The 662,361-nt window shown below is 61.1% G+C and carries 579 protein-coding genes, 19 tRNA genes, 8 pseudogenes and 2 riboswitches; of the genes and pseudogenes, 355 read left to right on the forward strand and 251 right to left on the reverse strand.

Annotated features, from left to right (window positions below):
• The first annotated feature begins 175 nt into the window (after positions 1 to 175).
• Positions 176 to 1,504: a flagellar filament capping protein FliD gene (gene fliD / locus L1071_RS00005; protein WP_246967134.1), complete on the forward strand. Its 1,329-nt coding sequence runs from the start codon at positions 176 to 178 to the stop codon at positions 1,502 to 1,504.
• A 73-nt stretch (positions 1,505 to 1,577) separates the two neighbouring features.
• On the opposite strand, the gene hisC is transcribed toward fliD, so the two are convergent.
• On the reverse strand, positions 1,578 to 2,633 hold the full coding sequence (gene hisC, locus L1071_RS00010) for a histidinol-phosphate transaminase (RefSeq protein WP_246967136.1): 1,056 nt from the start codon (positions 2,631 to 2,633) through the stop codon (positions 1,578 to 1,580).
• Between the two features lie 195 nt (positions 2,634 to 2,828).
• Here hisC and L1071_RS00015 point away from each other — a divergent pair, with 195 nt between their 5' ends.
• The 5 genes from L1071_RS00015 to mnmH all read left to right on the forward strand — a co-directional run bounded on the left by L1071_RS00015 (position 2,829) and on the right by mnmH (position 8,171).
• Positions 2,829 to 3,926 (forward strand): alkene reductase, encoded by a 1,098-nt coding sequence (locus L1071_RS00015; RefSeq protein WP_246901230.1) that lies wholly within the window; start codon positions 2,829 to 2,831, stop codon positions 3,924 to 3,926.
• Between the two features lie 102 nt (positions 3,927 to 4,028).
• Positions 4,029 to 4,487 carry a copper resistance protein NlpE N-terminal domain-containing protein gene (locus tag L1071_RS00020; protein ID WP_246901232.1) on the forward strand — a complete coding sequence of 153 codons (459 nt, stop codon included), beginning with the start codon at positions 4,029 to 4,031 and terminating at the stop codon, positions 4,485 to 4,487.
• Positions 4,488 to 4,620: 133 nt separating this feature from the next.
• The gene (radA, locus tag L1071_RS00025) at positions 4,621 to 5,997 is read left to right on the forward strand and encodes a DNA repair protein RadA (RefSeq protein WP_246967138.1); all 1,377 of its coding nucleotides are present in this window, start codon (positions 4,621 to 4,623) and stop codon (positions 5,995 to 5,997) included.
• Positions 5,998 to 6,051: 54 nt separating this feature from the next.
• The gene (gene selD / locus L1071_RS00030) at positions 6,052 to 7,089 is read left to right on the forward strand and encodes a selenide, water dikinase SelD (RefSeq protein WP_246967141.1); all 1,038 of its coding nucleotides are present in this window, start codon (positions 6,052 to 6,054) and stop codon (positions 7,087 to 7,089) included.
• The gene (mnmH, locus tag L1071_RS00035) at positions 7,086 to 8,171 is read left to right on the forward strand and encodes a tRNA 2-selenouridine(34) synthase MnmH (RefSeq protein ID WP_246967144.1); all 1,086 of its coding nucleotides are present in this window, start codon (positions 7,086 to 7,088) and stop codon (positions 8,169 to 8,171) included. Before selD ends, mnmH begins: the two co-directional genes overlap by 4 nt.
• A 22-nt stretch (positions 8,172 to 8,193) precedes the next feature.
• Here the strand turns inward: mnmH and L1071_RS00040 are convergent, their stop codons facing one another.
• A complete protein-coding gene (locus L1071_RS00040) occupies positions 8,194 to 8,901 on the reverse strand; it encodes a type 1 glutamine amidotransferase (RefSeq protein WP_246967147.1) in 708 nt (235 codons plus the stop codon).
• Between the two features lie 81 nt (positions 8,902 to 8,982).
• Here L1071_RS00040 and L1071_RS00045 point away from each other — a divergent pair, with 81 nt between their 5' ends.
• Positions 8,983 to 9,279, forward strand: a complete 297-nt coding sequence (locus tag L1071_RS00045) for an MGMT family protein (protein WP_040239486.1) — start codon at positions 8,983 to 8,985, stop codon at positions 9,277 to 9,279.
• Positions 9,280 to 9,307: 28 nt separating this feature from the next.
• Positions 9,308 to 9,904 (forward strand): YjaG family protein, encoded by a 597-nt coding sequence (locus tag L1071_RS00050; RefSeq protein WP_246967150.1) that lies wholly within the window; start codon positions 9,308 to 9,310, stop codon positions 9,902 to 9,904.
• Between the two features lie 10 nt (positions 9,905 to 9,914).
• Here the strand turns inward: L1071_RS00050 and hisF are convergent, their stop codons facing one another.
• The 4 genes from hisF to hisB are packed head-to-tail and all read right to left on the reverse strand — an operon-like array spanning position 9,915 to position 12,764.
• The gene (gene hisF, locus L1071_RS00055; protein WP_246967153.1) at positions 9,915 to 10,688 is read right to left on the reverse strand and encodes an imidazole glycerol phosphate synthase subunit HisF; all 774 of its coding nucleotides are present in this window, start codon (positions 10,686 to 10,688) and stop codon (positions 9,915 to 9,917) included.
• 2 nt (positions 10,689 to 10,690) lie between these two features.
• Positions 10,691 to 11,440 (reverse strand): 1-(5-phosphoribosyl)-5-[(5-phosphoribosylamino)methylideneamino]imidazole-4-carboxamide isomerase, encoded by a 750-nt coding sequence (hisA, locus tag L1071_RS00060; RefSeq protein ID WP_246967156.1) that lies wholly within the window; start codon positions 11,438 to 11,440, stop codon positions 10,691 to 10,693.
• A gap of 60 nt (positions 11,441 to 11,500) precedes the next feature.
• Complete coding sequence (hisH, locus tag L1071_RS00065) at positions 11,501 to 12,142, reverse strand: imidazole glycerol phosphate synthase subunit HisH (protein ID WP_246967159.1); 642 nt, start codon at positions 12,140 to 12,142, stop codon at positions 11,501 to 11,503.
• A 28-nt stretch (positions 12,143 to 12,170) separates the two neighbouring features.
• Positions 12,171 to 12,764: an imidazoleglycerol-phosphate dehydratase HisB gene (gene hisB / locus L1071_RS00070; RefSeq protein ID WP_246967163.1), complete on the reverse strand. Its 594-nt coding sequence runs from the start codon at positions 12,762 to 12,764 to the stop codon at positions 12,171 to 12,173.
• A gap of 206 nt (positions 12,765 to 12,970) precedes the next feature.
• Here hisB and L1071_RS00075 point away from each other — a divergent pair, with 206 nt between their 5' ends.
• The 7 genes from L1071_RS00075 to L1071_RS00105 all read left to right on the forward strand — a co-directional run bounded on the left by L1071_RS00075 (position 12,971) and on the right by L1071_RS00105 (position 17,621).
• Positions 12,971 to 13,426 carry an acetyl-CoA sensor PanZ family protein gene (locus tag L1071_RS00075; protein ID WP_246967166.1) on the forward strand — a complete coding sequence of 152 codons (456 nt, stop codon included), beginning with the start codon at positions 12,971 to 12,973 and terminating at the stop codon, positions 13,424 to 13,426.
• Positions 13,423 to 15,792 (forward strand): AsmA family protein, encoded by a 2,370-nt coding sequence (locus L1071_RS00080; protein ID WP_246967169.1) that lies wholly within the window; start codon positions 13,423 to 13,425, stop codon positions 15,790 to 15,792. Before L1071_RS00075 ends, L1071_RS00080 begins: the two co-directional genes overlap by 4 nt.
• A 114-nt stretch (positions 15,793 to 15,906) precedes the next feature.
• Positions 15,907 to 16,968, forward strand: coding sequence for an A/G-specific adenine glycosylase (mutY, locus tag L1071_RS00085; protein WP_246967172.1), 1,062 nt, complete (start codon positions 15,907 to 15,909; stop codon positions 16,966 to 16,968).
• A gap of 42 nt (positions 16,969 to 17,010) precedes the next feature.
• On the forward strand, positions 17,011 to 17,283 hold the full coding sequence (locus tag L1071_RS00090; RefSeq protein ID WP_246901259.1) for an oxidative damage protection protein: 273 nt from the start codon (positions 17,011 to 17,013) through the stop codon (positions 17,281 to 17,283).
• Positions 17,284 to 17,367: 84 nt separating this feature from the next.
• Positions 17,368 to 17,443 (forward strand) — tRNA-Phe (locus L1071_RS00095).
• 6 nt (positions 17,444 to 17,449) lie between these two features.
• Positions 17,450 to 17,524, forward strand: a tRNA-Gln gene (locus L1071_RS00100).
• Between the two features lie 21 nt (positions 17,525 to 17,545).
• Positions 17,546 to 17,621, forward strand: a tRNA-Thr gene (locus tag L1071_RS00105).
• Between the two features lie 52 nt (positions 17,622 to 17,673).
• Here the strand turns inward: L1071_RS00105 and L1071_RS00110 are convergent.
• The 13 genes from L1071_RS00110 to L1071_RS00165 form a co-directional block, all read right to left on the reverse strand.
• Entirely contained in the window at positions 17,674 to 18,690 is a 1,017-nt protein-coding gene (locus L1071_RS00110) for a phage integrase (protein ID WP_246967174.1), read from the reverse strand.
• A gap of 1 nt (position 18,691) precedes the next feature.
• Complete coding sequence (locus L1071_RS00115; RefSeq protein WP_246967177.1) at positions 18,692 to 19,996, reverse strand: hypothetical protein; 1,305 nt, start codon at positions 19,994 to 19,996, stop codon at positions 18,692 to 18,694.
• Between the two features lie 88 nt (positions 19,997 to 20,084).
• Positions 20,085 to 20,822, reverse strand: coding sequence for a TraX family protein (locus tag L1071_RS00120; protein WP_246967180.1), 738 nt, complete (start codon positions 20,820 to 20,822; stop codon positions 20,085 to 20,087).
• A complete protein-coding gene (locus L1071_RS00125) occupies positions 20,819 to 22,075 on the reverse strand; it encodes a secretin N-terminal domain-containing protein (protein ID WP_246967182.1) in 1,257 nt (418 codons plus the stop codon). Before L1071_RS00125 ends, L1071_RS00120 begins: the two co-directional genes overlap by 4 nt.
• Entirely contained in the window at positions 22,056 to 23,123 is a 1,068-nt protein-coding gene (locus tag L1071_RS00130) for a zonular occludens toxin domain-containing protein (RefSeq protein WP_246967185.1), read from the reverse strand. Before L1071_RS00130 ends, L1071_RS00125 begins: the two co-directional genes overlap by 20 nt.
• A complete protein-coding gene (locus tag L1071_RS00135; protein ID WP_246967189.1) occupies positions 23,123 to 23,473 on the reverse strand; it encodes a DUF5455 family protein in 351 nt (116 codons plus the stop codon). Before L1071_RS00135 ends, L1071_RS00130 begins: the two co-directional genes overlap by 1 nt.
• 2 nt (positions 23,474 to 23,475) lie before the next feature.
• Entirely contained in the window at positions 23,476 to 24,372 is an 897-nt protein-coding gene (locus L1071_RS00140) for a hypothetical protein (protein WP_246967192.1), read from the reverse strand.
• Positions 24,373 to 24,929: 557 nt separating this feature from the next.
• On the reverse strand, positions 24,930 to 25,193 hold the full coding sequence (locus tag L1071_RS00145) for a major coat protein (RefSeq protein WP_246967195.1): 264 nt from the start codon (positions 25,191 to 25,193) through the stop codon (positions 24,930 to 24,932).
• 103 nt (positions 25,194 to 25,296) lie between these two features.
• Positions 25,297 to 25,395, reverse strand: a complete 99-nt coding sequence (locus L1071_RS16280) for a tail virion protein G7P-2 (protein WP_378093229.1) — start codon at positions 25,393 to 25,395, stop codon at positions 25,297 to 25,299.
• Positions 25,396 to 25,411: 16 nt separating this feature from the next.
• On the reverse strand, positions 25,412 to 25,756 hold the full coding sequence (locus tag L1071_RS00150; protein ID WP_246967198.1) for a hypothetical protein: 345 nt from the start codon (positions 25,754 to 25,756) through the stop codon (positions 25,412 to 25,414).
• Positions 25,757 to 26,129: 373 nt separating this feature from the next.
• The gene (locus tag L1071_RS00155; protein ID WP_246967201.1) at positions 26,130 to 26,345 is read right to left on the reverse strand and encodes a hypothetical protein; all 216 of its coding nucleotides are present in this window, start codon (positions 26,343 to 26,345) and stop codon (positions 26,130 to 26,132) included.
• Positions 26,342 to 26,860: a hypothetical protein gene (locus L1071_RS00160; protein WP_246967204.1), complete on the reverse strand. Its 519-nt coding sequence runs from the start codon at positions 26,858 to 26,860 to the stop codon at positions 26,342 to 26,344. Before L1071_RS00160 ends, L1071_RS00155 begins: the two co-directional genes overlap by 4 nt.
• The gene (locus L1071_RS00165; RefSeq protein WP_246967205.1) at positions 26,857 to 27,063 is read right to left on the reverse strand and encodes a DNA-binding protein; all 207 of its coding nucleotides are present in this window, start codon (positions 27,061 to 27,063) and stop codon (positions 26,857 to 26,859) included. Before L1071_RS00165 ends, L1071_RS00160 begins: the two co-directional genes overlap by 4 nt.
• A 122-nt stretch (positions 27,064 to 27,185) precedes the next feature.
• Between L1071_RS00165 and L1071_RS00170 the strand changes: the two genes are divergently transcribed.
• The 3 genes from L1071_RS00170 to L1071_RS00180 all read left to right on the forward strand — a co-directional run bounded on the left by L1071_RS00170 (position 27,186) and on the right by L1071_RS00180 (position 29,092).
• Positions 27,186 to 27,470, forward strand: coding sequence for a hypothetical protein (locus L1071_RS00170; protein ID WP_246940091.1), 285 nt, complete (start codon positions 27,186 to 27,188; stop codon positions 27,468 to 27,470).
• An 83-nt stretch (positions 27,471 to 27,553) separates the two neighbouring features.
• Positions 27,554 to 28,417 carry a DUF2726 domain-containing protein gene (locus L1071_RS00175; protein ID WP_246967207.1) on the forward strand — a complete coding sequence of 288 codons (864 nt, stop codon included), beginning with the start codon at positions 27,554 to 27,556 and terminating at the stop codon, positions 28,415 to 28,417.
• A complete protein-coding gene (locus L1071_RS00180) occupies positions 28,418 to 29,092 on the forward strand; it encodes a hypothetical protein (RefSeq protein ID WP_246967209.1) in 675 nt (224 codons plus the stop codon).
• A gap of 526 nt (positions 29,093 to 29,618) precedes the next feature.
• Here L1071_RS00180 and L1071_RS00185 read toward each other — a convergent pair.
• A complete protein-coding gene (locus L1071_RS00185; protein WP_246967211.1) occupies positions 29,619 to 30,434 on the reverse strand; it encodes a hypothetical protein in 816 nt (271 codons plus the stop codon).
• 25 nt (positions 30,435 to 30,459) lie between these two features.
• Positions 30,460 to 30,735, reverse strand: a complete 276-nt coding sequence (locus L1071_RS00190; RefSeq protein ID WP_246967213.1) for a DNA adenine methylase — start codon at positions 30,733 to 30,735, stop codon at positions 30,460 to 30,462.
• Between the two features lie 422 nt (positions 30,736 to 31,157).
• On the opposite strand from L1071_RS00190, the pseudogene L1071_RS00195 reads away from it, so the two are divergent.
• From L1071_RS00195 to L1071_RS00205, 3 genes and pseudogenes are all read left to right on the forward strand, one after another.
• Positions 31,158 to 31,454: pseudogene (locus tag L1071_RS00195) on the forward strand (S24 family peptidase); the annotation flags it as partial.
• 366 nt (positions 31,455 to 31,820) lie between these two features.
• Complete coding sequence (locus L1071_RS00200; RefSeq protein ID WP_246967218.1) at positions 31,821 to 32,459, forward strand: DUF4145 domain-containing protein; 639 nt, start codon at positions 31,821 to 31,823, stop codon at positions 32,457 to 32,459.
• A gap of 113 nt (positions 32,460 to 32,572) precedes the next feature.
• Positions 32,573 to 33,355, forward strand: coding sequence for a hypothetical protein (locus L1071_RS00205; RefSeq protein WP_246967221.1), 783 nt, complete (start codon positions 32,573 to 32,575; stop codon positions 33,353 to 33,355).
• Positions 33,356 to 33,377: 22 nt separating this feature from the next.
• On the opposite strand, the gene L1071_RS00210 is transcribed toward L1071_RS00205, so the two are convergent.
• From L1071_RS00210 to L1071_RS00220, 3 genes are read right to left on the reverse strand one after another with little or no spacing between them, the layout of a single operon-like run.
• Positions 33,378 to 33,617 carry a DUF4113 domain-containing protein gene (locus L1071_RS00210; protein WP_246967224.1) on the reverse strand — a complete coding sequence of 80 codons (240 nt, stop codon included), beginning with the start codon at positions 33,615 to 33,617 and terminating at the stop codon, positions 33,378 to 33,380.
• A 28-nt stretch (positions 33,618 to 33,645) separates the two neighbouring features.
• Positions 33,646 to 34,056 carry a type II toxin-antitoxin system HicB family antitoxin gene (locus tag L1071_RS00215; protein WP_246967227.1) on the reverse strand — a complete coding sequence of 137 codons (411 nt, stop codon included), beginning with the start codon at positions 34,054 to 34,056 and terminating at the stop codon, positions 33,646 to 33,648.
• 60 nt (positions 34,057 to 34,116) lie between these two features.
• The gene (locus tag L1071_RS00220) at positions 34,117 to 34,278 is read right to left on the reverse strand and encodes a type II toxin-antitoxin system HicA family toxin (RefSeq protein WP_246967230.1); all 162 of its coding nucleotides are present in this window, start codon (positions 34,276 to 34,278) and stop codon (positions 34,117 to 34,119) included.
• A 185-nt stretch (positions 34,279 to 34,463) separates the two neighbouring features.
• On the opposite strand from L1071_RS00220, the gene L1071_RS16175 reads away from it, so the two are divergent.
• Positions 34,464 to 34,598, forward strand: coding sequence for a hypothetical protein (locus tag L1071_RS16175; protein ID WP_281504380.1), 135 nt, complete (start codon positions 34,464 to 34,466; stop codon positions 34,596 to 34,598).
• Between the two features lie 77 nt (positions 34,599 to 34,675).
• Here L1071_RS16175 and L1071_RS00225 read toward each other — a convergent pair whose 3' ends face one another.
• The 4 genes from L1071_RS00225 to L1071_RS00240 form a co-directional block, all read right to left on the reverse strand.
• Positions 34,676 to 35,482 (reverse strand): hypothetical protein, encoded by an 807-nt coding sequence (locus L1071_RS00225; RefSeq protein ID WP_246967234.1) that lies wholly within the window; start codon positions 35,480 to 35,482, stop codon positions 34,676 to 34,678.
• Between the two features lie 348 nt (positions 35,483 to 35,830).
• The gene (locus L1071_RS00230; RefSeq protein ID WP_246967237.1) at positions 35,831 to 35,980 is read right to left on the reverse strand and encodes a hypothetical protein; all 150 of its coding nucleotides are present in this window, start codon (positions 35,978 to 35,980) and stop codon (positions 35,831 to 35,833) included.
• 83 nt (positions 35,981 to 36,063) lie between these two features.
• Positions 36,064 to 36,618, reverse strand: a complete 555-nt coding sequence (locus tag L1071_RS00235; protein WP_246967240.1) for a flavin reductase family protein — start codon at positions 36,616 to 36,618, stop codon at positions 36,064 to 36,066.
• 633 nt (positions 36,619 to 37,251) lie between these two features.
• Positions 37,252 to 39,486 (reverse strand): NADP-dependent isocitrate dehydrogenase, encoded by a 2,235-nt coding sequence (locus L1071_RS00240; RefSeq protein WP_246967243.1) that lies wholly within the window; start codon positions 39,484 to 39,486, stop codon positions 37,252 to 37,254.
• Positions 39,487 to 39,840: 354 nt separating this feature from the next.
• Here L1071_RS00240 and L1071_RS00245 point away from each other — a divergent pair, with 354 nt between their 5' ends.
• From L1071_RS00245 to L1071_RS00265, 5 genes are all read left to right on the forward strand, one after another.
• Positions 39,841 to 40,041, forward strand: a complete 201-nt coding sequence (locus L1071_RS00245) for a hypothetical protein (RefSeq protein ID WP_246967246.1) — start codon at positions 39,841 to 39,843, stop codon at positions 40,039 to 40,041.
• A gap of 57 nt (positions 40,042 to 40,098) precedes the next feature.
• Positions 40,099 to 40,174, forward strand: a tRNA-Thr gene (locus L1071_RS00250).
• Positions 40,175 to 40,452: 278 nt separating this feature from the next.
• Positions 40,453 to 41,136 carry a (2Fe-2S)-binding protein gene (locus L1071_RS00255; protein ID WP_246967249.1) on the forward strand — a complete coding sequence of 228 codons (684 nt, stop codon included), beginning with the start codon at positions 40,453 to 40,455 and terminating at the stop codon, positions 41,134 to 41,136.
• Positions 41,133 to 42,119, forward strand: coding sequence for an FAD binding domain-containing protein (locus tag L1071_RS00260; protein WP_246967252.1), 987 nt, complete (start codon positions 41,133 to 41,135; stop codon positions 42,117 to 42,119). Before L1071_RS00255 ends, L1071_RS00260 begins: the two co-directional genes overlap by 4 nt.
• A 23-nt stretch (positions 42,120 to 42,142) precedes the next feature.
• Positions 42,143 to 44,371, forward strand: a complete 2,229-nt coding sequence (locus L1071_RS00265; RefSeq protein ID WP_246967255.1) for a xanthine dehydrogenase family protein molybdopterin-binding subunit — start codon at positions 42,143 to 42,145, stop codon at positions 44,369 to 44,371.
• Positions 44,372 to 44,419: 48 nt separating this feature from the next.
• On the opposite strand, the gene L1071_RS00270 is transcribed toward L1071_RS00265, so the two are convergent.
• The 13 genes from L1071_RS00270 to tmpA form a co-directional block, all read right to left on the reverse strand.
• Positions 44,420 to 45,289: a nucleotidyl transferase AbiEii/AbiGii toxin family protein gene (locus L1071_RS00270; protein ID WP_246967258.1), complete on the reverse strand. Its 870-nt coding sequence runs from the start codon at positions 45,287 to 45,289 to the stop codon at positions 44,420 to 44,422.
• Positions 45,252 to 46,337, reverse strand: coding sequence for a type IV toxin-antitoxin system AbiEi family antitoxin (locus L1071_RS00275; RefSeq protein ID WP_246967261.1), 1,086 nt, complete (start codon positions 46,335 to 46,337; stop codon positions 45,252 to 45,254). Before L1071_RS00275 ends, L1071_RS00270 begins: the two co-directional genes overlap by 38 nt.
• Positions 46,338 to 46,352: 15 nt before the next feature.
• Entirely contained in the window at positions 46,353 to 46,976 is a 624-nt protein-coding gene (locus L1071_RS00280; protein ID WP_246967264.1) for a nucleotidyltransferase family protein, read from the reverse strand.
• Positions 46,966 to 47,937, reverse strand: coding sequence for an XdhC family protein (locus L1071_RS00285; RefSeq protein ID WP_246967266.1), 972 nt, complete (start codon positions 47,935 to 47,937; stop codon positions 46,966 to 46,968). The genes L1071_RS00280 and L1071_RS00285 overlap by 11 nt, the downstream gene beginning before the upstream one ends.
• 150 nt (positions 47,938 to 48,087) lie before the next feature.
• Entirely contained in the window at positions 48,088 to 48,819 is a 732-nt protein-coding gene (locus L1071_RS00290; RefSeq protein WP_246967268.1) for an ABC transporter permease, read from the reverse strand.
• Between the two features lie 12 nt (positions 48,820 to 48,831).
• On the reverse strand, positions 48,832 to 49,536 hold the full coding sequence (locus L1071_RS00295) for an ABC transporter permease (protein WP_246967271.1): 705 nt from the start codon (positions 49,534 to 49,536) through the stop codon (positions 48,832 to 48,834).
• Positions 49,537 to 49,605: 69 nt separating this feature from the next.
• Complete coding sequence (locus L1071_RS00300; RefSeq protein ID WP_246967274.1) at positions 49,606 to 50,394, reverse strand: transporter substrate-binding domain-containing protein; 789 nt, start codon at positions 50,392 to 50,394, stop codon at positions 49,606 to 49,608.
• A 76-nt stretch (positions 50,395 to 50,470) separates the two neighbouring features.
• Positions 50,471 to 51,262, reverse strand: coding sequence for an ABC transporter ATP-binding protein (locus L1071_RS00305; protein WP_246967276.1), 792 nt, complete (start codon positions 51,260 to 51,262; stop codon positions 50,471 to 50,473).
• 61 nt (positions 51,263 to 51,323) lie between these two features.
• Positions 51,324 to 52,514, reverse strand: coding sequence for a pyridoxal phosphate-dependent aminotransferase (locus L1071_RS00310; protein ID WP_246967279.1), 1,191 nt, complete (start codon positions 52,512 to 52,514; stop codon positions 51,324 to 51,326).
• Between the two features lie 43 nt (positions 52,515 to 52,557).
• Entirely contained in the window at positions 52,558 to 53,496 is a 939-nt protein-coding gene (locus L1071_RS00315) for an ABC transporter substrate-binding protein (RefSeq protein WP_246967281.1), read from the reverse strand.
• Between the two features lie 26 nt (positions 53,497 to 53,522).
• On the reverse strand, positions 53,523 to 55,115 hold the full coding sequence (locus tag L1071_RS00320; RefSeq protein ID WP_246967284.1) for a 5-guanidino-2-oxopentanoate decarboxylase: 1,593 nt from the start codon (positions 55,113 to 55,115) through the stop codon (positions 53,523 to 53,525).
• Complete coding sequence (locus L1071_RS00325) at positions 55,112 to 55,690, reverse strand: HD domain-containing protein (protein ID WP_246967287.1); 579 nt, start codon at positions 55,688 to 55,690, stop codon at positions 55,112 to 55,114. The genes L1071_RS00320 and L1071_RS00325 overlap by 4 nt, the downstream gene beginning before the upstream one ends.
• Positions 55,687 to 56,850: a 2-trimethylaminoethylphosphonate dioxygenase gene (tmpA, locus tag L1071_RS00330; protein ID WP_246967289.1), complete on the reverse strand. Its 1,164-nt coding sequence runs from the start codon at positions 56,848 to 56,850 to the stop codon at positions 55,687 to 55,689. The genes L1071_RS00325 and tmpA overlap by 4 nt, the downstream gene beginning before the upstream one ends.
• A 128-nt stretch (positions 56,851 to 56,978) precedes the next feature.
• Between tmpA and L1071_RS00335 the strand changes: the two genes are divergently transcribed.
• Both L1071_RS00335 and L1071_RS00340 read left to right on the forward strand, forming a co-directional pair.
• The gene (locus L1071_RS00335; RefSeq protein ID WP_246967291.1) at positions 56,979 to 57,992 is read left to right on the forward strand and encodes a GlxA family transcriptional regulator; all 1,014 of its coding nucleotides are present in this window, start codon (positions 56,979 to 56,981) and stop codon (positions 57,990 to 57,992) included.
• Between the two features lie 67 nt (positions 57,993 to 58,059).
• A complete protein-coding gene (locus tag L1071_RS00340; protein WP_246967293.1) occupies positions 58,060 to 58,731 on the forward strand; it encodes a fumarylacetoacetate hydrolase family protein in 672 nt (223 codons plus the stop codon).
• 51 nt (positions 58,732 to 58,782) lie between these two features.
• Here the strand turns inward: L1071_RS00340 and speA are convergent, their stop codons facing one another.
• The 3 genes from speA to L1071_RS00355 form a co-directional block, all read right to left on the reverse strand.
• Positions 58,783 to 60,684 (reverse strand): biosynthetic arginine decarboxylase, encoded by a 1,902-nt coding sequence (speA, locus tag L1071_RS00345; RefSeq protein ID WP_246967295.1) that lies wholly within the window; start codon positions 60,682 to 60,684, stop codon positions 58,783 to 58,785.
• On the reverse strand, positions 60,681 to 61,655 hold the full coding sequence (locus L1071_RS00350; RefSeq protein ID WP_246967297.1) for a homoserine kinase: 975 nt from the start codon (positions 61,653 to 61,655) through the stop codon (positions 60,681 to 60,683). The genes speA and L1071_RS00350 overlap by 4 nt, the downstream gene beginning before the upstream one ends.
• 96 nt (positions 61,656 to 61,751) lie before the next feature.
• Positions 61,752 to 62,030 carry a DUF2782 domain-containing protein gene (locus tag L1071_RS00355; RefSeq protein WP_246967300.1) on the reverse strand — a complete coding sequence of 93 codons (279 nt, stop codon included), beginning with the start codon at positions 62,028 to 62,030 and terminating at the stop codon, positions 61,752 to 61,754.
• A gap of 180 nt (positions 62,031 to 62,210) precedes the next feature.
• Between L1071_RS00355 and polA the strand changes: the two genes are divergently transcribed.
• Entirely contained in the window at positions 62,211 to 64,985 is a 2,775-nt protein-coding gene (gene polA / locus L1071_RS00360) for a DNA polymerase I (protein ID WP_246967303.1), read from the forward strand.
• Positions 64,986 to 64,998: 13 nt separating this feature from the next.
• Here polA and L1071_RS00365 read toward each other — a convergent pair whose 3' ends face one another.
• A complete protein-coding gene (locus tag L1071_RS00365; RefSeq protein WP_246967306.1) occupies positions 64,999 to 66,024 on the reverse strand; it encodes a Fe(3+) ABC transporter substrate-binding protein in 1,026 nt (341 codons plus the stop codon).
• 188 nt (positions 66,025 to 66,212) lie between these two features.
• Here L1071_RS00365 and L1071_RS00370 point away from each other — a divergent pair, with 188 nt between their 5' ends.
• Complete coding sequence (locus L1071_RS00370) at positions 66,213 to 67,334, forward strand: ABC transporter ATP-binding protein (RefSeq protein WP_246967309.1); 1,122 nt, start codon at positions 66,213 to 66,215, stop codon at positions 67,332 to 67,334.
• Here the strand turns inward: L1071_RS00370 and L1071_RS00375 are convergent.
• Entirely contained in the window at positions 67,308 to 68,879 is a 1,572-nt protein-coding gene (locus L1071_RS00375; protein WP_246968490.1) for an ABC transporter permease, read from the reverse strand. The genes L1071_RS00370 and L1071_RS00375 overlap by 27 nt on opposite strands.
• A 341-nt stretch (positions 68,880 to 69,220) precedes the next feature.
• Between L1071_RS00375 and L1071_RS00380 the strand changes: the two genes are divergently transcribed.
• Both L1071_RS00380 and L1071_RS00385 read left to right on the forward strand, forming a co-directional pair.
• Positions 69,221 to 70,279 (forward strand): HlyD family secretion protein, encoded by a 1,059-nt coding sequence (locus L1071_RS00380; protein WP_246967312.1) that lies wholly within the window; start codon positions 69,221 to 69,223, stop codon positions 70,277 to 70,279.
• A complete protein-coding gene (locus L1071_RS00385; RefSeq protein WP_246967314.1) occupies positions 70,280 to 71,830 on the forward strand; it encodes a DHA2 family efflux MFS transporter permease subunit in 1,551 nt (516 codons plus the stop codon). It abuts the gene before it with no gap.
• Positions 71,831 to 72,006: 176 nt separating this feature from the next.
• Here L1071_RS00385 and L1071_RS00390 read toward each other — a convergent pair whose 3' ends face one another.
• On the reverse strand, positions 72,007 to 72,243 hold the full coding sequence (locus tag L1071_RS00390; RefSeq protein WP_246967316.1) for a SlyX family protein: 237 nt from the start codon (positions 72,241 to 72,243) through the stop codon (positions 72,007 to 72,009).
• Between the two features lie 182 nt (positions 72,244 to 72,425).
• Between L1071_RS00390 and L1071_RS16180 the strand changes: the two genes are divergently transcribed.
• A complete protein-coding gene (locus tag L1071_RS16180; RefSeq protein ID WP_281504381.1) occupies positions 72,426 to 72,893 on the forward strand; it encodes a cold-shock protein in 468 nt (155 codons plus the stop codon).
• Between the two features lie 79 nt (positions 72,894 to 72,972).
• Here L1071_RS16180 and L1071_RS00400 read toward each other — a convergent pair whose 3' ends face one another.
• The 7 genes from L1071_RS00400 to map all read right to left on the reverse strand — a co-directional run bounded on the left by L1071_RS00400 (position 72,973) and on the right by map (position 80,831).
• Positions 72,973 to 73,362, reverse strand: coding sequence for a hypothetical protein (locus tag L1071_RS00400; protein ID WP_246967318.1), 390 nt, complete (start codon positions 73,360 to 73,362; stop codon positions 72,973 to 72,975).
• Positions 73,363 to 73,370: 8 nt separating this feature from the next.
• On the reverse strand, positions 73,371 to 74,528 hold the full coding sequence (gene dapE, locus L1071_RS00405) for a succinyl-diaminopimelate desuccinylase (protein ID WP_246967320.1): 1,158 nt from the start codon (positions 74,526 to 74,528) through the stop codon (positions 73,371 to 73,373).
• Complete coding sequence (gene dapD, locus L1071_RS00410) at positions 74,515 to 75,540, reverse strand: 2,3,4,5-tetrahydropyridine-2,6-dicarboxylate N-succinyltransferase (RefSeq protein ID WP_246967322.1); 1,026 nt, start codon at positions 75,538 to 75,540, stop codon at positions 74,515 to 74,517. Before dapD ends, dapE begins: the two co-directional genes overlap by 14 nt.
• A gap of 60 nt (positions 75,541 to 75,600) precedes the next feature.
• Positions 75,601 to 75,948, reverse strand: a complete 348-nt coding sequence (locus L1071_RS00415; RefSeq protein WP_246967324.1) for an ArsC family reductase — start codon at positions 75,946 to 75,948, stop codon at positions 75,601 to 75,603.
• 41 nt (positions 75,949 to 75,989) lie between these two features.
• Positions 75,990 to 77,189 carry a succinyldiaminopimelate transaminase gene (dapC, locus tag L1071_RS00420; RefSeq protein ID WP_246967326.1) on the reverse strand — a complete coding sequence of 400 codons (1,200 nt, stop codon included), beginning with the start codon at positions 77,187 to 77,189 and terminating at the stop codon, positions 75,990 to 75,992.
• A gap of 116 nt (positions 77,190 to 77,305) precedes the next feature.
• Positions 77,306 to 79,981 (reverse strand): [protein-PII] uridylyltransferase, encoded by a 2,676-nt coding sequence (locus L1071_RS00425; protein WP_246967328.1) that lies wholly within the window; start codon positions 79,979 to 79,981, stop codon positions 77,306 to 77,308.
• Positions 79,982 to 80,039: 58 nt separating this feature from the next.
• On the reverse strand, positions 80,040 to 80,831 hold the full coding sequence (gene map, locus L1071_RS00430; RefSeq protein WP_246967330.1) for a type I methionyl aminopeptidase: 792 nt from the start codon (positions 80,829 to 80,831) through the stop codon (positions 80,040 to 80,042).
• Positions 80,832 to 81,187: 356 nt separating this feature from the next.
• Here map and rpsB point away from each other — a divergent pair, with 356 nt between their 5' ends.
• The 18 genes from rpsB (at position 81,188) to tilS (ending at position 102,151) form a co-directional block, all read left to right on the forward strand.
• A complete protein-coding gene (gene rpsB / locus L1071_RS00435) occupies positions 81,188 to 81,943 on the forward strand; it encodes a 30S ribosomal protein S2 (RefSeq protein ID WP_246967333.1) in 756 nt (251 codons plus the stop codon).
• Between the two features lie 265 nt (positions 81,944 to 82,208).
• Complete coding sequence (gene tsf, locus L1071_RS00440) at positions 82,209 to 83,078, forward strand: translation elongation factor Ts (protein WP_246967336.1); 870 nt, start codon at positions 82,209 to 82,211, stop codon at positions 83,076 to 83,078.
• A gap of 124 nt (positions 83,079 to 83,202) precedes the next feature.
• Positions 83,203 to 83,964, forward strand: a complete 762-nt coding sequence (gene pyrH / locus L1071_RS00445; RefSeq protein WP_246967339.1) for a UMP kinase — start codon at positions 83,203 to 83,205, stop codon at positions 83,962 to 83,964.
• A 4-nt stretch (positions 83,965 to 83,968) separates the two neighbouring features.
• The gene (frr, locus tag L1071_RS00450) at positions 83,969 to 84,526 is read left to right on the forward strand and encodes a ribosome recycling factor (RefSeq protein WP_246967342.1); all 558 of its coding nucleotides are present in this window, start codon (positions 83,969 to 83,971) and stop codon (positions 84,524 to 84,526) included.
• A gap of 50 nt (positions 84,527 to 84,576) precedes the next feature.
• The gene (gene uppS, locus L1071_RS00455) at positions 84,577 to 85,335 is read left to right on the forward strand and encodes a polyprenyl diphosphate synthase (protein ID WP_246967345.1); all 759 of its coding nucleotides are present in this window, start codon (positions 84,577 to 84,579) and stop codon (positions 85,333 to 85,335) included.
• Positions 85,328 to 86,128, forward strand: a complete 801-nt coding sequence (locus tag L1071_RS00460) for a phosphatidate cytidylyltransferase (RefSeq protein ID WP_246968492.1) — start codon at positions 85,328 to 85,330, stop codon at positions 86,126 to 86,128. The genes uppS and L1071_RS00460 overlap by 8 nt, the downstream gene beginning before the upstream one ends.
• An 8-nt stretch (positions 86,129 to 86,136) precedes the next feature.
• The gene (gene ispC, locus L1071_RS00465; protein ID WP_246967348.1) at positions 86,137 to 87,342 is read left to right on the forward strand and encodes a 1-deoxy-D-xylulose-5-phosphate reductoisomerase; all 1,206 of its coding nucleotides are present in this window, start codon (positions 86,137 to 86,139) and stop codon (positions 87,340 to 87,342) included.
• A 40-nt stretch (positions 87,343 to 87,382) separates the two neighbouring features.
• A complete protein-coding gene (rseP, locus tag L1071_RS00470) occupies positions 87,383 to 88,738 on the forward strand; it encodes a sigma E protease regulator RseP (RefSeq protein ID WP_246967350.1) in 1,356 nt (451 codons plus the stop codon).
• A 197-nt stretch (positions 88,739 to 88,935) separates the two neighbouring features.
• Positions 88,936 to 91,272 (forward strand): outer membrane protein assembly factor BamA, encoded by a 2,337-nt coding sequence (gene bamA / locus L1071_RS00475; RefSeq protein ID WP_246967353.1) that lies wholly within the window; start codon positions 88,936 to 88,938, stop codon positions 91,270 to 91,272.
• 84 nt (positions 91,273 to 91,356) lie between these two features.
• On the forward strand, positions 91,357 to 91,860 hold the full coding sequence (locus tag L1071_RS00480; RefSeq protein WP_246967356.1) for an OmpH/Skp family outer membrane protein: 504 nt from the start codon (positions 91,357 to 91,359) through the stop codon (positions 91,858 to 91,860).
• A 47-nt stretch (positions 91,861 to 91,907) separates the two neighbouring features.
• Positions 91,908 to 92,957, forward strand: coding sequence for a UDP-3-O-(3-hydroxymyristoyl)glucosamine N-acyltransferase (lpxD, locus tag L1071_RS00485; RefSeq protein WP_246967359.1), 1,050 nt, complete (start codon positions 91,908 to 91,910; stop codon positions 92,955 to 92,957).
• A 114-nt stretch (positions 92,958 to 93,071) separates the two neighbouring features.
• Positions 93,072 to 93,515, forward strand: a complete 444-nt coding sequence (gene fabZ, locus L1071_RS00490; RefSeq protein ID WP_246967361.1) for a 3-hydroxyacyl-ACP dehydratase FabZ — start codon at positions 93,072 to 93,074, stop codon at positions 93,513 to 93,515.
• Positions 93,512 to 94,279: an acyl-ACP--UDP-N-acetylglucosamine O-acyltransferase gene (gene lpxA, locus L1071_RS00495; protein WP_246967364.1), complete on the forward strand. Its 768-nt coding sequence runs from the start codon at positions 93,512 to 93,514 to the stop codon at positions 94,277 to 94,279. Before fabZ ends, lpxA begins: the two co-directional genes overlap by 4 nt.
• Before the next feature lie 12 nt (positions 94,280 to 94,291).
• A complete protein-coding gene (gene lpxB, locus L1071_RS00500) occupies positions 94,292 to 95,455 on the forward strand; it encodes a lipid-A-disaccharide synthase (protein ID WP_246967367.1) in 1,164 nt (387 codons plus the stop codon).
• The gene (gene rnhB / locus L1071_RS00505; RefSeq protein ID WP_246967370.1) at positions 95,452 to 96,054 is read left to right on the forward strand and encodes a ribonuclease HII; all 603 of its coding nucleotides are present in this window, start codon (positions 95,452 to 95,454) and stop codon (positions 96,052 to 96,054) included. Before lpxB ends, rnhB begins: the two co-directional genes overlap by 4 nt.
• Positions 96,055 to 96,134: 80 nt before the next feature.
• A complete protein-coding gene (dnaE, locus tag L1071_RS00510) occupies positions 96,135 to 99,641 on the forward strand; it encodes a DNA polymerase III subunit alpha (protein WP_246967373.1) in 3,507 nt (1,168 codons plus the stop codon).
• A gap of 173 nt (positions 99,642 to 99,814) precedes the next feature.
• Entirely contained in the window at positions 99,815 to 100,768 is a 954-nt protein-coding gene (locus L1071_RS00515; RefSeq protein ID WP_246967376.1) for an acetyl-CoA carboxylase carboxyltransferase subunit alpha, read from the forward strand.
• 126 nt (positions 100,769 to 100,894) lie between these two features.
• Positions 100,895 to 102,151 (forward strand): tRNA lysidine(34) synthetase TilS, encoded by a 1,257-nt coding sequence (gene tilS / locus L1071_RS00520; RefSeq protein ID WP_246967379.1) that lies wholly within the window; start codon positions 100,895 to 100,897, stop codon positions 102,149 to 102,151.
• Here tilS and ppx read toward each other — a convergent pair.
• Positions 102,138 to 103,634: an exopolyphosphatase gene (gene ppx / locus L1071_RS00525; RefSeq protein WP_246967382.1), complete on the reverse strand. Its 1,497-nt coding sequence runs from the start codon at positions 103,632 to 103,634 to the stop codon at positions 102,138 to 102,140. The two genes, tilS and ppx, sit on opposite strands and share 14 nt — an antisense overlap.
• A 119-nt stretch (positions 103,635 to 103,753) precedes the next feature.
• Here ppx and L1071_RS00530 point away from each other — a divergent pair, with 119 nt between their 5' ends.
• The 8 genes from L1071_RS00530 to L1071_RS00560 all read left to right on the forward strand — a co-directional run bounded on the left by L1071_RS00530 (position 103,754) and on the right by L1071_RS00560 (position 113,039).
• The gene (locus tag L1071_RS00530) at positions 103,754 to 104,086 is read left to right on the forward strand and encodes a thioredoxin family protein (protein WP_246967385.1); all 333 of its coding nucleotides are present in this window, start codon (positions 103,754 to 103,756) and stop codon (positions 104,084 to 104,086) included.
• Between the two features lie 431 nt (positions 104,087 to 104,517).
• The gene (rho, locus tag L1071_RS00535; RefSeq protein ID WP_246898808.1) at positions 104,518 to 105,777 is read left to right on the forward strand and encodes a transcription termination factor Rho; all 1,260 of its coding nucleotides are present in this window, start codon (positions 104,518 to 104,520) and stop codon (positions 105,775 to 105,777) included.
• A 375-nt stretch (positions 105,778 to 106,152) separates the two neighbouring features.
• Positions 106,153 to 107,679, forward strand: coding sequence for a 4-hydroxy-3-polyprenylbenzoate decarboxylase (ubiD, locus tag L1071_RS00540; RefSeq protein WP_246967389.1), 1,527 nt, complete (start codon positions 106,153 to 106,155; stop codon positions 107,677 to 107,679).
• Positions 107,669 to 108,481 carry an NAD(P)H-flavin reductase gene (locus L1071_RS00545; RefSeq protein ID WP_246967392.1) on the forward strand — a complete coding sequence of 271 codons (813 nt, stop codon included), beginning with the start codon at positions 107,669 to 107,671 and terminating at the stop codon, positions 108,479 to 108,481. The genes ubiD and L1071_RS00545 overlap by 11 nt, the downstream gene beginning before the upstream one ends.
• Positions 108,478 to 109,191 carry a dihydromonapterin reductase gene (folM, locus tag L1071_RS00550; RefSeq protein ID WP_246967395.1) on the forward strand — a complete coding sequence of 238 codons (714 nt, stop codon included), beginning with the start codon at positions 108,478 to 108,480 and terminating at the stop codon, positions 109,189 to 109,191. Before L1071_RS00545 ends, folM begins: the two co-directional genes overlap by 4 nt.
• 73 nt (positions 109,192 to 109,264) lie before the next feature.
• Positions 109,265 to 109,399: a hypothetical protein gene (locus tag L1071_RS16185; RefSeq protein WP_281504383.1), complete on the forward strand. Its 135-nt coding sequence runs from the start codon at positions 109,265 to 109,267 to the stop codon at positions 109,397 to 109,399.
• Between the two features lie 301 nt (positions 109,400 to 109,700).
• Positions 109,701 to 110,771 carry a 3-deoxy-7-phosphoheptulonate synthase gene (locus tag L1071_RS00555; RefSeq protein WP_246967397.1) on the forward strand — a complete coding sequence of 357 codons (1,071 nt, stop codon included), beginning with the start codon at positions 109,701 to 109,703 and terminating at the stop codon, positions 110,769 to 110,771.
• 99 nt (positions 110,772 to 110,870) lie between these two features.
• Positions 110,871 to 113,039: a PhoX family protein gene (locus tag L1071_RS00560; RefSeq protein ID WP_246967401.1), complete on the forward strand. Its 2,169-nt coding sequence runs from the start codon at positions 110,871 to 110,873 to the stop codon at positions 113,037 to 113,039.
• Positions 113,040 to 113,186: 147 nt separating this feature from the next.
• On the opposite strand, the gene ppk1 is transcribed toward L1071_RS00560, so the two are convergent.
• The 14 genes from ppk1 to L1071_RS00630 form a co-directional block, all read right to left on the reverse strand.
• Positions 113,187 to 115,388, reverse strand: coding sequence for a polyphosphate kinase 1 (ppk1, locus tag L1071_RS00565; protein ID WP_246967404.1), 2,202 nt, complete (start codon positions 115,386 to 115,388; stop codon positions 113,187 to 113,189).
• 182 nt (positions 115,389 to 115,570) lie between these two features.
• Positions 115,571 to 116,350 (reverse strand): twin-arginine translocase subunit TatC, encoded by a 780-nt coding sequence (tatC, locus tag L1071_RS00570; protein ID WP_246967407.1) that lies wholly within the window; start codon positions 116,348 to 116,350, stop codon positions 115,571 to 115,573.
• A complete protein-coding gene (gene tatB / locus L1071_RS00575; RefSeq protein WP_246898795.1) occupies positions 116,347 to 116,742 on the reverse strand; it encodes a Sec-independent protein translocase protein TatB in 396 nt (131 codons plus the stop codon). Before tatB ends, tatC begins: the two co-directional genes overlap by 4 nt.
• 5 nt (positions 116,743 to 116,747) lie before the next feature.
• On the reverse strand, positions 116,748 to 117,023 hold the full coding sequence (gene tatA, locus L1071_RS00580) for a Sec-independent protein translocase subunit TatA (protein WP_246967410.1): 276 nt from the start codon (positions 117,021 to 117,023) through the stop codon (positions 116,748 to 116,750).
• 37 nt (positions 117,024 to 117,060) lie between these two features.
• A complete protein-coding gene (locus L1071_RS00585) occupies positions 117,061 to 117,399 on the reverse strand; it encodes a phosphoribosyl-ATP diphosphatase (RefSeq protein WP_246967412.1) in 339 nt (112 codons plus the stop codon).
• A gap of 71 nt (positions 117,400 to 117,470) precedes the next feature.
• Positions 117,471 to 119,093, reverse strand: coding sequence for a ubiquinone biosynthesis regulatory protein kinase UbiB (gene ubiB / locus L1071_RS00590; protein ID WP_246967415.1), 1,623 nt, complete (start codon positions 119,091 to 119,093; stop codon positions 117,471 to 117,473).
• A complete protein-coding gene (locus L1071_RS00595; protein ID WP_246967418.1) occupies positions 119,090 to 119,740 on the reverse strand; it encodes a ubiquinone biosynthesis accessory factor UbiJ in 651 nt (216 codons plus the stop codon). Before L1071_RS00595 ends, ubiB begins: the two co-directional genes overlap by 4 nt.
• Before the next feature lie 7 nt (positions 119,741 to 119,747).
• A complete protein-coding gene (gene ubiE, locus L1071_RS00600) occupies positions 119,748 to 120,494 on the reverse strand; it encodes a bifunctional demethylmenaquinone methyltransferase/2-methoxy-6-polyprenyl-1,4-benzoquinol methylase UbiE (RefSeq protein WP_246967420.1) in 747 nt (248 codons plus the stop codon).
• A 98-nt stretch (positions 120,495 to 120,592) separates the two neighbouring features.
• Complete coding sequence (locus tag L1071_RS00605; protein ID WP_246967422.1) at positions 120,593 to 120,976, reverse strand: gamma-butyrobetaine hydroxylase family protein; 384 nt, start codon at positions 120,974 to 120,976, stop codon at positions 120,593 to 120,595.
• Between the two features lie 180 nt (positions 120,977 to 121,156).
• Positions 121,157 to 122,482, reverse strand: a complete 1,326-nt coding sequence (gene hslU, locus L1071_RS00610) for an ATP-dependent protease ATPase subunit HslU (RefSeq protein WP_246967424.1) — start codon at positions 122,480 to 122,482, stop codon at positions 121,157 to 121,159.
• 38 nt (positions 122,483 to 122,520) lie between these two features.
• Positions 122,521 to 123,039 (reverse strand): ATP-dependent protease subunit HslV, encoded by a 519-nt coding sequence (gene hslV, locus L1071_RS00615; RefSeq protein ID WP_133695644.1) that lies wholly within the window; start codon positions 123,037 to 123,039, stop codon positions 122,521 to 122,523.
• A gap of 151 nt (positions 123,040 to 123,190) precedes the next feature.
• Complete coding sequence (locus L1071_RS00620; protein ID WP_246967426.1) at positions 123,191 to 123,892, reverse strand: SPOR domain-containing protein; 702 nt, start codon at positions 123,890 to 123,892, stop codon at positions 123,191 to 123,193.
• 2 nt (positions 123,893 to 123,894) lie between these two features.
• Positions 123,895 to 125,580, reverse strand: a complete 1,686-nt coding sequence (gene argS / locus L1071_RS00625; protein ID WP_246967428.1) for an arginine--tRNA ligase — start codon at positions 125,578 to 125,580, stop codon at positions 123,895 to 123,897.
• Positions 125,581 to 125,749: 169 nt separating this feature from the next.
• The gene (locus L1071_RS00630; RefSeq protein WP_246967430.1) at positions 125,750 to 127,972 is read right to left on the reverse strand and encodes a primosomal protein N'; all 2,223 of its coding nucleotides are present in this window, start codon (positions 127,970 to 127,972) and stop codon (positions 125,750 to 125,752) included.
• A gap of 214 nt (positions 127,973 to 128,186) precedes the next feature.
• Here L1071_RS00630 and rpmE point away from each other — a divergent pair, with 214 nt between their 5' ends.
• The 4 genes from rpmE (at position 128,187) to L1071_RS00650 (ending at position 131,469) form a co-directional block, all read left to right on the forward strand.
• Positions 128,187 to 128,402, forward strand: a complete 216-nt coding sequence (gene rpmE, locus L1071_RS00635; RefSeq protein WP_246967433.1) for a 50S ribosomal protein L31 — start codon at positions 128,187 to 128,189, stop codon at positions 128,400 to 128,402.
• Between the two features lie 315 nt (positions 128,403 to 128,717).
• A complete protein-coding gene (locus tag L1071_RS00640; RefSeq protein WP_246967436.1) occupies positions 128,718 to 129,566 on the forward strand; it encodes a glycosyltransferase family 2 protein in 849 nt (282 codons plus the stop codon).
• A 31-nt stretch (positions 129,567 to 129,597) separates the two neighbouring features.
• Positions 129,598 to 130,740 carry a glycosyltransferase gene (locus L1071_RS00645; protein WP_246967439.1) on the forward strand — a complete coding sequence of 381 codons (1,143 nt, stop codon included), beginning with the start codon at positions 129,598 to 129,600 and terminating at the stop codon, positions 130,738 to 130,740.
• A gap of 36 nt (positions 130,741 to 130,776) precedes the next feature.
• Positions 130,777 to 131,469, forward strand: coding sequence for a hypothetical protein (locus L1071_RS00650; RefSeq protein WP_246967442.1), 693 nt, complete (start codon positions 130,777 to 130,779; stop codon positions 131,467 to 131,469).
• Between the two features lie 18 nt (positions 131,470 to 131,487).
• Here the strand turns inward: L1071_RS00650 and L1071_RS00655 are convergent, their stop codons facing one another.
• The 3 genes from L1071_RS00655 to L1071_RS00665 all read right to left on the reverse strand — a co-directional run bounded on the left by L1071_RS00655 (position 131,488) and on the right by L1071_RS00665 (position 134,380).
• The gene (locus tag L1071_RS00655; protein WP_246967445.1) at positions 131,488 to 132,336 is read right to left on the reverse strand and encodes a polysaccharide pyruvyl transferase family protein; all 849 of its coding nucleotides are present in this window, start codon (positions 132,334 to 132,336) and stop codon (positions 131,488 to 131,490) included.
• Between the two features lie 16 nt (positions 132,337 to 132,352).
• Positions 132,353 to 132,961 (reverse strand): hypothetical protein, encoded by a 609-nt coding sequence (locus tag L1071_RS00660; RefSeq protein ID WP_246967448.1) that lies wholly within the window; start codon positions 132,959 to 132,961, stop codon positions 132,353 to 132,355.
• Between the two features lie 153 nt (positions 132,962 to 133,114).
• Positions 133,115 to 134,380, reverse strand: a complete 1,266-nt coding sequence (locus tag L1071_RS00665; protein ID WP_246967451.1) for a hypothetical protein — start codon at positions 134,378 to 134,380, stop codon at positions 133,115 to 133,117.
• A 731-nt stretch (positions 134,381 to 135,111) separates the two neighbouring features.
• Here L1071_RS00665 and L1071_RS00670 point away from each other — a divergent pair.
• A complete protein-coding gene (locus tag L1071_RS00670) occupies positions 135,112 to 136,386 on the forward strand; it encodes a malic enzyme-like NAD(P)-binding protein (protein ID WP_246967454.1) in 1,275 nt (424 codons plus the stop codon).
• 78 nt (positions 136,387 to 136,464) lie between these two features.
• Here the strand turns inward: L1071_RS00670 and L1071_RS00675 are convergent, their stop codons facing one another.
• Positions 136,465 to 137,232: a DUF481 domain-containing protein gene (locus tag L1071_RS00675; protein WP_246967458.1), complete on the reverse strand. Its 768-nt coding sequence runs from the start codon at positions 137,230 to 137,232 to the stop codon at positions 136,465 to 136,467.
• A gap of 92 nt (positions 137,233 to 137,324) precedes the next feature.
• Positions 137,325 to 139,844: a penicillin-binding protein 1A gene (locus tag L1071_RS00680; RefSeq protein ID WP_246967461.1), complete on the reverse strand. Its 2,520-nt coding sequence runs from the start codon at positions 139,842 to 139,844 to the stop codon at positions 137,325 to 137,327.
• Positions 139,845 to 140,125: 281 nt separating this feature from the next.
• On the opposite strand from L1071_RS00680, the gene pilM reads away from it, so the two are divergent.
• From pilM to eno, 12 genes are all read left to right on the forward strand, one after another.
• Positions 140,126 to 141,196 carry a type IV pilus assembly protein PilM gene (pilM, locus tag L1071_RS00685; protein WP_246967464.1) on the forward strand — a complete coding sequence of 357 codons (1,071 nt, stop codon included), beginning with the start codon at positions 140,126 to 140,128 and terminating at the stop codon, positions 141,194 to 141,196.
• Positions 141,193 to 141,759, forward strand: coding sequence for a PilN domain-containing protein (locus L1071_RS00690; RefSeq protein WP_246967467.1), 567 nt, complete (start codon positions 141,193 to 141,195; stop codon positions 141,757 to 141,759). The genes pilM and L1071_RS00690 overlap by 4 nt, the downstream gene beginning before the upstream one ends.
• The gene (locus L1071_RS00695) at positions 141,756 to 142,394 is read left to right on the forward strand and encodes a type IV pilus inner membrane component PilO (RefSeq protein WP_246967470.1); all 639 of its coding nucleotides are present in this window, start codon (positions 141,756 to 141,758) and stop codon (positions 142,392 to 142,394) included. The genes L1071_RS00690 and L1071_RS00695 overlap by 4 nt, the downstream gene beginning before the upstream one ends.
• Entirely contained in the window at positions 142,387 to 142,947 is a 561-nt protein-coding gene (locus tag L1071_RS00700; RefSeq protein WP_246967473.1) for a pilus assembly protein PilP, read from the forward strand. Before L1071_RS00695 ends, L1071_RS00700 begins: the two co-directional genes overlap by 8 nt.
• A 30-nt stretch (positions 142,948 to 142,977) precedes the next feature.
• Positions 142,978 to 144,987 (forward strand): type IV pilus secretin PilQ, encoded by a 2,010-nt coding sequence (locus tag L1071_RS00705; protein ID WP_246967476.1) that lies wholly within the window; start codon positions 142,978 to 142,980, stop codon positions 144,985 to 144,987.
• The gene (gene aroK, locus L1071_RS00710) at positions 144,987 to 145,529 is read left to right on the forward strand and encodes a shikimate kinase AroK (RefSeq protein ID WP_246898765.1); all 543 of its coding nucleotides are present in this window, start codon (positions 144,987 to 144,989) and stop codon (positions 145,527 to 145,529) included. The genes L1071_RS00705 and aroK overlap by 1 nt, the downstream gene beginning before the upstream one ends.
• 2 nt (positions 145,530 to 145,531) lie before the next feature.
• Positions 145,532 to 146,653, forward strand: a complete 1,122-nt coding sequence (gene aroB / locus L1071_RS00715; RefSeq protein WP_246967479.1) for a 3-dehydroquinate synthase — start codon at positions 145,532 to 145,534, stop codon at positions 146,651 to 146,653.
• A gap of 469 nt (positions 146,654 to 147,122) precedes the next feature.
• Complete coding sequence (gltB, locus tag L1071_RS00720; protein ID WP_246967483.1) at positions 147,123 to 151,574, forward strand: glutamate synthase large subunit; 4,452 nt, start codon at positions 147,123 to 147,125, stop codon at positions 151,572 to 151,574.
• A gap of 167 nt (positions 151,575 to 151,741) precedes the next feature.
• Positions 151,742 to 153,160, forward strand: coding sequence for an FAD-dependent oxidoreductase (locus L1071_RS00725; protein WP_246967486.1), 1,419 nt, complete (start codon positions 151,742 to 151,744; stop codon positions 153,158 to 153,160).
• 316 nt (positions 153,161 to 153,476) lie between these two features.
• On the forward strand, positions 153,477 to 155,132 hold the full coding sequence (gene pyrG, locus L1071_RS00730; RefSeq protein WP_246967490.1) for a CTP synthase: 1,656 nt from the start codon (positions 153,477 to 153,479) through the stop codon (positions 155,130 to 155,132).
• Between the two features lie 9 nt (positions 155,133 to 155,141).
• Positions 155,142 to 155,993 (forward strand): 3-deoxy-8-phosphooctulonate synthase, encoded by an 852-nt coding sequence (gene kdsA / locus L1071_RS00735; protein WP_246967493.1) that lies wholly within the window; start codon positions 155,142 to 155,144, stop codon positions 155,991 to 155,993.
• Between the two features lie 119 nt (positions 155,994 to 156,112).
• Complete coding sequence (eno, locus tag L1071_RS00740; protein WP_246967495.1) at positions 156,113 to 157,408, forward strand: phosphopyruvate hydratase; 1,296 nt, start codon at positions 156,113 to 156,115, stop codon at positions 157,406 to 157,408.
• Between the two features lie 553 nt (positions 157,409 to 157,961).
• Here eno and fdxA read toward each other — a convergent pair.
• Both fdxA and mutS read right to left on the reverse strand, forming a co-directional pair.
• Positions 157,962 to 158,285: a ferredoxin FdxA gene (gene fdxA, locus L1071_RS00745; protein WP_246967497.1), complete on the reverse strand. Its 324-nt coding sequence runs from the start codon at positions 158,283 to 158,285 to the stop codon at positions 157,962 to 157,964.
• Positions 158,286 to 158,458: 173 nt separating this feature from the next.
• Positions 158,459 to 161,038 (reverse strand): DNA mismatch repair protein MutS, encoded by a 2,580-nt coding sequence (gene mutS, locus L1071_RS00750; RefSeq protein WP_246967499.1) that lies wholly within the window; start codon positions 161,036 to 161,038, stop codon positions 158,459 to 158,461.
• Between the two features lie 26 nt (positions 161,039 to 161,064).
• Here mutS and L1071_RS00755 point away from each other — a divergent pair, with 26 nt between their 5' ends.
• The 9 genes from L1071_RS00755 to L1071_RS00795 all read left to right on the forward strand — a co-directional run bounded on the left by L1071_RS00755 (position 161,065) and on the right by L1071_RS00795 (position 168,567).
• Positions 161,065 to 161,721 (forward strand): CinA family protein, encoded by a 657-nt coding sequence (locus L1071_RS00755; RefSeq protein ID WP_378109901.1) that lies wholly within the window; start codon positions 161,065 to 161,067, stop codon positions 161,719 to 161,721.
• A 138-nt stretch (positions 161,722 to 161,859) separates the two neighbouring features.
• Positions 161,860 to 162,936, forward strand: coding sequence for a recombinase RecA (gene recA, locus L1071_RS00760; RefSeq protein ID WP_246967501.1), 1,077 nt, complete (start codon positions 161,860 to 161,862; stop codon positions 162,934 to 162,936).
• Between the two features lie 2 nt (positions 162,937 to 162,938).
• A complete protein-coding gene (locus tag L1071_RS00765; protein ID WP_246967503.1) occupies positions 162,939 to 163,397 on the forward strand; it encodes a regulatory protein RecX in 459 nt (152 codons plus the stop codon).
• A gap of 205 nt (positions 163,398 to 163,602) precedes the next feature.
• Positions 163,603 to 166,209, forward strand: a complete 2,607-nt coding sequence (gene alaS / locus L1071_RS00770) for an alanine--tRNA ligase (protein ID WP_246967506.1) — start codon at positions 163,603 to 163,605, stop codon at positions 166,207 to 166,209.
• Positions 166,210 to 166,288: 79 nt separating this feature from the next.
• On the forward strand, positions 166,289 to 167,536 hold the full coding sequence (locus tag L1071_RS00775) for an aspartate kinase (RefSeq protein WP_246967509.1): 1,248 nt from the start codon (positions 166,289 to 166,291) through the stop codon (positions 167,534 to 167,536).
• Positions 167,537 to 167,753: 217 nt separating this feature from the next.
• A complete protein-coding gene (gene csrA, locus L1071_RS00780) occupies positions 167,754 to 167,951 on the forward strand; it encodes a carbon storage regulator CsrA (protein ID WP_246898743.1) in 198 nt (65 codons plus the stop codon).
• A gap of 224 nt (positions 167,952 to 168,175) precedes the next feature.
• Positions 168,176 to 168,268 (forward strand) — tRNA-Ser (locus L1071_RS00785).
• Between the two features lie 37 nt (positions 168,269 to 168,305).
• Positions 168,306 to 168,382: transfer RNA gene (locus tag L1071_RS00790), tRNA-Arg, on the forward strand.
• A gap of 108 nt (positions 168,383 to 168,490) precedes the next feature.
• A tRNA-Arg gene (locus L1071_RS00795) sits at positions 168,491 to 168,567 on the forward strand.
• 107 nt (positions 168,568 to 168,674) lie between these two features.
• Here the strand turns inward: L1071_RS00795 and L1071_RS00800 are convergent.
• Both L1071_RS00800 and L1071_RS00805 read right to left on the reverse strand, forming a co-directional pair.
• Complete coding sequence (locus L1071_RS00800) at positions 168,675 to 169,025, reverse strand: hypothetical protein (protein ID WP_246967512.1); 351 nt, start codon at positions 169,023 to 169,025, stop codon at positions 168,675 to 168,677.
• Entirely contained in the window at positions 169,018 to 169,491 is a 474-nt protein-coding gene (locus tag L1071_RS00805) for a hypothetical protein (protein ID WP_246967515.1), read from the reverse strand. The genes L1071_RS00800 and L1071_RS00805 overlap by 8 nt, the downstream gene beginning before the upstream one ends.
• Positions 169,492 to 169,725: 234 nt before the next feature.
• On the opposite strand from L1071_RS00805, the gene L1071_RS00810 reads away from it, so the two are divergent.
• The 12 genes from L1071_RS00810 (at position 169,726) to tal (ending at position 182,516) form a co-directional block, all read left to right on the forward strand.
• Complete coding sequence (locus L1071_RS00810; RefSeq protein ID WP_378109905.1) at positions 169,726 to 170,073, forward strand: PepSY domain-containing protein; 348 nt, start codon at positions 169,726 to 169,728, stop codon at positions 170,071 to 170,073.
• A complete protein-coding gene (locus tag L1071_RS00815) occupies positions 170,070 to 170,741 on the forward strand; it encodes a winged helix-turn-helix domain-containing protein (RefSeq protein ID WP_246967518.1) in 672 nt (223 codons plus the stop codon). Before L1071_RS00810 ends, L1071_RS00815 begins: the two co-directional genes overlap by 4 nt.
• Positions 170,738 to 172,120: an ATP-binding protein gene (locus L1071_RS00820; RefSeq protein ID WP_246967521.1), complete on the forward strand. Its 1,383-nt coding sequence runs from the start codon at positions 170,738 to 170,740 to the stop codon at positions 172,118 to 172,120. Before L1071_RS00815 ends, L1071_RS00820 begins: the two co-directional genes overlap by 4 nt.
• A gap of 102 nt (positions 172,121 to 172,222) precedes the next feature.
• Positions 172,223 to 173,182, forward strand: a complete 960-nt coding sequence (locus L1071_RS00825; RefSeq protein WP_040239644.1) for a sugar-binding transcriptional regulator — start codon at positions 172,223 to 172,225, stop codon at positions 173,180 to 173,182.
• A gap of 114 nt (positions 173,183 to 173,296) precedes the next feature.
• Positions 173,297 to 174,607, forward strand: coding sequence for an ABC transporter substrate-binding protein (locus L1071_RS00830; RefSeq protein WP_246967524.1), 1,311 nt, complete (start codon positions 173,297 to 173,299; stop codon positions 174,605 to 174,607).
• Between the two features lie 78 nt (positions 174,608 to 174,685).
• Positions 174,686 to 175,573: a carbohydrate ABC transporter permease gene (locus L1071_RS00835; protein WP_246967528.1), complete on the forward strand. Its 888-nt coding sequence runs from the start codon at positions 174,686 to 174,688 to the stop codon at positions 175,571 to 175,573.
• Positions 175,574 to 175,588: 15 nt separating this feature from the next.
• Positions 175,589 to 176,410 (forward strand): carbohydrate ABC transporter permease, encoded by an 822-nt coding sequence (locus L1071_RS00840; protein ID WP_246967531.1) that lies wholly within the window; start codon positions 175,589 to 175,591, stop codon positions 176,408 to 176,410.
• An 11-nt stretch (positions 176,411 to 176,421) separates the two neighbouring features.
• A complete protein-coding gene (locus L1071_RS00845) occupies positions 176,422 to 177,564 on the forward strand; it encodes an ABC transporter ATP-binding protein (RefSeq protein ID WP_246967534.1) in 1,143 nt (380 codons plus the stop codon).
• An 11-nt stretch (positions 177,565 to 177,575) separates the two neighbouring features.
• Positions 177,576 to 178,256 (forward strand): HAD family hydrolase, encoded by a 681-nt coding sequence (locus tag L1071_RS00850; protein ID WP_246967537.1) that lies wholly within the window; start codon positions 177,576 to 177,578, stop codon positions 178,254 to 178,256.
• Between the two features lie 213 nt (positions 178,257 to 178,469).
• Positions 178,470 to 179,954 (forward strand): mannitol dehydrogenase family protein, encoded by a 1,485-nt coding sequence (locus tag L1071_RS00855; protein ID WP_246967540.1) that lies wholly within the window; start codon positions 178,470 to 178,472, stop codon positions 179,952 to 179,954.
• A 75-nt stretch (positions 179,955 to 180,029) separates the two neighbouring features.
• Positions 180,030 to 181,526, forward strand: a complete 1,497-nt coding sequence (gene xylB, locus L1071_RS00860; RefSeq protein WP_246967543.1) for a xylulokinase — start codon at positions 180,030 to 180,032, stop codon at positions 181,524 to 181,526.
• Positions 181,527 to 181,565: 39 nt separating this feature from the next.
• Positions 181,566 to 182,516, forward strand: a complete 951-nt coding sequence (gene tal, locus L1071_RS00865; RefSeq protein ID WP_246967547.1) for a transaldolase — start codon at positions 181,566 to 181,568, stop codon at positions 182,514 to 182,516.
• Between the two features lie 165 nt (positions 182,517 to 182,681).
• Here the strand turns inward: tal and L1071_RS00870 are convergent, their stop codons facing one another.
• The 3 genes from L1071_RS00870 to L1071_RS00880 form a co-directional block, all read right to left on the reverse strand.
• Complete coding sequence (locus L1071_RS00870; protein WP_246967550.1) at positions 182,682 to 184,148, reverse strand: NAD-dependent succinate-semialdehyde dehydrogenase; 1,467 nt, start codon at positions 184,146 to 184,148, stop codon at positions 182,682 to 182,684.
• Between the two features lie 190 nt (positions 184,149 to 184,338).
• Positions 184,339 to 185,334, reverse strand: a complete 996-nt coding sequence (locus L1071_RS00875) for an LLM class flavin-dependent oxidoreductase (RefSeq protein WP_246967553.1) — start codon at positions 185,332 to 185,334, stop codon at positions 184,339 to 184,341.
• 103 nt (positions 185,335 to 185,437) lie between these two features.
• The gene (locus tag L1071_RS00880; protein WP_246967556.1) at positions 185,438 to 186,031 is read right to left on the reverse strand and encodes a YqaA family protein; all 594 of its coding nucleotides are present in this window, start codon (positions 186,029 to 186,031) and stop codon (positions 185,438 to 185,440) included.
• 208 nt (positions 186,032 to 186,239) lie between these two features.
• Here L1071_RS00880 and L1071_RS00885 point away from each other — a divergent pair, with 208 nt between their 5' ends.
• Positions 186,240 to 187,874, forward strand: a complete 1,635-nt coding sequence (locus L1071_RS00885; protein WP_246967559.1) for a BCCT family transporter — start codon at positions 186,240 to 186,242, stop codon at positions 187,872 to 187,874.
• A gap of 296 nt (positions 187,875 to 188,170) precedes the next feature.
• On the opposite strand, the gene L1071_RS00890 is transcribed toward L1071_RS00885, so the two are convergent.
• On the reverse strand, positions 188,171 to 188,599 hold the full coding sequence (locus L1071_RS00890) for a hypothetical protein (RefSeq protein WP_246967562.1): 429 nt from the start codon (positions 188,597 to 188,599) through the stop codon (positions 188,171 to 188,173).
• A 124-nt stretch (positions 188,600 to 188,723) separates the two neighbouring features.
• On the opposite strand from L1071_RS00890, the gene L1071_RS00895 reads away from it, so the two are divergent.
• From L1071_RS00895 to L1071_RS00905, 3 genes are all read left to right on the forward strand, one after another.
• Positions 188,724 to 189,431 carry an extensin-like domain-containing protein gene (locus tag L1071_RS00895; protein ID WP_246967565.1) on the forward strand — a complete coding sequence of 236 codons (708 nt, stop codon included), beginning with the start codon at positions 188,724 to 188,726 and terminating at the stop codon, positions 189,429 to 189,431.
• Between the two features lie 102 nt (positions 189,432 to 189,533).
• Positions 189,534 to 190,160 carry a YbhB/YbcL family Raf kinase inhibitor-like protein gene (locus L1071_RS00900; RefSeq protein ID WP_246967569.1) on the forward strand — a complete coding sequence of 209 codons (627 nt, stop codon included), beginning with the start codon at positions 189,534 to 189,536 and terminating at the stop codon, positions 190,158 to 190,160.
• Between the two features lie 25 nt (positions 190,161 to 190,185).
• The gene (locus L1071_RS00905) at positions 190,186 to 190,722 is read left to right on the forward strand and encodes a carboxypeptidase-like regulatory domain-containing protein (RefSeq protein ID WP_246967572.1); all 537 of its coding nucleotides are present in this window, start codon (positions 190,186 to 190,188) and stop codon (positions 190,720 to 190,722) included.
• 112 nt (positions 190,723 to 190,834) lie between these two features.
• On the opposite strand, the gene L1071_RS16190 is transcribed toward L1071_RS00905, so the two are convergent.
• On the reverse strand, positions 190,835 to 190,957 hold the full coding sequence (locus L1071_RS16190; protein ID WP_263433926.1) for a hypothetical protein: 123 nt from the start codon (positions 190,955 to 190,957) through the stop codon (positions 190,835 to 190,837).
• A gap of 123 nt (positions 190,958 to 191,080) precedes the next feature.
• Between L1071_RS16190 and L1071_RS00910 the strand changes: the two genes are divergently transcribed.
• The 5 genes from L1071_RS00910 to L1071_RS00930 all read left to right on the forward strand — a co-directional run bounded on the left by L1071_RS00910 (position 191,081) and on the right by L1071_RS00930 (position 195,820).
• Positions 191,081 to 192,037, forward strand: a complete 957-nt coding sequence (locus L1071_RS00910; protein WP_246967575.1) for a LysR family transcriptional regulator — start codon at positions 191,081 to 191,083, stop codon at positions 192,035 to 192,037.
• Positions 192,038 to 192,150: 113 nt separating this feature from the next.
• Complete coding sequence (locus tag L1071_RS00915) at positions 192,151 to 193,185, forward strand: TRAP transporter substrate-binding protein (RefSeq protein ID WP_246967579.1); 1,035 nt, start codon at positions 192,151 to 192,153, stop codon at positions 193,183 to 193,185.
• Between the two features lie 67 nt (positions 193,186 to 193,252).
• Positions 193,253 to 193,759, forward strand: a complete 507-nt coding sequence (locus tag L1071_RS00920) for a TRAP transporter small permease (RefSeq protein WP_246967582.1) — start codon at positions 193,253 to 193,255, stop codon at positions 193,757 to 193,759.
• On the forward strand, positions 193,756 to 195,036 hold the full coding sequence (locus L1071_RS00925; RefSeq protein ID WP_246967584.1) for a TRAP transporter large permease: 1,281 nt from the start codon (positions 193,756 to 193,758) through the stop codon (positions 195,034 to 195,036). Before L1071_RS00920 ends, L1071_RS00925 begins: the two co-directional genes overlap by 4 nt.
• A gap of 28 nt (positions 195,037 to 195,064) precedes the next feature.
• Positions 195,065 to 195,820 carry a M15 family metallopeptidase gene (locus L1071_RS00930; protein ID WP_246967586.1) on the forward strand — a complete coding sequence of 252 codons (756 nt, stop codon included), beginning with the start codon at positions 195,065 to 195,067 and terminating at the stop codon, positions 195,818 to 195,820.
• 58 nt (positions 195,821 to 195,878) lie between these two features.
• Here L1071_RS00930 and hglS read toward each other — a convergent pair whose 3' ends face one another.
• The 3 genes and pseudogenes from hglS to L1071_RS00945 form a co-directional block, all read right to left on the reverse strand.
• Positions 195,879 to 197,234, reverse strand: a complete 1,356-nt coding sequence (hglS, locus tag L1071_RS00935; protein WP_246968501.1) for a 2-oxoadipate dioxygenase/decarboxylase HglS — start codon at positions 197,232 to 197,234, stop codon at positions 195,879 to 195,881.
• Positions 197,235 to 197,303: 69 nt separating this feature from the next.
• Positions 197,304 to 198,530 (reverse strand): annotated as a pseudogene (locus L1071_RS00940) (2-aminoadipate transaminase); the annotation flags it as partial.
• A 99-nt stretch (positions 198,531 to 198,629) separates the two neighbouring features.
• Positions 198,630 to 199,541, reverse strand: coding sequence for a LysR family transcriptional regulator (locus L1071_RS00945; protein ID WP_246967589.1), 912 nt, complete (start codon positions 199,539 to 199,541; stop codon positions 198,630 to 198,632).
• Between the two features lie 167 nt (positions 199,542 to 199,708).
• Between L1071_RS00945 and amaB the strand changes: the two genes are divergently transcribed.
• From amaB to lhpI, 5 genes are all read left to right on the forward strand, one after another.
• Positions 199,709 to 201,202, forward strand: coding sequence for an L-piperidine-6-carboxylate dehydrogenase (amaB, locus tag L1071_RS00950; RefSeq protein WP_246967592.1), 1,494 nt, complete (start codon positions 199,709 to 199,711; stop codon positions 201,200 to 201,202).
• A gap of 126 nt (positions 201,203 to 201,328) precedes the next feature.
• A complete protein-coding gene (locus L1071_RS00955) occupies positions 201,329 to 202,780 on the forward strand; it encodes a sodium-dependent transporter (protein ID WP_246967595.1) in 1,452 nt (483 codons plus the stop codon).
• Positions 202,777 to 203,088: a DUF8026 family protein gene (locus L1071_RS00960; RefSeq protein WP_246967598.1), complete on the forward strand. Its 312-nt coding sequence runs from the start codon at positions 202,777 to 202,779 to the stop codon at positions 203,086 to 203,088. Before L1071_RS00955 ends, L1071_RS00960 begins: the two co-directional genes overlap by 4 nt.
• The gene (gene amaA, locus L1071_RS00965) at positions 203,085 to 204,365 is read left to right on the forward strand and encodes an L-pipecolate oxidase (RefSeq protein WP_246967600.1); all 1,281 of its coding nucleotides are present in this window, start codon (positions 203,085 to 203,087) and stop codon (positions 204,363 to 204,365) included. Before L1071_RS00960 ends, amaA begins: the two co-directional genes overlap by 4 nt.
• Positions 204,366 to 204,528: 163 nt before the next feature.
• Positions 204,529 to 205,464, forward strand: a complete 936-nt coding sequence (gene lhpI, locus L1071_RS00970) for a bifunctional Delta(1)-pyrroline-2-carboxylate/Delta(1)-piperideine-2-carboxylate reductase (RefSeq protein WP_246967602.1) — start codon at positions 204,529 to 204,531, stop codon at positions 205,462 to 205,464.
• Positions 205,465 to 205,663: 199 nt separating this feature from the next.
• Here the strand turns inward: lhpI and gnd are convergent, their stop codons facing one another.
• The 3 genes from gnd to L1071_RS00985 all read right to left on the reverse strand — a co-directional run bounded on the left by gnd (position 205,664) and on the right by L1071_RS00985 (position 211,078).
• Entirely contained in the window at positions 205,664 to 206,662 is a 999-nt protein-coding gene (gnd, locus tag L1071_RS00975) for a phosphogluconate dehydrogenase (NAD(+)-dependent, decarboxylating) (RefSeq protein ID WP_343315193.1), read from the reverse strand.
• Positions 206,663 to 206,769: 107 nt separating this feature from the next.
• On the reverse strand, positions 206,770 to 208,026 hold the full coding sequence (locus L1071_RS00980; RefSeq protein WP_246967606.1) for a ribonucleotide-diphosphate reductase subunit beta: 1,257 nt from the start codon (positions 208,024 to 208,026) through the stop codon (positions 206,770 to 206,772).
• 118 nt (positions 208,027 to 208,144) lie between these two features.
• A complete protein-coding gene (locus L1071_RS00985) occupies positions 208,145 to 211,078 on the reverse strand; it encodes a ribonucleoside-diphosphate reductase subunit alpha (RefSeq protein WP_246967608.1) in 2,934 nt (977 codons plus the stop codon).
• A gap of 550 nt (positions 211,079 to 211,628) precedes the next feature.
• Between L1071_RS00985 and L1071_RS00990 the strand changes: the two genes are divergently transcribed.
• Both L1071_RS00990 and L1071_RS00995 read left to right on the forward strand, forming a co-directional pair.
• Positions 211,629 to 212,348 carry a response regulator gene (locus L1071_RS00990; RefSeq protein WP_246967610.1) on the forward strand — a complete coding sequence of 240 codons (720 nt, stop codon included), beginning with the start codon at positions 211,629 to 211,631 and terminating at the stop codon, positions 212,346 to 212,348.
• Between the two features lie 5 nt (positions 212,349 to 212,353).
• Entirely contained in the window at positions 212,354 to 213,997 is a 1,644-nt protein-coding gene (locus L1071_RS00995) for an ATP-binding protein (protein WP_246967613.1), read from the forward strand.
• Positions 213,998 to 214,066: 69 nt separating this feature from the next.
• On the opposite strand, the gene L1071_RS01000 is transcribed toward L1071_RS00995, so the two are convergent.
• Positions 214,067 to 214,981 (reverse strand): LysR family transcriptional regulator, encoded by a 915-nt coding sequence (locus tag L1071_RS01000; RefSeq protein ID WP_246967615.1) that lies wholly within the window; start codon positions 214,979 to 214,981, stop codon positions 214,067 to 214,069.
• 146 nt (positions 214,982 to 215,127) lie between these two features.
• Here L1071_RS01000 and metE point away from each other — a divergent pair, with 146 nt between their 5' ends.
• The 3 genes from metE to L1071_RS01015 all read left to right on the forward strand — a co-directional run bounded on the left by metE (position 215,128) and on the right by L1071_RS01015 (position 219,148).
• Positions 215,128 to 217,413 carry a 5-methyltetrahydropteroyltriglutamate--homocysteine S-methyltransferase gene (gene metE, locus L1071_RS01005; RefSeq protein WP_246967617.1) on the forward strand — a complete coding sequence of 762 codons (2,286 nt, stop codon included), beginning with the start codon at positions 215,128 to 215,130 and terminating at the stop codon, positions 217,411 to 217,413.
• 200 nt (positions 217,414 to 217,613) lie between these two features.
• Positions 217,614 to 218,402, forward strand: a complete 789-nt coding sequence (locus L1071_RS01010; protein ID WP_246967619.1) for a C-type lysozyme, inhibitor — start codon at positions 217,614 to 217,616, stop codon at positions 218,400 to 218,402.
• 131 nt (positions 218,403 to 218,533) lie between these two features.
• Positions 218,534 to 219,148 carry an FMN-dependent NADH-azoreductase gene (locus L1071_RS01015; RefSeq protein ID WP_246967621.1) on the forward strand — a complete coding sequence of 205 codons (615 nt, stop codon included), beginning with the start codon at positions 218,534 to 218,536 and terminating at the stop codon, positions 219,146 to 219,148.
• 79 nt (positions 219,149 to 219,227) lie between these two features.
• Here the strand turns inward: L1071_RS01015 and L1071_RS01020 are convergent, their stop codons facing one another.
• Positions 219,228 to 220,301, reverse strand: coding sequence for a metal-dependent hydrolase (locus tag L1071_RS01020; protein WP_246967624.1), 1,074 nt, complete (start codon positions 220,299 to 220,301; stop codon positions 219,228 to 219,230).
• Positions 220,302 to 220,344: 43 nt separating this feature from the next.
• Positions 220,345 to 220,884 carry a DNA-3-methyladenine glycosylase I gene (locus L1071_RS01025; protein ID WP_246967626.1) on the reverse strand — a complete coding sequence of 180 codons (540 nt, stop codon included), beginning with the start codon at positions 220,882 to 220,884 and terminating at the stop codon, positions 220,345 to 220,347.
• Positions 220,885 to 220,998: 114 nt separating this feature from the next.
• Here L1071_RS01025 and L1071_RS01030 point away from each other — a divergent pair, with 114 nt between their 5' ends.
• Both L1071_RS01030 and L1071_RS01035 read left to right on the forward strand, forming a co-directional pair.
• The gene (locus L1071_RS01030; protein ID WP_246898676.1) at positions 220,999 to 221,439 is read left to right on the forward strand and encodes a VOC family protein; all 441 of its coding nucleotides are present in this window, start codon (positions 220,999 to 221,001) and stop codon (positions 221,437 to 221,439) included.
• A gap of 92 nt (positions 221,440 to 221,531) precedes the next feature.
• The gene (locus L1071_RS01035; protein WP_246967628.1) at positions 221,532 to 222,221 is read left to right on the forward strand and encodes a uracil-DNA glycosylase family protein; all 690 of its coding nucleotides are present in this window, start codon (positions 221,532 to 221,534) and stop codon (positions 222,219 to 222,221) included.
• Positions 222,222 to 222,252: 31 nt separating this feature from the next.
• Here L1071_RS01035 and L1071_RS01040 read toward each other — a convergent pair whose 3' ends face one another.
• Positions 222,253 to 222,657, reverse strand: a complete 405-nt coding sequence (locus L1071_RS01040; protein ID WP_246967631.1) for a DoxX family protein — start codon at positions 222,655 to 222,657, stop codon at positions 222,253 to 222,255.
• A 331-nt stretch (positions 222,658 to 222,988) separates the two neighbouring features.
• Between L1071_RS01040 and L1071_RS01045 the strand changes: the two genes are divergently transcribed.
• Together L1071_RS01045 and L1071_RS01050 are read left to right on the forward strand one after the other, a co-directional pair.
• Entirely contained in the window at positions 222,989 to 224,086 is a 1,098-nt protein-coding gene (locus tag L1071_RS01045; protein WP_246967634.1) for a GGDEF domain-containing protein, read from the forward strand.
• A gap of 241 nt (positions 224,087 to 224,327) precedes the next feature.
• Positions 224,328 to 225,509 (forward strand): GGDEF domain-containing protein, encoded by a 1,182-nt coding sequence (locus L1071_RS01050; protein ID WP_246967637.1) that lies wholly within the window; start codon positions 224,328 to 224,330, stop codon positions 225,507 to 225,509.
• On the opposite strand, the gene L1071_RS01055 is transcribed toward L1071_RS01050, so the two are convergent.
• From L1071_RS01055 to L1071_RS01070, 4 genes are all read right to left on the reverse strand, one after another.
• Positions 225,492 to 226,202 carry a phosphatase PAP2 family protein gene (locus tag L1071_RS01055; RefSeq protein WP_246967640.1) on the reverse strand — a complete coding sequence of 237 codons (711 nt, stop codon included), beginning with the start codon at positions 226,200 to 226,202 and terminating at the stop codon, positions 225,492 to 225,494. The genes L1071_RS01050 and L1071_RS01055 overlap by 18 nt on opposite strands.
• Before the next feature lie 46 nt (positions 226,203 to 226,248).
• Positions 226,249 to 227,298 carry a tRNA dihydrouridine synthase gene (locus L1071_RS01060; RefSeq protein WP_246967643.1) on the reverse strand — a complete coding sequence of 350 codons (1,050 nt, stop codon included), beginning with the start codon at positions 227,296 to 227,298 and terminating at the stop codon, positions 226,249 to 226,251.
• A 109-nt stretch (positions 227,299 to 227,407) separates the two neighbouring features.
• A complete protein-coding gene (locus L1071_RS01065; protein WP_246967646.1) occupies positions 227,408 to 228,028 on the reverse strand; it encodes an IMPACT family protein in 621 nt (206 codons plus the stop codon).
• Complete coding sequence (locus L1071_RS01070) at positions 228,028 to 228,501, reverse strand: LexA family protein (RefSeq protein WP_246898663.1); 474 nt, start codon at positions 228,499 to 228,501, stop codon at positions 228,028 to 228,030. Before L1071_RS01070 ends, L1071_RS01065 begins: the two co-directional genes overlap by 1 nt.
• Before the next feature lie 181 nt (positions 228,502 to 228,682).
• Between L1071_RS01070 and smc the strand changes: the two genes are divergently transcribed.
• Together smc and zipA are read left to right on the forward strand one after the other, a co-directional pair.
• Positions 228,683 to 232,177 carry a chromosome segregation protein SMC gene (smc, locus tag L1071_RS01075; protein ID WP_246967649.1) on the forward strand — a complete coding sequence of 1,165 codons (3,495 nt, stop codon included), beginning with the start codon at positions 228,683 to 228,685 and terminating at the stop codon, positions 232,175 to 232,177.
• 197 nt (positions 232,178 to 232,374) lie between these two features.
• A complete protein-coding gene (gene zipA, locus L1071_RS01080) occupies positions 232,375 to 233,700 on the forward strand; it encodes a cell division protein ZipA (protein WP_246967652.1) in 1,326 nt (441 codons plus the stop codon).
• 136 nt (positions 233,701 to 233,836) lie between these two features.
• Here the strand turns inward: zipA and L1071_RS01085 are convergent, their stop codons facing one another.
• Positions 233,837 to 234,577: a response regulator gene (locus L1071_RS01085; protein WP_246967655.1), complete on the reverse strand. Its 741-nt coding sequence runs from the start codon at positions 234,575 to 234,577 to the stop codon at positions 233,837 to 233,839.
• A gap of 21 nt (positions 234,578 to 234,598) precedes the next feature.
• Positions 234,599 to 236,224 (reverse strand): DcuS/MalK family sensor histidine kinase, encoded by a 1,626-nt coding sequence (gene dcuS, locus L1071_RS01090; protein WP_246967658.1) that lies wholly within the window; start codon positions 236,222 to 236,224, stop codon positions 234,599 to 234,601.
• 206 nt (positions 236,225 to 236,430) lie between these two features.
• Between dcuS and L1071_RS01095 the strand changes: the two genes are divergently transcribed.
• Positions 236,431 to 237,744, forward strand: a complete 1,314-nt coding sequence (locus L1071_RS01095) for a 2-hydroxycarboxylate transporter family protein (protein ID WP_246967661.1) — start codon at positions 236,431 to 236,433, stop codon at positions 237,742 to 237,744.
• Positions 237,745 to 237,832: 88 nt separating this feature from the next.
• Here the strand turns inward: L1071_RS01095 and L1071_RS01100 are convergent, their stop codons facing one another.
• From L1071_RS01100 to L1071_RS01120, 5 genes are all read right to left on the reverse strand, one after another.
• Positions 237,833 to 238,102: a YheU family protein gene (locus tag L1071_RS01100; RefSeq protein WP_246900356.1), complete on the reverse strand. Its 270-nt coding sequence runs from the start codon at positions 238,100 to 238,102 to the stop codon at positions 237,833 to 237,835.
• Complete coding sequence (gene ligA, locus L1071_RS01105) at positions 238,099 to 240,144, reverse strand: NAD-dependent DNA ligase LigA (RefSeq protein ID WP_246967663.1); 2,046 nt, start codon at positions 240,142 to 240,144, stop codon at positions 238,099 to 238,101. Before ligA ends, L1071_RS01100 begins: the two co-directional genes overlap by 4 nt.
• Positions 240,141 to 242,228 (reverse strand): bifunctional tRNA (5-methylaminomethyl-2-thiouridine)(34)-methyltransferase MnmC2/FAD-dependent 5-carboxymethylaminomethyl-2-thiouridine(34) oxidoreductase MnmC1, encoded by a 2,088-nt coding sequence (gene mnmC / locus L1071_RS01110; protein WP_246967665.1) that lies wholly within the window; start codon positions 242,226 to 242,228, stop codon positions 240,141 to 240,143. Before mnmC ends, ligA begins: the two co-directional genes overlap by 4 nt.
• Positions 242,229 to 242,384: 156 nt before the next feature.
• Positions 242,385 to 242,684 carry a YciI family protein gene (locus tag L1071_RS01115; RefSeq protein WP_246967667.1) on the reverse strand — a complete coding sequence of 100 codons (300 nt, stop codon included), beginning with the start codon at positions 242,682 to 242,684 and terminating at the stop codon, positions 242,385 to 242,387.
• The gene (locus L1071_RS01120) at positions 242,684 to 243,253 is read right to left on the reverse strand and encodes a septation protein A (protein WP_246967668.1); all 570 of its coding nucleotides are present in this window, start codon (positions 243,251 to 243,253) and stop codon (positions 242,684 to 242,686) included. The genes L1071_RS01115 and L1071_RS01120 overlap by 1 nt, the downstream gene beginning before the upstream one ends.
• A gap of 110 nt (positions 243,254 to 243,363) precedes the next feature.
• On the opposite strand from L1071_RS01120, the gene L1071_RS01125 reads away from it, so the two are divergent.
• Together L1071_RS01125 and L1071_RS01130 are read left to right on the forward strand one after the other, a co-directional pair.
• Complete coding sequence (locus tag L1071_RS01125; RefSeq protein ID WP_246967670.1) at positions 243,364 to 244,257, forward strand: PHP domain-containing protein; 894 nt, start codon at positions 243,364 to 243,366, stop codon at positions 244,255 to 244,257.
• Between the two features lie 106 nt (positions 244,258 to 244,363).
• Positions 244,364 to 244,984 carry an L-threonylcarbamoyladenylate synthase gene (locus L1071_RS01130; protein ID WP_246967672.1) on the forward strand — a complete coding sequence of 207 codons (621 nt, stop codon included), beginning with the start codon at positions 244,364 to 244,366 and terminating at the stop codon, positions 244,982 to 244,984.
• 24 nt (positions 244,985 to 245,008) lie between these two features.
• Here the strand turns inward: L1071_RS01130 and L1071_RS01135 are convergent, their stop codons facing one another.
• The 8 genes from L1071_RS01135 to L1071_RS01170 form a co-directional block, all read right to left on the reverse strand.
• Entirely contained in the window at positions 245,009 to 246,583 is a 1,575-nt protein-coding gene (locus tag L1071_RS01135) for a ribulokinase (RefSeq protein WP_246967675.1), read from the reverse strand.
• Positions 246,580 to 247,281: an L-ribulose-5-phosphate 4-epimerase AraD gene (gene araD / locus L1071_RS01140; RefSeq protein ID WP_246967677.1), complete on the reverse strand. Its 702-nt coding sequence runs from the start codon at positions 247,279 to 247,281 to the stop codon at positions 246,580 to 246,582. The genes L1071_RS01135 and araD overlap by 4 nt, the downstream gene beginning before the upstream one ends.
• 64 nt (positions 247,282 to 247,345) lie before the next feature.
• A complete protein-coding gene (locus L1071_RS01145) occupies positions 247,346 to 248,287 on the reverse strand; it encodes an ABC transporter substrate-binding protein (protein WP_246967680.1) in 942 nt (313 codons plus the stop codon).
• A 49-nt stretch (positions 248,288 to 248,336) separates the two neighbouring features.
• Positions 248,337 to 249,323: an ABC transporter permease subunit gene (locus L1071_RS01150; protein WP_246967682.1), complete on the reverse strand. Its 987-nt coding sequence runs from the start codon at positions 249,321 to 249,323 to the stop codon at positions 248,337 to 248,339.
• Positions 249,320 to 250,891, reverse strand: a complete 1,572-nt coding sequence (locus L1071_RS01155) for a sugar ABC transporter ATP-binding protein (protein WP_246967684.1) — start codon at positions 250,889 to 250,891, stop codon at positions 249,320 to 249,322. Before L1071_RS01155 ends, L1071_RS01150 begins: the two co-directional genes overlap by 4 nt.
• A complete protein-coding gene (locus L1071_RS01160) occupies positions 250,881 to 251,669 on the reverse strand; it encodes a DeoR/GlpR family DNA-binding transcription regulator (RefSeq protein ID WP_246967686.1) in 789 nt (262 codons plus the stop codon). The genes L1071_RS01155 and L1071_RS01160 overlap by 11 nt, the downstream gene beginning before the upstream one ends.
• A gap of 194 nt (positions 251,670 to 251,863) precedes the next feature.
• Complete coding sequence (locus L1071_RS01165) at positions 251,864 to 252,730, reverse strand: ion transporter (RefSeq protein ID WP_246967688.1); 867 nt, start codon at positions 252,728 to 252,730, stop codon at positions 251,864 to 251,866.
• A gap of 21 nt (positions 252,731 to 252,751) precedes the next feature.
• A complete protein-coding gene (locus L1071_RS01170) occupies positions 252,752 to 253,600 on the reverse strand; it encodes a CYTH domain-containing protein (RefSeq protein WP_246967690.1) in 849 nt (282 codons plus the stop codon).
• A 104-nt stretch (positions 253,601 to 253,704) separates the two neighbouring features.
• Here L1071_RS01170 and L1071_RS01175 point away from each other — a divergent pair, with 104 nt between their 5' ends.
• The 6 genes from L1071_RS01175 to glrR all read left to right on the forward strand — a co-directional run bounded on the left by L1071_RS01175 (position 253,705) and on the right by glrR (position 261,572).
• Positions 253,705 to 254,385, forward strand: coding sequence for a TIGR00153 family protein (locus tag L1071_RS01175; RefSeq protein ID WP_246900340.1), 681 nt, complete (start codon positions 253,705 to 253,707; stop codon positions 254,383 to 254,385).
• Between the two features lie 52 nt (positions 254,386 to 254,437).
• Complete coding sequence (locus L1071_RS01180; protein WP_246967692.1) at positions 254,438 to 255,709, forward strand: inorganic phosphate transporter; 1,272 nt, start codon at positions 254,438 to 254,440, stop codon at positions 255,707 to 255,709.
• Between the two features lie 141 nt (positions 255,710 to 255,850).
• Complete coding sequence (argA, locus tag L1071_RS01185) at positions 255,851 to 257,164, forward strand: amino-acid N-acetyltransferase (RefSeq protein WP_246967694.1); 1,314 nt, start codon at positions 255,851 to 255,853, stop codon at positions 257,162 to 257,164.
• Positions 257,165 to 258,098: 934 nt separating this feature from the next.
• Entirely contained in the window at positions 258,099 to 259,616 is a 1,518-nt protein-coding gene (locus L1071_RS01190) for a sensor histidine kinase (RefSeq protein WP_246967697.1), read from the forward strand.
• On the forward strand, positions 259,613 to 260,143 hold the full coding sequence (locus tag L1071_RS01195) for a hypothetical protein (protein WP_246967700.1): 531 nt from the start codon (positions 259,613 to 259,615) through the stop codon (positions 260,141 to 260,143). The genes L1071_RS01190 and L1071_RS01195 overlap by 4 nt, the downstream gene beginning before the upstream one ends.
• Before the next feature lie 28 nt (positions 260,144 to 260,171).
• Positions 260,172 to 261,572, forward strand: a complete 1,401-nt coding sequence (gene glrR, locus L1071_RS01200) for a two-component system response regulator GlrR (RefSeq protein WP_246967703.1) — start codon at positions 260,172 to 260,174, stop codon at positions 261,570 to 261,572.
• A gap of 9 nt (positions 261,573 to 261,581) precedes the next feature.
• Here glrR and xseA read toward each other — a convergent pair whose 3' ends face one another.
• Together xseA and L1071_RS01210 are read right to left on the reverse strand one after the other, a co-directional pair.
• The gene (xseA, locus tag L1071_RS01205) at positions 261,582 to 262,931 is read right to left on the reverse strand and encodes an exodeoxyribonuclease VII large subunit (RefSeq protein WP_246967706.1); all 1,350 of its coding nucleotides are present in this window, start codon (positions 262,929 to 262,931) and stop codon (positions 261,582 to 261,584) included.
• Between the two features lie 174 nt (positions 262,932 to 263,105).
• Positions 263,106 to 264,263: an MFS transporter gene (locus tag L1071_RS01210; protein ID WP_246967709.1), complete on the reverse strand. Its 1,158-nt coding sequence runs from the start codon at positions 264,261 to 264,263 to the stop codon at positions 263,106 to 263,108.
• 137 nt (positions 264,264 to 264,400) lie between these two features.
• Between L1071_RS01210 and L1071_RS01215 the strand changes: the two genes are divergently transcribed.
• Positions 264,401 to 265,792: an aminotransferase-like domain-containing protein gene (locus tag L1071_RS01215; RefSeq protein WP_246967712.1), complete on the forward strand. Its 1,392-nt coding sequence runs from the start codon at positions 264,401 to 264,403 to the stop codon at positions 265,790 to 265,792.
• Between the two features lie 164 nt (positions 265,793 to 265,956).
• Here the strand turns inward: L1071_RS01215 and abiEi are convergent, their stop codons facing one another.
• A complete protein-coding gene (abiEi, locus tag L1071_RS01220; protein ID WP_246967715.1) occupies positions 265,957 to 266,496 on the reverse strand; it encodes a type IV toxin-antitoxin system AbiEi family antitoxin in 540 nt (179 codons plus the stop codon).
• 226 nt (positions 266,497 to 266,722) lie between these two features.
• On the opposite strand from abiEi, the gene guaB reads away from it, so the two are divergent.
• The 4 genes from guaB (at position 266,723) to L1071_RS01235 (ending at position 271,247) form a co-directional block, all read left to right on the forward strand.
• On the forward strand, positions 266,723 to 268,192 hold the full coding sequence (gene guaB, locus L1071_RS01225) for an IMP dehydrogenase (protein ID WP_246967719.1): 1,470 nt from the start codon (positions 266,723 to 266,725) through the stop codon (positions 268,190 to 268,192).
• A 142-nt stretch (positions 268,193 to 268,334) separates the two neighbouring features.
• The gene (gene guaA, locus L1071_RS01230) at positions 268,335 to 269,912 is read left to right on the forward strand and encodes a glutamine-hydrolyzing GMP synthase (RefSeq protein ID WP_246967722.1); all 1,578 of its coding nucleotides are present in this window, start codon (positions 268,335 to 268,337) and stop codon (positions 269,910 to 269,912) included.
• Between the two features lie 130 nt (positions 269,913 to 270,042).
• A complete protein-coding gene (locus tag L1071_RS16285) occupies positions 270,043 to 270,192 on the forward strand; it encodes a hypothetical protein (protein ID WP_425531227.1) in 150 nt (49 codons plus the stop codon).
• A gap of 71 nt (positions 270,193 to 270,263) precedes the next feature.
• Complete coding sequence (locus L1071_RS01235; RefSeq protein WP_425531228.1) at positions 270,264 to 271,247, forward strand: tyrosine-type recombinase/integrase; 984 nt, start codon at positions 270,264 to 270,266, stop codon at positions 271,245 to 271,247.
• A gap of 129 nt (positions 271,248 to 271,376) precedes the next feature.
• Here the strand turns inward: L1071_RS01235 and L1071_RS01240 are convergent, their stop codons facing one another.
• From L1071_RS01240 to L1071_RS01250, 3 genes and pseudogenes are all read right to left on the reverse strand, one after another.
• Positions 271,377 to 274,433: a DEAD/DEAH box helicase gene (locus L1071_RS01240; protein WP_246967725.1), complete on the reverse strand. Its 3,057-nt coding sequence runs from the start codon at positions 274,431 to 274,433 to the stop codon at positions 271,377 to 271,379.
• Positions 274,434 to 274,595: 162 nt separating this feature from the next.
• A pseudogene (locus tag L1071_RS01245) lies at positions 274,596 to 274,831 on the reverse strand (transposase); the annotation flags it as partial.
• A gap of 26 nt (positions 274,832 to 274,857) precedes the next feature.
• Positions 274,858 to 275,352, reverse strand: a pseudogene (locus L1071_RS01250) (ATP-binding protein); the annotation flags it as partial.
• Positions 275,353 to 275,369: 17 nt separating this feature from the next.
• Here L1071_RS01250 and L1071_RS01255 point away from each other — a divergent pair.
• The 6 genes and pseudogenes from L1071_RS01255 to L1071_RS16195 all read left to right on the forward strand — a co-directional run.
• A pseudogene (locus L1071_RS01255) lies at positions 275,370 to 275,510 on the forward strand (GMP synthase (glutamine-hydrolyzing)); the annotation flags it as partial.
• 152 nt (positions 275,511 to 275,662) lie between these two features.
• Positions 275,663 to 277,351 carry a hypothetical protein gene (locus L1071_RS01260; protein WP_246967728.1) on the forward strand — a complete coding sequence of 563 codons (1,689 nt, stop codon included), beginning with the start codon at positions 275,663 to 275,665 and terminating at the stop codon, positions 277,349 to 277,351.
• Positions 277,348 to 279,045, forward strand: coding sequence for a hypothetical protein (locus L1071_RS01265; RefSeq protein ID WP_246967730.1), 1,698 nt, complete (start codon positions 277,348 to 277,350; stop codon positions 279,043 to 279,045). Before L1071_RS01260 ends, L1071_RS01265 begins: the two co-directional genes overlap by 4 nt.
• Before the next feature lie 261 nt (positions 279,046 to 279,306).
• Positions 279,307 to 279,459 carry a hypothetical protein gene (locus L1071_RS01270; protein WP_246967733.1) on the forward strand — a complete coding sequence of 51 codons (153 nt, stop codon included), beginning with the start codon at positions 279,307 to 279,309 and terminating at the stop codon, positions 279,457 to 279,459.
• Positions 279,460 to 279,507: 48 nt separating this feature from the next.
• On the forward strand, positions 279,508 to 281,088 hold the full coding sequence (locus L1071_RS01275) for a hypothetical protein (protein WP_246967736.1): 1,581 nt from the start codon (positions 279,508 to 279,510) through the stop codon (positions 281,086 to 281,088).
• 296 nt (positions 281,089 to 281,384) lie between these two features.
• Positions 281,385 to 281,489 (forward strand): annotated as a pseudogene (locus L1071_RS16195) (hypothetical protein); the annotation flags it as partial.
• Between the two features lie 310 nt (positions 281,490 to 281,799).
• On the opposite strand, the gene L1071_RS01280 reads toward L1071_RS16195, so the two are convergent.
• Positions 281,800 to 282,390: a cysteine hydrolase family protein gene (locus tag L1071_RS01280; protein ID WP_246967739.1), complete on the reverse strand. Its 591-nt coding sequence runs from the start codon at positions 282,388 to 282,390 to the stop codon at positions 281,800 to 281,802.
• Between the two features lie 82 nt (positions 282,391 to 282,472).
• On the opposite strand from L1071_RS01280, the gene L1071_RS01285 reads away from it, so the two are divergent.
• Positions 282,473 to 283,432 (forward strand): LysR family transcriptional regulator, encoded by a 960-nt coding sequence (locus L1071_RS01285; protein ID WP_246967742.1) that lies wholly within the window; start codon positions 282,473 to 282,475, stop codon positions 283,430 to 283,432.
• Here L1071_RS01285 and L1071_RS01290 read toward each other — a convergent pair.
• Positions 283,413 to 283,874: a helix-turn-helix domain-containing protein gene (locus L1071_RS01290; RefSeq protein WP_246967745.1), complete on the reverse strand. Its 462-nt coding sequence runs from the start codon at positions 283,872 to 283,874 to the stop codon at positions 283,413 to 283,415. The genes L1071_RS01285 and L1071_RS01290 overlap by 20 nt on opposite strands.
• Before the next feature lie 135 nt (positions 283,875 to 284,009).
• Between L1071_RS01290 and L1071_RS01295 the strand changes: the two genes are divergently transcribed.
• From L1071_RS01295 to L1071_RS16290, 3 genes are all read left to right on the forward strand, one after another.
• Positions 284,010 to 285,341 (forward strand): MFS transporter, encoded by a 1,332-nt coding sequence (locus L1071_RS01295; protein WP_246967748.1) that lies wholly within the window; start codon positions 284,010 to 284,012, stop codon positions 285,339 to 285,341.
• Positions 285,338 to 285,826 (forward strand): DUF2938 domain-containing protein, encoded by a 489-nt coding sequence (locus L1071_RS01300; protein ID WP_246967750.1) that lies wholly within the window; start codon positions 285,338 to 285,340, stop codon positions 285,824 to 285,826. The genes L1071_RS01295 and L1071_RS01300 overlap by 4 nt, the downstream gene beginning before the upstream one ends.
• 128 nt (positions 285,827 to 285,954) lie before the next feature.
• Positions 285,955 to 286,149: a HipA domain-containing protein gene (locus L1071_RS16290; protein ID WP_378110061.1), complete on the forward strand. Its 195-nt coding sequence runs from the start codon at positions 285,955 to 285,957 to the stop codon at positions 286,147 to 286,149.
• A gap of 383 nt (positions 286,150 to 286,532) precedes the next feature.
• On the opposite strand, the gene L1071_RS01310 is transcribed toward L1071_RS16290, so the two are convergent.
• A complete protein-coding gene (locus L1071_RS01310; RefSeq protein WP_246967752.1) occupies positions 286,533 to 287,717 on the reverse strand; it encodes an MFS transporter in 1,185 nt (394 codons plus the stop codon).
• 110 nt (positions 287,718 to 287,827) lie between these two features.
• Here L1071_RS01310 and L1071_RS01315 point away from each other — a divergent pair, with 110 nt between their 5' ends.
• The 9 genes from L1071_RS01315 (at position 287,828) to L1071_RS01355 (ending at position 297,697) form a co-directional block, all read left to right on the forward strand.
• The gene (locus tag L1071_RS01315; protein WP_246967754.1) at positions 287,828 to 288,679 is read left to right on the forward strand and encodes a helix-turn-helix transcriptional regulator; all 852 of its coding nucleotides are present in this window, start codon (positions 287,828 to 287,830) and stop codon (positions 288,677 to 288,679) included.
• 329 nt (positions 288,680 to 289,008) lie between these two features.
• Positions 289,009 to 292,296: a DEAD/DEAH box helicase gene (locus tag L1071_RS01320; protein ID WP_246967756.1), complete on the forward strand. Its 3,288-nt coding sequence runs from the start codon at positions 289,009 to 289,011 to the stop codon at positions 292,294 to 292,296.
• 198 nt (positions 292,297 to 292,494) lie between these two features.
• Positions 292,495 to 292,977, forward strand: a complete 483-nt coding sequence (locus L1071_RS01325) for a hypothetical protein (RefSeq protein WP_246967758.1) — start codon at positions 292,495 to 292,497, stop codon at positions 292,975 to 292,977.
• Between the two features lie 667 nt (positions 292,978 to 293,644).
• The gene (locus L1071_RS01330) at positions 293,645 to 293,848 is read left to right on the forward strand and encodes a cold-shock protein (RefSeq protein ID WP_246967759.1); all 204 of its coding nucleotides are present in this window, start codon (positions 293,645 to 293,647) and stop codon (positions 293,846 to 293,848) included.
• A gap of 362 nt (positions 293,849 to 294,210) precedes the next feature.
• Positions 294,211 to 295,158, forward strand: a complete 948-nt coding sequence (locus tag L1071_RS01335) for a DUF808 domain-containing protein (RefSeq protein WP_246967761.1) — start codon at positions 294,211 to 294,213, stop codon at positions 295,156 to 295,158.
• A 194-nt stretch (positions 295,159 to 295,352) separates the two neighbouring features.
• Positions 295,353 to 295,727: a helix-turn-helix transcriptional regulator gene (locus L1071_RS01340; RefSeq protein ID WP_281504394.1), complete on the forward strand. Its 375-nt coding sequence runs from the start codon at positions 295,353 to 295,355 to the stop codon at positions 295,725 to 295,727.
• Complete coding sequence (locus tag L1071_RS01345) at positions 295,727 to 295,951, forward strand: hypothetical protein (protein ID WP_246967765.1); 225 nt, start codon at positions 295,727 to 295,729, stop codon at positions 295,949 to 295,951. The genes L1071_RS01340 and L1071_RS01345 overlap by 1 nt, the downstream gene beginning before the upstream one ends.
• A gap of 44 nt (positions 295,952 to 295,995) precedes the next feature.
• Positions 295,996 to 296,709: a type II toxin-antitoxin system HipA family toxin gene (locus L1071_RS01350; RefSeq protein ID WP_246967767.1), complete on the forward strand. Its 714-nt coding sequence runs from the start codon at positions 295,996 to 295,998 to the stop codon at positions 296,707 to 296,709.
• 232 nt (positions 296,710 to 296,941) lie between these two features.
• Positions 296,942 to 297,697, forward strand: coding sequence for a virulence RhuM family protein (locus L1071_RS01355; protein WP_246967769.1), 756 nt, complete (start codon positions 296,942 to 296,944; stop codon positions 297,695 to 297,697).
• Between the two features lie 406 nt (positions 297,698 to 298,103).
• On the opposite strand, the gene L1071_RS01360 is transcribed toward L1071_RS01355, so the two are convergent.
• A complete protein-coding gene (locus L1071_RS01360; protein ID WP_246967771.1) occupies positions 298,104 to 298,790 on the reverse strand; it encodes a glutathione S-transferase family protein in 687 nt (228 codons plus the stop codon).
• Between the two features lie 168 nt (positions 298,791 to 298,958).
• Between L1071_RS01360 and L1071_RS01365 the strand changes: the two genes are divergently transcribed.
• From L1071_RS01365 to L1071_RS01380, 4 genes are all read left to right on the forward strand, one after another.
• Complete coding sequence (locus tag L1071_RS01365; RefSeq protein WP_246967773.1) at positions 298,959 to 299,435, forward strand: NYN domain-containing protein; 477 nt, start codon at positions 298,959 to 298,961, stop codon at positions 299,433 to 299,435.
• Between the two features lie 161 nt (positions 299,436 to 299,596).
• A complete protein-coding gene (locus L1071_RS01370; protein WP_281504395.1) occupies positions 299,597 to 300,418 on the forward strand; it encodes a type IV toxin-antitoxin system AbiEi family antitoxin domain-containing protein in 822 nt (273 codons plus the stop codon).
• Positions 300,402 to 300,656 (forward strand): nucleotidyl transferase AbiEii/AbiGii toxin family protein, encoded by a 255-nt coding sequence (locus L1071_RS01375; RefSeq protein WP_246967776.1) that lies wholly within the window; start codon positions 300,402 to 300,404, stop codon positions 300,654 to 300,656. The genes L1071_RS01370 and L1071_RS01375 overlap by 17 nt, the downstream gene beginning before the upstream one ends.
• The gene (locus L1071_RS01380; RefSeq protein ID WP_246967779.1) at positions 300,644 to 301,078 is read left to right on the forward strand and encodes a hypothetical protein; all 435 of its coding nucleotides are present in this window, start codon (positions 300,644 to 300,646) and stop codon (positions 301,076 to 301,078) included. The genes L1071_RS01375 and L1071_RS01380 overlap by 13 nt, the downstream gene beginning before the upstream one ends.
• Positions 301,079 to 301,131: 53 nt before the next feature.
• Here L1071_RS01380 and L1071_RS01385 read toward each other — a convergent pair whose 3' ends face one another.
• Both L1071_RS01385 and L1071_RS01390 read right to left on the reverse strand, forming a co-directional pair.
• Positions 301,132 to 302,643, reverse strand: coding sequence for a DUF2252 domain-containing protein (locus L1071_RS01385; protein ID WP_246967782.1), 1,512 nt, complete (start codon positions 302,641 to 302,643; stop codon positions 301,132 to 301,134).
• A gap of 94 nt (positions 302,644 to 302,737) precedes the next feature.
• The gene (locus L1071_RS01390; RefSeq protein ID WP_246967785.1) at positions 302,738 to 303,745 is read right to left on the reverse strand and encodes an NAD(P)-dependent oxidoreductase; all 1,008 of its coding nucleotides are present in this window, start codon (positions 303,743 to 303,745) and stop codon (positions 302,738 to 302,740) included.
• Positions 303,746 to 303,864: 119 nt separating this feature from the next.
• Between L1071_RS01390 and L1071_RS01395 the strand changes: the two genes are divergently transcribed.
• Both L1071_RS01395 and L1071_RS01400 read left to right on the forward strand, forming a co-directional pair.
• Positions 303,865 to 304,479, forward strand: coding sequence for a TetR/AcrR family transcriptional regulator (locus L1071_RS01395; protein WP_246967788.1), 615 nt, complete (start codon positions 303,865 to 303,867; stop codon positions 304,477 to 304,479).
• Positions 304,479 to 304,739: a DUF2256 domain-containing protein gene (locus L1071_RS01400; RefSeq protein ID WP_246967791.1), complete on the forward strand. Its 261-nt coding sequence runs from the start codon at positions 304,479 to 304,481 to the stop codon at positions 304,737 to 304,739. The genes L1071_RS01395 and L1071_RS01400 overlap by 1 nt, the downstream gene beginning before the upstream one ends.
• Here L1071_RS01400 and L1071_RS01405 read toward each other — a convergent pair.
• A complete protein-coding gene (locus L1071_RS01405) occupies positions 304,672 to 306,099 on the reverse strand; it encodes a PQQ-dependent sugar dehydrogenase (RefSeq protein ID WP_246967793.1) in 1,428 nt (475 codons plus the stop codon). The two genes, L1071_RS01400 and L1071_RS01405, sit on opposite strands and share 68 nt — an antisense overlap.
• Positions 306,096 to 306,671, reverse strand: coding sequence for a DUF2231 domain-containing protein (locus L1071_RS01410; RefSeq protein ID WP_246967796.1), 576 nt, complete (start codon positions 306,669 to 306,671; stop codon positions 306,096 to 306,098). Before L1071_RS01410 ends, L1071_RS01405 begins: the two co-directional genes overlap by 4 nt.
• Positions 306,672 to 306,854: 183 nt before the next feature.
• Here L1071_RS01410 and L1071_RS01415 point away from each other — a divergent pair, with 183 nt between their 5' ends.
• The gene (locus L1071_RS01415; RefSeq protein ID WP_246967799.1) at positions 306,855 to 308,570 is read left to right on the forward strand and encodes a mechanosensitive ion channel family protein; all 1,716 of its coding nucleotides are present in this window, start codon (positions 306,855 to 306,857) and stop codon (positions 308,568 to 308,570) included.
• A gap of 21 nt (positions 308,571 to 308,591) precedes the next feature.
• Here L1071_RS01415 and L1071_RS01420 read toward each other — a convergent pair whose 3' ends face one another.
• A complete protein-coding gene (locus tag L1071_RS01420) occupies positions 308,592 to 309,251 on the reverse strand; it encodes a GntR family transcriptional regulator (RefSeq protein ID WP_246967802.1) in 660 nt (219 codons plus the stop codon).
• A 188-nt stretch (positions 309,252 to 309,439) separates the two neighbouring features.
• Here L1071_RS01420 and L1071_RS01425 point away from each other — a divergent pair, with 188 nt between their 5' ends.
• The 4 genes from L1071_RS01425 to L1071_RS01440 all read left to right on the forward strand — a co-directional run bounded on the left by L1071_RS01425 (position 309,440) and on the right by L1071_RS01440 (position 314,993).
• Positions 309,440 to 310,807 (forward strand): glutamine synthetase family protein, encoded by a 1,368-nt coding sequence (locus tag L1071_RS01425; RefSeq protein ID WP_246967805.1) that lies wholly within the window; start codon positions 309,440 to 309,442, stop codon positions 310,805 to 310,807.
• A gap of 9 nt (positions 310,808 to 310,816) precedes the next feature.
• On the forward strand, positions 310,817 to 312,106 hold the full coding sequence (locus tag L1071_RS01430) for an NAD(P)/FAD-dependent oxidoreductase (RefSeq protein ID WP_246967807.1): 1,290 nt from the start codon (positions 310,817 to 310,819) through the stop codon (positions 312,104 to 312,106).
• A gap of 101 nt (positions 312,107 to 312,207) precedes the next feature.
• A complete protein-coding gene (locus tag L1071_RS01435; RefSeq protein ID WP_246967809.1) occupies positions 312,208 to 313,572 on the forward strand; it encodes a Na+/H+ antiporter NhaC family protein in 1,365 nt (454 codons plus the stop codon).
• Positions 313,572 to 314,993, forward strand: a complete 1,422-nt coding sequence (locus L1071_RS01440) for an NAD(P)/FAD-dependent oxidoreductase (protein ID WP_246967812.1) — start codon at positions 313,572 to 313,574, stop codon at positions 314,991 to 314,993. The genes L1071_RS01435 and L1071_RS01440 overlap by 1 nt, the downstream gene beginning before the upstream one ends.
• Positions 314,994 to 315,008: 15 nt before the next feature.
• On the opposite strand, the gene L1071_RS01445 is transcribed toward L1071_RS01440, so the two are convergent.
• The 4 genes from L1071_RS01445 to L1071_RS01460 form a co-directional block, all read right to left on the reverse strand.
• Positions 315,009 to 315,164: a helix-turn-helix domain-containing protein gene (locus L1071_RS01445; protein WP_246967815.1), complete on the reverse strand. Its 156-nt coding sequence runs from the start codon at positions 315,162 to 315,164 to the stop codon at positions 315,009 to 315,011.
• Between the two features lie 249 nt (positions 315,165 to 315,413).
• A complete protein-coding gene (locus tag L1071_RS01450) occupies positions 315,414 to 316,628 on the reverse strand; it encodes an NAD(P)/FAD-dependent oxidoreductase (protein ID WP_246967818.1) in 1,215 nt (404 codons plus the stop codon).
• Between the two features lie 132 nt (positions 316,629 to 316,760).
• Entirely contained in the window at positions 316,761 to 317,225 is a 465-nt protein-coding gene (locus L1071_RS01455) for an NUDIX hydrolase (RefSeq protein ID WP_246967821.1), read from the reverse strand.
• Between the two features lie 59 nt (positions 317,226 to 317,284).
• A complete protein-coding gene (locus tag L1071_RS01460; protein ID WP_246967824.1) occupies positions 317,285 to 318,178 on the reverse strand; it encodes a LysR family transcriptional regulator in 894 nt (297 codons plus the stop codon).
• Positions 318,179 to 318,316: 138 nt separating this feature from the next.
• Here L1071_RS01460 and aceE (L1071_RS01465) point away from each other — a divergent pair, with 138 nt between their 5' ends.
• The 3 genes and pseudogenes from aceE (L1071_RS01465) (at position 318,317) to tenA (ending at position 323,407) form a co-directional block, all read left to right on the forward strand.
• The gene (gene aceE, locus L1071_RS01465; RefSeq protein WP_246967827.1) at positions 318,317 to 321,007 is read left to right on the forward strand and encodes a pyruvate dehydrogenase (acetyl-transferring), homodimeric type; all 2,691 of its coding nucleotides are present in this window, start codon (positions 318,317 to 318,319) and stop codon (positions 321,005 to 321,007) included.
• 64 nt (positions 321,008 to 321,071) lie between these two features.
• Positions 321,072 to 322,469 (forward strand): annotated as a pseudogene (locus tag L1071_RS01470) (dihydrolipoyllysine-residue acetyltransferase); the annotation flags it as partial.
• Positions 322,470 to 322,547: 78 nt separating this feature from the next.
• A riboswitch (TPP riboswitch) is annotated at positions 322,548 to 322,674 on the forward strand.
• A 61-nt stretch (positions 322,675 to 322,735) separates the two neighbouring features.
• A complete protein-coding gene (gene tenA, locus L1071_RS01475; protein ID WP_246967829.1) occupies positions 322,736 to 323,407 on the forward strand; it encodes a thiaminase II in 672 nt (223 codons plus the stop codon).
• Positions 323,408 to 323,421: 14 nt separating this feature from the next.
• On the opposite strand, the gene L1071_RS01480 is transcribed toward tenA, so the two are convergent.
• A complete protein-coding gene (locus L1071_RS01480) occupies positions 323,422 to 324,678 on the reverse strand; it encodes an MFS transporter (protein ID WP_246967833.1) in 1,257 nt (418 codons plus the stop codon).
• A 195-nt stretch (positions 324,679 to 324,873) separates the two neighbouring features.
• On the opposite strand from L1071_RS01480, the gene L1071_RS01485 reads away from it, so the two are divergent.
• The 5 genes from L1071_RS01485 (at position 324,874) to L1071_RS01505 (ending at position 327,475) form a co-directional block, all read left to right on the forward strand.
• Complete coding sequence (locus tag L1071_RS01485) at positions 324,874 to 325,170, forward strand: YciI family protein (protein ID WP_246967836.1); 297 nt, start codon at positions 324,874 to 324,876, stop codon at positions 325,168 to 325,170.
• Positions 325,171 to 325,178: 8 nt separating this feature from the next.
• On the forward strand, positions 325,179 to 325,526 hold the full coding sequence (locus L1071_RS01490; RefSeq protein ID WP_246967839.1) for a hypothetical protein: 348 nt from the start codon (positions 325,179 to 325,181) through the stop codon (positions 325,524 to 325,526).
• A gap of 93 nt (positions 325,527 to 325,619) precedes the next feature.
• Complete coding sequence (locus tag L1071_RS01495) at positions 325,620 to 325,841, forward strand: ParD-like family protein (protein WP_246967840.1); 222 nt, start codon at positions 325,620 to 325,622, stop codon at positions 325,839 to 325,841.
• A gap of 2 nt (positions 325,842 to 325,843) precedes the next feature.
• Positions 325,844 to 326,122 carry a type II toxin-antitoxin system RelE/ParE family toxin gene (locus L1071_RS01500; RefSeq protein WP_246967842.1) on the forward strand — a complete coding sequence of 93 codons (279 nt, stop codon included), beginning with the start codon at positions 325,844 to 325,846 and terminating at the stop codon, positions 326,120 to 326,122.
• 99 nt (positions 326,123 to 326,221) lie between these two features.
• Positions 326,222 to 327,475 carry an AGE family epimerase/isomerase gene (locus L1071_RS01505; protein ID WP_246967844.1) on the forward strand — a complete coding sequence of 418 codons (1,254 nt, stop codon included), beginning with the start codon at positions 326,222 to 326,224 and terminating at the stop codon, positions 327,473 to 327,475.
• On the opposite strand, the gene L1071_RS01510 is transcribed toward L1071_RS01505, so the two are convergent.
• Together L1071_RS01510 and L1071_RS01515 are read right to left on the reverse strand one after the other, a co-directional pair.
• Positions 327,459 to 328,565 (reverse strand): coiled-coil domain-containing protein, encoded by a 1,107-nt coding sequence (locus L1071_RS01510; protein ID WP_246967846.1) that lies wholly within the window; start codon positions 328,563 to 328,565, stop codon positions 327,459 to 327,461. The two genes, L1071_RS01505 and L1071_RS01510, sit on opposite strands and share 17 nt — an antisense overlap.
• Before the next feature lies 1 nt (position 328,566).
• Positions 328,567 to 330,090 (reverse strand): hypothetical protein, encoded by a 1,524-nt coding sequence (locus L1071_RS01515; RefSeq protein ID WP_246967848.1) that lies wholly within the window; start codon positions 330,088 to 330,090, stop codon positions 328,567 to 328,569.
• A 376-nt stretch (positions 330,091 to 330,466) separates the two neighbouring features.
• Here L1071_RS01515 and yghU point away from each other — a divergent pair, with 376 nt between their 5' ends.
• Entirely contained in the window at positions 330,467 to 331,336 is an 870-nt protein-coding gene (gene yghU / locus L1071_RS01520) for a glutathione-dependent disulfide-bond oxidoreductase (RefSeq protein WP_246967850.1), read from the forward strand.
• A gap of 24 nt (positions 331,337 to 331,360) precedes the next feature.
• Here the strand turns inward: yghU and L1071_RS01525 are convergent, their stop codons facing one another.
• The gene (locus L1071_RS01525; RefSeq protein ID WP_246967852.1) at positions 331,361 to 332,134 is read right to left on the reverse strand and encodes an HAD-IIA family hydrolase; all 774 of its coding nucleotides are present in this window, start codon (positions 332,132 to 332,134) and stop codon (positions 331,361 to 331,363) included.
• A gap of 133 nt (positions 332,135 to 332,267) precedes the next feature.
• Between L1071_RS01525 and L1071_RS01530 the strand changes: the two genes are divergently transcribed.
• Together L1071_RS01530 and hemG are read left to right on the forward strand one after the other, a co-directional pair.
• Positions 332,268 to 333,518, forward strand: a complete 1,251-nt coding sequence (locus L1071_RS01530) for a dicarboxylate/amino acid:cation symporter (RefSeq protein WP_246967855.1) — start codon at positions 332,268 to 332,270, stop codon at positions 333,516 to 333,518.
• A 102-nt stretch (positions 333,519 to 333,620) separates the two neighbouring features.
• On the forward strand, positions 333,621 to 335,051 hold the full coding sequence (hemG, locus tag L1071_RS01535; protein WP_246967857.1) for a protoporphyrinogen oxidase: 1,431 nt from the start codon (positions 333,621 to 333,623) through the stop codon (positions 335,049 to 335,051).
• Positions 335,052 to 335,061: 10 nt separating this feature from the next.
• Here hemG and L1071_RS01540 read toward each other — a convergent pair whose 3' ends face one another.
• The gene (locus L1071_RS01540) at positions 335,062 to 336,066 is read right to left on the reverse strand and encodes an NADP-dependent oxidoreductase (protein WP_246967859.1); all 1,005 of its coding nucleotides are present in this window, start codon (positions 336,064 to 336,066) and stop codon (positions 335,062 to 335,064) included.
• A gap of 335 nt (positions 336,067 to 336,401) precedes the next feature.
• Between L1071_RS01540 and L1071_RS01545 the strand changes: the two genes are divergently transcribed.
• Positions 336,402 to 337,595 carry an aldose epimerase family protein gene (locus L1071_RS01545; RefSeq protein WP_246967861.1) on the forward strand — a complete coding sequence of 398 codons (1,194 nt, stop codon included), beginning with the start codon at positions 336,402 to 336,404 and terminating at the stop codon, positions 337,593 to 337,595.
• A 6-nt stretch (positions 337,596 to 337,601) separates the two neighbouring features.
• On the opposite strand, the gene L1071_RS01550 is transcribed toward L1071_RS01545, so the two are convergent.
• Positions 337,602 to 339,401 carry a sensor domain-containing phosphodiesterase gene (locus L1071_RS01550; RefSeq protein ID WP_246967863.1) on the reverse strand — a complete coding sequence of 600 codons (1,800 nt, stop codon included), beginning with the start codon at positions 339,399 to 339,401 and terminating at the stop codon, positions 337,602 to 337,604.
• Between the two features lie 186 nt (positions 339,402 to 339,587).
• Between L1071_RS01550 and L1071_RS01555 the strand changes: the two genes are divergently transcribed.
• A complete protein-coding gene (locus L1071_RS01555) occupies positions 339,588 to 340,052 on the forward strand; it encodes a transcriptional regulator (RefSeq protein ID WP_343315102.1) in 465 nt (154 codons plus the stop codon).
• An 82-nt stretch (positions 340,053 to 340,134) separates the two neighbouring features.
• Here L1071_RS01555 and L1071_RS01560 read toward each other — a convergent pair whose 3' ends face one another.
• Positions 340,135 to 342,237 carry a HelD family protein gene (locus L1071_RS01560; RefSeq protein WP_246967865.1) on the reverse strand — a complete coding sequence of 701 codons (2,103 nt, stop codon included), beginning with the start codon at positions 342,235 to 342,237 and terminating at the stop codon, positions 340,135 to 340,137.
• A 458-nt stretch (positions 342,238 to 342,695) separates the two neighbouring features.
• On the opposite strand from L1071_RS01560, the gene L1071_RS01565 reads away from it, so the two are divergent.
• A complete protein-coding gene (locus L1071_RS01565; RefSeq protein ID WP_246967866.1) occupies positions 342,696 to 344,159 on the forward strand; it encodes a catalase in 1,464 nt (487 codons plus the stop codon).
• 125 nt (positions 344,160 to 344,284) lie between these two features.
• Here L1071_RS01565 and L1071_RS01570 read toward each other — a convergent pair whose 3' ends face one another.
• Positions 344,285 to 345,331, reverse strand: coding sequence for an aldo/keto reductase (locus tag L1071_RS01570; protein ID WP_246967868.1), 1,047 nt, complete (start codon positions 345,329 to 345,331; stop codon positions 344,285 to 344,287).
• A 343-nt stretch (positions 345,332 to 345,674) separates the two neighbouring features.
• On the opposite strand from L1071_RS01570, the gene L1071_RS01575 reads away from it, so the two are divergent.
• The gene (locus L1071_RS01575; RefSeq protein WP_246967869.1) at positions 345,675 to 346,469 is read left to right on the forward strand and encodes an RsiV family protein; all 795 of its coding nucleotides are present in this window, start codon (positions 345,675 to 345,677) and stop codon (positions 346,467 to 346,469) included.
• 24 nt (positions 346,470 to 346,493) lie between these two features.
• On the opposite strand, the gene yejK is transcribed toward L1071_RS01575, so the two are convergent.
• The 4 genes from yejK to L1071_RS01595 form a co-directional block, all read right to left on the reverse strand.
• Positions 346,494 to 347,489, reverse strand: a complete 996-nt coding sequence (yejK, locus tag L1071_RS01580) for a nucleoid-associated protein YejK (protein ID WP_246967872.1) — start codon at positions 347,487 to 347,489, stop codon at positions 346,494 to 346,496.
• A gap of 85 nt (positions 347,490 to 347,574) precedes the next feature.
• Positions 347,575 to 348,336 carry an ABC transporter permease gene (locus tag L1071_RS01585; protein WP_246967875.1) on the reverse strand — a complete coding sequence of 254 codons (762 nt, stop codon included), beginning with the start codon at positions 348,334 to 348,336 and terminating at the stop codon, positions 347,575 to 347,577.
• Complete coding sequence (locus L1071_RS01590; protein ID WP_246967878.1) at positions 348,333 to 349,343, reverse strand: ABC transporter ATP-binding protein; 1,011 nt, start codon at positions 349,341 to 349,343, stop codon at positions 348,333 to 348,335. The genes L1071_RS01585 and L1071_RS01590 overlap by 4 nt, the downstream gene beginning before the upstream one ends.
• Positions 349,344 to 349,464: 121 nt before the next feature.
• On the reverse strand, positions 349,465 to 350,187 hold the full coding sequence (locus L1071_RS01595; protein WP_246967881.1) for a YebC/PmpR family DNA-binding transcriptional regulator: 723 nt from the start codon (positions 350,185 to 350,187) through the stop codon (positions 349,465 to 349,467).
• A gap of 190 nt (positions 350,188 to 350,377) precedes the next feature.
• Between L1071_RS01595 and L1071_RS01600 the strand changes: the two genes are divergently transcribed.
• The 4 genes from L1071_RS01600 to L1071_RS01615 all read left to right on the forward strand — a co-directional run bounded on the left by L1071_RS01600 (position 350,378) and on the right by L1071_RS01615 (position 353,547).
• On the forward strand, positions 350,378 to 351,001 hold the full coding sequence (locus tag L1071_RS01600) for a LemA family protein (RefSeq protein ID WP_246897344.1): 624 nt from the start codon (positions 350,378 to 350,380) through the stop codon (positions 350,999 to 351,001).
• The gene (locus tag L1071_RS01605) at positions 351,001 to 351,789 is read left to right on the forward strand and encodes a TPM domain-containing protein (protein ID WP_246967883.1); all 789 of its coding nucleotides are present in this window, start codon (positions 351,001 to 351,003) and stop codon (positions 351,787 to 351,789) included. The genes L1071_RS01600 and L1071_RS01605 overlap by 1 nt, the downstream gene beginning before the upstream one ends.
• Before the next feature lie 21 nt (positions 351,790 to 351,810).
• Positions 351,811 to 352,428: a TPM domain-containing protein gene (locus L1071_RS01610; protein WP_246967885.1), complete on the forward strand. Its 618-nt coding sequence runs from the start codon at positions 351,811 to 351,813 to the stop codon at positions 352,426 to 352,428.
• A 111-nt stretch (positions 352,429 to 352,539) separates the two neighbouring features.
• Positions 352,540 to 353,547 carry a zinc-dependent alcohol dehydrogenase family protein gene (locus L1071_RS01615; protein WP_246967887.1) on the forward strand — a complete coding sequence of 336 codons (1,008 nt, stop codon included), beginning with the start codon at positions 352,540 to 352,542 and terminating at the stop codon, positions 353,545 to 353,547.
• 124 nt (positions 353,548 to 353,671) lie between these two features.
• Here L1071_RS01615 and L1071_RS01620 read toward each other — a convergent pair whose 3' ends face one another.
• Positions 353,672 to 354,406 (reverse strand): SDR family oxidoreductase, encoded by a 735-nt coding sequence (locus L1071_RS01620; RefSeq protein WP_246967889.1) that lies wholly within the window; start codon positions 354,404 to 354,406, stop codon positions 353,672 to 353,674.
• A gap of 788 nt (positions 354,407 to 355,194) precedes the next feature.
• Here L1071_RS01620 and L1071_RS01625 point away from each other — a divergent pair.
• From L1071_RS01625 to L1071_RS01635, 3 genes are all read left to right on the forward strand, one after another.
• A complete protein-coding gene (locus tag L1071_RS01625; protein WP_246967891.1) occupies positions 355,195 to 356,370 on the forward strand; it encodes an amidohydrolase in 1,176 nt (391 codons plus the stop codon).
• 71 nt (positions 356,371 to 356,441) lie between these two features.
• Entirely contained in the window at positions 356,442 to 356,669 is a 228-nt protein-coding gene (locus tag L1071_RS01630; protein ID WP_246897305.1) for a hypothetical protein, read from the forward strand.
• A 22-nt stretch (positions 356,670 to 356,691) separates the two neighbouring features.
• The gene (locus L1071_RS01635; RefSeq protein ID WP_246897303.1) at positions 356,692 to 358,125 is read left to right on the forward strand and encodes a sodium:solute symporter family protein; all 1,434 of its coding nucleotides are present in this window, start codon (positions 356,692 to 356,694) and stop codon (positions 358,123 to 358,125) included.
• A 12-nt stretch (positions 358,126 to 358,137) separates the two neighbouring features.
• Here the strand turns inward: L1071_RS01635 and L1071_RS01640 are convergent, their stop codons facing one another.
• The 10 genes from L1071_RS01640 to L1071_RS01685 all read right to left on the reverse strand — a co-directional run bounded on the left by L1071_RS01640 (position 358,138) and on the right by L1071_RS01685 (position 368,480).
• Positions 358,138 to 359,019, reverse strand: a complete 882-nt coding sequence (locus L1071_RS01640) for a CobW family GTP-binding protein (RefSeq protein WP_246967893.1) — start codon at positions 359,017 to 359,019, stop codon at positions 358,138 to 358,140.
• A gap of 170 nt (positions 359,020 to 359,189) precedes the next feature.
• Positions 359,190 to 360,812 (reverse strand): amidohydrolase, encoded by a 1,623-nt coding sequence (locus tag L1071_RS01645; RefSeq protein ID WP_246967895.1) that lies wholly within the window; start codon positions 360,810 to 360,812, stop codon positions 359,190 to 359,192.
• Positions 360,813 to 361,044: 232 nt separating this feature from the next.
• Positions 361,045 to 361,491: an Lrp/AsnC family transcriptional regulator gene (locus tag L1071_RS01650; RefSeq protein ID WP_246897297.1), complete on the reverse strand. Its 447-nt coding sequence runs from the start codon at positions 361,489 to 361,491 to the stop codon at positions 361,045 to 361,047.
• 115 nt (positions 361,492 to 361,606) lie between these two features.
• Complete coding sequence (locus tag L1071_RS01655; RefSeq protein WP_246967899.1) at positions 361,607 to 362,464, reverse strand: transporter substrate-binding domain-containing protein; 858 nt, start codon at positions 362,462 to 362,464, stop codon at positions 361,607 to 361,609.
• 57 nt (positions 362,465 to 362,521) lie between these two features.
• On the reverse strand, positions 362,522 to 364,024 hold the full coding sequence (locus tag L1071_RS01660; protein WP_246967902.1) for a tripartite tricarboxylate transporter permease: 1,503 nt from the start codon (positions 364,022 to 364,024) through the stop codon (positions 362,522 to 362,524).
• 50 nt (positions 364,025 to 364,074) lie between these two features.
• Entirely contained in the window at positions 364,075 to 364,620 is a 546-nt protein-coding gene (locus tag L1071_RS01665; protein WP_246967905.1) for a tripartite tricarboxylate transporter TctB family protein, read from the reverse strand.
• Positions 364,617 to 365,636 (reverse strand): Bug family tripartite tricarboxylate transporter substrate binding protein, encoded by a 1,020-nt coding sequence (locus tag L1071_RS01670; protein WP_246967908.1) that lies wholly within the window; start codon positions 365,634 to 365,636, stop codon positions 364,617 to 364,619. Before L1071_RS01670 ends, L1071_RS01665 begins: the two co-directional genes overlap by 4 nt.
• Positions 365,637 to 365,749: 113 nt before the next feature.
• Complete coding sequence (locus L1071_RS01675) at positions 365,750 to 366,280, reverse strand: chromate transporter (RefSeq protein ID WP_246967911.1); 531 nt, start codon at positions 366,278 to 366,280, stop codon at positions 365,750 to 365,752.
• The gene (locus L1071_RS01680; protein WP_378109966.1) at positions 366,277 to 366,849 is read right to left on the reverse strand and encodes a chromate transporter; all 573 of its coding nucleotides are present in this window, start codon (positions 366,847 to 366,849) and stop codon (positions 366,277 to 366,279) included. The genes L1071_RS01675 and L1071_RS01680 overlap by 4 nt, the downstream gene beginning before the upstream one ends.
• A complete protein-coding gene (locus L1071_RS01685) occupies positions 366,846 to 368,480 on the reverse strand; it encodes a gamma-glutamyltransferase family protein (protein ID WP_246967918.1) in 1,635 nt (544 codons plus the stop codon). Before L1071_RS01685 ends, L1071_RS01680 begins: the two co-directional genes overlap by 4 nt.
• 222 nt (positions 368,481 to 368,702) lie before the next feature.
• Between L1071_RS01685 and L1071_RS01690 the strand changes: the two genes are divergently transcribed.
• A complete protein-coding gene (locus L1071_RS01690) occupies positions 368,703 to 369,386 on the forward strand; it encodes a GntR family transcriptional regulator (RefSeq protein ID WP_246967921.1) in 684 nt (227 codons plus the stop codon).
• An 82-nt stretch (positions 369,387 to 369,468) separates the two neighbouring features.
• Here the strand turns inward: L1071_RS01690 and L1071_RS01695 are convergent, their stop codons facing one another.
• The 4 genes from L1071_RS01695 to L1071_RS01710 all read right to left on the reverse strand — a co-directional run bounded on the left by L1071_RS01695 (position 369,469) and on the right by L1071_RS01710 (position 375,503).
• Entirely contained in the window at positions 369,469 to 370,842 is a 1,374-nt protein-coding gene (locus L1071_RS01695) for a DEAD/DEAH box helicase (protein WP_246967925.1), read from the reverse strand.
• Positions 370,843 to 370,951: 109 nt separating this feature from the next.
• A complete protein-coding gene (locus L1071_RS01700) occupies positions 370,952 to 371,863 on the reverse strand; it encodes a LysR substrate-binding domain-containing protein (protein ID WP_246967927.1) in 912 nt (303 codons plus the stop codon).
• 56 nt (positions 371,864 to 371,919) lie between these two features.
• Positions 371,920 to 373,956 (reverse strand): CocE/NonD family hydrolase, encoded by a 2,037-nt coding sequence (locus L1071_RS01705; protein WP_246967930.1) that lies wholly within the window; start codon positions 373,954 to 373,956, stop codon positions 371,920 to 371,922.
• Entirely contained in the window at positions 373,953 to 375,503 is a 1,551-nt protein-coding gene (locus L1071_RS01710; protein WP_246967933.1) for a BCCT family transporter, read from the reverse strand. The genes L1071_RS01705 and L1071_RS01710 overlap by 4 nt, the downstream gene beginning before the upstream one ends.
• Before the next feature lie 203 nt (positions 375,504 to 375,706).
• On the opposite strand from L1071_RS01710, the gene L1071_RS01715 reads away from it, so the two are divergent.
• Entirely contained in the window at positions 375,707 to 375,934 is a 228-nt protein-coding gene (locus tag L1071_RS01715) for a DUF3820 family protein (protein WP_246967936.1), read from the forward strand.
• Between the two features lie 28 nt (positions 375,935 to 375,962).
• On the opposite strand, the gene cdd is transcribed toward L1071_RS01715, so the two are convergent.
• The 5 genes from cdd to deoC all read right to left on the reverse strand — a co-directional run bounded on the left by cdd (position 375,963) and on the right by deoC (position 380,540).
• Positions 375,963 to 376,385, reverse strand: coding sequence for a cytidine deaminase (gene cdd, locus L1071_RS01720; RefSeq protein WP_246967939.1), 423 nt, complete (start codon positions 376,383 to 376,385; stop codon positions 375,963 to 375,965).
• A complete protein-coding gene (gene deoD, locus L1071_RS01725) occupies positions 376,378 to 377,109 on the reverse strand; it encodes a purine-nucleoside phosphorylase (RefSeq protein WP_246967941.1) in 732 nt (243 codons plus the stop codon). Before deoD ends, cdd begins: the two co-directional genes overlap by 8 nt.
• A complete protein-coding gene (locus tag L1071_RS01730) occupies positions 377,109 to 378,359 on the reverse strand; it encodes a phosphopentomutase (protein WP_246967943.1) in 1,251 nt (416 codons plus the stop codon). Before L1071_RS01730 ends, deoD begins: the two co-directional genes overlap by 1 nt.
• Positions 378,356 to 379,690: a thymidine phosphorylase gene (gene deoA / locus L1071_RS01735; protein ID WP_246967945.1), complete on the reverse strand. Its 1,335-nt coding sequence runs from the start codon at positions 379,688 to 379,690 to the stop codon at positions 378,356 to 378,358. The genes L1071_RS01730 and deoA overlap by 4 nt, the downstream gene beginning before the upstream one ends.
• A 76-nt stretch (positions 379,691 to 379,766) precedes the next feature.
• Positions 379,767 to 380,540 carry a deoxyribose-phosphate aldolase gene (gene deoC, locus L1071_RS01740; RefSeq protein WP_246967947.1) on the reverse strand — a complete coding sequence of 258 codons (774 nt, stop codon included), beginning with the start codon at positions 380,538 to 380,540 and terminating at the stop codon, positions 379,767 to 379,769.
• Positions 380,541 to 380,745: 205 nt separating this feature from the next.
• On the opposite strand from deoC, the gene L1071_RS01745 reads away from it, so the two are divergent.
• Complete coding sequence (locus tag L1071_RS01745) at positions 380,746 to 381,531, forward strand: DeoR/GlpR family DNA-binding transcription regulator (protein WP_246967949.1); 786 nt, start codon at positions 380,746 to 380,748, stop codon at positions 381,529 to 381,531.
• 65 nt (positions 381,532 to 381,596) lie between these two features.
• Here the strand turns inward: L1071_RS01745 and L1071_RS01750 are convergent, their stop codons facing one another.
• Positions 381,597 to 384,083, reverse strand: a complete 2,487-nt coding sequence (locus L1071_RS01750; RefSeq protein ID WP_246967951.1) for an EAL domain-containing protein — start codon at positions 384,081 to 384,083, stop codon at positions 381,597 to 381,599.
• 143 nt (positions 384,084 to 384,226) lie between these two features.
• Positions 384,227 to 385,162 (reverse strand): AraC family transcriptional regulator, encoded by a 936-nt coding sequence (locus tag L1071_RS01755; protein ID WP_246967953.1) that lies wholly within the window; start codon positions 385,160 to 385,162, stop codon positions 384,227 to 384,229.
• A 229-nt stretch (positions 385,163 to 385,391) separates the two neighbouring features.
• Here L1071_RS01755 and L1071_RS01760 point away from each other — a divergent pair, with 229 nt between their 5' ends.
• Positions 385,392 to 386,447 (forward strand): NAD(P)-dependent alcohol dehydrogenase, encoded by a 1,056-nt coding sequence (locus L1071_RS01760; RefSeq protein ID WP_246967955.1) that lies wholly within the window; start codon positions 385,392 to 385,394, stop codon positions 386,445 to 386,447.
• A 140-nt stretch (positions 386,448 to 386,587) separates the two neighbouring features.
• Here the strand turns inward: L1071_RS01760 and L1071_RS01765 are convergent, their stop codons facing one another.
• Positions 386,588 to 387,394: an acyl-CoA thioesterase gene (locus tag L1071_RS01765; protein WP_246967958.1), complete on the reverse strand. Its 807-nt coding sequence runs from the start codon at positions 387,392 to 387,394 to the stop codon at positions 386,588 to 386,590.
• A gap of 72 nt (positions 387,395 to 387,466) precedes the next feature.
• Here L1071_RS01765 and tadA point away from each other — a divergent pair, with 72 nt between their 5' ends.
• Complete coding sequence (gene tadA / locus L1071_RS01770; RefSeq protein ID WP_246967961.1) at positions 387,467 to 387,922, forward strand: tRNA adenosine(34) deaminase TadA; 456 nt, start codon at positions 387,467 to 387,469, stop codon at positions 387,920 to 387,922.
• Between the two features lies 1 nt (position 387,923).
• Here tadA and mltF read toward each other — a convergent pair whose 3' ends face one another.
• Entirely contained in the window at positions 387,924 to 389,381 is a 1,458-nt protein-coding gene (gene mltF, locus L1071_RS01775; protein WP_246967964.1) for a membrane-bound lytic murein transglycosylase MltF, read from the reverse strand.
• A gap of 191 nt (positions 389,382 to 389,572) precedes the next feature.
• Here mltF and purL point away from each other — a divergent pair, with 191 nt between their 5' ends.
• The 7 genes from purL (at position 389,573) to L1071_RS01810 (ending at position 400,043) form a co-directional block, all read left to right on the forward strand.
• The gene (purL, locus tag L1071_RS01780; protein WP_246967967.1) at positions 389,573 to 393,499 is read left to right on the forward strand and encodes a phosphoribosylformylglycinamidine synthase; all 3,927 of its coding nucleotides are present in this window, start codon (positions 389,573 to 389,575) and stop codon (positions 393,497 to 393,499) included.
• A 121-nt stretch (positions 393,500 to 393,620) separates the two neighbouring features.
• The gene (locus L1071_RS01785; protein WP_246967970.1) at positions 393,621 to 394,367 is read left to right on the forward strand and encodes a FadR/GntR family transcriptional regulator; all 747 of its coding nucleotides are present in this window, start codon (positions 393,621 to 393,623) and stop codon (positions 394,365 to 394,367) included.
• Positions 394,368 to 394,690: 323 nt separating this feature from the next.
• Positions 394,691 to 395,650: a Bug family tripartite tricarboxylate transporter substrate binding protein gene (locus tag L1071_RS01790; protein WP_246967974.1), complete on the forward strand. Its 960-nt coding sequence runs from the start codon at positions 394,691 to 394,693 to the stop codon at positions 395,648 to 395,650.
• Between the two features lie 103 nt (positions 395,651 to 395,753).
• Positions 395,754 to 397,295, forward strand: a complete 1,542-nt coding sequence (locus L1071_RS01795; protein ID WP_246967977.1) for a tripartite tricarboxylate transporter permease — start codon at positions 395,754 to 395,756, stop codon at positions 397,293 to 397,295.
• Positions 397,292 to 397,747: a tripartite tricarboxylate transporter TctB family protein gene (locus tag L1071_RS01800; protein WP_246967980.1), complete on the forward strand. Its 456-nt coding sequence runs from the start codon at positions 397,292 to 397,294 to the stop codon at positions 397,745 to 397,747. Before L1071_RS01795 ends, L1071_RS01800 begins: the two co-directional genes overlap by 4 nt.
• 40 nt (positions 397,748 to 397,787) lie before the next feature.
• Positions 397,788 to 398,951, forward strand: a complete 1,164-nt coding sequence (locus L1071_RS01805; RefSeq protein WP_246967983.1) for a mandelate racemase/muconate lactonizing enzyme family protein — start codon at positions 397,788 to 397,790, stop codon at positions 398,949 to 398,951.
• Between the two features lie 33 nt (positions 398,952 to 398,984).
• Positions 398,985 to 400,043: a tartrate dehydrogenase gene (locus L1071_RS01810; protein ID WP_246967986.1), complete on the forward strand. Its 1,059-nt coding sequence runs from the start codon at positions 398,985 to 398,987 to the stop codon at positions 400,041 to 400,043.
• A gap of 66 nt (positions 400,044 to 400,109) precedes the next feature.
• Here the strand turns inward: L1071_RS01810 and L1071_RS01815 are convergent, their stop codons facing one another.
• Complete coding sequence (locus tag L1071_RS01815; protein ID WP_246967988.1) at positions 400,110 to 400,427, reverse strand: putative quinol monooxygenase; 318 nt, start codon at positions 400,425 to 400,427, stop codon at positions 400,110 to 400,112.
• Between the two features lie 161 nt (positions 400,428 to 400,588).
• Here L1071_RS01815 and radD point away from each other — a divergent pair, with 161 nt between their 5' ends.
• From radD to nadA, 13 genes are all read left to right on the forward strand, one after another.
• The gene (radD, locus tag L1071_RS01820) at positions 400,589 to 402,445 is read left to right on the forward strand and encodes a DNA repair helicase RadD (protein ID WP_246967990.1); all 1,857 of its coding nucleotides are present in this window, start codon (positions 400,589 to 400,591) and stop codon (positions 402,443 to 402,445) included.
• Positions 402,446 to 402,540: 95 nt separating this feature from the next.
• Positions 402,541 to 402,618, forward strand: coding sequence for a pyrroloquinoline quinone precursor peptide PqqA (gene pqqA, locus L1071_RS16295; protein WP_075370104.1), 78 nt, complete (start codon positions 402,541 to 402,543; stop codon positions 402,616 to 402,618).
• 7 nt (positions 402,619 to 402,625) lie between these two features.
• A complete protein-coding gene (gene pqqB / locus L1071_RS01825) occupies positions 402,626 to 403,525 on the forward strand; it encodes a pyrroloquinoline quinone biosynthesis protein PqqB (RefSeq protein ID WP_246967992.1) in 900 nt (299 codons plus the stop codon).
• Positions 403,525 to 404,292, forward strand: coding sequence for a pyrroloquinoline-quinone synthase PqqC (gene pqqC, locus L1071_RS01830; RefSeq protein ID WP_246967994.1), 768 nt, complete (start codon positions 403,525 to 403,527; stop codon positions 404,290 to 404,292). The genes pqqB and pqqC overlap by 1 nt, the downstream gene beginning before the upstream one ends.
• A 15-nt stretch (positions 404,293 to 404,307) precedes the next feature.
• A complete protein-coding gene (pqqD, locus tag L1071_RS01835) occupies positions 404,308 to 404,589 on the forward strand; it encodes a pyrroloquinoline quinone biosynthesis peptide chaperone PqqD (RefSeq protein WP_246967997.1) in 282 nt (93 codons plus the stop codon).
• Positions 404,589 to 405,698, forward strand: a complete 1,110-nt coding sequence (pqqE, locus tag L1071_RS01840) for a pyrroloquinoline quinone biosynthesis protein PqqE (RefSeq protein WP_246968000.1) — start codon at positions 404,589 to 404,591, stop codon at positions 405,696 to 405,698. The genes pqqD and pqqE overlap by 1 nt, the downstream gene beginning before the upstream one ends.
• Positions 405,699 to 405,812: 114 nt before the next feature.
• Complete coding sequence (locus L1071_RS01845; RefSeq protein ID WP_378109978.1) at positions 405,813 to 406,727, forward strand: segregation and condensation protein A; 915 nt, start codon at positions 405,813 to 405,815, stop codon at positions 406,725 to 406,727.
• The gene (gene scpB, locus L1071_RS01850) at positions 406,724 to 407,662 is read left to right on the forward strand and encodes an SMC-Scp complex subunit ScpB (RefSeq protein ID WP_246968003.1); all 939 of its coding nucleotides are present in this window, start codon (positions 406,724 to 406,726) and stop codon (positions 407,660 to 407,662) included. The genes L1071_RS01845 and scpB overlap by 4 nt, the downstream gene beginning before the upstream one ends.
• Complete coding sequence (gene rluB / locus L1071_RS01855; protein ID WP_246968006.1) at positions 407,659 to 408,519, forward strand: 23S rRNA pseudouridine(2605) synthase RluB; 861 nt, start codon at positions 407,659 to 407,661, stop codon at positions 408,517 to 408,519. The genes scpB and rluB overlap by 4 nt, the downstream gene beginning before the upstream one ends.
• 67 nt (positions 408,520 to 408,586) lie before the next feature.
• Positions 408,587 to 408,661, forward strand: a tRNA-Lys gene (locus tag L1071_RS01860).
• Between the two features lie 56 nt (positions 408,662 to 408,717).
• Positions 408,718 to 408,792 (forward strand) — tRNA-Lys (locus L1071_RS01865).
• A 34-nt stretch (positions 408,793 to 408,826) separates the two neighbouring features.
• A tRNA-Lys gene (locus L1071_RS01870) sits at positions 408,827 to 408,901 on the forward strand.
• Between the two features lie 215 nt (positions 408,902 to 409,116).
• Positions 409,117 to 410,148 carry a quinolinate synthase NadA gene (gene nadA, locus L1071_RS01875; RefSeq protein WP_246968009.1) on the forward strand — a complete coding sequence of 344 codons (1,032 nt, stop codon included), beginning with the start codon at positions 409,117 to 409,119 and terminating at the stop codon, positions 410,146 to 410,148.
• Positions 410,149 to 410,170: 22 nt separating this feature from the next.
• On the opposite strand, the gene nadC is transcribed toward nadA, so the two are convergent.
• Positions 410,171 to 411,025, reverse strand: coding sequence for a carboxylating nicotinate-nucleotide diphosphorylase (gene nadC, locus L1071_RS01880; RefSeq protein ID WP_246968011.1), 855 nt, complete (start codon positions 411,023 to 411,025; stop codon positions 410,171 to 410,173).
• Positions 411,026 to 411,193: 168 nt separating this feature from the next.
• On the opposite strand from nadC, the gene ampD reads away from it, so the two are divergent.
• The 7 genes from ampD (at position 411,194) to L1071_RS01915 (ending at position 420,430) form a co-directional block, all read left to right on the forward strand.
• Positions 411,194 to 411,784 carry a 1,6-anhydro-N-acetylmuramyl-L-alanine amidase AmpD gene (ampD, locus tag L1071_RS01885; protein ID WP_246968014.1) on the forward strand — a complete coding sequence of 197 codons (591 nt, stop codon included), beginning with the start codon at positions 411,194 to 411,196 and terminating at the stop codon, positions 411,782 to 411,784.
• A gap of 298 nt (positions 411,785 to 412,082) precedes the next feature.
• Entirely contained in the window at positions 412,083 to 414,773 is a 2,691-nt protein-coding gene (gene aceE / locus L1071_RS01890) for a pyruvate dehydrogenase (acetyl-transferring), homodimeric type (RefSeq protein WP_246968017.1), read from the forward strand.
• 156 nt (positions 414,774 to 414,929) lie between these two features.
• Positions 414,930 to 416,999 (forward strand): dihydrolipoyllysine-residue acetyltransferase, encoded by a 2,070-nt coding sequence (aceF, locus tag L1071_RS01895; protein WP_246968020.1) that lies wholly within the window; start codon positions 414,930 to 414,932, stop codon positions 416,997 to 416,999.
• Between the two features lie 292 nt (positions 417,000 to 417,291).
• The gene (gene adk, locus L1071_RS01900) at positions 417,292 to 417,948 is read left to right on the forward strand and encodes an adenylate kinase (RefSeq protein ID WP_246968024.1); all 657 of its coding nucleotides are present in this window, start codon (positions 417,292 to 417,294) and stop codon (positions 417,946 to 417,948) included.
• 144 nt (positions 417,949 to 418,092) lie between these two features.
• Complete coding sequence (gene tsaB / locus L1071_RS01905) at positions 418,093 to 418,779, forward strand: tRNA (adenosine(37)-N6)-threonylcarbamoyltransferase complex dimerization subunit type 1 TsaB (protein WP_246968027.1); 687 nt, start codon at positions 418,093 to 418,095, stop codon at positions 418,777 to 418,779.
• A gap of 86 nt (positions 418,780 to 418,865) precedes the next feature.
• Complete coding sequence (locus L1071_RS01910) at positions 418,866 to 419,663, forward strand: undecaprenyl-diphosphate phosphatase (protein WP_246968030.1); 798 nt, start codon at positions 418,866 to 418,868, stop codon at positions 419,661 to 419,663.
• Complete coding sequence (locus L1071_RS01915; RefSeq protein ID WP_246968033.1) at positions 419,660 to 420,430, forward strand: class I SAM-dependent methyltransferase; 771 nt, start codon at positions 419,660 to 419,662, stop codon at positions 420,428 to 420,430. The genes L1071_RS01910 and L1071_RS01915 overlap by 4 nt, the downstream gene beginning before the upstream one ends.
• Before the next feature lie 24 nt (positions 420,431 to 420,454).
• Here the strand turns inward: L1071_RS01915 and plsB are convergent, their stop codons facing one another.
• Positions 420,455 to 422,890: a glycerol-3-phosphate 1-O-acyltransferase PlsB gene (gene plsB / locus L1071_RS01920; protein ID WP_246968036.1), complete on the reverse strand. Its 2,436-nt coding sequence runs from the start codon at positions 422,888 to 422,890 to the stop codon at positions 420,455 to 420,457.
• A gap of 144 nt (positions 422,891 to 423,034) precedes the next feature.
• On the opposite strand from plsB, the gene L1071_RS01925 reads away from it, so the two are divergent.
• Positions 423,035 to 424,147: a phospholipase D-like domain-containing protein gene (locus L1071_RS01925; RefSeq protein ID WP_246968038.1), complete on the forward strand. Its 1,113-nt coding sequence runs from the start codon at positions 423,035 to 423,037 to the stop codon at positions 424,145 to 424,147.
• An 8-nt stretch (positions 424,148 to 424,155) separates the two neighbouring features.
• Here L1071_RS01925 and L1071_RS01930 read toward each other — a convergent pair whose 3' ends face one another.
• Positions 424,156 to 424,806, reverse strand: coding sequence for a UPF0149 family protein (locus tag L1071_RS01930; protein WP_246968041.1), 651 nt, complete (start codon positions 424,804 to 424,806; stop codon positions 424,156 to 424,158).
• A 72-nt stretch (positions 424,807 to 424,878) separates the two neighbouring features.
• Here L1071_RS01930 and L1071_RS01935 point away from each other — a divergent pair, with 72 nt between their 5' ends.
• The 3 genes from L1071_RS01935 to L1071_RS01945 all read left to right on the forward strand — a co-directional run bounded on the left by L1071_RS01935 (position 424,879) and on the right by L1071_RS01945 (position 428,445).
• A complete protein-coding gene (locus L1071_RS01935) occupies positions 424,879 to 425,421 on the forward strand; it encodes a SprT family zinc-dependent metalloprotease (RefSeq protein ID WP_246968043.1) in 543 nt (180 codons plus the stop codon).
• Positions 425,422 to 425,573: 152 nt separating this feature from the next.
• On the forward strand, positions 425,574 to 427,523 hold the full coding sequence (gene acs, locus L1071_RS01940; protein WP_246968045.1) for an acetate--CoA ligase: 1,950 nt from the start codon (positions 425,574 to 425,576) through the stop codon (positions 427,521 to 427,523).
• Positions 427,524 to 427,782: 259 nt separating this feature from the next.
• Complete coding sequence (locus L1071_RS01945) at positions 427,783 to 428,445, forward strand: response regulator (protein WP_246968047.1); 663 nt, start codon at positions 427,783 to 427,785, stop codon at positions 428,443 to 428,445.
• A gap of 122 nt (positions 428,446 to 428,567) precedes the next feature.
• Here the strand turns inward: L1071_RS01945 and mntR are convergent.
• The 6 genes and pseudogenes from mntR to L1071_RS01975 form a co-directional block, all read right to left on the reverse strand.
• Positions 428,568 to 428,990 (reverse strand): annotated as a pseudogene (gene mntR / locus L1071_RS01950) (manganese-binding transcriptional regulator MntR); the annotation flags it as partial.
• Between the two features lie 10 nt (positions 428,991 to 429,000).
• Positions 429,001 to 430,281, reverse strand: a complete 1,281-nt coding sequence (locus L1071_RS01955; protein WP_246968051.1) for an Nramp family divalent metal transporter — start codon at positions 430,279 to 430,281, stop codon at positions 429,001 to 429,003.
• A gap of 140 nt (positions 430,282 to 430,421) precedes the next feature.
• Positions 430,422 to 434,372 carry a hybrid sensor histidine kinase/response regulator gene (locus L1071_RS01960; protein ID WP_246968053.1) on the reverse strand — a complete coding sequence of 1,317 codons (3,951 nt, stop codon included), beginning with the start codon at positions 434,370 to 434,372 and terminating at the stop codon, positions 430,422 to 430,424.
• Between the two features lie 60 nt (positions 434,373 to 434,432).
• The gene (locus L1071_RS01965) at positions 434,433 to 434,954 is read right to left on the reverse strand and encodes a hypothetical protein (protein WP_246968055.1); all 522 of its coding nucleotides are present in this window, start codon (positions 434,952 to 434,954) and stop codon (positions 434,433 to 434,435) included.
• A gap of 93 nt (positions 434,955 to 435,047) precedes the next feature.
• Positions 435,048 to 436,844: a sodium:solute symporter family protein gene (locus tag L1071_RS01970; RefSeq protein ID WP_246968057.1), complete on the reverse strand. Its 1,797-nt coding sequence runs from the start codon at positions 436,842 to 436,844 to the stop codon at positions 435,048 to 435,050.
• A gap of 6 nt (positions 436,845 to 436,850) precedes the next feature.
• On the reverse strand, positions 436,851 to 437,111 hold the full coding sequence (locus L1071_RS01975; protein WP_246968060.1) for a DUF4212 domain-containing protein: 261 nt from the start codon (positions 437,109 to 437,111) through the stop codon (positions 436,851 to 436,853).
• A gap of 555 nt (positions 437,112 to 437,666) precedes the next feature.
• Between L1071_RS01975 and L1071_RS01980 the strand changes: the two genes are divergently transcribed.
• The 9 genes from L1071_RS01980 (at position 437,667) to L1071_RS02020 (ending at position 442,534) form a co-directional block, all read left to right on the forward strand.
• The gene (locus L1071_RS01980; protein ID WP_246968063.1) at positions 437,667 to 439,484 is read left to right on the forward strand and encodes a DUF294 nucleotidyltransferase-like domain-containing protein; all 1,818 of its coding nucleotides are present in this window, start codon (positions 437,667 to 437,669) and stop codon (positions 439,482 to 439,484) included.
• Positions 439,485 to 439,561: 77 nt separating this feature from the next.
• Entirely contained in the window at positions 439,562 to 440,179 is a 618-nt protein-coding gene (locus L1071_RS01985) for a 3'-5' exonuclease (protein ID WP_246968066.1), read from the forward strand.
• Between the two features lie 87 nt (positions 440,180 to 440,266).
• Positions 440,267 to 441,121 (forward strand): tRNA 2-thiocytidine(32) synthetase TtcA, encoded by an 855-nt coding sequence (gene ttcA / locus L1071_RS01990; protein WP_246968067.1) that lies wholly within the window; start codon positions 440,267 to 440,269, stop codon positions 441,119 to 441,121.
• Positions 441,122 to 441,153: 32 nt separating this feature from the next.
• Entirely contained in the window at positions 441,154 to 441,891 is a 738-nt protein-coding gene (locus L1071_RS01995; protein ID WP_246968069.1) for an alpha/beta family hydrolase, read from the forward strand.
• A gap of 65 nt (positions 441,892 to 441,956) precedes the next feature.
• A tRNA-Val gene (locus L1071_RS02000) sits at positions 441,957 to 442,032 on the forward strand.
• Positions 442,033 to 442,082: 50 nt separating this feature from the next.
• Positions 442,083 to 442,159 (forward strand) — tRNA-Asp (locus L1071_RS02005).
• A 47-nt stretch (positions 442,160 to 442,206) separates the two neighbouring features.
• Positions 442,207 to 442,283 (forward strand) — tRNA-Asp (locus L1071_RS02010).
• 74 nt (positions 442,284 to 442,357) lie between these two features.
• Positions 442,358 to 442,434: transfer RNA gene (locus tag L1071_RS02015), tRNA-Val, on the forward strand.
• Between the two features lie 23 nt (positions 442,435 to 442,457).
• Positions 442,458 to 442,534, forward strand: a tRNA-Asp gene (locus tag L1071_RS02020).
• Positions 442,535 to 442,613: 79 nt separating this feature from the next.
• Here the strand turns inward: L1071_RS02020 and L1071_RS02025 are convergent.
• Positions 442,614 to 443,561 carry an alpha/beta fold hydrolase gene (locus L1071_RS02025; protein ID WP_246968071.1) on the reverse strand — a complete coding sequence of 316 codons (948 nt, stop codon included), beginning with the start codon at positions 443,559 to 443,561 and terminating at the stop codon, positions 442,614 to 442,616.
• A gap of 145 nt (positions 443,562 to 443,706) precedes the next feature.
• Here L1071_RS02025 and L1071_RS02030 point away from each other — a divergent pair, with 145 nt between their 5' ends.
• From L1071_RS02030 to L1071_RS02060, 7 genes are all read left to right on the forward strand, one after another.
• Complete coding sequence (locus L1071_RS02030; RefSeq protein ID WP_246968073.1) at positions 443,707 to 445,719, forward strand: FAD-dependent oxidoreductase; 2,013 nt, start codon at positions 443,707 to 443,709, stop codon at positions 445,717 to 445,719.
• Between the two features lie 223 nt (positions 445,720 to 445,942).
• Positions 445,943 to 446,992: a threonine aldolase family protein gene (locus tag L1071_RS02035; protein ID WP_246968075.1), complete on the forward strand. Its 1,050-nt coding sequence runs from the start codon at positions 445,943 to 445,945 to the stop codon at positions 446,990 to 446,992.
• Positions 446,993 to 447,213: 221 nt separating this feature from the next.
• The gene (locus tag L1071_RS02040; RefSeq protein WP_246968077.1) at positions 447,214 to 449,136 is read left to right on the forward strand and encodes a PrkA family serine protein kinase; all 1,923 of its coding nucleotides are present in this window, start codon (positions 447,214 to 447,216) and stop codon (positions 449,134 to 449,136) included.
• Positions 449,137 to 449,189: 53 nt separating this feature from the next.
• Complete coding sequence (locus tag L1071_RS02045; RefSeq protein ID WP_246968079.1) at positions 449,190 to 450,470, forward strand: YeaH/YhbH family protein; 1,281 nt, start codon at positions 449,190 to 449,192, stop codon at positions 450,468 to 450,470.
• Between the two features lie 22 nt (positions 450,471 to 450,492).
• Positions 450,493 to 452,049 carry a SpoVR family protein gene (locus L1071_RS02050; protein ID WP_246968081.1) on the forward strand — a complete coding sequence of 519 codons (1,557 nt, stop codon included), beginning with the start codon at positions 450,493 to 450,495 and terminating at the stop codon, positions 452,047 to 452,049.
• 138 nt (positions 452,050 to 452,187) lie between these two features.
• Positions 452,188 to 452,463: an Lrp/AsnC family transcriptional regulator gene (locus L1071_RS02055; protein ID WP_246968083.1), complete on the forward strand. Its 276-nt coding sequence runs from the start codon at positions 452,188 to 452,190 to the stop codon at positions 452,461 to 452,463.
• A 72-nt stretch (positions 452,464 to 452,535) separates the two neighbouring features.
• Positions 452,536 to 453,387, forward strand: coding sequence for a DNA/RNA non-specific endonuclease (locus L1071_RS02060; protein WP_246968085.1), 852 nt, complete (start codon positions 452,536 to 452,538; stop codon positions 453,385 to 453,387).
• 58 nt (positions 453,388 to 453,445) lie between these two features.
• On the opposite strand, the gene L1071_RS02065 is transcribed toward L1071_RS02060, so the two are convergent.
• The 3 genes from L1071_RS02065 to L1071_RS02075 all read right to left on the reverse strand — a co-directional run bounded on the left by L1071_RS02065 (position 453,446) and on the right by L1071_RS02075 (position 453,765).
• Positions 453,446 to 453,532 (reverse strand) — tRNA-Leu (locus L1071_RS02065).
• Positions 453,533 to 453,560: 28 nt separating this feature from the next.
• Positions 453,561 to 453,647: transfer RNA gene (locus tag L1071_RS02070), tRNA-Leu, on the reverse strand.
• A gap of 31 nt (positions 453,648 to 453,678) precedes the next feature.
• A tRNA-Leu gene (locus L1071_RS02075) sits at positions 453,679 to 453,765 on the reverse strand.
• A 203-nt stretch (positions 453,766 to 453,968) separates the two neighbouring features.
• On the opposite strand from L1071_RS02075, the gene rnr reads away from it, so the two are divergent.
• From rnr to hemH, 10 genes are all read left to right on the forward strand, one after another.
• Positions 453,969 to 456,383 (forward strand): ribonuclease R, encoded by a 2,415-nt coding sequence (gene rnr, locus L1071_RS02080; RefSeq protein ID WP_246968087.1) that lies wholly within the window; start codon positions 453,969 to 453,971, stop codon positions 456,381 to 456,383.
• Positions 456,384 to 456,414: 31 nt separating this feature from the next.
• Positions 456,415 to 457,200, forward strand: a complete 786-nt coding sequence (gene rlmB / locus L1071_RS02085) for a 23S rRNA (guanosine(2251)-2'-O)-methyltransferase RlmB (protein ID WP_246968089.1) — start codon at positions 456,415 to 456,417, stop codon at positions 457,198 to 457,200.
• A gap of 187 nt (positions 457,201 to 457,387) precedes the next feature.
• Complete coding sequence (gene rpsF, locus L1071_RS02090; protein WP_097022761.1) at positions 457,388 to 457,810, forward strand: 30S ribosomal protein S6; 423 nt, start codon at positions 457,388 to 457,390, stop codon at positions 457,808 to 457,810.
• 23 nt (positions 457,811 to 457,833) lie between these two features.
• Positions 457,834 to 458,061 carry a 30S ribosomal protein S18 gene (gene rpsR / locus L1071_RS02095; RefSeq protein WP_040244525.1) on the forward strand — a complete coding sequence of 76 codons (228 nt, stop codon included), beginning with the start codon at positions 457,834 to 457,836 and terminating at the stop codon, positions 458,059 to 458,061.
• An 18-nt stretch (positions 458,062 to 458,079) separates the two neighbouring features.
• Positions 458,080 to 458,931 (forward strand): hypothetical protein, encoded by an 852-nt coding sequence (locus L1071_RS02100; RefSeq protein ID WP_246968091.1) that lies wholly within the window; start codon positions 458,080 to 458,082, stop codon positions 458,929 to 458,931.
• 15 nt (positions 458,932 to 458,946) lie between these two features.
• Positions 458,947 to 459,393, forward strand: a complete 447-nt coding sequence (rplI, locus tag L1071_RS02105) for a 50S ribosomal protein L9 (protein ID WP_246968092.1) — start codon at positions 458,947 to 458,949, stop codon at positions 459,391 to 459,393.
• Between the two features lie 202 nt (positions 459,394 to 459,595).
• Positions 459,596 to 460,984 (forward strand): replicative DNA helicase, encoded by a 1,389-nt coding sequence (dnaB, locus tag L1071_RS02110; protein WP_246968093.1) that lies wholly within the window; start codon positions 459,596 to 459,598, stop codon positions 460,982 to 460,984.
• A gap of 66 nt (positions 460,985 to 461,050) precedes the next feature.
• Entirely contained in the window at positions 461,051 to 461,350 is a 300-nt protein-coding gene (locus tag L1071_RS02115) for a hypothetical protein (RefSeq protein ID WP_246968094.1), read from the forward strand.
• Between the two features lie 351 nt (positions 461,351 to 461,701).
• Positions 461,702 to 462,004, forward strand: coding sequence for a DUF6482 family protein (locus tag L1071_RS02120; protein WP_246968095.1), 303 nt, complete (start codon positions 461,702 to 461,704; stop codon positions 462,002 to 462,004).
• Between the two features lie 314 nt (positions 462,005 to 462,318).
• Positions 462,319 to 463,305: a ferrochelatase gene (hemH, locus tag L1071_RS02125; RefSeq protein ID WP_246968096.1), complete on the forward strand. Its 987-nt coding sequence runs from the start codon at positions 462,319 to 462,321 to the stop codon at positions 463,303 to 463,305.
• Positions 463,306 to 463,414: 109 nt separating this feature from the next.
• Here the strand turns inward: hemH and L1071_RS02130 are convergent, their stop codons facing one another.
• The 7 genes from L1071_RS02130 to L1071_RS02160 all read right to left on the reverse strand — a co-directional run bounded on the left by L1071_RS02130 (position 463,415) and on the right by L1071_RS02160 (position 469,511).
• On the reverse strand, positions 463,415 to 463,816 hold the full coding sequence (locus tag L1071_RS02130; protein ID WP_246968097.1) for a Na+/H+ antiporter subunit G: 402 nt from the start codon (positions 463,814 to 463,816) through the stop codon (positions 463,415 to 463,417).
• Between the two features lie 10 nt (positions 463,817 to 463,826).
• Positions 463,827 to 464,096 (reverse strand): K+/H+ antiporter subunit F, encoded by a 270-nt coding sequence (locus L1071_RS02135; RefSeq protein ID WP_246968100.1) that lies wholly within the window; start codon positions 464,094 to 464,096, stop codon positions 463,827 to 463,829.
• On the reverse strand, positions 464,090 to 464,587 hold the full coding sequence (locus L1071_RS02140; RefSeq protein WP_246968102.1) for a Na+/H+ antiporter subunit E: 498 nt from the start codon (positions 464,585 to 464,587) through the stop codon (positions 464,090 to 464,092). The genes L1071_RS02135 and L1071_RS02140 overlap by 7 nt, the downstream gene beginning before the upstream one ends.
• Positions 464,584 to 466,098, reverse strand: coding sequence for a monovalent cation/H+ antiporter subunit D (locus L1071_RS02145; RefSeq protein ID WP_246968514.1), 1,515 nt, complete (start codon positions 466,096 to 466,098; stop codon positions 464,584 to 464,586). The genes L1071_RS02140 and L1071_RS02145 overlap by 4 nt, the downstream gene beginning before the upstream one ends.
• Positions 466,095 to 466,445 (reverse strand): Na+/H+ antiporter subunit C, encoded by a 351-nt coding sequence (locus L1071_RS02150; protein WP_246897182.1) that lies wholly within the window; start codon positions 466,443 to 466,445, stop codon positions 466,095 to 466,097. The genes L1071_RS02145 and L1071_RS02150 overlap by 4 nt, the downstream gene beginning before the upstream one ends.
• Entirely contained in the window at positions 466,445 to 469,243 is a 2,799-nt protein-coding gene (locus L1071_RS02155) for a monovalent cation/H+ antiporter subunit A (RefSeq protein ID WP_246968105.1), read from the reverse strand. The genes L1071_RS02150 and L1071_RS02155 overlap by 1 nt, the downstream gene beginning before the upstream one ends.
• Positions 469,244 to 469,334: 91 nt before the next feature.
• A complete protein-coding gene (locus L1071_RS02160) occupies positions 469,335 to 469,511 on the reverse strand; it encodes a hypothetical protein (protein ID WP_246968108.1) in 177 nt (58 codons plus the stop codon).
• Between the two features lie 309 nt (positions 469,512 to 469,820).
• On the opposite strand from L1071_RS02160, the gene L1071_RS02165 reads away from it, so the two are divergent.
• Complete coding sequence (locus tag L1071_RS02165) at positions 469,821 to 471,125, forward strand: lytic murein transglycosylase (RefSeq protein ID WP_246968110.1); 1,305 nt, start codon at positions 469,821 to 469,823, stop codon at positions 471,123 to 471,125.
• A gap of 79 nt (positions 471,126 to 471,204) precedes the next feature.
• Here L1071_RS02165 and L1071_RS02170 read toward each other — a convergent pair whose 3' ends face one another.
• Complete coding sequence (locus L1071_RS02170; RefSeq protein ID WP_246968112.1) at positions 471,205 to 471,915, reverse strand: 16S rRNA (uracil(1498)-N(3))-methyltransferase; 711 nt, start codon at positions 471,913 to 471,915, stop codon at positions 471,205 to 471,207.
• A gap of 117 nt (positions 471,916 to 472,032) precedes the next feature.
• On the opposite strand from L1071_RS02170, the gene phaR reads away from it, so the two are divergent.
• From phaR to coq7, 5 genes are all read left to right on the forward strand, one after another.
• Complete coding sequence (phaR, locus tag L1071_RS02175) at positions 472,033 to 472,491, forward strand: polyhydroxyalkanoate synthesis repressor PhaR (protein ID WP_246968114.1); 459 nt, start codon at positions 472,033 to 472,035, stop codon at positions 472,489 to 472,491.
• 80 nt (positions 472,492 to 472,571) lie between these two features.
• Entirely contained in the window at positions 472,572 to 473,873 is a 1,302-nt protein-coding gene (purD, locus tag L1071_RS02180; protein WP_246968116.1) for a phosphoribosylamine--glycine ligase, read from the forward strand.
• 140 nt (positions 473,874 to 474,013) lie between these two features.
• Complete coding sequence (locus L1071_RS02185) at positions 474,014 to 474,886, forward strand: phosphoribulokinase (protein ID WP_075370205.1); 873 nt, start codon at positions 474,014 to 474,016, stop codon at positions 474,884 to 474,886.
• A gap of 58 nt (positions 474,887 to 474,944) precedes the next feature.
• The gene (locus L1071_RS02190; RefSeq protein ID WP_246968118.1) at positions 474,945 to 475,286 is read left to right on the forward strand and encodes a histidine triad nucleotide-binding protein; all 342 of its coding nucleotides are present in this window, start codon (positions 474,945 to 474,947) and stop codon (positions 475,284 to 475,286) included.
• Positions 475,287 to 475,420: 134 nt separating this feature from the next.
• Entirely contained in the window at positions 475,421 to 476,062 is a 642-nt protein-coding gene (gene coq7, locus L1071_RS02195; protein WP_246968120.1) for a 2-polyprenyl-3-methyl-6-methoxy-1,4-benzoquinone monooxygenase, read from the forward strand.
• Positions 476,063 to 476,185: 123 nt separating this feature from the next.
• On the opposite strand, the gene speD is transcribed toward coq7, so the two are convergent.
• From speD to L1071_RS02215, 4 genes are all read right to left on the reverse strand, one after another.
• Positions 476,186 to 476,980 carry an adenosylmethionine decarboxylase gene (gene speD / locus L1071_RS02200; RefSeq protein ID WP_040244482.1) on the reverse strand — a complete coding sequence of 265 codons (795 nt, stop codon included), beginning with the start codon at positions 476,978 to 476,980 and terminating at the stop codon, positions 476,186 to 476,188.
• A 183-nt stretch (positions 476,981 to 477,163) separates the two neighbouring features.
• Positions 477,164 to 477,583, reverse strand: a complete 420-nt coding sequence (locus L1071_RS02205; protein WP_246968122.1) for an OsmC family protein — start codon at positions 477,581 to 477,583, stop codon at positions 477,164 to 477,166.
• Between the two features lie 144 nt (positions 477,584 to 477,727).
• Positions 477,728 to 478,396 carry an N-acetylmuramate alpha-1-phosphate uridylyltransferase MurU gene (gene murU, locus L1071_RS02210; RefSeq protein WP_246968124.1) on the reverse strand — a complete coding sequence of 223 codons (669 nt, stop codon included), beginning with the start codon at positions 478,394 to 478,396 and terminating at the stop codon, positions 477,728 to 477,730.
• Positions 478,393 to 479,424: an aminoglycoside phosphotransferase family protein gene (locus L1071_RS02215; protein WP_246968127.1), complete on the reverse strand. Its 1,032-nt coding sequence runs from the start codon at positions 479,422 to 479,424 to the stop codon at positions 478,393 to 478,395. Before L1071_RS02215 ends, murU begins: the two co-directional genes overlap by 4 nt.
• A 214-nt stretch (positions 479,425 to 479,638) precedes the next feature.
• Here L1071_RS02215 and L1071_RS02220 point away from each other — a divergent pair, with 214 nt between their 5' ends.
• From L1071_RS02220 to L1071_RS02255, 8 genes are all read left to right on the forward strand, one after another.
• The gene (locus L1071_RS02220) at positions 479,639 to 482,104 is read left to right on the forward strand and encodes an LPS-assembly protein LptD (RefSeq protein WP_246968129.1); all 2,466 of its coding nucleotides are present in this window, start codon (positions 479,639 to 479,641) and stop codon (positions 482,102 to 482,104) included.
• A 72-nt stretch (positions 482,105 to 482,176) separates the two neighbouring features.
• Positions 482,177 to 483,484, forward strand: coding sequence for a peptidylprolyl isomerase (locus L1071_RS02225; protein WP_246968131.1), 1,308 nt, complete (start codon positions 482,177 to 482,179; stop codon positions 483,482 to 483,484).
• Positions 483,484 to 484,506: a 4-hydroxythreonine-4-phosphate dehydrogenase PdxA gene (pdxA, locus tag L1071_RS02230; protein ID WP_246968133.1), complete on the forward strand. Its 1,023-nt coding sequence runs from the start codon at positions 483,484 to 483,486 to the stop codon at positions 484,504 to 484,506. Before L1071_RS02225 ends, pdxA begins: the two co-directional genes overlap by 1 nt.
• 33 nt (positions 484,507 to 484,539) lie before the next feature.
• Positions 484,540 to 485,355: a 16S rRNA (adenine(1518)-N(6)/adenine(1519)-N(6))-dimethyltransferase RsmA gene (gene rsmA, locus L1071_RS02235; RefSeq protein WP_246968135.1), complete on the forward strand. Its 816-nt coding sequence runs from the start codon at positions 484,540 to 484,542 to the stop codon at positions 485,353 to 485,355.
• Positions 485,352 to 485,735, forward strand: coding sequence for a Co2+/Mg2+ efflux protein ApaG (apaG, locus tag L1071_RS02240; RefSeq protein WP_246968137.1), 384 nt, complete (start codon positions 485,352 to 485,354; stop codon positions 485,733 to 485,735). Before rsmA ends, apaG begins: the two co-directional genes overlap by 4 nt.
• Positions 485,736 to 485,749: 14 nt before the next feature.
• Entirely contained in the window at positions 485,750 to 486,568 is an 819-nt protein-coding gene (locus tag L1071_RS02245) for a symmetrical bis(5'-nucleosyl)-tetraphosphatase (protein WP_246968139.1), read from the forward strand.
• A gap of 23 nt (positions 486,569 to 486,591) precedes the next feature.
• Positions 486,592 to 486,924 (forward strand): thiosulfate sulfurtransferase GlpE, encoded by a 333-nt coding sequence (glpE, locus tag L1071_RS02250; protein ID WP_246968141.1) that lies wholly within the window; start codon positions 486,592 to 486,594, stop codon positions 486,922 to 486,924.
• A 4-nt stretch (positions 486,925 to 486,928) separates the two neighbouring features.
• On the forward strand, positions 486,929 to 488,068 hold the full coding sequence (locus L1071_RS02255) for a tRNA nucleotidyltransferase/poly(A) polymerase-related protein (protein WP_246968143.1): 1,140 nt from the start codon (positions 486,929 to 486,931) through the stop codon (positions 488,066 to 488,068).
• A gap of 112 nt (positions 488,069 to 488,180) precedes the next feature.
• On the opposite strand, the gene L1071_RS02260 is transcribed toward L1071_RS02255, so the two are convergent.
• Complete coding sequence (locus L1071_RS02260; protein WP_246968145.1) at positions 488,181 to 489,527, reverse strand: GntT/GntP/DsdX family permease; 1,347 nt, start codon at positions 489,525 to 489,527, stop codon at positions 488,181 to 488,183.
• 158 nt (positions 489,528 to 489,685) lie between these two features.
• Here L1071_RS02260 and L1071_RS02265 point away from each other — a divergent pair, with 158 nt between their 5' ends.
• Positions 489,686 to 490,225 carry a gluconokinase gene (locus L1071_RS02265; RefSeq protein ID WP_281504403.1) on the forward strand — a complete coding sequence of 180 codons (540 nt, stop codon included), beginning with the start codon at positions 489,686 to 489,688 and terminating at the stop codon, positions 490,223 to 490,225.
• A gap of 13 nt (positions 490,226 to 490,238) precedes the next feature.
• Here the strand turns inward: L1071_RS02265 and L1071_RS02270 are convergent, their stop codons facing one another.
• The 3 genes from L1071_RS02270 to L1071_RS02280 form a co-directional block, all read right to left on the reverse strand.
• Positions 490,239 to 491,246: a LacI family DNA-binding transcriptional regulator gene (locus L1071_RS02270; protein ID WP_246968147.1), complete on the reverse strand. Its 1,008-nt coding sequence runs from the start codon at positions 491,244 to 491,246 to the stop codon at positions 490,239 to 490,241.
• Positions 491,247 to 491,354: 108 nt separating this feature from the next.
• A complete protein-coding gene (locus tag L1071_RS02275) occupies positions 491,355 to 492,281 on the reverse strand; it encodes a LysO family transporter (RefSeq protein WP_246968149.1) in 927 nt (308 codons plus the stop codon).
• A 241-nt stretch (positions 492,282 to 492,522) separates the two neighbouring features.
• Positions 492,523 to 493,200 carry a hypothetical protein gene (locus L1071_RS02280; protein ID WP_246968152.1) on the reverse strand — a complete coding sequence of 226 codons (678 nt, stop codon included), beginning with the start codon at positions 493,198 to 493,200 and terminating at the stop codon, positions 492,523 to 492,525.
• A gap of 121 nt (positions 493,201 to 493,321) precedes the next feature.
• Between L1071_RS02280 and L1071_RS02285 the strand changes: the two genes are divergently transcribed.
• A complete protein-coding gene (locus L1071_RS02285) occupies positions 493,322 to 493,879 on the forward strand; it encodes a DJ-1/PfpI family protein (RefSeq protein WP_246968155.1) in 558 nt (185 codons plus the stop codon).
• Between the two features lie 53 nt (positions 493,880 to 493,932).
• Here L1071_RS02285 and L1071_RS02290 read toward each other — a convergent pair whose 3' ends face one another.
• From L1071_RS02290 to edd, 6 genes are all read right to left on the reverse strand, one after another.
• Positions 493,933 to 494,904 carry a carbohydrate kinase family protein gene (locus L1071_RS02290; RefSeq protein WP_246968158.1) on the reverse strand — a complete coding sequence of 324 codons (972 nt, stop codon included), beginning with the start codon at positions 494,902 to 494,904 and terminating at the stop codon, positions 493,933 to 493,935.
• Complete coding sequence (gene pgi, locus L1071_RS02295; RefSeq protein WP_246968161.1) at positions 494,901 to 496,547, reverse strand: glucose-6-phosphate isomerase; 1,647 nt, start codon at positions 496,545 to 496,547, stop codon at positions 494,901 to 494,903. Before pgi ends, L1071_RS02290 begins: the two co-directional genes overlap by 4 nt.
• Positions 496,548 to 496,666: 119 nt before the next feature.
• Positions 496,667 to 497,542, reverse strand: a complete 876-nt coding sequence (locus L1071_RS02300) for an aldo/keto reductase (RefSeq protein ID WP_246968164.1) — start codon at positions 497,540 to 497,542, stop codon at positions 496,667 to 496,669.
• Complete coding sequence (locus L1071_RS02305; protein ID WP_246968168.1) at positions 497,539 to 498,447, reverse strand: D-hexose-6-phosphate mutarotase; 909 nt, start codon at positions 498,445 to 498,447, stop codon at positions 497,539 to 497,541. Before L1071_RS02305 ends, L1071_RS02300 begins: the two co-directional genes overlap by 4 nt.
• Positions 498,444 to 499,403 (reverse strand): glucokinase, encoded by a 960-nt coding sequence (gene glk / locus L1071_RS02310; RefSeq protein ID WP_246968171.1) that lies wholly within the window; start codon positions 499,401 to 499,403, stop codon positions 498,444 to 498,446. Before glk ends, L1071_RS02305 begins: the two co-directional genes overlap by 4 nt.
• Complete coding sequence (edd, locus tag L1071_RS02315; RefSeq protein WP_246968174.1) at positions 499,404 to 501,275, reverse strand: phosphogluconate dehydratase; 1,872 nt, start codon at positions 501,273 to 501,275, stop codon at positions 499,404 to 499,406. It lies immediately after the preceding gene.
• A 180-nt stretch (positions 501,276 to 501,455) separates the two neighbouring features.
• Between edd and gap the strand changes: the two genes are divergently transcribed.
• From gap to L1071_RS02335, 4 genes are all read left to right on the forward strand, one after another.
• The gene (gene gap / locus L1071_RS02320; protein ID WP_246968177.1) at positions 501,456 to 502,457 is read left to right on the forward strand and encodes a type I glyceraldehyde-3-phosphate dehydrogenase; all 1,002 of its coding nucleotides are present in this window, start codon (positions 501,456 to 501,458) and stop codon (positions 502,455 to 502,457) included.
• Positions 502,458 to 502,835: 378 nt separating this feature from the next.
• Positions 502,836 to 503,123, forward strand: coding sequence for a hypothetical protein (locus L1071_RS02325; RefSeq protein ID WP_246968179.1), 288 nt, complete (start codon positions 502,836 to 502,838; stop codon positions 503,121 to 503,123).
• Positions 503,124 to 503,198: 75 nt separating this feature from the next.
• Complete coding sequence (locus tag L1071_RS02330) at positions 503,199 to 504,515, forward strand: sensor domain-containing diguanylate cyclase (protein WP_246968182.1); 1,317 nt, start codon at positions 503,199 to 503,201, stop codon at positions 504,513 to 504,515.
• 81 nt (positions 504,516 to 504,596) lie between these two features.
• A complete protein-coding gene (locus L1071_RS02335; RefSeq protein WP_246968185.1) occupies positions 504,597 to 505,403 on the forward strand; it encodes a dienelactone hydrolase family protein in 807 nt (268 codons plus the stop codon).
• A gap of 55 nt (positions 505,404 to 505,458) precedes the next feature.
• Here the strand turns inward: L1071_RS02335 and pncB are convergent, their stop codons facing one another.
• A complete protein-coding gene (gene pncB, locus L1071_RS02340) occupies positions 505,459 to 506,631 on the reverse strand; it encodes a nicotinate phosphoribosyltransferase (RefSeq protein WP_246968189.1) in 1,173 nt (390 codons plus the stop codon).
• A gap of 101 nt (positions 506,632 to 506,732) precedes the next feature.
• Positions 506,733 to 507,029: a DUF4190 domain-containing protein gene (locus L1071_RS02345; protein WP_246968192.1), complete on the reverse strand. Its 297-nt coding sequence runs from the start codon at positions 507,027 to 507,029 to the stop codon at positions 506,733 to 506,735.
• A gap of 77 nt (positions 507,030 to 507,106) precedes the next feature.
• Here L1071_RS02345 and L1071_RS02350 point away from each other — a divergent pair, with 77 nt between their 5' ends.
• The 3 genes from L1071_RS02350 to L1071_RS02360 all read left to right on the forward strand — a co-directional run bounded on the left by L1071_RS02350 (position 507,107) and on the right by L1071_RS02360 (position 511,056).
• Entirely contained in the window at positions 507,107 to 508,249 is a 1,143-nt protein-coding gene (locus L1071_RS02350) for a GNAT family N-acetyltransferase (RefSeq protein ID WP_246968195.1), read from the forward strand.
• A gap of 68 nt (positions 508,250 to 508,317) precedes the next feature.
• Positions 508,318 to 510,147, forward strand: coding sequence for a monovalent cation:proton antiporter-2 (CPA2) family protein (locus tag L1071_RS02355; RefSeq protein ID WP_246968198.1), 1,830 nt, complete (start codon positions 508,318 to 508,320; stop codon positions 510,145 to 510,147).
• Positions 510,148 to 510,222: 75 nt separating this feature from the next.
• Positions 510,223 to 511,056, forward strand: coding sequence for a fructosamine kinase family protein (locus L1071_RS02360; protein WP_246968201.1), 834 nt, complete (start codon positions 510,223 to 510,225; stop codon positions 511,054 to 511,056).
• On the opposite strand, the gene L1071_RS02365 is transcribed toward L1071_RS02360, so the two are convergent.
• Entirely contained in the window at positions 511,053 to 511,676 is a 624-nt protein-coding gene (locus tag L1071_RS02365; RefSeq protein ID WP_246897141.1) for a TetR family transcriptional regulator, read from the reverse strand. The two genes, L1071_RS02360 and L1071_RS02365, sit on opposite strands and share 4 nt — an antisense overlap.
• Positions 511,677 to 511,836: 160 nt before the next feature.
• Between L1071_RS02365 and L1071_RS02370 the strand changes: the two genes are divergently transcribed.
• From L1071_RS02370 to cyoE, 10 genes are all read left to right on the forward strand, one after another.
• A complete protein-coding gene (locus L1071_RS02370) occupies positions 511,837 to 513,087 on the forward strand; it encodes an efflux RND transporter periplasmic adaptor subunit (RefSeq protein ID WP_246968204.1) in 1,251 nt (416 codons plus the stop codon).
• A gap of 3 nt (positions 513,088 to 513,090) precedes the next feature.
• The gene (locus L1071_RS02375; RefSeq protein ID WP_246968207.1) at positions 513,091 to 516,291 is read left to right on the forward strand and encodes an efflux RND transporter permease subunit; all 3,201 of its coding nucleotides are present in this window, start codon (positions 513,091 to 513,093) and stop codon (positions 516,289 to 516,291) included.
• Between the two features lie 136 nt (positions 516,292 to 516,427).
• The gene (locus L1071_RS02380; protein ID WP_246968521.1) at positions 516,428 to 518,704 is read left to right on the forward strand and encodes a mechanosensitive ion channel family protein; all 2,277 of its coding nucleotides are present in this window, start codon (positions 516,428 to 516,430) and stop codon (positions 518,702 to 518,704) included.
• A gap of 154 nt (positions 518,705 to 518,858) precedes the next feature.
• Positions 518,859 to 519,875, forward strand: a complete 1,017-nt coding sequence (locus L1071_RS02385; RefSeq protein ID WP_246968210.1) for a J domain-containing protein — start codon at positions 518,859 to 518,861, stop codon at positions 519,873 to 519,875.
• Positions 519,868 to 520,290 carry a hypothetical protein gene (locus tag L1071_RS02390; RefSeq protein ID WP_246968213.1) on the forward strand — a complete coding sequence of 141 codons (423 nt, stop codon included), beginning with the start codon at positions 519,868 to 519,870 and terminating at the stop codon, positions 520,288 to 520,290. Before L1071_RS02385 ends, L1071_RS02390 begins: the two co-directional genes overlap by 8 nt.
• A gap of 537 nt (positions 520,291 to 520,827) precedes the next feature.
• Entirely contained in the window at positions 520,828 to 521,736 is a 909-nt protein-coding gene (gene cyoA, locus L1071_RS02395; RefSeq protein ID WP_246968216.1) for a ubiquinol oxidase subunit II, read from the forward strand.
• A 4-nt stretch (positions 521,737 to 521,740) separates the two neighbouring features.
• Entirely contained in the window at positions 521,741 to 523,720 is a 1,980-nt protein-coding gene (gene cyoB / locus L1071_RS02400) for a cytochrome o ubiquinol oxidase subunit I (protein WP_246968219.1), read from the forward strand.
• A 2-nt stretch (positions 523,721 to 523,722) separates the two neighbouring features.
• On the forward strand, positions 523,723 to 524,340 hold the full coding sequence (locus L1071_RS02405; RefSeq protein ID WP_246968222.1) for a cytochrome o ubiquinol oxidase subunit III: 618 nt from the start codon (positions 523,723 to 523,725) through the stop codon (positions 524,338 to 524,340).
• Positions 524,340 to 524,675 carry a cytochrome o ubiquinol oxidase subunit IV gene (gene cyoD / locus L1071_RS02410; protein WP_246968224.1) on the forward strand — a complete coding sequence of 112 codons (336 nt, stop codon included), beginning with the start codon at positions 524,340 to 524,342 and terminating at the stop codon, positions 524,673 to 524,675. The genes L1071_RS02405 and cyoD overlap by 1 nt, the downstream gene beginning before the upstream one ends.
• A gap of 13 nt (positions 524,676 to 524,688) precedes the next feature.
• On the forward strand, positions 524,689 to 525,576 hold the full coding sequence (cyoE, locus tag L1071_RS02415; protein WP_246968524.1) for a heme o synthase: 888 nt from the start codon (positions 524,689 to 524,691) through the stop codon (positions 525,574 to 525,576).
• 71 nt (positions 525,577 to 525,647) lie between these two features.
• On the opposite strand, the gene thiC is transcribed toward cyoE, so the two are convergent.
• Complete coding sequence (gene thiC / locus L1071_RS02420) at positions 525,648 to 527,561, reverse strand: phosphomethylpyrimidine synthase ThiC (RefSeq protein WP_246968227.1); 1,914 nt, start codon at positions 527,559 to 527,561, stop codon at positions 525,648 to 525,650.
• 82 nt (positions 527,562 to 527,643) lie between these two features.
• A riboswitch (TPP riboswitch) is annotated at positions 527,644 to 527,773 on the reverse strand.
• Positions 527,774 to 527,898: 125 nt separating this feature from the next.
• Between thiC and L1071_RS02425 the strand changes: the two genes are divergently transcribed.
• Positions 527,899 to 528,780 (forward strand): NAD(P)-dependent oxidoreductase, encoded by an 882-nt coding sequence (locus tag L1071_RS02425; RefSeq protein WP_246968231.1) that lies wholly within the window; start codon positions 527,899 to 527,901, stop codon positions 528,778 to 528,780.
• An 11-nt stretch (positions 528,781 to 528,791) separates the two neighbouring features.
• Here the strand turns inward: L1071_RS02425 and L1071_RS02430 are convergent, their stop codons facing one another.
• The 3 genes from L1071_RS02430 to L1071_RS02440 all read right to left on the reverse strand — a co-directional run bounded on the left by L1071_RS02430 (position 528,792) and on the right by L1071_RS02440 (position 531,454).
• On the reverse strand, positions 528,792 to 529,970 hold the full coding sequence (locus tag L1071_RS02430) for a PQQ-dependent sugar dehydrogenase (protein ID WP_246968234.1): 1,179 nt from the start codon (positions 529,968 to 529,970) through the stop codon (positions 528,792 to 528,794).
• Between the two features lie 63 nt (positions 529,971 to 530,033).
• On the reverse strand, positions 530,034 to 530,960 hold the full coding sequence (locus L1071_RS02435) for a lysophospholipid acyltransferase family protein (RefSeq protein ID WP_246968527.1): 927 nt from the start codon (positions 530,958 to 530,960) through the stop codon (positions 530,034 to 530,036).
• Positions 530,961 to 531,070: 110 nt separating this feature from the next.
• Entirely contained in the window at positions 531,071 to 531,454 is a 384-nt protein-coding gene (locus L1071_RS02440; protein ID WP_246968237.1) for a VOC family protein, read from the reverse strand.
• 168 nt (positions 531,455 to 531,622) lie between these two features.
• On the opposite strand from L1071_RS02440, the gene L1071_RS02445 reads away from it, so the two are divergent.
• Both L1071_RS02445 and L1071_RS02450 read left to right on the forward strand, forming a co-directional pair.
• Complete coding sequence (locus L1071_RS02445; RefSeq protein ID WP_246968239.1) at positions 531,623 to 532,288, forward strand: class I SAM-dependent methyltransferase; 666 nt, start codon at positions 531,623 to 531,625, stop codon at positions 532,286 to 532,288.
• A 305-nt stretch (positions 532,289 to 532,593) separates the two neighbouring features.
• Positions 532,594 to 532,881: a hypothetical protein gene (locus L1071_RS02450; protein ID WP_246968243.1), complete on the forward strand. Its 288-nt coding sequence runs from the start codon at positions 532,594 to 532,596 to the stop codon at positions 532,879 to 532,881.
• Positions 532,882 to 533,028: 147 nt separating this feature from the next.
• Here L1071_RS02450 and folK read toward each other — a convergent pair whose 3' ends face one another.
• A complete protein-coding gene (folK, locus tag L1071_RS02455; RefSeq protein WP_246968245.1) occupies positions 533,029 to 533,547 on the reverse strand; it encodes a 2-amino-4-hydroxy-6-hydroxymethyldihydropteridine diphosphokinase in 519 nt (172 codons plus the stop codon).
• Positions 533,544 to 533,897 (reverse strand): dihydroneopterin aldolase, encoded by a 354-nt coding sequence (gene folB, locus L1071_RS02460; protein ID WP_246968247.1) that lies wholly within the window; start codon positions 533,895 to 533,897, stop codon positions 533,544 to 533,546. Before folB ends, folK begins: the two co-directional genes overlap by 4 nt.
• A gap of 151 nt (positions 533,898 to 534,048) precedes the next feature.
• Between folB and L1071_RS02465 the strand changes: the two genes are divergently transcribed.
• A complete protein-coding gene (locus L1071_RS02465) occupies positions 534,049 to 534,675 on the forward strand; it encodes a glycerol-3-phosphate acyltransferase (protein WP_246968249.1) in 627 nt (208 codons plus the stop codon).
• Here the strand turns inward: L1071_RS02465 and tsaD are convergent.
• A complete protein-coding gene (gene tsaD / locus L1071_RS02470; RefSeq protein WP_246968252.1) occupies positions 534,656 to 535,687 on the reverse strand; it encodes a tRNA (adenosine(37)-N6)-threonylcarbamoyltransferase complex transferase subunit TsaD in 1,032 nt (343 codons plus the stop codon). The two genes, L1071_RS02465 and tsaD, sit on opposite strands and share 20 nt — an antisense overlap.
• 230 nt (positions 535,688 to 535,917) lie before the next feature.
• On the opposite strand from tsaD, the gene rpsU reads away from it, so the two are divergent.
• From rpsU to rpoD, 3 genes are all read left to right on the forward strand, one after another.
• The gene (gene rpsU, locus L1071_RS02475) at positions 535,918 to 536,133 is read left to right on the forward strand and encodes a 30S ribosomal protein S21 (protein ID WP_040244373.1); all 216 of its coding nucleotides are present in this window, start codon (positions 535,918 to 535,920) and stop codon (positions 536,131 to 536,133) included.
• 152 nt (positions 536,134 to 536,285) lie between these two features.
• Complete coding sequence (dnaG, locus tag L1071_RS02480) at positions 536,286 to 538,130, forward strand: DNA primase (RefSeq protein WP_246968255.1); 1,845 nt, start codon at positions 536,286 to 536,288, stop codon at positions 538,128 to 538,130.
• Between the two features lie 219 nt (positions 538,131 to 538,349).
• A complete protein-coding gene (gene rpoD, locus L1071_RS02485; protein WP_246968258.1) occupies positions 538,350 to 540,200 on the forward strand; it encodes an RNA polymerase sigma factor RpoD in 1,851 nt (616 codons plus the stop codon).
• 73 nt (positions 540,201 to 540,273) lie between these two features.
• Here the strand turns inward: rpoD and L1071_RS02490 are convergent, their stop codons facing one another.
• Complete coding sequence (locus L1071_RS02490) at positions 540,274 to 540,918, reverse strand: hypothetical protein (protein ID WP_246968261.1); 645 nt, start codon at positions 540,916 to 540,918, stop codon at positions 540,274 to 540,276.
• Positions 540,919 to 541,094: 176 nt separating this feature from the next.
• On the opposite strand from L1071_RS02490, the gene L1071_RS02495 reads away from it, so the two are divergent.
• Positions 541,095 to 543,002 carry a DUF294 nucleotidyltransferase-like domain-containing protein gene (locus L1071_RS02495; protein WP_246968264.1) on the forward strand — a complete coding sequence of 636 codons (1,908 nt, stop codon included), beginning with the start codon at positions 541,095 to 541,097 and terminating at the stop codon, positions 543,000 to 543,002.
• 7 nt (positions 543,003 to 543,009) lie between these two features.
• Entirely contained in the window at positions 543,010 to 543,735 is a 726-nt protein-coding gene (locus L1071_RS02500) for a 3'-5' exonuclease (RefSeq protein ID WP_246968267.1), read from the forward strand.
• 105 nt (positions 543,736 to 543,840) lie between these two features.
• Here the strand turns inward: L1071_RS02500 and L1071_RS02505 are convergent, their stop codons facing one another.
• Both L1071_RS02505 and L1071_RS02510 read right to left on the reverse strand, forming a co-directional pair.
• A complete protein-coding gene (locus tag L1071_RS02505; RefSeq protein WP_246968270.1) occupies positions 543,841 to 545,481 on the reverse strand; it encodes a BCCT family transporter in 1,641 nt (546 codons plus the stop codon).
• A 177-nt stretch (positions 545,482 to 545,658) separates the two neighbouring features.
• Positions 545,659 to 546,582 carry a LysR substrate-binding domain-containing protein gene (locus L1071_RS02510; protein ID WP_246968272.1) on the reverse strand — a complete coding sequence of 308 codons (924 nt, stop codon included), beginning with the start codon at positions 546,580 to 546,582 and terminating at the stop codon, positions 545,659 to 545,661.
• A 138-nt stretch (positions 546,583 to 546,720) separates the two neighbouring features.
• Between L1071_RS02510 and L1071_RS02515 the strand changes: the two genes are divergently transcribed.
• Together L1071_RS02515 and L1071_RS02520 are read left to right on the forward strand one after the other, a co-directional pair.
• A complete protein-coding gene (locus L1071_RS02515) occupies positions 546,721 to 548,100 on the forward strand; it encodes an L-serine ammonia-lyase (protein ID WP_246968274.1) in 1,380 nt (459 codons plus the stop codon).
• Between the two features lie 177 nt (positions 548,101 to 548,277).
• Positions 548,278 to 549,015, forward strand: coding sequence for a Crp/Fnr family transcriptional regulator (locus tag L1071_RS02520; protein ID WP_246968276.1), 738 nt, complete (start codon positions 548,278 to 548,280; stop codon positions 549,013 to 549,015).
• Between the two features lie 28 nt (positions 549,016 to 549,043).
• Here L1071_RS02520 and L1071_RS02525 read toward each other — a convergent pair whose 3' ends face one another.
• The gene (locus L1071_RS02525; protein ID WP_246968278.1) at positions 549,044 to 549,928 is read right to left on the reverse strand and encodes a LysR family transcriptional regulator; all 885 of its coding nucleotides are present in this window, start codon (positions 549,926 to 549,928) and stop codon (positions 549,044 to 549,046) included.
• 146 nt (positions 549,929 to 550,074) lie between these two features.
• Between L1071_RS02525 and L1071_RS02530 the strand changes: the two genes are divergently transcribed.
• From L1071_RS02530 to L1071_RS02575, 10 genes are all read left to right on the forward strand, one after another.
• Positions 550,075 to 551,184 (forward strand): S-(hydroxymethyl)glutathione dehydrogenase/class III alcohol dehydrogenase, encoded by a 1,110-nt coding sequence (locus L1071_RS02530; protein ID WP_246968280.1) that lies wholly within the window; start codon positions 550,075 to 550,077, stop codon positions 551,182 to 551,184.
• 134 nt (positions 551,185 to 551,318) lie between these two features.
• Positions 551,319 to 552,176 (forward strand): S-formylglutathione hydrolase, encoded by an 858-nt coding sequence (fghA, locus tag L1071_RS02535; RefSeq protein WP_246968282.1) that lies wholly within the window; start codon positions 551,319 to 551,321, stop codon positions 552,174 to 552,176.
• Between the two features lie 227 nt (positions 552,177 to 552,403).
• Positions 552,404 to 553,537 carry a choline metabolism transcriptional regulator GbdR gene (gbdR, locus tag L1071_RS02540; protein WP_378110025.1) on the forward strand — a complete coding sequence of 378 codons (1,134 nt, stop codon included), beginning with the start codon at positions 552,404 to 552,406 and terminating at the stop codon, positions 553,535 to 553,537.
• A 185-nt stretch (positions 553,538 to 553,722) separates the two neighbouring features.
• Positions 553,723 to 554,700 carry a dipeptidase gene (locus tag L1071_RS02545; protein ID WP_246968285.1) on the forward strand — a complete coding sequence of 326 codons (978 nt, stop codon included), beginning with the start codon at positions 553,723 to 553,725 and terminating at the stop codon, positions 554,698 to 554,700.
• Positions 554,701 to 554,826: 126 nt separating this feature from the next.
• Positions 554,827 to 555,372 (forward strand): DUF5943 domain-containing protein, encoded by a 546-nt coding sequence (locus tag L1071_RS02550; RefSeq protein WP_246968290.1) that lies wholly within the window; start codon positions 554,827 to 554,829, stop codon positions 555,370 to 555,372.
• Positions 555,373 to 555,382: 10 nt separating this feature from the next.
• Entirely contained in the window at positions 555,383 to 557,467 is a 2,085-nt protein-coding gene (gene dgcA, locus L1071_RS02555) for a dimethylglycine demethylation protein DgcA (RefSeq protein ID WP_246968292.1), read from the forward strand.
• Between the two features lie 107 nt (positions 557,468 to 557,574).
• Positions 557,575 to 559,611: a (Fe-S)-binding protein gene (locus L1071_RS02560; protein WP_246968294.1), complete on the forward strand. Its 2,037-nt coding sequence runs from the start codon at positions 557,575 to 557,577 to the stop codon at positions 559,609 to 559,611.
• Complete coding sequence (etfA, locus tag L1071_RS02565; protein ID WP_246968297.1) at positions 559,608 to 560,876, forward strand: electron transfer flavoprotein subunit alpha; 1,269 nt, start codon at positions 559,608 to 559,610, stop codon at positions 560,874 to 560,876. The genes L1071_RS02560 and etfA overlap by 4 nt, the downstream gene beginning before the upstream one ends.
• A complete protein-coding gene (etfB, locus tag L1071_RS02570) occupies positions 560,866 to 561,669 on the forward strand; it encodes an electron transfer flavoprotein subunit beta (protein WP_246968300.1) in 804 nt (267 codons plus the stop codon). Before etfA ends, etfB begins: the two co-directional genes overlap by 11 nt.
• Before the next feature lie 120 nt (positions 561,670 to 561,789).
• Complete coding sequence (locus L1071_RS02575; RefSeq protein WP_343315161.1) at positions 561,790 to 562,725, forward strand: glycine betaine ABC transporter substrate-binding protein; 936 nt, start codon at positions 561,790 to 561,792, stop codon at positions 562,723 to 562,725.
• Between the two features lie 26 nt (positions 562,726 to 562,751).
• Here L1071_RS02575 and L1071_RS02580 read toward each other — a convergent pair whose 3' ends face one another.
• Both L1071_RS02580 and L1071_RS02585 read right to left on the reverse strand, forming a co-directional pair.
• A complete protein-coding gene (locus L1071_RS02580) occupies positions 562,752 to 563,573 on the reverse strand; it encodes an alpha/beta hydrolase fold domain-containing protein (RefSeq protein ID WP_246968303.1) in 822 nt (273 codons plus the stop codon).
• A gap of 12 nt (positions 563,574 to 563,585) precedes the next feature.
• Entirely contained in the window at positions 563,586 to 564,752 is a 1,167-nt protein-coding gene (locus L1071_RS02585) for an MFS transporter (protein ID WP_246968306.1), read from the reverse strand.
• Positions 564,753 to 565,051: 299 nt separating this feature from the next.
• Here L1071_RS02585 and fdhA point away from each other — a divergent pair, with 299 nt between their 5' ends.
• The 10 genes from fdhA to L1071_RS02635 all read left to right on the forward strand — a co-directional run bounded on the left by fdhA (position 565,052) and on the right by L1071_RS02635 (position 578,994).
• Entirely contained in the window at positions 565,052 to 566,245 is a 1,194-nt protein-coding gene (gene fdhA / locus L1071_RS02590; protein WP_246968309.1) for a formaldehyde dehydrogenase, glutathione-independent, read from the forward strand.
• 157 nt (positions 566,246 to 566,402) lie between these two features.
• Positions 566,403 to 568,121 carry an NADH-ubiquinone oxidoreductase-F iron-sulfur binding region domain-containing protein gene (locus L1071_RS02595; protein ID WP_246968312.1) on the forward strand — a complete coding sequence of 573 codons (1,719 nt, stop codon included), beginning with the start codon at positions 566,403 to 566,405 and terminating at the stop codon, positions 568,119 to 568,121.
• Between the two features lie 11 nt (positions 568,122 to 568,132).
• Entirely contained in the window at positions 568,133 to 570,970 is a 2,838-nt protein-coding gene (gene fdhF / locus L1071_RS02600) for a formate dehydrogenase subunit alpha (RefSeq protein WP_246968315.1), read from the forward strand.
• A 144-nt stretch (positions 570,971 to 571,114) separates the two neighbouring features.
• Positions 571,115 to 572,365, forward strand: coding sequence for a sarcosine oxidase subunit beta family protein (locus L1071_RS02605; RefSeq protein ID WP_246897089.1), 1,251 nt, complete (start codon positions 571,115 to 571,117; stop codon positions 572,363 to 572,365).
• A gap of 176 nt (positions 572,366 to 572,541) precedes the next feature.
• The gene (locus tag L1071_RS02610; protein ID WP_246897088.1) at positions 572,542 to 572,952 is read left to right on the forward strand and encodes a sarcosine oxidase subunit delta; all 411 of its coding nucleotides are present in this window, start codon (positions 572,542 to 572,544) and stop codon (positions 572,950 to 572,952) included.
• Complete coding sequence (locus tag L1071_RS02615) at positions 572,949 to 576,008, forward strand: sarcosine oxidase subunit alpha family protein (RefSeq protein ID WP_246968318.1); 3,060 nt, start codon at positions 572,949 to 572,951, stop codon at positions 576,006 to 576,008. The genes L1071_RS02610 and L1071_RS02615 overlap by 4 nt, the downstream gene beginning before the upstream one ends.
• On the forward strand, positions 576,001 to 576,675 hold the full coding sequence (locus tag L1071_RS02620; protein ID WP_246968321.1) for a sarcosine oxidase subunit gamma: 675 nt from the start codon (positions 576,001 to 576,003) through the stop codon (positions 576,673 to 576,675). Before L1071_RS02615 ends, L1071_RS02620 begins: the two co-directional genes overlap by 8 nt.
• Positions 576,662 to 577,528 (forward strand): formyltetrahydrofolate deformylase, encoded by an 867-nt coding sequence (gene purU, locus L1071_RS02625; protein ID WP_246968324.1) that lies wholly within the window; start codon positions 576,662 to 576,664, stop codon positions 577,526 to 577,528. Before L1071_RS02620 ends, purU begins: the two co-directional genes overlap by 14 nt.
• A 169-nt stretch (positions 577,529 to 577,697) precedes the next feature.
• On the forward strand, positions 577,698 to 577,946 hold the full coding sequence (locus L1071_RS02630) for a hypothetical protein (RefSeq protein WP_040244326.1): 249 nt from the start codon (positions 577,698 to 577,700) through the stop codon (positions 577,944 to 577,946).
• Positions 577,947 to 578,127: 181 nt separating this feature from the next.
• The gene (locus L1071_RS02635) at positions 578,128 to 578,994 is read left to right on the forward strand and encodes a PhzF family phenazine biosynthesis protein (protein WP_246968327.1); all 867 of its coding nucleotides are present in this window, start codon (positions 578,128 to 578,130) and stop codon (positions 578,992 to 578,994) included.
• Between the two features lie 61 nt (positions 578,995 to 579,055).
• Here the strand turns inward: L1071_RS02635 and L1071_RS02640 are convergent, their stop codons facing one another.
• A complete protein-coding gene (locus L1071_RS02640; RefSeq protein ID WP_246968330.1) occupies positions 579,056 to 580,342 on the reverse strand; it encodes an aromatic ring-hydroxylating oxygenase subunit alpha in 1,287 nt (428 codons plus the stop codon).
• A 289-nt stretch (positions 580,343 to 580,631) separates the two neighbouring features.
• Here L1071_RS02640 and L1071_RS02645 point away from each other — a divergent pair, with 289 nt between their 5' ends.
• The gene (locus L1071_RS02645; protein ID WP_246968333.1) at positions 580,632 to 581,738 is read left to right on the forward strand and encodes an FAD-binding oxidoreductase; all 1,107 of its coding nucleotides are present in this window, start codon (positions 580,632 to 580,634) and stop codon (positions 581,736 to 581,738) included.
• 6 nt (positions 581,739 to 581,744) lie between these two features.
• On the opposite strand, the gene L1071_RS02650 is transcribed toward L1071_RS02645, so the two are convergent.
• Positions 581,745 to 582,398, reverse strand: coding sequence for a cation efflux transmembrane domain-containing protein (locus L1071_RS02650; protein ID WP_246968336.1), 654 nt, complete (start codon positions 582,396 to 582,398; stop codon positions 581,745 to 581,747).
• Positions 582,399 to 582,565: 167 nt separating this feature from the next.
• Here L1071_RS02650 and L1071_RS02655 point away from each other — a divergent pair, with 167 nt between their 5' ends.
• Positions 582,566 to 584,869 carry a CehA/McbA family metallohydrolase gene (locus tag L1071_RS02655; RefSeq protein WP_246968339.1) on the forward strand — a complete coding sequence of 768 codons (2,304 nt, stop codon included), beginning with the start codon at positions 582,566 to 582,568 and terminating at the stop codon, positions 584,867 to 584,869.
• 244 nt (positions 584,870 to 585,113) lie between these two features.
• Here L1071_RS02655 and L1071_RS02660 read toward each other — a convergent pair whose 3' ends face one another.
• Positions 585,114 to 586,343, reverse strand: coding sequence for an MFS transporter (locus L1071_RS02660; RefSeq protein ID WP_246968341.1), 1,230 nt, complete (start codon positions 586,341 to 586,343; stop codon positions 585,114 to 585,116).
• Positions 586,344 to 586,423: 80 nt separating this feature from the next.
• On the opposite strand from L1071_RS02660, the gene L1071_RS02665 reads away from it, so the two are divergent.
• Entirely contained in the window at positions 586,424 to 587,401 is a 978-nt protein-coding gene (locus L1071_RS02665) for an AraC family transcriptional regulator (protein ID WP_246968343.1), read from the forward strand.
• Between the two features lie 45 nt (positions 587,402 to 587,446).
• Here L1071_RS02665 and L1071_RS02670 read toward each other — a convergent pair whose 3' ends face one another.
• Positions 587,447 to 587,926 (reverse strand): HPP family protein, encoded by a 480-nt coding sequence (locus L1071_RS02670; RefSeq protein ID WP_246968345.1) that lies wholly within the window; start codon positions 587,924 to 587,926, stop codon positions 587,447 to 587,449.
• Positions 587,927 to 588,031: 105 nt separating this feature from the next.
• On the opposite strand from L1071_RS02670, the gene L1071_RS02675 reads away from it, so the two are divergent.
• Both L1071_RS02675 and L1071_RS02680 read left to right on the forward strand, forming a co-directional pair.
• A complete protein-coding gene (locus tag L1071_RS02675; protein ID WP_246968347.1) occupies positions 588,032 to 588,622 on the forward strand; it encodes a TetR/AcrR family transcriptional regulator in 591 nt (196 codons plus the stop codon).
• A gap of 159 nt (positions 588,623 to 588,781) precedes the next feature.
• Entirely contained in the window at positions 588,782 to 590,503 is a 1,722-nt protein-coding gene (locus tag L1071_RS02680; protein ID WP_246968349.1) for a thiamine pyrophosphate-dependent enzyme, read from the forward strand.
• 97 nt (positions 590,504 to 590,600) lie between these two features.
• Here L1071_RS02680 and L1071_RS02685 read toward each other — a convergent pair whose 3' ends face one another.
• Positions 590,601 to 591,455 carry a LysR family transcriptional regulator gene (locus L1071_RS02685; RefSeq protein ID WP_246968351.1) on the reverse strand — a complete coding sequence of 285 codons (855 nt, stop codon included), beginning with the start codon at positions 591,453 to 591,455 and terminating at the stop codon, positions 590,601 to 590,603.
• A gap of 101 nt (positions 591,456 to 591,556) precedes the next feature.
• Here L1071_RS02685 and L1071_RS02690 point away from each other — a divergent pair, with 101 nt between their 5' ends.
• The 3 genes from L1071_RS02690 (at position 591,557) to gstA (ending at position 594,165) form a co-directional block, all read left to right on the forward strand.
• The gene (locus tag L1071_RS02690; protein ID WP_246968353.1) at positions 591,557 to 592,519 is read left to right on the forward strand and encodes a permease; all 963 of its coding nucleotides are present in this window, start codon (positions 591,557 to 591,559) and stop codon (positions 592,517 to 592,519) included.
• Between the two features lie 221 nt (positions 592,520 to 592,740).
• The gene (locus tag L1071_RS02695; RefSeq protein ID WP_246968356.1) at positions 592,741 to 593,502 is read left to right on the forward strand and encodes an MBL fold metallo-hydrolase; all 762 of its coding nucleotides are present in this window, start codon (positions 592,741 to 592,743) and stop codon (positions 593,500 to 593,502) included.
• Between the two features lie 57 nt (positions 593,503 to 593,559).
• Positions 593,560 to 594,165 carry a glutathione transferase GstA gene (gstA, locus tag L1071_RS02700; protein ID WP_246968358.1) on the forward strand — a complete coding sequence of 202 codons (606 nt, stop codon included), beginning with the start codon at positions 593,560 to 593,562 and terminating at the stop codon, positions 594,163 to 594,165.
• A gap of 28 nt (positions 594,166 to 594,193) precedes the next feature.
• On the opposite strand, the gene L1071_RS02705 is transcribed toward gstA, so the two are convergent.
• Together L1071_RS02705 and L1071_RS02710 are read right to left on the reverse strand one after the other, a co-directional pair.
• Positions 594,194 to 595,360 carry an HlyD family secretion protein gene (locus L1071_RS02705; RefSeq protein ID WP_246968362.1) on the reverse strand — a complete coding sequence of 389 codons (1,167 nt, stop codon included), beginning with the start codon at positions 595,358 to 595,360 and terminating at the stop codon, positions 594,194 to 594,196.
• A gap of 45 nt (positions 595,361 to 595,405) precedes the next feature.
• Positions 595,406 to 596,959 carry a DHA2 family efflux MFS transporter permease subunit gene (locus tag L1071_RS02710; protein ID WP_246968365.1) on the reverse strand — a complete coding sequence of 518 codons (1,554 nt, stop codon included), beginning with the start codon at positions 596,957 to 596,959 and terminating at the stop codon, positions 595,406 to 595,408.
• A 458-nt stretch (positions 596,960 to 597,417) separates the two neighbouring features.
• On the opposite strand from L1071_RS02710, the gene L1071_RS02715 reads away from it, so the two are divergent.
• The 3 genes from L1071_RS02715 to L1071_RS02725 all read left to right on the forward strand — a co-directional run bounded on the left by L1071_RS02715 (position 597,418) and on the right by L1071_RS02725 (position 600,606).
• Positions 597,418 to 598,815 (forward strand): GntP family permease, encoded by a 1,398-nt coding sequence (locus L1071_RS02715; protein ID WP_246968368.1) that lies wholly within the window; start codon positions 597,418 to 597,420, stop codon positions 598,813 to 598,815.
• 100 nt (positions 598,816 to 598,915) lie between these two features.
• Positions 598,916 to 599,620 carry a monofunctional biosynthetic peptidoglycan transglycosylase gene (gene mtgA / locus L1071_RS02720; RefSeq protein ID WP_246968371.1) on the forward strand — a complete coding sequence of 235 codons (705 nt, stop codon included), beginning with the start codon at positions 598,916 to 598,918 and terminating at the stop codon, positions 599,618 to 599,620.
• A gap of 59 nt (positions 599,621 to 599,679) precedes the next feature.
• Entirely contained in the window at positions 599,680 to 600,606 is a 927-nt protein-coding gene (locus tag L1071_RS02725; RefSeq protein WP_246968374.1) for a Gfo/Idh/MocA family protein, read from the forward strand.
• Between the two features lie 23 nt (positions 600,607 to 600,629).
• Here L1071_RS02725 and L1071_RS02730 read toward each other — a convergent pair whose 3' ends face one another.
• Complete coding sequence (locus L1071_RS02730; protein ID WP_246968378.1) at positions 600,630 to 601,568, reverse strand: LysR substrate-binding domain-containing protein; 939 nt, start codon at positions 601,566 to 601,568, stop codon at positions 600,630 to 600,632.
• 160 nt (positions 601,569 to 601,728) lie between these two features.
• On the opposite strand from L1071_RS02730, the gene L1071_RS02735 reads away from it, so the two are divergent.
• From L1071_RS02735 to araD1, 4 genes are all read left to right on the forward strand, one after another.
• Positions 601,729 to 602,736 (forward strand): arabinose ABC transporter substrate-binding protein, encoded by a 1,008-nt coding sequence (locus L1071_RS02735; RefSeq protein WP_246968381.1) that lies wholly within the window; start codon positions 601,729 to 601,731, stop codon positions 602,734 to 602,736.
• 54 nt (positions 602,737 to 602,790) lie between these two features.
• The gene (gene araG, locus L1071_RS02740) at positions 602,791 to 604,284 is read left to right on the forward strand and encodes an L-arabinose ABC transporter ATP-binding protein AraG (protein ID WP_246968384.1); all 1,494 of its coding nucleotides are present in this window, start codon (positions 602,791 to 602,793) and stop codon (positions 604,282 to 604,284) included.
• Positions 604,285 to 604,352: 68 nt separating this feature from the next.
• Entirely contained in the window at positions 604,353 to 605,354 is a 1,002-nt protein-coding gene (gene araH, locus L1071_RS02745) for an L-arabinose ABC transporter permease AraH (protein ID WP_246968387.1), read from the forward strand.
• A gap of 106 nt (positions 605,355 to 605,460) precedes the next feature.
• Positions 605,461 to 606,468, forward strand: coding sequence for an AraD1 family protein (araD1, locus tag L1071_RS02750; protein WP_246968388.1), 1,008 nt, complete (start codon positions 605,461 to 605,463; stop codon positions 606,466 to 606,468).
• Positions 606,469 to 606,583: 115 nt separating this feature from the next.
• Here the strand turns inward: araD1 and L1071_RS02755 are convergent, their stop codons facing one another.
• The 5 genes from L1071_RS02755 to L1071_RS02775 all read right to left on the reverse strand — a co-directional run bounded on the left by L1071_RS02755 (position 606,584) and on the right by L1071_RS02775 (position 611,093).
• Positions 606,584 to 607,885 carry a TRAP transporter large permease gene (locus tag L1071_RS02755; RefSeq protein WP_246968390.1) on the reverse strand — a complete coding sequence of 434 codons (1,302 nt, stop codon included), beginning with the start codon at positions 607,883 to 607,885 and terminating at the stop codon, positions 606,584 to 606,586.
• A gap of 28 nt (positions 607,886 to 607,913) precedes the next feature.
• Positions 607,914 to 608,471 carry a TRAP transporter small permease gene (locus L1071_RS02760; RefSeq protein ID WP_246968392.1) on the reverse strand — a complete coding sequence of 186 codons (558 nt, stop codon included), beginning with the start codon at positions 608,469 to 608,471 and terminating at the stop codon, positions 607,914 to 607,916.
• A 101-nt stretch (positions 608,472 to 608,572) separates the two neighbouring features.
• Entirely contained in the window at positions 608,573 to 609,553 is a 981-nt protein-coding gene (locus L1071_RS02765) for a TRAP transporter substrate-binding protein (RefSeq protein WP_378110066.1), read from the reverse strand.
• 95 nt (positions 609,554 to 609,648) lie between these two features.
• Positions 609,649 to 610,593 carry a LysR family transcriptional regulator gene (locus L1071_RS02770; RefSeq protein WP_246897062.1) on the reverse strand — a complete coding sequence of 315 codons (945 nt, stop codon included), beginning with the start codon at positions 610,591 to 610,593 and terminating at the stop codon, positions 609,649 to 609,651.
• Positions 610,594 to 610,655: 62 nt separating this feature from the next.
• On the reverse strand, positions 610,656 to 611,093 hold the full coding sequence (locus L1071_RS02775; RefSeq protein WP_246897061.1) for a VOC family protein: 438 nt from the start codon (positions 611,091 to 611,093) through the stop codon (positions 610,656 to 610,658).
• 215 nt (positions 611,094 to 611,308) lie between these two features.
• Between L1071_RS02775 and L1071_RS02780 the strand changes: the two genes are divergently transcribed.
• Genes L1071_RS02780 through L1071_RS02790 form a run of 3 tightly spaced genes read left to right on the forward strand, consistent with a single transcriptional unit; the run spans position 611,309 to position 613,717 of the window.
• Complete coding sequence (locus L1071_RS02780; protein ID WP_246968396.1) at positions 611,309 to 612,061, forward strand: 5-oxoprolinase subunit PxpA; 753 nt, start codon at positions 611,309 to 611,311, stop codon at positions 612,059 to 612,061.
• A gap of 4 nt (positions 612,062 to 612,065) precedes the next feature.
• Positions 612,066 to 612,797: a 5-oxoprolinase subunit B family protein gene (locus L1071_RS02785; protein WP_343315181.1), complete on the forward strand. Its 732-nt coding sequence runs from the start codon at positions 612,066 to 612,068 to the stop codon at positions 612,795 to 612,797.
• Positions 612,794 to 613,717 (forward strand): 5-oxoprolinase subunit C family protein, encoded by a 924-nt coding sequence (locus tag L1071_RS02790; protein ID WP_246968398.1) that lies wholly within the window; start codon positions 612,794 to 612,796, stop codon positions 613,715 to 613,717. The genes L1071_RS02785 and L1071_RS02790 overlap by 4 nt, the downstream gene beginning before the upstream one ends.
• 27 nt (positions 613,718 to 613,744) lie before the next feature.
• Here L1071_RS02790 and L1071_RS02795 read toward each other — a convergent pair whose 3' ends face one another.
• Positions 613,745 to 614,185 (reverse strand): DUF4174 domain-containing protein, encoded by a 441-nt coding sequence (locus tag L1071_RS02795; RefSeq protein WP_246968401.1) that lies wholly within the window; start codon positions 614,183 to 614,185, stop codon positions 613,745 to 613,747.
• 160 nt (positions 614,186 to 614,345) lie between these two features.
• On the opposite strand from L1071_RS02795, the gene L1071_RS02800 reads away from it, so the two are divergent.
• The 3 genes from L1071_RS02800 (at position 614,346) to L1071_RS02810 (ending at position 617,141) form a co-directional block, all read left to right on the forward strand.
• Positions 614,346 to 615,263 carry a MurR/RpiR family transcriptional regulator gene (locus tag L1071_RS02800; protein ID WP_246968404.1) on the forward strand — a complete coding sequence of 306 codons (918 nt, stop codon included), beginning with the start codon at positions 614,346 to 614,348 and terminating at the stop codon, positions 615,261 to 615,263.
• 57 nt (positions 615,264 to 615,320) lie between these two features.
• Positions 615,321 to 616,652, forward strand: coding sequence for a pyridoxal phosphate-dependent aminotransferase (locus tag L1071_RS02805; RefSeq protein ID WP_246968406.1), 1,332 nt, complete (start codon positions 615,321 to 615,323; stop codon positions 616,650 to 616,652).
• A gap of 90 nt (positions 616,653 to 616,742) precedes the next feature.
• Complete coding sequence (locus L1071_RS02810) at positions 616,743 to 617,141, forward strand: DUF4168 domain-containing protein (protein WP_246897057.1); 399 nt, start codon at positions 616,743 to 616,745, stop codon at positions 617,139 to 617,141.
• A gap of 205 nt (positions 617,142 to 617,346) precedes the next feature.
• Here L1071_RS02810 and L1071_RS02815 read toward each other — a convergent pair whose 3' ends face one another.
• The 3 genes from L1071_RS02815 to L1071_RS02825 form a co-directional block, all read right to left on the reverse strand.
• Positions 617,347 to 617,868, reverse strand: a complete 522-nt coding sequence (locus tag L1071_RS02815) for a PRC-barrel domain containing protein (protein ID WP_246968408.1) — start codon at positions 617,866 to 617,868, stop codon at positions 617,347 to 617,349.
• Positions 617,869 to 617,934: 66 nt separating this feature from the next.
• Positions 617,935 to 618,132, reverse strand: a complete 198-nt coding sequence (locus tag L1071_RS02820; RefSeq protein ID WP_246897054.1) for a CsbD family protein — start codon at positions 618,130 to 618,132, stop codon at positions 617,935 to 617,937.
• A 119-nt stretch (positions 618,133 to 618,251) separates the two neighbouring features.
• Positions 618,252 to 619,127, reverse strand: a complete 876-nt coding sequence (locus tag L1071_RS02825) for an AEC family transporter (protein WP_246968410.1) — start codon at positions 619,125 to 619,127, stop codon at positions 618,252 to 618,254.
• A gap of 265 nt (positions 619,128 to 619,392) precedes the next feature.
• On the opposite strand from L1071_RS02825, the gene L1071_RS02830 reads away from it, so the two are divergent.
• Positions 619,393 to 621,066, forward strand: a complete 1,674-nt coding sequence (locus L1071_RS02830; RefSeq protein WP_246968412.1) for a multidrug ABC transporter permease/ATP-binding protein — start codon at positions 619,393 to 619,395, stop codon at positions 621,064 to 621,066.
• Between the two features lie 32 nt (positions 621,067 to 621,098).
• Here the strand turns inward: L1071_RS02830 and L1071_RS02835 are convergent, their stop codons facing one another.
• On the reverse strand, positions 621,099 to 622,001 hold the full coding sequence (locus L1071_RS02835; protein ID WP_246968414.1) for a ferredoxin family protein: 903 nt from the start codon (positions 621,999 to 622,001) through the stop codon (positions 621,099 to 621,101).
• A complete protein-coding gene (locus tag L1071_RS02840) occupies positions 621,998 to 622,849 on the reverse strand; it encodes an ABC transporter ATP-binding protein (RefSeq protein ID WP_246968416.1) in 852 nt (283 codons plus the stop codon). The genes L1071_RS02835 and L1071_RS02840 overlap by 4 nt, the downstream gene beginning before the upstream one ends.
• 577 nt (positions 622,850 to 623,426) lie before the next feature.
• Here L1071_RS02840 and L1071_RS02845 point away from each other — a divergent pair.
• Genes L1071_RS02845 through L1071_RS02865 form a run of 5 tightly spaced genes read left to right on the forward strand, consistent with a single transcriptional unit; the run spans position 623,427 to position 631,045 of the window.
• Positions 623,427 to 625,079: an IucA/IucC family protein gene (locus L1071_RS02845; RefSeq protein WP_246968418.1), complete on the forward strand. Its 1,653-nt coding sequence runs from the start codon at positions 623,427 to 623,429 to the stop codon at positions 625,077 to 625,079.
• Positions 625,072 to 626,334, forward strand: a complete 1,263-nt coding sequence (locus L1071_RS02850) for a type III PLP-dependent enzyme (protein WP_246968421.1) — start codon at positions 625,072 to 625,074, stop codon at positions 626,332 to 626,334. Before L1071_RS02845 ends, L1071_RS02850 begins: the two co-directional genes overlap by 8 nt.
• A 45-nt stretch (positions 626,335 to 626,379) precedes the next feature.
• The gene (locus L1071_RS02855) at positions 626,380 to 628,275 is read left to right on the forward strand and encodes an IucA/IucC family protein (RefSeq protein WP_246968423.1); all 1,896 of its coding nucleotides are present in this window, start codon (positions 626,380 to 626,382) and stop codon (positions 628,273 to 628,275) included.
• Positions 628,269 to 629,060 (forward strand): HpcH/HpaI aldolase family protein, encoded by a 792-nt coding sequence (locus L1071_RS02860; protein WP_246968425.1) that lies wholly within the window; start codon positions 628,269 to 628,271, stop codon positions 629,058 to 629,060. The genes L1071_RS02855 and L1071_RS02860 overlap by 7 nt, the downstream gene beginning before the upstream one ends.
• Complete coding sequence (locus L1071_RS02865) at positions 629,057 to 631,045, forward strand: IucA/IucC family protein (RefSeq protein ID WP_246968427.1); 1,989 nt, start codon at positions 629,057 to 629,059, stop codon at positions 631,043 to 631,045. The genes L1071_RS02860 and L1071_RS02865 overlap by 4 nt, the downstream gene beginning before the upstream one ends.
• Before the next feature lie 77 nt (positions 631,046 to 631,122).
• Here L1071_RS02865 and L1071_RS02870 read toward each other — a convergent pair whose 3' ends face one another.
• The 6 genes from L1071_RS02870 to L1071_RS02895 all read right to left on the reverse strand — a co-directional run bounded on the left by L1071_RS02870 (position 631,123) and on the right by L1071_RS02895 (position 638,742).
• Complete coding sequence (locus tag L1071_RS02870) at positions 631,123 to 631,746, reverse strand: RraA family protein (protein ID WP_246968429.1); 624 nt, start codon at positions 631,744 to 631,746, stop codon at positions 631,123 to 631,125.
• A gap of 63 nt (positions 631,747 to 631,809) precedes the next feature.
• Positions 631,810 to 632,850 carry a FecCD family ABC transporter permease gene (locus L1071_RS02875; protein WP_246897043.1) on the reverse strand — a complete coding sequence of 347 codons (1,041 nt, stop codon included), beginning with the start codon at positions 632,848 to 632,850 and terminating at the stop codon, positions 631,810 to 631,812.
• 2 nt (positions 632,851 to 632,852) lie between these two features.
• Positions 632,853 to 633,851 carry a FecCD family ABC transporter permease gene (locus tag L1071_RS02880; protein ID WP_246968431.1) on the reverse strand — a complete coding sequence of 333 codons (999 nt, stop codon included), beginning with the start codon at positions 633,849 to 633,851 and terminating at the stop codon, positions 632,853 to 632,855.
• Entirely contained in the window at positions 633,845 to 634,861 is a 1,017-nt protein-coding gene (locus L1071_RS02885; protein ID WP_246968433.1) for an ABC transporter substrate-binding protein, read from the reverse strand. Before L1071_RS02885 ends, L1071_RS02880 begins: the two co-directional genes overlap by 7 nt.
• The gene (locus L1071_RS02890) at positions 634,858 to 636,339 is read right to left on the reverse strand and encodes an MDR family MFS transporter (protein WP_246968434.1); all 1,482 of its coding nucleotides are present in this window, start codon (positions 636,337 to 636,339) and stop codon (positions 634,858 to 634,860) included. The genes L1071_RS02885 and L1071_RS02890 overlap by 4 nt, the downstream gene beginning before the upstream one ends.
• Before the next feature lie 255 nt (positions 636,340 to 636,594).
• The gene (locus tag L1071_RS02895) at positions 636,595 to 638,742 is read right to left on the reverse strand and encodes a TonB-dependent receptor (RefSeq protein ID WP_246968437.1); all 2,148 of its coding nucleotides are present in this window, start codon (positions 638,740 to 638,742) and stop codon (positions 636,595 to 636,597) included.
• 252 nt (positions 638,743 to 638,994) lie between these two features.
• Here L1071_RS02895 and L1071_RS02900 point away from each other — a divergent pair, with 252 nt between their 5' ends.
• Positions 638,995 to 641,070 carry a TonB-dependent siderophore receptor gene (locus L1071_RS02900; RefSeq protein WP_246968440.1) on the forward strand — a complete coding sequence of 692 codons (2,076 nt, stop codon included), beginning with the start codon at positions 638,995 to 638,997 and terminating at the stop codon, positions 641,068 to 641,070.
• A gap of 160 nt (positions 641,071 to 641,230) precedes the next feature.
• On the opposite strand, the gene fhuB is transcribed toward L1071_RS02900, so the two are convergent.
• From fhuB to L1071_RS02930, 6 genes are all read right to left on the reverse strand, one after another.
• Positions 641,231 to 643,240, reverse strand: a complete 2,010-nt coding sequence (gene fhuB / locus L1071_RS02905; protein ID WP_246968443.1) for a Fe(3+)-hydroxamate ABC transporter permease FhuB — start codon at positions 643,238 to 643,240, stop codon at positions 641,231 to 641,233.
• Entirely contained in the window at positions 643,233 to 644,162 is a 930-nt protein-coding gene (locus L1071_RS02910) for an ABC transporter substrate-binding protein (protein WP_246968447.1), read from the reverse strand. The genes fhuB and L1071_RS02910 overlap by 8 nt, the downstream gene beginning before the upstream one ends.
• Positions 644,163 to 644,172: 10 nt before the next feature.
• Positions 644,173 to 644,940, reverse strand: coding sequence for an ATP-binding cassette domain-containing protein (locus L1071_RS02915; RefSeq protein ID WP_246968450.1), 768 nt, complete (start codon positions 644,938 to 644,940; stop codon positions 644,173 to 644,175).
• 183 nt (positions 644,941 to 645,123) lie between these two features.
• Positions 645,124 to 647,217, reverse strand: a complete 2,094-nt coding sequence (locus L1071_RS02920; protein ID WP_246968452.1) for a TonB-dependent receptor — start codon at positions 647,215 to 647,217, stop codon at positions 645,124 to 645,126.
• Positions 647,218 to 647,434: 217 nt separating this feature from the next.
• Entirely contained in the window at positions 647,435 to 648,175 is a 741-nt protein-coding gene (locus L1071_RS02925) for a 4'-phosphopantetheinyl transferase family protein (protein WP_246968454.1), read from the reverse strand.
• 3 nt (positions 648,176 to 648,178) lie between these two features.
• The gene (locus tag L1071_RS02930; RefSeq protein WP_246968456.1) at positions 648,179 to 648,787 is read right to left on the reverse strand and encodes a hypothetical protein; all 609 of its coding nucleotides are present in this window, start codon (positions 648,785 to 648,787) and stop codon (positions 648,179 to 648,181) included.
• Positions 648,788 to 648,882: 95 nt separating this feature from the next.
• On the opposite strand from L1071_RS02930, the gene L1071_RS02935 reads away from it, so the two are divergent.
• The 4 genes from L1071_RS02935 to L1071_RS02950 all read left to right on the forward strand — a co-directional run bounded on the left by L1071_RS02935 (position 648,883) and on the right by L1071_RS02950 (position 652,856).
• Positions 648,883 to 648,959 (forward strand) — tRNA-Ile (locus L1071_RS02935).
• A gap of 106 nt (positions 648,960 to 649,065) precedes the next feature.
• On the forward strand, positions 649,066 to 649,257 hold the full coding sequence (locus L1071_RS02940; protein ID WP_246968458.1) for a hypothetical protein: 192 nt from the start codon (positions 649,066 to 649,068) through the stop codon (positions 649,255 to 649,257).
• A 556-nt stretch (positions 649,258 to 649,813) separates the two neighbouring features.
• The gene (locus tag L1071_RS02945; RefSeq protein WP_246968460.1) at positions 649,814 to 650,893 is read left to right on the forward strand and encodes an acyltransferase family protein; all 1,080 of its coding nucleotides are present in this window, start codon (positions 649,814 to 649,816) and stop codon (positions 650,891 to 650,893) included.
• Between the two features lie 220 nt (positions 650,894 to 651,113).
• Complete coding sequence (locus L1071_RS02950) at positions 651,114 to 652,856, forward strand: sodium:solute symporter family protein (protein ID WP_246968462.1); 1,743 nt, start codon at positions 651,114 to 651,116, stop codon at positions 652,854 to 652,856.
• 100 nt (positions 652,857 to 652,956) lie between these two features.
• Here the strand turns inward: L1071_RS02950 and L1071_RS02955 are convergent, their stop codons facing one another.
• Complete coding sequence (locus L1071_RS02955; RefSeq protein ID WP_246968463.1) at positions 652,957 to 654,105, reverse strand: PD-(D/E)XK nuclease family protein; 1,149 nt, start codon at positions 654,103 to 654,105, stop codon at positions 652,957 to 652,959.
• Positions 654,106 to 654,439: 334 nt separating this feature from the next.
• On the opposite strand from L1071_RS02955, the gene L1071_RS02960 reads away from it, so the two are divergent.
• The 8 genes from L1071_RS02960 to L1071_RS02995 form a co-directional block, all read left to right on the forward strand.
• On the forward strand, positions 654,440 to 655,444 hold the full coding sequence (locus tag L1071_RS02960) for a TRAP transporter substrate-binding protein (RefSeq protein WP_246968465.1): 1,005 nt from the start codon (positions 654,440 to 654,442) through the stop codon (positions 655,442 to 655,444).
• Positions 655,445 to 655,516: 72 nt separating this feature from the next.
• Entirely contained in the window at positions 655,517 to 656,035 is a 519-nt protein-coding gene (locus tag L1071_RS02965; protein WP_246968468.1) for a TRAP transporter small permease, read from the forward strand.
• A complete protein-coding gene (locus tag L1071_RS02970; protein ID WP_246968471.1) occupies positions 656,032 to 657,312 on the forward strand; it encodes a TRAP transporter large permease in 1,281 nt (426 codons plus the stop codon). The genes L1071_RS02965 and L1071_RS02970 overlap by 4 nt, the downstream gene beginning before the upstream one ends.
• 14 nt (positions 657,313 to 657,326) lie before the next feature.
• Positions 657,327 to 658,526, forward strand: a complete 1,200-nt coding sequence (locus tag L1071_RS02975; protein WP_246968474.1) for an alpha-hydroxy acid oxidase — start codon at positions 657,327 to 657,329, stop codon at positions 658,524 to 658,526.
• Between the two features lie 63 nt (positions 658,527 to 658,589).
• On the forward strand, positions 658,590 to 659,258 hold the full coding sequence (locus tag L1071_RS02980; protein WP_246968477.1) for a GntR family transcriptional regulator: 669 nt from the start codon (positions 658,590 to 658,592) through the stop codon (positions 659,256 to 659,258).
• A 170-nt stretch (positions 659,259 to 659,428) separates the two neighbouring features.
• A complete protein-coding gene (locus L1071_RS02985; RefSeq protein ID WP_246968480.1) occupies positions 659,429 to 660,421 on the forward strand; it encodes a HipA domain-containing protein in 993 nt (330 codons plus the stop codon).
• Between the two features lies 1 nt (position 660,422).
• The gene (locus L1071_RS02990; RefSeq protein WP_246968483.1) at positions 660,423 to 661,169 is read left to right on the forward strand and encodes an HIRAN domain-containing protein; all 747 of its coding nucleotides are present in this window, start codon (positions 660,423 to 660,425) and stop codon (positions 661,167 to 661,169) included.
• A gap of 204 nt (positions 661,170 to 661,373) precedes the next feature.
• Positions 661,374 to 662,361 (forward strand): type I restriction-modification system subunit M (locus L1071_RS02995; protein ID WP_246968486.1); only part of this gene is annotated, 988 nt, incomplete at its 3' end.

Consider the following 662,361-nt stretch of genomic DNA (forward strand, 5'->3'; position numbering starts at 1 on the left):
AACGCTTTAATATCGGCCATCAAAGCGAAAACTTTAACCTTTTGAATGCCGGGATTCGCGGTGGTTTTCGTTGCTATTCTCCCTCCCTAATATGCTAGAGGTCTGCTAGGGTATGACACAGACATCAGCAGACGTAAGCTTGCGATGAAACGTATCTAAAAGGGGAAGAAGCGGTATGGCTTCCATCTCGTCATTAGGCGTTGGCTCCGGCCTTGATCTCAACGGGCTGCTTGATCAACTTCAAGAGGCCGAGCAAGAAAAACTCGTGCCGATCCAGCAGCAGCAGGCCGAGCAAGACACGAAGATATCGGCTTATGGCCAGCTGCAGGGTGCCTTGTCGAAAGTGCAATCAGCTGCAAGCGATCTCAATGACCCCGAGCTCTTCAATAGTGTGACCAGCAACGTCGAAGGGGATAGCGCGGAAGCGGCTGCTACGCCCGATGCGCCGCCAGGGCGTTACAACGTTGATGTAGAGCGCATGGCCACCGCATCCAGCATCGCGACCCAAGGCGTTGACGAAGAAGCCGTTCTTAACGAAGGCGCTGACGCCACTATTGATATTTCCTTGGGTGACGGCTCCTCGCAGAGCGTTGCGGTGGAGGCGGGAAGTACGCTGGGTGACGTTCGGGATGCCATCAACGCGAGCGATGCCGGGACGAGCGCGTCTGTCGTGTTCGATGGTGATCAAAGCCGCCTGGCGCTTTCGTCTGAATCGACGGGTGAAGACGCTCGTATCGACAACGTCGAGTTTACAGGTCTCGATGGCTTGGCACTGGATGACGCCACCAAAATTGAGGGCCAGGATGCCAAGTTGAACGTCAATGGCATTGAGATTAACAGTGCCAGCAATCAGGTTGAAGATGCGATCCAGGGTACGACGCTGAGCCTGACAGACACGGGCGAGTCCACGGTGACGGTGGCGCGCGACGAAGAGTCGATCCGTGGCGCCATTACGGGGTTCGTCGACAGTTACAATGATATGAAGTCGACTACCGCCGACCTCACCAGCTTCAGCTCCGAGGATGGCGAGACGCAAGCCGGCGACTTGCTGGGTGACAGCACGACGCGCATGGCGGAGTCTCGCTTACGCAGTACGATGACCGAAAGCGTCGATGGAGATGGTCTGCAGACGCTGGAAGATGCTGGTATTTCGATGAATGTCGATGGTGAGCTGGAAATCGACGAGGAACAACTTGATGAATCTTTAGCGACCCAGCCCGGTGCGGTTCAAACGCTATTCGCGGGGACTGACGAATCGACGGGTATCGCGGGAAGAGTCGAGGAAGAGCTGGATACCATGCTAGGTGAGAACGGCATGGTGGAAGGCGCTGTAACTGGCGCCGAGAACCAGATGGACCGTCTCGACGAGCGTTATGCTTCGATGGAAGACAGCATCGCGGGCACGGTAGACCGCTATCGTACCCAGTTCCAGGAACTCGACAGCATGGTCTCCGAGATGAATCAGACCAGCGACTACCTTACTCAGCAATTGTCGGCGATGTAATCATCCGCGGCTGTAACGCCGGTCATGATCGACGCCCGCCTCGTGCGGGCGTCTTTCTGTGTGGCCCGCCTCGCTAGCGACACACGGCCTCGAGTGCTTCCACTAAACTCGTCATTTCGTCATCCGTACCGATGCTGATGCGCAAGAAGTCGCTCAATGCTTCCTTGTTGAAATGACGCACTAGGATGCCCCGTTCACGCAAGGCGTCGAATAACATGCTTGCCTGGTAAGCGTCGTGCCGTACGAACAGGAAATTGGTCTGCGAAGGCAATACTTCGAAGCCAAGCGTTTCGAGTTGGTGCTTTGCCCACTCGCGCGTTGCGATGACGCGTTCGCGGCAGGCATCGAAGTAGGCACGATCCCGCAGTGCGGCGATGCCCGCCTCGATGGTGATGCTGTCGACAGGGAAGGAATTGAAGGAGTCCTTGACGCGCTCCAGTCCCTCGATCAGTTCTCGCGAGCCGATCGCAAAGCCCAGGCGCAACCCGGCCAGGCTGCGTGATTTGGAGAACGTTCCCGTCACCAGCAGGTTGGGAAAGCGCGCGACCAGAGGGATCGTGCTTTCCCCGCCGAAGTCCACATAGGCTTCATCGACCAGTACCACGCTCTCGGTATTACGCTCGAGCAAGGCAGCGATCGCCTTGCGCGGATGCCCGTGCCCGGTCGGTGCGTTGGGGTTGGCGAAGACGATGCCGCCATTGTCGGTATCGAAGGCCGTCAGGGGCACGCGCCATTGGTCATCCAGTGCCACGCTTCGGTAGGCCACATCGTAGAGCTTGCAGTAGACCGGATAGAAGCTATAGGAAATCGCCGGCATCAGCAGCGGCTTCGGTTGCCGGAAGAACGCCTGAAAGGCCAGTGCCAAGACCTCGTCGGAGCCGTTGCCGACGAATACCTGCTCGGTCGCGACGCCGTATTCCTGTGCCAGTGCCTCGCGAAGCGCAGTGGCATTAGGGTCTGGGTAGAGGCGCAGATGATCGGCCGGGAAATCGCGTAGCGCCTGCTCGACGCCGGGCGCGGGCGGATAGGGATTCTCGTTGGTATTGAGTTTGATAAGACGCTCGCGCGGTTGCTCTCCCGGTACATAAGGAGTTAGCTCACGCACGGCGGGACTCCAGAACTTGCTCATGAAAGCTCGCACAGGCAGTGATGAGGTAGACGTCCATGGTGACGCGACGCCTCGTGACGCGCAAGATGCACCGTGTTTTACAGATCTGTTATTAGCCGATGTGGAACGTTTCGAGGGACCGGCCCTTGATTAGTGCTCTAACGACCTCATCTCTTGCACATCGTGATGATTACCAAGAGTTCTACAGGAGGCGACATGGCCTACGATTCGCTGCTTTCACCGCTCACCATGGGCAAGCTGACGCTCCCCAACCGCGTGTTGATGGCGCCGCTGACCCGTGCACGCACGCCAGACATGGTGCCCAAGGCGCTGCAGCAAACCTATTATGCGCAGCGCGCCGATGCCGGCTTGATCATCAGCGAGGCGACGAACATCTCTCCCACTGCGCGGGGCTATGTCTATACGCCGGGCATCTATACCGACGAGCAGGAAGCCGGTTGGCGGGGTGTCGTGGATAGCGTGCATCGTGCCGGCGGGCGGATCGCCTTGCAGCTGTGGCACGTGGGCCGGATCTCGCATCACAAGGTCCAGCCGGGTGGCCAACCGCCGGTGGCGCCGAGCGCGCTACGCGCAGAAGGCGCCAACTGTTTCCTCGAGTTCGATGACGGCAGCTCGGGCCAGTACCCGACCAGTACGCCACGGGCCCTGGAAACCGACGAGATTCCCGCGCTGATCGACGACTATCGCCAGGCCGCCAAACGCGCCAAGCGTGCCGGATTCGACATGGTCGAAGTGCATGCCGCCAATGCGTACCTGCTGCAGCAGTTCATGGCAACGGGCTCGAATAAGCGTACTGACCGCTATGGCGGCAACTTGGTCAACCGGGCACGCCTGGTTCTGGAAGTCGTCGATGCCGTCAGCGAGGTCGTGGGGGCCGATCGAGTCGGGATTCGTATCTCGCCGTTCATCGAGATCTTCGGCCTGAGCGACGACGAATCGGAGGCGATGGCCTTCTATCTGGCCGAGCAACTGACGCGTCGTGGTATTGCGTATCTGCATGTCAACGAGCCCGACTGGACCGGCGAGGGGCCCCAACTGACCGACACCTTCCGTCGTGAGTTGCGTCAGCGCTTCCCGGGAACGCTGATTTACTGCGGACACTACACCGCCGAGCGCACCGAGGCGTTGATTCGCGATGGCTTGGGCGACGGTGCGGCCTTCGGGCGTCCGTATATCGCCAACCCCGATCTGGTCGAACGCTTCCGTCGCGAGAGCACGCTCAATGAGCCTGACCCGGCAACGTTCTACGGTGGTGGCGCCGAGGGTTATACGGACTATCCGACATTATCATGAGGTCTAAGCCTGCAAAGGGTGTCCGATAGCGTCACATGACGCTATGCTGTGACCCACGGGGCCGCGGGAGCGGCCCAGGACCCATTGGTTAGGAGGACTATCATGCAGATCAGGACGTTGCTCGCCGGTTCAGCCATGCTCGCCGTGCTCGCCGGTTGTGCCACGGGCACCTCGCAGCAAGGCCAGCCTGGTGCGTCGGAGCAAGCCGAACAGCCGACCGTTTATACCGGCACCTTGCCGTGCCGCAACTGCGACGGTATCGACCTTGAAGTGCAACTGATGGGTGACGAAGACGCGACGGCGGAAGAGCGCACCTTCGAGTTGCAAGCCGAATATCGCAACCATCCGGAGAATCCGCCGGCCGAAGAATACGACGGCCAGTGGGAAGTCATCGATGGCGCTGCGGAAGATCCCGAGGCGACCGTCTACGAGCTGACGCCCGAGGGCGAAGGGCAGATCTATTACTTCCAGAAGCTCGACGCCAATACGCTGGAACTGATCGACCCGCAACTGCGTCGCTTCGAGAACGGTGAGACGCTGCGTCTGCAACGCCAGCAGTAATCGCGTTCTCGTATCACCGAAAAGGCGGCCCACGGGCCGCCTTTTGCATGTCCGGTCTTCCCGTGGCGCATACCTGGACGAGGCGATGCCGGGCGTGATGATAGAATGCCGGTGATCAGCAAGGAGCGACGACATGGCCAAGGCGAAGAGTGCCTTCGTGTGCACCGAATGCGGTGCCGAATACAATAAGTGGCAAGGGCAGTGTTCGAGCTGCCGTGAGTGGAATACGCTCAGCGAAGTGCGCCTGGGCAGCGCTCGATCTCACGCGCAATCACCGTCGACGACGGGGCGTAGCGGCTATGCGGGATTAGTCTCGCGCGACGTGGTCGATCTGGGCGAGGTCGATCTCACCGAAGTACCGCGTTTCTCGTCTTCCTTCGGCGAGTTCGACCGCGTGCTGGGCGGTGGCCTCGTGCCGGGCTCGGCGGTGCTGTTGGGGGGCAACCCCGGCGCCGGCAAGTCGACGTTGCTGCTGCAGACCGCCTGCAAGCTGGCCCAGTCGCACAAGGTAGTGTATGTCACCGGCGAGGAATCGCTCTCCCAGGTAGCGATGCGCGCGCATCGGCTTCAACTGCCGGTCAAGGGACTCAACATGCTTGCCGAGACCAGCATCGAAACGGTGCTTGCGGTCGCCGAGCGTGAAAAGCCCGCCGTGCTGATCATCGACTCGATCCAGACCATGCACCTGGAGGACATCAGCTCGGCGCCCGGTGGCGTGGCGCAGGTGCGCGAATCCTCGGCGGCGTTGACGCGTTTCGCCAAGCAGTCGAACACCGTGCTGATGCTGGTCGGGCACGTGACCAAGGACGGCACGCTGGCCGGCCCCAAGGTGCTGGAGCACATGATCGATGCCTCGTTGCTGCTCGAGGGCGGGGCGGACTCGCGATTCCGCACCCTGCGCGGGCAGAAGAACCGCTTCGGCGCGGTCAACGAGCTGGGCGTGTTCGCGATGCTCGAGCACGGCCTCAAGGAGGTCAAGAACCCCAGCGCCATCTTCCTCTCCCGCGCCGAGGAACAAGCGCCCGGCAGCCTGGTGATGGTGGTCTGGGAAGGCACACGGCCGATTCTCGTCGAGGTACAGGCATTGCTCGACGACTCGGCCCTGGGCAATCCGCGGCGCATCGCCGTGGGGCTCGATCAGAACCGTCTGGCGATGCTGTTGGCCGTGTTGCACAAGCACGGCGGCTTGTTTACCGGCGATCAGGACGTCTTCCTCAACGTGGTCGGTGGCGTCAAAGTGCTCGAGACCAGTGCTGACCTGGCCGTGTTGCTGGCTGTCGTCTCCAGCCTGCAGAACCGTAATTTACCGCGTGAACTGGTGGCTTTCGGCGAAGTGGGGCTGTCGGGCGAGATTCGCCCCGTGCCCAGCGGCCAAGAGCGCATCGTCGAAGCCGCCAAGCACGGTTTCACGCGTGCCATCGTGCCGCGGGCTAACGCTCCCCGGCAGGCGCCCGAGGGCATGGAGGTGATCGCCGTCGATAAACTCGGCGATGCCTTGGAAGCCCTGTAAACGCTGGCGCGCCGCTCATGTAGAATGGAGCAAACGATTGCCAAGGAGTGCCCCATGAGTGCCATTCGCCTGACGCAATACAGCCACGGCGCCGGTTGTGGCTGCAAGATCGCCCCCGACGTGCTGGATAGCATCCTGTCCAAGGCGGGTCCCGGTGCCACCGACAAGCGCTTGATCGTGGGTAACAAGGGCCGCGAAGACGCCGCGGTCTATGACCTCGGCGACGGCCGCGGTCTTATTTCGACGACCGATTTCTTCATGCCCATCGTCGACGACCCCTTCGACTTTGGGCGTATCGCCGCCATCAACGCCATCAGCGATGTCTACGCCATGGGCGGCACGCCGATCATGGCACTGGGGATTCTCGGTTGGCCGATCGACAAGTTGGCCGCCGAAATCGCCGGCGACGTGGTGGGCGGTGCGCAGTCGATCTGCCGCGAGCTGGGCCTGGCCTTGGCCGGCGGGCACTCCATCGATTCCCCTGAGCCGATCTTCGGCCTGTCAGTGAATGGCCTGGTGGATCTCGAGCATCTCAAGCTCAACAGCAACGCCAAGGCAGGCGACTTGCTGTATCTCACCAAGCCATTGGGGGTGGGGCTTCTGACCACAGCCGAAAAGCATGGCTGGTTGGAATCCGGTCACCAGGGGCTGGCGCGCCGAACGATGCTGAAGTCCAACCGGATCGGGATCGAGATGGCCAAGGTCCAGGGCGTGCATGCGATGACCGATGTCACCGGTTTTGGCTTGGCGGGCCACCTCAGCGAGGTCTGCCAGGCGAGCGGTCTCAAGGCACGGATCGACTTTGCCAAGCTGCCCCGGCTCGCCGAGGCTGAAGCGTACCGGCGGCGCGGGGCGGTGCCTGGCGGCACGCAGCGCAACCGTCAGGCGCTGGGCGAGGCCTTGCCCGATATGGATGCGGCGCACTGGCAGTGGTTGTGCGACCCGCAGACCTCGGGTGGCCTGCTGCTGAGCGTCGATCCCGCCTGGGCGGATGACGTCGAGCGCATCGGCCGTCAATACGGCATCAAGCTGGAAGCCTTCGGCGAGATGCGTCCCGCGAGTGGCGCGAGTGTGATCGAGGTGCGTGGGTGAGCCTACCGCAGATCGCGCCAGGGTTGGCGCTGCTCGAGCGCCCGCTGATCGATGTGCGTGCCCCGGTGGAATTCGAACAGGGCGCCTTGCCGGGTGCCGTCAACCTGCCGTTGATGGACGATGCCGAACGCCAGGCGGTGGGAATTCGCTATAAGGAGGCCGGTCAGGCCGCCGCCATCGAGCTGGGCACGCAGTTGGTGGGCGGTGCCCTTAAGCGGCGTCGTGTGGCGGCATGGCAGGCGTTTGCCGAGCGTCATCCTCAAGCGCTGATCTATTGTTTTCGGGGCGGACTGCGTTCGCAAATCGCGCAGCAGTGGCTAGAGGAGGCGGGCATCACCCTGCCGCGTATCCAGGGCGGCTGGAAGGCCATGCGCCAGTGCCTGAATGCCGAGATCACCACGGCGGCAACGCGGCCGACGCTGGTCGTGGCCGGCCTCACCGGCAGCGCCAAGACCGAGTTGATTCAACGTCTCGACACGGGCGTCGACCTCGAAGGCCATGCTCGACACAAGGGCTCCGCGTTCGGGCGGCACCCTTTGCAGGGGCCGTCGCAGATCGATTTCGAGCATGCGCTGGGCGTGGCGCTATCGCGTATGCCGCACGGCTGCGTGGTAGAGGATGAGTCACGCATGATCGGGCGGCTGGATATTCCCCTGTCCTTCTGGCGGACCATGGAAGCGGCGCCGCGTATTCGCGTGGAGATGCCGCTGGACTGGCGCCTCGAACAGATCCGCAAGGACTATATCGAGACCCTTTGGCAGACCTACCGTGGCCACTATGGCGAGTGGCTGGGCTGGGCGTTGATGCGCAAGCAGCTTTCCAGCGCGCTCAAGCGTGTGCGTAAGCGTCTGGGCAGTGCGCGTTTCCAACGTCTGCAACGCTTGCAGGCGCTGGCCTTCCGCGAACACCAGCGGGGCAATACCCAGGCGCACGAAGCTTGGCTCGCGCCGCTGATGCTCGAATACTACGATCCCATGTACCGCTATCAGCTTGAACAGTCTCCCCACGAGGCGCTGCATGTCGGCGACTGGGAGAGCTGTCTGGCCTTTGCCCAGGACTGGTCAGCGTCGCTTGTACGCTAGGTGCACCCGGCTCGCTTTTAGCCTAAGGCCGGCGCGCGTGCCGCAGCCAGTCGAGCATGACGCGGTCGAGCAAGGGGGCCAGACGATCGAAACGCCGCGGTTCCTCCATGACCGTCTCGCGGGATTGCAGATAAGCGCCGTCGGTAGCCGCGAGCCGCTCATCGAATGCCGCCAGGTGATCGTAAAGGGCGCTGACCGAGGCGGTGGTGGCCTCCAGATGACATTGCAGTGCCACCACTCGGCCGCTGTCCCAGGCGAAGCCTTGCAACGGGCTGGCGGGGCTGCCGCCCAGAGGCAAGGCCTCATCCGGCAAGCCGAAGACATCGTGATGCCAAGTGAATGCCTCGAAGCGCTCGGGGAGGTCGAAGGGACTCTCGTCGGCCAGGGTGATAGGCTGCCAGCCGCGCTCGGCATAGGTGCCCCGAGAGACGATGGCGCCCAGCGCCTCGGCGATCAACTGCGCACCGACACCGACGCCGAGCAGCGGCTTGCCGCTCTTGAGCATGCGCGCGATCAACTTGCGCTCGCGCTTGAGCCACGTCGGCGGCGCGTCCTCGTGGAGCCCGAACGGCGCGTCGAGCACGATCAAGGCATCGAAGTTGTCGAAACGCGGCGGTGCCTCGTCCGCGTATAAGTGGCAGGTATTATGGCTGTGGCCCATGCCCGTCAGCCAATCGGCGAAGCGCGCCGGGCCGAGGTAATCTGCGTGCTGAAGAAAGTAGATATGCATGATGCGCCCATGATGGTAAAGCCGTCCCCCCGCAGCAAGTGGGGTCGTCGAGGAGTAGTGGGTCGTCGGAGGAGAGCTAGCATGCCGCGAGCTGAGGTACTTGAACAGATTTATACCATCGTCGCTCAGATTCCTGAGGGGCGAGTGACCACGTATGGGCGTATCGCGAACATGACCGATGGCGCCACGGCGCGCATGGTGGGAAGTGCCATGCGCCATCTGCCCAGCGGCCACGGGCTGCCCTGGCATCGTGTCATCAATGCCAGCCGGCGCGTGACCGAGCACACCGGCGCCGTGCGCCAGCATGAAAAGCTGCGCGCCGAGGGCGTCGTGTTCGATGCCCGTGGCCGCGTGCTCCAAGATATACTCTGGCCCTGACCTTGACGCATCCTCCGAGGAGTAAGCTATGACAGCGTCCGCCGACGGCTTCCACGCCCGTCTGGATCAATTGCCCGCGCGAGCCCGGCAGGCCTTCATGGCGGCCGTGATCGAGCGCATGCTGCCCAACTATGCACTGTATGCCCAGATGAGCGGCAGCGGCGACGCCAAGGTGCTGCGCAACGTGCTCGACCTGGCGTGGGAAGCGCTGGCCGTGAAGGATGCGGCGATCGACTTCGACAAGCAGGCCGAGAAACTCGCCGAGCAGGAACCGCCGGAAAACGACGATAGCTTCGGCGCGCGCCGCGCGGTCGAGGTGGTCATGGCCTTGACGGCACTGCTCGACGCCTTGCGTAGTGAAGCCTCGGAGTCGCCGCGTGACGTGAGCCGTTTGTCACGCGATGGCGTGCATGCCTACATCGAGATGACCGACGGCGCGGACGACGATGCCGAGCGGCTGGCGGTACGCGTGCGTGAGCACCCGTTGATGGACGACGAGCACGGCTTCCAGGAAGCGGTGCTAGAGCACGTCGAGGCGCCGCTGACGCGTGACGCGCTCAAGTCGCTGCGACGCCTGGGGCGTAACGAAGGCGTCAGCAACCTGGGGCTCAGCGCCGAGGGATAAGAGACGTGCGCTATAAACGCATTTCGATCCCATGCTCCGCCATATAACGCTTGGCGTCGGGAATGGTGTACTCACCGAAGTGGAAGATACTCGCGGCAAGCACGGCGTCCGCACCGCCTTCCTTGACGCCTGCGACCAAGTGATCGAGGTCGCCGACGCCGCCGGAGGCGATGATCGGAACGCTGACGGCATCGGCGATGGCGCGGGTCACCCCCAGGTCGAACCCGGCCTTGGTGCCGTCGCGATCCATGCTGGTCAGTAGCAGTTCTCCCGCCCCAAGCTCGACCATCTTGCACGCCCACTCCACGGCATCGAGCCCGGTGGGCTTGCGGCCGCCATGGGTGAAGATTTCCCAGCGCGGCGGCTCGCCCTCGCCAGAGACCCGCTTGGCGTCGATGGCGACCACGATGCACTGGCTACCGAAGCGCTCCGCCGCTTCTTGAACGAAGTCCGGATTGGTCACCGCGGCGGTGTTGATCGACACCTTGTCGGCGCCGGCATTGAGCATGGTGCGGATGTCGTCGCAGGTGCGAATGCCGCCGCCCACCGTCAACGGAATGAAGACTTCCCCGGCGATGCGTTCGACCATTTCCACCGTGGTGCCGCGATCCTCGTGGCTGGCGGTGATATCGAGGAAGGTGATCTCGTCGGCGCCCTGCTGGTTGTAGCGCTTGGCGACCTCGACCGGGTCACCGGCGTCGCGGATGCCGACGAAGTTGACGCCCTTGACCACGCGGCCGGCATCGACGTCGAGACAGGGAATGATGCGCTTGGCGAGTGCCATGATCAGCTTCTCCGTGTGGCTGGCGCGGCGTCGCACAGGCGCTGGGCCTCAGCGACGTCGAGTTTGCCTTCGTAGATGGCGCGCCCGGTAATGGCGCCGAGAATGCCTTCGTGTTCCACCTCGAGCAGGGCCCCGATGTCGCCCAGATGGGTGACGCCGCCGGAAGCGATCACCGGGAGACCGCCTTCGCGCGCCAGTTCGGCGGTGGCCGCGATGTTGACGCCCTGCATCATGCCGTCGCGGGCGATATCCGTGTACACGATCGAGGTGACGCCATCGTCGGCGAAACGCTTGGCCAGGTCTACGGCTTTGAGCGTCGAGACCTCGGCCCAGCCATCGGTGGCGACGTAGCCCTCGCGGGCGTCGAGTCCCACGATCACACGGCCCGGAAAGGCACGGCACATCTCGGTGACGAAGGCCGGCTGTTTGACGGCCTGGGTGCCGATGATGACGTAAGACACGCCTGCCTCGAGATAGGCCTCGATGGTCGCGGCGGTGCGAATGCCACCGCCGATCTGTATCGGTAGCTCGGGATAGGCGCGGGCGATGGCGGTCACCGCCTCGGCGTTCACCGGCTGGCCTTCGAAAGCACCGTTGAGATCCACCAGATGCAGCCGGCGGGCGCCGGTCTCGACCCAGCGCGCGGCCATGGCCACCGGATCGTCACCGTAGGTGGTCGAGTCGTCCATACGCCCCTGCTTGAGGCGGACGCACTGGCCGTCCTTGAGATCGATGGCGGGAATCACCAGCATGACGTGTCCTCTCGGTATACGTGTGGCGCCGCCGAAGGGCGGCATGTCCGACCTGGATGCTCAGGGCGTCCAAGTGACGAAATTCTCGAGCAAGCGTAACCCGTCGCGCGCGCTTTTCTCGGGGTGGAACTGCACGGCGAAGACCGGGCCGCGGCCAGTGGCGACATGCGCGGTATGCCCGCCGTATTCGGTAGTGCCGAAGATGTCGCTGTCTTCCTGTGCCTCGACGTAATAGCTGTGCACGAAATAAAAGCGTGCGTCGTCGTCGATCCCCGCCCAGAGCGGGTGGGTGTGGTGCTGCGTGACTCGGTTCCAGCCCATATGCGGCACTTTCAGACGCTGATTCTGGGCGTCACGCAGGTCACGCCCGAAGTGACGCACGCGCCCGGGCAAGTGGCCAAGGCAAGTCACGCCGCCGTTTTCCTCGCTTTTTTCCATCAACATCTGCTGGCCGACACAGATACCCAGCAACGGCTTGGCCTGGGCACGCAAGACTTCGTGCACCACGCCCTGCAGGTCGTTGCGTTGCAACTCGCCCATGCAGTCGCGAATCGCGCCTTGGCCGGGCAGCACCAGGCGGCTGGCGCCACGAATGCTGCGCGAATCGTCGGTGATGACCACGTTTTCATGTGTGACATGCTCCAACGCCTTAGCGACGGAGTGAAGGTTACCCATGCCGTAATCGATGACCGCAATCGTCATGCTCGCTCCTTAGCGCGTCGTGAGAGCCTCACAGGCTGCCTTTGGTGGAGGGCATCCGCCCGGTCATGCGGGGGTCGGGTTCCACCGCCATACGCAGTGCGCGGCCAAAGGCCTTGAAAATGGTTTCCGCCTGATGGTGGGCGTTGAAGCCTTTGAGGTTGTCGATGTGCAGCGTTACCTGGGCGTGATTGACGAAGCCCTGGAAGAACTCCCAGAACAACTGGGTGTCGAATCGGCCGATGTTCGCACGTGTGAATTCGACATCCATGCTTAGCCCCGGGCGCCCCGAGAAGTCTACCACGACGCGCGAAAGGGCTTCGTCCAGCGGTACGTAGGCATGGCCGTAACGCCGGATGCCGCGCTTGTCGCCGATGGCCTGGGCGAAGGCCTGCCCCAGGGTGATGCCGATGTCCTCGACGGTATGGTGAGCATCGATGTGCAGATCGCCCTGAGCCTTGATCTCCAGGTCGATCAGGCCGTGGCGGGCCACCTGATCGAGCATGTGATCGAGAAACGCGACGCCCGTCTCGGATTGGAAATGGCCCTCGCCGTCGAGGTTGATACGCACCTGGATCTGGGTCTCGTGGGTGTCGCGGGACACGGTAGCGACGCGCTCGGCCATAGGGGGTCTCCAGCACTTCGGACGTGAGCGGGGCGCGCGATGAAGGCGTGAATACGCCAGGCTCGCGGCGCCATGGAACGCTCATTATAGAGAATCGCCCCGGCCATCCGCTACAATGCCGGAAGTTCAGGGGCGATTTGCGCGTCCCTCCACCAACGCTCGAGGGGCCGTGACAGGGCCAGGGAGTTCGTCCGGGGAGAGCAGGCATGCCGGTGACCTTGCAGGAAATCGATCGCGCCGAGTGGGAGAAGGACGCCCAAGTGGCGCAGGATCTCGCGCGCATCTACCGCGATGCCCCCGCCGAGCGTCTTCCCGCGTCCGTCGAGCGCTTCATCGACGATCACTTCACCCAGGGCGGCACGTTTTGCTGCGCGTTATTCAACGCGCGGCGTCTGGGAGCGGTCGCCGTGCGTCGCGAAACTCGCGTATGGTGGTTGTCACATTTCTGCGTACGTGCCGAAACCCGGCATCGTGGCGTCGGCTCACGGCTATTGATGCTGATTGCCGAGCGCGCGCAAGGCGAAGCCTGTTCGCCGCGCGTTCCCACCACAGTGTTGATGATGGGGGACCAACTGTTGTTGACCCGACTTGGCTATCATCCCTCCGCCGACGGAACGTACTATGAATTTCATCCATTAGCGTCACAGGGAGGGCGCCGATGAAAGCGCTGCTGAGAGCATTGCTGGCGGTGGTCGGGGTGCTGGCCTTGATCGTGGTCGGCGCCGTGGTCTACATCACCACGTTCTTCGATCCCAACGACCTCAAGCCCCGGCTTGTCGAGGCGGTGCACGATCAAAGTGGTCTGGATCTCAATCTGGACGGCCCCTTGTCCTGGTCCTTCTATCCGCGTCTGGGTTTCAGTGTCGAACAAGCTGAGGTCTGGTTGCCCGAGCAATCTCATGACGCCGACGCCTTTGCGGCGTTCGACCGTGCCGAGGTCAGCGTGGCGTTCGCGCCGCTGCTCTCCGGCGAGGTGGCCGTGGAAGGGCTGACGCTGGATGGCATGCGGCTCAACCTCGAGCGTGACGCCGAAGGGCGCGGCAACTGGGAAGTGCTGCTCGATCGCATGGAGAGCGGCGGAGACCAGGCCGAGAAGGCCTTGGCACCGGCATCGGCAGGACCAGGGTTGAATGAGAACCCCGATAGCCTGCCCGTGGCGCTGGATATCGCCAGCGTCCAGGTACGCGACAGTCGCGTGCATTATCAGGACGCTCAGCGCGATCTGGATCTGACGCTCTCCAATCTCAGCATGGAAGGCAGCAACGTCAATCCCGATGCGGCCTTCCCATTGCAGATGGCGTTCGATCTCGACAGCCAAGCGCCTGCGCTGACCAGCCAGGTAAAGCTCAAGAGTCGTGTGCTCCTGGGTCTGCGCGACGGTCGCTATGAACTCAGCAACATGACCCTGGAAACCAGCACGCAGTGGCCAGCGCTTTCCGATCAGGCGCAGGGTATCAATCTGCAAGTCGGCCACCTACTGGCCGAGACGCAGGAGCAGCATTACCGGCTCGATGACGCCCAGCTCGATACGCGCCTTCACCACCCCGCCGTGAAGAGTAAGCCGCTGGGGTTGAGCCTGGGCTTCGATGGTGAAGCCGATCTCGACGCTCAAACCGCCCAGTTGCGTGATATCGCCTTGAGCGGCGACGACGACCTGGACCTGACGGGGACACTGAGCTTTACCGAATTGCTCGATGCGCCGCAGTACACTGGGCAGCTCAAGCTGGCGCCGCTGCCCCTGCGGGACTGGCTCGAGCGTTTCGACGCCCTGCCCGAGACCGGCGACAAGAAGGCGCTGAGCGAACTGGCCATGACCAGCCCCGTGCATGGCGATCTCCAGCGCATCAACTTCTCGAATCTCAGCCTATTGCTCGATGGCGAAACGCTGACCGGGGAATTGGGCGCCGGTTTCGATGGCCAGTGGTTGAGTTTCGACCTTCAGGGCGAACGTCTCGACCTGGACGCCTACCTGCCGCCCGCCGAAAAGAGTGACGAGGAAGCGGACCAGGATCAGAGCGAAGACACGGCGAGTGTCGTCGAAACGCTGGGCGTCTCGTCGGCCTATGCCGCCGCCGAGGGTGCCGGTTTGCTGCCCACCGAGTGGCTCTCCAACTTGACGCTGGATGGCAAGCTGGACGTGAATACCGTGATCCTCAAGGGCATGACGCTCCAGGACGTGGCACTGCGCGTGACGGGCGACGACGGGCGTCAGCGTCTGGAGTCGCTGTCGGCCAAGCTCTACGAGGGCACGTTCGACGCCCAGGGCAGCCTGGATCTGCGTCAATCGCCGTTGCGCCTGGCCATGACTCAGTCGCTCTCCGGCGTGCAGATCGCACCGCTGTACAAAGATATCAACGACGCGGAATCGCCCTTGCGCGGCCGGCTCAACCTGGAAAGCGATGTCACTTCGCAGACCAATCAGCTCGAATCGCTCAAGCGTCATCTCAACGGCACGGCCTCGCTACGCATCGACAATGGCGCGATGCTCGACGTCAATGTCTCGCGTCAGCTATGTACCGCCGCCGCCATGCTGGACGGCAACCAGTCGGATCGCGAATGGAGCGACGACACGCCCTTTGACACGCTGTCGGCGAGCCTTGATATCACCGATGGTGTGGCCCGCAACGACGATCTCGAAGTGCGTATTCCGGGCATCGAGATGACCGGCGCGGGCTCGTTCAACATTCCTACTGAGCGTTTCGATTACGACCTCAAGGCGCGCTTCATCGATACCGCCGACCAGAATGCCTGCCGGGTGACCTCACGCCTGCAGCAGGTAAGCCTGCCAGTGCGTTGTGAAGGACAACTGGGTGGAGAGTCGGGTGAATGGTGCCGTTTCGATCGCGAGGCCTTCCAGGACACGCTGGGAGAGCTGGCCAAGGACAAGGCCAAGCGCGAAGCCGGCGATAAGCTCGACGAAGCGCTGGAAGGCGAGCTCGACAGCGATACCGCGCGCAAGATCGACGAAACATTGGGAGAAGGCTCCGCCAAGGAACTTGGAGACAAGTTGCGTGGTCTATTCAAGTGAGCAAAGCCCATAGCCAGTCCCTGCGCCGACATCTGTCGGCGCTTTTTTTGGTATGTCCCTGACCTCTCATCCCCATGATCTAGCGGCGCCGCCGACGACTGGACGATAACGCTCATGCAGGAAATTCCGCTCACCGCCGACACTTTTCGTCGGCGGGTCTTCGAATGGTTCGACGTTCACGGACGCAAGACGCTGCCCTGGCAATTCGACAAGACGCCCTATCGCATCTGGGTGTCCGAGATCATGCTGCAGCAGACGCAAGTCGCCACGGTGATTCCCTACTATCAGCGCTTCATGGAGCGCTTTCCCGATGTCGCCGCCCTGGCGCGAGCGCCGCAAGACGAGGTGCTGCACCTGTGGACGGGGCTGGGGTATTACGCACGGGCGCGTAACCTGCACAAGGCGGCCCAGGTGGTGATGGACGAGCATGGCGGCGAGTTTCCGATGGACAGCGTCGAGGCGCTTTCCACGCTGCCCGGCATCGGGCGTTCCACGGCCGGCGCGATCATCAGCATCAGCACCGGCCGGCGCGCGCCGATCCTCGACGGCAACGTCAAGCGTGTGCTGACTCGCCTGCACGCCGTGGAAGGCTGGCCCGGCCGTCCTGCTGTGGAGCGTGAGCTATGGACGCTGGCGGAGCGTTACACGCCGGAGGAGCGGCTGGCCGACTACACCCAGGCGATGATGGACCTGGGGGCGACGCTGTGTACGCGAAGCAAGCCGGCATGCCTACTATGTCCTTTCGAAGATGTCTGCGTGGCGCATGCGCGTAGCGAAGAAACGCGCTTTCCCGAATCTAAACCGCGCAAAGCGCTGCCTGAGCGCGCCACACGGATGCTGGTGTTACGCGACCCACAGGGACGCGTCTTCCTTCAGCAGCGCCCGGCCAGCGGTCTGTGGGGCGGCCTGTGGAGCCTGCCTCAGTTCGATGACGAGCAAGCGCTACACGCCTGGCTCGATCAGCGCTTCCCCCACGCAAAGCGCGAGACGGATGGCGAGGCATTCACGCATACCTTCAGCCATTTTCGTTTGAAGATCACGCCCTCACCGGCGCGTCTGGAGGAGCTGCCTTCAGAGGTCGGCGAGGAAGGGGCGCTATGGTACGACGCCAAGGCGCCCGCTAGTGTAGGATTGGCCGCGCCGGTCAAGACACTACTCGATCGAGACGTTTCATAACCCCGTGTCATGACGAACCGCAATACGTTAGGAGTAAGCGCCATGAGCCAGACCGTCTTTTGCCGCAAGTACCAACAGGAGCTCGAGGCCCTGCCGTTTCCGCCGCTACCCGGTGCCAAGGGGCAGGAGATCCAGCAGACGGTTTCCAAGCAAGCCTGGGACGAATGGCAGGCGCAGCAGACCCGTCTGATCAACGAAAAGCACCTCAGCTTGCTGGACCCCGAAGCGCGTACCTACCTCATGGAACAGATGGAGCGCTTCCTCGATAACCGGGATACCGACCAGGCCGAAGGCTACGTACCCCCGAGCCAGTAAAGCAGGCCCGGTGGTCAGCATCTTTTTGAATTAAAAGGCTTGACCCGAACCGAAGAATTCGTTTTAATGCGTCCCCGTTGGAAGGGCCAGATAGCTCAGTCGGTAGAGCAGTGGATTGAAAATCCTCGTGTCGGCGGTTCGATTCCGTCTCTGGCCACCAATTTGCTGGGGTATAGCCAAGCGGTAAGGCACTGGTTTTTGGTATCAGCATGCGCAGGTTCGAATCCTGCTACCCCAGCCATCGTTAAGGGCTTTATGTTATGCCGACATAGCTCAGTTGGTAGAGCAACTGACTTGTAATCAGTAGGTCCCGGGTTCGACTCCTGGTGTCGGCACCATAGCTTAGCGACTGATTCTAAAGGCTTTTTTGGCCTTGAAAGAAACCGCCCCTCAGGGCGGTTTTTTTGTGGGTGTCCACATTTTGTCCACACCTGCCAACGGGTTCAATCTCACTGCATCTTCCAGGTGCTCCGGCGCGAAGTGCGCGTAACGCATGGTCATGGTCAGTGACTGATGGCCCAAGATGCGTTGTAAGACCAGGATATTCCCCCCGTTCATCATGAAGTGACTGGCGAAAGTGTGCCGTAGTACATGGGTCAATTGCCCAGATGGTAACTCGATGCCGGTTTCCTGAATTGCCTTCCTGAACGTCTTATAAGACGTAACGAAAAGACGGCCGATACGACGGCGCTTGCGAAGCTGACTGGCCAGTTGTGTCGGTATGGGGATGGTGCGACTTTTACCGGACTTGGTACCGGCGTAGGTAACACGATCCGGGCCGACTTTTTCCCCTCGCAGTGTTTCCGCTTCCGACCAGCGAGCCCCGGTAGTCAGGCACAGCAGCGTGATGAAGTAGCAATCCCGATTGGGGAGTCCCTTGAGGTAGTGAAGTAGCTGCGCGATCTGATCGTCATCGAGAAAGGCCATCTCGGTTTCTTCGACACGCAATAGCCGCATCCTGGCGAGGGGATTGCCATGCTCCCACAAGCCAAGCCGCTCGAGTTCTGAAAAGACGGCCTTCAGATAAGTGTGCTCATGGTTAACCGTGATCGGCGCGACCTCCTCGAGACGCTCGGTACGGTATTCGGCCCAGTCCTGGGCGGAGAAGGATCGTGCGATGGGATCGCCGAGGGCTTCAACGGTCTTGCGAAGGGAGCGCACACGTTCTCGAGACGCCTTGAGCGAGGTGCCGTGATGACGATACCAAAGCTCTACCAGTTCACTCAGACGACGCTGATCCTTTTTGGCCGGAGCGTAATGATTCCCATCGGCCACGGAGGCAAGGATGCGGTTTTCGAAACGACGTGCATCGGCCTGAGTTTTGAAGGTGCGGCGTACCCGCTTCCCATCACGTCCGTTAGGGCGGAGATCGACTTTCCAGCCGTCCTTTGTCTTTCGAATCGCCATGTTACGCAGCTTTCCCCAGTAATCGTCGCTCGACGAGGCGTTGGCTTATCAATTCGTGGAGCTGGGCACGATCCAGGCCCCGGCGTCGGTAGTAATTGGCGATGTCTTCCCAGGCCCCGCAGAAATGAAGACCACGCATCGCTTGGGCAGCTGTGAAGCCTTGGCGGGCGTAGATGGAGATCAAGTTACCCACGACCAGGGCGACGTTCTTTTCGTTGCCGAGGCCGGGGGTTTTGCGTGCGCGTTTGTAGAGGAAATCCGGGGTGTGGGCGTAGAACCGGGCGTCTTCCTGGAACAGTTGCCAGGTGGCGTCGATGAGCTTGCCGCGTGTGAGATCCAGGCGGTAGGACTGCAAGGCGGTACGCCAGATGCCGGAGAGATGGGGCACGGTGTCGGTGAAGCGCTTGAAGCCGTGATCCATGGTGAGGCATTCGCCGGTGTCGACGTTGACCGGAGTGCCCTGGGCGTATTCGCGGAGCACGGACTGATGGAAGCGGAATTCGATACGCCAGACGGGGGCCTCGGGATCGTAGGCGCTGGTAAAGGGCTCATCGCCCCCGGTGGTACTCCAAATGCTCTCCCAGAAGTGAAGTTTGTCGTGGGCACGTGCCTCGCGGGTTTTATTGTACATGGCGCACTGAAGGGCACCCGCAGAGCCGAACAGATAGCTCTGGCCATAGGCGTATTGGGTCGCGACTTCGCCGCTGGTGATCTCGAATTCGCTGATGGCGTTTTTGCGAACCACGCGCTTGGAACGCGTCACGAAGCGGTCCATGAAATCGCTCGGGGGTTCCCAGCCCTGGACGTCGAGGGCCAGATGCACAGCACAGCCGATAGGCTCGACGTGCCCGAGCAGATGCGCGGCAATGGTGTCCATGAAGGCTTGGCAGTCGTCGGGGGTACGCTCATGGATGAAGTGCGGGGAGAGCTCGACTTTGACGTGGGTACCGATGTTTTCGACCTTCACGTGACGGGCGTAGGCGAAGACGATCACGCCCAGCTCATTGTTCTGCAGGCGATAGCGAAAGCCCGAGCCACTGGCACCGGCCCCAACGGCCCAGGTATGCCCGAAAAGGCGCATGGTCGTCCCGCGACCTTCCTGATAGTGCTCGATCAAGGCATCCAGGTGAGGCATGCGGAGCTGTCCGCTGTAGAGCTGACGCACGGTATCGACACCGGTATGCAGGAAACGCACACCACCCAGGTGGCGTTGGCCCTGAGGACTCAAAAACAAACGGCCCTTGTCGTCTTGCTCCCCGTCTCCCTGGGCGAGCGATTCCACCGAGTAACGTTCCCAACGGTCCATTTTTCAAAACTCCAATAAAGTCCAACACTGTCAATTAACGGCACCCATAAAGGGTGATCTGCGAGACGTGCTACAGGGCGGGTCTCGCCTACCTCATGAGCGGCAATAACAAGGCAATCAACGCCAGGTGCAACGGATACCAGGCCAGCCAGAGACGACGCGGGAGCCGAGTGACTGGGCGCCGCATGATGGCCGGTTGCTTGGCGATGACGATCAAGGCCGTGGCGGTGAGCAGGCTGACCAGAGGCGCTAGAGGCGGCGTGTTGATAAAGGCTGCGATCAGCAGCACGGGTACCACGGCGGCCAGGTGGTTAGGATGGCGAAAGGCCAGCACGTAGGCCGGGACCAGGAGAAGGCCGAGGTGGGCATATTCGACAGAGCCGCCTGCGAGTAGCCCGACACAGCCCAGGACGATGACCGCGGCGAGGCGTGAGGGGGTATCGGGGAGCCGGTCGATCAGGGCCACGGCAAACAGCCCTAACGCCAGGGTGTAGCAAACGTTCAGTTTGAAGGGCGTCACGACCAGGGCGTAAGGCAGTTGCGCGATGAAGCCGATCAGAAATAGCCGACCGGCGTAGCGCATCGGGTGGCGCGTGTTGTGGACCAGGTGCCAAGCGACCATGCCGGCGAACAGCGGGAAGGCGATACGCCCGACCAGGATCGCCCAGGGCGTGAAGGCGGAGGCGGGCCAGAGAAACTTGGTGACGTGCTCGAGCGACATGCTGAGCAACGCGAGCCATTGGGCGAGGGGGATCCAGGCGTTGCGGGTACATACCTGGCTCATACTATACGTATAGGATGGCGCCGGGGTGTATGGCTGATTCATGACGTGGCCTCTTGGGTGGGAAGCACGGTGGCTTGGAGCAGCACGTAAAGCCGGGTGCGTTGGTGACTGTCCGAGGTGGAACGGAACAAGCGCCCGATCAGCGGGATATCGCCGAGACCGGGCACGCTGGATTCCTGTTCGCGGCTTTCGTTGCTGATGAGCCCGCCCAGGAGCACGGCCTGGCCGGAGGTGATTTGCACAGTGGTATTGATCGAACGTTGATTGGTGACGATATCCGAGGCGGTGAGCGAGTCGGCGATGCTGTCCGAGGACGTAAAGACGTCCATGACCACCAGGCCCCCCGGTGTAACCACGGGGGTAACGTCGAGCCGAATGCCCACGTCGCGGCGCTCGATGGTTTGAAAGGGGCTGTCGACGCTGGCCGCTTCGCCGGTGACGCGCCCGGTGATGAAGGGGACGTTCTGGCCCACGGAGATCTTGCCGCGTTCGCCAGAGAGCGCGAGCACCTGGGGCGTGGAGAGAATATCGGCGTGGGAGTCCTTGCGCAGGGCGTTGAGGGCGACGGCGAGCACGTTGCCATCGAAGATCCCAAAGGTACCGCCCGGACTGGCGAGCGAGGTGTCCAGGTTGTTGGTGTTGACGCCCCCGGCCAGACCGGCCCCACTACGCGAGCGACCGAACGACACGCCGAAATCGAGGGTATCGCCGTCGGTGGTTTCGAACAGCACGGCGCGAATCAGCACCTGGGGCCGGGTGACGTCGAGTTGCGGTAACAGCCGTTCCAGGGCGTCGAGGCGCTTTTCGGGACCGCTGACCAGGAGCGAGTTGGAGGCATTGAGTACCTGAGCCTTGGCGGGGGTGACGCTGCCGGGGCTGTCCTGCTTGAGAAAGGCGGTGACCAGGGGCGCGAGATCCTGGGCGCGTAGGTGCTGCACGGGCAGTACGCGCGATGCCTGGGGTGTTTGCGGTACATCGAGCCGGCCCATGAAGTCGTCTTGTCCCTCGCCGGGTACCAGGCGCGGCGGATCGCCGGGGATGAGTTGGTAGCCGTTGGCCTCGAGGACGCCCCGGAAGAAGTCGGGAAGCTGATCGTCGGGCACATCGGGGGCGTAGGCGGTAAGGGTGCCGTCCACGCGCGGATCGATGGCGATGGCCGTATCGGTGTGCTGTGAGTACCAGCGCACCACGTCGTGAATGTCGGCGTCCTGGAGTTCGATCGGGACGGCGATCGCGGGCAGTGCCGTGCCACTCAAGATGAGCGCAAGGCCGAGGCTAGCAACCGATTTCAACATGCTGGGCTCCCTGTTCTAGGCGAAGGTGACAGGCCGCGACCGGGACGACGGAGACGCCTTGGCGTTCAATGTCGTCGGTGGTGTGGGGCTGGTTGTCGCTGTCGGTGAGGCGGTAGGCGATATGGCCGCCCAGGCGGGCGTAACCGGTGATGCGGTACTCGGTGAAGCGCGAGAGATCCACCGGAGCGGCGTCGGATTTGGGCGTGGCGTCGCTGCGGGCGTTGACCTGATCGACGACGAGCACCGAGGTGGTAAGAATGATCCCCAGGAGCAGGCCGACCAGGGCGAGCAAGGGGCGATTGAAGCGCTTCCAGTAAATCCGGGTCATGCGCATGAAGAACCTCGCATCGCGGGGGACACGAAACACGCCATGGGTGAGCCACGGCGGCAGCATCATGAAGGTTTGATGGGGGTAGTTGTCGGAGAAGGCTTGCTTGGTATCGTAGGCCGCATAGAGCGGGCGACCGGTGTAGGTCCAGCGCTCGACGACCAGGCTTTGCTGGGAATCGCCGTATTTGACGATGCCCAGGTGAAGCTTGGGCATGGGCAGCTTGCCCCCGGCGAACATCGACCACAGCGAGCCGATGAAGGGCAGCGAGAGGCGATCCAGGCGACGGCAATAGACGACGTGTTCGGCCAGGGCGACACGCGCTTGCTTGTCCATGATGCTGAGATCCTGGATCAAGAAGATAATGTCCCAGCCGAGCTTTCGAGCGTGCAGAAACCAGTCGATGACGGCTTGGCGGGATTTATCGGCCCAGCCGCGCGAGTTGAACCAGGTCCCGCACTCATCGAGCACCAGCAGGCCGTTTTTCGATTCGTCGTAGGTGTCGTTACCGCGTCCGATGGCGTCCAGGTCGGCGAGCTGGGGCTTGTCGGGAATGCGGTAAACGCGGGTGTTCTTGGGCGTGGGGCCAATGAGCCTATCGAGCTTGAGATCCAGGTTGGTGGCGACCGGGCAGCCCCGGTTGAGCTTGTCCTTGATCTTGCCCACCGCGACCAGGGTTTTCCCGGCACCGAGTTTGCCGGTGACGACGTAGACAGCCATCAGAGCCCCACCATGCCGATAAGGCGATCTTTGATCGTGAAGGCCCACACGGCGAACTTGGCCATCAGGATCGCGGAGACGCACAGCGAGAAGTTGTCAGGCAATATGCGGCCGATGCCCTCGGCCAACATGGGCGGCATGGAGACGATGAGGCCATCTATCCCGCTGGCGATCAGGTCCGCCATGACTTCGATGAGGCCGAGGATGACGCCGGCCTTGATGAGGAAGATCCCGAAGCGGGTGATCTTGAGCCACAGGAAGAAGCGCACCAGGAGCGTGCCGAAGTGGCGAAGCAATTCTTCCAGAAGCGGCGACAGCCGGGTAAGCAGGATACGTAACAAGGCACCCATGGTTATGCCTCCGAACCGTTGCGGTAGGAAAAGGCAATCGCGGTCACTTGGTAGGCGGTGAAGAAGTACAACAGCCAGGCAAGCGCGGCCTTGATGAGATCGAAGTGTTCGCAATCGATGGTGAAGGAGCGTTCACCGCTGCCGAAGACTAGCGGGGTACAGCCCCCGGCGGAGACCTCGGGCACCAGGCCGGTAACCTTGTCGCGGACATAGCCGAGGGTTTGGCCGAGGGCGCTGCCCTCATTGGTGAAGTAGTCGCGAAAGCGGTCGTTAAGATCGCCCTGGGCGGCGGTGGCGTCTTCATCGAGTTGGGTCATGACGTCATCGTTGACGCCTTCGCCATCGAAGCCTTCGCGCATATCGCTCTCAGAGGGAGCGCCCTCGGTGTCGGAGAAGGTATCGACGAGGCCATTGAAGCCGTCGTTGATGGCGTCGATTACATCCCCAAGGCCGAGGCCGTCATCGTCGCCGGTGTCGCCAGTGCCACTACCAGCGCCGCCCGAACCGCCACCAGAACCCCCAGAGCCACCGCCGCTTGAGCCGCCCGAATCGCCGCCGTTACTGCCACCGCCAGACGAGCCGCCATCACTTCCGTCATCACTACCGCTATCGCCGCCGCCAGAACCGCCACTAGATCCGCCATCGTCGGAGCCTCCGCCTGTCGAGCCGTCATCATTGGAACCGCCCCCACTGCTACCACTGCCCATCGAGACGTTGCCGGCATCAATCTCGGATTGATCGACCTGATAGGTGGTGCCATCGAAGGTGACGCAGTTGACCTGGCAATCAGGGGCAGGTGTCAGGTAATCGGGGAGTTCATCGGAAGAATCGACCCCGGTGCCCGGCTGGTTTTCGTTCCCGGTAGAGGTCGCGGTGAAGTCATTGGTGTAATACAGCATCCCATCAGGGGCTTCTTCGCCCAGGTAGTTATATTTAGAATAAAATCCAACGCCGCCCTGGGGAGATAATGAACAAGCGCCAACATCAATGCTCCCGCCTGATGATTGGTAGGACTCTGAAACGAGCACAGAGACAGAGCCATATTGTTCTTGGCACTGCTCATCCGTATAAGGAGCATTAAAAATGGTTTGATTATCTGGAGGGGAAGTGGGGGCAGAATCTTCAGACCATACATAGACCCTGGAAAGACAATTCATATTACGTGGAAAGCCATACGTTAAACGTTTGCAGCTCGTGTCAATATAATAAGGTTTAGAGAGACCAGAAGCATAAGAATTCGCTTCACTCGTAGATTGGCTACGCGCATCAGACTCTTGAGGTGCGTCGTTTCGACTTTCAAAAGAAAGGTCCCATCCAGCAGCAAAAGCAGACGAAGAGGCTAAAAAAGTCACTAGCGCCAATGTCAAAATCGTAATAAATCGCATAACACCACCATCAAAAAGGGGGCCGTGAGGCCCCCGGTAGATCGGTGGACCGATCCAGGATGCGCCGCCGATTAGGTGGCGCGGTTGGCGAACTTCTTGAACAGGCTGATGGCCAGCAGGGAGCCGACGACACCGACCACGACGGGCCAGGCATCGGAGGCCATCTGGCTGGCTTGGGATTGCAACTCGCCGAAGGCTTCGGAGGCCGAGGACGTTGCGCCCCCATCGGAGGCGGCAGCGACGCCGATACCGGTCATCGTCAATGCGCCAGCGGCGGCGGTCTTGGCGGCAGCTTTCTGCGAGAGTGCGCGAAGGTACTGGAGTTTCGTTTTCATGTTGAGACTTCCATAAATCGCTTGAAGGCAAGCATTGCTTTTCCCCATGCCCAACCGGAGGCATAGGCCGAAATAAGGGTGCTGACGATGAAGTTAATATCGCTCATCGCTGGCCCCCTTTTATTGCGCCGAGCCCAAACGACAGCATGAGCCCGATGCAATAAATCAGGAGCCATAGACTTTGATATTGGTCGGCGTCCATGGCTCACGATCCTGGGTTATGACGCGCTTTTGGCGTCGGGTTTAGTGTCGGTCTTGGGGGCGGTGTTTTGCCCTGGCTGACGCTGTTGACTGGGTAGGCGCACGGCGATGGCGTGCATGGTCATTTTTCCTTGCGAGGAACGAATCTCGGCGTCGATCTCGACATTGCACGGCAGGTGCGGGGCGATGGCGTGCATCTGATCGAGCAGTTCATAGGGCGCGGTGAGCGTGGCGTATTGAAAGCCAAGCTGGTTGTCGTTGTCGGGGTCGACCTTTTCGATGATGCCGAGTTTGCCGCCTTTGCGGCCTTCGAATTCGTAACGGGTGGCGCCGATAACGTGGGCGGTGATGGTGTTAATCATGGTCTTGGTTTCCTTGGTGGCTTGTGTGCTGGGCTGCACGGGTTAGGCAGTGGTGAGCAAGCACGGCTAGCTCTGCGAGGGTGGATGCATCGACGTTGAGCATCCGGGAAAGGTGTTCGGCCTGGGCATACAAGAGCGCGGCGTGGCCGTAGTCCCGGCCCTGGAGACACCGCGAAGCCCGCTCCCTCAAGGCTCGGGGCTCCGGGCAGGCGTGTCCCTGCGCCGCCCCCGTGCCCGTCGGTCGAAGTGCACGGCAGTCGACTCCGCCACCCCCGTCAACCCGTGCTGCGCAGGGTATGACGGGGGTGGCGTCGCCGACTCGGGAAGCCGTGCGACCGACGGGCGACGGGTGACGGGCAGGCACAAACATCTTTTAGAGCCCCGAGCCGGGTCGCGGGGTGGCGGCATCAGCCGGGTCGTGATCGAGTGCGGATAGATCGCCGCGCTCAAGCCGGGAGAGGCCGTCCAGGATGAGCATTTCGCCCAGGGTGGACGGGGTGAGCCCGTGGGTGCCGGCCTGAATCAGCAACCGGGAGTGGGTCGGCTGATACAGGAACACGCGAACGGGCGACTTTTTGGTCGTAGTCATTGGGTGATCCTCCGGGTGTGGATAAGTGGGTTGCCCAAAAAGAGGGCCCGGGCGGTGGTGCCCAGGAGAACGGGAGGGGTAAGCACCACGTTCCGGGCCGAAGGGTTGGGAACCTCGGGGATGCCGTGGGAGACGGCAGGGGATGCGCTGGGGATGGCAGCGGCTTGGGTTTCGATGTGCGTGGCGTGGGGAGCCAGTAAGGCAGCGTCGTGGGCGTCGAGGCCGTATAGCTCGGCCATAAAGGCTAAGGCGTCTTCATGGGAAGCGAAGTCGTAGTGACGCCACCCCTGGGGATCGGTGTAATCGGCAGCGCGTGAAGGCTCGTTGACCAGGACCGCGCCAGCGGGAATCTTGACGTAGGCGTATTCGCCCAGGTGATTGGTCAACAGTGCCACCAGGGCGGAGTGAGGGACGCGCGCGCCGTCCTGGCAAAGGGTGACGTTAGTCAGATAAGAGGGACCGTGCTCGCCTTGGCGCGTGTATTGAAGCGCGATATGAAGGCTATAAAGGCTCATGACCAATCCCCTTCCTCAAGGCACTGCATTTGCAGCAAAGACAGGTTGATGACGCGATAGCGGCCCAGCTTGATGGTGGGCAGGTAGCCTCGGCGGATGTGGCCTTGAATGACGCCTTCCTCGAGGCCGGACATCTGCGCGAACCGCTCGACGGTCATGACAGGCACGAAGGGTGGAATCTGAGGCGCTTTCGTTTCTTCCATGCTGTCACCTGCCTTTGTTTGTCTGTGTTAGGCTCTGAGGAGCGTGTTGTGCGCTATGTCAGACTGCGCATATGCTCATAGTTAAGTACACCTTGAAATCAAGTATACCCAGAGATAGGTATATGTCAAACGACCTTGCCAAAAAAATCCGCGAGATAAGAGAAGTCGAAACGTCAGGTCGTGCTGAGTTTTCGCAAGTAGTTGGTATTGCTAAAAAAACGCTCGAAGGTATAGAGCAGACAGGCAGGGTTCCTAAGGGAGATCTGCTGCAAGCGATATGCAGTCAATGGCCGCAATACACGCTGTGGCTGATGACCGACCAGGTGAACGAAGCAGCCGGGCAGGTGAGCCCAGAGATAGAAAAGGCACGTCGCGCCTTTAAGCCGACGGGAACGGATACCGAGTAGCCAAGCGGGTTGTGGATAGTTGGTACGCGTAGGGTGGGTTTGGATAATTATATGAAATATTATTAATTTATACTGGTGTTAATATGGAGATGATCGCATCGATAAGTGAAGTATTAATGGTAATGGCGTTCGCAGGAGCAACAGGTATATGGTTTAGCCTGTGGTTGGGCGCTGGAAAAAAATGGCTAAAAATCAAGTTGCCCGTGTGTGCTGCGATAACGTTAATAACGGTACTGTTGTTTTTTAATACTTCGTTTATGATGTTTTTGTATGTTATAAAAGAAAATTCCTTGGTTAGCTATTTGGTGCTTTCGGTAGTTTCTTATTGTGTGGCGGTGACAGTGTGGGAGCCACTGGAGTGGGGGCTAGGAAAACGTCTTATTGATAGCCCTTCAAAAAGAAGAAATAACAGCATGGGAGATGTTGGCGAAGAGCTTAGAAAAGATTGGGAAGAACTTAAAAAAGGATGGGAGGGCAAGCGTAGCGGTAGGCAAGAGCCGAAGATAGATGATAGGAACCTTTCTGAACATCTAATGGACGCTGGGCAAGCATACATTGCTAAGTCCCAGTTGATGACACCTTCGGAACAGCTAGCCTATCGAGTTATAGAGAATAAATATAAAGACCAGTTCTTTATATTCTCTCAGGTTCGCGTCGTCGATATCATCAAGCCGAATGGAAGTACTTATGCCAAGAGTTCGCGTGAATTTAATTCTTTATTTAGGCAGCTTTCACAATGGCACTTTGACTTTGTGCTTTGTTATAGGGACGATTTTCGTATTTGCTGCGTGATAGAGCTGGATGACCCCAGCCACCAGCATACGGCACGCCAAAAGCGAGATAGGATACTGAATAAGGCGTGTGAGGTGGCTGGGGTAAGGTTAGAGCGAATGCGGCTGAATTATGAAGGAAAAGTTGTCGAGAGAGTAAAAGGGGATGGTGCTTAAATGAGTAAAGATAATAGCGTAAGTCTGTGGACGGATGAAGAGAAGTACAAGATCATACTTCTTGTTAATGGCGCGATGCTCTTTATTTATATATTGATTTTAAGTTTTCTGATTTTTAAGTATGGGTTGTTAATCACCATATTGGTACCGGCTTTTTTGTTTTTAATTTTTATAGTTGCAGTGTTCTGCGGAATGGTTATTAACAAGGATGAGGCGCCAGCGATAGGCTTAAAAAGTCTGCTTATAATGTTAGTTGCAGGCGTTGTGGGCCTTATTGTGTTTTCTCTGTTTTTTGCTCGAAATCTGCCGATTTCCAATGAGGACACACTTAGGGATTTTCAAATATTCTTGGTGGTAGGTTCATCGGGGATGCTTGGTGGAATCATGCGGATTTACTCTGGTGAATCGCTGTTGAGTAAGGAGGGGCCGGACGTTTGGAAGATTTTTCACTCTCTTTTTGTGGCCTTATTTGTATCCATGGTTTTGTTTTTTCTGCTTAGAGCCGGGATTGTGAAGGAGCCAAACATAGACACTTTTAATGTGTGGGGGGTCGCCGGTGTTTCAGCAATTACAGGTTTTTTCTCAGAAAAAATAATAAAAAGGTTCCAACGGTTATTCAATGAAGCCCTAGGAGAAGGTGCTTTCCCTAGAGAGCGAAATGACGACCGAGAATAGTCAAACTTGTCAACCAACTGTCAACCGCGTTGAGGCCTAGTGGCGTATGTTGGCAGTTTAATTTTTCGTAACATCTTGATTTTGCTGATAAAGGACGCCAGTGACAGTTTTCAAGACGAATTCAAAAACCCTCATGTGGAAAGTGACCACCAAGTGTCCACGCCATAGACCAGCAAAGGCGCTTACAGTCCAAAGCGTCTTTCGTAACTCCCTGTTTTGTCAGGCAAAGGCAGTCAGAGTAAAAGATTAGCTAAATCTTGTAATCAGTAGGTCCCGGGTTCGACTCCTGGTGTCGGCACCATAGCTTAGCGACTGATTCTAAAGGCTTTTTTAGCCTTGAAAGAAACCGCCTCTCAGGGCGGTTTTTTTGTATGTGTCAACCAAGTGTCAACGACGCGAGCGGATTGAACTTCACTGTAACCGCGCGCCAGCTTTGGCACTGGCTAGCGTTTCACTTGGCACTCTCACAAGACTACATGAAGGCCGGCTTTCGCGTTGGATTTGGCATCGCCAACGCGATGCCTTCTCAGTCATCGCAAAGCGTGCAGCGGTCTAGGCTCTCAACCTCAATGTACAGCTTCCCTGTTTGAGCTCTTCGAAGGTGGCCTAGAACCAGGATGTGCATTCCCTCAAGATCATGATCGAACCGAAATCCTATCCTTTTCTTGAAGTCGGCATAGAGGTCGTCTGGGACCATGACACTCAGATGATCATACTCGCCTGTGTTGAGCCAGAAAGTCCCGTTCAGTGACATGCCCGTGTCGAAGATTAGCCCCCAGTAACCGCGGAAATTATTCACGTGCTCTTCAGAAATGTCGTTGAAATGCACGAAAAACTGATTAGCAGGCAAGCTTGTATGGCGAGGCAGCTCAATCATGGCAGATGAGCGGCGAAACTCCTCGGAGCTGATCAGCCCTTTCAGGAGAGGGCGGAGCCGCCTGTTCATCTTCGCTGGTCCGCGTGAACCAGTCCCTGAAAAACTTCCCCCCTTTGCTTTGCCGTTGGCGTCACTCTCTTCTTCGTCTATGTGCCGCTTCTCGTGGGCCCCATAGTTCAAGTCAATGACGATGTGGTCCATAGGGTTACGAAGAATGTCGCGGACCTCACTGCTTCCCGGGCCTCTATCGCTGACAGGAGCCGCAAGACTACAGTCGGGAGCATGGGGCCTAGCACCAAAACAGGCTCCCTGGCCACTTGTTGCTGCACGCTTGAAATATGCTTGCCAGCCACACTCGGGGCATGCGAGATGACGTCGTTTCTTTTGTATCTCTTCGTCGGAAAGCTGCGCGAAAGTCATGATGTGATAGGGCTTTTGATCAAGCTTGCAGTAAGCAGTATCCATTATGGTCCTCAAAATGTTGCGGTCTTTAAAACAGCCCCGCCGGCTCAGCTTCCACGTTCCAACTGAAGATCAGCACCTCGCGGGCGTCTGAGCCTTTGCCGCCGCCGACGGTGTAGCGGATGTCGGTGGTTTCGATGTGGTAGCCGACGAAGATCCGGCGGATGTCGGGGTGGTCGTTGAGGCTGATGATGGCCTTGCCCATGAGACTTCCTAGGATCTCGGCTATTTCCTCGTACTGTTCGATGCCAAATCCGACGCCATAGCCCTCAGTTTGCCAGTAAGGCGGGTCCATGTAGAACAAGGTGTGCGCCCGGTCGTAGCGGCGGATGAATTCCTGCCAGGTCAGGTGCTCGATGTAGGTGCTGTCTTGGCGCAGCAGATAGCCGTGGTGGTTTTTGGCCCGACAGCCTTTTCTTGCGACCAGCCAGCAGGCCGTAGATCAGGTTTGGAGTGAATGGAAGTAATCGATGATGCTAATGCAGCTTCGGTTCAATTTCTTCCGCGCTTGCTCGAGGATCATGGTGCGGGGCATAGTGTGGCCCTGTATGTGCGTTTAGGTTAAATAATGGAACCAAAAGGTATCGGGACCAAGGGTAGCTAGGTCTCCTTTTGCGTTGAGGACGGAGCACCGGTGGGCATGGGCCGTGACAGAAGATGCCAGTGCCGTGGCGTTCACATTTACGACGTTGAAGGTGCGTCCGGTGATGGTCGCTCGATGAAGAGCGGATCGAAAGGGTGCTGTATTTTCCCGAGGCGCAACTCAATGCTCTGGGGCTAAGCTCCGAGCGCATCGCCGGTATCAAGGTGCGCGGGGACTCGATGGAAGAGACGTTGGCTGACGGTGACTGGGTGCTGATCAATCAGGCCGACACCGACTACCAGCGTGAGGGTTGTTTCTGCTACTGGTCAGCGGTGAACGCCGCATCAAACGCGTGTAGCGCCTCGCCGGTGGGGCGCTGTATCTCATCATCGCTTTCTTTTTTTGGATATGGGGACTGCTTTCCGGCCATCGGCCGCTGAGATGACGATCACATCAAAAGACTTGAGCGGCGAATGGCCGTTAACTTTTGATGAGGTCCAAGCCTATTGCCCGGGTGGCTCAATGGCTGCGATAGAGGTAAACGGTAAACGTTATGGCATCAATGGCCCTGCCTCTACTTATGGTGAGAAAATTGGTGGCCTCCTATCGAAGATATATGGAAGAAAGGTGATGTAGCTCCACGGGTGAGCATTTCTGAGCTGATTGATGCAGTGCGCGAACGCTGTGGCAGTGCTTGATCGGTAATGTTGTGATTGTTTTAGATAGGCTTTTTACTTTGCCCGTCATGCGTTTTCTATATATTAAAGCTTCGTCGGTAACGATTTTGGAAATACTGGGAGAGATTTATGAGTTATGTGGCTCCAGAATTTGGTAAAGGAGCCTTCACATGTTTTTTTTGTGAAGTTTATTCCCAAGTGATATGGAGGTATCTAACCTGTGAAGGATCAGGAGCGGTGCCAGTGTTGCAGGCTGAGTGCCAGCACTGCCATGAGTGTAGTTACTGGTTTAGTGCATTCTTGGGCGAGAAGTCTAAATATCTTATATATCCTGCAGTTTCTGGGTTGCCAATGCCTCACCCCGATATGCCAGAAGATTCTAAGAAAGATTATTTTGAAGCTAGGGATGTGATGCCATATTCGTCAAAGGCTGCGGCAGCGCTTCTAAGGCTATCACTACAAAAGCTATGTATCCATCTAGGAAAAAGTAATAATATCAATCGTGCTATTGGTGAGCTTGTTCAAGAAGGATTGCCTCAACAGGTACAGATGGCCTTAGATTCTGTGAGAATTATAGGGAATGAGTCTGTACATCCAGGCGAGATAAATGATGATGATCTTGAGGCTAGTGCTTCCCAAGCTTTTGAGTTGATGAATTTTATTGTTCAGGATCGTATAACTAGATTCTCACAAGCAAAGCACTTTTACGATAGTTTGCCCGAGGCCAAGCGAGAAGCAGTCGATAGGCGAGACGATAACAATGTATAGGTAACGTAACTCAAGAATCAGTGCTTGGCATGCTGTAATCTGTTGTGGCGGCAAGAGTTGTTAGTAACTTAAAGTGCTGTCTGTTCTAGCTAATTCTGAAGCGGGGTGAGAGTATGGCTTTTTTCGACACCTTAATTAACAATGTTAAAAATGTTAGGGCTGCTTTAATATCTCTTTTGTCTATTGCGCTTACTATATATTTTTATCCATATGCTAACGAGCGGCTCCCGAGCTTGGGAGAGTATGTCTTATTTTTGAGTGTTTTTGGATTGTTTTTTTGTTTTTCTGTTTGTTTTATTTTTCTTTGTGAGAGAGTGTTGGCTTGGATTAATGGGTTTTGGAAAAAGCGTAAGCAAAGAATGCAGTATAATGAAAAATTGAGGCTAAAAAAGATGTCTTTAAATGAGGCTATACCACAGCTTCCTAAGAAGCAAAGAATGTTGCTATATGTTTTGTATGAGGATGTTCTAGACTTGGAGGTTGATAGTGATGTTAACAGTCTTGCGAGTCAGGGGGTGTTAATTAGAACTATGAGCACAGGTGTTCTAAGTAATTGTTATAAGCTGAACCCTGATTACAAGGATGTAGTAGATAAGCACAAAGATTCCATTTATGAAGAAGAGTGCGTGCCTTGGATTATAAAATTTCTAGATCTCAATGAGATTAATATCTTGCGTAGCTTTTACCAGGATATGCATGGTTTCTCTGATGATGGAGTGATTAGGCTGGGCTCCAGAAATGCTATTGATAGCCTTAAAGATAATGGTTGTGTGATTGTTGAAGAAAATCAGGGCTCTTATAGTATAAGACTGGACGAAAAATTTGGCCCTGCTTTTTCTCGAGTGGAAGGATTTGGTGATCCGATCCATGATGCGCTTCGCGTTGTCATCAGTTAAATTGCCCCTATCGTTCCGCGTTTTATGTGTTCACCTTACCTTCACCCTCGGCAGTTCCCCCCCATTCCGCCGTGTAACGTCGCGTGAGGTAGTCGCGGCGTAGCTGCCACACGGCGTCTTTGCGCTGTCCGTCGAGACGGATGGTGTCTTGCCCCATCTGGTTGTTGAGCTGGTCAACGACGCTCATCAGCGCTTCGCTCTTGCGCTTTTCTTCCTGACTTTGCGGTGTGTCGAATAGTCGGCTTGTAGCGTGGCGTTGCATGCCCCGGCCCTGTGCCGGGGCGCTTTCGTTATTGGGTGCGGCGTTCGAGTTCGTGCTGGGCGGCGCGGGCCAGAAAGGCGGAGCGGCTTTTAATGCCGTGCATGCTGACGTAGTCGTCGATCTGGTTGATCAGGCGCCCCGGCAGGGTGACGTTGACCTTTTCGGCTTTGCCTAGATAGGGGGTGAGGTCGATCTCGACCAGCCCCCAGCCCCATCCGGCAAACTCGGGATTGTCGCGGTGTTCGGCGATGTGGCGTGGCTTGGGAATCGGCTGGCCGGTGTTGGCGAGTTCTTCCAACTGGATATGCGCGACCTCGACCGCCATTTCATAGGCCTGCTCGATGGTGTCGCCGGCGGTAGTGGCGCCGGGAATGTCAGGGAACACGATACCGGTGGCGGTGTTCTCGTCGCCCCATTCGATGGCGATGGGATATTGCATGGCAGTTCCTCGCTTCGAGGTGGTGCCGAGGTCGTCGGACTATTTCAGCTCGGCCTGTTTTCAGATGCTGCTGACGGTGCCGAGGGGCAGGTCCTTCTTTGGGTGGGGGATCGGCACCGCGCCCGGCTTGTTCGGGTGCTTGAAAACATGGTGACTGCCCCTGACGCGATCCAGATACCAGCCGTCCGCTTCCAACTCCCTGATCAGGTCTCTGCTTTTCACCTCCAGCCCCTTGCTGTCTGAGATGAATAAAAAATACCTCCAGGGTTATGTTTTTGTCAAATATTTATACCTCTGGAGGTATGCTATAAAGCCAGCGCCTTTCGCCCTGTATCGTTTTAGTTGCTTCCACACACCTGGCGATGCGGGGCTATGACGTCTCGCAGTTTTCGTCGGGGTGCTATCTGGTGGAGGTCAGCGAGGATGCCGGGGTCGAGGGCCCGATCATTGAGGGCGATGTGTTGGTGGTAGCTGAGCCTGGCGCGGCGGTACGGGTGGTAGGTGCCATTGTCGTCGCCATCCAGCTAGCTGTGGCTGGGTGAGTGAATATGAAAGAGACGCTCGGTGCTGAGGGTATTCGCTCCACTGTCGCCAGTGAAGCGAATGGGTTCACCCTCGGTTAGCACAGTTCCCATGTATGCGGATCGGCCCAGAGATATAGCGGTTCAAACCCTCTAATACGACTATTCGTTCTGAAGTCGGAGGCCTGCAAGATATGCACGCGGATCATGCCATCTCGCATATCATCGACCTGCCCCCTGTATCTCACATGGGTATCGCTATTGATTTGACAGATGGGGGTGCCGACGTTGTTAAGCATGATTTCCGCTTCACGCTGGTTACGGCGCTTTTCCTCTTCGCGCGCTCTTTCATAGGTTTCCTGGGCTTCTTGTCTTAGCCTCTCTTCTTTCTTCGCTGCGAGCCTTTCTGCTTCGGCAGCTTCGCTGGGTGTCTTGTAATCCCAGGTTTCCGCAAGTGCGAGCCACTGAGGGTCGCCCTCAAAGCGGGGTTCCATTGCGAGAATTCCGGCCTGGCGGAAGTATCCGCTGCAGCCAGATTCCGTTCCCGTGGCGTCTGGGCTACCTGCGCGAGCGAAAAAGATAGGGTGCCCTGTGTCACGGCTAGCACACCAACTGCCTATCATCGTGCCGCCATCTTGTTGGCATTTTTTCTGTGCGATCTTGGTAAAGTCGCTCGGTTCGAAATTGTCTCTGAGGCAGTAGCCTTGCCGGAAGAAGCGGGCATATTCGTCTTCGTGGATGTCGGCTTGCATGCGCGAGATAGAAATCCATCCTGCCTCGCTCGATTCATAAAAATGCTTAGCGGTGTCCACGATCGAAGCATCGCTATTAGCGGTCGGGGGAGCGGGGCTGTAGGCACATCCCGCCATGAGAGTGGTCAGCAAAGCTGTGAGAACTTTCTTCATGCTTTCCTCGGGTCATGTGATTAAGCGAAAACGATATCGGCCTCTAGACACGTTTCTTGATCGTTCTCATCGCTTTCCCCGCACCTCACACTTCACTCTGGTCCCAAAGCCACTATCGCCCAGCGAGTGCTCTACCTCGGTCACTAACTAGGGCGTGGCGTCGATCTCGGGCGGCCGTGAGCGGTGATTCGGGGAGGATGTCTGGGCGCCCCTGGGTGAGGTGATGCCGAAAGTGGCTTCGCTGTGTTGCATATGTCGTCATTTGGCTGGCGTCTAGGGCATCGGCCTGGCTGGCGTAGGTGGGGCGTAGTTCCTTGGCGTCGTCATCGAAGCGTTTGCCTAGGCGCGTCAGTGAATTGAGAGCTGATTCTTCAATCTGTTGATATGGGCGATGCGGATGCCGCGCATGGTATCGCCGACCACCGGTTCGATGTCGTGGCGCTTGGCGAGATCGCCGAGGCTGATCGTGTCCAACCAGGATGAATTGATGTCGCGCACGTTGGAGAGCCAGCTCTTCCATAGCCTGAAGATCGAGATGGTCCATTAACTGGCTGACCAAGAACCAGACACAACGTTAAACATTACAAATTCTGCATCCTGAAATCCGCCGAGCGATCGGTTTCGTCGCCAGCGACCATGAAGCGGCCGTGGCCGCGATAATGCAGTGTGCGGGGGAGCTCGATCGAGGTGTCGACATGGGCTTTGACGATCTCCCAGATGAACAGTTCGTGGCGGTCTATCTGGCTGTCGTCGACTAAGCGGCATTCGAAGCTGGCATAGCATTCCTCCACGAGCGGTGCAGAGACGCTCTCGCCCGGTGTCGGTGTCAGCCCGAAGGCGTCGAACTTATCGAGCGCATCACCATCGCTATTGCCTACCCCGACCACGGCGTCGGCCAGTTCCAGTGTGGGTATGTTGATCGTGCACTCGCGGCTTTCGCGCACGAGGCGATGGCTGTGATTGGCGGCGGTGATCAGGCATCCGAAGTGTGCCGGCGCGAAGCCGAGCATCATGTGCCAGCCCATCACCATCAGATTGCGTTCTGCCTGCCATTGCGAGCCCACCAGTACGATGGGGCCGGTTTCCAGATGGCAGCGGCATTGATCGAGTGGGAACTCGGTCTTGCGAGATGTCATACCTTCTCCTTGCAACGCGGGCACTCCGACTAAAATAGACCATTGCGGAAGAGAAAGGCGTTGGCGGAGTCCAGACATAAATAAGCCCGGCCTAGGCCGGGCTGGACGTTGCGTCACTGCATGTCCTGTCGAGCTCCTTGCGACCTTTCCACACTTCCTTGTGCGCGGTGCTGAGCACCGAGGTCGTCTCCCTGCTCGACGGCGCCCACAATGTCATAGTGAGCAGGCGGTTGGATTGATCTGGGTTAAATACCCGACAATTTTACTCGGGAATGAGCGGCTGTCTGACAAAATCCTCCGAAGGTCGTCGCTGCTTACTCATTGTGTCGGCATTGGCTTACTAAAAAGACATCGAATATAGGTAAACGATGCATCTCTAATGTGTTATGTTTTGTAACCGTGAGCCATGGATGGCGAGGATGCTTCAAGGATGTCGCAATTCCATCGCGTAGTGGCTCACACTGCGTACGACGTTTTGGCCCTCCCATCGTGGAGGGCTTTTTTACGTCTGGGAGAAGTCGGGCTTCCAGCGCGTTTCCTGCCTCTGAACGAAACAGGCCCATGCACGGGGCATGGGCCTGATCTGATGCCTTTCATGTGCGCCGAGCCATAGGTGCGCGCGGCGCAAAGCGTTTAACGCTTCATGAGGGCATCCAGAGCGGCGTTCAGCGTAGCGCTGGGACGCATGACCTGGCTGGTCAGGTCATAATCGGGGTGGTAGTAGCCTTTGATTTCGACCGGCTTGCCTTGCACCTCGGTGAGCTCTTTGACGACCTTGTCTTCGTCGGCTTGCAGCGATTTGGCCAGCTCGCTGAACTGCTCCTTCAACTCGGCGTCTTCGTCCTGAGAGGCGAGTGCCTGAGCCCAGTAGAGCGAGAGGTAGAAGTGACTGCCGCGGTTGTCGATTTCGCCGATCTTGCGTGACGGCGACTTGTTGCTGTTGAGGAACTCTCCGGTAGCTTGATCCAGCGTCTTGGCGAGCACCTTGGCCTTGGGGTTGTCGTACGTCTTGGCGAGATGCTCGAGTGACGCGGCCAGGGCGAGGAATTCACCCAGCGAGTCCCAGCGCAGGTGGTTCTGCTCCAGGAGCTGTTCGACGTGCTTGGGCGCGCTGCCGCCGGCGCCGGTCTCGAACAGGCCGCCGCCCTGCATCAGCGGAACGATGGAGAGCATCTTGGCGCTGGTGCCGAGCTCCATGATCGGGAACAGGTCGGTGAGGTAGTCGCGCAGCACGTTGCCGGTGACGGAGATGGTGTCTTCGCCCTTGCGAGTGCGTTCCAGCGAGAAGCGCATGGCGTCTTCCGGCGCCATGATACGGATATCCAGGCCGCTGGTGTCGTGATCCTTTAGGTAGGTCTCGACCTTCTCGATCAGCTTCGCATCATGCGCGCGGTTGGCATCCAGCCAGAAGATGGCGGGGGTGGCGCTGTCGCGGGCGCGAGTGACGGCAAGCTTGACCCAATCCTGAATCGGCGCGTCCTTGGTCTGGCACATGCGCCAGATGTCGCCGGCTTCCACCTCGTGGCTGAACAGCTGATGGCCATTCTCGTCGGTAACGACGATGGTGCCGTCCGCTGCGGCCTGGAAGGTCTTGTCGTGAGAGCCGTATTCCTCGGCTTTCTGTGCCATCAGGCCGACGTTGGGCACGCTGCCCATGGTGGTCGGATCGAAGGCGCCGTTCTTCTTGCAGTCATCGATGGTGACCTGATAGATGCCGGCATAGCAGCGGTCCGGGATCACGGCCTTGGCATCGTGCAGCGCATCGTCGGCGCCCCACATCTTGCCGGAATCGCGAATCATCGCCGGCATGGAAGCGTCGATGATCACATCAGACGGCACATGCAGGTTGGTGATGCCCTTGTGCGAGTTGACCATCGCCATCGGCGGACGCTCTTTGTAGAGCGCGTCGATGTCGCTCGTGATCGCGTCCTGCTGCTCGCTGGGCAGGGACTCGATCGCGCTGTAGAGATCGCCGATGCCGCTATTGGGGTTGAAGCCGGCCAGGTCGAGGGCGTCGGCGTGCTTCTCGAGCACGTCCTTGTAAAACTCCTCGACCACCATGCCGAACATGATCGGGTCGGAGACCTTCATCATGGTGGCTTTCAGGTGCAGAGAGAACAGCACGCCGCGCTTCTTGGCATCCTTGATCTCGCTGTCGATGAAGTTGCGCAGTTTACGGCTGCTCATGCGCGAGGCGTCGATGACTTCGCCTTCCTGAACCGCCAGGCCTTCCTTGAGGACGCTAGTGGTGCCGTCTTTCTGCTTGAGTTCGATCTTGAGCTTGCCGGCCTTTTCGATAGTGGCGGACTGCTCGCTGCCATAGAAGTCGCCTTCGCTCATGTGCGCGACATGCGATCGAGAGTCGGCGCTCCACTCACCCATGCTGTGCGGGTACTGGCGGACGTAGTTCTTGACCGACTGCGGTGCGCGGCGGTCGGAGTTGCCTTCGCGCAGCACCGGATTGACCGCGCTGCCCTTGGCCTTGTCGAAAGCGGCCTTGATCGCCTGCTCTTCGTCGTTTTTCGGCTCGTCCGGATAATCCGGCAGCGGATAGCCCTGGCTCTGCAGTTCCTTGATCGCGGCCTTGAGCTGCGGGCCGGAAGCGCTGATGTTGGGCAGCTTGATGATGTTGGCTTCCGGCGTCTTGGCCAGCTCGCCGAGCTCGGCCAGATCGTCGCTGATGCGCTGCTCATCGCTCAACAGATCCGGGAACTGCGCGAGGATGCGGCCGGCCAGCGAGATATCGCGGGTCTCGACGCTGACGCCTGCCGTGCTTGTATAAGCGGCGACGATCGGCAGCAGGGAATGGGTCGCCAGCGCGGGGGCTTCATCGGTGAGCGTATAGATGATCTTCGGCGTGTTGGACATTTGGATATTGACCTCTCTTGTCACAGCGGTTGCACGAATCTTCAGCGGTGCGGGTTGGCTTGGAGCGATACAAGTGCTTGCCGGCGATCTTGGGCAGTCCCGCTCGTCCGGCGATGATGCCGTACCCGCGAAAGCGCTTGGATCATCATGCAGATGGTGAATTCGGTTGGCCCGTCATGGTGCCGGCGACCCAGCGGTCGTGGCAGATTATACCAGTGCAGTGTTTGTTGCGCATATACACTGTCGACAATCTTGTGATCGGAAGGCATGCGCTTGTCGAGCTTAGCGACCGCTGCGAGACTCGCGGGCGTGGCATCATGATAGTCGGGCATGGCCGGAATAGAGGGAGGCGAGATGACATTTCTGATCGGCGTGGGCATTCCATTGCTGGTGTTGGTAAGCGTCTGGTGGGGCGCGCGAATAGCGCTCAAGCACCTTGTCGCCCGGGATCAAGCGACGCGAGAACGCATGGCCTGGGCCATCGCAGCGGTCGTCGCGGCGCTGATTGCGGTATATCTCTGGCTGCTGTTGACCATACCGGTGTTGCCTGCATAGGCGACAGGCCGAGAGGCTTGTCTGGCCACGTGAACCTGATTATCATCATGCGCCGTTGCCGGTGTAGCTCAGTTGGAAGAGCAACGCACTCGTAATGCGTAGGTCGGTGGTTCGAGTCCACTCACCGGCACCAGAAAGATTCCACAAACCGCCGCCACGGAGCTTCCGGATGGCGGTTTGCGTTTCATGCCTAATTCTCTGGCATCCTGCCGGATTCCTCTGGAGTTTGCGCCCCACGCTTTGCGGCAGCGCCTATCCTCTCCTAACGTTAAGGTTGGTCGAGCTGCCTGACACGGCCCGGCCCCGCACAATGCTTTCTGATGGCGAGTGCCCGCCAGCGCCAAGTTGCGCGCCTCGGGCGTTCGCCCAAGAACGATGCCAGCCCTGACTGGTGAATGGCGAGGATAAGACATGGATGACCGTGAGCGTCTCAAGACTGAGGTTTCGTATTTTGATCCCCAACGACACCCTGCATCGCCGTCGCGGCGACGCTTTCTAAAATCCGCCGGTGTCTCCGGGCTCGCGGTGGCGGCTGCGCCGGCGTTGTCGTCGGTGAGCTATGCCGGTTCGCCGGATGACCCGGACACGCAAGCCGACGCACCCCCCGCCGAAGGCCAGCGCCGCATCACCCTGACCGTCAATGGTCGACGCGAACAGCTCGATGTCACGCCCAACGTGATCCTGCTCGATGCGCTGCGCCATGCCCTGCAATTGACCGGCACCAAGAAGGGCTGCGACCACGGCCAATGCGGTGCCTGCACGATCCTGGTCAATGGCACGTCCATCAATTCCTGTTTGAGTCTCGCCGTGACCCACGACGGCGACGAGATCACCACCGTCGAAGGGCTCGAAAAGAACGGCCAGCAGCATCCGTTGCAGCAGGCGTTTCTCGAATATGACGCTTATCAGTGCGGTTACTGCACGTCGGGTCAAATGATGAGCGCGCTGGCGATCTTGCAGGATGACGACATCGGCAGCAGCGACGCCGACGTGCGCGAGGCGATGAGCGGTAACATCTGCCGCTGCGGCGCCTACAAGAACATCGTCGCGGCGATTCAGTCCGCTCGCGGTACAATGCAAGGGGGTAACGCATGAGACATTTCGATTACGCCCGCGCCGAGAGCCCGCAGCAGGCGGTGGCGGCGCACGGCAGTGAACGCGACGCCGCCTTTTTGGCGGGGGGGACCACGCTGCTCGATCTGGTCAAGCTCGATGTCATGCAGCCGCAGACAGTGGTCGATATCAACGGCGTCGATCTCGATACCATCGAACGCCTCGACGATGGCCGGCTGCGTATCGGCGCGATGGTGACCAACACGGCGCTGGCGCGTGATGAGCGCGTGGTTAACGACTACGCCGTGCTTTCCCAGGCACTGCTGGCCGGTGCTTCGACCCAATTGCGCAACAAGGCGACCACCGGCGGCAACGTCATGCAGCGCGTGCGTTGCCCGTATTTCCGCGATGGCGTCTCCGCCTGCAACAAGCGCGAGCCCGGCAGCGGCTGCGCGGCCATCGACGGCGTCAATCGCACCGTGCACGCGGTGCTTGGCACCAGCGACAACTGCATTGCGACGCACCCGTCGGATATGTGCGTGGCGATGGCCGCTATCGGCGCCACCGTCGAGGTGCAGGGGCCGGAAGGCCGGCGCGAGATCGACTTCGCCGACTTTCACCTGCTGCCCGGCGACACGCCGGCACGCGAGCATGCGCTGGAACCCGGCGAGTTGATCACCCACGTGACGCTGGACGCGCCGCTCGAGGGCAGCCGATCTGCTTATCTCAAGCTGCGCGACCGCCAGTCGTATCAGTTCGCGCTGGCCTCGAGCGCGGTGATCGTGCGCATGGACGGCAACACCATTCGCGAGGCGCGGGTGGCCATGGGCGGTGTCGGCACCAAGCCGTGGCGCGCGCCGGAAGTGGAGGCGGCGCTCAAGGGTAAGGCCGCCAGTGAGGCGGTGTTTGCGGAGGCGGCTAAGCGCGCCTTCGAGAACGCCGTCGCCTATTCCCAGAACGGTTACAAGATTCCGCTCGGGCAGCAGGCCATCGTGCGTAATCTCACCGATCTGATCGCCGCCTGAACCGCCCGCGAGGAGAATGAAGCATGAGCGACAAGGATACGAAAGAGCCCATTATCGGCGCAGGCGTGCCGCGCATCGACGGCCCCGATAAGCTCGCGGGGCGCGCCAACTATGCCGCTGACAACTTGCCGGCCAACATGGCATACGGCTATGGCGTCTTCAGCACCATCGCAAAAGGCAAGGTGACGCGGCTGAATATCGATGAGGCGAAGCGGATGCCGGGCGTCATCGATATCTTCCACCACGGTCATTTCCCGTCGCTGTACCGCACGCCGTCGAGCTTCGTGCAGGGCAACAAGGTGGAGGAAACGCGGCTGCCGTTCGAGGACGAACGCGTTTACTACGAAGGCCAGTTCGTGGCGCTGGTGGTCGCCGACAGTTTCGAGAATGCACGTGCCGCCGCGCGACACGTCAAGGTGGAATACGCCGCCGAAGCGGCCGTCGCCAACCTCGCCCAGGGCCTTGATGACAACGGCACCCAGGCGGGTGGCGGCCATTCGCGTGGCGATGCCGCCTCGGCCTTCGACAGCGCCGACACGACCATCGACGTCACCTACCACACGCCGGTGGAAACCCATAACCCGATGGAAATGCACGCCTCGGTGGCGTACTGGGATGCGCAGGGCGATCTGACCATCTATGACGCCTCGCAAGGCGTCGTGGTCGAGCGCAATGCGCTGTCCAAGATCTTCGCCATCGCCCCCGAGCGTATCACCGTGCATGCGCCCTACATCGGCTCGGGTTTCGGTAGCAAGTTGTGGACCTGGCCGCATGCGATAGCCACGGCAGCGGTGTCGCGTGAGCTGGGCCGCCCGGTACAGCTCGTCGTGCCGCGTCAGCAGATGTTTACCACCACCGGGCACCGTCCTGAAACCCGCCAGCGCATGCGCCTGGCAACCGACGGCAACGGCAAGCTGGTGTCGCTGCGTCACGAGGCGATCAACACGACCTCGTTCACCGATCAGTACGTGGAAACCTGCGGTAGCGTGACCAAGAGCCTCTACAGCTGCCCCGATCTGACGGTCAGCCATGAAACCACGCAGGTGAATCGTGGCACGCCGACCTCGATGCGCGCCCCGGGCGCGGCGCCAGGACTATTTGCGCTGGAGTCGGCGATCGACGAGATGGCCGAGGCGGCGGGGGTCGATCCGGTGCAGTTCCGGCTCGACAACTATGCCGAGCGCGACGAAAGCCAGGATCTGGATTTCTCCAGCAACCATATCGTCGAGGCCACGAAACAAGCCGCCGAGCGTTTCGGGTGGCACGATCGCAACCCCGAGATCGGCAGCATGCGCGAGGGCCGCGAGATCGTCGGTTACGGCATGGCGGCCTGCAACTGGGAGGCCCTGAAGCGGCCCTGCGATGCACGCGTCTCGCTGCGTGCCGATGGCACCGTCTTCGCTTCCTGCGCGACCCAGGATATCGGTACTGGCACCTACACCATCGTCGCCCAGGCGGTGAGCGACGTGACCGGAGTGCCGCTGGATCGGATTACCGTCAAGCTGGGGGATTCCTCCTACCCGGACGGGCCGATCTCCGGCGGCTCCTGGGCCACGGCGACCACGCTGCCGGCGATTGCCGGTGCGGCGCGCAATGCGCTTGATGAGCTCAAGCGTTACGCCACGGGTGGCAACGGCATCTTCGCCGAGGCCAGTGCGGACGATCTAAGTGTGGCCGATGGTGCCCTGCGTTATGACGGCAAGCAGGCGAGTTTCGCCGAGGTGCTCGACGCCGCGCGTTACGGCAGTGCCGATGGCGAAGCGCATACCGAAGCCGCCGACTCGAAATACTCCTACCGCTCCTTCGGCGCGCATTTCGTCGAGGTACGCTGGGATCCGGGCATCTCGCATCTGCGCGTGGCGCGGGTGGTCAGCGCCATCGACGTGGGCAAGGTGATCAACGAAACCACCGCGCGCAACCAGGTCGAAGGCGCGGTCGTGATGGGCATCGGCATGGGGCTTTTCGAAGCCACCGAGTACGACGAGCGCAACGGCCGCCCGGTGAATAATGACTACGCCGAGTACGTGGTGCCGGTGCATGCCGACCAGCCGGAAATCGACGTCATTCTGCTCGATTATCCCGATCTGGCGTTCAATGAGTATGGCGCGCGGGGCATCGGCGAGATCGGCATCACCGGGCTGGCCGCCGCCATCGGCAATGCGGTCCACCACGCCACCGGCAAACGCATCCGCGAGCTGCCCATCACCCTCGACAAGCTGATGGACGACGTTCCCCAGGCGCAAAGCGCTTGAGGATTGCTGGACGCAGTTAATGCGAGGTGGGCTCGGGGGCCAAGTAGTCTAGAGGCTAATGCGACCGCCCTCGAGCCCACGTTTGAACATGGCTAGCCAGTGTAGGCACTCGTCGACGCTTTCGGGGATGCCACGGCTCATGTCGGTCGCCAAGTCTTCGAGAGCGAGGTTGGCAAGGCCGTCGTTCAGCAACGTCGAGACGTGTGCGAGTGTACCGGGCGCGGCAATCAGGCGAGCCCGCTCACCGAGTAGCTGTATGGCGGTAAGGGTGGTGTCGTAACCATTTTCTTCGAGTACTGCTGCCCACTTGCCTTCATAGAGCGTCCCCATGTCCCAGTCCACACGACTGTAATGCTGGAAGAGATAGGCAATGTCTGCGGCATCCTTGCGACGGGTAGCGGGTATGCGTTCCGTCCAGGCGACGAGCTTCAACAGCGCTTGGCTCTCCAGGTTGGCCACTTTGACCTCGAGTGACGCTGGGCCGGTCAGGTGAACGCGATAGGCTGTGTTGCAGGCTTCTTCGGAACCCATTACTGACATCTCGATCACACCTTCGGGTGGCCAGCCGATATTGGCGTCCTCGTCAGCGATGCCACCAAAAGGGATGATATCGACGACGCAGCCGTTGAGAGAGCGCAATTCATGTGGGGCGCGTCCTTGCCGGTAACCTCTGTCGAGCAGAGCCGCGTGGATGCGTCGAAACTCTTCCCAACCTTGCACGTAGATGGCGAAGTCGATGTCGGCGGTGGCACGACGTACTGGTGCCCCGTAATGGTGATGAAGGATGAGATCCCGAGCCTTGGCGCCGATCAAGACGTAATCGATGCCGAACTGCTTGGCCAGAGCACTGACATCGTTCAGTGCGGTATGAGCCACCTCATCAATAGGCGCTGAAATGGTCAGCGAGATAGCGTTCATCCAGAATCCTTGCGATTTCGGCATTGCGGGGATCCCCACTGCGGATCAGGTCCGCATAGGCGAGCAAAGGGTGGGCCATAGCGGGCTCTTCATCGTCTGCACTCCAAAAGCGTTCCATGATTCGAACATTGGCTTCGACACCTGTTGGGGGCTTCCTCAACCGATATTGTTGCATCAGTCGGGATAGGTTTTCTCTGGGCAGGAAGAGTGTGGCCACTTGCGGCGTCAAGTGACCACTGAAAAAGGCTCCTGCAATTTCCCCGCCCCACGCCGCGGCGAAACGATCTATGTCGCGCTCTCCCCACCAATCAGTTGTCTCGCCGTGGAATTCGCCGATCAGTAGCTTTGGGGCGAGTTTTTCGCAGTAGCCGACGACCCAGCGCTCCATGAGCTTTCTTGGTTCGATGACTTTGCGTCCGCTACGACTCATCGACGCCACTAAGCCCCCGGCTTCGAGTGCCTTGAGGACGTTGGCAACGGTGCCATGAGAAACGCCCGTTCGCTCGGCGATTGCGCGCACCGAGGCGTTCACCAGGTTGGGGACGAGCAGCAGATGGTAGACAACGATGAGGCCTTGGCGCTGAAAGGCTCGCTCGGCTGCATGCGATTTCTCCTCCCTTGCGAATATCGCTGAGCGACTGTTACCTCTAATCAAAATCTTAAAGTCAGGCCGGTCAATGAAGGCATTGCCAGCCGTATCGATGAATTGGATGCCTTGGGCTTGCAGCTTCTTGGCGGCGCTGGCGTTGAGGTAGTCGGCGATCAGGAGGCGACCAGGGTTGCCAGCTAAGTGGTATGAAAGCGCAGGTATCAGGTGAGCCGCCCAGCGCTTTACCTCGCCGGGGAAGTGCTGGCCACCCAGTTCGACATTGAGACCCTCTTCTTGTGGGCCGTTTAGGACGGCGCTGAGTGAGGCGCTTAGCCCTGTTTCGCGCTGGAAGGCGGCAATGGCTGCCTCTGCGATCTCCCACTCTAAAGAAGTTGCCATGGTTGTCCAATAATATGCGATGTCTATTAATAATGTACGCTTGTAAAAATTGGACAGCAAGACACTTCTTTTGGGTCAATACGGTGCTTGAGCGTCAGTGTTGCGAATCTCGAACTGCAGGTCTGCGGGCGTGTCGATATCCAGCAGGATGCCGGGATCATCGACCTCGACTTCTCGGTAGCGTTCGGGGTGCTGGCGGATAAGCCGCCGCGCTCCGGTGTCGCCGTCCAGGCGTGTGAGCGCCGGCCAGAACGCGCGCCCGAACAGCACTGGGTGGCCGGGACGACCAGCGTAGCAGGGGCGCAAGATGTGTTCGGTATCGGCGAGACGCTGTAGATGAAGCAGGGTATCGGACCGGATGGCGGGCATATCGCCGAGCAGGATCGCCGCCGCCTGAACGTCGGCGAGTGCGGGGTCGCTTGCGAGCGCCACGAAGGCTTCGGCCAGGCTGGCGCCCAGGCCGTGCTCGGCGCGTGTCGCGCGAATCAGCGGCGTGTTCTCGGCAAGTCCCAGGCACGCGGGATCGTCCCCGGCACGCACCACCACGCGATGGCATGCAAACGCTTCGCGCGCCTTGGCCTGCGAGGCGCCCAGTAGCGTGCCTTCCCAGGGCCCGCTCGCGCGGCGCTTGTCCGCATCGCCGTACCGCCGCGACCCGCCGGCGGCCATGATCACGGCGACCACCCGTTCAGAGTGCATCGCGTGCCTTGCCGCGCCGCACACGCACGATATCGGCCATTACCGCCAGTGCGATCTCGGCGGGCGTCTTGCTCCCCAGCGCCAGGCCGACGGGCATATGCAAGCGCTCGATATCCCTCTCACTGAGCCCACCGACGCGCTGCAAGCGTTCGGCGCGTGTCGTGGAGGTGCGCCGCGAGCCCATGACGCCGATATAAAACGCCGACGTACGCACGGCCTCGATCATCGTCAGATCGTCGAGGCGGGGGTCGTGGGTGAGGGCGACCACGGCCGTCGCCGCATGACATCCCCCCGAGGCTATGAACGAGGAAGGCAGCGTGACCTGCGTCTGGACGCCCGGAATCGCGACATCCCGCCAGGCGTCCTCGCGTGGGTCGCAGACGATGACCTCGAAGCCCAGCGAGCGCGCGAACTCGGCGCAAGCGATCGAGACCGGTGAGAGACCGGCTACGATCAGGCGCGCCACCGGTCCCAGGCGCATCCGGGCTTGGTGCTCATCACGCGTTACCCGGGGGCCTTCACTGTCGTCATCGGCAAGTGTCGCTAGCCCGGTGGCGAGGTCGACCTGGCGAATGGCCGGGCGCTGCCCACGCAGGATGTCGTGCAAGGCATCGAGATGGGCAAGATGCTCCGAGGTTGGCGGCAGGCGCTCGATCATGACATCGAGAATGCCGTCGCAGGGCAGGGTGACCGACGGTCCCTCGGCATGCCCGTCGCCGTAGCGCAGCGTGGTGATCGGCGACTCGAAGGCGCCCTGTGTCAGGCGCTCGAGGAAGTCCTCCTCGATACAGCCGCCCGACAAGGAGCCTTCATGGCGGCCATCCGCGCGCGCGACGAACAACGAACCGGGCTCGCGGGGCGACGAGCCGAACGTCGCCAGTACCGTGCACAACCACACCGTTTCACCGTCGCGGGCCCAGTCGAGCGCTCGCTCGATGACCTGCAAATCCAAGTGTTGCATGCTCAATACGCTCACCCATGACTGTGTTGCCATGCCCCGCCAGGGTCGTCGTTGACGCTTGCCCTGGCGGGGCATGGTATTTATTTCATGGGCCTACTATACCGCGCATGACGCGCCCTGTGGGGAGGGATGCCCACTGCTCGGCGCCGGCTAGCCAGGCAGCAGACGCCGCCGCTTGGGGGCGACCGGTCGTGCGCCGGGGAAACGGTGCTCGATGAGGCGCATCACGCTGGTGAGTACCAGGGTCAAGGCCAGATAGATACCGGCGATGAGCAGTAGCGGCTCGTACACCAGGAAGGTTTCGTCGCGCACCATGTTGGCGGCCTTGAGCAGATCCATCAGCGCGATGGTCGAGACCAGCGGCACCGACTTGAGCAGCAGGATCAGCTCGCCGGTTAGCGTGGGCAGGCACATCTGGATGGCGCGCGGTAGCCACAGCCGATAGAGGATCTGCCAACGGTTCAGGCCGAAGGCGCGGCCGGCGGCGAGCTCGCCCTCGGGCACGCTCAGGAGTGCCCCGCGCAGGACCTCGCCGGTGTAGGCGCCGACACTCAGCGTGAAGGTCAGCGCGCCGTAGAAGAATGGGTCGCGTAGTAGCGGCCAGATCAGGCTCTCGCGGAGACCGGGGATCTCCGGCAGTAAACGCCCCACGCCGTCGTAGAAAAAGAACAGTTGCACCAGTAGCGGCGTGCCGCGTACCACCGTGGTCAGTCCGGTGACCAGCATGGCCAGCGGGCGCGGGCCGCGCAGCCGGATCATGGCGAAGGACACCGCCAGCGCGAAACCGCAGACGCCCGAGACGGCGACCAGCCACAGGGTATTGACGAAGCCGGTCCACAGGGCCTTTTGATAGAACGGATCGCTCAGCCAGGAAAAGTCCATGTCTGGGGGCTCCTAGGTGCTGGGTTGGCCGCGGCGGACGTGACGCTCCGCGCGGGCGAACAAGGCGTTGGAGCCCAGCGTCATGACCAGGTAAAGCGCCCCGGCGAGGGCGTAGAACAAGGCATAGTCGCGGGTGCTGGCGGCCGCTTGTTGGGCGGTGAAGAACAATTCCTCGAAGCCGATCACGCTGATCAACGCGGTGTCCTTGACCAGGATCAGCCACAGGTTGGACATCCCGGGCAGGGCGTTGGGCAGCATGCCGGGGAGCACGATGCGATAAAAGCGTGTCGGGCGCGAAAAGCCATAGGCGTCGGCGGCTTCCAGTTGTCCCTTGGGGATCGCCTGGATGGCACCCCGGAAGACCTCGGTCATGTAGGCCCCCTGAACGAAGGCGAGCACGCCCACGGCGGTGACGAAGCCGCTGATCTCGATGTGCGTGTCGCCGCCGAATTCGGCAAGCAAAGCGTTGAGTGCCTGGCTGCCGGCGTAATACAGCAAGATGATCAACAGTAATTCAGGAATGGCGCGGACCAGCGTGGAATACGCCGTGCCCAGGCCGCGTAGAGAGCGCCAGGGGCTGAGGCGTGCCGTGGCGCCGAGTAGCCCCAGGCCGAGCCCGATGGCATAGGCCAGCAAGGCGATTTCCAGGGTCACCAGGGCGCCTTGCAGGATCGGGCCGAGCCATTCCAGCAGGCCATCGCTATGATCGCTTGGCATGGTCGAAGTCTCGCAGTGTCGGAATCGGGACCGGCCGGGCGATGCCCGGCCGGCGGGTCGCGAGGCGGTTTAACTGCCGCAGATATTGGTGCCGAAGTACTGCTGGGAGAGCTCGGCGCAGCGACCGTTGTCGAGCACGCTGGCGATCGCGGCGTTGAGCTTCTCGCGCAGGGCGTCGTCTTCCTGGCGCAGGCCGATGCCCACGCCGTCGCCGAAGGCATCATCGCGCGGCGCGGTGGCACGGATTTCGAAGTCCTGGGCGGCGTCGCGCTCGAGGAATTCCGTCATCGCGATCTTGTCGGCGAGGATGGCATCGACACGCCCAGCGATCAGGTCGCGATTGGCCTGTTCCTGCTGGTCATAGACCTTGAGTTCGACCCCGGTGTCGGCCAGCGAGCGGCGCGCGAAGGTGGCGTTGGTGGTCGAGCCCTGAACGCCGAGGATCTTGCCGCCCAGATCCTCGGGAATTTGCATGTCGTTGGCCTTGGCGGTGACGTAGGCCGAGGGCGTGAAATAGTACGGATCGCTGAAGGCGATGACGCGCTTGCGCTTCTCGGTGATCGACAGCGAATTCATGATCATGTCGATTTTGCCGCTGTTGAGCGCGGGGAAGATCCCGCCCCATCCGGTCGGCGTGATGTCGCATGCGGCGTCCATTTCCTTGCAGAGCGCCTGGCCCAATTCGACCTCGAAGCCGGTCCAGCTGCCGTCGGCCTCCTTGTAGGTGAACGGCGGGTAAGGCTCAGCGGAGATGCCGATCTTGAGGGGCTCGTCCGCCATCGCCGAGGTTGCGCTCAGCGCCAGCAGGGCGATGCCCGCTGTCTGCATCAAGGTTGCTTTCAGGTGCTTGATCATCATGGTTCCCCATCGTTGTTGTGTCGGGCCGTGAAGGCCCGGGATGATATGGCGCCGCTGGCGGCGTCATGTGAAAGGCTCAGGCCACGCTCGAGACGAACTGACGGCAGCGCTCGCTGGCCGCGGTTTCGAAAACATGCGCGGGGGTGCCGATTTCCTCGACGCAGCCCTGGTGCAGGAAGGCCACCTGGTGAGAGACGTCGCGAGCGAAGCCCATCTCGTGGGTCACCAGCAGCATGGTCCGGCCTTCCTCGGCGAGGCCGTGGATGACGCCGAGGACCTCGTTGACGAGTTCCGGGTCGAGGGCCGAGGTAGGTTCGTCGAACAGCAGCACGCGCGGCTCCATGGCCAGGGCGCGGGCAATGGCGACGCGCTGTTGCTGCCCGCCGGAAAGGTAGGCGGGGTACTGGTCGCGCTTGTCGGCCATGCCGACCCGGTCCAGGTAATGCTCACCCAGCGTCACAGCCTCGCGTTTGGACAGGCCACGCACGCGCATGGGCGCCTCGATGACGTTGCCGAGCACGCTCAGATGCGGCCATAGATTGAACTGCTGGAAGACCATGCTGACTTGAGTGCGCAAGCGTTGCAGTTGACGACGCTTGATGCCGGTGCGAGTGCCTTGGGAGGCGCTGTGGCGAGTGTCCTGGGAAAAACTCAGTGACTCGCCGGCGATGGTCAGGTCGCCACTGTCGGGCGTTTCGAGGAGGTTCATGCAGCGCAGCAAGGTGCTCTTGCCGGAGCCACTGGAGCCGATGATCGAGACCACGTGGCCTTCATGCACGTCGAGGGAGACGTCCTTGAGGACTTCCAGCTCGGCGTAGCGCTTGACCAGGTGACGGGCCTCGATGGCCAGGTTGTTGTGATTAGCCATACCCCTCCTGCAGTGGGTGAAAAGATCGCGCCCCGGTGAATTCGCCCGGGGCGCGTGAGGGTCATGCCTCGACCGTCGCGCGACATTCATCGGCGCAGCGCGCCAGGCGTCGGCAGGCCTCGCGCAAGCGCTCGGTGTCCACCGTCAGGCTCAAGCGCACGAAGCCCGCCGCCGAGGGGCCGAAGGCGTCTCCAGCGAGTGCCGAGACGCCCTGCTCGTCGAGCAGGCGGTTGGCGAAAGCCTGCGCGGAAAGCCCGGTGCGGCGGATATCGATCATCATGAACATGCCGGCGGCCGGGCACAGCGCCTCGACGTTCGGGCTATCGGCGAGCGCCTCGAGCACCGTATCGCGACGTGTCCGGTAGGCGTGGCGCATCTCGGCGAGGGCTGCAGGCGGATTGGCCAGCGCCTCGCAGGCGGCGTCCTGAATGAAATCGGGGCAGCCGTAGAGCATGCACAGCGCCAGGTGGGTCAGGTGCTGGATCAAGGGTTCGGGGCCGATCACCCAGCCCAGCCGCCAGCCGGTCATGGCGTGCGACTTGGAGAGGCTGTTGACGATGACGGTACGCTCACGCATGCCGGGCAGGCTATCCGGCGAGAACGGTTCGCCGTCGTGGATCAGCTCGGCGTAGACCGCATCGGAAAGCAGCCACAGGTCGTGCTCGCGGCACAGCGTGGCCAGCGCCTCCCAGTGCGACTGCGTGAATACCTGGCCGGTGGGATTGTGCGGGCTGTTGAGCAGCATTGCCCGGGTGCGCGGGGTCACGGCGGCGGCGAAGTCGGCCGGATCGGGCTGGAAGGCGTTCGCCGAGCGCAGCGGTACGCGCACCAGAGTCGCACCGGCGGCTTGCAGGGCCGCCTCGTAGGTGACGTACATCGGCTCGGGGACGATCACCTCGTCGCCGGGATCGAGCACGCATTGCGCCACGGCATACAGGCCGCACTGGGCGCCGGCCAGTACCGCTACGTTGTCGGCATGGGTCGCCGGGGCGCCGCCTGTCTGGCGATGGTGGTGGGCGATCAGTTCGCGTAGCCGCGCCTTGCCCTGTACATCGGCATAGTGCGTGGCGCCGGCACGCAAGCTATCGACCGCGCTGTCGACGATGGGCGTCGGCGTGGCGAAATCCGGATCGCCCACCGAGAGGATGATGACGTCCTCGCCCTCGGCCTGAAGAGCCAGGGCGCGGTAGTGGATATCCCAGGCGGCAGCGCCTTCGCCGGCGATGCGTTGGGTCAGTCGGGAATAGTGCATGCAGGTTCCTCGTTAGCGTCGTCGGTGCGTTACACGCCGTGCGTTACAAGCTGGCCTTGACGGCGGCCAGCCCCGGCTCACCGTCACGCGTGGTCACGCCGTCGAGGAATTCGGCCAGTTCATCGGGATGATCTTGCAACCACGCGTGGGCCACCGCCTCGAGCTCGCGCTCTTTCAGGCCGTATTCGCGGATGAAATCGCTTTGTTGCTCGGCGCTGAGCACGAATTGATCGAGCAAACGCATAAGGTTGGGGTTGGCCTCGCTGAAGGGCTTGGCGACGATGGTGCGCACGTCGCTACGGCCCTGGTTGTCGCCATAGATGCCTTCGGGATCGTCGAGGATATGCATGTCGAATTCCGGCACCATCCAGTGCGGCGTCCAGCCGTAGAAGGCGATCCAGCGCTTCTCGTCGTAGGCGCTGCGCACCGCGCTGAGCATCCCCGGCGTCGAGGACTCCAGCAGTTCCCAGTCGCCCAGGCCGTAGGTGTCGTTGCGTTTGGCGTCGTGAATGAAGTCGCTGACCGTCGAGCCGGATTCGATGGAGTAGTAGCGGCCCTCGAAACGTTCGCGATTCTCGGGGGCATCGAGCTGCTCGGCGCTGGTCACGCCGGCATCATAGACATAGCCGGGCACCGCGAAGCCCATGCGCGCGCCGGTGACGTTGTTGCCCAGGTCGACGATGCTGCCGTCGTCCATCGCGGCGTCGTAGCTGTTCTGCTGGGCGGGGAGCCAGCCGGCGAGGAAGACGTCGCTGTCGCCGGTTTGCAAGGTCTTGTAGCCCACCGTGCTGCTGAGCTCCTGGCGCTCGTTGGTATAGCCCAGCGGAGCGAGGATCTGCGCCATGATCTCGGTCTTGACCGTGACGCCGGGCCACGGCGGAGCGACGAAGGAGACCTGGGTGGCCTCGTCGGCGGCATGGGCGTGAGCTGCCAGGGGCAGCAGGGCAAGGGCGGCCATCAGCCGCGTGGTGGTGCGTCGCATGATTTCTCCTGGTGAATACGATGAATTCAAGCGGACCATCGGTGCGCCTCGACCTCGATCAGGGTTGGTCCCGGTGCCTGACGCGAGGCGCTTAACGCCTGGTGCAGCGCAGCCCCCGTCGACACGCGCACGCCGTAACAGTCGAGCGACTTGGCCAACGTCACGAAGTCCGGTGCAGGCAGGTCGACGCCGAGGCGTGGCACGTCCTGGGCGTCCATGTAGCGGCGAATCTCGCCGTAGCCGGCGTTGTTCCAGATCACCACCGCCAGGGGCACGCGGCACGCGCGGGCGGTGGCGAGTTCGCCGAGGGTGAACATCAGTCCGCCGTCGCCGACCAGTGCGATTACCGGGCGTTCGGGCACGCCTAGTGCGGCGCCCAGCGCGGCGGGCAGGCCGTAGCCCAGCGTGCCGTAGCCGGTGGCAGAGTTGAACCAGCGGCGTGGCGCAGGCATCTCGGCGATGAAGTTGCCGGCGTAGACCGGCCCCGTGGAGTCACCGACGATGGTGGCGTCGGGCAACGCCTCGCGCAGCGTGTCGAGAAAGCCGGCGTAGGGCGCGACGTCCTCGGCATCACGCAGCGCGAGTGCCGTCCTGGTGTGTGCGACACGCTCGGCGCCGGCGCGTGAGGCCTGCGTCGGCAAGCGTGCGAGCAGCCCCTGGGCGACCTCGCCGACATCGGCGAGCAGGGCGAGATCGGCGGCTTGGTTGCGCGCCAGTTGCTGGGCGTCGATGTCCACGCGGATCAGTCGTCCGTCGAGGTGGAAGCCGCCGTCGAAGGTCAGGTCGTAGTCAGTCTCACCGAGTTCCGTGCCCAGCGCCAGCACCACGTCGGCGTGGTGCGCGAGTTCGCGTCCGGCGGGCAGGCTCGCGCAGGCACCGAGATCCAGCGGGTGGTCGCATCCCAGCACGCCTTTGGCGTTGATGGTGGTCATGGCGGGGGCGTCGAGGCGTTCGACGAGGGCGCGTACCGCGTCGCTGGCCGCAGCGCAGCCGCCCCCGAGCAGCAGCAGCGGGCGTTCGGCATCGGCCAGCCAATCGGCGGCCCAGGCCAGTGCGGCCTCCGGCGCCGCCGGCGGGAACACTTCGGTGGTCTTGGGCACCAGCGCCGGGCAAGCCTGCGGCATCACGTCCAGTGGAATCTCGATGTGCACGGGGCCGGGGCGGGCGCTCTTGAAGATGGCGAATGCGCGGGCCAGCACCTCGGGCAGTGCCTCGGGTGTCTGCAGGGTATGGCTGAACACGCTGACGCCGGCCAGGGTGCGTTGCTGGTCGGGCAGCTCGTGGAGGCGTCCTTGACCGCGCCCCAGGGTGTCGCGGCGATTGACGCTGGAAATCACCAGCATCGGCACCGAATCGGCCAGCGCCTGGCCCATGGCGGTGGCGATGTTGGTCATGCCCGGCCCGCTGATGATGAAGCAGGCGGCCGGTTTGCCGGTCGCTCGGGCGTAGCCGTCGGCCATGAAGCCGGCGCCCTGTTCGTGGCGCGGCGTCACGTGCTTGAGGCCGCTGTCGGGCAAGCCGCGATACAGCTCGACGGTATGCACGCCGGGGATGCCGAAGACGGTATCGATGCCATGGGCGACGAGCAGGTCGAGCAAGCGTTGGGCGCAATTGCTCATGGCGTGCCCTCGACGTTGGCTGTCTCGCCGAAGGGCGGCCGCGACATGACACGCTCGACGATGGGGATGAAGTCCTCGAGGGGGCGAGTGGGATAGTCGGGGTCGAATGAGCACTGATCCCACTCATCGCAGAAGCGTACGGTGCGCGCGTAGGCGGGATGCTCGCGATAGGCTTCGCGGGCGTGTGGGTCGAGGCCGTAGAAGGTGCGGTAGTGATAGCCCTGAAAAAGCTCGTGGTGCCGGATCATCCACACGTTGAGCGGGTCGATGAACGGCTCGAGGATCGCTGCGGCGATCTCCGCATGATTGGTGGGTGCCAGATCGTCGCCGATGTCGTGAAGCAGGGCGCAGACTACGGTTTCCTCATCGGCACCGGCTGCGAGCGCGCGGGTCGCGGTTTGTAGGCAGTGTTCGTAACGGTCGACGGGATAGCCGTGGGTATCGCCCTTGAGGCGCAGAAGATGCTCGAGCACGCGGCGGCTGGCATCGTTCTGGTAACGCTGGAAATGCGCGTCGATCAGCGCCCAGTCGTCGCGGGTGCTCTCGTCGAAGCGGGTAAACGTCGCCTGGTTCATGCGTTGGCTCCTTGGGCGGATCGCGGTGCGGCATCATTGGCGCTGCCGGCGTGCTGGGCGGTGAGTACGCGGCGCCGACTGGCGGTGCTGTCGCGGTCGACATAGCCCTGGCGCAGATGGCGCACGCCGCCTTCGAGCTGGTAAGCGGTGCGCCCGTGCAGCAGCCGGTAGTTGTCCATGATGAGCATGTCGCCGGGGCCGAGCTTGAGATGCACGGTCAACGCCTCATCGGTGATCAAGCGATAGAAGCGTTGCCGCGCGGCGTAGTAACGCTCCAGCAAGGCTGCGTCGTGGGCGGCGATGCGCTCGGTGCGGTTGGAGTAGCGCACGCGCGCCAGTCGTCCTTGGCTGTCGAGCTCGATCAGCGGACCTTCGCTCGCCAGGTCGGTGGTGGCATCGGTATAGCGAAACTGCGTCGAGAGGCGCGTCAGGCAGTCGAAATCCTCGGGCGCTTCGACCTTGAGGCGCTGCGCCGCCATGAAACCATCGGTGAGCGTGCTGTCGCCCCCGGCGGCGGCATTGCTCAGGCAGTGCAGCCAGATGTAGCCGGGAATCGGGTCGCGATAGGGATTGTCGGTATGCGGCTCGAGCCCGCGTTGCGTCATGGTCAAATCATAGGCATTGGCCACCGATTTGACGTCGGCAATGCCGCCCCAGTTGGTGCGACGCAGCGGGCCAATGCGGTCGATCAATGGCTGCATGCCATCTTCCTCGCACGGCACGTCGCTGACCTTGACGAAGCCGTAACGGTGCAAGGCCTCGAGCATCGCCAGCAGGGCGTCGTCGTCCTCGAGCGCTGCGTTGAAGCTCGCCTGGGGCAGCGTCTCGAGATCGGCGTCCCATAAGCTGAGCTCGGGCGCGACGTCGGCATTGTTGGGCGCGGCGTCGGCGAGCAGGTCGTCCAGCGCATAGGCGGTGACGTGGCCATCGCTGAAGCGCACATGCAGAGTCTGTGCGTCGCCGCGTGCCGACTCGATGTGCAATGCCAGGGGCAGTTGGGCGGCTTCGATCAAGCGCTGCCCGGTGCGGGTGTCGAGCGTCGCCGCATCCGGCGCGCGCTCACGCAGCCAGAGGGCGGCGAATTCACGCCGTTGACCGGCGGCGTGCAGGATCAGACGGCGCCCTTCGTCCTGGAGTTCGACGTCGGCGGAAATGGACATGAACGATGCTCTCCACTGCTGGCATGGGGTCGATTGCCCCGACGGGCGAGCCGGGGCGTTTCCCTACCCTAGGCGGATTGATCGAACGGGATTTGCACTAATTCGCCATTTAATAGACGATTCTGGCCATGAGCGAAAATCCCCGAACCGATTGGCCCTACCCCCGTCCCGAGCAGCCCCCGGTTCCCAAGCCCGGCGACGCGGCGCATACCGTGAATGTCTGGCTGGTGCCCAATTTCTCGATGCTGACGCTTTTTTGCCTGCTCGAGCCGTTGCGCGTGGCTAACCGCTTCGGTCGCGAGTTGTTCGCCTGGCGGTTGCTGTCGGCGGATGGCGAGGCGGTGGTGGCCAGCAACGGCGTGCGTATCGAGGTCGAGGGAGTCCTGGCGGAACACGCCCTCGGCGATTTGTTGATGGTGATTTCCTCGTACGAGGCGGAAGTCAGCGTGACCGGTGCCGAGCGCGCGGTGCTGCGCCACGTCGCGGCGCATGGTGGGCGTGTCGGCGGGCTCGATACCGGGCCTTTCATCCTCGCCCGGGCGGGCTTGCTCGACCAGCATCGTGTGGCGTTGCATTGGGAAAGCGTGCCGGCCTTCCGTGCGGAGTTTCCGCATATCAGCGTCAGTGAGGCGCGCTTCGAATTCGCCGGGCAGCGCTTGACCGGTTCCGGCGGTGCGGCGGGCATCGACATGATGCTGCAATGGATCGAGCATGATTACGGCCCGGCGCTGGCTAATGCCGTGGAGCGCCAACTCGTGCACCAGCGCGTTTCCGAGGAGGAAGCCTGGAAGGCCGGCGCAGCGCGCACCCTGGAAAATTTGCCGCGCAGCGTGGTGCGCGCACTGGCGGTAATGGAAACCCACCTCGACCAGGTCTTGTCGATCCCCGAGATATGTCGCCTGATCGGCCAGTCCCAGCGGCAACTGACGCGTCTTTTCATGGCGCATTTCGGCGAGACGCCCAAACAATGCTATGTGGGGATGCGCCTCGACTATGCCCGGCGCCTGCTCGCCGATAGCCGCTGCCGGGTGACCGAGGCCGCCTTGACCAGCGGCTTCGTGCATCTGGCCCACTTCTCGCGCGTCTATCAGGCACGTTTCGGTGAACGGCCCAGCGTCACCGCCGAACGCGGCACCGTGTGAAGCGCCGGCGGTCGCGTTAGACTCGGGCCTTTGCGTCGCGGCGCTTTATCGTTTGTGAGGAGTCTGTATGTCCGCCCAACCCTTCGTGACCCGCCTGGCCGGTGGCGGAGTCTTTCCCCATATGCTGGGCAAGATCGTCTGCGTGGGACGCAACTACGCCGAGCACGCCCGCGAACTCGACAACCCGGTGCCCAGTGCGCCGCTGTTGTTCATCAAGCCCGCGACCAGCGCGGTGCCCATGGCGCGCGACATCACCGAGCAATTCACGCGTGGCGAGGTGCACTTCGAGACCGAGCTGGCACTGCTCATCGGCAAACGGCTGAGCGGCGCCAGCGCCGAGCAGGCCGAGCGCGCCGTCGCCGGGCTTGGCCTGGCGCTGGACTTGACGCTGCGCGACGTGCAAGCGCAATTGAAGGAAAAGGGCCATCCCTGGGAAGTCGCCAAGGCCTTCGACGGCGCTTGCCCGCTGTCGCCATTCGTGGCGTTGGATGAGGTGCCCGACTGGACGGCGTTACGCTTCACGCTGGAGATCGACGGCGAGCGCCGTCAGACCGGCGAGACGCGCGACATGCTGTTCGCCATTCCCGAGCTGCTGGCCGAGATGTCGCGGCACTTCACGTTGCAGCCCGGCGATGTGGTGCTCACCGGCACGCCGGCCGGGGTCGGGCCGTTACCTCGCAATGCTCAGTTGTCGCTCGAGGGCTCGTTCGGGCTGGAGGCGTCCACGCAGACGCGGTGACGTAGATTCGGCGGCACTCCAGAGATTCGGCGTTACTCCAGAGATTCGGCGTCACTCGAGATAGGTATAGCCTTCCAGGCCGGCGGCGAGATCGCGCATGAAGTCGTCACGCTGGGCCTCGCTTAGCGCGCTGTCCCTGAGCTGGCGCGACAGGCGCTGGCTGAGTTCGTCGGCGTCGAAGTTCACGTAACGCAGCACGTCGGCGACGGTATCGCCCTGTTGGTGGTTGCTGAGCCGCCATTGGCCGTCGGCGTTCAGCGTGGCATCCACGGCATCGGTGTCGCCGAACAGGTTGTGCAGGTCGCCGAGAATCTCCTGGTAGGCGCCGACCAGAAACAGTCCCAGCAGCTTGTCTTCGCCGTCCTGCCATTCGGGCAGCGGGAGCGTCGCTTCCAGGCCCTGGCCGTCGACGTAGCAGTCGATGCGCCCGTCACTGTCGCAGGTGATGTCCTGAATCACCCCGCGTCGTGTGGGCGGTCGGTCGAGGCCGGTGAGTGGCAGCACCGGGAAGACTTGGTTGATGCCCCACACATCGGGCACCGACTGGAACAGCGAGAAATTGACGAACAACTTGTCGGCGAGCTTCTCGGCGAGTTCATCGGCGATCTCGCGGTGCGCGCGATTGCGCGGGTCGAGCTGGGCGCTCAGGCGTCGGCAGGCGGCGAAGTAGACCGTCTCGCCCTCGGCGCGTGCGTCGAGGGTAGCCAGGCCCAGCACGAAGCGATCCTGCAGTTCGCCGATGGCCTGCACCAGGTCGTGGTAGGCTTCGGCGAGGCCGCGCGGTTCCTGCGTGTTATCCAGCTTGGCGTGTACGCGCCACAACTCATCGAGTTCGGCATCGCCGTCGAGGCGTTGCGTGGGCGCTTCCTCGCTCAAGCGTTCCTCGCCGATGACGTTGGTGATCAGCACCGCGTGATGGGCGGTCAGGGCGCGTCCCGATTCGGAAATCAGATGCGGATGCGGCAAGTCTTCGGCGTCGCAGACCTGGCGGAAGGCCCACACCACGTTGCTGGCATATTCATGCATCGAGTAGTTGATCGAGCAGAAACTCCGCGAGCGTGTGCCTTCGTAGTCGACCCCCAGACCGCCGCCGACATCGACGCTATCCACCGGGGCGCCCAACGCGCGCAGGCTTTGATAGAAGCGCGCGCATTCGCGCAGGCCGCGCTGGATGTCTCGAATGTTGGCGATCTGCGAGCCGAGGTGGAAATGCACCAATTGCAGGCTGGGGAGGGCGTCGGCGTCGCGCAGGCGTTCGACGACGTCGCGGATCTGGCTGGCGGTGAGCCCGAACTTGGATTTCTCGCCGCCCGAGTTCTGCCACTTGCCCTTGCCCACCGAGGCCAGCCGCGCGCGCAGACCGATGCGCGGCGTGACCTGCAGGCGCGCAGCTTCCTCGAGGATCAGCGTGAGTTCGGAATGCTTCTCGACCACCAGGTAGACGCGATGGCCGAGCTTCTCGCCCATCAGCGCCAGGCGCACGTATTCGCGGTCCTTGTAGCCATTGCAGACGATCAGCGAGGGGCCGTCTCCCGAGAGCGCCAGCACCGCCAGCAGCTCCGGCTTGCTGCCGGCCTCGAGGCCGACACGCCCATGGCCGCGCGCCTGGGTGGCGAGCATTTCTTCCACTACGCGGCGCTGCTGATTGACCTTGATGGGATACACGGCGGTGTAGCCGCCGGTGTAGGTTTCATCCTGCATGGCGGTGTCGAAGGCGGTGCACAGTTGCTCGACACGGTCGTGGAGGATGTCGGTGAAGCGCACCAGCACCGGCAGACGCAAACCCGCGCGGCGTAACTCGTCGACCAGGGCCTTGAGCGGCAGGGCGGGGCCGTCGGCGTTGCTGCCCAGCGGGCGCACGACGGCATGGCCGGCGTCGTCGACGTCGAAGTAGCCGCTGCCCCACTGATCGATATTGTAGGTGCGGCGGGCCTGATCGGCGGGCGAGGTCATGGCGCACTCCTGAACGCGCTGGCGGGCGGCAAGGGCGGGGCGCCGTGCTCGAGGCGCATCGCGAGCAGGTGGCGGTACTGGCCGGGGTCCTTGGGCGTGAGGTCGTGCGCCGGCGGGTCGACGTAGACGACCAGCAGCCGTGAGAGCCAGTAGCGTAGCGCCGTCATGCGCAGCATCACCGGCCACAGCGCCTGCTCGGTCTCGTTCAGCGGGCGACGCGCCTGGTAGGCGCCGAGGAGCGCCGTGTAGCGCGCGTCGTCGAAGTCGCCATTGGCATCGCTGGTCCAGTCGTTGACGACGATCGCCAGGTCGAAGAGTAGATCGCCCGTGCAGCCGTTGTAGAAGTCGATGATGCCGCTTAGCCGGTCGCCCTCGAAGAGGGTGTTGTCGCGGAACAGGTCGCCATGGATCGCTCCCTGGGGCAGGTTCGAGGCATCGCCGAAGACGACTTGGTAGGTATCGATCTCGTCGCCCATCAGGCGCTGGTCGGCCTCGGACAGATAGCTCATGACCTTGTGCTGCGCCATGGCCAGCCAGTGCAGGTCACGAGGGTTGGGGCGCTGGCCCTCGAAGCGCTGCGAGACCTTGTGCATGCGGCCCAGGGCATCGCCGAGCACGCGGCACTGGGCGAGCGTCGGCGATTCGGGATGGCGCCCCGGGAAACGTGGGAACAGCAGCGCTGGGCGATCGGCGAGCTGTTGCAGGGCAATCCCGTCGCGGTCGTGAACGGGGCCTGGCACGGGCAACCGGTGTTCGGCAAGATAGTCGAGCAGTGCCACGAAAAAGGGCAGCTCGTCGCTTTCGCCCTGCTCGAAGAGGGTGAGCACGAAGCGGCCCTGGTCGGTGGTGACGAAGAAGGTGGAATTCTCCGTACCGCTGGGCACGCCTTCCAGCGTGATCAACGTGCCGATAGCGAAACGCTCGAGGAAGCGCGCGACCTGGAGCTCGGTCAAAGGAGTGAATACGGCCATGTGTCTCTCGCCCGGGGTGCCAAGCGCGCATTGTAGCGGCTTGTCGCGGGCAGTCCTACCGTCATGCGCGAGGTCGTTGATGTGCAGCAGGCAACATCATTCGTCGCCGGTGACCCAGTCGGGCACCTCGACACGTGCGGCATCGCGGCGTTCGAAGTTGCCGTCGCCATCGTCGTCGAGCAGGAAGTAACTGGCGCCTTGCCGGGGGACGATCTCGATGGCATAGAGCTCGCCGTTGACGCGGTATTCCTTGAGGGTGCGGTTATCGTCCTGGCGCACGGTGATGTCCGGGGAAGGCTGCGCGACGGCAAGCGAGGCGCTGGCGCCGATAATGAGGCCAAGCCCCAGACCAAGAACAATCGGTAGACGCTGCATGACGGTCTCCTCGGCTGGTGGAGCAAATACGATGGTATTGCGCCTCGAGCCCATGAGGTAATGAAAGGCCATTATCCCACATCATGCGCGTTCGGCGCATGTGAAGCGTGTTTCGCCTGACGCTGCGCAATGCCTTGCGTATCATGGCGGTATCGCGAATTTCCAATGGATGCTGATGCCATGGCCAACACGCCCCCCATCGTTCTCGTCGACGGCTCGTCGTACTTGTATCGGGCTTTTCACGCCTTGCCGCCGCTGACCACGTCCAAGGGTAATCCCACCGGTGCGGTGAAGGGCGTGCTCAACATGCTCAAGAGCCTGCTCAAGCAGTATCCTGATAGTCCCATGGCGGTGGTCTTCGACGCTAAGGGCAAGACCTTCCGCGACGAGATCTATGCCGAGTACAAGGCGCACCGCCCGCCGATGCCCGACGATTTGCGGCCCCAGGTCGAGCCATTGCACGACTGTATCCGCGCGCTGGGCTTGCCGCTGTTGTGCATCGAGGGTGTCGAGGCCGACGACGTGATCGGCACCTTGGCGCGGCATGCCACGGAGGCGGGGCGCGATGCGGTGATTTCTACCGGCGACAAGGACATGGCCCAACTGGTCAATCAGCACATCACGCTGGTTAACACCATGAAGGGCGAGACGCTCGATGTGGTCGGTGTCGAGGAAAAATTCGGCATCCCGCCCTCGTTGATCATCGATTATCTGGCGTTGATGGGCGACAAGGTCGACAACATTCCCGGCGTGCCGGGCGTTGGCGAGAAGACCGCGCTCGGCTTGCTGCAAGGCATGCAGGGCGGACTCGAGACGCTCTACGCCGATCTCGAGCGTATCAAGACGCTGGACTTTCGCGGCGCCAAGACGCTGGGCAAGAAGCTCGACGCCAATCGCGATCAGGCCTTTTTGTCTTACCAATTGGCGACGATCAAGACCGACTGCGAGCTACCGGTGGGGCTCGACGATCTGGACATCGCGCATCCCGACCGCGAGGCGCTCAAGGCCCTCTACACCGAGCTGGAATTCAAGAACTGGCTGGGCGAGTTGCTCGAGGGACGCGACGAGGGCGTCGATGATGTGTCCACGGGGGCGCCCGCGACGGAGGAAGATGACGCATCGGCGGCGGCCGATACGAATTCCGCGCCGCGCGAGGACCATGTCATCGTCACGCAGGAGGCCTTCGAGACCTGGCGCGAGCGTCTGGCGCAGGCGGATATCTTCTGCTTCGACCTGGAAACCACCAGCCTCAATTACATGGAGGCCGATATCGTCGGCATCGGCCTAGCGCTGGAGGCTGGCGAGGCCGCTTATATCCCGGTGGCGCACAGCTATATCGATGCCCCCGAGCAGCTTGACCGCGACACGGTGCTGGCCGCGCTCAAGCCGCTGTGGGAAGACGCCACCAAGGCCAAGATCGGTCAGAACCTCAAGTACGACATCTCCGTGCTGGCGCGTTATGACATCGAGGTCGCGGGGCGGCTCGAGGACACCATGCTGGCGTCTTATGTGCTCGATTCCACGGCGACGCGCCATGACATGGACTCGCTGGCGCTGAAGTACCTCGGCGAAAAGACCATCACCTTCGAGGAGATCGCCGGCAAGGGCGCCAAGCAGTTGACCTTCGACCAGGTCGCACTCGAAGAAGCCGCGCCCTACGCCTGCGAGGACGTCGACATCACCCTGCGCCTGCACCGTGAATTGCGCCCCCGCGTGGACGGTGAAGGCCGGCTGGCGGCGGTGTTGGACGAGGTGGAGCTGCCGTTGGTGCCGGTGCTCTCGCATATGGAACGCAATGGTGTGGCGCTCGACGCCGAGCGCCTGCATACCCAGAGTCGCGCTTTGGACAAGCGGCTACGCGAGCTCGAAACCCGCGCCTATGAGCTGGCCGGGCGCGAGTTCAACCTGGGCTCGCCCAAGCAGCTCGGCGAGGTTCTCTTCGATGAATTGAAGATCCCGGTAATCAAGAAGACGCCCAAGGGCGCGCCGAGTACCGCCGAGGCGGTGCTCGAGGAACTGGCACTGGATTATCCGCTGCCTAAGGTGATCATCGAGCATCGCGGTTTCGCCAAGCTGAAATCGACCTACACCGACAAGCTCCCGAAGTTGGTCAATCCCACGACCCGGCGTTTGCATACCAGCTACCACCAGGCGGTCACGGCCACCGGGCGACTGTCATCATCCGATCCCAACCTGCAAAACATTCCCATCCGCACCGAAGAAGGCCGCAAGATTCGCCAGGCCTTCATCGCGCGTCCCGGCTATCGCATCGTCGCCGCCGACTATTCGCAGATCGAGCTGCGCATCATGGCGCATCTCTCCGGGGACAAGGGGCTGCTCGAGGCCTTCGCCGAAGGGCGCGACATCCACACCGCCACGGCGGCGGAAGTGTTCGGCGTGGCGCTCGATGCCGTCAGCGGCGAGCAACGGCGCAGCGCCAAGGCCATCAACTTCGGGCTGATCTACGGCATGAGCGCCTGGGGGCTGGGTCGACAGTTGCATATCGAGCGTAATCAGGCGCAGACCTATATTGACCGTTACTTCGACCGTTATCCCGGGGTGGCGTGCTTCATGGAGCGTATTCGTGCCCAGGCCGCCGACGACGGCTATGTCGAGACGGTGTTCGGGCGGCGCCTCTATTTGCCCGAGATCAACGCCCAGAACCGCAACCGGCGTCAGGCCGCCGAGCGCACCGCCATCAACGCTCCGATGCAGGGCACTGCCGCCGATATCATCAAACTGGCGATGATCGACGTCGACCGCTGGCTGCGTGACGGCGACTTCGACGCCTGGATGGTGATGCAGGTCCACGACGAACTGGTCTTCGAAGTCGCGGAAAGCCAGGTCGACGCCTTCACCGACGCCGTCCGTCAACGCATGGAAGACGCCACCAAGCTCGACGTGCCACTGACCGTTGAAGCCAACGCCGGCGCCAACTGGGACGAAGCCCACTGAGGTTGCGTTGACCTCAACGCCATCCGACACGGTCGAAGATACGAATCGCGTCGGGGTTGTGTTCGCCGAGCTGGCTAATGTTCAGGTCGTCTTTCTTGAAGTCGCCCCATGAGGCCAGGACGTCGTCGAGCTCGATGCCTTCGACGGCGGGGAATTCATGGTTGCCGGCAGCGAACAGGCGTTGTGCGTCGTCGGAAGCGAGGAATTCCAGAAAACGGATGGCATTGTCGCGATTGGGGGCGTCCGCGACTACGCCGGCGCCGCCGACATTGACGTGAGCCCCGCGTCCTTCCTGGTTGGGCAGCAGGATCTCGACGCTCTCGGCGGCGGCGCGATCATCGACGTCGTCGAATTCGAGCAGACGCACATAGTAGTAATGATTGGCGACGGCGATATCGCACTCGCCACTGGCCACGCCGCGAATCTGATCGGTATCGCCGCCTTCGGGGGCGCGTGCCATGTTATCGACGACGCCTTGAGCCCAGGCTTCAGCCTCTTCCTCGCCATGGTGAGCGATCATCGATGCCAGCAGTGACTGGTTATAGATATTGTTCGAGGAGCGAATGCAGACGTCGCCTTCGAAGCGCGGATCGGCGAGATCTTCATAGCGCTGGAGATGAGCCGGATCGATGTCGTTGGGGTCGTAGAAGATCGCCCGTACGCGCTGGCTGAAGCCGAACCACTTGCCTTCCGGGTGGCGCATGGCGTCGGGTAGGCGCTCGTCGAGTACGTCGGAGTCGATGCGCTGGAAAATGTCCGCTTGTTCGGCGCGCCAGAGTCGCCCCGCGTCGACGGTGAGCATGACATCCGCAGGACTAGCGGCACCCTCGCGGCGGATGCGTTCGATGAGTTGATCCGAATCGCCTTCGAGCACATTGACTTCGATGCCGGTTTTGTCGGTGAAAGCCTCGTAGAGGGCTTGGTCGGAGTCGTAGTGACGGGCGGAGTAGATGTTGACGGCATCGGCGAGCGCATTGCCGGTGAAGGCGATGCCCGCGAGCAGTACGCTAGTAGGCATGGCGAGTCGAGTTGGGGACATGAGGTGAGGCTCCCTTGCAATATATTGAATGATAATAAGTCGTATTTCCTTTATTGAAGTCCAATCCGTGGGGGCGGTCAATCAATTGCGTTTAATTATCGTTTACTAGTGCGAATTTTTATTGGGGTTAAGGTTCGAGGCCAGAATGAGATGCTGGCGCTTTGTCATTCTTGGGCTTAACTACCGTCATGCACCGCTTACTGGATATTCCTCTCGGGTCATCCACCGGGATGCCGGCTTCTCGTTTGTCTCTGCAGCGGGTGCGGCACGCCTATGCCGAGCATCTGGCCGTCGATGATGTCAGTCTCGAGGTCATGCCCGGGGAGGTGGTGTGCCTGCTGGGCCCTTCTGGTTGTGGCAAGACGACTTTGTTGCGGATCGCGGCGGGGCTTGAGCGCTTGCAGCATGGGGAGCTTCGCCTGGGTGAAGAGATGCTGGATGAAGCCGAGGGCCACCACGTGCCCCCGGAAAAACGCGGTGTGGGGCTGGCTTTCCAGGAGGCCGCACTGTTTCCCCATCTCAGTGTGCTGGAAAACGTCGCGTTCGGGCTCGATAACCTCCCACCGTCGCGGCGACGTGCTCGGGCGATGCAGTGGCTCGAACAACTGGGCATGGCAGCACGTGCCGATACCTATCCGCACATGCTCTCGGGCGGTCAGCAACAGCGCGTCGCATTGGCGCGTGCGTTGGCGCCGGAGCCGCGGTTGATGCTGCTGGACGAGCCGTTTTCGAGTCTCGATGCGCGTCTGCGCGAGCAGATCCGCGATGATACCCTGCATGCCCTCAAGCGCGTGGGAGCGGGTACCTTGCTGGTCACCCACGATCCCGAAGAGGCGATGTTCATGGCCGATCGTATTGCCTTGATGCGTGAAGGGCGCGTGGTGCAGTGGGGGACACCTTATCAATTGTATTGTCAGCCGCAGACGCCGTTCGTGGTGACATTCTTCGGGGCAGTCAACGAGTGGGTTGGTGAAGTGCGCGAGGCGAAGGTAATGACGCCGGCGGGTGTGGTGGCTGCACCAGCGTTGGCGGAAGGGTCGCGGGCACGAGTGATGGTTCGCCCGGAAGCGCTCCGTGTGACGCACGATGGCGCTTTAATGGAACGCCCGGTAGGCGATGTCGGCATATTCGCGCGCGTGGTCATGGCCAAATTGTTGGGGCGAAGCAGCCTGCTGCACCTTGCCGTTCCCGATGAAAAGGGACAGGAGGTGCATTGGCATGCCCAAGTGCCGGGTGTCTTTTTGCCCCGCGCCGGGCAGTCGGTGGCCTTACAGTTGGAGCCGTCACAATGCTTCGCGTTTCCCGCTTGAAGCGCCGGGACGCGAGTGACGAATGGCACGGCTCAAGAGAATGACCGGTATCACGCCTACCATGACGATGGCCAATGACGAGGACGCTGCTTCCGCGAGGCGTTCGTCGGCCGCGAGGTTGTGCGCTCGAACGGCGAGGGTGTCGAAATCGAATGGGCGCAGGATCACCGTTGCGGGCAATTCCTTCATGACATCGACGAATACCAGCAAGGCAGCGGCCAACAGGCTGCCTCGCATCAGCGGAGCATGTACGTGGTGCAGCGTGCCGCTGGCGGTTTGCCCCAGTGTGCGCGCAGCGGCATCCATGGCGGGCGTGACCTTGCCCAGACTTGCCTCCACGGTATTGAACGAGACCGCCAGGAAGCGCACGACATAAGCGTAAATCAGAATGAACGCCGATCCGCTCAACAGTAAGCCGACGTCGAAACCGAGACCGCCGTTCAGCAGCGAGTAGAGGTGTCGATCGACCCAGGTGAGCGGGATCAGAATTCCCACGGCGACCACCGAGCCGGGTACGGCATAGCCCATGGCGGCGATACGTGTGGCCATGCGGGTCGGACGTCCGGGATGCAGGCGCACGCCATAACTCAATATGACGGCCAGCCCCACGGCGACAATCGCCGAAAAGGCGGCGAGCAGCAAGCTGTTGCCGGCGAAATCGAAAAATCGAGTGCCGAGTACGCTATCGCCCGTCTCCAGCGCGAGCTCGGCGAGGATCGCGCAAGGGAGAAGAAACCCGACGCCGATAGGCAGCAGACAGGCGAGAGAAGCGCCCCAGGCGCGCCACCCCTTGAGCGAGAATTCGGGGAGCTGGCGATAGCGGCCGGTCGTGTGGAAGTAGCGGCGTTTTCCGCGTGAGAAACGCTCCAGAGCGACCACCACAAGCACGAATACCAGCAGGCAGGCGGCAAGCTGAGCCGCGGCAATCGGTTCGCCCATGCCGAACCAGGTGCGATAGATGCCGGTAGTGAAGGTGTCCACGCCGAAGAACTGGACCGCGCCGAACTCGTTGAGGGTTTCCATCAGCACTAGCGAGACTCCGCCGATGATGGCCGGTCGCGCGAGCGGTACGGCGATGGTGGCAAAGAGTCGCCAGGGGCCGCGTCCGAGCGTGCGACCCACGTCCAGCACGCAGGCCGACTGCTCGAGAAATGTCGCCCGGGTGAGCAGGTAGACGTAGGGATAAAGAACCAGCGTGATGACTGTGACGGCGCCGCCCAGGGAGCGAATGCGTGGAAACCAATAATCGTCGCTCTCCCAGCCGAAGAAGGCACGCAATTCGCTCTGCAGGGGGCCGGCGTATTGCAGAAAATCCGTATACGCGTAAGCGATGACATAGGTCGGCACGGCCAGGGGGAGCAGCAGTGCCCATTCGAACAGGCGCCGGCCGGGAAAGCGGCACATGGTGATCAGCCAGGCGGTACCGGTCCCGATGAGGGTCGTACCGATGCCAACGCCCAACACCAGCCACAGGGTATTGACGAGATAGCCGCCGAGTACGGTACTGGCGAGATGGGTCCAGATACCGTGCGTGGGTAGCCACATATGTGCCAGTACGGTGATTACCGGCAAGGCAACGATCAATGCCACGCCGAGCGTGATCAATGTCCAATGATCGAGATGCGGCCGCCAGCGAGTGTGACGCGAATCAGTGCGTAGGGAAGTGAAGATCGTCACGTGACGGCTCCTCTAGGGCGGGGCCGGGTGCGGATGAGACGCGGCAGCATTCGCGAAGAGTATCAGCTTGTGCGGATGAGTACAGCGCCGGGTTGCTAGCACATGCCGCGATCCGCCTTTAGCCATGCCTGGGCGGTTCCCCCGAGCGTCCCGCGGATGGATTAGTGTATCCTGTACGACCTGTGTAGACCGTCCGGTGAACTGGGTATATGAAAATCAAGAAGCGACTTTATACGGCGCTGGCATTGGTCGTGTTGGTGCTGGCGGCCCTCGCGTGGGGGATACATTGGTGGCAGACCGGCCGTTTCTTCGAAGAGACCGATAACGCCTACGTGCATGCCGATAGTGTTGCGGTGCGCGCCGAGGTCAGCGGGCGCGTCGACGAGGTCGCGGTGTCCGACAACCAGCGCGTCGAGGCCGGCGATATTCTGGTGAAGCTCGACCCCAGCGATGCCCAGTCTCAACTTGCCCAGTCCCAGGCGGCGCTGGCCGTGGCCCAGGCCAATGCGGTCAGTGCCAAGCGTCAGATCGAGCAGCAGCGTGCGTCGATCGACGAGGCCCAGGCTCAGGTGACCTCGGCGCAAGCGGATCTGGAACAGGCACGTTTGCATCTCGAGCGTTCGAAGCGTCTGGCGGAGAAGAACTACGCCTCTCAGCAAGAGTACCAGGACGATCAGGCGGCCGTGCAGGTGGCAGAAGCGACGCTTGCAGCGCGGCGTGCCACGTTATCGTCGTCGCGCAAGCAGCTCGACGTGCTCGAGGCCGAAAGCGACAGTGCCGAGGCCAACATCGAATCCGCCCGGGCCGATGTCGATAACGCGCGCCACCAACTCGACAAGACCCGCCTGACGGCGCCGGTGGCCGGCGTGATCGGCAACAAGACGGTCGAGGTCGGCACATTGGCGCAACCGTCGTTGACTTTGATGCAGTTGGTGCCGATTCGCTCGGCCTATGTCATTGCCAATTACAAGGAAACCCAGACCGAGCGCATGCGGCCGGGGCAATCGGTGTCGTTGCACGTCGATGCCTATCCCGATACCGAGTTCGAGGGCGTCATCGACAGTCTAGCGCCCGCCACAGGGTCGCGTTTCAGCCTGTTGCCGCAGGATAACGCCACCGGCAACTTCAACAAGATCGTCCAGCGGGTGCCGGTGCGCATCCGTGTGACGGGCCCGGATGACGCCCTGGAGCGCTTGCGCGATGGCCTCTCGGTGGTGCCGTCGGTGGATACGCGCGATCTCGATCCCGACGCCGAGGACGACGGCTAAATGGCCGAGGCGATCGCAAGCGACGCGTCGGGTCCGCAGGAAGCCCCTTCACGGCGTACCCAACTGGCCTTCGTGGCGGCGGTGTTCGGGATGTTCATGGCGATTCTGGATATCCAGATCGTCGCCAGTTCTCTCAACGAGATTCAGGCCGGGGTCTCGGCCAGCGCCGACGAGATCTCTTGGGTTCAGACGTCTTACCTGATCGCCGAGATCATCATGATCCCGCTGTCGGGCATGCTGACGCGGATTCTTTCCACCCGCGTCGCGCTCGTCGGCTCTTGCCTGGGCTTCACGCTGGCGAGCCTCGGCTGCGCCATGGCCAATTCCATCGAATCGCTGATCGTGCTGCGGGCGATTCAGGGGTTCATGGGCGGGGCGATGATTCCCATCGCCTATGCCATCAGTTTCAGTGTCTTTCCGCGTCGCATGATGGGTACGGTGCAGGGGGTGATGGGCTTGGTGGCGACCCTGGCGCCGTCGATCGGGCCGACCGTGGGTGGCTACATCACCGAGTTCGCGAGCTGGCATTGGTTGTTTCTCGCCAATCTCGTGCCCGGTGTGCTGGTGTCGGTGGCGGTATGGCGGCTTCTGGACATCGACCGTCCCGACCATCGTGCGCTGCGCCATCTCGATCTCATCGGCCTGGCACTCTTGGCACTGTTTCTGGGCACGCTGGAGTTTTCGCTCGAGGAGGGCCCCGGCGACGACTGGTTCTCCAGCCGTACGATTCTCATCGCCGTCATCGTCTGCGCGCTCACCTCGGTGGGCTTCTTCTGGCGCGCGCTACGCCACCGTCATCCCATCGTCGACTTGCGTGCCTTCGTCAATCTCAATTTCGCCGTGGGGGCTGGGTTGGGGTTCGTGGTGGGTATAGGGCTTTACGGCCTGGTGTACCTGCTGCCGCTGTTCCTGGGTAATGTACGCGGTTATTCGGCCCTGCAGATCGGCGAGGTGATGATCGTGACCGGGGTGGCGATGTTCTTGACCGCGCCGCTGGTGGGACGCGCCTCGGACAAGGTCGACCTGCGTGCCTTGCTGCTGCTGGGGATGCTGTTGACCGGCATCGGCACGGTGATGAATGCCAACCTGACCGCCGAATCGGGTTTCGACGCGTTCTTCTGGCCGCAGGTGGTGCGCGGCGTGGGACTGGTGATGTGCTTGATCCCGACCTCGCGCATCGCCTTTGGCACCTTGCCGCCGAGCGAAGTCGGCAATGCCAGCGGTCTGTTCAACGTGATGCGTAATCTTGGCGGAGCGGTGGGTCTGGCGTTGCTGGACACGATTCGCGACTGGCGGGAGGACTACCACTGGAATCAGCTGATTCCTGCTATCGATCAAGGCCGCGAGGTGGTCAACGCGACCCAGACGCAGTATCAGCAGCTGCTGGCGTCGACCGGCGACCCACAGACGGCCTCGGTCGAGATGATGGCACGGACCCTGCTCGAGCAGAGCATGGTCATGGCCTACAACGATATCTTCCTGTGGCTGGGTGCGCTGTACTTGTTGGTAGCGCCGTTGATTCTGCTGCTGAAAAAGCCCCAGCACGCCTGAGCCATGTGCCAACGGCCGAGGCCTTCGCCGCTCAGAGCGGTGTTTACAAAACAGGCGAACGAAGGCAAGGCAAGGCAAAATTGGCCGAAAAAACGGAGTTTACATGGGGTAAATGAGTATTTTGAGGCCGATTTTAACGCCGGATTGTCGAGTGCAGCCCTTTTGTAAACACCCTCTCAGTAATGGGGAGGAATCTCGTCGCTAGGCGTCGGGGCGTCGTCATCGCTCATATGATCGACACTTTGACGCAGGTTCTGCAGGCGTTCGCGCAGCATGTCATTGGTACGTTCGAGCTGGGCCACGCGGCGGTCCTGCGCGGCCAGAGCCTGGTCGAGCGTGTCCAGCCAGTCTTCTTGATAGGCGAGTCGGGACTCCAATGCGTCGAGGCGGTCGCGCGTGGTGTCTTCGGTCATGCTAGAATCTTTCGACGGTGTGTCACCGTTCATTTCTGGCACCTTATACAATGCGTTCAAGTGCATTGTGTTCAAACGTTGTGTTCATCACGTTGCGTATTGACTGCGCAACTCATGTCGGCTCTGTACGCGCTCAGGCGCCAAAGAGCATTTCCATCGGACAACAAGAGATATCGAGGTCCATGAATCGTAAGATACTCCTACGTTGTAGTCTCATCAGTGTCCTGTTGGCCATTCCTTCTCCACTGTTGATCGCGCTGTTCGTGACGCTGACCGGCAGCGTACTTGAGTTTTCCCTGCTGCTGGAAGCCGATGGCATCGCCATCGCCTACAGTGCCACGGCTTTGGCCGTGTTCGTGCTGCTGTTGCTGGGAACGCTGAGCACGCAAGCCCTGGCCCCGCAGTCGCGGCAGCTGGCGCATCTCGCCGAGTTGGAAAACGACGACCGCGAGATCGGCGAAGTGAAGTGGTTCAACGTCAACAAAGGGTACGGCTTCATCACCCGCGATAGCGGCGAGGACGTGTTCGTGCATTTTCGCGCCATCCGCGGCAAGGGGCATCGTACGCTCGCGGAAGGTCAGAAGGTGCGTTATCACGTCATCGAAAACGAACGTGGCCTGCAGGCCGATGATGTGACCGTTATTTCCTGATCACCGACCCTGCCATGCAGGCAAGACAACGCCCCGTTCGGTTGCATTGGACGGGGCGTTTTACGTCATGCGTCGTTTACTACTGTCCCGAGTCTGGCCAGTCGATGGCGCCTTCCTCGCCGTCCGCACGGACGCGCCAGAAGCGATCCGGCTCGTCGCCGGGTTGCCATCCGCCCAATGAGCAACGCACCTCGCAGCCGAGCGTGCGCGCGGCATCACGCGCGCAGTCCACATCGCGTGGCCAAGGAGTATGCGGACTGTCGAACCACAGGCTGGCGAAGCCGTCGGCGGCATGAGTCACCAGCAGGATCGGCACCTCGTTGCCGGCGTGGCGTGCCCGGACCTGCCATTGGCCCTTGCCGCGCTTGACCAGCGTGGGCAGTTCGTCGAAGTGCCCAGCGAGCCAGCGTTGCAGGGCCTCGATGTCGGCGTCGGCCAGATAGATCTCGATGTCGGGATAGCGCTCCACGGCGGACCTCAGGTAAGCAAGCGTTGCATGATGGTCGTATAGAGACGACTCAGCGTCTCCAAATCGGCGGCGCGTATGCGCTCGTCGACCTTGTGTATCGTGGCGTTGGTGGGGCCGAGCTCGATGACTTGCGCCCCCAGCGTGGCGACGAAGCGGCCATCCGAAGTGCCGCCACCGGTCGACAGCTGCGGCCGATAGCCCAGCATGTCTTCCACGCTGGCCACGGTGGCATCGACCAGGGCCCCACCGGCGGTGAGAAAGGGCTCACCGTTGAGCGTCCAGTCGAGCGTGTAGTCGAGTGCGAAACTTTCCAGGATCTCGGCGGTGCGCGCCTTCAACGCCTCGGCGGTGACCTCCGTGGAGAAGCGGAAATTGAAAACCACTTCCAGTTGACCGGGAATCACGTTGGTGGCCCCGGTGCCGGCCTGGAGGTTGGATATCTGGAAGCTGGTCGCGGGGAAGAAGTCGTTGCCGGCATCCCAGTGCTCGGCGGCCAGTGCGGCGAGTGCCGGGGTCGCCTCGTGCACAGGGTTGCGCGCCAGGTGCGGGTAGGCGACATGGCCTTGGATGCCCTTGACGCGCAGCACGCCACCCAGCGAACCGCGGCGCCCGTTCTTGAGGGTATCGCCCAGGCGCTCGCTGGACGAGGGTTCGCCGACGATGCAGTAATCCGGAGCGATGCCGCGTTCGCGCAGGTGTTCGACCACGGCCCGGGTCCCATGAACGGCGGGGCCTTCCTCGTCGGCGGTGATCAGAAAACCGAGTCGGCCGGGATGCGCCGGGTGCGTGGCGAGGAAGTCTTCCACGGCGGTGACCATCGCCGCCAGGCTGCCTTTCATGTCTGCCGCGCCGCGTCCGCAGAGCATGCCTTCGGCGTCGATGCACGGCTCGAAGGGCGGATATTCCCAGTCGCTTTCGGGCCCGGTGGGCACCACATCGGTATGCCCGGCGAACACCAGCATGGGGCCGCTGTCACCGCGTGTGGCCCAGACGTTGTCCACCTCGCCGATGCGCAGGCGTTCGACATGAAATCCCAACTGCTCCAGGCGCGCGATCAGCAGCGCCTGGCAGCCGGCGTCGTCCGGGGTTACCGAGCGACGACGCAGCAACTCGAAGGCCAGCGCCAGGGTCGGGGACGCTGGCGTGGTGCGATCAGTTGTGGGCATGCAGTGCCTCGTTGAGCGCCACGGCGCTCTTGTTGGTCAAGCACTCGATGCGACCGTTCTGCGAGTTGCGGCGCAGCAGCAGATCGCTTTGGTTGGCCAGGTCGCGTCCGCTGACGGTCTGCACCAGTTCGCCCTGATCGTCGAGCACGGCGATCTTGGCACCGGCGGTGACGTAAAGGCCGGCTTCCACCGTGCAGCGGTCGCCCAGCGGGATGCCGATGCCGGCGTTGGCACCGATCAGGCAACCCTCGCCGATGGTGATGATGATGTTACCGCCACCCGAGAGCGTGCCCATGGTCGAGCAGCCGCCGCCGAGATCCGAGCCCTTGCCGATCACCACGCCGGCGGAGATACGCCCTTCGACCATACCGGGGCCTTCGGTGCCAGCGTTGAAGTTGCAGAAGCCTTCATGCATGACCGTGGTGCCCTCGCCGAGGTAGGCGCCCAGGCGCACGCGGGCGGTGTCGCTGATGCGCACGCCCTTGGGCACCACATAGTCGGCCATCTTGGGGAACTTGTCGACGCAGTCGACCGTGAGCGTGCGGCCTTCGAGGCGTGCCTTGAGGCGTCGTGCGCCGAGTTCGTCGACATCGATGGGGCCTTCATTGGTCCAGGCAATGTTCTTGAGCAGGCCGAACATGCCGTCGAGCTTGATGCCATGCGGCTTAACCAAGCGATGCGAGAGCAGGTGCAGCTTGAGGTAGACCTCGGGCACGCTGGCCGGCGCGTTGTCCTCGTCGAGGAAAACCGCGACGAGGGGCCGCTGGCCGGCGGAGAAGGCCTCGGCCAATTCGGCTTGCTCGGTACCACCGGCCTGGCGTAGTGCCTCGGCGAGTGCCTGGCAGTGCTCGGGCAGGAAGCTGACCACGGTGTTGCCCGCCGGCGCATTCAGCGCCTGGCGCGCCGCCGCGACCAGCGCATCATCGGGGTTGAGTAGCGGCGTTGGGTAGTAGACGTCCAGCCACTCGCCTTGGGTGTTCTGATGGCCGATTCCGAGAGCGAAGCTCAGCATGGGGAAGTCCTCGAAGGTTAGGTGAAAAAGGTCGGTGATACGTGTAATGCCGGTGGGCGCCTAGGCGGTTTGAAGGACGCGATAGGCGTCGGCCTTGAATCCCACCAGGAAATGTTCCGGCGTTTCCAGCACGGGACGTTTGAGCAACGTCGGATGCGCCAGCAGCAGCGCGCGGGCCCGCTCGGCGTCGAGATCGCGCTTGTCGGCGTCGTCGAGTTCGCGCCAGGTGGTGCTGCGCGTGTTGAGCAGCGTGTTCCAGTCGCTGCGTGCCATAAAGGCATCCAGCCGTGCGGCATCGAGGCCGTCCTCGCGCAGGTCATGATAACGATACGCGATGCCCAGGTCGTCGAGTGTGCGGCGTGCCTTGCGGCAGGTATCGCAGGTCTTGATGCCGTAGAGCGTGACCATGACGGCCTCCTCATGAATGGGTTGCGATGTAGCGCGGTGGATCAGGCGTGGCGCTCGATGAAACGTCGGATGCGCCATGCGGCTTCCACGGTGGCGTCGAGCTCGGCGACCAGCGCCAGGCGTACGCGGCCCGCGCCGGGGTTGCCCTGGGCGCCGTCGCGCGACATGTAGCGTCCGGGCAGCACAGTGACATGCTCCTCGGCGAATAGATCGCGGGCGAAGGCTTCATCGTCGCCGCCGGGCACCGCCGGCCATAGATAGAAGCTGGCGCGCGGCGTGGGGAAGTCCATCACCGGCGCCAGAATCTCGCCCACCGCGCTGAATTTCTCGCGATAGGCATCGCGATTGGCATGCACATGCGTTTCATCGTTCCAGGCGACGATCGAGGCGTGCTGGGTCGTCAGCGGCATGGCGCAGCCGTGATAGGTGCGGTAGCGCTTGAACGGCGCGATCAACTCGGCATCCCCGGCGACGAAGCCCGAACGTAGCCCGGGCAGATTGGAGCGCTTGGAAAGCGAATGAAACACCAGGCAGCGGCGGTAGTCGTCGCGCCCCAGCGAGCGGCAGGCTTCGAGCAGCCCCGGTGGCGGCGCGGCCTCGTCGAGATAGAGCTCCGAATAGCATTCGTCCGAGGCGATCAGGAAGTCGTGCTCGTCGGCCAGGGCGATCAGTTTTTGATACTCGGCCAGCGGCGTGACGGCGCCCGTGGGATTGCCCGGCGAACAAACGAAGACCAATTGCACGTCGCGCCAGGTGGCAGCGGGCACGCTACCGAGATCGGGGAGGCAGCCGTTTTCGGGGGCGCAATCCAGATACAACGGCTCGCCGCCGGCCAGCAGGGTCGCGCCTTCGTAGATCTGATAGAACGGGTTGGGCATCGCTACCTTGGCGGGTCGCGTGCGGTCCAGCGCGGTCTGGACGAAGGCGAAGATCGCCTCACGGGTGCCGTTGACCGGCAACACGTGGCGCGCGGGGTCGAGCGAGCCGGATGTCAGCGCATAACGCTGTGTCGCCCACCGGGCGATGGCGTCGCGCAGTTCGGGGAGCCCTGCCGTGGCTGGATAGCGCGCAACCTCGCCCTCGAAGCGACGCAGCGCCTTGAGCACGGCCGTCGGCGGCGCATGGCGCGGCTCGCCGATGGACAGTGCGATGGGCGATAGCGCGGGCGGCGTTACCTCGGCCTTGAGAACGGCAAGCTTCTCGAAGGGGTAGGGCTTGAGGGCGTCGAGATCGGGATTCATTAGCAATCCAGCAGCGAGTCCGGCGGCGCGGACATGGCGTTGTTATGAAGGCGCGCGGCGCCATCGGGAGGGCCCGATTATAGGCAAGCCGGCCAAGGGCCTCAAATGGGGCCGGCTCAGACGTCGAGCGTCTCACACAGGCGCTCGCGCAGTTTGGCCTGGCGCTCGGGATCGGTGAGCGGCTCGCCGGCTTTGTCGGTGATGAAGAAGACGTCCTCGACGCGCTCGCCCAGAGTGGCGATCTTGGCTGCGGAGAGGGCGATGTCCTGCTCCATGAAGATACGCCCGACGCGGGCCAGCAGGCCGGGGCGGTCGGGAGCGATGAGCTCGACGATGGTGCGGGTGTTGGCCTCGTCCTGCTCGATCATCACCTGGGTCGGCACCTTGAAGTGCTTGAGCTGGCGCGACGTATGACGCGTGACGATGCGCGGGTAGTCGGCGGGGTCGTCGAGCTCCTCCACCAGGTGGTGGCGGATTTCCTCAAGACGCTGCGGATCGCGGATCGGTTCGCCCTCGTCGTCGAGCACGATGAAGGTGTTGAGCGTCCAGTCGTTGCTGGAGGTGGCGATGCGTGCATCGTGGATCGACAGTCCCAGTTGCTCCATGGCGGCGGCGGTGGCGGCGAACAGGTCGTTGACCGAGCGGGTATGGATGAACACCTTGGTGCCGCCCTCGGCCATGTCCTCGGTAGGCGCGTTGGCGAGGATCAGCGGTAACTCCGAGGGTTGATGCTCGAGAATGCCCTGCGTCTGCCAGATGATCTCGCTGGGTGCGTACTGCAGGAAGTAGTCGTCGCCGAACGAGGCCCACAAGGCGTCCGCGCTGGCGGCATCAATGCCCACCGTGCCGAGCAGGCCTCGGGCTTCTTCGCGCGACTCGCGGGCCCATTCGTCGCGGTCGATGGCGTGATCGAGACCACGCCGCAAGGCGCGTTTGGTCTCGGTATGCAGTTGGCGCAACAAGGCGGCGCGCCAGCCGTTCCACAGCGAGGGGTTGGTGGCGGTGATGTCGGCTACGGTGAGCACATAAAGATAGTCGAGATGGACCTCGTCGCGCATCGCCAGCGCGAATTCATGGATGACGTCGGGATCGGAGATGTCGCGCTTCTGGGCGGTCTTGGACATCAGCAGGTGATGCTCGACCAGCCAGGCGACCAGGCGCGTATCGCGCGGCGAGAGGCCGTGGCGCTCGCAGAAGGCGGTGGCGTCGACGGCGCCGAGTTCGGAATGATCGCCGCCGCGCCCTTTGCCGATATCGTGATAGAGCCCGGCGATCCAAAGCAGTTCGAGCTTGGGCAACTGGTGAATCAGGGTCGCGGCGACGGGAAAGTCCTCGTGGCCTTCGGGTTCACGGAAGCGTTGCACGAACTTCAGCAGGCGTAAGGTGTGTGCATCGACGGTATATAGATGAAACAGGTCGTGCTGCATCAGTCCCACGGCCTGACCGAACTCCGGCAGGTACTTGCCGAGGATGCCGTAACGGTTCATGCGCCGTAGTTGGCGCGGGATGTTGCCCCCGCTGCGCAGCAGTTCCATGAACAGGCTCTGATGGCGCAGGTCGTCGCGAAAGCTCTCGTCGATCAGGTGGCGATGATCGCGGATCAGGCGAATGGTTTCGGCGCGCACACCTTCGATCTCGGGGTGCTGGGCCATCAACAGGAACAGTTCGAGCAGGGCGCCGGGGCGGTGGCGGAACACATTGGCATGGCGCACCTGGATATAGCCGCCGAGAATCTCGAAGCGCGCGTTGAGCGGTGTGACATCCGGCGTCTCGTGGGCGCGCAGGATGACCTCGTCGAAGTGCTGAAGCAGCATATCGTTGAGTCCCGCCAGCGCGGTGACGTGACGGTAGTAGCGCTTCATAAATTGCTCGACGGCGAGGCGCTCCGGCGTGTCGCGATAACCGAACAGCTCGGCGATGGCGCGCTGATGGTCGAACAGCAGGCGGTCTTCGGCACGGCCGTTGAGCATGTGCAGCGCATAACGCACCTGCCACAAGAAGGACTGGCCTTGGCTGAGAATGCGCAACTCGGCGTCGTTCATGAAGCCCTGGGCGACGACGTCTTCGTAGCGCAGCTCGCCGAAGTGGCGCTTGGCCACCCAGCCGATCATCTGGATGTCGCGTAGTCCACCCGGCGAACTCTTGATGTTGGGTTCGAGGTGGTACTCGGAGTTGTTGTAGCGATAGTGACGGGCGATCTGCTCCTGCCACTTGGCCTCGAAGAAGGCATCGCTCGGCCACATAGCCTCGTTGGAGAGGCGCCCGCGCATCGTCTCGCGCAGGTGCTCGGGACCGGCGAGGGTGCGCGATTCCAGCAGGTTGGTGATGACCGTGAGATCGGCGTGCGCCTCACGCTCGCAATCGGCCAGCGAGCGCACGCTATGGCCGATTTCCAGGCCGATATCCCAGAGGAAGGTAATGAAGCCGGTCAAGCCTTCGCGGTAGGGGGCATCGTCGTCGTGTTCGAGCAGCAGCAGCAGGTCGATATCGGAATACGGATGCAGCTCGCCACGACCATAACCGCCGACGGCAAGCAAGGCGATGCCGTCGTCGGGCCAGTCATAGCGCTCCCAGGCGATAGCCAATAGCTGGTCCAGACACCAGGCGCGGCCATGGACCAGGTCGCGAATGTCGCTGCCGGCGTGAAAGCGTGCGTCGAGGCGCGCTTGCAACTCGCGTAGCGCGTCCTTGAACACGACGATCGGTGTGCGACTGGCGGCTAGCGCTTCGCGGAAGGCGGACGCATCGAACAGCGTCTCGTCGGGCACGAAGCGATAGTGATGAAGCAGCATTCGCGTGGCACTCCTGTTCGCGCGTTACGTCGGGTGACCGGTTGAGCGGCGGCGGCGCTTACCCCTCGAGGAAACTCATGTCCTCGTCGCCACGCGCGGTGAGCACCTCGACGCCGGTCGCGGTGACCAGCAGCGTGTGTTCCCACTGGGCCGATAGGCTCTTGTCCTTGGTCACTGCGGTCCAGCCGTCGCGTAGCACCTTGGTGCGATAGTCGCCGACATTGATCATGGGCTCGATGGTGAAGCACATGCCTTCGGCCAGTTCGGCGTCGGCGCTGGGTTCGTAGCCGTCATAATGCAGGAACTGCGGGTCCTCGTGGAAACCGGTGCCGATACCGTGGCCGCAGAAATCGCGTACCACTGAATAGCCGTTATCCTCGGCATGCTGCTGGATTGTGCGAGCCAGCTCGGAAAGACGCACGCCGGGGCGTACCTGGGCGATGCTCTTGTACAGGCATTCCTGAGTGATGCGTGCCAGGCGCCCGCCCTGGATGCTGTCGCCGACCACGAACATCATGCTGGAGTCACCGTGATAGCCGTCGGCGGTTTTGACGGTGATGTCGAGGTTCATGATGTCGCCATTCTTGAGTTTTTTGGCGAAATCGGGAATGCCGTGGCAGACGACATGGTTGATCGAGGTGCAGGTGGCCTTGGGGAAACCATGATAGTTGAGCGGTGCGGGCGTGGAGCCCAGCTCGTCCACGATGTATTCGTGGCACAGGCGGTCGACTTCGCCGGTGCTGATGCCGGCCACGACATGCGGCGTGATCATTTCCAGTACCGAAGCGGCCTGGCGACCGGCTTCGCGCATTTTTTCGATTTCGTCGGCGGTTTTGATGGGAATGTTCATGCGATCTCGAATTCGGAGGGTTCGGGTCTGGCGTCGAGGTGGCTCCTGGCCTATAGTCTCGGCGCTCAGGCTGGCGCGAAACGCAGTACATGCGCGCAGTCACCAAGCGCGGCAACCGGGAGCGACTTCATCTTGGAATCGATCTATGGTATAAAGCCGCGCGCCTTACTGCAATCGCCGCCTAGCGCGTTCGGCTCGGCCGAGACATTGGCGCGGTGAGGCTAGTAGGTGAAATGATAACGCCTTGAAAACACACATGCACCGTCACATGGTCCCGGGTGCCGGGGCGACGTTCGTAGTCGTCGTGGTCGGATCCATGGGGTGCATGGAGGCCTAACCCGATTCAGGAGTCATCCATGGCACAAGTCAATATGCGTGACCTGCTCAAGGCAGGCGCTCACTTCGGTCACCAGACCCGTTACTGGAACCCGAAGATGAGCAAGTACATCTTCGGTGCACGCAACAAGATCCACATCATCAACCTCGAGCACACGCTGCCGGCGCTGAACGACGCGCTCGCCGTGGTCGAGAAGATGGTAGCCTCCAACAATAAGGTCCTGTTCGTCGGCACCAAGCGCGCCGCCAGCAAGATCGTCAAGGAAGAGGCTCGTCGTGCCGGTCAGCCGTTCGTCAACCATCGTTGGTTGGGCGGCATGCTGACCAACTTCAAGACTATTCGCGTGTCGATCAAGCGTCTGCGCGAACTTGAAGCCATGCACGAAGACGGCACGTTCGAGAAGCTGACCAAGAAAGAAGTCCTGATGGCGACCCGCGAGCAAGATAAGCTCGAGCGCAGCGTCGGTGGTATCAAGGACATGGGCGGCCTTCCCGACGCGCTGTTCGTGATCGACGTCGATCACGAGCGCATCGCGATCAACGAAGCCAACAAGTTGGGCATTCCGGTCATCGGTGTCGTCGATACCAACTCCAATCCGGACGGTGTCGACTACGTGATCCCGGGCAACGACGACTCCATTCGCGCCCTTCAGATCTACACTCAGGCCGTCGCCGACGCCTGCGTGCAGGCCAAGGGTAACAGCGCTAGCGAGTTCGTCGAAGTGACCGACGAGGCGAGTGAAGCGAACGAAAAGAACGAAGCCGCCGCCGAGTAATGGGGCGGGTCCGTGCTGACGCTCGTACGCGAGCGACGAGATACTAGGCAGCCCGTGAAGGCGGCGCAGCACGGATCAAAAGGGGGCTACAGGCCCCCTTTTCACCGTCCGGATGCAAGGGCGGTGAACCCTGAAGGAATTCTTCATTCAAAGGAGATGCTGGTCGCACGTCGCGCGTGCATGTCACGCCAAGTCACGCTCAAGCCGTGCCGGCGACGAGGCAGCGTTTCCACCAGACGTCGAACCACATTCAGAGGTATTTACCATGGCAGCTATCAGCGCATCTCTGGTCAAGGAACTGCGCGAGCGCACCGGTCTCGGCATGATGGAGTGCAAGAAAGCGCTTACCGAAGCCGACGGTGACATCGAAACCGCCATCGAAAATCTGCGCAAGAATTCTGGCCTGAAAGCGGCCAAGAAAGCCGAGCGTACGGCAGCCGAAGGGGCCGTGGTGACGCGTGTCGCCGATGACGGCTCTTACGCTGTGATGCTCGAGGTCAACTCCGAGACCGATTTCGTGGCGCGCGATGAAAACTTCACCGCCTTCACCGACCAGGTCGTCGCCAAAGTGTTCGAAACCAAGAGCAATGATGTGGCGAGCCTGATGGAAGGCGGGCTGGAAGACGCGCGTCAGCAGCTGGTGCAGAAGATTGGCGAAAACATCAGCGTGCGTCGTGCGGTAGTCGTCGATGCCCCGCAAGGCGGTGTCGTGGGTGCCTATGTGCACGGTAGCCGTATCGGCGTGCTGACCGTTCTCAGTGCGGGCAATGCCGACGTGGCTAAAGACATTGCCATGCACGTGGCGGCAATCAATCCGAGCGCCGCGCATCCGGAAGACATGCCCCAGGCGGAACTGGACAGCGAAAAGGCGATCATCCTGGCGCAGCCGGACATGGCGGGCAAGCCGGCGGAAATCGCCGAGAAGATGGTTCAAGGTCGCCTGAAGAAGTACCTGGCCGAAAACAGCCTGACTCAGCAGCCTTTCGTCAAGGACCCCAACCAGACCGTGGCCGAGTACGTGAAGGCTGCGGGTGGCGAAGTGGTCAGCTTTACCCGCTTCGAAGTGGGCGAGGGCATCGAGAAGGAAGAAGTCGACTTCGCTCAGGAAGTCATGGATCAGGCGCGTCGCAGCTAAGCTGTCATGTACCTGTGCTGGCGATGGCGTGCGCAGATGCGCACGCCATCGCGTATCCGGCCGACGCTCGGCCGAGCCGTTCCCCACTACGCCGATACAGTCCGCTGAGACGAGGAGAGTCCGAATGTCTGTTCCCACCGATCGTAGCGCCGCTTCCCAGGAGCGTAACGAGAAGTCGAAGTACAAGCGCATTCTGTTGAAACTGTCCGGCGAAGCCCTGACGGGTGAGCACGAGTTCGGGATTGACCCCAAAGTGCTCGATCGCATGGCGCTGGAAATCGGCCAATTGGTCGGAATCGGTGTTCAGGTGGGGATCGTGGTCGGCGGCGGCAATTTGTTCCGTGGGGCGGCGCTCCACGCGGCGGGCATGGAACGCGTCACCGGTGATCACATGGGTATGCTGGCCACCGTCATGAACGCGCTGGCCATGCGCGATGCCCTGGAGCGTTCCAATATTCGTTCGCGGGTGATGTCGGCGATTCCCATGAGCGGTGTCGTCGAGCATTACGACCGGCGTACCGCCATTCGTTACCTGACCTCGGGCGATGTGGTGATTTTCTCTGCGGGGACCGGTAACCCGTTCTTCACTACCGACTCGGCGGCCTGCCTGCGCGGCATCGAGATCGATGCCAATGTGGTGCTCAAGGCGACCAAGGTGGATGGTGTTTACAACAAGGACCCGGTCAAGCACAGCGATGCCACCAAGTACGAACGTCTCTCCTACGACGATGTGCTCGACCAGAAGCTCGGCGTGATGGATTTGACCGCTATCTGCTTGGTGCGGGACCATGATATGCCGGTGCGCGTGTTCGATATGACCAAGCCGGGGGCCTTGCTCAACCTCGTGGTTGGGGGCAAGGAAGGAACGCTGGTAGATAGAGGCTGAAACAGTGATCAACGATATTAAGAAAGACGCCGACTCGCGCATGAAGAAAAGCGTCGAGTCGCTGAATGCCAACTTCCACAAGATCCGTACCGGGCGCGCGCATCCCAGCTTGTTGGATGCGGTGCACGTGGATTACTACGGTGCCGACATGCCGCTCAATCAGGTGGCCAGCGTCAATGTGGAAGATGCGCGGACTCTGGCGGTGGTGCCGTGGGAAAAGAGCATGGTGCCCAAGGTCGAGAAGGCCATCATGACCTCCGGCCTGGGTCTCAATCCCGCCGCTGCGGGTAATGTGATTCGCGTGCCTTTGCCGCCACTGACTGAAGAAACGCGCCGCAATTACATCAAGCAGGCGCGCGGTGAGGCGGAAAACGCGCGGGTTGCGATCCGCAACGTGCGGCGTGATGCCAACGGTGATCTCAAGGCGCTCCTCAAGGAGAAAGAGGTCACTGAAGACGATGAGCATCACGCCATCGATGAGATCCAGAAGATGACCGACAAGTATGTCGCCGAAATCGATAAGCTTCTGGAAACCAAGGAACATGACCTGCTGCAGGTCTGAGAGGTGACCGTCGGGACGCGCTTCCGTCGATCTCCATGATACGGGATCCCATGACCTCACAGCCGTTTTCTCCACCCCGTGCGGGCGAGCTGCCACGCCACGTGGCGGTCATCATGGATGGTAACAATCGCTGGGCGCGTGCACGTGGGCTGTCCGGCATCCGCGGGCATCGCGCGGGTGTCGAGTCGGTGCGTGCAGTGATTCGCCGCGCCGCCGAGCGTGGCATCGACACGCTGACCTTGTTCGCCTTCTCCAGCGAGAACTGGAAACGCCCTGCCTCCGAGATTGACGCGCTGATGGAGCTTTTCTTGATCGCCCTCAAGCGCGAGGTGAAAAAGCTCCACAACCATGGTATCCGGCTTTCGGTGATCGGCCAGCGCGAGGCGTTTTCCACGTCCATCCAGCAATATATCGAGCGTGCCGAGACCATGACCCGCGACAATCAGGGCCTTCACCTGGTGATTGCGGCCAATTATGGTGGCCGCTGGGATATTACGCGTGCCGCGCGACGGTTGGCGCAGCGGGTCTCGGCGGGGGAGCTGTCGCCCGACGCCATCGATGAGGAAGCACTGGGCGCTGAAATCAGCCTGTCCGATGAAGCACCCGTCGACTTGTGTATCCGCACTAGCGGTGAGCAACGGGTTTCCAACTTCTTGCTGTGGCAACTCGCCTACGCGGAATTCTATTTCACTCCCGAGCTGTGGCCGGATTTCGGTGCCGAGGCATTCGATGCTGCGCTAAGTGCCTACCAAGAGCGTCAGCGCCGTTTCGGCATGTCCCCGGAACAAGTCGAGGCGCATGGTGCTTAGGCAACGTATCCTCACGGCGCTGGTCCTGGCGCCATTGGCGCTGCTCGGCCTGTTCGGGCTCACTGGTCCTCTTTTTGCCTTGTTTACGGGGGCGATCGTGCTGATCGGTGCCTGGGAATGGGCCAACCTGGCCGGTTTCAAGCGCCAACTGCCGCGTCTTGCCTTCGTCGCCGCCTGTGCCGTGGCGATGCTTCTTCTATGGCTGAGCGGTGCCGTGCACCAGCCTTGGCCGTTGTGGTTGGGTATGTTGGGTTGGCTGGCCAATCTCTATTGGGTGGTTCGCTACCCCCAGCAACACGCGCAATGGCAAGGTCGTGTGGTGCGCCTGGGCATGGGCCTGTGGGTGCTGTTACCGTGCTGGATCGGCTTCGTGCAATTGCGCGACGACGGCGCGGCATGGCTGCTATTCGTGCTGTTGCTGGTGTGGGTTGCGGATATCGGTGCCTACTTCGCGGGGCGTGCGTTCGGGCGCCGCAAACTGGCTGTGCACGTGAGCCCCGGAAAATCCTGGGAAGGCGTCTATGGCGGTATGGCGGCGGTCGCAGTGCTGGCCCTGGTCTTCGCACAGTGGCAGGGAGTGGCCGGCAGTGATGCACTGTGGCTGATGGTCTTGGCGCTGCCAGTGGTGCTGATCTCGGTGCTGGGCGACTTGTTCGAGAGTATGCTCAAGCGCCAACGCGGCTTGAAGGATTCGAGCCACTTGCTGCCCGGACACGGCGGTGTACTCGATCGCATCGACAGTTTGACCGCCGCGATTCCGCTTTTCGTATTGTTGCGCCCATGGTTGGGCTGAGGTGACGCATGGAATATGCCGATTGCGCTCGGATACAACGTGTGACCGTGCTCGGAGCCACCGGCTCCATCGGTAAGAGCACCCTCGATGTCATTGCCCGTCATCCCCAGCGTTATCGACTGCATGCCTTGACCGCCTACCGTTCGCGCGAAACGCTGCGCGATCAATGCTTGGTTCATCGTCCCGATGTTGCGGTACTCGGCGAGGAGCGCGACGCTGCCTGGCTGCGTGATGCTCTCGCCGAGGCGGGCATCGATACCCAAGTGCGCGCCGGTGAGGCGGCGTTATCGGAAGTGGCCGGAAGCGCCGACAGCGAGGTGGTGATGGCCGCCATCATGGGGGCGGCCGGCTTGATGCCGACGCTGGCCGCAGTGCGCGCCGGCAAGCGCGTGCTGCTCGCCAACAAGGAAGCCCTGGTGATGTCCGGCGCGCTGTTCATGGAGGCCGTCGAACGCCATGGTGCGGTATTGTTGCCCATCGATTCTGAACATAATGCCATTTATCAGTGTCTACCCACCGAGCACCGTGGTGGGTTGGCACGTCAGGGCGTGACGCAGTTGTTGTTGACCGCTTCCGGCGGGCCTTTTCGTGACTGGTCCCAGACGCAGCTGAAAGCCGTGACGCCGGAGCAGGCGTGTGCGCATCCCAACTGGTCGATGGGCCGCAAGATCTCGGTGGATAGCGCTACGTTGATGAACAAGGGGCTCGAGCTGATCGAGGCATGCTGGTTGTTCGATGCGCGGCCGGAACAGATTCAGGTCGTGGTGCATCCGCAAAGCGTCGTTCACTCCATGGCCGCGTATAGCGATGGCTCGGTGATCGCGCAGTTGGGCAACCCCGATATGCGTACGCCGATTGCCTATGGGCTGGCCTGGCCCGAGCGCATCGATGCTGGCGTGGCGCCGTTGGATCTGTTTCAGGTGGCGCGCCTCGACTTCGAGGCGCCCGATGAAGCACGCTTCCCGTGCCTGCGTCTCGCCCGTGAGGCAATGGCCGCAGGCGGTACCGCCCCGGCCACGCTCAATGCCGCGAATGAAGTGGCGGTGGAAGCGTTTCTCGATGCACGGCTCGGGTTCGCGGATATTCCACGCCTGGTGGCGGCGGTCTGCGAGGCTTGCGAGGTGCATTCGGCGCATGAATTGAGCGCGGTGCTGGCCGCAGACGAGGCGGCGCGGCGCGAGGCCGAACGTCAATTGACGCGGTTCGCGTCATGATGCGCGGGCTTGGCAAGCCGCAGGAAGGAGGTCGACCCCCATGGGCGTGATTGAGAATCTGCTGGCGGTCATCGTGGTGCTAGGGTTGTTGATCACCTTCCACGAGTACGGCCATTTCTGGGTGGCGCGGCGTTGTGGCGTGAAGGTGCTGCGTTTCTCAGTGGGCTTCGGCAAGCCGCTATGGTCGCGCGTCGACCGCCATGGCACGGAGTTCGCCGTAGCTGCGATCCCGCTGGGTGGCTACGTCAAGATGCTCGACGAGCGTGAGGGCCCGGTGGCACCGGAGGAGCAAGCGCAGGCATTCAATCGTAAGAGTGTCTGGGCACGCATCGCCATTGTCTCGGCTGGACCGCTGGCGAACTTTTTGCTCGCCTTCGTCGCCTATTGGGCGCTGTTCGTCTATGGCACGACTACGGTGGCGCCGGTGATCGGTGACATTGCTGCGGACTCGCCGGCTGCCAAGGGCGGCTTGCAGTCCGGACAGGAGATCGTGGCCGTCGAGGGCGAGCACACGCCTTCCTGGGGGGACGTCAATCTCAAGTTGGTGGCGGCGATTGGTGCCAACGGTGAGCTCGAGGTCACGACGCGTGATTCCGAGACGGCTTCGCAAGAGCGTCATCGCGTGCCGGTCAACGACTGGTTGGTACGCCAGGATCCGCCGCGCCCCTTGGCCACGTTGGGGGTGACGCCATGGCGTCCCGAGCTGCCCGCCGTGCTGGGAGAGGTGCTGGATGATGGGCGTGCCCAGCAAGCCGGGCTGCAGAGCGGCGACCGTATCGTCAGCGTCGACGGTGTCGCCGTCGAGGATTGGATGGCATTCGTCGAACGGGTGCGTGACAACCCCGGTAAGACGCTTGCGCTGCGAGTCGAGCGTGACGGTGAACGCCGCGACGTGGAGTTGACGCCGGCCACGCGCGAGCAGGAAGACGGCGCGGCGATGGGTTATATCGGCGTGGGCGTGCAGACTACCGAGTGGCCCGAGCGTTACCGTCGCGAGATTCGTTATGGGCCGCTGGACGCGATCGGTGAGGCGGTGAGCAAGACCGGCGAGATGAGCTTGCTCACGCTGGATTCGATCCGCAAGATGCTGGTCGGGTTGATCTCGCCCTCCAATCTGTCGGGGCCGGTGACGATTGCACGTATCGCGGGCGATTCCGCGCGTAATGGCGTGGAAAGCTTCATCAGCTTCCTGGCCTATTTATCGATCAGCCTGGGGGTCCTCAATCTCTTGCCGATTCCCGTGCTCGACGGCGGTCACTTGGTGTACTACCTGATCGAAGCGGTGCGGGGGCGTCCGGTGCCCGAGGCGGTACAAGCCTTTGGGTTGCGCATCGGAGTCGCCTTGGTGGGTTCGTTGATGTTGATGGCGTTGTATTTCGATTTGATGCGTCTGTAGGGGGCGTCGTTGCGAGACAGCCCGCCAGCGGGCTTTAATGTGGGCCATCAATGGCATGTCGTAAGCGGCCATCGGCCGCAAGGATGAGCGACCCGGGTGTCACGGCGAGGCGGGGTACGACCTTGCCAGTCACCTAGGGAAATGTATAAGGTGCCTGTTCCATGAGCGGGCGGACTCGAGAAAAGCGAATCGACTGCATGAAGATCAAGACCATCGGATTGGCGGCGCTGCTGCTGTCAGCGACTCCTGCGGCACTGGCGGCCTCCTTCGAGATTTCAGATATTCGCGTGGAAGGGCTGCAGCGCGTATCGCCGGCATCGGTGTTCAATGCCTTTCCAGTCAGTGCGCGCGACCAGGTCGATGACCGCGAATTGGCCGAAGCATCGCAGGAACTGTTCGATACCGGCCTATTCGACGACATTGAGCTGTCGCGTGATGGCGATGTATTGATCGTCAACGTGGTCGAGCGCCCCACCATCGCCAGCATCGAGCTCAACGGCAACTCTCAGGTGGCCGATGAGGACCTTCGCAAGGGCATGACCGAGGCCGGGCTCGATGAAGGCCAGGTGTTGCAGCGTTCGACGCTCGATGAGGTGCAGCGCGAGCTCGAGCGGCTTTACCAATCCCAAGGGCGTTATAGCGCCAATATCGAGACCAGCGTCGAGGAGCTCGACAACAACCGCGTCGAAGTCGATATCGATATCAACGAGGGTGCGGTCGCCAAGATTCACCAGATCAACTTCGTCGGCAATCAAGACTTCGACGACGATACCCTGCGTGACTTGTTCGCGCTGGAAGACAAGCCGGGTTGGTTCTTTGGCTGGTTTTCCGACGATGAATATTCTCGCGACAAGCTCTCGGGCGATCTCGAGACGCTACGCTCCTTCTACCTGGACCGCGGCTACGTCAATTTCGACATCAGCTCGTCTCAAGTGTCGATCAGTCCCGACAAGTCCGACATCTTCATCACCATCAACGTCGATGAAGGCAAACGCTACAAGCTCGACGAGGTTCGTTTTGCGGGCGATCTCAAGATCGACGAAAGCGAGGCGCGTGAGCTGGTGACCGCCGAACCCGGTGAATATTATTCGGAAAGCGCGATGACCGAGTCTTCCGAGGCCTTGCGTAAGCGCCTCGGGGCCGAAGGGTTCGCCTTCGCCGAGATCAACAGCGTGCCCGAGGTCGATGCCGACGGCGATACCGTGGATGTGACCTTCCAGGTCGAACCGGGGCGGCGTGCCTATGTGCGGCGCATCAATTTCGAGGGCAATACCACGACCCAGGACGAAGTGCTGCGTCGCGAGATGGTCCAGATGGAAGGCGCACCGGCTTCCACCGACCAGATCAGTCAATCCCGCGAGCGTCTGGAGCGCCTGGGCTTCTTCCGCTCGGTGGATGTCGAAACGCGCCCTGTGTCCGATGAGTCCGACCAGCTTGACGTGACCTACAACGTCGAGGAGCAGCCATCCGGGTCGGTCTCGGCCAGCCTGGGCTTTTCGCAAAGCGCCGGGGTCATCTATGGTGCGTCGTTGTCCCAGAGCAACTTCCTGGGGACGGGCAACCGCGTCAACGTCAATGCGCAGAAAGGTGACTATTTCACCAACCTCAACTTCGGCTACACCGACCCCTACTGGACGCTGGACGGCATCTCGCGCGGCTATAATCTCTATTATCGCGAGACCAATTACGAAGACTTCGACGACATTTCGACCTATTCCTCGGATGCCATCGGCGGCAGCGTCAACTTCGGCTATCCGATCAACGATCTATCGCGGCTGAACTTCGGCTTCGGCGTCGAGGATCTGTCGCTCGATACCTATCGCGATACGCCGGCTGAAATCGTCCAGTACACGGACGACGAGGGTGAGGACTTCATGAATTACAAGCTCACCGCCAGCTGGACGCGCAACAACCTCAATCGCGGCATCATGCCCACCGACGGCAGCTATCAGAAACTGTCGCTGGAGACTGCGGTGCCGGGAAGCGATACGCAGTACTACAAGACCCGCTATGAAGGTCAGAAGCTGTTTGAATTCCGTCCCGAGTGGTCACTGAAATTCAGTACTAACGTGGGCTATGCGGACACCGTCGGTGACGATGCCTACCCGTTTTACGAAAATTTCTACTCGGGTGGACTGGGCTCGGTACGCGGCTTCTCCAGCAATACGTTGGGGCCGAATACCACGCCACGTAATGACGGGGACGATGACACCCTGGGGGGTAACGTGCTCGTCGAAGGCTCGGCCGAGTTGATCTATCCCTTCCCTTGGGTCGAGGACCGCCGTTCGCTGCAGACCAGCGTCTTCTTCGATGCTGGTAACACCTACTTGACCGATTGCTACGATGTGCCGGAGGGTACAAGTTCTAGCTGCAGCAGTGGTGTGGATATGGGTGACCTGCGCTATAGCGTCGGGCTAGGACTTTCCTGGCTGACCCCGGTGGGACCGTTGACCTTCAGTGTCGCCAAGCCGCTCAGCGACGAAGACGGTGATGATACTCAGGTCTTTCAATTCTCGCTGGGTCAGACCTTCTAAAGCAGGCTGACACAGCGTCATGCGCCAAGTGCGGTGGCGTGACCGCCGCACCGAGTGACCATAACGAATCAAGGAGAGGGTGTGATGCGCAAATTGACGGGTGCCCTGTGTCTTGGGGTGATGAGTGTGCTGTCCATGCCGGCCATGGCGAACGAGGTTGGCGTTATCGACTGGCGTCAGGCGTTGCTGGATTCGGATGCCGCCCAGCGTTCGATGAACGAGCTCAAGAATCAGATCGGCGACAAGAAGCAGCGCGCCGAGTCACTCAGCCAGGAATTGCAGCAGTTACAACAGAAGCTGCAGCAAGATGGCGCGGTGATGTCCGATTCTGAGCGCACTAACGCTCAACAGGAGTTGCGTACCAAGGGTTCCGAGTTCCAGCAGTTGCGTCAGCAGATTCAGCGCATGCAACAGGAAAAGGAACAGTCCTTCATGCAGTCGGCCAAGCCCAAGCTCGACCGTGCCGTCGAACAGGTCGTCGAGCGGCATGACTTGGACCTCGTGGTGGATCGTGATGCGGTGGTGTATTCAGAGGATAGCCTCGACGTCACCGAAGAAGTTACCCGCATCTTTAACTCGCTCAACTGAGCCCATGGGGCGCCGATGGCGCCCATGGCTAGCGGTTCCAAGCGCACATGAAGACCCTTACTCCTTGCGCCTTCACGCTCGGTGAACTGGCCGAACGTCTCAAGGCTCGCTTGGTCGGCGATAGCGATCATCGTGTCACCGGCCTGTCTACGTTGCTTGATGCGGGCCCGAACGACATTACGTTCCTGGCCAACAAGACCTATCTCAAATACTTGCACGAAACGCGCGCGGCCGCCGTGCTGGTGCACCCCGCGCATGGCGCCGAGGTGCCGTGCGCGCGGCTCGAACTCGATAACCCTTATCTCGGTTACGCTGAGCTATCGAGGCTTTTCGATCCGCTGGCGGGGCAGGCACCGGAAGGCGTTCACCCCAGTGCGGTGGTTGCCGAAAGCGCGCGTCTCGGCGCGCGTGTTTCGGTCGGTCCGCAGTGCGTGATCGACGCCGGCGCCGTCATTGGTGATGGCTGCGTGATCGGTGCCGGCAGTATCGTCGGCGCGCACAGTGAAATCGGTGCTGACACCCGGCTGCATGCCAATGTCACCGTCTATCATGGCGTGAGTATCGGGCGGCGAGCCATCTTGCACAGTGGCTGTGTGGTGGGCGCCGATGGCTTCGGTTTCGCTCACGATGGCCAAGGCTGGCACAAGATAGCGCAACTGGGTGGTGTCATCGTGGGCGACGACGTCGAAATCGGTAGCTGCTCGAGCATCGACCGCGGTGCGTTGGGTGATACGTTGATCGGCGATGACGTCAAGATCGACAGCCAGGTGCAGATCGCGCACAACGTGCAGGTCGGCGACCATAGCGCCCTGGCGGGGTGCGTGGGGATCGCGGGATCGACCCGCGTGGGACGCCACTGCATGCTGGGGGGCGGCGTAGGCCTATCGGGGCACCTGACGATTTGCGATGGCGTTCAGATCACCGGTATGAGTCTTGTCACCAATTCCATCCACGCGCCTGGGGTTTATTCCTCGGGAACGGGCTCCATGCCCAATGGCTTGTGGCGCAAGAACGCGGTGCGCTTCAAGCAGCTCGACGATCTCGCCAAGCGTCTGGCGCGTCTGGAACGGGATGCCTCGGACGCCACCCAAGGCTGATGGCTGCTAGCGAGGCGGATCTGTATAATCCTCATCCATCCAGATAGGCGGAGTACTCCGTCCTCGTGTGCCTGTCTTCATGGCAGGCACTTCGTTATTTCAGAGGTTGTATCGATGGTAATGGACATCAACGAGATCCGTGAGTATCTACCGCACCGTTATCCGTTCTTGCTGGTGGATCGCGTCATGGAGATCACGGTCGGCGAGTCGATCGTCGCCTGCAAGAATGTCAGCATCAACGAGCCTTTTTTCAATGGGCATTTTCCGCATCACCCCATCATGCCTGGCGTGTTGATCATCGAGGCCATGGCACAGGCATGCGGTATCCTGGGTTTCAAGACCGTTAACAAGATGCCCGCCGACGGTTATGTCTATTATCTTGTAGGAAGCGATAACGTGCGCTTCAAGCGTCCGGTGATGCCGGGCGATCAGTTGCGCCTGGAAGCCAACGTCATCAAGGGCAAGCGCGGGATCTGGAAATTCGCCTGTCGTGCTACGGTCGACGGCGAGCTAGCCTGCGAAGCCGAGATCATCTGTGCCGAGAGGAAAGTCGCTTGATTCATCCCACCGCCATCGTCGACCCCAGTGCGCGTGTGTCCGATGACGTCGACATCGGCCCGTTCTGCGTGATTGGCCCCGAAGTGGAAATTGGGGACGGCACGGTGATCGGTCCGCACGTGGTACTCAAGGGGCCCACGCGCCTGGGGAAGCGCAATCGGATTTTCCAGTTCGCCTCCGTGGGCGAGGACTGTCAGGACAAGAAATACGCCGGAGAAGCCACCCGTCTGGAGATGGGCGACGACAACGTCGTGCGTGAAGGCGTGACCCTGCATCGCGGCACGGTGCAGGACAAGGAAGCGACCATCATCGGCTCGCGCAACCTCTTTATGGCCTATGCGCACGTCGGCCATGACTGCGTAATCGGCGATGATTGCATCCTCGCCAACCAGGCGACCCTGGCCGGGCATGTCACCATCGGCGATCACGCCATTCTCGGTGGCCTCTCGGCGATCCATCAGTTCTGCCATATCGGTACCCATGCCATGTGTGGCGGCGGCTCGATCATCACCAAGGACGTGCCAGCCTATATTATCGTCAACGGTAACCCTGCGCAGGCGCATGGGCTCAACCTGGTGGGACTCAAGCGCCGCGGCTTCTCGCGCGAGGCCCTGCGGGCGTTGGGCGAAGCCTACCGCACCGTTTATCGCCAGGGTTTGACCATGGAGCAGGCCCTTGAGCGTATCGAGAACAATGTCGAAGGTCCGGAAGTCGCGACATTCCTGGCGTCGCTGAAGGATTCGCAGCGCGGCATTACGCGCTGAACGAGGCACGTCATGCGTATCTACCTGGTCGCGGGAGAGCTGTCGGGCGATATCCTCGGCGCCGGCTTGATGCAGGCGCTGAAGCGTCGCCATCCCGACGCCGAATTTCGCGGTATCGGCGGTCCGCGCATGCTCGCCGAAGGCTTGCATTCGCTGTATCCGCTGGAGACGCTCTCGGTCATGGGTCTGGTCGAGGTGCTCAAGCACCTGCCGGGGCTGATCAAGGTCCGGCGTCATTTGCGGCGTGATGCACTGGCCTGGGAGCCGGACGCGATGATCGGCATCGATGCGCCCGACTTTAACCTGGGGCTTGAGCGTCAATTGCGTGACACCGGCATCCCCACTGCGCATTACGTCAGCCCCTCTGTCTGGGCGTGGCGCCAGGGCCGGGTGAAGTCCATCGCCCAGTCGGTCGATGCCATGCTCACCTTCCTGCCCTTCGAGGCGGCCTTTTACGTGCGTCATGAAGTGCCGGTGGCCTTCGTCGGGCATCCGCTGGCCGATGAACTGCCGTTGGTCAACGATCGCCAGGCGGCCCGCGCTGCGCTTGGATTATCGTCCACGGCGCCGCTGCTGGCGTTGTTGCCGGGTTCACGGGGTAATGAAATCCGCTTTTTGGGGCCGACGTTCCTGGAGAGCGTCGCCTGGTTGCGCGAACGCCTCCCCGACCTGCAGGTGATCGTGCCGGCGGCCTCCCCGGCGCGTCGCGAGGAACTCGAGGCGCTGCTGGCCGAGCATCCGGTTCGCGATATCGTCGTCCTGTGCGATGGCGAGTCGCGCCAGGCGATGGCCGCCGCCGATGCGGTGCTGCTCGCCTCCGGAACCGCTGCGCTCGAAGCCATGCTCTGCCATCGTCCCATGGTGGTGGCCTATAAGATGGCGCCTACTACGCACTGGTTGGCCAAGCGCATGGTCAAGACCGATTGGATCTCGCTGCCCAATCTTATCGCTCAGGAGACGCTGGTGCCTGAGCTGATACAGGACGCCGCCAGTCATGAGGCGATCGGTGCGGCGCTGCTCGAATGGCTCGGCGATGACGCCAAGCGCCAGGCGATGGAGACGCGTTTTGCCGACTTGCACGCCACGCTCCAGCGCGGCGCCAGCGAGCGCGCTGCCGAGGCCATCGACGGCCTGATTACCCACGGCCGCTTGCCGCTACAGGAGGAAAACACATGACGGGACTACCCCCGTTGGTGATCGATTATCAGGGCACGTGCCTGGCGGGCGTCGATGAAGTCGGACGCGGCCCTCTGGTGGGTAGCGTGGTGGCGGCGGCGGTGATTCTCGACCCGGCGCGTCCCATCGAAGGGTTGGCCGACTCCAAGACCCTCAGCGAAAAACGCCGCCTGGCATTGGCCGAGGCCATTCGCCAACACGCCACGGCCTTCGCGGTGGGCGAAGCATCGCCCGCCGAGATCGACACTCTCAACATCTACCACGCCACGCATCTGGCCATGCGGCGGGCCATCGACGCCCTGCCGGTGGCGGCGGAATATCTGCTGGTGGACGGTAATCGGATGCCGGGGCATCATGTGCCAGGGCAGTGCGCGGTCAAGGGCGACCAGCGCCATGAGGCCATCGGCGCCGCCTCGATTCTGGCCAAGGTGACGCGCGACGCGCAGATGCTCGCGCTGCATGAGCGCTATCCCGAGTATGGGTTTGCGCGCCACAAGGGCTATCCTACCCGTGAGCACCGCGAGGTGCTCGAGCGCCTGGGGCCGCTCGAGGAACATCGCCGCTCGTTTGCGCCGGTCAAGCAGTGGCTGTCGGTATAGCGCCGCATCACACCGTTACCCAATTCATTCAGGAAGATGTCGCCCGAGCGGCATCGTCCGTTTCGTCTCAAGAGCTCGTCATGACTACGCCTTTCGTTCATCTGCGCGTGCACAGTGAATATTCCTTGGTCGATGGCCTGGTGCGCTTGAAGCCGCTGATCGAGGCGACGGCCAAGGGCGGCATGCCCGCTGTGGCCGTGACCGACGATTCCAATCTGTTTGGCTTGGTCAAGGCCTATAAGGGCACCCAAGGCGCGGGGCTCAAGCCGATCATCGGCGCTGACCTGTGGGTGGAGAATCCCCACGACGAGACACATCCCTACCGCGTGACGCTGTTGGCGATGGACAACCACGGCTACCGCCATCTCACCGAATTGATCTCGCAGGGCTGGAGCGAGGGGCAGCAGCGCGGCCAGGGTATCCTCAAGAAGGAATGGATCTTTGCGCGCAGCGCGGGACTGATCGCCTTGTCCGGTGCCCGCGAAGGGGAGATCGGGCGTCACCTTCTGACCGAACACGGCCAGGCGGCGCGGGAACTGTGCGATGCCTGGAATGCTGCTTTTCCTGGGCGGTTTTATCTGGAAGTCCAGCGCACCGGGCGTGAGCACGACGAGGAATGTCTGCATCTCTCGGTGGCACTGGCAGCCGAGACTCAGACGCCGGTGGTGGCGACCAATGACGTGCGCTTCTTGAGCCGCGAGGAATTCTGGGCCCACGAAACGCGGGTGGCGATCGGCGAGGGCAAGGCGCTCGACGATCCGCGCCGCGAACGCTGTTACAGCGAAGAGCAGTACTTGAAGAGCCCGCAGGAAATGGCTGAGCTGTTCGCCGATCTTCCCGAGGCGCTGGAAAATAGCGTGATGATCGCCGCGCGCTGCAACGTCGACGTGCCGCTGGGTGAAATCTTCCTCCCCGAGTACCCGGTGCCGGATGGCATGACCATGGAGAGCTTCTTCCGCAAGATCTCTCACGACGGCCTCACCGAGCGGCTCGAAAAGCTCTTCACCGGCGAGACGCCGATCTACCCCGGACGCGATCTCAGTGAGCACGAGGGCGCCTATCGCGAGCGGCTCGATTTCGAGCTCAATATCATCCTCGAAATGGGCTTCCCCGGGTACTTCCTGATCGTCATGGACTTCATCCAGTGGGCCAAGGATAACGATATTCCGGTGGGGCCGGGGCGTGGTTCCGGGGCCGGCTCGCTGGTCGCCTACGCCCTCAAGATCACCGACCTGGACCCGCTCGAATACGACCTGCTGTTCGAGCGCTTCCTCAACCCGGAACGCGTGTCGATGCCCGACTTCGACGTCGATTTCTGCATGGAGAAGCGCGACCGGGTCATCGAGTATGTGGCCAGCCGTTATGGGCGAGACGCCGTCTCGCAGATCGTGACCTTCGGCACCATGGCTGCCAAGGCCGTGGTGCGCGACGTGGCCCGCGCCCAGGGCAAGCCGTATTCGATGGGCGACAAGCTCTCCAAGCTGATCCCCTTCGAGGTCGGCATGACCCTGTCAAAGGCCATCGAGCAGGAGCCGGCGCTCAAGGAATATCTGGGCAACGATGAGGAATCCCAGGAAATCTGGGACATGGCGCTCAAGCTCGAGGGGATCACGCGCGGCACCGGCAAGCACGCCGGTGGGGTGGTGATCGCGCCCACCAAGCTGACCGATTTCTCGCCGCTTTTGTGCGAGGAAGACGGCAGCGGGCTGGTGGTGCAGTACGACAAGAACGACATCGAGGAAGCCGGGCTGGTCAAGTTCGACTTCCTGGGGCTGCGCACGCTGACCATCATCGACTGGGCGTTGGAGATGGTCGATACGGTGCGCGCCCGTGAAGGGCAGGGACCGCTGGATATCGCTTCGATCCCGCTGGATGACGTGCCTACCTTCGATATGCTCAAGAAGGCCGAGACCACGGCGGTCTTCCAGCTCGAATCACGCGGCATGAAGGAGTTGATCAAGCGTCTGGAGCCTGACTCGCTGGAGGACATGATCGCCCTGGTGGCGTTGTTCCGTCCAGGGCCGCTGCAATCCGGCATGGTCGATGACTTCATCAACCGCAAGCATGGCCGCGCCGAGGTCGCCTACCCGCATCCGGAGTATCAGCACGAGCTACTCAAGCCGGTGCTCGGCCCCACCTACGGCATTATCCTCTATCAAGAGCAGGTGATGCAGATCGCCCAGGTGATGGCAGGCTACAGCCTGGGCCAGGCGGACATGCTGCGCCGCGCCATGGGTAAGAAGAAGCCCGAGGAGATGGCCAAGCAGCGCGCCGGTTTCATGGAGGGCTGCGCGGCCAACGGCATCGACCAGGATCTCGCCGGCAACCTCTTCGATCTGGTGGAGAAATTCGCCGGTTACGGTTTCAACAAGTCGCACTCGGCGGCTTACGGCCTGGTCTCGTACCAGACGGCGTGGCTCAAGGCGCATTACCCCGCGCCCTTCATGGCGGCGGTGCTGTCCACCGAAATGGATAACCTCGACAAGGTCGTGCCGCTGATCGAGGAATGTCGCAAGCAGGGGCTGACGGTCACGCCGCCGGACGTCAATATGGGCAGCTACAAGTTCACTGTCGATGAGCAGAACCGTGTCGTCTATGGCCTGGGTGCGATTCGCGGCGTCGGCGAAGGGCCCATCGGGGCGATCGTCGAGGCGCGCGAGGCCGACGGTGCCTTCGACGATCTGTTCGATTTTTGTCGCCGTGTCGACGCCAAGCGCCTCAACAAGCGTACATTGGAAGCCTTGATCCGCTCCGGCGCGCTGGACAACCTGGGACCGACCCGGGCGGTGTTGATGGCGTCGCTGGATGCCGCGCTCAAGGCGGCGTCGCAGAGCAATGCCAATGCCAGCGCGGGGATGATCGATATGTTCGGCGACGCCTTCGTCGAACCGGAAAGCGGCGATGTCTACGCCGATTACCACCATGCCCGCGAGTGGACCGACAAGGAGCGTCTGGCCGGCGAGAAGGATACCCTGGGCCTGTACCTGACGGGCCATCCCATCGACGAATACGAAAGCGAGCTCAAGCGTTTCGTGTCGACGCGCATCGTCGATCTGAAACCCCAGCGCGGCGAGTCGCAGCGTGTCGCGGGCCTGGTGGTGGCCATGCGCACCATGAAATCCAAGCGCGGCGATACCATGGCGTTCATTACCCTGGACGACCGTACCGGCCGTATCGAGGCCTCGCTGTTCGGCGAGATGTACGAGCAGATGCGTGGCAAGCTCGGCGCCGATGACGTCCTGATCATCGAAGGCGAAGTGAGTAGCGACGATTACTCGGGGGGCCTGCGCCTGCGCGGCAAGGAAGTGACGCCGATGGTCGATGCGCGCATGCGCTATGGCGAGGCCGTGGAACTCGCAGTGGATGGCGCGCGTCTCAATGGACGTTTCGCGCGCAGTTTACAAGATAGCCTCACGCGGTGGCGCGATCCCCAAGGGTTGCCGGTGCGTGTGCGTTACCGCAATCCTCAGGCCAGCGGCGTGCTGGAATTGGGGGAACCCTGGCGGGTGTCGCCCAGCGACGACTTGCTCATCGCCCTGCGAGAAGTAGAGGGGCAGGAGGCGGTGACATTGCGTTATCGTGGATGATTCCATCATCACGGACGAGGGTGCTTGGCGCGGGGTGTCTTGCGTGATGCGTTCAGGGTGCGATAATGCCGGTTTACGGCCGGTTGGCGCCATGCCCTGTCCGTCACAGCGTCGCCTCGCGCGACATCGGACGTGCGGCCCCGGGCTGCCCAAGACCACAAAGTAGACGTTCTATGAATCCCAACTACCTGGACTTTGAACAGCCGATCGCCGAGCTGGAAGCCAAGATCGATGAGCTACGCCTGGTCGGTAACGACAGCCGTATCAGCTTGAGCGACGAAATCGGCAAGCTTGAAGACAAGAATCGCAAGCTCACCGAATCGATTTTTCGCGATCTTAGCGCCTGGCAGGTATCGCAGCTCTCGCGTCATCCCCAGCGTCCTTACACGCTGGATTACCTCGATAGCCTGTTCGAGGACTTCGACGAGCTGCATGGCGATCGTCATTTCGCCGATGACGCCGCCATCGTGGGCGGCGTGGCGCGCCTTAACGACAAGCCGGTGATGGTCATCGGTCATCAGAAGGGGCGTGACGTCAAGGAGAAGGTGCGGCGCAACTTTGGTATGCCGCGCCCAGAAGGCTATCGCAAGGCGTGCCGGCTGATGGAAATGGCCGAGCGTTTCAAGATGCCGGTACTGACCTTTATCGATACCCCCGGCGCCTATCCCGGGATCGACGCCGAGGAGCGCGGCCAGAGCGAGGCTATCGCCTATAATCTGGCGGTCATGTCACGCCTCAAGACCCCGATCATTTCCACCGTCGTGGGCGAGGGTGGCTCCGGCGGAGCACTGGCGATAGGTGTCTGCGATGAGCTGCAGATGCTGCAGTATTCGACCTATGCGGTGATTTCCCCGGAAGGCTGCGCGTCGATCCTGTGGAAGAGCGCCGAGAAGGCCTCCGACGCCGCGCAGGCGATGGGTATCACCGCCGAACGCCTCAAGGAACTGGGCTTCGTCGATACCCTGATCAAGGAGCCGCTGGGGGGCGCGCATCGCAATCCGCAGAAGATGGCCGATAGCATCAAGGACGCACTGGGCGCGAGCCTCGAGCGGCTAGAGACCATGGAGACCGACGCCCTGCTGTCGCGGCGCTATGAGCGACTGATGAGTTATGGCGCGCCTGCCTGAGTGCATTTTGTGGGAGCGAACTTGTTCGCGAGTGCCAAGCGCACCAAGATCGAGAATAAATTCTCTCCCACTCCGTTAAGCATGACACTTAACCGAACTCCCTCGTTTTTGATCGGTGACGCCCTGATGGCTGTGCCATCAGGGCGACCTGTCTGGGTGGCGCTGTCCGGTGGCCTGGATTCCTCGTTGATGCTGACGCTGGCGGTGGCGGCGTGTCGTCGTCACCCTCGGCCGCTCTATGCACTGCACGTCAATCATGACCTGCAGCCGGCCGCCGAGGATTTCGAGCGGCATTGTCGGGCGCTCTGCTCCCGCCTGGGCGTCCCCCTCTTCGTCGAGCACGTGACGGTGGCGCGCGGTGAACGGGGCCTCGAGGCACACGCCCGTGAGGCGCGGCTTGCGGCGTATGCGCGCCGTGTCGCACCGGGAGACACACTGCTATTGGCGCAGCATGCCGACGATCAGGCCGAAGGCCTGCTGCTGGCGGGACTGCGTGGTAGCGGCTTGCGCGGCATGGCCGGCATGCCTGAGAGACGCGAGTGGCAAGGCCGTTTCATGGCCCGGCCGTGGCTGTCCGTGACACGCGCGACGCTGAGACGCGAAGCCGCGACACGCGATCTGCGTTGGGTCGAGGATCCGTCCAACGCCGACGAGCGCTTCGATCGTAACTATCTGCGCCACACGGTCATGCCGGCGCTGGCGGCACGCTGGCCGGGCGCGGCAACATCGCTGGCGCGCACCGCCGAGCAACTCGGCGAGAGCGATGCGCTGCTGGAAGAGCTGGCCGCAGAAACCTTGCAGGCGCTGGGGGGCGAGGCGGCCTGCTTGCCGGTCGCACGCCTCGCGACGCTCTCCCGGTCCCGCCAGCGTCTGCTGGCACGCCATGCCTGTCGGCGACTCTCCCTGCCCACGCCACCGCGCGCGCGCCTCGAAAGCGTGCTCGATCAATTGCAGGCCCGCGACGATGCCCAGGTCCATATCGATTGGCCGGGGGCGCAGGCCAGGCGCTGGCGAGGCCATCTCTATCTGCTGGCACCGCTGGACGCACCACCGACGGCGGATACCTTCCTGACCTGGGATGGCCGCGCGCCCCTGGAAACGCCGCTGGGCCCGCTGGCGTGGCAACTGCTTCCCGATTCTCCGCGTGATGTCAGTCTCATGCTGTGTTTGCGTCGGGGTGGCGAGACGCTGCGTCTACCAGGGCGCGGGCGACGCGATCTAAAGCGTGTGCTGCAGGAACGCCATGTGCCGCCGTGGCAGCGTGAGCGCCTGTGGCTGGCCTGGGAAGACGACACCTTGGTCGGCGTACTGGGCGTGGTCGCCGCCGAAGGCTGGCGGCTAGTGCCGATGCCCGACGGTGATGATTCGACTAAGCGTCGATAACCAGCGTGAAGCCGGCATTGCGTTGATAACGCGCCTCCTGTTCGAGGTCGGCCATCAGCAGCGGTTGGTCGGCCTGGTCGAGTGCCAGTCGCAGCGTGTCGCCATCGGCCTCGAGGTGGACGTCGAGGACAGGCTGCTCGGGACGCGAATGATTGAGCGCCACCGCCAGTCGCAATAGTCGCGCCAGGCGTGCATAAATCGATCGCGAGGCAGAGGGGAGGGCGTCGAGTTCCTTGCTGGGGAACTTACGTCGATGGGCACGCACCAGGAAGGCGAGGGCCTGTTGCTCGGGGCGTGAAAATCCGGCCAAGTCGGAGTTTTCCAGCAGATAGGCGCCGTGGCGATGAAACTGACTGTGTGAGACCGCCAGGCCGATTTCGTGCAACTCGGCCGCCCAGGCCAGGAAGCGTCGCTGCTCCTGGTTTAAGGGCCAAGCGTCGGCGATATGCGTGCAGAGGTGTTCGGCGGTGGTGCGTACGTTGTTTGCCTGACGCGTGTCGACGTCGAAGCGTCGGCGCAGCGTGATGAGCGCCGAGGCGCGGGAATCCTCGGCGGTATTGCGGCCGAGAAGATCATAGAGCACGCCTTCACGCAGAGCGCCGTCCGAGTAGCGCATGCGTTCGAGTTCGAAGGCCTCGAAGATGGCGCACAGAATTGCCACGCCCGCCGGGAATACCCGAGCCCGGTCGCTCTTGAGCCCTTCCATGGCGACTTTATCGAGTTTCTTGCACTTCAGCAGTCGGCTGCGCAAGTTCTTCAGCCCCTGGCGCGTGATCATGCCTTCCGGTGCATCGCCGTTCGCGGCCTGCACGGCGGCGATGGCCTTGATGGTGCCGCTCGAGCCGATCGGGTCCTGCCAGCCGAGCGTTTGATAGGAACGGCGAATGTTGGCAAGCTCGGAAAGCGCGGCGAGCTCGGCCTTGCGAAAAGCCTTCTCGGTGATTTCTTCATTGGCGAAGAAGCGTTGCGTATAAGCCACGCAGCCCATGTGCAGGCTTTCCAGTGCTAGCGGTTCGAAGCGCTCGCCGATGATGAGCTCGGTGGAACCGCCGCCGATGTCGATGATGAGCCGGCGTCCGTGGACTTCGGCCAGTGCATGCGCGGCACCCAGGTAGATCAAGCGCGCCTCCTCTCGGCCGGCGATGATTTCGATAGGGTGACCGATCAATGCCTCGGCGCGGTCGATCAGCGTCTGGCGGTTGTGGGCCGCGCGCAACGCATTGGTGCCCACGATGCGCACATCGCGGGCATCGAGGCCGCTCAAGTAAGGTGCGAAACGCTCCAGGCAGGCCAGCGCTCGCTCCATGGCCGCTTCGTCGAGGCGCTCCTCGTCATCGAGCCCGGCCGCCAGCTGTACCTTTTCGCCGAGCTTGGCGACGACCTGAAGTTGACCGGCGTAATGATTGGCCACCAGCAAGTGGAAGCTGTTCGAGCCCAGGTCGATGGCGGCGAGACGCCGAGGGGCCGGATGGCGGCTGCTCATGCGAGGATCCTTTTCACAGAAGTAGGGCAAGGTTGCGGGGGCGCTCAAGGCTTGTCAATTGTCGCCATGCGGCGTCCAATGAGGAATGATGAATTGGCCGAATATTCAGGAGACGGCGCATGTCCGAACGGCTTTTCGAAGTGACGGACGATACCTTCGAGACTCGCGTGTTGGAAGTAGCCACGCCGACCCTGGTGGCCTTCGTGGCGTCCTGGTGCGGTCCCTGCGTCGAATTGCGTCCCAGGTTGTCCGCCCTGGCCGACGCCCGCGAGACGACGTTGCAGGTCGCGCTGTGCGATGTCGACCTCAATACGGCTACGGCGAGCAAGTACGGTGTGCGCGGCATGCCGACCCTGGCGTTGTTTACCGACGCGGGGCTGGATACCACACGCGTGGGGGCGTTGTCCGCTGCGCAACTCGACACATGGCTCGATCACCAACTCGCGAATTGAGGCCGTGCCATGGAGATGGTCGATCCTCGACGACACACAGCGTAGCGCCCCGGCGTCACGCATGAGAAAAGTGGGCTTGCGTTTGGCTGGCGCCTTGACTACCATCGAGTCGTTCGCCTGTTCCGAATGCTTCCTGACCGTACACGCGGCATTGCCGTCGCGGTCCTTCAAGTCGTCAGATCGCCCCAAGTATTCCTGCCTTGCTAAGTCTCCCGATCAGGAGCTAGGTATGGCACCAGGCGACGCGAACCGAATCTCTCAATACCGTTTTTCGCCACCCCCTCGCGCGGCGATGCCTTGAGGCATGAATGCGACGAGTGGAATGGATTTCCTGGGGCCCTCTGAACGCACCGCGCGGCGCACAACCGCCTCCTGTCTTTTGTCCGGCAATCCCATTGCCTCGCCGACACGAGCAACCTCTGACGAAACCGATGAATCTTACCGAACTCAAGCAAAAAACCGTTCCCGAACTGCTGGAAATTGCCCGGGAAATGGGCATCGACAATCTGGCACGTTCGCGTAAACAAGACATCATTTTCGCCATTCTCAAGAAGCATGCGAAAAGTGGTGAAGACATTTATGGCGATGGTGTGCTGGAAATCCTGCAGGATGGCTTCGGCTTTCTTCGCAGCGCCGACAGCTCCTATCTGGCCGGCCCCGATGACATCTATGTCTCGCCGTCGCAGATCCGTCGCTTCAACCTGCGCAAGGGCGATAGCATCGCCGGCAAGATTCGGCCGCCGAAGGAAGGGGAGCGTTATTTCGCGCTGCTCAAGGTCAGCCAGATCAACTTCGATCGGCCCGAAAACGCCAAGCACAAGATCCTGTTCGAGAACCTGACGCCACTGTTCCCGCAGGAACGCATGGTGATGGAGATCGGCAATGGCTCGACGGAGGATCTGACCTCGCGGGTCATCGATCTTACGTCGCCCATCGGCAAGGGTCAGCGTGGCCTGCTCGTGTCGCCGCCCAAGGCGGGTAAGACGCTGATGCTGCAGAACATCGCGACGTCGATCACGCGCAACAATCCCGAATGCCATCTGATCGTGCTGCTCATCGATGAGCGTCCCGAAGAGGTCACCGAGATGTCGCGCACCGTGCGTGGCGAGGTGGTGGCCTCGACCTTCGACGAGCCGCCCGCACGCCACGTCCAGGTCGCCGAGATGGTCATCGAGAAGGCCAAGCGCCTGGTCGAGCACAAGAAGGATGTGGTCATTCTGCTCGATTCCATCACCCGCCTGGCGCGTGCCTACAACACCGTGGTGCCGTCCTCCGGCAAGGTGTTGACCGGCGGGGTCGATGCCCACGCGTTGGAAAAGCCAAAACGCTTCTTCGGCGCGGCGCGTAACATCGAGGAAGGCGGCAGCCTGACGATCATCGCCACCGCGCTGGTCGATACCGGCTCCAAGATGGACGAAGTCATCTTCGAGGAGTTCAAGGGTACCGGCAACATGGAGGCCCACCTCGACCGCAAGCTGGCCGAGAAGCGCGTCTATCCGGCGCTCAATATCCGCCGCAGTGGCACGCGCCGCGAGGACCTCATCGCCTCCGAGGAAGAAATGCAGCGCATGTGGATCCTGCGCAAGCTGCTCAACCCCATGGATGATATCGCGGCGACGGAGTTCCTGATCGATCGCTTGAAGGATACCAAGACTAACTTGGAGTTCTTCGAGGCCATGAAACGACGCTGATCCGGTGCTATTGCGCTCACGCAGACGGTGTTGAATCCTCCCTGGTGCGCCAGCCCGGTCGGCATGCTCATGTACAAACGCGTACACTCCGCTGCCTCAGTCGGATTCGCCTTGTCTGCGTGTCGCTCATGACGCACCTGCTGACTGCGGCCAGCCTTGATAACATGTTGAGGCGAGCGGCGCCGAGGATAGGCCTGCAGGAGGTCCTACGCCATGGATGGCGTAGGTAGCGTCCAGGGATGGGTTCATAGCGCCTCCGGAAGGCCTGCCTCGGCTGACGCGTGCAAGATATCGCCGGGCTGAAGGCCGATGGGCGGTCAATGAAAGGGGCGGCATGTTATGCTGCCCTTTTCGCGTTCTGGCACGGAAAACCACATGAAGTATCGGGACTTGCGCGATTTCATCGCGGCGCTGGAGGAACGTGGCGAGCTCCAGCGAATCACGGCGGAGGTCGATCCTTACCTGGAGATCACCGAGATCTGTGATCGTACGCTACGCGCGGGCGGACCGGCGTTGCTGTTCGAGAACGTCAAGGGCCACGCCATGCCGTTGCTGGGCAATCTGTTCGGCACGCCGGAGCGTGTCGCACTGGGCATGGGCCAGGACTCGATCGGCGCGCTGCGCGAGGTCGGCGAACTGCTGGCATTTCTCAAGGAGCCGGAGCCGCCCAAGGGCTTCCGTGATGCCTGGGAAAAGCTCCCCATCTTCAAGCAGGTAATGAGCATGGGGCCCAAGACGTTGCGCAAGGCGCCATGCCAGGAAGTGGTCCGCGAAGGCGACGATGTCGACCTTGACGAGCTACCGATCCAGCATTGTTGGCCGGGTGACGTGGCACCGCTGGTGACCTGGTCGCTGGTGGTCACCAAGGGGCCTCACAAGGAGCGCCAGAACTTGGGCATCTACCGCCAGCAGAAATTGGGCAAGAACCGCCTGATCATGCGCTGGCTGTCGCATCGCGGCGGGGCGCTGGATTTCCAGGAATGGCAGCAAGCCCACCCGGGCGAGCCGTTTCCGGTGGCGGTGGCGCTGGGTGCCGACCCGGCCACCATTCTCGGTGCGGTGACGCCGGTGCCGGATAGCCTCTCCGAATACGCCTTCGCCGGCTTGCTGCGCGGCTCGCGCACCGAACTGGTCAAGTGCGGGCATGCCGATCTCGAGGTACCAGCCTCGAGCGAAATCGTTCTCGAGGGTTATCTCTACCCCGACGATACGGCGCCGGAAGGCCCTTATGGCGACCATACCGGCTACTACAACGAGGTCGAGACGTTCCCGGTCTTTACCGTGGAACGCATCACCCATCGCCGCGATCCGATCTATCATTCCACTTATACCGGGCGGCCGCCGGATGAACCCGCCATCCTCGGCTTGGCACTCAACGAAGTGTTCGTGCCGATCCTGCGCAAGCAATTTCCCGAGATCGTCGATTTCTACCTGCCGCCGGAAGGCTGTTCCTACCGCATGGCGGTGGTGACCATGAAGAAGCAGTACCCGGGCCACGCCAAGCGCGTGATGATGGGCGTGTGGAGCTTCTTGCGCCAGTTCATGTACACCAAATTCGTGATCGTGCTCGATGACGATGTCGACGCGCGTAACTGGGAAGACGTGATCTGGGCGATCACCACGCGCATGGACCCGGCGCGCGATACGGTGATGGTCGAGAACACGCCCATCGACTATCTCGATTTCGCCTCGCCGGTGGCGGGCCTGGGGTCGAAGATGGGGTTCGATGCCACCACTAAATGGGCGGGCGAAACCAACCGCGAGTGGGGCACGCCCATCGTCATGGACGAGGCCATCAAGCGGCGTGTCGACGCGCGCTGGGAGGAATACGGCATCGCGACGCCGCCACCGGCCCCCCGACATTCGCCCCAGAGCGACGAACGAGGACACGATGACGCCTAAGACCCTGACCTGCCATGTCGAATCGGTCGAGGACCTGACGCCCGATGTATTCCGCGTGCATCTGGCGGGGCGCCGCGAGGCTATCGCGCATGCCCCCGGGCAGTACCTGGAGCTCAAGCTCGACGACGAGACCTGGGTGCCGTTCTCCATCGCCAACGCCCATGTCGACGACGGCATCATCGAACTGCACGTCCAGCATTGGCCGGAACGCAGCAACTCGGCACGCCTGCGCGAGATCCTCGTGCAGGCCGCCCAGTTGACGGTGCGCCTGCCCAATGGCGGCTGCGTGCTGGACCTCCGCAGTCGGCGGCCGCTGACGCTGATCGCGGCGGGCACGGGTTTCGCCCAGATGAAGGCCATCGTCGAGGCGGCTCTGGCCAACGAGCACCCGGGCCCGATTCGGTTGTGGTGGGCGGTCAAGCATCCGCGGGATCTGTATCTGGAAAGCCTGGCGCTGCAATGGGTCGCCGAGCATACGTATGTCGAGATGCACACCGTCAGCGAGGAGAGCGATCCCGGTCTGAGCACGCCACCGGGGGTGACACGCCACATCGGGCGTATCGACGAGGTGCTTGCTACGGTATTGGAGGACGTCTCCGGCGATGATATCTACCTCTCCGGCTCGCCGGGCATGGTCTACGCCTGCATCGATACGCTGGCGCCGCTGGGGCTCGATCCCGAGCGAGTCTTCTCGGATGTCTTCGCCTATGCGCCGCGCGTACCGCTGATTCCGCTGCCGGACGACGCGGCCGAGACCGTACCGCTGTCGCCCGGCGAGCGCCGTGCGGAGGACGACGCATGAGCCAATCGCCGATTCTCGTCACCGGTGGCGCCCAGCGCTTGGGGCGCCATTGCGTCGAGCGCCTGCTTGACGACGGCCAGCCGGTGATCATGAGCTACCGTCGCGAACGCGAGTCTCTTGAGGCACTGCGTCGTCGCGGGGCGGTGACTCTGGCGGCGGACTTTTCCAGCGAGGCGGGCATTCACGACTTCATTGCACGCCTCAAGGCGCAGACCTCGTCGCTGCGCGCCATCGTCCACAATGCCAGCGACTGGGCGCCGGACAGCCTCGACGACGATGCCGGCGCCAATTTCGAACGCCTGTTTCGCGTGCACATGCAGGCCCCTTACCTGATCAACCTGCATGCCCGAGAGCTGCTCGATGCCTGCCAGGAACCGCAGCGCGACATCATCCACATGACTGACTACGTCAGCCAGAAGGGCTCGCGCAAGCATGCCGCCTACGCGGCGACCAAGGCGGGCTTGGACAACCTGACCCTGTCGTTCGCCGCGATGTACGCGCCGGATATCCAGGTCAACGCCATCGCGCCGGCCTTGATCATGCTGGGCGAGGGCGACGACGAGGCCTATGCCGAGAAGGCCAAGGCCAAGTCGTTGATGGCCAAGGTGCCGGGGCCGGGCGTCATTTATCAGACGCTGCGTTATCTGCTCGACAACGATTTCGTGACCGGCGCGATATTGCCTGTCGATGGTGGTCGTCACCTGCGATGAGTGACGCTTGCCGTTGCGGGCTTGCCAAATTGCCACAGCCATGTAGGATAAGGGCATGTTTAGGAGTCAACCCATGTCGATAGCATCAGTCACCGCACGTATGCCTTCCCTGCCGATTCAGGCAGCGGAAGATGCCGTGCGCGCGTTGTCTGGTTTTAGCTATGGATATTGGTTTAGCCCCGGCGTGCCCGGCGATAAGGTCACATGACCTGATACGCCGCGAGGCACGCCCACCCCGGGTTGCCTCCAGCGTCTTCGAACCCCTGGTCGGCAACCCGACCGGGGGTTTTTGCGTTTAATCCACCCCTTTTTTGACGTATGACACAGGAGCGGGACATGTTCGAGATCGGCGGCGCATGGCAGAGCACGCAGGCACTATATTATTGGCGATTTAGCGACATCCGGTCGGCCCTAGCTGCCACCTCCGACCGTGAAACGCTGGGTGGCGTCCACCGAACACGAAGTTCCGCTGTCCGCGCATGACGGACAGCCCAGACAAGAGACTCGACATGAACGCACCCCTGACGATGCCCCAACGCCCCGATGTCGCCACGGCACCTTCTCATCAGCCCTTGCCCACGCCGGGGGAACTCAAGCAGCGCCTGCCGCTGGAAGGCGCCCTCGAAAAGCAGATCGAACGCCAGCGTGGCGAGATTCAGGCTATTCTCGATGGCCGCGACGACCGTCTGCTGGTGGTGGTGGGGCCCTGCTCGATTCACGATCCGCGTGCGGCGCTGGAATATGCCGAAAAGCTCAGTGAACTTGCCGCGCGCCTCGACGACCGTCTGTTGATGGTCATGCGTGTCTATGTCGAAAAACCGCGCACCACCGTGGGCTGGAAGGGCCTCGCCTATGACCCGCACCTGGATGGCAGTGATGACATGGCGCATGGCCTGGAGGTCTCGCGGCGCTTGATGCGCGATATCGCTGCCCTGGGCATGCCCGTGGCCACCGAATTGTTGCAGCCGATGGCCGCGCCGTATCTGGAAGACCTGCTCAGTTGGGTGGCCATCGGCGCGCGTACCACCGAGTCGCAGATTCATCGTGAATTGGCCAGTGGCCTGCACGCCGCGGTGGGCTTCAAGAACGGCACCGACGGCAGCGTCGATGTCGCCGTTGCCGCAATGCAGTCCGCTGCGCACCCACATCGCCACTTTGCTCTCGACGATGCCGGTCGACCGGCGATGCGCGAGACTGACGGCAATCCGCATACCCACGTAGTGCTACGCGGTGGACATGGCAAGCCCAACTATGATGCGGACTCGGTCAGGGCCTGTCGCCGCGAACTGCAGAACGCCGGCATCGCGCCGCGTTTGATGGTTGATTGCAGCCATGCCAACTCGCGCAAGGACCACCGCCGCCAGACCGAGGTCATGCTCGATGTGCTCGAACAGCGCCTGGCCGGCGATCGCGATCTGGTCGGCGTGATGCTGGAAAGTCACCTGCACGAGGGCAAGCAGCCGTTGCAGCCGGGTGCCATGCGGTATGGCGTCTCCGTTACCGATGCCTGCCTGGGCTGGGAAACGACCGAGCACTTGCTTGCATTGGCCGCCGAGCGGTTGCGCGATGCGCGTGCCTGAGCGTTGCTTCATGGCATTGTCATATCGGCGGTCCAGGATATGACCTCACAGCTTGTGCCGACATGTCGGAGTGTCGGTCGAACGCCGTGAGGAGAGATCATGAGCAAGGAAATCGAGAATCACAGCAACCTGAACCAAAGCGCTAACGAGCCGTTTTCATCCGTGCTGGAGCGTCATGCGTCGCGACGCGACATCATGCGTGGTGGCTTGAGCCTGGCCGCCTTGGGCATGTTGGGCGGCCTTGGTGGCCTCAACATGGCCAGGGCGCAGGAAAGCGGCGCTCAAAAGACGCCGCTGGCGCTGGCGTTCGAGTCGATTGCCGGTTCGAAGACGGATGCGGTCGTGGTCCCGAAAGGCTACACCGCCCAGGTGTTGGTGCCCTGGGGGACACCGATTAATGACAGTGTGGGTCCGTGGAGCGCTGACCGCGTGGTGACCCCTGAATACCAGGCGAATAGCGTGGGTATGCACCACGATGCCATGGATTTCTTTGCGCTTAGCGAAGAGAGCGCCTCTCGCGAGTTTGTGTTGGCGCTCAACAATGAGTATATCGATCAAGGCGCCCTGTGGGCTCCCCAGGGAGGCCCTTCCAATCAAGATAGCGGTAGCCGTCCGGCGGATGAAGTTCGCACCGAGATCAATGCGCATGGTGTCACTCTCGTCAAGCTAAGCAAAAACAGTGACAACGTCTGGTCGTCGGACGCCGGTTCGCGCTACAACATGCGTATCACGTCGGCTACGCCGATAGAGATTGGCGGTCCGGTGCGCGGTAGCGATTATGTCGTCACCGCCTACTCGCCTGACGGTACCCGCACCCGGGGCACCAACAACAACTGTGGTCATGGCTTGACCCCTTGGGGCACTTTCCTCAGCGGTGAAGAAAACTGGCCTGCTATCTTTACCAAAACCAGCAGTCGCACGATTGATGACAACCGCATTGGTATTCCTGATGGGCGCAGCCGCTATGCCTGGGAAACCGCCGCCGGGGCTGTCGACGAGGTGGATGCTGAGTTTACCCGCTTCAACGCCACGCCCAGCGCCACCAGCGCCAGCGGCGACTACCGTAACGAGCCGCGTACCTTTGGTTATATGGTCGAGGTCGATCCCTACGGCAACACCGCTAGTGTCAGCACTGAAGCCGCGGCGATCAAACGGACCTATCTGGGGCGCTTCCGCCATGAGGGCGCCTGGCTTGGCAAACTGACGGCAGGCCAGCCGTTAGCGTTTTACTCCGGCCACGACGCGCGTAACGAATACATCTATAAGTTTGTTTCCAAAGCTAACTGGGATCCCGCCGATGCCAATCGCCCCGGCGAGGATTACGATCGTCTGGCGATTGGCGCAAAGTACTTGGACGCAGGCACGCTCTATGCGGCGCGCTTCAATGCCGATGGCACGGGTGAGTGGTTGCCGCTGACCGCGGACGCCACGACCCAGGATGGCCAGCGCTTGTCTACCGCACTGGGTCTGGCTGACGACGACCTGGCCGGGGTGATCATCAATACTTGTGATGCCGCTGACCTGATGGGTGCCACGCCGATGGATCGTCCCGAGTGGGCCACCGTAGACTCAAATAGCGGTGATGTGTATGTGGCGCTGACCAACAATAGCGATCGTACCGCCGAGGGCACCGCAGCCACGTTCAGCAATGGTGGTAGCGATATCGACGGGCCTGGTGTCGCCTATGACACCGCCCCGACCAATGCGGCCAACCCGCGGGCTAACAACCAAGCCGGCCAGATCATTCGTTGGCGTGAGCCTAGCCCGGCGGCGACTTCTTTACACTGGGAGATCTTCGTGTTCGGTGCCAGCGCGAACGACACCGATAACCTATCAGGACTCACCGAGCTCAATCAGTTCGCTAGTCCCGATGGCTTGTGGTTCGACGACCGCGGCGATGGCCAGGGCATCCTCTGGATCGAAACCGATAATGGCTATGATGGCGTCGCCGAACAGACCAACGACCAAGTGCTGGCGGTCGTGCCGAGCGCCTTATCACATGAGCGCGGTCAGGCCCCGGTGGTGGGGGCCGGCAATCAGCAGCAGCTCAAGCGGTTCGCGGTCGGCCCCAATGGTTGCGAGGTGACGGGGGCGTTCACTACGCCCGACAAGACAGCGCTGTTCATCAACATCCAGCACCCCGGCAATTGGCCAGCGGATCCCGGTGCCGCGACGCAGGATGCCACGCGCGCGACTGACGGCAGCGTGCGTCCGCGGGCGGCCACGGTGGTGATCCAGAAAGCCGACGGAGGCCAGATCGGGGTGTAACCGACGCCTGGAAGAGCGCCGCTACGTGGCTGGAAGCTGGAAGAAAAATCGCCTCCGTCGCTTGAACTTGCGACGGAGGCGGTTTGGTTCAGGCTGTCTTCGAGCTTCGAGCTTCGAGCTTCGAGCTTCGAGCTTCGAGCTTCGAGCTCAGGGTTTGACGGCGTAGGCGTAGAGCAAGGTTTCCTGGGCGCTGATCGGTTCGGCGTCGCCGGCGTCGAGGAGACGGTAGCGGCCGTCGGTCTGTAGTTCCCAGCTCTGGCAGTTGTCCACGAGGTAAGTGGCCAGATCCTTGCGTACGCGTTGGGCGAGCTTCTTGTCGAGCAGCGGGAAGCAGGTCTCCACGCGGCGGAACATGTTGCGTTCCATGAAGTCCGCGCTGGAGCACCAGGTTTCAGGCTTGCCGCCGTTGTGGAAGTGGAACACGCGGGTATGTTCCAGGAAGCGACCGATGATCGAGCGCACCCGGATATTATCGGAGATCCCTTCGACGCCGGGTCGCAGGCAGCACATGCCGCGAATGATCAGATCGCATTGCACCCCGGCGCGCGAGGCGCGATAAAGCGCGCGGATCAGCTGTGGCTCGGTCAACGAATTGCACTTGATGATCAGCTGCGCCTTGTGGCCTTTTTCGGCGTAGCGTGCTTCGCGGTCGATCATCGCCACCAGGCGGTCGTGCAGCACGAACGGCGCATGCAGCAGCGTATCGATCTGACGCGGTTTGCCCATCCCAGAGAGCTGCTGGAAGACCTTGTGAACATCTTCGCACAGTGTCTCGTTGGCGGTGAGCAGGCTGTAGTCGGTATACAGCTTGGCGGTCTTGGAGTGATAGTTGCCGGTGCCCAGGTGCGCATAATAGCGCAGCGTGCCGCGTTCACGGCGGACCACGTGGAGCATCTTGGCGTGGGTCTTGTAGGCCATGACGCCGTAGATGACGATGGCGCCGGCTTCCTGGAGACGCGATGCCAGCGCGAGGTTGTCAGCCTCGTCGAAACGCGCCCGCAGTTCGATGACCACGGTGACTTCCTTGCCGTTGCGTGCGGCATCGACCAGGGCGCTGACGATGGGCGAATCGGCGCCGGTTCGGTACAGCGTCTGCTTGATCGCCAGCACATCCGGATCGCTGGCGGCTTCCTGAAGCCAGTCCTCGATCAGCGAGAAGGACTGGAAAGGATGGTGGAGCAGGATGTCGTTCTGGGCGATCTGGGTAAACAGACTGACATCGCTCTTGACCTGACGTGGCACTCCCGGCGTGAAGGTACGATACAGCAAGTCGGGACGCTCGACGTCACTGAGCACCGACATCAATCGCGTCAGGTTGACCGGGCCGGAGACGCGGTACAGATCTGCGGCCTCGAGCTCGAACTGGGTGAGCAGGAAGTGCGTCAGCCGGTCGGGGCAATTATCGGCCACCTCGAGACGTACACCACTGCCGTAGCGTCGCGCCAGCAGCTCACCGCGCAAGGCCGAGGCCAAGTCCGAGACATCTTCGGGGTCGACGGCCAGATCGGCGTTGCGCGTCAGGCGAAACTGGAAGCAACCGCGCACCTGCATACCGGGAAATACTTCCTGAGCATGGGCGTGAATCATTGACGACAGGAAGACGTATTCGGTATAGCCGGCCTCGCTCAGCTCACGTGGTAGGCGCATCAAGCGCGGCAGCGAGCGTGGGGCGGGCAGGATGGCAAGCCCCCCTTCACGGCCGAAGGCATCGGTGCCTTCGAGCTCGACGATGAAGTTCAAGCTCTTGTTGACCAGGCGTGGAAACGGGTGCGAAGGGTCGAGGCCGATGGGGCTGATCACTGGAATGATTTCCTCGGCGAAATACTCGCGTACCCATTCAGCCTGGGCCTCGGTCCACTGGGTGCGGCGGCGAAAACGCAGGCGTTGCTCCTCGAGCGCAGGGATCAGGGTCTCGTTGAGGATGCGGTATTGCCGCTCGACCTGCTCGTGCGCGATGCGCGATATCTCGGCGAGCACCTGGCGGGGTGGCATGCCGTCGGAGCCGCTTTCCTCGCGGGCCAGGGCGACTTGATGCTTGAGGCCGGCCACGCGAATCTCGAAGAACTCGTCCAGATTGGAAGAGAAAATCAGCAGGAACATCAGTCGATTGAGCAGCGGATGTGAGGGATCCAGAGATTGCTCGAGCACGCGGATGTTGAACTGCAGGTGCGAGAGTTCGCGGTTGAAGTACAGTGCTGGATCGTCGAGTTCGGCCTCGGGGAATGGCGCGGGCTTGGCGTGAATGCCCGTGCGCGTGCGATTGACGCGAAGCGGTGGCTTCTCACCGACTTCCTGAGATGCTGCATTATCGCTACCGAGGGGAACATCGGAAGAGCGCGTGTCGTCCATCATGAGCTCCCTGTCGTCGCTTGTGACCAACCGCTGGGCCGGAAGCATGACACCCGTCTGTGACAAGAATGTGACAGTGACGAGCGTGTATCTCCGGGTATCTGCAGTATACCCACGAAACCGAGCGCGACACGCACCAATCAACGGCGAAGGCGGGCCAGGCGTGGCCCGTTTGTCGTAGATCAGTCTTCTCGGGATGCCTCGTCATCGGCGTCGTGACGGTGGCGCGGTACCAGGCGACCGAAGAGGATGCCGACCTCGAACAGCAGCCACATGGGAATGGCGAGCAGGCTCTGGGAGACCACGTCCGGGGGCGTCATCATCATACCCACCACGAAGCAGCCGACGAGCACGTAGGGGCGTTTCTTGCCAAGACTTTCGACACTGGTCGCACCGGTCCAGATCAGCAGGAACGTGGCGATGGGAATTTCGAAGGCCGCACCGAAGGCAAAGAACAGCTTGAGCACGAAATTCAGATACTGATTGATATCGGTCATCACCGTGACGTTCTCCGGCCCGGTATGGACGAAGAAGTCGAATAACAGGGGAAAGACCACGAAATAGGCGAAGGCCACGCCGCCGTAGAACAGCAGAATGCTCGAGGCGAGCAGGGGAAATGCCAAGGTCTTCTCGTGCCGGTAGAGGCCCGGCGCGATGAATGCCCAGGCCTGGTAGAGCACGAAGGGTACGGCGATGAAGAAGGCCGTGAACAGCGTCAGCTTGAAGGGCGCCAGAAAAGGTGAGGCCACTTCGGTAGCGATCATCTGCGCGCCTTCGGGCAAGAGTGCCATCAGCGGGTCGGCGACGAAGCTGTAGATATCGTTGGAGAAGGCGTAAAGCGCGCCGAAGATGACCACGATCACCGCCACCGCCTTGACCAGCCGCGAACGCAACTCGATCAGGTGTTCGATCAAGGGTGCCTGGGCGTGCTCCTCCGGTTCGCGGGGCGATGTATCGCTCATGGGGCGTTGGAATCCTTGGCGGACGAGGCGTCGGGTGTGTCCCGGGGGGCGTCGGGACGCGTCGCTGAGGCGTCATCATCCGGTTTAGGCGCCGTCGGCCCCCGGCGTGATCCGGCGTGGTGCGTGTCGGTGTCGTCGGCGTGGCGTTCGACCCCGTCGCGGACCTTGTGCAGACCGGCATCGAGCTTGCGTTGCTGCTCATTGAGCTTCTGACGCAGGTCCTCGGCTTCCAGCTGTGCGTTGATCTCGCGCTGCATGCCGGACACCGTACGCTTGATTTTGCCGATCCACAGGCCCACGGTGCGCGCCGCCGTGGGCAGGCGCTCGGGTCCTAGCACCAACAGGGCCACGACACCGATGATCATCAGTTCGAGAAAGCCCATATCGAACATGGCGGTTACTTCCGCTCGGACGTTTCGTCGGCCTTGGACGATTGCGAGGTTTTCGATTGGGTGTCGAGCGTCTCGTCGTTCGCTTCATGCTCGACACGCTGCTGCGTCGTGTCCTCGTCGTCGTGCGCTTTTTTCTGTTCCTCTTCGCCGACGGCGCTCTTGAATCCCTTTACGGCACCCCCGAGATCGCTGCCCATATTGCGCAGCTTCTTGGTGCCGAAGATCAGGATGACGATGCCGAGAACGATCAGCAGCTGCCAGATACTGATTCCACCTAACATGGAAGATCTCCTTGATGCCCGAAGACGGCCGGGCCGATTAGCGTGATGGGCGTGAGGCTTTTTCTTCCAGGCCGGACGTTCCGAAGCGCCGGGCCAGTTCATCCAGCACCGCCTGATGGTCGATGTCCAGATGCGAGAGCATCACCAGGCTATGAAACCACAGGTCGGCGGTTTCGGCGACCAATGCCTGACGCGTTTCGTCGTCACCGTGCTCGGCGTCCTTGGCGGCGAGAAGGGTCTCGGTGGTTTCCTCACCGACTTTCTCCAGGATCTTGTTGAGACCCTTGGCGTGGAGCTTGGCAACGTACGAGCTGTCGGGGTCGGCATGGCGGCGTGTGGCCAGGACGTCCGATAGCTGGGCAAGCGTATCATTCATGATGTGACGGTCCCGAGACAAATAGAGTAGTGAGTGGATGATAGCAGCAACATCGTGCGCTAGCAGCGACGTCAACGCCAAGCGATGAGTGCCAGCCCCAGTGTGGCAGCGACCAGCACCGGCCAGGGTTGGGTGTGCGCCCATTCCCAGAGTGGCTGCCAAGCTAGCGCCACGGCGATCAGTAAGGCGCCGAGGCGCAACCGCCGTGCGCGCGTTCCGGTACTGTGCCAACGCCGTTGCAAGGCATTGAGCGCCTCGGTTTGCTGGCGCTGCTGGCGGTGACTGTCTTCGCTGCGGGCGAGAGCCTGGTGAGCCAGCACTGGCAGCTCGGGCAACTGGCGCGAGAGTTCGGGTGCGTGCTTGGTCAAAGCATCCCAGAAGCCGCGAGGCCCGGCACGTTCTTTCATCCACTGTTCCAGGTAAGGCTTGGCGGTGCTCCACAAGTCCAGGTCCGGGTAAAGCTGGCGACCGAGCCCTTCGATATTGAGTAGCGTTTTCTGCAACAACACCAGCTGCGGCTGGACTTCCATATTGAAGCGCCGCGCGGTCTGGAACAGTCCCAACAGCACCTGGCCGAAGGAAATGTCCTTGAGTGGCTTTTCGAGAATCGGCTCGCAAACCGCGCGTATGGCCGCCGCGAACTCGTTGGCGCGCGTGTCCTCGCCGACCCAGCCCGATTCGATGTGCAACACGGCGACTTCGTAGTAGTCCTGGCGGAAGAAGGCGAGCAGGTTGCGGGCCAGGTAATCCTGGTCCTCGCGGGTCAGGCTGCCGACGATCCCGCAGTCGATGGCGATGTACTGCGGGTCGTGCGGATTGTCGGCGGACACGAAGATATTGCCGGGGTGCATGTCGGCATGGAAGAAATTATCGCGAAACACCTGGGTGAAGAAGATTTCCACACCGCGCTCGGCGAGTCGGCGCAAGTCGATGCCGGCCGCTTGCAAGGCGTCCATGTCGGCCACCGGAATGCCGTGGATACGCTCCTGGACCATCACCTGCTTGCGTGTCAGCGACCAGTGGATTGCCGGCACGTAAAGTAGCGGTGAATCGCGGAAGTTACGCTTGAGTTGCGAGGTGTTGGCCGCTTCCTTGTGCAGGTCCAATTCATCGAATAGCGTGGACTCGTAGTCGGCGACGACCTCGACAGGGCGTAGCCGCTTGGCTTCGGGAACCCGTTTGAGCAGGCGCGCGAAGGTATACAGCAGGCCAATGTCCTTGCGCATCACGCCATCGATGTTGGGGCGGATGATCTTGACCACTACGTCTTCGCCGCTGTGCAGGCGTGCGCCGTGGACCTGGGCGATGGAAGCCGAGGCGAGTGGCTCGCGGGTGAATTCGGCGAAGGCGGTATCGATATCCATGCCGAGCTCTTCCTCGACCAGCGCGCGGGCCTGCTCGCCGGGAAACGGCGGTACCTGATCCTGGAGACGCTTGAGTTCGTCGGCGATGTCCGGCGGTAGCAGGTCACGGCGGGTGGAGAGCATCTGGCCGAACTTGACGAAGATCGGACCCAGGGCTTCGAGCGCCAGGCGTAGGCGCTTGCCTCGGGTATGCGGGCCGGTGGGTAGCAAGCGCAGTGGCGAGAGCTTCATCGCCACGCGCAGTATGCCGGGGAGGCGCTCTGCGGGGATCAGGGTGTCGAGGCGAAAACGCGCGATCACCCAGGCGATACGAAACAGCCGCAAATTCACGACGCGTGCTCCTCCTGTCGGCGACGTTCGATCTCGCGAACCAGCCGGTCCAGGCGTGCCTCGAGTCGGTCGGTGGCCAAGCCCAGTTGCGTCAAATGCTCGCGAGCGATCTCCCATTGCGTGCGGCTGGGCAGTAGCCGTGCTTCCTCGGTCAAGTATTCATGCACGTCGCGTCGCAACTCGCCGCACGTGCGCAGGCCGAAGCGATTCAGGCGTCGCAAGCCTTGCGACAAGCTATGCGCGGGCATGTCGCCGAGCCAGTGCGCCAGTTCGGCTTCCCAGTCGATTTCCAGATCGCTGAGCAGCTGACTGGCGCGTTCCAGCACATGAGTACGCCCGCGCACCGATAGCCGTCCGGCAAACATCAATGCTTCGACGCGTTCGCCACTAAGCAGCGCGCCCAGGGTCTCGACGTCCAGTTCGACAACCACGTCGCTATCGGCCTCGTCGGGGTCGTGCTGGGCGAGCAGCGTAATGCCATGGGTGTCGAAGTGCACTAGCGCCGCCAGTGCCGGGCGTTCCAGACGCAGCGATATGCGCTGTCCGGCAAGCTGCGACAATCGCGAGGGCGAGGCGGGATCGTGTGCAAGAAGCCCGTTGATCAGCGTTTCCGCACTGGCCAGCAGGGTAGTGAACATCACCGGCATGACGGCCTCATAGTTTGATGCCACGGTGCAGGGCGACGACGCCCCCGGTCATGTTGGTGTACTCGACACGTTCGAGCCCGGCGTCTTCCATCATCGCCTTGAGGGTTTCCTGGTCGGGATGCATGCGAATCGATTCGGCCAGGTAGCGATAACTCTCGCCATCTTGGGCGACCCATTCGCCCATACGCGGCAAGACGCGGAAGGAATATTCATCATAGAGGCGCGACAGCGCGGCGCTCGCCGGCTTGGAAAATTCCAGGACCAGCAGGCGCCCCCCGGGCTTGAGCACGCGTGCCATGGAGCGCAGCGCGGCATCCTTGTCGGTGACGTTGCGCAGGCCGAAGGCGATAGTGATGCAGTCGAAGCTGTTGTCGGCGAAGGGCAGCGCTTCGGCATTGGCCTGCACGTATTCGACGTTGTCGCCGACGCCATTGTCGAGCAGCTTGTCGCGGCCCACACGCAGCATCGAGGCGTTGATGTCGGCGAGGACCACGCGTCCGCGGGGACCGACCAAGCGCGAGAACTTGAGCGCCAGGTCGCCGGTACCGCCGGCGATGTCGAGCACATGATGACCGGGGCGGACGCCGGCGCGCTCGAGGGTCAGGCGTTTCCAGAGGCGATGCACGCCGAACGACATGAGATCGTTCATGACATCATAGCGGGCGGCGACCGAATGGAAGACTTGCGCCACCCGGTCGGCTTTCTCCTCGACCGGAACTTCCTGATAACCGAAGTGGGTCGTGCGCTTGTCCATGACCTTTCCTTGGGCAGGCGTGGAGTGCCCGCGCGGTGCGTGGAAGTGGGGCTGCATTGTAACGTCGCCCCCGGCGTTTGTCGCCACGCCGGGGTGTCTTATAACTCCTTGATGGTGATGGTGGAAGGCTCGCGCGAGGCGCCGGCCTCCTCGAGGCGGTGCAGGTAATCGGCCCACCATTGCTCTTGATGGCAGGCCATTGCATAGAGGTAGTCCCAGCTGTACAGGCCGCTGTCATGGCCGTCGTCGAAGTGCAGCTTGAGGGCATAACGCCCGGCCTGGGTGATGTTCTTGAGGCCGACATCCTTCTTGCCCACCTGCAGGACAGCGGTATCCGGGCCGTGGCCGCGAACCTCGGCAGAAGGCGAGAACACGCGCAACAGCTCCGCCGGCAAGCGGTAGGATGTGCCATCGGCATAGCCGAGTTCGAGCTCGCGGGCCTGCTGATGGTAATGGATGCGCGTGGGAACGGGTGTGGACATAGGATCACCTTCGGTGAGCTTGACGCTGGAAGAACGCCGCTTCGCGGCTGGAAGCTTGAAGAAAAAGCCTTAACTCGAGTGTCGGGAGCGACATGCTGATTTCGAGCTTCGAGCTTCGAGCTTCGAGCTTCGAGCTTCGAGCTTCGAGCGGTTCGTCGCCCGAAGCTCGTAGCGCCTAGCTTAAAGAATATACCGCGACAGGTCTTCGTCGGTGGCCAATTCGCCGAGTTGCTCGTCGACATAGGCGGCATCGATGGTCAGCGGGCTGGCCATGTCACCTCCTTGGAAGGACGGCTCCTCGAGCAGGCGTTCCATCACCGTGTGCAGCCGCCGCGCGCCGATGTTCTCGGTGCCTTCGTTGACCTGCCAGGCGATCTCGGCGATGCGCGTGATGCCTTCATCGGTAAAGTTCACCTCCAAGCCATCGGTGGCCAGCAGCGCCTGGTATTGTCGGGTCAGCGCGGCGGACGGCTCGGTGAGGATGCGTTTGAAGTCATCCGGCGTCAGCGCTTGCAGCTCGACACGGATCGGCAGACGCCCTTGCAGTTCGGGGATCAAGTCCGACGGCTTGGAGAGGTGGAACGCCCCCGAGGCGATGAACAGGATATGGTCAGTGTTGACCATGCCGTGCTTGGTGGACACCGTCGACCCCTCGATCAGCGGCAGCAGGTCACGCTGCACGCCTTCGCGGGAGACATCGCCGCCGCTGCCCGAGTCACCGCGCTTGGCGACCTTGTCGATCTCGTCGAGGAAGACGATGCCGTTCTGCTCCACCGCCTCGATGGCGCGGTTCTTGATCTGTTCCTCGTTGACCAGCTTGGCGGCTTCTTCGTCGTGCAACAGGCGCCGAGCTTCCTCGACGGTTACGCGGCGTGATTCCGACTTCTGCTTGCCCATGTTGGAGAACATGCTTTGCAGCTGGCTGGTCATCTCTTCCATGCCCGGCGGCGCGGAGATATCGAAGTTGCCACCCTGAGGTGTGACCTCGATGTCGATCTCCTTGTCGTCGAGCTGGCCTTCACGCAGCTTCTTGCGGAAGGTCTGACGCGTCGAGGAGTCGTCGTGGGCATGGTCGTACTCGCTGCCGCGCGGCCGCGGCAGAAGCGCGTCGAGAATGCGCTCCTCGGTGGCGTCTTCTGCCTTGTGGGCGACTTCTTCCTTGGCCTGCTCGCGAACCATCTTCATGGCCATTTCGACCAGGTCGCGGACGATCGACTCGACGTCGCGGCCGACATAGCCCACTTCGGTGAACTTGGTCGCCTCGATCTTGATGAACGGCGCCCCGGCCAGCTTGGCCAGGCGACGGGCGATCTCGGTCTTGCCGACCCCGGTTGGACCGATCATCAGGATGTTCTTGGGCACCACCTCGCCGCGCAGGCTGTCGTCGAGTTGCATGCGGCGCCAGCGGTTGCGCAGGGCGATGGCCACCGAGCGCTTGGCTTCCTGCTGGCCGATGATGTACTGATCCAGTGCGTGGACGATCTCGCGGGGAGTCATCTGTGTCATGACGGAGCCCTATGCTGCCCGGGAGCGGTGAGCGTGGCTCACAGCTCCTCGAGGGTAATGTTTTGATTGGTGAAGACGCAGATATCGCCGGCGATTTCGAGCGACTTCTCGGTGATGGTGCGTGCGTCGAGGTCGGTGTTCTCGAGCAGGGCGCGTGCGGAGGCCTGGGCGTAGTGACCGCCGGAGCCGATGGCGATGATGCCGCGTTCGGGTTCGACGACATCGCCGTTACCGGTGAGGATCAGCGAGGCGTTCTTGTCGGCCACGGCGAGCATCGCTTCCAGGCGGCGCAGGGCGCGGTCGGTGCGCCATTCCTTGGAAAGCTCGACGGCGGCCTTGACCAGATGCCCTTGGTACTTATCCAACTGGGCCTCGAAGCGCTCGAACAATGTGAAGGCGTCAGCCGTGCCGCCGGCGAATCCGGCCAGCACCTTGCCATGGTGAATGCGGCGCACCTTGCTGGCGTTGCCTTTCATCACCGTGTTGCCGAGCGAAACCTGTCCATCGCCGGCGAGGGCGACATGTTCGCCGCGACGTACGGATACGATCGTGGTCATGGATGGGAACTCCTTGTGGGGTGTCGGGCACCCGATGACTTGATTGCCGAGGCGCCCGCGGCCCCTCAGGCGATAAAACGATGGCGACGAATGCCGATGCTCACGGTAATGCGGGCGGCTGTCGGGGAAATCAAGCCGCCCGGGTGCCCCTTCAATTCTGTAGCTTGATCAGCAATGGCTCGATGCCTTGCGTCACCATCAGGTCCTGGGCGCGCGTCAGCTCATTCGTGCTTTGGTAGGGGCCGACCTGCACGCGATGCCAGATTTCGTCGTTGGAGGTTTGCACTTCGGTGATCTTGGCGATCAGTCCAAGGTCCTGAAGTCGGCTCGCGAGGCGCTTGGCATCGGCGACCTTGCGAAACGAGGCCGCCTGCAGCATGTACTTGAGTCCATCGGCTGAAGGATTGGCGACCACCTCGTCAGCACGGTCGTCGCTCGCCTCCGCCGAACTCTCGCCGCCGTTGCTGGTGGGTAGTGCCGTGGTGTTATCCACCTTGGGGGCGATGACCTCCGATTCCGGCAACAAGGTATAGAACTCGAAGGTCGGCATGCGCGACTCGGAGGCCTCCTCGTTGGAGGTACCGGCCGATGAGGCGTCGCCGTCTTTACTGCCCGTCGAATCGCTGCCGGACGAGGCGCTATTGGAGGGCTTGGGCATGACTGTGGCGACCGGTTCCGGGGCCGACTGCTGGAGGTATTGAGCGAGCGCGAAGCCGACGATCAAGCCGGCCACGCCCCATAGCCATCCCGGGAGGCCCGCGCGCGATGATTTGGCCTGGCGCTTGCGGCTGGTAGCGCCGCGCGACGCGGCGCGGGCGTTACTCTTTCCTTGCTGGGCGGGGCGACGAGCCATGCTTACATCTCCTCGGGTGCGCTGACGCCCATCAGGTCGAGGCCGTTGCGCAGCACTTGGCGCGTGGCCAGGCCCAGCGCCATCCGGGGGTTACGCAATTCAGCGTCGTCGACCATGACCTTGACCGCGTTGTAGCAGGTGTGGAAATCGGAGGCCAGATCCATCAGGTACTGGGCGACCTGCTGTGGCTCGCGGGTCTGAGCCGCCCGTTCGACGACCTCTGGATAACGTGCCAGGCGGTTCATCAGCTCTTTTTCCTGCTCGGTATCGAGCCGACTCAGGTGTTGCATGCCCAGCGCATGATCGAACGCCTTGGCGTCGGCTTCGGCGCGACGCATCATGCTGCATACGCGCGCGTGGGCATACTGGATGTAGTAGACCGGGTTGTCGTTGGACTGCGAGCGAGCGAGGTCGATATCGAAGGTCAACTGCGAATCGGCACGCCGCGCGGCGAGGAAGAAACGGGTGGCATCGCGGCCCACTTCATCGATGAGATCGCGCAAGGTCACGTAGCTGCCGGCGCGCTTGGAGAGCTTGACCTCGACCCCGGAACGCGTGACCAGCACCATCTGATGCAGCACGTAGTCCGGCCAGCCTTGCGGGATGCCGGTTTCCAGCGCCTGCAGGCCGGCGCGTACCCGAGTGACCGTGGAGTGGTGATCGGCGCCCTGCTCGTTGATCACGGTGGTGAAGCCACGTTGCCATTTGTCGAGGTGGTAGGCGACGTCCGGCAGAAAATAGGTATAGCCGCCGTCTTTCTTGCGCATCACCCGGTCCTTGTCGTCACCGAAATCGGTGGTGCGCAGCCAGGTGGCGCCGTCCTCTTCATAGGTATGGCCGCCGTCGACGAGTGCTTTCACCGTGGCGTCCACCTTGCCGTCGTTGTACAGCGAGGATTCCAGGAAGTAGACATCGAAGGCGACACCAAATGCCTTGAGGTCGAGATCCTGCTCGCGACGCAGGTAGGCGACGGCGAAGTGCTGGATAGCCTCGAGATCCTCGGCATCGCCCTTGCCGGTGACTTCTCGATCATCGGCGGTAATCGTCTCGCCAGCCACATACGCCTTGGCGACATCGGCGATATAGGCGCCGCGATAGCCGTTCTCGGGCCACTCGGCGGCCTCTGGCGTGAGGCCTTTCACGCGGGCTTGCACCGAGAGGGCGAGATTGTGGATCTGGACGCCCGCGTCGTTGTAGTAGAACTCGCGGGTGACATCGTAGCCGGTGGCTTCCAGCAGCCGGCACAGGCAGTCGCCGATGGCGGCGCCACGTCCATGGCCGACGTGAAGCGGCCCGGTGGGATTGGCGGAGACGAATTCCACCTGCACCTGTTGGCCCTGACCGCTCAGGCTACGCCCGTAGGTATCGCCGGCATCCAGAATGCTGGGCACGACCTGAGCGACGGCGTCGGTGGCGGCGAAGAAGTTGATGAACCCGGGGCCGGCGATGTCGACCTGGCGTATGGCGGCGCTTTCCGGCAGCGCCGCGACCAGTGCCTCGGCCAGCTCGCGTGGCTTACGGCCGGCCGGTTTGGCGAGGGTCAGCGCGAGGTTGCTCGCGTAGTCGCCGTGGGCCTTGTCCTTGGTGGGCTCGACCTTGATGGCCAGCGGGGTGTCCTGGGGAAGAATGCCTTGCTGCTTGAGCTGCGTACCGGCCGCGTCGAGCAGTTCGATGATGGTGTCTTTCATGAAATTCCGATGTCCTGTGTCTGGCGCGCGACAGGCCGGCGAGCGCCAGGCTGCGCTAAGAGCGTTAAGGCCGCCTATTATCGGCGATTGGCCGACGCCTTTAAACCCAGCGACGCCATGTGTCTTGCGTTGCCGCTCGTGGCGGCGGTTGTGGGGGGCTGAAACCCCGTCAACTCAGCGTTTGTGGGTCGACATCCAGCGAGGCGCGTACGCGACGACTATCGGGATGATTGTCCAGCCATTGCACCAGCCAGGCGCACGCACGGTGTAGGGCGCTGCGCCGCGTGTCGGAGAGCATCAACTGCATGTGATAGCGATTCTGACGGCGTTCCATGGGCGCCGGTACCGGTCCCAGGCAGGTGACCGAGGTGTCCTGAGTGACGAGCCATTCGCGCAATGCCTCGGCGGCGGCGGTGGCGAATTCGGCGACGTGTTCCTCGCGCGCGGCTTCGAAGCGGGCAAGGGCCAGATGACGATAGGGCGGCAGGCCGGCCAGGCGACGTTCTTCCAGTAGTTGGCCAGCGAGTGCTTCGTAGCCGCTGTCGGCGAGCAAACGCAGGTTGGGGTCGTCGGGATGCAGGGTCTGGACCAGCACGCGTCCGGGATGCTCGGCGCGGCCAGCGCGGCCGGCGACCTGCACCAGTAGTTGGGCACTGTGCTCGAGGGCGCGGAAATCGCTGGCGTAGAGCCCGGCGTCGGCGTTGACCACGACCACCAGCGTGACATGCGGCAAGTGATGGCCCTTGGCGAGCATCTGGGTGCCGACCAGCAGGCTGGGCTCGCCGCGTCGAATCTCGCGCAGGATGTCCTCGAAGGCTTGCTTGCGCCGCGTGCTGTCGCGGTCGATGCGATGCACGGGCGTCTCGGGGAACAATGCCGCCAGCGTTTCCTCGGTGCGCTCGGTGCCGCTGCCCAGTGGGCGCAAATCGCCACTGTCGCATTCCGGGCAGGCATCGGGCAGCGGGCGGTGAAAGTCGCAATGATGACAGACCAATTCCTGGGGCTGGCGATGCAGCGTCATGCGAGCATCGCAATGCGGGCACTCGGCCATCCAGCCGCACGCGTGGCACGCCAGGGTAGGCGCGAAACCGCGCCGGTTGATGAAGACCAGCACTTGGTTGCCCGCGCTCAGGGTTTGCCGGACTGCCTCGATGGCAGGGGCGATCAAGCCGCCCTGGCGGTGGCGTCCGCGTAGGTCGGTCAGCTCCAGGCGCGCCGGAGCGTGGCGGTTGGCGCGTTGCGTCAGACGCAGGTGACGGTAGCGGCCGCTACGCGCCTGGGCGAGCGTCTCCAGTGCTGGTGTGGCGCTGCCCAGCACGATAGGGATGTTCTCGCGGTGGGCGCGGGCGATGGCCAGGTCGCGGGCGTGGTAGCGCAGGCCTTCCTGTTGCTTGAAGGAGCCATCGTGCTCCTCGTCGATGACGATCACCCCGGCCGCCGCCAGGGGAGTGAAGACCGCCGAGCGAGTGCCGATGACGATCGGCGCCCGGCCGCTGCGCGCGGCGTCCCAGGCATCCAGGCGTTCGAGATCGGTGAGCCCCGAATGCAGGGCGACCACGGGGACCCGAAAGCGTTGCCGGAAACGGGTCAGCGTTTGCGGTGTCAGGCCGATCTCCGGCACGAGCACCAGCGCCTGACGGCCTCGTGCGAGCACCGCCTCGATGAGTTGTAGATAGACTTCGGTCTTGCCGCTGCCGGTGACGCCATGCAGCAGGCACGGATGATAGCGTTCGAGGCCTTCATGAATCTCGGCGAGGACGCCTGCCTGCTCGCGGGTTAGCGGCAGCGAGGGTTCGGCGAGCCGTGAGCCGGATTCTTCCTCGGTGGCCGTCAGGCGTTCTTCGCGACACTCGACGAGATGTTTGGCCAGCAGGCCCTCCAACTGAGCGCGAGTGAAGCCTTGCGCGGTGACCGCGCGTGTCAGCAAGCCACGTGGGTGCTGGCGCAGCATCGCCAGCAGTTCGGCCTGGCGAGGCGCGCGTTCGAGCGTGTCGGTATCGCCGTCGCGCGCTATCCAGCGCTCCTGGTGGCGTGCCTGCAATGGCCGCCCCTGGCGTAAGGCGACGGGAAGTGCCTGGGCGATAGTGTCACCCAGCGGGTGTTGATAGTAGCGCGCGGTAAAGCGGCACAACCACCACCAGTCGTCGGGTAAGGGAGCGTCGTCGAGGCATGCCAGCACGGCCTTGAGCTGCGCGTCCGGAACGTCACTGTGCTCGGGGCACTCGACCACCACGCCGATGAGCTGGCGACGTCCGAACGGCACCTTGACGCGAAGCCCTGGGCGCCAGCCACAAGCGGGCACCTCGCGACAGGGGCGATAGTCGAACAGGCGTCGCAAGGGGGTGGGCAGGGCGACTCTGAGTAGGCGCGGCGTATGGTCGGTGCTCGACAAGAATCCTCCGAAAGGGTGGCGGCACATGGCGTTGCAGGCGTCACGCGTCTTTTCAGCGATATCACGGCACTGCTATAATGTTCGGCCCTTCGGCTGTGGGCCAGGCGAGTATCGTCCGGGTCGCATGCCGAATCAATCGGTTGCATCTTTATCAACCCGTGTGCGGTGCCTGGCATCGACCAGGTGGCGGCGCACCATAGCGTGAGGCAGCAAAATGAAACAAGCGATCCATCCCGAATACAAGAAGGTCTCCGCCACCTGTTCATGCGGCGCGACCTTCGAGCTGGGCTCCACCGCCAAAGACGACTTCTACCTGGATGTCTGCTCGCAGTGCCACCCGTTCTATACCGGCAAGCAGAAGCAGGCGACCACCGGTGGTCGTGTCGAGCGCTTCAACAAGCGTTTCGGTGCAGCGCTCAAGCGCGACTGAGCCAAGCAAGAGAACCGCTACGCCGGCGACGCGTCGGCGTTCGAAAAAACCCGCTGAAAATTGAACTGCCCCCGAAAGTTGGAGAGAGTATCCAACCTTCGGGGGCAGTTCACAGAGGGTGATTTAGCCTGTTTTATACTGGCTATATGCTTTCTTGATAGCCCGCTACAGCAAACCTCCCTGTACAGCCCGCCCTACTTCTCAGACCTTGAAGGCTGTATGATCCGGGTATTTCCCGACGGGCACCGGCCGACACCTGCACCTGCGTGTATACTGTGCCCTTGTTTTCAGACACAGCCGGATCGTCCTGGAACTATGCCTTCGAACAACGCAGCAACGCCCAAGGCCACGGGTGTGGTGATCACCACCTATAACTCGCCCGTATGGCTCAGTAAGGTACTGTCCGGCTATGAGAATCAGTCAGCTCGCGACTTCAGGGTAATAGTGGCGGATGACGGCTCTACCGACGAGACTTGCCAGCTGATCGACCATTTCCAGGTGCGGGGCATTCTCACCCTTGATCACGTGTGGCATGAGGATGACGGCTTCCGCAAGTGCCAGATCCTCAACAAGGCTATTCGTGAAACCGACTGTGACTACTTGATCTTTAGCGATGGCGACTGCATCCCCGAACCGGACTTCATCGCCACCCACCGTCAACTGGCGGAACCGGGCTATTTCCTCTCGGGTGGCTATATCAAACTCACCATGCCGGTATCGGAGATCATCACCGACGAGGATATCCGTAGTGGCGTTATCTTTGACCCAGCATGGCTGGTGGCTAACGGCCAACCGAAGAACCACAAGTGCTGGAAGCTCTCTCCCTCTTGGGCCTTTCGCAAACTGCTCAATACGTTGACTCCGGCGACCGCCAGTTGGAACGGCATGAACAGCTCAACCTGGACCCGAGACTTGGTGGCGGTGAACGGCTTCAATGAAGACATGCAGTACGGTGGTCTGGATCGGGAATTGGGCGAACGCTTGTGGAATTACGGTCACAAGTCGAAGCAAATCCGCTTCAGCACGGTTTGCCTTCACCTCGATCATGACCGTGGTTATGCCAAGCCGGAAATCAGGGCACGAAACAAAGCCATCCGCAAAGCAGTGAAAGAGAACCGATCCTACTGGGCCGTGAACGGAATTAAAAAGTATACCGCCACCTAAGCCTGAGGCGCCCGGCCAAGGAATCTGTCGAATGAGAACGCTGGTGATTATCCATAGCCTGAAGATGGGAGGCATGGAGCGGGTTGCCGTCAACTTGGCCGATGCTTTTGCCGATGAAGGGCATGAAAGCCACCTACTAGCCTGTCGCGATCGCCCCAACGACCTTAGCCCGGCGAACCCAGCCGTGCGCTTGCACTATTTCGACCAGTTTCAAGCCCTGATTAAATCAGTCATCGGTATTCCGGTTTTTCTGCTGTCTCGCTTGTTGCTCGGCGTATTGCTGCCGAAATCCCACTTTATGTGGGTGGGATGGCTCAGCGGCTGGCTCCTAAGGCAGCGCATCCACAAGCTGGAACAGCAATACGGGCGCTTTGACCGAATCATTTTCCGAGGTCTGGGCACTTTCAAGTATTTCTGGTCGTTCCAGGATGAGCGCTGCATCTATGTGCTGGAAAACGTCATCCATTACGACCGTCCGCTATGGCAGAAAAAACTGGAATGGAAACTGGTACTCCATGACCGCCACCTTGTCTGTGTGTCCTCTGGAGTCGAAGAGTCCGTCCGCGAGGCCTTTGCCAATGGCGGTATCACACCGAAAAGCCTGAGGGTCATCACCAACCCGTGCCCCGTTGACCACATCGGCGAGCTGGCTAGCGAGACCGACCCCGAAATACCCGACGAGCCTTATATCGTCAACGTAGCACGGCTGGTCCCACAGAAAGGCCATGCGCTGCTGATGGAAGCGTTTGCCGGCGCTGACATTCCCCACAAGCTGGCCATCGTAGGCGACGGCCCGTTGCGGCAGGAGCTGGAACAGAAAGCCCACGCGCTGGGCATTGCTGACCGAGTTATCTTTGCCGGTAAGCGCACCAACCCCTACCCTTGGATGAAGCAGGCTGACCTGTTCGTACTGGCCTCCGAATACGAGGGCCTGGGCATCGTGCTGACAGAGGCTCTGGCTTGCGGAACCCCCATCCTTTCTACCGACAGCCGGGGCGGGGTTAGGTTTGTCTTCCGAGGTGATCTCGAGCGTTATCTGACCCCGCCAACGGTAGAGGGGTTGAAGCAGGGGCTCGAAAGGACCGTGCGGTGTCTGCCAATCCATGTCCGGGAGGAGTGGCTAGCCCCTTTCAGCGGCCAGAAAATTACCACAGCGTTCCTGTCCGATTCTTGAGGGAGCGTGGGCTCACGAAGCGGCCAAAAGACAATCATGACCAGCATTAGTGTATTTAAAAAAGCACATCTTAAGCGCAAGACATTGTCGTTTGAGGGCGGTACCTTCTGCGTGAATCGGGGCGCATGGGCTTTCTACGTTCCAGAGTGTCAGTTGAAGATTCTGCATGCTGTCGACAGCTTTGTTCACTGTACACACAAATCTGCTCCTCGCCGAGATGCTCTGTTGAAACACAACCGGGGGCTAAAAAACGGCAACTACTTACTTGAGGACTGGCAGGCAGCATACCGCAAACCGGCACTGCTCCGGGTCGCTGAAAATTATATCGCTGCCAGACGATTGGCAGATCATGGATTGGGACCAAAGGTGAGTGGAATAGCGCTCATCCTTAATTTTTCCAGCTTTTATTCAGCAACTCCCTGCCTGACTGGCGGTATTTACACTGACAATCTTGCCAACTTCCCGGAAAAAGAACCAGCCACACTGCACGACCTTAACGCCGTTGGCGTCGCTCCGGATAAGATTCAAAGTTGTCTACGACAACAGATTCGCGGTTATGTGAGTGATCTCAACTCAGTTGTACCCGTGATGCCAGTAAATGCGGATGCCGAGGTGAGCGCTCTATATCAAGAACTTCAGGACATCGTCCTGAAGAACCAAGGTTTGATTCGCCATCACACATCGCTGCGTCGAGCCGCCGTGCAAAAATTCAAAGCGGCATTTCGATAACTGGGTTGAAAATCCCTCTTAATCTGCCGCCCCTCCAGCGATCGTGGCAATATTATCGAACATGCTTTCTATCCGCCCTACCGCGCCATCTGCAAAAACCTGGATCCGGTCGTCAAACAGTGCTGGTACATTGTCAAACGCCTGGGAGAAATTCGTGTAGCAGTACTCTGGTGCCCCCATATCCTGCATCAGCCCGGAAATTTTCCAGGTATTGGATTCCCAGCAAGAGAACGGGATACCCAGCACAGAGGCCGCTACCACGGCATGAAAACGCCCGATGCACAGGCGCTGGTAGGAACTGAGAGTGTGCAGGTAGTTAGCCACAGATGTATTGGGGCGGAAGCCATAGGCCTGTTTTTTTAACTGGATAGGTCCGATAGTCCTACGCTTCTTTAGCACACTGTCCGTCACACCCAAATCCTCGATTGGATCCGGTTTGACGAATGAGCGTAGCTGCATGGCGGCAAATATTACATCCGGCGTCACATCGCATTGCAGACCAAGCTGGCGTACTTCATCGGCACTTTGCGATTCTCTGGCCGAACGGTAGAGAAAACGATCTAGGGCTTCATTCCTTGGGTTTTCCTGGTATACGGCGTTCACAAGCACTGAGGGAAAACGGCGGGCTACATCCAGAAGGTGATTGCGCTTACCGTGATGGATCGACCCTTCACCGTTTACCACCACCAGGTCCACTTTCTCCAGCAGGGGCGCGATAGTATCCAGTTCGTAGTCTCGGGGAAATGCGTACTTCAGATCCAAGCCCGTTCGGGCAAACTGCTCGCGAAAGGTCTGACCAACGAGCAAGCAGCCAAAATGATCCTCGAAGAGGCTGGTATCGTTGATTAAGGCAACGGTTGGTCTCAACTTGTCCCTCGGTAGGTTAGGATTCACGGGATTCAGCACGGCGTAACAGTGGCAGTTTAGCCAGGGCGGACTTGTGGATGATTCCAAGTTGGGCCGGAAAACGCTTCTCCAACATCAATGCCATGGCAAAGCGATGGCAGCCGGCACCTGAAAACAGCGGCTCGCCATCCGGCCCTATATGCACTAGGATTCCGCCAATTTCACGAAAGTTACCGGGCTTCAGTTCGTTCCTTGGCGGCAGGCTACCACGCGCTTTCACATCGGCCCAGATTGAATCCAAGCTTTCAAAGCGTGTTACAATATCTTCCTTAGTGCACATCTCGTCAAGATAGCCTGTCGGTGAAGTGGTAATTCCTTCGAGCATGAATTCCAAGCCACCAGCCTCATCCCAGCTTTTTCCCTCCTGCCAATGCCTCAAGCAATACGTCAGTTTGGGGTGTTTACAGAGTGATTTCTCCAAATCTGATGGCCACGTTTCGACCACACGCCCGGATAATTGACGAACGCCGGTGCCTAGGCGCCGGGATAGATCTGCTGCCTCAATATAGCGTTTGCACTGGTCTGGATCGATCCACACGCGCTCGGCATAACGAGGAGCTTGCCGTCCGAACTTCAATCGATTCATCGTATCTATCCGGGATGCCCGGATTTTATATTTTAATGCCAACGTAACACCATCCCAACGGCCTTCAGCAGTTCGTTACTTACTCGTGGATCGAGATGAAAAAACATTCGATACTGCGGATGCAGCGCAGCCTTTAGTGAGTCCCTTTCGTCGTTATAACGCACCGGGCAATCCCTCATTCCCTGCTAGCACCTGCCTGCCAGACTCACCATGCGCACGTTGTAAATCCTTTACGTAGGCTTCAAGACCGTTTTCCATAATGGCTCCAAACCGAGCGTCGCCTTCTATTAAGCCGGACGCCCACAGCCTTTTAAGATAGTTGAATTGCATGAACGGATCATGTGTCTTGGAAAACGAGAAGCAGTAATTAACCGGTTTAGTGCCCGGACGCCAGTAGCCTTGGTAACGCCCCGCCGTCAGCATAAGATCAGAGTTGAATACCTTGACTTTCTTGGGCTCGAAACGGAAAAGATCTACCAGCGCGTTAGTGCCGGCATGAAACTCAGAATCCAGTAACAGCCATTGGGCATTCCTGACGATCCGCCCTTCGGAAGTGACTTTTTTGACCGCCCTGAACCCTTTAGCCTTGATAAAAACCGGGAACCTAAGGTTAGCCGGAAAGCCAGCATCGGAATGCTGGGCGATATATTTTGCCTGATCAATATTGTAGTAAGAAATATCGATTCGCCGACCCTGGGTCAGGGGATCACAGCCTTGCTCTCCACCACGATAATTGAATTTTGCGACCAAGTTAAAGCCATCAATTTCGGGGCCTGCCTCCACTGATGAGGCAACCGGGCCCACCATCGCAATAGAGCATCCTTTTGCGGCATCCAGCATCGACAACTCGGCGTGATGCTCCAGAGGAGACTGTCCAGGATAAGCTTCCACAAGAGTGGTCTTCGTCCTGCTACAAAGCAGATCACGCAGCCAGAATCCTTGAGCCAGTTTGTATTCAGATAGCTTAAGTCGCGCCAACCGCTCCAGCGCGGCTGTTGCCTCCTCGGTCTCCCCCGATTCAAGGGACACGGCCAAGGCGAGACATTGCGATCGTATGCCTCCCAACTTGGAAGAAGCTTCACGCTTAATCGCACCTTCCGCTTTATATCTCACCTGTAAGCCGAGTCGGAACAAGCCCGAGAACAGACATATCCGATACAGATCAAGCCAACGATCTGCTTCCAAAAGCTCGCTATTCAACGTCTCGGCAATTTCTAGAAGAACCTGCTCAGAAGACTCACCTCCGTCCGGATTAGTACTTGTTACATATCGGAAAAACTCTGGCCACCAAGCGTCGGGTAATGCTTTGAGAGATTCATTTCCAGTCCGAACCAGGCCACGGAATATCAAGCTCAGCGTCTGATCAGCACTGGTGCTTTGCTGAAAGGCACGGAGAAAATGACGGTAAAGTATAACCAAACGCTGCTCCCGGTTTCGGAGTGACTTTCGCCGCAACCTGTAAAAAAGCACGTCTGATAAAGCGATGGGAAAGTAGTTCATTGTCATAAATTTTGGGCTGCATGGGAGAATGGTTTTTAATAATGTCCGGGATGCTGTGCTCGATGGCTGCATGACATGAACAGGACTCGCCGAGGATGCCTCATACGTATCTTTTTATTTTAGGCGGCTGTCGGATCCCGGGTGATAAAATTAGTCTGTGCATTGCCAGTCCAGTAATTGGGTTCAAATCCGGCATTGTTAACCTTAGAACACCGGTAATTTATAACAAGTATTGGCTATCCTTGGTCCATGGAGATGTTGGACCGAATAGGCTGGAAAGGCCTTCAGTTTACCAACGCGCCTTGCAGGGCTCCACATTCGAAAATGAAAGTTTTTTTTGAAACAGACCGTAACTTCCCCAACCCCATCGCGTTCTCAGCCGGCTCTCGTCCTGCTGCTGCCGGCAGAGTGATGCAGGAAGGACAGTGGGAGCAATCTCACCTCTTGCCTGATTAGAGTCGAAAACGAGGCTCCGATAAGGTTTGTTTTATGCCTGATTGGCCAGGCATAAGATTCAACAAATGGCTGGTAATTGCTTCAAACGGTCGCTTAAAAGTCTTTAATGTCGCGAACTTGGCATAAGTTGTTTGGCGGAATATTTTTCTATATTCTGGCGATCATGCCTCCATGCAGACGATTGGAAAAAGCTCATGAGTGACGAAAAAAGACAGGCAGCGTTGGATTATCACGCCAAGCCGATTCCCGGTAAGCTATCCGTCGAATTGATCAAGCCCACCGAGACATCGAAACATCTATCCCTGGCGTATAGCCCCGGCGTCGCCGAGCCGTGTCGCGAGATCGCCAAGGACGTGGAAAACGCCTACCTGTATACCGGCAAGGGCAATCTGGTGGCCGTGGTCTCCGACGGTAGCGCGATCCTCGGCCTGGGCAATCTGGGGCCCTTGGCCAGCAAGCCGGTCATGGAAGGCAAGGGCGTGCTGTTCAAGCGCTTCGCGGGCATCAATTCCGTGGACATCGAGGTCGATGCCGAGAGTCCGCAGGCGTTCATCGATACCGTGGCACGCATCGCCGACACCTGGGGCGGCATCAATCTCGAGGATATCAAGGCGCCGGAGTGCTTCGAAATCGAGCAGGCGTTGATCGAGCAGTGCAATATTCCGGTCTTCCATGATGATCAACATGGCACGGCCATCGTCACGGCTGCGGGACTGCTCAATGCCCTGGATATTGCCGGTAAGCGCCTCGATGAGGCCAAGATTGTCTGTCTGGGCGCGGGCGCGGCGGCTATTGCCTGCATGAAGCTGCTGGTGTCGTGCGGCGCGCGCGCCGAACATATCTACATGCTCGATCGCAAAGGCGTGGTGCACAGCGAGCGTGACGATCTCAACCAGTACAAGGCGATGTTCGCCACCCAGACCTCGCGGCGTACGCTGGATGATGCTATCGACGGGGCCGACGTCTTCGTAGGGCTGTCCGGGCCCAATCTGCTCAAGCCCGAGCAGCTCGAGCGCATGGCGGTGAGTCCGGTGGTCTTTGCGTGCTCCAATCCCGACCCGGAGATTCATCCGGACGTCGCCAACGAGACCCGTGACGATGTGATCATGGCCACCGGGCGTTCCGACTATCCCAATCAGGTCAATAACGTGCTGGGCTTCCCCTTCATTTTCCGTGGGGCGCTGGACGTTCGCGCTACGCGTATCAATGAAGAAATGAAAGTGGCGGCCGTGCATGCCCTCAAGGATCTGGCGCGTGAGCCGGTGACCCGCGAGGTGCTGGATGGCTATGGCATCGAGTCGCTGGAGTTCGGGCGCGGTTACATCATTCCCACGCCGCTGGATTCCCGGCTGCTCGACAGGGTCGCCTCGGCGGTGGCGCAAGCCGCGGTAGATAGCGGCGTGGCGCGCAAACCCTATCCGGCGCATTATCCTCTGACCAGCATCAAGGACGTTTACGGGCCGCTATAGTGCGTGTCGTGAACAGCCATCATGATGTCGAAGGGCCGCTCCCGGAGCGGCCCTTTGTGGTTGTGGGGCTGGTTGGCGTCACCAACTGTAGAGCAGTGACATTGAGGTAGTACGGTCGGTGTTGGCTTCGGCGTCGTCCGGCGGATTCGTGTTGTTCTTGACCTCAAACGACATCTTGAGTGCCAAATGCGAATTGAGCTGGGAGGTCAGCGACGAAATCGAGCGCGTCGTGGTGTTGGGCTCGGCCGCTTCGACAGAAACTGCCTGCTCGAAGTAGGCGCCTTCCGAGATATTCCAGCGATAGTCGAGCGCCGCGTAAGCCAGGCCGAGATCCTCTTCCTTGCCGTCCTGGTAGGCGTCATGACGATAGCCAGGGCCGAATTCCGTCGACAGCGTATGCATCGGCCCGTCGAGCCACTGGCGGCCATAGCCGCCGATGGTGGTGAACTGGTAGTCGTAACCGCTAAAGCGGTCCTTTTCCCAGCGTCCGAAACCGAACAGATAGTGGGGGCCTTCCAGCTCATAACGCTCGCGGCCGCCCAGCAGGTACTGCTCGGTACTGGTTTCATCGTTTTCCTGAACGCTGCGCGTCTCGCCGCGCAGCGTATGTGTATGGCGACCCGTCAGCCAGGTGAGACGCCCCTTGGCGAGCAGCGTCCGGCTGTTGCTGTTCCCGGAGAGGCGCGTATAGCCGAGTTCGGCCTCGCCGCTCATCTTGGGGGCATCGTCCTGCGGCGCAGGCGGTGCGTAGAACAAGTCGGCGTGCACCGGGAGTGCGCCGCCGAGCAGCATGACGAGCGCTACTGATAATAACAATGACCATCGCGAGCCTCGCGACACGAGCATGATGAACTCCCTTTCAAAAACGGTTCTCGATCAGTGGTGTGGGAGCTGGCGCGCTCATGGGGTGGCCGTTGGGGCCACCCATGGGGAGTCGACTAGAAAATGGCATCGTAAGTGCCGGTGCCCTGGGAGCCGCTGCTATCTTCGAGTTCGGGCTGGATCGAACGCGGCTTATACCCGGGTAGATTGTCCTTGCGGAAGATTTCCTGGATGCCGCCCGATTGATCGTTGTGCAGGCGCAGCCCGGTCTCGGGGTCGATGCGGACCTTGACGATATCGTCGGGGCGCGAGGGCATGCTCTCGGGCTGGCCGCGAAGCGCCTGCCCCATGAATGACTTCCAGATCGGCAAGGCGGCTTGCGAGCCGTATTCCCCGGTCGTGGAATTGTCGTCCTTGCCGACCCAGACGGTGGCGACCAGGTCGTCGTTGAAGCCCGAGAACCAGGCGTCGCGTTGATCGTTGGTGGTGCCGGTCTTGCCGACGATATCGGGGCGGTTGAGATCCAGGGCGCCGCGTCCCGTGCCCTTTTCGATGACATCACGCATCATGTCGCGGATGATGTACATCTCTTCGGGGCTGGCCACGCGCTCGGCGACGCGGCGGGTTTCGCCATCGAGCACCACGGTCTTCTGGTCGGGATCACACTCCCGGCATGCCACCACGGGATTGGCCTCCTCGACCAATTCGTTCTGGCTGCCATGAGTGACCGACTGGATATACCACGGCGCGACCTTGAAGCCGCCGTTGGCCAACACGGCATAAGCATTGGCCATTTCCAGCGGTGTCAGTGATGCGCTGCCCAGGGCGAGCGATAGGCCATGCGGTAGCCGGCCCTTGGCGAAGCCGAAGTTCGTCAGGAATTCCAGCGTGTTATCCAGGCCTAGCGACTGCAGCACGCGAATCGTGACCAGGTTGCGCGACTGGTAGAGGCCGACACGCAAGCGCGTAGGGCCGCGGAATTCGCCCTCGGCATTTTCAGGGCGCCAGTCACCGCCGACATCGGACATGACCACCGGGGCGTCGTTGATGATCGTGGCGGCATTCATCCCGTTGTGCAGCGCGGCGAGATAGATGAAGGGCTTGAAGATCGACCCGGCCTGGCGTTGCGCCTGGATAGCGCGGTTGAACTTGCTCGACGAGAAGCTGAAGCCACCTTGCAGGCCGCGAATGGCGCCGGTCTGCGGGTCCATGATGACGATTGCCGACTGGGCCCCCGGCACCTGCGAGAGGCGCCAGTCGCCGTCGTCGGTACGCATGACACGAATCAGGTCGCCACGCTGGGCGATGGCCTCGGCGTTGGCGGGTGTCTCGCCGCGCCACTCGGCGCTGTGGTACGTACGCGCCCAATCGAGTCCGTCCCAGCCAAGCGTTACGACGCCATCGTCACGTGTCAGAACACGCATCTGGCGACCCTCGGTGTCCACGACGATACCTGGCTCGAGCGGGCCGTGACGGGGGGTACGGTCGAGTACCTTGACCCAGTTGCTGACATCTCCATCGACCCCTTCGACCGACTCCTCACTGCTCTTGGCGGCCTGGCGTGCGGTCTCCATGACCTCCGGGGATTCGGACAGCTCTTCTTCGAGCCCTTGGGAGTCCGTGCGGTCCTGGGCTTCCACCAGGCTGGAGGGAATCTCGGTTTCCTCGGCCCCGCGCCAGCCATGGCGAGTGTCGTAATCGATGAGCCCGTTGACCAACGCGTCGCGTGCGGAGGCCTGCAGGCGGCTGTCGATGGTCGTCTGGATCCGGTAGTTATCGGTGTAGGCGTTGTCGCCGAAGCGTTCCACGGCATATTGACGCGCCATTTCGGCGACGTATGGCGCATTGACCTCGTACTGCGAGCGTGGCCGATGCGCAGTGATCGGCGCCTTGACGGCGGCCTGGTACTGAATCGGGTCGATGGAGCCGAGTTCGCGCATGCGCAGCAACACCCAGTTGCGGCGAATCAACGAGCGCTCGGGATTATTCAGCGGGTTGAGCGCCGAGGGCGCCTTGGGCAGACCGGCGAGCATGGCCAGTTGCGGTAAGTCGAGCTCTGCGAGAGGTTTGTCGTAGTAGCCTTCGGCGGCCGCCCCGATGCCGTAAGCGGCATTCCCGAGATATATCTTGTTGACGTAGAGCTCGAGGATTTCCTGCTTGTCGAGCACTTGCTCCATTTGCAGCGACAGCAGGATCTCACGAATCTTGCGGGTGAAGGTGCGGTCCAGCGTCAACAGGTAGTTGCGCGCCACCTGCATGGTGATGGTGCTGCCCCCCGACTGAATGTTGCCGCTGGTGGCAAGCTCCATCGCCGCGCGTGCAAGCCCTTTGGGATCGATGCCGGGGTGTTCGAAGAAACTGGCATCCTCGGCGGCCAGCAGGGCATCGATGTAGGATTGGGGGATGTCATCGTAGCTGACCGGCATGCGCCGTTGATCGCCGAACTCGCCGATCAGCTTGTCGTCACGCGTGTAAACGCGTAGCGGTGTCTGCAGTTCGAAGTCCTGCAATTGACGAACATCGGGTAAGCCTGGGGCGAAATAGATACCGGCGCCGATGATGGCCAGTACGCAGCCCAGCCCCAAAGACACTATCAGCCATAGGATGGACGTTAACAAACGTTTGAAAAGCTTCATGAAAAGGCGTTTTCCGTCGTCTTGGGTGGCGGTCTGGCCGCAATGAATGGTGCAATCCGTTGCCATCGCCATTATAAGAACGCAGCCGCATAGGGGCTAGCGTTGATGCAAATCGACTGTCACGGCAGCATGCATAATGTAACCTTACGCAATGTGGCGTGCCTCATACGATAGTGTGGCACGCTGATAATAAAGCGGCTTGCCTCGGCACAGGGGCAGCGGGTTGGCTCGACGAACGACAATACCGAGCGCCACGCCACGCCGAAGAATATCGCAGGGGTATGACAGTGTGGCGGTTTAAAAAGTCCCAACAAGGCCTTGTAGGGGTAGATATTACCTCAGCCACCGTCAAGTTGATCGAGCTCGATCATACGGGGGCGGGCCAGCGTATCGCCAGCTACGCCGTGCGCCCGTTGCGTGAAGGCGCGGTGGTGGAGCGGCGCATCCGCGATCTCGACGAGGTGGCCGCAACGTTGACGCGTGCGGTCGAGCATGCGCGTCCGTATTCACGGCGTGCGGTGGCGGCGGTGCCCGCGAGTGCCACGATCACCAAGACGTTGACCTACCCGGTGACGCTCAGCGACGACGAGATCGAGGCCCGCATTCAGCTCGAGTCCGAGCGCCATATCCCGTTTCCGCTCAATGAAGTGGCCTTCGATTTCCAGCGCCTGGGGCTCAACGCCCGCTACCCCGATCAACAAGATGTCTTGCTGGTGGCGTGCCGCCTGCAGGACGTCGATCATCTTGCCGACGTTCTTCGCCGTGCCGGCCTCGAGCCCGCCGCGGTCGACGTGGAATCCTTTGCCATGGAGCGTGCGGCCAGTGAGTTGCTGCGTGACGAGGCGCCGTCCGACCAGGCGGGAGACTGTGTTGCGCTGGTCGATATCGGCGCCAACATGAACGCCTTCCATGTGCTCATCGACGGGCGCATCGCCTATACCCGCGATAATGTGCTGGGCGGTCGCCACTTGACCGAGGAGATCCGCAAGCGCTATGGCCTGAGTCTCGAAGAGTCGGGGCTGGCCAAGAAGCGCGGCGGTTTGCCCGAGGATTACGAGCATGAAGTGGTGGTGCCATTCATCGACATGCTGATTCAGCAAATCGGCCGCTCGCTGCAGCTTTATCACACCTCGGGCAAGCCGCGTGATATCCAGCGCCTGATGCTGGCGGGTGGCTCGAGTGTCATTCCGGGGCTGCGTGAACGGCTCGAGGCGCAAAGCGGGCTGGAGGTGGTGATGGCCAACCCGTTCGAGCGTATGCGGGTGGCGTCACGCGTCGACGTGCAGGCGCTTGCCAGCGATGCGCCGGCGATGCTCACTGCGTGCGGCTTGGCGATGAGGGGGCGTCGATGAGTATCGAAATCAACCTGTTGCCGTGGCGAGAGGCGCATCGGCAGCGGCGTACGCGGCGCTTTTACATGGCCTTGATAGGCGTGGCGGTGTTGGCGCTGCTCTGCGCCTTGGGTGTATCGCGCTGGTATCAGGCGGGGATCGATGCCGAACGTGGTCGCCTGGCCCTGATCGAGCGCCGCATGGAAGCACTCGAAAAGGACATCGACACGGTCAAGGACTATCGCCAATTGCGAGGGCGGATGCTCGAACAGATCGGCCTGATCCGTGAGCTGCAATTCAGCCGTCCGCAAACGGTACGCATCTTCGATCAGTTGGCGGCGACGCTGGCCGACGGCGTGTATTACGACCGCCTGGTACGCCATGGCGACCGACTCGAGCTCAGCGGCCTGGCGCGCTCCAATCGACGTGTGTCCGAGCAATTGCGGCAGCTGGCCGCCTCGCCAGACTTCAGGACGCCGGCGCTTTCCGACGTGCAGTCGGGTGACGGCGATGCGGCGTTGAAGCGTTTCAACCTCAGTGTCGAGGCGCGTACGCCTCGCCGTGATGCCGAGGAGGCGCCATGAGTCTGCGCTCACAGTGGCGACAGTTGCGTGAGGTCGAGTGGCGCGACCTGGATCTCAAGGAAGCCGGCACATGGCCGGCGTTGCTGCAGGCGATGTGCCTGGTGGCGCTGTTCCTGGCCATCTTCTGGGTGGCCCAGTGGTACGTCGCCGTGCCGCGCCAGGAGACCCTCGATAGCTTGCAGGGACGCGAGGGCGAACTGCTCCAGGAATACGAAACCCGTGCTTACCAGGCGGCCAATCTCGAGCAGATGCGCATGCAGATGGCGGAGCTCGACACGCGCATGCAGGCATTGCTGAAAATGCTGCCCACCGGCACAGAGATCCCGGCGCTGCTGGATGACATCAGCGATGCGGCGCAGGATCATCGGCTCGCCATCGAATCGATCCGGCTGCGCTCGCCGGTGCCACAAGACTTCTACATCGAGCAGCCCTTCGATATCCAGGTGCGGGGCGGCTATCACGATATTGCCGCCTTCCTGGCCAGCGTGGCGGCATTGCCGCGTATTGTCACCCTGCATGACTTCTCGCTAGTACCGGTGGACGATGGCGATACGCTGCGTCTGTCGATATTGGCACGTACTTACAGCTACCGCGATGACGCTGACCCCAAGGCCGAGGGGCGTGACGATGACTGAATGGCTGACGATTTCCCGGCGCTGGGGTGGTCTGCTTGCGGTGCTGGTCGGCATGGTGTTGCTGAATGGTTGTCGCGATGCCGAGATGACCGCCCTGGACGCGCACCTGGATGCCCTGCGCCAGCGGCCGGAGGGCAATATCGAATCGCTTCCTCCCGCGCCGGTGTATCGCACGGCGCATTATTCGCAGGTCCAGCAGCGCAGCCCGTTCAGTGCCGAGCGCCGCACGCAGGAAGGGACTGCGGCCTCGCCGCAGGGCAATGGCCCCGATCGTCAGCGCCCGCGTGAGCCCCTGGAGCGCTTTTCGCTGGAACGACTCGAGTTGGTGGGAACCTTGACGGTGGGCGGGCAGCCATCGGCCTTGATCCGCGCGCCTGATGGCAACGTTTACCGTCTTTTCGAAGGTCACTATCTGGGGACCGATTTCGGACGTGTCACGGCGATTGATGACGCCGGCGTCGAGCTGGTCGAGCGAGTGCGCGATGGCGGCGGTGCTTGGCGTCAGCGGCAACGCACCCTGGAATTCAACGATTCATCGCAAGCCGCCGAGTGATGGCGGTACGAACAAGTATTGGAGAACCACATGATGCGAACGCTGCGCGACTGGCTGATGGGCGGGCTCTGCCTCGTGGGGCTGGTCGTCTGTGCCCAGGGACAGGCGGCGACGTTGACATCGCTCGACTTCACCCAGCGCGGAGATGGCGGAATCGATGCGCTGCTGGCGTTCGATGGCCCGGCGCCCGAGCCGCATAGCTACCGAAGCGATTCGCCGGCGCAGCTCGTCGTTGACCTGCCGGCAACGCAAAATCAGCTCGAGCAGCGCCGCTTCGGTATCGATCGCGCTGGGTTGCGCGAGGTCAGCGTGGCCGAGACGGGCGAGCGTACGCGTCTGGTGTTCGGTCTCGACGCGCCTTTGCCCTATTCGACCCAGCGTCAGGGGCAGCGTCTTCGTGTGCGCCTGGGCGGGGACACCGCTGAACGCTCTACTGCATTGACGCGCATCCGCGATCTCGATTTTCGGCGTGGCGATAATGGCGGCGGGCGCTTGGTGGTCACGCTCGACCACGGTGGGGTGATGCCCGAAACGGACACCGAAGGTGACACCTTGAAGGTCACGTTGCCCGGTGTGCGGCTGCCTAAAGAGTTGAACAGTATTCTCGACGTCAGCGATTTCGATACGCCGGTGTCGCGCATCGTGCCACAGTCCGACGCGGACGGCGTGACATTGACGCTCGACAATCGCGAGGCCTTTCAGCACCTGGTCACGCAACGCGGCGATCAATTGATCGTGGAGGTACAGCCGCGCGCTGATGATGCGCGTGCGTTAGAGAACGACGCGCAGGAATATGACGGCGAGCCGGTGAGCCTCAATTTTCAGAACATTCAAGTGCGCGAAGTGCTGTCGGTGCTTTCCGACTTTAGCGGGATCAATATCGTCGCCAACGATAGCGTTCAGGGCAGCGTGACGCTCAATCTCAAGAAGGTGCCGTGGGATCAGGCGCTCGATCTGATTCTCAAGAGTCATGGCCTCGCCAGTCGTCGCGAGGGCGATGTGATCGTGGTCGCGCCCGCCGATGAGCTGGCGCAGATGGAGCGCCAGGCGCTGGAAAATCGCGCCCAGTCCCAGCAGTTGGCGCCGCTCAGGACCGAGTACGTGCAGGTGCGTTACGCCAAGGCCACCGATCTCGCCACGATGCTGCGTGGCAGCGAAGGGTTCGGTCTGCTCTCCGAGCGTGGCCGCGTGACGGTCGATGAGCGGACCAATACCTTGCTGGTGCGTGACACGCCCGATCAACTGGCGGGGATCCGTGACATGCTCGACAAGCTCGATGTGCCGGTGCGTCAGGTGCAGATCGAGGCACGCATCGTCATCGCCCGTGATACTGCCTCCCAGGAGTTGGGGGTCAACTGGGGCGTCTCGCAAAGCCAGGGGGTTACCTTCGACGAAGATGGCGTGGGCAGCGTGGTCGATCGCAACCCCAGTGGTGCCAATCGCGGCTCCGCCGGTCTGTCCGTCGATTTGGGCGATAGCGATGGCAGCGGCTCGGCATTCAGCTTCGGTTATCTTTCCGGCGACGTGTTGCTCGACCTGGAATTGCGCGCCCTGGAAAGTGAGGGCAAGAGCCAGACCATTTCCCAGCCCAAGATCATCACTGCCAACCAGAAAAAGGCGGTAATCAAGCAAGGCCAGGAGATCCCCTACCAAGAGTCGACGTCCTCCGGGGCGACCAACGTGGAATTCAAGGAAGCCGTGCTGTCACTCGAGGCCACGCCGCAGATCACTCCCGACGGCAGCATCGTCATGGACTTGCTGATCAACAACGATACCGTCTCCGATAGCAGCTACGATGGCGCGCCGGCGATCGATACCAATTCCATCGAGACCCAGGTGCTGGTGAATGATGGCGAGACCGTGGTGCTGGGCGGCATACTGACGTCTGAGCAATTGCGCAATCTCTACAAGACGCCGCTGCTTGGCGATTTACCGCTCATCGGGTCGTTGTTCCGCTATACCCAGGAATCCAACGAAAAGGTAGAATTGTTGATCTTCATTACTCCCAAGATCATCGGAGACGAACAGGCGAATCGCTGATGCAGGATCTGCCCACGATCATCCTCGTCGGCCCCATGGGCGCGGGGAAAAGCACCATCGGACGCCTGCTGGCAGCCGAGTTGAAGCGCGAGTTTTTCGATAGCGATCACGAAATCGAAGCGCGCTGCGGTGCCAATATTGCCTGGATTTTCGATGTCGAGGGCGAGCGTGGCTTTCGTGATCGTGAAACCCATATGCTGCGGGAGCTGGCCGGCCGCGAGGCCATTGTCCTTGCTACTGGCGGCGGTGCGGTGATGCGCGAGGATAACCGCCAGGCGCTACGTGAGCGTGGCACGGTGGTGTATCTGGCGACCTCGGTCGAACAGCAGATTCGGCGTACGGCCCGCGACCGTAACCGCCCTCTGTTGCGTCAAGGCAATCCCGAGCAGGTGCTGCGCGATCTATTCGCCAAGCGTGATCCGCTTTACCGCGCCACCGCCGATTTGACGGTCCGTACCGACCGGCGCGGACCCAGGGCGGTGGTCAACGAGATCATTCGTCGCACCAAGCGTCTGTCCGATCCACTCGATCTAAAGGCTTGATCATGACCGCTTCGTCCGCATTGCCGTATCAACGTCTGCATGTCGAACTCGATGCCCGGCGCTATCCCATCCATGTCGGTCCGGGGCTGCTCGATGCGCCAGACATGCTGGTGCCGTACCTGGCCGGACGTCAGGTGATGATCGTCACCAACGAGACCGTGGCGCCGCTTTATCTCGAGCGCCTCAAGCGTACGCTGAGCGGTGACGACCGCGACGTGCGCGACGTGCGCGAGGTAATCCTGCCCGATGGCGAGCACACCAAGACTCTGGCCAGTGTCGAGCGCATTTGGGACGCGCTGCTGGCGGCGGGGTTCAATCGGCGTTGCACGCTGGTGGCGCTTGGTGGCGGAGTGATCGGCGACATGGCAGGCTTCGCCGCGGCGTGCTATCAGCGCGGCGTGGCCTTTGTACAGGTGCCGACGACCTTGCTGTCGCAGGTGGATTCCTCGGTGGGCGGCAAGACCGGCGTCAATCATCCGCGCGGCAAGAATATGATCGGCGCCTTCTGGCAGCCGCGCGCGGTATTGATCGATACCGGTACGCTGGCTACGTTGCCGGCCCGTGAGCTCTCCGCAGGACTTGCCGAGGTCATCAAGTACGGCCTGATACAGGATGCCGACTTCCTCGCCTGGCTGGAGGCGCGCATGCCGGCGCTGCGCGGGCTCGATGTCGAGGCGCTCACCGAGGCCATCCTCAGGAGCTGCGCCATCAAGGCGGAGATCGTCGCCCGCGACGAGACCGAACAGGGCCAACGGGCGCTGCTCAACCTGGGGCATACCTTTGGGCACGCCATCGAAGCGCATCAGGGCTATGGCAACTGGCTGCACGGCGAGGCCGTGGGCGCGGGCATGCTGATGGCCGCTGCGTTGTCGCAGCGTCTTGGCTGGCTTGCCGCCGACGACATGGCGCGTGTCGAGACGCTGGTGGCCGATACCGGCCTGCCGGTGACGGCGCCGGCTGCGATGAGTGCCGATGACTTTCTCGCCACCATGCGCCTGGACAAGAAGAATATCGACGACCGCTTACGCCTGGTGCTGTTGTCCAGCCTGGGCGAGGCGTGCGTCTACGACGACACCCCGTCGGATATGCTCGAGTCGCTGCTCGCCGACTTCCCCCGCGCCTGACGCGTGTGTCTCTCCCTTGATCGACGCGTGACGCCTGCCTCTTCGGCAGGCGTTTTGCGTATTCGAAAGGCGTTTTGCGTCGCCCCGCCCGTGTTTGTGCAACGACGGTTTTCACGCGACAATATGCCTGCATCGGCATGCCTCATGCAGGATCGGCATGAGCTGAAGCGATAATGTCGACTAAAGTCGCATGCTTCGGGATTCATGCGTTCCAGCTTGCTAACGCGTTGACATGTCAGGTGTTTTAGCCAAATTATGCGGCTAACCCCGCGATTTTGCGCGGCTTTGAGGCAGAGAGGCGGGTCGTGGAATTGCTTGAGTAGGGGGCAGGGGCTATGCTGGTCGGCCTTTTTCACGTCCGATGCGTCATCGAATGACGAGCTTTTCACCCCTTAAAAATAAAAGATAACCGAAAAGCATAACACGATTATTTCTGGACACAAGTTTTCAAAAATTGTGAGGCACGCCCATGATGAGAGGCCTTCACCAGCCTGGCGAGTTCCGTGACAACTGCGGTTTCGGCTTGATCGCCCACATGGAAGGGCAGGCGAGTCATGACCTGCTCAAGACCGCGATCGAATCCCTGACTTGCATGACCCACCGTGGCGGCATTGCCGCCGACGGCAAGACCGGCGATGGCTGCGGTCTGCTATTCAAGATGCCCAGCGACTTCATGCGTGCCGTGGCCAGCGAGGAGCTGGGCGTCACGCTGGGCGAACGCTTCGCTGTGGGCAGTCTGTTTCTGCCCGATGACGATGCCCGCGAGGCGCATGCGCGAGAGGTACTCGAGGCGCAACTGACGGCACGTGGACTGCGTGTCAGCGGCTGGCGCGAGGTGCCCACCGATGCGTCGGTGTGTGGCCCCATGGCGTTGGAGTGCCTGCCGCGCATTCGTCAGATCTTCGTCGAGGCCGATAGCGAGCGTGACACCCAGGCGTTCAATGTCGACCTGTTCATGGCGCGGCGCTATGCCGAGCAAGCGCTCAAGGATGAAGACGACTTCTATATCTGCTCGTTGTCCACCGAGGTGGTGTCCTACAAGGGCCTGATGATGCCCGCGGACCTGCCCACCTTTTACCGTGATCTGGGCGATGAGCGGTTGCATACGGCGATCTGTGTCTTCCACCAGCGCTTTTCCACCAATACCGCGCCGCGCTGGCCGTTGGCGCAGCCTTTCCGGTTCCTGGCGCACAACGGCGAGATCAACACGGTCGAAGCCAATCGCGGCTGGGCCAACGCGCGCAAGGAAAACTTCCTCTCGCCGTTGCTGCCGGAAATCACCGAACTCGACGAGATCGTCAATACGTCGGGTTCCGACTCTTCGAGCATGGACAACATGCTCGAGGTGTTGCTGACCGGCGGGATGGATCTCTATAACGCCATTCGCATGATGGTGCCGCCGGCCTGGCAGAACGTCGAGACGATGGATGGTGATCTACGCGCCTTCTACGAATACAACTCCATGCACATGGAACCGTGGGACGGCCCCGCCGGTCTGGTGATGACCGATGGCCGCCATGCGGTATGCATGCTCGATCGTAACGGACTGCGCCCGGCGCGCTGGGTGATTACCGAGAATGGCTATATCACTCTGTCCTCCGAGATCGGCGTCTACGACTACAAGCCTGAGGACGTCATCGCCAAGGGCCGCGTGGGACCGGGGCAAATCCTCGCCGTGGACACCCACACCGGCGAGGTGCTGCACACGCCGGATGTCGACGAACGTCTGCGCTCGGCGTACCCCTACCGGCGCTGGCTGAAGCAGCATGCGCATTATCTGGAGTCCGCGCTGACCGAGCTGGCGCGTTTCCAGCCCATGGCCGGCGACAAGCTCAACGTCTACCAGAAGATGTTCCAGGTGACGTTCGAAGAACGCGATCAGCTGCTGCGTCCGCTGGCCGAGGGCGGCCAGGAGGCGGTGGGTTCGATGGGCGACGATACGCCGATGGCGGTGCTGTCGCGTCATGGACGCTTGCTGACCGACTACTTCCGACAGAAGTTCGCCCAGGTCACCAACCCGGCCATCGATCCGCTGCGCGAAGCGATCGTGATGTCGCTGGAAACCTGCTGCGGCGCCGAGTTGAACGTCTTCGAGGCGACCCCCGAACACGCCCACCGCCTGATCTTGACCACGCCGGTGCTCTCGCCGCGCAAGTTCACCGCCTTGGTGACCCAGGAGGACCCGGCATTCGCCAGCCATACGCTGAGCCTGAGTTACGACCCTGAGCGCGAGACGCTCAAGCAGGCGCTGCTCGGCCTGTGTCAACGGGCCGAGGACGCAATTCGCGAGGGCAAGGTGATCCTGGTGCTTTCGGACGCCGACCTGGAGCGCGGCAAGCTACCGATCCATGCCGTGCTCGCGGTGGGGGCGATCCATCATCATCTGGGCCGCAAGGCTTTGCGGCCGCGCGTCAACCTGGTGGTCGAGACCGGTTATGCCCGCGACGCCCATCAGATGGCGGTACTGTTCGGCGTGGGGGCCACGGCGGTGTATCCGTATCTGGCTTACCAGGTCATGGCCGACATGCACAATACCGGCGAGTTGACCGGCAACCCGGCGGACGCCCGTGAAAATTACCGCAAGGGCCTGCAGAAGGGGCTCTACAAGATCCTCTCCAAGATGGGGATCTCGACGCTGGCCTCCTATCGCGGTTCGCAGTTGTTCGAGGCGGTGGGGTTGTCGTCTGAAGTCATGGAGATGTGCTTCACCGGCATGGCGTCGCGTATCGAAGGCGCCGGCTTCGCCGAGCTGCAACTGCAGCAGGAACTGCTGGCCCGTGACGCCTGGATTCCGCGCAAGGGAATTCGTCAGGGCGGTCTGGTGAAGTACGTGCACGATCATGAATACCACGCCTACAACCCGGACGTGGTCATGCAACTGCAGGGCGCAGTGCAAAGCGGCGACTACGCCAAGTGGAAGCAGTTCGCACAGACTGTCAATGAGCGCTCGGTGGCCACTCTCCGCGACCTTCTGACGCTCAAGCCAGCCCCCGAACCGTTGCCGCTCGATGAAATCGAACCGGTCGAGAATCTGCTGCCGCGCTTCGACAGTGCCGGGATGTCGCTTGGCGCACTGTCACCCGAGGCTCATGAGGCGATGGCGCAAGCCATGAACGAGACCGGCGGGCGCTCCAACTCCGGCGAGGGCGGCGAGGACCCGGCGCGCTACGGGACGATTCGTAGCTCCAAGATCAAGCAGATCGCCTCCGGGCGCTTTGGCGTGACGCCGGCCTATCTGGTCAACGCCGAGGTGCTGCAGATCAAGGTCGCGCAGGGCGCCAAGCCCGGTGAGGGCGGCCAGTTGCCTGGCGGCAAGGTCAACGAACTGATCGCTCGGCTACGCTATGCGGTGCCCGGGGTGACGCTGATTTCGCCGCCGCCGCACCACGACATCTATTCCATCGAGGACCTGGCGCAGCTGATCTTCGACTTGAAGCAGGTCAACCCCGCGGCCCAGGTCTCGGTCAAGCTGGTCTCCGAGCCGGGCATCGGCACCATCGCCACCGGCGTGGCCAAGGCTTACGCCGATTTGATCACCGTTTCCGGCTACGACGGCGGCACGGCGGCGAGTCCGCTGACCTCGATCAAGCATGCCGGCAGCCCGTGGGAACTGGGCCTGCCCGAGGTGCATCAGGCGCTGCGTATCAACGGCCTGCGCGACAAGATTCGCCTGCAGACCGATGGCGGCCTGAAGACTGGCCTCGACGTGGTCAAGGCGGCGATTCTCGGCGCCGAGAGCTTCGGTTTCGGCACCGCGCCGATGGTGGCGCTGGGGTGCAAATACCTGCGTATCTGCCACCTCAACAACTGCGCCACCGGCGTCGCCACTCAGCACCAGCATCTGCGCGACGAGCATTTCCGCGGCACCGTGGACATGGTCAAGCACTACTTTCGCTTCATCGCCGAGGAAGTCCGCGAGCTGATGGCACTGCTCGGTGTGCGTCAGTTGCCCGACCTGATCGGGCGCACCGATCTGCTCGAGATCCTCGAGGGCGAGACGGCGTCCCAGCGCAAGCTCGATTTGATGCCGTTGTTGCAGAACGATCATGTCCCCAAGGACGCGCCGCAGTTCTGCCAGATCGGTCGTAACGAGCCGCACGATCCAGGCGCCAAGAACCAGGAAATGCTGGAGGCGCTGTTGCCGGCCATCGAGGCCAAATCGGGTGGTGAGTTCCACTTCCAGATCACCAACTGCGACCGCAGTGTGGGGGCTCGAGCCTCCGGCGAGATCGCCAAGCGCTACGGCGAGAGCGGGCTTGAAGACGCGCCGATCGCTGCGCGTTTCACCGGTGTGGCCGGGCAGAGCTTCGGGGTGTGGAACGCGCGTGGCCTGCAGCTCTATCTCGAAGGTGATGCCAACGATTATGTCGGCAAGGGCATGAACGGTGGCAAGGTGGTCATCGTGCCGCCTCGCGAGAGCCGCTTCGAAAGCCACAAGACGGCGATCATCGGCAACACTTGTCTATACGGCGCGACTGGCGGCAAGCTGTTCGCGGCGGGCACGGCGGGCGAACGCTTCGCGGTGCGCAACTCCGGTGTGCATGCGGTCATCGAGGGCGCTGGCGATCACTGCTGCGAATACATGACCGGGGGCCTGGTCGCGGTGCTCGGCGAGACCGGCATCAACTTCGGGGCGGGCATGACCGGCGGGTTCGCGTATGTACTCGATGAAGATCGCACCTTTGTCGACAAGTACAACCACGAGCTGGTCGAGATCCATCGCATCAATACCGAGGTCATGGAAGCCTACCGGCGCCACCTGCGGGAGATGCTCGAGGAATACGTCGCCGAAACCGGCTCCGCGCGGGGCGCGGCGATCCTCGAGGACTTCTCCGACTTCATCCGCCATTTCTGGTTGGTGAAGCCCAAGGCGGCGAACCTCAACGGTCTGCTGGCCCAGTCCCGGCGTCAGCCGGAATAAGAGTCGGCGTCAGCCGGAATAGGCATCGGCGTCAGCCGAAATAAGAGCTGGCGTCAGCCGGATTAAGAGCCGTTGGCGGCCAGCATAAGCGCCGTTGGCGGCCGGAGTCAGAGCCGTCGGCGGCCCGAGTAGCGCCTGCTGCTCGCTGAATATCAGGAGAGACGACCATGGCAAACCGTCTGAATAACGATTTCCAGTTTATCGATGTCGGCCGGCAGGATCCGCAGAAGAAAGAAGCGCGCGCCCGGGCGCGCGAATTCGCCGAGATCTACGAGCCTTACAAGCCCAGCGAGGCGGCCAGCCAGGCGCATCGCTGCCTGCATTGCGGCAACCCGTATTGCGAGTGGAAGTGCCCGGTCCACAATTACATTCCCAACTGGTTGAAGCTGGTCAGTGAGGGCAACATCCTCGAGGCGGCGGAGATGTCTCACCTCACCAACTCGCTACCCGAAGTGTGCGGTCGCGTGTGCCCACAGGATCGCCTCTGCGAGGGTGACTGCACGCTCAACGATGGCTTCGGCGCGGTGACTATCGGCTCGGTGGAGAAGTACATCACCGATACGGCTTTCGCCATGGGCTGGCGCCCGGACATGTCCAAGGTCGATTGGACCGACAAGCGCGTAGCGGTGATCGGTGCCGGCCCGGCGGGGTTGGGCTGTGCCGATATTCTGGTGCGTAACGGCGTCAAACCGGTGGTGTTCGACAAACATCCCGAAATCGGCGGGCTGCTGACCTTCGGCATTCCCGAGTTCAAGCTCGAAAAGAATGTCATGAAGCGGCGCCGTGCGGTGTTCGAAGAGATGGGCATCGAATTCCGCCTGGGCGTGGAAATTGGCGGCGATGTGTCCCATGAGGCACTGCTCGACGAGTTCGATGCCGTGTTCATGGGCATGGGCACCTACAAGTACATGGAAGGCGGCTTTCCTGGCGAGGATCTGCCGGGTGTCCACAAGGCGCTGGATTTCCTGGTCGCCAACGTCAATCACTGCCTGGGCTTCGAGAAGGATCCTGACGATTACGTGTCGCTCGAAGGCAAGCGCGTCGTGGTGCTGGGCGGCGGCGATACGGCGATGGACTGCAACCGCACCTCGATCCGTCAGGGGGCGGAGAGTGTGACCTGCGCTTATCGTCGCGATGAGGACAATATGCCGGGATCGCGCAAGGAGGTGGCCAATGCTCGCGAGGAGGGGGTGGACTTTTTGTTCAACCGTCAGCCGGTGGCGATTGTCGGCGAGGACAAGGTCGAAGGCGTCAAGCTGGTGCGCACACGTCTCGGTGAGCCGGATGCCAACGGGCGGCAGCGCCCCGAGGTGGTGCCGGGCTCGGAAGAAGTGTTCGCCGCCGATGCGGTGATCATCGCCTTCGGTTTTCAGCCCAACCCTGCCGAGTGGTTCGACACGGTGGGCATCGACCTCGACGAGCGCGGCCGCGTCAAGGCGCCGGCTCAGGGGGGCTTCGCCTTCCAGACCAGTCATGAAAAGATCTTCGCCGGTGGCGACATGGTGCGCGGCTCGGACCTGGTGGTCACCGCCGTCTACGAAGGCCGTCAGGCCGGTGAGGGTATCCTCGATTACCTCGGCGTGTGATGCTTGAGCTCGGGGCCACGAGCAGGATGGAGTCATCATTGTCTGATGTGGGAGCGAATTCATTCGCGATTCAGCGCGGTCGAAACCATCGGGAATAAATTCCCTCCCACAAAGGCCTAGTGCTACCCATCGGGAATAAATTCCCTCCCACCAGGACCACTGCCATCTGGCCTGGTTTCGTGGGAGCGAATTTATTCGCGATAGCCTGTCCTGCCCGAAGCTCAAATTGAGCGTTGTGGGCGAATCTGCTATTCTGGCGTCCCATCCAGGCCCGGTTTTCTCCACGGCCTTCAGATCACGTTTCGACAGGTTTTCCATGACGCGATATATCTTCGTGACCGGTGGTGTTGTGTCCTCACTCGGCAAGGGCATCGCCTCCGCCTCCCTCGCGGCGATCCTCGAGGCGCGCGGCCTCAAGGTCACCATCCTCAAGCTGGATCCATACATCAATGTCGACCCTGGCACGATGAGCCCGTTCCAGCACGGCGAGGTGTTCGTCACCGAAGATGGCGCCGAGACCGATCTCGATCTGGGACATTACGAGCGGTTCATCCGTACCAAGATGACCCAGAGCAACAACTTCACCACCGGGCGCGTTTACGAAAGCGTGCTGCGCAAGGAGCGCCGCGGCGATTATCTGGGTGGGACCGTGCAGGTGATTCCGCATATCACCGACGAGATCAAGCGCCGCGTGTATGAAGGCGGCGAGGGATTCGATGTCGCGCTGGTGGAAATCGGTGGCACGGTGGGGGATATCGAATCGCTGCCATTTCTCGAGGCGACGCGTCAGATCCGTAGCGAGAAGGGCGCCAGCCAGGCACTCTTCATGCATCTCACGTTGGTGCCCTATATCAAGACGGCTGGCGAGACCAAGACCAAGCCGACTCAGCACAGCGTCAAGGAGTTGCGCTCCATCGGTATCCAGCCGGATATCCTCATCTGCCGCAGCGAAGTCGAGCTCGAGGAGAGCGAGCGGCGCAAGATCGCGCTGTTCACCAACGTCGAGGAGCGCGCGGTGGTGCCGTTGCAGGATGCCGATACCATCTATCGCATCCCGCTGATGCTGCACGAGCATGGCCTGGACGAGATCATCTGCGACAAGCTGCGCCTCGAGGCCGACGAGGTCGATCTCGGCGAATGGGTGCACGTCCTGGATGCCAAGCTGAATCCTCTGAAGTCGGTCAATATCGCCATGGTCGGCAAGTACATGGAGCTTCTCGACGCTTACAAGTCGCTCAACGAGGCGTTGATCCATGCCGGCATTCAGGGGCGGGTCAAGGTCAACATCGACTATATCGACTCCGAAGACATCGAGCGTCACGGTACCGAGCGTCTCGCCGGCAAGGATGCGATTCTGGTCCCCGGCGGCTTCGGTGAACGTGGCGTGGAAGGCAAGATCGCCACCGCCCGTTATGCCCGCGAAAACAAGGTGCCGTATCTGGGCATCTGTCTGGGCATGCAGGTAGCCGTCATCGAATATGCGCGCCATGTCGCGGGTTGGGCGGATGCCAACTCCACCGAATTCACCCACGACACGCAGCATCCGGTGGTGGGGCTGATTACCGAATGGGTCAATCCCGAGGGCAAGATCGAGCTGCGTGATGCGGCCTCCGACCTGGGCGGTACCATGCGCCTCGGCGGTCAGGTATGTCACCTCAAGCCGGGAACCCTAGCGCATGCGGCCTATGGCCTGGAAGACATTACCGAACGCCATCGTCATCGCTTCGAGGTTAATAACCAGTTCGTCGAGGCGCTGGAAGACGCCGGCCTGGTGATTTCCGGCAAGAGCGCCGACCACTCCCTGGTGGAAATGATCGAGCTGCCCGATCACCCCTGGTACGTGGCGTGCCAGTTCCACCCGGAATTCACTTCCACCCCGCGCGATGGGCATCCGCTGTTCTCCGGCTTCATCAACGCCGCGCTGGAGTACAAGGCGGCGGTCGCACGGGCGCGTGCACAACAGCAGAACTGAGGAAGCGCTATGGCCGAGACATCCAAACACATCGAGTTTGCCGGCCTGAGGGCCGGCAATTCATTGCCGCTGACGCTGTTTGGCGGAATGAACGTGCTCGAGTCCCGCGAGATGGCCCTGGAAGTCGCCGAGGCGTATGTCGAGGTGACGCAGCGCCTGGGCATTCCCTATGTGTTCAAGTCGAGTTTCGACAAGGCCAATCGCAGCTCGATTCACTCGTATCGCGGCCCGGGCCTGGAAAAGGGTCTCGAGTGGCTTGACGAGATCAAGTCGCGCTTTGGCGTGCCGGTGATTACTGACGTTCACGAACCCTGGCAGGCCAAGCCGGTGGCCGAAGTGGCGGATGTCATTCAGTTGCCGGCCTTCCTGGCCCGCCAGACCGATCTGGTGGTGGCGTTAGCCGAGACCGGTGCGGCGATCAACATCAAGAAGCCGCAGTTCATCGCCCCGCATGAGATGCGTCATATCATTCGCAAATGCGAGGAAGCCGGCAATTCGCGGTTGATACTCTGCGAACGCGGTTCCAGCTTCGGCTACAACAATCTGGTGGTCGATATGCTGGGCTTGGGTGAAATGAAGAAGACGGGCTACCCGGTTTTCTTCGATGTCACGCATGCGTTGCAGCAACCGGGTGGCCGCGCCGATAGCGCCGACGGTCGTCGTGCACAAGTCGCCGAGCTGGCGCGTGCGGGCGTTGCGGTTGGGCTTGCGGGGCTGTTCCTCGAGGCGCACCCCGACCCTGACAACGCCAAGTGCGACGGCCCTTGCGCCTTGCCCCTGAATCGCCTCGAGGGCTTTTTGAGCCAACTCAAGTCGATCGACGAACTGGTCAAGGGGTTTGCCCCCCTGGAAATCGACTGAGACACCGACGCATGCGATAGTCGAGTACACGACGAGCGGAGCCGCCCGTAGCGGTCAACGCGACCGCTACCCTCTCGATATGCTGAAACGACCCATCGTTAACACGAGGATGACTCGCAATGGCTGAGATCAAAGATATCCACGCCCTCGAGGTGCTGGACTCCCGCGGCAATCCAACCGTTCAGGCTGATGTAGTGCTGGCGAGTGGCGTACGTGGCACGGCCTGCGCGCCGAGCGGCGCCTCCACCGGCTCACGCGAGGCGCTTGAGCTGCGCGACGGCGATGCTGCGCGCTATCTGGGCAAGGGCGTACTCAAGGCGGTCGAAGCCGTCAATGGCAAGATTCGCGACGCCCTGCTGGGCAAGGACGCGCTCGATCAGCGCGGTCTGGATAACGCCATGCTCGAACTGGACGGCACCGACAACAAGGGTAGCCTCGGCGCCAACGCCATCCTCGCCGTGTCGCTCGCCGCTGCCAAGGCGGCCGCCATCGAGAAGGGCGTGCCACTCTACGCGCACATCGCCGAGCTGTACGGCCAGCCAGGCCAGTTCCGCATGCCGGTGCCGATGATGAATATCCTCAATGGCGGCGAGCATGCCGACAACAACGTCGATATTCAGGAATTCATGATCCAGCCGGTGGGCGCGCCTGACTTCCGTGAAGCGCTGCGCATGGGCGCCGAAATCTTCCATACCCTGAAGAAAGTGCTCGCCGCACGCGGTCTGTCGACCTCGGTGGGCGACGAGGGCGGTTTCGCTCCCGACCTGGCCTCCAATGCCGAGGCGTTGGCGGTGATCCAGGAGGCCGTGGAAAAGGCCGGCTACACCTTGGGCAAGGACGTGACCCTGGCGTTGGATTGTGCCTCCTCGGAATTCTATCAGGACGGTCAGTACAACCTCTCGGGTGAGGGCAAGTCCTACGACGCGACAGGCTTCGTCGACTATCTCGCAGCGCTGTGCGATCAATACCCGATCGTCTCCGTCGAGGACGGCATGGACGAGTCCGATTGGGCCGGCTGGAAAGCCCTGACCGACAAGCTGGGCGACAAGATTCAACTGGTGGGCGATGACTTGTTCGTCACCAACACGCACATCCTGAAGCGTGGCATCGACGAGCACATCGGCAACTCCATCCTCATCAAGTTCAACCAGATCGGTTCGCTTTCCGAGACGCTGGATGCCATCAAGATGGCGCAGGACGCCGGCTTCACCGCGGTCATCTCGCATCGCAGCGGCGAGACCGAGGACACCACCATCGCCGACCTGGCCGTAGGGACATCCGCCGGCCAGATCAAGACCGGCTCGCTGTGCCGCAGCGACCGAGTGGCCAAGTACAACCGCTTGCTGGTCATCGAGCAGGCCTTGGGAAGCCAGGCTGTCTATCCTGGCTTGGCCGCAATCAAGGGCCAGGGCTGACGCCGAACGCAAAGCGCACGTCTATGACATCTCGGTTGTAGCACCCACGGCGGCCTTCAGGGCCGCCGTGGGTGTTTTGGGGTAAGCATTATCTCCATTTTTTGTAAGAGATTTCCTACAAAAAGTGCCCTCGATATGTGATAAATCGCGATAATCGGCGCGATAGATACACTTTCTAATGGTTTATCTTTATGTTTTTAAAGATAATTTTTTGTTCTTCGGTGCCTGCCTGCTACAGATCGAGGGCCAAATGACCTGCTTGTCGCGACGGGAAGCTTTGGTAACAATGCATCGCACAGGATGAGCAAAGGCATTGCTTACCTGGAGGCAGATTGGGATGCAGCAGGGTGCGCCTGTCGTGGAGGGAGCCCATGGCAGGCATGGAGCGCACCTAGGGAGTCGAGCGGAGGGAGCCGCTCAGGGATGAATGGGATGCAGCGGCCTTCGGGCCGCTTTTTTTTGTCTTGCCGTTGCCTGCCTTCTCGACCAAAAAAAGCCGGCCTTGTCGAAAGGCCGGCGTTGCGTGGCGCGCCGAGGACGTTGGCAACCAGCGTCAGCGTTCGAGATATTGCCGCTTGTCGGCACTGCCGTCCCACTGCTCCGCCTCGGGCAGAGGATCCTTCTTCTCGCTGATGTTGGGCCAGACCTCGGAAAGCTCGGCATTGAGCTCGGTAAAGTCCTTCTGATCATCCGGCAGTTCATCCTCCGAATATATCGCCTCAGCCGGACACTCAGGCTCGCACAGCGCGCAGTCGATACACTCGTCAGGGTGAATCACCAGAAAATTGGGCCCTTCGTAGAAGCAGTCCACGGGACAGACTTCGACGCAGTCGGTGTATTTGCAGCGAATGCAGTTTTCGGTGACGACGAATGTCATGGGGATCTCCTGAATCTCGGTCGCGACAGCGCCCAAGGGTGACAGTACGGTTATAAACGGGCGGCGATTTATAATGGCATATTCTAATGGCGCCACATTTTAGTCGTGCCCCCGGCGCGCGGGCAAGCGAGTACCACAAACGTTTTGGAATGGCCTCATAGCCAAACGCATCTTCAGCATTGCTCGCGCCACTCATAGAGCAAGGCCATGGCCTGGCGTGGGGAAAGATCGTCGAGGTCGAGCTTTTCCAGAGCCTCGATGACCGGATGCGGCGCACTGGCAAAAAGATCTGCTTGCTGCGGTTTGGGCGCGTCGCTCTCGTGGATGGCGCCACGAGTACCGGCTTGGTGAACTTCCTGCTGCTCCAGGGTGGCGAGCTTCTCGCGTGCCCGTGCCACGACGCGTGGCGGTACGCCAGCGAGCTGTGCGACCTGCAGGCCGTAGCTCTGGCTCGCGGGCCCTTCCTCGACACGGTGCATGAAGACGATGCCGTCCTGATGTTCGGCGGCCGTCAGATGCACGTTGGCCACGCCGTCGTAGGGTTCCGTCAGCGCGGTCATCTCGAAGTAGTGTGTGGCAAAGAGCGTGAACGCACGCCGCTCGACCAGGTGCTCGGCGCTGGCCCACGCCAGTGAGAGGCCGTCGAAGGTGCTGGTGCCGCGACCGATCTCATCCATCAGTACCAGACTGTGCTCGGTAGCATTGTGCAGGATGGTGGCGGTTTCGGTCATCTCCACCATGAAAGTCGAGCGGCCGCCGGCGAGGTCATCGCTGGAGCCGATACGCGTGAAGATGCGATCCACGGGGCCGATTTCGGCATCGTCGGCGGGCACACAACTGCCGGTATGCGCGAGCAGTGCGATCAAAGCCGCCTGGCGCATGTAGGTCGACTTCCCGCCCATGTTGGGCCCGGTGATGACCAGCAAGCGCCGCGTTTCGTCGAGCGTCAGGTCGTTGGGCACGAACGGATGGTCGCTGACGTGCTCGACCACGGGATGACGCCCGCCATGAATGCGCAGGCCAGGCTGATCGCTCAGCCGGGGACGGACGAAATCCAGCGCCAGGGCGCGTTCGGCGAAACATGCGAGCACATCGAGGGTCGCCAGCGCGCGTGCCGTGCCCTGCAGCGCTTGCAGGTCGACGTTGAGTGTTTCCAGCAAGCCGTCGTAGAGGAGCTTTTCGCGGGCCAGTGAGCGCGACTTGGCCGAGAGTGCCTTGTCCTCGAATTCTTTGAGCTCGGGGATGATGAAGCGTTCGGCGTTTTTCAGCGTCTGGCGACGAATATACTCGGCCGGCGCTTCGCGAGCCTGGGCGCGGGGGATCTCGATGAAGTAACCGTGGACGCGGTTGTAGCCGACCTTGAGGCCGGCCAGACCGGTGCGTTCGCGCTCGCGGGTCTCGAGCTCGACCAGGTAGTCGCCGGCATGCTCGGCCAGGCCACGGTATTCGTCGAGCTCCTCGTCGAAACCGGTGGCGATGACTCCGCCGTCGCGGATCACCACGGGCGGGTTGTCCATCAGTGCCCGGGTTAGCGTCTCGGCCAATTCGGGGTACGGCCGGATATGGCGCTTGAGTTCGTCGATGGCGGTGCCATCGTCGAGCTCGGCCAGGTCGCGTTCCAGCGCCGGCAGGGCGTTGAGGGCATCGCGCAAGCGTGCCAGGTCGCGGGGCCGGGCGCTGTAGAGGGCCACGCGGGCAAGGATGCGCTCGACGTCGCCGATCGCCTTGAGCGGCTCGCGCAGGGCAGCATAACGATCGTCGTCGATGAGACTCTGTACCGCCGCCTGACGCGCCTGGACCTGGGCGGTATCGCGCAGTGGCCGGTTCAGCCAGCGCTTCAACTGGCGCGACCCCATGGCCGTGGCGGTGGTATCCAGCACGCTGGCCAGCGTGTTCTCGACGCCGCCGCCGAGGTTGATATCGATCTCGAGATTGCGGCGGCTGGCGGCGTCGATCACCACCGCCTCGTCGCGATTTTCCACGGCGATGCCGGTGACGTGGGGCAGGCGCGAGCGCTGGGTATCGCGGGCGTAGTCGATGAGCACGCCGGCGGCGGTCAGCGCGGTGGTCAGGTGCGCGCAGCCGAAGCCGCGCAAGTCGGCCACGCCGAATTGATCGCACAGCAAGCGCTGAGCGCTCTCCAGATCGAACAGCCAATCGCCCTGACGGCGAAAGCCGGGACGCTCGGCGAGGGCGGGCGGTAGCGAAAGACTCTCTGCGGCGAGCAGTTCGGCGGGGTCGAGGCGCTGGATCTCGGACAGCAGGTCGCTTTCGCCATCGACTTCGAGCACGCTGAAATGGCCGCTGGAAAGCTCCAGCCAGGCCAGGCCCCAGCGCTCGCCGTGAGGATGCACGGCAAGCACGAGATTGTCGCGGCGCGCGTCGAGCAAGGCTTCATCGTGCAGAGTGCCGGGCGTGACGATGCGCACGACCTGACGATCCACGGGTCCCTTGGCCGTGCTGGGGTCGCTCATCTGCTCGCAGATGGCCACCGATTCCCCGGATTTGACCAGCCGCGCCAGATAGCCTTCGGCGCTATGATACGGCACACCGGCCATGGGAATAGGCTTGCCCGCCGATTGGCCACGTTGGGTCAGGGTTATATCGAGCAATTGGGCGGCGCGCTTGGCGTCTTCATAAAACAGCTCGTAGAAATCGCCCATGCGATAGAAGAGCAGCACCTCGGGATGCTCGCGCTTGATCTTCAGGTACTGGGCCATCATCGGCGTATGCTGGGCAGAGGCCTGGCTCATGCGAATCCTTGTCGTGCCGGTGGCTGATGTTGCCAAATGGGATCAAGGCGACGCGACGCTGGACGCGCCTGCAAACGTTCGCCAAAGCCTCTATTCTACGCATTCGGGTGGGCGGCGTCAGTGGCATGCCGCTCAAGATGGCAACCGGGGGACATGACATGGCGGTGACGCTGACAGCATGGCAAGCTTTTTCGCTCGAGGCATTGTCCGAGCGCCTGGGGCGCGCCTGTCTCGCGGCGAATGCCAGCGTGACGGCGGCGGAGTCCTGCACCGGCGGCGGTGTGGCCAGTGCGATTACCGATATTGCCGGCAGCTCCGCGTATTTCGAGACCGGCTACGTGACCTATGCCAATGGCGCCAAGCAGCGGCTATTGGGTGTGCGTGACGCGACCCTTGCCGAGCACGGAGCGGTCAGTGCCGAAACCGTGGTCGAAATGGTGGCGGGGGCGTGTCGCGACAGTGGTGCCACGCTGGGTGTGGCGATCAGCGGTATCGCCGGCCCTGGTGGCGGTAGCCCCGGCAAGCCGACAGGCACGATATGGTTTGCCTGGGGCGATGAGCGGCAACAGGAAGTAGAATGCCATCACCTGGCAGGATCGCGTAGTGAAGTGCGTCACCAGGCAGTACGCGTGGCGTTGATCGGCCTGATCGACAGGTTTGAGAAAATGGTATCGACAGCGTGATATCGGGTGAAAAGCAGAGGTAGGCGGCGAGGAATTTTTTCGTCATACTACTGTCTAGTCATACAGTATTTCGCGGTCGGCGCCGACATGCGTTTGTGCCGCCGTGCGAGCTTCGACGTCCTTCGATAGGAGACCTTCATGGCACAGGACGACAACCGTTCCAAGGCACTCAACGCAGCGCTTTCCCAGATCGAGCGCCAGTTCGGCAAGGGCGCCGTGATGCGTCTTGGAGATACGCCGCGCGTGGCGCTGCCCGCCGTATCCACCGGATCGCTGGGGCTGGATATTGCGCTTGGCGTGGGCGGCTTGCCGCTGGGTCGCGTGGTCGAGATCTTCGGCCCCGAATCCTCGGGCAAGACCACCATGACACTGTCGGTGATCGCTCAGGCACAAAAGCAAGGCAAGACCTGTGCCTTCGTCGATGCCGAGCACGCGCTGGACCCCAGCTACGCCGAAAAGCTGGGTATCAACCTCGACGATCTGCTGGTCTCGCAGCCGGATACCGGTGAACAGGCACTGGAAATCTGCGACATGCTGGTACGCTCCGGCGGTGTCGATGTGATCGTCGTCGATTCGGTTGCGGCCCTCACGCCGCGTGCCGAGATCGAGGGCGAAATGGGCGATGCCCACGTGGGTCTACAGGCCAGGTTGATGTCCCAGGCGTTGCGCAAGATCACCGGCAACATCAAGAACGCCAACTGCATGGTGATGTTCGTCAACCAGATCCGCATGAAGATCGGCGTGATGTTCGGGAGTCCCGAGACCACCACCGGCGGCAACGCGCTGAAGTTCTACTCCAGCGTACGCCTCGATATCCGCCGTACCGGCTCGGTGAAGCAGGGCGACGAAGTGACCGGTAACGAAACCCGCGTCAAGGTCGTCAAGAACAAGGTTGCGCCGCCGTTCCGTCAGGCCGAGTTCCAGATCCTCTATGGCAAGGGCATCTACCATGCCGGCGAGGTCGTTGATCTCGGGGTACAGCAAGGCTTGGTCGACAAGGCGGGTGCCTGGTATAGCTACCAAGGCAGCAAGATCGGTCAAGGCAAGGCCAACGCCGCTCAGTTCCTCGAAGACAATCCGGCGATCATGGACGAGATCGAAACCGAGATTCGCGCGCGGTTGCTGTCCACGCCGAAGGCGGAGGAGGACAAGCCGGCGGAAGGCGCGAGTGAAGATAAGGCCGCAGCGACCCAGGACGACGATAGCCTGTTGTAACCATGGATAAGCAAGAGACGACACCGCGCGACGATGCCATCCGCCTGCTGGCACGTCGCGACTACTCGCAGGCTGAGCTGGTGTCGCGGCTGACGACGCGGGGGCATGAACGTGCCGACATCGCGTTGGCGCTGGATGGCCTGGCCGAGCAAGGCTTGCAGTCCGATGCACGCTTCGCCGAGCAATTCGTGCGGTCGCGCTTGTTTCGGGGCCAGGGGGAAATGAAGATTCGCGCCGAGTTGAGTTCGCGTGGTGTCACCGACGAGATGGCGCGCGAGGCACTCGACGGCGAGGCCCCCGATTGGCATCGTCTGGCGTGCGAGGCCTTGGCCAAGCGCTTCGACTCACCCGGCCGCGAGCCGCGTGAACGTGCCAAGCGCGAGCGGTTTCTGGCCTCCCGTGGGTTCGATTTCGATCAGGTGCGTCATGCCATGGCGCATGCCTGGAATATGGACCATTAGCGCGCCTACCACCATGCGTGTACCTTCCACCGGTATGCTGGCACCTCTTTAGTCCCCCGCCGAACGCGTTATACTAGTGCGCCTTGCGATGGTTCGGGGCGACTCGTTTTCCGTCATTCGCCGACTTTCGCGTTTCTCGCCCACCGCTTGTCCGGTCGGGCCGCGCGTGCCCGCAGCGCCTAACGCACACCGCCACGGAATTTCTATGAAAAGCGCAGACATCAGACAAGCCTTTCTGACGTTCTTCGAGGAGCACGGCCATACCATCGTGCCGTCGAGTTCGCTCGTGCCTGACAACGATCCGACGTTGCTGTTCACCAATGCCGGCATGGTGCCGTTCAAGGACGTCTTCTTAGGGCGTGATCCGCGTCCCTACGTACGTGCCACCTCCCCGCAGCGTTGCGTGCGTGCCGGGGGCAAGCACAACGATCTGGATAACGTCGGTTATACCGCGCGTCACCATACGTTCTTCGAGATGCTGGGCAACTTCAGCTTCGGCGATTATTTCAAGCGCGATGCGATCGGCTTCGCGTGGTCGTTCTTGACCGAACGGCTGGGGCTGCCTGCCGACAAGCTGTGGGTCACCGTTCACGTCAGCGACGACGAAGCCGAACGGATCTGGAAGGACGAGATTGGCATCGATTCGGCGCGTTTCTCCAAGCTCGACGAGGACAACTTCTGGCAGATGGGCGATACCGGCCCCTGCGGCCCGTCATCCGAGATTTTCTACGATCATGGACCCGAGGTCGCGGGCGGCCCACCGGGAAGCCCCGATGAGGACGGCGATCGTTACATCGAGATCTGGAACCTGGTATTCATGCAGTTCGATCGCGACAGCAGCGGGACGCTGAACCCGCTGCCCAAGCCGTCCATCGATACCGGCATGGGCCTGGAACGCGTCGCGGCGGTCATGCAGGGCGTGCATTCCAACTATGAGATCGATCTGTTTCAGAATCTGCTCGATGCCTCGGCGGAAGCCACGGGCTATGCGGACACTAGCGCGCCGTCGCTGCGCGTGATCGCCGATCATATCCGTTCCTGCGCCTTCTTGATCACCGACGACGTGCTGCCGTCCAACGAAGGGCGCGGTTACGTGCTGCGTCGCATCATTCGTCGCGCCATCCGCCATGGCCACAAGCTCGGTACCCGCGAGCCGTTCTTCCATAAGCTGGTGGCGGCGCTGGATGCCGAGATGGGCGATGCCTATCCGGAGTTGCGCAAGACACGCACCCAGATCGAGAAGGTGCTGCTCAAGGAAGAAGAGCAGTTCGCGCGCACGCTGGATCATGGCATGGGACTGCTGACGGAAGCGCTGGACTCGCTCGAGGGCGAGGTGCTGCCGGGCGAGACTGTCTTCAAGCTCTATGATACCTACGGCTTTCCGTTCGATTTGACGGCGGATGTCTGCCGTGAGCGGGGCGTGACGCCGGATGAGGTCGGCTTTCAGCGTGAACTCGAGGCGCAGCGCGAACGTGCCCGTGCGGCCAGTCAATTCGGCGCCGATTATACGGCGGCGCTGGAACTGGAGGGCGAAACGGCCTTCACCGGTTATGATCGCTTGGAAGACGATGCCCGTGTCACCGCTCTGGTGGATCGCGAGGGCAATGCGCTGGCGACACTCGAGGCTGGTCAGAAGGGCGTCGTGGTGCTGGATCGCACGCCGTTTTATGGCGAATCGGGCGGGCAGGCCGGCGACACCGGTTACTTGAATGCCAACGGCATGCGTTTCCAGGTGACCGATACCCAGAAGCAGGGCGGGCATCATCTGCATCATGGCGTGCTCGTCGAGGGGCGGCTCGACGTGGGCGACAGTGTCACCCCGCAGGTCGATGCCAGCCTGCGCGCGGCGACCATGCGCAACCATTCGGCGACGCACCTGTTGCACGAGGCGCTCAAGCAAGTATTGGGTGAGCACGTACAGCAGAAAGGCTCGTTGGTGACGGCGGAGCGTCTGCGTTTCGACTTCAGCCATTTCGAGGCGATGACGTCGGCGCAGCTCGAGGAGGTCGAGCGTATCGTCAATGCGCAGATCCTCGCCAACGCCGACACGCGCATCGAGCAAATGACGCTCGACGAGGCCAAGGCCAAAGGCGCCGCAGCGCTCTTTGAGGCCAAGTATGCCGATAACGTGCGCGTGCTGACCATTGGTGCCGATGACTTCTCCATCGAACTGTGTGGCGGCACACACGTGGCGCGCAGTGGTGATATCGGTTGCTTCCACATTCTCAGCGAGGCGGGGGTCGCCGCAGGCGTGCGCCGCGTCGAGGCCGTCACAGGCGAAGGCGCCCTGGCGTATTTCCGCGATCAGGAAGCCAAGGTCACGCGTATCGCCGAGCATCTCAAGGCCAAACCCGAGCAGGTAGAGTCACGTCTCGAGGCGACGCTCGAGCGCAATCGCAGCTTGGAGAAGGAGCTCGAGCGGCTCAAGGCCAAGCTGGCGAGTGCCGCAAGTGGCGACATGCTGGCCGAGGTGCGTGAGGTGTCGGGCGTTAAATTGCTCGCCAAGCAGGTCGAAGGCATCGGTGGCAAGGAACTGCGCGGCTTGCTCGATCAGCTCAAGAACAAGCTGGGGTCGGGGGTCATCGTGCTGGGCGTGGCCGGCGACGAAAAGGTCAGCCTGATCGCCGGAGTGACTGACGATTTGACCGCGCGCCTCAAGGCCGGCGACCTGGTCAAGCATGTCGCCGAGCAGGTCGGCGGCAAGGGCGGTGGCCGGGCCGACATGGCTCAGGCGGGAGGGTCACGGCCTCAGGCGTTGCCTGATGCCTTGTCGAGTGTACCGAGTTGGGTCGAGGCCCGGCTCGGCGAGTGAGATCGTGAAAAGGGTCGTGCGCATGGCGCCGGCCCTTTTCTTCATTCATGCTTGGGAAAACCACCACGGATAGGCAGCTATGGCGCTATACGTACAGAAGTTCGGGGGGACCTCGGTGGGCTCGGTGGAGCGCATCAAGGCCGTCGCCGACAAAGTGAAGCGATTCCGCGACGAAGGCCATCAAGTGGTTGTCGTGGTGTCGGCAATGAGCGGGGAAACCAATCGGCTGATCGATCTGGCCAGCCAGATCAACGATGAGCCTACGCCGCGCGAGATGGATATGCTGGTGTCCACTGGCGAGCAGGTCACCAGCTCGCTGCTGGCCCTGGCCCTGCACAAGCTGGGCGTGGCGGCGACCTCCTACACCGGCGGTCAGGTCGGCATCCAGACCGACAGCGCCCATACCAAGGCGCGTATCCAGCGTATCGAGACCGACGACATTCAGGCCGATCTCGACGACGGTCAGGTCGTGGTCGTGGCCGGCTTCCAAGGCGTCGACGACGAGGGCAACATCACCACGTTGGGACGCGGCGGTTCGGACACCACCGGCGTGGCCCTGGCGGCGGCGCTCAAGGCCGATGAATGCCAGATCTACACCGACGTGGACGGCGTGTATACCACCGACCCGCGGGTGTGTTCCAAGGCGCGCCGTCTTTCGGGCATCACCGTCGAGGAAATGCTCGAGCTGGCCAGCCTGGGCTCCAAGGTATTGCAGATTCGCGCCGTCGAATTTGCGGGTAAATACAACGTACCGCTGCGCGTGCTGTCCAGTTTCGAGGACGGCCCCGGTACCCTGATCGTCGCTGAAGAAGAAGAAGAGGCCTCCATGGAAGAACCGCTGATCTCCGGTATTGCCTTCACCTCCAGTGAAGCCAAGCTGACGTTGCTCAATACCCCCGATGTGCCGGGCGTGGCGTCCAAGATCCTGGGGCCCATCGCCGATGCCAACATCGAAATCGACATGATCGTGCAGAACGTGGCTCCGGCCGGTGACTACACCGACTTTACGTTCACCGTGGCCAAGAACGATTTCAAGCAGACACGAAGCATCCTGCAGGATCAGGTGATCCCGGCGCTGGGCGGTGGTGAGCTGCGCGGCGACGAGAATATCGCCAAGGTCTCGCTGGTCGGTGTGGGCATGCGTTCTCATGCTGGGGTAGCGTCCAAGATGTTCCGCGTGCTGGCCGACGAAAACATCAACATTCGCATGGTCTCTACCTCGGAAATCAAGATCTCCGTGGTCATCGACGAGAAGCAGATGGAGCTGGCCGTGCGCGCGTTGCACACTGCTTTCGGGCTCGATAAAGACAGCATCCAGAGCGAATAAGCAAAGAAATTTGGCCTTCCTGGCCCATTGGCTTCTACGCTGAGGGTGGCGTCAGGACGACGCCGGAAGGCCAGATGCGGCCTTTATTCAGCGCATCCGTGGATGCAGAGTACGCGCCATTGGCTCTCGGGGCCTGTATGACGCATAATTCGCCTTCGTACTGTCGCTTGGCGGTGCATGCATCCCGTTGGAAGAAAGCCTGAGAAGGAGATCAGACATGCTCATCCTGACCCGTCGCGTCGGTGAAACACTGATGATCGGCGACGACATCACCGTTACGGTCCTAGGTGTAAAAGGCAATCAGGTCCGTATCGGCGTCAATGCGCCCAAGGACGTAGCCGTACATCGCGAAGAGATCTATCAACGCATTCAGCGTGAGAAGACCGATAGCGAAGACGGTGGTTCAAGCGTTTGAAGTAACGCATGCGTGGAACCGTCTGAGCTGGTGAAGTCGTCCCCTTTATCCGCTCGGGCTTTTAGACTCGCATGCTTTTGGATTGAGCAGTTTGACATGCACGCAGTACGGTAAGTGAGTCGTTCGCCAAGCAAAAAGTGACGGTATTGATTGATATCAAAAGATTTTCAATCCTCCCTAGACAAGACCCCAGTATAATCGGTAACATACGCGCCGTTGATGAGGGAGAGATGGCCGAGTGGCTGAAGGCGCTCCCCTGCTAAGGGAGTATGGGGTTTATAGCCCCATCGAGGGTTCGAATCCCTCTCTCTCCGCCACTCAACCGGATGCATTGCATCAAAGTGAATAAAGTATGCGCCCGTAGCTCAGCTGGATAGAGTACCTGACTACGAATCAGGTGGTCGGAGGTTCGAATCCTCCCGGGCGCACCACTTTAAGACCCATGTGAGCGAAAGCGAATCACGTGATGATGCAGATGTGAGAGCCTTGGCTCTCGATACAACGCGAAACACGGCAGAGCTGGTCGTGCGTTGTGCAAAGCGCCCGTAGCTCAGCTGGATAGAGTACCTGACTACGAATCAGGTGGTCGGAGGTTCGAATCCTCCCGGGCGCACCAAATATCAAGCCCGTCCCTCCGGGGGCGGGCTTTTTTGTCTTTGTCGACGACTCCCCTTCCTTGACGGTGAGACCTGTGGATTGCAGGAAAACAGTCGTATTCCTTGATCAGTCGTCTGGCTTGACGCGGTAGTCGCCCTCGAGCACACGAGAAGAGTGCTTATCATCCGGCGATCGAGTGTTGTCCTGAGTGCCATTGCCGCCTGCCGGTTGCGCATGGTCGGCACGAAAGGTTTCGGCGCGTTTCTTCATGCGGTGGCGCAAGAAGGGCAGCATCGCCCAGCCGATGAGCAGGAAGAACAGGCCGAGCAGGGTTCCGACGATCATCATCACGCCGAACAACAACCAGGTGGCGAGCAGCTTGAGCCCGCCGGCGCCCTGTGATGGGCGCGCTTGACGCGCCCGTTCTTGCCATTGCTGTGCCGCTTGCCAGGCGGCATTTTGCTGTCGATTAGTCATGTTCCACTCCAGTGACCGTTAGATCATTGCGCTCGAGGCGAATGTCGATCTCACTATTCTGGGCGTCGTAGCCTTCGATATCCACATGCCCTTCTTCATCGACATCCAGTTCGGAAAAGCGTTTCATGCCGGCGTCCTGAGCGTTGCCCAGTGCTTGGTGCAGCTCGTCGCTGGTCAGGCTCCAGTCGGGAACCGTGTCCTTGTGTCGTTTCTCGTGCACCAGGCTACCGTCCTCGATGAGCATGTCGATGTCGAGTTGCCAGCCGTCGTCACGCCAGCCTTCTATCTCGAGGCGATTGCCGTCATCGATGGCGACTTCATCGTAATGGGTGACACCGTATGTATCGGCGTCGTTGAGTAGCGATTCGAGTGCGTTGGGAGATAGGCTGCCGTCATCGGCGAGCGCGGCGGTGGACAGCCCACCCGTGAGAACCATCGGCATCATCAGCATATGCATCGTCTTCATGACTCACTCCTGGCTTTCGCCTCAAGGCTGGTATGATAAAACCGCGACTGCGGATTAGGGGTACGCTAACGCTGTCTACCTTGCAGTCACCTGAAAACGATGTTCATCTTTCGTTCATGTAATCGAGTGTCGGGCATGCGCGGCAGTGATGATCTCTGCAGTGTGGCAAGGGTCGATATGAAGTATCTAGCGCGCGATTATTCATGCTGCATTCATGTCGGCCGAGGCAAACTCATGTCCATGAAACGCTTCAATCGCTGTATCAAAGCGCTGATGCTGGTGGCGGTGGGTATCATGGCCTGCCAGTCGCTGGTCGCGGCCGACGATGACGAATGGCGCTCCCTGCACCGCGAGGTGGAGGAGGGGCGTGTGGTCGCTCTGCCCGAAGTGCTCGACTGGCTTGAGCGGCATTATATAGGCCAGGTGCTAGAGGTGGAGCTCGAGCGTGATGATGGCCCACCGCGCTACGAAATCGACATGATCGGCCCGCAGGGGCAGGTGGTGGAATTCGAATTCGATGCCACGAGCGGGGAAATGATTGGTATCGAAGGGGTCAATATCGATGGGATGGCACGTCAATGAAGGTGTTGCTGGTCGAGGATGATACCGCGTTGGCAGAGGCGCTCGGTGAGGCGCTCGGAGAAGCGGGATTGTTGTGGGAGCATGCCGCGACCGGCGCAAACGCCGATTATCTCGTGCGCGTCGAGTCCTATGATGCCGTGATACTCGATCTGGGGCTCCCCGATGGTGATGGTACGCGTTGGCTGGCGGCCTGGCGCGAGGATGGTATCGACTTGCCGGTATTGGTGCTCACGGCCCGCGAGCGCTGGTCGGACAAGGCGGCGGGCTTTTCCGCCGGTGCCGATGACTACGTCACCAAACCCTTCGAAACCGCCGAGGTGCTGTTTCGTCTACGTGCTCTGGTACGACGCAGCCATGGACATGCCCATCCCATACTCAGGTTGGGTGAGTTGGCGCTGGATACGCATACCGGTAGCGTCACCTTGGCGGGGCGCCCGATCACCTTGACGGCCCAGGAATCGCGGTTGCTGGCCTACTTGCTGCATGCCGCGCCGCGTATCGTGACACGCACCGAACTTTCCGAGCATGTCTATGACCGTGATCATGAGCCTGACTCCAACGTCATCGACGTACAGGTCAGTCGCTTGCGCCGTAAGCTCGGCAACCAGCGCATCGTGACCTTGCGCGGTCAGGGGTATCGTCTGGTGGCGCCCGAGGATGAGCAATGAGTCGCCACCCCTGGCGACAACGTCTTGCGCGTACCTCGATCCGCGCGCGATTGCTGATCGCCTCGTTATTGCTGGTCATGGTGGCGCTCCCCCTGGCGGGCACGGGGCTTGCTTATAATTTTCGCGATTCCGTCACCACCGCCTTCGACGACCGTCTCGAATCGTTGCTCAATGTATTGCTGGCGGGCGTGCAGGTCGATGCCCAGAACGAAGAACTGCGTATGGCGCGCTCGCTGGGCGACCCGCGATTCGAGCGAGTCTTCTCGGGATGGTACTGGCAGATCAGTGCCGATGAGGGGCAAACGCTGACCTCGCGTTCATTGTGGGATCAACGGCTACCGACCGATAACGCCACGGGCGTTGCCGTGAGCGAAGTCGAGGGCCCGCGTGGTGACATGCTGCGCGTCATCGAGCGTGATATCCGCCTGCCGGGGCATGCCGAGACGCTGCATGTCAGCGTGGCGGCGTCACGCGAGGAGTTGGATACCGAGGTGGCGCGCTTCGAGTGGCTGCTGGGGTTGTCGCTGCTGGCGCTTGGCGCCTTGCTGCTTGTCGGGCTGGCGATTCAGATTCGCTGGGGACTGGCGCCGTTGCGTCGCATGCATACCAATCTACGTGCGGTTGAATCCGGCGATATCGACAGCCTCGAAACGGATTTCCTGCCCGACGAGCTGGCGCGCCTGGCGCGTGCCATGAACGGTGTGCTGGAGCGAGACAGGCGTCTGATCGAGCGCGGTCGCAACGCCGCCGGCAATCTGGCGCATGCGCTCAAGACCCCGGTCAGCGTGCTCACCACCCTTGCCGAACGCTTCCCGCCCGATACGCGCGACCGCCTGCACGGTGAACTGGGGCGCATCGACGACGCCGTTCGCCATCATCTTGCCAGAGCTTCTGCGGCCGGTGGGGTGGTCCTTGCCGGCAAGGTAGACGCCGCCCAAACCCTGGCGCCGGTGCTCGAGGGATTGACGCGAATGGGGCAACGGCGCGGTGTCCAGTTGACGCAAGCGTTGGCCGATGACCTCAAAGTACGCATGGAGGCCCAGGATCTGCAGGAACTGGTCGGCAACCTGCTGGAGAATGCGCTGCGCTGGGCCGACAGCCAGGTCACGGTGAGCTTTCATCCGCTGTCATCAGGCGTTGAATTGTTGATCGAGGATGACGGTCCCGGCATGAGCGAGACACAGCGTGATGCCGCCCTGGCGCGGGGTTCCCGACTCGACGAGCGACGCTCCGGTTCCGGGTTGGGCCTGGCTATCGTCGAGGATTTGATGACCCTCTACGGTGGCCAACTCTCGCTGTCACGCGCCTCGCTCGGCGGACTCGCCGCACGCGTCTGGCTGCCCACGTCACCGGTGGCGCCGAGCGGTATCGAGTCCTGATCGTCTGACGTGGTCGCGGCGTGCTCTGAAGGGGCGCGTATTGTGCGCGTGACGTGCGATTGCGATGATGCCGGCATTCCCCTTCCAGCAGGAGCAGCGGCGATGGACAAGTACGAACTCAAACGCGAGCAGGCGGCGCGTGCGGCCTGGCTGTCCTATGTGGGGGGACGCACCCAGGATGAAATCGCCGGCCAGTTGGGCGTCTCGCGCCCCGGTGTGCAGCGCCTGCTGGCATTGGCGCGGCAGGAAGGATTGGTCAAGGTGCATATCGACCATCCCATTTCCGGGTGCATGGCGATGGGCGAAGCGATTCTCACGCATTTCGGGCTGGATTACTGCGATGTAGTGCCCAGCGACCCTGACGTTCCGGATAGCAGCCCGCGCTTCCTCGCCCAGGCGGGCGCCGAACGCCTGGCTGGGCTTCTCGATCGCCAGCAAGCGCTGACACTATCGCTGGGCACAGGGCGTTCGGTGCGCGCTACGGTGGAGGCTCTGAGCCGTCTGGATCGCTCGCAGCATCGCATCGTGTCGCTGGTGGGCAATGTCGCGCGTGACGGCTCTGCCAACCGCTACGATGGGGTGATGGTGCTGGCCGACAAGACCGGGGCGGAGCGTTTTCTGCTGCCGGCGCCGGTGGTCGCCGCCTCGGTGGAAGAAAAAGAAGCGCTGCTGGCTCAGCAACTCGTGCAGGCAGTGTTCCATATTGCCCGTGAAGCAGAAACCGGGGTCATCGGCATCGGTCGTATCGATCCACGCGCGACTCTGTTCCAAGATCATTTCATCAGTGAAGCAGAACTCAACGAGCTGCTCGAGGCCGGCGCCGTGGGGGAGCTGCTCGGCTGGCCGCTGGATACCCAAGGGCGGCTCATCGATTGTCCTATCACGCGCCGGATCACCAGCTTGCCGTTATCGGCCCTCGGCGGTCAGCCGTTGATGGGCTTGGCTGGCGGACACGACAAGGGCCCGGCGATTCTGAGTGCCTTGCGGGGGGGCTGGCTCAAAGGGCTGGTCACCGACGAGGCGGCGGCACGCTATATCGTGTCCACATTGGGGGCTGCTTAGGCCAAAGTCTAAGCGTGTGAGGTTTGCTTTTTTTTGCGTTGCAAATGATCATTTGAATACTCAATGAGTAGATTGATCAAAACAAATTCAAGAATCTCCTCTCAGGAGCTCGCCATGTACCTGAAACACATATTACCCCTGGCTGGGGCCGCGACACTGGCCTCGTTCGCCGCACATGCCGAAATCATCACCGTGGCCACGGTGAACAACAACGACATGATCATCATGCAGGGCCTGACCGATGAATTCGAAAAGGCCCACCCGGATATCGACCTGGAATGGGTGGTGCTCGAGGAAAACGTGCTGCGTCAGCGTCTGACCACCGACATTGCCACCGATGGCGGTCAGTTCGATGTCATGACTGTCGGCACCTATGAAGTGCCGATCTGGGCCAATCAGGACTGGTTGGTGGAACTCGACGACCTGCCCGAAAGCTATAATGAACAGGATTTGATCAAGCCGATCCGCGACGGCTTGAGCCAGGACGGTTCGCTATATGCGCTGCCGTTCTACGGCGAGAGTTCGATGATGTATTACCGCACCGATCTCTTCGAAAAAGCCGGCATCGAGATGTCCGATCAGCCGACCTGGGACCAGGTTCAGGATTGGGCGAGCCAGATCAACGACCCCGACAGCGACGTTTACGGCATCTGCCTGCGCGGCAAGCCGGGCTGGGGCGAGAACATGGCTTTCATCTCGACATTGGTGAATACCTTCGGCGGCCGTTGGTTCGATGAGGACTGGCATCCGGAAATCAATTCGCCGGAGTGGAAGGAAGCGGTCAGCTTCTACGTCGATCTGATGAACAAATACGGCCCGCCGGGCGCGACCTCCAACGGCTTCAACGAGAACCAGGCGCTGTTCTCCAGCGGCAAGTGCGGTATGTGGGTCGATGCCACCTCGGCTGCCGGCAAGTTTTATGATGCCGATGAGTCGCAGGTAGCTGACAAGTTGGGCTTCGCTCCCGCACCGATTGCCAAGACCCCGAAGGGGGCCAACTGGCTATGGTCGTGGACGCTGGCGATTCCCACTTCGTCGGATTCCAAGGACGCCGCCAAGACCTTCATTACCTGGGCGACCTCGCAGGAATACATCGAACTGGTCGGCGAGAAAGAAGGCTGGACCAGCGTGCCCCCGGGCACTCGTGAATCGACCTACGAGAATCCCAAGTATCAAGAAGCCGCGCCGTTCGCCGACTTCGTGCTGAACGCCATCCAGACCGCCGACCCGACCGACTCGACGCTCAAGCCGAGCCCGTATATCGGCGTACAGACCGTCAATATTCCCGAGTTCCAGTCGGTGGGTACCCAGGTCGGGCAGATGATCGGTGCCGCGCTTTCCGGCCAGCAGTCGGTCGATGCCGCCCTCGATCAGGCCCAACGCTCGGTCGAACGTACCATGCGTCAGGCCGGTTACTACGACTAACAGATAGCGTCCCTCTTCGGCCGGATCGTCATGATCCGGCCGCATTTCCCGACTCGTTTCCTTCAGTAGGGCATTCCCATGCGCGAGAGAACGTCTGGACGAACCGTCGGCGGCTTCCGCAATCTGTTCCTGCAGGGCCCGGCGGTTACCCTGTTGCTGCTGTGGATGCTGGTGCCACTGGGCATGACCCTGTGGTTCTCCTTCCAGCGCTATAACCTGATCAATCCCATGATCTCCGGCTTCGCCGGCTGGGACAATTACACCTATCTGCTCACCGACCCGGCCTTGTGGACGGCGATGGGCAACACGCTGCTGCTGGTCGGCTGGGTGCTGGCGATCAGCGTGATCGGCGGCACGCTGCTGGCGGTACTTTTCCAACAGGAATTCTTCGGCCGTGGCATTGCCCGGCTACTGGTGATCGCGCCGTTCTTCGTCATGCCCACCGTCGGAGCATTGGTATGGAAGAACATGCTGATGCACCCGGTCAACGGGGTGTTCGCCTGGCTGAGCCAACTGCTGGGACTGCCGGTGATCGACTGGTTTTCGTCGATGCCATTGGCGTCGATCATCATCATCGTGTCTTGGCAGTGGATGCCGTTTGCGCTGCTGATCCTGCTCACCGCCATCCAGTCGCTGGACGACGACCAGGTCGAGGCGGCGCGCATGGATGGTGCCGGGCCATTGGCGATCTTCTGGTTCATCACTCTGCCGCACTTAAAGCGCGCGATCAGCGTGGTGATCATGATTGAGATGATCTTCCTGCTGACCATCTTCGCCGAGATCTTCGTTACCACCTCGGGCGGTCCGGGGCTGGCCTCGACCAACCTGGCCTATTTCATCTATATCCGCGCGCTGCTGGATTTCGATGTGGGTGGCGCCTCGGCCGGCGGGGTCATCGCCATCATTCTGGCCAACATCGTGGCGATCTTCTTGATCCGCACCGTAGCCAAGAATCTCGAGACCTGAGGCGAGGAGCACTGCATGAACCCTACGATGACCAAGAAACTGCTGCTCACGCTACTCGCCTGGAGCATCGCGCTGATCGTGTTCTTCCCGATCTTCTGGATGGTGTTGACCGGCTTCAAGACCGAGGGTGAGGCGGTCGCGACACCGCCCAGCCTGTTCTTCGAGCCGACCCTGGCGGGCTACCACACCGTCATGGCGCGTGCCGACTATTTGAAATTCGCCCTCAACAGCATCGTGATTTCGTTCGGCTCGACGCTTCTGGCGCTGATCGTGGCGATTCCCGCGGCGTATTCGATGGCCTTTCTGCCGACCAAGCGCACCCAAGGCACGCTGCTGTGGATGCTTTCCACCAAGATGCTGCCACCGGTGGGCGTGCTGATGCCGGTCTATCTGTTGTTCCGCGACATGGGGCTGCTCGACTCGCAGCTCGGACTGACCATCATCTACATGCTGATGAACCTGCCGATCGTGGTGTGGATGCTTTACACCTTCTTCAAGGACATTCCCAAGGACATCCTCGAAGCGGGGCGCATGGACGGTGCCGGCACCCTGCAAGAAGTGTTCTACCTGTTGTTGCCGCTGACCCTGCCGGGGATCGCTTCCACCGGGCTGTTGTCGGTCATCCTGAGCTGGAACGAGGCCTTCTGGAGCCTCAATCTGACGACCTCGGATGCTGCCCCGCTAACTGCTTTCATCGCCTCCTTCTCGAGTCCCGAAGGGCTGTTCTGGGCCAAGTTATCCGCCGCCTCGACGCTGGCCATTGCGCCGATCCTGATCTTCGGTTGGATGACCCAGAAACAGATGGTTCGTGGTCTCACCTTCGGCGCCGTCAAATAAGGAATTCCGCCATGGCAACGCTACAACTCAACGACATCGTCAAGGACTTCGGCGGCACTCAGGTGATCAAGGGCGTCGACCTCGAGGTCAAGGATCGCGAATTCGTGGTCTTCGTCGGCCCGTCGGGCTGCGGCAAGTCGACCCTGATGCGGATGATCGCCGGGCTCGAAAGTACCACCAGCGGTGAGATCTCCATCGATGGCGAGCGCATCAACGAGGTCGGGCCGGCCGATCGTGGTCTGGCGATGGTCTTCCAAAGCTACGCGCTCTACCCGCACATGACCGTCGAGGACAACATGGGCTTCAGTCTGCGCCTGGCCAAGGTGAAAAAGGCCGAGCGTCGCGAAAAGGTGCTCGCCGCTGCACGGATTCTGCAGCTCGAACCCTTGCTCGACCGCAAGCCCCGTGCGCTCTCCGGTGGCCAGCGCCAGCGCGTGGCCATTGGCCGGGCGATCGTACGCAATCCCAGCATCTTCCTGTTCGACGAACCGTTGTCGAATCTCGATGCGGCGCTGCGCGTGCAGATGCGCATCGAGCTGGCGCGGCTGCACGAAGAACTCGACGCGACGATGATCTATGTCACTCACGATCAGATCGAGGCCATGACCATGGCCGACAAGATCGTCGTGCTGCAGGACGGCTTGGTCGAACAGATCGGCTCGCCGATGGAACTCTACCACCACCCGTGCAACCGTTTCGTGGCCGGCTTCATCGGCTCGCCGAAGATGAATTTCCTCGACGTCGAGGTCCGCGAAGCAAGCGGTGAAGGCATCAACGTGGCACTGCCTGGCGGTGACTGCCGCGTGCCGGTCGATGGCAGTGGCGTCAGCGCCGGCGACACGCTGACGTTGGGCATCCGCCCCGAACACTTGAAGCTCGATGACGCGGGCCCGCTGACCGGCAAGATCGTGGTTATCGAGCGTCTCGGCGGGGTCACCTCGTTGTATCTCGAGCACGGCGACAGTGAGTGGATTCTGGTTGCCGACGGCGATGTCGCTCACCGGGTGCACGACCAGGTGCGCTTTTCCTTCGACCCGACCTGCGGCCATCTCTTCAAGTGCGATGGCGAGGCGCTGAGCCATCTGCATCGCCACCCGCTGGTCGACATCGACCGCAAGCAAAATCGCGTGTCCTCCCCCTCGGACGGCCAATGATGGAGTCGCCCATGGAGATGCTGATCTTCGATTGCGATGGCGTGCTGGTCGACAGCGAAGCCATCGCCGAGGCGGTGCTGCACGAGTGTCTGACGGCTTGGTTGCCCGACTTGGCCATCGGCGACGAACTGCGCCATGCGCTAGGCATGACCACCCAGGCGATTCTCGAGCATCTCGCCGCCCACAGTGCCTATGCGTTACCCGACGACGCCTTGGCGCGTATCGATGCGGCGATCGAGGTGCGTCTGGGCGAGGAGCTCGAGGCGATGGCCGGCGTAGCGGCGGCCATCGAGGCGCTCGATTTGCCGCTGGCGATCGTCTCCAACAGTCGCCGCCGCCGCGTCGTCGACTCGCTGGCCAACACCGGACTCGATGCACTGCTCGGCAAGGCACCGCTGTTCACCGCCGAGCAGGTCGCGCGCCCCAAGCCGGCGCCGGACGTCTACCGATTGGCGGCGCAGAGTCTCGGGGTGGTCCCCGAGGCCTGCCTGGTCATCGAAGACAGCGTGTCCGGTGCCCGTGCGGCATGTGCCGCCGGCATGACGGTGATCGGCTTTACCGGCGCCAGCCATATCGAATCCGGCCACGAAGAGCGGCTACGCGAGGCCGGTGCCTGGCAGGTGCTCACGCACATGGCGGAACTCGGCGCGCTGGTACAGCGCTGGCGTGATGAGCGACCGGGTGCGCGCTAGGCGGCCACGTGTCGTATCTCTTACAACCCAGTGATGACAGCGACTACGTGGCGGCCCAGACGCTGAATATCGACGGCGGCAACTGGATGAGCTGAAGGCGTTCCGGGAAATCAAGGCCGCCTCCGTCGCCGCCGATGTGCACTGGTCCGCAAGCGACCGACCTTTTTAAAGATCCACAGGCGAAGCATTCGCCGCCCACGGCAGGAGATATTCATGACCCGACTCAATAACGACAACCTGCAACATCTAGCGGCCGATATCGCCGTGCCTGCCTATGACCGCGATAGCGTGACATCGGGCATCGTTCACATCGGTGTGGGTGGCTTCCATCGCGCCCATCAGGCGATGTATCTCGATACGTTGATGAATCGTGGTGAGGCACTGGATTGGGGCATCATCGGCGTCGGCGTGATGCCGGGCGATGTGCAGATGCGCGATGCTCTGGCGACGCAGGATCATCTCTACACGCTGATGATCAAGCATCCCGACGGACGGTACGAGGCGCGTGTGATCGGCTCGATCGTCGATTATCTGTACGCGCCCGAGGCCCCCGATATGGTCATCGAGACCATGAGCGACTCCGCGATTCGCATCGTCTCGTTGACGGTGACCGAAGGCGGCTACAACGTCGATCACATCACCGGTGAGTATGATCTCACCACCCCTGAGGTGCGCCAGGACCTGGCCACGCCCGAAGCACCATGCACTACCTTCGGGCTGGTCGTCGCGGCGCTCAAGCGGCGTCGCGAACGGGGTATCGCGCCGTTCACGGTGATGTCCTGCGACAACATCGAGGGCAATGGCGATGTTGCCCGCAAGATGTTCACCGCCCATGCGCGTGCATTGGATGATGAACTGGGCCACTGGGTCGAAACCGAGGTTTGCTTTCCCAATGCCATGGTCGATCGCATCACGCCGGTGACGACGCCCGATGATAGCGCCGCGCTCGCCGAGCGTTTCGACGTCGAGGACCAATGGCCGGTGGTCTGCGAGCCCTTCACTCAATGGGTCCTCGAGGACCGCTTCCCCGAAGGGCGTCCGCCCTACGAGCAGGTCGACGTGCAGATGGTCGACGACGTCGTGCCTTATGAACTGATGAAGTTGCGTCTGCTCAATGCCAGCCATCAGGCGCTGACCTATTTTGGGTACCTGGCGGGTTACCGTTATGCCCACGAGGTGTGCCAGGATGCATTGTTCGTCGATTTCCTGCTCGATTACATGGACCGTGAGGCCACGCCGACCCTGTCCCCGGTCCCCGGTGTGGATCTTGACGCCTACAAGCGCACCCTGATCGAGCGCTTCGCCAATCCCGAGATCAAGGACACCCTGGCGCGGCTATGCGCGGAAAGCTCGGACCGCATTCCCAAGTGGCTGTTGCCGGTGATCCGCGAGCAGCTCGCGCGTGGCGGCGAGATCCAGCGTAGCGCCGCCGTGGTGGCCAGTTGGGCGCGCTATGCTGAAGGGGTCGATGAACAAGACCAACCGATCGAGGTCGTCGATCGCCTCAAGGAGCGTTTGATGGCGGTGGCCAGCGACAATCGTACCTATCCCACGGCGTTCATCGAGCAGCACGCCTTGTTCGGTGACCTGGCGGAGAACGCGCGTTTCCGCGATGCTTATCTTCAGGCCCTCGAGTCCCTACATGCCGAGGGTGCGCGTGCGACGCTTCGCGCCTTGGCCGAGGGTCGTATGTCGTAATGCGATCAACAAACGGATACTCGAGGTTCCGCCTCGCGCGGGCCATGCATCGCAGCGCTGGAATAAGGAGAGAACATGTACGTTGGCGTGGATTGTGGAACGCAGAGCACCAAGGTGGTGGTGGTCGATATCGAGCGTGCGGCGATCCTGGGCGAGGCCAGCCGTTCGCATCATTTGATCGAAGGCGATAACGGCAAGCGCGAGCAGGACGTTAGCGAATGGATCTCGGCCTTGACCGAGGCGTTCCACGAGGCGGTGAGTGAGGCGCGTATCGATGCGCGCGACATCCGCGCCATCGGCGTCTCGGGGCAGCAGCACGGCATGGTGGCGCTGGATGCCGACGGCCAGCCACTGCATCCCGCGAAACTGTGGTGCGATACCGAAACAGCGCTGCACAACGAGACGCTGATCGAGCGCCTGGGCGGCCGGGAAGGCTGCCTGGACAAGCTGGGGCTGGTGCTGCAAACCGGCTATACGGCCTCGAAAGTCGCCTGGTTGCGCGACACGCATCCCGACGCCTACCAGCGTATCGCCACCTTGCTGTTGCCCCACGATTATCTGAATTTCTGGTTGACCGGCGAGCGTGTCGCCGAGTGCGGGGATGCCTCCGGCACCGGGTATTTCGATACCCGCGCACGTGAGTGGCGCCATGACGTGTTCCAAACCATGGCGCCTGAACTCTCGCCGGAAGCGGTACTGCCACGTTTGATCGACTCTCACGCGCCAGTAGGAACGGTACGTCCCGAGGTCGCGCGCCTGTTGGGCCTCGGCGATGACGTGCTGGTGTCCAGTGGCGGCGGCGATAACATGATGGCGGCCATCGGCACCGGCAATATCGCCCCCGGCATGGTGACCCTGAGCCTGGGTACCTCGGGAACCGTGTACGCGCATTCGGCCGCACCGATGGAGGCCGAGGACGCCCAGGTTGCCAATTTCTGCGCCAGTCACGGCGGGTGGTTACCGCTTATCTGCACCATGAACGTGACCTCGGCGACCACCAAGGTTCGCGAGCTGTTCGGTTTCGATCTGGCGACCTTCGGCGAGCGCGTGGCCCGGGCCCCGTTGGGTGCCGAGGGCGTCATGGCGTTGCCTTTTTTCAATGGCGAGCGTGTGCCGACGCTGCCGCATGCTACCGCCAGCTTCGAGGGCATGACGAGTCTCAACACGACGGCGGACAATCTCTGTCGCGCGGTAGTCGAAGGGACGACGTTCGGGCTACGCTATGGGTTCGAACGCTTGGGCGAGCTGGCATCGCAGGCCAGCCAAGTCCGTCTGGTCGGCGGTGGCGCCAAGAGTGCCGTCTGGCGCCAAATCGTCGCCGATGTGCTGGATGTCGATGTGATCTGTCCACGCATTACCGAGGCTGCCGCCTTGGGTGGGGCGATTCAGGCCGCCTGGTGCGATACCCAGACGCGTGGGCAGGGCGAGTCGTTGGCGGCACTGACCGAACGGCTCGTCGAGGTGGATCTCGATACCTTGACCCGCCCGCGTGGCGAACCGGTACGCCGTTATCAGGAACTCTACCAGCGTTACCGTCAGGCGCTGGCCGAACGCTACGACGTCGCGCCATGAGACGCGACCCATGACCCTTTTCGTTACAGGATATTTGCCATGACGCAACTCGAGGCTCTCAAGCAACTTTCGATGGTAGTCGCCGATACCGGCGATCTCGAGGCCATCAAGCGCTACCAGCCGCACGATGCCACGACCAATCCTTCGCTGATCCTCAAGGCCTTCGAGCTGCCCGGCTATCAAGCGCTGATTGACGAGACGCTGGCGCAGGTCAAGGCCGATATCGCCGATCCCCAGGCTCGGGTCGACGAAGCAGTGGATCGTTTGTCCGTCGCCATGGGCAGTGAGATCACGCAGCTGATTCCGGGGCGTGTGTCCACGGAAGTTGCCGCCAAGCTGTCCTTCGACCGCGAGGCGAGCATTCAGAAGGCGCACCGCCTCATCGAGCTTTACGAGCAGCGCGGGATCGGCCGTGAACGCGTGCTGATCAAGCTGGCTTCGACCTGGGAAGGCATCCGCGCCGCCGAGCAGCTCGAGAAGGAAGGCATTCAGTGCAATCTGACGCTGTTGTTCTCCAAGGCGCAGGCCCGGGCCTGCTTCGACGCCGGGGTGTATCTCATCTCGCCCTTCGTGGGCCGCGTCACCGATTGGTACAAGCAGAAAACCGGGCAGGAGTACGCGCCGGATGAAGACCCGGGCGTCGTGTTCGTGCGCGAGGTATGCGACATCGCCAGCCGCTATCGCTACGACACCGTGGTCATGGGCGCCAGTTTCCGTACCAAGGGCCAGATCCTGGGCCTGGCCGGCTGCAATCGCCTGACCATTTCGCCAGCGCTACTCGAAGAACTCGAGGGCGAGGAAAACGAGATCGAGCGCAAGATCAGCGACGTCGGGGATGCCAGTGAGCGTCTCGCCCCGCTGGACGAAGCGACGTTCCGCTGGGGGCTCAATCAGGATGCCATGGCCACCGAGAAGCTCGCCGAAGGCATTCGCCGCTTCGCCGAGGACCAGGCGACGCTGGAAGAGAAGCTCGCCGCCCGGCTGGGGTGAGGCATACTATTCACCCGCAGTTGCTCTGCGTGAACGTGAAAAGGCCGGCGAATGCCGGCCTTTTGCGTCTGCGCGGATGGCTGGCAAGCCTTAGCCTTTCCACACCTCGGCGAGAATCTCGTCGGAACGGCGGCGATGCGGTGAGTGGTTGGGTACGCATGCCGGTCAACGCTTGGGACGTGGGCCATTGCCGATGCAGTAATATTGAGTTTCCAGATATTCTTCCATGCCGGCATGGGCGCCTTCACGCCCCAGCCCCGACTGCTTTACGCCGCCGAAGGGGACGTGTGGCCCGGTGATGTCCATGGTGTTCACGCCGACCATGCCAAACTCCAGGCCGCGCAGGAACTTGCGGATGCGGGCATCGTCATGGGTGTAAACATACGAGGCGAGGCCGTAGATAGTATCGTTGGCCACCATGATCACCTCATCGTCGTCATCGAAGGCACAGATGGGCGCTACCGGGGCGAATGCTTCCTCGGCCGATACGCGCATCTCGGCAGTAAAGTCGGCCACCAGGGTGGGCATGAAAAACTGTGGTCCGGGGGCCTCGCCTTGATCGCGACCGATGATGCGTGCTCCCTTGTCCTTTGCATCATCGACCAGCGCCTGGGCTTGCTCGACCGCGTCGCGGTTGATCAGCGGGCCGATCTCGTTACCTTCATTGAAGCCGTTGCCCACACCCATGGCATTCATGCGTTCAGTGAAGCGTTCGATAAAGTCTTCGTAGAGGGAGCGGTGCACGAAGATCCGGTTGGCGGCGACACAGTCCTGCCCGCTGGTCTGGAACTTGGCCGCGATCGCTCCGTCGACGGCAGTCTCCAAGTCTACGTCGTCACAGACGATGAACGGCGCGTTGCCACCGAGTTCCATCGCCGTGCACTTGACCGTATCCGCACTCTGACGCAAGAGTTGCCGACCCACCTGAGTGGAGCCGGTGAACGACAGGGCGCGCACGCGATCATCGGCACACACCGTTTCGGAGAAGCGCTTGCCGGAGCAGGTCACGACATTGAACTCGCCATTTGTCAGGCCGGCGCGCTCGGCCAATACGGCCAGGGCCAGAGCGCTGAAGGGGGTCTGACTGGCAGGGTTGATCAGTGTGGTGCAGCCGGCGGCCAAGGCGGCCCCGACCTTGCGCGTGATCATCGCCAGCGGGAAGTTCCACGGCGTGATGATGGCGGCCACGCCAACCGGTTGGCGGGTCGTGCCAATCGCAAATGCGGGGTCTTCCGGCGGGATGGTCTCGCCAGTGGCGCGGCGTGCCTCCTCGGCGAACCAACGCAAGAAGCTCGCCGCATAGTCGACTTCACCGCGTGCTTCCGCGAGCGGCTTGCCCTGTTCCAGGGTCATCAGCCTGGCGAGCGCTTCGGCATGCTCTTGCATGCCTTCGTACCACGCGAGGAGCTTGTTGGCGCGCTCGACGCCTGAAGTATCGCGCCACGTCACGAAGGCGCGTGATGCCGCGTCGATCGCCTCTTCGATACGCGTGGACTGAAGTTCCGGCACATGGCCTATCACCTGTTCGGTGGCTGGGTCACTGACGGCCCGGCGGTCATTATCGGGGGCATCGATCCAGCCGCCATCGACGAAGGCTTGCTCACGCATCAGTGCTTTTTCATCGCCTTCCATAAGCAATACTCCTGAAAAGACGTTCGCTAACCATAATGACGCTACGCTCATGAATGGCGCTTGCTCAAGTGCCATCATGTATTGCTATCGTTACAAGTGAATACTTCAGTAGGGAAATGCCAGTCAGCGTTCACTGACTGGCATTAGGCAGCCGCTGGCCTTATACGTCTGCGTAAATGACTGTCGGGCCTCAGCCTTTCCAGACGTCGGAGAGAATCTCATACGAGCGACGACGGTCATCGTGATCGTAGAAATCACCGTTGATCATGAGTTCGTCGGCTTGAGTATGCGCCAGGAAGTTGTCGAGTTCGTCGCGGATCGTCTCGGGACCGCCGACGATGGAAGCGCCGAGGTTCTGACTGACCATGGCGCGTTCCTGCGGCGACCAGTCGAGTGCTTCGACGGGCGGCAGGGTGCGCGTGCTCTTGCCGCGAATCAGGTTGAGAAACTTCTGCTGCTGAGTGGTAGCCAGGTACTGCGCATGCGCGTCGCTGTCGGCGGCGACTAGCGGGATGCCTAGCATCACATACGGCGCGTCCAGCACGTCGGAGGGCTGGAACATTTGCCGATAGAGCTGGATGGCCTCAAGCATATAGCCTGGGGCGAACTGGCCGGCGAAGGCGAACGGCAAGCCAAGCTGGGCGGCGAGGCGTGCGCTGAAGTCGCTGGAGCCCAGCAGCCAGAGCGGTACATGCGTGCCCTGACCGGGAATCGCCTTGACGCGTTGATCGGGCAGGGCATCGCCCAGGTAGCCGCGTAGTTCAGCCAGGCGATCGGGGAAGTCATTCACGCCAGCGCGCGGGTTGCGACGCATGGCCTGCATGGTCACGCCGTCGGAGCCGGGCGCGCGCCCCAGGCCCAGATCGATGCGCCCGGGATACAGCGTTTCCAGCGTGCCGAACTGTTCGGCGACCATCAGCGGCGGGTGATTGGGCAGCATGATGCCGCCACTGCCTACGCGGATGCGTTGTGTCTTGCCGGCGACATGACCGATGAGCAAGGACGTGGCAGCACTGGCGATGCCGTCGATGTTGTGATGCTCGGCCAGCCAATAGCGATTGTAGCCCAGGGTATCGGTGAGTTGGGCGAGATCGACCGTGCGTTCGAAGGTCTCGGCGGCGGTGCCGTCATGCGAGATCGGTGCGAGATCGAGCACGGACAGCGGAATTTGCGAGAGTCGGCTCATGATGGCCTCTTGATCGGGTGAACGTTAGCGTCCTCAATATTACTCTGTGTGGGGATGACGAGCGTATAACTCAAGGTTTGGCGCTACGTTCACGGTGTGGCGCTCATGGCATGAATTGAAGCCAGAGCCACGAGCCGAACAACACGATGCCCAGCACGCCGATAGGGCGTGCGTGGCGCCGCCACAACGATAGGGCCGCGTCGCCGGCGAGATGCACCAGCAAGGCGAGGCCAAAATAGCGCACGCCACGCGCAAAAAGAGATGCCAGCAGAAACATGGGGAAGGGATAGCCACTCGATCCGGCGGCGAGCATAGCGATCTGGAAGGGGATGGGGATGATGCCCACCGCGAGCACCGCCATAAAGCCGTCGCTGGCCATGCGCGCCTGAAAGGCGGTATAGGCATCCTGGCCCCCAAACAAAGGGATAAGCGTCGTCCCCCAAGTATTCAATGCCCAGGCCCCCAGTGCGTAGCCAATCGCGGCGGCAGTCAAGTTGCCTGCCAGCGCCACGCCTGCCAAGCGCCATTTACGACGCGGTTGGGCCAGCATCCAGGGGATCAGGATGGTCTCGATAGGAATCGGCACCAAGAGGGTTTCCAGCATCGAAGCGAAAAACAACAGCGGCAGGGCATGCCGTGAATGCGAAAGACGCTCGAGCCAAGCGGTGGCGGAAGCCAGACGGGTTGGTGACGGCATAGCGGGCTCTTCAATGAAGTTTAATGATTGATTTGCTGAAATATAAAATGCGGTTATGGCCATGCGGCAATGATTCTGCCATCGTGGTCGATTGGTCTCATGTATTTGGCTTTGGTTCCCTGGGCCATTGCAGGCATGCTGGGCCCGGTGATAAGAACCCAAGAGGTGCATGAGACATCGTATCGTCGGAGACTAAGAGGATAGCTGCATGGCCAATATTGGAAGGCAAAATGTATTCATCGTCTCTGCCTTGATCGTGGCGGTTCTGGTCGCCATAGGCGCGGCCTTTCCCGAGGGCTTCGGTGAAGCGGCATCGACGGCATTATCAACCATTTCACACTACTTTGGGTGGTTCTACCTGTTTTCGGTCTTCGGGTTCGTGGTGTTCTTGTTGACGCTGGCCTTCAGCAAGTACGGCAAGATCCGCCTAGGCCCGCAGGATAGCTCACCCTCCTATAGCTTCTTCTCGTGGGTCAGCATGCTACTGGCGGCCGGATTTGGCGTCGGCTTGGTATTTTATGGCATGGCCGAGCCGATGACACACTTTCTCGAACCGCCTTACGGTGACATGGAAGGTGGCACCGAGGAAGCGGCACGCTATGCCATTCAATACAGCTTCTTCAATTGGGGCATCCATCAGTGGGCGGCGTTCTCCGTGGTTGGGTTGATCATCGCCTATTATCAGTTCCGCAAGGGACAGGCGGGACTGGTGTCCAACGTGCTCTCGAGCATGACCGCCAAGCGTCCCAAGCTGCGCAAGATAGGACCGGCGCTGGATGTGTTCGCCGTAGTCGCCACCGTGATGGGGGTGGCGACGTCCATCGGCCTGGCGGTGTTGCAGATCAACGGTGGTCTGCATGCAGTGTTCGGCGTCGAGGAAGGCGTCAAATGGCAGTTCATCATCATGGGCGCCATGTTCCTGTGTTACATGGCGTCTACCTGGTCGGGGTTGGACAAGGGCATCAAGCGCCTTTCCAATCTCAACATGGTGCTGTGTTTTGCGCTGATGTTCTATGTGCTGATCACCGGACCGACCGTGGCGATCCTCGAAACCATCACCTTAGGAATCGGCGATTACCTACAAAACATCGTGGGCATGAGCCTGCGTGTCGCGCCCTATAGTGACGATACTTGGGCGAGTAATTGGACGATTTTCTACTGGGCGTGGGTCATCGCTTGGTCGCCGTTCGTGGGGACTTTCGTGGCACGTGTCTCGCGCGGCCGTACCATCAAGGAGTATGTGTTCGGCGTGTTGATCGTGCCGCCGCTGCTGGCTTGCCTGTGGATCGGCGTGTTCGGTGGGGCTGCGCTCAACATGGAATTGTCCGGTGATGTCGGATTGGCCTCGGCAACGGCTGACAACATCACCGTGGCGCTGTTCCAGATGTTCAACTTGATGCCCTTCTCCAATGTGCTGTCGGTGGTGGCGCTGTTCTTGATCTTCATCTTCCTGGTGACGTCTGCAGATTCGGCGACCTACATCGTCTCGCAGATGACCGATGGCGGCTCGCTGAATCCGCCTTTGGTGAAGCGGATTATCTGGGGCGTGTTGATCGCCGCGATCTGTCTCACCTTGCTGGTCGCGGGAGGCTTGAATGGGCTGCAATCCGCAGCAGTGCTGGCGGCATTGCCATTTACCTTCATTCTCTATGGGATGATCTTCGTGCTGGTGAAGGAACTGCGAGCGGATCGCAAGGCGATGCTGACGGCACTGTATCATCGCCATGGAGAGACGCCGGTCGGCGCCGATGCCTTCGAAGCCGACACGTTGGCTGATGCCGAGCGCTATCGTCGCGCTCCGAATGTGGTCAATCGCCGTATCAATACGCATGAAGGCGGGTAACGCACGCCTGCGGCTATGCAACGCCCGGCTTCGGCCGGGCGTTTTACGTTGGCGCTGGTGGAAACGCGCGCCACCCCTTATGGTAAGCGATATTGCATGGACGGGAGTGAGGAATGCCCCAAGTGGCCAAAGCAGGCAGGCGACAACGTCACGGCGCGACTCGCCGCCGGAGAGGAGGCCCCGTGCGTCCCCGGGGCGGCGTCGATGATTGGCTGAATCGACTGGTGAGCATCGCCGTGCTCACCGCGCTGATCGTAGGCGTGCTGGCGTTGCTGGTAACCCTTTTGTGGGGCTGATTACGTACGTCCCGGCGGGACTCTCCAGAGCCCGAAGCAGCGTGCGAAGACCCAAATGCCCAGCCCCCAAGCGCCATTGACCAGAAAGCCGATGGGAAATCCGGCGAGGTTGAGGCCGCGCCCCTTGAGCGGAAAGACGATAAACAGCGCCACGAGTGTTAACGCGATACCGCCGAACAGCACGCTTTTCCACCACAGCCCGGTCGTGACGTGGCAACGCGTGAATACCCACAACATGACGATGCCCCATACACCGCCCCAGAAGCTCGCCGACAGCCACTGAGGAACGCCCAAAGGAGGTACGGCTGTGGTGCCATAGGGCGCAAACGGGATGATGGCGTAGGCGTGCAACAAGCCCGCCATGGGCTGATGGAAGCAAAGCACGGCGAAGAAGCCAGCGATGAAGGCGAGTGGAATCCAGCGTGGCATGGCGGTTCTCCTGTAAGGTCGGGGGTGCGTACAGTATCGGTCACATTCGCATTCCTCACAGGCGGATCGTCATATGACCGCTGACGTTCTCTAACTGAAGGCTTTGCACCTTGCCGGGAGTGCCATGAAACCGTCGCTTGCCTTCCTCGCGTTGAGTTTCGCCGTGATTGCCGCCGGCGTCGCCCTGGACAAGGGCGTCTGGAGCGTCCCTCAGGAGTGGAATCCCTTCGCTCCGCTAGCGATTGAGGATCCACTCACTCCGGTGACGCAGTGGAAGCTCGGTCGCTTGGAGGGCGATCGTGAGGCCTGCCGCGATGTTCTCGACGCCGCGCCTGCTGGTACCCTGAATTACACGCCGCTGGCGGATTACACCCCCGTTGCCGGCTGCCCGCTTAAAAATGTGGTGCGCGTGCGCCATGCCGGTGTCGATTTCAATGCCAGTTTCGTGGCCAGCTGTCCGCTGGCGGTGGCTTGGTCGCTGTTCGAGCGTCAACGCCTGCAGCCGGCCGCGCAGGAGGTGTTCGGTGAGCCGGTGGCGTCGGTACGCCACTTGGGGAGCTTCGCGTGTCGTAACATCTATCATCGCGACAATGCCCGCCGCAGCGACCACGCTACTGCGGAAGCGCTCGATGTGGCGACCTTTCGGCTGGCGGACGGACGCCGTGTTTCCGTGCTCGATGACTGGGTGGGCGACGATGACGCGGCGGATTTCCTGCATCGCGTGCGCGATGGCGCCTGCGAGGTATTCGGGACAACCCTCGGGCCGGACTACAATGCCGCGCATGCCAACCATTTTCATTTTGGCATGCGCGGCGTCTCGTTGTGTCGTTAGTGGCGTTGCGCGCTGGGCTCCGTTGGTCCTATGCGCACCGCCTCATGAATGTGCCAGACTAAGCAATAGCATCTTCTTCACGGCCTACCAGGAGGCAGCCGCATGCGCATCGATGTGCAGGACATCATCGACGGAGAACCCATTCCCGAACGCTTCGCGTTCGCCGCTCCCGATCCCGATCAACACCTTCGTTTCAGTGACAATAGCAATCCGCGTGTTCACTGGCATGATGTGCCTGCCGGGACGCGTAGCCTCGCGCTGTTGGTGGTCGATGCGGATGCGCCCACGGACCCTAGCGACGTCAACCAAGAAGGCCGCAGCGTGCCAGCCGAACTGCCTCGCGCCGATTTCTACCACTGGGTATTGATCGATATCCCTGCGGAGGTGAGCGGCATCGACGAAGGCGAAGATGCTGACGGTGTCGTGGCCATGGGCAAGGCACCAGGCGAGACCGGCAAGGGCGTACGCGGTATCAACAGCTACACGGACTTTTTCGTCGATGACGAACAGCTCGAAGGCATTTACGGAGGCTATGACGGGCCTTGTCCGCCGTGGAACGACACCTTGGTGCATCGCTACTACTTCACAGTCTATGCGCTGGATATTGCTTCGCTGGGTCTGCAGGGCGAGTTCACCGGTGATGAAGTTCTCGAGGCCATGCAAGGGCATGTCATCGAGCAATCCTGCGTGATGGGGACTTACACGCTCAATCCAGAACTTACGCGTTAAGTTCGCTTATAAGGTGGCTCATGGAATGAGACATAGACGCACGGGATGGTGGCTGGCCCTGGTGGGGCTGGCACTGAGTGGCTGTGAAATGCTACCCACGGGTGGGCCGACGCAGCCCGTCGATGTCGAGGAAGCCGGCGAAGGTACGCCGGTAGGCGCCGTCGAACGTCAGGTTGCATTTCCCGCCGAGGAATACGCCAAACTGGACAAGCATGGCTCCGCTGTCGTCAAGGGGCGACTGCGCTACACCTCATCGACAGACGGTACGCTGGTGGGCAAGAACGAAACCGTGTCGATCGCCCCGGCCACGCGCTATTCCGCCGAGGCCGCCGAAGCCGCGCTGGCGGGGAAGCGCATCGAGCCTGCGGACCCACGTGCGCGTGAATACACGCATTACGCCAAGACCAACGCCAACGGCTATTTCGAGGCCACCGGCATTCCCGCGGGGGTCTTCTATGTGGCCGCAAGCGTGCGCCTGCCGGACGGCTCGCGCAGCCCGCTGATCCTGAAGCAGATCGAGATTGGCGCCGGCCAGACGCGAGAGATCGATCTGAGCCGCTGATGCATGCGATGCACGCCCCTCCTCGAACAAAAACGCCCCGCTGGTTGGCAGGGCGTTCATGGTTCGTTGCATGCCCGCGCAGAAAGGACGGGGCGCGACCCAATCACGAGCGTCAGCGCGAGTGCGTGGGTGTCTTCTTGTAGTGTCCGGGCACCGTCACACGCTCGCCATTGGGCAGATCGCGGACATAGGTAGGAACGTAGACACGTTTGATGACACTCTTGGCTTCCGCCATGATCCAGTCTCCTATGAATTCGACACCTTCACGCTACGCCGGTTGCGGATTGGAATCAATCCCATCCCCTGTGATCGTTAGTGGGATGATGACCTATTTATCAGATCGCTGACCGAGCTCGCCATGACTCCGTTCAAATCTCGTGCGCTTGAATATCTTGATGCCGTCGTTCGCTATGGTTCGCTACGCCGGGCCGCCGCGCATCTGGAGGTCAACCCATCGGCACTCAGCAGGCAACTGCGCGCGCTCGAGGAGGAACTGGATGCTTTGTTACTGGTGCGTTCGCCACGCCTGGGATTGACGCCTGCCGGTGAATTGATGCTGCGTCACTATCGCGATCGACGCGCCGCCGAGCGGGCAACACTTTCCCAGTTACAGGCAATGCAGAACCTGGAACATGGTGAGGTACATATCGCCGTTGGCGAAGGATTCATAGCGGATCTGGTTTCGGCACCCTTGCAGAATTTTTTGGCCACCTATCCGGGATTGGAAATCGAAGTACATATGGCGGGGCTCACCGATGCCATGGCGTTGGTCGAGGAAGGGGGCGTCGATCTGGCGTTACTGTATGCGCCGCCGGACGACCACCGCCTGGTCTCGCATGTCGATCGTTGCCAACCGCTGGATCTGATCGTGCCCGCCGAACACGCGTTGGCCCGTGCGACGGCGCCGCTGACGCTCGCCGAGATCGGTGCGCATTCCTTGGCGCTTATCGATGGGCAAACCGGCATGGGGCAGTTGGTCGATATGGCATTGCGGATGGCCAAGCTATCGTATCGGCCGCGCATGAAAACCAACTCGGTGTCGGTGCTCAAGAATTTCGTGCGTTCCGGCTTGGGCGTGATATTCATGCCTGAGCTCAGCGTCCTCGAGGAAATTCACGAGGGCAGCATTGTCGCGCGCGAGGTCGACGCCGAGGTACTGTGCCAGGCGCAAGCGCGCATCGTCAGTCAGGTCGAGCGGCCATTGACGGTGGCAGCCCAGGCGTTCATTGAGCACCTGCGATATAGCATGCCTTTCTTCAGCGCCGACGCACCGCGCGTCTTGGACGCACGCATGTTGCCTTTAAGGCAACGCTAGAGCGCTTGAAAGGTCAACAGCGCAACGATTAGCGTCATAGAAAGCCGCTGTAAACAACGGCCGATCAATACACGCGTCATGTCGCGTTCCGATAACAACAAGGAGTCCTCTTCATGCGTTTCTCAATGCTGCGTCCCGTGTTACTCACAGCTGCCGTCACAGGCTTGCTGACGACGGCGAGCCTGGCCAATGCGGCCACGACCATCAATCTGAGCTATAACGGACCGCCCGATGCGGACAAGAATGCGGTTCATCTGTTTGCGTCCAACCTCAAACGGCTGGTGGAAGAAAAAACCGACGGCGATATTCAGCTCAAGCTATATCCCAACTCCATGCTCGGCGAAGAACAGGAGCGCATGGAGCAAGTCGCCAATACGCCGAGCCTCAACATAGCTTCATTCGCCGGTATGTCGCCGATCGTGCCCGAAATCTATGTCAGTGCCACTCCCTTCCTGTTCGATGATTACAACGCCGCGCATGAGTTTTTCGACGAAGGTGATTATTGGAACAAGGTCGAGGAGGCGCTCAAGGAGCGCACTGGTGCCGAGTTGCTTGGTGTGATCGAGGAGGGGGGCTTTCTTGGATTCACGAACTCCAAGCGGCCGATAAAGAGCCCCGACGATTTCGAGGGACTGCGCTTCCGCGCCATGGATCCTAGCCAAGTCGCGCTTTATGAGGCCTTCGGTGCGTCCGGCACGCCGATACCCTGGACCGATACCTACATGGCGCTCAAGACCAATGTCGCCGATGGCCAGATGAACCCGCCGATGTACATCATCATGGGCAGTCTCTACGAAGTGCAGAAGTACTTCACCCGGGCTAACGTGCAGTATTCCGACCAGTTCCTCGTGGCTAACGGCGATTGGTATGAAGGACTCTCAGACGACGATCGCCATGCTGTCGACTCAGCCGTCGAAGAAGCCAATGAGCTCAACCGTGAAGATGTCGAAAAGCGGGTCGACGAGCGCGTCCAGTTTCTTGCCGATAATGGCATGACGGTGATCGAACCCAACGAGGAAGAGATGGCGGCGTTCCGTGAAAAAGGCCAGCCGGCCTACATCGATTGGCTCGAAGAGCAGGGTATCGACGACGAGTGGATCAAGATGGCGCTCGAGGATGCCGGTCAAAGCGACCTGCTCAGCGACTGATTCCCACGTTATTCACCCGGATGCCAGGAGTACGACCGGCCATGCCGGTCGTACCATGTAAATCACTATGTTCCGAAAAACCTTGTTATCGCTGCTGGGGCGGATAACGACCGGCCTGGGCGGAGTGGCGCTATTGGTCACGCTAATCGATATCCTGTATGGCGTCGTGACGCGCTATGTGGTTGGTCAGGCGCCTATCTGGAGTGACGAACTTGCGCGTTACTGCTTGATCGCATCGGCGTTGCTGATCGCCGGCAATGTTTGGGTGCGTGGCGAGCATATGCGAGTGGCGTTACTCGAGCGCAAGTTGGGAAACATCGCCCGGCAAATTTTATTGGGTTATCAATGGCTTTTGACCCTGGCGCTGTGTGTGGCCATGACTTGGTGGAGTTGGCATTACGCGTTGTCGGTGAGTTATTTCACCTCTCAGGGACTGGGCATTAGCCGCACCATTCCCATGCTTGCCATGCCGCTGGGTTTCGGCCTGCTTGCCTTGCAGGTATTGCTTTACGGCCCTCGTCCATTGCCTCAGACCGGTGATGTCTCTCCAGATGTTGCGGAGGACGCCTCATGATGGTCGCTGTGATGTTCGTGGTTTTGTTGGCCAATACGCTATTGGGCATACCGCTTTTTCTCACTTTGATTGCCACTGCGCTGGTGGGTTTCGTTTTCGTCGACCCCGGCATGATCGCGCGGATGATGCCGCAACAGTTCTTCGGCGGTCTCAACAGTTTCTCGTTGATGGCGATTCCGTTGTTCATTCTCGCCGGCAATCTGATGAATACCTGTGGTATGACCGAACGTTTGATGCGCGTCGCGCGTCTGCTGGTGGGGCATCTGCGCGGCGGTATCGGGCATGTCAATGTGGTAGGTAGCGTGTTCATGTCCGGGGTCAATGGCTCGGCGGCTGCCGATGCCTCTGCACTGGGGGCATTGCTGGTGCCGGCGATGAGACGCGAAGGTTATTCCACGGCGTTTGCCGCTGGGCTGACCGCCGGTAGCTCGCTGATCGGGCCGATCATCCCGCCGAGCATCTTCATGATCTTGTATAGCGCGCAGACCAATACCTCGGTCGGCCAGCTGTTCCTGGGCGGCGTGGTCCCCGGCCTTCTGCTGGCACTGGCGTTCATGGCGATAAATGCCGTGCATGCCAGGCGGGCGGGTTTCGAGCGACGCACCACCTTGCCTACCAGACGTGAGATATATGCAGCGGTAGGCGGGGCGTTGCCGGCGCTGGTTGCGCCGTTCATCATCGTCGCGGGGATCGTGCTGGGTATCGTCACGCCGACCGAATCCGCTGCCTTGACCGTCCTCTACGTGGCGGTGTGCGGGCTGCTGATGGGAGAGCTGCGTCTGACGGCTTTCTGGCGTGCCGCGATCGAGACCACACGGTTAACGGCAGCCATCTTCCTGATCATCGGCATCTCGTCGGTGATCAGTTGGGAGTTGGCTTATGCACAGGCGCCTGATCGTTTCACTAGTCTGCTCGAGCCATTCATCGACTCGCCGGTGATTGTGCTCTTGCTGCTTAGCGCCATCACCTTCGTGACCGGCATGTTCATGGAGGAAGTATCGGCGCTGATGTTGCTCTCGCCGGTATTCACGCCAGTGGCGCTGGCGGCCGGCATCGATCCCGTGGCGCTGGGTATAATCATTACGCTGAATATCACTATCGCCTTGATAACACCCCCGATGGGCGCCTGCCTATTCATCGCTGCGGCGGTTAGCCGCTTGGATATAACCGTGCTCTTCCGCACTATCTGGCCGTTCATCCTGGTGGCGGTCGGGGTTCTGTTATTGCTTATTGTCTTTCCCGGCCTGATCACTTGGCTACCCAATACTCTGGGCTGACTTCAACTTGGAAACGAACCGCTTGAACGTGACTGACTCGACGCTTCGACCCATCGCCGACATTGCCGATCCACAGTGGGAGGCCATTGCCGCTATTCCCATCGTCGACGACGGCATGCCATTACATGCGCTCAGCCTTGCCGCGCCGGCCTTGCGCGTGCATCCCATCTACCATGCCCTGGGCGTATCTGGGGCGGTGCCCGAGTGTTGGGCGCGGGAGGCAGTCTATCGGCGACTTCTCATGGTGGCACGGAGCCTGCCGGAAGGTCTGGGATTGGTGGTGCTGGATGCCTGGCGGCCCTATGTCGTGCAGCGCCACTTCTATGACACCTTGCTGAGAATGGTGGAAACGCGCTATGCGGATCTCGACGAGTCGGATCTGCGGGCGATGACCCGGGCATTTGTCTCGCCGCCCAGTGATCAGCCAGAGTGTCCGAGCCCGCATCTCACCGGCGGAGCAGTGGATGTAGCGCTATGCGACGATGATGGGATGCTGCTGGAGATGGGCTCGGCATTCGATGAAGCGCGGCCCGCCTCGCATACCGTCCACTTCGAGCATCATGCCCACGACGCCACGACGCGAACCTACCGTGACCGGCGACGGGCCCTTTACCACACCATGTGGGATGCCGGCTTCGCCAACCTGCCCAGCGAATGGTGGCATTACAGCTATGGCGATCAGATGTGGGCCTGGTATCGGCGGGAGTCACGGGCGGTATTCGGCCCCAGCAGCCCCGATACGCTCGAGAAGCGCTGGCAGCGGTCGCTGGGGCTGGGGGATTGACGCCCCCTTGCCGTCCAGGTCAAACGATAGTGATTTTTCACGATTGAATCGGTAGAACTTAGCGCTTCAAGGCCTCGAGAGTCGATTGAAGAGACATGCGCTCGCGTTCTGCATAGAGGGCCAGCTCGTCGGTTACCTTGGCGCCTAGCGCTTCCTCGAAGGCCTCTTTGTTGGCATTGCCCGCATAGGCCTGATTGCCGCCACCGCCGAGGTTCGACTGAAAGATGCCGGCCGCGCTGACGGGCAGGAAATCCTCGTAGGTGATCGGCCGAGCGGCGACCAGCCCTTGCTCGATGAGTTTTTCCAGCTCGGCCTCGGCGCCCGCTCCGGCCTCACGCCCCGCTGCGGTCAGCCGGTACTCGAAGAAGGCTAGACCCTGATGGCGTAGCTCGGCTTCGGTGTCCGGGAAGTCGGCGAACACCTCGGCCAGGACGCGCTGGTGTTCGGCATTGGTCAGTCCGGTCGTACGCTGACGCGATTCGGCGAGCAGCCGGTCATAGAGCGCACGTCCCTTGGCGGTCAACGCCACGCCACGTTGTTCGATTTCGCCGAAACGCGCGGTGTGAGTGCCCTGACGTTCACCGGCGAAGCGGGTCGGCTCCTCAAGGGCCTTGAAGCTGGTCTGGCGCAGCAAGATCGGGCAGTCGCGGCGCGGCGGGCCTTCGATGACTTCCTTGGGATTCATCCCCGCCGCCGGCATGCGGCGTTGCGCCTCGTCGATATCCAGGGTGCGTGGCGTCAGATGATTGATATGTGGCCCGCGAAAGCAGACCACGTCGGCGATCAATCGATGCTCGGCGTGCAGCGCCTCGTAGGTTTCCAGGTCCACCGTGGCGTCCTGGTGCCAGCGAAAGGTCTCCAACGACTCGGCCACGAAGCGGTCGGCCTGTTCGTCGGTGAGCCCGCCCTGGCGTTCGCTGAGTTCGATCAACTCCCGTGCGCCGGGCGTGAAGATGTCACGCTCGGCGAGGATCCCGGCGGCGCGCTCGCGTAGCTCGGCGCTCTCGATCAACTCCAGGCGTAGCAGCGAGGTAAAGACACGGAAGGGGTTGCGCGCCAGGGCGTCGTCGTCGATGGGCCGGAAGGCGGTGGAGTGAACCGGCACGCCGGCCTCGGAGAGATCGTAGTAGCCCACCGGATACATGCCCATCACCGCGAACAGCCGGCGCAGCATGGTGAGTTCTTCGGCCGTACCGACGCGGATGGCACCATGCCGCTCGACGCTGAGGCGATTCAACTCATCATGAGCCTCGAGCCGCGCGGCCAGCTCAGGATCGCGCTCGAGGGTCTCGCGGTTCACCTGAGCTACCAGCTCGAGCAGGGTTTCGTACTGGGGCACTTCGGCCTGATACATGGCCGACATGGCCTTGGAGAAACGGTCACGAATCTCGTGATGGGAAATGGGGACTGTCATCGGCTGTGCCTCATGGTGTCGGTCGTCGACGTTGGATGGATGCGCGCTTAGTACTGCCAGCAGCGCTCTCTCGAGCCTCGCCAGTCCTTCTTCCAGAACCTCGGGTTCGGCGGTCAATGGGGGCAGCAGACGTAGTACGTTGCGCCGGCGCCCGCTGGGCATCAATAGTACGCCCTCCTCGCGACCGGCGACGATCAGCGCGGCCAGATGTTCGGCGCCGGTGGCTGCGGGCGTATCCTCGAAGACAATACCGCGCATGGCGCCAACGCCGGTCATGTCGCCAAGCATTGAATAGCGGTCAGACGCTCGCCAGCCGCGATACGCTTCCAGGATCATCGCTTCCTGGCGCTCGCTCCAATCGGCCAGATGCTCATCGCTCATTAGCGCCATCACTGTCTGGGCCGCAGCGCAGGCGACGGCATTGCCCGAATAGGTGCCGCCCAGGCCACCTTTAGGTGGGGCATCCATGATCTCTGGCTTGCCCGCCACTGCGGCCAGCGGCAGTCCGGCGGCCATGCTCTTGCCCATCAGCAGCAGGTCGGGTTCGACCCCCAGGTGGGAAAAGGCGAAACGCTTGCCGGTGCGTCCGAAGCCGGACTGGATCTCGTCGAAGATCAACACGATACCCTGTGCCTCGCACAACACCCGAAGGCGTGCGGCGAAATCGGCGCACAGTAGACGAAAGCCACCCTCGCCCTGGACCGGTTCGACGATGATACAGGCCACTTCATCGGCAGGGATCTCGACCTCGAATAGTCTTTCCAGGGCGGCCATGGCGGTGTCGGCGTCGACACCATCGTCGCGACTGGGGAAGGGTAGGTGATGCACCGGTCCGGGCAAGGCACCGAGGCGATTCTTGTAAGGCTTGACCTTGCCGTTGAGGTTCAATGCCGCCAGCGTGCGGCCATGAAAGCCATCGTCGAAAGCGATCACGCCTTGGCGCCCGGTGGCGGCACGTGCAATCTTGAGAGCGTTCTCGGTAGCCTCGGCACCGCTGTTGGTAAGCATGCAGGACAGCGAATAAGACACCGGCACGAAGGCATTCAAGGCGCTGGCGACCTCGAGATAGCCACGATGCGGCAGGGCATTGAAGGCGGAATGCATCAAGGTATCGACCTGCGCCTTGACTGCCTCGACCACGTCGGGATGTCCATGCCCCAGGTTGAGCACGCCGATACCGCCGACGAAGTCGACATAGTGGTTGCCCTGTTCGTCCCAGACCTCGGCGTTGCGGCCTCTGTCGATGCAGAGAGGGTGAACGATGCCGAGCGCGTCACTGATGTGCGGGAGGTCCATGTCATTATCCTGAAGAAGCCTATCGCCACGATGAGAACAGAGCCATCTTCAGGGCTTCAAACGAAAAAAAGCGTGTTATCCATTCCATTAATTCATGCACTAGGGTGCCACAACGTCGCCAGGGGCCTCCCGATGCTCGAGTATCCAGTCGATGAAGCCTCGAACCTTGGTATCCTCTCCCTTGTGTTCGGGATAGGCCAGGTAATAGGCATCGCGACTGGTCAGGCCGAACGTCCATGGAATCGTCAGTAGGCCGGCCTGTAGTTCCTCTTCGGCGAGAAAGCGCGGTGCCAGGGCGACGCCACATCCGGCACGTGCCGCGCGTAAGGCCATGTAGAAGGTATCGAAACGTGGCCCGTGGTAGCTGTGCTCGGTGTAACAGTCCTGGGCCTCGAACCAGTCGTGCCAGGCCTCGGGCCGCGTCGAGCTCTGCAATAGCACCAGCTTTGTCAGTTCCAGCGGTTCTTGAATGCCGTCGACTGGCAGCACCGCAGGCGAGCACACCGGCACCATCTCCTCTTCAAGCAGTTTGATGCACTCGGCCCGGGGCCAGGCGCCATGACCGAAGAAGAAGGCGACATCGACGCGCTCCTCCTCCAGGTCGAAGGGCTCCGAGCGGTTGGCGATGTTCAGATAGACCCGTGGATGCCGGAAGCGGAACCCATTGAGCCGCGGGATCAACCAGCGTGCCCCGAAGGTCGGCAGTGTGGTGACATTGAGCACCACACTCTGGCCACCGTAGGACTGCATGTAACGCGTGGACATTTCTACCTGGGCCAGGATCTTGCGCACCTCGGTGAGATAGAGCGAGCCCTCCGGGGTGACCTGAAGCCGCTTGCGTACTCGACGGAACAGAGGATGCTCGAGCACCGCTTCGAGCTGGGCAACCTGCTTGCTGACGGCACTCTGGGTTAGGTTCAGCTCGTCGGCGGCACGCGTGAAGCTCATGTGCCGCACCGAGGCTTCGAAGCACTGCATGGCGGTCAGGCTGGGCAGGTGTCGATGGCTCATGCCGCTCTCCTGTGTATGGATTGTGCCTCGTCGTGGTTCTTCATTGTGAAGGCTAAAACCAGAAAAATGGGAATGACCTCCATATAAAACGTCGTTTGAAGGGCGTCAACCTCCGCGCCAATACTGGTTTCGATTTTCGAACCCAGGAATTGATAGTAGGAGGAAGAATGATCGAATCCCTCATGCAGCGTCTCGGCGTCTCCGAGGATGCCTACCGCCAGGGCGATTATGCGGTCATCTCACCCACCGACGGCGGCGAGCTCGGCCAGATTCGCCTCGAGGGCGTCGATGCCGTCGAGGCCCGCGTGGCACGTGCCCAGAGGGCCTTCGAAGAGTGGCGTCGAGTACCCGCCCCTCGTCGCGGCGAGCTCGTTCGACTGTTCGGCGAACAGTTGCGTCGCCACAAGGAGGATCTCGGTGCCTTGGTTACCCTGGAGTGCGGCAAGATCTATCAGGAAGGTCTCGGCGAAGTTCAGGAGATGATCGACATCTGCGACCTGGCCGTCGGTCAGTCGCGTCAGCTCTATGGCCTGACCATCGCTTCCGAGCGTCCCGGGCACCACATGCGCGAGAGCTGGCATCCGCTGGGACCGATCGGCTTGATCACTGCCTTCAACTTCCCGGTGGCCCCCTGGGCCTGGAACGCCGCCTTGGCCTTGGTATGCGGCAATAGCCTGCTGTGGAAGCCCTCCGAGAAGGCCCCGCTCACTGCTCTGGGCTGCCAGGCGTTACTTGAGCGCGCCATGGCCGAGTTCGGCGACGAGGCGCCCGAAGGTCTCAGCCAAGTGATTCTGGGAGACCGCGAGGCGGGCGAGCGCCTGGCAGACGATCCGCGTGTGCCGCTGATCAGCGCCACCGGTAGTACGCGCATGGGTCGGGAGTTAGCGCCTCGGGTGGCGGCTCGTTTCGGTCGCAGCATTCTCGAACTCGGGGGCAACAACGGCATGATTCTGGCGCCCAGCGCCGATCTGGACATGGCGGTCCGCGCCATTCTGTTCTCCGCCGTGGGGACGGCTGGACAGCGCTGCACCTCCCTGCGTCGCCTGATCGTCCATGAGTCGATCCGCGACGAAGTCGTCGAGCGCGTGAAGAAGGCCTATGCCGGCGTGACGATCGGCGATCCCATGGAGGGCAACCTGGTCGGCCCGTTGATCGATGCCCAGGCCTTCGAGCAGATGCAGTCCGTGCTCGATCAGGCGCGCCAGCAGGGCGCGAGCGTATTCGGTGGCGAACGCCAACTCGCCGATCAGTATCCCGATGGCTATTACGTGACCCCGGCCATCGTCGAGGTCGAGCAGCAGGATGACCTGGTCAAGAACGAGACTTTCGCCCCGATCCTCTACGTCATGAGCTATCGCGACTTCGATGAGGCCATGACGTTGCACAACGACGTTCCCCAAGGGTTGTCATCGTGCATCTTCACCAGCGACGTGCGCGAATCCGAGGCCTTCATCTCGGATGTCGGCAGCGACTGCGGTATTGCCAACGTCAACATCGGACCGAGTGGCGCGGAGATCGGTGGTGCCTTCGGTGGCGAGAAGGAGACCGGCGGAGGTCGCGAGTCCGGCTCCGACATCTGGAAGAGCTATATGCGTCGACAAACCAACACCGTCAACTACTCCCGTGAGCTACCACTGGCACAAGGGATCAAGTTCGACTGACCACGAGCGCCGTCCCGATGACGGGGCGGCGCTTCGTTGCATGAACGTGCTCGAAACCTCGACGCACAGGGTCGGGTTTTTTGGAACGTTCGACCATCCAGGCAGAACGTGTCATGGAGTCCAAAGATGACAACAACAATTTCTCGAGAACAATGGGGTAGCCGCTTTGGTTACCTGATGGCCGTCGTCGGCGCCATGGTCGGTGCCGGCAATATCTGGCGCATGCCCTACGTGACGGGAGAGAATGGCGGGGGCGCCTTTTTGATCGCTTACTTCCTGCTGCTCTATCTAATCGCGGTACCCGGTCTGATGGGCGAGACCAGCCTTGGGCGCTATACCCGCCAGGGCTTGATCGGCACCTTCCGCAAGGTCTATGGCAACAATCGCCTCGTCGGCCTGGGGCTGGTGATTCTGATCTTCAACATCGTATTGATGTCCTACTACTCATCGATCGTTGGCTGGTCGATCTACTATGCCTTTCATGCCGTGCTCGGCACTTTCACCCAGACTGATTTCGATACGGCTGCCCTGTGGCAAGACTTTAGCGGCAACACGGCCCTGAACGTCGGCATGCACACGATTGCCATGCTGATGGTTACCGGCATTCTGCTGTTCGGTATCAAGCGGGGAATCGAACGTATGGCCAAGTGGATGATGCCGATCCTGACCATCGCCTTGATCGCTATCGCCATTCGCGGGGTGACATTGCCGGGGGCCATGGCGGGCCTGGAGTTCGCCTTCTCGCCCAACTGGGAATATCTGGCCCGGGGCGAGACCTGGCTGGCGGCGCTGGGGCAGGCGTTGTTCTCCACTGGCCTCGGCTGGGGGATCGCCCTGACCTACGGTAGCTATCTCGGCCGTAACGACGATATCCCGCTGGGGGGAGGCATCTTCACGGCGGTCGGCAATACTAGCTTCGGTCTGCTCGCCATTTTCGCCGTCTTTCCCATCGTCTTCGCTTTCGGCATCTCGCCCAGCTCCGGCGCTGAACTGGCCTTCGTGGCTCTGGCCAATGCCTTCGGCAGCATGACGGGCGGTTACTTCTGGGCCTTGCTGTTTTTCATGGGCTTTTTCTTCGCCAACTTGACCACCGCCATCGCCATTACCGAAGTTGGCGTTACCACTTACCGAGAGGAGCGGAACACTAGCCGTACCAAGGCCGTGCTGACCATCTGCGGCATTATCTGGCTACTCGGCATCCCGAGCGCCATGAATGCCAATATCCTCGGCTATCTGGATTTCGTGGTCGGCAACTGGGGGCTACCGCTTTCGACGTTCATCACCATGCTCGCCATCGGCTGGAAGTTCGATGCTCACCGACTGCGCGTGTTGAGCCTCAACCGGGGCGCCGATCTTTACGTGCCGCGTGTCTGGGAACTCGTCATTCGCTACCAAATCCCCGCCATCATGCTCGGCATCATGGCCTACTTCCTATATAGCAATCTTGGGCAGACACCCTGGAAGACGATCAGCGGCCTCGTAATACTCACGCTGATGATCCCGCTATGCATGTGGATCATGAACCGTCGCCATGAAACGCCGCATGTCGCCAATTCCACAGGAGGTCAGTCATCATGAGCCTATCCGCCATCATCGTCATGATCGCCTCCATCATCGCCTTGTGGGGGGTAGCCAGTTGCGCCCTGATCGTGTCGATTCGGCATGAGGAGCGAAAATTGGTCCTGCTCCGCTCACAGGGTGATTTCGAACCCTTCTCGCCGCGTGCCTTCCGGGATCTCGAGCGCTGGCTGGCGCAGCATTCCGAGAGCGAACACGCTCCTGAAATCAGGGAGTGGCAGCAGGCGCAGCGAGACTCCCTGCAGCGTAATCCGCAACGCTTCTACGACTGGTCGCACGCCGACGACGATGTTAGGGAGGCGTCATGAAATCGGCCTGTATCTGGACCACGACTTCCCCCGAACGACAAAGGGAATACTCACGCCTGGAAGGCAACGCCGTTGCCGATGTCGCCGTCATTGGCGGCGGCATCACCGGGCTGAGTACCGCCCTGCATCTCGCCGAAACTGGCGTTTCGGTGACGCTTCTGGAGGCGGGAGACATCCCTTGCGGCGGCTCGGGGCGCAGTGTTGGCTTGGTCAATGCGGGAATGTGGATACCACCGGACGATATTCTTGAGGCCCTGGGCCCGGAAAACGGCGAACGCGCCAATGCAGTGCTCGGTCGTGCGCCCGCCGATGTCTTCACACTCATCGACCGGCACGGCATTGACTGCCAGGACACTCGGACCGGTACCTTGCATCTTGCCCACAATGGCAAGGGGGCCGAGGAACTGGCTCGGCGCTTCGAGCAATTTTCGCGTTGCGGTGCACCGGTCGAGTTGCTCGAGGGAGAGGCGTGTCAACGGCGCGTCGGTACCCACCGCATCCAGCGAGCCCTGCTCGACCGTCGGGCCGGCACGCTGAACCCGACCGCCTATACCCGGGGACTCGCCCGTGCGGCTCATGATGCAGGCGCCAACCTGCACACTCACAGTGCTGCCGAGGGCATCGAGCGCGAAGGCGACCGCTGGCGGGTCGACACCCCGCAGGGCAGCGTTCGGGCACCGCGTCTGGTGATCGCAACCAATGCCTACACGGAAGATCATTGGAACCAAGTGCGCGAGCACTTCTTCCGAGGACACTTTTACCAGGTGGCCTCCCCGCCACTCTCCGACGAGCTTGCCGGTGACATTCTGCCCGAACGCCAGGGCGCCTGGGATACCCGTACGGTGCTCAGCAGTCTGAGGCGCGATGCAGAGGGACGCTTGATTCTTGGCAGCCTAGGATGTGGTGATAGCAAGCCGGCGTCTTTCCTGCGCTGCTGGGCCGATCGGGTTCAGCGGCATTACTTCCCGCAACTAGGCCGAGTGGACTGGGAATGCACCTGGACAGGCCAGGTCGGTTTCACTCCGGATCACACTCTGCGCCTCTTCGAGCCGGCGCCGGGTATTTTAGGTGTTGCGGGTTATAACGGCCGTGGTATCACGACTGGCACGGTGGTAGGAAAAGGCTTTGCCCATTACTTGAACACTGGTGATGATAGCTTGTTGCCACTGCCGATCTGCTCCCATCAACCGATACGCGCCAAGCCATTGTGGAGCACCGGTTACGAAGGAGGCTTCACGCTATACCATGCAGGGCAGTGTTTGCGCGTATTGATATGAGCAGCATCTATTGGAAGCAGTTTTTACGCTAGCTATCCCTGCAATGGAATTGTGACTAGCTTGTTCTAATTTGGCTTGCCATTCTTTCGTCGCTGCAGTCGGTGTTTGATGGCGCAGTGCTTTCTGCGCGATATGGCGATTGCAGCAACCACAGGAGAGTAAGATGCGTACAGTCTCCGCGCAGGAGGTCAGCGACGCCTTAGCATGGCCGGCGTTAATCGAGCGCCTGGACGCGTGTTTCGACGGCAGTATCGAAACGCCGTTGCGCCACCACCACGCCATCCCGCGCGACGCGGGGGAGGCGACCTTGTTGTTGATGCCGGCATGGCAGCAGGCAGGCTATATCGGCACCAAAATGGTGAATGTCTTTCCTCACAATGCCGAGCGAGGCTTGCCGGCGATCTCGGGCGTCTACCTGCTGTGCGATGGCGATACCGGCCAACCCCTGGCCTGTATCGAAGGCAGCGAGTTGACCCGCCGCCGTACCGCCGCCGCCTCGGCGGTCGCCAGTCGTTATCTGTCTCGCGAGGATGCCGAGACGCTGGTGATGGTCGGTACCGGCAAGCTGGCGCCCATGCTGATCGAAGCGCATGCCGCCGTGCGTCCTATCTCACGCGTCAAGATCTGGGGGCGCCACCCGGAGAAGGCGCGACATCTCGCCGACGCCTATGCGGAGCGCTTCGACTGTGAAGCGGTCACCTCGCTTAGCGAGGCGGTTGCCTCGGCCGACATCGTCAGTTGCGCGACGCTGAGCAGCGAGCCGCTGGTTCGCGGCGAGTGGCTGCGCTCGGGTACGCACCTGGACCTGGTGGGCGCGTTTCGCCCGACCATGCGTGAAAGCGACAGTGCCTGCCTGTCCCGTGCGGAGGTATTCGTCGATACGTATGAGGGCGCCAAAGGCGAAGCCGGTGATATTCACCAAGCCATTGAAGAGGGTGATTTCCAATTCGACGCTATTCGCGGCGAGTTGCGTGAATTGATCAGTGGCGCCTCGCCGGGGCGCAGTAGCCCTCAGGCGGTAACGTTGTTCAAATCGGTCGGTGCGTCGCTCGAGGATCTCGCAGCGGCCATCGAAGTGTGGGAGCAGCTCGAATCATGATGCCGCCATCACGCACGGGGTTTTACTGGCATGGTTCTGGTACGACCCCGGAGCTATTGGGGGCTTTCCTCGTATTGGGGGAATCACGAGCGATATTCGGTGCGACCGGCTCCGATACGCTTGAAAAACGCTGGCAGCGGTCGCTGGGAGGGGGCGACTGACGCTCCCAAGCGATACCGCGGCCAGCGCACACCGAGGATTACTGCTTTGGTGGCTCGACATGGCCGCCAAAGCCGAAGCGCATCGCCGAGAGCAGGCGGTTGGCGTAGGTGCTGTCCTTGCGCGAGTTGAAACGCGCGAACAGGGCGTTGGCCAGTACCGGAGTGGCGACGCCTTGCTCGACGGCGGCGTCGATGGTCCAGCGGCCTTCGCCACTGTCGGCGACGGCACCGGAGTAATGATCGAGCTTGGGGTCGCCGGTCAACGCTTGGGCGGTGAGGTCGAGCAGCCACGAGGAGACGACGCTACCGCGGCGCCAGACTTCGGCCACGTCGGCGAGGTTGAGATCGAAGCGTTCTTCTTCCGGCAATTCCGGCGATGACTTGCTCTGCATCAGCTCGAAGCCTTCGGCGTAGGCTTGCATGAGGCCGTACTCGATCCCGTTGTGGACCATCTTCACGTAGTGGCCGGCACCCACCGGGCCCGCATGGATATAGCCACGCTCGGCGCTGTCATGGGGCGCGTTGCGGCCATGCGTGCGATCCAGGTTGCCGTAACCGGGGGCCAACGTATCGAACAGCGGATCGAGCTGGTCGAAGGTTTCCTGATCGGCGCCGACCATCATGCAATAGCCGCGCTCCAGTCCCCAGACGCCACCCGATGTACCCACATCGGCATAACGGATGCCTTGTGAAGACAACGCCTTGGCACGGCGGATATCGTCCTTGTAGAAGGTGTTACCGCCGTCAATGATGATGTCGCCGGCGTTCATCCGCTCGGCGAGGGCATTGATGGCGTCTTCGGTGGGCGCGCCGGCGGGCAGCATGACCCACACCACGCGCGGCGTTTCCAGTTGATCCACCAGCGTCGCCAGGGAGTCCGCCGGAGTGGCACCGTCCTCGATCAACGCCGAGGCGATGGATTGATCGCGGTCATGGGCGACGACGTCGTGGCCGCCGCGCATCAAGCGTCGGGCGATATTGCCGCCCATGCGGCCGAGTCCGATGATACCGAGTTGCATGTTCGTACCTTTCGCGATGTTGGGGTGGGAGTGGGAACGGCGGCAAGCCTACCGATACCGAATACATGACGTAAAGCGGGCCATGCCGTGAGGCATGACCCGCGACGTTCACTCAGTGTGGTGCATCAATCCCAGCTTAGCGCGCCGCCGACCTGATATTCGGTGACGCGCGTCTCGAAGAAGTTCTTCTCCTTGCGCAAGTCGATGATTTCGCTCATCCACGGGAAGGGGTTCTCCGCGCCGGGGTACTGCTCCTTCAAGCCGATCTGCGCCAGGCGGCGGTTACAGATGAAGTGCAGGTACTCCTCCATGATCGCGGCGTTCATGCCCAGCACTCCACGCGGCATGGAGTCGCGCGCATAGGCGATTTCCAGCTCGGTGCCCTCGATGATCATCTGGGTGACCTCGTCCTGGAATTCCGCCGTCCACAGGTGCGGATTCTCGATCTTGATCTGATTGATCATGTCGACGCCGAAGTTCAGGTGCATCGACTCGTCGCGGAGGATGTACTGAAACTGCTCGGCGACACCGGTCATCTTGTTGCGCCGGCCCATGGAGAGGATCTGGCTGAAGCCACAATAGAAGAAGATGCCTTCGGTCACGCAGTAGAAGGCGACCAGATTGCGCAACAGCTCCTGATCGCTTTCCGGCGTGCCGGTATGGAAGTCCGGGCGCGCCAGCGACTGGGTGTGCTTGAGGCTCCACGCCGATTTGGCGGCAACCGAGGGCACCTCGCGGTACATGTTGAAGACTTCGCCTTCGTCCATGCTCAGCGACTCCACGCAATACTGATAAGCGTGGGTGTGGATGGCTTCCTCGAAGGCCTGGCGCAGCAAGTACTGGCGGCATTCGGGGTTGGTGATCAGGCGGTACAGCGCCAGCACCAGGTTGTTGGCGACCAGCGAGTCGGCGGTGGAGAAATAGCCCAGGCTGCGCTCGACGATGCGACGCTCGTCTTCGGTCAAGCCGTCATTGCTTTTCCACAGCGCAATGTCGGCGTTCATGTTCACTTCCTGGGGCATCCAGTGATTGGCGCTGCCGTCCAGGTACTTCTGCCACGCCCATTCGTACTTGAAAGGCACCAACTGGTTGAGGTCGGCGCGGGCGTTGATCATCTTCTTGTCGTCGACCTCGATACGCGCCGCGCCCATTTCCAACTCTTCCAGGCCGGCGGCGACATCAAGCTCGTCCAGCGACTTGCGGGCACGCGCCAGCCGGTCTTCATCGGCCACCTGGTAGCGTGACGCGCTTTCGCGCACCTGCTCGGGTTCCGGCGCTGCGGGTTGCGCTGTCGGCTTAGCGGCCGGCGCGGGCTTTTGAGGCTCGGCGGCGGCATTCTCGTCATCAACCGCGTCTTCGTGAAAGTCGTCCCAATTCAGCATGTTCTTCTCTCCTGTCTGTCGACGAATGGCGAAGGCTCAGGATGTGGGAGCGAATTCATTCGCGAACAAGTTCGCTCCCACAGGCGGCTGACGCCACGTTGAATTAAGTAGCCAGCGTCTACTGGCAGGCCTCGCAGCCGAGTTCGTCGATATCGCCCGCCGATGGCGCGCGTGAGCCGCTGCCGTTCTTGCCGTTCAGGAAGTCGTCGATGCCGCGCGCTTCGCCGGAGGCGCCACTGGCCGCCGGGCTGGGTGCGCTGCTGGGGGCGGGCGGAGTCGGCGCCGTTGCACCGCTATCGGCGTTGCCCACGGCATTGAGATTGCCGCGATCGACGGTGGATTTTTCCACCGAGGTGGCGCCTAGCGCGCGCAAGTAATAGGTGGTCTTGAGGCCACGGAACCAGGCCATGCGATAGGTGACGTCGAGCTTCTTGCCCGAGACACCGGCGATGTAGAGGTTCAGCGACTGCGCCTGGTCGATCCACTTCTGGCGCCGCGCGGCGGCCTCGACCAGCCACTTGGGCTCGACCTCGAAGGCGCTGGCATAGCGGGCCTTGAGGTCGTCCGGCACGCGGTCGATGGGCTGCACACTGCCGTCGTAGTACTTGAGATCGTTGATCATGACCTCATCCCACAGGTCGCGTTCCTTGAGGTCGTTGACCATGTAGGCGTTGACCACGGTGAACTCGCCGGAGAGGTTCGATTTGACGAACAGGTTCTGGTAGGTCGGCTCGATAGACTGCGTCACGCCACAGATGTTGGAGATCGTCGCGGTCGGCGCGATCGCCATGACGTTGGAGTTGCGCATTCCTTGGCTGGTGACCTTGTCGCGCAGACGCGTCCAATCTTGCGTGGTGGAGGTGTCCACTTCGATATAGTCGGCGCCGCGCTCTTCGACCAGGTTGGCGATGGAGTCGATGGGCAGCACGCCCTTGCTCCACAGCGAGCCTTCGAAGCTTTGGTAGCGTCCGCGCTCGGCGGCCAGGTCGCTGGAGGCTTCGATGGCGTGATAGCTGATCAGCTCCATTGAGGTGTCGGAGAACTCAATGGCTTCCTGGGAGGCGTAGGCGATCCCGCGCTTGTAGAGCGCATCTTGGAAACCCATCAAGCCGAGGCCCACCGGGCGGTGCTTGAAGTTGGAGTTCTTGGCTTGGGGCACGGCGTAGTAATTGATGTCGATGACGTTATCGAGCATGCGCACGGCCGTCTTGACGGTCTTCTTCAGCTTGTCGCCGTCGAGTTCGCCGTCGACGATGTGCTGCGCCAGATTGATCGAGCCCAGGTTACACACGGCGATTTCATCCGCCGAGGTGTTAAGGGTGATCTCCGTGCACAGGTTGGAGCTATGCACCACGCCGGCATGGTTCTGCGGGCTGCGCAGGTTGCACGGGTCCTTGAAGGTGATCCACGGATGGCCGGTTTCGAACAGCATGGACAGCATCTTGCGCCACAAGTCCTTGGCCTTGACGCGCTTGAACAGCTTGAGCTGCCCGTTGCGGGTCATTTCCTCGTATTCGGCGTAGCGCTTCTCGAAGGCGGCGCCGTACAGGTCGTGCAGGTCCGGGCAGGTAGACGGTGAGAACAGCGTCCATTCCTCGTCGTCGAAGACCCGCTTCATGAACAAATCCGGCACCCAGTTGGCGGTGTTCATGTCATGGGTCCGGCGGCGGTCGTCGCCGGTGTTCTTGCGCAGTTCGAGGAATTCCTCGACGTCGAGGTGCCAGGTCTCGAGATAGGCGCAGACCGCGCCCTTGCGTTTGCCACCCTGGTTGACGGCCACGGCGGTGTCGTTGACCACCTTGAGGAACGGCACCACACCTTGTGACTTGCCGTTGGTGCCCTTGATGTAGGAACCCAGCGCACGCACCGGCGTCCAGTCGTTACCCAGGCCGCCGGCCCACTTGGAGAGCATGGCGTTGTCGCGAATCGCGCCGTAGATGCCATCGAGCTGGTCGGGCACGGTGGTCAGATAGCACGAAGAGAGCTGGCTCTTGACGGTGCCGGCGTTGAACAGCGTCGGCGTGGAGGCCATGTAGTCGAAGCTCGAGAGCAGCTCGTAGAATTCGATGGCACGCGCTTCGCGATCGTCTTCGTTGAGCGCCAGGCCCATGGCGACACGCATGAACATCACCTGCGGGAGTTCGTAGCGGATGTCGTCGTGATGCAGGAAGTAGCGGTCGTAAAGCGTCTGCAGGCCGAGGTAGGTGAACTGGGCGTCGCGGGTGTAATCCAGCGCCGAACCCAGGCGCTCGAGGTCGAACTCGGCAAGCTGGGGGTCGAGCTGGTCAAAGGCAATACCCTTGGCGATATAGGCCTTGAAGGCTGGCGCGTAGAGGTCGGCCATCTCCTGGTACGTCGCTTCGTCGGCGATATCCAGGAAGGAGAGGGCCTCGCGACGCAGGTTGTCCTGCAAGAGTCGCGCGGTGGCGTAGGTATAGTTGGGCTCTTTCTCGACCAGGGTACGTGCGGTCATCGTCAGCGCTTGCGACACGCCATCGATGGATACGCCGTCGTAGAGATTCTTCAATGACGCGTCGACGATCTTCTGCGGCTCGACGTTGGTGAGCCCTTCGCAGGCGTCAAAGACCAGCGTCTCGACCCGGCCCAGATCCAGCGGACGCACGGTGCCGTCGGCCTGTGTGACATTGAGGCTGGGATGCGGTTTGGCGATATCGCCGTTGTGAGGCTGACGGGCGCGGGCATGTTCCTCGCGGTACAGAACATAGGCGCGGGCGACTTTCTGCTCGCCGGCACGCATCAGGGCCAGCTCGACCTGATCCTGGATGTCTTCGATGTGCAGGGTGCCACCATCGGGCATGCGCCGCAGGAAGGTATCGACGATGCTCTGGGTCGCCTCGTGAACGAAGTCACGGATGCGTGACGAGGCCGCAGCGTTATCGCCTTCGGTAGCGATGAACGCCTTGGTGATCGCCACCGAGACTTTGCTACCGTCGAAGGCCGCGACATCGCCGTTGCGCTTGATGACGCGCAGTCGCTGCGGTGCGGTGATGTCCACTGACGCCTTGTCAGGGGAAGAAAGAGTGGTATCCATGACGCCTTCCTGTCATTACGGGTCCGGGGGAAAGGGTGTCGCCGCGCATGTTCGTGTCGCGAGAAGTCGAGGATTATCGCGACGATGACCGATTTAACCGTCTTGTCTCGGCATTTTCGTGCCTGAAGAGGAACGTTCGGGACGATCACGCGAAATACGGTGATCCCTATATATGGGGAAGATCCTTATGATGAGCACAAGATAGAGCGGTTTTGCGGGGGTCGCAAGTGGATAAGTTGTGGATAGTCTGTGACTCTCCTGGGGGCTATTCTTGCGCTCCGTCAAGGAATCTATAACTCGCTGTCACGCGACGATTTTTCAATCTGCGTGGCGATCTCTATGATGCTCGACAGCTACTCGTGAGTGAATTCGGGTATCATCGCTTGCTATCCGCTATGGTAGGGAGTAACGGCATGTAGTACGCCTTTGTCGTGCCGCGCATTCCGGCGGGGTCTCCCTTGGATAGCGAGAAGAATACAAAATAAAGACGAACGGAACTCGTACGACAAGGCCGAAGGTAGGCAGGGCTTCATGGCACCAATGTAAAGGGATGGATGACAGCTTGGACAGCAGCAGACATCAAGATCACGTTCTGATCATAGAGGACGACGAGCGGCTGGCGCATCTGACGCGAGACTATCTCGAGGCGAATGAATTCCAGGTCGCTCTGGAATACGACGGCGCGCGTGCTGTGGAGCGCATCCTCGACGAGCAGCCGGACATAGTCATTCTCGATCTCATGTTGCCCGGCGAGGATGGTCTTTCCATCTGCCGTCGCGTGCGTGGCCAATATGCCGGCCCCATTCTCATGCTCACCGCGCGTACCGACGACATGGACCAGGTGCTGGGGCTCGAGATGGGTGCCGACGACTATGTGCCCAAGCCGGTGCAGCCGCGTGTGCTGTTGGCGCGCATGCGCGCTCTACTGCGCCGTGCTGATGCCCTGGACGCCGCCAGCGGCGCTACGCGGCTGAACTTCGGTGACCTGCTCATCGATAGCGCCACCCGTGAGGCTTGGCTCAACGACGAACGCATCGATTTGACCAGCGCCGAGTTCGACCTGTTATGGCTGTTGGCCGGTAATGCTGGCCATGTGCTGACCCGCGAGGAAATCTTTTCGCAACTGCGGGGCATCAAGTACGACGGTCAGGACCGCTCGATCGATGTGCGGGTTTCGCGTATCCGGCCCAAGATCGGCGACGATCCCAACCAACCGCACCGGATCAAGACCGTGCGCAGTAAAGGGTATCTGTTCGTCAAGGATAGCTAACGTTGATGCGGCGAACCCTGTCGGACAGCACCTTCCTGCGCGTTTACGCCTTGTTGTTGCTGGCGTTGGTGCTGACATTCGGACTCGCATTGCTGGGGTATCTGGTGGTCGACCAGGTGCGTCAGGAGAATTACCGCGAGCGCCTGGCCAGTGGCCCGATGCAGGTGCTGGCGCATCTGGCCGCCGAGCAGCCCGTCGACGAACGTGACGAATGGTTGGCATCGATGTCGTCGACGCTGGGCGTTCCCATGGCGCTGCATCCCATCGATAACGTGTCGCTGAGTTACTTCGATCGCTCGCGGCTCAATGAAGGACGGCCGCTGATCGAGCGCCACGACGCGGCATGGTCGGTTCTGCGACGGCTGCCGGATACGCCTTGGTTGCTGGAAGTGCGTGTTGGCGGACTCAAGGAGATGCAGTTACGTGGTGCCACCGAGGCCCTGCGAACGTGGCTCAGCGGCGTTTCGGAAGATGAGAGCGCCGAGCGTCTGGCGCGTCTTCAGCGTGTCTTCAAGATCCCGCTGGACGTCTCGCCGATGCCACCTGCGGGCGTCGATCCCATCCAGCAGTCGCGTCTCGAAGGCGGTGAAGTCGTGGTGCGCCTCGAGCCGGGGCTCGGCGTGTTGTATGTGCACGCGCGGCTGGGGGCGGATCGCTGGCTCAGTATCGGCCCCATTCCGTCCTTCGAGCCGATGCCTATCTCGTTGGCGCTGGCCCTGCTGGGCATCATGTTGCTCGTGCTGGCGGGCACCATCTACTTCGTGGTGCGCGGCGTGGAAGGGCGCGTGGAGCGTCTGGAGCGTGCCGCCACGCGCATCGCCGGGGGGCACCTGGATACTCGCGTCAAGGTCGAGAGCAGCGACTTTCTCGGACGGCTGGGGATGGCCTTCAACGGCATGGCGGCCCAGGTGCAATCGTTGTTGCGTACGCAGCAGGAAATGATCCGTGCCGTCTCCCATGAATTGCGCACCCCAGTGGCACGTATCCGCTTCGCGGTGCAGATGGTCGAGGACATGACCGATGAGCCCGTGGTGCGGCGCCAGTTGCAGGATATCGACGGCGATATCGAAGAACTCGATCAACTCGTCGACGAGATTCTGACCTACGCCCGCCTGGGGAGTGACAGCGCCCAGGGCATCCAGCTCGCCACCGAGACCACCGATTGTCGCGCCATGGCCCATCGCGTGGTCGATACCCTGGCACCGCTGCACGCGCATTTGCGACTCGAAGTGCTGGAAGGCGAGGAGGTCGATGTCGAGGCCGATCCGCGCTATCTGCAACGCGCGCTTTCCAACCTCGTAGCCAATGCCTGCCGCCATGCGGAAGGGCATATCCATGTCAGCGTGACGCGGGAGGCGCGGGCCGTGCGGTTGGATGTCGAGGACGACGGCGCAGGGGTCCCCGAAGCCGATCGCCTATTGATCTTCAAACCCTTCGCGCGTCTCGACGACAGCCGCACGCGACGTTCCGGCGGTTATGGCCTGGGGCTCTCCATCGTGCAGAAAATCATGGCCTGGCATGGCGGCAGCGTCGTGGTCGAGCGTAGCCAGCGGCTCGGTGGGGCACGCTTCAGTCTATTGTTGCCGACCCCGGATCTCCTCCAGGGCGACCCGCGCTACTCGCGGGGACGCCGCCTGGACGATGCGTGACCGCTATCTCCCTCGACAGACGCTGGCAACCCGCAAGCGCCAGCGTGAGAGCGTGGCGACGAGACGTGGCTAGGCCGGCTTGATTCCCTCGAGTACCGCGAAGGAGGTCTCGCGCGCGGTGCGCAGGAAATCTTCCATCCACGGCGCGTCACGGCTTTCCTCGCGAATCGCCGCGAATAGCGTGCTCCATACCCCCTGCTCGCCGAGATGCAGGGCGCGCACATAACCGCGCTCCAGATACTCGGTGAGCGCCCAGTTGGGCAATGCGCAGACCCCCCGGCCGCTGGCCACCAGCTGCATCATCATGACCGTCAACTCGGCGGTGCGTACCTCGGACGGCGTGAAGCCCGCAGGAGTCAGAAACTGGGTGAAGACGTCGAGGCGCGTGTGCTCCACCGGGTAGGTGATGAGTGTCTCGCCGGCCAGTTCCTCCGGTGTCACCCAGTCGCGGCGTGTCAGGGTATGCTGCTTGCCTACCGCCAATAGCCCCTCATAGCGGAATAACGGCTCGTAATGAATGCCGGAAAGCGGCTGGGGGTCGGCGGTAATCACCAGGTCCAGCGATTCGCGCGCCAGCGATGGCAGAGCATCGAAGCTGTAGCCGCTGGGGATGTCGACTTCAACCTCCGGCCAGTGATCGCGGAAGTGATCGATGGTCGGCATCAGCCACTGAAAGCAGCTATGGCATTCGATGGCCATGTGCAGGCGCCCTTGTTCATGGCCGGCCAGGCGTGCCAGGTCGCGTTCCGCCATGCGGATCTGCGGCAGGACCTGTTCGGCCAGCGCAAGCAGACGCTCGCCCGCCCGAGTGAAGGTGACGGGGCGCGTCTTGCGCTGGAACAGGGGCGCCTCCAGACGCTCCTCGAGATCCTTGATCTGATGCGAGAGCGCCGATTGGGTGAGATGCACGCGTTCGGCGGCTTCGACGAGCGAGCCGGCGTCACGGAGTGCGATCAAGGTGCGGAGATGGCGAAGCTCGAGCATGGTGTATGAGAGCCGTTCATTTTGAAGATTAATTAATTTAGTTTGATTCACGCACTACCGCCAGCGAGACTGCCCGCCAGCACATCACGGCGTCGCCGTGACCACGAAGTCACTTATTCTAGCTGCATACCGCAAGGGGAAACACGATGGCGCTGGCACACATTCTGGGCTATCCGCGCATTGGCGCGAACCGTGAGTTGAAAAAGGCTGTCGAGGCCTACTGGAAAGGCGAGATCGATCAGACCACGCTCGAGGAGAGCGGCAAGACGCTGCGTGCCGCACACTGGCAAGCCAGCCGCGATGCGGGGCTCGACCTCGTCACCGTAGGCGACTTCGCCTTCTATGACCAGGTACTCAACGTCAGCGCGCTGCTGGGCGCGGTGCCGCCGCGTTTTGGCGCCATCGAGGGCGATGTCGACCTGGATACGACGTTCCGCATGGCGCGTGGCCGGGCGCCCACCGGCGAACCGGCGGCCGCCTGCGAGATGACCAAGTACTTCGATACCAACTACCACTACCTGGTCCCCGAGCTGCATGCCGGTCAACGCTTCCGAGTAGCCTCCACGCGGTTGTTCGACGAGGTCGCTGAAGCCCAGGCTGAGGGGCATCCGGTCAAGGTGGCGCTGCTGGGGCCGATTAGCTGGTTGTGGCTGGCCAAGGAAAAGAGCGAGGGGTTCGACCGTCTGACTCTGCTCGATACGTTGTTGCCGGTGTATGGCGAGATCCTCGAGCGTTTGGCGGCGCAGGGCGTCGAATGGGTACAGCTCGACGAGCCGGCCCTGGTACAGGACTTGCCCCGCGACTGGCGCCAGGCCTTCGAGGCCGCCTACAACAAGTTGCAGTCTGCGCGGGTCAAGCTTCTGGTGGCGACCTATTTCGGCGCTCTGGGCGACAATCTGGGCCTGGCCGCCGGCCTGCCGGTCGCCGGGCTACACATCGATACGGTCCGTGCGCCCGAACAGCTCGATGCGGTGCTCGACCGTCTGCCCACCTATAAAGTGCTGTCCATCGGCGCCATCGACGGACGCAACATCTGGCGTGCCGATCTGGCGGCACTGCGTGAGCGCCTGCAAGTGGCCCGCGCGCGTCTCGGCGAGCGTCTGTGGGTCTCGGCGTCTTGCTCGCTGCTGCACGTGCCGGTGGATCTCGAAGCGGAAACCGATCTAGACGCCGAGCTAAAGAGTTGGCTGGCCTTCGCACGCCAGAAGCTCGATGAAATCGTCACCCTGGCGCACTTGCTCGACGGGCGTGCCACAGACGCCGACACCGCTCGTCTGGAAGCCGCTACGCAGGCGCTGGAAGCACGCCGCAACTCTCCGCGCATTCACAAGCCCGCCGTGGGCGAGCGTCTGTCGGCGGTATCCGCTACCGACGCCGAGCGTCCGAGCCCTTACGGCGCGCGTGCCAAGGTGCAGCATCGTCATCTCGACCTGCCGCTGTTTCCGACCACGACCATCGGTTCGTTCCCGCAGACGCAGGACATCCGCGCCGCGCGCCGCGCCTTCAAGAGTGGCGAATTAGGCCGCGATGCCTACGAGGCCCGCATGCGCCAGGAGATCGTCCATGCCGTCGAGCGCCAGGAAGTCCTGGATATCGATGTGCCGGTCCACGGCGAGCCCGAGCGTAACGACATGGTCGAGTATTTCGGCGAACTGCTGGATGGCTTTGCCTTTACGCGCTTCGGCTGGGTGCAAAGTTACGGCTCGCGCTGCGTGAAGCCGCCGGTGATCTTCGGTGATGTGAGTCGCCCCGGGCCGATGACGGTGCGCTGGAGCGAATATGCGCAATCGCTCACCGACAAGCCCATGAAAGGCATGCTCACCGGACCGGTGACGATCCTGCAATGGTCGTTCGTGCGCGATGACCAACCGCGCGATGCCACCTGCCGTCAGATTGCCCTGTCTCTGCGTGACGAGGTCGCCGATCTCGAAGCGGCCGGCATCAAGATCATTCAGATCGACGAGCCGGCACTGCGTGAAGGCCTGCCGCTGCGGCAGGGCGAATGGCAGCGCTACCTCGACTGGGCGGTGGAAAGCTTCAAGTTGAGCGCAGCCGTGGCCCGCGACGAGACGCAGATCCACACCCATATGTGCTACTCGGAGTTCAACGACATCATCGCGGCGATCGCGGCCCTGGACGCCGACGTGATTACCATCGAAACTTCGCGTTCGGATATGGAGCTGCTCGACGCTTTTCAGGACTTCGCCTATCCCAACGAGATCGGCCCGGGCGTGTACGACATCCACTCGCCCAACATTCCCGAGGTGGAATGGATGGTGCAGTTGATGGAAAAAGCCGCCGAGAAGATCCCCGCCGAGCGGCTTTGGGTCAACCCGGACTGCGGTCTGAAAACGCGCGGTTGGGCGGAAGTCGAGCCGGCATTGGCCAACATGGTCGAAGCGGCCAAGGAACTACGTCGCCGCCACGGGTAAGTATTTCGTGTTGACGCCATGAACGCGCCGTCGAGCCACCGCTCGGCGGCGCGTTTCTTATGGTGCCGGAGTTTCTCGTGGCACCAGCGTTTCTCATGACATGAGGACTGGTATGCTATCGGTCTTCTTTGATTGAACGATATCGCATGCAACGCGCTCTGCAGATGTGGAGCGGGCCCTGACCAGCAAGGAGAAGCTGAATGTTATCCAGAATGTCTCGGCGTGCGCGGCACGTCTTGTCGGGTGTGGTATGCGTTGCCGTATTGGGTGGCTGCGCCAGTTCCGACGGTCCGCCGCAGGTGCGCGACGCCTCCGGGAGTGGTTTTACGCCCCCGCCGCAACTCGATGCGCCGGACGAGAACGACGACGCTCCCAAGTCGCCGCTACTGCCGAGCGCCTTCTTTGCCGATGGGGCGGAGGCATTCGTCTCCTGGCGGTGTACGCCAGCGCAGGATCTCATCTCGGCTGCGCCCGGAAATAGCCTGCGACTGTGGTCGGCACAGGGATACTACGCGCTCGAGCGTAGCGTGGTCGCCGACGGCAAGCGCTACCGCAAGAGCACCCTGACGTTCGCCCAGCAGGGCGACGAGGCGCACGTCGAAAGCGACAACGGCCAGCTCGCCTGTCAGCAAGATGCCCGACGCGAGTCGATCACGCGTGCCGATGCCCCGAATGCGATCTTCAAGGGGCAGGGCAACGAGCCAGGATGGACGCTCGAACTCGACCGCGAGGCGCCGCAGCTCACGCTGATGACGCAATACGGCGAGGAAAAGCGCACGCTGGATTATCGGGTTACGCAGCTCGATAACGGCCACCAGGCTGCCATGATGCTAGAGGCTGGCGACGCCGATGCGCCCGTGACCGTCGAGCTCAAGGCGCGGGCCTGTTTCGACAGCATGAGCGGCAAACCGTATCCCGTTCAGGTGCGTGTCGAGGAGGCGGGACGCACCTGGGTCGGCTGCGGCCAGGGCATCGAGCGAACGCGCTGAGACGTATATGGGTGTTCGTTTCATTATATCGAATGATTTGTGGGCTTTTTTGCGTTTTTCTTTTCAAAAAGGGCAACGAATAATAACGCTATTCGCAGCATATGCCCTGAGTTCAATGAGAGGAATTTCGCATGGCCGTTCGCAATATTCTGTTGGTGACCGCTTCCATCCTTGGCGAGCATGGTCAGTCACGCGCGTTGGCGACGCATTTCAAGGCGCAGCTCGGCGCGGGTGATGATGTCCGGATCACCGAGCGCGATGTCGTGGCGCTCGATCTGCCGCATCTCGATGGCGCCGAAATGGCTAGCTGGATGACCGAGCCCGAAGTCCGCGACGCGACCCAGCAGGAGCTGGCGGCGCGCTCCGATGTATTGATCGAGGAAGTACTCGCGCACGATCTGATCGTACTGGCGGTACCGCTCTACAACCTGGGCATTCCGAGTCAGCTCAAGGCGTGGTTTGACCGCGTTCTGCGGGCCGGCAAGACGTTCAAGTATACGGAGAACGGCCCGGTGGGCCTGATCGAGGGAAAACGCGCGCTGGTGCTGGCGGCACGCGGCGGGCAGTACGCGGGCACCGCAATGGATACTCAGACCGGCCATGTCAGCAGTCTGCTGGGTTTGATCGGCATTCGCGACATCGACTGGATCTACGCGGAAGGCCTCAATATGGGCGAAGCGGTGCGTGAACCGGCCATGGGCGAAGCGCGTCAGGCGGTGGCGAATTACGCGGCGGAACGTCTCTGACGTAAAGCGGTGCCTGGCAGATAAAGTAGTCAGGAAGGAAAAAGAAGAGGGCGGCTCATGGCGAGCCGCCCTCTGCGTTTCAGGGCGAGACGCGTGGCGTGAGGCACTGCGCCTGAGGATCGGCCAGCGGCAGGCAGACGTTGGCTTGCGGTACGATCAGGCGTTGGAAGAGTGAGGCGAAGGCGGTTTTGTCGGGACGCGCGCCCGCGACACGTTCGCTGTCGATGGGGTGCCAATCATCGGCGCGGCGCTCGGCTAGCGAAAAGTTGAACATCTGATAGCCGGGCGTGCCCAGACGCAGATCGGTAGCGATCAGTTGGGTGGCGCCCTGGCGTTCTTCGGTGCGATAGCGCAGGAATGGCCCGGCGAACCACGCCAGACGCTGCCCGGCCGTCGTCGCCAACGCGGCGTCCTGCCATTCGTCGCCACGCGGCAGACGGGTCAGCGCCAGTGGTGTGCGACCATCGAAGAGGCTTACGACGCCTTCGTAGTAGGCGTCGTCCTCGACCACCGTGACGCGCCACAGCAGGGCGTTGAAGGGCGTCGGCTGAACCAGCCGTGGGGCATCCTCGAGGCCTTGGCTGGCCAGGTTCGGGCCGATGCGCGCGTTCACCGTGTTCTGGGCGGCGACGGTAAAAGCCAGGTAGAAGCAGGCGAGCGTCAGTCCCCAGCCCAGCAGGCGCGGTGAATAGCCCTTGATCAGCGCGGCGATGACGCCCACCAGCAACGGCAGCGTGAACAGCGGGTCGATGATGAAGATGCTATGCCAACTTACCGGCGGCGTGGTCATCGGCCACCAGAGTTGAGTGCCGTAGGTGGTGAAGGCATCCAGCATTGGATGTGTCAGCAGGCAGCCGCCAAACAGCAAGCCCCAGCGCCAGGTGCCGATGGGCGGCGAGACCTGGCGCCAGCGCTCGCCGGCGCGGGCCAGCCCGGTCAGCAGAACGGCGAGGGCGCCGAGTACCCACAGGGAATGACTGAACCCCCGGTGATAGGTGTAATCGGCCACGGCGTCGCCGTAGTCGATGACCACGTCGAGATCGGGCAATGTGCCGAGTACGGCGCCGGCGATGACGGCCTTGCGGCCTAGACGGCGGCCCAGCACGGTGCCGCCGATAGCGGCGCCGAGGCAGGCCTGCGTCAGTGAATCCATGCGCTGTGATCTCCCCTTGCGGCGGTGTGTCCCTGGTGAACGTTCATTCGATGTTTAGCCACGGCGGCCGTTGTGCGCGTATCTGATGCTGAATCGGGCAGTCTTCGCGATGGGCGCCCGGCAGGTAGCCGGTACTCATCAAGAACTCGTTGACGATCTCCGGGCCGGTGAAGCGGAAGGTGCGTTTGAATAGCTTCACCCATTCCGGCAACGCGAGTGGATGATGCGCGTCGAGCCAGGCGGCGAAACTGCCGTGAGAATCCTGCAGGTCGAGCACCACGTTGGCATTGTGAATCGCGGCGTCGACCTTGCGCCGATTGCGGATGATACCTGCATCCGCGAGCAGACGCGCCCTTTGCGTGTCGTCGTAGGCGGCAACGCGTGCCACCGAGAAATCGTTGAAGGCCGCCGAGAACGCCTCGCGCTTCTTGAGAACGGTCAGCCAGGAAAGACCGGCCTGGTTGATCTCGAGGATCAAGCGCTCGAAGAGTCGGTCGTCGTCGCGTACGGGAAACCCGTATTCGTGATCGTGGTAGGGACCATGAAAAGGATGGCCGGGGGCATGGTCGCAATACGTGCTCATGGGGTGTGCCTCGCGGAGTGTTGACGAATCGCCCCGGCGGTGATGAATTCGCCGTGGCCGGTGGGCTGGTTTACCATAGACGTTTAGCCTGCATAACATTATGAGGAGATTACCATGCAGTACCTTCACACCATGGTCCGTGTCGCCGATCTCGACGCCTCGCTGCATTTCTATTGTGACCTGCTGGGCCTCAAGGAAGTGCGCCGCAAGGAGAACGAAAAGGGCCGCTTCACGCTGGTGTTCCTCGCCGCGCCGGAGGACGAAGAACGTTCGCGTGAGCAAAAGGCCCCGGAAGTCGAGCTCACCTACAACTGGGATCCGGAGACCTATACCGGTGGTCGCAACTTCGGCCACCTGGCGTATCGGGTCGATGATATCTACGCCCTGTGCCAGCACCTGATGGACAATGGCGTGACCATCAATCGACCGCCGCGCGACGGCCACATGGCCTTCGTTCGCTCGCCGGATGGCATCTCCGTGGAATTGTTGCAAAAGGGCGATGAACTGCCCGCTCAGGAACCGTGGGCCTCGATGGAAAACACCGGCAGCTGGTAAGCCGCCGCGTGTCGCGCCCCATTCCCGCGCTGGACGGGGCGCGACTATCGTTGGAGGCTAAACGAGCCCTTGAGCTGGAAAGGATGCTAAGCATGTCACAAGATGTGACCCTCCCCTCGGCGTTACGCGATGCATTTCGCCGTGAAGCCGACACGCTCGACGGCATCGACCGCGATGTCTACCTCACCAATCGGCGCGACCCGCTGGAGCCGATCATCGGGCTGGGCCCACGCGACGCGCCGGTGGGCTTTTTCGGGCGCGACCCCGGCCGTCAGGAGGTCGTGCATGGCGCGCCCTTCGTGGGCAGCGGCGGCCAGAAGGTGCGTGCCGGGTTGTACAAGCATCTGCACGGGGAGGCGCTGCCTGATTTCGACGCCTCACTCGCCGTGGGGCAGCGTTATTTCTGGGCCAACACCGTGCCTTACAAGCCGACCGGCAACAAGGCGTGGTCGATGGCGGTCAAGAAGCGCTTTCAGCCCTTGATGGCGGAGCTTCTAATCGCGCACTGGCAAGGCCGCACTCTGATCACCCTGGGGCGCGAGGCGTTCTTGTGGTTCGCCATCGGTCAGCCGCGCGAGATCAAGCGTGAATTGGAGGCCTTCTGGGCGCGTGAGGACCGCTTCGAGGCGCTGCATACCACCGTGCTGTCACTCCCCGACGGGCGTAGTGCCGAGTTCCAACTGGCGCCACTGCCGCATCCTTCGCCCCTCAACCAAACCTGGTACAAGCGTTTTCCGGCATTGCTCGATGCGCGCCTCGCTGCTCTGGAGAGCGCTCCCTGAGTGATGTGAGGAGTGGTAATAAGGCACCGAATTAGTCGGGATGCATCGCCAGGCGCCCGCTGCCCATGAGCATGATCGCCAGGGCGCCGCACAGGAACATGCCCTGCAACTCCAGCGTCCAGCCGCCTTGCGCATTGAGCGTCAGCAATTCGTCATGGTGGACGAGGATGAACGCCACCAGCATGTTGCCGGCCATCAACAGGCCGCCGATGCGCGCCTGCCAACCCAAGATGGCCATCAACGGCGCGACGATCTCACCGATGAGCACGCCATAGGCGAGGAAGATCGGTAGCCCCATGGCGTCGAGCATGTTGCCGATACCGGTGATGCTGGCGGGCGACAAGAGCTTGTCGATGCCGTGCAGCAGAATCAGCCCGCCCACGGCCAGGCGCAGAATCAGTTTTCCCAAGTCGTCATGATGCAGTAGTCGTTGCATGGAAGTCGGCACCCTTCATCGTGTGAAACCGGCATCCAGCCGGGCAAGACGTGTGGACTTTCTCATGTTCGCGCGTTCCTCACCAGTAAGACGGTTTTTAACATTTCTTTACGTTTGACTAGCGCTTTGGTTTGTATTGGCTAAGCTTTCTTAGAAATATCGCTGGAAGCGGTCCTCTGTACAGACGTTGGCACCGAGACTGGCGGGTAAGACCGTCATCCGGTAGAGACAAATAACGATCCTTGCCCTTAAACCCCGCAAAGGGTGGGCGGAGGCGAGGACGCTACGTTGCGAAACACGCAGCGGTGCGCGGGAAGAAAGGGAATCCGAGATGACTTCAAGAGCCTTGCAGCGGCTCTGGGAATGGTTGTGCAGCGCGCCGGGGGCATTGCCGCTGGAGCAACGACGCAGCTACGAGGTGATCGCACAGACTTTCGTGCTCGCAAGCCTGGGGCATTTGCTGTTTGCATGCGTGCTGATCGGCTTGCAGATTCCGCTGCTGATTGTTTTGAACCTCGCCTGTGTGGCGACCAATACCGCAGCGTTGATGTTTCACCGACGCTTGCAACTGAACCGGGCGATGAGCGTCAAGCTGACCGCGACCCTCCTTTTGATCACGCTGAGCGTGTGGTGGATCGGCCCCGATGCGGGTTTCGAATATTATTTTTTCCTGCTGCTATGCGAGATGCTGATTAGCGACATGGCGGCCCGCTACAAGATCGCGGTGAGTGCTGTGATCGGTAGCGTGGCGCTGGCCACGCTGTTAATGGCACCGCATTTCACCCCCTGGATGCTTGAAGCCGCGGCGTTTCGCAAGGACATCCGTTTGACCAATCTGGTCATGGTCTTCTTGATTCTAGGGCTGATCCTCTGGCGGCTGCATGCCATCACCGAGCGCTGCGAGCACCATTTTCGACGCGACGCCACTTACGATTATCTCACCAAGGTGCTCAATCGGCGCGCCATCTTTCATGAAGCCGAGATGCTGTGGCAGCAGGAGCGTGATTTCACGTTACTGCTGCTCGATGCTGATCACTTCAAGCAGGTTAACGATACCCATGGCCACACCGCAGGTGACGAAGTCTTGCGTCACTTGGCGTATATAGTGCGTGGCGCCTTGCGCGAAGACGACCGTCTCGGGCGCGTGGGCGGCGAGGAATTTTTGATCGTCTTCCCCGACAGCACGCGGGAGGAGGTGCTCTCGGTGGCATCGCGCATTCGTCGATGCCTGGCAGACCAGCCGTGTCAGTTGGAAACGTTGACGCTGCCAGTGACGTTCTCCATGGGCATGGCTGCGGCGAAGGAAGTCACGTCATTGCAAGCGCTCATCGACATGGCCGACCGTCGCTTGTATCGCGCCAAGTCTGCCGGGCGCGATCAGCTGGTCATGAGTGACCTGGAGATCATCGGGCCGGCGGCGGTCTTATGAGATGTCCGGAAACACTGTGGGGAGGTGGCTTCATCTAATACGCATGCCCTAGCACAACGAAGCGACAACATGGCATTTTGCTTATTTGGCGTTTGACGAATTTCATGCTGCAAAGCGGTTAAATTCATACACGAATCGTCCTTTTGATGCGCCGAATATGGCTAACCTTGCTAGGGAGTCGATGCAGGGGAAGGCCCGTCGTATGACGTGGCCTAACGCAATAAAAAGGGATTCGCTCATCATGCCGCTACGTACCTATCGCCTATGGGGAGGCCGAGGTGCATCGTTGCCTCCGTATTGCCCCCTGCCGCCGGAATACCGGCGTTATTTCGATACCTTCGCCCATCTATACGCCATGGCGTTGGTGGCCTATGCGGGTTTGATGCTGCCGCTGTTCGTCTGGCTAGGGCAGCCCGGTCCGATATTGATCGTCCTGGCAAGCGTCTTGATGACGCTCGGTGCGCGTGGGCTGCATCATCGGGGCTACATGGCCTGGGGCGCGACCTTGCTGTTGAGCATGATGTTATTGCTGATTGGTGAAGCCATTCACCTCTACGGCGCCGGCGTCGGCTTCGAGTTCTACGTGAGCCTAGCGCTATTGGTGTTGCATATCAGCGCGATTCCGCGTGGCTACAAGATCGTGCTGTCGCTGTTGCTGTTGGGTGTGATTGGCGCGCTGTTGATGAGCATGCACCGGGGAACGCCCCAAGTCGCACTGCCCTCGGCGACGGCGACGTGGCTGTTGTGGGTCAATCTAGTGCTGACGGGGGCGCTATTCGCCGGTGTGCTGATGGGGCTGGAAGGGGTGACCGAGCGGCTCGAACGTGCGTATCGCCGTGAAGCGCTGCACGACATGCTGACCGGTGCTCTCAATCGGCGCGCGATCGTTGCCATTGCCGAACGTTGGCAGCGCTCCAAACGGCCCTTCGCCGTGGTACTGCTGGATGTCGATCACTTCAAGCCGTTCAACGACCTGCACGGACATGCCACGGGCGATGCGGCGCTTTGCCATCTGGTGAGCTGTTTGCGCCAGGGATTGCGCGACGGTGACATGTTGGGGCGTTACGGCGGCGAGGAATTCATGCTGTTGCTGCCGGGAGCGTCACGCAGTGATGCTATCGCAGTCGCTGAGCGTGTCGCGGCCGTCGTGCGCGATCAGCCATTGGTGCTGCCCGACAAGTCGCTCGGCATGACCGTCAGTCAAGGCCTTGCCACCCAGGACGAGGCGGCGACACTCAGTGCCATTATCGCCTTGGCCGATAAACGCTTGTATGCCGCCAAAGGCGCAGGACGCGATCGCGTCATGGCCTGGGAAGCCTTCGAAGCATTGTCTCCCATGCCGACTCGGTGTGTCGTCGAAGGCGCCGAGGCGTGTCCGTTCGAGCCGCCTCGCCGACATGACGATTCAGCGGTCAAGGCGTGAAGCGAGGCGCTCGAAGCCGCGCTGACACCAGACGGCCATGCGGTTGGCCAATGAGGTACACAGCACCCAGGGCAGCAATAGCAGGGCGATGGCAAGTGCCCCCATGTAGACATCGCTGAACCAGTGGCCGCCGCCGATGATGCGCGGGGCACTCAAGCCGATGGCCAGGGCGGCACTGACGAGACCGACGCGGCGTCCCGCGAAATGCCACATGAAGGCGGTAAAGGTCATCAGCATCAGGCCGTGATCGCCGGGAAAGCTGTTGCCCGAGCTGTCCTTGGTGGCGAAACTTACTTCCTGCGACAACAGATGAATCCCGCTGTGCGTCAGGGTCGGGCTGGGATGGCCGTAGGTCACTAGTTTATTGACCAGCAAACTCACTAATCCCGCAGTGACCAGCATGCTCACGCCGATGGCGCCCCAGCGTTTCAGGCGGTCGGGCCGTGTGTCCTGGCGCATGGCCCATGCGAAAACAGCGGCCAGGGCGAGGAAGCTGGCGATATCGAAATCACGATTGTTGAGCACAGCGATCAGCGTTGTCCACAGCGGATGGTCGGCGATCGACAGCGTCTGGTTGAAGAACCAGAAGATGTCGTCGTCGAGGGTCGACCAGAGAGGGAAATGAGGTAGCCACCAACTGAGCAGCAAGGCCATCCCCAGCAGGTTGTAGCAAGCGATACGGGTGATTTTCATGAGCGTGAAAACGAAATGGGTGAACCCGAATTCTAATATTTTATCATCATTGTGAACAGCGTTTGATAACTGGAGATTCAGCCATCTCGATGGCAACCTCTTGGCGGGGAGAGATGTCCTCCTGAATGTCTGGCGTTAGACCGTCAAGAAATGCCTGCAACTCGGTACGCCGTCGCAGGGCGATAAAGCGCCTGGCGGCCTCGTCGTCACGCCCACGCATCTGGTTGAGCCACTGCTTGAGAAGCGAGACCACGATCTTTTCCGGCAGGTGCATGCGTATACGCTGAGCATAGGCCGTCAGCACCTCGGCACGCGCCGCCCAGGGCGTCTCCGTCAAGTGCTCGCCAGTACGCTGCCAATGCTTGATGCGACGCGCCAGCCAGGGGTCGGCGAGCATGCCGCGTCCCAGCATCACATCCGTGCAGCCCGATAGCGTGCGCGCCTTCCAATAGTCTTCCAGTGTCCAGATATCGCCGTTGGCGATCACCGGTATCCTCAGCCGGGCACGAATGCGTCCGATCCACTCCCAATGCGCGGGCGGTCGATACCCTTCGCGGCGGGTGCGGGCGTGGACGACCAGGTGTGCCGCCCCTCCGGCTTCGGCGGCCTCGGCGCAGGCCAGCGCCACTTGTTTGTCGTCAAATCCCAGGCGGATCTTGGCAGTCACGTTGATCCCCAGGGGCATCAGCGCTTCATGCACGGCCCGCACGACGTTGTAGACGCGATCGGGATCGCGCAGCAGCGAGGCGCCGCCGTCATGGCGATTGACGGTCTTGGCCGGGCAGCCGAAGTTGAGATCGACTTGGCGGGCGCCGAGTGCCTGGGCGTGCACCGCGTTGGCTGCCAAGGCATCGGGGTCGGAACCGAGTAGCTGCAGGTGAACCGGCGTGCCGTTCGAGGTCGTGCAAGTGGCGTGTTCGAGCTCGGGACAGTGACGCAGGAAAACACGCGCCGGTAGACGCGCGTCGACCACGCGCACGAATTCGGTCACTGTCCAGTCGAGCGCACCGTCGGCGCTCAACAAATCCCGCGTGACCACGTCGATCACGCCTTCCATCGGGGCTAAGCCGATACGCCCGCTGGCCACTTGCGTCATGTCTTCGCCATCACCCTTGGTGTCATTGCACAATCCCCTGAATCGGACGGGTATTATGTCATTACCCCCGGACGATAAGGAAAACGATAGTGGGTGCTGTGGCGTTGCCTCATGGCAAGGTGAGATGAGTGAGCCGTCCCTTGAGGCGCGAGGTCAGCTCACTCAAGTCGCTGCTGCGCTCGTCGGGCCAGGCAATATCGAGCGTCACGCCGTCGGCGTCGTAATCGGCGCTCTCGATGAGGGCATCCTGCGTGGCGAGCCACTCGCGGGCGATGGCCTCGCCGGCGAAATCGATACGTACGCGCAGCGTTCGACGCTCGATGAAGGGGCGTCGTGGCAGGCTCTCGAGTGCCTGGACGACCGCCTGCGTATAGGCGCGCACTAGGCCGCCGGTGCCCAGTTTGGTGCCGCCGAAGTAACGAATTACCACGCAGCCGATCTGTCCCAGCCCCGAGCCTTCCAGTGCCTGATACATGGGCCGCCCCGCAGTGCCGCCGGGCTCGCCGTCGTCGGAAAAGCCGATGGCATTCTGCTCGCCGGGCGCGCCGGCGATATAGGCCGTGCAGTGATGACTAGCGTTGGGGTGCGCCGCCCGTGCTTGCGCCAGCAATGCGTCGAAACTGGCGATATCGGGGATGAAGGCCGTCCAGGTAATGAATCGGCTTTTCTCGATTTCGATCTCATGGTAGTGATGCTCGCCGGATGCGAGGTCGGGAATCGCGTAGCGCATCAATGACTCGTGGTCGCGTGACGCATCACACCCATCACCAGCCCCAGCACTTGTACATCGTCGTTCTTGAGATAGATGGGCGCCATGTCATCGTTGGCGGGTTGCAGGCGCACGCCGGATTTCTCGATATAAAGCCGCTTGAGGGTGACTTCCTGATTGTTGATCTGTACCACGGCGGTTTCGCCGTTCTCGGCGGACTCGAAGCGCTCGATAATGATGATGTCACCATCGAAGATGTTGCTATCGATCATCGAGTCACCGCGCACGCGCAAGGCGTAAGTGTTGCGTCGTACCATGCGCGACGGCACGTGGATGGCCTCGTTGTCGAGGCAGGCCTCCATGGGTAGACCGGCGGCGACCACGCCCAACAGAGGAATCTCGACGAAATCGGTGGCGTCGATCTCTTCCCAGGCGGCGTCCGATAGTGGCAGGTTCGGCAGGCGCTGCAGATAGTGCGGCGTAACGTGCGACATGACCCTCTCCCTCGGATGATCCTTCGGCATCATAGCAAGGCGGGGCGGTGCGGCAAATCCCGTTGGCGGCGTGGAGTTAGCAATGGGGCTTGGGCCGCGCCCGCGCCTCGGATAGACTGCGGGCTCTCATGCATGGCTCGAGCATCGGGCCGCGACTCATCCTCAGGAATTCCGGCAGCGCATGCGCCTCACGTCCATCAAACTGGTCGGCTTCAAGTCATTTGTCGATGCGGTCAATGTGCCGTTCGCCGGCAACATGACCGCCATCGTTGGCCCCAATGGCTGCGGCAAGTCGAATATCATCGACGCTGTGCGTTGGGTGATGGGCGAATCCTCCGCCAAGACGCTGCGCGGCGAGTCGATGACCGATGTCATCTTCAACGGCTCCACCGGGCGCTCGCCGGTGGGCCAGGCCTCCATCGAGCTAGTCTTCGACAATAGCGACGGCACCATGGGCGGCGCTTACGCCCAGTACGCCGAAATCTCCGTCAAGCGCCAGGTCACCCGCGACAGCCAATCCAACTATTTCTTCAATGGCCAGAAGTGCCGGCGTCGCGATATTTCCGATCTGTTCCTGGGCACGGGGTTGGGGCCGCGTTCCTACGCCATCATCGGGCAGGGCATGATCTCGCGGTTGGTCGAGGCGCGCCCCGAGGAGCTGCGTTCGACACTGGAGGAAGCGGCGGGCGTTTCCAAGTACAAGGAGCGCCGCCGCGAAACCGAGAATCGCCTGCGCCGCACCCAGGAGAACCTCGACCGCCTCGATGACATTCGCGAGGAACTCGACAAGCAGCTCGAGCGTTTGAAGCGTCAGGCCGATGCCGCGCGGCGCTACCAGACTCTGAAGGACGAGGAATATCGCCTCAAGGGCGAGCTGGCATTGCTGCGCACGCGGGCGTTTCGGACCCAGCAGCACACCCAGGAGCAGCACGTCCGCGAGCTGGAAACCCAGGTCGAGCGCGAGATCCTCGGCCAGCGCCAATGCGAAAGCCGCCTGGAAGAATCGCGCCTGGCGCACGATGAGGTCGCCGCCGAACTGGAGAGTCATCAGGCCCGCTTCTATGAGACCGGTGCCGCCATCGCGCGCATCGAGCAGTCCATCGAGCACGCCCGTTCGCGCGATCAGCAACTGGCGCAGGATATCGAGGATGCGCGCCGCGAGCTGAGCGAACTCGAACAACTGGGATCTCAGGACGACGAGCGTCGCGCGGCCCTGGACGAGCGTCTGGAGAGCATCGCCCCCGAACTCGAAGAGGCCCAGGAAACGCTGGAAATGCTGCAGGAGTCGTTGGACGCCGCCGACGAAGAAGCCACCACAGCGCAACAAGAGTGGGAGCGTTTCAACGAAAGCGATCGTGACGTGGCACACGGGGCCGAGCGGGCCCAGGACGACGTGCGTCGCCTCGAAAACGCCATCGCCGAGCTCGACGACCAGATCGGCAAGCGCCGCCAGCAACGTCAGGAACTGCCCGATGTCGAGTCGTTGCGCGGCGAGCGCGGTGAATTGCGCGAGGAACTCGAGGCGCTGGATCTCGATCAGGAAGCCCTGGAAAGCCAACGCGAGCGCCTGCAGCAACAACGCGAGGACGCCCAGGCACGTCTCGACGACGCAGCCGCTCAGCGCGATACCCAGCGTTCGCAGTTGAGTCGCTTGCAGGGCGAACTGGCGTCGGTGGAGGCATTGCTCGATGCCGCCTTGACCGATGACGACGCTGCTCTGGAGTCGCACCTCGCGCGCCATGGCCTGGCCGAGGCGCCGCGTCTGGCCGAACGGCTGGAGGTTGCCGCGCCCTGGGAGACGGTTGTCGCCTGGGCCCTGGCGCCGTGGCTCAAGGCGCGTCTCGCCACGACGTCCGCCATGGTCGAGATCGTCGCCGATGCCCCGCCCGCCGAACTGGCATTGCTGGGGGGCGATGACGTGGCGCCGGTGGCCGGCACATTGAGGGAACAGGTCGACGGCGCCGGGGCGCTGGGTACCTGGCTCAACGGCATTCACTGCGCCGCCGATGAAGACGCCGCTTGGGCGATGCGCGGGCGCTTGGCCGCGGGGGAGAGTGTGATCACCTCTGGCGGGCTGTGGCTGGGCCCGGATTGGGTACGTCGGCGCGGCGAGTCGACGTCCGAGGATGGCGTGCTGGTTCAGCGCCGTCGACGCGAGGCACTGCAGGCCGATAGCGCGGCGCTCGAGGCATCTCTCGAGACGCTCGAGGAAACGTTGCAGAGCGCGCGTGAAGCGGTGGAGCACGCGGCGACGGAACTCGAATCGTTGCGTCTTCAGGAACGTGATCTCGGGCAGCGTCGGCAGCAGTTGGCCTCGCGCGAGGCGGGGCTGGCGAGCCGTCTGGAGCAGCTCGACGCGCGCTCCCGTGAGCTGGATGACGATGTAGCGCAACTCGTCGAGCGGCATGCCCAGCGGCGTCAGGAACTCGAGGAAACGCGTGAGCGCTGGCAGGCGGCGATGAGCGACGTGGACGCCAACAGCCAGACCCGGGAGAGATTGGAAAATCAGCGTCGCGAAGCGCGGGAAAAAGCCCAATCGCTACGCCAGCAGGTAGCGCCTGCGCGCGAGCGCCAGCAGCATCTGGCGATGGAGCGTCAGCGTTTGGAGACGGAGCGCTCCGGTCTCGATCAGCAGCATGCGCGCTCGCGCGACCAGCGTGAGCGCCTGGCCGAAAAGCTCGCCATGCTCGAAGAGCAGCGCGCCACCCTGCGTGAACCGGAAGAGGAAACGCGGGAACGGCTCGACGAATTGCTTGACCGCCGCAGTCGCGAAGAGGAGACGCTCAACGCTTCGCGCGATCGCGCCCATCAACTGGCCGAGACATTGCGCGACACCGAGGCCACGCGTCAGCAACACGAGCGCAACCTCGACGGTCTACGCGGCAAACTCGAAGAAGCGCGCATGCAGGTGCAGGCGCTGACGTTGAAAGCCGATACGCAGGATGAACATCTCGAAGAGCTTGGGCACGATGTCGACGCGTTGCGCGAAGGGCTCGACCCCAACGCCACCGAATCGGCGTGGCAGACCCGGCTAGACGAGCTCGGCGATAAGATCCGCCGCCTCGGCGCCATCAACCTGGCGGCCATCGAGGAATATGACCAGCAGGCCGAGCGTCGCGACTATCTCGAGGCCCAGCATGCCGAATTGAGCGAAGCCATCGAGACCCTGGAAAAGGCGATTCGACGTATCGATCAGGAAACGCGGACGCGTTTCAAGCAGACTTTCGATCAGGTCAATGCCGGCTTCGGCGAACTTTTTCCCAAGGTCTTCGGCGGTGGGGCCGCATGGTTGACGCTAACCGGCGACGATTTGCTGGAGACGGGGGTGGCTATCATGGCGCGCCCACCGGGCAAGAAAAACACCACCATTCATCTCCTATCCGGGGGTGAAAAAGCACTGGCGGCATTGTCGCTGGTATTTGCTATCTTTCAGCTCAACCCGGCACCATTCTGTATGCTGGACGAAGTCGATGCGCCGCTGGATGATGCCAACGTGGGACGTTACGCCAAGCTGGTGAAAGAAATGTCCGAGAGTGTCCAGTTCATTTACATCACACACAATAAGATTGCCATGGAAGCGGCCGAGCGATTGATGGGCGTGACCATGCAGGAAGCCGGGGTATCCCGGCTGGTATCGGTAGGAATCGACGAGGCGGCGACCCTGGCGGACGCATGAACGACTTGCAGAAAATCGCCAAAAGGGTTACCAACACTATTGTGTTAGCCTCGACAGGGATATTGAAGGGTGATTGCTCTGAGCTAAGGGTACTACTTGACATTCAAAAAAAGTGGCCCTTTTTTTGTTAATCGCGCTATGCTTCTTCACGAACGAGTTTTAATCATGGCGCCAATAGCGAACAGGCAAGACGACCCATGGAACTAAGAGAGTGGCTAATCATCCTGGGACTGGTGCTGGTGACGACCATCGTGATCGACGGTGTGCGTCGGCTTCAGCGCCAGCGCCGCGTTCCGCGCCTCGACCAGGCAGCGCATAGCCAGGTAGCCGAGGACAGGGACGCCGAGGAAGAAGATCCGGATAAAGCGGCCCGCGAGGCTGAGATCCGGCGGGAATTGCCCAATGGAGGTGCGCGTGTCGTACGCGATGCCACCTTCGATCGTAGCGAGGAGCGTGAACCGGTACGCCCGGAATCGCCCTTGCGCCAGGAGCGAATTCCCGAGGAAAAGCTCAAACCCAGCGTGCTCAAGCGTGCCCGGGGCAGTGCTTATGAGGACGATGCTCATGAGGATGATGCGCACCGCGATGACGATGCCTATCAGGGCAAGCGTTCCGGCATGCGGGGCATGAAGGATGCCGTGCGGGCAGGGGCTCAGCGTATGAGCGCCTCGGCCCAGCGTTTCACGGCCTCCCTTGGCCACGATGACGAGCGTTTGGCCGATGACGAGCATCCGCATCATGAACCGACGCTGGAGTCGTCGTCCCGCGAGCCCGCGCCCGATACGCCCCGCGCCGGCGTGGCGCGTCCGGCAAGGGACGAGGCGCCGCCGCGTCGCCGCGAGGAAGCGCCCGCGCGGCGGACAGTGCCCGATGAAGCACCGGCGTTTCGTGCCATGGATGACATGGATGAAGAGGCCGAGGTACCCCCGCAATCGACGCCTGACGAGGAGCCGTTGGCTCAGCCAGAGCGCGCCGAGGAGCGCATGACGCGCCGTGAGGTGGTCACCGATCACCCGGCGGTGGAGCGTGCCAAGCGTAATCCGGTACATGCCGATCGTGCACGCGAAGCCTTGTCCGACGCCGAGGAAGTCATCGTCATCAGCGTTCTGTCACGCGAAGAGGCGGGCTTCCAGGGCCCTGACCTGCTCAACCTGATGCTGGCCTGTGGTCTGCGTTATTGCCATGAGATGGGCGTCTTCCACCGTTTCGAGACCGAATCGGATGACAGCGCGCTGCAGTTCACCATGGTCAACGTGGTCAAGCCGGGCGTGTTCGATCTCGATGACATGGACGAGTTCGCAACGCCGGGGGTGACGTTCTTGATGCCATTGCCCAGCGCGCACGACAGTGCGGCAGCGTTCGAGGCCATGTTCGAAACCGCCATGGTGCTGGTACGTAACCTCAGCGGTGAGCTGAAGGACGAAAACCGCAGCGTGATGACCGCGCAGACGGTGGAGTTCGCCCGGCAGCGCGTGCAGGAATTCGAACGCCGCCATCGCCTGCATCGCTATCAGGCAAATTGAGAGCACTGGCGTCGCGATTCTTGCCTGTTCTCGACGACGCTTGTTCTTAAAGACGGTTGTTCTTGAAAACGACTGCTCTTGAAAATCAGCGGGGCCCTTCGGGGCCTCGTTTTTTATGCACTGACGATAGCCGATGTCATGGCGTCGGGCGGTCGACGGTGAGAAGTCCTTGCAAGGCGGTCATATCCAGGCAGCGGTAGGTGAACGAGGGGCGCCCCACCTGCCCGTAGTGAAAGGACTCGCTGAGATAGCCGTGCTCGGTGAGGTATTTCAAATACTTGCGCACCGAAACGCGGGACATGCCGGTGGCTGGAATCAGGCTTTCGGTGGTGAAGGTTTCCGCGTCGAGGCTCAGAATGGCCTGGGCAATTTGCGCTAACGAGGGCGTCGTCAGCCCCTTGGGCAGCCCATCACTACGCGTCTGGCGTGGCCTGCTGGGCTGGAAAAGCCGGTCGAGGTCGCGTTGGTCGGCTTGTTCGGGTAGGCGCTCAAGGGTGGCGCGCACACGTCGGCAGGCATCGACGGCGACCTTGAAGCGCTCGAACTCGAAGGGTTTGACCAGATAATCGCGCACACCGAGGCGTCGTGCGGCGCGCACGGTCTCGGTCTCGCTGGCAGCGGTGATCAGGATGACGTCGGTGTCGCGGCCCAGCCGCTGCAGGTAACGGACGATTTCCAATCCGTTGCGGCCGCGCAGGTAGACGTCGAGCAGGATGACGTCGACGGCGTCGCGCTCCAGCACGTCCAGGGCGCTGGGAACATCGCCGCACTGCGCGACCAGCGCGACATCGTCGAGTCGGTTGAGATATTCGACGTTGAGGCGCATGACCATGGGGTCATCCTCGACGACGAGTACTTGCAGTGGCGTATCGCTCATGCCGACGTTCTCATTGTGCGCTCAATTCTCGGTGGCGGACGAAACGGGATAGGGCAGGGCGACTTCGATCAGGGTGCCGCGCCCGGGTTCGGAATACAGTGCCAGGGTACCCTCATGCGCTTCGACATGCTCGCGCACCATCGCCAGCCCGAGGCCGCGCTGGCGTCCCTTGGAGGAGGTGCCAGTGGTGAAGATGTGCGCCTGCATGGCCGCAGGAATGCCGGGGCCGGTGTCCTGCACATGTAGCGACAACATTGCGGCGTCGACGCCCATGGTGAGCGTGACGTGGCGCTCGTGCTGCGTGTCGACGGCGTCGAAGGCGTTCTCCAGCAGGTTGCCCAGCACGATGACCAGCGTATGAATCATGGCGGGGTCTTGCGGCGCGGGAATGGCGTCCTCAACGTCCAGCGTCAAGGTAATGTCGCGCTCGCGGGCTTCGCTCTGCTTACCCAGCAAAAAGCCCGCCAGCACCGGTTCGCTGATGCCTTCGACCAGCGCTGCGCCCGGCGCGATATGGTGATCCGCCACGTCGCGCAGATAGCGGTGCAGTGCGGGATATTCCTCGAGTTGCACCAGGCCGAGCATGACATGCAGTTTGTTCTTGAATTCATGCGTCGCCGCGCGCAGGGCTTCGGCGTAACGTCGCACGCCGGTCAGCTCCTCGGCGAGCAGGCGGACTTCGCTCTTGTCGCGGAAGGTCGCCACCGCGCCGATCACCTGGCCCTGGTGGCGAATCGGCATGCGATTGGCGAGCAGTGCCTGGCCGTTGATGAAGACTTCCTGGTCGAGCGAGGCCTCGCCGCTTTGCAGCACGTCCGGCAGCCCGCTCTGGGGCAGGTAGTCGGTGATTGGTGTGCCCAGCGCCGGCGTTTCCAGGCCCGCTTGATGCAGCAGCGAGCGCGCGGCGGCGTTGGTCAGGGTAATATGCCCGGCGACATCCACCGCGAGAATACCCTCGTGCACCGAGCCGAGAATCGCTTGGCGTTCTTCCACCAGGCGCGTGATCTGGTGGGGCTCCAGGCCCAGCAGCACACGCTTGATGTAACGTGCCAGCCAACTGGCGCCGAGGGTACCCAGAAGCATTAGAAGTGCGATACCCAGTACCACGCGCAGACGGTTGTCGGCCAGGCGAGCGCCCAGCGTATCCAGTGTCACCCCTACCGAGACGGCGCCGATCACCTCGCCGGCAGCATCGCGTACCGGTGCGAAGCCGCGAATACTGACGCCCAAGGTCCCTTCGGCCCGCGACGCATAATGCTCGCCCCGCAGTGCTGCGCCTTCATCGCCGCCCTGGAAATGCTCGCCGATACGTGTCGGGTCGGGGTGCGTCAGACGAATGGCATGGGGGTTCATCACCACGATGAAATCCACATTCAGGCGCTGACGCAAGGCGTCGATCTCCCTTTGTACGTCGCTATCGGCGGTAAAATCGTGCTTTTCTCCTGCTTCTTTCAGTACGTTGACGACACGTCGCCGTGAAGCCACGACCTGAGCGATATCGGTCACGCGCGCCGCCTGGGCGTCTTCTTGGGTATCGTGCAGGGCAGCATCGAACATCCACAACGCCACGCCCAGCGTAACGATCACCGTCGAGGCCACGAGCAGCGAGATCAGCACATTGAGATGAACAGTCGGCAAGCGAGGCATGCGTAGCGGACCCTATGGGTGATTTTCGACCTTGGTGTAATACCCAAGCCGGACGCGCTATGCCGGATACAAGGTCGTCGTTTTCAATAATTTCAAAACGCTTTAATAAGTTGGCAAAGCTTGGTTCACGGCATGTGCGGCTTATCCTCGGCGACGTTCACGTTCTCCGCCCGCGCGGGCGGATTCCAACACATGGGAGCACGCCAATGAATACCAGTGCCGCTACACAAAGCCTGGACGATACCCAGCACGCTTCGAGCGTGCTGGGTGCGCGCATCTTCGGCATGCCACTGCCGGTTTTCTTCATCGCTTTCGCCGTCATGGTCGTGGCCATGCTCACCGACACGCTGCCAAGCGGCATGATCGGTGCCTTGCTGGTGATGATGATACTCGGTGAATTGCTGGGCTTCATCGGTGATCGCCTGCCGATCGTCAAGACCTACCTGGGCGGCGGCGCCATCCTGGCCATCTTCGGTGCGGCCGCGTTGGTTTATGTTGGCTGGCTGCCGACCGGTATCACCGACAATGTCACCGAGTTCATGAAAGGCGGCGGTTTTCTCAACTTCTACATCGCCGCCTTGATCACCGGCAGTATTCTGGGCATGGATTCCAAGGTGCTGGTCAAGGTCGGGTCGCGCTTTGCGCTGCCCTTGCTCTGTGCGGTGTTCTTCGCGGGGCTTTTCGCGGTGATCGTCGGTGCCATAATGGGCTTCTCGCCTCAGGATGCCCTGGTGGTCATCACCCTGCCGATCCTTGGTGGGGGCATGGGTGCGGGCGCGGTGCCCATGAGCCAGATCTACGAGCAGCTTCTTGGCCAGCCGGCAAGCTACTACATTTCGATTCTGGTGCCGGCGCTGGCGCTGGGTAACGTCTTCGCGATCATCATCGCGGGCCTGCTCAACGGCCTGGCCAAGCGCTTCCCCAAACTGACGGGTAACGGTCAGATGATGCCAGGCGTGGAAATCGAAGAGCGCAAGAGCACCTTCGATCTCTCCAAGCTGGGCATCGGTGTCGTCGCTGCGCTGACATTCTTCACCGCCGGGCAGATTCTGGGTGGCTTCATCCCGCTGCATCCCTATGCGCTGATGATCATCCTGGTCGCCGTGCTCAAGATCGCCAATGTGGTGCCGGAAAGCATCAACGAGTCTGCCTCGCAGTGGTTCCAGTTCGTCGCCAAGAACTGGACCTTCGCGCTGCTGTTCGGGATCGGCATCGCCTATACCGACCTCGGCCAGGTGATCGATGCCATCACACCGACCTATGTGATGATCGTGCTCGCCGTCGTGGCCGGGGCCGCCTTCGGCGCTGGGCTGGTCGGCAAGCTGGTGGGCTTTTATCCCGTCGAATCCGCCATCACCGCAGGGCTGTGCATGGCTAACATGGGCGGTACCGGCGATGTCGCGGTGCTCTCCGCCGCCAAGCGCATGCAACTGATGCCCTTCGCGCAGATCTCCTCGCGCTTGGGCGGCGCCTTGATCCTGCTGATCTCGAGCATCCTCGTGCCGATATTCTTTACCTGAGCATCTTTGCCGCGATTCAAAAGGGCGCCCCATGGGGCGCCCTTTTTGTGTGTCAACGGTCGATCGCACGGAGCCGCGAGTTCGGCGTTTAGCCTTCTTCCTCGTCGTCGGCTAGCTGACGGCCGAACGCATGCCACTGGGCTAGCGTCATGACTTCGGTGGTCTCCGTCTGCAGGTCATGGGCGATCAGTAACTCACCGCGCTCGAGCTGGCGCTTGAGTTCGCGTACCCAGGCCGGCATGCCTTCACCTTCATCGGTGGTGTCGTAGCCTTCGCGGGTGACGAAGCCCTCCAGCAAAGTATCCAGCGTGTCGGCCGGCAGCATGCGGTAGGGCACTTCGATGAAACGTCCGCTCATTGGTTTTCCTCCGCGTTTTCCCACTCGGCGAGTCGTTGCAGGAAGGTGTCTTCGTCGAGCACTTCCACATCGAGCTCGCGTGCCTTGTCGAGCTTGCTGCCCGCCGCCTCGCCGGCGACGAGCGCGGCGGTCTTCTTGGAGACACTGCCCGAGACCTTGGCGCCCAGCGCCTGCAGGCGCGCCTTGCCGTCATCGCGGGTCATGCCTTCGAGGGTGCCGGTGAGCACCCAGGTCTGCCCGGCCAGCGGCTGGGGGCGCTCAATGATGGTTTGCTCGTCCCACGTGACGCCGACGTTGATCAGGTCGTCCAGGGTCTCTTGATTGTGGACCTGGCGGAAGAAGGTATGAATATGCCGGGCGACCACGGGGCCCACGTCCTCGACTGCTTCCAGCGCTTCCAGCGTGGCCTCGCGCAATGCCTGGAGCGTGCCGAAATGGCGTGCCAGATTGGCGGCGGTGGCCTCGCCCACTTCGCGAATGCCGATGGCGTAGATGAAACGCGCCAGCGTGGTGCGCTTGGCGGTTTCCAGCGCATTGACCAGATTGTTGGCGGACTTTTTCGCCAGCCGGGGCAATTCGGCGAGCTCGTCGGCCTTGAGCCGGAACAGGTCCGCCGGTGTCTTGACCCACTCGCGCTCGACCAGCAGGTCGATCAGCTTTACGCCCAGGCCGTCGATATCCAGTGCCCGGCGGCTGGCGAAGTGCTTGAGGGCTTCCTTGCGCTGCGCGGGGCAATACAGGCCGCCCGAGCAACGTGCCGCGACTTCGCCCTCGGCGCGCTCGATCTGCGAGCCGCAGACCGGACACTCGGTTGGCATCTCGATGGCACGGGTCTCGGCCGGGCCTTGGGCGTCGACGACACCCACGATCTGCGGGATGACGTCACCGGCACGGCGCACGATCACGGTATCGCCGATGCGTACGCCGAGGCGTGCGACCTCGTCCATGTTGTGCAGTGTGGCATTGGAGACGGTGACCCCGGCGACCTGGACTGGCGACAGCTTGGCCACCGGCGTCAGTGTACCGACGCGGCCGACCTGAAAAGCCACGTCGTTGAGCGTCGTGATCTGCTCCTGGGCGGGGTACTTGTAAGCGATGGCCCAGCGCGGGGCGCGAGCGACGAATCCCAGCTCACGCTGATCGCGTAGGCTATCCACCTTGAGCACGGCGCCGTCGATGTCGTAGTCGAGGCCGTCGCGTTGCTCGCCGAGGCGGTGGCAAAAGTCGATCACGCCGCGTTCGCCTTGGACAAGATCGAGCAGCGGACTGGTGCGAAAACCCAGGTTGCGCAGGCGCTTGAGATAATCGGAATGCGAGCGGGCATCGTCATCGCCCTCGAGCCGGGCGACCTGATAGGCACAGAACTCCAGCGGGCGCTGGGCCGCAATCTTGGAATCAAGCTGGCGCAGGCTGCCGGCGGCGGCGTTGCGCGGATTGGCGAAGACCTTGTCGCCGTTCTCGCGGGCGCGTTCGTTGAGCGCTTCGAATCCGGAGTGGCGCATGTAGACCTCGCCACGCACTTCGATCCGCGAGGGTACTGCGTCGCCGCGTAGCTTGAGCGGAATGGAGCGCACCGTGCGCAGATTGAGCGTTACGTCCTCGCCGGTGCGTCCGTCGCCGCGTGTAGCGCCCTGCACCAGTTGGCCGTTCTCGTAGACCAGCGCCACGGCCAGGCCGTCGAGTTTGGGTTCGCAGCAGAATGCGAGCGTCTCGCCGTCGCGTTCGAGCTTGTCCGCGACGCGTTTGACGAAGGCCGCAAGCTCCGCTTCGTCGAAGGCGTTATCCAGCGACAGCATGGGCACGGCGTGGGTCACTTCCTCGAAGCGTGCCGCCGGTGGCGCGCCGACACGCTGAGTGGGCGAGTCGGGCGTCACCAGCTCGGGGTGCTCGGCCTCCAGTGACTGCAGTTCGCGCAGCAGGGCATCGTATTCCGCGTCGGTAATCTGCGGCGCATCCTCGACATAGTAGTGGTAGTTGGCGTCTTCCAACCGCTGGCGCAGGGCCTCGGCCCGTTCACGGGTCGCTGAAGAAATCTGGCTCATGGTGTCTCGGTGGTGTTCGGTGACGTCGGCGGCTCGTCGCGCATGGGTGATGCCGACAGTGTAGCGTTTCCGCGGATGATATCAGCAATCAGTCGCCGTCCCGGGTGAAGATGGTCGGCGAGCTCGCGCTCCAGCGGCAAGGGTTCGTCGCACAGCCGCGAGGCGATGACCTCGGCACACAGTGGCGCGCTGGCCAGCCCGCGCGAGCCGTGCGCGGCACTGACCCACAGGCCGGGATGATGCTGTCCCGGCGTGGTGGGAGCGCGACGAGCATCGCTGCCGAGCACGGCGTAGTCGTCGAGCCAGGCCTCGCGCACCGGCACCGGGCCGGCGTAGGGCGACTTATCCGGGCTGGCGGCGCGCAGGCTGACGCGCGCCTCGCAGGCGGCGGGATCGAGTGTGGCGCCGGCCGCGCGTAGTGCCTCGGCGAAGGCGGGCAGGGTGGCCTCGAATTCGGCCAGATTGCGGGCATGGTCGGCCGCACGCGGCGTGGTATCGGTATCGCCGGGGTCGAAGGTCGCCCCCAGGCTGAGCACGCCGTCCAGGGCCGGGGACACATAGCCCCCCGCGCAGACCACGCGGGCCAGCGTTGGTGCACCGGGCGGTACCGACAGATGGGTGAGCTGGCCACGAATGGGTTGGAGCGGGAGCCCGGCCAAGGGTGTCAGCTTCGACGCCTCGTGAGCGGTGGCGACAACCACTTGATCGGCCTCGAGTGCCGTGCCGTCGGCTAGCGCGATGCGCCATCCGGCGTCGTCCGCGTCGCGCTCGAGTGTGCGTGCCTCGCCTTGGTGGAAGGTGATCCTCGGGTGGGCGGCCAGGTGGCGGCAGAGCACATCGGGACGCACCCAGCCAGCCCGGGGATACGCCAGTCCCGAGGCGTTCAGCGGCGTCTCGGCGGCATGGCTTGCGGCAGCTTGATCGACGCCTTTGACCACGCTCTCGGGCAATCTGTGGTACTCGAGAAAGCGCTGCTGACGTCTGGCTTCCTTGGCGTCGAGGGCGAGTTGCAGCACGCCGCAGTCGCTCCACAACTGGTCACGCTCGGAGTCGAGCGTAGCCAGCCAGCGCCGGGTATGCAGCAAGCCGGCGAGGTAGACGCGGCTTTGCGGATTGGTCTCGGCGGCCAGCTTGACGTAAAGCGCCCCCTGGCGATTGCCGGATGCCCCGGCGCCGGGGCCATCACGTTCGAGCAGGGTGACGCGTACACCGCGTCGCGCCAGGGCGGTGGCCACGCTGGTGCCGGCGAGCCCCGCGCCGATGACCACCACATGTCGCGCGGGCAATGCCTCGGGTGGCATGTACCACGGCGTTGCCGCGCGGCGCGTATCGTGCGGCGGCTCGGCGATTTCGCCGCACAGCATCTCGCGTTTGCGTCCGAACCCCGGCACCTTGCGCCAGGCGAAGCCGGCGGCGCGCAGGCCACGCTTGACCACGCCGGCGCAGGTGAAGGTAGCGAAGCTCGCCCCCGGGCGACTGACAGTAGCCATCGCCTCGTAAAGCGCCGGTTGCCACATGTCGGGATTGTTGGCCGGTGAGAAACCATCCAGAAACCAGGCGTCCACACGGCCGTCGAGACGCGACAGGCGCTCGGCGGCGTCGCCGAAGTGCAGATCCAGCGTGACGCGCTCGGAAAGCCACAGCCGGTGGACTCCGCTGAGCGGTTCGGGCCATTGATCGGTCAAGGGGCGAGCATGCGCAGCCAGCTCGGGCCAGATCGCCAGTGCTCGCGCCAGGGCGTCGCGCGGTAGAGGATACTTCTCGGTGGAGACCAGGTGCAGGCGCGCCTCAGCGGGCGCATGCCGCTCGAAACACATCCAGGCACAAAGCATGTTGAGGCCGGTGCCGAAACCGGTTTCGCCGATCACGAAAGGGCGTGCCTCCCGCCATGTGGCGAAGCGCTCGGGCAGGCGGTTGCCGTCGATGAAGACATGCGTGGTCTCGGCGCGGCCGTCGTGACGCGAGAAATACACATCGTCATGGACGCTGGAATAGGGCGCATCGCCGATATCGTCGGCGCGCCATTCCAGGTTGGGTGCGCTCAGCGCGGTCAGTGGCGGCAGGGGAGACGGAGGGGGCGACATGGCTCTCGGCAAGGACGTGAAAACTGGTTAAAAATTGATCGAAATTGGCTGGGCGGCGTGACGACCGCCATCGAGAAAGGCGTCCGCCGCCTCTTCACAATGTTATCCACACCTGGTGTGTATAAAGGCTCGCAGCTCCGGGTGTGGATAAACGCGTTACGGCAATACCTTCTTGAACGGCTTGACCGTGACCTTGGCGTAGACGCCGGCGATCACGTAGGGGTCGGCGTCGGCCCAGGCCTGGGCTTCCTGCAGGTTGTCGAATTCGGCGATCACCACGCTGCCGCTGAAGCCGCCTTCGCCGGGGTCGTTGGCCTCCACGGCGGGGTTGGGGCCGGCGAGCACTAGGCGTCCTTCGTCGCGGAGCTTTTGGAGACGCGCCAGATGATCGGGGCGCGCCGTCTTGCGGCGTTCGAGGCTGTCTTGCACATCATCGCTGACGATCGAGTAAAGCATCAGAGGTCATCCTTCTGGTGGTCGTTTTGCGAAAGCGTATCACGAGGCATGTGACGGGCCAGGTAAATGCCCTGGCCGATCACGAACAACAGGGTCAGCCCCAGCATGCCGAACAGCTTGAAGTTGACCCAGGTGGCCTCGTCGTAGGTCTTGAAGACATACACATTGATCGCGCCCAGTGCAATGAAGAAGAGCGCCCAGGCGAGATTGAGGCGGCGCCAGGTCGCGGCGGGAAGCGTGAGGGCCTTGCCCATCATGCGCTCGACGAGGGTCTTGCCACCGAACAGCGGGGCGACCAGAAACGCGAAGGCGAACAGCCAGTTGACCACGGTCGGCTTCCATTGGATGAACGCCGCGTTATGAAATAGCACGGTCGCCCCGCCCATGACGACGACCAGCACCAGAGTCACCAGCTGCATCTTTTCCACACGACGGTAGCGCCACCACATGAAGGCGACCTGCAGCAGCGTGGCGGGGATCAGCACCAGGGTGGCGAGGAGGATATCGCCGCTGAAGTGATACACCGCAAAAAACAATACGATGGGCAGGAAATCCAAGAACATTTTCATCGGCGAGCATCCTGTGAGGTGTCGGCGCGGCACGGGAATTGACCCAGCGCAGCGCAAGCGAGCACTATAGCGAGCCTATTCTGACAAAGACGCCGCACCGCGTCATGCCCATGAGCCAACCCTTGCCGCCCCTGCCCGATACGTTCGATGCCGATCTTGGCCTCGACCTGCACATGCATTCCACCGCCTCCGATGGCGCGCTATCGCCACAAGCGTTGACCGACGCCTGTCACGCCAAAGGCGTCACGCGATTTTCCCTGACCGATCACGACACCGTGGCCGGCGTTGCCGAGGCCCAGCAGCATGCGGAAAGCTTGGGTATGCGTTGCCTGGCGGGCAGTGAGTTATCCACCTTGTGGCGCGGTATCGGCATTCACGTGGTGGCATTGTTGCCTGAAGGGGCCAGTGGCGCCTTGGTGCCCGGTCTCGAGGCGCAGGCGCAGGCCCGTGTGGCACGCGCCGAGGAAATCGCCAAGCGCCTCGAGAAAATCGGCCTCGATGACGCCTTGGCGCGCGCCCGCGAGCAGGCTGGTAGCGAGCGGCCCCTGGGACGGCCGGATTTCGCCAAGGCCCTGGTGGCGGCGGGTTTGGTGCCGGACATGCCGACGGCCTTCAAGAAGTATTTGGGCGCCGGCAAATCCGGTGACGTGAAGACCCATTGGCCGTATCTCAGCGAGGTGGTCGAATGGATTCGCGACAGTCAGGGCATCGCGGTGCTGGCGCATCCGCTGCGCTATCGCCTCACGCATCGCAAGCGCAGCCAACTGCTGGACAGCTTCCGTGAGGCCGGCGGGGAAGCCGCCGAATTGATCAGCGGCCATCAAAACGCCGACGTAGGGCGCGACCTGGCCCGCCAGCTCGAAGCGCGCGATCTCATGGGGTCGCAGGGCAGCGATTTTCACTATCCGGGTGGGCCGCTGGCGCCGGGCGTGATGAGCGCGCCGCCGCGTTGTTCGGTAACGCCGGTGTGGTGTCATCCCAGGCTTGCGAGATTCGCCGCGTAAGGTTAATGCTGGGCATGAGGCACGCCGTGCGGCCCAGCGCCTTCGCGTTTCAGCACGTTCGGTCCTCGGTACTTCCGGTTCGTTCTTCCGGCCCAAGGAGGCAGGCATGACCCAGTTCTTTCAGATTCATCCCGACAACCCACAGAAACGGCTCATCGATCAGACGCTGGAGATTCTGCGCGGTGGCGGCGTGATCGCCTATCCGACCGATTCCGGCTATGCGCTCGGGTGCTGCCTGGGCGAGAAGAAGGCCATCGAGAAGATCAAGTGGCTGCGCTCGCTGGATGACAAGCACAACTTCACGCTGGTGTGTTCCGACCTGTCTCAGATCGGCACTTACGCCAAGGTCGATAACGACGTATTTCGTCTGCTCAAGGCGCATACGCCGGGGCCGTATACCTTCATTCTCAACGCCACCAACGAAGTGCCGCGTCTGCTCTTGCATCCCAAGCGGCGCTCTATCGGGGTCCGCGTACCGGATCACCGCATCAGCCATGCGATACTCGCAGCGTTGGGCGAGCCGTTGATGAGCGTGACGCTGATCCCCGTCGACGACGATCTGCCGATGACCGACCCTGAGGAGATCCGCGAGCGCTTCGGCGCGCATCTCGAGGCTGTCATCGACGGTGGCGCCTGCCACCTGGACCCGACCACGGTGGTCGATCTGCGCGAGATCCCGCCGACCATCGTCCGTGAGGGGCGTGGTGACGTCGCGCCGTTTAGCTAGTACGTCAACGCCGAGTCACCGCGCTCAGCCACGTCCCAGTCGAAAGGCCCTGAGGCGTGGCAGAACGGTGGCGATATCCACGGGGCAGCCCTCGCCGAAGCCGAAATAGACCTCTCGGAAAAGCGCATAGAGTTTGTCGCACGCCTCGCGATTCGCCGAGGTGGGGGTGAACGTGCAGACGGGCGGGCAGAGGCGCTCTTGGGCTGCTTCGATACTGTCGAATAGCCCCGCAGCGACGGCGGCGAAGATGCAGGCACCGATTCCGATGGGCGAACGAACGGGGACCGAAACCTCGGTATTTAGCATATTCGCGTAGATTTGATTGAGCCCGGCGTTCTTCTGGGGAATGCCGCCAGCGTTGATGACGCGACGTATCACGAGCCCATGTTCGGCCATCCTTTCATGGATGACGCGCACATGCATGGCCATCCCTTCCAACGCGGCATGCATCTCATCGGCGGCGCTATGCCCCAAATCCCAGCCCAACGTCATGCCAGCCAAGTCGGAGCGCACAAGCACGGTACGATCGCCGTTATCCCATACCAGCCGCAGCAGTCCGGTCTGACCGGGGCGACGTGTTTCAAGGCCTTCGCAGAGAGTCGCGACGTCGCTGCCCGCACGTCGTGCAATGGCCTCGAAAATATCGCCCGTGGCGGATTGCCCTGCCTCTACGCCGATCATGCCGGGCACCACGCTTCCAGGCACCGAGCCACAGATACCGGGGACGGGCGTCATGGATTCATCGCTCAACGCGATGATGCAGGTCGATGTACCTACGACGTTGACTACATCGCCGGGTCGACAACCGCTGCCGATGGCATCCCAGTGACTGTCGAAGGCGCCATAGGCGATCGGAATATGGGCAGTCATTCCCAGTTTATCGGCCCATTCCGGCGTTAGATGCCCGGCCGTTTGGGTAGAGTCGCCGTAGCGTCCGGTCAGTTTGGCGTTGATGCCGTCGAATAGCGGATCGACACGCGTCAGGAAATCTTGGGGTGGCAATCCGCCCCAGGACTCTCCCCACAGCCATTTATGGCCCATGGCGCATATCGAACGGGGAAGTTCCTCGCGACGTTTCAGCCCGCATAGCGTGGCGACGAGCATGTCGCAGTGTTCAAGCGCGGTGTAGAAGTGTGGGCGCTTGTCGGGATTATGGCGTAGGAAGTGGAGGAGTTTCGCATACCCCCATTCGTGCGAGTAGGTGCCGCCACACCATTGTAGGGCCTCCAGTCCTTCCTCACGCCCCTGCGCGGTGATTGCGACGGCCTCGGCGTGGGCGCGGTGGTCGCACCACAGGTAGTAGTCGTCGAGAGGGCGTAGATTCTCGTCCACCATTACCACGCTTGATCCAGTGGTATCGGCAGCAAAGGCAGCGATATGTCGGCCGTCGACTCCGCTGTTGCGGCACGCCTCGTGCATCGCCTGCACCAGGGCCCGCATGTGATCGTCGTGATTCTGTTGAGCGCGCAGTGGATCGTCGGGCGAGCGCTTTAATGGATAGTCGGCGATAGCGGTACCGACCTGCTCGCCGCTTTCGCTGTTCATGAGCGTGACGCGCACGTTGAGCGTGCCGAAATCGGCACCGGCCACCAGTGTCATAGGCGCTCCGTTTGTCCGTAGGTGGCTTGGGCGCCGTGCTTGCGTAGAAAGTGACGATCACGCAGCGCATCGGGAATCGGTTCGACCTGAGGATTGAGACGCTTGGTGAACCACGCCATCCGCGCGCATTCCTCGAGGATCAAGGCGTTGAGCGCCGCTTCCTTGGGGGTGCGTCCCCAAACGAAAGGGCCGTGACCGGCGACGAGCACCGCAGGCATCTCCAGAGGGTCGCGACCTTCAAAAGTTTCGATGATGGCCTCCCCGGTGGCAGCGACATAACGATCGCCTAGTTCCCCTGGACGAAGGTGGCGGGTCACGGGGATGTCACCGCGGAAATAGTCGGCATGGGTGGTGCCCAAGCAGGGGATAGGCATCAAGGCTTGAGCGAAGATCGTCGCATAAGTCGAATGGGTATGGATGACGGCGCCGATTCCGGTGAAAGCACGGTAGAGAACCAGATGGGTATCGAGGTCCGACGAGGGGCGCAAGCGATCCTCGACCACTGCGCCATCGAGGCTCACGGTGACCATATCCTCTGCCGTCATGGTGTCGTAGGCCACTCCTGAGGGCTTGATGACCACTTGGTCCGTGGTGCGATCGATTCCGCTGGCATTGCCGAACGTCGCCATGACCAGGCCATCGCGAACGGTATCGAGGTTGGCCTCCAGGACGGCCCGTTTCAAAGCGGAAAGCGACATGGCAGGCTCCTTGCTTGATGGTAGGAAGAGGAGCGCACCCTTTCGGGGGCGCTCGTGGCGAGGTTCAGCGCCCCGTCCAGCCGACGTAGTCGTCGACGTTGTCGGCGGTGATGAGCTTGGGTTGGATCAGCACGGTATCCTGCTCCAGAGATTTGCCCTGGAAGACTTGGTAGGCCAGATCCATGGCCTTGGCGGCCATGACGTAGGGATCCTGACTGGCCGATGCCTTGAGGAGGGAGTTGCCTGACTTCAGGGACTTTTCGGTATCGGGAGCACCGTCGACGCCGGTAATGATGATGTCGTTGCGATTGAACTGGCGAGCCGCCAATTGAGCACCGAGCGCCATGGGGTCGTTGGCGCCAAACACCGCGTCGAGATCGTCGTAACGGGTCAGCAACCCTTGCATCACGTTCATGCCACCGTCGCGACTGCCCTTGCCGTTCTGGTCATTGGAAACGACGTTGATCTCGTCGTGCTGGGAGAAGACCTCGGAGCAGCCCTTGAAGCGGTCGTTGAGCGACGACGACGAGGGTCCCTTGATAATCGCGACATTCCCTTCGCCATCGAGCGAGTCGACGATGTATTGGCAGGCTTCGCGTCCCGCCGCCACATTGTCGGTCATTACCGTCACCTCGGCGCCAGGGGCCGAAACATCGAAGGCAGCTACAGTGACGCCGGCGTTCTTGGCCCGCTGGACGGCCGGTGCGATAGCGCTGTCGTCTACGGCGTTGAGCATGATGATGTTCACGCCGGCGGCGATGAAGTTATCGATCTGATTGACCTGCTTATTGAGGTCATAGTCGGCCGACACCGAGGTGATCTTCACGTCTGGGTTAATGTCCTGGGCGGCATCGGTGATGCCCTTGATAGTGGCGACAAAGAAAGGGTTGCCCAAAAGGCCGACAGAAATGCCGACGCTTTCCAGCGGTTTGTCTTCGGCGATGGCCGTTCCCGAGGCCATGGCGATCATGCCGGCGCAAACAATGGTAGTGAGTGGTTTGTACATTGTTGTCTCCTCGTTCTGCTGACGTTGCTACTTGATGGCAATGCACCGATCAGGTCCGGGCACCGCCTTTGAGCCGATAGCGATCAAGCGCTACGGCAATGATGATGACTAGACCCTTGATGATGAATTGCCAGATATCTGACACGCCGACCAGGATTAGCCCATTCGAAAGCACGGCGATGATCAGCGCACCGATCAACGTTCCCCAGATCGAGCCGACGCCGCCGACCAGGCTGGTGCCGCCTAGGATGACGGCTGCAATGGCATCGAGTTCATACGCCTGTCCGAGTTGAAGGCCATTGGCGGCGTATAAGCGTGCCGTCGACATCACCCCACCCAGACCCGCGAGCAATCCGGAAACGCCGTAGACGAAGAGCAATACCAAGCTGACCTTGATGCCGGTCAATCGCGCCGCCTCATGGTTGCCGCCAATGGCATAGATCCAGGTGCCCAGCACCGTGGCGCGGAGGATGAACCAGGAAAACAGCACGACGGCCAAGGCGATGATGATCAGCCAGGGGATTCCCATCAGACTCTCGTTACCGATGAAGGCGAAGGGCAGATCGGGATTGAATATCGTCGTGTCGTCGCCGAGTAGTCGCGCCAACCCGCGCACGGCAGTCAACGAGCCCAGCGTCACGATGAAAGGGGGTAGCCTGAGGAAAGCGATGAGGACCCCGTTGACCAAGCCCAGAACCAGCCCCACCAGGAGTCCGATGGGGATGCCCAGCATGCCGAGCCCCGGCCACAGCGACACCTCGACCGCTGCTATTGCCGATGCCGCCAGCACCGAGCCTACCGAGAGATCGATACCGCCGGTGAGAATGACGAAGGTCACGCCTGCCGCCAGGACGATATTGATCGAGGCCTGTTGCATGACGATGGATATGTTGTTGAAGCTGAGGAACTTGCCCGTCATCAGCTCGAAGGCAATTGCCAGAAGAATCAATACCGGCAGCATGCCCAGTGCCATCACTACCGATTTCATTTGCGCCATGCGTTGGGCTGGGTTGCGAGTCGTTGTTGTCTCGTTCATGCCAAGCTCTCCTTGTTGTGACTGGCGTCTTCTGAGGCGTTGGATTGCGGAAAGCTTCCGGTGGAAAAGGCCATCAATTCTTCTTGTTGTATCGGTCGCTCAGGGGTGGCGACCACTTCGCCAGCGATTTCACCGCTATGCATGACCAGGCAACGGTCGGCAACACCGATGATTTCAGGCAATTCGCTCGAGACAACGATGATCGCCAGTCCCTGTTTTGCCAGATCGTCGATCAAGCGATAGATCTCGGACTTGGCGCCGACATCGACGCCACGTGTTGGTTCGTCGAGCATGAGCACCCGCGGTTTGGCTTCAAGCAGGCGCGCGAGCAACACTTTCTGCTGGTTGCCTCCTGATAACGCGCCTACAGCCTGGCGCGAGGAGGGCGTGCGGATGCCGAGGTGATGAATGGCTTGTTTAGCGCGCTTGGCGGCGGCGGAGAAGTGGCGGATGCCGCCAGGACGAGCGTCCTGTTCGGCCACCGCCATATTCACGTTGTCGACAATGCTCATGTCGAGGAACAGTCCTAGTCCCTTGCGGTCTTCGGTGAGATAGACAATTCCCTGCTTCAGCGCATCGCGTGGCGAGCTTGGGGTAACCGCTTTGCCGTCGAGATAAACCGTGCCACGGCTTGCCGGGTCGGCCCCGTAGATCAGGCGTAAAAGCTCGGTACGCCCCGATCCGACCAAGCCCGCCACGCCGAGAACTTCGCCCTTGTGGACCACGAAGGAGCAACCCTTGATTACCTTGTCGTCCGCCAGATCCTCCACACGCAGAGCGACTTCGCGATCCTCCTCATAGGCTTGATGCGCTTTCTTGTAGAAGGAGGAGATGTCGCGTCCCACCATCATCGTTACCAACCGTTTGGCGTCCAGCTCATCGCGTTCGAGCGTGCCGACGTAGGTGCCATCGCGAAGCACCGAGCAACGATCGGAGAGGCGGTAAACTTCATCCATTCGATGGGAGATATAGAGGATCGCGATGTCTTCACGCTTGAGCCCTTCGATCACCTTGAAGAGGTGCTCGGTCTCTCGGCTGGATAAAGAGGTAGTAGGCTCATCCATGACGATGATGCGCGCCTGGGTGGAGAGCGCCCTGGCGATCTCCACTAACTGACGTTCGCCTAACGACAAGCGCCCCACCAGGGTGTCGGACCTGAAGGTGACCCCCAGTCGATCGAGGATCGGCTGGGACTGAGTGCGCATGGCATGACGGTCGACGACGCCGCGGTGAGACTTTTCTGCGCCGAGGAAGATGTTCTGCGCCACAGTCAGGTTGGGGGCGAGAGACAATTCCTGATAAATGACGGCAATACCGAGCGACTTGGACAGTCGGGTGTCGCCGGTACGCATGGGTGTCCCGGCAATACGTATCTCTCCACCGGGGTCGGGCGATAGTGCTCCGGACAGAATCTTCATCAAGGTGGACTTGCCGGCACCATTCTCACCCATCAGAGCGTGCACTTCCCCACACCAGGCGGTCAGTGACACGTCGTGTAATGCCTTGATCTCGCCAAACGTCTTGGAGATGGCGGTCATCGTGAGAATCGGATCAGTATTATTGTTCATCCAGGCCTCCCGAAGTATCGGCGATCGTATAGCGGACACCTTGGCTTTCCAGCATCTTGGCCTCGTTGTCGCCAAGCCCGTCGTCCGTTACCAGATGCGCCACGCGCCGCAATGGCAATGCCACCAGCGGAGGCGTTTCCTTGAACTTGCGACTGTCGACGAGCAATACGACTTCGTTGACGCGTTCGGCGAAATGCTGAACGAAGTGCACGAGCAATGGGTGGGATTCGAGTATGCCTTGAGTGCTTACCCCGAGAGCGCCGATGAAAAACTGCGAGGCGAAAAAGGTCTGATTATCACCGGCAGGATCGTAGAGGATTCCTGGCTCTCGATGCAGATCACCGCCGCCGACGGTCAACTGGCAGCGCCCGAACTCCGATAGATAGGCGGCCAGTGGCATCGAATGGGTCAATACTCGTACGTTCCAGTCGGCGATGTGTACGCCAAAGTGAAAACAGGTAGAACCGGCGTGGACGACGATCAAGCTGCCTTCCCGTACGAGTTTGCCGGCCTCGCGGGCAATCGCTCGCTTGACGTCGACGACGATGTCGCGATTGTCCGAGAAGGGCAGGGCGATGGAACGCCGCTGATGCGCCGACTCGACGGCAGCGATGCCGCCATAGACTTTCTGGGCACGTCCTGCCTCGTCGAGTTTATCGATATCCCGCCGTACGGTGGCAGCGGAAACTCCCAGCATGCGAGACAGTTCCTTCACCGACATGAAGGGACGTTCCTGCAGGAGTTGTTCAGTCTTGGCGTGGCGCGCAATCTCGCTCATTGATCGGGCTCATGTGCGTTATTTAATGCATTCTGTGATTTAGTATAATCACGAATCCAAAAAATACCCCTGATAATGAGCGTTTTTACGCACTACTTTGGTAGTAATGATTGCATGCGTGCAAAAAAGCGGTGCCTGGCTTGTTATCTGCACTTAGTGGGTTGCCATACGTTGGCTGTGGTTTGCTCGGCCTCTTACTTGTCCTGTGCCAAATGCGGATCCGGAGTATCTTCGTCGAGCCAGGTGCCGCATTTACGGCAATACTTTGCGTCGCGCTCGTGTCCTTCGTGGCCGCAGCCGGGGCAGGCTTCTTCGGAGTAGCGTTCTGCCTGGATCGAGCGGATCACCTCCGCCGAGAAGACGCCGGTGGGCACGGCGATGATCGAGTACCCCAGGATCATCATGCACGCCGAGATGAACTGGCCGAGCGGAGTGATCGGGGCGATGTCGCCGTAGCCCACCGTCGTCAGCGTGACGACGCCCCAGTACATGGCCCGCGGCATGCTGGTGAACCCGGCTTCGGGCGGCTCGATCATGTAGATCAGGGCGCCGAAGACGGTGACGACCAGCAGTACCGTGAACAGAAACAGCATGATCTTGCGGTAACTGCGCGAGAGCGCCTGCGTCAGCATGCGGCCTTCACCGACGAATGCCATCAAGCGCAGGACACGGAAGACGCGTAGTGCACGCAGCACGCGCACCACCAGCAGCGACTGGGCGCCGGGTATCAGCAGGCTGAGCCAGGTAGGCAGGATGGAGAGCAGGTCGACGATGCCATAGAAACTCTTCAGATAGCGCAGCGGGCGTTCCAGGCAATAAAGCCGTACCGCCAGCTCCAACGTGAAGAGTAGCGTGAAGCCCCATTCAAGCAGGTAAAACGCCTCGCCGTAGCGGGCGTGAAGGCTCGGCACGCTGTCCACGAACACCACCGCTACGCTGATTAGAATCAGCGTGATGAGGACGATGTCGAAGATCTTCGCGGCCTTTGTGTCGGACTCGAAGATGATGTGGAACAGCGTCTTGCGTAGGCCGCTGTCGGCGGGTTCGAAAGGCAGCGTCAAGGGACGGTCTCCTGCGTTACGTCAGGCGGTGGCGTAGTACCAGGCGGCGAGCCAGTCGCGGCTCATCTCGGGCGTGAGCCAGGTATCGGGGCGCGCGTCGTCGGCGTGACGCAAGGCGCTCGCCAAGCGTTGGGCGGCATCGCCGCCGAGCGCCTCTAGATGGCAGTTGGCCTGATGACGATAGTCCGCATGCCCCGTGTCCTGCCAGGCATCCAGCGCCTCGAGCGCCGCGTTCCAGTGGCTCTGGGCGTCTTCGGCATTGTCGGGAAGTGTCCAGCCGTCATGCAGGGCGGCGCCGCGCTGGGCCTTGCTGGCGTTGGCGGGGCGTAGTGCCACGCCGTCGGCGAGAGAGGCGGCCAGTTGCCACAGCGCATCGGCGCTGCCTTCCTTGAGCTCGAGTTCCAGTTCGCGGATCGCGACCTGTCGCTCGCCGGCCTGAATGGTGCCGATATCGAGTGCCACCTCGATGGTGGCGTCCGCTTCGGTGACCTCCCAGCGCTCGCGGGTGAAGTCGGTGGTGAAACGCGGGGCGAGTTGGGCGAGATCCGTTTCGTCGATGGTGTCCGGTGCATGCTGGCGGATGCCGTCGATATCGAGGGCGTCGCCATCGATCGGCCACTCCCATTCACCGCGTGCGTGCAGGCCGCCCTGGCCGCTGCCTGCCGTCTTGAGCGTTTGCAGGTAGCCGTCGGGCGTGCGGCGAATGCGCAAGGCGATACGCGCGCGCTCCAGAGCGCGCCCTGGCGTGTCGTAGTAGGTGTTGGCGAGCCACGCACGCTGCGGGCTGTGGTTCGCGAGTCGCGGATGCTGGCGCAGCGCATGCGGGCCGCTAGCGCCGAGGGCGAGCTTGAGTTCGATTTCCTGAGCCATGCCTGACCTTGTGTGTTGATGACAAGATGATGAATTTTCCATGACGAGAAGGGGTGCAGTCACTATACTGACGCCGCCATTCCCAACGCATCGAATCTGACATTATGGTGACTTCCAATCCGTTTTCGGCATTGTTCGGGCGCTCGCCTTTTGAGCCCTTGCTCGCGCATATCGTCAAGACAAGCGAATGCGCCGAGCGACTGCTGCCGTTTTTCGATGCCACGCAGGCGGGCAACTGGGACGACGCCGCCACGCATCGAGAAGCGATCACCGAGCTCGAGCATGAAGCCGATACCCTCAAGACCGAACTGCGTCTTAACCTTCCCAACAGCATGTTCCTGCCGGTCTCGCGTTCCGACCTGCTTGAGTTGATCAGCGTACAGGATAAGATCGCCAACAAGGCGCGCGATATTACCGGCATCATGCTGGGCCGCCAGATGCAGGTGCCGGAGTCGCTGGCACCCTCGATGCGCGCCTATCTCGAAACCGCGATCGCCACCGTGGGCCAGGCGCGCAAAGCGCTCGAAGAGCTCCAGGAGCTTCTCGATTCCGGCTTCGGGCGTAATGTCGGCGATCTCATGCAGGACTTTATCCGCGAGCTTCATAACCTCGAGCATCAGGCCGACGACCAACAGGTGCTTATTCGTCGCCAGCTCTTCCAGCTGGAGGCCGAGTTGCCGCCGGTCGATGTAATCTTCCTTTATAAGATCATCGAATGGATCGGTGAATTGTCCGATCGCGCCGAACGCGTCGGCAGTCGTCTCCAAATTCTCACGGCCCGCTGAAAACGCGGGCCGTGTGATTTTCCGTCTCACGCCAGCCAGATAGAACTTGCCTATGTCCATCATTGCGCAGTACGGCGATGTCTTCATCATTCTCGCCTGCATTTTCGGTTTTTTTATGGCCTGGGGGGTAGGGGCCAACGATGTGGCCAATGCCATGGGGACCTCCGTGGGCTCCAAGGCCATTACCATCCGTCAGGCGATTCTCATCGCCGTGGTATTCGAATTTCTCGGCGCGTGGCTGGCCGGGGGGCAGGTCACCGACACCATCCGCAAGGGCATCATTGACCCGAGCTTGCTGTCCGATGACCCGCAGTTGCTGGTCTACGGCATGCTGGCGTCGTTGCTGGCGGCGGGCGTGTGGCTTTTCATCGCCTCCATGCGTGGCTGGCCGGTGTCCACCACGCATTCCATTGTCGGCGCCATCGTGGGTTTCGCCATCGCCGGGTTGGGCGTCGACTCCGTCGGCTGGCCCAAGGTCGGTCAGATCGCGGCGAGCTGGGTGGTGTCGCCCTTGCTGGCGGGGTCGATCGCCTTCGCGTTGTTCAAGTCGGTGCAGTTTCTGATCTTCGAGAACCACGACCCCTTCGCCGCGGCCAAGCGCTACGTGCCCGGTTATATCTTCATGGTCGGCTTCATCGTGGCGATGGTTACCCTTGTCAAGGGGCTTTCCCATGTGGGGTTGGAATTTAGTTTTGGCCAGAGTCTATTGATCGCGATCGCCATCGGTATCGTGGTGATGGTCATCGGCATCCTGATGGAAAATCGCGTCGATCGCATCAAACGCAAGCGTGGCGGCTCGGCGTTCGATTTCAACAGTGTCGAACGCGTATTCGGCGTGCTGATGATGTTCACCGCCTGCGCCATGGCATTCGCGCATGGTTCCAACGATGTCGCCAACGCCGTGGGGCCGCTGGCGGCGGTCATCAGCGTCGTCGAGTCCAGCGGCGATGTCGGCGGTGCTGCCGCATTGCCGTGGTGGGTGCTGGTGCTGGGGGGCGGCGGTATCGTCGTCGGCTTGATCACCTATGGCCATCGGGTCATCGCCACGGTAGGCACGGGAATCACCGAGCTGACGCCGAGTCGCGGGTTCGCGGCGACCCTAGCGGCGGCGACCACCGTGGTATTGGCCTCGGGAACCGGCCTGCCGGTCTCCACTACGCACACGCTGGTCGGGGCGGTCCTCGGGGTCGGTCTGGCCCGCGGGATCACCGCGCTCAACCTGCGCGTACTGGGCACCATCGTGCTGTCCTGGGTGATTACCCTGCCGGCCGGGGCGTTGCTGTCGATCATGTTCTTCTTCATGTTCAAGGGCTTTTTCGGCTGACGAGCGACGGGCCACGAGCTGCGAGCTGCGAGCTAAAATACGCCTGAAGCCTGAAGCGGCGGTGCCACGAGAGTGGTGCCGCCGTTTTCGTCGCTCTGTTATAGTCAGGATTTCCCGTTCACCTGCTGCCGGAGTGCGGCCTTGGATACTCGTTTCCCCTTCGCCGATTGGTTTCGTAATTCGTCTCCGTATATCAATGCGCATCGCGGACGTACCTTCGTGGTGCTCATCGAAGGCGAGGCATTGGCGTCTGAGCGATGGGAGCCGCTGCTTCAGGACCTGGCGCTGCTGCATACCCTGGGCGTGCGCCTGGTGATGGTCTTCGGCATTCGCCCACAGGTGGGCGAGGCGCTGAGCGAGTCGGGGATCGAGCCGCGCCGGATCGAGGGGCGTTGGGTGGCCGACGAGGCGATCATGCGCCATGTCGAACGCATCGCCGCCGAACTGCGCCTCAAGATTGAGGCACGCCTCTCGCTGGGGTTGCCTAACACCCCGCTGCATGGCGTCGAGCTGACGGTGGTCTCCGGCAATCTGGTGACCGCCAAGCCGCTGGGCGTGCGCGATGGCGTCGACTTCCATCACAGCGGCGAGGTGCGCCGAGTGCGCAGCGATGCTATCGCCGGACTGCTGAGCCAGGAAGCGCTGGTCGTGGTGCCGCCGTTGGGCTACTCGAGCACCGGCGAGGTGTTCGATCTCGACGCGGCCGACGTCGCCCAGCACGTCGCCATGGGGCTTCGCGCCGACAAGTTGATTCTGCTTGGCGACGCGGTGGGGCTGCACGATGCCAGTGGCATGTTGCAGCGCCAGCTCACGCCGCTGGAAGCCGAGCCGTTGTGTCGCCAGGCAGCGCCAGGCAGCGAGCTGGCGCGGCATCTAGGCGCGGCGTGTGAAGCGGCGCGCCATGGCGTGGCGCGCACTCACCTGCTGAGCTGGCACGATCACGATGCCCTGCTCGGCGAGCTGTTCACCCGCGATGGGGTGGGCACCATGATCACCCAGCATCGTTACGAGCAATTGCGCCGTGCGACGCTGGAAGACGTGGGCGGCCTGCTCGAATTGCTGCGCCCGTTGGAGGAGCGCGGCATGCTCGTGGCGCGCTCGCGGGAGCGGCTCGAACATCAGATTGACGACTATTGGGTGATCGAGCGCGACGGCATGATCATCGGTTGCAGTGCCATGCATGCCTATCCCGAGGCAGGCATGGGCGAATTGGCCTGCGTCGCCGTGCACGGCGATTATCGCGGCGGTGCGCGTGGTGACCTGTTGCTGGCCGAGGTCGAGCGTGAATCCCGCCGTCGCAGCTACAGCGCCTTGTTTGCCCTCACCACCCACACCACCCACTGGTTCCTCGAGCGCGGCTTTCGACTCGACGGCTTGGAGGCGTTGCCGCACCTGCGGCGCGACTCCTATAACCATGCCCGCCAATCCAAGGTGTTGCTCAAACCCCTCGGTTGAGCGCCTGCCCTGTGCCGCCGCTCAGCGTCGAGGCGGCACCGAGGCTCGCCTGTCCGGCGGCATGCCGTGTCGCTTTCATCTGATGGGGTGTCTCCAAAAAGAGACGTAATAAGTTACTGTTTTTATTGATATTAATTTATACCGGCGAAATGGCGTTGTCAGATGGCGACGTTATCGGCGTCGAAACTCCCTCGATTCTCGATGTAATAGCTTGCCGTGCGGTTTTGGCCTACTGGTTATGTTTTTAACTTCATGTTTTTAAATGACTTTTAAAAAAGTGGCACGGCTATCGCAATATATAGGGTGAGCAACGGGAAACGGTTCAATACGGCTCGAGCCGTTTCTCGATCGATCAAGCCAGGGCGTTTCGATCACAACCCTGTGCTTAATGTCCCGGCTAGATCGATCAGCGTTTGCTCCACGCGATGTGTGACTTAGGTTGCGATGAGACGGGTACCGCCTACGGGCACGGAATGGTACCAAAAGGGCAAGGATGCCCAGGCAAGGATGCCACCCCTTCGGGGGCCAAATTCGCCGCGCTGCTTTTGGCGACGCGGCAAACGAAACGAAGTGGCGGCTGTGCCGTCAACATGAGGGCCTTTTCCTGGCAATGTATGGACCTCATGGCTTCGTGGGCTTTCGAGCCCCTCGATCACTCTCGAGAATTCAGCCAGGTGGATGTTTGAGAGTGTTCATTTGACCCTTCAGTTCCCTGCGTACCTTGGGCCGGTCTTTCCGGCCCATTTTTTTGCGCGTCTTGTGGGCCGCCGTGGCGTGCCTAGGGGATGCATCGGGTGTTCATGGTCTTGATGGGACTTCCTCCTCGCTTTCGATCGGTGCGGCGATGCGAAAACCGGCATGTGAATGCAACTCTGTTATTCTGTGCGGGTAAGATGACATGGCATCCACCCTCTTTCTGCATAGAATCGCGCTCATGACCACTCAGGTCTCTCGCCGTTGGCGTCCCCGTTCGTTACTGCAGTTGGTAATGCTCGCCTTTGTGATGGTGATGCTGCCAATTGCCGTGCTCATGTTTCAGGCTGGCCAGGCCCTCTCCGAGCTCTCGTCGCTGGCCGATGTCAGCGCGCGCCAAGCGGTGGAGCAAACTCGCCGTGCCCGCACCTTGAGCAATCTAGCATTGGAAATGGAGCGCAGCGCGCGTCAGTACGCGGTGCTCGAGCAGGAAGGGTTGCTCAGCATCTACACCGAGAAAGCCAAGCGCTACGCTGAGCTGCTCGACGAGCATGCCCCCTTGCTGCCCGACGATCCCGATATCCCGCGTCTGCGTGAGCAACTCAGCGAGCTCGAGGCATTGCCGGACACGCCCATCGATGAGTTCCGCGAGCAGTTGGCGGCGTTCGGCGACTTCTCCCAACGGACCGATAATGTGCGCCATGCCACTAACCGGCTGATCGACGAACGTATCGAGAACATTCGCGAGCGTGCCAGCACCGTACGTGGGCAGCTGTGGATGCAGACCGCCGCGCTGGTCTCGGTCAGCCTGGGGCTGATGCTGATCTTCACCTGGCTGATCATCCGCCCCATTCGCCAGCTCGAGCGGCGGATCTTCAGCCTGGGCAGCGGTATGGAGCCGGCCTCGCCGCAGCATATCCAGGGGCCGGCAGAGCTGGTGAGTCTCGGCGAGCGGCTGACCTGGCTATCCGGGCGTCTTACCGAACTCGAGGCGCAGAAGCAGCAGTTTTTGCGCCATATGTCCCACGAGCTGAAGACGCCGCTAGCCAGCGTGCGCGAGGGCACGGCACTGCTTTCCGACGGCGTGGTCGGCGAACTCAGCGAGCGTCAGCGGGAAATCGTCGGTTTGATCGATGTCAGTGGTCAGGAACTCCAGGCCCTGATCGAGCAACTGCTCGACTATAATCTGTTGCAGCACAGTCGGGGACTCAAGGTGACGCGTTTTGATCTAGTCACGGTGATCCAGGAAGTGCTCGCCAAGCATCGTTTGGCGCTCGACAAGAAGGGCATGCACGTCGACTGGCCCCGGCACACGCCGTTGCCCTGGCAGGCCGACCGCGAGCGTACCGCCAGCGTTCTCGACAACCTGATTTCCAATGCCATCGCCTACGGTGAGAATGGCGGCCAACTGGCGCTGCGTGCCCAGCAATATGCGTCATGGCTGGTGATCGACGTCGCCAACACCGGCGAGCCCATCGATGAAAACGACCGCGCGCGTCTATTCGAGGCGTTCTATCAGGGCCGCATGCGGCGCCAGGGTGCCCTCAAGGGGTCGGGCATCGGCTTGTCGGTGGCCGCTGATTGCGCCAAGGTTCAAAATGGACGCTTGGAGTTGGTCGAGGATGACACCTTTCCGGTCTGCTTCCGACTGACACTGCCTGAGGTGACGCCGCCGGAGGAAGGAACCGATGGCGACGACGCTTCCATAACGACGCCGACCACTATGACGCCGGCGCTAAACGCAAGGAACGACACATGAACATTCGGATGCTGCTGGCAGCGTTATGCGCTGGCTCGCTGTTGACCGGGTGCCAGTGGATGACGCAAGAGACGTCTGCACCGGCGGCCCCGGTCACTTCCTGCAATGACGACATCCCCAAGCTGGCCGACAACGTTTGCCTGGTGGATGACTGGATTGCCTTCGGACTCGCCTCGCAGCGCGGTGACAGCGAGTGGCGAGGCTCCATGCTGACGCGCCTCCGGGGCGACATGCCGCACCTCAAGCTGGCCCGTGCCACAGTACTGGCATGGGGCGATCGCGACGGCTGGGAACAGGCGTCCGAGCTTTACAAAGCCGATATCTCGGCGGCGCCGAGCCGCTTGCAGCCACTGCTGCGGCAATGGCTCAACGAGCTCGAGGCACGCCGCGATTTGGCCAGCGATCTCGCCAAGAGCGAATCGCGCCGCCAGGCGTTGGGACGCGAGCGCGATGACCTCGCCGAGAAACTCGACGCCCTGACGGCCATCGAACAGAGCATCAACTCGCGCCATGAGCAATCGCCATGACAGCGCGACGGTTACCAAGGAGAGATTCGTGAAGCACGCCGCCGCCCATCTTCTGCTGGTCGATGACGACCCCAGCCTCCTCAAGCTTTTGGGCATGCGCCTGGAAAGCCGAGGTTACCGTGTGACCACCGCCGAAAGTGGGCGACAAGCGTTGGAGTGTCTCACCGAGGACCGCCCCGACCTGGTGCTTTCCGACTTGCGCATGGATGAAATGGACGGCATGGCGCTGTTTCGTGAATTGCAGCGCCGCGCGCCGGGCATGCCGGTGATCATTCTGACCGCGCATGGCTCGATCCCCGATGCGGTGAGCGCCACGCGCCAGGGCGTGTTCAGCTTTCTCACCAAGCCGGTGGATCGCGACGAGCTGTTCGCCGCCATCGAGGAAGCCCTGTCGCAGACGCCGGGCACGCATGGCGCCGGCGACGATGCCTGGCGCGCCGAGATTATCACCCGCAGCCCGCAGATGGAGCGCATTCTCGAGCAAGCGCGCATGGTAGCGGCGTCCGATGTCAGCGTGCTGATCACCGGCGCTTCCGGCTCAGGCAAGGAACTGCTTGCCAACGCCATCCACCAGGCCAGTGGCCGCGCCGATAAACCCTTCGTGGCGATCAACTGCGGCGCATTGCCCGAGCAATTGCTGGAAAGCGAGCTGTTCGGCCACGCCAAGGGCGCCTTTACCGGCGCAGTCAGCCAGCATGAAGGGCTGTTTCTCGCCGCCGATGGCGGCAGCCTGTTCCTCGACGAGATCGGCGACATGCCGCTGACCTTGCAGGTCAAGCTGCTGCGTGCGCTGCAGGAACGTCAGATTCGTCCGCTGGGCTCGACCACCTCGGTGCCCATCGACGTGCGTATCATTTCCGCTACGCACCGCGATCTCGACCGTGCCATGCACGAGGGTGACTTCCGCGAGGATCTCTACTACCGCCTCAACGTCGTCAACCTCAAGTTGCCAGCACTCAAGGAACGCGCCGAAGACGTGCCGCTACTGGCCAAGTACCTGGTGGGGCAAGCCGCCGAGCGCCACAAGCCCTTCGTCAAGGGCTTCTCGTCGGAGGCGCTCAACCTGCTGGCCTCCAGCGCCTGGCCGGGCAACGTGCGCCAACTGGTCAACGTCGTCGAACAGTGCGTGGCGCTGACCAGCTCGCCGATCATTCCCGAGGCGCTGGTGGCGCAAGCGCTGGCGGCCGAGGAAAACGCTTTGCCGTCGTTCAACGAGGCACGCGCGGGCTTCGAGCGCAGCTATCTCGTCAAGGTGCTCAAGATCACCGAAGGCAACGTCACCCAGGCCGCGCGCATCGCCGGGCGTAACCGTACCGACTTCTACAAGCTGCTGGCGCGCCACGACCTGGAACCCAGCAGTTTCAAGCCCAGCACCCAACCGCAAGCAGCGCAGAACGACGATACTCAGCCGCGCCGCGTGCAGCGTTGAGGCGCGTGTTCAGCGCTTGAAACGCCGCTTTACTTCGAGTTTCAAGCGCCCCTCACCGAGTCGCGCGGTGAGGGCCTGGCCGGGTTGGGTATCGTGAGCGCTGCGTACGACATGGCGCTCGTCGTCTTCGAGAATCGCATAACCGCGCCCCAATACCGCCAGCGGGCTGACGGCGTTGAGTTCGCGCGCCAGGGCTTCGAGCCGAGAGCGCGACTGATCGAGCCGGCGAGGCAGCGCGGCATGTAGCTGACGTTCCAGGGTCGTCAGGCGTTGCTGTAGCGATGCGATGGCAAGGCGTGGGTCCTGGCGCTCTACGCGGCGCGTGAGGGTGTCGTGGCGTTGATGCTCACGGTCGAGGCGTTGGCGCATGGCCAGGCGCAGGCGCGTTTCCCAGCTTTCGAGGCGTCGACGTTGCTCGGCCAGGCGCTCGCCGGGGTGGCGTAGCCGCACCCGCGTATGATCGAGACGTTGACCGTCGCGCTCCAGGCGCGCCTGCATGGCACGGGTCAGGCGGCGTTCGACGGCTTGCAATTGTGTCTGGCGCTCACGCCAGTCGGGGACCAAGTGTTCGGCGGCGGCGGAGGGCGTAGGCGCGCGTTCGTCGGCGGCGAAATCCGCCAGTGTGACATCGACTTCGTGCCCGACTGCCGACATCACCGGCAGCCGGGAATGATGGATCGCCCGCGCCAGATGCTCGTCATTGAATGCCCACAGATCCTCCAGACTGCCGCCACCGCGCGTGATCAGCAGGGCATCGACGCTGTCTTCCGGCGTCTGGGCGCGTTGATTGGCCTGGGCGATGGCGCGGATGATCGCCGGCGGTGCCTCGCGGCCTTGGACCGGCACCGGCAGGATTGTCACCTCCAGCGCCGGCCAGCGGCGGCGCAACACCGCCAGCACGTCACGAATCGCCGCCCCGGTGGGCGAGGTGATGATCGCCAGATGGCGCGGCGGATTCGGCAGCGTCTGCGCGTTAGCGAAGACACCTTCGGCAGAAAGCTTCGCCTTGAGGCGCTCGAACGCCGCCAGCAACTCACCTTCCCCCGATGCCTGCACTGCCTCGACGATCAGTTGATAATCGCCACGCGGCTCGAACACCGACACGCGTCCGCGCACCCGCAGCCGGTCGCCATCCTTGAGTGGCGCACGCATCAACCGCGCCCGGTTGCGGAAGAACGCACAACGCAACTGTGCGCGATCGTCCTTGAGCGTGAAGTAGATATGCCCCGACGCCGGCCGCGCAACGCCCGAAATCTCGCCCTCCACCCAACACTCCCCGAAGCCGCGCTCCAGCATCAGGCGGGCCTGGCGGTTGAGTTCACTGACGCTGAGGGCGGTGGGGGTGCCAGTGTCGTCCATCGCAGGCCTCGCAAAATCGGGTAAGTTTGGAAAAGAGACAGTTTAGCATTGTGGCAACGGGCAACGGGCAACGGGCAACGGGCAACGGGCAACGGGCAACGGGCAACGGGCAACGGTGGCGCCGCTATCGGGAATGAATTCCCTCCCACAAGGCCAGGCTCCCCCAAGGGCCAACTACAATGGTGTACCAGCGCTTTGCGCGGAGGTAGTTCTCAATAGCCAGCTCACCATGAGCGCCCCGACGAGTAGTGCCCCGCCGAAAAGCGGTAATGCAATCGCATGTCCGACGCTATCGATCAGCGCACCGGTGGTGACGACGGGCAGGCTGAAGCCGACATAGGCGAGCAGGAAGAACCCGGCGCTGGCGCTTGATTGCCGCTCGCCGGCGACGGCGAGGACACCGCTCAAGCCGCCCAGGTAGACGAAGCCATAGCAGGCGCTGCTGGCGGCGAGAGTGCCGATGAGTACCGCAGCCAGCACGCCATTGAGCGACCCCCAGGCGATCAGCGCATACGCCAACGGCAAGATGATCAGACCCAGTTGGGTCGAGGCATGGGGTGAAAGCTGCCGCGCCCAGGGCTGGAACAGCACGCCGCAACTGCATATACCGAAGGTGGCGAATCCCGACCAGGCGGCGAGCCCGTGCCGGGCCAGCGTCGAGGGCAGGATGGCGATGACCAGCCCGACCGTGGCCCAGGCCAGCAGGATCGCCAGTCCGAACGGGAGTGCGCCGGCCGGATAAGCCGGCAGCCGGAGCATCGCTGCCCGAGGCCGGCGCGGTGCATCGTCGGGCAGGCCGATCACCAGCAACAGGGCCAGACTCGCGGCACCCAGATACAGCCAGAGACTAGGTGGGGTCAGGCTTGGGACATACAGGACGAAGAGGCTGGTTACTGCGGCCCCGAGTCCAAAACCCAGCGAAGTGCTGCCCGTGACCCAGTTTGCCGCCACACGCTTGTCGCGGCCGTGGAACAGCTCGATCATGTAGGCGGGCGCGACGGCCGAGGTCAGTGCGGTGCCAAGGCCCATCAAGAAGCGTGCAATGCCCAGAGTGACCAGCCCCGGGGCGAGCAGTGTCAGTGACGTTGCCACCAGGCACAAGCATAGCGCGGCGAGAATCAGGGGCCGCCGGCCGAGGCGTTCCGGCAGGCCGTTCAGTGCCAGCAGGACTGGCATGATGCCTAACACGTAGCAGGCGAAGGCCACGCTAGTGGCGCCGACGCCCAACCCGTCCCGCGCGGCCAGAGCATCGTAGAGTGGCGCCTGCAGGTTGACTGCGGTCGTGATCGTGCAAAGTGCGAGCGCGAGGCGAAGGGGAGACGATCCTTTCATGCGATGGCTGCCAGTGTCGGTAGAGGGGCGCCCAGCCTGGCACCGGCACATCGGGCCGGTAAGGTACAATGCCGGCGAATAATCCATGCACTGTTCGCGATTATTGCGGAACGGTCGCTACCCGGGGGATCGCTGCGGTGAAGCTGGAAATCGATCAAGACTCGAACCTGCCGGTGGTGGCCCAGGTGACCGACGGCGTACGCGACTGGATCGCGCGGCACGGCGCGGGCAGCCGCCTGCCTTCGATCCGGCGACTGGCGCGCGATTTGGGGGTCAGCCGCAACACCGCCATCGAAGCCTATGAACGATTGGTGGCGCAGGGCTTGGTGCGCTCCAGGCCGGGGGCGGGTTTCTATGTGGCCGATAGCGCGGTGCGGGTGCTCGCCAGGGAGGATAGCGGCGCGGAAAACCTGGAAGACGTCACCGACGAAATGTGGCGCTTGTTTCAGACCCGTGAGGATAGCCTGAAGCTTGGCTGCGGGTGGCTGCCCACCGACTGGCGCGAAGGCGACGATCTGGCCCATGCCATTCGCCAGGTGACCCGGCAGGACCGCTTGAGCCTTTTCGACTACAGCACCCCGCTGGGTACGCCGGTGTTGCGCTCGCTCATCGAGGAGCGGATGCGGTTGCTGGACATCGAGGCCGATGCCAACCAGATTTTGCTGACCGGCGGCGGCAGCCATGCGCTCGACCTGCTCGTGCGGCTGATGCTCAACCCCGGCGACACGGTCTTCGTGGAATCACCGGGCTATTACAACCTGTTCGGCCTGTTGCGGCTGCAGCGGGTCAAGGTGATCGGCGTGCCACGGCTGAGTGGAGGGCCCGATGTCGAGCGGATGGAAGCCCTGCTGAAGACGCACCGGCCCAGGCTGCTTTTCACCAATAGCGTGTTCCAGAACCCGACGGGCACGACGCTGGCGCCGACCGTGGCGCATCGCGTTTTGCAACTCGCCGAGAAGCACGACTTCCGGATCGTCGAGGACGACATCTACGCGGACTTCCAGCGTGACCCCACCATTAGACTGGCGGCGCTCGATGGCCTGCGGCGGGTTATCTATCTCGGTAGCTTCTCGAAGAGCCTGTCCTGTTCGCTGCGCGTGGGGTTCATCGCCGCCGAGCCGGGCCTGATCAAGCAGCTGGTGGACGTCAAGATGCTAACCAGCATCGCCTCGTCGCGTTTTGCTGAGCAGGTGGTTACAACCATGCTGGAGAACGGCAGTTACCGAAAGCTGACCGAGCGCCTGCGCCTCAAGCTCTCGGGGCAGATGGCCTCGGCCCTCGAACTGGTCGGGGCGGCGGGCTGGGAGGTCTTCGCCGAACCGGCCGGGGGTATGTTCCTGTGGGTACGCCACCCGGCCGTGGACTCGTCCAGCCGGCTCGTCGAAAGTGGTCAGTGCGCGGGGATCAGCCTGTCGCCGGGCGATGTCTTCCTGCCTGACGGCGGGCGTTCGCCGTGGATTCGGATCAACGTGGCCTACACACGCGATCCTCGTGCGGTGCGCTTTCTTGGCAACCCAAGCATGCTATAGGCCGCCGCCATCGGGAATGCCTTTCTCCAAATACGCCTCCCACAAGGCAGGCTCCACAGGCCAGCTACAGGCAAGAACCTGTGGGAGCGAACTTGTTCGCGATGAATAGGACCCCCCACAACCACCGGCCGGTCTTCGTGCTACCGCTTTCGAAGTTGGCGCGTTCAATGTCCATTCGGCAGGCTCGCTTCATCGACAAGGTGGGTGTTACGCCCGACACGCTTGAGATCGGCCCAGGCGGCTTGGGGCGTTGCCAGCCGTAAGGGACGTCCGACATCGCGCATCCGGTCTAGCAGTTGGATAACGGGTCGTTTGGTGTGGGTGAATTCAATGGTGCCATAAGGGGTTCGATATTCTCCCTTGCGGCCTGTGGTCATGATCGTCAGTCGATCGACAGGGATTTGTGAGATCGCACCATATTCCGAGAGTGCGGACTCGAGGCTGACATAGCTGTACTCGCCACGGCGCATGGCCTTGGCGATTCGTTCGAGTAGGTCGGCATCACGGTGCCGTGACAGCTTGTAGACATACACGCCGCGACTGACTGCCTCAAGCATGCCGTGCTGACGTAACCGATTGATTCCCTCCTGCAGCGTCTTCGGGCTGTCTTCGGGAAAGATCTTGGCCAGGTCCGACTGGATAAATACATACCGATGTTGACGGTCCCAGTCGTCGAGCCGGGTTCGGGCGGTGATTTGGTCCATTAAGTCTACGCAAATGCTATTTATAAATAGTCTATGTGTATACTTACTGCGTGGCAAGTAGAGCATTGGCTTGGCTATCGGGAATGAATTCCTTCCTTCGAGGACGAGGAGGCCATCGCCCCAAGGGTGCATTGACAAACGCCCTCAACGTTGAGAGGAGGGGAATAGGGGTTTATAATGGTGGATTAATCTTCCCCGCACCCGCTTTCCCCACAGGTGTCGCCACATGCTTCGTATAGCGCAAGAAGCTCTTACGTTCGATGATGTCTTACTCGTCCCCGGCTATTCCGACGTTCTGCCCAAGGATGTCAGCCTCAGATCCCGCCTGACGCGCGACCTTTACCTCAACATCCCGCTGCTTTCCTCCGCGATGGATACCGTGACCGAAGCCCGCTTGGCGATTGCCATGGCGCAGGAAGGTGGCATCGGGATTATTCACAAGAGCATGACCATCGCCGCGCAGGCGACGGAAGTGCGCAAGGTGAAGAAGCACGAGAGCGTGATCGTCAAGGACCCGGTGACCGTCAGTTCCAAGGCGAAGCTGGCCGATCTGCTCGAGATGGCCGACGAGTACGGTTATTCCGGATTCCCGGTAGTCGAGGGCGACACCCTGATGGGCATCGTCACCGGGCGCGACATGCGCTTCCGTCCGGACAAGGGCGATAGCGTCGCGGAAATCATGACTCCGCGCGAGAAGCTGGTCACTGTGCCCGTCGGCACCTCGCTGGATATCATCAAGTCCAAGCTGCAGGAACACCGCATCGAGAAGATCCTCGTGGTCGACGATCAGTTCCGCCTGCGTGGCTTGGTCACCGTTCGCGATATCGAGAAGGCGCGCACCTATCCGCACGCCGCCAAGGACAGCGATGGCCGTTTGCTGGTCGGTGCTGCCGTGGGCACCGGGCCGGAAACGCCGGATCGCATCGCCGCGCTGGCCGAGGCGGGCGTCGATGTGGTGGTGGTCGATACCGCGCATGGTCATTCCCAGGGCGTCATCGAGCGCGTGCGTTGGGTCAAGGAACATTATCCGCAGGTGCAGGTGATCGGCGGCAACATTGCCACCGCCGCTGCCGCCAAGGCACTCGCCGAAGCCGGCGTCGATGGCGTCAAGGTCGGCATCGGCCCCGGTTCCATCTGCACCACGCGCATCGTCGCCGGTGTCGGAGTGCCGCAGATCTCTGCTGTCTCCGATGTGGCTGACGCGCTCAAGCCGTTCGACATCCCGCTGGTCGCCGATGGCGGCATTCGCTTCTCCGGCGACCTTTCCAAGGCTATCGCCGCCGGGGCCAGCACGGTGATGATCGGTGGCCTGCTGGCCGGTACCGAGGAAGCGCCGGGCGAGATCGAGCTCTATCAGGGGCGTACCTATAAGGCCTATCGCGGCATGGGCTCCATGAGCGCCATGTCCCAGACTCAGGGCTCGTCCGATCGTTACTTCCAGGATAAGAACGCCGGCGTCGAGAAGCTGGTGCCGGAAGGCGTCGAAGGCCGCGTGCCCTACAAGGGCGCGATGAGCGCCATCGTCCATCAACTGATGGGCGGCTTGCGCGCCTCCATGGGCTACACCGGCTGCCACGACATCGACGAGATGCGCACCAAGCCGGAATTCGTGAAGATCACCGGCGCGGGCTTTGCCGAATCGCACGTGCACGATGTGCAGATTACGAAAGAGGCCCCCAACTACCGGGCGGGCTGATATCTAGTAAGAAGATAGAAGAGATAAGAGGGAAGAAAAGAGGCGGGTTATACCGCCTCTTACTTCTTCAGTCTTCCCTCTCGTTTTTCGAGGCAATGATCCAGGCCTCGACGTTTGAGTCCATAACGGCGGTGCCCATTTCATGCAAGATATTCACGCCCATAAGATCCTGATCCTCGACTTCGGCTCCCAGTACACCCAGCTCATCGCGCGCCGCGTGCGCGAGATCGGCGTCTACTCCGAAGTGCGTGCCTTCGATATCAGCGAAGAAGAGATCCGCGAGTACGCGCCCAACGGCATCATCCTCGCCGGGGGGCCGGAATCCGTCACCGAACTCGCCTCTCCGCGCGCACCGCAATGCGTGTTCGAGATGGGCCTGCCGGTACTGGGGATCTGCTACGGCATGCAAACCATGGCCGAGCAATTGGGCGGCAAGGTCGAAGGTTCGCATACGCATGAGTTCGGCTATGCGCAGGTGCGTATCGACGCCGACAACGCGCTGCTCTCGGGCATCAAGGATCATGTCGACGTCGAGACCGGCCGCGCGCTGCTCGATGTGTGGATGAGCCACGGCGACAAGGTCGGCCAGGTGCCGGATGCCTTCACTGTGACCGCCTCCACGCCGAGCTGCCCCATCGCCGCCATGGCGTGGGAAGAGAAGCATTTCTACGGCGTGCAGTTCCACCCCGAAGTGACCCACACCCTGCAAGGCCAGCGCATTCTCGAGCAATTCGTGCTGGATATCTGCCAGGCCGAGCGGCTGTGGACCCCGGCGCAGATCATCGAAGACCTCTGCGAGCGCGTACGCGAGCAAGTCGCCGACCGCCACGTGCTGCTGGGCCTTTCCGGCGGCGTGGACTCCTCCGTGGTCGCCGCGCTGCTGCACAAGGCCATCGGCGATCAACTGACCTGCGTGTTCGTCGACAATGGCCTGCTGCGCAAGAAAGAAGGCGACCAGGTGATGGAAACCTTCGGCCAGCACATGGGCGTGCGCGTGATTCGCGTCGACGCCGAAGACGAATTCCTCACCAAGCTGGAAGGCGAGGCCGACCCCGAAGCCAAGCGCAAGGTCATTGGCAACACCTTCATTGACGTGTTTGACCGTGAAGCCGCCAAGATCGACGGCGTCGACTTTCTCGCCCAGGGCACCATCTACCCGGACGTGATCGAATCCGCCGCCAGCAAGACGGGCAAGGCCCATGTCATCAAGTCGCACCACAACGTCGGCGGCCTGCCCGAGACCATGAAGCTCAAGCTGGTCGAACCGCTGCGCGAGCTGTTCAAGGACGAAGTGCGCAAGCTCGGCCTGGAACTCGGCCTGCCCTACGACATGGTCTATCGCCACCCCTTCCCGGGACCGGGCCTCGGCGTGCGCATCCTCGGCGAAGTCAAAAAAGAGTACGCCGACATCCTGCGTGAAGCCGACGCCATCTTCATTGAAGAACTGCACAATGCCGACTGGTACCACAAGACCAGCCAAGCCTTCGCCGTGTTCCTGCCAGTCAAATCCGTCGGCGTCGTCGGCGACGGCCGCCGCTACGAATGGGTTATCGCCCTGCGCGCCGTCGAAACCATCGACTTCATGACCGCAAGATGGGCCCACCTGCCGTATGAGCTGCTGGAGAAAGTCTCCAATCGCATCATCAACGAGATCAGCGGTGTATCGCGCGTGACGTATGACGTCAGCAGCAAGCCGCCCGCGACGATAGAGTGGGAGTGAATAAGCGTTAGGCGCTAGCTGGCACTACCCGGCAATAAATTGCCAATAAGCCCATGTTTTTATGGGCTTTGTCGCCTTATTTTTGGGTGATCTTTCAGCATGGTATCGGAATCGAAGAAGGATAAGACTCTTGCTGACCGATACCAAGCTGCGCAACCTCAAGCCGAGGGATAAACTCTACAAGGTGAATGACCGGGACGGCCTCTACGTGGCTGTCACCCTGCCGGTTCCATCTCATTCCGTTACAACTACTCAATCCATGGCAGGTAAGAGACAATAACCTTTGGCCGCTACGGCGTTGGGGGCATCACTCTGGCAGAAGCCCGTGAGCGGCTAGGTGAGGCCAAACGGATGGTCGCAGATGGGAAGTCGCCAGCGAAGGAGAAGGCTCGCGACAAGACGCGTGTGAAAGGGGCTGAAACCTTTGGTGCCTGGGCGGAAAAGTGGCTACGTGGCTACCAGATGGCCGACTCTACCCGTGATATGCGCCGCTCGGTTTATACGAGAGAGCTGGAAACGAAATTCGGCAATCAGAAGCTGACCGAAATCACTCACGAGGACTTGCGAGCACTAACCGACGCCATCGTAGAGCGCGGTGCGCCTGCTACGGCGGTTCATGCGCGTGAGATTGTACTCCAGGTATACCGCTGGGCCACTGAGCGAGGCCAGAAGGTTGAGAACCCGGCAGACCTAGTGCGGCCAGCAAGCATTGCCAGGTTTGAGCCGAGAGATCGAACCCTGACGCCCGAAGAAATCAGGATCATGTACCAGTACATGGGGCGTATTGGTACATCACCATCGATCCGGGCTGCGGTAAAGCTACTGTTGTTGACGATGGTGCGTAAAAGCGAGCTGACGAATGCCACCTGGAGTGAGATCAACTTCAGCGAAGCGCTCTGGACGATCCCCAAAGAACGGATGAAGCGGCGAAACCCTCACCTGGTGTTTCTATCCAGGCAGGCTATGGACATCCTCATCGCTTTGAAGACGTTCTCCGGTGGGTCGGATTATGTTTTGCCGTCGCGTTACGATTCTGACGTACCCATGAGCAGTGCCACACTCAATCGAGTCATGACAATGACGTACAAGCTTGCTCAGAAAGAAGAGCAACCGCTTGCCAAGTTTGGCCCCCACGATCTGAGGCGCACAGCGAGTACCTTGCTCCATGAAGCCGGTTACAACACCGACTGGATAGAGAAATGCCTCGCGCATGAGCAAAAAGGCGTGAGAGCGATATATAACAAAGCCGAGTATCGCAAGCAGCGTACAGCCATGTTACAGGACTGGGCTGACATGATTGATGTGTGGACAGATTTAAAATGTTACATACTGTAAGCCCCCATGTTGTAACGTTATTTCTTAAAATAACCAGTTTCATGTATTTTTCTAGAAAAGATGCTTGCCTTTAGAAATGTCGAGTCAGCAAAGGTGCTTCTGACTCGACATTTAAAATTAAAATTGAATTTATGGAGCAACAAATATTTTTAGTTCCACATCATTGCTGTGCGCTGTCGATATCCAGCTATTAATTAATTGGTAAGCTTGTAATGTCTCGCTGGCCGCATTTTTACCAAGCCATAGCTGACTCTTAAAGTGCCTTACAGAAAAGCTATTTGCGGCAACAATCCATATTTCCTTACGAACTGCTGTTGAGCGACGTCTCTGGAAAACTACTTCCCAGGCTTCGTTCAGCTTTTGCTGCCTATCTTGAGAATTACTGGCGGTGTAGGGTTGTCCATTAATCAACCTGATCCTCTCATGCATCAATTGCTCTGCCCCCGCTGTGGGCCAAGCTGAAAGTAGTAAGTTCCAGTTTCCTGGTTTTAGCAATTCGTTACCACTTACCAACATTTCCATGTTCTTGATTGCTTGAGATCCTACCTCAGCAAGTGCGCCAGCTGAAGAGTTTGGCCTTGAAAAACTGTTGCCACATTTTATATGCACATATACAAGTTTGCTCTTAGAGGACAAAATAAAATCGGCAGGCTCAGTACCCATATCAGTGTTTAGAACTAGATCGGCATTAGGAATATATGGGGAAAACGGTCCTAAGTCTTCCCTTGTTGGATTACCCATTCCATTGGCTTTAATCTTATCTAATAGGTGGAAGATTGATTCTGTGCTAAAGTTCTGATTTACAACCTGGTATACTCCATCCCTATAACCCTTTTCATCTAGGTTTTTTCCTAGTAACTCAGGAAACCCAATGACCACGTTTGCTAGATTCGATTCATCAAAATTGAAAGAGTGTTCGACGGGAAGTTTTGTTTGATAGAATTTATCTTGGGAATACCCAATTCCATTTTCCAACAAAGCTTTGTGGAGGTGTTCAGCTAGAAATTCTACAATATTTTCTTTTTTAAAGTCATGTTCATTTAGAGAGTAAAAAATTGGCTGATCAGTGTTCATGTCCAGGCATGGTTCTTCATTGTGAAGCTCGATTACTACTCGGCTCTCTTCAATTCCAGATAGTAGCAGGAATCCGTTTTCATAATTTCTATGTAAGAAATCATTGTCTATGGTATGACTTGAACCATTAATTGAGATTGTTATTGGTGATTCGAACTCGCTGAAATCAAAAATCACGCTTTCGATATTTATATTCGTGTCTACGTTAACTGGCTTTGCATAAGAGTCGATTAGTGGATTGTTAACTAATAAGTCGCCAGCAAGGACGGTATCCATTGTTTCTAACCAGTCGTTTAATTCATGCAGGCTGAATGAGTTTTCTTTTTGGTCTGATATGCGCCCTGAGTCAACCCCTACGTAATAGCTACCGGATTTTGTTTGCATTCCGTCATAAGTATCTAATCTTGCTGTAGAAAGTCTGTATGAGGAGTTCGCTTGTTGATCTGCCATTTGATCCAAGTTCTGTCCCTTAATTGCAATACTATCAGGGCGTCTCCTTGCTGAACTAACAGACTTGCTGCTGGCCTCTTTAGTAGTTGAAGATTCACCAAGGGATAGAATCTTAAATAAATTCTCTTGTGGTACGGCAGAGCCAAGTTTTAATTCTTTGTCTCTGCTAAGGCGTCGTCCTCTGCTATCGTAAATTGCGACAATGTTGTTAGATAGTTCTTTGAAAATAGTTATTTCTAAGGAAGGTTCGAAAAAGAAATGCTCCTTCAAGAATTTAGAACGGTTGAAAGCTATGGAGACAATAATATAAATACCAAATTGTGTATTAAATTGCTTAGCAAGCTCTCCGTTATTATTGCATCGCCAATACAATATGTCTGATAGAAGCTCTACACTAAACCCCTCAGTTGTGTTTAAAAAGCAAACAGATGCTGTTGGTATATTTAGTGAGGTCTCTGGATCAAATTCGTTAAGTTCAAATTTTCTCAAAAAGCGATTGCCATAATAACTTGAATCAGGAAAAGCCTCCAGATAAAGCTCTATTAACCTGTTTGCATCTAAAGAGAGAATGAATTTTTTAACAGCACTTTCGCTATTAAGGGATGCATCAAATAGGCGATAGTTCTGCCACATTTGATGATTTGAATTGCTGTTTATCTCTATTACTTTGGGTTCGACTTCAGAAAATATTCGAACGACACGGCCAATTGTTTGTACGAGCTCTCTACCACTATTAACATTGTAAGTTAGGATCAATAGCTTTGCTTGGGGTATGTCAACACCCTCATCAAGCTTTCGTTGATGAATGATGACTTCATATTGAGAGTTTTTTAAGTTGGCAGGTACGGCTGACTTAACATTACTGCGAGGGTCTTGCTTAAGTTGGTCGTGTATAGCCAGTATATTGAAGTCGCTGTTTAATTGGTTGTAATAACTTTCAATGTCACTTATGTTTTTGCATTTTATTATGCATTTTGTATTAGGGTTTTTAGTTAAGAATGAGCGAATAGAATTGCTTAAGCTTTGAGGCTTAATAGATTCAAATTCAGGCTCTTTAAGCACATTGTCTAAAAGTGCTTTTTTAAAGGTGTAGATGTAGCTGAAGTCCGCTGAAACATCAAATTGAAATAGATCGTTGCGATACGGTGTTGCTGTGATGACAATTTTATGAGCATTCATTCCCCTTACAAGAGTACGCCAAACGGGAGAGGGTTCAGAGTGACCTTCATCAATAATAATAAGGTCAATTTCTTTCTTCAGTTTTTCTAGCTCTATAGAGTTCAAATTTTGTAGCTTTTGAAATGTTGATACATAAATGCCATTTTTTGATAAGTCGTTGATATCATCAAAAGCATGCTTTAATGTAATGCTTGAACCTTCCGCGCGTTCGCTAAAAAACTTACCATTTATCTCTGAATGCAATTGATCACAAACAGCCCTTCGATGACAAAGTACAAGAACCTTTTTTTGAGAGGATTTATGGCTGATGACACTAATCACACCAGACTTTCCAGCACCTGTAGGTAAGCTGACCAAACAAGACTTATCAGTTTCAGTAAGCGGTTTTTTTAAGTAGCTTAAAGCTTTTTTTATACTCTCTTGCTGACAAGTTCTTAAGTCATACCATAAGTTTCTATTTATTGAAAATCCTTTGATATTCACAATTTATCCCCTGTAGAAGTATAATATTAAGATTGAGCCAAGTTTTTATATTGTCTGCATCGTTAAAGCAAGATGTTGGTGAGTTTATAAGTTAGTGAGAATTTTAGCGGCTAAAATTAGCGGTCTCAAGTTCCAAGCGCAATGCTATTGAATAGTGCTCGGTCAACCGAGGAATTCCCTGAGCTCATCGGCATAGATTTCCAGCGGCGTTCGCCAGTCCAGTGTCTTGTGCGGTAGCGTATTCAGAGAGTCGGCGATATCGTCGAGCTCTTACTGGCTGTAGACGAAGAGAACAGTGCTCTTTGGCAGATACTGCCGCACCAGCTCATGGTGTTCTCGCTGGAGCCCCGCTGCCATGGGCTATGTGGGTCTGCGAAGTAAATCGCTGTACCGCTTTTCATCACTCCAGATTGTCCGGTTTTTGTCAGTGCTCTTTCATCGGAACAGCTTCAGGTTTCGGTTCTTTTGAGGATTCGTTCTCCTTCGACGTTGGTGTCGTCACCAGTCTGGCGCGTCGCTTGTCCTTCAGTCGGTAGCTCTCGCCTTTGATGTTCAGGGTGGTCGAATGATGCAGCAGCCGATCTAGGAACGCGGTGGCGATGACCTGGTCGCCAAAGATCTCTCCCTAGTCCATGAACGACTTGTTCGAGGTGAGAGTGGTGCTGGCCCGCTCGTACCGCCGATTGATCAAGAGGAAGAACAGACTGGCTTCTTCGCGCGTCATTGGCAGGTAGTCCATCTCGTCCAATACCAAGACATTCGGGTACGTCAGTTGCCGGAGTTGTCGCTCAAGGCGGTTTTCCTGTCGGGCACTCATCAGCGTGCTGACCAGCCGGTCCAAGGTCATGAACAGCACCCGGTGGCCAGCTTCTGCCGCTTTCACCGCCAATGCCACGGCGAGGTGCGTTTTCCCGACGCCTTGCGCGCTGCCGAGTCATCGACTTAATGACCGCAAGATGGGCGCATCTCTCGTATGAGCTGCTGGAGAAAGTCTCCACCCGTATCATCAATGAGATGGAAGGTATCTCCCGCGTGACCTACGACGTGAGCAGCAAGCCACCCGCGACAGTTGAGTAGAAGTGAGGCTCTCATGGGGCACCATTGAATACGAAGTAGACTGGGGGCGTTTCATCAACTTATAGAGCCTTGTAAGCTCTTTTGGAAACAAAGAATCCAATGGGGGGCCAATGGGAACAGAGGAGACACCGGTAGACGAGACGGAATTGGCTATGCAGCTCCGTACACGCGGCTTGGTTCGTGCTATTGCGGATCGAGAGTTCCGGCGTCTAGACGATAACCGCTCTGCGTTGGTCGAGGCGCTCGCGGCCATATTGAACGCTATCGATGCGCCACCAATTGATCTCCATGTTGAAGATGCGCTGGCAGAGCTGGAGGGACGGTGCTTATTCCTCGTCCAGCATGTTCTATGCGATCTGATACCTCTTCTGAATGTAGATCAGGAGGTCCTTCTTGCCTTCATCACGCGCTTGCTGGATACAGGCGGCAACGATCTGGATGCTGGCGCCCTGAGTACCGCTTTTGGGGAATGGACGAAGAAAGACGCAACCAGATCTTCCAAAGTTTACGAATCAGCACGTACCGGCGATAACCGTGCTCTGCGTCAACTTTCCACGGTTCTCCTAATGAACGCTGAGGTCGAGGAAGGCCTAATTTTCGCGCAAGCTCACGATCGGGAAGCGAAGCTCGCAGCCATCTCGGCTTTGGGTGCCATGGAATTGGGTGAACGTTACCGTGAGGTACTCGACACACTAACCCAAGAAGCGTCCAGCGACGATGAGGATACCGCCATTCGGTCCCTCGAAGCGGGCTACCGCGCTGCTGCAAAGCGAAAAGTATTCGCACCAGCCAGTTTCGACAAACAACTCGAACGAACCCTCCAGACGCAGAGCCCATCTGCGATTCACTTGGCGGCAGATCTCCTGTGGCGTTATCGAGAAGGCCTCACAGAGAACACCATAGACCTGTGTCTCTATACCGTTGCAGATGTTAATCCTGACGATATTGTAACTATCTCGCGCATTGATCATGCCTCATACCAACTTGTGAGAGATGGGCGCGCTGAACAGGTGATCCGCCTACTTGGTGAATTGATCGATCGTTCAAAGGGGCAGATTACGCTAGGCGCATTCCAGAGCGCGTACCACGCGCTGACGCAGGCGGGAGCTGAGGTGCTTGGTAGTGCGGTTGTGTACTGGCTGCTCAATGGGGGAGTACACACTCGTAAATGCGTGGCGAATGAAGTTTGCAGTGTTGGGAACGATGGCCCACCGTTCTTAATCCCTACGTCGTCTCTGCCACCAATCCCATCAGACCAGCTGTTTCTCTGTCGCAAGGCTGTCGGATGGTTCTTTATCGATCCGCTGGCAGCGGTCGCCATACCTTTAGCGGTACTTCGCGATGGGTCTCAGGATATCGCCAGTGATGTCCTCAATCTGATCTACGATCCCTTGCTCCTGAGCTATGGTGGCAATTTGAAGAGCTACCTTGAACGCTACGTTGAAGACGGCGGAGCGAACGGCTCAGGTATTACTGAACTGCTCGCACGAAAGGCTGCATTTCAGGATGCGATGGAGGGTATTGAACGTTTGGTTGAATTGCACCCCAGCGAAATGCAGCGTGAGGTAGAGCGTGCTCAGTGGAACGAGAGGATGGAACGAGGCATGGAGCAGGAAAGTCGGAGATCTATCTTTGAGGATATCTTCTCCAAGCAGTACATCCTTTATGGCCGCTCTTCGCTGACGCCGATTCATACTGGTGAGGGTGCCACGCATCTCACCGAGATTGAGATGAAATCGTTCTCGGTCTCGTCCGAGTTGCCCCTCCTTAATATTGTTGACCCGGTTGGCCTAGAACACATGCTTTTCCACTTCAAGCTTGAGCCGAGAGAACAACAATGAAACTTGTCGTGACGCACTATCTGCGCTCGTTGCGTGAGCGCGACGAACTTGACGCTATCTTGCCCGATCTTCTGGCCGAGAGTGGGTTCGAAGTTCTAACCCGTCCACGTCGTGGCACACGGCAATCTGGTGTCGACGTCGCTGCAATCGGCCCCAACCCTGATCGCAATGGCACTCGAAGCCTGTTTCTGTTCACAATCAAGTCCGGCGATTTGACACGAGAGCATTGGGATACTGGTCAGCAGGCCGTGCGGCCGTCGCTGAACGAAGTTCTGGATGACTACATCCCGAACCGCATCCCTCCCCACCTTACAAATCTGCCCATCGTCATTTGTGTCTGCATGGGTGGTGAGATGCGCGAGGATGTTCGTGCCCAGTGGAGCGGCTTCTGCCGGACGAACGAGAAGGCCAACGTTTACTTCGCCGAGTGGAACGGAGATCGCCTCGCGGATCTCATCCTAAGCGGCATGCTCCGGGCAGAGTTAATTGAGAGCGAGAACCGGGGAGTGTTTCAGAAGGCGCTAGCGATGCTCGATCAGCCCGACGTCGCTTATCGGCATTTCCGTGACTTGCTCGATGCCATCTTCACTGAGCCGAAGAACCAGACAGAGCGGACACGCCAGCTACGTAAAGCCTACTTGTGCCTTTGGATACTCTTCGTATGGGCTCGCGACGCTGGTAACCTCGAGGCAGCGTATCGAGCATCTGAACTAGTGCTGCTACGTAGCTGGCCGTACTGCGATAGTGCCCGTTTGCGCAAGGGGCTGACGCAACAGGAGCGGCTGGCTCATTTCGATCAGGTCTTACAACTTCATATCATCATCGCCAACCTTCTTCTCGTCGAGAAAATTGGGCCGTTCGCCGATAAGCGCTACGCGCTTTCAATGGCCGTAAATTCACGCAACGCGGTCGACATCAATATCGCGCTGTTCGAGACGCTGGGGAGGTTGTCTCTCCATGGACTATGGCTGGAGGCCATTAGTGCCTCGCAGGACGAGGCGATTGCGCAGGCAATGAGTGAAGGGGCGGATAAGGTGCTTAACATAGCGATCGGGATGCTGAACGCGAACCCGGCGCTTGCCGTCCCCGTTCGCGACGATTTCACGATCGAACTGGCTTTGTTTATGCGTCTTGCAGACGTGCGCGGCCGACTTTCCAACGTCGCCGACTACATCCGTGGCATGTCCGATCACCTGTGCAACGGACTCATGAGTAGGCAGCACTATCCGACGCCGAAGACAGATTATCGAGACGTCCTAGCTCATCCTAGAGACCGTAGCGACGCATACTTCGAAGAGCATACGCGCGCGGGGATTCTTTACACCTTCGTACTCGCTTGGCTTGCGATGATCGGAGATCAGGAACGCGCAGAGCGCTTGCGTAGCACGTTGTTAGAACACGCTCCGCACATGACGCACCAAATCTGGGTTCCTGATGGCCAAACAGATGAGGTCTTCTGGGATGGTGACCGAGAACATGGCTTATCGGTACCAGGTCTGCCGCTTAACGAATCGCTTGAAGCCGTCTTTGATCTCATTAATCGTGTAATGAAGGAGCATCCGCTGCATGAACGAGTAGGTGCTGTGAGAATGGGGCTGATCCCCATTCTTCTCACGGCCTGCCGACATTATCGAATGCCTGTGCCACCACACGTTTGGCGAGGTCAGGCTTGCTCTACACCCGACGCCGGGTAGGTTGTCGCCACGGAGCAAGATATTTCCAAGAAGTCCTCGGTTCGCCTTGATTCAGCATAGAAGGCTTAAGCGCGGCGCTGAATCGCATGCCATTGGCCGCACGGAAGGCATGACGTATGACTAGGTGTATGGGTCCTAGATATCGTGGTTGGTGATGGTTGTATGTCCGCCCATTCAAAAACGTGTCGCCAACTTTGACCTAGCCGGGGACATATAGGGGCGATAGTCTGATTCCTGCAACACACTCACAGGAGATTACCTATGGCTAGCCAAAAAACCCAAAAGCAACTGAATGATCGTGCCGATACACTGAACCGCAATAAAGGCACAACTGGTCAAAATATCAAGAATGCCAAATCCAACGGGAACCGCGGCAAGCAAATTAAAGAGAGTCGCACCTCTAACAAAAAATAATAGCAATGGGGGCAGGGAAGCCCCCTAGAACCCTAGGAAAGCGATGCCATGACTCAATACGCTCTACCTACCCTTGGTGATGTGGTGAAAATTTTATTCGATATCACCGGGGTACTGCCGCGAACCAAAGAAAATCAAAAGGGGCCAACTGGCTTTGCCGAAGAACAGAAGAAAACCATTCAGACCCGCCTTCAGCGATTGACGAAGGAGCAGGGCGAGCTACAGCCCAATGTTGAGAAGTTATTTACCCTGTTGGCGGAGTGCCTGGAACCTTATATCCGCTGTCCGGTACGGGAACGTCAGCTGACAGGCCTGATCAATGATTTGTATGGCCTATACGTGTCTCTGGTTACAACCCAAGGTACCCTCATGAGCAAGCGTGACTCTATCAGGTTCTTGCTGGTGACTTACCTGGCTGACGAAGGCACGCGTTCCTTGACGAAGGAGTGGTTGAAATATCTGGGATTCGTCGTTCAACCCATCCGGCCGTCGGATCCCTTCTGGTTCCTGCCTACCACAGAAGCAGGGCGCCAAGTATCGCCACTTAGCAAGGTGCTTTACTGGGCCTATGACTCCTGCGGTCAAACCCTAGTGAACTTCCATAGACAGCCCAGCTCCGAAGGCCAAGACCCCAAACCCAACGAGTGGCAAAACGAGAAAACGGCCAGGAACTGGCATCAAGGTCGGCACATCCCTTATTTGGGAAACTTGCTGCAGAACCTGAAAGAATCGTTCGAAGTGCAGGAGGCTGTCGACAACCCTATCGACAAGCCGTTGCAAGATGCCATTATTACCCATGCTGCCCTTGCTAGAATGGTAACCATGGCTACTTCTATTATTAGCCAAGCGTATGGCCAGGACTTCCTGGACGAACTCTGCGAGCAGATCCGTTTATATGCCAGCTGGATGAACGAGGAGCTTGAAGGCTTCTATCGGGAGTATGAGGAGCAGCTAGGCCAGATCGGCCCAGACCCAGATCATGATGCCCAAGTGCTATTGGGGCTGAAGATGGCACCTCATTTTTGGAAATTCTTTGAGACCAAACGCCAAAGCTCCACGGAAATTTTACGACATCATATAAGCCCTGCAGGCGAACCTGATCCCTTAATTGTGAATTGGAACGAGAGTAGGTATGGCTCTTATGTGTCACAAGTGCCTGTGGATACCGTGTCTCGCTGGCGCCAGCCTCCCTCCGTAGGTATTGTGCCGCTAATCGAACGTGGCCTGTCGATGCGCAAGGATCCCGAGCTCAGACCGGCGACCATTGATGCGCTTGAGGAGGACCTGAACCGGGCGGAGGTGGCTGAGCGACTCACCTGGCTTCTGCACTGGTTGCGGGGTGTTGTCTGTTATCGCGCCGAAGACTATGCGTCTGCTGCGACTCACTATCAGCAAGCGTTCGACGCGGCCAAGTACACAGCCGGTGAGTACCAGTACCTGCTCGTCAACCAGTATATCGAGGTGATGGCAAAGACTCGCCAATGGCGGCCATTCAAGAAAGGCGTTCTGTGGGCCTGCTATCTCGGTGTATCGGTTCGCTGGCTTCGTGAAGACAAGCCCACCGCAGACAACCTGAAAGGGGTCTACGAGCTTATGGGAATGAAGCAGATTAATTACCCTGTGCTATGAAAAGGAGGTCTAAGTACATGGCGGGGTAGGTGGGAATGAATATCCTCTCGACTATAGCTAAAGAAGAGGAAAACATGCCAGTTTGCGGGAGGCGTAACCTCGCCGAAGGCGGTGATCAGTGTACATCTTTGGCTATCTAATCGTTACTGCTCTCATCCTATTTCTTCCTATGCCTGGACCAGTTCAGGCTGTATGAAATATTCATATTTGTCATCGGAATCGGTAACCAAAGGATCGCCCCGTGCTTCGTATACACCTCCAGGCCTTACACTGAAGGCCCCATGATCCACTAGCGGTATACCGAAGAATTCAAGATTGAAGCCGTCACGCAGGTGACTAAGCGAGGCCATCCTGTCATGGAGGTGGCTGTCCGGTTGGTCGTTTCCGGGTATAGTCCCTATCAGTGTCAACGCCAATGAAGGTTGTCCCCACCCCCACCTCCAATGTATGGAAGAGAGGGCAGTACACCGACAAAAAAGCACCCGTGAGATCGTTGAATGTTGAAGTGGATGCTCTTCATCAAGCTGGCGTAGCAGGCTTATGGAATAGCTGAGCTTGCTGGGTCGGTGGAGATGAGACAATGGACATTTCCCTTTGTAAAATGTTGTTGTAGCAAAAGTCTATTTTGGTAAAGCATTTCTAATGCAATAATCCATGGTATGTGCTAAATTAAAAAGGCCTATTATGCATAGACCTTTTTGATGCACTGGATTAAGAAATGAGATCTTGTGTTGAAACTATAGTTGCGAATCGGTCCTTGAGGGCAGCCATTGCAGCGTCGTGCAAAAGCTCAGAAGAAATAATCGAACCATTATGACTTGGTAGTTCTCTCGTTGCGCAGGCGTCATGGCAAACAAAATTTTTGAACCCTAGGTCAAGGGAAGCTCTAACACTGGCACTCACACACATGTGACTCATAAAACCAGCGAAAACTACCTGCTGTGTACTTGCTAGAAGCAACAACTCCTTGAGGGGGGTGTTATGAAAAGAGTTCGGATGTGCTTTTTCGATGACCTTCTCATCCGAAAAGGGGGCGAGAGGGCTCAGGATCGAAACTTTGTCGGTAAGCGGATCGAAGATCTTACCTTTAGGTTCTCCATGTTGAACAACATGGAAAACAAGTGCTCCTTCTTGCCGTGCCTTGTCAAGCAAAAGCTTAGCATTTTGAAGGGCCTCTTCGCCGGCAGTCTTCAGGGGCAATGCACCATCCAGATACTCATTCTGATAATCAATCAGGACGAGCGCACACTTCTTCCAGTCAGCGACTTCATTTGGGGCACCAGCCATGTCAAGCAAGGTCATTGGTATAGTCATTTTTCGCTACCCGTAGTTTAAAAGGCACGCTAAATATGAACAATTCTGACTTAGAGGTAAATTTAAAATTATGTGTAACGCACAAACAGTTTTGAAGAAGATAAAGCAAAGGCTAAATTGGGATGACCTACGTTTTTTCTATGCGCTTGCAGACAGTGAATCAATGACCTCAGCAGCTAAAAAGCTGAATGTTAGCTATATGACTGTGTCTAGAAGGCTAGAAAAATTGGAAGAGACACTTCATAAAGAGTTGTTTGTAAGGAAATCTGAAGGCTTTGTTCTCACAAAGCATGGCCGAAAGCTATATGAGAAAGTGCAGGCTATGCACGATACAGCTGAACAGCTTGTGGAGGATCTGAGTGCGGAAGATGTGATACAAAAGAAAATAAGAATTTCAACAATACAATCATTGGCTTATCAAATAGTCGCCCCGGGGTTGAGAAGTCTTCAGGAGAAATACAGTAGCCTGATCTACGATATTCAAGTGACTGATCGCAATATCAGCATTCCAAAGCGAGAGGCCGATATAGCAATACGCCTGAGTAATACACAATCAGATGAAGAAAATACTTTTAAGTTAAAGCTGGGGAGGTTGAATTATTATCTTTGTGGGACAGAAGTCGTCATTCGCGCAATGAAGGAGGGGAAGGCTGTTTCTGCGATAACATTTAATGAAGAAATGTGGCAGCTGCAGGAAGTAAAGCATTTGTTGAAAACTGTTGGGCTGGAAAGAGTTAGTTTCCAGTCAAACTCATCTGTTGTTCAGCGGTCAGCTGCGATCGCGGGATACGGAGTGGTATTGTTGCCGGACTTTATGATCGAAAATACAGAGCTTTGTAAATCATCTGAAGAACCTGAGTTTTCTAAAGACATTTGGTTGGTCACTAAGAAACAAAGCTATGAACTCACTGCTGTAAGGTTGATAATTGAGGAGCTGGCGAGTGTTTTTGAGAAATACAGTCAATGGCATACACCACTCTCTCCATTGCTTCCATGCACAAGATCTGAGCTTAACTCATTCCGCGATTGAGCCCTCCGCTCTTACGCTTCTCATGGTTCTTTTGCTGCCTACGCCTTTGCACAGCCTGGCGTGTTAGTGCGATACGCATCAGGCGTTGAAAGGTTGGGCATTCCAGGTGGCTTGGGGCTGTGCATGTCGTGGCATGACGCAAACCATCACGCAGTGCGCTCAGCTCCTGGATGCGGCGATCCAGAAAATCTGCCTTGGCACCTAGCCGGTCACGATCAATGCTTGGTTGCCCTTCCGGGCCGAGCATTTCGCGTATTTCGGCAAGCGAAAACCCCGCGACCTGCCCCAGAGCAATTAGCGACATGCGCGATAGCACTTCAGACTCGAAGACCCGGCGTAGACCCTTGCGCCCGACTGATCGAATCAGTCCGATCTCCTCGTAATAGCGTATTTTCGAGGCGGCAATGCCGCTTTGCCGGGAGAGTTCGGAGATATCAAGCATGGCAGTTGACTTAAAGTTTACTTGAAGTTGTAGGCTACTCAGCCTCACCCAGCTTTTCAAGGGAGCTTGAGGAAAATGCCACTTTTCGACACTCATAGCCGAGTCACACATAGGCCTGAACCAGGGTTTGCGCTTTTGGCGCTGGTTCAGGCCACGCTGATTTTCACTATCACCTTGGTCGCGGTGCCACTGCCGTTGATCGGGGTTGAATTCGACTTAAGCACCGCGGACCTGGTCGTGCTTCAGATCGCCTATGGCCTGCCCTATAGCGGGCTTTTGCTGCTCGGGGGGAACCTGACTGACCGCTTCGGAGGGACAAACCTCATGCGAACAGGGCTTTGGGCCTTCGGCCTTGCATCGCTCGGGGCTGCACTGGCTCCAGGGTTTGACACGCTCGTTGCAATGCGAGGGCTACAAGGGGTTGCCGCGGCCCTGGTGGCACCTGCCGCCTTGGCACAGGTCGCGGCACTCTTTCCGCAGGCAGAGGATTTCGACCGGGCAATGGCCCGCTGGGGCGGTATTTCGGTACTGGGCGCCGCCATGGGAACAGTCCTCTCGGGAATCGTGACCACCTGGGTTTCATGGCGATGGATGTTCCTGGTTCCCGGTGCGGTCTCGGCATTGGCTCTGCTGACAGAGAGTTGGCTTTTACCCAAGGTGCTAAGCAAGGACCGGGGGCAATCGCTGGATCTATTCGGCGCCGGACTTGCGCTGGTGGGTTTTTCAGCGGGGGGATACGGGTTGGCCATGGGCAGTGAAACAGGCTGGGACGCACCTTCGGTACTGGCCGCACTCGTACTGGGAGTAGCCTCTCTGACGGGCTTCGCCTGGCATGAGCGCCGTGCGGATGCACCGTTGCTTCCCGCGGATTTTCTGCGCGACAAAGGCCGCCTCGCCGGAGCTTTTGGCATCTTTTTGGCGGCGGCCAGCATGGGGCTGGTGACGTTTATTCTGGCGATCTACCTGCAAAGTGGCCCTGGGTGGAGCCCGCTGGCCACAGCCGGAGCGATGGTGCCCTATCTCGCAGTGCTTATTCTGGGCGGGGGACCTTCGGGCCAGATGGTTATTGGTATGGGCACACGAAATGCCATGATCCTCGGACTGGTTCTGTCTGCCATCGGCCTCTGGCTATTGGCGGGCTTTGGTCCGAATTATGTTGTCGAGATTCTGCCGGGACTGGTGCTGTTGCCCGCAGGCACTTCGCTGGTCTTTGCGGCCTCGGCGGTCTTAATGACCCAAGGTGTTTCCCCTGTTCGAATGGGGCTTGCAGGAGGTGTGATGAATACGGCGATGGAACTTGGTCCAACCGCCGGGTTAGCGGGTTTCATGGCGCTAGCCTCGTTGCGTACGGAGATCGAAGCAGGTTGGTCACTTGTATTTATGTCGGCCGGCGGAGTTGCGTTTCTTCTGGCGGTGTCGGCGTGCTTTGTGCTGAAAAGATTACAGGTAACAGGAGCATGGAAATGACCAGCCTTCTGATTGATGCCCTGCTGCTCGGGGCTGGAGCAACCGCATTCATGGATATCGTAGCGCTGGTGCAAAACCGTCTGTTCGGTATCCCTTCTCTAAATTACGCGATGGTGGGGCGCTGGCTTGGTCATCTGCTGGGTGGCACCTTCATTCATCGACCCATAGGCAAAAGCCGGCCGATTCGAGGAGAGGCAGCCTTGGGATGGATCGCCCATTATTTGATCGGGGTAGCGTTTGCCGCGATGTTCCTAGTGCTTGTAGGGGCGGGCTGGTTGAGCCGCCCTGCGCTCGTGCCGGCGCTGGTTTTCGGTGTGATGACTGTGCTGGTCCCATTTCTTGTCCTGCAACCTGGTATGGGCGCGGGGATTGCCGCTCGCAAGTTACCTGAACCGAGCGCAGCTAGGCTTCGCAGTCTTTTTGCGCATTTCAGCTTTGGTCTTGGCCTATGGATCACTGGCCTAGGAGGCATGCTTGTGCTCTAGGAGCAGGATTTATAAAAGGAACATCGCTACGAGAGCGGCCAAAGTGTTTGTTACGTTAAGCGCGAAGCTGCTTGGCACAGTTATGAGTACAACAAGAATCATCTGGAGAGAGCGATCCAAAGCCCGGCCTGCAAGGCGTCCGCCAAACCGATCCGAAGCAAACGCTGCGCGAGCTCTACGCTCGGATCGTCTTCAATATCCTGTGCGGCAACATGGACGATTATGCCCGCAACCATGCTGCGTTCTGGGACGGCAGGATGCTCTCGTTGCCCCCGATCTGCCCACAGGGTGAACTGGCAACGAGGCGACCCAGGCGATGCTGATAAAGGGCGAAAACCGTATTAGTGCGCTGTACAGCCGCCTCGCGGCTGCCCCGGACTTCCTGCTCAATGACGAACAGGCCAGGCCATTATCGAGAACCAACTGGTCACGATCGCTAGTGAATGGGGAGGGGGCTGCGCGCAAGCCAAACTAGCTGAGACCGACCGCAGGCTTTTCGCCGGTCAACAGTTTCTGAACAGCTACTTGCGTCGCAAGATACGAGATAGCTTTGCGACCTCACGCGCACAGTTACTCAGCTAACAGGGTGGCGGGGTTCAATCCCGCCGGTTCGCGTAGTGCGACCAGCGTCATCTCGGCGACATGATCATCTCTGGCAGCACCGAACGCTGCCTAGTCGGCGGCGCTCAGTGCCACGGGGGCGAGTTCACGAATCGGAGCAGGCCACACCGCGCACATGGGCCTGCGTCTTCCACAGCCATGTCTGCACGCCCATGCCCGAGAGCGCCACGAGCCCGGCGATGATGGAGAGCGTGTCGACCGGTATCTGCAGCGCCAGGGCCAGGCCGCCGAGTGAGGCACCCAGGGCGCTGCCGAGATAGAGCGCGGATTCATTCAAGGCCACCGCGAGGTTGCCGTCGCCCTGCGGCTCGCGGGCTTTCATCAACTCGTTGTTCTGGGGTACCTGCAGTGCCCACCCCACGGCACCCCAGAGCGCGATGGGGATCAGTGCCAGCCAGGGGCCGACGCTCAGCAGCAGCGGCAGGGCGATCAGTGCGATACCGAGTAGCAGCATGATAGCGAAGGTGAGCCTGGGGCCTGAGAAGCGGTCGACCAGCGTGCCGATCAAGAAGCTGCCGAGCACCCCGCCTACGCCCCACACCCATAGATAGGGCGTCACCGGGCGCTCGCCGTGGGCGCCGATCAGCGGCGCGATGAAGGTGTACATGCCCAGGCTGGCGATGGCGGCCAGCAACGAGATGCTCAGCAGACCGACGACCCGGCGGTCGACCAGGATGGAGAGCTTGCGGCGCATCGGCACTACCTGGGCGGCAGGCATGGGTGGTAGGCGGAAGATCAGCCCAACCAGTGCCACCAACCCGATCAATGTAATCAACCACAGGGCGGCCTGCCAGCCCCAGCGCTCTGCCAGTAGCAGGCCAAGCGGCACGCCGAGCACGGTGCCGCTCGCCATACCACCCATGATGATCGAGATCGTCTTGCCGCGTGCCTCCGCCGGTGCCACGCCAACGGCCGCCGCAATACCGATGGCGAGATAGGTGCCCGCCGCTATGCCGGCCAGCACGCGCCAGGCCATCAGGGCGGCGAGGCTGGTCGTGAGCGCGCTGGCTGCGTTGGCGATCACGAACAACCCCAGCATTAGAAACAGCCCGCCGCGCTGGCGATTCGCGGGCAGCAGGGCGACACACAATGGCGAACCCAGCCCGTAAGCCAGCGTGAAGGCGGTGACCAACTGGGCAGCCACGGAAACGGAAACCGTGAAGTCAGCCTGGATCATCGGGATCAGCCCGGCAGTGACGTAAGAGGCCATGCCCAGCGCGAAGGCGCCGATGGCCACCAGGTAGGTGGTGCTATGTGTTCCGCGTGTCATCTGTACTTTCCTCGATATGTCGAATGGCGGTGCAGGGAAGTACGCGGAGTGTGCGGTTGGCTTTAGAGGGTTACAATTTAACCCTTTATGCTATTACTCGAGGCAACAGAATGGCTCAGGAGCGAACGCTAGATCGCACGCGCCAGGAACTCGCCGAATTTCTACGGACCCGCCGCGAGCGGATCTCGCCCGAGTCGGTAGGCCTCCCGGCGGGGACGCGTCGGCGCACACCGGGGTTGCGGCGCGAGGAAGTCGCGGCGCTCTCGGGAGTGGGGGTGACTTGGTACACCTGGTTGGAGCAGGGGCGCGAGATCGGCGTGTCGTCGTCGTTTCTCGATAACTTGGCGCGCGCACTACAACTGGACGCAGCGGAGCGGCACCATTTATTCCTGCTGACTCACCAGCGCCCGCCGGTCGAGCCGGGCAAGACCTGGTGCCAGGTGCCGCCTCTGGTGAAGCGCCTCATGGACGACCTGTCGACACGCCCCAGCTACGTGCTGAACCTGCGTTGGGACGTGCTGGCGTGGAACGACGCGGCGGCGCGTGTATTTGGCTTCGACCGTCAGCCAACCGAGTATCGCAACCTGCTCTGGATGCTGTTCACCGATCCCGAGCTGCGCCGGGTGATCGCCGACTGGCCGACCCAGGCGCCGCGCATTCTCTCCAGCTTCCGGCGCGACTACGCGCGGGCGGACGACGACCCCGCCATCGGCAATCTGGTGAAGGAACTCTCCGCGCACTCCCCCGACTTTTGCCAGTGGTGGCGCCGCCACGAGGTGGATGCCCCTTGCCAGGGTGTGCGTGTGCTCGATCTCGATGGGCTGGGAATGATCGGCTTCGAGCACACCAGCCTGATCGTCGACGAAGGCCGGCATCTGCGCCTGGTCGTCTATGCCGTGCAGGAGGCCGACCCCCAGGCCGAAGCCTTCGCCCGCTGGGTGGCTGGCGAAAGCGCGGAATAGCCGAGTAGCCGTTGCGATGGTTTGGCCCCTTTCTGCGCGATGAGCGGCCGAGCGGGCTGATGAGCGTTGTCCCGATTTGTAACTTCCCAAATCTGTAGGTTAAGTCCTATTGCAAAACGATACCGAGGAAGGCTAAGTAGGGTTAACCCCCAAAGCTAGCGGCCGATAGGAAGTACAAGGAGAACAATGCGTAGCGAGTCGCAGGGACAGGATGATATCCCCGGACGGTAGTGTGGCTGGGTAAGGTAAAAGTCCGCTTTCGGTCTAAAACGGATATTGAATAAGTGAAAAGCTTGATCTTGTCCTCCATATACGAATAAGAGAAATGTATGCAGATGGACTTTGTTGAACCGCTTGAGAAGGTCATAACTCTCCCGGAAAAGCTCGCACCAACTATTAAGGTAGGCGGCAATTATGTTAGACGGGTGTTGAGTAACTTGCTTACTTTGACTGTTGAGTTGACAGAAAGTGAGAACCGAGGGCTTTACAAGTTAAACACCAGGCTGGAGCCCCCTTTAAATGAGGTGTACCTAAAAGCATGGAATGCGCGTGCAGAAATACCGGATGATGTTTATTGCCTGAAATTCAAATGCTCTACCTCTCTGGAGGAGCTAAATCAGGACACAGAGTTGGTCTGGTTGCAGTACCCCGGCCTAGACACTCTTCTTTCGCGGAATGAGGTCGCGGCTAGCTGGCTTGGTGAGTTCACGTTCAAGGAGGATAAGCCTGAGCTTGGCCAGGCCGGACTTCGCCTCCCTCAAATCGGTGCCTTGCACGCGATATCGGCACACCTATCAACTGATAAAGAGCTGGAGCCTGCTACGGTAGTATTACCGACTGGTACTGGTAAAACGGAGACCATGCTGGCAACTATGGTCTATCGCAGGGCTTCTTGTGTTCTGGTGGTAGTGCCGTCAAGGTCTCTGAGGGAGCAGGTCGCGAATAAGTTCTTGTCGCTAGGTTGCCTTCCAGACTTGGGTGTTGTCTTACCGGGTTGCAGTTTCCCTTATGTAGCAAAAGTCACAACGGGCATACAATCCGTTGAAGAAGCAGAACGGTTAGGGGCTGCCGCGAATGTGATCGTGACTACGCCAAACGTTTTGCAGAAAGAAGAACATTCTGCAGCGGTTGATGTCCTTTGCCAGAAATGCAGTCACCTCTTCGTAGATGAAGCGCACCATGTCTCGGCCAAATCTTGGGCGGCTATTCGTGACAGGTTTATGGGTAGGCCGGTTATCCAATTTACAGCAACGCCTTTTAGAAATGACCATGAAGCCCTTGGCGGAAGGATTATCTTCAACTACACCATGGGAGAAGCTCAGCGCGCGAATTATTTTAAAACGGTAAACCTAAACCCCATCGAAGAATTTTATGAAGATAAGGCTGATCAAGCAATAGCAGAAGAGGCTATCGCTTTATTGAGAAGTGATATCGAAGCTGGATTTGATCATTTAATGATGGCTAGGGTCTCTAGCAAGCCCAGAGCCAATAATCTAATAGGGCTATATAGGGAGCTTGCTCCTGACCTGAGACCGATTGTTGTTCACTCTGACTTTTCTCAAGCTAGAAACAAGCAGTGTCTTGAGCTACTTTATGCAAGGCAGTCTCGGATTGTGATTTGTGTAGATATGCTGGGGGAGGGTTATGACTTACCCAATCTTAAAGTGGCGGCACTGCATGACCATCATAAAAGCTTGGCGATCACACTGCAGTTTATTGGCCGATTTACTCGGGCTGCACGTGATTTGCCAATTGACGATGCTTCTGCCGTTGTGAATATAGCTGATCCCGGAGTAGGAAAAGGCTTAGATCGGCTTTATTCACAAGGGGCTGATTGGGATATTGTTTTGAGGCGTCTGGCGGAAAATCAGATTGAGCGGGAAATCCAGCTTCAGGATGTAGTTGATGCACTTAAACGTGGAGAGGGAGATCTGAGTTCGCAGATATCGCTGTGGAATCTAAAGCCCAGTTATTCAACTGTATTGTTTGAAACACACTGCGATAGGTGGAATCCAGAGTCATATAGTGAGGATCTGCCATCGTTTGATGATCATTGGCATGCGATAGCAAAAGACGAGAATATCCTAGTTGTCTTAGCTGTTCAAAGCTCAACAGTAAAATGGGGTAACTACAAAGACCTCAATGATATTGAATATAAGCTTCTCATTGCTTACTGGGATCAAGAGCGTGGCGCTCTTTTCATTTTTTCAAGTGACTACAAAGGGTTCCGAGTAGATAAGCTGGCCAGAAATATCTGTGGAAAGAGCTGTGAGCTTGTGTCGGGTGATAAAGTATTTAATGTTTTTAATGGCATTGAGGTTCCATTAGTAAGAAATCTTGGTGCGTCTCAAGTAGGTGCCATTAGTTTTGCTCAATTCTTTGGCTCGAATGTCACTGAGGGGCTGGATCGGATTGAGAAATCCAATTCTAAATTGAGCAATGTGGCAGTAAAAGGTTACGAAGATGGTGAAGCCGTTCTTTGGGGGTGTTCCGAGAAGAAGGGGAAGGTGTGGTCTCCTCAAGCTTCAGGTTCATTGTCAGATTGGCGTGAATGGGTGACGCAGGCCTGGGACAAAATCGCCAAAGGTGGAATCGACGAAGAAAACATAACAAGGGATTTCTTGCGCCCTGAACGCATCTCTGAGCTCTATCCAGAGCACCCAGTGTCTGTTCAGTGGGGAGAGCAAATTCAGAATGTTTATGAAGAGAGGGTGAATATCCAATTCGGTGATGAGTTGGTCCCTTTCTACTTGGTAGACCTGTCACTTGATAGGCAAGAGGGCCGTGATGGGCTGTTTATTCGTATTTCCAGTAATGAGAAGACGTCTGTCTATCAGTTGAGTATTTTTTATGAGGCCCCTGGTTATAGTTACCAATTGATAGAAGGCCAGCCATTATGTGTGCATAAAGGCAATGCTGGCCCAATTGATTTCAATGACTATATGGAGCGTGACCCCGTAGTTATTCAGTATGTTGATGGCTGTTTTTCATATAACCGTTTCCTTGTTCGTGTCAAAGATGCCGTTGGCCTTTATCCTGCTGAAGACATCGTGGTCTGGAACTGGCAGGATGTTGATATTAGATCTGAATCCATGGGGTATGAGGGTAAAGCTGACTCGATACAGTACCGCTCATTAGAAATGATTAGAGATAATTACGACGTAATTATTAATGATGACGGTTCGGGTGAGGCTGCTGATCTGGTCGCTTTTAAAGTGATCGATGATGAGGTTGTTCTTTCTTTAATCCATTGTAAGTACTCATCTGGTGACACTACAGGCGCCAGAGTTAACGACCTCTACGAGGTCTGTGGCCAAGCACAACGCTCAATTCATTGGAAGCATTCAGGCATAGGTCACTTCTACAAACACGTAACTCGTAGGGAAAAATCTTGGGGTAAAAAAGGCCGTAGCAGGTTCCTGAAAGGTACAATTCGCGATCTGAACACCATTAAAAATATAGCGCGAACGTCAAAGTTGCGCTTGGAAGTAACGGTTGTTCAACCAGGCTTGAGCGTAGAAAAAATAAATGATGAATTATTGAAGTTGCTGGGGTGTACGGCATCGTATATTAAAAAAACAACTCAAGCAGAACTTGTTGTTATTGCGTCAATGTAAGAACCAATAAATGATATAGACAGATCATGTTTTTCTTGATGTCCGTTAATGGCCGTAAGCTCCACTTCAGGCTATGCTGATAGAGCTGGTGCAGCAGCTGACGGTACACTGCGGGACTCCCGGAAAATGCTGCTGGCGCGTTCGTCTGTGTATTTGTGCCGGCTACCTAAACACTATTAAAAACATTAAGGTGTCTGTATGCAGGAAGTATATGAGAGGGTGTTCGTAGCCGATGCGACGTCCTGCTTGGCGGGCTCTAATGAAGTAGCAGTTGTCCATGCTTGCAAAATTCCGTGTCATCAGCGAGCAGTGGGGTACACACGCAACCTTCCGAATTCGCATCCAAACTATTTGGTCTTGGAGCGAGGTTCAGACCTGTATATGAACATTATTGATCCACCAGTGCCGCTCTTTATGCCAGCACTATTTTCCAAATTTTTGGAGTTTTCAAAGAAGCATTGGGATAATGGGAAAAAGCTGGTTATTCACTGCAACCAAGGTGAATCTCGAGCTCCATCTCTAGCCTTGCTGTTCCTGGCACGGGCGCTCACAGTTATTGACGACAGTTCCTATAGCTCTGCGCGTGGCGAGTTTCAAAAACTCTATCCTCGGTATCAGCCAGGCGAGGGGATTCACACCTATTTTACTCAAAATTGGGCTAAGCTTGGTCAGGATTTTTAACAAGGCGCAGCACCACGTCGACCGTTTTTCCACCGTTTCACGACTCTACATCGGCGTGTGCCCCAGGCATTACATCAGAGCTCACTGAAGTCTGCTTCTGGCCGTTAGCTGGCCGGAGGGTACGATAGGAATAGGTTTGGTCCCGCGAAGAAGTGAACCTGGTCGTCATGAATCGCTAGGTATTCCCTACACCCGCCAGACCGTGAATGTAATGCCGCTGACCCTGGCTCGTGAGCTGCCTCTGACGGTTGGATACCAACTGATGCAGGGGGCGGTTAACGAGCGGGGGTTTCGCTTTTTTGGCCTTTCAGTTAGGCGGCTGCAGGGTCATCAGCCGGGTTTCCGCAGCCGCGTGGCAAGCCAGATGATGTGAGTGCCGCCGCTGGGCGTGCGACGGCGAAGGCGGCCGGGGTTGGTGGTCGATGATACGGCGGAGCGTGAACTAAGGCTATAACACGCCATATCGCCTCGCTGGGCTTTATAGCGACACCCCCATTGACGATCCCTAGCTAACATGACACGATGCATTCAGTTGGTTAGCAAGTCGCATATGTCAGTTGTACTCGAATCGTTCGGTAGTCTGGTTATATCCCTTGTTTTACCCACTTCATCTGGGGTAGTACCCGGCAATTGTAGTAAAAGCGCTTTCGCGCTAAGGAATTCGAAAATGGCAACTGGTACAGTTAAGTGGTTTAACGACGCTAAAGGCTTTGGCTTCATTTCTCCCGCCGAAGGTGGTGACGATCTGTTCGTCCATTTCTCCGAAATTCAAGCTGACGGCTTTAAATCCCTGCAGGATGGTCAACAAGTCTCGTTTGACGTGACTCAGGGCAAGAAAGGCCTTCAGGCTTCAAACGTACAGCCTAACTAACTCCGAGTTAGTCTGCGCTGTCGAGCCGCAAGGCTTCGAGCACCAGAGCCCGCTTCGGCGGGCTTTGGTGTTTCTGTGTGTCAGAAACGTGAGATTTCGTCTGATGTTGGGTTTTCAGCATCGATTTCACTATCTGCCTCTCTCCTTCTTCCGTGCATTATGCACTTCCTTCCCTGACGCCAGGCCCATGCGGTATTAACCTCCCTGGGGTTCCCGTCGAAGCCAGTCATGCACAAAGGCGAGTTTGCGGCGCGCGGCGTTCGACCTGGAGCGTGCCGTCGAGACCATCGACTTCATGACCGCCCCCCACGCCGCAGCCATGTGCTTTACTATCTTCACTTTCATTGATGGAGGAGGCTTCCATGATCGGCGGCTTGATAGGATTACTGGATGACATTGCCGCGTTGGCGAAGTTGTCCGCAGCATCACTGGATGATGTGAGTGCCGCCGCTGGGCGTGCGACGGCGAAGGCGGCCGGGGTGGTGGTCGATGATACGGCGGTGACCCCGCAGTACTTGCAGGGGGTGACGGCGGAGCGTGAACTGTCGATCGTGAAGAAGATCGCGCTGGGGTCGATCCGCAACAAGCTGATTTTTATCCTGCCGGTGGCCTTGCTGCTGAATTACTTTTTGCCCGGGCTATTGCCGATCATCTTGATGGGGGGTGGTACCTACCTGGCCTTTGAAGGCGCGGAGAAGGTCTGGCACAAGCTCTCCGGGGAGCATGATGACGACAAGCCGGCGGTCGAAAAGGGGCCGGAGGCCGAGAAAAAGATCGTCAGCAGTGCCGTTCGGACCGACCTGATCCTGTCCGCCGAAATCATGGTGATCGCGCTTTCCGCCGTCTCTCATCAGGGGGTCTGGTCACAGCTGGCGAGCCTGGTGGTGGTCGCGTTCTTCATCACCCTTCTGGTGTATGGCGTGGTGGCGCTGTTGATCAGGATGGATGATCTCGGCCTGAAGCTCGCCCAGCGCGATAGCTCGGGCATTCAGACGCTGGGCCGGAGCCTGGTGACTGCCATGCCCAAGGTGCTGACGACCATCTCGGTCGTGGGCACCGTCGCCATGCTCTGGGTGGGCGGGCATATCCTGCTGGTCAATCTGGGTGCCGATGGCACGGGCTGGTTCAACGCGCCCTATGCGTGGGTACACCATCTCGAGCAGGGCATTGGTGAGGCAACCGGTGGCTTGGGCGGCATGCTGGGCTGGAGCTTCAATACGCTGTGCTCTGCGGTGATTGGCTTTTTGGTGGGCTCGGTTGTCGTGGGCGTGCTGCACTTCATCCCCTCCAGGAAGGCGCAGGCCGAATAGGTATGAGCCACAGCGCTCATATCTGATTTTTAATTGATTTTAAGGCTTCAAATATGAACGCTTGATATTTTTAGCGTCTGATTCTTCCTCGTCATAGTGCTCAAATTTGACTATCATAAAGAGATTACCATTCATATTTGGATTGCTTCGATATGGTGTCCTCAGGCTCCAGACGTTCTGGCACTCAGGTTGCAATGCCGCCGCCCGTGGCGCGGGCGTTGCGTAGCCTTGGCCATGATCTATCGATGGCTCGCCGTATGCGTCGAATGACGCAAGAAGACCTGGCGCAGCGTATCGGGACATCGCTGAGTACGGTCAGGCGCATGGAAGACGGTTATCCCGGGACCGCGTTGCACACATTCCTGCGTGCCCTGCATGTGCTCGGTCGCCTTGAGGACGTGGTCAAGGTCATGGCGCTGGAGCAGGACACATTGGGACTGGAGTTGGTCCAAGACCAGTTGCCCCAGCGGGTGCGGTCAGCCGACGGGAAAAAACCGAAGGCAAGTCCATCGGAAGAGTCGGGGAGAGAAAGTGGGGCTACTGATGACCATGAGCTCGAGGGCTTCTGATGGCGACCCAGCAAGCGCAACGCCAGGATCTCGACATCCATCTCGGTACGGATGGCAAACTCATCGGACGCCTATACCTGGGCAGTGGTAAGCGCAGTGCCTTCCGCTATGACGAGCGCTGGTTGCAGGACCCGCGGTTCTTCACGGTGTCGCCAGACTTGCAGCTCATCCCCGGGGTCCAGTATCCACAGGGTGTTTTTTTCGGGCGCTGGAAGAGGGCGTAGAGAGTACGCAAGACCTGCAATATCTACTCGGGCAGGGAACGTCGTTGGGTGGCGCGCGTCCGAAGTCCACCGTCCTCGATACCGACGGATGGCTGGCCTTGGGCAAGTTTCCGAGTCAGGCGGACCAGCGCGATGTGATCCGGGGCGAAGTGCTGGCCATGACACTGGCGACGCGTGCAGGCATTCGTGCCGCGCCAGCGCGTGTGGAACTCATCCAGGGCACGGCTGTGGCGATGATCCGACGATTCGATCGTACTGGTGGTGGAGGGCGCATCCCCTATGTGTCGGCCGCGACCATGCTGCAGACGAGTGGACGCGACGAAGACCACGCTTACACCGAGCTCGTGGACGTGTTGTTACAAGCGGGTTCCGATCCCATCGCTGACATCCGCGAGCTATGGCGACGTCTGGTCTTCAATTTCCTCATTTGCAACACGGACGATCATCTGCGTAATACAGGACTACTTTATGATGCTCGGCGTCGCGGTTGGCGTCTCGCGCCGGCGTTCGATCTCAACCCCATGCCGGGCGATCGCCGTGAAAGCAAGATATGGCTGACCGAAGACTCCGGTCCTATCGATAGTCGACAAATGCTCATGGAAGGGGCGCCGTATTTCAGGTTGAGCAAGCAGGAAGCGACGACAGGCTGGGATGAAGTAACCAAGGCCGTGGGAGCATGGCGCTCCATGGGCAAGGAATTGGGCATGCGAAATTGGGATTTGACCGATTTTTCTCCTGCCTTCGATCCGGATGTATAAGCTGCATTGTGAGTTTTAAAGCGTAATTGCCGATCATCCTGATGGTGGGGGACCTACCTGGCCTTCGAGGGTGCGGAGAAGGTCTGGCACAAGCTCCCCGGGGGGCATGATGCCGAGTAGATACGAGCCCCTTGCCGCATGAGGAGCCACCGCGACCCCATTCGCGCGACAAGAATCGCCCAAGCGTCCGTGCTATGGTCAATGCTGGTAAACGCACCGGGACCTGATCGACATGAGCGAACAATCACAAATCCTTATCTATGAAGATGTCGAGAAGGCAGTCGACGTGCGTCTGGACGAAGGGCGCGAGACCGTATGGTTGACGCAGCGGCAGATGGCTGAGGTATTCGAGACATCAATCGATAACGTCAGTCTTCATTTGAAAAATATCTATACCGATGGCGAGCTGGATGAGAGCGCAACTACCGAGGAATCCTCGATAGTTCGTCAAGAAGGCCAGAGACAGGTGAAGAGATGCGTTCAAATCTACAATCTCGACGCCATCATCTCCCTCGGCTATCGCGTCAATTCACGGCGGGCGGTGCGCTTCCGCCAGTGGGCAACTCGCGTCCTTCGCGAGCATCTCACCCAGGGCTGGACGCTGCACCAGCAACGCTTCGAAGCCAATGCGCGCGAGCTGGAGGCGGCAATGGCGCTGGTGCGCAAGGCGGCGCACAACCCGGCGTTGGATGTGTCGGGCAGTCGTGGGTTGGTGGATATCGTCGCGCGTTATGCGCAGACGTTTCTGCTGTTGCAGCGCTATGACGAAGGGCTGTTGAGCGATCCCGATGTTCAGGAGGGCGGCCAGCTTCCTTCGTTGGACATCGCGAGAGCCGCGCTGGGCGATTTGAAAGCCGAATTGATAGGACGGGGAGAGGCCACCGACCTGTTTGCCCGGGATCGAAGCGATGGTTTGGCCTCACTGCTAGGCAATCTCGATCAGTCCGTCTTCGGCGAGTCGGCTGATCATGAACATGCTCGCCGATGACACGGCGCCCGCTTGAACCACCGAAGCCTTCGATGTCGTTACGCCAGTCGCGATGCCGCCCCCCCGTGGCGCGTGCCTTGAATAATCTCGATCATGATCTATCAATGGCTCGTCGCATGCGTCGGTTGACGCAGGAGGGCCTGGCGCAGCGTATTGGCACATCACTGAGTACGGTCCGACGCATGGAAGACGGTTATCCCGGGACCGCATTGCACACGAATGAAGCACAACACCTTTGTGTCGATCTCGCGGTTTCAGTTCAACCGGTAGCTGATTCCGGTAGCGTCGCTATTACCTTGATTGCAAAATCGAAACCATAAAGCTAGGTGACGCCGACGACCGTCAGCGTCGGGCGTGGTGCGCCAGTACCACTAGAGTAGGTAGCGAATAGAAGGCGCACATCGCTTCAGACCTGACGTGAATCGGCCAGGATACGGCGCCCGCGCAGACAGTCTTGTTCGTGCGCTTCATCGCGCCATGGCTCCTGGATGCCTTGCTCGACCCATGAGCGAACCGCCGGGTGCTCGAGCAAGCGCTCTGCATAGTCGCTGGCCTGGGCCGACAGGGTCAGCCCGTAGGTGCGATAGCGAACCGCCACGGGCGCGTAGAACGCATCGACGGCACCGAACGCCTCACCGGCGAGCCAGGGCCCACCGAAGCGATCAAGGCCTTCTGCCCATAATTCCGCCAGCCGCGTCAGGTCTTTCTCCAGCGCCGGACTCGGCGTGCCCAGTTCGATCCGCAAGCCACAGTTCATCGAGCATTCGTCGCGTAACGCCATGAAGCCCGAGTGCATTTCTGCGCAAGCCGAGCGTGCCCAGGCCCGTGCCTGCTTATCCGCCGGCCATACGCCCGGGTGCGCTTCTGCCAGGTACTCGATGATCGCCAGAGAATCCCAGACCAGCACATCGTTGTGCTTGAGACAGGGCACCTTGCCGGTGGGCGAAAATTCCCTGAACGCATGCTGTATTGCGGTGCCTGCGAAGGGCGTCAATATCTCCTCGAACGTGATGTCGCAGGCTGTCATCAGCACCCAGGGGCGCATGGACCAGGAGGAGTAGTTCTTGTTGGCGATATAGAGCTGGTAATCCAAAGGTATTCTCCTGAGTCAGGATGAGACTTGGACAATCGAACGAGGTCGAATGATACCGGCACGAGTCTAGCCCGAGTTTGTTAAGCAGTGGTCGCACGGTATCATGATTCAAGCCAACGTCGGCCTTCCGGGGCTTGCGCTTCAATGCCTGCCGGGGATCTCCTTGCCATGACACGCGTCGCCATTTTCGTGGATACCCAGAACGTCTATTACACCGTGCGTGACGCCTATGGCAAACACTTCGATTACCGCCGGTTCTGGGCGAGGGTGACCGCTAACCGGGAGGTGCTGGTCGCCCGCTGCTATGCCACCGACAAGGGCGACGCCAAGCAGCGTGAGTTCCAGAATATCCTCCGATCAATCGGCTTCGAGGTAAAACTCAAGCCATTTATCCAGCGTGCGGATGGCTCCGCCAAGGGCGACTGGGACGTGGGTATCACACTCGATGCCATCGAATACGCGGCACACGCGGATGTGGTGGTGCTGGTCTCCGGCGATGGCGACTTCGATCTGCTGGCGCAGAAGATCCGCGAGGTGCATGGCAAGCGCGTCGAGGTTTACGGCGTGCCCCAACTCACCGCCAACTCCCTTATCAACGCCGCGAGCCAGTTCATCCCCATCGAGGGCGACCTGCTGCTGGGGTGATTCACCGATGCACCCAGTCCAGATGCTCGAACGCGCCTCGTGCGTGGTCGCGCCCGAGGTTTAAAAAATGGTGATTATGCTCACTAAAAGTGAGCATAAAATGTTTTTAGTAAACCTCACGTCCACTGGACAAAGTTTGTTAAAGGCGTATTTTATTCACTATGAGTGAGCAAAAAAACCAAAAGATAAACCGCTTGCTAGCGAGTCTGGGAGACTCTGAGCTGGTCTCCAGCCGCTGGTTGCAGGCGCATGGCTATTCGAGAAGCCTGGTGGCGCGTTATGTCGCGAGCGGTTGGCTAGCGTCACCGGCGCGCGGTGTCTACCAGCGAAAGGGCGGACGGCTGCAGTGGCAAGGCGTGATGAGGAGCCTGCAACAGCGAGAGGGCCTGCCGTTGTATGTTGGTGGGCGTTTCGCGCTGGCAATGCATGGGCATGAACATTATCTACGTCTGGGCGAAGCCGCCACGGTGACACTTTATGGGCCAGTTCGGCCGCCAGGTTGGCTTGATGAGTTGGCGTTGCCAGAGCGGTTTGTGTTCTGTGGTAAGCCACCCTTCGATTGGCCGCTACCCCATTTCACTGTAGAGATGCAGAGTGACGCCCTTCGCGAACAGGGGTTGGAATGGAATGAAATGCTCGCCGGTGCGGAGCCATTCGTCTGTTCTACACCGGAGCGGGCGATACTGGAACTGTGTGATGGTCCTTCCGGTGCGGCGCTGGTCTACGAAGCCGATGCGCTTATGCAGAGTCTGGCGACACTGAGACCGAAGCGCGTCGCGGGATTGTTGCGCCATTGCCGCAGCATCAAGGCCAAGCGTCTGTTCCTCGCCTTGGCGGATCGGTATCAGCATGCTTGGCTGCGCAGAGTCCCGTTGGACAGGGTGGGGCTCGGCAGCGGCAAACGCGTTCTGATGCCCGGCGGCCGTCTGCATCCGACTTATCAGATCACGCTGCCGAGGGACCTTGATGAGCACTTGGGATAAACGCTACACCGATCGCGTCCAGTTGCTGGTCGATATTCTACCGATGCTGGCCCAGGAACCGCGCTTTGCGTTGAAGGGTGGAACGGCGATCAATCTGTTCGAACACGATCTACCTCGCTTGTCGGTGGATATAGATCTCGCCTGGTTGCCGGTCCACGGTTTCGCTGAGGATGCCTCTATGCCGGAAAACTGTCGGCAGCGCTATCGCGTCAGCATCCTCGCGACTTGTTCGATGTAGGGCTGTTATTGGCTGATGACCGCGCTAATAAAGACTTGTGGCGCACGTTTCTGGTCTACCTGACGTGCAGTCCAAAACCTGCTTGGGAAATTCTCGAACCTCAGGTGGCAAAAGACTTTGACGCCATCTTTCATGCGCATTTCAGGGGCATGACGGCGGAACCCGTGACCGTAGATGAATTGCTGGAAGTCCGGGAGCGGCTGTTGGCGCGTGTCGCTGAGTGGATGGATGATCCTTCGAGAGCGTTTCTCCTTTCCGTTGAAAATGAACAGCCGGACTTCGCTATGATTGGACTGCCTCAAGCCCGTGAACTGCCCGGCGTCAAACGTAAGCTGCAGAACTTGGCTCGGCGTTCAGCACAGAAGCGACGCGAGGATGGACTCCAGCTGAATCAGGCTCTGGCGCGATTCTCCGCGACCTGATAAGACTGCTGGGCATCCCATGGTGCATAGGACCCGTCGGCTATCTACCCATCTCACCGATGCACGATATCCAACTGCGTGAACGCGCCTCGTGCGTGGTCCTCGCGGAATAGCCCATGGTCGTGGCGCACGCGGTCGGCGGCTTCTGTGGCGAATTCCACCATGTCCTCGGTGAACAGCCCCGGTGGGCCGATGGCGTCGATAATCGCGGGTTCTACGTCGTAGTCGAGGTTGCCGGAGTCGTCGGAGAGGGCGTGCACGCTGGCGAGCACGCCGCCGCAGATGCCGGCGTAAGTCTTCCACTCGCTCTTGGAAAGATCGTCGAGGTCGATATCGTCGCGGAACGGCGCGCGCTCGCGGGATAGATAGCTATGGCCCTCGAACTCGACATGGCCGTAGAAGACGTCGCCGCGTATCAGGTGCACGGCCTGAGCATGGCTGATGCGTTCGGCGAGCGTGTCCATTTCGTAGGCAGAGGGCGGCACCAGGCCGGCCAGGGCCGAGCGTCGGGCTTGCTTGTACTCGAGGATCAGGTCATCCGTGCCGTCGCGTTCGGGGCCCTCGATCAGTACATAGTAGCGGTTGAGCCCCAGCGAGGCGGTGCCCTGGCCGAGGCGCAGCGCCACGTCCTTCACGCGCATGCCATTCTTGCCTCGCACTCGGGCGCGTGCTGGTACCTCGATGTCGTTCTCTTTGATTAGCCGGTCGGTGATCGCCTGGAATTCGTCGCGGCGCGACGAGATCGGCACCAATTTCTTGGTCGGGCGGAAGCCGCTGCGTGTCTCGTCGAGATAGTCGTCGGAAAGCCACGCGGCACGGTCTTCCTCGGCGTCTTCGAACAGCTTGCGGATGAGCTTCGGGGCGTTGTCATGACGCATCTCCTCGTCCTGCTCGGTGCCTTCGTGGGCTAGTCGCGCCATTTCCTCGATGTAGCCCTGCACGAAGCGGCGCACGATCTTGATCTGCTGTTTGCGCTTGAGTTCGCCTTCGGTCTCTGCGGCGATCATGAAGCCGACCGCGCCGCGTTTGATATCCCAGCTGAACGGAGCGTAATAGGCCTCGTCGAAATCGTTGACCGAGAAGATCGGCACGTTGTCCACGTTGGGCATGACGCCGAAGTTGCCGGGGTGGACGTCGCCGAGCGCGAGCACGGTTGGCATCCAAACGTCGTCACCAGCCATGTCGCGATAGAACAGTAGCGACGTGCCGCGAAAAAACGAGAATAGCGAGTCGGCGAGCTGGTCGAACTTGGCGCCGGCTTCCTCGCAACCTTCCGCGATGCGTGTCTGGTGATCCTCGCGTAGCGTCTGGCGCACGTGCCGGCGCCGCTCGAAACCGGTCAGCGCGCGCGGGCGCAGCACGAACTCTCCATCTGCCACGGCTGTTGCCAGACGTTTGAAGGTATCGAAGCGTGTCGCCACCACCGGGGCGGCGGCCTCCTCGAACGACTGCCGCTCGAGCGCCGCTGCCAGTTCTTCCTTGCTCATCTTTGAGCGTCCCGCGATATCTTGCTGCTGGGCTTGCTCGTAGAGTGCCTTGCGCGTCGGTTCCGATTCCCGGCTCATGGAGACTCCTTGCCTGTTCTGGCTGCCGTGTTGTCGTTAGATCTTTGTCTACCAGCATGCACGACTTGGGAGGAGGGTGCATGTGCGCTGGGTGTTAACGCACGTTGAGCTCCACGATCCGTCCACCGGCCTGCGCGAAGCGCTCGAAATACCGTTGCGAATCCAGCAACTGATACGGAAAGTAAAGCCCGGGTGATGTGACTGGTTTGCCGTCGAGACCAACGAGCCTCTCGAGGAGTAGCGCGACCCCGAGCCCTGTCAGCGGCATCTGCCCTTCGGGATGGGTCACCGCGTGGCGTGAGCGTAGCGGCTGTGCTGCCTGATTCTCACCCTCGAGTTCGATGATGATCTCGGTGGACATCGGCTCGCCACGGCGGCGGCTCGAGCTGACACCAATGGCCAGGTTGAATTCGATGTTGGGTGCACCGGTCACGGTGGCGAGGCCGAACACGTCGTGAGGCGATAGCCCGGTCGCTTGCAGCATCGTCCCATCGGCTGCGCGGAAACGGGTCTCGAGATCGTCACCGCTGCGCCAGACCCAGGCACCGTTGCGGCGTGCCTGGACGGCGGGAAGGGCCTGCGTCTGACGTTCCAGGTCGTCGTAGGAAGCCGGGCCGCCTTCGTCTTGTTCGTCTATCAAGGCGCCGATGCGAATGGCGTCGATGTGACGGAACGCCTTGGCGCACGCGAGTGCGGGCAGTGTCGTTGCACCTACCAGCCATTCGGTTCCCAGCACCACTGCGGACGCGTTTGGTCGGTGCACATAAGCGGCGATTTCGGGGCCTACCTCGGTCATGGCGGGGGATACGCTGAGATAAGGAATGCCCCTGCGCTGCGCGAACTGTAGCGCGGCAGTGGTGGTGTCGGTGAAAAAAATAGCGATGGCGCTGACCGGGCGCTCGCCGAGGTCGAGATCTTGTGCGGTGAGGTCCACCGCCACGCCCTCGGCATTGCCGATGCCGGCGGCCGCTTGCTGGGCTTTGCCGAGATCGCGTCCGCCGATCAGCAGGGGAAGTTCCGGATACATTTCGCGTAGAAAGCGTGCCGTCTGGCGGCCGACGATACCGGCGCCTCCAATGAGCAGGATGGGAGCGAGTGTCATGTATGTTCTCCGAGTTGAGAGTTAACCTACTAAAGGTAGGTTTTTGAACATTAACCTACTCGTGGTAGGTTTTCAATTTGCCGGAGAGCTTGGAAGAGTTGGAAGGGAGAGGAGAGAACGTGCAGCGCAGTGCAAGCGAGACAGGACAGAAAACGGGCGCTCGGCGGCTCTCCGGGCCCGAGCGGCGGCGTCAATTACTCGATACGGCGTTGCAGATCGTGCGGGAAGAGGGCGCGGATCGACTGACGCTGGGCTATCTGGCAGCGCGTGCCGGCGTCTCCAAGCCGGTCGCTTATGATCACTTCGGGACGCGCTCGAAGCTTCTGATCGCGCTATACAGGCTGATCGATCGCCAGCAATCGGAGGCGCTTCGTGAAACGCTGACGACCGATGGCCGTAGCTTCGAGGAAACCGCGTCACTGCTCGCGGCTGCTCACGTGCATTGTCATGCCGACACTAGCGGCGAGTGGCATGCCATTGGCGCCGCACTAGCGGGAAGCGAAGAGAAAGAGGCGGTCTATCAGGAACTGCTCGATGGCTACGTTCAGTTATTCGCGGCTATGTTGAAGCCCTATTGTACGCTTGAGGATACTGAGCTCGAACGCCGTTGCGTCGGCTTGATCGGCGCGGGAGACGCGCTCTCGGCGGCCATGGTGCGCGGTCATTGCAGTGAAGCTGATGCGTCACAAGCATTTGCCGTGTTGATCCGGGGTGGGCTTCGGGAGACGCCTTGATGCCGCATCGCAAACCTCACCTCCCCACCAAGATCTGCCCGGTGTGCCAGCGCCCCTTCACCTGGCGCAAGAAGTGGGCGCGGGACTTTATAGCCGACGTTGGTGCTGGCCGCGAGCCAGTTCATACCGGTCGAGCGCGACCTGCTGCTTGGTTGACGCGCGGCGTGACTTCATCATGCACAGGCGGTGCATTCATCTATCCCCGGCGTATCCGTCCTCGGGCATCTGCTCGTCTTCAGGCGTCGTGGATGCCCCGTTAGACGTTGCCGATTCGTCCTCAGGCGCGTCGCGCTCTGTTGGCTGTGCGTTCGCATCATCTCGCGTCACTCGCCAGATCGCATTGGTCATATCGTCGGCGACGATCACCGCGCCATCCGGAGTGACGGTGACGCCGACGGGGCGGCCGCGGGTCTTGCCGTCGTCGGTCAGGAAGCCGGAGACGAAGTCGACGGGATCGCCGGCGGGCTGTCCATCCTCGAAGGGGATGAAGACGACTTTATAGCCCACGGGGTCGGCGCGGTTCCAACTGCCGTGCTCGCCGACGAAGGCGCCGTTAGCGAATTGCTCGCCCACTGCCGCGTTGGAGAAGTCGACGCCGAGCGGTGCGCGGTGTGCTCCCAGGCTGTAGTCGGGGGCGATTGCCGATTCCACCAACTCTGGATTCTCCGGCTTCACACGCGGGTCGACGTGCTGCCCCCAGTAGCTGTACGGCCAGCCGTAGAAGCCACCATCCTGAATGGATGTGAGGTAGTCGGGCACCAGGTTCGGCCCGAGTTCGTCGCGCTCGTTGGCGACGGCCCAGAGCTCGTCAGTGCCCGGCTGGATGGTCAGCGCGGTGGGGTTGCGCACGCCGGTGGCGTAGGCACGGTGCGCGCCGGTCTCCGCGTCGATCTCCCAGATTTCCGCGCGGTCGACTTCCGCCGCCATGCCGCGCTCGGTGATGTTGCTGTTGGAGCCGATGCCGACGTAGAGATAATCCCCGTCCGCGCCGGCAGTCAGGGACTTGGTCCAGTGGTGATTGATCCTCGAGGGTAGCGGTGTAATCACTTCCGGTGGGCCGCTGGCTTGGGTCTGGCCTTCTTGGTAGTCGAAGCGAACGAGCGCGTCTTGATTGGCCACGTAGAGATCGTCGTCTACCAGGGCGAGGCCGTAGGGCGCGTTGAGGTCCTCGGCGAACACCGTCTGCTCCTCAAAAGTGCCGTCACCGTCGCCATCGTGCAGCAAGGTGAGACGGTCGCCGCCTTTGACCGCGGTGGTGCCTTGCGATTGGATCAATCCGGCGATGAAATCTTTCGGTCGTGATTTAGGGGCGTTACCGCCGCCTTTGCCTTCCGCCACCAGGATGTCGCCATTCGGCAGTACTAGCGTCTGGCGCGGGACTTTCAGATCGGTGGCGATGGCGGTGATCGTGTAGCCATCGGGCACCGTGGGTTTCATGTCGCCCCACTGTGCCTGCTCGGGCACCGTCATGTTGGGCAGCAGGCCTCGCTGCGGCTCGGGCAGCTCAGGGTTAGGGCCGTACTGCTGGCCCGAGTCGGCGGCGTAGGCGCCACCGGCGAGCAGCAGGACCGAGAGCGGTGCGACATAACGCATGCCAGCGTACTTGTGTGCGAACTTCATGACTGACCTCCGCTCTTGCGGCTGGTGAACCCGATCCAGATTGCGACAAAGGAGAGCACGGCAATGACGACGGAGAGCGTGAAGCCCGTCGGCATCATGGCCCAGGCATCTCTGGCGTGAACCAGTGAATTGACGAAGGCAAGGATCCAGGTCACCAGCAACAGCAGAAAGTAGAGGATGGAAAGGCCGCGACTGTTGGCGGGGCGGAACATTCCGATAAGCGCGCAGATCAGCGCCAGGCCGCAGAAAACCAGGCCGCCGGCGAGCAGCCAGGAAGCGAAGTGACTCCACTGGATTTGGTAAGTGGTGGAATACGCGTAATCGCTCAACGCGGCGCCCAAGAAGAGAGGGAAGGCGCCCGCGAGCAACATTCCATGAAGTGGGTTCGGCCCGCTTCGGGCCGGTCGTTCGGCGGTGGCAATCACGGCAAACTCCTTTTGCGGATCAATGGAAGGCAACGCGCCGACATGGCCTGGCTCATGACGAGCGTAAGATGTCTTCGGCTGCAGTGTAGTTTGCTTATGCAGGCCCCACCAAAATAGACATTCCACCGGCTCCTCTTGCTCGCCCATGACTCGCTGGTTCACCCCAAACCGGGGCGCCGGGCAATGAAGACTGGACGCGGCAATACCGGGTGGGCTGTACTGCGAGCAACCACTAACGTGACGGCCTTTTTATAGATAAAGGCACAGCCCGGGTCGGGAGCGATCCGGTGGTGGTATGCATGGATGGCCCACTGAATCGGTAAGGAGCGTATGAAGAAAAATGGTGCATGGCGACTGTGTCTGGTGGCTGCAGTGGTTTTCATCTTTTCCAGCCTGGGTATGGCGCAAACGCCGGACGCAGACAGTGAGGAAACACGCTGGTCCTCTGTCGATTCGCTAAACGCTGGGCTGGGCGAGGTTCCCAAGGCGGTCAAACGAATGACGCCACGGGAGGCGATTCGTAGCTTTTTGACACTGACTGAGAATGGGGACTTCGCGGCGGCGGCGCATATTCTCAACCTTGCCGAACTATCCCCGGCGGAGCAGCGAGCGCGAGGGGGACAGTTGGCCCAGCAACTAGCCGAGGTCCTCAAGCGTGGCGAGTGGCTCAATGTTTCCGGCCTTCCCGGGCGCCAGGATGCTGCCATCGAGGACCCGTCGGGTCAGCATCCTCAGGCTGGTGAACCACGCCGGAACCTCAAGCTGGCATCGCTCACGGTCCAGGGCGAAATCTATGACATCCGTCTGGGTCGATACCGAGTGGGCGACGCGGAGCCCGTCTGGTTGGTCATGCCGGACAGCGTTTCGTCGGTGCCCGTGCTTTATGAGGAATACGGCCCGTTGATGTTTGAGACCTATATCCCGGAGCGTTTTAAGGCCTCGTTCGGAGTGTTCAAGATCTGGGAATGGCTCGCGATTCCGATTTTCCTGCTGCTGGTGGGGCTGATGGGATGGTGGGTCCACCACCTGGTCGGGATGGCGACACGCTGGCTGCCTTCCGGCTCGCCGAGCATTTTCGTCGGCCGAATCAAAGTGCCTGTGGCGCTCGTCGTCATATCACTGGCAACCCAGGCGGTGCTCGACTACGTCGTGTCTTTCTCGGCCGTGGCGACCACGTCCTTCCGGGTGCTGTTGATCATCATTCTGGCTTGGAGTGGCGGTACGATCGCGCTGCGCCTCGTCGACACCCTCATGCTGCAAGTGACTCGGCGCCTCATGGGGCAGATCGATGACACCAAGCCCCAGGACGCGCGTAAGTTCCTGACCACACTCTACGCGTTGCGACGCATCATTATCCTGATCACGGTAACTGCTGTTTCGATCTATGTACTGAGCCAGATTCAGTTATTCGAGACGCTGGGGGTTACCTTGCTGGCCTCGGCCAGCGTCCTGGCGGTACTGGTGGGTATCGCCGGCCAGACGGTACTCGGCAATATCCTTTCTTCGTTTCAGCTCTCGTTAGCCAAGCCCATACGCATCGGCGACCTGGTGGTCTTCGAAGATCAATGGTGCTATGTGGAGGGCATCTTCTATACCTACATCCGCTTGAGGGTCTGGAACGATCGACGCTTGATCGTGCCGGTCACTTATTTCGTCTCCAGGCCCTTCGAAAACCTGGCGATCAAGAGCACCAAGGAGTTCAGAAGCCTGGAGCTGATCCTCCACTTGAGCGCTGATATCCAATCCCTCAGGGAAAAATTCCTGGAGTACGCGCAGGAAGAAGATAACGTCATCGAGCATCACAAGCTTTCTTGTTATGTGACGGGGCAGACCGAGCGGGCACAGACGGTCGTTTGCTACCTGATGACCTCGGATCCTTTTGCCGGCTGGGTCGCTGAAATGAATGTTCGGGAGAAGCTGATGGCCTTCATCCGGGATAACCATCCCGAGTGGTGGCCGCGTGAGGTGACGGCCATCAGCGAACATGATGTGGCGTTAGGCGAAAAGCGGGGACACTCGCTCGGCCACGGCGGTGGGGCGTCTTGATAGGGGCTCATCAGCTGGCCGTTATTCCAGCAGCAGCATGCCCTGTTCGATATCTGCGGCGATCGCTTGGCAGAACGCCGAGCGGTCGCCGCGCCTGAGCGCCTGGGTCACTTCGCGATGATAATCGTCGGCGATGCTCGATGCCCCCCAGCGCGTGCAGATGTAGCGCATGCTGGGGCCGTATTGCAGCCAGAGTATCTCGACCAATGGCAGCAGTACCTGCGAGTGACTCAGTCGGTAGATATGGAAGTGAAACTGGTAATTGCCACGCATGTAGCTGACCAGATCGCCCTGGGCGATGGCGGTGTTGATCCGCTCATCAATCCGTTCCAGGGCCTCGATATCGGTGCCGGCGATATTGTCGAATGCCTGGCGTGAAACCTCGGTTTCCAGATTCTTTCTCGCGAATAAGATTTCATGAAATCGGTCATGACTCAGTTCAGGGACGATGATCTTGCGACTGTCGGAGAATATCAGCGCCCCCTCCGTGACCAGCCAGCGCACCGCCTCCCGCGATGGCATGGCACTGGTGCCGTATTCCGCGGCGATACGCCGGATCGAGATCACTTCACCCGGGGTGAAGTCCCCTTCGCATAACCGCACGCGGAGAGCCCGGTGCAGGCGCGTCGAGGCGGTATCGGGTGAAAACGCATCGCGATGGGCGGTTCGTTCCGTGGTCATGCCGTTTGCCATTGTCATTTCGCTTATTACAGGGGCGACGGTGCCGGCGAGGCTCTACGACCTATCTTAACGCAGTTGGGCGATCACGACTGCCATACGTGCCTTGTGAGCCTGGCAGGCCTCTGCTAGTGTGATCACACTCGTGTGATCACACTATTCTCAGAACAATACACTATCGAGATCGATCCATGACGCAATCATCTTCGCAACGCGCTCCCGATCCCGAGCGCTTCCGGTTAGACGCTGCCAGCAAGCGGGTCGACGTGCTCTGTGTCGACATGAATGGAATTCCGCGTGGCAAATGGGTGCCCGCCGCCCAGTTCGACAAGGTGCTGGCCGGGCAGGTCCGTCTGCCGCTTTCGACGCAGTCACTGGATATCTGGGGCGAGGACAACGACACCCTCACCGGGCTATCGCAGTCCATCGGCGACCCGGATGGCGTCTGCCACGCCGATGAACGCACCTTGTCGCCACTACCGTGGGCCAATGGCCACCAAATTCTCACCACCCTGCACGATCTGGATGGGGCGCCGAGTTTCATGGACCCGCGCGCCATCCTGGCCGCCGTGGTCGAGCGCTTTCGCCAGCACGGCTGGACGCCGGTGGTTGCCATCGAGCTGGAGTTTTACCTGCTCGATGCCGACGAGCGGCAAGCGCTGAGGCCGATGCCACCCGCCTCGCTATGTCCCGGTGGCGTGCCCAAGGGCTTGCAGCTCTATGAAATGGACGCCATGGAATCGCTGGGCGAGGTGCTCGAGACCATTCGCGCCTTCGCTGACGCTCAGCAGGTCCCCGCCGATACGCTGATCGCCGAGTTCGGCCCTGGCCAATTCGAGGTCAATCTGTGGCATCGTTCGGACACCTTGGCCGCCGCCGACGATGCGCTCTACTTCAAGCGCCTCGTAGCCCAGGCCGCCAAGTGCCACGGCCTTTCCAGCACCTTCATGGCCAAGCCCTACACCGAGCAGGCCGGTTCCGGCATGCACCTGCACGTCAGCGTGATCGACGATGCCGGCACCAATATCCTCGACGAAGCCAACGGCGCCGGGCATCTCGAAGCCGCCATGGGCGGTGTGATGCACAGTCTGCTCGACGCCCAGGCGATCTTCGCTCCCCACGCCAATTCCTACCGGCGCTTCCAGCCCGATAGTTTCGCGCCGATTGAGTGCAGTTGGGGACGCGACCATCGTGGCGCGGCGGTGCGCGTACCGGAGTGGTGCGGCCCCGGCGCTCGCCTGGAGTATCGTGTGGCCGGCGCCGATGCCAATCCTTACTTGGTGGCTGCGGCACTGCTCGGTGGCGTTCTACATGGCTTGGAGCAACGCATCGCCCCGCCGCCCGCCATCGAGGACGAAGCCTATTCACCACAGCGCCCCGAGTGTCTGAGCCATGATTGGCTCACCGCCATTGAGCGCTTCGCTGCCTCGCCGGCCATGGCCGACATCCTCGGTACCGAGTACCGCGATCTCTACGCCAAGGTGAAACGGCACGAGGCCCAGCGCCTGCTGGCCATGGTCACCGACATCGACCGCCAGACGTATCTCACCCGGCTCTAAGGAGAAGACATGCCCCAGGAACGCTGCGCTTCCTATTACACCGCGTCGGTCGCCGAGGAGTCTGACTATCCGCGTCTGGAGGGCGAGCACCGGGTCGACGTGGCCATCGTCGGCGGCGGTTTCACCGGTGTGGCCACCGCGGTCGAACTGGCCGAGCGCGGTTATCGCGTCGCCATCGTCGAGGCCAACAAGGTCGGCTGGGGCGCCAGCGGGCGCAACGGCGGCCAGGTCACCGGTAGCCTCTCCGGCCAGGATGCCATGGCCAAACAGATGCGGCGTACGCTGGGCGAGGGCGCCAAGGAATTCGTCTGGAATCTGCGCTGGCGCGGGCATCAGATCATCCGCGAGCGAGTAGCGAAATACGCTATTGCCTGCGATCTCAAGCAAGGCCATCTGCAGGCGGCCTACAAACCGAGCCACGTGAAGGCGCTGCGCCAGGACTACGAGGAGTCGCAGCGACATGCGATCGGCGAGCATGTGCAGTGGCTCGATGCCGAGGCGGTTCGCGGTGTCGTCGGTACCACGCTTTACCACGGCGCGATCCGCAACGACTACAACATGCACCTGCATCCGCTGAACCTATGCCTCGGCGAGGCACGTGCCGCGGCAACCTTGGGCGCACTGATCTTCGAGCACTCGCCGGTCGTCGACATCCAGCATGGCGAGCAGCCCGCCGTGATCGGTGAGCATGGCCGCGTCAGGGCGGACAGCGTGATCCTCGCCGGCAACGCCTATCATCGGCTCGAGCGCAAGCAGCTCAAGGGCAAGCTGTTTCCGGCGGCGCTGGGCATCGTGACCACCGCGCCGCTGTCGCCTGCGCAGGTCCAGGCCATCGACCCGGAGGACCTGGCTGTCTACGACACCCGCTTCGTACTCGACTACTACCGGCTGACCGCTGATAAACGTCTGCTTTTCGGCGGTGGCGCCAACTATTCCGGGCGCGATTCACAAGACATCGCCTCGGAGCTGCGGCCGCGCCTGGAGCACACCTTTCCACAACTCAAGGGCCTTGCCATCGATTTCCAGTGGCAGGGCATGGCGGGCATCGTCATCAACCGTGTCCCGCAGCTCGGCAAGCTTTCCGACAACGTCTACTACGCCCAGGGCTACTCGGGCCATGGCATTGCCACTTCACACATCGTCGGCGAGATCATGGCCAACGCGGTTGCCGGCAGCCTCGAGGAGTTCGATGCCTTTGCCAATGTTCGCCACGTCCGCGTTCCACTCAACGATCGCTTGGGCAATGCGTTGCTTGCCACCGGCATGTGGTACTACCAGTTGCTCGAAAAACTGAAGTAGCAATTACTCGAAAAACTGAAATAGCGGCGCTTTTGCGCCCAACAATTCGGCTTCCCGTCATTCACGAAGGCACAACAACAACTCCGCTGAGGTGAGACACGATGGAATATGACAATCCCCTTGTCCTGCTGCCCATGGCAATCGTCCTGATACTCGCGCTGTGGACCCGCCGCGCTCTCGAACCCCTGGTACTGGGGGCCTTCATCGGTACCTTGATGATCGACCCAGGCAATGCCTTGAGCAGCCTCACCGATGACTTGCTTACGGTCATGACCGACGAGGACGTCGCCTGGGTCATCATGGTCTGTGGCTTGATGGGGAGCATCATCGCGCTGCTGCTCAAGTCCGGCTCCTCCCGGGCATTCGCCGATAAGCTGATGCGTTACACGACCAATAAGCCCCGCGCGCTGCTGGGGTGCTGGGTAATGGGCATCATCCTGTTCGTCGACGACTACCTGAACTCGCTGGCCGTCGGTACCTCGATGCGCAAGGTCACCGACCGCTTCAAGACATCCCGGGAAATGCTGGCCTATGTTATCGACTCCACCGCGGCGCCCATCAGCGTGCTGATTCCGATATCGACCTGGGCAGTCTTCTTCGGTGCGCTGCTCGAGAGCAACGGCGTGGCGGAGGACGGTCAGGGTGTGTGGACCTACATCCAGGCCATCCCGTTCATGTTCTATCCTTGGGTCGCCGTGATCCTGGTGCCGCTTTTCATCTTTCGCTGGATTCCCGCTTTCGGCCCGATGAAGAAGGCCGAGCAGCGTGCCGAAGGGCAGGGGCAGTGCGTGCCTCCCGGTGCCGAACACATCGACGCTGAAATCGCCCACCTCGAAGCGGGGACCAACTCGAAAGGCAGTATCTGGTCCTTCCTGTTGCCCATGGCCTCGCTAGCCTTCTTTACTTGGTGGTTCGATCTCGATTTCCTGATGGGCATCTTCGTGACCCTGGCCGGGATGATCGTGGCCTTCATCGGGTTCAAGAAGCTTTCACCCAGCGAGACGTTCGACAATATACTCGAAGGCTTCAAGTCGATGCTGGATGCCCTGGCGGTGCTGGTTGCCGCCTTCCTGTTCAATGAGGTGAATACGTCGCTGGGCCTCGCCGACTATGTCATCACCACGGTCGAGCCGTTGGTCAGCGCGCAAATGCTGCCGTTCATCATCTTTACCGTGATGGGCTTCGTTTCCTTCGCCACCGGCTCCAACTGGGGCGTGTTCGTGATCATCCTGCCGATCGTCGCCGTGCTGGGCCAGAATCTCGGGGCCGACATGACCCTGGTGATCGGCGCCACGCTCTCCGCCAGCACCTTCGGCAGCCACGCGTGCTTCTACTCCGATGCCACGGTGCTGACCGCTCAAGCGAGTGGCTGCACACCGTTCCAGCATGCCTTTACCCAACTGCCTTATGCGGCCCTGGCGGGCTGTATTGCTGCCGCAGGCTACCTGGCATTGGGGTATATGTGATGACTGATTCTAGAAAGTACGCCATGCACGACGATGCGCGTTGCAATTTCTGGGCCTCTACGCTCGCCGAGCAGCCGACATCGCGCCCGCGCCTGGCCGGTAATGTACAGGCCGATGTCGCCATCGTCGGCGCCGGCTTCACCGGGCTGTGGACCGCCTATTACCTGAAGCGGCTTTCCCCCGAGCTGGCGATCGTCGTGCTCGAGGCGGAACGCGTCGGCCATGGTGCCTCCGGGCGCAACGGTGGTTGGGTGGTAGGCAATCTGGCCGGCCTGGAGCGGCATATCGGAGACTTGCCGCTGAAAGAGCGGCGCGACTGTTGTGGCGTGGTCGCCGATAACGTCGACGAGATCGGCCGGGTGCTCGCACGCGAGGGGATCGCCGCCGATTTCAACAAGGGCGGCGCGCTCTACGCCGCAGCGCGCTATCGGGATCAAATCGCCATCCAGCGCGATTACCTGCACCACCTCCATGAACTCGGCCATAGCGAGGAGGATTGCCACTGGCTCGATGCCGAACAATTGGCGGAGAAGGCCCACTTTCGCGACGGCTACGGCGGCATCTACCATCGTCAAGTCGCCACGCTGAACCCGGCCAAGCTGGTGGCGGGCCTGGCCGAGCTCGTCGAGCGTCTCGGCGTCACGATCCACGAGCACAGCCGCGCCACAGAGCTAGGTCGAAACGTAGTGAGCACTCACGAGGGGAGCGTCGAGGCGCCGACGGTTGTCTGTGCCACCGAAGGCTACGCCGATCGCTTTCATGACTTTAAACGCCACGTGATTCCGGTGCAGAGTCTGGTGATCGCCACCGAGCCGCTTTCAGACGCCACGTGGCAAGCGGTCGGTATGTCCGAGCGCCTCGCCTTCTCCGACGCTAGCCGTCTGATCAATTATGGTCATCGCACCGCCGACGGGCGCATCGTTTTCGGCGCGCGCGGCAATTATCGTCTCGGTGCCAGGCCCAAGGCCGACCAGGCGATTGGCGATGAGGCGATTCGTATGCGGCGGGATCTGCTGGTCGATCTTCTGCCCGCACTGGAAGGTGTCAGGATCGACTATGGCTGGGGCGGCTCGCTGGGCCTGTCGCGCAACTTCCGCCCGCATGCGATTTTCGATCATACCAGCGGTCTTGCCACGGCCGGCGGCTATGCCGGCGAAGGCGTGGCCGCCTCGCATCTGTTCGGACGTACCTTGGCGGACCTGATTCTCGAGCGCGATACCCACCTGGCGCGGATGCCGTGGGCCTTTACCAACGCGAGTCATCGGCAGTTGATCAAACGCTGGGAGGCCGAGCCGTTGCGCTGGCTAGCCGCACAAGCGATCACCTACAGTTACGCCGGAGAAGAGTCATTGATGCGTCGTGGCAAATCGGCGCCACTGCTCAAGCGAGTGAACGACTACTTCGCCTCGATCATCGAATGATCGCCGAGCTGGCAACTATCCAGTCCCCTTACGCTGCACGATGACTTCGAGACCCATGAGATCGAGTACGTCCAGAACCTTCTGGAGCTGCAGCGTCGGTTTACCCCGCTCCAGGTCAACGATGAAGCGATTTCCGGTGCCGGCCAGCCCGGCCAAGTCGATCTGTAGCAATGATTGTTCGGCACGCGCCTAGCGTACCAGCTTGCCGAGGTCTTCGCTGTGACGAATGCGGCCGCCAAGCGTTTTGGATGGGGTGGAGTCGGCCATTTACGTTCCTGGTCTAGAATTACCGTTCGGGAAGTGTAGCGTCATATATCGTGACTTTCAGCATTATAATTACTGATCGGTAATTTATAACGCCACGAGAGGCTTGATGGCCGGTTAGTGACCGAACGGTAATTTTTAGTGGCTTTACGCTTGTCAATCTCCCACGCGCCGGAAGGAGAATAGCTCGGCCAGCGAGTGCTCTCGGCCTTCGATCAGGGCACGTAGCAGGTCGGCGCCGATCATGCTGTAGCTGATGCCGTTGCCGCCGTAGGCCATGGCGAAGTGGATGCGATCACCGTATTGCGGGTGAGGGCCGAAGAAGGGCAGGCCATCATCGGTTTCGGCAAAGGTACCGCCCCAGGAAAACGTGGGGTTGAGCGAGAGATGAGGGAATAGCGTTTCCACCTGTTCGATCAAGGTTTCAGCCTTTTGGCCCACGCGTTGATCACGCTCGGCGGGGATATCGATATCGTCGTCCTCGCCGCCGACCATCAGCCGGCCATCACCGGTGGTGCGCATGTAGAGATAAGGGCGCGCGGATTCCCAGACTAGAGTCGAGGCGAGTTCGCTCAGCACGTCTGCTGCGATGGGGTCGGTGATGAAAGCGTAACTGCTGCGGTTGATGGCGACGCTGTCATCGAGCCAGGTTTGCGCTTCATAGCCCGCAGCGACGATGAGATGCTGACAGGCGAGCGAGTGGCCGCTGGTAGTGGTGAGCGTGACGCCGTGTGCGTGCGGCGTGACGTTGTCGACTTCGGTGCGGTCATATACCTGTCCGCCGGCATTGAGCACGCGGTCGAGCAGCTTGTAGGCCATACGGTAAGGGTCGAGGCGCGCGGCGAGATGCGTCAGGATCGCGCCGGGAGCGTTGAAGCCGAAGCGTTCCGAGATGGCTTCCTGGGGTAGCCAATCGGCAGCAAAGCCGTACCGGCGGCGCATCTTCCATTCGCGATAGAGGCTCTCGACATCACTTTCGTCGCTGGCGTAATACAGGCTGCTTTGCATGGCGAAATCGGTATCGCCGAGGACGTCGGCTAATGTCTCGAGGCGTTCGATGGCCTCTGCGCAGGCACGATAGGCCAGCACGGCATCGGCCTCGCCGTAGCGTGCGGCGAGATCGGTCATGTGGGTATCGATCTCGTATTGAATCAGCGCGGTGCTGGCCGCCGAACTGCCCCAGCCTACATCGCGGCGCTCCAGCACGATGACATCATGCCCGTGCTGAGCCAATTCATCGGCGATCAAGGCGCCGGTGATACCGCCGCCGATGATGGCGACCTCGCAGGTCAGGTCCTGATCGAGTTTGGGAAAGGCTTGTAGCAGTCCGTTCTTGACCGCCCAGAAAGGATAGCCGCTTTTAAGGTCCATACAGGCTCCGTGAGCAAGGAAAGGCAATCTTCGTAGAGTAGACGCGAATGACGTGGTGGGTTGGACTATCGCTGTATTACGCAAAGTTGGCGCCTTCTCCCGCCGGATCACGAGAGGAAAAACCGTTCTATCTCATGAGAAAGCATGGTTTAGCTTGGCAGCCATCTGGACCACTTCAACCACATCAAGGCTTAACGCCAACTCCTGGTTTTTTAGATCTTCTATCGGCATCCAGCGTGCCTCCAGAGCATCATCGCCGGCGATGGGTTCGCCAGAAACCCATTGGCACAAGACCGCTATAAGCACAAAGTGCTGTTTAGTTTCTCCGGCGTCATCATGATCAAATACATTCACGGCAGTAAAAGTTTCTGCAACGTTTGCCTGTACGCCCGTTTCTTCGTAAAGCTCACGTAATGCTGCGCTTTCAATCGTTTCACCAAAATCTATTTTTCCACCTGGGAATCCCCAGTGGTTAGCATCCGGTGGGTTCCTGCGACGTACTAACAAGACATTATCATCCCGAATGACGGCTGCTATTGTCGCCGGTATGGGATGATGAGGAGATGAATTTTCTGTTTGGGGAGAACGGTTTTCCATTGATCGGCTCGCGTGTAAAGGGTGATGTTATGGTTTTATATTGTCAGACATTAGAGGGCTTAGCGTGCCAGTAATTGCTTCTCCACGATGTCGACGAATGCACGCGTTCGTGTCGAAATACTTTTCCGGTCTGGGTGGATCGCAACGATTTCCAGTGGTGCTGGCTTAAGGTCGAGCGCCAACTCGATGAGATCGCCTGACCCGATACTTTCTTGGCAAAATTCATAAGGAATAATGGCGTACCCAATACCGGCGCGGGCACCGGCGATGAGCATCAGACTACTATCGACGCGATAGCGAGTCGGTACGTCCAGCGCGATGGTTCGACCTTCCGCATCGATGAAGTGCCAGGGGTTCGACTGTAGCGCCGTCAGTGTCGAGATACAGGGCAAGTGGCTGAGCTCCTGCACCGAAGCGGGCCGGCCATGACGAGCAATGACCGATGGCGCTGCCACTACTGCACTGCGCATGCTGACCAGTGGGCGAACCACCATGCCGCTATCGGACAGCTTGCCCCGGTGGTAGCAGATCGAGACATCTACGTCCCTTCTGACAGGGTCGAGAGGTGCCATGCTGGTAATGCAGTCGATGGCGATGTCCGGGTGGTCGGCCACAAAATCGGCGATACTTTCATTGAGCCATTTGACGCCAAACTCGGAAGGTATGGCGACAGTAATCCTGCCACTCAGGTTGCCATGACGATTTTTCATCTCATGCTCGATTTCCTCCAGGTCGCCGATAATGTCCCCTGCCAGATGATATAACCGCTGGCCTTCGGCGGTCAGGCGCAAGTGACGTGTATTTCGCAAGACCAACTGATGGGATAGCTGACTTTCCAACTGATCGAGATGACGCGCCACTGTCGATTTGGGCATGGCCAATGCCCTTGAGGCTGCCAGGATCGAACCCTGCCTGGCAATAGCGACGAAGACTTTAAGGTAATCGAGGTTCATAGGTTCAAATCCGGGAAAGTGTTTCCAATCCTACTGCGTTGTCAGCATCCGGGTACAACATTAGGGTCTTCAAGGAGTAGGCGGCCAGCCTCTTATACAGTTTCATCGATTTTATTTTTTTGAAAGAGGCGCGACATTATGAGTGACGTTGTCAGCAACATTGTCGATTCGGATCCTATTGAAACACGTGAATGGCTGGATGCTTTGTCATCGTTGACTCATTGTGAAGGCCAGGATCGAACACGTTTTATGATAAACCGGTTGCTTGAAGCGGCCGGTAAAAACGGGGTGTCGTTCGAGGGTGGTTTCGCGACGCATCACCGTAACACCCTTGCGCCTCGGGAAGAGCCAGAATATCCCGGAGACTTGGCGCTGGAGCGCAAGATTCGCTCGGCAGTCCGTTGGAACAGTGTTGCCATGGTGGTGCGCGCCAATGCCAAGGACAAGAGCCTCGGTGGTCATCTGGCTAGTTACATGTCGAGCTGTACGCTCTACGAAGTCGGCTTCAATCACTTCTTTCGCGCCGCGTCGGAAGACTTTGCCGGTGACCTGATCTATTTCCAGGGGCACATCACGCCGGGTATCTATGCACGCTCCTTTCTCGAGGGGCGTCTGACCGAAGACCAGTTGGATCGCTTTCGTCAGGAGGTCGGGGGCGAAGGGCTCTCATCTTACCCACACCCTTACCTGATGCCGGATTATTGGCAGTTCTCGACGGTATCGATGGGCTTGGGGCCGATTCAGGCGATCTATCAGGCGCGTTTGATGAAGTACATGGATAACCGTGGGCTGCAGCCTCTTCAGCAACGCAAGGTTTGGGCATTTCTCGGCGATGGCGAATGCGATGAGCCGGAAACGTTGGGCGCGCTCAACGTGGCGAGCCGGGAACGACTGGATAACTTGATCTTCGTCATCAACTGCAATCTGCAGCGCCTTGATGGGCCGGTGCGTGGCAACGGTAGTGTGATGAGCGAACTGGAGCGGACCTTCCGTGGCGCCGGCTGGAATGTTTTCAAGGTCGTCTGGGGAAGCACCTGGGACCGCTTGCTGAGTGACGATCACAGCGGTCTTCTGCAACGGCGCATGGACGAAGCCGTCGATGGCGAATACCAGAACTTCAAGGCACAAGGCGGGGCCTACACACGCGAGCATTTCTTCGGCAAGTACGATGAGCTGGCGGAGCAGGTCGCCTCTCTATCGGACGAGGAAATCCAGGGGCTCATCCGCGGCGGACACGATCCGGTGAAGGTCTATGCTGCCTATCGTGCCGCGATGGAGACCGACAATGGCCGACCCACGGTGATCCTGGCGCATACCGTGAAGGGCTATGGTATGGGCAGCGAGCACGGTGAGGCGGACATGGAAGCTCATAACATCAAGACCATGACGGCTGAGGGCTTGAAGCAGCTACGTGATCGTTTTCAGGTGCCGATTACCGATGAACAGTTGCAGGACGGCGGCATGCCTTATTACCGCCCGGCGCCGGACTCGCCCGAGATGCGTTATCTACAGGGATGTCGCGAGCGTCTGTATGGCTTTCAGCCCGCGCGGCGCACTGATCACGAGACGCTGCCGATTCCCGCGCTTGAGGACAAGCCCTTCGCTGCTCAACTGAAGGGTACGGGGGAGCGTGAAGTCTCGACCACCATGGCCTTCGTACGCGTGCTGAGTGGCTTGACCAAGTACAAGCCACTACGCGAGAGAGTCGTACCGATTGTTCCCGACGAGGCGCGGACATTCGGTATGGAGGGGATGTTTCGCCAGCTTGGCATCTATGCGCCGGAAGGCCAGAAATACGAGCCGGTCGATGCCGGACAAATCATGTTTTATCGCGAGGACCGGGCCGGTCAGATCCTCGAGGAAGGCATCACGGAGTCCGGCGCCATGTCGTCGTGGATCGCAGCGGCGACGTCGCATGCGAACCACGGCACGATGTTGATTCCCTTCTACTTCTTTTACGCGATGTTCGGTTTCCAGCGCATCGGTGATCTCGCCTGGGCCGCTGGTGACATGATGTGCCGGGGCTTCATGGTGGGCGGCACAGCGGGGCGGACCACGATCAACGGTGAGGGACTGCAGCACCAGGATGGCCATAGTCATCTGTTTGCTTCGGCCATTCCCAACTGCCGTACTTATGATCCTACCTACGCCCATGAAGTCGCCGTCATCGTGCGACATGGTCTGCAGGAGATGTACGAGCGAGGCAAGGACATCTTCTTCTATCTGACGGTGATGAACGAGAACTACCCGCACCCGGCCATGCCCGATGATTGCGAGGAAGGCATCGTGCGCGGCATGTACCTGCTGCAACCGGGGGAGACCGACGAGAACAAGCCTCGGGTTCAGTTGCTGGGTAGTGGCGCGATTCTCCGCGAGGTCGAGGCGGCGGCCGAGATACTTGGCGAGTCACACGGAGTGATCGCAGACGTGTGGAGCGTGACCAGCTTCAACGAGTTACGTCGCGAGGCGCTCGACTATGATCGCCGGCGCTTCCTGGCCCCGGGGGAGCGGCAAGAGGCACCTTGGGTGATGCGCCAGTTGGCTGAGCGTCAAGGCCCCGTCATCGCAGCTACCGATTCCATCCGCCTGTATGCCGACCAGATCCGCGCCTGGGTGCCGAGCGATTTCCATGTGCTGGGGACCGATGGTTTCGGACGCTCCGACACGCGCGAGGCTTTGCGCCGGTTCTTCGAAGTGGACCGCTATCACGTGGTTGTCTTGACGCTTTGGGCATTGTCCGAACGTGGCGAGATAGCGCCGCACGTTGTTGCCGATGCCATGACGCTGTACGGCATCGATCCTGCCGCGCCTAACCCGCTTGATAGCTGAAGCGCGCCTGAGTATGAGCCCACGTGACGTGAAAGCGGATTAAAGGACGAGGAGCGCTACAGTGCGTAAGGAAATGATACGGGTACCGGACATCGGCGGCAGCGAAAACGTGCCGGTCATCGAACTGGCAATCAGCGAAGGCGACGAAGTCGACGCGGAAGATACGTTGATCACGTTGGAATCCGACAAGGCTTCCATGGACGTGCCCAGCCCCTACAAGGGCAAGATAGTCGAGATCTCAATCAAGGAAGGCGATAGCGTCTCCGAAGGAGATCTGATCGGCACGATGGAGATTGCGGACGAGGATGCCGATGAAGGGGGCGATGCGGAAGATGCCGACGAGACGCTAGCGGAAGGCGAGCCTGAAAGTGTCGAGTCGCCTGCGGAAGCCGAGGAGTCGGCCAAGAAAGCCAATGCCGGTCAGAAAGACGCCAGTCAGCAAACGACCAGCGCTACCAAGTCGGCGCCGCCTGCCAAGGAGCCTGCGGGTGAGCCGGGCCCCGAGGCACGCCACAAGCACGGCGACGACAAGACGGCGGGTGCGCATGTGCATGCCGGTCCGGCGGTGCGCATGCTGGCCCGCGAGCTGGGCGTCGAGCTGGCCCAGGTCACGCCCACCGGGCCCAAGCAGCGCGTGCTGAAGGAAGACGTGCAGGGTTACGTCAAGAACGCCCTTCAGCAGCGCTCCAGCGGCGCTGAAAAAGGCGCTGCGCCGAGTGGCGGTGCGGGCATTCCGGCGGTGCCGGACATCGACTTCAGCCAGTTCGGCGAGGTCGAGGAAAAGTCCATGGGCCGTCTGATGAAAGCGGGCGCGGCCAACTTGCACCGCAGTTGGCTCAACGTGCCGCACGTCACGCAATTCGACGAGGCGGACATTACCGAGCTGGAAGCCTTCCGCAAGTCGATGAAGGACGAGGCCGCCCAGCAGGACGCCAAGCTCACGCCGCTGCCGTTCATGATCAAGGCCTGCGCCTACGCCTTGCAGAAATTCCCGCAGTTCAACGTCAGCCTGAAGAGCGACGGCGAAACGCTGGTGCAGAAGCACTACGTGCACATCGGCATCGCCGTGGACACGCCGGACGGCCTGATGGTCCCGGTGATCCGCAACGCCGATCAGAAATCGCTGATCGACCTGGCCAAGGAATCGGTCGAACTGGCCGGCAAGGCGCAATCGAAGAAGCTCAAGCGCGAGGAGATGCAGGGTGGCTGCTTCACCATCTCCAGCCTGGGCTCCATCGGTGGCACCGCCTTCACGCCCATCGTCAACGCCCCGGAAGTCGCCATCCTCGGCGTTTCCAAGGCGCAGACGAAGCCGGTGTGGGACGGCGCTGAGTTCGCGCCGCGGCTGATGATGCCGCTGTCGTTGTCCTACGACCACCGGGCGGTCAATGGCGCCGATGCGGCACGCTTCACGGCCTTTTTGGCCCAGGCGCTGAGCGATATTAGAACGCTTTTGCTATGACTTCGTCTCTTTTCCTCATGACTAACCCATCCCTGCACGGTTGTTGAAAAAACAACCTCCAGTTGGCTAGTGTGTTGATCGTGCTTGACGGGGTGCCGGATGACCGGCTGAGAGGTGCATAGCGCATCGACCCGTTGAACCTGATCCGGGGAATGCCTGCATATGCAGGCGAGTACTGGCGTAGGGAATCAAGCGAGCCAATGACAACACCCCGCTTACCCCTTCTAGTCTCCGGATCCTCTACTTGCCAACGACCGGAGACGATCATGGGCTATAGTTTCGACGATCTAAAAAACACGTGTGCTGCCGATTGGCAGGCGTACATCCAGCACGATTTCGTGCGCCAATTGGGCGCTGGTACGCTCGAGTCGGACGCTTTTCGCTATTATCTCCAGCAGGACTATCTGTTCATTCAGCATTTCGCGCGGGCGTATGCATTGGCGATCTATAAAAGCCGCAATATGGCAGATCTGCGCCAAGCCTTTGACAGTCTCAAGGCCATCATCGATACCGAGCTGACGCTGCATGTCGACTACTGCCGGCAATGGGGGATGACCGATCATGACTTGGCTCGGTTGCCAGAAGACCGAGCCACCATGGCCTACACGCGCTACGTGCTCGATGCCGGCAACCGGGGCGATTTACTCGACATGCATGTGGCACTCGCGCCGTGTCTGGTTGGTTATGGCGAAATCGCCAATACTCTCAACAGCGACTCCACGACGGTTCGCGATGCCAATCCCTACGATGCCTGGATCGCCATGTACGAAAGCGACGCGTTCCAGAGCGCCATGCGTAGCGAAATCGCATGGCTGGATGAACGACTGGCCGACGTGACCGAGAAGCGCTTTGACGAGCTCGCCGGTGTTTTTCGAGATGCGACGCGCCTTGAAATCGACTTTTGGCAAATGGGGCTCGACTGGCAAGCCAGCCAATAATTGGATCGGCCATGTCACGACTCATGTTGGCGATAAGCCTCTGAAGGCCGAAGATGCAAGCGCTTCCGGCGCTGTTGAATCAGCATGACACCCCCGATCAGGGCGGCGATAACGCCGGCACTGGCGCCGACGCTCATTGCCCAGCGTGGGCCGGCATGATTGGCGAGCCAGCCGACGATGGGCGCGCCAAGTGGCGTGCCACCCATGGTGATCGCCATGCGCAATGCCATCACCCGGCCGCGCATCATCGGCTCCGTCGAGAGCTGAATCAGCGCGTTGGAAGCTGTCATGAAGGTCAGCGCGGCCAGGCCCGTCAGCACCAGGGCGGCGGCGAACAGGTATTCATTGGGGGCGAGCGCGGCCAGGCCGCAGCAGACACCGAATCCCAGAGTGGAGAAACACAGCAGCCGCATGTGCGGGTGCTCGCGCTTGGCGGCCAATAGCGCACCCGCGACAGAGCCGACGGCCAGGCATGAGGTCAGGAGACCATACTGCCCCGCCTCGCCGTGGAAAACTTTCACCGACATGGTGGAAATATAGACCGCAAAGTTGAAGCCGAAGGTGCCGATGACGAAGAGCATGAGCAGGATGGCTTTCAGGTCGGGGCGTTGCCAGACGTAACGGAAACCTTCCGTCAGTCCGCTGGCGTTGTGCTTTGGTCGGGCAGTAGGGAGTAGTTCATCGAGCCGTAGCAGGCATAGCGACCCGAGCACGGCGGCGAATGAGCCCGCGTTGATCATGAAGACCCAGCCGCTGCCGACGGCGGCGATCAACAACCCGGCGACGGCGGGGCCGATCATCCGCGCGGCGTTGAAGGAGGTCGAATTGAGGGCCACTGCGTTGGAGAGATGCTTTTCGCCGACCAGGTCGTTGACGAAGGTCTGACGAGCGGGGGCGTCGAAGGCCGTGACGCAGCCGAGCCCCAAGGCGAAGACGTAGACCTGCCAAAGTGTCACTACGCCGGTGAGGGTGACCAGCCCCAGCCCTACTGCCAAGAGTCCAAGCAACGCCTGAGTGAGGAGGATCAGCCGGCGGCGGTCGAAATGGTCGGCGGCATAGCCGGTCAGAGGAAGCAGCAGCAACTGTGGGCCGAACTGCAAGGCGATGGTGATACCCACGGCACTGGCATCGTGATCGGTGAGCACGGTTAGTACCAGCCAGTCCTGAGCGATGCGCTGCATCCAGGTGCCGATATTGGAGACCAGGGCGCCGATGGCCCACACTCGGTAATTGTAAAAACGTAGCGAGCGAAAGAGGCGGGTATCGCTCATGCCGCGCGTAGCAGTTGATGAATGAAAGAGGCAGTACGGTTCGAGTGGCTGTGCATAGGCGTATTGAGCTGAGTTGAAAGATCGGGATGGCGGCGTTAATCCGCTAACGACCGTTGTACCACGGCCTGGCCTCACGCATGATTCAGACCATGGTGGCAATGCCCCGATCCGATATTTATGAGATGAGAGAACATCATGCCGCAATACGCCGTAGTGGCCTATGACTACACCGATGCCGAGGCGTTGGATCGCCGTCTGGCCAATCGCGATGCGCATCTGGATGGTGTGCGGACGCTCGCCCGTGAGGGCTGTTTCCTGAGCGGTGGGGCGATCCTGGATGACGACGGCAAGATGATTGGCTCCAGCGCGCACTTCCAGTTTGCCGACCGCCAGGCGTTGGAGGCGTGGCTTGCGACGGAGCCCTACATGACCGGTCGCGTGTGGGAGCAAGTCGATATTCGCGAAGTCAAACTGTTCGACCCGAGCGCTTGAGCGAGACCATGTCCGATAGTCCGTTACCGCTTGCAGCCGCCGTACGCGAAACGCTCGAAGCGGTGCCGCGCGAGAGGCTGCCAATGACCTACCAGGACGTCGCCGACGCGCTCTGCTTGCAGCCGCCGCGCACCATTCAGCGTGTCGCCCAGGCGCTGGAGGTCTTGATGCGTGAAGACGCCGCTCAAGGTCGACCCTTCATCGCCGCGCTGGTCGTCAGCCGTCGTGCGCCGCACATGCCGGCGCGTGGCTTCTTCGAACTAGCCGTCGAGCTGGGGCGTTTTCCCGCCGATGCCTCCTTGCATGCTCAGGCGTGGTGGGAGGAATACCAGCGCGTGCTGGCGACATTCGATTGATTTGTCTCGTCGAGGGAAGGGAACTTCGTGCAGCGGTATGCCTCAAATGTGGTAAATTGCTACAGAGTGGTCTCTATTGATGGAGTCAATCCGATGAGTACTTCCAGCGTACGTTTGGACCAAGCGTTAATCGATAAAGCGTCAGTCATGGGTAAGGCGATGAATCGCTCTGTGCCGAAACAGATCGAATACTGGGCCAAGGTCGGCGAGATCATGGAAGATAACCCTGACCTTTCTTATGAGTTCGTGCGCCAGGCGATAATCGCTCAAGCGGAGCGAGACGTTGGGAAACTTGACGCCTACGAGTTCGATTGATCATGCGCGTGCTGCAAACGCCTACTTTCAAGAAGGCGGTCAAAAAGCTGCATGCCAACCAGAAAAAGGATCTGGATAAGGCCATTTGCCGGCTTATTGAGCATCCAACGCTCGGCGAACAGAAGAAGGGCGATCTGAGCTTCCTGCGTGTTTACAAATTCAAGATGACTAAGCAGCTGGTTTTACTAGGCTATTCTTATGATGACGGCATCATCGAACTGACGTTAATGGCGTTGGGCTCACATGAGAACTTCTATCGTGACATCAAGGCGCGGGAGTAGCTGTTATGTTCATCAGCGCCGGACGATTCACCCCAATGGTGGCACAGTCGTCTATGGCTAACCAACGCCAATGTTCCCTTCACTCAAGGCGTGTATGACATGACAGATAACCATCACGCACTATCACGGCGCTGGCTGGAAATCGAGACGCATCACCATTGGCTGACGCGGGAGGGCTTGAGGCTGCTCGATTTTCACCGTCAGGCGCGGCTTGACACTGGCGGTTTCGCGCCGCTGGACGGCGATGGTCGGATTCCCGAAGGCGCCGGTGCGGATACGATGATCACCGGGCGCATGGCGCATAGTTATGGATTGGCGGCGATGCAGGGCGTGCCCGGCGCGGCGTCGTTGTCCGAGCATGCCATACGTGCCTTGAGCGGTTTGCTACGCGACGAACAGGATGGCGGCTGGCTGGTGGGCGATCCCGCCGCGACGGAGGATCGCACCAAGCAGTGTTACCTGCATCACTTCGTCGCCCTGGGGGCTGCGACGGCGACCCAGGCGGGTATCCCCGGCGCGTCGCGGTTGCTCGATGAAGTGGTCGAGGTTATCGAGGCGCGCTTCTGGTCGCCGGCGGAGCAGGCCTTCGTCGAGAGCTACACGCAAGGCTGGGGCGAACTGACGGACTATCGCGGCGGCAACAGCAATATGCATGGCGTGGAACTGTGCCTGGCGCTGGCCGATGTACGTGATGAGCCGCTTTGGCTGGAGCGGGCGCTGGCTGTCGTCGAGCGCTTGATCCATCGTCACGCGGTGCCGCGCGACTATCGCATACTCGAACACTTTCACGGCGACTGGTCCGAATGGCCGACGTACAACGCCGAGCAGCTGCATCACGATTTTTGTCCGTATGGCGCGACGCCGGGACATGGCTTCGAATGGTCGCGGCTGATGTTGCACCTGGAGGCGGCGCTGCAAGCGCGTGGGCTTGAGGCGCCTGCCTGGTTGTTCGTGGACGCCGCGGCGCTGTTCGAGGCGAGCCTGCGTGATGGCTGGGCCAGTGACGGCGCACCCGGGTTGGTGTACACCGTAGATTGGCAGGGCCAGCCCAGTTCCCGGCGGCGCCGCCACTGGACACATGCCGAAGCGCTGGCAGCCGCCGGTGCGTTGCTGCAGCGCACCGGCGAGGCGCACTACGAGCACTGGTATCGCCATGTGTGGGACTTCATCGACACCACCTTCATCGATCGGGCGCGGGGCGGCTGGCAGCAGGAACTGGATCATCGTCTCGCCATCGACCCGGCGCAGGGCGATGTCAAACCCGACCTTTATCATGCTTACCAGGCCACCTTGTTGCCGCGCCTACCGCTTGCCCCGGCGCTAGCCGTGGCGGTGACTATGCAAGATGGCTGAGCGGCAGATACGGGTAAGCGATGCCAATCCCGCCGGCAATGGCGAGCAAGGTCATGCCGGCCCACAGGTAATAGATGCGTCGACGCTGCGTCTTGGCGTCAGCGTTTTGCTGCTGGTGCAACTTCCCAAGTTCGGTGCGTAGCAGCGTTATTGCTTTATCACTTTGTGTCGTACGTTCGTCTATTTGTCGCGAGAGTGTCTCGTGAGTCTTGGCTATGTCGGTATCGAGCTGTGCTTGCAACTCTTGCCGAGCTTGCGAGATAGCCTCGGACAGGGATGACTGACGTGAGAGGAAGTCGCGCTGTTGCGTCTCGACCTCACGTCGTAGCGTGGCGATGTCGGCGCGTGTTGCTTCCTCGAGTGTCGTCTTGATGTGCTCCAGACGTGAAGCCAATGCTTCTTGCCGCTGCGCCTGTTGGCTTTCAGCATGCTGCTGCTTTTCAAGCTGATGGCGTTCGGATACTGCGAGACGCTCTTGTAGCTCGGCATGCACTCGGTTGATTTCCGCCTGGGCGCTTTCTTGCTGAGTGACCAAGGCAGCATCGATTTCCTGGACGCGTGCCGTGAATTCTTCCAGCAGGCGATCCTTGGTCGCCGTGACCTCTTCGGCGATGTCGATAAGCTGCTGGCCATGTTCAGCAGTGAGACCTTGAACATTGAGGAGGTTGGTGACGTATTGGCGTAGCTCGGTTGCCTGCTGGGATATGCTGTTCTGATGCTCTTCCAGTTTTCGAGTGTGGTTGGCCAGTGACTCGGCCTTTTCCTTCAAATCGCTTTGCTGTTGGCCCAGTTGATTTTGTTGTGCCACGAGTTGTTGCGACTGCATGGTGCTGATCATCATCAGCTGGGCCAATGTCTTGGAGAACTCCGCCTGCAGCTCGTGGGCATCGAGCTGTGCATCTTTTAGTTCTTTGCCATTGAAGAGACGTCCCAGGAAACCGCGTTGCTCATGTTTGTCGCGGATATCCTTAAAATCATCCAGACGCTTGAAAGTCTCATGGAATTTTTCATAGATGTCATTGATATTGATATGTTGCAGCAGTTCTTTAGGCGGCTTTGTCTTGGCGAGCTGGGCGATGACGTTGGACAACTCATCTTTCCTTATGAGATCGGTTGAGAAGGCGGGAGAGCTTTGCGCTGACTTCTTGTTGAGTGCGCGTGGCGCTGTCGAGGCTGGCTAGCGTTTCGTCTTGCGCCGAGCGTGTGTCCGCGGCGGCCAAGTTGGCATTAGCCATGGCGTTGTCGGCATCGCTTAACCGATGTTTGACGGCCTCGTTGATGTCTAATGACGCCTTGAAGCTGGAAGAGAGCTGAAATTGGACGTCGATATGCTCGGCCGTGCGTTGGATTAGAGTCTGATAACCTTCCAAGGCTTCGATTTGGCCATTCAGGTAGGCAGTGCCCTTGTCGAGCATCCAGTCGATTAGCGAGTCGATGGCATACATCAGCAGTGCCGTCGCCAATCCGGTCAACAAACCGGTGATGACGGGGGAGATGAACCCTGCTATTGGCGCCAAGGGAGGAATGCTGAGCAAGAAGGCGTTAAGCGACTCTTCCCACAGCATGCCGACCCCTAGTGTGAAAAGCCCGGCAACGCTTTTGGTAATGGCGCGTAGCCTCTCCTCACGGCTCATCCCTTCGGGTGGCCAGAGCATCATCTTTAATGCATCCCATAACTGATGCATGCCTTCACGGATAATCGTGACCACCTTGGCGGAGGTGGTGATGAGGCTGTTGATGAGGAAGGTGAGAAGGTTACTGATAAAGCCTTGAAGCCCACCCTTGAAGAACTCTCCAAGCGCATCTTTGAATTTGTTTTGCACACGTGTGGCCACACGCTTGATCGCAGCACTCAAGCGGTCCAGCAGTGGATCTGGGTGATTGCGGTCGTTAAGTACCGTTTTGATTTCGGAGAAAATACCGCTGACCAACTCATGCAGCAGCAAGCCCATGGCGCGACGCATCCCCATTTTTCCAAACTCACGGGCGCCTGTCTTGCCGATTTCCTTGGCGTGGTAGACGGCTCGTTCTTGTGTGTCGGGCAAGTGTTCGTCGATGGCGGTGCGTGCGTCATCGATGAGTGGGCGTGTACGTGTTTCATCGTAACCGTGTTGACTGGAAAGCGCTTCCTCGGCAGGCGCATCACTTTTCCGGCGGTTGTTCTCGAGCGTGGTGTAATTCAGGTTTTTATCATCCGAGGCGAGTGCTTGACGATGCTCTCCATCGAGCATCCAGCCTCCTTCTTTATGCGTCTGTTTGAGCGGAACGGTGTGATCGAGTTCCGCATTCATGCCCTGTTTTCCACTCGATGTGGTGCGTTTGGTGGGTGCCTTCTCTCCTGTATAGGCATCCGTGAAAGTGTCGGAATTCATGTCACCGTTTTTAACGGCGTCGCGCTTCTTGTTTCGCTTGGCACTCTGGTAGTCGTAATCGTCGCGGTTGTATTTTTCCGATGTCTTGGCGTAGATATCCTGACTGGCGTTGTGCTGGGTAGTGACATTGCCACCTTCGATATCATCGAACATGGCAGGCGATAGCCCAAAAGGGCCAATCAGTTGCCTTAGCGCTTCGTTGCGGCAGTGATCCAGCAATTCTTGCGCGCGTTGTTCCTTCAAGGCGCTTCGTCGCTGTATGGGCGATGGCCTGGTATTGACGGCCGAGAGGTCGTGCTCGGAGGAGACCTGGAGAGGCGACGTAGGCGGCAGGGAGGTGCCAGCGTTGAGGGAAGGGTAAAGCTCGTCCTGAGGCGCGGCCATGGTGATGCCTTATGTCAGTTCTTGGGACGCGGGCACACTGGCCGCAAAGAGTATAATTTACCCCGGGGTTTAGCACTTTGTCATGATTTGTTAAGAAAGGATTAGGCTGCGTTATCGAATTGTCCATTGAACCGTCCGCCTCGCGTCCCAATGATTATCAGACTACCTTTTCAGGCGACTGGATACGTCCCGCCGCTTGGCGAGGCGTGATCCGACGCATAGATCAGGAGGCTTCATGAGCCAAGAAACCGAGTACACCCCACCCCGTGTCTGGACCTGGAAGAGCGAAAGCGGCGGCAAGTTCGCCAGCATCAATCGTCCGATCGCGGGGCCGACCCATGAGAAAGAGCTACCGGTGGGTGAGCATCCGTTTCAGCTTTATTCGCTGGCCACGCCCAATGGCGTCAAGGCGGGGATCATGTTCGAGGAGCTGCTGGCGCTGGGCCATCAGGGTGCCGAGTATGACGCATGGTTAATCAACATCGGCGAGGGCGATCAGTTCGGCAGCGGCTTCGTCGAGGCCAATCCGAATTCGAAGATTCCGGCGCTGATGGACCACAGCAGCGACACCCCGATACGTGTGTTCGAGTCGGGCTCTATCTTGCTGTATCTCGCCGAGAAGTTCGGAGAGTTCCTGCCCAAAGAGCATGTGGCGCGTACCGAAGCGCTCAACTGGCTATTCTGGCAGATGGGCAGTGCGCCGTTCCTGGGCGGCGGTTTCGGGCATTTCTATAGCTATGCGCCGGTCAAGCTCGAGTACGCCATCGACCGTTATGCCATGGAGACCAAGCGTCAGCTTGATGTGTTGAACCGCCATCTGGCGGAGCACCGCTATCTGGCCGGTGACGAATACAGCATCGCCGATATCGCCACCTGGGCGTGGTACGGACAGTTGGTGCTCGGGCGGCTCTACGACGCGGCAGAATTCCTGCAGGTTCAGGAATACACTCATGTCGTGCGCTGGGCCGAGGAAATTGGTGCGCGCCCGGCGGTGGAGCGTGGGCGAATGGTCAACCGCACCTTCGGGGAGCCGGAAACCCAGCTCCATGAGCGCCACGCTGCCAGTGATTTCGACACTCGGACAGAGGATAAGCGCGGGGCATAGCACGCCTCGCGCCGTCAACGAGCGCTACTTCTCCAGCAGTTCCGCGACTGAGTTGAGCACTTCGCGGGGGCGGAAGGGGTAGCGCTCGATTTCTTCCCGCGTGGCGATGCCGGTCATTACTAGCACTGTGTGCAGGCCGGCCTCGATGCCGGCGATGACGTCGGTATCCATGCGGTCACCGATCATGCCGGTACGCTCAGAGTGTGTGCCGAGCTTGTTCATGGCCGAGCGGAACATCATCGGGTTGGGCTTGCCGACGTAATACGGCTCGCGCTTGGTGGCGGCGGTGATCAAGGCGGCGACCGCGCCGGTGGCGGGCAACGGCCCTTCGGGGCTGGGGCCGGTGACATCGGGGTTGGTGGCGATGAAGCGCGCGCCGCCGTTGATCAGGCGGATCGCCCGGGTGATGGCTTCGAACGAATAGCTACGCGTCTCGCCGAGCACCACGAAGTCCGGTGCGACATCGGTCATCACGAACCCCGCTTCGTGAATCGCCGTGGTCAGGCCGGCTTCGCCGATCACGAAAGCCGAGCCGCCGGGTGCCTGGTCGCGCAGGAAAGCGGCGGTCGCCAGGGCGGATGTCCACAGTCGGTCTTCGGGGACATCGATACCCAGGCGCGTCAGCCGTGCGCTGAGGTCGCGTGGCGTGTAGATGGAGTTATTGGTGAGCACGAGAAAGGGCGTGCCATTGGCGCGCCATTGATCGATCAGTTCGACCGCGCCGGGCAGGGCCCGGTCCTCGCCGATCAGTACGCCATCCATGTCCGTTAACCAGCAGTCGATCGCACGTTCGCTCATCGCCTTTGTGTCCTGTTGCTGAATCGATGCGACTAGCATAATGGTAATGTAGCGCCGCCGCAGCCTCCGTGTCGGGCATTTTGCCTAGCATGGGCGAAACACGGTGTCGGCCAAACAACAAGGAGAGGGAGCGGTGAAAGCATTGTGGCAGGCCTATACAAAGAGCTCGTTGATCCTGCGGGTGACGATTGCGCTGGTACTCGGCGTCATCGTGGGGCTGGTCGGCGGCCAGGATGTCGCGGATTGGCTGGCGCCATTCGGTGATTTGCTACTGAGGCTGTTGAAGTTTCTGATCGTGCCCATCGTGCTGTTCACGCTGATGGTAGGCATCAATCAAGCCAGTGCCGGCAGCATGGGCCGCGTCGGGCGCAAGGTATTCGTCTACTATGTCGGTACCTCAGCGCTGGCGATCGCCGTGGGGCTGGCGGTGGCTACGCTGTTTTCCCCGGGCAGCGGGATGACGCTGGATAGCAGCGCCGAGGTCTCGGTGCCGGAAAACCCCGGTATCGCCCAGGTGCTGCTTGGCGTGGTGCCGGATAACATCATCGGGGCGTTCGCTGAGTTGAACCTGTTGGGTATCATCTTTACCGCCATCGTCTTCGGCATTGCCCTGTTGAAGCTGCGGACGTCCGAGTCGCACGGGGCGCTGGCCGAGCAACTGTACCGTGTAATCGAGGCGCTCAACGAGCTCACGCTCAAGGTGATGTCGGGCGTGCTGCATTACGTGCCGATCGGCGTGTTTGCCATCGTCGCCGGTACGGTGGCCGAGCAGGGAATGGAGACATTGCTGTCGCTGGGCGACATGGTGCTGGTGCTGTATATCGCCCTGGGCGTGCATCTGCTGCTCTATTGCGTCTTGATGGGGGCCTTTGGCGTCAAGCTGAAGGCCTTCTTCCGCGAGGCGCGCACGCCGATGGCGACGGCGTTTGCGACCCAGAGTAGCTCCGGGACATTACCGCTGACGCTGGACGCCGCGCGGCGCATGGGACTGTCGCGCGGTGTGTACGGTTTCAGCTTGCCGCTGGGGGCGACCATCAACATGGATGGCGCGGCGATTCGCATCGCGATTTCGGCGGTGTTCGCGGCCAATGTGATCGGCGCGCCGCTGGATTTCACCAGCATGCTGGAGATCGTGCTGATCGGTACGCTGGTGTCCATCGGCACGGCGGGCGTGCCGGGTGCCGGTATCATCATGATCGCCACGGTGTTCGCACAAGTAGGTCTGCCTATCGAGACGGTGGCGCTGTTGACGGCCATCGACGCTCTGGTGGGCATGGGCTGCACGGCGCTCAATGTCACCGGCGATATGGTAGGTGCTTCGATCATCGCCCGCAGCGAAGAAGACGGACAACGCGACGCCTGCGTCGATGCGTCGCGCTCGTGAAAGCTCGCAGCGGCGGCATTGCCCGTTATGCTGAATACCTGAATGCACCCTACGCGCCTGATCTAATGGCACGCGCCGGCGTGCCTTGTCACGGGAGATGTCATGCAGCGTGAAGCACAATCCGAGGCCTCCGACCGGCAAGACACGCGAGAAACGCGCGATGTGGTCGTCGTCGGCGGTGGGGCCAGCGGCCTGATGGCCGCGCGCGCGGCGGCCAAGCGTGGGCTGAATGTGGCCTTGCTGGAACGTACGGCGCAGGTCGGCGGCAACCTGCGTACTCATCGCGATGGCGACTGGCAGATCGAGCTCGGCCCCAACACTCTGATGATGAAGCCGCCGCTGCATGCGCTGCTCGAAGAGCTCGGCCTGCTCGACGAGGCGCAGCCCGCCAACCCGGATGCACGACGGCGTTACATCGCCTATCGGGGCATGCCGGTGGCGCTGCCGTCCCATTGGCTTAAGGCGCCCATCAATTCGCTGATCGGCCCGCGCGGCATGGGCGCGTTGCTGTGCGAACCGTTTCGGCGGCGTGCGCCGCAGGCCGAAGAAAGCCTGGCCGATTTCGTCACGCGACGCTTGGGGCGTCGCGCGCTCAATCATCTGGTCGATCCTTTCGTGTCCGGTGTCTATGCCGGCGACCCTGCTCGGCTCTCGGCGCAGGCGGCGATGCCCCGGTTGGTGGCGTTGGAGCGCGAGTATGGCTCGCTGGTTCGCGGGGGGCTGGTGCGGTTGCGCCAGGCACGGCGCGCGACGCCTGCCTTGCCGCGCGAGTGGCGAGGCCAATTGGTGAGCTTTCCCACTGGCCTGCAACGCCTCGCCGAACGTTTGGCCGAGGACATCGCCGCGCAGCCCGACGCGTCGATCCACTGCGAGTGCGAGGTGAGCGGCGTGTATCGCGAGGGTGAGTACTGGCGTGTGGAGACGGCATCGGGGCAGGATTTTCGGGCGCGCGAACTGGTGCTGGCGGTGCCGGCGCCTACGGCTGCCGGGCTGCTGGCACCGCTCGATCCGCAAGTGGCCGCGCCGCTGGAGGCAATCGCTTATCCGCCGGTCAACGCCGTGTCGCTGGGCTTTCGGCGTTCCGATATCGCCCATCCGCTGGATGGTTTCGGCATGCTGATTCCTGGCGTCGAGCATCGTCAGACCCTGGGCGCGCTATTTTCCTCGACACTGTATCCGGGGCGCGCGCCTTCGGATCATGTGTTGCTGACCGCATTTCTCGGTGGTCGTCGTCAGCCTGAGGCGGCTGTCAGCGATGACGATGCCCAGGTGGCGCAGGTTGTCGCCGATCTGCGTGATTTGCTGGGCATTAGCGGTGAGCCGGTGTGGCAGAGCGTCAGCCGCTGGCCGCAGGCGATTCCGCAGTACGAACTGGGGCATCTCGAGCGTATTGCTGCCCTCGACGAGGCACTCGAGCGTCACGCCGGGCTCTCGCTACTCGGCAATTGGCGGGATGGCATTGCGGTGGGGGATTGTCTGGAAAACGGACGGCGTCTCGGCGAGCGGATCGCCGAGACGCTGGGTGGGGACTAACCGCCGGTATTTACAGCCGGACCAGCATCTTGCCGGTGTTGCCACCTTCGAAGAGCTTGAGGAAGGCGTCGGGCGTGCGTTCGAGGCCGTCCTCGATGGTTTCCCGGTAGTCGATCTCGCCGCGCGCCACGAGTGGGCCGATCTCTTGCAGGAACTCGGGGTAGTGTTCCCAGTTTTCGGCGTCGAGGATGATGAACCCTTCGATGCGTGCGCGACGGATTAGCACCTGGGACATATTGCTGGGGCCGGGTGTGGGCGTTTCCGCATTATAGCTGTCGATCAGGCCACAGACCGCGATGCGTGCGCCGACGCGAATGTTGTCGAGCGCGGCCTCGAGGCAGTCGCCGCCGACGTTTTCGTAGTAGACATCGAAGCCGTCGGGGCTGGCGGCCTTGAGGTCGGCGCTGAGCTGTTGCGCGTCTTTGCCGCGATAGCTGACCGCGCTCACGCCGAGCGATTCCAGCCACTCGAGTTTTTCCGGCGCGCCGGCGATTCCCACGACGTGGCAGCCCTTGGCCTTGGCCAATTGCACGGCCAGGGAGCCGACGGCGCCGCTCGCTGCGCTGACCAGCACGCGCTCGCCTTCCTTGAGCTGGGCAATGCGATTGAGCCCGGTCCAGGCGGTCATGCCCGGCATGCCGAGCACTCCGAGGAAGGCCTGTGGCGGCACGTCGAGATCGGGCAATGCCTGCAAGCTGTCGCCGGGTAGCTGAGCGATATCACGCCAGCCGCCCATGTGGACGACGCGATCGCCGGGAGCGAAGCGTTCATCGCGCGATTCGAGCACTTCGCCGATGGCGGCGCCTTCGAGCGGCTCGCCCAGCGTGAAGGGCGGAACGTAAGTCGTCACGCCGTCCATGCGCCCGCGCATGTAGGGGTCGACCGACAGCCAAAGATTCTGCAGGCGGACCTCGCCCGCTGCCAGGTCGGGGAGTGCCTGCGACTCCAGCGCGAAAAAATCTCTGGAGGGTAGGCCCTGAGGATGAGAATGAATGGTGAAATAGCGTGATTCCATGATGTCTCCCGCTGTGATGACTGGTATGTGTCATGCTGCCCACGCGGATGGGCGGGCGTGTATATATGAAATGGGCATGAAGGCGGCCGGACGCAAGGGGCGTTTCATGAAAACGGCCTGATGTGCTGGCGTGGGCACGACGTTGGTCTAGCGTGAGGCTGGTGAGCGATGACATGCGAGTGAGTGCCGGCACCGTTCATGCTCATCTGATATCCATTAGTACATGTCAATGTCGCCACTCGGTTATTGGTGAGGTGAAGACTGCCCGGCTAGCGTGAAATATGAGGCGCCGCATGGGGCGACGTGCTTGCAGATGCGCTATCGGGAGGCCGAGAATGCAACGATTTCAGACGATTCCGCGCTTGGCGTTGGGCATGGGAATGACATGCTTGGCACTGAATGCGGTACAGGCAGACGAGATGACCACACAGACTCCTTCCATCGAAAAGCAAAGCTTCGGCCAACTCCCCGATGGCCGCGAGGTCGAGGCGTACCGCCTGCGCAACGGCCATGGCATCGACATGCAGGTGATTACCTATGGCGGCATCATCACGTCCCTGCGTACCCCGGATGCACAGGGAAATGTCGACGACATCGTCCTGGGCTTCGATTCCCTGGAAGACTACCATTCCGAGGCATATCGCAAGTTGAACCCCTATTTCGGCGCCCTGATCGGGCGTTACGGCAACCGTATCGCCGAGGGGCGCTTCACGCTCGACGGCACGGCCTACGAGCTGGCAACCAACGACGGCCCTAATCATCTCCACGGGGGCGATCAAGGCTTCGACAAGCGGCTCTGGCAGGCGCATTCCTTCGAGAACGACGCCGGTGTCGGCGTCGAACTGCGTTATACCAGTGAAGATGGCGAAGAAGGCTATCCCGGAACGCTCGAGACCCGTGTGCGGTATACGCTGACCACTGACGACAAAATAATCATCGACTATCACGCCACCACCGACAAGGCGACGCCGGTCAATTTGACTCAGCACAGCTACTTCAATCTCGAGGGCGAAGGCAGCGGGCCGATCACCGATCACCGATTGATGCTCAATGCCGATGCCTTTACACCGATTGGGGAGACCTTGATTCCGACGGGCGAGATTCGTACCGCAGCGGACACGCCGTTCGATTTCCGCGAGGCGACGGCGATCGGCGCACGCATCAATGACGACAATACTCAGCTCGAGTATGGCCAGGGCTACGATCACAATTTCGTGCTGGCGCGTGACGAAGCGGCTGCAGACACACTGGTAACGGCTGCTCGCGTTGTCGCGCCGGATAGTGGTCGTGTGCTGGAGGTCGCTACCACCGAGCCAGGAGTGCAGTTCTACTCGGGGAATTTTCTCGATGGCACGCTGACCGGTAAGGGGGGCGAGGCCTACGAAAAGCGCGGCGGGTTCGCGCTGGAAACCCAGCACTTTCCGGACTCTCCCAACCAGGCGGATTTCCCATCGACGATTCTCGAGCCTGGTGACACCTATGAATCGCGCACGGTATGGCGCTTTGCTACGCAGGGCGGCGACAACTGAGCGACGTCAGGGGCGCGCGTAACAGTCCGCCCAGTCCAGCGCTTCATCGAGCGGCAGGGCAGGGCTGTAAAAGAAGCCCTGGCCTATGTCACAGCCCATGGCGATGAGCTTCTCCTCGGTGGCACGATCTTCGATACCCTCGGCGATCACACGGCGATTGAAGCTCTTGGACAGCGCGACGATGGCCTCGACGATCATTTCATCCTCAGGGTCGTCCAGCATGCCTAGGATGAAGGAGCGGTCGATCTTGATTTCGTTGGTGGAAAACTTGCGTAAATAGCTCAACGAGGCATAGCCGGTGCCAAAGTCATCAAGGGAGAGTTGCACCCCCAGCGCCTGACATGCCTTGATATTCGACGCTGCGAGGCCTGCATCATCGAGTGCCGTGCTTTCGAGAATCTCGAGTGTCAGGCGTTTGCGAAATGCCATGTCATATCGGCTTAGCGTGTTGTTCAGGTGATCGAGAAACTCGTCGTTGAGAAAGTGAGATGGGCTCAGATTGATGCTGATGGTGTAGGGAAGATCCCGTACCTGGAACGTTTCAAGGGTCGATACTGCCTGGTTGATGACCTGTTTGCCGAGCTCGATATCGAGCTTGGTATGCTCGATATAGGGCAGGAAACGCCCCGGATACACGAGCTTTCCAGAGGGATGGTGCCAGCGTATTAGACACTCGAATCCCGATACGATACCGGTCTTGTAATGTAACTGGGGTTGATAGAAAAGTTCGAGCTGATCGTTGTCCAGGGCGTGCTGCACTTGCTCACCGATGGCAAAACGCTCTTGCTGGGAATGATGACTCTCAAGATCGAAGAAATGGTAGCAGTTCTTTCCTGTTTCCTTAGCGGTATACATGGCTTGATCGGCATGCCGTAGCAGCAAGTCGCTATCCGAGTCATCGCTTGGAAAGCGTGTTATCCCCATGCTGGCGGACAACTCGATAACATGCCCTTGAAGGTGCATGGGGTGGCGCAGTTGATCGAGGATATGGCGGTAGATTCTTGCGTGTTCGACGTCACGTAGAATGATCACGAACTCGTCGCCACTCAGGCGGGCGGTGACATCGTGGTGGCGTACGGCGCTGCGGAGTCGGTCCGCAACGCATCTGAGCACCTCGTCACCGATTGCGTGGCCCTTGAGATCGTTGATCGCCTTGAAACCATCCAGATCGAGAAAACACACCGAAAGCGAACCGCGCCGGTCTCTTGCGGCATTGAGTTCATCCTGGAACAGTTCATTGAGGAGATGACGGTTGGGAAGCTTCGTCAGGCTGTCGATGTTGATAGCCTCGCTCAAGAGTCGCTTCTTTTCCTGATTGGCAGCATTCAGGTGCTCACGCTCGAGTTCTTCTTCGAGTATCGCCGCTAGGCTACGCAGGATACTGAAGTCCATGTGAGACGCATCACGTGGGGCGGAGTCGATAAGGCATAAGGTGCCGATCTTGAAGCCTGTAGGGTCGCGTAAGGGGATGCCGGCATAGAAGCGAATGAAAGGCGCACTGGTAACGAGCGGATTTTTATAGAAAAGAGGATCGTTAGCGGCATCTTCAACGATATAAATACTATTTTGTTGAATAGTGTGGGTGCAAAAAGCATGCCGTCGTGGGGTCGTGTCCATACCGAGATTTTGCTTGGATTTGAACCATTGACGCTTGGCATCGATAAGCGTGAAGAGCGTGGTATCGACTTGATAGTGTTGCTTGGCAATACGCGTCAGACGGTCGAAGCGTTCTTCCGGAGGGGTATCCAGAAGACCGGTCTCATGCAGTGCATGAAGTCGACGTTGCTCATGTCGTTTTAGCGTCAAAATGCCATCTCCCGATGCCTAGAATACGCAATCGTTTGTTTGAATTCAGTGAGACGTCGTATGAGACGCTTAGCCGATTCATCTTGCCCCTGTATCATGGCTGTTCCACTCGGACGCACCAGGGCGTATAGGGGCTGAATCATGAACCGTCCAGTCAGCGTACTGAATGGATAATTCAATATTAAAGTGAATAACGATTCAACGCGAATTGAATCATTGATTCAAATTCAGCGTATGAATGAAAAAACCATGTTCGCTGAACGCCTTCAAAAGGCCCTTATTGCCGCAGGCTATGAGCCTCGCCCCTCGGTACTTGAGCGCGAGTTCAATCTCCGCTACTGGGGAAAACCGATTACATTTCAAGCGGTACGGCGTTGGCTTCGTGGTGACTCCATTCCTGCCCAGGATAAACTTCAGGTGCTTGCCGAATGGCTGCGTATTGAACCGCACGTGTTGCGCTATGGAGATGAGAGTGAGCGAGCGCTTTACGCCACGCCCAATGAATTGGATGTTGTGCCGGTCTGCGGAGACGAAGCTGAAGTGTTAAAAATCTACCGTAGCCTGCCTAGCGAGCAACGCAAAGTGCTTCGCCACGTCATCGCTACATTCGGCAAGGCGAATGCGCCAAACGATAACGAGGGGACGCCGTGAGCGAAACCGGCAAGGCGTCGAATCGTACTTCGGGCTTAGAGGCTAGCGTCGCTGCTGTCGCCCGCTATTGCTCCTATGACTATCATGACGCGCTGTTCGTATCGCTGGCTGCTTCGATCAGGGTAGACAACTGCCCAGTGTATGTCAGAGTCAAGCGATGCATCGCACGGGTGCAGGCCACATACAGCAGGTTACGGTCCATATCGTTGTGGTACGTCTTGTCCTCTGCACTCGGCACGATGACACGGTCGAATTCCAACCCCTTGGCCAGGTGTGCAGTACAGACGATGATGCCGCGACTCAGGGCTTGGCTGCGTTCATCGAGCAATACGGCCTCGACCCCGGCAGTGGCGAGCTGTTCGTGATAATAGGCGGCCTGACGCTGAGTCTTGCAGATCACGGCCAGAGTGTGATGCGACGAGTCGAGAAATGCATGCGCTTCGTCGATGATGCCCTCCGCCTCTTGCCGGCGCGAGGTGAAGTGCAGGACGCGTGGTGCTTCGTCGTGGCGTTCGATGGCGACGAGGTCGGGGTTGTGAGATATCCGTTGAGTGAATTGCATGATCTCGTAGCTGGAGCGGTAGCTCTTGTTGAGCGTCATGCAGATACTGCCGAGAAAGGTCCGTCGAATTTGCGTCAGGCTCGAGGCACTATAAGGATCGACGGATTGACGCGCGTCGCCGAGGATCGTTTTCTTGCATGAAAACAAACGGTTGAGAACTGCGTACTGGACCGGCGTGTAGTCCTGCATTTCATCGATCAGTAGATGTTTGATCCGTGCATAGGGCGAGCTGATGCGTTCGAGTTTCATCTTGAGATAGATGAGCGGAAAAAGATCGTTGTATTCCAACCGACCGTGGCTACCGGGCTTGAACAGCGCTGGTTCTTCCAGCCATTCGTAGAAGGCCTTGTACGTCTGACGTAGCGTACGTCGACGTGTCTTGGCCATGGCGCCGAGTTCTTTCTGCAATTGCTGGCGATCGTCTGGGGTCAGGGCATAGCGATACTCCTGCTGCATGCTAGCCTCGAGATCGCGAATGACACGCTCTAGGCGGTCGCGTTGGGCGAGGCTGGCATGGCGATGAAAGGCCTCCTCGATCAACCAGGCGGGAATCAAGCGCCCCTCGATCCAGACATCTCGCGCGGCGAAACGCTGGTTCTCGACATGCTTCAGGTAAGCGTCCAGATGCTCCAGCATAGCGGCGGAGGCCTTGAAGGCCACGCGGCGCTGCAATTCGGGGGCCTGCTTTTCCAGCAGGGCGCGCGTTTGCTCGAAGAACCCCTGGAAGCGGAACTCACCCTCCAGCAACGTATCGGCCAGGCTTTCCATGCTGACTTCGTTGACCGATTCCTCGCCGAGTTCGGGCAGTACCGTGGAGATGTAGTCGGCGAACACGCTATTGGGCGAGACGATCAGTATGTCGTCGGAACTCAACGTGTCCTTGAAGCGGTAGAGTAGAAAGGCAATGCGATGCAAGGCGATAGAGGTCTTCCCCGAGCCCGCGACCCCCTGGATGATCAATACCGGTGCCTCGTCGTTACGAATGATGGCGTTCTGATCGCGCTGGATGGTCGCCACGATATTTTTCATGTTGGCGTCGGATGCGCGTCCCAGCTCATCCTGCAGGACTTCGTCGACGACGTTGACCTCGCTATCGATCATCAGCTCGATGGTGTCGTGCTGAATGCGGAACTGGCGTTTCAGCGAAATCTGGCCTTCGATGTCGCCCTCGGGTGCCGTGAAGCGCACAGGCCCGGTTTCATAGTCGTAGAAGAGCGAGGCGATCGGCGCACGCCAATCGTAGACATGCGTGCGGTTGGTTGCGTGATCCTGAAAGTGATGAATGCCGATGTAGATGGGCGAGGCTTCGCGTTCGCCCTCGCGGCGGAAGTCGAAACGTCCGAAATAGGGCGCACGTTGGAGTTTCTCGAGGCGCCCTTTCTGCGCTAGCAACGCATCGCCGGTTTTGACCATCTGATCGATAGATTCGCGAGAAGAGATTTTCTCGATGTGATCCATCTCGTCACGGTTTTCCGCCAGGTACGTTTTTTGCTCTTGAATGTCCTGTTTGTAATCGCTCAGACGTGCTTCGGCATCGTCGATGGCGTTGATCAGGCGTGACTGGATGGTCTCGAGGTGCGTCGCTTCCTGCTCGCGAGCGCTAGCATGGCGAGGTGCGTTCATATAGGCGAGGGGCTTTGCTGATGATATTGGAACTGCATACCATTTTAACCTGCCGGGGACGACATGGCACCCATGGCGCGGCCGGCGGTCGGGACTGACGGCGTCAAGCACCATGAAACTTCTTGATGATGAAGATTGCGCTAGGCTATCGCGAGGAGCGCGTTGATTGAGTATCGCTCCGGGTAGTTCCTTGCCATGCGGGGCTTGGCGGGCTGCTTTTCCTCATCGGCGATGGCCGGGGAGAGGCTAGTCATGGCCTTCCTGGTTGCCGGGGCAACTGTGTATTAGGTAGACAGTTACTGCGTTTATTTCCTATATATAAAGTGGGGGACGGGAGGTCCCCTAGCTAGATTGCACTATCGCGCCAGCGGTTCGATCCCAAGGCCAGCGGTTCGATCCCAGGGAAAGGGCGTGGCGGTATGATGTGCCATATATGAAAATGATGGGGAGATATCATCGTGACGCAAGACAATCGCAAGCCAACGACGACAGACGCCGGAATTCCAGTGGCCAGTGACGAGCATTCGCTGTCCGTGGGGCCTGACGGTCCGATCGTAATGCACGATCACTATCTCATCGAGCAGATGGCGAACTTCAACCGCGAGCGGATTCCCGAGCGTCAACCGCACGCCAAGGGCAGTGGTGCCTTCGGTCATTTCGAGGTGACTGAAGACGTCAGCAAGTACACTAAAGCGGCCGTGTTCCAGCCTGGCACCAAGACCGATGTGTTGATTCGTTTCTCCACGGTGGCCGGTGAACGCGGGAGCCCCGATACGTGGCGCGATCCGCGCGGGTTCTCGATCAAGTTCTACACCAGTGAAGGCAACTACGACATGGTGGGGAACAACACGCCGGTGTTCTTCATCCGCGACCCGATGAAGTTCCAGCACTTCATCCGCAGCCAGAAGCGGCGTGCCGACAACAACCTGCGCGATCACGACATGCAGTGGGATTTCTGGACGCTGTCGCCGGAGTCCGCTCACCAGGTGACATGGTTGATGGGGGATCGCGGCATTCCCAAGACCTGGCGCCATATGAATGGCTATTCCAGCCATACCTATATGTGGGCCAACGCTCAGGGCGAGAAGTTCTGGGTCAAGTACCACTTCAAGACCGACCAGGGCATCGAATGCCTGACGCAGGAAGAGGCCGACCGTCTGGCCGGCGAGAACAGCGATTACCACATGGGCGATCTGTATAACGCCATCCAGCGCGGCGACTATCCGAGCTGGACGCTCTACATGCAGGTTATGCCGTTCGCGGATGCCGATACATACCGCCTCAATCCGTTTGATCTGACCAAGGTCTGGCCGCACGACGACTATCCGCTGATCAAGGTCGGCAAGCTGCAGTTGAACCGTAACCCGACCGACAACCATGCCGAGATCGAACAGGCGGCCTTCGAGCCCAACAACCTCGTACCCGGCATCGGTATTAGCCCGGACAAGATGCTCATCGGGCGTGTGTTCTCCTACGCCGATGCACACCGTGCGCGCCTCGGGGTCAACTACAAGCAGATCCCGGTCAACGCGCCCAAGGCTCCCGTGCACAGTTACAGCAAGGACGGGGCGATGCGCATCGACAAGGTCTCCGACCCGGTCTACGCGCCCAACTCCAAGGGCGGTCCGGCGGCGGATGGCGAGCGTTATCCCACCGACTCCACCTGGGAAGCCAACGGCCAGATGGTGCGTGCGCCCTATGCCCTGCGCAAGGATGACAACGACTATGGCCAAGCCAATGACCTGATCAACAAGGTCATGGACGATGCCGCACGTGATCGCTTGGTAAACAATGTGGTCGGGCATGTCTCCGGCGGTGTCGAAGAGCCGGTGCTGTCGCGCGTATTCGAGTACTGGAAGAATATCGATGCCGAGATCGGTCGGCGTATCGAAGAAGGCGTGAAGGCGAACAAGGGGCTGTAACACACGGTCCGCGTTAGCCTTTACCTACCACACGGCCCGCTTCTTCTCAGAGAAGCGGGCCGTGCTTTTAGTACTCAGGTGAGTGGGTGAGTTAGTCCTGAGATGGGGACGTGAGAGGTATCGGTTCAGCGCTTGGCATCGGCCAGTTGCTGGCGGCGATAGGCGCCCTGACGTTCGAACATCCAGCCGGGATACTCGGCGGGCAGTGCGCTGACGGCATCGAGCTCGGCGAGTTCTTCGTGGCTCAATGCGACCTGCGTGGCGGCGATATTGTCGCCGAGCTGGTCGACGCGCTTGGCCCCGACGATGACACTCGTCACTGCCGACTGATGCAGCAACCAGGCCAGCGCGATCTGGGCTACGGAGACGCCGTGTGCCTTGGCGATCTTGCCCATTACATCGATGCAGTCAAAGGCACGTTCTTTATCGACCGGCGGGAAATCGAAGTTGAGGCGACGGCTACCTGCCTCGCCCTGACTGTCGCGCGTGTACTTACCGCTCAGGAAACCGCCCGCGAGTGGGCTCCAGACCATCAGCCCAAGATTTTCGCTCTGCAGCATGGGGATCAGCTCGCGTTCGAGATCACGCCCAGCGAGAGTGTAATACGCCTGCAGCGACTCGAAGCGCGCCAGGCCGTGACGCTCGGCGATGCCCAGTGCCTTCATGATCTGCCAGGCCGCCCAGTTGGAAACCCCGACGTAGCGCACGTGGCCGTGCTGTACGAGGGTGTCGAGCGCGCGCACGGCTTCCTCGATGGGCGTGGCGGGATCGAAGCCATGAATCTGATAGACATCGAGATGATCGAGCTGCAGTCGCTTCAGGCTGGCCTTGATGCCCTCCATGATATGGTAGCGCGACATGCCACGGGCATTAACGCCGCCGTGGCCGGTTTCGCCGAACACCTTGGAGGCAACGACGACCTCGTCGCGTGGGACGTCGAGATTCTTGAGTGCCTGGCCGGTGATGATTTCGGACTCGCCCTGGGAATACACATCGGCGGTGTCGATGAAATTGATGCCGGCATCCAGCGCGCGGCCGATCAGGCGCTCCGCATCGCTTTGCTGTAGATCGCCGATCTGGCTCCAGAACTCGCCCTGGCCACCGAAGGTCATGGTGCCGAGGCACAGCTCGGAGACGAACAAGCCGGTATTGCCGAATGGTTGATAACGCATGAAACACTCCTGACGGTGATGAAATCGCCCCTCGTAGATAACCGCCATTGTGACCCGTGGCGCTGATAAGCGGCATGGGACGGGGCGGCTTCATTCAGTATGGACCCTATGAAAGCAGACAAAATGCGCGATTCTGTCGAGTTTATGCCCGATCCTGTTGTCAGCTCGTCAGCGCTGTCGTCGCATCTTCCTGTCCGATAGGGAGCAATAGGTGGCAAGAGCGGCCAGCGCGGGCTTACGCTTTCATCACTGGATATCGTCTATAGTGGGGCATGCGTAACGCGGTGGAACTGCGTCAGGAATAATAGCCGGGTCGGCCTCGGCGTATCAGGGAGGAAGTAACTTGTTCAGTGAAGCGAGTATATCGGTAGCGCGCCATTGGGCGGGCGGTGGCGTCATGGTGGGCGCTTTGGCGGTGCTCGGTGGGTGCCAGACAGGGTCGCCGGCGCCGGAAGGGCTGAATACCGAGCGTATGGAGAAAAGCTTCGTCGAGCGTGATTGTCCGGCAGGGCGTTGCGCGACCGTCGAAGTCGAATCGCTGCGTTTTCCCGGTGCATCGGGCTTGAGCGAGCAGCTACGAGATGAGTTGCTGAGCATGGGGTCGGGCATTACCAATGGCGAAAGCGACGTGGTAGCTTCGTCCTGGAAAGAGTACGCGCAGACGTTTTTCGACGAGGCCAAGGCGGCGCGGGAGCGCGTGCCGGAATTGCCCGGTTACCAGGCGGTCTTCAAGGCGGAGATCTACGACCGGCATGCCGCGCTGACCACCGTCAAACTCGATAGCTACGTGTTCACCGGTGGGGCCCACGGCATGCCGCTGACCGAATTCATGGTCATCGATGAACGCGAGCGACGCGTGGTGACACTCGATGACATGCTGCGCGAGGGGCAGACGCCGGCCTATCGCGAGGCGCTATCGCGTGCGCATCTACGTTGGCTGGAAAAACAACAGGCGGATGCCGACTTCGCCGAATCCTGGCCGCTGAGTATGAACCGCAACGTGGCACCGTTCGCCGACGAATGGCGGGTACGCTACAACGCCTATGACATCGCGCCTTATTCCTATGGGCAACCGGAGCTACGCATTCCTGCCGAGGCGCTCGAAGGCATCGCCAAGCCGCGCTATCTGGAGCGCTGATTTTCAAGTGCTTTCCGGTAATAACTATCCCCGGCGTTGCTTGAGCTGTTCCTTCAAAGAGCCGGGCACCTGCTTGATGATCAGGCGATCTTGCTCGGCGTCGAATTCGATGCTGTTGCCGAGCAGGTGAGAATCGAAGCTGATCGAGACGCCGCTGGCGCGTCCCGTGAAGCGCCGGAATTGATTGAGCGCGCGTTTGTCTGGCGGGATTTCCTCGGAGAGTCCGTAATCCTGATGGCGAATGTAGTCGTAAAACGCCTTGGGATGTTGCTCGTCGACGAGTTCGGACAGCTCGTCGAGGGTTACCTTTTCGCCGTTCTTGGCCTGGCTGCTGGCGTAGTCGATCACGGCATCCGTCTTCTCGCGGCTCTCGTCGTCGGGCAAGTCCTCGCGCTCGACATAGTCGCTGAATGCCTTGAGCAGGGTGCGGGTTTCGCCGCTGGAATCCACGCCTTCCTCGACGCCGAGCAGTTCACGGAAGCCTTCGGCGAACTTCTTGCCGCCACGATCCTTGATGAAAGACACGTACTGCTGCGAATTGCCGCCCTGCCATTGGGCGAGGTCGATACGCATGGCGAGCATCAATTGGCCGAGATTGAGCTGAGGCGATTCGGTCACGTTAAGAGCATTGTCGATGGCAAAGCCCTGGCGATGATGGAGAAGTGCCACGCTGACGTACTGTGTCTCGCCGTGCTGATAATGCACGAACAGCAGGTGGCCGCCCACCGAGAGGTGGGCGTCGATCAAGGCGTTGATGCGCTCCGCCATCCGTGCACTCCAGGTGACGAAATCGACCGATCCGGCAAGATACTCGGAGAGCCCCGCAGCGAAGGCACTGCTGCCGGTCTCGCCGAAGTGACCCCACGCCTTGGGCTTGGCGTGATAGCTGTCATTGACGCTCGTCAGCAGCGCCTCGAGAGACGCCGTCGATGACTGCGCCTGCTCGGCGCAGGTCAGCGTGGCGGGTGTCTCGGTATCGGGCTTGTCGATGCGGTGGAGGGTGCTGGTCAGAATCGGCATGGTGGCATCTTGGTGTAAACGAAAATGGGCACGGTAACGCGCACTATGGGCCAGTTTCTAAGGCTCGGGGACTATCTGAAAATGCTTAGGGCTTGATGTTGTAGCCGGTCTTGAAGATCCAGCCGACCAGCGCCAGGCACAGGCTCAGGAACACCAGGATCATCAACAGGCTGGCGCCGACGCTGACATCGCTGATGCCATAGAAGCTCCAGCGAAAGCCACTGACCAGATAGACCACCGGGTTGAACAGCGTCACCGTCTGCCACACAGAGGGCAACATGTCGATGGAGTAGAAGCTGCCGCCCAGGAAGGTCAGCGGCGTGATGATCAATAGCGGCACGAGTTGCAGCTTCTCGAAGCCTTCCGCCCAGATACCGATGATAAAGCCCAGCAGGCTGAAGGTGAGGGCGGTGAGTGCCAGGAAAAGCAACATCCAGAATGGATGGTCGATACGCAAAGGCACGAAGAAACTGGCAGTGACGAGAATGATCAAGCCCAGAATGAGCGATTTGGTGGCTGCCGCGCCTACATACCCAAGGACGATTTCGAGATAAGAGACCGGCGCCGAGAGCACTTCGTAGATAGTGCCGGTGAACTTGGGGAAAAAGATCCCGAACGAGGCGTTGGAGACGCTCTGAGTGAGTAGCATCAACATGATCAGCCCAGGCACGATGAAGGCGCCGTAGCTGACGCCTTCGACTTCCTGAATGCGTGAGCCGATGGCGGCGCCGAAGACCACGAAATACAGTGAAGTGGAGATGACTGGCGAGACCAGGCTCTGCAGCAACGTGCGCCACGCGCGTGCCAACTCGAAATGATAAATGGTGCCGACCGCGCGGAGATTCATGCGTCCTTCCTCACCAGGTTGACGAAAATTTCCTCCAGCGAACTTTGCTCGGTGTGGAGGTCTTTGAAGTGAACGCCCGCCGCTTCGATATCGTTGAGCAGGGCGCTGATGCTTGCCGGCGTCGAGTACTCGTCAGCGGACGCGGCGTAGGTATAGACCAGGACATTGCCGTCGTCGGCGAGACTCAGCGGATAGTGTGCCAGCGTCTCGGGGATGGCCGCGAGTGGCGTCTGCAGGTCGAGCCGGAGTCGCTTGCGGCCCAACTGGCGCATCAGGGCGGCTTTCTCTTCGACGAGCACGATTTCACCGTCGTTGATCACGCCGATGCGGTCGGCCATCTCCTCGGCCTCTTCGATGTAGTGCGTCGTCAGGATGACGGTGACGCCTTGGTCGCGCAGTTGCCGCACCACATCCCACATGTCGCGGCGCAGCTCGACATCGACCCCGGCGGTGGGCTCGTCGAGAAACAGGATCTGCGGCTCGTGCGCCAGCGCCTTGGCGATCAGTACCCGGCGTTTCATGCCGCCCGAGAGCGTGATCATCTTGTTGCGACGCTTGTCCCACAACGACAATGACCTGAGCACACGCTCGATGTGCGCAGAGTCGGCGCGCTTGCCGAACAGACCTCGGCTGAAGCTGACCGTGTTCCAGACCGTGGCGAAGGCGTCGCTGGTCAATTCCTGCGGGACCAGGCCGATCTGCTCGCGCGCGGCACGGTAGTCGGTGACGATGTCGTGGCCGTTGACGCGGACTTGGCCGTCGCTGGCGTTGACCAGACCGCAGATGATGCTGATCAAGGTGGTTTTGCCGGCGCCGTTGGGGCCCAGCAGAGCGAAGATTTCGCCGCGTTGGATATCCAGGTCGATGCGTTTGAGCGCCTCGAAGCCGGAGGCGTAGCGCTTGGTCAGCCCCTGAACGGCGATCACCGAGGGCGTGGCTTGCAAGGTATGAGCGCGTGCGGCGGGGCGAGTGTCGGTGGCAGTGGCGTCTGCGATGTCATGACTCATGCGATACCGGGCTCCCGTGGAGAATGGGTCGATCCGTATAGGCACGCGCCGGCATGTCGTGGCCGGCGCTCAGCTGATCGGTAAGTACATCGTCGGCGAGTGCCTCGTCGGCGAGGCCGGGTCAGTCCTGCGGCTCGGCGCTGTGGTAGATGTTCTGAACGTCGTCGAGATCGTTGAGCGTGGCGAGCAGCTTGTCGAGCATGACCACGTCATCGCCGGCAACGGGGGTCGTGGTCTGCGGCAGGAACTGGATCTCGTCGGCCTCGAACTCGAGCTCACCGAAGGCCTCGGCGAGTGCCTGCTTGGTCTTGGCGTATTCGGTGTGGGGCGCGAACACGGTGATGCGATCGGTTTCGCTCTCGATGTCGGTGACATCGACATCGGCCTCCATCAAGGCTTCCAACACCGCTTCCTCGTCACCACCTTCGAAGGCGAGAATCGCGCAGTGATCGAACATATGGCTGACGCTGCCCGGGGTGCCGAGTTTGCTCTTGGCCTTGTTGAAGCAGGCGCGTACGTCGCCGAAGGTACGGTTGGGATTATCGGTCAGGCATTCGACGATGACCATGCAACTGCCTGGCCCGAAGCCCTCGTAACGCGCGAGGGAGTAGTCCTCGCCGCCACCGCCCTTGGCCTTGTCCAGCGCCTTGTCGATGACGTGCGACGGTACCTGGTCCTTCTTGGCGCGTTCGATCAAGCCACGCAGGGCGAGATTGCCCTCGGGGTCGATTCCGCCGGCTTTGGCGCAGACGTAAATCTCGCGCCCGTATTTGCTGTACACCTTGGTCTTGGCGTCGGCCGTCTTGGCCATGGATTCCTTGCGGTTCTGGAAAGCCCTACCCATGTCATGCCCTATCAAGTGGTTCGCAACGCACAAGATTCTACGCAACATCGCCGGTCGAGGCAGGTTTAATTTTGCGCTGTCGGCCTTTGGCCTTCGACGATACGCCGCCCCCTTCAGTCGACGCTATGCTTAATGCGCGCTCACCTGTAGCTTAGGGAGTCTCTAATTGCTCACCTCATCGGAAATGCATATGTCGACGCGATCCATGCCAATGCCGTTTACCGCTCGCTCCGTCTGGCACGTCATGCTGTGGCTGTGCCTTGCCGTCTCGCTGACGGGCTGCGGTATCAACAATATTCCCACGCTGGACGAGCAGGTGAAGTCGGCCTGGTCGCAGGTCGAGAACCAGTATCAGCGGCGCGCGGACCTCGTGCCCAACCTGGTGGAGACGGTCCAGGGATTCGCCGATCAGGAACAGGAAACGCTGACTGCTGTGATCGAAGCGCGCTCCAAGGCGACCTCGATCAACATCGACGCCGACTCGCTGGACGATCCCGAAAAGATGAAGCAATTCCAGCAGGCCCAGGGTCAATTGACCGGGGCGCTGAGTCGCCTGATGGCAGTCTCCGAACGCTATCCGGAGTTGAAGTCGAACCAGAACTTCCTGGCGCTTCAGTCGCAACTGGAAGGCACCGAGAATCGCATCGCCGTGGCGCGCCGCGACTTCATCCAGGCGGTCGAGCAATACAATACCGAGATTCGTACGTTCCCCGGGCGACTCTGGCATGGCCTTTTGTATAGTGACATGCCGATTCGCGAAAACTTTGAAGCGACTGCTGAGAACGCCGATCAGGCGCCTGAGGTGGAGTTCTAATGAGGCATTGCATTCGTCTGACATGCTTGATGCTGCTGTGGGCCTGTGCCCTCAGCGTTCAGGCCCAGGACATCGAGTTTCCCGAGCTGACCGGGCGCGTGGTCGACCAAGCCGACCTGCTGAATGCGTCGACTCGAGATGAATTGAGCGGCATGCTCGCGGCCCACGAGGAAGACACCGGCGAGCAGGTCGTGGTGGTCACGCTGCCCGACTTACAGGGAGCGCCGATCGAGGAATACGGCTACCAGTTGGGGCGCCATTGGGGCATCGGCGAGGAGGGCGAAGACACCGGCGCGCTGCTGATCGTCTCCATGGAGGAGCAGGCCATCCGCATCGAGGTCGGCTATGGCCTCGAAGGGCGGCTGACCGACGCGCAGTCCTCAGCGATCATCACGCAGAAGATCGCCCCGGCGTTTCGTGAGGGCGATTACGCGACCGGCATTACCCAAGGCACCGAAGCGATCATCCAGGTGCTGGGCGGCGACCCGATGGCCGACGCACCCGCCGCTGGAGCGGGGCCTGGGAATGATAAATCGCGCGATGCCGGCGGCGCATCGGTGGCGTTCTTCGTCATGCTGATGATCGTCATGGGTATCGTACGCGGCATCGGTGGTGGCGGCGGACGTGGCGGGCGTCGTCGCGGACGCGGTGGCGGCTTGCTCGGCGGCATCCTGCTCGGCGGCGCCATGGGCGGCGGTTTCGGAGGCGGCGGTGGCGGCCTCGGAGGCGGCGGCTTCGGCGGCGGCGGTGGTGGTTTCGGCGGGGGCGGCGCCTCCGGTGGCTGGTAGATCAACGCAAGGGACATCACCATGACATTATTGAGCGACAGCGAGCAGCAGCAGGTGCGCGACGCGATCACGCACATCGAACGCGATACCGACGCCGAACTGGTCACCGTACTCGCGCCGCAGGCCGACGATTACACCTACATCCCGTTGCTCTGGGCGGGGATTCTGGCCCTGCTGATTCCGGGGGCGATCAATTATTTCCCCCAATGGCTGGGGGCCTCGGAGCTTTTGATCGTGCAGTGGGCGTGTTTCGCGGTGCTGGCAATCGTGTTTCGGCTGCCGGCAGTGACGACGCGGCTGATCCCGCGCCGCGTTCGCTTCTGGCGGGCTGCGAATCTGGCGCGGCGGCAGTTTCTCGAGCAGAATCTGCACCATACTCAAGACGGCACCGGCATGCTGATCTTCGTCTCCGAGGCCGAGCGCTACGTGGAGATCCTGGTCGATCGCGGGATTTCCAGCCGGCTCGACGACGAGACCTGGCAGAGCATCGTGTCGAACTTTACCCAGCAGGTGAAGCAAGGCCAGACGCTGCAGGGCTTTCTCTCCTGTATCGAGGCATGCGGCGAGCATCTTCGAGAGCATGTGCCCGCCACGCACGAGCGCAACGAACTGCCCAATCGTCTGATCGTGCTGGAGTAAGCGCCCCCTTGCTTCGCGGCGATTCGTCACCATCATCTAGGTAGGACACTTGAGGGGCGCGTCATGTCGGATGCGTCCCGCAAGCACAGGATGACAGCACAGGAGAGCACGATGAACGTCGTCACATTACGTAGTCCGGGTGGACTGGATAAGCTCGATGTCCACGAACGCGAAGCGCCGGGCGAGCCGGGGCCTGGCGAAGTGCGCGTGCGAGTGCATGCCAGCTCGCTCAACTATCATGACTACGGTGTCGTCGCCGGGGCCATGCCCACCGAGGACGGTCGTATCCCCATGTCGGACGGGGCCGGTGTCGTCGAAGCCGTGGGAGAAGGCGTCGAGGAGTTCACCGTGGGCGACCGCGTGGTGTCGACGTTCTTTCCCGGTTGGCTTGAAGGGCCGGCGCGGATCGGCGACTTCACCACTACGCCTGGCGATGGCGTCGATGGCTACGCTCGCGAGCAGGTCGTGCGTCCGACGACGTGGTTTACCCATGCGCCGCGCGATTACGACCACGCCGAAGCCGCTACCTTGACCACGGCCGGCTTGACCGCCTGGCGCGCACTGGTGGTGGACGGCAATCTCAAGGCCGGCGACACGGTTTTGGTGCTGGGCACCGGTGGCGTCTCGATCTTCGCCTTGCAGTTTGCCAAGCTGATGGGCGCCACGGTGATCGCGACCTCGTCCTCGGACGAGAAGATCGCACGACTGAAAGAACTGGGCGCCGATCATACGCTCAATTACAAGACCGAGCCGGAGTGGGGCAAGCGCGTCAAGGCGCTTACCGATGGCCGGGGTGTCGATCATGTCATCGAAGTGGGTGGCCCCGGTACGCTGCCGCAATCCATCGATGCCGTGCGCATCGGCGGACACATTTCATTGATCGGCGTGCTCACCGGACGCGGCGGCGAGATCCCCACCGCCAAGCTGATGGCCAAGCAGGCGCGTCTGCAGGGCTTGATCGTGGGTAGCCGGCGCGATCAGATCGAGATGATCCGGGCCATCGACGCCAGCGATCTCCATCCAATCATCGACCGGTGTTTCGCTCTCGACGAGATCGCCGACGCGTTTCGCCACCAGGAAGCAGGGCGCCACTTCGGCAAGATCTGCCTGGAATTCTGATTCGCGCAGACGCAGAGCGGTGATAAATCCAGCCCTCAACAGCAAGAAGCCGGCCACGGCCGGCTTCTTGCTGTTCGCTTTTCCTACAGCTTTTCGACTCTATCTTAACTACGCAAAGTCACGTTCAGGGTGAAACCTGGCGGGTCGGCATCACCAGTAGTTCCTGCAGGTTGACGTGGCCGGGCTGCGCGAAGCCGTAGACCAGTGCACTGGCGATATCCTCGGCGTGTAACGCTTGGACGCTATCGCGGCGCTGTTGCATCTGCTCGTCGGGCACGTTGTAGCCCCAGTTGGTATAGGTGGCACCGGGTTCGATCAACGATACACGGATGCCATCCTCGCCGAGTTCCTTGCGCAGCGCGTCGTGAAAGCCCACCACGGCGAACTTGGTGGCGTTGTAGACCGACCAGCCAGCGATGCCATAGCGTCCGCCGACGCTCGAGACGCTACTGATCATCGCCCCCTCGCGGCCACGCATCAGCGGAATGGCCCGCTGAGTGCAGTTGAGCACCCCATAGAGATTGGCATCGATGGTAGCCCGCCACTCCTCATGGGTACTCTCCTCGAAGCGGTTGTTATAACCGACGCCGGCATTGTTGAAGAGCAGATCAAGCCCACCGAATTCGCGCTCGACGGCGGCGAAGACATCGGCCATTGCGTCGGGGTCCGCGACATCGGCCACATGAACGCGGGCGCGGGCACCGATACGCTTGGCCAACATCTCGAGTTTGTCGGCGCTGCGTGCCACCAGCACCACATTGACGCCTTCCTCGGCCAGCATCTTGGCAGCGGCTTGGCCGATGCCACTGGACGCACCGGTAATGACGGCGACACTGTCAGTCAGGTTGCGAAGTTCCATATAGCTTTCCTTTTGCTTGAGACATGGGCAGGACGATAGAGCGAATACTATTCGCTCGCTATCAAACTGCAGATTTAACTAGCCTAGAAGCTCAAGGCGCCTGCCGCCACCCTCGGCAATGGGCGTTGGCCTGGTTGCAGAGTATCGGGCATGAATGACGCAGGATCGCGCACGGCGATGATGTGGCGTCTGGTATGGCTGAATTAGCTCTGAATGTGCACCGAAATGGCGATTGTTGGCCATCATGATGCTTGGTTTACAAACGAAGTCGCTTTCTCGCCCTCCCTGGATAGATCGCCATGAATATTCTTGCACTTCTCTGACATCCGTAAGCGTTAATTCCATTCTGGAACCATTTGTCTATGTGAGGTGATTCTGCCGGGTGCCTGCGTGGTGCGCTCCGACGTATCGATGTGTGCTAAAAGAGGAAAGAAGGCTTTTAATTTTTGTTTAAAAACAGTAGTTTAATATTTATTTTCTTGTAGTGGCATGCTGTTTGCTTTAGTGGCTTATAACGGAATATATGAAATGTAGCAGTACCGACGAAGCGGAGGAGAAAACGTTATGAGCTATAAGCGGCGAGATTTCATTAAAACAGGGGCTGGTGCTCTGGTCTTGGCAGAGTCATCAGAACCGGAAAGAACGTTTGCTACAGATCTGAACGATCGTGCTCCTTACGGATACACTGGGTTGACTTGACATCAAAGCTCTGCAATACAGTTTTAACCAATCGAAAAAGCTGTGGTACCTATTTCAACTGAACAGAGAGCAGCGCGAACGGGATGCCTATGAAGACCGAAACACTGAACAAGCTGGTCCAATTCCGGCACAACCTACACCGAGAGCCCGAGCTGGGCTTCGAGGAACGCGATACGTCGCGCAAGGTGGGGGCCTATCTTGATTCGCTCGGCGTCGAGTACGTCAGTGGGATTGGTAAGACTGGCATCGTGGCCTGGATCATAGGTACGGTCGGCGACAGCGATGCCAGTGTCGGGCTCCGAGCCGACATGGACGCGCTGCCCATCGAGGAAAAAAGCGGGGTCGAGCATATCTCGACGCGTACCGGGCGCATGCACGCCTGCGGCCACGATGGCCATACCAGCATACTGTTGGGCGTGGTCGATTACTTGAAGGAAAACAACGATTTTGCAGGCACGGTCTATTTCGTGTTCCAGCCAGCCGAGGAAGGGGTCGGCGGCGCCAAGGCGATGATCGAAGATGGTATCTTCGAGCGCTTCGATATGCGTGAAATCTACGCACTGCATAATTGGCCATCGCTGCCGATCGGGCAGTATGGACTCATCGCGGGGCCGATCATGGCCGGCGGCGACCGAGTCGATATCACCATCCATGGCCGCGGCGGACATGGCGGGCTCAACCCGCATGGCTGTATCGATCCGATTCGCATCGCTGCCGAACTCGTGCACAAGGCCCACACCATCATTGCCCGTGAGGTCGATCCGCTGAACCCGGCGGTGTTAAGCATCTGTGCCCTGCAAAGCGGCGACTTGGCCGGCTTTGCCGTTATCCCCGACACCGCCACGCTATCCGGCACTATTCGCGCCCTCGACGAAGCCACCCGCGAGGTCGTTCGATCAGGGCTGCGTCGACTCTGCCAGAGCCTGGAGCAGTACTATGGCGCAGAGATCGAGCTAGTCATAGAGGACAAGTTCGGGGTCACCGACAATGATCCAGGAGCGACCGAATCGGCCCGACAGATCATCGCCGACTGTTTCGGTGAGGAGGCACTGGCGGTGAATCACAAGCCCTGCATGGGCGGAGAGGATTTCTCGTACATGCTGGCCGAGCGCCCCGGTGCTTATATCCATGTCGGGTCCGGCGACGCCGAGCATAGCCGCGGCCTGCATCATCCTGAGTATGATTTCAACGATCGGATCATGCCGGATGGAATCCGGCTGCTCACTGAACTGGCTCGCAAATCGCTTGAAAAACAACTTCAATGACGTGAGTTCATGAATAGCGTGAGCCGTCACACCAAGGAATACCCTAAAACAATCGAAAGGAGGGCGCTCTTATGGCAACCAGTCGCCGAAGTAAAGTCACCCGACCGTACATCGTTTTCGTGGTGGTAATGTTCCTGCTCATGATCTTCCCGCTTTACGGGCTCGCCAACCACGTGTTCCCGCTGGTACTGGGGCTACCTTTCGGTCTTTTCTGGGTCATTCTTCTAGAACTAATCGCCTTCGTCGCGTTGTGCTTTTTCTACCGCTACGAGTATGGCAACGGGGGCGAGCATGAATAATTGGGTATTCGCGCTGGGTTCGATGCTGGTGTATCTGGTCCTTGCCTTCGTGATTGGGCTCATGGCTGGGCGTAAACGCTCGTTCTGGTCGGTTTCCGAATACGCGGTCGCAGACCGCGGTCTTGGCCTGATCGTGATCTGGTTCATGATGGGCGGTACGGTTTTCAGTGCGTTTTCCTTCCTCGGCGGTCCGGGCATGGCTTTTTCCCAGGGGGCAGCGTCGTATTTCGTACCGGCCTATATAGCACTCGGGATCCTGCCCTGGTACTTGCTGGGACCAAAGGTGGGCCGTATTGGCGCTCGCAAGAATTTTTTCACCATGGGTGATTTCCTGGGGGATCGGTATCAGTCCAAGGCGTTGACCGTGATCGTGGGTGTGATCTCGGTACTGGCTTTCATCCAGTATCTGACCCTCCAGATCAAGGGTATGGCCTTCATTTTCAATATTCTCACCGACGGAGTAATTCCGTATTGGTTCGGCGCGTTGCTGGCCTACGGCATCGTGGTCGCCTATGTGGCAACCTCGGGCGTACGCGGTGCAGCGTGGAGCGATGTGTTGCAGGGCGCGCTAATGCTTATCGTGGCTTGGACAGTCGGCTATTACCTGGTCTATACGCTGCAGGGCAGTCCAACGGAGATGTTCACTGCTATCGATCAGGCAAAACCAGGATTTCTGACCATCGGCCAAGACGGCTCGCCGATGTCGGCTATGGCGTATTCGACCGTCATATTGGTATCGGCCCTTGGTTTTTTGATGTGGCCGCATCTATTCACCAAGTCCTATACGACCACCGAAAAACGCATCAAGATCACGACAATGGCTTTCCCCCTGTTCGGTATCTTTCTGGTACCGGTGCTGTTCGTCGGCTTTGCCGCCATCGGCGTGGTCGCCCCGGACGCGTTGGAAAGCTCAGACGAGATCCTGCCGCATCTCGTGACCAACTATCTCGGCGCTAACAGCTGGCTGTACGGTTTGATCGGGGCCGGCGCTTTGGCTGCGGCCATGTCGTCTTCGGATGCAATCACCCACGGCGGCTCTGTCTCGCTAGGCCGCGACGTGATCCTGCCTTTCAAACCGGACATGAGCGAACGCACTCAGGTCTGGATCATGCGTGCCGGTGTGGTCGTGATTGGCGCAGCGGCCTATTGGCTGTCGATCTTCGGGGCGGCCGGTATCATTGCGCTGCTGGTCGGCGCCTATGGGTCGATCGCGCAGTTCGTGCCGGCGGTGTATGGCGCTCTGATATGGCGGCGCGGCACCAAACAGGGAGCCATCGCGGGGATGGTTGTCGGTATTGGCGTCAACTACTACTACCAGATCGTGGCGGAATCGACGCCGCTGGACATCAATGCCGGCATCGTCGGCCTGCTTTGCAATATCGTGGTATTCGTCGCGGTCAGTCTGATGACCCGGCCGGTACCCGCTACACTCGCAAACGAGTATGCTGACGCTTGAATCCGGTGATTGTTACAGCGCGCGTAGCGAAGCGATCAGGTGGTCCATGTCCTTGCCCGGGTAGCCGATGACCACCAGCGCCCGCGATTGATGGGCACGGGTCACGGTCCAGGTCAGCCGACCACCTGCAAGCTGAATAACATGGTAGCGACCGGAATGGTCGTTGGCCTGCACCAATCCCTTGGCGCGAACCAGCGTGGTAGCCGCCTCGCTCAGCAGAGCCTCGAGGGCGGCGAGATCAATGACGCTGGCGAACTCCACGCTCTCGGTGACTAGCGTCCCACTGCCTCGCGTCGCGGAATCGGCAGTCGAAGCTGATGGCGGCTTCTCTGCCTTTTCGAGCGTCCTGCCTGCCGTCGGGTTTAGCGCGGCGATTGATTGCAATACCTGCTCGCGCTGCGCGTCGGTCAGCCAGTTAATACGGTTGATGCGTAGATGGGCCACCTCTCGGATCTGGGAGACGACGATGTCTTTGATTGCCGTGTCTTTGTAGTGGCGTGTGAAGGCGCTGGCATCCACCAGTGTTTCGGCGCTTTCGAGCCGGAAGCCGCGTGCTGCGTCGAGTAACTGCATGAGCGGGCGCGGCCGAGCGATACCGCTAGCCTCGAAGATCAGATGCGATGGCGGCGTCGGCCATCGGCGTATGTCACGCAGCTGTGCGGAAAGATTGCCGGCGATCCCGCAACAGGCGCAGCCGTTGGTTAGCCGCAGGATGTGGTCTTCCTGCGATTCGATCAGCTCGGCATCGATGTTGATACGCCCGAAATCGTTGACCAGAAACAGCGCATTCGTGAGTTCACCGCTGGCAATGAGCGTGTTAATACGGGTGGTCTTGCCGCTGCCGAGGAACCCACAGAGCAGGGTGGTGGGAATGGGCAATATCGATGTGCTCATCGTTTCCAACTCCATCCGCAAGCACGCCGATCAGGTGAAGGATCGGACATTATCCACCCCCTGGATCCATCCTTGGGTATTGATCAATGGGTCGCCATGCCCCGGTATCGAGCGCCTTGGCTGGCGTAATCCGAGTAGCGTTTTGCCTGTATCTATTTGCGTGCATGCTCTCAGCCGCCGCCCGTCGACCGACCGGAAAGCAGCGTGTCGAACACACCGATGTCTTTGAGCGGCGTGGTGCTGTTGAGCGGATCTTCGTCGAGTACCGTGATATCGGCGAGCTTGCCCGGCTCAAGGCTGCCGATGCGATCGTCCATACGCAGCGTGTAGGCTGCGCCCAGCGTGATCGCCTCCAGTGCGCGGGCGCGGCTAATCTTCTCTGTCTCGCCCAAGGTGACCCCGCTGGCGGTCTCGCGGGTAGTGGCACACCAGGCGGTAAACAGCGGCGAGATTGACGTGACCGGCGCATCGCAGTGAATGCCGAAGACAATGCCCATTCGGTCGGCACTCGCCGCCGGTTCGAGTCGCTGGCAGCGGTCGAAACCGAGTGTCTTGGACAGGTGTATATCGCCCCAGTAGTAAATATGGTTGGCGAATATGTTCAGGCAGGCCCCAAGGCGTGCGACCCGGCGTAGCTGGTCCTGGCGGATCAGTTGTACATGCTGAAGTGTATGTCGATGGTCTGGTCGTGGCCACATCGCCAGCGCCCCGTCCAAGGCATCAAGGATCACGCTGACTGCTTCGTCGCCATTGGTGTGCACATGCAAGTGAAGTCCGGCCTGGTGGTAATGCTGGACCATGTCGTGAAAAGTCTGTGGCGGTGCGTTCCAGACGCCGTTGTCCTGCCCGATAAGATAGCCTGGCCACTGCAGGCGGGCTGTGAAATTCTGGATCGCGCCGTCGGTGACCAGCTTGACGAGCCCGAACTGCAGCCGCTCGTGGTTGTAGTCGATTGCCTGCTGCACCCGCTCGCTACCCATCTGCGGATCCCAGGCGAGAGCATTGAGTGCGGGTACCAGGCGGACCGGGAAGTCCTCGGCCGCAGTGACCTCGCGAAGTGCTGCAATCGCGGCATCGCTCATAGGATTGAGCAGATCGGTGATCGTGGTCACGCCTTCGCGCCGCGCTGCTTGAGCATAGCGATTCAGTGCGCGAGTATCGGAAACGCCCTCGAAGATGTTGAAGTCCAGTGCATCGAACACCGGATGCATGGCGGCGAACTCTTCGAGTATGCCGCTGGGCCGGCCCTGATCGTCACGCACGATGCCTTCGAGGTCCATATCGGCGAGGCCCGCCCGGTCAATGGTCGCACTGTTGATGAACATCACATGCAGGCTGGCATGAATAACCACGATCGGCCGTGTGTCGCTTACCGTATCCAGCAGTTGCCGGTTGATCGATACAGCGTCGAAATAGACCGGATCCAATCCCCAGGCAATGAGCGGGCTATCTGCGCCACCTTGATCGACGTGTGCGGCCAAACGCTGCTGAACCGCATCGGGTGTCTTGAGCCCTTCCCAGAGCTTGCCTTCCGGATCCCGCCGGTCGAAATAGCCCAGATATAGATGGCTCCAGACCGAACCTTCCAGCGCATGGCTATGGCCCTCGACGAAGCCGGGCACCAACACCTTATCGGCATAGCGGTCGTCGACGACCACCTCGCCGAAGCGCTGTATTTCTTCGATTGGCCCGACACCGAGTATCCGCCCGTCCCGTACCGCCACACATTGCCCAACCGGTTGCGATGGGTTCATCGTATGAATGGTTTTGGCGGTATAAGCAGTAATTGTCATGGTTGTCGGGCTCTCGAGCTTCATGCGTGTGAAGCAGTCAACATAGTCGGCCTGTCACCACCAGGCAAAGCATTGGCCAGCCTGGCATCTCTCAATTTCTTGGCCTCTTCAACATAGGCTACCTGGAGATGGAAAGAGGTCAATCATTTGCCCGGTGTCGTCTGTCCGTCATCGCCAGAGCTCTCAGAAGGCCGAACGCCCAAGAGCGGAGAGTAGTATCACCGATCTTTATTCAGATCTTGGCACCGCCCCGGCCATGCTTAATACGAGAGAGAAGAGTCGTACAATTTACTGAAATGACCTCCTCTCGCCCCAGGAGGCGCTCGCGTGCAAAGCGGTCAAATGTCTCCTGGCTATCGGTCAAGGTGTGCATGTGGAGGCTACGCAAGTCGCTCATGATGTAGAGGTTGATAACTTCATTGCAATCTGCGAGTTCCGCTGCCATCTCCTCGATGGCGTAAGGTGCGACTTTTAGATCCACGAAGGTCGAAATGACCTTGCCGAGCTTCGAGGGGTTGACCACAGCCGTAAACTGCTCGATGACGCCATTGTCGATGAGTTGCTGAACACGATCTCGGGCATGAGCGCGAGAGATGTCGAGTTCTCGAGCCATATCTGCGTAGGACATTCGACCGTCTTTGATCAGTAGATTAAGAAGCGCGTTATCAAGTTTATTCATGACGTTTTAGGAGCTTTAAATTATACAGGGAAAATTGAGAACAAGGTGTTCCAGAGCCCCGATTGTCAGTCAATGATCGCTAAAATGCCGCCGGAGACTCTTCGGCGGCGTTTTTTTATTTCCGCGACGCGGGCCGTAGATCGTAGTCGAAATATTGTTCCATAAGCTCGACGAAAGTGCCGTCGGTGTAGATGCTATCCAGCGCTTGATTGAAGGTGTTGGCTAGTGCCTTGTCGCGTGGTCGAACGGCGATGGCGTTACCCTTGCCGAAGATGGACTCGGGGCTATTGATGCGCGGCCCGAGTTGGACAAAATTGCTGTCGGTGTTATCGACTTCTAGCGTATCCAACGCGACCGGATAGTTGATGAAAGCTAGATCGAGGCGCTGCGACTGCAGGTCGAGTGCCACATCCGCCGCCGTGGCATATCGCTGGATATCAAGGGTGTCAGAATAGCGCTCGGTGACATAATTATCTTGTGTCGTTCCGCGCTGCACGCCGACGGACAAGCCTTTCAGTGTCTCCATGTCGTCGATATCGATATCACTGCCACGTCGTGCGACCCACACTTTGGGTGACATGGCGTAGGGCTCGGTGAAGCGTACCTGTTGCTCGCGGGCAGAGGTAATGCGCATAGACGATAAGATGGCATCGTACTTGCGTGATAGCAGCCCGGGAATGATGCCATCCCAGCCTTGTACGACCCATTCGCAATCCAGTTTGGCGCGCTGACAGAGCTCGTTACCCAGGTCGATTTCGAAGCCCGCGAGTTCGCCATCAGCGTTGCGATATTCGAACGGTGGATAAGGCACGTCGACGGCAATGCGTACTTGTTGTCTGTCATCGTTGGACGTGTCGTTGGCCAGTGCAGAAACAGTACTGGTCAGGCTGGCACCCACAAGCAGAACGGCGATGGCCAGCTTGAGAGGTGTGGTTCCGGTCGGATGAAGGTCCGGTAAGCGTAAAGGCGGCATGAGCAGATTCCTTGTTGTCATCGATGGGGCGTCGAAGCGGCCCCCGAAGGGGCCGGGTCAGGCGGTTTTTTCGCTAGGTCTTTGGCGCAGCCGCTGGCGAATCGCAAAGGCCACCGACACTACGGCAAGGATCAACAGTGTCAGCGAGATTGGCCGGGTGAAGAACAGAGTCCAGTTTTCGTCGGTCATCAGCGCGCGGCGCAGGTTGGTCTCGGCGATTGGTCCGAGGATAACGCCGAGCACTAGTGGTGCCAGAGGGTAATCCAGCTTACTGAGGATATAACCGAAAATTCCCACCCCGAGTAGCAGATAGATGTCGGTGACGCGGTTGTTGAGGGCGAAAGCGCCGACGACACAGCACACCAGCACCACCGGCACGATCACCGAGCGCGGCACGTTGGTGACGCGCAGGAAGAAGCGCATGCTGAACAAGCACACCACCAGCACCATGAATGCGGCGAGCAGCATGGCCATGAACATGCCATAGACCAGATCGCCGTGATCGAGGATCAGTCGCGGACCGATGCCAATGCCATGGACCATCAGCGAAGCCATCAGCACTGCGTCGACGGCACTACCGGGAATGCCCAGCGCGATCATCGGGATCAAACCACCGCCGGAGGTCGCCGAGTTGCCGGACTCCGAGGCGATCACCCCTTCGGGCGTGCCAGTGCCAAACTCTTCGGGCGTTTTGGAGGCACGCTTGGCTTGGTCGTAAGCCAAAAGGTTGGCAATGCTGCCGCCGGCCCCGGGTACTGCGCCGATGAACACCCCGACCAGCGATGAACGAATCAAGTTGATCGGGTAGGCTAGCGTCTCGCGGAGCGCATCCAGCGGCTTGAAGGCTACGTTGGCGGGAATCAGTTGCTTGCCGTGCTGTGTCTGTTCGGCATCTTCGACTTCCTGAAGCAACTGGCTGACAGCGAAGATGCCGATCAGCACTACCAGGAAGGGGAAACCGTTGGCGAGCAGATCAATGTCAAAGGTGAAGCGTGCCACTCCCATCATCGGGTCGGCACCCACGGTAGCGATGAACAGCCCCAGCAGACCGGTCATCACCCCCTTGAGCATTGACTTGCCGACTAGGCTGGCGACCACCGTCATGGCGAAGATGATCAGCGAGAAATATTCCCAGGCGCCCAGCTTGACGGCAATCATCGCCAGCGGCGGGGCGGCGATGATCAGCACGATCGCACTGACCAGAGCGCCGAAGAACGATGACCAGATGCCCAGCGCCAGAGCGCGACCGGGCTGGCCGCTGCGCGCCATCGGAAAGGCATCGAAGGTGGTGGCCACCGACGATGGCGTGCCGGGAATACCCAGCAGGGCGGCGCTGATCAAACCGCCTGAATAGCCGCCGACATAGACCGCGAGCATGGTCGCAATGCCCTGCAGCGGAGCCATGGTAAAAGTCAGCGGCAGGGTCAGCACGATGGCCATGGTGATGGTGAAGCCGGGGATCGCCGAGGCGATAACACCGGCCACCACGCCGAGCAGCATGGTGGCCATCGTCGATAGCGTGAATAGCTGGTCCATGCCGGCGAACAGCGCTTCCGTCATGTTGCATCTCCTCTCGAGGACAGCTGCGAAGCCAGGGAGTCAGCCAAGGGTCAACTGAACGGGCCGCGGGGAAGGCTGATGATGAAGACATCTCGGAACAGCCAGTCGAGGCCGAACGAGAACGTCACCGCGATGACTGCGGCGATAGCCAGACTACGTGGGCGGCGTACGCCGAGCGCGAGTTGAGCCAGGACCAAGAAGAACAGCGAGGCCAGGCGAAAGCCCAACGCTGGTACGCTGATGATGTACAGAGCGAACAGCGCGAGTACGCCGAACGCTAGCCGGTGGCGCCACAGCCAGCGTCTGACCAGTCCTGGCGCGGCTGCTGTATTGCTACGATAGTGTCGCCATTCCTGGACCATGATGCCCAGGTTGATCATTATCAGCACGGCCAGCACTAGGCGTGGAAAGCTGCCCGAACCCAGCGGTTCCCACATCGACGAGGGCAGCGCCCCGGCATGCACGAACAACGTGGCGAAAAGCACCACCAGTGCGCCATTCAGTACCAGGTGGGCGAGGGCGTTGGCGCGACGGGTGTCGGGATCGGCGCCCCGGTCCGATGACCGGGTCTGCTGTAAAGGTGCCTGTGAACTCATTTGGCCAGCTTCCCTGAAAGCCGCTCGATGGTCTTGTCAGTAGTCTCGAGGTAGTCGGCGAATGCCTCAGGGCCTTCGAAATGTACCTGGGCGCCGGCGTTATGCACCGACTGAATGAATTGCTCATCCTGGGTGAGGTTCTGCATGGCGTCGGCGAGCACCGTGACCTTGTCTTCGGGGGTGCCCTTGGGGGCGATCAGTCCGCGTACGATATTGAGGCTGAGCGAGTCGTAGCCGAGTTCCTTGAAGGTCGGTACGTCGGGGGTTTCCTCCTGGCGTTCGGCGCTGCCGACTGCCAGAAAACGCAGGTCCCCATTCTTGACGAACTCGCCACTTGAGGACACGTCGCCGATCGCCGCGTCGATGTGGCCGCCCACCAGGGCACGAATGCGCGCACCAGTGCCTTCGAAGCCGACGTAGCGAAACGATAGGTTGGCGGCGTCTTCCATCATTGCCGCGTGGACATGGGGGATACCGCCGAGTGTCACACCGACACGGATCTCGCCGGGGTTGTCTTGGGCGTAGTCGACGAAGTCGTCGAATGTTTCCCAGGGGCTGTCGGCGTTGACCGTGAGGTATTGCGGTGAGGCGGTCATGGCGGCGACTGGGGTGAAGTCATCCCAGTTGAGCTGAGTCAGTTGGGTATGGTTGGCGACCAGCAGGCCCTCATGAATCTGGCCTACCGTGTAGCCATCGGGATCGCGCTTCGCAAGCTCTTTTAGGCCGGTGGTGCCGCTGACGCCGGGCATATTGATGACCGGCATGGCCTCGCCCAGGTACTGTTCGGCGTGGTTGGAAATGACACGCATCAACGTGTCGCTGCCGCCACCCGGCGACCACGGCACGATGAACTCGACCGGCTTGTCGGGATAGTCCTCGGACTGGGCCAGTGATGCGGTGCTAGCGCCTAGCGCTGTACCTAGTATTAGCCCTCCTATGATTAGCTTGAAGCGGAGGGGACGGGTCGCTTGGGGCCGACCTTGGATAGTGTTGTACTGCTGAGAAGTAAATGACATGGCTGTATTGTCCTTGTTGGTCATCAATTAGTGCGTTGCATGTAGGCCTGCGAAGGCCTTAGAGGGCCGCACGGCGTATCGCCGGATTGCAGACGGGCCCACCCCGATGCCCACTAACCGAGCAGCAGGGCGCCGTAAACGAGCCCGAAACACACGACGAACGCCGGGTGAACCCGAGTTGCCAGGAGGAGTGCCGCAGCGACGCCACCGATGATCGCGGTGTGCATGGCGCCGGCGATCGTCAAACCTTCGTCGAGAAAGCTCCAGGTCAGATAGGCCATCAGCGTCATCACCACCGGGCGGACCCACTGGCTCATTGATTTGACCTTGATCGAGTCGCGGTAACGATACAGCGTGCCCAGCGCGATCAGCATGAGTAGTAGCGACGGCGCGACGGTGGCGAAGGTGGCGATCAGTGACCCGGGCACGCCGGCGACGTCGTAACCGATATAGCCAGCCATCTTGGTGGCGATCGGGCTGGGCATGGCGTTGCCGAGTGCCAGGGTTTCGGCGAAGCCCTGCGAACTCATCCAGCCATAGTGGCCGACCACCTCGTTTTCTATCAGCGGGATGATCGCCGGGCCGCCGCCGTAGCCGACGATGTTGGGAATGAAGAACGCCAGGAACAGGTGCCAATAAATCATTTGTCCGTCTCGCGGGTCGTGTGATGCGGCTCGGGGCGCAGTAATGCGGCGACCAGGATGGCCCCGACCACCAAGCCCGGATGCACGTCGAGCCAGTAGATCAGCCCGCCGGCGATGGCACCCATGATCAAAGTCACCAGCCAGCCGAGGCTGGCCCGCGACTTGGTGAAGAAGTCCCAGGTCAGCTTGGCCATCATCACCATGACGACGGGCACTACGCCCTGGCCCATGCCCTGCACCCAGCGCTGATCGCCGTGACGGGCGTAGAGGCCGAGCAGCGCGATCATTGCCACGATGATCGGGGCGATGACCGCGATGACGGCATTGAGTGCGCCGAGACTGCCCGCGACGCGATATCCGATGTAGCCGGCCATCTTGGTGGCGATGGGGCCGGGCAAGGTGTTGCCGATCGCCAGCACATCGGCGAACGCCTCGTCGTCCATCCAGGCGTGGCGTTTGACCACTTCCTGATGCACCAGCGGGATCATCGACGGGCCGCCACCGAAGCCGAACAGGCCGATGCGCAGGAAGGCCATGAAGAGCTGGGCGTGTGTCTTCAGCATGGTCATAGCACCGCGATGCTGGCGTCGGTACGCGGCTCGGTGCCGCCGCAGTAGATGCCGTTGTCCGGGTCGCGGATGATCATCTGTCCACGGCCGAAGCCGCGTGGATCGTGATCGATCTGCATGTCGTGACCGCGCTCAGCCATCGCCCGTACCAACGGGGCCGGGTAGCCGTGTTCGATGCCGATGCATTTACCGCCCATCCACTGCCAGCGGGGTGCGTCGAGCGCGGCCTGGGGGTTGAGGCCGAAGTCGATCAGGTTCATCACGACCTGGACATGGCCTTGCGGCTGCATGAAGCCACCCATCACGCCGAACGGCCCGAGCGGCGTGCCGTCGTCGCGGGTCAAGAAGCCCGGGATGATGGTGTGGAAGGTCTTCTTGCCCGGGGCGAGCACGTTGTCGTGGCCCGGGTCGAGGCTGAAGTTGTGGCCGCGGTTCTGCAGCGCGATGCCGGTGCCGGGGACCACTACGCCGGAGCCGAAGCCGTGATAATTGCTCTGGATGAACGACACCATATTGCCGTCGCTATCGGCGGTGGCCAGGTAGACGGTGCCGCCGGCCTGCGGGGTGCCCGGCGTCGGGTCGAGTGCCGATTCACCGATCAGTGCGCGACGCTCGCGGGTATAGGCGTCGTCGAGTAGCGCCTCGACGCTGTGGCTCATGTGCTCGGGTTGGGTGATATACGCCTGCCCGTCGCTGAATGCCAGCTTCATCGCCTCGAGCTGGCGGTGCAGCACCTCGGGATTGTCGCGGCTGTCGGCCTGAAAGCCCTCGAGCATGCGCAGTGCCATCAGCGCGACCAGCCCCTGGCCGTTGGGCGGAATCTCCCAGACTTTATGGCCGCGGTAGTCCGCCGCGATCGGTGTGACCCATTCCGGCTGATAATCGGCGAGATCCTCGGCGCGCAGGTAGCCGCCGGTCTCCTGGGAGAAGGCGTCGATGCGCTCGGCCAACTCGCCGCGATAAAAGCTCTCGCTGTGGCTTGCGGCGATCGCTTCCAGGGTTTGTGCCTGGTCCTCGCAGCGGTGCCACTCGCCAGCTCGCGGGGCACGTCCGGTCGGCGTGAAGGTCTCGAACCAACCGGCGGTGGCGGCCTCCGTCAGATGTTCGCGGAAGGTCGTCTCGGCGCGCTGCCAGAGGCTGGCGATCACCGGCGACACCGGAAAGCCCTCGCGGGCCAGGCGGATCGCCGGGGCGAGCAGCGTCTGGAAGTCGAGCTTGCCGAAGCGCCGCGACAATTCGGCCCAGGCGGCGGGAATGCCGGGCACGGTCACCGGCGTCCAGCCGTACAGTGGCATAGTCTCGAAGCCGGCGTCGGCGACCGCCTGAGGAGTCAGCGCGGCGGGGGCGGTGCCGCTGGCGTTGAGGCCGTGGAGCTTACCGTTGCCTGCATTGTCGTTGGCGATCCACACCAGCGCGAAGGCGTCGCCGCCGATCCCGCAGCCGGTGGGTTCGACCACGGTGAGCGCCGCCGCGGTGGCGATGGCGGCGTCTACCGCGTTGCCGCCCTGAGCGAGGATGTCACGGCCGATCTGGCTGGCTTGAGGCTGGGACGCGGCGACCATGCCGTGTTTGGCGTAGGTGGCGCTGCGCTGGGAAGCGTAGGGTGTTGCCTGGGAAAAGGGCGTCAACATGCCATCTCCAATCGATTGTTATGTTATAAATCGTTTTGAGTAAAAAAATCGATTTTGTTGAGATGACTATGGCGCGCGATTTGATTAACGTCAATATGGGATTTGGCAAAGGGCTTACGTCACCGAGGCAGAACCTGTTCGCCAGTCATCAACGCACATTTGCCGCCATTATCTTTGAACTTGATAAGCCATTACCTTCGAACTTGAGAAGAGAGCCACGCCATGACCGCATCGCCATCCGCCAATCGCGACATGGCCTCGAGCCGAATCTTCGAGACGCTCAAGCAGGACTTGATTCGCGGGCGTTTCGCGGCCGGCGAGAAGCTCGCCATCAGCGCCTTGAAGGACCATTACCAGGTGGGGCTCAGCCCGCTACGTGAGGCGCTCAACCGACTGGCGGCCTATGGCCTGCTCGAGCAGGTCAACCAGCGTGGCTTTCGGGTGCCGGCGATGCACATCGAGGAGCTCGATGACATCGCAGGGCTGCGCGCTCAGCTTGAATGCATGGCGTTGACGCAGGCGTTTCAGGCGGGCGATTCGGAATGGGAGTCACAGGTACTGGCGGCGCAGCATCGGTTGCGGCGTGCCGACGAGCATCCTGAGCGGGTGGAGGAGTGGGAGCAGGCACACCTGCGCTTTCATCGGGCGTTGCTAGCGTCGTGTGGGTCGCACTGGTTGTTGCGCTTCATCGAACAATTGCACGACCAGTTCGACCGCTACCGGCGCTTGGCGCCGCCCAACCCGGGCGTGCGCGAGGTGCTCGATCGCCAGCATGGCGAACTGGTCGAACTGGCGCTGAGTCGAGACATTCGCGCCGCGCGGGCATTGCTCGATGATCACATTCGGCTGTCTCACAGTGTTGCCCGCGGTTGTTGCGAGTCACCGGCATCCGACGACGCGACGTGAGCCGTTGGGCGGTGTGCTCGCTACGACTCAAGGACTCAACGACTCAAAGTGTCAACGCCAACATGTCAGCGGCTAACCTGTCTTACGCCCCGCCTTGGGTACCGTTACCACGACCCCGCCCGCCGCGACGACGGCGTGGGCGGTTTTCGCCGCCCTCATTGCGATCGCGTGAGGCACTGTCGTTGCGTGAGCTGCTGTTGCGTGAGTCGTTACCGCCTGAGTTGCCACCACGGCGTTGGCCGTTGTCGCGTCCGTTGCCATTGCGCTGCCCCCCGCCACTACCACCGCGCGGCGGGCTGGTGCCTTGGCCGCTGACGAGTGCTTCACTGGGCTCGAAGCCGGCGACGGTCTGGCGTTCCAGTGTCTGGCGGATCAGCCGCTCGATGCCCGCGAGTTCCTTGCCTTCCTCGGGGCTGACCAGCGATACCGCGTGGCCGCTGGCACCTGCACGGCCGGTACGTCCGATACGGTGGACGTAGTCCTCGGCGACATTGGGCAGCTCGAAATTGACCACTTGCGGGAGCTGGTCGATATCGAGGCCACGCGCGGCGATATCGGTCGCCACCAGCACGCGAATCTCACCGCTCTTGAAGCCGTCGAGAGCTTTGGTGCGTGCATTCTGGCTCTTGTTGCCGTGAATGGCGGCGGCTTCGATGCCGGCGTCTTCGAGCTGGCGGCTCAGGCGGTTGGCACCATGCTTGGTGCGCATGAAGACCAGCACCTGCTGCCACTGATTCTCGTGGATCAGGTGCGTGAGCAGCGCCGGCTTACGGGTCTTGTCCACTGGGTGGATCCACTGCGTGACTGTCTCGGCGGTGGTGTTGCGCGGCGTGACCGAGATTTCCACCGGGTCGTTGACCATGCCCTTGGCGAGCGTGCGAATCTCCTGCGAGAAGGTCGCCGAGAACATCAGGTTCTGACGCTTGGCGGGCAGTGCCTTGAGGATCCGACGGATATCGTGGATGAACCCCATGTCGAGCATGCGGTCGGCTTCGTCCATCACCAGCACTTCCAGCGCATCGAAGCTGACGGCCTTCTGGCTATATAGATCCAGCAGTCGTCCTGGCGTTGCCACCAGGATGTCGACCCCGCCGCGTAGCTTGGCGATCTGCGGGTTGACCTTCACGCCGCCGAAGACCACGGCGCTGCGTAGCGGCAGGTGCTTGCCGTAGGCCTCGATGTTGGCGCCGATCTGGGCAGCCAGCTCGCGGGTCGGCGTGAGAATCAGCGCGCGCACTTGTTTGGCGGGCGCGCGCGTGCCGGTGGAGAGGCGCTGGAGGATCGGCAGCGTGAAGCCGGCGGTCTTGCCGGTGCCGGTCTGAGCGGCGGCCATCACGTCGCGTCCCTCGAGGACGGCGGGGATCGCCTTGGCTTGAATCGGTGAAGGTGTCTCGTAGCCTTGCTCGGCCACGGCATCCAGAATCGGAGCGGAAAGCCCCAAGGAGGTAAAGCTCATGAAATCGTCTCGGTGGCTGCGAAGTGGGCCAGAGTAGGCGGGCAGCGGGCGTGCAGCTTACCGGATATGGGCTCGGCTTGCCACTTTAGGCGTATAGCGCAGGCACTGTTCAAACTGTGTTCAGTACCCAGGCTCGGAATGCACGCATGGGCTCGGTCAGGTGACGATGTTGCGGGGTGAGCAGTGACAGACACCCCCGGCTGGGCAGCGTATGCGGCAGTGCCTGCACCAGGTTGCACTGCGCCAGATCCGCGTCGAGAAGGTGTGTCCAGCCCAGGGTGACGCCTTGCCCGGCCAGGGTGGCATTCATCAGCAATTGGAAGCTGTTGGCGCGCAGGCTGTGTTCCGGGGCGTGCCAGCGCAGACCCTGCGCCTGGTACCAGCCTTCCCAGGTAAGCCAGTCGTGATAATGATCTTCCACCACCATCAGGGTATGGCGCGCAAGCAGGTCTTCGGCATCGCGGATGTCCCCATGACGGGCCAGATAGGCCGGACTGCACACGGCGGCGACCTCTTCGTGGGAAAAGATCGCTTCGGCGCCGAGGCCGGGTGGATCGACTTCATGCGGAACATGGTAATAGATCCCCAGATCGAACTCGGCAAGGTCCAGGCGATGCGGGTCCTCGACCGTCAAGATACGGATTTCGATATGCGGGTGGGCGCGCTGAAAGTCCGGCAGCTGCCGCGCCAGCCAGATCGAGGCGATGGTCGGGCTGGATGCCAACGTCAACTGGCGGTCATCGCCACGACGACGCAGGCGCGCCGTTTCGTCGCGCAGGTCACGCAACAGGCGCTGCACCACGCGAAAGTAGTGCTCGCCGGCAGGTGTCAGGCGCAAGCCTTCATAATGACGCTCGAACAGCGGCCGGCCCAAGTCGTCCTCGAGCCGCTTGATCTGACGGCTGACGGCGCTCTGGGTCAGGCTGAGTTCATTGCCGGCTTGCGTGAAGCTGGCATGTCGCGCGGCGGCCTCGAAGGCGCGCAGACAAGCCAAGGGGGGAAGTGCATCGCGAGTGGGCATGAAAGCATCCGGGACCGAGTTCTCTCGGTCCCGGAGCATAACATGCACGCCGCCGGTTAGAGGGCCGTGCGTGGAATCTCCCGTTCCCATCGTTTCTCGCTGACCAACGTCTCGCCCTCATGAGCGATCTGCTCGGCGTTGAGGTAGAAAGTCTGCGCGTCGCAATGCAGGTGATAACGGCTCACCACCTCGACCGCGAACTGATCGTTTTTGCCGTTCTGGCCTTCGCCACGGCTGGCGCGGTAGACCCATTCGATGTCGGCACGGGTACGCGTGGCGTCGGTCGGGTGGCTGGTATAGACCTCCTTGGCCTTCTGCTCGACGCGCAGGCCGTGATCCTCGAAGCGAACGTCGCCCATGTCGTCTTCGACGGTGACGGTCACCTCGCCGCTGCCGACGTCTTCACTGATGGTGCGCTTGGGCTTTCCGGCTCGCAGGGTTTCGACCCGGCAGTGTGTGGCGCTCTCAGGCGGTTCGAATGGCATGGGGATATAAGCCGCTTTTGAAAATGGCAGCTCGAGCGTCGGCATTCCCGACTTGAGTGTCAGGTCGGCGCGTCTCGAAGGCGACCACACTAACGGAAAGCTGGCGCTGGAGAGCGCCACGCGCAGGCGATGTCCCGGGGGCAGGCGATAGCCGATCAGGTCCAGCGGCACACGAACGTCCATCGGTTCGCCCGGCACTGGTGGCGTGATGGTGCCCGGGGCGTCACGCAGATTGAGGTTGAGCGTGCCGTAGGTAATCAGCGCGCTTTCCCCGCTGGGGGCTACGTCGCACAGGCGTACGTGCAGCTGGCCGCACGCCTCGGTGCTGGTGACTGACACCGCAAGCGTCGGCTGGCCGAGAATATCGATTCCTTCGATGTAGGGGGCAGAGTCGAAGGTCAACGACAAGCCGTCATCGCGGCGCTGATCGGTCGGGAAATCGGCGCCGAACCACAGCGGGATGTACTCGCCCTGCAGCGAGCCCGCGGTCAGTGGCGAGGCGATTTGCCGGTCATTGCTCAACCGGCCGTTGGTCCCCAGGCCGTGATCGCTGAGCACCAGGGACTGTATCTCGACCTCGGTGCTAGGTGCGGGCCAGGCGGAGGTTCGCACCCACTTCCCGGGACGCTCGAGATACTTGGGCGCAGGGGGCACGCCGTCCTGTAGATAAAAGGTGCAGGGCGGCTCGTCCATGATTCCGGTGTCGACGTCCTTGAGCCAGTAATCCCACCAGCGCAGCGCCTCCTGCAGGAAGCCGATCGCCGGGTCGGGAATCGCGAAATGCGGATACTTGTGCATCCAGGGGCCGATCAGTGCCTTTCGGGGGCAGGAGAGGTGCTCCATCATGCGCGGAATAGTGTTGATGTAGGAATCGCCCCAACCGCTGATCATGTAAACGGCGGCTTCGATGTCACCATAGTTTTCGTTGATCGAACCATGCTTCCAGTAGTCGTCCCGGTGCTGGTGGTTCAGCCAGGTCTCTGCCAGCAGCGGCATGTTGTCGAGGCGGTGTTTCCACATCTCGCGCCATTGATCGCCGACCAGCGCCGGGTCAGGCACGGCAGCGGAGAAGCTCAGCATGGTCGCCGCCCAGCCGAGATTCTCCAGCAGCATGTTGCCGCCCTTGTAGTGGATGTCGTCGGCGTAGCGGTCATCGGTGGAGCACAGCGTGATGATCGCCTTGAGCGGTTTGGGGCGCAGCGCGGCGAGTTGCAGGCTATTGAAGCCACCCCAGGAGATGCCCATCATGCCGAGCTTGCCATCGCACCAGGGTTGCGCGGCGATCCAGTCGATCACCTCCAGCGCATCACGTTGCTCCTGCGGGGCGTATTCATCCTCCATCAGGCCGTCGGACTCGCCATTGCCGCGCATATCCACCCGAATGCAGGCGTAGCCATGACCGGCGAACCAGGGATGGGTTAGCTCATCGCGCACCGCTGTGCCGTCGCGCTTGCGGTAGGGCAGGTATTCGAGGATCGCCGGCATCGGCTTTGACTCGGCATCCTCGGGTAGCCAGATGCGCGCCGCCAGCCGCGTTCCGTCGGCCAGCACGATCCATTGGTTCTCGATTTCGCGTACGCGGTTCGGAAAGTCGTGCTTGATGTTCATGCGTCGTCCTTGGCGGTGTGAGAAGAGGGAGGCGGTGTTGTGAGGCGCTCGGGATATTTCAACCAGCGCCATAGCGAGCCGGTGGCAAGCAGCACGATGAGCAGCGCGGGTAGGCCGCCGAGATTGGAGAGCATCTTGATGCCGTCGATCCCCACGAAGCTGACCATGACCCAGGACACGATGCCGACGATGATCCCCCACAGGACTTTCATCGACACGCCGGTATTGAGATCCGAGTCGGCGGTCAGGCCACGTGTGCATAGGTTGCCGATGGCATCGGTCTGCGAATCCGCCGCCGTGACATAGGAGATGTAGGCGATGAATAGCAGCAGCGGAATCCACACCTGCGAGAACGGCATTTGCCGGAAGAGCTCGTAGAGCACGTTCTCTACGCCGCGATCGCTGAGGATGGCATGCAGGTCGACGCCGGTATGCGCCTGATAATAGAGCGCCGCGCCGGAGAAGATGATGACCCAGGCGGAGGCGAAAAGAGCTGGATAGAAGAGGTTGACCCGCAGGAACTCGCGTACCGTGTAGCCGCGTGAAATCTTGCCCAGGAACAGCGCCGCCATGGGCGCCCAGGCGAACCATACTGCCCAATAGAAGATCGACCACCACTGTGGCCACTGGTCCTCGCCGGCGGCGCCGGTGAACAGGCTCTTGGTGAAGAAGCTGTCGAGATAGACGCCGAAGGACTCCACGCCCAGCGAGAGCATGAAGCTCGTCGGGCCTACCACGAAGATGAACACGCCGAGAATCGCGAGCAATACGGCATTCAACGACGACAGCCGCGCGATGCCCTTCTGCAGGCCGCTGGCCGCCGAGATCACAAACGTCACCACGATCAGGGCGATGACCACACCCAGGCGTAGCGGGCTGGTCTCGCCGCCCAGGTATTGCCCCGCGCCGCCGGCCAGCGTCAGCGCGCCGGTGCCCAGCGACGAGGCCATGCCGGCCACCAGGGCGTAGAGCGAGACGGCGTCGATCAAGCCGCCGAAGCGCTTGACCTTGGGCCCGAAGACCGGCTCCAGCATGCTGGAGATCGAGAAGCGCAGACGCAGATTGTAGAACGCCAGGGCGAAGATCAGCGCCGGCACGGCGTAGATGGCATAGGGCGTGAACGACCAGTGCAGGAACATGGTCGACATCGCGAACAGCATGGCATCGCTGGAACTGGCTTCCAGGCCCAGTGACTCGGGCGGCCCCATGAAGTGATACAGCGGCTCGGCGGTGGTCCAGAACAACACGCCCACAGCCAGCGTGGTGCACAAGGTGATCGAGAACCAGCGCAGCCGTGACAGCATGGGTGTTGCCTGCTCGCCGCCGATGCGCAGTTTACCCAGTGGCGAGAAATAAACGATCACCGCCAACACCAGCAGGTACAGGCTGCCCAGACTAAATAGCCACGAAAAGTTATCCAGAATGGCATCGTTGAGCGCGCTGGTGGTCGCCAGGAAGGCATCGAGATTGACGTAGCTGGCGATCACTGCCGCCAGCAGTACCAGAAAGGTTGGCCAGAAAACCAAGGGCCGTAGCGATGTGTGCATCACCCAGTCTCCGTTTGTCGTTATCGTGTGGCGTCATGCGCCAATATCATGGCATGCCACTCTACCGACACACGGTGCGCTACGCTCAAACGCTACTTGGTAATAGGGGTATGCGTACAACGCATGGCATGCGCGCCATGGCGACGTGCACTGCCACGTCCGTTAGCATGACTGCTTAGAGATGCTATGCGAGAAACCCCGCCATGAAGCCTGAAGACTTGCAAAAACTCACCACCCGCGAGATGCCCTTCGGCAAATACGCAGGCCGGCTGATCGCCGACCTTCCGGGCCCCTACCTTGCCTGGTTCGCCCGGCAGGGTTTTCCCAACGGTGAGATCGGACGGCTGCTCGCCTTGATGCACGAGGTCGATCACAACGGGCTCAATGCCTTGCTCGAGCCGCTGCGTGAGTCATCTCGGGGTGATGAATAGCCGTTGGGAGGAAGGTGGCGCGACGCTATCACGCCTGGGGAAGATTCTCCGGGCCGAAGGAGTCGGGCAGTAACTGCTCCATGGTATAGCGTTTGAGCGGGGCGCCGTCGCCGTCGAGGACGACGATAAAGGTGTCCGGCGTGGCGAATTCACGGATACGCTGGCGGCAGTCGCCGCAGGGGGTGCACAGGTGTTCGCCGGGGCCGATGACGTAGAGCGTGGCGATTTCGCGCTCGCCCTGCGCGATCATCGCGCTGATGGCGCCTGCCTCGGCGCAGAGCCCCTTGTAGTTGGCGCTTTCCACGTTGCAGCCCAGGTAATGCTGGCCGCTTTCGGCAATCAACAAGGCTCCCACCGGATGGCGGGAATAGGGCGCATAAGCGCGCTCGCGCGTCTGTAGCAGCGCCTGGCGTAGCGCATCGGAAAGCGGCGCGAGGGATGTCTCAGTCATGGGTGGTGTCTCTCGCGTCGCGGAGCAGGGCTTCGAGGGTGATCGCCATCATCTCGTGAAAGCCGGTCTGACGGGTGTGCGCATCGAGCGCCTCGCCCTTGAGAATGTGATCGGAGACGGTGCATACGGTCAGCGCGCGGGCACCGAATTCGGCAGCGACGCCGTACAGGCCGGCGGCTTCCATCTCGACGCCGAGCACGCCGTGGCGCTTCATGAGCTCGAATAGCGCGTCGTCGGGCGAATAGAACAGGTCCGCCGAGAACAGATTGCCGACCTTGACGGGGGTGCTGCGTGCGCGGGCAGCGTCGACGGCGTGCCGGGTCAGGTCGAAGTCGGCGATGGCGGCGAAATCGTGGCCTTTGAAACGGGTGCGGTTGACCCCGGAATCGGTACACGCGCCCATCCCGACAACGATGTCGTTGACGGCGACATCGTCACGCACCGCGCCGCAGGAGCCCACGCGTACCAGGCGCTTGACCCCGTACTCGGTGATCAGTTCCTTGGCGTAGATCGAGATCGAGGGGATGCCCATGCCGCTGCCCATCACCGAGATGCGCTGGCCTTGATAGGTGCCGGTGAAGCCGAGCATGTTGCGCACCTGGTTGACGCATTCCACGTCGTCCAGAAAGGTCTCGGCGATGAATTGCGCGCGCAGCGGATCGCCGGGCATGAGTACTGTATCGGCGAAGGCGCCTGCGGGGGCATCGATGTGTGGGGTAGCCATCAGTTTTCTCCCTTGGATGAGATTGGCAATAAAGATTGCCCGTATTCCATTGGGCCGAGTCCAAAATGCGTCGCCAGGCTCTGGCCGATATCGGCGAAGGTCGCCAGACGGCCTTCATCGTCACCCAACGGCCCTGGCGTCAGGCTCGCGCCGCTGGCGAGCACGGGAACTTGCTCGCGGGTATGGTCGGTCCCCGTCCAGGTCGGGTCGTTGCCGTGATCCGCGGTGAGGATGAGCAGATCATCGGGACGCAGCTTGGCGAGCACTTCCGGTAAACGTCGGTCGAAGGCCTCCAGCGCCTCGGCGTAGCCATCCGGATCGCGGCGGTGGCCGTAGAGGGTGTCGAAGTCGACGAAGTTGGTCATCACCAGCGTCTGCTTATTCGCCAGTGAATGCTCGCCGGCCTCATCGATGGCGTTGAGCGTGGCATCGAACAACGCGTCATGGCCGTGTGCCTTGAGCACTTTCGAGACGCCGCAGTGGGCATAGATATCGCCGATCTTGCCCACGCCCAATACCGTGCCGCCGCTGTCGTGCAGCTTTTGGAGCACGGTTGGGGTGGGCGGCTCGATGGCATAGTCGCGGCGATTGCCGGTGCGTTCGAAGGTTTGCGGCGTTTCGCCGACGAAAGGGCGCGCGATGACGCGGCCGATGTTGTAGGGCATCAGCAGCTCGCGGGCGATCTCGCACAGTGCGTACAGGCGGTCAAGACCGAAATGGGTCTCGTGGGCGGCTATCTGGAAGACCGAATCCGCCGAGGTGTAGACGATCGGCTTGCCGCTTGCGATATGTTCCTCGCCCAGCTCCTCGAGGACCGGGATGCCGGACGCGTGGCAGTTGCCCAGCACGCCGGGCAGTTCGGCCCGCTCGATCAGTGCTTCCAAGAGGTCGGGCGGGAAGCTCTGCGTCTTGTCGATGAAGTAGCCCCACTCGAATAGCGCCGGGACACCGGCGATTTCCCAGTGGCCGGAGGGCGTGTCCTTGCCCGAGGAAATCTCGGCCGCCGCCGCGTAGGCGCCGTCGACGTGCTCGGGCGGGGTGACGCCCGCCGCCCACTCGCCGGTGGCGAGATAATGTGCGTGGTAGAGCCCCAGTTTCGCCAGGTTGGGCAGCGCGAGCGGCCGGCCGGCAGCGGCACGATGGCGGGCGATGTGGCCCAGCGTATCCGCGCCGGCATCGCCGAAGGCGGCGGCATCCGGGGCGTTGCCGATGCCGAAGGAGTCGAGTACGAGAAGAATGGCGCGGGTCATGACAGATCCTCCTGTCTCAGGGTAGCGTGGATCGGCAACGCTGGCGCGACGCTACCTTCCTCGCCGAGGGTGAAGGCCGCGCTCAAGTGGCGTGTGACGGCCTCGGCGTCGGCTCGGCTGGCGGCGTGGAGACGCAGCAGCGGTTGCCCGGCGTCGACGCGCTGGCCAAGCGCGGCGATATGCGAGAGGCCGACACGATGGTCGATGGCATCCCCGGCGTTGCGGCGTCCGCCGCCCAGTTCGACTACGCCGAGTCCCAGCGCGCGGGTGTCGATGGCGTTGACGGTGCCGGCCCGAGGGGCGACGACGTCGGTCGTGAAGGGCGCTGGCGCTAAATAGTGCGCGGGGCGTTCGGCCAGGTCGCTCGGGCCGCCGAGGCCATGCACCATGCGCGAGAAGCGCTCCAGCGCCTCGCCGGAGGCAAGGGCCCGATCCAGGCGAGTTTCGGCGTCTTCTGCGTCGCTTGCCAATCCCGACTGGAGCAGCATTTCCGTCGCCAGAGCATGAGTGACCTGATAGAGGCGAGTGCTACACCCGCCCCCCTGCAACAGCCGCAGCGCCTCGTGGACTTCCAGGGCATTGCCGGCGCAGTCGGCGAGCGGTTGGTTCATGTCGGTCAGCAGCACGCTGGTGGGGGTGCCGGCGCCGCTGCCGATGGCGACGATGGCGTCGGCGAGTTCCCGAGAGGCCTCGGCGGTGGGCATGAAGGCGCCGTTGCCGACCTTGACGTCCATCACCAGGGTATCGAGGCCGCAGGCGAGTTTCTTGCCCAAAATCGAGGCCACGATAAGCGGCAGCGACTCCACCGTGGCGGTCACGTCGCGCACGCCATACAAGCGCTTGTCGGCGGGGGCAAGCGTGCCGGTCTGGCCGATGATCGCCACGCCGACGTCTTTCACCAGTTGGCGGAAGCGAGCGTCGCTGGGGGTGACGTCATAGCCGGGAATCGCTTCGAGTTTGTCCAGTGTGCCGCCGGTGTGGCCGAGTCCACGCCCCGAAATCATGGGCACGTGGCCGCCGCAGGCGGCGATCCACGGCCCCAGCACCAACGAGACGAGATCGCCCACGCCGCCGGTGGAATGCTTGTCGAGCACCGGGCCGTCGAGGTAGAGATCGTCCCAGCGCAGGACTTGGCCGGAGTCGCGAGTAGCCTCGGTCAGCGCGATGGCCTCGTCGCGGGTCATGCCGTTGAGCATGACCGCCATGGCGAAGGCGCCGATCTGGGCGTCGCCGATACTGCCGTCGGTGACGCCACGCATGAAGGTGTGGATAGCGTCGGCGTCGAGGACCTCGGCGTCACGCTTACGGCGGATAATGTCTTGAATCAGCATGGCGATGTCCGCGTTTTTATTGTCTGCCGGTGAATGTCGATGTCTGTCGTTGTGTATGGGTGTTGCCGGACAGCCTTCAGTAACCGCTGGGTGCGGCGTCGGTCTCGCCGATGTCCAGGGTGGCGAGCAGGGCATCGAGCAGTCCCGAGGCGCCGAATCGGAAATGCGCGGGGCTGATCCAGTCCTCGCCCATGATCCGCGCGGCCAGCTCGAGATAGGCCTTGGCGTCCTCGGTGGTGCGAATGCCACCGGCGGCCTTGAAGCCGACGTCGCGGCCGCTGTCGCGTATCGTCTCGAGCATGATCTCGGCGGCCTCGAGGGTTGCGTTGACGGCGACCTTGCCGGTGGAGGTCTTGATGAAGTCGGCACCCGCAGTGATCGCGATCTCTGCGGCCTGACGAATCAGGGCGGGGTCCTTGAGTTCGCCGCTCTCGAGGATGACCTTCAAGGTCGCGCCGCCGCAGGCTTCGCGGCAAGCCTCGACGAGCAAGCGGCCGACATCGGGCGCGCCATCGAGCAGAGACCGATAGGGAAAGACCACGTCGACTTCGTCGGCGCCCGCCGCCACGGCGAGGCGTGTCTCGCGCGCCGCGCGTTCGGCGTTAGGGGCGCCGTCGGGGAAATTGGTCACCGTGGCGATGCGCACGCGCTGGGTCAGGCCGAGGGCGTCGAGTTCGCGCTGGGCGTCTTCGATGAAGGCCGGATACAGGCACAGCGCGGCGGGATGGCCGACGGGCGTGTCGGCACGTCGGCATAGCGCCTGGATACGAGCGCTGTCGTCATCATCGTTGAGCGAGGTCAGATCCATCAGGCCGAGCGCCTGACGGGCGATGAGCGTGAGGTCGGTCATGGGCGTGAGTCCCCGAGTGGCAAGCATGCGCTTGGCGCGCGTGCATGGGTCGATGAGTCGGGCGCGCGGACGGCGAATGTGCCGGAAGACGCGCAGGAAGGCGTTGGCATGGTAATGTCCTTGTCTTTATTGTTGGGCTGCCTTTGTTATTTTTCTAACAGAAATTTTGTGGCTAAGCTAACAAAATGTGCCGGAGAGATGCGAAATGAATAGCCGCAGTGCGGCACGCCTTCAATGGCTACAGGATACGTTGCGCGCGGAAGGCATGCTGCCGATCGCTGAGGCCGCCCAGCGCTGCCAGGTCTCGGAGATGACCATACGCCGCGACATTGCCGCCAGCCAGGACACCATCGTCTCGCTAGGCGGACGTTTGTTGTTGGCCGAGAATCCCCAGGTGGCCACCGGATACGATTTCGCCACCCAGCAGGACAGCTTTGCGCAGGCCAAGCAGCGTATGTGCGATGAGGCGGCGCGTATGGTCGAGGCGGATGACACGCTCTTCGTGGATTGCGGCACGACGCTGATTCCGCTGTTCGCCGGGCTCGATCCCGATATGCCGCTGACGGTGGTGACGTACGCGCTCAACGTCGCCAATGCCATCGAGCAAATGGCGCTGCCTCACGTGCGCTTGGTGCTGCTCGGCGGGCTCTATTACCCTGTGTCGCAGTCCTTCGGCGGTGAGGAGCTGGTCACCGCGATCCGCCGCCTGGGCATCAATAAAGCGTTCATTTCCGCCGCCGGCGTACATGCCGATAAAGGCGTGAGCTGCTTTCACTTCCATGAGGTGGTGCCCAAGCAGGTGGCGCTGGAGACCGCTGTGCAGCGCATCCTCGTCGCCGACGAGAGCAAGCTCGACCTGGTGCGCCCGGCGTTTTTCGCCGATCTCGAGACCTTCGATGTGATGCTGACCAGCGGCGCGGCGGGCGAGGCCTTGCGTGACACCCTGGTGGCGCGGCCGGGGCACGCTTGGCCGACGCTCAAGGTGTTGTAAGGGGCGCGTTCGATTGCGTGGCTGGTCATCCTGTTGCGCTGTTACTACGCGCGGCGTGATGGGGCTTATCTGAGTGTCGTGTGTTGTGCAGGCGGTGGCGTGACGAGCGCCTCGAAGGTCTCGACAGGACTTGGGCGTCCATAGTAATAGCCCTGATAATGATGACAGCCGAGCCGTGCGAGGAAATCGCGTTGGGGCAGGGTTTCGACACCTTCGGCCACGGTCTTGAGTTGCAGGCTGTCGGCCAGGGCGATGATGGTCTTGACGATGGCGGCATCGTTGGCCTCGACGAGGACATCGCGCACGAAGGAGACATCGATCTTCAAGGCATTGAACGGCAGGCGCTTCAAATAGGCCAGCGACGAATAGCCGGTGCCGAAGTCATCCAGGGAAAAGCTCACCCCATGGCGTTTGAGCTGCATCATCTTGTCGATGACGCTCTCGACGTTGGCGAGTAGCAGGCTTTCGGTTAGCTCCAGGGTCAGGCGTTCGGGCGGCGCCTGATGGTCGGCGAGCGTGGTCAGCACCTGGGCGACGAAGTCGTGCTGCTGAAACTGGTGCACGCTGACATTGACGGACAGCTGCAAGTCGGCCAACGCCGGATCGGTCGCCCAGCGAGCCAGCCGCGAACAGGCCTTTGCCAGCACCCATTGCCCCATGGGTAGGATCAATCCGGTTGTTTCGGCGAGGGGAATGAATGCGCCCGGGGAGATCATCCCACGTTCGGGATGCTGCCAGCGGATCAACGTCTCGGCTCCGATGATGGTGCCTTCAGCATCGACCTGGGGTTGGTAGTACAAGCGCATCTGCTCGTCCTGGATAGCCTGGCGAAGTTCGGCTTCCATCCATAGGCGATCCTGGAGAGCGTCTTCCATTTCGGGATGGAAAACGTAACTCGTGTTGCCGCCGTCCTGCTTGGCCCGTGAGAGGGCCAGACTGGCGCGCTTGACCAGTTCGTCTGCCACCACGTCGTCGTCGCCGAACCATACCCCGCCTAGGCTGTGCGTCGTGGTGTGCGAATGATCGTCGAGATCGTACACGCCGCCGATAACCTGCCGCACGGTGCTCATGTGGTGCCGCAATTTCGTCATGGCGGCGTCGCGGTCGAATGGCAAACCGGTCACCACCAGGGCGAATTCGTTGCCGCCCAGGCGTGCCAGGTCGTGCTCGTGGCGTGCGAAACGCTTGAGACGACGTGCCACATGACGTAGCAGCATATCGCCGGCGGCATTACCTCGTGAGTCGTTGAGCGCCTTGAAGTTGTCGATATCGAGCATGATCAGCGCACCGCTTTGTTCCCGCGTGTGACACGCGGCTTGCACGGCGCCGAGGCGCGTATAAAGGGTCTGGCGATTGGGCAGGTCGGTCAGGGAGTCGTGATGCGCGAGGCGGTGGATTTTCGCCTCCGCCTCGCGACGCGCGCTCAGGTCCTGAAGGGTGGCTACATAGTGGCACATGGTGGTGTGGCTGCTGTATTCGACGCGACTGACGCTCAAGCGTGCCGGAAAGGCTTGGCCGTTCTTGCGTCGCGCCTTGATCTCGCCTTGCCAGTGCCCGTTGGCGGTGATGTGGTGGCGGATATCGCGATTGACTTGGGCGCTTTCAGGAGAGTGCTCGAGGACTGATAGAGGCTTGCCCTGAATGTCGCTGGAGGTGTAGCCGGTCATGGTCGTGAAGGCCCGGTTGCTGAGTACGATCCGGCCTTGGGCATCGAATAGCAGGAAGGCGTCGTTGATCGCGGCGATGACTTCCATGAGTTGTTCGCGTGACATCGTCGACTGACGCGCGTGGCGCTGCAGACGCCGGTCGATGAAGACGCTCAGCGCGGCGATGAGCAATAACAGTGTGACGACACCGCTGACACTGACGGCGAGCCACGAGGAGGACGTTTCCGGTGTGTGATGTGGCGCGGGCACGGGCAGGTAAAACGTGGCGGACATGGCGATGTAATGCATGCCGCTGATGGCCAGTGCAATGCAGGCGGCGATCCCGAAAAGACGACGATCGAGGTGGATCAGGCGGCGGTGGCGTACGCAGTAGCGATGGGCCAGCATTGCCCCCACACCGAGCGCCAGTGCAACCGCGATCGAGAGAATGAACAGGGTGGCGTCGTAGCGCACGGCGACGGGCATCCGCATGGCTTCCATACCCAGGTAGTGCATGGTGCCGATCCCCGTGCCCAGCACCAGCCCACCAAGGACACAATAGCCCGGTGTCGCCATGGGCCGAACCATGATACGCAGTGCGTAGCCGCTGGCCAGCACGGCAGGGACCAGCGACAGGAGCGTCAGCCCCACATCGTATTGCATGGGCAGCGGTAGGCGCAGGGCTAGCATGCCGGTGAAGTGCATGCTCCACACGCCTAGTCCCATCATGCCGGCGCCGGCGATCAACCAGATGCCGCGGCGCAGACGGTTATCGGCTTCTTGCATGCGCTCGCCGATCGACAATCCGAGCCCGGAAGCGAGCCACGCCACCAGGCACGACAGCACGATCAACCACGGATCCCATTGGCCGTGGATGGCATTGTCGAAAGAAGCTGAAAAGGTCATGCGGTCGGCTTATTCCTCTCGGGCGGTATGTGGCGGTGGCCGGCGCGTACTGGAGCATGATAAGGGACGGGCGCCTCTTGTCGAAATCGCGACGTCCTGCACAGAGTAATGTTATCGGCAGAGCGGCATCGCCACTTGAAATATCACGAGGCGGCGGGCGTTTCGGTGGCACGTTGTCGGTCCCCTAAGGGACTGTGCCCGAAATAGCGTTTGTAATCGCGGCTGAACTGCGAAGCGCTCTGGTAACCCACCTGGGTGGCGGCCTGGGCGACTTGATAGTCCTGCTGAGTGAGCAGCGCGCGCGCTCTGAGCAGGCGCAGGCGCTTGAGGTACTGCATCGGTGCGAGTTGCGTGGTGCGCTTGAAATGATGATGGAAGTGCGAGGCGCTCATGTTGACGCGTTGCGCGAGCGCGTCAACGTTCAGCGTCTGGGTGTAGTGGCTATGCAGGAACGTCAGCGCCTCGGCGATACGCGAGTATTGGCCATGGTAGGCGACCAATTGACGCAAAGAGGCGCCCTGCGAGCCGCGCAGCGCGGTGAACAGGACTTCGCGGATGCGTCCATCGCCCAACGCCGCAGCCTGCTCGGAGTCGTCGAGACAATCGATGAGTCGTGACACGTTGTCTTCCATGTCGGCGTCCATGGAGACGGCGGCCATAGGGGCAGGCATGCGCGTGGAAGTCGTCGATGGCAGGCGCGCCACCAGGTCGCTGAGCATGGTCATGTCGAGGCTTACCGACAAGCCCAGCAAAGGCTTGGTGTCGGACGCGTGGGTTTCGCACTCAAACGGCAGCGGCATGGCCTGAATTAGATAGTGGCCGGCGCCGTAGTGAATGATGCGTTCGCCGAGATAGCCGGTCTTGTTGCCTTGAACGATGATCACCAGGCTGGGCTCGTACATCAGCGGCGTGCGCGGATGACCGCAATGTGAGGCGATGAGCTGTACGCCGGGCAGCCGGGTGGACGTGAAGCCATCTTGAGTGGTCAGTGATGCCAAACGCGCCGCCAAGCGCGTCTCTAAGGGAGGTTCGGTGCTGGTCTCGACGCTGGTCAAGTGAAGGGGCAATGAGTGGGTCATAAGGCAGTTCCTCGGCAATGGCGAACGCCCGTCAGGATAACATCGTGCATGAAAAATGCCGTCTATTCGCTTTTCGAGGTGGAGAGACAGTAGCTCTGGGCAAAAATCACACAGAATCGGGCATGGAGGAAATCGCCGACGGCGCCCACACTAGGCATGTTCGCGACCCAGGTTGGGCGATTCGCCGAGCCGGTACGCGGTTGCACTCACCAGTTATAGGATATTCGCTATGCCACAAGCCACAGGCTATGCAATGCACTCTGCCGAATCGGCACTCGAGCCATATGCTTTCGAGCGTCGCACGCCGCGCCCCGACGACGTCGCCATCGAGATTCTTTACTGCGGTGTCTGCCACAGCGACTTGCACTTCGCGCGCGACGACTGGGGAATGGCGCAGTATCCGATCGTACCGGGCCACGAGATCGTCGGTCGGGTCACATCCGTCGGCAGTGATGTCGCCAACTTCAAGGAAGGCGATGTGGTCGGCGTGGGTTGCATGGTCGATTCCTGCCGTCATTGCCAAGCGTGCAACGATGGAGTGGAGCAGTACTGCGCCGAGGGCTTCACCATGACCTACGGCAGCCCCGACCGCCACGACGGCAGTCTCACCCAGGGCGGCTATTCCGACCGGGTCACGGTCAGCGAGCGTTTCGTGCTGCGCATGCCGGAAGGTATCGATCTCAAGTCCGCAGCGCCGATTCTGTGTGCCGGGGTCACCACCTACTCGCCGCTGCGTCATTATGGCGTCAAACCGGGTGACAAGGTCGGCGTGATCGGCATGGGGGGACTCGGTCACATGGGCGTCAAGCTGGCCAAGGCACTGGGTGCCGAGGTCACCTTGTTCACGCGTTCCGAGAGCAAGGTGGCCGAGGCCAAGTCCAACGGCGCCGATCATGTGGTGGTCTCTTCCGACGAGGAACAGATGGCGGCACTCGCCGAGACCTTCGACTTCATGCTCGATACCGTGCCGAACGAGCATGACCTGAATCCGTACCTGCAGGCCTTGAAGTACGACGGTACGCATATTCTGGTCGGCCAGATGCAACCATTGGAGCCCGGCGTGGCGGGCGCTAACCTGATCTTCCGGCGTCGTGTGCTGGGCGGTTCGCTGATCGGCGGTATTCCTGAGACGCAAGAATTGCTGGATTTCTGCGCCGAGAAGGGCATTACCTGCGATGTCGAGATGATCGATATCCAGAACATCAATGAGGCCTGGGATCGCATGCAGAAAGGCGATGTGCGTTATCGCTTCGTCATCGACATGGCATCGATGAAAGAGGGCTGAATAGCTACGAGCTACGAGCTACGAGCTACGAGCTACGAGCTACGAGCTACGAGCTACGAGCTACGAGCTACGAGCTAAAAACGCCAGCGGCAGTGCCGCTGGCGTTTTTTCGTCTCGGGTAAAGTGCCATCATTTCGCGGTCAAGGGCGATGTCTGACTAGCCCTTCCTGTGCCACTGAGGCGACCAGCCGTCCGGCTCGGTCGTAGACGCTGCCGCGCGCGAATCCGCGTGCTGCGCCGGCCCAGGGGCTTTCCATGTCATACAGTAGCCAGTCGTTGATGGTCACGTCGTCGTGGAACCACAGGGCATGATCGAGACTCGCTATCTGCAGCCGTGGGTCGCCGAAAAAGGTGTCGTGCGAGACGAGGCTGGTGGTCAGCAGGTTGAAGTCAGAGCTGTAGGCAAGCAAATAGCGATGCAGCGAGCCGTCCTCGGGCAATTCGCCAGCGAGTCGGAACCACAGTCGCTTGCGCGGCATATCGGTGGTGGCATCCGGGAAATGCAGGAACTCGATGGGATGGCCGTCGAAGCGCTGCACCTCGGTGCCGGCCTCGATCAGCGATTGGGGTGACTCGAGGTCGGGCATTTCACGTTGATGGCCGAAGCCCGGTTCTTCGCCCTGGAACGAGGCGCTGCAGAAGAAAATGGTCTTGCCGTTCTGGATGGCGCTGACGCGCCGGGTAGTAAAACTCCCGCCGTCGCGTACACGATCGACCTGATACACTACTGGGCGTTTAGCGTCGCCGGGGCGCAGAAAGTAGCCGTGCAACGAGTGGGCACGGCGCGCTGTATCGACTGTACGGGTGGCGGCGGAAAGCGCTTGGCCGAGTACCTGGCCGCCAAACAATTGGGGAAGGCCGAGATCCTGGCTACGACCGCGAAACAGGTCCTCCTCCAGAGGTTCCAGACCCAATAGATCGACGAGGGTGGCGAGTGGTTGTGTCATGCCGGCATCCTTCTGATGGCTCGTTTTCATACGACTGTTCCAATTCTACCAGCATACCGGAGTGCCCCTGTGATGCGCAGCGATACCTTCTACATGCACCGTGCGCTGGATCAAGCGCGCATGGGGTTGGAAGCAGGCGAGGTGCCGGTGGGCGCGGTGGTGGTCGAGCCCAGTGGCGAGATCGTGGGGGCGAGCTTCAATGCTCCGGTCTCGTGTCACGACCCGAGTGGGCATGCCGAGGTGCGCGCCTTGCGCGACGCCGCCGCACATCTGGGCAATTATCGACTGGATAGCTGCACGCTCTTCGTCACCCTGGAGCCTTGCATGATGTGCGCCGGGGCGATCATCCATGCGCGCGTAGCCCGGGTCGTGTACGGCGCTGCCGAACCCAAGAGTGGCATGGTCGAGTCACGGGCCAACCTGTTTGCTCAGCCGTGGTTCAATCACCGTGTTCAGGTGGAAGGCGGGCTGCTGGCCACGCGTGCGACGCAATTGCTGAAAGCCTTTTTCGCCGCACGACGTGACTGATCTAGAGCACTGGCGGAACGGTGTCGAAAGGCGTTCCCTGGAGCATCGAATCGTCGCGTTCGCCGAGCTGGTGAAACTGGCGCCGGCTGCGATCCACGTAGTTCAGAATTTCGTAATAACGCCGAATGTTGCGCACATAAATTACCGGCTCGCCGCCACGCGCGTAGCCATGGTGAACTTTGCTGTACCACTGCCGTTTCTGCAGCAGAGGCAATGCTTTGCGTACGTCTGCCCAGTTGTAAGGATCGCCACCCTGCATCTCAGCGATCTTCTGGGCATCGTAGAGGTGTCCCAGGCCGACGTTGTAGGCGGCAAGTGCCATCCAGGTACGGTCCGGTTCGGTGATCTCTTCTTGCAGGCGCCCCTTCACATGGTCGAGGTAGATGGCGCCACCCTCGATACTCTGTTCGGGGTCGAGTCGGTTGCTCACGCCGACCTCGGCAGCGGTGGCGTTGGTCAGCATCATCAGGCCGCGCACGCCGGTCGGTGAGGTCGCACGGGGTTTCCAGTGCGATTCCTGGTAGCCCAGGGCAGCCAACAGTTTCCAGTCGAAGCCGGAATCGCGCGCGGCTTGCTTGAAAGCGTCTTCATAGCGCGGCAGGCGATTTTGGGCATGCCGGATGAAAAGGCTCGCACCCACGTATTCGAGGTAGTTGTCATGACCGAAGTAGCGTGCGATTAGATCCGCCAGGTCGCCGTGCTCTCGAAGACGCGCGATAAACTGGTTGGCGGCTTGCAGGAGTGCCACGCCGCTGTTTTTGGGGAGCGCCCACACCAGGCTTTGCGGGTCGCCGAGCGGAAAGCCACTCTCGACGTCGGGAAAAAATAGCCGATTGAGCTTGAACTGATGTGCATAGACGACGGCAGCATCGAGTTCGCCTTTCTCGACCATTTCGATGAGGTCAGTGACTTCCAGTTCGTCGGTTTCTTGCCACGTCAACTCGGGGAGAGACGTCTGCAAATCGCGAAGCGCATGGCCGGTTCCCGAGCCACGCAGCGCGGCGATATCCAGCCCCAGGAGGTCTTCCGGTGCCTTGGGAGGGGTGATGCCGTGGTGATAGATGACGATGGGCTGCATCGACATGATCGGGCGCGTGTAATTCACTCCGGGCTCGGCGGGATCGAGCGCCAGGGTCGCGACGCCGAGATCGGCACGGCCATCGCGCACGGCCGTGAGCACGTCGCCGATATTGCCCTGGCTATCGATCGACAAGCTGACGTCCAATGTTTCGGCGAATTGCCGCACCAGCTCGTATTCGAATCCCGTTGGGCCATGGCGACCTTCGTAATAGGTCGACGGCGTATTGCGGGTGAATACTTGAATGAAGTCACGCGAGAAAACCTCCGACAACGCCGCGTCCCGAACAGGGAGCGTGCGGCCGTCAGGAATCAGCAGCGCCAGCAGAGCGACGAGTGCGGTCGCAGCTGGCTGCATGTAGCGTAGGAGAGCATCGAGCATGCCAGTTCGAGTCAGCGATGAGAGGGGCCACCTTAGCGGGCGTTGAGCCTTGTGTCACCTGATACCGATTCCACGCAATGTGCGTGGGTGTGAAGGTGGCTTCGCCCGTGGAGACCTTTTCCAGTATCATGATCGTTCATTGGCCGCCGCCCGCGGCATCGTCTACTTGCTGTCCCAGAGGCCCATTCGACATGCTCGAACTGCGAGGAGCGCCCGCCCTTTCCGCCTTCCGTCATGCCAAGCTGTTAGCCGCGTTGCGTGATGCCGTGCCCGAGGTCGAGGCGCTGCATGCCGATTATGTTCATTTCGTCGATCATCAGGACGAACTCGATGACGCGGCGCAAGAGGTGCTGGCGCAACTGCTGAGTTATGGCCCCGTCCGTGATGGCGGAGAGGCCGAGCACGAAGGGCATCTGTTGTTGGTCGTGCCGCGCTTGGGCACGTTATCGCCGTGGTCATCGAAGGCCACCGATATCGCCCACAACTGTGGTTTGACGCAGATTCGCCGGATCGAGCGCGGCATCGCCTACCGTGTGACGCTCAAAGGTGCGCTCGACGAGGCGGCCTTCGCGAGCCTGGTAACGGCGCTTCACGACCCGATGACGGAAACGGTGTTGGCTAATTCGAGCGATGCGGCCAAGCTCTTCGAGCGCCACGAGCCGGCGCCGTTGGGGCGTGTCGATGTGCTCGACGGCGGGCGCGCCGCGCTGGTCGAGGCCAATGACGCCTTGGGGCTGGCGCTGGCCGACGATGAGATCGATTACCTGCTCGATGCCTTCCAGGGGCTCGAGCGCAATCCCACCGATGTCGAACTGATGATGTTCGCGCAGGCCAATTCCGAGCACTGCCGGCATAAGATCTTCAATGCCGATTGGCATGTCGATGGCGAGGCGCAGCCGCATTCGCTGTTCGAGATGATCAAGAACACCTATGCGTGTTCCAGCGACGGTATCCTGTCCGCCTATAGCGATAATGCCGCCGTGATCCGTGGCACCCAGGCGGGACGTTTCTTCGCCGCCCCCTGGCTGCCGGACCGCGAGCAGGAAACGCGTTACGCGGCGACGCAGGAGCCGATCCACATCCTGATGAAGGTGGAAACCCATAATCACCCGACGGCCATCGCGCCACATCCCGGCGCGGCGACCGGTGCCGGCGGCGAGATTCGTGACGAAGGTGCGACGGGTATCGGCGGCAAGCCCAAGGCCGGGCTGACCGGGTTCGCGGTCTCCAATCTGCGTATCCCCGAGTTCGTCCAGCCCTGGGAAGCCTTCGATTACGGCAAGCCTGCGCGTATCCAGTCGGCGCTGGACATCATGCTGAAAGCGCCCATCGGCGGTGCGGCGTTCAATAACGAGTTCGGCCGCCCCAACCTGACGGGCTTCTTCCGTACCTTCGAGCAGGACGCAGTGGGGGCCGGCGGCATCGAGCGGCGCGGTTACCACAAGCCGGTGATGCTGGCCGGCGGCTACGGCAATATTCGCGAGGGTCATGTCGCCAAGGGCGAGATCCCGGTCGGCGCCAAGCTGATCGTGATGGGCGGCCCGGCGATGCTGATCGGCCTTGGCGGTGGCGCGGCGTCGAGCATGGCTTCGGGGGCTTCCAGTGAGGATCTCGACTTCGCCTCCGTGCAGCGCGACAACCCGGAAATGGAACGCCGTGCCCAGGAGGTCATCGACCGCTGCTGGGCGCTGGGCGATGACAATCCGCTGTGTTTCATCCACGACGTGGGCGCCGGCGGGCTTTCCAATGCCTTGCCGGAACTGGTCAAGGATGGCGGTCGCGGCGGACGCTTCGAGTTGCGCGACGTACCCAATGCCGAGCCCGGCATGAGTCCGTTGGCGATCTGGTGCAGCGAAGCCCAGGAGCGTTACGTGCTGGCCGTGGCGCCGGAGGATCTCGAGGCGTTCGATGCACTGTGTGCGCGTGAGCGCTGTCTGTACGCTGTGGTTGGCGAGGCCACCGAGGCCCATCATCTGGCGGTTCACGATGGCCACTTCGATACGCGCCCCGTCGATCTCCCAATGAGCTTGCTGTTCGGCAAGCCGCCCAAGATGACGCGTTCCTTCGAACGTCAGTCGCGGACTCTGCCAGGGCTGGGGCTCGACAATCTCGATCTGCGCGAGGCGCTGGACCGTGTGCTACGCCTGCCGACGGTAGCCTCCAAGAGCTTCTTGATCACCATTGGTGACCGCTCGATTACGGGCATGGTGGCGCGCGATCAGATGGTCGGCCCCTGGCAGGTACCGGTGGCCGACTGCGCGGTGACCACGGCGAGTTTCGACACGCATGCGGGCGAGGCCATGGCGCTTGGTGAGCGTCCACCGGTCGCGTTGATCGATCCCGCCGCCAGCGCGCGCCTGGCGGTGGCCGAGGCAATCACCAATCTGGCGGCGGCACCGATCGAGAAAATCGAAGACATCAAGCTTTCTGCCAACTGGATGAGCGCCGCCGAGCATGTTGGCGAGAATCAGGCCTTGTTCGACGCCGTGCACGCCGTGGGCATGGAACTCTGCCCTCAGCTTGGCATCGCCATTCCGGTGGGCAAGGACTCGATGTCCATGCGGACCGCGTGGCAGTCCGGTGACGAGGAGAAAAGCGTTACCGCGCCGCTGACGCTGGATATCACCGGTTTCGCGCCGGTCACCGATGCTCGGCGTACTCTGACGCCACAGCTGCGCCTGGACCAGAACGAAAGCGACCTGATCCTGATCGACCTGGGACGCGGTCAGAACCGACTCGGCGGCTCGGCATTGGCGCAGGTGTATGGCCAGGTCGGCGATGTGTGCCCCGATCTCGAGGATGCCGAGGATCTCAAGGCCTTCTTCGCCGTGATTCAGGGGCTCAGCGCCGATGGCAAGCTGCTCGCCTATCATGACCGCAGCGACGGCGGCTTGCTGGTGACGTTGCTGGAGATGGCCTTCGCCGCGCGTGGCGGACTGGAGATCAAGCTCGACTGGCTGATCGACGATGCCTACGAAGCCTTCGATGCCTTGTTTGCCGAAGAACTGGGCGCGGTGATTCAGGTCAATCGTCACGATACCGAGTTCGTGCTCGCCCAGCTCGCGGCCGCAGGCCTCGAAACCAGCGGCGTAGTTGCCCGGCCCCGCTACGACGATCAGGTGCGTGTCACGCTCTTCGAAGAACCGCTGCTGGAAACCACGCGGGCCATCGCGCAGCGTACTTGGACCGATACCAGTTACCGCATGCAGGCGCTGCGCGACAATCCGGACTGTGCGAAGTCTGAATTCGACGTCTTGCTTGATCTGCGCGACCCGGGTCTTTCGGCGCAGCCTAGCTTCGAGGTCGATGAGGACATTACCGCGCCCTATGTCGGACGTGGCGAGAAGCCGCGCGTGGCGGTGCTGCGCGAACAGGGGGTCAACGGTCATGTTGAGATGGCGGCGGCCTTCGATCGCGCGGGTTTCGCGGCCATCGACGTGCACATGAGCGACATCCTCGAGGGCCGCGTCGATCTGGAAACCATGAAGGGATTGGTCGCCTGCGGCGGCTTCTCATACGGCGATGTGCTCGGCGCCGGCGGCGGCTGGGCCAAGTCAGTGCTCTTTAACAGCCGCGTCCGTGATGCCTTCGAGGGTTTCTTCCAGCGTGATGACAGCTTCTCGCTGGGGGTATGCAACGGTTGCCAGATGCTCTCGCAGCTCAAGTCGCTGATCCCTGGTGCCGAGAACTGGCCGCGCTTCGTGCGCAACGAGTCCGAGCAGTTCGAGGCGCGGGTAAGCATGGTCCAGGTCGAGAAGAGCCCCTCGATCCTGCTTGCCGGGATGGAAGGTTCGCGGCTGCCGATTGCCGTGGCGCACGGTGAAGGGCGTGCCGAGTTCCGCGATAGCGGTCATTTACGCAGCATGCAGACCAGCGACCAGATCGCCATGCGTTACGTGGACAACTACGGCCAGGTCACCACGCGCTATCCCGCCAATCCCAATGGCTCTTCCGCAGGCATCACGGGGCTGACCACACCGGATGGCCGTGTGACGATCATGATGCCGCACCCCGAGCGCGTGGCGCGCGCGGTGACCAACTCCTGGCGTCCCGCCCAATGGCAGGAAGACGGCGCCTGGATGCGCTTGTTCCGCAACGCGCGTGTCTGGGTGGATTGAGCGCGTCTCGCCATGCAACGACGGGGGCACAAGGACGGACGCCTGTTGGTCTCTCGCATGATCCACAGGCGCCTCGAAATGCGTTAGTTTGCGCAGGTATGTTGCATTCATGGACCCGTCAATGACACACGACCCTAACTCCCAGCGACGCGGGGACTTTCCTCGTGCCGAGCTCGCGGCTTCGTCCGGGCGTCCTGCGCGGCTCAGCGACAAGGTCTATGGCGATATCGTCGAGCGTATCCTGCAAGGGGAGTACGACGAGGGACATCGGCTGCCTTCCGAGGCCAAGCTGGCCGAAATGAACCAAGTCTCTCGGCCCATCGTGCGCCAGGCCTTGTCTCGACTCCGGGAGGATGGCCTGGTGAGGTCGCAACGTGGCGCGGGCAGTTACGTGATGCGCCTTCCGGACCGTGCCATGCTGGACTTCGCTCCGCTGGACAGCCTGGCGGACATGCAGCGTTGTTTCGAGTTCCGCGCGGCGCTCGAGGGCGAGTCAGCACGTGCGGCCACGCAGTATGCCTCGATCGCGGCGATCAGGGAGATCGAGAAGGCCCTGCAGCGTCTGGAAACCTGTATCCAGGAGGGCGAGCTCGGGGTGGACGCGGATTTCGGCTTTCACCTCGCGGTAGCCAACGCCACCAACAACCGGTTTTTCACCGATACCCTCCTGTCCCTCAAGACACAGATCAATTTCGGCCAGAACCTGGCGCGTAACCTCGGCCTGCGTCGTCCGGGGCTGCATTTGCCGGAAGTCCAGGAAGAGCATGTGCGAATCTTCGAGGCCATTCGTGCGGGCGATGCCGAACTGGCCTGCCAGCGGATGCGCGAGCACATCGGCAACTCGCGTCGTCGGGTATTCGAAGGGTAGCCACGTCGTCCGACAAAACTTTTAAAACAACTTTCTCAAAGCTGCCCCTGCCTTTCTCTAAAAGACATTTTACGGCAATTCATTGTTTTTATTCATTAAATTTTTTATCTACATACGTAGAGACACGCTTTTCCTGCGTGCCCCGACTAAGGTCTACCACCTTTTAGTGGACATATTTTACAAGTTGGCTAGCTTCAAAGGTGCGGTATGCATTTCCCCCGACACGAAATGCGTATGACGTTTCATTCGCTCTGCCATGACGGTGACAAGAACAATCGAGCGGAAAACGTCGCCAGACCACAAGAAGACCAAGGAGTACGCCAATGACACTCGCCACGACACGTTGGGTAGGCTCGCTCACCCTGATGGCTGCCCTGGGCATGCCGGGCATCGCCCTCGCCGAGTATCCCGAACAACCCATTACCTACACGATTCCGTTCGATCCTGGTGGCGAGTCCGACGTCACCGCACGCTTCCAGGAGCCTCATCTGGAAGAAATTCTGGGGGTCGATGTCAACGTCAACCACCGTCCCGGCGGCGGGGGCGCCGTCGGCTGGAGCGAGTTCCAGAGCAAGGCCGAGCCGACGGGGTACGAGATGATCGGGGTGAATATCCCGCACATCATCGCCCAGCCCATCATGCGTGAGAATGCCGGTTACGAAACCGACAACTGGAAAATCGTGACTTTTTTCCACACCACGCCCAATGCCTTGATCGTCCCCAAGGACAGCCAGTTCGAGACGCTCGATGACCTGGTTCAGTACGCCAAGGAGAACCCGCAGGCAGTAACGCTGGGCGGTAGCGGGACCTTCAGCGCCAACCATCTGGGCGCCTTGCGTCTGGAGCGCGAAGCCGGTGTCGACGTGACCTACATTCCGTTTACGGGAACGGGGCCGTTGCCGGCGGCGGTCCAGGGGAACCATGTGTCGGGGATCTTCAACTATTCGATGCTCGGCGTGCAGATGCAGGACAACGCCCGCGTCCTGGCCGTGGCCTCGGAAGAACGCGTCCCCGCGCTTCCGGACGTACCGACGTTCAAGGAACTGGGCTATGACATCGTCGGCGGTGCCTATCGCGGCGTGGCCGTGCCCAAGGGGACGCCGGACGAGATCGTCAACACGCTGGAAGATGCCTTCGCGAAGACCAACGAGCGTATCGCCGAGAAGCAGGAGCCGCTCGGCTTCGTCATGACCAATATCACCGATGGCGAGGTGGACGAGGTCATGCAGCAACTCCAGTCGGCCTACCAGCCGATCCTCGAAGACGCCAAAGCCAACCAATAACGCGACATGATGCGTCACCCGTCCCTGCGAGCCTTCCTGGCGCAGGGACGGGTGCCGGCCGTTCATTCGACGCGACCCATCATGCGAAAAGGGGAGTTGGCTCATGGACATGTTACTGGAAGCCCTGTTTTCGATCCTGACCCTCGAAGGACTCGTCACCATCCTGTGCGGGGTGACGGCGGGGTTGTTCATCGGCGCCCTGCCGGGCTTGACGGCAACCATGGCGCTGGCGGTGCTGCTGCCGTTCACTTTCACGATGTCGCCCCTGCAAGGCTTGATGGCACTGGGGGCGGTCTACATGGGCGCCATCTACGGCGGCGCCTTCACGGCCATTCTGATCAATACGCCCGGGACGCCGTCGTCCATCGCCACGACGTTCGACGGTTACCCCATGGCGCGCAAGGGACGTGCCTACGAAGCCCTGGCCGCCGCGACCATTGCCTCGGTGGTCGGCGGCATCATCGGGGTGGCTTTTCTGCTCTTGCTGGCGCCGCCCCTAGCGAGGCTTGCCGTGGTGTTCGGACCGGCCGAGATGTTCTGGGTGGCGCTGCTGGGCCTGACTCTGGTGGCCAGCCTGTCGAGCGGGTCGCTGCTCAAGGGGTTGCTGGGCGGTTGCATTGGCATGCTGTTGAGCACCATCGGGGTCTCGCCGATCGGTGGTGAAACTCGTTTCATCTTCGGCATACCGGCGTTGCAGGGCGGTATCGAACTGATCGTTGCCCTGATCGGCCTGTTCGTGGTTCCCGAGCTGATCTCGATGGCGGCCCAGGGACGGGGCGCCTTGCCGGAAAGCGGCAAGCTTCAGGGGGGCGCAGGCTCGGCTATCATGCGCATGGGCCGACATATCTTCGGCAAGCCTATCAACCTGATTCGCTCCTGCATCATCGGGCAGATCATCGCCATCATTCCGGGCGCGGGAGGGAACGTCACCAGCCTAGTGGCGTACAACGAGGCCCGCCGTTTCTCCAAGGATCCGGCGTCGTTCGGCAAGGGCAACGTCGATGGCGTGATTGCCTCGGAATCGAGCAACAACGTCATGGTGGCAGGCAGCATGGTGCCACTGCTGACCTTGGGCATTCCCGGTGCGCCACCGGATGCCATCATCCTCGGGGTGTTGCTCATGCATGGCCTGCGCCCGGGGCTGGATCTATTCACCGAAACCGGTGTGCTGACCAATGGCTTTATCCTCTCTATGGGGTTCGCGGCCATGTTCCTGCTGCCGGTAGGCCTGCTGGGCGGGCGCTTGATTCACCGCGTCGTGGTCAAGACGCCGTTTTACTTCCTGCTGCCGAGCATCGCCATGGTCACCATCCTGGGGACCTATGCGCTGCGCAACAGCATGACCGACGTGTTCATCATGCTGCTGCTGGGCTCGGTGGGGTATTTCCTGCGTCTGATCGGCATTCAGGCGGCGCCCATCGTTCTGGGCATGATCCTGGGCGTCATCGCCGAGAAAGGCTATGTGCAGACCATGCTGGTGGCCGTAGTGGACCCGATTCCCTGGCTGCGACTGGTCGCCAACCCGCTGTCGATCGTGCTGGCCTGCCTGGTGCTGCTGAGTGTCGCGACGACCCTGTTGCCGGGGTGGCTGGAGCGTAGCGGACGCATGGCCAAGGTCGACTCGGACGAGGAGAAACCGTCATGACCCTGCGCTTCAACACCGATTTCGCCGCGGGGCTCTTCGGCTTGCTGTTCGCCGCCGTCCTGTGGTTCCCGCGCGAGGGCATGGGTCGGCTGAGCATCATCTTTCCCCGCGCCATCCTGGTGATCATGGTCGTGCTGTCCCTGGCGCTGATCGTCAAGGCTTTCACCAAGCCGGCGGCGCGTCAGGTGGAAATCGAAGGTGATCCACGACGTCTGGTGATCATGATCGTCGTGTTGTTTGCCTGGTGGTACGCGATTGGTGTGCTGGGCTTCTTGGGGGCGACGGCCATCTTTTTCTTTGGCCTGACCTGGTATCTGGCGCATATCGAGGGGCCGGTACCCGTGCGTCGCCTGGCCCAATGGGCACCGATTATTGCGGTGCTGATCGGAGCTTTCTATCTGGCCTTTACGGAAGTCCTGAGCGTCAGGCTACCGTCCGGCATCTGGTCGTGATCGCTCAGTCATTCTCTCGGCTGCAACACAAGGAGCAAGCATGCGAATTACCGACATCAAGGAGGCGCGGGTTTCGATTGCTTCCGACATCGCCAACGCCTATATCTCGTTTGCCAAGATGGATGTCTCCATTCTGGCGATCTACACCGACGCCAAGGTCGATGGCCGGCAGGTCGTGGGGTATGGATTCAACTCGAATGGGCGCTATGCCCAGAGTGGCTTGCTTCGGGAGCGTTTCTTGCCGCGTCTACGAGAAGCCGATCCTGCGTCGCTTCTCGATGACAGCGGACATAATCTCGACCCATTCAAAGTCTGGGCGACGCTTATGGCCAACGAGAAACCGGGCGGTCACGGCGAGCGCTCGGTAGCGGTGGGCATCATCGACATGGCGATCTGGGACATCGTGGCCAAGGTCGAGAACAAGCCGCTGGCGCAGCTATTGGCCGAACGCTTCGGTGACGGCGAGGTGGATAGCGGTGTCTCAGTCTACGCCGCTGGCGGTTATTACCATCCTGGTAAGGAAATCCAGGGGCTTCAGGAGGAGATGCGCGATTACCTGGAAATGGGCTACGTGGCCACCAAGATGAAAATCGGCGGTGTGCCGCTGAAAGAGGATTTGGCACGTGTCGAGGCGGCGCTCGAGGTGGTGGGGGACGCGTCGCGTCTGGCGGTGGATGCCAATGGCCGCTTCGACCTGCAGAACACGCTAGACTTCGCCGATGGCTTGGCCCCCTATGGGATGCGCTGGTACGAGGAGGCCGGCGACCCGCTCGACTACGCCCTACAGCGCCAGCTATGCGAACACTATGCCGGTCCGACCGCGACGGGGGAGAACCTGTTCTCTCACCAGGATGTACGCAACCTGCTGCGCCATGGAGGGATGCGTCCCGATCGCGACATTCTGCAGATGGATCCGGTGCTGTCGTATGGACTGGTGGAATACCTGCGCATGCTGGACGAGTTGCATATTCGCGGCTGGTCGACTCGTCAATGCATTCCCCACGGAGGGCATCAGTTCGCCCTCAATATCGCTGCCGGCCTTAAGTTGGGTGGCAACGAATCCTATCCTCGAGTCTTTGCGCCCTTCGGCGGTTTCGCCGATTCCACGCCGGTCGAGAACGGCTATGTGGCGATGCCGGCCATGCCGGGCATTGGTTTCGAGGATAAGGCCGAGTTGATGAAGGTCTTCCACACCCATCTGTAAGTCTTGGGTCAATTGCAGCAGAGGATATTCACCATGCGTCATCACAAGATTGCCGTGATTCCTGGAGACGGCGTCGGCGTCGAGGTCATCGAGGCGGGCAAGCAGGTCTTGCAGGCCCTGGCAGAGAAAAGTGGCGAGTTGAGCTTCGCCTTTAGCGATTTCCCGTGGAGCTCCGACTATTATCTGGAACATGGTCGCTACATTCCTGAGGGCGGCCTGGAAGAACTGGCCACTTTCGATGCCATCTATTTCGGCGCGGTGGGCAGTCAGTGTGTGCCAGATCATGTCTCGCTGTGGGATTTGCGTCTAGCGATCTGCCAGGGGTTCGATCAGTATGCCAACGTGCGTCCCGCTCGTTTATTACCCGGAATCGGCAGCCGGTTGCAGGACGCCGACAAGATCGATTGGGTGATCATCCGTGAGAACAGCGAAGGCGAGTATTCCGGTAATGGGGGGCGGGTGCACCGCGGCTTGCCGGAGGAAATTGGCACCGAGGTGTCGATCTTCTCACGCAAGGGGGTAGAGCGCATCCATCGCTTTGCCTTCGAGATGGCGCAAAGTCGGCCGCGCAAGAAGTTGACCCTGGTGACCAAATCCAACGCTCAGCGGCACGGCATGGTGCTATGGGACGAGGTGTTCTTCGAGGTGGCCAAGGACTATCCCGACGTCGAGATTGACCGTGAACTCGTCGATGCCGTGACGACGCGGATGGTGCTCAAGCCGGGCACCCTGGACACCGTGGTGGCCACCAACCTGCATGCCGATATCATTTCCGACCTGGCAGCAGCGCTGACGGGGAGTTTGGGGATTGCGCCGACCGCGAACCTGAATCCCGAGCGCCGTTTTCCTTCCATGTTTGAGCCTATCCATGGCTCGGCCTTTGATATTGCAGGGCAAGGTATCGCCAATCCTGTCGGCGCCTTTTGGACGGCGGTCATGATGCTCGAGCACTTGGGGGAAGCTACGGCGGCCAAGCGACTGATGGCGGCCATTGAACGCTTGACGCGCTCCGGGGTCCATTCCCGGGATGTGGGTGGCGCGGCGACGACGCACGAGATCACCCAGGCGGTCGTTAACGAACTGAGCCGCTGAGTCGGGCGAGGCGGCAAGACCGCAGCGCTCGGCGTCGCGGTCTCGTGCTCGCTCGGCGAGTGGGCATCACTCGGGACGGATGGCCGTGTAGAAGAAGCGCACGTTCGGTTCGCCATCGAGCAGCGGTGCGCTGCCTTCCTTGAAGGGCGCGTAGTGGGGCATCTGCATGTGATGTTCGAAGGCGTCGCGGTCGCGATAGACTTCGTGCAGCACGACGACGTTGTCGCTGCCTTCCGGCGTCAGCACATCGAACGTCAGGCAACCTTCCTCGTTGGCCAGGGATTCGTTAGCGTCGTTGTGCGCCAAGGCGAGAAACGCGGGTACCTGGCCTTCCTTGAGATGGAATTCAGCGAGCACCACGAAATGGGATTGAGTTAAAGACATGAAAGATCTCCGGGTAACGAATGTCGGTTAAATGTCGGTTAAAAATACCTATGAAATTTAATGTCGGGGTGCGGGGTGTCGAGATCAAGTCTTCTATTGCCACCTCGTCGATCTTGTCGCCGGTGGTAGGATGCGCCTTTTGATTCGATTGGAAGTCTGCCATGAGCGCGCCCTCGCTTCGCCCTTATCAGCAACAGGCCGTGTCCCGGGTCGTCGAGCACTTTCGCGCGAGTGACGACCCCGCCGTGGTGGTGCTGCCGACCGGTAGCGGCAAGTCGCTGGTGATCGCCGAGCTGGCGCGTTTAGCGCGGGGCCGGGTACTGGTGCTGGCTCACGTGCGTGAACTGGTGGAACAGAATCATGCCAAGTACCTGGCCTACGGCCTGGAGGCGGATTTGTTCAGCGCCGGCCTGGGGCGCAAGGAGAGCGAGCGCCAGGTGGTCTTCGGCTCGGTGCAGTCCGTGGTCAATAGCCTGGCGCGTTTCGAGACGCACGACGAATGGGGGGCATTCACCCTGCTGGTCATCGACGAATGCCACCGCATTCCCCCGCCTGCCAGCGACGACGCCCACCAGCGCAAGGCGCCGTCGAGCTATCACCGCGTGATCGCGCATCTGCGCCAGCACAATCCGCGTCTCAAGGTGCTGGGGCTGACCGCGACGCCGTATCGCCTGGGGCAAGGATTCATCTATCACCGCCATCACCATGGCATGGTGCGTGGCGACGCCGAGAGCTTCTTTCAGGATTGCGTGTTCGAGCAGCCCCTGCGGTTGATGGTCAAACAGGGCTATCTGGTCGCGCCCAAGCGCGTGGATGCGGCGCTCTACGCCGAGGATGGTCGGCAGACCCGTTATGATTTTTCGCGCCTGGTACCGGGACGCGATGGCGGCTTCGAGGAAGCTGAGTTGAATCGCGTCGTGCAGGGGCACCGGGCGACGCCGGGGATCATCGCCGAGGTCGTCGAGCAGGCGCGCGAGCGGTGCGGCGTGATGATCTTCGCGGCCACCGTGGCGCACGCTGAGGAGATCATCGGCTACCTACCGGCCGAGCAGTCGGCGTTGATCGTCGGCGCGACGCCCACCAAGGAGCGCGAGCGCTTGATCGCGGCCTTCAAGGCGCAGCATCTGAAGTATCTCGTCAACGTGGCGGTGCTGACTACGGGATTCGACGCGCCGCACGTGGATTTGATCGCCATCCTGCGGCCCACGGAGTCCGTCAGCTTGTATCAACAGATCGTCGGGCGTGGGCTGCGCTTGTCCCCTGGGAAGGAAGACTGTCTTATCCTCGATTACGCGGGCAATCCTTGGGATCTATACGCGCCGGAAGTCGGCGAGCCGCGCCCGGATTCAGACGCTGAACCGGTGCAGGTGGAATGCCCCGAGTGCGGACATGCCAACCTGTTCTGGGGCAAGCGTGATGGCGACCTGGTCATCGAGCATCACGGCCGCCGCTGCCAAGGGCTCGTTTCTTCTCATCGCGCCCGCCCCCGCGCGAACAACTCAGCACCGAGCCCTGAAGCATCGGTGATGGAGCAATGTTCGTTTCGCTTTCGCTTCAAGGTGTGCGATCAGTGCGGCGCGGAAAACGACATCGCCGCGCGGGCTTGCCATCAATGCGGCGAGCGCATGGTCGATCCTGATGACAAGCTCAAGGCGGCCCTGCGACTCAAGGAAGCCAAGGTGCTTCGCGTGTCGGGCATGCAGCTGCAAGCGGTGCTCAATGGGCGGGGGATGCCACGCTTGAAGGTGACCTATCACGACGAGGATGGCGCCACGCTCGACGAATGGTTCGCACTGGAAACCCCCGCGCAGCGCCGCGCCTTCACGCTGGCGTTCTTGCGTTATCATCTGCGCGCCCCGGGCAGCGACTGGCAACCACGCTCGGCGGAGGAGGTCATCGCCGATGAGCGGCGGCTCAAGGCCCCGGATTTCGTCGTGGGGCGCAAGGTTGGCCGCCACTGGCAGATCCGCGACAAGCTCTTCGACTACGTGGGGCGCTATCGCAAGGCCGCTGGATGATGCGCCATCAATATGCGCATTCTTTGTACTTGATAATGCGGTAATGCTATCAAGGGGTTATGATGAAAGGGCAAACCCACTAGCGGAGAAACGATATGACCTGGACCACTCCCGCAGTTAAAGAGATCTGCATCGCGCTGGAAATCAACGATTACATGCCCGCCGAATTCTGAGGCGGCTTTGTATATTCGTGTACTCGGGGCGGCCGCCGGTGGCGGTCTGCCCCAGTGGAATTGCCGTTGTGACGTATGTCGGCTGGCGTGGTCGGGTGATCCACGCGTCACGCCGCGAACACAATCCTCCATTGCCGTGAGTGCCGATGGGCGTTCGTGGGCCCTGATCAATTGCGCCCCCGAGGTGCTGACACAGATACGTCGAACGCCGGCGCTCTTCCCTCAACAGGGCAGTCGCCACACGCCTATCGAGTCGATCCTGCTGACCAATGCCGATGTGGATCATGTCGGTGGCTTGTTGAGTCTGCGTGAAAGTTCTCCCTATCGGTTGTATGCCACGGCGGAAATCCAGGCCGTATTGCGTGACAACCCGATTTTCAATGTGCTCAATCCGGATTACGTCGAGCGTGTGTCGGTGGCGCTGGAGCAGCCTCTGGCACTGGCTGAAGGGCTCGAAGCACGCATGTTCGCGGTGCCGGGCAAGACGGCGTTGTACCTGGAAGGCGAGCAGGTAGACATTGGCGTCGAAGGCGAGGCGACCGTAGGCATCGAGTTTCGTGCCGCGGGTCGCCGGACCTATTACATTCCCGGCTGCGCAGCGATGACGCCCGCGTTGGCGGCGCGTCTCGAAGGGGCCGATGTCCTGCTGTTCGATGGCACCTTGTGGCGTGACGACGAGATGATCCGCGCCGGGGTCGGTCACAAGACAGGGCAGCGTATGGGGCACATGGCGATGTCCGGTGAAACGGGCAGCATGGCCGCATTGTCGTCGCTCTCGCTTGGCCGGCGTGTCTTCCTGCATATCAACAATACCAATCCGGTATTGATCGATGATTCAGCCGAGCGCCGGGAAGCGGCGCGCATGGGATGGGAAATCGCCCATGACGGCATGGAACTGGAGTGCTGATGAACGATATCGACGCGCCGCTACGGGAACCACTGAGCGCAGAGGCCCTGGAGGCTCGTCTGCGCAGCATTGGTGAGCAGCGTTACCACCACCGCCATCCCTTCCAGTTGATGTTGCAGAACGGCGAACTCGATCGCCGTCAGGTGCAGGCTTGGGCGCTCAATCGCTATTACTATCAGGCCATGATCCCGCACAAGGATGCGTCGCTTATCGCGCGCCTTGACGATCCGGCGCTGCGCCGTGAGTGGCGTTCCCGGCTGGTGGATCATGATGGCGAAGCCGAGGGCGAAGGCGGTATTTCACGTTGGTTGATGCTCACCGATGGGCTAGGCCTCGACCGCGACATGGTTGTCTCGACGCGGCGCATATTGCCGGCCACACGCTTCGCGGTGGATGCCTACATCCATTTCGTGCGCGAGCGCAGCGTGCTGGAAGCCATCGCGTCCTCGCTGACCGAGTTGTTTTCCCCGATGGTGATCGGCCAGCGCGTCAGTGGCATGCTCAAGCACTATGATTTCGTCTCCGCCGAGACCCTGGCCTATTTCGAGCCGCGCCTGACCCAGGCTCCGCGGGATGCTGACATGGCGCTCGATTACGTCACGCGCCACGCGCGGCGACTCGACCAGCAGCAGGCGGTGCTCGATGCGTTGATCTTCAAGTGCAACGTGCTGTGGACTCAACTGGATGCCCTTCATCATGCCTATGTCGCCCCCGGCCACGTGCCGCCCGGTGCATGGAGCGATAAGGGTGCTGCCGATGACCGATAGAGAAACGAAGACGTTATGACAGCGATTCAGGAAAGCGACATCGTGCGCCTACCACGTGGTGTCAGGTTGCGAGAAGACAAGCAGCGGGGTGGCTGGGTACTGCTGGCCCCTGAGCGCGTCTTCCAGCTTGATGGCATTGCGCAAACGGTGGTCAGCGAAGTGGACGGCGAGCGCAGTGTCGGCACGATCATCGACAGGCTGTGCGATACCTATCAAGCGCCGCGCGAGCGCATTGCCGAGGATGTGACCACCATGTTCGCGGGGCTGATCGAAAAGCGTGTGCTGGAGGTGATGTGATGGCGTCGTCCGAGGTTCCTCAGCCGCCTATGGGAATGCTGGCGGAGTTGACGCACCGCTGCCCGCTGCAGTGCCCGTACTGTTCCAACCCAGTGGCCCTGGAACGCCGTCGGCACGAGCTGGATACCGCAACTTGGCAGCGGGTCTTTGCGGAAGCCTCGGAGATGGGCGTACTCCAGGTTCATCTGTCGGGCGGCGAGCCGGCGTTGCGTCCGGACTTACCTGAATTGGTACAGGCCTGCGCGGACGCGGGCTTGTATTCCAACTTGATTACGGCGGGCGTCAACATCAACCGTGCCCGGTTGGAGACGCTGGCGGATGCGGGCCTCGACCACGTGCAACTGTCGGTACAAGGCGCCACGCCTGAGGTAACCGACCATATCGCCAATATGTCTGGTGCGCATGCACGCAAGCGCGCCTTCGCCGCCGAGGTTACCGCGCTTGGCTTGCCGTTGACGCTCAACGCAGTGATTCATCGCGCCAACCTGCATCAGATCGATGACTTCGTCGAACTGGCAATTGAGCTCGGTGCACGGCGCCTTGAGATCGCCCACGCCCAGTATTATGGCTGGGCACTGGTCAATCGCGCAGCCTTGATGCCAAGCCGCGAGCAGGTCATGTCAGCTCTCGAAAGGGTCGAGGCGGTGCGTGAGCGTTTGCAAGGGCGTCTTGTCATCGATGCGGTGATGCCGGATTACCATGCGCGGCTACCCAAGCCCTGCATGAATGGCTGGGGGCGCCAGTCACTCAACGTGACGCCATCGGGCAAGGTATTGCCGTGCCATGCGGCAGAGACGATTCCGCACCTTGAATTCTGGAATGTCGCGGATCATGGGTTGCGGGAGATCTGGTACGACAGCCCGGCCTTCAACGCCTATCGCGGTACGGACTGGATGCCCGAAACTTGCCAGAGCTGCGAGCGCAAGGAAATCGACTGGGGCGGCTGCCGTTGTCAGGCGCTGATGCTCACCGGTGACGCCGCGCAGATGGACCCGGTGTGCGAAAAATCGCCTTATCACGACGAGGTCCAGACCTTGGCGGTGCTCGACGCCGCAGGGGATGCCGACTTCACCTATCGGCGCTTCGCGCGGACGCCCGAGGGCGCCTGACAGTCCGACGACACATCTTGCATGATGCAGGCGTGTTCGCCTCCCGATGGCCTTGCTACACTGCGCGTTTATCGAAGGTCGCGCCGTGAGGCGCAGTCGAGGAGAGCATCACGTGTGAGTGATACCGCCGAGCCCGTCAGTGCCGATACCGCCTCGGCCGCGTCCCAAGCGGCGGTATTGGCGCGCCTGCACGATCAGCCCATCACCGAACTGCCGGAAGATCTCTACATTCCGCCCGAGGCGTTGCGGGTTTTTCTCGAAACCTTCGAGGGGCCGCTCGACTTGTTGCTGTACCTGATCCGGCGTCAGAATCTCGACATCCTGGGCATCGACGTGGCAGCGATCACGCATCAGTACATCGAATATGTCGAGCTGATGCGGGCGCTGGAGATCGATCTGGCCGGCGAGTATTTGCTGATGGCGGCAATGCTTGCTGAGATCAAGTCGCGGACGTTGTTGCCGCGTCCGCCCAAGAGCGAGGATGAGGAGGCAGAAGATCCGCGCGCCGAGTTGATCCGCCGCCTGCAGGAATACGAGCAGTTAAAGCTGGCCGCCGAAGGGCTGGATGAATTGCCGCGCGAGGGGCGCGATTGGGTAGCGGCGCAGGCCGCGTTGCCCACGCTCGAGACCCGAGTAGTGCATCCCCAAGTCGAACTGGATGAGCTGCTGCACGCCTTGTCGGGACTGCTCAAGCGGGCCGAGTTTCAGCAGTCTCACCAGATCAGCCGCGAGGTGTTGTCCACCCGCGAGCGCATGCTGCGCATCATGGAGCAACTGGACGGCCAGCGTTATACCCCGTTCGAGGCGTTGTTTACGCTCGAGGAGGGGCGCGCGGGCGTGGTGGTGACCTTCATGGCGATTCTCGAGCTGGCCAAGGAGGCGATGATCGAGATCGCGCAGAATGCGCCGTTGTCGCCGATTCATGTGCGTGCTCGGCTGGTCGCCGAGGCGACCGACGAAGCCCCTGGGACGGACGATGACGAGGGTGGAGAAAGCGCCTTCGCCGATGCTGAAGAGGATCCCCGATGAACGAGGCGCCGACGTCTCTCGACGAAGTCTGCGAAGCGGCGTTGCTGGCCGCCGGCGAACCGTTGACTGCCGAACGCCTGGAGAGTCTGTTCGACGCGCGTGAGCGCCCATCGCGCGGTGAGTTGCGCGATGCCCTGGCGCGCCTGGGCGAGCGCCTCGAGCATAGCGCTCTGGAACTCATCGAGACCGCCTCGGGGTTTCAAGTGCGCATTCGTGCACGTTTTTCTCCGTGGATATCGCGGCTGTGGGATGAAAGGCCGCAGCGTTATTCGCGCGCGCTACTGGAGACCTTGGCGCTGATCGCCTATCGTCAACCAGTCACTCGTGGCGATATCGAGGAGGTGCGCGGGGTCTCGGTGAGTACCACGATCATGCGTACCCTGAGCGAGCGGGGATGGATTCGCGTCGTCGGGCAGCGTGACGTGCCGGGGCGGCCCTCGGTCTACGCCACCACGCGTGCGTTTCTCGACGACTTCGGCCTCAAGACCCTCGATGCCCTGCCGCCGATGCACGAACTCAAGGAATTCGAGACGCGTTTCGAGGAGGCACTGGGGCACGATAAGGAGACGCCGGGGCACGATGAGGAGACGCCGGGGCACGATGACGCGGATCATGCATCGGCGCGTGACAGTCAGGCCGACAACGTCGAGAATACCCCGCCGATCGAGGATGCGTCGCAAGCAGCGTCGTCATCTGAGATCGAGCCAGACACGCTAGAGACGGCAGATACGACGACGGCCGGGATGGTCGACGATCAGCACGCCGGGACGGCGTCCGAGCGGTCGGGATTGAGCTTCGCCGAACTCGAAGCTCGCCTGGCCGAACGCGCCCGCCGACGGGAAGAAGGGGCCGAAGCATCACCATCAGACGATGCCGAGGCTTCCGACGTGGCGGACGCGGAACATTCAACAGACGAGACAACGTTCGATTCATGAACACGCCTACCGAAAAATTGCAGAAGGTACTGGCCCGTGCGGGCTTCGGCTCGCGCCGTGAGATGGAAACCGCCATCAGCGACGGCCGCGTCAAGGTCAATGGTCAGGTGGCCACGCTGGGTGATCGCATCGAAACGCGCGATCGAGTCACCTTCGACGAGCGCCCCGTGAACCTGCGCGATGCCGAGGAAGTGCCGCGACGCGTCATCATGTACAACAAGCCCGAGGGCGAGCTGTGCACGCGCCGCGATCCCGAGGGGCGGCGCACCGTCTTCGATCGCTTGCCACGCCTCAAAGGCGAGCGCTGGATCGCCATCGGTCGCCTGGATATCAATACCAGCGGTTTGTTGCTGTTCACCACCGACGGCGAGCTCGCCAACCGCTTGATGCATCCTTCCACCCAGGTTGAGCGCGAATACGCGGTACGCGTGATGGGCAGTGTTCGCCAGGAGAACGTGACCGCGATGACCGAGGGGGTGATGCTCGAAGATGGCCCGGCACGTTTCACCGATGTGCAGGAATTCGGCGGCGAAGGCATCAATACGTGGTTCCACGTGGTGATTCTCGAAGGGCGCAATCGTGAGGTGCGGCGTCTCTGGGAGTCGCAGGAGCTCACGGTGAGCCGCCTCAAGCGCGTTCGTTACGGCAATATCTTCCTCGATAAGCGCGCCAAGGCGGGTGAGTGGGTCGAACTTTCCCAGGAAGAGGTCGACGACCTGGCGCAATTGGCAGACTTGCCGGCGCGCAAGGTGCCCGCGTTGACGCCTGACGAGAAGAACCGCTGGAGCCGCGACAAGAACAAGCGTCGTCCGGTCAACGCCATGCGCAAGCCGAAGAACTCGCGGGGCTCTCGGTGAGCGGTTTGCAGTAAAAAAATCTTGTCAATGTCGAGCGTTATCAGTACTATGTGCGCCCTGTCGGGACGGGTCGTTAGCTCAGTGGTAGAGCAGTTGGCTTTTAACCAATTGGTCGTAGGTTCGAATCCTACACGACCCACCATTGGCACGTGCCTTTGATTGGTATGGTGCGATAATGCGTCTCGAAGACCCGGCGGCGGGTCGTTAGCTCAGTGGTAGAGCAGTTGGCTTTTAACCAATTGGTCGTAGGTTCGAATCCTACACGACCCACCATTGCCGCCCAAAACTGTCCGAACGGACAGGTTATGGGTCGTTAGCTCAGTGGTAGAGCAGTTGGCTTTTAACCAATTGGTCGTAGGTTCGAATCCTACACGACCCACCAGCATTCAACCCCGTCTCGCATGAGGCGGGGTTTTTGCGTTCCAGGTATTGGTGCTGGGCATTAGGCCCTGACGACATTCGGGTGGGCACGATGCTGGTAAGCCGGCATCGACGAGCAGTATCATGAGATCGGGTGTGGCGTGTCCGCGAAGAGATCGCGGCGCGACGCTTCTCGTTATGCAGGGGGAGCCCCTGCCAGTCACAGTGGTAGACACGATGACGATCATGACACCGAAAGCGCCGGAGGCCACCTCGCCTCTGGCTCGCGCGTATTGCCCGGTCGCGCCGAGTGCGTCGGCACGCATACAGTCCGAAACGATCAAGCGTTTGCTGCGCGAACGCAATGCCACCTTGGTGGCGCATTATTATACCGACGACGCCATTCAGCAGCTCGCCGAGGAAAGCGGCGGCTGCGTGGCCGATTCCCTGGAAATGGCACGCTTCGGCGCCCGGCACTCGGCCACGACCTTGGTGGTGGCTGGGGTGCGTTTCATGGGCGAGACCGCCAAGATACTGTCCCCCGAGAAAACTGTACTGATGCCTACGCTGGAAGCGACCTGTTCGCTGGATGATGGCTGTCCGGCGGATGAGTTCGCGGCGTTCTGTGAGGCGCATCCCGACCGCACGGTGGTGGTCTATGCCAATACCTCGGCGGCGGTCAAGGCGCGTGCGGATTGGGTGGTGACCTCGTCGATTGCGGTCGAGGTCATCGAGCATCTCCAGGCCCGTGGCGAAAAAATCCTGTGGGCGCCGGACAAGCATCTGGGGCGTTATATCCGCGAGCGTACCGGCGCCGACATGCTGCTCTGGGATGGCGCCTGTATCGTGCACGAGGAATTCAAGGCCGAAGGCGTGCTGGACCTCAAGAAGGTCTATCCCGATGCCGCCTTGCTGGTGCATCCCGAGTCGCCGGCTGCGGTGATCGAATTGGCCGACGTGGTGGGTTCGACCTCGCAGATGATCAAGGCCGCGCGCGAGCTCGACCAGCAACGCCTGATCGTGGCCACCGATCGCGGTATCTTCTACAAGATGCAGCAGGCCGTGCCCGACAAGACGCTGCTCGAGGCACCCACGGCGGGTAATGGCGCGACCTGCAAGAGTTGCGCCCACTGCCCGTGGATGGCGATGAACGACCTGAACCGCCTCGAGCGCGCCTTGCATGAAGGCAGTGGCGAGATACATATCGAGGCAGCGCTGCGTCAGCGGGCCCTTAAGCCCCTGGAACGGATGCTGGCCTTCGGTCGCTGACGCGCAAGCAGTGGGCGAGGGGCTAGCGTGTTTCGGTACGCACGACGCGCATCGACAGGTCGACGGCTTTGACGTCTTTTGTCAGCTCACCGATGGAGATGCAGTCGACCCCGGTTTTGGCGATATCGCGCAGGGTGGCCTCGCTGACATTGCCGGAGGCCTCCAGGCGGCTGCGTCCGGCTGTGCGTGTGACTGCCTCGCGCAGTGTCTCGAGATCGAAGTTGTCGAGCATGATGGTATCCGCGCCGGCGCAGAGCGCGGCATCCAACTCGTCGAGGGTCTCGACTTCCACTTCCACCGGCAGATCGCTGGCGATACGACGCGCGGCGGTGATGGCCTCGGCAATGCCGCCGCAGGCGGTGATATGATTTTCCTTGATCAGGAAGGCATCGTGCAGCCCGAGGCGGTGGTTATGGCCGCCGCCGCAGGTGACGGCGTATTTCTGCGCCAAGCGCAGGCCGGGTAGGGTCTTGCGAGTATCCAGTAGCGCCACGCCGGTATCGGCGACCCGTGCCATGTAATCGCGCGTGCGTGTCGCCGTGCCCGAAAGTGTCTGGAGTAGATTGAGGGCTGCGCGCTCGCCGGTCATCAGGCTGCGTGCGGGGCCTTCCAGTTCGAGAATGGTTTCCTCGGGCGCCAGAGCGTCGCCATCGGCAGCATGCCAATGGAGCTTGACGCTGGGGTCGAGGCGCCGGTAAAGCTCATCGACCCAGGCGACACCGCAGAGTACCGCGTTCTCACGGGTCACGACGCGTGCCCAGGCCCACTGCTTGGCAGGAATCAGTTGCGCGGTGATGTCGCCGGGGCCAACATCTTCGGCCAGCAGGCGGGCGGCACTGGTGCGGATATCCTCCGCGAGCGCTTCGCGATATTGCATGTCGGGCGCCTTCCTTTGATATGCGACAATATGTGCAGTATATCGGGATCACGGCGATCCGGTCAGGGGGGCGCTGGTCATCCGAGCGCGTCCCGAAGAGTACGTCTTGAGAAGTACGTCTTGAGAGGTACGTCTCGAGAAGTACGTCCCGAAAAGACAGGAGCAGGCATGCGGGTCGACAATCACTGGCTCACCACGGCGCGGCACGTCGTTTCGCCCAATCACAATGCACGTCCCGAGGATGAAGTCTCGGCACTGGTACTGCATTCCATCAGCCTGCCGCCGGGGTGCTTCGGGGGTGAGGATATCGAGCGCTTGTTCACCAATCGTCTCGACCCCGCCGCGCATCCTTACTTTGCCACGATTCACGCCTTGCGGGTCTCGGCGCATGTGCTGATTCGCCGCGACGGCGAGGCGGTGCAGTTCGTGGGCTTCGATCGACGCGCCTGGCATGCCGGTCGCTCGCGCTGGTGGGATGGCCAGCGTGAACGTCGTGAACTCAACGACTTCAGTATCGGCATCGAGCTGGAAGGCGATGAAATTCACGCTTATCGCGATGCGCAGTATCAATGCTTGGCCCGCGTGTTCCAGGCATTGCATGAGTATTATCCTGCCTTGAATCTGGGGCGTGTGACTAGTCACGCGCATATCGCGCCGCTGCGTAAGACCGACCCGGGGCCGGCTTTTGACTGGGCCTATTTTTGCCGTTGTCTCAAGGAGGTGGCGGGCACGGCTTCCAGGTGCACGGCATGCATGTAAATGCACTACATCGTGTAAACTTTTGTCGTAGCCCTGCGATATGGCCTAAGCGGGCATGGGCAATAAACATTTTGCAGGTCGCTTGCGGCCTATCGAATTGGCAGCAGACAGCGTTTGCGGTATCGTCGTGGCCTGAATTCGTGCGTCTTGCACGCCCCGCTGTAAGGAAATTACAGAAAGTTTTCCCCGGAGACACGGCCCACAGAAGGTCGCGCCCGCACTGAAGAGCGCCACAGGCCCCATCGCGATGCGTAGACGGGCCATGACCGACATACAATCTTCATTCGGAGAGACGTCTATGAGTCTGGAGGCAAGAAACGATCTCGATCCGATCGAAACCACGGAATGGCTGGATTCCTTGGCCTCGGTCATCGAGCATGAGGGCGAAGAGCGCGCTCGGTATATCATGAGCCGCTTGGCGGATCGTCTGCGTCGCGATGGCTCTTCTCCCCCCTTTTCCGGGACCACGCCGCATCGCAATACCATTCCGGTGCATCGTGAAGCCAAGATGCCCGGTGATATGTTCATCGAGCGCAAGATTCGTTCGGCCATCCGCTGGAACGCGATGGTTCAGGTATTGCGCGCCAACAAGAAGCACAAGGGCCTGGGCGGTCACATTGCCAGTTATCAGTCCAGTGCCACGCTTTATGAAGTTGGTTTCAACCACTTCTTCCGTGCTGATAACGGTGATCACAAGGGCGACCTGCTGTATATCCAGGGGCACGTCACGCCGGGTATCTACGCGCGTTCGTTCCTCGAAGGGCGCCTGACACAGGAGCAGATGGATAACTTCCGCCAGGAAGTCGACGGCGAGTCGCTGCCGTCCTATCCGCACCCCTACCTGATGCCGGAGTACTGGCAGTTCCCCACGGTCTCCATGGGCCTGGGACCGATCCAGGCGATCTATCAGGCTCACGTGATGAAGTACCTGCATTCGCGTGAGCTTGAGGACATGCAGGACCGCAAGGTCTGGGCCTTCCTCGGCGATGGCGAATGCGACGAACCGGAATCCCTGGGTGCGCTGCACCTGGCGAGCCGCGAGAAGCTCGATAACCTGATCTTCGTCATCAATTGCAACCTGCAGCGTCTCGACGGCCCGGTGCGCGGCAACTCGCGCGTCATCGACGAGCTCGAAGGCGTCTTCCGCGGTGCCGGTTGGAACGTGATCAAGGTCGTCTGGGGCGGCCAGTGGGACCCGCTGTTTGAGCAGGACACCAAAGGCATGCTGCAAAAACGCATGGATGAGGCGGTCGACGGCGAGTATCAGAACTACAAGGCCCAGGGTGGCAAGTACACCCGTGAGCACTTCTTCGGCAAGTACGATGAAACCGCAGAGATGGTCAAGGACTACTCCGACGAGCAGATCTTCCGTCTCAATCGCGGCGGTCACGATCCACAGAAGGTCTACGCGGCCTACCATGAAGCGGTCAACAATGCTGGCAATGGCCCCACCGTGATCCTGGCGCATACCGTCAAAGGCTACGGCATGGGCGGCGGCAGCGGCGAAGCCGACATGGAAGCTCACCAGATCAAGTCGATGGATACCGAAGCGCTCAAGAAGTTTCGCGATCGTTTCGGTGTGCCGATCTCCGACGAGCAGATCGAAAGCGGTGACATCCCGTACTACAAGCCCGACGACGACAGCCCGGAGATGAAGTACCTGCATCTCCAGCGCGAGAAGCTCGGCGGCTTCTTGCCGGCGCGCAAGAACGACTTCGAGGCGCTCGAGATTCCCGGGCTCGATGACAAGATGTTCGCCAGCCAGCTCAAGGGCTCCGGCGACCGCGAAGTGTCCAGCACCATGTCCTTCGTGCGTGTACTCAACGGCCTGGTCAAGAACAAGCAGTTGGGCTCGCGCGTGGTGCCGATCATTCCCGACGAAGCGCGTACCTTCGGGATGGAAGGCATGTTCCGCCAGTTGGGTATCTACGCCGCCGAAGGGCAGAAGTACGAGCCCATGGATGCCGGCCAGATCATGTACTACCGCGAGGACCAGAAGGGTCAGATCCTCGAGGAAGGCATCACCGAAGCCGGTTCCATCTCCGCGTGGATCGCGGCGGCGACGGCTTACGCCAACCACCACCTGCCGCTGATTCCGTTCTACGTCTACTACTCGATGTTCGGCTATCAGCGCGTCGGTGACCTGATCTGGGCGGCCGGCGATCTACAGGCGCGCGGCTTCATGATCGGCGGTACCGCCGGACGCACGACTATCAACGGCGAAGGGCTTCAGCACCAGGATGGCCACAGCCATATCCTGATGTCGACCGTGCCGTCGTGCCGTGCCTACGACCCGTGCTATGGCCACGAGGTCGCGGTGATTCTGCAGGATGGCCTGAAGCGCATGTTCCACGACAAGGAAAACTGCTTCTACTATCTGACCGTGATGAACGAGAACTACCCGCACCCGGAAATGCCGGAGGGCAGCGAGGAAGGCATCGTTCGTGGCATGTACCTGCTTCAGGAAGGCAAGAAGGATGGTCGCAAGAAGCAGCCACGCGTGCAGCTCATGGGCAGCGGCACGATTCTGCGCGAAGTCGAGGCCGCTGCCGAGATGCTGGCGAACGAGCACGACGTCGTCGCCGACGTGTGGAGCGTGACCAGCTTCAACGAGCTACGCCGCGAAGCGCTCGAATACGACCGGTTGCAGTTCCTCGACTACGATGAAAAGCGTGAGCAGCCGTGGGTGTCACAGCAACTCAGCGGTGTCGAAGGGCCGGTCATTGCGTCGACCGACTACATGAAGCTCTACGCCGATCAGATTCGTGCTTGGGTGCCGAGTGATTTCCATGTGCTGGGGACCGATGGTTTCGGGCGTTCCGACACGCGTGAAGCGCTGCGTCGTTTCTTCGAGGTCGATCGCTACTACGTAACCATTCAGGCGCTGCGCGCGCTGGCCAGCCGCGGTGAGATCGACGCCAAGGTCGTCAATGATGCCATGAAGAAATATGGCATTGACCCCGCCAAGCCCAGCCCGCTGGTGTCTTGAGCCCCGTTGGTGTCTTGGACCCAAGGGTCCCATCGAGGTGCCACCGCCGCTTAGATGCGGTGGTGGCTGTGGCCAGATTGCCTGGTCTGGTCGTATTGCCCGAGCGCGATGTTTCGCCGGGACGACCAGACTGCCAGATTGGAAAGGAGCGCGACCTTGAGTAGCGAAATCATCAAAGTTCCCGATATCGGCGGTAGTGAAGGCGTCGAGATCATCGAGGTGGCGGTGTCCGAAGGTGATGTCATCGCCGCCGAAGACACCATGATCACGCTGGAGTCCGACAAGGCCAGCATGGATGTCCCGGCGCCCAAGGGCGGCAAGGTCGTCAAGGTGCTGGTCAAGGAAGGCGATAGCGTCTCCGAGGGCGACGATGTCCTCGAGCTCGAAGCCGAAGGTGGCGACGACGGTCAGGACGATAGCGACGCTGACCGGCCCTCTCAGGACGATGTCAAGTCTCAGGACGATGCCAAGTCGAAGGATAAGGACGAAGCCGAGCCCGAGAAGGCTGCGCCGAAGAAGTCGTCCGGTGGCGGTAAGCGCACTGTCGAGGTCAAAGTACCGGATATCGGCGGCAGCGAAGGCGTCGAGATCATCGAAGTCGCGGTCGGTGAAGGCGACGAAGTCAGCGCGGAAGACCCACTGATCACGCTGGAATCCGACAAGGCCTCCATGGACGTGCCGAGTCCCTACAGCGGCAAACTCGTCTCGCTGGCGGTCAAGGAGGGCGACACTGTCTCCGAAGGTGACCTGATCGGCAGCATGGAGATCGCCGGCGAAGGTGACGACGCAGACGACGATACCGACGAAGCCCGGGCGGAAGGCGATTCCGAGAGTGCCGAGTCGGACGCGGGTGCCGAGGATCAAGACGCCGAAGACGAGACGCAAGAAGACGCCGACGAGGGTGGCCGCCAGGAACTCCGCGTTCCGGATATCGGCGGTAGCGAAGGCGTGCCGATCATCGAGCTGGCGATCAGCGAAGGCGACGAGATCAGCAAGGAAGACACGCTGATCACGCTGGAATCCGACAAGGCCTCCATGGACGTGCCCAGCCCCTACAAGGGCAAAGTCGTCGAGGTCTCGGTCAAGGAAGGCGACAGCGTCTCCGAGGGCGACCTGATCGGCTATATTGACGTGGAGGGTGCCAAGAAGCCGGCCAAGAAAGCCGATGCCGGCAAGGCGGATCAGAAGGCCGATGCCGGTCAGCAAAAAGCCAGCGCTGCCACGTCCGCGTCGTCTGCCAAGCAGCCCATGGGCGAGCCGAGCCCCGAGGCGCGTCACAAGCAAGGCGACGACAAGACGGCGGGTTCTCGTGTCCATGCCGGTCCCGCGGTGCGCATGCTGGCGCGCGAACTGGGCGTCGACCTGGCACAGGTCACGCCCACCGGGCCCAAGCAGCGCGTGCTGAAGGAAGACGTGCAGGGTTACGTCAAGAACGCCCTTCAGCAGCGCTCCAGCGGCGCTGAAAAAGGCGCTGCGCCGAGTGGCGGTGCGGGCATTCCGGCGGTGCCGGACATCGACTTCAGCCAGTTCGGCGAGGTCGAGGAAAAGTCCATGGGCCGTCTGATGAAAGCGGGCGCGGCCAACTTGCACCGCAGTTGGCTCAACGTGCCGCACGTCACGCAATTCGACGAGGCGGACATTACCGAGCTGGAAGCCTTCCGCAAGTCGATGAAGGACGAGGCCGCCCAGCAGGACGCCAAGCTCACGCCGCTGCCGTTCATGATCAAGGCCTGCGCCTACGCCTTGCAGAAATTCCCGCAGTTCAACGTCAGCCTGAAGAGCGACGGCGAAACGCTGGTGCAGAAGCACTACGTGCACATCGGCATCGCCGTGGATACGCCGGACGGCCTGATGGTCCCGGTGATCCGCAACGCCGATCAGAAATCGCTGATCGACCTGGCCAAGGAATCGGTCGAACTGGCCGGCAAGGCGCAATCGAAGAAGCTCAAGCGCGAAGAGATGACCGGTGGCTGTTTCACCATCTCCAGCCTGGGCTCCATCGGCGGCACCGCCTTCACGCCCATCGTCAATGCTCCGGAAGTCGCCATCCTCGGCGTTTCCAAGGCGCAGACGAAGCCGGTGTGGGATGGCGCCGAGTTCGCGCCGCGGCTGATGATGCCGTTGTCGTTGTCCTACGACCACCGTGCGGTCAACGGCGCCGACGCGGCACGCTTCACGGCCTTCCTGGCCCAGGCGCTGAGTGATATTCGCCGTCTGCTGATGTGACCCAAGCGCATCTACGATGTGACCAAAGCGGCCCTCTTGAGGGCCGCTTTTTTAATGTCACGACAAACAGAGCAGGCTGTGGCGCGCGACGAAAGTGCAACGCTTCAGGCAAGTCCATGAAAAAAGGCGAATTATGGCGCTTTGAGCAGGGCGAACCCAGGGCGGGCGTGCTTGTGCCGTTCGAGCCGTGCAGGTATCGTCATGGGCCATTCCCACGGCGATGGCGTGTGCTTCATGGAGCATGCCATGGCTGACAACGAACATGTGATGACTCGTTCAAGGAGTACTATCGATGCGTTTGATCTTGTTGGGCGCCCCGGGCGCAGGCAAGGGTACCCAGGCCCAATTCATCTGCGAGCATTTCGACATTCCGCAGATATCCACCGGTGACATGTTGCGCACGGCGGTCAAGGAGGAGAGTGAACTGGGTCTCAAGGTCAAGGAGATCATGAACAGCGGCGGTCTGGTGTCCGATGACATCATCATCTCGTTGGTCAAGGAACGTATCGCTCAGCCCGATTGCGCCAACGGTTTCCTGTTCGATGGTTTCCCGCGCACGATCCCTCAGGCCGATGCCATGAAAGATGCCAGCGTCAAGCTCGACCATGTGCTGGAAGTCGCCGTGGACGACGAGGAAATCGTCAAGCGCCTGGCCGGTCGTCGGGTGCATCCGGGCTCGGGGCGTGTCTATCACGTCGAGTATCAGCCGCCCCAGGAAGAGGGCAAGGATGACGTGACCGGTGAAGCGATCGTGCTGCGCGACGACGATCAGGAAGCCACCGTGCGCAACCGCCTGTCCGTCTACCATGAGCAGACCGAGCCGCTGGTGAAGTATTACCAAGAATGGGCGCAGCAAGATCCGCAAAGTGCGCCTGCCTACCACCGCGTGGAAGGCACCGGTAGCGTCGAGTCGATCCGCGAGCAGGTGCTGACGGCGCTCGAGGGATAAGTTTCTCTTCCTGCCGCGCGGCGTCCCTGGCGCCGCGCAATAACGACCTGCGTCAAGCAATGCGTCAGACGGTTCGTCGGGCGTTTTGCCAATGCTTGATGGCACGTTTATAGTGCGGGCTCACCCGTAGCCCGATGATCGCCGATGCCCACTCTGTTGGCCCTGGATGCCTCTACTAGCGCCTGTTCCTGCGCCCTGTGGCGCGATGGCCATGTGATTTCCCGCTATCGTGACGCCCCGCGTCAACACACCCACCTCTTGATGCCGATGGTCGACGACGTGCTGGCCGAGGCGTGCGTGGCGCTCGCTGATCTCGATGCGTTGGTATACGGCCGTGGGCCGGGCTCGTTTACCGGCTTGCGTATCGCCGCCGGGACGGCGCAGGGACTGGCGTTTGCACTCGAGTGTCCCTTGATCGGCGTGTCCACCTTGGAAGCCCTGGCGCTTTCCGCGCATCGGCGCCTCCACGCGCGCTATGTCGTGGCGGCAATGGACGCGCGCATGGACGAGGTCTATGCCGCGGCCTATCGCTGTCACGATGGCGTGCTCGAGCCGCTCATGGCGGAGGCCGTGTTGGCGCCGGAACGCCTGCGCCTGCCCGCGGCATTCCACGATGTCGACTGGGTGGGCATTGGTTCGGGCTGGAACTTACGCGAGCGCATGCCCGTTGAAGTGCAGTCGGCGCTCGGCCAGTGCCTGAGCGAGCCGCAACCGGCCGCCGAGGACATGGTCCATCTGGCCGTACAGGCCTGGAAGTCGGGCGAACGTCCGTCGCCCGACGCAGCGGTGCCGGTGTATTTGCGCAATGAGATAGCGTGGCAGCGCGGCTAAGCGTTTCTTAAGCCCTCGAGAATAATAATGGCGTGTTCGCACGCTCGTACGCAGCGTCATGCTTTTCGTTGCTTCAAGGACATCTCATGGATTGGTTGCACGTCGTTGCGCTGGCCGTCATTCAGGGTCTCACTGAATTTCTACCCATTTCGTCATCCGCTCACCTGATTCTCCCTTCGCAGTTGCTGGGCTGGCCCGATCAGGGCTTGGCCTTCGATGTCGCCGTGCATGTCGGCTCGCTGGGGGCTGTGTTGTTCGCGTTTCGCCATGAAGTCTGGCGCATTCTTCATGCCTGGTGTACCCAATTCGGCGAGCGTGGACCAACCCCGGAAAGTCGCCTGGGGTGGGCGATCATCATCGCCACCATCCCGGCGGTGGTCGTTGGCCTGTTGATTGAAGACTGGATCGAGAGTGCGGGACGCGCGGTGCTGGTCATTGCCACGACGACGATCCTTTTCGGGGTGCTGCTGGGTGTGGCCGACAAGCGCGGCAGCCGCGTGAAGTCGCTCGAGACCCTGACCCTGAAGACCGCGTTGCTGATCGGCCTGGCGCAAGCCATTGCACTGATTCCCGGCACGTCGCGCTCGGGTATCACCATGACGGCAGCGCTGATGCTCGGCTTTACCCGGCAGGCCTCGGCGCGTTTCTCGTTCTTGCTGTCGATCCCGCTGATTCTCGCCGCCGGCTCACTCAAGGGTATCGAGCTCGTCGAAGCGGGCGGGGACGTGGCCTGGGGCACGCTCATCGCGGGCACGTTGATGTCGTTCATCGCGGCGTGGCTGTGTATCAAGCTGTTCCTGGCCGCACTGGATCGTATTGGTATGCTGCCGTTCGTCATCTACCGTCTGATCCTGGGGGTCGTACTGCTGGTGTGGGCGGTATGAGCGAAAGCGTCGCGGCCATCGGTGAGCCGCTACGTGCGCTGGCCGCGCGTCTGGGGATGCCCTGGGAATCCGAGGCGGATGCCGATGCCGCCTTGCAGTTGACCATGCGTGCCGATGGCCTGGCGCTGTCGGGCAATGCGCGCCACTATGGCGCGCCGATTCGGGTCGATTTTACCGCTGGCAAAGTCGCGCACCGGCGCCGCTTCGGCGGCGGACGTGGACAGTTGATTGCCAAGGCATGCGGTCTGGCGCACGGCGTGACGCCGAGCATCGTCGATGCCACGGCGGGACTGGGGCGCGATGCCTTCGTGCTGGCGAGTCTCGGTGCCGACGTGTTGTTGATCGAGCGCGTGGTGGCGATCTACGCTCTGCTCGAGGATGGCGTGCGGCGCGCCCGAGTGGATGACGAGGCCGCCGAGATCGTGGCGCGTATGCGGGTGGCGCATGGTGATGCCGCGCGTGAACTGGCAACCCTAGTGGCGCGTCACGATGTTGCGCCGCAGGTGGTACATCTCGATCCCATGTTTCCACACCGTGACAAGAGTGCGCTGGTCAAGAAAGAGATGCGTATCTTCCGCGAGTTGGCCGGCGACGATGACGACGCGCCACGCTTGCTGGAAGCCGCTCTGAAGGTCGCTACGCACCGGGTAGTGGTCAAGCGCCCCCGCCGCGCGCCGCCGCTCGATGGCCCCGCGCCCGATCACGTGCTCGAGGGCAAGACCAGTCGCTATGATCTCTATGTGCATCGCAGCCTGAAACCCGCATGACGGCAATCTACCCGAGTCGGGTGATTACGATGGCTGGCGATGCACCAGTTGAGTCAAGCGGTGGCGCAGGCTGGGATCGAAAAGCGCCCGGCCGCGCCGCTGGGCATTTTCGAGCGGGGTGTCATAGCACAGCTTGTCGTTTTCCTGCCATAACCAGCCCTGCGCCTCGAGGGTATCGAGCAAGCCGCTGAAGAGACGTTTATCGAAGAACTCCGGCGCATTGAGCCCGGAGAGCAGGGTGAGACGTTCAGCCAACTGACGGCTTTGTTCCTCCAGCGCCTCGCGGGTCAGGGTGCCGCTTCCCTCGCGCAGCAGCACGGCCAACAGCAGATAACCACGCTCCAGGGTCGGTTGTACCAGCCGCCCCAACAGGCGCAGGTGTTCGCTACTGGCCAGGTGCCCCGCTGGGCGCTCCCAGCCATGATCGGTCTCGAGTAGTAGATCTTCCGACGCGAGTGCCGCCAGGGCGCGCTCCAGACGCGGCGCGAAGGCCTCCAAGGGGAGGTGAAATTCATGCGCGAGCACCGGCCAAGCGGGGCCCAGCAGTGTGAGCAGCTCCTCGGTGCCAAAGCGCGCATTATGCCGATACGCGAAGGCGACCAGCGCCATGTCGATGAACAGGTGCAAGACGTTGTTGCGATACCAGGTCAACAAGGTGGCCTGTTCCGGCGTGGCGAGCACGAGTTCGCCGAGTGCCTGCGGGCGGCATTCGATGAACCCCAATTGAGCGGTATGAGCGATCCAGTCACGTGGCTCGCCGTCGGGCAGGGTAATGCGCTCGCCACCCGGGAGATGCCGTCTCAGGTCCACCAGCAAGCGCATGTGGCGCTCGAGCAGGTCGGCCTCGATGGCGTGGTGCGAATTGGCCAGCAGCCCCAGGGCGACCAGCGAGACCGGCGTGATGGCGGCTGCGCCATTGATGCGCTGGGCCAGGGTGGACCCCAGTGCGGGCACGGCCTGGTTCAGCCAGTCGGGGCGCGTCTGGCGGCGGTTGTCTCGCCAATCGGGGACCTGGCGGTCGAGAAACTCGCTGAGCATGAGCGGTTCGCCGACATTCACCGTGACATGCCCGTACGACTGGCGCAGGCGACGCACGATGCGCAACAGATCGAAGGGCGATTCCTTCTTCTTGTGCCCGCCGCGCAATTCCTTGAGGTAGCTACCGCTTTCCAGCACTTTCTCGTAGCCGACGTAGACCGGCACGAAGGCGACCTCGCGGCGAGGGTCGCGGGCGAAGGAACGCAGGGTCATGGCGAGCATGCCCGGGCGCGGTGCCAGCATCCGCCCAGTGCGCGAGCGTCCGCCTTCGAGGAAGTACTCCAGCGGATGGCCGCGCGAGATCAGACGATGCACGTATTCGTTGAACACCGCCGCGTAGAGGCGGTTGTCACGAAAGCTGCGGCGCAGGAAGAAGGCCCCGCCACGGCGTAGCAACGCGCCGACCACCGGCATGTCGAGGTTACGGCCCGCCGCGATGTGCGGCGGCATCAATCCCTCGCGAAATAGTGCGTAGGACAACAACAGGTAGTCGATATGGCTGCGATGACAGGGCACGTAGATCAACTCGTGATCGCCGGCCAGCGCCTTGACGTCGTCGAGTCCATTGACGGTGACGCCGTCGTAGAGGCGATTCCAGAGCCGGCGCAGTAGCTGGTAGAGGAAGCGCAGCACCGGGTATGAGGTGTTGGAGGCGATCTCGCGGCCATAGCGCAGCGCGCGGCGGGTTTCACGCTCAGGGCTGGTGCCACGGGCGGTGGCCGCATCAAAGATCGCCTGGCGGACTTGTGGGCTGTCGACCACGCCGCGGATCAGCGTGTTGCGGTGCGAAAGATCGGGCCCCAGTACGCGGGCGCGTACACGACGAAAGTGAACGCGCAGCACGCGGGCCGTCTTGCGCTGGGCGACCGGCAGCGGACGTGTCTCGACCAAGGTGCGTAGTTGCAGCGGGGCGCCGATATGCACCTGCACGTGCTTGCCGTTGATCGCTATCGACAAGAGTCGGCGCAGACGTCCGCTCCACTGCCAGCTATCCGCGGCGAGCAGTTTCCAGAAGCCGAAGTCCTTACCCGGGGCGCGCCCCCAGAACACGCTGACCGGCACGAGCTGGATGTCCCGCCCGGGGTCGGCGGCTAGCTGTGCCAGTAAGGTATCGAGGTGCGGCGAGCGTCGTCCGTGTACCCGCGTCAGCCCGCGGCTGAGCCGGGGCAGGGCGATACAGGTGGGAAGGCGTGTTTCGCCGAGCACAACGCTGCCTCGGGCGCTGGGCAAGCCCTCGCGGCGGGTTATCAACTCGAGTGCCAGTCTGTCCGAGAAGGTCGGATGCGGCAGCACGTAAATCGTTGGCTGCGTGGCATCGAGCGCGGGCTGCTGCGCTTCGACATGATGGTAGTCGAGCCAGCGGTCGAGCAGCGTGCGGCACAGGGCGCGCAAGGGAGTGAGGAGCGTGCGTAGAACAGCCATCCATTAGCCTTGAAGGAACGCAATGAAGCAGTATAGCCAGTCAGGCCGGGTAGGCCCAAGGCGGGTGCTTTTCAGCGACGTTGCAAACGTGCGTCAATGACGCATGCCCGAGCCGCTGCGCAGGCGGCGAAACAAGGAGACACCATGCGCGGACGTTGGCAGGTAGGCAACCGTTTCACCTTGTTGCCGGAAGGCAAGCGTTTTCTTCCCGCCTTGTTTTCAGCCATCGATAAAGCGCATACCACGCTTTATCTCGAACTCTATCTGATGGAATCAGGAACGCTTGCCACGCGGGTGATCGATGCCTTGTGTGCGGCGGCTGGGCGGGGTGTCACGGTGTTGTTGCTGCTCGATGGCTACGGTTCGATGAAGCTCGCGCATGCGGACCGCGAGCGCTTGCGCGAGGCCGGCGTGGCGCTGCGCTTCTTCAATCCGCTGGCCTGGCATCGGTTGGGAAAGAATCTGTCGCGCGATCATCGCAAGCTGCTGATCGTCGACGAGCAGCTGGCTTTTACCGGTGGTTTCGGCGCCGTCGATGCCTTTATCGAGGCGTGGTATGAAGTCGCCGTACGCATCGAGGGACCGGTCGTCGCGGATTGGGTCGGCCTGTTCGCGCAGCTTTGGGAGTCGCCCTTGACGCGTCGCAAGGCGGCGCCGCGTCACTGGCCGCCTCTGGCCCCCATCGCACCACTCACGGCGGATATGCACGGGCGGATGATCAGCGGGCGTGGGCATCGTTACCAGGCGATCCGGCATTCGTTGCATCAGCGTATCGCCACCGCCGAGCGGCGATTGTGGCTGTGCACGCCCTATTTCGTGCCGACTTTCAGCCTGCGCTGGCGCTTGATCCGCGCGGCGCGTCTGGGCCTTGACGTGCGCCTATTGCTGCCGGGGTCGCGCCACGACCATCCGGGCATTCGCTATGCCGGGCAACGTTTCTACGCGCGACTGTTGCGGGCCGGGGTACGCATCTACGAGTTCCAGCCGACCTTCATTCACGCCAAGTTCGTGCTGGTCGACGATTGGTCGTCGATCGGCTCGTGCAACTTCGACCACTGGAGTCTGCAGTGGAACCTGGAGGCCAACCAGGAAGTTGAGGACGCCGGTTTCGCCCGCGACGTGGCGGCCCTGTTCGAGCGCAATTTCGCCGCCAGCGAGGAGATCGATTGGGATCAGTGGCGCCATCGTCCATGGACTCAGCGCTGTCGTGAGTGGGTTTTCGGCACCCTTAACGGGTGGATGACGCGGCTGCGCTGAGCACGCGCCTAGCCGCGATCCTTGCTGCCCGGACGCCCGGCGGGCTTCTTCTTGCGCGGCGTAGGCTTGGGTTTTTCCTCGGGGACGCGGTAATGCAGATAAATATCGAGGATCAGCTCGGGAAGCTGCTTGACGAGCGCTTCTGCGCGGGTGCCGTCAGCGATCAATTCGTGCATGTCGGGTTCGTCGTCGAATAGCCCCGATAGAGCCATGAAGGGCAGTAGCAGCTCGGCGACTCGGGCTTCGTCGTGCTCGAACCAGGCGACTTCATTGAGAAACACGCCTTCCATGAAGCCCGCACACCAATCGCCGATGGGCGTTTCTTCCGGCGAGATGTCGCCGAGCTCAAGATCGAACGGCAATTCGGGCAGGTGACCGTGCTCGAGGGCCTCGATGGCGTTTTGCTTGAGCGTTTCGCAGAGGCCGAGGATCTGCTCGCGTTGCGTGGCGTCGGTGAACTGCGGCTCGCCATGGTAAAGCTCGGCGACCCAGGTCGTGGCCGGTGTCTCGATCGGCGCGATCGCCAGGGCGACGAGGAAGCCGTGCGTGCCGATGAGATCGAGCGCCTCAGGGTCGACCTGGTCGGATTCCAGAAAATCGTCGAGGGCCTCGAGCGCTGCGTCGTCGAGCAATGGCATGGGGGGCGACGTCTCGGACATGATGAGCCTCTTGCAGTGGAGCGGTCGGTGAGTGGTGGACGCCTGTCGCGTTGCGCGGCATTCTAGCATCCTATGATGTCTGTCACCTTGCCCACGCCCGATAACGATTGGTTAATGTCTCTTGACGAGCCGGCGCTCCACGAGGCGCTACATGCGCGCGTCGAAGCAGCCTGGTACGTCGCCCGCGATGTCCATCCCACCTTGCCGCGTCCCCGCGTGTGGCTGGACCTGCGTGGCAAGGGGGCCGGCCAGGCGCACTTCACCCGCGGTGGCCTGCGTTTCAATCCGGTGCTGCTGCGCGAGAATCGCCAGGCGTTTATGGAAGACGTCGTGCCGCATGAGATGGCGCATTGGCTAGTCTTTCATCTCGAGGGGCCGCCAGCGCGTCCACATGGCCACGAATGGCGTACCGTCATGCAGAAGCTCTACGGTTTGCCGCCACGTACCACGCATCGTTTCGATGTCGCGCGTGCCAGTCCCGCACCGTATTGCTACCGTTGTGGTTGTGCCACCGAGCATCGATTTTCCGCGCGTCGTCATTCGCTGGCACAGCGCGGCACGACCTATCATTGCCGACAATGTCGACAGCGCTTGCGCTTCGTCGCGAAAAAGTGATGTAACTCAATGAATTAAAAAGGAAAAATGGTAATACCAAGGTCTAATAGGGAGTCAGGGGGGCTAGGGGTATATGCTGGGTAGTATTCTTGGACGGTCACGTTGGTAACCGTGTGGCCGATCATCCATTTCTCGACCTTTGAGAGGCAGCCATGACCGAACAGCAGAAAGTCTACCCGGTGGCGGAGGATTTCGCCGCCAATGCCTGGGCGGATGACGAGACGTATTTGAGCCTCTATCAGCGCTCGGTCGACGATCCCGAAGGCTTCTGGGCGGAACAGGCCGAGTCTCTGGATTGGTTCAAGGCGCCGACCAAGATCAAGAACACCTCATTCGCCGCCTCCAACGTGGATATTCGCTGGTTCGAGGATGGCGAGCTCAACGCTGCCTACAACTGTCTCGATCGCCATCTCGAGACGCGTGGCGATCAGCCGGCGATCATCTGGGAAGGCGATGACCCGGGGCAAGACAAGACCATCACCTACCGCGAGCTGCATGCCGAAGTGTGTCGCTTGAGCAACGCGCTCAAGGAAATGGGTGTCACCAAGGGGGATACTGTCACCCTTTACATGCCAATGATCCCTGAGGCATCGGTGGCGATGCTGGCGTGTGCGCGTATCGGGGCGGTGCACTCGGTGGTCTTCGGCGGCTTCTCGCCGGATGCCTTGGCACAGCGTGTGGTCGATGCCCAATCACGTGTGGTGATCACCGCCGACGAGTCGGTGCGCGGTGGCAAGCATGTGCCGCTCAAGGACAACGTCGACGCCGCGATGACCCGTGACGGCACCGAAATCGTCGACAAGGTACTGGTCGTGCGCCGTACCGGCGGCGAGATCGAATGGCACGACGACCGTGACGTCTGGTATCACGAGTGGGTCGAGCGCCAGTCCAGCGAATGCCCGGCGGAGAAAATGAACGCTGAGGATGCGCTGTTCATTCTCTATACCTCCGGCTCTACTGGGCGTCCCAAGGGGCTCAAGCACACCACCGGGGGCTATCTGCTCTATGCGGCGCTGACGCATCGCTATGTGTTTGACTACCACGAGGGTGAAGTGTACTGGTGCAGCGCCGATGTGGGCTGGGTCACCGGACATAGCTACATCGTCTATGGGCCGCTGGCCAACGGTGCGACCACGTTGATGTTCGAGGGCGTGCCGAGCTATCCCACGCACGGGCGTCTCGGCGAGATCATCGACAAGCATCAGGTGTCGATCCTTTACACCTCGCCGACCGCCATCCGCGCGTTGATGGCGCATGGTGAGAACATCATGGACTCTAGCCAGCGTGACAGTCTGCGTGTGCTGGGGTCGGTGGGTGAGCCGATCAATCCTCAAGCTTGGAGTTGGTTCCACAGTGTGATCGGCAATTCGCGCTGCCCGATCGTCGATACCTGGTGGCAGACCGAAACTGGCGGCATCATGATCACACCGCTGCCGGGGGCCACCGACCTCAAGCCGGGCTCTGCCACGCGGCCGTTCTTCGGCGTGCGTCCGGCGCTACTCGACAACGACGGCAATGTGCTCGAAGGCGCTACCTCGGGCAATCTGGTGCTCCTCGATTCCTGGCCCGGTCAGGCGCGGACCATCTGGAACGATCACGAACGTTTCGTGCAGACGTACTTCTCTCCTTATGAAGGCGTCTACTTTACCGGTGATGGCTGCCGTCGCGACGAGGATGGCTACTACTGGATCACCGGCCGCATCGATGACGTGCTCAATGTCTCCGGGCACCGCATGGGTACTGCCGAGATCGAATCCTCGCTGGTGGCACATAGTGCCGTGGCCGAAGCCGCTGTGGTGGGATACCCCCACGATATCAAGGGACAGGGCATCTACATTTATGTCACCCTGAGCGACGATGCCGAACCCAGCGAAGAGTTGCGCAAGGAATTGACGCAATGGGTGCGCAAGGATATCGGCCCGATTGCGACGCCGGATGTCATTCAGTGGGCGCCGGGTCTGCCGAAGACCCGTTCCGGCAAGATCATGCGGCGTATCCTGCGTAAGATCGCCGCCAACGAGTGCGAGGGCTTGGGTGACACCAGTACGCTGGCTGACCCGAGCGTGGTCGATGAGTTGATCGAGCATCGCGCCAATCGTTGATACGTGTTGGGGAGGGTATCCAGCGTCGGTTCGTTCGACACGGGGCGGCACGCCAGCTCGCCTCGGGTGCCCGCCCGACTTTCGCCGGCCGATGGCCGGCTTTTTCGTGCCACCAGGAACGTTCGGGGGTGCGTCGACGGAAGGCTTGGGTATTGTCTACAGCATGGGGTAACATGCTGAAAACAAGAAGTGAACCTGATGCTTGCCGATGACAATCGCGGCACGACCGTTCGCTCCAGGGGGATCCGGAGGAGACACAATGGCTTTTGCCCAGAAATTCATCGTCGCCGATGACCACCCGCTATTTCGTGCCGCGCTCAACCAGGCGTTGCGCCAAGTAGCGCCACAGGCGGAGATCGTCGAAGCCGATACCATGGAGGCGACCACCGACATGGTGATGCGTCATCCTGATGCCGACCTTATCTTGCTCGACTTGCACATGCCGGGTGCGCATGGCTTTTCGGGGCTGATTCAGTTGCGCGGTCAGTCGCCCGAGGTGCCCGTGGTCGTCATTTCGGGCAGCGAGGAGCCGCCGGTGGTGCGTCGGGCCATCGACTACGGTGCGTCGGGCTTCATCCCCAAGTCCTCATCGCTGGATGTGATCGCCGAGGCGATCCGCCAAGTGCTCGAGGGAGAGGTCTGGTTGCCCGAGGAGATGGCCAAGGTTCTCGGAGAATCGAATGAAGATGAAGCGCGCTTCGCCGAGGCCATCGCTTCGCTGACACCGCAGCAGTTCCGGGTGCTCAACATGTTGAACGAAGGTTTGCTCAACAAACAGATCGCTTACGAACTCAATGTGTCCGAGGCGACCATCAAGGCGCACGTCACGGCGATTCTCCGCAAACTGGGCGTGCATTCGCGCACTCAGGCGGTCATCGCCGCGCAGAAACTCGAGGTCGAGCCGCCCAAGGTCGAGTCCTAGGCTGTCCTTGGCGGCATCATAAGAGGCCACGTGAGAGACAAGAAGCCGTTCCCGTCAGCATGGGAGCGGCTTCTTCGTATCTGCTATCTGCGTAGTGCGCGCTCAGGGCCATGCCAGGTGGTTTATGAAGGTGACTGGCGGTCCAGGAAATCGCGCATGGCGTTCACGGTTTCCTCACTGCAGTGATGCTCGATGCCCTCGGAGTCGGCACGCGCGACTTCCTCGGGCACGCCGAGCGCCCGCAAGGCATCGAGTACCACTCGGTGGCGTGCCATGACGCGCTTGGCGAGCGCGTCTCCCTCGTCGGTCAGGAAGATCCCGCGGTAGGGGCGAGCGACGGCAAGCCCGTCGCGTTTCAAGCGTGCAATGACTTTCGACACCGCCGCCGCGCTGACGCCGAAACACTCGGCCAGATCGCTGGCACGTGCTTCACCCAGCTGCGTATGCAGGTGCGCGATTTCCTCGACATAATCCTCGACCAGTTCGGTCTGATGATCCTGCCGGACGCGTTTGAAATATTCGTGCTTGGGCTGAGACTTCATGCAACCCCTGCTTTCAGTGTCCCGTGAGCGTAGAAAATAGCACGTACGCGTTGAGGGCGACGATCAACGTGCACACGATACCGCCTACCACGGTTACCGATCTGTGATTGACTAGGTTGCCCATGATACGGCGATTGGCGGTGAAAAAAAGCAGTGGTATGAGTGCGAACGGAATTCCAAAGCTGAGAATCACCTGACTGGCGACCAGGGCTTTCTGCTCGGACACGCCGAGCATGATGATCACCAGCGCCGGCAACATGGTCACTAGACGACGTAGCCAAAGGGGGATCGTGAAGGCCATGAAGCCTTGCATGATCACCTGCCCCGAGAGTGTACCGACGATGGACGATGACAGGCCAGCGAGCAGCAAGGCGGCGCCGAAGACATGGCTGGCCGTAACCTGGCCGAGCATCGGCGCCAGCAATTTATAGCTGTCACTGATGGTGGCGACATCAAGATGGCCATTGGCATTGAAGGCCGCCGCCGCCATGGCCAGCATGCTGAGATTGATCATGCCGGCAATGGCCATGCCGATGATGACATCGAGGCGGTAGTAACGCATCAAGCGCAATCGATGGGCGTCGTCCTTCACCTGAATCCGCTGCTGCGAGAGTGCCGAGTGCAGGTAGATGACATGCGGCATGATTGTGGCGCCGAGGATGCCCGCTGCCAGATAGAGCGAATAGCTATCCGGGAAGCCGGGGATCAGCAAACCTTCGAGCAGCGGCGTCGCTTCCGGCCGGCTGAGCATTAGCTCGAGGATGAATCCGCCCGCTACGGCGAGGATCATGGCGCCGATGATGATTTCCATGAGCCGGAAACCGTAACGGTAGAGATGCAGCGCCAGATAGGTGATCGCCCCGGTGAGCAATGCGCCTTCCATCAGCGATAGCCCAAACAGCAGATTGAAGGCCAGCGCCGCCCCCAGGAATTCGGCGAGATCGGTGGCGATGGCCACGACCTCTGCTTGTATCCAATAGCACCAGACCACAGGACGCGGATAGCGCGCGCGAATCACCTGGGGCAGGTTGCGCCCGGTGGCGAGCCCCAAGCGTGCCGACAGGGTCTGGATCAGCATGGCCATCAGGTTGGCGACGAGCACTACCCACAGCAGGGTATAGCCGTAGCGCGAACCCGCCTCGATGTTGGTGGCGAAGTTGCCGGGGTCGATATAAGCCACTGCCGCGATCAGTGCGGGGCCGAAGAAGGCTGTCCAGCCCCAGCGTCGGGACTTGCCGTTGAGGGTCGATGCGGCTTGTTCGCGGATCGCGCTGTCGGAAATCATACTCAGCATGGTAGCGACTCTAAGTTAACCATGGTTAATCGAATGTCTGAAGGTTAACTTAGAGACCTTGGCTTGACCAATAGCCGTTGTGCCAGGCGACGATTGAGTTTGACTATTAATTGCATCCGGTTGTCGTCGACCCCGACACGCTAGCGGTCCTGGCGAGCGGCGCGGTTGGCTTGCAAGGTGCGTGTCAATAGCGCTCGCAATGCAGCGGGGCGCACCGGCTTGAGCAGCAACTGGTAGCCATTGCGGCGAATCTCCTCGGCGACCTCGTCAGTACGGTCAGCGGTGATCACGATACCTGGAACGGGGCCCTCACAGAGTTCCTCGAGCGCTTCCAGGGCCATCAACCCGGTGACCTCGTTGTCCAGATGGTAGTCGGCGAGAATCGCCTCGGGGTCGCTCTCCAGGTGGCGCAACACCGACTTGGCGCCACCGATGGATGTAGCAGTGAAGACTTCGCATTCCCAGCCATCGAGCATCGCCTTCATGCCCTCGAGAATCAGTGTCTCGTTGTCGATGCACAGGATCCTGGCGCCTGCGAGTTTGTTGCCGGGACGCCGTGTGGGCGTATCCTCGTCGCTTTTCTCCTGCTGGTGTCCCTCGACCCGGGGCACCGAGACTGAGAACACGGTGCCGACGTTTTCCCACGAGCGAACCTTGATGGGATGCTCGAGCACTCGGCTCATGCGGTCGGCGATGGATAGCCCTAGGCCCAGCCCTTTCTCGCTTTCCTTGTGGCGCGAGGCTTGATCGAGGCGACGAAACTCTTGGAAGATTTCCGCCTGCTTGGCCTTGGGAATCCCCGGACCGGTATCCCATACCTCGATGCTCAGTTGATCGCCCTTGCGCCGACAACCCAGTAGCACACGCCCTTGCTGGGTATAGCGCAGTGCGTTGGAGAGGAAATTCTGCACGATGCGGCGCAGCATCTGGGCGTCGCTGTCCACCCAGGTGCCGGTGGCGACGACATCCAGGTCGAGCCCGCGATCCGTGGCCATGACTTCGAACTCGGCGCGCAGCGGGCGCAGGACGTCGGTCAGCGGGAACTGCGTGCGACGAGGTGTCAGGGCGCCGGCATCGAGTTTGGAGATGTCGAGCAACGTGCTCAAAAGCTCTTCGGCAGCCTGTAGCGAGTTGTCGATATGGCCGATGGTATGGCGCAGCTCGTCGGCCTCGACCTGCTGCCCCAGCGCCGAGGTGAACAGACGCGCGGCGTTGAGCGGTTGGAGCAGGTCATGGCTGGCGGCAGCCAGAAAACGTGTTTTCGAGGCGTTGGCCTCCTCGGCGACCTGCTTGGCTTGGCGCAGCGCCGACTCGGCCTCGGCGCGCACGCGGTTTTCCTGGCGCAGGGCCGCGTTGGCCTCCGACAGCGCCTGGGTCCGCTCGCGGACGCGTTCCTCGAGGTTTTCATTGGTCTCGCGCAGGGCTATTTCGGCCAGGCGGCGCTCGGTGATGTCCTGATAGAGGGCGAAGAACCCGAGCACGCTTTCACCTTCGCCGAAGTGGGGCGTATAGGTCACCAGCATGTAACGCACGCCGCCGTCGCCGTCGTCCTGGGAGATTTCGAAGCTCACTCGCTCGCCGGCCAGAACACGATGCATCCACGGCGAACGCTCGCGGATGACCTGGGCAGGCATGACGTGGTCGAAGCGTTCGCCGATCGCTTCGTTGCGGTCGATGCCCATCGCCGCTTCATAGGCACGGTTGGTGAAGAGGTAACGGCATTCCTTGTCGAAATAGGCGATCAGCGCCGGCACATTGTCGGTGTAGATGCGAATGTTGTTTTCGGAGCGGATCAACGCCTCTTCGGTGCGTTTTTGCTGGGTAATGTCCTGATAGGTGTAGACGAAGCCGCCGCCGGGCATGGGATTGCCCTGGACCTCGAGCACGGTGCCATCCTGGCGATAACGCACATAGCGATGCGGTTGCCCCTGGCGAATGTTATCCATCAAGAGCTCGACGTGCTCCTCGGGGTCGCCGGGGCCGTATTCGCCGTTATGCGCGTTGTAGCGCAGGATCTTGTCGAATGGCGCGTTGACCCGGATCAAGCTGTCGGGGAAGCGAAACAGCTCTAGGTAACGCTGGTTCCAGACCACCAGGCGCGCGTTCTGATCGATCACGCTGATGCCCTGGTTGATGTTCTCGATGGTCGCCTGCAGCAGAGCGCGGTTGAACTCCAGCACCTGCGAGGCTTCGTCGACGATGGAGATGACATCGGAAATACCGATGCCGCGCCCTTGCAGCGCCGAATTGACCACGATGCGGGCCGAGGACGCCCCGAGTACCGACGACAATAACCGTTCGGTGAACTGGATGACGTCGATCGAGGCGCGGGTATTGTCGTCCACGGACTGGCCGCCACGCCGGGAGTAGTCCTCGAAGGCGCGCTGTACCTGGCCGGTACCCAGGAAGCGCTCGCAGAGGACCTTGAGATCGCCCACCGTGGTGGCGCCGGTCCAGGGGCGGTTGACCGAGGTCTGTCGGGTTTCGACGCTATCCACGAACAGCGAGGCCTGGATGCGTTCGACGACGCGTTGCGGGGTGATCTGCGAGACGAAGATGTAGCCGAACAGGTTGAGCCCCAAGGACAACATGACGCCGTGAGTGAAGCTATCACCGACGTTGAGCCCGAACAGGTGCGTGGGTGCCAGCCAGTCGAGCCCCAAGGGGCCGCTGGTCAGCCAGGTCACCGGCAGCAATTCGGCCTGCACCAGCGCCGGCAGCAGCAGTGTGTAGGCCCACACCGCGAAACCGACGTTCATGCCGGCGATGACACCGAGACGGTTGCCACGCTTCCAGTAAAGCCCGCCCAGCAAGGCGGGCGCGAACTGGGCGGCCGCCGCGAACGACAGCATGCCCGTCGAGGCCAGGGTGCTGTATTCGGCGATCAGGCGATAAAAGATATAGGCCAGCAGCAGGATGACGACGATGGTCGCGCGTCGTGCACGGAGTACCAGTTTGGCGTAGTCGCCTTCGGTGACGAACCAGCGTAGACGGAACAACAGCGGGATGATGATCTCGTTGGAGATCATGATCGATACCGCCACAGCCGCCATGATGACCATGCCGGTGGCCGCCGAGAGTCCGCCGATGAAGGTGAGTAGCCCCAGCCATTCACTGCCGCCGGCCATGGGCAGCGCAAGCATGAAGGTGTCGGGATTGACGTCGCCCTCGGGGAATATCGTCAGCCCCGCCGCCGCGATGGGCAGCACGAAGAAACCGATGGCGGCTAGATACAGCGGGAATAGCCAGCGGGCGCGCTTGGCGTCGTCAGCGTGGGTGTTTTCGACCACGGCGAGGTGGAACTGGCGGGGCAGACAGAAGATGGCCAGCATCGCGAGAAGCGTCTGTGCCCAGAAGCCGCGGCCGAAATCCTGCTCGGTCAGTTGGCGCTGCAGTTCCAGATAGGTATCGGCGCGGCCGAACAGGTCGCCGAGGCCGTCGAACATACCCCAAGTGACATAGGCACCGAGCACCAGAAACGCCAGTAGCTTGACCACCGATTCGAAGGCGATGGCGTGAATCAGGCCCTCATGATGCTCGGTGGCATCGGTATGTCGCGTTCCGAAGAGAATCGCGAACAACGCCATGACGGCGGCGATATAGAAGGCCGTATCGCCGAACACAGGCGCGCGGGTCAGGTCGGCGCTGTCGGTCAATACGGTGAATGCCGAGGCCACGGCCTTCAGCTGCAAGGCGATGTAGGGCAGCGTGCCGATCAAGGCCACCAGGCTGGCGAATGCCGCCAACGACTGGGTCTTGCCGTAGCGCGAGGCGATGAAGTCGGCGATCGAGGTGACGTTCTGGCGTTTGGCGACGCGGATCATCTTGGCCAGCACGGGCCAGAACAGCAAGAAGGTCAGGATCGGGCCGAAAAAGATGCTGGCGAAGGACCAGCCCGACGTGGCAGCCTCGCCGACGGCACCATAGAACGTCCACGACGTACAGTAGACGGCCAGCGCGAGGCTGTAGACGATGGGGCGTCGCCTGCCCGGTCCATGGCGCTTGGCCTGGCTGTCGCCCCGCCAGGCGATGGCAAACAATACGGCGATGTAGATCAGCGATACGACGATCAGTAGCCAGCCAGCAAACATGCTCTCTCCCCTATGTCTGCGGCCATTCTAGGCTAATCCACTGGTGCGCGTCAGTCGTCCTTACGCTCGGGGCGTTTCACACAAAGCCTGGTAAAGCGGGGTGTCGGCGCCAATCTCGTGCAGCGCGGAGGCGTCCGGTTGGCGCTCATTGCCGACTAATGGCACCCATTCCCGTGCGTCGCAGTGCATCAGGTAGGCCTGATGGGTTACACGGTCCGCGACTTGCTTCTCGAAGCGGTAGAGGAAGAACTCGACCATGCGCTCTCCGTCGGCCTCGGTAGCACTAAGATGATCGCGGTCGATGACTTCGAAGGCAACGGGCATGGGGTACATGTAAGTCCAGGGACGCCATAGCATCGAGCCGTATTCGACATCGACGACTTCAGCCGAGTCGGGGAGTTGCTGTTGCTTGAACGACAGCCAGCTGTATTCGTAATAGACCTGGTAGCCAAGCATGCCGAGGCCGCCCAGTGCCGGAACGATCCAACGCGGCAGGCGCTTAGCGCTGATGAAACGCAGCAGCAGGCCGATACCGGCGGTGCCGAGTCCGGCGAAAAGCGCTGCTATCAAGTGCCATATCATGGACGTCTTTCCTGAAAGCGCTCGGGCTTCCCTGAGGAAGCCCGAGCGAGAGGGTTGTCTGCAGCCCGGCGTACCGGGCCGCGTCATTATGGCTTAGTGGTTGTGGGCGACGCCAGCGCCTTTCGGATAACGCACGCTCTGTACCAAGTCTTGGATCTCCTGCGGCGGTGCCTTGGTGACCCGGGAGACCGCGAAGGCCACTGCGAAGTTGATGATCGCCCCCACAGCCCCGAACGAGAGTGGTGAGATGCCGAGCATCCAGTTCTCCGGCGTATTGGCCAGCATGTTGGTGCCCGGAATGAACAGCCAGCCTAAGTAAGTGAAGATGTACAGCAACGTGCTAAGCAGGCCGGCCAACATGCCACAGACCGCCCCGGCGCTGTTCATCCGAGTAGAGAAGATACCCATCATCAACACCGGGAACAGCGAGGCGCCGGCAATGCCGAAGGCCAAGGCCACGGTCTGTGCGGCAAAGCCCGGAGGATTGAGCCCCAGGTAGGTCGCCACCAGGATGGCGCCGGCCATCGAGATGCGGGCCGCGAGCATCTCGCCTTTCTCGGTGATGCGGGGATTGATGGTGTTCTTGATCAGGTCGTGACTGATCGCTGAGGAAATCGCCAACAATAGCCCAGCTGCCGTGGAGAGCGCAGCGGCAATACCCCCGGCGGCAATCAAGCCGATGACCCAAGGTGGCAGGTTCGCGATCTCCGGATTGGCGAGTACCAGGATGTCGTTGTTGACCGTCAGCTCATTGCCTTCCCAACCACGCTGCTGTGCCGTATCGGCAAAGCCTTCATTACTATCGTTGTAGGCTTGGATGCGGCCGTCGTCGTTCTTGTCCTCGAAATTGATGAGGCCGGTTTCTTCCCAAGTGCGGAACCAACCGGGACGATCCTCGTATTGCAGGGCGTTGTCGGCGGCGGCGTCGTAGTTCTCGACCTGACCGGCCATCTCGGGGTAGACGGTGGTCATCAGATTGAGGCGCGCCATGGACGCCACAGCGGGTGCCGTGAGGTACAGCAACGCGATGAACACCAGGGCCCAGCCGGCCGACCAGCGTGCATCGGCGACCTTGGGCACCGTGAAGAAGCGAATGATGACGTGGGGCAGGCCCGCGGTACCGATCATCAGCGATAGGGTGAACAGCACCATGTTGAGCTTGTTGTCGACATCAGCGGTGTAGTCCTGGAAGCCCAGCGCGTTGACGACGTCATCGAGCTTTTCGAGTAGCGGCACGCCGGATTCGCTATGCGTACTGAACAGGCCGAACATGGGAATCGGGTTGCCGGTCAGTTGCATGGCGATGAACACCGCCGGAATCGTGTAGGCGACGATGAGCACGATGTATTGCGCCACCTGAGTGTAGGTGATGCCTTTCATGCCCCCGAAGACCGCGTACAGGAAGACGATGGCCGCAGCGATCCAGATGCCGGCAGTACTGCTGACCTCGAGGAAGCGTGAGAATGCGACCCCGGCCCCGGTCATCTGACCGATGACATACGTCACCGAGGCGACGATCAGACAGACCACGGCAATGACACGCGCCGTGCGGCTGTAGAAACGGTCGCCGATGAAGTCCGGTACCGTGAATTTGCCGAACTTGCGCAGGTACGGCGCCAAGAGCATGGCCAGGATGACGAAGCCGCCGGTCCAGCCCATGAGGAAGGTAGAGTTGGCATAGCCGCCTGAGGAGATCAGTCCGGCCATGGAAATGAAAGATGCGGCGGACATCCAGTCGGCGGCGGTTGCCATGCCGTTAGTGACTGGATGTACGCCCCCGCCGGCGACATAGAACTCCTTGGTCGACCCGGCTCGCGACCAGATCGCGATGCCGATGTAGAGTACGAAGGAGGCGCCGACGAACAGCAAGTTGATGGCGAATTGGCTCATGATGGCTTACTCCTCCAGGCCAAATTTTTTATCGATTTTGTTCATTCGCCAGCCATAGAAAAAAATCAGGGCGACGAAGGTGAGGATGGAGCCTTGTTGAGCGAACCAGAATCCCAGGTCGGTCCCCCCGATGGGGATACCGGATAGCCATGGTCGGAATAGGATGGCGCCGCCGTAAGACACCAGTGCCCAGACGATCAGGCAACCGATGATAAGTCGCACGTTGGCTTTCCAGTAAGCTTCGGCATTGGATTTTTCATCAGCCATGGTGTCGCTCTCCACTGGTAGGGATATGTTGGCGTTGTGATGAGAGTGTGCGAGACGCTTCAAAGCAATCGCAGGTATAGAACACTCTTTGGGGTAACGTCATTGATACGATAGTGGCGCTAGACTTTTATCGATAATGACGGCGCTGTCCGTTGCGTGTTATCTACCTGGGATTGCTCTGAATAGCCTGACGATGATAGTGACCAATGATGCGGAAAAAAGAATCCCATACTTTGGTATCAAGCCATTAGTTTAAAGAGTAATTTTTTTAAATTTCATGGTTTTCATGAGGTTGTAAGGGCGCTCGAGAATTTGTAGCAGGCTTATTAAAAAGACGTGACATGTGTTGTGGAGCGCCAGTCAATGGCTGTTTTTTTGGTGCGATCTAAGCGTAGAACGATAGTCTATGTGTCGTAATAAAAGTCAGCTTTGCTACTCTCGAACGCGTAATATGATAAGCATCTTTCGGCCGTGTTACCGAAAAGTATAAGGAACATGAGGCGGTGATGATGACACCAAGTCGTGCCAGGGTCGGCACAGGACGAGGGTACTACCATGGTCGATATCAATCTCTCGCAGCCACCATTCAATCTGCTCGATGAAAAAGCACGGCAGCGCGTCCGGGACGGAGTCGATCTCGCGTATTTCAATGAGAGCGAGGTCATACTCGATGCCGGTCAACGCGGTGAGCATGTATTCCTGATTCACAAGGGCGAAGTGGCGGAGCTCGACCTCAACGCTAGCGAGGGAGAGCAGCGTATCGGCCATTACACGGCGGACGATCTGTTCGGGGCGATCAGCATCCTTAACGGTACGAGCCGCTATAGATTTCAGGCCGAGCAGGAAAGCCTTTGCTATTTACTGCCCCGCTGGCTTTTCGAAGACATCTGCAGCGCCTACCCCGCCTTCGATGATTACTTCCGTCAGCACCTGGCCGAAAAGGCGCGCCATGTGCTCCAGCGGCGGGCGGAAGGGGGCATGAGCATGGCGCGCTTCATGCTGGCACGGGTGGCGGAGTGCATGCGCGAGCCCGTCGTGATCGAGGGGCGCACCACGATTGCCGAGGCCGTCACGCACTTGCGCGAGTGTCATGCCGACAGCTTGCTGGTCAGTCATGCGGGGCGCTGCGGTATGGTGACCAAGACCGATCTTCTCGATGCGCTGGTTCAGCAAGGCTTGCCGCAAACAGCCGAAGTAGGCGGTATCGCGCATTTCACGCTGATCACCTCGCATGCCGATGACTACCTCTTTACCGCACTGGTGAGCATGACGCGTCACGAGGTCGCGCGTGTCGTGGTCATGGAGGGCGCGCAGGCGGTGGGTGTCGTCGAGTTGACCGACGTTCTGGGCTATTTCTCGAGCCGTGCGCATGTCGTCAGCCTGCAGATCGAACAAGCCGAGGATATCGATGGCCTGGCGTGTGCCAGTGCGGATCTACCACAACTGATCCAGGCGTTGATGGCGCAAGGGGTGAAGCTGCGTTTCGCCATGGAGCTCATGGCGGCGCTCAATGGGCGCATCATGCATAAGGCGTTTCGTTTCCTGATGCCCGAAACGCAACGGGAGCAATCGTGCCTGTTGGTCATGGGCAGCGAAGGGCGTGGCGAACAGATCCTCAAGACGGATCAGGACAATGCGCTGATCCTGGCCGATGGCAGCGATTGGCCGGGTATCGAAGCGGCCATGGGCAGCTTGACCGACACACTGGGCAGGCTCGGCTATCCGCCGTGTCCGGGTAACATCATGGTTTCCAATCCGCAGTGGGTGGCGAGCGAGTCGGCATGGCGAGGCAAGATCGCTCGCTGGGCCTCGAGCCGCGATCCGGATGCGTTGATGAATCTCGCCATCATGCTCGACGCCCATGCCATCGCCGGCAACGCGAGCTTGCTCGAAGGCTTGCGCGAGCACCTGTTTGCGCGCGGCTCCCACGATGAGTTGCTGCTCTCGTACTTCGCTCGGGGCGTATTGCGCTATTCCACGCCGTTGACCCTGTTCGGCACGCTCAAGCGCCCGGAGCATGGCATTGACATCAAGAAAGGGGGGCTTTTCCCCATCGTGCATGGCGTGCGCACGTTGGCACTGGAGCGGCGTATCGCGGCTACCTCGACGTTTGCGCGTCTCGAGGCCCTGGTCGACGACGGGCGCCTTGACCGGCCCTTCGCTGACGACCTGGGCGAAGCCATGGCGCTGTTTTCCGAGCTGCGCTTGCGCCAGCAGTTGGAAAATCTGGAGGGAAACGACACGTCGCAGGAGCCCAATCGCGTGGTCGTTCAGCGTCTCAGTGGCTTCGAACGTGACTTGTTGCGCGAGGCGTTGCATACGGTCAAGGAATTCAAGCAACGCTTGTCGCAGCGCTTTCATCTCGAGTATTGAGGTGCTCGTCAGCCAAGGGCCACGAACGGTCGAATCAAACCACACGGGCCATCGTCAGAAGCATACAGGAGGTTGCGATGATAAAAGCATTACGTCGTGCCGGTGATCGGCGCCGCCAACTGGGCGGGCATCATGCCTGGCGCTTCGAGCCGTATGGCGGCAGTGAGGTCATCGCTCTGGACTGCGAGACGACCCATCTCGACCCACGGCGGGCGGAGTTAGTAGCGCTGGCGGCGGTCAAGGTGCGCGATGGCCGCGTGCTGACCAGCGAGTCGTTGGACCTGCGCCTGCAGCGACCGGAGAGCTTATCGGGCGACTCCATCCGCATTCATGGCTTGCGTGGCGTCGATCTATGGGGCGGCGAGGCGTTGGGTGATGCGCTCGACCGTTTGCTCGACTTCATCGGCAATCGTCCGTTGGTCGGCTGGTGCATCGATTACGACATGGCAGTCATCAATCGCCACCTGCGCCCGCGCACGGGATTCGATCTGCCCAATCGAACGCTGGACGTCTGCCGGCTATATGCGCGTGAACGCCGACGCGTGCAGCCGGATATCGAGCCGGATATGCGTTTCGAGGCCATGAGTGAAGCTCTGGGCGTACCGGTCATGGGGCGTCATACGGCATTGGGTGATGCCGTGACCACGGCGCTAATGTACCTGCGCTTGTGTCACCGACGTGCGCTCAGTGCCTGAGCGACCAGGTTTGAGACTTCGTCGCGATGACCTGCGGTGGTAATATGAGGGGGTTCATTCACTACGGCAGGTCAAAGCGCTATCGTCATGCACGCACTCACCGGCCAAGACAAACTGGCATTCAACAAGTTGCAAAAACGCCTGCGGCGCCAGGTGGGAAACGCCATCGTCGACTACGGGATGATCCGTGACGGCGATAAGGTCATGGTATGTCTCTCCGGCGGCAAGGATTCCTACACCATGTTGGATATCCTCATGAACCTGCAGCGTAACGCGCCGGTCTCGTTCGAGCTGGTGGCCGTCAATCTCGACCAGAAGCAGCCGGGATTTCCCGAGCACGTGCTGCCCGAATACCTGGATGGCGTGGGCGTGCCTTACCACATCGTCGAGCGTGATACCTATTCGGTGGTCAAGGAGAAAACCCCGGAAGGCAAGACCACCTGCGCGCTTTGCTCGCGGCTGCGGCGTGGCACCCTCTATGGATTCGCCGAGGAGATCGGCGCCAACAAGGTCGCGCTGGGTCATCACCGCGAGGACATGCTGGAGACGTTGTTCCTCAACATGTTCTTCGGTGGCACGCTCAAGTCGATGCCCCCCAAACTACTCTCCGACGACAACAAGAATGTCGTTATCCGGCCCTTGGCGTATTGCCGTGAGGCCGATATTGCCGAGTACGCCGAGTGGCGCGAGTTTCCGATCATCCCCTGCAATCTGTGCGGTTCGCAGCCCAATCTTCAGCGTCAGGTGGTCAAGGAGATGCTTACGGAGTGGGAAGAGAAACACCCCGGGCGTCTGGAGACGATGTTCAAGTCGATCACCAATGTGGCGCCGTCGCAGCTGGCCGACCGCAACCTCTTCGATTTCGAGGGACTGGAAGACAAGCAACGCGAATTCCAGAATAAGCGCATCGAGGCGTTCGATGTGCTGGCGCGAGAGGCGTGACGCACCCTGCCTGCCAATGAGTCACGGCTGATATGAACTTCGAGCATGCCTATGCCGCGACGCCACGCTCGCTGACGTCACTGCAAGAGAGTGGTGTATCGCCGGGCGTCGCGGCGCAGTATTTTTATCTGGACGACCTAGGCCCTCTGGAAGTACGTGGCATGCCGCGTGTGGGGCGCTTGCTGCTGACCCATGGCGCAGGGGCAGGGCAGACCTCGCTCTTCATGCAGCGCTTGCGTGAGGCGCTGGCGCTGCATGGCGTGCAGGTCTGGGCCATCGATTTCGCCTACATGCAGCGGATATGGCATGAAAGTCGCCGGCGTCCGCCGCCGCGTGTCGAGAGCCTGGTCGACGAGCTGGCCGCCTGGCGAGACGCGTTGACGCCGCTTGCCGACGCAACGTCACCACCGTTGTGGCTGGGCGGCAAGTCGATGGGCGGGCGCGTGGCGAGTCTGCTGGCGGCATGCGATCAATCGGCGGGCCTGGCGCTGTTCGGCTATCCGTTTCATCCGCCTGGCAAGCCTGAGCGCACGCGGCTGGCGCATTGGCCGGATCTGGCCTGCCCCACCTGGGTATTCCAGGGCACGCGAGACCCGTTCGGAGGTGAGAGTGAGGTCCGTGAATACGCCTTGCCGGCGACGGCACACGTGCATTTTCTCGACGATGGCGATCATGACTGGCAGCCGCGACGGCGAGCTGGGCATGATCAGGCGGCGTTGATCGAGGAAGCAGCGCGCATGGTGACCGTCGCCATGCAGGCAAGTGAATGAATCCGATGAATATAATCGGTTGACTTTCCACGCTCTGTCTGTAGAATTCAGCGCCACGTGACCAGGGGTGGTTAGCTCAGTTGGAAGAGCACCAGCCTTACAAGCTGGGGGTCACTGGTTCGAGCCCAGTACCACCCACCATTGCGCGAAATGTGTTTCGAGTAGTGGGGACACGTAAAGAAGAATGTAGCGGACCGGTAGTTCAGTTGGTTAGAATGCCGGCCTGTCACGCCGGAGGTCGCGGGTTCGAGTCCCGTCCGGTCCGCCAGTTCTTCATCGGAAATCCGACAATGTGTGGTTAGCGTTGTATTCAGCGGACCGGTAGTTCAGTTGGTTAGAATGCCGGCCTGTCACGCCGGAGGTCGCGGGTTCGAGTCCCGTCCGGTCCGCCACGATTTCCTTGCCGAAGCGTCATTGACGACAAGGCATGTAGAAGCAACATGCAGTACCAAGCAGTATGCGATCCGGGTGGTTAGCTCAGCTGGTTAGAGCACCAGCCTCACATGCTGGGGGTCACAGGTTCGAGTCCTGTACCACCCACCAATCCGAATAAAATCGGACAATGCGGACCGGTAGTTCAGTTGGTTAGAATGCCGGCCTGTCACGCCGGAGGTCGCGGGTTCGAGTCCCGTCCGGTCCGCCACGATCGCCATCGGCCAACCCTGAGTCATTGACTTGGGGTTTTGTCGTTTGGGCCTTCCTGCTTCATGCGCGGATGCCCCCTATCGCGCTGTTTCCTCAGTGTTTTCCTCATCCAAGACCGTGTCGTCCTGATGTGCCTGGCACCAGGCGAGTGCCTGCGGGTAGACGTCTTCCACGGCGCCGGGGTGCGTCAGCATGTCCAGATGCGCGTAATCTCGCCCCTGACCGTTCTCACGTCCCAGCACGCGTAGTGCATGCCGGTGTGGGCCGCATTCCTCGACGAAGCGTGCCACGTCTCGGGGGTGCCCTAGGGCCTGGTCGCGATGACCGGCGAGATGCAGTGTGGGCGGCAATCCTCCCTGCGCCAGGGCGGCGGCATAATCGAAGCCATCCTCGGCGTCCCGCCAAGGTGTTTCGCGCACCCAGGCGACGCTGTCCGCGTGGCTGGCGGCATATTCGTCGTCACTGCCCCAGCGTAGTGAACGCGCCGGCAGGTAGCCGCATAGACCTCGGGCCAGCGGTGCGAGCCCCTTCCAGATCAGATCGATATAGAGCCATTTGCTGGGATTCTGAACCCGCACCTGGCGCTTGGTGCCGAAATAGACCTGGCTGGCGATATGCTCGCGACTACTGGGGACGCGCGCCAGGTGTGCGGCGATCAAGACGCCACCCCAGGAATGCGCCATGACATGGCAGCGTGACTGGCCACTCAGCCCCAGGCAGGCGGCCAGAGCAGCGGTGACTTCATCGAGGATGACCGCGCGCTGCGAGAACGAAACGCCACGCGCAGGGCGCGGTGAGGCGCTGCCGCGACCGCGTTGATCGATCACCATGACGTCATGCCCCTGCCGGGCAAGCCAGGGCGCCAGCCCCTTGCCGCTACGGCTGTGAAAAATGCGCCCCGACTCGATGGCGCCATGCCAGCACAGGATGGGTAGGCCGTGGATGCGTTCGGGCTGGAAGCGGGTAAGATTCAGTTCGCCGCCGCCAGCGACGGGGATGCGGTGTCGAGAGCTCTGATAATCCATTCGGGTCTCGCTTGTCTAGCGTGAGAGGGCAGTCATGTCTGCGCCCTTGGTCGGGATTGCCTCCCGTGACGCCTTCGTTACAATGTTCATACAGTTGTTTGAAAATGTATGGTGGTTTAAAGCCGAGTGCAAGCGAGGACGCGCCGTGACTCAGTATCCGCATCTCTTTCGCCCGCTGGCCGTGGGGCCCGTGACGCTCGATAACCGCATCCTGATGGGCTCGATGCACACCAATCTGGAGGAGGCTCCCGACGGCTTCGCGCGTCTGGCGGCGTTCTATGCCGAGCGGGTACGCGCGGGTGTCTCGTTGATCGTCACCGGCGGCATCGCTCCGACTCCCGAGGGCGCAGTGTTCGAAGGCGCCGCCAAATTGAGCGAGCCGGAAGAAGTCGAGGCGCACCGACAGGTGACTCAGACGGTACATGCCGAGGGTGGCCATATCTGCATGCAGATCTTGCACGCCGGGCGTTATGCCTATTCGCCTGCCCTGGTGGCGCCCTCGGCGCTCAAGGCCCCGATCAATCCGTACACACCCCGGGCGTTGAGCGGCGACGAGGTGACGGAGCAGATCAAGGCCTATGTCAATTGCGCCCAACTGGCTCGCGAGGCGGGTTACGACGGCGTCGAAGTCATGGGTTCGGAAGGCTACCTGATCAATCAGTTCCTGTGCCGGCGTACCAATCACCGCGACGACGAGTGGGGCGGGGAATTCGAGAACCGCATGCGCTTCGCGGTGGAGATCGTGCGCCGCATTCGACAGGCGTTGGGCGATGACTTTTTGATCATCTTTCGGCTGTCGATGATCGACCTGGTCGAGGACGGCAGCAGCCACGACGAGGTCGTGGCCCTGGGACGTGCGATCGAGGCGGCGGGCGCCAATCTGATCAATACCGGAATCGGCTGGCATGAGGCGCGGGTGCCGACCATCGTCACCAGCGTGCCGCGGGCGGCCTTCACCGAGGTCACGCGGCGCCTGCGTGAAGTGCTCAAGGTGCCGTTGATTGCCACCAACCGCATCAATATGCCCGAGGTGGCCGAGCACGTGCTGGCCGAAGGGCACGCCGACATGGTTTCGATGGCGCGCCCCTTTCTCGCCGACCCTGAGTGGGTGGCCAAGGCGCGCGAAGGACGCGAGGCGTTCATCAATACCTGCATTGCCTGCAACCAGGCCTGTCTGGACCATACCTTCCAGGGCAAGTTGACCTCCTGCCTGGTCAATCCACGTGCCTGTCACGAGACCGAATTGACGCTCGCGCCCGTGGCGACGCCGCGTGATATCGCAGTGGTCGGGGCTGGTCCGGCGGGACTGGCGACCGCCGTGTCGGCGGCGCAGCGCGGCCACCGCGTCACGCTGTTCGAACGCGAGGCCGAGGTCGGGGGGCAATTCCGCTATGCGCAGCGCATACCCGGGAAGGAAGAATTCCGCGAGACGCTGCGCTATTACCGCAGCATGCTCGAGGCGCTGGATGTGACGGTGTGCCTGAATACATCGGCCGAGGCGCAACGCTTGCAGGCCTTCGATGTCGTGGTGCTGGCATCGGGAGTCGCGCCCCGGGCGTTGTCGTTGCCGGGTAGCGAGGATCCGCGTGTGGTGGACTATCCCACGGCGATCATGCACCCCGAGCGTGTCGGCGAGCGCGTGGCGATCATCGGCGCGGGTGGGATCGGCTTCGATGTCGCGGAGCTCTTGACCCATGCCGAGCATCCCGCACTGGATCGCGAGACGTGGTGCGCCGAGTGGGGCGTCGATCTGTCGTTGGCGGCGCGGGGCGGTCTCGTGGCACCGCAAGCGCCGCAGGTGCCCCGTGAAGTGACGCTGCTGCAGCGCAAGACCAGCAAGCCTGGCAAGGGGCTGGGCACGACCACCGGCTGGGTGCATCGGGCTGCGTTGCGCCAGCGCGGGGTGCGCATGCTGAGTGGCTGCGAGTATCTCGGCATCGACGCTGCGGGGCTGCATATCATGCATGACGGCCAACAAGAATGCCTCGAGGTAGAGACGGTGGTGGTGTGTGCCGGTCAGGTATCGGTGACGGATCTCGAGGCGCCGCTGACGGTAGCCGGCTGCGAGGTGCATGTCATCGGGGGCGCACAGGAGGCGACGGAGCTCGATGCCAAACGGGCCATCGATCAGGGTACCCGTCTGGCGGCACATATATAAGAGGGTGTTTACAAAAGGACTTCGCTCGCCCGTTTTGTAACTCCCCCTCTAAGAAAGTGCGTGTATAAGAAGGTGTTCACTAGCGGGCTTCCGATGTGAAGCGGCGATGAGTAGACTGGATCGAGACGCAATTTTTTGCAGGTTAACGGCAGGTGTTGGCACCCGGTACCTGGCGTTACGTTTCAAGCGTCTTTCTTCTCGCCACACATGAGGACAATAAGGCATGGAATCCGACTGTACGCCGCTTTTTCTGGCCAGCGATAATACCTCCGGCATTTGCCCCGAGGCGCTCGACTACCTGTTGCGCGCCAACGAAAGCGATGATCTCGCCTATGGCAACGATGCCTGGACCCAGAAAGCTGCCGACCGTTTTCGCCGTTTCTTCGACTACGACTGTGAGGTGTTTTTCGTCTTTAATGGCACCGCCGCCAACTCGCTGACACTCGCCTCGATGGGGCAGAGCTATCATAGCGTCATCTGCCACGAACTGGCGCATATCGAAACCGACGAATGCGGCGGACCGGAGTTCTTCTCCAACGGTGCCAAGCTGCTGACATGCTCCGGTGCGGATGGCAAGTTGACGCCCGAGGGCATCGAATCACTGGTGACGCGGCGCAGCGACATTCACTACCCCAAGCCGCGCACGATCTCGCTGACCCAAGCCACCGAGGTCGGCACCGTGTATACCCGCGATGAGCTGATGGCGATTCGTGCCATGGCGGATAAACATGGTCTGCACGTGCATATGGACGGGGCGCGCTTTGCCAATGCTTGTGCGTCGCTCGGGGCCACGCCGGCGGAGCTCACCTGGCAGGTCGGCGTCGATGCGCTGTGCTTCTCGGGGACCAAGAATGGTTTGCCGATGGGCGAAGCGGTGGTCTTTTTCAACCACGCCCTGGCGGAAGACTTCGACTACCGCTGCAAGCAGGCAGGGCAGTTGGCCTCCAAGATGCGTTTCATCGCCGCGCCTTGGCTGGGCCTGCTGGAAAGCGGTGCCTGGTTGCGTAATGCCGAGCATGCCAACGCTATGGCGGGATATCTTGCGGAGGGCTTTGCCGCCTTGCCGGGGGCCGAGCTGATGTTCCCCGCCCAGGCCAATAGCGTCTTCGTGACGCTGCCCGTCGCGGTCCTCGAGACACTGCGCCAGCGCGGCTGGACGTTCTATACCTTCATCGGCGCGGGCGGTGCGCGATTCGTCTGTGCCTGGAATACCACGCAAGCGCTGCTCGATCGCTTGATCGACGATGCGCGCGATGCATTGTCTGCTGCCTGATCGAGTGCCAGGGCGAGGGCATCGATGTGCTCTCGCCTTTCCCGCCGTTTGCGGATTTCAACGAACCAATGGCCGTTTATGGGCTCTCATGTCGAGGGCCGTGCCGCTGCGTTGAAAGGAAATACGTTTCGCATCGCCCCTTTCTTCTCCATCCGTCTACGCTGATACATAGACAGCCCAGAATCCGATGAGCGGCCCCGGGTCGTGAAAGGAGGCGTTTGATGAGTATCTTCGATCATGTTCAGAACCGTTACGAGCGCGTTCAGCAAGAGGAGATGAGTCTTCAGGAGTATCTGGAACTCTGCCGCCGGGAGCCAAGTGTCTATGCGAGCGCGTCTGAGCGCATGCTCGAGGCGATCGGCGAGCCGGAGGTCATTGACACCGCCAAGGACTCGCGGCTGTCACGTATCTTCAGTAACAAGGTCATCCGTCGTTATCCGACGTTTTCCGAATTTTATGGCATGGAAGAGGCCATCGAGCAGATTGTGGCGTATTTCCGGCATGCCGCGCAGGGGCTGGAAGAGAAGAAGCAGATTCTGTATCTACTCGGGCCGGTAGGTGGCGGTAAATCCTCGCTGGCCGAACGGCTCAAGCTGTTGATGGAACATGTGCCGTTCTACGCCATCAAGGGTTCGCCGGTCTTCGAGTCGCCGCTGGGACTGTTCTCGCCGGAAGAAGACGGCGAATTGCTGGAGAAGGAATACGGCATCGCGCCGCGCCATCTGAGTGCGGTGATGTCGCCTTGGGCCGCCAAACGCTTGCAGGAATACGGCGGCGACATCTCGCAGTTTCGTGTCGTGCGGCTCTATCCGTCGCGCCTCAATCAGATCGCCGTCTCCAAGACCGAGCCCGGTGACGAGAACAATCAGGATATTTCCTCGCTGGTGGGCAAGGTCGACATTCGCCAGCTTGAGCTCTATTCCCAGGACGATCCGGATGCCTACAGCTTCTCCGGTGGCCTGTGCAAGGCCAACCAGGGGCTGATGGAATTCGTCGAGATGTTCAAGGCGCCGATCAAGGTGTTGCATCCGTTGCTGACGGCGACGCAGGAGGGTAATTACAACCCCACCGAGGGCATGGGGGCGATTCCCTTCGACGGTATCGTCCTGGCGCATTCCAACGAGAGCGAGTGGCAGACGTTTCGCAATAACCGCAACAACGAAGCCTTCCTGGATCGCGTCTATATCGTCAAGGTTCCGTATTGCCTGCGCGTGAGCGAGGAAATCCACATCTACAAGAAGTTGCTCGAGCATTCATCGCTGAATGCCGCGCCCTGTGCGCCGGATACACTGCGCATGCTGGCGCAGTTCTCGGTGCTATCGCGCCTCAAGGAACCCGAGAATTCGAGCATCTATTCCAAGATGCGGGTCTATGACGGCGAAAACCTCAAGGATACCGACCCCAAGGCCAAGTCGCTTCAGGAGTACCGCGATGCGGCCGGCGTCGACGAGGGCATGGAGGGCCTGTCGACGCGTTTCGCCTTCAAGATCCTTTCCAAGGTCTTCAACTTCGATACCCACGAAGTCGCCGCCAATCCGGTGCACTTGCTGTATGTGCTGGAGCAGCGTCTCGAGCAGGAGCAACTGCCCAAGGAAACCTTCGAACGCTACCTGCGGTTCATCAAGGAGTACCTGGCGCCGCGTTACGTTGACTTCATCGGCAAGGAAATTCAGACCGCCTATCTCGAGTCGTACAGCGAGTATGGGCAGAATATCTTCGATCGTTACGTCATCTATGCCGACTTCTGGATTCAGGATCAGGAGTATCGCGATCCCGAGACCGGCGAGTTGTTCAATCGCCAGGCGCTCAACGAAGAGCTGGAGAAGATCGAGAAGCCTGCAGGCATTTCCAACCCCAAGGATTTCCGCCACGAAGTAGTCAACTTCGTGTTGCGCGCACGTGCCCAGAACAACGGCATGAATCCCAGCTGGCAGTCCTACGAGAAGCTCAAGGGTGTGATCGAACAGAAGATGTTTGCCAACACCGAGGAGCTGTTGCCAGTCATCTCCTTCAACGCCAAGGCCTCGACCTCGGATCAGAAGAAACATGAGGACTTCGTGGCGCGCATGGTCGACAGGGGATATACCGAGAAGCAGGTACGCCTGCTGTCGGAGTGGTATTTGCGGGTTCGCAAGTCGCATTAGCCTGAGCTACGAGCTCGAGTCTATCGACAAATATTGGCGACGAGGTGAGCGGCATGACCTACTTCATTGATCGACGCGCCAATGCCAAGCACAAGAGTGCCGTGAACCGGCAGCGCTTCCTGCAGCGCTACCGCGGCCATATCAAGCGCTCGGTGGAAGAGGCGGTCAACCGGCGCTCGATCACCGACATGGAGCGCGGCGAGAAGGTTTCGATCCCCACCAAGGACATTTCCGAGCCGGTGTTTCAGCACGGCCCCGGCGGCTCACGAACCATCGTCAGCCCCGGCAACAAGGAATTTGTCGAGGGGGATCGGTTGCGGCGTCCGGGGGGTAACGGTGAGGGCGGCACAGGCGAGGGCGGTGCGTCCAATCAAGGCGAGGGCATGGACGAATTCGCGTTTTCCCTGAGCCGCGAGGAATTCCTCGATTTCGTCTTCGATGGTCTGGCACTACCGCATCTGGAACGCAAGCAATTGCGGGATCTCGACGAGGTGCGACCGGTGCGTGCCGGGGTGACCCGCGATGGCGTGCCATCGCGAATCAACATCGTGCGCTCGATGCGCGAGGCGCAGGCGCGGCGTATCGGCATGCGGGCCCCTATCAAGCGTGCCCTGCGCGAAGCCCAGGAAGCGCTTCAAGAGGAGGAGGACAAGGACCCGGTGCTACGCAATCCGACGCGCATTCACCAGCTCAAGGCCGAGATCGAGCGTCTCGAGAAGCGCCTGGAAGCGGTGCCGTTCATCGATACCTACGACCTGCGCTACAACAATCTCGTCGACCAGCCGCAGCCCTCCAACAAGGCGGTGATGTTCTGCGTCATGGATGTCTCCGGCTCCATGACTCAGGGCCACAAGGATATCGCCAAGCGTTTCTTCCTGCTGCTGTATCTCTTTCTGGAGCGCAACTACGAGAAGGTCGAGCTGGTGTTTATCCGTCACCATACCGCAGCCAAGGAAGTCGACGAGGAAGAGTTTTTCTACTCCCGGGAAACCGGGGGGACCATCGTTTCCAGCGCGTTGACCCTCGTCGACGAGATCATCACCCAACGTTATTCGCCCGCGCAGTGGAATCTTTACGTCGCCCAGGCCTCCGACGGCGATAATTGGGACGACGACTCGACGACCTGCCGTGACCTGCTCATGTCGTCGCTGATGGCCAAGCTGCAGTACTACACCTATGTGGAAATCACGCCGCATTCGCATCAGGCGCTGTGGGAGGAATACGAGCGCGTGCAGGCGCGCCACTCCGAGCGCTTCGCCATGCAGCAGATCGTCGAGCCAGGTGACATCTATCCGGTCTTCCGCAAGCTGTTCCGCAAGCGTATAGCGCAATGAGGCGCCGCGCCGAGGAGGTGACATGAGTACCGCATCGACCCCCATCGCGACCGGCTCGGATTGGAATTTCGAGATTCTGACGGCCTATGAGCGTGAGATCGCCAGGTTCGCCAAGGAATACCGCCTGGATATTTACCCCAACCAGATCGAGATCATTACCTCCGAGCAGATGATGGATGCCTACGCCAGCGTGGGCATGCCGGTGGGCTATCATCACTGGTCCTTCGGCAAGCAGTTCCTGTCTGTCGAGCAGGCCTATCGGCGCGGTCAGATGGGTCTGGCCTACGAGTTGGTCATCAACTCCGATCCCTGTATCGCCTATCTCATGGAAGAGAACACCTTGATGATGCAGATACTGGTCATGGCGCATGCCTGCTACGGCCACAACTCGTTCTTCAAGGGCAATTACCTGTTTCGCACCTGGACCGACGCCTCGGCGATCGTCGATTACCTGGTATTCGCGCGCAAGTACATCGCCGAATGCGAACAGCGCCACGGCGTCACCGCGGTGGAGCAGCTCCTGGATGCTTGTCATGCGCTGCAGAACTATGGGGTCGATCGCTACAAGCGCCCCTCGCCGATCTCCTCGGAGGAAGAGGCGCGCCGCCAGCAGGAACGTGAAACCTATCTCCAGGCGCAGGTGAACGCCCTGTGGCGCACGATTCCGGGGAAAGCGCCACGTGAGTCGGAGGTATTCGCGGAGAACATCGACGATCCGCTGGGGCTCCACCAGTACGGGCGTTATCCCCCCGAGCCGCAGGAAAATCTGTTGTATTTTCTGGAGAAGAACGCGCCGCTTCTCGAGTCGTGGCAACGGGAAATCGTGCGCATCGTGCGTAAGCTGGCGCAGTATTTTTATCCCCAGCGCCAGACTCAGGTGATGAACGAGGGATGGGCGACATTCTGGCACTATACGCTGATGAATCGGCTCTACGATGAGGGGCTGATCGACGAAGGCACGATCCTCGAGTTTCTGCATTCGCATACCGCCGTCGTGCAGCAGCCGGGATTCGATAGTCCACATTTCAACGGTATCAATCCCTATGCTCTGGGGTTTGCGATGTTTGCGGACATTCGCCGGATCTGCGAGACACCCAGCGAGGAAGATCGCGAGTGGTTCCCGGAGATCGCCGGCAGCGATTGGCTGGAGACGGTGCATTTCGCGATGCGTAACTTCAAGGACGAGTCGTTCATTCAGCAGTTCCTGTCGCCCAGGGTGATTCGCGATCTCAAGCTGTTCAGCCTTGTCGATGACGACCGCGATGAGATGCTCACCATCAGTGCCATTCACGATGAGCGTGGCTACCGGCGCGTGCGTGAGGCGCTGTCTACGCAATATGCCTTGTCGCTGCGCGAGCCGAACATCCAGGTCTGGGAGGCCGATATTCGCGGCGATCGTTCGCTGACCCTGCGCCATGTCCAGGATGCACGCCGGCCATTGGGCAAGACCCTGTATCCGGTATTGCGCCACCTGCATCAATTGTGGGGATTTGCGGTCAAGCTGGAATCGGTGGAGGACGACGAGGTCGTGCGCCGCTATCAGTGGCCGCTCCCCGGTGACGCGCGAGAAAGCGGCTGAAACGCGTCGCTAGCCGCAGCGCGCAAGGCTGATATACTGCTTGCGCGCCGTCGGCGAAGTGCCGTGCCGGTGCGTCTTGAGCGTGCCGGCCGCAGGCTGGCGCGACGCCCCGAGTGCAGTAGGCAGTAGGAGAGTGTCATGCAAAGCGCGGTGATTCTGATCGACGTGGAAAAGGGCCAGATCAATGCGGTCGCCCAACGGTTGGCTGAGCTGGAAGGCATCAGCGAGGTATTTTCCACCTGTGGCCGTTATGACCTGGTCGCCATCGCCCGCACGCGCGACTTCGAGTCGTTGGCGCAGCTCGTGACCGAGCGCCTGATGCAGGTCAAGGGCATTCGTGAGACGGAGACGCTCAACGCCATGCAGGTGCACTCGCGCCACGACCTTGAGACGATGTTCTCGTTAGGTTGGTAGCGGCGCCCTCATCGCCCCGTATAATTACCCTCTTCACGTTTCGTTTTCGCAGGACAAGGACACGTCGCCGGCATGATCGCCGTTATTTCTTATCAGTGTCGGCGCTTGGTGCGTGGCGTGGGCATTTCTCTGATTTTCGCCGTCGTGGGGTCCGGCCTGTGGTATTGGCAGGAGCGCGAGGTTCGCGACCGGCTTAGCTGGATGGGCGTGCCCGAGTGGCAAACCACCAGTTGGCAGGGATTCAACCGGGTGCTGCGCAGTGATGCCTTCCTGGTGGGGTGGTCGGATATTCGGGTCAGCCCTTTATGGGTCAGTTATGCGCTTCATGAAACGCCTGATGCGCCGATCGGTGATCGTCCGTATGGCTTTGCGCGGGACTGGCGCTCGTTGTGGCCGGTCATCTCGGATCAATACACGCACAGCGGCTACGACCGCGGCCACTTGGCCCCCAACTATGCCATTGCACGCGTACATGGGCGTGCGGCGCAGCTCGATACCTTTCAGATGACTAATATCACGCCGCAGCGCCCTGATTTGAATCGACGCGTGTGGCAACGTCTCGAAGAGGTCGTGATGGACGATTTCCTGCCGCGCTTCGAGCAACTCCGAGTGGTTACCGGTCCGGTCTTCAATGAGCGCTTCATGCATCGAGTGGGCTTCACTCAAGTGCCATCGGCGTTTTACAAGATCATCGTCGTGCCTGGTGAGCACCCGCGGGCGCTGGCGTTTCTGATTCCGCAGACGGTGAGTGGCGACGAGCCGCTCGATCGTTTTCTGGTCAGTATCGACGAGCTCGAAGCGAGAACGCGGCTCGATTTCTTTCCGCGTTTGCCGGAAGACGTCGAAACGTCCCTGGAAGCGAATATCGAGACAAAGGGGTGGGCATTGCAGCGTGTCGCACAGCGACCCGGGCGTTACCAATAGAATAATGGAAGTTTTACAAAGAAGGGGGCTTCGAAACGTCGTAAAACAGCATGCACGCTGGTGCCCAGGAGAGGACTTGAACCTCCACGTCCATACGGACACTAGCACCTGAAGCTAGCGCGTCTACCAATTCCGCCACCTGGGCGTGTCATGCACTTTACGGATATTTCTGATGGTGCCCGGAAGAGGACTTGAACCTCCACGTCCATACGGACACTAGCACCTGAAGCTAGCGCGTCTACCAATTCCGCCATCCGGGCGTTGCGCTGCATCGATCTGGCGGAAGATCGATGGTGCCCAGGAGAGGACTTGAACCTCCACGTCCATACGGACACTAGCACCTGAAGCTAGCGCGTCTACCAATTCCGCCACCTGGGCAAGGCGCGATGTATAATACCCATTTTGAACGTGAATGCAAGCTACCTCGCCATGCTTCATATCTTGTTTCATGAAAGGCAGGTGATCGCCATGGTTGGGTCGACTGGCTGTGCCCGCTATACTGGCGGCATGATTGAATTTCATAACAACGCCATCGGCGCACGACATTTACTTGCCATCTCGCCTGTAAGGAAGTCATTACCATGAACCATTGGAAACTCAGTGACGATCCGCATGCGGAACGTGAAGCGAGTAAATACGATAACCCGGTCCCCAGCCGCGAATACCTGTTCGCGCGGCTGGAAGAGTACGGTAAGCCCATCACACCCGAAGATCTCGGCAGCATGCTGGCGGTGGACGACGAAGAGCGCCTGGAAGGCGTGCGTCGGCGACTTGCCGCGATGGAGCGTGAAGGTCAGATACTACGCAATCGGCGCGGGGCCTTCGCTCTGATCGATAAGCTCGATCTCATCAAAGGGAAGGTTCAGGGCCACCGTGACGGGATGGGATTCTTGATCCGCGAAGACGGCAAGAAGCCCGACCTGGTGGTGCCGCCGCGTCAAATGCGGCGTGTCTTCGACGGCGACCAGGTGCTGGTGCGTGTCAGCGGCCGCGATCGGCGCGGCCGCGATGAAGCGACCATCGTCGAGGTCCTTGCTCGCAACACGCAGTCGCTGGTGGGTATCTACCGCCAGAATACCGCCGAATTCGGCGTGCTGATCCCCGAGAAAACGCGCATCGCCCAGGAAGTCATCATCCCGCATAGCGCCAGCGGAGGGGCGCGTGACGGACAGATCGTCTCGGCCCGTATCACCCAGCAGCCGGCGACGCGTGTACAGCCGGTGGGCGAGGTGACGGAAGTGCTCGGCGAACGCATGGATCCAGGGATGGAAATCGATATCGCCATCCGTAGTTACGAGATCCCCGCCGAGTTTCCGCCCGAAGTGCATGCGCAGATCGCCGATATGTCCACCTCCGTGGACGACGCCGACAAGGCGCATCGCATCGACTTGCGTGATGTGCCGCTGGTGACCATCGACGACGAGTCCGCCAAGGACTTCGACGATGCCGTCTGTGCCTGGAAGACCAAGTCCGGTAGCTGGAAGCTGCTGGTAGCGATCGCCGACGTGTCGCACTATGTGCGTCCGGGCAGTGCCCTGGACCAAGAGGCGATCACGCGCGGCACCTCGGTCTACTTCCCCGGTCAGGTCGTGCCGATGTTGCCGGAATTGCTCTCGAACGGGTTGTGCTCGCTCAATCCCGAGGTCGACCGCCTGGCGCTGGTCTGCGAGATGAACATTTCACCGAATGGGGCGATCAGCCGCTATCGTTTCTACGAGGCGGTCTTCCAGTCCCATGCGCGCCTGACTTACAACAAGGTCGCCGGGATCCTCGATGACGAAGGCCCCGAAGGCGATGCATTGCGCGAGCAGTATCGCAACCTCGTGCCGTCGCTCAAGAATCTCAAGAGTCTCTACACCATCTTGAGGGAAGCCCGCGAAGCACGTGGCGCGATCGATTTCGAGACCACCGAGACGGCCATCGTCTTCAACGACGCGCGCAAGATCGAGAAGATCGTACCGCGCTCGCGCAACGACGCGCACAAGATCATCGAGGAGTGCATGCTGGCCGCCAACGTGGCGACGGCGCGCTTCCTCGACAAGCATGACTTGCCGGCGCTGTATCGCATTCACGAGAAGCCCTCGCCGGAACGCCTGGACAAGTTGCGTCTGTTCCTCAACGAGTTGGGGCTTTCCCTGGGCGGGGGCGACGATCCCACGCCGCAGGACTACCGTGATCTTGCCGAGACGATCAAGGGGCGCCCCGACGCTGACGTCATCCAGACGGTCATGCTGCGTTCGATGAGTCGCGCGGTCTATTCGCCGCAGAACGACGGTCACTTCGGTCTGGCGTATCCCGCCTATGCGCACTTCACTTCGCCGATTCGGCGTTATCCGGACTTGCTCGTGCACCGCGCCATTCGTTCGGTGATTCGCGGGCCACGACAGACCAATACGGTGCTGCGTGCCGAAGGCGCGCCGGTAGAGCCGCCCAGCAAATGGGCACCGTACAGCTTCGAGCAAATGCTCGAGCTGGGTGAGCACTGTTCGATGGCCGAGCGGCGTGCCGACGATGCCACGCGTGACGTGGAGGACTGGCTAAAGTGCGAGTTCATGTCGGACAAGCTCGGTGAGATCTTCGAGGGCACCATCGCCTCGGTGACGCAGTTTGGTGTTTTCGTGCGTCTCGACGACGTCTATGTCGAAGGGCTGGTCCACGTGACCTCGCTGCCGTCCGATTATTACCACTACGAGGCCGAGAAACACCGTCTCAAGGGCGAGCGGAGCGGCATGTCCTATCGGCTGGGCGATGGCGTTACCGTGCAGGTGGCGCGCGTCGACCTGGATGATCGCAAGATCGACTTCGAGCTGGCCGACGAGAAGCCGCGTCCGCAGAACCCGGCCCGGCGCAAGAAATCCGCTAACGATGGCGCATCGGCACGTGGTAAGCAGGGCGCAGGGCAAGCCGGCAACGCGACGAAGAAGGAGCGTGACGGCAACAAGCCGCGTCGGCGTTCGCGAGGCGGTAAGGGCGGCGGCAAAGGTGATAAGCGTTGAATAAGCGCCATGGAACGGGCAGTGGAGCATCATGAAAGCTAAACCTTCGCGGACGCGTGTCGCGACACCCGACGGCTTGGACGCCGTGTATGGCGTGCACGCCGTGCAGGCATTGTTCGAGCGAGGCCAGCCGCCACGCGAGCTGTGGTTACAGGAAGGGCGTGCCGAGGCACGCCTGGAAAGTCTTCAGGAGAGCGCCCGTCAGGCTGGCATCAAGTGCGTCGGCGTCGCCCGCGAAACGCTCGATGGCGTTGCAAAAGGCGCCGTGCATCAAGGCGTGATTGCCTTTGCGCCACCGCTGCAGGCCGAGAGCGAGGAAGCGCTTTGGTTTCGCCTCGGCGCCTGGCAGCAGCCGTCTCCGCCGTTGCTGTTGATCCTCGATGGCGTGACCGATCCGCATAACTTCGGTGCCTGCCTGCGCAGCGCCGACGCGGCAGGTGCGCACGGCGTCATCGTGCCCAAGGATAAGGCCGCTCCCCTCAATGCGACGGTGCGCAAGGTGGCCTGCGGCGCTGCCGATATCATGCCTGTCTATCAGGTCACCAACTTGTCGCGGGCGATGGAGCGTCTCAAGACGCATGGGGTATGGATCGTCGGTACGGCGGGCGAGTCGGCGCAGAACCTGTACGAGATCGACTTGATGGGGCCCGTGGCCATTGTCATGGGCGCCGAAGGCAAGGGCATGCGCCGGCTGACGCGCGAGGGCTGCGATCTACTCGCCAAACTGCCCATGGCGGGGAGTGTCTCGAGCCTCAATGTCTCGGTTGCCACGGGCGTATGTCTGTTCGAAGCCGTGCGTCAACGCCATGCCACTTGATGCCCGGTCGGGCGAGACAAGTTGCAAGCACGCGGGGTGATCACTACAATTGGTCGGCTTTCCGGGCATCGTTTCGCGCGTCCGGAAACATAGAGACTTTCTCTCCTTGCTTCTCGCGGCCCTGTACTTGACTTTGTACTTGTAAATGCCGGGCCTCGTGGAAGCTGTCAAACCGTAAGGAGCTATCATGCGTCATTACGAAATCGTGTTCATGGTCCACCCGGATCAGAGCGAGCAGGTGCCGGCCATGGTCGAGCGCTATACCGGGCTCGTTACCGAAAACGGCGGCACTGTGCATCGCCTGGAAGATTGGGGGCGTCGTCACCTGGCCTACCCGATCAACAAGATCCACAAGGCTCACTATGTACTGATGAACATCGAGTGCAGCGGCGAGACTCTCGACGAAATCGAGAATATCTTCCGCTTCAACGATGCCATCATCCGTAGCTTGGTGGTGCGTTGCAAAGAGGCGGTCACCGAAGCGTCTCCGATGATGAAGCCGGCCGAAGAAAAGCCGCGTCGTCGTGAAGAGAAAAGCGAGCGTCCAAACGCTGAGCGTTCCGAAACGAACGCTGATGCCGACGCCGATGCTGAAGCTGAAGCCAACTGATTCGTACCTCTGGAGGATAAACCATGGCACGCTTTTTCCGTCGCCGTAAGTTTTGCCGCTTCACCGCCGAAGGCGTGAAGTACATCGATTACAAGGACCTTGATACCCTCAAGTCCTATATCACTGAAACCGGTAAGATCGTCCCCAGCCGCATTACCGGTACCAAGGCTCGTTATCAGCGTCAGCTGTCCACGGCCATCAAGCGCGCTCGTTATCTGGCGCTGCTGCCTTATACCGACAGCCACCAGTAAAACAAGGCGACTGGCGCGATGCAGGCACTGGCCCGTTGGGTGATGCGCGGTACGCCGCAGGCGGCGATGGTCGCGTTAATTGCGGCGTTGATTCCCTGGTTGTTCTGGCTGAGTGCCGCCGTCGCCGCGCTGGTGACGCTACGCCGCGGCCTGGGCCCTGGCCTTCCCGTCTTGATTGCCGCCGCGCTGCCCGCCGGCTGGTGGTGGGTGCAGGGCGATGCCGTTCCGCTTGCCAGCGTTTTGCTGGTGACGCTGATGGCGACCATACTGCGCGCTCGGATGCGTTGGGGTGAGACCCTGATTGCCGGCACGCTGGTGTGTGTGGTGCTGGTGCAGTCCGGCATTTTCCTGCCTCCGGGCGGGGCGGGGCCGCTGCTCGAACAGGTACGCCAGAATTCGGCGGATGTCGACGCCATGCTCACCGAGTTGAGTGCTCAGGGTGTCTCCAGCGAACAGTTGGCGGGCATGTTGATCGGCGGCGTGACAGGGCTAGTGGTCCTGCTTGCGGCAGTCGCTTGTTTGGCACTAGCGCGTAGCTGGCAAGCCGGGTTGTATAACCCCGGTGGCTTTCGCGACGAGTTCCATGCGCTGCGCTTGAACACCAAGGAGCTTTTGCTGCTGGTGGGCGTTGGTGTATTGGGCGTGCTGGTATCCATGCCGATGGCGACGATGCTGGCGTGGATACCCCTGCTCGTGGCAGGCATCGCGCTGGTGCATGGTTGGATTGGATTGAAGGGGATGAGCGGGTTCTGGTTGGTTGGCTTTTATGCATTGCTGCTGACGACTTGGCCCACGATTCTGGTTGTGCTGTTGCTGGCCGTTGTCGATACTTTCGCGGATTTCCGCACACGCTTGGCCGGCGACCACTGATGAGAGGTTAACGAGATGGACGTCATTCTGCTCGATAAGATTGGCAAGCTGGGCAACTTGGGTGACCAAGTCGCCGTCAAGGCCGGTTATGGCCGCAATTATTTGGTGCCCTATGGCCTCGCCGTGCCGGCCACCAAGGAAAACGTTGCCGCTTTTGAAGCGCAACGTGCCGAGCTCGAAGCGCAAGCCATAGAGCGTAAGTCAGAAGCCGAAGCGCGCGCTGAACAACTGGCTGACATCGAGCTGTCGTTGGTCGCCAAGGCCGGTGATGAAGGCAAGCTGTTTGGTTCCATCGGCCCGCGCGATCTGGCCGATGCACTGACGCAAGCGGGTCTTGATGTGCTCAAGAGCGAAGTGCGCATGCCGGAAGGTCCGATTCGCCGGACCGGTGAGTATGACATTACGCTGCAACTGCACGCGGAAGTCACCACCAGCGTTCGTATCGTGATCGTGGCCGAGTAAGCGATCACCGCCAGGCGATATGCCGGCATGGGGCGCGAAGGGTAACCTTCGCGCCCTTTTTGTGCCATGGGCCAAGATCCTGGGATACGTGATGCAGGTTCCATGAGATGCAACAGCATGGTCATCACGGCATCATAGAGGTGGCCGACACGGTTAACGTGTACTTCGCCGACCTTCGATATCGACCGGTCAGGAAACGAGCATGAGCGAATACGTCGAGCACGATCAGGAAACTGCGGCTCTCAAGGTGCCGCCGCACTCGCTGGAAGCTGAGCAATCAGTGCTCGGCGGGCTGATGCTGGACAACAGTGCCTGGGATACGGTATCCGAGCGCCTGACCGCCAACGATTTTTATCGCTACGAACATCGTCTGACCTTCAATGCGATGGCGCAGCTCGCCGAAGCAGGGCATCCGCTCGATGTGGTCACGCTCTCGGAAGCGCTGGAAAACCGCGATCAGTTGGAAGGTGTGGGCGGGCTGGCGTACTTGGCCGAACTGGCGCGCAACACGCCATCGGCGAGTAACATTCGCGCGTACACCGATATCGTGCGCGAGCGTGCGACCTTGCGTAAGTTGATCCAGGCGGCCAATCAGATCGCCGAGGGTGCCTTTGCGCCGCAGGGCCGGCCCTCCGATGAGTTGGTCAACGAGGCCGAGCGCCTGGTGTTTCAGATCAGCGAGGATCGTCCCAAGACGGGGGGGGCGATCGGCATGAGTGACCTGCTCAGCAAGGCCGTCGATCGTATCGATGAGCTTTTCAACATGCAGGGCGAGATGACGGGGCTTTCCTCTGGCTTCCGGGACCTGGACGAGATGACGTCGGGGCTGCAACCGTCAGATCTGGTGATCATCGCCGGACGTCCTTCCATGGGTAAGACGACGTTCGCCATGAACTTGGTCGAGCATGCAGTCATCTCCAGTGACAAGCCGGTCATGGTATTTTCCATGGAGATGCCCGCCGAAGGTTTGATGCTGCGCATGCTCTCTTCGTTGGGGCGTATCGATCAGACGCGTGTGCGGACCGGGCAGCTGGAAGACGAGGACTGGCCGCGCTTGACCTCGGCGGTCAATCTGCTCAAGGACAAGCAACTCTTCATCGACGATACCGCCGGGCTTTCGCCCAACGAGATGCGCTCACGCACACGGCGTCTGGCGCGCGAGCACGGCAACATCGGCATGATCATGATCGACTATCTGCAGCTCATGCAGATCCCGGGCTTCTCCGAAAACCGTACCGGCGAAATTTCCGAAATTTCGCGCTCGCTCAAGTCATTGGCCAAGGAGTTCAACTGCCCGGTCGTCGCGCTGTCGCAGCTCAACCGCTCGCTCGAGCAGCGGCCCAATAAGCGTCCGGTGATGTCGGATCTTCGCGAATCGGGGGCCATCGAGCAGGATGCCGATGTCATCGCCTTCGTCTATCGTGATGAAGTCTATAATCCCGATAACCCCGACAACCATGGCTTGGCTGAATTGATTATCGGCAAGCAGCGTAACGGTCCGATCGGGACCGTTCACATGGCCTTTATCGGCAAGTACACACGCTTTGAGGATCTCGCCCCCGACAGCTACGGTCAGCATATGGGCGAGTGATGATGGCAAGGCAAACATGCCGGTGTTGCCTTATAATGCCGGCTCGCAAGTGAACAGGAGGGGGAGATGGCGAGCGGATTTCAACGTGGCAAGAAACGTATCCCCAAGCTCGAGGGGCGAGGCCAACTGGAAAGCGTCGAGCGTGAAGGGCCGTTCAAGGAGTGGTTGGGGATGCCCGATCTCTACCGTTATTCCCTGATCGTCGATGGTGAAACCTACAGCTATCAGACCGAGGATGCCGAACTGCCCGTCGCGATCGGCGACCGAGTGGTGTTTCGCTACAAGGAAACTCGCGCGGGCAACTGGGTCGATCGTAACTCGCTCGGGGTGGCGATCGATCCATCCACGTACCAGCGCGATTCTTGATACATCGCGATGGGTGCTATACAGGGGCCGGTACGCCGGCCCCTAGCGAGCAATGGGCAACGGGTCGGCGTACGTCTCGCTGCTTGAGCGTTCATATTCCTTCTTTCCTTCTTATGCCCCCACCCTGCGCGCAGGTGATGGAACTTCTTGTGCGGCGACGCGTCTCAATTAGTGTACTTTTCCTCTTTTCGATCAAGGTTTAGGCGAATCGTATACCCTTCGCCGAGACGTTTACCGTTATCTTCGCCATACTCATTGCAACATTTCTGTCATCTCGACAAGGCAAGCTGTACGTGCGCCGTGGTAGGTGGCCAATGTCTTATCGAACTTTATTTTCTCAAGGAGAATGCTATGGAAATCAAGGAACTAAAAAACTTCGTGGATGCGGAGCATGACTTCGAGATTCGCGTCATCAGCCACGCGGGCAGTCGCCTGTATCGCGTCGAGATGGAGGATATCGAAGGCCAACGCTACCCGCTGATGCGGCGTGGCAAACCGATGTTGTTTCGTGCCTTGGACGATGTCTATGCCGAGCTCAAGCGTGCAGGGATCCATCGTGCCTATCTCGTACAGTGGGTTGCCCATGATGAAGTGATCGGCCGAGACACACACTATCAGTCCCCGCTGACGTCGCGCATGCCGTTGGTGTTTTGACATACCGCGCATGACTTATTCGACGTGCGTTCTGCGCTCCACTCACCCACTGCAATGCTGAATTTATAGCCCGGCTGGCAGCCGGGGCCTGGGTGCGTAGGCACCGGGCACCCCTCTCCTCACGACGTCATCTTCTATTACTTCTGCGCGCTTTTTCAGGGTATGTCGCTAGGCAGTCCAATACCGTGTGCTAAAGTCTTGGACGCACCTTATCCAGATATTGTACAAATCGTGTTCATAGTATAACGCGATAAGCGCAATATGCCCGTGGCTTGTTACACTGCGCGACACGATCTTTTATAGGAGAAGGTTTCATGGGGTCAGCTCCCTTCGGTGTCATGCTCGTCAATCTTGGCACGCCCGAGGCCCCGACGGCATCAGCGGTACGTCGCTATCTGGCAGAATTCCTCGGCGACCGGCGCGTGATCGACCTGCCGAGGGTCAAGTGGCTGCCGATTTTGCACGGCATCATCCTGCGTATTCGGCCACCGCGTGTCGCCAAATCCTATGCCTCCGTGTGGCGGGAGGATGGCTCGCCTTTGCTCGCCATCGGGCGATGTCAGCAACGCGCGCTGAAGGAACGACTGGCGACGCGTACCGGCACTGAAATTCCCGTCGAGCTGGCGATGACCTATGGTAAGCCGAGCATGGAGGAAGCCGGCCTGGCGCTGCGCGACGCTGGGGTCGAACGCATCCTGGTGCTGCCCCTGTACCCGCAGTTTTCTGCCACGACGACGGGGGCGGTATTTGATCGCTTGGCGCGCGCACTGGCGCCGTGTCCGCACTTGCCGGAACTGCGTTTCGTGCGCGATTACCATGATCATCCGGCCTATATCGAGGCGCTGGCGGAAAGCGTTCGCGAGCATTGGTCGACGCATGGCCGGCAAGCGCGTTTACTGTTTTCCTATCACGGTATCCCCAAACGCTACGCCGATGCCGGCGATCCTTATCCACGGCATTGCCAAGAGACCAGCCGCCTAGTGGCCGAGGCACTGGGGCTCGAGGCAGATGAATGGCGACAGACTTATCAGTCGCGTTTCGGACGCGAAGAATGGCTCAAGCCGTATACCGACGAGACCTTGAAGGCATGGGGTGGCGAGGGCCTCGAAGGCGTTGACGTGATCAGCCCCGCCTTTGCCGCCGACTGTCTGGAAACGCTGGAAGAACTCGAGGTCGAGAATCGCGGCTATTTCGAGGAAGCGGGCGGCGGTGACTACCAGTACATCCCCGCGCTCAATGATCGTCAGGATCATATCGACTTGCTGGCCTCGCTCGTCGAGCAACACACTCAAGGCTGGTAACGCCACTGACCATTTCGGTAAGGCGTTTATAGGCAAGACGCCCGATGGCGAAGACCATCGGGCGTCGTCAGTTGGGCGTCAGGCAATGTTCAGGGTGGTTTGTAACTGTTCAGGGTAGTTTGGAGCTGCCCTGGGGCGATTCCTCGAGGGTGTGTTCATCGTCGTCTTCCTGAAGCTCCTCGGGATTGCCGCGGGTCCTGGGGTCGCGTTCGAGCTTCTGATGCAATGCGCTCTTGCTCAGTAGGTGCGCGGAGACGGGGGCGGTAATGAACAAGAAGATGGTAATCAGCAGTTCCTGCAGGCTGGGGCCGCTCTCGAGAAGGCTGAAATAGGCAATAGAGGCCAGCAGTATGCAGCCTACGCCCAGCGTGGATATCTTCGAGGGGCCGTGCAGGCGCATGTAGAAATCCTTCATGCGGGCCAGCCCCAGCGAGCCGATCAAGGCGAAGATACTACCGGCGATCAAAAAGAAGGCGATGATGCCTTCCATCAACGTATATAAGGCAATCATGGTCTCTCCGCTATTCGATGATGTCGCCGCGTAACAAGTACTTGCAAACCGCCACGGTGCTCACGAAACCGAGCATGGCGATGAGCAGCGCCGCCTCGAAATAGGTGCGATGCCCTAGCCAAATGCCGAACAATACGATCAAGGCGATGGAATTCACGTACATCGTGTCCAGCGCCAGGATGCGGTCGGGTAGGCTGGGGCCGACCGCGACCCGGTACAAATTGAGCACCACCGCGATCGCGAACAGCACCACGCTGACTTTGAGAGCAAAATCTAGCATTCGAAGATCTCCTTGAGCGTACGCTCATAGCGCTCATGGATATGACGCTTCATATCGTCTATATCGCCCACATCCAGGGCATGGATCAGCAGGGTCTTACCATCCATGCGCAGATGCGCCGACACCGTTCCCGGCGTCAGGGTGATGGTGCTGGCCAGCATGGTGATCGCGAAATTCTCCTGCAGCTCGAGCGGGTACTCGACGAAGGCGGGACGTGCCCGTCCTCGCGGATCGAGTATGACCTTGGAGGCCTCCAGGTTGGCGACCACGATATCGAGCAGTACCCGGAAGAAATAGCGCACCATGAGCCAAGGTTTCTTGATCCTGGGTTGTTCCTCCCAGAAGGGCTTGGTGATCAGCGGGATGACGATGGCTAGAAAGCCGCCAAGCAGCCAGTTTCCCAGGGCGACGCTGTTCATCAACAGCAGCCACACGATCAGCAGCAGGACGGATAGCAGGGGCATTGGCAGCCACTTGCGAGGACGAATCATGCATCACCTCCAGTGTCGTCGCGGGCGATGATGGATTCTACATACGCGTCGCGGTCGAGCAATTGGGCGGCGGTCGCCTGGGTAAACGCCGTAATGGGACCGGCAAAGGCCACCATGAGCGGTGCACAACCGATCAGCATGAGCGTGCCGGTGACGCGCAGTGGGCCGAGCGTGATACCGGTCTTCTCGCCCGACGCCCGCCAGAAGATGGTCGAGCCGGTACGCGATAACGCTATCAAGGAAGCAAGCCCGCTACCCAGAAGAATCGGCCACAGCCAATACTGTTGGGCCGTCGTCGCTGCCTGAAGCAGCAGGGCCTTGCCGAAGGCGCCGGACAAAGGCGGCAAACCGGCCATGGCGATGGCGCCAGCGAAGAATAGCAAGCCCAGTGTGGCGGGCTGCGTCAGCGTGCGGGACTGTACGATGCGCGCGCCCGCCTTGCCGCGTTGCTGGGCGATGGCATCGACCAGCAGGAACAAGCCGCCACTGACCAGGGTGGTGTGGATCAGATAATACAGCAGCGCACTCAGCGCGGCTTCGTTATGCATGCCGGTCCCCGCTAGCAGGGTGCCCACCGAGACCAGGATCAGATATGCCACCTGAGTGCGCATGTCACGTGCGGACAGCACGCCCACGGCACCGAGCGCGAGCGTGGCCAAGCCTAGCCACCATATCCACGGCTGGGCGAGATTTGCCAGAGGGCCGGCCTGCTCGCCGAAGATCAGCGTATACACCCGGATAATCGAATAGATCCCGACCTTGGTCATGATCGCGAACAGGGCGGCTACCGGTGCCGGTGCGGCGGCATAGGCGCGCGGCAGCCAGAAATATAGCGGCAGCATGGCCGCCTTGAGCCCGAACACGATCAGCAGCAACAGGGCGCCGGCCTTGACAAGCCCCAGGTCGGCGGTATCTAACGTGGGCACGACCGCTGACATATCGGCCATGTTGAGCGTGCCCATGGTGCCATAGAGGATGCCCAGTGCGATCAGAAACAGCATCGACCCGAGCAGGTTGAGCGCCACGTAATGAAAGCCGGCATGCGTGCGTGCCTTGCCGCCGCCGTGCATCAACAGTGCATAGGAGGCGATGAGTAGGACTTCGAAGAAGACGAACAAGTTGAAGAGATCGCCGGTCAAGAAAGCGCCGTTGATACCCATCAGTTGCAGCTGGAACAAGCCGTGAAAGTTGGAGCCCTGCTCGTCGTCACCGGCGCAGGCATACAGCAAGCTGCCCAGTGCCAGTAGCGATGTGATCATCACCATCAGGGCGGACAGACGGTCGAGTACCAGAACGATGCCGAATGGTGGTTGCCAGTCGCCGAGGGCGTAATAACGGATGGTGTCGTCGGTACTTTCGGCGACCAGCAAGATTCCCACCACCACCAGCGCGATCGTCGAGAGCACGTTGGCTGTGCGACGTAAGGTGAGTGCGCCGCCACGGTGGATCAGCAATGCCACCCCCGTAAGCAGCGGCAATAGCACCGGCAGAATGATCAAGTGCTGCATCAGGACTTGTCCTCCCGCGGCTCGTCGACACGATTGCCGTTGACGTGGTCGCTGCCCACGTCACCGCGCACGCGCATGGCGAGAATCACCGAGAAGGCGGTCATGGCGAAGCCGATGACGATGGCGGTAAGCACCAACGCCTGGGGTAGCGGATCGGCGTACTCACCGCCGCCATCGCCGATCACGGCCGAACCGTCGGTGGTCAGCCCCCCGGTGGAGAACAAGAACAGGTTGACGGCATAGGACAACAACGTCAGGCCGACGACCACGGGGAAAGTGCGCCCACGTAGCGCCAGATACAAACCGCTGGCGGCCAGGATCCCCGTGGTGGTCGCGAATAGCGCTTCCATCACGCTTTCTCCTTCTGCTTGGAGGGGCGGTGCGACGTGGTCACCTTGCCCAGGTTGGCAAGGATCATCAGCGTGGCACCGACCACGGTAAGGTAGACACCGAGATCGAACAGCATGGCCGTGGCCAACTCCACGTCACCGATCAGCGGGATGTGGAAGTGACCGAAGGCCGAGGTCAAGAACGGATACCCGAAGACCCAACTGCCAATCCCGGTCAGCGCGGCGATGGCGACGCCGGCGACGGCGATCGGTTGATACTGGAATGACAAGCGCTGCTGGGCCCATTCGACCCCATGGGCGATATACATCAAGATCAGCGCCACCGCCGTCACCAGCCCCGCGATGAAGCCGCCGCCCGGGGCATTGTGGCCGCGCAGGAAGATGAACACCGAGACCAGCAAGGCCATGGGCAGCAGCGACTGGGAAACCGACGCCAGAATCATGGGGTAGCGATCCGGCGACCAGGGCCGCCCCTCGCTGTCGCTGGAGGGCATGAACAAGCGCAAGCGATTGAGCAGCTTGTAGATGCCGATTCCCGCGATGCATAGCACTGTGATTTCGCCCAGAGTATCGAAGCCACGGAAATCGACCAGAATCACGTTGACCACGTTATGCCCGCCACCGCCGGGCACGCTGTTCTCGAGGAAAAAGTCGGAAATCGAGTTCAAAGGACGCGTCAGTAGGGCATAGTTGAGGCTTGCCACTACCCCGCCGAAGCCCGCCGCCAGCAGGACATCGCGGACGATGCGCGACGCACTCGACTCCTTGGGTGTCTTCTGCGGCAAGAAGAATAGCGCCAGCATCAAGAGGATTACCGTGACCACCTCGACCGCCAACTGAGTCAATGCCAGGTCGGGCGCCGAGAAGCGCGCGAAGATCAGCGATGCCATCAAGCCGACCACCGAGAGCATGATCAGCGAAATCAGGCGACGACGATGCAGGAAGGCCGTCGCCAGTCCGGCGAAGCAGGTGATTACAGCACCGACGATGATCAAGGGGCTGGCCTCTTGAATGGCCAATTCGCCTTTCAAGGTCTCGATGCCCATCAAACTCATGCCGGCCACGACCAGGGCGCTGATCACTACCCACAGCATGTAGCGCTGCAGCGAACCGTTTTCGAGGGTATCGATGCCCCATTGAGTGAAACGCACCAGGCGCTGTACGGCACCTTCGAAGATTGCCAGCGAGTCGCGCGCCGGGAATTGGCGGTGGAAGGTGAATAGGTGCTGGCGTAGCACGTACACCAACAGGCCACCGATCAGCGCGATCGCGCTCATCAGCAAGGGCAGATTGAAACCGTGCCAGATGCTGAGGTGAAGCTCAGGGGCGGGCATCGTCAAGGTTGCGTCGGCGGCGGCCGTTAACAGCCCCGTGGCCGTCAGCGCGGGGAATAGCCCCACGACCACGCACACGATGGCCAGCACCAGGACCGGCAGGCGCAAGGGAAACGGCGCTTCGTGCGGGGTCTTTTCCAGCTCGCGAGGCTTACCGTCGAAGAAAGTATTGCGCACGTAGCGTAGCGAGTACGCAGCGGCCAGGATGCTGCCGATGGTGGCCAAGGCGGGAATCAGCCACGCCAAGCCGCCGAGAAGCGGTGTCTCAAGCGTTTCGGCGAGCATCATCTCCTTGGAGAGAAAACCATTGAGCAAGGGGAACCCGGCCATCGAGGCCGCGGTGATGGTGGCCAGCGCAGTGGTCATCGGCATGTAGCGCCATAAGCCCTTGAGCTTGCGAATATCCCGCGTGCCGCACTCATGATCGACGATCCCGGCGGTCATGAACAGCGCCGCCTTGAAGGTCGCGTGGTTGAGAATGTGGAAAAGACCAGCGACCACCGCCATCTGGCTGTTAAGGCCGAACAGCATGGTGATCAGCCCCAGGTGACTGACCGTCGAATACGCCAGGATCGCCTTCAGATCGAGTTTGATCAGCGCGAAATAGGCGCCATACAGCATGGTCACCAACCCGGTCAGGCTGACTAGGTAAAGCCACTCTTGCGACCCAGCCAGCGCGGGATGCAGGCGCGCCAGCAGGAAGACCCCAGCTTTGACCATGGTCGCCGAATGCAGGAAGGCCGACACCGGCGTTGGCGCTGCCATGGCCTGGGGCAGCCAGAACTGAAACGGGAACTGCGCCGACTTGGTGAATGCGCCGAGAAGAACCAACAGCAGCGCCGGCAGATAGCGCGGATCCGCGAGGATGACATCGCGGCTATCGAGCACCGTCTGCATGTCGAAGCTGCCGACGATCTGGCCAATCAGAATAAAGCCAGCGAGCAGAGCAAGGCCCCCCATGCCGGTGACGGCCAGCGCCATGCGAGCGCCTTTGCGCGGAGCCGATTGGTGGCTCCAGAAGCCGATCAGCAAGAATGACGACAGGCTGGTCAACTCCCAGAACATCCATAGCAGGATCAGGTTGTCGGCCATCACGATGCCCAGCATCGAGGTCATGAAGAGCATCAAATACGCATAGAAGCGCGGCATATTGTCCGCTTCGGCCAGGTAATGGCGCGCATAAAGGATGATCAGCAGCCCGATCCCCAGGATCAGCAACACGAACAATAGCGATAGACCATCAAGGCGCAAAGCGAGGTCCAGGCCCAATGCCGGCACCCACGAAAAGGCCAGGCGCGGAACTTCGCCGGCGAGGACGCCGGGGGTCTCGCGTAATGTGACCAGCAGTGCGATGAGCGGCATCGCGGCGGTCAGCAGGGCGCATTGATGGCGCCGCTGATTCGAACCTAGCAATGGCAAAAGACTGCCAAGCAGCGGCAACAGCACGATCAGTAGCAATGACATGCAACTTGCTCTTGTCGTTTAACGTTTGAGGGTACCCGCGACCATCCGAGCGGAGGTTCGGATACGAGTATGGACGGCGGCAGCGCGAACGTCAGTCGCGAACGACGGGAGGGTCCGTCAGATAAGGGCGTCTGATACCTCGGGGTGCCAACATCCAGGCAGGGGTGCGGTCGGTTGCATCGCCGGCTGGCATGAGTGACAGACGATGGGCACCGTAATGGCAGGGCATGCGCAGCGGCAGGCAGCCGGGCAGGAAGTGTCCTGTCATGGTGTCTCTCCTCCTTCGGAACGCTTCGGCGCGAAGCTGTGTGTACAGCGGCTTGTATTGATTGATGATTTGTTGCGTCGGGCGCCAAAACGAGATGGTTGATCGAATGTACCATGCACCTTCCCGGCCTCGCTATAGCCTGGGCGCCGAAAGATGCAGTAGTGGATGTTGTCCTGGCGCGTTCGCTCTGGTGGCAGCGTCGTCGCCTAGGTAGCATGATCCCTGCCCGGCAGCTGTGTCTGTCGGCCTGATTCGGCCAGCGTTGCTCGGCGCTTGGCCCTCATCGTCGTCATTGACAAGGAACGACATATGAAACGACCTATTTGCAGCCTCGCATTGGGGCTTTGCCTGGCGGGATGCCAAGGCATGGCGACCAGCGATACCGCAGCTTCCTCGACCCAGGTCGATAGCGCGCCGGCGAAGACGCCGAGTATCTCCGCCACTCAGGCCGCAGACGACGAACAGGCATCGACCCGGGGGATGCGCCAGGAGTTCGCCGCCTGGGTGGAAGATTACCGGAGACATGCGGCCGCAGAAGGCATTGATGCCGTCACGCTGTCGGCGGCCTTAGACGATGTCCGCTTCCAACCGCGTATCGTCGAACTCGACCGCTCGCAGCCAGAATTCTCCCAGCCTGTGTGGGCGTATCTGGACACGGCGGTCTCCGATCAGCGCGTCCGCCAGGGGCGTGCAAAACTCGATGACCACCGCGACGCCGCGATGCGCGCTGAGGATCGCTACGCGGTGCCGGCCGACATATTGACGGCGATCTGGGGCGTGGAGAGCAACTACGGTAGCCATTTCGGCAGCTTTTCGACCATCGATGCGCTGGCCACGCTAGGATTCGAGGGGCGGCGTCAGGACTTCGCCCGTGGCGAACTGCTCGCGGCCTTGAAGATTCTGCAAAGCGGCGATATCGACCGTGAGCACATGCGAGGTTCCTGGGCGGGTGCCATGGGGCACACGCAATTCTTGCCGTCGAGTTTCCTCTCCTATGCGGTCGACGCCGATGGTGATGGTCGGCGTGATATCTGGGGCAGCGTGGACGACGTGATGGCCTCGACGGCGTATTACCTCGAAGACGCCGGCTGGCAAGGGGGCGAGTCGTGGGGCGTGGAGGTTACGCTGCCCGAGGATTTCGATTACGCCCAGAGCGAGCTCTCGGTGCGCCACTCCAGCGATGAATGGCGCTCGCAAGGCGTGCGTGCACGCGGTGATGAGTGGCCGTCGTTCGACGACGCCTCGGTGATTACCCCGGCGGGCGCACGTGGTCCCGCCTTAATGGTGGGCGCTAACTTTCGCGTCATCATGCGCTATAACGCCTCCACCAGCTATGCGCTGGCTGTCGCGACGCTGGCCGAACGCATTGCGGGTGGTGACGGTATTCAGGGCGACTGGCCGCGCGACCTCGAACCGCTGTCGCGCACCCAGATCAAGGAGATGCAGCGTCGACTCAACGCGCAGGGCTTTTCTACCGGTGGAGCGCCGGATGGCATCGTGGGCCCCAACACGCGGCGTGGTCTGCGTGCATTTCAGCACAGCCAGGACATGATTCCGGATGGTTTCCCCACGCATGCCTTGCTCGAGAGGTTGCGTGACGCAGGCGAGTCGTGAGCGCCCCGCCACCTGGCTGGAGCGCCGAGGTGGTGGGCTAAGAGGTGTCATATCGCGGGAGGCGTTGAAAAGAGCGAGATTAGAAAAGGCGTGCGAGCAGGGCGGTCACGGCGGTCTCGACGCGTAGGATGCGCTCACCCAGGTGTACGCCTTCGAAGCCTAGGGCTTCGAAACGCTCGACTTCGTAAGGTACGAAGCCGCCTTCGGGGCCGATCGCCAGGGTGACGGGTTCGTCGAGGCCGCGCGGGCAAGTCGTGGCCATGCCGGGATGCGCGATCAACGCACGACGCCCGCTCAACTGCGCGGGTAGGCGATCCTCGATGAAAGGCTTGAAGCGCGGCTCGAATGTCACGCGCGGTAGATGTGTGTCGCGTGCCTGCTCGAGCCCGAGGATGAGATGATGGCGGACCTTCTCGGGCGTCAGTTCGGGTGATTGCCAGTAGCTTTTCTCGACGCGCCGGGTATGCAGCAGGGTAAGCTGTTTGACGCCCAGCGCGGTGACATGCTCGAGCGTCCGCGCCAGCATGCGCGGACGCGGCAGCGCCAGCAGTAGATGAACCGGCAACGGCGCGGGGGGATCGCGGTCCAGGGTGACCGTGAAAATGGCCCCCGTGTCATCCAGCGATTGCAGTCGCCCGCGTCCCAGTGCGCCGCCGATCAGGCCCACGCTCAGTTCATCGCCGGGTACAGCGCGGTGTATGTCGCGCAGGTGGCGTAGGCGCACGGGGTCACGTAGATGCATGCGCTGGGCGTCGAGGCGGTCGTTGTCGTCGAAGAGGATGAGGTTCATGAAAGCTCCGCGAATGGCGCGCGTAGTCTACTATCATGCCCCCGCGCTGTCGTGGATGGCTTGCGCTGTTCGAATGTCGGTGCACAATGCAATGAAAGCCTCAGTAAGGACTGCGCCGTGCGCGTGATACGCAAGTATGCCAATCGTCGTCTCTACGATACTCAGCAGAGTCATTATGTGACGCTGGAGGATTTGCGTTGCCTGGTGCTCGATGAAGTTCCTTTTCGCGTCGAGGACGCCAAAAGCGGTGAAGATCTGACCCGGCCCATCCTGCTGTCGATCATCACCGAGCAGGAACAGCGTAACGACAACGAGGCTGATGTCTTCTCCAACGCCTTGCTCGAACAATTGATCCGCATTTACGCCATGGCGCAGCCCTTGCCGCTGGCCCGTTATCTCGAACAGGGCACGCAATTGATGCTAGAGCAGCAGCGCCGTATGCAGGATCAGTGGCAGCAGGCGATGCGTCACTCGCCGGTGGACACCATGCACGAGCTTGCCGAGGAAAATCTGCGTTTCTGGCAGCGCATGATGCGTCAGAATCAGGCGCCCGACGATGATACGTCGGAACGCTGATGTCTCGTTCTGTGGTGGCGCATGCTTTCTGCCATAATGGCCCGATCTTTTTCGTCATAGCTCCATAAGGTCTTATCCAGATGAAGGTTTTGATCATCGGCGGCGGTGGCCGCGAGCACGCACTCGCCTGGAAGGCGGCCCAATCCCCACGGGTCGATGCCGTCTTCGTGGCGCCGGGCAACGCCGGCACGGCGCGCGAGTCGAAACTCACCAACGTGGATATCGCCGCTACCGATTTGGTGGGGCTGGAGGTCTTCGCGCGTGACAACGGCGTGGAGCTGACCATCGTCGGCCCCGAAGCGCCACTGGTCGAGGGCGTGGTCGATCGCTTTCAGGCGGCGGGGTTGGCTGTCTTCGGTCCCACCCAGGCGGCCGCTCAGTTGGAGGGTTCCAAGGCATTCGCCAAGGATTTCCTCGCTCGGCATGCGATTCCCACCGCCGCCTATGCCACCTTCACCGATATCGAACCGGCGCTGGCCTACGTGCATGAGCAGGGGGCGCCGATCGTCATCAAGGCCGATGGTCTTGCCGCCGGCAAAGGGGTGATCGTGGCCATGACGCTGGAGGAGGCCGACGCGGCGGTGCGTGACATTCTCGCCGGCAATGCCTTCGGCGATGCCGGCGCGCGGGTAGTGATCGAGGAGTTTCTACAAGGCGAGGAGGCCAGCTTCATCGTCATGGTGGATGGCGAGCACGTATTGCCGATGGCTACCAGCCAGGATCACAAGCGTGCCGGCGATGGCGATACCGGTCCCAACACGGGGGGGATGGGCGCCTATTCGCCGGCGCCTGTCGTGACCCCAGCGGTCGAGCAGCGCATCATGGATGAGGTCATCCTGCCCACGGTGCGCGGCATGGCAGCCGAGGGGCGCCCCTATACGGGCTTCTTGTACGCCGGGCTGATGATCTCGCCGCAAGGCGCGCCCAAGGTGATCGAATACAACTGCCGCTTCGGTGATCCGGAAACCCAGCCCATCCTGATGCGCTTGAAATCGGACCTGGTGGCGCTGTGCCTGGCGGCGACCCAAGGCCAGCTTGCGGCCCAGCAATGCGATTGGGACACTCGCGCGGCGGTGGGCGTGGTCATGGCGGCCGGCGGTTATCCCGACGCTTACCGCAAGGGTGATGTCATCGAAGGGCTGGAGGGCGCCGAGGCGGTGGGCTGCAAGGTATTCCATGCAGGTACCGCCTTGCGCGACGATGGTCGGGTCGTGACCAGCGGTGGTCGCGTGCTATGTGTAACGGCCTTGGGCGCGCGTGTCACGGTGGCGCGCGCGCATGCCTACGAAGGCGTGGCGGCGATCGACTGGCCAGAGGCGCTGTACCGCCGCGACATCGCCCATCGCGCGGTGGCCCGGGAGCGCGATGACGCCAACGCATAAGGCGTTCGGCATGCCGCTCTACCAACACAATAAGCGACGAGCAGGGTAACGCGACATGGAAGCTGTACGATCGAGCAGTGCCGAGCGCGTGGCCAGCATGCGCCGAGTGTTAAGAGTTTCGCGAAGCGGAGAAACGCACCATGTCGCGTGAATATCCGATCATCGCGGTGACCGGTTCCTCGGGAGCCGGTACTACGACCGTCAAGCGGACGTTCGAGCGCATGTTCGCGCGCGAGGACATCCACGCGGCGTTCGTCGACGGCGATGCCTTTCATCGCTACACACGCGATGAGCTGGCACGCATCTTCGAGGAAGAGCCTAGCCGCAAGTCCGAGCTGTCGCATTTTGCGGTAGAAGCCAATCTGCTCGATCGCCTCGAGGGCCTGTTCCAGGAATACGGCGACCTGGGCATGGGCATGCATCGTCATTACATCCATGCCGAGGACAAGCAGCATATCGAGGCCGGGTATCAGGTGGGCACGTTCACCGAGTGGGAGCCAGTGCCCGGCGGCACCGACCTGCTATTTTATGAAGGTTTGCATGGTGGGCTGGTGACGCATGAATACGATATCGCCAAGCATGTCGACCTGCTGGTCGGGGTGGCCCCGACGATGAATCTCGAGTGGATCCAGAAGATTCACCGCGACACCAATCTGCGCGGTCATTCCCAGGAGTCGGTGATCGATACCATTCTGGGGCGCATGCATGATTACGTGCGTTATATTCAGCCGCAGTTCTCGCGTAGCCACATCAACTTTCAGCGTGTGCCGACGGTGGATACGTCCAACCCCTTCGAGGTGCAGGACATTCCCACCGATGCCGAGTCCATGGTGGTGATTCGCTTTCGCGACCCGCACTCGGTGGATTTTCCGTATCTACTGACGATGATTCGCGACTCCTTCATGACGCGCCCGCATACCCTGGTCGTGCCGGGGGCACGCATGTCGCTGGCCATGGATTTGATTCTGGCGCCGCTGGTGACGCAGTTATTGGATCAGCGCCGCTTTCGTTAAGTATTTTGCAAGCGAGGCCTGGACAGCTATTTCTACATCGACGCGAAGAGGAAAGCTCATGGATTGTCTGTTCTGCAAGATGGTGAATCGCGATATCGAGCCGGATATCGTCTACGAGGACGATCATGTGTTGGCGTTCAATGACATCAATCCCCAGGCGCCTACGCATATACTGATCATCCCCAAGAAGCACATCGCTACGCTCAACGACATCGAAGAGGGCGATCTGGCGCTGGTCGGGCGGCTGCAGTATACCGCCGCACGCTTGGCGCGGGATCTCGGCTTTGCCGAGGATGGTTATCGCGTGGTGATGAATTGCAATGACCATGGCGGCCAGTCGGTCTATCATGTGCATATGCATTTGATGGGCGGTCGTCGCTTCACTTGGCCAGCGGGCTGACCGTAACGCGCCGGCATCTTGCGCGTTTCTTCCCAGCGATGGACGCATCGATGCTGCCGGGCTGCTCCTCGAGTGGCCCGGTTTTACGATGCTCGCGCTTTTTACACTCCGCTTTGTTGCATGGAGACTCCTACATGTCCCGTCAGCTTTCCCGCACCGACAATTTGATCCAGCAGTTCGATACCATCCTGCGCACGCTGGTGCCGCATGCCGCCAGTGCCTCACGCGCCAACCCCGCCGTGGGCACGCAGGACGCCGAAATGACCGACGCCGAGCGTCGCCATGCTGCGGGGCTGATGCGCATCAATCATACGGGTGAGGTGTGTGCCCAGGCGCTTTATCAGGGCCAAGGGTCAACCGCCAAGCTGCACGAGACGCGCGATCAAATGGAACAGGCGGCGGCCGAGGAAATCGATCATCTTGCCTGGTGCGATGAACGTCTGTGTGAGCTCAATGATCGGACCAGCTATCTCAATCCAGCGTTTTACGCGGCGTCGTTCGGCATGGGCGCGCTCGCCGGGGTGCTGGGCGATAACATCAGCCTGGGCTTCGTCGCCGCTACCGAGGAGCAGGTCGGCCGCCACCTCGACGATCACATGCACAAGCTGCCGCAGGGCGACAGGCGCTCGCGGGCGGTGCTCGAGCAGATGAGGGTCGATGAGGCGCATCACGAACGTTGGGCGCTGGAGGCGGGCGGTGCACGCTTTCCTGCCCCTCTCAAGCTAGGCATGCGGGTGATGTCGCAGGTGATGACCAGGTCAGTTTATAAGCTATAAAGTATAAGTTATAAGATGTAAGTCGGAAGGAACCCCAACGACAAACCCCCGTCGATATTGACCGGCAGGGGTTTTCTTTCTGCTTTCAGATGACGGTTTAACGCTTCGCCGTAAAGCGGCAAATCAGTCGAGGTTGCGGGAATAGAAGATTTCCAGCATTTCCTTGCGCAGCCGATCCTCGATGTTGCGGGCTTCCTCGAAGGTCAGGTCGCGACGTGTGCTGCCGAACAGATAGTTGTCGAGCTCGAAGTCCTTCAGCAACATCTTGGTGTGGAACATGTTTTCCTGATAGACGTTGACGTCGACCATCTGATAGGCGCGCTTGGTATCTTCCGCCAGGTAGTCCTGGATGGACGTGATGTCATGGTCGATGAACAGCTTGCGACCGTCGACGTCGCGCGTGAAGCCGCGCACGCGATAGTCCGTGGTCACGATGTCGGAGTCGAAACTGTGGATGAGATAGTTCAGCGCCTTGAGCGGGCTGATCATGCCGCAGGTCGATACGTCGATGTCCAGGCGAAAGGTGCTGATGCCGTTGTCCGGATGCGACTCTGGATAGGTATGCACCGTGACATGGCTCTTGTCGAGATGCCCGAGTACGGTTTCGGGTAACGGCCCCGGGCCCGGCTCGATATGCTCGGGATCGTGCTCGTCGAGTTCGTGCTCGGCGATGAGGATGGTCACGCTGGCACCGTGCGGCTCGTAATCCTGGCGCGAGATATTGAGCACGTGCGCACCGATGATGTTGGTGACGTCCTTGAGGATCTGCGTCAGGCGTTCGGCGTTGTAAAGCTCGTCGATATAATCGATGTAAGCCTTGCGCTGCTCTTCCGTCTTGGCATAGCAGATGTCATATATATTGAAGCTCAGCGAGCTGGTCAGGTTGTTGAACCCGTGGAGTCGGAGATTATCGGTCACGTCCGAGCCTCCCAATTGGCAGGTTAGTACTGAACCCGACGAACAGGCGCCGGAACCCGAGCAGATGCGTATGCAGGAAGGCGCGTATTATGCACATCCACCGTGACCGGCGCATCTGTCGATTGCAAAATCTTCCACGTTGCCATGCGGGTTATGTCGTCACGCACACGCCGCGCGGGTGCTTCACGCCTCGACGATCTCGTAGGAATGCGTCATCTCGACGCCGCCGCGCGCGAGCATGATGGATGCGCTGCAATACTTGTCGGCGGAAAGCTCTACCGCGCGTTTGACCTGAGCGTCCTTGAGAGCGTGCCCGGTCACCGTGAAGTGCACATGGATCTTGGTGAACACAGAAGGCGTGCCCTCGGCACGTTCGGCCTCGACGCTGGCCACGCAGTCGGTCACGGCGGCACGTGCCTTTTCGAGAATCTGCATGACATCGAACGAGGTGCAGCCGCCCAGGCCCATCAACATCATTTCCATGGGGCGCGGACCGGTGTTGCGACCGCCGTGCTCGGGATTGCCATCGAGCACTACGCTATGGCCGCTGCCGGCCTCGGCGACGAACTGGCGACCGTCGGTCCACTTGATGCTGGCTTTCATGGGCTGGGATTCCTCATCTGTCTGCGTGTGCCGCACGCCGGGGCGTGGCCTGGAAATTACTTTGCATGGTAACGGGAGTGACGTGTTCGTGTCGCCTTTCCCGTACGCCGCGTCCACTCAATGTGGGGATGCTCGTGGCCGATCTCAAATGTCGCGCAGATGGGCGTCCAGCGCCTCGAGGCGCTCGGGCGTGCCGACATCCACCCAGCCGCCGTGATGATGCGTGCCGCCGACACGTTGCGAGGCGATCGCCTCACGGAGCAGGGGCGCCAGCTTGGCGGGCACATCGTCGGGCAGCGAGGCGACGAGCGCGGGGTCGAGTATCGCCAGTCCGGCGTAGGTCAGGCGTGGCGTGCTGTCGAGCCGCACGCGTCCTGCGTCGTCGAGGGCGAAGTCACCCTCGGCGTGGTGGTCGGGATTGGCGACCAGTACCAGATGGGCAAGGTCGTCCTTTACTTCGGGCAGTGTCTTCAGTGCGGCATCGCACCAGACGTCGCCGTTGATGACTAGAAAGGGCGCTTTACCCAGCAAGGGTAGTGCGTGGCGAATGCCGCCTGCCGTCTCGAGGGGCGTCGTCTCGTGGCTGAAGGTGAGCGATACACCGAAGCGTTGGCCGTCGCCGAGCGCCTCGACGATCTGCTCGGCGCGATAGCTGACGTTGATCACGATATCGGTGATGCCCGCCGCCGCCAGGCGCTCCAGATGGTGCACGATCAACGGCTTGCCCGCGATCGGCAGTAACGGCTTGGGACAGTGGTCCGTGAGGGGGCGCATCCGCGTCCCCAGGCCAGCGGCGAGAATCATGGCCTTCATGAAAGGCGCTCCTCCAGAGAGTGGACGATGCCTCGGCGGTCGAGTTCGCGGCACAGCGCGGGGGTGAAGAGGGTGTCCACCCAGGTGAGAAAATCACCGTGCGCGGGGAGCGCTGCGAGCCCTTGCCGCAAATGCGACAGGAAGTGCGGCAGGCGCTCCAGATAGCGAGGCTTGGCATCGCGCAGCGTCAGGCGGCAGAAAATTCCTAGGACCTTGAGCGAGCGATGTACGCCCATGGCCTCGACCTGCTGATGAAAGGCGTCGGCGTCGATGGGCGGCAGGCGTCCATCCGCCAGCGCCCGCTGGCGGAAATTCTCGATGAAGTCGGTCATGAGCGCCTGTGGCCACAGACGGTAGCGCCCGCGCAGCAGTGATACCAGGTCGTAGCTGATCGGTCCGTTGACGGCATCCTGGAAATCAATGAGCCACAGCGCGTCCTCGTGCAGCATCAGGTTCATGGCATCGAAGTCGCGGTGGACGGCAACGCGGGGCTGGGCCAGAGCGTTGTCGATGAGGGAGTCGCGCAGGACGGGCCAACTGGGGGGTACGGGAAGGTCGAGCAGTTGCGTGAGACACCACGCGGGGAAAAGATCCAGCTCACGCGCCAGCAGGGCGCGGTCATACTCGGGCAAGTCGTCGCAGGGTGCCTGGCGCTGCAGGCGTTCCAGCAAGTGCAGGGCACGTTCGAACCAGGTATGGGCATCGGCGTCGCTTACCAAATGCTGATGCATGACGTCGTCGCCCAGATCCTCGAGCTCGACGAAGCCCGCTTCGAGATCGACGCCATACAGGGCAGGCACCGGCAACTGGGCCGCGCGCCAGGCACGGGCGATGTCCACGAACGGTTGGCTGTTCTCGTGCTCGGGTGGGGCATCCATCAGTACGCGTCGGGTCCCGTCGGGAAGACGGAAACGGTAGTAATGGCGGAAGCTGGCATCGCCGGCGACGTCTTCCAGCGGGCAGGCGTCGAAGGGCAGGGCGTGTTGCCGGGCGACCCAGCGTTGCAAGGTTTCCGCTCGCTCGTTCATGCAGGCTCCTCGTGGGTTGCGTGTTGACGGGCCTGGTTCGCCGCCGCATGCTGGGCGTCGATTCCCTGGCGCGTCCTTCACTCGTCGCGCATTATCGACGCTCATGGCGCCGCGCGATACGTCTGCGTGTCGCACTCGGTGTGTCTTCGCGAGGCAGACGCACGCGACAGGGGCTGTATAATACCGATTCCACTCGGCAAGGACACAGAGGACCATGGGCAAGCGATTCTTCTGGACTGCCCTCTCAGGCTTGATGACCGCCGCTGCCCACGCAGCGCCTCCCGCTCCCCTGCCCGCGCAGCAGATGGACTGGCAGCCTTGGGGCGATAGTGCGCCGCAAGGCGCGTTGTGTAGCGGGCGTTACGTCGAGCCGGGCTATCAGCTGCGCGCCGGCGATACGCCTCGGCAGATCCGCACCGATTCCGCTGAAGCGGCCTATGGCGACGATGGCGGCACCATACTGTCTGGCGAGGTGGCGCTGCGGCGAGGCGAGACGCAACTCGAGTCGCCGCGCGTGCGTGTCAACGCCGAGCGCGACCGCGCCTTCGCCGAGGGGCCGACGGCGGTTCGCAACCCAGGGCTGCTGGTGCGCGGCGGCGATGCCAGCATGGCGCTGGATAGCGACGCCGCTCAAATCGACGACGCGCATTACGTCGTTCATGATCAGCGCTTGCGCGGCGATGCTGTCGAACTTCAACGCCTGGCGGATGGCCGCTACCGTCTCGACGACGCCAGCTTCACCACCTGCGAGCCGGGTAATCGCCTGTGGCGCATGGTGGGCAGCGACGTGACCCTGGACCGTGAAGAGGGCTTCGGTACCGCCACCAATGCGCGCCTGGAGATGGGCGATGTGCCGGTGTTCTACTGGCCATGGGTGCGCTTTCCCATCGACGATCGTCGGCAAAGCGGCTTTCTATGGCCGACGCTGGGCTTCTCGGGCGATGGATTCGACTATACCCAGCCCTACTATCTCAACCTGGCGCCCAATTACGATGCCACCTTGTCACCGCGCTGGATGAGCGAGCATGGCGCCATGCTGGGCGGTGAGTTCCGTTACTTGTTCGGTAGCGATCAGGGGACGGTCGAAGGCGCCTACTTGGCCAGCGACCGGGGCGGTAAAAGCGACAATCCCAACGATCCCGATGACGCCTTCGAAGACGAAGCGCGCTGGTACATCGATTATCAGCATGCGGGACGCTTCTCGTCGCAGCTGGATTATCAACTGGCCTATGGTGCGGCGAGCGACGGCCGCTACTTCGATGATTTCGGTCGCAATTTCGCTGAGCAGGATACCGATCACCTGGATCGTCTGGCGCGCACGACCTATCGCGGCGATACCTGGCGTCTCGACGCGCGTGTCCAAGGGTATCAAAAGCTCGATTATCCGCTCGATGAGGACGACAAGCCGTTCTATCGACTGCCCAGCCTGAGCGCGGATGCCCGCTGGAGTCAGGACAACGGCTTCTACCAGGAGTGGAATTCCAATGCGACCTACTTCTGGCGCAACCTCGACGGTGTCGACAGCCAAGGGTTCTGGACGGATGAGGAAACCGGCAATCGGCGTAGAATTCCAGAGCGTGAGGCCGCCAATGGCTCGCGCGTGCATCTGACACCGGCGCTGGGGTGGCGCGCCGATCCCAGTTGGGGCTTTTTAGAGCCGCGTGCGCAGCTGTGGCAGTCGAGTTATCAACTCGATTACGGCAACCGCCAAACCGACCGCGACGAGGACCCTTCCCTGGTGGCGCCGGTGCTGTCGATGGACTCCGGGCTAATTTTCGAGCGCGACACCACAATATTCGGTACCGATTGGCGTCAGACCCTGGAGCCGCGGCTCTACTACGCCTATGTGCCAGAGCGTGACCAGAGCGATTTTCCCGATTTCGACACCAGCGAGCGTGCCGTCTCCTGGGGGCAATTATGGTCGCCTTACCGTTTCTCCGGCGCCGACCGCCTGGGCGATGTCAACAAACTGTCCTACGGCGCCACTACGCGCTTCTTGGAAGATGCTACCGGCCGTGAACGCTTGTCGCTGTCGGTGGGCCAGAGCAGCTATTTCTCCAACCGCAACATCGACATGAACGGCGACCCCGACACCTTGCCGGATCGTGAGCGCAACTATCAGGACTGGTACAACGCCACGCGGGACCGTTCGCCGGTGATCACCCAACTGGAATGGCAGATGACCGAGCGCTGGCGTAGCCGCTATTCCTGGTTCTACGATCCTGATCGCAGCATGACCGAGAAGGCCTCAGCGTATGTGCAGTATCAAGATCCTGCCGGCCACGTATTGAACCTTGGCTACAATTGGCAACTCGAAGGGTTCCAGCCGCAGGACGATGCCGAGGATCGTCTGGGCTACAATCGCGAGGATTACGACGTGTCGTTCGCGTACCAGGCGACGCCGAGTCTGGATCTGATCGGTCGTTTCTTGTATGACAACACCAATGACCGCGCCCTGGAGCAATTGGCGGGTGTCCAGTTCAACGACTGTTGCTCCGCCGTACAACTCGTCTGGCGCGAGTGGGTCGAAGACAATGACACGGCTAATACTATCGATGACGACTACACGGATCGCGGACTGTTCCTGCGCTTCGTCTTCAAGGGCTTGGGTGGCGTTGGTCAGGAGGCCGACAGTTACTTCGAGGAAGCCATCCCCGGTTACCGGGCGACGAGCTTCTAAGCCACATTGGCATCTATTCACCGCCGGTCCAGGCATGCGCCGGCGACAAGACAGTAACGTAGAGAGGACTTCATGCGCTTGAGATCGTTCGCATCCCTGGGCTTCATGCTGCTGATGGCGTTGACGCCACTGGTAGCGCTGGCTCAACCCCAGCCGCTGGACCGCATCGTGGCGGTCGTCAACAAGGACGCGATCATGCAGAGCCAGCTCGAGGATCGTGTCACCCAGGTGAGCAAGCAGATGGCCAGTCGCAATGTGCCCGTGCCGGACGAGGGTGACCTGCGCCGTCAGGTGCTCGACCGCATGATCGTCGAGCAGATCCAATTGCAGATGGCCGATCGCGCCAATGTGAGCATCGACGATACGCAGCTCAATGCCGCCGTGCGCGAAATCGCCGAGAACAACGACATGTCGATGGATGAATTCGCCGACTCGCTCGAGCAAGATGGCATGTCGTTGGCGATGGTGCGCGAACAAGTGCGTCGCGAGATGCTGCTGCGTCAGGTGCAGCAGAGCCAGGTTGCCAGTCGCGTCAACATTACCGACCGCGAAGTGGAGCGCTATCTCGATCAACAGGGTGACTCTTCCAACACGGCCTATCATCTGGCGCACATTCTCGTCTCGCTACCCCAGTCGCCTACGCCCGCGCAGGTCGAAAAGGCACAGACCGAGGCGCGCGATTTGTATCGCCAGCTACAGGATGGCGCCGATTTTCAGCAGCTCGCCACGGCCGAATCCGAGGGCGAGCGAGCGAGTTCCGGCGGCGATTTGGGCTGGCGCCGTGGTGACCAGTTACCGACGATCTTTGCCGATGTGGTACCCCAACTCGCCGACGGCGAGGTCAGCCAGCCGCTACGCAGCCCTAGCGGCTTCCACCTGGTCAAGCGCATCGAAACGCGCGGTGGCCAGGGCGAACAGCAGACGGTGGTTACCGAGAACCAGGTGCGTCATATCCTGATTGGCACCAACCCGAACCGTAACGACGAGCAGGCCCAAGCGCTGGCCGAAGACGTGCGTCAGCGGATCGCGGGGGGCGAGAACTTTGCCGAGATGGCGCAGCAGTACAGCGATGACGACGGCAGTGCCCTCGATGGCGGCGAGCTGGGCTGGGTGCGTCCCGGGCAGATGGTGCCGTCGTTCGAGGATGCCGTGAACGACATGGACGTCGGCGAGTTGTCCCAGCCGGTGCGTTCGCGCTTCGGTTATCACGTGATCGAGCTCGAAGACCGTCGCCAAAAAGACGTGACGCGTGATGCCCAGCGCGAACAGGTCCGTCAGACCCTGTTCCAGCGCAAGGTGAACGACGAACTCGAAGCCTGGACGCAGGAAATCCGTTCCGGCGCGTACATCGATAACCGCCTGGAAGACGGCCAACAGTGATGACGTCTTCTCCGGTGCTGGCATTGACCACCGGCGAGCCGGCGGGGATCGGCCCGGATTTGACGCTGGCGCTGGCGGCGGCTTGGCCGGATCACGAAACGCGCCTCGTCGCCATCGGTGATCCCGAATTGCTGGCCGAGCGGGCCGCGCGTCTGGCGCTGGCGGTGCGCATCGTCTCGTTGGCCGACGGGGCGCCGGTACCTGCGCCCCGTGACGGTGTTTTGCCGGTATGGCCGGTGCGGCTGCGAGCCCCCACCGAGGCCGGTCGGCTCGACCCCGCCAATGCCGCCTATGTGCTTGAAACGCTGGATGTCGCTATCGTGGCCTGTCGTGATGGCCATGCCGATGCCATGGTCACCGCCCCTTTGCACAAGGGCGCGATCATCGAGGGCGGCTATCCCGGTTTCACTGGCCACACTGAATACTTGCGCGATGCCTGTAGCGTCGAGGAAGTGGTAATGATGCTGGCCACCGAACGCACCGAACCGCCCTTGCGCGTGGCGTTGGCGACGACGCATCTCCCCCTGCGTGAGGTGGCCGATGCCATCGATGCCGAGAGTTTACGTCGCGTGACAACGATTCTGGACGCGGATCTACGCCGCCACTTCGGCATCGCGCGGCCGCGTATCCTGGTTTGTGGTCTCAATCCGCACGCCGGCGAGGACGGCCACTTGGGTGTCGAAGAGCGTGATATCATCGCGCCGGCGCTGGCCGAGCTACGTCGCGATGGGCTGGATCTTATCGGTCCCTTGCCCGCCGATACGTTGTTCACACCGCATCATCTGAAACACGCCGATGCCGTACTCGCCATGTATCACGACCAAGGCTTGCCGGTACTGAAATACGCCGGTTTCGGCGAAGCCGCCAACGTGACACTGGGGCTGCCGCTGATTCGCACCTCGGTCGATCACGGTACGGCGCTCGACTTGGCCGCGAGTGGTCAGGCCGACGCCGGTAGCTTGCGGGTGGCGCTCGACGTCGCCGCCAGGATGGCCCACAGCGGCCATGCCGCACCTGAATGAATGCCCGATTGCCCCAAGGAATACGCCACCTCCATGTCCAATCGCCCCCCGGTCCACCAGGCCCGTAAACGCTTCGGCCAGAACTTCTTACGCGACCCCGGCGTCATCGCGCGTATCGTGCACGCCATCGCACCACGGGCCGACCAACGCTTGATAGAAATCGGCCCCGGACAAGGCGCGTTGACGGAGCCGTTGCTAGATGCCGCCGGCGTGCTGGAGGTCATCGAGCTGGATCGTGACCTGATCCCGGGGCTGCGTGTGCAGTTCTTCAATTATCCGGGGTTCGTCATCCACGAAGGGGACGCGCTCAAGTTCGATTTTGCCGCTCTCGCCGCGGAAGGGGAGACGCCCGGCAAGCCGCTACGTGTCATCGGCAACTTGCCCTACAATATCTCCACGCCGCTGATCTTCCATCTGTTGACGGCGCGCGACGCCATCGTCGACATGCATTTCATGCTGCAAAGGGAAGTCGTCGAGCGTCTGGCAGCGACACCGGGCAGCTCGGCATGGGGCCGCCTGTCGGTCATGGCGCAGTATTATTGCCGCGTGGACAATCTGTTCGTGGTCCCGCCGGAGGCCTTCACGCCGCGCCCCAAGGTCGAGTCGGCGATCGTGCGTCTGGCGCCGCACGCCGAGCCGCCGCATGTCGCGCATGATGAAGCGCTGTTCAGCGACATCGTGCGCGAGGCCTTCGGTCAGCGTCGCAAGACTTTGCGTAACAACTTCAAGGGGCGTCTCGACGACGTGGCTTGGGACGCGTTGGAGATCGATGCGGGTCGGCGCCCGCAGACGCTGAACGTCGAAGAACTGGTGCGTATCGCCAATCATGTTGCGGGAGCGACGCCATGAGCGAAGTGGCCGCCGATGTCCAGGTGGAGGTCGAACCCGCCTACCAAGCAGGTGAATCCGCCCCCGCCGAACAGCGTTATGTCTTCAGTTATACGATTACCGTGCACAACCGCTCGATGCGTTCGATCCAGCTGTTGGCGCGTCATTGGCAGATCACCCAGAGCAGTGGCAAGGTGCAGGAAGTGCGTGGCAAGGGGGTCGTCGGGCAACAGCCGTTGATCGGCCCCGGTCAGCGCTTTCGCTATACCAGCCGCGCGGTGCTCGATGGCCCGGTGGGCGTCATGGAAGGCAGTTACACCTGCCTGGACACGACCGAGCAGCGCGCCTTCGAGGTCCCCATCGCGGCCTTCCGTCTCGCGGGGCCCAACCAGATACACTGAGTGTCGGGAGAAATATGTCGACATATGCCATCGGCGACCTTCAGGGTTGCCATGAAGAATTCGCGGCGCTGCTCGAGCGGATCGCCTTCGATCCGCAGCGCGACCGCCTGTGGCTGGTGGGCGACCTGGTCAACCGTGGCCCGGGGTCGCTTGATTGTCTACGTGCCGTGAAGGCGCTGGGCGACAGTGCCCGAGTGGTACTGGGCAATCACGATTTTCATCTGCTGGCGGCGGCCTGGGCCGATGCGCCGCTCAAGCGTTCCGATACGCTGCAACCGATTCTCGAAGCTGATGACCGCGACGAGCTGCTCGATTGGCTGCGTCGCCAGCCGCTGTTGGTGCATGATGCCGCGCTCGACGCCGTCATGGTACATGCCGGATTGTTGCCACATTGGTCGCTGACGCAGGCGAGCGATTATGCCGCCGAGGTCGAGGCGGTGCTGCGCGGTGATGCGGTGGGTGACTTCCTGGCGGCGATGTACGGCAATTCACCGGCGCGTTGGTCGGAGGACCTGCGTGGCATCGAGCGCATGCGCGTCATCGTCAATACCTTCACGCGCATGCGCTTCATCGCCGCCGACGGCACGCTCGACTTCGATGCCAAGGAAGGGCTGGATAGTGCGCCCGAGGGTTTCGCGCCCTGGTTCACCTACCCGCGCCATGATGACCCGCGTATCGTCTTCGGCCACTGGGCGGCGCTTGAGGGCAAGACCCCCGACGCCCGTGTGCGTGCCCTGGCGCTGGATACCGGCTGCGTGTGGGGCAGCGAGCTGACCGCGGTCGATCTGGAAAGCGGCGAACGCTACGTCGAGCCGGCCCATCCGCGGCGTTGAGTCTACCCTCAAGGAGCGATTACATGTCCGACGAGACAAACTTTACCCACCTTACGCCGACTACGTTGGCTGAATGGCTCGACAGCGCCCATGAGCTGACGCTGGTCGATATCCGCGACCCGTTGAGTTACTCACAGGGTCATATTCCCGGCAGCCATCACCTCGACAATGCCAGCGTGGCGGAATTGTTCGAGCAGGCGCCGCGCGAACGCCCGATGGTCGTGGTCTGTTATCACGGTCATTCCAGCCAGCAGGCGGCGACCTGGCTGGCGGCCCAAGGCTTTAGCGATGTCTATAGCCTGGACGGCGGCTTCACCGACTGGGCCGCGCGTCATCCCGAGCGGGTCGAGCACTGAGCTCATGAACGAGCCGCGCGATGTGCTCGAAGGTTTCGCCGTCTACCGGGTCGGCGGTGCGGTGCGCGATGCGCGCCTGGGCTGGCCGGTCACCGACGAGGATTGGGTCGTGGTCGGCGCTACGCCGGACGCACTCACCGCACGGGGATTCATTCCCGTAGGACGCGACTTTCCGGTCTTCCTGCACCCGGTGACCCACGAGGAATATGCCCTGGCGCGTACCGAGCGCAAGCAGGGCCATGGGTATACCGGGTTTGTAGTTCATGCCAGCCCTGAAGTGACCCTCGAGGAAGACCTGGTACGCCGCGACCTGACCATCAACGCCATGGCGGAAGACGCTGCGGGGCATCTGGTCGATCCTTTCCAGGGTGCGCAGGATCTCGAGGCGCGCGTGCTGCGTCATGTCTCCGAGGCGTTCGTCGAAGACCCCTTGCGTGTGCTGCGCACGGCGCGCTTCTGGGCGCGCTATCGCGAGTTGGGCTTCGTCATTGCCGATGACACGAAGCGCTTGATGCGCTGGCTGTGCGACAGCGGCGAAATCGGCCACCTTGTCGCCGAGCGTGTCTGGCAGGAGACCGTCAAGGCATTGGGTGAACCACGCCCCATCGCCTATTTCACGGCGCTGCAAGAGTGTGGGGCCCTGGCCGTGTGGATGCCGGAACTGGACGACGACGCCGATCTCGCGCAGGGCGAGGCCGCGATGGCGATCTTGCCCGCCAACCACGACCCCGCGATGTGGCGCTGGGCACGCTTGCTCGAAGCCCTGGCCGATGATGCGCGTGAGGCCCTGTGCGAGCGCCTGCGCGTGCCCAATGCGTGGCGCGATCTGTCTCGCCAGGTAGCGCGTACCCGGACGTTGCGGCAGAAGGACGACGATGTCGGGCTGACGGGTGCCGACGTGATGGCCTGGTTCGATGCCATCGATGCCTGGAGGCGGTCCGAACGTGTCGAGCCCTTGCAGCGTTATCTGGCGCTGGAAGCGCCGGCGTTGGCCGAATGTGTGGGTGAGGCTTGGCAGTTCGCGAGTGCGATTCAGGCGCAGGCGTTGCTCGAGGAAGGCTATCGCGGCAAGGCGCTGGGGGAAGCACTGGCGCAACGTCGCTTGGCGAGTATCGACGACGTGGTCCGGCTTTATAAGCTGTAAGCCTTGGCCGTGATCGAGATGAACGCGACGGGAAGATATAAAAAACGGCAGTATAAAAACACAGAGGGGGCCGTGATGGCCCCCTTCGTAGTTTTATACGTGCGTGGCGGGATTACACGAACAGCCCGATGATCAGCGCCATGACCAGACCCACCAGCCCGATCAGGGTCTCCATCACCGTCCAGCTTTTCAGGGTCTGCGCCTCGGTCAGGCCGAAGTAACGGTTGACCAGCCAGAAGCCGGAGTCGTTGACGTGACTGAGCACCGTGGCGCCGGAGGCGATGGCGATCACGATCAAGCCGAGTACCGGCCCTTCCAGGCCCAGTGTCGAGATCAAGGGCGCCATCAGCCCGGCGGCGGTAATCATCGCCACAGTGGCGGAGCCTTGTACCACGCGAACGGCGGTGGAGATCAGGAAGGCGAGCAGAATCGGCGGCAGCGCGCTATCGGCCATCATCTGGCCCATGACATCGCCGACCCCGGAGTCGATCAGCATCTGCTTGAAGACGCCGCCAGCACCGGTGACGAGGATGATGATGCCAGCGGGTTCGAGCGCCTTGGTGGCGACTTCCATGACATTCTCGCGGCTCATGCCACGGCGCGTGCCCAGGAACACGAACGACAGCAGTGTCGCCAGCGTCAGCGCCACGAAGGGATGACCCACGAACGCGAGGGCGGCGACGATTGGATTATCGTCGGGCAGCACTGCGCCGGAAACGGTGTTGAGCACGATCAGCACCAGCGGCAGCAGAATGATGGCGAGGATCAGCTTGAAGCTCGGCAGGCCGGTGCTGTCGATCTCATCCTTGGGCAGCTCCATGTAATCGGGAATGCCAACGTCGATATGCTTGGCGATATAGCGCCCGAAGATGGGACCCGCGATGATCATGGCCGGCAGGCCCGCCATCGCCCCGAAGAGGATGACATAGCCCAGGTCGGCGCCGATCAATTCCGCCACGGCAATCGGCCCCGGCGTCGGGGGAATGAACGAATGGGTAACTGCAAGCCCGGCGAGGAGCGGGATACCATAGTAGAGCAGGGAGCGCCCGGTGCGGCGCGTCAGGGCATAGACCAGCGGCACCAGAATGATGAAGGCGACATCCAGAAAGACCGGAATCGCCACCAGGAAGCCGGTGACCCCCATGGCCCATTGTGAGCGGTTTTCCCCGAAGCGATTGAGCAATGTGCTGGCTAGGCGGTCGACCCCGCCGGAGACTTCCAACATCTTGCCGAACATCGCACCAAGACCCACGACGGTGGCGACGAAACCGAGCGTTCCCCCCATGCCGTCCTGTACGGATTGAAGAATGGCATCGAGATCCATGCCCGTGGTGAGACCCACGATCAGACTGACGGTCAACAGCGCGACGAAGGCATGTAGGCGCAGACGCATGACCAGATACAACAGCAATATGATGCCGCCCAGCGCGGAGAGGAGCAGGGTGGTGGCGTTATCCATGTGAACGAAACCTCTATTGGAGGCGCGACCGGCAACGAGGGATGCGGCGATGGTCGCGTTGTGCCTTGGCGTCGGATTTAGGAAAATGCATGTTACCGGTAACATTACATCCGCAACAATGCTCCGAAAGGCGAATAGAGAAACGAGGAAAAATGAGTATGAACGAGGTGACGAGCAATACGCGGCGAATCATCGTCATGGGTGTATCGGGCTGCGGCAAGACGTCGGTCGGCGAGCGTCTGGCCGAGGCGCTCGACGGGCGTTTCATCGACGGCGACGACTATCATTCGGCGACTAGCGTGGCCAAGATGTCGCGTGGGGAACCGCTCAATGACGATGATCGTGCCGGGTGGTTGACGCGTTTGTCCGAGCTGTTACGGGAAGGGCGCGATCACCGGGAGACCGTGGTAATCGGCTGTTCGGCGCTCAAGCGCGAGTATCGCGATGTGTTACGCGGCGGTGATGACGCGCTGTGTTTCGTGCATCTGGCCGGTACGCGTGAGGTGCTGCTGGAGCGTCTGAAGGCGCGGCAGGATCATTTCTTCAAGGGCGAGTCCATGCTCGATAGTCAGTTGGCCACCCTCGAAGCGCCGGGAGAAGACGAAGCTGTTACCGTTAACATCGACGCCTCGCTGGACGATGTCGTTGCCCTCAGCGTGCAGGGTGTGTCGCGTCACGGCGCCCAACAGCCCGCTTGAGAGTGGCGTGGCCTCAGGTGCTTTGACGCAGGGCGATCTCGAAGCCCATGTCATGGCAGGAAGGATCGCACGGCGCCCCCTGCAAGCGCTCGACGAGAAGACGCGCGGCCTGTTCACCAATGGCACGACGTGGCGTGATCACGGTGGTCAGCGTTGGCCAGGTCGCGTCGGTGATGTCGAGGCCGTTGAAGCCCGCGAGGGCCAACTGCCCGGGGACATCGAGACGCCGCCGCTGGCATTCGAACAAGGCGCCCGCCGCCAGGTCATCGTTACAACAGAACACGGCATCCATGTCCGGCCAGCGTTCGAGCATGGCTGAAAGTAGTTCCCCGCCGAGTCGATAGGACGAGGGGCGCGGCGTCGTCTGGCAGCGCTGCGTCGAGAGCCCAGCTGCTTTCAATGCATCTTCCCAGCCGGCCAGCCGCTGCTGCACTCGGTAATCGAGCCGTGCACCGCAGAACCCGATGCGCCGATAGCCGGCAGCGATCAAGGCTTCCCCGATGGCACGACCGGCCGCGCGTTGATCGAGGCCGACGTTGATGTCGAGCGGGTTATCTGTCAGCTCCATGGTTTCCACCACCGGCAGGCGCGCACGATTCAGCAGGCGATGAGCGTAGTCGGTGTGCCGGGTACTGGAGAGCACGAAGCCATCGACACCGTAGGCGAGGAAGGTGTCGATGAGCCGCTCCTCCTCGAGGATCGAGTACCCGGTGTGGCCCATGAGTACCTGATAGCCCGCCTCGCGCAGCCCTTCATCGACGCCTCGTTGGACCTCGGAGAACACCGAGTTGGAAATCGACGGGACCAGCAGGGCTACGCTCAGACTGCGCCCGCTGGAGAGCGCCCCGGCTTGGCGATTGGGGATGTAATTCAGAACCTCGATGGCCTCTTCGATGCGCAGTCTCACCGTTTCGGAGACGCGCTGCGGCTCGCGCAGGCAACGCGAGACCGTGACTTTGCTGACGCCGACGCGTTCGGCGATATCCTGAAGCGTGACGCGACCCGATGAACGACGCGGCATGTGTGTCCCCATCTCCTTGTTATGTTATGCCGCAATGTTAGCGGTAACGTTTTCGGAGATTAGCATCATCGTCTGGACATGACTGTTGGGCCATGGTCGCAAGTGGGATCAGAAAGATAGCAAGAGCAGGATCAGCGGTGGCGAGAGTAGCGATAGCAGGAAGCCATTAACGATGGCGATGGGCACGCAGGCCACGCCGCCGTGCTGCTGAATGACGGGTAGGGTGAAGTCCATGGACGTGGCACCGCCATAGCCGATGGCCAGCGGGGCGGCGCGATGAATGACCAGCGGGATGAGCAGGAAGGCGAACAGTTCGCGTGCCAGATCGTTGAAGAAGGCCACCCCGCCGAGCACGGGCCCGAGTTGGTCGCCGATGAGAATCCCGGAAAGTGAGTACCAGCCGAAACCGGCGGCCATGGCGAGGCCTTCGTTCCAGCGCAGATCGAGCAGCGGGGCGGCCAGCAGGCCACCCAACAGCGAGCTGAGCGCCACGCTGATGGCGATGACCAGGCCGTGGCGATTGAGCAGGATCTGCTTGAGCGGCATGCCCGAGTTGCGCAGTTGACAGCCGATCAGTGCCAGTAGCAGGTAGAGCGTCCATTCGGCGAGTGGCTCCGCCCAGGCGTGTACGACCCCGGAGCTCCAATGACTGGCTGCCACGCCGCATAGCGTTCCCAGGACCACCACACCGGCCAGCGAAAGCGAGCCCAGCAATGCCGCGCCGGTGCTGGTGGGGGCGTCGGGGAGGCGGGGAGACTGTCCGGCGCGCAGGCGGCTGCGACGTGACAGCCAGGCTAGCGCCAGCAGGTTGAGCGGGGTAATGATCGCGAACAAGGTCGCGGCTTGGCCGCTCATCTGCGAGAGCTGGCCGAGCAGGTCCTCGAGCCCCGCCAAGCTGACACCCATCAGAAACAAAATGACGTAGACCGAGCCATTGACGCCGCGGTCGATCGTGGCAAGCACGCCGCTATGACGTACCGGCACCAGATAGCCTACGATCAAAGGCAGCAGTATCAACAAAAGTCCGGCCAGCATGCCCGCTCCTGGGAGTGTAAGTCGCTTTGGAAGCGGTCACTCTATGTGAGTCGAGTGGAGCGCGCAAAAGCTTTTGCTTATAGGGAGTTAGCAGCTTTCATCGGCTTGGGCAAGCACTGCATAAATGTCTGCACAGACGAATCGCTGCGTTACGCGGTGCTCGAAGGCTCACCTAACCACATGTTATGTCTCGCCTTCTGTGCTCCGGGCGCCTTGCGCTTCATTCTGCTCGACGATTTATTCAGCGCTTCCTTAGCTCGGTCAACGCCATGCGACTCGTCAACTCGCCGTCACGATAGTATTCCACGCTGATCAGCAAGCCGGGCGTGGTCGATGAAAAAGCTAGGCGCAGGCGGCGGTCGGGCTTTTCCGGATTCCACCCATCGACCCAGCGCGCCTCGAACTCGCCGGCCGGGACCTTGAGCGTTTGCGGTGCCGCGACGCGATATGCGAAATGCTCGGTACGTCCTTTGTGATCAGCATACGTCAGTTCGCATGGCGTGGATTCGCTACCCTGACAGGGGGCGTCGTCCAGCTCGCGAGATAATTGGAACAAGGCGCTCTGGCGATCGGGCAACTTGGCGAGATCGCTTGCCGACAGGTGGTAACGCTCCCCGATGCCGAATAGCGAATAGCCACTGGCGTAATGCCAGGCCTGCAGGTCGTCGCCGTCGAGGCGGAACTTGCCACGCTCGTAACCCTCGGCGGTGAGGATGCTGGCGCGCATCTCGCTTTGCCAGTCGTTCCCCGAAAGATGACTGAGACGATGATGGACGTCGGCATCCGGCCAGCCGTCGAGGCGCAGGTGGTAGGTAGCATCGAAGGGCTGGGGAGCGGCGGCATGCGCACCGGCGATAACCCCGAGACTGGCCCAGCAGGCGACGAGAGCCAGGGCGGCGAAGCGGTGCAGTCCATGCATCTTGGGTCTCCATCGAGTGTGGGCGCGTGGCGCCATTTCCATGTGCGAGGCAGCCTAGTAGGCACTACGCTGAAAGGGTAAAAGCCAATCTGTTTTCCACCTTCGCGCAGGAGCTCAACGCATGGCCAGAATACTCGTGATTGCCGGTGATTTCGTCGAGGACTACGAGATCATGGTGCCCTTTCAGGCACTCCAGGCGATGGGACATGACGTCGACGCGGTCTGCCCGGACAAGAAAAAGGGTGACAGCATCAAGACGGCCATTCACGATTTTGAGGGCGATCAGACCTATTCCGAGAAGCCCGGCCACCACTTCATCGTCAATGCCAGCTTCGCCGAGATCGAGGCATCAAGCTACGATGCGCTGGTGGTACCGGGCGGGCGTGCCCCGGAGTATCTGCGCCTCGATGAGCGCGTGCTGGCCATCGTGCGGCACTTCATGGAGACCGACAAGCCCGTTGCCTCGATCTGCCACGGGGCCCAGTTGCTTGCCGCTGCGATGTCGCTTGCCGGGCGGCGTGTTTCGGCGTATCCCGCCTGCGCGCCGGAGGTGCGCCTGGCAGGCGGCGAATTCGTCGATCTCGCGGCGGATCAGGCGGTGACCTGTGGTCGCTTGGTCAGCGCCCCGGCCTGGCCAGCGCATCCTGAATGGCTCAAGCAATTCAACGCCTTGCTGTGAGCTTCAGTGAGACGACAAGCATGACGAGCGCTCCTGGGGGCGCTCGCTGTATTTCAGCGCATGGCGTCGAGGTCGTCGCGGGTGGGCAGTGCCGTATAGGCGCCGGGGCGCGTCACGGCGAAAGCCCCGCAGCGACAGGCACGCTGGGTGGCGTCTCGCAAGCGGGCCTCGTCCTGGCACCAGTCGCCGAGTGTGGCAGCGGTGACATCGGCCTCGGCCAGTTGTGCGAGCAGGCCGCCTACGAAGGCATCCCCCCCAGCGGTAGTGTCCACGGCCGTCACCTCGGGCGGTGTGACGTGAATGACCTTGCCAAGCCGATGCACGACGACCGGGGCTGGCCCGTCGGTGATCACGATCAGGCGCACACCAGCGGCCAGGCGCCATTGCAGCCAGGTATCGGCGTCATGATCGCCACGCAGTAGGTCTAACTCCTCGCGGGATAGCTTGAGTAGATGCGCGTGGTCGAGCAGGGCGGTGACACGGCCGATATCGACGCGAGTATCGGGCCACAGGTTCGGGCGCAGGTTGGCATCTACGCTGATCAAGGCCTCGCCGCGCCGAGCGATATCGGCGATGCTCAGCGTGGTCTCGGCGATGGCGTCATCGGTGAGGCTGTTGCTGCACAGGTGCAGGATCGTCGGCTCGGCGAAGATGCCTGCAGGCAAATGCTCGAGACGGTAAAGCAGATCCGCCGCGGGCGGGCGATAGAAGTCGAAACGCCGCTCGCCCTGGGCATCGCGCGAGACGAATGCCAGAGCGGTACGCGCCTCGCGCGTGCGGCGAATGTCCTCGACCGATACACCGTGACGCGCGAGTTCCTCGACGAGAAAATCGCCGAAGCGGTCCTCGCCGAGCATACCCAGGAAACGACTCGACATCCCCAGGCGGGCGCAGGCCACGGCGACATTGGCCGGGGCGCCGCCCGCGTAGGGCGTAAAGGTTTCGGGCGTGGTGGTGTCGGCGCCATCCAAACGATTCGAGAGCATGTCGACGAGGGCTTCGCCGAAGGCAATCAGTGGTGTCATGACGCACCCCCTTGGGTTTTTTTGCCACGCGCTTTTGTCTTGTTCTGGGGGGTCGCGGTCGGGAAGTGCTCACGCACCAGCGACAGCAAGCCTTGGGTCGAGGCATCGAAATCTGCTGCATTGGTGTCGATGCGCTCGCTGATCTCGCCGGCAATGCGCTTGCCGAGTTGCACGCCCCATTGGTCGAAGGAGTTGATGTTCCAGATTACGCCCTGAACGAAGACTTTGTGTTCGTACAGCGCGATCAGCGCGCCCAAATTCTTGGGCGTCAACTCATCGAGCAACAGGGTGCTCGAGGGGCGATTGCCGGGGCAACTGTAGGGATCGAGCTGGCTATCGTCCTGGCTTCCTTCCATGAAGGCATTGGCCTGCGCCAGCATATTGGTGAGCAAGGCGAAGTGATGATCCTCGAACTCCGGCTCGGGCTTGAGTGAGGCGATGAAGTCGATGGGTACGTAGCGCGTGCCCTGGTGCAGCAATTGAAAGAACGCGTGCTGTCCGTTGGAGCCGGTTTGCCCCCAGACGATGGGGCCGGTCTTGTAATTCACCGGCTGGCCGAAGATATCCACCGACTTGCCGTTGGACTCCATGTCGAGCTGCTGTAGAAACGAGGGTAGCTGATGCAGCGCCTGGTCGTAGGGCACGATGGCTTGCGTTTCGGCGCCAGTGAAATTGATGTACCAGATACCGATCAACGCCATGAGCACCGGCATGTTCTCGGCGAACGGTGCCTCGATGAAGTGTTGGTCCATCTCATGGGCACCCTCGAGGAGTTCCATGAACCCTTCGAAGCCGATGGACAGTGCGATGGGCAGCCCGATCGACGACCACATCGAGTACCGCCCGCCGACCCAGGCCCAGAATTCGAAGACGTTCTCCTCGCGAATGCCGAATTCCATTGCCGCCTTGCGGTTGGTCGAAGCGGCGATGAAATGCGCGCCGACGTCGGCGTCTTCACCGGCATGGTCGAGGAACCAGCGGCGTGCGGTCTTGGCGTTGAGCAGCGTCTCCTGGGTAGAGAAAGTCTTGGTCGAGACGATGAACAGCGTGGTTGCCGGGTCGAGTGCTCTCAGTACCTTCTGAATGTGCGCGCCGTCGACATTGGAAACGAAGTGGAAGTTGAGCTCGTTGTGGCGGTACTTGAGCAACGCGCGGCAAGCCATGTTGGGCCCTAGGTCCGAGCCGCCGATGCCGATATTGACCACGTCCTTGATGCGCTTGCCGCTGTAGCCCTTCCAATCGCCGCTGCGTACTTCTTCGGAGAAGCGCTTGATCTGTTCGCGCGTGCTCTGAATCTCGGGCATGACGTCCTTGCCGTCGGCATAGACCGGCTCTTCACCGAGGTGGCGCAAGGCGGTGTGCAGGACCGGGCGGTCTTCGGTGACATTGATGATGTCGCCGGAAAACATCTGCGCACGACGCTGCACCAGTGCCGAGTGGTCGGCGAGCTCGATCAACTTGGCGAGCACGGCATCGGAGATGTGATGCTTGGAGTAATCCAGGAACAGGCCACCGACTCGTAGGCTCATCTTGTCGAAGCGCTTGGGGTCGGCGACGAAGTAGTCGCTGATGCGGTCGTTGGCGGTCTCGCGATTGAGACGTTCGAGAGCGCGCCAGGTGACGCTGCGCGTGAGTTGGAACATGGCGTCATCCTTCTTCATGAATCGGGCAACATGACCACGCGGGTCGGATCGATGAATCGTGTCAGCTTACCCTTGGCTCGACAATGGGCCTTCGACGAAAGCCGCATGCGAGTCACTGTTTAGGCCACACGGTGACTGCGTGCCTCTTCCAGCAGTGCGAACCAGGTGGCACGGTCCAGCATCAGGTTACTGTCGCGGTGCAATGCTTGGATGCGGCTGTCCTTGAGGGTGCCGATGACGGGGGCGGGATGCCCCGGCAGGCGTCGTAGCCAGGCCAGTGCCAATCCGGCGGTACTCGAATCGAAGGCGTTGGCGAAGCTTTCCAGTGCACTCCCCAGGACATCCTCGAAGACCAGCCCGCCCCCCAGCGGCGACCAGGCCATGGGCGCGAGGTCGTCGGCGATCACGGCATCATAGAACCCATCGAAAAGTACTTCCGGACGTGCCAGTGACAATTCGAACTGATGCGCCCCGAGTGGGTGGCGCATGGCGGCCTGCAGGCGACGCCACTGCTCAGGCAGGAAGTTGGAAACACCCACTGCGCCGATCTTGCCGGCGTCGATGGCGGCATCCAGCGCGGCTGCAGTGGCATGGGCATCGAGCAGCGGGTCGGGACGGTGCAGCAGGAAATGCTCGAGGCGCTCGACGCCCAGTTGCTCCAGCGAAGCGTCGATCTGCGTGTTCAGGTACTCGGGAGAGGTATCGTAATGCTTGACGCCGAAACGCGATGTATCGCGAGCGGGCAGCACGATATCGGTCTTGGTGATTACCTTGACGCGGGCCTTGAGCGACGGACGCCGTGCCAAGGCTTCGCCGAACAGGCGTTCACACTCGCGATTGCCGTAGATATCAGCGTGATCGAACCAATCGAGCCCTTCATCGAGGCGCGTCTCGATCCAGTCGGCCAGGCGCGTGGCGTCGGCCAGCTCGGGGCGCTCGTGGAGGCGCATCATACCCAGTACAAAAGGAACGTCGAACGTCAGCTCATCGCTCATTGCGGCATGTCCTCACGAGTCAGAGTGGTGGCCAGGAGGTGCTGGGCGCCGGGGACCAGCCATACAGGGTCGACACGGGTGCAGGCGGCCTCGACGCACAGGAAGCGATGCCCGATGTCGGCGGGTGTGTCGCCGGGTAATTCAGCGTCAGGATGCCAGACCACCGTGGAATCGCTGCCTTGTTTGGCGATCTTGAGGCGGCGTGTGCCGTCATCGAGCACGAGGGGACGGTTGGATTCGTAGATGCGATCCAGCGGGCCGCGGACGCCGAGTTCACCCTGCTGGTGCGCCTCGGAGAAGTCCTGGCGCTTGTCCAGATAGCGCGCGCCAACCAGGCCTTCGACACGACATTGGTGAGTATGCGAGACACTCAGGTAGCTATGTAGTGCTGCGGTCAGTTTCACGGGCGTTTCGCCGTGGTGTTCGGTAATCAGTTCGACATGCAGACGCCGGGCGCTGGCGTGGATCATCACGCGGGGGGCGAGTTGTTCGTCGAGGCGCGTGGTCGGCGACAAGTGCACCTCGACGCCCTCGTCCTCCTCGTCGACTCCGTCCAGTCGCCACTCGGCCTGGCGGGCAGTGCCATGCATGGGGCCGCGACCATCCGGCGACTCGTCGGCGAACCATGGCCAACATACCGGGATGCCGCCGCGTATGGTGCCCGGCAAGGTTTGCGGTGTGGGCGTTACCCACAACCAGCCATCCTCTGTGCCGGACACCGATGGGGCACCGGTGGTTCGCCCGGCTTCGGGCGCAGATAAATAGTGCAGCACCTGGGCGCCTTGCAGCGAGACCGCCAATTCGCCCCAGTCGGCGTTGAACAACAGTACGCGGCGCCCTTGCCATTCGGCTTCGCGCTGCCCCTGAGTCGCGTCAAGCAACTGACGCAGGGAGTCGGGAATCATGCTACCTCCTCGTTATGTAACGCTTCGCAGGCACCCAGCAGCCCATTCCAGGGTGCCGTGACCACCCACACGGGAATGTGAGCAGTGTACGCGTGCATGCGCCCTTTGTCGGCGAAGGCGTCATGGAATTGGCTGTGGGGCAACCAATCGAGCAGGCGCGGCAGGATACCGCCACACAGATAGACGCCGCCGCGCGCACCGAGCATCAAGGCCGCATCGCCGCTGACATCGCCGAGAATCTTGAGGAAGCGTTCGAGGGACTGACGCGCCAGTGGATCGCCGGCGCGTGCCGCGCCGGTGACCTCGGCGGGTGTGTTGTAGTGGGCAATCTGCTTGGCCAGATGCGCATTGGCACGATAAAGATCCAGCAAGCCCTGCCCGCAGAGAATACGCTCCACCGAGACGCGCCCGTAATGCCGGTGAAAGTACGCCAGCAGATCGCGTTCATGCGCGTCGGTGGGCGCGAAGGATACGTGTCCGCCCTCGGTGGGCAGCGGAATCCAGTCGTGCTGACCGGGAAAGAGACCCGCCATGCCCAGGCCGGTGCCGGGGCCGAAGATCAATCTGGCGCTGCCCGACGCGGCCTCGCCTCCTCCCAGCGGTACCAAGTCCTTGGCATCCACGTGTGGGACACCGAGCGCTTGTGCAGTGAAGTCGTTGATGACCTTGAACAGCTCGAAACCGAACTCCTCGGTGACCTGGCGCTTGGAAAAGCACCAGGCGTTATTGGTCATGTGAACTTCATCGTTATGTACGGGGCAAGCGAAGGCGAGGCAAGCCTCGTGGGGAACTTCCGCACCCACCTCGTCGAGATAGGCGCGAATCGCCTCGGAGAGGGTCGGATAATGCGCACAAGGAAGCGTTCGAATGGCCTGCAGATCGAACTCTCCCGGCGTCACCAAGGCAAAGCGGGCATTGGTGCCGCCGATGTCGCCAATCAAGGCAGGTCGACTCATTCAGGCATCCTCGTTATGGATTTGCGCTCCCTGACGCTCAAGGTCATCGGCCTCGAATCCGCCCAGTACGCTGCAACCTTCCTCGCCGCGCATGGCGAGCTGGCGGAAGCCGGCGAAGAGCTCGCGTCCCAGCCCCACGTGGTAGTGGTCGAGGTCACCGACACGCTGTTTGCGTTCTCCCCAGGTCTGTTCGTCGAGCTTCACTTCCAGGGTGCCATTGTCGGCGTCGAGACGCACGACATCGCCGTCACGCAACTTGCCCAAGGGGCCGCCGTCGAGAGCTTCGGGCGTCATATGAATAGCGGCGGGCACCTTGCCGGAGGCGCCGGACATGCGGCCGTCGGTGACCAGCGCGACCTTGTAGCCGCGATCTTGCAGGACCCCGAGATAAGGCGTGAGCTTGTGCAGCTCGGGCATGCCATTGGCCTGAGGGCCCTGGAAGCGAACGACGGCGATGACGTCGCGGTCTAGCTCGCCGGCTTCGAATGCGCTCTTGAGGTCGTCCTGATCCTCGAAGATCCGGACCGGTGCCTCGACCAGGCGATGTTCTGGCTGCACGGCAGAGATCTTGATGACGCCGCGCCCCAGATTGCCGTCGAGCACCGTCAGTCCGCCGGTGGGGGAGAAGGGATTCGATACCGGACGCAGGACGTCTTCGTCGAGGCTTTGCTCGGGACCTTCGCGCCAGATCAGTTCGCCGTCCTCGAGGAAAGGCTCTTTGGTGTACGCCGTCATGTCGGTGCCGAACGCGGTCGGGATGTCGCTGTGGATGAGCCCGGCCTTGATCAGTTCACGGAACAGGAAGCTCATGCCGCCTGCGGCCTGAAAGTGATTGATGTCCGCCTGGCCATTGGGATAGACGTGCATCAGACTCGGCGTCACCGCGGAAAGGTCGGTGAAGTCGTCCCAGGTCAGGGTCAGCCCCGCAGCGGCGGCCATGGCCACCAGGTGCAGGGTATGGTTGGTGGAGCCGCCCGAGGCGAGCAGGCCGACGATGGCGTTGACGATGGCCCGCGCGTCGATTTGCTTGTAGAAAGGCCGGTAATCGCCACCCGGTTCGGTGTTGCGAATCGTCTGCTGGGTGGCGAACTGAGTCAGCGCCTCGCGCATTTCGGTGCCGGGGTTGACGAACGACGTGCCCGGTAGGTGCAGGCCCATCATCTCCATCATCAACTGGTTGGAGTTGGCGGTGCCGTAAAAGGTGCAGGTGCCAGGGCTATGATAGGACTGCGATTCGGCTTCCAGCAGATCTTCACGCGTGGCCTTGCCTTCGGCAAACAGCTGACGGACTCGGGCCTTTTCCTTGTTGGGCAGGCCGCTGGGCATCGGGCCGGCGGGCACGAAGGTGGCCGGCAGGTGGCCGAAACGCGCCGCCGCAATGAACAGCCCCGGGACGATCTTGTCACACACCCCAAGATAGAGGGCACCGTCGAACATGTTGTGCGACAGGCCTACTGCCGTGGCCATGGCGATGACATCGCGCGAGAACAGCGACAGTTCCATACCGGGCTGGCCTTGGGTAACGCCGTCGCACATGGCGGGGACGCCACCGGCGAACTGGGCGGTCGAGCCCATTTGGCGAGCGGCGTCCTTGATGGTGGCGGGGAAGGTCTCCAGGGGCTGGTGGGCCGACAACATGTCGTTGTAGGCCGAGATGATGCCCAGGTTGGCGGAGTTCATCAGCTTGAGCTGATTCTTGTCCTGGCTGCCGCAGGCGGCGACGCCATGAGCAAGGTTGCCGCAACTGAGATCGCTGCGGTGGACCCCGCGCTTGTACTGATCGTGCATGCGCTTTTCGTAGAGCGCACGGCGTTCCTTGGAGCGTTCTTCGATGCGGCGAGTCACGTCGGCAACGGTCTGATTCAGTGTCATGTCAGGACCTCATCAAGTGCGGTGGGTGATCATGTAAGTAAATTTAGCAAAAAATACCTTGATGGTCGTGGGTATTTTGGCCAAATTACGGGAATAGTTGTAGTATTCTTCCAAAAGGTACTTGTCGTATCCTTGGGTTCACGCTAATCAAAAAGCTAGTCATCAAGAGAGGAAGCCATTATGACGCTACGTATTGCAATCAATGGGTTTGGGCGTATCGGCCGTAACGTCCTGCGGGCTCTCTACGAAAACGGTTATCGCGACCGCGTCGAGGTTGTGGCCATCAATGACTTGGGCGATCCGTCGCTCAACGCCCATCTACTCAAGCATGATAGCGTGCATGGCCATTTCATGTTCGAGGTGGGGCACGATGAGGAGTCGCTGAGCGTCGATGGCGACCGCATCCGCATATTGTCCGAGCGTGAGCCGGCCGCCTTGCCGTGGAAGTCGTTGAATGTCGATCTCGTCATGGAGTGCACAGGCCTTTTCACCAAGCGCGACGCGGCGGCCAAGCACATCGATGCTGGCGCCGAGCGTGTGTTGATCTCTGCGCCCAGCGGTGACGCCGACGCCATGGTCGTGTTCGGTGTCAACGAGGATGTATTGACCAGCGAGCATCGCGTGGTCTCCAACGCCTCTTGCACCACCAATTGCTTGGCGCCGGTCGCCAAGGCGCTCAACGACGCGGTGGGCATTGAAAACGGCTTGATGACGACGGTGCATGCTTACACCAACGATCAGAACCTGTCCGACGTCTATCACAAGGATCCTTACCGGGCGCGTAGCGCGACCCAGTCGATGATTCCTACCCAGACGGGGGCTGCAGCGGCCGTGGGCCGGGTGTTGCCCGAGCTCGAGGGCAAGTTCGACGGTCTGGCGGTCCGTGTGCCGGTCATCAACGTGTCGCTGGTCGACCTTTCCTTCACCGCAGGTCGTGACACCACTCGGGATGAAATCAACGCCATCGTTGAGAAGGCGGCCGAGAAATCGCCGGTGCTGGCCTCCAATGCCCAGCCGCTGGTGTCGATCGATTTCAACCATGATGCAAACTCGTCCACCTTCGACGCCAATCACACGCGCGTCAACGGCCGCTTGGTCAAGGTAATGGCGTGGTACGACAACGAGTGGGGCTTCTCCAACCGTATGCTGGATACGGCACTGGCAATGCACGCGGCCAAGTAAAGCCGGCAGCAGTGACGTAACCACCCCGAGTGGGAGCGTCCGGATACACGTCTCGCGCACTCACGGCTCCGCTCGATCGTTGTCCGTTCGCTCTCGCATCTCATCGGGTACATCAGGTGCCCGGAAATCAGGCGCCCCAGGGCGCCTTTTTTCTGCCGGGACTCTCAAGATTCGATATCCCTCGGCCGATGTTCAAGGTAAGGCAGCACCGTATTCCATCGGCACATTGCAACTTTCGTGACGATGCCTCAGTTCCTGTCCTGTAGAGAATGAAGAAGTGCCATAATGAGTCCATCATCACGTCATGGTCGGGTTTATCTCCTTCCTGTGATAGACTACGAAAGGCATGCATCATTTCTCATCAACGGAACGGGCATCATGCGCGATTTTGTGCAACAGGCTCATCGGCTGGTCGGTGTCATGCTGCGCGACGGACACCGCAATCGCCAAGGAAAGATTACCGGTGTCGATCAATCGCGCGACACGCCTGCCGTCTACGTCGCTTGGTCGGGAGAGTCCCGTTGCGAGCGTGTGGCGCTGAGCATTGAAGAGCTGCGCACCCTGGTGTCGGCCTATCTCGAAACGCATGATCGCCGACCCGTTGAGCAAGCCGAGCCGGAGGCCTCACCGGTCTCGCCGCCGCAGCGGCGCACCGGAGTGCGATAGCCCGCTGGTGTCTTTGCCGAGTCAGCGGTCGTGTGAATTCGTCACGAAGCCTGTGAAGTGGGGCGATGACTCATTATGGACATACCGGCCGCGAAGGGTTTCTCCACGCTTTCCAGCGATTGCGATGCGCTGCTGGAGCGCTCTCCCGCCATCCTGTATGCGACCGGTCCCGACTGGTGGCGCAGCGATCCGTACTACGTTAGCTATAATCTCGCGACGCTGATTGGCGCCACGCGGGCGCAACTCCAGTCCACCCCTGCTTTGTGGCTGGAGCATGTGCATGATGCCCACGACGTCGAGATGCACCTGCTCGCGGCGCTGGCGGCAGGTGAGTCACGTATCCGTCTGTATTACCGCATTGCGTGCGCCGAGGGGCATGTTTGCTACATACAAGACGATATCGCGGTGCAGCGTGATGCTACGGGCGTGGTGGTCGAGTTGATCGGCTCCCTGACCGATATCAGCGAGACCCAGGGGGCGCTGGCCCATCTTGAGGCGCAAGTCGACAGTGAGCGCGGTTATCGCTTTATCGTCGAAAACGTCAGCGATGCCATCTTGTTGATGGACGCCGAGGGGGCATGTCGCTTCGCGTCGCCGTCGACTCGCGGCCTGCTGGGGCATCGTCCTGAAACCTTGCATGATCGCGGACTGCTGGCGTTGTTGCCGCCGGACGATGCGCCGCGCGTGCAGCGCCTGATCCGCGATGCTTTGCGGCATGGCGAGCCGCTGCGCATGGAGCTCCGCATGCGTCACCGGTTAGGTCATTATGTGTGGTTGGAGACCTGCTGCTCACCCTATTTGAATCCTGCCAGCGAGCGCTACGAGTGGATCCTAGCGGTGGCCCGCGACATTACCGATCGCAAGCATCGCGAGCATCGTCTGCATGAGCTTTCGACAACTGATAGTCTCACTGGGGCGCTCAATCGTGGCGCCTACTTGAGTTGCTTGCGTAGCGGCCTGGAAGCCGCCGATCATGTGTTTCAGCGCGTGTCCTTGGTGATTTTCGATATCGACCATTTCAAGACGATCAACGACACTTGGGGACATGCGGCTGGCGATCTGGTGTTGGCTTGTGTGGGCGAGATATGCCGTACTGCGTTGCGCGATCACGATGTGTTTGGGCGTATCGGTGGGGAAGAGTTCTCGTTGATGCTCACCGGTCAATCGTTGAACGACGCGGCGCTGCTGGCCGAACGGCTACGCAAGAAATTCGAAAGCGTGCGAGTCGAATTTCACGGCGAATGGCTGAGCTTCTCGGTAAGTTTCGGCGTGGCGGAACGCCAATCCCGCGAGGGCGTGGAGTCGCTGCTGCATCGTGCCGACATGGGGCTCTATGCCGCCAAGCACAACGGCCGTAACCGCGTGCATCAGGCGCCGCCACAACCCGTATGAATACATATGCAATTACCTGACCCGCGTATGCCACATCGCCGAGCGTTAGCTTGTCACGGCGTAAGAACCAAGGAGAAAAACATGATGCGAATTCTGCTGGCCTGTTTGCTGAGCATGCTGAGTCTCGGCGCCTGGGCGGAGACCGTGGAAGGCCCGAAGGTCGTCGGCGAGACGTTCGAATACGCCACTGGCGGGGAGACGTATCAGGGGTATCTGGCACGTAACGTCAACGACGAGGAGCCACGCCCGGCGGTATTGCTGGTGCACGAATGGTGGGGGCTCAACGATTACGCCAAGTCACGCGCCGATCAGTTGGCGGCCCTGGGCTTCGTCGCCTTGGCGGTCGATATGTACGGTGAAGGTAAAAATGCCCAGCATCCCGACGATGCGCAGGCGTTTTCCAAGCGAGTGATGAGCGATTGGCCCACGGCGCGCGCGAGTCTCGAGGCGGCCATGGCCAAGCTCCGGGAAGAGCCCTACGTACGTGGCGATCGCATGGCGGCATTGGGATATTGCTTCGGCGGCGGCGTGGTGATGAACATGGCGCTGGCCGGCATGCCCATCGAGGCGGCGATCAGTTTCCACGGCAGCCCCACACAGGCGGTCTCCGACCCGCAGCCCTTCGATGGCATCGTGCAGATTCATAATGGCGAGGCCGACGGCCTGGTCGAGCCGGAGGCGCTGGAGTCGATGGCAAAGACGCTAAGCGATCAGGGCGCCGAAGTGCGCGTGGTGCAGTATCCGGGGGCCAAGCATGGCTTCAGCAATCCCGAGTCCGATGCTCAGGCCGACGAGTTCGATCTGCCGTTGGGCTATGATGCCGCTGCTGACGCGGCGTCGTGGCAATCGGCTTTGGTGGCGCTGGATCGCGCCCTCAACAAAGACTGACGGGCAATCTGGCGGCGGCGCGTGTCGCGCCGTCGTCTTTTGCCGCCATGGTGAATCAGGCGCGTCGAGAGAGGGCCAGGACGCGTTTGGCGAGTTCGATCATGTCGGGGTCGCCGGTGTTCTTTTCGAGAACATCTGAGAGCTTGATCACCGGGATCCAGTGTTGCCCTTCCGGACGCGCCTCGGTCATCTTGATGACCATGTTCATTGGCGTAACACCGACATCGTTGGTGAAGTTGGTGCCGATGCCGAATGCGGTGGTAATGCGTCCACGGCAGAAGTTGTCGATGCGCTCTACGCGCTCGGGGGTCAAGGCATCGGAGAAGATGATGGTCTTGGTGCGCGGGTCAATGCCCATGCGCTCGTAATGCGCGATGGTGGCGGCCGCGAACTCGAGCGGATCACCGCTATCGTGGCGCACACCATCGAAGAGCTTGGCGAACTTCTTGTCGAAGCTGTCGAAGAAGGTGGCGGAGGTGAAGGTGTCAGTCAGCGCGATACCTAGGTCGCCGCGATAAACATCCACCCAGTGTTCCAAGGCCAGGCTGTTGGCCATCTTGAAGCCGAAGCGTGCGCCGTGAAACATGAACCATTCGTGAGCATGCGTGCCGATCGGCTTGACGCCATGACGCATGGCCAGGTGCACGTTGCTCGAGCCGGAAAAGGTGTCGCCCCCGTGATGGCATAGCGACGCCACGACGCGGTCGTGGACGCCATAGGAGTAGCGCCGACGGGTGCCGAACTCGGCGATCTTGAGGCCCAGACGCTTGTAGTGCTCGATCTTGTCGCGGGTGCGCGTATCGATGAGTGCATCCGAGTCGCGTTGACCGTCGCCCATCTGATACCAGATCTCGCTAATCAGCGCCATCAACGGTACTTCCCAGAGGATGGTACGGTACCAGAGCCCTTCGATGCGCAACGTGAAGTGCTCGCCTTGCTGGACGATCTCGACCTCCCCAGGGTCGTAATGAAATCCCGAGAGGAAGTCGAGATAGGTCGGGTCTAGATAGGGGCAGGTGCGTTCCAGGTAGCGCTTTTCCTCGAGGGTCAGCGTCAACTCTGCCATGGCGTCCACCGCCTCGCGCAGTCGCTCGCCAAAGCCGTCGGGGAAGGTGTGGTCGCCCCGGTTGATGAACTCATAGCGAGCTCGCGCATAGGGAAAGCGCTTGATGACCGCGCTTTGCATGGTGAACTTGTAAAAGTCGTTGTCGAGGAGCGAGTCCAGCATCGTGCATCCTATACGGCGAGGTTCCGGAACGAGGGCGCAAGCTTAGCGCAGCTACGCGGCAGGCACCACTGTGCCAGGCTGGATGTCGGTTGGAGAAGCGCCTACATGAGGGCCATCACGCCGAACATGGTGATCATGAAGCCGCCGAACAACAACAGACCCGCAATCGATAGTAGCAGCAGCAAATAACCGAGGATGAGTGCCGCCAGGGCCCAGGCATCGCCCTGCTCGCCCGTGCGGCGGATCTGTCGGCGAGCTAGGTGACCGCAGACGACGCCACCTAGCACACTAGGCAGCACGAAGATGCCCAGCACGCTGAGTGCAAAAGCGACGATGGCCATGGTGTTGAGCTGTGGCGTTGGATGCGGCGTGGATGGCTCGGGCGTGACGCGGGGCATCGCTTGCTCCAGAAATGAGTTGGCCTCACCCTAGCATGAGCCGTGATATTCGGGAATCCGCTTCGGGAGGCGTGGCGATGAGCTTGACGATACGGGAGCTGACGCGCGTTGCCGACGTCCCGCTCGAGACATGGAATGCGTTGGTGGAAAGGCACTACCCTTTTCTGCGGCACGAGTTTCTGGATGCTCTGGAAAGTACCGGCTGTGTGGCCACCGAGAGCGGCTGGGTGCCGCGTCATCTCTCGCTGTGGCAGGGTGAACGACTAGTGGGCGTGCTGCCGCATTATCTCAAGACGCACTCTTTTGGCGAGTACGTTTTCGACTGGAGTTGGGCCGACGCTTGGGAGCGTGCCGGTGGACGGTATTACCCCAAGCGCTTGAGCGCGATTCCCTTCACCCCTGCTGTCGGGCCGCGACTGGCGGTGGCATCCGACATCTCGTCCGCCGAGGCCATGCAGGCAGTGGCAGCCTTTCTCGAGGAGCGGGGCGACGACTTGTCGAGCTGGCATTTGTTGTTCGCCGATGAACGCGAAGTCACGCAGTGGCAAGCGCAGTGGCCGGCCCTGTTGCGGCGTGAGGCGGTACGTTTCGAGTGGCGCGATGCCGATTACGGCGATTTCGAGGGCTTCCTGGCGTCGATGGTGGGGAAACGGCGCAAGGAGATTCGCCGTGAACGCCGTAAGGTCGCCGAACAGGGATTGAGTCTGCATCGCCTGAGCGGGGATGATATCGATGCCGCCGCATTGGCCCACTTCTATCGCTGCTACCGCATCACCTATCTCGAACGCGGGCAGATGCCCTATCTCAGCGAAGCGTTCTTCACGCGGCTGCACGCGACGATGGGCGAGGCGCTGATGCTGGTACAGGCACGACAGGGCGATACGCCGGTCGCCGCGGCGCTCTATCTGCGAGGCGGTGATACGCTTTATGGACGCTACTGGGGCAGTGAAGTCGTTGCCGACTGCCTGCATTTCGAAGCATGTTATTACCAAGGCATCGAATACTGCCTGGAACAGGGCCTGCAACGCTTCGATCCCGGTACTCAAGGGGAGCACAAGTTGATTCGCGGCTTCTCGCCCGAACTGAGCAACTCGCTGCATTACTTGCCGCATGCGGGATTCCGGGAGGCGGTTGCACGGTTCTGCGTCGAAGAGCGTCAGGCTATGGAGCACTATCGCCTGACATGCCGCGAACGTTTACCGTTTCGCCACGCACAATGAGCAGGAATCATCGCTGGGAAGCGTGCCGTGGCGCGGTCATGGAAGGCTTATATGAGGAAGGCTAGCGCATGAACTTTTTCTATGAGGCAGCGGTACTGCTAGGCGCGGCCATCATTGCCGTGCCGCTGTTTCAACGCCTGGGATTGGGCTCGATACTCGGCTATCTCGCGGTGGGGCTGCTGCTGGGGCCGTCCGTGTTCGGCTTCATCGCCGAGCCTGAAGAGGTACTGCATTTCTCCGAGTTCGGCGTGGTGATGTTGCTGTTCCTCATCGGCCTCGAGATGGAGCCCTCGCGTTTGTGGGGCATGCGCAAGAAGCTGTTCGGGCTGGGGTTCTTGCAACTGCTGGGGTGTGGCGTGTTGTTGACGCCCATCGGGGTGGCATTGGGGCTGACATGGGAGCTTGCGATGCTGCTGGGGCTGATCCTGGCGCTATCTTCCACGGCGTTCGCTCTGCAGCTTCTCAATGAACAGCATCGCCTGGCGACACCGCATGGCCAGACAGCGTTCTCTATTCTGCTCTTCCAGGATCTGGCGGTCATCCCGTTACTCGCCTTGTTGCCGTTATTCGCGGGTGATCTTGGTGGCCAGGGTAGCGCGGTGTGGCTGGATATCGGCAAGGCCGTGGGCATGGTGCTGGCGGCGATCGTCTTCGGGCGTTTGGTCTTTCCGCGCGTCCTGGCGCTCATCGCGCGCAGCGGTGTGCATGAGGTGTTCACCGCCGCAGCGCTGTTTCTGGTGCTGGCCTTGGCCCTAGTCATGGAATGGGCGGGCCTGTCCATGGCGCTGGGGGCGTTCCTGGGGGGCGTCATGCTGGCGGATACGGTTTACCGTCATGAGCTGGAGGCCAACATCGAGCCCTTCAAGGGCATCCTGCTGGGGCTTTTCTTCATCGCCGTGGGCATGTCGGTCGATCTGGCGCTGGTCTTCGATAACGTAGGGTGGGTGCTGGGCATCACGTTGGCGTTATTGGTGGCCAAACTGGTCGTCATCACCCTGGTGGGCATGGTGGCACGCCTGCCGCGCCAGGAGATCCCGCGCTTGGCGACGGTGATTGCCCAGGGCGGCGAGTTCGACTTCGTGTTGCTCAGCGCGGCGGTCAGTACGGGGGTGTTCGATCAGCGTATCGCCAGCTTGTGCATCGCAGCAGTGACCTTGAGCATGGCGCTCACGCCGTTTCTTTATCGTGGCGGTAATCGACTTGCCGCCCGCATGGGGGAGAGTCGTCCCTACGATAAGGACTTCGGCGATGAGACACCGCCGGTCCTGATCGCGGGGCTGGGGCGCTTCGGGCAGATGGTGGCGCGTGTACTCAAGTTGCAGGGGATCAGCTTTACCGCGCTCGATCCCAATATCACCCAGGTGGAATTCATTCGTCGCTTCGGGTCGCGTATCTATTATGCCGATGCTGCGCGCCTCGATGTCCTGCGCTCGGCGGGGCTCGCCCAAGCCAAGATGCTGGTGATCGCGGTCGACGACGAGGAGGCGGCACTGACCATCGCGCGGCTGGCGCGCAACCATTATCCGCAGCTCAAGGTCTTCGCCCGCGCGCGTAACCGCCATCATGCTTGGCAATTGATGGAGATCGGCGTCGATACTGTCGTACGCGAGACGTTCGCCTCGAGCATGGAAATGAGCGTGGAAGTGCTCAAGGGACTGGGCTACCCCGGTTCCAATGCGCTGGATGCCGTGCGCACCTTTCGTGACTTCGACAACCAATTGCTGGCGTCGTCCTACACCCATCGTCATGACTCGGAAGCCTTGATGAAGTCTGAACGCGAAGCCATGGCCGAATTCCAGACGCTATTTCAGCAAGAATTGAAGCAACGTCGAGGCAAGGAAACGAGTGCCGATACGGCACCGGAGACGGCGAGCACGTCGACCTCGGACGAACGCTGAGTACGTGTCTCCATAAAGTTACGGGATAAAGCGTCTGCGGTTCAGGAAAGGGACACCGATTAACGGGAGGTCAGTATGCAGGAGTCGCTGCGTGCCGTGTTGGCATCGCAACATCTTGTCGCTCGGGGCGAGCCTCGAGCCTTGGCGGGGGGCGATATTGCCGAGGTCGCCTGGCTGGAAACCGATCAGGGCGCGGTGGTGGTCAAGCACGACGCTCCCGAGGCTCTGGCCGCCGAAGCCGAGGGATTGCGCGTTCTGCGCCGGGCAAACACGGAGTTGAAAGTGCCGACGGTGATCGCCCAAGAAGGAGAATGGTTGATCATGGAGGCATTGGCAGCGGGCGGCAAGCGCGACGCAGCGAGGTTAGGCGCGGGCCTGCGCGGATTGCACAGCGTCCATGGCGAGCGTCATGGATGGCCGAGTGACAACCGCTGCGGGCCCACGGCGCAGCGCAACACGCTCTGTGATGATGGTCGCGTGTTTCAACGCGAGCACCGGCTGATGCCGCTGGGCACGGCCTGCGTTGAACGTGGTTTGCTGTCCGCAACCATGCTGGACGCCCTGGGGGATGTCACCGATCGACTCGAGACGTGGTTGCCGAATGTGTCGCCAAGCCTCGTGCATGGCGACCTGTGGTCCGGCAATGTGCTCACCACGCCTGAGGGCCCGGCCATCATCGATCCTGCCGTCTATTATCATTACCCCGAGGTGGACCTGGCGATGCTGACGCTGTTCGGCGCGCCAGGCGAGGCGTTCTTCGAGGCTTACTGGGACGGCGCTTGCCCCGATGACTGGGAGCGCCGCCAGACGTTGTTCCAGTTGTATCCGCTGCTCAATCACCTGCTGCTGTTCGGCGGTACCTACCGAACGGGTGTCGAGCGGGCCATCGCGTGCTTACAGACAGGTTAAGACCGGGCGCTTCGTGTGATGAGCTGGAATAGACTGTCGATCGCTTCGCCGCCGCTTTCGCGTAGCGAGAAGCTATCGGGCGCTCGCAGCCAGTCGTGTACCAGACCGCCGATCATCGAGTGCAGCATCAGGGTGGCAACGTCCGGTGCGATCTCGTCGATGAGCAGGCCCTCGTCGTGGGCCTGCTGAAAACAGCGCCGCACGACTTCGCGGCAATCCGAGGCCAGGCGGTTCTGAAGCTCCACGGGATTGATGTCGCTGATGAATTCGCAGCGATGCATCAGGATAGTGTGGACACGACACGAGCGTGGGCGCTCGAGCATCTCGAAGGCGTGTAGCGTGGCTAGACGCAGTGTATTCAGCGGCCCCGAGGCCTGTCGCTCAGCGGTGATGTCATCGATGATCTGCTGGAGCGGCATCTTGACCCGGTCGAGCATGGCATGGAACAGGTCAGCCTTGTTCTTGAAGTGCCAATACACAGCGCCGCGCGTCATGCCGGCATGACGCGCGATATGTTCGAGTGAAGTGCGTGAGACGCCTTTTTCGAGGAAGACGTCTTCGGCGGCATCGAGCAAGGCTTCTCGCGTGGCCTCAGCTTCGGCTTTGGTTCTGCGGGGCATGGCGTGATCTCGTTGATGAATCCAGCCAGACGGCGGGAGTAAGCCCAGTCTAGCGAGACTTTTTCGCCATCATACCCCAAGTGAATGGCATTTACATTCATGTATGTATGCGTGTAATCTTAGCCCATCATTGATCTCGATCAAACAAGGTAAAACACCGATGGTATCCACGACAGGGAATGAGCGCCGGGGCTTTTTGGCCGTGGCGTTGGCGGGCGTTTTGCTGATGGGCTGCGGCAGCGATGACGATGCCCAGCAGCAGTCAAGCGACGCTTCTTCTCCGCCGCCCAAGAAGGCGCAGGTCATGGACATGGCCAAGCGCGACATCTCGCTCGATAAATCCTATCCCGCTATGTTGCGTAGCGATAACGAAGTGACTGTCGTGGCCCGTGTCAGCGGTACGCTTGAGGAGCGGCATTTCGAGCCCGGCCAACAGGTCGAGAAGGGCGATAGCCTCTACACGATCGAGCCTGAAACCTATCAAGCGACCGTGCGCCAGCGCGAGGCGGATCTGCAGAGTGCCCAGGCCGATGCGGAACTGGCGCAGACGAATGCCGCTCGCTACGAGCGCCTGCTCAAGCAGAATTCCGTCAGCGTTCAGCAGCGCGACCAGGCGCAAGCCGATCTCAAGGTGGCGCGTGCCAGCGTTGCCCAGGCGCAAGCGGCACTGGATAGCGCGCGTATCGATCTTGATTATACCGATGTCGAGGCGCCGGTGTCGGGCATGATCAGCCTGAGCGAGGTGAATCTCGGCAACCTCGTCAACGATGGCGCCGAGTTGGCGACGATTACGCCGCTCGATCCCCTCGAGGTGCGTTTCCAACTGCCTCAAGAAGAAGCCTTCGAACTACGCCGTCAGCGCGAGCAACAGGGTAAGGAGGCGATTACCGCCGAACTGCAGATTCCGGCATTGCCGGGACAGACCCTCAAAGGGAGTGTGGAATTCTTGGGCTCGCGTGTTAGCGAAAGCACCAGCACCGTGCAAGCCAACGCCTTCTTCGATAATCCCGATGGCATGTTCATGCCGGGACAATTCGTGCGTGTCGAGCTGGATGGCGTGAAGCGTTTTGATGTGTTTGCCGTGCCCGAGATCGCTGTGACGCAAGGGCTGATGGGCCCTCAAGTCTATGTGCTGAATGACGAAGACAAAGTGCGCACGCAGACCGTGCAGCTCGGTGATACAGCGGGACCGTGGATGATCATCAAGGATGGGATCAAGGAAGGGGACCGCGTCGTGGTCAGCGACCCCGGCAACATCAGCGCTGGCGCGGTCATCGATCCACAGCCGTTCGACGGTGATGCCGAAGCGCTTTCGGGCGCCGAAGAAGGCGAGACTGCAGCTGGAGACGAAGCCGAGAAGGATGCTTCATCCGATGCCCAAGGCCAAGCTAACGAGGAAGGTGGAGCTTAACGGATGAATATTTCCAACTTCTTCATAAAGCGGCCGGTCTTCGCCACCGTTATTTCGATCATCGTGGCGGTGATCGGGATAATGGCGATGCGTGTCTTGCCCATCGAGCAATATCCCAGCGTGGTGCCGCCGACGGTCTCTGTGCAGGCCACCTATCCCGGTGCCGACGCCGAGACGGTCTCGAAGACCGTGGCGGCCCCGATCGCCGAAGCGATCAACGGGGTCGAGGACATGATCTACATGACCTCGACCAGTGCCGATAATGGCTCGATGCGAATGAATGTCTCGTTCGGTATCGGTACTGACGGTGATATCAACACCATCAACGTCAATAACCGTGTCCAGCAGGCGCTGTCCCAGTTGCCCGAGTCGGTGCAATCGCAAGGGGTCACGGTCGAACTGAGCTCGAGCAGTATCTTGATGTTGGTGGCATTGACGTCGCCGACGGATGAATACAACAACATCTACATGCAGAACTACGCCACGCTCAATATCCTCAATGAACTCCGCCAGGTGCCTGGCGTGGGGACGGCCGAGGTGCTGGGGGGCGGCGAGTTCGCCATGCGTATCTGGCTCAATCCGGATAAGCTGGCGCAGTACGACATGACGTCGGCCGAGGTGGCCAGTGCCATCCAGTCGCAGAATACCGAAATTCCGGCGGGGGCCTTGGCACAGGCGCCACAAGACGATCCGCGTGCGTATACGTATACCATCACGGCGCCAGGGCGTTTGGCTGATGCGGACCAATTCCGCGATATCATCCTGCGCACCAACAACGATGGGTCGGCGCTGCGCTTGAGCGATGTGGCGCGTGTCGAGCTGGGGGCGTCGTCCTACTCGGTCAACGCCAACATGAACGGCGCCACCATGACGCCGATCATGATCAATCAGCAGCCCGGCGCCAATGCCTTGGAAACCGCCGAGGCCGTCAAGAGCAAGATGGACGAGCTCTCCGAGCGTTTCCCGCCGGGACTCAAGTATGAAGTGCCTTACGACACCACGCTGTTCATCGATGCCTCGGTGGAATCGGTCTTCCATACGTTTATCGAAGCGTTGCTGATCGTTGCGGTGATCGTCTTCATCTTCCTGCAGAACTGGCGGACCACGATCATTGCCATGTCGGTGGTGCCGGTCTCGGTGGTGGGGACCTTCGCCGGGCTGTACATGTTCGGCTTCTCGATCAATTTGTTGTCGTTGTTTGCCATGGTGCTGGCGATCGGCATCGTGGTCGATGACGCGATACTGGTGGTGGAAAACGTCGAGCGATTACTGGAGGAAGATCCCGAAATACCCATACGCAAGGCGGCCATTACCGCCATGAAGGAGGTCGGAGGACCGGTTATTGCCACCTCGTTCATCATGGCGGCGGTGTTTATACCGGTGGCCTTCTTGGGTGGTTTTACCGGCCAGATCTACCAGCAGTTCGCGTTGACCATCGCGATTTCGGTGGGTATCTCGGCGGTCGTGGCGCTAACCTTCACGCCGGCGATGAGTGCGCTGTTCGTCAAGCACAAGTCAGAGCTGGGCGATTCCAAGATCGCACGTGCCGCCTCGACGCCGTTCCGGTTGTTCGACCGCTTCTTCGCGTGGGTGACGCGGGGTTACATGGCGGTCGTGCGCCTGTTGGTTAAAGCGTGGGTGCTGACGCTGGTGCTCGCAGCATTGATCATTGGCTTCTCGTATTGGTTATATCAGAACAACCCCTCGACGTTGGTCCCTGAAACCGACCAGGGGATCGCGATTGCCAGTGTCACCTTGCCGCAAGGCGCGTCCGTGGCGCGCACTACCGAGTACATGGACAAGCTAAGCAACAAGATCGAGCAAGACCCGGCGGTGGCGTATTCCACGGCGATAGCCGGCTACGACATGCTTTCCAGCGCGGTCAATACGGCCAAGGGCGTGATGTTCGTTACCTTGAAACCGTGGGGGGATCGCGATAAATCCGTCGAGGATATGATCGCCAAGATCAATCAGACGGCGGCCGGCATGGATGGCGGTACGGCGATGGCCTTCAACATGCCACCGATCATCGGCTTGTCGACTACGGGTGGCTTTACCGGTTATCTGCAGTCCTATGGCGGGGCTGACTCTCAGGAGTTGATGCAGGCTTCCGGTAAAATAATGCAAGCCGCTAATAAGCGCCCCGAACTGTCCCAGGTGTTCACCACTTTCGATGCTTCGGTGCCAACATATCGGGCGCATATCGACCAGGAAAAAGCCCTGAGTTACGGCGTGTCGATCGATGATCTCAATACGACGCTGTCGAATACGTTAGGCAGCGGTTTCGTGAACTATTTCACGTATCAGAACCGCAATTTCCAGGTCTACATGCAAAACGAGGATACGTTCCGGCAAACGCCCGACGATCTAAACAAGATCTTCGTGCGTGGCGGTGATGGCGAGCGTATTCCGATTTCCGAGTTCGTGACGCTCGAGCGTCAGTCGGCGGCTTCCGTAGTTACGCGCTTCGGGGTCTATCCTTCGGCGCAGTTCCAGGGTGGCCCGGCGCCGGGCTATAGCTCGGGACAGGCGATTGACGCGATGCAAGAGGTGGTCCAGCAAGAACTCGGCAGCGAGTGGGGGATGGGCTGGACAGGCACGTCCTTCCAGGAGTCGACTGCCGGCAATGCTGCGATTATTGCCATTACCTTCGGTATCTTGATGGTCTTCTTGATTCTGGCGGCGCAGTACGAGAGTTGGGCGTTGCCGCTGGCGGTCATCACTGCGGTGCCGTTCGCCTTCATTGGGTCCATCGGCGGGATCGTGTTGCGTGGGTTGGATACCAGTGTCTACGTTCAGGTGGGCATGCTCGTGGTAGTCGGGTTGGCGGCCAAAAACGCCATCCTGATCGTCGAGTTTGCCGAGTTGCAGCGGCGCGAACACGGTAAGTCGATCCGTGATGCCGCATTGACGGCCTCCGAGCTGCGTTTCCGGCCGATCGTGATGACCTCGCTGGCGTTCATCTTCGGGACCTTGCCACTGGCCATCGCGAGTGGTGCCAACGACACCAACAGCCATCACATCGGTACCACGGTGGCGATGGGCATGGTCTCGGTGGCCGTGTTGGCGAGCTTCTTCGTGCCGGCGTTCTACTCCATGATCGCCAATGTGCAGGTATGGCTGCAGAATAAGCGTGGCGTCTCCTCTCATCACGAGGACGACGAGGCGTCGGCAACGTCCGGGCCGCCGGCAAACAGTCACTGATCTTCGATTGAACCCACTACGGCCAGGGCCTCGCGCCCTGGCTTTTTTATGTACGCCAATTCATGCGTGCCGGCCGGTTGGTTGCGACGCTTGGCTAGGGCACTCTGTCATGATGGGAAGACGAGGCGAGGTGAGTATGATCAAGGGCGCGACGCATTGGTACCGAGGGATCGTCCTCTTGTGTGCGCTATTAGTATTGTCCGGCAGTGCGTGGGGCCAGAGCGCATCCCCGCTGGCGGCACTGTCTGGGGGCGGTAAAAGCCAAGCGTCACAAGATGAGGCGCCATCGAACGAGGAAGCGCGTGCTTCGTTAGATAGCGTCATCTCGATGCTCGAGGATCAGCAGCGCCGCGAAGAACTGCTCACACAATTGCGCGAGTTGCGGGCTTCTCTGGAGGGCGGCGAGGCCGAGCCAGAGTCGCCGCGAGGATTGCTGGGTGCCATTGCGGACTCGCTGACCTCGCTAAGCGATTCCGGCGAAGTCGTGACACCACTCGAGTATTGGCAACGTCTGGGCGAACGGGCGGGGGACACTCTGACGCAGCGCGTCGCCTCGTTGGAGTCATTGCTGCATCTCGTCGGCGATTTCGCCTGGGTGCTGGGATTGTGGGGAGGAAGCGCGGCGTTGATGGTGTTCGGTGGGCGCAGCTTGGCTAAGCGCATGAACATGCAGCTCACGCTCGGCGCGGAACCGAGCACCTGGATGTTGATACGCCATATGTTGCGGCGCTTGCTACCCTGGGGACTCGCCTTCGGTCTTACCCTGGGCGTCGTGCACGGCATGGCATCTACGCTGGGGATGACGCTGGCGATGGTGATCGCTTACATCACCCTGTGCGGGATTTTGTTCACCGCCGTGTGTGAGGTCGTCTTCTCGCTGTTTGCTAACGGCCATCGCCGCGTTGCCTTGCGTATTCTGCATCGCCGGGCCGCTCGCTGGCTGTTCATCATCGGCGCGCTGGTCGCTTTGGGCGATGCCTCGAATGCCTCGGAGCTACGCTCGGCTCTGGGAACGTCGCTAGCGGAAATGGTCTCGATGCTGTCCAATGTCACGGCCGCCTTGTTGACGGGGGCGTTCACGATCCGCTTCAAGCGTCCGGTCAAGCATCTGATTCGCAATCGTCCTTATCGTTACCGGCGCGACAAGCGTGCTAGCAGTGAGCTGATCCAGGTGATCGGATCATTGTGGCATGTGCCGATTCTGCTCATGGTGGTGGTATCGCTGATCGCGATCCTGACCTCCGAGGGCGACTCGCGCAGCGCCTTCGCCAAGGCCGTCGTGACTGCGGGGTTGCTGGTGATGACCTTGATCGTCAATGGGTTGGTGCATCGCCATGCCGAGCAGCCTTCCAAGTTGCGCCGTCAGTCACAGTATCGGCGGCGTCTGGTGCGCTTCGGCTATACCCTGGTGCACTTGATCAGTTGGTTGATCTTCGCCGAGTTGGCGATGCGTGTTTGGGGGCTGTCGTTGCTGGCCTTTGGTGGAGACGAGGGGATCAGTCAGCGCATCGGGCAATCGCTTATCAGCATCGGCATGACGTTGTTGTTGGCATGGTTGATATGGATCCTTGCCGATACCGCGATCGAGCGCGCATTGCTGTCTTCTAAACGGGGGCGTAGTGCGCGGGCACAGAGCACGCGGGCACAGAGCACTCGCGCGCAGACCATTACTCCGCTGATTCGCAAGGTGGTCTTCGCCACCATCGTGATCATCGCGGTCATCGTCGCGTTGGCCAATCTGGGGGTCAATGTCACGCCGCTACTGGCTGGTGCCGGGGTGATCGGTCTGGCGGTGGGCTTCGGCGCTCAGACGCTGGTTCAGGACCTGATCACGGGGCTGTTTATCCTTATCGAGGATTCGTTGGCGGTCGACGACTTCGTTGACCTGGGCGGACACATGGGGACGGTCGAGGGATTGAGTCTGCGTACGGTACGGCTGCGGGATCTGGATGGCATTGTGCATATTATCCCTTTTAGCCAGATCAAGGGCATTCAGAATTTTTCCCGGGAGTTCGGCGTCGCCTTGATGCGTGTCCGTGTGGCGCATCATATGAAAGTCGACGAAGCGATCGCTATCGTCCGTGAAGTGGCCGAGGAACTGCGTAGCGACCCGATGATGCGGCATTACATCTGGTCGCCGCTGGAACTTCAGGGGGTGGAAAGTTTCGATGCTGGCGCGGCGATTCTGCGCATGCGTATGCGCACAGCCCCGGTCATGCAGTGGGACGTGGCCCGAGCTTTTAACCTGCGGCTCAAGCGGCGTTTCGATGAACTCGGAATGGAGCTCGCCATGCCGCGCATGAGCGTGAGCCTTGAGCAGTCATCGGGTGAGGCTCCCAATCTGCCAACTGCGAGTGAACCTGCCACGACAGCCAGTGGTGATGTCAGCGATGCACCATCCGATACGAGTTGAGCGTGACTGCGAAGGTGGCTATCTAGAAAAAAGGGGATGACGCATGTCATGGCGTCGCCGTTAAAGGTATGCAGCAAGCGGCCGATGCTCATAGGATGCTCGCACGCCACGCGGCGATTACCTATAACGAACAACCCGAAAGCCAGGAGCTGGCATGGCATCATCGCGTTTTACGCCTTTCGAGCGTTTGTTGCTCAGCAGTCGTAACGAGGCCGATACGGCCGCGTTGTTGTTGCTGGCCTGGCTGGCGATGAGCGATGGCCAGGGCACGTTGAGCGACCGCAAGCGTGCCTTGCTCGACGAGCTTACCGGGGATTTTCGCCATGACCATGGCTATCAGTTGATCGTCGATCTGGCGAGCGCGTCGGATTTCGTGGCCCTGCAGCTCGCGGCGGAAGTGTTGCAGCGCTATTATCGTGGGCCACGCCGGGAAACTTTCCTCCGTCAGGCGATTCATGTGGCCACCCACGAAGGGGCATTGGCAGCCGGTCAGCATCATGTCTTGCGTTTTCTGGCCGACCTGTTGAGCGTAGCGCCCGAGACGTTCGAGGTCTTGTTCCGGGATGTCGCCGGTTACCCGCTAACGGTGCCCGATGATCCCAGTGCCGCGCATTACTGGCGTTCACGCGAGAGTACCGATCATCGCCATTCCTCCCGGCAAGGCGGTCACGGCACGCATGGCGAAGATTCTCGAGAACATACGGCTGGAGAGAAGGGCAACGCAAAAGACTCGCGAGAGCGTCATCGTAAGGAGCGGCGCTATCGTCAGCGCGAGCATTCCAAAGACGAGCGTGACGAAACTCGGCGACGTCGCTGGCGCTGGCGCTGGCGGCGCGAGGACACCGGGCAGCGTGAACAGGCGCATGGCGGTCAGCATTCAGGCGAGGACAAGCGGCGCCGCGAGGGATTTTCCCATGAGGGCTTTGCCCACGAAGGTGCACAGGCCAAGGGGCATGCCGCGGGGAATGAAAAGGTCCAGCGGGCATTGGCCGTGCTGGGTTTGATGGAAAACGCACAGAAGAGCGATATCAAGCGCGCTTATCGGCGTCTGGCTCAAAAATACCATCCCGATCGCTATCATGCGCAGAGTCAGGAGGCGATGGTGACGGCCTCGCTGCGCTTTCAGCGAATCAAGAACGCTTACGATTATTTGATGCGCCAATATGCGTGATCTTTATCGACGATTGGACATCCACGTCTCGGCGAGTGACGCGGACATCGCACGAGCCATTGCGCGTTGCCAGAATCAGGCCGTCAAGACGGACGCTGAAGACGTCTTGCGCGCCGAATCGCGTAAGCGTGAATATGACCAACTCTATGGCACCTTGACGGGCATTGGGCTGCTGCGTGCGCGTATGGGGTTGAGCCATGCGCCGTATTGGAGCGGCAATGTGGCCAACGACTTCTCGATCAGCGCCGATGGCGAGTACGCTCGCTATGCAGAGCTAAAGGCCAAGATGGCGCGCGCCGTACACGTCCATGATACCTGGCAGCAAGTGCGCAGGATGATGCTATGGAGCGGCGGGATTTCGCTGGCTACGGGCATCGGCGTGGCGTTGCTGGTGTTTGCGCCGGATCTTTTCTGATCCCAGACCATAGGTCGTTGAGGAACCCTGCGCTACCCCCTACAATCGTATGAGCCTTTGCTCAGTCAAGAGGCTTAGGGTGCGACACGGCTGCGGCAATTAGTCGCTTCTATTTCGCCTTATTTTGCTTCAGAATGCCGCCCCGTCGGTTCTCCCTGCTTGCTGCTCGTGTTCGCCCAGGTGGCGATTCTTTCGCAGGCAGGCCAGGGGCGAGATGGCGTAAGCGATGTATGCTCGTTTATGGCGAAGATATTCACCATTACCTAGCATGCGCGGTACGCCCAACCTTCAGAGCGCATCACACTCGCGTCATTGGCAGCCGGACAACCGGTGGCTGGTCGGAATGCATGCCATGGGGCGTTTCCAAGTGGTCAGCAAGGCACGAGCCGACCATTTGGACACGCTCCAAGTCGCTGATGTTCCGTTGGCGAATGTGCCATTCCATTTTGACCGCCGGACCTAACGGGTCGCCAGCGGAGGAAATCATTCAATGAGCAAGCGCTGCAACGTCTTCCCATGCTTGAGTGAGGCCATGCAATGAGAATGAAGAAGAACCTGGGATGGCTCGGTATCCTGCCCTTGATCGCAGTGCTGCTTAGTGGCTGTGACGGGGCGCTTGTGGATCCCAAGGGCCAGATCGGGGTAGAGCTGAAATCACTGATCATTACTGCCTTCTGGCTGATGATGATCGTAGTGATCCCCGTTATCGTCATGACGGTGGTTTTTGCTTGGAAATATCGGCATAGCAACCATGCCGCCAAGTACATGCCGGACTGGGCGCACTCCAACAAGATCGAAGCGGTCGTGTGGCTCGTACCCTGCGTAATCATCCTGTTCCTGGGGATCATTACCTGGAAAACGTCACATTCACTGGACCCGCACAAGCCGATCGAATCCGACGCCGAGACCATGGAAGTAGAGGTCGTGGCCCTGGATTGGAAGTGGCTGTTCATCTATCCCGAGCAAGGCATCGCGACGGTCAACGAAGTGGCCATGCCCGTCGATGTCCCGGTCCATTTCCGCGTGACCTCGGCCTCGGTGATGAACTCGTTCTTCATTCCCACGCTGGGAAGTCAGATTTACGCCATGGCCGGCATGGATAACGACGTTTACCTAGTCGCTAACGAAGAAGGCGTCTACGACGGCAAGTCCTCCAACTACAGTGGCGAGGGTTTCTCGGAGATGACCTTCGATGCGCATGCCATGTCGCAGGATGACTTCGACGCCTGGGTCGACAAGGTGGGGCAGTCGTCCGAAACGCTCTCGTATGACGGGAGTTATCAAGAGTTGGCGGAACCGTCCACGGACCATCCTGTGGAGTATTTCTCCGACGTAACGTCAGACCTGTACCGCGACATCGTCGAGAGTTTCCATGGCGGCAACGGTGAAGGTGGACACGATGGCGGCCATGGCGAGACGTCCATGAGCGCAGAGGCAGCGGAGTAAGATTATGTTCGGAAAACTCAGCCTTGAGGCTATTCCTTACCACGAACCGATCCTCGTCATGACCGCGCTTGTCATGGCGCTGGGCGGGTTGGTCGTGGTCGGTGCCCTCACGTATTTCAAGAAGTGGAAGTGGCTGTGGACGGAGTGGATTACCTCCGTCGACCACAAGAAACTGGGTATCATGTACTTCCTCGTGGCGTTGGTCATGCTGCTGCGCGGTTTCGCCGACGCCATCATGATGCGCACCCAGCAGGCCTTGGCCGCCGGGGGCTCCGAGGGTTACCTACCGCCTGAGCATTACGATCAGATCTTCACCGCGCATGGTGTGATCATGATCTTCTTCGTGGCCATGCCCATGGTCATCGGCCTGATGAACCTGGTCGTGCCGCTGCAGATCGGCGCGCGCGACGTCGCTTTCCCGTTCATGAACAACCTGAGCTTCTGGCTGTTCGTCGCGGGCGTCGCACTGACCATGATATCGCTGCTCATTGGTGAGTACGGCAAGACGGGATGGTTGGCCTACTCACCATTATCGGGAATAAAGTACAGTCCCGGCGTAGGGGTCGATTACTGGATATGGGGACTACAGATATCGGGGATCGGCACCACCCTGACCGGTATCAACTTCTTCGTCACCATTCTGAAGATGCGCACCAAGGGCATGAAGTTGTTCCGCATGCCGATCTTCACTTGGACATCGCTGTGCGCGAACATCCTGATCATTGCTTCTTTCCCGATCCTGACCGCGACCATCGCACTGCTGACACTCGATCGTTACCTGGGGATGCACTTCTTCACCAACGATATGGGCGGCAACATGATGATGTACGTCAACCTCATCTGGGCCTGGGGCCATCCAGAGGTGTACATTCTCATCCTGCCGGCGTTCGGGGTGTTCTCTGAGGTCATCGCGACCTTCGCCAAGAAGCGTTTGTTCGGTTACAACACCATGGTCTGGGCGACGGCGTGTATCACCATCCTGTCGTTCGTCGTGTGGCTGCACCACTTCTTCACCATGGGGGCGGGGGCCAACGTCAATGCCTTCTTCGGTATCGCGACGATGATCATCGCCATTCCGACCGGGGTGAAGATCTTCAACTGGCTGTTCACCATGTATCGCGGCCGCCTGGAGTTCACTTCGCCGGTACTCTGGACACTGGGCTTCATCATCACCTTTACCATCGGTGGCATGACCGGGGTGATGCTGGCCGTGCCGGGTGCGAACTTCGTGCTGCATAACAGCCTGTTCGTCATCGCTCACTTCCACAACGTCATTATCGGCGGCGTGGTGTTCGGCATGCTCGCGGGTCTGACCTACTGGTTCCCGAAGGCCTTCGGCTTCACGCTCGATGAAAAGTGGGGCAAGCGTTCCTTCTGGTGCTGGATCATCGGTTTCTATCTGGCCTTCATGCCGCTCTATATCTTGAGCTTCATGGGTGCGGTACGCCGCATGCAGTCATACGCCAACGCCGATTGGCAGCCGCTGATGATCGTGGCGTGGGTGGGTGCCGTCCTCATCCTCTGCGGTATTGTCTGCACCGTGATTCAGTTCATCGTGAGTATTCGCGATCGCGAGAAGAATGCCGATATCACGGGCGATCCGTGGGACGCGCGCACGCTGGAGTGGTCAACGTCTTCTCCTGCACCGTTCTATAACTTCGCTCACTTGCCCAATGTCGGCTCTGTCGATGCCTTCTGGGAAGCGAAGAAAGAGAAGGGCATGGCGGCGGACAAGCCGACCCAGTACGAAGACATTCATATGCCGAAGAACACCGTGGCAGGACCGATCATCGGCCTGATCAGCATCGTGTTCGGGTTCGCGTTGGTCTGGCATATCTGGTGGCTGGCTGGTGTAGGCGCGATCGGCATGTTCGTGGCTTTCCTGATGCGTGTTTTCAACGACGACATCGACTACTACGTCCCGGCGGCGGAAGTCGAGCGTATTGAGCGCGAGCACCACAAACGGCTGGAGATGCAGGCGTAATCATGACGACGCAAACTGTTAATCAACATGAATCTCATGCTCATGACGAGCATGAGCACCACGATGCTGGTGCCATGAAGGTATTCGGCTTCTGGGTCTACCTGATGAGTGACCTGGTCATCTTCGGGAGCCTTTTTGCGGCTTATGCCGTGCTCATGAAGGGCACGGCGGGTGGACCTTCTGGGGCCGATATCTTCGAGCTCCCGCTGATTCTGGTCAGTACCTTCCTGCTGCTGTTCAGTAGTTTCACCTATGGCATGGCCGTACTGGCCATGCATGCCGATCGTGTGGCGCAGGTGAAAGGGTGGCTGGTCATTACGTTCTTGTTGGGTGCTGGCTTTATCGGGCTGGAAATTTACGAATTTCACCACCTGATCGCCGAAGGCTTCGGACCGGATCGTAGTGCTTTCCTATCCTCTTTCTTCACGCTGGTCGGTACGCACGGCCTCCACGTGACCTTCGGTCTGATCTGGATGCTGGTAATGATCGTCCAACTCTTCACGAAGGGCCTTAACGACAAGACGCGCCCGCGAATCATGTGCCTGAGCCTGTTCTGGCACTTCCTGGATATCGTGTGGATCTGTGTCTTTACCTTCGTCTATCTGATGGGAGTTCTGTAATGAGCGATGCACATGCTTCCCACGATGGTGGCAACCACGGCAGCGTCAAGTCCTATGTAATTGGCTTGATTCTCTCTCTCGTGTTGACGGTCATCCCGTTCTGGATGGTCATGAGTGGTGGCTTCAGCAACATGACTGTCGTCGTGACGATCTCGATCATGGCGATTGCCCAGGTATTGATACAGCTGGTCATGTTCATGCACCTGGACTTCAAGACCGAAGAAGGGTGGAACGCAGGGTCCTTTATCTTCACGGCGTTGATCCTGGCCATCCTGGTGGGCGGGTCGCTGTGGATCATGCAGAACCTGCACGCCAACATGATGCTTGGTGGGTGAGTCGCTCGGCGTGATGCTCAAACCCTACGTCTCCATTACCAAGCCGGGCATCATCTTCGGCAATCTGATCTCCGTGGCCGGGGGCTTTTTCCTCGCTTCCCAGGGAAGCGTGGATGGCGTGCTCTTCCTGGCCACGGTCATCGGGATTGCGTTGGTGATCGCGTCCGGGTGCGTGTTCAATAACTACATCGATCGCGATATCGATCGTTTGATGGAGCGCACCCAAGGACGTGTCACGGTCCAGGGGCTGATTTCACCCGGTATCACGCTGGCATATGGCAGTGTGTTGGGTATTGCAGGCTTCTTGATCCTGGGGCTGGGCACCAATGCCTTGGCGACGCTGTTCGCCTTGCTCGGGTTCGTCGTCTATGTCGGGCTTTATAGCCTGTATCTCAAACGACACTCGGTGTATGGCACCTTGGTGGGCAGCTTGTCGGGCGCGGCGCCTCCGGTGGTTGGCTACTGTGCTGTGAGCGGTCAGTTCGATCTGGGTGCGCTGACGCTGCTGCTGATCTTCTGCCTGTGGCAGATGCCACATTCGTATGCCATTGCCATCTTTCGCTACCAGGATTATCACGCGGCGTCGATCCCGGTACTGCCTGTCACGCGTGGCGTGAGGACGGCGAAGCATCATATCTTCTGGTATATTCTGGCGTTCTTGGGTGCGACTCTGATGCTCACGCTAGGAGGGTATGCCGGGTATGGCTACTTCGCGGTGGCGGCAGCGATGGGGCTTTATTGGCTCGTCATGGCGCTTCGCGGTTACCGCACCGGCGACGATCGTGTGTGGGCCAAGAAGGTGTTCATCTTCTCGATCTTCACCATCACGGCGCTCAGCATCATGATGTCGATCGACTTTCAGGTGACCGATACCGAAGTGCTGATGACCTCGCTGCGCTGATCTCGCCTAACGTGCTCGAAATGAAAAGCCACGCCATATAACGGCGTGGCTTTTTTCGTCTTACGGGCGTGTTAGACCTCGCGATATAAGTGGCCGCCTTGCTCGCGGAACTTCTCCGCTTGCTCTTTCATGCCACGCCTCACTACCTCTGCGTCGCTTTCAAGTCCGCGTTCGGGGGTGCGGTCCTTGTAAGCATCGCGTACTTCATGGCTGATCTTCATCGAGCAGAACTTGGGCCCACACATCGAGCAGAAGTGCGCCACCTTGGCTGAGTCCTTGGGCAGCGTCTCATCGTGGTATGCCCGTGCGGTGTCCGGGTCGAGCCCTAGATTGAACTGATCCTCCCAGCGGAATTCGAAACGCGCTTTCGACAGCGCGTTGTCGCGGCGTTGCGCTGCCGGATGGCCCTTGGCAAGATCTGCGGCATGGGCGGCGATCTTGTAAGTGATGATGCCGGTCTTGACATCGTCCTTGTTGGGCAGGCCGAGATGCTCCTTGGGGGTGACGTAACAGAGCATGGCGCAGCCGTACCAGCCGATCATCGCCGCGCCGATACCCGAGGTGATGTGGTCATAGCCCGGCGCAATGTCGGTGGTCAGCGGGCCGAGGGTATAGAAGGGCGCCTCGTCGCACTCCGCGAGCTGCTTGTCCATGTTCTCCTTGATCAGGTGCATGGGCACGTGGCCGGGGCCTTCGATCATCACCTGAACGTCGTGCTTCCAGGCGATCTTGGTCAGCTCGCCGAGGGTTTCGAGTTCAGCGAACTGGGCTGCGTCGTTGGCATCGGCCACCGAGCCGGGGCGTAGGCCATCGCCCAGCGAGAACGCCACGTCGTAGCGCTTGCAGATTTCGCAGATATCCTCGAAGTGGGTGTAGAGGAAACTCTCTTCATGGTGGTAGAGACACCACTTGGCCATGATGGAGCCGCCTCGGGAAACGATGCCGGTGACGCGCTCGGCGGTGAGCGGCACGTAGCGCAGCAAGACGCCGGCATGAATGGTGAAGTAATCCACACCCTGCTCGGCTTGCTCGATCAGGGTGTCGCGGAAGATTTCCCAGGTCAGATTCTCGGCGACGCCGCCGACCTTTTCCAGCGCCTGATAGATCGGTACGGTGCCAATGGGCACTGGGGCGTTGCGGACGATCCACTCACGCGTTTCGTGGATGTTGGCCCCGGTGGAGAGGTCCATGATCGTATCCGCGCCCCAGCGGATGCCCCAGGTCATCTTGTCGACCTCGTCCTCGATGGCCGAGCTTACCGCCGAGTTCCCCAGATTGCCGTTGATCTTCACCAGGAAATTACGACCGATGATCATCGGCTCGGTTTCCGGATGGTTGATGTTGCAGGGGATGATCGCGCGGCCTTCGGCCACTTCGCGGCGCACGAACTCCGGGGTGATCTCGTCCGGGAGGCGCGCACCGAACCCTTCGCCCGGATGCTGCTGGCCGAGGATGCGCTCAACTTCCTGGCTGCCTGAGTACGCTGTAGAGAGCGCCTGGCGGCGCTGATTCTCGCGGATGGCGATGAATTCCATCTCGGGGGTGACGATGCCCTGGCGCGCGTAATGTAGTTGGGTCACGTTGTTACCCGATTTGGCGCGTCGCGGTGTGCGAGTAAGTTCGAAGCGTAACGGGGCGAGCATGGGGTCGTTGGCGCGGCGTCGGCCGTATTCGGAAGTGGGGCCGTCGAGGAATTCGGTATCGTCGCGTGCGTCGATCCAGGGGCGTCTCAGCTCCGTCAGACCCTTGCGCAGGTCGATCTTCGCCTCGGGATCGGTATAGGGACCGGAGGTGTCGTAGACCAGCAGGGGCGGGTTCTCTTCATCCTGGCCGGAGGTGCGGGTCGGTGATAGCGATATCTCGCGGAAAGGCACGCGGATATCCGCGGATGAGCCTTCTACGTATCTCTTGCGCGAGCCGGGTAGCGCCTGAATGGCGGCATCGTCGACGCGGGCGGTGTCGGAAAGAAATTGCGGTGATGTCATATGTGCTCCAGGTCATGACGCAAGTCAGGCCGGCGCACAGCGTAGGCGGGAGAAGTAAACAACGACGGATGACGTCCCGACGCTGCGGACTCCGCTTGATCCCTACGCCGGTACTAGCCGGGTCAGGTTCGTCGGGATCCGCCGTGGCACACGCCTTGTTGGCGAGCGCAGGACGATCTCAGCCGGTTCCACCGGCACCCCGTCAAGCTGTCGTCTAGAGTCTATCAAGGTATTGGCTGAATGAGATCCCCCTGTGCAACGCGTGCGACGACCGGGACGTCAAATCCTCATTTGCGTGCTAATGTCCTAGGGAGAACACAGCAAAGGAGCGTTGAGCATGAAAATTGGATTCATTGGCCTGGGTACCATGGGGCGTGGTATGGCGCAGCAATTGCTTGAAGCAGGGCATGAGGTCACGGTGTGGAATCGCTCTTCTGAAGCTGCCGAGGCGCTCGCCGAGCAGGGCGCCAAGATCGCCAAGACACCGGCTGACGCGGCACGCCATGAGGTGCTGGTAAGCATGTTGGCGGACGACCAGGCAGCGCATCAGGTGCTGGTGGAGAGCAAAGCCATCGAGGCGATGAAGAAGGGCAGTGTTCACGTCAATATGGCCACCGTGTCGGTGGCTTTCGCCCGTGGCATGGCGGCGCTTCACGAACGCCTGGGCGTAGGCTATGTCGCGGCGCCGGTGCTGGGACGTCCGGACGTGGCGGCGGCGGGCAAGCTCAATATCATCGCCGCTGGCGCTACGGCGCATATTGAACATGTCAGCCCCGTACTCGACGCCATGGGGCAGGCCGTCTGGCCCTTGGGAGAGTCGCCCGAGCGCGCCAACGTGGCGAAAATCGCCGCCAATTTCATGCTCGCCAGTGCCATCGAATCGATGGCCGAGGCCTCGACACTGACCCGTGCATACGGCATCGAGGCCAGCGATTTTCTGGATATCGTCACCAATACGTTGTTCGCCTCGCCGGCTTATCAGGGCTACGGCAAGATGATCGCCGAAGCTCGCTTCGAGCCCGCCGGATTCACGATGCGCCTCGGCCACAAGGATGTCGGGCTGGCCTTGAGCGCGGGTGATGAGCAAAACGTCGCCTTGCCATTGGGTAGCGCGGTCCGCGACCGTCTGCTCGACGCTCTGGCCAACGGCGATGGCGACAAGGATTGGTCGGGACTCGCGGAGGTTGCGGCGCGCCAGGCGCATCTGGACAAGCGCTAGGATTTCTCGGATCAGGGCGTCAGGCGGTACAACCCGGTATCTCCACTGTCGGTGGTGAAATAAAGCGCGCCGTCGCGGTAGGCGATACCGGCGGGGCGCGCCCAGCGTTCGCCGCTTTCCGCCTGGAAGCCGCCGACCAGATCGATCACCTGGCCCTGACGGCCGTCGTCTTCGAGTCGAATGCCGACGATCTTGGGCGGTCGGCGGGTAGCGCGGCCCCCGGATGCTTGCGTGGCCCAACTGCCATGGATGGCGGTGACCATATCCACCTGCCAGGGATTGTCATCAGGCAGGAAGGTCAGGCCGATAGGGGCACTACGCGCGGCAAACTTCGCCACTGGCGGTGCGAGCGTGTCACGCCCGGCGGGCGGTGCCGAATCGATGCACTCATCGCGCTGCCATTCACCTTCATTCCATTGATACCACGGCATGCCGTGGAAGCTCTCGGCCTCGGCGCGTACCAGTAGTTCGGGCGGTGCTTCGTAGCCCCAGTGGTCGGGGCCGTTGTTGTTGAGGTAGAGAGCCCCTTGTGGACTCCAGGTCATGCCGATTGGGTTGCGCAGTCCGCTGACGTAAGGCGTCCATTCAGGCGCCTCGCGTGTGGGATCAAGCGCCATTACCCCGCCTCGCCGATCCTCAAAGGTGGTGTCCTGGCTGACGTGTTGCGCCGAGCAATTGCCTTGAAGGCCGAGCGCGACATAGAGCCTGCCGTCGGGCCCCGCGGATAATGAGCGCGAAGCGTGGCCGCTACCGCCGGGCAGATCGGCGACGCCCTCGAAATCCGTCTCTGTGACGTCCTGTCCTGGCGAATACGCCGTGCGATAGAGACGCTCGGTGGTCGCTACGTACAAGTAGCCTTCGTGGACCACAGCGCTGTGGGGGTAACCGGGTAGTGAGATCTCCGCATCGACATGATCATAGGGTGGCTGCAGGCGATACAGGCGCCCCGACTGGGAGCCGATGAACATCTCGTCTTCGGGACCAAAGCTGATCAAGCGGGGTGCACGCAGCGAGACCCGCTTATCGAGCGTGGCACCGTCGGGCACATTGGCTCGTTCCGCGTTGCCGGCAACCTCTACTGGCGTCAGTGCCTGGGCCTGACCGGAGGCGATCATCATGACGCCCAGCCAGAGGCTGGCAAGCGCTGGTGCGCGTCGTCTCAGTGCTTGGGTAGTGGGATGAATCATCATGCACGACTCCTCGAGAAACTCTCTGGAGCAGTGTAGACAACAATCAGCGACGCGCCCTGCTCCCTAGTAGATCCGAAAGCGCTTGAAATCGGGATGCTTGGCGGCTTGTTGCGGGGTCTTGCGGAAGCGTTTGTATTCCCACTGGTACTGAGCAGGTTCCAAGGCGATGGCATCTTCTACGCTGGCGTTGACGCCGGTGGCGGAGAGCGTCTCGTCGCTCGAGTAGACGCGTTCGTCGGCAGCGAGGAAGTACAGCGCGAAGCCCTTGCCATCGGGGAGGCGTCGCGCCACGCCGGTGACGACGCGCGCCTCGGTGCGCGCCACAAGCTTGGGCAGTAAGGTGGCGGTATAGGCCGGACGCTGGAAGAAATCGGCAAAGACGCCGCTTCCCCAGCTCGGCTCCTGGTCGGGGAGGATGCCGACTGCCTCGCAGCGCTTGAGTGCCTTGAGCAGCGAGGCGACACCGCGTGGATTGGTAGGAACCAGTTGGGCTCCCATGCGTTCGCGGCCATGCCGGATCACCGGATCGAGCGCATCGATCTTGGGAGGCTCGTACATGGCGGTGAACGGGAAGTGGCTGGAAAGCCAGAAGTTGAGCACTTCCCAATTGCCGTAATGCGGTGCCAGCACGATGACGCCACGTCCCTCGGCACGGGCGTCGTCGAGCAGTTCGCGGCCGTGCACGGCGCGGATCGAGGCCTCGACGCGTTCCGGGGCGGCCATCCAGGCAAACCCCAACTCGAGCATGGTCGCCGAGGAATGCGTCAGGCTGTCCCGCGTCAGACGTCGTTGCTGACGTGCTGGCATATCCGGATAGACGTGCCTGAGATTGGTGCGCGTCACGTCACGTTCGCGGCGGCTGAAGGCGAGAACCAGCGGCCCGATCAAACGGGCCAGTTGCCACAGCCGGCGCGGTGCCAAGCGTGCCAGGGTGCGCCACAGCAGGGCGATGGCACGTGCGCGTAAAGGAGAAGGAGCGTCTTCGGACATCGAACTCATGGCATCATCGGTTACGGCGGACGATAGGGCCCGTATTATACAGATTGCGCAGCGTATGCCTGCCCGCACGTGCGTACAATGCCGGCGACCCTCTTGTCAGTTTAGCGGCGCCCGGGGCGTGAAATCTCGATCAGGTTGCCATCCGGGTCGCGTACGTGAAGCGTGTCGGCAGCGCTATGTTCAGCCGGCCCTTTATCCATCGGTACTCCAGCCAACGGCACCCCTAGCGCTTCCAGATGCGTCTTCACCTCTGCCAGGGGTAGGGCGCTGCGAAAGCCCATGGTCTGATTGCCTGGCATGGCAGGGTGCGTTTTGTCGGCCGTTGCCTGGGCGGCGTGCAAGCGCAAGGCGAAATCGTCCAGATAGAGATCGGTGCGTGTCGCATCGTGGTAGCGTGCCTCGAGCCCCAGCACGCGTGTGTAGAAGTCGATACTGCGTTCGAGGTCGGTGACGTGTACCACCAAATGGTCGATGGCATTGAGCATGGCGGATTGTCCAAAAAAGTGACGGTCAGCCCCAGAGGGGAAGGACATCATGCACGCTCAAGGCGGTCTGCATCCAGTCTAAAGATGCGCAAGTGCGTGTCGAGAAAGTGCCTGCCGGCGAATTGCTCGCCGCCGGGTAAATCCATGTGCGAAGTCATGCGAGGCTCAATGACAGAACGAACAACATCGCCGGCGATTACGCCAGCATGCCCCTTGTGTGCCGCGTCCCACAGCGTGCCCTCGCCGGGCGCGCCGCCACGCACCTATTATCGCTGCCCGGTTTGTGCCTTGATCTTTGTCGCTCCCGGGGAGCGCCCCACGGCCGAGGAAGAGCGCGCGGTTTACGATCTCCACGAGAATTCGCCGGACGATCTGGGCTATCGACGTTTCCTGGCGCGCTTGTGCGCCCCCTTGCTGGCCCGTCTGCCGCCCGCTTCGCAAGGGCTTGATTTCGGTTGCGGGCCGGGGCCGACATTATCGGTCATGCTGGAGGAGGCCGGTCATCACATGACGGTCTTCGATCCTTTCTATGCGCCGTACCCCGAACGTTTGGCGCGGAATTACGACGTCATCACCGCCAGTGAGGTGGTCGAGCATCTGCATGCGCCGGGGCAGGTATTGGCTGACTTGATCGCGCGACTGCGGCGCGGCGGCTGGTTGGGCATCATGACCCAGCGCAGTGATGGCGTCACCGACCTTACCCGCTGGCGTTACATGCGCGATTCGACGCATGTCTGCTTCTTCGCCAAGCGCAGCTTTGATTACCTTGCCGAGCGGCACGGGCTGACGGTGACGTTTCCGCGTAACGATGTGGTGCTGATGCAGCGCTCGTGACGGTCAGCCTGAAGGTCCTGCGGCCGCGTCGAGTCAGGGATCGTCAGCAGGTTTCGATTACGAAAAACATTAGGGCTTTAAGGATAAACATGCCCCTTTTGGGCTTTAGATGCTTTGGAAAGGATGTGCTTTTAATCTCGTGCTTAGCACTGTAATCAGTAAAAGTCACTGCAATATGCTTTTCAGGGCCGCATAGTTTTCGGCTATAGGAGCGATTGTCAGATCCGTTATTGCGTTTATTGTTAGCTTGCTATATAGTTTACTCAACGTTCGCAAGCGAACATGAACACGCAAGGAGATTCATCATGCAAGTACGTACCCTTATTGCCGCCGTCGCACTCGCCGCTCTGCCGGTTGCCGCTCAAGCCAGCATCGCTTCCAGCGAAGCGCTACAGGTCAATCACGAAGCGCTGCAGGCCAGCCAGAGTGCCGATCAGGCATCCGTGAGCTTCCAGCAGCTCGATACCTCAGGCGCGGACAGTGTGGCTATCGCCAAGGCGCAGCACTACATCTCAGTGCACAACACCCAGCAGACCAACCTGCCCAGCGATACGCAGGACCAGCCGAAGATCGGTCATCGCGCTGACTGGTAAGGTGTCGTTTGACGGCGTCACCGAGGCGTCGTCTACGCAGGTATGCAAAAGCCACCCGTCTTTCGAGGCGGGTGGCTTTTTATGGTGCCGGTGGCAGGGAGATTCAAGCGTCACGCAATGTGCATCACCGGGCCTGGCACCGGGGCGTCAATCCGGACGTGAAATCGTACGGCCACGCCAGGTGAAAGCCACGGGCCATAAGTGTTGGTCGCCGTTCGTGAACGCGGCCCACAGTGCGGCATAAGAGTGCCCTACTTCGGGATGCGGCGTTTCCGGCAGCAACTCGGCGAGTGGCCGCAACACGAATGCATGGTGGAGGATCTCGTCACGTGGGAGGTCGACGCCTTCGATATGACCGCATTGGTCGCCTACCGTGAGCAGGTCGATATCCAGGGTGCGCGGGCTGAACTTGGGGCTGCCCGGCAGACGCCCGTTGTCGGCCTCGACCTGTTTGCACCAGGCTTGCAGCTCACCGATCGTGAGGGTGGAGTGGAATGCGGCGACGAGGTTGTAAAAATTGCGCCCGTCCTCGAAGCCCACCGGCTCGCTCTCGAAGACACGCGATACCTGTACCTCCGCGAAGTCGTCGGCGAGGGCGTCGAGGCAGGCGAGAACGTGGCGTTCGCGGTCGATATTGCTGCCGATACTGACGGTCACCTGTGTCATGCCTGCCCCCGTGTGATGCGTACGCCCACGCTGGCGGCATTGGCGACCGCGCCGGGTTTGCGGACGGTCAGGCTGAGCCAGGCGATGGCGAATTCCTGGCGCAAGGTCTCGGCCAGACGTTCGGCAAAGGTTTCGACCAGCGCGAACTGATGTGCCTCGGCGAATGCGCCAATACGCTCGCTGATGGCGGCGTAGTCGAGTGTCAGTTGGATATCGTCCCGCTCCGCAGCGGGGCGGATGTCGGTTGCCAGTTCAAGATCCAGCCGCAGCCGCTGGCGAAGGGTGCGCTCCCAGTCGTAGACGCCGATGACGGTATCCACTTCCAGTGCCTCGATCAGCACGTGATCCACGGCGTATCCTCATTAGGTCGGGCGTTCATGCGGCGAAGTCTGGTCAGTGCTTCGCGGCGTCGCAAACCTTAGATTGTACGTCATGGAGGTGGCAGAATCATGGGCGAAGCCTATGCATCGGTGTCGCCCGCACCATGAAGGAGTCCAGCCCATGTCGCCAGTCTTGCCCATCGTCACCTTGGTGGTTGCCGGTTATTTGAGCGGTTCGCTGCTCGGCGCCGTCTGGGTGTGTCGTGCGTTGGGGCGTCGCGATCCGCGTTACGCGGGGTCGCGCAACCCCGGGTTTTCGAATGTTCTGCGCGTGCATGGGGCGGTGCCGGCGGCCTTGACCCTGACGGTCGATGCGGTCAAGGCCATGCCGGTGTTATGGGTGGCGCAGCGCGAGGCGCTGCCGCTGTGGATACAGGGCGCAATAGGATTGTCGGTGCTGGTGGGGCACAGCTATCCAGCGTGGGATCGTGGGCGCGGGGGTAAGGCCGTGGCCAGTGCCTTCGGCGTGCTGCTGATGATCGCCACGCCGGTAGCTTGGGTTTGTGCCCTGTGCTGGGCGCTCTTGGCGTGGCGCTCGCGGACTGCAGCGGTGGCGTCTCTGGCCGCCGCGTTGCTCGCCCCTTTGGCCAGTTATTGGTTGGTGCGTGAGGCGACCCCGGTGGTGAGCGTCTTTTCGGCGTTGGTGCTGGTGCGTCATGCCTGGAACATTCGCCGCCTGGGTCACGGCGGCGAGCCGGGGTTATCACATACCTCGCGGGAGGGCGACGTCAGGCCGCCGGAGGAGTGAGCGAGGCTAGCGGCCAGCGTGGCGTCGCCTGCATCGTTGTGTCGTCACGTTCACCGGCGAGCAGGCGTTGTGCGCCGACGTAGGCGATCATCGCGCCGTTGTCGGTGCAGAAGCGTCCACGCGGATAGAAGGTCTGCGCCTGGCGCTTGGTGGTTTCATGGTCGAGGCGCTCGCGCAAGCGATGATTGGCGCTGACCCCGCCGGCTACCACGAGTCGCTTGAGTCCTGTGGCATCGAGGGCGCGGCGACACTTGATGACTAGCGTGTCGACGACAGCTTCCTCGAAGGCGCGGGCGATGTCGGCGCGGTCCTGATCGCTCAGGGAGCCGGCTTCCTGGAGCTTTCGGGCGGTGGTCAGCGTGTGCGTCTTAAGTCCGGAGAAGCTGAAGTCGAGCCCTGGGCGGTCGGTCATGGGGCGCGGGAAACGAAACCGCGTGGGATCGCCACCTTCGGCGAGCTTGGCCACCTGTGGGCCGCCGGGATAGGGCAGGTCGAGCATCTTGGCGGCCTTGTCGAAGGCTTCGCCTGCAGCATCGTCGACTGACTCGCCGAGCAGACGATAGCGTCCGAGACCATGGACTTCGACGAGCTGGGTGTGCCCGCCCGATACCAGCAACGCCACGAATGGAAAGTCAGGCGGCGTGTCCTCGAGCATCGGCGCCAGCAAATGCCCCTCCATGTGATGCACGCCGAGCACCGGGATGCCCCAGGCGCGAGCCAGACCGTGTGCGGTCGAGGCACCCACCATCAGGGCGCCGACCAGCCCGGGCCCGGCTGTGTAGGCGATGGCGTCGAGTTCAGCACCGTCAAGCGCGGCCTCGTCGAGCACCTGGCGAATCAGCGGCAGCAATTTGCGAGTATGATCGCGCGAGGCGAGTTCCGGTACCACGCCGCCGAATTCGGCATGCATCGCCATTTGGCTATGCAGCGCATCGGCGAGCAGGCCGCGCTCGGTATCGTAGATGGCGACGCCGGTTTCGTCGCAGGAGGTCTCGATGCCCAATACCCGCATGTGTCGTCATTCCCCGCTATCCCGTGAAGCCCATCATTCTACGCTTTTCGCGGCATGCGTGGCAGGGGCGGAGGTAAAGGCTTTGCAAAGCGATCTTATGGTGACTAGAATACTGTGTTCTGCAAGACTGGGTCGTGCACTCGTCATGCCGTTCGGCATAAGCCGAACATGGTCTGACTAGGTGTGCGTTCAATCCGAACTCATCTTTCTTCAAGGTAGGTGATTGGTTAATGCCTTCTGTAAAAGTACGTGACAACGAGCCGTTCGACGTCGCCCTGCGGCGTTTCAAACGTTCTTGCGAAAAAGGCGGCGTCCTCTCCGAAGTTCGTCGTCGTGAGACCTATGAAAAGCCCACCGCAGTGCGCAAGCGCAAGGCTGCTGCGGCGGTCAAGCGTCATGCCAAGAAGCTGCAGCGCGAGCGCAAGCGTTTCGAACGGCTGTATTGATCCGTACTAGAAGCGGCCTCGGTCGCTTCTTAGAGGGACGCCAAGCGGCTGCCATCGGGTGGCCGCTTGTTTTTCCCGCCCCGCTGTTTCCGCGATGCCTGGCTCCGTGATTTCCGCGATACAGACAACGTTTCGTCGAGCGCTACCCCGCCATGGCTGGACAGATACCCCAACGCTTCATCGATGATTTGCTGGCTCGTACCGACGTGGTCGAGATTGTCGGCGAACGCGTTCAGCTCAAGAAGGCCGGTCGCAACTACTCAGGTCTTTGTCCCTTCCATCAGGAAAAATCGCCATCGTTCACCGTCAGTGCCGAGAAGCAGTTCTATCACTGTTTCGGCTGCGGCGTGCACGGCAATGCGCTGCGTTTCTTGATGGAGTTCGATCATCTGCGTTTTCCCGAGGCGATTGAGCAGTTGGCGTCGCGTTTGGGACTGGACGTGCCCCGGGAAGGCGATGACGATCCGCGTGCCCAGCAGCGCGAGCAGCGTCGCGAAGAGGCGGTCAACCTGCTCGAGCTGTCGGCGAGCTTCTTCCGAGAGCGCCTGGTGATGGCGGAGGGCAGTGACGCACGTGATTATCTCGAGCGTCGCGGGTTATCCGAGGATATCGTGCGCGAGTTCGGGATCGGCTTCGCCCCGGACAAGTGGGAGTCGCTCAAGCGACACTTGGGCGAGCGCGGCATCAGCGATGCGGTACAGATCGAATACGGACTGTTGGTGCATCGCGAGGACTCTGGACGCAGCTACGACCGCTTTCGTAATCGGGTAATGTTTCCGATCCGCGACTGGAAGGGGCGCACCATCGCCTTCGGTGGGCGTGTACTCGGCGACGCCAAACCCAAGTACCTGAACTCGCCCGAGACGCCGGTGTTTCACAAGGGGCGCGAGCTATACGGCCTCTACGAAGCGCGTCAAGCCAACGCGCGACTGGAGCGCATGCTGGTCGTCGAGGGGTACATGGATGTCGTGGCGTTGGCTCAATTCGGGATTCGCAACGCCTGCGCGACTCTGGGGACCTCGCTTAGTGAAGACCATTTGCAGCGTCTGTTTCGCCTGGTGGGCGAGGTGGTGTTCTGTTTCGACGGCGACCAGGCCGGACGTCAGGCGGCACGCCGTGCGCTGGAGACGGTGCTGCCGTCGATGATCGACGGGCGTCAAGTGCGCTTTCTGTTTCTCCCTGAAGGCGAGGACCCGGATACCCTGATACGGCGTGAAGGCACCGAGGCTTTCGAGAACCGGGTGCTATGTGCCGCGCCTCTTTCGGAGTTTCTCTTCGATCAGGCGGCCGAGGGGCGCGACCTCAAGCATATTGAGGAACGCGAGCGTTTTGTCACCACGGTGTTGCGCGCCTTGGAGCGTTTGCCTGAAGGCGTATTGAAATCGCTGTTGCTACGCGAACTCTCGCAGCGTACGGGCGTCGAACAAGCAAATTTTCAGGCATTGCTGGCGCGTGCCGATAAGACGCATGGCGCCCATGATGCTGGCCTCACCGACGCGCCGGAGAATACGTCTTCCGAGGCTGCGCCCTCCAGTGGGAATACGTCAGGTGGGCGGCGTGGTGTTCTGAGCCTCGTCGGTCGCTTGCTGCATTTGTTGGTGCATGAGCCCGGCTTGGTGGAGCGTTTGCCCGAGTCGCTCGATTGGTGCCCCGACGACGAAGGCGATGGCGCGCTGTGTCACGAAGTGGTGCGCTTGATCCGCGCGGGTGGCTATCGCAACGCGCAGGTCTTGCTGGCGCATTTTCATGGCACGCCCGAAGGTGAGCGACTAGCCTGGCTGGCGCGTCGGGAACTATTGATGCCACGTGACGCACGCGGCGCCGAGGTGGAGAGTCTGGTCGATGGGTTGCGCCAACGTCATTCGCAGCGTTCGCCGCAAGAAGAGTATGACGCCCTGTTGGCCCGGATGCAGGCCGGAGAGGGGCTGTCCAGAGAAGAGCGCCAGCAGTTGAACGAGCTGCTGATGGAGTTGAAGGGCGGTACTCGTCCAATATGACGATCGTGGGGAAGTTGCCTGCCGCGACGGGTTGAATTGGCGCAAAACGTCGCCATTTACTAGGCAATATCGAAAAGGGTAGCCGAACACACTAGCACACCTGGATGACAAGACAAATACGACACTGGCAGTAAAATGTCCTTAGCGGCTATACTGGCAGGCTTAGCAGCGTTTCGATCCGTTCGCTTCCAGGTGCTCCATTGTCGAGATAGGGTTTCTATGGCTGGAAATACGCAGCAGTCACGTCTGAAGGAGTTGATCGCCCAGGGTAAGGAACAAGGCTTCCTGACCTATGCGGAGGTCAATGACCACCTTCCCGAGGATATCGCCGATCCCGATCAGGTGGAAGACATCATCGCGATGATCAACGACATGGGTATCAGCGTCGTCGAGGAAGCACCTGACGAAGATACCCTGATGATGTCCGACCAATCTACCGATGAGTCGGCGGCGGAAGAAGCCGTCGCTGCCTTGGCGGCGGTCGAGAGCGATGTCGGGCGCACCACCGATCCCGTGCGCATGTACATGCGTGAGATGGGCACGGTGGGGTTGTTGACGCGCGAAGGCGAGATCGAGATCGCCAAACGCATCGAGGAGGGCACCCGCGAGGTGATGTCCTCGCTGGCTTATTTGCCGGGGGCCGTGGATTCCGTCCTCGATGCCTATGATGCGACTCAGGATGAGGAAGCGCCGGGGCGGCTCTCCGATTTGTTCTCGGGCTTCATCGATCCCGATGAGGGCATTCCCGGTGTGGCCGAGGCCGAGGTTCCGGAGCCCGTTCCCGAGGAAAGTGCCGCAGACGGTGACGCTTCTGAAGATGCTGACGCCGACGATGCCGAAGAGGAAGAAACCGGCGGCGGTCCGGATCCCGAGGAAGCGAAGGCACGTTTCGAGCAGATTCGCGAACAAAACGAACGCGCCAAGGCCGCGATCGACAAGCATGGTCTGGGGTCATCGGAGGCGAATAAAGAGCAGGCGCGTCTTGCCGAGCTGTTCTCGCCGATCAAGCTGGTGCCCAAGCACTTCGAGCGTCTGGTGGGGCAGGTTCGTATCAGCATTGAGCAGGTACGTAGCCAAGAGAAGGCTATCATGCAGGTCTTCGTGAAGCAGGCCAAGGTGCCGCGCAAGACCTTCATCGGCTCCTTCCCTGGAGCCGAGTCCGACCTCGAATGGCTGGACCGTTTCAAGGCCAAGCATGCCAAGTACGCCGAGCGTCTTGAGCCGTTTCGTGCCGATATCCTGCGTGCTCAGCGCAAGATCGGCTTCGAGGAAGAAATGGTGCGCCTGCCGGTCACGAACATCAAAGAGGTCAATCGCCGCTTGTCGATCGGCGAGGCCAAGGCGCGTCGTGCCAAGAAGGAAATGGTCGAGGCCAACCTGCGCTTGGTGATCTCGATCGCCAAGAAGTACACCAACCGAGGCTTGCAGTTCCTGGACCTCATTCAGGAAGGCAATATCGGGTTGATGAAAGCGGTCGACAAGTTCGAATATCGCCGTGGCTACAAGTTCTCGACGTATGCCACTTGGTGGATTCGCCAGGCGATCACGCGCTCCATCGCCGACCAGGCACGCACCATTCGTATTCCGGTGCACATGATCGAGACCATCAACAAGCTCAACCGCGTGTCGCGCCAGATGCTGCAGGAGATGGGCCGCGAGCCGACGCCGGAAGAGCTGGGCGAACGCCTCGAGATGCCGGAAGACAAGGTCCGCAAGGTACTCAAGATCGCCAAGGAACCGATCTCCATGGAGACACCGATCGGCGACGACGACGACTCGCATCTCGGTGATTTCATCGAGGACGGTACCATGCTGCTGCCGATCGACTTGGCCACCGGTGAGGGCCTGATCGAGGCGACCCGCAACGTGCTGGGCGGTTTGACGGCGCGCGAAGCCAAGGTGCTACGCATGCGCTTCGGGATCGACATGAACACCGATCACACGCTGGAAGAGGTTGGTAAGCAGTTCGATGTGACCCGTGAGCGCATCCGCCAGATCGAGGCCAAGGCGCTGCGCAAGCTGCGCCATCCGTCGCGCTCCGAGCCGTTGCGCACTTTCCTCGACGAGTGAGCGAGGCGAGAACCAAAAAACCCGCGAGTCAGCTCGCGGGTTTTTTTGTGCGCCACGTATGAAGGCGGCCGTTTTAGCCATGATGGCGGAAGCGACGGCGCACCAGTAGCACCAGCTCTATGCAGGCGAAGAAGAGCAGCATGTAGCCGGCAAGTTCGGTAACTTCCTCGGCGGCGTCTTTGATGACGCGCTGGAAGTGATCGCCGAGCATGGCTTCCCAGAACGCGGAACGGCCATAAAGGCGCGAGAAAACATACGTTGTGAGGAAGCCGGCGGCAAACATCCCGAAGCCAAGGCTGTCGGAGATCGACTTGAACTCCTCGACGAAAGCATGCCGGTGGCGAATCACCACGAACAGCGTCGGCAGCAAGATCAGCGTCACGATGACCTGCCAGGCCCCATCGAAGACATAGCTGTCCAGCCAGGCGTCGTTCTCCCGGACGAAGGACGCGAACAGGAACGCCCCGAGTAATAGGCTGACATTGGGAATGGCGTCGGGACGGCGGTATAGGTAGCCCATTAGCAACGCGCTGAGTAGCAACAATGCCGACTGCGTGAGTTCGGTCAATGACGTCTCGGAAAATCGATCGACGCCGGATTGAGCGTCCACCATGACCAGCTGCATGATGCCGGCGACGATCAAGATATAGCAAAGTGCGCGAAGGCAGGTCGCCTTGAAGCTGATCGTGACTTCGGGAGGCAGGGGCGAATGCGTCATACGTGGTCTCTGGCGTGCGTCGAAGCGACGGTGATTAGGGCATCGTTTGATGCTGAATATTAGCAAGGAAACGACTCTTAAGAAACACCGTTTCCAATCTTTAGGATAGTTCTTTACAGAACCCGGGTAGAATCTCAGACTAACGGTATGTCCTACTATTGCCGGAGAGCGGTTGCATGCAAGTAGAATTGCTGGAAGTTCGTCAGCACATGGCGCAGTTCCCGCCTTTCGAGCAGCTGTCTGACGACTTGCTCGATGCGCTGGCCGGTCAGGTCGAGGTCGGGTATTTTCAGGCCGAGACCGATATTTACCGCCACGGCGATGCCGTCGAGTATCTTCACTACATTCGTAGTGGCGCTATCGATCTGTATCGCCGCAACGGCGATCTTTACAACCGCCTCAGCGAAGGCGATATCTTCGGTCAGTTCGACCTGCTCAGGGATCGTCGTGTGCGTTTTCCGGCCCGGGCGATCGAAGACACGCTGATCTACTTCATCCCCCTCGCGACGTTTCAACGCTTGTGCGAAGCGGATGACAACTTCGCCGATTTCGTCGAGGTCGAGCGCCCGCGCCTGGAGTCTACCGTCGACCAGCAGCGCAAGGGGCACGAGATGCTGGTGACGCGGGTACGCAAGCTGGCCTCCCGGGCACCGGTGATGGTGGAAAGCGATGCCACGGTACAGGAAGCGGCGCAGCGTATGGGCGAGCACAATGCCTCATCGGTGCTGGTGCTGGCGGCGCCGCAAACGCCGGACGATTCGCACGCCTTCACGCATGCAGACGGACAACTGCGCCGCATGGTCGGAATTCTCACCGACCACGATCTGCGTGACCGTGTCCTGGCCGAGGGACGGCCGACGAGCACTACGGTGGGGGAACTGATCGACGAGCGCCCGATCACCATTCAGTCCGACGAGTCGGTGTATGAAGCGATGCTGCGCATGCTGCGCAACAATATTCATCACCTGCCGATCCTTCATCGGCGTCGCCCGGTGGGCGTGTTACATCTGTCCGATATCGTGCGCCACGAGACCAATAGTAGCCTGTATCTGGTGGACAATGTCTTTCGTCAAGCCAATGTCGAAGGGTTGGCCGCGTTGAAAAGCGACGTGCGCGCGGCATTCGTGCGCATGGTCAACGAAGACGACAATTCGCAGATGGTGGGCAGTTCGCTGTCGAGCATCGGGCGCGCGTTTACACGCCGCTTGCTGGAGCTGGCCGAGGAAGAGCTGGGGCCGCCGCCAGTGCCGTATTGCTTCATGGCGTTGGGGTCGATGGCGCGCAATGAGCAATCCATCGTCACCGACCAGGACAATGCTCTGGTACTCGATGACAGCTTCGATTCCGAGCAGCACGATGCCTATTTCCTGACATTGGCGCAACGCGTCAGCGATGGACTGGCGGCATGCGGCTATAGCTATTGCAAGGGCGATGTCATGGCGACCAATTCGCGTTGGCGCCAACCGTTGCGCGTGTGGCAGCAATACTTCCGCGATTGGATCGACGACCCTAGTGCCGAGCGTTTGCTGCATAGCTCGATCTTCTTCGATCTCGATAGCGTTTATGGCGACGAGGCCTTCGTCGAGCGCCTGCAAGATCTTGTCGCCGAACGCGCCTCCCAGCGTCCGCACTTTTTGGCCGCGATGGCGCGCAATGCGTTGAATCGTACACCCCCGCTGGGGTTTTTCCGCACTTTCGTGATGGAAAAGGATGGTGAGCAGAACAACACGATCAATCTCAAGCGACGCGGCACGGCGCCCTTGGTCGACCTGATCCGTGTGCATGCGCTGGCTTGCGGCTCGCGGGCACAGAATTCCTTCGACCGTCTCGAGGATATCAACAAGACGCGCTTGCTTGCGGGGCATTCCGGCGAGCGGATTCGCTACGCCCTGGAATTTATCGCCATGGTGCGTATTCGTCACCAGGTCATCGATATCCAAGAGGAGCGCGAACCGGACAATAATATCGAGCCCGAAAACGTCTCGGATAACGAGCGCCACAATCTCAAGGACGCCTTTCAGGTCCTGAGCAACGCACAGAAATTCCTGAAGTTCCGTTATCCCATGCCTTCTCAGAAACGCTGATATTTGAATGAAGCCACTGTTACCACGCCGATACCCGGCGCCGCCGACATGGGCGGACTATTTCACGTCGCGTCGCGAGCAAACGCGTGATACGGCACTGGAGCGCTACTTCGATGTCGGCGTACCCGCACCGGAGACGCCCATCAGTGATGTGCCGATGTTGGCCATGGATATGGAAACCACTGGCCTCGACGAGCAGCGTCACGCCATCGTCAGCATCGGCGTGGTGCCTTTCGATCTGCAGCGTATCCGACTCGCCGAGCGGCGTTACTGGATCGTGAGACCGCCGCGTCCCCTCAATGAGCGCTCGATCACCTTTCACCATATTACCCATAGCGAGATCGAGCAGGCGCCCGATCTCGATGATGTTCTCGATGAGTTATTGGCCGTGATGGCTGGACGCATCGTCGTGGTGCATTATCGCCATATCGAGCGCACCTTCCTGAACGCCGCCGTCAAGGCGCGGCGTGGCGAGGGGATCCACTTCCCGGTGATCGACACCATGTCGCTGGAGGCGCGTCTGCATCGTCAGTCGTGGTGGGCGCGTCTGAGGCGCTGGCTGGGCCGTCCGCCGGCATCGATTCGCTTGCCCGATAGCCGCACGCGCTATGGTTTGCCGTCCTACCAGGCGCATCATGCCTTGATCGATGCGCTGGCGAGCGCTGAATTGCTGCAAGCGCAGATCGCGCATCGTTATAGCCGAGACACACCCCTGAGCGAAGTCTGGAGTTAGCCTCAGCCGGCAGTGGGTGTTGGGGTGTTGTCGCGCGATAGGTCTGAAAACGAAAAAGGCGGCCCATGGGCCGCCTTCTCGTTTAGCACGAACCGGTGCGTGGCATCAGGTGCCGCGTGGTTCGCTCATTAGGCCTTTGATGATGGCGTAGCAGGCCGCCAGCAAGACCAGCGTGAAGGGCAGGCCTGTGGTGATGACCGCCGTTTGCAGCGCGGTGAGACCGCCACCCAGAAGCAGGGCGATCGCAATCGCACCTTCGATCAACGCCCAGAAGACGCGCTGCGGCTTAGGTGCGTCGACCTTGCCGCCGGCAGTGATCGAGTCGATGACCAGCGAGCCGGAGTCCGAGGAGGTGATGAAGAACACCATCACCAGCACGATACCTACGAACGAAGTGATCGCCGTCAGCGGTAGCTGGCCGAGCATGGTGAATAGCTGCAGCTCCAGCGCCGCATCCTTCACGCCTTCGAAACCGCCGTTGACCTGTTCGATGGCGGTACCCCCGAAAGCGGTCATCCACAGGATCGATACGAGTGTCGGCACCAGGAGTACTGCGATCAAGAATTCACGCACGGTGCGGCCGCGGCTGACGCGGGCGATGAACATCCCGACGAACGGTGACCAGGAAATCCACCAAGCCCAGTAGTACGCCGTCCATCCCTGTGTGAAGCCGCTATCCTCACGACCGAAGGGGTTGGACAGGGCGGGGAGATTCTTGACGTAACCGAATAGGTTCTCGAAGAACCCGGTCGCGATCAGCAGCGTCGGCCCGACGAAGATTACGAAGAGCAACAGCAGGAAGGCGAGCGCCATATTGAGCTGCGAGAGGCGTTGTACGCCCTTGTCGACCCCGGCAAGAACCGAACCCAGCGCCACCAGCGTGATAGCAAAGATCAGTATCACCATGGTGACGTTGGTGTTGGGCGTATCGAATAGATAATGCAGCCCTGCGGAAGCCTGCGACGCCCCCAGGCCCAGCGAGGTCGCCAGACCGAAGAGCGTGGCGAAAACCGCCAGGATATCGATGACATGGCCGGGCCATCCCCACACGCGCTCACCCAGAATCGGGTAGAAGATCGAGCGCATGGTCAGCGGCAGGCCCTTGTTATAGGAGAACAGCGCCAGCGACAGAGCGACGATGGCATAGATGCCCCAGGGATGCAGTCCCCAGTGGAAAATCGTTGCCGCCATGCCCAGCTGCGCAGCCGCTTGCTCGTTACCTTCGGCGCCGCCCAGGGGGGCGCTACTGCCACCCGCAAGCGAGGTGCCGAAGTGGGTCAGCGGCTCGGAAACGCCATAGAACATCAAGCCGATGCCCATCCCCGCTGCGAACAGCATGGCAAACCAGCCGGCATAGCTGAAATCCGGCGTGGCGTTGGCGCCGCCCAAGCGGACTTTGCTCAGCGGGGTGAAAATCAGCACCACGGCGAGTACCACGAAAATATTCGCGGCCAGTATGAAGAACCAGTCCAAGTTGCCCGTCAAGAACGAGAACATGGCATTGAAAACTGGTGCCACCTGATTCTGGAACGCCAGCGTTACGATGACGAAAAACAGGATCACCAAGGAGGAGATCGTGAACACCTTGCCGTGTAGATCGAAGTCGATACCGAACTTCGTGGAGGTGATGTTGTCTTGTCCTATTACATAGTCGGTATCGATCAGGTTCGCCGGCCCATCCGGAGCCGGAATACCCTCTGAGCCCTCATTCGGCTCTTGCGTATCGTCCTGCGAACGTTTGTCCATGAGAATTCTCCGTCTCAGGTAAGCGTCGATTGCGTCATTGACGCGAGATATGCCGCTTGGCGGTTAGCGCATTGTACTTAAGAAATCTGCATAGTTGAGTCGTTTTTGCCATTAAGACCTTAAACGCTTTGCACTGTGTTTCGCAAAAAAGCATTCCCGGCGGAATCGGCTTGGCATTCAATGACCACTGTTGCGCGTCGCTTCCTCGACGATCCAGTCATGCACGGCGCGTACCCGCCGATCGTCCAGTGCCCCAGGATTATAGACCAGCCCATAGCGCTTGCCGGTGGCCACGGTGCCGGCGAATGGCGCGATCAGTGCGCCGGTGTCGAGCTCATCGGTAATCAGTGTACGCCGTGCGATCGCCACGCCCATGCCGGCGATGGCCGCCTCCACGGTCAAGTGATTGCGATTGAACGTGTAGCCACGCCGCACATTGACCGATTCATCGCCCAGCGCATGCAGGTAGTGCTCCCATTCGGCGTAGTCGTGGCTGCCGCGCCATGCGGTCACGTCATGCAACAGCGGGTAGTAGCCCAGATCCTCCGGGCGCACCAGCGGCGGGCGGCGGCGCAACAGTTGCGGCGAACATACCGCGAAGATCTCTTCATCCATGAGTGGCGTGATCTGGAAGCCGGGGTAGCGTCCATCGTTGAGATCGATGGCCAGCTCGAACTCACCCTCGCGCAGTGACAGGTTGCTGTCTTCGGAAGCGACATGCAACTCGATGTCGGGAAAGCGCGCTTGTAATCGCGTCAATCGCGGCATGAGCCACTTGGCGAGAAACGAGGGCACGCAACGCAAGCGCAGCACACCGCTCATGACCCCTGTACGCAGGCGACGCACCTCCATGCCTACTGCATCGTAGGCCTGATCGACCACCGCCGCCAGGCGCTGGCCCTCGTCAGTGAGTTCCAGGCGCCGCGGCAGGCGGCGGAATAGCTTGAAGCCCAGCCGCGCCTCGAGTTGCTTGATCTGCTGGCTGACAGCGCCGGTGGTCACGTGCAGCTCTTCGGCGGCACGGGTAAAGGAAAGGTGTCGCGCGCTGATCGCGAAGACCTTGAGCCAGGCGTGGGTTTGGGCGTGCAGGGTACGGCTCATGGTTTAGCCATTCTAAAGCTTGATCGAATTATTCTCCGTTGCCCGGCATACAGGCTGGCTTCAAGCTAAAGTTAAATCGAGCGCCTAACAAGTTCGTTTAGTAATTTTGATTCATCAAGACTGTTCGAGGTGGCACGCATGGCAATCAGTGTGTTCGATCTATTTAAAGTGGGAATTGGACCGTCCAGTTCGCATACGGTCGGCCCCATGCGTGCGGCCAGCGACTTCATCGATGTGTTGCGCGCGCATGATTGGTTGACGCGTGTCACGCGCATCGAAGTGCATTTGCATGGCTCACTGTGCGCCACTGGTAAGGGGCATGGCACGGATCAGGCCGTGATCATGGGGCTCATGGGTGAGCGCCCCGAGCGTATCGACCCCGAGATCATACCCGCCTGCATGGAAGAGCTACGCGAATCGCAGACCTTGCTGCTTGCCGGTCAGCATCCTGTCTCGTTTCCTTGGGCACGCGACATGCAATGGCATGAAGAGCCGCTCGCCTATCACCCTAACGCGCTGCGCCTCATCGCCCGTGCCCACGGCGAAGAGCTGTATCGCAATACCTATTACTCCGTGGGCGGCGGCTTCGTCGTTGATGAGACCCAGGCCGCCAACGGTGCACTAGATAACGATTCCACCGCCTTGCCCTACGATTTCGCCACGGCGGAGGAGTTGCTCGTGCTGTGTCGCACGCATGGGCTGCGCATCAGCGAGTTGATGCTCGAAAACGAGAAAGCCTGGCGCGATGAAGCAAGCGTGCGCGACGCGCTGTGGCGTATTTGGGAGGCGATGAAGGCCTGCGTCGACAACGGTTTGCGCCAGGATGGCTTGCTGCCCGGCGGGCTCAACGTCAAACGCCGCGCCAGCACGTTGCATCGGCGTCTGCAGTCGGCGACTGCCGATACCAGCGTGATCGCCTCGACTTTTTCGGCGATGGACTGGGTCAACGTCTTCGCCCTGGCCGTCAATGAGGAAAATGCCGCCGGCGGTCGGATGGTGACCGCGCCGACCAATGGCGCGGCGGGTATCGTCCCGGCGGTGTTGCACTACTACATGCAGTTTCAGCCCGGCGCCTGTGAGCGCGATGTGGTCGACTTCCTGCTCGCGGCCGGCGCCATCGGTATTCTGTGCAAGAAGAATGCCTCGATTTCCGGCGCCGAGGTGGGTTGCCAGGGCGAGGTCGGGTCGGCCTGCGCGATGGCTGCGGCCGGGCTCGCCGAGGTCATGGGCGGCACGCCCGCACAGGTCGAGAACGCCGCCGAGATAGGCCTCGAGCACAACCTGGGATTGACCTGCGACCCCATCGGCGGCCTGGTGCAGGTGCCGTGCATCGAGCGCAACGCCATCGCCTCGGTCAAGGCGATCAACGCTGCGCAGATGGCGCTGGGCGGCGACGGCGAGCACTTCGTATCCCTCGACCGCGTCATACGCACCATGCGCGATACGGGCGCCGACATGCAGGACAAGTACAAGGAAACCTCACGTGGCGGCCTGGCGGTTAATGCCATCGAATGCTGACGCCCAATCGTTCGATCAACCCTTTGGGACGTCCGTGTGGCGTCCTTTTTTTAATTGAGGGATCGCACCACTCGACCTTCTATGGTTTTATTTCGTCGAATAGTGCGCCTAGGGTGGCCGGGATAGGCTCGGTGCCCTATCCAAGACTCCTGACGAGATAAGATAAGAAGGTCGCTCATGAGCGAGACAGATAGCTGTATCATCCGCCATTTCCGGCATTACGCGGATCTCACCGAGAGTGACGAAGCGCTGTTGGACTCGCTAGAACGCGAGCCGCGCGAGGTCGAGCGAGGGGAAGCCTTGTGGCAAACCGACGACCCGGCGGGGCGTTTCTGCACGCTCTCCAAGGGCTGGGCGTATTCCTTCCGTGACATGGAGGATGGCTCGCGCCAGATTCTCGAGATATTGCTTCCTGGGGACGTCATCGGCCTGCGCGAATTCGCCTTCCATGAGCGCCTCTCCGGGGTCATGATGATCGACGATGGCGTCGTCTGCGATTTCCCGCATCGTCGCCTGGTCGAGGTGTTTCGCGAATCCTTTACGCTGTCGATGATCTTCTTCGCCGTGTCTTCGCAACAGCAGGCATTGTTGACCGAGCGTCTGATCAATCTGGCACGGCGCAGCGCGCGCCAGAAGTTGGCGCACCTGATCTACGAGATGTACATACGCCTGCAGCGCACCATGCCGCACGCCACGCGGCGTTTCCGTCTGCCGCTGTCGCAACAGCAACTGGGCGATGCACTGGGCCTCACCTCGGTGCATGTCAGTCGGACATTGAGCGGTTTCCGGGAGGATGGTCTGCTGATCCGCGAGCGCCAGTGGGTCGAGTTGCTCGACCCTGATGCCCTGGCCCATGAAGCTGAATTCGCCGGACGCTATCTGCGGGATAGTCTATGGCCGACCTCGGGAGAATGAACTGCCAGGCCGTCCCGAGTAGCACGCATCAGGCCTGGAGTGCCTCCGGCAAGCGTGCGACCAGGAAGTCCACGAACTGACGCACTTTGGGTGAGAGGTGCCGGTGGCGCGGATAGATCGCCCATACCGCAGTATCGGTAAACTGATAGGCATCCAGCACCGACACTAGCTGTCCTTGCGCCAAGTGTGGCGCCACGTAGTAGTCGGGTAACTGCGCTAGACCCAGGCCCTTCAATACCGCATCGAGCAACGCCGGCCCCGAATTGGCACGCCAGTGGCCTTCAATACGGATCTCCCGGCGCTGGCCATTGACCTCGAAAAGCCAGCTATCGCGGGAGCCGCGCAGGCAATTGTGATGGCTCAACTCGGCCAGCGAATGCGGCGGCGCGGCGCGCTCGAAGTATTCCCGTGCGCCGACTACGTATTCGCGACGCTCGCATAGCCGCCGCGCGATCAGGCTCGAGTCACGCAGTACGCCCATACGGATGGCGACGTCGAAGCCTTCCTCGATCAACTCGACCTGACGGTTGGTGAAGTGCATGTCGACCTCGAGCTGCGGATGCAGACACTGGAAGTCATTGACCAGCGGGGCGATGTAGCGCTCACCGAAGGTGGTGGCACAGGTCAGCCGCAGCGTGCCCTTGGGGCGCGACTGGAAGTCGACGATGGCCTCCTCGGCCTCGCGAAAGCCATCGAACAAGTGGCGGCAATGCCGGTAGTAGAGGGCGCCCGCGTCGGTGAGGCGCGTCTGGCGGGTGGTGCGATACAAAAGCGTCGTGCCGAGTTGATTCTCGAGCTGTCCAATCAAGCGGCTTACGTGCGAGGTGGAGACCTTCAGATGCCGCGCGGCGGCGGAAAACGTGCCCAAGCGGGCGACTTCGATGAAAGCCTCGATGCGATCCCAGCGCTGCATTGTTGCTCCACGACAATAATCTTGTGGCGTTGTAAGTATTTATCCAAGCGCGCCAACTGCCTAGACTGGTGAGGTTAACCACGCGCGCCTAGACTGCCTTTGCTGGTGCATCGGGCGCCGCCATGATCGACGAAGGAGAATGCCTGATGAAATCACGCGCCGCTATCGCCTGGGAAGCCGGCAAACCGCTGGAGATCGCCGAGATCGACGTCGAAGGCCCCAAGGCCGGCGAGGTACTGGTTCAGATCAAGGCGACCAGCGTCTGCCATACCGACGCTTTCACCCTCTCCGGGGCCGATCCGGAAGGCAACTTCCCGGCGGTGCTAGGCCACGAAGGCGCCGGCGTCGTCCAGGAAGTCGGCGAGGGCGTCACCAGCCTCAAGCCCGGCGATCACGTCATTCCGCTGTATACCGCCGAGTGCGGCCAGTGCAAGTTCTGCCTCTCCGGCAAGACCAACCTGTGCAGTTCGGTCCGCGCGACCCAAGGCAAGGGCGTGATGCCTGACGGCACCTCGCGCTTCTCCAAGGACGGTCAGTCGCTGCATCATTACATGGGCTGCTCGACGTTCAGCGAATATACCGTGCTGCCGGAAGTCTCGCTGGCCAAGGTGTCTTCTGAAGCGCCGTTGGACAAGATCTGCCTGCTGGGCTGCGGCGTCACCACCGGCATCGGTGCGGTAATGAATACCGCCAAGGTCGAGCCGGGCGCCACCGTCGCCGTGTTCGGCCTGGGCGCCATCGGTCTGGCGGTCATCCAAGGCGCGCAGATGGCCAAGGCGAGCCGTATCATCGCCATCGACGTCAATCCTGACAAGTTCGACCTGGCGCGTCAGTTCGGCGCTACCGACTTCGTCAATCCCAAGGACTACTCGGACCCCATCCAGCAGGTCATCGTCGACCTGACCGACGGCGGTGTCGATTATTCCTTCGAGTGCATCGGCAACGTCAATGTCATGCGCAGCGCACTGGAGTGCTGTCACAAGGGCTGGGGCGAATCGATCATCATCGGTGTCGCCGGCGCTGGGGAGGAGATTTCCACACGCCCGTTCCAGTTGGTCACCGGGCGCGTCTGGAAGGGCTCCGCCTTCGGTGGGGTCAAGGGCCGCAGCGAACTGCCGAGCTACGTCGACGACTACATGAACGGCAAGCTCAAGATCGACGAATTCGTCACTCAGGATATGGCATTCGAGGAGATCAACGAGGCGTTCGAGTTGCTGCATGCCGGCAAGAGCATCCGCACCGTGCTGCACTATTGATCGCACCCGGTGCCGCGCGAAAAGCGCTTATTGATCCATCGCGATAGATGTCGTCAGCAAGTGCGATACCGCGCGAGGTGGAGCTGTTCAATCAGCCGGCGGCCTGATGCCGCCGGTTTCTCAGGGAGAGCACCATGAGCATGTCTGAATCGCTGGAATTGGTCTCCGCGACCAAGTCGTTCGGCGGCTGGCTGAAACGCTACAAGCATCACTCGCGGGCGCTCGACTGCGAGATGATCTTCGCCATTTACCTGCCTCCCCAGGCGGAGACCGACAAGGTACCGCTGCTGTGGTGGCTCTCGGGGCTGACCTGCAACGACGAGAATTTCATGCAGAAGGCCGGCGCGCAACGCGTGGCCGCAGAGCTGGGCATGGCGATCATCTGTCCGGACACCAGCCCGCGCGGCACCGACCTCCCCGGTGAGCACGACAGTTATGACTTCGGCTCCGGCGCGAGCTTCTACGTCAATGCTAACCAGGCGCCGTGGTCCAAGCATTATCGTATGTACGACTACGTCACCGAGGAGCTGCCCTCGGTAGCGCGTCAACATTTTCCGCTCAACGGGCGGGAAGCCATTAGCGGACATTCCATGGGCGGTCATGGCGCGCTGGTATTGGCCCTGCGCCAACCCGGGCGTTATTCCTCAGTCTCGGCGTTCGCGCCGGTGGTCAATCCCATTGTCTCGCCCTGGGGGCAGAAGGCATTCACGGCTTATCTCGGCGAGGATCATGGCAAATGGACGCAATACGACGCCTGCGAATTGATCGCCAAGGGGGCGTCGCGTCAGCCGCTGTTCATCGATCAGGGCGAGGCGGATAACTTCCTCGACGAGCAACTGATGCCCGAACGCATCGAAGCCACCTGCGAGAAGCATGACCATCCGCTGACCCTGCGCCGTCAGCCGGGTTACGATCATAGCTATTTCTTCATTGCCACCTTCATCGAAGAGCATCTGCGCTATCACGCCGAACATCTGCAGCGAAAGCGTTAGACGACTCGCCGGACCGATGCCCCGCCCAGATATACTGGCGCGGGGCTTTTTTTTTTGAAAACGCCAAGGCTATGTCGTTTTTGGTAGCGTGAGACGACGCTTTTAGATACGTTGAGAGGGTACCTTCTCGTCACACTCAAGGCGTTGAACCTGACTTTCTACAATGACAATACATCCCTGGTGAAGCACTACCAGTGGCTCCGAACGTGACCCGAGGAGAACCGCTGATGGCCATGACGAGTGACCGTCCCGCGCCGCCTACCGCCCCCGATGCGCCGCTGCGGTTGGGCTTCTTGTTGATGGATAATTTCACGCTGATCTCGTTGGCCTCAGCGGTAGAGCCGTTGCGTATGGCCAACCAACTGGCCGGGCGTGAACTCTACCAGTGGACCACGTTGAGTACGGACGGTGAGGCGGTGCGTGCCAGCGATGGTTTACTGATTACGCCTGATAACGGCATGCACGAGCCGCTCGCGCTCGACATGGTGTTCGTGTGTGGCGGTGTCGGCATTCAGCGTCATGTCACACGTGAACATGTGCTGTGGTTGCAGGCGCAGGCGCGTCAGTCGCGACGCATCGGTGCGCTGTGCACTGGTAGTTGGGCGCTGGCCAAGGCGGGGTTGCTCGATGGCTACGAATGCAGTATTCACTGGGAGTTTCAGGCCGCTGCGCAGGAAGCCTATCCGCGTGCCACGCTGACCACGCAGCTTTTCTCGATCGATCGCGACCGTGCCACGGCGTCCGGCGGGACCGCGCCGCTGGACATGATGCTGACGCTGATTGGGCGCGATCACGGCCGTGAGCTATCGGCGGCGATCTCCGACATGTTCATCTGCGATCGCATGCGCGGCGAGCAAGACCAGCAGCGCGTGCCGCTGCGGCATGTACTGGGCACCAGCCAACCCAAGTTGCTCGAGATCGTGGCGCTGATGGAAGCCAACCTGGAAGAGCCCATTGCCCTCGACGAGCTGGCGAACTACGTGAATGTCTCGCGTCGCCAGCTCGAGCGGTTGTTCCAGAAATACCTGAGTTGCTCGCCGTCGCGCTATTACCTCAAGCTGCGCCTGACCCGTGCCCGGCAACTGCTGCGTCAGACCTCGATGTCGATCATCGAAATCGCCTCGGTTTGCGGGTTCGTTTCCACACCGCATTTCTCCAAGTGCTATCGGGAATACTTCGGCACGCCGCCGCGTGACGAGCGTCTGACGCGTTTGGCAAGCGCTCGCGTGACATTGACACCCGCCAATCTGGCTGCGGGCAATGAAGACGACGCCTATGTCGCGCCGCGCGCCTCTAGTGCGATGCAGGCCCTGGCCCAGGCGCAGGGCGAACCCACCTATGCGAGTGTGCGTTTGGGATAGCGCGTACCAACGCGATACCTGGCATGTGCTTCTAACGGGGCCGTCCGATCATCGGGCGGCCCCGTTGCGTTCAGGCCGATGACAAGGCGTGACGCATTTGGAATTTTCCTCGTCGCTTCCAAGCGTCGGCGGCCTCGGGGACGGGGCTAAGCTGGCCGCATGACGCCATCCCGGGAGCGAGACCCATGACTGCCCAAGCACTGCACGACGACGCCATCGTTATCGATGGCCTGATCATCGCCAAATGGAACCGTGAACTACTCGAAGACATGCGTCGGGGCGGTTTGACCGCCGCCAACTGCACCGTCTCGGTTTGGGAGGGATTTCAGGCCACCGTCGACAATATCGTCCAGACCAACGCGCTACTTGCGGCGAGCGACGACCTGGTGCGGCCCGTGCACACCACCGCCGATATCACCCGCGCCAAGGAAGAAGGCAAGACCGGCATCATCTACGGCTTCCAGAACGCTCACGCCTTCGAGGACCAGATCGGCTATGTCGAGGTCTTCAAGCGCCTTGGCGTAGGCATCGTACAGATGTGCTACAACACCCAGAACTTGGTCGGCACCGGCTGCTACGAGCGTGACGGCGGACTTTCCGGCTTCGGCCGCGAGATCGTCGCCGAGATGAACCGCGTGGGCGTGATGTGCGATCTCTCCCATGTCGGGGCGAAAACCTCCGAGGAAGTCATTCTCGAATCGCAAAAGCCGGTCTGTTATTCCCACTGCCTGCCGTCCGGGCTCAAGGAACATCCCCGCAACAAGTCCGATGCCGAGTTGCGCTTCATCGCCGAGCATGGCGGCTTCGTCGGCGTGACCATGTTCACTCCCTTCTTGCGTGCGGGTGTCGACGCCACCGTCGACGACTACGTCGAAGCCATCGAATACGTGATGAACATCGTCGGCGAGGATGCCATCGGCATCGGCACCGACTTCACCCAAGGACAGGATCAAGCCTTTTTCGAATGGCTGACCCACGACAAGGGCTACGCTCGTCGACTGACTAACTTCGGGACCATCATCAATCCCGAGGGCATACGCACCATCGGTGAGTTCGGCAACCTCACCGAGGCGCTCTTGCGACGCGGCATGAGCGAGCGACAGGTGCGCAAGATCATGGGTGAGAACTGGATGCGAGTGCTCAAGGATGTTTGGGGAGAATAAGCCACGAGCGGCGAGCCATGGGCCGTGAGATATAAGCGGCGAGCTACGGGCTGCGAGCTAAAATGCTGCCGAAGCCCGAAGCCGCGGTAGGGCCATAACAATCAGCAAGATTTGAGGAATACGACCGTGACCAAGATGCCTCCCGAATTGCCCATCGAGGTGGATAGCGAGACCGGCGTTTGGACCACCGATGCGCTGCCCATGCTCTATGTGCCGCGCCATTTTTTCGTCAACAACCACGTCGCCGTGGAGCAGGCGCTGGGCATCGAGACCTACGCCGAGATTCTCTATCACGCGGGCTACAAGAGTGCCTGGCACTGGTGCGAGAAAGAAGCCGAATGCCACGGCATCACAGGTGTGGACGTCTTCGAACATTACATGAAGCGCCTCTCGCAACGCGGCTGGGGGCGCTTCTTCACCGAGGCGATCGACCTCGACGCGGGCACTGCCTGCGTGCGTCTGGAAGACAGCGCCTTCGTTTATCAACAGGGCAAGGTCGGCCACAAGGTGGATTACATGTTCACCGGTTGGTTCGCCGGGGCGATGGATCAGATCCTCGCCGCGCGCGGCAGCGAGCTGCGCACCGTCGCCGAGCAGACCCAGAGCGCCGCCGAGCCCGCCTGCGATGTCGGGCGCTTCCAGGTCACTCCCCGCTCTCAATTAGCCGGCTGAGGTTTCCACGATGGCATTCGACGCACTTTTCCAACCCATCGAGATCGGCAAGCTGACGATTCGCAACCGCGTGGTCAGCACCGCCCATGCCGAGGTCCATGCCACCGATGGCGGCATGACCACCGAGCGCTACGTCAAATACTACGAAGAGAAAGCCAAGGGCGGCGTGGGGCTTTCTATCTGCGGCGGCTCGTCGCCGGTATCGATCGATAGCCCCCAGGCCTGGTGGAGCTCGGTGAACCTGACCACCGACCGCATCATTCCGCACTTTCAGAACCTCGCCGATGCCGTCCACAAGCACGGCGGCAAGATCATGATCCAGATCACCCACATGGGGCGTCGCTCACGGTGGGACGGTCACGACTGGCCGGTGCTGCTGTCGCCTTCGGGGATTCGCGAGCCGGTGCATCGCTCGACCTGCAAGACCATCGAGGAAGAAGACATCTGGCGGATCATCGACGATTTCGCCCAGGGCGCGCGGCGCGCCAAGGAAGGTGGGTTGGACGGCGTCGAGCTGTCCGCCGTGCACCAGCATCTGATCGACCAGTTCTGGAGCCCGCGCGTCAACAAGCGCACCGATGAGTGGGGCGGCAGCTTCGAGGGCCGCATGCGGTTCGGCATGGAAGTGCTCAAGGCGGTACGCGCCGAGGTCGGTGACGATTTCGTGGTCGGCATGCGCATCTGCGGCGACGAGTTTCATCCGGATGGTTTGACCCACGACGATATGAAGGACATCGCCGCCTACTACGATGCGACCGGCCAGGTCGACTTCTTTGGCGTGGTGGGCTCGGGCTGCGATACCCACGATACCTTGGCCAACGTGATCCCCAACATGACCTACCCGCCGGAGCCGTTCCTGCACCTGGCGGCGGGCATCAAGGAAGTGGTCAACGCCCCGGTGATCCATGCCCAGAACATCAAGGACCCCACCCAGGCCAACCGCATTCTCGAAGGTGGCTACGTCGACATGGTGGGCATGACCCGCGCGCATATCGCCGATCCGCACCTGATCGCCAAGGTCCAGATGGGGCAGACCGACCGGATCAAGCAGTGTGTGGGCGCCAACTACTGTATCGACCGTCAGTACCAGGGCCTCGACGTGTTGTGTATCCAGAACGCGGCGTCGTCCCGCGAATACATGGGCCTGCCGCACGAGATCGAGAAAAGCGCCGGCCCCCAACGCCAAGTAGTGGTCGTGGGTGGCGGGCCGGGCGGCATGGAAGCGGCGCGGGTCGCCGCCGAACGTGGCCACTCGGTCACGCTGTTTGAGGCTGCCGAGGCGTTGGGCGGACAGATCACGCTGGCCGCCAAGGCGCCGCAGCGCGATCAGATCGCCGGCATCACGCGCTGGTTTCAGCTCGAACTGACGCGGCTCAAGGTCGATGTCCGACTGGGTGCGCGCGCCGACGAGGCGACCATCGAGGACCTGCGTCCCGACATCGTCGTCCTCGCCACTGGCGGCCAGCCGTTTCTGACCCAGGTACCCGAATGGGGCTATGCACAAGACCGCGACGAAAGCCTGGTCGTCAGCGCCTGGGATGTCCTCGGCGGTGAGGTGGCGCCGGGCAAGAATGTGCTGGTGTTCGATACCCTCTGCGAATTCACCGGGGTCTCGGTGGCCGACTACCTGGCCGACAAAGGCGCCCAGGTGGAAATCGTCACCGACGATACCAAGCCCGGCAGTGCGGTCGGCGGTACGACCTTTCCCACCTATTACCGCAGCCTCTACGAGAAGGAGGTCATCATGACCTCGGACCTGGCGCTGCATAAGGTCTATCGCGAGGGCACATCGCTGGTGGCGGTATTGGAGAACGAATACACCGGCGCCCAGGAAGAGCGCGTGGTCGATCAGGTGGTCGTCGAGAATGGCGTGCGTCCGAATGAATCACTGTATTACGCGCTCAAGGAACGCGCGCGCAATCATGGTCAGCTCGACCTCGAGGCGCACTACGCCGCCGCGCCGCAACCCAGCCTGGCGACGCTGGACGACGACGCACAATCCGGCTTCCTGCTGTTTCGCGTGGGCGACTGCACCGCGCCGCGCAATACGCATGCGGCGATCTACGACGCCCTGCGGATTTGCAAGGATTTCTGAAGGCGCTTCGCGTCAGCCACGAGCTTCGAGCAACGAGCCGCGAGCAACACTGTTGTAGTCCGGAGCTCGTAGCTCGTAGCTCGTAGCCCCAAAGTGAGGTGGTTAATATGCTCGATATCCTCTTGCCGACCCTAATCTTTGCTGCCTTGGTCTTGGCGGCGCTGGGTGCCTGGCGGCGTGTGCGGTTGTGGCGCCGGGGGCGGGCGTCGAAGGTGGCTTTCTTACGTGGCCTGGCTGCGATGCCGCGACGTTATCTGGTCGATCTGCACCATGTGGTGGCGCGCGACAAGGTGATGGCCAATACTCATGTGGCTACCGCCGGAGGCTTCGTCGCGGCGCTGGGGCTTGCAGTCATTGTGCACGGCCTGGGACTGGCTGAGGGTATGCTCGGTTGGTTGTTGTTGGCGGCCAGCGCGACCATGTTTGCGGGTAGCCTGTTCGTCGTCCGGCGGCGGCGCAACCCGCCGGCACGCTTGTCGAAGGGGCCGTGGATGCGCCTTCCCAAGAGCCTGATGGCGTTCTCGCTGGGTATCTTCGTCGTCACCCTGCCGGCGGTGGGCGTACTGCCATCCGGCTTTTCACAAGGCGTGGGCGGCTGGCTGGTCGCCTTGTTGCTGGCCGGTGTGGTGGCCTGGGGGCTGGCGGAATTGGTAGTAGGCATGACCTGGGGTGGGCCGATGAAGCATGCTTTCGCCGGTGCCTTGCATCTGGCCTTTCATCGCCGTCCCGAGCGCTTTGCCGATACGCAACACGGTGGCTATCCATCCACCGGCCTCAAGGCGCTCGATCTCGACGATGCCGAGGCGCCGTTGGGTGTCGGCCAGCCTGCCGATTTCACCTGGAACCAGTTGCTGGGTTTCGATGCCTGCGTGCAATGCGGGCGCTGCGAAGCGGTCTGCCCGGCCTTCGCCGCCGGCCAGCCGCTCAACCCCAAGAAACTGATCCAGGACATGGTGGTGGGCATGGCCGGGGGCAGCGACGCCGGCTATACCGGCTCGCCTTATCCACAAACACCCATCGGCGAGCACCAAGGCTCACCGCATGGACCCATCGTCGCGCCGGCCTCTACAAAAGACGGCAAGGCGTTGGTCGATGCCGAGACACTGTGGTCCTGCACCACCTGTCGGGCCTGCGTCGAGGAGTGCCCGATGATGATCGAGCACGTCGATGCCATCGTCGACATGCGTCGTCATCTGACCCTTGAAGAAGGCGCGACCCCCGGCAAGGGCGCCGAGGTGATCGACAATCTGATCGCCACCGACAATCCCGGCGGTTTCGACCCCGGCGGGCGACTCAACTGGGCGGCGGATCTCGAGCTGCCGTTGATGGCCGACGTCGAACGCGCCGAGGTGTTGCTGTGGTTGGGTGACGGCGTCTTCGATATGCGCAATCAACGCACGCTGCGCGCTCTGGTCAAGGTACTGCGCGCCGCCGGTGTCGACTTCGCCGTGCTCGGCAACGAAGAGCGTGACAGCGGCGACGTGGCGCGCCGTCTCGGCGACGAGGCAACCTTCCAGTCGCTGGCGCGGCGCAATATCGCCACGCTGTCCCAGTATCACTTCGACTGTGTCGTCACCTGCGATCCGCACAGCTTCCACGTGCTCAAGAATGAATACGGCGCCTTCTATCCGCCAGGGCAGGAAAGCAGCTACCCGGTCTGGCATCACAGCACCTTCATCAATCAGTTGATCGAGTCCGGTCGGTTGCGACTGGCGCCGGGCCAGGCGTCGCGGGTGACCTATCACGACCCCTGCTACCTGGGCCGCTACAACGGTGAATACGAAGCCCCCCGCGCGGTACTGAAGGCGCTGGGTGTCGAGCTGGTCGAGATGCAGCGCTCGGGCTATCGCTCGCGTTGCTGCGGTGGCGGTGGCGGGGCGCCGATTACCGATGTTCCCGGCAAGCAGCGCATCCCCGACATGCGCATGGGAGACGTGCGCGAAACTCAGGCCGAGCAGGTCGTGGTGGGCTGCCCGCAATGCACGGCCATGTTCGAAGGTGTCGTCCCGCCAACGGGCGACGAAGAGGTCGCGGTCAAGGATATCGCCGAGATGGTTGCCGTCGCGCTGGATACCACGCCCGAGGCGACGCTTGCACCGCGTGATGCCTCGACCCCGCAGGCCACCGAGGAGGTCATGTCATGAGCGATCTTCCACGTCGCGATCCCCGCCAGGAATGGATCGCCCGCAATCGCCTGCATCCGCGCCATGCTGAAGTGCTCCTGGCGGCGGGCCAGGGCGCGGCCAGTGAATGGCAGGGTCCCAACGGTCTCGTACGCAGAAATCCGCACGCGATTGGATTCGTCGGTCCCAATGGCGTAAAGCGCATCGACCGTAGCGGCACGCAACAAGGTGCGGGTGGCGGCGGTGCGATGAGACCGGCTGCCGAGCGCAAGCCGCTGGTCGAGATCGAAGCGCCGGCCTTTCTGGTCGCGGTGGTGCCGGACATGGCCGGCGGCCGCCTGAGCGGGCATGATCGCGATCTGCTCGGCCTGGCGCGCCAGCTCGCCGATGCCGATCCGGTAGCCCGGGGCGCGGTGGTCGCGGTGATCTTCGGTCCCCATAAGGAGACGAGCTTCGCCGAGGCGGGAGTCGATCGCCTGCTGCATCTCGATTCACCGGATGTCGCAGGCTACGCCCCCGAGGCGCGTCTGGGCGCGCTGACCCTGGTCGAAGAGGCCTGGGCACCGCGCCATTGGTTGCTGCCGGATTCCAAACTGGGCGGTGGCGAGCTGGGCCGGCGCCTGGCAGTGCGTCTCGGCGAACGGCCGGCGACGAGCGTCTGGCAGGTCGCAGCGGATGCCGAGGCGGTCATGGGCTGGCAGTGCACCGCGCGGGGCGCGGCGGGGTCGCTGGACATTCGGCGCCCCTTGTCGCGAGTCGCCCTGGCGCTGGCCGAATGTGCCGAACCGGTCAGCGAGACGCGCCACGCCGCCACCGAACTGGCCTTGCCTCAGCCGTTGCCATCGACCTTGTCGCGTATCCAAGATCTTGGCCAAGTCAGTGTCGATCCGTCCGGCGTGGCATTGTCTGAAGCCGAATTCATTCTTTCCGCCGGCAATGGCGTCAAGGATTGGCCAGGTTTCCATCATGCCGCCGAGGTGTTGGGGGCTACCGAAGGCGCCTCACGTGTGGCGGTGGATGATGGCTTCATGGCCCGCGACCGTCAGGTGGGCGCCACCGGCACCTGGGTGACGGCGAGAGTCTATGTCGCCGTGGGCATCAGCGGCGCCATCCAGCACCTGCAGGGGATCCAGACCTGTGACAAGGTAGTGGCGATCAACATGGACCCAGGGTGCGACATGATCAAGCGCGCCGATCTCGCGGTGATCGGGGACGCGACCCAGATACTCGAGGCGCTGGTCACCCTGGTGGCACAAGCGCGAGAGGAGAAACGCGATGCAGCCTGAAGTTACCACGATGCCAGCGCTCGAGGTGACGGTGCTGGTTTCCGTCGGTCGTCATCCGCTGACGGGAAGGACGCGGCGTGCCGACCAGGACGCCCGGGGTGTGGAACTGGCGCGCTCCTTGGCGGATGCTCAGGTGCGTCTGCTGCATGCCGGCATGCGCGATGAAAGTAGCGAAGCGGCATTGCGCGGCTATCTGGGCATGGGCTTCACCCAATTGTCGCTACTCGAGCAGCCCGAAGGCGCCGATGTGCTGCCTGCGCTCGCCGAGGCCTTGGATGCGACGTCGCCGCACCTGGTGATCGCCGGCGAGCGTGCCGAACGGGGCGAAGGCTCGGGTCTGTTGCCCTACCTGCTCGCAGAGCGCCTCGGCTGGCCCCTGGTGAGTGGTCTGGCAGCGGTGGAAAGCGTCGAGGACGGTGTGGCGACCTTGCTGCAGGCCCTGCCACGTGGGCAGCGGCGGCGCCTCAAGGTTCGCCTGCCGGCCATCGTCACTGTCGATAACGCGGCTCCCGCGCCGCGCCAGAGTGCCTACGGGCCGGCGCGACGCGGTGCATTCGAGACGACGGCAGGGCCGGTGAGCGATGATGAAGAATGGGCCGCATGGCAAGTGCAACCCGCCCGTCAGCGTCCCAAACGCCTCAAGATCGTCAAGGCCGCCTCGGCACGAGACCGCTTCAAGGCCGCCGCCGCCAAAGCCGAAGGCGGCGGTGGCCAGGTGCTGACGGACGTGTCTCCGGAACAGGGCGCCGAGGCTATTCTCATGCTGCTGCGCGAAGAAGATGTACTGCGGTGATAATTATCGCTTAAATCTTATATTAGGCGTTTTGCGTGTGTTTTTTGTCGCTTTATGGCAAACCTCTACGGCGAGGTGACGCAGAGTAGGGGAGCCGCAAATAACCGATGGAGCCATACCATGCGCAAGATGCCATTTCGTTCTTCGCTCGCCTTGTTGCCGTTGGCGTGGGTCGCTGCCGGTCCGGCGCAAGCCGATCTCGACACCGTGCGCTTTGGGGTGCCGCCATGGCCGGGGGTAACGGTCAAGTCGGAGGTTGCGTCGCAACTTCTCGATGCCATGGGATATCGCACCGAGCAAAATGAGCTGGCGGTGGGCGTCATTCTCAATGGCCTGACCAGCGATGATATTGATGTCTACCTCGGTGGCTGGTATCCCATCGAACAGGAAATGATCGAACCGCTGGTCGACGACGATAAAGTGGTCAAGCTCACCGAGAACATCGACGATGCCAATTCGGGGCTGGTGGTGCCGGAATATGTCCACGAGGCGGGCGTCGAAAGTGTCGCCGATCTCGCTCAATATCGGGAGCGCTTCGATGGCGAGATACAGGGCATCGAGGCTGGTACTGGTATCAACGATGCGGTCCTGGCGGCCATTGACGACGATAAAGTGGGGCTCGGTGATTGGGACCTACGCGAGAGCTCGACCTCGGCGATGCTCGCCTACGCCGATCAGCGCATCGCCAATCGGGAGTGGGTGACGTTCGTCGGCTGGGAGCCGCACTGGATGAACGTCAGCTACGATCTTTATTACCTGAAGGACGACGATGATAGCGGTGTCGCCGGGATCAAGAGCACGGTCTGGACCGTGGTGCCGGCCGATCTAAAAGCGGAGGATGCCAATCTCTATCGTTTCCTGTCGCAGTATCGGATCTCGATCGAGGATCAGAACGACTGGATCTACGAGTATAGCCATGAAGAGCGTCCTGCCGACGAAGTCGCCAGCGAGTGGATCCGCAACCACTACGATACCGTGGCCCAGTGGCTCGATGGCGTGACCACCAAGACGGGCGAGCCGGCCATCGATGCAGTCAAGGCACAACTGGGAAGCTGAGAGTGGCGCGGGGTGTCAGATAAGGCCTAGGTGTCGTTCAGGCGCGCCCGCAGTGCCTGACAGAAATCCTGCCAGGCGGCGGCCATATCGGGCAGCTCGGCGTGGCCGTGCAGTGCCGAATGAACCATGTTCGGCGCGCAACGGTAGCCGACTGAGGCGCCTGCCGAACGCCAGCGTTCGATGGCCTGCTCTAACGGTCGCGTCAGCGGGTCGTGCTCCACTGCCAATGCTTCTATGCGCATGGCGGGCGGAGTATGTGGGTCGAGCTTGGGCACGTCGTTGGCGGCCATCTCCCACAACGCGAGAATATCCGCCCGTGACAACAGCGGGCCATCTTCTCCCAGCGTCTCGGGCGTCGGCGTCTCCACCACCGGATAAATCAAACCCAGGATGCCTGACCACTGGCGCGTGCCCGCGATGTCGAGAGCCAGTCGCCCTCCGGCGCTATCGCCGATCACCGCGACCGGATCAAGCGCTTCCACTACTGCGCGGCAGTCGTCCAGCGCCTCGCTATAGCGCACCTCCGGCAGCAAGCGGTAATCGACGCTGACGACCTCGCGTTCGAGCCGCTCGGCGAGATCGGCGGTGATCCCATGGTGGCTCTTCGCTGACCCCAGGTTCCAACCGCCGCCATGCACATAGACAACACGCTCGCCAATGAGCTGTGCCGGTAGGAAGCGGCGTACGGCGACCCCGGCCACGATATCGTCGTTGACCTGCATGCCTGCCGGGTCGGCGGGACGATATTTGGCATGCAAGGCTTCATAGAGGCGCCGACGTTCGTCGAGCGGGGCATCGGCGTACTCCTCGATCGGCGTCAGGAGTTGAATGAACGATTCGATCTGCATTACAAGGCTCCCTCAGCGAGCCGAGGCGTGCTCTGGCAGCCCGCTGGCGAGGAAGATGCTGACCACGCCGCCGCCCAAGGCGATCCACAGTGGTGCGGCGGGCGCCCAGAGCGCGGCGACCGGCCCCAGCAGCATCACGCCGAGGGCCGCTAGCGCGTTGGCCAGACCCAGCGCCATGCCCGATCCCAGCGAGCGGTTCTCGGGTAGGATGTCTTGGGCGATGAGAACGCCCAGCGGCAAGGTCGCGAACAGGCTGATGCCCAGCACGCCGAGCACGATCCACAGCCAGATGCCTTCGGCCATCAGGAAGGCCGCCAGCATGATGACCGAGATACTCATGGCAGCGATCAATACCGGGCGTCGGCCGAAGCGATCCGAGAGCCGTCCGCCGCCGAGGTTGCCGATCACGCCGACGACCAGCATGACGGTGATGAAGCTGGCGCCGGTGGTTAGATCGCCCCCGCCCTGGGCCCACATCAACGGTACATAGGTCACCACCGAGAGAATCATCAGCGAACGCAGAGCGGAAAAGGTCACCAACCGCGAGAGCGGGCCGGCATGCAGACGCCAGGCGATGGGGGTGGCATTCGCGTCGCGCGGCGGTAGGCGCGGCGCCCAGTGCAGCACGAACGGCAGCGTGACGAGCGCGGGCAGGGCGAGCAGCCACAGATAACCCAGGCCCCACTGCACCACCACCCAGCTTGCCAGGGCCGGCCACACACCGCGTCCTACCTCGCCGCCGACCATGAAGATCGACATCGCGGTTCCCGGGCGTTCGCCACCCAGGCGACGAATCCCGGCCAGCGCCTGGGGATGGAAGAAGGCGTTGGAGATCCCGATCAGCATCAGAATGCCGAGCAGAGGCCAAAAGCCCGAGGCGAAGCCTATCAGGGCGCCGCCCAGCGACGAACCGGCGAGCCCCAGGGCGACCATGACGCGGCCCCCGACCCGGTCGGCGAAAATTCCCACCAGCGGTTGCAGTGCCTGGCCCATCAGCAAGGCCGCCATGATCGTTCCGGCCAGCGCTACCGACAGGTTGAGCGAGATCAGAATCGCCGGCAGCACGCCCGGCAGATAATTGGCGGCGCCGTCGTTGAGAAAATGCGTCCAGCTCATGCCGGTCAGGCGAGCGGGGTAGGACTGTGAACGAGACGAGGCGGTGGCGGTCGAGGCCTCCATGGCGAACTCCGGTGGCGGGCGATGCCTCACGGGGCATCTTTGAGTATTGGCTTGAATAACATGGCCCTACAGCGGGAACAAGCCCTGCTTACGATAAGGCGACTAAACAAATCGTGGTAGGTCGACGTTTGCATGGCGTTATGCGTTGAGCGGCAAGAACGCCGGATTGCGTTCTTCGATGTCTCTTTTGGGCATGGCGATGACTCGCTGGGAACATTACGCGCCAGCAAGAGGGCTATGGTCGAAGAGTGGCGTTTGACGCCACGACGCCTCTCACCACGAAATAAAGGACAATCACCATGAGTGCAGCCAACCGCGGCGTGATCTACATGGGTGCCGGCCATGTCGAGGTCCAACCGATCCCCTTTCCCGAACTGGCGCTGGGCAATCGCAAATGCGAGCACGGCGTGATTCTCAAGGTCATCACCACCAACATCTGTGGTAGCGATCAGCACATGGTGCGCGGGCGCACTACCGCGCCGAGCGGCATGGTGCTGGGGCACGAGATCACCGGCGAAGTCGTCGAGTGCGGGCGTGACGTCGAGTTCATCGGCGCCGGCGATGTTGTCTCGGTGCCCTTCAACATCGCCTGCGGGCGTTGCCGCAACTGCAAGGAAGGCCAGACCGGCATCTGCCTCAACGTCAATCCCGCGCGTCCGGGCGCTGCCTATGGTTATGTCGACATGGGCGGGTGGGTCGGTGGCCAGACCGAGTACGTCATGGTGCCCTATGCGGACTTCAATCTGTTGAAGTTCCCCGACCGCGACATCGCCATGGACAAGATTCGCGATTTGACCCTGCTGTCCGATATCTTCCCCACCGGCTTTCACGGCTGTGCCACCGCCGGAGTCGGCCCCGGCAGCACCGTCTACATCGCCGGGGCTGGCCCGGTGGGCCTGGCGGCAGCGGTTTCCGCCCAACTGCTGGGCGCCGCCTGCGTCATCGTCGGCGACATGAACCCGCAGCGTCTCGACCAGGCCGAAAGCTTTGGCTGCGAGACCCTGGACCTGCGTCAGGACACGCCGATGGCGGACATGCTGGAACCCATCCTCGGCGCACGTGAAGTGGACAGTGCGGTGGATGCAGTGGGCTTCGAGGCGCGTTGCCATGGCCACAACCACGCGCACGAGCAGCCCGCCACGGTGCTCAATGCCTGCATGGACGTCACCCGTGCCGGCGGTCAGATCGGCATCCCCGGACTTTATGTTACCGAAGACCCGGGCGCCGAGAGCCAGGAAGCCCAGCAGGGTAACCTGTCGATGCGTCTCGGCCAGGGTTGGGCCAAATCCCACTCCTTCCATACCGGCCAGTGCCCGGTGATGAAGTATCACCGGCAACTGATGCAGGCGATCCTGTTCGACAAGGTGAACATCGCCGATGCGGTCAATGTCGAGGTCATCTCTTTGGACGAAGCACCACGCGGCTACGCGGACTTCGACGGTGGCGTGGCCAAGAAATTCGTCATCGACCCGCACGGCAGCGTGGCCGCCTGAGCGGCAATCAATGGCCCCGGTGTGAGACCGGGGCTAACATGCAACGAGGCGCCTGTCTGCGGACAGGATGGCCGATAGCCGGGGATTGCTTTCCATGGCGGCCAGTCCCGCCGGACAGCACGCTCCCGGGCAAGTGCCTACTGATAATGAGCATGCCATGACCGTCGAGACCCTCACTCCCAAGCGTCGTTTCCGCGGCAAGGCCCGTGGCCGTGATTTGGCTCCTGTCGCGCTGGCGGCGCTTCGGGCGCTTCTCGGCGACGAGCGTAGCCACCCGGAACTGCGGCGTCGCGATCTGTTGATCGAGCATCTGCATGCCATTCAGGACGCGCGAGGGCATCTCGCCCTCGCCGAGCTGCGCGCGCTGGCCGCCTATATGAACCTGCCCATGGCGGCGGTCTACGAGACGGCGACTTTCTATGCCCACTTCGACGTGGTTCACGATGATCAGGCGTTACCGCCTGAGGTGACGGTGCGGGTCTGCGATTCGCTTTCCTGCCAGTTGGCCGGCGCCGAAGCGCTCAAGGCGGAACTGACGGCTGGGGTCGATCCAGAGGCGGTCAGGGTGGTGCGTGGCCCCTGCATGGGCCGCTGCGAGACGGCGCCGGTGGTCGAGGTGGGGCATCACCATGTGCTCTACGCTACCGCCGAGGGTGTCAAAGCGGTGATCGATACCGGCCACTACCATCCCGAGGCGATTCTCTGGCAACGCCTGGCGGACTATCGCGCCGCAGGCGGCTATGGGTTGCTTGCCGATTGCCACGCGGGGCGCATCACGGTCGAGACGCTGATGCAGACGCTGGAAGCCGCCAACCTGCGTGGCCTGGGCGGCGCCGGCTTCCCGACCTTCAAGAAGTGGTATTTCGTGCGCCAGGAGACCGGCCCACGTTACTGCGCCATCAACGCCGACGAGGGTGAACCTGGCACCTTCAAGGACCGCGTCTACCTGGAGCGCTCACCGCATCGCTTCCTCGAAGGAGCCCTGGTCAGCGCCTGGGCGGTGGAGGCCGAGGCGTTGTATATCTATCTGCGCGACGAATACCCCGGCCTGCATCGGGTACTGCGCGAGGCGATCGGCGAGCTCGAGACCGCCGGTCTGGTAGCGCCCGACTATATTATCCTGCGGCGTGGTGCCGGGGCCTACATCTGCGGCGAGGAGTCGGCGATGATCGAGTCGCTGGAAGGCAAGCCCGGCAAGCCGCGCCATCGCCCACCCTATGTCGCCCAGAGGGGCCTTTTCGATTGCCCGACCCTGGTCAATAACGTCGAGACCGTTGCCTGGATCCCGTTGATCTGGGAGAAGGGCGCCGACTGGTTCGCCGGTCAGGGGCGCCATGGCCGCAAGGGCCTGCGTAGCTTCTCGCTCTCGGGTCGGGTCAAGCGCCCAGGCGTGCACCTGGCGCCTGCCGGCATCACCCTCAATGAGCTGATCGAGGAGTATGGCGGCGGCATGCCCGAGGGGCACCGTCTGGCCGGCTACCTGCCCGGTGGTGCCTCTGGGGGACTTCTTCCGGCGAGCAAGGCGGATATCCCGCTGGACTTCGACACGCTTCAGGAGCACGGCGGCTTTATCGGCTCTGCGGCGGTGATCGTGCTCTCCGATCAGGACGACTTGCGCGACGTGGCCACCAACCTGCTGGCCTTCTTTGCCGACGAATCCTGCGGTCAGTGCACACCCTGTCGGGTGGGTACCGAGAAGATGCTGAGCCTGCTTGAACGCGACGAGTGGCAGTCCGATGAGCTCGAACGCCTGTCGCAGGTGATGATGGACGCCTCCATCTGTGGCCTCGGCCAGGCGGCGCCCAATCCCGTGTTGGGGCTACTCAAGGATTTTCGTGGCGAACTCGCCGCCCAGAACCTGATCGTCAAGGGCTAAGGGAGATGAACATGAGCGAGCAGAGCTTGAACGAAGGTTTTACCCTGACCCTGGATGGCGTCGAGGTCAGCGCCTGTCCCGGCGAGACCCTGTGGCAGGTGGCCAAGCGCGTCGGCGAGACCATTCCGCATCTGTGCTTTCGAGACGCGCCCGGCTATCGCGCCGACGGCAATTGTCGCGCCTGCATGGTGGAGATCGAGGGCGAACGCGCCCTGGCCGCCAGTTGTCTGCGCGAGGCGACGTCGGGAATGGTGGTCAAGAGCGCCACCTCCGAGCGGGCCCGGGTGTCCCGCGAGGGAGTGCTGGAGTTGCTGATCGCCGATCAGCCCGAGCGCGGCGACAGCCCCGACCGCTCGAGCCACTTCTGGGACATGGCCGATCAACTGGCCATCGACGCCACGGCGGTGCGCCAGCGGTTGCCGGCACGGGCCGACCGAGATGCGTCCACGGTGAATCATGTGCGTCTTCCCGAACATTCCCTCAGGGCCTCGACGACTCATGACGCCAGCCATTCGGCGATGAACGTCAATCTAGACGCCTGCATCGAGTGCAACCTCTGCGTGCGTGCCTGTCGCGAGGTGCAGGGCAATGACGTCATCGGTCTGGCGCATCGCGGGGCGGAGGCAAAGATCGTCTTCGACTTTGACGATCCCATGGGCGAGAGCACCTGCGTGGCCTGTGGCGAATGCGTCCAAGCCTGCCCGACCGGGGCGCTGATGCCGGCGACCCTGGTCGACGAGGTAGGTCGTGGCGATTCCGCAGTGGCCGATCGTACCGTCGACTCGGTGTGCCCCTATTGCGGGGTGGGCTGCCAGCTCACCTACCATGTCAAGGACGATGCGATCCTCTTCGTCGAGGGGCGCGAGGGGCCTTCCAATCAGAACCGGCTGTGCGTCAAGGGGCGCTTCGGCTTCGACTATCCGCGCCATCCGTCGCGGCTCACCACGCCGTTGATCCGTCGTCCTGGGGTAGCCAAGGGGCTCGACCCCGACTTCGACCCTGCTCAGCCGCTGACCCATTTCCGCGAGGCGAGCTGGGAGGAGGCGCTGGACCTGGCCGCCGGGGGGCTTTCCGACCTCAAGACGGCTCATGGTCCCGAGGCCCTGGCCGGCTTCGGCAGCGCCAAATGCTCCAACGAGGAAGCCTGGTTGTTCCAGAAGCTGGTACGCACCGGCTTCGGCAGCAATAACGTCGATCACTGCACTCGGCTGTGCCACGCAAGCTCAGTGGCCGCGCTCATGGAGTGCATCGGCTCGGGGGCGGTGACGGCTTCCTTCATGCAGGCGCTCGAGGCCGATGTGGTGATCCTCACCGGCTGCAACCCGGCGATCAACCACCCGGTGGCGGCCACCTACTTCAAGCAGGCGGCCAGAAACGGCACCAAGCTGATCATTCTCGATCCTCGCGGTCAGGCGCTGGATGCCTACGCGCACCGTAGCGTGCGCTTCACTCCCGGTGGCGATGTCTCGCTGTATAACGCCATGCTCAACGTCATCATCGGCGAAAAGCTTTTCGATCAGGCCTATATCGATGCCCACACCGAGGGCTTCGAGGCCCTCGCGACCCATGTGCGTGACATGACGCCCGAGTCGATGTCGCCCGCCTGCGGCGTCGAGCCTGAGCTGATTCGTGAGCTCGCGCGGCTTTATGCGCAGGCCGAGCGGGCGATGATCTTCTGGGGTATGGGCATCTCCCAGCACGTGCATGGCACCGACAACGCCCGTTGCCTGATCTCGCTGGCACTGGCCTGCGGCCAGACCGGTCGTCCCGGCACCGGCCTGCATCCGCTGCGCGGTCAGAATAACGTCCAGGGAGCCTCGGATGCCGGCCTGATCCCCATGGTGCTGCCCGATTACCAGCCGGTGGGCGATGCCCAGATGCGGGCCGCCTTCGAAGAGCTATGGAACACGCCGCTGGACGCAACGCCGGGACTCACCGTGGTGGAAATCATGGATGCCATCGCCGCCGGCACCATCAAGGGGATGTATATTCTCGGCGAGAATCCCGCGATGTCCGACCCGGACCTCGAGCATGCACGCAAGGCGCTTGGCAAGCTCGATCACCTGGTAGTGCAGGATCTGTTCGTCACCGAAACCGCGCAGTTCGCCGATGTGATCCTGCCGGCCTCGAGCTGGCCGGAGAAAGATGGCAGCGTGACCAACACCAACCGCCAGGTGCAGCTCGGCCGCGCCGCCGTGCCGCTGCCTGGCGAAGCCAAGCCCGACTGGTGGATCATTCAAGCGCTTGCCAATCGCCTGGGGCTGGGCTGGGACTACACGCACCCGCGCGAGGTGTTCGCCGAAATGAAGCAGGGTATGGCGTCGTTCGAGCATATCTCCTGGGAGCGTCTCGAGCACGAGAGCTCGGTGACCTATCCTTGCCCGGCCGAGGACGCCCCTGGTGCCGACGTGGTGTTCTCCGACGCCTTCCCCACCGCGAGCGGACGGGCGACATTCACACCGACCCGGCCATTGCCGCCGGATGAATCCATCGACGACGACTACCCCACGGTGCTGATCACCGGACGCCAACTGGAACACTGGCACACCGGTTCCATGACCCGGCGCACCCGGGTACTCGACGATCTCGAGCCCGAGGCGGTGGCAAGCCTCTCCCCATCGGAGTTGGGGCGCCTGCGGCTGGCACCGGGCGAGCCGGTCACCATTACCACCCGGCGTGGCAGTATCACCCTTAAAACGCGCGTCGATCCGCTGATGCAGCAAGGCATGGTGTTCGTGCCTTTCTGCTATCTGGAAGCGGCGGCCAATATGCTGACCAACCCGGCGCTTGACCCCTTCGGCAAGATTCCCGAGTTCAAGTATGCCGCCAGCCGGTTGAGTATCGGGTGACCGCGTACGTCGGCGTGTCGCAAACGCATCCGGCCATGACGTTTGCAAGCACTCCGCCGGAGGGGCGACAGGGCTACCATCGCGGCATGTGAAGACACGTCGTCGTGCCAGTCCAGAGCACGGGGGCCGCGGAGGGGAGAGGGTATGCAACGTTATTCAGGCTTCGGGCTCGTCAAGCACGCGCTGCGTCACCACGAGGATTGGCAACGTCAGTGGCGCAATCCCACGCCCAAGCCGCGCTACGACGTGATTATCGTCGGTGGCGGCGGGCATGGCTTGGCGACCGCTTACTACCTGGCCAAGGAGCACGGCATCACCAATGTGGCGGTGGTGGAAAAGGGCTGGCTGGGGGGCGGCAATACCGCACGCAACACCACCATCGTACGTTCCAACTATCTATGGGATGAATCGGCGGCGCTCTACGAGCATGCCATGAAGCTGTGGGAGGGGCTCTCCCAGGACATCAACTACAACGTCATGTTCTCCCAGCGTGGGGTGCTCAACCTGGGCCATACGCTGCAGGACATGCGTGACATTCAGCGCCGGGTCAACGCCAATCGCCTCAACGGCATCGACGGTGAAGTGCTCGACGCCGAAGGCGTGCAGTCACTGGTGCCGATCATGGATTGCTCGAAGCGTGCTCGGTATCCGGTCATGGGCGCTTCCTGGCAACCGCGCGCCGGGGTGGCCCGCCACGACGCCGTGGCCTGGGGCTACGCCCGCGCTGCCGATGCGTTGGGCGTCGATCTGCTGCAGAACACCGAGGTCACCGGCTTCAAGATTCGCGACGGGCAGATCCAGGGCGTGCATACCAATCGCGGCGATATCGAGGCCAAGACCGTGGGCTGCGTGACGGCGGGCAATTCCAGCGTGCTGGCGCGCATGGCCGGTTTCAATCTACCGCTGGAATCGCACCCACTGCAGGCGTTGGTCTCCGAGCCCCTCAAGCCGGTGCTGGATACCGTGGTGATGTCCAATCACGTACACGGTTATATCAGCCAGTCGGACAAGGGCGATCTGGTCATCGGCGCGGGGATCGACGGCTACAACGGCTACGGTCAGCGGGGCAGCTATCCCACCGTCGAGCACACCTTGCAGGCCATCGTCGAGATGTTCCCGATCTTCTCGCGCGTACGCATGAACCGTCAGTGGGGCGGCATCGTCGATACCTGTCCGGATGCCTGTCCGATCATCTCCAAGACCAAGGTCAAGGGGCTCTACTTCAACTGCGGCTGGGGAACGGGCGGTTTCAAGGCGACGCCGGGATCGGGGCATGTGTTCGCCGCAAGCCTGGCCAAGGGCGAGATGCATCCCATCGCCGCGCCGTTTTCCATCGACCGCTTCCACAGCGGGGCACTGATCGACGAACACGGCGCGGCCGGGGTGGCCCATTGAATGCGCGATTGTCTATTCCTCGAGATGAGCGCCGGTGGCAGGGCGGTGCGAGGGTCTTTTGCCATGGAGGGCAAAAGTAGCGCCCATGGAAGGGTTTACAGCGCCCTCGCGTAGCCCTGCCAGCGAAAAAGCTTATCGTCGCCGTATCGTGAAAGACGCTCCAAGGGAGAGCCACCATGTTCCATATCTACTGCCCCTACTGCGAAGAATTGCGCGAGGAAGAGGAATTCCACCCCAAGGGCCAGGCGCATATCGCCAGACCCGAGGAGCCGGATGCCTGCAATGACGAAGAGTGGGGCGATTATCTGTTCTTCCGCGACAACCCGCGCGGCATCCATCACGAGATGTGGCTGCACGCGGTGGGCTGCCGCAAGTTCTTCAATATCACACGCAATACCGTGAGTTACGAGATTCTCGAGACCTACAAGATGGGCGAACAGCCGACGATCACTGCCGAGCATCTGGCGCGTGAGGAAAAAACCGCGCGTGAGGAAAAAACTGATAGCGCGCAGGTCGCCGAGGGCGGCCAGCAAACCGTGGGTGCCAGCGACGCCGCCGTGGCGTCGATCAAGGGAGCGCAGGCATGAGCCAGTCAGCATCACAGCCCAATCGCCTGACGCAAGGCGGCCAGGTCGACCGCACGCAGGCGTTGACGTTTACCTTCAATGGCCGCTCCTATACCGGCCATCCCGGCGACACCCTGGCCTCGGCCTTGCTGGCCAATGGCGTGGACTTGGTCAATCGCAGCTTCAAGTACTCGCGCCCGCGCGGCATCGTCGCCGCCGGTGCGGAAGAACCCAACGCGGTGGTTCAACTGGGCGCGACGGAGGCGACCCAAGTGCCCAATGTGCGTGCGACCCAGCAGGCGCTGTACGACGGTCTGGTCGCGCGTAGCACCAACGGTTGGCCCGACGCGCAGCGCGACATGATGCGCTGGATCGGCAAGTTGGGCGGCCCGTTCATGCCGCCGGGGTTTTATTACAAGACCTTCATGGCGCCGGCCTCGATGTGGATGACCTACGAAAAATACATCCGCAAGACCGCCGGTCTGGGGCGCAGCCCGACACAGCCCGATCCTGATATCTACGATCACATGCATCGGCATTGCGACCTGCTCGTTGTCGGTGCCGGCCCCGCGGGCTTGAGCGCGGCGTTGACGGCGGCGCGTGCCGGGGCACGGGTGCTCCTGTGCGATGAACAGGAGACGATGGGTGGCTCGCTGCTCGACACGCGCGAAACGCTGGACGATCAACCCGCCGCTCAATGGCTGAAGACGACGCTGGCGGCGCTGGCGGAACACGACAACGTCACCTTGCTGCCGCGTACCACCGCGCATGGTTATCACGATCATCACTTCGTGACGCTCCACGAACGCCGCACCGAGCATCTGGGCGATAGTGCGCCGTCTCAGGCCGGTCATCGCCAGCCGCGCTCACGTCTGCACCGGGTGCGTGCCGGCCAGGTGATCCTGGCGACCGGCGCTCATGAACGTCCGCTGGTGTATGCCAACAACGACGTCCCTGGCAACCTGCTGGCGGGGGCGGTGTCGACCTACATTCGCCGCTACGGCGTGGCGTCCGGCCACAAGCTGGTACTCTCCACCAGCAACGACCATGCTTATCGCGCGGCTCTCGACTGGAAGGAGGCGGGCCGCGAGGTGGTCGCCATCGTCGATGCCCGCACCGCGCCGGAAGGCGATCTCGTTGCGCAGGCCAAGGCGGCGGGCATTCGTGTCATCACCGGCAGCGCCGTGCTCGAGGCCAAGGGCGAACAGCGCGTCTCGGCGGCACGCGTGGCGGCCATCGACGTGGACGCCTTCAAGGTCACCGGAAAGGTCGAAACGCTCGCGTGCGATACCATCGCCAGCTCCGGCGGCTACAGCCCGGTGATCCATCTGGCTTCGCATACCGGCGCGCGTCCGGTATGGAACGATGCCATCATCGGCTTCGTGCCTTCGACCGTGGCGGGCGTCGCCGCGACGGGCGCTGCGCGTGGTGTCTATCCGCTGGGCGAAGTGCTGGCGGACGGCGTCGAGGCCGGCGCCAACGCGGCGACGACGCTGGGATTCGCCGCCAGCGTGGATGACGCGACGCTGCCGCGTGTCGCGGCGCGCCATGAAGGCTCGGCCTGCGCGCTGTTCCAGGTGCCACATGAAAAAGCCACGCTGCGCGCGCCCAAGCAGTTCGTCGATCTGCAGAATGACGTCACCGCCGCCGCCATCGACGTCGCCACGCGCGAAGGGTTCGAGTCCATCGAACACGTCAAGCGCTACACCGCCATGGGCTTCGGCACCGACCAGGGCAAGCTGGGCAACATCAACGGCATGGCGGTGGCCGCGCGCTGCCTGGGGCAGAGCATTCCCGAAACCGGCACCACGGTGTTCAGGCCCAACTACACGCCGGTGACCTTCGGTGCCATCGTCGGTCGCCACTGCCGCGAACTCTTCGATCCCGAACGTTACACGCCGATGCAGGCCTGGCACGTCGCCCGCGGCGCCGAATTCGAGGACGTCGGCCAGTGGAAGCGCCCCTGGTATTATCCACGCAAGCGCGCCGATGGCGGGCTCGAGAGCATGGAGGAAGCGGTGGCCCGCGAATGCCGCTCGGTCCGCGAAGGCGTGGGCATCCTTGATGCCTCGACGCTGGGCAAGATCGATATCCAGGGGCCGGATGCCCGTGAGTTCCTGGGGCGCATCTATACCAACAAGTGGCAGAAGCTGGCGCCCGGTCGCGTGCGCTACGGACTGATGTGCGGCGACGACGGCATGGTGATGGATGACGGTACCACCAGTTGCCTGGCCGAGAATCACTTCCTGATGACCACTACCACGGGCAACGCCGCGCCGGTGCTGGAATGGCTCGAACTCTGGCACCAGACCGAATGGCCGGAACTCGAAGTGTATTTCAACTCGGTCACCGATCACTGGGCGACGATGACCGTGACCGGCCCCGAGGCGCGCAAGCTGCTCACCGACTTGACCGATATCGATCTTGATCGTGAGGCGTTCAAGTTCATGGACTGGCGCGAGGGGCAGGTGGCCGGTGTGCCGGCGCGGGTGTTCCGCATCTCCTTCACCGGCGAACTGGCCTTCGAGATCAACGTTCAGGCGCATTACGCCATGCACGTCTGGGAAGCGCTTTTCGCCCGTGGCGAGGCTTTCAATCTGACCCCCTATGGTACGGAAACCATGCACGTCCTGCGCGCCGAAAAGGGCTTCATCATCGTCGGTCAGGACACCGACGGCTCGGTGACGCCCGAGGATCTCGGCATGCATTGGGCCATCGGCTACGACAAACCGTTCCCGTGGGTCGGCAAGCGGGCGCTGACGCGCTCCGACACACGCCGCGACGGGCGCAAGCAGCTCGTCGGCCTCAAACCCAAGGACCCGGGCGTGGTGCTGGAAGAGGGCGCTCAGATCGTCTTCGATCCGAATCACGCCATTCCCATGCCCATGGTGGGCCATGTCACTTCCAGCTATTACAGCCCGACGCTGGAAAGCGGCTTCGCGCTGGCGGTGGTCAAGGGCGGGCACCAGCGCATGGGCGAGAGCGTCTACCTGCCCATGGCCGATGGTCGCGTGCATGAAGCCGAGATCGTCGGCACCCAATTCGTCGATCCCAAGGGAGAACGCCAGCATGTCTAACTCGGTCCATGTCTACGACGCCCGCGCCGATCACGCCACCGTCACCGCCGAATCACCGCTGGCGTATTCCTACCAGCGCAGCGGTATGCCCGCGCCCGGAGAGGCGTCTGGCGAGAAAAGCCGTGCGGTGATTGGCGAACGGGCATTCCTGGGGCATCTCATCCTGCGCGGCGGTGCCATCGTGCTCGACGAGGCATTGCGCGAGGTGCTTGGCATCGGCCTGCCCGGGCGTCCCAATTCACTCACCGTCGATGCCGACGGCCAGCGTTCCGTGCAATGGCTGTCGCCCGACGAATGGCTGCTGATCGTGCCCGGTGACGAGACCTTTGGTCTCGAGACGCGGCTACGTGCGCATCTTGGCGAGGCGCATGTCGCCATCGTCGACGTCAGCGCGGGGCAGACGCTGATCGAACTCTCCGGGGAGGCGGCGCATGAAGTCCTGATGAAGTCGACGGTCTACGATGTCGACCCGCATGCGTTCACGGTGGGCACGGGCGTGACCACGCTCTTCGCCAAGACCAACGTGATCCTGCGTCGCCCGGACGAGTCACGCTGGGAGCTCATCGTACGGCGCAGTTTCGCCGACTATGTGTATCGCTGGCTGCTGGATGCAGGGGAAGAATATGGTATCGGTGTCGCTCGAGAAAGCCGCCATGAGTCGCAGTGACGATACCTGGATCCTCGCCGCGCAGTGTCCCAGTCGCCTGGGCACCGTGGATGTCGTGACCCGCTTCCTCAAGGAGCGCGGTTGCTACATCACCGAACAGCAGTCCTTCGACGATCGCCTGGGCGAGCGTTTCTTCATCCGTACCGAGTTTCGGCCCCAGGCGTCCGACTTCGATGCCGAGGCCTTCAAGGCCGGCTTCGCGCCTCGCGCCTTGGAATTCGAGATGGATTTCGAGCTGACGCCGCCCGAGCGCCGCACGCCGGTGGTGATCATGGTCTCCAAGGCCGATCATTGCCTCAATGACCTGCTGTATCGCTACCGCACCGGGCAACTGCCGCTGGACATTCGCGCGGTGGTTTCCAATCACCCCGATCTCGAACCGCTGGTGGCCTGGCACGGCCTGGTGTATCACCACTTCCCGATCACGCCCGAGACCAAGGCAGAGCAGGAAGCCCGGGTTCGCGAGGTGATCGAGTCCACCGGCGCCGAGCTGGTGATCCTGGCGCGCTACATGCAAGTGCTCTCACCCGAGATGTGCGAATTGCTGAGCGGCCGCGCGATCAATATCCACCACTCGCTGTTGCCGGGCTTCAAGGGTGCCAAGCCGTATCATCAGGCGTTCGAAAAAGGCGTCAAGCTGGTCGGCGCCACCGCGCACTACATCAACGACGATCTCGACGAGGGGCCGATCATCACCCAGGGCGTGGAGCCGGTCAGCCATGCCGATGATCCCGAGGATCTGGTGGCCAAGGGGCGTGATGTCGAATGTCTGACCCTGGCGCGCGCCGTCTCGCTACATCTGGAGCGCCGGGTGTTTCTGCATGCCAGGCGTACCGTGGTGTTCACGCACTGACTATGTTTGCACACTGACGGCGGGAGCGGGCATTTTGTCCCCGCTCTCCTAAACTTTGGATAACGTCTCTGGCGACAAGCGTTCGCGCCAGTGGTAAGCCACAACAACGACCATCGCGGCCGCGACAGACGATACTGGCTAGCGCGCCGTCACTCGAGGAGGGAAAGACATGATGCTCGCGGATCTGATCGACGGTGACGACTTTCGCCAGCGCTTGCAGGCGCTGGGCGTGCGCATTCCCGACGGCGCGTGTCCTGAAACCTGTGCCCGCATGGCGGCATGCAAGTACAACGAAGTCGGCGTGGAAGGTTTGCCCGAAGCCATTCACGACATGTTGCAGCACAGCGATGAAATGCTGCCCTCGGTTCGTCAGGCGATCGACACCCATTTACTGCCCCGCCTGCGCGCGAACGAATAAGCACAGCCTTTAACGTCCAACGCCGTGCCGGTATGTATCGGCGCGGCGTTGGCGTGTATTACAGGAGTCCACAGGCGCTCCGTTGGCTCTCGCACCGCGATTCGCTTCGCGATCACCGGTCGGTTAAGATCCCTCTAGACGTCATCCTGCATTCGACTCGTCGCTCAAGGGAGGTGAACCGATGGACACGGCCGGTGACCGTTACTATCTACTCGATGTTTTTACGGATACGCCGTTTGCAGGTAATCCGTTAGCAGTCTTTACGCAAGCGTCAGGCATATCCGACGAGCGGATGCAGGCCATTGCGACCGAATTGAATCTCTCGGAGACAGTTTTCGTCGGCACGCAGACAGCCGATAACTGCTTCCCGATCCGCATCTTTACTCCTGGCACTGAGTTGCCTTTTGCCGGCCACCCGACCATTGGAACGGCCCATTTGCTGGCGTCACTCGGTTTGGCCGAGCGCCAGTCGCCGCTGGTGCTGCAAGCTGGTGTGGGAGATCTGGAGGTGCGGTTTGACGATGACATGGCGCGTTTCACGACTGCTCGGCCAGTCGCTGTGCAGCCAAGTTCCCTGAATAGTGCCACGGCCGCCGAGCTGCTCGGTTTGTCAGCTTCTCAGGTGGTTGACGATCCGCAGATCGCTTCTTGTGGCCTTGCGTATCACCTGGTCGAACTGTCCAGTTTCGACGCGCTGGCGCAGGCGCGACCATCGGCAGCACTATGGAGCCGGTATGTGTCGCCGAGCGGCATTGAACAGATTTATCTGCATGTTCGTACCGGCGACGAAACCCGACGCTCGCGGATGTTCTCCACCGAAATCGGCAATCTACGCGAGGATCCGGCCACTGGCAGTGCCGCGTCCGCCTTGGCTGGTTTCCTGGCAACGCGGGAAACGAGAAGTGGCCGCGGGTACTGGCAGATCGATCAGGGCGTCGAAATGGGTCGTCCCAGTCGTATCCATGCCTGGGTCGAAGGTGACGATGCCATGGCCATTCGCATCGGCGGACAAGCCGTCATGGTGGGCGAGGGCAAGCTCTACCGCTGATCCCGCGCCGGTATCGGCGCGGGATGATGCAGTATGCCATGTCAGCACATGACGCCAGGGGTCAGCCTCGCACGACCTGCAACGAAGGCGTTTCCGATTCCAGGTAGGAGAGCAGGGTTTCGCTGTACCAGTCGACGAAGTCGATTACGCCGAATTCGTAGGTCTCGGAGTAAGGGCCGGGCTGGTAGGCGATGGAGTTGATGCCGCGCTGGTTCTCCTCGGCCAGTTGCCGGTCCTGATCGTTGGTCGCGTCCCATACCTTGCGTAGCCATTGCGGGTCGTAGTCGACGCCTTCCTGGGCATCCCCACGGACCAGCCACTTGGTGGTCACCAGGGTCTGTTGCGGGCCCAGCGGCAGCACCCGGAAGACCACGGCATGATCGCCCATGAAATGGTTCCAGGAGTTGGGCAGATGCAAAATGCGCAGCGAACCCATGTCCGGGCTTTGTAGGCGCCCCATCAACTTTCCACAGCCGGGCTTGCCATCCATCGTCATCGACATGACGCCGTCGATCATCGGCGTGCGGGTCAGGCGCTCGCGCTTGCCGAAGCGCTGAAGCGCCCAAGGCACTTGCTGGCAATCCCAATGCGCTTGCTGGCGGGCGACCAGTTCGCGATAGGCAGGCGTGGCACGCGGGTCGTCGGTGTCGTCGTACTCGATCAGCGAGTTGAGCAGCTCCGGGTGGGCGCCGTTGCAGTGATAGCACTCGCGGTTGTTCTCGATGACCAGTTTCCAGTTGGCCTGCTCGACGATATTCGATTCCGCCGCGACCTTGACGTTGTCCATCTCGTAAGGCGCCAGGTACTCCTCCAGCGTGGCCAGGAAGTCGTCGATGGCCGGCGGCTGCTCGGCGAGGCTGACGAAGATGAAGCCGCCGGCGCTCTTCACTGCCACCGGCTTGAGGCCATGTTCGGAAAGATCGAAATTCTCGCCCATGTCCTGTCCGGCGAACAGCAAGCGGCCGTCGAGTTCGTAGGTCCATTGATGATAGGGGCAGACCAGCTTGGCGACCTTGCCCTTCTCCTGCGTGCACAGCCGCGATCCACGGTGGCGACAGACGTTGTGGAAGGCATGCAGTGTGCCCTGATCGCCACGCACCACGATGATGGGATTGTCGCCGATCTGCGCGGTCAGGTAATTGCCCTTGGCGGGCAGCTCGCAGGTCATGCCGACGAACAGCCACTCATGGGTGAAGATTTCCTGCATATCCAGCGCGAACACGCGTGGGTCGTTATAGAAGGGTTGCGGCAGCGAATACGTGCGCCGACGCTGGCGAAGCATGTCGGCGGTCGCGTCACGCGCGGCGGCCAAGGGATCGTCGAGTGCGGATTTAGCGATCAGATCCATGAAGGCATCCTCTTCCTCTTAGTGCGCCGTGTCGGGTAACGGGGGCGCCATGACGTTGGGTGAGTGGGCGTGAGAGGCGTGTATGTCGAGGAGTGTGGCGTATCGCCACTAGTGTGAATTGTCTGCCCGCGACATCCGCCGATGCCGTGACGACGTCAGTTGGCGACTGTCCGCGTGGCGGCGGCTGGAGCAGGCATGCGCGTGTCGTTGGCAGGTAAGTGGCCGATGCGGAGGGCGGCCACAATGCGCTTGACAGTCAGATACCGCCGCGCGACCAGGTAGCCATCTCATGAGCTTGAACTACTTCAATCCCGTCACTACTCAGACCTGGACCAATGGGCGCCATAACGTGCGTTGCGTGAAGGTCATCCAGGAAACCTGGGATGTCCGCACCTTCTGCTTCATGGCCGATCAGCCGGTGCTGTTCTTCTTCAAGCCCGGGCAGTTCGTGACCCTGGAACTGGAGATCGACGGCGAGCCGATCATGCGCTCCTACACGATTTCCAGTTCACCCTCGGTGCCCTACAGCTTCTCGATCACGGTCAAGCGCTTGCCCGGTGGGCGTGTTTCCAACTGGCTGCATGACAATCTACAAATCGGCGACGAGCTGGTGGTGCATGGCCCGGTGGGGGATTTCAACGTCATCGATTATCCCGCCGACAAGGTGCTCATGCTCTCCGGTGGCGTCGGGATCACACCTCTGATGTCGATGACGCGCTGGTTCTTCGATACCAACGCTAACGTCGACCTGCAGTTCGTGCACAGTGCGCGCTCGCCGCGCGACATCATCTTCCACCGTGAGCTGGAACATATCTTCTCGCGGATTCCCGATTTTCGGATGCATATCGTCTGCGAGCGCGATGATGAAAACGGCGTGGCCTGGGCGGGATTTCGCGGCTATCTGGCGCAGGCGATGCTCGAATTGATGGCGCCGGACTATCTGGAGCGCGAGATCTTCTGCTGCGGCCCCACGCCATACATGAATGCCGTCAAGCAGGTACTGAAGAGCCATGGCTTCGATATGAGCCATTATCACGAGGAGGTGTTCGGCGCCACGCCCGCCGATGTCCGGGCGGATGTGGAGGAGCTCGCCGAGCAGGCCGAGGCGGAGATGGAGGCCGTCGATACCGCCGATATGCTGCAGGTTGAATTCAGCAATAGTGGCAAGAGCATTCGTATTCTGCCCGAGGAGACCGTGCATTCCGCCGCCGCCAAGCTCGGCCTGCATATTCCCAAGGCCTGCGGAATGGGCATCTGCGGAACCTGCAAGGTCAAGAAGCTCTCGGGCGATGTCAACATGGAGCATAACGGCGGCATCACCGAGGACGACGAAGCGGATGGCTATATCCTGAGTTGCTGCAGCACGCCCAAGAGTCATGTGGCCATCGAGTTTTGAGAGCCTCTAGCGTGACTCGGCAGCGGTAGCCCCAGACTGCTCGGCCTCGCGGGCTTGACGCAGCTCGGCGCGTGCCTGACGGGCGATCTTCCAGCCGCCGGAGAGCGAGAGAAACGCGAATACCCCACCGACGATTAGGTCGGGCAGGGCGGTGCCGCTGCCGAACACGCCCACTGCGGCGAGCAGCACCGCGCCGTTGCCGATGACATCGTTACGCGTGCAGATCCATACGCTGCGCATGTTGCTGTCGCCCTCGCGATAGCGCATCAACAGCAGCAACACTGCGAGATTGGCGAGCAGTGCAACGAGCCCCACTGCGCCCATGGTGGGTGCATCCGGATAACTACCCACCAGCAGGTTATGCAACGTCACCCCCAGCACCACGACGCCAAACCCGGCCAGGGTCGCGGCCTTGACCAGCGACGCGCGAGCACGCCAGATCAGGCCCATGCCCAGTACGCCGAGGCTGATGGCGTAATTCGCTGCGTCGCCGAGGAAATCTAGAGAGTCGGCCATCAGTGAGGTCGAATCCGCCTTCATTCCCGCCAGCATCTCGACGCCGAACATCACCGCGTTGACGAGCAGCGCAATCCACAGCACGCGCCGGTAGCGCGGCGTCGATTGTGGTGAAGGGGAAGAAGAACCGCAGCAGCATGCCATGAGAGATCCCATATCGTTTGTTGGCCAATATGTCTCGATTCTACAACCCTAGAGTGCACTCCAGGGCAAGCGCTCTTTCGCAGGCGAGCGTAATTTGAACGCACAATCAAAATTATGAATAATGGAAAGGACAGTTTTGGATAATAATTCAATATCAGAGGGATCTCATGACACATTCTCGATGGCACCTCGCGCCGCTGGCGGCGCTAACGCTGGGCGCCGCCTCGCTGGCGCAGGCCGATGTCAGCGTTACGCGCGGCACGACCGACATTCCCGATGGCGAGGCGACTAACGCCGAAGACATTACCGTCTCCAACGACAAGCTGGCCTTCGCGCTGGCCGTCGAGTCGCGGCCACCCTGGGGCGTGCCGCGTGGCACCCTGGTCGACCTGGCGGCGGTGAAGGACGGCGAGATCGATCTCGATCGCGTCGCCTTCGCCGACTTCATCCCCAACAACTGGTCCGCCTGGCCCAACGATGGTAAGAAGGTCGAGGTCATCGAGAAGTCGCCCGAGCGCGCGGTGATTCGCGTCAGCCGCAACTTCGGCGATGCGATGGTCACGACGACCTACACGCTGGACGCTGGCAGCGACCGCGTGCATCTGGAAACCGTGCTCGACAATCAGGGCGAGGCGCCGCTTGAGGATATTCGCTCAGGCTTCACCCTATGGCCGGATACAGGCTACCTGTTTGGCGTTCCCGGCCTGGGCGACGCCAAGGAAACCGAGGCCAGCGACGCGCTCACCGACCGCATGGTCGCCTACGACCAGGACTGGGCCTTCGCCCTGCATGCGCCGTATTTCGACCGCATCAATTACGAAGGCCAGGACATGTACCTCGAGTACAGCCTGGCATCCGGCGAGTCGCGCAGTTTCGAGGGCTGGTTGCAGGTCGTGCCGGAAGGCGATCTGTCGCCGGTGGTCGCCAGCGAGATCGAACGCAAGAATCTCGATAGCGGCGAGATTCACGGCCAACTGCGCGATGGCGATGGCGAGGCACCCGCCAATGGCCTGGTAATGATCGAGAAGGAAGGCGCGCCCTACGCCTGGACGCTGGCCGATGACGGCAAGTTCTCGATGCCGCTGCCGGCGGGCGAGTACCAGGCTTACGCCACGGCGGAAGGCTTCGCCAACGCCGAGCCGGTCGAACTGAATGTCACCGCCGGCAGCGAGCGCGAGCTGACCTTTGACGACATGCGCGGCCCCGGCACCTTGTCGCTGGATATTCGCGGTGCCGACAACGACACCCCGCGCGATGCACGGCTGACCATTCTTGAAGGCCAGCAGCCGCCGGTGGAATTCCTCGGCAAGCAGACCTTCTTCACCGAGCTCGACCCGGCCGGGCATGCCGAGCTCAAACTGGCGCCTGGCGATTACCGCCTGGGCGTCAACGCCGGCGCCGGCTTTACGGCGCGTGAGCAGACGCTGGAAGTCAGCCTCGAAACCGGCGAAGAGATAGACAAGACCGTCGAGATCGAGCGTCTCGTCGAGCCCAACGACGCACACTGGTACGGCGCCGATCTGCACCACCACGCCAATGTGCTGGAAGGCACCACGCCGCCGGACATGGTAGTGCGTGCGCAGTTGGCCACGGATCTCGACCTGACCTTCATCAGCGATCACGACTCCACTACCAACCACGACACCTTCCGCAAGCTCTCCGCCGAGCGTGGCGTGCCGTTCATTCCCTCCATCGAGATTTCTCCCTCGTGGGGCCACATGAATCCGTTCCCCATTGAAATGAACGGTGAGCTCGACGTCGACCCCGGCACCGATGACGTGCAGGACATCCTCAAGGACGCGCGTCGCCTGGGGGCCGAAGTAATTCCCATGAATCACCCGTACAACGCTTACGGTTATCTGCAGAACTTGGGCGATGGCAAGGTGCCGGGTGGCTTCACCACCGGCTTCGATCTGCTCGAGCTCAACGCCGAGGTGGATAACGAGCCGACCTTGAAAGCCGCGCATCGCTTGTGGGATCAAGGCACGCGCATGTACTTCACGGCGGGCACGGACACCCATGACGCCTGGAACGACCTCACTGGCCGCATTCGTATGATGGGCCACGTGCCTGGCGAGCTGACCCCTCGCGCCTTTGCTCGTGCCCTCAAGGACGGCCATGGCTACGCGACCCAGGGGCCGCTGCTGTTCCCCGAGAACCACATGTTCGGTGACAGCCTGCGCCTGGTGGAAGACGCCAAGGGCGAATGGACGGTGAACGCCACCGCCGTCAATGGCCTCGAGGAAGCGCGCCTGATCGGCGAAGGCGGCGAGGTGATCGCCACGCAATCCCTCGACGGCACTGACGCGACGTTGACCTTCGAGATTCCCGGCGACGCTGAGGGCTGGGTCGCGCTGGAAGTCGACGATGCCGATGGCGATACCGCCTGGACGAATCCGCTATGGATCGAGCGTTCCAGCAAGGCCGACTATCTCGGTGACAAAGACGGCGACGACGAGGAAGATGCCTGATCGCGCGATCCGGCCCGCGTCACCATAACTACGATAACGCGCCGTCAAGACCCCTGTTCAAAGGGGCTTCAAGGGAATGCCACGCCTTCGGGCGTGGCTTTTTTGTAGGTGCTCTGGAGAGAAGGGAAAAAACCTGGCTCAGCTTCAAGACTTCAAGTACCCGGAGGCCGAGCTTTTGTGCTCGTTTACGCGTTGGAAATACCGCCAACCGTGGCTGTCCCCGGCTGGCGGATTCTTGCCTTGTTTACTGACAGGCCGTGACGGCATCGCCATCGCTGGAGACAGTCGGCTGCGTTCTCACGCCGACAAGCACCAGAGCGGCGGCGGCCAACAGCATCGTGCCGGCCGTCGCACACACACCCAGGACGCCACTGATATCGAACATCACCCCGCCGACGGCGGCGCCCAGCGCGATCGCCAGTTGGATCGAGGCGACGATCAGACCGCCACCGCTCTCGGCTTCGTCCGGCACGACACGGGTGATCCAGGTCGACCAGGCAACCGGCACGGCGCCGAAGGCGAAGCCCCATAGGGCCACCATGAGGACATCGGTGCCCATCGAAATGCCGCCCAGCGTGGCCAAAAGCCAGCCCAGCACGCCCATGATCAGCGGCATCAATAACAGCGTCAGTCGCAGGCTGCGCTCGAGCAGGTAGCCCGCAGCCAACGTGCCGACGAAGTTCGCCACACCGAACGCCAGCAGGGTCGAAGAAAGCTCGTTGATACCCATCTGGGACACGCCTTCGAGAAACGGACGGACATAGGTGAAAAAGGCGAAATGGCCGCAGAACACCAGCAGAATGGCCACGATGCCGACCGCCATGCCCGGCCGCTTGATCACGCTGACCAGCGTACCCAGCGGCGTCGGCCGTCCGGGTGCCATTCGCGGCAAAGTGAAATACTGCAGAACCAGCGTGAGGATCGAGAGCGCCGTCGCGAGCAGGAACACATTGCGCCAGCCGATCATGTCGCCGAGATAGCTGCCCAGTGCAGCGGCGCTGATGGTGGCGATGGGGACACCGGTGAACAGCAGCGACAGTGCGCGCGGGACGTCATGCTCCGCCACCAGCCGCATCACTGTGGCCGCCGACAGCGCCCAGAACCCGCCCAGCGCTACGCCGAGCAGCACCCGGCCGACCAGCAACCAGGCCAGATGCGGGGCGAAGGCCACCACCAGGTTGGCCGCGATCATCAGCACGGAGAACCCTAGCAGCACGTGGCGCCGGTCGAGGCGCTGCGTCACGGAGGTCACCAGCAAGCCGGAGAGCAGTGCCACCACCGCCGTGACCGTCACGGCCTGCCCGGCTTGGCCTTCGCTGATCATGAGCGAATCCGCCATTGGCGTCAGCAGGCTGGCTGGCAGAAATTCCGCCATCACCAGGCTGAATACGCCCATCGTCAGCGAAAACACGGCGACCCAGCGCGATGGCGTGGGCGACTCGTGCGTCGGGGGTTGAGTTTCTTGCGTCGTCATTTCGAGACTTCCGATCAATACTTGGGATGATGCGTAGACTAAAGTATTATCTTGGGATCATCTATCACTAAAGATCCGATATGTTTGATCAAGAGTCCGACGCTGTTGCGCCCGGTGATGCCACGCTAAGCTCCAGCGAATGGATCAATGAGCTGCTGCTCGGCATGCGTCTGTCAGGGCTGAACTATCGACGCGTCCAGCTAGCGCCGCCTTTCGGCATTCGTTTCGATACCGATGCCCGCTGCGCGCAATTTCACTTCGTCGCCCAAGGGCCCGTCATATTACGGCTCGGCGAAGAGGAACAGGTCCTGGAGACCGGCGATGCCGTGCTCCTGCCGAGGGGTGGCCAACACTGTCTGCTTTCTTCGCCTGAGGTGAAGAGTCGCGATATCGAACAGATTGACGCGCTGCCGCTGTGTGACGACTTCAGTTGTGTCAATGAATGCACCGATACGCTCGACGGCACTTCACCGGTGCGCCTGTTCAGCGGCTGCATGCAGTTCGATCTGGGCGGCATGCAGCCGCTTTTGACGCTGATGCCTGCGGTAATGCATGTCGGCACGCTACTCTCGCGCTATCCCGAGATGCTGCCGATGCTGGAAGCCATGGCGCGCGAAGCGCGTCTCGAACGCGCCGGTGCCGCCGGCATCCTCTCGCGATTGGCCGACGTCGTCGCCGCTAGCATCGTGCGGGGCTGGGTCGAATGCGACTGCGTCGATATCGGTGGCTGGATCGAGGCGTTGCGTGATCCGCGCCTGGGCAAGGTCATCGCCGCCGTCCACCGCGAGCCTGGCCGCGACTGGACGGTCGCTGCCATGGCGGTGGAGATGGGCTGCTCGCGCTCGGTATTCGCCGAACGCTTCCGCGGCTCGCTGGGCGTCTCGCCGCTCGGCTACGTCACCCAATTGCGTATGCGTCTAGCCACGCAGTGGATCGTCGAGAAGCAATTATCGATCGATCAGGTCGCCTGGCGCCTGGGTTACGGCTCTCAGGCCGCCTTTAGCCGCGCGTTCAAGCGCTCGACCGGGCAGACACCGGGGAAGTTGAGGCACGGCTAACAAGCGTGGCAGGCCGATTCGGAGCCTTGCGGCTGATGATGAGCCTCAGCGATGCGAGGCCGCCGGATATTCGTGACGGCTGATCAAGCGATGATATAGCAAACCGAATCCTAATATAGCCAAAGCACCCACTCCTACGGGAAAAACTAAAAACTGCCAAGACTGGCCGGTTAACATGATTACGAGCGGGTTGGCGCCAGCGGGTGGGTGAGTGGTTTTGGTCATCAGCATGAAAAAGACGCCCAATCCTACCGCGAGCCCTAGTGACAGCGGTGTCACGCCTAAGGTATGCAGAATCACGACACCCACTACGGAAGTGATGAGATGCCCAAAGAGTATGTTACGGGGCTGGGCCAAAGGGCTTGAGGGCAAGCCGAACAAAATCACCATCGTCGCTCCAAATGGCGCCATCAACCACACTATCGATGTGTCAAAGTGTTCAAGATAGGCAAGTAGCGTGATGCAGGCCATAGCGCCGAATCCCGCAATGGCGGCTGAAACGATAGATGGGATAAGAGATTTCATGGAGGCGACTCCTGATGCTGGATGTATACCGGTCTGTCTACTTTGGTATGGTAGACAGATCGGTATACAAATATCAAGCTATGTTGATTCACCGGGAGCAGGGCTTTGTCTCAAGCAAGCAACAGGTTGGAAAAGCGTGACCAGCTGATTTCCACGGCATTTTCGCTTTTTTATCGCTATGGCATACATGCCGTCGGCATCAATCAGGTCATCGACGCGGCGGGAGTCGCAAAAAGAACGCTGTATCATCACTTCGAGAGCAAAGAAGCATTGATCGCGGCGACGCTGGCGTATCGAGATCAGCAATTTCGCACATGGCTTGAAGCACGCATTGAGCAGGCACCGCCAGGAGAAGGCGCGCTTTTAGCGGTATTCGATGCGCTAAATGACTGGTTCAACGAGCGTGACGAGGCCATCATGCCGTTCCATGGGTGCTTCTTCATCAATACCTGCGCAGAATACACTGATCCGCAGAACGTTCATCATAAGCAGTGCCAAGCGCATAAGCGCCTTGTGGGTGAGATGCTCTTGCGCCATGCATACCAGGTGAACGCCGAGAGAGCCGACGAATTATCGCAAGAACTCGTCTTTCTAAAGGAAGGCGCGATTGTCCAGGCGCATGTCATGGCGGCCCCCCAAGCGGCCCTCGTTGCTAAGGGCATGGCCAAGCGTCTACTCCAGTCGTATGCGACATAGCTTAGAGCGCGCCCGTCGCGTCTACGCGCTTACGCAGTCAAGCAACATTGGACTTGGAGATCGACCTTCGTCGGGCATAGAGTGAGAGCGGGACGCCACGCATCGGCGTGGCGATCACGTTTACGCGCCTCACATGGGCGCCGATGCGGAGGGAATCGCATGAGTAGTCACAGTAACGTGGCCGATATCATCGTCGAGACACTGGCGGACGCGGGCGCCAAGCGCTGCTATGGCGTCGTCGGTGATACCATCAATCACTTCACCGACGCCATTCGGCGCAGCGGCGACTTGGAATGGGTGCATGTGCGCCATGAGGAGGTCGGCGGTTTCGCGGCGGGCGGCGAGGCCTACATGACCCGCGAACTGGCGCTTTGCGCCGGTACCTGCGGCCCTGGCAGCCTGCATTTCGTCAATGGGCTGTTCGAGGCGCATCGAAGCGGCTCACCGGTGGTGTTGATCGCCTCCCAGGTGGCCACCAAGGACGCCGGCATCGGCTTTCCGCAGGATGTCGATCCCAAGCCGATCTATGAGCAGTACAGCGTATTCTGCGAGTCGGTCGTCAATCCCGATCAGGCGCGGCGCATGACGGCCTTGGCGGCACAAGCCGCCCTGGCCAAGAACGGTGTCGCGGTGCTGATCGTACATGGTGATATGTTCACCCAGACGCCCAGCCAGGACTTGGCGTTTCGCGCGCATCGCTTCGACCCCATCGTGCGACCCAACGCCGAGGAATTCGTCCCCGCCGTCAAACAGCTCAACCAGGGTGGCAAGATATCCATCTTCGCCGGATTCGGCTGCGAGAACGCACGTAGCGAAGTCATGGCGCTGGCGGCCAAACTCAACGCCCCGGTGGCCTGGACCTCGCGCGCCAAGGACTTCATCGAGCCCGACAATCCCTTTCAGGTGGGGATGACCGGCGTATTCGGCTTGGCAGGCGGCTATCACGCCGTGTCCGAATGCGACACGCTTTTGCTGCTGGGCTGCAACTTCGCCTGGGGCCAGTTCTACCCCGAGAAGGCGACCATCATCCAGGTGGATATCGACCCGCAACAGATCGGCAAGCGCCACCCGGTGGATATCGGCTTGGTCGGCAGCGTGCGCGATACCTGCCTGGCGCTGGCGAAGATGGTCGATGAGCAGACCGACACCCGCTGGGTGGATAACTGCCGCAAGCAGTATCTGGACGCTTTGGGGAATGACGCCCACGAATCCAAGGACGATGCGCTGATCCATCCGCAGGAGTTGACCCTGGCGCTCGACGAGCAGGGCGCCGATGACGCCATCTTTACGGCGGATGGCGGCAGCCCCATGGTCTGGATGCTGCGTCACATACACGCCAACGGCCAGCGCCGCACGCTTTCCAGCCTCGTCCACGGCACCATGGCCAATGCCTACCCGCAAGCCATCGGCATTCAGAAGGCGTTTCCCAAGCGGCAAGTCATCGCCATGTGCGGTGACGGCGGCCTGACCATGCTGATGGGCGATCTCCTCACCCTCAAGCAAGAGAAGGTGCCGCTCAAGATCGTCGTCTACAACAACAGCGCGCTGGGCTTTGTCGAACTCGAACAGAAGGTCGAAGGCCTGCTCGACAGCTACACCGACCTCGAAAACCCTGACTTCGATAAACTTGCCCAAGCCATGGGCATCTGGGGCAAACGCGTCGAAGAAACCCACGAACTCAATCCCGCCATCACCGAATGGCTCAATCACGACGGCCCCGCGTTGCTCGACGTCAAGGTCAACCGCATGGAACTCGTCATGCCGCCCAAGGTAGCCGCCGGAGAAGTCGCCTCCACCGCGCTCTACTCCACCAAAGCCGTTCTCAACGGCCGCATGGAAGACGTCGTCGACCTCGTCAAAAGCAACTTCTTCAAACGTTAAGCCAGCAAAAAGTTAATGCTCACTCTCGATCGGGTGCTACTAAGCGCCCGGTTTCTCGACCAACGCTATCGGACGTCGATACCGAAACTAAACCAATCTATACCGAGAAATGACGCCTCATCAGCGCGACCATGTCTTGTGTGCCTGGAGCGTCCGGGCTTTTGCGCTGCAAGATGAGTTGGGAGCCTGGCAAGTTCGGTAATTTCAGTTCCTTGGGGACCGCGCGAATACCCTTGGGAATCGTGCTTTTCCCGAGCACGCCGATACCGAGCCCTGCTTGAATGGCGGCTGCGACACCCGCGATGCTGTCACTGGTGTATGTGATGCGCCATTCGCGTCCCGTCTCGTTCACCTGGTTCAACGCACATTGTCGCCACCAGCATGCTTGATCGAATAACACCAATGGCAATGGGCCCGTGGTAGGTAGATTGATGTTGTCGGCGACAACCCACCAGGTTGGATCATATAGCAGCACTTCACCGCTATGGCGTTCATTGTCGTCTGCGACGAGAAGCGCCAGATCCAGGGCGTCCTCCTCGATGGCCGCTGCCAATCTATCACTGCTGGCACTCTGCACGAGAAGCTCGACGCTCGGCTGGCTACGTTGGAAATGGCTCAATAGCTGGGGCAGTTCGGAGCCGGAATACTCTTCTGGGATGCCGATGCGTAGGGGGCCTGATGCCATCTCGTCACTATTGAACATGGCGGCCGCGTCGCGAAGAGCATCGGCGGTACGTCGGGCGTGAGGCAAGAGCCTCTCTCCCGCTTCGGTGGGAATCACGCCGGCACGCTCACGAACGAGCAATGGCATGCCGGCCGCCGCTTCGAGTTGTTGGATCTGCATGCTGATTGCCGACTGCGTACGGTGCAGGCGTTTCGCGGCGCCTGTGAAGCTACGTGCCTCCACGACAGCGGCGAAGGTCACCAGCCATTCACCTCGCATGTGCTCCATCATCAGATTCCTTGATATTTAAGATAAGATAAATTCGTTTTATTTATTATAGGCCCTTCGCCACCCTGACTGCTATATCAACGATTCAGGGAGCAAACGATATGCGCCGAGTTGTATCAGTCGTCTGGTGGCTGACTGTCCTCATGCTGTTACTGGGCTCTGTATGGCCCACGCCTAGTCTTGATCTGGCTATATCCGTGGCGGTGGAGCTCATCACATTATTGCCTTTGATTGTGCTGGTGGCGCTGATGGCAGGATGGCTTGCAGTGAGCGCGATGGCGGAACGGTTTCGCGGCATTCTGAATAATCGCCCGTGGCAGGCCATTTTCTTCGCGGGGTTGATCGGGACGGTAACGCCAGTGTGCGGCATTGCCAGTGTTCCGCTTGTCGCGGCGTTGTTGCGCCAAGGCGTTCCTATCGCGGCGGCGATGGCCTTCTGGCTGTCTTCGCCGATCACGGACCCGGGCATGTTGTTATTGACCGCCAATATATTGAGCTGGCCGTTCGCGATCGCCTTGTTGATTGCAGCCATGCTGCTGGGGCTTACGGCAGGTGCCGTCATGCACGGCTTGTGTCGGTGGCGGCCACAAGCGCAATGGGTACGCGAGGAGATATTGCAGGATACGGCGGCGCCAACTTGCGAGGGATCGACGCGCTCGCCTTTCTGGACAGAAACGCTCGCGACCTTTGCGCTTGTCTTACGTTGGTTGGCGTTCGCCTTGACGGTTGAAGCCTTGGTGCGCACGCATCTCGGGGAGGCGGGTTATTCACTACTGACGAACGTGGATAGTCTCTGGGCGGTGCCGTTGGCCGTAGGTATCGGCGGACCACTTTACATCGAGGGGTACGCAGCGCTGCCCCTGCTGCGCGGGCTGATGGACATGGGGCTGACCCCGGGGGCGGCCATGGCGTTTCTGATCTCAGGTGCGGCGATCAGCTTTTACGCCGCCATGGCGGTATGGAGCCTGATGCGACCCGTCATTTTCGGGCTTTATCTGGCGTTGGGAATCGTTGGCGCCCTGGTGGCGGGTTGGGCGACGGATATCGTGGTCAACTTAAGCTAAGCGTGCTGTGGCTTTTTCGTACGAGCAAAGACAGTCACTCTGTTGAGCTGCGTTAAAAAGGGGTGCCAGAGTCGCACTACCTGGAGATTGAATTGCACAAGATACCATGCCTAGCCCCAGGCACCTCCCTAATCCACACTCATTCCAAGCGCTAACGCGAGGGAGGGGCGTGGATGATGTTATCTGGATTTCTATGTGCGACATGCGGGGTGCAGTATCCCGTGAGCGAGTCGCCGCCGTTGCGGTGTCCAGTGTGCGAGGATGAACGTCAGTACGTGCCGGCGTCGGGCCAGCAGTGGACGACGCCGGCGGCGTTAATGGCGGGGCATACCAATACCTTTCGCGAGATGGCGCCGGATCTACTAGCGTTGGGCACGGTACCGAAATTCGCCATCGGCCAGCGGGCGTTCTTGTTGCGCACGCCGCAGGGCAATGTGCTGTGGGATTGCCTGAGCCTGCTGGACGCGGCGACGGTCACGTTGATCGAGGCGCTGGGCGGGCTAAAGGCTATCGTCATTTCGCATCCGCATTACTACGCCACCATGGCGAGCTGGGGCCGCGCGTTCGAGTGCCCGGTGTACGTGCACGCGGCGGACCGCGAATGGATCATGTGTCCGGGCGAGACGCTGCACCCGTGGGAGGGCGAGACGCTGGAGGTACTGCCCGGAGTGACGGCGCACCGCCTGGGTGGGCATTTTCCCGGTGCCAGCGTGCTGCATTGGGAAGCACGGGGGCTATTGTTGACGGGGGACACACTGCTGGTGACGCCGGATCGCATGGCGTCGTTCATGTGGTCGTATCCCAATAACATTCCGCTGCCTGCCGCCGAGGTGGCACGCATCGGCGAGCGCTTGCGCGCACTGGAATTCGAGGCCGCCTACGCGGCATTCTGGGGCAGTGAGATCACCGCCGATGCCAGCGCCGTGGTGGCGTTATCGGTGGCACGTCATTGCCAGGCACTGGAAGGCGGTAGGGCGAAGTGAACGCACACTGTTGAAACCTTGATGGCAATCCAACATGACAACCATGGAGTGCATGATATGAGGCTGTATCTCAAACCGGGTAGCTGCGCGATGGCCGTGCACATCGCGTTGGAAGAGGCGGAGTTGACCTATGAGATCGATAAAGTCGATCTGGCCGCCAAGAAGACGGAGAGCGGCGAGGATTATCTGGCAGTCAGTCCCAACGGTTACGTGCCCGCCCTGGTGCTGGACGACGGCGAGGTGATGACCGAGGCGGCGGCGATTCTTCTCTACGTTGCTAACCTCGCACCGGAGGCCGAGATGGCGCCTTCTCTGGGCAGCAAGGCGTATTTTGAGCTATTGAGCCAATTGGTGTTCATCTCTACCGAGCTGCACAAGAATTTCAGTCCTTTCTTCAAGCCCAACAGCGGCGACACCTGGCGCAGCATCGCGCAGAAGAACCTCGAGACGCGGCTGTCGCTGATGAACGAGCGTCTGGCGTCGCGCGACTATGTGGTGGGCGAGCGCTTCAGCGTGGCGGACGCCTACCTGTTCACGGTGCTCAGTTGGGCGCAGGTGGTGGATATCTCGCTGGACGCGTGGCCCCATCTTCAGCGTTTCGTGGTGCGCATCGCTGAGCGAGGCTCGGTTCAGCGCGCCATGCAGGCCGAAGGCTTGAAGTGAGCGATCGCTTGCGCTCGGCCTGTGGCGATCAGCCGTGATCGCGCGGTTCGGTGTCGCTGACGTCGATATCCACCTCGACCATCATCCCCGGGCCGATCAGTTCGGTCGGCCCATCGTCGAACTGGATACGGACCGGCAGACGTTGGGTGATCTTGGTGAAGTTGCCGGAGGGGTTGGGGTCCGGCAGTAGCGCGAACTGGCTAGTAGCGGCACGGCCGATGACGCTGACGTGACCCTTGAAGGTGGCGTCGGGAAAGGCGTCGACGGTGATCGCCACCGGTTGGCCCTTGCGCAGCTCACCGATATCGGTCTCCTTGACGTTGGCCTCGACCCACAGCTTGTCGGGGTCGTGCATCATCAGGATCGGTTGCCCGGCGCTGATGTACTCGCCCTGATCGGCCAGTGTCTTGTTGACTACGCCGTCGACCGGGCTGGTGACGTGTAGGTCGTCGAGGCGCAGCTCTTCCTGGTCGCGCTTGGCCCGGGCGGCGGCGAGGTTCTGTTCGGCGACTTCCACCTGGTTTTTCAGCACGTCAGGGTTGGGCAGGGGCATCTGCGAGCCGTTAATGAATCCCACCTGGGCGTTGTCGGCCAGCGCCTGGCTGACTTCCACTTCTTGCTGCGCCTGGGCGTGCTCCGCCTTGGCGGCCTGATAGGCATAGTAATCCTGATCGCGGCGCTGTTCGGAGACTGACTTCTTCTTATACAGCGTGTCGGAGCGCTTGAACTCGCGCTGGGCTTCGGTGAGCCGCGCCTGGGCGGCTTCCTCGGCGGCTTGGCTGGCCTCGAGATCTTGCCGGGTCAGGTTCATGCCGCCTTCAAGCTGCTCCTGGGCCATTGCCTGGCGTGCCTTCTCGTAGTCGAGCTGCGCCTGCTGCGCGGCGACGTTGGCTTCGAGCGATGCCATCTTGCGCTCATCGGGCTTGCTGTAGAGTGCTGCCACGGCGTCGCCTTTCTCCAGCGTATCGCCTTCGGTGAGCGTGAAGTCGGTGATGCGACCGTCCAGGCGGCTGCTGACCGTGATCTGGTCGGCCATCACGCGGGCATCTTGGGCGCTGACGTGTGACAGGCGGTGGGCGATCGCGAAGCCGATCCAGATCAGGCAGAGCATGACGAGAACCGCTAGAATCAGCCATTTGCCGAGCGGTGGCAGGCGGCGTTTGTGGGTTTCCTGAGGTGTTGTGTCGTCGGTCATGAGGCAATGTCCTTGGTCGAAACGAGCGTCGCTTGGACGTCGTGATCACTTAGGCGTCGTGGCGCGCCAGCGGCTGAGCAGAAGCGAGGGAATCGCAACGATGAACAAGCTTCCCGTTAGCACCCAGAAGCCGTCCTGATAGGCGAGGATCGAGGCCCAGATCGCCTCGGTACGCTCCATCAGATACCCGGCCATGGCACTTTGCTGAGTGGCTGAGGTGCCGAGATGGCCGGCCAGCTCGGCGAGCTGGTGAAGTTGTTGCTGCGCGAGGGCGTTATCGGCGTTGACGCCGGCGTTGAGCGATTGGCCGTGTTGCGCCGTCTGTCGGTCGAGCAGGATCACCAGCCCCGCCGTGCCCAGCGCGCCGCCGAGCTGCAGCGCGAAGTTGATGGCCCCGGAGCCATGACCGGTCAAATGCCGGGGCAGCCCGGCGATGGCGTTGGATAGCGTCGGCGGGGGAAACGAGGCCATGCCGATGGAAAGAATGCCCATCGCCGTCGCCAGGTACGCGAACGAGGTATTCCAGTCCATCTGCGCCATCAGCCACACTGCATATACGGTGCAGGCGAGCCCCGGCAAGGTGAGCCGATGTGGCGGGTGGCGGTCGCTCAACCAGCCGACCAGCGGCACCAGTACGCCCAGCACGGCGGTCGAGGGCAGAAAGATCTGCCCGGCGGTGATGGGGCTGTAATGCAGCACCGCCTGTACGAATTGCGGCAGCAAATACATGATGCCGTAGAAGGTGCCGCCGAAAAGGAACATCGCCAAGGTGCCGACCACGAAGACGCGATTGCGGAAGATCGCCAGATCCATCAACGGATGTTGGGTGCGATTCTGCCAGACCACGAAGACGGTGCCACAGACAAGAGCGATGAGAATCAGCGTCGGCACGCGCGGGTCATACCATCCCCAGCGCTGGCCGTTGGAAAGCGCTGCCAGCAGCGAGAACACCGAGACAAACAACAGCACGACGCCGGCCCAGTCGAAGGGCGCGCGCGGGCCCTTCTGCTCGCGTGAGGGCAGGAAGAAATAGCCCATGACCGCCGCCGCTACGCAGATCGGTAGGGTAATGAAGAAGACATAGCGCCAGGTGAAATGCTCGACCAGCCAGCCGCCGATCACCGTGGCCAGCGTCAGCGGCAGGCCCAGGCACATGCCGTACATGGCGGTTGCCATGCCGCGCCCCTCAGGTGGGTAAGCCGCGAACAGCGCCTGCATCGCCACCGGGCGGATCAACCCCGTCATGCCCCCCTGAATGACGCGTGCAGCGATGAGCATGCCCATGCCTTGCCCCAGGCCACCCAGGATTGAGGCGGCGATGAACACCATTAGCAGGCCGATGAAGGTAGCGCGCTGGCCGACCGCCGACACCAGCCATGGCGCGACGAGTAGCGAGACGGTTGTCGAGGCCAGAAAGCCGGTGGAAAGCCACTGTACCTGGGAGTCGCTCATGCCGAAGGCGCCCTTGATATAGGGAATCGCCACGTTGACGATGGTGATCGACATGCCTAGCGCCACGAGCCCCAGCATCACGGTCAGGGTGACCCAGAGGCGATAGCGGGGACCGTAACGTTCGAAAAGTTGATCGACCTGCGTCATGCATGACCGCCGACACAGCGGGAACGGCGACACCGTGACGAGGGTGCCAACGAGAGAGAATACAAAGCCTTGTCCTTGTGAGTCGTGAACGTTATCCGTGCCAAGCGTGCTGTCATAGTAAACACAAGCAGGCAAATTGATAACGTGACGATATTTTGTTAGCTAAGCGATTATGGCGTGTTTGTATAACGTCTTTCAACGTGTCGGGATGCGACAAAGGCACTTTACGCGTCGGCCATCGGCGGCGCCGAGCTGATCTCACGCCACTACAGACTTTGGTCGTAAGCCTTTGGTCAAGTTCGGTCGATGGGATCCCCAATGCTTAGGATGCGTACGAACAAGATAATCGAATAGATATCGCTTTTAGTCACAAAACGCATTAGATGGCTATCGGTACACGCATTAGGTTGTTGTCTCGCCGTCGCCGAGCGGCGTTCAGCCACCAATGCGAGGACCGTATGGACACCGCATTCGCTTTCTCTCTGTCGACGCCGGGTCTGCTTGCAGTAGCCGCCGGGGCGATCGCCATCCTGTTATTTCTGATTATCAAGGTGAAGCTGCACCCTTTCCTTGCCTTGGTGATCGTGAGTATCGCTACAGCGCTGGCGACCGGCGTGACCGTGGACGATCTGCTACCGACGCTGCTGTCCGGTTTCGGCAAGACCCTGGGCAATGTAGCGTTGTTGATCGGTTTCGGCGCCATTCTCGGACGTATCGTGGCGATTTCGGGAGGCGCCAAGGTACTGGCGGATACGCTGATTCGCATCTGCGGTAAGAATAAGGCGCCACTGGGGCTGTCCATCGCCAGTTTGTTGTTCGGCTTCCCGATCTTTCTGGACGCCGCCTTCGTGGTAATGCTGCCGATCATTTATACCATCGCGCGCGAGTTGCGTGGGTCGCTGCTGATCTATGCGCTGCCCGCGACGGGGGCGTTTCTGGTGATGCACGCGTTGGTGCCACCGCATCCCGGCCCGGTGGCGGCAGCGGTCTTTCTCGAAGGCGATATCGGCAAGGTGTTGCTGGTGGCACTGATCGTGGGGTTGCCGACCTGGTATCTGGCGGGTTATCAGCTATCGCTGTGGCTGGCCAAGCGTACGCCTTTTCACCCGGTGCCGGATCTAATGGGCGGCGCCGACAGCGACGAAGTCGAGCGCACCACGCTGCCGCGTTTCTCGACGATTCTGCTGGTGTTGCTGTTGCCGCTGGTGCTGATCTTCATGAACACCGGCATCACCACTCTGATCAGCGCCGGCACCTTGCCGGAAGACAATCCCGTGCTTGGCGCGCTGACGCTGATCGGCGAGACGCCGGTGGCGCTGCTGATCAGCTTGTGCCTGGCAATGTGGCTGTTGCTGTTGCGCGGCCATGAGAAAGGCGCCATGGGCGCCGTCAACGAGACCATCGAGAAGGCGCTGGCCCCCGTTTGCAGCATCATCCTGATTACCGGCGCGGGCGGCATGTTCGGCGGTGTTCTCACCGCCAGTGGTATCGGCGAGGCATTGGCCGATAGCCTGCAGACGCTGGGGCTGCCCATCCTCGTGGCGGGGTATGTAATCGCTGCAGTGATCCGCATTGCGCAAGGCTCGGCGACGGTCGCCGGTACCACAGCGGCTGGCATTATCGCCCCGGCGGTGATCGATTCCTCGCTGAGCGGTATGCCGCTGGCATGTGTGGTGGTCGCCACGGTGGCAGGCGCCATCGGCTATTCCCACGTCAACGACTCCGGCTTCTGGCTGGTCGGGCGTTTCCTGGGCATGGAAACCAAGACCATGCTCAAGACTTGGAGCGTGATCTCCACGGCGATTTCACTGATGGCCTTCGGTCTCGCCTGGCTACTCTTCGCCGTGCTGACGTAAGCACCGTCAAAGCCGCCGCCGAAGTTTCGGCGGCGGCATGCAAACGAAAAGGCCTGATATACTCCTTCGTCATAATGCTGCGACCCCATAAGGCTAACGCATGACGCGGGATTGGTTGCGCAGGGGACTGCGCTTTTTGCTATTCGTGATACTCGGCTTCGTTGGGCTATCGGTGCTCCTGGTGCTGGTGTTTCGCGTGGTGCCGGTATTCGGTTCAACGGTGATGCTGGAACGCAAGATCGAGTCGTGGGTGAGTGGCGAGCCGATCTCGATCCATCAGCAGTGGCGGCCGTGGGCGTCGCTTTCCGACAATGCCAAGCTGGCGGTGATCGCTTCCGAGGACCAGCGCTTTCCCATGCATCACGGCTTCGATTTCGACCAGATGCAAAAGGCACTCGACGCTTGGTTCAGTGGCGACAGCCTGCGTGGCGCCAGCACTATCAGCCAGCAGACCGCCAAGAACCTGTTCCTGTGGACCGGACGGACCTGGGTGCGCAAGGGCTTCGAAGCCTGGTTCACGGTATTGATCGAATTGCTGTGGCCCAAAGAGCGCATCCTCGAGGTGTATCTCAATGTGGTGGAGTGGGATAGCGGCGTGTTCGGTCTCGAAGCCGCCGCGCAGCATTATTTTGGCGTGAGCGCCGGCCAGCTCACCGTCGCGCAGGCCAGCCGTCTGGCGGCGATTCTGCCCAATCCGCGCGAGTGGAGTGCATCGCGGCCGTCGGCGTACATTCAGCAACGCAGCCAGTGGATTCGGCAGCAAATGCGTCAGTTGGGCGGCAGCGCCTACCTCGAGCGTCTGTGAGCGCTGGCATTGTGCTGGCCGCTGTCAGTGCGGCTGTCTTTATCAGATAAGGAGTCCTCATGAAGTCGGTTTCCGTGGCCATTGTCGGGTTCGGCAAGATCGCCCAAGACCAGCATGTGTCTGCGCTCAATGACAACGCGGCGTTCACGCTCGACGCGGTGGCCAGTCGCAATGCGTCGCTGGAGGGCGTCGCGCATTTTCGCGATATTCAGACCCTGCTCGATGAGCGCCCGGATATTCAGGCGATCTCGCTGTGCGCACCGCCGCAAGTGCGTTATCGCCAGGCGCGCGCGGCCATCGCCGCGGGCAAGCATGTGATGTTGGAAAAACCGCCGGGCGCGACCCTGAGCGAAGTGGAAGATCTACGTGCCCAGGCCGAGCGCGCCGGCGTGACGCTGTTCGCGACCTGGCATTCGCGTTGCGCGGCGGGAGTCGCCCAGGCCCGCGAATGGCTGAGCGCGCGTCGCGTGACTTCGGTCAATGTGCAATGGAAGGAAGACGTGCGGCGCTGGCACCCCGGCCAGGAATGGATCTGGGAAGCTGGCGGCTTGGGTGTTTTCGACCCCGGCATCAATGCGCTGTCGATCATCACTGCGATTCTGCCCGAACCGTTCTTTCTCACTCAGGGCGAGCTGGAAGTCCCCGTCAACCGGCAGGGGCCGATCGCGGCGACGCTGGCGTTCCGCGACGTGCATGATGCCGACATTCGGGCCGAGTTCGATTGGCGCCAGACGGGGTCGCAGACCTGGGACATTCACATCGAGACCGACGCCGGACCGCTATCGCTGACCCAGGGCGGCAGCCGTTTGACTATCGGTGATGAGGTGGTGCTGGAGGGCGGTGATGCTGAATATCCCGGGCTCTACGCACGCTTTGCCGAGCTCATCGCCAATGGCGAGAGCGATGTCGATGTCACGCCGCTACGCCATGTCGCCGATGCTTTCCTGCTCGGCCAGCGGGTCAGTGTCGAGGCCTTCAATGAGTGATCGCGTCTTGGTGTGGATGTGATTCAGTGCCCACGGATGATCTCGCGCAGGGTCGACATCAACGCCGCTGCGCCGGGTGAGAGGCGCTGTTCGCGTAGGCTGACCAGGCCGTAAGGTTGCACGCTCAATGCCTCCGGGAACGGCAGAATGCGAAAGCGCGGTTGGTCGCAGAGCAGCTCCGCAACCTGTTGCGTGGTAACCGTCACGGTATCCGATTTATCGACCATGGCCAGCGCCACCAGGATGTCCGACGTATCGACGATTTGACGCGGTAACGCCACACCATGGTGTAGGAATAAATGGTCGACCCGCTGGCGCATCAAGGCGCCAGGTGGTTGCAGCACCCAAGGATAGTCGACCATTGCCGCCAGGTTCAGTGATTCGCGATGAGCCAGTGGATGGTCGGCGCGGCACACGAAGCACAACGCCTCCTCGCCGATCTCCTCGAAGACGAAATCGCCCGCCGGAAGCGTCGAGGGAATCCGTGCGATGGCGAAGTCGAACTCGCCCTCCATGAGGCGCGGGATCAGCGCGTGACTGACGTCCACGTCGATGCTGACCTTGAGGTTGGGGCGGTCGCGATGCACGCGCTCCACCGCGCTGGTCAGCAGCGTGACGGCGGGCGCCATGACCGTGCCCACCGAGACACTCCCCGCGCTGCCCGCATGCAGTGCGTTCAATTCGTCGCCCGCCTGATGGAGCGACGATATGATGCCGCGCGCGTGGCGGATCACCGTCTCGCCGTACCAATTGGGTGTGATGCCGCGCGGGTGTCGGTCGAACAGCACAAGGCCGAGCTGGCTTTCCAGCTCCCCCAGCAGCTTGGACGCTGCCGGCTGACTCATTCCCAGGCGCTCGGCGGCGCGGTGCAGGTTGCGTAGCTCGTCCAGTGCAATGAATAGCTGCAAATGGCGCAACTTTAGTCGCACCTTCATGAACCAGTCAGTGGGCAAGGAGCTCATGGTGTCTGGCCTCAGGAGAAAACAATAACAAAATGGATATCGGTATTTCTGTCAAGTGGCATTAGCCGGTTATTTCGCTGATGCCTATTGTTCAGACTGTTAAGTAACCTTCTTAGTAACACAACAACAATCCCCTTCAAGGGATACAGGAGGACGCCGGATGTCATTAACAACACCGATGACGCGTACGCTAATAGGGATGGCCGTGGGCTTGGCGCTAAGCGCCGGACCGTTGACGGCACAAGCCCAGAGCGATGAGGACGTCAAGATGGGCTTCATCGTCAAGAAGCCCGAGCAGGCGTGGTTCATCAACGAGCAAGAGGCCGCGACCAAGCTCGGTGAGGAAAAAGGCTTCGAAGTGGTGCGCTTGTCGGGCGAGGACGGCCAGGAAGTGCTGAGTGCCATCGATAACCTCAACTCGCAAGGCGCCCAAGGCTTCGTGATCTGTCCGCCGGATGTGCGGTTGGGGCCGGCGATCATGAACCGCGCCAAGCAGTACGGCATGAAGGTCGTGACCGTCGATGACCGCTTCCTCAATAGTGACGGGGAGCCCATGGAGGACGTGCCGCATCTAGGGATGTCCGGCTACAAGATCGGCGAGCAGGTCGGCAATGCCATCGCCGAGGAGATGGACAATCGTGGCTGGGACCCGGACGAGGTCGCGGCGCTGCGCATTACCAACTATGAATTGCCCACCGCGAAAGAGCGTACCGACGGTGCCACGGCCGCGCTGCTCGAGTCCGGTTTCAAGAAGGACAACATCTTCGATGCGCCGCAGCAGAATACCGATACCAGCAGCGCGTTCTCGGCGGCCTCGCCGGTGTTCTCCAAGCGTGGCGATTTCGAGCATTGGGTAATCTACGCGCTCAACGAAGAGAGCGTGCTTGGCGGCGTGCGCGCGAGTGAACAGTACGGCCTCGATCCGGATCAGGTCATCGGGGTGGGCATCAACGGCTCCGGCGCGGCCTTCGCCGAATTCTCGCGTGAGACGCCGACCGGCTTCTACGGCACCGTTGCGGTGAGTTCGACCATGCATGGGCGCCAGTCGGCGGATAACCTCTACCAGTGGATCACCGACGGCGAGAAGCCCAAGGCCAATACCGAAACCACCGGCAAGCTGATGACGCGGGATAACTGGAAGGACGTACGGGAAGAGTTGGGTTTGTAAGACTGCCGCCCGCGCCTCGGGGCGTGGGCCCCTTTCTTCCTTCAGGAGCTCCGTATGTCCGAGGCTTTTCTCAGTTTCGACGACATCGTCGTCGAATTCCCCGGTGTGAGGGCTCTCGATGGTGTGAGCTTTGCCGCTAAGGCCGGTGAGGTGCATGCCTTGATGGGCGAGAACGGCGCCGGAAAATCGACCTTGCTCAAGGTGCTCAGTGGCGTCAATCGTCCTTCCTCGGGCCAGCTGTGGATCGACGGTCAATCGTATGTCTTTGCCAACGCCCGGGAGGCGCTGGCCCAAGGCATCGCGATCATCTATCAAGAACTCACGCTGTCACCCAACTTGTCGGTGGCCGAGAACCTGTTGTTGGGGCAGTTGCCGAAACGCGGCGGCTTCATCGACCGGCGCACCATGAAGGCGCGCGCCCGGGAAATTCTCGAAGAACTCGGCGAAGGCGAGATCGACCCGGCTACCAAGGTGCGGGAGCTTTCCATCGGTCAACAGCAAATGATCGAGATCGGTCGTGCGCTATTGCGCGACGCCAAGATTATCGCCTTCGACGAGCCTACCAGTAGCCTTTCCGTGCAGGAGACGCGTCAGCTCAAGCGAATCGTCGCGCGACTGCGCGACGAGGGACGCGTGGTGTTGTACGTCACCCATCGCATGGAAGAGGTCTTCGAAATGTGCGATGCGCTGACGGTGTTCCGCGATGGGCGCCATATTCGCACGCACGAGACGCTGGACGGTGTCGATCAAGACACCTTGGTCGGCGAGATGGTGGGGCGTCAGATCGAGGATGTGTATGGCTTCAGGCAGCGGGCCATGGGCGATGTCTTGATGCGTATCGACGACTTGCAAGGTCGGGGAGTGCGCAAGCCGATCAGCCTGGAAATGAAACGCGGCGAAGTGTTCGGTCTCTTTGGGCTTGTCGGCGCCGGACGCAGTGAGTTGATGCGGCTGGTGTGTGGCGTGGAAAAGGCAAGCCAGGGGCAGGTAACGTTTCGCGGCAAAACGGGTGTCTTTACCTCACCACAACAGGCGATTCGCGCGGGCATCGCGATGTGTCCCGAGGATCGCAAATCCCAAGGCATCTTCCCCGTGGCGAGTGTCGCCGACAATCTCAATATCAGTTGTCGGCGTTTCTTCAAGCGCTGGGGCGTGTTTCGTCATGCCGGGCGCGAAGCCGATAACGCCAAGACCTATATCCAGCGTTTGAGTATCAAGACGCCGAACCACCGCACGCCGATCAATACGCTGTCGGGGGGTAACCAGCAGAAGGTGATTCTCGGGCGCTGGCTGGCGGAGGAGATCGACTTGTTCGTGATGGACGAGCCTACGCGGGGCATCGATGTGGGGGCGCGGCGCGATATCTACACCTTGCTGTATGACCTGGCAGATCAAGGCAAGGGCGTGATCGTGATTTCCAGTGACCTCGCCGAAGTCAGTTCGATCTGCGATCGCATCGGCGTCATGCGCGATGGTGTCCTAGTCGATATCGTACCGCGCGAGCAGGCGACCCAGGAGCGCCTGCTGGGATTGGCGCTTCCGGCTTGAGTTGCCGGCCAACTGAGTTGTCGACCAACTGAGTTGCTCACCGCTAACAACATGAAGAGATCGACCACATGAGCACAGACAAACTGGCCGCTTCCGATACTTCGCCGACGGCACCCAAACCGCGTGCCAAGGCATTACGCACATTGCTCGACACCTCCGGGTTGATTGCGATCTTTTTCGCCCTCTTTATCGCCTTGGCGATTTTCGTCCCGGACTTTCTGACCGGTCGCAATATCGTCGGCTTGCTGCTTTCGGTGACCCTGATCGGCACCATCGCGACCACCATGATGATGGTGCTGGCACTCGGCGAGGTGGACTTGTCGGTGGCCTCCATCGTTGCCTTTACCGGCGTGGTGGCCGCCGTCGTGACGTCGACCTCGGGTAGCGTCTTCATCGGCGTGCTCGTGGGAGTGGCCGCCGGTGGCGCAGTGGGCGCTTTCAATGGCTTCGTGGTGTCCAAGTTCGGCATCAATTCATTGATTGCTACCCTGGCGGCGATGGAGTTCGTGCGCGGCTTGGCCTACATCACCTCCGGTGGCGATGCGGTCATGATTACGGTGCCGGGATTCTTCGACCTGGGCAGTGCTTCATTTCTGGGGCTGACGCTGCCGGTCTGGACCATGATCGTATGTTTCGTGGTCTTCGGCATCGTGCTCAACATGACGGCATTCGGGCGCAACACCCTGGCGACCGGTGGCAATGCCGAGGCGGCGAGCTTGGCCGGGGTCAACGTGCGGCGCCTGAAAATCACGGTATTTGCCCTGCAAGGCATCGTCGCGGGGATCGCCGGGGTATTGTTGGCCTCACGCATGGGACTGGGTGATCCCAATACCTCGATGGGGCTCGAGCTGGCGGTGATTTCCGCCTGCGTGCTGGGCGGTGTCTCGCTGTCCGGTGGGGTCGCCTCGATCACCGGCGTGCTGGTTGGCGTACTGATCATGGGCTGCGTGCAGAACGCCATGGGACTACTCAACGTGCCCACCTTCTATCAGTATCTGGTACGTGGTGCGATCCTACTGCTGGCGGTGATGTTCGACCGCTGGAAACAAACGCGCCGCGCCAAGGGATGACCTTTTTTACAACGCAAGCTGTATTACTATCGATGGCGGACGCAGCGTGGTCTATCACGACTGAGTCCGCCATACCATTGACTCGGCCTTCAGGAGAGCCCATTACATGCAACTCGCACAAGCCAGAATCGACAGTGGAGACCGCATGGTCCTGGCGATCGACGATGACCCGACGCAGGCTCGCCGTCTGGAAGGCGCGGAAAGCGTGCTGACCCTGGCGCATATCGCACTCGAGCGTGGCGTCGGACTGGCTGCGCTGATCGAGGAGTGGCCGGGGGATGCACGTGTCGACGCGGTGGCGTTGTCCGATCAAGGTCGCCTGTTGGCGCCGCTCGATCATCCCGATCCGGCACACTTGTTGGTCACCGGCACCGGGCTGACGCATCTCGGCAGCGCCGAGGGACGCGACAAGATGCACCGCCAGATGAACGAGGCGGACCAGAGCGAAGCGCCGCTTACCGACTCGATGAAGATGTTCCGCAAAGGGGTGGAAGGTGGCAAACCCGCGGCGGGCGATTTCGGCGTGCAGCCTGAGTGGTTCTACAAGGGTGACGGCGGCATCGTCATGGCGCCGGGCGAGGCTCTGAACATGCCGCATTTCGCGCTGGATGGCGGCGAGGAACCGGAAGTCGCCGGCCTGTACCTGATCGACAACAACGGTGTGCCGCGTCGCATCGGCTATGCGCTGGGCAACGAGTTCTCCGATCACGTCACCGAGCGCGAGAACTACCTGTACCTGGCACATTCCAAGCTGCGCGCCTGTTCCTTCGGGCCGACGCTGCTCGTCGACGAACTCCCCAGCGACGTGCAAGGCACCTCGCGTATCCGGCGCGATGGCGGTGTTCTATGGGAGAAGCCGTTCATCTCCGGCGAGGACAACATGTGCCACAGCCTCGCCAATCTCGAGGCGCATCATTTCAAGTACGCGCAGTTTTGCCGTCCGGGTGACGTACACGTGCATTTCTTCGGCACTGCGACGCTGAGTTTCAGCGACGGTATCAGCGCCCAGCCGGGGGATGTCTTCGAGATCGACGCCAAGCCGTTTGCCTTGCCGCTGCGCAACCCGCTGGCCAAGGACGCCGCCGCGCCCGTGCCGAGCGTCAAACCTCTTTAAGTCTGGCGGGTAAGCCCTGCGAGCCAGCCTCGCGAGCCCTTTCGACTCGATATAACAAAGGCCGCTGGAGCATTCCAGCGGCCTTTGGCGTTGAGGCGGGGAAAGATGATGTCGATCAGTTCATCGCCTGCGGCAGGTAGAGCACGATCTCGGGGAACAGGTGCAACAGCACCACGGCGAAGATCATCAGCAGGAAGAACGGCAGGGTAGCGCGGGTGATGGTGATGATGTCTTTGCCGGTGAGGCCCTGAATGACGAACAGGTTGAAGCCGACCGGCGGCGTGATCTGCGACATCTCCACCACGATCACCAGATAGATGCCGAACCAGATCAGATCGATGCCCGCGCCTTCGATCAGCGGCATGATGATCGACGTGACCAGCAGGATCAGCGAGATGCCGTCGAGGAAGCAGCCTAGCACCAGCAGGAAGAGCGTCAGCACCACCAGCAGCATGGTGGGGGATAGGCCCATCGCGGCGATGTGGTTGGCCAGTTGCATGGGCAGTTGCGTGAAACTCAGCGCCGAGGATAGAAACGAGGCGCCAGCGATGATGAAGGCGATCATGCACGCCGTGCGTAGCGCCGCGAAGAGCGAGTCGAGGAAGATGGTCTTGTTGAAATGACCGTTGCCTCGCGCGATCAGCATCGACAGCACCACGCCCACGGCAGCGGCTTCTGTCGGCGAGGCGAGCCCGCCGTAGATGCTGCCTAGAATACCGCCGATAAGCACCAGCAGCGGGATCAACTGGGCGCTGTTGCGGATTTTCGACATCAGCGGCATGCGGGCCTCTGCCTGCCCGGCACGGCCCTGGCGGGCGCCGACCAGTAACGACCAGCCGATCAGGTAGGTCATGAACAGGCCTAGCAACAGCAAGCCTGGCAGAATGCCGGCGATGAACAGCCGCGAGATGGACTGCTCGGTCACCACGCCGTAGACGATCATCATGATCGAGGGTGGAATCAGCAGGCCCAGCGTCGAGGCGCTGGCCAGCGTGCCGATGGCAAGGTTGCTGTCGTAGTCGCGGCGTTCCAGCTCGGGTAACGTCATCTTGCCGACCGTGGCGCAGGTTGCCGCCGAAGAGCCGCATACGGCGGCGAACAGGCCGCTACCGATGATATTGGAATGCAGCAAGCGTCCCGGCAAGCGGTTGAGCCAGGGCGCCAGGGCACGAAACATGTTGTCGGCAAGACCCGAGCGAAACAGAATCTCGCCCATCCACACGAACATCGGCAGGGCAGTCAAATCCCAGCCGTAGCTGGCGCCCCAGAAGTCGGACGCCAGGATGGGCCCGGGCTCGAAGCTGCCGAAGAACGTCAGGGCGATCCAGCCGGTTCCCAGCAGGGCAAAGGCGATCCACACGCCGCCACCGAGCAGCAGGGCCAGGGCGAGGATCGTGACGAGGCTGAGGGTCAGCATGACAAGGCATCCTCTCGCGTATAGTGGATCATGCGTCACCGTCCCGTGACGCGGGGGTCACATAGGAAGCGGGCGCGGTGAAGGCGATGCGCAGCGTGCCGATCAGCGTTTCGATCAATGCCAAGCACATCAGCGCGATACCCACGACGAGGACGCTTTGCGGAATCCACAAGGGGATGGCGAGCAATCCTGAGGAAACGTCTCCGTAATCCAGGCTTTCGCGCACCAGGCCCACCAGCTCCCAGGTGAGCAATACGCTAAGCGCCAATGCCACTAGCAGACAGAGCGTCTCGATCCACACGCGAGCACGCGGCGGCAGGCGTGAAATGACCAGCGTCACGCGGATATGCGCGTGATGCGTGAAGGTATAGGCCATGCTCAGGAAGGTGGCGCCCACCAGCAGGTAGGCGGCCATTTCCGAGACACCGGGAATTTCGAGCCCCAGGGGTGCGCTGCCCACCACAGCCAGCAGCGCATCCAGGCAGCGCAGCAGCACTTGAAAAGTGATGATGGCGCAGATCGCCAACATGCAGGCCGCGGCGCCCCAGGCACCGAGGCGATAGAGTCTGTCGAGTCGATAGGTCATGTCGGTCACTCACGAATGCGAGGGTGAGGACGGGGCCCTGCTCACCGCCGATAACGACGCGTGAGCGGAGCTTGCAGGTCTTGCTTCAAGGCGTGGATGCGTTATTCGGCGGCCTGGCGTTTGCGGTAGCGCTCGATCAGCGTCTTGGCCTGATCGCCGGCGCGTTCCTGCCAGTCTTCGAACAGCGAGTCGCCGGCGGCCTCGAGATCATCGGCCAGCTGGCCGCTGGGTTTGGAAATCGTGATGTCGTGTTCCTTCAAGGCCTTGGCGCTCTCGGCACTGTCCTCGCGGCTGGCCTGCCAGCCACGCCGTTCGGCCTCGGCGGCGGCATCCAGCACGGCCTGCTGCGTCTCGTCATCGAGGCGATCGAAGGCGCGCTTGTTGATGAACACGATGTTCTTGGGCAGCCACAGGTTGGCGTCACTGTAATTCGAGACATAGTCCCAGGCGGACATCGACTTGCCGGTGGAGACCGAGGTGATCATGGCGTCGACGCGCCCAGTGCTGAACGCGGTGGGAATATCGGCCTCTTCGGTTTCCGTGGGCGTGCCGCCGAGATTTTCGACGAAGCGCTGCGTGTTGATGTTGGGAGCGCGCACACGCAGCCCCTCGAACTGCGAGACATCGGTCAGCTCGAAGTCGGTATAGATGCCCTGCGCCGGCCATGGCACGGCATAAAGCGGCATCAGGCCTTCCTTGGCGAACATCTGGGTGATGATCGGCTTGGAGGCTTGCCAGAGGTCGTAGGCGTCTTCGTAGCTACCGGCCAGCCCCGGCAACGTATCCACTTCGTAGATCGGCGATTCGTTGGAGAGCGAGGAAAGAAACACTTCGCCCGCCTGCACGGTGCCACGCCGAACGGAAGGTTTGATTTCGGAGTGCGCGATCAACGAGCCGCCGCTGTGCACGCTGATATCCAGTTCGCCATCGGTAGCGTCGGCGACGTCCTCGGCGAATTGCTTGGTATTCTGGGTATGAAAGCTGGCATCGCCGTAGGGAGAGGCGAGGTTCCATTGCGCGGCCATGGCGCTGCCGGCAATGCCGAGCGAGCCGATTGCCGCCAGCCAGACGAAAGAATGCATCGTACGCATGTTCAATTCCTCATTGTTATTGAACTCGGAAGACGGATTCATTCTTCAAGTGGCGATGCACTGGCGTCAAATCGTTAATTCTGATGTCAAGTATCGACGTAGCCTTTCACAGTGGTAGGCGATGAAAGCTTTCCGTGATCTTGGGCGTAATCGGCGGCGCACTGCTTGGCCAGGCGAGCCACACTGGCGCAGAAGCTCGGGTAGTTGGAGCGGCGCCAGATGGCGTCATAGATCATCGGCGGCAACGGTTCTTCCAGCGTCAGGCGTTCCAAGCTGCCGGCGTCCACGGCATCACGTACCGTGGCGACCGGCAATACACCGATGCCCAGCCCCTCGATGCTCATGCGCATGATGGTCATCAGCGTGCTGGTGGAGTGAATGCGTGGCGTATCGATGCCCAGTGCGGTGAGGTAGGCGACCAGCTCGCTGTACGGCCGTGCCTGTTTGCTGAAGGAAATGAACGCCGTGTCGGCGAAGGTTTCCATGTCGCCATGGCGCAGTGTGGCGGCCAGCTCGGGGGCCGCGAACATGCCCATCTCGAAGGTGCATAGCGGCGTCTGGATGGCGCAGAGCCCCGGCGCCAGGCCGTCCATGGCGAACAGCATGTCGAGGTCGTTCTCGGCCAGGCGTTGATGCAGGAAGGGGGAAATATCCACCATCAACTCGATGGTCAGTTGTGGATAGCGCTCGGCCAGACGACGCATGAAGGTCGGGCACCAACTGCTGGCGATGGTCTCGATGACCCCCAGGCGCAGCGTGCCGGAGAACGATTCTTCATCCTGAAACAGGCGCATGGCTTCGTCGCGGCCCTCGAGCAGGCGCTCGGCATGGGTGAAGAACTCGCGGCCGCGAAGCGTGGGCTGCACGGGGCGTGCCGAGCGGTCGAGTAGCGACTCGCCGACGCTGTCTTCCAGCCGGGTGATGCGGTCCGAGATCGACGGCTGGGTGACGTGCAGCTTGGTCGCGCCCTTGCGAAACGAGCCCAAGCGCACCACCCAGACGAAGGCCTCGAGTTCCTTGAAGTCGAACATCGGTGATCCTGCACAGGTCGCCGCGCGATCCCCGCGCGGCGGAAGGGAAGCGGCGGCGGATACTATGTTTTCTTGAACAACTGCGTCTCACGGTCCTTGAAGGCCTTGAACTCCAGGGCATTGCCGGAGGGATCGTAGAAGAACATGGTGGCTTGCTCGCCGGGTTCGCCCTTGAAGCGCACGTAGGGTTCGATCTCGAAGGCCACGTCATGCGCGCGCAGCTTGTCGGCCAGGGCTTGCCAGGCACTCATCTCGAGGACTACACCGAAATGCGGTACCGGCACGCCATGGCCGTCCACCGGATTCTTGTGGCTAGCGACGGCGGTGTCCTTCAGTGCGGGATTGAGATGGCAGACGAACTGATGACCAAAAAGGTCGAAATCGACCCAGCTCTCCGATGAGCGACCTTCGGGGCAGCCCAGGAAGTCGCCGTAGAAACGCCGGGCTTCGTCGATATCGCGAACCTGCACGGCAAGATGGAAGGGATCGCTGACGGCCATGGAGGCCTCCTCGGGATCGGTTGTGATTGGCATTCGTGAACTGTGATTCTTTAACCCGGCGCTGTGCGCCGTCAACTCGTTTTCCCCACGTGCTGCGATGAAAGGTTCCACCGATATCGCGCATCACGAAAAACGATTGGACCGGGCCGCGCGGGCTTTCATAGAGTGAAGCGCCGCAACCGTGAAAGCCGACGACAATAAAAGAGGTCATGTTCATGCCCCTACCGCTTCTCAACTGCGACATGGGAGAGAGCTTCGGCAACTGGAAGATGGGTCTCGACGACGAGGTCATGCCCTATGTCGACTGCGCCAATATCGCCTGTGGCTTTCATGCTTCCGACCCCGACATCATGCGGCGTACCGTGGCGCTGGCCGTGCAACACGGCGTCCGCGTCGGGGCGCATCCTGCCTATCCCGACCTGCAAGGTTTCGGGCGGCGCTCGCTGGCCTGTACGCCGCGCGAGGTAGAGGACATGATGCTGTATCAGATCGGCGCGCTGGAGGGCATGTGTCGCGCCGAGGGTACGACCGTAAGCTACGTCAAGCCGCACGGCGCGCTGTACAACGATATGGCCCGCGACCCGGAACTGATGCGCGGCGCTATGCGCGCGGTACTGGCTTATGATCGCCGCTTGCCGCTGCTGGCCATGGCCACGGCGGACCCGGCACCGATGCGGGCGCTGGCCAAGGAAATGGGAGTCACGCTATGGTTCGAGACCTTCGCCGACCGTGCCTACGACCCTCAGGGGCGGCTGGTGTCGCGACGCGAGCCGGGTGCCGTGCATCAAGATCGCGAGACCATCGTGGCCCAGGCGGTGACACTAGCCAAGGGCGAAACACTGACCGCCAATGATGGCAGCGCGCTGCGTCTGGTCGCCGATACGCTCTGCGTTCATGGCGACAATGCCGAGTCGGTGGCCGCCGTACGTGCCATTCGCGACGCCTTCGATAGCCTGGCACGGGAGTGAGCCGGTGAGCGATCCGAGTATCGAAACGGTAGGCATGGACAGCCTCATCGTGCGCCTCTTCGACAGCATCGACGAGGAACATATGCCCTGGATGCTGGCCGCCGACCATGCCCTGCGCGAGGCCTTCGGCGAGGCGCTGATCGATCTGGTGCCGTCCTACACCACGCTGCTGGTGCACTACGATATCCAACGCCTGGACCTGCAGGCCGCTCGTGCCCGGGTAAGCGAGGCGCTAGCTGGCTTGACGCCGGCGACCAGTGGTGAAGGCCAGCGGCATGTGATCCCTGTGTGGTACGACGTCAGTGTCGGCCCGGAGCTCGAGCGCATCGCCGAGCGTCTGGGCGTTAGCCACGAGGACGTGATTGCGAGGCACTGCGCGCGGGATTACAGCGTCTTCGCGCTGGGCTTTGCTCCGGGTTACGCCTTCATGGGGCGTCTCGACGATGAGCTGGCCACGCCGCGCCTGAAGACGCCGCGCCAGAAAGTTGCCGCCGGCAGCGTGGCCATTGCCGAACGCCAGACCGCGGTCTATCCCACGCTTTCGCCGGGCGGCTGGAACATCGTCGGGCGTACGGCTGTGGCGCTTTTCGGCCGCGACCGGGAGGGTTATAGCCTGTTTCGGCCGGGCGACAAGGTGCGTTTCGAGGCGATCTCCCGCGAGGCGTTCATCGAGCAAGGTGGCGACCCGACGCCGCTGGCTGAACGCGGCGATACCCCCACGGAGGCCCAGACATGAAGGGATTGATCGTCGAACGCGCGGGGCCGCTGACGCTGATTCAGGATGGTGGGCGCTTCGGGGTGCGCCATCTCGGTGTGACCCAGGGCGGTGCCGCCGATTGGGTATCGCTGGGATGGGCCAATTGGCTGTTGGGGAACGCGCCGCAAGCGCCTGGCGTGGAAATTACCGTCGGCGGCTTGACCCTATACGCCGAGACCTCGGCGACGCTGGCCCTGACGGGGGCGGACCTGGGCGCGACCCTCGACGATGCGCCGTTGGCGCCGGGGACGCGCTTCACCATTACGGCCGGTCAACGTCTGGCCTTCGAGAGTCCTCGCGCGGGCTTGCGCGCCTATCTTGCCTTCCCGGGTGGGCTCGATGCCACGCCGGTGCTGGGTAGCGTGTCGAGTACGGTGCGCGAAAGTCTGGGCGGGCTCGATGGCCAGGGGCGGGTGCTGGACGAAGGCGATTGCCTGACATGGGCAGGCACCGCCGGAGCCGAGCGCACGCTGCCCTTGGGTGTAGGCACGTTACCTGGAGATGAAGAACGCGTGATGTTGGCGCTGGTGAGCGGTGCGCAGATCGCCGATTTCAGCGGTACCAGCGTGTTCGAGGCCTTCAACACACCGTGGCAGGTCGATCAGCGAGCGGATCGCATGGGCGTTCGCCTGACCGGTTCTGAGTTGCGCTACCTGGGCGAGGGAATGGTCTCTGAGGGGATTCCGCTAGGCGCCGTACAGGTGCCCGCCGACGGCCAGCCCATCGTGCTGCTCAACGATCGTCAGACCATCGGTGGCTATCCGCGTCTCGGCGCATTGACGCCGCTGGCCTGCGCGCGCTTGGCGCAATGCCAGCCGGGCACCGAGGTATGGCTGACGCCGGTAGCGGCGGGGCAGGCACGTAACGCGCATCTTCGTCAGTTGGCGTGCTGGCGCTGACGCGTGAGGGCGGCCGAGTCGGAGCGGTCAGTCGCGCTCCGCCGCCCGCATCGGCATCTGATCGATGATGTGATAGACCTTTTCCGGCGCGACGAATCCCTCGAGCTGCATTTTCTTGCCCCCGTCCTTTCCGATGAGCACCGTGGTGAGCGGGGCGTCGTCGCCTAGCGCCAGCGCCTTCAACAAAGCCTGTGTCTCGAAGCGGGTCATCGGCTCGTCGTTGCGATATCCCTGCCCGTTCTCCACCCGATAGAGCACCATGTCACGTGCCTGGAATTTAGCGCGGCTGGTTTTGAACTGGGTCTGCATACGTTGGTAAGCGTCGTTGTCGCGCTGTGGGGAGACGATCACCAGCGGACGAAAAAGTCCGTGATCGGTGATCAAGGGATTGGCGGGATCGGCGGCATGTGCGGTGTTCATCGGGCCAAGCAGCACGAGCATCCAGCAGGCAAGCAGGGCGGTTCGCATGGCATCACTCCTTTGAAAGTATTGCCAGTATGGCAGAGGCCCGCAGGCGGGGTAGCTCTCGATATTTTATTTCCCGTATTGCAAATTTATTTGCAATACGGGAAATGGGTGTCTAGCCTTGAAGCGGAATCCTTTTAGGAAATGATGTCAGGAGCCTGCCATGCCCGCCGACAATGCCGACTTGCCACCCCGGCGCTACGCCGATCTGCAACTGCTGGCGCTGCGTGCTCGACGCGGTGACGCCGCCGATTTGACGCTGTCCGCCAAGGGGCTTGCGTTACTCGAGGCCTTATTGGCCCAGCCCGAGACCGTGAGCCTGTCGAGCATCTCGCAATTGGCGCAGCACCACGGCGTGAATCCTTCGCGCCTGACGCGGTTGGCGCATGCCCTCGGCCTGGAGGGGTTCAAGGCGCTGCAGGCGCTGTTTCGTGAAGATCTGAGCGATAGCGCCTTCTATTCCACGCGTGCCCAGCGGCTGCTGGATTTCGGTGAGACGCCCCGCGCCGAGGGCGACGCGCTGGCCGACGACCGCGCGTTATGGCAGCAAGAGATGCAAAATCTCTCGGCCACCGTGGAGTCGCTGGACACGACGCAACTGGTAGAGGCAGCGGCTAGCATCCAGCGGGCGCGGAGCATTCATGTCATCGGCTTGCGGGCGAGTTTCGGGGCCGCGCATTACCTGGCGTATTACCTGGATTATCTGCGTGATGGCGTGGACCTGGTCTCGGGGCACGCTGGCGTCAGCGTCGAGCAGGCCTTGCGGCTGGGCGAAGATGATCTAGTGATCGGCATCGCCTTTCGGCCCGAGTCGCGGATGAGCATCGACTACTGCCGGCTGGCGGTGGAGCAGGGCGCGTCGCTGTTGGTATTGACGAATCATTCCAGCTCGCAGTTGGCCGCGTTGAGCGACTCGACGTTACTTGCGCCGGCCGAGGGCGCCTTCTTCTTCAATCCCATGAGTAGTCTGTTCATGCTCGTCGAGCTGTTGCTGTCCCGCGTGGCCCGCGAGATGGGGCACGACGCGGTGCTCGCTCTACGCCAGCGCGAGGCGTTGATCTCGCGTCTGCACGTCGAGTGACGCATTCGCTTACACCGCTTCTTTTGCCGCTTTCTGCCTCTTTCCCTGGAAACTGCCATGCCTACTTCCACGACTTCCCCTGATGTCTCGGGGCCCGCACCCAGCGCCGCCGATTGGCTGGGCCGGGGTTATGCCGATGATCACAACGCCACCGCCGCTTCGGATACGCTGTTGATCAACGAGCAGTCGCGCCTACTCGAAACGCAGGGGCGGCGCATCATCAAGTTCGGTTTCGGCCAATCGCCGTTTCCGGTCTTCGCCCCGGCGGTGGAGACGCTGGCCGAACACGCCGCCGACAAGGCCTATCTGCCGGTGCAGGGAATGGCCGAGCTACGCGAGAGCGTGGCGGCTTTCCACCGCCACATGGATGGTACCGACTGGCGAGCCGAACGCGTGTTGATCGCCCCGGGAAGCAAGTTGTTGCTGTTTGCGCTGATGAAGGCCTTGCCGCGTGCCGAAGTGCTTATCCCGGCGCCAGCCTGGGTGTCCTACGTACCGCAGGCGAAGCTCGCGGGGCAGCCGGCGGTGCGCTTGGAAACAAGCTTCGACAGCCGCTGGCTGGTCACGCCGGCACAGCTTGATCGGCATTGCCGCGAGCATGGTCCCGGTCTGCGGCTTCTGATCCTCAATGCGCCGGGTAATCCCACCGGCCTGTCGTATGCGCCTGAGATGCAGCGTGAGCTGGCCGCGGTCGCCAAGCGTCACGGTGTGTTGGTGCTCTCTGATGAGATCTACGGACCGCTCGATCATCGTGGGGAACATCGCCCCTTTGCACGCGATTATCCCGAGGGCACGCTGACGACCAGCGGGCTTTCCAAGTGGTGCGGTGCGGGCGGTTGGCGCCTGGGCGTCATGAATGTGCCCGAGGCGTTGGGCGATGAATTGCTGACACGTTTGCTGGGCATCGCCTCGGAGACCTGGTCGAGCGTGACCAGTCCGGTCCAGGCGGCGGCGATCACCGCGTATAGTGTCACGCTGGCGCTGGAGATGTATCTCGACGCCCAGCGGCAGTGGTTGAGCATGATCGGCCAATGGTGCGCGCAACGCCTCGAGGCGACCGGGATTCGCACCCATGCGCCGGATGGCGGCTTTTATCTGTTCCCCGATTTCGGTGCATACCGTGAGGCACTACGAGCGCGTGGGATTACCACCAGCGCCGAATTGACTGCGGCGCTGCTTGAGGAAGCGGGTATTGCGCTCTTGCCGGGCAGTGCATTTGGCTGCGAACCGACGCAACTGACAGCGCGCTTGGCTTATGTAGACTTCGATGGCGCGGCGCTGTTGGTACGCCCTTGTCCCGACGATCCCGAGGCGGCGATGGCTGCGCCCGAGCTGGCCACAGTGCGTCATGGCATCGAGGCAATGTTGGTTTGGCTGTCTACTGTTTGATAATTTACAATCTGTTACATGAAAAATGTGAACTCACCCACTAGAGTGGCGTCACAATAGCCACGCACACGCAATAATCTGGAGGTATTCATGCAACGGATCACTGCTCTTGTTTCAGCGGCTATGCTGACGACCGGAATGGTAGCGGCACAGGGCGCCATGGCACAGCAGGAAGACCCGGCAGCAAGCGGGACAACCCAGACTCAGGGTGCGTCTTCTCAGGATTTTTCTGATCAACAGCTTCAGCAGTTCGCTGATGCGTCTGAGGAAATTTCTCAAGTTTCCCAGAAGTACACCGAGCAGCTTCAGAACGCGGATGGCGAAGACGAGCAGCAGGAGCTTCGTGAAAAAGCCAATGAAGAGATGGTCAGTGTTGTTGAAGATAGCGGCATGAGCGTCGAAGACTTCAATGCCGTTGGTCAGGCGATCCAGCAGGATCCTGAGCTCATGCAGCGCGTTCAGGGCATGGTCCAAGGCCAGCAGCAGTAAGCGAAAGGCTCGGTATTACTGTCGATGTAACCTTCGCGGAAAAGGCCACCTTAGGGTGGCCTTTTTCATGCTCGGTCGCCATACCTCAGCCCACACGAGGTAGGGGTGCGATTATATGTGTGCCGTCTGTTCAACATGAAAAAGGCCCGCCATTGATGGCGGACCTTCTCGATACTTCACTCTTTACAGGCTAAGAGTCCGACGATCAGTTGTCGTTAAGGGCATCGCTGGCATCGTCCAGTAGATCGGCGGTGGCCGACTTGGTGCTTTGCCAAGCGCTTTCGGCGCCCTGCTTGGTATCGTCCCATGCCTGGCGAGCTTGCCCTTTGGCATCCTGCCACCAGTCGTTGTCGTACTCAGGCAGCTTGGCGACCTCATCGCGCGTCATGTCGAGCGTGACACGATACTCCAAGTCATCGAGATCATCGGCGTTCTGCGTCTCGAGGGTAAAGTTGTCGCGATCGACGACACGATGCGTATCGCCAAGATCGAGAACGCCCCCGGTTTCGATGACCAAGGCTTGAACGCTCATGTCCTCGCCCAGCAGCACGTCCTCGACGTCACCCACGTCTTCGTTGGGGTTTGCCTCGAGGAAAACGTCGGCATCCATCAGCTCATCGCCTGAGTAAAGCCCTTGGGGTTGCGAATCGGCAACGGCGAAGCCCGTTAGCCCGATGCCCCCGATGAGAATGGCGGTTTGCGTCATGCGATGCAGTGAGTGGCGCATTGAGAAGCTCCTTCTTCGTCGGTTCTATCTATTCGGCGGGTGTCGAATGACTGGCGAGATACGCGATCAGACCGAATGAGCCCAGTCATCGGCTCGCTTTTCGGCTTCTTCCTTGGTGATCCCGTATTTGGTCTGCAGCTTGCCGATCAATTGATCGCGCTTGCCGGCGACTTGGTCGAGTTCATCGTCGGTCATTTCGCCCCAGGATGCTTTAGCCTTGCCTTTGACCTCGGTCCAACGACCTTCTATCTGATCCCAATTCATGGCGGTTCCTCCTGAACGGTTGCCAACAACACGAGCGCTTCCTGCGCGTCGCGTGCATTACGAAGAATAACAGAGTTGTGGGCTTTGGCAATTACACCCCCTGCACCATGGAAAGCCGGCTACATGAACAGCGCCAGCAGCAGCGGTACGTAGATGAAGGCCAGCAATGTGGAGCAGAACACCAGGCTGGCGACGTATTCCGGTTCGCGCTGTGAGCGTTGCGCAAAAAGGTAATTATAGACCGCTACAGGCATGCTCATCTGCATCACGAGCACGCTCTGCGCCAGGGGCGGAAGGTCCAGGAGCCAGCCCACGCCGAAGGCCACGCAAACGGCGAGTGCCGTGCGTATGAGGCTGAAAGCGAGCCCCGAGGACAGACTGCGCACCTGAATGTTGGCCAGCGAGACGCCGAGGGTGATCAGCATCAAGGGGACGGTGAAGCCGGAGATCAGCTCCACGGTGTTATCGATCCACAACGGCAGGTCGGTATCCGTGAGCAGGATGGCCACCGACAGTAGAATGCTATACACGGTAGGCGTGCGCAGCAGGCTCTTCAGCGGATTGCTGCGGCTGATCATCATGATCCCGAAGGTGAACTGCACCAGGGCGACCGTCACCATCACGGTGATGGCATAGGCGAAGCCCTCGCTGCCGAATGCATAGAGTGCCACCGGCAAGCCCATGTTGCCGGTGTTGGGGTACATCATGGGTGCCAATAGCACGCGCCAGTTCTTGCGCAGCAGTATCGCCATCAGCCAGGTGGCCAGCGCCATGACCAGAAGCACGCCCAGCGTGCTCAGCATGGTGCGCCCGAAGGTGTGGGCATCGATGTTGGCACCGGAGAGCGAGGCGAGAATCAATGACGGCGTGCCGACATTGAAGACCAGTTTGGTGACGAAGTCGGTGGGATACGCGTATCCCAGGCGTATCCAGCAAAATCCGATACTGGCGCCCACGAACACGGGGGCCATGACAGCGAAGAGTTGGGCGAGCATGCGCGAGCCTGATTCAGGGATTGCGTCCACGCGGCGCAGGTGGACGGGACGATGTCGAACGCGACTGTGAACGTCGCGGAAAGTGCCATATGAGGTGCTATTGTCGCCAATCGTGGTGAAGCGTTGCAACGTGCATACGAAAACGAGAATCCTTTACCTTGACGTGGCGCGAGAATTGGCAAGAATCGTGGGCCACGCTGACATTCATCGGCGTCGCGTATAACGCGGCGCGTCGCCACTTTCAAAATAACGTCTAGAGAACTGCATGGAACTTTTGCGCGTCGTCTATCGCGATTATCGCTGGCCGTTCATCGGCGTCATGGTGTTGAGCCTGGCCAGCGCGGGGCTGGGTATCGGGGTCATCGCCTTCATCAACCAGTACTTGATCGAGGCCCAGGGCGACCCGCTTCTAGTGCTGCCTCAGTTCCTGGGGCTGATCGCATTGCTGCTGGCGGTCACGCTGGGTTCGCAACTGGCGCTGACCGTGCTCGGCCACCATTTCGTCTATCGTCTGCGCGGACGTCTCATCAAGCGGATTCTGGATACCGACATCGAACGACTCGAGCGCCTGGGCAGTGCGCACCTGCTGGCCAGCCTGTCCAGCGACATTCGTAATATCACCATCGCCTTCGTGCGCCTTCCCGAACTGGTGCAGGGGGTTATCCTGACGCTGGGGTCGGCCGCGTATCTGGCCTGGCTCTCGCCGGGGATGCTGTTCATCACTGCGCTATGGGTGGCGGTGACCGTGGTAGGGGGCTGGTATCTGGTGTCGCATGTGTATCGCCATCTGGGAAAGGTGCGCGACACCGAGGACCGGCTCTACAAGGATTACGAGGCGGTGATCGACGGCCGCAAGGAACTGGCCCTCAATCGCGACCGTGCCCGGTCACTGTATGAGGATGTCTACGAGCGCGACGCCAAGGCCTATCGGCATCACATTATCCGCTCCGACACCTTCCACCTGAGCGCGGTGAACTGGTCGAACATCATGATGCTGGGCGCCATCGGCATGGTGTTCTTCCTCGCCAATGGCCTCGGTTGGGCCAATACCAACGTGGCGGCAACCTATTCGCTGACGCTGTTGTTCCTGCGCACGCCCTTGATCCAGGCGGTGGGGGCATTGCCCACGCTGTTGAGTGCCCAGGTCGCCTTCGACAAGCTCAGGACACTGGCATTGACCGAGTATCGCGCGGAGTTCGGCGAGAGCGCCGCGCACGGCGACTGGCAGACGCTGGAGCTACGCAGCGTGACCTTTGCTTATGCTGCGGGCGAGCATGGCCGTGGCTTTGAAGTGGGGCCGGTCGATCTCACCTTGTCGCGCGGTGAACTGGTGTTTCTGATCGGTGGCAACGGCAGTGGCAAATCGACGCTAGCGCGCCTGCTGACCGGCCTTTATCAGCCGTATGCCGGTGAGATCCTCATCGATGGCATCCCCGTGGACGAGGCCGGCTGGCAGGCGTTTCGTAGTCGCTTCGCCGCCGTATTCACCGACTTCTACCTCTTCGATCAGGTGATCGGCCCTGATGGCGAGGCGCCGGACACGGCCTTGACCGAAGCCTGGGTCGCGCGCCTGGGCATGGGCGAAAAGCTGCATTTCGATGGCTGGCGGGTGACCGACACGCAGCTTTCCCAGGGGCAACGCAAGCGCCTTGCGCTGCTGCTGGCGGTGGCCGAACAGCGCGATATCCTGATGCTCGACGAATGGGCGGCGGATCAGGACCCGCAGTTCCGGCGCATCTTCTACCGCGAGTTGCTGCCCTTGCTGCGCGAACACGGCAAGACCGTCTTCGCCATCAGCCACGACGATCACTACTTCCAGCACGCCGACCGGCTACTGGAAATGCGCGCAGGGCAGTTGAGCGAATTGACCGGCGAGATGCGCGATCGCGTCAGCCGCGACGCCGTGGCTCGGCTCGAAGACACATCAGGCAACGCGTGACGGGCGGCGACTGCTTGCAGCGGCATCCAGCGTCAGGCGGCTGAGATATCGGTGGCATTCCAGACCAGGCTTTCGGTGGGGCCGTCATCCAGGTCGGAGCACGTGTCGACACGTAGAACCGTCGTCGTTTCGCAGACGGTCTGCAGTTGGCCATGCGCACCATCTTGTTCCCATCGCCACAGGATGCGTCGCCGATGCTCGTTGCCGGTGTCGTCCTGCAACGTCAAGCTGGCCTGTGGGTATCCTCGTTCTAGAAAGGCCAGGGCTGCGAGCTGGGCACACTGCTGCGCGGGTGTCAGCCGGGAGTCGCCGCGATAGCCGGGCAGAAAGCGACGGCCTTGCGCCTCCGCTTGCAGGAAGGGTAATGCCTGCTGCGGTGTAATGCGGCCGTACTTGCGCACTGGTGAGAGCAGGATGATGCTGGCGGCGAGGCGGCAACCGCCCAGATGGCTGCTTTCCCAGACATCGAAGGGCAGCCCGTGCGCCGCGACGACCTGGGCCAACTGCTTGTAGGTCTGGTAACCATACTTGGCGCAGCACTTGTCCTTCTTGCCGTGAGTGCAGCAAAGCAGCAGATCGCGGTCGACCGCTTCTCCCTCCCATGCTGTCAGTGGCGCCCCTGACTGCCACGCGGCCAGAAACGCCTCCAGTGCCTCGCGAGGCACGACAAACCGCCGGCGTTCGGGCATCAGAAATACCTGATGGCTGTCGCTGGCCTGTTCACGCCGATGAATCAGATTGATTCGCCGCCCGTCGGCGGCGATGGCGTCGAGGGTTTGTACCAGGCTGTCCGGCATGTCGTGGGCATGACGTAGATTGCGTGTCCATTTGGCGCGAGGCCAACTGATCAGGAGATTGCGCTCAACGTGCGCGGCACTGCCGGCCAGCGGATCATGCTGTTCACGGCTGAGATCGGCGCAGAATCGATGGCTCATGAAACACGACGCTGGTGGTCGGTGGGCTGGGCACGCCGGTGGGCCCCCCGTTTCTTGTGTGGCACGCAGATCGGGCTGCCTGTCTCGGGATCCTCGAGTACATGGGCATCGAGATCGAAGACATGCTTGAGGTTGGTGGCCGTGAACACCTTCTCAGGTACGCCACTGGTGACAATACGCCCTTCACGCATCATCACCAGTTGATCGGCGTAGGCCGCCGCCAGGTTCAAGTCGTGCAGCACCAGCAGCAGGGTGCGGCCGTGCTCGTGAGCCAGGCGGGATAGCAGCTCCAGCAAGTCTACTTGCACCTTGAGATCGAGAAAGGTGGTGGGCTCATCGAGCAGGATCAGGTCGGTCTGCTGAGCCAGCACCATGGCGATCCAACAACGCTGCCGCTGACCGCCGGAGAGCGCATCGACGCTGCGCTCGGCGAACGCCGTGACGTCGGCATAGGCCATCGCCTCGCGAATGGCCAGGGCATCCTGCTCGGCATCCTGTCGCCACAATCGCTGGTGAGGAAAGCGCCCCATGCCGACCAGTTGCCGGACCGTCAATCCCTCCGGCGCGGAAGGGCCCTGCGGCAGGATGCCCAGGCGCTGGGCGACCTCTCGCGTATTGCGGCGGTGAATATCCTTGCCATCGAGACAGACTTGACCGGCGCTGGGTATCAGCGTGCGCGCCAGCGTCTTCAGCAGTGTTGATTTACCGCTACCGTTGGGGCCGAGCAACACCGTCAGCTTGCCCTCGGCCACTGCCAGATCGACACCATCCAGTACGCGTTGCGATTCGTACCCGGCGCACAGGGCTTCGCCTGTCAGACGCGGCGGCTTGGCAGGTATTGAGGGCATGAAGGTGGCTCGTTGGGATGATCCTTAGGCTGGCAACCGTAAGACAAAAAATTCTCATTTTCAATATTGCGGGGTAGGTCCACTCGCTCTTCCACCATGATGGGGGAGCTAATGATTCGTGCGGCGGATATGTGCAAGCGTTGACTTTAATCTTTATTATAATCATTCTCATTAGCAAGTGAGCTGGCGATTACCCAAGCATCGGCACCGATGATCTAAGCGTATCGCTGTTCTCACCACTCGATCGACATAACAAGCACGACCATCCAGTAGGACGTTGCCCACTCAGTACGACGTTGCAACGTGGCTAGCGAGGGACGCGCGGACTTACTTGCCAGCAGAAGCCTTGCACTGACGGCACGGTTGGTCATGAGGCAGGTGAGGTTCAAAAGGAAGGTATTGTTGCGGAGGCTACATGAGCTACGCCCGTTTCTCTCGCTTACCTGGCGAGATAAGCCGACACGCATCCATGCATGCGTTGCTGAATTGCATTATCAAGGAAGTGGCAATCCCCCATGACACGGTGTTCCATCGGTGGCCGACTCGGCGCGATGGACTTCCGGAGCAGGTGCACGGCATGCCCCTGCTGATCGAGTGGTCGGCATCGTTGTCGCTGTTCGTGATGGTGGACCGACGTTCGGTCATCGGTAGTCACTTCTATCTTTCCGAGGTCTATCTGCGAGAGGCAGAAGGTACCGGCTGGCATGCCCCTGAAATGGTGGAATTGATCACTGCGCTGTTGGAGCACTGCCGGTGGAATGAGGGCACGCTCAATCAGGAATTGTGCGACCAAGTCATGCAAAGCCAGGACGTCATGACGACCATCGTCGCGCATGCCGTCGAGCAGCCCAGGCTCCATCCGTTGGCGGATTACCGTTGCAGTGAGCAGGGGCTGTGGTTTGGGCATCCCAATCATCCCACGCCCAAGGCCCGGCAATGGCCGCCCCAACTGCTGCAGGACGAGAAACCTGCCTACTCTCCCGAATTCGGTGCCACCACGACCCTGCACGAGTTTTCCTTTCCCGTGGCCGGGCTGAGCGTCCAGACCAATCGGCTGAATGCCCTGGATGTGTTGCCGCATGCGGGAGATCAGCGCCGCGCCGAGGATCTCGATCGTGTGGTGCTCAGCATGCACCCGGTTCAGGCCGATCTCTTCCGCCAGGATGCCCGGGTGGCAGAGATGATCCAGAAAAAGGTGATCGGCGATCTCGGGCCGAGTCGTTGGCATGCTGCCCCTACCGCTTCCATGCGTACCTGGTATCTCGAGGGGCATCCCTGGTTCATCAAGGGGTCGCTCAATGTGCGCATCACCAATTGTGTGCGCAAGAATGCTTGGTACGAACTGGAAAGCACGCTGGTCATCGATCGCATCATGCATCGGCTCGCCCAGTCGAAAGACACGACACTGGCGGCGCTATGCGTGGCACAGGAACCGGCCACGCTTCACTGGGCGCCGCCCGAGGGCGACGAGGCCGATCAGCGTTGGTTTCGGGAGCAGACTGGCGTGATTCTGCGGGAAAACTTCTGTCAGCGATTCCGACCGGAACGCTGCCTGCTCAGCGCGACGCTTTTTGCCCGCGATGCGCAGTTGGTGCCCCTGGTGTTGTCTTTCATCGCAGGGTCGACGTCAGCCGAGGGACACGACGCACTGCCCTCGGAAGCGCAGTCCCGTGCGTGGTTCCAGACCTACCTGCGTACGCTGGTGGCACCGGTCATGGGCTTGTTCTTTCGGCATGGCATCGTCATGGAACCCCATCTGCAGAATTGCGTGCTGATCCATGACCAGGGCATGCCCCGGCAGATGCTGCTGCGCGACTTCGAAGGGGTCAAGCTGACCCATGACAAGGGAGTGGACTGGCTCACTGGAGAGTCGCTGCATCCCCACGTCAGGGAGTCGATGACCTATTCTCGCGAGCAGGGCTGGAACCGTATCGCTTATTGCCTGCTCGTCAATCATGTCGCCGAAGCGATCCTGGCGCTGAGTTGGCAGCGCCCGGCCCTCGGCGATGCGCTGTGGCAGGACACCTTGGACGAACTGCATCGCGTTCGCCAGACCCTGGGTACGTCCGCCCCCGAGCTGGATGCACTGCTGGAAGGCGGTGACCTGCCCTGCAAGACCAACTTCAAGCTACGGCTGCTGGCTCAGGCAGATCGCCAGGCCGAGTATGTGGCATTGCCCAATCCCTGGTGTGTCACTCGGGCCGTTGGCCAGGAGGTGGCCTATGGGTGAGCCCGTTACCGTTCCCGAGTATGTGCTCGATGCCATCGCCTCGCATCGACAAGCGTGCCGCGAGCCCATGGCGGCATTCTTCTATGACCTTCCGGCGCTCGCCGCGCATGGTCGTGCCATGAAGGCGGCGTTGCCCCCAGGCGTCGAGCTCTACTATGCCATCAAAGCCAATAGCGAGGCGGCCATCCTCGATACGCTGGCACCCGTAGTGGACGGGCTGGAACTGTCGTCCGGCGGCGAGATCGCGCGGGCCTGCGCCTGCTCGACGCCGCGCCCCTGGGTGCTCTCCGGCCCGGGCAAACTGGATACCGACATGCATGAGGCCATGACGCGAGGCGTCGAGGCCTTGCATGTCGAAAGTCTCGGGGAAGTAGCCCGCCTGCAGGCAGTCGCGGCCTCGCTGGAGTGCGTGCAACCGGTGCTGCTGCGCATCAACCCCGCTCTGCCCGAGGACCTCTCCAGTCGTCTAAGGATGGCCGGCACGGCCACGCCTTTCGGCATCGACGAGGCGCAGTTGATCGAAGCCGTCCGGGCTGTCGATGACGCTGCGAACCTGACGCTGGTCGGCTTTCATGTTCACGCCATGTCGCACCAGACATGCGAACGGCGTCACCAGCGGCTGCTGGCCTCCTACCTGGAGCGCTGGCCACAGTGGCGAGCGTTGGCACGCCACCCCGAGCGCGTCACCCAGCTCAACGTGGGAGGCGGTATCGGCGTGAACTATCTCCAGCCGTCCGAACAGTTCGACTGGCCCGGCCTATGTGAGGCCTTGGGACAGCATCTGGCGGCCATGCATGAGCCACCGCGAGTGCGTTTCGAAATCGGCCGTTTCCTCACCGCCTTCTGCGGCTACTACGCGATCGAAGTGCTCGATACCAAGATCAGCCATGGAGAGGGCTTCGTCGTCTGTCGAGGCGGTACGCACCAGTTTCGCCTGCCCGCCGCCCAGGGGCACGATCATCCGATCGTTCACCTGCCGCGTGATGCTCACCGGGCCAGCCAGAGGGAGCGCCGATCATGGACGGTGGTGGGGCAGCTGTGTACCCCCAAGGACGTGCTGAGCCGTCGTCAGGCGCTGTCCGGGGTGGCGGTGGGCGATCTATTGGTACTGCCGCTGGCCGGTGCCTATGGCTACAACATCTCCCATGCGGACTTCCTGTGCCATCCCCGTCCCGATCAGATATTCATCCGTAACGCCCGTGAGGCCAGCGAATCCTCGAGTCGAAGGTGTCAGTACGCCGAGCCGGTGAACTGAGCGAGGGATTTCACGTGTCAATTTTCCAGGTTTTGAAGGTGCATCATGTCATCTCATGAACGTGTCATGCCGCTGGCTTCGGCCAGCGACGCTAAGGCCGAAGCTCGGCCGTGCGCTGCCTTGCCCTTTGCCCATGCATCGGACTGGCGTCATCACGCTCGCATCGAGCAGCGCGTTGCCGGCCAGCTTTTGCAGACCTTGCTCTACGAGGACGTACTGCCCCATGGGGCCGTCGCCGAGTCAGAGGCAGGGGGCTGCGGGGCCACAATATTTTTCCTGACCCTGGGTAAGCGCCGCTACCGGGTCAGTGGCTGGCGATGCCATAGTTTCCGTCTGATTCGCCTCGAACACTCGTCGCTGGTGGTCGAGGAGGCGGAGGATGACTCCGTGCCGGTGAGCTTGCCGCAGTTCCTCGAGGATCTCGAGACGGCGCTGGGCGATGTGGCGATCCAGCCCGGCTTCGTCGATGAACTGACGCAGACCCTGATCAAAGACATGCAGTCATCCGCGTGGCCAGTGCCCTGTCACGCGTCTCCGCAGGCTCTGGATGCCGACGCCCTCGAGCAGTATTTCACTGATGCGCACAGCTACCACCCCTGCTACAAGTCACGGCTGGGTTTCTCACTGCGCGACAATCAGCGTTACGGGCCGGAGTTCGCCCAGCCGCTGCGGGTCGTCTGGCTGGCCGTGCCGACGCGCCTGGCGCATCGGGGAGCCACCGACGGGCTGGCGCTCGCCGAGCGGATCGCACAGGAGGCGGGCCCGCAGGTGATGGCTAGCCTGGACGATTACCTTGCCAGGCGCCAGATGGTGCGGGACGACGTCGTGCTGATGCCGGTGCATCCCTGGCAGTGGGAAAACGCTCTGGTGGCGGCACTCTATCCGGAGCTCGCCCGCGGTGAGGTCGCCCTGCTCGGCGAGGGCGGGACGACCTACACCGCGCAGCAGTCGATTCGTACTCTGGCGCCGCAGGACACGCAGCAGCCGTATCTCAAGCTGGCGATGAGCATGACCAATACGTCCAGCACGCGTATCCTGGCGCGCCATACCGTCACCAACGCCCCCGTCATCACCGAATGGCTCCAGCGGCTCATCGCGACCGACGAGACGGCCAGCGCCGCAGGCTTAGTGATTCTCGGCGAAGTGGCGGGCGTGGCGCTGGATGAGCGGGCCTTCCCGGACGCTCGTTACCACGACGTGTACGGCAAGGTTGGTGCTATCTGGCGCCAGAATATCGACGAGTTTCTGCAAGACGGCGAGCGGGCCGTGCCCTTCAATGGGTTGAGCCAGTTCACCCGCGATGCCGAGGGGATGCCCGTCAGCCCCTTCATCGCGCCCTGGGTGGAACACCATGGGCTGGACGCCTGGACCCGGCAACTGGTGCATGTCGCCACCTGGCCGATCATCCACCTGCTGTTCGCCGAGGGCGTGGGCATGGAGTCCCATGGCCAGAATATCGTGGTCATTCATCGCGACGGCTGGCCGCTCCGGGTGGCGCTGAAGGATTTCCACGATGGCGTGCGCTTCAGCCCCTCGCACCTGGCGCGCCCCGAGCTGGCGCCGGACCTGGAGCCCGTCCCCGAGCGCCACGCTGCCCTCAACCGCAACTCCTTCATCGTCACCGATGACCCGCACGCGGTTCGGGACTACTCCTGCGATGCTTTCTTTTTCATTGCCCTGGCGGAGATGGCGATCTTTCTGCAGCGGCATTTCGGGCTGCAAGAGTCGCGGTTCTGGGCCATGGCGGCGGACGCGATCAAGGCCTATCAGCGCGCCCATCCTCAGCATGCCGAGCGCTACCGGTGCTTCGATGTCTTCGCACCGTGGTGGGAGGTGGAAGCCCTTACCCGACGTCGCCTGTTCGGTGATGACACTCCTCAAATCAAGCATGTCCCCAACCCGCTGGCGGCCTTCGCGCCCGGCAAGGAGGCGGCATGCTGAGGACCAATCGACTCAAGCAGTCGTTAGTCGAGGGCAGGGAGGTCCATGGGATTCTGGCCTCCCTGCCGGCGGCCGCTTCCATCGAGTTGATCGCCGAGGCGGGCTTCGACTTCGTGGTGATCGACACCGAGCACGTGCTGATCAACCCGGAAACCGTCGAGCACATGATTCGTACCGCCGAGAGCTACCAATTGACACCGCTGGTGCGGGTGGCAGATACCGACCCCAAGGCACTGCTGCGTCTTCTCGACGGTGGTGCCCAGGGAATCGTGTTGCCTCAGGTGGAAGACGCCGCGGCCCTCGAGCGCGCCGTGGTTGCGTGCAAGTACGCGCCAGAGGGCGAGCGCAGCCTCAATGCTGGGCGGCCAGGAAGCTTCGGCAAGGCGTCGCTAGCCGAGTACGTCGCCGAGGCCAATCGGGAGATCATGGTGGTCGCCATGATCGAAAGCCATCGAGGCGTGGCAGAGATCGAGTCGATCTGCGCGGTTCCGGGGCTCGACATGGTGCTGGAAGGGGCGGCGGATCTATCCCAGTCACTGGGTGTGACTTGGCAGACCGGTCATCCCGATGTCGTCCAGGCATTGGAAGCGGTCCAGCACACTGCAAGTGAGCATCGCATCCCTTATTGCGCCTTCCTGCGTAATCCCGAAGCCAAGGCTCGGTGGCAGGCGCGCGGCGTTGGCGCCTTCATGCTGGGCGACGAGCGTGGGATTGCCTTTCGCGCCCTGCAGCGAGCGCTTGGCGATGCTCGGGCGCCGTTGGATAGCGAGGCGACCCGAGCATGAGATCACCGACGGTGCAGGGTTCCATTTCCGATACTCCCATTTCCGAATCCCCCATGGAGCGCACGCCCATGCAATCTCTCGATGCCCAGCGTCATGCCCAGGCGCAGATCATGCAGTCGCTGGTGGACGGCCTGCTGGTCGAAGGACTACTGGATGACTTAGGGGCCGCCTGGTTGGCCACCACCGAGATCGATCACTGGATCACCCAACTGCCGGTGTTCGAAGGCCATGTCGACGATCCTTCGACGCGCTTCTGGCACTGGCCGCAGGGTCGAGGTAACGGGATTGGCATGTTGTTGCAGCCCGGTATCGCCCAGGCGTGGGAAAAGGTGCCCCGGACCCCCGTGATCGTCATGAATGTCGATCACGGGGAGTGGGAAGCGCTCGATCCGGTCGCCTTCATGCGCCGTGTCTTCGGTGCCGTGACGCAGGATGACGATCAGATCCTGGGGCAGGGACAGAAGGTGTTTCTCGAGGCGTTGTCCGATAGCCTCTGGCAGGCGGAAAGTTCCGTGGCGCACCGGGTAGAAACGCATGATCTGCCCTCCCGTGACACGGCCGCGCACTTCGCGATCATGGAGCAGTGGGCATCGTTGCTCGACCGACCCTACCACCCCACGGCGAAGGCCAAGCAGGGGCTCAGCGAGAATGAATATCGTGCCTACATGGCCGAATTCAATGCGCCTATTACGTTGCGCTGGGTCGCGCTGGCCCGCGATCAGGTCATGACCGGTGCCGGCGTCGACGAGGCTGGTGCCGAGCCGGTGCAGTGGCTCACCGATGTCGAAGACCGTAAGGCGCTCGAGCGTGAGATGACAGCGCGCGGTCTGGTCCGGACTCACGTCGCTATCCCCGTGCATCCCTGGCAGCACGAGCATGCGTTACCTCACTGGTTGGAAGCGGCCTTCGCGATGGGGGACTGTGTCTCGCTGGAGTCGGTCACGGCGCCCTGGCTCGCGACGTCCTCGCTGCGCTCGTTGGCGCCGACCACAGCGAGCCCGCATTTCCTGAAACTGCCGATGGCCATTCACTCGCTGGGTGCTTCGCGTTATTTGCCGGCGGTCAAGATGCTCAACGGCGATCTCAGCGCTCGCCTGTTGCACCAAGCCAGGGAGAAAGACGTCCGGCTCGCCGAGACGCTCTATCTTTGTGACGAGGGCAAGTGGTGGGCGTATATGCCGGAGGGGGCGACGCTGTTCGACGAGGCTCCCAGGCATCTGTCCGCCATGGTGCGCAGCTATCCCCCCGAACTGCTGGATGACCCGGGCGTGCGTCTAGTGCCCATGGCGACGTTGGGGACCCCGCTGCCGGGCGGCGAGCACCATGTGGTCGACGACTGGCTGGCGCAGCGCGGCATGGCGGCCACTGCCGTCTCGGTGCAGGGGCTATTCGGCGAGCTCTGCGAGGTGTTTTTCGACATCAACCTGCGCATGTTGCGGCTCGGCATGCTGGCGGAAGTGCATGGCCAGAACGCCGTGCTGGTCTTCAGGGACGGCCAGTGCCAGGGACTGCTGCTGCGCGATCACGATTCGCTGAGGATCAGCGTCGACCGCCTCGAGCGGCATGGCATGCAGGACCCTTGCTACTGCATCAAGCCCGGCCATGCCAACACTCTTTATCACGATAGCTTAGAGGCTCTGCTGTTCTGGCTGCAGACACTGGCGATCCAGGTCAATCTGCGCGCGATCATCGACACCCTGGCGGATCACTACACGCTGTCGCGGGATGACCTGTGGAGGGAAATGGCGATGCGTCTCGAGGCTCGAATCGACGCTATGCTCTTCGACGATCATGATCGCGCAATGCTCAAGGAGCAGCTCTTCGAGGGGGAGCAATGGCCTTACAAACGGCTCATCGCGCCGATCATCGAGCGTGCCGGCGGGCCCGGCAGTATGCCCTTTGGCACCAGCGCGACCTGTAATCCTTTCGTGCGGGTGAGGCGGCAGGCCGGTGAAAGCATCAAAGAGGCACTGACCGAGGCCTGAGGTTTGATACCTATACCGCCCGACATAGCATCGGGCGGTTTTTTCATACAGGTGGTGTTTTCTGCGCAGCGGTTACTTCAGCGAAACCATTCGGGAAACTCGGCCGCGAAGGCGTTTCGCTTCTCTTCCTCCTGAGCCTGCTTACGTTCTGCGGCATCGGCGAGTGCGTCGGCGCGATGCGGAGGAATGACGAAAAGCCCGTCGTCGTCGCCTACTACAAGGTCCCCCGGGTTGATCGTCACTCCGTCGATGGCGACTGGCGTGTTGATCTCACCTTCCAGCTCCAGCGCGCGGGTTGTCAGTGGGCTACTCGTCTGGGCATAGGTGGGCAGGCTAAGCCGGGAAAGGGCATCCCGGTCGGTGATGGCGCCGTTGGTGACAACGCCTGCGAGTTGCTTGCGTAGTGCCGCGTAGGCGCGAAATTCGCCCCAGCAGGCGCGATGCTGATCGCCGGATACGTCGATCACCAGCACATCGCCTGGGCAGGTCAACTTCAGCGCTTCACGGATGATGCTACCGTCGACGTGGGGAATTCTGACCGTTAGGGCTGTGCCAAGCAGTCGCACGGGACGCTGGAGCGGCGAGAGGGTGGCGATGGCACCGAAGTCGGTAAAATGTCCCAGGGTGGAAGTGGCAATGGTTCGATAGCGTTGCCGTTGCGTCGCCGTGATGGTGTCCTGACGGGGAGCGATATGAAACATGGGGGTTCCCTTATCTGCCATGGGTATCAGCGATGAAGAGTGAGTGATGATGGGCGAATCGCTTCAATGATTCTGGTAGCGGGTGCGATGCAGCAGATAGACGAAGAAGGGCGCGCCCACGCCTGAGACGAAGATGCCGGCGGGTAAGTCCTTGGGTAGGAACGCCACCCGGCCCAGCAGGTCGGCATAGAGTACGATCAGCGCCCCCACCAGGGCGCTGGCAGGGACCAATCGGCCGAATCCCCGCCCTACCAGGCGGGCGGCGATATGGGGGGCGATCAAGCCCACGAAGCTGAGCCCCCCGGCAAAGGCCACGGCCGCACCCGCCAGCGCTACGCTGCAGGCCATCAGCACCAGCCGGCTGCGCAACACATTCACGCCCAGCCCTAGAGCCACGTGATCCCCCAGCGCCATGGCATCCATGTGGCGTGCATAGGTCAGGCACAGGGGAACGGCGACCAGTAGCCAAGGGAGCATGCCGAGCACGTCCTGCCATTGGGCGGCATAGAGGCTGCCGGTCAGCCACACGTAGGCGACCATGGCGGCGGCATCGTCGCTGATCACGATCAACAGGGTGGTGACGGCGCCCATCGCGGCGGAGAGCCCGATACCGACCAGCACCATGCGCGAAGGTGAAATACCCCCCTTCCAGGCGAGCAAGAATACCAGCAGGGCGGAGAACACCGCCCCGAGCAGCGCGGAGGCCGGCAGCCAATGGATACTCAGGCCGGTACCGAATAGTGCCAGGAAGGTCACGGCGGCCATGGCGGCGCCACTGGTGATGCCGATCACGTCCGGTGAAGCCAACGGGTTGCGTACGATGCCCTGGAGGATAGCGCCGGCCACGGCCAGGGCCGCCCCCACCAACACCGCCAGCAGGATGCGCGGCAGGCGCAGTTCCCAGACGATGAAGGCGATATCGCTGTCCTGTGGCGCGGTCAGCGCGTGTACCACCTGGTTGAACGAGGTGGGGAAGCTGCCTAGGCTCAGCGATAGCCCCATGCTGGCCAGAAGGACTAGCGCGAGCAGGGCGCTGAGGATGACAGCGCGGTTCGTGGCGGCGGTGTCGTTGCCTGGCCGTGTCAGGGAGGCGGAATGCGTCATGGTCAGACCTGCTTCCTGCGTGCCAAGTAGATGAAGAAGGGTGTGCCGATCAACGCCGTCATCACGCCTACTGGCACATCCTGAGGTGGCATCAGGAAGCGCGAGGCCACATCGGCCAGCAGCAACAGGCTCGCGCCCAGCAGGGCACAGGCCGGCAGCAGCCAGCGATGGTCGACGCCGAAGAGCCCCCGCGCCATGTGCGGCACGATCAGGCCGACGAAACCGATCATGCCGGCGAGCGCGACCGAACTGCCGGCGAGCAGGATCACCACCAGACCCAGTAACAGCTTGATAGTGCCGGCGCGCATGCCCAGGCCCTTGACCATGTCATCGCCCAGCATCAAGGCATTGGCATGGCGGACCAGCAGCATACACAGCAGCAGGGCGATGCCGAAGAGCGGGAGCAGAGGGACAACGACCGACAGCTCGCGCCCTGACACGGAGCCGGCCAGCCAGTAGAGCACGCTTTCGAAGCTCTGTTGGTCGACGATCAAAAGGCCCTGGCTGAACGAGACGAACATGGCGGTGACGGCCACACCCGCCAGCACGACCCGCAGCGACGACAGCTCCCCCTGGCGCCCGCGACTCAGCATGACCACCAGACAGGCCGCGACCAGGGCGCCCAGCAGCGCCGCCCAGACGTACCCGGCCGGGGTGTGGAGGGGCAGCAGCGAAACCGCGATCACCACGAAGAACATGGCCCCCGCGTTGATTCCCAGGATGCCCGGCGAGGCGAGGGGATTGCGCGTCATGGTCTGCATCAGCGCGCCGGCGATGGCCAGGCTGGCGCCGACCAGAGCAGCGATGACCGCGCGTGGCAGGCGCTCCGTGACAATGATGATATGTGCGACCCGTGCGGGGTCGTAATGTAAAAGCGCCTGGATGAAGGTCGACGGGGCGATATCCGTGGTGCCCAGCATGACGCTTGCGGCGAAGGCCGCTGAGACCAGTGCCAGCCCCAACAACAGTCCCGCCATTCGGGAAGCGCAATGATTCAGCATGCACTCGACTCCTTGTCGTGGGCGCGAGACGTCGAGGACGTTTCATCGGCGCAGGTTGCGGCGGAAGTCGTAGGCGCATGAGGATCAAGCCCGTAATGGGTGTAGAGGTCATCCAGCATGGCATTGGCAGCCAGAATGCCACCGCCCATGATCCAGTCCACCGCGTTCACCTCGAAGACACGCTCGTCTTGCACGGCATCCAGTCGTTGCCAGAGAGGGTGGGAGGTCCAATGCCGATAGTTTCGCATGATGGCGGGATCGTTCGGTTCCAGTAGCACGAAGATCACATCGGCATTCATGACCGGAATGTTTTCTTCGCTGGTCAGCTTCATGCCCCAACCTTGGTCGTGCAGGGAGTTAGGTTGCTCGAAACCCAGCTCATTGAGGATGGAACCGGCGAAGCCCGTCGAGTAGATGCGCACATGGTCGCTCTTGAAACGCACCACGGCGGCTTTCTGCGGCCAGGCGTCGCCCAGTGTATCGGCGATTCTTTGGCGGAAGTCCGCCACGCGCGTATCCCAGTTGCGTAATAGCTCGCGGGCGCGGGCTTCTCGTCCGGTGGCCTCGGCGATCAGTTTCAGGGTGGCCTTGAAGTCGAAGACGGTGTCTGTAGCGACCGTCGGCGCGATCTTCTCCAGCAGCGGCCGCACCCGCTCGTGGCGAAAGCGCGTGGCCACGATCAGGTCGGGCTTCAGCCAGGCAACCTTCTCCAGGTTGGGTTGGGTCTCCAGGCCGACATGCTCCACGCCGGCGAGATCATCACGCAGGTAGCGATACATGGGCTTTTCCAGCCAGGAGTCGACGACGCCGACCGGCGTGATGCCCAGCGCCACGGCGCTGTCCGTCGCACCCTGGTAGAGGGTGACGACACGCTGCGGGCGGGCGGGAATGTGGGTGTCGCCGAACGCATTGGTGACGGTGCGTTCATCGTCGGCGCTGGCTCCTAGCGGGAGGAGTGACGCCAGCAACGCCGCTAGGCATAGGCACCAGGTTCGGGTGCGCGTTTTCATTCCGGCCTCCTGGTGGATGCGGTCTTCAAGGGACTATTGGAGTCGCCAGCAGATGATGACACAGCGTCTAGCGATGCAGCGTCGTTTCGTGTCACGGCGCGGCCGAGTCGCCAGGCTAGCGGTAGGCAGCAAGCGGCGATCGTCGCCAGTGCCAGGAAGGCATGGTGCAGGGCGGAGGCACTCGCCTCGGTATAGGAAATGCCCTGGCTCAGTGAAGTCTGCACGACGGTATCGTAGTAGATAGAAAGTGCGACGATGCCGAGCGACGAGATCAGGCGGCGGGACATGTTATTCATGGCGGAGGCCTGGGCGACGTGTGGCTCGGGCAGGTCCTTCATTCCCACCGTGGTGGAGGGCAGATAGGCGCAGCCGAGGCCGAGGCCGCGCAGGCCCATCCAGGCACCGATCATCCACACGGGCGTGGCTTTTGTCAGTGTGGCGAGCCCCGCCAGACTTATCATGGTGATCAGTAGTCCGACGCCGAGGCACCACTGTGGGGGATAGCGGTCGATCAGACGTCCTGCAATGGGCGAGCAGGCGGCGGCGGCCAGCGCAGTGGCCAGAAATACCAGCCCCGTGGTCAGTGGTCCGAAGCCCAGTGTATTTTGCATCCACAGCGGCACCAGCAGGATGCAGCCGAACAGGATGATGGACTGCAAGCAGGCCAGGATGACGCTGAGCCGGTACCCGCGATGGAAAAACAGTGAGAGGTCGAGCAAGGGCGTGTCGGTGTGCCGCTCGACGCGCACGAAGAGCACGAGTGCCAGCAGGCCGACCGCGAGCGTCAGCACGGCCTCGACGCGTAAGAGATCCGTCAGCGTCTCCACCCGGCTGAGGGAAAATAGCACTGTGCCCATTCCCAGGGTGATCAGCGCGAAGCCAGGCAGGTCGAACCGACGTCGATGATTGGGGGGCTCCGCTGGGAGATAGCGATAGCCGCATAGCAGCCCCAATAGCGCGAACGGCATGTTCATCAGGAATAGCGCCCGCCAGTGGCTGACCTCGAGCAGCAGCCCGCCGACGCTTGGACCAAGGGCCGGAGCGAGCATTACCGCGAAACCCCATATTCCGCTGGCGCGGCCTCGCTGGTCGCTGGGGTAGGCGGAGAATATCAGTGACAGAGACAGAGGGATCATCAGCCCCGCCGCCACGCCCTGCAGTCCGCGTGCGAGGATGATGCCAGCCAAGCTCTGGGCCATGGCGCCGAGCGCCGAGCCGGCCAGAAACCCCCACAGACCCAATAGATAGACGTGCTTACGACCGAAGCGATCGGCGAGATAGCCGGTCAGCGGCATGGTCATGCCCATGGTGATCATGAACAGCGTTACCACCCAACTGACTTGTGTGGCGCTGGCATCGAAGGTAGCCATCAATTCGGCGACGGCAAGATTCAGGGCACTGTTGTTGAGGCTGACGGTAAAGGTACCCAGCAGCACACTGACCAGCACCTTTCCGCCATGCTGGGTAGCATGCGGCATGGATACTCACTTGATGGGAGTACAGAGGGCATCGCTCGAGCATAACGCTAATGAGGAATGCGTCATGAAGTAGGATGATGACATGATGCGATTTTTAATGCAAAAAATTATCAATTGCGATTGGTTTCGAGAAAGCGACGCTCGGGTCAGGTGATGGCGCGTCTGCGGCACACTTTGCGTAAAAGATGATGGGCTACAAAAAAGCGACGCCATGGAGGCGCCGCTCAACGAGCCAGATCTGTCGGATGTTTTTGCTTAGAAGTCGAGCTGATAGCTCAGGGTGAAAGTACGTCCCCGGCCTTTGAAGTAATACTCGTCGCTGACCCTGGCTGCCTGGGAATAATAGGTGAAGTAGTCCTCGTCAGTGAGGTTTTCCACACCCAGGCTGGTACGGCCCACTGGCAGGCTATAAGCCAGTGAGGCGTCGATCAGGCCGTAGCCGTCGAATTCAAGCTCGGGGTCGTCGACGCTGCGGTCGAAGTAGCGGCTGTACTGCAGGTGCGAGGAAAGTTTCTCGTTCCAGGCTGCGCTCCAGGCCAGCTTGAGGGTGTCCGGTGCGATGTTGATGCCGGTCAGCTTGGTATCCACGCTGCCGTCGCCGTCTTGGTCTGACTTGCCCTCCGTGTGCGTATAGGAAGCCCGTAGCTGGTGGACATCATTCACCTGAGCTTCGCCGGTAATCTCGACACCCTGGATCTCTGTCTTCTCGCGGTTGCCGACCCAAGTGCCGTTTTCCTCGGTGAGGCGCTCGCCATAGTCGGAGTTCGATTCAAAGTAGCTCAGCTCGAGCCCATAGCGATCCCAGTCGAAGCGGGCGCCGATCTCACGATTGTCGGTGACGATGGGCTGCAGCGTCAGCAGAGAGTCAACGTTTTGGCCTGGCGTATCGATGCCACGCAGTACCCGGCCTACATCGGGCATGCCGAAGCCTTCGGAATAGTTGGCATAGATCTGTGCCCAGTCGGTGGCCTGATAGACGATGCCCGCATTGTACAGCGTCTCGTTGAAGTCGGGCTTGCCGCCTCCGACGCTGACGTTGTCTTGAGTCACATTGCTGCGGTCGATGCTGCTGTAATCGTCGACCTCCAGCTCGGCATATTCCTGGCGAACCCCGGCATGCAGACTAAGCGCTTCGGTAAGGTCATAGTCCCCCTGCAGGAACACTGCCGCGTTGCGGAAGCGGGTCTCGGGCACATAAGTGCGATCGGTATGGACCAGCATTTGGCGGGTATCATCCTGCAGCAGATCGAGGCCAGTGGTCAGCTTGAGGCGATCGTCGAGCAGGCCATCGCGGCTTAAAGTGAACTTGGCGCCGAGCTTGTCGGATTCGTTGCGAGTCTGGTCATAAAGCGTGTTGCCATTGCCGTCTTGGTAAGGGAAGTATGGTGTGGTGGCGAACTGGGCGCGAAAACGCTGGGTATAAAACTGGGCGTCCAGGCTGTTGCCCAACCAATCATCATGAGAATACGACACCCGGGCAGTGGTGACCTTATTATAACCGGGATCGCCATCCGGATTGCCCTTGCGTGCGGTGGTGGCAACACCGGCGTCGCGGTCGCCGACCACAGGCACGTAGTCACCCTCGCCTTCGAGTTCGAAGCGATTGATCGACACCTCGACATTCTGGTCGTCATCGATCCAGTAGGCCGCCTTGGCCATCAAGTCGTAGCTGTCGGAGTTTTGGAGTTCGCCGGGATAAGCGACGCCTACTTCATCATCGTTACCGTCGTAGAAGACACCCCGTTTATGGCGACTAGCGGCGAACATGTAGTCCCAGTCGCGGGTCTGGCCGCTGAGACGGTAGTCCAGTTTGTGGCCGAAACCTTCCGACTCGAAATCATCGTCACTGGTCAAGCTGACGCCGACATGCTGACTTATCCCGACCCCTTCGGGGCGCTTGGTCACGTAGTTGATGATACCGCCGGTCGCACCCAGGCCGTGCTCGGCGCTGGCACCGTAAATGACCTCGATGCGCTCGACCATGGAAAGGTCAATGGTATAGCTGTCGCGGCTACTATCACGCAACGGGTTGGACTGGGGTACGCCGTCGACCATGAACAGCGGCGCACGGCCGCGGAAGGTCTCGCCCGCATTGGATAGCTTCTGACGGCTGGGCGAGTAGGAAGGTATCAAGTTGCTGAGTACCTGGCCGGGATCCTGGGTGATCGCCAGTTGTTGCTCGATTTGCTCGCGGTTGATGATGGTAACCTTCTGCGGGGTCTCGCCTTCGCTGCTGCGGTTGCGGGTCGCGGTGACGACCAGTGGATCCAGCCCATGGTCGTTGACATCTTGCGATTCCGTGCTTGTGGAGGCTTGGGCCAGCGCCGTGGCGGGCAGAGCAGAGACAAGCACCAATGGGAGCAGTGAGAGCTGCTTATGACGTGGTCGTTGAAAGGCTTGCATGGTAAACCGATATCCCCTTGCTGGATTTGATGTATTGGTTGTTGCTGTTATAGACCTTGAATCATTATGCTAATGATAATTCTTTTTATTTGCAATATCGATGCATCGCATGGCCTGCGCAGGGGAAGGCAAGCCGAGCCTTGCGTTGAAGGCTTGCCATTGTGAAAACAAATCACAATTCTTATCATGTGCGATAGGCTTTGCTTGGCGCGCGCTCCGCCGCCTGCTAATAAAATGACACAAGGAAAATTCATGTCCCGCTCCCATTCCCCGTCGTGGCCGATCAACGTGCTGTCGCCCTCGGCACGTCGCCTGGCCATGGCAACGTTGCTGCTGAGCTGCCCGCTGGCGGCGCAGGCACAAGATGATGCCGCCCAGACCGATACGGTGGTCGTCACCGCAACGGCGCTGAAGGTTGCTATGCCGCTTGCCGAGACGCCGCGTTCGGTATCCAGCGTGAATCGTGAAGACCTCGATGAACGTAACGTCCAGAGTCTCGACGAAACCTTCCGTTATCGCTCCGGTGTGCTGTCAGGGCATTTTGGTGCGGATAACAACACCGACTGGCTCAAAGTGCGTGGCTTCGATCAGGCGACCTACCTAAATGGGCTACGTCTTTATTCACCGGGGTATTACCAGTGGACGCCTGAGCCTTATGGCTTAGAGAGTGTCGATGTCTTTAAGGGCCCGGCGTCGATTCTCTACGGCGAAGCGCCCTCGGGTGGGATAGTCAATGCTGTCAGTAAACGTCCCACCGCTGAGAAGCGTGGTGAGATCGAGATCCAGGCCGGTAACCGTAATCACCGCCAATTCGGGATCGATACATCAGGACCTGTCACCGAAAGCGGTGATGTACGCTATCGGATGGTGGGGCTATATAAAGAACGCGATGGTGATTTGAATGACACGGATAACGAGCGTGTCTACTTCGCGCCGAGCCTTGAATGGGATATCTCCGATGACACCCAGTTGACTGTGCTGGCCAGTTATCAGAAGGACGACGGCGTCCCTGAAAACCCCTTCAAACTAGCTTACAGTACGCTGGAAGATACCCCCTATGGCAAAGTCGATCCCGAGACTAATTACGGTGCTTCGGACTACGATAAAGATGAGCATACCCAGTTCGGTATCGGTTATGAACTTCAGCATCAGCTCGATGATACCTGGAAGTTCGAGCAAAACTTTCGTTACAGCCACTTAGATCTGGATCTGCGTAGTACGTACCTGATGTCGTATCGCAATGATGATCGGACGGCATATCGTGGCCACCTGCAGCGTGACGGTGAGATAGACAGCTTTACCATCGATAACCGCATGGTCGGCAAGTGGTATACTGAACGCACAGAAAATACGCTGTTGTTTGGTGTCGACTATCAGGACCTGAGCCTTGATGGTAAGGAATATGATAATTACACCTACGATACCGTCGATATCTTCAACCCTAACACGACCGCTACGCCGGTGCCTGACAGCCAACTGATAGGTCGGCAGATCGATAAACAGCAGCTTGGCGTTTATGTACAGGATCAATTACGCATCGATGATCGCTGGGTGCTGCTGGGCAGTGTTCGTCATGACAGCGCCGATGTGAAGAATACGAATCAGGACACCGATGTCACAGTCGATGAGACCCAGTCCGAGACCTCCTTCTCCGGCGGCCTGATGTATTTGGGTGATAACGGGGTGAGCCCGTATCTCAGCTATACCGAGTCGTTCAGGCCGCAAGCCCAGACTGACGCTCAGGGTGCGGTTTTTGAAGAAATCGAAGGTAAACAGTGGGAGGCGGGGGTCAAGTACGCGCCTTCTTCCTGGGACGGTTATGTGAGCGCGGCGGTGTTCGACATCGAAGAATCCAACTCCTTTGTCACCCAGCCGACCGGAGATCAACAGCAGGGAGGTGAAACAACTTCTACTGGTTTTGAACTCGAGGGCGTGGGCTATCTCACGGATTCGCTCCAGTTGACTGCGGCATATACGTATACGGATACGCGTAACGCAAACGACCAGCGCAAGGAGTTGATCCCACGTCACCAGGCTTCTGCGTGGCTGGATTACGACTTCACCAAAGGGGCCGTCAAAGGGTTGAAAGTGGGTGGTGGTGTGCGCTATGTGGGCAAGTCTGTGGCTAGCCCGGGTAGTAGCATCGATAGTGACGTGCCGTCCTATACGCTGTATGACGCCATGGCAAGCTACGACTTCAATACGCACTGGACTGCTCAGATCAATGCCAATAACCTTACCGATGAAGAGTACGTCGCCAGCTGCGATTATTATTGCTATTACGGCGAGTCGCGCAGCGTGATCGGCAGCCTCAAGTATCGTTGGTAAGCGGAAAGTTATAAGACGTTAGAAAGAAGAGGTAAGAAAATGGCCCGAGGTGCTGGAAGGCACCTCGGGCCATTTTTATTGAGCCTTATACTACATGTGCCAATACTATTGCCTTCCATCTTCCATCTTCCATCTTCCCTCTTCCCTCTTCCCTCTTCCCCTAGAGCTTCCTCAACGACCACATGAAGTAGGCGCCGCCAATCAGCGAGGACATCAGGCCGGCGGGGATTTCCTGCGGGAATAGCCACTGACGCCCCAGCCAGTCGGCGAGGACCATCAAAAGTGCGCCCAGCAAGGCGGCGGCGAGCAGGTGAGCGCGTGCCCGCGATGCCCCCAGCAGGCGTGCCATGTGCGGCGCGAGCAGCCCGACGAAGGACAGCGGCCCGACCACCAGCGTGGCGGCGGCGGTGAGCAGGGCGACGACGCCGAGCAACGCCAGGCGCGCCCGGTCGACGTTGACCCCCAGAGCGCGAGCGCTGGAGTTGCCCATCGGCAATAGATCCAGCCAGCGTGACAGGCATTGCAATGCCAGCGTCAGTACCACGGCGCTGGCCGCGACGACGATGGCCAGCGAGGTGTCGACGTAATAGGTCGAGCCCGACATCCAGGCCAGCAGTTGCTGCGTGCGGGGATCGCCGTTGGCGAGCACGATGCTGCGCAGCGGGTCGAACAGCGCGGTGATGGCGATGCCCGTCAATAGCACGCGCTCCGGCTGGAAACCGCTGCGGCGGTTGATCAGCAGCAGGATGCCCAACGTTGCCAGCGCGCTCAGGGTGCCGGCGAGGAGTAGCATCGGCAGGCCTACGCCCGGCACGAACAGCACCACGACGATCAAGCCGATGGCGGTGCCGCCACTGATACCCACGACCTCTGGACTGGCCATGGGATTACCGGTCACGCGTTGAATCAGCGTGCCGGCGAGCGCCAGTAGTGTGCCGGCCCCCGCCGCCGCCAGGGTGCGCGGCAAGCGCCATTCATGCGTGGCTTGCCATACCGCCCACGAGGGCCAGGCCCAGCCCTCGCCATTCTGGCCGAGCAACAGGGAGGCCACGAGCGCGACCGCGAGTGCCAGCCCCAAGGCCATCAGCAGACGGCCCGGTGCCCGGCGACGTGGCGCCGTCAGCATGGGCGCGGCATGCGGGCGGTCGCCTCCCAGCTTGAGACGCGGGATCAGCCATAACAGCAGTGGCGCACCCAAGGCGGCAGTGGTCGCACCGGTGGGAATCATCGTGGGGAGCGCGCCGGAAAAACGCTGCAAGAGTTGGTCGGTCGTGGTCAGCAGCAAGGCGCCTAAAACCGGTGCCCACAGCAAGCGCTGAGGCAGCGTGCGCGCGCCCAGCAAGCGTACGATGGCCGGTGCCGCCAGGCCGATGAAACCAATGATGCCGATCACGCTGACCACACAGGCGGTGATGAAAACCGCCAGACCCAGGCTCATCAGGCGCAGATGCTTGAGCGAGACCCCCAGGCTACGCGCATTGACGTCGTCGAGTTCGAGGATCGCCAGCGGGCGCAGCATGAGTCCGGCTAGCACCAGCGCGATGGCCAGGCGCGGGAGCAGATAGAGCACGCCGTCCCAGCTATTCTGCGAGAGCGATCCCGCGCCCCACACCATCAGGCCTCGCAGCTCTTCCTGGTGAAAGAGGATCAGCGTCGTGCTGACCGCGCCCAGGTAGAGATTGACCACCAACCCGGCGAGCACCACCACCATGGGCGCGAGACCGCGTCGCCACGCCAGGGCGAATACCAGCCCCATGGCCAGGCCGCCGCCCACCACGGCCACCCATTCGCGGCCGAGAATGAGCAGACCGGGGGCGAACAGCGTGGCGAGCAACAAGGCAAGCTGCGCCCCCGTCGCGACGCCCAGGGTCGTGGGCGCAGCCAAGGGATTACGCAACACTTGCTGCATCAGGACCCCGGCGATGCCCAGTGCGCCACCGGCCAGCAGCGCGATGGTCCAGCGCGGCAGCCAGCTGTAGTGCGTCAACAACTGGTCGATGTTGCCTTCATCGGGGACGAACAGCGCCTGCGCCCACTGCGCGACGGGCAGTTGCGTCGCCAGCGAGAGGCCGCTCAGGGCGAGACACACCAGCGCGAGCAGAGAACAGAGACGCGCGGGGGTCAGCACGAAATGCGGGAACGGCAAGGAACGGGAGATCCAGTCACGCATCGGGCGCCTCATGGGTCGGCGGTTTTGCGTCGTCGATGAGGGCATGGCTTAGATGATCGGCGAAACGTGCCGCCGAGGGCGCGCCGCCGAAGCTCCATACCGGCGGCAGCGTGAGCACCTCATCGCGACGCACGGACGGCAAGTGCTGCCACAAGGCGCTCGACGAGAGGCGCTCGTCGACGCCCACGGGCAGCGGCTCGATCACAACCAGGCGTGCGTCATCGAGCTTGGCCAATGCTTCCAACCCCACGGTGGAGAATCCCCAGTAATTGGTTTCTTCCTGCCAGGCGTTTTCTAGCCCTAAGCGCTGCATGACAGCGTTATAGAGACTATGTTCGCCGAATACGCGCACGTGACGGTCGTCGATGAACTGCACGACGAGCAAGGGACGGTCGCTGATATCCTGAGTGTCGAGGGTTTGCCGCAAGAGGGCGAGGTGAGCGTCCAGCCAGGCGAGCAGCGTGTCCGCTTCCGCCTCGTGGTCGGCAATGGCGGCGATCTCGCGGGTGGCGCTTTTCAGTCGTGTCCACAGATCGCTGCCGGGAGTATAGAGCGCGACGGTGTCGGTCGGGGCGATGCGTCCGAGGCTGGGGGCCAGGGTACTGAACATCGGCGAGAGCAGAATGCGGTCGGGCGCGAGCTGGGCCAGCAGTTCACGATTGGGCTGCGCACGTAGGCCGATATCGACCACCTCATCAGGCAGCGGCGGCGCGCCGACCCATTCACGATAGGCATCCGTTTGCGCCACGCCTACGGGTGTCACGCCGAGCGCCAGCAGCGTTTCAGCGATGGTCCAGTCGACGGTGGCGATACGTGGCGTGTCGGCGGCGCTGGCGTTATACGACCCGGCGAGCAGCACCAGCAACGCCAGGGCAAGGAGTTGAAAGCGGAGATTGTCTCCGCGCATCGACAATGGCGTCACAGCGACTCCATCAATGCAGCACGGCGATGGGGTGCTCGCCGCCGGGGTGAGACATGACCCGCATGGGGATGCCGTAGATGGCTTCCAGGGTGGCATCGCACATCAAGTCGCGGGGCGCGCCCTGGGCAAGCACTTGCCCGCTGTGCAGCGCGACCAGGTGATCGCAGTAACGCGCCGCCATGTTGACGTCATGAAGAACGATGACGACGCCCAGCCCCAGCTCGCGACACAGTGACCGTACCAGGGCCAGCACCTCCACCTGGTGCGCGATATCCAGCGCCGCTAGCGGCTCGTCCAGCAGCAGGAAGCGGCTTTCCTGGGCGAGCAGCATCGCCAGCCACACGCGCTGGCGCTCGCCTCCGGAAAGGGTATCCACCAGGCGGTCGGCGAAGGCTTCGGTATGGGTCAGCGCGATGGCACGCTCGATCTGCGTCTTGTCCTTGCCGTTGAGACGCCCCAGCAGGCCGTGCCAAGGATAGCGCCCAAAGCCCACCAGCTCACGGCCGGTGAGGTTGTCGGCACTGGGCAGATGCTGCGGCAGGTACGCCACATGGCGAGCGAATTCACGCGTTCCCCAATCGGCGAGCGGGCGCCGGTCGAGACGAATATGGCCGCGACTCGGCGCTTGCTGCTGGGCAAGCATCTTGAGCAGGGTCGACTTGCCCGAGCCGTTATGGCCGATCAGCCCATAGACCTTACCTTCCTCGAAGGTGAGGTCGGTAGGGTGCAATAGGCACTGGCCGTTGACCTCGAAGCTGGCAGCGTCGACGTTGAACATCACAGGTGAACCCCAAGCGGGAGAATCTTAGAGCGCAATCGTAATTCAAATAAGAACGGTTATCAAAAATCTCGAGGCGGTATCGTCTCAGGGGGAGGCGAAGAGAAAGGCGAGGGGGGAGGCAACGCCCGTCTCAATAACGGGCGTTACATGGCGCTGGCTATGCAAAGGTGGGTGTAGTTATCAGTAACTGTGTGACCAGCTCAATGTATAGGTGCGCCCACGGCCCTTGAGATCCCACAGCGACTGGGCGCCATAGGCTTCATAGAACACGGCGGCACGCTGGCCCCAGATCGTCACGTAGTCTTCATCGAGCAGGTTTTCGATGCCCAGGCTGACGGTGCCGAAGGCCGTATCCTGGCTGGCCGTGGCGTCGACCGTGGTAAAGCCGTCGAGCTCATTGCCGGAGGCATCGTCGAGATCGAAGGTGCGATTGACCTGGAGACGGGCGCGGGTATCGATGTCCGACCATTCGCCGTAGAGGGTCGCCTTGGGCATGCTGGCATCGGTGATGCTGGCGTCTTGCCACTCGCCGCCGATCTTCTCCTCGGACTTCACGGCGTTGAACGTCGAACCCAGCGTCCAGTTTTGACCGAAGAAGCGCTCGACCTTGCCTTCCACACCGTAGGTTCTGACGTCCTTGTCGATGGTGGTGACGCCGATCTCGAGATTGCCGTCGTTGCTGTAGAGGTAATCGATCGCCTTGTCCGACCAGCTATAGTAGGCGGCGACCTGTGTCTGCCAGTTGCCACCGTTGAAGCGCCAGCCGGTCTCGAGCTGCTGGGTCTTGATGCCGTCCACGGGATTGTCCGAGATGTCGAAACTGACTCCGCGATAGGCCTTGGCGATATCGGGAATCTCGAAGCCCTGAGTGTACGACAGCCAGGTCTGGTGGCCGTTGTGGAAGTCGTAAAGCGCCTTGAGATTGAACAGCGAGACATCGTAGCTGTTGGAACCGCCGTCGTTGCCGCTCTGCGGGTCGACCTCGACATCGGTTTGCTCGAAACGCGCACCACCGGAGAGTTGCAGGTTCCGGGTGAGCTGATAATCCGCCTGGGCGAACGCGGCCAGGGTATCGGCCTGGAACGACGGGTAATACGGATCGAGCACGTCGGTCTGGTCGAGCTCCAGCCCGCCGTCGGAAGGTGCCAGCGTGTAACGTTTGGAATCGAACTCCTCCCGGGAGAGATCGAGCCCGTAGGTCACGCTCAACGGCTTGCTGAGCTGCGCGGTGAACGCCGCCTTGGCGCCGGTCAAATCGGTGTTCTGCTCCGAGACTGTAAAGGTGCTTGCCCCGGGAAACGGATTGAAGACCGAGGATTCCTCGCGATGATAGGCCTGAAAGTAGAACTCCTGACCCAATAGCGCGCGGTGATGATAGTTGGCGTTGAGATACAGGCGCTCGGTTTCGGGATCGACATCCGAGTCGTAGCCATCGCGGACCTCGCTACCCTGGATTTTCTCCGAATACGTCGCGCCACTATCGTAATTCGGGTAATAAAGCCCCTTGTCACCCGCATAGGCCGAATCGTAATACTGGGCCGTGACATCGAGCCGTTCACTCTCACTGATCTTGACGGCGAGATTGCCCATGAGATCGACGGAGCGGTTTTCCTGCAGGCCCGATTGAGCGATGTCGGGCTTGATGATCTCGCCATCGGCATCGTAGAAGGAGCCATTCTCTTGCACCGCGATGGCCAGGCGCCCCTTCACGCGTTCGTTGCCGCCCGAGATGGATTGCGCCGCCCGTTTGGTGAGATCGTCCGAATCGTTGAAGCCGCTGGTCACGCCCAGCTCGCTCTCGAAGTTGAGACCTTCCTCGCCTTTCTTGGTAACGATATTGATGATGCCACCGGTGGCGCCGCCGCCATACAGACTGCTGGCGCCGGAAAGCACCTCGACGCGCGTGATATTGAACGGGTCGATGGAATCGAACTGCCGCGACAGGCTGCGTGAGCTGTTCAGCGATACGCCATTGATCATCACCAGCGCATCGCGTCCGCGGAAGTTCTGTGCATAGTTGGTGCGATTGGTGCTCGAACCGAAGTCGAAGCCAGGAATCAGCCGCCCCAAGGCCGATTTCAAGGACTGCCCCGCGTTTAGTTGCTGCTGGAGCTGCGCTTCATCCACCACCCATGCCGCGCCGGGGATCTGGCTGATCTCCGTGGGTGTACGCGCGCCGATCACCACCATGGTGTCTTGCGTGTCCTGTGCCTGAGCAGGCAACACTGAGCCGCCGGCCGCTGCGATGAGGCCGAAGGTAAGTGTCTTTTTCATTAGTATCCCCTTGATATTGAGCGTTATTTTCAAGCGCGCCCTAGGGTACAGAGTGAGAATTAAAACTCAATAACAACGATTATTATTTAGATTATTGTGTGAGAGTAAAAGCTAAGAGACAGGAAGTAGAAAGCCAGGAGCCAGAAGCTGGAGAAGCAGAAGAGAGGAAGAAGGAGGTAGGTGGCAGTGAAACCAGACGCGACGAGCTGCCCAGTGATTAACGGATTGAGTTCGAAGGAATGGCCACGAGACTCAGCAGGCGTGAGGCTGTCTCGGTGTACTGACCCTCGAGCATCGCGCCCGCCGCCCAGCCGTCGCAGAGGGAGCGACGCAATTGCAGCGTTATATGCCCCGTGGCGGGACGCCACTCGACGAGCGCGGCATCTTGAAAGTAGAAGCGCACGCCGATCAAGGGATATAACGCCTTGAAGAGGCTCTCCTTGCTGGAAAATGCCAGGGTGGTGAACAGCGCCTGGGCGTCGCGGTCGAGACTATCACGCCAGGCACGTTCTTCCGGGGTAAGAATCTGTGGCGCGAGGCGTTCGGCGCGCACGGGGCTCAATAGCGTTTCCGCATCGAGCCCCAGCCCTTGCCAGGCACCACGCGGCGCCGCTAGGGCGGCGGCGAAACCGTCGCTATGGGTGATGCTTCCTAGCGTGCCTTCGGGCCAGCAAGGCGCACGATCGGCCGCGATGCCCGGCACCACACCACACCCTGTGGCAGCGTACAGGGCCTCGCGGGCGCATAGACGCCCTGCCAGAAATTCGCCCCGGCGCTTGGCGATTGCCGTGGCCAGTTGTGGCGGTAATGCGATGCCTCGGGTGGCAAAGTCCGCTTCGCACACCGAGGGCGCCGTGAAATCCACCCCGCGCCAGGCGACGCCAGCGAGCGGGCGCGGCCAAGGCCACTGGGTTTGCCAGCCCTGACAACCGGCGGGGAGATCGCATACCGCGGGCATCGCTTAGCGGTCCACCAATACGGCATCCAGCTCGACCGGCACCTCGTCGTCGATCTGCTGATAGCCGAGCAGCCCGAGCACGGTGCGCGCGGTCTGGTTCTGCATGATCGCACGGCCATCCAGCGACACCGATTCGGCATTGCGTACACGAATCTCGCGTTCGCTCTCACGCGTGAAGCGCACCTTTAGCGGCTCCTGCTGCGACGCATCGCCATCCTTCACGCTGAGCATCAGCGTCTCGGTACGGGACTCACCTACGGGCAGGTCATCGAGCACTTGGGGATCGAGCTGTGTGACCACCGTGGTCAGCTCGGTATCCGACAGGCTCGCCATCCACGGTGGCAGCTCGCCCAACTGATCGAGGATGTCGGTCTGGTTGAGCCGCACCGGCAAGCGTAGCGTTCCATCCGCGGCGATATGCCCGTTCATGCGCTTCAGCGCGTGCTGATGCGCCACCTCTGAGCCGGACGAGGTGATCTCGGTGATCGTCGCCTCGACGCGTGATTTCTCCGGATCGAGCTGCCAATCCGCCTGCGCCACGCATGGCAGCGTGACCACGCCCAACGCCGCTGCCCAGGCAATACGACGCGCCATTTGCTTCATTTGATACATCGCCACACCCTCCATGGGATGGAATTACACTCCAGGGGACAATCCCCCCTAGTCTCGTTTATCGGCATCCGCTATGATACTGCCCCGTTGCGTCAGGGCCTATAGCTCAGTTGGTTAGAGCAGGGGACTCATAATCCCTTGGTCGGCGGTTCGAGTCCGCCTGGGCCCACCATTTCCAATACCCCTCCCTCACATCTAGCGCGACACTCAAAGGCTGCCACTAGCCACTCCCTCCCGCCATAGAATCTCAATCATGATTTCCATCAGGGGGCACAATCATGACTCAGCTCACACCTGATACTCAGGAAATGTTGGATAGCCTCCGTGCTGCTGTGTCGGAGACCTTGGAGCGCAAGCAGCGCTTGGGCCACTATGCTGTTATTTGGCAGGGCGATAAGCCTGTGCTGGTTGGTGACGATGCCCCTGATCAGGTTGATCGCCAGTCGCCCGGCGGCCCGGCACTGGACTGATTTCTCTCCAAGTGTGTAGATTCACGATCATCGACATACGCTTCCTCGCTATCGGCTTCGAGTCTCGGTCAATAAGGCTGCTTGGTGCGTGACCCCTTGAGTGAGCGTCTTCAGGGCGTTGTCGTGTTGTAGCAACCCGATCGCCTCAAAATGGCGCGGCGAATCGCCTCGCGCTGCTCCTCCCATGGTGGTCATTTCACGCAATACCTTAATCATGCCCTCTTTCGAGCAGGTGCTTTGTGAAGGACTTCGAGTCGCGTGGCATCGATATACTCAACCCGTGGGAGTGTCGCCCGGCGCCAAGATCCTAGGTGCCGGTCGACGCTCCCACGTTATGGGGTTCATGCCTTGGCCAATGAGGCTGCCTCGTGCTGCTTGCTAACCATTGATGTTGCGTATGCCCTCCCTGGAGTCAGAACATCGCTGCAACCGGTAAGTCCTGGAATCTTTTGCCGACATCCTTGTCTCATTGGCGGCGGTGGCATGCCGTGATGCGAAACCCGACGCACTCGAGCAATCCCGATGAGATGAAACGCTGTAAAGGCGCCTAGGTGGCATGAAACAAATCTTCGAAATCTATTGGCTGCGGTTCTATGGGTGCCTTGCCGTTTTCCTCTACCACCTGCTTGATCGGGTCAACCAGTATGCCGATAACGTCTATCTCGACCTGACGCGTTTATCCACTGTACTGGGAACGCCGACGTTCATCTTCATTTCCATTTTCCTGTTCACGATACGCTACGGTAAGACCATCCCCGCAGGCTTTCTCAGGCAACGGGTCAAGTACCTACTGATACCGTATATTACGTATGCGATTATCTATTCGGTATCCGAGTACTGCCTTGCGGAGGGGCATTCTCTGGATCCAGGCTATGGCCAGCTACTCGTCAATTATCTGATCTACTGTGACTGGCACGGCTATTTCCTGCTGATCGCCATCCAGTTCTATGCGTTCTACTGGTGTTATATGCGCTATGACCTGGGGCGTTATCTCAATGCGACCGTCGGCGTGATGATCGGCACGCTGATAAGCATGCTTTATTGGGGCAGTACAACGGCTCTGGACATTACATTGCCGGGGTATCTGCTCTGGGTAATTCCCATCGGTTGGTTATACATCTTCTTTTTCGCCATTCGTGTTGCCCGCCAATACTACTACGATAGGCTGGATAGTGGGCTGGGTCTGCGAGGACAAGCAGCGTTGCTGGCCGTCTCTTTCATGGTGATGATCGGCGTGGTCCTCATGACCGATATCGAACTTTCCTCGAAAGAAGCTTGGGTCATGCCTCTTTTCCTGCTGTTCATCGGCGTAACGATGCGACTGTTCAAGGGACGAGGGGCGCCCGCATTCGTGAGGATGATCAACCGGCACTCATTCGGCATCTACCTGTCTCATCCGATATTTTTCGGTATCTTCGAGGTCATCAGTCAAAAATTGGACTTCGGATTGATCGGCTACACCCTGCTACTCGGCATCGTCGGTTTTCTGTGTTCGCTTGGCCTTAGCGCCCTGGCTAACAGGCATCCGCTGAGCGGTCTGATCATGGGCCGCCAGCTTCGGATCGGTGCCGCCGCCGGCGTTTCATCTCAAACCGCAGCGCATGCTGACCGTCAATATAATCTGAGAGTAACGTGAAGGTGGCCACGGGTAACGGCTCGTGGGGCGCGTAAAGGTATTCCGGAAATCGCCATTGATAGCTGTGATGGGATAGGTATGAAAGAGCCTTTCCATGGCCGGTGATGACGCGGAAAGAAGGGCGAGTCGCGTTGATTGAGTTGGATGTCGCAGAGAAGACAATGATCCGTATGTAGGTACTTACCATGGCTGCGAATTTCAACAACAAGTGTGATTCGCCATGGTCTATACCGCTGCCATCGTGCTGAGCCTCATCGGCTACTTCATTATCGGCAACCTGGCCGGCCGCCGGGTCAAGGATCTCGACGACTACTTGGTCGCTGGGCGTAACGCTCCCACGCTGATGATCCTCGGCACCTTGGTCGCCAGCTACCTGAGTACCAGTGCCTTTCTGGGCGAGACCGGTTTCGCCTACGATGGCTATCCCTTTGTCATGCTGATCTTTGCCGCTATCAGCACCTCGGGCTGTCTACTCGGCGCGCTGGTGTTCGGTCGCTACCTGCGTCGTAGCGAGGCGCTGACAGTGCCGGAGTTCTTCGGCAAGCGCTTCGCTTCGAAGCGCGTGCAGATGATCGCCGGGCTCACCACCGTCTTTGGCCTGGGTGCCTACCTGCTGGGCGTGATGCAGGGCGCCGGCATCATGTTCGAGGAACTCACCGGGCTGCCTTACTGGACCGGGTTGGTACTGGTGTGGCTCACCTACACGGGCTTCATTCTGTACTCCGGTTCCCAGGGCGTGGTGCTAACCGACACCGTGATGTTTGTGATTTTCGCTGTCGCCGCGGTGGGCGGCTCGCTCTATATCATCAGCGATCTCGGCGGCTGGTCGGGGGTGATCGAGGGCTTGCTGGCGCAGTCCGACAAGCCCGATATCGCACTGTGGCATGGCGTGATCGAAGGCGAGGGAGCGACCTTCTCTTCGCCAGGCGAGGCGCTCATCTGGGGGCTGACGCTGGGGCTGGTATGGGCCACGGTGCTGGCGGCAAGCCCCTGGCAGGCGAGCCGCTATCTGATGGCGCGCAACGAACACGTCGTGATGCGTTCGGCGATGCTCACCGCCGTGGTGCTGGCGATCTTCTACGCGCTGATGATGATGACCGGCGCGGCGATCAACCTCTACGACCCGACGCTCGACGACGAGCGTGCCATGGTGTGGGCAGCGCTCAACGTGCTGCCGAGCTGGCTCGGTGTGATCATCCTCACCGGGGTGTTTGCCGCTGGTCTCTCTTCCTGCTCGACCTTTCTGTCGATCATCGGCTTCAGCCTTGCCCACGATATCCTGCCTTCTTCGCGCAACGAGCGCAGCGCGATGCGGGCGAGCCGTATCGGTGTGCTGGGGGCCGGGCTGGTGGCGCTGCTGCTGGCGCTCTTCCAACCGCCGGCGGTGATGGCAGTGGTGTGGTTCGCCGCGACGCTGTTCGCCTCCTCCTGGGGGCCGGTGGCGCTGATGAGCATCTGGAGCCGTCGGATTACCGCCGCCGGTGCCGGCTGGGGCCTGGGGGTTGGCTTCGTCGGCAACTTGATCCTGTCGCTGATGGAGCAAGCCGAGTGGGTCTCGCTACCCGTCTATCTCCACCCGGTGTTACTGAGCACTCTAGTGGCGCTGGTGGCGATCGTGGTCGCCTCCAAGCTGACCCGCGTCAGCCAGGCAGAGAGTGAGTACCATGCCTTCCTGCATCGCAGTCCGGTGGAGAACGAGCGCAGTTGGGCGGCTGTCAGCCGCCGGGTAGCCGTGGTAACCATGCTTACTGGCGTCGCGGTGGGAGCCTTTCTGTGGTGGCATTATGCCGACTCGCTGGCGGCGCTGGCCGGTCGCTTCGGTGTGGCTGATGACGTGGTGACGGGTGCCTACCTACTGGCGACGGGTTGCGGCGTCATGCTGGTCATCGCCGGCGCGGTGGGCTTCTGGCTGGTGAGAGCACGCAGTGCAGACGTCGGTAGCGCCCGAATGGCGAAGTCCTGAGCGGTTCTCTTGGCGCTGATGGTGAGGAAGCCCTCGACCAGTCGGATTGTCAGCCACTCGGATGGCTAGTCACTGGACTGACGCTTCCTCATTATTGGCTTCAGACCTCGGTCAACAAGGCTGCTTTTTGCCGGACTTCATCGGTCAGCGTCTTCAGGGCGTCATCGTGCTGCAGCAGCTCGATCGCATCACAGACGGCGCCGCGAATCGCGTCGCGCTGTTCTTCCATGGTGGTCGTCCCGCGCAGCACGTCGAGCAGGGGTGTCTCCAGGTACAGAGGATGATGGCGATTGGCCGGGCGTTCCTCGAGGTGATCGTAGAAGTGCCAGCCCCGGTGAGGCGTCCGCTCGCGAAGCTGTTGTACGAGTCGCCGATAGCTCGGTAGTTGCGGGTAGATGTCGTGCAGCTTGACCGAGAAGTCGAGAATGACGTTCAGCATCACCCGGTCGGTATACCGGTTCTGCACCAGGTGGTCGCGCCCGTCGAGAATCACCCCCACGAACAGCCCCGGCATCCAGTGAAGGGGCCCACCGGCGGGGATCAGCTCGAACCCCAGCCGGCCCCAGCGCGTCTTGGGGCTGCGTCCTTCATAGCGCTCCGCGAGCGGCCATTCCTCGTACGCCAGCGGTGTCAGAGCATCCGCCAGTTGCTCTGGAAAACGCCACGCCACCGGGTAGAACGCCACCGCCTGATGGCTGATCGGCGCCGCCGGATGCAGCCCCTCGTGTCGTAACAGGGCCAGGAAGCTGGCGATATGAAAGTGCTCCGCCGGGTCGCTCAGCGTTTCGTGGCGTGCCTCGAGCAGTTTGTACACGTCCTCCCAGCACAGGCAGCCGTGCGCTTCCGGCCGATGCTGACCGGTATTGGCGGAGACCACGATCACCCGCGCGGACTTGCCGGGAAACTCCGACGCCGCCAGTTCGCGATACTTGTTCACCTGCTCGGCCGAGAGCGGCGCATGCACCTTGTGCTCGAAAAGCAGTGCGCCGCCCGGCCACTGGGCGAGCATATCGAGGCGCGCGCCGGGATAGGGCGTTTGTGTGTCCCAAGTGATGTCCTGATCGGCATTGGGCAGATCGATGCGATCCGCCTCCGGCACGCGCGCCATGACGGTGTCGAGAAAGGCATCGGCCACCTCGCGGGAATTGCGGAGCAGCCAGGCGAAAATCTCGGTGAGGTAATCCTCGAGACTATCGCGCCCTTCTCGGGGGCGATAGCGGCGGAGGCTGACCAGCAGGGAGTCGTCCATCGATGCAGTCCTGGCAGTAAAGGGAAGGGGCGCCATGTGTCACGGCGCGAAAGGCGCGTAAAGGTACCTTGTAAAGGTGGCGATCCCAAGCCCGGTGGTCATTGTGAAGGACCATTACGAAAAATCATTGCGAAAGACCATCGCGAAGAAGCCATCGCTCCCTCCTGACCTGCACGCCTCGACCCCCCGTTCATCGCCAGCACAAGCGCCAGACGTTCGTGTTTAGACAAAAGTCTTTCTAGGCGCGATACAAAGTGAATGCTAGTATATCAGTTGGCTCCTGAAGGGAGCCTTCGATGCCAGCGCCTGTATCAGCTAACGGGGAGCACAACAAATGACATACTCACTCTCAGCCATCATAGGCCGCACTCTGGTGGGTTCCGCTTTGATGGGAACGGCCATGTTTGCCGGACATGTCTACGCACAAAGCACAGCAACCATCAAGGTCGCGAGTTACTTCGCGGAAGAACACCCTCAAAACGTGGCTATCCGCGAAAAATTCAAACCGTATGTCGAAAGCCATTCCGACATGCAAGTAAAGATCTATCCGAATAGCTCGCTCGGTGATGAGCGGCAATACACCAATGGGGTAAGAACCGGCAGCATCGAAATGGCGATTGCTGGAATGGGGTTGCAGACAGCCAAGCCGCAAATCGGCTTTCCTGAGTGGCCATTCTTGTTCGAAGACTATGACCAAGCACAGTCCATGCTTAATGGGCCGGTTGGTGAGAAGGTCGATCCCTATTTTCGTGAGCTTGGTGTAGAGCCCTTGGCGTGGACAGCGAATGGCTTCCGTGTTTTCTCGAGCAAGGAAAAAATCGACAGCATGGACGACTTCGATGGTTTCAAGCTGAGAATGCCCAACCTGGAACTGTATGTGGAAGTGGGTCAGGCGTTAGGCGCCAACGTGCAGACCATGGGGATGTCTGAAGTCTACCCGGCGCTCGAGCAGGGGGTGATAGACGGACAGGATAACCCTCTGGCCACACTTTATCGCTCAGGGTGGTACGAAGTGCAGAACAATGTGCTGGAAAGCCGGCACATGTTCAGCCCCAACGTGTACCTGATGAACCAACAGTTTTACGACAACCTGAGCGATGACGAGAAAGACGTCATCCAGGAAGCCTCTCGCCAATCCATGGAGTTGGAATGGAAGCTAATGCGTGAGTCCGCTTCAGAGATCAAAAAAGAACTCGAAGAGTCTGGGCTGGAAGTGACAGAACCGAGCCAAGAGCTTCATGACGAAATGGTAGAAGCAGTGCAGCCGATCTATGACGATTTCTACAGTCAATATGATTGGGCTGAAGACATGGTGAACATGGTGCGTGAAGGTTCATAACGTTTGTCATGTATATGCCATGCGAACTCCAGTAGTTCGCATGGCCAAACCGAGTGGATAAGGGGTGGTTTTATGTCGATGACGACCTTGTTCGGTTTCTTGAAAAAATCCATAAGGCTAGCCATTGCCGTTGCCCTGGTGCTGATGGTGGGGTTCGTTTTTACCAATGTCGTTCTCCGCTATGCCTTCGATAGCGGGTTGACATGGTCCAGTGAAGTAGCGCGATACCTCTTCGTATGGGTCGTGTTCCTGGGATCCATCCTCGCCGTTGTCGAACATAGCCACCTGGGCGTGGATATCCTGGTACGCCACATTCCCGGCTGGCTTCAGAAGCTGCTTTTCTTGCTGACGACGGCCCTGATCGTGGCGGTAATGACCCTCGTGGTCAAAGGGCTTCTGGTCCTGATCGAACTGAATGTGGGGATTACAGGGCCCGCCACCGATATCCCCATCAACAATTACTACTATGCCGGCATGATCGCGGCCATTCTGATATCTGCAGTGATGGCATACCAAGCGTTGAGCTTTGTTCTGACCGGCCGCAATGGCCCCACATGGGCATATGATCATGATGAGGGACCCACGTCATGATGGTCGTCGTCTTTCTTGCCGTGCTGTTCTCGTTGATGTTGATCGGCATGCCGATCGCCTTTGCCATGCTCAGCTCCGCCGTGGTGATGATGTGGACCCAGGACATGTTCAATGTCACGACACTGGCCGAGCACTTCATCACCGGGGCCAACAGCTTTGCCTTGATGGCCATTCCCTTTTTCATCCTGACCGGCGAGATCATGAATGCCGGGGGTGTTTCCAAGCGCATCGTCGACTTTGCCTCGTCACTGGTGGGCCATGTGAAAGGCGGCCTGGGCTATGTCGCCATCGTGGCCGGTGTGATCTTTGCCGGGTTATCCGGCTCCGCCGTTGCCGATACCGCAGCGCTGGGTTCGATCCTCATTCCCATGATGGTGGCGCAAGGCTACGAGAAGAAACGCTCGACCGCGCTGGTGGCGTCCGTCGGCATCGTGGGCACCGTGATTCCCCCAAGCATCCCCTTGATTCTTTACGGGGTCGTGGGCGGCGTCTCGATTACCGGATTGTTCATGGGCGGCATCGTGCCCGGGATTATCATGGCGATCGGCATGACGTTCACCTGGTGGCTGGTCGCGCGCAAAGCCGATACCAAGCGGCTCGAGCGTGCAAACTGGCAAGCACGTCTTCACAGCTTCAAGCGTGCCTTCTGGGCCTTGCTGTTGCCCCTGATCATCATTGTCGGGCTACGGGGCGGCGTTTTTACACCGACCGAGGCAGGTGTTGTCGCAGCGGTATACGCTTTCGTTATCAGTCTTTTCTACAGAGAAATTCGCCTAACACAGCTTTTCGATGTGCTCACCAACACCGCGAAGACCACGGCCATCGTGATGTTGATTGCCTCGGCGGCCATTGTCACGGCGTATGCAATCACGGTAGCGCAAGTTCCTGCCCAGATCGCAGCAGGGCTTACGAGCATTACCGATAGTCCGACGCTGATGCTCTTGATCATCATGGTCATACTGCTGCTGTTCGGCTGCGTGATGGACATGACGCCCGCCGTGCTGATTTTCGCCCCCGTGCTGATTCCCGTGGTCGAGCAGGTCGGTATCGATCCTATCTACTTCGGTGTGGTGATGATCATCAACCTCTCCATCGGCTTGATTACACCGCCGGTCGGCACGGTGCTCTATGTGGGCTGTAGCATCAGCCGAATCAGCATCATCGATATTTCGCGTGGCATATGGCCGATGCTTCTGATGTACGTGGCGATCCTGTTTGCACTGATCCTCTTCCCCGAGATCGTGACCTACCCCTTAAGTATTCTGCACAACGGTTGAATGATGGAGCTGACATGAAAAGAAGTATGCTGCGCGGACGGCGCTACGATCAGGCACTGAGCATCGCGGAGCTTGCCGAGATCGCACGCCGACGACTTCCGAACTTCGTCTATGAATACATTCATGGTGGTGCCGACGACGAAGTCAGCCTGCTGAACAACCGGGCCGTCTTCAACCGCTACCGGTTCACGCCCAAGACGCTGACCGATGTCAGTCAGCGGGATCTCGGCCGAGATCTGTTGGGCCACCGGGTGAGCATGCCGGTCGTGATCGGGCCGACGGGGTTCAACGGCATGGTCACCCAGGACGGGGACTCCAAGTTGGCCCGTGCTGCGGCGGACCGTGGGATTCCGTTCACGCTGAGCAATGCCTCGACTGAGCCGCTGGAGGAGATCGCCAAGGTCCCCGGTGGGCGGCCATGGATGCAGATCTACTTTTATCGCGACCATGATTACGTAGAGAAGCTAGTCAATCGCTGTCGGGCGTCGGGCTACGACACCATCGTCGTGACGACGGACAGCGCCATCTACGGCAACCGGGAGTGGGACACGCGCAATTACGCGCGTCCCTTCGTGCTCAACTGGCGCAACAAGCTGCATGTGTTGAGCAGGCCCCGCTGGATGAAGGATGTGCTGTATCCGCATGGCGTGCCGACCTTCAAGAACCTGGGGGACCTCCTGCCGCCCGAGGATTCCTCCGTGCAGGGGGCGGCCGCCGAGATAGGCAAGCACTTGATGCCTTCCCTGAACTGGGAAGACATTCGCTGGCTGCGGGATAACTGGTCTGGCAACTTGCTGATCAAGGGCATCCTGTCGGTGGAAGAAGCCTGCACGGCGGTGGAATACGGTATCGACGGCATCGTGTTGTCCAATCATGGTGGACGCCAACTGGACAGCTCCGTCTCGCCGATGGAGATTCTCCCCGAAGTCAGGGCAGCCGTCGGCGACGCACTCACTATCTTGCTGGACGGTGGCTTCAGGCGCGGCAGCGATATTCTCAAGGCGGTGCTTCTGGGAGCGGACGCAGTTCTGCTCGGCCGCACGACACTCTACGGACTCGGTGCAGGCGGCCAGGCGGGCGTCGATCATGCGCTTGGCTTACTGTACAAGGAGATGGATCGCACCCTGGGGCTTCTCGGGTGCAGCAACCTGCAGGAGCTCGACCGCTCCTTGATACGCGATGCGTGCGCGCCGCAAACGGTTAGCCCCGCATAGGGCGGAAGGGTAGGATGGGCGGTAACAGAGCGTAATCGGCCGCGTCAGCCAGGAGCCAAAAGCATGATGAAAGGGGTGCAGGAACGGTCGTCGAGTGATCGTGCTTATAGCGATATACGCGACAAGATCATCACCACCGTACTGAAACCCGGTGAAAGGATTCATGAAAAAGCGCTGTCGGAAGAGTTCGGCATCAGCCGCACGCCGATTCGCGAAGCCCTGATGCGACTGCGCTACGACGGCTTCGTCGATATCTTCGCCCAGCGCGGCACCTTCGTGACGCCCATCCGCCTCGATGTCATCAAGGCGGCCCACTACACGCGCTCGGTACTGGAATGCGCCCTGATACGCGACGCCGCCGTGCAATGCAGCGACCGCGATGCTCGAGATCTTTACGATAACCTCGAGCATCAGCGGCTCGTATATCGGCAGGGGCAATACTACAAGATCGAAATCCTCGACGAAGAGCTTCATCAAAAGATTGCCGACATCGCTGGGCGACCGTCAGTGTGGCAAATCATTTACCACGTTCAGTTGCATATCAACCGAGTCCGGATGCTGTTTCTCAACGAAGAACGCGTGCCCGCGATCGTTGAGGAGCACACGCGGATTATCGACGCCATCGCCAACCGCGATCCCGACGCTGCGGAAAGCGCCATGAAAGCGCATTTGCAGTACATGGACGAGAACATTCAGAAGCTGGCCGAAAGCTACTCGGAATATCTTTCTTGAGGGGGTGGCTGCGTGGATCAGTCTGCGTATTGGTTGGCTACCGAAGGGTAGATAGCAACGGCTGGGAGGGTTGGTGCTATAGTGATCGGTAATACGACCCTGATCAGTGGATCCGCTCCGCGGTGAAGCTGCTGAGGGTTTTTTGATTTCTGGGGTTGCTAAGGCATGCCATGATCGATCGTGAGGGAGTAGTTCAGAAGCCGGATCAGATTATCGATATTGCGGACTGGGATATCCACCAGGATTACGAGGTCTTCCCGGTTGGGGCGCGGGATAAGTCGCTGCTTGTTTGCCCGGATCCAGCCCCCTTCGACTTTTGTATTCCTAGACACAACTATCTGTTCAAGGAAGCCATCAAGAGCGCCAAAGAGCCTGGCAAGCCCCGTCATCCAGAACAGTATTGGGCCGAGCTGATCGCCTTCCGCATCGGTCGCTTGATGGGGCTAACATTGCCGCCAGTCTTCGTTGCGATCGATTCGACCCGCGATGAGCCTGGCACGGTGAACGAATGGTTCATGGGTTATCCAGGTAGTGGAGAGGAGCGCCATGTCCCTGGCGGCGATTATATGCAACGCCTGATTCCCGGTTATGACCGCGAGAAGGGGGGTGAGCACAACCTATCCACCATCCTCACCCTCAGCAAGGCATTGGCACGTACGGGCACGCTCACTCATGACTGGCGGATCTACTGGGGGCTGTGTTTGTGCTTCGATGCTTTGATTGGTAACACTGATCGTCATCAGGAGAACTGGGGGCTGATCTGGAGCGAGAATGGGCCAAGGGCGCGCTTCACGCCATATTTTGACAATGGCACCAGCCTGGGCCATGAGTTGCAGCACCAGAAAATGCAGCGCATGATGCGCGACCCGAACGAGCTCGACGGTTACTTGTGCAGAGGCAAGCATCAGATGCGTTGGGCCAGGGATGAACCTCGCCGCTTACCACTGATCACCGGGGTTGCTGAGTATTGTAGGCATTTTCCCCACATTCGGCCGATATTGCTAGAACGGTTGCATGGATGGTGCGAGGATGATCTAAAGGCTATGTTAAATAGCCTGACACAATTTGATCTCCCACACCCCTTTACGCAGCAACGCGCTGAATTTGTTGCTTTTTTGACCCTTGAAAGGAGAAAGCGCCTGCTACAGGCTCTGGAGAACTGACATGACACGCTTTATTGAACATCTGGTGGAACCACGGCGACTGCTGCTCTACTGGCAGGCGCGCGAGAGTAAGAACCGCTCTCGCTATTGTGTGGGCCAGTTGATAAAGCATGGCGATGACGTCTGGCTTCAGTATGGCGTGGATGAACAGGAGATGGCCGAGGCCATTGGAATGGGCTTTAAAGGCTATCCGGCATTCCCTCTGAACCGGTCAGAGCATCGGCAACATGTTCTTGATGCCTTCATGCGGCGCCTACCGCCACGTAATCGGCGAGACTTTGGCCGCTATCTCGAGCTGCGTGGGATTTCCCGCGACGCTGACATAAGCGACTTCGCTCTCCTGGGATACACGGGCGCTAAATTACCCAATGATGGCTTCGAGCTGGTTCACCCCTTCGATGAACCGCCCACAGCGTTCGAGATGCTGCTGGAAGTGGCTGGCTTTCGGCACGAGGCGGAGATCGGCGTCTCTCACCTAAAGGAGGGCGATTCTGTCCGATTCGCCCCCGAGCCTGACAATACCTACGACCGCTTGGCTATCCGCATCGAATCGCAGGGCCGCAAGTTGGGTTATGTGCCGCGAGGGCAGCTTGAAATGCTCCATCGGGCAATCGATCAGGGTGCGAGTGTGGAAGGCGTGGTCTTTCGCCTCAATGGCAGCGATGACCGCCCCTTGGTCTATGTATTGACGAGCGTCACCCGAGATCAATCGGCTATCCCGAAAACCGCCCAGCGGTTGGAAGCCTAATCAGTCGTCAGGCGTTCATAGTCTATTCGTTGCCATTCCGATTGGCCCTCGCTCTCGCGAGGGCCATTTTGCAGCCGCCAGCAGGTACCCCGGAAAGGGCGAGGTACCAAGGTTGTCATGGCAATCACGGATGTTACCCCGTACACGCTGCTTTATGATGGACGCTATCTAAAGACATCAGCATCAAGAACGCGGGGAAGCACCTTGAATACGGAGAGTCATTCTCAGCTGGCGGCCTTTATCTGGTCCGTGGCGGACCTGCTGCGCGGCAATTTCCGGCAATCCCAGTATGGCCGCATCATCCTACCGTTTACGCTGTTGCGGCGCCTGGAGTGTGTGCTCGAGCCTTCCAAGGAGGCCGTGCTGACAGCGGCGCACACTCACCAGGCAAAGCCCGATCCCGTCCGCGAGAAACTACTACTGCGTGCGGCTGAACAACCCTTCTTTAACGCATCACCGCTGAGTCTAGGCACGCTGTCCGATACTCAGACCGCCGATGACCTGCTGAGCTATGTGCAGTCCTTCAGTCAGGATGCACGGGAAATCTTCGAGCACTTCGAGTTCGAGAACTTCGTCCAGCAGCTCGGCGCCGGCGATCTGCTCTATCAAGTGGTGCAGCGCTTTGCCGCCATCGACCTGAGCCCCGAGCGACTTTCTCATTACGGTATGGGGCTGGTGTTCGAGGAGCTGATTCGCAAGTTCGCCGAAAGCTCCAACGACACCGCCGGAGAGCACTTCACCCCGCGCGATATCGTCCACCTGACGACCTCGCTGGTGCTGACCGGGCAGGATGACAAGCTCACTCATGACGGCATAGTAACCGTTTACGATCCGACGGCGGGAACAGGCGGCTTTCTTTCCGAAAGCGACGAGTACATGCAGCAGGTTAGCGGCGGCATGAGCGTTTCACCGCATGGGCAGGAGCTCAATCCTGAGTCCTACGCGATCTGCAAGGCTGACATGCTGATCAAAGGGCAAGAGATCGATCAGATCAAGCTGGGCAATACGCTTTCCAATGATCAACTGGCCGGTGAACGTTTCGACTTCATGCTTGCCAATCCGCCGTTCGGGGTGGAATGGAAAAAAGTCCAGAAGACGATCACCGACGAGCACAAGCACAAGGGCTATGATGGCCGATTCGGTCCCGGCTTACCGAGGGTCTCCGATGGTTCGCTACTGTTCTTGATGCACC

Origin of the sequence: Chromohalobacter sarecensis, from assembly GCF_023061135.1 — a bacterium.
Taxonomy (GTDB): domain Bacteria; phylum Pseudomonadota; class Gammaproteobacteria; order Pseudomonadales; family Halomonadaceae; genus Chromohalobacter; species Chromohalobacter sarecensis.

Coding starts and splice junctions, on each gene's coding strand:
- L1071_RS02190 (WP_246968118.1), top strand. CDS start 474,945: ATGGATTGTCTGTTCTGCAAGATGGTGAATCGCGATATCGAGCCGGAT.
- pyrG (WP_246967490.1), top strand. CDS start 153,477: ATGACGCGATATATCTTCGTGACCGGTGGTGTTGTGTCCTCACTCGGC.
- hemH (WP_246968096.1), top strand. CDS start 462,319: ATGGGGTCAGCTCCCTTCGGTGTCATGCTCGTCAATCTTGGCACGCCC.
- L1071_RS02810 (WP_246897057.1), top strand. CDS start 616,743: ATGCAACGGATCACTGCTCTTGTTTCAGCGGCTATGCTGACGACCGGA.
- lpxB (WP_246967367.1), top strand. CDS start 94,292: ATGCGTATCTACCTGGTCGCGGGAGAGCTGTCGGGCGATATCCTCGGC.
- L1071_RS01175 (WP_246900340.1), top strand. CDS start 253,705: ATGGTGACTTCCAATCCGTTTTCGGCATTGTTCGGGCGCTCGCCTTTT.
- speA (WP_246967295.1), bottom strand. CDS start 60,684: ATGACCTCGCCCGCCGATCAGGCCCGCCGCACCTACAATATCGATCAG.
- ttcA (WP_246968067.1), top strand. CDS start 440,267: ATGCACGCACTCACCGGCCAAGACAAACTGGCATTCAACAAGTTGCAA.
- ampD (WP_246968014.1), top strand. CDS start 411,194: ATGCGGGTCGACAATCACTGGCTCACCACGGCGCGGCACGTCGTTTCG.
- L1071_RS02665 (WP_246968343.1), top strand. CDS start 586,424: ATGTTTGATCAAGAGTCCGACGCTGTTGCGCCCGGTGATGCCACGCTA.
- csrA (WP_246898743.1), top strand. CDS start 167,754: ATGCTCATCCTGACCCGTCGCGTCGGTGAAACACTGATGATCGGCGAC.
- L1071_RS02685 (WP_246968351.1), bottom strand. CDS start 591,455: ATGGAGCACATGCGAGGTGAATGGCTGGTGACCTTCGCCGCTGTCGTG.
- L1071_RS02350 (WP_246968195.1), top strand. CDS start 507,107: ATGAGCTTGACGATACGGGAGCTGACGCGCGTTGCCGACGTCCCGCTC.
- L1071_RS02760 (WP_246968392.1), bottom strand. CDS start 608,471: ATGACCTATCGACTCGACAGACTCTATCGCCTCGGTGCCTGGGGCGCC.
- L1071_RS02830 (WP_246968412.1), top strand. CDS start 619,393: ATGGAACTTTTGCGCGTCGTCTATCGCGATTATCGCTGGCCGTTCATC.
- rlmB (WP_246968089.1), top strand. CDS start 456,415: ATGAAAGCTAAACCTTCGCGGACGCGTGTCGCGACACCCGACGGCTTG.
- cyoB (WP_246968219.1), top strand. CDS start 521,741: ATGTTCGGAAAACTCAGCCTTGAGGCTATTCCTTACCACGAACCGATC.
- L1071_RS01265 (WP_246967730.1), top strand. CDS start 277,348: ATGAAACTTGTCGTGACGCACTATCTGCGCTCGTTGCGTGAGCGCGAC.
- L1071_RS02100 (WP_246968091.1), top strand. CDS start 458,080: ATGCAGGCACTGGCCCGTTGGGTGATGCGCGGTACGCCGCAGGCGGCG.
- L1071_RS01085 (WP_246967655.1), bottom strand. CDS start 234,577: ATGAGCGATACGCCACTGCAAGTACTCGTCGTCGAGGATGACCCCATG.
- edd (WP_246968174.1), bottom strand. CDS start 501,275: ATGACACTGAATCAGACCGTTGCCGACGTGACTCGCCGCATCGAAGAA.
- L1071_RS02390 (WP_246968213.1), top strand. CDS start 519,868: ATGCGTGATCTTTATCGACGATTGGACATCCACGTCTCGGCGAGTGAC.
- L1071_RS02690 (WP_246968353.1), top strand. CDS start 591,557: ATGCGCCGAGTTGTATCAGTCGTCTGGTGGCTGACTGTCCTCATGCTG.
- L1071_RS01705 (WP_246967930.1), bottom strand. CDS start 373,956: ATGAACATCAAGCACGACTTTCCGAACCGCGTACGCGAAATCGAGAAC.
- L1071_RS01695 (WP_246967925.1), bottom strand. CDS start 370,842: ATGAGCTTTACCTCCTTGGGGCTTTCCGCTCCGATTCTGGATGCCGTG.
- L1071_RS01655 (WP_246967899.1), bottom strand. CDS start 362,464: ATGCCGCCTTTACGCTTACCGGACCTTCATCCGACCGGAACCACACCT.
- L1071_RS02900 (WP_246968440.1), top strand. CDS start 638,995: ATGTCCCGCTCCCATTCCCCGTCGTGGCCGATCAACGTGCTGTCGCCC.
- L1071_RS02965 (WP_246968468.1), top strand. CDS start 655,517: ATGTCGATGACGACCTTGTTCGGTTTCTTGAAAAAATCCATAAGGCTA.
- L1071_RS00245 (WP_246967246.1), top strand. CDS start 39,841: ATGACATTTCTGATCGGCGTGGGCATTCCATTGCTGGTGTTGGTAAGC.
- L1071_RS02055 (WP_246968083.1), top strand. CDS start 452,188: ATGCAAAGCGCGGTGATTCTGATCGACGTGGAAAAGGGCCAGATCAAT.
- mutY (WP_246967172.1), top strand. CDS start 15,907: ATGCAGGAAATTCCGCTCACCGCCGACACTTTTCGTCGGCGGGTCTTC.
- L1071_RS00515 (WP_246967376.1), top strand. CDS start 99,815: ATGAATCCCAACTACCTGGACTTTGAACAGCCGATCGCCGAGCTGGAA.
- L1071_RS02890 (WP_246968434.1), bottom strand. CDS start 636,339: ATGCCGCATGCTACCCAGCATGGCGGAAAGGTGCTGGTCAGTGTGCTG.
- rpsU (WP_040244373.1), top strand. CDS start 535,918: ATGCCTTCTGTAAAAGTACGTGACAACGAGCCGTTCGACGTCGCCCTG.
- L1071_RS01170 (WP_246967690.1), bottom strand. CDS start 253,600: ATGGCTCAGGAAATCGAACTCAAGCTCGCCCTCGGCGCTAGCGGCCCG.
- L1071_RS01145 (WP_246967680.1), bottom strand. CDS start 248,287: ATGTACAAACCACTCACTACCATTGTTTGCGCCGGCATGATCGCCATG.
- rseP (WP_246967350.1), top strand. CDS start 87,383: ATGGGCGTGATTGAGAATCTGCTGGCGGTCATCGTGGTGCTAGGGTTG.
- L1071_RS01700 (WP_246967927.1), bottom strand. CDS start 371,863: ATGCCCACTCGCGATGCACTTCCCCCCTTGGCTTGTCTGCGCGCCTTC.
- L1071_RS00765 (WP_246967503.1), top strand. CDS start 162,939: ATGGATAAGCAAGAGACGACACCGCGCGACGATGCCATCCGCCTGCTG.
- L1071_RS00150 (WP_246967198.1), bottom strand. CDS start 25,756: ATGATTAACACCATCACCGCCCACGTTATCGGCGCCACCCGTTACGAA.
- L1071_RS02385 (WP_246968210.1), top strand. CDS start 518,859: ATGGCATCATCGCGTTTTACGCCTTTCGAGCGTTTGTTGCTCAGCAGT.
- L1071_RS01275 (WP_246967736.1), top strand. CDS start 279,508: ATGACTCAATACGCTCTACCTACCCTTGGTGATGTGGTGAAAATTTTA.
- L1071_RS00340 (WP_246967293.1), top strand. CDS start 58,060: ATGTCCGCCCAACCCTTCGTGACCCGCCTGGCCGGTGGCGGAGTCTTT.
- L1071_RS02160 (WP_246968108.1), bottom strand. CDS start 469,511: ATGACAGGACACTTCCTGCCCGGCTGCCTGCCGCTGCGCATGCCCTGC.
- pgi (WP_246968161.1), bottom strand. CDS start 496,547: ATGTTCCAACTCACGCGCAGCGTCACCTGGCGCGCTCTCGAACGTCTC.
- L1071_RS16280 (WP_378093229.1), bottom strand. CDS start 25,395: ATGGACGCCGACCAATATCAAAGTCTATGGCTCCTGATTTATTGCATC.
- argS (WP_246967428.1), bottom strand. CDS start 125,580: ATGAAAGACACCATCATCGAACTGCTCGACGCGGCCGGTACGCAGCTC.
- L1071_RS00645 (WP_246967439.1), top strand. CDS start 129,598: ATGAGAACGCTGGTGATTATCCATAGCCTGAAGATGGGAGGCATGGAG.
- L1071_RS02870 (WP_246968429.1), bottom strand. CDS start 631,746: ATGTTTCATATCGCTCCCCGTCAGGACACCATCACGGCGACGCAACGG.
- tsaB (WP_246968027.1), top strand. CDS start 418,093: ATGCCCACTCTGTTGGCCCTGGATGCCTCTACTAGCGCCTGTTCCTGC.
- L1071_RS01430 (WP_246967807.1), top strand. CDS start 310,817: ATGCCCCAGGAACGCTGCGCTTCCTATTACACCGCGTCGGTCGCCGAG.
- purL (WP_246967967.1), top strand. CDS start 389,573: ATGCTCGAACTGCGAGGAGCGCCCGCCCTTTCCGCCTTCCGTCATGCC.
- dnaG (WP_246968255.1), top strand. CDS start 536,286: ATGGCTGGACAGATACCCCAACGCTTCATCGATGATTTGCTGGCTCGT.
- purU (WP_246968324.1), top strand. CDS start 576,662: ATGAGTCGCAGTGACGATACCTGGATCCTCGCCGCGCAGTGTCCCAGT.
- L1071_RS01635 (WP_246897303.1), top strand. CDS start 356,692: ATGCTGGTGTATCTGGTCCTTGCCTTCGTGATTGGGCTCATGGCTGGG.
- L1071_RS00835 (WP_246967528.1), top strand. CDS start 174,686: ATGCGCGAGAGAACGTCTGGACGAACCGTCGGCGGCTTCCGCAATCTG.
- L1071_RS01325 (WP_246967758.1), top strand. CDS start 292,495: ATGCAGGAAGTATATGAGAGGGTGTTCGTAGCCGATGCGACGTCCTGC.
- L1071_RS02170 (WP_246968112.1), bottom strand. CDS start 471,915: ATGAACCTCATCCTCTTCGACGACAACGACCGCCTCGACGCCCAGCGC.
- aceE (WP_246967827.1), top strand. CDS start 318,317: ATGAGTGACGTTGTCAGCAACATTGTCGATTCGGATCCTATTGAAACA.
- L1071_RS02130 (WP_246968097.1), bottom strand. CDS start 463,816: ATGATTGCCTTATATACGTTGATGGAAGGCATCATCGCCTTCTTTTTG.
- guaA (WP_246967722.1), top strand. CDS start 268,335: ATGCAAGATATTCACGCCCATAAGATCCTGATCCTCGACTTCGGCTCC.
- L1071_RS00775 (WP_246967509.1), top strand. CDS start 166,289: ATGGCGCTATACGTACAGAAGTTCGGGGGGACCTCGGTGGGCTCGGTG.
- L1071_RS01710 (WP_246967933.1), bottom strand. CDS start 375,503: ATGCACACATCGCTACGGCCCTTGGTTTTCTGGCCAACCTTTCTGGTA.
- dnaE (WP_246967373.1), top strand. CDS start 96,135: ATGACTACGCCTTTCGTTCATCTGCGCGTGCACAGTGAATATTCCTTG.
- L1071_RS01785 (WP_246967970.1), top strand. CDS start 393,621: ATGACACACGACCCTAACTCCCAGCGACGCGGGGACTTTCCTCGTGCC.
- L1071_RS02920 (WP_246968452.1), bottom strand. CDS start 647,217: ATGAAAAAGACACTTACCTTCGGCCTCATCGCAGCGGCCGGCGGCTCA.
- L1071_RS00370 (WP_246967309.1), top strand. CDS start 66,213: ATGCACCGCTTACTGGATATTCCTCTCGGGTCATCCACCGGGATGCCG.
- map (WP_246967330.1), bottom strand. CDS start 80,831: ATGAACATTCCCATCAAAACCGCCGACGAAATCGAAAAAATGCGCGAA.
- cdd (WP_246967939.1), bottom strand. CDS start 376,385: ATGACTGAGACATCCCTCGCGCCGCTTTCCGATGCGCTACGCCAGGCG.
- L1071_RS01640 (WP_246967893.1), bottom strand. CDS start 359,019: ATGAGCACATCGATATTGCCCATTCCCACCACCCTGCTCTGTGGGTTC.
- glpE (WP_246968141.1), top strand. CDS start 486,592: ATGTCCGACGAGACAAACTTTACCCACCTTACGCCGACTACGTTGGCT.
- L1071_RS01030 (WP_246898676.1), top strand. CDS start 220,999: ATGCAGTACCTTCACACCATGGTCCGTGTCGCCGATCTCGACGCCTCG.
- L1071_RS00425 (WP_246967328.1), bottom strand. CDS start 79,981: ATGCTGCTTCATCACTATCGCTTCGTGCCCGACGAGACGCTGTTCGAT.
- guaB (WP_246967719.1), top strand. CDS start 266,723: ATGCTTCGTATAGCGCAAGAAGCTCTTACGTTCGATGATGTCTTACTC.
- L1071_RS01910 (WP_246968030.1), top strand. CDS start 418,866: ATGGATTGGTTGCACGTCGTTGCGCTGGCCGTCATTCAGGGTCTCACT.
- L1071_RS01745 (WP_246967949.1), top strand. CDS start 380,746: ATGAATAGCCGCAGTGCGGCACGCCTTCAATGGCTACAGGATACGTTG.
- L1071_RS02440 (WP_246968237.1), bottom strand. CDS start 531,454: ATGCTCAATGCCATCGACCATTTGGTGGTACACGTCACCGACCTCGAA.
- L1071_RS01490 (WP_246967839.1), top strand. CDS start 325,179: ATGTCCGATAGTCCGTTACCGCTTGCAGCCGCCGTACGCGAAACGCTC.
- L1071_RS01500 (WP_246967842.1), top strand. CDS start 325,844: ATGCGCGTGCTGCAAACGCCTACTTTCAAGAAGGCGGTCAAAAAGCTG.
- L1071_RS02300 (WP_246968164.1), bottom strand. CDS start 497,542: ATGAGCGATGAGCTGACGTTCGACGTTCCTTTTGTACTGGGTATGATG.
- L1071_RS02835 (WP_246968414.1), bottom strand. CDS start 622,001: ATGAGCCATCGATTCTGCGCCGATCTCAGCCGTGAACAGCATGATCCG.
- L1071_RS00890 (WP_246967562.1), bottom strand. CDS start 188,599: ATGCCACGCTGGATTCCACTCGCCTTCATCGCTGGCTTCTTCGCCGTG.
- L1071_RS02060 (WP_246968085.1), top strand. CDS start 452,536: ATGATCGCCGTTATTTCTTATCAGTGTCGGCGCTTGGTGCGTGGCGTG.
- L1071_RS00290 (WP_246967268.1), bottom strand. CDS start 48,819: ATGGACTTTTCCTGGCTGAGCGATCCGTTCTATCAAAAGGCCCTGTGG.
- L1071_RS00885 (WP_246967559.1), top strand. CDS start 186,240: ATGGCCAATATTGGAAGGCAAAATGTATTCATCGTCTCTGCCTTGATC.
- L1071_RS02260 (WP_246968145.1), bottom strand. CDS start 489,527: ATGGATAACGCCACCACCCTGCTCCTCTCCGCGCTGGGCGGCATCATA.
- L1071_RS01010 (WP_246967619.1), top strand. CDS start 217,614: ATGTTATCCAGAATGTCTCGGCGTGCGCGGCACGTCTTGTCGGGTGTG.
- L1071_RS01985 (WP_246968066.1), top strand. CDS start 439,562: ATGATAAAAGCATTACGTCGTGCCGGTGATCGGCGCCGCCAACTGGGC.
- L1071_RS00855 (WP_246967540.1), top strand. CDS start 178,470: ATGACCCGACTCAATAACGACAACCTGCAACATCTAGCGGCCGATATC.
- L1071_RS00120 (WP_246967180.1), bottom strand. CDS start 20,822: ATGAATCAGCCATACACCCCGGCGCCATCCTATACGTATAGTATGAGC.
- L1071_RS01645 (WP_246967895.1), bottom strand. CDS start 360,812: ATGACAATTACTGCTTATACCGCCAAAACCATTCATACGATGAACCCA.
- L1071_RS01545 (WP_246967861.1), top strand. CDS start 336,402: ATGCAACGATTTCAGACGATTCCGCGCTTGGCGTTGGGCATGGGAATG.
- fghA (WP_246968282.1), top strand. CDS start 551,319: ATGAGCATGTCTGAATCGCTGGAATTGGTCTCCGCGACCAAGTCGTTC.
- L1071_RS01540 (WP_246967859.1), bottom strand. CDS start 336,066: ATGGAATCACGCTATTTCACCATTCATTCTCATCCTCAGGGCCTACCC.
- L1071_RS02875 (WP_246897043.1), bottom strand. CDS start 632,850: ATGACGCATTCCGCCTCCCTGACACGGCCAGGCAACGACACCGCCGCC.
- L1071_RS02955 (WP_246968463.1), bottom strand. CDS start 654,105: ATGGACGACTCCCTGCTGGTCAGCCTCCGCCGCTATCGCCCCCGAGAA.
- L1071_RS02040 (WP_246968077.1), top strand. CDS start 447,214: ATGAGTATCTTCGATCATGTTCAGAACCGTTACGAGCGCGTTCAGCAA.
- amaA (WP_246967600.1), top strand. CDS start 203,085: ATGAAATCGGCCTGTATCTGGACCACGACTTCCCCCGAACGACAAAGG.
- nadC (WP_246968011.1), bottom strand. CDS start 411,025: ATGCAATATCGCGAAGCGCTCGCGGAGGATATCCGCACCAGTGCCGCC.
- L1071_RS00805 (WP_246967515.1), bottom strand. CDS start 169,491: ATGAAGACGATGCATATGCTGATGATGCCGATGGTTCTCACGGGTGGG.
- L1071_RS02715 (WP_246968368.1), top strand. CDS start 597,418: ATGGACACCGCATTCGCTTTCTCTCTGTCGACGCCGGGTCTGCTTGCA.
- L1071_RS02135 (WP_246968100.1), bottom strand. CDS start 464,096: ATGCTAGATTTTGCTCTCAAAGTCAGCGTGGTGCTGTTCGCGATCGCG.
- pqqC (WP_246967994.1), top strand. CDS start 403,525: ATGAACGATATCGACGCGCCGCTACGGGAACCACTGAGCGCAGAGGCC.
- L1071_RS01045 (WP_246967634.1), top strand. CDS start 222,989: ATGACTTCAAGAGCCTTGCAGCGGCTCTGGGAATGGTTGTGCAGCGCG.
- L1071_RS01300 (WP_246967750.1), top strand. CDS start 285,338: ATGACCAGCCTTCTGATTGATGCCCTGCTGCTCGGGGCTGGAGCAACC.
- murU (WP_246968124.1), bottom strand. CDS start 478,396: ATGAAGGCCATGATTCTCGCCGCTGGCCTGGGGACGCGGATGCGCCCC.
- L1071_RS01015 (WP_246967621.1), top strand. CDS start 218,534: ATGGCCGTTCGCAATATTCTGTTGGTGACCGCTTCCATCCTTGGCGAG.
- deoA (WP_246967945.1), bottom strand. CDS start 379,690: ATGCTGATTCAAGACATTATCCGCCGTAAGCGTGACGCCGAGGTCCTC.
- L1071_RS01495 (WP_246967840.1), top strand. CDS start 325,620: ATGAGTACTTCCAGCGTACGTTTGGACCAAGCGTTAATCGATAAAGCG.
- ppx (WP_246967382.1), bottom strand. CDS start 103,634: ATGAGCAGCCGCCATCCGGCCCCTCGGCGTCTCGCCGCCATCGACCTG.
- hglS (WP_246968501.1), bottom strand. CDS start 197,234: ATGACAGTCCCCATTTCCCATCACGAGATTCGTGACCGTTTCTCCAAG.
- L1071_RS01965 (WP_246968055.1), bottom strand. CDS start 434,954: ATGATATGGCACTTGATAGCAGCGCTTTTCGCCGGACTCGGCACCGCC.
- etfA (WP_246968297.1), top strand. CDS start 559,608: ATGAGCGATCTTCCACGTCGCGATCCCCGCCAGGAATGGATCGCCCGC.
- L1071_RS02620 (WP_246968321.1), top strand. CDS start 576,001: ATGTCTAACTCGGTCCATGTCTACGACGCCCGCGCCGATCACGCCACC.
- hslU (WP_246967424.1), bottom strand. CDS start 122,482: ATGACACAGATGACTCCCCGCGAGATCGTCCACGCACTGGATCAGTAC.
- hisA (WP_246967156.1), bottom strand. CDS start 11,440: ATGCTGGTGATTCCCGCCATCGATCTCAAGGACGGCCAGTGCGTCCGC.
- L1071_RS02355 (WP_246968198.1), top strand. CDS start 508,318: ATGAACTTTTTCTATGAGGCAGCGGTACTGCTAGGCGCGGCCATCATT.
- L1071_RS02220 (WP_246968129.1), top strand. CDS start 479,639: ATGGGCAAGCGATTCTTCTGGACTGCCCTCTCAGGCTTGATGACCGCC.
- L1071_RS00990 (WP_246967610.1), top strand. CDS start 211,629: ATGGATGACAGCTTGGACAGCAGCAGACATCAAGATCACGTTCTGATC.
- L1071_RS02525 (WP_246968278.1), bottom strand. CDS start 549,928: ATGCAGCGCTGGGATCGCATCGAGGCTTTCATCGAAGTCGCCCGCTTG.
- L1071_RS00280 (WP_246967264.1), bottom strand. CDS start 46,976: ATGCACTCTGAACGGGTGGTCGCCGTGATCATGGCCGCCGGCGGGTCG.
- L1071_RS02660 (WP_246968341.1), bottom strand. CDS start 586,343: ATGACGACGCAAGAAACTCAACCCCCGACGCACGAGTCGCCCACGCCA.
- amaB (WP_246967592.1), top strand. CDS start 199,709: ATGATCGAATCCCTCATGCAGCGTCTCGGCGTCTCCGAGGATGCCTAC.
- L1071_RS02980 (WP_246968477.1), top strand. CDS start 658,590: ATGATGAAAGGGGTGCAGGAACGGTCGTCGAGTGATCGTGCTTATAGC.
- folM (WP_246967395.1), top strand. CDS start 108,478: ATGAGCCAATCGCCGATTCTCGTCACCGGTGGCGCCCAGCGCTTGGGG.
- rho (WP_246898808.1), top strand. CDS start 104,518: ATGAATCTTACCGAACTCAAGCAAAAAACCGTTCCCGAACTGCTGGAA.
- tenA (WP_246967829.1), top strand. CDS start 322,736: ATGGGCTATAGTTTCGACGATCTAAAAAACACGTGTGCTGCCGATTGG.
- L1071_RS02945 (WP_246968460.1), top strand. CDS start 649,814: ATGAAACAAATCTTCGAAATCTATTGGCTGCGGTTCTATGGGTGCCTT.
- fdxA (WP_246967497.1), bottom strand. CDS start 158,285: ATGACATTCGTCGTCACCGAAAACTGCATTCGCTGCAAATACACCGAC.
- eno (WP_246967495.1), top strand. CDS start 156,113: ATGGCTGAGATCAAAGATATCCACGCCCTCGAGGTGCTGGACTCCCGC.
- L1071_RS01000 (WP_246967615.1), bottom strand. CDS start 214,981: ATGCTCGAGCTTCGCCATCTCCGCACCTTGATCGCACTCCGTGACGCC.
- L1071_RS02755 (WP_246968390.1), bottom strand. CDS start 607,885: ATGCTGACCCTCAGCCTCGTCACGATCCTCGCCCTGGCCCTGCTGCTC.
- L1071_RS00320 (WP_246967284.1), bottom strand. CDS start 55,115: ATGAGCAATTGCGCCCAACGCTTGCTCGACCTGCTCGTCGCCCATGGC.
- dgcA (WP_246968292.1), top strand. CDS start 555,383: ATGGCATTCGACGCACTTTTCCAACCCATCGAGATCGGCAAGCTGACG.
- hslV (WP_133695644.1), bottom strand. CDS start 123,039: ATGACCACGATCGTATCCGTACGTCGCGGCGAACATGTCGCCCTCGCC.
- L1071_RS02670 (WP_246968345.1), bottom strand. CDS start 587,926: ATGAAATCTCTTATCCCATCTATCGTTTCAGCCGCCATTGCGGGATTC.
- L1071_RS01375 (WP_246967776.1), top strand. CDS start 300,402: ATGAGCACTTGGGATAAACGCTACACCGATCGCGTCCAGTTGCTGGTC.
- adk (WP_246968024.1), top strand. CDS start 417,292: ATGCGTTTGATCTTGTTGGGCGCCCCGGGCGCAGGCAAGGGTACCCAG.
- L1071_RS00995 (WP_246967613.1), top strand. CDS start 212,354: ATGCGGCGAACCCTGTCGGACAGCACCTTCCTGCGCGTTTACGCCTTG.
- rplI (WP_246968092.1), top strand. CDS start 458,947: ATGGACGTCATTCTGCTCGATAAGATTGGCAAGCTGGGCAACTTGGGT.
- hisF (WP_246967153.1), bottom strand. CDS start 10,688: ATGGCACTCGCCAAGCGCATCATTCCCTGTCTCGACGTCGATGCCGGC.
- L1071_RS16180 (WP_281504381.1), top strand. CDS start 72,426: ATGAATCGTAAGATACTCCTACGTTGTAGTCTCATCAGTGTCCTGTTG.
- L1071_RS01525 (WP_246967852.1), bottom strand. CDS start 332,134: ATGAGCGAACGTGCGATCGACTGCTGGTTAACGGACATGGATGGCGTA.
- L1071_RS01385 (WP_246967782.1), bottom strand. CDS start 302,643: ATGAGCCGGGAATCGGAACCGACGCGCAAGGCACTCTACGAGCAAGCC.
- L1071_RS02580 (WP_246968303.1), bottom strand. CDS start 563,573: ATGCAGATCGAATCGTTCATTCAACTCCTGACGCCGATCGAGGAGTAC.
- hisC (WP_246967136.1), bottom strand. CDS start 2,633: ATGAGCAAGTTCTGGAGTCCCGCCGTGCGTGAGCTAACTCCTTATGTA.
- rpsB (WP_246967333.1), top strand. CDS start 81,188: ATGGCACAAGTCAATATGCGTGACCTGCTCAAGGCAGGCGCTCACTTC.
- deoC (WP_246967947.1), bottom strand. CDS start 380,540: ATGACCGACCTCACGCTCATCGCCCGTCAGGCGCTCGGCCTGATGGAT.
- L1071_RS01440 (WP_246967812.1), top strand. CDS start 313,572: ATGACTGATTCTAGAAAGTACGCCATGCACGACGATGCGCGTTGCAAT.
- tsf (WP_246967336.1), top strand. CDS start 82,209: ATGGCAGCTATCAGCGCATCTCTGGTCAAGGAACTGCGCGAGCGCACC.
- L1071_RS02780 (WP_246968396.1), top strand. CDS start 611,309: ATGCCCCTACCGCTTCTCAACTGCGACATGGGAGAGAGCTTCGGCAAC.
- L1071_RS02335 (WP_246968185.1), top strand. CDS start 504,597: ATGATGCGAATTCTGCTGGCCTGTTTGCTGAGCATGCTGAGTCTCGGC.
- L1071_RS01570 (WP_246967868.1), bottom strand. CDS start 345,331: ATGCGTTATCAACCATTCGGCAATACCGGCTTGTTCGTCTCCGAGCTG.
- tatC (WP_246967407.1), bottom strand. CDS start 116,350: ATGAGCGATACATCGCCCCGCGAACCGGAGGAGCACGCCCAGGCACCC.
- L1071_RS00365 (WP_246967306.1), bottom strand. CDS start 66,024: ATGTCCCCAACTCGACTCGCCATGCCTACTAGCGTACTGCTCGCGGGC.
- L1071_RS02500 (WP_246968267.1), top strand. CDS start 543,010: ATGAAGCCACTGTTACCACGCCGATACCCGGCGCCGCCGACATGGGCG.
- polA (WP_246967303.1), top strand. CDS start 62,211: ATGGCCAACACGCCCCCCATCGTTCTCGTCGACGGCTCGTCGTACTTG.
- L1071_RS02615 (WP_246968318.1), top strand. CDS start 572,949: ATGAGCCAGTCAGCATCACAGCCCAATCGCCTGACGCAAGGCGGCCAG.
- smc (WP_246967649.1), top strand. CDS start 228,683: ATGCGCCTCACGTCCATCAAACTGGTCGGCTTCAAGTCATTTGTCGAT.
- L1071_RS01975 (WP_246968060.1), bottom strand. CDS start 437,111: ATGGCTGATGAAAAATCCAATGCCGAAGCTTACTGGAAAGCCAACGTG.
- ubiE (WP_246967420.1), bottom strand. CDS start 120,494: ATGGACAAGCGCACGACCCACTTCGGTTATCAGGAAGTTCCGGTCGAG.
- folK (WP_246968245.1), bottom strand. CDS start 533,547: ATGACACAGGTGACCGTCAGTATCGGCAGCAATATCGACCGCGAACGC.
- xseA (WP_246967706.1), bottom strand. CDS start 262,931: ATGGACGACACTGGCACCCCCACCGCCCTCAGCGTCAGTGAACTCAAC.
- araD1 (WP_246968388.1), top strand. CDS start 605,461: ATGCAACTCGCACAAGCCAGAATCGACAGTGGAGACCGCATGGTCCTG.
- L1071_RS02850 (WP_246968421.1), top strand. CDS start 625,072: ATGGGTGAGCCCGTTACCGTTCCCGAGTATGTGCTCGATGCCATCGCC.
- L1071_RS00180 (WP_246967209.1), top strand. CDS start 28,418: ATGAGTAAAGATAATAGCGTAAGTCTGTGGACGGATGAAGAGAAGTAC.
- fabZ (WP_246967361.1), top strand. CDS start 93,072: ATGGTAATGGACATCAACGAGATCCGTGAGTATCTACCGCACCGTTAT.
- L1071_RS01280 (WP_246967739.1), bottom strand. CDS start 282,390: ATGACCTTGCTTGACATGGCTGGTGCCCCAAATGAAGTCGCTGACTGG.
- L1071_RS02330 (WP_246968182.1), top strand. CDS start 503,199: ATGGACATACCGGCCGCGAAGGGTTTCTCCACGCTTTCCAGCGATTGC.
- L1071_RS02795 (WP_246968401.1), bottom strand. CDS start 614,185: ATGCGAACCGCCCTGCTTGCCTGCTGGATGCTCGTGCTGCTTGGCCCG.
- L1071_RS02305 (WP_246968168.1), bottom strand. CDS start 498,447: ATGATTCCCGACTCCCTGCGTCAGTTGCTTGACGCGACTCAGGGGCAG.
- L1071_RS01190 (WP_246967697.1), top strand. CDS start 258,099: ATGACCACTCAGGTCTCTCGCCGTTGGCGTCCCCGTTCGTTACTGCAG.
- L1071_RS02425 (WP_246968231.1), top strand. CDS start 527,899: ATGAAAATTGGATTCATTGGCCTGGGTACCATGGGGCGTGGTATGGCG.
- L1071_RS00225 (WP_246967234.1), bottom strand. CDS start 35,482: ATGAAGAAAGTTCTCACAGCTTTGCTGACCACTCTCATGGCGGGATGT.
- deoD (WP_246967941.1), bottom strand. CDS start 377,109: ATGGCTACCCCACACATCGATGCCCCCGCAGGCGCCTTCGCCGATACA.
- L1071_RS01980 (WP_246968063.1), top strand. CDS start 437,667: ATGGTCGATATCAATCTCTCGCAGCCACCATTCAATCTGCTCGATGAA.
- L1071_RS02595 (WP_246968312.1), top strand. CDS start 566,403: ATGACCGTCGAGACCCTCACTCCCAAGCGTCGTTTCCGCGGCAAGGCC.
- hemG (WP_246967857.1), top strand. CDS start 333,621: ATGCAGCGTGAAGCACAATCCGAGGCCTCCGACCGGCAAGACACGCGA.
- L1071_RS02925 (WP_246968454.1), bottom strand. CDS start 648,175: ATGCCCGCGGTATGCGATCTCCCCGCCGGTTGTCAGGGCTGGCAAACC.
- L1071_RS00820 (WP_246967521.1), top strand. CDS start 170,738: ATGAGTCGCCACCCCTGGCGACAACGTCTTGCGCGTACCTCGATCCGC.
- L1071_RS02045 (WP_246968079.1), top strand. CDS start 449,190: ATGACCTACTTCATTGATCGACGCGCCAATGCCAAGCACAAGAGTGCC.
- L1071_RS00240 (WP_246967243.1), bottom strand. CDS start 39,486: ATGTCCAACACGCCGAAGATCATCTATACGCTCACCGATGAAGCCCCC.
- L1071_RS02515 (WP_246968274.1), top strand. CDS start 546,721: ATGGCAATCAGTGTGTTCGATCTATTTAAAGTGGGAATTGGACCGTCC.
- L1071_RS00385 (WP_246967314.1), top strand. CDS start 70,280: ATGGCCGAGGCGATCGCAAGCGACGCGTCGGGTCCGCAGGAAGCCCCT.
- L1071_RS00980 (WP_246967606.1), bottom strand. CDS start 208,026: ATGCTGAATTGGGACGACTTTCACGAAGACGCGGTTGATGACGAGAAT.
- L1071_RS16190 (WP_263433926.1), bottom strand. CDS start 190,957: ATGGCGGAAGCCAAGAGTGTCATCAAACGTGTCTACGTTCCTACCTAT.
- L1071_RS02530 (WP_246968280.1), top strand. CDS start 550,075: ATGAAATCACGCGCCGCTATCGCCTGGGAAGCCGGCAAACCGCTGGAG.
- L1071_RS01955 (WP_246968051.1), bottom strand. CDS start 430,281: ATGCTGAGTATGATTTCCGACAGCGCGATCCGCGAACAAGCCGCATCG.
- L1071_RS01210 (WP_246967709.1), bottom strand. CDS start 264,263: ATGAAAGGATCGTCTCCCCTTCGCCTCGCGCTCGCACTTTGCACGATC.
- L1071_RS00140 (WP_246967192.1), bottom strand. CDS start 24,372: ATGCTGTATTACACCAATGACTTCACCGCGACCTCTACCGGGAACGAA.
- L1071_RS00265 (WP_246967255.1), top strand. CDS start 42,143: ATGAGCGACAAGGATACGAAAGAGCCCATTATCGGCGCAGGCGTGCCG.
- L1071_RS00305 (WP_246967276.1), bottom strand. CDS start 51,262: ATGGCTAATCACAACAACCTGGCCATCGAGGCCCGTCACCTGGTCAAG.
- lpxD (WP_246967359.1), top strand. CDS start 91,908: ATGAAGACCCTTACTCCTTGCGCCTTCACGCTCGGTGAACTGGCCGAA.
- L1071_RS00690 (WP_246967467.1), top strand. CDS start 141,193: ATGAGTATCGAAATCAACCTGTTGCCGTGGCGAGAGGCGCATCGGCAG.
- L1071_RS01120 (WP_246967668.1), bottom strand. CDS start 243,253: ATGAAAATGTTCTTGGATTTCCTGCCCATCGTATTGTTTTTTGCGGTG.
- L1071_RS00705 (WP_246967476.1), top strand. CDS start 142,978: ATGATGCGAACGCTGCGCGACTGGCTGATGGGCGGGCTCTGCCTCGTG.
- L1071_RS01180 (WP_246967692.1), top strand. CDS start 254,438: ATGTCCATCATTGCGCAGTACGGCGATGTCTTCATCATTCTCGCCTGC.
- L1071_RS02990 (WP_246968483.1), top strand. CDS start 660,423: ATGACACGCTTTATTGAACATCTGGTGGAACCACGGCGACTGCTGCTC.
- L1071_RS02185 (WP_075370205.1), top strand. CDS start 474,014: ATGTCGCGTGAATATCCGATCATCGCGGTGACCGGTTCCTCGGGAGCC.
- L1071_RS00920 (WP_246967582.1), top strand. CDS start 193,253: ATGTTCCGAAAAACCTTGTTATCGCTGCTGGGGCGGATAACGACCGGC.
- L1071_RS02505 (WP_246968270.1), bottom strand. CDS start 545,481: ATGGACAAACGTTCGCAGGACGATACGCAAGAGCCGAATGAGGGCTCA.
- radA (WP_246967138.1), top strand. CDS start 4,621: ATGGCCAAGGCGAAGAGTGCCTTCGTGTGCACCGAATGCGGTGCCGAA.
- L1071_RS02290 (WP_246968158.1), bottom strand. CDS start 494,904: ATGACACCACTGATTGCCTTCGGCGAAGCCCTCGTCGACATGCTCTCG.
- L1071_RS00090 (WP_246901259.1), top strand. CDS start 17,011: ATGAGCCAGACCGTCTTTTGCCGCAAGTACCAACAGGAGCTCGAGGCC.
- L1071_RS01290 (WP_246967745.1), bottom strand. CDS start 283,874: ATGCTTGATATCTCCGAACTCTCCCGGCAAAGCGGCATTGCCGCCTCG.
- L1071_RS01370 (WP_281504395.1), top strand. CDS start 299,597: ATGAGTGAGCAAAAAAACCAAAAGATAAACCGCTTGCTAGCGAGTCTG.
- L1071_RS01125 (WP_246967670.1), top strand. CDS start 243,364: ATGAGCCAACCCTTGCCGCCCCTGCCCGATACGTTCGATGCCGATCTT.
- recA (WP_246967501.1), top strand. CDS start 161,860: ATGGCACAGGACGACAACCGTTCCAAGGCACTCAACGCAGCGCTTTCC.
- L1071_RS02895 (WP_246968437.1), bottom strand. CDS start 638,742: ATGCAAGCCTTTCAACGACCACGTCATAAGCAGCTCTCACTGCTCCCA.
- L1071_RS01355 (WP_246967769.1), top strand. CDS start 296,942: ATGAGCGAACAATCACAAATCCTTATCTATGAAGATGTCGAGAAGGCA.
- L1071_RS01690 (WP_246967921.1), top strand. CDS start 368,703: ATGACCGCATCGCCATCCGCCAATCGCGACATGGCCTCGAGCCGAATC.
- L1071_RS02345 (WP_246968192.1), bottom strand. CDS start 507,029: ATGCCCCGCGTCACGCCCGAGCCATCCACGCCGCATCCAACGCCACAG.
- L1071_RS02885 (WP_246968433.1), bottom strand. CDS start 634,861: ATGAAAACGCGCACCCGAACCTGGTGCCTATGCCTAGCGGCGTTGCTG.
- L1071_RS02140 (WP_246968102.1), bottom strand. CDS start 464,587: ATGATTCGTCCTCGCAAGTGGCTGCCAATGCCCCTGCTATCCGTCCTG.
- L1071_RS01315 (WP_246967754.1), top strand. CDS start 287,828: ATGGCTCAGGAGCGAACGCTAGATCGCACGCGCCAGGAACTCGCCGAA.
- L1071_RS00845 (WP_246967534.1), top strand. CDS start 176,422: ATGGCAACGCTACAACTCAACGACATCGTCAAGGACTTCGGCGGCACT.
- L1071_RS01095 (WP_246967661.1), top strand. CDS start 236,431: ATGAATACCAGTGCCGCTACACAAAGCCTGGACGATACCCAGCACGCT.
- L1071_RS01485 (WP_246967836.1), top strand. CDS start 324,874: ATGCCGCAATACGCCGTAGTGGCCTATGACTACACCGATGCCGAGGCG.
- L1071_RS00165 (WP_246967205.1), bottom strand. CDS start 27,063: ATGGAAGAAACGAAAGCGCCTCAGATTCCACCCTTCGTGCCTGTCATG.
- L1071_RS01760 (WP_246967955.1), top strand. CDS start 385,392: ATGCCACAAGCCACAGGCTATGCAATGCACTCTGCCGAATCGGCACTC.
- pdxA (WP_246968133.1), top strand. CDS start 483,484: ATGACGTCTTCTCCGGTGCTGGCATTGACCACCGGCGAGCCGGCGGGG.
- L1071_RS02450 (WP_246968243.1), top strand. CDS start 532,594: ATGCAAGTACGTACCCTTATTGCCGCCGTCGCACTCGCCGCTCTGCCG.
- L1071_RS02215 (WP_246968127.1), bottom strand. CDS start 479,424: ATGAACGAGCGAGCGGAAACCTTGCAACGCTGGGTCGCCCGGCAACAC.
- L1071_RS01155 (WP_246967684.1), bottom strand. CDS start 250,891: ATGAACAATAATACTGATCCGATTCTCACGATGACCGCCATCTCCAAG.
- L1071_RS02610 (WP_246897088.1), top strand. CDS start 572,542: ATGTTCCATATCTACTGCCCCTACTGCGAAGAATTGCGCGAGGAAGAG.
- L1071_RS00145 (WP_246967195.1), bottom strand. CDS start 25,193: ATGAAAACGAAACTCCAGTACCTTCGCGCACTCTCGCAGAAAGCTGCC.
- rpsR (WP_040244525.1), top strand. CDS start 457,834: ATGGCACGCTTTTTCCGTCGCCGTAAGTTTTGCCGCTTCACCGCCGAA.
- dapE (WP_246967320.1), bottom strand. CDS start 74,528: ATGCCCACAACTGATCGCACCACGCCAGCGTCCCCGACCCTGGCGCTG.
- abiEi (WP_246967715.1), bottom strand. CDS start 266,496: ATGGACCAAATCACCGCCCGAACCCGGCTCGACGACTGGGACCGTCAA.
- L1071_RS00135 (WP_246967189.1), bottom strand. CDS start 23,473: ATGGGTGCCTTGTTACGTATCCTGCTTACCCGGCTGTCGCCGCTTCTG.
- L1071_RS01815 (WP_246967988.1), bottom strand. CDS start 400,427: ATGTCTTTAACTCAATCCCATTTCGTGGTGCTCGCTGAATTCCATCTC.
- L1071_RS00695 (WP_246967470.1), top strand. CDS start 141,756: ATGAGTCTGCGCTCACAGTGGCGACAGTTGCGTGAGGTCGAGTGGCGC.
- L1071_RS00555 (WP_246967397.1), top strand. CDS start 109,701: ATGAACGCACCCCTGACGATGCCCCAACGCCCCGATGTCGCCACGGCA.
- L1071_RS02840 (WP_246968416.1), bottom strand. CDS start 622,849: ATGCCCTCAATACCTGCCAAGCCGCCGCGTCTGACAGGCGAAGCCCTG.
- L1071_RS02165 (WP_246968110.1), top strand. CDS start 469,821: ATGAAACGACCTATTTGCAGCCTCGCATTGGGGCTTTGCCTGGCGGGA.
- L1071_RS02380 (WP_246968521.1), top strand. CDS start 516,428: ATGATCAAGGGCGCGACGCATTGGTACCGAGGGATCGTCCTCTTGTGT.
- L1071_RS00875 (WP_246967553.1), bottom strand. CDS start 185,334: ATGAGCCGACTCTCGCAAATTCCGCTGTCCGTGCTCGATCTCGCACCG.
- L1071_RS00200 (WP_246967218.1), top strand. CDS start 31,821: ATGAGTTATGTGGCTCCAGAATTTGGTAAAGGAGCCTTCACATGTTTT.
- L1071_RS02115 (WP_246968094.1), top strand. CDS start 461,051: ATGGCGAGCGGATTTCAACGTGGCAAGAAACGTATCCCCAAGCTCGAG.
- L1071_RS01405 (WP_246967793.1), bottom strand. CDS start 306,099: ATGAAGTTCGCACACAAGTACGCTGGCATGCGTTATGTCGCACCGCTC.
- purD (WP_246968116.1), top strand. CDS start 472,572: ATGAAGGTTTTGATCATCGGCGGCGGTGGCCGCGAGCACGCACTCGCC.
- L1071_RS00350 (WP_246967297.1), bottom strand. CDS start 61,655: ATGGCCGTATTCACTCCTTTGACCGAGCTCCAGGTCGCGCGCTTCCTC.
- L1071_RS01130 (WP_246967672.1), top strand. CDS start 244,364: ATGACCCAGTTCTTTCAGATTCATCCCGACAACCCACAGAAACGGCTC.
- L1071_RS00315 (WP_246967281.1), bottom strand. CDS start 53,496: ATGCGACGCACCACCACGCGGCTGATGGCCGCCCTTGCCCTGCTGCCC.
- L1071_RS02605 (WP_246897089.1), top strand. CDS start 571,115: ATGCAACGTTATTCAGGCTTCGGGCTCGTCAAGCACGCGCTGCGTCAC.
- dcuS (WP_246967658.1), bottom strand. CDS start 236,224: ATGCCTCGCTTGCCGACTGTTCATCTCAATGTGCTGATCTCGCTGCTC.
- L1071_RS00375 (WP_246968490.1), bottom strand. CDS start 68,879: ATGTGGCTACCCACGCACGGTATCTGGACCCATCTCGCCAGTACCGTA.
- L1071_RS01400 (WP_246967791.1), top strand. CDS start 304,479: ATGCCGCATCGCAAACCTCACCTCCCCACCAAGATCTGCCCGGTGTGC.
- yejK (WP_246967872.1), bottom strand. CDS start 347,489: ATGCCGATTCTGACCAGCACCCTCCACCGCATCGACAAGCCCGATACC.
- L1071_RS02035 (WP_246968075.1), top strand. CDS start 445,943: ATGGAATCCGACTGTACGCCGCTTTTTCTGGCCAGCGATAATACCTCC.
- L1071_RS00545 (WP_246967392.1), top strand. CDS start 107,669: ATGACGCCTAAGACCCTGACCTGCCATGTCGAATCGGTCGAGGACCTG.
- L1071_RS02280 (WP_246968152.1), bottom strand. CDS start 493,200: ATGCATGGACTGCACCGCTTCGCCGCCCTGGCTCTCGTCGCCTGCTGG.
- L1071_RS02435 (WP_246968527.1), bottom strand. CDS start 530,960: ATGTCCGAAGACGCTCCTTCTCCTTTACGCGCACGTGCCATCGCCCTG.
- L1071_RS01115 (WP_246967667.1), bottom strand. CDS start 242,684: ATGCTTTACTCGATCGTCAGCGATGATGTGCAAGACAGCCTCGAACGC.
- L1071_RS02120 (WP_246968095.1), top strand. CDS start 461,702: ATGGAAATCAAGGAACTAAAAAACTTCGTGGATGCGGAGCATGACTTC.
- L1071_RS00830 (WP_246967524.1), top strand. CDS start 173,297: ATGTACCTGAAACACATATTACCCCTGGCTGGGGCCGCGACACTGGCC.
- L1071_RS00075 (WP_246967166.1), top strand. CDS start 12,971: ATGCCGGTGACCTTGCAGGAAATCGATCGCGCCGAGTGGGAGAAGGAC.
- L1071_RS00125 (WP_246967182.1), bottom strand. CDS start 22,075: ATGTTGAAATCGGTTGCTAGCCTCGGCCTTGCGCTCATCTTGAGTGGC.
- L1071_RS01020 (WP_246967624.1), bottom strand. CDS start 220,301: ATGGATTCACTGACGCAGGCCTGCCTCGGCGCCGCTATCGGCGGCACC.
- L1071_RS16185 (WP_281504383.1), top strand. CDS start 109,265: ATGTCGATAGCATCAGTCACCGCACGTATGCCTTCCCTGCCGATTCAG.
- pyrH (WP_246967339.1), top strand. CDS start 83,203: ATGTCTGTTCCCACCGATCGTAGCGCCGCTTCCCAGGAGCGTAACGAG.
- L1071_RS01800 (WP_246967980.1), top strand. CDS start 397,292: ATGACCCTGCGCTTCAACACCGATTTCGCCGCGGGGCTCTTCGGCTTG.
- L1071_RS02575 (WP_343315161.1), top strand. CDS start 561,790: ATGCGCAAGATGCCATTTCGTTCTTCGCTCGCCTTGTTGCCGTTGGCG.
- L1071_RS01260 (WP_246967728.1), top strand. CDS start 275,663: ATGCAGCTCCGTACACGCGGCTTGGTTCGTGCTATTGCGGATCGAGAG.
- cyoA (WP_246968216.1), top strand. CDS start 520,828: ATGAGAATGAAGAAGAACCTGGGATGGCTCGGTATCCTGCCCTTGATC.
- L1071_RS01100 (WP_246900356.1), bottom strand. CDS start 238,102: ATGAGCGGACGTTTCATCGAAGTGCCCTACCGCATGCTGCCGGCCGAC.
- araD (WP_246967677.1), bottom strand. CDS start 247,281: ATGTCGCTTTCCGCTTTGAAACGGGCCGTCCTGGAGGCCAACCTCGAT.
- L1071_RS02285 (WP_246968155.1), top strand. CDS start 493,322: ATGGCCAGAATACTCGTGATTGCCGGTGATTTCGTCGAGGACTACGAG.
- L1071_RS01480 (WP_246967833.1), bottom strand. CDS start 324,678: ATGAGCGATACCCGCCTCTTTCGCTCGCTACGTTTTTACAATTACCGA.
- L1071_RS01150 (WP_246967682.1), bottom strand. CDS start 249,323: ATGAACGAGACAACAACGACTCGCAACCCAGCCCAACGCATGGCGCAA.
- L1071_RS02245 (WP_246968139.1), top strand. CDS start 485,750: ATGTCGACATATGCCATCGGCGACCTTCAGGGTTGCCATGAAGAATTC.
- tatA (WP_246967410.1), bottom strand. CDS start 117,023: ATGTTAGGTGGAATCAGTATCTGGCAGCTGCTGATCGTTCTCGGCATC.
- kdsA (WP_246967493.1), top strand. CDS start 155,142: ATGGCCGAGACATCCAAACACATCGAGTTTGCCGGCCTGAGGGCCGGC.
- ppk1 (WP_246967404.1), bottom strand. CDS start 115,388: ATGGACGACACGCGCTCTTCCGATGTTCCCCTCGGTAGCGATAATGCA.
- L1071_RS00390 (WP_246967316.1), bottom strand. CDS start 72,243: ATGACCGAAGACACCACGCGCGACCGCCTCGACGCATTGGAGTCCCGA.
- L1071_RS01035 (WP_246967628.1), top strand. CDS start 221,532: ATGTCACAAGATGTGACCCTCCCCTCGGCGTTACGCGATGCATTTCGC.
- L1071_RS00260 (WP_246967252.1), top strand. CDS start 41,133: ATGAGACATTTCGATTACGCCCGCGCCGAGAGCCCGCAGCAGGCGGTG.
- L1071_RS01615 (WP_246967887.1), top strand. CDS start 352,540: ATGAACGTCGTCACATTACGTAGTCCGGGTGGACTGGATAAGCTCGAT.
- L1071_RS02705 (WP_246968362.1), bottom strand. CDS start 595,360: ATGACCGACGACACAACACCTCAGGAAACCCACAAACGCCGCCTGCCA.
- L1071_RS02775 (WP_246897061.1), bottom strand. CDS start 611,093: ATGGCCGTCAGCGATCCCTTCCATCTTGCCGTGCAGGTTCGCGATATC.
- L1071_RS02495 (WP_246968264.1), top strand. CDS start 541,095: ATGCAAGTAGAATTGCTGGAAGTTCGTCAGCACATGGCGCAGTTCCCG.
- L1071_RS01680 (WP_378109966.1), bottom strand. CDS start 366,849: ATGACCATGCTGAAGACACACGCCCAGCTCTTCATGGCCTTCCTGCGC.
- L1071_RS00080 (WP_246967169.1), top strand. CDS start 13,423: ATGAAAGCGCTGCTGAGAGCATTGCTGGCGGTGGTCGGGGTGCTGGCC.
- L1071_RS00905 (WP_246967572.1), top strand. CDS start 190,186: ATGAGACATAGACGCACGGGATGGTGGCTGGCCCTGGTGGGGCTGGCA.
- L1071_RS01270 (WP_246967733.1), top strand. CDS start 279,307: ATGGCTAGCCAAAAAACCCAAAAGCAACTGAATGATCGTGCCGATACA.
- L1071_RS02265 (WP_281504403.1), top strand. CDS start 489,686: ATGAACGAGGTGACGAGCAATACGCGGCGAATCATCGTCATGGGTGTA.
- L1071_RS02050 (WP_246968081.1), top strand. CDS start 450,493: ATGAGTACCGCATCGACCCCCATCGCGACCGGCTCGGATTGGAATTTC.
- tatB (WP_246898795.1), bottom strand. CDS start 116,742: ATGTTCGATATGGGCTTTCTCGAACTGATGATCATCGGTGTCGTGGCC.
- L1071_RS02960 (WP_246968465.1), top strand. CDS start 654,440: ATGACATACTCACTCTCAGCCATCATAGGCCGCACTCTGGTGGGTTCC.
- L1071_RS00270 (WP_246967258.1), bottom strand. CDS start 45,289: ATGAACGCTATCTCGCTGACCATTTCAGCGCCTATTGATGAGGTGGCT.
- L1071_RS00560 (WP_246967401.1), top strand. CDS start 110,871: ATGAGCAAGGAAATCGAGAATCACAGCAACCTGAACCAAAGCGCTAAC.
- L1071_RS00040 (WP_246967147.1), bottom strand. CDS start 8,901: ATGCATATCTACTTTCTTCAGCACGCAGATTACCTCGGCCCGGCGCGC.
- etfB (WP_246968300.1), top strand. CDS start 560,866: ATGCAGCCTGAAGTTACCACGATGCCAGCGCTCGAGGTGACGGTGCTG.
- gap (WP_246968177.1), top strand. CDS start 501,456: ATGACGCTACGTATTGCAATCAATGGGTTTGGGCGTATCGGCCGTAAC.
- L1071_RS02205 (WP_246968122.1), bottom strand. CDS start 477,583: ATGAAAGCCAGCATCAAGTGGACCGACGGTCGCCAGTTCGTCGCCGAG.
- L1071_RS02975 (WP_246968474.1), top strand. CDS start 657,327: ATGAAAAGAAGTATGCTGCGCGGACGGCGCTACGATCAGGCACTGAGC.
- L1071_RS01660 (WP_246967902.1), bottom strand. CDS start 364,024: ATGACGGAAGCGCTGTTCGCCGGCATGGACCAGCTATTCACGCTATCG.
- L1071_RS00840 (WP_246967531.1), top strand. CDS start 175,589: ATGAACCCTACGATGACCAAGAAACTGCTGCTCACGCTACTCGCCTGG.
- L1071_RS02465 (WP_246968249.1), top strand. CDS start 534,049: ATGTCGCCAGTCTTGCCCATCGTCACCTTGGTGGTTGCCGGTTATTTG.
- L1071_RS00335 (WP_246967291.1), top strand. CDS start 56,979: ATGAGCGAAAATCCCCGAACCGATTGGCCCTACCCCCGTCCCGAGCAG.
- L1071_RS01450 (WP_246967818.1), bottom strand. CDS start 316,628: ATGGACCTTAAAAGCGGCTATCCTTTCTGGGCGGTCAAGAACGGACTG.
- L1071_RS00300 (WP_246967274.1), bottom strand. CDS start 50,394: ATGATGATCAAGCACCTGAAAGCAACCTTGATGCAGACAGCGGGCATC.
- tsaD (WP_246968252.1), bottom strand. CDS start 535,687: ATGCGGGTATTGGGCATCGAGACCTCCTGCGACGAAACCGGCGTCGCC.
- L1071_RS01420 (WP_246967802.1), bottom strand. CDS start 309,251: ATGACCACGGAACGAACCGCCCATCGCGATGCGTTTTCACCCGATACC.
- pilM (WP_246967464.1), top strand. CDS start 140,126: ATGACAGTGTGGCGGTTTAAAAAGTCCCAACAAGGCCTTGTAGGGGTA.
- L1071_RS01455 (WP_246967821.1), bottom strand. CDS start 317,225: ATGGAAAACCGTTCTCCCCAAACAGAAAATTCATCTCCTCATCATCCC.
- L1071_RS02150 (WP_246897182.1), bottom strand. CDS start 466,445: ATGGAAGCGCTATTCGCGACCACCACGGGGATCCTGGCCGCCAGCGGT.
- tal (WP_246967547.1), top strand. CDS start 181,566: ATGACGCAACTCGAGGCTCTCAAGCAACTTTCGATGGTAGTCGCCGAT.
- L1071_RS02270 (WP_246968147.1), bottom strand. CDS start 491,246: ATGCCGCGTCGTTCATCGGGTCGCGTCACGCTTCAGGATATCGCCGAA.
- nadA (WP_246968009.1), top strand. CDS start 409,117: ATGACGATCATGACACCGAAAGCGCCGGAGGCCACCTCGCCTCTGGCT.
- aroK (WP_246898765.1), top strand. CDS start 144,987: ATGCAGGATCTGCCCACGATCATCCTCGTCGGCCCCATGGGCGCGGGG.
- apaG (WP_246968137.1), top strand. CDS start 485,352: ATGAGCGAAGTGGCCGCCGATGTCCAGGTGGAGGTCGAACCCGCCTAC.
- L1071_RS00810 (WP_378109905.1), top strand. CDS start 169,726: ATGTCCATGAAACGCTTCAATCGCTGTATCAAAGCGCTGATGCTGGTG.
- L1071_RS01765 (WP_246967958.1), bottom strand. CDS start 387,394: ATGACACAACCACTCGCCACCCTCGTCGATCTATTGGGTCTGGAACCT.
- L1071_RS01505 (WP_246967844.1), top strand. CDS start 326,222: ATGACAGATAACCATCACGCACTATCACGGCGCTGGCTGGAAATCGAG.
- L1071_RS00585 (WP_246967412.1), bottom strand. CDS start 117,399: ATGAATGATACGCTTGCCCAGCTATCGGACGTCCTGGCCACACGCCGC.
- L1071_RS01805 (WP_246967983.1), top strand. CDS start 397,788: ATGCGAATTACCGACATCAAGGAGGCGCGGGTTTCGATTGCTTCCGAC.
- araG (WP_246968384.1), top strand. CDS start 602,791: ATGTCCGAGGCTTTTCTCAGTTTCGACGACATCGTCGTCGAATTCCCC.
- L1071_RS01610 (WP_246967885.1), top strand. CDS start 351,811: ATGACATTATTGAGCGACAGCGAGCAGCAGCAGGTGCGCGACGCGATC.
- L1071_RS01460 (WP_246967824.1), bottom strand. CDS start 318,178: ATGAACCTCGATTACCTTAAAGTCTTCGTCGCTATTGCCAGGCAGGGT.
- rpmE (WP_246967433.1), top strand. CDS start 128,187: ATGAAACAAGCGATCCATCCCGAATACAAGAAGGTCTCCGCCACCTGT.
- L1071_RS02970 (WP_246968471.1), top strand. CDS start 656,032: ATGATGGTCGTCGTCTTTCTTGCCGTGCTGTTCTCGTTGATGTTGATC.
- L1071_RS01040 (WP_246967631.1), bottom strand. CDS start 222,657: ATGCAACGACTACTGCATCATGACGACTTGGGAAAACTGATTCTGCGC.
- pqqA (WP_075370104.1), top strand. CDS start 402,541: ATGACCTGGACCACTCCCGCAGTTAAAGAGATCTGCATCGCGCTGGAA.
- L1071_RS00725 (WP_246967486.1), top strand. CDS start 151,742: ATGGCAAACCGTCTGAATAACGATTTCCAGTTTATCGATGTCGGCCGG.
- L1071_RS00595 (WP_246967418.1), bottom strand. CDS start 119,740: ATGCCGGTGATGTTCACTACCCTGCTGGCCAGTGCGGAAACGCTGATC.
- metE (WP_246967617.1), top strand. CDS start 215,128: ATGGCGCTGGCACACATTCTGGGCTATCCGCGCATTGGCGCGAACCGT.
- L1071_RS00415 (WP_246967324.1), bottom strand. CDS start 75,948: ATGGTCACGCTCTACGGCATCAAGACCTGCGATACCTGCCGCAAGGCA.
- L1071_RS01410 (WP_246967796.1), bottom strand. CDS start 306,671: ATGGGCGAGCAAGAGGAGCCGGTGGAATGTCTATTTTGGTGGGGCCTG.
- L1071_RS01590 (WP_246967878.1), bottom strand. CDS start 349,343: ATGAGTCATGACATCGCAGACGCCACTGCCACCGACACTCGCCCCGCC.
- L1071_RS00700 (WP_246967473.1), top strand. CDS start 142,387: ATGACTGAATGGCTGACGATTTCCCGGCGCTGGGGTGGTCTGCTTGCG.
- gstA (WP_246968358.1), top strand. CDS start 593,560: ATGAGGCTGTATCTCAAACCGGGTAGCTGCGCGATGGCCGTGCACATC.
- L1071_RS02940 (WP_246968458.1), top strand. CDS start 649,066: ATGACTCAGCTCACACCTGATACTCAGGAAATGTTGGATAGCCTCCGT.
- L1071_RS01960 (WP_246968053.1), bottom strand. CDS start 434,372: ATGTTTGCTGGCTGGCTACTGATCGTCGTATCGCTGATCTACATCGCC.
- dnaB (WP_246968093.1), top strand. CDS start 459,596: ATGAGCGAATACGTCGAGCACGATCAGGAAACTGCGGCTCTCAAGGTG.
- L1071_RS02650 (WP_246968336.1), bottom strand. CDS start 582,398: ATGGCATGCTGCTGCGGTTCTTCTTCCCCTTCACCACAATCGACGCCG.
- L1071_RS01810 (WP_246967986.1), top strand. CDS start 398,985: ATGCGTCATCACAAGATTGCCGTGATTCCTGGAGACGGCGTCGGCGTC.
- L1071_RS01065 (WP_246967646.1), bottom strand. CDS start 228,028: ATGCGCTACGCGATTCCCGACCTCGCATCCGGCGAGCATCACTACCAT.
- L1071_RS01650 (WP_246897297.1), bottom strand. CDS start 361,491: ATGAATAAACTTGATAACGCGCTTCTTAATCTACTGATCAAAGACGGT.
- aroB (WP_246967479.1), top strand. CDS start 145,532: ATGACCGCTTCGTCCGCATTGCCGTATCAACGTCTGCATGTCGAACTC.
- L1071_RS00895 (WP_246967565.1), top strand. CDS start 188,724: ATGAAACCGTCGCTTGCCTTCCTCGCGTTGAGTTTCGCCGTGATTGCC.
- L1071_RS00640 (WP_246967436.1), top strand. CDS start 128,718: ATGCCTTCGAACAACGCAGCAACGCCCAAGGCCACGGGTGTGGTGATC.
- L1071_RS02255 (WP_246968143.1), top strand. CDS start 486,929: ATGAACGAGCCGCGCGATGTGCTCGAAGGTTTCGCCGTCTACCGGGTC.
- L1071_RS00355 (WP_246967300.1), bottom strand. CDS start 62,030: ATGCAGCGTCTACCGATTGTTCTTGGTCTGGGGCTTGGCCTCATTATC.
- pqqD (WP_246967997.1), top strand. CDS start 404,308: ATGACAGCGATTCAGGAAAGCGACATCGTGCGCCTACCACGTGGTGTC.
- L1071_RS02645 (WP_246968333.1), top strand. CDS start 580,632: ATGAGCTTGAACTACTTCAATCCCGTCACTACTCAGACCTGGACCAAT.
- alaS (WP_246967506.1), top strand. CDS start 163,603: ATGAAAAGCGCAGACATCAGACAAGCCTTTCTGACGTTCTTCGAGGAG.
- L1071_RS00880 (WP_246967556.1), bottom strand. CDS start 186,031: ATGCCGTCACCAACCCGTCTGGCTTCCGCCACCGCTTGGCTCGAGCGT.
- dapD (WP_246967322.1), bottom strand. CDS start 75,540: ATGCTGAGCTTCGCTCTCGGAATCGGCCATCAGAACACCCAAGGCGAG.
- L1071_RS01390 (WP_246967785.1), bottom strand. CDS start 303,745: ATGACACTCGCTCCCATCCTGCTCATTGGAGGCGCCGGTATCGTCGGC.
- rpoD (WP_246968258.1), top strand. CDS start 538,350: ATGGCTGGAAATACGCAGCAGTCACGTCTGAAGGAGTTGATCGCCCAG.
- L1071_RS01675 (WP_246967911.1), bottom strand. CDS start 366,280: ATGATTTATTGGCACCTGTTCCTGGCGTTCTTCATTCCCAACATCGTC.
- L1071_RS00605 (WP_246967422.1), bottom strand. CDS start 120,976: ATGTCCACACCCGTTCCCACGCGCATCCATTACCATCAGCAGGCCCGC.
- L1071_RS02025 (WP_246968071.1), bottom strand. CDS start 443,561: ATGGATTATCAGAGCTCTCGACACCGCATCCCCGTCGCTGGCGGCGGC.
- ispC (WP_246967348.1), top strand. CDS start 86,137: ATGGAATATGCCGATTGCGCTCGGATACAACGTGTGACCGTGCTCGGA.
- L1071_RS02845 (WP_246968418.1), top strand. CDS start 623,427: ATGCCCCTGCTGATCGAGTGGTCGGCATCGTTGTCGCTGTTCGTGATG.
- L1071_RS00110 (WP_246967174.1), bottom strand. CDS start 18,690: ATGGCGATTCGAAAGACAAAGGACGGCTGGAAAGTCGATCTCCGCCCT.
- mutS (WP_246967499.1), bottom strand. CDS start 161,038: ATGAGCCAGGCCTCTGCCCAGCATACGCCGATGATGGCCCAGTACCTG.
- L1071_RS00160 (WP_246967204.1), bottom strand. CDS start 26,860: ATGAGCCTTTATAGCCTTCATATCGCGCTTCAATACACGCGCCAAGGC.
- rpsF (WP_097022761.1), top strand. CDS start 457,388: ATGCGTCATTACGAAATCGTGTTCATGGTCCACCCGGATCAGAGCGAG.
- L1071_RS02520 (WP_246968276.1), top strand. CDS start 548,278: ATGAGCGAGACAGATAGCTGTATCATCCGCCATTTCCGGCATTACGCG.
- thiC (WP_246968227.1), bottom strand. CDS start 527,561: ATGACATCACCGCAATTTCTTTCCGACACCGCCCGCGTCGACGATGCC.
- L1071_RS00870 (WP_246967550.1), bottom strand. CDS start 184,148: ATGGAAGGCGATGAAAAAGCACTGATGCGTGAGCAAGCCTTCGTCGAT.
- L1071_RS00050 (WP_246967150.1), top strand. CDS start 9,308: ATGACAGCGTCCGCCGACGGCTTCCACGCCCGTCTGGATCAATTGCCC.
- mtgA (WP_246968371.1), top strand. CDS start 598,916: ATGACGCGGGATTGGTTGCGCAGGGGACTGCGCTTTTTGCTATTCGTG.
- L1071_RS01330 (WP_246967759.1), top strand. CDS start 293,645: ATGGCAACTGGTACAGTTAAGTGGTTTAACGACGCTAAAGGCTTTGGC.
- selD (WP_246967141.1), top strand. CDS start 6,052: ATGAGTGCCATTCGCCTGACGCAATACAGCCACGGCGCCGGTTGTGGC.
- L1071_RS00310 (WP_246967279.1), bottom strand. CDS start 52,514: ATGCACTATTCCCGACTGACCCAACGCATCGCCGGCGAAGGCGCTGCC.
- lhpI (WP_246967602.1), top strand. CDS start 204,529: ATGCGTACAGTCTCCGCGCAGGAGGTCAGCGACGCCTTAGCATGGCCG.
- L1071_RS02930 (WP_246968456.1), bottom strand. CDS start 648,787: ATGTATCAAATGAAGCAAATGGCGCGTCGTATTGCCTGGGCAGCGGCG.
- L1071_RS01670 (WP_246967908.1), bottom strand. CDS start 365,636: ATGTCATTTACTTCTCAGCAGTACAACACTATCCAAGGTCGGCCCCAA.
- L1071_RS01425 (WP_246967805.1), top strand. CDS start 309,440: ATGACGCAATCATCTTCGCAACGCGCTCCCGATCCCGAGCGCTTCCGG.
- hisH (WP_246967159.1), bottom strand. CDS start 12,142: ATGACGATTGCGGTCATCGATTACGGCATGGGTAACCTTCACTCCGTC.
- L1071_RS00285 (WP_246967266.1), bottom strand. CDS start 47,937: ATGCAACACTTGGATTTGCAGGTCATCGAGCGAGCGCTCGACTGGGCC.
- L1071_RS02730 (WP_246968378.1), bottom strand. CDS start 601,568: ATGAGCTCCTTGCCCACTGACTGGTTCATGAAGGTGCGACTAAAGTTG.
- L1071_RS02275 (WP_246968149.1), bottom strand. CDS start 492,281: ATGCTGGCCGGACTTTTGTTGATACTGCTGCCTTTGATCGTAGGCTAT.
- L1071_RS02370 (WP_246968204.1), top strand. CDS start 511,837: ATGGTATCCACGACAGGGAATGAGCGCCGGGGCTTTTTGGCCGTGGCG.
- L1071_RS01415 (WP_246967799.1), top strand. CDS start 306,855: ATGAAGAAAAATGGTGCATGGCGACTGTGTCTGGTGGCTGCAGTGGTT.
- L1071_RS02710 (WP_246968365.1), bottom strand. CDS start 596,959: ATGACGCAGGTCGATCAACTTTTCGAACGTTACGGTCCCCGCTATCGC.
- L1071_RS02680 (WP_246968349.1), top strand. CDS start 588,782: ATGAGTAGTCACAGTAACGTGGCCGATATCATCGTCGAGACACTGGCG.
- L1071_RS00045 (WP_040239486.1), top strand. CDS start 8,983: ATGCCGCGAGCTGAGGTACTTGAACAGATTTATACCATCGTCGCTCAG.
- L1071_RS02630 (WP_040244326.1), top strand. CDS start 577,698: ATGATGCTCGCGGATCTGATCGACGGTGACGACTTTCGCCAGCGCTTG.
- L1071_RS02365 (WP_246897141.1), bottom strand. CDS start 511,676: ATGCCCCGCAGAACCAAAGCCGAAGCTGAGGCCACGCGAGAAGCCTTG.
- L1071_RS01925 (WP_246968038.1), top strand. CDS start 423,035: ATGCGCGGACGTTGGCAGGTAGGCAACCGTTTCACCTTGTTGCCGGAA.
- L1071_RS00015 (WP_246901230.1), top strand. CDS start 2,829: ATGGCCTACGATTCGCTGCTTTCACCGCTCACCATGGGCAAGCTGACG.
- L1071_RS01050 (WP_246967637.1), top strand. CDS start 224,328: ATGCCGCTACGTACCTATCGCCTATGGGGAGGCCGAGGTGCATCGTTG.
- L1071_RS02800 (WP_246968404.1), top strand. CDS start 614,346: ATGCCCGCCGACAATGCCGACTTGCCACCCCGGCGCTACGCCGATCTG.
- L1071_RS01060 (WP_246967643.1), bottom strand. CDS start 227,298: ATGACGCAAGTGGCCAGCGGGCGTATCGGCTTAGCCCCGATGGAAGGC.
- L1071_RS01755 (WP_246967953.1), bottom strand. CDS start 385,162: ATGACCCACTCATTGCCCCTTCACTTGACCAGCGTCGAGACCAGCACC.
- zipA (WP_246967652.1), top strand. CDS start 232,375: ATGGAACTAAGAGAGTGGCTAATCATCCTGGGACTGGTGCTGGTGACG.
- L1071_RS02325 (WP_246968179.1), top strand. CDS start 502,836: ATGCGCGATTTTGTGCAACAGGCTCATCGGCTGGTCGGTGTCATGCTG.
- L1071_RS01930 (WP_246968041.1), bottom strand. CDS start 424,806: ATGTCCGAGACGTCGCCCCCCATGCCATTGCTCGACGACGCAGCGCTC.
- L1071_RS01970 (WP_246968057.1), bottom strand. CDS start 436,844: ATGAGCCAATTCGCCATCAACTTGCTGTTCGTCGGCGCCTCCTTCGTA.
- L1071_RS02915 (WP_246968450.1), bottom strand. CDS start 644,940: ATGTTCAACGTCGACGCTGCCAGCTTCGAGGTCAACGGCCAGTGCCTA.
- dapC (WP_246967326.1), bottom strand. CDS start 77,189: ATGAATCCCGATCTCGACGCCCTCAAGCCCTACCCCTTCGAGAAGCTT.
- acs (WP_246968045.1), top strand. CDS start 425,574: ATGACCGAACAGCAGAAAGTCTACCCGGTGGCGGAGGATTTCGCCGCC.
- L1071_RS02950 (WP_246968462.1), top strand. CDS start 651,114: ATGGTCTATACCGCTGCCATCGTGCTGAGCCTCATCGGCTACTTCATT.
- L1071_RS01560 (WP_246967865.1), bottom strand. CDS start 342,237: ATGAACGCACCTCGCCATGCTAGCGCTCGCGAGCAGGAAGCGACGCAC.
- L1071_RS01935 (WP_246968043.1), top strand. CDS start 424,879: ATGATGTCTGTCACCTTGCCCACGCCCGATAACGATTGGTTAATGTCT.
- L1071_RS00210 (WP_246967224.1), bottom strand. CDS start 33,617: ATGCAACGCCACGCTACAAGCCGACTATTCGACACACCGCAAAGTCAG.
- yghU (WP_246967850.1), top strand. CDS start 330,467: ATGAGCCAAGAAACCGAGTACACCCCACCCCGTGTCTGGACCTGGAAG.
- L1071_RS00670 (WP_246967454.1), top strand. CDS start 135,112: ATGAGTGACGAAAAAAGACAGGCAGCGTTGGATTATCACGCCAAGCCG.
- L1071_RS01320 (WP_246967756.1), top strand. CDS start 289,009: ATGCAGATGGACTTTGTTGAACCGCTTGAGAAGGTCATAACTCTCCCG.
- L1071_RS02805 (WP_246968406.1), top strand. CDS start 615,321: ATGCCTACTTCCACGACTTCCCCTGATGTCTCGGGGCCCGCACCCAGC.
- L1071_RS02820 (WP_246897054.1), bottom strand. CDS start 618,132: ATGAATTGGGATCAGATAGAAGGTCGTTGGACCGAGGTCAAAGGCAAG.
- L1071_RS01605 (WP_246967883.1), top strand. CDS start 351,001: ATGAGGCATTGCATTCGTCTGACATGCTTGATGCTGCTGTGGGCCTGT.
- L1071_RS00660 (WP_246967448.1), bottom strand. CDS start 132,961: ATGAATCGATTGAAGTTCGGACGGCAAGCTCCTCGTTATGCCGAGCGC.
- L1071_RS02770 (WP_246897062.1), bottom strand. CDS start 610,593: ATGTTCGACTTCAAGGAACTCGAGGCCTTCGTCTGGGTGGTGCGCTTG.
- L1071_RS02640 (WP_246968330.1), bottom strand. CDS start 580,342: ATGGATCTGATCGCTAAATCCGCACTCGACGATCCCTTGGCCGCCGCG.
- L1071_RS01435 (WP_246967809.1), top strand. CDS start 312,208: ATGGAATATGACAATCCCCTTGTCCTGCTGCCCATGGCAATCGTCCTG.
- L1071_RS01945 (WP_246968047.1), top strand. CDS start 427,783: ATGGCTTTTGCCCAGAAATTCATCGTCGCCGATGACCACCCGCTATTT.
- L1071_RS02510 (WP_246968272.1), bottom strand. CDS start 546,582: ATGAGCCGTACCCTGCACGCCCAAACCCACGCCTGGCTCAAGGTCTTC.
- L1071_RS00915 (WP_246967579.1), top strand. CDS start 192,151: ATGCGTTTCTCAATGCTGCGTCCCGTGTTACTCACAGCTGCCGTCACA.
- L1071_RS02560 (WP_246968294.1), top strand. CDS start 557,575: ATGCTCGATATCCTCTTGCCGACCCTAATCTTTGCTGCCTTGGTCTTG.
- L1071_RS02765 (WP_378110066.1), bottom strand. CDS start 609,553: ATGCATTCTTTCGTCTGGCTGGCGGCAATCGGCTCGCTCGGCATTGCC.
- L1071_RS00325 (WP_246967287.1), bottom strand. CDS start 55,690: ATGAACCAGGCGACGTTTACCCGCTTCGACGAGAGCACCCGCGACGAC.
- araH (WP_246968387.1), top strand. CDS start 604,353: ATGAGCACAGACAAACTGGCCGCTTCCGATACTTCGCCGACGGCACCC.
- plsB (WP_246968036.1), bottom strand. CDS start 422,890: ATGGCTGTTCTACGCACGCTCCTCACTCCCTTGCGCGCCCTGTGCCGC.
- cyoE (WP_246968524.1), top strand. CDS start 524,689: ATGCTCAAACCCTACGTCTCCATTACCAAGCCGGGCATCATCTTCGGC.
- L1071_RS01340 (WP_281504394.1), top strand. CDS start 295,353: ATGCCGCCGCCCGTGGCGCGGGCGTTGCGTAGCCTTGGCCATGATCTA.
- L1071_RS00650 (WP_246967442.1), top strand. CDS start 130,777: ATGACCAGCATTAGTGTATTTAAAAAAGCACATCTTAAGCGCAAGACA.
- L1071_RS02880 (WP_246968431.1), bottom strand. CDS start 633,851: ATGCTGAATCATTGCGCTTCCCGAATGGCGGGACTGTTGTTGGGGCTG.
- L1071_RS00960 (WP_246967598.1), top strand. CDS start 202,777: ATGAGCCTATCCGCCATCATCGTCATGATCGCCTCCATCATCGCCTTG.
- L1071_RS02545 (WP_246968285.1), top strand. CDS start 553,723: ATGACTGCCCAAGCACTGCACGACGACGCCATCGTTATCGATGGCCTG.
- xylB (WP_246967543.1), top strand. CDS start 180,030: ATGTACGTTGGCGTGGATTGTGGAACGCAGAGCACCAAGGTGGTGGTG.
- L1071_RS01630 (WP_246897305.1), top strand. CDS start 356,442: ATGGCAACCAGTCGCCGAAGTAAAGTCACCCGACCGTACATCGTTTTC.
- tadA (WP_246967961.1), top strand. CDS start 387,467: ATGCGCAGCGATACCTTCTACATGCACCGTGCGCTGGATCAAGCGCGC.
- L1071_RS00945 (WP_246967589.1), bottom strand. CDS start 199,541: ATGAGCCATCGACACCTGCCCAGCCTGACCGCCATGCAGTGCTTCGAA.
- L1071_RS01620 (WP_246967889.1), bottom strand. CDS start 354,406: ATGGAACTTCGCAACCTGACTGACAGTGTCGCCGTCATTACCGGTGCG.
- L1071_RS02375 (WP_246968207.1), top strand. CDS start 513,091: ATGAATATTTCCAACTTCTTCATAAAGCGGCCGGTCTTCGCCACCGTT.
- mltF (WP_246967964.1), bottom strand. CDS start 389,381: ATGCTCGATGCTCTCCTACGCTACATGCAGCCAGCTGCGACCGCACTC.
- L1071_RS02155 (WP_246968105.1), bottom strand. CDS start 469,243: ATGTCATTGCTACTGATCGTGCTGTTGCCGCTGCTTGGCAGTCTTTTG.
- fdhA (WP_246968309.1), top strand. CDS start 565,052: ATGAGTGCAGCCAACCGCGGCGTGATCTACATGGGTGCCGGCCATGTC.
- L1071_RS00825 (WP_040239644.1), top strand. CDS start 172,223: ATGGACAAGTACGAACTCAAACGCGAGCAGGCGGCGCGTGCGGCCTGG.
- L1071_RS01625 (WP_246967891.1), top strand. CDS start 355,195: ATGAAGACCGAAACACTGAACAAGCTGGTCCAATTCCGGCACAACCTA.
- L1071_RS02225 (WP_246968131.1), top strand. CDS start 482,177: ATGCGCTTGAGATCGTTCGCATCCCTGGGCTTCATGCTGCTGATGGCG.
- L1071_RS01595 (WP_246967881.1), bottom strand. CDS start 350,187: ATGGGTAGGGCTTTCCAGAACCGCAAGGAATCCATGGCCAAGACGGCC.
- L1071_RS02655 (WP_246968339.1), top strand. CDS start 582,566: ATGACACATTCTCGATGGCACCTCGCGCCGCTGGCGGCGCTAACGCTG.
- L1071_RS00380 (WP_246967312.1), top strand. CDS start 69,221: ATGAAAATCAAGAAGCGACTTTATACGGCGCTGGCATTGGTCGTGTTG.
- bamA (WP_246967353.1), top strand. CDS start 88,936: ATGAAGATCAAGACCATCGGATTGGCGGCGCTGCTGCTGTCAGCGACT.
- L1071_RS02815 (WP_246968408.1), bottom strand. CDS start 617,868: ATGCGCCACTCACTGCATCGCATGACGCAAACCGCCATTCTCATCGGG.
- L1071_RS00620 (WP_246967426.1), bottom strand. CDS start 123,892: ATGGCTCGTCGCCCCGCCCAGCAAGGAAAGAGTAACGCCCGCGCCGCG.
- cyoD (WP_246968224.1), top strand. CDS start 524,340: ATGAGCGATGCACATGCTTCCCACGATGGTGGCAACCACGGCAGCGTC.
- L1071_RS01795 (WP_246967977.1), top strand. CDS start 395,754: ATGGACATGTTACTGGAAGCCCTGTTTTCGATCCTGACCCTCGAAGGA.
- gltB (WP_246967483.1), top strand. CDS start 147,123: ATGATGAGAGGCCTTCACCAGCCTGGCGAGTTCCGTGACAACTGCGGT.
- radD (WP_246967990.1), top strand. CDS start 400,589: ATGAGCGCGCCCTCGCTTCGCCCTTATCAGCAACAGGCCGTGTCCCGG.
- L1071_RS01070 (WP_246898663.1), bottom strand. CDS start 228,501: ATGTCGCACGTTACGCCGCACTATCTGCAGCGCCTGCCGAACCTGCCA.
- fhuB (WP_246968443.1), bottom strand. CDS start 643,240: ATGCGTGACTGGATCTCCCGTTCCTTGCCGTTCCCGCATTTCGTGCTG.
- L1071_RS00480 (WP_246967356.1), top strand. CDS start 91,357: ATGCGCAAATTGACGGGTGCCCTGTGTCTTGGGGTGATGAGTGTGCTG.
- ligA (WP_246967663.1), bottom strand. CDS start 240,144: ATGAGCCAGATTTCTTCAGCGACCCGTGAACGGGCCGAGGCCCTGCGC.
- L1071_RS01335 (WP_246967761.1), top strand. CDS start 294,211: ATGATCGGCGGCTTGATAGGATTACTGGATGACATTGCCGCGTTGGCG.
- L1071_RS01730 (WP_246967943.1), bottom strand. CDS start 378,359: ATGACCCGCGCCATTCTTCTCGTACTCGACTCCTTCGGCATCGGCAAC.
- rnhB (WP_246967370.1), top strand. CDS start 95,452: ATGACGGGACTACCCCCGTTGGTGATCGATTATCAGGGCACGTGCCTG.
- L1071_RS02360 (WP_246968201.1), top strand. CDS start 510,223: ATGCAGGAGTCGCTGCGTGCCGTGTTGGCATCGCAACATCTTGTCGCT.
- L1071_RS02825 (WP_246968410.1), bottom strand. CDS start 619,127: ATGCTCGCCCAACTCTTCGCTGTCATGGCCCCCGTGTTCGTGGGCGCC.
- fdhF (WP_246968315.1), top strand. CDS start 568,133: ATGAGCGAGCAGAGCTTGAACGAAGGTTTTACCCTGACCCTGGATGGC.
- L1071_RS02790 (WP_246968398.1), top strand. CDS start 612,794: ATGAAGGGATTGATCGTCGAACGCGCGGGGCCGCTGACGCTGATTCAG.
- L1071_RS02735 (WP_246968381.1), top strand. CDS start 601,729: ATGTCATTAACAACACCGATGACGCGTACGCTAATAGGGATGGCCGTG.
- L1071_RS01285 (WP_246967742.1), top strand. CDS start 282,473: ATGTGTAACGCACAAACAGTTTTGAAGAAGATAAAGCAAAGGCTAAAT.
- ubiD (WP_246967389.1), top strand. CDS start 106,153: ATGAAGTATCGGGACTTGCGCGATTTCATCGCGGCGCTGGAGGAACGT.
- L1071_RS00115 (WP_246967177.1), bottom strand. CDS start 19,996: ATGGACCGTTGGGAACGTTACTCGGTGGAATCGCTCGCCCAGGGAGAC.
- L1071_RS00530 (WP_246967385.1), top strand. CDS start 103,754: ATGTCCGAACGGCTTTTCGAAGTGACGGACGATACCTTCGAGACTCGC.
- L1071_RS01195 (WP_246967700.1), top strand. CDS start 259,613: ATGAACATTCGGATGCTGCTGGCAGCGTTATGCGCTGGCTCGCTGTTG.
- L1071_RS01310 (WP_246967752.1), bottom strand. CDS start 287,717: ATGACACGCGGAACACATAGCACCACCTACCTGGTGGCCATCGGCGCC.
- L1071_RS02860 (WP_246968425.1), top strand. CDS start 628,269: ATGCTGAGGACCAATCGACTCAAGCAGTCGTTAGTCGAGGGCAGGGAG.
- L1071_RS01055 (WP_246967640.1), bottom strand. CDS start 226,202: ATGAAAATCACCCGTATCGCTTGCTACAACCTGCTGGGGATGGCCTTG.
- rnr (WP_246968087.1), top strand. CDS start 453,969: ATGAACCATTGGAAACTCAGTGACGATCCGCATGCGGAACGTGAAGCG.
- L1071_RS00900 (WP_246967569.1), top strand. CDS start 189,534: ATGCGCATCGATGTGCAGGACATCATCGACGGAGAACCCATTCCCGAA.
- L1071_RS01160 (WP_246967686.1), bottom strand. CDS start 251,669: ATGAGCGAGATTGCGCGCCACGCCAAGACTGAACAACTCCTGCAGGAA.
- L1071_RS01135 (WP_246967675.1), bottom strand. CDS start 246,583: ATGACACTGGTGGCCGGTGCCGATTTCGGCACGCTCAACGTGCGCGTC.
- coq7 (WP_246968120.1), top strand. CDS start 475,421: ATGTCCCGTCAGCTTTCCCGCACCGACAATTTGATCCAGCAGTTCGAT.
- scpB (WP_246968003.1), top strand. CDS start 406,724: ATGAACGAGGCGCCGACGTCTCTCGACGAAGTCTGCGAAGCGGCGTTG.
- L1071_RS00130 (WP_246967185.1), bottom strand. CDS start 23,123: ATGGCTGTCTACGTCGTCACCGGCAAACTCGGTGCCGGGAAAACCCTG.
- hisB (WP_246967163.1), bottom strand. CDS start 12,764: ATGGCCGAGCGCGTCGCTACCGTGTCCCGCGACACCCACGAGACCCAG.
- gbdR (WP_378110025.1), top strand. CDS start 552,404: ATGGCCATGACGAGTGACCGTCCCGCGCCGCCTACCGCCCCCGATGCG.
- L1071_RS00155 (WP_246967201.1), bottom strand. CDS start 26,345: ATGACTACGACCAAAAAGTCGCCCGTTCGCGTGTTCCTGTATCAGCCG.
- L1071_RS01715 (WP_246967936.1), top strand. CDS start 375,707: ATGAAGCCTGAAGACTTGCAAAAACTCACCACCCGCGAGATGCCCTTC.
- L1071_RS01345 (WP_246967765.1), top strand. CDS start 295,727: ATGGCGACCCAGCAAGCGCAACGCCAGGATCTCGACATCCATCTCGGT.
- L1071_RS02405 (WP_246968222.1), top strand. CDS start 523,723: ATGACGACGCAAACTGTTAATCAACATGAATCTCATGCTCATGACGAG.
- L1071_RS00185 (WP_246967211.1), bottom strand. CDS start 30,434: ATGGATACTGCTTACTGCAAGCTTGATCAAAAGCCCTATCACATCATG.
- L1071_RS02445 (WP_246968239.1), top strand. CDS start 531,623: ATGACAGAACGAACAACATCGCCGGCGATTACGCCAGCATGCCCCTTG.
- L1071_RS01685 (WP_246967918.1), bottom strand. CDS start 368,480: ATGTTGACGCCCTTTTCCCAGGCAACACCCTACGCTTCCCAGCGCAGC.
- L1071_RS01915 (WP_246968033.1), top strand. CDS start 419,660: ATGAGCGAAAGCGTCGCGGCCATCGGTGAGCCGCTACGTGCGCTGGCC.
- L1071_RS00985 (WP_246967608.1), bottom strand. CDS start 211,078: ATGGATACCACTCTTTCTTCCCCTGACAAGGCGTCAGTGGACATCACC.
- tmpA (WP_246967289.1), bottom strand. CDS start 56,850: ATGTCCATTTCCGCCGACGTCGAACTCCAGGACGAAGGGCGCCGTCTG.
- L1071_RS01600 (WP_246897344.1), top strand. CDS start 350,378: ATGTCGACGCGATCCATGCCAATGCCGTTTACCGCTCGCTCCGTCTGG.
- L1071_RS02430 (WP_246968234.1), bottom strand. CDS start 529,970: ATGATGATTCATCCCACTACCCAAGCACTGAGACGACGCGCACCAGCG.
- L1071_RS00255 (WP_246967249.1), top strand. CDS start 40,453: ATGGATGACCGTGAGCGTCTCAAGACTGAGGTTTCGTATTTTGATCCC.
- L1071_RS02725 (WP_246968374.1), top strand. CDS start 599,680: ATGAAGTCGGTTTCCGTGGCCATTGTCGGGTTCGGCAAGATCGCCCAA.
- L1071_RS01665 (WP_246967905.1), bottom strand. CDS start 364,620: ATGAGTTCACAGGCACCTTTACAGCAGACCCGGTCATCGGACCGGGGC.
- L1071_RS00020 (WP_246901232.1), top strand. CDS start 4,029: ATGCAGATCAGGACGTTGCTCGCCGGTTCAGCCATGCTCGCCGTGCTC.
- L1071_RS00925 (WP_246967584.1), top strand. CDS start 193,756: ATGATGGTCGCTGTGATGTTCGTGGTTTTGTTGGCCAATACGCTATTG.
- L1071_RS01235 (WP_425531228.1), top strand. CDS start 270,264: ATGGTCGCAGATGGGAAGTCGCCAGCGAAGGAGAAGGCTCGCGACAAG.
- L1071_RS00215 (WP_246967227.1), bottom strand. CDS start 34,056: ATGCAATATCCCATCGCCATCGAATGGGGCGACGAGAACACCGCCACC.
- L1071_RS00955 (WP_246967595.1), top strand. CDS start 201,329: ATGACAACAACAATTTCTCGAGAACAATGGGGTAGCCGCTTTGGTTAC.
- glk (WP_246968171.1), bottom strand. CDS start 499,403: ATGAGTCGACCTGCCTTGATTGGCGACATCGGCGGCACCAATGCCCGC.
- L1071_RS01750 (WP_246967951.1), bottom strand. CDS start 384,083: ATGACCTTTTCAGCTTCTTTCGACAATGCCATCCACGGCCAATGGGAT.
- rluB (WP_246968006.1), top strand. CDS start 407,659: ATGAACACGCCTACCGAAAAATTGCAGAAGGTACTGGCCCGTGCGGGC.
- L1071_RS00850 (WP_246967537.1), top strand. CDS start 177,576: ATGGAGATGCTGATCTTCGATTGCGATGGCGTGCTGGTCGACAGCGAA.
- L1071_RS01585 (WP_246967875.1), bottom strand. CDS start 348,336: ATGAATCTCCGCGCGGTCGGCACCATTTATCATTTCGAGTTGGCACGC.
- pqqE (WP_246968000.1), top strand. CDS start 404,589: ATGGCGTCGTCCGAGGTTCCTCAGCCGCCTATGGGAATGCTGGCGGAG.
- L1071_RS00680 (WP_246967461.1), bottom strand. CDS start 139,844: ATGAAGCTTTTCAAACGTTTGTTAACGTCCATCCTATGGCTGATAGTG.
- mnmC (WP_246967665.1), bottom strand. CDS start 242,228: ATGTCGCCCCCTCCGTCTCCCCTGCCGCCACTGACCGCGCTGAGCGCA.
- L1071_RS02865 (WP_246968427.1), top strand. CDS start 629,057: ATGAGATCACCGACGGTGCAGGGTTCCATTTCCGATACTCCCATTTCC.
- L1071_RS00170 (WP_246940091.1), top strand. CDS start 27,186: ATGTCAAACGACCTTGCCAAAAAAATCCGCGAGATAAGAGAAGTCGAA.
- L1071_RS02985 (WP_246968480.1), top strand. CDS start 659,429: ATGATCGATCGTGAGGGAGTAGTTCAGAAGCCGGATCAGATTATCGAT.
- L1071_RS02585 (WP_246968306.1), bottom strand. CDS start 564,752: ATGGAGGCCTCGACCGCCACCGCCTCGTCTCGTTCACAGTCCTACCCC.
- L1071_RS00235 (WP_246967240.1), bottom strand. CDS start 36,618: ATGACATCTCGCAAGACCGAGTTCCCACTCGATCAATGCCGCTGCCAT.
- fliD (WP_246967134.1), top strand. CDS start 176: ATGGCTTCCATCTCGTCATTAGGCGTTGGCTCCGGCCTTGATCTCAAC.
- aceE (WP_246968017.1), top strand. CDS start 412,083: ATGAGTCTGGAGGCAAGAAACGATCTCGATCCGATCGAAACCACGGAA.
- L1071_RS00295 (WP_246967271.1), bottom strand. CDS start 49,536: ATGCCAAGCGATCATAGCGATGGCCTGCTGGAATGGCTCGGCCCGATC.
- pncB (WP_246968189.1), bottom strand. CDS start 506,631: ATGCTGGACTCGCTCCTCGACAACGACTTTTACAAGTTCACCATGCAA.
- uppS (WP_246967345.1), top strand. CDS start 84,577: ATGACCTCACAGCCGTTTTCTCCACCCCGTGCGGGCGAGCTGCCACGC.
- L1071_RS01025 (WP_246967626.1), bottom strand. CDS start 220,884: ATGAGCACGTATTGCGACCATGCCCCCGGCCATCCTTTTCATGGTCCC.
- L1071_RS00755 (WP_378109901.1), top strand. CDS start 161,065: ATGTTGCCAAATGGGATCAAGGCGACGCGACGCTGGACGCGCCTGCAA.
- L1071_RS00205 (WP_246967221.1), top strand. CDS start 32,573: ATGGCTTTTTTCGACACCTTAATTAACAATGTTAAAAATGTTAGGGCT.
- L1071_RS02635 (WP_246968327.1), top strand. CDS start 578,128: ATGGACACGGCCGGTGACCGTTACTATCTACTCGATGTTTTTACGGAT.
- L1071_RS00175 (WP_246967207.1), top strand. CDS start 27,554: ATGGAGATGATCGCATCGATAAGTGAAGTATTAATGGTAATGGCGTTC.
- L1071_RS00910 (WP_246967575.1), top strand. CDS start 191,081: ATGACTCCGTTCAAATCTCGTGCGCTTGAATATCTTGATGCCGTCGTT.
- L1071_RS01365 (WP_246967773.1), top strand. CDS start 298,959: ATGACACGCGTCGCCATTTTCGTGGATACCCAGAACGTCTATTACACC.
- L1071_RS02490 (WP_246968261.1), bottom strand. CDS start 540,918: ATGACGCATTCGCCCCTGCCTCCCGAAGTCACGATCAGCTTCAAGGCG.
- tilS (WP_246967379.1), top strand. CDS start 100,895: ATGGCTGTGCCATCAGGGCGACCTGTCTGGGTGGCGCTGTCCGGTGGC.
- L1071_RS01995 (WP_246968069.1), top strand. CDS start 441,154: ATGAACTTCGAGCATGCCTATGCCGCGACGCCACGCTCGCTGACGTCA.
- L1071_RS00675 (WP_246967458.1), bottom strand. CDS start 137,232: ATGCTCGTGTCGCGAGGCTCGCGATGGTCATTGTTATTATCAGTAGCG.
- L1071_RS00815 (WP_246967518.1), top strand. CDS start 170,070: ATGAAGGTGTTGCTGGTCGAGGATGATACCGCGTTGGCAGAGGCGCTC.
- rsmA (WP_246968135.1), top strand. CDS start 484,540: ATGTCCAATCGCCCCCCGGTCCACCAGGCCCGTAAACGCTTCGGCCAG.
- L1071_RS02855 (WP_246968423.1), top strand. CDS start 626,380: ATGTCATCTCATGAACGTGTCATGCCGCTGGCTTCGGCCAGCGACGCT.
- L1071_RS00800 (WP_246967512.1), bottom strand. CDS start 169,025: ATGACTAATCGACAGCAAAATGCCGCCTGGCAAGCGGCACAGCAATGG.
- L1071_RS01790 (WP_246967974.1), top strand. CDS start 394,691: ATGACACTCGCCACGACACGTTGGGTAGGCTCGCTCACCCTGATGGCT.